Here is a 660,656-nt window from a genome sequence, read left to right as displayed (position 1 = left end):
AATCGTTTTCGTCCGCGCGTGCCTTCTATGAGAGCGACCGTGGCAAGCCGCAGATGAGGCCGCCCGGGATTGCCACGTCGAACGGCGCATACGCGCGAGTGGCCCCTCAAATGATTGCCCCCAATGAAATCGTTATTGCACGCCTTAATTTCAAGATTATGCAATTCGAATAAATTCGGGCGTTGCCAAATCTTGTAATGGAAGTTGTCGATTTATATGCGGAAATGCCATTTATAAAGATAAGAAACCATGTAATTATCGTGCTTGCCGGCCGGCTTCCGTTTTGCGTGATTCCCGGAATGTCTGAAAGACAGGTTTTACACGGGTTCGCGCCACACGGGTCGGCCTTCGCACGGGAAAGCATCGTCGCCCGTCGCGTTCGCCCATGCATGCCGCATATGAGTGCCGCACGAGAATGCGTGAGTGGGCCACAAAAACGTTAAATGAGGAAAAGGGGGCAACGCAATGAATTCACTCGACGAGAAGCGGCCGCTGCTGATCTACGACGGCACGCTTGGCGACCTCTACGGCATCTTTTTCAGAAACCTTGTGCTGCAAATCGTGACGCTCGGTATTTACCGCTTCTGGGCGACCACGAACAACCGCCGATATGTCTGGTCGCGCATGCGGTTTCAGGACGAGCGCTTCGAGTACACGGGCACCGGGGGCGAGCTATTCAAGGGCTTTCTGTTCGCGATCGTGGTCGTGTTCAGCGCGGTGGTCGCGGCTGGCGCGCTAAGCGTGGTCTTGCGCATGCTGACGAAAAGCGCGGCACTCGGTTGGCTGCCTGTCATCGCGTTGTATCTGCTGATCGTCGTGCTCGCGGCGGGTGCCTTTTTCGGCGCGCAGCGCTATCGGCTGAGCCGGACGCAGTGGTGCGGTATTCGCGGCGGCATGACCGGCTCGGCGCTCGGCTTCGGCGTGCGCGCGTTGCTGTACGCGCTGTTGTGCGTTGTCACGCTTGGCCAGATGACGCCGTGGACATCAATGCGTCTAATGGAGTGCCGCATCAACGCGAGCAGCTTCGGTAGCCTGGCGTTTCGCTTCAATGGGCGCGCGTGGGTCGTCTACGGTCTGTTCCTCGTTACGTTCGTCGGCGTGGTCGTGTTGTTCGCGGTGCTGTTCATGGTGTTTCTGAAGGGCGCTCTCGCATCGATGCATGTCGGCCAGGTGCCGGGGGCGAGTACGGCGCCGTCGCGGGCCGCGCTCGGATCGCTGTTTTTGTTTTATGCGCTGTTCTCCATCGGCACGATGCTGATCCGCGGCTTCTATGTCGCCGCGCTGACGCGCCACGTGATGGGCAATACGTCGCTCGGCTCGCAATTGCATTTCGGCAGTAACGTCAGCGTGGCGCGTCTGCTCAGTTTGCAGTGCGGCAACCTTGCGATCATCGTGTTTACGCTCGGCCTTGGGGCGCCAATCGTGCTGCATCGGCTGATGCGGTTTGCCGTCGACACGCTGCAGGTTTCCGGCTACCTCGATCCGCATATGCTGGGGCAAAGCACCGTGGCGGCGCCGCTGACTGGCGAGGGCATGCTGAATCTGCTCGATCATGGTGGCGCCTTCTGAGATTGGACTCGCGTTGAGAGCGCGGCAATGGGCGGGGGGCGCACGATGTGCGGCAAGTAATGGGACACGCGACTCATCTCAGGCGCGAGCGCGAAACGCAGTACGCTCAATGAGTTAGCGCAGTCATGCGCAGGTTGTCCACAAGCTTGTTCCCAAAATCTGTGGACAACAGGGGGAAGCGAAGCGGAGAATTCGCACCTGAAGAATTGTGGAAAGGTACAGCACAAAAGCAAACAGCGGGACTCACCGTCGACCGGTTCATCCCGCTGCTTGTGAATGACGATGTGGGCGGCTTGCCGTGCAGCGCGCACTGCAAGCGTGGCAAACGCTTATCGGTCGAGGAACGACTTCAGACGGTCCGCGCGGCTCGGATGCATGAGCTTGCGCATCGCCTTGCTCTCGATCTGACGGATCCGCTCGCGGGTCACGTCGAACTGCTTGCCCACTTCTTCAAGCGTGTGATCCGACTTCGTGTTGATGCCGTAGCGCATGCGCAGCACCTTCGCTTCGCGCGGGGACAGCGAGTCGAGCGCGTCGTCGATCGCGGCACGCAGGTCGGCCTGCATCGCGGCATCCGCCGGCGACGATACGCCAGCGTCTTCGATCATGTCGCCCAGCGTCGCATCGCCGTCGTCGCCGACCGGCGTTTCGAGCGATACGGGTTGCTTCGCGATCTTCAGAATGCCGCGCACCTTCTCTTCCGATAGTTCCATGCGTTCCGCGAGCACCGCAGGATGCGCTTCCTGGCCGGTCTGCTGCAGGATCTCGCGCGAAATGCGGTTCAGCTTGTTGATCGTTTCGATCATGTGCACCGGCACGCGGATCGTGCGCGCCTGATCGGCGAGCGAACGAGTGACGGCCTGACGGACCCACCACGTCGCGTACGTCGAAAACTTCCAGCCACGACGGTATTCGAACTTGTCCACGGCCTTCATCAGACCGATGTTGCCTTCCTGGATCAGGTCGAGGAACAGCATGCCGCGGTTCACGTACTTCTTCGCGATCGAGATCACGAGACGCAGGTTCGCCTCGATCATCTCGCTCTTGGCCTTGCGCATCTTCGATTCGGCCGCGACCATCTGGCGGTTGATTTCTTTCAGATGCTTGAGCGGCAGCGATACCGTCGCTTCGATGTCGATGAGCTTCTGCTGTTCGGACTGGATGGCCGGCAGGTGACGCTCGAGCGCCGCACCATAGGTCGACGCGCCGGTGCGCGCGGCACGCTCGGTCCAGCCGAGGTCGGCCTCGCTACCCGCGAACGTTTCGATGAACTTCTCGCGCGGCATGCCGGCCTTCGAGACGACGATCTGCAAAATGTTGCGCTCGATCGCGCGCACTTGCGCGACCTGGCGCTGCACGTCGCCGCACAGACGGTCGATCGTGCGTGCGGTGAAGCGGATCTTCGCGAGGTGCTGCTGAATGTCTTCGCGTGCGCGCAGATAGGCCTTCGACGTGACGTCGCCGCGCGCGTGCGACGCGTTCATCTGGTCGTACAGAATGCCGACCTGGGCGAAGATTTCGAGGCAGTCGCTCGTGAGCTGCTTCAGGCGAGCTTCGTCCGCCGCCGACGAATCTTCCGGACCGACGTCGTCGTCTTCTTCGTCTTCGCTGTCTTCGTCGGCGTCGCTGTCTTCATCGGCATCCGTGTCGGCGCTCGCGACTTCTTCCGCGGCGGCCGTCTCTTCATTCAGGCCGTCGACGAGTTCGTCGATGCGCAGCTCGCCGTCGACAACCTGCTGCGCGCTCGCGAGGATCGCGGAGATCGCGAGCGGGCACGCGGCGATCGCTTGCACCATTTCGTGCAGGCCGTCTTCGATGCGCTTCGCAATCGCGATTTCGCCTGCGCGGGTGAGCAGCTCGGTCGCGCCCATTTCGCGCATGTACATACGCACGGGGTCGGTGGTGCGGCCGAACTCGGAGTCGACGGTCGACAGCGCGACTTCGGTTTCCTCGTCCGCCTGGTCGTCCGACACCACGGCGGGGGAATTCGAGTTGAGCAGCAGCGTTTCCGCGTCCGGGGCCTGCTCGTAGACCTGCACGCCCATGTCGCTGAACGCGCTGACGATGCTGTCGATCGCGGCGGTTGCGGTGAAGTTGTCGGGCAGGTGGTCGTTGATCTGCGCATGGGTCAGGTAGCCTTGCTCTTTACCCAGCTGGATCAGTGCGCGCATCAGGCGCTGGCGTTCTTCGGCTTGTTGCGGCAGCAGCTCGGCTGCCACGGGAATCGCTTTGCCGGCGCCCTTGCCTTTGGCCGAACGGCCGGACGGAACTTTGGCAGTGAAGGCGGTGTCGTGTTGCGAATCTTCGCGATCGAAAGGGTTCACGTAATTTCCTCTAGAGGCTTCGCTATGAGACGCAAGACGCTACCGTCAGGCGTTTCGAGCAGGGCTCAGCATCACCTGATGTGACTCAACGCGGTTGTTGGGCTGTGCTCTGGGGAGCAAAAAAGATGAGCCCGCTCGAAGCGGGCCGATGGACATGCGAAATTTTGCGCGGCTCGCATTATATACGAGCTTGGGGGTTCGCGCTCATGGGTGCACATCAAATCATCGTCGCTGTTGTCGCAGGCATTGCGTGAGGCTACGCAGGTGCATAGTCCGTGGCCATGCGCGCGGCCTAACCTAGATAGGGGCGAGTTGCTCCTTGCGCAAGGGGGCTCGATGTCGTTTTCCTGTATATGGAGTCGTATCCTCGCATGCTGTCCCCAAAAGAAATTCGCAGAAGGGTATTGACGTGTTGTTGACCGCTCTCCATAATCTCGCTTCTCTGCTGCAGACGCAGCGACGCAAACGAAGCAGTGCCGGGTAGTGGTGGTTCAGGCGCGGCGGGTTTGGCGGACCGATCTTTAAAAACTAACAGTCGATAAGTGTGGGCGCTTGATGCGGGATGCGGCGGCGGGATTCTCCGGAGTCTGCTGTCAGGCAGAAGTATCAGAAGCCTCACACAGTATTGGAGGAAGGTTTGTCTGTCGAAAGACGGATCAATCATCGTCAGTACGTTGAGTGAGCGACCGGGTTCGAGAGAGCCCGAACACAGTAACAGGTTTGAACTGAAGAGTTTGATCCTGGCTCAGATTGAACGCTGGCGGCATGCCTTACACATGCAAGTCGAACGGCAGCACGGACTTCGGTCTGGTGGCGAGTGGCGAACGGGTGAGTAATACATCGGAACGTGTCCTGGAGTGGGGGATAGCCCGGCGAAAGCCGGATTAATACCGCATACGCTCGGGAGAGGAAAGCGGGGGATCTTTCGGGACCTCGCGCTGCAGGGGCGGCCGATGGCAGATTAGGTAGTTGGTGGGGTAAAGGCCTACCAAGCCGACGATCTGTAGCTGGTCTGAGAGGACGACCAGCCACACTGGGACTGAGACACGGCCCAGACTCCTACGGGAGGCAGCAGTGGGGAATTTTGGACAATGGGCGCAAGCCTGATCCAGCAATGCCGCGTGTGTGAAGAAGGCCTTCGGGTTGTAAAGCACTTTTGTCCGGAAAGAAAACCTCGTGGCTAATATCCGTGAGGGATGACGGTACCGGAAGAATAAGCACCGGCTAACTACGTGCCAGCAGCCGCGGTAATACGTAGGGTGCGAGCGTTAATCGGAATTACTGGGCGTAAAGCGTGCGCAGGCGGTGCTGTAAGACCGATGTGAAATCCCCGGGCTTAACCTGGGAACTGCATTGGTGACTGCAGCGCTGGAGTATGGCAGAGGGGGGTGGAATTCCACGTGTAGCAGTGAAATGCGTAGAGATGTGGAGGAACACCGATGGCGAAGGCAGCCCCCTGGGCCAATACTGACGCTCATGCACGAAAGCGTGGGGAGCAAACAGGATTAGATACCCTGGTAGTCCACGCCCTAAACGATGTCAACTGGTTGTCGGGCCTTCATTGGCTTGGTAACGTAGCTAACGCGTGAAGTTGACCGCCTGGGGAGTACGGTCGCAAGATTAAAACTCAAAGGAATTGACGGGGACCCGCACAAGCGGTGGATGATGTGGATTAATTCGATGCAACGCGAAAAACCTTACCTACCCTTGACATGTATGGAATCCTGCCGAGAGGCGGGAGTGCCCGAAAGGGAGCCATAACACAGGTGCTGCATGGCTGTCGTCAGCTCGTGTCGTGAGATGTTGGGTTAAGTCCCGCAACGAGCGCAACCCTTGTCCCTAGTTGCTACGCAAGAGCACTCCAGGGAGACTGCCGGTGACAAACCGGAGGAAGGTGGGGATGACGTCAAGTCCTCATGGCCCTTATGGGTAGGGCTTCACACGTCATACAATGGTCGGAACAGAGGGTTGCCAAGCCGCGAGGTGGAGCCAATCCCAGAAAACCGATCGTAGTCCGGATCGCACTCTGCAACTCGGGTGCGTGAAGCTGGAATCGCTAGTAATCGCGGATCAGCATGCCGCGGTGAATACGTTCCCGGGTCTTGTACACACCGCCCGTCACACCATGGGAGTGGGTTTTACCAGAAGTGGCTAGTCTAACCGCAAGGAGGACGGTCACCACGGTAGGATTCATGACTGGGGTGAAGTCGTAACAAGGTAGCCGTATCGGAAGGTGCGGCTGGATCACCTCCTTTCCAGAGCTGTGCATTCATTGCACTCAAGTGCTCACGCTTATCGGCTGTGGTTAGAAGCAACGCAGGCAGGCTCAGGGGTCTGTAGCTCAGCCGGTTAGAGCACCGTCTTGATAAGGCGGGGGTCGATGGTTCGAATCCATCCAGACCCACCAGTGTCTTGTCTGGTGAGCTGAAGGGCTGGGGCCGCTGGACTATCTGTGGGACTGGGGGATTAGCTCAGCTGGGAGAGCACCTGCTTTGCAAGCAGGGGGTCGTCGGTTCGATCCCGTCATCCTCCACCAATCCTCAATGCGCAGGGTTCTGCATGAAGGCAGAGCGTTGCGCATTGGCGATTGAGCCAGTCAGAGCGGTATGAGGCACAGGCTTCATACCGGCTGCCGTTCTTTAACAATCAGGAAGAAGTAGTAAAGAGATTCACGAAAGCATACCTGGAGATGGGTGTGTGAGTAGGTGAATCAGGGTTGTGATTGTATCGATGTATTTTAAAGGTGATCGAAAGATTGCTTTGGAATACGGCGCAACACGAATACTCAACCTGTAGCGAGTGCGTCTATCCCCTCCGGGGATGGGGCCCACGTAAGCGCTAAAGCGCTAACGTGGGTCGACACAGAGACACACCCGTTATAGGGTCAAGCGAACAAGTGCATGTGGTGGATGCCTTGGCGATCACAGGCGATGAAGGACGCGGTAGCCTGCGAAAAGCTCCGGGGAGCTGGCAAACGAGCATTGATCCGGAGATGTCCGAATGGGGAAACCCACTCCTAATGGAGTATCCGTAGCTGAATCCATAGGCTGCGTGAGGCGAACGCGGTGAACTGAAACATCTAAGTAACCGCAGGAAAAGAAATCAACCGAGATTCCCAGAGTAGTGGCGAGCGAAATGGGATCAGCCGGTACACGTTATCTGTATTGTTAGTCGAACGCTCTGGAAAGTGCGGCCATAGCAGGTGATAGCCCTGTAGACGAAAACAGCATGGAAGAACTGGGTGTACGAGAAGTAGGGCGGGACACGTGAAATCCTGTCTGAAGATGGGGGGACCATCCTCCAAGGCTAAATACTCGTGATCGACCGATAGTGAACCAGTACCGTGAGGGAAAGGCGAAAAGAACCCCGGGAGGGGAGTGAAACAGATCCTGAAACCGCATGCATACAAACAGTCGGAGCCTCTGCGAAGGGGTGACGGCGTACCTTTTGTATAATGGGTCAGCGACTTACATTCAGTGGCGAGCTTAACCGATTAGGGCAGGCGTAGCGAAAGCGAGTCCGAACAGGGCGTCCAGTCGCTGGGTGTAGACCCGAAACCAGGTGATCTATCCATGGCCAGGTTGAAGGCACGGTAACACGTGCTGGAGGACCGAACCCACTAACGTTGAAAAGTTAGGGGATGAGCTGTGGATAGGGGTGAAAGGCTAAACAAACCTGGAAATAGCTGGTTCTCTCCGAAAACTATTTAGGTAGTGCCTCGTGTCTCACCTTCGGGGGTAGAGCACTGTCATGGTTGTGGGGTCCATTGCGGATTACTACGCCATAGCAAACTCCGAATACCGAAGAGTGCAATCACGGGAGACAGACATCGGGTGCTAACGTCCGGTGTCAAGAGGGAAACAACCCAGACCGCCAGCTAAGGTCCCCAAATATGGCTAAGTGGGAAACGAAGTGGGAAGGCTAAAACAGTCAGGAGGTTGGCTTAGAAGCAGCCACCCTTTAAAGAAAGCGTAATAGCTCACTGATCGAGTCGTCCTGCGCGGAAGATGTAACGGGGCTAAGCCATATACCGAAGCTGCGGATGCACAGTAATGTGCATGGTAGGAGAGCGTTCCGTAAGCCTGCGAAGGTGCACTGGAAAGTGTGCTGGAGGTATCGGAAGTGCGAATGCTGACATGAGTAGCGATAAAGGGGGTGAAAGGCCCCCTCGCCGTAAGCCCAAGGTTTCCTACGCAACGTTCATCGGCGTAGGGTGAGTCGGCCCCTAAGGCGAGGCAGAAATGCGTAGCTGATGGGAAGCAGATTAATATTTCTGCACCATTGTGAAATGCGATGGGGGGACGGATCGCGGAAGGTTGTCCGGGTGTTGGAAGTCCCGGTCCTTGCATTGGAGAAGGCGCTTTGGCAAATCCGGGCGCAGAATTCAAGGGTGCGAGGCGAGCCACTTCGGTGGCGAAGCAACTGGAAGGGGTTCCAGGAAAAGCCTCTAAGCTTCAGTTTCACAGTGACCGTACCGCAAACCGACACAGGTGGGCGAGATGAGTATTCTAAGGCGCTTGAGAGAACTCGGGAGAAGGAACTCGGCAAATTGGTACCGTAACTTCGGGATAAGGTACGCCCTCATAGCCTGACTGGCCTGCGCCAGAAGGGTGAAAGGGTTGCAATAAACTGGTGGCTGCGACTGTTTAATAAAAACACAGCACTCTGCAAACACGAAAGTGGACGTATAGGGTGTGACGCCTGCCCGGTGCCGGAAGATTAAATGATGGGGTGCAAGCTCCTGATTGAAGTCCCGGTAAACGGCGGCCGTAACTATAACGGTCCTAAGGTAGCGAAATTCCTTGTCGGGTAAGTTCCGACCTGCACGAATGGCGTAACGATGGCCACACTGTCTCCTCCCGAGACTCAGCGAAGTTGAAGTGTTTGTGATGATGCAATCTCCCCGCGGCTAGACGGAAAGACCCCATGAACCTTTACTGCAGCTTTGCATTGGACTTTGAACCGGTCTGTGTAGGATAGGTGGGAGGCTATGAAGTTGGGACGCCAGTCTCAATGGAGCCGTCCTTGAAATACCACCCTGATCTGTTTGAGGTTCTAACCTTGGCCCGTGATCCGGGTCGGGGACAGTGCATGGTAGGCAGTTTGACTGGGGCGGTCTCCTCCCAAAGTGTAACGGAGGAGTACGAAGGTACGCTAGGTACGGTCGGAAATCGTGCTGATAGTGCAATGGCATAAGCGTGCTTGACTGTGAGACTGACAAGTCGAACAGGTGCGAAAGCAGGTCATAGTGATCCGGTGGTTCTGTATGGAAGGGCCATCGCTCAACGGATAAAAGGTACTCTGGGGATAACAGGCTGATACCGCCCAAGAGTTCATATCGACGGCGGTGTTTGGCACCTCGATGTCGGCTCATCTCATCCTGGGGCTGTAGCCGGTCCCAAGGGTATGGCTGTTCGCCATTTAAAGAGGTACGTGAGCTGGGTTTAAAACGTCGTGAGACAGTTTGGTCCCTATCTGCCGTGGGCGCTGGATATTTGAAGGGGGCTGCTCCTAGTACGAGAGGACCGGAGTGGACGAACCTCTGGTGTACCGGTTGTCACGCCAGTGGCATCGCCGGGTAGCTATGTTCGGAAGAGATAACCGCTGAAAGCATCTAAGCGGGAAACTCGCCTTAAGATGAGATATCCCCGGGGCTTCGAGCCCCTTGAAGGGTCGTTCAAGACCAGGACGTTGATAGGTCAGGTGTGCACGTACAGTAATGTACTGAGCTAACTGATACTAATTGCCCGTAAGGCTTGATCCTATAACAGGTGTGTCTCGACCCGCGGTAGTGCTTCAGCACTTACGCGGGTCCGATCCCCGAAGGGGATTGGTGTGAACTCCCGCGGGAGCCAACAGAAACGCACGGTTGGGATTCAGTGTTGTGCCAGAAACAACACAACCCCCCACACTCGAATCCTTTACGCTTCTTCCCGATTGGCTGTGGCGCAACCGGTTGACTCCAGCCCTGCGACGCAGCAACCCGTCATGCCTGATGACCATAGCGAGTCGGCCCCACCCCTTCCCATCCCGAACAGGACCGTGAAACGACTCCACGCCGATGATAGTGCGGATTGCCCGTGTGAAAGTAGGTAATCGTCAGGCTCCCCCCCAGTCAGAAACCCCACCCGCCGCGGTGGGGTTTTTGCGTTTACGCGGCCAACTTTGCGCGCTGTATCCGTCAGCGCAAGGTTACGCGTTCTGACATCCAGCGAGCCGTCGCACTGCCGCAGCGGATCTCGCTCACCTCGTCCTGATCTCTTGCAGCGTTGTTGGTCTCGTACTAAATTCCAACTTCTGACGGGTTATGCTGACGGATACTGCGCGCTTCACTACTTTCCGATCCGCAACGCATCCGCGTAACCCGGCGACTTCCGACGCGGTCGTCCAAAATCCGTGTCCTTCTGGCTCGGCCGGTCAGCACCTCCTCCAAACACGCTAAGCCCGCTTACGCGCCGGCGCTCGATCGGATCCCCCTGCGATAAAGCGGTCGAGTCTTTCGCTGGCCTCCGTAATCGCCCAAAGCGGAGCGCGATGCAGCTGCCGATCGTAGCTCGTTGCGATGGATGCAAAGAGCGCGAATCCCGCTTCGTCAAGTTTCCATTCGTTGCGTTCCCGACCTGCGTCGAACATCATCGCCGAGGCGCGGTCCGCGGCGTGGAGCTCTTCGTGGCTCATCGAGCCAAAGCCGGCATCAGCGAGGTAGCTGGTCAACAGCATGATCTGCGTGACCGTCTGCGCATCGCTCTTCGTACCGAGGCCGCGGCGCAGTGCGTCGAGCGACAGATGAACTCGCAACGCGAGATCGTCGGCGATCTGGCGCGCGATGGGCAACAGCATGGCTTTGGCATGCCGCGCGCGGGCGGCGCCAGTGTTGCGGAAAGGAATTGGTTGTGCCATGGAAATCCGAGGGGTTTGCTTGAGCACATGCAATAACGGCGCGCTTCGCAAAAGGTTGAGCCTTCATTGCGTTTTAGCCGCTTCCTTCGACGAAAACGTTTACTGGCGGCCACTTGCGCGCAGATTGCCGGCACGTCGCGGCGTCCGTCGTCGAGCGAATTGGCACCTACATCGCCCGCGATGCGCCGTTCACTCCCCACGAATCCAGCGGCCTATGCTTGCCCACGGAAAGGCGTCGCGCCGCATTGCCACCTCGCGCGCGTCCGGCCATCTACCTCGGCGAAACCCCTCTATCATGACGATTGGAACAACCTCGGCCAGCAAGCCGGAACGGAGCAAGTCCCGCCGGCAAGCGCCATCCAGCTGTCTTCGACCCGAGATGCATCGATGCAGACTCATTCATCCAACGTTGTCTCGACGCCCGCCGATTTGCGGATCGACGGCGCGCGGCTGTGGGACTGTCTCATGCAGCTCGCGCGGATCGGCGCGACCGACAAACGCGGTGTCTGCCGTCCAGCACTGACCGAACTCGACCGTGAGGCACGCGATCAGTTCATCGCGTGGACGAAGGAGATCGGCCGCACGGTGCCGGTCGACGCGATCGGCAATATTTTCGCGCGGCGGACGGGGCTGCGTGACGATCTGCCGCCCATAATGACGGGCAGCCATCTCGACACGCAGCCGACCGGCGGCAAATTCGACGGCAATTATGGTGTGCTGGCAGGGCTGGAGGTGCTGCGCCCGCTGGCCGAGGCCAACGTGCAGACCATCGCGCCGCTCGAGGTTGCCATGTGGACCAACGAGGAGGGCTCGCGATTCTTGTCGGTGATGATGGGCTCCGGCGTGTTCGCCGGCGCATTCACGCTCGAGCACGCGCTAGCGCAACGCGATCGCGACGGCGTAGCGGTGCGCCACGCGCTAGCGGCGATCGGCTATGCCGGCGAGCATCGCAAGTCGCACGCTGTCGGCGCATATTTCGAGGTGCATATCGAACAGGGGTCCGTGCTCGAAGCGCACGACAAGGTCATCGGCGTCGTGCAGGGCGCGCTCGGGCAGCGCTGGTACGACCTGACCGTGCACGGCATGGAAGCGCACGCGGGGCCGATGGCGCTGCGCCGCGACGCGCTGCTCGTCGCCGCGGATCCGATCCATGCGGTGAACCGTATCGCACTCGATCACGCGCCGCATGGGCATAGCACGGTCGGCTGGCTCGACGTGCATTCAAACTCGCACAACGTCATTGCGGGCCGCGTGAAATTCAGCGTCGACCTGCGCGCAGCCGATGACGCATCGCTCACTGCGATGGACCTCGCATGGCGCGCAGCGTGCGCGCAGGCGGGCAGCAATGGGGGCAACGCCGCCATCAACGCCGCCGCCACCCGCGCGAGCAGCAGCTTGGACGCCCCCATCACTATCGACATCGAGCAGGTCGTCTATTTCCCGCCGCAGCGATTCGCCGCGCAATGGATCGCCGAGGTCAGGCAGAGCGCGGAGCGGCTCGGTGTGTCGTCGATGGACGTGATCAGCGGCGCGGGCCACGACGCCGCCTATCTCGCGCGCGGCGCACCCAGCGCGATGATCTTCGTTCCCTGCAAGGACGGCATTAGCCACAACGAAATCGAGGACGCGCGCGCCGATCATCTGGAAGCCGGCTGCAATATGCTGCTGCAGGTGATGCCGAGCGCGGCGTCGAGAACCGGGAGCATGCGCGCATGAAGGTCCTGATCGCACGAATGAACCACGAGACCAACACGTTCTCGCCAGTAGAGACCCCGCTGGTCGCATTCGGCCGCAACGGTCCGAGCTACGGCCGCGCCGCGTTCGACGAAAACAAGGGCATGCAAACCGCGATGGCCGCGTTCATCGACGCCGCCGAGCGCGTGCATGCCGAAATCGTGACGCCGATCTCCGCCATGGCGAATCCGAGCGGGCCGGTCGACGCCGCCGCCTACGATACGATCTGCGACGCGATCGTGGCAGCCGCGACGGGCTGCGACGCGGTGATGCTCGATCTGCACGGCGCGATGGTCGCCGAGAACTCGACCGACGGTGAAGGCGATCTGCTCGGGCGCGTGCGTGCGTCGCTGCCGCACGCGCCGATCGCGGTCGCGCTCGATCTGCATGGCAACGTCACGCAAAAAATGATCGACAACGCCGACGTCATCGTCAGCTTCAAGACCTATCCGCACGTCGACATGTACGAGACTGGCGCACATGCAGCGCGCTTGCTGTTCGACATGATCGAGGGCCACGCGAAGCCGGCGATGCCGCGCGCGCCGCCGAGGCCGACGGCATGCTCGCGGTGTCGGTGCTGGCCGGCTTCTCGCTCGCCGATATCGAAGCGCCATGCATTAGCGTCGTCGTCGTGGGCAATGGCGAGCGCGCGGATGCGGAGGCGGTCGCCGAGCGCATCGCGCGGCAGATCTGGGACGAGCGCGACGATTTCGTCTATCGCAGCGCGCCGCTTGCCGAATCGGTCGCGCGGGCGGCGTCGCTGGCACGCGCCGCCGATAAACCGGTGCTAATGCTCGATCACGGCGACAACTGCATGTCGGGCGGCACGTGCGACACGATGGATTTGCTCGAGGAAGCGTTGAGGCAGGGCCTCGAAGGCATCGTCAGCGGGCCGTTGTGCGATCCGCAGGCGGTCGCGGCCCTGGCGGCCTCGGGTGTCGGTAGCACGGTCACGCTCGCGATCGGCAACAAGCTCACAAACGATGCATTGCCCTCGGGTTCGCCGCTTGCCCTGACCGGCGTCGTGCGCGCGCTGACCGACGGCGAATACTTGATCAGCGGCCCGACCTACACCGGCCAGCGCGCGTACATGGGGCGCGCGGCAGTGCTCGACACCGGCACGGTGAAACTCGTCGTGACCGAACGAACGCATGAGCCGTGGGATCTCGGCGTGTTCGAGAGCGTCGGCATCGATCCGCGCCGCGCGCGTTTTCTGCTGCTCAAATCACGCATGTATTGCCGACCGGTTTTCGTGCCGATCGCGGAGGCACTCGTCGAATGCGATAGCCGCGGCGTCACGAGTTCGGACTATGGTCTGTTCAGCTTCGAGCACGTGAAGCGGCCGGTTTATCCATTGGACCCTCACACCGAATGGACCGCGACGAACTGATCAACATGCATGCGTTTCGATAAGTCGCTGCAAGGGGTTGTGCAGTCCGCATTGAGTCTCTATAATTCGCGCCTCTAAAGGCTCGTAGCTCAGTTGGTTAGAGCACCACCTTGACATGGTGGGGGTCGTTGGTTCGAATCCAATCGAGCCTACCAACGCATCTGTGACGTAGACGAAAGCGGTTCCGCTTTCGTCTACGGTCCTGTCAAATCGATCCAGTCGTTTCCTCAGTTTCGCCGTTCGGCATCACGTCCCCTTCGTTGTTGTTGTCCGCTCGTGGCCCGAAGCTCGTGCACGTTCACGCGCGCGCTCTCGCCGTTGCGTCGTCGTTCGACAATGCGCGGTACAGTTAGACCTTCCGCTTTCGCCGCCGACCCGACTGCCGTTCCCATTGCATCTTCGATCATGCGATGCCGGCAGCATCCAACGGAGCTGACGCAATGAAGAAGCTCATCAACGATGTGTCCACCGTGGTCCCCGAGATGCTCGACGGGCTCATCGCGCTCAATCCCCAACTCTCGCTGTTGCAAGGCGGCACGATCGTCTTGCGCGCCGATGCCCAGGCCATGGCCGCGCGCGGCGAGGTCGCGCTGATCTCGGGCGGCGGCTCGGGCCACGAGCCCGCGTACGGCGGCTATGTGGGCCACGGCATGCTGAGCGCGGCGGTGGCCGGCGAGGTCTTCACCTCGCCCTCCACCGACGCCGTGCTCGACGCGATACGCGCGGTGGCCGGCCCCGCTGGCGCGTTGCTGATCGTCAAGAACTACACGGGCGACCGCTTCAACTTCGGCCTCGCGGCCGAAATCGCGCGCGCCGAGGGCATCCTCGTTGAGATGATGATCGTCGCCGACGACGTCGCGCTGAGCGCGAGCGGCGATCACGCGGGCCGTCGCGGACTCGCGGGCACAGTGTTGGTTCACAAGATCGCGGGCGCGGCGGCCGCGCGCGGTTTGCCGTTGGCCGAGGTCGCGCGGCTCGCTCGGGAAGCGGCCGCGTCGCTCGGCACGATGGGCGTCGCGCTGACGCCGTGCACGGTGCCGGCTGCGGGCAAGCCGGGCTTCGCGCTGGGCGATGGCGAAATCGAATGGGGCCTCGGCATTCATGGCGAACCCGGCGTGGCGCGCGGCGCGCTGGAGCCGGCCGACGCGATCGTCGGCAAGCTGCTTGCAAAGATCGTCGACGATCTCGCGTTGCAGGCGGGCGAGCGCGTCGCGCTGCTCGTCAACAATCTGGGTGGCACGCCGCCGAGCGAACTCAACGTGGTGGCTGGTGCCGCGCTGCGCGAGCTTGCCGGGCGCGGCATCGAAGTCGCGCGCGCGTGGGCCGGCACGTTCCTGAGCGCGCTCGAAATGGCCGGCGTCTCGCTGACGCTGCTGCGTATCGATGACGAACGGCTGAGCCTGCTCGACGCCGCCTCACAGACGAGCGCATGGCCTGCGCTGAGCGGCCGCGTCGCGCAGGTCGCGGTGCGTGCGGCGCCACCCGCGCCGCAAAGCGCGAGCGGCGCGACGCTCGCGCGTGACGCGACGCTGCGGCGCGCGCTCGAAGCGGTCTGCGAGTGCCTGCTGGCAGCCGAGCCGACATTGACCGAAATGGACCAGCGCGTCGGCGACGGCGACCTCGGCATCAGCCTCGCGCGCGGCGCACGCGCGGTGCAGCTCGAGCTCGATTCCTACGCGTGCGCAACCACCCCGGGCGCGGTATTGCGCGGCATGTCGGCGACGCTGCGGCGCGTGGTGGGCGGCACGTCGGGTCCGCTGTACGCGGTGATGCTGCTGCGTGCGGCGGCCGCGCTCGAACAGTCGGGCGGGACCACCGCACGGCAATGGGCGACGGCGTTCAACGCCGGTGTCGATGGGTTGATGGAACTGGGGGGCGCGCGGCCGGGCGATCGGACGATGGTCGATGCGCTGAGGCCCGCTGCCGACGCGCTGCACGACGCACTCGCTCAGGGAGCGTCGACGGATGCCGCATTGCAGGCCACCGTCGATGCGGCATGCGACGGCACGTCTCGTACCGTATCGATGCATCCGCGGCGCGGGCGTTCGAGCTATGTCGGCGAGCGCGCGCTCGGTCATATGGACCCGGGTGCGCATGCGGTCGCGTTGTGGCTCGCGGCGATTCGCGACGCGCTTCCCGGTTAGGCGCAGGCGCACGCGAACGATACGGCGAACGCAAGGGACGAGCGCACTTTCGCAGCAGGGAAAAACTATGCCGCCGTCACGGCCGCAGCAGATCGAATCCCGCGAACGCCACGACGCCGCTCAGTGCGATCAGCGCCACCGAGTGCTGTCCAAGGTACAGCAGCCCGGCAGCGGACCAACACGTGACAGCGAATGCGGCAATACGTTTCATGCTTCCTTCTTCTACGACTCGAACTCAAAAACCGACTCAGAAGCCCAGCGTAACGGCCAGCAGTCCACTGACGACACCGCCCACCACCACTGCACAGGTCACCACCGTCAGCACGCGCCGCGGAAACGACCGCGCGAGCATCGCGAGCGACGGCACGCTGACGAGCGGCAGCGTCATCAGCAGCGCGCCGGCGGGGCCGGCGGCCATGCCGAACGACAGCATCGCCTGAATGATCGGCACTTCACCCGCGGTCGGAATCACGAACAGCGTGCCGGCGATCGACAGCGCGATGATCCACAGCAGGCTGTTGTCGACGTCCGGGCCGATGTGCGGAAACAGCCATGCGCGCGCCGCGCCGAGAATCAGCACGAGCGCGATGTATTCCGGCACGAGCCGCAGCGTCATGCGCCCCAGAATCGTGATCCAGCGCGAGAACGCGGTGCCTGGATCGTCGGCGCTGACCAGTTGCGCGACGGCCTCTCGCGACGCTTGCGCTTCCTGCGGCGTGACCATGCGGTTCACGACGTAGCCAAGGCCGAGCACCATCACGATGCCGAGCGCGAGGCGCAGGCCCATCCACTGCCAGCCGAGCACGAAGCCCATGAAGATCAGCGTAGCGGGATTCAGCGCGGTATTACCGAGCCAAAAAGCAATCGCCGCGCCCGGCGCCGCTTCACGCGCGCGCAGGCCCGCGACGACCGGCGCCGCGCAGCAGGTGCACATCATGCCCGGCAACGACATCAGGCCGCCTTTGACGACGCTGTTGAAGTCGGCACGGCCGAGCGTGCGCGCGACCCATTGCGGTGGAATCAGCGCCTGTACCGCGGAGCCGAGCAGCAGGCCGAGCACCATCGCCTGCCAGATTGCCTTGCCGTAAGCGAGCGCGAAGTCGATCGCGGCCTGCCATGAGGCCCCCGGCGCGCTCGCGGACGTGCCCATCAGGATCGACTTGCCGATCGAATGCTGGCTCGCGGCGACGAACGCGCGGTTGTAGTACGGAAACCACTTCACATAGAAGAGGCCGACGACGGCGATCAGCAGGAACACGATCCAGCCAAGCGTGACGCGGGGTTGCCGAAGGGTTGATTGCATGATGGTTGTTGAGTGTCGTTGTGGATCAACCGACGACTAGCGTGCGGGTATCGAGCTGCGCGAGCAGCGTTTTCGCCTGCTCGACGATGTCGGCGTCGTTCGGGCGGAAATCGAGTTGCAGCGCGCCCGGCAACTGCTCGAAATGCTGGCCGCTGCTGCGCGCGTATGCGGGATCGTAGTGCCGTTCGATCAGTTCGCGCGCGAGCTCGGCGCGCCGGTTCTCGTCGACGAGCCGCAGCCAGCCCGTGACCCGCTCGCGGCTGTGCAGACCGATCAACCGTTCCAGCTGTCCCTTGAAGTAATCGGGATGCTCGAACAGATGCGCGTAATCCTGCAACAGAAACGCCGCGCGGTCCTCGCTGCTCGAGCGCACCTCGACGCACGCGCCGCGATGAAACGTTTCGAGCAGCGCGAGCGGCAGCGTGACGGAGCCGATGCGCCGGCTTTCCGCCTCGACGAACACAGGCCGGTTCACGTCGAAGTCGCGCAGCGCGGTGACGAGCAGCGTGTCGAAACGCTTTTGCGACGGCTGCGCCACGCCCGTATACGCGCCGAGCAGCGAGCCGCGATGCGCGGCGAGCGCCTCGAGGTCGAGCGTCTGCGCGCCGGCCTCATGCAGCGCCGACAGCAGCCGCGTCTTGCCGCTGCCGGTCGGGCCGACGAGCGCGATATAGCTGAAACGGCGCGGCAGGGTTTCGAGCCTCTCCAGCGTGGCGCGCCGGTAGCTCTTGTAGCCGCCGTCGAGTTGCCGCGCCGACCAGCCGATCATGTTGAACAGCGTCGTGACCGAGCCCGAACGCTTGCCGCCGCGCCAGCAGTAGATCAGCGGGCGCCAGTTGCGCGGCCGGTCGGCGAACGTGGTTTCCAGATGATGCGCGATGTTGCGCGCGACCAACGCCGCGCCGAGCCGCGTGCCCTCGAACGGCGACACCTGCGTGTAGGTCGTGCCGACCAGCACGCGTTCCTCGTTGCTCAGCACTGGCGCGTTGGTCGCGCCCGGAATATGGTCTTCCTCGAACTCGAGCGGAGTGCGAACGTCGACGATTTCATCGAAATCGCCGGCTCTGTCGAGGCTGACTAGAAGACTTTTCAAGGGAGTAGGGATAAAACGGACCGCGGGAAGACCGAAATTATCGCATGGGCGGCTCGTTCGGGCCGGTTATATGCGTCCTTCCCGGGGTTCTCCATTGACGTCCTTCGGCCGCCTACCTCAGATGACTTCGACCCGCGCTTGCCCGCTCACCAGCTCGCCGATCACCCGTGCGTCGGCAAAGCCATCGGCGCGGAACAGCGCGAGCACTTCGTCTACCGCTTCGGGCGAGCACGACACTAGCAGCCCGCCCGACGTCTGCGGATCGGTCAACAACGCGCGGCCGGCGGACGGCAAGGTGGCGGGCAGCACCACGTCGTGGCCGTAGGCATCCCAGTTGCGGCCCGATGCGCCGGTGAAAATGCCTGCTTGCGCGAGGCTCGCGACGTTCGGCAGCCACGGCAGGTCCGCGTAGCGCACGCGCGCGGTCAGCTTCGAGCCGCGTGCGAGTTCCAGCGTGTGGCCGAGCAGGCCGAAGCCGGTGATGTCGGTCAGCGCATGCACGCCGTCGAACCGCGCCAGCTCGGCGCCCGGCCGGTTCAGCTTGGTGGTCGCGCCGATCATTGCCGCGTAGCCGGCCTCGTCGAGCCGGTCTTTCTTCAGTGCCGCGGACAGGATCCCGACGCCGAGCGGCTTGCCGAGGATCAGCACGTCGCCGGCCTGGCCGCCCGCGTTGCGCTTGACGCGCTTCGGATCGACGATGCCCAGCGCGACGAGGCCGTAAATCGGCTCGACGGAATCGATCGAATGGCCGCCCGCGAGCGGGATGCCTGCTTCCGCGCAGACCGATTCGCCGCCTTTCAGCACGGCCGCGATCACGTCGTGCGGCAGCACGTTGATCGGCATGCCGACGATCGCGAGTGCCATGAACGGCTTGCCGCCCATCGCGTAGACGTCGGAGATCGCGTTGGTCGCGGCGATGCGGCCGAAGTCGAATGGATCGTCGACGATCGGCATGAAGAAATCGGTGGTCGCGACGATCGCCTGGTCTTCGTTGAGCTTGTAGACGGCGGCGTCGTCGGCGGTGTCGTTGCCGACCAGCAGGTCGGGGAAGAATGGCAGCGGCGCGCTGCGCTTGAGCAGATCGGCGAGCAGGCCGGGCGCGATCTTGCAGCCGCAGCCGCCGCCGTGCGACAGGCTCGTCAGGCGGGGCGACTGGCTTGCTTGGACTTGGGTCATGGGGGCGAGAGTTGGGGTTCGTCGAATGACCGCATTATGAGGGTTGTTTTCACACTGTGCAGCGTCGGCACGGGCGCAAACCGGCTCTATGCCGAACCCGTTTCGAACCCCGTTTTGCCGAGCAAGCGGCACGTACGCGCGATGAAACGAATTCTTTACGCTACAACGCAATTCCGCGGCGCCCGGGTAGTTCGTAGGAGCGCAATAGTCCGCCGATGAGGTCAGTGGGAGTCACTATTCGCGGATGCAGCATGAACGGTGCCCAACAGCGGGAATAAATCGTGCCAGCAGGGTGCCGTCCTTTCAAGTGACTTTCGCATGTCCCATCTACCGGGGTGGCGAATGCACTACGCTGCAGGTCGCGAAACGGCATCTATAATCAATTTTGTCCCCAAAAGAGCCGAGGCCATGCAATGACGCAAATGACTCGGCGACAATTCCTGAAGGTCTCTGCCACGACACTTGCCGGATCGAGCCTGGCCCTGATGGGCTTCTCGCCGACACCCGCGCTGGCCGAAGTCCGTCAGTACAAATTGTCGCGTGCGACTGAAACCCGCAACACCTGCCCGTACTGTTCGGTGGGCTGCGGCATCCTGATGTACGGTCTTGGCGACGAGGCCAAGAATGTGAAGACCAGCATCTTCCACATCGAGGGCGACCCCGACCATCCGGTCAATCGCGGCACGCTGTGCCCGAAGGGCGCGAGCCTGATCGACTTCATCCATAGCTCGAGCCGTCTGCGCTATCCCGAGTACCGCGCGGCCGGGGCGAACGAGTGGAAGCGCATCTCGTGGGAAGACGCGCTAGACCGCATCGCGAAGCTGATGAAGGAAGACCGCGACGCGAACTTCGTCGAGACGAACGCGGACGGCAAGAAGGTCAACCGCTGGCTGACTACCGGCATGCTCGCGGCATCGGCCGGCAGCAACGAGGTGGGTTATCTGACGCACAAGACTGTTCGCAGTCTTGGCATGCTCGGATTCGACAATCAGGCGCGTGTCTGACATGGCCCGACGGTGGCAGGTCTTGCCCCGACGTTTGGCCGTGGAGCGATGACGAACCATTGGGTCGACATCAGAAACGCGGACGTGATTCTCGTGATGGGCGGCAATGCGGCCGAGGCACACCCATGCGGTTTCAAATGGGTCACCGAAGCCAAGGCGCACCGCAAGGCGCGTCTGATCGTGGTCGACCCGCGCTTTACGCGTACGGCGTCGGTCGCGGACTACTTCGTGCAGATCCGCACCGGTACGGACATTGCGTTCCTCGGCGGGGTGATCAACTACCTGCTGACGAACGACAAGATCCAGCACGAGTACGTGAAGAACTACACGGACGTGCCGTTCATCGTGCGCGAGGATTTCGCGTTCAAGGACGGCCTGTTTTCCGGCTACCACGCCGACACGCGCAGCTACGACAAGACCTCGTGGGACTACGAGCGCGGCGACGACGGCTTCGCCAAGGTCGACCCGACGCTGCAGGACCCGCGCTGCGTCTATCAGCTGATGAAGCAGCACTACTCGCGCTACACGCCCGAGCAGGTCGAGAAAATCTGCGGCGTGCCGAAGGAGAAGTTCCAGCACGTGTGCGAGATGCTCGCGTCGACGTCGGTGCCTGGGCGCGCGGCCACGATCATGTACGCGCTCGGCTGGACGCATCACTCGGTCGGCTCGCAGATCATCCGCACCGGCGCGATGGTGCAACTGCTGCTCGGCAACATCGGCATCGCGGGCGGCGGCATGAACGCGCTGCGCGGCCATTCGAACATCCAGGGCCTGACGGATCTCGGCCTGATGTCGAACCTGCTGCCGGGCTACATGACGCTGCCCATGGAAGCGGAGCAGGACTTCGACGCCTACATCGCGACGCGCGCCAAACAGCCGCTGCGGCCGAACCAGCTGAGCTACTGGCGCAACTATCGCGCGTTCCACGTGAGCTTCATGAAATCGTGGTGGGGCGACAAGGCGACCGCCGACAACAACTTCGCTTTCGACTATCTGCCGAAGCTCGACAAGTCCTACGACTTGCTGCAGGTCTTCGAGCTGATGAATCAGGGCAAAATGACCGGCTACCTCGCGCAGGGCTTCAACCCGCTTGCCGCCGCGCCGTTCAAGGCGAAGAACGGCGCGGCGCTGGCCAAGCTGAAGTGGCTCGTGATCATGGATCCGCTCGCGACCGAAACGTCGGAGTTCTGGAAGAACTACGGCCCGTTCAACGACGTCGACAGCGGCTCGATCCAGACAGAGGTGTTTCGTCTACCGACCACCTGCTTCGCCGAGGAACGCGGCTCGCTCGTTAGTTCGAGCCGGGTGCTGCAGTGGCATTGGCAGGGCGCGGACGGTCCCGGCGAAGCGAAGAGCGACCTCGATATCATGGCGGGGCTGTGGCTGCGTATTCGCGACGCTTATCGCAAGGACGGCGGCAAGTATCCCGATCCGATCCTGAACATGAGCTGGCCGTATGCGAACCCGGAAAGCCCGACGCCCGAAGAACTCGCGATGGAGTACAACGGCAAGGCGCTCGCGGACGTCACCGATCCGAAGGACACGACCAAGGTGCTCGCGAAGAAGGGCGAGCAGCTCGCGAGTTTCGCGCTGCTGCGCGACGACGGCTCGACCTCGAGCGGCTGCTGGATCTTCTGCGGCGCGTGGACCCAGGCGGGCAACCAGATGGGCCGCCGCGACAACTCGGACCCGACCGGCATCGGCAACACGCTGAACTGGGCCTGGGCATGGCCGGTGAACCGGCGGGTTCTGTACAACCGCGCGTCGTGCGATCTCAGCGGCAAGCCGTTCGATCCGACGCGCAAGCTGATCGCGTGGAACGGCAGCACGTGGTCGGGCGCCGACATTCCGGACTTCAAGGTCGACGAGCCGCCCGAAGACGGCATGAATCCGTTCATCATGAATCCGGAAGGCGTGGCTTGCTTCTTCGCGCGCGAAGCTATGGTGGAAGGGCCATTCCCCGAGCACTACGAGCCGTTCGAAACGCCGCTCGGCTACAACCCGCTGCATCCGGACAACAAGTTGGTCGTCAGCAATCCTGCGGCGCGCGTGTTCCCGGACGACATGGCCACGTTCGGCACGCACGAGAACTTCCCGCATACGGCGACCACCTATCGTCTGACCGAGCATTTCCACTACTGGACCAAACACGCGCGTCTGAACGCGATCATCCAGCCCGAGCAGTTCGTCGAGATTGGCGAAGACCTCGCGAAGGAGATCGGCGTGGTAGCCGGCGACCGGGTCAAGGTGAGCTCGAACCGCGGGCACCTGGTTGCCGTCGCGGTCGTGACGAAGCGGATCAAACCGCTGATGATCGAAGGCAAGAAGGTGCAGACCGTCGGGCTGCCGCTCCATTGGGGCTTCAAAGGGCTCGCGAGGCCGGGCTATCTCATCAATACGCTGACGCCCCCGGTGGGCGACGGGAATTCGCAGACACCGGAATTCAAGTCGTTCCTCGTCAAGGTCGAAAAGGCATAAGGAAAAGAGATGGCACTGCAATCACTGGACATCAGACGCGTTTCGGCCACCACCACGCAGCCGCCGGTGATTCGCGAGCCGGCCACGGGCACGGTCGCGAAGCTCATCGACGTGTCGAAGTGCATCGGCTGCAAGGCGTGTCAGACGGCTTGCATGGAGTGGAACGATCTGCGCGACGAGATCGGCGTGAACGTGGGCGTCTACGACAACCCGCCCGATCTCACCGAGCATTCGTGGACCGTCATGCGGTTTGCCGAGTACGAGAATTCCGCCGGCGATATCGAATGGCTGATCCGCAAGGACGGCTGCATGCACTGCGAGGACCCGGGCTGTCTGAAGGCCTGTCCGGCGCCGGGCGCGATCGTGCAGTACACGAACGGCATCGTGGATTTCCACCAGGAGAACTGCATCGGCTGCGGCTTCTGCATCGCCGGCTGCCCGTTCGACATCCCGCGTATGTCGAAGAAGGATCACCGCGTATACAAGTGCACGCTGTGTTCGGATCGTGTGGCGGTCGGCCAGGAGCCGGCGTGCGTGAAGACCTGCCCGACCGGCGCGATCATGTTCGGCACCAAGGAGGACATGAAGCAGCAGGCCGAGGACCGCATCGTCGATCTGAAGGAGCGCGGTTTTCAGAACGCTGGCCTGTATAACCCGGACAAGGTCGGCGGCACGCATGTGATGTACGTGTTGCACCACGCCGACCGGCCGTCGCTGTATCACGGCCTGCCGGACGATCCGCGCATCAGTCCGCTGGTCTCGTTGTGGAAGGGCATCGCCAAGCCGATCGGGCTCGCCATTATGGGGATCGCCGCGCTCGCGGGCTTCTTCCACTACACGCGCGTCGGCCCGAACGAGGTGTCCGAGGCCGACGAAGCCGCAGCCGTCAAGGAAGCCGAAGAAGCACGCCGTTCGCGGGAGGGTACGCAATGAACCACTCTGAGCACACCGACTTCACGGACCTGAAGGGCAACCGACTGATCGTGCGCTATACGCCGAACGAGCGCACGAATCATTGGATCACCGCGATCTGTTTCATCCTGCTTGCGCTGTCCGGTCTCGCGCTGTTCCATCCGTCGATGGCGTTTCTGTACGTGGTACTCGGCGGCGGGCAGTGGACGCGGATTCTGCACCCGTTCATCGGCTGCGTGATGTTCGTCTCGTTCCTGATTCTTGCGTTGCGCTTCTGGCATCACAACTATCTGGACCAGGCGGATATCCAGTGGATGAAGCAGATCGGCGACGTGCTGAACAATCGCGAGGAACGCCTGCCCGCAATCGGCAGGTACAACGCCGGGCAGAAGCTGCTGTTCTTCGTGATGGTGATCTGTATGCTGCTGCTGTTGCTGAGCGGCATCGTGATCTGGCGGCGCTACTTTTCGTTCTATTTCCCGATTGGTGTGATCCGGCTCTCGGCGCTCGTGCATGCCGTGACGGCATTCCTGCTGATCGTCGGCATCATCGTGCATATCTATGCGGCGCTGTGGGTCAAGGGCTCCATAGGTGCGATGACGCGCGGCACCGTTACCTATGGCTGGGCGCGCAAGCATCATCCAAACTGGTTCAGGGAAATCATCGGCAAGTAAAGTATGCTCAATCGGCGCCGCCCCAGCGCATGTTTCAATGCGCCGCACGCAGCGCCCCTCGCACCGGGCCGCCGCGCCTCGTCGATGACGGGCGGCGGCCCTTCAGTTTTCAGAGGTCGATATCTTGACTCAACGCATTCTCGAAGCCGCCGACATCGAGTCGCTCGATCCCTCGGCAATACCCCGCATCCGCATGCCCGAGCGGCTCGCGGTGTTCGCACCGCGTGCCGCGCGCCTGCGTCAGCTCGCCTCGCGCGGCAATCCGATCGCCGGCTACCTGCGGCTGATGGCGGCGCTTGCCGATGCGCAGCAGGCGGTGCTCGCGCACTTCAAGGCCCAGCCACCGAGCCCCGAGCTGATCGCGAGCGCGCAGCAGTATTCGATGCCGCTGATTCCGGCGCTGTCCGGCGCGCGCGATCCGGCGTGGCGCGACGTGCTGCTACAACTGCTCGACAGGATCGAAGCGGCGGGTCCCCCGTTGACGCCGCCGCTCGTGGCGTTGTTCGCGCGCCTGCGCTCGCTCGACGTCGCCGCGCTCGAAGCGCAGGCCGACGCGATCTTCGCGCAGCGCTTCGCCGACGTCGATCCGGCGAGCGCGCCGTTCATCATGGCCGCGCTGCAGGTCGTATGGACCGACCTCGCCGCCGACATCGACAAGCGCGCCGTACCGTACCTCGACACACCGGGCCTGTGCCCGGTGTGCGGCTCGCATCCGGTGGCGAGCACGCTGCGCATCGGCGGCGCGTACGACAACTATCGCTATCTGCAATGCGGATTGTGCGCGACCGAATGGCATATGGTCCGTAGCAAATGCTCGAACTGCGATTCGACGAAGGGCATCGCGTACCAGGTAGCCGGCTCGCCCGACGCCGACGCAGCCGCGCGCGAGGCCGAATCGAAAAACGCCGCGCTGAAGGCGGAGTCGTGCGACGAATGCCATACTTACCGCAAGATCGGCATTCAGGCGAAGGACTACGAGTTCGATCCATTCGCGGACGACCTCGCGAGCCTCACGCTCGATCTGCTGATGGGCGCGGAAGGTTACCGGCGCGCGTCGCCGCATCCATGGCTGTGGCCGGAGCAGACGGCCGGCGCGGCCGAAACGGAGGGCGACGAGTCGGCCTGACGGCGACCTGACCGGAGCCAAGTTCAAAACGACATAAGGATTGCTCGTGAGCGATGTGAGCAGCTCGGCATTGCGCGCGCTGATGGCGCGCGTGCCGTCGGTGGACAAGGTGTTGGCGTCGGAAGAGTTCGTGCCGCTCATCGGCGCATACGGCCGCACCCAGGTACTCAACGCGCTGCGCGACGCGCTCGATGCGTGGCGCATCAGCGCGCAATCGGGCGATGCGGCGGCCAACCCGGCGGTGAGCGCGCTCGATACCGCGCAGCTGCATGCGACGGTCGCCGCGGCGCTGCTCGCGAGTAACGCGTCGCGGCTGCGCAGCGTGTTCAATCTGACCGGCACCGTGTTGCACACGAACCTCGGCCGCGCGCTGCTGCCCGATGAGTCGGTACGCGCGGTGATGAGCGCGCTCACGCAACCGGCCAACCTCGAGTTCGATCTTGCCACCGGCACGCGCGGCGACCGCGACGATCTGATCGACGATCTGATCTGCGAGCTGACCGGCGCCGAAGCGGCGACCATCGTCAATAACAACGCCGCCGCGGTGCTGCTCACGCTGTCCGCGCTCGCGGCGAAGAAGGAAGTGGTGGTGTCGCGCGGCGAACTCGTCGAAATCGGCGGCGCGTTTCGCATTCCCGACATCATGAGCCGCGCGGGCGCGAAGCTGCGCGAAGTCGGCACGACGAACCGCACCCATCTGAAGGACTATGAACAGGCGATCAACGCGCGTACCGCGCTGCTGATGAAAGTCCACGCGAGCAACTATGCGATCAGTGGCTTCACGAAGGAAGTCGGCATCGAAGAGATCGCGCCGCTCGCGCACGCGCGCGGGCTTGCGGTCGCCGTCGATCTCGGCAGCGGCACGCTCGTCGATCTCGCCGAATGGGGCTTGCCGCGCGAGCCGACGGTGCGCGAGACCGTCGCGGCCGGCGCCGATCTGGTCACGTTCAGCGGCGACAAGCTGCTCGGCGGCCCGCAGGCCGGGTTGATCGTCGGGCGGCGCGATCTGATCGCGAAGATCAAGAAGCATCCGCTGAAGCGCGCACTTCGGGTCGGCAAGCTGACACTCGCGGCGTTGGAGCCTGTGCTCCAGCTGTATCGCGCGCCGGAGAAGTTGACGGAGCGGCTGACCACGCTACGGCTCCTCACGCGGCCCGCCGAAGATATTCACGGCGCCGCGCAGCGCGTGTTACCGGCGTTACAGCAGGCGATCGACGCGCGCTACAGCGTGGCCGCGGAGCCGATGTTCAGCCAGATCGGCAGCGGCGCATTGCCCGTCGACGTGCTGCCGAGCTATGGCCTCGTCATCAGGATGAGCGACGGCAAGCGCGGCGGCCGTCATCTGCTCGCGCTCGAAAAGCAGTTGCGCGAGATGGCGCGGCCGGTGCTCGGCCGGATCGAGGACGACGCGTTGCGGCTCGATCTGCGCTGCCTCGAAGCCGCCGACGAAGCGCAATTGATCGCACAGCTGATCGCGCAACCGAAAAGCAACTGAAGGACGGGCACGCATGATCGTCGGTACTGCTGGGCATATCGACCACGGTAAAACGAGCCTCGTGAAGGCACTCACCGGCGTCGACACGGACCGGCTCAAGGAAGAAAAAGCGCGCGGCATTTCGATCGAGCTCGGCTACGCGTACGTGCCGCTCGACAATGGCGACGTGCTCGGTCTGATCGACGTGCCGGGCCACGAAAAGCTCGTGCATACGATGACCGCGGGCGCGAGCGGCATCGACTTCGCGCTGCTCGTAATCGCCGCCGATGACGGCGTGATGCCGCAAACGCGCGAACATCTGGCGATCGTCGAACTGCTCGGCATCCGGCGCGGCGCAATCGCGTTGACGAAAGTGGATCGCGTCGACGACGAGCGCCTGCGCGAAGTGCGCGATGAAGTGAGTGTGTTCGTCGCTGGCAGCGTGCTGCGCGACGCGCCGGTATTCGATACCTGCGCGACGCGCGCGGGCGATGCGGGCGTCGCCGCGCTGAACGCGCATCTGCACGAGCAGGCCGCCGCATGGCGCATGAAGCGCGACGACGGCCTGTTCCGCCTCGCCGTCGATCGCGTGTTTACGCTCGCGGGGCAGGGCACGATCGTCACCGGGACCGTGGTGGCGGGCAGCGTGAGCGTCGGCGACACGATGCTGCTCGCGCCGAAAAACGAATCGGTGCGCGTGCGCAGCATCCACGCGCAGAATCGCCCCGCCGAAACCGGTCGCGCCGGCCAGCGTTGCGCGCTGAATCTGGCGGGCATCGAGAAGAGTGCGATCGAGCGCGGCGACTGGATCGTCGATCCGCGACTGTCGCAAGCGAGCGAGCGCATCGACGTCGCGTTGACGCTGCTCGCCGACGCGCCGCACGCGCTCGAACATTGGGAGCCGCTGCACGTGCATCTCGGCACGCAGCATCAGGTTGCGCATGTCGCGCTGCTCGAAGGCGACACGCTCGCGCCCGGTCAGCGCGCGCGCGTGCAACTCGTGTTCGAGCTGCCGCTGTGCACGGTGCCGGGCGATCGCTTCGTCGTGCGTAACGCTCAGGCCAATCGCACGGTGGGCGGCGGGCACGTGCTCGATGCGTTTGCTCCGGCGCGCAAGCGGCGCTCGCCGGAGCGCTTCGGCTGGCTCGACGCGATGCAGACGCTGCTCGACACCGGCTCACTCGACGCGCTGTTCGCTCGCGCGCCGCACGGTTTGTCGCGGGCGTTGCTGGAGCGCCTCACGGGGATGCCGGCGGCGGCGCTCGCGTTGCCCGCCGCGACACGCACGATCGAACTGCCGGGCCATGACGCGCTGCTGGTCGCGGACGCGACATGGCACACGCTCGAGGGGCGCCTGACGAGTGCGCTCGCGCAATATCACGAGCGCTCGCCCGACGAACTCGGCCCGGACGTGTCGCGCTTGCGGCGCATCGCGGCGCCACTGGTCGACGACGCCCTGTGGAGCGCGCTGGTCGACGATGCGGCGGCGCGTGGCCAGCTCGTCAGACGCGGACCGTGGCTGCATTTGCCCGGCCACGCCGTGACGCTCGACGCCGCCGATCAGGCGCTTGCCGCGACGCTGCTGCCCGAGATCGAGGCGGGGCGTTTCGATCCGCCGTGGGTGCGCGAGCTCGCGAACGCGCACGGTGTGCCGGAGGAGCGCGTGCGTCAGTTGCTGCGCAAGCTCGCGCGTCAGGGCGAGCTGTTCCAGGTCGTGCATGACCTGTTCTACCACCAGCAGGTGATTCGCGAACTTGCGTCGATCGCGGCGGCGGAGGCGCACAAGAACGGCGGCACCGTGGCGGCCGCGCCGTTTCGCGACGCGACCGGGCTCGGCCGAAAACGCGCGATCCAGCTTTTGGAGTTCTTCGATCGGGTTGGGTATACTCGCTTCCACCGTGGCCTGCACCTCGTGCGCACGGATAGCCGCTGGCTCGATCTGCCTTGATCTGGCTGGCGGTCTGTTTCTATCGGGCTCGCGTCATTCAATCACCGTAGGAAGGCATTCGTATCCGGTGGTGCGGCTGGGCTTCAAACCCAGTTGAGGGCGTCAGACGCTCTCGGGTCGGTTCGACTCCGGCTGCCTTCCGCCCCATAGGCCTTCCCGGGCATTCCGATATCTTCCGAAAACGTCCTCTAGGCCGCTGATTTTAAAGCGGTTTATGGGTAACGGCGTGCTTGCTGATTCCGGTAAGGTCCCACACAATTTACACACGAAGTATGGGTAGGAAGATGGGTAAGTGGGCAGGAGGGAAGCATGTCAGGACGACAGTTGCACCGGCTCAGCGCACTGCGGATCGCGAAGGAGGTGGCCCCGGGCCATTACGCCGACGGCGGTGGTCTCTACATGCAGATCGCGGACAGTGGAGCGCGTTCGTGGGTGTTCCGATTCAGGCTTGACGGCCGCCTGAGGGAGATGGGCCTCGGTCCGGTTTCGCGAGTCTCGCTTGGCGAGGCGAGGAAACTGGCCGCCAGCTACCGCGAGATGGTCAGGGACCAGATTGATCCCATCCTCGCGCGGCGCGAGCAGCAGCGCCGACAGTTGCTCGATATCTCGGCGGATGCCAACGTGACGTTCCGTGAGGCAGCCGAAGCATTCATCTGCGCGCGGGAGCCCGAGTGGCGAAACCGCAAGCATGTCCAGCAGTGGGGTAATACGCTCAAGAGGTACGCATACCCGGTGATCGGCGAGGTCCGGGTGCGCGATATCGACACCGCGATGATCGTGCGGATTCTCCAGCCGATCTGGACGAAAAAGGCGGAAACCGCGCGCCGGGTGCGCGGCCGTATCAAGGCCATCCTCGACGCCGAGACTATCATGGGTCACCGCACCGGCAGCAACCCGGCACGGTACGTTGACCATTTGCAACTCGTATTGCCGCGCTCGAAGAAACGCTCACAAGTAAGACATCATCCCGCGCTGCCCTGGGAAGAACTGCCCGGGTTTATTCGCGAACTGGAGCAGCGCCCCAGGCGTGCAGCACGGGTCCTGCACCTGCTTATCCTCACAGCCACCCGCACGAACGAGGTCCGCTTTGCGCGGCCGGAGGAGTTCGACCTCGCCAACCGTATCTGGTCAATACCCGGCGACCGGACGAAAAGTGGCCGGCCGCTTCGCGTGCCGCTTTGTGAACGGGCCGTCGACATCGTACGCAGCGCGCTGCCGCGGGCGAAATACGGCTACCTGTTCCCGGGCTGCAAGGAAGGTCGCCCATTGTCGAACATGGCGATGCTGACTCTGCTGAAGCGCATGTCGCGGGACGGGATCACTGTGCATGGTTTCCGGTCGACGTTTCGCGACTGGGTGGCCGAATGTACGGAATACCCGGATTCACTCGCCGAAGAAGCACTGGCTCACATCATCGTATCGCAGACGGTAGCGGCCTACCGGCGTCGCGACCAGCTTGAGCGTCGGCGCCTGATGATGGAAGACTGGGGAAGGTATAGCGGCAAAGCGCAGGAGAGCACTGTGCCAACGGCGTCGGCGGTATCAGAAGCGTTCGCTGCATAGTTGCTGTTCGAACACGGAGAAAGCCGGACCATTCGACAGGTTTCTTTCGATCGTTCATTGAGCATTACTGGCGGGCAGGCAGTCGCAGGGGACTTTGTCTTCGTGTGGAGAAGCATTTCCTGCATGGGGTGCAGGTGGTCGGAGGTTCAAATCCTCTCGCCCCGACCAATAGATATAAGGCTCTCATGGCTTCGGCTCTGGGAGCCTTTTTCGTTTGGGGCCGATTTTGCCCCCACGTTTGCCCCCACACGACGACCGGCTCTTGCGGGAACGGAGTGGAATTTTGGGTAGCGTTGAGGGGCCGGCCGCGTTCGTTGCTCACCAGCTTGAGGCTCGTATATCAATGCGCGAACTGTGCCAGCGACAACCTGTTTACCGGTAAGGCAGTCCCATTTCTGACGGCTTGGGGGCTGCCAGCCGTCCAAATGTCGGTCGGCGGAGCAGCAGTTCGTTCGCGCAACCCGGAGGGCGAGTCGGGATGCCTGTCTATATGGTCCACAAGCTCTCTGGCAGGGGAAGGCGAGTGCGGAGCGACTGCCCGCCGATACCCGGTAGCAGCGACTACATGTCGCACGTCGCATGTCGCCGGTTGCCACGCGATGCGCGGCTTCGGCGAGCGCGTCGGGCACTGCATGGGTGATGCGGCCCGGTCTCTGGGAGAACTGGTCGACTTGCTCGTCCGCCGCCATTCGTGGCGAAACTTTGCTCGAGAACACGGTACAACTCAAGCATGGACCCGGGCAATTCAAGCATGCGCGCGCCGTCAGTTGCAGTAGTTCGAGCAAGAACGTGTGCCGATTGCAAGTACGGCCGATTTCAAATGCAAGCCACGACACCCCGGTCTGCAGGCTGACACTTGATCGTGAAAAAACCCCGGTTGTTGCGCGACGCAACTGACGCGGGCGCCACCCTCGTGACAGGCTCGCACATCGGGCATGGTTGCCGATATGGCGCTACACTCATCCCCCTTTGCCAAGGAGAACAGCGCATGTCATCGGAAATTCGTGTAGTCGCAGTCGTTCAAGGTAAATCGGGTACTGCTGATGCGATCGAGCAGGCGCTATTGCGCTGTGTGGCGCCGAGTCGTGCCGAGACGGGCTGCCTGCTCTATACGCCGCACCGCGACCTCGATCGCGCCGAGCGTTTCGTCTTCTTCGAGCGCTGGGCAAGCCGCGCAGCGCTCGCCGAGCACGAGCGCACCGAGCACTTCAAGGAACTGGTTCGCGAACTGGCACCGCTGGTCGCACAGCCGCTCGACATGACGATACTCGAGGCGCTACTCAATGATTGAGCATGTTCCATCGCCCGAGGGTGATTGGCTCGTTGGACACCTCGACGTGCCTCCCGCTCAACACGACTAAGCGCGCCGGCGGACTGTCGCGCTTGCGGTGACAAGGCTCACGTCATCCTGGTCCACCGAATGCGTTGATCCGGACACGTGTACTGTCCGCGTGGCGCCTTCAACGCAATTGCGGCAAATCTCGTACACTCGGACGCCACCGCGGTAGCGCATCGATCTGTGGTTCGGCAGCACGTGCTGCGTTACGTTGAACACCACCGCGTGGACCGCTCTCTCAGGGAAACTTCAAGCATGGGTAACAACCAATCTACCAGCATTACTCTTCAGCAAAGCCGGGTCGTGGTGGCCGGGGGCACGTCAGGAATTGGCTTTGCCGTAGCCGAAGCTGCGGCGCATGCCGGAGCTGAAGTGATCATCGCCTCGAGCAGGCCGGAGCGTGTCGCGGCCGCGCTTGAGCGCCTGCCTCAAGGCACGCGCGGCGAGTCACTCGACTTCACCGACGAGGAGCAAGTGCGCGCGTTTTTTGCACGCATCGGAGCGCTAGACCACCTCGTCTACACGGCCGGGGAATCATTGTTCCTGCAAACCCTCGCTGAGCTTAGTATCGAAGCCGCGCATCGGGCCTTCGAGGTGCGCTATTGGGGTGCGCTCAAGGCCGTCAAATATGCGGCTCCCCTCATTCGCGCGGGCGGCTCCATCACCCTGACGAGCGGAGTGGCCTCGTCGCGTCCGTTGCCTGCGTGGACGATCCTGTCCAGTATCCTCGGGGCCATCGAGTCGCTCACACGGACACTGGCCGTCGAGCTTGCGCCGCTGCGTGTGAATGCCGTGGCGCCTGGCGTCTTGCGTACCGCTCTGTGGGACAACATGAGCAAAGCCGATCGCGAGATTCTCTACGACCATATCGCGGGGAAGATGCCTGTACAGCGGGTCGGGGAGGCGAGCGACGTCGCGCAAACGTATCTTTATCTGATGCAGCAGGGCTTTAGCACGGGGCAGGTCATCGTTGTCGACGGTGGTCACGTGCTGGTCTAACGATCCCGGAGGCAAAAACATGAGTTTCGATTTCAACGGCAAACGCGTCGTCGTCGCGGGGGGCTCGCGCGGTATCGGCCGCAGCATCGCGCTCGGGTTCGCGCAGGCAGGCGCCGCCGTGTCCGTCTGCGCACGCAACCTGGAAGCATTGAAAGCGGTCGAGGCCGAGTTGTCCGTCTATGACCGTCCGGTCCACACCGCAGCTTGCGATCTCGCTGACGGCGAGGCGATCACCGCTTACATTGCGAGCGCCGGCAATGCGCTCGGCGGTATCGACATTTTGATCAACAACGCGTCCGGTTTCGGAGGCGGGGATACCGAAGCCGGCTGGGAGGCCGGCATCCAGGTCGACCTCATGGCAACGGTGCGCGCGGGTCATGCTGCACTTCCATTCCTGCGGCAGTCGGCCAACGCTGCCATCGTCAACGTGACGTCCATCTCGGCGTTGCGTCCGTCGCCACGCACCCAGTCTTACGCGGCGATCAAGGCTGCGGTCGTGCACTACACGGCTTCCCATGCATTGACACTCGCGCCGGATCGGATTCGTGTCAACTCGGTTGCGCCCGGCTCGATCGAGTTTCCCGGCGGAGCGTGGGAACAGCGCAAGACTTCCGATCCCGAGCTGTATGAACGGATACAGCGTTCGGTTCCGTTCGGCCGGCTCGGGACGCCCGCGGAGGTCGCGAGCGCGGTGCTGTTTCTCGCCAGCTCGCACGCGGGCTGCATCACCGGCCAGACCCTGGTGGTCGACGGCGGCCAGGTGTTGACATAAGCACCATGAGCAAAATTTGAACCGTAGCGGCTAAGTTGTAATGTCGTATCCAGGCAAAGTTCAGATGTCGCAGTACGGTCTTCGTGACGCTTCATGCTGGGTGGTGATTTTGACCACCGGAGAGCGCCGTGGACCATCCTGCGATGATCACCATGAGCATGCGCGAGCTGGATCGGCTGAAGGTGGCGGAAGCGGTCGTCGAACAGCGGCTGATTCGGTTTTGTCGCGGTAAGGGCAAGATGGTGAACAAACGGCAGTATAAGTAGGATTACTTATGCTGCCAGTGAGTAAAACTGCTGGGCACGAGTGTATCCGATGCCACGGTCTTGCATTTGGCCCTTGGCGATCATGTGCATGAGCTCGATGCCGCTCACCAGGATGTGGGCGCAACGAAAATTACATACCAGCGGACACACGTCAGAATCACGTCGAGCGGATAGTGCAAACGCGTGTCATACATCGTTGCTTCGAATAACGCCATGCCGACCCCGATCACGATGGCGCCTTCGATCTGGTTTAGACCCGTGCGCGCGTGGCGTTTAGCGGACGGGATCGCTCGCGTCCAGACAGCGAATCGATGTGATAGTCGGGACAACGCGCTGGCCCCTCACTTCTTCCGAGACCATTGACGAGACCGCATGGTCGACTTTAGGACTAGCAATGGGTGATACCGGTAACAAGAAGATCAGCACAGGTTGGGTACTGTTTGCGCTCGCCGTTGGCGGATTTGCCATCGGGACTACCGAGTTCGCGACGATGAGCCTGCTACCGTTTTTTGCGCATGGTCTTGCAATCGACGCCCCGACGGCGGGACATGTCATCAGTGCTTACGCCCTGGGCGTTGTCGTGGGTGCGCCGGTTCTTGCGGTGCTAGGTGCGCGGCTGCCCCGCCGGACGCTATTGATCCTTCTGATGGGCATGTTCGCGGTGGGCAATGGAATGAGCGCGCTGGCGCCGAGCTACCATTGGATGTTGCTGTTCCGATTCATCAGTGGGCTGCCTCACGGCGCCTATTTTGGCGCCACAGCGCTGGTGGCGGCCTCGCTCGTCCCGGAGAACCGGCGCACGGTAGCGGTAGGGCGCGTTTTTCTCGGCTTGACGTTTGCCACCATCGTCGGCGTTCCGCTTGCCAACTGGTTGGGGCAGGCCATTGGCTGGCGCTGGAGTTTTGGGCTGGTTGCATTGCTGGGTGTGGTAACGATGACGTTCGTATGGCTACTGGCACCGAACGAGCCGGCGCATCCGGAATCCAGCCCGCTGCGCGAACTCGGCGCGCTTAAGCACACGCAGGTGTGGCTGACGCTCGGCATCGGTGCGATCGGCTTTGGCGGTATGTTCGCGGTCTACACCTATCTGGCTGACATTCTGGGCGCAGTCACGGGCGTCTCCGCGCAGGCCGTTCCGATTGTGCTGAGCGTCTTCGGTGTGGGTTTGACGATTGGCAACCTCCTCGTGCCGATGTTTGCGGACCGCGCCTTGATGCGCACTACCGCCGCAATATTGGCGTGGAGCGCGGTTTCGCTCGCCATCTTCCCGTGGATGGCAAGCAACGTCTGGACGATGACCTTCGATGTTTTCCTGATCGGCGTGGGAGGCGCACTTGGGACGGTTCTCCAGACACGGCTGATGGACGTGGCGGAAGACGCCCAAGGCCTGGCGGCAGCGCTGAATCACTCCGCGTTTAACACGGCAAATGCGCTTGGACCGTTTTTCGGGGGGCTGGCTATCTCGGCAGGCTACGGATGGACGGCGCCGGGATGGGTGGGCTGTTTGCTCGCAGTCGGCGGCCTCGCGATCTGGTTTGCGTCGGTAACCGTCGAGCGCAGCCGAAATCGCAAAGTCGCGAGCCTCCGCGAAAACATTCCGTGTTGACGGACACGTCGCGCGACGTTTGCATCCCTTGATGCGTCGGGCTCTGTCGCGATAACGAGCCAGACGCATCGCGCGGCCGTGTTGCGACGACCGGTTGAATCCCCCCAATACACGTCCACTGCCTTTGGACGGCGCTGCCGCGAAGCAGGCGTACAGCCGTCGATGGGCACGGCCGGCGATGCCTATGACAACGCGATGTGCGAGTCGTTCTTCGGCACACTCGAAGCCGAACTGCTCTGTCGCGAACACTTCGCGACCCACGAACAGGCACGGCGGCGTCTGTTCTCGTTTCTGGAGAGCTGGTACAAGATACGCCGCCTGCACAGCAGCATCGGCTACTGTTCGCCGCTCGAGTTCGAAAACCTGCATGCGCAAGGTCAAAGCTTATCGCCGCGCGGGGTGTCCACCGCCAGGCAGCGTCGTGGTCATGACAGGCGACCCGCCGCCCGGCCGTGGACAACCCGCGATTCAACCGTACCGGGAGGTGCCACGCCGCATTAAACTCAACTGCAAATCTATCCGTCGAACCGGGTCAACCTCAGACCTTACTGCGACAGAGCCATCGGGACTACACCTGAACTTCTGCGACCCTCAACATCCATGGCGGCGCGGCTTGAACCGGCCGCGAAAGACGCTGGACAACGAAACGCCCACCGACCGATTCCAGCAAACTATGGCATCGACCGGTTGAATCCGCTGGGGAAAGCCGCCCTCCACGCACGGCAATAGGCATGCACCATTGCCAGCAATGGAGCGGTTGAGCACCGCATTTCGGGTGCGGGCGCAATCAATATTCAATTCCGGTCGTTTCGCGGACTGTCTGAATGATCTTCGTCTTCATGCGAAAGAACATCTCACTGTCTCTCAGCGCCAAGGAGCGAGTTCTTCCCAACTGAGAAGTCACGTCGATGTCCTCGATCACCCGTGCGGGTCTTCGTGAAAACACGATGATCCTGTCAGCAAGAAAGACTGCTTCTTCGACATCGTGAGTAACAAAGATGACAGTACGCGACTCCTCGCTCTGAATGCGGCGCAGCTCCACCTGCAGTTGCTCGCGCCGCTGCGCGTCGAGAGCGCCAAATGGCTCATCCATCAGAAGCACTTCGGAACCCGCAGCCAGCGTCCGTGCGATCGCGACGCGCTGGCGCATACCTCCAGAGATACGGTTCGGGTAAGTGGCGGCGAACTCGTGAAGACCGACAAGGCGAAGATAGTGGTCGGTGCGACGGCGCTTTTCGTCCTTGCCAAGGTCGACTCTGTAGCGCATGCCAAAGGCCACGTTCTGGCCGACGGTTAGCCAGGGAAATGACGAGTACGATTGAAACACCATGCCGCGTCGCTGGTCGGGTTTGCCGACCGGCTCGCCTTCAAGCCTGATTTCGCCTGCACTCGGCGTGTCGAGGCCACCCGACATTCGCATCAGCGTCGTCTTGCCGCAACCGGAGGGTCCGAGAAATACGACGAACTGGCCGCGCGCGATTGTCAAGTCGAAGGGTGTTTCCACGACTGGCAACGCGCCAAAGCGCTTGGTAACCCCGTCGAAAACAAGGTACTCGGTGGTTCGAATGTTCATCAATCAGTGCTCTTTAGATAGCGGAACAGGCGCCGATGAAATGCACGGATGAGCTGGTCGCTGACAAGGCCGATCATGCCAATCACAAACACTCCAGCCATGACCCGGTCGGTCTGCATGTAACGGCGTGCGTTCCATATGACGAAGCCCAGCCCGCTGTCTGAGGCCACGATCTCAGCAATGATCAGGTAGGTCCAGCACCAGCCGAGCGTAATGCGCAGGTTGTCGACCAGGTTGGGCAGCATCGATCGCCAGGCGATATCGGTAAGAATCTGGAGCGGACGAGCGCCGAGCGTACGTGCGATCTCGATGTACTCGTTGGGAACGCGGTTGGCATCGTCGACTACCAGCAAGACGAGCTGAAAGAACGTTCCCAGCCATAGCAGGAAGATCTTTGTTTCCTCTCCGACACCGAACCAGATGATAGAGATCGGCACCAGCGCCGGCGTCGGCAAGTATCGGATGAAATCCACCATCGGTTCGAGCGCCGCGTTCACTGGACGATAGCTGCTCATCAACAGGCCAATGGGAATCGCCATCGCAGCCGATAGCGCAAACGCAGCGAGAATGCGTCCGATCGAGACCAGTGCATTGCCGACGATCTGCCCTTCGAGGGTCATGGACCAAAGGCTCTGCGCGATCTCCATAGGCGACGGCAGGAAGGTCGGATCGACCCATCCGTCCCATGACGACACCTGCCACAGCAGCAAGACCGCGAAACTGGCGCCGAGGCCAATCAGAATGTTGGCCCGGCGGCTGATGCTTCCGCGAAAAGCGAAGGCGTTCGGAAGCGGTTTGTTCACTTGAGGTCGGTAGCGGAGATGGATTGCAACACCGAGCGGTCGAACGAGCGGGCTGCCGACAGCGTATGGTCTGACGCACCGTTAGCCAGATTCAGCTTCATCAGCGTGTCGAAGGTCTTGTAAATGGGGCCCGGCGAGTCAGTGGCGCCAAAATAATGCTTCGCGGTATCAATCGATGTGTAGGAAAGGCTTCCATCGATGCTTGCCTCGAAGTCCTTGTCGCTCTGATTGAAGTGAGGGGCGGCAAGATGAATGAACTCAGCCGGCTTGGCATTGTAATAGGCAATCGCCTTGTACACGCCGATCAGGAAGTTCTTGTAGGCGAGCGGGTCGGCGTGGAGTTTTGACTGGTTGACGATGATTGCGTCCACAATCGTACCGGGGTAGCTCGCCGATGAGACCAGAATATGCGCGCCGCGTTTCGCGTCGAGCGTAATTGCCTTGTTCATGAACGGCTGGAACGTTCCGATCGCCGCAACGCTGCGGTCTGAGAACACAGATAGCGCGTCAGATCCCGCAGTCTGCTTGATCGTCATGTCCTTATAACTGAGCCCCGCCTTGCTCAGTTCAAGTTGAAGGAGCAGGTAGGCAGGAATATCCGTCTCCATTGCCACAACCTTTCCTTTCAGGTCGCTGACCTTTTTGATGGAACCGTCCGCTACCACGCCGTCCCCGCCGTTGGACTCGTCGATAGTGCCGATCATGACACCGGGCGTCGAGGGGCTGCGCGGGCGGCGCTGATAGTCGTCGACCGTGCGCATGTCCACTTCAATATCGCCATGGGCAATCCCTGCCAGCGCGTCCGCCTGTTCGTCATCGAACTTGACGGAGACCTTCAGCCCCAGCTGTTTGAAGTAGCCCAGGTCGCTCGCCACGAAGACCGGCGCGAACCCGGACCAGTTATTGCATATCACGCGGATCGTCTTGTCTTCCGCGTGAGCGGCCTGTGTGGCCGCTACGAAGCCCAACGCAAACAGGGTGGCACGAGCGGCGATCTTGCGTTTGAAATGACACGGCATGCTATGTACCCCTATTTAATTAACAGAGTCAGAAGAAGAGGAGCAAAAATCAGTTGCGCGTTGGATTTGCGTCGCCAACCCAACGGTTCATACGGACATCGATATCGAGCATCTTCTGGTACATGGCGCGGTAGTACGGCAACCACCCGGCCGCTTCCCGCATCAGGGCTTCACGTTGCCCGACGGCTGCAGCCATGATCGTGTTGGCCTCCTGCCGCAGAGCCCGCTCGTCGACGGTCAGAAGCTTTCTGTCTCGCATAAGGACACGCCCGGCGACCATCGTCATCACGACAGCCCGGCTTGCATCTGCGTATACGAGTTGCCGGGCGAGATCGTTAAGAGGGGTGAACGGCAGCGTATCCAGATCGAGCATGATCAAGTCGGCCTGGAAACCCGGCGCGATGCGCCCGAGCCTATCGGCTTGCCGCATCGCCGTGGCGCCGCCTTCGAACATGCACTTGAGGATTTCGCCGGCGACCGGCCAGCGGTCGGGATCAGGATCGCCGATCGTATGAATGAGCGCGGCGGTCTTCATGACCGACCACAGGTTGACCGAGTCGTCGGCGATGATTTCATCCGAGCCCAGCGCAATCGAAACGCCAGCTTGCGCAAGTCGTCTGAACGGCATGACGCCGCTGCCCAGCCGAAGGTTGCTGATCGGGTTGTGAATGACCTGCGCGCCAGCCTCGGCGAGCAAACCGATATCGGTATCGTCGATCCACACGGCATGGATGACATTCATGCGGTCCGACAGAAGCGCCAGGTCGTCGACATACTGGATAAGCGAGCGGCCGTTCAGGCACACTTGGCCGAAGACGCGCTGCAGACGGGTCTCCAGCATATGGATGTAAAACGGCAGATTATGTTGGCGGCTCAATTCGTCCAGGGCGCGAAGATAGTCGACGCTGACGCGTTGCGGGGCCGAACACGAGACTGCGGCTCGCAGCCGTCCGTCGTCGACCTGATGCCAGTTGCCGACCAGATAGTCGTAGTGGCGCAGCAGTTCGTCCGCCTCCATCGCCGCGGGCCCTTCGAGCCGTGCTCTAAGTTCGGCCGGAACGATTTCGCCGAGGAAAGGGAGTTTGGCGATTTCGGGGAGATTGGGCTGGTCGAGAGCAACCGTCGCACGGATGCCTATATCTCGATATGCACCCATCACCGCATCGATTTCAGCGTGACTCGGGGAGGGCAGGAAGAACGCGTCGTCCTGTATGGCTGTTACGCCCAGCTTGAGCATTTCCGCAGCGCCGAGCTGCGTGCGTACGTACGCGGTGCGGGCGGACACTGCGGCATCAGGGGTGCTCGGCACCTCGTAGAGCATGAAAAGTTCGAGGGGCAGGCTGTCCAGTGCGCCCTTGAGAAAATTGGTCGGCGAATGGAAGTGGGCATTGATCAAACCCGGCATCACCAGGTGACCGGCTCCATCGATTACGATGTGCTGACCACTGACGCCTCGGGACGCATCGGGCCCAATAGCGCAGATGGTCCCCCTCTCGATAACGATGTCCGCACATGCCCGTTCGGGGCATGCAGGATCCATCGTCAGTACGCGAGCGTTCTTGATGATGGTCAGTTGTGCTGTACCGTCGCTTGTCTGGGCCGAAGTAAGCTTCGCCGGCCCAACAGGGTTGTCGCGCATCGCGATCACCTTTTGCTGGACGGGCACGCCAACCCGATATCCTCGATGAATGCGAGGAGCGCTACGTTCAACGTATGCGACGTTAAAGGAAACTTATTTTGTCGTCAACGCCTCTAAGCTCAGGCAGTGCGTTGCGTCGATCGGCTGACTGGCTTTCGGACGGCTTCGGTTTGAGCCGGTAATTCCCGCCATTGTGCTGCCTGTCTCCTGCCCGTCGCTCTTCTCGATTGGCACGTGGCAGGCGATTTGCCCGTCGCGCCACTGCGACGCGATTGGCGAGCCCGTGGGCTGTGTCGCAGTAAGGTCAACGGGTCAAGCCGCGGTGATATGCGGAGGAGGCACTGTCAAGTTGAGGAGCATAGGCTACGTGCCGGCCTCAAGAATAGTTATCCTTATCAGACCGTCACAGGAGCAAGCCGTGAAACTCGAACTTTTTCGCCGAAGCCGCCGTCCGTGGCGCATCCCATTTTGACGACACAGTCAGCATAGCGTGTGCAGGTCTTACAGCGGCCTTCGACATATCTTTGGGCGCCGTGGTGTTCAAGGTGTACGCTGATTCGTTGACTTCTCCTGCGCGCATTGCTGACCATAGCGATGCCGTGTTGTAATTTGCTTTTCCAGTGCACCCTGCCAGTTGAGACGGACGCATGTTGGTATCCCCACCCCTTAACCCAATGACAGGCAGCAGTCTGACTGAAGTGGGCAGCAGATGAACGCCCCTACCTATGCTTCCTGCGCCGATGGGTAACAGCCTCCAGATCTTGTGGGACGATGGCGAGCGCGTCTTCTGTCGAGGGCGGCGCCCAGACAATGGCGGCGACAACGTACACAACGTACTGATTGCGCGGCCTGCGGCCGACCAGCCGCCACCGGCCTGCTTCGATCGCCTCGCTCACGAATTCGCACTGAAGGACGATCTGGATGGCGCGTGGGCAGTGCGGCCGCTGGAGCTGGTGCGCGAAGGCGGCCAGACCCTGCTGGTGCTTGAGGATCCGGGCGGTGAGCCGCTTGAGCGGCTGCTCGGCCCGCCCATGGAGGTGGGCAGCGTGTTACGCCTGGCCGTCGGCATCGCCGCGGCGCTGGGCAAGCTCCACCAGCGCGGCCTCGTCCACAAGGATCTCAAGCCCGCTCATATCCTGGTGAACTGCGTAGACGGACACGCGCGGCTCACCGGCTTCGGCATCGCTTCGCGGCTGCCGCGCCAACGACAGGCGCCCGAGCCCCCCGAGACCATCGCCGGCACGCTCGCCTACATGGCGCCCGAGCAGACCGGACGGATGAACCGCTCCGTCGATTCGCGCAGCGACCTCTATTCGCTCGGCGTCACGCTCTATCAGATGCTTACCGGTGTGCTGCCGTTTTTCGCGTCCGACCCGATGGAATGGGCGCACTGCCATATCGCCAGACAGCCGGTGCCGCCTGGCGAGCGGTCGGAGAGGATCCCGGTTCCGGTCTCCCAGATCGTCATGAAGCTGCTCGCCAAGACCGCCGAGGAGCGCTACCAGACCGCGGTCGGCGTCGAGCGGGATCTGCGACGCTGCCTGTCCCATTGGCAGCGTCAGCACCGCATCGACGACTTCCCGCTGGGCGAACACGACACGCCCGACCGGCTCCAAATCCCCGAGAAACTGTACGGGCGGGAGCGCGAGGTCGACACCCTGGTCGCCGCGTTCGATCGGATCGTCAGGAGCGGCACGCCCGAACTGGTGCTGGTCTCCGGCTATTCCGGCATCGGCAAATCGGCGGTCGTCCATGAACTGCACAGAGTGCTGGTGCCGCCGCGAGGGCTCTTCGCCTCCGGCAAGTTCGACCAGTACAAGCGCGACATTCCCTATTCGACGCTGGTGCAGGCGTTTCAAGGCCTGGTGCGGCCGCTGCTCGGCAAACGCGACACTGAACTGGCGAGCTGGCGTGACGCGTTGCTGAATGCGCTGGAGCCGAATGCGCGGCTCATGACCGACCTCATCCCCGAACTGAAGCTCATCGTCGGTGACCCGCCGCCGGTCCCGGAGCTCGACCCGCCGCAGGCGCAACGTCGTTTCCAGCTCGTGTTCCGGCGCTTCATCGGTGTGTTTGCAAGACCGGACCATCCGCTGGCGCTGTTTCTCGACGATCTGCAGTGGCTCGATGCAGCGACGCTCGACCTGCTCGAGGATCTGCTGACCCGCTCGGATCTGCAGCATCTCATGCTGATCGGCGCGTATCGCGACAATGAAGTCGATGTCACGCATCCGCTGATGGTCAAACTTCAGGCCATCAGGATCGCAGGTGCCAGGATTGATGAAATCAGGCTTGCGCCGCTCGCCCGTGCGCACATAGAGCAGTTGATCGCGGATGCCCTTCACGGCGAGTCAAAACGCGCCGCGCCACTGGCGCAGCTCGTGCATGAGAAGACCGCCGGCAACCCGTTCTTTGTGAGACAGTTTCTGCATGCACTCGCTGACGAGGATTTGCTTACCTTCGATCATGCCGCCGCATGCTGGTGCTGGCATCTCGATCGCATCCATGCCAAGGGTTACACCGATAACGTAGTGGACCTGATGGTCGGCAAGCTCGCCCGCCTGCCGGCCGACACGCAGCTGGCGTTGCAGCAGCTCGCCTGCCTCGGCAATGTTGCCGCCATCGCCATGCTTTCGATCGTTCTCGGGACCTCGAGAAAGCAGGCCCACGCGTCGCTCTGGCCCGCGGTCCATCAGGAGCTGGTCGAGCGTCTGGAAGGCTCTTACAGGTTCATCCACGACCGGGTGCAGGAAGCCGCCTATACACTCATCCCCGAGGCATTGCGCGCCAAGGTCCATCTCCAGATCGGGAGGCTGCTGGTGAAGCAGACGCTCCCGGAGAAACGGGAGGAGGCGATCTTCGAGATCGTCAATCAGCTCAACCGCGGCGCCGCGCTGATGACCGAACAAGAGGAGCGGGATCAGCTCGCCGAGCTGAATCTGATCGCGGGCAAGCGCGCCAAGGGCGCCACCGCCTACGCCTCGGCGCTCACCTATCTCAATGCCGGTGCGGCGCTGTTGTCGGAGGAGTGCTGGGCGCGCCGGCGCGAGCTGATCCTTGCGCTGGAGCTGAACCGCGCCGAATGCGAATTCTTGACCGGCCAGTTGCCGGTCGCAGAGGAGCGACTGGCGGCGCTGTCAAGTCGCGCCACGACACCGGTCGAACAAGCCATCGTCGCGTGCCTGCACATGGATGTCTGCACGACCCGCGATCAGAGCGGTCGCGCAGTCACTGTGTGTCTCGACTACCTCCGGCATGTCGGTATCGAATGGTCAGCCCATCCGAAAGACGAGGACGTGCGACGCGAATACGCGCGCATCTGGTCACTGCTGGGGGGCCGGACGATCGAGGAGCTCATCGATTTGCCGCGCATGGAGGACCCCGCATCCCTCGCGACGCTCGCTGTTCTGACCAAGGTCTTGCCGCCGGCCTTGTTTACGGATGCGAACCTGGCTTCCCTGACGATCTGCAAGGCGATCAGTTTCTGCCTTGAGCACGGCAACTGCGATGCTTCGTGCTTCGCCTATGTCCAGCTCAGCAAGATTGCCGGACCGCGTTTTGGCGACTACCGGGCCGGATTTCGATTCGGTCAGCTCGGCTACGAACTCGTCGAACGACGCGGGCTCAAACGCTTCGAGGCGAGCACCTATCTTTGCTTCTCGCTTTTTGTCGTGCGCTGGACAAAACACGTGCGGGCTTGCCGTGATCTGATGCGCCGCGCATTTGAAGCGGCGAACCGGATCGGGGACCTCACGCATGGAGCCTACACGTGCACCAGTCTCAACTCGGACCTGCTCTTCGCCGGCGAGCCGCTGCCTGAGGTGCAAGCCGAAGCCGAACACGGGCTCGCGTTCGCCGAGAAGGCGCGGTTTGGCCTGGTCATCGACATTATCACCACGCAACTCGCGCTGATCCGGATGCTCCGCGGCTTGACGCTGAAATTCGGCTGCTTTGATGACCGGCAGTTCAATGAACTTCTCACTGAACACCATCTGTCCAGTAACCCGGCCCTGGCGCTGCCTGCGTGTCGGTACTGGATCCGGAAATTGCAGGCGCGCTATATCGCCGGTGACTATGCGACGGCCATGGACGCCGCATCGAAGGCGCAACCGCTGCTCTGGACCTCAGTCTCGTTCTACGAGGAAGCCGACTATCACTTTTACGCCGCGCTGGCCCAAGCCGCCTGGTGCGACTCCGTGCCAACGGATGAGCGGCAGCAGCACGTGGACATTGTCGCTGCGCATCACCAGCAACTGAAGGTCTGGGCGGAAAACGGTCCGGAGAACTTCGAAAACCGCGCCGCGCTGGTCGGCGCCGAGATCGCCCGCCTGGAGGGCCGCGGGCTTGATGCCGAGCTGCTCTACGAGAAGGCCATCCGCTCGGCCGAGGCAAACGGCTTTGTCCACAATGAGGCACTCGCCAACGAACTCGCCGGGCGGTTCTACGCGGCGCGCGGTCTTGAGAAGATTGCCCGCCTGTATCGGCAGGACGCCCGCTACGGCTACCTGCGATGGGGCGCCGAAGGGAAGGTGCGGCAACTCGAGGAGAAGTATCCGCACCTTGGGACGGAAGCGTCCGCGCCCAGCGCGACGGGCACGATCGGGACACCGGTCGACCGCCTCGACCTCGCGACCGTGATCAAGGTGTCGCAGGCCGTCTCGGGCGAGATCGTTCTTGAAAAGCTGATCAATACGCTCATGCGTACGGCGATTGAACAGGCCGGCGCCGAGCGTGGGCTGTTAATTTTGCTGGGCGGCGGTGAACAGCACATTGCCGCAGAAGCCACGACCTGCGTCGACTCGACTCATGTGGAACTGTGCGACGTGCCAGTGAGCACCGCAGTGTTGCCGGAGTCGGTCCTCTATCACGTCCTGCGCACCCGGGAGAGCCTCGTTCTTGACGATGCCACGCTCGAGCCATCGTTTGCCGGGGACCCCTACATCGGCCAGCGGAGGGCTCGTTCCGTTCTCTGCCTGCCCCTGATGAATCAGGCCAGGCCCATCGGCGCGCTCTACCTCGAAAACAATCTGACCACGCGGGTCTTCGCGCCGGCCCGGATTGCGGTGCTCCGGCTCCTCGCTTCTCAGGCGGCGACTTCGCTCGAGAATACCCGCTTGTACCGCGACCTCGAACAACGCGAAGCCAAAATCCGACGCCTTGTAGAGGCCAACATCATCGGAATCATGATCTACGATCTCGATGGCAAAATCATCGAGGCCAACGACGCGTTTCTGCGCATCGTGGGTTACGACCGCGAGGACCTCATGGCGGGCCGGCTACGCTGGATGGACCTCACGCCACCGGAATGGCTAGCCCGTGACCTGAGTCAATGGATACCACAACAGAAAGTGACTGGGCGCCTGGAACCATTCGAAAAGGAGTACTTCCGGAAAGACGGCAGCCGCGTGCCCGTGCTGATCGGCGTCGCCACGTTCGAGGAGGGCGGAAACGAGGGTGTCGCTTTCGTGCTCGATCTGACCGAGCGCAAGCGGGCGGAAGAGGCGCTGCGGCAGAGCGAGGAGCAATGGAAGGCGGTCTTTGAGCACAACCCGACCATGTTCTTCATGGTGGATGCGGCCGGCATCATCCTGTCCGTGAACCACCTTGGTGCCGAGCAGCTTGGCTACACGGCCGACGAATTGATCGGTTCTCCCGTGCAGAACCTGTTTCACGAGGCGGACCGGGAGGCCGTCCAGAGGAATACCGCCCTTTGTCTCGAACAACCCGGCCGATCGATGAGCTGGGAACTGCGCAAGGTCCGCAAGGATGGTGCGGTGCTCTGGGTTCGCGAGACGGCCAGAACGATGTTGATCAAGAAGCGACCGGTCGTCTTGATCGTGTGCGAGGACATCACCGAGGCCAGGCGCGCAGCGGAGGCTTTGCGTGAGGTGCAGATCGAGCTGGCACACGCGAACCGCGTGGCCACCATGGGCCAGCTCGCGGCCTCGATCGCCCATGAGGTCAACCAGCCGATCGCCGCGACGCTCACCAACGCCCAGGCCGCGCTACGGTGGCTGAGCACCCAGCCCCCTGACGTGGAAAAGGTCCGGCAGGCGCTCGGTCGTATTATGAAGGACGCCGATCGGGCGGGGGACGTGATCGGCCGGATCCGTGCACTGATCAAGAAGGCACCGCCCCGGAAGGACAGGGTGGACATCAACGAGGCAATTCGCGAGGTGCTCGAGCTAACCCGTGGCGCAGCAAACAAGAGCGACATCTCGGTACGGACGCAACTCGCAGACGGCTTGCCGTTGATCGAGGGAGACCGTGTCGAACTGCAACAAGTCCTCCTCAACCTGGTCATCAACGCGATCGAGGCCATGAGTAGCGTCAGCGATGGCGTGCGAGAAATGCTCGTCAGCACAGCGGAAGCCGACCCGGGCTATTTGCTCGTGGCGGTGCGCGATTCGGGGCCTGGCTTTACCGCGGACAGCGCCGAACACGTTTTCGCCCCGTTCTATACAACGAAGCCAACCGGTTTGGGGATGGGACTGTCGATCTGCCGCTCGATCATCGAAGCACACGGCGGCCGATTGTGGGCGAGCGCCAACGTGCCGCGCGGCGCTGTCTTTCAGTTCACGGTGCCCGCCCATCCAGAAGTTTCATCCTGATTGCCACAGCGCGAGCGCTTTTCTGGCAGTTGAGGTCCGCGAGTCAGCTGATGCCGGCGATGCGGCGGCAATGATCGATCGGCCAGCGTTCGCTGTCTGGCTGATTGTGTTGAAAAAGTCGCCCGTGGTTCGGAATGTTCGGTATCCTGGAAGACGTCGTTCGACGGGAGTGATTCGTCATGATGGGTCAACTGGGCACCGGACAGGACAAGCTCTTCTACTCGTTCAACTTCGATAATCACGTCCCTCCCGAGCACCTGTTGAGAGGCATCGATCACTTCCTTGATCTGCGTGATCTACGCCAGCATCTCGCACCGTTTTACAGTCCGATGGGTCGGCCATCGATTGATCCAGAGCTCATGATCCGCATGTTGATCGTCGGCTACTGTTTCGGCATCCGGTCCGAGCGCAGGCTATGCGAAGAGGTGCATCTGAATCTGGCGTGTCGATGGTTCTGCCGCCTGGGTCTGGAAGACGCCGTACCCGAACACTCGACATTCTCCAAGAACCGCCACGGTCGCTTCCGCGATAGCGATGTGCTGCGCCATGTGTTCGAGTCGGTGTTGGGTCGGTGCATGTCCGAAGGGCTCGTAAAGGGTGAAGGATTCGCGATTGACGCAAGCATCATCAGAGCCGACGCACACTCTGCTCGCGGTATTCCGGGTTCTGGGCCCATCGACTGGGGTTGCGTCAAGGGACAAAGCCGTGCAGTGCGCGCGTATCTGGAAGCATTGGAAGAAGCGAATCCAGCCGGCACCGAAGCGGCGGAGGTGGCAGAGACATCGGCCCCTCCAAAGAGGATATCTCTGACGGATCCCGCCTCGAGCTGGGCAGCCGCCAAGGGTGGCTTGCCGTTCTTCGCCTACTCGACCAATTATCTGATTGACCTGCAAGCGGGGATCATCGTTGACGTCGAGGCGACGCCCGCGAACCGTTCGCACGAAGTGGAATCAACCAGGACGATGATTGACCGCGTTGAGCGCGGCGGCATGATCTCAAACCTCACGTCTTGCAGGCGACACCGCGTATGGCTCGGCAGCGATGCTTGCCTGGATGATCGAAGAGAAAGAGATTGCACCGCATGTTCCGGTCTGGGATAAAACGACGCGCAAGGACAATACATTGTTCAGCAGCGAGTTCCTATGGGATGAACTGGCCAATGAATATCGCTGTCCCACCGGGCACGCACTACGCAGTGATCGGCGCAAATTCAGGAATCCGCGCTCGCGCGTCACGAAGGCTGACACGATCATCTATCGGGCAAGTCAGCTCGACTGCGAGAGCTGTTCGATGAAGGATCGCTGCTGTCCGAATACACCATTTCGCAAGATCGCCCGCAGCATCCATGAAGCTGCACGCGACGAGGCCAGGCGTATTGCGAAGACGCCTGAATACAAGCGATCTTGCCGGGAGCGAAAGAAGGTGGAAATGCTCTTTGCCCATCTCAAACGCATCCTGAAACTGGACCGTTTGCGACTGCGAGGTCCAAGCGGTGCTCATGATGAGTTCCTGATGGCAGCGACTGCGCAAAACCTGCGAAGAATGGCCAAGTGGTTCATGTCAGGACGCAAGCCGATGAACCAGTCAGTTGCATGACGAGAAGTGAGGATCGTTGCCTCACCCAGGTTCACCACTTCGCCGATCGTCACAACTCGATAACGTCATCCCAACTCCCGCGCCCTGATCCAAAACAGGACTTTTTCAACACAATCTGGCTCGAAGCCGACATTGCAGTGTCCGCCGCGGCGCGCCTACGAATGTCTCAAGATGGCCGATAGGACCTGTTCCAATATTCAGATCGCTGAGTATCTGCGCGGCTTTATGGCGGGGCGCGTCGCGTTCGATGCAATCGACAGTCTGCTCATCATTTCCGGGGCCTTCGGCATCTTTCGCAAAGATCTCGTGCTCGCGATCTCGGGTTTTCGAAAGACCGTCGGCGAGGATATGGATCTGGTGCTGCGCTTGCACCGACATTGCGTGGATAACGGCATTCCGTATGCGGTGCGCTATGTTCCCGAGCCGGTGTGCTGGACACAGGTGCCGTCCGATCTCTTTTCGCTGCTGGGACAGCGCAATCGCTGGCAACGGGGCCTGGTCGACTGCCTGTGGCACAACCGCGTGATGATGTTGAACCCGAAGTACGGTAACGCCGGAATGATCGCCATGCCGTATTTTCTCGTGGTCGAATTGCTGGGTCCGCTAATCGAGTTCATCGGCTACGCCGGATTCATTGCCTTCCTGTTCATGAAGAGGCTCGATCCGCTCTATGTCCAGCTGTTTTTTGTCGCCTCGGTTGGCTGGGGCATGTGGCTCAATGCTGCGGCGGTCATGCTCGCCAACTTCACGCTGCATCGTTATGCGCGGATCCGCGATTCGTACAAGATCGCTCTGCTCGGGACCTTCGAGTATCTCGGCTATCGCCAGCTCCTGACAGTGGAGCGCCTGATCGGCACGGTTCAGATCTGGCGAAAGAACTGGGGCGTCATCAAGCGCGAATCGATCACGAGCAAGAAAACGGAGCCGGCAAAATGAGCGAGGGCTTGATCGGCGCAAAGCTCGTGTCTTTGCTGGTTCGTCTGTGTCTGCTTTCGGTGATCCTCGCCGCACCCGTTTATCTCGCGCTGGCCAACTTCGCGACCTTCGAGCCCTATCTGTTTCCGCTGCACGCGATCCAGGCAGGGGAGCGGCAAGTTACGCCGAACGTCATCATCGGTCCCTACCCGAGCGAAGCGAGGCTGATGGAACTACGGCGCAGCGGCGTGCGCGTCGTCATTTCGCTGCTGAACCAGGATCTCGTCTACGAGAAGCCGCTTATTGCCCGCGAAAACGAACTGGCGTCCGCGTTTGACATGGAAGAGTTAAACGCCCCCATGGATAGCAGTGAGCCCGCCAACAGCAAACTGAACGCCGCTGCACTGGCGAAGGTCCGCGCCTTCGTCCGCAGCCACCCCAACACTCGAGTCTACGTACATTGCTACCTCGGCAAGCATCGTGTGCAACAGGTCGCAAACATGCTTGTACCGCAGTGAGCAAATGGGTCGGGGCGAATCAGGGCGTTCGTAGAAGGCCACGCAGCAGCGTGTAGTCATGCCGCGACATGGTAACCATGATAGTTGCTAGCCAGCGCCAGATCATCGCTCGAAGCGTGAGCGCGGTTCCTGCTAAACGCTGGAAATGGTATCGGGCATTCGCGGCAAGGTTCTGTCGCACTAAGAAAAGTGCGTTGAACAATGGCCAGCATGCTGAGGACTACTTATACCGCTAACGAGTAGAACTGCTCCGCGGGAGTCTGTCCGATGCCACAGCCTTTCGTCTGCCCCTTGGCGATCATATGCCTAAGTTCAATGCCGCTTAACAAGATGCGCGCACAACGAAATATCTTGAATCCCAACATGGGTCGGGTACGGCGCTTTATCGCCCGATGGTCTTGTTCCACGATGTTGTTGAGATACTTGACCTGGCGGATCTTGATAGGCGTCTCACGCTCGGCGTTCACGGCGTGCAGCCCGGCCAGATTGGCACCACTCCTGTCGATGGTTACGGTTTCGGGCACGCCATTCTGATCGATGGCCTTCTCGAAGTACCGTCGGGCCGCCTCCTTGTCCCGCCTGGCTCGCAGCAGGAAGTCAACCGTGTTGCCGGCCTTGTCGACGGCGCGGTACAGATAGGTCCATTGCCCCTTGACTTTGATGTAGGTCTCGTCGACACGCCAGCTCTTGCCGACCGGGCACTTGCAGCGGCGGAACGCCTTTTCAAGCACCGGCAGAAGCTTGATGGCCCACCGGTGAACGGTCGAATGATCGACCGCGATCCCGCGTTCGGCCATCATCTCTTCGAGATTGCGCAAGCTCAGCGGGTAGGCCACGTACCAACGCACGCACACCAACATGATCTCAAGCGGATAGTGCAACCGTTTCAGCACCTTGGCTACCGCCGGACTGAGCGCTTTCATTGTCGTTCACATCGTTCTGTAAGGTCCCCCAGCATACCAGCCGCCGCTATTGCGACGGAACCACGTCGTGCGGCGACTGGTCGGTTATGGCCGGCTGAGCGGTGTCGATGCCCGGAACGCGCTGGCACAGCTGTACGCGTCATCGCGGCTTTACATTAACGTCCTTGTCGACGGCCGGTAGAGAGACCGCTATTCCCCCTTGACGCGGATGTACGTCTCGTCGCCGACCTTGCGACGTTTCGTCTATGCTGTTTGCGGGTCGATCATGCTGATCGCGCATCGTTTTCGGTACAGATCAGAAAGACGCGCGACAGCATGCTTTGATGATTCCCGAGGTCCTTATTCCGTAGCCGGCGCTACCGAGCCCCGCAGGCAGGCAAGAGCTAAGAAGCCCGCAGCACCGAGCATCAGCGGGAAATAGAGCGTCGCGATGCGCCAAAGGACCAGAGCCGTCGCCATAGCATCGTGCGGAACCCAGTTTGCAAATGCTGCCGCAAGCGCCAGGTCGCCGGCGGCCCCGCCGGCCGGTATCCCTGTCCAAAGCGCCGCGTGCAGAACCACAGCCTGCACCGCCAGAATGAATCCGAGTGGCAACCGGTAGCCGAGTTCGAGCAGCACGAACCACAGGACGCCATAGCGAGGCAGCCATTGCAGCGTAGTGAACACCAGCAAGCCGGCAAACCGATGGTGAGACCCCCTCATGAGCAGCCCCGCTTGCCGGCGCACACTCTGGCGGAACTTGTCCCACCGGGCTCGCTGTGTCCCGAGCCATTGAATGCGACGGCATGAGGCATCCAGCGCGCTCGCGACTTTCCGGCGGCACGCCCACAGCGAGCCTATAAGGATCGCGACACCTGCCAGCATCCCGACGACCATAGATATGTGTGCCCTCGGAACGACCTGAGCCAGCGGACTGACAGCGAACGCAATCGCGATCGGCACCGCCACCGTCAAGAAAGCCACGTCGAGCGCCTGGTCGGCACCGACGACCGTCGTGGCAGTCGCCCCCGAGGCTCCAGCGCGCTGCAGCAACCCGATATTAACGCCATATCCTGCTGCACCCAGAGGCGAGACGAGAAAGGCAGAGTCGGTCACCAGGGCGATACCATACGTGTGCATGAAAGGAAGACGCAAGCCCAGCGCCGTTTGCATCAGGTGTTGCTTGCCCGCCTTACCCAGCGCGCTGGCAGCGGCGCTTGCCGCCAACGCCAGGAACATGTGCACTGAGACGGTCCGCAGCCCGGCAAGCGACTGGTGAGAGCCCAGTATGAAAGGCGCGCCCACGGCCAATCCGACGCCAAGCACAGCCAGCATCGTCGCCGTGTTTCGTTTGCGAGGGCTGCTCAAAAGAGCCGCCCCAGAACTGGCCGCGGGGAAACGGGGCTTGGTGTTCGCAGGTTGCTCTGCGCCGACGTAGGCGGACGAATATGCATGCCGATGTAGGGATCGTTCCAGCAGCGTCATTACCTGTGTGAGTGCGATGCGAGACAATGCGACGCTGCATAGCACGGCCGGCGGTCGCGATCGTACCAGCTTTCTCAGCATGATGATGTCAGTCGTAGTGAGCGACATCCAATAACCGGTCCTACGGTGTCAGCGGCAAGCCGATGCATAGCGTTGAAATGGTGTCGCGACGTTGCGACTCATCGACATCAGTTCGTGCCGTTGAGAAATCGGTATTGCGACCATTGTCGATGTATCGTGGGAGCGGGCCGCCGTCAATGAGCTGGTCGACTGACTCAATGACGGGTCGGAACTACCCGTTCGGCTCTCTGGAGAAGTGGTCCTTCCCAAATTTCCAGCCTCGCGTGGGCGACCATGCGCGTGGCAGGCAGAAAGCCTTGCACGGTGGCCAAATAGGACGCCGCGCGACAAGATGCACTGCAGATCACCGCGGTCAGCAACAACGGAATCACCGTACGAACGGTAGCGCTGCTGCCTGCCGCGCGCAAGCGTGATTCGACCGCTGCGCTGGGCGTGGACAGAACCGAACCGTACAGCGGGCCTGTGGATGCGTCGCCGGAGCCTTTCTTGGACAGTCCGTCGTCCTGCTCGTAGCCGATCACGGGCTACACATGAAAGCCGAAGGCGGTTATATCGCTGCCGTGCGCCGGCCGAAACGCGTTGACCCCATTCGCCTCGACGTGCATCGGATTCGGGTCGACGTATTGACTATTGATGAGCCGGCCCAATGAACGCGTGCGGACGCGCCCAGCATCAAGCGCGTGTGCCACGACGGGGCAAAGGCCTGCGCCTGACACGAGCAGCACAGCGAGTGCTTTTCGAAGTCGGATTGCCATGACAAACGTGCCTGAACCGCGGGGGCGACGGGGAGAACATGCGTGAGCCACCAGTCTCGCAGATTTTCTGCCGTCGACGTGGGCGTGCCGCGAACGTTGCGGTACGGATAGGAGCCGGGCAGCGGCTCGGCCCCGACCACGCCCGACGAATGGCCATGTGTTCGCGCATCCACACGACACCGTGATCAACCTCGAACGTCTGAAGGTATGCGCTAGCCCGGGCTGGTTCGTCAGGCAAAACTTCTGCCAACGCTCGCCTTCCCCGGCTTGGCAGGCTGAGTGCGCCTATCTTGGGAGGCTGGCCACGCTCGTGACGCGGACATCCGAACGACAGATAGCACCAGGCGGACCCAGCACGATCTAACCGGGCTCCGGTCCGCGCTCGGATTCGGATGAATGTAGCATGCCGGTCCGGTCCACGTGAAAAGTGAAGCCGCGCCACGCAACCCGCGTGGAACTGTAGCTCGCGAGGAATACCAGGAACAGCGCAATATCCCATATTGGCAGCAACCACGGGCCGCGATCGGTGTGGCACAACGCCCGGTCCGCCCGAACCTTCAGCCCGAGGCGTGCCAGCAGGGTGATCGCGGCAAGCAACCACGACCAGCTTGCGGCCCCCGACAGGACGATGGCCAGCGTGGAGAACGCGAACGGATGCATCAGCGCAGAGCCTAGATGGCCTGCCGGATCGATAGAGCGGATTGTGCGGCTCCAGCGCAATTCGTGCGAGATCAGGCTTGCGACGCTCGTTTCAACACAGGCATGGGAAATGGAGAGCGGTGGAATCACCACGCGCTCGCCGGCCATGCGCACAGCCCGGCCGATCGCATGGTCCTCGGCGAGATGATGGGCAAACTGTTCGAAACCGCCGATCTTGTCTAACATCGCGCGGCGCATTGCGATGGTCGGTCCCATGCATGGTTTCGCCAGACCTAGTGTCAGGCCTGTCACCACGCCGGGAACAAACTGGTAGTTGATTGCATTGACAGCCAGGCGTGGCCAGAACCCCGGAGCGGCGTTTCCGTGATAGATACAGGTCACGAGGCCCACGCCCGGCTTCTGGAGTTCGCCTACGATGCTGCGCAAGTATTCCGGGCTCACGCTGACATCGCTGTCCGCGAAGATCAGCACCTCGTGGGCCGCCTGCGGCATCATGTTCACGATGTTGCTGATCTTCCTGTTCGGCCCGTACAGGCGGCCATCCGCTACCACCGTGATGTGCGCTTCAGGGTACAGCGTGCGCAGCTCGTCGACCGTCTCCAACGCAGGGTCAGCAGCATCATGCACACCGAACAGATATTGCACGTCACCCGGGTAATCCTGCTGACAGAAGCTCGACAGGTTATTAAGCAGGTTCCACTCGTTACCGTGCAGCGGCTTGACGACCGTTACCGGCGGGTAGCTGGAGGCAACTGAAGTCGGGCGCGCAAAAAAACGCGAAATCAATACGCTTGCCAGCAACGTATAACTGATGCCGCCTACAGCCGCCGAAACTGAGATACCTAGCAGCGCGAGGAGCAGCAGATGGGCCGCACGCATCGGACCTTCGAATGCGACCAGTCCGGTCATGAGCAGCAGACCGGGCGGGAGAATGATCCACACAAGCTTCACGTCGGCGCCTTACGCGGGTTGCCCGAGGGGAGCGCGCGGCGATCACGCCTGGTGGGCACGCAGGAAATGGAAGAACTCGACGCCTTCACGCAAGCGCCGTTTCATCATGTCCCAGCTCGTCAACATCTCGCGCAGGATTTCCCAGATTTTCGAGGGGCGGAAATAGAAACGCTTATAGAAGTTTTCGACCTGGTGGTAGATCTCGTCTCGCGACAGATGCGGATAGCCGATCGCCGCGAGCTGTACGCCCGCCTTGCTGACGAGATTGATGACCTTGTTCTCTTCGAGCCAGCCGTTCTCGACCGCCTGGTTGTAGAGCGTCGTACCGGGATATGGCGCGGCGAGCGACACCTGGATCGTGTGCGGATTGATCTCCTTGGCGTACTCGATCGTCTTCTGGATCGTGTCCTGCGTTTCGCCCGGCAGGCCGAGAATGAAGGTGCCGTGAATCTTGATGCCGAGCTTGCGGCAATCGTCGCTGAAACGGCGCGCGATGTCGGTGCGCAAACCTTTCTTGATGTTCAGCAGGATGCGGTCGTCGCCGGATTCGTAGCCGACCAGCAGGAGGCGCAGTCCGTTCTCCTTCATGACCCTCAGCGTCGAGTAAGGCACATTCGCCTTTGCGTTGCAGGACCACGTCACGCCCAGTTTGCCGAGGCCGCGGGCGATTTCCTCGACGCGCGGCTTGAAGTCGGTGAAGGTGTCGTCGTCGAACATGATCTCCTTGACTTCGGGCATGTTGTCGCGAATCCACTTCACTTCCTCGAGCACGTTCTCGACCGAACGCGTGCGGTAACGATGTCCGCCGACTGTTTGCGGCCACAGGCAGAACGTGCATTTCGAGCGACAGCCTCGGCCCGTGTAGATTGACACGTAGGGATGCTTCAGATAGCCGATGAAATAGTTGTCGATCTTCAGATCGCGCTTGTAGACGGGCGCGACGAACGGCAGTTCGTCCATGTTCTCCAGGATCGGGCGCGCTTCGTTGTGCTCGATCGAACCGTCCGCCGCGCGATAGCTCAAGCCCTTGATCTGCGCGAGCGGCTTGCCCTCGCTGACTTCCTTGCACGTGAAGTCGAATTCCTCGCGGCAGACGAAATCGATCGCCTCGCTCGCGGTGAGCGAATTGTGCGGATCGACCGCGACCTTCGCGCCGACCATGCCGATCAGCACCGAAGGCTTGCGCTTTTTCAGATCTTCGGCAAACAGGGCGTCAGTCGGAAAGGACGGGGTGCTGGTGTGGATGATCACCAGATCATGTTGCTGCGCGATCTCAAGCGAGGCAACAACGGACAGGCTGTCCGCGGGCGCGTCGAGTACACGGCTATCGGGGATGAGTGCGGCGGGCTGCGCGAGCCACGTTGGGTACCAGAACGAGCGCACCTCACGCCTGGCCTGGTAGCGCGAACCCGCGCCACCGTCGAAGCCGTCATACGACGGCGCCTGCAAAAATAGTGTTTTCATAGTTGTTCGGACGGGCTCTGTTGAGCCTTCTGGCTTGATGAATGATCTGACAGGCGGCTTTGCGTGCTGGGCAGTGACCCTGAATGGACGGTCTGCTGATGATCCGCATTTCAGCATCACGTTTTTGCAGCACCCCGATAATGCATGGCCCGATCGGGCCACGCCGTGCATCACGCCATCATGGCCCTTCGCGTGTCGAGCGGTGATCGAACCATTCTGGAATGCATTGCTCGTTCGATCGACCGCCCGTGGCCGACCAGTGCAGCCGAAAAATTTTGACGTTGGGATGAGTCGAAGACGCTTTCGATGCGTCTCGTGTCGATCAAAAGATCGTTCTGGCTATTGTGAAAACGGTCATGTGTTCTGTCCGGCATGGAACTAGCTGTCCTGAAACTATCAAGGTCGGGGAGAATACGGCAAAACTCTTACATCTTTATTGCTACTGCTGGATTCTTCTGTTCAGTTGCGAATGCGCAGATACTACCCGAGTTTGAAAAAGAGAGCGTTGGATCGACGCTCTCCCCATGCCATAAGCTACCCAGCGATTTTCGCCGCGAGTCCGGCGACGTGCCTGCCCTGATGGCGCGCGATCTCCAGTTCGTTCTGCGACGGTTGCCGGCTTCCGTCAGCGCCTGCCAGCGTGGTCGCGCCGTAGGGGCATATATGTGGTGCGGACCGTCAAGGAGCCATTCGTGCGTAGACATAGACCGATCTTTTACTACAGATGACTTAATTCAATGTTGCAAATCAGGCATTATGTTTTGCTGTCAGGCATAAGTAAGATTACATGATCAAGTCACTCAATTTCGGGGCAACGCGACGCCGGACCCAGCCACCGACCGAGCCGCGCGGACACTGTATCGGCGCGCATGGCCTCGTGCGCGCTGGAGGCGCTGCTGGCACAGCACGTCGACAGTGGAAGCCGTCCGCGTTCCACCCAATCCTTTTGAGCGCGTAGCGTGTCGAGCGCGCTAGGGGCGGCACAGCGGGGCCCTCCACCATCCGTTTCGAAGATCGGCCGCATCAAGGTGGCCGACGGCTTGTGCAAGCACAGGCACGCTACCGCGCGAGAGGCGCATTACGGCACCCAAGGTGCTTCGGTTGAGCCAGCTTCTTGCCGCCACCGCCAATCCGGCCGCGGCACAAAACTGAGCTTGCCCCCGATAAACGAATCCCTTGCTGAGCAGCTAAACTCAAGCACGGAGAAGAATGATGACCGGCAAGCCAAAGCGAGCGCAGTATACGCTCGAGTTCAAACTGGAAGCGGTGCGACTGTCAAGGCTGGGCAAAGCATGGCGGCAGTGGCGCCAACCCTGGGTGTGGTGGAACAGGCGCTGTACAACTGGGTAAAGGCTGACCGGGAAGGCAAACTGGCAAGAGCGGGCGCGAAGCCTGCTAGCCCGGAACAGGCGGAGCTGGCGGGGCTGCGTGCGGAAGTGGCTCGCCTGAAGATGGAGCGCGATATTCTAAAACGTGCGCGCGCACTTCGCGAAGGAATCGATGCGAAGTACGCGTTCATCGAGTGCAATCGGCGCCACTGGCCGGTCTCAGTGCTGTGCGAAGAGCTGGAGATCAGTCCCAGCGGCTATTATCCGCGCCGACAACGGGCTGCGCGGGACAAGCCGCGGCGAAACGGCCTGAGCAACGACATACTGCTGGCAAACATCAAGGCGATTTACGCGCAGGTCAAAGGCGAGTACTCGTCGCAGACAATGTGGGTAATGCTGTCTGGCTCCGCCGCGCATCGCGATACCTTATACGAACCGTGTCGCACATCAGATCGGAGACCGCTGAAGGAAAAGCCTGACAGCTACCGTCGCGTGCACAGCACATCGGAAAATCCGCCAAGACGAACGGAAGCGGCACCGATCGCCGCTGCTACGCGCGGCGACATCAATGCCCGCATTTCATCCGCGTGGCGATAGAACTGCATCCCGTCGCTCAAGGGAGTATCTGCCTCTACCGCAGGGTGACAATAGACCTCAACTACACCGCTCGGCAACGCTTTGAGCGCAGTCAGAAACGCCGCCTCATCCATCTGCCCGCTCCCGGCAATGCCGACCACATAATCGTTATGTGCAATTCCCTCGCGTGCCAACCGGGCGCGTACCATCGCGATCCACGGCCTTAGCCAGAGGGGAGCACCGACTTCGAGCGGCAGTCTCATCGCATGCAATCCATAGTCTCGCCCGATTTCGAGGATCAGCCCGAGCACAGTCGGATGTAAATGAAAATGCTTGTGTGTATTAACGTGATCAAGCATCAAACCCGTTTTTGCAAACGCATCGAACTGAGCGCGAACTTCTCGTGCCAACTGCTTTCGCACATTGGGTAGGCAGAAAAAACGCACGCCGTCGCGCGCCATGTTCTCGCCGAAGCGGCCATGCGCATTGAGCAGCGCGGGAATTTCTCGATGCGGAGCGATTGCATCGCCATCGGCTAATACGAGGTGCAGACCGACCCTCAATTTCGGCATCGAGCGGGCGCGTGCCACCGCGTCGGCCGCCGCGGGTGCTCCCACCATGAGGCTTGCCGTCGTCAAGACGCCGTAACGGTGCGCCAGCTCTACCGCGAGATTGACTCTAGGATGGAGCCCGAAATCGTCCGCGGTGATGATTAGACCGGGGACCTTAGCCGCCATCCGACGCCTCCATTACGTCCATTGCTGCCAGCTCGGCGCCGTCGACCGCCCCTCCGGACGCATCCACCGGCACACGCGAACCCCGCCAAATGACATGCGATCCGAACGCCGCTGCCAGCCATTGCAAGGCCAGCAGCGTATCGCGCAGCGGCACAAGCATCAAATCGCGCCAAAAGGCGTGCTCGTGACGCGCGGCGCGCAGATGCAGGGACAAGCGCGCGATGGTACCACCCGCCGTGATGATGGCGCTCGCGAGCGCCGCCCAACGATGCAGCTCATCAGATGGGCCCGCCGAGAGGTCGCCAGTGAGCCATGCGCCCACAAACAACCAGGGTGACGAGAAGGTAAGGAAGAGAAAGGCAAATCCCAACCAGTTGACCGAGCGGATTGTGCGCAACCAGCGGGTTTCGCGTTGCCACAAGGTCTTGAAATCCGGCTCGATAACGTCCGTGGCCACCATCACGCGCGAAAGCACGGTGCGCAGTCCCAGCTTGCGCACATGTTCAGCGAGCCAATAATCGTCGGCGAGACAGTTCTTCAGCGCTTGAAAACCGCCGATCCGCGCGAGCGTAGCCCGACGCAGCGCCAGTGTCGCCCCGAATCCGAAGCGGTGCGAACCGGCCGCATGCGCGACCCGTACCGAAGGCGCGAACCATTCATTGATGAACAATGCGCCGAAACGCGGCCAGAAACCACCCACGCCCTGCGCGACGTAAAGACAGGTGACCACGCCCACGTTCTCGTCTGCCAACGGCGCAGCGACGGTGTCGAGATAATAAGATTCCACCGCGATGTCACTGTCGGCGATCACAATCAGATCGTGACGTGCCCGCTCCGCCATGTTGATCAGGTTGCTGACTTTGAGATTGCTGCCGTGCACACGGGTGTCAATGGCGAGTTCGATGTCGTGCCGCGGATAGGCCGCCTGCAACCGACGCACTACCGCAATCGCCGAATCGTCGGGTGAGGACACACCGAGCACGAGTTGGAAGTGGGTATGGCGTTGGTTGCAGAAGGTCTGAAGGTTTTCGTAGAGGCGTGGCTCAGCGCGGCAAAGCGGTTTGAGTACACTCACGCCCGCGCACTCGAACGGATCCGCGGGGCGCGGGATTTCGCCGGATGCCCGGACGGCGAAGAAGGGCAACGCGACGGCTGCCAGCATCGCGTAGAGTGAAGCTGCACCGCAGCCGGCCAGCAGAACCCATTGGTATGCGGGCAGCGCATGGGCAGTCATCGCCGGCGCCTGTCAGTGCTCGGCGACCACAAACGGTCTGCCGCTGAAACGCAAATGGAGAGTGACGAGCCGACGTTGCGGACAATTCGTCGCCACTGATACGTGCCGTGACTGCGAAACATAGGACCTGACGTGACGACGCTGAACCGCCGAATCAAACGCGATCTGCGCCGATCGGCGAATCATTACTATGCCGCAAATGAACGCAGCGAGCGCCAGTAGACGGAACGGTGTCGAACTGAATTCGTGCTGTGAAACTGGAAGCACCGGCAACATGACGAATGCCACGACTTCGATTGCCATGGCCATAAGCGAAGCAGCAATCAGATGGGCTCGCGGCATGCCGACTGTGGCGGGTTTCATAGCATGGTCTCATAACCTGACGGCGGCACGGCTTAATGCCTCAGCACAATTCGTCTCGAAAGCGCGGGCCGAGCATTAGTTGATGAACGGCACGTCAAGCTGACAGACCCGGCAGCATGACGCTGTTTCGCGTGCAAACGAGAGCCACATGGATGTGAGCAATTGAGAGGCGATAGTAGCGAGTCAAGCTGAAGGAAAGCGATAGTAGCGAGTCAAGCTGAAGGAAAGCTTAAATGGCGTAGTGATATGCGGCGTGCCATTAAAGTCTGAACTTTGTTCACCTCAGTCTGAACTCCGGCGCTCTATCGCGAGAACCGTTGACGACCCTGCGTCTTTAGGAGGTTCATCCCGGCAAGATGGAACGGAGCCAATGGGGGATAGTGGCAGGGGCTTTGTCAACTTGCCGGTAGCGAGACGAAATGGTGGCAGAGGTCATCATTGCTCAGCAAGCATTCGACGGATTCTGGGTGAGGTCGGTGAATTCGTGCCACGCAGCGAATCGGGCCGCGAGGTGTTTGCGATAGAGTGAAGCACGCAGCAGATGCCGCTTGAGCGCGAAATGCTGCCGTATCGGACCGAAACACGAGAGGAATGCCTGCGTGCGCTTGCAGTCGCGAAATCCCCGCATGCGACGCTCGCGTTCGCGGGTAGGTTGGTGGCTGTTCTCCGCTCGGTTGTTCACGCGCGCCGCGGCTTTAACGAACACGTGTTTGACGTTCGCCAATTCGGGAATGTCGGTCTTTGCGGCCGGGTAGCTGCGCAACTGGTCGGTCACGATCTTGCGCGGCACAGGGCATGAGCGAAGTACGTGGTTGAAGAAACGTTTGGCTGCAGCCTTGTCACGCCGCTTCTGCAACAGGATCTCGAGTTCGGCACCATGCTCATCGACGGCCCGCCACCGCAGGTATGGCTCACCGCGCAGCGTCACGAACCTCTCATCGAGATGCCAGGTGCTGCCCGGTTTGCGGCGCGCAACCTTGACGCGATGCGCGAAGCCCACGCCGAACTTGTCGCACCATCGGCGGATCGTCTCGTAGCTCACCACCACGCCGCGTTCGAACAGCAATTCCTCGATATCGCGCAGGCTCAGTTGGAAGCGGAAATACCAACGCACCGCGCAGCTAATGACTGCGGCGGGAAAGCGGTGACCGTGATAGAGCGAGTTCGTCTTTTTCATCGCGACATCTTACGCGACCGCCACGGTAACGTGACAACGCCCTTCGACAGAATGCGCTTTTCAGACTTTAAAAACTGTGCGACAGACGGGCGCATTCAGCGCAACTTGTGCGACGAACGCCGCCAGCCTTCGGATCACATCATCGGCATATGCAGATGATGCGGGTCTTCTAGCGTATCGGCGACCCGTTGCAGCCCGTCGCGGCAATCGTCGCGGTTCTGCGGCCCACCAATGCAGAGGCGGATCGCATTCGGCGGATTGCCGTCGGTCGAAAACGCCGCGCCCGCGACTGCCCCGATGCCCTGATTGCGCAGCTGCAATGCGAGTTCGGACGCGCTCCAGCTGCATTGCGTCGGAATCGGTAGCCACAGATGGAAGCCGTCCGGGTGCGCTTCGTACTGCCAGTCCGCGAGCACTTGCGCTGCAATTTCTTGCCGCGCGTGGGCTTCGGCGCGGATCGCGCGCAGCATGTCGGTTGCGGTGCCGTCGTTGATCCATTGTGTCGCGAGCAGCATCGTGTAGGGGTTCGGCATCACGGTCGTCGCCCGTAACGCACCTGCAATCCGCTGCGTCTGCCGCACGGTCGGCGCGCACAGATACGCCACCCGCAAACCCGCACCAAAACTCTTGGACATCCCCGTCACGTAGTACGTCAGCTCGGGCGCAAGCGAAGCGAGCGACATCGGCGCGTCTTGTGGGAGCATCGCGTATGCGTCGTCTTCGATGATCGGCACGCTATAGCGCAACGCGACGTCCGCAAGCGCTTCGCGACGCTGCACGGAAAGCGTCAGCGTGCTCGGGTTTTGCAGTGTCGGATTGCAGTAGAACGCGCGGGGCGTTTCCGCTTTGCAGAGCGCTTCGAGCGCATGCGGCAACGGCCCTTCGTCGTCCCGCGGCAAAGCCTGCAAACGCACGCCCAGTTGCGATGCAATCGCCTTGATGCCGGGATACGCGAGCGAGTCGAGACAGATGGTCTCACCGGGGCGCGCCAGTTGCGACACCAGCGCGACCAGCACGCTATGAATGCCGGGGCACACCAACGTTCGGTCATCCTCACAATCGGGCACGCGTTGCCGAAGCCAGTTGCGGCCCGCTGCGCGATCCGCCGCCGTGCCGCCGAAGTCCTGATAGCGCAACAGACGATACGGGTCCGCGCTCAGCATCAACTTCGCGGTAGACTCGCGCAGCCGCGCGGCAAGCTCGGGCGGTTCGGGCGGCATGTTCATGGACATCTCGACGCTGCTGCCCGCCGTGAGCGGCAAGCTCGGCGTGCGACCTCGCACGAATGTACCGCTGCCCGCGCGAGCGTCGAGCAGGCCGCGCTTGCGCGCCTCCGCATACGCACGCGCGACGGTCGTGTAGTTCAGTTGCAGCGCGCCCGCGAGATCGCGCAAACCGGGCAAACGGTCGCGCGGGCGCAGCCGGCCACTCGCGACGTCTTCTTCGATCAGATCCGGTATGACCAGATAGGCCGGTTTGCGGCTTTCTTGGAGCCGTTTGAGCCAGTGATGCATCAACGTATTCATGCTGGCGTGCCCGTTCAAATTCCTTAATTCACAGTACCACGCTGTATCTGCAAAAGGTGATCAGGATCGCATCCGAATAATCCTTTGATCGCATTGATCGGGGCAGTGCACTCTTTTGGCAATGCATGCACTATCAAGATGCGAAAAATGCTCGGATAGCGTGCCGGATCAACGCGTTACCGAACTCTCGCTGTTCGCTGAAGCGCCTGCCAGACCGCCGCCCGAAAAATTTTTTCGGGCGTCTCTGATAATTTCCGTTTGATTGATCGGAGGATGATTGCATTTTTCGGGCCGCTGATTGGCATAGGCGTTGCGTTAATGCCATCGCCGATACACCCATTGATCGGAATTCATTTTCAACTGACGCGATAAACCGGAGAGTGCCATGCCAGCAGTCAATCAACCCCTTCATAAGAGCGGCGATTATCTGGTCGACTACGAGGAGAAAGTTTTCGAGGACGTCAAGGCCGAGCCCGGCGAGAAAGCGCTCGTGACCTTCCATACGGTCGCGTTCGAAGGTTCGATCGGCTTTGTGAATCTGCTTCAGGCCACGCGCCTCAAGCGCAAAGGCTTCGATACGTCGGTGCTGCTGTATGGCCCGGGCGTCACGCTGGGTCTGCAACGCGGTTTCCCGACGCTCGGCGACGAGGCGTTTCCGGGTCACCTGAACTTCAACAAGCAGTTGATCAAGTTCATGGAGGAAGGCGGCAAGGTCTATGCATGCCGCTTCGCGCTGCAGGCGCTGTACGGCCACGGCGAAGCGTCGCTGATCGAAGGCATCCGTCCAATCAGTCCGCTCGACGTGCTCGACATCCAGCTACTCCATCGCAAGGAGAACGCGCTGGTCATCCACACCTGGACCGTCTGACCGGGTCACGGAAGCCCATCATCATGTCCGATAAACGCGTCATTCGCGCCGCTGCCGTTCAGATCGCGCCGGACCTCGAACGTGCTGCCGGCACGCTCGACAAGGTCTGCGCGGCGATCGACGAAGCTGCCGGCAAAGGCGTGCAGCTGATCGTCTTTCCGGAGACGTTCGTGCCGTACTACCCGTACTTTTCTTTCGTGCGGCCACCGGTTGCGTCGGGTGCGGATCATATGCGGCTCTACGACGAAGCGGTCGTCGTGCCGGGGCCGGTCACGCATGCGGTCGCGGAGCGTGCGCGAATGCACGGGACGGTGGTGGTGCTCGGCGTCAACGAGCGCGATCACGGCAGCCTGTACAACACGCAATTGATCTTCGACGCGGATGGGCGGCTCGTGCTGAAGCGCCGAAAGATCACGCCCACGTTTCATGAACGCATGATCTGGGGGCAGGGCGACGCGGCCGGCCTCAAGGTCGCGCAAACGGCCATTGCACGGGTCGGCGCACTTGCGTGCTGGGAACACTACAACCCGCTTGCGCGTTATGCACTGATGACGCAGCACGAAGAGATTCATTGTGCCCAATTCCCCGGCTCGCTGGTCGGGCCGATTTTCGCCGAGCAGATCGAAGTAACGATCCGCCATCACGCGCTCGAATCGGGCTGCTTCGTCGTCAACTCGACGGGCTGGCTGACCGATGCACAGATCGACTCCGTGACGAGCGATCCAAAGCTGCAAAAAGCGCTGCGCGGCGGCTGCATGACCGCCATCGTGTCGCCGGAAGGCCAGCATCTCTGCGAGCCGTTGCGCGAAGGCGAGGGCATGGTGATCGCCGATCTCGACATGTCGCTGATCACAAAACGCAAACGCATGATGGATTCGGTCGGTCACTATGCGCGGCCCGAACTGCTGCGTCTTGCGATCAATGATTCGCCCGCATTGCCCGTCACGTCGATGGCCCCGGCCGACGACGCCTTCCACGGCACTACAGGAGCCTTCCATGAGCGCACGCGAGAATGTGTCGGCAGCGAGCCGGCAATTGATGACTGAATTGCAGTCGACGGGACTGCGTCTCGTCGATCCGCATGCGGGCGCTGCGAGCCGGCGCGGCGGCGCCGGTCCGTCGGACCACAAGGCGGTCACTGTCGATGGGGTGACGATCATGGTGCCGGTCCATACCAGCACCGCGTGGAATTCGCCGTTCGTTGCGGCGCAACCGGATGTCAGCGGCACCAGCGCGCTGATGCGCGGCACGATCCCGATTGCGAATATCAGCTTCCCGAAACCGCCGCGCTTCTATGCGTTGCAGACATTCGACGGTGTGCCGTATTCGCATATCGCCACGCTGCATAGCAAGGACGTGCTCGCCACCACGGTCCTTCAAACCTGCATCCGTTACGAAAGCCGTCGCAAGACATGCAAGTTCTGCGCAATCGGGCAGTCGCTCGCGGCCGGCCGCACGATTGCCCGCAAGACTCCAGAGCAACTCGCGGAAGTCGCGCGTGCCGCGGTCCTGCTCGATGGCGTCAAACATATGGTGCTGACGACTGGCACGCCGCCGACTTCCGATCGCGGCGCGCAAATTCTGTGCGACAGCGCATTTGCGATCAAGGCGGCCGTCGATCTGCCGATTCAGGCGCAATGCGAGCCGCCCGATGACGACCGCTGGTTCGAACGCATGAAAGCGAGCGGCATCGATACGCTTGGCATGCATCTCGAAGTGGTTACGCCCGAAGTGCGCGAGCGTGTGATGCCCGGCAAGGCGAGCGTGCCGCTGTCGCGCTACATGGAAGCGTTCGAGGCGGCGGTGGCTGTGTTCGGACGCGGCCAGGTCAGCACGTACATACTCGCGGGTCTCGGCGATACGGCCGACGCGATCGTCGCGATGGCGCGCGAACTGATCGACCTTGGCGTGTATCCGTTCGTCGTGCCGTTCGTGCCGATCAGCGGCACGCCGCTAGAAGATCATCCGGCGCCGACGCCCGAGTTCATGCGGTCGGTGCTCGCGCCGATCGGCGCGATGCTCAGCGAGGCTGCGATGCGATCGGCGGATATCAAAGCCGGTTGCGGCAAGTGCGGTGCGTGTTCGTCGCTGTCTTCGTACGAGGAGTGATTTATGTTCTGCGACGCAACCGATACGTTGACGGTCGATGCCGCCTATACGCCGAGCGAGTTTCGCATCAAGTGGACAACGCTGCCCTGGGAAGCGGACGAAGCGTACAAGCTGCGCCGTGCGGTGTTCTGCGTCGAGCAGGGCATTTTCATCGGCGACGATCGCGACGAGATCGACACGCATGCGCATCTGCTCGTCGCGTTGAGTTGTGTCGCCGGCATGCCGGAACAGGTGGTGGGCACCGTGCGCATTCACGAGAGCGAGCCTGGCGTGTGGGTCGGTTCGCGGTTGGCCGTCCATGCGGCGTTCCGCTCGTACGGCAAGATCGGCTCCTCACTGATCCGGCTGGCAGTGAGCAGTGCGCATGCACTCGGATGTGAGAGTTTTTTTGCGCACGTGCAGAGCCAGAACGTGCCGCTATTCAAGCGGTTGCGCTGGGACACGATCCAGCAAGAGACGTTGTTCGGGCGTTCGCATCACCTGATGCAGGCGCAACTCGACGCGTATCCGCCGTGCGCGACGCCCGAGAGCGGTTTCGTGGTGCCGTATCGGAGAGCGTCATGAGCGGTGCGAACGCGATTGACGTGCAGCGCCTCGTCGAACGATTGCGCGCAAGCCGTGGCTTTCAGCACAAGACGGATATCGCGGGCGTGGTCGCGTCACTGGCGAGCCGCTTGCCGCGCGGCACCGACGACCTCGCGCAGGCGGTGGGCGTCGGCGACGATTGCGCGGCGATTCGCGATGGCGACGGCTACCTGCTCTTTGCAATCGAAGGCATGGTCGCGGACTTTGTCGCGGCAATGCCATGGTTTGCGGGCTACAGCAGCGTGATGGTCAACGTCAGCGATATCTACGCGATGGGCGGCCGTCCGCTCGCAGTCGTCGACGCGTTGTGGAGCGACGGCATCGATTCGGCCGATCAGGTACTGGCGGGCATGGCGGCGGCATCGGTCGCGTATCGCGTGCCGGTGGTTGGTGGACATACGAATACGCGCAGCGCGACGTCGCAACTTGCGGTGTCGATCGTTGGCCGTGCGCAGGCTTTATTGTCGAGCTTTCATGCCCGTCCTGGCGATCGTCTGCTGATGGCGGTCGATCTGCGAGGGCGTTTTGAAGATCCGCATCCTTTCTGGAATGCGTCGGTCGGCTCGCCCGCCGAACGCTTGCGCGCTGACCTGGAACTGTTGCCTTCACTCGCGGAAGACGGTCTGTGCGATGCAGCTAAGGACATCAGCATGGCGGGTACGCTCGGCACCGCGCTGATGTTGCTCGAATGCTCGAAGGTCGGCGCGCGCATCGACCTCGATGCGATTCCGCGTCCGGATGGCGTCGATTTCGAGCGCTGGCTCAGCGCGTTTCCGAGCTACGGATTCTTGCTGTCGGTACGCGAGGCGCACGTCGAGCAGGTGGTCGCGCGCTTTGCCGCCCGTTCTCTCGCGTGCGCGGAAATCGGCATCGTCGATGTTTCGCACGAAGTCGTGCTTCAACAGGGCGATGAGTCTGCGTTATTGTGGGACTTCTGCGATGGCGCATTCATCGGCGCCGGCACCGCAGCCCCGGCCAGAGACCCCGCATCATGAACGGCGCGTCGTTGCGCATAGCGCTGTTCACGCATTCGGTCAATCCGCGCGGCGGCGTCGTGCATACACTTGAACTGGCACAGGCACTCCATCTGCACGGCCATCACGTGACGATTTTCGCGCCGGCCGCCGACGGTGACGTGATGTTTCGTGAATCTCCATGCAATGTCGTGCTCGCGCCGGTGACTGAACCGGCAACGAATACCGTCGACATGGTCGGTGCGCGGATTCAAGCGTTGAAACGCGCCTTCATGCGAACGCATCGCGAGCACCAAGCAGACGCATTTGAAGTGCTGCACGCGCAGGACAGCATCAGCGGCAACGCACTGGCCGAACTGAAGGAAGGGGGCGCGATTCACGGCTTCGTGCGCACGGTCCATCATCTCGACCACTTCACGGACCCAAAGCTCGCGCAGTGGCAAACGCGAGCGTGGCGCGATGCGGACACCGTGCTTTGCGTGAGCGACACGTGGACCCGTCAGATGCGCGACGTCTATCACGTCGACGCTCTAACGGTGCCAAACGGCGTGGATGTACAGCGCTTTAGCGCGAGCGCCGCGACGCCTGGTGAATCAGCGGCGTTGCGCGGGAAGCTCGGCATCGTCGGTGCGCCGGTCGTGCTGGCGGTCGGCGGTATCGAGGCGCGCAAGAATACGATGATGCTGCTCGACGCGTTTGCACAACTGCGGGCGACGCACCCCAATGCGCAGCTCGTGATCGCAGGCGGCGCGAGTCTGCTCGATCACCACGCGTACACGCGTGAATTTTTCGCGCGTGCGGCGAAGCTGGGTCTCGCGGTCGGTGAGGGGGAACCGGTTCTCGTGACAGGGCCGATCGACGATGCGCTCATTCCCGCGCTATTCCGTTGCTCTGATGCGGTCGCGATGGTGTCGCTGCGCGAAGGCTTTGGCCTCGTCGTGCTGGAAGCGTTGGCATCGGGCAAGCCGGTAGTCGTCTCACGCATCGCGCCGTTCGCCGAATACCTCAACGACTCTCTGTGCCATTGGGCCGATCCGTACGACGCCGCATCGATTGCATGCGCATTGTGCGATGTGCTGGATCGACCCGACGCAACCGACTTCGTTTATGCGGTGCCGGCATTGCTCGGCCGGTTCAGCTGGCTGACGAGCGCGCGCCGTCATCTCGACATCTACCAGCACTGGCTTGCGAAGCAGCCGTGCAACACCACCGAGGACCTGTGATGCCAGTCATGCACTTCCGCATTCAATGGCCCGACGGCACCGAAGCGAACTGCTATTCGCCGTCGACCGTCGTCAGCGACTTTTTCACGCCGGGCACGCGCTATCCCGTCGACGATTTTCTGCGGCGCTCGCGCGAAGCGCTCCATATCGGCTCAGAACGGGTACGCGAGAAATTCGGCTTCGCCTGTTCTTCCGCAATGGATCAGCTCGCGCAAATCGAAGCGCACGCCGCGCGCTTCGCTGCGCAGCCGGATGCCACGGTGACCGTGCTCGCGCTCGGCTGACGTTGCGTCCCGTTCGCTCAACCGCTCAATCAATCATCGACATTTTCCTGGAGGAGCACGTCATGTCAAGCACAGCAATCCCGCAGCAACTAATCTCCGAAAGCGGCCATTACAGCGTGCTGGTCATCGGCGGCGGTCAGGCAGGATTGTCGATCAGCTATTACCTGAAGCAAGCCGGTATCGATCATCTGGTGTTCGAAAAGAACACCGTCACGCATACCTGGCGCAACCAGCGCTGGGATGCATTCTGTCTCGTCACGCCGAACTGGCAATGCGCGTTGCCGGGGCATCCGTATGAAGGCGACGATCCGCACGGCTTCATGAAGAAGGACGAGATCATCGCGTACCTTGACAGGTTCGTTGCGAAGCTCGATGCCCCCGTGCTCCAACACACGGCCGTGCAACGCGTGACGCGTGGAATCGATGGCCGCTATGCAGTGAATGCGTCGGCGGGCGCGTTTACGGCGGATCATGTGGTGGTCGCGTCGGGCGGCTATCACACACCGATCGTGCCGCGCATGGCAGAGCGTCTGCCCGCTGGCATCGTGCAGCTTCAGTCGTCCGAATACCGCAATCCGCAGGCGTTGCCGGATGGAGCGGTGCTGGTCGTCGGCTCGGGACAGTCGGGTGCGCAGATCGCGGAAGACCTGCATCTCGCCGGAAAGAAAGTGGTGCTCGCGGTGGGTGAGGCGCCCCGTTGCGCGCGATTCTATCGCGGACGCGATGTGGTGGACTGGCTGGCCGACATGCGCTACTACGATATGCCGGTCGAGCAGCATCCATTACGCGAAGGCGTTCGTGACAACACCAATCACTACGTAACCGGTCGTGACGGCGGGCGTGATATCGATCTGCGGAAGTTCGCCGCCGAGGGCATGGAACTGTACGGCCGTCTCGAAGATCTGCGCGACGGGCAGTTGCGCTTTACACCGAACCTTGGCGCGAATCTCGACGACGCGGACGATACGTATAACCGCATCAACGCGAGCATCGACGGCTACATCGAAAGGAATGGCATCGACGCGCCCGCCGGCACACGTTACGAACCTGTATGGCGACCGCACAGCGAGCGCACGACGCTCGATCTCGCGGCGAGCGGCATCACGTCGGTGATCTGGTGTATTGGCTTTACGCCGGACTTTGCGTGGCTCGACGCGCCCGTGTTCAACGGACGCGGCTATCCGGCGCATTCGCGTGGCATCACTGCCCTGCCTGGGCTTTATTTCGTTGGCCTGCCGTGGCTGCATACGTGGGGTTCCGGGCGCTTCTCGGGCATCGCTCGCGATGCGCAACATATTGTTGATGCGATTTGTGCTGCGCGCGGGGCGGCAGTCGGCTCAGCGAGCGCGGCAGCGCTCGCTGCATAAGCCGATGCAGCGGTCTTCAGCACGATACCGCGCCGGTATGCCGCAATTGAGCCTGACCGGCTTGTCCGAAAGCTGGCTGCTAAAGGAGTGCGGACACCGTCATTGGGAAGCGTTAGCAGTGGACACGGGCCGCGCGGTGCCTGAGTTCATCGCCGACGATGGAGTGCGATCCTATGCCGCGTTTACCGCGCTCAGCTTGCGTGCGCAATCGCTTGACGGTATCGACGAAAACGATGACTTCAGCATTGACACAGAACTATGTCGCGTCGGTCCGGTGCGTCACTTCAGCCGGCACCGGATCGTTGATGCTCAGCAAACCGTGGCGACGCTGTCGATGATGTCGACCTTCGTCAATCGCACCGAAGCGGGCAACAACCGCTCCGTGGTACGCGCGGCATTCAAAGAACTGGCAGGTGACATCAAGTCTGTGCCAGACGAAGCGGTTGAGATGACCGAGGCGGGCAAGCGCTTTCGTAAAGGCGGACGCCGTTATGAGACGAGTGCGAGGATGAGTACTTTGGAGCTTCCCGAGGCGGTCGAGTTTTTGCCTTGCCCCAATAACGATTTCAATGGTGCCGACTTTCTCTATTTCGCTAGTTTCGCTTCGTTTGTCGACCGCGCCGAGTGGCAAACGTATCGCTTTCCCAAACCGCCCGTTACGGTCAGTCGCGACGTGTTCTATCACGGCAATATCAATGTCGGCGATGCGCTTGAAGTGACTTTCGTTGCACGTTCGGTCGATTCCGATGACTTGGCTCACTGGTGCGAAGTGAAGCGTCTGAGCGACGGTCAGAAGATTGCGGATGTCTTGACGAAGAAGCGCTGGAGGAGAGGATGAGCCCACGGGAGAAGCCACGTACCGTGCCGCTCCGGCAGCTTTACACCTCCGCTGATATCTCAAGTATAGACCACCTCGACAGCTTGCCCGGCAATGTGCCGTTTGTGCGCGGACCTTCCCCGTCGATGTACACGCACAAGCCGTGGACGATTCGTCAATACACGGGCTACGCGGACGCCGCGGATTCGAATCGGGCGTTTCGTGCAGCGTTGCAGGACGGCGCGCAAGGCCTGTCGGTTGCGTTCGATCTGCCGACTCAACGCGGCTACGATTCGACCGATGCAGAGGCGCTTGCCGATGTCGGTATGGCGGGCGTTGCAATCGACACCGTCGAAGACATGGCGCGGCTGTTCGCAGGCATTCCGCTCGATCGCGTGTCGGTGTCGATGACCATGAATGGCGCCGTGCTTCCGGTGCTTGCCGCGTTCATCGTCGCGGCGCAGGAGAGCGGCGTCAGTGCCGACGCACTTAGCGGTACGATCCAGAACGACATCCTGAAGGAGTACATGGTCCGCAACACGTGGATTTATGCGCCCGAACCTTCGATGCGGATCGTTGCCGATGTCGCCGATTATCTCGCTGCACGGATGCCGCGTTTCAATGCGTTATCGGTGTCCGGCTATCACTTCCAGGAAGCCGGTGCAGATGCCGTTCTCGAATTGGCGCTGACATTCGCCAATGCGCGCGAATATGTGTCGACGCTATCCCGGCGCGGTCGCACACCCGACGACGTGTGTGCTCAACTCAGTTTCTTTTTCGGTGTCGGCACGGACTTCTTCGTAGAGGTTGCGAAGCTGCGGGCGGCGCGCATCGTCTGGTCACGCATTGCAGCCGGGTTGGGCGCGCGCTCGACAAAAGCGCTAGCGCTGCGGATGCATTGTCAGACTTCGGGATGGTCGCTCAGCGCGCATCGCCCGCAAAACAACATCGTCCGTACAGCGGTCGAGGCGATGGCGGCGGTATTCGGCGGTACGCAATCCTTGCACACCAACGCGTATGACGAGGCGCTCGCACTGCCGTCGGCGGCGTCGTCGCGGCTGGCGCGCGACACCCAATTGATCCTGCAACACGAGATGGGCTTGTGCGATGTCGTGGATCCGTGGGCCGGCTCATACATGATGGAGTCGCTGACTGCGGATATCGTTGCGAAAACCGAGGCCGCGATGGCCGAAATGGACGCGCACGGCGGTGTGCTCGCGGCGATTCATTCCGGCTGGGTACAGCAGCGGATCCGCGCATGTGCGGCGAAAACGCAGGCGCGGATCGATTCGGGCGGCACGCGGATTGTCGGAGAAAATTGCTTTCGCGATGAATCGTCGGACGTCGCCCCCGAGTGTTTCGAGGTCGATAACCGGCACGTGCGTCAGCTGCAAGCACTTCGGATCCAGGCGGTGCGCGCCCAGAGGAATGATCGGGACGTGGCTGCAAGTCTTGCGAGGTTCGCCCAGACGGCACGCGACGGGCAAGGGAATCTACTGGCGGCGACGGTCGAATGTATTCGCTTGCGGGCGACCGTCGGCGAATGCACGCGCGCGCTCGAAGCGGTATGGCCGCGTTACATGCCACCGCGCACGAATAGCACAGGACACTATGGCAACGAGAGAGGCAACGATCCTGAGTGGGTTCGCGCGTGTAACGATGTGCAGGCGCTGAGCGGGGAGTTGGGTAGACGCCCACGCATTCTGATCGCGAAAATCGGGCAGGACGGTCATGATCGCGGCATGAAGATCGTAGCGGGCGCGTTGTCGGATGCCGGTTTCGACGTGAGGGAAGGGCAATTTTTTGAATCAGTCTCGGAGATCGTCGAGCGGACGGTGCAATGCGAAGGCGAAGTTCTGGGCATATCGACGATGGCGGGGGCGCACCTGACGGTCGTGCCGCAACTACTCACCGAACTTGCCTCAAGGGGACTCAGCATTCCCGTCGTAGTCGGTGGCATCGTGGCGCACGCCCATCATCAGCAGCTATTCGACCACGGGGTAGCGGCGATTTTTGGTCCAGGAACACCTATCGATACGATCGTTCGCTTCTTGTGTGACTTGAGCGCAAAGCGTTGCGTTGCTGAGAGAACGGTCCGAGAGGCAAGCGCGATGGAGGCCGATGTGTGCCATGACGGCGAGTGTGCTTTCTCTTTATGCGCTGACGCGGCCGAGCGGATGGGCCGTGAATGAAATGCGCGACTGACGATCGCGTCGGCGGATGCCCCGGCTGCAGTCCACCGCGAGGGAACTCATCGGCCTCTGTCAGGTTGAGGGACCTAGATAACCTGTCGCCCAGTAGCAGTTTTCTTCACGGAACAATTTCTCGGCTGCGGCATGGACGGTCTAGCACGCTGCGGAAAGGTTGTGTCGAATGAAAGGGACTTCCCCGTCCCGAGGCTGCGGCGCAAGCCGCGAATCGGCATCAACGTGCCATGATGAAGTGTCGACCTTCATCAACACGACAGGAGGGGAAGTCCATGTCCATTGTCGCCATCCGAATCGATCTTGCCAAGAACGTCTTTGCGGTTCACGGAGTGGATGAAGCTGGCAAGGCGGTATTGATCAGGCCACGTGTCTCACGCGATCAACTGGTCACGCTGATTGCCCAGTTACCGGCTTGTCTCATTGGCATGGAAGCCTGCTCGGGTGCACATCACTGGGCGCAAATGTTCCAGCAGTACGGCCACACGGTAAAGCTGATGGCACCGGAAACTTGCCGCCAGGTGATAGGCGGCATCTTCCAATCCTTTTCAATGTTGCGCAAGGCCAGATACAGCAGCTTGCTGGCGACTTCGTGGCTCGGGGCTCCGGGTGGATGTTATCTCAACCAAGATTACTATTACTATCACTGCACCTCTCTCAACCGGTATTGCCGGGCTCTTCAAAAGGAACTCAATCATGGATCGAAATGAAGTCACGAAGAAAATCGTCGCCGCGAAGGTTGCCGGCAAGCTGACGTGGGCCGAGATCGCCGCGAAGATCGGCAAGAGCAAGGAGTGGACGACCGCCGCGCTGCTCGGTCAGATGACGCTCGATGCGAAACAGGCGGGGGTCGCCCGCGAACTGTTCGACCTCACCGACGAAGAAACCGCGTGGCTGCAAATCGTCCCGTACAAAGGTTCGCTGCCGAACGCGGTGCCGACCGACCCGCTGATCTATCGCTGGTACGAGATCGTCAATGTGTACGGCACCACGATCAAGGAGTTGATCCACGAGGAGTTCGGCGACGGCATCATGAGCGCGATCGACTTTTCGATGGATATCCAGCGCGAGCCGAATGCGAATGGCGACCGGGTCCAGGTGGTGCTCAGCGGCAAATTCCTGCCCTACAAGTCGTACTGATAGCGTCATCCGGCCAGGGCAAGCGACACGCCCGGCGCGCCGCTTGCGATCGCGAAGCAGCTCGTCGATCCGCGCCGCCCAACGCTGCGGCGCCGGCAGAACCTGCCGCACTGGCGCGGATAACCGTCCCTCCTGTTCGACCGGGCGACTGGCGTATGCGCGTTTCAGGAACTGCTCATTGTTGGGCATTGTCACGTTCGTAAGATGGTGCGATGAAGAAATCAAAATCGCTTTATCACGGTCATCGTTTTCCCGCTGGCGTTATCAGTTGCGCCGTGCGTTGGTATTTCCGCTTTCAGTTACCGGCCAGGGCCCCGTGCACCGTGCACCGTGCACCGTGCACCGTGCACCATTAGAAAGGAAGTGCGCAGCGATGCGGTCTCGCCGATTTGCGCGACTTCGCTGTGCAGCCAGCAACATGGCGGGGCGTCGGGCGCCGCAGCGAGGCTGCGCCGCTCCTTCTTCTCCCGCCCGCGCACGAAGCGCGAATCTGGGCGCCACCTGAGCACCGCGTCGCGTGCGCATTCGCCTGCCGTCTGGTGATCAGCGACGCACGAAGTCGGTCGGTGTCAGTTCAAGCGTTGTGGTCGGATGGGCGAGCAGCTTCCGTTCGGCGATGGCCCGGATGCGGCTGTAACCGTCACGAAATGTCTTCAGGATCCGCGCGTCGCTGGCCTGCGGTTCAAGCCAGAAGCAGGCTTCCAGCGCCCGGATGGTGATGACGCATCCAACCGTGCTGTTCTGATGGGGGAGGCCGAAGGCCACTCCGCGGCGATTCGCGAGCACTTGCGGTTCAAGGTCGAGGAGTTCCATAGGCGGTCAGGGGTGACGCTTCAGGGAGCGTTAAGAGCATTTTTGCACAGGCGATGCAATCTGAATATGGGACGGCTGTCAGTTATCGCCATTGGAATGATGCGGCCCTGATAATAAGCAAGAACTTTCAGGCGCGGCTGCGGCGCCTGCCGCCGGCGCGGGAAGCATCGCGCTTCGACGTCACGCGGCGATGGGCGTGGCGCGGCGGACCGGATCCAGTTACCAGCGGCGATTGCGCAAACGCGCGCCGATGCGGTAGGGTGGCGCGATCAACAACCACAACGAGGAATGACTCATGAACAAGCAGGAACTGGTCGACGCCGTCGCTGCAGCGACGGGTGACAGCAAGACGGCAACGGCGGAAATGATCGACGCCTTCATCGGCACCGTGACGGCGGCGATCACGGAAGGTGAGACCGTGCAATTGATCGGTTTCGGTTCGTTTTCGACAGGCGCGCGCGCCGCGCGCGTGGGCCGCAATCCGGCAACCGGCGCCGAAATCCAGATCGCCGCCGCGAAAACCGTGAAGTTCACGGCCGGCAAGGCGTTCAAGGATGCGGTGAACGGCGCCTGACAGCAGGATCACGTTGCCTGTGTCGCCGGAGGCGGCAATGCCAGAGGGCTTGCCGTCTGCACAAAGGCTGTTGTTGCTACCGGCGACTATCGTTGAGACGGGCAACGCGCGGCCAGCCGCCTGGATCGGTCGCCGTCGACCTGGTAGCATGAGCGGCGAAAATGCCGTGGCGCACCGGGGCGCTGCTGCGCTACCAGGCGCGCATCGTGCGGGTTGTCGCCGAAGCGCGGATTCAGCGCGCTATGATCGAATCGCTCGACACCACAGGCTGGACCTTCGTCAGCACCGTCAAATGGGACAGCCTGCGCGAGCTTGGCGCGCAGCTATTCTGATTTCAGACGTCTCTGCTGCAAAGTCTGACCTCGTCTTTCAACTTCCTGCTCGGTTGAACCTGAACGCTCCAGTTTCTACGCGAAGACCAAGGTCGCGGGCCTGACGGTGATTCACACATCACATCGCAGTGGATGCGGAAATTTGCCGCTTTATACTTGCGCGGATATCAATAGGGAAACGGTATGCGGCGCGTGATTGTCCGGCAGTCTTCAGTTCATGGCAGGGGTGTTTTCGCGATGCGCGCCCTCGCGGCAGGCGAGCGCGCGCTCGAGTACAAGGGCGAAATTACACGCTGGCGCGAGGCCGTGCGTCGTCACCGGCGGGAAGGCGTCTCTGGACATACGTTCCTCTTTGGGCTGTCCGATGGACGCGTGATTGACGGCAGCCGTGGCGGCACTAGCGCGCGATGGCTGAACCATGCGTGTGCCCCCAACTGCGAGACCATCGAAGACGGCAGTCGCATCTTCATCCAGACGCTGCGGCCGATCGACGTCGGCGAAGAACTGTTTATTTAATATCTGCTGGCGACTGACGATCCGCTCGATGAAGGGGTTCGCGCGCAGTACGCGTGCCGGTGCGCCGCATTGGATTGTCGTCAGTCGATGCTGGGGGACGCGGGGTGAACAGGGTGTCGAAGGTAGTCAGTAAACAGCGAGGTTCGGGAAAGCGGTCACGCAACGAAGCCGTAGAACGCAATAATTCTGTCAACCCGAAATTGCGCTTCCAGCCGGGTCTCGATCGGGATCGCATCATGGCGCTGGCACAACTCGACTTCATCGAACGAGGTCAGGCCGTGCATTTCCTCGGTCCGCCCGGAACCGGCAAATCACACCTGTGCATAGCGCTTGGCGTTGAGGCCGTTCGTGCCGGTAAGAGTGTCTACTTCGGTACGCTTGCCGAGATCGTCGCGTCGATGGTGAAGGCCGAGCGCGAAGGTAACCTCGCAGAGCGCGTGCGCTTCCTTGCATGGCGGCAGATTTGCCACGAGAGGCGTACTCAAGGTTCCTTGGACGGCGTTCGTTCGATGAAATCTTGGGCAATGGCGCGCCCGGCAAGTCTGGATGCGGGGCCGACGCATTGCGTCTCATCATTCCGGAAGGGATAGTCAGACATACGTCGGTATGATGGACAAGTCGACGCTCCAGGGTCTAGCTTGAATAAGCAATCATTGGCAAGCGACCTTATGTCCTCCCGAAGCCCCTCGCAACGACAGCCGCGGGCTTCCGTTTCCGGGATCGTCTGGATTGTCGACGACGACGAATCATCCCGCCTGGCGCTCGAAAGCCTGGTGCAATCGCTCGGCTATTCGACCGAAACTTACTCGCTGCCTTCGGACTACCTGGCGGCGCGGGCGTCGCACCTTCGCACCGAAAACGGAGTCCTGCTTTCCGACGTCCGCATGCCCGGCATGTCAGGATTGGAGTTACTTGACCGTCTTGTCGCACTGGGCGCCGCGCCGCCGACGATCTTCGTGAGCGCGTTTCCCAGCGACGCGCTGCGAGTGCAGGTGCAGTCCAGCACAGCCATCACGCTGCTCGACAAGCCCGTGGACGCGGCGCTCCTGAAACGAGCACTCGGCAACGTCGGGATTTAGGCAGGGGCGCACAAAACAGCGTTTTGCGGACCTCTTTCCGTCAATGGCGGCTGGCGCATGCCTAAGGGCGCGGCTTTCTTTGTTACCGCCCAATTTCGAGTGCGGCGGCCTTGAAAACGAGATCCGGGAGTGACCGCGCGTCCATTTTCTTCATCAACTGGCCGCGATGGATTTTCACCGTGACTTCGCTCAGGTTGAGTTGCGCGGCGATCTGCTTGTTGAGCATTCCGCTGACCACCAGCGCCAGGATCTCGCGTTCGCGCGGCGTCAGCGAGGCGTACGCGGCGCGTACAGCCGCGAGGCTGTGTTCCTTTTCGATGCGTTGCGAGTCTTTCGAAATTGCCTCGGAAATCGCGTCGAGCATATCCTGGTCACGAAACGGCTTCGGAAAAAAATGGAATGCACCAGCTCTCATCGCTCGCACCGACATTTCGATGTCGCCGTGCCCCGTCATGAAGAGAACCGGCATTTGCAGTCCCTCGCGTGCCATCGCCTGCTGGAACGCCAGCCCGCTTTCGCCTTTGAGCCTGACATCGAGGATGAGACAGCTTGGGCCGGCGGGTTTGCGAAACGTCACGAATTCCTGCACCGAACAGAACGTCTCGACGGAATACCCGGCCGACTCCAGTAGGTCGCACAGCGCGAGGCGGATGGACTCTTCGTCGTCGACGACAAAGACTGTCGAGCCGCGGATTCCACCCGCGGACGACGGTACATGCCGATCGGTAGCCATAAACGAGTCCTCAACACGCCACGATGCGGCGGACTGATGAGACATTTTCGCCGCTTGACAGAGACGCGTCCCCGCCGTTTTGCGCCGATAAGACGGGTTCCAAGTATGACACGGTAAGACGAGAGTAGGGTAGATGTCCGAATGTAGGTTTGCCGCCGCCCAAGCGGCCCGCTACCCTTGCATCTACGTCTGCAATGCGTCGCACAAAGCGGCTAGAACATGAACCGCGGCATGGGGCGAGCGATACACCCTCTTTTCGGCGCTGACTATGCCGTCGATGCCAGAGGCGTGCTGCAGATTTACCTCTACGCGCCTTGGCAAACGCAGTCACCCCGGCCCCGCTCGCCGCGGGGGGCAGCACAAAGCAGGAGATACCGGAAAACAACTGCTGTTGGCCGCTGCATGCCCGGCAGCACAAACGCCGCCGCAAACCGCCCCTGCCGCCGCGGGCTTTAAACCTGCGGTCTTAGGCGCGCTGAGCTGCTGCACGCGGACACTCATGCGGTTCGACAGGGATGGCGAAGCGAAACACCGCACTGCCAGGCTTGTTCGGCGCCTGCGTCGATGCACCCGCCATGAGTCTCGGCAATGGACCTGCAGATGGCAAGGCCCATGCCTATGCCTCCCGTTTTCGTCGTATAAAACGATTCAAAAAGGTGTTCCAGCTCTCCGTGGCGCAGCCCCACGCCCGTATAGGGGCAAGGAACATGGTCGGATATGTCATGACCTTCCTACGCCGTTTCCAGACAGAAAACAGTCGCAAAACTCAACCGTCCACCTGAGCCCCAATCCATCCAAGTTAAGAAATGGAGATCTTTCAGCAAGGCTTTTGCGTCATGGATCTGTGGGGTTTCGAGCGGGGTTTCCGTTGCTTTGAGATTCCCTGGTCGATGACGGAAGGTATGGCGTGCGACGAGGGCCAGGGCGTCCGCCAGCGAGGTCGCCGCGGCGATGCCGAGCAACAGGTATGGCAGTAGAGGCTTGAGCACGGAATGCACGTAAGCGCGGTTAATGCGTCGGCCGGGCGGCAATTCATGGCAGGCGTGGGCCGTCAGGGTGGTCAAGGCCTGCAAGTTGTCGCACAGCACCTTGGCGGCGAGATCTTGTACCACGGCGTGTTGCGACAGCCCCGAAACATGCTCGAGGTTCGAGCGGTGCTTGAGGCGCTTGAACGCTTCTTCTATTCGCCAGCGCTGAATAACGTCTGAAGCCGGAAGAACGCATCGCGCCAACCGAACGGGCGATGCGTGTCCAGAACTGGAACCGCTCGCCCGGTAGAAACTACGGTCAGGCGTTGCAGATCAGTGAAAGGCCGGCAACGCAATTCCGTATGTCGGCGCATGAGGTAATCCGCCTCGTTTTCCCAGAGGAGCCAATCATGGACCTCCTCACACGCAAACGTCCCCCCGAAGCTCCAACGCATGTTTGTCCACCACCGAGGACCTGCGGCGCTACCAGCATCTGGTCGATCACGGCACCTCGCCTCTATCACTGAATGCCGCAATCGCGGGACCGAAATTCCTTTTCGAAGTCGCGCTCGACCGCCCCGAACGGATAGTCTGTAAGGATGCACCCGGTGCGCCTGCCCGCACGCTGCCCGTCGTGCTCAGCCCCGATGAAGTTGCGCTGCGCGCTCGGCCACGCGCTGGTCCAACTCTGCGGTGGGGCTGAACCACCTGGGCGCGAGTTGAACAACCGTCTACGCGAGCGCCTGCCGCACGGCGGAACGCTATTTAGGGGCTATTTTTGGGGCTGCCGAAAGAGACTCGGTGTGGCCGGGCATGCAGTGGTTCACCACAGCGAGCCTCTCAGGATAGCTAACTACGAGCGATGTCATGCGGCAATCGTCAAGACCCGATCGGACAAGTCAAATTCAATTGCGATTGATTTAAGGCGACGCTCCCAATCCCATACGCCAAACACGTCATGCAAAGTTTGCAGAGGGGTAAGCAGCGATACGGTGCGACTATCGTCGATAGCGATTCGCGAATGGAGCAGCGCTTCCTTCAGAGCAGTGACGCGGGATCTGGGATAGTGCGGTGGTATTGTCAACTTGTTGAAGGGCGCGCTTGTGACAGCGCTTAACATACGGATCACTAATTTATGCGGCAATGCGATCCAGCATCAGATTGTCCGTTACGGTTTCCCACGCCTTGAACGCCTGCTTGCGGGCCTGCCGTTTCTGTTGCGCGTTCGCGTTGTAGCGGCAGTGCATGAACAGGTTGCTCACCTGAGCATGGACCGACGTGAATCGTTGTAGATGGCGCGCCGACTTGAAGCGCCACATCACCTTCTCGCGCATGCGCGTGGGCTGGTGCGAATTCTCCGCCCGGTTGTTCAGTCCTTTGTGCTGCCGATGCCCCACGTTCAGGCCCAGTTCGTTGTTCGCCGCCGCGTAGCTGCGCAGCTTGTCCGTGACGATCACGCGTGGGCAGCCGTGGCGCCTGGGACCTATCCGTCATTTCGTGGGCGAGGCATATCATGGGGTAAAAGATCATGGATATGCCGATGAAGAAGAAACGCACCGTGGCTTCTCAGGCAGCGGCCCGAGGGCCGCTGCCTGCCCTGCCGGAAGGTTTGCTTGACGAGCTGGTCAAGGGACCGATGACACCCACCGAGGTTCAGGACCTGATGCTGACTTTCAACAAGGCCGTCATCGAGCGCGCCATGGGCGCGGAGATGAACATGCATCTGGGCTACCCGCCGGGTCAGCCCAAACCCGAAGGCCAGAGCAACGAGCGCAACGGCGGCAGCGGCAAGACGCTCATCACCGATCACGGCCCGCTCAGGGTTGATCTGCCGCGCGATCGCAACGGCAGTTTCGAGCCGGTCCTGATTCCCAAACACGAGCGCCGTTTCACGGGGTTCGACGAACGCATCATCGCGATGTACGCGCGCGGCATGAGCGTGCGCGAGATCCAGGCGTTTCTGGCCGAAGCTTACGGCACCGAGGTGTCCCCCGACTTCATCAGCTCGGTCACCGACGAGGTGATGGCCGAAACGCTCGCCTGGCAAAGCCGCCCGCCCGAGCCGATGTACCCGGTCGTGTTCTTCGACGCGCTGCGCGTAAAAATTCGCAGCGACGGCGTGGTCAGCAACAAGGCCGTGTATCTGGCGCTGGGCATCCAGGCCGATGGCCAGCGCGACGTGCTCGGTCTGTGGATCGAACAGACCGAGGGCGCGAAGTTCTGGCTCAAGGTGTTCAATGAACTGAAGACGCGCGGCTGCCAGGACATCCTGATTGCGGTGGTCGACGGCCTGAAGGGCCTGGCCGAGGCGATTGGCACGGCCTATCCGCGCACGGCCGTGTAGACCTGTATCGTGCATCTGATCCGCAACAGTCTGGAGTACGCGAGCTACAAGGACCGCAAGGGGGTCGCCACGGCGCTGCGTCCGATCTACGCGGCGGTGAGCGAACAGGCCGCCCGCCAGGCGCTGCAGGCGTTCGCCGAAGGGCCATGGGGAACGAAGTATCCGACCATCGTGCAGTCCTGGCAGCGGGCATAGGAAAACGTCACGCCGTTCTTCGTGTTTCCGCCAGAGATACGCCGCGTCGTCTACACCACGGATGAAATTGACAAGCCTCAAGATCGATATTTTTTGAGCTTCATGACGTCTGCCTCGGCGGCCATTGCGTTGAGGCGGCCTTGTTGCCAGGCCGGGCCTGTTTCCAGCGGGAGAACAGCCGGTGATACGCCCGCTCGGCCTGCTCGGCCATCGCCCGTTCCTGGTCACGCACGCTCTTCAGATTGTAGGCTGCTGCACCGCCTTTCGGGCCGCCGCGGCGCGCAGGCATGCCGGCCTGCAGTTCGAGTGAGCGGGTCTTGCGCGCGGTGAGCGCCGGCCGGTCCCACGCGAAGGCCTCATTGCGTGTGAGGACGTACCACACCATAATGGCGATCTTGCGTGCTGTCGCGACAGCGGCAATCTGCTGGCCGCGCCGATCCCGGATGCGCAGGAAGAATGCGCGTAGCGGTCCGGCTGACTGCGCCGCCGACCATGCGGCTTCAACGAGCATTGCACGCGCATAGGAGCGTCCCCGCTTGCTGATACGGCCGTGCCTGGCGGGTTGCGCACCGGTCTGATAGACGCAGGGGTTGAGTCCGAAATAGCTGACCAGCTTCTCCGCGGTGGGGAATCGGGCGATGTCACCAATTGCGGACAGCAGACCAATTGCCACGATGGCATTTACGCCGGTGATCGTCAGCAATTTGCGCAGTCGCTCGTCGTCCAGCACGGACTGCGCGAGGGCCTGCTCAATCTGCTTAAGGTCGTCACCAAGACGGTCCAGCTCATGTAGCCGTTGCTCGACGCCCAATCGCTCATCGGTCGGCAGAGGCTGATCGGCCAGCCCGGCGCGCCCCTTCCTGCCAAACAGATCCGTAGCGGGGCAGCGCTCAATCAGATGCGCGGCGAGCACTGCATGCACTTCGTTCTTCAGGCGGGTGCGTTGCCGTACGATCTGCGCTCGTCGTGACATCTGCCGTCGCATCGCCTGCGTAGTCTCATCAGGCATCCACACCTGAGGCAGAAAGCCGCTAGCGTATAGCTGGGCCAGGATTGCCGCGTCGATCTTGTCGGTCTTGACCCGTGCTTCGGCAATCAGCCTGACCTGCAGAGGGTTAGCAACGATGACCTGACCGACATGTGCCCGAAGCACGTTGACGATCGCCGCAGTATTGCCAGCCGCTTCGAGCACGACATGATCGTCAGGTCCAAGCTGGGCAGCAAATCTCTCGAGTTCAACCCGGCGTAGTCCGGCACGACCGCCGGCACGCAGTACACCATCTTCCAGATACGCGATCTCGGCGACCGATCGCGACACGTCCAGACCAACAATGCGCATAGCCGTTCTCCCATGGAAAACACACACGGAGCCGGTGGGACGGCACGACAACTACGGATTCGCGCTCACAGCGCAACCGGGCGGGTCGCAAGGGCGGCCAACTACTAACACGAACTCGCGGCTCATCGTGTACCAACGGCCTGCCCACCCGAAGTGCTCCCCCGGTGCCCCTGTCCCGGATGGTCGTACCATACGCCTGAAACTTCGCGGCGGGGACGCGCTGGGCACCGGTTCATATCATGCCGGTTACGAACGCCATCGAGAGCCTGAACATGCAGTTGCGCAAGATCATCAAGACCCGGGGGCACTTCCCCAACGATGAGGCCGCCATCAAGCTGCTCTGGCTGGCGCTACGCAATGTGCTGGCAAAGTCTGTACGCGCAACCTTTGACTGGAAGTCCGCGATGAACCAGTTTGCCATCCTGTTTGGCGAGCGCTTTACGCTCGCGCATGGATGAGATTTTTCTAAACGCCTCGCACACGAAAATGCGGACAGGCTCGGCGCCTGAGCAGCTTGCGCATCAGCCGTTTGACCGCCGCCTTGTCGCGGCGGCTCTGCACCAGCACATCGAGCACTGCGCCGTGCTGATCGACAGCTCGCCACAGCCAATGCTTCCTGCCGCTGATCGTCACGACCACCTCATCCAAGTGCTAGGTGCCACTTGTCGCCGCGACCCGGCGCTGTCGAACGGATACGCTTCGCGATCGCAAGACCGAACTTCGTCGGCCAGCACCGCACCGTTTCGTACGTAAGCTCGATTCCCCGTGCCGCCAGCAGCTCCTCGACCATGCGCAGGCTGAGCGGGAACCGGTAGTACAGCCACACCGCGTAACTGATGATTTCCGGCGGAAATCGATAGCCCTTGAACGAAATCGGCGCCTCGGCCGACGGCAAAACGGAGACGGAGCTTTCTTCATGCCCCATTATATTTGTCGACCCCGGCCTCAACTTGACAATACCCTCGGCGCTCATAGCGCTGAAGTACTTCGCCGCCGCTCCATTCATCGACCTTACGAATGGCTGTCTCATACCTGCGTATGACCGGCTTACTGTGACGGCTCCCGCTACATTGCCGGCAAGACTCGAACCCTCGCTCCTGGACGCCTCGCTGCATCCAAAGGTATGAGCGCGTTATGCCCATGGAGGGCTGCGGTGACCGTTCGTACAATGGTTTTCTTTTGGTTGTCCGTCTACCTTGATTCCATGGAATTCGCGATTTTCATTTGAGTGGCAGCCATGTTAGACGTTCCGCGTAGCTGGGCTTATATCCTTAGCAGCGCGTACGACGAGTACACGTTCGTCCCCTGTCTGGATAAGAACTGTATCGCCGGACTGTTGACCTTAGCTTGGCCGCATCTGTATCCAGTGAGGGTCACGATGAGCAGGAACGCAAGAGATCTGGTCCAGCTGGCGTCGAGACGATCCGATGTCGACGGTAGCGACCAGCGTCTTCTACGCGGTACATAAAACGAACGCTGATCAAATCGCTCGACCGCCTATCGTCTGGCCGACTGGACGAAGGGCGCCAAGGCCCCGTTGATCGGGGATGCCACAGGAGATTGTCATGTTCATCTATTCGATCCGTTATCGCGATGTCTGCGGCCGGTGGTCGGTTGCCTTCGCACAGGCTGCTTCACAGTCCGACGCTGAAGCGATTGCAACCTGCCGTTATGGCGCGTTCCATTCCGTCAGCCATGCGCGATTGGTTCCTTGAACAACGTAGCCTGGTAGCCCGAACGGCCAAATTGGACCGGGGCGGCAAGTCCAGCCCATCGCGTCGCGTACGCAGCGAATGGCTGCTCGCGAGCCCCCGGGCTCGGCGTCGCATGCGGCTACCTCATCCGTTCCAATACACACAACAAGGAATTCCTCGCGTCTTACCCAGCTATCCTTAGGGAAACATGCTCTATCAATTGCACGAATTCCAGCGGGCACTTCTGAGCCCGCTCACCGCCTGGGCCCAGGCGGCATCGAAATCGTTCGCGAATCCCGCCAGTCCATTGGCTTACGTGCCGGGCGCCACGCGTCTGTCGGCCGGTTACGAGCTGCTGTACCGGCTCGGCAAGGACTACGAAAAACTGGAGTTCAACCTGCATCAGATCGTCAAGGACGGGCACAATATCCCGATCGTCGAACAGACGATCATCGAAAAACCGTTCTGCCGGTTGATGCGCTTCAAGCGTTTCGCCGACGACAGCGACGCCGTTACTCAATTGAAAGATGAACCGGTCGTGCTGGTATGCGCACCGTTGTCGGGACACCACGCCACGCTGCTGCGCGACACCGTGCGCACGCTGCTTCAGGACCACAAGGTCTACATCACCGACCGGATCGACGCGCGCATGGTGCCGCTCGAAGACGGTCCGTTCCATCTCGACGACTACGTCGCGTACATCCAGGAGTTCCTCCGCCACATCGGCTCGCAGAACCTGCACGTGATCTCGGTCTGCCAGCCGACGGTGCCGGTGCTCGCCGCGATTTCGCTGATGGCGAGCCGGGGCGAAGACACGCCGCGCACAATGACGATGATGGGCGGTCCGATCGATGCGCGTAGGAGCCCGACGTCAGTCAATTCGCTCGCGACGCAGCACTCGATCGGCTGGTTCGAAGCCAACGTAATCTACAACGTGCCGGCCAACTATCCGGGCGTGGGCCGGAAGGTCTACCCGGGTTTTCTGCAGCACACCGGTTTTGTCGCGATGAATCCGGAACGTCATGCGGCTTCGCACTGGGACTTCTACCAGAGCCTGCTGCGCGGCGACGAAGACGACGCGGAAGCGCATCGCCGTTTCTACGACGAGTACAACGCGGTGCTCGACATGGACGCGAACTATTACCTCGACACGATCCGCGTCGTGTTCCAGGAATTCCGTCTTGCCGAAGGCACGTGGGACGTCGCCGGCGAGCGGGTGAAGCCGCAGGACATCACGAAGACCGCGCTCTTCACGATCGAAGGCGAATTCGACGACATTTCCGGCGACGGCCAGACCTTCGCGGCGCATGACTTGTGCAGCGGCATTCCGGCGAAGAACAAGCGTCACATCACCGCGGAAAAATGCGGCCACTACGGGATCTTCTCCGGCCGCCGCTGGCGCACGATCATCTATCCGCAACTGCGCGAGTTCATCGTAGAACACGATCCGGCGCCAACAAGTGTCTGCAAAGAAGATCGGCGCGAAAAAATCGACGGTAACGAAAGTAATGCGAGCTATTCCTGCGCGACCGTCTGACGGTCGCGCCAGTTGTCAGGCGGCCTTCGGCTGTGGTCGGTGGCCGTCCGGAAAGGGGTCTGCCCTTCATTGTCCAATGTTGAAGAGCAGAACCTGGCCGAAAGCGCCAGTTAGTCCATCGTTCCGCGAAACAGTCATTCAGTCGGGATCCGAAGCATGACGCGACCGGCCGGTATGGCCGTGAAGCAACGTTCAAAATCGTGAATTGAATGGCCGCCACCTGAACCAGCCAGCCAGTCCATAAGCGGTGCGTTACCGCGACTCAAGGGCGTCGTGTCGCACTTGCGCCATCTCGCCCGGATGTTGGCCGCGGTATGCATCGAAGAGCTGCGAGCATAGCTGGGCGAGCGTATCAAGGTCTACGGCCTGATCTGCGTGGTCGACCTCGCCTGCGCTGAGTATGTCGTCGAGAACCGGGGCGAGACGGCGTAGTCGCACGAACGTGGCGGCCTCAAGTTTCATATTGAACCTCCTGTGGCCAGGCGGTGGAGAGCACCCTGAGACCGCCTGTGTTCTGGGGATGCTTTAGCTGAGTGAGCCCGAGTCCAACATACATTAACTCCAGCGCGTGTCAGGCGCCTGTGCGGGCTTGGACCAGCTCGCTGGCGAGAATCATTGCGTCTCTGTTAAGTGGTATGACTCGTCCGCGGACTCGGGGACGGTAGACCGAGTCGCCCAGATTGATATGCTTGCCGGATAGGGCGCAACACCCTGACGCGCGAGCGAGACACGCCGACCAGACCTGCTCTTCGTAGTTGCAAAGCGTCGCGTCACGCCAGCGCAGCACGAAGAGAGAATTGGACAGTTCCTCAACGACGGTTACAGTGAAGGGTCGCACGTCGCCGCCCGTCTGCCGGGGACGGAACGGCTCGCCCGTGGAGCGGGGACGGACGGACAGGGCCGGAGTCGTTCGCATCGGGTCTGGCGGGGAAGAAAATCGATGGATGGCTGCGAGCGTCGATGCCCAGGGGTCCATGCCATTCGGCGAAGAAGTGCCGCAAGCGGACTTTGACTGGGCGAGCCGGCCCGGCCGGTGCGGCGACGGATAATCGGCTGAAGGCAGCGCGGGGACAATAGACGTACGATTGGAGCCACTCTCTGACAGGATGTCAGAGTCCGTACTCGGTTCAGCGTTCAACATCGTGTTCCTCCCTTTAGCACTGTTTCCAGCGGCTGCCCTTTCTTCGAAAATGCGGTACTCCTTGATGGAGGCAGGAATGGCTTTTTTATTGGCGGCATATCGAAGTGACCAGTCAAGGCGATTGGGCGTTACTGTGACTGTGCAGTCGAAGCAGTTCGAGCAGGCGCGAGGCTGCGACTGGCTTTCTCAGAAACGCCGACACCTGCAGGTGGGCCGGTGGTGTCGCCACCGCTGAGTTCAGAAGGACAGGAATGGTTGCAAAATCCGGCTCGGCCGCGAGCGCGCCTATGAGGGTGGGTCCGTCCATGACCGGCATCATGAAATCCGAAACCACGATGTCAGGGCGCCTCCGGCGTGCTGCCTGCAGTGCCTCATCCCCGTTCAACGCAGTCATTACCTCGTAGCCTTCTCCGCAAATCAACGTTTCAAGCGCCTGAAGCAGGCTCATGTCGTCATCGACCAGTAACACCATCACCATGACCCGCCCCCGAAGCGGTGGTCTTTCACTTCGTCTGTTTGCCGGCAACAGCTATTCCGCTGCTCCCACGCGTTGAAAGCAGTCCATTGGACGGGAGCGTTCTCGCGGCAGCTGACGCCGCCAACAGCAAAGTCTGTGCTTCCGTCTTCATCCGGTGCGCATGTTTGCCCGGTGGGTGCAGCCTGACTCGCGCGTATTACCGCGACAAGCGATGGCCGACATTCCGACGCTGACTTTCCGCCTGCGAGCATTTTCTGTTCAAACGCCCCTCGCAGAAACTCTGGGACCGCGTCGCTTAGCGCCTGCGACAGACGGTCGAGCGTCTGTTCTCTTCCGTCGTCGAGAGCGGCTGTCCACAGCGCCGCAAGTTCTTCCGTCAGTGCGGTGGCAATGGGCGCGAGCTGTGTTTTGAGGTCTTCGCGTAGAGTCGGAATTCCCGATGGGGTAATGCTCCTCAATGCAGACTTGCGCTTTGCGGCCATTGGTGGCTCCCCAAGGTCTTTCGGTAGCGTGCATCCGTGCAATGCGTCAGTGCGGGGAGCCGTTGAAATGCAACGACCTGCACAACAGAGCTTCACAGCACGTGGCTAGAGGTCGAATAATCCCTGACCTGCGGCTACTGAATGCATATTGCGGAGAGGTCGACGGTACGGCGATAGATGTTCCTGCCACGCCACGGCACGGCACGAACGTGTACTCCGCATACGCGTTACTGCCGATATATATCCAGTTATGCAGAACAGCCGACACGACGAATCCTTGAAGACGTTAAAAAAGCGAACGGGTCGGGCCACCCCAAAAGGGGATGTTGTGGTCGGGCCGAACCGTGAGCTTTGCGCTGTCGTAGCGGAAACGCTGTCTCGATGAGAGAAGAGTAGGTTTTGCCGAATGGCAAATCTACTATGCGGTCGGATATGTCGATACCGCGTTAGCGTTACGTGGTTATACGGGCGTATAACTTCGCTTAGGAGATTAACAGGCGGTGCCGAACCGTGCATAGTCCAGTCCCGCCTTGACCCTGAAGGCGATGTTATCGCCGCGGTTAACGACTCGGGGTCTGGTATTCGTGAGGAAAAGCTTCCGCGACCTTCGAACCGTTCTGTACGACATGCATTTCCGGCAGGGTGATGAGTCTGCGATTTCCAGTTCTATTCATGCAGACCATGGTGGGCAAATCTGGGCCACCAGTTGTTCCTACGGCGGCGCAACATTCTCATTCAGCCTCTCGGCAGCCCTGACACAGGAGGTGAATACCCAGGCGGCATGTAAGCGCTCCGCGCGGGTTGCGTCTACAAGGAAGCAGTGTTGACTGCCATGCCGGTCTCGACCGCGATATCCCGGAGGCTGTTGCCCTGGCGACGCAGAATCTCGATTTCCATGTAATCCTCGTAGCTGATCACGGGCCGCCCAAAAGGAGCAACCCTACAACGAGGAGTATCAATTCCTAACTGCGTTGCTGTATCAATTCACAACTGCGCGCGACATCCACCATACGCCCCGCTGATGTGATTGTGGGTGGATTTGCCCCTATACCTTCGGTCATCGCCTAGACACCAAGGTTGATGAATGGAGCGGTGCCCGAACTGTCACTGGTCGATTGCATTGCAGCGCACGCTCGAACTTCCTCGCGCCGAGCTGTCGGAACTACATGCCTGCGAAGCCAGAGGCAGTCGTGGTGCCGGGATGACCATCGTCAGCCGTGGCGTCGCCACCTCAGCCAACGACTCGATCGCCAGCGCGTCCTGCGCGCACGCATCGGCGCCGTTCGGCTCGTAGCTGTCTGGGCACCCCGGATTGTTGTCCGCGCGCACAGGCGGGCCGCGCGACTCAGAACACAATGAAGCACAAGCGACCTCCCTGTATCAAGCTGTACAGTGCGAATCTTGGCGTGCAAGAAAAACAACCCGATCGATGCGATGCTCGTCACCGGTTCCTGTCGTCCTCCGGGCAATTGAATGCGGACACGGCTCAGATTCACTGTCCCCCGATACACGATCCCGCCTAGCCACGATACGAACGTGCATAACGTTCTCCGACCGAAGAAACTGATGACCAAAGAAGACGCTGCCGTTGCGGAGGTGTACCGCGAACGCACCGACCATGGAACCAACGTAAACGTGCAAGACAAAAAAGACCATTCTACGAATGGCACGCATTGCTCCTGCTTAGGAATGGCTGTCCCATACCTAGGTATGACTGGCTTACCGTAACGGATCCCGTTACATCGCCACTCGAACACTCACTTCCGGGATGCCTCGAGGTATCCAAACGTATAAGCGCGCTATGCCAACGGAGGATTGCAGCAACCGTTCGTAGAATGGTTTTCTTTGGGTCGTCCGTCTATCTTGATTCCATGGACTTTGCGTTTTCATTTGAGTGGGCGCCATGTTAAATGTTCTGCATAACTGGATTCACGTTCGTCCCCTGGCTGAAGAAAAGCGTGTATCGCCGGACTGTTGACCTTAGCCGCATCTGTATCCAGTGAGGGCCACGATGAGCACGAACGCAAGATATTTGCTTGAGCTGTGCCGAGATGATCCGACGTCGGCAAAAACTGAAGATGGCCGCGAACATCATCGCCGTCGGCGTCGCAGATCAACACGAGGGCTGCTGACATGAACGCGCTCGAACAGTGGCGCTCCCGACCGCTGCAGGTCAGTGTTCTGGATCGCTGCGATGAATGCGGCGAGATGAAGGAAGACGTCCAAAAGCGCGTGAACTATTGGCCGAATATTACTGCCGTCTGCTGTGGGAAGTGCTTCATCGAAATGATCGGCGAACACAGCGGATTTTGAGTCCTACGAGGAGTCAGCGATGACCGGAATGATTGTGACTGCTGCCGGCGGTTGGCACCCCTAACAATCGCTTTTCGATCGCAGCATGCAGCACACAGGATGCCCGCGTGTCTCGAGTCGGAGAAAGGGCGGCGTTCCCGTCCGCCCTTGTTCGCACGCAGCGGGCGACTCGGGCTGACGGCATGCGCCAAAAGCGGTGGGAGTCGGGCGCGGGCATGAGTTAGATGACGGTGGCCGTTCGGCGCGCGCAGCGCAGAGCTCCGCACATGTTCGCAGTAGTCGCCATGTGGCTGCGCTCAAAGCGGAGAGAGGCCACGAGTTTTTTCTTGGCTTTTGGGGGAAGGGCGCCAACTAAGATCAAGCGCCTCGGACAATATCCCGTTTCTGAGGCAGCGGTTCTTCAGGGATGGACGTCAGCCATGCGGGCTGTGAGCTGACGGCAGCATAACCATCGACGATCAACGCTAACGCATGACGCCGAGGCTCGATTTAGCCGTTGTTACCCGCGATGCGGGGATCATTCGGACAGCCGCTAGAGAGTGTTCGGCCACCGGACCTGGCGCTGCCGGGCGTGGGACTGGAGACTCAGGGGCTGGACTCCCAGGCGCCTGCAAACGGCGGAGAGATAAGGCTTGCCGAATCACCTCCATCAGGAGCCTGAAAGACTGCGGTGGCGATGGGCTTCCTTGGTACGGCAAAGGCTTGAGGTTATTGAGGCACGCGGAGCCCATAATGGGGCGCCGGCCGCCGCCTGACGGGTGATGACCCGGTGGTCATTTCCCAGACCGACGTTAAGGAAGTCTGTGCCATGCGAATAATCTTGGGGCTCCTGGCAATCGTTGCAATTTTTCCGGCGCCGGCATTCAGTCATGCGCTGGACAATCACTTGACGTGCGGAGAAACGGCACATGACTTCGTCACCAGTCTCGTCGACACTCAGTCCATCGTGACCCCCGCCATGCGGGTTGAGCCGAATTCGGTGAACGTGTTTCGCCCCACGAGCGACGCCGGGTTGACTGCATTCGGCCTCCGCGTTCATGCCGTTTTTGGATACCAGCCGGATGATCCACTTTTCAAAGCTGGCGGAAGCAACGCTTCGCCAGGTGCGGTTTACGGTGTGGTTGTGCTGGGTTCGGCGGATTCGGTCAAGCGTCTTCTCGGAGACGCTGGGAGCACTGCAGTCGTTCATCCGGTCATTCCCCTGGTGCTGACGGCCATCGTATGCAGGCAGCCCTCGAGTGCAGCCGCCAGACGGCTTTCCGCCGATGGGCAATGATCAAGGTCACACCGAGAGCCTTGTCGCTGAAGGCTTCGGAGAGCAGCCGTCAGATGGGTCTGAAAGGATGGAGGCGACTGCCCACTTCGGCACGTGCGTCCAGCGCGCCGTGACCCTGGACGAGGCTTTGAGGATCATCCGGCCGCGCCTGCCTCAAAAGACGAAAACATAAATGCAGCAGATCGATAGAAGCGGCCGCCGAAACTGCACCAGCCGAGAAACCGCCGCGCATGCCTGGGCGAGCTGATCCAGATCAACGGCAGCGATCATCGCTCGTTCAAGGAAGCGCGCGCCGGCGTGCACGCTGCTGGTGTTCATCGACGATGCAACCAGCCGGCTGATGGCGCTGCACTTCTCAGCGACCGAGTCGACTTTCAGTTACCTTGAGGCGATGCGTAGCTACCTGGAACAGCATGGCAAGCCGGTCGTGAACCGCTCCGGATTTGGTGGAGGCTCCAACTCTTGAGAGAATGGAGTCATGAACAAGTCGAACAAGTTTTCTGCTGAAGTCCGGGAACGTGCAGTGCGCATGGTGCAGGAGCATCGCGGCGAGTATCCGTCGCAGTGGGCGGCGATCGATCCATCGCTCCCAAGATCGGCTGCACGAGCGAGACGTTGCTTGGATGGGTCAAGCGAGAAGAAGTCGATAGCGGCGAGCGCGAAGGGGTAACCACGTCTGAACGTGAACGCCTCAAGGCGCTGGAACGCGAAGTCAAGGAACTGCGTCGCGCCAACGAGATTCTGAAGCTGGCGAGTGCATTTTTCGCCCAGGCGGAGCTCGACCGCCGCCTGAAGTCCTGAAGGCCTTCATCGATCAGCATCGCGACACCTTCGGGGTCGAGCCGATCTGCAAGGTCTTGCGGATTGCCCCGTCGGGCTACTGGCGCCATGCCGCGCAGCTTCGTGACCCGTCGCGGCGCTGTGCTCGCGCGATACGCGATGAACGTCTGCGCCCGGAGATCAAGCGTGTCTGGCAGGCCAACATGCAGGTCTACGGTGCCGATAAAGTCTGGAAGCAGCTGAACCGGGAGCGTATCGCGGTGGCTCGTTGCACGGTCGAACGGTTGATGAAGCAGTTGGGTCTGCGCGGCGTGAGGCGAGGCAAGCGTGTTCGCACCACCGTTCCTGATTCCATAGCCCCGCGCCCGCTGGATCGGGTCAATCGCCAGTTCAAGGCGGCACGGCCGAACCAGCTCTGGGTTTCGGATTTCACCTACGTTTCGACGTGGCAGGGCTGGTTGTATGTGGCCTTCGTGATCGACGTGTTCGCACGGCGCATTGTCGGCTGGCGCGTCAGCTCCTCGATGACCACGGACTTCGTTCTTGATGCACTTGAACAGGCGCTTTACGCGCGGCGCCCGGGCGGCGACGGAACGTTGATACACCACTCGGACAGAGGGTCCCAAGGCGGATTCAACCGGTCGTTGCAACACTAGATTATGAACAGATTTTAGGTATTCGTCCAAGGCCTCCGCAGGCGTCTTCCAGCCGAGTGTTTTCCGGGGCCTGGTATTCAATGTGTTAGCAACGGCCTGGATCTCGCGAGCACTCCACCGGGACAGGTCTGTGCCCTTTGGAAAGTATTGTCGTAGAAGGCCATTGGTGTTTTCGTTCGTACCGCGCTGCCATGGGCTGTGCGGGTCAGCGAAGAACACCTTCACGCCGGACTCGATCGTGAAGCGGGCGTGATCGGACAGTTCCTTGCCACGATCCCAGGTCAATGATCGCCACAACTGAGAAGGCAAGTCCGCCACGGTCTTCTTGAGTGCGTTGGCCATCGTAACAGCTCCGTAGCCGGCCAGCGCAGGCCCGTTTTTCGTGCGTGGAATTAGCCCATAGCCTTTCTCGCGAGGTAAGTGCACGAGCATCGTAAAGCGGCTTGATCTTTCCACCAACGTCCCGATGGCTGATCGGTTTAAGCCGATAATCAGGTCGCCCTCCCAATGGCCTGGCACAGCACGATCTTGCACCTCTGCAGGCCGGCTGGAAATCATCACCTCCTCGCTGACGTGCGCCCACGCCTTGGCACGCGCTCTCGCTCGGGGAACGCGCAACGCGCGCCCGGTGCGAAGGCAACCCACCAGCTCGCGCTTGAGCGCACCGCTCCCTTGAATATAGAGCGCTTGATAAATGGCTTCGTGAGAGATGCGCATAGATTCATCATCCGGGAAATCAGCTTGCAATCGATTGGCAATCTGTTCAGGTGACCAGCCGTTGACCCACTTTCGGTCACCGCGATGTGGTTTATTGCGCCCCTTGAACGGTGCCTGCCTGGGCCCCGCAATTTCACGACCATCAGCGTCATGTACCTTGCCCTCAAGGCGCTCCTGTACGTATTGGCGCAGCCGTGCGTTCGTCGCCAGCTTCGCTGGCTTTGGTCGTTTGGCGAACCGTTCCGCCTTCCACTGCGCGACCGAAGCACGATACTCGAGGCACCCACAACGGGTTGCCGCATTGCGTGTGAGTTCCCGCGAAACGGTTGACGGACTACGTCCAAGACGCCGGGCAATTTCGCGTACCCCAAGACCTTGTACCGAGAGCAACGCTATATCTTCCCGCTCAGCGAACGACAAGTATCGACCAGCGATAGGTTTCGACATGAATAGTGGCATGCCGCCACGATAGCGGAACCAGCGCGAGCCTACCGCTTGAGATACGCCTACCGCCTCCGCTGCTTTCTCGCTTGTAATGCCCGTTGCGATCTGTTGCCAAAACCGACGCTCCATCACATGTCCAAGTGATGGCGCACCCGGCGAGTACATCGCTTCTCGCCCTGTCAACCGATACACCTGCTTTGCACTTCGTCCCATGCAACACCTCCTCGATCAAAGGTGTTGCAACGACCGGTTGAATCCGCCCAATACGTCAGCATTCGCTACAGCGAACGGCTGGCTGAAGCGGGCATCGAACCGTCGGTCGGCAGCCGGGGCGACAGCTATGACAACGCTCTGGCTGAAACGATCAACGGCTTGTACAAGGCTGAACTGATTCATCGCCGCACGTGGAAAACGCGGGAATCCGTTGAACTGGCAACCCTGGAATGGGTGGCCTGGTTCAATCATCATCGATTGATGGAGCCCCTCGGCTATATCCCGCCCGCTGAAGCTGAGGCAAACTACTATCGGCAACTTGAAACAGCTGCCGCTGAACCGGCATTAACTTAAACCAACCAGCCTCCACGATTCCCGGGGCGGTTCAGATCGAAGTGGACCGCCTATGCAAACGACTGCAATCAAAGGCGCGGCATATCCGGGTAGTCTATGAAGCCGGCCCCTGCGGATACGGCCTGTACCGACGGCTGGTCGACAAAGGGTTCGAATGCATGGTGTGCGCGCCATCCCTGATTCCGCGGAAACCGGGCGAGCGCGTCAAGACCGACCGACGCGACGCCATCAAACTGGTGCGTACGTTGCGGGCCGGAGATCTGTCCGCCGTCCATGTGCCCACAGTTGAAGATGAAGCGTTTCGTGACCTTGCCCGGGCCTGGTCGGCCGCCAGGGAAGACCTGAAAGCAGCACGCTGCAGGCTCAAATCGTTCCTGCTCTCACACGGCGTCCATTACCTCGGGCGCCCAGACTGGGGGCCGACGCACCGACGTTGGTTGAGCACATTCTCGTTCGACAGCGCCTGGCAGCAACTCGCATTTGACGAACACCGCCGCACGATCGAGGACAGGCTCGCGCAGTGCGAACGGCTGGAGATGGCGCTGCGTGAGGCAGTTTCCAACTGGCGATTCTATCCCGTCGTGCTCGCCCTGCAGGCTATGCGCGGCATCCAGTTTACGTCGGCAGTCGGGCTGGTGTCCGAACTGGGCGACCTCTCCCGATTTGAGCATCCGCGACAGTTGATGGCGTGGATTGGCGTCACGCCGTCAGAACATTCATCCGGCGGCAAGCGACGGCAGGGAAGCATTACAAAGACTGGCAACAGTTATGCAAGAAAGCTGCTCGTCGAATCAGCGTGGAGTTACCGCCATCCGGCACGTGTGAGCATCGATATCCAGCGCCGGCATGAAGGCATCCCCAAACCCATCATCGATCGAGCGTGGGATGCGCAGCTACGGCTATGCAAGCGTTACCGTAAGCTCGTGGCTAGAGGCAAGAGCGCCCACGTTGCAATCATCGCCGTCGCCCGCGAACTGATCGGTTTCATCTGGGACATTGGACGATTGGGATTGACATTGGCCGCATCACCCACCGTACAAGCGGCATGAACGGAGGACTTCACTGCACAACAGACCGACCGAGATCGACGAGTTTCCTGAAGGCGGCGTAGCCCGGTATTCGAGCAACCCGCGTCCTCGTTTGGCAACGGCATCAGGCCGACTTGCGTAGCAAGAAAGCGGCAGGCTCATGAGACGGACCTCTGTAATGCGGCAACCAATCCGCGAATATCAGCGTGATCCACCGTCGAGACTTACTGCTACGCCGCCCTCAGGAAATTCACAACCAAACATGCCACGAACGCCAAAACCGATCCCGATTGACACCGGGAGTCATATCAACGAGGAGGAGTCCACATACGGTCCTTCGCACTCTGTCTTCAAGTGCTGTGTGCAGCGGCTCCCTGCACGACAGGCGGGGCGCTACACTTACATCGTTATCGTCAGATAGGGGCGGGCAGCCGGTCGCAGGTATTTTCCGAGAAGATGTCATGAAACTCCGCACTCCTTGGCCACCGGACTTATCCGGGGTGGCGAACGAAGCCGGGACACAGATCGCAGGAGACAATCGCTTGCCGACAAAGAACGCGGCACTGCGCGGCTTCACCATCGCTGCAGCAATAGCCATCTTTATCGCCGATTCGATCACTTCGCTCGATATCGCCGCCGCTACCCTGTATGTCGCGGTCGTATTGATGGCAAGCCGCTTCCTTCGGCCGCGCGACATCGCAATAGTGGGTCTCGGTTGCATAGCTCTTGCGCTGCTGAGCTGGTACATCACACCACCTGCCGTTTCGGTAACCCTGGCGGTTGCCAACGAGTTCATCAGCATAGGGGCTATCGCACTCGTGACGGTGCTTGCGCGGCACGCGAAGCTGTCGGAAGCAGAGGTGTTCAATAGCGAGCGCCGCCTCCGCGACGTGCAAAAGGCGCTGGCGCACGCGAATCGCTTGACGACGATGGGTGAACTCATGGCTTCGCTCAGTCACGAGCTCAAGCAACCGATCAGCGCGAGTGCTACCAATGCACAGGCGGGTGTGCGATGGCTGGCTGCCAGTCCGCCGAATCTGGAAAGCGCCCGCCAGTCGTTCGAGCGAATCATCCAGGACGCAGCGCGCGCCAGCGCCATCCTCGAGCGGACTCGCGAACTCTCCAGGAAGTCCGCGTCGCGCAAGAACAGGGTTCAATTAAACGACGCTATTGCCGAGGTGCTCGTCTTGTTGCAACACGAGTTCCTGAAGGAGAACGTTGCAGTCGAAATCCGGCTGGACCAGACACTGCCACCTGTCGAAGCAGATCGCGTTCAGCTTCAGCAAGTCGTACTGAATCTTGCGATGAACGCGGTCGAGGCCATGAGTGAGTTCCCAGAAGGACCGCGAAAACTCATCATCCAGTCAGCCACAGTTCAGTCGGGCGACGTGCTCATCACGGTACAGGATAGTGGGCCGGGATTCGCCGCGGAAAACGCGGACCGCCTGTTCGAGACGTTTTATACGACCAAGACGAGTGGAATTGGCATGGGCCTCGCGATTTGCCGTTCCATCGTCGAAGACCATGGCGGGCGATTGTGGGCCGACACCAATCAGGTCGCACGCGGGTCCGTGTTCCGGTTTACCTTGCCGCGCAGCCCGGTCCGGACAGCGAACTCTGGCGAAAATCCAGTCGGTGGCGCCTACCTGTAACGACCTGAAATTTGGGCATGCGAGGTCGCCAACAGGCAGTGAGATGGTATGTACGCTGCGCCGGTCTGAGTTCCGTCAGTTGCAGTTAATCCTGGCACGTGGCGCATTCGGAGACACTAACTGAGGGGCGGGAACGGGTCGCGTGCTGCCGATCGTCGTCGGGCAGCGACCGGCCAGGAAGCGCCGGTCGCCTGTATCGCCAGGCAGACTCTCGGGTGAACATTTTGCATCAGCAAGCGGCCGTTCGCGCGCCGACCTCATCCACGCAACCGCGGGCATCCGCAGTCCGCGCGGCCGCCTCGTCCTCTCACGTGCACTGACATGGACCCGACCGGCCCGCTCAGTGATGGTCGAAAAGAGCGAGTTGACCGCTCTTGTACATCTGCCGGACCTTCGTACGAAACGACGCCTTCGGCGACTTCTGGCACTCGGAAACAAGCACGCCGATTGGCGTCGCAGTGTCCTCCACCATCGTGTCAGTTTCCGTTATGCCGAGCTTGTCGACTCCCGCCACGTAGTAGACGGCAGCGGGTCGGTAAGCTTCATCCATCGCCACGAAGTCCTCGCATTTCATTTTCAGCGGATTCATTTTTGTCGGGGCTTGCGCCAATGCCGGCATCACGATAACGGCTCCCAGAAGACAGGTGGCAGTCACAAAGCGCTTCATGTAACACTCCCAGACTCACGCGGGGGACGGCAAAAAAGGCCGCCCGCTATTGATGACCCTCGGAAAGAACAAGGGAACTGACCGATTCGGCGATTCCGCAAGGTCTGCGTGCAGCGTGCGGAATTTCCTTCAGGCAGTATCGACGCCGTCGGGAGTGAAGACAATGAGACTTTGGTATATATCGCGTCAACTTGACTCAGGACCTAGGCGGCGTCGGTCCGGCGTGGCCTCCCCCGAAATTGCCCGCCTCCAGTAACGAACGCGAGGAGCGATAGCGCCGCCCACGTCCCAGCAGTCGGCGTCAGACGCGCCAAATGTTTCTTTTCCCTAGAGGTGGCGCCGTTGGTTCGGACAGTCAGATCGAATTTATAAGTGGAAGCGCCGGGGTCATCAAGCTGCCGATTTGATCGCTGGCAGCGTCGCGAAGTATGCCTCATCCGGCGTCTGATCGGACAAACTTGAATGGGGCCGTTTCAGGTTGTAAAGGTTCAGGTAATCGCCGATGGAGCGGCGTGCATGGCTGACTGATTCATAGGCTTTCAGATACACCTCTTCATATTTCACGCTGCGCCACACGCGTTCGACGAATACGTTGTCGCGCCAGGCGCCTTTGCCATCCATGGACAGGCGGATGCCCCTGCTGAGCACGGCGTCGGTGAACGCTGTCGCGGTGAACTGGCTGCCCTGGTCGGTGTTGACGATTTCAGGTTGCCCGTATTTTGCAAACGCTTCTTCCAACGCCTCGACAGCGTGCATCGCTTCCATCGTAATCGCCACGCGGTGGGCCAGTACCTTTCGGCTGGCCCAGTCCACCACGGCGGTCAGATATACGAAGCCGCGCGCCATCGGAATATAGCTCGTATCCAGTGCCCAGACCTGGTTTGCCCGATTGATGAGATAAAGTCAGAACTGGTGTACGGGGGGATTGAGGCGGGAGATTGAAGGCGGTGGAGGTTTCAGCTGAGAATCTGATTGTCGAAGTCGGAAACCAGCAACCAACAAACCATCCACCATGAGCAAGTTTACGGAAAAAGAAGTCGTCGGTCTATCGGCAACCGGTCTGGGTCTGGACGAACTGGTCCGGCAGGGAGCGCGGCAGGTGATCCAGCAGGCAATCGAAGCAGAGCTGTCGGCGCTCCTGGAGCGGTTCGAGAACGTCAAGACCTTGCACGGACAGCGTGCCGTGGTGCGCAATGGCTATCTGCCGGAGCGCGAAGTGCTGACGGCGGCCGGCCCCATTGCGGTGAAGGTCCCGAAGGTTCGCGATCGATCAGGATCAGGTGTGAAGTTCAATTCATCGATTGTGCCGCCGTACGTGAGGAAGTCGCCGCGCGTGAGTGCCGCGCTGCCGTGGCTGTATCTGAAGGGCATCTCGACGGGCGATATGAGCGAGGCGCTGAGCGTGCTGCTGGGAGATGACGCCAAAGGCTTGTCGGCCAATGTGGTGAGTCGGCTGAAAGCGCAATGGGCCGACGAGCACGCCAGCTGGAGTCGACGGGACCTATCAAAGTCGCGCTACGTGTATTGGTGGGTTGACGGCATTCACACCGGGCTGCGAAGCGAGAACTCTGACGGCCAGTGCCTGCTCGTGATCATCGGAGTGAGGCCCGATGGACGCAAGGAGCGTGTGGCAATCGGCGACGGGTATCGCGAGTCGAAGGCGTCCTGGCAGGAGCTGCTACTGGAGCTGAAGGCGCGCGGCTTGCAGGCCGGTCCGCTGCTGGCAGTCGGCGATGGGGCGATGGGCTTCTGGGCTGCGCTGGAAGAAGTGTTTCCTGCGACACGCGGCCAGCGCTGCTGGTTCCACAAGATGGGCAACGTGCTCAACGCGCTGCCGAAGTCGCAACAGGGACGCGCGAAGGCAGACCTGCAGGCGATCTGGATGGCCGCTACGCGTGCGGACGCGTACGCTGCGTTCGATCGTTTCGTAACGGTCTACGCGGCGAAATATCCGAAGGCGACCGAAACTCTGAAGAAGGACCGTGAGAGCCTGCTGGCGTTTTACGACTTCCCGGCCGAGCACTGGCAGCATTTGCGCACCACGAATGCGATCGAGTCGACGTTCGCGACCGTGCGTCACCGCACTACGCGGACGCGCAACTGCGTGTCGCGACCAACCTTCCTCGGCCTGGCATTCAAGCTGATCGAGGAAGCCGAGAAAACCTGGCGCCGCATTAACGGCCCCGAACAGATCAAGCTGTTGCTGGAGGGTATTGCCTTCAGGGACGGCGAACCGGTGCAAGACGATCAACCGGGTCAGCAGAAACTCGCCGCTTGACGTCGCCGGCTATCAACGGCCCATACACCAGACTTGACGTTATCTCCCGATTGATCGTCATGCCCCGCAACAGATAAGGCCAGATCTTGTGCTTCGCATGACGGCGGCTCGTGTTCGGCTTGCAGTACAGTGCCTCAATGCCCATGCGCTTCATCAGAGTGCCGACGTGTTGCGCCCGACCCTGATAGCTTCACGTTTGAGCAGCGCAATCTTCGCCGGCTGGCTGATTGCGTTAATGGTGTGGCTGCTGCCGAGCGCGCGCTCCGGCCGCCTGTTCGCCGTATTGCTGATCACCTACGTGGTGGCGGCCGCGCGACTGTCGCATATCATCGCTGGATCGACGGAGGTGGCCTACGCTTATCTGTCCGGCTGCGCGTCGTTATACGACTACCCTGGTCCGTTTCGTTCTGCCGACGCTGGCGGGCAATGTGATCGGCGGGATATCGCTGGTCGCGCTTCTCAACCACGCGGCGATCGCGCCGGAAATTAGCGGGAATCGTTGAAATGCGCCCGTGAGCGGAGCGGTCGCGGGCTCCTACACCATGGATGGGACTAGTACAACATCCCGTTAGGCAGCGTGAGCGCGCCCCCACTGCAAGCACCTTGCGATGAATTTTCGCAACTCGGCGCGGCATCGCGTGCGGTGCCATACGTACCGGCCTGCCCCACGCGACATGCTCAGCTTTGATGGCAGGCTACTGGCATCATGGATGGGTGGCCCGATCCCGTGCGGCTAATGGGGTCGATATGCGTCATCACATTGAGGACGGGGTGATTGTCGATGACGTTTCTGCGTGCCGCTGCGGCGATGTCATGGCCGTCGACGATGGACAGCCGGTCGTCGACCTCAAGATGCACATCGACGACGATCAGGTCACCCATCTTTCGGGTCCGCAGATCGTGGAAGCCGACCACGCCTGGTGTCTCGCGCAGCGTTTGGCGGATCGCGGAGACTTCTTCCTCGTTGGCCGCGCGGTCCATCAGATCGTTCATTGCATCCCAGGCAAACCTCCAGCCCATCTTCGCCACCATAACGCCTACGATCAGCGCAGCGATCGGATCGAGGATCGGGTAGCCCATCAGATTGCCAATTATGCCGGCCGCTACCACCAGCGAGGACGCCGCGTCCGAGCGCGCGTGCCAAGCGTTGGCAATCAGCATGCTCGAGCGTACGCGTTGGGCAACATTAAGCATGTAACGGAACAGCAATTCCTTCGATACCAGCGCAATACCGGCCACCCACAATGCAGCGGTGTGCACCGCCGGAATCGCAGCCGGATTGCGGAACTTCACAACGGCTGTCCACAGCATGCCGATACCGACAGCCAGCAGCAAGACGCCCAGAACCAGCGACGCGGCGTTCTCGAATCGCTGATGCCCATAGGGGTGGTCGTCATCGGGTCCCTTCTTGCTGTGCTGACCGGCAAACAGGACAACAAAGTCAGAAACAAGATCCGACAGGGAATGAATGCCGTCGGACAGCAATGCCTGCGATCTGGCGAATACGCCGATCACAATCTGGATTATCGCCAGTAGCACGTTGACGCAGACACTCACGAAGGTGCTGCGTCGGGCGGCCACGTGGCTGCTCGTTTCTTCCATTTCTTTGTTACCCATGTTCAGCTCCGGCTTCGGTGTGTCGCGCGCATAACGGTAAACACGAATTGCAAAGCGCAATTATTGCACATTAAGTCCGAAAATGTTGTCATAAGTCCTTGTTTTATATGGACAAATATAAACGAAAACGATTTACAATCGTCTTTCGCTTCCGCGTGTTATCAACTGGCAAGTTACAGAGGCCTGGGTGTTGGTCGGGTGAATATCGAGGTGGTGGCTTGCCCAATGCCGTTACTGAGCGGCGCACCAAATAATGCGTTGCGCGCTGGCGAGTGTTGTCGCGCTTCGCTTTTTGCGCTGCGCGGCAATGCTTGCTCAAACTTCCTTATGGATGCACTGAGTTCGCGTTAAGCAAATACGGTGGCTCGGCGGTTTTGCACGCTTCGCTGCGCGCTCACAGCCCTGTGGAACAGGGCGGGCGTCGAACAACCCTGAGAAGCTGCAGGCAACTACACGCGAGTGAATGGCCCTTGGACTTTGATAGCGGTCGTTGCCATAGCGGCGAGCCGAACGGCGACAACGGGGTCGCGTGGCGTCGCTCGACGTCGCGCAGCCGCCAGTCAGGAGAGGTGCTTCGGTTACGCCAGGTAGCTATACTCCAACTCGACGAGATCCTGAACCTGCAGGGGGAGATTTTTCCTACCCGTAGATCAACTTCCGATAGTTCGAATCGACTTCCCATGACTATGCTGCCAATCGCCGACCGTTGGTTTGAACTGAAACGCATCAGTGACGAAATCACCCTGCTGTGGGAACCTCATGTCGTGCCACTGATGCAGTGCAATATCTGGCACGTGCGGGGCCGCGACCGGGACCTGATGATCGACACCGGAATGGGTATTGCCAGTCTGCGTGACGCGGCCCGGCATCTGCTTCAAAAGAAAGTGACCGCAGTCGCGACACATACGCACTCGGATCATGTGGGCGGACATCATGAGTTCGAGCACACGCTTGTCCACGAACTGGAGGCCGACAACCTGCGCTCGCCGCGCGAGCGCGGCACGCTTCTGGCATCGGTATTGGGCGATGCCGCGATTCGTCGATACCACGAATTTGGCTATCCGTTCGATGGCGATCTGATCACCGCCCTTCCCAAGGCCGATTACCGGATGTCCGACTACCGCGTGCGAGCTGCGACCGTCACGGAAATCGTCAAGGAAGGGAATATTGTCGATCTCGGTAACCGGCATTTCGAAGTCCTGCATCTGCCAGGCCATTCACCAGGGAGCATCGGTCTTTGGGAGCCGGCCACCGGCACGTTGTTCTCCGGCGATGCGATCTACGATGGCCCGCTGCTGGACGAGATCGGCGGTGCCGATATCCCGACCTATGTGCGTACGATGAAGCGTTTGCGCGAATTGCCCGTGCAAGTCGTCCACGCGGGACACGACGCGAGCTTCGGGCGGGAACAACTGGTCGCGCTGATCGACGCCTATCTGGCAAAACGCGCATGATCGTTATCGAAAAATAGCGTGGGACGACGATCAACCATCACCATCGGTCCCTTTCGGCCATCTGCAGCCGCTCGTATGCGCGCCGCAGCGGTCATTCCAATGTCGCCTCGGAGCCGGACATCGGACGCTGACCGGTTGATCACAAGTGCCATCGTCAGTCTGAGCCGCCGTGCACGCCGCAACCACCAAAAAAGTGGCTCGCGCTTTGTCCAATCACGATGAAAGATCTGGATGAACCGGCACCGTGAGCTGAAAAACAGCGCCGCGCGGGACGTCGGTGGAAAACCCTGCCAGACCTCCTTCACGTCAGGCGGCTGGGCGCTTAACCACTGCATCGCGGCGTAGCCGTTGGCGACCGTCGCGGAGATCGGCTGGTTGACCTCATGCGCGATCGTCGCCGCGAGCTGGCCCATGTGGCCACGCGGGTTGCGTGCGCCAGCTCCGTCGGCACCTCGCGGTAGCGCCGCTCGCTCTCGCGGGCTTCTTCCTCGGCCCGCTTGCGCTCGGTCAGATCGAGCACGAAGGCGACACCTTCGTTCCCTCCTGTTTCAAACGTGGTTCTCGCCAGAGCTGAGGTCAGAGGTATGCCCGCAGCATCAACATCGGGCTCACAATGGTGCTGCGTCCGCCGCCGAGCGAGCCCGGGAGGTTGTAGCTGTGGATGTTGATTCGCAACCCGACTTCGAAGCGCCCCTTGTCATCGATAGGGGTGAAGAAGTCGGGGCGCAAGAAGACCTCCGTGCCGAACGAGTCTTTCCGGAAATTCACGACGAGTGTCGTCATTTGTGTGATCTCGTGCCCCGCGATCGAGAACGGTTTCAGCTTGAAGAAAATCCGGTAAAAGAGATTGGGGCTGGTGTTTTCGGCTCCCACATATGACGCTTCGCGCGCGTAAGCGTCGGTCTCGAAGTAGTCGAAGCCCGGCAGATTGAAATTCGCGAGAAGTCCGTAAGACTTGACCCAGAACTGGGCGTAGTTGGATTTTTCAAAGCGCGCGGCAGGCTCACGTCCTGGAAGACCCCGTAAGACAAGTTCTTGTTGAGTATCTTGCCGATACTCAGACGCGGATTGACGAACAAGACGTAGTTGTCGTGCTTCGAAGGATCGCCGCTCATATCAGCGCCGTGATAGTTTTCGAAATCGATCCAGTTGCTGCCGAAGCGGTTTTGGTCGAAATGCTCGAACTGTCCCATGAACACGTTTTTGTTGGGCGTACCGTTGTCGTAGAGATAGTCGGTCGGGCCGTGCGGCGTGAATCCTCCGCCAAACGAATTGATCTGCCATTGGAAATAGCCGTCCGCTTGTGCCGGTGACGCTTGCAACATGAGACCGATAAGCGCGCCGGCGAGGCCGAAGTTGCGCCTTTTGGTACGGGACCGAAATACCATGTTTGTCTCCATTATTATCAGCATCGCTTAAAAATGAGCGGCACTAATCCTGCCGTCTATAGGATCAGCGACGCGCAGCGACGACGAATGGCCCGCGCCTTCCCGCGCCTTCCCGCGCCCCGATGTCTTGCCGGGAGTCCGTGAACTGACCAGGGATTGCTATGCTTTCGATGTCGCGTCGTCTTGGCTCACCACGCTTCCGAGCCTGGCTGCCCGCCGGCCCGGATGGCGTGTCATGCCGCTCGCTGTTCGCCGCGAACGAGGCGGAAGTCGTATTCGCACGTCCAGAAGGGCACGTCGACTTGCTCGCCGGTCGGCGCCATGCCAGGCTCATGTCGCTTGAAATCGACGATCAAGCCTTGTTTCACGCCGAATACGACATCGCTGTCGAGGTACGGCCCGTCAGACGGGAAGAGGTGGGTGACGATCGACTTGTAGCCGGACGCAGAGACGATGAAGTGAATATGGCGTGGCCGATTCGGATGGCGGCCCATCGCGGCGAGCATCGAACCGACCGGTCCATCGGTGGGTACCGGATAGTAGAACGGCTTGATCGACCGAAACCAGTACTTGCCGTCGGGTCCCGTGGCCAGACGCCCACGCGCGCGCATCTCGTCGGAACCGAGCTGCATGTCGTAGTTGCCTTCTCCATCGCCCGACCAGATGTCGAGCACGGCACCCTCGATTGGCCCGTCGTCGAGCGTCAGCATGGTCCCGGAATAAAAGCACGGCTCGCCAATGACGCCCCTGGCAAGATCGCTCCCCATCGGCAGCTCCGGCGCACCCTTCCAGTAGTACGGTCCCAACACCGTCTGCTGCGTGGCACTTTCAGGCAAACGATTATTAATGGCGTCAACGAGAATGGAGACGCCCAACGTGTCAGAAAGAAGGACGAATTCCTGACGTTTGGCGGTGCAAATCTGCCCGGCCTTCGTGAGAAATTCGATGGCCGCCATCAATTCCGCTTCCTCCAACTCCACTTCGCGCACGAAGTCGTGAAGATGGCGCACAAGCGCCGACATCACGACACCAAAGCGCGCGTTCGCAGGCTTCATGCTCTTTAGAACCTGTTCGGTGATATCAAACTTGCGGGCGGTCATGCATGTCTCCTTAGATGCGGTAACGCCCTGTTCAGATCCGTCTCGACACGGTCGGCGTTCGATTGCGCAGAGTCTAAGGACACACGTGCATGGACAGAAATGGCTTTTTTGCACCGTAACGATTTATGCTATCGATAGATGCGTCGGTGTGCGACGCAGTCGAAGAGCGTTCTAGTGTCCTGAGTTAAAAATTCATTGAATGATGCCGATCACGTACTAAAGTGTCCTGTGTAGCACTTGATACGCGGAGGCAACGATGAGTGGACGGTCCAAAGGGGAACTCGTGCTGAGCGATTCGGAGCGCGAAGACCTGCAAGCGCTGACGATGCGACGCAAGACCGCGCAGGCCCTGGCATTGCGGGCGCGCATCGTGTTGGCCTGTGCCGATGGCATGGACAACAAGACAGTTGCGGCGAAACAGCGGGTCACACAGCAAACGGTTTCGAAGTGGCGGGCGCGATTCGTGAGCCATCGTGTGGACGGCCTGCTTGATGCACCACGGCCCGGCGCACCGAGGACGATTGATGACGCGCGCGTCGATGCGGTCATCGCGAAGACGCTCGAGTCCGTGCCTGTCGGAGCGACTCACTGGAGCACGCGCACGATGGCTCGCGAAATGAAATTGTCGCAGACAGCGGTCACACGAATCTGGCGTGCTTTTGGCTTGCAACCGCATCGGCAGGAGACGTTCAAGCTCTCCAGCGATCCGATGTTCGTCGACAAGGTGCGGGATATCGTCGGGCTTTACCTGGACCCGCCGCTCAAGGCCATGGTGCTGTGCGTGGACGAGAAGAGCCAGATTCAGGCGCTCGATCGCACGCAACCCATGTTGCCGTTGGCACCCGGCATCCCTGAGCGACGTACCCACGATTACATGCGCCACGGTACGACCACCCTGTTCGCGGCGCTGGACATCGCTACTGGTGAAGTAATCGGCGAGGTACATCGGCGCCATCGCAGCAGCGAATTTGTGCGCTTTCTGCGCACCATCGAAGCCAGCGTGCCGTCTTACCTGGAGGTGCATCTGGTAATGGACAACTATGGCACGCACAAAACGCCCTCGATCAAAGCCTGGTTCGCTCGTCATCCTCGCTTCCATGTTCACTTCACACCCACCTCGGCGTCGTGGCTTAACCAGGTCGAACGATGGTTTGCCGCGCTCACTGAAAAATACCTTCGACGCGGTACGCATCGGTCGACACGTCAACTCGAAGACGCGATCCGTCATTATCTGGATGTCTATAACGCGAACCCCAAACCGTTTGTCTGGAGCAAGTCGGCCGATGAGATCCTGGCCAGCCTCGAACGGTTTTGTGTGCGCGTCCGCAAGGCTGCGGCAGGAGCATCATGAATATCAATACCGACGCAATTGATGAAGTTTCCCTCGCGCTCCTCTACCTGACCCTGCATGACCGATACCGTGCATGGAAGGGCTTCGACTGGGATGTGCTGAACCGGCTCCATGAACGAGGCCTCATCGAAGACCCAGTCAACAAGACGAAGTCCGTGATCTTTACGGAAGAAGGACTGCGCGAATCCGAGCGACTTTTTAATCAGCACTTTGTCATTCCGGAAAGAACAGAGAATTGATTCAACGAACTTCTAACTCAGGACACTAGCGCGGCTTCGCGTTTCGATGCGAAGCCAGCTTCCTGACGATGGAGCAGAAGGACCGCACGTGGAGAGATTGTTGTTTCTTGCTGCGCTTGCGCAGGATGCCGGGCGTTCGGATCGGCGTTGGACTTTCCAGCGGGATGACGTTGAGCCCCGGTTGGTGGGCGACCGCATTGGCTGCAACGATCGCGGCGATCTTCGTGCGCGCGACGAGCCCCAGCATCGGCGCGATCGTATTCATCTCCACGATGACCTGCGGCTCTGCCCCGGATGCCTGAAAGCATTCGTTCAACATGACGCGCGTCGTGAACTCGTTCGGCAGCAGGACCATCTGCTGATGATGCAGCTCGACGAGCCGAATGCGTTTGCGGCCTGCGAACGGATGCTCGTCCGACACGACGAGCACCATCTCCTCGTTATAAAGCGGCTCGAACCATAGGTCGTTGCGCTCGGGCGGACGATAAGCGATGCCGAAATCCAGCTGATCGGCCGTGAGCTGAGCGATGATGTCGTCAGCAGACAATTCCTTGACCGTCACTTTCGCTGCCGGAAACTGCGCAAGGAATGTCGCGACGCAGTCGGGAATGAATCCGAGGTTGAACGTATGCGTTGCCCCGACACGCACTTCGCCGCCGAGCACGCCGCCTGATTCCTTCAGCGCGCCGAGTCCCTGATCGACCGCCTCGAGCGCCTGCGTCGCAAAGCCAAGGAACAGTTCGCCCGGCTCCGTCAACACCACCTTCTTGCCGACGCGTTCGAATAGCTGTTGATCGAGTTCGTCTTCGAGTTGCTTGATCTGATGCGAAAGCGTTGATTGCGAAACGTGAACTCGCTCCGCCGCGCGCGTGAAGTTAAGGCAATCGGCCAGCGCCTTGAAGTAGCGCAGATGACGGAGTTCCATAATGCGTCGCAAGTCCAGCGTAACAATCGATGACATCGATTGTATCGATGCAAAATCATCATTTCAACAACTGAATCCGCCTGGCTATCCTTCGCTACAAGACCGGGTGTCCTTATCGGCACGCGGACGGCGGAGAAGGCCCATCGCGGCAGCGGTGCTTTGCGGGGCTGCAATTGAGGAGCGTGAAATGAAGATCGGCAAGGAAACCATACCCAGAACAGCAATCTCGACATCAGACGAGCATTCGATCACCGTGCGCGGCGCCGATCTGTGCCGCGACCTGATCGGCAAAATCTCCTTGACAGAGTACTTCTACCTGCTCCTGACCGGATCGCGCCCGTCGGAGAACGCGACGGCGATCCTGAACGCGACGCTGGTCGCCATCACTGAGCACGGTCTCGTGCCCAGCGTGCAGGCGAGCCGCATGACGCTCGCCGCGGCGCCTGACGCACTGCAGGGCGCGGTTGCAGCCGGCATTCTCGGGTGCGGCTCCGTGATTCTCGGCGCGGCGGAAACGGCCGGACGGATGTTCAGCGAAGTCTCCGAGCGCGCCGGCAACGACGGCGACCTCAACGCCGCTGCGCTCGCTGTCGTCAAGGAGTACCGCGCCGCGAAGCGTGCCATTCCCGGCTATGGCCACCCGCTACACAAGGCGCGCGATCCCCGCGTCGACGCGCTCTTTTCGGTCGCGCGCGACCGCGCCATCAATCTGCGGTACGTCGCCATCGCCGAAGCGGTCGAGCGCGCCATTCCGCAGGTGATCGGCAAGGAACTGAAGCTCAATGTCTCGGCCGCGATCCCGGCCGTGCTGCTCGGCGTCGGCTTTCCACTTGCCGCATTGAAAGGCGTGCCGATTCTTGCTCGCACCGCTGGCCTTATCGCGCATCTAACGGAGGAACTCGAGCGGCCGATCGGCTTCGCGCTTTCTTATCAGGCGACGCGCGAACTCGTCTTCGATGGCGTCCCGGCCGCGCAGACCGGGACCGGCCCTGCCTCCGAGTAAGTGTCTTCCTATTCGACTGGAATCAGCAACATGAACAAGGTACTGCAGGGCGTGCGAGTCATCGAGCAGGGCACTTTCATCACGGGCCCGGCTGCTGCGATGATTCTCGCCGACATGGGTGCGGACGTCATCAAGGTGGAGCAGCCCGGTACGGGAGATCCGTTTCGCGCGTTCCGCGGCGGCTTGTACAGTCCTCATTTCCAGACTTACAACCGTAACAAACGCAGCATTACGCTCAATCAGAAGCTCCCCGAAGACCAGGCCGTATTCGATGATCTGATCCGGAGCGCGGATGTCTATATCCAGAACTTCCGTCCCGGCGCTGCAGAGCGGCTGAACGCTGGCGAGGCAAGGCTTCGCGAACTCAATCCGCGCCTCGTTTACTGCGCAATCAGCGGCTTCGGGCAAACCGGACCGGCCGCTCAGCGGCCCAGTTACGATACCGTCGCGCAAGCGACGAGTGCCTATCTGAACCTGCTCGTGAACCCCGCTGATCCACGCGTCGTCGGCCCCGCGGTAGCCGATGCGATGACCGGTTACTATGCGGCGTTCGGCATTCTCGGCGCGCTCTACGAACGCGGGCGCAGGGGGCGTGCGAGCTCCGTCGAGGTGTCGATGGTCGAAGCGATGTGCCACTTCAATCTGGACGCGTTCACCCACCTGCTGTCCGAGGGCGAAGTGATGGGCCCGTTCAGCCGGCCGAGCGTTTCGCAGTCTTACGTGCTCCGTTGCGCGGACGGCAAATGGGTCGCGCTGCACATGTCGTCGCCCGAGAAGTTCTGGCAAGGCCTTGCGACGGCGATGCGCCGCCCCGACATCTTCCTCGACCCGCGCTTTGCTACGCGTGAAGCGCGCATCGAGCATTACGAAGATCTGATCGTTCTCTTGCGCGAGATCTTCGCGTCGGAAACGCGGGATGTCTGGTGCGAACGGCTGGCCGCCGAAGACGTACCGCATGCCCCGATGTACGACACACGCGAAGCACTTGCCGATCCCCAGGTCAAACACCTCGGGCTCGAAGTGGCGACGACGCACCCGGAGATGGGGCCGTTCCGCACCATACGGTTCCCGGTGACGTTTGACGGCAAGCGTGAATCCGACGTCACGGCCCCGCCGTTACTGAACGAGCACGACAGCGAAATTCGCAACGAACTGCGGCGCGCCACCCGACCATACGAAAAGGACCGGTAAAGGGTGCGCAGCTAACCATCTGGAGGAGCAAAAATGAGTCTGGAAAATTGGACCCCGAGCAATATCGATATCGAGAAGGCGCGCGCCATTGCGCAGCAGCGGCGCGCCAGCAACAAGGTGAAGATGCTTCACCATCACGCGTTTCGCTGCCGTAGCGCAGAGGAAACGCGTGCGTTCTACGAGGGCCTTCTGGGCTTCCCGCTTGTCGCGGCATGCATCGAACCCATCGACCCGCTGACCAACGAGCCGAAGCCCTACATGCACCTGTATTTCGAACTCGCCGACGGAAGCGCGCTTGCGTTCTTCGACTATCCAGTGCATTTCAAGCCGGCAGACTTCGCTGAGGTCGACCAGTTCTGCCATCACATCGCGATGGAAGTCGAAGGCGGCGACGCGACGATCGATGCTTACAAGAAGAAGCTCGAAGGTGCGGGCGTCGAGGTGTTCGAGATCGACCATGGCTACTGCCGTTCGATCTACTTTTACGATCCGAACGGACTGCGCCTCGAATTTGCAACGAACGTGCCGGTGAGCGAACGGTTCTTTGCCGACAGGTACCAGTTGGTCGATGCCGACATGGAAAAGTGGCGGGCGTTGCGCGCGCAGCACTATGGGGACGTCGCAAATGCCTGACGCACTGTCCGCGACAGGCAGCCGGACCGCCGACTGCAAACTGCGGCGCGGGAAGGGTGTCTCAAGCGACGGCTTGCCTATCGCCTATTGGGATTGGGGCAATCGGTCGGGTATCCCGATCGTTTTGCTGCATGGCTTCTCACTCGATCACAGCGTCTGGGCGCCAGTTTACGAGCAGGCATCCCTGTTGGAAGCGTGCCGTTTCATCGTCCCCGATTTGCGCGGCCATGGCGCGTCGGGGCGTGCGAGTACAGCGGACAGTTACCTCGACGGCAAACTGTGGGCCGACGACATGGCCGCCGTGATCGAGTCGAGCGGGGTTCGCCGCCCGACCGTCGTGGCGTGGTCGTACAGTGGAAGAATGCTGTTCGACTACATCCGCTACTACGGAACGGGGACGCTCGCAGGCATCAATCTCGTTGCCGCGGCGAGCGTGGCCGACCCCACGGCGATCGGGCCGGACCACCTGTGTCTCGAAGCGCTCTGTTCGAGCGAGCCGAGGAGCGCCGAGGCCGCCGCCGCACGGTTCGTTTCCGACGTCCTGCGAATCGGTCCCGACAACGCGAGTTTCGAGTCGATTGCGTCCGCGGTGCGGCTGGTCTCGCCCGAGCATCGTCTTTGGATGCGGCGCAGGGTGCTCGACTATGACAGCGTCATCGCGGCACTCGACATTCCCGTGCTGGTGACGCACGGCAAATTGGATCGCGTTGTCTTGCCCGCGCTCGCCGCGCGACTAGGCCGACTGGTCACGCATGCCCGCCTTTCCATCTACGAAAACAGCGGGCACGCGCCGTTTCTGGAAAACCCGCAGCGCTTCGGCGCCGAGTTGCTCAGATTCGCGTCGGGCGCCTGATTGCAGCACGATCGTGTGGCCGACGCTGATGGCCGAGGAAAATGCAATGAGCCGTACCCTTTATGACAAGCTTTTCGACAAGCATACCGTGCGTGCGGAGCCAGACGGTTCTACGCTTCTCTACATTGACCGTCACCTTTTGAACGAAGTGACCAGTCCGCAAGCGTTCGAAGCGCTTCGCATGGAGAGGCGCGCCGTCTGGCGACCCAGATCGACTCTTGCGGTCGCGGACCACAACGTGCCCACAACCGACCGCTTGGCAGGTATCGCCGACGAGACTGCCCGCATTCAGGTCGAAAGACTGCGCGAGAATTGCAAGACCCATAACATCCAGCATTTCGGCATGGACGATGAGCGACAGGGAATTGTCCACGTCGTCGGTCCTGAGTTGGGCACCACGCTGCCTGGAATGACTATCGTGTGCGGCGATTCGCACACGAGCACACACGGTGCGTTCGGCACTTTGGCGTTCGGCATCGGGACGTCTGAGATTGAACACGTACTTGGCACCCAGACGCTGCTGACAAGGCGCAGCAAGAACATGCGCGTGGTGGTGACCGGAGCACTCCCGTCCGGTTGCAGCGCGAAGGACGTTGCGCTTGCTCTCATCGGCAAGATTGGTACGGCTGGGGCGACCGGTCACACAATCGAATTCACTGGTCCCGTCGTCGATGCCCTTTCGATGGAAGGACGGATGACCCTGTGCAATATGTCCATTGAGGCTGGAGCGCGAGCCGGACTGGTTGCAGTCGACGAAACAACGCTTGCCTACTGTCGCAGTCGCCCCTACGCGCCAAAGGGGCAGGACTGGGTAAAAGCTGCGGCTGAGTGGGGCGCGTGGCGCTCGGACGATGACGCGTCTTTCGACGCACACGTCACTCTCGATGCGTCATCCCTGACGCCGCAAGTCACATGGGGGACGTCACCTGAGATGGTCGTGGGCATCGAGGATTGCATCCCCGACCCCGCGACCCTGGCGGACAAGAACCGGCGCACCGGCTATGAGCTTGCACTGCGCTATATGGATTTGAAGCCGGGCACACGCATGACGGATATCTCAGTTGACAAGGTCTTCATTGGCTCCTGCACCAATGGGCGAATTGAGGACCTGCGCGCTGCTGCCGACGTGCTGCGTTCGCTCAACGCCCATGTGGCGCCGAATATCAGCCTCGCTCTCGCGGTGCCCGGTTCCAGTGCAGTCAAGCGGGAAGCGGAACAAGAAGGATTGGACCAGGTTTTCATCGGGGCCGGATTTGAGTGGAGAGAAGCCGGTTGTTCGATGTGCCTCGGAATGAACCCTGACCATCTGGAGCCAGGCGAACGGGTCGCATCAACATCGAATCGCAACTTCGAAGGTCGGCAAGGCGCCGGCGGACGGTCGCACCTGGTCAGCCCGGCAATGGCTGCAGCGGCCGCTGTCGCGGGTCATTTCGTTGACGTACGCGCCCTGAAACCGCGTCAGGAAACCTAGTCATGCAGCCATTTGTCACTCACACCGGCATCGCCGTCCCGCTGGAGCGGGACAACGTCGACACCGATGCCATCATGCCGAAGCAGTTCATGAAAGCTATCGCCCGGACCGGCTTCGGGCCGTATGTGTTCGACGAATGGCGGTTCGAAGACTCCGGTTACTACGGGAAGCCGGCGACGGAGCGGTTGCCTAAGCCGGATTTCGTCCTGAACCGACCGCGCTACGCGGGTGCGTCGATACTTCTCGCCGGTCGAAATTTTGGCTGTGGCAGCTCGCGCGAACATGCGCCGTGGGCTCTTCAGCAGTACGGATTCCGCGTCCTGATTGCGCGAAGCTTCGCCGATATCTTCTACAACAATTGCTGCAAGAACGGGATGCTTCCGGTTGTTCTGACTGGCGATGAAATTTCTTACCTGTTTAAGGCGGTAGATAAAACGCCTGGCTATCAACTTTGCGTGGACCTTCTTAGGCGGTCGGTGTCGGCCTCCGATGGATTTCGTGCCCACTTCGACATGGAGCTAGCCCAGAGAACGCATCTTATCGAGGGTATTGACGAGGTTGGTGCTACGTTAAAGCACGCAGAAGAGATTACAAATTTTGAGGCAACGTATTTAGGGGGACGACCGTGGCTCTGACTCGGCAGGATGGAATATTGGACGCACCACTCGCAAGCACTGAGGTGAGCTCGAGTGGAGGGAGTATTGCTCAATCCGCAACCGCGGACGCACTTTTCAAACGGATTGCGTTACGGCTCATTCCGTTCCTGTTCTTCTGCTACGTTCTGAACTACATTGACCGCGTCAACGTCAGCTTCGCCCATCTGCAGTTCAAGAACGACCTCGGACTTACCGAAGCTGCTTACGGCTTCGGCGTCGGAATTTTCTACGTGGGGTACGTGCTGTTCGAGGTTCCCAGCAGCCTGCTGCTCCGCAGGATCGGAGCCCGAAAGACGATAGCTCGCATCATGGTTCTCTGGGGATTGGTGTCTCTCTCGATGATGTTCGTGCGCAATCCGACCCAGTTCTATATCGCACGGGTTGCTCTTGGCATTGCGGAAGCTGGCTTTTTCCCGGGCATTGTCTACTACCTGACGACCTGGTTCCCTAACCGGTATCGTGCGAGAGTGCTTTCTGCCTTTGTGCTCGGGATTGCGGTCGCTGGTATTACTGGCGGCCCGGTTTCAGGCTGGATTCTGAACAATGCTGAAGGGTGGCATGCGCTGCATGCCTGGCAGTGGCTGTTCCTTCTGGAAGGCGTCCCGCCCGTGCTTGTTGGGCTGTGCGCCTTATGGTATCTGCCAGATAGCCCGCAGACCACGAAATGGCTGTCGGCACACGAAAAGGCCATCGTTGTCCGGGAGCTGGAAGGTGAGTCCGACTCCACTTCCCACCAGATTTCACACTTCGGCGCGGCGCTAAAAAATTGGCGAGTGTATGTCTGCGCCTTCGGGTATTTCGCCATCACATGGGCGGGAAGCATTCTCAATTTCTGGGCGCCGTCCGTCATTCGTGAGGCGGGCGTGGCGAATCCGTGGCACATCGGCTTGTTGTCCGCTGTTCCGTATTTCATTGGCGCAATAGGTATGCTGGTGGTGAGCCGGCACTCGGACGCCCGGAACGAGCGTCGTTTGCACTTCGCTAGTTGCGCACTGGTATCGGCTCTCGGGGCGGTGCTTATCGGCGCAACACATTCTTCCTTCGGACCTGCAATCGCTGGCTTGGCTCTCGTCGCCATCGGGTACCTGACGTGTACAGCAATCTTCTGGACTATTCCGGCAACCTTCCTGTCCGGTACAGCGTCCGCGGGCTCGATCGCCCTGATATCCAGCATCGGCCAGCTCGGCAGTCTCACGGCTCCGACCGCGATCGGCTCACTGACAGCGCTCACGCATGAGATAAGCGCTGGTTCGTACCTGGTGGCGTTCGTCCTGATGTGCGGCGCGGCAGTCATCGCAGTGGCGATGCGCAATAACGCGGCGAAATGAAAGCAAGATTCGAGGAGAGCTGTTTGTCGCTTATCGCAAAGGTGGCACTAGTGTTGATACTCGCTGCGTAATGCGTGACCTCATACCCGGCGTTGGCGCAGAGTATCGACATAGACAAGCCTCTGACTATTGCGAAAGAAGTAAGCTTCTTCGTGGCGGCGGGGACATCACGTCAGATACCTTGTCGACGCTTTCGCAGGCTGACCCGAAGGGGACCGTTACTGTGGAGCAGATGTATGTCCAGTATCAAATACCCGTACATCCACACAGTGCGTCAGTGGTCTTCGTCCACGGTTGCTGCCTGACTTGAGCGGTATGGGAGACGACGCCCAATGGTCGGATGGGGTGGGCCGAATACTTCGTTCGCAAGGGATTCCCGAGCTACGTCGTGGGCCAGGCTGCTCGCGGACCGTCTGCTGCGAACGCAGCGTCTATCGGGGCAGTGAAAACCGGAATACTTCCGCCCGAAGCGCTTCCCGCCGGTTTTTCGGTTGGTCGCGAATTTGCGTGGACGCTTTTCCGATTTGGACCGCGGTATCCGGAGGCGTATCCTCGCCTGCAGTATCCAGGGGAAGCGCAGGACGAGTTCTGGAAGCAGATGGTTCCTGACTGAGCTTACTTCATGTCGACGCCGAACCCCACACTGCCTTCACTGGGATTGCCTTCCAAGCGATTGAAGAAGACAGTTCTCGTCAGCCACTCGCAGTCCGGATTTTATCCGTTCCAGGCGGTGACAGGTGGTGCTGTAGGAGTTGCTGCCATCGTGGCTGTCGAGCCTACGGCATGTCCTGCTGCAAACGCCGACCCGAAGCCGTACGTCAAACTTCCCATTCTGCTCATCTACGGTGACTTCATTGAGCAATCAGTCCCTTGGGCTGCGCATCATGCGGCATGCAAGGCATTTGCAGCCTCCGTGAACGATGCGGGTGGGCACGTGGACATCGTAGAGACGACCCAACTCGGAATGCACGGGAACTCCCACATGCTGACGCAGGACCGGAACAATCTGCAAATTGCCGATGTCGTCACCAACTGGATTTCGCGCAATGTCCCGTAGGCATTTTCCAAATTTGAGTGGAGCCTCGAGCCACAATGGTGGACGGCAGTGTTACGGTAACCGGACGTGCTGGTAGAGTGAGACGATATAGAACTCGAAACCGCTCTATCACCGCCACCGTATTCGGGTGCCGTCATCAACTGCGCGGCACGCTGATATCTCCGGTTCCAGCTATGCCTGCGCGACATCGAAGAGTTACTGTTCGAGCGCGGCGTGATCGTCAGCTACGAGACGATGGGGCGCTGATGCGAGAAGTTCGGCGCCGTGCCGGCAGCCGCGGACCAACGGATGACCGTTGTGCCCGTCGAAAGCTGCCGCTCACTTGTTCGCGCGTCTAACGGCCGAAGTGGGTCGAGTCCGTGTAAAAACGCGTTTGATCACCTAGACTGAACCTAGACTGAATCAAGCTGCTGAAACGAGAGGCGCAGATGGGGCGATTTGTCGAAGGTGCGCAACGCAGTCAGACGACACTACTGCCAGAGTGTCTCGATGACTTCATCGCTGAAGACAACCCTGTGCGGATTGTTGACGCATTCGTCGAGGAACTCGAACTGTCATCCCTCGGATTCGAAGGCACCACGCCGGCGAGCACCGGCCGAGCTTCTTACCACCCGGCCGTGCTGCTCAAGATCTATATCTACGGTTATCTCAATCGGGTGCAGTCTAGCCGACGCCTGGAGCGGGAGTGCCAGCGCAATGTTGAATTGATGTGGCTGACCGGCCGGCTTGCGCCAGACTTCAAGACGATTGCCGAGTTCAGGCGAAGCAATGGCGAAGGCATTCGCAACGTGTGCCGTCGCTTCGTGATGATATGCCGGAACTTGAAGCTGTTCACACAAGCGGTCGTCGCCATCGACGGCAGCAAGTTCAAGGCGGTCAACAGCCGCGACAACAACTTCACGCCCAACAAGATTGCACGACGTCAGGAGCAGATCGAGCAAAGCATCCAGCGTTATCTGGACGCGCTCGAGACCGCCGATCGCACCCAACCAGTCGAGGTAGAAGCGAAGACTGAACGCCTACGGGAGAAGATCGAAACGTTGCGTGAACAGATGCGTGATCTGGATCGTGCAGCGGAGCTTCTGAATGATCTGCCAGAAAAGCAGATCTCGTTGACCGACCCGGATTCACGCTCGATGATCTCTCAAGCCAAGGGTACAGGCGTGGTTGGCTATAACGTTCAGGTCGCCGTCGACGCCCGGCACCATCTCATCGTTACCCACGAAGTCACGAATGTCGGTAACGACCGGACGCAGTTGAGCCCGATGGCCAAAGCGGCGCGCGACGCGATGGGCAAGAAGAAAATCAAGGCACTGGCAGACCGTGGGTATTTCAGCGCACCAGAGATCAAGGCATGCGACGACGCGGGCATTGTGGCACTGGTGCCGAAATCACAAACCTCCGGTGCAAAGGCTGACGGCCGCTTCGACCGGGCCGACTTCATTTACATTGCCAGAGACGACCAGTATCTGTGTCCGGCAGGGCAACGCGCGATATACCGCTACACCTCGTTGGAGAGTGCCAATCTGCTGAAATTGCGGACCTACTGGAGCAGTGCCTGCCCACACTGTCCACTCAGAAAGCAGTGCACGCCGGCGCCGTATCGGCGCATTCGCCGATGGGAACACGAAGCGGTACTCGACAGAATGCAACGCAAACTGGATCGTCAGCTTGACGCGATGACAATACGGCGACGAACGGTCGAACACGTTTTTGGCACGCTGAAGCACTGGATGGGCTCAACCCACTTCCAGATGCGCAGGCTTGCGAACGTCTCGACTGAAATGAGCTTGCATGTGCTGGCGTACAACCGCAAACGCGTCATGAAGATCCTCGGATTTACAAAGACACTGCGAGCGATGAAGCTCGCAGGCGCGTAATCTCACACCTGCCTATGCTTGCTGGCGTGGCGCAATCAGTTCAGTCGTAGACAACAGGAAGCTGCGAAGGCGCGGCCTCACCAGTCGCTCGACAGACTGCCGGCTCACACGTTTTTACACGGCCTCGGCCGATCAGGGACATTGAGCGGCGCGACTCTTCGCATGTAGCCGACGATCACGGCAGTATTGCTGCAGCCACATAGACAGCGGGCTATCCTGGCGGATCAAGCTTTGACTGCGGTGGGTGAGTGGCTGGATATAGACGTTTTTCATAGGGCTTTGTACGTGATGGTCAGAATGGATTAGCGTGGCGTCATGCGTTTGCGTATGCGCGCCATACGCGGCTGACTGGCTTGCCGTCGGTGCCGATCACGCGCGGGAAGCACCGAACGAACGGTTTCGGTCCGGGCTTCGGCGCAGTCTGCCAGGCGGCTGCATAGTCCCTTCCGGTCGGCACAGGGACGCCCATGCGATAGACGCGGCCCGGCGTGTCGGTGAGCTTCATTTGCCAGCCTGCAGAAGGGCGTAAGCACGCGCGGCAATGGCCGTCTGTTTCGCGGCCATACGATTCGGTGCGGGCTGCGGATTGCCATGCAGGCGAGCAGAACACTCCTGCTTTTTCAGGCGTTTTTTCTCGGCCTTCGTCAGTTTCTTCTCGCGCTGCCATGCGGGCTCGGCCTTCACGGGCTCCGGCGCGGGTTCCGGTTCCGGGGCCGCGGCGGGCTCTGGCTCGTCGGAGTAGTAAGGATCGCACATGCCGAGCACGATGGCCGCCTCTTCATCGCTGATGCCGCGCTCTTTGGCGTAGTCGCAAACGTACGTCGTCATGCCGTCGCGTACGAGGTAGCATCCAGCCCATTCGGATTCGGGCTCAGTCCGCTCAGAATCGCTCACGGCAGGATCGACCACTTCGGGCGATGCCACGGCATCTGGTGCGGTCGCGGGCGGCTTCGCGGCCTCTTGCTGCCTCTTCGGATATCCGTACACTGCGCAGTCAACTCGGTGATCGGACAGGCCCCGGTTCAGGATTGCCTTGTCTGCGGCGCTCGGCTCCCATTCGGCGGTGCTCTTGAACGCAGGCCAGTCTTCGCAAAGCCATTCGACAAACTCCGGCAGGCCGTCTGCGGTAAGGTCCCAAAACGCTGCGATGGATTCAGGATCAAGTGCGGGCTCATTGAACGACACACGATAGGCTGCGTCGTGCTCTTCGGACGTAGGCGGCAACCATCCGCAGCGGCGCGCTTGACGGCTGCTATCGGCGTCGCTTTCGTCGGACGGCGCGGACCTCGCGTAGAGCGGCGTTTCCCGGTCGTCCCAATCAACAGGCTTCGCTGCAGTAGCGAATGACGCATCAATATTCCGGGCGGCTTCGCGGTCTGACGCGACGGGCAGCGGCTTGGGCTTGTGCTTGCGTGCGACAGTTTCACGCGCCTTGCGGCTGGCCGCGCCGTACCACTCTACGGGCGTCGGATCGACCTCGCTGGGCTGCACCGCGCGACCGCCAATGAAGACCTCCACCAAGGAGCAACCGGGATGGACGCGGGCGACATAGCGCTCGCACTCGCCGCGACCTGCGCGCAGACCGATATCGAGCGTTTGCCATTCGCCGGCTTCATTCTCGATGGTAATCGTCGCGTGCTTCAGGTGCGCCCACTTGCACGGAGCCGCGCCTTTGCTATTCGAGCCCTTGACGCATTCAAGCTCGCGATTCAGGCACGAAACGCAGATCGTGTGTTTGCGGGTCAGGCGGAAACGTCCCACAAAGCGCATCGCATCGTGCCCGCTGCGCTCACAGCGGATACAGGAAAGGCCGAGTGATTTGTTGACCGCCGAGTGCCTGTCTTCGGCGATTGGTGCGCCGCCGCTGAAGTGGTGACCAATTGAGCAACTATGACATCCGGAGCCAATGTTATTGCGAAGATAGGAGGCCGCGCACTGTTCCTGCGTTACCTGCGCCGAGATGCGCTCGCAATCGAACACTCGCTGTTTGAGGCCGTAGACTTCGCGGTCGAAATAGACGATCTTCGCCGGGTCGGTCTGTGTGATGGTCGGGGCGACCATGGCCCGGCGTACACCTTCCTGGCGGTCGCGTACTTCTACCCTGTATCCCATGTTCGCCCGCCTGTCTATCTAGTTGCAATGGATAGAGGCTGGCGTCACTGCCGGGGCGCGTGGATGTGTCCAGAAAACCTTATTGAATCGAGGTTTTCGTACAACTATTCGACATGAAAAAGCCCGGCGAACCGGGCTCATTCAACGGGCTCAAAACCAATCCGGTTACTCGCCGCGCAGCTTCGCCATCAACGCGCTGGGCACTGCGCCCACGCCGCCAAGCGCGAGGCTGTTGGCGATCATCTGGGCGGATTGCGCATCAATGGCCCCGTGTGCGAGCGCCATTTGCGCCGCGCCCTCGACGTGCTCCGCGCTGTACTGAGGGGCTGCCATGCGCAGGCCGCGCACTGGGCCAGTGGGAAGGCTCTTGGCGAGAGGGGCAGTGGTGGCGATTTCCTTTGCTACGCGGCGCATCGGTGAAATTCCCAAGGTTTTTTCCACGCGCTGACGCGTGGCTTCGATTGATTTGGTGAGGGCCGCGATGGTCGGCTTAGCGACTGCCGAGCGCTGTACGTGTACAGGCTCGGCGACGTGCGCAACGTGTGCGGTGGGCATGCCGTAACGCGTGGCGAAGTCGTCCGTGTGATCGCTCGACTGCGCTTTCATGAAGCTGTGCAAGCCCGCGCGCAAACGACTGAAAGCGCCTACGTGCATGGACTTTGACAACGAGCAGGGCGACACTGGCGCGCCGTCAACCATTTCTTCGTCGTCCTCCTCGCTAACGACGCCGCCATTGGCGCGCGCTTTGCTCATGCGGTGAAGTTGTTCGGCGTCCTGGCGGCTATCCCCACGGTTGGCGCGTTGGCGCTGCAATGCCCTCATGCGCTCGCCGTACTTGCGCTCTGCTTCGCGGTCGATATCGGATACGGCGCTGCGCTGAATTACGCGCTGCGGATTTGCGGGCGCATGCGATGAAGCGTGCGTGTTACCTGCGTTGCGCAACGTGCTGTGAAGCAAACTGGCATGGGTTTGGCTCTTGCCCATTTGCTCTTGCACGTCATTGCCAAGCTGGGCCATGAGCCGAAGATGCGACGGACTGCTCTCGCTGAATTGGTGATACATGGGTTGGGTTCCTTTGCGGCGTCCCGCGTTGGTTTTGACGAGTTTCGTCAAGCGAAATCGTGCGGACACGAACATGCTTTGCGGGCTGCGGCGCCGCTCTCCCCATTTCAAATCCAGAAATTCAATCCACTCGAATCTGAGGGCTATTATTCGCGTCTGCACAAATTGGCTTGCCGTCGCGTGTCGTGACGCGAGAGTAACGGCTATGGGTCGATTCAACTCGAATTAACTCGAATCTACGGAGGAGCCGTGAGCACAAGTGACGACGGCCCGATCCTCCTGAATGCTGACGAGGTCGCCACGCTGCTGACGGTGAGCCGGTCCACATTCAACGGGATGGTCAAGGATGGCTCGTTCATTGAGCCGATCCTGCTGGGCAAACGGAAGCGCTGGCTGAAGTCGGCGATTTTGAACTGGTTGAGCGCGGCAAGCGAGCCGCAAACGGAGAAGTGATGGCAACGAAGAAAACGGAGGCGAATGTGTTTGAACTGAAGGCGAAGATCGAAGCCACCCGTGCGGCGCTCACGAAGGCGCTCACTGCTGGCGACCCTACGGCCAAGCTGCGCGAATACGTTCGCGAGCTTGAGGCTGAAATGCAGCGCCTCGCCAATCAAGAGGCCGCCGCAGAAGCCGCGAAACGCGCCGCTGTGGCGTCCGAAGATGCCGAGCGCGAGGCTGCTATTCGCTCGGCATTGAAAACGCTACAGGAGGCCCGCAATGCGCGCCTTGATGCTGTCCGCTCTTACCTGACTGTACGCGCCATTCCCGATACGCGCTCGTCGTTCGTCTAACCCAATATCTGAATCCCATAGGAGTATTTGCGATGACCACTCAAGCACTCGAAAACGTTGCACGCGCCGGCATCACTCACACCGAAGCGGCTACCTCGCTCCAACAGGCCATGGAGGCAAATTCCGCGCTGCTGGTTCGTATGGCAGAAGCCCGCGCGAGGGGCGAAGAAGCTGTCCGTGAAACGAAGGCAAACGGCGATCCGTCGGGCAAGTGGGCCATGCAGCTTCGCTTGGCTACTGACGACCAAGCTGACATTCAGAACCTTCTGAATCAATCGCAAGCTGCCCTGAAGACGCGCTCTGAGGCGTTGTCCAGTGCCGCCGCCGCTGCGCAGGCCGCAGATTTGGCCGCCCGCAAGGAAGAGGCTGAAATCCAAGCGCGCGAACTCGATGCCGTGATCGCCGAACTCGATGCCAAGCTGTGCCAAGCCGTGCAGCGCGTCTCGCGTGCCACCTTGCATCGAACCCGCGCGCTGTGAGCCGCACTTCGGTATTTACGCTGTACAGCCCTAGCAAAATGCTCAAGTCGATTTGCCTTAACGGCCAGGTCGGCTAGCCCCGGGGTTTTTCGTTAGGGACGGCCCGCGACGTAAGCGCCCACGCCGCGACCCGTGACGCCAGCATGAATTGGTGGTCCAAGCCCGCGTATCAATCCAAAAACCGATTCGCCCACTTCTCGCAAGTGGGCTCTTTTTTGCCCGCGCGCCGCTCGGAGGTGATGCCATCCTTTTGTGCAACCACTCCTGCGGAGTGAAACCAAAATAGGGAATCAAAAGGCAATGAAATGGCAGAAGGCGTAAGGCTCCTGGTGAAGGACGCGAATGGCGTGACGTTTGAACCCGGCGCGTTGCCGCACCAATACACGTACGACGCGAATAGCCACGTGCTCACAGACACGTGTTTCGAGCAGGGTGCGGTGATGCGCCAAAAGACGTACACGTGGGAGGAGGGCGCGAATGGCGTCTGGCTGAAGGCGACCGAATCCGCGTGGATCAATGTAATCGAAGAGTGGCGTGGCTAAGACGGGCTCGGCGTGGTGCGCTGATGCGTGCACCTACGCCGATTGATGCGAGGGCGCCGGCAGGGCTGTGAGCTTGCTGCAGACATCGTTAAGGACGATTGCGAGCCTGGACAAGGTTATGTCTTCGTCGCCGCCGCCCTCGATGAGTTCGAGCGCCGTGATTGTTTCCGCGCCGACCCGCATTAGGATGCCGGGCCCCACGCCCCACAAGAGTGATTCGTCTGGCAGCAGTTTCATCCAAAGGACCGACTGCGCGGGTGTGAGGCAGAGGAACGGGGCCATTTGCTCGGCGTGTTCGCGGATCGTCACCACTGGGTCGCCGCCCTTCAGTTCCCCGGCCATCCAATAGCCTCGTTATCTGGCACGTGAAGGCGCTGAAGCCGAATACCAGTGCCTTTGCGGAATCTAAGTCGTCCATCGCTGCTCCCCGTGTGAGGCTCAATTTTGAGCCCTTGAAATCAACGACTTGCAACGGAAAAGGGCCAATGTAATGCCGACCCTCTGTTACGGTCCCGCCGATCCTACCCCATGCGCTTCGTGGCCGCGCTGGTGGTTTGCTCTAGGATTCTCTCCTCGGCGAGGCCATCGGGTGAGTGGTGGTTTCGCTGCACAATAGCGAGGACATCATGCGCGTCCACTATGGCGAGGTGCGTGAGGCGCAACTAGGACTTAGATGCGGCGCTTAGGTCCAGAAGTGCCCAAGCAGCGCTTCCGCGAGTATGACGGCGACAGCGACCGCGTACAGCCTCCGCGTCATGCGGCGCTCGAAAGCTTCGATTACAGATTGCATCGTACGACTCCTCGTTGCGGCCGGCCCGGACACCTTGCATACACGATAGCGCATGTTGGCGCCGGTCGTCCACGTTGCCCGCCCGTACCAGCTCGCGCACCGGTTTGTGTGAAGTGCCATTAAGGGTGCAGCCTAGTCGGCGTGGACAGGTCAATAGATCCCATCGTGTCGGACGACCTAATTGAGGCGTTCAAGATAGCTTTTGCCGCGGCGAGATTTGTTAGCGCAATGCTCGACCTCTGTCAGCCGCTCGGGCGACAAGCTCCGGCCGAGGAGATGGCAGCCGAGGCTGCTCCCAGGCCGAAATGAGCGCCGGCCTCTGTCTTGAAGCGAGCCGACCTGTTTTCAGGCGGATGATCCGGATCTATGACGCTCGGGCCGGGGTGACGCGAGATACGCAGTCGTTGATGGTCGCAGTCCGGCCGAGGCCGTGTGAAAACGCAAAAGTACTCGGTTTTTGGGTGTCGCTTTACCCTTCCCGAGTTGCCACCAGGTCAACACAGAGCGATCTGGAGGGTCAATTTTTTCGAGCACCGCATTCCGCATGCGTTTTCACACGGCCTTATATGGACACCGTCCGGTTTGCCAAGTTGATCTTGATGTGATGCCTTAACGAGGTATCGGCTGCGGTCTTATATGCGGCCTTTTGCAAGCCGAAGCTGCGGGCCCTGATGGAATTCGCCAGGAACGTCCTCATCTCGGCCACGTGCTTGAAGCACAAGACTGTGTTCAGGTTTGCGTTCCTGCGGTCCGACCTGTCTCGCCATCACATTGAAATCGACCCTAGCAACCTACCAGTTCCTCAACGCGTCAAAGTGCTCATCCTGCTATGCGGGTCTGTGGCTTACATGATGCTCTTCGTACGAGGTCCCATGCGCGAGGATCGCCCAGGCGATTCGTGCCATTTTGTTCGCCAAGGCCACTGTTGCTACATTTGCTGGACGTCTCACCTGTATCGCCTTTTGCCATGCGGTTGGTATCTTGGTGTGACACAGAACAGAACGTGCCCCATGTATCAATAACGTACGCAGGTATGGATCGCCTCGCCTGGAGATCGAGCCCAACCGGATCTTTCCGCCTGTACCGTTCTGGCGAGGAACAAGCCCCAGAAACGCCGCGAACTCGCGCCCCGACCTGAATGTTTTCGCGTCTCCAATTGTTGCTACCAAGGCCGTTGCAGTGAGACGGCCGATGCCCGGTACTTCGGAGATCGCTCGACAAGCCGCTTCGTGTTTCTGCCAGGTGCCAATGCGCTTCTCGAGTTGATTGATGTCCTCCTCCAACAGGTTGATGCGACGCAACTGTTCGAGAAGGTTAAGAACTATTGATCGTGGCAGTGCGTCTTCGAGTTCTGCCATGCGCTCTCTGATCTCGTCGAGTCCTGCTACGCGTCCTGCACGAAACGTAACGCCGAACTCATACAGCAACCCACGCAGCTGATTTATCTGCATCGTTCGAAACTTGACGAGCAACGAGCGCATACAATGAAGGCTTAGCATCACTTGCTGATCCTCTGTCTTGGCGGCAACCGTGCGCATGCCGGGTTGCTGCACTGCAGTCCAGATTGCCCGGGCGTCCGCCGCGTCGGTCTTGTTCGTTTGCACGAACGGTCGAATGAATTGAGCGTGTAATAGCACCACCTCGTGTCCGAGCGCGCGGATTTTACGCGCCCACCAGTGAGCACTTCCGCACGCCTCGAGGGCGACGCGGCCGGCGGGGCGCTGTGCCAGAAATGCAATTAAATCTTCACGTCCGAACTTCCGATTCGCGATCTCGCCGGTTTGGGCGTCGACCCAGTACAACTGGAACACCCGTTTTGCAATGTCGAGTCCATATGTCGTAGCATTCATCTGGGGCCTCCGTTCCTCAAGTGGTTGTGTCGCAACTCCACTTTGGCACATTGATGCCGTTCGGTCCGGGGGGCCCTCAATCGTGCCCACTTCCCCGGAGGGAGGGCGGTGTCCATTCCATCTCGGCCAACTGCGGACAGCCGAAACAGCAACGAACATCGTCAGCAATCTACGATTGTTTTCCGTTTCAAACAGAAACTACAACTCGATACACTTACGGGAGTGCACTCCACCATGGACGGAGGAATGGCGAATAACAATCAGATGACCATCAGCCGATACACCGCGATACTGGCTGAATATGACCTGATTCTGGACGCAGCCTGCGGCTTTTCCAGACGTCTGACCGGGCGAAAGGTCGTCGAAGAGCATCTGAAACATGCCGAAGTCATCTTCACGAAGATGGTCTGCCACGCAATAAGCCTGCGACGCATTTCGCCGACGCTTCAAAACGGTTCGAATCCGGAGCTGTGGGACATCGGTGCCGCATGCGCGATCGCTCGTACTCTGGTCGAGTCATTCGATGCGCTCGCGTATATCGCATTGCAACCTGTGACTGATCCCGAACGTGAAATGCGAATTCTGTTATGGGAGCTTCATGACAAGGAACATCGGCTGACCATGTTAGATGGTATCGGTGCGGCAGGTCCGGACATTGAGCAACTCCGGGATGACGCGAAAATGCTACGTGACGCTGCGATGGCCCATCCGTTCTACGAAAAGCTATCAAAGAAAGTTCAGCAGAAAATTACTGCCAGCGAAGCGCCTGCGTACATCCGCATCCAAAGCGATCGCAATCAGTCGAGCGGGATCAATCACGATTACTACCTCAGCGTGATCATGCAGTTATCTCAGTACGTGCATACGCTGCCGTTCGCGTTGAGCCAATTGCGACTGACTCACGCAGGCGATCCCGGCGCATTGCAGATAATGTCGCTACCGCTCCAGTACTGTATGCCTTTCATGGCAAAGGCGATCGAAGGCATGGGGCAGCTCTGGCCAGCTCTGCGCGTAAAATTGCCTGAGGACACACAGCGCAAAATTGACCTATGGATTCTGCTAGCCGCCGACGGGGTGAAAGGCGCGGGAAAGTAGAGCTGGCGTGCTACTCCAATTGCTGATCTGTAGCCCGGCGATTGACCGTTGAACGGCCGCTTTACAGATAGCCATCGGGCAGCCTTGGGTCGGCTCATGCCTTTTGCATCGCGTGCGCGGCCGAGATGAGCACCGCGCTCGATCGTGGGACGCCGATCGGCCATCTTGAGACACTCATAGGCGCGCCGCGGCGGACATTGCAACGTCGGCTTCGAGCCAGACAGCGGACGCTGGCCGATCGACTCTAGCTGCCGCATCGCCGGCTCAGCCGGCTCGCGGACCGCAACCGCCAGAAAATTGCTCGTGCTGCGTGCAATCACGATGAAAGTTTTGGATAAACCGGCACCGTGAACTGAAAGACAGCGCCGCGCGGCACGTTGGCGCTCGCCCACAATCGGCCGCCGTGTGCTTCGATGATCGAGCGGCAGATCGACAGTCCCATCCCCAAACCGGTCGGCTTCGTTGTATAGAACGGGGCGAAAACGTGTTCGGCGCTGTCCGCGGTAAAGCCCGGCCCCGAATCGCGCACCGCCACGAGCACGCAGCCGGCGTCGGCCGTCCCGGTGCTGATGCGCAATTCGCGCACGCCATCGCTGACGCTGCTCATGGCCTCGATCGCGTTGATGACCAGGTTGAGCAGGACTTGTTGCAGTTCGACCCGGTCTCCCTCGATCAACGGCAAGCCGCCCGCGAGTTGCGTCTGCACCGAGGCACCGATCTTCATGGCCGCACCACGGGTGAGCTCAATCACCTCGCGGATCGCTTCGTTGATGTCCACCGCTTGCTTCCGTGGCGGCGCCTTCCTGATCAGCGCACGGATCCGGCCGATCACATCCGCCGCTCGACTGCCGTCGTTGACGATCCGGCGGAGCCCCTGCCGGGCCTTCTCCACGTCAGGCGGCTGGGCGCTCAACCACCGCAGCGCCGCCTGCGCGGTGGTGACCGTCGCGGCGATCGGCTGATTGACCTCATGCGCGATCGAGGCCGCGAGATGGCCCATGGTAGCCACGCGGTTCGCGTGTGCCAGTTCGATCTGCACCTCACGCAACGCCTCCGCCGCACGCCTGGCCTCGGTGATGTCCTCGCACACGATCAAGACGACCGGTCGCTTCCTGATCAACATGGTTCTGGCCGTTTCGCGCACCCAGAGCACCTCGCCATCCTTGCGGACCTTGCGCAGCTCCCAGGTCAACGGTCGGCCGAGGTGTTCGAGGCAAAAAGCGGTATTCCTCTGGACGGCCGCTCGGTCCGCCTCGTGAAACAGGTTCTGCACTTGAGACCCGATCAATTCGTCGGCCGTGTAGCCAAGCTGCTCGGCACCAAGGAGGTTCACGGACAGGACGATGCCGGCCGCATCCACCATGAAGAACATGGTCGGGTTGTTCTCGAAGACCGCCTTCCATTGCTCCTCGCTCTCCCGAAGCGCCTCTTCCGCCCGCTTGCGCTCGGTCAGATCGAGCACGAACGCGACACCTTCCTTCCCACTGGCTTCGAACGCGGCCAAACCGACTATGACGGGCACACGGCTGCCGTCCTTCCTGATGTACTCCTTCTCGTAGGGCTGGGCGCGCCCCGTCTGCCCGGCCTCCACCAGGGCCCGTTCGCTGCCCGGGAGCCAGTCCGGAGGTGTCAGGTCCGTCCAGCGTACGCGACCGGAGAAAAGATCCTCTCGCTCGTATCCCACCATGCGAAGAAATGCGTCATTGGCCTCAAGAATGTCACCAGCGGCATTCCAGACGGCGATCCCGATGATGTTGGCGTCGACGAGGCGCCGGATCTTCGCTTCGCGTTGTTCGAGATCGCGGTACAAGCGGGTATTCTCGAGCGAAGTCGCCGCTTGAGAGGCGAGGAGCGTCAGTACCGCGAACCTGGCCGGCACGAAGACTCGGGGAGCCAGGTTGTTTTCGAGGTAGAGCGCGCCGGTGAGCTTTCCCTGATTCATCAGAGGCAGGCAGAGAATGGAACGCGCCTGCCGCTGACCGATGTATGGGTCCGCAGCAAACGGGGGCTCGGCTGCGGCATCGTCGAGAATGACGCTCTCCCGGGTGCGCAGAACATGGTAGAGGACGGACTCCGGCAGCACCGCCGCGCTCACCGGCACATCGCGCAGCTGCACATGAGCCGTGTCGCCGCCGGCCGTCGCTTCCGCTGCTATCCGTGCTTCGCCGCCGTCCGGAAGAATTAACAGACCTCGTTCGGCGCCGGCCTGTTCAATCGCAGTACGCATGACCATATCGATCAGCTTGTCCAGGAGGATCTCACCCGAGACGGCCTGCGACACCTTGATCACGGTCGCGAGATCGAGGTGATCGACGGGCGTCGCGATCGTGCTCGTCAGGCCTGGGCCGGACTCTTCCGCCCTCAAGTGCGGATACCGCTCCCCGAGTTGCCGCACCTTCCCATCGGCTCCCCAACGCACGTAGCAGTAGCGGGCCTTCCTCAAGTACAGATGCGCAATGTCCTCGAACCCACGCGCGGCGTAGAAGCGCGCCGCCACTTCACAGGCGATTGCTTCATTGTGGACGAAGCTATTGTCGCGCGCAGAGCGGATCGCCGCTTCGTAGAGGCGCATCGCGTCACCATCGCGGCCCTCGAGGCGAGCAAGCTCGGCGCCCACCAGCGCGGCACGGTTTTCGAAATTCTCCGGGCAATTCTCCGCCCAGACCTGCAGTTGCCTGTGATGCGCCTGCAGAGCGTCCAGGTGCTGTTGCCGCTCGCCGGCCGGTGCAGAATCGCAATAAGCAGCTCGCGTCAGCGCGCCGTAAAAGTGATATTCGGCCTCTTCAAAGACCGCCGATGAGGTCCAGAGCAGCTGTCGCGCCTTCGATGCGGCGTCCATGGCCGTCGCATAGTCGCCCGCTATGTAGCGCGCCTGCAGTTTCCGGACCCAGTACCAACACGCAGCGTTCGCCAGGACCGGGTTGCCGGACAAATGGCGTTCGATACGAAGCTCACTGAACTGCCCGTCGTCAAAGCGGCCAAATTTCAGCGTCAAGCCACGTAGCATCCGGATCAAAGCGAGCTGCGCTGCGATGATGTCAATGACGAGGCCGAACCGCGCCTTCTCGGCGAATGCGAGGCCATCTTCGACTTCGGCTTGCACCTCAGATAGCGGCTCGCCAGCGAACAGAAGGGTCGTGTTCAGATGGTTCCTTGCGTAAGCCGCGTATGTGAGATCGCCGTTCCGGTTTGCTGCTTCGAAAGCGCGACGCAGTAGATCAAAGCAAGCTCGCACGTGTTTCATCCAGCGCGCGACAAAGACCGCAAAGGAAAGATACGTGCCGGCCTCGAAACGTTTGAGCAGGCGTCGTTCGACCAGCTTGTAGCCGAGCTGGCCGAATCGAAATCCGGCCTGGTAGTCGCTGAAACGCGGTCCGGCGATCCTGGCGAGCCATACATAGGTGACACACGAAGCATCGCAGTTGCCGCGCTCGAGGCTCAGACAGACCGCCTTGCAGATCGTCAAGTCAGCCAGGTTCGCATCCGTAAAAACGGCCGGAACCAAGAGCTTACTCAGAACCTCGACGGTCGCAAGCGATGCCGGGTCGTCCATCAGCGGCAAATCGATGAGATCCTCGATTGTCCGGCCCCCCAGCAGTGACCAGATGCGCTCGTATTCGCGTCGCACCTCCTCGTCTTTCGGATGGGGGGGCCACTCGATACCGACCTGCCGGAGGTAGTTAAGACACACAGCGACCGCGCGGTCGCCTTGATCGAGGGTCGTGTAGACATCCATGTGCAAGCATGCGACGCTGGCTTGTTCGACCGTTGTCGTGGCGCGAGGCGACAGCGCCGCCAATCGCTCCTCTGCGCCCGGCAACTGGCTGGTCAAAAATTCGCATTCGGCTCGATTCAGCTCCAGCGCAAAGATCAGCTCATGCCGGCGCTCCCAGCCATCCTCCGCCAACAGCGCCGCACCGGCATTGAGATAGGTGAGTGCCGAGGCATAGGCCGTCGACGCCTTGGCGCGCTTGCCCGCGATCAGGTTGAACTCGGCGAGTTGGTCCCGTTCCTCCTGCTCGGTGATCAGCGCGGCGCCGCGGTTGAGCTGACTGACGATGTCGAAGATCGCCTCCTCCCGCTTCCCGGGAGGTATGTGCGCCGCGAGCAAGCGACCGATCCGGAGGTGGGCCTCGGCGCGGGATGCTTCCGGGATCAGCGAAAGGGCGGCTTCCTGGACGCGGTCGTGGATGAACCTGTACGAACCTTCCCGGCGCTCGATCAGTTCCTCACGGACCGCCGGCCACAGCGCCGCCTGCACCTGCTCCTCCGAAGTCCCGAGAACGATCGCAAGCATCGTGATCGCGGCGGTGTTGCCGAGACAGGCCAGTAGCTGCAACGCCTGCTGCGTGTCTGCCGGCAGGCGGGTCAGTTTGCCAACCATGAGGTCGACGACATTCTCGGTGTACCCCTTGGCGTGAATGCGATCGAGATCCCAGGACCAGCACGCCGCGCCATGATCGAAGCGGAGCAAGCCCCCTTCGGCGAGCGTGTAGAGAAACTGAATCACGAAGAACGGATTGCCGGCGGTCTTCGCAAGTACCAGCTGCGCCAGCGGCGCGGCGCGTTCCGACTCGCAGTAAAGGGCATCCGCAATCAACTGCTCCAAGTGCTCCCGAGCGAGCGGCGCGAGTGTGAGCTCATGCACCTGCGCTCCTGCTTGGCGGATTGCATCGAGCTTGCGCGTCAACGGATGAGCGGCATTGACCTCGTTGTCGCGATAGGCGCCGATCAGCATGAGGTGTTGCAGATCCGACCGGGTCAGCAGGTCCTCGAGCAGGTCGAGTGTCGCGGCGTCCAGCCATTGAAGATCGTCGAGAAACAGCGCCAGCGGATGTTCGGCTCGGGCAAAGACACCGATGAAGCGGCGGAACACGAGCTGGAAACGGCTTTGCGCCTGCCGCGGCGCAAGTTCCGGGATCGGCGGCGGCTCGCCGATGATGAGCTTCAGGTCGGCGATGAGGTCGGTCATGAGCTGCGCATTCGGCTCCAGCGCCTCCAGCAACGCGTCGCGCCAGCTCGCCAGCTCCGTGTCGCGCTTGCCGAGCAGCGGCCGCACCAGGCTTTGAAACGCCTGCACCAGCGTCGAATAGGGGATGTCGCGCTTGTACTGGTCGAACTTGCCGGAGGCGAAGAGCCCCCGCGGTGGCACCAGCACCTTGTGCAGTTCATTAACGACCGCCGATTTGCCGATGCCGGAATAGCCGGAGACCAGCACCAATTCCGGCGCACCGCGCTTGACGACCCGATCGAACGCGGCAACCAGGGTATCGACCTCGCGCTCCCGCCCGTACAGCTTCTCGGGAATCAGCAGCCGGTCGGGCGTGTCGTGTTCGCCCAGCGGGAAGGCATCGATGCGGCGCTGACGCTCCCATTCGGCCAGGCAGTGCTGCAGATCGTGCTCAACACCGGCGGCGGTCTGGTAACGCTCCTCGGCCGTCTTGGCGAGCAGCTTCATGACGAGCTGAGAGACCGGAGCCGGGACCGTCTCCACCCGTTCGCTGGGCGGCACTGGCTTTCTGGCGATATGGCAGTGCACCCATTCCATGGGGTCGGTGGCCGTAAACGGCAGCGTGCCGGTGAGCATCTGATAGAGCGTGACGCCAAGCGCATAGAGGTCGCTGCGGGCGTCGATCGAGCGGTTCATCCGTCCGGTCTGCTCGGGCGCCATGTAGGCGAGCGTGCCGGCGATGGTCTCGGGCGGCTCGGGCGTCTGTCGCTCGCGCGGCAACCGCGAGGCGATGCCGAAGCCGGTGAGCCGCACCTGGCCGTCCGCGCAGTTCACGATGATATGTGTGGGCTTCACGTCCTTATGGACGAGGCCACGCTGGTGGAGCTTGCCCAGCGCCGCGGCGATGCCGACGGCCAGGCGCAAACAACGTCCCACCTCCATGGGCGCGCCGAGCAACTGCCCGAGTGGCTCACCGCCCGGATCATCAAGCACCAGCAGGGTCCGGCCGCCTTCGCGCACCAGTTCCAGCGGCCGCACCGCCCACGCGCCATCCAGTTCGTCCTTCAGCCCGAATTCGTGAGCGAGGCGATCGAGGATGCCGAGTGGTGGATGTTCGGCGGCGGGCCGCGCAATCAGGACATCGTCGCCGCCGCCATCGCCATCGCCCGGGCGCCGCCCTCGACAGAAGACGCACTCGCCATCGTCCCACAAGATTTGAAAGCTGTTACGCATCGCGCCGGAACCATACGTAGGCGTTTATCTGTCGCACTCTGCCGTCAGACTGCTGCCTATCACTGAGTGAAGAGGACGTTAACATCCGTCCGCCTGAACGTGCCGGGTGCGTGCGCGACGGCATCGCTATGGGCTGCAACGTTCTACAGCCGCAAGCGTCTCGTCAGGATACACTTCGGCGACCGCGGCGCCATCGGGATTGGGTCGGAGGGCCGCGGTGAGGACCGGCACGCTACTCGGACTGTGCCGTCGAAGGGTGGGGCCTGGCGCGCCACCGACGCGGCTTCGGCGCCGTGGCCAAGGCCGACCCGAAACGTGCCGCGGAGGTTCGCTGCAGAGGCGCTCCTGGTTCGTGACCCTCCGCCCCTTCATCAGACTTCTTGCGGGTGCCGTCAGCGTGTCCCATCTCTCGACAATTTTCCGGCTCGCAGACGCCACCGGACAAGGCCGTGAGACACGATCTTTGCGATCCGCGACCGTAGGTCAAGGCCGAGAGCGTACCGGCAGCCGCGGACGCACGGATGACCGTTGCGCCTCGAAAGTTGCCGTCTCCATGATGAGGCGTCCAACGGCAGAAGTGGGTCGGCTCATGCCTTTTGCATCGGGCGCGCGACCAAGATGAGCGTCACGCTCGGTCGTCGGGCGCTGATCGGCCAGTTTCTGCCGCTCGCCGACTCACTCAGAGCGACATCCAGCTGTCCTCTCCGCCTCAAACAGCGGACGCCCGACCAAACGGGCTCGCCGCGTCATCGGCCTAAGCCGTCATTGCACTGAGCGCTCCCATCGACCGCTGCGAGTCCTTCCGATACTGGCCCGAGGCTTTGGGGTCGAGGACCTGGCGGACAACCGACGCAGGCATGGCGACTCGTGATGAGGGTTGCCAGTTTGAGACGACTGGTCATATAATTTGCAGCATGAACGCTCGCCGTACTGAAGACTTCCACGAAAAGCTGCTTGAAGCTGGTGTCACGCTGTTTGCCGAACAGGGCTTTCACGGCACCGGCGTGAAGGATATCGTCGATCGCGCGGGCATCCCCAAAGGCTCGTTCTACAACTACTTCGAAAGCAAGGAAGCATTCGGCGCAGCGATCCTCCGGTACTATGCGGACGAACAGGCGGCCGGGTGGGAGCAGTATTCACGCACGGCGGATTCGCCGGACCCGCTGCTGGCGCTTCGCACCATCTATGAGCGGATCGTCGCCGACTACGAGGCTTGCGAAGACCGTTGCGGTTGCCTGCTCGGCAATTTCGCCGGCGAAATTGCGCAGTCGAGCGAGCTTTGCCGGGATGCCGCGCGGCAGACGGTTGACGAATGGCGCGTCGGCTTTACCGATTACCTTGTCCGCGGCCAGGACTTTGGCTCGGTGCGACGCGATCTGCCCGCACACGCAATGGCCGACTTCTTCTGGAATGCATGGGAAGGCAGCCTGTTGCGAATGAAGCTGGAAGACTCCGTCGAACCGCTGAAGGCCTGCGTGCACCTCATGCTCAATCTGTTCTTCCGGGCCGTGCCCTGACGTCGCAGTCCATGGGGACACGGCGTCATCTGTGTCGTGATCGACTCGTCTTTTGCTCATTTTGAGACGACCGGTCATATTAATGCGAGAAAAGAGATTCCATGCAAAACTTCATTTTCCACAATCCGACGAAGATCATTTTCGGTGAAGGCCAGATCGCCGCGCTCGACGCGGAAGTGCCGCGCGACGCGCGCGTGCTGATCACCTCCGGCGGCGGCAGCATCCAGCGCAATGGTGTGCTCGCGCAGGTGCAGGGGGCGCTCGGTGAGCGCGCATGGTTCGTCTTCAGCGGCATCGAACCGAACCCGACCTACGAAACGCTGATGCAAGCCGTAGAACTGGCACGCGAAAAGAACATCGACTTCCTGCTCGCGGTGGGTGGCGGCTCCGTGATCGACGGCACGAAGTTCATCGCGGCGGCGCTGAAGTTCGACGGTGAGCCGTGGGACATCCTGGCGAAGCAAGCCAAGGTGACTGATGCGATGCCGTTTGGCAGCGTGCTGACGCTGCCCGCGACCGGTTCGGAAATGAACAACGGCAGCGTCATCAGTTACCGGGCTAAAGGCGACAAGCTCCCGTTTCGCAGTGATGCGACCTATCCCCGCTTTTCGGTGCTCGACCCGACGACGACGTATTCGTTGCCGGCGCGGCAAATCGCCAACGGCGTGGTGGATGCGTTCGTCCATACCGTCGAGCAATACCTGACCTACCCCGTCGAGGCAAAGGTGCAGGACCGGTTTGCTGAAGGGCTGCTCGCCACGCTGATCGAAGTCGGTCCGCAAGCCCTCGCCGAGCCGCACAACTACGACGTGCGGGCAAACCTCATGTGGACCGCGACCCTTGCGCTCAACGGCCTGATTGGCGCCGGCGTGCCACAGGACTGGGCGACGCATATGCTCGGTCACGAGATCACCGCGTTGCACGGCCTCGATCACGCACAAACGCTTGCGATCGTGCTGCCTGCGATGCTGACGGCACGCCGCGCGCAGAAGCACGCGAAGTTGCTGCAGTACGCCGAACGCGTATGGAACATCACTGAGGGCAGCGAGGAAGAACGCGTGACCGCGGCGATCGCCGCCACGCGCGCGTTCTTCGAGCGGATGACGGTCCCAACGCGACTGCGCGATTACGACATAGGCGGCGACTCAATCGAGACGCTGATCGCGAAACTGCAGGAGCACGGCATGACCGCATTGGGGGAACACGGTGACGTCACGCCCGAACTCAGCCGCCAGGTGTATGAACTTGCGGTTTAGGCGAGCAAACAGGAGTCATCCAATGAAGTTCACCGGCTTGCTTGTGCTCGCGTGCGCTGCGTTCGTCGGTGTATCCGGCATTGCGCTTGCCGACGACGGCCCGCTTGCGCCCCGGCAGGTGCCCGCGAAGACCCTGCCCGCGCCGACCGATGTCAGCCCTGAATTGCAAAAGCTCATCGCGGCGCCATTGAACCCCTCCTGGAATGTCCTATGGACGACGGGCGAGCAGTGGAGAGCCGCTGCCAACGCGCAGGCTGCCAAGGCCATGCAAACGCTTCCGGCCATGCGGGAACGCCTCGGCGTTACAGTGCAGCCCTCGACGATGAACGGGGTGAGGGCGTACGTCGTGACGCCCGCCGTCATTCCGCCTGAACACCGCGACAAGGTGCTCATTCACATTCATGGCGGCTGCTACGAACTGTACCCTGGCGAGTCGGGTACGAACGAAGCCGTCATCATGGCGGGCCTTGGGCATTACAAGGTGATTTCGGTCGACTACCGGATGCCGCCGGAAGGTTACTTTCCCGCTGCGCTCGACGACGTCGAGACGGTGTACAAGGCGGTACTACGGACGAACGATCCGAAGGACGTGGGCGTCTTCGGGACCTCGGCCGGTGGTGCTCTGGTACTCGAACTGATGCTGCGCGCGAAGCAGGAAGGGCTGCGAATGCCTGGTGCGATAGCACCCGGGACACCCATGTCGGACCTCACGAAGACCGGGGATTCGTTCTACACGAATGAAAAGGTGGACAACGTCCTGGTTTCGCGCGATGGATTCTGCGATGCCGCGGCGGTTGTCTACGCGCACGGTCATGATCTGAAGAACCCGCTGCTCTCACCTGTCTACGGCGATATGCATGGCTTTCCGCCGGCGATCCTGACCACCGGGACCCGGGATCTGCTGCTCAGCAATACGGTCCGTGTGCACCGGAAGCTTCGGGAGGCGGGTGTCGATGCGCAACTCGAGGTTTTCGAAGGCATGTCCCACGCTCAATACCAGTTCGATGACCGTGTACCGGAGACAAAGGAGGCGTTCGGAGAAGTCACCGCATTTTTCGACAAGCATCTCGGCCATTGATGCGGCATCTTTACTATTGTGTTTCCAACCCACACCTCGGAGTAGAGAAAAAATGCAGCAACACACCATTGGAACGTCGAACCTTCGAATCGCACCGCTCGTCTTTGGCGGCAACGTCTTCGGCTGGACGGCCGATGAGCGCACGTCGTTTTCCATCCTCGACGCCTTCGTCGACCTTGGCTTGAACTTCGTTGATACTGCCGACAGCTACTCGCACTGGGCCGAGGGCAATCAGGGGGGCGAGTCCGAAACCATCATCGGCAAGTGGTTCAGGCAAAGCGGCAAGCGCGAGAAGATCGTGCTCGCGACCAAGGTCGGCATGTGGAAGAAGCGGCCGGGGCTGTCGGCGGCCAACATCGAGGCAGCCGTCAACGAGTCGCTGCGCCGGTTGCAGACCGATTACATCGACGTCTATTTCTCCCACGTCGACGACGACAAGACGCCGTTCGAAGAGACGCTCGGCGCATATCAGAGGCTGATCGAGGCGGGCAAAGTGCGCGTGATCGGAGCGTCGAACTTCAGTGGCGAGCGGCTCGAGGCGGCACTGAAGGTATCAAAGGAATCGGGGTTACCGGCGTATCAGGTTCTTCAGCCGGAGTACAACCTTTACGATCGGAAGGGCTACGAAACCGATCTCGAGCCGGTCGTGCAGGCCCACAAATTGGCGGTGGTTACTTACTTCAGCCTGGCGAGCGGTTTCCTGAGCGGAAAATACAGTTCGAAGGCCGACGCGGCGAAGGGTGCGCGCAGCGCGCTCGTGGACAAGTATTTCAACAAGCGCGGCTTGCGGATCGTCGATGCTCTCGTTGAAGTGGCGAAGCGCAACAACACGACATCTGCAACGGTGGCGCTCGCCTGGATCATCGCGCGGCCGAGCGTGACGGCGCCGATTGCCAGTGCGACGTCGGTGGAGCAACTGGAAGGGTTGGCTGCAGCCACTCGCTTGCAGCTTTCTTCCGAAGACATGAAACTGCTCGACGAAGCCAGCGCACCGGTGCAATAACCGGGCAGTATCCAATAGCTGGGGACTCGCGCGGGCGTTGTCACGTTACTGTCCCCGTGACGAGATATCGGCACGGACAGTCGTGTCTCAGAACACGGTGGACGGAGCTTGGGCAATGCCAGTGAAGAGAGACGCCAGGGTTCAAATCGCGCGGCGAGCTGTTTGCGATAGAGCGAGGCGCTCAGCAGATGACGCGTGAGCGCGAAGTGCTGGCGGATCGGACCGAAGCACGACAGGAATGACTGCGTGCGTTCGGGCAAGCGAAACCCTCGCATCCGGCGCTCGCGTTCACGCGTGGGTTGATGGCTGGCAGCGCGAGAAGCATTCTCGTCTGACGCCGGGTCATTATCAATTTCTCTGTGGAATACCCGCTCGACCGCCGGCGTCACCGCAGCAGACAGCAAAGCAATGCCTAGGCGGCCAGGAGAGCGCTCGCATCGCTGCTGCAGCGTGCATCTTCGATGACTCGCATGAGTGCTTCGAGGGAGAAGGGCTTTTGCAGACACACATCGAAGAGCCGGGCAAACTCTTCGTTGCTATCGCTGTCACCCGTCATGGAGGCAACAAAGGGCCGGGGGAAGACTGGCCTGTCCAGCAGCGACAGCGCGACGCCACTGCCGTTGATGTCGGGGAGGTTTTCGTCCAGGAAAACGAGTTCGAAAGCGCCGGCATGGAGCAGTTCCAGCGCAGTCTCCCCGTCGTGCGCCATCACGGCGCGGTGACCAATGCAGTCCAGCAGGAAAGCCAGACTGTCCGCGACGAACTCATTATCGTCGACGACGAGCACATTCATTCAATATCCTTATTACGCGAAGTTCGCGGCGCTGCCAAGAATGCTTCTTATGTAATAAAATATTATTAAATGGCGTTGCCTGTACGTTAGTTTTACAGATTAATACTTAAGTATAACCCCGGACCCGTTCTGCAGGCATTTAAATATGCTCCATACGACGCGAAGGACAAGGTCGACGATGCAACCAGGGACGTATGGAAGCAGCGAAGCTGCCAAAGCCCGGGGTCTTCGCTTCAGCGCGCCGGACGTGCCGCCGCCTGGGCTCACTCTCTATCGCGCGGGCAATAGGCAGCTCCCCGCCAGAATGCCGGAGTCAAATTTCGACGTCCGCGCTCTTCCGCTGGTAGATAGTTCTGCTTATCGTCATACGTCGGTTGAATTGACAGTGGAGGTGTTGAAAGACTCGTCGACATGCAATGGAGGCTAAAACTGGTCACCGCACAGTCCGACGCTGCCGCGCGTTGGCGGGTTGCATCCAGTTCCCCGACGGCCTCAGCTGTCGGGGAACTGTTGAACACGACGAGCGCATCTCTGTTAGCGTTCAATGCGAATGCCCGTGGCCGCCGCCACCGCCCCAGTAATGGCCGCCGCCCATGCCACCCCTTGGGTATCCCTGCCCACCCCAGCCGCCGTGACCGCCCCAACCGCCGCGATATCCATGACCCCAATAGCCGTGGTGGCCCCAGTAGCCGTGCCGGCCCCCGCCGTAACAGCATCCGCCCCAATAGCCGAAGCTCAGTGACACCGATGGAACTTGCGCCGCGCCTTTAATACAGTTAGCTTACTTCAGCAAGCAGGATGCCTAGCGTCGCGGGTTCATGCGCATGTGGTTGCGGCCGCCGGGAACGGTCGCGAAACGTCGGTCATTCATCAGTAGTCGTCGGGGCGGGGGCTCGCTTCGGAGAGTTACGACTGTAAAACGCTTTCGCTTACAGCGCGGAGTATGGCGCACGACACTTCTTGCCCGGGCCGAAAGCCCCACTGCCTTGCGACGGCATCCGACGACAGCGAGCCACGCGACGAAAAGCCTTCAGGCCAGCTCTTTAGCCTGTCGCGTCGCCCGCTCCGAACCAAGAAGACCCTCAAGCATCCGGGCCTCAGCTTTCCTGATGTCGCTGAGGGAGGCTGCGTTGAGTTGCTCACTGAATACAGCAAGAGCGGTGGATAAAGCCAGGTAATCTGCATCGCAGACACGCCACCCGCCGCCTGCGTGCTCTTCGGCGTTGATACGCATGAGCGCGGCTTGTGCCGATTCAATGTCGCCCGCCGCGCTTGCCCGATGACCGGGCCGTCCGAGTTCTTCCGCAAACAGGAGGGTTCGACCAAGCGCTGAAAACAGGTCGCGTGAGCCGTGTCCCCGTCGGAAAGCATCCAGTGCAATGTAGCACCGCAGAAGCATCGCCTGCGTCACGGACTCAAGCGAAGCGTGGCTGTAAGTCAGCGCTCGCAGTAAAGGTGACATAGCCGGGCGGTTGTGTTTTTGAGAGCGAATTTTGCGGGTCACGTTCAGTAATCTGGTAGCGCGGTAAACGGCCAATATGTTGAGTTAGATGGACGAAAAGCAAGATGGCTGCACGACCGCTTTTTGCCGAGCCTCTCAAGGCTACGGCCAGGCCGGCCCGTTAGCACGCTGTGACCCATGACACTGGCTCAAATCCGATGTGTCTTGCAGCTCAAGGCGAGACACGCGCTGGCCGGACTGTTGTCGCCAATGCCAGCTTGACCCGCATGCCGTAATGCGGACGACCAGTTAGATTGGGCCGCGACGCATCGATGCTGGAGTCTTGGTTTGATGCAGGTAGGCCAATCCGCTGTCGGCATGTGGGTCAAAATCATTTTGGCGTCGACAGCTAATCTGCTTGTTTCACTCGTCCTGAGATTACCGCGTCGTTTTGCCGAAGTACGCCGCTCGGCCGCTTAGCCTCCGGCCAGCGGGCGTCGTGTATTATCGTGAACACCGACGTTGCCCCGAAACAGGTTTTCCGCACAGGAGGAGCCAATGGACGTATCTTTTCTCATCGACCCACTGCGCGAGACTGTGACAAGTGTCCCGGATGGCTACGCGCGAGCCGCTGAACTGATAGGCACTGATACGGCGAGTGGCTCGCCGCTATGGTCGGAGGCGACTGACCCGGATGCCTCTGTCTAGGTGATTACTGCGGACGACAGCCTGACAAACGAGCCCCTTTCGCGTGGCTTTTTCATGGTCACCTTGACCAGGGACGGTGTACCTTATGAACGCCTATTTGCGGGCAAGGCAATTCTGAACGCCTATGGCAACCCGCCGTCGGACATCAAGGACCAGGTGAAGACGCTGAAAGCTGCACGAGAGCGCGTCAGGTTTCTCGGCTCGGAAGATGCGCTCCTTTGGTTCGAGCAGCACGCAGGTGGTGCCCCCTTCAACCTCGACGGGTCCACGGAAAACTGATTCTCAACGCCGAGCATTTTTGAGTCTGTCGGAGACAACCCTCGCTATACCTGTAGGTCACCAGGACCCTCAGTGAGGAACTCTATGTCGGCTATTCCTCAGCGAGCGCCGAGATTCCGCGTCAGGCGAAGCTTGGGTATAGGCGCCTGGCTGGACTGTCGTCGCGGTCGCACGAAGCGGCAACGAACGAACACCACGCGAGCACTGCGCCGCCGTGCAGTTCGCCAGCGAGAGGAATGTAATGGCCTGGGTTATGGCTCGGCCACGCACTCAACGGCGTAGCTACTCCTCAGCGCTAGCCGGTTTTCGTCACCCTGGCAGCCGGCCCTTCGGGCCGTCTCCGTTGCCGTCGGCTTCCGATTCTTCCTCCTCTATCTGAAACCGCGCTTGTTCCCAATACTCGTCGGCGCGTCCCTCCGGGCTGCCATTTTTTTCCCAGAGTTCGTAGGCCCGTACACGAATCCTCTCTTCCCGCGATACGTTATCCATTGCATGGCTCCTGGTGGGTTCCTCACGACCAGCTACTCATCAATTTGTGCAGCGACCTTTTCGATGGAAGGCGCAAGAGCTAACGCAAGAACAGACAAACTCAAAGTCGGCGATCGGCCGCGCGCCAGCACGCGAATGCCGCTGCGCTGGAGGAGTTTCCCCCCTGCGCTCGCGTTTTCAAAGCGGTCAACACAGCGTCTGCAGAATCGGCGGACGCTGACGAAGAATTACGCCGTTACATGCCGCACGTCATCTCACGGACGCACATTGTTCACCACCGGTACCGCAGACGGCGGCAAATCTACCGGCCAAGCTTGCCCTGTGACCCTGGACTTCGACCGCCTCGCACGAGCCGGCTGCGCATCTTCGTCGGTGACTCATCGCGCCGAAGACGTAAGGTGCTTCCCGAACAGGCGTTGCGCTGATTCCGGCATTTCACCGAACTTCCACGTGTCGCGAAATATTTGTCGAGCGGAAATCTCGGTACATATTCAGGAGTTTTTGGGGACGTCGAGAAATCTCCCTACATGCCAGCCAGTTTTTGAGAGCCTTCACGCCTGTTACAGTAAATTGGCTATACCTACTGCCGTCTGTTGCAGCGGATTCAAGTCTTCAAGGACTGAGGTTCGCAGTGGCGGACGTGCAGTAGTTCACCTTGTTTGTGCTCGAATGAAACTCAAACATATTTGGCTGGGGATACAGATGGACGACACGAACATTTTTGACGGAGACGACGGGCTTTTTGAGTTTGGTACGTTGCTTCCGCTTTGGCTGTTCAATCCGAGACCGGAAAAGACGGTTGGATTGCCGGACAACACTCCGGTGTTGACGTGCCCGGTGGCAGACGAGGAGCTTACAGCGAAGCGGTGAAAGACGCGGTAATCGCGTTCGAAACATCGAGGAAGACGATTGAAAACTGGTTGGAATATGACCTTTTCTACGGCGGACATCCCTACGCCAATATGATTCATCACTGGCTCAAGGGAGCGCCAGGAGAACCGAAGCCAGAGCTGAGGGATGACAACGGAAGCCTTCGACCCCGTGGTAGGCCAACGGATGCGGAACTCATCGACCCGGATACTCGTTATCGGCGTCACACATGCTCGGCTGCCCTGCATTCGAAATGGTTGAAATTTGTCCGCGCGGAAGGGTTGCGGACGGATGACACCATCGACATCATCCTCGACCGCTTCAAACTTATTCAAGTGGCGTTCAACCGCGACGCCGCCGGGGTTTTGCGGGCGTATCCGGCTAGTCGAAAGCTGCCGCGCGATAAGTATCTGAAGGGTAAGCGGCTCGGCAGGGCCGGTCCCCGATTCGCGCGCGCGTGGGGCATGATGTGAGAGCGTGGGTAGGTCCGGCGTAGACCACGTGAAGATCGTTCCATGATCGTGGCCACGATCTATCTGGATCTACCCGGTCAAACGGTGGACGTGGGCGGAGCGGCCGGCTTCAGTTTGTCTGCCACGTTCCAGGGAAGCAGTTCGTCGATGCGGTTGACCTTGTGGTCCGCAATATAAGCGAGCACGTATTCGAGGTAGGCACGTGGGTTGACTTCGTTGAGTTTGCACGTACCGATGAGACTGTACATCGCCGCCGCGCGCTCACCGCCGCTGTCGGAGCCAACGAACAAATAGTTTTTCCTGCCCAACGCTACACAACGCAGGGCATTTTCTGCGAGTACATTGCTGATCTCGGCGCGTCCGTCCTCGCAATAGAACTTGAGCGCCGCCCAGTGGTTCAGCGAGTAGTTGATCGCGCCCGTGAGCGTAGACTTCTTCGACAGCGTCGCAAGCTTGGCCCTGATCGTCGATTCGAACGTGTTGAGCAGAGGCTTGCTCTTCTCCTGCCGCACACGCAACCGCTCATCGGGAGGTTTGCCGCGAATGTCGGCTTCGATGCTGTATAGCTCGCCGATCATCTCGAGCAGTTTCTGGGTATCCGGAGTCGGCGTACGCTCGTGAACGTCGTATATGTACCTCCTCGCGTGATCCCAGCATGCCGCTTCGAAGACGTCGCCGCTTGCGTACAGCTGATCGAAGCCGGCGTAGGCATCCGCCTGCAGGATTCCCTTGAAGTTGGCGAGGTGCGTTTGCGGATGAACACCCTTGCGGTCCGACGAGTACGAGAACCAGACTGCCGCAGGCTCCGTCGAGCCCGAGCGTCGATCGTCGCGCACATAGACCCAGAATCGGCCGGTTGTCGTCTTCTGGTTGCCCGGTGTGAGGACGGGAACCGTCGTGTCGTCGCCATGGAGCTTACCGGCAGCCAGCACGTAGCGCTGGATCGCTTCGACCAGCACCATGCAGAGTTCGACGATCTGGCCGACCCAGCGGCCCATGCTGGCGCGATCCAGCGTCACGCCGTCGCGCGCCGCGATCTCCGACTGGCGATACAGGGGTTGGTGATCCGCGAACTTCGATACTGCGATATCGGCCAGCAGGCTTGGATGTGCGATGCTGCGCTCGATCGGCAGGCCCGGCATCGGCAGTTGTTCGATATGCCTACAGCCGGGGCAAAGCAATTTGCGCCGGATCGTGCGGATTACCTTGAATGCGGCGGCTACGCGCGCGAGCTGTTCGGAGACGTCCTCGCCCAGCGGCTGCATGGTCGTCGCGCACCAGGGGCAGAGCGGATCAGGCTCGAGTACGATCTCCTCGCGCGGCAGGTGCGGCGGGAGCGGCTCTCGCGAAGGCGATTTGCTGGCCGGCGCATTCGGTGTCCTGTCGCGCTGGTTACGCGCCTCGGCAGCACCCCGGCCGGCCGTCAGGTCCTCCAGCTGCGCCTCGAGCTTGTCGATCTGCTTCGCGAGTTGCTCGGACTTGCGCCCGAAGTGCATCCGCCTGAGCTTGTCGATCTGCGCCTTCAGGCGCTCGATCTCGTCATCTCGCGCGGCGAGTTCCTCCACCATCTTCGCAATCGATGCCTGGTGCTCAAGCAGCGATGCCTGTTGCGCGAGCACCATGGCACGGAGCTCGGCGACAGTATCGGGAAGCGGCGCCTGATCGGACATGCGTCGCAGTTTACGAGCCTTCCTCGCGGTTTACAACATCGAGAGTGCGGCGGTGCGTCGTGGCTGTCGCCAGTCGATTCCCTCGAGCAACATCGACAACTGTGCGCTCGTCAGATGGATCTTGCCGCCATCGGACTGTGGCCAGATGAAACGCCCTCGCTCCAACCGTTTCGCGAGAAGCCAGAGCCCGTCCTCAGTAGCCCAAAGCACCTTCACGAGATCGCCGCGGCGCCCGCGGAAGATGAAGACGTTACCGCCCAGCGGATTCTCCTCAAGCGCCGTGTGTACCTTGGCAGCAAGTCCCTGGAAGCCGCAGCGCATGTCCGTAATGCCCGCAACAAGCCAGATACGCGTACCCGTTGGCAGAGAAATCACTAGCGCAAACTCCCCAACACCGTCCGAAGCATCTCAGCGTCGACAATGCCGTCGACCTTGCCTACTGCCCGGCCAATCCGAACCTCGATTGAACCAGCCGGCGTCACGACCTCAGACTCTGCCAGCGCAGGAGGTTCATTGACCGATGACACCTCGTTCACGATCGCCACTGGAACGAGTTGCACCGCCTCGGCTTGCTGTTCCGCCAGATACCGGCGCCGCCACGTGTACACGAGGTTCGCGTTCAAGCCGTTCTCACGGGCCAACCTGGCGACTGACACCCCTGATTCACAAGCTGCCATCGCCAGGCGACGGCGGAATTCGGGACTATGGTTCGGGCGGCCTTTACGGCTGCCAGGCCTCTGAGTTGGCTCTGACAAAATGGTGTCCACCACTTCGAAAATGATGGACATCACTTTGATGCCGATTCTTGCGCCCGTCTACGACGGCCATCGCGAGCCGCTTACTCTGAAGGACATGGGTCGGCCGGTGCTCAGAAAAGCGCGAGACGAAAGGACCGCAGCTCGCAGCAGCGAGCCGGGCGGACGCCGCGTCTTGGCCGGTGGCTCTGCTACGTTACTCGCGAACGGCGACCTGAACGTGCTCGACCTCGATGCGACGATTGCTGAGAATTTTCTTCGATATGGCGACAACGAAATCTATGTCGACGGAGCCGGAAAGCCCACAGTCCTCCTCGCAATTGACCGAGCGAGTGACCTCGTGCTCGGTTGGTACGTTACATAGGTGTCGTAGTGCTACACGAACAATCAAGCATCGTCATTCCGGCGCCGGTGCCAAAGTGACATTTTTTGACACACCTTTCCAACAGATTTGAGGTCGCGATCTCTGTACATTCTCTTCTCGGCGCGCGATCCACCTCGTGCCCCTTGTTAAGGAAGATGCTCATGAAAACTCGAACGTTTGCCATGCTGGTGGGCGGGGCTTTGCTCACATCCATGACAGCTTCGGCATTCGCCGGCATGGTCGTCGGTGTCGGCGTGCCGGCTCCCGTCGCGGTCGTTCCGGCGGCACCTGTCTATGCGCCGCCGACCGTGGTCGTGCAAAATGGATACGCAGCAGCCGCCGTGCCACCGGCAGTCGCGCCGGTTGTGACGGTTGCGCCAGCGCCCCGACCTCCCATGGCGGTCGTCGTCATGCCACGTCGTCCTGTGATTGTAGTTAGGGGGCCGCGTCGCGTCTGGATGCCTGGTCACTGGGTAGGTGGAGTCTGGGTGGCCGGTCACTGGTCGTGAAATGTCTGCGCCGAACCCGTCTCGTGCGACACATCACCCGGTCCATCAAAGCAGCAAAGCCATGTTGCACATCGCTTCGGCGCCGGGGCTGCTCGCCGCGGTCCGCGGGTTGCCGAGTTCGCGCTGCTGGGCATCCTGGGTGCGCTTGCGGTCGGAGGGTGCGTGAGCCTGAATGGACGTGCACCCAAACGATTGTCCCCCGCAGCGATACCGTCACCATCGTTTAATAGCTTGGCATCGCAGTGTGCAGTGCCCGTATGCGGCGTTAATGGACCTGGGGACTTTTCGGATCTCGCGCGACGCTATGGCAATCCGTCCGCCATCCTTTTGGACGCGCTGTACGGCATGACCGATTGCGCTGGATGCGCGCTTTGCTTTGCGGCATTCGAGGCAGTCGTGCGTGACGTTTCGGACCGGATGCTCCGCGGACCGCCCGCGGGTTCCGAAAATTTACCCTTACGGGAACGGCTGTCTGCAATCGACGCCGCGTTCGTGAAGATCGTCGTCAATGTCCATGTTGCTGGCATGGCGCACGCGCTGCCGACCGTGTTGCGCGACGACCTGCCGCTAAGGACACGCTTTTACGATGCTGGGCCGGGGCGGACTCCGGCGGTACTGGCCGGCATCATCAGCGAGGCCGCTGCGCGCAACCAACTGATCGTCGACTGTCAGGAGCTGCCGGCCCAAGACCTGGTGAGCCTGTTGGAAGGTGCGCTGCAAACGCGCATCCTATTCGGAGTTGTGAAGCCGGCAACCGATAGGGAAATCAAGGAGCGGGCACGCCGCGGCACGGACGTATTCTTAGGAGCTTTTGGGAAAACGGGGAAAGCGCGAGCCGTCATGATGTCTCAAGAGGTTGCGCGGGGCCGCCGGCCTTGAGAACCGCCGCCTGCTCGATGCGCTCAACTTTCCGACAAAGGCAAGAGATGACCCATTGCGCCAGCCTTGTACCGCTGGAAGGCAGCATTGACCTGTGACTGGTCATTCATGATGAAAGAGCCGTGCGAGAAGAACCGCATCCCGCGTGGGTGATGAGTTCTGCGTATGACGGAAAGCGATCTGATGCACTGCTCTAGGTCGCTGCGGTCGCGGTGGCCGGTTCACTGGGATAACGGCGCAACGGACCACGGAACGCGTTGAGCGGACCGTGCGAGTGAAACCACGGTTTGTGCTTCGCAATATGGACAATCCGCACCAAGTAGGCGCGGTATTGATCGGCCAACAGAACGCACAAAACGTATTTGTGCAACCGAGGGACGCACACGGATCGTGAAAGCGGATTCTGTGGCAGGCCCAAAGCCGCGGCCGCGCCAGGCACGCGTGGAGAAAAGCCAATGTTCTTCGATGAGCTAAGCAATGACGAATGGGCGCTGCTGGCATCACTTGTCTCTGATGAGCCGGCCGTCCGTCTGAATCGACGCGGCCGGCCCCGCGCCGAACCGCGTATCGTCGCGAATGCCGTGCTGTGGATCCTGACCACCGGTGAAGCCTGGTCGAAGCTGCCAGGCCGCTATCCGTCGGGTCCCACGTGCCGGCGCCGGTTTGAAGAATGGCAACTGAACGGCACGCTGCTCGAGATGGTCCGACTGCTGTCGCAAACCGGGCGCACCTTCGCGTACGTCCCCCAACCAGCGCCGCCCGTCGCGGCCAAACCCGCGGCACCGGCAACGGAAACACCCAGCATGCGCAACGAGAATTTGCGTGGCGTGTCCTGGAAGAGTCCCGAGTCGTGGCAGGCGCCCGCTATGTCGAGTAGTCTGGGCAACTGGAGTTCGGCCGATCCGATCGCCGACATCACGCGCCAGCTGTCCGGTCTCTCGAATATACCGCCGGTGTATCGTGCACAAGCGGTGTCCACTGCTGCCGCGGCATCCGCAGCACGGTCCGTCATGCGTGCCGAGCGGCAGAGCATGGACGAAGCGGGCGCGGTGGGTGCAGCCATGCACGGGTTGAATTCCCCCATCGCGCCGGCACGCGGCACGCATGCGCCGGACGACCAGCGCAGCCCCCTGTCGATGAGTCTGGCGCCACGCGGCACGGACATCGCCGACCGGCGCGGCTATCTGATCTACGTCGCGGCCGAGCAGGTGCCCAACGCCATGTATCGCGCATGGGCGGAGATCATGAAGGACGGCAAACGCGTCGAGCGTTCCGGCCTCGTCGGTCCGCGCTTTGCGGATGCGGACGTGGCGAAGCAATACGCGCTCGGATGGGCACGGCAGTGGATCGACCGCGAATGCTGCACGCTGGCGGCAGCCGCCTCGGCTCATGCACCGGCTGATGTTTCTGTGAGCAACGCGCCCGCCACTCATGCGCCCGCGGCAGCCCGTCCGTTGCCCGCCCTGCGCCATGTGCCGGAGCGGCGCTGTCAGGTTAGTGGACAGGCGGCGGTAAAATGGGGCAATGAAGAAGACGAAATCGCTTTATCACGGCCACCGGTGGCGCTGTCACGTTGCTGACTCCATGACGAGATATCGGCACGGACAGTCGTGTCTCAGAACACGGTGGACGGAGCTTGGGCAATGCCAGTGAAGAGACGCCAGGCTTCAAATCGCGCGGCGAGCTGTTTGCAATAGAGCGAGGCGCGTAGCAGATGACGCTTGAGCGCGAAGTGCTGGCGGATCGGACCGAAGCACGACAGGAATGACTGCGTGCGTTCGGGCAAGCGAAACCCTCGCATCCGGAGCGCGCGTTCACGCGTGGGTTGATGGCTTCTATGAGCAGAAAGTTGTCAAGGCCATTTGCGAACTGGCTTACAAAGGATGGGTCAAGTCTCTTTCTCCTCGCTGCAAAGTGGTGACATGCTGGCGTATGGCGGCAAGCGCGAGTGATGGCGCTCGCCGCCATACAAGCCGCATTTTCGCGGCATAGTCCGGCGGATTCCCACCGCCCTCAACTTCAACCATGGCTACAGTCCAGTCAACGTCGTTAGCCTGAAGCCGCTTATCGCGCGCGTAAGACAGCAACGTCTCACCAACTTCTATCCGCTGGCGTATGGCCAGCCTCATCCTTTATGCGCGTTACGCCAGAACCTGTTCCGGGAGCATGCCCCATCTGTTTAATCGGTCGCGTTAGCAACCCGCCATCAACACGGGCATGTTCACTTCAAACTCCCTATCGACAGGGATCGTTCCACCCTTGATTGCGTTGTCGCGATACCTTTCGGGCTCAGACTGACTTCAGTTGTGCGCCTTCGGGTATCACGCCGTCCTGCAAGTAGCGCCACAGCGCGATCGCGAGGCGTCGTGCTACTGCGACGATCGCAATGCGCCGCACGCGGCGATTCGGTCCCGTGCCTTGCGTGCGCTGGTTGAACCACTGCATCAGTGCACTGCCAGGCTGGTAACGGATCCAGCACCACGCCATCTCAATCAGCAGTGCGCGCACGCGACGGTTGCCCTGCCTGCTGATCCCCTGGTCCACCTGGCTCTCGCCACTGTCGTAGGGTTGTGGAACCAGCCCTACGCAGGCCCCAACTTCGCGCCGGTTATGGAAGTCCCGCCAGAACAGCTCGAGCGCCAGACGCGAGCCACCCACCGGGCCAATGCCATTTAGCTGCGTCAGAAGATCGATCCTTTCGCGTGCGGGTGCGGGTGCGGGTGCGGGCAGGCCAGCGTGTTGCGTTTTCTCGAGTGCCGCGAGTTGCTGCACGGCCAGCGCCAGCCGTTCGCACTCGCGCAGCAGCCGCTCCTGCAGCTCGCGCGGCAGTGGCGCACCGTCGTGACACCGCACTTGGTCACGGGCGAGGCGGGCGGCGAAGGCCTTGTGGTCAACCTCATCCCAGCAGCCGAGCGTGACAAGCAGTTTGCGCATCCGGTCACGATGCTGTAGCACCTGCTTCTGCAGTTCCCCTCGGTCGCGCATCGGATGGCGGGACGCTTCGTCCTGCGGTGACGGCACGTGCACCACGTGCATGCGGTCGCGCTCGCCGCGCAGCCACGCGCGCAGGCTGATCACCAGCCTGATTGCATCAAGCCGGTCAGTCTTGGCACGCCGCTTGTGGCGCTAGACCGGAATGCTCGCTGGATCGACCACATGACACTCGATACCGCGTGCCCGTAGCGCCCGATAGATCCAGAACGCGTCCTGGCCGGCTTCATAACTCACAACAAGGTGCACGCCCGCGGTCAGCGACCACTTCAGCTTCTGTTGTTCGATCACTTCCAGCACGGCCTGTAGGCGCGCGGGGGCTTGCGGTTGCGCTACGGTGGGCTGTGTCACGTTCGTTGAGCCTTGGGCTAAGATGACGTCATAAAAAAGTCGAAATCGCTGTATCACGGTCATCGGTTTCCGGGATCGATCATCAGCCACGCCGTTCGCTGGTATTTTCGCTTTCTGCTTAGCCTTCGCGATATCGAGGAGCTGCTGTTCGAGCGCGGCGTGGTCGTTAGCTACGAATCGATCCGTCGGTGGATAGACAAGTTCGGCGCTGATTTCGCAAAACGTGTGAAGGCCGTTCGTCGCAAGCCGGGCAGTACGTGGCACCTCGACGAGATGTTTGTCACCCTGCGTGGCGAACCGTACCTGCTGTGGCGTGCAGTCGACGAGCACGGCGTCGAACTCGACGTTTTACTGCAAAAGCGGCGCGACGAGGCCGCCGCCATACGTTTCTTCAGGCGTGTGCTGCGCGCTAACCCGGTGCCACGCAAAATCGTCACCGATCAGTTACGTAGCTATCCTGCGGCGAAAGCGGACATCCCGGAACTGGTCAACGTAAAGCACGTGTTCGTCAAGGCTGCGGCCCGCGTCAACAATCGTGCAGAGAACAGCCATCAGCCCACGCGTGAACGCGAGCGGCGCATGCGAGGTTTTCGCGATCCAAAGCGCACCCAGGCTTTCCTGTCGAGCTTCGGTCCGATCCGGCAGCACTTCGCACTCAAGCGGCATCTGCTGCGCGCTTCTCTCTATCGCAAGCACCTCGCTGCGCGATTTGACTCATGGCGCCTTTTCACTGGCATCGCCCAAACTCCGTCTGCGGTCTTCTGAGCGACCCCTTCACCTGCTACCGCTTTGCCCAGGAATCGTCAACGTGACAGCGCCGGAGTTCGGCCTGGGCCACTTCGAAGGGCGCAGTTGGCGCGGGTTCCACCATCATGCGTCGCTCTGCATCGCGGCCTACGGCTTTCTGGTTACGCAGCGCCTGATTCAGGGCGCTGCTAAAAAAAACTTCGCCGTCGGCAGCTTCTCTACCTTACCCGACGACTACGTGCCGCGGGGCTCCCCAACGCGCCCAACGGCACGTGGCTGATTCGATTGCCAGCTTGCGCTGGCGTCTCGCGGCTTACATCGAACAACGCCTTCGACGATATCCGTTCTGCTCTTCATCAAAATATTTGTGACACAGTAAAATTAGCCCAAGGCTCAACGAACGTGACAGAGCCCACGACCGAACTACTCCACGTCGGCCTGCGTTGACGTCGTCTTCAAACTATACCTACGCGTCATGTCTTTTGGACCGACGGTGACCCGAGCCATACCGACGTATAGGTGCGGCAAACAACGGTGGGCGAAAGTGCAAACGCTCGCAGAATTGATTCGATACCGCCCGCCCGTCTACCTTGGCAATCATAGGCGCTGCTGCTTACAAGTGGACTTCCTTTGAAGGCACGACAGATCCACGCCCGCCTATCGGTGAGCGTTGGGCTGCAAGTCGTTCTGCACGTCGACAGGCTCAAATGCGTTACTTGTTGGACACACGTTTTCGTCTCCGTATGCCCGTCAAAGGTTAAGCCATGTTCAGCAAACGCACAGGTCATCGCGATTTTCCGCTACCAGCCGTCTCGTTCCTCGACTGCGTAACGAAGACATTGTTTCTCGCGTGCGTGTTTTCCTCGTCTGGCAAAAATGGTCGTGACATGCGCAACCACGGTCGTGTTTTTGAAGTGGCCGTACTGCCGCCCCGCGACTCATGCGCAGACAACGCCTTTTCGCAAACCTTCATTTCGAGGTGGCATGATGTCCAACTTTCTGCACAACTGGATCTACATCGGCGTGAACGCTTAAGACGAATACACCTTTGTCCCGTGGCTTAACCGGAACGTCTACCGGAGAACCGTCGACCTTTGCAGAGTTTGCATCCAATAGTAGTCCATATATTTCTATCAAACTTACCTCGACTGCGGCGAGATACTCAGCGCTATGAGCGCCGAGCACTTGCCGTGTCACGAGACCGCGCGCATGGTCGTCGTACCCTTTAACGCTGCCGTTGACTTCGCGCCGGCTCCGGGGTCCGAAGTGGGTCGGCTACGGCCTACCGCCCATCGGGCGGTAGTCGGCAACCCACTCCGGACGTTGAACCCGGCGTCATCTCTACGGCTGCTTTGAGGGGCGGATTCAACGGCCATCCACACATCCAAGTCGGCAGGCAAATCGCCGGGTTCCGGTGAATAGTGAAGGTGCCTCGGTTAGCTGGGGCCTCCGCGACCTCATCCTTCGATAATGCACAAGAAACAGACGCGCAAGGAAAAAATGGCCGCAGCGTCAAACCGCATAAGCACTTGTCTTGGCTCAACCACTGCTGCAGCCGTAACGACATTTTGAAAAAAAGGTAGCTTTCTCATGCTCAATCATTTCATTCGTGCGACGTTGCCGGTCACGCTCGTGTCATTGGGACTGCTGACCGTGGCGGTACGGGCACACGCTGAACTCGGCGGCAGCCCCATGCCGATGCCGAACGGGGCGACCGTCGGGACGATTGCACCGCCGGCAAGCGCCGCTTCGTCGGCCGCCGCGGCGAGCTACACCGTCAAGCAAACGACCTTGTGGTCCGGCACTGTCGTGCGCGAGTACATCGGCCCGGACGGCAAAGTGTTCGGGATTGCGTGGAGCGGCCCGCGTATGCCTGACCTTGCCACGTTGCTCGGCAGCTACCTTCCGCAGGTTACGAACGCCATTGAAACCCAGCGCGCGCAACGCGGTGGCGGCCGCGGACCAGCCACGGTCGACCAGTCGTCCGGGCTAGTTCTACATTCGGGCGGCCATATGGGTTTCTTCTCAGGTCAAGCGTATCTTCCCCAGGCGCTTCCGGCGGGAGTGGCCGGCAGCAATATCCAGTAAGCGAGCGACGACAAGCGGAGAACCATAGTGCAATCAAGCAATACTTTCGGGCGCACATTCAGCGTCTTTGCCCTTATAGTCGTCACGGCGTTGCTTGCGGGATGCGGGGGTGGCGGGGGCAGCAGCTCCAGTAGCGGCTCTAGCAGCAACTCACCGAGCGCTGCCAGCAATCAGGTCACCGTTACCGCCGCCCAAGGACTGGAGGGCGTCGCCAACATCCCGACGGTCAGCGTGACCGTCTGCGCGCCCGGCAGCACGAGCAACTGCCAGACCATCAACAACGTTCTGGTCGATACCATGTCGTACGGTCTTCGGCTCGTCAATACGGCAGCGTCCCAGGTTCTCGGCAGTCTTGCGGTCGAGACGGACAGCAGCGGCAATCAGATTGCTGAGTGCTCGCTTTTCGCAGACGGGTACATGTGGGGAACGGTGCGTACAGCCGACGTGAAGATCGGCGGCGAGACGGCAAGCGGCATTCCCATTACGATCGCTGGTGACATGCCTTCGTCAGCGCCTAGCAGCTGTACCGGCCGGTCGATAGGTGGCGCCGAGAACACCGCTAGTGCAATCGGCGCGAACGGAATCCTGGGCATCGGTGTGGCGCCCTACGACTGCGGCACCTTCTGCGTGGACTCCGCACGCGACAGCAACTATTACAGTTGCCCGAGCGGCTCCGATTGCACGCAAACCACGGTTGCGCTGGCGAACCAGGTGACCAATCCTGTCGCGAAATTTTCCACCGACAACAACGGCGTCGTTCTGGCGATGCCGTCGGTGGGCTCGACGGGGTCGTCATCGGTTTCCGGCACGCTCACGTTCGGCATCGGTACCGAGTCGAACAACACGTACTCCGCGTCCGAGAAGCTGACGACGGACTCGTACGGTGACGTGGACAGCACGATGGTTAACTCAAGCTACTCGGGATCCGCTTTCTTCGATTCGGGCTCGAACGCCTATTTCTTCGTCGACTCCTCACTGACGATCTGCTCGGACGATAGGTCCTTTTACTGCCCTTCGTCGAGCACGACCCGTAGCGTCGCAGTCTCGAGCTATTCCGGCACCAGCACCTCGTCCACGGTCACGATGACGATCGCCAACGCCGATACGCTCTATGGCAGCGGCAATTACGCGTTCAACGATCTCGCGGGTACAGGCGTCCCCGGCACCGTCGATATCGGCATGCCGTTCTTCTACGGCAGTACCGTCTATTTCGGCTACGACCAGACCCCGCTGGGCGGCACACAGACGCCGTACGTGGGCTTCTAGTAGCGGGTCTCACCAACTGCAAACCGCCGTATACGTGAAGCAACAGCATGCCGCCGAATTCTGCACACAAGTCATGGACCGTTTTGTAAAACTATCTTTTTCCAATAAATATAGGAGTGCATATTGGATATAGATTGAGCGAGTCCTTCAATTAGAGAAAGTCCTAATGAACCTTCGAGTCGTCTTTATGTCCGTGCCGCGGCACGTGCCGCACTTTCTGTGACCATTCGGATGGCGTTCGCGGGAGTCGTCGCGATTGATGTCTGCGCGGCCGTCGTCTCAGGTCGAGCCTTTGCGGGTCCGGTACCGTCATGTGGAGCTGTAGTGCCGTCAGCTGCATTGGCTTGGCCCGCGCCCGTGCCAGAAGACCTTCTGTCGCCGGTCTATATTGGGCCGCCACCGGCTGTGGTCGCGCATGCGGGGTCGAGCGACAGGTCAACACCGCGTGCGGTCACCGTCCGGTGCAGGGATGCGGGCGGGGCGGGTCGGGTGAAGCTCGAACCGTGCACGCCCGCAACAAACTGCCGCCCTGTAAACATCGATCAGCGGATTTGAACATGACTAACTATCCTTCTATCGGCGCAGAGTGCTCAAACGCGGACAACGCTTGCTGTGCGCGCTCGCTGTCGTCGTCGGCGCGTGCCTGCGCAATCCACCTGAGTTGGCGCAGTCGCCCGATAATAACGTGGGCATCGATGTGGCCGGTGCGCGCACCTACGGTGATCTATGCCGCTCCGCCTTGTTACTACCTGCCGTATTGAATAGATTTATGGAGTCGTCAGGTGGTTCGACACATATTTCCACAGCCTGGAAACCAGGGATGGGCCATTGTTCATCGGAATACGTTTTTGATTTTCTATCTTTAGGAAACTATATGAAACGTGGATTTTTGTGCTGGCTGCAATGTTTGCGGTATCGGTCGCGTCTGCGCAGAACAAACTGCAGCAAATGTTGGAAGAACGCTTTCCGCCGCCGACGTCAATCATGATGGCAAGCTCACGCGGGAGGAAGCGCAGGCAGGTATGCCGCCCCTTGCAGCCCATTTCGATGAGATCGACATTACGCATAAAGGGTACGTGACGCTCGAGCAGGTCGGGCAGTTCGCCGCACCAGGGGCCTTCGTGAAGCGGGACGCCGTTCAAAAAGTCCAGGATTCCGGAATTCTCAAGCGACTCGTTTTCAAGGACGGGTCGTCGCTCGACGTTCGATATGACGGGCCGTGCCGCGACCTCTATGAGGGGTGAATCGCGCTGGCGGAGCAGGAGGGATACCTTGTGCTCACGGCCGGGGATGGACAGGCGGCGCTTTCCGTTGTTGGTGTTCACAATTGCCGGGCGCGGACAAAAAATGGGAGAGGGGCGCTCACCGTCGAGCGAACGGTGAGCTTTTCCGGGAAGTGGCCGGGTATGTCAATCGACCTGCTGGCCACTGCCCATATAATTCTGCGACAAACGGGAAGAATGTCGGTCTGGCGTTAGGCCCCACTACGAATAACAGCGCAAGATGTTCACCGTGCCGTAGACGCGGACCGGGGAAAGGAAGGCCGCGCACCCGGCGTACAGTGACGAGATGAACCCGGTTTGGTTTGGCGTTGTACAGCATTCGACTGGCAGAACACGCTAAGGGTCGTCCTTCCTTCGAGTGTGATCAGCTCAATCGTGACGATCGCCTGGAATGAGCACAGGGATTGGCGCGACCATCGTCGGGAACGTCGCGCGGCGCTGTCACGTTGACGATTTCCTGGGCAAAGCGGTAGCAGGTGAAGGGGTCGCTCAGAAGACCGCAGACGGAGTTTGGGCGATGCCAGTGAAAAGGCGCCATGAGTCAAATCGCGCAGCGAGGTGCTTGCGATAGAGAGAAGCGCGCAGCAGATGCCGCTTGAGTGCGAAGTGCTGCCGGATCGGACCGAAGCTCGACAGGAAAGCCTGGATGCGCTTTGGATCGCGAAAACCTCGCATGCGCCGCTCGCGTTCACGCGTGGGCTGATGGCTGTTCTCTGCACGATTGTTGACGCGGGCCGCAGCCTTGACGAACACGTGCTTCACGTTGACCAGTTCCGGGATGTCGGCTTTCGCCGCAGGATAGCTACGTAACTGATCGGTGACGATTTTGCGTGGCACCGGGTTAGCGCGCAGCACACGCCTGAAGAAACGTATGGCGGCGGCCTCGTCGCGCCGCTTTTGCAGTAAGACGTCGAGTTCGACGCCGTGCTCGTCGACTGCACGCCACCGCAGGTACGGTTCGCCACGCAGGGTGACAAACATCTCGTCGAGGTGCCACGTACTACCCGGCTTGCGAAGAACGGCCTTCACACGTTTTGCGAAATCAGCGCCGAACTTGTCTATCACCGACGGATCGATTCGTAGCTAACGACATGACGTCATCTTAGCCCACGGCTCAACGAACGCGACAGAGCCCTCGAGCTCACTGAAAAATGAAGTCGTCTATCATCGCAAGTTCGTGACCCGCAAGCAGGCCCAGAAAGAAATCACGGAATACATCGAGATCTTCTATAACCGGCAGCGCACCCAGGAGCGTTTTGGACTATCTGTCGCCGGCCGCTTTCACGCAGCGATTCCATTTGAGTAAAATCGCTGCTTGACCCGTTGGCGTCCACGGATTCCGACCGACCTCAGTTTCACTTGCAGCCTTGTAAAGCGCCCCAGACAACGCCCTCATGCAACGGCCACAGCGTCGACTTCAGATGGTCGCGCGGGAACGAGGCGATATTCGCGGTACTTAGCCCCACGCTATCCACCGTGATGATTTGCTGCACGAGTCCTTGAAATCCAGCCCTGAAGTGATTTGCGCCTTTCAGGGCTATGATCTTTCTCCTACCTGCATCAATGCCGTGCAACGCAAATGGCTCCATGTCGTATATCTGCTCAGCGCGCGACGCGACAATGATGTCCACACCATTGATGACCAGGCGGCACATGGCACCCAGGTCGAAGCGGACGCCTTCGAACATCGAGCCTGGGCGGTTGACGAAACGGCCATCGGTAATCGCCTTCACATAAGCCTCCGCTTCGATCGGCGCTCCCTGGAATCTGCCTAGCTTTCCTCCCAGCGAAGCGCGCAGTGTCCCGCCAACGCCAACGGCGATCGCTTGCCGGACGACCTCTGCATCATTGATCGAAGCAAAACAGACCGTGTCGGGAGCCGGCGCCGCATCGAGCAAGGCGCGCAACAGATAGGTGCCATCGCCTGGCGTGCCTCCGCCGGGGTTATCGGCATACTCGTTGATCACGACAGGACCAGCGCTTGCCGCGAGGGCGCGCGCTACGCCCTCTTCCGGCGACGGGAATTGCGGACGAAAATCTTCGCGATGATCCCAGATCCATTGGGCGACCTGTTCTGCGCAGCGCACCGCCAGCGCCGGGTCCCCGTTGGTCGTGCAAATCACCGCCGGGCACGGCGATGCGATATCCGCATAGGGGAAGCCATGAAACCATGAGCAATCGATCACGCCTGGCAGCGCTTCGAGCTGCGCACACAGTGCGTTGACTCTGGCCGGCACGAAGCCCTCGTTAGTGGTGACGATATAAGGCAGCATCGGCAACGTACAGACATGCGTGGCCGGCTTCACTTCGCCCTTAATCATCTTGACCATGAGGTCGACGCACTCGACACCACGGTCATAAAAATCGGTGTGCGGATACAGAATGCAGGGCAGCGAAATATCGACGGCACGCTGCATTTGCTCGGTCATGTTGCCGTGAAGGTCGTAGGCTACCGCGATCGGTACATGCGGGCCGACCAAGGCGCGCACGGCAGCGGCCAAATCGCCCTCGATGTCCTCGATGCCATCGGCGACTCCCGCGCCATGCAAGGCAAGCAACACGCCATCAACCGGTAACGCTTGCTCGATGCCTGCGAGAATCGCCTGCTTCATGTGAGCGTAAGCGTTGGCTTCGATAGTACCCGACGGCGTGGCCTGCCCGAGGAACGTATGAATCAGGCCAGCGCCGTGCTTTTGGGCGCCTTCGATATAACCGCCGACTTGATGATTGGAGCCGGCAAAAATGCCTGGAATTTCGTCGCCATAGTATTGCTCGAACGAGGTCAAGGGCGTCTGGCCCGCGACCTCTGCGGCGTAGGTATTGGTTTCGTGGATGATGCCACCCATGGCGAAACGCATCGGTTTGTCGGTCGTCGACATAATCTTCTCCGGGGATATGTTTTGGGGAGCGCGCACTCAGCGACTGACCAACTTGCGATCGAAGCTCAGCGCCATCAATGCCCCGAACGTCAAGCAGCCGGCGACGATATAGATGGCCGGGTCGGTCGTGTGGAATTCGTCCTTGACCCAGCCGATCAGGTAGGGGCTCACGAATCCGCCGATATTGATGGCGGAGTTGATCACGCCGATGCTGGCCGCCGCAGCGGCGCCGCCGAGAAAGGCCGTCGGCACCGACCACATGATCGGCGAATAGCTGATGATGCCGGCCGCGGCGACTGACATGGTGATCACCGTAAGCACCACGCTGTGGCTTGTCCAGACACTGGCCGTGAGGCCTGCGGCGCCCAGCAGCAACACGATGGCCAAATGCCAGCGGCGCTCGCGCATGCGATCGGAGCTGCGCCCGAAGGTCACCATAGCGACCACGGCTACCAGGTAGGGAATAGCGCTGAGAAAACCGACCGTAGTGCTCGTGGTCACGCCCGATGCCTTGATGAGCGTGGGCAGATAAAAGCCCAGGACATAGAGGCCCATCATCGCCGGGAAACCTGTCAGGATAATTTTCCAGATGCGTCCGTCGGTGAAAACTTTGAGCAGCGGCATGTGCTCGCGCGTTTTCTCGTCCTTCCCGAGTTCATGGACGATCAACTGCTTTTCCTGCGGACTGAGCCAACGCGCGGAGCTGACCGAATTGTCGAGAATGAGCAGCGCGCCGATGGCCAAAGGAATCGTCGGCAGTGCCTCGAGACCAAACATCCATTGCCATCCCGAGTGGCCAGCGACATGATGAAACGTATCCATTAGCCAACCGGAAAGCGGATTTCCAATCAAGCCGGCAATCGGAATGCCCGCCTGAAAGCAAGCCGTCATCTTGGCGCGGCGATGGTTGGGAAACCAATAAGTCAGGTACAGAATCACGCTGGGGTAAAAACCGGCCTCGGCCACGCCCAACAGCAGACGGACGGTATAGAACTGCCACTGGGTGGTCACGAAAGCCATCAGCCCCGAAAGCAGGCCCCAGGTGATCATGATCCGCGCGATCCAGAGTTTCGCGCCAATACGATGCATGAGCAGATTGCTCGGCACTTCGAAAATCAGATACCCAAGGAAAAAGAGCCCTGCGCCAAGACCGTAGGCCGTCTCGCTGAACCGTAGATCAGTCAGCATATTCAGCTTGGCAATGCCGATATTGATGCGATCCAGAAAGGCGACCACATAACACAACATCAGGAAGGGAATGAACCTGAGCGCGACCTTGCGGTAAGTCGCCTCCTGAAAGGAGCTCGTGTGGACGGCCTCGTCGACAATAGTCGACCTGTCGATTGAGGTTTCAATCATGGAACTGAGTTTCCTTGGCAGTGCATCCCTGTGCGCTAACGCTGGATGCTGTTATGGACGGTTGGCGGCGATGCCCTGCAGGGGTCTCAGACGAGTTCATCCTGCGCCGCCAGCACCTGGCCTCTCGCTTGAAATTGCTCGTGCTCTTCGCGCGGCACCAGCGAACCGCCTGTTGTCCAGACGATATGAGTGGCGCTAGCCATGTGACGCTCCAGCCCGTGCTGGCGAAGATAGGCTTGGCCTTGGTCGCTGCGCGTCAGCCATCCCGGTCCGTCGAATCCGGCGGCGGCCGATGGCTCGAGCAGCACGCCTTCGGTTTGCGCCACGCGATGGAGATGGACATACAGTTGCGCGTCCGTGACGGTAAACACGCCCGAGAGCTGAGAGCGCATCAGCGAACTCACCAGATGCGACGCCTGGCCGACGGCGAGGCCATCGGCTTCCGTGCGATTGTCCAGACCAATGTCATAGACCGACGTGGGCCCGGACTCGCCCGCCGCCAATTGCACCAACATGCACGGCGACGCCACGGGTTCGGCGAAAAAGCAGTGTACGTGTTCAAAAAAAAGTGCTTTGAGGCCGAAGGTGATGCCGCCGGGCGCGCCACCGACGCCGCATGGAATGTAGACAAACAAAGGATGCGTAGCATCTACGGGACGATTCAATGCGGCCAGTTGGCTCGCCAGCCGCCTCGCGGCGACTGCATAGCCCAGAAACAGCATCAGGGAATTCTCGTCGTCGACGAAATAGCCTTTGGGGTCAGCGAGCGATTGCGCTCGCCCGGCCGCCACCGCTTGCGCGTAGTCGCCCGTGTGCTCGACGACCTGAACGCCACAATTTCTCAAACGATCCTTCTTCCAGCTCTTGGCCTCCGTCGACATATGCACCACCGATCGAAATCCCAAGGCGGCAGCCATGACGCCGATGCTCATGCCCAGATTGCCGGTGCTGCCGACGCTCACGGTGTATTGAGCAAACAACTCACGGGCTGCGGCGCCCGCGAGTGCTCGCCGGTCGCCATCATGGGCGAGCACGCTGTATTCGAGCGCCAGCTTTTCCGCGAACGCCAGTACTTCGTGAAAGCCTCCACGCGCTTTGACCGACCCGGCGATGGGCAGGGCATGATCGCTTTTGATAAACCACGCAGCGTCAGGCTCAGTAGCGTTTCCCATCACCTGCTGGAGTCGTTCGACACGCATCAGCGGCGATTCGATCAGGCCCGCGCTACTTTGCAATTCGGGAAAGAGATGCGCCATCAGGCCCGCGCAACGTTCTAAGCGGGCATCTGCCTCGTCGATATCGGCGGCACCCGGTGGACCTTCAGGCAACGCATTTCCTAATGCGGCATTGAGCCACAGTAAAGGAGTGCGGTTCTGTAGTCTGGCTAATAGATCGGGGGCAATTGCAGGAACGGTGGGAATCACGAGGGGTACCTATGCTTGTTTTACATGCGGCGAATATAGGGCATGGGCGCCGGCCAAAAAAGCTATAATTTCTATTCGATGCATTAGTCTGGCTAATACATATGCCCCTCGATTCCTCACTGCTGGGCGGCTTGCGCTGCTTCGAAGTGGCAGCTCGCCTGCTCAGTTTTACGAAGGCGGCGGCTGAGCTGAGCTTGACGCAGGGGGCGGTTAGTCAGCACATTCGACATCTCGAAGACCGGCTGGGTTACCCACTGTTCACGCGCCAGCACCGCTCGCTTGCCCTGACGCAGAAAGGTGCGACGTTGTTCGAATGCACGAGAAACGCGTTTCTCAGCATCGAGACAACGATCAATCATCTTGGGCGATCCAATGCGCCCTTACAGATCAATTGCTCGCCCTCATTTGCATTGCAGTGGTTGATGCCGCGTCTGGTCGAGTTTCATCGCCTGCACGCGGACATACCGGTGCGCGTGAAGGCTGAATTTCAAACGCTGGATCGACAGGCCATGTTGGCCGATGACATCGACGTAGCGATTCGCTTTGATCCCGGGCAATACGAAACGATCCGCGCGATACCGATACTCGACGAATATCTGCTGCCGGTGGCAACACCGCAATATTTGGCGGAGCACCCTGAGTTTGCCGCGGGCCGATCGCTCAAGGGGATCGAACTATTGCATGACTTCTCGCCATGGGATGGAGCGCCTGAGTTCATCGAATGGCGCACCTGGTTGGAGACCGCTCGGCCCGAATGGCTCGCAGCGGTGGCGGGGCCGCAATTCAATCTGGCGAGCCTGGCGATTAGCGCGGCCTTGAGTCATCAAGGCGTCGCCGTGGCGCGCACTGCGCTCGTCTACGAAGAGCTCGAGCACGGCCGCCTCATCAACATCTTTAGCCGCCTCGTGCCTGCGCCGGCCCGCTACATGCTGCTCACCGAGCGGGAGGACGATGCGCGGGTGGCCGCATTTTCGAACTGGCTGATGGATGAATGCAACCGCTTTAGCGACGCACGAGCCAAGCTGCTGCTGTGACTAACATAATCCGAAGCGTGCTGCCGTCGACCGAAGAGGTGGCCCCGGAAATTTGGATGCCCGCGCATGGGCGTATGCGCCGAAACTACGGTTAGACGTCAAGATGCAGAGCAAGGTGCAGACCGATACGCGCTACGTGATGAGTTCGCTGCCGGCCGATGCCGCACATCCTGTGCGTCAGTCGCACTCAATGGGCGGTTGAAAATGGCCGGCACTGGTACCTGGATGTCACTTTCAATGAGGAAGCCAGCCAGCTCCGGCAACGCAACGCCGCGCTGAATCCCTCCTTCCTGCGCCGGCTCGCCATCAATCTGATCCGCACCGATTCCTCACGCGCGCTCGGCCTGCCAATGAAGCGTAAAGCCGCCGCCTGGCATCCCGACTATCATGCACAGGTCTTGAATCTGCAGAAAATTTGATGCTCCGGCCCAAATGAACTGTCACCGACCGCGCAAGGGGCAGAATGGCTCATTCGCCCAACGATTTACCAGTCGCCGCCGCTTCGTCGATTGTTGGCGTCCGCTTTTCAGGGCTGAACGCAGTTTTCGACGTTGGGGGCCAAGCACTCATCTAACTCGCGTGGCAACCCTATAGCTCCGGACGTAGCCCACTTTGCTGAAACGCCACCGATGGTCTGTCGCTCTTCGTTTCTGGCGGCTTTCCCGTCGTCGCCCTGCGCTAGCAGAATTAATGGACACGCTAGCGCTTCCATGAACACTATTAGCGCCAAGTGCGGACGGCAACAATTACCGGCCACGGGGATCTCCTGGCCAGGCAGCTAAAGCTTGCCGAAGCGGTTGTCGAGTATCGTGAGGGAACCAGGCTCGCGCCCAAAGTAGCTGTCACCCACGGGAATCTGAGTGTCGCTTTGTCAATGGAGGGAAATACATCTGATGCCATTGCAGAATACGAGGAAGCATCCGGCTTGATCCGACACAAGCACCCTTGCGGCATCTTGGTGGGCCAAAAAAATTGGCCTACCAATCGGTGCATTAGTGAGCCTATGCAGTAAATACCGCCGTCCGGGTAGAACTATTCACGAGCATCGGATTGCCGGAGCCCTCCTCGTAGATGAGCCTAGTTTGACTGCATGACCCGATACGCGTCCCCCTCGCGCTTCTTCGGCGGCACGATCATTTCGATTTTGCCGACGAGGAAGATATACGAAAGGATGCCCAGAACCGCGACGATCGAGACGTACCACATCGCATAGTGGAAGTTATGCGTGCGCTGTAGGATCATGCCGAAAACGATGGGCGTGGTAATGCCGGACAGATTGCCGAACAGATTCAGGAAGCCGCCCATCGTACCGATGAAATTGCGAGGAATGACGTCCGTAAATACCACCCAGCCGAGATTCGCGACGTTGTTTCCAAAAAAAGCCAGCGAAAGGATTCCAATCGCGATGACGGGCTGGTTCTCGAAAAAATTGACTATGGCGATCATGGCCGTCAACACGAGGCCAACGATCACCGGCAGCTTGCGCGCGAACGTGACCGATTTACCTTTTTTCAGAAGGCTGTCACTGAGGAAGCCGCCCGCCAGCATGCCGACCATGGCCATGAGATAGGGAATGGATGCGCCCAGTCCCGCTTTGGAAAGCGTGAGATTCAATGCCTTTTCGAGGTAGACGATGAACCATGTCATGAAGAAGATCAGCGTCGAGTTATAGGCGAACTGCGTGATGAACAGGCCCCAGACAGTCTTGTTCTTGAGGAAGTAAAGGATGTCGTCTTTCTCGACCACGGTGCTGACCGTGGATTGATCCTGAGATCCGTAGCCACCGCCGGCCTTGATAAGGTCGAGCTCTGCCTGAGCGGTTTTCCTGCTGTCCTTGGGGTCACGATAAACGATCAACCAGTAGACCCCAAAGACGATCCCCACCCCACCCGTTGCATAGAACACCGCTTGCCAGCCATAACGGGTCGTCAAAAAAGTCAGGACGGGCGTGAACAATGCGAGACCGATGTATTGTGAACTGATATAGGTCGCCGTCGCGCGCGCGCGTTCGTTCTTCGGAAACCAGTTCGCGACGATTTTCGTATTCGAGAGGTACGACGGTGCTTCAGCGAGGCCAATCAGGGCGCGGCAGACCAGCAGCACCGCAAATGAGACGCCCAGGGTCGCGAAAAAATGATGTGAAGCAAAGCCCATCGCGAATGTACACGTGCTCCAGATGACGATGGCACTGCCGTATAGAACCCTCGATCCGATTCGATCAAGGAGATACCCGACAGGAAGCTGGGCGGCCGCATACGTCCATGTGAACATCGAAAAGAGCAGGCCGAGCTGGGTCGGCGAAAGGCTGAATTCCCCCTGAATCCTGCTGCCCGCGATCGAGAGGTTCGCCCGATCCATGTAGTTGATGGCCGTGACTACAAACAGTAAAAAGACAATGAAATATCGGGTTTTTGTTGTTTTCATGATTTTGCATTCAAGTAGCCGTCTGGATGACCGTCCAAACATGCATTGGCCGCCGGCACACCGGCGACTCGTCGTCCTGCTCAGAGTGGGAGTTTTACAACCGCATTGCTCTGCGTGCTGCGATAGATGGCTGTGAACAGCTCCACGGTCTTCCGGCCGTCGAGTCCGTCGATCAATGGCTTCGTGCCGTTGCTGACGGCAGTCAGGAAATCATCTATTTGCTGCTCGTGATAGAAGTACAGCGAATCCGCGGAATTGAAATACTCCGCATCCGCTTTTCTCCACTCGGCGAGCATTTCTTCTTCGCCTTTGATCGTCCAGATATCGTTGTAAGGCGGTTCGCTGATGGTCGACACGCCGGCGATGAACATCGCGCCGCCGTCCGTCTGCACGCCGACCGACGCGCCGTTATCTCCGTGAATATGGACCTTCCCGTACAAAGCAGGATTCTGCGCGTTGCTGACCAGAATGTTGGCGATTGCGCCGCTTTTGAACTTGATGATGGCCGCCGCAGTGTCTTCAACCTCGATGTAGTCGTGGTTGACGTTCTTCCACACGCCGTAGACCTCGTCCATATCGCCCAGATACCAGAGCAGCAGATCGAGCTGATGAGGTGCCTGGTTCACGAGCACGCCACCTCCTTCGCCAGCCCACGAGCCGCGCCAGGGATCGCTTTCGTAATACTGGCGGTCGCGCCATCCGAGCATGACGACGTTGCCGATGGCAGGGCGGCCGATCTTGCCCGCATCGATGGCCCGCTTGATGCGCATCGCGGACGGATAAAAGCGCCGCTGGCACACGACGCCGACCGTACGCCCGTGTTCTTCGGCGCACGAAAGGATGGCATCGCAGTCTTCAAGCGAAGAAGCGAGGGGCTTCTCTATAAGAACGTGACAGCCGCTTTTCAAGGCGGCGATCGCAACGGGAGCGTGCTGAGGATGTGGAGTGCAGATGCATACGACGTCGACCTGCGCGGCTTCCACCATCTCTTCGACGTTATCGAACGCATCCACGCCGTATTGATTGCCGAAGGCCTTTGCTCGATCGAGAGAGGTGCTGCATACCGCGACGAAATCTGAGTCCTCGAGATTCGAGAGCGCCCGGGCATGGAAATGACCGACCTTTCCACAGCCGACGATGGCCGTTCTGAGTTTTTTCATGGTAATTCGGTGTTACGTCGTTAATTTGAAGGCGAGCAAGACGCTGCTGCCGCCGCTTCGGTGGCAGCGCACGGTGTCGATCGCGGATTGCGTGACGCCGGGCGCGAAAGGGCGTCCATCGGCTTCATCGCGCAGCAGGCTCATTACGGCGCGCCACGCTCAAGTCAAGTCGCTCCGAGCGCAAGCGACTTCACGATGGAACGACTGCGATCCTCACAAGGTGGACATCTGCGGATGACGGGCAATCTTGCAGGGCGGCCGGCAGTCGATGTCGGCCGCATCACACCCTACGCCTTGAGATGGGGTCCCAGCAGCGACAGGTCCGCAACTGAAAGACGATCATGCGCGGTCCGCGCCTGATGCCAGTACGGGTACAGCAGGGGCGGCGCGCTCACCTTGTCGAGCCGCTCGCTCTGTTCGGCGCTCAGCCTGAGATTCGCCGCGCCGAGGTTGTCGAGGAGCTGCTTCTCGTTGCGCCCGCCGATGATGACCGACGTAACGGCGGGGCGCCCGAGCGTCCATGCGAGCGCGACCTGCGCGGCCGAGACATTCAGTTCGCTGGCGATCTCGACAAGCGTGTCGACAATCGACCACAGCCGTTCGGCGTCGCGGATCGGCGGCTCCGTCCAGCCGGCGAGCGGGCTCCAGACGAGAATGCCCGGGCCCTGATCGAGCGCGATCGGCGCGAGTTCGTATTCCGCTTCGCGTGCTTCGAGCGTGTAATGGATCTGCTGGCTCACGAAACGTGGCAGGCGATCGCGTTCGCTCACATGCAACGCCTTCATCAGGTGCCAGCCTGAGTAGTTCGAGCAGCCGACATACCGGACCTTGCCATGCCGGACAAGCAGGTCGAGCGCTTCAAACGTTTCTTCGAGCGGTGTGAGTCCGTCCCATTCGTGCACCTGGTAGAGGTCGATCACATCGGTCTTGAGACGGCGCAGGCTCGCCTCGCAGGCTTCTATCAAGTGATGTCGCGACAGACCACGGTCGTTCGGGCCCTCACCCATGGGAAAGCGCGCTTTCGTCGCAATCAGCACCCCGCCCTTGCGCTTGCCGCCGAGCGCCTGGCCGACGATCTCCTCCGACGCGCCGTTCGAATAGACGTCCGCCGTATCGATCAGGTTGACGCCCGCGTCGATGCACATGTCGATCTGCCGGCGCGCCTCGTCGAGACCCACCTCGCCGACGCTCGCGAATTTGCCTTTGCCGCCCATCGTCATCGTGCCTAGCGTGACGGTCGACGCCTTGAGGCCCGAACGGCCCAGTTGACGGTAGTCCATGATGAAGCAATCTCCATGTATGTTGCGAGGACTCACAACTGCGTGCGTCGCTAAAGCTGATTGCGCCCGCGTTTCGTGCTTGGCGTTCTCGACGTCCTCAGACGTCGGACGATAGCGGAGATTGAATTACCATTCCAATAGAAAGATGTGATCCAATTGTGCGGTTTTCGTGATTAATCGTCTCTGCAGAAAGAGTGCCAACGTGGGTTTGAAGCAACTGGAACACTTCGTGGCGGTTGCGGAAGAGCGGCATTTCACGCGCGCGGCGCGGCGCCTCAACCTCGTGCAGTCCGGCTTGTCTGCATCGATCCGCTCGCTGGAAGAGGACCTGGGCAGACCGTTGTTCAATCGCAGCACAAGGCGAGTCGCCTTGACGCCTGCCGGCGAAGTGCTGTTTGCAGAGGCGCAGCGGGTCCTGGCTGCCGCTCGCGACGCGCGGCATGCCGTGACGCAGGTTCACGGGCTCGCACGCGGCCGGCTGAGTATCGGTGCGATTCACGGGCTCGCGCCTTTCGTCGACCTGCCCGCTTCGTTAGGACAGTTTCGGGCCGCGTTCGGTGGGATCGACATCGAATTGACACTGGACGGCTCGCGCGCGCTGATTGACGAGGTGAGGGAAGGGCGCCTCGACCTCGCGTTCACACAGCCACCGGGTACGCCGCTCGACAACCTCGGATCGCACATGTTCGCATGCGAAGGAATGGTCGTCGTATGCGCGACGCATCATCGGCTTGCGGGCGCCAGCGGGCTGGCGCTGGCCGATCTCGTCGACGAAACATTCGCCGACCTGCGCCCGGAGTGGAGCGTGCGGCGGCTCGTCGATCGGAGTTTTGCGGCGGCAGGACTGCAGCGCCAGACCAGCTTCGAGGTCAACGACATGCCGATGTTGCTTGAACTGGCCGCGCACGGGCTTGCGATCAGCATGGTGCCCGGATCGGTGGCCGCCGCAAGGGGCAACACGCGCGGGGCGCCGGTCGCGACGGCGAGCCTGCGCGAAGCCGATGAGCCCTGCTGGGAACTCGCGGCGGTTTTCAGGGGAAACGCCGGAGAACCGCTCATACCCGTCGCCCGTGCTTTCCTGGACTTGCTCAAATTGCCCGAGGTGGCGAACTGACGCTTGACTGGCACCGCGCGGTACCGCGCATGCTTCGGACCACTCATCAGCGGGAGCGCCGTCGGTCACGCAAAAAAGTTCATGCTAGGATCGCCGACTCACTGTTCCAACGGATCGGGATCGCAGTCGCTGGTTGGCGTCGCGATTCCGGCACGCATCAACGAGGATTCTGATGACTCATTCTGCCCTGACCCCCGGCGCCGTCGCCGTGATCACCGGCGCCGCCGCCGGCATCGGCCTGGCTGCTGCCAAACGCTTTGCGCAGCTTGGGCTGCGCATCTGCATTGCCGACCTCGGCGCCGACCGCCTCGCGCGGGCGGTGGAGGAAATCGCCGCGCTGAGCGCAAACGGTATGCAAGACGTCTTCGCGGTTGAGACCGACGTCAGTGTCGCCGACGATGTTCGCCGCCTCCACGCAACCGTCGTCGAACGCTTCGGCGGAACAGATGTATTGATGAACAATGCCGGCATTCAGCCCGGCAGCGGCATGTTCGGTCCAACCGCGAACTGGGAGCGCGTGCTGGGTGTCAACCTGTGGGGCGTGATCCACGGCACGCAGGTCTTCGTGCCGGGCATGATCAAGCGCGGCCGTCCGGGGCTCGTGATCAATACCGGTTCAAAGCAAGGCATCACGACGCCGCCGGGCGACCCCGCATACAACGTTGCGAAGGCCGGTCTGAAAGCGTTCACCGAAGCGCTGCAGCACGAACTGCGCAATACCGCCGACGGCCGGATCAGCGCTCATCTGCTGATTCCCGGCTTCGTGTTCACGGAACTCACACGGAACGGCCGTGTGGAAAAGCCCGCCGCCGCATGGACGCCCGAGCAGACCGTCGATTTCATGTTCGAGCGTCTCGACGCCGGCGACTTCTACATACTGTGTCCCGATAACGACGTGCCGCGTTCGCTCGACGAACGGCGCATTCTATGGGCGGCGGGCGATATCGTCGAGAACCGGCCCGCGTTGTCGCGCTGGCATCCGGACTACGCCACTGCATTCGAAGCGTTCGTCAAGCAGCCCCGCTGACTCAAGGGCCAGCACCATGTGGCAGCAAAGCGAAACCTATCCCGATCCCGCAGTGGAAGTGCTCGATCCGCGCTTCCTCAAATACCGGATCACGAGCGCGGCGGTCGAGCGGCTTGCGACCGGCATGCGCTTCGGCGAAGGACCGGTGTGGTTCGGCGACGGCCGCTTCCTGCTGTGGAGCGACATTCCGAACAACCGCATCATGCGGTGGGACGAGGAATCCGGCGCGACTTCGATATTTCGCAAGCCCTCCGGGTACGCGAACGGCAATACACGGGACCGCCAGGGGCGGCTCATCACCTGCGAGCACGGCAACCGGCGCGTGACGCGCACCGAGTACAACGGCACGCTGACCGTGTTGCTCGACCGCTTCGACGGCAAGCGGCTGAACTCGCCAAACGACGTGGTTGTGAAGAGCGACGACAGCATCTGGTTTACCGATCCGCCGTTCGGCATCTCTAACAACTATGAGGGTGTCAAGGCTGAGCCCGAGCTGCCGACCAACGTCTACCGTCTCGACCCGGCCACCGGCCGGGCGGAGGTGGTCGCCGGCGACATCGTCAATCCGAACGGCATCTGCTTCTCGCCCGACGAACGTCGCCTCTACATCGTCGAATCGGGCTCAAAGCCAAGGCGCATCCGTGTGTACGATGTCGAGGACGGTCGGCGCCTCGTGCACGGACGCATATTCGTCGATGCGGGCGAGAACGGCGCGCCAGATGGTTTCCGTTGCGACACGGACGGTAACCTGTGGGCCGGTTGGGGCACCGGCCCGGGACTGAACGGTGTGATGGTATTCGCGCCGGACGGCAGCGCGATTGGCCGCATCGGCCTGCCCGAACGCTGCGCGAACGTCTGCTTCGGCGGCGCAGCGCACAACCGGCTGTTCATGGCGGCCGGGCAGTCACTCTACGCGCTATACGTCGATACGGCTGCGGCGGTCGCAACCTGAGCGCGCCGGCGGATTACGTCCGCGCCCGGTCGGCGGTGCCACCGCGCACGGGGCGGTGATGATGCGGATTCGTGCGAGTCAGGACGTGCGCTGGCGCTCGCTGAACGGAATGCCGCCTCTTGACTTGGAGTCTGCTGGAGATTCGACGATCTGCACGACAACCTGTTCAGCGAGGACACCGAGGCTGTCAACCACAGCTTTGGTAATCCCCGTCATCAGCGCTTTCTTTTGCTCGGGTGAGCGCCCTGCTACTGCGTAAACAACGACTTCCGGCATGACGTACTCCAGTGGATTGGCAAGGAACTGCAGGCGCAATCATAGCGTCACTGGGCGGCGTGTGCTCAAGCCTCTGCAATAGAAACGCTGCTTGAATGCTAATGGCCTTCTTTCACGAAATTTCTTCGTGCAGGTGGTGTTGATTCAACTTGCTCCGGCCGACCTGATCAGCATGACAGGCTCACGCGGCGTTCGTAAGTCGGTCGGCCCTGGGGCCGAATTGGCGGGCGATCGATTGCAGCCTGTCGCCCATTCCGAGACGCCGAAGACGTCATGCACGTTTTGCAGGCAGCTCAGCAGGCTGACCGTCTGCGGGGGCTCTGTCACGTTACTGACTCCATGACGAGATATCGGCAAGGACAGTCGTGTCTCAGAACATGGTGGACGGAGCTTGGGCAATGCCGGTGAAGAGACGTCACTCTTCAAATCGCGCGGCGAGCTGTTTGCGACAGAGCGAGGCGCGTAGCAGATGACGCTTGAGCGCGAAGTGCTTTCTGAGGGCGGCGCAGCGCGGTCCGTGAACAATCCGCGAAGATCCTACGGGACAGCGTCCTGACGCGGGCTCCCGACCATAGAGCGCGGCAGGTTCACCGTGCGGGCGGCGAAGTCGACGAAGTGCAACGGGGCAAGAACCGCAACAAGTCGAAGATTCGCGCCCGGGTGGAACATGTCTTCGCCGTCGTGAAGCGACTGTGGGGATTTACGAAGGTGCGCTATCGCGGGCTGGCAAAGAATGCCAACCGGGCGTTCGTCGCGCTCGCACTGGCGAACGTCTGCCTGGCGCGCAAGAAACTGATGCCACCGGTACGCCCATAGTGGGCGAAAGGCGGGCAACCCGCCCGCCCAACAAGCCCGCGAGGGCCGAAAAGCAATGGCTCAAGCTCGGCCTCATGACTTGGCGACGTTCAAATTGCTGACACGCTGCCGAATTCGCGGCTTGTTCAGCGTAGCCTTAAGCGGCATCTGTTGCGCGCTTCTCTCTATCGCAAGCACCTCGCCGCACGATTTGACTCATGGCGGCTTTTCACTGGCATCGCCCAAACTTCGTCTGCGGCCCTCTGAGCGATCCCTTCACCTGCCATCGCTTTGCCCAGGAATCGTCAACGTGACAGCGCCTGAGAGAGGGATCGGCGAATCATCATCTGCTCGAAAGCGTCCACGATGCGTTGTACGTGACCGTTCTTGTGTTTCAGCGGACCGTCGTCGCGTTCGTAATGCACCAGCATCGTTGCATTGGCTTCGAAGACGAACACGCGGCCGTCCGGCAAGATCGTGAAGTCGATGCCGGCATAATCGAGCGCGAGCCGTTCGCCGATGTTCGCGATGGCACGTAAAGCGCGGTCGCCGATCGCGCCACGCGGATCGGCGAGAAACCGGCGCTCTTCATCGAGCTTCCACGCCTGCGCCTCCATATCCGCCGAGAAGTAGTGGACCATCCAGTGTGGCGAGATCGCGAGGTGATACGCGAACGGCTCGCCGTCGATAAAGATCATCCGGTACTTGCGATAAAACCCATCCGCGTCGCGAGTATCGTGGAACGCGCTCAGGTAATGCGCGCCGTCCATTACGCGTAAATGAGCGTTAAGTGTGTCGGGGTCGTCGCAGCGCACGAGGCCATCGCCGCCATGCGAGGCGACCGGCCGCAACAACAGTGGAAACGTCAGCCCGTTATCGGCGACGCGGCGCGCGAGCGGTTCTTCGGCGCCAGTCGGTGCGATGCCGAGCACGCAATGCGCGCTTACCACGTCGGTCAGGCCACGCAGCAATTCGGGCAGCCAATGCCGCCGCGTGCGCGCCACTACGGCCGAGCGGTTGAGCACGGGCCGCGATGAGCGCGACTCGAACCGAGCGAGGCGCTTGGCAATCGGCTCCGCGATGTCCGGATCGCCGATCGCGTTGAACACGATGTCGAATGGCGGAAGATTAGCGTCTTCTTCGTCGAGGGCGTGATCGATTGCGTATTTAATGCGGCAATTGACCGTACCGGGCAGCAACGCTGCGAACGGCACGTTGCCGGTGCCGCTGCCGCTACAAAGAATCAACACGCGGCGCGTCTCGCCGCCCGTCTGTTCGATGAACACGCGCTGAGACTTGTACGCGCGCTCGCGGCATGCCGCGGCCTCGTGTTCGTCGTCCTGTTCGGCGTGGATCGCCGCCAGGTTCAACCAGGCGACGGCGGTATCGGGATCGATATCGAGCACGAGACGATACCAATGCGCAGCGGCCTCGTAGTCGCCTTTCATGAAATAGGCGGTGGCGACGTCACACACATTGCGCGTTTGTGCGACGGACGGTTGCGCGGCGAAAGCGTCGAGCATTCGAGCGGCGATCAGATTTGCGAGCGCGGCGAGTTCGTCGCCCGCCGTGCGACAGACGTCGGCCTGCCTACGGTAGAACTCTGGATTGAGCCCGCCCGGCGCGCGGGGTTCTTCGATGGACATGGGATCTCCGTCAGCTCAACACGGGCGCGGCCGGTGTCTGGATGTGCGCGGCGAGGGCGCGTTGCCGGCGCTGCACGGCCAGCACATCGGCGATGGCGTAGCCGGTCGCGAGGATCAGAATCATCTGCAACGCGAGGCCGGGGATGTTGAACGTGCCGCCGTGCAAGGCAGTGGGCATCGTCGGCAGCGATGCGCACGGCGCGAAGGATGTGGCCAGAAGGTAGACCACCAGCGTCAAGCCGATTGAAAGCACGAACGGGTTAGGCATGACCTGTTCGAACACATAAACCAGCGATGCTACGAACCTACGGCTCGGCACGGCGTTCTCCGTGATGGCCGACGAACTGCTGTTTCTGTTTTCCATGGCGTGTCTCCTGCAATTGCATGTAGTTATGCAGCTTACGCTGGTGTGGACCATCGGCGCTGCATCGCGGGCACGCCACCGATCCCGAGCATTACAGGCAGGTTGCGTAACCACCACAACGCCGCGCGCGACGCAGCCAACAGAACGTTGGAAATTTTAATAGTCGAAGCGCTCATGCGCACCTAAACAATCAATGCAGATCGTTCCTCATGCTTCAGGGATGCTACTGGAGTCTCTACCTGGAATGGCTGCTTTTGGGCGAGCTGAAGGGCGGTTTGGGGTCGACATGAGCCCGATTGGATTTAATGCAATCTGAGCTAGGGGCAGTTGACCATCGGTCGCTAAGTGGACGGTCGCATTCGGACAATCGGCTACTTTGCAGCCAAACTATAAGTATTAACCCTTAAGTTTCCGTCCTTCTTGTCGTTATACAGAATTGCCCGGCAAGCCGGTGACCAGGTGGCAGATCTTGAAAGATGGAACTCTGATATGCGGTTGAACAACATGAAAATAGGAGCGCGCCTCGCGCTGGCATTCGCAGTCACGTTGCTTCTAACGTTCGCACTTGCAGCCGTATCACTGAGTGGACTGAGTGGCTTCAACCAGGACGTCAATAACGTCACGCGCTCGCGCATGCCGGTGTTGTGGGATCTGCACAAGCTGCTCGAAATCACTCGCGGGCAGGCGGTGATGGAACGCGACGCATTGGCCGCGTTGGCAGGCAACCAGTCGGAGGTCGTAAGCGGCAATCTGCAATCGATCGGCAATGGTCACGATATCGTGTCCAAGGCAGTCGAAGAAATCCAGCAACTCCTCGACACGGACCAGGGCAAAGAGCTCTGGGCCAATGTAGCGTCCGCCCGTCAGGCGTATTTGTCCGAGCGGGCGGCAGTCATCGCGCAGATCAAGGCCCGCGACGCCGAAGGGGCACGCCAGAAGTTACTGAGCGAACAGGTGCCGCTGGAGAACCAGTATCTCGGCGCAGTCCAAGCCCTGATCGATTATGTCGGCAACCAGGTAGCGACCGAGCACGACGCATCGAGCGCATCGTATGCCAACGCTCGCCTGCTCGTACTGGTGCTCGCGGCGCTCGCGCTGGCGGTCGGAGGGGCCTGCGCGCTGCTGGTCACGCGTTCGATCGTCCGGCCGCTGCAAGTAGCCGTCGATGCGGCTGAGAAAGTTGCGCAGGGCAACCTGGCCACGCGGATCGACGCGGATGGCAGGGACGAGACGGGGCAACTGCTTCGCTCGCTTCGCAGCATGACCGAAAGCCTGTCTAACACCGTCGGCGAGATCCGCATGGGCGCCGAGTCGGTAATGACGGGCGCGCGACAGATCGCGCAGGGCAACATCGACCTGTCTTCTCGCACGGAGGAGCAGGCGGCGTCGCTGCAGGAAACGGCGGCGAGCATGGAGGAACTCACGGCCACCGTCAAGCAGAACTCGGAGAACGCTCGCCAGGCGAGCGGCCTCGCGGACAGTGCGCATGCTGTTGCCAAAGAAGGTTCGGCAATCGTCGGGGAGGTAGTCGGGACGATGGCGGACATCGAGGAAAGCGCGGGCAAGATCGCCGAAATCACCGGCGTGATCGAGGGCATCGCATTCCAGACCAACATCCTCGCACTCAATGCGGCGGTGGAGGCAGCGCGTGCGGGCGAGCAGGGTCGGGGCTTCGCGGTGGTAGCCAGCGAAGTGCGCTCTCTGGCGCAGCGCTCGTCGGTAGCGGCGAAGGAAATCAAGGAGCTGATCGAGACCTCGGGCAGCCGCGTGCAAGCCGGAACCGACCTGGTCGCGCGGGCAGGAGAGACGATGGACAAGGTTGGCACAGCGATTCAGCGCGTGACCGACATCATGGGCGAGATCGCGTCGGCTTCGAGCGAGCAGAGCCGCGGCATTGAACAGGTGCACCAGGCGATCAGCCAAATGGACCAGGTCACGCAGCAGAACGCGGCGCTGGTCGAAGAGGCGGCGGCAGGGGCTGGCTCGCTTGAGGACCAGGCGAAGCAGTTGCGCGCTGCGGTGGCGGTGTTCCGCACGGCGCAGGCCGATATCGCCGCGCCAGCCGCGCGCCCGCCGTCTGTTGCGAAGCCGCCAGCGGCGAAGCGGCCTGCCTCTGTGGTCCAGCGTGTGGTACCAACCACGAAAGTCGCCGCGCCGGTGCCGCGGCGCGCTGACTCGCCGGTGACGGTCGAGGGCGCAGACTGGGAAACGTTCGACAGCGTCGCATGAAGAGAAGACATCAACGCCGGTCAGCCAGTAGATCGCCGCGGTAACTCGTCCCATCGTCTGGCGGACAGTCTGCAACGGTTTTGAACGGCGGCTTTCCGCAAAACCGACCGTCTCTTTGGGGTCGCGATATGCCGGACGCATGAGGCACGGGTCGGCCAGCTACGGACGCTGGCCAACGCTTTCAAGCGGACATCCGAACGTCGAATTTGCCCCAGACAGCTGACCTTCGCGCGCGGATTGCCAGATAGAATGCGCCCTAGCTGCACGATCCGATTGTCGATTTGTTCTCTTGATGGACCGGCTGGATGAAGGCTACGAACCGCCTGGGTCGCTTTAAGCCTTCCATGGCTTCGGCAGCCCGGACACGATATTCTTCTTTGTCACCCAATAGGCGCGCACGGGGCGGCCTTCTGACTTGACATGGAAACTCGCCGCACCGGGCGGACCACAACTGGACGGAAACCAGCGATGCGCACCAATGGACCAACGAACTGTCGCCAGCCCGCCCGTATGCCATTGAGCCACTTGTTGTTACCGCCGGAGCCGCCCAAGCTTGCGCCGGGCATCGTGCACAGCAATTTCAGCGTGCAAGGCGACGCCCGTCACAGCTTCCTCGCCTGGCAGGAGCGCATGAATCCGGTCTACGACATCCAGGCTGCCTCGAAGCACGGTGACGAGACGTTCGACGCGGCGCTCTCTCGCTACACTATCGACAATCTGAGTTTTTTCGATTTCCGCACCAGTCCCAATCTGGCCGTGCGGTCGCTGGGACGAGTGTCGACGGAAAGCATACGCGACGTTAGCTTCAGCGTGTTCCTGAAGGGTCTGCCCGGCCAATTCCTGGGCGGCAAGCAACGGCGCGACGCACCGCAGTTATCTTCCGGGCCGACCATCCTCGCGCTGGACATGGATCAGCCGTGCACAGTCCGGAGTTTTCATAGCCGGATACTGCTGTTCTTTGTGCCGCGCGCCCTGGTCGAAAAAGCGTTCCCCGACGCCGCGTCGCTGCATGGCCGCCAGGTCGAAGCCACGACGCCTTTGACGCGCATGCTGATTGCTCATCTGGTCGCGCTCAATCGACAAATCGTCGGCCTGAGCAAAGACGAGGCACATCAGTCTTTTCTCACCGCGGTCGAACTGCTGGCTGCGGCATTCAGCCGACAAGCGGGCCTATCCGGTAACGCTCGCGCTGCGGTGCGCGCCGCAGCGTACGGACAAGTTCGGCGCTATGTCGAGGCCAATCTGCACGACCCGGATTTGTCGCCTGACAGCGTGTTGGCGTCGCTTCATTTATCGCGCGCCAGCGTGTACCGACTGTTCGAGCATGAAGGCGGCCTGGCCACTTATATCGCCAGCCGCAGGCTGCGAATGGCGGCTGATGAACTGGTCCGCTTTCCTCATCTCGAAGTGAAGGACATTGCCTCGGGGCTTGGTTTCAACAGTGCGTCGAGTTTTACGCGCGCATTCCGTCGCGCCTTTGATATCGCGCCGCGGGACTTGCACGGGTATGCCCCGCTGCTCCGACGCGAACAGGACAGGCTAGAGCGACATGCTACCTGGCCGGCGGCAGGCACCACATAAATGCGCAAGAAGGTTGAGCACGCGGTGCTATTCGACTGCGGTGACTCCCGCGCCGATCGGACTGCGGTCTGTAAAGTCAGGTTGCCGGGAGCGGGTTGTAGCCGCGGCATAAATCGGCAGGAGCCGGCCAGGAACAATGGGATGGACTCCTCCTCACCCGACTGGTACACGGCGCATGATTAGCGGCGTACTTGACCGGTCCACAGGGAGGAACCCTAGATGGACATTATCCGCGAGCGCCCGTTTGCCGGATCGGAATCGCCACCGTGTTCTCTTATCGGCCCCCAGGCTGACGTCCGGTTTTCCCCGGCCGGCGTCAGGCAGCGGTGCGGTTGCATATGCTGACCGATGCGTGCCCCTTGAGCAGGTCGAGGAGCCGGAAGACCCGGCGCCGCTGAACGGCTACAAGGTCATGTGTTTCCGCCAACCTGCCAAGGCGCCTTTCCCAATACTCGTGATCGAGCCCACGAAAAGTGTTTTCAGCGTTCACGCGCGTGACGTACTGGGCTATGCGTTCGAAGTGGTCGAGCTGCGCGTCGGCGAGGCTGGCCGGCAACAGGCCCCCGTCCGTCGAAGTCGGTTGTTTTTTTGTGCTGCTCATGGCTATCTCTGATCGTACGTCTAGCACCTTCCGCCAAAGCGATGCCATGGCCAACGTTCGCCCACGACATCGCGACGGCCCCTGAGATTTCCCGGGCAAATGCGAGAGTCCCTTATCTGGTGGAAAAGCCTTCTTCCGTACGACAATACCGCGGCTTCCTTGGTACGCTTTACCGTGTGTCTCACAAACTTCCTAGGGGCCGTGCAAATCGCGTGTCGCCTGATACGAACGCGGCGTCGCGTGTCAGATTCACCCGTAGAGCCCCTTGATTGACAAAATGTCCTCGGCCCGTCATTTCAGTGCGAGGGCAGGCTGCCGCATCGGCGCCGATCGGCCACCTACGGCCGTTGGCGCGTGCTTTTACGCGGACAGTTGAACGTCGGTTCGCCCCAAGACAGCAGACATTCTCCGGGCGGATGATGCGCGTCGCGTCGTTGTCCACCCTGGCCGCTGCGTTGACGGCAAGGAACCCATCAACTTGCTGCGAGGACATCAGACGGCTGTTACCTACATTGAGTTAGTTGCGTACTGCTACGCAGGAGCAGTGCAACCAGTTCGGCCTGCCTATGCGTATAGGTCTTGGAGAGTATCTGCTTAAGATACCCCCTTGCCGTCCCGATGCCGATTCCCAGCCGCGAAGCCGCTTCCGCAAGGTCCATACCACGCGCAAGCAGGTTGGCAAGCGCAGCCTCGCGCCGGGTAAGCCGGAAGGTCTTGACGAGAACGATCGGATCGATGTCGGACGCTCTGTCTGGTTCCATCACAAACAGAACGACGCCCGCTGCAAGACTCCGTTCACCCAGAATACCGGCCCCACAGACAGGCATAACGCTGACGATGAGCGGGGGACGTGGCGGCTGGCGCGACAGACAGCAACGCATTGGCACTGCGGGCCGTATCGCCATTTCGCGACCATCCCGGCTAACGTCGTGCCAGCGGGCCGCAGTCGCGACGGCGCGACGCAAATCCTGCGTATCGGAATGCTGGGAAGCAATGACCGTTTCCCTGTTCAACAGCAAACCGTCTCTACGTGCGGCGAGTGCCTCGGCACAGGGATTCACGAGAACCGGACGCATGGCCGCGTCGAGCAGGATCACGCCGACATTCAGCTCAGCGACAACGTCGAGCGCGCCCTGGGCTCGCAAATCTGCGGCAGCCAGGCGGCCTCGAATGTCCAGCGCCGTCCTCAGGTGCGGGACGATCAGCTTCGCCGCATCGAGATCCGCGTCGCTGAAATCCATCGAACCCAGATTTCGACCGACAGAAAAATGAACCTGTCGTCTTGGCAGCCGTACAAGCGGCGCGACTATTCCATAGAAGCCGCCCTCTGGGCGAACTGCTTCGTTGTAAATATCCGAACGTCTGAAGTCCGCATCGGAAATCGCCGACGTTTGCCGCAGCGGTGTGCCAACCGGTATGGCTTTGATCCAGTCCGGGAGACGGGTTTCGAACTCGTGCTGAAGTCGCGCCGCATTGACGGGGACTATCCCCATGGAAACCGCCAAACCGGCAGCATCGGCAATCGTTTCATTTAGCATCACCTTCTGCGCACCGATTGCCTCCGTGATCGAGGTCAGCGCAGTCGGCCAGTCATTGGGGGCGAGCACGGCCCCGTATATGTGCCGAATCGCTCGATGGATAGTTTCGACGCGCGTCATGCTTACTTCCCTCCGGCATCCGATTTCCCTCCCAAATGGGAGTGTTCGGCGTATGTAGGTTGGACGAAAGTATAGGCAAATATTCCCGTCGGATCCGATTCGAGTGAGATACGCCGCACGCTCGAACGGGATAGCGCGCAACCACAGTCGGCTCCTGGCTGACGGTCGGTTAACTCGGTACTTAAACCATCCTGTAACGGAACGAAGCAGTAATGCTGCTTCAAAGCCTTTGTGTGGGCAAGCGCGCCGGCATATGACTGTCGGCGCCCCATGTCGGTGCAAAGGCGCGACGGGAAAATGTCGCCTGCCGGTATCAATACTAAGGAGAACAAAATTGGCCTCTTCCATCAATACGGCCGGCAACCCCGCATACAAGGGCAACGATAGACTCATCGTGGGCATTGTGCTCGCGGTTGTCACCTTCTGGCTGTTCGCTCAGACGACGTTCAACGTTTTGCCTTCCATGAGGACCGAGCTGAGGATCAACAACAGTGTCGGCGATATGGCCGTAAGCATAACCGCGCTGTTTTCCGGGGCCTTCATTGTCGTCGCAGGCGGACTTGCAGACCGGTTTGGCCGTGTGAGAATGACGTATGCGGGGCTCGCACTGAGCGCCGCCGGTTCGTTGCTAATCGCAGCCACCCCGTGCGGTACCGCAATTTTTTTGATGGCCGGACGCATCATTCAGGGCGTATCCGCGGCGTGTATTATGCCGGCGACCCTGTCGCTGATGAAGACTTATTACGACGGCGAGGCACGTCAACGGGCACTCAGTTTCTGGTCAATCGGCTCGTGGGGAGGATCGGGCCTGTGTGCGCTCTTGGGCGGCGTAGTCGACTCGACGATGGGATGGCGCGCCATCTTCTGGATGTCAATCGTTGTTGCGGTCGCAAGCTGGACGCTCATTCGTGGGACGCCTGAGAGCAAAGTCGTCGAGTGCAGCGCAGCGCCGATCGACTGGACCGGATTAGGCGCCTTCCTCGTTGCAACGGTGGCTTTCAACATGGTGGTGGCTCAAGGGGCGGAGCTAGGGTGGCTAAGTCCGGTCATACTCGCTCTGTCCGCCGCGTTCGCATTGGCTGTGGCCGTTTTCGTTCTCTCCGAACGTTACTGCAGTCACCCATTCGTCGATTTTCGACTATTCGGCAACACCGTGTACCTGGCCGCGACGCTGTCCAATTTTTTCCTGAACGGGGTCGCGGGGGCGTTGCTCATCGTGTTATTGCTCGTTCAGGACGCTTTCGGACTTTCATCGCTGCAGTCTGGCTCGATGACCGCGGGGTATCTCGTCGCCATCCTGATAATGATCCGGGTCGGTGAAAAGTTGCAGCAACGTTGGGGCGGACCACGTCGGCCCATGATCCTCGGCTGCGCGACCACGGGGGGAGGTCTATTCCTCATGACCTTCACGCATCTGCCTGTTGCGCAGTACGTGACTGTCGCATTCGTCGGCTTCACTCTGTTCGGCGTCGGGCTAGGCATCTACGCAACGCCTTCCACAGATGCCGCATTGTCTAGCGTCGGGGATTCGAGGTCCGGAACGGCGTCAGGAATCTACAAGATGGCGTCATCGCTGGGGACCGCCTTCGGCGTGGCGATATCGGCGGCCATCTTTACGGCTCTCACAGAGGTCAATGGCGTATCTCCGACACAATCTTTGGCTGGCCTCGGGTTTGATCAGCTTCGATTCGCAGCTGCCGCTGCACTGTGGTTTAACGTGACAATGGCCCTGCTCGCAATGGCGGCGATCATATTCGGAATGCCGAGGCGAAGTTGTAGCTGGGAGTGTCCCTCATGACCAAATTAACGTATCACCCAGCGATGGACGCCAATCCGGCGGACGGATAGCGACCGTACCGCCATCAATGCCGCATAGGACCGGGTCGCAGAAACCATGCCGATCGCCGGCAAGGCCGTGCTGACGGTCCGACATTCAGATGACTATGCTGTGGACCTAGATGTGTTGGATGCAGCGCAACGGGCGTTGCAGACATACACGCAGTCTTGACCGGCACCGCAAGCAACCGCACCGCCAGCGTTTTGCAGCAACCCCCCGCCCATCGTCGCGAAGGATGTGATGGCGTCTGTGTCAGTAACATCCACTCCTCATTAAACGTTGTTTGCGGACGGGAGCCGATGACCACCGTTTCGCCTCAACAGTCACCGACAGCACCACCTTGACGAACGGCCGCTGACTCCTTGGCTGAAGTGGGTCGAGGGCGGCCCGTCGCGGCACGCCGCGTTCAGTCCTGTCACGCAAGCCATCCGTGGGACTGGGTTCGGCCAGTTTCTGTCGCTCGAACAAATGTCGCGACGGTCCGCTTGCAAGCTGACATGTGACGGACGCGATTCCACTGCGAGTTTCACCGTTCATCGGTCAACGATCCATTGGCAGCGCGCCGTTGTCTGCGCGCTGCGGTTTGCCAGATTGCCAGTCTGAGGCCGGGGGAGTAGGCGCGACGGGCACGAATGATCAGGGAGTCCAACGATAAACAACGATGCTAGTGCCGTTGTAGTCGTCCTTGGTCACAACATACTCACCGTTCGAACGCAGCACCGATCTCAGCCCGTACATTGAATCCACGTCATTGCCGACGTACACGTTGTTGGGGTTGCTGTTGGTGAATGTGTTGTCCAGGCTGCCCGACGTCAGATTGAAGGCATCGATGTTGGGCACGGTGTGGACGTAGCCAACGAACAGGTAGTTGCCAGCAGCGGTGAGGGACTTCGGGTTCGCACTGTTGAGCGTGATTACCGGATTGGGGTTGGTCGTGTTGCCGGCGAGCCACCCGTGGTAGACCTCTACGCGGGTTCCGATGCCGGTCCAGTCCGTGCTGCCCGTGACGCGCTGCCCGAGGATCATCGTGCCGCTTTCGGGCAGGTAGATGATGCGGCTCAGGCCACCGATCGATGCAGGAACTGGCACAGTCACGGACGCTCCCCATGACGGCTTGCCGTTCGCATCGAACCCGGTCAGGGGCCAGTGCCAGATCTGGTTTGTCTTGTCCAGACCCGCCCACACGTCGCCCCTGCTGTCGAGGCAGAAGCCGTTGCGAACCCGCGCGGTGGCATTGAATAGCGTGCCCGGCAATGCCCCGTCCGGAACGGCGATATAGCCTTGGGCTGGGTCGAAGTGGAAGAAGTAGAAGCCGTCGGGGTTCTGGTCAGTGGCGACCAGCACCCTGTTCGTTCCTGCGCTCGCAATCATGCCGAAGTGCAGGCCGCGGCCGGGATAGGTGGTCGAGTTCAGTCGCTGGTCGTTGGGGTAGGTGAAGGGATCCACTGTATTAGCGACGAAGGACCAGTTTGCACCACCCGTACCACGGTAGACGTTGACGCCACTGTAGAAAGTTCCAGCATCTGCTGCTGGATCAGGCGCTCCAATGGCTTCAAAATTGAGTGCCAGCAACCTGTACTTAAGGCAACGCTTATGTGGACGCCTCCCGGATTGCAAGCGGTTTTATCACGTGGGCTGGTAGGTAAGGTCGCACGCTTATGTCCGGCCTGTTTGCGCAGGTCGTGATGCCTGCTGGCCTCTATGGAATGCGCTGGCGGGGTCCTCATCTGATCATCGAACACAAAGGTTCATATGCCTTATCGGGTTATCCCTGCCCCGGTCCAACCTGTTAGCCAATGTGGGTCTATCGCTTGCGCACCTCGATGAAGGAAGTAGGTTAATTCACTGGTTGTGACATCAGTTCGTCAGTCCGGCCGCTTGAATGGGTTGATATCTGTCGGTGTGTGCCAGGACGGCCCAGATAGTTCTGGCTAGCTTGTTCGCTACCGCCGCGACGGCGACATTGAAGGGTCGGCGGCTGAGCAGTGCGTCGACCCAGTCGCTATGCTTACCCCGGAGGACAACGGAGCGTGCCCCGTGCATGAGTAGGGTGCGTAGGTAGGTATCTCCGCGTTTGCTCAGGCCGAGTTGGCGCACTCGGCCACCGGTTCCGATCTGGCGCGGCACCAGGCCGAGCCACGCGGCAAACTCGCGTCCTGATTTGAAGTTGCGTGCATTGCCAATGGCGGCCGCCATGGCTGTGGCGGTGAGGAGACCGACACCCGGAATGTCGCTGAGTTTGCGGCAGTCCTCGTTGTTCCTGAAGGCTTGGGCGAGGCGGCGCTCCAGAACGGCGATCTCGCCGTCGATTGCCTGTACACGGGTCCACTGTTCACGAAGGCTGTCGACGAGCAAACCCGGAAGACGGTCGGCAACCCTGGCGAGACAGGCGGAGATGTTGTCGGCAAACGCGCGATATCCCTCGGGCAGCACTTCGCCGAATTCGTAGAGAAGGCCGCGCAGGGCGTTGGTCTGCATGATGCGAAACTTCATCAGTTGCGCCCGGAGCCGGTGCAGCGCGAGAATGGCCTGCTGCGCTTCGGTCTTAACGGCGACAAACCGCGCATCGGGCTGCTGAGCAGCTATCCAGATCGCCCGCGCGTCGGCGGCGTCAGTCTTGTTACGCAGAACGAAGGGACGCACTGAGCGTGGGGCAATGAGCTTCACGTCGTGGCCGAGGCTCATCAGCTGTCTGGCCCAGCAGTGAGCGCTGCCACACGCTTCCATGACGACAAGCGAAGGCTCGCGGCTCGTGAAGAATTCGATGACCTGGTTGCGTTTGAGTTTTATGCGCTGAATCTCCCCGGTTTGAGCCATAACGGCATGCAATTGGAATACGTGCTTGGCTATGTCCATGCCGATTACGGTGGGTTTCATTTGAACCTCCTCAAGTGGCGAGCTGCAGGCAAACGCCGGAAGCTCTCACTGATGATGGCAGAAAGAGGCGGCGGTCGCCCGTGTCACATCGGACGGTAGATGATCGCCGCCGGAGGGAGGCGTCCATCCCATCTGATCAAGTCCACCGAGTTGGTACTTCACGCGTTATATAGATCGTGTTTAAAGAGGCAGGCAGAACAGGATGAAGCAGCAGACGCTGGCGATGGCAGCCGATCAAGGAGCGGGTTTCGAGACGCACCGCAAACGCACGCGGCGCGACGAGTTTCTCGACACGATGAATGCGATCGTGCCATGGCCGCAGTTGTGCGCGGTGATCGAGCCGCATTATCCGAAGCGCGGCAATGGCCGCCCGCCAATTGGTCTGGAGCGCATGCTGCGGATCCACTTCGTGCAACACTGGTTCAATCTGGCCGACTTCGCTTGCGAAGAGGCCCTCTACGACAGCGCCAGCCTGCGTCGCTTTGCCGGAATTGACCTGGGTTGTGAAGCCGTACCGGACGCGACGACGCTGCTCAAATTCCGGCGCCTGCTGGAGACGCACAAACTGGGCGAGCAATTGTTTGCCGAAGTCGGCCGGGTGCTGCAGGCCAGCGGCATGAAGCTCAAAAGCGGCACCATCGTGGACGCGACGATCATCGGCGCGCCGAGCTCGACGAAGAATGAGCAGAAGGCGCGCGACCCCGAGATGCATCAGACCCGCAAGGGTCGCCAATGGTATTTCGGCGCCAAGCTGCACATCGGTGTGGACAGCCAGAGCGGCCTGGCGCACAGCGCAGTGCTCACGCCGGCCAACGTGCATGACAAGCACCCGCTACCGCAATTGCTGCACGGGAACGAGCGGCGCGTCTACGGCGATAGCGCCTATGCGAGCCAGAAAGCGCTGATCCACAGCAAGGCGCCCAGGGCGCGCGACTTTACCAATCAGCGCACGCGCCGTGCGGGCGGCGAAGTCGACGAGGTGCAGCGTGGCAAGAACCGCAACAAGTCGAAGATCCGCGCCCGGGTGGAACATGTCTTCGCGGTCGTAAAACGACTGTGGGGATTTACGAAGGTGCGCTATCGCGGGTTGGCAAAGAACGCCAACCGGGCGTTCGTCGCGCTCGCGCTGGCCAACGTCTATCTGTCGCGCAGGCAACTGACGGCATCGGTACGCCCATAGTGGGCGAAAGGCGGGCAACGCGCCCGCCTACAAGGCCCGCGAGGGCCGAAAAGCAATTGCGCAAGCTCGGCTTCATGACTTGACGACGTTCAATTGCTGACAAGCTGCCAAATTCGCGGCTTGTTCAGCGAATGAAAGGGACTTCCCCCGTCCCGAGGCTGCGGTGGAAGCCGCGAATTGGTATCACAGTGCCATGATGGAGTCTCGAACCTTCATCAACACCAACAAGAGGGGAAGTCCATGCCTGTTGTCACCGTGGGAATCGATCTGGCCAAGAACGTGTTTGCGATTCACGGAGTGGACGAGTCCGGCAAGGTTGTGCTGGTTAGGCCGCGCGTCATGCGGGACCAACTCATCTTGCTCATCGCCCAGCTGCCGCCTTGCCTCATCGGCATGGAAGCCTGTTCCGGCGCCCATCACTGGGCCCGCCTGTTCCAGCAATATGGCCACACCGTGAAGCTGATGGCGCCGAAGCTCGTGGCACCGTACCGTATGTCGGGCAAGCGCGGCAAGAACGACGCGGCGGACGCAGCGGCGATCTGTGAGGCGGTTACACGTCCGAGCATGCGCTTCGTGCCGCTGAAAGATGAACACCAGCAGGCGACACTCTGCCTGCATCGAACGCGGCAGGGCTTTGTCGACGAACGGACCGCAATCTACAACCGGATACGTGGCCTGCTTTCTGAATTCGGCGTGGTGCTGCCGCAAAGCCCGGAGCGTCTGCGAAGAGAGATCACAGTCCATCTCGATTCTTTACCCAGTTGGGCCAATCGCTGTATCAGCGATCTGCTTGAGCACGCAGGCAACATCGAGGCCCGGCTTGCCGAATACGACCGCGCGATTCGCCAAATTGCGCGCGATGACGAACGCAGCCGGCGGCTCATGCAGTTGCGCGGTATCGGCCCGACCACGGCGAGCGCACTGCTTGCGAGCCTCGGTGCCGGACATGACTTCAAAAATGGTCGCCAGGTAGGCGCGTGGCTCGGATTGACGCCGGGGCAGCATAGCAGCGGCGGCAAGCAGCGGCTTGGCAGCATCACGAAGGCGGGCGACGCCTACCTGCGCTGTCTGCTGGTGAACGGTGCGCGCGCCGTCATCGCGAATCTCGGCGAGAAGCAGGACCGCTTCAGCCGTTGGGTGAGAAGCCTCGTTGAGCGGCGCGGATATTGGCGCGCGGCCGTGGCGATCGCAGCCAAGAATGCGCGAATGGCGTGGGCGGTCCTCAAGTACGGCGACGACTTCAAGCACGAGCCAGCCGCCGCGTGAGCTCCACGGATGTGTTCATCAACCGCATACCAATAAGAAGCAACGGTACCATGAGCGAATAAACGATCACTTTGCACTGCCAGCGGTGATGTGAAGCGGGTTGGACCTGCGCGAGGCATACCTGATAAGGCTACAGGGATTTCATTCCCGGTCAGCGAACGAGGCCCTTGCGCGCGTCTTTCATCAGGGTCCGGGCCGTCAGCCCAACATGACCGGTTGTAGTACCGCAGTCCTTCACCTTCTCACACGACGTCGGCAAGGCAACATTGCGACAACAGAAAACCACATTTGTGCTTGCGCTCAATGGGGAAGCCCTTGTAGTAGCCTTAAGTGCTCCAGTCGAGCCGTACGCATAGATGTCCGTGCCTCCTGTTCGTCCATGGTCCCAGCTGCCGCCCCAGGGCTGGGAGAGGATGTAGGTGTTGCCCGTAGAGTCTCGCCCAATGCCATCGATTCGAGCGAAGCGCAGGCTGCCTACCTGGCCTTTAGTTCCAGTGGTTGTATCGAGGTACCCGCCCTTGATGCCGAAGGTTGAGACCTGCGTGTAAGTGCGCGTGTCGTAGATCTTGACCTGTTGGTCTGGCCCGGCGTCGCCGATCCAGAGGTACTGAGTAGTCGGGTCAAAGTAGAGGGCGTGGGGCTGGACGCCTGCGGCGAGGGTGACTGTGCCGAGGGGCTGGCCGGAGAGGTTGAAGCGCTGGAGCGCGCCTTCGGTCTCTTGCGCGATGATCAGGTTGCCGTTGCGGTCGAAGGCAATTGCGCCTGGATCAGTCACGGCGATGTCAAGAATCCATGTGCCGTCGGTTTTGTAGAGGCGGACGCGATTGCCTGGATGATCTGATGCGGCCCAGTATTGACCCCACGTCGCGATGCCGGTGATGACGTCCGCGCGCCGCTCGGTGGTGTCAGCGCTGACCTGAATCTGCTGGTCGTTCGCACCGGTCGCGCGGATGTAGCGGAAGACCATCCCGTTCGCGAAGACGCCGTTGACACGGCCGAATTGGCGGGGGGCCCACAGGTACGTCGCATTGCCGGTAATCGCCGAGCCCTGCGGCTCGCCGTGCGCTCCGATGCTGCCCGCATTAGCACCGTTCTTGTAGATCGCAATGCCGCCTTCGTTCTCGTCCCACATGGAAGCAGTGTAGATGGTGCCTTCTGGCGCGATCCACATCGAACGCGCGGCGTTACCTACGTGAGTGGCGTTAGTCCCAAACGTATTCGCTATCCAGTCAGTCGTGTACTGCCCCTGACATCCCAATGCAATCGTAGCGCTCAGCATTGCCGCAAGGAATGCGGCACAGATTCGTTTCATGACGTCCCCCCCCCATTTGCAGCACGTGCGACGGCCGCCATCAGGAGACCGGATGGCTTTTTCACTGAGGCGGCTGGCAAGTAAGGATGCAGTCCGGCGCAATCAGATCGGCGGGCCGTACAGGCCGGCACGTTCCGCGCCGGTTGTGTCAGTCGAGGGACGTGCTTCTGAAAAATAGTGCTCTGGGCACGAAGCCCGAAGACGAAACCGAGCAGAAGTGTGCGATTGCATACATTGGCATTTTCATGGCGTTGTCACATTGGCGGGCTATGCCGCACCTGGCCATGCATGTCAACGAACGACCGCTCCACATTGGAAGCCGCCGTTGAGATCGGCTGGGCTGAAGGGCCGAAGTGGGTCGGCTACGGAAGTTCGACGCGGCGGTGCGGCCGACGATCACCGGAGGTACCAGTGACGCTTCGAGGAGCACCCTGCTGGACTGTAAGGAAGTCGGCATTTCCGAGCAGATCAGTCTGAGTCCGATCACTTTCGAACGAGAGAAGGTGTAGCGACGCGTTGCCCGCCTCAATTAACCGTTGCAAAGGGTCCACAGCTTACGCGCGACCATCACGGCGCCGCGATCCAGCTCCGTGCGAGCAGACAGAGTATGTCAGATGTCACTGCGCTGTCTCACGCTAACGTTTAATGCCACTATTCCAGCTAGCGGCGTCTCCCGCGCACAATCCGGCTTGGCGACACCCAGAAGCTGCGGCTTCCTCTGTCTGATTCGAAACCGGCACCCCGAGAGAGGTTGTGTCGAAAAACAATCCAGTTTTGTACTTCTTTACTTCGACAGATGCAGCTTCTTCGATAGCACGATACCCCGCTGCGGGCTCACCAGCCAGATGGCGTGAATGTTGGTGTACAGCGTCGAGGTTCTTGTTGTGATGTCTGTGGGCTCGTCGTTGCTGGGATCGCTATGTTCGCGTCGGTCGGTCAGGTAAGGCGGCGCCATGCTACACCTCAGCACAATCGCGAAGTCTCCATTCGCTTCGTAGAACGCCGACTGCGAGAGTGTCACGCGTCCGTGAACCCTGGTTTTGCTCCGTTCGCCGGACTTGAGCTCAATCAGATCGATATGTTGGATGTACCCCTTGGCCTTCGCCTCCGGCGCCACCACAAGCCCTCGACCGCGTGGTCCGGTTATGGTCTTCTTGAGCAGGATCACTCCCGGATTGTCGTCCTCGGATAGATCTACGTCTACCGTCAACAGGTGCGTCTTTGACTGATATCGTATTCCGTAGGGCGCCGGTACGACGAAAGCCAGGTCGCGGTCGAGACTGGCTTTCGGCAAGTCGAGATCGCTTGGCGCCTTAAGAACAGGGACGTGGATCAGGTTCCTGATGCGATCGCTCAACGAAGGCGAGTTGGCACTGAAGCTCTGGTCCGCCAAGGCGTCCCTGATGGCAACCGGGTCGTCGCCCACGAAAGGCCGAGTCGACAGGACATCTGCAGAGGCAGAAATTTCAGGCTCAGTCGCATGGGTAACAGTGGCTGAGTCTGCCGACGTCCCGGCGTGCGCCAGCAGCGACATGCAAATCAGGGCGCAAGCGGCGTTCGAACGGACCAACACGGTTTTAAGATCAGCCACGACAAACCCCTCCAGGATCAAGGCAGTCTATCGCAAAGCCTTGCACGGTCAACTCGACCGCGCGACAGCGGCCGTAGGCACCGGCTTGATCGTAAGCGATCCATTTTCGGCGTCTAGCCGCTGGGGACAGGAGCGAGGAGCATAGGTGTCCACCTATTCGGAGGTGGACACCTATGGCTGACAAAGATCCAGAGTTAAGAGTAGTTCGACGCAGCAGCGACGGTCGCCGTCGTTACGACGATAAAGGCAAGCGTGCGCTCGTTGAGGAAGCGCTGCGTTCTGGTGTGTCGGTTGCCCGCCTGGCGCAGGAGCACGGGATCAACGCCAACCTGCTACGCAAGTGGATCACGAAGTACCTGCTGGAGCGCGAGAAAGGCATCTCGCCGGCATCGCAGGATGATGCTACCGGCGAACAGGAACGTCCGCATGCCCCGGAGGAAATCGTACTGGAGGGCACGCTCGCGGTGATTGATGGCGCGCCCATTGACATCCCAGGTTCGCGCAAACGCTCCCCACCTGTCGCCTCGCCCACGGCATTCGTGCCTGTCGTTGCAGCACCACCAGCACGGCCAACCGCACCGCCGTCGCCGTCGCCGTCGCCGTCGCCGTCACCGTCACCGTCACCATCGCCATCGCTGACGCTCGCACTGCATGTGCGACTGTCCAACGGCGTCGAGTTTGATCTCGGCGAGGCGAGCATCGACGAACTGACCACCGTGGTCCAGATGCTGGGGAGGATGCCGTGTTCCGGTTCGACGAAGGCCTGAAGGTCTACCTGCATCGGGAACCCGTCGACTTCCGGTATGGCATGAACAGCCTGTCGATTCTCGTGGAGCAGGCCATGCATTTGAACCCGATGGATTCCTCGCTCTATGTGTTTACCAACCGGAGATGCGATCGCATCAAGATCCTGGGCTGGCAAGGCAACGGTTTCTGGCTCATGCTCAAGAGACTCGAGGCAAACGATCGCTTCGTGTGGCCTGACAGCGCGAACCGGGTCGCGACACTGAGCGTCGAGCAGCTGCACTGGCTTATCGAGGGCATCGACATTGCCGCAGTCCAGCGACATCCCAGTCGAGATTACGCACGCGTGAGCTGAACACGTCACCGGCTTGCCGGTCTAAGCGGTATGCCGATCAACGTGATCATCGACGCCGACGAACTCAAGGCACTGCTCGCGATGCGAGAGGCCTATGGTTCGCTTCAGCGCGATCATGAGGAGGTTCGCAGCGCACTGCGCCTCGTGACAGCTGAGCGCGATCTCGCCGAGGAACGACTGCGCGCTTACCGTCGCGAACTGTTTGGCGCGAAAAGCGAAGCGCGCGCCTCGGACCAGTTCGGCCTGTTCAACGAAGCCGAAGCGCTCGGCGCGAACGCCACTCCCGCGCAGGAAGATACCCCCGGAACCGAGGTCGCGGCCCACAAGCGCAAGAAGCGCGGCCACCGCAAGCCTCTCGATCCCAATCTGCCGCGTGATGTCGTGCGACACGAACTCCCTGAGGCAGAGCGCTTCTGCGATCACGACGGACACGCGCTCGTCGAGATCGGCGTCGAGATCAGTGAGCAGCTCAATGTCATTCCCGAGCAGTTGCGAGTCACCCAGCATCAGCGTATCAAGTACGCCTGCCCATGTTGCGATCTCGGCATCAAGGTTACGCCGGCACCGCCCCGTATCATCCCGCGTGGGCTGCTGAGTGAATCGGCGCTCGCGTGGATCGCCACCGGCAAGTACCAGTTCGGCATGCCGCTCTATCGCCTGGCCGGTCTGCTGCGTCGCTTCGGCGGCGACATCTCGTCGAACACGATTGCCGCGAGCATGGTCCGCGTCGGTCTTGCGACGCAACCCGTCATCAACCTGATGCGCGATGCGCTGCTCGATGCCGAACTGATCTACGGCGACGAGACGACGTTCCAGGTCCTGAAGGAGCAAGGGCGAAAGCCGCAAACGAAAAGCTATCTGTGGGCGCAGATGACCGGTTCGGGCATCCCCATCCGTTGCTTCACCTATACGCCTGGTCGTGGCGCCAGGCTGGCTGACAGGCTGTTTGCCGGTGTCCGTAAAGGTGCCGCCCTGACGACCGATGGATACGAACCCTACAACGGCATCGCTGAACAGTACCAGCTCGTGCACCTCGGATGCTGGACGCACGCAAGACGGTACTTTGTGAAGGCGGAAGACAATGTCCCCAAAGCAGCGCGCCCGCCCGATCTGCTCGCGACACGCTTCATCAGCCTGATCGGAAAACTGTTCGCGGCCGAAGCGCGAAGCCAGACGTGGACGGCTGGGCGACGACAGCGATTGCGGCGACGATACAGCGCGTGCGTACTCGATGTTATCGAAAAGCTGATGCTTGAGCACTCGCCTGGCGTCGTCCCCAACAGTCTGCTCGGCAAGGCGCTGACCTATCTGCACGGGCAGTGGCCGAAGCTGATCCGTTACGTTGAAGACGGCAACTGGCCCATATCGAACAACCCTTGCGAAAATTCCATTCGCCCGTTCTGCCTGGGACGCCGCGGCTGGTTGTTTGCTGACACCGTCGATGGCGCAAACGCGAGCGCCAATCTCTACTCACTGGTCGAAACCTGCAAGGCGAACAGCATTGATCCGTATCGCTATCTCACCTGGCTGTTACAGCGTCTCCCGCTGGCACAGACCGTCGACGACTACGACGCGCTCTTGCCCTGGAAGATGCCCATCGATCTCCGCTGACTGAGCCCTGTACCACATCTCATGAGAACCGCGCCCTTACTCTGAGGGGTGTCGTCAATGGATCGCGTACGCTTGATCGTTCTTCGTCAGCTCAGCAGTCCCAACGGCAGCTATAAAGGCCGAGAACTTCCCGGCCAAGACGGCTGCTCGAATGGCTGTTCCACTTTGGAAGCTGCCGTAGACGTCCTTGATCGGCCGTTTCTGAGGATCACCGATCTCCGTTGCGACAGAGACGAACGGAATATTACGGGCGGTAACGCGATCGACCCAGACTTGTGCAACCAGGCCGTCAATAGGCAGGACCGCGATGCCGTCGACTTTTTGCGCAATCAGATCGTCGATGGCATTGCCTTGCCGCTCAACGCTTGTCTTTCCGTCGAGAATAATTGTCTTCACCCCCGCCTCCTTGGCGGCGGCCTGAAAGCCCTTTACGACCGCTACATTGAACGGAAATTGCATTCCGGCGGCCACGTAGCCAAAAGTGATCTCCTTCGCGCCGACCGTGGCCGCCATAAATGACAACGCACTGGCGAATCCGGCAACACGAAGCGCCTTAACGATGGGTGGCATGGAACGTCTCCTAACAATTGTTGTTTATATTGAACTGCCGGCATCGCTTATCTCGTTCCGGTTGCCGGCATGTCGGATCGAGGAATTCTCTTGCACATACAGATCTCTGCGGAGCGTCTTCGTGAGCACGTGCGTGACTGATCTTGGTAAGTCGGTCCAACACGGGCGACCAGTTATCAATGATCCCAAAGACGACCTATCGCCGTAAAGCGACTGGAATCCGTTGATTGAAAGAAGACGGCACCGCTGTTCCCGGCGATTAGCTCGCCGTCTTCGAATTTGTCGGGAAGGAACTTGGGTATCCAGAACAATCGTCCGGAGAGTCATGAAATTTCCGACGTCAGACCAGACTTATTTCAGCGCAATGTATTAGTAAGCAGCGGTCAACTAGCTGTCTTTTTTTGGAAGAAGCGTCACCGTCTGTCGTAAGATTATTTCCGCAGCCGATGTTAGGTCCAGTTGGTTTTTCTGCCTCCGATGGTAAGTTGCTCTGAACCTTTGACGAACCCATCATCGCAGAAGCTGCCCGCTCGATGCCGCATACACCGCGCGCGCTTCTACTGGCTGACGAACCGCACGACGAGCTCGCCATGTCGTGCGGCTTCGACGACGATTTTGCCGCACAGATCATACAGACCAGCAATCGCACTGCTCACGCAAATCCATGCGGGATCGGAACGGGTGCTGGGACCGCGCTTCGACCATCCAGCCGTGCTGGACCTGCTTGAGCGCGACACGTCGCCCGCGGTGTTCGCCGCAACCGGCGAGAAAACCGTCGCCAACCGACGCGTCAACTTGTCCTAAGCATGGGCAAAAGCATTGCCGCCCAAGTCGTTCAGGCTCAGCGAAGAGGCAGTGGTCGTAGCCGGAACACAGGCGCAACCCTCGTCATGCCGCGTCTGGCACAGCGAGGGTTTTTACTCATTTCAAAGGAGGATTTGCTGACGCTAGGGGCAAAGACTCGGTCAGATCAGCTTACCTCAAAAGAAGAAAAATCGACTGTACGGGGTAGGGTCGACGTTGCAAACTAGATCCATAAGATGGCCATTAGCCGAACAAGTACGGAGACGACCTACTACCAACAAGTCCGCCGCAATCTTCGCAATGCTGCAGGGTGTGCGACTGTCCACTGTGACCCGCAAACAGCACTACGAACATCGCTTTCGGCCGACAATCTGAATGTTCCCGCGGAGCGGAGCATCAAATAGGGCCCAGTGGATCCCACCAATCTGCGTCGGATAGAGTTAGTCGCTTCAGTCGCCACCAGTTGGCGAGATCCTACTTATTCCTGATGCGACCATCGACCGCCGCGAAGGCAGCGGTGTCGGCTTATCTTTTCGTCGATGTGCATCGCGCGTCCTGCTAAAGGAGGTTGCTATCGCGACTCCGTCGCAAGATCTCGATGACCACCGACGCTAGTGATTGGTGTGATGGTTTTTTCAGGGGACTTCGGATGAATAATAGGGTAAATGCCGGCGCGCGGCTCGATCGCCTCCCAGTCGGATCTTTCCATACGCGCGTGCTATGGCTAGTCGGATTGGGTATGTTTTTTGATTCCTTTGACAATACCTTATCAAGCTCGGTGCTTGCGACGATGCTTCATAGCGGTTGGTCAACGTTGCAGCTGAATTCGATTTTCATGTCCGCCACGTTCGTCGGACTAACGATCGGTGCGGGCCTTGCCGGTTGGTTGAGCGACCGTTTCGGTCGGCGGTTTGCCTATCAGTTCAATCTGGCGATCTTCGGCGGGATGGCACTCGTCTCCGCCTTCGCTCCATCTATGCCTTGGCTCATCGCCTTTCGCTTCGTGATGGGCTTGGGGATGGGGGCCGAATACGTGATGGGCTACGGTCTGATTATCGAATTCGTGCCTCCAACCCATCGGGGGCGTTACCTGGGCTTGCTCGCGCTAATCGGAGGGTCCGGCGTATTCGTCACGTCGGTGGTTGCGGCGCTCATCATTCCTTGGCTGGGCTGGCGACCGATGTTCGTGATTGGGGGCATTGGCACGCTGTGGGTCTGGTGGATGCGCCGTCATCTGCCTGAATCGCCGCGCTGGTTGGAGCGCGTCGGGCGAACTGCGGAGGCGGAGGACGTTGTCCAGGCCATCGAGAAAGAGGCTGGTGTCACTGCGCCGCTGCCTTCCAGTCCGCAAACGCCCGCCACGGAACCTCACTGGGTACCATTCTCAACGCTTTTTTCCCGTCCAGTAATCCGGCGCACGTTGCTCGCCATCGTGATCAACGTGATTTGTTTGTTCGGTTCGTACAGCCTCACCGGGTGGATGCCAACGTTCTTCGTGAAGCAGGGCATGAGCGTGACGCACTCGCTTGGCTTTAACGCCGCGATGATGGGTGGCTGGATTGCAGGACCGTTGCTTCTCTCATATATCTCTGATCGACTTGGACGTCGCACGGCAATCATGCTGTTTGCTGCCGCGTGCGCGTGTTTGGGTGCCATCTATCCCTTCCTTACCTCGTCGATTGCAATTGTTCTTTGTGGTTTCCTGCTCGTGTCAGCCGTCGCCATTTTCCTGACGCTTGGCTTGGGAATGACGCCAGAACTGTTCCCCACCGAGTATCGGTTCCGTGGGGGCGGTGTTGCCCAGATGTTTGGGCGGCTGGGTCTGATTGCGTCGCCCTTCGTCGTGCTCGGTCTCTTTAACTGGTTCGGCATTACGGGCGTAGTCGGCGCTATCTCGGGCGCGTATGTCTTTATCGCATTGCTCATCATGGTGGCCGGAATCGAGACCAATCAGCAGTCGTTGGAAGCTCTTGAACCAGAGGAGGAGCCTGAGGCGTCCGACGCGTTCCCTCAAACGGCAACTCGACGATAGGCTTTGGACGGTATGTAGCTTCGGTGGGCGATGACCTATGACGAGCGCCCCTCGAGGCGCTCGTACCCTTTGATGAGTGCACACCGGGTCGACGCCTGCGTGGCGTATCCCGCAGATCAACTCAGAAGAGGAAATCAAGCATGCGCGGCATTGTCTTTCGTGGTGACTGCACATTGGAACTCGTGACGTTCCCCGACCCGACGCCGGGCGTCGGTGAAGTTGTCCTGGAGATCAAGGCTTCTGGCATGTGCGGAAGCGATCTTCATTTTTACCGTCGACCGGGTAGCTCACCGCCGCCGTCAATTATTGCTGGCCATGAGCCATGTGGTGTCGTCGTTGCCGTCGGTCCCGGCGCGATCGGACCTCACGCCCGCATTGGCGCGCGCGTTATGGTCCATCACTACAGCGGCTGTATGGGATGTCCGGACTGCCGTTCTGGATGGCCGCAGATGTGCAGAACAACGACTATAACGGTCTACGGCACGGACGCCCACGGCGCACATGCACCGTATATGAAAGTTCCGGCCGACACGCTGGTCCCGCTCGATGAGCGCCTAAGCTTCGAGGCGGGCGCCGCGATCTCATGCGGAACAGGAACCGCATGGGGTGCGTTTGAGCGGATTGGTATCACGGGCCGAGACACCGTCGCGGTATTCGGTCAAGGACCGGTGGGTCTTTCCGCCACGCTTCTCGCAAAGGCGCAAGGAGCCCGTGTCATTGCACTCGATATTGACGAAAGCAGACGCAACACTGCGAAAGCGTTTGGTGCGGACGCGGTTATCGATCCTCGCGACGGCCGGGTTGCCGACGCCATTCGTGAAATCTCACGCGGTAAAGGCGCAAGCGTCGCGCTTGAGACGTCCGGCGCGGCGGCGGCGAACCGGGATGCTCTCGATTCGGTAAGCCCCTGGGGCACGGTGTGCCTTGTCGGAATCGGCTGCGAATTCAGCTTCTCATTGGCTAAGTATTTGCGGACTCAATTGCGCATCCTGACATCGTGGACCATGTCGATTCAGGGGCAGCGAGCTTGTGCCGACTTCGTTGTGGACCGGGGAATTAACCTGGACGCGCTGTTCACAGACCGCTGGCGATTAGACCAGGCGGAAGAGGCCTACCAGGCCTTTAACCAACAAAGCGGCGGCAAGGGCGTGTTCTTGATGTAGTGCGTGACCGCGCCCGAAGCTAGGAGTCGTTGCTGAAAGAACAGGATAGAAGGAAACACATGAGTACTGCGCCTATAGAAGCGGTCAAACGCTAACCGAAGTTGGGCCAGCTTATTGCAGGTCAGATGAAATACGATGGCGGTCGATCGACCATGGAGCGCTCGCCGCGGCGAGCGCGGGCTTTGATAACTGGCGTAAAACTTCGGCTTTCGAGCGCAGCAAACTCTTGCGCAGGGTCGCGGAGCGCATGCGCGAGAAAGCTGACGAACTCGCTGAATTGTTGGTCTTTGCATAGGCGTTGCAGTGGCTGCCACGTCGCTGCAACTGGCGCACTGGCGTCTATGCGCCGAATCCCGCCGCCCTCACATACGGCCGCGCGAGGTTGCGTGCCGGTGTTTCGGCTGGACGAAACCCGCTCGAGTCCCGGTCGGGGAAATGTACCGTAGTGTCGCGTGGCTCTATCTCGGGTCAATTGCGAGGCGTAGCGGGACGTCCAGGCAGATCAACGCACCGTACGTCTTTCCCGAATCTCTGACGACCATTTTGCCGGATATTGAGCTGCGGTACGTTAGCGAAACTTACCATCCTGTAGATGAAAACGAACTGTACTTAAGCGGGCCCCACGCGCAAAATTAATAACACGTAAGGATGCAGGGAGAGGGAAGGCTGGGCAACAGGCCGGCAAGCAGAGCTCGCTTTCAGTCCCACTTCCGGCTCTTTCTAGCTGTGAGCGATACCCCAACTGATGGCCGCACACCGACTTTAAAGCATATCTGCTGCATCGATTCTTTCCGAGCAATTCTTTATGAACGACGACGTGGACCTCTGCCATCACTTTGCTAGGTTTGTAGCCAATACTCGCTATGAGGATCTGTCCGAAGACGCTATCGAGGGCGCAAAAAAGACGATTCTCGATACCTTGGGCGTGACGTTGGCTGCCAGCGGCATGGAGCCGGCAGTGCGCGCGTTGGTCGAGTTGCTGCAGCAAAGCGGTGGAACCGAAGAGAGCACGGTCCTCGGTTTCGGCGGCAAGTTGCCGGCGATCTCAGCAGCTTTCGCTAACGGCTCCATGGCTCACTGCCTGGACTTTGACGACCAGACTCCGTGGGGCGCCCACGCGGCCAGTTCAATTGTCCCGTCCGTCTTTGCAATCGCCGAGCGCATGGGTGGGGTGTCGGGGCGCAGGCTCATCACGGCGGTAGCCATTGGCCAGGACCTCTTTGCGCGGCTGCGTTGCAATGTTGGCTGGAACCAGAACTGGAATCTGTCGTCGATGGTCGGCGCATTTTCCGCAACGGCATCTGCGGCCTACATCCTTGAACTATCCGCCGAGCAGACTGCTCACGCGCTCGGTATTGCGAGCCAGCAGTCGTGCGGAACGATGGAAGTCATCTTTGCCACGGGCAGTGACCTGCGGGGAATGTACGCCGGGTTCACTGCGAAAGGTGCCGTGATTGCAGCTCTGCTCGCGCAGAAGGGTATCACTGGCATCAACACGCTGTTCGAAGGAAAGGCCGGGATCTTCAATGTCTATTTTGGCGGAAAGTACGACCGCGAGAAGATGCTTGATGGTTTGGGCGAGCGGTTCCTGGGAGGCACGACGCTGTATAAGGCATGGCCGGCAGTCGGGAATTCTCATACCTATATCCACGCGACCATCGAGTTGATGAAGGAAAAGGGGATCGTGGCGAAGGACATCGAGACGATCCGAACCTTCGTTGGGGATTTCACGTACACCATGTGCACGCCGCTCGAAGTTCGCCGCGCGCCAAGCACGCTTGTCGACGCAAAGATGAGCTTGCCATTCATCGTTGGCATCGCCGCTAGCAAGGGAAAGATGGGCATCGCGGATTTCAGTGAAACGGCCCTGAAGGATCCCGACGTGCTGGCAATGGCGGCGAAGGTTGTGCCAATGCGAGACCCGGATCAGAACTGGACGTTCAAGCTGCCCGACGGTCGAATCGAGATCGTTACACGAGATGGCTGGGTGTTTGAACGGCTTGGGGACAAGGTTCCCGGTAGCTCCGAGGCGCCGCTTACCTGGGAACAGCTCTCCGAGAAGTTCGTCAGTTGCGCTTCCGTTGCGAAAGTTCCGCGGTCCAAGGCCGGCATCAGGAAGGCTCAGGAGTTGGTGCGGCAATTAGAGAATGTCGGTGATGCCACCGACGTACTTCGAGCACTTAGTTAGGAGATTGGGTGGACTGCCCCGCAGAACGACTGCTTGTGGGCAGATTACTAAAGCGAAGGTGACGTGAGATGTGATGCATCGCTGCGAAAAGCGCTCGTCGAGTGAGCTGATGTGATCGCTTCAATGCAAGTATCAGTCAACGAAATCGCAAGATATATTTCCCAAACCTATAGGATGGCGAACGACGTTCGCCTATGGATTGTTTTATATAGCGCCGGTGGGCGCATCTCGCAATAAAGCGCGGACAGATAGTGATCTAAGGAGAGTCAGATGCGAGTTTCAGAGGCTTCGTCGACGGATTTTGGCAGAATTGGCAGCAACATGCGAGAAGGTGTTCTCGAACAAAAATTTCTTCTGCAGGGCAAGCCCGGTTCTCCGAATAATTACCTCATAAACGTGGGTCGCACGGGTGCAGGCGGCTGGACGGCGCCGAGTCACCGCCACAATTTTGATCAGGTTCGCTACGTGATCAAAGGCAGCTTTCCCTACGGGGAAGGAAAGAGCATGCCCGAAGGTTGGGTCGGCTACTTCCCCGAGAGCGTGTACTACGGACCGCAAGACCGCCCCGAAGGGCTGGAGATGATGGTCTGCCAGTTTGGTGGTGCGGCCGGCTACGGCTTCGCAAGCGTGGAAGAGCGTGAGGCGGCAAACCAGGCACTGAAGAGCAAAGGTGAATTCAAGGATGGCATCTTCACCTGGTACGACGAGTCGGGCAAGAAACATAACCAGGACGGCTTCGAGGCTTGTTTCGAAGCAGTGATGGGGCGCAAGCTGGAATACGCCAAGCCTCGCTACGCTGATCTCATACTTATGAACCCGGCCAACTACGCCTGGATTCCCGAAGATACGCCGGGAGTTTTTTCAAAATGGCTCGGCTCGTTCACGGAACGCAACACACGGATCGGCTTCGTGAAGATTGAAGCCGGAGCGTCGTTCCCCGCCGGGATGCAGTCGTCGATTGAACTGCTTTTCCTGAGCAAGGGGAAGATCGACTTCGAAGGCAACGCTTACGGCCTTCACAGTGCATTCGAATTCGAGGCGAACGAAGGTCCGGTGCCGCTCAAAGCGGAGGAGGAGACCGAGTTCTTCCGTCTGGTGCTTCCGAAGTTCTGATGCCGATTTAGGGCGCGCGGCTGGGCCGCACGCTCAACAGAAACTCGTGTTGTCGCCAATATCCTCCCTTCTAACCAGAGTCGAAAGCTATGACTACGATTGCGGTGATTCATACTGGACCGGTCACGGTCCAGCCGATTAAAGAGCAAATCAGCGAGCAAATTCCTGATGCGCGTGTTATCAACATCATGGACGATAGCCTGCTCAACGATGTCCGCGCAGCTGGGCATCTCACGCCTGAAGTTGCGAGCAGGATCCATTCGTACATGGCCAATGCGCAAGCGATGCGCGTTGACATCATCCTGAACGCCTGTTCTTCCGTGGGTGAAGCTGTGGACTCGGTTCGCGACTTCGTCAGTACGCCGATCGTGAAGATCGATGAAGCGATGGCAGAAGAGGCAAGTTCGATCGGTCGTCGCGTGGGTGTCGTGGCAACTGTCTCGACGACGCTCGAACCCACTGTTCGGCTGATTAAACAAAAGGCGGTAGAGCTCGGCCGCACGGTGGAGGTCACCGAGCGGATTGCGGAGGGCGCCTTCGAGGCTTTGCTCAGCGGAAACGCCGCGCAACACGATGAGATCGTCAAGAGCACTATCTCGAACCTGGCAGAGCAGGTCGACGTAGTCGTTCTGGCTCAAGTTTCGATGGCGCGACTCGTTCCGTTATTGAAGGGCGTACGGGTTCCGGTGCTTGCCAGCCCACGCAGCGGAGTTGCAGCTCTGAAACGTGCGCTCGGTAAAGCGCGTTAATTGCGAGCACGGAAGATACTCGGAAGTAGTCGATTCGTATCTGGTTTAGAGCCAGTCCTACGTTTCAAATGGCTGGAGTTCTGATCGGACGCAGTTGGTGTTATCGGGCACACTGAAAGCCGACGGCGGATATCGAGCGTTTGATGCAGTTCTCCGCTCCATTAAGTGCGAACTGGTTTTGTAGTCGATTTTTTTTTGTGTCAGAGAATGAGGAGACGAAATGAAAGTAGCCCCGCGGGATTTGGTTCGCAACGTCGTTAAGGAAAAGCTGGCGCGCGATGAAGTAGCTCTTTCCATGACCGTTAGATTGGTCAGAACGGCCGAGATTGTCACCATCGCAAAGACGGCAGGGTTCGATACGTTTTACATCGACCTGGAGCACAGCTCCCTGTCGATCGAGACCGCCAGTCAAATTTGCATGGCGGCGATGAACGCGGGCATCGCACCGTTTGTTCGGTTGCCGAATCTCGCTTCGGACGTCATTGGCCGGATCCTGGACGGTGGCGCGCTCGGCGTGATTGCGCCGCATGTTGAGTCTGCTGAGCAAGCGAAGCATGTCGTCCGTGCGGCGAAATTCCCGCCGTTGGGCGAACGCTCGCATGGTGGTGTGCTGCCGCATATGGGTTTCCGTTCCTTCCCGACTTCCGAAGTCGGCGAAGCCGTGAATGCGGCGACCATGGTTGTCATCATGATCGAGACGAAGGAGGCGCTTGCCGCAGTCGACGAGATTGCCGCGATTGACGGCGTCGACCTTCTTTTCATCGGGACCAGTGATCTGTGCGCATCGCTGGGCATCCCAGGTCAGTTTGAGCACGAGATGGTCCGCGACGCGTACGCGAAAGGCATGGCTGCCTGCCGTAAGTATGGCAAGCATCTCGGTGTCGGCGGTCTCAATGCCCATCCGAAACTCGTCGCCGAGTTCGTTGAAATGGGTGCTCGATACGTCTCCACCGGCACGGACATTTCGTTCCTGGTGAGCGGAGCGAGCGCCAAGGCAGCGGTGATGCGCGACCTCTGAGCGCCGATCCTCACGGCCGCGAGACGGAAGGCCGGCGAGCGGTCGTGCTTGCAAGTGGTTCCGGCCGCGTCTCGTGCCCTTTAGATCGAGTCTGTCTACGAGCGCACGCATGCGTTTTCGTTGGTCGCGCAACCTGCAGCGCTGCCACATTTTGAGGATATTTCAAATGAAGAAAGTCGTAGTTTACAAGCCGCTGCCCGAGGAAACGATTGAGTACCTGCGCTCTCACGCAGAAGTCACGATCGTCGACCCGAAGCAGCCGGGCGTGCTGATTGAAGCGCTCAAAGACGCGGATGGGGCGATCGGAACCGGCGTAAAGATGAACGCCGAAACTCTCGATGGTGCCCCCCGTCTCAAGGTGCTCTCGACCGTATCGGTTGGCTTCGATGCCTTCGACGTCAATTATTTGAATGGACGTGGGATCCTGCTGACCAATACCCCGGATGTTCTCACCGAATCCACCGCCGATACGGCATTTTCGCTGGTTCTTCTTACGGCGCGGCGCCTTGCGGAACTCGCGGCCTATGTGAAGGCCGGCAAGTGGACGAAGAAGATCGGTGAGGACCTGTTTGGCGTGGACGTGCACCATAAGACGCTGGGCATTGTCGGACTCGGCCGTATCGGAACATCGGTGGCTCGACGCGCTTCTTTGGGCTTTCAGATGAACGTTCTGTACGTCGATCAAGGCGTCAACGAGCGCGCCGAGCGCGAGTATGGAGCGAAGAAGGTCGGCGTGGACGAACTCCTCGAATCGTCCGATTTCGTTCTGCTGCAAGCGCCGTTGACCAAAGAGACGCGAAACCTGATCAGCACGCCCCAACTGAAGGCGATGAAACGCAGCGCATTCCTCATCAATGCGTCGCGTGGACCGATCGTCGACGAACCGGCGCTCGTCGAGGCGCTGAAAGACGGCACGATCGCGGGCGCTGGACTTGATGTGTACGTGGACGAGCCACTGTCGGTTGATTCACCGCTGCTGAAGATGGACAACGTCGTGACGTTGCCTCACATTGGTTCAGCGACACACGAAACCCGGCATGCGATGAACAGAAATGCTGCGGAAAATCTTATCGGTGCGCTGAACGGCACCTTGAAAGCGAATATGGTGAACCCGGAAGTATTGAAGCGCTGACGCACCAAACGTGCGCCGGGTCAGGCAGGTATTTGCCCGTCCCGGCGAACATCGGCGCAGCAGCAAAAAGTTGCTGCCTCTAAGACGTCATCCGACCCCCGGAGGTCCGTCAGTCGGTCTACTTCGACAGGTTCTTTACGATGTCTATCATCTTGTCGAGGAGAGGGTCGTTCTGTCTGCTTAGCCACCCGAAGATGAACTGGGTCGAATAGTTGAGATTTGTCAGCGGGACAATCGTCAAATCCCTCGGATATGCGAAGTTCTTGCCCATGACTGCGAGTCCGATGCCCATGCCAACCGAGATGAGGTTGAGCTGGGACGCGATGGTGCTGACCTCTTGCACGATATTCGGCTCAAATCCCGCTGCCTGACAGAAGGAATAAAGCTGTCCGTAGCTGAGACTGCTGCTGGACTTGGGCACCACGACAAACCATTCGCCGGCCAGATCTTCCAGCGTGACTGATTTCCTGTGCGCCAATCGGTGATCGTTCGGAACAGCGACACCCAGATTGCCCGTTTGAATGCATATCGAATCCAGAACGATGCCTTCGCGCTCCATGTTGATTTCGGTGCGCCGCTTTCCTGGATGCGGACTTGGTCCCAGGTGCATGAAGCCGGCATCAATCTTTCCCTCAGCGAGAGCTTTCGGCTGTAGCGAGGTCGACATTTCAACGAGTGAAAGGCTGACTTCTGGGTAGGTCTCGCGGAACTGTTTGACCGCCGCCCGGAAGATTGAATGCATCAAAGTCAGAGAACCATAGCCGATTCGGAGTGTTCCGGTCATGCCGTGTCCGACGCGTTTGGTAAGGACTATCGCTTCGTTCAAATCGTCCATAACGCGTACGAGTTGAGGTAGCAGCGTGCGTCCAGCGGCCGTCAGCTTGACTGTATGCGAGACCCGTTCAAAAAGCAGTGTTCCGAGCTCTCCTTCGAGATCGGCGATGATCTGCGATATCGCCGGGCGCGTGATGTGCAGACGCACAGCCGCACGGCCGAAATGCTCTTCCTCCGCCGCAGCGATGAAGTAGCGAAGATGTCGAAGTTCCATCCTTCGGGTGTCTCCTCTCAACAGCTGCCGAACGCGTAAGCTGTCCGGCCTATAGCGTATTCCGACGCTAATTTGTCTATCATTGTATCGTCGGTTAGCGCCGCTTACCAATTCACCATAATAGCTGACTTGACCCAACGGCGGTGCGATTTCAAACTTGTATCATCGTCGCTACCGATGCTGGACACGAAACTGGATCCTTCAGGGAAACCGAAAATGTTTTCTGTTCGCGTCCCGGGCCGGCTTCGTTCAACGGACGGCAGCGTTGTAAGTATATTCACGAATTCTCGACCGGATAGGGCGGCGCCTATCAAGCGGTTGTAACTCGTAGCGCGGGAGACATCAGTGAGCCTTTCAGGAAGATCATTGCGCACCCTTGTTGATAAATGGATTGGAGCGACCGACGGCATACGCGTTACGCAGTTTAGCCATGGTCGCGGCGAGCAATGCAGGTTTGTGCGTGTCGAAGGTGCGTCGGCCGAGTCCCTCATAGCGCTCATCTTCTTTCGCCACGATGACGGCAGCTGGTGTGTCTTTCCACCCGAGCGCAGGCGGCCTGCGATGAATCTGGGCGTTTTGAGCGCGAATAGCGCGCTCAATCAATCGGAAGAGGCACAGTAGACCCCGTCGACGGTTGCGCAGCGGCGCGGGCGCACGGGGCGACTGAGCAGGTTTGATGGCGCGCATGAACCGTGACAGCCCTCGTCAGTACCCGTGAGAAAGACGTCGAACGCGCGATCCGCTCGGACCCGCGGCGGCAAACAGATTTTGTTTTCGGTCAAATAGAAGCGTTGAGCGAAATATGGACCGATTGAATTAACAGGAGACTGACATGCGATCGTACGAAAAGTGTTACATAAACGGAGAATGGGTTTCTCCTCTTAGTCGCAAGGATTGGACGTTGGTCAACCCGGCTACCGAGGAGCCGTTCGCGACCGTTGCGCTGTCAGGAGCCGACGACGTCGACCTGGCTGTAAAGGCTGCACGGGCTGCCTTCAAGTCTTTCAGCAAAACGTCGCGGGCAGAGCGCATCGATTTGCTGGAACGGATAATTGACCGCTTCGTTAGCCGTGAAAACGAGCTCGCAGAAGTCGTAACGCTCGAACTAGGCACACCTGTCTCGCAGAAGATTCATGTCCCCGCAGCGCTTGGATCCTTCAAGCAGGCGTTGGCCACCCTCAGGGAATACGAGTTCGAGTACCGCCTCGGACCCAACACTGTTCGTCGCGAGCCGATCGGTGTTTGCGGACTCATCACTGCGTGGAACTGGCCGCTTCAGCTTCTTGCAACCAAGCTCGCTTATGCACTGGCGGCCGGTTGCACGGTGGTCCTGAAGCCGAGCGAATTCACGCCCCTCAGTGCGATTCACCTCACAGAGGTGCTTCATGACGCGGGCGTGCCCAAGGGTGTCTTCAACCTGGTGCTGGGTGACGGTCCAATTGTGGGCAATGCGATCAGCAAGCATATGGACATCGATATGGTCTCGTTCACCGGTTCGACGAGAGCCGGTGTGTTGATCGCTGAGGCGGCAGCTCCGTCGGTCAAGCGCGTTGCTCAGGAGTTGGGCGGGAAGTCCGCGAACGTGATTCTTGATGACGCGGACCTCAAGGCCGCAGCGAAATGGAACGTGGCTCGCGCTTTTTCGAACAGCGGTCAATCTTGCCACGCGCCGACGCGGATCCTGGTACATGAGAGCCAGGTCGAAGAAGTGTTGGCATTGCTCGAGCAGGAAGCGAAGGCGGTCAAAGTGGGGAACCCGCTCGACGCGCAGGTGACCATGGGCCCCGTGGTCAACAAGCTGCAGTTCGACCGAGTGCAGGAATACATTGAGATCGGCATTGGAGAGGGTGCCACCGTCCGCGTTGGCGGCGTCGGTCGACCGCAAGGACTGGAGCGTGGCTACTTCGTCAAGCCGACCATCTTCTCTAACGTGACGCCGAACATGCGCATCGCACAGGAAGAGATTTTCGGTCCAGTGCTCGCCGTTATTCCGTATCGCACCGAGGAAGAAGCCATTGAAATTGCAAATGGAACGCCTTACGGCCTGGGCGCATATGTCTTCTCGTCGGACCGGGAACGAGGCGTATCTGTGGGTTCCCAGCTTCAGGCAGGCCGTGTCTTCCTGAACGGTGCTGTGAGCAACACCGAGGCGCCGATGGGCGGTTACAAGCGCTCGGGAAATGGGCGCGAGATGGGTGTCTTCGGCTTGGAGGAATACCTGGAGACGAAGGCGATGATTGGCTTTGATGAAGAGAAAGCGACTGCGGGGTGATTTGCGTTTCCAGCCGGCTAAGCTGCTTACCGTTGAGCGGGCCGGCTGTTCATCCAGGCTGTCGCCCTGTGCTGAAACACGCGGTATTTCGCCGCCCGTGGCTCCGTCGCACTGCTTGTGAGCGCGACCGGTCTAGCACCAACTTTGCCCAACGTGTTTGTGTTGCATGCGTTAGGTCCACTTCGGAAATTTCGTGCCGTCTCGGGGGCGACGCGCAAACCGCCCCTGAATCCGGCTGTTCATGCGGCTGGCTACGTGCGTTACAGGTACGGCTTGAGCCAGTCGAGCCCTTCGGACGTGGCCGCCTTCGGCCGATATTCGCAGCCGATCCAGCCGTCGTAACCGAGCGAATCAATCAGGTCGAACAGATACGGATAGTTCAGCTCGCCGATATCAGGCTCGTGCCGCTCCGGCACGCCTGCAATCTGAATGTGTCCGATGCCCGCGTTCGGGCGCTTCATGTCGCGCTTCAGCTTGACTGCGACATCGCCTTCAACAACCTGGCAGTGGTAGATATCAAACTGCACCTTCAGATTCGGCGCGCCGATTTCATCGCAGATGGTCTGGGCGTCGTCCTGACGGTTCAGGAAGAACCCGGGAATATCGCGGGTGTTGATTGGTTCTATCACGACGGTGATGCCCGCGCCTTGCGCTTTCTTGGCAGCGTATTCGAGGTTTCTCAGATAGACGGCGCGATGCGCGTCCCTTGATTGGTCGGGCGCGATGAGGCCGGCCATCACGTGCAACTTGTTGTTGCCCAGGATAGCGGCGTACTCGAGCGCCTTTTGCACGCTTTGCCTGAATTCTTCCTCGCGGCCTGGCAGAGAGGCGATGCCACGCTCGCCCGCTGCCCAATCGCCGGGCGGGGCGTTGAAAAGCGCTTGGACCAACCCGTTGTCGGTCAGTCGTTCTTTGATGTCTTTGGCTGCAAAGTCGTACGGAAACAGGAATTCGACCGCTTTGAAGCCGTCTTTTGCAGCGGCGGCAAAGCGGTCCAAGAACGGGTGTGCCGTGTACATCATCGTCAGATTGGCGGCAAAGCGTGGCATGACCATTTTCTCCTTTGAGGCGTTCTGCCGCGTGCTTACCAGCGCGCGCCGAATGTCTTGCGTAAGTCATCTATCGCCTCGTCCGGCAAAGGCTCGGGCCTCGGCATCGTCGAGAGATAGAGTTGCGCCGTCTCTTCGAGTTCTTCCAGCGCATAGCTCGCCTGCGATACCGTCTTTTCCCACACTACCGGTCCGAGCCGTTCCAGCAGCACGGCGCGCACCTTCGACGCCAGTGCCGCCACTTCCTCCGCGACGGCGGGATCGCCCGGTCGGCGATAGCGGATCAGCGGCACATGGCCGACCTTCATCACGTAGTACGGCGTGATAGGCGGCAGCACGTCGCTGCTCTTCCACGCGCCAGCAAGCGTCAGCGCGACGAGATGCGTCGAATGGGTATGCACGACGCCGTGCGCATCCGGGTCGTTCTCGTAGATGCGCCGGTGCAGCGCAAGCGTCTTTGACGGGCGTCCGCCCGACACGTGGTTGCCCGGCAGGTCGACCTTCGCTATGTCATTCGGGTCGAGACGGCCCAGGCACGCGTCGGTCGGCGTGATGAGCCAGCCGTCGTTGAGCCGCGCGCTGATGTTGCCCGCGCTGCCGACCGTATACCGGCGCTCGTAAAGGTTCTTGCCACTGACACAAATCTCCTCGCGGATTCGGCTTTCGTGCGACGCCATTACTTCCCCCCGTTAAGCGCCTTCAGCGCCTTGGCGAAGAAATCGACCGTTCCGAAATTGCCGGACTTCAGCGCCAGTCCAAGCGGAAATCCGTCCTCGGCGCCGATAGATTGCGTCGCCGGTACGCCGGGGTCTATCTGCGGCCCGATGCGCAGCGAGCGCACATTGAGCGCCTGCACGACGGCGCCTGACGTCTCGCCGCCAGCGACGACGAATTTGCGCACGCCGACATCGCGCAGGTTGCGTGCGATAGAGGCGAGTGCGTCCTCCACGAGGTGTCCCGCTTTCTCAGCGCCCAGTTCCTTCTGCACTGCCTTCACCTCGTCGGGCGACGACGTGGCGTAAATCAGCACGGTTCGATCGTGGCTGCGCGCGAATTCAACGGCGTTCTCGACGACCGGTTCGTCGCGAGACAACGCAATCGGGTCGATGCGGAAGCTCGGCCTTGAGGCGCGCCACTCTGCCACCTGTGCGTTGGTGGCCTTGGACGCGCTGCCCGCAAGCACGACCGCCTTGCCCTCGATTTTCGGCAGGTCGTCGGCGTGTCCCGCGTACACGAGCAGATCCGCCGAGTGGAAGTTCTGCGGCAGACCGAGCGCGATGCCCGAGCCGCCTGTGACCAGCGTGAGATCGCGGCACGCTTTACCCAGCGTGTACAGATCGGCGTCGGACATGGCGTCGGCGATGGCAAGCCGTACGCCACCTTCCTTCAATTCCTCGATGCGTGCGCGGATTGCATCGGCGCCCTTGGCGATGGTGTCGTAGCGGATCAAGCCGACCTTCGATTTCGTCTGACGCTGCAGCACGCTCACGAGGTTGGGATCGGTCATTGGCGTGAGCGGATGGTTCTCCATGCCCGATTTGTTCAGCAGCACGTCGCCGACGAACAGGTTGCCGCGAAAGATCGTACGGCCGTTCTCGGGAAACGCAGGGCAGGCGATTGCGAAATCGTCCTCGCGTCTGGAAGATAAGGCGTCGAGCAGCGCATCCGCGACCGGGCCGATGTTGCCTTTGTCCGTGGAATCGAACGTCGAGCAATACTTGAAGAAGAACTGGCGGCAGCCCTGCGCACGTAGCCATTCAAGCGCCTTCAGCGACTGGCGCACAGCGTCATCGGCGGGAATCGTGCGTGACTTCAGCGCGACGACGAGCGCATCGGCGTCGATGGACGTGCCCGCAGCGGGCACGCCGATGGTCTGAACCGTGCGCATGCCGCCGCGCACGAGCATGTTGGCGAGATCGGTCGCGCCGGTGAAATCGTCTGCAATGCAGCCGAGGAGTGCCTGCGCCATTACTTCGCTCCCTTCGGGACCTTATTCCCGGAAAAATTTATAGACCGCACAGCTGCGCCGGCCGCCGTGGCCAGCGGCGAGCTTCCATCACGAATAGCTGATGCGCCGCTACTGACAGCAGCAATCGTTTCGTGACCGCGAGCTAGCTGAAGCATGCGCCCTGCGTTTCGCTCGAGCGCGTACGTCCGATTCGCACAGCACGCGGGAAGGCTCGCACGCCGGCTTTGACGGCGTGAGAGTTCGAGATAGGGTTCGCAGGCAGCTTTGGCACGATCCGTCTCGTTTGCCACGCGATGTTCTCGTTCGGATAACAAATTCAGAGGTGTAGTGCTACCGGACGGTTGCGGCGGCGTCTTAAAGTGTCTCGTTGGCACAGGAGCCGGTGGCACAATCTGTGTGACCGCGCCAGGTTCGGAGCGTGCGCGCAGCCGGTTTTCTCTACTAGGTTGCCGATGTCGACTGCATCATTAACCCGCACCCGGTGCCGGCAAACCCGAATCAATCTCCCAGATCTCGGCCAGTCTATCGACAGTGACCGACTCGCCAAGCCGGTTCGAAGCAGCATCCAGGGTGGAGCGCGCCATTGTTGCGATGAGCATCGGTGCTCCATAACGCATAGCTACCACCGATGCCTTCGTCAGGTCGTTTGCCCAGCTGCCCAGGGTGACATTGGCCGTTCGCTCGTTCGCTGCGAGAGCCGGAAGAACCCGTGCGGACGCGCTGTTGTAACCGGAACTCTTGTTCAATACAATCGCCATGTCAGCAATCGTGAGCCCGTTCCTGGCACCCATCGCAGCGCATTCATAGGTAATGAGACGGTTACATGCAGCAATTGCCGCAACGACCAGGCGCATGGCGTGACCGCTACCTGCGTCGCCGCAGGGGATGACTTTCGGGCAGACCGCTTCAAGAATGCTTCGCACCGAGTCGAGGACGGTTGCCGACCCTCCGAAGAAGATGGCCGATGCCTCCGAAACTGCTGCGGTGTCTTCCGTGTGTAGAGGCGCATCGACGAGAGTGATTCCGACTTCACTCAACTGCTTGGCAAGCGACCTGGTATCGTCCGGATCGCCTTGGCCCATGTCGATAAGGATTCGTTTGTCTGCGGTCCCTGCCTCGAGCCAATCCGGCCTTCGAAGCATCGCCTCTCGCACCTCATCGGAGCCTGAACACAGGACGATGATGTCCGCGCCTTTAGCCAGACTGGTAGCGTTATTTACCTGTTCTGCGCCATCGCAATGCAGAGAGCCGTTGTCGGTGTCGAGAATGCGAACAGAGTGCGATTTCGCCAATTGGCGAGCTACAAACGAGGCGGTCTCACCGCTTCCTGCCAGTCCAATCGTAGTCATTTTGCCTCCCGGAACTCTGCGTTTGTCGCCGCATCGACAAACTTTGTGTCGGCCATCGACTCGATGACGCCAATCATTTGCTCGAGTTGCGCGTCCTTACCTAGCGAATTCAATCCGATCTGCAGGATCGACCGCGCCACGCCCCCGATCGGCATCGGGACCCGCTGCTCTGCGGCCAATCCGATTGCTTGATGGATGTCTTTGACCTGGAGCGCGAGCCAGAACTTAGTGGACTGGCGACCTTGGGCGATAGCGGGCAACATGCCTTGGGAGGTGTAATTTCGTGCCGTCGTGGCGTTAATCGCCTCCGTCATAACTTCGAGGGGAAGACCGAATTTCCGTCCCATCGCGACAACTTCAAGTGTTGCAAGACGGCAGCTGACATTCATCATGTTGTTCACGGTCTTCATCGTCTGACCGTTACCGACCCGTTCTCCGCAATGGAAGACGTTCGGACTGATCGACTGCAAGACCGGCAACGCCCTCTGAAAAGCTTCCTGGGGACCGGATGCAATGATTGAGATGGTCCCGGCAATTGCCGTGGCCATCGCCCCGGAGACAGGAGCATCAAACAGTGGAACGCCCATCTCTTCAAGCCGTCGGGCGAACCCCCTCGTCTCCGCTGGAACGCCGCTAGTTTGGTCGACGACGATCTTGCCGGAAGAAAGCCCCTGCGCCACACCGTTCGGGCCGAAGAGTACCGCTTCAACGTCCGAGCTTCTGGGCAGACAAAGCAACACCACGTCGCTGTTACGCGCGAGTTCCGCAGGTGTCACCGCCGCTGTCGCGCCGAGTTCGACGAAGGCATCCACAGCCTTTTCATTCAGGTCGAACACGCTCAATGGAAACTTGCCGATCAGATGACGGGCAAGCGCGCCACCCATGGCGCCCAACCCGATATACCCGACTCGCATGTATCTGCTCCTTGCTACTACTGCCGATGCTGTCCTCGGCGGACTGTCGCACCAAAAAGCGACGTTACGCTATCGTGCGCTTTGCAGCGGTGTACGTCGAGTCGCATTTTCTCCGCATACCGGTAAGCCGCACTTACCAGGGCAGCGTGCAGGGCCCTTTGTCGAGATTGGCGCCGCCTTCTAAAGGCGTCCGAGTCGCGTGAGCGCAGCGGCAGGAGTCTGGCGCCCGTTGCAACTTGTCGCTGTTCCGGGCGTGACGGGAGGCATAGTTGCCATATAACGCGTCGGACAGGTGCCATACAGGGGGCAGAAAAAAGCCCGCAGAACTGCGGGCCAACCTGGAGACGGAACGGTTCATCGATGATGGTCGGCTCTCAGACGTTAGCCTTCTAACGCTGGAGAAATGGATTGACTGGCGGCTTCTCGGACGTCGAAAGAAAGACACTTTTCGTTTCGAGAAACTCGTGAACGGCTTCTACCCCGTTCTCACGGCCGAGGCCCGACATTTTCATCCCGCCGAACGGCATCATGAAGCTGTATGCCCGATATGTATTGACCCAGACGGTTCCGGCTTTGAGCGCCTTCGTCATGCGCATGGCTCGACCGATGCTCCCGGTCCAGACGCCAGCGACCAGACCGTATATGACGCCATTGCCCAATTCGACAGCGTGTTGCTCGTCGTCAAAGCCGATGATAGAGAGCACGGGACCAAAGACTTCCTCTTGCGCGATGCGCATGGCATTAGTCACATCAGTGAAGATAGTGGGCTCAACAAATTGGCCGCCCGTTAGTCCGGGGCCAACAGCCTGCTTGCCGCCGAGGATACAACGAGCGCCGTCGGCTCTTGCGATTTCAATGTAGTCCAGCACTTTGGCGTATTGTGAGGGCGTAGTGATTGGGCCCACGTTCGTCGTCGGCTGCATCGGGTCGCCAAGCCGCACGTCTCGCGCAAGGGCGACCAGTCGCTCAGTGAAGTTCTCCTTGATTGAGTTCTGCACGAGAAGCCGGGAGCCGGCAATGCACATCTGGCCCGCGGCCCCAAAAATTCCTGATACGACGCCGACCGCTGCAGAGTCAAGATCCGCATCCTCGAAAACGATATTCGGCGACTTGCCTCCCAATTCCATCGCGACGCGCTTCATCCCCCGCGCTGCAGTTTCATAAATTCGTGCGCCGGTAACGTCTGACCCGGTGAAGGTGATTTTGGCGACGTCCTTGTGCTCGACCAGCGCAGCACCGACTTCGTTGCCATAGCCCGTGACGACATTCAAAACCCCGTCGGGGAGTCCCGCTTCCCTGGTCAGAGCCGCAAATTCGAGCGAGCTTGCTGACGCGAACTCCGAAGGCTTGACAACGACCGCGCAGCCGGCTACCAGCGCGGGAGCGCACTTCAGAGACAGGAATTGAAGTGGGGAATTCCACGCTGTCAGCGCTGCTACCACGCCCACCGGCTCATGCGTGGTGAAAGCGAAGACGTCCGCTTTTTCCACCGGCATGACCGCGCCTTCAATCTTGTCGGCCAGTCCGCCGTAGTAGTACCAGTACTCAGGGATCGTCTTGAGTTGACCCTCCATTTCCGTGAGGACTTTGCCGTTGTCCCGGGTCTCTATCTCGGCCAGGTTGCTGGCATTCTGAACGACGAGGTCGCCGATGCGCCGCATCACCTTGCCGCGCTCGGTGGCAGTCATCTTGCCCCACGGACCATCGTCCATTGCGCGCTTGGCAGCCTCGACTGCGCGTGCCGAATCTTCGGCGGTACTGCGGGGAATTCGTGCCCACGACTCGCCGGTGTACGGATTGACGGTGTCGATCCACTCGCCTTTCGCGGGGTCTTCGGGTTTCCCGTCGATCCAGAGTTGATACTTCTTCATCCGTCTATCTCCATGGGTCAGCTTTCGCATCAGACGCCGCCCCACCTGGTCACAGCGTGGACGGAACTCATGGAGTTCGGTGGGTACGCGGCGAACTGGTCTTGCTGGACGTCGGATGTACGAGTTTGGCGATGCACGTATGAACGTGCTTTGTGGGGAACGCGTCGCTATTGGGATTTTCTACAGGACTTGCACCAGAGTCGAGTCGGATTTGCTTCTCGAAAGGAAAGTTCGGCTAACCGATATCGGGACGCTGCGGAAGGAACAAAGTATCAGTACCGCGCGGCTCGCTGCCCCAATGCCGCGAGGCGACGTTGAGGCATTCCTGCTGCAATCTACTGCGCTTTTCTCACCCGCGAGGCGGAAGCCGTCTGCCGCTACATATCACCATAGCGGAGAGAACGAGACGAGCGGCGCAGCCGATAAATCCCGTCCCGATCGAGTAGCGGCCGGGCAGCGTACTGACTCGCTCAGCTCCCACCATTGGATAGCTGAATCGACGCAACCATCAAGCTGCCGTTGCCCTCCGGCTTGTCCGATACACCGGTCGAAAGCCAGGTTGCCCGCCATTAGCACGGGAGCGCATCGTTGTTTCACCCGTGGGACAGGAATGACGTCCGGGTTCTCTCCCGATACTTCCGAGCAATGGAAGCCTACGCCGGCACTTTGAGTGAAGCCATGTCAATCACGAAGCGATAGCGCACATCGGCTCGCTCCATCCGTTCCCACGCTTCGTTAATCTGGTCCATGCGAATCATCTCGCAGTCCGGGAGGATGTTCTTGCGCCCGCAGAAGTCGAGCATCTCCTGAGTTTCCGGGATGCCCCCAATTGGCGAGCCAGCGATGCGTCGACGACCGACAATGAGCGGAACCGTGGTCGGTTCGGCAAGCGGGCCCACCTGACCGACCAGAACGATAGTGCCGTCTACGTCGAGCAGCGGCAGGTACGGATTCAGGTCATGACGAACCGGAATTGTGTCAATGATAAGGTCGAAACTGGATGCGGCTTTTTCCATTGCTGCGTTGTCGGTGGAGAGCAGAAGCGCGTCGGCTCCAAGTTTCCTGGCATCGGCGGCCTTGTCAGGTGTGCGGCTCACGACCGCCACGGTCGCACCGAGAGCCGACGCGAGCTTGACCGCCATATGTCCGAGGCCGCCCAGACCGATGACGCCGACCCGGCTGCCGGGACCGACCGTCCATGTGCGCAAGGGGGAGTACGTTGTGATGCCCGCGCAGAGCAGTGGGGCGACGCGGGATAGATCAAGGCTATCAGGCACGCGAAGCACGAAGTCCTCGCGGACCACGACATGTTTCGAATAGCCTCCCTTCGTCGGCTCATTCGTAACGCGATCGAATCCGCAGTACGTTTGCGTATTTCCTTCACGACACAGCTGCTCCAATCCCTTGCGGCATTGGTCACAAGTCATGCAGCTATCCACCATACAGCCGATCGCGACGTGGTCACCAACCTTGTAGCGCTTGGCCTGCGGTGCCACATCAATGACGCGGCCTACAATCTCGTGACCCGGCACCAGCGGATAGTTGGACCAGCCCCAGTCGTTACGAGCCTGATGCAGGTCGGAGTGACAGACTCCACAGTAGAGGATCTCAATAGCAACATCGTTGAAGCGCAGTTCGCGTCGTTCGAAGTCGTAGGGTTCGAGAGGCGATTTCGGGGTTTGAACAGCGTAGCCTCGGGTCTTCATCGTGAATCCTCTTGAGAAGAATGAGAGAAAGTAGAATCGTGCAGCAATTGGCCTGCGTGCGGATATGGGCGTCTAGCACTTCGAGGACCTGGCGTCGTTCGCGGACGTCGGCTCAACTGTTCGAGTGCCGGAATAGCAGTTTGGATGAAAAGATCAGAGAAATTAAGCGGCGCCTGGCGCATAGTCCTATGACCTGTGCTCACGAGTCCCATGCAACCCACGAGATAGCGCTGAACAGCAAGCCGCTCTCTCTTGGCGCGCAGGCCTCTCGGGCCCCCAGTGATGGGAACTCGAGACAAAGAGCGCAGCGTAGCGGATTGACGCATCAGCGCGTTTTGTCCCGTGGCGAAGCAGGTGGCCACGCACGTCAAGTGAGGCATCGTTCACGCAGGACGCCGATGGCGTGCGCGGTGGTTTGACGCTTACAGGCCCGCTGTCTGTCCGCCATCGATCACGACAGCGTGGCCGATTGCAAATCCGGCTACGTCGGAGCACAGCCAGAGGACCGTGTTGGCGATCTCCTCCGGCCGGCCGAGGCGACCGATCGGCTCTTGCGCGATCATCCGCTTGCGGTTTTCCTCAGTACCTTGGGTGAAACGACCAATCATCGACGTATCGATGATGCCAGGACACACAGCATTGATGCGGACGCCGTCCTTCCCATACTCAAGAGCGGCGGACTTCGTCAGGCCGATAACGCCATGCTTGGCGGCACAGTAGGCACCCTGACCACGGATGCCAACAACGCCCGCGCCAGAGGAGGTGTTCACGATTGAACCACCGCCGTTCTTGAGCATAATCGGAATCTGATACTTCATGCAGTAAAAGACGCCGCCGAGATTGACGCGCAGATTGCGCTCGAACACCTCGTCACTAATGTCGGCTGTATAGGCGAGCGGTTGCTCGATGCCCGCGTTGTTGAAAGCGAAGTCGAGTCGACCGAACTTATCGATGGTCGCGGCAAGAGCCGCCTGAACATCTTCCGGCTTCGAGACGTCGCATCTCACAGGAAGTGCGCGCACGCCTTGCTGCTCGATCATCCGTGCAGTCGCGTTGGCACCTTCTTCCGACAGGTCCACCACGACGACATCCGCGCCCTCCTGCGCAAAAGCTAATGCCGTTGCTTGCCCGATCCCGTTTGCTGCACCGGTAACGAAAGCCACTTTGCCTTCATAGTTCCACTTGCGATGAGTCGTCATTGATTCCTATCTCCATTAAGTTGCGCGCCTGGAAAGGCAGGCAATGTTCTCCAGAACTTGTGCTAAACGAGCTGTCGCATTACGCCGACAGGTTCGGCCGAGAGGCACTGAGACCGGTGCTCAATGCGAACTCGGAAACGTTGCGGTCATTCACGGCGCTGGTTGAGGCGCTGAGCGAATCGCTATATTTTCCAAACTTTCGGCCCGAGCGCTGTACTCTAGTCGGCTAATTCGGCCTTGTAGATAGCACTGCGTGGCTGTCGCGCTTGCAGTTGTTCATCTGTTCCAAGGTACACGCAGCAAAACAGCATGTTTCCGTTACTCCCGCCGATTGCGCACGAAACGGCATTCCCTTCGAATTTAATGCGGTCTGTGATCTCGCCGCCCTCGAGTACACGGATGAACTCACCCGTGTTATAGCAACCTGCCCAGATGGCTCCGTGCTTGTCCACGCAGATTCCATCAGGCTGCCTGCCGTCCAGATCGGCGAAAAGGCGGCGATTAGATAACTCGCCATTTACGGACCTGTCATAGGCGGTGAGCTTCCCGCGCCATGTCTCAGCTACGACCAGCGTGCGTCCGTCATCCTTGATTACTGTTCCGTTGGGGAATTCAAGTCCGGCGGCGGCCACCCGAATAGAACCGTCGGGCTCAACGACGTGCATCTCGGTCACTTCTATCGGCGCTCCGCCGAAGAGGTCATACCCGAAGTTGCCTACATAAACTCGACCCACGTCATCTACGACGAGGTCGTTGAGGTCGCCAGCTGCCACATCAGTCAGGTCTGCGTAGACAGATAAGGCGCCCTCGGACACCTTCATCAGTTTTTTCTCGGCGCAGGACACGACAATGGGAGTTTTGTCCGGCAGAAAGCCGATTCCGGCTGGCCGGCCTGGCACGTTGCAGACCACGCTACGGATGCCGTCTTCAGAAACGGTATAGAGCGTGAAATCAAAGACGTCCGAGACCCAAAGGCGATTGTCGTGCCACCGAGGCGCCTCCAAGAAAACGAAGCCGTCAGCGACGAGCGTCGCCTGATGCTCTTTCATGAATATTCTCTTGTAATGGAAATGACGCTGTGAAGTGTCTCCTTCCCAATTAGCTTATTGCTTGGACCGTCGTTAGGTCTAGTTCGTTTTGGTTGCCGCGACGGTAAGCTAGGCTGACAACGAGGGGCTTCGAGGGAAGAATCCGGAGTTCTGCCGATGGAGGCCAAAAAAACTTGTCTAGGTAGCTAACGAGATGGCTTTGACCGCATCAAGACCAGCAATCAATAGGTCAGAACAGGGAAGGCCGCAACCGCTTTCGTAATACGCTGACCTGTCGACCGGTTGCGTATGTGCCTTCGCCGCGCTCGATAGCCCGCGCGACGCTACTTTCCCTTCTTTAGAACGTGAATCCTGTTGCTCTCGACCCAACCGTCAGTCTTCTCGAGGTAGGCGGCGACGTGCGGGGAGTTGCAGTGCGCATTAAAGGTTTCCTCGTTCTCCCACCGCTCGATGAAGACGAAGCAACGGGGTTCCTGCATATCGAAAAACATGTCGTATTGAAGCATTCCCTTCTCTTTGTGAGTGGGTGCAAGCAAGCCGTGAAGTGCCTCTGCCAGTTTCTCCTCACACCCGGGCTTTGCAACGGAGATGGCAATTGCGGATACCTCGGCCATACTGTTCTCCTGTCGATATGAAAAAAGAAAGGCGAGGATATACGCGGGAGCTTGATAAAGAAAGGGCTCTTGACCAGCCCGTGTCAGACGACGCGGCATGCCGAGCGGAAAAGGTAGGGTCCCAGGATTGGGTTTTACCCTTAAGTGGGTCGTGTCTCAAACCGCCCGCCAACCCGCTGCCGGCGGCCAGAAGGCGCTGTGAAGGGCCACCACAGGCAGTTCCAGAGAAAAGCGGATGCGCGTTTAGAGTTGCTTACCTTTAAGACCAGAAAAACCAACTAGCCTAACCGTCGACACCGAAATAACCTTGAACAAACGGAGACACCCACTTCCTGGATCAGTAGCTCATCGGCATGGACATCTACGATTACATCATCATCGGAGCCGGATCGGCCGGCTGCGCACTCGCTCGGGGCCTCAGCGACAACCCTGATAACAAGGTGTTGCTGTTGGAAGCTGGGCCGCCCGCTGACAAATTCTGGGTCACTACTCCTGCCGGTATGGCAAAGCTGTACTTCCACAAAGAACTGAACTGGAATTACTTCACGGACCCGATGCCTGCACTTCGCAATCGGAAGATGTACTGGCCTCGCGGCAAGACCCTGGGCGGCTCCAGTTCGATCAATGGGATGATTTTCATTCGCGGCCACCGCAACGATTTCGATAGCTGGAGAGACCTCGGGAACCCTGGCTGGGGCTATGACGATCTCTTGCCGTACTTCAAGAAGATGGAGCACAACGAACGGGGTGCGGACGATTATCGTGGCACCGGTGGTCCGTTGTGGGTCAGCGATCCGGTAACGAAAGTCCACAGCTCGCATGATTTCATCAAAGCTACAGAGCGTTTGGGCATTCCTCGCACGGAAGATCTCAACGGCGCGGTACACGACGGCGTCGGGTTCATGCAGCACACGATTCGTGGGGGACGCCGCTACTCCGCCTATACCGCATTCGTCGAACCCATTCGCAACCGACCGAATCTTACCGTTATGACCGGTGCTGCAGTGCAGCGCATCGTGTTGAAGGGCAACGTTGCAACGGGCGTAGAAATTCTCGTCAAGGGAGAATGTCGGAGCTTTGATGCAGCCAAGGAAGTAATTGTGTCGGCCGGATCGCTCAATTCTCCGCAAGTGCTCATGCTCTCCGGCATTGGGCCGGGCGACGAACTACAACGTCACCGCATCAGGACTCTTGTTGATCTGCCAGGGGTAGGGCTCAATCTGCAAGATCATTTCTACGTGCATGGAAGCTATCGCTCGACCCCGGACAGTTCCTACAACCAGGAGTTGGGGGGCATCCGGAAGTATCTCGAAGGGGCGCGTTATCTGTTGACCCACAAGGGCTACCTGGCGCTCGGCTCGTCTCAGGTTGGGGCCTTCGTGAAAAGCCGTGCGGAAGAACCCTACGCAGACCTCCAGATCAGTTTCAGGCCGATGACCTTCACTTACTACCCAGGTGGTGAGTGTGAAGTTGAACGCAAGCCTGGCATGGGTGTCTCTGTTTATCTCCTGCGTCCGCGTGCTACGGGCACCGTGACGTTGCGCTCTTCAAATCCGGCCGACCCAGCAGTATTCAAACCGAACTTCCTGACTAACGACGAGGACAACCGGGCCATGATCGCGGGCGTGAAGCTGATTCGGCAAATCATGTCGACAGAGCCGATTGCGTCGCGCGTCGTCGAAGAACAGATTCCTGGTCCTCTGGTGAAAACGGACCAGCAGATTTTCGACTGGATGGAGATGACTGGGAATTCAGCGCACCACCAGGCCGGCACCTGCAAGATGGGACGCGACAAGCTCGCGGTAGTGGATGAGCGTTTGCGCGTGCGAGGGGTCGAGCGTTTGCGCGTGGCTGACGCGTCCATCATGCCGCATCTCACTTCCGGCAACACGAATGCTCCGACGATCATGATCGGTGTGAAGGCGGCGGACATGATTTTGAAGGACGCCATCCCTCGTCGTGTCATCGGTCAGGCGGCAGCGCCCGCCCGACGTGCCACGAACGAGAGCGTTTCCGTGGGCAACTAAATGAGCGTCGGCTGACGGTAGATAGGTAACATTGCGACCGCGAGTATGCGCGGTGCGCTTGGTCAACTTAAGCGAACAGGGATGTCATCGATGTCAACTGCAAGTCATCAGAGCGCTGAAAACAAGGTGCAAACGGAATACCCTCGCGTCGGCCTTTACATTGACGGCGAGTGGATCTACGACCGGGAAACGGCAGTCGAGGTAAGAAACCCGGCCACCGAAGAAGTGTTGGGTAAAGTCCCGAAGGCGACCAGCGATGACCTCGCACGTGCTCTGGATGCAGCGGCGCGGGGTTTCCTGGCCTGGCGTGACACGCCGCCTCAGGAACGCGTCAAGGTCATTCAGAAAGCCACGGCACTGATGCGCGAGCGACTCGAGCTCATTGCTACAACGATCACGCTGGAAAATGGAAAACTTTATTCCGACGCCTATGCGGAAGCTGACCGCTCGATGAACTTCTTCGAGTGGAACGCGGCGCAGTCATTGCGTGATTACGGGTTGATCGTTCCCGGCGAATCGCAAATGCAGAAGTTCATTCTGCGACAGCCAATTGGCCCGGTGGCAGCCTTCACGCCCTGGAACGTGCCTATCAGTTCTGCAGCACGCAAGGTAAGCGCGGCACTGTCGGCGGGGTGCTCCGTGATTCTGAAAGCTGCGGAGGAAACGCCTGCTACCGCGTGCCTGCTGGTGAAGGCCTTTGAGGACGCAGGTCTGCCGCCCGGCGTATTGAATCTCGTGTTTGGCAACCCAGCGGAAATCTCCTCGACCCTCATTGCTTCTCCTGTGATTCGGCTTGTGACGTTCACCGGCTCGGTCGCGGTCGGAAAGCATCTGACGCAACTGGCGGCGGCGGCCATGAAGCCTGTCCTCATGGAGTTGGGCGGCCATGCTCCGGTACTCGTGTGCGAAGGCGTAGATGGTGCGGCCGTCGGACGACTGGCTGCGCGCGGGAAGACGAATGCCAGTGGCCAGATCTGCGCATCTCCTTCCCGATTTATCGTTCATAGCAGCGTGTACGACGATTTCGTGGACGCTTTCGCTGGCGCGGTGGGAGGGGTGCGAGTTGGCGACGGGTTCAGCAAGACCGCGCAAATGGGGCCTGTTGCAAGTGCGCGCCGACTTTCTGCTATGCAGGCGCTTGTAGCAGACGCCAGGCAGCGCGGCGCCCGGGTTGCCGCCGGGGGCGCCCGTATCGGAGATAGGGGCTACTTTTTCGAGCCGACCGTCCTGGCTGACGTACCCGTTGACGCTGATGCAATGACTGTCGAGCCTTTCGGTCCGCTGGCCGCATGCGTGCGTGTGGACGACCTGGCCGAGGCTATTGCACTTGCAAACAGCTTGTCGGTCGGTCTGGCAGCGTACGCATTCACCAACTCCTTGCAGGACGCTGAACGGATCAGCCGCGAACTTGAGTGTGGAGTCTTGTCCATCAACCACTTCGGCACGCCTGACGCGGATACGCCATTTGGCGGAGTCAAGGACAGTGGAATCGGACGCGAAGGGGGCCCGTCGACACTGGACGCATACGTGGTCACAAAGACGGTATTGCAAAAGACGGTACGTATCTGACGAAGCTTTAAAAAAGACTCGTTCAAAACGAGCAAAAAACTGCTGGACCAACTAAAGAACAGATTGGAGACAAAGCGATGAGCGCGTTTGGAAGGCATCTTCTCGGCTTGGGAGTGGCGAGCCTGTTACTAGCGGCGGCCGGCGTGGCAGGAGCGAAGGAAATTACGGTCGGCTATGTCGCTGCAGGTCTGCAGTATCCGTTCAATGTTGCTGTGGCAAAGGGGTTCGAGGATGCTGCAAAAGCAGCAGGCGCTAAGGCTATCATCCTCGACCCCAAAACCAGCGTCGAAAAGCAGGGCAACGCAATTGACGACCTGATCTCGCAGAAGGTGGATGGAATTGCGTTCCTTCCACTGGATGGTGTGGTCGCGCAAACCTGGGCAGATCGCGTTGCCGCGCACGGAATCCCGCTCGTCTCTGTTGCAACCGAGCTGGGTGACCCTCAGAAACGCGCAATCAAGGATGTCTACCCGAAGCTCGCTGCGCTTGTCGCAAGCGATGAGGTGCATACCGGCTATAACGCTGGCGAAATTGCTGCGAAGCTGCTTCCAAACGGCCGTGTTGCCAATATCGCCATCGTGGAAGGGGCACCCGGCTACCCGCAGGTATGGCAGCGCACAAAGGGGTTCAAAGAGGGCCTGGATAAGGCAGGAGCGAAGTATCGAATTGTTGCCTCGCAGCCTACGGACTGGACCGCCGAAAAGGGCGAGGCCGTCTGTCAGAACATCCTGAGCGCTCATCCGGATGTCGACCTCTTCTATAACCAGGCCGACGACATGGTCATCGGTTGCGCCCGCGCCGTACATGCAGCTGGCTCGAAGGCAAAGCTCGTCGGTTGGGGCGGCTCGCGGCTTGGAATCAACGCGATCAAAACGGGTGACGTCGACGGCACGGTCTGTGTCGAGCCCGAAAAAATGGGCCAGCAAGCGTTCAAGGCACTTTACGCTGCTGTAACGAACCCGCAGACGCCAAAGGGAAAGTTCATCGAAATCGACACCCCTGGCGTAACAAAAGAAAACGTATCTACTTGCATCCCCCAGTGGTGACAGGGACTCAGGCATCTTAACCATCGCCTTCGGGCGGTCGGTTCGAGAAAACAGCGGGGCACACAGACAGACGGCCGCATGACTCGTGCAAGCAAGCTTGCACAGATCTGCGGCCTTCAAAGAAATTAAATTTGGAGACAGTCATGAACAAGTGTTTCAGGAAACTGGCATGGGTTGGGGTGGTCGGCGCTTTGGCGCTTGTGACAGATGCCGCTATGGCGAAGGACATCACGCTCGGCTACGTCGCGGCAGGCATGCAGTATCCCTTCAATGTTGCGGCAGCGAAAGGATTCGAGGCGGCAGCGAAGGCGGCGGGCGTCAAGACGATTGTGCTTGACGCGAAAACGAGTGTCGAAAAGCAGGGAAATGCGGTTGATGACCTCATCGCTCAGAAGGTCGACGGGATCGCCGTGCTGCCAATTGACGCGGTGGTCGCACAATCGTGGGTCGACCGTGCCGCGTCACACAACATCCCGTTTGTAGCAGTCGCGACCCAGATCGGTGATCCGCAGAAGCATGCGATCAAAGACGTCTATCCGAAGCTAAGCGCGCTGGTTGCAAGTGATGAGGTGCACGCCGGATACGACGCGGCTCAGATTGCAGCGACCTTGCTCCCAAAGGGGCGGACCGCGAAGATCGCGATCGTCGAGGGAGCGCCTGGCTATCCGACGGTATGGCAGGTGACAAAAGGTTTCAAGGAAGGGCTTGATAAGGCGGGCATCAAGTATGAAATCGTCGCCTCGCAACCCACCGACTGGACTCCTGAGAAAGGGGAGTCCGTGTGCCAGAACATTCTGTCTGCACACCCGGATGTTGACCTTTTCTTCAATCAGGCTGACGACATGGTCATCGGCTGCGCTCGAGCCGTGCGCGCGGCCGGATCACACGCAAAACTTGTCAGTCGAGGCGGATCGCGGCTTGGCATAAACGCCATCAAGGCAGGCGATGTGGATGGTACGGTCTGCATCCAGCCGGGAAAAATGGGCCAGCTCGCCTTCAAGGCGCTGTACGCGGCTGTGACTAACCCTGGCGCGCCCAAAGCACAGTTTGTCGATGTTGACACCCCTCAAGTCACGAAAGCCAGCCTGTCCCAATGCGTGCCTGAGTGGTAAGCAAGGGTCATGTCAACTGAAGTAGTAGGAGGCAGCCAAATGGAAAATGAAATCCCGCTCTTGCAATTGCAGGGCGTGACGAAGACATTCCCGAATGGCCTGACCGCGCTGCGCGGAGTCAACCTGAACGTCTCACGCGGCACGGTTCACGGGCTGCTCGGCGCGAACGGCGCTGGCAAATCGACGCTAATCAAGATCCTTTCGGGATCGTTTCCCGCTACGGGCGGACGAATCGTCTGGAAGGGGACTCCAGTTGAATACTCGAGTCCGAAAGCGGCGAACGACATGGGGATTGCTACGATTCATCAGCATATTCCCCTGGTGCCGACACTTTCGGTACTCGAAAACGTATTCTTGGGCGAGGAAAGCCGGTGGCGCCGTAGCACGATCATTCGGAAGCGTTTCTCCGATCTATGCCGGCGAGTCGGGTATTGGCTCGACCCAGACGGGCTCGTGAGCGACCTGTCCATCGGCCAACGCCAGATGGTCGCGATTCTGCAGGCGCTTGGAACGGGAGCCGACCTGATCGTGATGGACGAGCCGACGGCGTCGCTCGCGGCAAGTGAACGCGAGGTCGTCTACCAGATCGTGCGGCACCTTTCTCGCGTTGAAGATAAAGCGATTCTGTTCGTGTCGCACTTTCTGGACGAGGTCATGGCGCTCACAGACCGGGTCACCATCCTGCGTGATGGGCAAGCAGTCGTTGACGCAGAGACCAGCGAACTCGACGAGTCTCGTCTCGCAGAAGCTATCGTTGGGCGGCAGATCGTTGCACTTGAACGAGCGACAACGCCGCCGGTCGATTTGAGTGCACCTGTATTGCTGGAGCTCAAAGACGTCGCGTCTCCGGGCAAACTGGAAACTATCTCGTTGAAAGTACGTGCGGGTGAGGTCATTGGAATCGCGGGGCTGCTTGGGTCGGGTCGTAGTGAGCTTCTGCATGCGATTTTTGGTGCCGACCCAGATGCCGCAGGTGACGTGCTAGTTGAGGGCCGACCGATTCGAAAGTCGACTGCTGCAGCAGTGAAGGCAGGACTCGGTTTAGTTCCTGAAGACCGTATGAAGCAAGGTCTTGTCCCTGGGTTCGAGATTTGGCGCAACACAACCCTTCCGGCGCTGGACGGCGTCTTGCGAGGACGCTGGCTGCCGGACCCGGCGCAAGAGCGCCGGCGTGGCGCCGAGGCCATCCGCCGCCTGTCAATCAAGGCGAATTCGCCGGACATCCTCGTGACCGAGCTCAGTGGCGGCAATGCGCAGAAAGTAACCATTGCCAAGTGGCTCTTCAGCGATGTGAAGGTGTTCTTGCTGGACGAGCCGACCGCTGGCATCGACATCGGAGCGAAAACGGACGTTTTGCTGCTTGTGCGTGAGTTGGCGGCAGCCGGCAAGGCGGTCATCATCGTTTCGTCCGAATTCGAGGAGCTCCTGGCAGTGAGCAGCCGAATCCTGGTTATGCGCGACGGGCGTTGCATTGCTGAGCGCGCTGGCCACGAGACGTCCGAGCATGAACTGGTGTTGTTGGCGGGCGGCAAGAGTGCGAACCCGGCTAGCGAGCAACGCGCAGCGCAATCTTGAAAGAGAGAGTAATGATGAACCTGACTACTTCAACCCATTCCGGACCGTCGAGTGGTGGCAATGAATCCCCGGGCGGGCCGACGAACGGCGTTTCTAAAATGGCACAGGGACAAATGACTGATTGGCGGCGATTGTTCAGCCTTCGCGAGATGGGCGTTTACTATGCGCTTATCCTGCTGGTATTGATTATCTCTGGTGTCACGGCCTATACCGGCAGGCCCAGTTATCTGAGCGCGGTGAACGTCTCTAACGTCCTCTATCAGGCGTCGCTGGTCGCCATCATTGCGGTCGCGATGACAGTGATCCTGATTACTGGCAACTTCGACCTTTCGGTCGCGTCCGTGGCGGCTCTTTCGGCTGCGGTGCTCGTGGGTCTGGCAGATTCGCTCGGGTTCTGGCCGGCAGCGCTCGTTGCGATGCTTGTCTCGATCCTGGCTGGCCTGTTGAACGGCGCGATCGTCCAGTACCTGGGAATCAATGCGTTCATTGTTACGTTGGGAACGTTGACCGCGATCCGTGGCGTGGTTCAGATCTACACCGATGGCCGGTCTTTGTCGGTTGATACGCCCGAGGCGTTGCAGGCTATGCGGACGTTCGAATCGGGGCGCCTGCCAATCGCCATTCCGCTTATCCTCATTGGCGCGGCGCTGCTGCTGGGGGGGTGCTGGTTCCTGCTGCGAGCACGTCGCGAAGCACGCAATATCCCTGCGACATCTCTTGGCATGATCGTCGGCGGTGTCTGCTGCTTCGCTCTTGTGGGGGCAGGCGGGCTGTCATTGGCGATGCCGAAACCGGTCGTGTATATGGCGGTTTTCACGATGATCGTCTGGTTTGTCTTGAGCTTGACGACCATCGGTCGGCGCGTCTACGCGGTAGGTGGCAATCCCGAGGCGGCCCGCTTGTCCGGGATTAACGTGAAGCGATACAAGATGGCCGGCTTCATCCTGTGTAGTGCGGCAGCGGGTTTTGGTGGGATCCTGTTCGGCAGTCGACTTGGTGCCGTCAATCCTACTGCAATGCAAGGCGCGGAACTTACCGTTATCGCCTCGGCGATTCTCGGCGGGACTTCGCTGTTTGGCGGCGCTGGTTCCGTTATCAAAACCCTTGCAGGCGCGCTGCTCCTGTTCACGCTGACGAACGGGTTCAACATCCTCAACCTGGGTGCGAACTATCAGGGCGTCATCGAGGGAACGGTTGTTGTCACGGCGGCCGCCATCTATACAGTCGGCGGATCACGCCGGCGTAAGCGCTAACATTTACATGATAGGACGATGCGGTGTGGTTTGACCGCAAAGGTCGACAGACGGCACGTCGAGTCCTCGAGTACTGGAAGTCAGGGAATGTGCGGACCCAGCTCACATCGACGCGTATCAACGCGATCGAACCCGTCCTGCATCGCGCCCTGTTCAGGAGATGCTCGTGGCCAGTCATGATTTCAGCGGACCCGGTGTCCTGACGGCAGCTGACAGGGAGATCATTTCACAGGGGCTCAACGCGCTGTTACGCGAACGGTCCCTCGCCTACGAAATCGCATTGAAAGTGGCGCTTTCCCGTGGCCACGCTCACCCCGACGTGGGTGACTTCGGGCTACCTGACATCCTTCGTCTGAGCCGAATGATTTAGCGGGGTGCCGTTGCGGAGCCCGGGTAGCGTGGCGGTTCTCAGTGAATTGCTGCGCCTCGGCGCGTGGCCGACGGGTTCTCGCGCTGTGCTGGCAATGGATTGCTGCTGGTTGTGCCAATACAAAGCTTGTATGGAGGAGTGACGTGGCAAAGCAAAGTACGGTTCGAACGCTCTCAGCCGGTTCCATCGGCAATTTTGGAGAAATCTACGACTTCGCAGTTTTCGGATTCTCCGTTCCGATTCTTGCGGCCCATTTCTTCCCTGGTAGCGACCGTACCGCAGCGCTTCTAAGTACCTTCGCTGTCTACGCCGTAGCTTTCTTCGCCCGGCCGGTGGGGGGATTGATGTTTGGCGTGATCGCGGACAAAATCGGGCGCGTAAAGGTCATGGCGACGACCGTCTGGCTGATGGCGCTTGGGACCGCCGTAATCGGGCTTTTGCCGACTTACGCCAGGATTGGAATTGCCGCCCCCGTTCTTCTCGTCGTGTGCCGGATTGCTCAAGGCCTTGCGCTTGGTGGTGAGACGACGGGCACCACCAGCTTCATCCTCGAGTCAGCACCGGATGACCGTAGAGGCGGTTGGATTGGTCTGACCTTGATCTTTTCGCATCTACCCAATGCTCTGGTCGCAGGACTCCTGATTGGCCTTCAGCTTGCGGCAGGTGCGACCGCGTATGCCGACTGGGTCTGGCGCGTCCCATTCCTTGCCGGTGGACTTATCGGTATCGTTGGCTTCTGGCTGCGGCGCAATCTCGACGAGCCGGATGAATTCAAGCAGGCAACCCGCAAGACGCATTCGAAGAATCCCCTTCGTACAGCGATCCGGGAAGGGGGTCTGAAGGGCATGCTGAACGTAGCGATGATTCAGCCGATTCAGACCGTGGGCTCGTATCTGCTGCTGGGATTCATGTACACGTTTCTCGTTCGTGTGGCGAAGCTCGACCCGACATCCGCGCTTTTCACGAACGCCGCCTCGGTCGTTGTGCTGTCGTTCATGATTCCGCTCGGAGGAATGTTGAGCGACCGGTTCGGTCGTAAGCCGATACTCACTTTCGGGGCAGCATGGTTGGCTTTTGCTGCCTATCCGGGCGTTTATCTGGCGGCAACGGGTACGATTACGGGCGCGCTTCTTGGCCAGCTCCTGCTGGTTGTTGGAGTCGGGCTGTATGGAGGTGCATGCTTCGTCGCCGCGCCCGAGTTTTTCCCGACGTCATTCCGCGCGACGGGACACGCGATTTCCTATCAAGTCACCGTGGCAGTGTTCGGAGGGACGACGCCTCTGATCGGGACACTTCTGGTCCAGGCGTTTGGGTCGCCGCTTGCCCCTGCTTATTACGTTGCGGCAGTCGCGGTTGCTTGTCTCATCTTGACTCAGTTCGTGCCCGAGACGAAAGGCGTGAGTTTGCGTACTGCCACCAGTTCGACGTCCGGTGAGCGCTCCACTGGCGCCGTACATGAAGCGAGATAAATTCCGGCCGGCACGCGCTTCGCTCGAAGTGAAGCGGGCTCCGGCCCATCTGGGATTTTGGCGTTTTCCACGTCTATCGGCGGCTGAGCTGGAGCCAGTTCGACTGCGCGTGGACCGCGTTTTCGAGCAGCGTTTAAGAGTCGAGACGGTAGATTCTGATGGCGTTGTCGCGAAAGATTTTGCGCCGGTCAGCATTCGGAAGTAGCTGAGTCGCATGGTCGACAACGTCGACCCATTCCCGGTAGCTGGCGGCCAGTTCAAGCACCGGCCAGTCTCCGCCGAAAAGCACGCGGTCGACACCGAAGTATTCGATGACGTGGTGAATGAACGGTAGCACCTGTTCGGCATTCCAGGTCGCATGATCTGCCTGCGTCAGCAAGCCGGAGACCTTGCACACAACGTTCGGCAACGCTGCCAACTGCCGAATCTGTCTGCGCCAGAAATCCAGCCGGCGACTATCTTTGATCTCCGGTTTGCCCATGTGATCCAGAACGAACGAGACCGAAGGGCATCGTTCGACCATCTCGATGGTATGTTCGAACTGGTGCGGATCAATGCAGATATCAAAGGAAAGGTCGTACTTCGGCAGCAGGTTGATGGCATCCAGAAAGTCGCGATGCAAGATGGTTGCTGAGTCTTGCATGTTCTGAATGAGGCGTCTCACGCCGCGTACTCGATGCAGGCTTGCAATCCGAGCCATTTCAGGCTCGATGGCGAGTCCTTTCTCGAGCGGCAGGCTGGCGACACACGCCATGATTCGAGAGTCGCTCTCCGCACTCGACGCTACCCATTCTGCCTCATCGAGATACTGTGGCATGTCGACATCCGCTTCGATGAAGACGAATCCCTGAACGTGATAAGGCTTGGAGTAGCTTGACAGGTCGTCTGCCGTCCAATTGCGTTGGAGTTTCGTCGCGCCGGTCGCCCACGAAGAGCCGCTAGACCAGGAGTAGCCGAAACGCTGGCGATCGAGCAGATGAATATGGGAGTCGATGATAGGGAAATTAATCATTTGAACACTCGTCCCGATGAAGGCAGCCGCGCCGTGCCGCTGCTCAGCAGTGAGCAGGTCGCGCATCCCGCGTACGAAAGCGTAGCAGAGGCTACGAGCGGGATTGATTAATAAATATGAACCACTCTCAACATCTGTTGAGCTAAGGACTGTCGTCACCGCTTTTTGCAGCGCGCACTGGCGGCTTGGTCGTGTTCTCTGAAACGCACCTGGTCGGGAATCATGGACCGCTGTCGAGTGTAAAAAATCGCCTCACTGACCGAGATCGTCTTTACCTGCCAGCCAGGCAATCAAATGCTCACGGAAGCCCTGGGCGGCTGGGGATACAGTGCGGGCCGAGGAGTGATAGAGGCAGACCTGGCGCGTCACCGCGGGTTGAACAATCGGACGCATCACGAGGCCGAACCGCCGCCCAAGGAGACCGACATAGGCAGGTGCAATCACCAACCCGAGCCCCTCTGCAGCCATGCCGAGTGCGGTGCTGATGTTGTCGACGATGTCGACCGGCGTAATCCGGTCGTTCTCGTGATATTCGCCGTGCGTCAGCGATATCGTGCGTTCGTAATCCCGCCCGGCAACAACCAGTGGGCAGTGTCTCAGTTCAGCCCATGAAATCTCTCTGCGTTCGACCATGGGGTGAGTCGGATCGAACCATGCCACCCATGGGCTTTTGAAAAGGTCCAAACGCGTGACGCCTTCGCTTACTGTCTGATCGGGACCAACAGCCAGGTCCACTGCGGCGCTGTTGACCATATCAATGAGACTTTCTACTGACGTGTCCCGGATACGGACGAGAAGCTTGGGTTTGCGGTTCGTGTACGCCTTCACTGCGGCAGGCAGAACCGTACTCGCCAGAACGAGAGGTGCCGCAACGCGGACGATACCGGCCGCGCGATTGCGAATGTCGTCTACTGCTGCTTGCGCAAGCTCCATGTGCGTCAGCACGCTCCTGGCAGAAGGATGAAATTCCCGGCCAGCTGGCGATAGGGAAACGCTGCGCGTTGTACGGTCGAAGAGCCGAAATCCGATTGAAGACTCCAATTCACTGACGAGTTGACTCACCGCCGACGCAGACAAACTTAGCCGCTCTCCTGCTTTGGCGAAACTTCTGACATCAGCAACCGCAATGAAAGCGCACAGTTGTCTTGGCGTAAATCGTGGAGATGGCATGGTGCAATCGATGCGTTGGCAATTACTAAGCGATTCTTAAGAATACTTCACGATTGATCGCTTGTTCATCCGTGTATCTACTATCAGACTGATACTCAGTTGAATTTTCCTGAGACGCCAATCACACGCAGTTCCAGCACCCTCCTTAACTTTGTATTCAATCTTAACCATGCCGACTAGCCCCGATCTTTGTCAATTATTTGCCAACCACGTCGCCGAGACTCGCTTCGAAGATCTGTCCAAAGAAGCAGTTGAAGCAGCGGAGAAATCGATCCTCGACATAATCGGGGTGACGCTCGCCGGCAGTGGCATGGAGCCCGCAGTACGAGGGGTGGCCGACGTTGTGCTGGATGCAGGTGGGCGACAGGAAGCCTCCGTGCTCGGTTTCGCCGGGAAGGTGCCGGCACAGTCGGCGGCATTCCTGAACGGAGTCATGGCTCATTGCCTCGATTTCGACGATCAAACGCCTTGGGGTGCGCATCCGGACAACTCCGTCGTTCCGGCCGTTCTCGCACTCGCCGAACGCAGGGGGAAGGTCTCCGGGCGAGAGCTGATTACCAGCGTAGCGTTGGGACAGGATCTTTTCGTGCGTTTGCGCTGCAACGTAGGTTGGCGCCAGGACTGGAATCTGTCTTCAGTCGTCGGAGCGTTTTCTGGGGCTGCTGCGGCAGCCTGTATTCAGGGACTGAGCCGCGACCAGATTGCGCATGCACTTGGAATCGCCAGCATGCAGTCAAGCGGGACGATGCAGGTCATCTTTGGTATAGGCAGCGACCTGCGCGGGATGTACGCCGGATTCACAGCACAAGGCGCTGTCATGTCAGTGCTTCTGGCGCAAAAGGGCATAACAGGTATCGCAGAACTGTTTGAGGGAAAAGCTGGCATCTTCAACGTCTACTTCGGTGGGAAGTACGAGCGGGACAAGATGGTGGAGGGTTTGGGGAAAGAGTACCTGGGCGCCTCGATGTTGTACAAGGCCTGGCCGGCGGTTGGGAACGTACATACCTACATCCACGCCACGATCGAATTGATGAAAGAGCACGGATTGAAAGCGAGTGACATCGAGCAGATCAAGGTCTTCGTGGGAGATTTTCACCAGCGAATGTGTTATCCGCTGGATCTGCGTCGCGCACCGGCGACGCTGGTCGATGCGAAGTTCAGTCTTCCGTTCTGTGTGGCACTGGCCGCCGCGCGTGGACAGATTCGCATCTCGGACTTCAGTGCCGCAGCGCTACATGACCAGGAGGTTCTTAGCATCGCGCAAAAGGTGGTCCCTGTAGAGGACAGTAGCCTCGACTGGAAGGTGAAGATTCCTGACGGCCGCATGGAGATCATGACTCGCGATGGTCGCAGCTTTGCCCGTATTGGAAACAACGTACCCGGAAGCCCGGAAGCACCGATGTCATGGGACGCGATTGCTGCGAAGTTTCGCGACTGTGCATCGGTCGCGGCGGTTCCGGTGTCGGCAGACAGGATCACCGAGGCGGTGGACTTGGCACGTAATCTCGAGGCACTTGAGGATGCAACCGTCCTTCTGAAGACTTTGACCTCGTGAGGACGTCGCCTACCGCCGCCCGGCGAATTGAATACAGTTGGTGTTCAACGTTCGACTTGTAATCGCACGCTTTTATATACGGTTTGTTACCACGAGGTACACACTCATGAATCGATTCGAAGGCAAGGTAGTCTTGATCACGGGCGCGGCTAGCGGAATTGGAGCTGCGTGTGTCCGACGGCTCTGGGAAGAGGGCGCGTCAGTCGGAGTTGCAGACCATGACAACGACGGCCTTGACAGGCTCGTTACAGGGCTGAGCGATGACGCTCGCGTCTATGGTGCGACACTCGACGTCTCCGACGGTGAACAGGTGGAATCATTCGTTGCGGGGGCGAAGAAGAAGTTCGGAAATCTCCACGGCTTGATCAATTGCGCAGGTATCAAAGGGGTAGGTAATGTGCTGGATTGTGAAGCGGAGAACTGGAGGAGGGTGATGTCCGTCAATCTGGATGGAACCTTTCTAATGTGCCAGGCTTTTTCACGCGCTGTCCAGCATGACGAGATTTCACGAGCTATCGTGAACATCTCGTCCGGAGCAGGCATCATGGGCGTTCCGAATCGGCTGCCGTACGTCGCTTCAAAGTTCGCGGTCTCTGGTATCACGCGGACTATGGGAGCAGAGCTTGGCCCCTACGGCATTCGGGTCAACGCAATTGCCCCCGGGATGATTAGAACACCTTTTACTGCCTATATGTTCGACGATCCGGAAAAAGCAAAACGCATTCGGGCAGCTCACGCGATTGGTCGCGAGGGGCAGCCTGAAGAGATTGCGGCGGTAGCAACGTTTCTGCTCACGGACGATGCCAGCTTTATGACAGGTGCGGTTATTTCTGTCGACGGTGGCCAGACGGCGTGCATTCCAGCCGTCTGAATGTTGTGATTCAGCGGGGATGGGTTTCGAGGTTGGGCCTAGGGGCGACACTTCCGTTTGTGGGTTTCAATTGTAATGCCGCCGCAGGCGAAGCTGCTCCGGCTGGCGCTACGCAACGTGCTGGCAACGTCCACACGCCAACTCGCGGCGAGAGGAAGAGCACGCTTCAAGCGCCGGCGGAGCACTAACCGGCCGATTATGCAGTTACGCGGCTATGGGATGATTTGGTTTGCGAAGCATATGGATGGCCACACCAGCGGTGCAGGCAGCGATCACCGCGCTGACCATGAAGATCGCACGCAGCCCGGCGTGCCCGCCGACCCATCCGAGGGCCGCGCTTCCTACTGCCATCGCCACATCCAGGAAGGCGGTGTAGAGGCCCATCGCCATTCCGCGATTATTCGGCGTTATGCCGCTGACTGCCTCGACGCCGAGTCCCGGATAAACGAGTGAATAACCGAAACCGGCAACGGCCGCTCCTGCAGACGCGACCAAAGCCGTTGTAGCCAGCCACATGAGCAGCAGACCTATCGCCTCGACGATGACGAACACAGTTGCGACTTTCGCCCCTCCGAACCGGTCGGGAAGATGGCCCCCCATCGCGCGCGACGCGATCAGTGCGACGCCAAATGCGCTAAAGGCCATCCACACAGGCTGCCAGTGCATGTCGGTGAAGAACAGCGAACTGAACGCGAGGATTGCGCAGTAGCCGATACTGGCGAGCGCCGCGCCGAGGCCGGGCAGCCACACGGCTTTCATGATCGTATTGAAGGACGCATGCTCGCCGTGTGCTTGCGGCGCGACTGCGGGCATCCGGACGAGATAGGCAAGAACGATCAACGGCAGTAGCGCTGTGACAAGCGCGATCGCTAAAAATCCGAACGAGGTGTAAAGGATGGTCCCAATGGGCCCGCCCAGCGCCATGGCTGCGAACATGGCTGTTCCCACCCAGGCGATCACTTTCCCGGCGTGTTGCCTGGGGACGAGCCCCAGCCCCCAAGCGACGCCCCCAGTAATGATGAAACTTTCCGCACCGCCCAGAACCGCACGACCGATAAGGAGGATTGCGACGGAGAGCTCCGGCACCTTCACGAAGGCGAGAGAGAGCAAGTACAGTAGCCCTGCAGCGGCCGCGGCAATGAGACCGACGAGCACCCCGCGCTTTGCACCGCGTCTGTCAGAATAAGATCCCGCCCAGACTCGCGAGAAGAGCGACGCGGCAAATTGTGCTCCAGCCACGAGGCCGACAACGAATGGACCGAAGCTCAGATCGTTGTTCACGTGTAAGGGCAGTACTGGAAGCGCTACGCCGATGATGATAAAACCGGCGAGCACCGCGGTCATTACCGGCATCAGCGTTGCAGCGACGGACTGCCCGTCGGCTTCCGCCATGGGTGACTCAGCCATACGATGCGCCTCTACATTCAGTATCCGGGTTTCTTGTAAAGCGTCTGAGCACGTGCCTCGATGTCCGGGCGATAGACTTCGTCCTTCCATCGGTCCGGTGGGACTTCCTCAAATCCGACTGAGACAGACTCTTGCCCGTAGCCGAGGATGTCCATCACATCACGGGTGATTGCTTCGGCCAGGCGTTGCTTCTGTTCCTCTGTCTTTCCGGGCCAGGCCTTAACGATGACATGCGGCATTACATCTTCCTCCAGAAATTGGAAACGAAGGACCGTGCGAAACCACACATCGCGCAGCCAGGCCTATACGCCGGTACTGCAGGAAGCAGGCGAACGCCGCTCACGAGCTCGATTGTATGGCTCACGCCGGGCGTTTTGAAAACACATCCTTGAACGCCGGCATCGCCGAAAAAACGTTCGGCCATCCGGCGTAGAACGCCAGGTGCGTCAGCACTTCGGACGCTTCGTCTTTGCTCAGCCCGTTGTCCATCGCGCGGTTCAGGTGATAGGGAATCTGTGTGACCTGACCATTCGCGACGAGCGCACTCACCGTCACCAAACTACGGTCGCGCGGCGCAAGCCCCGGACGAAGCCACAGGTCGCGGAACAGCGAATCCGTCGTGTACTCGACCACGCCAGGCGCGACTGCTCCGAAGTTCTCGCCGACCATCTGTGCGCGTTGCTTCTCAGCCGCTTCGTCCAACGGCAGCAGCGTCACGTCGGCAGGCGCAAGCTGATCGGGGCCGATGCTGCGTTCATCGAAGATGTGCCTGGCGACGCCCGAAGCGGCCGTTGCGTTGGCCCACCCCGAGTAAAAAGCCAGGTGTGCAATCATTTCCGAAATCTCGGCGGGCTTCACGCCGTTGTCGAGCGCGAGCCTGAAATGAAGCGGCATTTCGACGGTCTGACCGCGAGCGATCAGCACCGAGAGAGTCACGATGCTCCGGTCGCGCGGCGAGAGTTGCGGCCGCTTCCACAGACCGTCGAACACAGTCTGCGTCGTGTAGCGCTCGAAAGCGGGAGAAACCGACTTGAGGTCGGCGAGGGAGGGGGCTTGCATGGATTCAGTCCTTTGCGTATGGGCACAGGCCCCGCCGCTGCAATATGTCGGGACAACTGGCGCATTTGCCTGTTACGGCCCGGTGTATTGCTGATCCGTGACTTGTTCGAGCCAGTCGACGTTTTTGCCATCGAGCGACTCCTGAAGCGCGATATGCGTCATGCCCGTGGTGGCGGTCGCACCGTGCCAGTGTTTGACTCCAGCGGGGATCGACACGATGTCGCCGGCTACGATCTGCTGCCGCTCGCGGCCCGATTGCTGGATCAGCCCCGACCGGACGTGACGATCAACGTTTGCCCGAGCGGGTGCGTGTGCCAGGCAGTGCGGGCGCCCGGTTCGAACGTGACCATGCCGCCGGACAGGCGCGAAGGCGACTGCGGTTGAAAGAGCGGATCGATGCGCACCTGACCAGCAAAGCGCGGCGTGCCACCCTGGGCGGACGGTTGCGACCCGCTGTGCGCGACCGTTATGCCCGCCGGCTCGGCAACGGCGGCATACGCCGCTAGCGGAGCCCATATCAGCGCTGAAAAGACCAAGGCTGCCGCGAGCTTCCTCATTTCTGATCGCCGCTACCGAGGTATTGCTCGTCCGTCACTTTCTCCAGCCAATTGACGTTCTTGCCGTCGAGCGCTTCCTGAATGGCGATATGCGTCATCGCGGTCGTCGATGTCGCGCCGTGCCAGTGCTTGTGACCAGGCGGACACCAGATGACGTCGCCCGCACGAATCTCGACACGCGCCTCGCCTTCGCATTGCGTCCAGCCGCAACCCGTCGTGACGAGCAGCGTCTGCCCGAGCGGGTGCGTGTGCCATGCGGTACGCGCGCCGGGCTCGAAGGTGACGCTTGCGCATGAAACCCGCGCGGGCGGCGGCGGAGCGTTCAGTGGATCGATCCGCACTGTGCCCGTGAACCATTCTTCGGGGCCTTTCATTGAGGGCTGCGAGCCCGCGCGCTTGAGTTCCATAACGTTTCTTTCTCACAAAATTGGCGACGGATGCGTCGTGCTGCCTGACCATAATCTAACGCCTGGCCATTCATGCGACTAGATGGCAAAATTGGCATGGGCCTATGCTTTGGTGCATTAATCGATGGAAGACTTCAACGATCTCATGGCGTTCATGGCAGTTGCGCGTGAGCGCAATTTCACTCGGGCGGCCGCCCAGTTGGGCGTCTCGCAGTCCGCGTTGAGCCGCACGGTGCGGGCTCTGGAGGAGCGCATGGGCATGCCGCTGCTTACGCGCACGACCCGCAGCGTGTCGCCGACGGAGACAGGGGAGCGATTGCTTTCGTCGATCGGCCCACGGTTCGAGGAAATCCAGGCGGAACTCGAATCTTTGCGCGCGATGACAGACCGGCCGGCAGGAACCGTCCGGATCACCGCCACGGATTACGCGGCGAACGCCTACGTGTGGCCGCGGGTGCAGACGCTGCTCCGTCAATATCCAGAGATCAAGATCGAACTCGTGAACGACTATGGGCTTTCAGATCTGGTCGCAAATCGCTGTGACATCGGCGTGCGTCTCGGCGATCAAGTAGCCAAAGACATGATCGCAGTGCGTATTGCACCGGATATGACGATGGCGATCGTGGGATCTCCCGCCTATCTGCAGACCGCAACACGAGCCAGGACGCCGCAGGATTTGACGCGGCACAACTGCATCAATCTGCGACTGCCGACAAGAGACTCCCTCCTGGCGTGGGAGCTAAGCAAAGGTCGGCGTGAGTTACAGGTTCGCGTTGAGGGACAGCTCACATTCAATAACGTTTATCAGATGGTCGAGGCAGCGCTCGCCGGCTTCGGGCTCGCATACGTTCCGAGAGATCTTGTAGAGCCGCATGTTGAAGCGGGACGTCTTGTCTGGGTTTTGGAAGAGTGGTTTCCCACTTTCGTCGGGCACCATGTCTATTATCCGAGCCGCCGCAAATCATCGAGGGCGGTGGAACTCGTCGTGGACGCATTGAAGTCTGGTTACCGAAGGCGAGCACCGTGACAGACACAGATCTCGTTTTCATGCAATCGAAGAGTGGGTCCGCAACTGCCGCTCTGTTCCATAGCTCCTTGGGCAAGCGAGCGATCGGGCTACAAGAGCTACTCAGCCGCCATAAAATTTGACATAAAAGGAATGAGCAAAATTTTGACATTGACGTGATTGATGTCAGAGCTTCATTCCATATCCTATTGTCGTGCTCTGCGTAGGCTCAGTGTTGGGCATCCAGTTCAGTGCGTCGGCGACGAATACGACGCGTACGACCACGATGACGATGCGGAGGCAGCGCGGACGACCCTTGGAATTCAAGCGTTGCCCCCTGGACGCCCAAAACCGGCGCAAGCCTATCCTGCCATACCTCGTTTCAATGTCCGTTTTTATCTCCCGGCTAAGCGCTTTCAGCGAGGTTGGCCGGGAATTTCCGTAAGGTGGCCAGATGCGTCCGCGGGATGCACCCATGAATCCGCTGTTCTTCCTTTGCTCGACCGCACACCGTATCTCATGGTGCGGGATGTCGATTGAACGAGTCTGCATACTGGGCAGGCGGATTTCTGCGTAGTGATCCGGTCCACTGCCGATACCTGAATGTCAGATGTCTGCGAGGGCCGCGGCTGGAGTCGGTAATCGCACGCGCTGAATCGGCAACGTCGATTCAGCTTCGGGCGGCTGTTGATCTCCTAAAATCTCGCCGGTCTTTCCCAAAGATATGCAGGCAGGGCTATCGGGAGTTCGTAGAGTAAGGGATATAGTCTGCGAGACTATCGTGTCTCTATCGGCTCGCAGTTCCATTGTGTGAATCCTGATGGCCAGCACGATTCAGCCCGTTGCCTGTGATCGTTCTGCGCCTGCGCCGTCGTGGAGTTTGCCCGGAATCCCTTCGCTACGTCTTTCCGGACATCGGCCCGGTCCGTTGCTCGTGCCAGACGTGTCCAAAATCTTTCTTTTATTCCAACGCGATCCGTCTGATTCCATGACGTTCCGATAGCGAAAATCCGGCCAAAAACAGGTGTTGACGAGGTCTTCCCGAGTGAACAAGATGGGATAAAGAGAGCACGACGGAGCGAGCCATGCCAGTTGCGAAAAGCTATACCCGGGCGCAATGGGATGAGCTTGTCCGCACTCTGGAATCACTGCCGGTCAAGCCAGAGGCCGAGCAGCGCGTCTCTATTACCGATGCGATGAAAGAGATGCGTCTGGTAATCGGTGCGGTGAGGAAGAAGGGATATACGCTGGAAGAAATCGTTGAACATGCACGGAAGAAGGGCGTTGATTTTAGCGTTGGCTCTGTCAAGTACGCGTTATACCCATCGAAGAAAGACAAACCAGCTCGACAGTCTGCAAAGGAATCGGCACGAGACAATGCCGCGCCATCGCCTCGTACGAAGAAGGTAAGCAAGGACGATGTACCGCGCGCGGAGGCTGTCAGAGAAAATCAAAAGCAGGATGCGGGAGAGATTGTCAGTAGGGCGGGAAGCATGGTGATGCGTGATGCGTTCTCATTCGAGATCAGGCCTGACACCGAGAACCTTTAGAGGATTCAAATGGACATGACGACTTACCCCATCTATCTCGTTGGTGGCAGCAAGGGCGGCGTAGGCAAGAGTTTTGTTGCGCTCGCGCTGGCCGATTATCTGCTACGGCGGGATATTCATGCGGCGCTTGTGGAAACGGATACCTCCAACCCAGACGTGATGAAAGCAGTCCAGGATGATATGCGCTGCATTGCCTATAACCTGGACGATGCAGACGGCTGGATCGGCCTTGTCAATTTCTGCGACGAGCAACGAGACGCAGCGATCGTTGTCAACACGGCGGCGCGGAGCCAGACGGGTGTTGAGCAGTTCGGGGCGACACTGGCCGGCGCGCTTGGCGAGCTTCGGCGCCGGCTTGTTGTCCTGTGGGTGATCAACCGGCAACGCGACAGCCTTGAATTGCTGAGCGCTTTCAACGAGACGTTCCCGGACGCGGTGATGAACGTCGTACGCAATGGCTACTTCGGTCCGGCGGACAAGTTCACGCTGTATCAGGGGTCGCAGCTTCGCCGTTCCATCGAATCGCGCGGTCACTCACTGGATTTTCCTGATCTTGCGGATCGGGTCGCGGACGAGCTTCGCAGTCAGCGCATGTCGATTCGCAAGGCAGCGGAGACGATGCATATCGGTGAACGGGTCGAGCTATTGCGTTGGCGTTCGTTGTGCGATGCCATGTTCGCCAAGGTAACGGTCGATGGATAGCAGGCAGGGCAGGCCGGTGGACGAGCTCGCCTGTCTGTTTCTCGACGTCACGGGCGAATTGCCCGACGATGCCAGTGTGCTGCGAATGCGTCGGGTATCGAGTGCGCTCAACCTCCGCGACAACGATGCGCTGTGGTCTGTGCTGGTCATGCTCGAGCACTACGGGCGACTCTACGAGACCATGCCGGAGCGCATCCGGCAGGCAGGCGCGGGCAGTCTGGATGTCGTGCGGACGGAGGCGCGGGCAGCGACGGATGCGTTGATGACGCAGCATCGTGACGCGCTCGCGCGCTGCAAGGCCACGATTGAACTGGCCGGGCAGATGATCGATGAACATGAGGCGCGCTACCGGGCCGCGCTTGCGGCGCTGAACGATGAGGCGCTGGCTACACTCACGCAGCGGGCGGCGAATCACATTGCCCGCGTTGCCGGTAACCGGCTCGTGGGGGCGACGGCTGTCGCCGTACGTGACCAACAGAAACGGATCGATACGACGCTCACGTCATTCGAGTGCGTCGCCCTGCGGCGGCTCGTGCGGGCGTGCTATGGGCTGGTCGTCGGCGGACTGATTGTGATGCTGCTGGCCGCGGGCGCAGGCGGGCTGGCCGGATGGTGGGCTGGCGTCCATTGGGTGCGGGCAGACGGCTCGCCGTCTGCCCGCACGGGTTATACCCCGTCGGTGTCACCCTCCATGAATTCAGCGGCGTGGCGGAGCACGTCTGCAGCCGCGTCGTTTTGGTCGAAGGCGATCATCGGTGCCCGGTAGCCTTCATCTTCGGCGCGGGCAAGGGCCATGTCGTAGTGCTTGCCTTCGTTGTATTGCAGATCGGTGGCTTCAACGAAAGTCAGGGAGAGGTCGGGCGAGCCTTCGGCATTGATGGTGAGCACGGCCATGCGGATGCGGTTGGTCATGATGTGTTCCACCGGTTCAAGTCTGGCAGGCGGCGCATTCGGGCTTGCCGCCTGCCTCGTCCCGTTGCCGGGGCGAAAGGTGGGATCACGCTACGAGGGGGCCGGATTGCGCGCTGTCCATGCTGTCCGAAGTCGGGTACGGCCACGACGTCAGCGGGCTACTGGCGACAGGGGCGGCTTCTGCGTCGGCGGGCGTATCGTTGACGTGTTCCGTGCCGTTACCGGCATCCGGCTCAGCATCGACGTCTTCGTCTTCCGGTGTGTCGTCCGCGCCGTTGCCGGTATCGCCCGCATCGGCGCCGTCTTCATCCTCGTCGTCACGGTTTTCCCGTGACGGCGTGGCCGGGGCTTCGCGATCGGTGAGTATTTCCGGGAGCCATGCCACCTTTGCGAGCCGAAGCTCGGCGGCGGCGGCCGCGTCGGTCTTCTTCATCTTGTTGAGGTCGGTGGCGGCTTTCGGTGACACGGCAGCGGAGACAACGTCCGAGATGCGTGCCTTGCTGACGTGATCGAAATACGTCGCACGCGTCGGCGTCCAGTACCGGGTCATGTCGAGGTTCAGCGCACCCGCAAGCGTGTTGATCGCATGCGGTTTTTCCTCGCCCGCGATGCCGTTGAGCAGGGTGCCGGTGCAGAATGCAAGCAGGTCGAGCAGCGTCGTGACGGGGTCCTGTTCGATCAGCCACGACAGCAGGTCCGCTCGTCTGGGAGGCAGTTCATCGATCCAGCGCGTCCGCTGCGCCTCGATGGCGTTCCACGCGGGGCTGGCGGGCAGGTCGTCGGCCGCGCGCAGCAGACTGTCGTGGTTGTTCTCGCCGGACAGTGTGAGATAGCTGCGCGCAGACGTGTGCCCGAAGTGCTCGGGCAGTGCCTTCGGGGTCAGGTAGTGCAGCAGGGCGACGAGCGCCATGGCGGGCCGGGCGACCAGTTCCGCGTGGACGGCAGCGGTACGGTGCGCCGTGAGCCGCTGGCAAAGCTTCGCGCTGTGGACGGGTTTGATCTTCGGAGCCTTGGTGGACGGCGCGTCCGGGCCTTCGGCTGCGGCGATGCCGGTGACGGTTGCCCCTGCCGCGTCCAGTGCCGCGCTGTTCTCGCGCCGCACGAGGCCGCGCTCGATGACGAACTCACCCTGCGGCCCGACAATCACGAATGCGCCCGTCTCGGCCATCTGGTGCGTGTCCCATGCGAGCGCTCGGTTTTCGAGTGCGATGAGCATCGCATTGACCCGCTCAATTTCGTCGTTGAGCCGGTCGGCTTCCTCATAGGCGCTTTTGTCGTCCTCCGCCAGTGCTTCGATTTTTTCGGCGAGTTCATCCTGCTGCGCGGTGAGGGCGTCCATTTCGCGCTGCTCGTCCTCGGTGTATGGGCGCTGCACCGGGCGCAACCTGCCGTGGCGGTTCAGTTCGACAAAATCGCGTTCGATGCGCGTTTCCGTCCAGTGTAGTGGTCAAGTTATTTCGGACAGGCCGATAGGTTCTTTCACTGTCGGTTTCGCCTCGTAGGCAGCGGGCGACAGATAGCCCAAAGTCGAATGCAGGCGTACGGTATTGTAGAAACCGACGATGTACTGACTGATGTCTCGCCGTGCCTCGTCGTGGTTGGCGTAAAGACGCTGCCAAACGCGCTCCATCTTCAGGTTCAGGAAGAACCGTTCCATCACCGAGTTGTCCCAACAATTTCCCTTTCGGCTCATGCTACAAACGACGTGATGCTGCTTCAGCAAGGCTTGGTACTGGTCACTCGCATATTGACTGCCCCTGTCCGAATGCAGGACCAGGCCCGGCGCTGGCCGGCGTTGCTGCAACGCCATTGTCAGTGCCGACATGACCAGTCCGGCCGGCATGGTGGGCGACATGGCCCAGCCGACGACCTTGCGTGAGTACAGGTCGAGCACGACCGCCAGATAGAGCCAGCCCTGCGCCGTGCGGATATACGTGATGTCTGAAACCCACGCTCGATTCGGCTCGGCCACGTCAAACTGCCGGTCGAGCACGTTCTCCGCAACAGGTAGCGTATGCCTGCTGTCGGTCGTCGAGACGAACTTGCGCTTCCAGCTCGTGCGCAGGCCCGCTTCGCGCGTCAATGCACGCACCCGATAGCGACCAATATGCAGCCCTTGCTGCCGCAGCGCATGCATCACACGCCGGCTGCCATAGCTCGCGCCGCTGGCGGCGAATGCTGCCTTGACGTGGGGTCCGCTCCTGCTGACTCTTTGCACTCGGCTTTGCGCGCCGGTGTGCATAGTAGCCAGAGCGGCTCACCTGCAAAACCCGGCAGGCGTGACTGACCGATACGGCCTCCTGTTGCAAGTGACTTACCACGCGGTAAGTCACTTCAGTTCCCGGGCAAAGGAGGCCGACGCTTTCCTGAGAAACTCCCCTGAGTCAGGTCGCTTTGGCCCGAAGGACATAGCCCAGGGACTCGGCCCGGCGCGTCAGGTTGTTCAGGACCCGCTGCCGATAACGTTCCTCATAATAGGCTGCGCCTGGATCGACATATTCCATGCCGTAGCGCAGTGTGTTGTAGAAGAGCGCCGCGATCTTGCGTGCGGTGGCAGTGACGGCCTTCGCCTTGCCGATGCGGGCTGACAGCCGTCGGTAGAAGCCGCCCAGAGCGGTGTCGGTCCTACCGACCGTGACGGCGGCGAGCCGCAACGCGGCAGCGGCCTTGCTGGAGGAGCGGCGCGTTTTCGAAGACAGGATCTTGCCGCCCGAGATCTTGTTGCCAGGTGCGAGGCACAGCCATGACGTGAAGTGCTTCACGCTCGGCCAGCGGGACATGTCGTTGCCGCATTCGGCAATGAGCTTGAGCGCCACGTAGGGTCCCAGGCCGTGAATCTGCGTCAGGTCGACACCGAGCATCCCGTACAGCGCAGCACGCACGTCGAATGAGAAGTCGTTTGACTGCTTGCCTCGATGTCGCGCTGCCGGCAGTGGCGCGGCGACGGGTTCGATGCCAGCCTGCAACTGCTTGAGCGCGATTTCGATCCGCTGATCGCATTGCGTCACCTGGGTCTGGTAGAAGTCGTACAGGGCCACGGCCTGGGTGAGCTCGAACACGTGTTCGGGCTGGTAATGACCGCCCAGCGCTTCACGGATTGTCTCGATGGAGGCTTTGCAGCGCCTGTCGCGATGCTGTGCGAGGACATCGGTATCGCGCTCACCCGCGACGATCGCCCGGATGATCTTCATGCCGGTGACGCCTGTGATGTCCTCAACGACGTGATGCAACTGTACATTCATCTGCATCATTGCCTTCTGCATATGCTGGATATGGGACGCCGCATATTCCAGCAGGCGCTCCCGCTGCCGCAGATAGGATCGTAGCGTGGCCACCTCCTGTCGGGGGCGGAAGCTGGCGCGCAGCAGTCCGTACCGGTGCAGCTTCTGCAGCCACTGGGCATCGTTCACATCGCTCTTGCGTCCCGGCACGCTCTTTGCCTCCCGGGCGTTGACCAGCAACACCTCGAAACCATAAGACTCGAGGATTTCGAACACGGGAAGCCAGTAAATCCCGGTCGACTCCATCACGACAGTCGTGACCTTGACCTGCCTGAGCCACCTGGCAAGTTCGTGAAGATCGGCGGTGAAGCTGCGGAACGAACGCACCGGTTCCTCGGCGCATTCGGGTCCGACCGCGACAACGTGAAACTGTGCGCCGACATCGATGCCTGCGGCGTGCGGATTGACAACGGACATATCGGTGCGGCGAGCGACGGTTCGCCTCGGTTTGGGCTGTGCCATGTCTGACCCTCCTGGTCATGGAAGTGCCAAAGGGCGGGACTGCGGTATCTATCACTTTCCTGAACGGGATCACCTCACGGTGTCACCAATGCCGGGTCCGCATCGGTCCCTGGACCATGTTTTTTAACGGGATCAGTCACCAGTAAGCGGACGGCCGCTCCCTTCAGCGTGGCCAGTGTAGGACTTGCCCGGAGTTTCTGCTCCTTGGGGAGGGCATGGCCCTTCGGATGTTTTTTAGCAGCGCGTTGTCCTCTCGCAATTGCCGGTTCTCAGCTTCAAGTTGCCGGATGCGCTGCTGTTCCGCCGTCAGCGGTTTGCCCTCACCGGGGCCGCCGGCACGTTCCGCATCGTACTGCGCCACCCACCGCCGTACGGCTGTCTCAACAAGGTCCATCGACCGGCTGACTTCACCGACCGATAAACCCTGGTCTCGTATCATCCGTACCACTTCCAGCTTGAAGCTGGCGTCAAATTGTCGGCGCCTTCTTGTCATCTATTGTTTTTCCTCGTCGATTCAGGATTGTCCTCCTATCGACCTGTCCGAGGAAATTAGACCATCACACCAGACCGACATCTGTGGCGGCTACGGCAAGCTGCATCCAGGAGAAACGTGATGGCAAATTGTTGCGAAGATAAAAGTTGTGAAGTGAATATCCTTCGCGAAAACCATAGCCGTGTGCTATGGCTCGTGCTTGGCATAAACGCCGGGATGTTTCTCATAGAAGGCACGGCAGGGCTTCTGGCGCATTCGACTTCACTGCTAGCGGATGCCTTGGACATGCTGGGCGACGCCTTGGTGTACGGTTTCACACTCTTTGTGCTGGCGCGTTCAACGCGCTGGCAGGCAGGCGCTCCTTTGGCGAAAGGCGGTTTCATGCTCCTGTTCGGCTTTGGAGTACTGGCAGACGCCATCTACAAGGTGGTGCACCCCGTTGTGCCAAGTGCTGGGGCGATGGCGATTGTCGGTGGGTTGGCGCTGGCCGCCAACCTCATCTGTTTCAACCTGCTTTACCGGCACCGCAGCGATAACCTCAACATGAGTTCCACCTGGTTGTGTTCGCGAAATGACCTCATTGCCAATGTCGGAGTATTACTAGCCGCTGGCAGCAGCCACATACTTGTCTCGCGCTGGCCGGACATCATTGTCGGGACCATCATCGCGGGAGTCTTCCTCAGCTCGGCGCTAGGAGTCGTGCGGCAGTCCGCTCGGGTGTTGCAGGCGCCGGTTGCCAAGTTGCCTCCATTGCCGGCGGGACTTTCGAGTCCGGTCGGACCTAGATCCTGGACAGCGCTCGCACGGCATCTGACACCAAGTCGCCTACTCACCCGCCTGAGCCGCCATTCAACGCGGTCGTGAACGGCCGGTTTCCACAAGTACAACTGATTGTTTCGGGTCGACATGCGTCTTCTGTTCGGCGGCCCCCTCGAATCTCTCACATGCATCATTCATTGCAAGATTCATCCTCTGGATCCAAATACCCTTATCTTGTTGCCCGCTTTTCTGCGCAATTCGGAAAGCTCATGCTCCCTTCGATCGAGAAGCGACCGTGCTTCCTTCCACGCCGCGTAGTAGTGGTCAACCAATGCAGCCAATTTGGCAATCTGGTCTTGCAACCTGGCGTTCTCTTCACGCAGCGAGGTCGTATCGTTGCTTCTTGCGCTACGACGGGAAGATATCTGTCGGCGCTGCAATTTTACGAGCTCGTACAGCAGATCCCGGTGATAACGGTACAACGTGTTTCGGGAAACGCCGGCGAGTTCGCAAAGCGTGGTCACGGTTGGCACCTGCCTTTCTCCAGCGATCTGGCGCCGCGCGAGTTCGTGCAAAGCACACCGCAGTCTTGCGTGCGGGGTTTGCCCGGCAAAATCAATTGCTGGAAAGTCCTTCACGGATGCTCCTGCTGGGCGTCGATCGCCGTTATGATCGCGCGAGCTTCGGTAATACGTTGGCGCACGATACGCAAGGTTTGAGCGGGTAGCGCTGGTTCATTAAGCAGTTCCTCGTTCCGCGAAAGCTGGGAATCCCAATACGATCGATGTTGCGTCGATACGGAGAAGTTGCGGCAGCGCGCGCAGGTCGATGGTTCGCGGCGGACCGGGTTTGGCCCCGACGCGTTGCCCAGACAGGCGCTGTGCTCTTCCCGATAGACGCAAAAACCCCAGTCGCAGACGCCCAGCACGAGTCCTGCATCCACCAGCATGCGAGCGTAGCTCTGGATGTCCTGCTTGAGCGTTGCGCCCCTGAACCGTGGTCGTCTGGCGACAATCTCGGCTCCGGCCAGGCCACCGAGCGTGGGAGACGAAAGCATGTGCTCCCATGCGTTGACTGATTGATCGAGGACCGCCGATTCAATCTCGTCATTGAGCCGGTGGTCGTTTCCCGCATAGCTCGTATCGGTGACTGCCCGTTCCCTGTGCCCGAGCTGCTGGGCGAGTGCGTAGAGAGCCGAACGGTCCCGGAGCGCCACGAAGCGAGAAAAAGTCTTCCTGCCCTGATGGGTCGTCAGCCTCCATGGTCTGCCGTCGTGCTCGGGCAAATGAAGCCAGTCTGAAAAGCGCATCAGGAGACGACAGATGCGATCACCGCGAGGTATGGAAAGCCTACCCGGATAATCGCGTTGCCACTCCGTTATGCCGTGCTCCAGCCTGCGTAACCAGAGATCGCCACGTCCTGATCGCTGTCGATGCGGAGCCGACAGCGCCTCCAGTATTCCGACGGCTTGCACAGCTACGGGTGGCGCGATCCGTTCATGTCGTCGCCCGTGGTATTGGGCTTCTCGCTTGAATATGGAACCCACGATAACCGCGGTTGATTCACTCCCGATGGTCGGGCTCTTCCTATGCTCTACACAGCCTGCCTGCAGATGCAGGATTTCGCTCAGGCGCAGACCTACCAGATACGAGATACCCACAAAGCACGCTGCGTACAGCAGCTCGATCCGGAGGTCAAGATCAATGGTCGATTGCAAGGGTGGTATCAATTCAACTGGACTGCTGGTCTGCCATTTGCGCAAGGCGAGCGTTGCCCGTGCAGAAACTGCCTCCGGGCGCAGGTTCTCCTGTTGTGAGCCGGCAGCCGAGTCCGCATAAATCTCTCGCGCGCAGAGGATTACCGGAGCATGGTTCAGGCATTCTATGGCGCCCTGGACCAGCGGAATGGCGACGTGCTCCGGCGTGTATGGCAATCGACGTCGATCAGGTTCGTGCACCCTCGCGACATCGCCTGGGGTTTGCCCCGGAAATGGACCAACCTGCAATGTATCGTCGAGGCGATGGCGAAACCGATACATGTAGTCGAGCAGATACAGATATTTCTGCACGGTGGTTGGCGCGATCACCTGCTTGTCCGTGCGGAGACGCGCGGTGAGGCTGCGCTGGTACTGCATCAGCGCAGTGGCGTCCAGGTCCGCAAAGCGGCGAAAGCCTTCCTTGTCCATCCATCGGACCAGCGTGCGCAGATACATGAAGTAACCCGCCACCGTACTCGTGCGCTGTGGCAAGCCAGTGGTCAGCGAGCGGGTGCGGATGAGTGCGATCAACTGTCGGGAAGACTCCAGCAACGAGGCGTACCGTGGGTTGGTGAATCGCTGCTTCTTAGCCAGCAGAAAATCCCAGCGAAGGCGTACGGGGTTGCTTTCCTCGTGTGTGCTTGTCGGCGTCAAACACCAGACGGTGTCGTTCCAGTTAGATCCTTGATCCAGAAACCAGCCGCGACTGGAGTGGGTTTCCGCCGATGCCTCACTTGCGTTGCGGTTGGTGCGTGCGGAGCTCATCTCAGTTCCGGCAACGGGGGCAAGCGAGCAAGGCAGCGTTCGCCAGCTGCCAGTTGTCGGGCTGCAAAGCGCGTGAGGATATCCTCTTCGAGAACATGTAATTGCGGAGCGTAGACGCTGCTCCAGCGCGCGGGATGGAGCGTCGCGGCGGCCTCGCGCAGATGATTTCGGGCCTGCAGCAAGCGGGCAACGCTAACCGGATCCGGCGATATGATGGCGTTAGGGCAGGTGAAGCACCCCATGAAGTTGGTGCATAGCTCGCCGCGGTGCGTGTCGGGCGCTACGCCTGCGAACGGGTCCCTGCATCCGAAGCCAAACAGCGAGACAGTTTCCCCTGAGGGAACGGAGTGCATTTCGTTATCCTTGGTTCGACCCGTCTCTACAGCATTGGTCGGAGATCCCGACCTGACGATATGTCCGAGAAAGGCGAGCTGCAGGGCAGCGATCCTTCTCTGGTGCATCGCCATAACGTCCGGGCTTTCGACATATCGGATGGTGGTGGAAATGTGGGCATGGTTCGCGACAACGCGCACCGCCTGGATGTCGCCGCTGCAACGGTAAAATGCGGTGAGGACGCTGGGACGAACTCCTGCGACGCTGAATCGCGGTAGGCCATGCCGGGCACAAAAGCGCGTCACGACATGCTTTATTGACGAGACCTTAAGCGCAGACATGGCTCCATCACCCCTGTCTTTGAATAGAAACAGCCGGTTTCGCAACGCAACTGGTGCGAGAGGCCGCAATGGCGAACTCCACTGAACGATATCGCGCACGAGCGACGGCGGTTCGAATGTAGCGTCTTTGCTGAAAGATCTGCGTTGAACTACAGTCGTACGTCGCTTGCGCCATACGAGCGCCTGCCTTCCGTCCAGCAACGGAATGGGGTGCAGGCAGTCACACCCGAGTTCTGCAATCGATACCGGATTGCCAGCCGTATGGATCAGCATTGCAATGTAATACGCTAGCAGTGAGTCGTAGCGCGGATAAAGCAGAGGCTCGACCATGTGCCGTCCATCGAACCGCGACAATGCCGCCACAAAACGGTACTGTCCAGAGCGCCGGAGCTCAGGGTCGGACGGAATGATGCCGCCCAGACGTTGGTTGATGTAGGCAAGCAGATCGGCAAGTGTATCCAGTGAGCCATTGCAACTGGCATCTTGTGCGGCAGCGTTGACTCGTGCCTCGCGGAACTGCGTGATTTCGTCCTCGCATGCCCGCAGAATATCGCGCAACTGCTGTGCCGATATCCTGTGAAACGGTCTGCACCCCCGGTCTCTCCATGGGAACGGGTTGTGTGGAAATTCGATGCTGCAGAGCAGTGCAGGACGGCATCGCATCAACCAGCGCAGCATCCTGCAAAGTACTACATAGGGGCGGGCCCTGCTCCGCAGGCTGAGAGGTCTGCCGTCGAGTCTGCATTGTTTGTTGAGCCATTCGACGTATCTTGCGAGCAAGTCGCTGTTCATGTCGGGTACGGCTAGCGCCAGTCCACATTCGTCTACAAAGCGACCGAATGTTTGAACGGACTTCCAGGCCGACAGGATTCCGTCCGCCTCGCGTACGCCGTAGTGATTCCAGAATGCATCGGCTAGCGCTACCCGTAAGCCACTGGACAGGCGAAGCGAGCGGAAATCGATAACCGTATGGCGTATCTTGCGCGGAATGTCTGGATAAGCGACTTTGCTTGATTCCGGAAGCGGACGCGGCATGGATTTACGCGAGGTGTTCAAGGCGTGCCCTCTTCGCAGAGCAGCGTTTCGAGTACGGCGCTGATCTCGCATCCGTCGACCGAGATGGCGCGAAGATAGCGGTCTGTCGTAGAAATTCGCTCGTGCCCCATCAGCACCTTTACGACAAGCAATGGATCGATCGCAGCACCATCACGTGCTATTTGCTCAAGACGGGCCAGCAGCATGCACGCAAACGTTGCCCGCAGCTGGTGGGTTGATGCCTTGAATCCGCAATCCCGGCCAGCTTGCGCAATGATCTTCTGGTAGGTGTTTTTGCAGGCCGCTGTTCCACGCTGATTGACGAATAACTCGCTGTGGGCACGTGCGCGCCCGAGCCTCTTTGCCCGGTTTATCCAGGAGGTGCGGTGGTGCGCGCGATAACCAGCGGTTTCGTCAATCAGACTTGACGGGACGATGACATATCCAAGCTTGCGTCCTTTGCGGATGACATCCACGACATGCCGGGACACTCCAGGAGCCGCCGTTGCCGGAAGCTGGTTCAACTCGAGCCTGAGTAATTCGCTTACGCGAAGGCCGGTGTAAATCTGCCACTTCGCCATCAGGTCATATGGCGGTGACAATGTCGAAAGCAGTTCACGTACCTCCGCAGATGAGAGCGGGCGCGGCAAAGCTTCAAACTGGCGCAGCACGAAAATATCGTCGGCACTTGAAGGCTGAGGGCGCCGCCTGGATGAACGGGCACATGCCGATGTCGTGTAATCGACAGATGGTCCTGCCAGGTCTGAAGTGAGAAGCCACCGTTTACGGACAGCCCATTGATAGAAACGCAAGACTCCACGGACTCGATGATTAACGGTCGTTATTCGATATGGCCGGCCCGTGTGTCCGCTCGGCTGCAGAAGCATCCGGTTGCGATAGGCAACGAGATCCGAAGGCGATGCCTCTTTCCATGCGATGTGATTCTGTTCAAGTGTCTCGAACCAGTCGTAGAGTATCTCGGCATAGGTCCGCAATGTATCAGCTGTATGTGCGCGCTGAACGAAGTGTTCATGCAGGAAGGCGACTGCCGGCTCGATGAGATCCAGTTCACGGGTGAACAGTAGCGGAAAGCCTGCCGGGCGCGGCTCCTTCAGAACAATCGATGGTGCCAACGTAGCGGCTTCGTGCAACCGTTCGACAACAACCTCACTTGCGTTCGGCAACGTCGCCTTACGAATGATCTGCACCATGAAGCGGTACCTCGCGACGTAACTGACGAACCGCGTCCACAAACGATAGACCGAGGATATGCATGGCCAAATCAATGGCTCCGCCGCCTCCTAGTCCGGCGCGCGTGTCGTACCATCTCACGCCCGTCGTCAAAATCTCGAACTCACCGCGTGAAGTTAGTACCTGCCACCGTCTGCTCTGGGGATTCTTCAGCGGCGTGTATGACGGATCGGGCTTCGCCGCCATCGCAAGAATCTCCAGCGCTGTCGAAGCCCGGATTTGGCGCAGCTGCGCTAATAAGGTCGCATCGAATGAACGAAGCATGGCGATGATCCGCCCCTACAAACTGGGAAAGTTCGCCGCGGGCTACTCGCATCAGAGATGCAAGGGCTACTCGCGCACCGTCAAAGTCTAGACGCTGTCGAAGCAAAGACAATGATGTTGACAGTCTCAAACGCAACCTAACATCCCTCGGCCCGCACTTCGGCGGCAGCAGCGTCGAGCTTCTGCGCGACGAGCTTCTGCAGCAGTTCGGCGTCGGCGATGTAGCCCGAGTTTTCGTCGTCGCTGAACAGATCGCGGCGAATGTAGCCGCCCGCTGCTTCATAGGCGGCGAGGCCGACGAATCGGACGAGGCGGCTGCGGCTCGCATCGATTTCGGCGCGCGTGATCGCCTGTCGCAGGTAGTTCGGCTGGCGCTGCCACTCGTTCGCCTCGGACCAGATGTGTTCCAGCGTTTCGTGGTCGTCTGCGAGGGCGAGTGCGGCAAGCTGTTCGAGCGTGATCGCGTCCTCGCGCAGCTTGGCGAGCAGCTTGGGCGATACGTTGGCGAGCTTCATGCGCCGCTTGACCGTGAGCGGCGAGGCGGAGAAAAGCGCCGCGATGTAATCGACGCTACGCCCTTCCTCGGCCAGCATCCGGTATGCGCGCAGCACGTCGAACGGGTCGAGTGCTTCGCGTTCGCTGTTCTCGATCAGCGAAATGGCGAGGGCTTCGCCTTCGCTGACGATTCGCACCGGCACCGGATAGTCGGCCACGATATGCTTCTGTTCGAACAGCAGGTCGAGCGCGGCTTCGCGGCGCTGCTTGCCACGGGATCCCTTCATCTCGTGGACGACGAGGTTTTGCAGCAGGCCCCTCGCCCGGATGTTGGCGGCGAGCGCCGGGATCCCCGACAGCGGTTTCGTGCGGGCGTTGAGCGGTGAGGGCCGCAGGCTGGAATACGGCACGGTGACGAGCGGCTGTTCGTCGCCGAAGTTGGTTTCGAGCGGCGAGACGGCTTCGTCGGTGTTCGCCTTGACGGTTTCGACTTGAGCTTGCATGACTGACTCCAGAAAAATAAAAAGGAAGGTTCCGGGTGAGGTGCTGTCCGATTCCACCAGGACGTGACCCGGATAGGAGTCCTGATGGAATGTGACGGAGCGAGGGAGGCAAAACGCTCCCGCCCCTGCGGCGCTTACTCCTTCATCTGGCGCATGGCGTCAGCGAGCATCCACAGCGCACGGTTGAGCTTCACGTTCTGGTCGATGCCGGTGATGGGGCGCGTGGACATGGCGCGCCCGCTGCGAGAGCGCCCGTGCAGGCCGCCTTTGGTGAGGTTTTCCTGCACCCGGTTAAAGACCGTCCAGAGATCGTCGTGGCGATCTTCGAAACGGCGCGGCACCAGTAGCTGACTTTCGGTGACCGGGGCGGCTGCCTCGGCGTCGGTCGGGTCGTAGCGCAGGGCGAGGGCGGAGCGGGCGAACGCATGCTGTTCGTCGAGGTTCAGTTCGACGGCTCGCATACCTTCCTTCTGCTCGCGGATCACGTCGAAGCCGTCGAGAACGTCAAACGCGCCGTGAATCACGTTCTGTACGACGTTGCCTTTATGCGGTACGCGAATATCGGCGATGTTGTCGCCCGCGACCATGCCGTTCTGACAGACAAAGCGGAACGTGCCTGCGAGCATCTGGTAGCTGCTGGTGCCGTCATGAGAATTCAGCAGCACGATCTCATCGGCTTGCTCGCCAGTGATCTGATCAGCATGGCGAAGCCGCAGCATGTGCTTCGTGAATTCGCGCTTGCCCTGATCGCGCACGCGGGTCTGGCAGATCATGAACGGTTGGAAGCCTTCGTTCCGAAGACCGCGCAGGACGTCGATGGTCGGAATATAGGTATAACGTTCCGAACGGCTTTCGTGCTTGCCAGCAGCGAAGATGGACGGGGCGACGCGCCGGATCTGATCGTCTGAAAGCGGCGAGTCAGCGCGCAGCATCGGGGAGCCGTAATGGAAAGAGGAAGCGAGTTGCATGGCAGTCTCCACAGTCAAGGTTGAGGACCTGAACCGGGCGATGGAATGTGGTTTGCCGTTGCGGCTGGACACTTTCCGGTGGAACTCGGGGTTGGCTTTGCTGCCGCCTGGCTCCCTGGTTCCCGCCCGTGCGACTCGAGGAGCCGATAGCGGGCAGGCGTCAAGGAAAAAGGCGAGGGAGGGGTGCGGGCAACACGGTCCCTCGCCCCTTGATGCGTGGCCGCTATCGGCTACGGTCGCGGGTCAAGGGCGGGGAGCTGGGAGCCGGGTGCATGCCGTGCCTCGGGTTGACCGGGCAGGGTTTGGCGCAGGACCCGCGGCGATGTGATTGATCGTGATACCGAAATAGACAGTGGGGTATGGCTGTGCCGCGGCTTGGTGACCGAGACGGGATTGAACGAGGCACGCGGCCCGGTTCATACTGCGACAGCTCGCTGTCTTCAATCATCCCTGCAGTCCATCTGCCGTCGTTAGGGGCGCCGCGGGATCTGCGGCTGTTCAACCACGACTAGCGGCCATTCACCGACGCGAGGCTGAATACAGCTTCTCGGCCAATGCCGACGTTGGGGAGGACGGGGTTCTACGTCGGCAGTGCGACGGATTGCCGACGGTGTCGCCATCGATCAGTCGGGCGGCAGTTCCTGCAGCAGCGAACTCACACTCACGACCCGTACCAGCCGTTCGGATTGACGGGACGTCAACGACTGCTTCCCGATGTACTACAGTCATTCCTTCCCGGTGCTCACTGGTGGCGCGCAGGGTCTTCGCTGAGCAACTCGAACGGTCGCACGGGATTGTTCGCATGCGTGGCGGAGCTATCACCCTCCGCGGCCCGCATTGCGCCCGATCGAGGCAATGACTGATCACTGAACTGCGATCCAACCACTCGTGCCGTAGCTGCAGAAGGATTCGCAACTTCCGCCGTCGCATCCCCGCGGACCGGTGATCAATCGCGTTTCGATTCATGCAAGGCGCGGCACGACTCGCGCGTGCAACCACGAAAGCACGCGTTGTGGTTGTCCGCGCGAATCGTGTTTAATGATCGACTGCCTGCACCGACAGGATGCCCGTCTGCCCATAAAACTCCTGCAGCACGAACGCTTCACGCTCTCGCTGCGCGCGGGCGCCGCAATCCAGCATCGAGAAGACCCAGATACCCGCGAACGCGAGCGGCACTGAAACCAGCGCGGGGTTGTCGAGAAACACCGGCGCATGTGCTTGATGTAGCACGTCGACCCATACCGATTTGGAAAACAGTGTCAGCAGCACTGCCGAAATAAGCCCGAGACTGCCACCCATCACAGCGCCGCGGGTCGTCATGCCGCGCCAGTAAATCGACGAAACCAGCACTGGAAAATTCGCACTGGCCGCGACCGCCGCCACGAGACCGACCAGGAACGCCACGTTGACGTGCTCAAAGAGAATGCCGAGTCCGATCGCGACGACGCTCAGGATCAGTGTCGCGACGCGGGATATGCGCATCTCGTGAGCTTCGTTGGCTTTGCCGCGCGCGAGCCAGCAGGCGTAAAGATCATGCGAAACCGTGGTCGCCCCGGAGAGCGTGAGACCCGCCACCACCGCCAGGATCGTCGCGAAGGTCACGGCGGCGATGAAGCCGTAGAACAGGTTGCCACCCACCGCCTGAGCCAGCTTGACGGCGACCATGTTCGAGCCGCCCAGCAGGTCGCGCGTGAGATCGAAATGCCCGTCGACAGTCGTCTCGAAGAACTCGGGATGCTGGGCGAGCAACGCGATCGCGGAGAAGCCGATGACGAAGGTCAGCAGATAGAAATAGCCGATAAACCCGGTGGCGACGAACACGGACTTGCGCGCCTCTTTCGCACTCGGCACCGTGAAAAATCGCATCAGGATATGGGGGAACCCTGCGGTGCCGAACATCAGCGCGATGCCAAGCGAGAGTGCGTTGAGCGGATCCTTCAGCAGTTTGCCGGGGCCCATGATGCTGAGTGCGCCGGGATGGACGTCGACGGCGCGTCGAAACATCTCGTCGGGACTGAAGCCAAATTGCGCAAGCGCGGTGACCGCCATGAACGTCGCGCCGCACAGCAGCAGCACGGCTTTGATGATCTGCACCCAGGTGGTTGCCGTCATGCCCCCAAAGAAAACGTAGGTCACCATCAGCGCGCCGACGATGACTTCGGCCATCCAATACTGTAATCCGAACAGCAACTGGATCAGCTTGCCCGCGCCGACCATCTGCACGACCAGATAGAAGCACACGACGACAAGCGACGTGCTGGCAGTCAGGAGACGAATCGGCGCCTGCTCGAAACGGTAGGCGACCACGTCGACGAACGTAAACTTGCCGAGATTGCGTAAGGGTTCGGCGAGCAGGAACATCACAAACGGCCAGCCGACCAGAAAGCCGATCGAATAGACCAGGCCATCGAACCCGAACATGAACACCATGCCGGAGAGGCCCAGGAACGAGGCGGCGGACATATAGTCCCCGGCGATGGCGAGTCCGTTCTGAAAGCCTGAGATGCCGCCGCCCGCGCTGTAGAAGTCCTTTGTCGTGCGGGTCTTGCGCGATGCCCAGCGCGTAATGCCGAGCGTGACAAATACGAACAGCAGGAACATGCCGATGGCGACGGGATTCAGTTGGACATGATCCGGCACCGGGCCTTCGACGGAGGAGGCGTGAGCAAGCGCGGCCATCGAGGCAAAGCTCGCGCTGGATAGGAGGCGAACGGATTTCATCAATTAGTCTCCTTTCCCGCGTTGATGAGAAGCGCGCTCATCGAAGGATCGAGCGTGCGGTTCGCATGCAGCACGTACCACCCGGTCATCCCAAGCGCGATCACGATGATTCCGACGCCCGCGACGATGCCGATGCTCGTCGTGGCTCCCGCATATAACGGATGGGCGAGCACTTGCGGTGCGAGGGCGACGAACAGGATAAAGCCGTAGTAGGTGATGATCATCAATGCCGTCAGCGTGAAGCTGAAGCGGCGGCGTGATGCGATGAGCCGCCGGTACGCGGGGCTCGCCTTGATTGAATCGATGTGGGCCTGCTGCATGGGTCTGTCTCCTGCCTGTTATCTGCTGACGTCTTCGACGACGAATGGAATGGGCTTCGGCGGCTGGATGCAGCCGCTTTGCGAGCTGCTTTGCGGACTGCTTTCGGCAGCGCTTGTTCTAAATGAGCTCGGTGTCTGACCGGCGCCGGGATCTTCACCGTGCGCTACGCCGGCACGCCCCGTGCAGCGTCCATGAACCCCGAGCAGTTGTTTGCGAGCCGCGTCAGCGCCTGCCACATGTCGTTCTCGAAGCGGCGCACGATTTCGGCAAGCGGTTCGACGCGGTCGACGAACGCGAGAGACTGCCCTGCAGCGAGCAGCCCCTTCGACCAGTCGCCCGTAACGTAGGCATCGCGGCCGATCTTGCCGGCAATCAGGGGCATCAGGTCCTGAATGGTCACATTCGGGTTCTGCGTCTCGATCTCCTTCACGGCGGCCGTGGTCTCGTTGCGTAGCGTCCGTACGGTGTTACGCACGGACTGCATGCAGAGATCCGTGTCGGTCGGTCCGGCGTCCACCAGCCGATACTTGTAGTTGTCATGTGCCCAGATCTCCTCGGCCACGACGAAGCGCGTGCCGACGACTACACCGGAGGCGCCCATCGTGAGCGCCGCGGCGAGTTGCGAACCGCGGCCGATGCCGCCGCCGATGAGGTAAGGAATGTCCAGGTGGCTTTCGGCCCACGCGGCGTTGACGAACGATCCCACCATGTCGAGTCCCGGATGTCCTCCGCATTCGGCACCGACGATCGCGACCGCATCGACACCGATCGAGGCCGCCTTGACTGCAAACCGTACCGCTGGCACCTTGTGGAGCACCTTCACGCCGGCCTGCTTCAGAAGCGGCATGAATTCCTCCGGATTGCGCCCTGAGGTTTCGACGAACTTCACGCCTGCGTCGACGATGAGCTCGAACACGTCGCGCGTCTTCTCGCCGGGGACGAGCTTCGGCAGCATCGAGACGTTCACGCCGAACGGGCCGCCTTCGCACAGATCGCGACAGCGCTGGATCTCCGCGCGCAGGGCGCGCGGCTCGGGAAAGCTCCCGGCCGTGAGGAAGCCGATGATGCCGGCGCGCGATGCGGCAGCGACATAGTCCGCATCGGCGAGCCACATCAGACCGCCGGCGACGATGGGCAGGCGTGTGCCGAACAGTTCGGTGAAGGCATTGGAAAAAGCAATCTGGCTCATGGAACGATCCCCTGAGTAAGGCGCAATACAGCGTCAGACGACGCCTTCCGCCTTCAGTTGTGAAAGTCGTTCGTCGGACAGCCCGAGCAACGACTGGAGAACATCATTCGTGCCTTCCCCGAGTTGCGGCGGGGCGCTTCGCACAGGCAGGCGCGCACCGTCGAAGCGATAAGGCGGCGCGAGCACGTTCGTGCTGCCGGCCTCGGGATGCGTGTAGGTCGTCACGAGCCCGGCCTCTGCCGTGCGCGTCGAAGTGAGGGCTTCGTGAAGGCCGGCGACCTCGCCACAGGGAATGCATGCTCGCGTCAGGCGCTCGAGCAGGACCTGGCGCTTTCTTTTGCCGATCTCGCGCTGGAGTTCGGGCGCGAGCACCTCGCGGTTGGCGGTCCGGGACATGTTCGTGCGGAAACGGTCGTCTTCGACGAGATCAGGGCGCTCGATCACCTCGCGGCAGAATCGCTCGTACTGGCGGTTGGTGCCGACGGCGATAACGAGCGGCCCATCCTCTGCATCGAATACGCCGTAGGGCATGATCGAAGGATGCGCATTGCCGTAGCGCGGCGGATCCTCGCCCATGATCAGCGCCTCCAGTCCGTAGTACGACGTGATCATCAGCCCGCAATCGAAGAGCGCCATCTCGATGTGGCGTCCCTTGCCCGTCTTCTGACGCTCGAAGAGCGCTGCGAGCACTGCCTGTGCGGAGTACATCCCCGTAAACAGATCGACGGCGGCCACGCCGAACTTGAGCGGCGGCTGATCGGCTTCTCCGTTGAGCGCCATCAGCCCGGCTTCGCCCTGAATGACGAGATCGTAGCCGGGCCGCGCCGCTTCCGGCCCGCGCCGGTCGTAACCGGAGATCGAGCAGTAGATGAGGTTCTCGCGTCCTTCCTTGAGCTGCTCATAGCCGAGGCCGAGCTTCTCCGCGCCGCCGAACTTGAAGTTCTGGATCACGACGTCGCTCTGCTGTGCCAGTTCGCGGGCGATCTGCTGGCCCTCTTCCGTTTGCAGATCGAGGCATACCGAGCGCTTGTTGCGGTTGACACTGTTGAAGTAAGCCGTCTCGGTAGTGCCGACGCGTATGCCCCAATCGCGCGTGTCGTCGCCGCGCTTCGGATGCTCGACCTTGATGACTTCTGCGCCGAGATCGCCGAGCACCATTGCGCACCAGGGCCCCGCCAGCACGCGGGATAAATCGAGAATGCGAACACCGGCAAGCGGCAGGGAGGAATTGAGGTTCGACATGACAAATCCGGAATGACAAAGAGTGACGAAGGCGCTGCGTCTAGTGCGAACTGACTTCGGACGCGCGGCGCAACGCTGAAAAATCAGCGGCGCGTTTGTCGAAGAAAGCGTTGATGCCTTCGGCGGATTCGTCGTCGCCGAGCGATTCCGTCATGTAATCGGCTTCGAGGTCGAGTTGCGCTTCGACCGTGTTTCCGCCTGCCTGGTGGCACAGACGCTTGATCCGTGCGATCGCGCGCTCGGGTCCCGCCGCGAGCGATTGCGCCAGCGCAACGGCTTCCGACAGCGCACTGCCCGGCTCGGCAAGACGGTTCGCGGCGCCGAGCGCATGCATGCGTTCGCCCGTGACAGGCCGCCCCGTCAGACACAACTCGGTCATCAGCTGTCGAGAAAGGACACCGGACAGGAATGCCGTCGCGCCGCCGTCGGGCGACAGGCCGACTTTGACGTATGCCACCGAGAACGACGCATTGCGCGCGGTCACGAGCATGTCGCATGCGAGCGCGATCGAAAGCCCCGCGCCTGCGGCCGCGCCTTCGACTGCTGCGATCACCGGCTTGCTGCAGTCGCGCAGCGAGCGAATCATGTCGTGCAGACTTTCGATGCCCGCGCGCCGCTCGGGCGGCGTCACCGCGCGCCGTTGTGCGAGCCGTTTCAGGTCGCCGCCCGCGCAGAATGCGCCGCCCACGCCCGTCAGCACGATCGCGCCGACTTCCCGATCGTTTTGCGCAGCTTCGATTGCAGCCGGAAGCGCCTTGTACACCTCGGCCGTGAGCGCATTGCGCGCCGCCGGATTGTTGAACGACAGCACTTGCACCGCGCCTTCGCGGCGCGCAAGGATAGGTTCGTTCATGGCGTTAGCTCCTGTGCAAAGTGATATAGCGTTCGAGATGGTGGTCTTCATCGCCCAGTTGATGATCGATCATCACAAGGCGCTTCGCGTAGTGGGCAAGCGGCAATTCCCAAGTCATGCCGATGCCGCCGTGCAGCTGGATGGACTCTTCGGCGACTTGCGCACCGACGCGCCCGATCGTGTACTTCGCCGCCGACAGCGCGCGTTCGCGCTCTACCCGGCTCGCGCCAAATGCGGCGGCCGCATTGATGACAGCGGAGCGTGCCTGCTCGATCTCCAGCAGCAGATCGGCCATGCGGTGCTGCAATGCCTGGAAGCTGCCGATAGCGACACCGAACTGCTTGCGCGTGCGCAGGTACTCGAGCGTGTGTTCTTTCGCGACTTCCATCGCGCCGAGCGCCTCGGCGCACAACGCGAGCACACCCGCGCCGATACTGTGCTCGAGCGCCGTGAAGCCCGCATCTCGTTCGCCGAGCAACGCAGCGTCGGGAAGGCACACTTCATTGAGGCAGATTTCGGCGGCGCGTCCGCCGTCGATCTTCCCGTAGCCGCGCAGCGCGACGCCTTCCGTCTCGCGGGGAACGATGAAGAGCGAGATGCCTTCTTCGGCGTCGGCGGCACCGCTGGTGCGCGCCGAGACGAGAAAGAAGTCGGCCTCGGCGCCCTGCTGGACGACGGCCTTGTTGCCAGTCAGCACCCAGCCATTCGAGCCGAGCACGGCGCGCGTCGCCACCTTCGCGAGTTCGTAGTGCGAGCCGGGTTCGTGGTGCGCGAACGTCGCGACAGCGTGGCCTTCGATCAAACCGGCAATCAGCGCCTTCTGCACGTCGCTGCCGGCCTGCGCCAGCGCGTGCCCCACGACCAGCGCGCCGAGGAACGGCTCGACCACGAGACCGCGCCCGAGGCTCTCGAAGACAACGGCAATATCGAAACCCTGTCCGCCGAAACCGCCGTCGCTCTCGTCGAAGAGCGCGCCGACGACGCCCAGTTCCGCAAAGCGAACCCACAGTTCGCGGCTGAAGCCCGAGTCGCTGCGCGCGAGCGCGTCGCGCTTCGCGAAACCATACTGCTCCCTCACGAAGCGGTTGAGCGTATCCGCCAGCATGCGGCGGTCTTCGGTATGCTGGAAATTCATCGCGATCCCCTTACAGTCCCAGGATCATCTTCGAGATGATGTTCTTCTGGATTTCGTTGGAGCCGCCGAAAATCGACAGCTTGCGGTTGTTGAAGTAAAGCGCGGCAGCGCTCGCGGCCTCGTCGGGGCCAATGGGCGCGTCGTCGTAATCTTCGTGTAGCGCCTCCTCGACAAACGGCTGCGCGTACGGCCCCATCGCGCGGCGCATCAGCGACGACAGTTCCTGGCGAATCTCGGTGCCGCGAATCTTGAGCATTGAGCTTTCCGCGCCCGGCACGCCGCCGCCCGCTACCGCTGCGATCACGCGGAGGTTGGTCGTCTTCATGTTCTCCAGGTCGATTTCGACGCGGGCAACGCGCGCCGCAAAGAACGGATCGTCGGCGAGCGGACGGCCATTGCGCATCACCTTCTGCGCCACGCGGCGCAAGCGGGCCAGTGCCGCAACCGAGAAGCCGACGCCCGAGATGTTGGTGCGCTCGTAGGTCAGCAGATACTTGGCGACCGTCCAGCCCTTGTTCTCCTCGCCGACGAGATTCGCCGCGGGCACGCGTACATCGGTGAAGAACACTTCGTTGATCTCGTGTTCGCCTTCGAGCGTGATGATGGGACGCACTTCGACGCCGGGCGAATTCAAATCGACGAGCAGGAAACTGATGCCCTCCTGCTTGCGCACATCCGTTGCAGTGCGCACGAGGCAGAAGATCATGTTCGCGTGCTGGGCGAGCGTGGTCCATGTCTTCTGGCCGTTGACGATGTAGTGTTCGCCCTGCCCATCAATGCCGCGCACCGCGGTCGTCTTCACGGACGCGAGGTCGGAACCCGAGCCCGGCTCCGAATAGCCCTGGCACCACCAGTCGGAGCCGTCGAGTACGCGCGGCAGCCAGTAGCGCTTCTGCGCTTCGCTGCCGTACTTGATGAGAACGGGTCCGAGCATGTTCACGCCGAACGGCAGGATGCGGGGTGCGCCCGCAAGCGCGCATTCGTTTTCGAAAATGAACTTCTGCGCGGTGTTCCAGCCTGGGCCGCCATAGGCTTCGGGCCAGTGATTCGCGAGCCAACCCTGTTCATTCAGGATGGCGTGCCATTCGACCACGTCGGCACGCGCGAGGTGCCAGCCGTTGCGGACCTTGTCGGAAAGCCTCGCAGGCAGTTTTTCCTTCAGGAAGCGCACGACGCGCTCGCGAAAGGCTTCCTCCTCAGGGGTGAAGTTCAGATCCATGATTTCTCTCAATAGATTTCGAAGAGCCCTGCGGCACCGATGCCGCCGGCAATGCACATCGTGACGACCGCGTACTTCACGCCGCGCCGGCGGCCCTCGATGAGGACGTGTCCGGCGAGGCGCGAGCCGGTCATACCGAACGGATGGCCGATGGAAATCGCGCCGTCGTTCACGTTGAGACGCTCGGCCGGAATCTCGAGACGCCGCTGGCAATAGACCGCCTGCGATGCGAACGCTTCGTTGAGCTCCCACAGGCCAATGTCGTCCACCGCGAGGCCATGGCGCGCGAGCAGCTTCGACACGGCGAGCACGGGACCGATGCCCATTTCATCCGGCTCGCAGCCGACAACCCGCCAGACCGCGAAACGCGCCAAGCGGAGCGAGGTTCGCGCGCTCGGCGGCCTTCGCCATAGCCGTAGAGAAACGTCACGTCGACGTCGAGCGCGTTCACTGGCGGGTTGTCGACGGTGATGACGAGAATGGGGCTATGCAGTTCTTGCCTGACGGCGTCACGGGACGGTTCGGGGGTCATTACCCTTCGCTCCTGTATTTTGCGTAAGGCGATTGTGAAATGCGGTAGCGGAATTGACAATTCCACTGAGAGTTGACGAACTGTTAACTGAAAGTTGACACTGAGTGTGGCACGACTTTGCCAGGTGAAATGCTTCGCAAGGGAAGATCGGTGGTTGTGACGGCGGGGTTGGCGGATCCGGACGGCCCGGGCGGATCGGGAGAAACGCCTGTCTTAGGCCCAGGTTGGCGCGAGCGACTCGATTTCGGCTCGCAGATAGTCAATCAGGGCTTGCGTCGCCGGCGACGGAAAGCGATTGGGGAGGGTGACGATATACAACGTGTTCTGCACGCCGGCGATACGGTATTGCGGCAGGATCCGCAGCAGTCCGCAGCTCAAAGACGCATACGGCACATACGCCGGCAAAAGCCCGATACCCATGCCTTGACACACCGCCTCTGTCAGAAACGGATAGTCCGGCGACTGCAGCGCGGGCTGCATCGTGATGACGTGGACATCGGCCTCGTCCTGTCGGTGCGTGAGCGTCATCGTGACCCGTCGGCCGGGGTAAGGCGATGCGACCAGCGTCTGCCTTTCGAGATCCCCTGGAGAGTCAACCGGACCGTGTTTCTCCATATATTCGGCCGACGCATACAGGTTCCAGTCAATCGAGCAGATATTGCGCGCCACATAGTCCAACGGTGGCGTCGCCGTGATCCTCAACGCGACGTCGACTTCTGCGGCGATCAGATCTTCGATCCGGTTGTTGAACGTGACATTGAGCGTGATGCCCGGATGCATGCGCGCGAATTCGAGCAGCTTCGATCCGATGAACATCCTGCCGAAGCCAGTCGGCACACTGATTCGAACACGGCCGCTCAAGGTTTGCCCGAGGCTGTCAATCGATGCGCGGGCCGTGCTCAGGTCTTCCAGCACGCGCTGACCACAGTCATACAGCGTGTGCCCGGCTTGCGTCAGTTCGAAACTTCGCGTCGAGCGGCGCAGCAATTGTGCGCCCGTTTCGCGCTCCAGCAGCTTGAGCCGCTGGCTGATGTTCGCGCGCGTCATGCCAAGCTTGCGCGCGGCGGCGCTGAGGCTGCGCGATTCGACGATCTCGACGAACAAGCCGATCAGGTTCAGGTCCATGATGCGTCAATCAATCCATCTGATCATGCGTAACCGCCTCAAGGCTATTGTCGCGGCTGCGATAGTGGGCACTACGCGACCCACAGTACCCTTAAAGGAATGGCGAAATGTTCGCCATCGCGCGTGTCACGTAGATTTCCTTCTCTCCCACCGGAGCTACATAGTCAATCGCGCTGCGTGCAGCCTCGACGCCCTCCAATCGCGCGATGAACCAAGCCGCCAGATACTGCGACGACAGACACCCGCCTGCGGTCGCGACGTTTCCCTTGGCGACGAACGGCTGGTTGAGCACAGTCACACCTGCCTCTTGCACCCACGGTTTGGTTGTCAGGTCCGTGCAGGCCGGAACGCCGCCCAGCAGGCCCGCCTTGGCAAGTATCAGCGTACCTGAGCATTGCGCACCCACTAGCTGGCGCGTCGGGTCGAGCCTGAGTTGCGCCATTAACGCGTCATCGGCCACGACGTCCCGGGTCTTTATCCCGCTGCCAACCAGCACTGCGTCGGCGTCGCAAGCGTCTTGCAGCGACGCTTGCGCTTCCAGCACCACGCCGTTCATCGAACGCACCCTCTCCGTCGGACAGGCGATCGAAACCTGCCAGCCGGGCTTCTTCACCCGATTGAGGATGTTGAGCGCAATCAGCGAATCGAGTTCGTTGAAGCCTTCGAATGTCAGGATGGCGATGTGCATGGCGTCCTCGAACGGGTGGAGGAGAGGTTGTGTAGCGCCATACTAGGGCCGATAATCAATACAATCAACTAATTGTCATGGATACATTGTCGCGTGCCTCAGTCCCGCTACAAACATCTGGTCGACCACCTCGCGGCCGACATCCGTGCAGGCCGGTTGCGTCCCGGGACGCGTCTGCCGACGCACCGCGACCTGGCTGCTCGCGAAGGCCTGGCGCTGGTCACGGCCACACGAGTCTACGCGGAACTGCAAGCCATGGGTTTGGTGAGCGGCGAAACCGGCCGCGGCACGTTCGTCAAGGAGCCGCTCCCTCAAGGTCAAGGCATTGACCTGTATGCCTGGAGCGCGGACACAGTAGACCTGAGCTTCAACTCTCCGTCTTCGGCGGGCCAGACCGACCTTCTCAGGGCAGCGCTGCGCCAGCTCGCTGCCGCGGGTGACCTGGAGTCCCTGCTTCGATACCAGCCCCATGGCGGGCGCGAGCACGAGCGGGCAACGGTGGCACGTCACCTGGCCAGCCGGGGCCTGGAAGCAACCGTCGAAACCGTATTGCTCATGAGCGGCGCACAGCACGGGCTGACGACGACCGCCATGGCGTTGTTCGAGCCCGGCGACGTGGTGGCTGTGGACGCGCTGACCTACCCGGGATTCAAGCTGGCTGCCGAGGCCAATCGACTGGAACTCGCGCCGATTCCGGCCGCTGGGCTCGGGCCTGATCTGGACGCGTTGGCGGCCCTGTGCAAACGACGGCGGGTGCGTGCCGTCTACGCGATGCCGACACTGCACAATCCGCTCGGCTGGGTGATGGGCACGAGGCGACGGCGGGAACTTGTCGCCATCGCGCGACGACACGGGCTGATCCTGATCGAGGACGCGGCCTACGCGTTCCTCGCTGAAGACGCTCCGCCTCCGCTGGCGTCGCTTGCTCCGGAAACGACGATCTACGTGTCGAGCTTGTCGAAGAGTGTGGCGACGGGTCTACGCGTCGGCTTCGTCTATGCACCGCGCGAGTGGATTCCCAAGCTCGAACGAACTATCCGGGCAACGATCTGGAATACCCCGGCGACCATGACGGCCATCGCCTGCGGCTGGATCGAAGACGGCACGGTGGCCCGGCTTGAAGACGACAAGCGGCGGGATGCCACGATGCGTCAGTGCCTTGCCGCCGACGTTCTGGGCCGGCTCAAGAGGATCAGCCATCCCGCATCGTACTTCGTCTGGCTTCCCCTGGAGCAGGAGGTGCGCGCGGACGCGATTGCGATGGCGTTGATGCGGGAGCAGACTTCCGTGTCGACGGCCCTTCCGTTTTCGACTTCGGATCGCGTGCCTCACGCCATTCGACTGGCACTCGGCTCCGTCGACCTGGCCACGCTCAAGCGGTCGCTGGAAACAGTGGCCCGAGTTGTTGCCGAACATACCTACTGACCAGCAGTTGCAACGGCGCAGTCCGATTTTTTTTCAGGACTCGCGGGCAAGACCAGCTCAGGCGGCAATCGAGATGCGAAAGAGGACCGCGACCGTTTTCCGTATTGGTGTCCGGGGAATGATGTCGACGGACGGACTCAGGGCGTGAAGCCGTCGATCACTTTCACAGTCGGAATTGTCGCCGTATTCGCCCATAGCGGCCATTCGCATGCGTGGGACTGTGAGGGGTCTCCGATACGGTGCGCGGAGGTCGGCATCACTGGAAGCCGACAAAGGAGTATCCACCTGCCAATGCATCCGAACGTCGGGATATTGCCTCGAAAGAGATCCTGAAACGTGCCCCGGGTAAGCCGCTGGCTCCAACATCGTTGCCGCGCGAGTGCGCGAAATACCATCGCTCGTGCAACTTGGCAAGGTGTCGCAGCCGCATTGATGTCAAGTTTCAGTTGACAGGTCGTCAACTTTTCACGGATGCATCTCGCACGCGAATAAATTTATACTTCGCATGCGAACATTTAAACGTAATGGCGTTCCAGAGGAGGCACCTCTCGACGCCGCGAATTTTTAGGAGGCAAGCTAATGACCCCGGAAATCAAAGTTGAGCTATCAGGTAGTGGTGTACTGGCCGTCACGATTGCGCGACCAGATAAGAAAAACGCGCTCACTAACGATATGTATGGCGCACTTGCAGATGCCATCGCGAGAGCTAGTGACGACGACGAGATCCGTGTGTTGTTGATTCAGGCCGATGGAGACACATTCACGGCCGGCAACGACGTCTCGGAATTCGCAGCGCAGGCGACAGGCAACGGCCCGAAGGAACGCAACGTTGTCCGCTTTCTGCGAGGCCTGGCGAATGCCACGAAACCGATCATTGCCGCAGTCCAGGGCAAGGCCGTCGGAGTTGGAACGACCATGTTGCTCCATTGTGACTATGTGCTTCTCTCCGAAGAGGCGCAATTGATGACCCCCTTCGTGAATCTGGCACTCGTTCCCGAAGCTGCCTCAAGCTGCCTGCTTCCCTTGCGAATTGGGCATGTCAAGGCATTCGAAATGTTCGCCCTCGGGGAAGCCGTTCCTGCGAATGCTGCCGTTGCATGGGGTATTGCAAACAAGGCTGTCTCCAACGCGGAACTCCGTGCAGAGGCACGCCGTGTTGCCGAGAAAATTGCTGCCAAGCCCATTGGATCGCTGACCGCGATGAAGCGACTGATGCGAGACGCAGAGAAGCTGGTCGCTCAGATGGATTGCGAAAGCGCCATCTTCGTGGAGCGACTGGCAAGCGCCGAAGCGAAAGAAGCCTTCGCGGCGTTTGCCCAAAAGCTCCAACCGGATTTCACGAGAATTGTTCAACGATAGGAACGGTACGCACCAGGGGGCACCGTCGGTGCCCTCTAGTGCGGGTTCTCATCAATGGCCGGAAATTTCTCCTGCAAACTTGTCAGCCATCGCACTACGATGTCGATTTCGGACGCTGTAAACCCGTCGGTAAGCCGGGCATTCAAGTCAGCGAGACCTGCCTTCGAACGCTTGAGTGCAGCGCGCCCGTCGTCCGTCAGCCACAGCCGCGACGCGCGTCCATCGAACTCATCCGCATGGCGTTCGATGAGACCAGCCCGTTCGGCTCGATCAACCAACCCACTCATTCCCGGCGCCTTGAGGTCAAGGGCTGCCGCCGCTTCATTCGTGAGGGCACCGTCGTTCTTTGCCAGAAAAAAGAGCAGACCAGCCTGCGCTGCTGTCACTCCACCGGCGGCTGTCCTCGCCTGCGACCACCGATGTAGGCGCCGCTGACCCACATTCAGTAGATAGACAAGCCGATGATGCATTTCCGTAACCTCGTTCTACGTTCCAGTCGCCGGAGCGGCAATAAATCAGTAATTCGCGTGCGAAATATAACATGAGCCGTACCCCCAGCTTCCCGTGCGCGAAGCGACGGCTGCAATGCCCGATCCGGACGAACCTGGCATTGATCTGGGGGACCACGAGGTTCCCTTCGCCGGCATCTACATCGTGCAGGATGTTCCGTTCCATTCATCAACAAGGAAACTGTAATGACTGCTGTGGCGGATCTTTTCAACCTGAAGGGCCGAACGGCCCTCGTCACCGGCGGGTCCAGCGGCCTAGGCCTGCAGATTGCCGAGGCGCTTGGCACGCAAGGTGCCCGCGTGGTGATCTCGGCGCGCAAGGCGGACGCACTTCAGTCCGCACAGGCGCATCTGGCCGGCCTGGGTGTGGACGCAAGCTGGATCGCGGCAGACAACGCCAGCGAGGACAAAGTCGAGCGCCTTGCCAACGAAGCGATGGAACGCCTGGGCAAGGTCGACATCCTGGTCAACAATGCCGGCGCCACGTGGGGCGCAACCACGGCCAACCATCCGCTTTCCGCCTGGGACAAGGTCATGAACTTGAACGTACGGGCGATCTTCCTGCTCACGCAGCAGATCGGGAAGCTGTCGATGATCCCCAATCGCTATGGCCGCATCATCAACCTCGCCTCAATTGCCGGCCTCAGGGGCAACGGTCCCACGGGCCAGCCGACCATCGCTTACAACACGAGCAAGGGTGCGGTCGTCAATTTCACCCGTGCGCTCGCCGGCGAGTGGGGGCCGTACGGCATCACCGTCAATGCGCTCGCGCCTGGCTTGTTCCCGTCGAAGATGACCAGGGGAACGATCGAGAAGGTCGGCATCGAGAAACTGTCGGAGCGCGCGCCCCTGCAGCGCATCGGTGATGACGACGACCTCAAGGGCGCAGCCCTGCTATTCGCCAGTGACGCAGGCAAGCACATTACCGGCCAGATTCTTGCCGTGGACGGCGGCGTGACTGCCGTCTGATTTCATCCGGCTATATCCAATCCATCCGAAGTGCCAATCCACCTAAGCGAAGGAGACCATCATGAGCAATGCAGCAACGACGCCCGAAGTCCGCATGACGATCGAGGACCATATCGCGATCATCTCGGTCGACAACCCGGCCAAGAAGAACGCCTTCACCCCGGAGATGATGCAGCAGCTCTCGCAGCGGCTGACCGAGTTCGACGACGACAACAACCTGTGGGTGGCAGTTCTCGACCCCGTCGGCGAACACACCACTGCCGGCCTCGACATGCCTAAGTTCTTCGGCCCGACCGCCACGGCAAAGCCGATCCCCGACGACCAGGTCGATCCCTTCGGTCTGGGCAAACGCTGCCGCAAGCCGGTGATCTCGGTGGTCCATGGTATTACCTATACGATCGGCCTCGAGCAGATGCTGGCCTCGGACATCGTGATTGCAGCCGACACCGCTCGCTTCTGCCAGATGGAATCGAAACGCGGCATCGCACCGCTGGGTGGCGCGCACTACCGTTACCTCACCCGCACGGGCTGGGGCAATGCGATGTATCACCTGTTCCTGTGTGACGAATTCTCCGCCGCGGAGGCATACCGCTGCGGCTTCGTCCAGGAAGTGCATCCATACGGGCGGCACCGCGAGCGGGCGATGGAGATCGCCCAGGCGATCTGCAAGGTCGCGCCGATCGGCCTGCGTGCGACCAAGGCGGCGGCTCTGACCTATATCGAGCATGGCGAGCAGGCAGCGATTGCCGTCATCCCGCAGATTCAAGAGGAGGTCTTCGCGTCGGAGGACTTCAGGGAAGGGATCCAGTCCTTTGTTGAGCGTCGCGAGGCCCGCTTCACGGGGCGTTGATCCTACTGGTTCAAACGTGAATTGCCACTGGATTCGGTCCTGCGGCAGCACGTGGAAACGGGCGCGGCTCAATGGCATTGCCGGCCCAGTTCTGACGGGTATCCCCGGGTACCACTATCCATCCATTCAAAAGAGATTCGCAATGAAGACGCAGATCACGGAATTGTTCGGCATCGAGCATCCCATCATCCAAGGCGGTATGCACTACGTGGGATTCGCGGAACTGGCGGCAGCGGTGTCCAATGCGGGCGGCCTAGGCATCATTACGGCGCTGACACAGCCCAGCCCGGAGGCGCTGACGGGCGAGATCCGGCGCTGCCGGGACATGACCGACAAGCCGTTCGGCGTCAACCTGACTTTCCTTCCAGCACGCAATCCGCCGGATTACCTCGGCTACGTGCGCGCGATCATCGATGGCGGCGTGAAAATCGTCGAGACCGCTGGGAACAATCCGCAGAAGTGGCTGCCCATGCTGCAGGAAGCCGGCATCAAGGTGATTCACAAATGCACATCGGTGCGGCATGCACTGAAGGCCGAGAGCATCGGCTGCGATGCGGTCAGCGTGGACGGCTTCGAATGCGGGGGCCATCCCGGCGAGGACGATGTCCCCAACTTCATCCTGCTGCCCCGTGCCGCGGACGAACTCAGGGTACCGTTCGTCGCCTCGGGCGGCATGGCCGATGGTCGCTCGCTTGTGGCGGCGCTTGCCATGGGCGCGGGCGGTATCAACATGGGCACGCGCTTCGTGGCGACCTACGAAGCGCCGGTCCACCAGAAGGTCAAGCAGGCCATCGTCGCGGCAACGGAACTGGATACGCGGCTCATAATGCGCTTGCTGCGCAATACCGAACGCGTGCTGAACAACGCTGGGGTCGAGCGCCTGCTGGAAAAGGAAAGGCGACTTGGCGCCGACATCGCCTTCTCGGACATTGCGGACGAGGTAGGTGGCGTCTATCCGCGTGTCATGAAGGACGGCGACCTGGACGCCGGCGCCTGGTCATGCGGCATGGTTGCCGGACTCGTTCATGACATCCCCAAGGTCGGCGAGCTGGTCGAACGAATCATGCACCAGGCCGAAGAGATTGTTGCGAAGCGGCTTCACGGGATGCTATCGCAGGCATGAACATTGGTGATACCAACAAGGAAATAGACAATGCGCGGAATTGTTGCAAGGATCGGGGTAAAGGAAGGCCGCGAAACCGAGTTCGAAGCGTTGGCAGCCGGACTAGTGGCGGAGTCGCGCCGTGAAGCCGGGCCTGGCATATGACCTGTGGCGCTCAGACGAAGCGCATGAATACGTCTTCATCGAGCGCTACGTTGACGACGCGGCAGCCCAGGAGCACGTCAAATCTGATCACTATCGTTGGATTGGTCGACAGATGGGCGCGCTCATGGACGGTGCCTCGACTGTGCTCGGACTCACTGCGCCGGAATTGGGTGCGGGCATGGCCGTAGTCGATCAAGGAATGGCGAAGGGCAGGCTCGTCCCAGCATATCGCCGCGCGATGGGATATGCGGGTATGGCAGTGGTAACGAGATCGGCTTTGTGCCTGGCGCCCCGAGCCCGTTGTCTAGTTGGACCCGCAGCCCTGCGCGCACCCCGGATTGTGACCATCGGTGGCGACACCCTGGAGCACGCTTACTAGAGTTCGATAACGGGGGCTGCTGCCGCTGCAATCGACTCTGGCAGGAGGTCCCATGCAGGTACTCTATCCACGCTGCGCCGGACTCGACGTGCACAAGGACCCCATTGTCGCCTGTACGCTGCGCTTCGGCGCCGGAACACCACGAGGTGCGAAGCTTCGAGAGCACCACCACCGGACTGCTGGCGTTCGCCGGCGAATGGCCGGAGATGTCCGCATGCTGCCCTTCACCAGTACCCGCCTTCGATCCGACAGAGGCGTCCTTCGCTCCAGTCGAAAGCGAACGCTCGTTGGAGCGTCTTGTTGGCCAAGGCCGACTTCCGCCAGGGACTGCTTTGGCGAGGTTGAACCCGGAGGTTCAGCCCCCTCCTACCTTCGATGATGCCGGCTACACAGAGATGGCCCGATGCGGTGAGCGGCAACGCTCCGCGCCCTGCGGCATCACCACCTGTTGCGCAACTCGCGAAGCTTGAGAAACACCGTCCTGGGATCGGGTTCTTCCGGGAGATCCGGGAAGCTTTCCCGCAACCTGGCGATCGCGCTTGCGCTTGTGAGCCGGAAGAAGATGTTGAATTGCTCTTCATCCTTGAGCGTGGTGACGATCGAGGTCTTCGGGTCATGACCCGCCACGCGGGGAAGCAGGGCCCGGGCAGCGGTGTTTTCCGGCTCGAGCGACAACGTGAACCTCAGATTGTTCTCGATGTAGTCATGCCCGGGGTAGATCTTCGTGTCGTCCGGCAGTTTGGCGAGCTGGCCCACAAACGTGGCATACAGCTCGCCCGGATCGCCGCCATTGTGGCAATTGCCGGCGCCCGCATTGAAAAGGGTGTCGCCGGAAAACAGCGCCGGCTGGTCGGTATGTGAAAGCAGGCAGATGTGGCACATGGTGTGGCCCGGCGTGTCCATGCATTCAAGTTCGACCCGCTTCCCGACTTTGATGATGTCTCCGGCCTTGACGCCGCGGTCCACCCCCGCGATGCGAGCGCCGGCCCTGAAATGAGCAAGCAGTCTGGCGCCCGTGGCCGCGACCATCGCTTCGTTGCCGCCGGTGTGGTCCCGGTGCTCGTGGGTGTTGAGGATCTGCGTGATCTGCCACCCCTTCGCCCTCGCGGCGGCGAGGCACTTTTCATGGTCCAGCGGATCGATGGCAAGTGCTTCGCCGGTTTCCGGACACGCTATCAGGTAGTTGAAGTTGCGGTAGGCATTGCCAGTCCAGATACGCTCGACGATCATCGCGTGCTCCCGAGGGCTTGCTGCCGACGAACAGGCATAGGTAGCAATCCATGTTACCGACCTGAAGCCCATAAAACCGGATCGCCGCGGGGGCAACCCGTAGGCTTCGATCTTCGGCTATGGTAGCAGCGGTCGTCCAACGCCTGTTGGGATTGCTCTGACCAGGACAGTCGGAGCCTCGTCATACCACATCTCCGCGGGCCACCGGGCCCCAGACGGCTCATACTGCAGACGGGGCCCTGACCGGGGGCGCCAGGCTAGAGGGGAGTTCGAACTGGCGCGGCTCACCCGGCGTGCGGCGCTCTTATGCTCTTCGCGGCGCAGCATGAGTACCTCAGCTGACCATCCCGGTCGGATCCACGTCGCTCGTGGGGAGGTCAAACAGGTCCCAGAGCGGTTCGACGCGAGATCGGTCGGTGCGAAGAGGAACTCCTCGCCCCAAGAGTGGCGGATCACTCTGACACCTCGCCCAAATACGTTCAGCATGCCTACTGCCGCCTTGCATCGGTTTCAGTTCAGCGAGCCGGCGTAGCAAACTGGAGTCGCCGCCGCCGACCTGGAATCGGGTCCGGTCAACATCGGACGTCCGCAGGCTCCGGCTCCTGACGTGCCGACGTGTCGCGAGCGAGCACGTGTAGCGGCGGCTGCCAGAGTCACAAGGGCAAGCCGGTTCCAGCGATCCCGCCTGGAACGGCGAGGCGAAATCCACTATCGTGTCAGTAGAGGTGCATTGCAGTCGCGCAGGATCCCCGGACGAGATGTCTCGCCCGATGCCGCCGGCGACGATCGCAGGACCGAGGCTGTCCTCTGGAGCGCTGCGCGGCGCTGCTGGCTTGTTAGCCGTCGAAGGACTGCACGCTCAATGCGCTCACGGTCGGTCGATCACGGATGGAGGTGTCTTATGGGCACTAAAGGTCTGCTCGTCAGGTTGGAAGTCAAGGCCGGCTACGACGACGCCAAGGCGGAAGACGTCCTGCATTCGGCTCTCGCGATGGGTCGTGCGGAAGCCGCAACGACCGCGTGGTTCGCGATCAGATTCGGGCGATCGGAGTACGGCATCTTCGACGTGTTCCCAGACGATGCCGGCCGCGAGGCGCATCTGGCGGGGCCAGTTATACAAGCGCTGTTGGATGCCGCGGGCAGCGTGTTTACCGGGGCGCCGCTGATTCAGGAGCTTGAGGTCCTGGCCGACAAGTTGCCTGCAACATCATCCGGTGGAGACCAGCTTAGATGCCGCTCTGGGCATGTCGCCGCGAAGTATGGGTAGGATGATGGGTATGTGGTAGTCGGGCAGAGTGGGAGTCAAACCTGGCGGCGCTTTGCGGGCAACTGTTGGAGTCGGCTGCCTTCCGCCAGTCATGGCTTCCCGGGTGTTCCGGTACCTTTTAGGTGCAGTCGCGCAATCGGGCAGACGAAGCAGATGTGTGTGAGTCTGCGCAAGGTGACAGGCGCAAACGTGCGCTCGTGGGCCGCGTTGCCATCGGGTCGCACGTTCAGGAACAGTTGTCTTCATGTCACGCCCCGGGGCGTGGGTGGCGCGCGAATCGGCGCGGTCCGCGCAAGGATATCGGTGATGATCATCGCGAGCGAGCATGATCGTGGAGTCCGCCTAGCTGACCGTGAAGCCGCCGTCCGCTGCGATGATCTGCCCGGTGACATAGCTTGCGGCAGGGCTTGCGAGAAAGAATACGCTCTGTGCAACCTCGATCGGGGCGGCCATTCGTCCCATCGGAATCCGTCCTGTGCCTACGATCGGCCCTCGAATCTTGAACGTCGCGCTGATGTTCTTGCCGCCCTCGCTGGCCATGCCGCCTGGAAGGATTGAATTGACGCGGATTCCGTCGGCCGCGAACTCGCTGGCCAGTGATCGCGTGATGCTGTCCACGCCGGCCTTCGCGGCGTCGTAATGGGCATTGACGCCCCACAGCGTGGGTCGAAGCGCGCCAACGGAGGAGATGTTGACGATCGAGCCGCCGCCGTTCGCCTTCATGCGCGTGATAGCCTCTCGGCAACACAGGAACGTCCCCCGCAGCGTGACGTCTTGCATCTGGTCCCATTGTTCGACGGACATTTCAAAGAATTCGACCTTCGATCGGTGCGCCGCGTTGTTGATCAGAATGTCGACACCGCCAAACTTCGTATCGACGGCTGCGAATAGTGCCTTGACGGATGCTTCGTCGGCCACGTCGACTTGGCATGGCATCGCAATGCCGCCGTCCGCATTGATATCCGACGCTGTTGCAGACGCCGCATCGGGGTTCAAGTCGGCAATCACGACCTTGGCGCCGGCCTCGGCGAGCAGTCGCGCAGTCTCGCGACCGAGACCTTGCGCAGAGCCGGTAACAACGGCGGTCTTGCCCGTGAGATTGAACCTCTGCGCGAGGTGCGCGCCGATCTGTGTTTCACTAAACATGGAATGCTCCGTTTTGAGTGTCGATGATGGTCGCGCTGTTCGGTTCGCTTCAGTCTTGCCGCTCTGGCCCAATCGTTTGTAGTTCATCGGAATTCACCAGACAGTGAAGATGATTGGGTGCGGACGTCTTCAGCTAATCAGAAATCCGCCGTCGAGCGTAATCGATTGGCCCGTCATGTAGCGGCCTGACGGCCCTGCGAGGTACAGCACCGCGGCGGCAATATCGGCGGGATCGCCCCATCCAAGCGGCAGACGTCGCTCCACATCCGTACCGGGTCCCGTGAGCTTTCCTGTTTTCAGGCGAGCCTGCATATCCGGATGAAACTGAACCTTGCCGGGCACTGCACCGGGAAGCACGCAGTTGACGAGAATCTGGTCGCGGGCATAGTCCAGCGCTGCGGAGCGCACTAAACCCGCTACGCCCGCTCGCGCGGCACCGTAGGCGCCATTGCCATTCAGTACGGCATGCGTGGCTCCCATGGTAGTCACGTTCACGATGCGTCCACCCCGGCCTGCGGCGAGCATGTGCTTAATCGCTTCTCGCATGCAAAAGAACACAGACTTCAGGTCGAGCGCCATCACTTCGTCCCAGGCGGCTTCGGAGAACTCCGTAAGCGGCCCGTTATTGGTCATGGCCGCGCAATTGACCACGATGTCCGGGCTACCCCAGGCTGCGCTGACCTGATTGAACAACGCAATCACGGAGGCTTCACGTTCCACGTCTGCCTCGATAGCGATTGCTTCGCCGCCCGCCGAAACAATCTTGTCGACGACCGATTGCATGTGCGCTGCGCTGTGATCGGCGACTACGACCCGTGCGCCAGCCTCGGCCAGTACAGGGGCGATATCGATGCTGGAATTGCATCCCTTGTCAGTCACGACAGCGATTTTTCCGCTGATGCCGAATAGCCGCTCAAGCAAGGATGTGGTCATCGAGTTATCTCCAGGGGGCTGCGTGTCGTTTTTTACGAATTCTAGCGACAACGTCCGACGCGCAATGGTTACCGTGGGGAACAATTAGAGTGAGCTGGTTTCACTAATCCCGCGCTCTAACGAACGGCAGGAATGAAGCGACTCAGCGCGGTGCTAGCGGGCCTCATCGAAACGGTGAGCGAAAATACGCACATCGTTCTAAAAACGCAACGATAATACCAGCCGGGATTTCCCTCGTTGCGGGTCTTCAGACGTGCCGCGCAACATGCGCGTGGAGAACGTCGGTCCGGCAATGATGACGTCGGCACGAACGCACATACAACTTCACAGGAAGGCACCAAGATGAATGTTGCGAAAAGAAGCCCCGCCCAGATGGAATCGCACCGACCGCAGCCAGATACCGGCACGCTTCCTTTGCAGGTTGAGGACATCACCTCTTCGTGGCTGACGTCGGCGCTCGCGCGCAGCCATGAAGGGGTAGCCGTCGAATCACTGGCCATCGACGAGGTGATGTACGGCACGGCTACCAAAGTCAGGGTGCGTCTTGCTTACAACGCAACAGGGCGCGAGCTTCGCTTGCCGGAGTCTCTGATCGTCAAGGGCGGTTTCGTTCCCGAGTACCGGAACCTGAACGCCTACATATACGAATACGAGGCGAAGTTCTTCAAGGAAGTCCATCCCTGCTTGCGTGCAAATGTGCCTGCCTGCTTCTATGCAGAGACCGACAGTCGAAGCGGGCAGTCGATCGTGATCCTCGAGGATCTACGTTCACGGGAAGTGGAATTCTGTCGCGTGCAGCGGACGCTGACGTTTGCGCAGGCGGCGGCAAACCTGGACGCGCAAGCGCGGTGGCACGCGCAGTTCTGGCAATCGCCTGCGCTCGAAAGCGATGGCGAACTGGCGTGGCTCGCGTCGCAAGACCCGCTGCCCGATGGCGAGTCCGGCACCTATCACTGGGGCCAGTTGAAACCCGAGGTGTTCGCCAGCTATACACAGTTGCCGCGCGGGGCCGCCGTGCCAAAGCGGTTTCACGATCGTGACTGGATGGAGCGGGCGCTCCTCGATCTGCGCGCTTTCGACCGCATCGGGCCGATGACGTTTCTCCATGGCGATGTTCACCTCGGAAACCTGTATTTCGACCGCGACGGCACGCCCGGCTTTCTCGACTGGCAGTCATATCGACGCGGACCGTGGGCTCATGACGTCACGTACTTCCTGATATCGGCTCTGGATATCGCGGATCGGCCGAGATGGGAGCGCGCGTTGCTCGAATACTATCTTGAGCGGCTCGCCTTTCACGGCGTCAACAACCCGCCGTCATTTGAAAGCGCGCTAGATGCCTACCGGCGCCACATCGTCTATGGGCTGTTCTTCTGGCTCGTGAATCCGGTGGAGTGGCAGGTCGAAGTCAACAATTGTGCAGTCGCGCCTCGGTTCGCGATGGCGGCACTCGATCACGAGATTCATGACCTCATGGGCCGATAACCCACCAGGCGTTGAGCGACACGCACTTGACGTCGCCACTTCCGCGGGAGTACATTTTTACGATCGATATTCAAAAATGTGAATGGCGGGGAATAGTAAAGGAGGCAAAGCATGTCGGAAATGGTCGCTCGACGCAGCACAACCTGGCCCAGCGTGTATGCGTGGGCAGGCTCGGTGCGCTTTTCGCTTTTGCACAAATCCGCACCTACGCTGTTTCCATCTGCTTTCGTGGCGTCGGCCTTCCTTCTGCTGAACGTCGACGAAGACGGATATACGGCCATCGAGCGAGGTGTCGATCGTGTCGGTTGCCATCCAGCGGTGCGCACGGCGCTTCGGGTGCTGGCTTTCATCGCGTTTTGCAACATACTGAATCTGGCCTACACGAGCGCGATGGGTGTGCACGCGCTGTATGCCGCTCCGTGGCCGGCGGATATGCCGAGCTGGCTTGCTAACAACCGTTAGGCGCACAGTGCCCGCCATCGTCAAACGCCACAGCGGATAACCGATGACGCATTGCAAGCCGCATCGCTTCGCCGACGTCGAGTATCGTGTAGAAGACGAAATCGCTATCGTCACGATGAGCCATCCGCCAGTCAACGGATTAGGTCTGGGAATCCGTCGCGGACTCGTTGCCGCGTTTGAAGCGGCCCGGCGCGACGCGCGGGTTCGCGCGATCGTACTCAATGGCAGTGGACGCGGCTTTTCCGCGGGAGGTGATATTCGCGAGTTCGGCACTTCCGCTGCCACAGCTTGGCCAGCATTGTCGCTGCACGTTCATCCGGTGATCGAGGCGAGCGACAAGCCGGTTGTAGCCGCTATCCACGGGTTTGCCATTGGCGGTGGTCTGGAAACCGCGTTGGTGTGCCACTACCGTGTGGTCGCGGACAATGCGCAGATCGGTCTGCCCGAGTGCAAGCTCGGCGTGATCCCTTTGTCCGGCACGCAGCGCTTGCCGCGTGTGCTGGGCTTCGCGAAGTCGATCGAATTCATTCTTGGTGCTCAAATCGTGCGCGCGGGAACCTTCCGGGGCAGCGCGTTATTTGACCGGATCGTCGATGGCGATGAGCATGAAATGTCGCGCCTTGCGATCGAGCTTGCGCGTGAGAAGATAGGCGGTACATCGTTGCCGTTGATTCGCCGGTTGCCATTGCCTGATGGCGATCCGGTTTCTATTGTCGCTAAAGCGCGCTCACGCCTCAGCTGTAGCGATGCAGTAGAAAGCCAGTGTCTGGATGCCATCGCCGCCGCGGCCGAGTCGCCCGATTTCGATGCCGGCATGGCCGCAGCGCGTGCGATCTACGATCGGCTCGTTTCGTCCGATCAGGTGTCAATGCAACGAGATCGGTTTTTCAAGTCGCGCCGGGACGGCTCCGCTCGATAAGCACCAACTGATTTGCTACTACGCGGAAAGTTGCTTGCGCAGATCGCCTTTTCGCACCTTTCCCGAAGGCGTGCGCGGCAGCTCTGCAACGATGCAAAGTTGCTCGGGCGTCTTTTGCTTCGCCACGCCCGCGCCGGCAAAGTGGGTCTGGACTGCGATCAGGTCGAGCGACGTGCGTTCGTGCAAGACGACGACCGCACAGACTCTTTCTCCATATCGTGCGTCTGGCTGTGCCACGACGGCGACATCGCGCACGGCCGGGTGAGTGGCAAGTACTCGCTCTACTTCGAGCGACGATATATTTTCTCCTCCGCGAATCACGATGTCCTTCTTTCGGTCCGTGATGGTCAGGCAACCGTTTTCGTCGAGACGGCCGATATCGCCGGTCCGGAACCATCCGTCGTGAGTGAACGCGGCCGCATTGAGCGCCGGGTCGGTGTAGCCGACAAACAGCTCCGGACCCTTGATCAGAATCTCGCCGTCGCGTCCGGCAGGCAGGTCGCTGTCCAACTCGTCGACAACGCGCACCTGCGAGCCGGGTTGAATGCGACCGTCCGTGCAGGCCCGGATATCAAAAGGCGAATCGGCCCAGCCGACACTCACTGTCGAATGCTCGGTCAGCCCGTAGGCGCGGGTTCCCGCGAAGCCGGCCCGATCGGCCATGGCGACGTGCTCGGGCGTGACACCCGTGCCGCCCAGACCGTAAGAAGCGAGGGACACCAGGCTGCGCCCGTCGCGGCGGGCGGCTTCGAGGAGCCCCTGGAGATGAAACGGCGTGCCGCCCGAGAGGCGCACGCGATACTGATCGACCAGTCGCGCGGCAAGCGAGGCGTCCCATCGGTCCATGAACACCATCTCGGTGCCTGTAATGAATGGACGCAACAGGAAATTGAAGCCTGCAATATGGCCAGCAGGGAAGGGCGTGAGGTACGGCCCAGGCCCGTCGATGAACGGAATCTGCCACTCTGCGCCTACTGTGCGATGAGAGTGCTGCACGCCTTTGGGAGAAGCTGTCGTTCCTGACGTGTACAGCAGCAGGCAGATGTCTTCCGACGTTGGCGGGTCAGCAGGGCGTTGTTCATGCGTTGTCGCGGCGAGTCGTTGCAGCGCGCCAAACGTGATGCCGTTCGAGGGCGCCCGATCGCCAACGACGATCACGCGCTCGAGGTCGGGCGTGTCGCCGAGCGCGGCGACACGCTCCAGGTAGTCGGTTCGGGACCAGAAATCGGGCACGCACAGAACGCGGGCGCGGGATTGTCGAAGGATGAAGCCGACTTCGGCGGGACCGTAGATGTGTACGATCGGCACGAGTACCGCACCGATCTCCAGTGCAGCCAGATACAGAAGCGCAGTCTCACGCTGTGTGGGAAGCTGTATCGCGATCACATCGCCTCGACGCAGACCGAGGGCTGTGAGTGCCTTGCCAATCTCTTTCGCGTCGTGCAGCAGGGACTCGGTGGTGCAAGTGTAGGCACCGGCCTGGGTATGAAAATGGAGTGGCGTCGCGCCGTGCTTTTCGACGGCGCGCGCAATCAGGGCCGCAAGAGGAAAACCGCTCGACCACGGCGCAGTTTTCGATTCGCGCAGATTGGAATTCATGCTAGCAAGGCTCGCAAGAGACTCACCAGCGCGAGTGGCTGGTCAAGCATCATGTGATGGCCTGCGCGTGGCATCGTGATGGGACCCTTCGCGCCGGGAATCGCAGCTACGATGCGGCGCGCGCGATCGGCGCTGACCACGCTGCTGCACTCGGCGTGCACGTAGCTGACGGGAACCGCGATGCGGGTCAGCAGGTCTTCTTCGCCTTCGACCGGCTGGAGATTCCGCAACTTCGGATCGAAGCGCCATACCCAGCCGTCGGCGGTTTGACGAAGTGATGTCCGCGCGAGATGCTCGAGCAGCCACGGCTCGCAATCTTGTTCCGGGATGAGTCGAAAGCGACTGAGTGCAGTATGCCAGTCCGGATAGGGGCGGGGCGGCGGGCGTAGTTCCACTGCAGGCAAGGTTTCGCCGCGTAGCATGAAATACGAATCGAGCACGACTGCATGCGAGAGACGATCGGGAAAGGTCGCGCACGCCTGGAGCAGACGCGATCCGCCGAAACTGTGGCCCACCGCGACGCACGGTCCAGAGCCGATTGCATCCACGACAGCGACGAGGTCGCGCACGAAAACGTCGGCGCTGTATTCCTGCCTGTAGGCGCTGTCGCCCATGCCGCGGAAATCCAGAGCAAAGACGCGAAAGCGATCGGTGAAGAAGGGCGCAATGAAGTCCCACCAGTGCGTGTGCCCGAGAAAACCGTGTGCGAAGACAAGTGGCGGCTTACCGGTGTCTGCGGCGTTCCACGAGACATAATGGACAGTCACCCCGCCGCCTTCGGTGAAGTGAGATCGACGCGGCTGGGCCATGGCGTGATCGAACCATGAGGGGACACGATCATTCATTGCGGATTTTCCATTACCTGAGGCTTGCACACGCGGTCCATCGACCAGCTATACGAGTACGATGTGCTGTCGATTCGCATCGATCCAGTCCACCATCGGGGTGAGCTGGACACCACGTTTGGAAAGCGAATCGATATCGACGCGGTACCCGACCGCGTTGATCCATTCTTGTGCATTCACCCATCCGGGTGCGAGACCCTTTGCTCGGGCTTCATCCGGTGACACGTGCGAAACGTTGATCTGTGCGCCCAGAACGTTGTTCAGGCGATTCGCAACTTCAGACATCGTGAGTCTTTCCGACGCCAGCGGCACGGTCTCACCGTGCCAGCGTTGCGGATCGTTTAGCGCGCTGGCCGCGAGCGCGCCCACGTCGTCGGCGGCAATCCAGTCGAGTCGTGCGTCGGGTAGCAACGCGCTGAGCAACAAGCCTTCGCGCAGGTGCGGAAACATCGCGCCCGCTTTCGGCTCAGCGAGGTTGTCCATCATGAATGCAGGCTGCAAGACCGTCCACGATTCGAAACCCGCGGCGCGAACGGCCTCTTCCACTTCCCATTTGTCCGTCCAGTATTTTCGGTTCCAACGTTTCTCGCTCCAGCCAGGAAACGTCTCATGATTGCCGGCCTGCGCCACGGAGGTGTGAACGAACTGCGGGACCTCCGCGTTGCGCGCTGCGTTGACGAGCGCAAAACCCTGGCGGCGTTCCCTGTCGCTGCGATCAAAATCAGTCAGGAGAACGGAGAAGACGGAACCGACGCCCTCCATCGCTTTTGCGAGCAAGTCGCGGTCGTCCAGATCTCCCCGTAGCGCCTGCGCATCCATGTCGACGAGTGCCCGCGCAGCCGGCGAGTCTGGATTGCGTGTCAGGAAGCGTACCTTGCGTCCAGCCGCAAGAAGATGGCGAGCCGCGGCGCCTCCTTGTGCGCCAGTGGCGCCGATGACGAGTACCGCGGCGGATGAATCGATCATGACTTGTCCCGAGGTCGAACGTTAGACGTTGGCCAGGCGTGTCACGCCTGGGCGGCTTGCGCGCGATGCCGCTAACCCTGTGACAGCCATTGCAGGCTCGCGGCCTGGTTGTTCACAAGCAACCGTTCCGATATTAGCACGATGTTCATAAAACCACGAGCAAAGGCTGCCCGTGATCGATGCTTCGGAATTGCCAGGCCAAAGGGCAAGGCGAATGGCGCGAGGCGCAAAGACGAAGCTTCGTCTTTGCGCCTGACACCACGATCAATGCTGCGGGCGCAGCGTTTGAACGAGGCCGCCTTCATGTGCAACGATCACCTCGGATCCCGGCTGATAAACCCCGGCAATTTCGTCTGCGCGCAGGCGGTTGCCCTGGAGGCCGCGCAGATAACTCGTGTCGTCGAGTCGCAACACATGTTCACCATGCGCGTCGCGCACGACGATCTGGTCCGATGCGATCGACGTCAGCGTGCCCACATAGGGCAGCCGGGGCTCAAACGGGAAACTTCCGCCGTGCGGCAGGATGCGCGTGTCGAGTGACAGACGAAAACGGTCCGAATGATTGCTGAGACCAGAGTGCGGCGTGCGTCGGCTCATCAACAGGACGTCGCCCAAGCGGTAGTTCGTGCGGCGCCATGCGTCTTCTGGCACGCTCGCGAGATCGATAGGAACGATCTTGTCGCCGTCCTTCCTGTGCAGGCACGCAAGCTTATGCAATCCTTCCGCGACGGCCAGTCCGCCGACTTGCGCATCGATATCGCTGAGCGGAATCCAGCAGATGATGAAATCGAGGCGGTCACTGTAGATAGCATCTTCATGAATGAAGTCGAACCGTGTGCGGCTTTTGTCGATAGCGGGCGGCGAGGTGCGGTATTCGGTGAAAGGTACCCAATAAAGCGGTACGCCGAAGAGCCGCTGAAAGAATACACGAACCGCGGGGTCTTCCATCACGGTGCGTGCCGCACGCTGCTCGTTCATCGCCTTCACGGGAAAAAAGCTGAAATTTTCGCGGTCTTTGCCAGTCCATCGCACGTCTCGGTCGTTGCGGTCCACGAAGCCGTTGCTGTCGAGGTGATCGACAAGCAGACCGCGCATGCGCTCCAGCGGCTCGTGGTCGAGAACGTCGCGAAAGAACAGGTAGCCGTCTTCGTTCCAGCGTTCTTGCAACTCGGCGTGATTGCCGAGCAGGTCATTGGAAACGTTGAATTCGCGCATCGTCGGCACGATATCCACGCCTGGTGTGCTCATAAATTGTCTCCTTTGGTCGCGGGGGCGCTCTGATGTCGGCTCACAGCAATCCGCGTTCTTCCGAAGTGCGGGTCGTGGTGTCGATGCCAAGTTCCCGCAGTGTCTCCAGAACGGCCGTGGTCGCGGAAGCGACGGCCGGGAAGCCTGCATACGGAAGCGCCTGAATCAGCACCCCTTCGAGTTCCCGTGCGCTCAGACCGTTGCGCACGGCAATGCGGACGTGGTTCTTCAGTTCGAGCGTCTGCCGGCTGGCGATGAGAATGCCCAGCGTGACGAGGCTGCGCTGCTTGCGCTCGAGTTTGTCGTCGCCCCAGACATCCGCGAACGCGTAGTTGATGGCAAGGCGTGAAATGTCGGATCCGAAGCCGGTGGACTCGCTTGCGGCCCGTAAGCCGGCTGCCTTGTCTTCACCCATGATTTCGCCGAATACCTTTAAACCATAGGCAAGTTTTTCTTCGAGGCTCTTCACTTGTGTCTCCTGTTTAACCGCGGCGGCGCGGCTATTGATAGCGGATGCGACTCACCCGAGCCGCCTTGGTCGTTATTCGTATTGTAGAACGACATTCTAAAATGTATGTTGAACGGTGCTGGACGTCAAGATAGTGCACACCCGATATGACCAGGGTTCGTCCGTAGTGCACCGCAACGGGACAAAGGCGATATGCTGAGGACACCCGATATCAAAGCCATATCACGTCATGGAATTGCGGCATCTCAGACACTTCGTTGCGGTTGCGGAGACCCAGCACTTTGGCCGTGCGGCTGCGCGCCTGGGCATGGCGCAGCCGCCGCTCAGCCAGTCGATCATGCGGCTGGAGGAGCAGCTCGGTATCAAGCTGCTCGAACGTACACCGCGAGGCGTTTCGCTCACAGCCGCCGGAGCCGCGTTGCTCGCGGAAGCGAAGCCACTGATCGCGCAAGCGGAGCTGGCCGAGCGGCGCGTGCGGCAAGCCGCCGACGAACTGGCGAGCCTGAGCGTAGCGTTCGTGCCGATGTGTGCGCTGCGAATCATGCCGCTAGCCATTCAGGGGCTTCGCAAGCAATGGCCGGGCGTTGACGTCCGGTTGATCGAGCGCGGCAGTGCTTTGACCGTCGCCAGCGTGAAAAACGGCAGCATCGACCTGGGCGTGGTAGTCACCAGTTCGGCGGACGTCTCCGGTTTGGAAAGCGTGGTCATCGAGCGTCTGCGTGTGGTGGCCGCGGTTCCGGCGAAGTGGCCCGTGGCGGCGCAGCCTTCAATTCGTATCGCGGATCTCGCGCGATACCCGCTCATCATGTTCCCTCAGCAGATGTCGCAGCCGCTGTTCGCTGCGTTCGAGACAGCGCGCCGCGAGGCGGGGCTGTCGCCGCGGGTGACCCAGCAAGCGCGCCATCCATACACGATGCTCAACCTCGTGTCTCATGAACTGGGCATCGGTCTGATGCTGGACTCGGCGCGATACCTGCCCGTGGAGGGTGTCGCCTTCGTCGACATCGAGGATGTTCCGGCTTCAGGCGAAACTGAGGTGTCGCTGGTGTGGGCCGATAGACCTCACAAGCCCTACCACCGTTCGATGCTCGACATCATGCGCGATATCGCGTCGCCGGCGGCGGGGTGATACGCGCAATCCACTGCTCGACAGCTTCGTCCATGCTGCTCCTTTCGTCATCCGCTTCTCGTTCATCTTGACACGCCAAAGTGGTGTGTTTATCTTTGCGAATGACGTTCAGAAAATAACCCGCTCGCGCGGCGAGCCAAAGGAGGAGCAATGAGCACGAATGTGGCGAGTCTTTTCAATCTCGATCAGAAAGTGGCGGTGGTAACAGGGGCAGGCTCAGGCATCGGCCGCGAGACGGCTTTGCTGCTGGCGTCGGCCGGCGCGGCGGTGGTCGCGGCGGACCTGAATGAGGAAGCGGCGCAGCAGACGGCCAGCCAAATCGAAAGTGCGTCTGGCAAGGCTATCGCGATCAAAGTGGACATCAGCGATGAATCGTCGATTCTTGCGATGTACGAAACGGTGCAGGCCAAACTTGGGCGCCTCGACATTCTCGTGAACAACGCGGGCATCTATCCGAAGACGAAATTCGTCGAGACGTCGGTAGAAAAGTGGGACAAGGTGCTCGGCATCAACTTGCGCGGCACCTTCCTCTGCATGCGAGAAGCGATCAAGCGAATGCAAGGTGCCAAAAACGGCGGTTCCATTATCAATATTTCGTCGGTGGCTTCGCTGCAGCCGGTGATTTTCGACAACGGTGACTACGGCGCGTCGAAGGCGGGCGTGAACAACCTCACCAAGGTGGCAGCGCTCGAATTCGCAGCAGACGGAATTCGCGTGAACGCAGTGCTGCCCGGCGGCGTGGCAACCGAGGGCGCGGCCGCATCGACGAAGGTTCATCAGGCTCACGGGCCGATCACCCAACCTGGTCGCATGCCGCTGGGCCGCATCGGCGTCGCCTCCGATATCGCCAGGGCAGTGTTGTTTTTCGCGTCGCCGGCATCGGACTACGTCACCGGTCAGCTTCTCGCTGTCGACGGCGGCTTCCAGGTCTCCTGATCACTCGTCTGCGTGTCATGTTCGAATCGCTAAGCTGCGTCGAGCACGCGGCTTGGCGCTGCCATTCCCTTTCCCCGATTGATTGCCGACCCGTTCGCACACACGTCCATGTGTGTGCAGCGGGCGCTCGCGCATGCGCGTCGGTCTGTGCCTTGTCGGGTAGTGAAAACACCGACGCCATTAATTGAACGACGTGTTGCATAACCATATTCCATGGCATAGGATGTCCATCAAGAGGCGCCATGCAAGCGCCCGAGAGCATAAGCCTGATCGGAGACATGCGATGTACTTTCTCGACAGCGATTTACGTGGTCCTCTTGCAGACTATACGTACGACTATCGTCGCCAGCGCGCTGAAAAGGGCGCTCCGTCGTCGGACGAATCGGCTCGCGCAAAACAATCGAATTGGGCGGCGCGCGTGTTGGGCGCGGTGGCGCCTCGTGCTCTGGGCAAGCTGCGGACGGAGGGCCGGGCGCGATGAAAACGCTGACTCGCGAGAGCGCTCGGGAAGCGCGTAGAGTATGGCTCCCACTCATTCTCCTGTCGATTTCGGCGGCGGCGGTCTGGCTGCTGCAACGCGATGTGCGCATGGAAGAGCTAGGCCGGTCCGCACTCTTCGACGTCGTGATGATGTTTGCGGTGCTCGGGGCGACGGCATTGGCGGGCATCATCGGATGTGCGATTGCGAGCCGTGCGCGAGCGCAGGAAGCCGATTTGTCGACAGGCGAGGGTTGTTGCTTCATTGGCGCCGTGATCGGTGCGGTCGTCTTTTTTGTCGCCATGACTATCTAACGGTAGAAGCCATGAATGAAGAACTGAGCGCGCGCGTCGAAGCACTGTTGGATAAGCAGGACATACTCGAATGCGTACACCGCTATTGCCGCGGGGTCGATCGCATGGACCGGAAGTTGACGCTGTCGGCGTACCATCCGGACGCAATCGACGACCACGGCGCATTCGTCGGGGATGCAGAGGAATTCGTCGACTGGGCCTTTGCGTACCATACCGAGCATCAGTTGTCGCACCACCATATGGTGTTCAATCACAGCGTCGAATTGCAGGGCGACGAGGCGCACGGGGAGACGTACTGGCTTTTCTTCGGAGAAAATCGCGTCAAGCCAGACACGCTAGCGGTGGGGCGCTATATCGACCGCTTCGAAAAGCGTGATGGCGTGTGGGCGATTGCCGCCCGTGTCTGCATCTCCGAAGCGATCAACGAACTGACCCCTGCGGAAGTGCCCACTGCGTGGCGTGAAATCCTGATGGGCAATGGCGTCAGTGCACGAAATCGTGAAGACGTCTCTTACGAACGGCCTTTAAAGACGCGCCAACCCAGCGAGGTTTAAGGCCAGACGCAAGCCTGCAACGACGCTTGCCACCACGGCACCACGGATACCAGCATCGATTTGCCATGAAAGCCAACGTCGGCAGCAAGCCGACGTTGGCTTTCAGCTATTGGGTAATGGCGCAATCGTGCTGTGACCGACAATCGACAGAAACTCGCGGCGGGTGGAAGGATCGTCACGGAATGCGCCCAGCATTCGGCTCGTCACCAGCGATGCGCCGGGCTTGTGCACGCCTCGCGTACTCATGCACTGATGCGCGGCTTCGAGAATGACAGCGACTCCCTTCGGTTGAAGCACGGTGTTCAGCGCATCGGCGATCTGAACGGTCATCTTCTCCTGAATCTGTAGGCGCTTGGCATAGACATCGACGAGGCGCGCGAGTTTGGAGATGCCGACCACGCGATGTTCGGGCAAGTAGGCAACGTGCGCACGTCCGATGATAGGCACCATATGGTGTTCGCAGTAGCTCTCGAAACGGATGTCCTTTAGCACCACCATCTCGTCGTAGCCATCCACTTCGGAAAACGTGGTGGCGAGAATCTGCATCGGATCGGAGTCATAGCCCGAGAAGAACTCGCGGTATGCGCGCGCGACCCGTGCAGGTGTTTGAATGAGACCTTCCCTTTCGGGATCGTCACCGGCCCATCGGATCAGCGTGCGCACGGCTTGTTCCGCCTCGTCCGGCGTGGGGCGAATCGACACTTCCTCAGCGCCAATCTGATTGTCTCGTTTGTTCATCAACTCTCCTGATCATTCATGCCTCGTGCAATCGCATCGGCGTCCGCGAGTGCGGCACACGAGTGTCGGCGATGTGGAGGAAGTGTATATAATTGCACGGTGTTCGTAAATACAAACGACCGGTGAATCTTACATGCGACGTTCGACCATTGCGGGTCGAAAAATCAGGTTGCACTTACACAGGGATCAGCACATGAAAACGCGCATTACAGAGCTGCTTGGGATTCGATACCCCATTGTTCAAGGGGGCATGATGTGGGTGGGTCGAGCTGAACTTGCCGCCGCCGTCTCGAACGCCGGTGCGCTCGGCACCATCACTGCTCTGACGCAGCCCACGCCCGAGGCGCTGCGCAACGAGATCGCTCGGGTTCGCTCAATGACGGATCAGCCGTTCGCCGTCAACCTGACCATTCTGCCGACGATCAAGCCAGTGCCGTACGACGAGTACGTGCAAGCGGTCGTGGAGAACGGTGTAAAGATCGTCGAGACGGCGGGACGCAATCCCGAGCCATATATGCCCGCATTCAAGGCTGCGGGAATCAAGGTCATCCACAAGTGCACGTCGGTGCGTCACGCGCTGAAAGCGGAGGCGTTGGGCTGCGACGCCGTGAGCGTGGACGGATTCGAGTGCGCCGGACATCCGGGCGAGGACGACGTGCCCAATCTGATCCTGTTGCCGGCCGCGGCCGCGAAACTGCATATTCCGATGCTTGCGTCAGGCGGCATTGCCGATGCGCGCGGCATGGTCGCCGCGCTCGCGCTCGGCGCGGATGGGATCAATATGGGTACGCGCTTCATGGCAACGCGGGAGGCGCCGATTCACGAGAACGTCAAGCGCAGGCTCGTAGAGCATGACGAGCGCAATACGGCGTTGATCTTCCGCACGCTGAAGAACACGTCGCGTATCTTCAGGAATTCGGTAGCGGAGCAGGTGTTGGAACTCGAGCAAAAAGAGGGTGTGACGTTTGCGGATCTCAAGCCGCTGGTGAGCGGTGAGCGCGGTAAGCGAGTGTACGAGACGGGTGACACCGAAGACGGAACGTTTCCGGCTGGCCTCGCAATCGGGCTTATCGAGGACATTCCCACCTGCGCGGAACTCGTGAGTCGGATGGTCGCCGAGGCGCGCGCACTCATTCATGGCCGGCTGGCCGCGCTTGTAGAAGCGAGCTGAGTCCGCAACAAGACGGCCGTCGAACAAGGCTGCCCGTGCCCCCGGTTTTAGCGGACGTGGCAGCCGATGCATGCATGACGATCACAATCAGGCCTGCGAAGTCGGACGACCTTGTTCGTCGAGTCGTTCGAGATGCGCCAGCAGCGACCGGGATGCCGCTGGCCAGAGCCTTTCGGGAACATCGGTATAAGCAAGACGCAGCCAGTCGTCGATCGAACCGGTCGGCAGTGCCTTTACCGCGCCGGCGATCTTTGCTTCCCGGGCGAGACGGTGTGCCTTGAGGCGGGCGATCTGGTCATGCGGTCGGTCCAGCACGTACCCATGGGCGGGCAGAATAAAGTCGATCTCACGTTCGGTGCAAATCGCGTTCAACCGGTCGAGTGACGTAAGGTACGCCGTCATGTTGCCGTCGGGAGGATCGATGATGGTCGTGCTGCCATTCAGAATGTGATCGCCGCTGAATAGCAGTCCGTCTTCCAGAAGGACCAGGCACACGTGGTTGCTTGCGTGCCCCGCTGTCGAGACGACCAGCAATCGATGCGTCTCGCCGTCATGCGCAAGTGTCAGCAAATCGCCATCGAGCAATCCCGATGTCGTGTTTAACAATGAGAATGGCGTTCAGAAATTAGCGCAATTTTTGTTTTCTGTCCACGTTGTTGTGCGATGCGCAAAGCTGCGATCGTGCCGAACATTGCGCACGTCATTCGCGCCAGATTGCGTGTGTGCTATCAGGCCTTCCTTGTGGGTGACAACGGATAGACGTGGCTGGGATTTCGCGTTATTCTGGTTCATAAAGATGATCGACGTTCAATTATTGGTTGAACTTGGCCCGCAACATTTCCAGGTATCGGAAGGCGATGCAAGAGCTCGCGGGACATGATTTGCCAGATAACAACAGGACGACTCAGATGGATGCAGGTACGGCTTCGCACGATGCCCTGATGGATGTGCCGTTTCGCCCGATTCGCGTCGGCAGCATGGATGCCATCGTCGAGCGAAGGCCAGACGGAAGCGTGGTGTATGAACTGCAGGAACCGCTCCAGGCGTATCCGATCCGCTTGACGGAGCGGCTCGAACACTGGGCGAGCGTCACGCCCGAGCGCGCGTTGCTTGCGCGGCGGACGCCGGACGGCAAGTCATGGGAGTCTCTGACCTACCGCCAGGCGTTCGACGGTGCGCGTGCGCTGGGGCAGGCGCTGCTCGATCGAGGATTGTCGCCGTCTCGTCCGTTGATGATTCTCTCCGATCGAAGCTTTGAACACGCGCTCTTCGCGCTCGCCGCATTGCACGTCGGGATTCCCTATATCCCGGTGACGCCCGCGTATTCGCTGTTATCACAGGACTTTTCGAAGCTCAGGCAACTCGCGGCCGTATGCACGCCCGGCCTCGTCTTCGCGGAGGACGGCGCGCAGTATGGCCGCGCATTGCGTGAGGTGTTCGGCGACGTGGAATGTGTCGTCGTCGGTCCGTTGCCGGAGGGTCGTGGCGGTTCGCGCGTCGCGGAGTGGCTGAAGACGCCGGTTACAGCCGACGTCGACAAGGCGTTCAAGGCAGTCGGCCCGGATACGGTGGGCAAGATCATGTTTACTTCGGGAACGACAGGCGCACCGAAAGGCGTGATCTACCCGCAGCGCATGTTGTGCAGCAATCGACAGCAAGTCGCCCAGGTGTTCGCGTTTCTTCAGGACGGGCCATCGGATCTCGTCGACTGGCTGCCTTGGCATCACACTTTTGGCGGCACGCATAACTTCGGCATGGTGCTGTACGGCGGGGGGACTTACTACCTGGACCCAGGCAAGCCAACGCCGGAGGAAATTGGCCCGACGGTGCAGGCATTGCGTGAAATCGCGCCGGCGGTCTACCTCAATACGCCGCAAGGGTTGGCCTCGCTCATTCCGCATCTGCAGGCGGACAAGGCACTGCGCGAGAAATTCTTTAGCAAACTCGCGCTCATCTACTACGGCGGTGCAAGTCTGCCGAAATACGTCTGGGCTCAACTCGACGAGCTCGCGGTGCGTACCATCGGCCAGCGTGTGCTCATCATGTCGGGCATCGGCAGCACGGAAGCAGGCCCAACGCCGCTATCGGCGGCCTGGGATCCGCGACGGGAAGCGATTGCGGGGTTGCCCGTGCCTGGCGTCAAAGTGAAGGTGGCGCCGGTCGGCGCGAAGCTGGAAATCCGTTTCCTCGGCGACTGTGTGACGCCCGGCTATTGGAAAGATCCCGAGCGCACTGCCGCCGCGTTCGACGAGGAAGGCTATTTCCGCTCCGGTGACGCAGCAACGTTCATCGACCCGCAGCGCCTCGAACTGGGACTGCGCTTCGACGGACGGATCGCGGAAAATTTCAAGCTGTCCTCGGGCACCTGGGTCAACGTCGCCGAGTTGCGACTGTACGCGCTGAACGTGTGGGGCCCGTATGCGCGGGATATCGTGATTGCCGGGCACGACCGCGACTACCTGAGCGCGCTCGTCTTCCCTGACATCGAAGCGTGCCGTGCGCTTTGCGACGACCTTCACGATCCGATGCCGGGCGCCGACCAGATTGTCAACAGCCGCGGCGTGCGCGCGTTCTTCCAGACCGGACTCGACCAGCTCGCCGCGCGTCCTGGCGGCAGCTCTACGCGCATTGCGCGCATCGTGCTCGAAAGCGAGCAGCCGACGCTCGATAACGGCGAATTGAGTGCAAAGAGCGCAATCAGCCAACGCAATGTGCTCGAGCGACGGCGCGGTGTCGTGGACGAGCTTTATTGCGTGCCGCCCACGCCGCGCACATTGGTCGGCAACGCTGGCGCAGCAGCGGGCGCAGATCGAGGCGCGCGCCGCGGTTCAACGTACTGAAAACGCTGGAAGCTAAACCATGGATTTTCGCGTAGATCCCGCGGACATCGCGTTCCGCAAAGAAGTTCGTGCGTTCCTCAACGAGCATTTGCCGGCCGATCTGGCCTTTCGCGGGCAGCAGGGCTTTCTGGCAGGTGACGACGATTCACAGCGCTGGACTCGCATCTTGCACGAAACGCGCGGCTGGTCGGTGCCGCATTGGCCGGTTGCTGACGGCGGCACCGGGTGGACCGCGATGCAGCGTTACATCTTCGAGGAAGAATGCTATCTGGCAGGCGCACCGATACAGAATCAGGCGGGCGTGTCGCTCGTCGGACCCGTGATTTGCGAGTTTGGCAACGAAGAGCAGAAGCGCCGCTTTCTTCCTCCTATCCAGCGTGGTGAAGTGTTCTGGGTACAGGGTTTTTCAGAGCCGGGCTCGGGTTCCGATCTTGCATCGCTACGTACGACGGCGGTTCTCGATGGAGACCACTACATCGTCAATGGACAGAAGATCTGGACCAGCTTCGGCGCCTACGGTCAATGGAATTTCGTGCTGGTCCGCACGGATAGCGAAGCGAAGCCACAAAAGGGCATTTCCTTCCTGCTGCTCGACATGTCGTCGCCGGGCGTTACCGTGCGGCCGATCGCGTCGCTCGATGGCTGCCATCACCTGGCGGAAGTCTTCTACGACAACGTGCGTGTGCCCGCTGAAAACCTTATCGGCGAGGTCAACAAGGGATGGGGATACACCAAGTTTCTGCTCTTTAACGAGCGGGCGTTTCTTGGCGCTGAAGCGCCTGCCCTCAAGCGCTATCTGCGCAAGATCCGGCACTACGCCTCGCGCGAACGGATGGCCGGCAAGCCATTGATCCAGGATCCGACGTTTGCGGCACGTTTCGCGCAGCACGAATTGGAGGTTCGCGCGATCGACATGGCGGTGCAGAAAATCCTGCATCAAGGGATAGACGAGCGCAGCGGCGGTATGGCGATCGGATCCATGCTCAAAGTGCGCGGATCCGAACTTCATCAGAAGCTCACGGAGATGCTGCTGGAGGTGATCGGCGATTATGGCGCCGTGTTCTATCCCGATCCGAATGAAGAGCGAGAACTGCGCGAGGCCCAGTTCATCGGACCTGAATACGCGCCAGGCCTGGCGGCAGAGGTCTTCTATCGGCGGGCTTGCTCGATCTATGGCGGGACGGCCGAAATTCAGCGAAACATCATCGCCAAAGCACTGTTCGATCTTTGACGCCATATCGAGTCACGAACGGTCTTCGATCCCCGAGACGTGGGATCGCATCAATTGCCGGCATAAAGAGGGTGCAGCATGGACTTCGAGTTGAGCGACGAACAGCGGATGTTGCAGGAAAGCGCGCAACGCTTCTTGCAAAAGAGTTATACGTTCGAACATCGTCGCAATCTTGCTTCGCAAGGAGGCGGATTTTCGCGCGAGACGTGGCGTAGGTTCGGCGAAATGGGTTGGCTCGGTGTCGCGGTGCCGGATGAATTGGGCGGGCTCGGTTTCTCGTCAGTCGAAAGCGCCATCGTGGCCGAGCAGATCGGGCGCGCGCTGGTGCTGGAGCCATACGTGATGTGTGGTGTGTTTCCTGCGTCGCTTGTCACGCGCTGCGGGCGAGACGGGCAGCGCGAGGCGATACTTGGCGAGATCGTTTCGGGCGAGACTGTCTATGCGGTCGCACAAAGTGAACGTGAAGCGCGGGGTCAGGTGCATTACGTGACGGCCGCCGCGAAGAAGACAGAGGACGGGTCTTGGCGGCTGGACGGCTATAAGACGCTCGTGGTTGGAGCGCCCGTTGCAGACCGTCTGCTCGTCGTCGCTCGCGCGGCGGGTGCGGCCGATGCCACGGACGGCATCGGGGTTTTCGTCGTCGATCCGAAGCAGGCAGGCGTGACGCTGAAGACTTGCGCGTTGCTCGACGGCACGCCATCTGCCGACTTGCTGCTCGATGGTGTGATCGTCGCGGAATCGAATGTTCTGGGTGAGGCTGGGCGAGCGTTCGAAGGACTGCAGGCCGCCGTTGACGAAGCGGTCGTTGCGATCTGTGCCGAACTGGTGGGCGATATGGAAGACGCTATCGAGCTCGCGTCGGAATATTTGAAAACGCGCAAGCAGTTCGGGGTGGCGATTGGCAGCTTCCAGGCGCTGCAACACCGGATGGCCGACATGGCGATCGAAGCGATGCAGGCGCGCGCAACACTGCACCGTGCGTTGCTCTCTATCAGCGAGGACAGGGAGAACCGGAGCGTCGAAATCTCGGGCTGCAAGGCACAGACCACTCGTGGCGCGAAGTTCGTCACGCAACAGGGTATCCAGTTGCACGGTGGCTACGGCATCACGGATGAATACAAGGTGGGCCATCACTATCGCCGTCATCTGGTGCTCGACGCATTGTTCGGCAACGCGGACTATCACCTGAATCGCTACGCACGCCAGATTCAGCACGAGGCAATGGTCGCGGCGGCGTGAACCCTTTCGAGGCATTGCCATGAACGCAAATGCAACCGATCTGCTCGGCATGCGGAGTGACGAAACGGTTCTCACGTTGACACTGAACCGGCCCGCGGCCCGCAACGCACTGAACCTCGCATTGACCGAAGCGCTGGTCGACGCATTGCATCGTTTCGAAGCGGACCAAAGTCTGCGCGTCCTCATCGTGACGGGCGCCGATCCGGCCTTTTGTGCTGGGCTCGACCTGAATGATTTTTCCGCGCCCGATGCGCCGCGCACGCGGGTCGCGGACATGATCGATATGTGGCCGCGCATCACCAAGCCGGTAATCGCGGCGGTCAACGGCGCTGCCGTTACAGGCGGGCTGGAACTTGCAATGGGGTGCGATTTCATCATCGCGTCCGAGCGTGCGCGCTTTGCCGACACGCACACGAAAATCGGCGCGCTCGCGGGGGGCGGCATGACCGCGAGGTTGCCGTATAGCGTGGGTCCGCGGTGGGCGAAGCAGTTCAGCTTGACGAGCGATCCGATTGACGCGGCCACCGCGTTGCGCATCGGCCTCGTGAACGAGGTGGTCAGCCACGAGCAACTGATGGAGCGGGCAGCGTCACTAGCGAAGACGATTGCGAGCCGCCGCCCCGAGCTCGTCGCGACGGTCAAGCGGGTGATCGATCAGGGTGCGCTAGCTTCGCTGGAAGAGGCGTTGCGGATCGAGAAGGCGGCATTGGCGCAAAGAAAGCAAAGCGGCGGCATGGCGTGGCAGGTGGGGAAATAATCGCTTGCCTGAGCGAAGCGCGCGACGCGAGGGCCGTGACGCTGGCTCAATCAACAATTTCGCCCTGAGGGGACTCGCATGGCAAATCTCTACGATCTTCCAGACGACATTCAGGTGACGGCCGACGGCGGCCTGCGGATCATTACGCTCAATCGACCAGACGATCTGAACGCGTCGACCACCGAGATGCTCTTCAGTTACCCCAAGCTGTTTGCTGCGCTAGCCTCGGATCCCGAGGCGCGCGTCGGGATTCTCACCGGTGCGGGAAGGGCGTTCAGCGCCGGCGGAGACATGAATCACTTCGTCAAGACGCTCGACGACCCCGATTTTGCGCGCAGCGTGCAAGAGAACGCGCGGCAAACGATCCACGGTTTCATCGACGTGCCGATTCCTCTGATTGCCGCCGTCAACGGGCCAGCCGTCGGTTGGGGCGCGACGATGGCTACGCTGTGCGATATCGTTCTGATGTCGGAGAAGTCTTTTCTCGCCGAGCCGCATATCAACATTGGTCTCGTCGTCGGAGATGGGACCTCCGTGTCGTGGCCGCTCTATACCAGTCTGCTGCGGGCGAAAGAACTGATCTTTACTGGAGATCGCATCACAGCGCAGCAAGCCGTTGATTTCGGTCTGGCCAATCGCGTTGTCGAACCCGACAAGCTGATGGAAGAGGCTATGACTCTTGCGCAAAAGCTGCTCAAGCAACCGCGCCACGCACTGCGCGAAACCAAGAAGCTGATGAACCTGCATCTCCATCGCAGTGCGGCCCAGATGCTCGACACGACCCTCGCACGCCAACTGGAGGCGACGCTCAGCGACGAGCATCACGAGATCGCGTCGGCGTTCATCGCCCAGCAGAAACGCAAGCAAGCCTGATCCTGCCCGGTGAAACTTGCTTTCATCGACAAGCCTCCATTTTTGTGGAGTACGTATGCGCTCATCGCTTTTTGACCTCACGGACAAGGTCGCAATCGTCACCGGATCGAGTCGCGGCATCGGCTATGCCAGTGCGCTCGGCATGGCGGAACACGGCGCCAAGGTCGTCGTTTCCGGCCGTAACGCCGACGCCTGCGAAACCGCCGCGCAAGCCATCAACGAAAAGATCGGAACTCGGGTGGCCTTGCCGTTTGCCTGCAACATCGGCCGAAAAGCGGAATTGCAAGGTCTCGTGGCTGCGGCGAACGGCGAGTGGGGCAGAGTCGACATCGTGATGGCCAATGCCGCGATTCACCCGTGGATAGGCTCGGCACTCGATCTGCAAGACGAAACGTTCAACAAGTTCATGCAGGTCAACGTCCAGAGCAATATCTGGCTCGCGCAGATGACTGTGCCCGGCATGATCGAGCGTGGCTATGGGCGCTTTATTTCGGTGGCATCCGTGGTTGGCCTGTTCGGCGATGCCGTGACGGGAACCTACGGGCTCACCAAAGCCGCCGACATGCAGCTCGTGAGAAACCTCGCGATGGAATTCGCCGCAAAGGGCGTCACTGCCAATTGCATCGCGCCTGGCACCTTCAAGACCGAGATGGCGCGATCGCAATGGGAGGACGAGGCGATGGTCGAATGGTACCGGGGTCGCAATCCATCACAGCGCTTCGGCGAGGTCGACGAGATCGCCGGGCTAGCCGTGATGCTCGCATCGCGTTCGGGCGGCTATATCAACGGCCAGACGATCGCGGTGGATGGCGGCCACACGATCTCGTTTCGCTGACCTGCAGGAGGGAAGGACATCGTGCGCCCCCAGATGTTCAGGACGCGAATCACCGATCTGCTCGGCATTCGTCACCCGATACTTTGCGGCGGTCTTGGGCCGCGCGTGTCCGACGCACGGTATGTCGCGGCCGTCGTCAACGCAGGCGGCATGGGCTTTATCGTCGGCGCGGGCTTTCCTGATTCCGACGAATTCCGCAACGAGTTGCGCACCTGTCGTGAACTCACCGGTGCAAAGAATTTCGGCGTCAATCTCTACATATCGCGGCAAGCGGGCGGAGTGGAGCGCGTCAAGCAACAGATCCGCATTCTGATCGAAGAGAACGTTGCCTGCGTGGAGACCGCCGGTGCGAGCCCCGAAGCGGTCGTGCCGTTGCTCAAGGAGGCCGGCATCAAGGTTTTGCACAAGGTGCCCGCTGTGCGCTATGCACATACGGCGGTGCGGATGGGCGTCGACGGTGTGATCGTCGTCGGCAATGAGTGCGGCGGCCATCCAGGCATCTACCAGATCGGTAGCATCGTGCAGGCCGCGCAGGCGCCGCGGGAGATTGGCTTGCCGGTTGTGATCGGCGGCGGCATCGGCACCGGGCGGCAGCTTGCGGGCGTGCTGGCGATGGGCGCCGACGCGGTCATCATGGGCACGCGCATGATGGTCGCCGAGGAGCTGTGGATTCATCCTGAAGTCAAGGCGAAGGTGGTGGCGGGCGACGGCAGCGAAAGCGTCGTGGTCAAGTCTGCGATTCGCGATCATCACCGTGTGCTGCGCAACGAGAGCGCCGAGGCGGTCATGGAACTGGATCGCGCGCGGGTGAGCGAGTTCGAGCGGTTCCGCCCTCACGTGATGGGCGCACTCGCGCACCAGGCTTACGTGACCGGCGACACGCGCAAGGGCATGATCGACTATGGGCATGCCGCGGTGTTTGCCGACGCGGTCAGGAAGGTCGAGGCAATTTTCGACGAGATGATCGACGACGCGGTGGCGGCGTCGAACCGGCTGAGCACGCTGACGCCGTAGATGGCTAGCACGGCGACGGATCGGGATCGGTGATCGTTGAGGCGGACAGGCAAGTGCGGCGCGGCCGCTACTCCAGCCACGTCCTGATCCCCGCGATGTAGTCGGCCATTTGCCTGCGAGCCTGCTCTTTATCGCGGGCAATGATCGCGCGCGCGATCTCGCGATGGTATTCCTTGATCCTCGCCACGACGCGGTCGCGGTCCGTTCGGCTGCGCCGATGAAACGTGGAATGCGCATCGGCCAGTTGCAGGACGATGCCGTCGAAGAGACACAGTGCGGGATCGCCGCAAAGTTCAGCGAGCAGGAAATGAAATCGGAGCAACTCATCGGCGCCGGCACGGCCGTCGAGTGGCGCCTCGGCCTGAACCTGGTCGTGCACGCGTCGCTCACCTTCATGGTCGAGCCGTTCGATGACGAGATCCATGGCGGCCAGTTCGAGCGTGCGGCGCGTCGCGAGAATATCGCGCGGCGCGATGCCCGCATACTCCAGATAGACGCTGACTGCCTGCATCGTCGCGCTCAGGTCCGGCTGGGCGACGATCACGGCGCCTGCGGTGCCGCGCTGCACCCTCACGATGCAGTGGTGCTCGAGCAAGCGGATCGCTCCGCGCAACGCAGCGCGACTTACTCCATGGACCTTCATCAATTCCTGCTCGGAGCCGAGCGGTAGTCCTGCCGGCCATCCCAGATCGATGATGTGTTTCAGCAGCGCCATGAAGAGCGTCTGCGCGCGCGTGATCGGTGCGCCGATCGCATTGCGCTTGCGGCGCGACTCGGCAGTTGGGGGCAGCGCAGGCGTCATCGCGGCCAGCATCGAGAGCCACTGCTGGCGCGGGGCTTGGCCAGGATGCATGTTGTCGCGCAGCTTTTCGCGGCGTTGCGCGGCGAACTGGCTGAAGAGGGCGACGTCGGCTGCCGGGACGACCAGTGTCAGGCTCACCATGCCTTCGGCCTTCTTGCGGGTGCGATAAGCGGCGACGCGTTCGGCAGACGACTTTGGCATGTCCGAGTTCAGTATTAAATGCGAACGTCGTTCAATATATCGCACATGATCGTTACGTGTAACGAAGCTTTCGTGCGCGCAGGCAGCGCGCGTTTCCGGACCGCAGAGAAAGCCGGTAAATCAATACGTTAGCTCCTGTGCCCCTGTGCTGATCGCGCGCCGGGCGGGCTCGTGGCAAGACGAGCGGATCGACCGGTTTTCAGCCACGCGCGAGGATACCTATAGTGAGCCGCTCCAACCACTTCACCATCGTGACGGGTGTAACGACCATGAGCGACACCAAACTATCCATGCCGCGCCGCGGCGACTTTGGCTGGCAGCCTCTTGTCAGCGCCTTCGAGCCCACCATCGAGGACATGCTGTCCAACCGCGCCTACTTCGGCATGCCGCCCGAAGCGCTCTACCTGTGGGGAACGCTGCGCGACGAGGATGGCGAGATCTATTGCCCGATGCGGCGGATTCCCGCTGGCCTGCGGACCGACGCGAAGGACACGCGGCGGCGTTTCTACCTGTGCACGACGCTCGGCCACGACGACGGCATGCATATGCATCCGGTAGGCAAGGAATCGGTGCCGAACGATGGATTCGCAAGAACGCTCGAAGAGGAGCGCATCCACTGGCGAAGCCACCCGCAGGCGCCCGGCAATCGCTTTCACGTCACCTGGACGCCCGAGGATTGCAGCTGGTACGAAGAGAACGGCATGGATATCGAGGGCAAGCTCGTCAAGCCCGGCATGCACTGGTATCTGCCGGGCCGCGACGCGGGCATGTACTACGTCGCGAACATCTTCGAGATGGAAGGGACGATACTCGGAAAGAAGGTCCGCGGCATGATCGGCTTCGATCCGATCCATATGTACGAGGGCGGCGAGATCTACAAGACGAAAGATGCGCTGGTGCAGGAGAAGCTGGAACTCGTCTGGTACACGTGGGCGACGCGTTATAAGGATGGCAGCATCGACTTCGGGCACTTCACGCTCGGTAACGACATGTTCGGCTTCGCGATTCTCGGCAACGAGAAGGGCGAGGTGCGCTTTACCTATGACGTGACGGGCACCATCGATTTCGGCGCGAATGGGTATTGGCAGGAAGGCATCCGTTACTCAGCGTTCGGCGAAGAGTGGGAGTTCATGCCCGATCCGCGCGGGCGTCTGGTCGGTCTCGGGACGCTCAAGAATCCGCAGGTGGACGGCCGCTGGCGGCGCGTGGGCGATGCGCGCGAGCCTGACGTGTGGTTCGCATGGGGCGAAGCCGCCCCGGAGCATGGCAGCCGCCCCATCAACCGGCTCCCGGGGCTTGGCACGCGTGTCGGCGTGAACTTCCGCAAATACTGAACTTCGGCGCGCGTATGCGCAAAGGGCGACGCCGAAGCCGAGCGTCGCCCTGCCGGCATTTGCGCCGGTCACTTCACGTACTTGCGAAACTCCGGCTTGCGCTTTTCGCGGAACGCATTGCCGCCTTCCTTCGATTCGTCGGTGTCGTAGTACATCGCAAGCGCCTGCATCGCGAACGCGCCGATGCCGCGAATGTTCTCGGTATCGATATTGAACGAGCGCTTGGCGAGCGCAATAGCGGTGGGGCTCATCTGCAGAATCTCGTCGCACCACTTCTTCGTTTCGGCGTCGAGTTGTTCCGCAGGCACGACGGCGTTGATGAGACCCCAGTCGAGCGCCTGTTTCGCGCTGTATTTGCGGCACAGGTACCAGATTTCGCGCGCGCGCTTCTCGCCGACGATGCGCGCGAGGTAGGCGGTGCCGAAGCCCGGATCGACCGACCCGACCTTCGGGCCGACCTGACCGAAGACCGCGGTCTCGGCAGCGATGGCGAGATCGCAGAGCGTCACCAGCACGTTGCCGCCGCCGATTGCATAGCCGTTCACGCGTGCGATCACGGGCTTCGGAATGTCGCGGATGATGCTTTGCAGTTCCTCGATCGGCAGACCGACGGTGCCGCGCCCGTTGTAGCCGTCGCCGGACTGGTCGCCACCGGTGCAGAACGCCTTGTCGCCGGCGCCCGTGAGCACCACGACGCCGATATCCTTGTTCCATCCCGCGAGGCCGAAGGCCTTGATGAGCTCCTCGACGGTGTTGGCGCTGAATGCGTTGTACACCTTCGGGCGATTGATGGTGATCGTCGCGACCCCGTCCGCCTCTTGATAGCCGATGTCCTTGAATTCCATGTCGTATTCCAATGTTGTTGATTGATTGCGTTCGCGGAGCCGTTTATCCAGCCATCGTCAGACCGCCCGACACGCTGATGACCTGACCGCTGATGAACGCGGCGTCGTCACTCGCGAGAAAGGCCACCACGCCCGGGATGTCGCCAGGTTCGCCCATGCGGCCGAACGGCACGGCCTTCACGAGGGCGGCCTTGATGCGCTCGCCTTTCTCGCCCTGCGCGAGGTTGTCGAGAAGCGGGGTCGCGGTCGGGCCGGGGCAAACGACGTTGACGGGAATCATCTGGCGGGCCATTTCGCGTGCCATCGTCTTCGTGAAGGCGATGAGGCCGCCTTTGCAGAACGAGTACACCGCTTCCATCGAGGAGCCCACGCGTCCCGCATCCGACGAGATGTTGACGACGCGGCCACGGCCACGTTCGGCCATCCGTCGCAGCACGGCATGGTGCATGTTCAGCGGTCCGTACAGATTGATCGCCACCACCTTGTCCCAGAACGGTTTCTCGGTTTGCAGGAAGAACGCACCCATGTCCCAGCCGGCGTTGTTCACGAGAACCTCGATCGGTCCCAGTTCTTCCTCGACTCTCGCCACCGCAGCATGCACACCTTCGTGATCCGTGATGTCGACGCGGTAGGCTCGCGCCTTGCCGCCCGCCGCCTCGATTTCCGCCGCGACACGCGCGGCGCCTTCTTCGTTCAGGTCGAACAGCGCGACGGTCGAACCTTCGTCGCCGAATCGTCTGCTGATGGCGGAACCGATCCCACCTGCCGCGCCAGTGACGACGACGACCTTCTCCTTGAGCCCCTTCATTGATTCCCTCCGTGATGTGCAAGGCGCTGTCGCGCCAGTTAATCCTTGCTCAGCGCTTCCGATACGGCTTCGCCCCTTCCTGTGGCCAGGGCGAGGAGCGCGCTCGCTTCGTCCGCGCTATATCCCGCTTCGACCAGAACCTGGACGCTGTGCTCGCCGAGATTCGGCGGCAGATAGCGAACGTTGCCGGGCGACTCGGAGAAGTGCACCGGTATCGAGGTCATGACCATGTCGCCCTCGGTCGGGTGCTCGAAGCGCTGGAAGAACCCGGTCTCCTTGATGTACGCGTCGTGCATCAGGTCTTTCAGGTCGCGCACGGGACCGTGCGGCACGTCCGCCAAGGCGAAGATCGCATTCCATTCCGCAGTCGTCTTGTTGCGGATGGCGTCGCCGACGATGCGATACAGCTCGCTGATGTTGCGCATACGCTCGGCCATGTGGTGGAAGCGCGGGTCGTCGAGCAGGTGCGCTGCATCGATTGCGCACAGCACGCGGCGCCATTGCTCGTTATTCACGGCGAGCAGGCAGATATGCCCGTCTTTTGTCGCGTAGGGTCGGCGGTGCGGCGAGAACATGCGCGGATAGCCCAGGCCGGTTCCGTCATTGGAGCCCAGCGCACCTTCCCAGAGATGCTCGAAAAGATTGAATTGCAGCATCGTTTCGAACATCGGCACGTGGACGAGCTGGCCGACACCGGTCCGCTCGCGGTGATAGAGCGCCATGCCGATCGACGACGCCAGCACGTAGCCGCAGAACTTGTCGACGATCACGGTGGGGAAGTACCGCGGCGAGCCGTCCGCGTCGCGGTTCATCGCGGCAATGCCGGTTTCGCCCTGAATCACGTCGTCGAAAGCGGGGCGGTCCTTGTAGGGTCCGTCGATTCGATAGCCGGCACCCGACGCGTACACGATGCGTGGGTTGCGCGCGCGCACGGTTTCATAGTCGATGCCGAGGCGCTCGGCGGCACTCGGGCGCATGCTGTGCACGATGACGTCGGCGGTCTCGACGAGCTTGAGCAGCGCTTCGCGGCATTCGGCCTGCTTCAGGTTCAGGATCACGCTGCGCTTGTTGCGGTTCATGATCGTATAGAACACTGCCATGTCGGGATTGCGGCCAGGGCCGTTCTTGCGGTTCTGGTCGCCTTCGGGCGGTTCGATCTTGATGACGTCCGCGCCCATGTCGCCGAGTAGCTGCGTGGCGACCGGACCGAGCACGTTGATGGTCAGGTCGATCACGCGGACACCGGCTAACGGGCCGGTCGCCGGTTCGAGGGGTTGTTGGGGATTTTCCATGCTCAGGCCTTGTATTCCTTGCCTTTAACGAGTCTGAGCGGCGTGTACACCATCACTTCCGTGCCGTCCTGCCTGATCACGCGGTTACGGGTGCGCACCAGCCCAAGTCCGGGGCGCCCCTTGCTAGGCCTGCATTCGATCACCTCGCATTCCACGTGAATCGTGTCGCCCACATAGGTCGGGCCTTTGATGTCGAGTTCCATGTTGAGGAACGCGAAGCCGACGCCCTGCATGGTGGCCTGCGTGAGCAGCCCTTCCATCAGCGTGAAGACCAGCGCGCCCGGCGCGACGCGCCCCTTGATGGCCGACTGCTCGCGAAGAAACTCGGTGTTGGTGAACAGAACTTCCAGCATGCCTGTCACCGAAACAAAATTCACGACATCCGTTTCGGTCACCGTGCGGCCCACGGTCTTGAACTTGCGTCCAACGGGCAGGTCCTCCCAGTGAATTCCCAGACCAACCGTTTCGATTTCTTCCATTGCCTGTCCTCTGTCGTTGTCGGCTCGGCTGTTAGCTGAGCTGTCGTTGTCAGTTCTTCTTGATGCGGCCTAGCACGCTGTCCGCGACGATGTTGCGTTGGATCTGGTTGGTGCCTTCGATGATCTGCACCACCTTCGCGTCGCGGAAATAACGGTTGATCGGGTACTCGTTGGAGATGCCTGCGGCGCCGAACAGCTGCACGGCATCGGTCGCGACCTTCATGGCGACATCCGACGCGAACATCTTCGCCATCGCCGCCATTGGGGCGAGTTCACGGCCGCTAACGCCCGCATCGACGAGCGACGCCGTGCGATAGACGAGTTGGCGCGCGGCCTCGGTCTGGGTGACCATGTCAGCGATCATCCAGCGCACACCCTGAAAGTTGCTGATGCTCTGGCCGAATGCAACGCGGTCCTGAATGAATTTGACGGTGTGATCGATCGCGCCCTGCGCGATGCCAACCGCGCGCGCGGCCACTATGGGACGGCTCGTGTTGAGCGCCTCCATTGCCACCTTGAACCCCTGGCCGCCTTCCGGCCCGAGACGGTCTTCCGCGCGGATGAAGGCATCGTCGAAATAAAGGGGGCACGACGCCACGCCGCGCGCGCCCATCTTGTCTTCTTCGTTGCCGATCGTCAGGCCCGGCGTGTGGCGATCGACGATGAAAAGATTGATCCCCAGCGCCTGTCCTTCCTCGTCGAGCGTCCTGGCGGCGACGAGAATGAAGTCGGCGATATGCGAATTCGTGCACCAGATCTTTGAGCCGTTGAGCACATAGCCGCCGTTCTTGCGGCGCGCTGTCGTGCGAATGCCCGAAACGTCGGAGCCGCTTTGAGCCTCGGTAATGGACAGCGCACCGCGCAACTCACCGGAGGCGAGACCCGGCAGCAGGCGAGCCTTCTGCTCTTCGGTGCCGCCTTCGAGAATCGCTCCGAACGGTGTCCATTGCACGACCAGCAGATAGCCCGTGTTGTAGCAAACCCGCCCGAACTCCTCGACCGCGATGCAGGCCGACATCACGCTGCCGGCGCCGCCATACACTTCAGGAAACGGCAACGTGAAGAGGCCAAGCTCCTTGAGCAGTGCGTACATGTCGTGCGGATACCCGGCCGTACGGTCGATCTCGTCGGCCCGCGGCGCCACGCGCTCCCTTGCGACGCGACGGATGAGGTCGCGGATCTGAAGCTGGTCGTCTGTTAGTTCGTATGTCACTTCGAGCTCTCTTGCTAACGGTTTTTTCGGGCCGGCCCCGCGGATTCGTCTCCGGAGTGGGGATACGTCGCCCCCGCCGACCACTTCCTGATCACATTCGAAGTCTTCACGTTTATGAACGATGTTCGATAAATTAAACGAAGGGCCGGGTGATCGTCAAGCGCTGAAACCGGCTCCCGCGGGTTTGTCCGAGGTGCGTCGGGAATTTGGTCGGGATGTAGTTTCAGCCTTGCGCGGCGGGGCACGGCAGGGCTTTCCCGCCGTTGACAGCGCGCTCCCAGTGCGTTTAAGATTTGGAACAGTGTTCGGTTATTTGTTCCATTTTGGCCCGACAGAACGGCTCGATTCGGCGCGAGCCCATGGCAAAACGATTTGGAGGAGCGGGGAATGGACTCTCTTTGTCCTGAAGTCGATTATCAGAAATTCCTGGCCGAGGGCCGCTTGATGATCCAGCGCAGCCGCGGCAGCGGCCGCTATGTCTTCTACCCGCGGGTGGCTGAGCCGGTTACCGGGATGCGCGATCTGGAGTGGGTCGAAGCCTGCGGGAAGGGTACGGTTTATTCCACTACCGTGGTGCGCCAGAAATCGCCCACGCCCAGCTACAACGTCGCAGTGATCGATCTGGAAGAAGGTGTGCGCATGCTGAGTTGTGTGGAGGGCATCGAGCCGGAGGCCGTGCGCATTGGCATGCCGGTGCAGGCGAAGATCGTGTACCGAGGGGAAGCGGCATTGCTTGTGTTCGAACCAGCCTGACGCCCGCTAACCCGCAGCCGGCCGCGAACAGCCGGTCACACCGATGAAAGGTAGATCGAATGGAATTCAACTTGCGCGGGCGTACCGCACTGGTGGCAGGCGCCACCTATGGGATGGGGGAAGCACCTGGCTTGTCGTCGCTGGACCTTGCTGCGCGTGCGTCCGTTGACGCGCTCTCCCAGGTGGGACTTACGCCTGGCGATGTAGACGGCCTTTTCGTGTGCACGCCGGACGACATGCTGTCGGGTCTCACGTTTGCCGAATACCTCGGTATTAACCCGAAGTTCACCGACAACAACCGAAGCGGCGGATCGGCGTTCGAAATCTACGCGCACACGGCGGCCATGGCGTTGTGTACGGGACAGATCGATGTTGCCTTGATTGCATATGGGAGCAATCAGCGCAGCGCGGCGGGCAAGCTCGTGCAGTCGTCGCGTCCTTCGCCGTGGGAGAGCCCGTATAAGCCGATGAATCCGGTGTCGTCGTATGCGCTTGCGGCGGCGCGTCATATGCATCAGTACGGCACGAAGCGTGAGCATCTGGCCGAGGTGGCCGTCGCCGCCCGCAAGTGGGCGCAACTGAATCCGGATGCGTATATGCGCACGCCCATGTCGATCGACGATGTGATGGGCGCGCGCCTCGTGTCGGATCCGCTTTCCGTGCGCGATTGCTGCCTCGTGACGGATGGCGCGGCAGCGATCGTCATGGTGCGCGCCGATCGAGCGCGTGATCTCACCGACAAGCCGGTGTATCTGCTCGGCGCGGCTTCGGCCACTTCGCACCGCGAAATCGCGAGCATGCCGGATCTCACGGTGACTGCCGCAGCGGAATCGGGTAGGCGTGCGTATCAAATGGCGGGCGTGAAGGCGAACGATATCGATGTCGCGATGCTGTACGACGCCTTCACGATCAACACCATCCTGTTTCTCGAAGACCTCGGCTTTTGCCCTAAAGGCGAAGGCGGCCACTTCGTTTCGGACGGCGGCATCGCCCCGGGCGGCCGGCTCGCGGTCAATACGAACGGCGGCGGTTTGTCCTGCGTTCACCCCGGCATGTATGGGCTGTTCCTGATGGAAGAATCGATGCGGCAATTGACGGGCCGCGCTGGTGAGCGCCAGATACCCGGTGCGAAGCTGGCGATCGCGCACGGTAACGGCGGTGTGCTCTCGAGCCAGGCCACGGTGATTCTCGGGACGCAGGAAACCCTGTAAAGACACGCTGTAAGACACGCCGCCCGCCAGGGTCACTGTCAACAGCTTTGCATGGGATCGCAGTAAGCGCTAAAGCGCTAACCCCGATCGACAGGAGACGGACAGATGAGCGAAGAGACCAGCAACGATGCAGCAGAGATCGTACAGGTCCGGCAAGACGGTGCAATCGCGATCGTCACATTGAACTATCCCCAACGGCGAAACGCGTTTTCGCTAAAGATGCGCGAGACGTTGTACGCGCGGCTTTATCGCCTGATGCATCACGAGGAAGCCTGCCGTGCGATCGTACTGACCGGCGCGGGCAATACGTTTTGCGCGGGTGGGGACATCTCGGAGATGCAGACGCGCAAGGTGCTCGAATATCGACAGCGCAATGAACTGCCGCTCGATATCTTCAGACTGATGGTGGAAGGCCCGAAAGCGATCGTCGCCGCCGTCGAAGGGTTTGCGTTTGGCGCTGGTCTGTCGCTCGCCGCTGCTTGCGATCATGTCGTCACGTCATCGGCCGCGCGCTATGCGAGCGCGTTCGTCAAGGTCGGGCTGCTGCCCGATACGGGGCTCTATTGGTCGTTGTCGCAGCGCGTGGGCGGTGGCCTTGCACGCGAGCTCATGTTGAGTGCTCGTGAGTTCAACGGCGTCGAAGCGGGCGAGACCGGTTTTGCCAATCAGGTCGTCGAGCCTGGCGAGGCGCTGAACGCGGCCTCGAAGGTGGCGCAACAGTACGCGGAACTGCCCTCGGTGGCCACCGCGCACCTGAAGGCCGCGCTCGCGACGGGCATCCGTACGCTCGACGACGCCATCGAAGCTGAAGTCAACCTGCAGCCCATCCTGCGCCGCAGCCGCGAACACCAGGAGGCAGTGAGCGCCTTCATGGAAAAGCGCAAGCCGGTGTTCGTGGCCGACTGAAGGAAGCCAACATGAGCGAAAAAGAAACGGCAGAAAACGATACGACGTCGCTGATCGAGGTGACCCGCGAGGGACCGGTCGCGATCGTGACGCTAAACAATCCCCGACGCCGCAACGCGATGGGACGTCAGATGCGTCAGTTGTTGCGCGACACGATGCATCGGCTGATGGTGGGCGATCCGGACTCGCGGGCAATCGTCCTGACGGGCGCGGGCGAGCACTTTTGCGCCGGCGCCGACATCTCCGAGATGACGCAGCGCACGATCCTGCAAAGCCGCGAGATTCTGGCGGAGTCGTGCGTGGTAGTGCGTGAAATGCAGGCGGGACCCAAGCCGGTCGTGGCGGCCGTGGAAGGCGTAGCCTTCGGCGCCGGGCTGTCGCTCGCGGTCGCGACCGACTATGTCGTGGCTGCGTCGAATGCACGCTTTTGCGCGGCGTTTCTGCGCGTCGGCCTGATTCCGGACACCGGTATTCTGTGGACGCTTCCGAAGCGCATCGGCATGGCTCGCGCGAGGGAGATGCTCTCGCTCGCCACTGAAATCGACGGAGACAAGGCCGGCACGATTCACCTTGCCAACGAAGTCGTCGGGCCGGGTACTGCGCGCGCAAAGGCAATCGAAGTTGCGCGCGGTCTTGCCGACTTGCCGCCGCTCGGCGTGGCGCTGCTGAAGGACGCGCTGACCAACGCCGCGACGACCATGGAAGGCGCGCTGCGAGCCGAGATCGACTATCAGCCCATCCTGCGTCAGTCGAAAGACCATCAGGCTGCCTGCAAGGCGTTTATGGAAAAGACCAAACCGGTCTTCACGGGTGAGTGAGCGCGGGGAGCAATGCGATGAGTATCGAGCAGAAGGAAAAAGCCGCGGGCGCCGACGAGATCGTGCAGGTGCGCCGTCAAGGCGACGTGAGCATTGTCACGATGAACTATCCCGAGCGCCGCAACGCATTCTCCATGAGGATGCGCGTTGCGCTGACCGAGGTCTTGCACCGGCTGATGCACGACGATCCGCAAACGCGCGCCATTGTGCTGACAGGCGCGGGCGGCCATTTTTGCGCGGGCGGCGACTTGTCCGAAATGCACGCGACCACGCTACAGTTGCTGGCGCTTCGTGAGCGCATCGCGGTGGGCGTGCGTCTGTTCAAGCTGATTTATACGGGCACGAAGCCGGTCGTCGCGGCGGTGGAGGGCACGTGCTATGGAGCGGGGCTGTCGCTGGCGGCTGCATGCGATGTCGTGGTCGGTGCCGATACCGCGAAGTACTCATGTGCGTTCGGCAAGGTCGGACTGCTTCCCGACACTGGAATTCTATGGACGCTGCCGCAAAAGGTCGGCGGCAGCAAGGCGCGTGAATTGATGCTGAAAGGCGATGTCATCGACGCGGCCACGGCGCGCCGCATCGGCCTGGTCAGCGAGGTGGTCGCGAGCGGCGGCGCGCTCGATGCGGCGATCGAGGCCGCGGCGCGCTTCGCGAACTATCCGCCAGTGACGCTGGCGCTCCTGAAGGCGAGCCTCGTCAATGCGGGCAATTCGATCGAAGACGCATGCCGCCTCGAAACTGACCTCAATCCGCTGACCCGTCAAACGAGCGACCACGCGGAGGCGGTGACGGCCTTCATGGAAAAACGCAAGCCGGTTTTCACGGGTGCCTGACGCCGCCATTCTCCGTTGCTGTCCCTACTGGAAGTTCAACGCATATGTTTACGCCTGACCTGCTGAAGAACAAACGAATCCTCATCACCGGGGGAGGCACCGGCCTTGGTAAGAGTATCGGCCTGCGCTACCTCGAACTGGGCGCCGATCTCGTCATCTGCGGTCGCCGCAAGGAAGTGCTGGACGCGACGGCCGACGAGTTTCGCGGCGTCGTGCCTGGCGCGCGTGTCACGACGGTGCAGGCGGACGTGCGCAGCGCCGAGTCCGTCGAGTCGATGATGGAGACCATCTGGCGGGATGGTCCGCTCGACGTATTGCTGAACAACGCGGCGGCCAACTTCATCGCGCGCACGGAAAGCCTGTCGGCGCGCGCGGTGGATGCGGTGCTCGACATCGTGCTGCACGGCAGCTTCTATTGCACGATCGCGGCGGGCAAGCGCTGGATCGACGCGGGTCACCCGGGCAACGTGATCAGTACCGTATCGACGCCCACGATGACCGGCTCGGCCTTTACCGTGCCGTCCGCGGCCGCGAAGGCGGGTATTCTCGCCATGACCCGCAGCCTTGCGGTCGAGTGGGGCCCGAAGGGCATTCGCCTGAACGCAGTGGCGCCCGGACTGTTCCCGACGCCGGGCGCATGGGAGCAGTTGTACCCGCCGGGCTCGCAGGTCGAGCCGCAGGAGCGCTCGGTGCCGCTGCGGCGCTTCGGCGATCACGCGGAACTTGCCAATCTCTACGCTTATCTGGCGTCCAACGGCTCCGGCTACATCACCGGCGACATGATCGTGATCGACGGCGGCCGCTGGATGCAGGGGGTGGGCGGCCCGACCTTCCGCGCGATGCAGGACTGGACCGACGAGCAATGGGACGCCATGCGCGCCCACGCTCGCAAGGGTTGAACCATGGGTCCGCTTGCAGGAGTTCGAATCATCGAGCTGGCCGGCATCGGCCCGGGGCCCATGGCGGCGATGCTGCTCGCCGATCTGGGTGCGACGGTGTTGCGCATCGAACGTCGCCAGCCGGTCAAGCTCGGTATCGAGCGTCCGCTGCGCTACAACCTGTTGCTGCGCAACCGGAAGACGATTGCGCTCGACCTGAAAGACCCGGAGGCCGTCGAACTCGTGCTCACGCTGGTGGAGCGCGCCGATGCCCTGATAGAAGGTTTCCGACCCGGCGTGACCGAGCGACTCGGGCTGGGTCCGCAGGCCTGCCTCGAACGCAATCCGAAGCTCGCTTACGGACGCATCACGGGATGGGGCCAGCAAGGTCCGCTCGCGCAGTACGCCGGGCATGACCTGAACTACATCGCGATCACCGGCGTCCTCAACGCAATTGGCCGCCGCGATCAGCCGCCGTCGATACCCCTGAATCTGATCGGCGACTATGCGGGCGGTTCGCTGTACCTTGCAATGGGGCTCCTGTCGGCGATCCTGCATGCGCGCAACGGCGGCGCGGGACAGATCGTGGATGCCGCGATCGTCGACGGCACGGCCAACCTTGCTACCACGTTTTTCGGCATGCAGGCTGCCGGCATCTGGCGCGACGGGCGCGGGACGAATATCACGGATTCGGGATCGCACTTCTACGACGTTTATGAATGCGCGGACGGCAAGTGGATTACGGTCGGCCCCATCGAGGACAAGTTCTATCTCGAACTCCTCCGTCTGCTCGACATCGATCCGCAAACGCTGGGTACGCAGCTCGACGCAAGCAACTGGCCCGCCGCGCGCGCACTGTTCGCGCTGAAATTCAAGCGACGCACACGCGAGCAATGGACCACCTTGCTCGAACACACGGACGCGTGCTTCGCACCGGTTCTGTCGTGGACCGAGGCACCCGAGCATGCCCATCTGAAGGCGCGCGGCACGTTCATCGAAGTGGACGGTATCGTGCAGCCCGCGCCGGCGCCGCGCTTCTCCGCCACGGTGCCCGCGAAGCCGACGGCGCCCGAGGCACCCGACGCGACCACGATCGACGCCGCGCTGGCGGCATGGCTCGAACCGGGCCGCATTGGCGAGTTGAAAGAAGCGGGAACGCTGGCCTGAGCCGCACCCGACAGGCGACCCATAAAGACGAAACGAGACACTCATGGATCTGCGATATACCGACGAAGAGCTGGCGTTCCGCAATGAGGTCAGAGCCTTCTTCAAGGAAGCGCTGCCGGCCGACATCCGACGCAAAGCTACCTTGGGGCAGCGCTATTCGGCGGCCGACCTGCGCCGCTGGCAACGCATGCTCTACGAGCGCGGCTGGGCGACGCCAGCGTGGGACAAGGCGTGGGGCGGGACGGGCTGGAGCGCGGTGCAGCAATACATCTTCAAGGAAGAGCTGCACATGGCCCCGGCGCCCGAGACGCTGTCATTCAACGTGAACATGATCGGTCCGGTTTTGATCGCGTTCGGCAGCGAGGAGCAAAAGCGCCATTTCCTGCCTCGCATCGCGAGCCTCGAATACTGGTTCTGCCAGGGATTCTCCGAGCCCGGAGCCGGTTCGGACCTGGCCGCGCTGCGGACCCAGGCGGTGCGCGACGGGGACCACTACGTGATCAACGGCCAGAAGCTCTGGACTTCGACGGCGCATCACGCGGACTGGATGTTCTGTCTCGTACGCACGGATTCGAGCGGCAAGAAACAGCAGGGCATCACATACCTGCTGATCGACATGAAGACGCCGGGCCTGACCGTGCGCCCGATCATCACGATCGACGGCCACCATGAAACCAACGAGGTGTTCTTCGACAACGTGCGGGTGCCGGTTGCGAATCGCATTGGCGAGGAGAACAAGGGTTGGGACTACGCCAAGTATCTGCTCGGCAACGAGCGCAGCGGCATTGCGCGCGTGGGCGTTTCGAAGATGCGCGTGCGTCACGCGAAGGATCTTGCGAAGCGCGTGCCCTGCGGCGACGGTGTGCTGTGGGACGACCCGCGTTTTCGCGAACGTGTCGCGGCAGTCGAGGTCGAGCTGAAGGCCCTGGAGATGACGCAGATGCGCGTGATCGCCGAGAGCAGCGCGCATCAGAGCCACGTGCCCGACCCGAAGACTTCGATCCTGAAGATCAAGGGTTCGGAGCTGCAGCAACTCGCAGCTGAATTGCTCCTCGAGGTGGCAGGGCCGGATGCTCTACCGCTCGACCTCGACTTCCTGCGGGGGCTTGCCGATCCGGTTCGCGAACCCGAATGGGCGCTCACCGTTGCGCCGAATCACTACTTCGCGCGTCACGTCTCGATCGTGGGCGGCTCCAACGAGATTCAGAAGAACATTCTCGCCAAGTCCGTACTCGGACTTTGAGCGACGGGCGAACTGTGGAGAAGCATGAGACATGGACTTTGATTTCACCGATGAGCAACGCATGCTCAAGGACAGCGTCGACCGGCTCGTCAAAGACGAGTACGGGTTCGAGCAGCGCGCGAAGTATCTCGCTGAGCCGGACGGTTTCAGCCGCGAGCTTTGGGCGCGTTACGCCGACATGGGTCTGTTGGGCCTTTCGTTTGACGAGGAATACGGCGGCAGCAACTGCGGCCCTGTCGAAACGATGATCGTGATGGAGGCGTTGGGCCGCGCTCTCGCGGTCGAACCGTATCTCGCGACGGTCGTGCTGGGCGGCGGCTTGGTGCGGCTTGGCGGCAACGCGGCGCAACGCGCGGCGATTCTGCCGCAGATTGCGCAGGGCGAGTTGCAGATGGCGTTCGCGCACAGCGAGGCGCAGGCGCGGTACGACCTCGCGGACGTTGCGACCACCGCACGACGCGAAGCCGCCGGCTGGGTGCTCGACGGCGCCAAGCGCGTTGTCCTCCACGGCGGTAGCGCCGACCTTCTCGTGGTGTCGGCCCGCGTGTCCGGTGGGAGGCGCGAGCGTGACGGCATCGGGCTGTTCGTGGTCAGGGCCGACGCGCAGGGCGTGACGCGCCACACGTATCCGACGCAAGACCGGCTGCGTGCGGCCGACGTCGAGTTGTCGCGGGTGCGCGTTCCGGATAGCGACGTTCTGGGCCTGGCGGGCGCTGCATTGCCGCTCATCGAAACGGTCGTTGCGCACGCGATCGCGGCGGTGAGCGCGGAAGCCGTAGGTGCAATGGCAGCTGCGCACGAAGAAACCGTGGAGTACCTGAAGGTCCGCAAGCAGTTCGGGGTGCCTATCGGATCATTCCAGGCGCTCCAGCATCGTGCAGTCGACATGCTCGTCATGGTGGAGCAGGCGCGCAGCATGGCGCTCTTCGCGACCATGATGAGCGAGGAGCCGGACGCGGCGGAACGCGATCGCAGTATGTCGGCGGCGAAAGTGCAGATCGGGCGCTCGGGCCGCTTCGTCGGTCAACAAGGCGTGCAATTGCACGGCGGCATCGGGATGACCGAGGAGTGCAAGATCGGTCACTACCTGAGACGCCTGAGCGTGATCGATATCCAGTTCGGTTCGACCGAACATCATCTGACCCAGCTCGCCAATGCCGGCGGACTGATCGATGCAGCAGCGTGAGCCGCGCGTCCAGCCAAGCAAACGGAAACCATTCATGAGCCGAATTTCCCCACCCGATCAATATCAGGAACTGCGCGACGCCTTGCGCGACCTCTCGAAGGCGTACCCCGACGAGTACTGGCGCCGCATCGATCACGAGCGCGTCTATCCCGAGGCGTTTGTGGACGCGCTGACGAAGGCCGGCTGGATGGCCGCGCTGATCCCTCAGGAGTATGGCGGTTCAGGTCTCGGGTTGACCGAGGCGTCCGTGATCATGGAGGAGATCAACCGCAACGGCGGCAACTCTGGCTTTTGTCATGGCCAGATGTACAACATGAATACGCTGCTCAGAAACGGCTCGGAGGCGCAAAAGCGCAAATACCTGCCGAAGATCGCGAGCGGAGAATTGCGTCTGCAATCGATGGCTGTGACCGAACCGACCACCGGAACGGACACGACGAAGCTGAAGACCACTGCTGTAAAAAGAGACGACCGGTACGTGGTGAACGGCCAGAAGGTGTGGATATCACGCGTGCAGCATTCGGACATGATGATCCTGCTCGCACGCACCACGCCGTTGTCGGACGTGAAGAAGAAGTCGGATGGGCTGTCGTGCTTTCTCGTGGACCTGCACCAGGCTATCGGCAATGGCCTGACCGTGCGGCCGATTCCGAACATGGTCAATCACGAGACGAACGAGCTGTTCTTCGACAATCTTGAGATTCCTGAAGAGAACCTGATTGGCGAGCAAGGCAAGGGCTTCAAGTACATCCTCGACGGACTCAACGCCGAGCGCGCACTGATCGCGGCCGAGTGCATCGGCGACGGCTACTGGTTCGTCGAGCGCGCGTCGAAGTACGCCAGCGAGCGTATCGTGTTCGACCGGCCCATCGGTATGAACCAGGGCATCCAGTTCCCGATCGCCGAGGCCTACATCGACGTGCGCGCGGCGGATCTGATGCGCTACAAGGCCTGCGAACTGTTCGACAACCATCAACCGTGCGGCGCGGAAGCGAACATGGCGAAGCATCTTGCGGCCACGGCTTCGTGGAAAGCCGCGAATGCCTGTCTGCAGACCCATGGCGGCTTCGGTTTCGCTTGCGAATACGATGTCGAGCGCAAGTTTCGCGAAACCCGGCTCTATCAGGTGGCGCCGATTTCGACGAACCTGATTCTGTCCTACGTCGCCGAGCACGTGCTTGACCTGCCGCGTTCATTCTGAGCTTTGGAGGGATCTGATGCGCTTCGAGACCATTCTGTACGACGTCAAGGACCGGGTAGCGACGATCACGCTGAACCGCCCGGAACATATGAACACCTGGAACGACCAGGTGGCGACCGAAGTGTACGAGGCGATGCAGGCGGCGGGCGCGGACCATGGCGTGCGCGTCATCGTTTTCACCGGCGCGGGCAAGGCGTTTTGCGCGGGCGGCGATATTCACAGCTTCGGCGGTGATCCCGCCGCGCTCATGACGAAGCTCCCGCGTCCGTTCGATATGCGCAAGCGCGCCGACTGGCAAACGCGCTGCTCTTACTACCCGGCCATTCCGAAGCCGGTGATCGCGATGCTCAACGGCGCCACTGTCGGCATTGGCCTGATCCACGCCCTTTTCTGCGACATCCGCTTTGCGTCCGAAGACGCGACCATCACGACGGCATTCGCGCGCCGCGGCCTGAGCGCGGAATACGGCATGGCCTGGATACTCGCGCGTCACGTCGGCCAGGCACATGCGCTCGACCTGCTGCTGTCGGGACGCAAGATCAAGGGGCGCGAAGCCGAACGTATGGGACTCGTGAATCGGGCAATTCCGGCGGACAAGCTGGTCGAGGAGACCTATGCGTACGCGCGTGAAATGGCGGAGTACTGCTCGCCGCGCTCGATGCGCATCATGAAGGAGCAGGTCTGGGAGGTGCCGTTCCAGACGCCCCACGAGGCGGTGATACACGCCGGGTTGGACATGCCGATCGCCAACCAGTGCGATGACTACAAGGAAGGCATGGCGAGCTTTCTCGAGAAGCGCAAGCCCAACTTCACGGACTACTGAGCACCCATAGGACTACCACCTCATGCTGAACTACGAAGTCGTCAAGAACTGGCCGATCGAAGATGTCACGCAGACATATAGCGAGCGCGACGTGATGCTGTATTCGCTGGGTCTCGGGTTGGGCGCAGACCCGCTGGACGCAGAACAGCTGCGCTACGTATATGAAAAGGACCTGCAAGCGATGCCGACTTGCGCGGCCGCGTTCGCGTGGCCGAAATCATGGATGCGCGATTCGCGTACGGGCATCGACTACCTGAAGCTCGTGCACGGTGAGCAGGACGTTCGCTTCATGCGCCCGATGCCGGTTGCAGCGACCATCGTCAGCAAGACGCGGGTGAGCCGCATCTCGGACAAGGGCGCGGGCAAGGGCGCGATCGTCGAGCTCAAGCGTGACATCATTGACGCCTCGAGGGGCGAACAACTTGCCGAAGTCCGGCAGGTGTCCTTTCTGCGCGGCGACGGAGGGTTCAGCGCCGGGTCGGGCGCGAGCGACGCGCCGCCCGAAGCGCTTCCGGCTGTGCCGGAGCGCGCCCCGGACGCGGAATACGTGTTTTCGACCGGCGCGCATGCAGCGTTGATCTACCGCCTTTCGGGCGACGCCAACCCCCTGCACGCGGACCCGGAGGTGGCGTCGAAAGCCGGATTCAAGCGGCCCATTCTTCACGGCCTCGCGACCTATGGCATGGCGGGTTACGCCGCGATTCGCACCTTCGCGGGCAACGATGCAACGCGTCTGAAGCGACTCGCCTTGCGCCTGACCGCGCCGGTGTACCCCGGCGAAGAAGTGCGCTTCCAGTTCTGGCGGGACAGTGACACGCGTCTGCATCTGCGGGCGCGCGTCGACGCACGCGATGTGGTGGTGCTGAACAACGGAATCGTGGAAATTGCCTGAAACCGCGCCCGGCAGCGCCGACGTGCTTTGCCGGGCCGCGACTGGAGCCTGAAATGAAACGACCCCCATGCTCACTGTTGTTCGCGGCCCCCCGGGGGGGCTTCAGCCTCCCTTGGGGGCGGCCCGGCGGGAGGCTGAAATGGACCTGAAAGAGAGTCCCGCCGACAAGGAATTTCGCGCCACGGTGCGCGAATTCGTAGCGACTCATTTGCCCGATGACATTCGTGAACGGGTGCTGAACTTCCGCCATGTGCCGCGCGAAGACTACGTGCGCTGGCAACGCATTCTGGCCGGGAAGGGATGGGGCGCACCTGCATGGCCCGCGCAATTCGGCGGCGCCGCCTGGAATGCCGCGCAGCGCAACATTTTCGACGAGGAATGCTTTACCGCCGGCGCGCCGCGCCAGATGCCGTTTGGCCTTTCGATGGTTGGACCTGTAATCCAGAAGTTCGGCACCGACGCGCAGCGCGAACGGTTCCTGCCGCGCATCATCTCGATGGAGGACTGGTGGTGTCAGGGTTACTCCGAGCCGGGTGCGGGTTCCGATCTGGCGTCGCTCAAGACGCGTGCGGACCGTGTCGAGCGCGACGGTCAACCGTTCTACGTCGTCAACGGCCAGAAGATCTGGACCTCGTTTGCCCAATGGGCGAACTGGATTTTCTGCCTGGTCCGCACGGATGGCAGCGGCCGCCCACAGGAAGGCATCTCGTTCCTGCTGATCGATATGTCCACGCCCGGCATTACGGTCAGACCCATCCGCACGCTTGACGGCGGCCACGACGTCAACGAAGTGTTCTTCGACAATGTGGCAGTGCCAGTGAGCAATCTCGTCGGTGAGGAGCATCGCGGCTGGTCGATCGCCAAGTACCTGCTCGGCCACGAGCGGACCAACATCGCCGGCCTCGGCAACTGCAAGCGTTTCATGCGACGTCTGAAGGAGATTGCCAGCACCGAGCGTAAGCACGGCAAGCCTCTCATCGAGGACGTTCGCTTTCGCGATCGCATCGCCAGGGTGGAAATCGATTTGATCGCGCACGAATGGTCGCTGCTGCGCGTCGTCTCAGCCGAAACTGCAGGACGTCCCATCGGACCGGAGGCTTCGGTGCTGAAAATCCGCGGTTCGGAGATTCAGCAGGAGCTTACGGAGCTGATCATGGAATGCGCAGGCCCCTATGCGGTGCCTTTTGTAAGTGAAGCGCTGGAGGCCCACTGGCGCGGCGAAACCGCGAACGGCGAGCTGCTCAACGCGCTGGCCGCGCACTACCTGGACTGGCGCAAGATTTCGATCTACGGCGGTTCGACTGAAGTGCAGAAAAACATCATCGCCAAGCAGGCACTCGGCATCTGAGGACACGCCATGGACTTCACGCTGGTTGAAGAGGAACAGATGCTGGCCGACGTGGTCGGCCGTTTCGTCGAAAAGGAATACGATTTCGAGGCGAGGCGCCGTCTCGCCGCTACGCCTGAGGGCTGGTCGGTTGCGCACTGGACTACGCTCGCCGAAATGGGCGTGTTGGCGCTGAACGTGCCGCAGGATCATGGCGGCCTTGGCACGGGGCCGGTCGAGACCATGCTCGTGATGGAGGCCTTCGGCCGTGGACTCGTACTGGAGCCGTTTGTTTCGACGGCCGTGATCGGCGCGAAGCTGATCGGGCGCGCGGGACACGAGGCGCGCAAGGCCGAGTTGCTGGCCGGTATCGCCGACGGCAGCCTGAAGACCGCGCTCGCGACGCTCGAACCTGGTGCGCGTTTCGATTTGTGGAACGTCGCGACGAGGGCCGAGCCAACGCGTGACGGGTTCATCCTGAATGGACGCAAAGGCGTTGTACTGCACGGCGACAGCGCGGACATTCTGCTGGTTTCGGCGCGTAGCGCAGGCGAGCAGACCGACAAGCACGGCATCACTCTCTTCGCCGTCGATGCGCGAACGCAAGGTGTGAGCGTCAAAGGATTTCCGGCACTCGATGGCCAGCGTGTCGCCGAGGTAGTGCTGGACGACGTACACGTCGGTGTAACGGCTGTCATCGGCGCCGTCGATCAGGGCTACCCGTTGCTCGAATGGACCGTCGATCAAGGCATTTTTGCGCTGTGCGCGGAAGCGGTCGGCGCGATGTCGCGGCTGAGCGATCTGACCTTTGAATACCTGCGCACGCGAAAGCAGTTTGGCTCGCCGATCGGCAAGTTCCAGGCGCTGCAGCATCGCGCCGCCGATATTTTGACCGCGGTAGAGCAGGCGAAATCGATGGTCTTCTTTGCTGCCGCGAAACTTGGCGAGGACGATGACCTGGAAGCCCATCGTGCTGTTACAGCCGCAAAGGCGCTCATTGGCCGTAGTGCACGCTTCGTGGCACAGCAAGCGGTACAACTGCACGGAGGGATGGGCATGACGGACGAACTGGCGGTGGGGTGGTACGTGAAGCGGCTCACCTGCATCGACATGACTTGGGGAAACACCGAACACCATATCGAGCTGTACGGCGCGTTCCTGTAATTGCGGTTAATCAGATGAAGAATGGTCCTGACCGCTCATACCGGTCGATTCGAAAGGAGACAACTAATGTCAGTAGCTGCTCAGGGCGGGACTCCGGATCTGGCGCCAATTCCCGCGCACGTATTGCCTGAACGAGTGTTCGACATCGATATCTACAATCCGCCGGGTGCCGAAGACGACTACCATCTCTCGCTCAAGCAGTTGCACGCCGAAGGCATTCCCGACATTCTCTGGACACCCCGCAACGGCGGACACTGGATCGCGACGCGCGGCGATGACATCTATCAGATCCTCAAGGACTACGAGAATTTCTCGTCGAAGCAGCTGACAGTGCCGCTCGTCGAGCATCAACCGTTGCCGCCGATCTTCTTCGATCCTCCGCAGCACACCGCCTATCGCGCGCTGATCGCGCCCGCGTTCATGCCGCAGGCAATCGGCAAGCTCGAGGAGAAGGCGCGCGAAATGGCGATCGAACTGATCGACGGCTTTTATCCTAAGGGCGAGGTGGAATTCGTATCGGGGTTTGCGCAGCATCTTCCGATCGGCATTTTCATGAACATGGTGGCGCTGCCCGCCGAGGATCGCGAGTACTTGCTCGGCCTCGCTGACAAGATGGTCCGCCCGGTCGATGCCAACGAGAAGCTCAAGGCGCTCGGTGCGATTTTTCAGTACCTGGGGGTGAAGATTGCGGAACGCCGCGCGAACCCGGGTGACGATCTCATCAGCAAGATCGTCCATTCGAAGATCGACGGGCGCGCGCTCACCGACGAAGAAGCGCAGGGGCTCTGTGGTCTGGTGCTGATTGGCGGCCTCGACACGGTTGCCTCGGCAATGGGCTTTATCGCGCGATTCCTCGCCGGGAGCCCGGCCCACCGCAAGCAGCTCATCGATAACCCCGAACTGACGCAGAAGGCCGTGGACGAGCTTCTGCGGCGCTTCCCGGTGGTCAATCAAGGGCGGCGGATCACACACGATTTCGAGTACAAGGGCGTGCAGATGAAGGCGGGTGACATGATCATCATGCCGACCACACTGCACGGTCTGGACGAGAGGAAGTTCGACGATCCGCTGAGCGTCGATTTCGCTCGGCCTACGCCGATTCATTCCACGTTCGGCAATGGCGCGCATCGTTGTCCCGGCTCGTTCCTTGCGCGCGTGGAGTTGAAGGTTTTCCTTCAGGAATGGCTTAAGCGGATTCCCGATTTCCAGATCAAGCCTGGCGAGAAAGCGGGTGTCCACGGAGGTGTGAACGGCACGCTATACCACTTGCCTCTTGTCTGGGACGTGGTCCGCTGAGGATCGGTCACAATGGCCTGAGCTGGCCATTGTGATCATGTGCGTCTGTAGAAGGGGAGCTGCGGCTCGGTGTGCCCGTCACATGGCGCGCCGACCGCTCCATCCGGGCGCGATTCTGGCACAAGCAACTGCCTTGCAGTTTTATGGAGATGCCTTGCTCAACGCTCGCCAGACGACCTTCATGGCGTGACGGAACGAGTCTGCATTAAATGTGTCCGCGCCTGACCGGCGAAGAAAGACGACCAGACCGTGCAGATGTGAAAGGAGTAGGGCGCCGCGCAACGTGCATTCTCCCGAGGGCAAGGTTGGGTTGATCTGCGCGATCAGTTCCGCCAGGAGACCCTGAAAATCCGCAGTAGATTTCGCCATCAGGGCATGCAGAAAGGGCTCATGCTCTGCGAGGCTCCAGCATTCCAGCACAAAGGCGCTAACGCGGTTTCCGCCGCTCGCCGTCAGTACGGAGAACGCCTCGTCGACGATAACATCCAGTCGCGCTTCCGGTGGCCGGGATTTGTCTTGGGCGATCGTCCGATAGTGCTCGAAATAGCGATCCGTGTATGCCTCGATCGTGGCCCGCAATAGTTCTTCGCGGGTGCTGAAGTAGTGCTGCAAGGTCCTCAGTCGAATCCCTGCCTCGCTGGCAATTCGGCGTTGAGTGAAACCTGCGTTACCTTCGGATGCGAAGACCTCGATCGCCACTTCGATGATGGCGGGCACGCGGGTCGTTCTGTTCCCGCGCCGTTTGGGCCCGTCTGCTGCCGTGTTGCCGAGGTCTGCCGATGAGATGGTCAGGTCTTTCATCTGTTGTGTTCTCCTTGGCGTCCGCTGTCCTCGCGCTTGTTGCCAGTCCGGGATGTGTATCTGCGGGCTATACCCCGCCTGATACGAGCGCCGTTCGATCCAGATCGGGCAGCGCCGGCATTAATCTGATGATAGTCAGATGACGAATTAATATGTGTCCGACGACTAATTAGCTTTTAGATACAGTCTGATCCAGTCACTCGCGACATCACATATCCTACCCGAATAAAGGGGAGATTTGTCCATACCAGCATTTCCCCTGGTGTCATCTGGGCTTGATAATGGGTCGGCTGACTACTACTATTTAGTCAACCGACACATTACGCCGGAACCCGACCATTCCCGCTGTGTCGCAAGCCGAAGCAGCGGATTCGCAGGGTTTGGGGTTGGCCGGTTAGAGTCGCCAATTTGCGTTCGTGGTTGTGATGTCAGCAGCGCGCACAGGCCGTAGAAGGAGCTGGACATGAAGGTTGGGGAAGGTTCTTTGCGTTGGCTGATCGACAAGTGGATTGCGCCCACTGCAACCACCTCGGTGCACATCACCCGATGTACTTTCGCAAATTCAGGCCAGACGAGGTGTGTACTTGCGCGGTCGTCCGCCGCTGAGAACTCCCTCGCGATATTCTTCTTTCGGCACGACGACGGGGCATGGCGCGTGTTCCCGCCTCCTCCCCGCAAACCAGAAAGGCACTTCTACGCAGGAACGGGATAAGCGATTCGTCTGATCGCGGTCCATGACCAGCCTTATACAAAAGGACTGCAGAGGAAACTGATCCGATCGCACAAGCTATTGATTCATCATCGGCTCGGACGGTTTTCCGAAAGCCATCCATGGTTTGCATCGTCAATCTGCGCAGTCGAATCGGACACCTCGCAAATGCAAGCGTCGCCACTGTCTCATCCGCGTCACGCGGCCATGCGCGGACCGCTTCGAGTTCATCACCAAACTCAAATCCACGTTTACCCCGCATTTTGAACGTCGTTCGGAAAATTGCATCACTTAGGGGTGAGCGAGCGTTGACAGTCGAGTTTCGAGCGTTTATCTTTCCGAACAGCATTCGCATTCTGGTGACGCTGTGGGAGGTATCCGAGGCGCGATGCTGACGAGGTAGGGAGGCCGGTTTCGCTTCATTGCAAAAGTCTGCGGCAGTCCAAAGGCCTGGGCCTTTTCTGCGGCAGCGCGACAAAGACAAGAGGAGACGCATGAAACAGAAGAGTCTAAAGCCAAGTGCGATCAGCCTTGGCGTGCACGCGACCTGCATCGCTGCAGCGTGCGGGTTGTGGAGCGCAAACGCCAACGCCTTCCACTTCGATGTGCCGAACCCGGACATCGACATGGAATGGGACAACACGGTGCGTGCGGACTACGGCATCCGGCTTCAGAACCCGAGCCACTTCTACACGAACAGCCCGACCTACGACGAAGGCGATCTATCGACGCCGAAGTTCAGCACGATCCAGTCGATGCTGAACCTCTACAGCGAATTCGATTTCAAGTACAAGGACACGTCCGGCTTCCGCATCAGTATGGACGCGTGGTACGACCCGACGTTCAAGAATCACAATACGAGCAATCCTGCATTTCCTCCGAACTATCCGAACAACGAGTACACCAGCTACATCAAGAAGTACTACCAGGGGCCGAGCGCCGAGCTGCGTGATGCGTTCGTGTTCCACACTTTTGACCTCGGTGGTCACTCTGTCAACGTCAAGCTCGGCCGGACGGCAGTCACCTGGGGGCAGTCGGCGTTTGCTACGCTGGGTGGCGCGAACTCGGTGGCCATCGGTCAGCAGCCGCTCGACCTGATGAAACTGACGCAGAGCCCGAGCGCTTCGCTCAAGGAAATCGTGTTGCCGACGGCTCAGGCCAACGTGACGACGAGCATTACCGACACGTTCTCTCTCGGCGCGCAGTACACGTTCGAATGGAATCACGATCGGCTGCCTGAAGGCGGCACATATTTCGGCGGTGCCGATCCTATTCTTTACGGCCCTCCGATCGCCAGCTACCAAAACATTCCGGGGCTGGGCACATTCGCGATTCCGCGCATCGCGCCGACGAAAGGCCAGATCGGCGATATCGGCATCGACGGCAAGTGGCGTGTCGATTCGATCGCCACGACCTATGAATTTACGTACCGCCACTTCGCCATGAAGATGCCGTGGGCGGCGGTGCTACTCCCGGGTGCCGGACCCGAACTCTTCCCGGGCACCAACCTTCCCGGTGTTACGGCGAAGTACGGCAACGACGTGAACCTGATCGGCGCTGGCTTCAACAGTGCGATCGGCAGCGCGGCAGTGGCTGGCGAGCTGTCGTATCGCTGGAACATGCCACTCAATGCCGTCAACACGACGACGGTCAACGATGCGCCGACGGGTCGCACGCTGCACGGTCTGCTGAACGTCACGCAGTCGTTCGGCAAGACGCCCATGTGGGACAACATGTTCCTGCAGGCGGAATTCGCGTTCAACCAGCTGCTAAGCGTGCAATCGAATGCGCGGAACTTTGCCAATTCCAGCTATGACACCACGGGCCAATGTTCGGCATCGGGCAACTCCGCGTTTAACAACTGCTCGACGCGCTTCTGGGCCGGGATCGGCATTGGTGCGAGCCCGCAGTGGTATCAGGTATTCCCTGGGGTTGATTTGACGATGCCGCTGTTCGTTAATCTGAATCTGAAGGGCTACTCATCTGTCATCGCGCCAGCGGCCGAAGCACAGGGGCAGAACACCTTCGTGGTCGGGCTTGATTTCACGATCTACAACAAGCATGAGGTGGACATTACCTACACCTACTACATGAACAAGAAGGGGTACTCAACGGCGGGAGCCGCGACGGCGCTCGGTGCACCGTACAGCGACAAGTCGTGGATCGGCATCACCTATCAGACAACGTTTTGATGATGGAGGCACGTGTGAAAAGTTTCCCAAAGCTTCTTAAGGCGCTGGCGATACTCGCCGCGGTTTGGGCCTCACCGTATACGCTGGCGATCGAGAGTGGGATCACGCCGTTCGGCGCGGAAATTGCCGGCAACAAGGACGGCACGATTCCGGCATACACGGGGGGCATCAAGGACTTTCCGACCGGGTTCAAGGCCGACTCCGGAAAATGGGCCGACCCGTTTCCCGGTGAAAAGCCGGTTCTGCAAATCACGGCTCAGAACTATCAGCAATACGCCGACAAACTGAGCGCCGCCTCGATCGAGCTGTTCAAGCGCTATCCGACTTACCGGATGGACGTTTACCCGACGCACCGCTCGGTTTCGTATCCGGACTGGTATCTCCAGAACTCGGAAAAGGACGCGGAAAGTGCCAAGCTCGAAAAAAACGGCCTTTATATCGATGGGGCGTTCGGCGGCAAGCCGTTCCCGGTGCCGAAAAACGGTCAGGAGGCGCTGTGGGACTGGGAATTACGCTACGTCGGAACGGCCCAGAAAAACAACGTGAAGACGTGGCTCGTCGATTCGAGCGGCACGCCGATTCTTGCTGCGCAGTTCAAGAGTTCGCTGCTCTATCCGTATTTCGAGCCGAAGGACGAAGCGGAGTTTCGCAAGAAGGGCCCCCTCGCGATCTGGTATCAGGTATATAACGACTACGCGTCACCGGCCCGCCTGATTGGCGACACGACGCTCTTCTGGTACTTCACGGATTCGGCCGATCACGATCAGCAATCGTGGGAATACAACCCGGGCCAACGCCGCGTGCGCGTGGCGCCCGATCTCGCCTACGACACGCCGAACCCCGGCTATTCGGGCGCGATCACGATGGACGACATCCAGTTGTTCTACGGCAAGATCGATCGCTGGAACGCGAAGCTGGTCGGCAAGAAGGAAATGTACATTCCGTACAACGACTACAAGCAGCAGTACGACACGCCGGCCAGCAAGATCACCACGCCGCATTTCGTGAATCCCGATTATGTCCGGTGGGAGCTGCACCGCGTATGGGTCGTGGAGCTGACGCTCAAGCCGGGCGCGCGTCACATCTACAGCAAGAAGACGCTGTACTTCGACGAGGATGGCGGCGGGGGAATGATGGATGCCTACGACCAGTCCGGCAAGCTCTATCGGGCCGGCTTTGAGACCACGGTTCCAGCGTACGACTACAAGGTGCCGTATTCGCTCGGTAACTGGTTCTACGACTTCAACAGCGGCATTTATATCTTCGGTAGCCATCCGGCGGACTCGCCCGGGATTTTCTTCAACGTGAATTTCCCAAATGACTACTTCACGCCGGAGCGTATGCAATCCGCGGGTGTGCGCTAATTGCGCGCCGAGTTGAGGATGAGGTATTGAGTGATGCGTCCTGCCCGGCTTGCCTGGCGGGCACAAGGAAGGGCGCAGCACGTGCGCCGTGCCGGCTATGGCATGGCGCACAAAGAAGTTTTCATAAAAAGCTCAGAACTGTTCGCGTGATCGATCGCCAGTTACTGTGAAGGAGACACAATGCGCAAGACCCTGTTTCGTTGGCTGGCAATCGTCGCCGCGGCATGCGCCGCGAGCGGGTCGGTCTACGCCGAATTCGCCGACCCGATGCGCTCGCCCGCCGTCATCAACCCGCAGGCCGCGCATGAACCGCTGATGGCGCTGGCGCAGGCCGGACAGCGCCTGGTCGCGGTAGGTCCGCGCGGAGCAATTCTCGTATCGGACGACGCCGCCGTGCACTGGCGCCAGGTACAGGTGCCGGTGAGTTCCGATCTGGTGGCCGTTACGTTCAAGTCGGCCGCGCTGGGCTGGGCGGTCGGACACGACGGCGAGGTGCTCCATACCACCGACGGTGGCAATAGCTGGACGCGACAGCTCGACGGCCAGCAGGCGGCCAGGCTGATGAGCGAGTACTACGCGAAGCAACCGGGCGATTCACCTGATCTCAAGGCATCGCGCGAAGAGGCCGAGCGCTTTGAAGCAGACCAGGGAGGCCGTCCGTTTCTCGACGTCTGGTTCGATGACGAGCGTTCCGGCTGGGTCATCGGTTCGTTCAACATCATTTTTCATACCGACGACGGCGGCAAGAGCTGGGTGCCCTGGTTCGACCGCGTCGACAATCCCAACGCATTGAACCTGCATGCGATGCGCCGTATCAACGGCACGCTTTATATCGCGGGCGAACAGGGGCTGCTGCTGAAGCTCGATCCCGACAAGCAGCGTTTCGTCGCGGTGCCTACGCCGTCGAAGGGTAGCTTCTTCGGTCTCGCTTCCACGCACAACGCGATGATCGTCTACGGTCTGCTCGGCAACGCGTATCGCTCCACCGACGGCGGCGCGACGTGGGACAAGATCACGCTGCCGACCGGCGCGAGCATTCTCGCTTCGGCTGAACTGCCGAACGGCCACCTTATTCTCGCGACCCAGGCGGGCGAGCTGCTCGAGAGCGTCGACCAGGGGGCAACGTTTCATACACTCGGCGCGAGCCAGCCAGGCGGCATCTTCGCCATGGCGCTGCGCGGCGACACCGCGGTGCTGGCCGGTGCGGCCGGCCTGTCGCGGATCGCATTGTCGAAGTTGCACTAGGGTCTGTTTACATATGGAACGCACGTGCGAATGCCCGCTATCGGCCGCAGGGCAAGGAGTAAGGAGCGCTGCGTGGCCGCGCCACGTGAGCGACGCACGACGCCGCCATGCGGCCGATAGCGGGCATTCCCCTGGAATGAAATTCAGAACTGGGGTTGCCGCGAGAAGGGCCGCTCGCTGCGTCATGCTCCTTGCGAATACGTCGAGTATTCGCGGCGTCGCAATCCTTGCGAGCGGCCCTTCTCGCGGCAACGCACGTGCGTTCCATATGTAAACAGACCCTAAGGGGGAGCAGACATGGCTGGCGGCAACAATGCCCAATTCGACAAGATGCCCGTGGTGGCGGATCTTGCCAGCTTCGATACGCGCTCGGGTAACGCGCTCGAGCGGTTGATCTTCAACCGGCGTCCGTGGCTCATCATCATCTGCGCGATCATCACGGCGGTGCTTGGATTTCAGGCGCTGCGGCTCGATGTGAATGCGAGCTTCGAGAAGATGATTCCGCTGTCGCATCCGTACATCAAAAACTACCTCGCCAACAAGGCGGATCTGAAAGGACTCGGCAATTCGCTGCGGATCGTCGTCGAGAATCCGTCGGGTGACATCTACGATCCGAAATATCTCGCGGCGCTGCGGCGTATCAACGACGCGTTGTTCCTGATTCCGGGCGTCGACCGGCCTGGCGTGAAGTCGCTCTGGATGCCGATCGTGCGCTGGAACGTGGTCACGGAGCGCGGCTTCGCAGGGGGACCGGTGATGCCGGACGGCTTCGACGGGTCCGCGCAGGCAGTCGAACAGCTGCGCACCAACGTTGCCCGCGCCAACATCGCGGGCAGCCTCGTGTCGAACGATCTGCATTCGAGCATGATCCAGCTGCCGCTGCTCGATCATTACGCCGATACCGGCAAGCCGCTCGACTACGCGAAGCTCTCGCACCGGATCGACGAGGTCATCAAAGCGGAGGGCCGCGGCGAGGTCCGGGTTCACGTGGTGGGCTTCGCGAAACTGATCGGCGACCTGATCGACGGACTCAAGCTGGTAGCGATGTACTTCGGCGTGGCCGCGGGGATCGCCCTCGTCGTGATCTTTCTCTATACGCGCTGCTATCGCAGCACGCTGCTGGTGGTGGGGTGTTCGCTGATTGCGGTGGTCTGGCAGCTCGGCATCATTCGCACGCTCGGCTATGTGCTGGACCCGTACTCGGTGCTCGTACCGTTTCTCGTTTTCGCGATCGGCGTCTCGCATGGCGCGCAGAAGATGAACGGGATCACGCAGGACATCGGGCGTGGCACGCATCGCTACGTGGCGGCGCGCTACACGTTCCGGCGGCTTTTCCTCGCCGGTCTCACGGCGTTGCTCGCGGACGTGGTTGGGTTTGCCGTGCTGATGGTCATCGACATTCCGGTAATCAAGGATCTGGCATTTACCGCGAGCGTTGGCGTCGGCGTGCTGGTCTTCACCAACCTGCTGCTGCTGCCGGTACTACTGTCATACATTGGTGTGAGTCCGTCGGCTGCACGACGCAGCGTGCGTGGCGAGCAGAACGACGCGCGCGGCACCTCGTCGGCGGGCGCGTTGTGGAATCTGCTCGATCGCTTCACCGAGCGCCGCTGGGCTGTCGGTGCGATCGTTTGTGCGGCGTCGCTCACGGTGTTCGGCTGGTCGATCAGTCAGCACCTGCAGATCGGCGACCTTGATTCGGGCGCGCCGGAACTCAGGCCGGAGTCGCGTTATAACCTCGACAACGCGTACACCAACGCGCACTACGGTCTGTCGAGCGACCCGTTCGTCGTGATCGGCAAGTCGTCGCACGGCACCTGCGACGCCAACAACTTCCCGCTGGTGCTCGAGGCGGACCGGCTCGAAACCGCACTGCGGGGTGTGCCGGGGGTGCAGACCACCACCTCGGTCGGCGGTCTCGCGCGCTGGATGACGTCCGGGTTCTACGAGGGCTACCCGAAGTGGTACACGATCGACCGCGTGCCTTCGATCGTGAACAAGACGGTGTGGCAGATCCTGCTCGATCATCCTGATCTGCTGAGCCAGACCTGCGGCACCGCACCGGTCATCGCCTATCTGACCGATCACAAAGCGGCGACGCTGTCGCGCGTGATGGAGGCTGCAGAGGCATTCGCGAAAACCCATAGCGACGCCGATCATCAGTTCCTGATGGTGGCCGGGTCGGCGGGCATCGACGCGGTGACGAACGTCGTTGTTGCCAAGGCGAACCGCACGATGCTGTTGATGGTGTATGCAGCGGTGATCCTGCTGTGCTTCATCACGTTCCGCAGCTGGCGCGCGGTCGTGGTGGCGGTCGTGCCGCTCGGGATCACGTCGGTGCTGTGCGAGGCGCTGATGGTCAAGCTCGGCATCGGCGTGAAGGTGGCAACGCTGCCGGTGATCGCGCTGGGCGTGGGCATCGGCGTCGACTATGCGCTCTATCTGCTGAGTGTGCAGCTCGCGTATCAGCGCGCTGGGCAGCCGCTGCGTGTAGCCTATCGGCACGCGGTGCAGTTCACCGGGAAGGTCGTGGCGCTGGTCGGTGTGACGTTGGCTGCCGGCGTCATAACGTGGGCGTTCTCGCCGATCAAGTTCCAGGCCGATATGGGCATCCTGCTCACGTTCATGTTCCTGTGGAACATGATCGGCGCGCTGATCCTCATTCCGGCGCTGTCGCATTTCCTGCTGCAAGGCATTTCGCGTAAAGCAGTGGCGAAGGGCGGCGCCGCCGGTTCCACGAAGGTCGAGGCCTGTAGCGGTGAGGCAACGCTGCGGTCGTGACTGCGGAACGGGTGCCGCTCTTCGCGCGGCACCCTGGCAGGACAAAAGAATTGGCCCGCTATCTATGGAGATAGCGGGCCGGGTTGCCTGCAGGTCACGCGGCGCGTTGGGGCGAGCCACTCGTTGCGCTACACCACGGACATCGAGAAGCTCAGGATCTCCGAGACCCCGCCGTCGACCATCAGCATTTGCCCATTCATGTAGGAGCTCGCTTCGGAGGCGAGAAAAACCGCGACGCCGCCGAGTTCCTCGGGGTTCCCCCAGCGTCCCACCGAGATATGCGAACGCACGATTTCCTTCATCCGCGGGTTGGACGTGACGGGCTCGGCCATTTCGGTGAGAAAGTAGCCGGGGCAGATGCCGTTGCAACGAATGCCGTGTCGGCCCAGTTCCGCGCCGAGCGATTTCGTCAGTCCGGCGATCGCGTGCTTGCTGGCCACGTATGCCTGCAGCTTCTCGCGACCGAGCACCGACACATAAGACCCGACGTTGATGATGCGTCCGTGTCCGCGTTCGATCATCTGGCGCGCAACTTCCTGCGCGAGCACGTAGGCGGCCGTGACGTTGGTATCCATCGTTCTTTGCCACATGTCGAGGTTCGACTGCAGAAAATCACTCCACTCGCAAATGCCGGCATTGTTGAGCAGGACGTCGATGCGTCCGTGGCGTGCAAGGACGTTGCGAACGCCGTTTCTGATTGCGCCCTGATCGGTGAGGTCGAACGGTTCGATATCGACGTCGCCGCCCGCTTTACGAATCGATTCCGCAGCGGTTTCGAGGCTCGCGCGCGAACGCGCGCACAGTATCACCGTCGCACCCGCTGCCGCCAGCGCGTTAGCCATGGCGAAACCGAGGCCGCGCGACGCGCCGGTGACGAGCGCAATCTGTCCTTCCAGTGAAAAGAGTTTCATAGTCTGACTCCATGGATCATGCGAAGGCTGGTTACCAGTGGCGAATGACGATCTTGCCGAAATGCTGCTGGCTTTCGAGGTGCCGCAGCGCATCCGGTACGCGCGCAAAGTCATAAACCGAGTCGATGACGGGCTTGAGCTTGTGCAGTCCGATCGCGCGGTTCATCGCTTCGAAATCCTGACGGGAGCCGACGCGGATCGGCGCGATCGACAGTCCGCGCGTGAAGAATCCTTCGCCGGGAGAAGGGGCGCCGGTCAGCAGTCCGACCACGCTGATGCGCCCGCTGTCGCGAGTGGCGGCAATGGACTTGCCGAAGGTTTGGGCGCCGCCCACCTCGACGACCAGATCGACCCCAAAGCCATCGGTCAGGCGCAGCACGGCGTCATCCCAATTCGGCGTGTCGCGGTAGTTGATCGTGGCGTCGGCGCCGAGTTCGGCAAGCCGTTTGAGCTTCGCTTCGCTCGACGAAGTCGCGATCACGCGCGCGCCGAACAGACGGGCGAGCTGCAGAGCGAACAGCGATACCCCGCCAGAGCCCTGTACGAGCACGGTTTGGCCCGGCAGCAGCGGCGCATGCTGGCACAGCGCGTTCCATGCGGTGAGCGCGGCGCAAGGCAGCGTTGCGGCCTCCTCGTCGGAAAGATGATCCGGAACGCTAACCAGTTCTTCCTCGCTCAGCACCGCCTTGTCGCGCAGCATGCCTTCGACGATAGCGCCGCGGCCCAGCGTATCCGCGTGTTGCGGGCGGCTGCCGCCGTGCCAGTTCTGCGCGAAATTGGCCATCACCCGGTCGCCGGGTCGGAAGCGCCGCACGCCTGGGCCGACGGCAAGCACGACGCCCGCGCCGTCCGAGGCCGGAATGAAGTTGGGCGCCATCCAGTCGCGATACGCACCGTTGATCAGCAGCAACTCGCGGAAATTCAACGAACTCGCATTGACCTGTACCAGTACCTGATGAGCGCCGGGCGGCGCCGGATCGGGTTCCTCGCGCAATGCCAGACCCGCAATACCTTCAAACCGTTCACATCGATAGAGCTTCATTGGTCGTCTCCATGGTGTCGAACGAGGGCGTCGAATTGAGCGACAAGCGACGTTCTCCTCATTCTTCTCGTTGACAGCTACAAAAAGATGAGTTCAGAATATAGAACATTGTTCAACAAAGCGTTCGGAGCGTCAAATTGAAAATACTGGTCGCGGTGAAGCGCGTGATCGACTACAACGTGAAACCTCGGGTGAAGTCCGATGGTTCGGGCGTCGATCTGGCCAACGTGAAAATGGCCATGAACCCGTTCGATGAGATCGCGGTGGAGGAGGCGGTGCGCCTCAAGGAAGCGGGCGTAGCGAGTGAAGTCGTCGTGGTGTCCGCGGGAACCACGCAATCGCAGGAGGTGCTGCGTACGGCGCTCGCGATGGGGGCTGATCGCGCGGTGCTGGTGGAAAGCGATGCGGATCTGCAGCCGCTCGCGGTCGCCAAGCTGCTGGCCGCCGTGGCCGCGCGGGAAACTCCGCAACTGGTGCTGCTCGGCAAGCAGGCCATCGACAACGACGCGGGACAAACCGGCCAGAAGCTCGCCGCGTTGCTCGGTTGGCCGCAAGCCACGTTCGCGTTCAAGACGGAAGTGGACGGTCAACAACTACTCGTCACGCGTGAGATCGATGGCGGACTCGAACGTGTCGCGCTCGATCTGCCGGCGGTGGTCACGACGGACTTGCGTCTGAACAGTCCGCGCTACGTGACGCTGCCCAACATCATGAAAGCGAAGAAGAAGCCGCTGGAGACGCTGAGCCCCGACGCGCTGGGGGTCGACGTTGCACCTCGTCTGAAGGTTCTCGAAGTGACCGAGCCGCCGGCGCGTAAGGGCGGCGTGATGGTTCCCGATGTTGCAGCGCTGATTGAAAAGCTTCGTAACGAAGCGAAGGTGATCTGATCATGACTATTCTCGTTATCGCCGAACACGACAACGCAAGCCTCAAGCGCGCCACGCTCAACGCCGTCACGGCGGCAGGCGCTGCGGGCGGCGACATTCATGTACTGGTCGCAGGCCACGGCGCGTCGGCGGTGGTAGAGCAGGCCGCGAACGTTGCCGGCGTCGCCGAAGTGCTCGTCGCGGATGCACCCGAATACGCGCATGGGCTGCCGGAAAATCTGGCCGCACTCGTCGTTTCGCTGGCTAGCGGTTATACGCACGTGATCGCGGCCTCCACGGCCGTGGGCAAGAACTTCATGCCGCGGGTAGCCGCTCTGCTCGACAGCGCGCAGATTTCCGACGTGATCGCTTTCAAGGCCCCCGATGTGTTCGTGCGTCCGATCTACGCGGGCAATGCACTCGCCACGGTCCAATCGTGCGACGCAATCAAGGTCGTCACGATTCGTCCGACCGCTTTCGATGCGGCCGCGACCGGTTCGGCCGCCGCGCCGTCGCGCGCCGTCGCATCGGCAGCGGCTTTCGACAAGGCCCGTTTCGTCGGCCAGGAACTGACGAAATCGAGCCGGCCGGAGCTTGCGGCAGCCAACATCGTGGTGTCGGGAGGCCGAGGCATGCAGAACGGCGACAACTTCAAACTGCTCGACGCGCTCGCGGACAAGCTTGGCGCCGCGGTCGGCGCGTCGCGCGCCGCGGTCGACGCCGGCTTCGTGCCGAACGACTATCAGGTCGGCCAGACCGGCAAGATCGTCGCGCCTCAGTTGTATATCGCGGTGGGTATCTCGGGCGCGATTCAGCATCTCGCCGGTATGAAGGACTCGAAAGTCATCGTCGCGATCAACAAGGACAGCGAGGCGCCGATCTTTCAGGTGGCCGACTACGGTCTGAGCGCCGACCTTTTCGACGCTGTCCCGGCACTGACCGCGGCGCTCGATTGACGTTCGCCCGGATTGACACCGAGCAGAACGCTGTTCAAGATAATTGAACAGCTAGTTGCAATATGGCCGTCGACTGCGCGGCCCCCACATAAAAAGGCGGAACCGGTGCCTACGCCGGCCATATGACGAAGGAGATAACAATGGGTAACACCAGTCCCGATTCGGGTGAGCACACTGTCCGCCTCGATTTTGTCCCGAAGGACAGTTACCTGTCGAAGCAGTTTCTCGAGCGCGAGAACGAGCGCCTCTGGCCGCGAGTCTGGCAGGTCGCCTGCCGTCTGGAAGAGATTCCCAACGTGGGCGACTTCGTGACCTTCGACGTGGCCGGCGAATCGATCATCGTGGTGCGAACCGCGGGAGATCAGATCAAGGCCTTCTTCAACGTCTGCCAGCACCGTGGCCGGCGCCTGACTAATGGCTGTGGCAAGGCCGCGAAATTTCACTGCGCCTATCACGGCTGGCAGTGGAATCTGGATGGCAGTCTTGCGCGTGTGCTCGACAGGCAAGATTGGGAAGGTTGCCCGGACATGGCTGACGGGGACCTTCGTCTCACGGACGTGCTGGTCGATACGTGGGGCGGGTTCGTGTTCATCAATATGGATCCGGACGCAGAGCCGCTCGCGAAATTTCTCGACCCGGTGCCGGAGATCACGAACTGCTTCGAGTTCGAAAAGATGCGCTACCGCTGGTACAAGTCGATTCGTCTGCCGTGCAACTGGAAGGTTGCACTCGAAGCGTTCAACGAGGGTTATCACGTAGCGGCAACCCATCCGCAACTGCTCGACGTCGCCGGCGATGACGTGACGCGCAGTTTCTCCTATGGCCGCCATGGGATGTTTGGTTATTCGACGGCGACGCGGATGATCGGCGCGCCCTCGCCGCGAACCGGCAAGCCGATGCCGGAAGACGTACGCCAGGGGCTCGTGAACTTTTTCCGGGTAATGGAAGAGACTCTGAAGGCGATCAATACCGCGCGCGATTACGAAGCCGCGAAGCGCCTGATGACCGAAATGTCGCCGTCGGGTAACCAGTTCGAAGTCCTTGGGAAGGCGATGGAATTTCAGCGCGAGGCGGCCATCGCCGAGGGCGCGGGCTGGCCCGAGATCTCTTTCGAGCAACTGGGTCGCGCGGGAGCGGACTGGCACGTGTTTCCGAATCTGGTGTTCCTGCCGTACCCGGACGGCGCGTTGTTCTATCGCGCGCGGCCGGATGGCGACAACCCGGATTCGTGCATCTACGACATCTGGTCGCTGCAGCGCTTCGCGCCTGGGGCGGAGCCGCCGTTGAAGCGCGAGTTCTATTACGGCGTGGACGACTGGAAGGAGAACGCGCAGGAGAACTTCGGCCTGATCCTGTGGCAGGACTTCCAGAACATGACCAATGTTCAGCAGGGCATGAAGTCGCGCGGCTTCAAGGGTTTGCGCACCAATCCGCTGCAGGAATCGTCGGTTTCGAACTTCCATCGCGCGCTGCGCGAATTCATCGCGCGGGATGAGTGATGTCGACGAACTGGGACGCAACCTACGACTTCGTGGTGGTCGGCAGCGGCGGGGGTTCGATGTGTGCGGCGCTTGCCTGCAAGTCGGTGGGCAAAGAAGCACTGATCATCGAGAAGCAGGCGAAGGTCGGCGGCTCGACCGGATATTCGGGCGGGGTCTGGTGGCTTCCGAACAATCATGTGATGAAGCGTCACGGCGTCAGCGATTCCTATGAACGCGCGCGCCAGTACTTCGATGCGGCGGTTACTTATCAAGGGCCGGGGACTTCTGACGCGCGACGCGAGGCTTACTTGCGCACCGGCCCGAAGATGGCCGAGTTTCTCGAGCAGCAGGGGATGCAGTTCGTGTACGCGGACGGCTGGTCCGATTACTACGACACGCTGCCCGGCGGCGAGCCGCGTGGCCGGTCGCTGCTGGCCAGGTTGTTCGACGTGAAGGAACTGGGCGAATGGGCGCCGCGTCTGTCGCGCTACAAGGGCCCGTCGATGCCGGCCAACTCGGACGAGTATCCGCAACTGTTTCTGATGAAGCGGACGTGGGGCGGCAAGCGCAAGGCGATGCAACTGGGTGGCCGGATGCTCTATCAGAAGATTACCGGCAAGGAGCTCGTGGCCAACGGCGCGGCGATTCAGGGGCGCATGCTGCAGATGGCGCTGCGCGCGAACGTGCCGATCTGGACGGACACGCCGGTGCGCGAGTTTATCGTCGAGGACGGACGCGTGACAGGCATCGTCGCGGTGCGCAGCGGCCGCGAGTTGCGCGTGCGTGCTCGCGAAGGCGTCCTGCTGAATACCGGCGGCTTTTCACACAACGCGGAAATGCGCCGCAGGTACCAGCCGCAGCCGTCGTCCGCGGACTGGACCAATGCGAATCCGGGCGATACCGGTGAAATCCTGCAAGCCGCGATTGCGCTCGGCGGCGCAGTGGACTGCATGGAGGAAGCGTGGTGGGTCGTGACGTCGCTCGGTCCCAACGAGGAACTGCCCGAAGGTGCACGCGCACCGGATGGCTCGCCGCTGCCGTTCATGCATCACCTCGACCTGTCGCTGCCGTTTTCGATCATGGTCGATCAGGACGGCGAGCGCTTTTGCGACGAAGCGGGAGCGTACATGGAAATCGGTCAACGCATGTACCAGCGCCACAAGCAGACGGGTAAGGCCGTTCCCGCGTGGGTCGTGATGGACAGCCGGCAGCGTAAGTACTACCCGTGGGGCACGGCGATGCCGGGCCAGATTCCGCAGAAGTGGCTCGACAGTGGATACATGATCAAGGCTGACACGCTCGAAGAACTGGCCGCGAAATGCAGTATCGACCGTGCTGGGCTGCTCGGGACCGTCAAGCGCTTCAACGGCTTCTGCGAAACGGGCGTCGACGAAGATTACGGTCGCGGCTCGCGCGCATTCGATCGCTGTCATGGAGACCCGACCATCAAACCGAACCCCAATCTCGGGCCGATCGAGGACGGGCCGTTCTACGCCGTGCGCATGTATCCAGGGGATGTGGGCACGGCAGGCGGTCTCGTGACCGACGAATACGGGCGCGTGCTGAAGGACGATGGTTCGAAAATCCCTGGGCTGTACGCCACCGGCAACTGCACGGCATCCGTGGTTGGCCGGTGTTATCCGGGCGCCGGCAGCAGCATCGGCGCATCGTTCGTGTTCGGTTACATCGCGGCGCTGCATGCGAGCGGCGCGCAAAAGATCTGGTGACACAGGAGAGTGACGAATGAATGCCTATCAGCCGCCCAGCAGCGAAGTCCTGGTCGACATCTACAGGCGCATGGCTCTCATCAAGCAGAACGATGAGCGCTTTCGTGCCGTTATCAAGGCCGGCAAGCTGGTGATGCCGTACTACTCGCCGCGCGGCCAGGAAGTGATTCCGTCGGCGATGTCGGTGTGTCTCACCGACGACGACTACATCTGCACGATCTACCGCGGCGTCCACGACATGATCGCCAAAGGTGTGCCGCTCAAGGAACTCTGGGCCGAGCTCGGAGGACGAGTGACGGGCACATGCAAAGGCAAGGGCGGCCCGATGCACGTCACGCACCCCGCGTCGGGCGTCATGGTGACGACCGGCATTGTCGGCAGTTCGATGCCGATCGCAAATGGGCTTGCGCTCGCCGCGCAGATTCGTGGTGAATCGCGCGTGGCCGTGGCCTACTTCGGTGACGGCGCATCAAACATTGGCGCCTTCCACGAGTCGCTGAACATGGCGTCCGTGTGGAAGTTGCCGGTGATTTTCGTCTGCCAGAACAACGGCTATGCCGAGCACACCAAATACGCGTATGGCACGTCCGCGCCGAACATCGCCCAGCGCGCCGTCGCGTACCAGATGCCGGGCATCACGGTGAACGGCAACGATCCGATTCAGATGCACAAGGCGGCGCACGAAGCGGTCGAACGCGCGCGCAATGGCGGCGGCCCGACGCTGATCGAAGCGAACACGTTCCGCTTTCAGGGGCACGTGTTCGGCGACCCGGACGCCTATATGGACAAGCACGAAAAGGCCGCCTGGCTCGCGAAGGATCCAGTGCCGCTGTTCCGTCAGTGGCTCATCGATGCGAAGCATGCGACCGAGGAGCAACTGGTTGCGATGGAAGCCGAACACGAGGCGCAGATCGACGCCGCGGTCGAATTCACGCTGTCGAGCGAATATCCCGATGTTGCGGAGCTTCGGCGCGACATCTTCAAGGACGAGGTGCTTGCATGAGCCAGCAGCCAACCAACATCAACACCATCCAGGCGGTCAACTTCGCGCTCGACGACGCGATGGCCGCCGACGCCAACGTAATCGTGCTGGGTGAAGACGTTGCCGACGGCCAGGAGGGCGGCATTGTCGGCGTAACGAAGGGACTGTCGTCGAAATACGGCACGTCGCGGGTGCGTTCGACGCCGATTTCGGAGCAGGCCATCATCGGTGCGGCAATCGGCGCTTCGATGGTCGGGATGCGTCCTGTGGCGGAAATCATGCTGATGAACTTCACGACCGTCGCGATGGACATGATCGTGAATCACGCCGCGAAGCTGCGGTTCATGTCGGGCGGACAGACCAATGTGCCGATCGTCATCCGCACCATGACGGGCGCGGGCTTCGGCACGGGTGGTCAGCACGCCGACTACCTCGAGGCCTGGTTTGCGCACGTTGCCGGCATCAAGGTCGTCACACCGTCGAATCCTGCCGATGCGTATGGCTTGATGCTGTCCTGCATCCGCGATGACGACCCTTGCCTTTTCATCGAGAACATGCCGACCTACTGGAATCCGGGCAGTGCGCCGGAGCGCGGCGTGGCGATTCCGCTTGGCAAAGCCAACGTGATTCGCGCGGGTACCGACGTGACAGTGATCAGCTACAGCCGCCGCGTGCAGGAAGCCATGGCTGCTGCCGAAGCGCTGGCCAAAGATGGTGTCGCCTGCGAAGTGATCGATTTGCGCACTGTCTCTCCGTTGGATACCGAAACTATCCTGACTTCGGTTGCAAAAACCGGGCGCGCCGTTGTCGTGCACGAAGCCGTCAAACCGTTCGGCGTGGGTGCGGAAATCGCATCCCGTATCTACGAAGCCCTCTTTCGCGAGCTCAAGGCGCCCGTGCAGCGCGTAGGCGCGCAATTCTGCCCCGTGCCGTTCTCCAAGCCGCTCGAAGACGCGTTCGTACCGGGCGTGGCCGAAATCGAATCGGCGGTTCGCGCGACGCTGAAATGACCAGCACGAACACCCGGAATTCCATCATCAATAGAGCAAGGTCATGACCACACAAGTGCTGCTTCCCAAACTGGGCTTTTCCATGAACGAAGGCACGCTAGCCGAATGGCTGGCGGACGACGGCGCAACCGTGAGCGAAGGGCAGATTCTCTATGCGCTCGAAAGCGACAAATCGATTCAGGAGGTCGAGTCGCCCGCGTCGGGCACGCTGCGCATCGTTGCCCAGGTTGGCGAAGTGTATCCCGTCGGCACGGTGCTGGCGGAAATCGTCTGATTGGCCGCAGGCCGTCACGCTATCCAACAGTCGTTCGAAGAGGCATCCGCGATGAGTGTCGAATCCGTTGCTACGCGACCGCAGTCCGATGTGAATACCGGCCCCGGCGAGGCTGCAGTCCCCGCTTTCGGCGCGAATCTGCCGCCTTGGCCGCAGGTCGATTTCGCCGAATTCGGCGAGGTGGAAGTCAAGCCGGTGTCGCGCATCCAGAAGCTCACAGGAGCCTTCCTGTCGCGCAACTGGCTGACGATCCCGCATGTGACCCACCACGACGACGCTGATATTACGTCGCTCGAAAGTTATCGCAAGGCCCGTAACGAGGCGGGCACGGCGGTTAAGCTGACGCCGCTCGTCTTCCTTATCAAAGCCGTGGTGCGGGCTTTGCAGGAGTTCCCGCAATTCAACGCGTCGCTCGACGGTGACGGCAAAAACATCGTTCTGAAGAAGTACTTCCACATCGGGGTCGCCGTGGACACGCGCTTCGGATTGCTGGTGCCGGTGCTGCGCGATTGCGACAGGAAGAGCGTCGAAGAACTCTCGGCGGAACTTGCGGCAATTTCGCAGAAGGCGCGCGAAAAGGGTTTGTCGATGGCAGAGATGTCGGGCGGTTGCTTTTCGATCAGTTCGCTCGGCGGCTTTGGCGGTACTGGTTTTACGCCTATCGTCAATGCGCCGGAGGTGGCGATTCTCGGCGCGACTAAAACCCGGCTGGTAGCCGCGCCGGCGGACGACGGCGGCGTCAGCTGGCGCAAGATGCTGCCCCTGTCGCTCAGCTACGACCATCGCGTGATCAACGGAGCCGACGCGGCGCGGTTCGCCGCATTCATTGGAACCGTGTTGGCCGATCCGCAGACGCTCGCTGGCTAACAGTCGATCTGACAAAACAACGACAGGATTGAGATGAGAACCCTTGGCGAGATGATCGAGCGAAACGCTCGCTTGCATGCCGACTACACGGCGCTCGTGTACGCCGACCGACGTCTGACGCACAGTCAGTTGGCGGAGCGTGCACGCCGCTTGTCGGGAGCGCTATATGAGCGCGGCCTGCGGCGTCAGGACCGGGTTGCGATCCTCGCGATGAATTGCGCGGAGTACTACGAGAGCTACCGTGCATGCGAGTGGGCCGGCTTCATTCTGGCAACCGTCAATTTCAGGCTGGCCCCCGCGGAGATTCTTTATATTCTTAAGGACGCGGCCCCTAAGGCGCTCGTATTCGAGGCTCAGTATGCCGATGTCGTGAACGGACTGCGTTCGCAACTGCCCGAAATCGAGCAGTACATCTGCATTGGCGACGCGCCGGAATGGGCCGTTTCATTCGAGGCGGTGATGGAAGCCGGCCCAGTGGAAGGGCCGCCGATCCGTTCGAAACCGGAAGACTACGCGTACCTGATGTACACGAGCGGCACCACGGGGCGTCCCAAGGGCGTCGTGCGCACGCACCATGCCATGTGCGTCACCGCCGAAAGCTGCGCGCTGGTGACGGAGTTTTCGGGCAATACCCGCGTGCTACAGACGACCCCGGCGTTCCACGTCGGTGGAATTGGCTTCGTTAATTCGGTGGCCTGGATGGGCGGCACGACGGTCGTGCATCGCGTCTTCGAGCCGAAGCAAATGCTCGAGACGATCGCCGAAGAACGCATCACCTTCACGTTCATGGTTGCCGCGATGCTTCAGGCGGTCCTCGATGTGCCCGAACTGTCGAGCTATGACGTGTCCAGCATCGAAAACATCGTCACGGCGGCAGCCCCGGTGCCTGCACCGCTGCTGTCGCGCGGCATTCAGGTGCTCGGCCCGGTGTTTTCGGTCCAATACGGCATGACCGAGAGCAACGCCTGCTGGTTGCCCGCGCATGAGGTCAAGCCCAAAGGGTCTCCGGAACAGGTACGGCGTCTCGCATCGGTAGGGCGCCCGTGCCCCGGCATCGACCTGCGCATCGTCGACGATCAAGGCAACGATCTGCCGCAAGGCCAGACCGGCGAGGTCTGGCTGCGCTCGCAGACGCAGTTGAGTGGCTACTGGAACAACAGCGTGGCGACGGTGGAAGCACTGCGCGATGGCTGGTATCGCTCGGGCGACATGGGCTACCAGGACGAGGACGGCTACATTTTCCTCGTCGACCGCAAGAAGGACATGATCATTTCCGGCGGCGAGAACATCTACAGCCGTGAAGTCGAAGATGCGCTGCTCCAGCATCCGGCAGTCATCGACGTGGCGGTGATCGGCGCGCCGCACGAGAAGTGGGGAGAGTGCGTCAAGGCGATCGTCGTGTTGCGCCGTGGCGAGCAAGCGGGCGAAGCCGAATTGATCGAGTTCTGTCGCGGCTTGATCGCGAGCTACAAATGTCCGAAAGCCATTGCATTCGTCGACGAATTGCCGAGGCTGCCGACGGGCAAGATCAGCAAGGTAAGTCTGCGCGCGCAGTTTGCCCGGTGAACGGCAATCGCCTCAATTGGAGGGAATCGACCATGGCCAAATGGCTGAAAACATCGGAGTGCGTGAAGTTTGAAGTGGCGCAACGCGTTGCGCGCATCATGCTGAGTCGTCCGGACAAGCGCAACGCCATCAACAATCCGCTTCTGCAGGAACTCAAGGCGGCGTTGCTCGAAGCCGACGACCTCAAATCGGTGAACGTGATCGTACTGTCGGGAGCTGGCCGCGACTTCTGCGCAGGCTACGATCTGGTGACGACGTATTCGGATCGGGCCGCGGACGCCGCTGATCCGGGTGACTATCGTGGAACGATTCGCAGCTTCGACGACGACTGCTGGTCGATGGAGCGGCAGTCGGAGACGGTCAATCTGATGGCGGATATCCACAAGCCGATCATCGCGCAGGTGCATGGCAACTGTCTTGCGGGCGGCACGGATCTCGCGCTGACGTGCGACATGGTGATCGCCGCCGACAACGCAAGGATCGGCTTTCCCGCCACGCGCGCGAACGGCTCGCCGCCTGCGCATATGTGGTTCTATCACGTCGGCCCGCAGTGGGCGAAGCGTCTGCTGCTGTCTGGCGACTCGCTGACGGGCCGCGATGCCGCGAAGATCGGGCTCGTGATGGATGCGGTGCCGGCAGAGCAGCTCGAAGCGGAGGTGGGCGAGTTGGCACGCCGTCTGTCGTTTGTCGATGCCGATCTGCTTGCGGCCAACAAGCGCATTGTCAACATCGGGCTGGAGCTGGCCGGTTCGCGCACGCTTCAGCGGCTCGCGGTGGAAAACGACTCGCGGGCTCACCAGAGCCTGGGGCCGCGCCGCGCGCAGTTCAAGGCGGACATGGAAGCGGTTGGCTTGAAGGAAGCGCTCAAGCGCCGCGACGAGCCGTTCGGCGACGGGATGATCCGCCTGCATGCTCGCGGCAGTTGACCAGACCGTCGAACGGACGAACCAAACTCAGACGAAGAGCCGAACATCATGGATGTTGAACTCACTTTGAACGGCGCGGTTGCGACGCTGTGTCTGAACCGCCCCGAGAAGCTCAACGCGCTGACGCCGGAAATGCTTGATCTGATTCTCGGCCACCTCGATCGCATCGACAAGGATCCGGAGATTCGCGCGGTGATTCTCACTGGCGCAGGCCGCGCATTTTGCGCCGGTGCCGATATCAAGGGCAGCGGCGCCGCGCCACCGCAGATGAGTGTGGCGCACGCGCGCGCATCGATGGCGGTGTATCAGAAGATCGCGCTTCGGTTGTACAACCTGAACAAGCCAGTGGTCGCGGCGGTACGCGGCGTTGCCGTGGGAATTGCCTGGAGCTTTGCGCTGTGCGCGGACCAGCTCATCGTTTCCGATACGGCGCAGTTCATTCCCGCCTTCCTGATGCGCGCCACCTTACCTGAAGGCGGCATGGTGCATCTGCTTGCGCGTCATTGCGGCGAGTTTCGCGCCAAGGAAATCATGTATCTGAATCGCCGGCTGAGCGGCAAGGAAGCACTCGATATGGGTCTTGCCAGCCATCTCGTCGAGGACGGCGAGCTTGACGCGGCCGCCGAAAAGCTGGCTGGCGAGCTGGCGGCTGGCCCGACTTTCTCGCTCGGGCTGACCAAGCAGTTGTTCAGGTTGAACCCCGGTGGCATGGAAGAGTTTCTTGCGCAGGAACTGAACGCGGTGGCGCTCGCGGTGAACTCCGAGGACGCCGCGGAGGGCCGGCTCGCGGCGAGAGAAAAACGCGCCCCGGCTTTCAGAGGCCGCTAGGCGGAGCACCCGCACAAGCGCGGCGCAGTGGCGCGACAGAGCAGACAACGAGGGCGCAAGAGATTCAGGAGTCAGGCATGCATTTCGGCTATAGCGAGGAAGACGAATCATTTCGTCGGGAAGTCAGAACGTTTTTCAGTGAGCATGCGCCGGCCGACATTTCACGCCGCTGGCGTGTCGGCGTGCATCCGCCTGCGCGCGATGACATCCGCAGATGGCAGCGCATTCTGTACGAGCGCGGCTGGGGTGCGCCCCATTGGCCCGTCGAACATGGCGGCACCGGCTGGAGCGCGCTTCGCAAGCATATCTTCATGGAAGAGCTGTACAACGCCGATGCCATGGACTATGGGTGGCAGTCGACGCAGATGGTGGCGCCCGTCATCATCGCGTTCGGTTCGGACTGGCAGAGGCAGCGTTTTCTCGGGCCTATTCTGCGCGGCGACGAGTTCTGGTGCCAGGGCTTTTCGGAGCCGAACGCGGGCTCGGATCTGGCTGGACTGAAGACCACGGCCGTGCTCGACGGTGACGAGTACGTGATCAACGGCCAGAAGATCTGGACCAGCGACGCAACGATTGCCGATTGGGGCTTCTTCCTCGTCAAGACCGATACGAGTGTCAAGCCGCAACGAGGCATTTCCTTCCTGCTGGTCAACATGGACACGCCGGGCATCACGGTGCGTCCGATCGTTTCGATCGAGGGCGGCAAGGGCCTGAATGAAGTGTTCCTCGAAAACGTGCGTGTGCCGAAGTCGCATCTCGTGGGCGAGGCCGGCATGGGATGGACCTATGCGAAGTACCTCCTCGAGAAGGAGCGCACGGCGAGCGCGTTCCTGTACTTCAATAAACGCGAGCTGCAACGCGCGAAAGACATCGCGGGGCAGGAGCGGGAGGACGGCGTGCGGCTCATCGATACACCCGGGTTCGCGCGCAAGGTCGCGGAGGTCGAAGCTGACCTCATGGCGCTCGAATGGTCGGTGCTCCGCATCCTTGCGGAAGAGAAGAGCGAGCGCAATCTCGATGCGGTCGTCTCTGCGCTGAAGATCAGCGGGTCGGAGATGCAACAGCGCGTGACGCAACTGCAAATGGACGCACTCGGTCCCCGCGCGATGCGTTTCGACGACCACGGCGAGCCGCAGGGTGATCTGGCGGTCGACGAAAACTGGCCGGATTACATGGGCGGCCGCACGTCGGGCTATCTGATCGCTCGTGCTTCCACGATCTATGGCGGCGCGCGCGAAGTGCAGAAGAACATCATTGCCAAGCTGGCTTTTGGACTGTAGCCATGGACTTCAACTTCTCCGAAGAACAATTGATGCTGAAGGACGGCGCAGAGCGCTACGTTCGGCAGGAGTATGGATTCGAGGCGCGCACGCGCATTGCATCGGGGCAAGAGGGTTTCAGCCGCGAACATTGGCGCGCCTATGCCGAACTTGGCTGGCTCGGGCTGACGATGCCGGAAGACGTCGGCGGTCTCGGGTGCTCGTTCGTTGAAACGGCGATCGTGATGGAGGCGCTCGGCCGCGGTATGGCGCTCGAGCCGGTCGTGCAGACGGCGCTGCTTTGCGCCACGATCATCGAACGAGGCGATGCGCGGCGCCGGCGTGAATCGCTGCTGCCCGCCGTCATCGACGGCACGCTGCTGCTGTCGCTCGCGGACAGCGAAGCGGGCAGCCGGTACAAGCTGGGATGCCACGCGCAAACGCACGCGCTCAAGAGCGCCTCGGGTTACCTGATCAGCGGCGCGAAGACACTGGTGATCGCCGGCGCGTCGGCGGACCAGTTGCTCGTGACCGCGCGAGTCGAAGGCGCGTCGCAAGGCGTGGGCGTTTTTCTTGTCGATCGCCGGGCCGCGGGCGTAACGTGCCGGTCGTACCGCTTGCTCGATGGATCGCGTGCCGCGGATATCGATCTGCACAACGTCGAGCTCAGTGACGATGCATTGATCGTCGGACCTGAACACTCGCTGCAGGTGCTCACGCAGGCAACGGAACTCGCCAGTCTCGCGAGCGTGGCCGAGAGCCTTGGCATGATGGAAGCCGTGATGGCGATCACCTCGGAGTACATCAAGGGACGCTCGCAGTTCGGCCAGCCGATCGGCAAGTTCCAGGCGTTGCAGCATCGCATGGCTGAGATGTTCGTTGCCACGCAGGAAGCGCGCTCGATGCTGTACTGCGGGATCGCGCACCTGAACGGCCCGGCGGCCGAACGCAGCCGCGTCATCTCGGCGGCCAAAGCCGTTGCCGCGCGCGCCAATCGCTTCGTTTGCGCGCAGGGCATCCAGTTGCACGGTGGCATGGGGCTCACCGAGGAATATCCGGTAGGGCACTACTTCCGCAAGATGACGATGATGGAGAAGATGTTCGGCGATATCGACTTTCATCTCGACCGCGTTGCAGCAGGCGGCCGGACACCGATAACGGCCTGAGACAGGGAGCAGATCATGCAACGCGTGAAGCAAAAGATTGCCATCGTGACCGGGGCCGCATCCGGTATCGGCGCTGCCTGTGCCGCCATGCTCGCGCAGGAGGGCGCCTTGCTCGTCGTGGCGGACCTGAATCTCGAAGGCGCGCAGGAACAGGTTCGTCGTATTAACGAAGCGGGGGGCCACGCGGTCCCGGCGCAGGTCGATATCGGCGACGAAAGTTCGATCGATGCATTGTTCGATCTGACGCTCAAGACTTGGGGCGGGCTCGATATCCTGCATAACAACGCCGCGGCCACATCGCTTTCCAGTACGGTCGATGCGGCAGTCGAGGCACTCGACGTCGGAGTCTGGGACGACACGATGCGCATCAATCTTCGCGGCACCATGCTGGCCTCGCGGTGCGCGCTGCCGCTGATGCGCGCACGAGGCGGCGGTTCGATTATCAATACCTCTTCCGGTGCCGCTCAGGCGGGCGCGCTGGGGTACAGCGCGTACGGTGTCTGCAAGGCCGGTATCGAGGCGCTGACGCGCTACGTCGCCGCGCAGCACGGCAAGGAGGGGATACGCTGCAACGCGATCGCTCCGGGCCTGATCGTCACGCCGGTGACCCAGGCGTACTACGCGGGGGAGACCGGAGAGATGATGCTGAGCCACCATCTCACGCCTCGCCTTGGGCAGCCCGAAGACATTGCACACGCGGTGGTGTATCTCGCTTCGGATGAGGCGGCGTTCGTCACGGGCCAGGTGTTCAACGTCGATGGCGGACTTCTTTCACACCAGCCTTACTATGCCGACGAAATCCGCGCGCGCCCGGCCGCGATGGCCAACGCTACGAAGGGGAAGGAATGACGACGGAATCAGCGCTGCTCGCGCGTATCGAGCGCATCGAGGCGCAGCTCGCCATCCAGCAGTTGCCCGTCCGATACGCGCTCGCGGTCGATTCGCGCGATCTGGACAGCCTGGTGCAACTGTTCGCCGAAGACGTCGATTGCGGCCGATGGGGCGTAGGGCGCGCGGCATTGAAGACGTTCTACGGAGCCGAGCATATTCTGCGCGGCTTTTATCGCAGCATTCACCAGATCTGCGGCCACGTCGTCGATTTCATCGATGCCGACCATGCGACGGGAAGCGTCTATTGTCGCGCGGAGCACGAGGACAACGGAGCGTGGGTGGTGATGGCGATCTGCTACTTCGATCACTACGTGCGGCGCGACGGGCAATGGTGCTTCGAGCGTCGCGACGAACAGCATTGGTATTCGACGGACTGGCTCGCTCGGCCCGGTGCGCCGCGCTTGCAGAACTGGCCCGGCAAGTATGAAGGCGATCGGTATCAGCCGCGTCTTCCGCAAGGATTTCCGACGTGGGCGGCGTTCTGGAGCAACAGCGAACAGCCCGCGATCGACGCATTGACGAAAGCGCCGTAAGCGCGGTCTCGTCTTCGGCTCCTGGCCCCGCCACGTAGCCATTCGTGGGACGGGCGAGGAATGCAAGGAGTGAGGTCCGCGCAAACTTTCGCATCGTGGTAATCAGCGTCGTGCGGCAGGCCTCTGTGCCCATTGCGCTTACGCCGTCAGATCGGGCAGACGCACCACCAGCCCGTCCAGTTCCGGCGTCATGAAGATCTGGCATGTCAGACGGCTGTTTTCGCGCACGTCCATCGCGCAGGTGAGCATGTCGACTTCATAGGATTCCGCCGCTGGCATGTGGCTGCTCCAGGCGTCGTCGACATACGCGTGACAGGTTGCGCAGCTGCAGCTGCCGCCGCAATCGCCGAGAATGCCTGGGATCTGATTGTTCACCGCTGTTTGCATGACTGAATCGCCAACGTTGGCGCTTACGGCGGCCTCGCTGCCGTCCGGCTGGATGAATCGAATGAGCGGCATGGCTTGTGAACCTCATGAAAAATGAATTGGAGACTAGGGAAGCAGACTTTTCAACGGGATCGATTCGTTGGCGAGATCGGCGGCGCGGACCGGAATTTTCTCGGCAACGAAACGCTTGGCCAGCACGAATTCGGGTACACGGCTGACCGTATCGGCTGCGAGCATGACGCCGTCCTTGAGATAAAACGCCGAGAAAGAGCGGGCTTTGGGATCGCCGCGCAGGACGAACTCGTCGTAGCCGAGGGACAAGCCGACCATCTTGAGCTTCAGATCGTATTGGTCGGACCAGAACCACGGCACGCTGTTGTAGACACGCTCCTTGCCGCACAACGACGCAGCGGCGGTGCGGGCCTGCTCCAGCGCGTTAGGGACCGACTCGAGACGCAGGCGGCGTCCAAGGGAAGGGTTGGGGTGGTTGGTGCAATCCCCGACCGCAAAAATGTCGGGGTCGGACGTGCGCGTGTGTTCGTCGACCATGATGCCATTGTCGACAGCAAGGCCGGCCGCTTGCGCGAGTTCGGTGGCGGGCTCCAGTCCCACGCCGACGATGACGAGATCCGCGGCGACGCGCGTGCCGTCCGCGCAGCACACGGCGGCAACGGCGTCGCCGGATGCGTCGAGTTCGAACCCACTCACGATCGCGTTGGTACGGATGTCGACTCCGGCTTCGCGGTGAACTTCCTCGTAGAACCTGGAAAGCTCGGGAGCCGTGACGCGCGCGAGGACGCGCGGCAACGCTTCGAGCACGGTGACGCGCAAGCCGCGCTTCACGGCTACCGCGGCCACTTCCAGCCCGATATATCCACCGCCGATGATCACGAGGCGCGAGCCGGCATGAAACTGGTTTCGAATGCGCGCGACGTGATCGAGCGTGCGAAGGTAGTGAAAATTCTGCAGCTTCTCGGTCGCTTCGATACCCGGCAACGCGAGGCGCCGCGCGCGGCCGCCGGTGGCCAGAACCAGTTTCGTATAGCTGATTTCGCTGCCGTTGGCCAGCGTGACCCGTTTCGCGTCACGGTCGATGCGCTGCGCGCGCGTGTTCGGGATGAACTCGACACGCGCTTTGTCGTACGTCGACAGCGGTTTCAGGTACAACTGCTCGGCGGTCGATTCGCCCGACAGGAATGCCTTGGAGAGCGGCGGCCGTTGGTAGGGCAAATGCGGTTCCTCTCCCACCATCACGATGCGTCCCGTCCATCCCTGTTCTCGGATCGCGGTCGCGCATTCTCCTGCTGCATGACCCGCCCCGACGATCAGCGCGATGTTCTCTGCGTCTCCAGCTGTCATGAGGCTAACTCCATCTCGCACGGCCGCAGGCTCGCTGCGGCCACAGTAAGTCTGAATAATGTTCTAAATTGTGAACGACGGTCGCTGCGACTGTCAATGCTCATGAACCCCGTTGGGCCGAGGCGGAGCTGACCATCGCCTCGATGCCGCCAACCGCGAAACGAATCAGATAGGTGCGCATGCGCTCGATATGTGCTGTCGTGAGTGCCTTGGCTCCGGAGCGCGCTTCCTGCGCGTAAAGCTCGTTGAGCACGAGATGAAACACGGACTCGACGAAATGCTGCACCAGTTCGACGGTCTCCCGCGTGACGCGGGGAAGTGCCTTGGCGAAGGCGTCACGGTAGCGCGCGGCCGCAGGCGCGTATTGGTCATAAAACGGCGCCGTGAGATCGGGGCGCTCCAGAAGACAGCCAATCTGGGTTAGCAGGCGCAAGTAATTTCGCCACCCCGGATCGCCGCTCTTCAGATGCGCGAAGGCCGGTGCGGAAAGTGCGGTCACGATTGCTTCGACGCCGGGGCGCTGGCCTTGCAGCGGTGCCAGTTCGGCCTCGAGCGATTCGATGACCTGCCGGCTGATCACCGCGGCGCGACGGCCGATCGCCTGCTGAAACAGCGCGTCTTTGCTGCCGAAGTGGTACCGCGCGAGGCTCAGCTCCATGCCACAGCTCTGCATGATGTCGCGAATCGACGTGCCGAAGTAGCCGTGCATCGCGAACAGCCGCTCGGCCGTATCGAGAATGCGCTCTGGCGTCGTGCTGCGCGCCGTGGCACGCGGCTCATTGTCGGCAGTCGCCCGTCTGCTGGCGGCGTGCGTGGTGCTGGACATGGTTTCCCTTTGATGGCGGGGCGCGAGCCAGAAAGCGCGCAGCGTCCCCTTCCGCGAATGATAAATCGATCTTGCACACTTGTGCAAAATAGAACATAGTTCAACTATTGGTACCTCGCGCAAAAGCAGAGGTGCCTGCAAACAAACGATTGATGGAGACGGGAACCATGGCCGGCGCGCTGCGACTTGAGGACTTCGACGATCCTGAGTTCAACCCCTTTTTCGAGGATTCACTCGCTTACGGTGCCGATGCGGACCCTTATCCACGCATTGCGGAACTGCGGGAAAAGGCTGCGGTTCAGCAGGGTGACTACCGTGTGCTGATGGGCGGCGCGGCGGATCTGACCATGTCCGATGTCGCGCACTATTCCGTATTCGGATACGACGAAGTCTCGAAGGTGCTTGGCGACCCGGCAACGTTTTCAAACAAGTCTTACGAGCGCAATCTCGGCATCAGCTTCGGGCGCAGTATCTCGACGATGGATGCGCCCGAGCACTCGCGCTACCGCCGCATCTTCCAGAAGGCCTTTTTGCCGCACACCGTCGCGGCATGGGGCGATACGCTGGTCGACCCAGTGGTGAGCGAGCTGATGTCGAAGTTCATGGATCGCGGACAGGCGGATCTCGTCAACGAGTTCACGCTTCACTACCCGTTCAACATCATCTATCGGCAACTGGCATTGCCGCCGGAAGACGTAAAGATCTTTCACAAGCTCGCCATCGCACAGACGCTGGTTTCGATCGATGTCGAGCATGGCGTGGAGGCATCGACGAAGCTGGGCACCTATTTCGCGCGGCTCGTCGACGAGCGCCGCAGTCATCCCGGCGACGATCTGGTGAGCTCGCTGGCCACCGCGGAGGTGGACGGCGAGCGGCTACCGGACGAGGTCGTCATTTCGTTTCTTCGCCAGCTGGTGAATGCGGGCGGCGACACGACCTATCGCGCGACCAGCGTACTGTTGCTTGCGTTGCTGCGCGATCCGGTACAGCTCGAAGCGGTGCGCCAGGATCGCACGCTGGTCGCGGCGGCGATCGAAGAGGCTCTGCGCTGGGACGGCCCCGTGCTGATGCAGTCGCGTATGGCGACGCGTGATGTCACGCTCGGCGGTGTCGAGATTCCTGCCGGCGCATTTCTCGACGTGGTGGCGGGCAGCGCCAATCGCGACCCCAGCCGTTTCGCCGATCCGGACAGGTTCGACATCTATCGCAAGGCGGCTCACCGGCACTTTGCATTCGCCTATGGCCCGCACGTGTGCATCGGCCAGCACCTGGCGCGCGTGGAAATGACGCGCGCGCTCAACGCGATTCTCGATCGCCTGCCCAATCTTCGGCTCGATCCGGCCGCGCCAGCTCCACCGATCAACGGGATCATGATGCGGGTTCCGCATTCGATTCCCGTCATCTTTGGCTAACAGGAACCACGCCGGCCTCGCGTGCTATGGGGCTGGCCGACAAGGCACGGACGGTGGAGAACGCATAGATGACCGAGTTTGACTTTATCGTGATTGGCGCGGGTACGGCGGGTTGCGTGCTAGCCAATCGTCTTTCGGAGAGCGGGCACCATACCGTGCTACTCATCGAGGCAGGTCCGGAAGATCGCAATCCGTTGATCCGGATGCCGAAAGGCTTTGGCAAGCTGCTGGGCGACCCAGCTCATGCCTGGTTCATTCCGGTGCAGCCCGATCACGGCAACGGGCATCGCAACGAAATCTGGCTTCGCGGCAAGATGCTCGGCGGTTCCAGCAGCATCAACGGCATGGTGTATATGCGAGGTCATCCCGAGGACTACGACGGATGGGCCGAACTGGGTGTCGAGGGCTGGAGCTGGCAGAACCTGGCGCCTTGCTTCCGGCGCATCGAAGATCACGCGCTCGGCGCCGATGAGCTGCGTGGAGAGGGCGGCCCGCTGAAAGTGTCACCGTACGCGCAGCGCAATCGAATTGGCGAGGCCGTACTCGAAGCGTGCCGGTCGCTCGGCGTGCGGCGCTTGGAAGATATCAACAGGCTCGATCATGAGGGCGTGGCCTATCTGATCTATACGATACGCAACGGTCGTCGGCAAAGCTCGGCCGAAGCCTTTCTGAAGCCTGCGAGGGCGCGCAAGAACCTAACAGTCGCTACCGGCACGCAAGCCGCGCGAATCGTGTTTGACGGCACGCGCGCCGTCGGCGTGCAGGGCGAAAGCGCGGGGCAGCAGATCGCTTACCGTGCGCGTCGCGAGGTCGTGCTCTCGGCGGGCGCGATCGAGTCGCCGCGACTTTTGCAGTTGTCGGGCGTTGGCGATCCCGGCCATCTGCAATCGCTTGGCATTCCTGTCGTGGCGGCGAGTCCGGGGGTCGGACTGAACCTGCGCGAGCACTATCTATATATGCTGCAGGCCCGCCTGCGGCACTGGCGCGATTCGCAGAACCGGCAGTTCAGCGGCATGCGCTTATGGCGCAACGCGATGCAGTATCTGCTGTTCCGCCGTGGCGTGATGTCGCTCGGCTCGTACCAGGTGGGCGGCTTCGTCAAGACCGCGGCTGATGCGATGCGTCCCGACGTTCAACTGATGATGGCGCCGTACTCGATGGATTTCGGCGCGGCCGGTTACGCGTTCGAGTCGTTCCCAGGCATGCAGCTCTTCAGCTACCCGCTGCGCCCGCGCAGCGAAGGGCACGTCAGGATCCAGTCCGCGGACCCCCGCGTGCCGCCCGAAGTCGTCGCGAACTACCTTGCCGATCCGTACGACCGGCAGATGGCCGTCAACGCATTCCGCTTGATGCGCAGCGTGCTGGCCGCCGAGCCGCTTGCCAGCCTGCTGGCAGGGGAGACACGCCCAGGCCCCGCCGTCCAGACCGATGACGAGATTCTCGACCTCTACCGGCGTGAAGGCCAATCCGGCTATCACGCTTGCGGTACCTGCAAAATGGGATCGGACACGCTTGCCGTGCTCGATTCGCGGCTGCGCGTGCGCGGTGTCGAACGCCTGCGCGTGATGGATCTCTCCGTAACACCCACGATGATCTCCGGCAACACGAATGGCCCCATGATGGCGATGGCATGGCGCGCCGCCGGCCTGATCCTGGAGGACGCGCGATGAGCCGCCTTGAAGACTACAGCGGGCGCTTTACGAACATCGACTTCGAGCGGCGCGACGGTGTTTTGCAAGTGCGCCTGCATACCGATGGCGGCCCGCTCAAGTGGGGCGCGCTCGATCGCAGCATTCACAGCCAGCTAGGCGAGGCGTTCTACCAGATCGCACGCGACCTCGATAATCGCGTAGTCATCCTGACCGGCACCGGCGATTCGTTCTGCGACGCGATGAATGACGCCGAGTTGCCGGCGGAGCCGCTTGTGCAAGTCTGGCCGCGCCTGCAGCGCGAGGGGCAGGACCTGCTGATGCAACTGCTGGACATTCCGGTTCCGGTGATCGGCGCGATCAACGGGCCGGCACTCATTCATGCCGAGTTGCTCGTGCTGTCGGATATCGTGCTGGCCTCCAGTCGCGCCGAAATCTCGGACCAGGCGCACTTCGTTCACGGCGTCGTGCCGGCGGACGGCGTGCAGATCGTCTGGCCGATGCTGATTGGCCACAACCGCGCCCGCTACTTTCTTCTCAGCGGCGAGCGCATCACGGCGCAGCGCGCGTGGGAGCTTGGCGTCGTCGGCGAAGTCGTCGCGCACGACACCTTGCTGGAACGTGCGTGGCAAATGGCGCACGAACTCGCGGCGAAGCCGATCGAAACGCTGCGATACACGCGCGCGGTCTTCACGCAGCCGTTCAAGCGCCGCATGGTCGACGAACTGGGCTACGGGCTCGCGCTCGAAGGGCTCGCCGGTATTGCCGCGCAGTCCGGCAAGAGGTAGCCCGTCAACGCGAATGTTCACGAATTGGAGACACGATATGACCTTGGTAGTGCAAGCATCAATGGAGCGCAACGCGATCGTTCAGCAGGCGCTCGACCGCGCCACGCGGGAAGGCGGTGAGATCGGCGTGCAGGTGGCGGCCTATCTGAACGGCAAGCTGATGATCGACGCATGGAGCGGCGTGGCCGATCCGTCCACCGGCCGTCTGGTCGACGGCGAAACGCTGTTCAATGTGTATTCGGTGACGAAGGCGGTTGCAGCAACCGCGTTGCATATCCTGGCCGACCGCGGGCTCATCGAATACGACGCGCCGGTGACACGCTACTGGCCAGAGTACGGTGCCCACGGCAAGCAGAAAACGACGGTGCGCGATGTGCTGACTCATCGCGCGTGTGTGCCGCAAATGCCCGAAGGCGTCACACCGGAGCTGATGTGTGACTGGCAGTGGATGACCAGCGCCATCGCCAACCTTGAGCCGCTTGCGGAGCCGGGGACGAAGACGCTGTACCTCTCGATGACGTTCGGCTGGATCGTTGGCGAACTGGTGCGGCGCGCCGATCCGAAGAAGCGCTCGCTGGGCCGTTTTGTCCGGGAGGAGATTGCAATGCCACTCGGCATCGACGATCTATGGATCGGCATTCCCGACGAAGTCGAACCGCGCATCGCACGTCTCACCGATGCGATGGTGCCGGTTCCCGCGGAATACCTGCCGCCGCTGTTCCTGCGCTCGATGCCGCAACAGGTCGCATTGGCGCCGCAAGTGTTCGAGCGCCCGGACGTGCGGCGCGCGGAAGTGGCGGGCGTTGGCGGGATCTTCAACGCGCGCAGTGAGGCGCGCTTCTGGGCAATGCTGGCATGCGGCGGCGAGTTGGACGGCGTGAGGATCCTCTCCAAGGAGCTCGTCGCCACGCTGAACACGCCACGCGCCAATAGCGAGGAGCCCGACCCGGTGATGTTCGGCTTTCCGATTCCAATCACGATCGGTGGCTTCTGGTTCGGCGGCAACCATCCGCCGGTGACGGCGGCACGCTCGCCGCGCGCTTTGTGCCATCCGGGGCAGGGCAATTCGATCGGCTGGGCGGACCCGGATACCGGGCTCGCCGTCGCGATCTGCCATAACAAGCTGTTCAACCCGGCCACGCCGGAAGAAGATCCGCTGCTTCCGATCGCTGCGGCGATTCGCGACGCACTGGATCTGAAGTGATTGGCACGATGCGCATGGATATCGAGTATTTGCAGCAATGGACTGGGCGCACTGAGGAAGTGCAGGACCAGGTTACCTCCACGCCGATGGCGGCTCTCAGCGCCATGCTTGACCACGATGACGCGCCTTCAGCACGTGGCGATGACTTGCCGCCGTTGTGGCACTGGCTTTATTTTCTGCCGGTTCATCGGCAGTCGATGGTGGGGGCGGACGGTCATCCGAAACGCGGCGGCTTTCTGCCGCCGGTCGATTTGCCTCGCCGCATGTGGGCGGGCAGTCAACTCGAGTTTCTACGGCCGCTGAAAGCGGGTAGCGCGATCACGCGTCTTTCATGCATCGAGAGTGTTGCGCACAAGCATGGACGTACCGGCGATCTCGTGTTCGTGAAGGTCAAGCACGAGGTCAGCGACGCTGCTGGCCTTGCGATCGTCGAGCGCCAGGATATCGTGTATCGCGATCATCCGGCTGCCAGCGAAAAGCCTGCAGCATTACAGGCCGCGCCCATCGGCGCTCAATGGGCACGCGAGATCAATCCCGATCCTGTGCTGCTGTTTCGCTACTCGGCGCTTACGTTGAATGGTCATCGCATTCACTACGATCGGCCTTACGCGATCGGCGCAGAGGGATACGAGGGACTCGTCGTGCATGGCCCGCTGCTCGCTACGCTACTGATGGACTCGCTCGGATCGGAGTTGCCGGGCGCGCGCGTCGGAGCGTTTTCGTTCCGCGCGATCAAACCGGTGGTGGACACTTCGCCTTTCTATGTTTGCGGAAAGCAACACGAATCGGACCAAAGCAAGGTGAGCTTGTGGATCGCCGGCAGCGACGGATCGTTGCGCATGGAAGCCACGGCTATTCTGGTCTGATCGTCGAGCCGGTCCGCTGGCGGGGTCGCCATAGCCGGACCGGACGCTGAATGGGAGACTTTATGCGTTCGTTTCTTTTTGTGCCGGGCAGCAAGCCCGAACGATTCGCCAAGGCGCTCGCGGCAGGCGCCGATGCGGTGATCGTGGACCTCGAGGACGCTGTTGCAGATGCGGACAAAACGTCGGCGCGTGCACGTGTTGCCGGTGCGGTACGAACATTTTCGGCATCGGCGGTTCGCGTACTGTTGCGCATCAATGGAGCGGGTACGCAGTGGTTCCAGCAGGACCTCTCGCTCGCAGCGTTCGATGGTATCGATGGCGTGGTGTTGCCAAAGGCTGAGAATCCGGCTGCTTTGACCGCTGTCGCGGCGGCAACGGCGAAACCCATATTGCCGATCATCGAATCTGCCGAGGGCGTCTGGAACGCACTGGACGTGGCGCGCATGCCCGGCGTCGAGCGACTCATATTCGGCTCGGTTGACTTCGAGCTCGATCTGGACTGTGACGGTTCATGGGACGCGTTGCTGCTCGCGCGTTCGCGTATTGTGCTGGCCTCCCGCGTAGCGGGCATTCAGTCTCCCGTGGATGGCGTTAGCGTGGCAATCGATGACGAACGACAACTCGCGCACGACTCGTCGAAGGCGCGATCGCTGGGCTTTGGCGGGAAGCTGTGCATTCATCCGCGCCAGGTTGCAGCGGTCAATGCGGCGTTCAGCCCGAGCGCGAATGAAATTGCCAAGGCGCGGCGAATCGTCGACGCGTATGAGCGGGCAGAAGGCGGGGCGGTGTCCGTAGATGGACGAATGGTGGACTTGCCGGTATTGCTCAAGGCAAGACGCATCGTCGGCTTGTCTGAAAGCGTGCGAGGTTCAGAGGAAGGGTAAGTGACGTGGCGGGTGAGCGCCGCACCGCCCGCGCCACCACCGCATCATGTGGCGCAGGCGTGACACGGTATCGCTTACACCGGATCCCAGGGCGTGAGCGCCATGGACGGCACGTTCGGGAAGAAGCTCGCTTCGAACGCCGGCATGACCTGCTCGGCAATCGCTTCAGGCGTCCAGCCGCCGTCGCGATGCAGCGAGCGGATCATGCGGATCTGGTTGAAGAAGTAGATCTCGTTGGCGCGCACGCCGAAGATCTGACCCGAAACCTTTGCGGCCTGGTCGGACGCAAGGTAGACCGCGAGCGGCGCGACTTTGCGCGATTCCATGCGCTTGAGAATTTCGACGCGTGCTTTTTGCTCAGGCGTCTCCGAGGGGATCGAGGCCGTCATCGCGGTCCATGCCCACGGCGCGATGCAGTTCGAGCGCACGTTGAATTTCGCCATGTCGAGGGCAATCGACTTCGACAGACCGACGACCCCCATTTTGGCGGCGGAGTAGTTGGCCTGTCCGATGTTGCCGATCAGACCCGAGGTGGAGGTCATGTGAACGAAGCTGCCGCCGTTTTGTGCCTTGAAATGCGGAGCCGCCGCGCGTGCCACGAAAAACGACCCGTTCAGATGCACGTCGACTACGGCCTTCCACTCGTCGAGGCTCATGTTGAAGAACATGCGGTCACGCACGATGCCGGCGTTGTTGACCACACAGTCGATGCGGCCGAACGTGTCCAGCGCGGCCTGCACGATCTTCTGCGCGGAATCCCATTCGGCGACGCTATCCGTCGAGGCAAGCGCTTGCCCGCCGGCCTCCTTGATTTCTTCGACGACGCGCTCTGCGGCGAACTGGCCGGATTCGGCGTTGCGACCCAGGTCGTTGACGATGACCTTTGCGCCGTTCGCCGCGAATTGCAACGCAAAATCGCGCCCGATGCCGGCACCCGCACCCGTTACCACTACCACCTTGTCCTTGACGAAATCGCTCACTCTTGTCTCCGTTCGATAGGCGTTGATGTAAAAAAGCTCGCTTCGGTATAGTATCAAAACTGAACGGCGTTGCATAATATGAACGCTGGCACGTTGATGCAAAGTGTGACGACTCATCCATTCGAAGACGACCAAATGATAGGAGACGCGAGATGAACCCTACGAAAGACTGGACCGTGCCGGACCATGTTCCGCGAGAACTCGTGGTCGATTTCGACTATATGAATCCGCCAGGCGTGCAAGACGATGTTCATATGGCGTGGAAGACGCTGCACACCGGGCCCGATATCGTCTGGTCCCCGTACCATGGCGGCCACTGGATCGCCACGCGCGGCGAAGACATCGAGGCGATGCAGAAGGACCACACCCATTTTTCGCATCGCAGTGTCAACATCCCGCCGCTCAACGAAACGCAGCTCGTGCCGCTCGAGCTTGACCCGCCCGAACATACCGCGTACCGCAACCTGATCACGCCCGCTTTCCTGCCGCAAGCTATCTCCTCGCTGGAAAGCGACGTGCGCAGCCTCGCAATCGAGCTGATGGAAGAAATCGCTCCACGCGGCGAATGCGAGTTCGTCTCGGAGTTCGCGAAGATCCTGCCGATCGTGATTTTCCTGCGTCTTGCCGATCTTCCGTTGAGCGATCGAGGACAATTGCTCGAATGGGCGGAATGGGCCGTGCGCGGCAACGTCGAGCAGCGCAACGAATCCCAGCACCGGCTGATTGGCTATATCTCCACCTGGGTGGAGAAGCGCAAGGCAGAGGCGGGCGGCGATCTCGTGAGCCTCATCGCCAACGCGCAGATCGACGGCAAGCCGATCAGCCCCGAGCGCATGTTCGGGATGTTTATCGTCGTGCTGTTTGGCGGCCTCGATACCGTCGCGTCGATGATGGGTTTCATCGCGCGCTTTCTGGCGGAGAATCCGGCGCACCGGAGGCAGCTGATCGAGAATCCCGATCTGATGGTGTCGTCGGTCGATGAGATGATTCGTCGCTTTGGCGTGGCGAACACCGCGCGGCTCATCACGCAGGACATGGAATACAAGGGCATCCAGTTCAGGAAGGGTGACCAGATTCAATTGCCGAACTCCCTGTTTGGCCTCGACGAGCGCAAGTTCAGCGATCCGCTCGCCGTCGATCTGACGCGCAAGCCAGTGCTGCACGCAGCGTTCGGCAACGGCCCGCATCGCTGCCCGGGGTCGTTCCTTGCGCGTACGGAGATCAAGGTTTTCCTCCAGGAGTGGCTCAAACGCATTCCCGATTTTCGCATTCGCGAAGGCGACAAGCCGCGATGCGGCTCGGGCTCCGTCAACGGCATGCTCTATCTGCCGCTCGTCTGGGACGTAGCGCCCTGAAGTATCCCCACCCTCAACGACTCATCGACGATCATGAAAAAGTGGCAATGCATTTTTTGCGGTTTTTACTACGACGAAGCAGCAGGACTTCCCGCGGAGGGCATCGCGCCTGGCACTCGCTGGGAAGACATCCCCGATGACTGGGCATGCCCCGAGTGCGGTGCGACCAAGGCCGACTTCGTGATGTTCGAAGTGGAGGCCTGAGCGTGCGGGCGCGCGCACGGCGCAGGGCCGTGCGCTTCATCGCTCAGGATCAGGCGCGCTCGAACACGGCGGCAATACCCTGACCACCGCCGATGCACATGGTCTCGAGCGCATAACGTCCTTTCCGGCGCGTCAACTCGTGCAACAGCGTTGTCATGATGCGCACGCCCGTTGCGCCAATCGGATGGCCCAGCGATATGCCAGAGCCGTTCACGTTGAGCCGGTCGGTATCGTGCCAGTTCCAGCCTTTGAGGACTGCCAGCACCTGACACGCGAATGCTTCGTTTACTTCGACAAGATCCATCTGCTCGAGCGTAAGCCCGATGCGCGTCATCAGCTTCCGCACTGCGGGCACGGGCCCAATGCCCATGCGTGATGGCTCGCATCCGGCCGCGGCCCAGCCGGTCAGCCAGGCCATGGGTTCGAGTCCGAGCGCGTCGAGGCGGTCTTCCGCGACGACGAGGCAAGCGGCAGCGGCATCGTTTTGCTGGCTGGAGTTGCCTGCGGTGACTGTGCCGCCCGGCATCAACGCGCGAAGCTTGCCGAGGCTTTCCATGCTGGCGTCGGCGCGGAATCCTTCATCTTTGGAAAACAGAAGCGGCTGGCCTTTTTTCTGAGGAACGCTGACCGCCACGACCTCTTCGGCCATATGGCCGGACTCCCATGCGGCGGCCGCGCGCTGATGGCTGCGCAGCGCGAACTCGTCGGCGGCCTCGCGGCTGATGCCATAGTCGGTGGCCAGATTTTCCGCAGTCTCGATCATGCCGGAGATAAAGCCGAAGCGCGATTCCGGCTGTGAGCGCTCGCGGCCCCGCGCGAGCCGGTCGTGAAACTGGACGGAGCCCGACCGTGCGCCCCAGCGCATGTCCGTGCTGTAGTACTCGATATTGCTCATGCTTTCCACGCCGCCGGCCAACACCACGTCGGCGGCGCCGGTCTGCACCATCATCGCGGCGGTGACGAGCGCCTGCAGGCCGCCGCCGCAACGTCGGTCAAGCTGCATGCCCGGCACCTCCACGGGCAGGCCCGCCTGCAGCGCAATCCAGCGGCCCACGCAAGGTGTTTCGCTGTTTGCGTACGCTTGCGCGAAGACGACGTCGTCGATGCGAGCGGGATCGAGTCCTGCGCGCCGGATCGTTTCATTCGCAACGAGCGCGCCGAGATCTTCGACGCAAACGCCGCGCAGGCTACCGCCAAAGGTGCCGACGGGCGTTCGTACAGGGGAGACAATTGCCGCGCGTTTCATCGGACGTTTCCTTGCAAAGTTTGAAGTTCTGATTCGGGTGCGGTTGCAATCAGCCGACGAGCGTCGCGCTTCTTAAGCGATTGGAAGGCGGGACGCCCGCCATCTGATCGAGCGCGCTGCGATGGTCCGGATGGGCGATTGCCAGCATGCGTTCGCGCCTTTGGCGCAGCGTCAGGCCGCGCAGATCGGCCACGCCGTATTCGGTCACCACGATGGCGGCGTCGCTGCGCGGCGTGCTGACCGGTCCGTTCAACGACGCGACGATGCGGGTCGCGCCCTTGCCCGCTGTGGAAGGCAATGCGATGACAGGAACGCCGCCACGCGAGCGCCGCGCGCCGCGCAGGAAATCCAGTGCGCCGCCCACCGCGCCCACATACACGCCACCGGCAATTTCGGCGTTGATCTGGCCACTCAGATCGACCTCGACCGCCGAGTTGATGGCGACGAAGCGGTCGATGCTTGCGAGCACGTTCGGATCGTGCGTGTAGCGGGTCGAACGAAACTGCACGGCGTCGTTTCGATGCGCGAACTCGTGTATGCGGCGACCCCCCATCATCACGCCAGCAATGGTCTTGCCCGTGTCGATGGTCTTGCGCACATTGTTGATCACGCCGCTTTCCATCAGATCGGCGACTTTGTCCCCGATCGTGCCGGAATGGATGCCAAGGTCTCGCCGGTCGCCGAGGCAAGCGAGGATCGCTTCTGGAATCGCGCCGAGACCGAGTTGAATGGTGGCGCCGTCTTCGATCAAACCGGCCGTGTGCCGTGCAATCGCCAGCTCCGTCGGGCTGACGGCGCTGGGCGAACTCTCGGGCAAAGCGCGCGACGTCGGGACCATGAAGTCGAGGTCGTCGTCGCGAAGATATCGCTCGCCGTACGTCCAGGGTGCCTGTTCGTTGACTTCCGCAATGATGACGCGCGCGCGCTCGAGCGCCGGGATCAGATACTCATGCGCGACGGACAAGCTGTAGCGGCCGTGCGCATCGGGTGGCGCCAACTGCAGCAGGAGGACGTCGATCGATAGCTGACCCGACTCCATCATCTCTGGCAACTGCGAATAATGGCAGGGCAGGATATCAAGCGCGCCAGCCTTGGCCAGTGCGCGGTTGGAGCCGCTCCCGCAGTACGAAACGAAATCGATGCAGTCCGCGTGCTCAGGCCGGCACGTGTCGTAGTTGCCGGCGCCGAGAAAGACCCGGAACGCGCCGATGCTGTGCCGCTGCTGAAGTAGAGTGCGCGTGAGCGCAACGGGCTCTGCGTTCGATTGGCCCCATGCGACGGTATCGCCGGGGCGGATGATGGACGCGAAATCGACGGCGTCCGCCTCTAGCTGTAAGGGCATGGTGTTGTTTGCGTCAGGTGGTGGGTTGCGCAAGGGCCTGGGCTTCATCGTGCTGCCCACGTACTGCGCCTGTCGCGACGAGTTCTGCAATCCTTTCTTCGCTGTAGCCGATGCTCCGCAGCACGAGTTCTGTGTGCTCGCCAAGGTGTGGAACGGCGAGCGGTGGCGACCCAGGCTCCAAACGGAAGTGAATCGGGTTTGCAACGTGGTTGCGTCCGGACGGATCCCTCTGGACCATCCCGCGCTCGTGCGCATGCGGATGGTCGAGCGCTTCGGCGAGCGAGAGCACCGGCGCCACACTGATGTTTCGGCCTTCGAACCAGCAGAGCCATTCATCGAGTGTGCGAGTCAGGAAGATTTGCATCAGGAACGCCCGGACGCGTATCTGGCCTTCACCGGCTGGGCCGATCGCGTCGGCGACGAGATCCGGACGGCCGAGTGGTGTAAGCAGGTTGGTTGCGAAGCTGTGTTCCCGGCCGCCAAGGCAGAGCCACTTCGAATCGGCGGTCTCGTAGGTGTCGAGCAACGCGAGCCCGCTGTCGCCTTCAGTCGGCCCTCGCAATTGGCTGTCCGGCGCGTTGAGCAAGCGGCCGCTCAGATACGGCTGCGAGGTGAGCGCCGCATCGAAAAGCGCCATGTCGATGTAGTCGCCGCGCCCCGTTTCCCGCGCGCGCAGCAGCGCCATCAACACGGCGGACAACGCCGTCAATGAACCGGCCAGCGCAGCGAGCGACGGTCCCGTGGCAATTGGGATTCCCCGGCCATCGCGCGGCAGCGTGCCTGCAAGCGATTGAACTACCGGATCGTGTGCGGGCAAATGAGAGAGCGGGCCGGATTGGCCGAATGCGGTAATCGCACAATAAACGACTCCCGGGTTCGTCCGGCTGATCGTGTCGTAGTCGATGCCAAGCCGAGCGGCCACGCCCGGCCTCGACGATTCGATCACGACGTCGGCCTCGTTCATCAGCTTGAGCGCGACCTCGCGTGCGTCCGGATGTTTCAGATCGAGCGCGATGCTGCGCTTGCCGCGGTTGATCGCGGCGAAGAACGCGCCGTCGGTGCCGGGTGCGCCGCGGGTGGGGTCGCCGGTGACCGGTTCGATCTTGACGACGTGCGCGCCGTGATCGGCGAGATTGGCGGCGAGGAACGGACCCGGCATGAATTGCGACAGGTCCACGACGCGAAGGCCGGTCAGTTTCATGCCAGAGCAGCGCTGAAGCCAAGCTGGCGTTGCGCAATCGCGGCGGCTTCCTTCACGATGCGACCGATCAATTCCGCACAGGTCGGCAAGTCGTGAATGAGGCCGGTCACGATACCGGCGGGGAAGGCGCCGCCTTCCACTTCTCCTGTCACGAATGCGTCCATCCAGCGCTGTGCTCCGGTCAGCGCGTAGAGGTCCGAGCGCGTCACGTTGCCGGCGCGCTCGAGTTCGAGCGCGGCGAGACTCACGCTGTTCCTGACCACCCGGCTTGAATCGCCGATCGAGCGGCCAACCAGCACCGTATCGCGCTCGCTCGCTTCCAGCAGCCGTTGCTTGATCGCAGGGTGGACGGGGGACTCCTGCGTGAGCATGAATCGGGTTCCCATGTTGATGCCGTCCGCGCCGAGCGCGAGAGCCGCCATCAGCCCGCGGCCATCGGCAAAGCCGCCGGACGCGAGAATCGGCACCTTCAGCTTGTCGGCGGCGGCGGGAATCAGGATCAGTCCAGGGATGTCGTCTTCGCCAGGGTGCCCCGCGCATTCGAACCCGTCGATGCTGACGGCGTCCGCGCCGAGCGATTCGGCCTTCACCGCGTGGCGAACCGTCACGCACTTGTGCACGACCTTGACGCCGTGCGCCTTGAACTCGGCGATGTATTTCGCCGGATTGCTGCCTGCTGTCTCGACGACCTGGACGCCTTGAGACACGATCGTGCGCACATACGCGTCATAGTCGAGACCGACATTGGCGCCGAGAACGGTCAGGTTGACTCCAAAGGGCTTGTCGGTGAGCGAACGCACCCTGTCGATTTCGCGCGCGAGTGCATCGGCGCTTGCATGGGTGTGCGCGGAGATGAAGCCTAGACCGCCGGCATTGCCCACGGCCGCCGCCAGTTCGGCTCGCGCCACCCAGCGCATGCCGCCTTGAATGATGGGATATTGAATGCCGAGTAATTCAGTAATGCGATTGACATACGGTTTCATCGCGCGCCTGTAGCCTGGATAGGAAGTATGGGTGCCAGAGAATGCGCGTGACGCGCGTAACCTGGCGGGCTTTGTTCGCCACGACAGCGTGGCGCTTTTTAGCCATTCAACAATCGCGAAACTGGGGTTTGCGCTTTTCGGCGAAGGCTGCCATGCCTTCCTTTCGATCTTCTGTGGCGAAGGTCGAATACGCCATACGCCGCTCGAACAGGATGCCTTCTGCCAGGCTCGATTCGTAGGCGCGGTTGACGCACTCCTTGGCCATCGCTACGACGGGTTGCGAGTATCGCGCGATCTCGTCGGCCGTTTTCAGCGCTTCCTCGACGAGCGTGTCGGCGGGCACGATGCGGCTCACGAGGCCGCATCGTTCGGCTTCAATGGCGTCCATCCTGCGGCCGGTGAGGATCATTTCCATCGCCTTCGATTTGCCGAGCGCGCGCGTAAGGCGCTGCGTGCCGCCGGCGCCGGGAATGGTCGCGAGCGTGATTTCGGGCAGGGCGAAACGGGCGTTGTCAGCGGCGAGAATGAAGTCGCACATCATGGCCAGTTCGCAGCCTCCGCCTAACGCAAGACCCGCGACCGCGGCGATGACCGGCTTGCGGCAACGCGACGTGCGTTCCCAGTTCGACGTGATGAACTGATTCTTGTACACGTCCATGTACGTCCATTCGTTCATCATCTTGATGTCGGCGCCGGCGGCGAACGCCTTTTCGCTACCGGTCATCACGATGGCGCCGATGGCGGGGTCGGTTTCGAGGTCGTCGAGTGCCGCCGTCAGCTCGTCCATCAGCTGATTGTTCAGTGCGTTGTAGGCTTGCGGACGGTTCAACCTGATCAAGCCGGTTTTCCCGTGCGTTTCGACGATGATCGTCTCGTAGGCCATGGTTCTTCCTTGAACGAATGAGGGTGAACACCTAGACCCGGATGGGGCCTGCTCGCCGATGATTTGCGTGTCTGTGGTGCGCCGCACGGCAGCGTCCGAGCGTATCGTGCGTTGCCAATTTTGTGAACGACGTTTATGATTCTGAATGTGCGACCCAGCTTTGTCAATTGAGCGCGAGGTCAGAATTGCTAACGGAAAACACCGCGAGGAGACACTGCATGACCACTCGTCACGAGGACGGACAGATTCGCGTTGAGCAGCGTGGGAACCTGCTCTTGATGGGCATTGACCGGCCGGAAAAGCGCAATGGTTTCACGCCGAAAATGTTCACCGAGCTTGCGATGGCTTACACGCAGCTCGAGAAGAGCGGCGATATTTTTTGCGGGCTGGTATACGCCGAAGGCGATCACTTTACGGCAGGGCTCGACATGCCAAAGGTCGCGCCGTTGCGCCGCGAAGGGAAACCGCTGCTTCCTGAAGGCGAGGTCGATCCGTTCAACTTGCGCGCGCCGCTGCGTACCAAGCCGGTCGTCATTGCGCTGAAGGGAATCTGCTTCACGGTCGCGGTCGAATTGATGCTTGCATCGGAAGTGGCTGTTGCGGCCGACAACTGCCGTTTCTCCCAGCTTGAAGTCAAGCGGGGGATCATGGCAGGTTGTGGTGCGACGTTTCGCATGGTGCAGCGAGCCGGCTGGGGCAACGCAATGAAGGTACTGCTTACCGGCGACGAATTCACCGCAGACGAGGCACGGCACATGAACTTCGTGCAGGATGTCGTGCCTGTGGGGCAGGAGTTCGACCGGGCGCTCGCGATCGCCGAGCGAATCGCGGCACAGGCACCGCTAGCCGTGCAGGCCACGATGCAGAACGCGCGCGTTTCGCTGGGACAAGGCTGGCAGGATGCTTACGCGACGATTCAGTCGACCCAGCAGTTTCTCTACAACACTGAAGACGCGAAGGAAGGCGTTCAGTCCTTCATCGAAAAACGTACGGCGAAGTTCGTCGGACGCTGATGCAAGGCTTCCGGCGCAGCCGGTGTGAATTCAAGGGGACCGTTTGCTATGACAAAAGGCGCATTGGCGGGTGTTCGCGTACTCGACCTGAGCCGCATTCTCGCGGGGCCTTGGGGGGCTCAGATGCTGGCGGATTTCGGCGCGGAGGTCATCAAGGTCGAGCGTCCGGGCAAGGGCGACGATTCGCGGCAATTCGGCCCCCCGTTCCTGATGGATCGGGAGGGAAAGGTCACGCGCGAGTCGACGTTTTTTATCAGCGCGAACCGAGGCAAGAAGTCGATCACGTGCGATATCTCCACGGCCGAAGGCCAGGCGCTGATCCGCTCGTTGGCGGCGCACTGCGACGTGTTGATCGAGAACTATAAGGTTGGCGACCTCAAGCGTTACGGGCTCGACTACGACAGCCTCAAGCTGGTCAATCCGCGCCTGATCTACTGTTCGATAACCGGATTCGGTCAGACCGGACCGTATAGCCCGCGCCCCGGGTACGACTCGATTTTCCAGGCGATGGGTGGCCTGATGAGCGTGACCGGAAACGGCGACGACGTGCCGGGCGGCGGGCCAATGAAAACCGGGCCCAGTCTTGCGGACATCCTGTGTGGTCAGTACGCCGCTTCGGCGATCATCGCAGCGCTTTATCATCGCGACGCGGCGCAAGGCGGTACCGGGCAGGGGCAGTACATCGACCTGGCGTTGCTGGACGCGATGATTGCTGCCACATCGCACTATGCAAGCCAGTATCTCGTTTCAGGCCAGATTCCCATTCGGCGCGGTACCGAGGGCAACGGTGGTATGCCGTCCCGCATGTTCCGCTGCGCCGATCGCGACATCATGATCGTGGCGGGCAACAACGAGCAATACGCGCGGATGTGTAACGTTCTGGGGCACCCCGAGCTAGTCAGCGATCCGCGATTCAGCGAGATTGCGCTGCGCGTGAAGAATCGTCGCGCGCTGGGCGAAGTGTTCGAGCCGCTGATCCTTCAATGGCAGAGCGATGAACTGCTCGCAGCGCTCGACGCCGCCGGGGTGCCGGCCGGACCGATCAACAATCTGGAGCAGGTGTTCGCAGATCCGCATGTGCAGGCACGCGCGATGTGCGTCGAAGTTGCGCACCCGCTCACGGATAAGGCGGTTCGGATGGTCGCCAACCCGGTCAAGATGTCGGGCACGCCTATCGATTCGTACGGGGCGCCGCCGATGCTCGGACAACATACGGACGACGTGCTGCGTGATGTGCTGAGTATGTCGCAGTCGGATATCGATATCCTGCGCGAAAAGAAAATTCTATAGAAAGGACATCAACGGCGAGTTCGGCAAGATCAACGTGGTGCTCGTGTTCGGCCGACGCGAAGAAGGTGATCGAGGAGATGGTGAAAAGTTGCAGCTAAGGGGGAGTCATGACGACTGAGAGAAGCAACAGCCGTATCGTATGTACAGACCACGTAGAAGTCGGGTGTATCCACTCCGGTAGGGACGCCCCGAATATCTCGCGTCCGCATCAACGTTCGGACACTCCCGTGCGTAGCGGAAAGTCACCTCATTGGGCTTGGGCGAACTGCCGCAGCGAGTTCGACTGGATGGACGTGCACTTGCCGTTCTTCACGTCGGAATGGTTTTAAGAAATTTCTCAACCGACGCGATCGAGTCCCAAAGGTAACGGCGAAAAAACGCCTTGGCTCCGTGTCCCGCAGCCAAGGCCAAACTCCACACGCTCTCGCGAAGTGTGTGAGAGGAGAAACAACTGATCGCTCTTCAAGCTTCGTGGTACGCGCCCGGCGGGAAGCTCACTGCTCGGATCGAGGCTCGCGATAATGCAACTGGACGTTTCATATATTGCACCGTGTTCAAAAAGACGCACTAGAGCATTGACTGTCCGCCGTCCACACTGATAGTCTGCCCGGTTATGAAATTAGCGTCGTCACTACATAGAAATGCAACTGTTCGTCCAATATCGCGCTGAGGATCGCCGAAGCGGCCAAGCGCAATTTCAGAGAGATAGCGAGTGCGTTCCTGAGGATTGGCTTCGAGGTAGGCTTCGGCGGCAGGCGTGAGCGCTGCCGGGCAAATGACGTTGACGGTAATGCCGTAGACGCCCCATTCGCGCGCGGCAACACGCGAGAGCCCACGAATGCCCTCCTTGGTTGCGGCGTACGCGCCGAATCCCTTGAGGCCTTCGATACCGGTGCGCGAGCCGAAGTTGATGATGGCGCCGCGGCCCTGCGACTTCATCCGCGGCAATGCGGCCTGCATGAAATACAGCGTGCCGTACAAGCCCGATTCGAGCGTGTTGCTCCAGTCATCGTCGGTAACGGACTCGAGCGGCACCCCCGGGCTGCTGCTTTGGGCATTGTTGATGAGTGCGTCCACACGTCCGAATCGCTCGACGGCAAGTTCGACCGTCCGCACGGCGTCGGCGCGATTGCGCGTATCGCCGGGCACGACCAGCACTTGCGAACCGAGGGCGCTCAATTCCTCAGCAGCCCGCGTGAGTTTGGCCTCCGTGCGACCAGTGAGGACCAGACTCGCCCCCTCGGTGGCAAGCGCAAGGGCGATGCCGAGTCCAACGCCTTGGCCGCCTCCGGTCACGATGGCGACCTTTTCTGCCAGTTTTTTCGTGTACATGAGTGAATCCAGAAGTGAAGGTTGATGTTGCTGTTCGACGCCCGAGCGTATTGCGTAAATGGTCTGGAAGATGATGCTTCCACATTTCAGTTTTTCGAACGATGTTCAAATATATCTCAAGCGGTGTGAGGGAGCGCCCTGGCGTATTCCCGCATTCGGGTGGTGTAAAAAGTGTGCCAGATTGTGATCGATGTAAAACTATGTGAATAGTTCCCGTATAATCTATACAGTCAATTCATGGGGAAAATCATGTTGAAAGAGACCTCAGCGCCGACGGACCGGGACGTCAGCGGGCCGCGCTCGCTGACCCGACTCCTCGGAATTTTCGATGTGCTGGCGAAGTCTCCGGACGGGATGTCGCTAGCAGAACTGAATGTCGCTCTCGAGTCACCTAAGAGCAGCCTGCTCAATCTGCTGCGACCTCTGGTGGCGGAAGGGTACTTGATGCACGACGTAGGCCGCTATCGCCTGGGACCGTCGATCTTCCGGTTGTCGGCAGGCGTGATGGCCGCGTGGAATTTTTCGAAGATACTGCGCCCGTTCCTGGTGGATCTCTCGAAGAGCACCAATGAAACCGTGTATGTCGGTGTCCTTGACGTCGAACACAAAGAGATCACCTATGTCGACGTGATCGAGAGCGAGCAATCGGTGCGCTATTCAATGCACATCGGTTTGCGTCGCCCGCTCTATTGCACGGCTGCGGGCCGCGTGCTGCTCGCCCATGCACCGGACGGTTTCCTTAACGACTACATGAAGACGGTCAAATTCGAGCGCCGCACCCCGCAAACGATCGCAACGAAGAAGGCGTTGCGTGACGAACTCGACCACATCCTCGAAAGCGGCCTGTCGGTGAGTCGCGGTGAACTACTGCCGGATTCGGCCGGCGTGTCGTCGCCGATCTTCGGACCGAATGGCAATGTCATCGCGGCGATGGCAATTGGTGCGCCGCTCGAACGCTTCGACCGCGAACGTCACCGGCTCGAAGAGAACATGATCAGAGTCGCCCAGCGGGCGTCTGCGTTGGGTGAGGCAGAAGAGGAGTGACTCGCCAGTCGATCGGCGGCGCAGTGAAGCGGGTGCTTCAATGCGCCGCGGTCGCGGTGCGGTCGAAGAAGCGTCGTACCCGCGCGCAACGGATCGGTCGCAACGACCGTCAGTGTGTACGACGCTTCGGCAGCATGGAGGCGACCAGCAGTCCGGCGATCGAACTGCAGGCGATGTAGACGAATACCGAAACATAGCCACTATCGGCCGGAAACGATGCACCGTCGTGTCCCGCCGTCGCGCTGCGCAGCAGCGCAAATACCGCCTGGGCACCTACCGCGAAGAAACACGAGAAGAAAACGTAGAGCATGCCCGTTGCCTCGCCTGTCTGATGTGCAGGCGTCGCTTCCACGATCTGGTTGTACAGCGCCGTGCTTGCGAAGGCGAGGCCGAACGAGCACAGCACCGCACCCGGAACGAAGAGCAGCAGGCTGCGATGAAGCACGATCAGCGAGGCCCAGCCCAAGGCCAGTATGAGCATGCCAATCAAGGCAGCGGGCCGGGCCTTGTAGCGGGCCGCAACCCGGCCGCTCCATGGGCTCGCGACCAGCGCGACGATGTTGACGCTGAACATCAGTAATCCGGCTGCCGTCGCGCTCAACCCGAATCCGGAGTGCGTGCCGGCAGGTTGCTGGGCGAGCAGCGAGAAGACCTGTCCTAGTTGCATGGCGCCTGCCGCGAGGAATGCCATGCATGCATTGGCCAACATGACTTCGCGCCTCTTCAGCAGACGCACATTGATGAGCGGATGACGCGCCCCGTGTTGATGGCGTGCCCAGAGTCCGAGCACGATCATCCCGCCAGCGATCAAGCCCCACAGCCGCGGATCGCCGAGCCCCCACGTGCGGATTTGCTGCACGGCGAAGAGGATGGCGCAAAGCGCCGGAGCGAACGCGAGACCTCGAACGTAGTCGATCCGTACGCCGGGATTCGGTGGCGACGGCGGTGCCCACGCGCGTACCGCCGCGACGGCCACGACGCAAAGCGCGACTTTGAACCAGAAGCCGCCCTGCCACGAGTAGTGATCCACGACAACGCCCGCGCAGATGTAGATCAGCCCCGCCGACACCATGCCTGCCGCGCTGATCAACCCCACCGCGGCAGGCAGCCTGGCGGGTGGCAGATTCTCACGAACCAGACCGATGGAGAGTGGCGTAATGCCTGCCGCGATTGATTGCATCGCACACCCCGCGACGAGCATGCCGACATCGGTCGCGCATGCGGCCACGACTGCGCCCGCCGCAGCGATCGATATCACCACGAGCAGGATGCGGCGGTAGCCCAACAGGTCGCCGAGTCGCCCGCTCACCGCGGCAAAGACGGCCGAGCCGAGCCAGTACGCGGTGACGGTCCAGCTCACGGTGTTCGACGCAGGAAAAGCCTTGTAGAGCGTGACCAGCACGGTGTAGATGACGGTGATGCCGGACGAGGCCGCTACCGCGGCAAGCAGGATCGCCATCGTGAACCCGCGCGGTGGACCCACCACGGGTTGCGCTCGGTGTGCCGGCTGGGAGAGTACTTCGGCTTGCATAAACGTCTCCGGTCGTGTGTCTTCGTTTCGATTATACTTATATACGAACGGCGTTCGTATTGATGTTTTTGGAGAGTTCGATGCCGACCGCAAGGATCGCGAGGCCACCGCCCGATATCAAATCGATATCGACGTTTTCGAGTTCGATATGAGAGTTTTTAGGTCCATGGCTTGACCCGATACTTCTCTCAAGGGCGCACGTTCTGAAGCGCTCCCCACAATCAGGAGCGAGACCATGCAAACGTATCAAGGGAAGATCTACGACGCCGACACGCACTTCTACGAAGTCGAGGACGCATTCAACCGTCATTTGCCCGAGAAGTTCAGGAAGGACTGGTCGTTTACCAGCCGTGTCACGGCAGACGGCAACCGCTGCATGTATGTGGGCGACCGGAAGGTGGAAATCAGCGAGGGCTACACATCGGCCGAGGGGCACGTTCCGCCGCCGGGCAAGCTGCATGAATGGCTGCGCGCGATGAAGGATGGCAAGGATAACGTCGATATGCGGGTGTCGCCGACGCCGGACATGTTCAACCGCGACGCGCGCCTGAAGAAGATGGACGATTTCGGTGTTGAAGCCTGCACGATGTACATCGGCGAAATGGTCGCGTGTATTTCCTACCTCAACGAGCCCGTTGCGGCAAATGCGGTGTTGCATGCGTATAACCAGTGGATGCTCGACGACTGGGGCTTCAACTACAAAGACCGCATCTACACGACGCCGGTCGTCACGCTCGACGATCTCGATGCGGCTGTCGCCGAGGCCAGGTGGCTGGTTGCGAACGGTGTGCGGGTGATCCTGATGCCGATGGGGCCGTTCAATGGCCGTGCACCTGCCGATCCGTACTTCGATCCGTTCTGGTCGGTCCTCAACGAAGCGGGCGTGCGCGTCACCTTCCATGTGTCGGAAGCGATCTACATGAAGGATCATATGGCGGTGTGGGGCGAGCCCGTGCAGCAGTCGCGCCAGCGTCAGACCGCCTTTGTCTGGATGCACGGTTACGGCGAGCGGCCGGTCATGGAAACGCTGTCGTCGTTCATCTTCTACAACTTCTTCGAGCGTTTCCCGCGGGTCAAGCTGTGCAGCGCCGAAAACGGTGCCGAATGGGTGCCTTCGCTGCTCGTCAAAATGGACAAGTGCCGGGGGATGGCGAAGAATGGCTACTGGCCGTGCGGTCAGCTGAAGAAACGCCCGAGCCAGATCTTCAAGGAAAATGTCTTCGTGGTCGCGTATCCGGAGGACGACATCGCCCAGATCATCGCTCAAACGGGATCGTCGGACTTCCTGTTGATGGGCTCCGACTATCCGCACGCGGAAGGCGTGCCCGAACCGAAGGACTTCGCGTCGGAAGCATGCAATGAGCTCTCGGAAGAAGACACGCGCAAGATCATGTACGACAACGGCCGCCGGTTCATTCCGCTGCACGTGTGATCGGCCTTGCACCGGTCGACGGCGGCAGACGGTCTGTCCGTCCCGCGCGATTTCTTCATTACGAACAGGTTAGCCATGAATATTTCGGACTATCAGGCGCTATTGCTCGAACGCGAAGGCGGCGTCTTGACCGTTACGCTCAACCGCCCGGAAACGTTGAACGCGTTCGACGAGCAAATGGACATTGAGATGTCGCGGCTTTTTCTCGATGTCGCCGAGGACGTCGAGACCCGTGTCGTGGTGTTGACGGGCGCAGGGCGGGCATTTAGCGCGGGCGGCGATATCGAGCATATGCAGCAGGTCATCGACAACCCCACGCTGTTCCTCGAAGGCATGCAGCGTGCAAAGAAAATTGTCTTCTCGATGCTGGATTGTCCGAAGCCGGTCATCGCCAAGATCAACGGTCATGCAATTGGTCTCGGCGCGACGATCGCGCTGTTCTCGGATCTGAGCTACGCGGCCAATCATGCAAAGATTGGCGATCCGCACGTGAAAGTCGGCTTCGTGGCGGGCGATGGCGGCGCGGTGATCTGGCCGCAGCTCGTGGGCTATGCGAAGGCCAAGGAATACCTGTTGACGGGGGATCTCGTCACCGCGGAAGAGGCGGCACGACTGGGTCTCATCAATCATGCCGTACCGGCCGACCAGCTGGATGCCGTGGTCGACGCGATGGCGAAGCGTCTCGCAAACGGCGCTTCGCGCGCCATCCAGTGGACCAAGGCGTCGATCAACATCGGCCTGAAGCAACTTGCGCATGCCATTCTCGACGCGTCGATTGCATACGAGGCGCTGTCGAACCTGACGGAAGACCATCAAGAGGCGGTCAACGCGTTTCGTGAGAAACGCGAGCCGGTGTTCAAGGGACGTTGAGCTTTTACAGTGTCCGGCGCCAGCGGTACCCGCGGCGCCGGGCGCGGCGAGGGAGAGATGCACATGCAACGGGTAGTGGCGATAACGGGTGGATTCGGCACGCTTGGGCGCACGGTTGGTCGCGTGTTTGCCGAGAACGGCTGGAAGGTCGCGCTGATCGACAAGGCGCTCGAGCCGGAGAACGCGAGCGCGGAGCAGCTGCACGCTTCCTGGTGGCGAGGAGGCGTCGAGCTGACTGATCTCGATGCGGCGCGCTCAGCGCTCTCCGCGGTCGTCGAGCAGCTTGGCAGGCTCGATGCAATCGTCAATGTAGCGGGAGGCTTTCGCTGGGAAACGCTGGCGGACGGCAGTCTCGACACCTGGGATCTGATGTACCGGACGAACGTGCGCACGGCGGCGACTGCGTCGAAAGCGGCACTCGACCATATTGCCGACAGCGCGGAGGGCGGACGCATCATCAATATTGGAGCCGGCGCTGCGCTGAAGGCGGGCGCGGGCATGGGAGCGTATGCGGCCTCGAAGTCGGGGGTGATGCGTTTGACTGAGGCGCTGGCCGAAGAACTCAAAGGCCGTTCCATTACCGTCAACGCTATCTTGCCAGGCATCATCGATACGCCACAGAACCGCAAGGATATGCCCGACGCTGACTTTTCCCGCTGGGTACGGCCTGAAGAAATCGCCGAGGTGATTCTCTTTCTCGCGTCTGGCGCCGCGTCGGGGGTGACCGGTGCGTTGATTCCTGTCACCGGGCGTACGTAAAGATCCTGAACCGGAAATAGCAGTTGACGCCGGAGTCAACGGCGCCAACTGCAAATCGCGTTTCAGGTGAGGTGTGCGAGCGAGTCGTTGCTGAACCCGAGGAACGGCTCGCCAAGCCGTGCGCGCCGCGCCCAGTTCGGATCATGTAGAAGCGAGCGTCCCACGCCAACAAGATCGAACTCGCCGCGTGAGAAACGATCGAGCAGGGCAGTGAGGTCGGGCTGCGCCGATGTCGCGGCCCCGGCCATTGAATCGTAGTAGCCCTTGTTAATGCCGATCCCACCAACAGTCATCGAAAGCTTGCCGGTTACCTTCTTCACCCAACCGGCGAGATTCATCTCTGAGCCCGCGAATTCCGCCCGGTTGAAGTAGCGGGTGCTCGCCTCGAAGATGTCGACGCCAGCATCCGCGAGCGGCGCGAGAATGTGCTCGAGTTCGTGCGGGTCGTTGGCGAGACGCGCGCGGAAATCCTGCTGCTTCCACTGGGAGAAGCGGAACGTGATCGGCATCGTCGCGCCGATCGCTTCGCGGATTGCGCGGACAACTTCGGCGGCAAAGCGGCTGCGCGCCGTGAGATCCTTGCCCCATCGATCCGTGCGTTGATTGGTTTCTGCCCACAAAAAAGCGTCGATCAGATAGCCGTGAGCTCCGTGAATCGCGATGCCGTCGAAGCCGGCGGCCGTCGCATAGCGCGCGCTTCGACCATAGGCTGCAATGACGTCCGCGATCTCGGCATCGGTCATCGGGCGAGTTGGCGGCATGACGCGCTCCATGTAACCTGCGTTGAGCGATGTCATTCGTCCTTCCGGTCCCCACAGTCCCGATGGGCGCAGTGGCGAGGCGGCCGGGAAGGGGCCCGTATTCGCCTCTTTCATGGGTCCCATATGCCACAACTGAGGAAAGATGATTCCGCCGCTAGCGTGAACTTCGTCCGTCACGCGTCGCCACGCGGCAACTGATTCCTCTCCGGCGAGCACGGGAATCGAATTTTCTCCGAGTCCGGCTTCGCCGAGCGCCGCGGGGTGATCGACGCCGACGCCTTCTGTGATGATCAGGCCTGTCTCGCCCTGCGCACGCCGCTTGTAGTAGGCGGCGACGTCACTACCGGGCAATCCGTTCGGCGAAAAGCCGCGAGTCATGGGTGACATGACGATACGGTTGGCAAGCGTGACCCCGCGGACGGTGAGAGGCGAAAAGAGCGAAGCGGTATTCATTGGTCATTCACATAGTTGACTTACGTGCGGATAATGATACGCTATGTTCTATCGATGAAAAAGCAGATATTGGCGCCGTCTCGCCGGCGGCGTTGAACAGGAGGATTGCATTGGAGCAAGCAGACTCATTGGCGGTAGACGCGCTCGAAGAGAGCGGCGCAAAGCTCATCCCGGAGGGCTTTGCATTGATGCCGGAGTTCGGTCCCTTCCATCGGATGTTCGGACCTACCTACTTTCGCAAGAGCGAACGCGGACACGTCGTCGGCATGTACGTTCGCGAAGCGCATCGCAACCTTGGCCAGATGATGCACGGGGGCGCTGTTTGCATGCTGGCAGACACCGCCATCACGTGGGCGAGCAAGTATTCGCGTCAACCGGCCGTCAAGGTGTTGACGACGGGCTTGACGGTCAATTTCATGGGGAACGCGGAGCCGGGCGACTGGGTGGAAGCACACGTCGACGTTCTACGTTCGGGAAAGCGGGTGATTTTCTCCGACTGCCGGATCTGGGCGAATGCGAAATGCATCGCCCAGGCGTCGGGGCAATTCCAGGTGATGGGTGAAATTGACAGCTAGTGCGTCGGCGAGACCTGGATGGCCGCGCGAACGTTACGGCATTGACCTGGCTCGAACCTTATCCAGTGCCGCACGGTACCTCCACGCGGTCAACAGAAGCCGATGAATCCGCTCAGCCCGGCGTTTCCGCTCGGAACGAGTGGTCTGAACCGCGAGGTGCACTTCGGGCGCGCCTGTGACCAGTGTGAGAAGATCGCGCGCCGCGTTCGAGGGATCGTCGATGGCGATCACGCCGCTGAGCGCGGCGGCTTCCAGAACGCCGGTTAGCGGCTCCAGCATCGTCACCACGAACTGCAGAAACTGCTTTGCGACATCGGGAAAGCGAATCGCCTCGCCAATGACCATGCGTGAAGTGTGCATGCTGTCCGGTATTGCCATGTGTTCGACGAGCGCATCGATAAGGGATGCCATGTTCGTCGAAAAATCGCGGCCCGGTTCCAGGTGCTCCGAGATCTTGCCCCGCAGATCGGCCATCCCGCGCCAGACGATGGAGCGAAAAAGCTCTTCCTTCGTGCCGAACTGGCGATACACGGTCGTTTTGCTGACGCCAGCCAGCGATGCGATTTCCTCGACCCTGGCCGCGCCGAAACCTTCTCTGATGAACACGGATTTGGCGGCGTCGAGCAGCCGCTCGCGCAACTGAACTGCATCGTCGTGGGTGGGCCGGCCAGCCGTTCGAGGTTTGTCCGCCGCAGCGAGCCGCGAGGCTCCGTTGGGAGCCTGAACTGACATAGGTTTGTACATCGGGGAGTGTTTGATGTCGGAATCAGGACATCAGTATACTCATGAGCCCAGGGGGGCGCCAGTAACGGCGCCCCTGGGGCTCGGACCGCGCGCAGCAGGGCTCAAACGTTGATCATGCCACGTACATACGACTCCATCGTGCCTGCGCACGAGAGCTTGTCTTCGCCTTCCTCGAGATCGGCATAGCGGCCGACTTGACGGACCAGCGGCCCCTGCAGGCCGTCGGTGTTCCCCGCCGGTGAAAAGTCGACCACGACCTTGTCGCCAGTGATGAAACCACCCCAGTATCCTTCGGCCAGCAGGTCGAAAAACGCGAAGCGCCCCTCAACGACGCCCAGTCCATCCGCAGGATTCAGCAGTTGCTCTCCCGCCTTGTCGAGGACGAACGGGACGATCCACGGGCAGATTGCATAACCCTGCGCAACTTCCGACCAGGGGCCGGTCCCGATCATCTCGGACATGCCATAACTGTTCTGGACGTTCTCGGCACGAATACCGTAGAAGCGGATGATTTGCTCCCGATAGTCGGCGGGGGCCGAGGTGCCCTTCAAGCCGCCACCGGTGGTGATTACCGTATCCGGATGGCAGATGCCATCGGCGCTGCCGCGCTGACGGGCGCGCTCGACGAGCGTCCAGTGCAACGACCAGTTGCCCTGGACCAGCACCGGAACTTCGCGCTGCGCGGTTAGCTTGTCGAGAAACCGGTCGATCATCTTGCCGGTATGACGCTGGCGCGCCACCGCCTGCTCCTGAAACGCCGCGACCTCGCTCGGTTTCGCGGAGCCGTCGGCGATTGCGCGGCGCATGCGGCCCATCGAAATCGTTGCGGATGCGAGCACCGGTTCGTCGAACATCAGCGTGGTTTCCGCGCCGAGCCGTTGCGCTGCGTTCAGTACCGGTTCGATATGCCGATGCGCGCCGGCAGGCGGCATCATGAGGAAAGCCGGGCGCTTGCCGAAATCTCTTCGGATCATTGCGTTGCCGTAGACGCCCAGCTTCACGCACGACTCGGTGACATTGTCGAGATCGGCTTGCGTCTGACTGATGAAGCTGCACTTTCCGGATGTGCCGCTCGAGCTGAAAACATGGTGTCCCGCTGTGCGCAGACGGTCCATCCATGCGTCGACGTTGTCCAAGCCGTCCAGATCGACTTCGGCTACCCGTTTGCTCGATAGCGTTTGCAGCCATGCCGAAAGATGTTTCCAGCGGCCGTTGTCGATGAATGACTCGGGGTAGCTCTTGTAGATCTGATGCGCGAACAGCAGGGGCACCATATCTTCATGGCGGGTCACTTCGTTGACGCCGACATCTTCCGCTCTGCGACGCAGTAGCCTGATCTGTTCGCGGCGCTCGGCGAAGCGCTCTTTCATGGCAGCGAGCTGAAGCTCGCGAAGGTTCTCGGGGTGCTTGCGAAACGGGTCGCTTTCACCGCGCAGCATTGCATAGAACGGGTCCAGAGCGGACATGTCGTCTCCAGGGCTATGAGTTGCCAGGCGTCAGTGGTCGAAGTCGGTGGAACTCGACACGTCGAGCCAGGCTTCGAGGTCGTGTTGCACGGACGAAAGTTTCTTCCGAACGAGGTCGACGGCGTCCGGACCTAGCGGTAGCCGCAGCGGTGGGACGTCTGCGGAAACCGCGCGCACGATGGCGTCGGCAGCCTTGGCCGGATCGCCCGTTTGCGTGCCGTGGTAGCTGCTCATGTAACGACGCATCTTGCCCACGGTCTCCGTATAGACGGGTGATTCGACCTCGCTCCACTTCAGCGATCCGCCCGCGAAATTGGTGCGGAAGCCACCCGGCTCGACCACGGTCACTCGAATCCCGAACGGGCTCAGTTCACGAGCGAGCGATTCCGAAAGCCCTTCGATCGCATGCTTCGAAGCGCAATAGAAACTGCAGCCCGTGATGCCGATCACGCCCGCGACCGACGAGAAGTTCACGATATGACCGCGGCCGCGCTCGCGAAAATGAGGCAGTACGGCGCGTATCACGTTGACCGTTCCAAACACGTTGGTATCGAACAGCTGACGTGCTTCCGCGTCGGAGACCTCTTCAAATGCGCCGAAGAGACCGTAGCCCGCATTGTTGACGAGTACGTCGATCGGTCCCGCGCGGTCGATGGCCTGCTCGACGCCGCGAGGCACGGCTGCCGCGTCGGTCACGTCAAGCAGCACACCGTGCGCGCGTCCGGGTGCGAGATTTTCGAACGGCGTGATCTGTGCGTCATTCCGAACGGTCCCGACCACTCTGTCGCCACGGGCGAGGACCGCTTCCGCAAGCGAGCGGCCGAAGCCGGACGAAACGCCGGTAATGAACCACACGGCTGGGCTTGTCTGTGTTTCAGTCATTGTCGATTGGCCTTCAGATGAGTAGCAAACATCGATTTAGTTAGCGGTCCGGGCCTCGGTCATGTCGGCGATCTCTCCGCGGACGTAGGCGTCGATCGTTCCCGCGCAGGACAGCTTGTCGTCGCCGCCGGGCAAATCCTTGTAGCGCACCACGTCGCGAATGATCGGCGTGCGCACGCCGTCGATGCCGTGACCGAACTCCACGGTGACCTTGTCGCCGCTGATCAGGCCGCCCCAGCGCCCATCCGCGAGCAGGTCGATCATGGCGAGCCGTCCCTCGACGATGCCTTTCCCGTCCGCAGGATTAAGCAGTTGTTCGCCGGTCGAGTCGAGCACCAGCGGGACGAGCCAGGGCGGGACCGTCCACGCCTTCGCTTCGTGAAACCACGGGCAAAAGCCCGATACTTCGCCCATGCCGTAGCCGTCGTTGAAGTTGGTCGCGTTGAAGTTGAAGAAGCGCTCGCACTGTTGCTGGAAATCTTCTGGCAGGTTCGCACCTTTCTTGCCGCCGCCGATACTAATGATCGTGTCGGGATGAAAGTCGGCGTCGGGAATGCCACGCTGGCGCGCCGTGGCGACGATCTGATAAAGCATGCCCATCATGCCCATGATGAACATGGGCTCGTGACGCCGTTCGAGAAGTTGGTCGATGAACTGCCGGAAATCGGCTTGTACGCGTTCGCTGCGTTCTCGACTTTCGTTCTGGAAGGCTTCGATTTCACTGGGGAGCGCGGTGCCGTCCGCGATGGCCCGCCGCATGCGCGCCATGCGCGTGGTGTGCGCGGCGCTTTGCGGCACATCCGACATGTAATGAAGGTCGCCCGGCATCGCAATCGATTCGGCGAATTTCGCCATGCGCTCCGTTCCGGTGTAAGAGCCGGAGGAGGGCGTCAGAAGGAACACGGGATAGCGACGCGACGGATCGCGCATGCCGCTCGCCGCCCAGCGAATGCCTTGGGAGAGGAGGCGCCAGCCGAGTTCGCGGTCGGCTTCGCTCTGGTAAATGAAGGACTGCTTGCCCGAGGTCCCGCTCGAGCTCATTACATAGTGGCCGTTTCGACGCAGCGCATGGATCCAGTCGTCGAGATCGGCGATCGTGCCGTAGTCGAGTCCGTCGATCTTGCGGGTTGTGAGCGTTTGAAGCCACGCCGTGAGGTGGCGCCATTTCCCCTGCTCGATGAACGAATCGGGATAGCTCTTGTAGACGGAGTCGGCAAAAAGCAATGGCACGGCGTCGCTCATGCTCTTCACTTCCGTCACCCCGGCTTCGCTGGCTCGCTTGTCGAGAATGCGAATCTGCTGCCGGCGCTGCGCGAAGCGCTCGCGCACGGCTTGCAGTTGCGCGGCATGGAGGCTTTCCGGCGCGTTGCGGAAGGGGTCTTGAAGATCCGTGAGTTGAAGCAGCGTGGAAAGGGCTTGCATTATTGGGTCTCCCCCGGATTCGGGCCCGATTCCTCCGAGACCCATTTCATGAATCGATGGATCGGGAACATGCCGTCGTGCGGATAGCCGCCAACCCCATCTGAAATAGACTCGCCCAGCGCCACGATGCGTTGCACGCCAGCGCACGCGAGCGCGTCGCGCACCTCTGTGACCCGGTGCGGCGGATAGATGCCGACCGTTTGCGTCGCGACGGTCGCATAGCGCGCACCGTCGCGCAGGCTTGCCACGGGAACGACGTTGACGGTCTTGCAAATGGGATGAAAATCGACCATTTCTTCCGAGCGAATGACGAGCCCCTTGCCGTCGTATCCGCCGAACACCCGGTAGAGCGGCTCCATCTCACGCAGCACATCAACCGCTTCGCGAATGTCGCTGGGCACCAGCGGGCCCTGGCCGTCGCCATAGCGAAAGTCCTGGCCGAGTGCCAGCGCCAGTTGCTCGGCATAGCGGTCGGCGTCGTCTTCGTCGCCTTCGATGAATTGATACCGGCTCGCATTGCACGCGTCCTGGTTGAACGACAGCACATCGGCTGCGCCGGCACGCGCGACGTCGCGCAGCACCTCGTCGGATGCAAAGGCTTCACGGCCGACCAGCGAGATAGATACCTTCGGATCGAACGCGACCAGCTCGAGCCCGGGGCCAGCGTAGCGCATCACGTGCCGAACCGCGCTGTCGCCGCCCCATACGACAATCTTGTCGAAGTACTGCGGACGATAAAGAATCGACTCGACATTTTCGTCTCCACCGCGCCAATACGCAGCCGAAAACGACTGGGTGACGGGATGATCCGGGTCGATGTCGGCCATCGTGCGCAGAATTGCAGTGGCCGTGAAAAGGTCGTTCGAAGGCAGCTTGAGCAGGTGGACGCCTTTCGTCAGCGCCGCGCGCATGACCGTCATGGCAGCCACCATCGGCGAGTTGCCTGCGAGCACATGTACGAGGCGTGGTGGAAACGCGCGCAGACGACTCGGGCGCCCGCGCAGCGTGCGTACCACCCAACCGTCGACGAGGCGCGCGTCGCCAAGACTTACGCGCAACTCGTCCTCGATCACCTCGCGTGCGAAAAGGTTGGGAATGTCGCGATAGCAGTTTTCGAGAATCCGTCGCCCGAGCGGACTCACTTTGATCATTGACTCGAGCGCGGCCTGCATCAGCGGATTGACGTCCAGATGCAAACGCGGCCCCAGCTCGACAAGAAAGTCGATAACCTTCGCAATCGGCATATCGAAGGCGGGGCCTGACTCAGCTCGCGGCCACACGAGGTCGTCAAGGTCGATCCTGGGCGTGCAGAAACCTTGGCCAAGATCACGCGATACGTGCCTGATGGCGCTTCCGGTGACAGTGCGACCGCGGTATACGTGAGGAACCGGCAGCGGCACGAGGCTGGGCTCCTGCGCCGGGTTCCCGCGTTGCCTTTCCGTTGTTTCGGGGTGCTCCATAAAAGCTCCTTTCAAATATCGATACGCGTTGACTTGGGGCGCAGACGCTGGTCCATTCCGAGCTTGCTATCGCTAGTCAGCTCAGATTGACGATCATCCGATCGAGTAAATGTTTGACGGTTCGGACTTCTTCGACCGTGAAGCCGCGAAGCTGCCGATTGCTTGCATCGACGATGTGCGGCAGGGTTCCGCGCAACAACTGGCGGCCGTTTTCAGTCAGTGTGAGCTCGACACAGCGTCGGTCGGAAGTGCTGCGAATTCGTTCGATCAATCCTCTTTTTTCAAGCGAATCGAGCTTGCGGGTCATGATGCTGCTGTCAGCGAGCAGCACCCGGCACAAGGCGGTAGGTGTGCGAGCACGTCCGTCGTACAGTGCTTTCAGGATTCCCCACTGTATTGCTGAAAGCTCGCTCGCAGCGAGCTTTGCGTCGATTTCCGCGCCAAGCAGAAGATGAACCAGGTTCATCTTGAACGCGACACTATCTTCAGTACGGTATTCCTCTGGCGCAAGTCTCTTTGCGAGTTCGGCGCCAGCCGGTTCTCGCTCGAGCGTGACGGAGTCGGATAGATTCATCGATTTCCTGCCAAAAAAGTAGCTGCATTTGCAAGCAACTATATGCACGGCATTCAAAATATGCAACGATAGGTGAGGTGTGGTTTTCCCCATGTTGCGACGGGGAGCAGGTATGCGCGACGATGCGCACGCGTCTTTTTGTTTGCAATCTTCGGGAGGAACCTTGTCGGAATCTGGTGTGGTAAGTGACATGGCGTTGCCTGTCGCTGTTGAGGAAGTGACCGCAAAGTGGCTAAGCTCCGCGATCGCGTTCCGCTTTCCCGGCGCCGAAGTAACTTCGTGCCGGCACGTGGAGGTATTGCCGGGTACGTCGACCAAGGTACGCGTCGCACTCGAGTACAACGACGCGGGACAGGCAATGGCGCTGCCGGCGCGCATGATCGTCAAGGGCGGTTTCGAGGATCACAGTCCTTCGATGAGAGACATGTATCGCAACGAAATGCGTTTTTATCGCGACGTTCTACCGTTCATCAACATGAACGCGCCTAGATGCTTTTTTGCAGGCACGGATCCTGACGCCTGGCAATCGGTCGTAGTGATGGAGGACCTGAGCGAGCGTAACGTTCAGTTTTGCCGTGCCCAGCAATCGCAGGGCTACGAACAAGTCGCCCTACGGTTGAGTGCGATGGCGCGCTATCACGCGCAAACATGGAACAGCCGGGAGTTCGACAAGGGCGGTCGGCTCGAATGGGTGGGAGAGCGCTTTTCGGACTGGTCGCTGGAATACCAGAACCGATACCTCGAACCGGACGTCTGGGCCCACTACATATCGCTGCCGAGAGGAGCGGCAGTAAGCCGGTATCTGCACGATCGGGACTGGATGATGGCATCTCTCGCGCGCATTGCGCGCGAACATAAGAGCAAACCGGTATGCCTTATTCACGGCGATACGCATCTGGGAAATCTGTACGTCGAAGCTGACGGGACGCCCGGTTTTTTCGATGCCCAGGTCAGTCGGGCGCCTTGGAGCCTCGAGGTTGCCTATCACATAGGGTGCGCACTCGATATCGAGGACCGTCGCTCATGGGAGCGGTCGCTGCTCGAACACTATCTTTCGCAGCTGGCGATTGGCGGGGTCGAGGCGCCCGATTTCGACGAAGCGTGGAACGACTATCGACGCGATCTCGCGTATGGATACTTCATCTTTGCGATTAACGAAACCCGCTTCCAGACCGAAGCAGTGAACACCGCGTATGCGGCACGCTTTGGCGCGGCATTGTTGGATCACGGCACGGTGCGCGAATCGACATGATCCAGGCCAATAATGCAACCATATGTTGCATTATTGGCCTCGCGAGACTAAGCTCGACCATCGGCAGCCTCCTGGCGAGTTATGGCTTGAACGTGAACGTGCAAGTGCTCGCTCGAACGTTCAAGATGACAATCGACTTTCATCGACCGATTACAGCATGCCTGTTCCGAAAATCTTTCATCAACGTTTAAGCGGCAAGATCGCGATCGTGACCGGCGCAGGATCGCTCGGTCGGGGTTTTGGCACGGGTAAGGCCATTGCCTGCCTTTTTGCGGCGGAGGGCGCGTCCGTCTGTCTCGTCGATCAGCAGTACGAGCGGGCGGCGGAAACGCTCGCGCTGATCACGGAAGCGGGCGGCCGAGCGTTCGTATCGACCGGCGATGTCACGGACGGCGCTGTCTGTGCGCGCATTGTCGAAGAGACCGTTCAGCGGTATGGAGGTCTGAACATTCTCATCAACAACGTCGGTATCTCAGGCGCGCCGGGGAGATTGCAGGACGTCGACGAAGCGTCCTGGGACCGTGTGATCGACGTCAATCTGAAAAGTGCGTTCTTGATGAGCCGAAGTGCGGTGCCGAAGATCGTGGCGCGCGGGGGCGGGGCCATCGTCAACATCGGTTCGGTCGCAGGCATCCGCAGCCACGGGTCGGCCGCGTATGGCTCGTCAAAGGCGGGAATGGTCGGCTTTACGCGTGAACTCGCGGTGATGTACGGCCGCGATCAGGTTCGTGCCAACGCGATTGCTCCGGGGCATATTTTTACGCCAATGGTGGAAAGCATGCTTGACGATAAGGCTCGCGAACGGCGCCGCAAGATCGCGCCCCTCCCATTGGAGGGAGATGCATGGGACGTCGCGGCCGCCGCGCTGTTTCTCGCCAGCGACGAATCGCGATTCATTACCGGCACGTGCTTACCCGTGGACGGTGGCGTGACGCAGATTGCGGCGCTTGCGGCGTACGAACTGGTCCAGCAATAGCCACCGTATCGGGCGGGGTACGTCGGGCAGCAAAGCGTCACTTTTCGCTGTGCTTTCCTGGCTTTCTGGTAACTTAGCGGGGCCGAATTTGACCCGCGTTACAGGAAACGGCACCTGTCTGGCATTAGCATGGCCGTCGAATTGCGGTTCATGCCAATCGCCCCTTTGCTCGGCACGCGTTTTTGCGATCCGAGAGGCGAGGGTCTCCACCGATCGATGATGGCATGACTGCTCGCAAGGCCGCAGATTCGCTTTTTGCCGCATTAGCGGACGCTTCCAGACGACAACTGTTGGCGCTGCTGAGCAAGGGGGCGCAAAGCGCAGCCGCATTGGCGCGTGAACTGAACATGTCACGTGCGGGGGTGACGCGTCACCTGAATGCGCTTGACGAGGCCGGCTGGATCGATGTTGCTGTCGATGACAATGGCGAGGCGTTCTATTCGAGACGTTCTCAGGCTGAAGCACAATTCCTGACGGAATGCGTAGCGTTGCAGAAGTCAGCATGCCCCGAAGATGGCGATGCGTTGGACCAACAGGCCGTAGTGTGGGCGCGCGAGTGGCCAGCGGAGGACGCGAACATCTATCTGATCGGGCAACGACTTCTACGGCTATCTGCGCACATCGACCGGGCGCTCAAGGAAGCCGCTGCGAGTCAGGGCCTGCTGGCAGCCGAACTATTGCTATTGGACGCGCTGCTGGTTTCAGGGCCGCCTTATACCCAGTCTCCAACGCAGCTGCAAAAACCGCTGGCGATGACGCTCGGCGGCATCACCAAGTGCGTCAGCAGACTTGAGCAGATCGGCTTGGTGGAGCGCTTGCCGGATCCGGCGGATGGGCGTGGAATTCTCGTGCGAATGAAGTCACGGGCGCGCAAGGTTTTAACGAACATTCTCCATGAGGGGGCGTATGGCACCGACTGGGTGGCATCCAGTCATATGACGCCCGAACGGCGAGCGGCACTGTCGATTTTGTTGCGGGAACTGCATCTGTTCGCAGACGCAGAGGCCGCACGTCGGAGTGCCGAGCGCGCCTGACATAGTTGCGGTGCTCACCGTCTCGATAGCAACGCCTAACTCATCGCCATCTCGGCTGGCAACAAGCGCGCAAGACGCAAGACCAGTCACAGGCCCGCGTTCTTAGCGGGCCTTCTTCTGCGTCTTTTGTTGCCTCCGACGCATCCGGTGGCAATCACCACTCCCCCACAACGGTATCTTGCCGAGCGATAGCTCCGCGGCAACGCATTGGAGCGCTGTCTTCTCGTGCTCGCTCGGTACAAACACCTGGATTAACCGAGATACTTTCCCAGTAAAGTACATTTACAGATGTTGGTGACGAGCAGGACATTCACGCCAAACGGAGATCCGAGCGATGAGAGCCGCGTATTTCACGAGGGTAGGTTTGCCGCTGGAAGTTAGGAGTGTTGCCGATCCCAGTCCAGCAGCCGGAGAAGTCGTGCTAAAGATTCACCGCTGCGGTATTTGCGGATCGGATCTTCACATGACGGATGGGCACGCTCCGCATTTCACGCTTCCAGAAAATTCAACACTTGGCCACGAATTCGCTGGCGAGGTGATTGCCTTGGGAAAGGGTGTAGAGAAGCTGAAGGTTGGCGACCCAGTTACCGCGCTGCCGTTCGTCGGATGCGGGCACTGCGCGACTTGTCTATCCGGCAAGCCCAACTTTTGCGCGCATTTCAAGGGCGCCGCCGCGGGCTTCGCTCAGTATGCAGTCGTGACCGAGCGCGTAACGACCAGGCTCCCGAAGACGCTGAGCATGGAGGACGGCGCACTGATCGAACCAATGGCGGTTGGCTTGCACGGCGTTGCGTTGGCAAAACTCACGCCGGGTGCGAAAGCGCTCGTGATTGGCGCGGGTCCCGTCGGGCTCGCGGCGACGTTCTGGGCCCGCCGCCTCGGCGCCGGACGCATCGTCGTCACCGCTTCCTCACTGCGCCGCGAAGCGCTTGCGCGGCACATGGGTGCGGACGAGTTCGTAGTTCCGGAGGAGGGGCAGGATCTGGCGGCGCTGGCTGGCGAAGCTCTTAAGGGTTCACCAGACGTCGTTTTCGAATGCGCAGGGCAAAAGGATCTGATTGCGAAGGCGATTCATTGCGTCAAGCCGCGGGGTGACGTCGTAGTGCTCGGCTTCTGCACGGTGCCAGATCAATTTATCCCGGCAGTAGCGGTGTGGAAGGAAGTGCGAATTCAGTTCGCTGTCACCTACAGTATGCAAGAGTTCACTCATGTCGCTAACGTGTTCGACGCGGGCTGTGTCGAACCGCGCGCGATGATCACGGATCGCGTCTCTCTCGACGCGTTACCCGAGATGTTTGAGGCTCTGCGCAATCGCTCGACGCAATGCAAGGTAATGGTGAATCCATGGCTGAGCTGAAATCCTGGCGCGACTATCTCTCCCAGTTGGCAACCGCGGACAGTCTGCTCGAATTGACTGAAACACCCAGCGATCCTCAAACGCGCGCGGAGCTGTATCGGCAGTTTCAGATGAATCTTTCGCTGGCCTACTTCATCTACTTCCAATCCGATCCGTTTCATCCTGACTGGCTGCCCTTCCTTAACTCAGTCTTCATGCTGCAGCCGAATCCCGACGATACCTATTTCGTCGCACCGTTGCGAGGAGACCTGCGATACCGGATAGTCGGAGAACGCGGCAGCGTGCATTTGCTGACGCTCGACCTCGGCCGCGGGATCATGGGCACTACCGATGAAGCCCATCCGCCGCTCGGTCAGTTCGACCTCGACGACGTAGAAATTGGCGATGACGGCAGCTTCGAAATTTTGTTGAGCGCGCGGCGTCCTGCCGGGTACGACGGCAACTGGATCGAGCAGCATCGCGAGGCTGACTTCGCCATGCTGCGCCAGCGCTCGTATGCATGGGGAAGGGAACGCGACGCGCGAATCGCTATCGAGTGCCTCGATGCCCCGCTGTTGAAGCCGTCGATGGGCCACGAGGAGATCGCGAGGCGTACCGGCGAGTTGATGGACTACGCGGAGCGTTTGTCACGTCGCTGGCTCACCCATATGCAGCAACTGCGCACGCGAATCAAGGTGAACGAGTTCGAGTTTTTCGCTTTCGGCGGTGGGCTCGCGAAGCAGGCGTACTGGCAGGCCATTTTCGATTTCGGTGATGATGAAGCGCTCATTCTCGAAACCGCGCTGCCGCAGACGCGCCGCTACTGGAACGTGCAATTGAACGACACACTGTTCAACGCGCTTGACTATATCGATCACCAAAGCAGCCTCAATGGGCATCAGGCACACGTCGACGACGACGGCCATTTTCGCGCGGTGATTGCTCATCGCGATCCCGGTGTCCTGAACTGGCTGGATACATGCGGCGTCAATCGTGGGACTGCGATAGGCAGATGGTATGGGTGTAGCTCGGAACCAGTTCCGACACTCAAACGTGTGCCGCTTTGCGAGTTGCGCAATCACTTGCCGGCAGGAACTCGCTTCATAGACGCGAGCGAGCGCGGCAGACTTCTGCGCGAGAGACGCATAGGTGCGCAGTTGAGACGGCGGTGGTAGCGACAAGAATGGTTCGGGAGACGACAGATGTCAGTATCGAAACGATTCACGGGTGCGGAGGACGAACTTCACGCGAGCGCGAGTGCTGCCGCTGGCCTGACGGATTTCGGCTCCAGCGCTGAGTACAGGCCGGGCCTGACACAGCTTTTGAACGCGCTCGACGAAGATGGTCCGCGCTTCGCGCCGGGCGGACGGGAATTTGCCTGGAATGCTGTTGTCGGTGCTTTGGTTTCGCGCCTGACGCTGGTAGAGGGGCTGCGCAAGCATGCCGATGTGTTGTCGCGGACGCCGCGGCGCCCACTCGTCATCACCGGCATACCGAGAACCGGTACGACCGCGCTGCACAAGCTGCTTTCGGTTGATCCACAATTTCAGGGTTTGGAAAAATGGCTGACCGTCTTTCCGCAGCCGCGGCCTCCGCGCGATACGTGGACCAGCCATGTTCAGTTCCAGGCGACCGCGGCCGGGCTCGAGGCCTTTTTCAGGTCAGCGCCAGAGATGCGCGCGGCACACAATATCGTGGCTGACGAGGTAGATGAATGCCTCGAAATACTCAAGCAGGGCTTTTGCAGCAATCTGTGGGGCTCGTCGTTCCGTGTACCTCAATACGATCGCTGGTGGCGTGAACAGAGCGAATTGCCTGCATATCGTTACCTGGCAAAGACGATCAGTCTCATCGGTGCGCGCGACAGCGAAAAGACGTGGCTCCTGAAGAATCCCGGACACCTGATGCAGTTACCCGCGCTGTTCGAGGTCTTTCCCGATGCATGCGTGGTACAGACACATCGAGATCCGGTGGCGGCGCTGCCTTCGCTCGCGAGCGTGCTGGCGATGGCGCGTCGGATTTCTGAGGGCGAGCAGGTCGACAGGCACGAGATCGGCAGGCGCGAACTGGATAACTGGGCGCGCGCCAGCGAAGCGGCAATTGCGGCGCGCGCGTCCTTGCCGAACCGGCAGTTCCTCGATATCAGGCAGGCCGACTTCCACGCCGATCCGATTGGCACCATGACGCGTATCTACGGCCACTTCGGCTTCGGACTGACCGCCGAAACGATGGAAGCGATGCGCCGACGCGTCAAGCAGAGTCCCGAACGCGCTTATGGCGCGCATCGATATACGCAGGACGAATTCGGCCTTGCACCGGCAGCGATCAGGGAGCGCTTCTCCCGCTATATGACCACCTATGGACTGCACTGATGAAAACGCCGTCGCTTTCCCCGTTTTCCGGCTTTCTGCAGATCGCGTACGTCACCACCGATGTGGACGAGGCAATTGAGCGCTTTCGCAGAGAACAGAAGGTGCCGACGTGGGCGCGCTTGCCGGGTATTGAAATAGAGTCCATCGCGGGACGTCGCTGCAAGCTGAACATCGCGCTCGCGTTCGTCGGGTCGCTTCAGCTGGAACTGATCGAGCCGCTGTGCGGCGACGACCGCGTCTATCGCGATGCCCTGCCTCGAGACGGCTTCGCGATTCGCCATCATCACATAGCGCAGCTGATCGAGAGCGAAGCGGCGTTCGAAACACAGCGTGAGGAAATGGCTGCCGCGGGCGTGCCCATCGTCATCGACGGCCAGTCGCGTGGTTCCGCCCGGTACTTCTATACGGATCACCGGGGGACGCTCGGACACTATATCGAGCATATCTGGTACACCCCTGCCGGTCTCGCTGCGATGGAACAGGTGCCTCGCAATGGAGTGGTCCAATGAACGCTGTCAGCACGGCGCTTCCGGTTGACGATGATCACTGTCTCGCAGTGCACATCGCTACGGCGGCCGGCGGCGCCTTGAACGCGATGCGCGCGTCGGCCGTGCTTGCGGGCAAACCGTTGGGCGCAGTCGGCGATGCCAAGGCGAACGAGCTGATTGCAGACATTCTCGCTCGCACCCGACCAGATGACGGCTTTCTGTCGGAAGAATCCGCGCCGGATCCAAAGCGGCTAGCTCTCGATCGTGTATGGATCATCGACCCGCTCGATGGCACGCGCGAGTATGGCGAACGACTCGAGGGGCGCGAGGACTGGGCGGTCCATGTGGCACTGACGGTTTGCGGCGAACCCCGCGCTTGCGCTGTGGCGCTTCCGGCCTGTGGGGTCACATTCGGAACGTTATCGCCGCCGGAGTTGCCCCCAGCGCCCGAAGGGCGCCTGAAAATTCTGGTGAGCCGTTCCCGCGCTCCGGAACTGGCGCTGAGGGTCGCCCAGCGACTGAATGCTGAACTTGTCCCCATGGGCTCGGCAGGCGCAAAGGCAATGGCGGTACTGTGTGGCGAGGCTCACGCGTATCTGCACGCAGGCGGTCAATACGAGTGGGATTCGTGCGCTCCAGTAGGCGTCGCGCTCGCGGCTGGCCTTCACGCCAGCCGCATAGACGGGAACCCGTGCATCTATAACGGAGTAGACGTCTGGATGCCCGATTTACTCATATGTCGACGTGAGATCGCCGAATCGATGCTGGCCGCCATCGCGGCCGCGCTGTGACTCTGCTTTGTAAAGGATGTGCCATGCCGACGTTGACTCATTTGCGGCGACTTGAAGCCGAGAGCATTCATATCATGCGGGAAATCGTCGCTGAGGCAAATCGCCCAGTGATGCTTTACTCGATCGGCAAGGACAGCGCCTGCATGCTCCACCTGGCAAAAAAGGCCTTTTACCCGGCGCCCCCTCCGTTTCCGCTTCTGCATGTGGATACCACCTGGAAGTTCCGCGACATGTACGCGATGCGGGACCGGATGGCTCGCGAGACCGGAATGGAGCTGATCGTTCACCAGAATCCGGAAGCGAAAGAACTGGGCATCAACCCGTTCGATCATGGTTCGCAGGTTCACACCGACATGTGGAAGACCCAGGGCTTGAAGCAGGCGCTCGACAAGTACGGCTTCGATGCCGCTTTCGGGGGCGCTCGCAGAGACGAAGAGAAATCGCGTGCGAAAGAGCGAGTCTTTTCATTCCGTACGGCAACCCACCAGTGGGACCCCAAAAATCAGCGACCCGAACTGTGGCGCCTATATAGCGCGCGAAAGAACAACGGCGAGTCGATCCGCGTGTTTCCCCTCTCTAACTGGACCGAGCTGGACATCTGGCAGTACATCTACCTCGAGAATATCTCCATCGTGCCACTCTATTTCGCGGCGAGGCGGCCCGTGGTGAATCGGGACGGCATCCTGGTGATGGTGGATGACGAGCGCATGCCACTCAAGCCGCACGAGAAAGTAGAGGAGAAAATGGTGCGCTTTCGCACGCTTGGTTGCTATCCGCTTACCGGTGCAGTCGAGTCGAACGCAACGACATTGCCGCAAATCATCCAGGAAATGCTCTTGACGACGACCTCCGAGCGGCAGGGGCGCGTGATCGATCATGACGGCGCCGCGTCCATGGAGAGGAAGAAACAGGAGGGGTACTTCTGATGGCACACGTCTCTGAGCTGATCGGGACCGATATTGAACGGTACCTGAAGCAGCACGAAAGAAAGAGTCTTCTGCGTTTCATCACATGCGGGAGCGTGGATGACGGCAAAAGCACGTTGATCGGCCGATTACTCTACGAATCCAGAATGCTGTTCGAGGACCAGCTTGCCGCGCTCGAAGCCGATTCGAAAAAGGTCGGTACGCGTGGCGGGGAAATAGACTACGCGCTGCTGCTGGACGGTCTCGCTGCGGAGCGCGAGCAGGGCATCACCATCGACGTCGCCTACCGGTTTTTCTCGACCGACCGGCGCAAGTTCATCGTTGCTGATACGCCCGGGCATGAGCAATACACCCGCAACATGATAACGGGTGCTTCTACGGCCGATCTTGCCATCATTCTGGTCGATGCTCGCAAGGGCATTTTGCAGCAAACGCGGCGGCACAGCTATCTGGTGTCGTTGATCGGCATTCGCAACGTTGTTCTCGCGGTCAATAAGATGGATCTGGTCGAGTACTCGCGTGAACGATTCGACGAAATTTCTCGTGAGTATTGCGAATTCGCCAGAAAGATTGGCATCCCTGGTGTGACTGCAATGCCGATTTCGGGCGTAAATGGCGACAACGTTGTTGAAAGGAGCACGAAGACGTCGTGGTACGAAGGGCCGTCCTTGATGCGTCACCTCGAGACTGTCGAGATCGACGAAACGCATTTGCAGACGCAGCCGTTCCGTTTCCCAGTGCAGTGGGTCAATCGCCCCAATCTTGATTTCCGCGGGTTTGCAGGCACTATTGCGTCCGGTGTGGTGCGTGTCGGGCAGCGTATACAGGTACAGCCATCAGGACGGGAAAGCACTGTCGCAAGAATCGTGACGGCGGACGGCGATCTTGACGAGGCCTTCGCGGAACAGTCCGTGACGCTGCTGCTCGCCGACGAAGTGGATGTCTGTCGTGGCGATCTGATTTCAACGGCCGATTCGCCCGCGCAGGTTGCCGACCAGTTCGAAGCAACGCTCGTGTGGATGAGCGACCAACCCATGCTCCGGGGGCGCAGTTACTTGCTGAAAATTGGCACCCGGACCGTCACGGCAACGATATTACCGCTCAAATACAAGCTGAATGTCGATACGCTTGACCGCGTGGCGAGTGAGACTCTCGCCTTGAACGAGATCGGTGTCGCGGAACTGGAGTTTGATCGCGCGATTGCTTTCGATCCGTACGAGCAAAACCACGAGACGGGCGGTTTCATAGTCATTGACCGTATGACCAACAGCACGGTCGGTGCCGGTATGCTGCGCTTCGCATTGCGCCGTGCGAACAATATTCGCTGGCAGACGCTGGAGGTCGACAAACGCGCGCGGCGGGTGCTGAACGGGCACCAGAGCGGCGTTGTATGGCTGACAGGGCTTTCAGGTGCGGGAAAATCGACAATTGCAAATCTGCTCGAGAAGCGTTTGCACGCGATGGGCAAGCGAACCTATCTGCTCGACGGAGACAATGTTCGTCACGGGTTGAACAAGGATCTCGGATTCACGGCCGAAGACCGGGTGGAAAATATCCGACGCATTGCCGAGGTGGCGAAATTGATGGCAGATGCGGGCGTGATCGTCATTACCGCATTCATTTCGCCGTTTCGCGCGGAGCGCGCCCTGGCACGCGAACTGATGGAGGAGGGTGAATTTATCGAGGTCTTCATCGACACGCCACTCGAAGTGGCCGAGGAGCGCGATCCGAAAGGACTTTACAAGAAAGCGCGTAGCGGCGAGTTGAAGAACTTCACAGGCATCGATTCGCCCTACGAGATGCCGCAGAATCCTGAGATCCACATCAACACTCTGACCGTTTCTCCCGAAATGGCCGTAGAGGTGATCTTCGAGAAACTCCAGACCGCGGGATTTCTCGACGTGTCGAGGGGAGCGCCGCTCTGAGACGAAGCGGGGCGGGCGCTTCGCCCGTAGGCGCCGTGCCATTGTTGGTCCCTGCGCGTTCATATTGGTATACGACATTCATTTATGTATACTCCCCGCTGTCGGCTACGGGAGCGGGGCGCAAGCAGGTCAACTTGCGGTCTCCAGCCGCACAGGAGGTGGATGCGGGCAAGCTCGTTGTCGTCGCGGCTGCGGGCCTCGGAAACACGCGACTGATCGATAACCTGGAAGTTTGAGCTTTCCTGGATAAATATCGCGCTCGATCCGAACGATCTGTCGATGTTCGTCCAGGTCGTCCGCGCCTGGTTCGTCTGTTTTCCGGCAAACGCGCGTCATTGCGGCCTGAGGTGCAGATCGTTGCTCACGGATTGCACCCCTGGCACGCCGCGCGTCACGGCAAGCGCTTTCTGAATCTGTGCCTCCGAATCCACGTATCCTGACAACTGCACGACGCCTCGATACGTCGCGACGCTCATCGGCAAGGATCTCAGTTCCGGGTTCGCGACGAGCGCCTGCTTCACCCGGGCGGCGAGCGCAGCGTCGTCAGCGGCGATCTTCCCCGGCGCTGTCAACGGCGGCGTCACCGTGGACTTACAGCCGCTGGTGAACACGAACGCTGGCAATGCGAACGCCGCGACGATCAGCAATCGGCTTTTGATGTATGGCGCGTTTCGCATGTCGGCTATGAAATCCTGATTCGATAAGCGCTAAATGGTGGGCTGAAAAGCGGGCCGAGTGGCGAAGGGATACGGCGCATCTCGGCTTACGAGCTACCTGTATTGGCAGGGCAACCCTTCGCGTCGATTTGGCGAGGCGAATCAGGCGTAGCAATTGCGCAGGTACGAGAGAACGAGTATCTGACTATCGCCATTGCAGTTTCCCACGAACTGCATACGTTAGCCGAAGACGGTATCTGAAGAAGTTTTCCCATCTCTGAGCCTGTCAATCCTCGCAATACCCGGGCGAGCGGGTTTCAAGGTGTCACGCGGAGGGTCGCACTGTCATCGGTCCGCTGGTCAAAGCGCCGCACGGGGGCAACGAAGACCCTTGAAGCGCCCCACCAGAAGTCTGATGTCCCGGCACAAAGCCTATCTGCATGCCCATTCTCTAAAGAGATCGCGGAATCTGCCGATAAAGAGGTCATCGTACAACACCGGGTTGAAAAGTAGCATGAGAAACGTATCGGTTCGAAATAGTCTCCTGACTGTCTTCCTGATCTTTGCGGCGATGATTTTGCTGGGCGGCGTGATCGGTGTCGCCACGCTCAGCCGCGCGAATGCCAATCTCAACCGCATCCATCAGATTGCGACGCAGGAAATTCTCGTCAACGACGCATACAAGGACTCCACACGCACTCGAGCCGCGTTGACACGAGCCTACTCAGCTCTAAAGGAGCGCAACGACGAGACGACGCGAGACTCGGCATTGAAGAGCGCCGAAACGACGATGAACCGGGCGGATGCGGAAACCGAGTCGTTTCGAAGCGCCGCCGTTTTTCGTGGCCAGGACGACGGGTTGAAGCAGCAATTGATCGAATCGTCAGTCAACCTCGCCGCGATTCTGAAGAAAGCCTCCGATGCTCTGCGTGCCGGCGATACGAACGCCTACGCCGCTATCAACGATCACGACATTACGTCAACCGGTGTGGCGTATTCGGTGAATGTCGAGAAATTCCAGAGTATCGCTAACACGTTGTCGAACGATGCCATCGCGCAGCTCGATCGCGAATATACGTGGGTCGTCAGCCTGGTCATTTTCGGAGTGAGCGCGGCGCTGGTCCTGATCGTCGCTGCGCATTTCGCGCTGCGGCGCATCGTGACGACTCCGCTGAACGACGCCGCCAATCTGCTCGATCGAATCGCGGCGAATGATCTGACAGCGCGCATCCCCGAGGCGAGCGGCAACGAGATCGGTCAGCTATTCGCGGCGATGCAGCGGATGCAGCGTGGTTTGGCTCAGACAGTGGCGAACGTGCGCAACAGTTGCGAGGCCATTTACGGCGGCGCGCGCGAGATTGCCGCGGGCAATGTGGATCTGTCGAGCCGCACAGAGCAGCAATCAGCGGCACTGGAAGAAACCGCGGCCAGCATGGAGCAATTGACGTCCACCGTCAAACAGAACGCGGATAACGCGCAGCAGGCAAGTGCACAGGCTTCGAGCGCAGCCGATGTCGCCGAGCAGGGCGGCGAAGTGGTCGAGCGCGCCATCGAGACAATGAATTCAATCAGCCAGAGTTCGCGTAGGATCGCCGAGATCACCGGGATGATCGACAGCATCGCGTTTCAGACCAATATCCTTGCGCTGAATGCGGCGGTCGAATCGGCACGGGCCGGTGAGCAGGGACGCGGCTTCGCCGTGGTCGCAAGCGAAGTTCGCAGTCTAGCTCTGCGCAGCGCGGACGCCGCCCGAGAGATCAAGGCCTTGATCGGCGCCTCGGTCGAGGACGTAGCTAACGGCAATAACCTGGTCGCGCAGGCGGGTCAGTCGATGAAGCAGATTGTTAGCGCCGTGCGCGGCGTGGCCACCATCATGAATGAAATCAAGGCAGCAACGATCGAGCAGAGCACGGGCATCGAGCAGGTCGGCCAGGCGGTTACGCAGATGGACCAGGTGACTCAACAGAATGCGGCACTCGTCGAAGAAGCCGCCGCTGCCGCGAGCGCGCTCGAACAGCAGGCGCAGTCAATGACGAATGCAGTCTCGGCATTCCGCCTCGCCGCGCAATAGAAGCTCCGATTGACCGACGCAAAGCGCTGGTCGATTCAGACAATCTAAACCATTTCTAACTGGGGTATGAACATGAACGTTAAAGGCGTGCTGGGCGCCACCGCAATTCTGATTGCCGGTGCTTCCCTCTCCTGCGTGTCACAGGCCGCGACGTATGCATATGTATCGAATGCAGATAGTCAGGATATCTCGGTTTTCAGTCTCGACAAGTCGAACGGCTCGCTTGCGCCCGTGGAGACTGTGTCTGTCGGTGCAACGGTGATGCCGATGGCGTTTTCGCCGGATCACCTTCGGCTCTACGCAGGACTGCGCTCGAAGCCTTATCGCGTGGTGAGCTTTGCGGTCAATCCGCTCGATGGCCGGCTGCTCGAACTCGGCAGGGCGCCGCTTGCGGATAGCATGGCGTATATCTCGACGGACGCAAACGGCCGTTACCTCTTTTCCGCGTCATATGGCGGCAACCTTCTGGCGGTGAACCGGATCGGCGCGGATGGTGTGGTCGGCAACGTACAGCAGACCGTCAAGACCGGCCCGATGGCTCATGCGATCCGCAATGCTCCGGACAACCGTTTCGTATTCGCGTCGGTTCTCGGCGCGGATGCCTGGCTTCGTCTCAAGTTCGACGCCTCGAATGGGCAGTTGACCGAGGACACCGCGCCCGCCTATTCGTTGCCGCCGAAATCGGGACCACGTCACTTCGTATTCTCGCCGGATCATCGCTTCACGTACCTGATCGATGAACTCGACGGCAAGCTGCACGTACTCGCCTTCGATAGCACCCGCGACACCGTCAAGCCGGTCGAAACGGTCTCGATCCTGCCGCCCGATTTCTCCGGCGGCAAGCCATGGGGGGCCGATCTCCACCTGACCCCGGACGGGCGATTCCTGTTTGCATCGGAGCGCACATCGAGCACGCTCGCGGCGTACAAGGTGAACGCTGCCTCTGGCAAGCTGACGCGTATCGGTACATACCAGACGGAAAAGCAACCGCGTGGATTCAATATCGATCCGTCCGGCAAGTACTTGCTGGCTGTCGGGCAATTATCGACGAGTCTTAGCGTTTACAACATCGATCGCAAGACTGGCAAGCTGAGTGCGATCGGACAGTATCCGGTCGGCAAGGGCGCGAACTGGGTTGAACTCGTGGAGTTTGATGGCACGAACGCCGATTGAGGGTTGATTCCCGGATCGCCAGGCTTGAACGGGGCTGCCTTGGCAAGCACCCGGTGCCCCGTTGCAGAAGGTCGAACCTCCACTTACGGCCACTCTGAACCACTCGAACCAGATTTGCCACGGTCTCATTGCGGGCCGACAGGATGTCAATCCGAGCGGTCCGGAATGGCTTGCCAGGACCATGACTGTGCCGCATGGTTCCGGGCGACGAGAGGGCATGCCCGCGATGAAGATCATTAGCCGCGCTCACGCACCACATCGCTGCGGTTCCACCATCCCCCGCCGACAGCCTGAAAGAGTGCGACGGTATCGGAATACCGGGTGGCCTGAGTCTGGACGAGGCTGATGCGGGCCTGCTGGTACGTCCGCTGCGCGTCGAGCAGCGCAAGATAGCTGATCGCGCCAACGTGGAACTCGCGCTGGGACACAGCGAGGCTGTCCGCCGCCGCCCGCTCGGCTGCTGCCTCGGCCACCACTGCGTCCGCATCCGATTGCAGCGCTCGCAACGCATCAGCCACGTTCTGAAACGCCGAGATGACGGTGTTGCGATACTGCGCCGCTGCTGCATCGAAAGCGTCAATTGCGGCGCGGCGCCGGTGCAGCAACGTTCCACCTTCGAAGAGGGGCTGCGTGAGTCCCGCTCCCAGGTTCCAGATCGCGCTTCCCGGCGAAAACAGCGCATCGTTGGTCTCGCTGCCATAGGCGGCGCTGAGCGTGAGTTGCGGCAACATATTGGCGGTCGCGACGCCGATCTCTGCGCTTGCGGCGTGCAGTTGCGCTTTCGACGCGCGAATGTCCGGACGCTGCTCGACGAGTGTCGACGGCAGGCTGACCGGCAACGTGTCGGGCAACCGCAGCGACGCGAGATCAAACGTCTCGACCAGCTCGTCACTCGGGAAGCGGCCAAGATAGGCCGTGAGCTGATTGCGGGTCAGCGCCAGTTGCTTTTGCAGCGGCGGCAACTGCGCGCGTGTTTGCGCCAGCGTGGCCGCCTGCGCGAGTACCGCCGCATTGGCGACGGCGCCGATCGCGAATTGCCGTTTCAATCCCGCGAGTTGCTGCGTCTCGATGGCGACGATCTCCTCTGTGGCTGCAATCTGCGCCCGCAACGAAGCCTCCTGTACGGCGGCCGTGGCGACGTTCGACGTCAAGCTCAGATAGCTCGCCTCGAGTTCGAAGCGTTCGTACTCGGCTTGCGCGGCGAGCGATTCGATCTGCCGGCGCGTACCGCCCCAGATGTCGAGCAGGTAGGTGACGCTCACCGAGGCGTTGTTGAGCCTGAAGACCGGCACCGCGGTCGAGATCCCGAACGGCGAGCCCGAAATCTTCTCGCGAGCAGTCGAGATGTCCGCACTCACCGTCGGGAACAGCGCTCCTTGTGCTGCGTAAAGCGCTTCGTTGGCCTCGCGAAGGGTGGCCTGCGCCGCCTGCAGGCTCGGGTTGGCCTCAAGCGCACGTTCTACGAGTGCGTTCAGCGCAGCCGAGTGGAATAGCGTCCACCATTGCCCCGGAATGTCGAGAGCTTGCACGAAGCGTTGCGCCTCGCCGCCGTGGACGTCCGACGCGACGGTTCGCTCCGGCAGCGGCTCCCGCGTATAGCCGCTGACCTGCGGCGGCCCGGGTGGCGCGAAGTCAGGTCCGACTTCGCAGCCGCCAAGCAGCGTCGCCGCCGAAAGCGCCGCGCAGGCGGCGCTGCGGCAACATGCTGCCCGGGGGTGACGCGCAAAGCCGGGGTTCGATGTCATTGCTGCGCGCTCCTCATGTTACGGGCCGTTTACGAAGGCTTCGCCGCAACCGGTTTCACGGCCATGCCGGGGCTGAGCTTGAGGAGATTGCCGACCACGACCGAATCGTCCCGAACGACGCCCTTCCTGACCGCGACAAGTGGCCCGTAGTCCGAGCCGAGGGTCACGTAGCGCTGCTCGACCCGCTTGTCTGCGCCGACGACGTAGACATATTTGCCAAGCTGGTTGGAGCCGACGGCCACTTGTGGCACCAGCAGCGTGTTGGGTGCGTCCGCGACGTGCAGGCGCACGCGGATGAATTGCCCCGGCAGCAACGTGTGATCCGGGTTCTCGACGGTCGCGCGCGCGGTGATGGTGCCGCTGCTGCGCCCCACGTTGTTGTCGAGAAACGTGAGCCTGCCACGGTACTGCGGGCTCGCGCCCCGACCGACGATGACCTCGGCCGCGATGGTCCCCTTCGCTTGATCCTGCTGGATAGTGGCGAGATCGGTGTCCGGCGGATTGAAGGTGGCATAGATCGGGTCGAGCTGCACGAGGGTGTTGAGCTGGGTCCCCGTGCTGCTGATGAGCGCACCTTCATGCACCTGACTCAGGCTGAGACGCCCGGAGAACGGCGCGCGGATCTTCGTAAAGTCGAGATTGAGCAGCGCCGTCTCGATCAGCGCACGATCCGCCGCGAGCGCGGCCAGGTCCTGATGCTCGGTGCTCGCGGACTGCTGCAGCGTATCGATCGACACGTCGCCCGTCTCGCTCATCAGCGTATTGCGGCGATGGCTGGCGATGGCATATTCGAGCGCCGCCGCATCCTTTGCCGCCTGCGCCCTCGCCTGATCGAGCGCCGCCTGATAACTGCGCGGATCGATCTCATACAGGAGTGTGCCCTTGCTCACGTCCGAGCCATCGGACACCCCCTGCTTCGCCAGGTAGCCGGTCACCTGCGCCTGAAGCGTGACGGTGCGGATCGCGTCCGTGGTGCCGACATATTCGAGGTAAACCGGCACGGTCTGCTCGACCACCTGGGTTACGGGCACCTCGGTGGGGGCGGCTGGGTCCGGCGCGGGCGGGCTGCCGGTAGCCTGTCGCGCTCCTCCACCTGTGAACGACAGGACGCAGACGACTACGGCGATCGCCAGGCCTGTGGCTACAACGCGAAGTTTGCCGACTCTCATTGCGCCGTTGCTCCCAGATCAATCCCCGGACGCCGCCTCGCCGCCATCGCGAGGCGCGCGACCGATACGTTTGAGCACGGCCTCACGCAAGTGCTCGATCACCGTGTAGAAGATCGGCACGAATCCGAGGCTGAGCAGGGTGGCGGCGAGCATGCCGCCTACCACCGTCGTCCCGATCGACCGGCGGCTCGCGGCGCCCGCGCCGGAGGCGATCATCAATGGGACGGCGCCAAAGATGAACGCGAACGCGGTCATGAGGATCGGGCGCAGACGCAGGCGGGCCGCCTCGGTCACCGCCGCGACGATATCGAGGCCGGCTTCGCGGCGCCGCTTGGCAAATTCGACGATCAGGATCGCGTTCTTCGCCGCCAGCCCGATCAGCAGGACGAAACCAATCTGCGCATAGATGTCGACCTGCATGTGGCGCAGCCACAGCAGCCCCAGCGCGCCGAACAGGGCTAGCGGCACCGTGAGGATGATGGTGAACGGCAACGTCCAGCTCTCGTATTGCGCGGCGAGGAACAGGAACACGAAGGACAGCGCGAGCGCGAAGACCAGACCCGCGACCGAGCCGGCCTGCAGCTCCTGATAGGTAATGCCCGTCCAGTCATAGCCGAAATCCGCCGGCAAAACGCGCGCCGCGCGCTCCATTGCCGCGATCGCCTGGCCCGAACTGTAGCCCGGCGCCGCACTGCCGGTGATCTCCGCGGCACCGTAGAGGTTGTAATGAGGCACCGTGTCCGGCCCCACTGTCGGTTCGAGCCGACCGAGCGTGCCCAGCGGCACCATGCTTCCCGCGGCGTTGCGCACGTAGAGCCGCGACAGGTCGCTGCGGTTCCCGCGGGCGTTGTCGTCGGCCTCGAGCAACACCTCGAAGGTGCGGCCGAACAGCGTCACATTGTTCACGTACAGCGAGCCGAGATAGATCTGCATCGTATTGAACACATCGCTCAGGTTGAGCCCGAGCAGCTTCGCCTTCACGCGGTCGAGATTGAAATCGTATTGCGGCGTCGACGTGTTGTAGCTGGTGAGCAGGGTGCGCCGCTCGAGTTCAGGCTGTTGCTGCGCCTGGGCGAGAAAGGCCTGGGTCGCCTCGCCGAGTGCGGCACTGCCCCGGCCGCTCAGATCCTCGATTTCGAAATCGAAGCCGCCGAAGGTGCCGAGGCCGGCAATAGTCGGTGGAATCAGTGCAAGCGCCACCGCCTCCGGAATCTGATTGAGCTTCGGCTGTACCGTGGCGATGAGGTTGGCGACGCTCTGCTTCGCACCTCGCTCGTCCCACGGCTTCAGGATCACAAACTGGGCCGCACTGTTCGACGTCGTGCTGCGAGTGATGAAATTCAGACCGCTGATGGACAGCACGTTCGCCACGCCGGGCGTCGCCCTCAGGATCGCGCGGGTCTGCTCCATTACGGCCTCGGTGCGTTGCAGCGAAGCGCCATACGGGAGTCGCGTAATCACATAGAAATAGCCGGGATCTTCAACCGGCAAAAAGGCGGAAGGGATCGTCGAATGGAGCAGCCAGGTCACACCCAGGCCACACGCGAAGACCGCCAGCGCGAGCCAGCGCAGCCGGATCAAGCCGCGCAGCGAATTCGCGTAGTGGCTGCGCGCCCAGTTAAAGCCTTGATTGAACTTGCGAAACAGGATGAACCGTGGCGGCCTGTCGCGTCGCAACAGCAACGCGCAGAGCGCCGGACTGAGCGTCAGGGAATTGAACGCCGAGAGCGCCACCGAAATGGCGATGGTCAACGCAAACTGATTGTAGAGACGGCCCGTCACGCCCGGCAGGAAGGCGATCGGCACGAACACGGCGCCGAGCACTGCCGAGGTGGCAACGATCGGCCCCGTCACTTCCCGCATCGCCGCCTTCGCCGCAGCCATGGGCGTAAGCCCGCTCTCGAGTTGGCGTTCGACATTCTCGACCACGACGATCGCATCGTCGACGACGAGGCCGATAGCGAGGACCATGCCGAGCAGGCTGACCGTGTTCAGCGAAAAGCCGAGCACCAGCATGATCGCGAGGGTGCCGATGAGCGCCACTGGAATGGCGATCATCGGAATGAACGTGGTCCGCCAGCTCTGCAGGAACAGGAACACGACGCCCAGCACCAGCAGCAGCGCAAAGGTCAGCGTCTTCATCACCTCGACCATCGAGGCGGACACGAACATGGTGGTGTCGTAGGTGATGCCCCACGCCATCCCTTTCGGGAAGCGCTTTGCAAGCGTCTGCATCGTGGCCTTGACACGCTGGTCGAGGTCGAGCGCATTAGCGCTCGGCAACTGGAAGACGGCGAGCAGCGCCGCCGGGTGTTCGTTCACGGAGGCGCTAGAGGTGTACTGAAGTGCGCCCAGATCGATGCGCGCCACGTCGCGCAGATACACGGTTGCGTCGCTCGCCGTGCCGGCGCGCAGCACGATATTGCCGAATTGCTGCGCGTCCGCCAACTGGCCGTGGGTGTTGATCTGGTATTGAAACGTCGTGCCCGCCGGCGCCGGCGCCTCGCCGAACTTGCCTGCGGCGACCTGCACATTCTGTTCGGCGATCGCATGCTGGACATCGCTGGCGGTCATGCCGAGCGCGGCGAGCTTGTTGGGGTCGAGCCAGATGCGCATCGAGTAGCGGCGTTCGCCGAAGATCGTGACATCGCTCACGCCGGGCAGGCGCTTGAGCGAGTCGACGAGTTGGAGATAAGCGTAGTTGCTGAGGGTGACAGGATCGATCGAGCCGTCTGGCGAATAGAGATTCACCGCCAGAACAAAGTTCGGGTTCTGCTTCTGGATGGTGATGCCGGCCTGATTGACGATGCTGGGAAGCTGCGCCGTCGCCTGCGAGATGCGGTTCTGCACGTCGACCGCGCCGATGTCGATGTTGTAGCCGACGTTGAACGTGACGGTGATCGTGGACGTGCCATCGTTGGCACTCACCGACGACAGGTAGCTCATACCCGGCACGCCGTTGATCTGCTCTTCGAGCGGCGCGGTGACGGTGTCCGCCACGACCTGCGCGCTCGCACCCGTATAGGTCGACTTGACCAGAACCTGTGGCGGCGTGATCTGCGGAAACCGCTCCACCGGCAGGTTGAACCAGGCAATGAGCCCCGCGAGCACCATGATGATGGCGATCGACGATGCGAAGATCGGACGCTCGATAAAGAAATCGACCATTGACCTCGCCCCGAGTCCCAGGTAGCTTGACGGAAACGCGCCGGTATAGTTTCCGCCGTCGGTAGACATTGTCAATAGGCCTGGATCGTGACGCGCGAAACACAGACTCAACCTATCCGATCAGGCGGGCGTCCTACGCTGCGAGAGTCCGAAATTCGTCTGCAGCGTCTGCTCGATGTTGCGCAGCGCCATTTTCTTGCCGCTGGATATCGCGAGACCAGCCTTGAAGGCATCGCGCGAGAGGCGGGTATTGCAAAAAAAACGCTGTACGATCGATTCGGCAGCAAGGCGGGCCTGTTCAGCGCAATCGTCGAGACGCTGCGTCGTTCATGGATCACGCAGCTCGGCGATATCGTGCTCGATGCGCGCCGTCCGGAAAATGTCCTCGAGAAGGTCGCGCTCCATCTGCTGGATGTGTGCACGCGGCCTGACATGATCGCATTGCATCGCCTGCTTCTGACCGAGGCCTATCGTTTTCCCGAACTCATCAGCGGGTATTACAACAAGGCGGGTGAACTACGCGGCATGGAGCCGCTTTCGGACTATCTTCGTTCGGCAGTCGCCGATGGCGCATTGCAACTCGATGACGTTGCGCTGGCTACCGAGCAGTTTCTACACCTGGTACTCGGCGGAGTCCGCGCGCGGCTGCTGCTTGGCGCCACCAGGAGGCGCCCCGGCGCATCGGAGCGCAACAGAATCGCGCGTGAGGCGGTCCGCATCTTCCTCGCTGGATGCAAGGTGCTCTGAGCGAGCGCGTTCCGGTCTTCGTCCGATTCTGCCCGGCCGATATTCGCCTGGAGCGGCCGCGGCCGGCGGGATGCCGGCCCAATTCCCGTCTGCTTCCGGGGCCGCGCAACCGGCCACCCGCTGCTGCATTGCGACAATCGGGCGTTCGTATTCCTGGTTGCCGTGCCGCGTGTGGTTGAGGCGGCGAGGAATTGGCCCCCTGTACGTGTTTCCCTTGCCTAAACTCAAGTTGGTACGCGCCGAACTTTGACGGCACAAACGCGGTAGCGCTCGCGCGCGAACTCCGGCACGTATTTGAAATCTGAAAGAACATGGGGGGCGGACATGACGACGGCTGTCAGCTTTCATATCGGCTATACGCAATACCTTGGCCCCGATGGCGAGCCTGTCCAGTCATTGCCAGCCTTCGCACGTGACCCGGCGGCGCTGATTGCGCTCTATCGCGCGATGGTGCTGACACGGGCGTTCGACACGAAGGCGGTCGCGCTGCAGCGTACCGGCAAGCTCGGCACCTTTGCGTCGTCGGTCGGCCAGGAGGCGATCGGTGTCGGTGTCGCCAGCGCGATGCAGCCCGACGACGTGCTGTTCCCTTCGTATCGCGATCACGCCTCGCAATTGCTGCGCGGCGTCACGATGACGGAAAGTCTCCTGTATTGGGGCGGCGACGAGCGCGGCAGCGATTTCAGCGTGCCCCGTAACGATTTTCCGAACTGTGTGCCGATCGGCACACAGGTGTGCCATGCGGCCGGCGCAGCCTACGCGTTCCTGCTGCGTCACGAGCCGCGCGTTGCGGTGACGATCTTCGGCGACGGCGGCACATCCAAGGGCGATTTCTACGAGGCGATGAACATGGCCGGTGTCTGGCAGGCGCCGCTTGTGCTCGTCGTCAATAACAACCAGTGGGCGATTTCGGTACCACGCAGCCACCAGAGCGCTGCGCAAACGCTCGCACAAAAAGCGATCGCTGCAGGAATAGAGGGGCTGCAGGTCGACGGCAACGACGTGATCGCCGTGCATCAGGTTGTCCACGCGGCGCTCGCCAAGGCTCGCCGCGGCGATGGCCCGACGCTGATCGAGGCGCTCAGCTATCGCCTTGGTGATCACACGACGGCCGATGACGCGACGCGCTATCGCGACGCCGAGGTCATCGGCAAGCAATGGGAATACGAACCGCTGCTTCGTTTGCGCACCTACCTGATGCACGTGAACGTCTGGACCAAGGCGCAGGACGAGGAACTCGGTAAGGCGTGCCGTGCGCAGGTCGAGCAGGCCGTCGACGCGTACCTTGCGATACCGCCTGCGGGCCCATCCGCGATGTTCGATCACCTGTATGAGGCGTTGCCCGCAGCGATGCGTGAGCAACTGGCGATGGCGCAACGTTTCGCGCCGGCTAAGGGGCACGGCGATGGCTGACCTCAACATGGTCGAGGCCCTCAATCAGGCGCTCGCATATGAACTGGCGCACGACCCTACCGTTGTGCTGCTCGGAGAGGACATTGGCGTGAACGGCGGCGTATTTCGCGCGACCGTCGGGTTGCAGACGCGCTTTGGCGCTCAGCGGGTGATCGACACGCCGCTGGCCGAAACCGCCCTCGCCGGCTGCGCGATCGGCATGGCGGCGATGGGCGTTAAGCCCGTTGTGGAGATCCAGTTCGCCGGGTTTGTCTATCCGACCATCGATCACATCCTGAATCATGCGTCGCGTCTGCGGCATCGAACGCGCGGACGACTGACGTGTCCGCTTGTGATCCGTGCGCCATGCGGCGCAGGCATTCACGCACCAGAGCACCATTCCGAAAGCCCTGAAGCGCTGTTCACCCACATACCCGGGCTGCGCGTCGTGACGCCGTCGTCGCCAGCACGCGCGTACGGCTTGCTGCTGGCGGCGATCCGGGACCCGGACCCGGTGATCTTCTTCGAGCCGACGCGGCTGTACCGGCTCTTCAGGCAGCCGGTGGAGGATGACGGCGAAGCGCTGCCGCTCGACAGTTGCTTTACGTTGCGCGATGGGGCAGACGTCACACTGGTGAGTTGGGGAGGCGCGTTGCAAGACGTGCAGGCCGCGGCCGATCTGCTCGCGCAGGAAGGCGTAATGGCCGAGGTGATCGACGTGGCGACGCTCAAGCCGCTCGACATGAACACCATTCTCGCGTCGGTGGCGAAAACCGGACGCTGCGTGATCGTGCACGAGGGCTCGCATGCCGGAGGGGTCGGCGCGGAGATCGCCGCCAACATCGCAGAGCGCGGACTGTACTCGCTGCTCGCACCGGTGCAGCGCGTCACCGGTTACGACGTGGTGGTGCCGCTGTACAGACTCGAGAATCAATACATGCCAGGCACTGAGCGCATCGTTGGCGCGGTCAGGCAGGCGCTGGAAGCGTAGGGATGCCATGAAAATCTTCAAACTGCCTGATCTCGGCGAAGGTTTGCAGGAAGCGGAGATCGTCGAGTGGCACGTCAGGAGCGGCGAAGACATTCGCGCGGATCAACGGCTGCTGTCGGTGGAAACGGCGAAGGCGATCGTCGATATTCCGTCGCCTCAATCCGGCCGAGTCGCGAAGCTGTTCGGCCAGCCCGGCGATATCGTGCATCTGGGGGCGCCGCTCGTCGCATTCGAAGGAGCGGCCGACGAAGCCGATGCCGGTACCGTGGTCGGTCATATGGAGGTCGGCCAGCATGTGGTGCACGAAGCGCCGGCGGCGCTCGGCGGCAGCCCGGGCACGGGTGTCGGCACAATCAAGGCGATCCCGGCGGTGCGGGCGCTCGCGCGCAAGCTTGATGTCGATCTTGCGATGGTGACACCGTCGGGGGCGGAGGGTGTCATCACGGCGGCTGACGTGCAGCGCGTCGCGAAGATACTCGCTCAGCTCGGTCCGCCCGAAGTGCTGCGCGGCGTGCGGCGCGCGATGGCGCAGAACATGGCGCGCGCGCAGAGCGAAGTGGCGGCCGCGACCGTCATCGACGACGCCGACATTCATGAGTGGCCGCCACATACCGATGTGACGATCCGCCTGATCCGTGCGCTGGTAGCAGGATGCAGCGCCGAACCCGGGCTCAACGCATGGTTCGACGGACATGCGGGACGGCGCCACGTACTGGAAAAGATCGACCTCGGCATCGCCGTCGATCTACCGGATGGCCTCTTTGTACCGGTATTGCGCGACGTTGCGCACCGCAACGCAGCGGATCTGCGCGGCGGCCTCGACCGGATGCGTGTCGACATCCGGGCACGCAAGATTCCACCGGAGGAACTGCGCGGCAATACGATCACGTTGTCGAACTTCGGCATGATCGCCGGCAAATACGCAGCTCCCGTGGTCGTGCCGCCCACTGTCGCAATCCTCGGAGCGGGGCGCATTCAGGAGCAGGTCGTGGCGGTAAGTGGCGTTCCGGCCGTGCATCGGATCTTGCCGCTTAGTCTGACGTTCGACCATCGGGTCGTCACGGGCGGCGAAGCAGCACGGTTTCTCGCCGCGGCGATCGTGGATCTGCAGATGGCGCAGTAGCAGCTGTGACTGCGCGAATTCAAAAATTCAGAAGGTGTATGCGTTGTGTCCAGCTTGAGACGTTCGCAGATTTAGGCACAGCGAAATCGTATGCCAATCCGTAAATCGATCGAGGCGTGCCGGTTCGCAGCTTCGTGCAGCGCACCCGGTCTTTGGATCGCTTCGTCTGCAAAACGGCCCCGCCCCGTGAAACAGTTACAAGATAAGTATTGACGCTGGTACCACTCGGCGGTTAAGGTGCCGCATGAAGTTCAAGAAGTTCGATTGCTGTTCATCAATTGCTCGCTCCTCAGCGGTATTCGTTGTCCTCTCCCTCCTTGACGCTTCATACGCTCTTCAACGGAGCACATTTTCCCGTTTTTTCTCAAGGATTCTTCATGGATACCGGTACCGTTAAGTGGTTCAACGATAGCAAAGGTTTTGGCTTCATCACCCCGGACAAGGGCGGTGACGACCTTTTCGCTCACTTCTCCGAAATCAGCGGCGACGGCTTCAAGACGCTGGCTGAAAATCAGAAGGTGAGCTTCGAAACGAAGCAAGGCCCGAAGGGTCTGCAGGCAGCTAACATCAAGCCGCTGTAAAGTTTGAAGAGCCCGGCGTTCCGCAACGGACGCCGGGTTGCAGGGACATCCTTACGGAGCGTTGTTTCCTGAAGTGGCGTGTTCGCTCCTGGCTGCATCGGTTTCGCCGGCAGCTTGCCAAGCGCCATACGTCTCATTGCGCTCATTTTCCCCTCTGGCATTAGCGCCACGTCTTCGCTTTCCGACTGCTTCAGATTCGGCCTGAGATGCCTTTGAATCGGCGTACCTGTGCACATTTCGCAAGGCACGCGCGCACTCGACATTATTAAAACTAAAATGCAGAACAAACAAACTCAACAATACAACGGCTATGCCGTACAGCCCTCGGCGCATCGTTTGCCCGACGGCAGTTTTTCCTCCAACCTGCTGCTAGAACGCGCCGATAGCGAGCGCGCGGACGGCCGCTACCAGTTCTATTCGCTCGATTACTTCACGAGTGAGGAGCAGGCGTTGCAGCACTCGACACGCTGGGCACGCAACTGGGTCGACACGCGCGGTTAACGGCGATGCCCCAGATCTGCACGCTCAACGCATCTCAGGCATCAGGACGCATGCAATAAGGCGCGCGCGATCGATCGGTTACCTTTCGGTTTGAGCCGCGCTCAGTGCGAACTTCTGGAGTTTCTCTATCGACGTCTTCGGCATGCTACGCACGGCATGGAAGTCGACGACGCTCTTGAGCTTTCAGAATGGGTCGAAGTGTGAACGCAGGCGCGGGCGGACGGCAATCACCCATCGGTCACTATGCGGCCGAGATGGAATGGACATGGCTTCCCTTCGGGCATGAAGGTATCTACTTCGTGGTCGACGCCTGAGGAGGCGATGACCGGAACTGGCAGCAATGCGGTCGCACTGGCATAACCTGCCGAGCATGTGGCGACTGACGATCAGAAGGTCAACTTCTTTATCACACACATTGTTGATGGCGTGCCGCTGGCGCGCGCGAACACGGGTACCTTCTGCATAGACTCGGGTTCTGGCTCTAGCGCTCAGGGGATTCCAGAATGGTGCGATCAAAGCCGTCAGTATCAATCAGCATTTCGGCGTAGGCCACCGACGCTCGCCTTGCGTCGCCGGCATTCACGAAGGGCCTCTTGCCGGGCACACGGAATAAGCGACTTCGCGGGTTGTCCGTCATGGAATCCGGGTCGCTGATGCGAATCGACGCATCGAATCCTTCCTCGTAATTGTGACCATATCCTGGTTGAGTCGTGCGATGCGGATACACGAGTAGGGAAATATCGAGACCGCGATAATGGCGAATGGTTGTCATCAGGTCACTCCTTTTGGCCGCAGCAAGCAGCACGTTTTTGATCGTTGTGCAGGTTTGGCCGAAGGAGATACGCCCCCCAAGCCACACCGACGAGGCGACCGGAACGAAGTTTCCTGGCTAGCTGTCCGGTACGCGGATACCCGAGCTTCGTGCTTAACATCCGCAAGCGTTCCCTCACCCGGCATTCCGCTCACGTTTGTCCGATCGGGCACCACACTGTCCCGAACTCACGAAGTGGGTCGCTCCCGTATCCTTGGCCAGCCTCATCGCGCGTGGCAAGCAGACGCTGTTGATCGTGGTGTTCTTGAAGAGTTTGCAACGTAAGCGCAGAGGTGGAACCGGGCAGACAGCCGTCGCCGGCCATCTAAGCCAACGCTATGACAATCCGGGCAGTGCCCCGCTTTGCCGACCCCACGTTTCAAGGTACGCGCGACAGTACTATCGGTCAATACAATTCTGGTAACAGTCTCAGCGTCTGCGCCGCCCGATGTAACCCGTTCCAGCGTATAGTGAGCCATACCCTGTGGAGTGACCAACATGTCGACACACCCGATTCTTCTCTACAAGGGGTACGAACTTCATCCCCTTGTCTTTCCCCGCACATTCAGTCGCTTTGACGGACATTCCCGTTACGCGGAAGGTTACGAAATTGCAGTACGGATATGTCGTCCGGCGGCGACAGCAATTCCCTCCGCAAGCCGGGTCTTCAGGCTGAACCAAACGCATACATTCTCTGACTTCGGTACGGCAAGGCGAGCCGCCCGGCAGCAGGGAAAGGACATCGTCGACGGAAAGGTGAGCGGCGCTTCGGTCGTCGACATATGAAAACGCTGCTGACGGACAGCATCCGTCGATGTGCTCGATCGTGCGACGAATTGCTGTGTGCCTGATGGCCGATCTGATCGTCGCTCCCACATAAAAGGCGGCTGCCGCAATAGCGGGACAGGGCTGCGATCGACGTGCTGCTCGGGACGCTCGCCGGCGATCATCCTCCCGAACGATTCGCGATGTTGCCTTCCCCGAAGATTCGATGTGGCCGGCTGCAAAAACCTACCGCAGACCTGCAAGTCGAGCAGCAATTGGCGTCGCTGGCTCACGCCGTCTCGTCGCCCAATCGGGCCACGCGTTCCCAACTGTTCCGCGACGAACACGTACCCCCGAAATGAAGCCGGTCCGGATAGCCGTTGCATGTCACGCTCGGCAATCGCGTGGTCGCGGATGCGTCCGCGTCGTGCCAGAGGCGCAAACACCGCATTGGTCTCCTCGCAGGCGGTCGGGTAACGCTGGAACTCCTTATTACCTGACGAAAGGGTGAATCGATTTCCGCCAAAAAGGGCGAACGGGGCTGCAATGCAGTTTCGCGCGCTTCGTTTCACCGTGGTTGAATTGTTGACGTCGAGACTGCTTGCCGCGCATGTCAGAGGCGCATTTTGCGTCGCCCCATGATGAGCCTGAGAAGAGAGGCAGCCCGATGTGGATCTTCGGATCGCCGCCGCCTACCGGCGCTGCGGTACGTAAGTGCCGGGTTGACTTGCATGTTCCCTGTGCTTCTCTGACGGCGCCTGGAGCACGGGTTTTTCTGTACAAATCCATCAATGGGCGTAGCATGAAATGGTCACTCGACCTGCGACCGGGCCTCGCGTCGCCAAGCTGCTTACCCGACGGAACCGGAGATCCGCTTTCACCCAAAACCGAAACGTGGCCGACCTCCTGAACGGGAGCGGACGCAGTGGCCACGTCGCTACGCTCCGTCTTTTCCGCTACACGATGAGACGGCCTCAAAGGTACCGATCACAACCGGTTCCCCGTCTCTACCGCGGGCTCGAACTTCATCCGCTGGTGGTTGACTCAGAGCCGTTGCAATCATTGGAGTTTGGTATGGAAAGAAACGACCTGCTGAAATGGATTCGGTGCGATGGTGGTGACATCGTCGATCGGTTTCTGCCGCCCGGCGCGCAGGGCGAACTGGATAGCCTCATCCATGACCGCCGTCACGAGATCGATGCGGGCGCGTTTCTGATGTTCATGTCGATTCGTGCGCTTCTATGCGAACGCGGCATGGAAAGCTGCGATTCGGATCGCGAGGCCGGACAAATCATGGCCATGCTGAGCACCTAGATCGCGCTTTTCGACGCCCCTCTGCGACAGTCGCAATCGAGCGATAACCCCAAAGGAATACCATGCGCTTCAATTCCACCCTGATCGTTATCGACCCGACCCCCCGGCGGGCCGACGGCGAGTACATGGCCCACGCACGCATCAGCGGCAGCCGTGCCGACGGCACCGGGTACGAGATTCATTCGAGTGGCGATCTGGCAGGCTTCGACGCACGCGAAGACGCGATCGCCTATGCGAAGAACTGGGCGCAGGACTGGCTGCACGCGCGCTTCGGGTGACAGACGTCTCACCTACGGAAGCAACGAGAGAGGGATTGGCGTGCAGACCGGCCATTCGCGATCAGAGGAAGATGCAGCGGGATGTTGGTCACGCGTTTCGATCCAATCGCTTGCCCGTCGGTTCTGGTAAACCGGTGCCTCCGCTTGACGGCCACAGTACCCTAGAGAGTAGAACTCGAAAAGCAGGGGCCATACGGACATCGGATCACCTGAGCGTCAGGTCTAAAGAGAAAGAGCCGTCGGAGACTGCGTGGGCAGCATTGTCGGGCGAGCACCCTTTGCGCGACATCGACCGAATCAGCTTCGCGTCGCGCATACGTGAGAGCCACCCCGGCCAGCGACGCCTTCTCCCGGTTGGTCAGGAGTTGCAGGTTGACGCCCAGGTCTCTTTTAGCAATTGATTGGTCTTCTCCAGGATGTCGTGTTCAAGCTGCAATTGGCGGATATCGCGTCGAAGCGATTCGACCTGCCGCTCCAGTTCTCCCCGCTCAGGGGCGTGCGGCGAATCGTTGTGGCGTTTCATGAAAGGCCGGACACGAACGCTCACCACTGTCCAGAAAATCCAGGCGGTTCATTACGAGTTCATGGACTACCTCCAGGTAGTCCAAGACGGTGTAAACCCGATGGATCCCGCGACGAACTGACGCGTAATATCGGTTCGGCTAAAAATCTCCTCAATTTCTTCGCCGGAGTAGGCATGCGACTGTCCGATTTTATCGTGCAGGAAATGGAGCCCATTCTGGCGCAGTGGGAGGCGTTTGCCGCCACGCTGCTGCCAGCCGCTGGCAACATGGGCACCCTCGCGTTGCGCGACCACGCGCAGCAGATTCTGGAAGCAGTAGCGACGGATTTGCAGACTTCGCAGAGCAGGGAAGCGCAGCACGAAAAATCCTTGGGGAGGGCACCCCGGCTGACGGATGCGCCGGAGACAGCTGCGCAATCCCATGCGGTCCTGCGCGCTCGAGGCGGTTTCAACATCAACCAGCTGGCCGCGGAATACCGCGCTCTGCGTGCAAGCGTGCTGCGTTTGTGGATGGATGAGTGTCAGCCCGATGCGCCTCATCTGGATGACATCATCCGCTTCAACGAGGCCATCGATCAGGCGCTGGCCGAATCACTCGGGTTTTTCAGCACACAAGTCGATCAGGCTCGCAATCTGTTGCTTGGGATGCTCGGACACGACATGCGGAGCCCGCTGCAGACGATCCAGGTGACAGCTTCCTATCTGTCCGCGCTCAATGCGGGGGAGCGCGTTTCAGAAGCTGCAGCCCGTCTGGTGCGCAGCGGCGCCCGGATGCAGGCACTTCTGGATGATCTGTGCGATTTCAACCGAACAAGGCTCGGGCTAGGTATTAACGTCATACCTGCTCCCGTTGATCTGACGAACGTGTTCACTGATGAGCTGGACCAGTTGCGCGCAGTCCATCCAGACCGGCAGATCGAGCTCGAGGTGCACGGTGACGTTCAGGGTGTCTGGGACGGTCCGCGTCTGCAGCAACTGGTCGGCAATCTCGTTCTGAATGCGCTCAGATATGGCGCGCGAGACGCGCCCGTGCGCGTCGTGGTGACTGGCGACGAGGCCGAGGTGCGCTTCGAAGTCTGCAATAGCGGACCAGCCATCGAGGGACTGTTGCTGGAGCGCATCTTTGATCCTCTTCAGCGAGGTCCCGAGCGAAAAATCAACGAGGACGCGCAAGGCAGCCTTGGGCTCGGGCTGTATATCGCGAGCGAAATCGCCAAGGCGCATCACGGCGCGATCGAGGCGCGCTCAGATAAAGAAGAGACCGCATTCGCCGTACGTCTGCCGCGCCGGGCGTAGCAGGCGAGCCAGGCTTGGTAACGGGCATGCCACGAATTATGTGGGCGGGGGATCTGCTGGTGGTTTTACACCTGCCGAGACGCGCCTATTCCACCGCCGGTCCTCACAGACCGACCACGACTGCATGAAGCAAATCCGCGGCATCGTGGCAATAGCAAGGGTGCGCGCCCCGATTACCTATTCGGTTCGTGCTGCTCCATGCGCGCGATCAGCCTCGATCATTAGAACCCGGTCAGATCTCATCGAGAAAACGCGCGCGTGCACGCTTCGCCGTCATATCAGACCAGGATGGAGTTGCGCGGACGAACTCCGGCTCACGGCATTCGGCCTGGAAGTGCCCGACCGCGCAGCAAGGATCGCAACGGCTGAAGCGGGAAGAACCAAGGTGTCAGTCGCCGCCATGGGGGTCTCGCGTCGCCATCATTGTTTCATCGCGCCAGTTGCGTTCGAGTTTGACGCGCCTTGAGGCGACATCGCCTGCTCACGCTTCTGCATCAATGTGCCACTGGCGGGCTTGCTGTTGCCGGCGTCCGCAGCACGGCCCATGCTCTGGCCAGCGGCACCCGGCTGCGCGTTTTGAGTATCGCGGTGTGCTGGCGCAGCGTTGCCGGTGTTGGTCTGCGCAAATGCGCAAGCGCTAGCGATGATGGAAATTGCGCTGATTCCTGCCATTATCAACTTCATGATCGTCTCCCGTTCGGACCTGCTTTTCCATCTCTGACCTGCGTGCAGCATGACGCATGCCCGGAGGAAGTGGCGAACAATAAGCGTGCGCTGTTGCCGCCCGCGAGAAGGGGATCGAAATCTCTTGCCATCTTTTACCTTGTGTCAGCGTGCAGGCGCTGCTCTGTAGCGACGGTTCCTGTACGGGCTCATTGCTGACGATGTGACGGGTCACGACCGTTGCATCATTCCAGTCAAATCTGAAAACCCAGGTGGATGGCTCAACCCGGGTTTCAGCAATCTCGCCGCTTTGCAGGCCATCCGCTAAGAACGGGACCGGCCGTCCAGCAAACACCGCCTGGCTGCGTGTGTAACGTGTGGCTTCGCATTCCGACAGCTTGGGCTTAGGGCCAGCATCGCGAATCGATGGCTCGCCAGCGCGCCGCGGCGGGGTACTCGGAGTCGCGTGGCGCCCGCGCATAGGTCAGGCGCGCTGCAATGAACCTGTCGACGGTGTCAAGCAACGCCGCTATCGAGGCCGGCTTTCGCAGGAACGCTGTCCAGCAGCGAAACTCTCCCGTAGGTTCCGGCATAGCCGACAGCAGCACCACCGGTAAGCCGGAAAACACCGCCTGACACTTCAGACGCCGGCAAAGCTCCTTGCCGTCCATTTCCGGCATCTCCAAATCGGTGATAACGAGTTCCGGAAAATCCGTGTGGGCCTTCTGCAGTGCGTCCCAACCGTTCTCCGCGAGCACAACACGGTGTCCGCGACTCTCCAATGCCAGTTGCAGCGCGCATCGGTTTTCAAGGTCATCGTCGATGAGCAGTACGGTGGACATGACACGACATGGTGGAAGGATCCTACTGGGTCTCGCAAGCGGCATACCTAGCAGCGCTCGCTGCCTGTTCGACTACAGTCTCCGTCCAACACGTGGGCGGTCGGGCGACATGGTTGCGGCATTGCGCTCGCCCGCTTTGCTCTTACCAAAGCAGTAGCGCAAGTCCGCCGCACCCCGTTGACTATATTGGATACGTCGACCGGTGAGAGTCATCGACTTGAACCGGATAATCATAAAACTTCCGTCTGAAAGTTAATCGATTTGGTGTTTTGGTGACGGCTTGGGTCATGTCAGCGATCACAGGAGTTCCTCGCTGCGAACGCGGATGCGCCGCCGACAAAATTCGCGGGACGGCCGATTAACCCGATCAGGCCGCTTTATGCCAAATGAATCGTGCCATTGAAACCGGCCAGTTGTTACTGGTCGGAACGATTGGCGAGTTCGAGTTTTTCTGCCGTCGCGGATCATTGAAAATGGGATTTCACTGACCTAGAATTTTGCGGTTACCTGATGGATATTCACTTCTGCCTGGTGAAAAAACGGTCGTTTTTTCTCGAATTAGTGTCGGATTCTTCCGTCGTTGTTCTGTCTACGCGGGGTAGACCCACACAATCAGCGCACAGTTAATTAACGAAAAACCATAATCCTTGCAAGGCATGAATAACCACGATCGGTTATGAAAAGTTGAAACCTCGGCTGGGTTGTGTAGCGGCGGCAAGCCTTGGACTTGCAGTCGGAAGGGAGTCCGCAATACCGTTTATGTCTGCGGCCGGTCACGACTCTGCGGCAAAAGAATTCGCTGCGGCCTTGCACGTAAATGCAGGGAACTACGTTTGTACAGTATCGCGTGATCGGTTCGATATTCGATCTGAATGAGATCGCAGTGCCGGACTGAAATTTTCGACCTGGAATACGAGGCTATTCACCCTTGGTTGCGCAAACGAAATATGGGTGTCCCATGAGGTCTTGTCCATTCTGTCCGAAACACACTGCATTGACAGTTTCGTTGCTTGCCAGCGCCGCGACGCTGGCTCCCGGCACGGGCTTCGCTCAACTGGGATGTTCGGCACGAATCCTGCGATTCTTCACGCGGCAACGATTCTTTCCTATGATTTAAGCAACGGCGAGCCCGCCGGAGCTGCCATTGCCGAGTCGCAGGACCGGGGGGGCCGCACGTCTGCGCCGTGACATCGAATCAACAAAGCAGCCGTTCGCGCATGTTTCGATGATTCACCGGCTACCGGGCGGTCTGGATGGCAACGTTTGGACTACCCGGCAAACGAACGGAGCGTGGCGATGAAGCGGAGCGAGTCACCCCAGCCGGTCACGATGCTCGAAGCACTGATACCGATCGCTGGCCTCGTCTTTCTCGTCAGTCTGTCCTTCTACCTGTTCGGCGATGGTGGTGCGAACGGGCCGAACCAGGTGGCACTCGTCGTGGCGACCATGCTGGCCGTATTTGTCGGTTGGCGTCGCGGTCATTCGCTCGCTTCGCTGGGCGAGGCCGCGAATGCCAGTGTCAGTTCCGGTATTGGCGCGATTCTCATCCTGTTCGCAGTCGGCGCGCTGATCGGCACGTGGGCGCTCAGCGGCACGATCGTCGCCATGGTCTATTACGGGCTGAAATTGCTGAGCCCGGACTACTTTTACGTCACGGCGGCTGGAATCTGCGCGGTGATCTCGTTCGCCATTGGGACCTCGTGGACTGTCGCGGGTACGATCGGAATCGGCCTGATGGGCATTGCGCACAGCATGGGCCTGAGCCCCGCCATAACGGCCGGTGCGGTGATTTCCGGCGCTTATTTCGGCGACAAGTCTTCGCCGCTCTCGGACACCGCGAATCTTGCGGCCGCTGCCGCGGGTGCCAATCTGTATCAACACGTGCGCGAGACGCTGCTGACATCACTCGTCGCGATTGTCATCACGCTGGCCGTGTTTTATCTGCTTCGCCGCCCGGGCGCCTTCGATGCGAGCGCGGAGGTTGCTGCAATGCAGAGCGCATTCTACATATCGCCCGTGCTGTTCCTGCCGCTCATTCTTGTCGTCGTGCTGACGCTGTTCCGGCTTCCGCCATTTACCACCATCTTTCTTGGCGCATTGGCGGGTGGCGTGGTTGCCGTTTTCGTCGAGCCAGCGCGAGTCCTCGCATTTGCCGCCGCGCGAGAGGGCGTGCCGATCCCGATTGCGATGCTCAAAGGCGTATGGCTTGCGCTTGGGAGCGGCTACAGGTCCACGACTGGAAATCCAGTGCTTGATACGCTCCTCACTCGCGGCGGTATGGACAGCATGTTGAATACTATCTGGCTGATCATCACGGCGCTGGCATTCGGAGGGGTGGTCGAGAAGTGCGGTGCGATAGAACGCCTCATTGCTCCGGTAGTCGATTGGGCCAGGAGCGGTGGGGCGTTGGTCGGCTCCCTGGTCCTGGCGACCATCGCGACGAACATCGTTACGGCGGACCAGTTCATCGCAGCCGTGCTGCCGGCCCGGATGTTCAGAAATGCATTCGCGGCACGCGGCTACGCGCCCATCGTGTTATCGCGTTCCGTTGGTGATTCGGCCACGACCACAGGCGCGCTGATCCCCTGGAACAGTTGCGGCGCGTTTATGGCAGTGACCCTTGGCGTGCCGACGCTCAGCTATGCGCCCTATGCCGTATTTTGCATGGTAAGTCCGCTGCTGACGGTGGCGATCGCCTACGCGGGTATCCGCATGCCACGCGTCCCTCCAGCCCAAGCCGGGACCTCAACGGCAGGCGGCCCCCCAACTCCGGTCCATGAAGACGCCAAACAGAATTGACGGGTATTCTTACTCGAGTCGTCAGGCACCCTCGCTCGTGGCCGATACCCGGCGCGCGATGTGTTTCCAACCTATTGCAAGCGTTCTTCCGTCCGACGAACCGTCGGCAATACTGTAAGGAGCAGTCAAGATGAAAATGCAACGAAACGCTCCCCGGATCGCGTCCATGATGCTCACCGCGGCGTTCACACTGGCTCAGGCAGGCGTCGCGGTGTCGCAGACGGCTGCTCCGCAGAGCGCCAGCGAGATGCATAGGACCGGCATGCCAGAGACGCAGCAGCAGGGCGACATATCGTTCGTGACCGGCGGAGTCGGTCGCGACGAGTCGACTGCGCTGCGGCAGGCACGAAGGCAGTGGCCGTTGTCTCTGCAGTTCACCGGTCCCGGGGCGAGCTATGTGGCCGACGTCCAGGTGAAGATTGCCAAGGCTGGCGGCGCGGCCGTGTTCGAGGCCACGTCGAAGGGGCCGTACATGCTCGTGCGGCTGCCTCAAGGGCGCTATACGGTCAACGCCACTTACGGCAGCGTGACCAGAAGGGAGACCGTGAACGTCCGCGGCAATGGCAGCGCGCGTGCGACGTTCGCGTTTCCGTCCACCCACTGAGCGCGGTCCCGACGCCGCGCCGAAGGTCGCGCGCGTCGCGTTCGTTTGACCCAGCCATAGGCTTATTTGGCTTTTACACGCCAGTATCTGTACTTTTGCGGAACGAAAGCCTCATGCCTTGAGCACTTTCTTCCCCTTCGTCCCGAGCAACGGCAAGTCGCGGATCCGCACACCGGTCGCGTCGTCGATCGCATTCGCGAGCGCCGCGGCGGCCGGGCCTTGCGCCGCTTCTCCGACCCCGAGGAATGGCAGGCCCGGCCGGTCGATCAACAGCACGTCCACGCGTTTGGGTACGGACGAGAAGCGCATGATCGGATAAGTGCTCCAGTCATAGCTCGTGATGCGTTGCGGGTCGAAATGCGTTTCTTCATAGAGCGTCCAGCTCGTGGTTTGCAAAATGCCGCCTTCGATCTGATTGCGCACGCCGTCCGGATTGACGATCTGTCCGCAATCGACGGCTGCTACGACACGCTCGATGCTGAGCTCGCCGGTATCGCGCATGACCGTCACGTCCATCGCGACGGCAAGGTAGGCCATCAGGTTCTTGTATTGGGCAAACGCAAAGCCGGTACCGTGCGAGCGCGGGCTCGAGTCGCCCGTTCGCGCGCTGCGGGCTCGCCAGCCGAATTGATCGACTACGGCGCTAATGACGCCATGCGCGCGCGGATCATCGAGATGTTTGAGGCGAAACGCCACCGGGTCGGCGTGCGCGGCTCTGGCGAGCTCGTCGATGAAGCTCTCGATCGCGAACACGTTCATGTGCGCGCCGAGCGAGCGCATGGCAGAGACACGTATCGGCATCGTCGGCACGAAATGATGCTGCACGCGCAGGCTGGGCACGCGGTATAGCGGAACGCTGTTGCGGTCGCCTCCGCCTTCCGGCATCGGAATCGGCTTCGGCGGCGCGGGGGTGAACGGTTGCGCAAGGAGCTGCGCGGGCAACAGGCGGCCCGCATTCTCGATGCGGTTGTTATGCGTGTTGCTCCATAGCTCGTAACGCCAGTCGGCAAGCGTGCCCGCCGAATCGAGCGTTGCATTCGCCTCGACTGTCATGGCAGGGCCGAACGGCTCCCACATGTGTTCCTGTTCGCGCATCAATTGCACGCGCACCGGGCGGCCAGGCAGCTCGCGTGCAACGAGGGCGGCGTCGGCCGCGACATCGTCCGCGCCGTTGTGTCCGTAGCAGCCCGAACCTTCCACATGGACGCAGCGCACCTTGTCGGGTGGCATCGCGAGCATTTCGGCGATGCCCGCACGCAGCGGATAGACGCCTTGCGTATGCGTCCACACGGTCATCACATCGTTGTCGAGCTGCGCGACAGCGCACGATGGCCCAATCGAGCCATGCGTCAGATACGGCCTCGAATAGCGCGCCCGCAGCGTCGCCACAGGCGCGGCCGCGCCCGTCGCTGCGCCCTGATCGGCCACCGCGATTTCCTGTGAAGGCAGACTCATCAGCAAGGCGTGAACGTTCGCCGGATCGGGCAGCGGCGGCCCGGCCTGCCATTGCGCGGCAAGCGCAAGCTCACGCATCGCGAGGATCGCGCGCCATTCGTCGTCGGCGACCACCGCGAGGTAGTTGCCGTTGCGCACGACCTTGATGACGCCGGGCAGCGCTTCGACGCGCCCGCTATCGACTGCGACGAGGCTCGCGCCATAAGACGGCGGCCGCACCACGCGGGCATGCAGCATGCCGTGCGGCCGCAGGTCCTGGACGTAGCTCGCGCCGCCCGTCACCTTGCCCGGGATATCCACGCGCGGCAGCATATGGCCAATCAGCGCGTAGGCCGATGGCGGCTTTTTCGGCGCGTCGGGCTGCGCGTTCTGATGGAGGTCCGCGTATTGCACGGCTTCGCCGTAGCTCATGCGTCTTCCGTCGGCGGCAATGACGGCGCCGTCGCGCGTCGTCAGGACCGCTGCGTCGACGCCCAACTGCGACGCCGCGCTCGCGACCAGCAGCGCGCGTACCTGAGCGGCGGCGTTGAGGATCGCGGTGCCGCTGTCCGCCATCGTGTGACTGCCTGCGGTGTAGCCTTCGTTCGGCGTTGCGGCGGTGTCGGCGGTAATCAGCTCGATCGCATGAGGCGCGAGATCCAGCTCTTCCGCGGCGACCTGCAGCAGCGCGGTGCGAATGCCCGTGCCAAGCTCCGCCTTGCCCGTGAATACGCTCACGTGGCCGTCAGGGGCGACCTTGATCCACGCATCGAGCAACGGCGTGCTCTTGAGACTGCCCGGCAGCTTCGGGGCGCTCGCGTTGAAGGTGCCTGCTTCGGTGGTGGTTTGCGCAAGCGCGGCCATGCCGGGCACGATCGCGAAGCTCACCATCAGCGAGCCGCCAACGAGGAAGCGGCGCCGTGCGGGGTCATCGGGGCCGCTGCCGTGAGCGACGGAGGACGGGCGGCCGTCGCTCACGACTGCGCTCCCTCGTCCGTTCGCGGCGAACCCGTCGCGACTTGCCGGATCGCCGCGAGAATGCGCATGTGCGTGCCGCAGCGGCACAGGTTCGGCTGCATGTAGCGGCGGATCTGTTCATCGCCTGGGTGCGGGATTCGCTCCAGCAGCGTGTGCGCGCGCATGATCATACCGGCGATGCAATAGCCGCATTGCGCGGCTTGCTCGTCAATGAAGGCTTGCTGAAGTGGTCCCGGATGTTCCGCGCTGCCAAGTCCTTCGACGGTTCGCACTGGCCGGTCGCCAACGGCCACGACCGGCATGAGGCACGAGAACACCGGTTCGCCGCCGACGCTGACCGTGCATGCGCCGCATTGACCGAGACCGCAGCCGAACTTCGCGCCATCGAGCTGCAACTGGTTGCGCAGCACGTAGAGCAGCGGCGTTGACGGGTCGACATCGACCGTATGACTGACTCCGTTGACGTTGAGCGTGATCATCGTGGCAGGCCGTCCTTGCGAAAATGCGCGACCGCGCCGGCGTCGAGCGAGGGCCACGCGTCGCGTGCGGTGAAGCGTTCGCGCGTGTAGTTGGCGAGCTCCGCTATCTGGGCATCCGTGAATGTGTTGGCGAATGATGGCATGAAGGGCGCGCTATCGCTTTCGTGCCAGTCGATTCCATCGAGGATGATACGGACCATGTTGCGTGGGCTGTCGGCGTTGACGGCCGTGGAAAGGGACAGCGACGGTCGAGCGCCCCCGCTCGACATCGGCGCGCCTTCGGCATGGCACGATGCGCAGGCCGCGGAGAATAGATTCGCGCCGCCGCCGGGCGCGGTGGACACGGGCGCGGCGGAAGCGGAGGGCGAGGCGACCGGATGCTCCGGCATGCCTGGGCCCCCGGACGGCAACGCCAGCAGATACGCGGCAATCGCCTCTACGTCGGAGGCGGACGCGTCGGCGAGCATGCGCGTGACGGGGCGCATCGGACCCGCCGCCGCCCCATGGGCGCTCGCGAGGCCCGTGCGCAGATAGCTGACGAGTTGTGCCTGCGTCCAGGGCGTGGGGCGTGAAGCGAGGTCCGTCAGCGCGGGCGCATCCCATCCGTCGATCGTGCCGCCTTGCAGCGCGCGGTCGCGGCGCTCGGCACCGAGGCGGTCGAGCGGCGTGTGGCACGCACCGCAATGACCGAGGCTTTCGACCAGGTATCGTCCGCGTGCGACGTCCGGCGCTTCGGGCGGGGCCGGCGCTGCTTCGGTACCGGTATGCAGGTAAAAAAGATTCCACACGGCGATGAGGGGCCTGAAGCCGAGCGGGAAGATCAGCTCGTTGTGCGGTGCAGGCGCCTTGACGGGAGCGCGGCTCATCAGCCACGCATACAGCGAGCCCATATCGGCATCGCTGATGTGCGTGAAGTGCGGATAGGGGAACGCGGGATAGAGCAGATGGCCGTCGCTGGACACGCCGCGCCGCATCGCGCGCGCGAACGCGTCGAGCGACCAGCCCCCGATACCCGTCTCGTTGTCCGGGGTGATGTTGGTCGAGTAAATGATGCCGAAGGGTGTTCGCAGTGGCAGTCCGCCCGCGAGGGGCAGGCCGCCCGTCGCGGTGTGGCACGCGACGCAATTGCCAACGGCCGCGAGCTTCGCGCCGCGCGCCGCGGCCGCGGTATCGCTGCCGGCCGCGATGGGCGCGGTCACGGCAACCGGCGCGGGCTCCCCAGCATGCGCGGTGGGTCCGCCGTATGCGGCCATGAGGGCAACCAGAACAACGGCCACGCCTGCACTCGCCACCCGTCCTTTCATCTAGCCTCCATCGCCGAGCCGTCCGCGCATCATGGTTCCATGACTACGTCGCGCGGCTCCAGGTGGCGCAAGCGGCGTTCCTGATATTCGCGGAAGTCTGCGGCTGTTCGCCGCTCCGCGGTTGGCCGCTGTCTACGAGGACGGAAGCTCTAGGTGCGAACAGCGGCAGGTCGCGATAACGGTCTCGCCTAGCCGGCTGCGATCGCGATGGCGATCTGCACGAAAAGCACCTTGACGATGGTCATCGACGGAAAAATCATCGCGTACATGACGTCGGGCTGATCCGTCGGCGCGATGCGGTTGGCGAAGGCGAGAATCGCGGGATTGCCGGTGGCCCCGCAGATCACGCCGACCGATGTATCGAAAGACAGTCTGAAGACCCACAGGCAGCACACAGCCGTGACGCCGACGAGCACCAGCAGCGTGATCACGCCATAAAGCAGCAGCAGCGGTCCGGCAGTGCCGACGGTCGCGACGAACTTCGGTCCGCAAGACAGGCCCACCTGCGCGAGAAAAATCGTCAGCCCGAGATTGCGCAGCACGAGATTTGCAGAGAGCGGCATCACCCACACGAACGGTCCGCTGCGGCGCGCCTTGCCGAGGCACAGCGCGACCAGTAGCAACGCCGCGAGACCCAGGCTGAACACGCCGAGACCGGGCGCGCGCAGCGGGATCGCGCCGACCAGCAGCCCCGCTGCCGCGCCGATGCCCAGACAGATGAAACTGAGGTCGGCCGTGCCCTTGATCGAATCGCCGAAAAACGCGCGGACCCTCGCGCGATGCGCGCTACTGACGAGCAGGCCGACGCGGTCGCCAGCTTCGAGAATGAGCTCTGGCGTCGACAGTAGATCGGCGTCGCCGCGCCGCACGTGCGCGACCGCGCAGTTCACGCCATCCGGAAAGCGCAGATTGCCGAGCGCCGTGCCGACGACTGACGGACTCGACGCGAACACGCGCATATAGTCCAGGTCTTCCCGATGACTCGAGATACGCCCGGGCTGTAGCTCGCCGCAGAGCGCCGTTGCTTCGTCGAGCGGGCGGCGCTCGGTGGCGGTGGCAAGGAGGACGTCGTCGGCGCGCAGCGTGAAGTCGTCGCTGGGCAGCTGATTGTGATGCGCGCGCCGCACGGCCGCGATCACCACGCCGGCAGGCAGGCGAGTCGAGAGCTCCGACAGCTTGAGACCGAAGAGACTGGCATTGCGCAGCGCGATTTCCGCGGTCTCCAGCAACTTCGCGGGCGGTTTCGGTATTTTGGCTTTCAGGACCGAGTTCAGCACATAGAGGAATAGGATCGGCCCGGCCACGCCGAACGGATAGGTGACGCTATAAGCCACGGCGGCATTGCTGCTTTTCATCGATGCGATGGCAACCTGCAGGCTCGCCGTGCTGGTGCCGCTGCCGGCGAACATGCCGAGCGCATCGGCGAGCGTGATGCCGAAATGGATGAAGGCGCACGCCACCAGACCCGAAACGATCACGCCCAGACATGCGGCCGCGTTGGCCTTCATGCCTTCCCGGCTCGTGAGTCCGCGGAAGAACTGCGCGCCGTACTGAATGCCGATGCCATACAGAAACAGCAGCAGACCGAGCGTGCCCAGCAACGCCGGCGGCGCGGATTTCGGCGCGAACGCGCCGAGCGCCAGTCCAACGAACAGCACGGCCCCCGAGCCTAGAGCCACGCCCTTGATAGTGATTTCGCCGACCAGGTAGCCGAGCGCGATGGTCAGAAAAAGCGCGAACAGCGGCTGAGTTTCGAGGAAAGTTCTGGCTGCTTCCATGCCGCCCCCTTTAGGTGGACAAAGCAACGCGACTGAGCGCTTCCACCGGGCAGGCCTCGCGTTCGACGCACGGCAGTTGCTGACGATACTCGTTGCTGCTATCGCATTGCGCCTGCGAGGTTGCCCGAGCCGAGACCCACGATCAGATCGAGTGCGCCGTTCTTCAACGCTTGCGTCGCGACCACGCCGGCTGCTTTCAATGCGGCCGCGTCGATGCGCGACGCGTCCGATAGCTCGACACGCAACCGCCGCAAATGCCGACCCATTTGCCATGCTTGTGCGCACCGTCGACCGTCATGCCGATCAGACGCAACACCGCCGGGTGCAGCGCGTCGGCCTGCTTCGCGAGTTGCGGATGGCCGCGGTCCATCGCGAGCGTGTATTGCGTGAGATCGTTCGTGCCGATCGAGAAGAAGTCGACTTCGCGTGCGAGCGGCTCGGCGATCAGCGCGGCCGCGGGGACTTCGATCATGACGCCGACTTTCACAGCCGCCGCGGGTGCGGGCGCATCGCCGGGCTTTTCGCCCGATCCCTCGCCAAGCAGACGCGCGACGGTGCTGGCCGCCTCCGCCGCGTCGGGACCGCGGGCCTCGACGCGCAGCTTGTCGCCGAACTTCGTTGCGAGCCCCATGATCGCGACGACGGACTTGGCATTTGCGCTGGCATCGCCGCGCAGCAGCCGGATCTCGGACTTGAATTTCTTCGCCTCGACCGCGACGACCGCAGCGGGCCGTGCATGCAGGCCCGCTGGATTCGGCAGCGTGATCTCGTCGGAGAAGATCGCGCCGGTGGCGCTGGCCGTGTCCTTGTCCTCCATGCTGCCGACCAGCTCGACGTACAGCGCGACGTCGGTGCCGGCGACGACGAGCCCTTTCGCGGGAACGTAGCGCGTGACGAGATCGCCATTGGCGATCACCATTTGCGTGAGGAGGCTGGTTGCTTTTGCGCCGACCGCGATTGGGTCGAAGCGGATCAGCGGCGTGCCCGTCGCGACGGCGTCGCCTTCCTTGACCAACGGCATGAAGCCCTCGCCGCGCAGCAACACGGTGTCGAGCCCGATGTGCAGCAGCACTTGCAGACCGTTGTCGTCGGTGATCGTCGTGGCGTGGCCAGCGCTATGGAGTTGCGTGACCTTGCCGGCAAGCGGCGACAGCAGTTCATCCGAGGTCGGATCGATCGACACGCCATCGCCGACCATCTTCTGGGCGAAGACCGGATCGGGCACGCTCTCGAGAGGAACCAGTACGCCCGACAGTGGTGCCATCAACCCGATGCGCAGAGGACGCTGAGGAGCTTTCATCGCCAGGACTCCTTGTACATTGACGCTCGCCTCAGGTGGCTCGACTCGAGCCGCATGGGCGCGACATTCATACGTGCGGTCGGCACCATTGCCGCTCACGCCGCTCACCCACTTGTGAGCGGCGCACGTTACAAAAGCGTCGGTGACAAAAACTCGGGAAACCAGACAAGGTCGCGCACGTCGCCCGTGTGCGCCCGCGCAGCCTCGACCGGGATGAATGGAGAAACGTCAGGCACGCTCCGACGGCGCTGTTTGCGTTTGCCGGGCCGCCTCGCACCCGTGCGCAACCCTTTGCACCTTGGTCCCGGAAAAAAGGACCCGGAAAGCGCTCTGAAAAAGAGCATATGTTACTGAGCGCAGATTGCAAGACAAGACGATTTCGGACGGGAACGCCTGAAATTTGCAATTTCCTGGCGGGAGATGAGCGGTCTTTATTAATTGGCGTGTGACGCGTTCATTAATCTGTGTTTTATCCGTTTAGCGAAAGGCGGCGGCCCGACAAGACGCTCACCCTTGCTGTTCAGAGTAGATCCGTCACGACATCGACCGTATCGAACTCGATGAGCAATTCCGCGCCCAACGAGGCGCCTATAGATGCAATCGGCATATTGGGGCGGTTCTCTTTCCCGAAATATGATTTTTCTAGCGCATGGAGGGCGCGCTGATAATCAGGGGACTGGAAATCCGTGAGTACCTTTACTTCATAAATAACGTTCTGGATGAGGAAATCGTTCGCAAGACAGCGCGTCGCGCCCTTGAATTGAACGCGAACCCGGTCTTTCCTGTTGTCGAACATCAAGGCAAGCTCAACGATGCTTGCCTCACGGTCCGCGGATACGCCCATCAAATACCAGTCATGGAACGCATTGAATTTCTTGAGAAGGTCCATCGCGTAATTCCTTCAGGGACTCCAGGTGCTGAATGGAACAACGTAATCGCCGCCATTTCGCACACCGTTGTCCCAATTGTGCGCGTGGGGCTTCAATCCGTTGTGTACATGGTCAAAGTCGAGATCAACGACCGGCTTTCTATCATCCCCGTACAGCCGCATTTGCCCGCTACCTGGGTTTGTGTACCAGATTCCCGGGTCGCCGAGGTTCGGAGTCTTGGCTACATCGAATGAACCTTCGTCAACCTGGTTGGGCGAGTACTCGAACGGCTGCGCATCGCCCAGCGGCGTTGAGACCGGCGTGGCGATGGTCCCATCGGGTAGCACGTCGCCGGCGGCCCTGAGAACGCACGGTGGCGCGACTTACGAGACCTCGTAACATTGTGGAAGACTGTCAAGAAAACAGTTGGAGCGTCGATGGTTTGGCCAATGCGCATCACATTGCTGATGGCGAACGCGTCCGTGCCGACGCATATGGAAGAGCCGTACGCGGTCGTTTCACGGGACTAGCTGACTCATAGCGAGATATCGCCGCAGACGCATTGTTCAGCCACACCTTCTAGTCTTTTCATCGGACGACTCTTTTTCCGACACGAGGTCCAGCCTAAAGTACGAGACTTCAATCTGGCATCAAGGTCGTCATGCAAATCGATACACCTGCAATCCCGGCATCGTTGGAAGGACATTCAACCTCCGCGGGTCAATGGCTCTCCGTCATAGCGGTAGCGGTAAGCGCATTCGCCTTCGTCACGGCCGAGTTTTTGCCTGTCGGGCTGTTGCCGCAAATCGCACACGACCTCGGCGTGTCGACCGGTGTCGCTGGCCTCATGGTCACCACGCCCGGCGTGATGGCCGCGATATTGGCGCCTACGCTGATAGTCAGCGCGGGCCGCATGGACCGCCGGTACGTTTTCCTGCTCCTCACTGCGGTACTGTTGATCGCGAACGTCGTGTGTGCCATCGCACCGAACCTTGCGATCATGCTCGTAGGACGGGCTCTGCTTGGCGGCGCGCTGGGTGGCTTCTGGACTCTGGCGACGGCGGCGGCTCCTCGACTCGTGCAAGCAAAGGATGCCGCCAAAGCGACCGCGACCATTCTGACCGGCGTGACCTGCGCAACCGTGATCGGCGTGCCGCTCGGGACGTTCATCGCGTCGTTTGCATCGTGGCGCATGGCGTTTGCCGCCACCGCGGGCCTCGTGTCGCTCGCCTTACTGGCGCAGGCGTTCCTCGTGCCTTCGTTGCCGTCGGCATCGGCGTTGCGGATCGCAGATTTCAAAACCCTGCTTGGCCGGCCTCATACGAGGTTGAGCATGGTGATGGTCGCGCTCGTCTTCGGCGCGCATTTCTCGACCTACACGTATATTGCGCCGCTGCTCGAACACGACTTCTCGTTGAGCGCCATCACGCTGTTGCTGTTCGGATTCGGTCTGATCGGCTTCTTCTCCAATGCGTTGACATCGATGGTGATTTCGGACCATCTAAAGAAATCCGTCGCCGCGATGGTTCTGCTGCTATTGGGCGCGTTGTCGTCGATGTTGCTGCTCGAACATTCGCCGATCGGCGAGACCGCGGGGATGCTGCTGTGGGGAATCGCGTTCGGAGCGCTTCCGCTTTGCTTCAGCGTGTGGATTCAGCGCGGCACGACAGACCTGCCCGAAGCGGGGTCGGCCATGTTCGTCAGCATCATCCAGGTGGCGATTGCGGTGGGCTCGGCAGTGGGGGGCACCATTGTCGACCGTGCGGGCGTTCACGCTGACTTCACGCTGGGACTTGGACTCGCGCTACTGGGCCTCGTGGCACTGCAACGGCTTGCTGTACTGGAACGACCGGCCACGGCGGCTTCCCTTGATTGCGCCTGCGATGCGTCGGTTGACTGACGCGTCGAGACAGTGCGTCGCGTGACTGGACCGCACCGCGCTAGCCAGCCATGGCGACCGAATCCGTCAAACAGCCGTCTTCACGACTCTGGGTTGAAACGGGGCGTTGAGCGACACGTCGCCAGCGGCCTCGTTGCGGGCGGCGCTCGTCGATAGATAGCGCAAACAGCACACGCGCAAAAAAGACGCGAAATTCAACGGCTCTTCGCCGCGCAAGGCGACCAGTTCGTCGTGAAGCTTCACCACGAACTGGGTCGTCGTCACGTTCTCGCGGTTGGCGATTTCCCGAAGCACGTCCCAGAAGAGATTTTCCAGCCTCAGCGTGGTCACGACGCCATGAATGCGCAGCGCGCGCGTACGCGACTCGTAGAGGATCGGATCAGCGTTGACATAGACGTTGCACATACGTTCAGCCTTTCTCGCGAATGATGACGTCGCAGGACGCGAAGCGCGCGGCGCGGGCGCTCATGCCGTCGTAATCGAGCGTAACACGGTTGGTCGCCCGCGATGCCGCGCCTCGGTCGAGGCGCGCTCCTTCAATGCGCGATGCGCGTGCCCAGCAGCGCAAGGAACTGCGCAAGCCAGTTCACGTGCGAGGTCCATGCGGGCGCGGTGACGAAGTTCTCGTCCGTGATCGCATCAGGCCAGTCGAGCGCCACGTACTGCGCGCCCGCGAGCTTCACTTCGGGCGCGCAGGCCGGATACGCCGAGATGCGCCGGCCTTCGATCACACCCGCCGCAGCCAGCAGTTGCGCGCCGTGGCAGACCGCGGCAATCGGCTTCTTCGCTTCGGCGAATTGGCGCACCCAGCCGATCACCTCGTCGTTGAGTCGCAGATATTCGGGGGCGCGGCCGCCGGGCACGAGCAGCGCGTCATATTGCGCGGGGTTCACCGACGCGAAATCGGCGTTCAGCGTGAAGTTATGGCCACGCTTTTCGGTGTAGGTCTGATCGCCTTCGAAGTCGTGGATTGCGGTGCGAATCGCGTCGCCCGCGCGCTTGTCGGGCGCGACGACGTCCACCGAATGCCCGACTGCCGCCAGTGCCTGAAACGGCACCATCAGCTCATAATCTTCGACGAAATCGCCGGCGATGATAAGAATTCGCTTTGACATGCTTCGTCTCCTCTCGAATGGGGTGGGAAATGGCGAGGCGGACGCGCTATCGCGGTGTGAAGGCGGCGGCCGTTGAGAAGCAATATAGCGATCGACGCAGTGGGCCAGGTAATACGCGGCTAAATGCCGACCAGGGATTTCACTGAGCTGAACGGAATTCAGCCCGAATGCGGCAGACGATCGCGGTAGGTGGAGCAAAGAAAAAGAGTCGCGCTCCATTCGAGTGCGACTCTTTTATCATTGGGAACGTCCATTCAACCGCGCAGATTCGACACACATCGCTGCAGCACCTTGCGCAGCGTATCGACCGGGATTTCCGTTACTCCGTCCAGCATGGACGCTTCGAGCGCGTCGATCGCCGAATCGCATTCCTGTAGTACCCGGCGCCCTTCGTCGGTCAGAAACAGATGAATCAGTCGACCGTGGGTAGGATGCCCCACGCGTCCGACCCAACCGTTGGCTTCCATCGTCTTGACAACTTCGTTGGCCGACTGCGGCGTGATGAACGAGCGTTCGGCGAGTTTCGCATTGGTCATCGCGCCGCTGGCGCTGATGACGGAGAGTGCGGTGAACTGAGGCAAGGTCAGCCCGAATTCACCCAGTACATCGATCAAACTGCGTTTGAGCAGGCGGTCGAGTTGGCCGACCACATAGGAAACGCGGGAAGGTGGCGCACCGGTTTTCGTTGAACCGGCCTGTTTGGCAAGGGGCGTTCGCCGCTTCTCCATTGTCTTGATCATTATCAGGTTGCCTTAGGTGTTTCTACCAGGCATATCATATTCTACTTTCAATATCAGGTCTCCTGAGACTAGACTCATCATCAATTCCGGGGGCGCTGTGGGAAGGATTCTGATAAGTGGCGCGAGATCATTGTCAGAAATCTTCTCCTTCCCATGGCCGCTTCGTCGAAGAACGAAGCGTGGCTCGTCTCTGGCAATTCAATCAAAGATGAAGGAGACGTCATGTCAAGTGTTGCTAATCGGTCGAGTGCGGTGGGCTCCAGTACTGCACTAACGTTGGCATTGTGCTTTCTCGTCGCGGTGCTGGAGGGTATCGACCTGCAGTCCACTGGCGTTGCGGCGCCTCGAATGGCGCACGAGTTCGGCTTGTCGGTCAGCCAGTTGGGGCTCGCTTTTAGCGCCGGCATGTTGGGGCTTTTGCCGGGCGCGATGATCGGCGGCAGACTCGCCGACCGGATCGGCCGCAAGCGCGTTCTGATGATCTCGATGGCGATTTTCGGCATCTTCTCGATTGCGACCGCGCAAGTCTGGAGTTTCGAAAGTCTGCTGATTGCTCGCGTACTGACGGGCATCGGGCTCGGCGGCGCGATGCCGAACCTGATCGCGTTGTCGTCCGAGGCGGTCGATGCGCGTCACCGCAACACCGCGGTTAGCGTCATGTATTGCGGTATGCCGCTCGGCGGCGCGCTTGCCGCATTGATCGCCGTACTGAGCGCGGGTGCTACTGCGTGGCGTCATATCTTCTACGTGGGCGGAGTCGGACCGCTGATCATCATTCCGCTGCTGATGGCATTGCTGCCTGAGTCGCGCGAATTCGCCACCGAATCGCGGGAATTCACGACGGCGGACAAGCCGCTCCTTTCGACGCGTGAAGTCCTGTTCGGCGAGGGGCGTGCCGCCGCGACGATCGGTATCTGGATCAGCTTCTTCTGCACGCTGATCGTTCTTTACTTCCTGCTGAACTGGCTGCCTTCGTTGACCGTGGGGCGCGGCATGAGCCGTTCGCAGGCCGGGATTGCCCAGATCTTTTTCAACGTCGGCAGTGTGATCGGCGTACTCGGCATCGGTCTGCTGATGGACCGCTTCAGACAAGGCCTGTCAGTCACGGCAATCTACGCGTGCATCGTCGGTGCATTGGTCGCGCTTTCGCAAGTCGCCAGCATCGAGACACTGTCCGTCGCCGTGCTGTTTGCCGGAATGGGCGTCGTCGGTGCGCAGTCGATGCTGTATTCGCTGTCCGCCGCCAGCTATCCGACCAGCGTGCGGGGTACGGGAGTCGGCGCCGCGGTGGCGGTGGGACGCGTCGGCTCGATTGTCGGCCCCGTAGCCGCCGGGCAATTGCTTGCGATGGGAAAGAGCTCAGCGCTCGTCATCGGCGCGAGCGTGCCGGTGACGATCATCGCGGCGATTACGGCATTGCTCGTCATTCGCTCCAACGCCGCGAAACGCTAACTCTTCGTTGATGGACCCAGCTGGCCCGGCGTTTTCGCGCCGGGCCATTTTTCATGTGTCATTCGTGATTCGTCGTGCCTCGGGCCCGCAGATCAAGCAACCGGACGGCGTTCTCCTTCAGAACGAGCGGCTTTACTTCGGGCTTGATGTCGAGCGTATCGAAGTCTTCGAGCCAGCGGTCCGGGCGGATCAGTGGGAAGTCGGACGCGAACAGCACCTTGTTGCGCAACAGCGTGTTCGCATACTTGACCAGCTCGGGCGAAAAGTACTTCGGCGACCAGCCCGACAGATCGATATACACGTTCGGCTTGTGCAGCGCGATCGACAGCGCCTGCTCCTGCCATGGCCAGGAGGGATGCGCGATCACGATCTTCATGTCGGGGAAGTCGGCGGCGACATCGTCGAGGTAGATCGGCTCCGAATACTTGAGGCGCAAACCGCCGCCGCCGCGCATGCCCGAGCCCATGCCCGAGTGTCCACTGTGAAAAACCGCCGGCAGCCGGTACTCGGCAATCACTTCGTAGAGCGGGTATGCCAAGCGGTCGTTGGCGAAAAAACCCTGCATCGTGGGGTGAAACTTGAAACCGCGCACGCCGTGCTCCTCGATGAGCCGCCGCGCTTCGCGCGCGCCGAACTTGCCTTTGTGCGGATCGATGCTGGCGAACGCGATCATGATGTCGCGGTTGTTCTGCGCGAACTCCGCGACCTCTTCGTTCGAAATGCGACGGCGCCCGATGTTCGCTTCGCAGTCGACGGTAAACATCACGAAGCCGATATTGCGCTCCCGATAGTGCTCGATCGTTTCGGGAATGGTCGGGCGGCGCCCCTGTTTGAGCACGGTGCCGAAGTATTTGTCGGCGGCTTCGTCGAATTCTTTTGCAAACAGGTCCGGTGGTTGGCAGCACGACACCTCGGCATGCACGTGGGTGTCGATGGCCTTCAGTTGATCAATGTTCAATGGTGTCTCCTATGTGTAATCAAAGCTGATGCGTCAGGCTGCGCGAAGATTGCGCACGCACGTCGACAGCAGGTTTTTCAGCATCTGTAAATCGTGTTCATCGATTTCGCCGAGCATCGATTGCTCGACCCTGTCAGCGGCACCGTCGCACTGAGACAGCAATGTTTCGCCGGCCTTCGTCAGCGACAGCAGCCCGACGCGACGGTTGAGCGGACCGGCCACGCGCGTCACCCATCCATTCGCTTCCATCGATTTGACGACCGCGCTGGCCGCTTGCGGCGTGATCAACGAGCGCTGCGCGAGCTGTGCGTTCGACGAACGTGCGCGCGCCCGCAGCACCGACAGCGCGGTGTATTGCGGCAACGTCAGACCATGCGAGGCAAGCGCTTCGGAAAGCTGCCGCGTGAGAATCTTGTCGAGCTGCCCGGCCAGGTAGCTGAGACGCACCGGAGCGGCAGCGTGCCTTTGATCGCGCAGGTTGCGCAGGTTGCGCCGCGCCGTGGCGCGCGGTGTCGATTCAGACCCTGACGGCTTTCTCGTGATCGTCGGCATAGGCGGTTAGGGGTTTGTACCAAGACTTCGATATTGTACTTTACTTATCAGGTCGCCTGATATTAAATTGAGTTCAGGCCGCGAGGGCGGCATTGATACGGAGAAGCAGATGAGTTACGAAGGACGCTGGAAAACGGTCAAGGTCGCGGTCGAAGGCGGAATCGCCTGGGTCACGTTCAATCGTCCGGATAAGCGCAACGCGATGAGCCCGACGCTGAACAAGGAAATGATCGACGTACTCGAGACGCTCGAACTCGACGCCGAAGCCCAGGTTCTCGTGTTGACCGGCGCAGGCAGTGCATGGACGGCCGGCATGGACCTGAAGGAATATTTCCGCGAAGTGGACGCGGGCCCGGACGTGCTGCAGGAGCGGATTCGCCGCGACGCGAGCCGCTGGCAATGGCAATTGCTGCGCATGTACTCGAAGCCGACCATCGCCATGGTCAACGGCTGGTGCTTCGGCGGCGGCTTCTCTCCGCTCGTCGCCTGCGATCTCGCGATCGCCGCGGACGAAGCCGTGTTCGGCCTGTCCGAAATCAACTGGGGTATCCCGCCGGGCAACCTCGTGAGCAAGGCGATGGCCGATACCGTCGGTCATCGTGAAGCGCTGTACTACATCATGACCGGCGACACCTTCACGGGTCCGCAAGCCGCGAAGATGGGTCTGGTGAACAAAAGCGTGCCGCTCGCGCAACTGCGCGACGAAACGATCGCGCTCGCGGCGAAGCTGCTGAACAAGAACCCGGTCGTGCTGCGCAACGCGAAGCATGGCTTCAAGCGTTCGCGCGAACTCACATGGGAGCAGAACGAAGACTACCTGTACGCGAAGCTCGACCAGGCGAACTATCGCGATCCGGAAGGCGGCCGCGAACAGGGCCTCAAGCAGTTCCTCGACGACAAGAGCATCAAGCCGGGCTTGCAGACCTACAAGCGCTAAGCGGCGCACTTCAGCAGGACGACTGAGGAGACGAACACATGCATCAAACGAACCTGTTGATTGGCGGCGCGAAACGTGCCGCATCGAACGGCAAGACCTTCGAGCGCATCAATCCCGCGACGGGGGCGGTTGCCACCCGCGCCGCGGCGGCCACCGTCGAGGATGCCGATGCGGCCGTCGCCGCGGCGGCGCGCGCGTTCCCGGCATGGGCAGCGCTCACGCCGACGGAGCGCCGCAAACGCCTGCTCGCCGCCGCCGAGCGCATGGACGCGCGCACGGCCGAGTTCATCGAGATCGGCGCGGCCGAAACGGGTGCGATGGCGAACTGGTACGGCTTTAACGTCATGCTCGCGGCCAACATGCTGCGCGAAGCCGCGGCGATGACGACGCAGATCGACGGCGCGGTGATTCCGTCCGACGTGCCGGGCAGCCTCGCAATGGCCGTGCGCCAGCCGTGCGGCGTCGTGCTTGGCATGGCGCCGTGGAACGCGCCCGTGATCCTCGCGACGCGCGCGCTCGCCATGCCGCTCGCGTGCGGCAACACGGTCGTGCTGAAGGCATCGGAAGGTTGTCCCGGCGTGCATGCGCTGATCGGCGAAGCGCTGAACGACGCGGGTCTCGGCGAAGGCGTCGTCAACGTGCTCACGCATGCGCCGGAAGACGCGCCCGCGATCGTCGAGCGTCTGGTCGCGAATCCTGCCGTGAAGCGTGTGAATTTCACCGGTTCGACGCGTGTCGGCCGCATCGTCGCCGAGCTGTCCGCGCGCCATCTGAAACCCGCGCTGCTCGAACTGGGCGGCAAGGCGCCGGTGCTCGTGCTCGACGACGCGGACCTCGACGCTGCCGTCGAGGGCATCGCGTTCGGCGCGTTCTTCAATCAAGGGCAGATCTGCATGTCGACGGAACGCGTGATCGTCGATCGCAAGGTTGCCGATGCGTTCGTCGAAAAGCTCGTCGCGAAAGCGCGCACGCTGAAGGCAGGCGATCCGACACAGCCGGGCTCGATCCTCGGCACGCTCGAGAGCGAAGCCGCCGCGCGGCGCATTCGCGCGCTGGTCGAAGACGCCCGCGAAAAGGGTGCGAAGCTGCCGCTCGGTTGCGAGGTGAAAGGCGCGATCATGCAGCCGGTGATCGTCGAGAACGTGACGCGCGCGATGAAGCTTTATGCCGATGAATCGTTCGGCCCCGTGGTGACGGTGCAGCGCGTGGACGGAGACGAAGAGGCGCTGACGATCGCCAACGATAGCGAGTACGGCTTATCGGCCGCCGTGTTCAGCCGCGATATCGCGCGCGCGATGAACGTCGCGAAACGCATCGAGTCGGGCATCTGCCACATCAACGGCCCGACCGTGCACGACGAGGCGCAGATGCCGTTCGGCGGCGTGAAGGCGAGTGGTTATGGGCGCTTCGGCAGCAAGGCGTCGATTCCCGAGTTCACCGAGTTGCGCTGGATCACGGTGCAGACGAGTCCGCGTCATTATCCGATCTAGGCGTCGGCTCCCGGCCGCAACGATTGCGGCCACCCCATCCTTGCATCAAATGGCACAATCAGGAGACAGGTTTTGGAATCGGAGCACAGCCACGCAAGCTCTCTGGCGACCGGATACCGGAGCGTCGCCATCGGAGCACCTTCATCGCGGATCGAGAAACGCGGCGACTGCTGGTACCTCGAGACACTTGAACCTCTGGGTCCGTTTCCGGAGCGCTTTACGGACCGCCTGCTGAGCGGCGCACGCGCGCATCCCGACCGGCTGCTCGTCGCACGACGCGATGCCGGTGGCGCGTGGCAGGGCATCACGTATGCGCAGATGCTCGAGCGCGCGCGTGCGATCGGGCAGGCGCTGCTCGATCGCGATCTCAGCGCGGAACGCCCGTTGGTGATCCTGTCGGGCAACAGCGTCGAACATATGCAACTCGCGCTCGGCGCGATGTGGGCGGGTATCGCTTATGCACCCGTTTCGCCGGCCTATTCGTTGATGTCGGGCGATTACGGAAAGCTGCGCCATGTCCTCGAACTGCTCAAACCGGGTCTGGTCTACGCGGACGATATCGGCGCATACACAGCGGCGCTCGATGCCGCGCTGGGAAGCGACGTCGAACGTGTCAGCGCGGTGCCCGCGCCAAACGCGTCGAGAGTGACGCGCTTCGACGCATTGCTCGACACGGCCCCGCGCGACGTCGACGCTGCCAACGCGCGCGTGAACGGCGACACGATCGCGAAGTTCCTGTTCACGTCCGGCTCGACGAACCTGCCGAAAGCCGTGCCGACGACGCATCGCATGCTGGGCGCAAACCAGCAGATGCTGCTCGAAACCTTTCCGCAGTTCGGCATCGAGCCGCCGGTCCTCGTCGACTGGCTGCCGTGGAATCACACGTTCGGCGGCAGCCACAACGTCGGCATCGTGCTGTACAACGGCGGCACGCTCTATATCGACGACGGCAAACCCGTGGCCGGCAAATTCGACGAGACGCTGCGCAATCTGCGTGAAGTCGCGCCGACCATCTACTTCAACGTGCCGAAGGGTTGGGAAGAACTGATCATCGCGCTGGAAAAGGATGCGGCGCTGCGCGAGCGGTTTTTCTCGCGCGTGAAGATGTATTTCTTCGCGGGCGCCGGTCTGTCGCAGGCGGCGTGGGAGCGTCTCGAGCGCGTAACGCTCGAACATTGCGGAGAACGCATCCGCATCATGGCCGGGCTCGGCATGACCGAGACCGCGCCGTCGTGTCTGTTCACGACGGGACCGGTATCGTGCGCCGGCTATATCGGCTTGCCGCCGCCCGGGTGCCAGGCCAAGCTCGCGCCCGTCGATGGCAAATTCGAAGCGCGCTTTCGCGGCCCTCACGTGATGGGCGGTTACTGGCGAGCATCGCCGGCGCTTCAGAGCAGCGTGTTCGACGATGAAGGCTACTACCGCACAGGAGACGCCGTGCGTTTCGTCGATCCGCAACGTCCCGAACTGGGCCTGATGTTCGATGGCCGCATTGCGGAGGACTTCAAGCTTGCGTCGGGAACCTTCGTCAGCGTCGGGCCGATGCGCGCGCGCATCATCAGCGAAGGGGCGCCCTACGTTCAGGATGCCGTCATCACGGGGATGAATCGCGACGAAGTGGGCGCGATGATTTTTCCGCGCCTCGACGCGTGTCGCTCGTTGGCGGGTTCGCCCGCGGCTGCGAGCGCCGAGGACGTGCTCAACACGGCCGCCGTGCGCGACTTCTTCAGCGAGCTCGTCGCGCGGCTGAATCGGAGTGCGACGGGCAGTGCCTCGTTCATTGCCCGCATGCACCTGCTGAGCGTGCCGCCGTCGCTCGACCTCGGCGAGATCACCGACAAAGGCTCGATCAATCAGCGCGCCGTGCTCCAGCACCGGGCCGCGCTCGTGGAAGCAATGCACGAAGCCGATGCCGCCGACGCGACCGTGATCCATGCGCGCAGAGGCAGCTAGTCCAGGGACAGGAACAAATGACGTTGACTTATCAGGCGCCGCTACGCGACATGCGCTTCGTGATGGACGAGTGGCTCGACGCCGCTTCGTGGTGGCGCGACGTGCCCGACTGGCAAGACCTCGACTCGCAGACCGCGCAGCAGGTGCTCGAGGAAGCGGCGCGTTTCGTCGAGGAGCGCATCGCGCCGCTCAACGCGAGCGCCGATCTCGAAGGATGTCGTTTCGACGCGGGCAAGGTGACGACGCCCGCGGGCTTTCGCGAGTCCTACGCGGAATTCGTCGAAGCGGGTTGGCCGACATTATCGCTCGACACCGGGCACGGCGGACAGGGCCTGCCGCAGCTTCTCGACGTCGCACTTCAGGAAATGCTCGCGGGCGCCAACCATGCATGGTTGATGTCGCCCGGGCTCACGCACGGCGCGACGGCATGCTTGCAGACGTATGGCAGCGAACGCGTGAAAAAGGCATTGCTGCCGAAAGTCGCGAGTGGTGAGTGGCTGACGACAATGTGTCTGACCGAGCCCCAGGCCGGCAGCGATGTCGGCCTGATCCGTTCGCGCGCGACTGAAGCACCGGGCACCGACGGGTATTTCATCGACGGCAGCAAGATCTTTATCAGCGGCGGCGCGCACGATCTGACGGAGAACATCGTTCATCTGGTGCTCGCTCGAGTGCCCGATGCGCCGCCCGGCACGAAAGGGTTGTCGCTGTTCGTCGTGCCGGAATGGCTGGAAGACGGCGACGGTGGGCGTTCGTACAATGGTGTCTATTGCGAAGGCATCGAAAAGAAAATGGGCCTGAAAGGCAGCCCGACCTGCACGATGCGCTTCGAACGCGCATTCGGCTGGCTCGTCGGTGAAGCGCATCGCGGTCTCGCGTGCCTGTTCGTGATGATGAACGCGGCGCGGCTGCAGGTTGCGATGCAGGGCCTCGGGCATGCGCACACCGCGTGGCAACGCGCGCACGCTTACGCGCAGGAACGCGCGCAGATGCGTGCAGTGAGCGTGCCGCCCGGTGCGAACGTCGCACCGGGGAAGGCTGCGCCGATTGCGTTTCATCCGGCCATGCGGCGGATTCTGATGGAGCTGCGCGCGATCGTCGAAGGCGAGCGCGCGATCGGTTACTGGACCGCGCATTGGCTCGACATCGCCGCACGTCATGCCGATGCCGCCGAACGGGAACAGGCGGCGCAGCTCGCATCGCTGTTGACTCCGATTGCAAAGGCGTTTTTTACGGCCAACGGTTTTGGCGCTGCATCGAACGCGCTGCAGGTGTTCGGCGGCTACGGCTACATCCACGAGTACGGCATTGAACAGACGTTGCGCGATAGTCGCGTGTCGATGTTGTACGAAGGCACCAACGAAATTCAGGCGATCGATCTGCTGATTCGGAAGGTGCTGCCCGATGGGGCGGTGGCGTTCGATGTGCTGCTTCGCCACGTGCGCGCGGAAGCGCGGCTGTGTCAGGAGTCCGATCCGCCGGTTCGTGCGGCCGGCGCGAAGCTCGCAGAGCTCGCAAAGACAGTGGAGAGCACGACACGGTCGATCAAGGCACGCCACGCGCAAGACCCGGAGACGGCATACCGGGTCGCGGACGACTATCTCGCGATGCTTGGCTGGATGCTGCTGGCGTTCGCATGGGCGCGCACGCTGCGAATTGCGACGCCGCAATGCGAGGCGGAAACGTTCTATGTGGAGAAGCGGGAGACGGGCCGCTTCTTCTTCGACTACCCGCTCGCGGCCTTCGCTTATCGCCGCAGCCTCGTTGAAGCCGGTTGCGAGGCAACGCTGCCGTATGTTTGAAAGTCAGCTTGAGCAACACCTGCCTGATCAATACCGCTCGGCCACGTATTTAAACGGATAGTCTGGTTCCTTGTATCCGTCGGGCTTTTGCCGTTTCGGCAGCGAGACCTTCTTGCGGGCGGGCTGCTTGTACGGAATCCTCTGAAGCATGTCGCTGATGATGTTCAGTCGCGCGCGCCGCTTGTCGTTTGAATTCGCTATGAACCACGAAGCATAGTCGGTGTCCGACGCCGCGAGCATCTCATCGCGGGCACGCGAGTAGTCATACCATCGGCTATAGGATTTCAGGTCCATCTCGGTCAGTTTCCAGGTCTTGCGGCCGTCGTGGATGCGTGCCTCGAGACGTCGGGTCTGTTCCTCGGGGCTGACCTCGAGCCAGTACTTGAGGAGGATGACCCCGGATTCGACGATCGCCCGCTCGACGAGCGGCACGGCCTTGAAGAACGTCTGCACGTCCGCCTCGGAGCAGAAACCCATCACGCGCTCGACGCCCGCGCGGTTGTACCAGCTGCGGTCGAAAATGACGACCTCGCCCGCGGCCGGCAAGTGCGGCACGTAGCGCTGCACATACATCTGGCTTTTTTCACGTTCGCTAGGCGCGGGCAATGCAACGACGCGGAAGACGCGCGGACTGACGCGCTCGGTCATCGCCTTGATCGTGCCGCCTTTGCCCGCGCCGTCACGTCCCTCGAAGACGATACAGACCTTGCTTCCCGTTTGCACGACCCATTCCTGCAGCTTGACGAGCTCCACATGCAGATCGAAAAGCGCCTTGCGATATTCCTTGTACGACAGCGCCCTGTCTTGCTCGGGCTGCTCGTTTTCCGACTTCGTTTTGGCCATTATCTTCTCCCCAGCGCGGACTGTTCCAGCGTACTACGCAATGATCCATTCCCACGGTAGAGCGCGACGCGAAGCAGGGCCATACGACCTTGGTCCAATATCGCCGGTACAGGGCGCGCAGTATGATGCGGGCGTCTGCTCGCGCCTGCCCGATCCGACTGTCCTCGTCGCGCCTCATCCGTATGCCGGCAAAGGGCGGGCTCGGTTCACGTCATCGCCACGGGAGGCCTCATGGATGCCACGGGTCACACGGAGCAGGAAAACTTCGGCGATAGGGAGCCGGTTCTCGATGTCGTCGATCGAGTGTGCGAGTCATGTTTCGGCCTCTTCATGGCGCTGACGTTCGTCGGCACCGTCTCGGCCGTCGGCGCGGGTGCCGACGCGGGGCACAAGATGTTCTACACCGCGCTCGGCTGCAATCTCGCATGGGGCCTCGCGGACGCGGTGATGTTCCTCGTGCGTACGCTGGTGGCTCGCGGCAGGCGTGTGACGCTTGCGCATTCCGTGCGAGGCCAGCCGAATGCGGCCGCGGGCGTTCGGACGCTTCGAGACGCAATGGCCGCGTGGCTCAGACCGTTGATCGGCGATACGGAGCTCGAGTCCATCCGCAGGCGTGTTGCGGCGCGGCCGGATCTGCCGCAGCGAGCAGTATTCGTGCGCGACGATTTCACCGCCGCCGCGGCTATCTTTGTGCTCGTCGTAGCCGCAACATTCCCGGTCGCGTTGCCCTTCGTGCTTTTCGCGAACGTTCCGACGGCGCTGATCGTCTCCCGTGTCTTGACTATCGCGATGTTATTCGGCAGCGGCATGGCGCTGGGGCATTACGCGGGATTTCGCGGCTGGCAGGCCGGCCTTGCGATGGCGGCGGTCGGCGTCCTGCTCACCGTGGCGATCATCGCGCTCGGCGGATGATCGAGGTCGGCCCCGCCAATCAGCTTCGCTGGCTTCGCGTTTCATTCATCATCGACACCGCGCTTCCTGTAAGACCAAGGTCCGATTCCGCAGCGGTTTCAGCGTGACATCATGTATCTGCAAGCGTTGTAGTCGTCGCATCCGAATACCGAAGAAAATCGACGCGCGGCGATGGCATTGATGGTTCCTTGGGCGGCTATGCCGCTTCACGGCGGAGAAAAAAGATCGAGGCTTCCAGCCATCAGGACTGGCGACTCGGATCGTAACCAGAACGGAGTCGATAGTGAACAGACGGAACTTTGTGCACACGCTCGCGCTTACATCCATGGCCGCGAGTCTGGCTTTGGCGGGTTGCACGACGACCGGAGGCAGTGGCCAGAGCGCCACTACCGACGCCGCCAAACGGCAGGAGATCGACGCGGCCGTGAACGGTGCGCTGTCGAAATTGTTCGATACGGTGCAAGGCTCGCACGAGCTCGTATCGAAGGCGCAGGGCGTGCTCGTGTTTCCTTCGGTGAGGAAGGCGGCGTTCATCGTCGGTGGCGAGTACGGTGAAGGGGCATTGCGCGTCGGGGGAGCGACGGTGGGCTATTACAGTACCACCGCGGCATCGTTCGGATTGCAGGCCGGCGCGCAGTCGACCGCCGTGTTCTTCCTGTTCATGACGAAAGATTCGCTCGAGAAGTTCCGCAACGCGAAGGGCTGGTCGGCGGGCGTCGATGCTTCGGTTTCACTGCTGAAAGTCGGCGCTACCGGCGCGATCGATACCACGTCGGCGACCGCCGAGGTCGTCGCGATGGTCTTGACCAATACGGGCTTGATGGCCGACCTGTCGCTGGCCGGCACCAAGGTTACGCGCATGAATCTGTAACAGGGCGCGGCAAGCTGCGGCATTCGATCGAATCGTCATGGCGCTGTCACACGGTGGCGCGTCTATCGCGTCTATCGCGTGTTGCGCGGTTTCGTTACTGCGAGGCCGCGCAACACGCTACGCGCGCCTTGGCACGGCGACGCGCAGCGGATAGTTTTTGGCGGACTCACCCCACTTAGCCTCCCTATCATCCCTCCCGTTGTTCCCACGAAATGCTGCGAGCCAGATGCGCTCGCGACTCGCAGCGACGCTGCCTGTAATCTGCACTGACCTTCCTGATTATTCAATACCGGTAGAAAAGACGAAGCCGAAACACGCGTTCTCGCCGCGGTGCTGCGTTTAGTCATCTGCCGGGCATAATTTTATTTTTTTGTGATCAATGAATGCAAATGATTCGCACTGGAATAGCGGGCGATAAAAGCGTTGACTTGCGTCAAGAAATATCGCCGGCAAATTAATTAAATTGGAGAATTAGCGTTGGCTATACCCGCTGACTCTGTGATTCGCGATGCATGAAAGCTTTACGGTTGGAAGTTTCCATCTGAAAGCGCTATCTCGCCGGGCTTCACGGGCTAGTGCAAATCCGTCACGGCGCAGGGGAACATTGCGGCTCTACGGCGACGTTGCCAGTTTGCTAACTTTCCTGTGCTTGCAAACGGACGGCACGGACACTGTCCCGCCCGGCAATAATTAACTGCCTAACAAACTCTGTCGCCATTTTCCCATTGATGGCGGACAACGCAGAACACTATTGAGTAGTTTCCCGAGTAAGCGGCATAAATTAAGGTAACTCTTCGGTAAGTGATTCTGGATAGCCTATACTGACTTCCAGCCACCAGGCGTGCGAAGTACCGATTGTGAAGTCAATTATGCGGTTCGAAGCCCAAAGATAAAGACGTCGCAGTTGTACGGAATCCGTTCGCACTGGACCCGGAGGTGCCAATGATTAATCTGATCGTGTACGGCAGACACCTGGCGATCGGGGTAGCGGGAATTCTCACGGCGCTGCACGCGCAACCGCGCCACATGGGTCAATGCGGCCCGTCACAGATCGACAATGCGCGCAACGACGGTCCTCCACTATCCGGGCACGACCGTTCCAGACAGTTTTCACCCAGGCATCACCGGTTTCAGCACGCTCGCAATATCCCCGGCGTGTCGAGCCGACAGAGTACCCGCGATACCCACGAGCCGCCGTACGTGTTGCCGGCATGGCGGCGCTATGTCGCCGCTTGCGCGTCGTGGCTGCGAGGCGAAGGCGATAGCAGCACGCGGCGCATCCTCGACGCGAGCATGCCGCTGTGCGAGACGCTCGAAATGTTGCCGGTTCCGATCGTCACGGTCGACCAGCGGGACCAGATCATCTTCGCGAACGCGCGGGCGGCGCAACTGTTCGGCTACACGAGGGAAGAGCTGATCGGCGCGCCGACCGCCAAGCTGTTTCCGATCGACGGCATCAATGCCGATCGGTCGGGCCCAGGCAATCGTGGCGCGAAGATACAAATCCCCGGCGTCACGACCACGCAGATTCTGATCGCGCGGCGGCGCGATGGCGGCGGCTTTCACGCGGAGGCGGAAACCACGCGATGCCGCGTGCACAATCAGGACTTGCGGATCACCGCGATATCGGATTGCAGTGCGTGCGGCGAAGTCGATGGAAATACGAGGGATCTCGCGCATCTCGCGCGCGTTTCTTCATTGGGCGAACTCGCCGGATCGCTCGCGCACGAGTTGAAGCAGCCGCTTACCGCGATCCTGTTCAACGCGCAAGCCGCACGCAAATTCATGGATGCGGAGACGACCAACGTAGTGGAGCTGCGCGAAGCGCTCGAAGACATCGTGGCCGACAATTGCCGCGCGAACGAGGTGCTGCAAAGGATTCGCGCATTGGTGCGCAAAGGCGATGTCGAGTTGCAGTTGCTGGACGTCGGCAACGTCGTGCGCGACATCGCGACGCTCGTGCACAGCGATGCGTTGACGCGCAGCGTGCGCACGAGCTTCGACATTCCGAACAATCTGGCGCTGATTTGCGGCGACAAGGTTCAGCTTCAGCAGGTGATCCTGAACCTGCTGCTCAACGCTTTCGACGCGGTCAAGGATTGCCCTGCCGCGGACCGCCTCGTCGAAACGACAGCGCGTGAGGAAGCGGACGGACTGATACGGATAACGGTAAAAGATCGCGGCCAGGGCCTCGACGTCGACAGCATGGAAAGGATTTTCCGGCCATTTTTCACCACCAAACCGCAGGGGCTCGGACTGGGTCTTTCGATCAGCCGCACGATCGTCACGGCGCACCGCGGCCGGCTGTGGGCGGAAAACAACGAGGGCAAAGGGGCATCGTTTCACGTCACGCTTCCGGTCGCGACCGATATCCGACAGAGACTCGTGCCCCGATCATCATGAACCAGACCAACACTCGCGTCTTCATCGTCGACGACGACGACAGCGTGCGCAGCGCGCTCGCCCGCTTGCTGCGCGCCTCCGGCTACCAGGTCGAATGCTTCGACAGTCCTGAGGCCTTTCTCGAACGAGCCGATCTGACGAGCATGCCAGCCTGCCTCGTTCTCGATCTGCAGATGCCGGGCATGACGGGACTCGAAGTGCAGCGCAAGCTCGATCAGCTGCTGCCGATCGTATTCCTGACCGGGCACGGCGACATCGGCTCGAGCGTCGACGCGATGAAAGGCGGAGCGGTCGACTTTCTGCCCAAGCCGGTGCGCGACTCGCTGTTGCTCGCCGCGGTGGATCGCGCGCTCGCGCGCGCGTGTGTGGAAAGCAGGCGGCGCCACGAACGCGAGGAAATAGAAGAGCGGATGCGGCATCTGACCCGCCGCGAACGCGAAGTCATGGAACTCGTCGTGACTGGCCGCCTGAACAAACAGGTTGCGAGCGATCTGGGCGCGGCCGAAAAAACGATCAAGATTCATCGGGCCCGCGTGATGGAGAAGATGAAGGCCCGATCGATCGTCGACCTCGTTCATCTGGTGCGAAAGGGCGGCGTTTGTACGGCCGACGAAGAATAATCGCCCGAACCAGGCGCCGACTCCCGCGTTGCGCCGCCACTTTCAGCGGCGCTGGCCGACACCGCTAGTGGACCAAAGTCTTATATCTCATCGGGGTTTCAACCAGTACGCTAAGGCATCAGTGGTCCACTTTCCGGAGCGACTGCGCGTTCGCGCTGTCATATGGTCAACCCTAACCAATTCGTTGCGGTGGTCGACGATGACGAGTCGGTCTGCCGAGCCATCAAGCGTTTGCTGCATTCCGAAGGTATCAGGGCGGAGACGTTTTGCAGCGGTGACGAGTTCTTGAATGCGCTTGTGGCAATTCCGTCGTATCGGCCTGCCTGCGTGATTCTGGATGTCCAGATGCCGGGAACCAACGGCCTGGAAGTCCAGCGTCAGCTCGCGCAAATGGGCGTGCCGGTCATCGTGATTACCGCCTATGACGATCTCTCCGTCCGCCAGAGCGCGCTCGCGGCCGGTGCGGCCGCGTATCTGCGCAAGCCTTTCACCAGCGCGATTCTGTTCAAGGCGGTCGAGGTGGCCATCGGCGGTCCGCCGACACCCTGAAGGCGCGTCTTCGCGCCGGATGATATGAGACCAAGGTCCGATTGTCGCCGTTTCTTCGGACCACCAAACTGAACTCAGTCAACGCGTCGAACCGAACACCGGCTGCGCCGCACCGAATTCGAAACCGGGCAGGTTGCGGCGCGTGCGTGCCTTTGCGCGTGCGATGCGCCGCGCGGAGTGCGGCAGCGTTCAAGGATAAAAGCGGGAGCGCACGTAATGAAGTCAATTTCGGTTTGTCTCGCGATTCTTCTCGGTACCGCTGCGATGCAGGTGGGCGCGGCGGACTTCGACGGCAGCAAGCGGCTGATCTGCGCGACGATCGACGCGCACGCCTGCGATCCGGGCATCGCCTGCACGCGCGCGTTGCCCGCGGATCTCGGTCTGCCGAAATTCCTGACTCTCGATTTCGACAAACGCGCGGTCGTCGGTCCCGCGCGCACGACGCCGATGCTGTCGGTCACCAAGGAGGCGGATCAGCTCCTGATCCTCGGCAATGAGTTGGGCTTTGGCTGGACGCTGGTCGTCGATTCGACGGACGGCGAGATGACGCTGACGATCGCGAACAGAAACGATGCCTTCGTGCTGTTCGGCAACTGCACGCCTTTGTGATCAGGCGGAGTGCGCGATGAAAACCGTACCCGTGTCCCTGGTCTCGCCGCGGCCGGATTCTCGCGGCGCTCTGCCATTGCTCGCCGTCGTCGCGGCGCTGACGCTGCTCACGTTGCTCGCGTCGTGCAAGAAGGCGCCACCGCCGCCGGTCGCCGCCGCGCCGGAAGTGACCGTGATGACCGTGACGCAACAGGACACGCCGGTCGACTTCGAATTTACCGCGCAAACGCAGAGTTCGCGTGAAGTCGAGATCCGCTCGCGGGTGGACGGCTTCCTCGACAAGCGCATGTACACCGAAGGCGCGTTGGTCAAGACGGGACAAACGATGTTCCAGATGGACCGCAAGCCGTTCGAGGCCGCGCTGCGGACCGCGAAAGGGCAACTGGCCCAGCAGCAGGCGCGTCTCGAAGTCGCCAAGGCCAATCTCGCGCGCGTGGTGCCGTTGGCGGCGCAGAACGCGTTGAGCAAGAAGGATCTCGACGACGCGGTCGGCAACGAGAAGCAGAGCGCCGCCGCGGTGATCGCCGCCCAGGGCGAAGTCGACACCGCACTGCTGAACCTCGGCTACACGACGATCAAGTCTCCGCTGAACGGCCTGTCGAGCTTCGCGCGTCTGCAGGATGGCAGCTACGTGACGGCGACCTCGAACGGTTTGCTGACCTACGTGTACCAGCTCGATCCGATGTGGGTGAACTTCAGCATCTCCGAGAACGAGATGCTGAAGTACCGGGATGACATCGCGGCAGGACGTCTGCGATTTCCCGCGCACGACGATTTCTCCGTGCATCTGATTCTCGCCGATGGCTCGCCCTATGCCGAGCAAGGCCAGATCAACTTCGCGAACCCGGCGTTCAATACCGAAACGGGAACCTTCCTCGTGCGCGCGACCTTCGAAAACCCGAAGGGCATCTTGCGCCCCGGCCAGTTCGTGCGGGCCCGCGTTTCCGGCGCGATCCGGCCCAATGCGACGCTCGTGCCGCAGCGCGCGGTGTTGCAGGGCGCGAAGAGCAACTTCGTGTGGGTCGTCGATAGCGACTCGAAGGCGCATCAGCGCGTCGTCGAAGTCGGCGACTGGCAGGGCGATAACTGGTTTGTTTCCGACGGACTCAAGGCGGGCGAGCGCATCGTCGTGGACGGCGCGCTGCGCGTTACCGCGGATTCGCAGCTGAAAATCATCAAAACCCTGGCGGCCGGCGGGAAAAGCCAGGCGGCGGTGGCGACCGCTGCATCGCAAGGCGCCGCGGCAGCGCCCGCCGCCGAGTGACGGGGCAGTCGCCATGAACATTTCGCGCTACTGCATCGATCGGCCGATTTTCGCGTCGGTCATTTCGATCGTCATCACGCTCGGCGGCGCATTGGCGATGTTCTCGCTGCCGGTCGCGCAGTATCCCGACATCACGCCGCCGCAAATCACGGTGTCCGCCACCTATCCGGGCGCCAGCGCCGAGGTCGTCGCGAACAATGTCGCCGCACCGATCGAGCAGCAGGTCAATGGCGCGGACAACATGATCTACATGAACTCGTCGAGTTCGTCGACCGGCAGTATGACGCTCAACGTGTACTTCCAGATCGGCACGAACCCCGAACTGGCCCAGGTCGACGTGCAGAACCGCGTGAATCTCGCGCTGCCGCAACTGCCGCAATCGGTCCAGGCGCAGGGCATTCAGGTACAGAAAAAGTCACAAGCGTTCATGATGGTGATCGCGATCTATTCGCCCACCAACCGCTACGATTCGACGTATATCGCGAACTTTACGAACATCTACGTGCTTGACGCGATCAAGCGGATTCCGGGCGCGAATCAGTCGAGTATTTTCGGCAATCCAGACTACGCGATGCGCATCTGGCTGAAGCCCGACCGAATGGCGCAGCTCGGCGTGACGGCCGCCGACGTGCAACGGGTCGTCGCGAACCAGAACCAGCAGTTCGCGGTGGGCAGTATCGGACAGTCGCCGACCAGCGGAGAGGTCCAGCAATCGTTCGCGGTCACGACCACGGGGCGCCTCGCCGAGCCTTCGCAGTTCGACAACATCATCGTGCGCGCCGCGAACGGCGGCGCGGCGATCGTGCGGCTCAAGGACATCGGCCGCGCCGAGCTCGGCCAGAAAGACTACTCGATTCGCAGCCGCTTCCAGGGCAAGCCGGCCACCGTGCTCGCCGTGTATCAGCAGCCGGGCGCCAACGCGCTCGACGTGGCGAAGCAGGTGCGCACGACACTCGCGGAACTGAAGAAGTCGTTTCCGGAAGGCATGACCTACGAAATCGCGATGGACACGACCGAGTTCACGCGAGCGTCGATCTCGGACGTGATCCATACGTTCTTCGAAGCGCTGGTGCTCGTCGTGATCGTCGTGTTCGTATTCCTGCAAAGCCTTCGCGCGACGCTGATTCCGATCATCGCGGTGCCGGTGTCGATCGTCGGCACCTGCATGTTCATGCTGCTGCTGGGCTTTTCGATCAACATGCTGACCTTGTTCGGCATGGTGCTCGCGATCGGTATCGTCGTCGACGATGCGATCGTCGTGATCGAGAACGTCGAGCGCAACATGACGGTGTACAAGCTGTCACCGAAAGACGCCTCGAAGAAGGCGATGGACGAAGTCGCCGGCCCGGTCGTGGCGATCGTGCTGGTGCTGTGCGCGGTGTTCGTGCCGGTCGCGTTTCTCGGCGGCATCACCGGCCAGATGTACAAGCAGTTCGCGATCACGATTGCGATCTCGGTGGTGCTGTCCGGCATCGTCGCACTGACCTTGTCGCCGGCGCTCGCCGCGTTGCTGCTGAAAAGCACGCACCACGAGAAGAAGGGCTTTTTCCGCTGGTTCGACAATCAGTTCGCCCGCATGACGTCGGGCTATACACGCGCGGTCAAGCTCATCATCAAGCGCTTTGTCATGGGGCTCGTGTTCTTCGCGGCGATGATCGCGCTGGCGGTGCTGATGGTGCGCTCGATTCCGTCGGCGTTCCTGCCGCCTGAAGACCAGGGTTATCTGCTCGGCGCGGTCATCATGCCGGACGCGGCTAGCCTCGACCGCACCGGCCAGGTGTCGCAAGTCATCACTGACTATTTCATGAAACAGGAGGCGGTCGGCAGCATCACCACGGTCGATGGTTTCAGCCTGCTCGACAGCCAGAACAAGAACAATGCCGGCACCTTCTTCGTCGGTCTGAAGAGCTTCGACGAACGCTATACGCGCGCCAACCGCGCGACGCAGAACGCGCGCCAGGTGCTGCTCGACGCGTATCGCCACTTCGCGAACGTCCAGGAGGGCATTATTCTGCCGGTCAACCCACCGTCGATTCCGGGGCTCGGCACGACGGGCGGCACGGAGGTGTGGATTCAGAGCAAGGGCGACGCGACCATCACACAGCTTGCGGGCGTGACCGACCAGTTCGTGCAGAAAGCGCGGGCGCGCAAGGAGTTGACCGGCGTCACGATGACGTTCAATGCGGCGTCGCGGCAACTGCTGGTCAACGTGGATCGCGACAAGTCGGAGACGCTCGGCGTGCCGGTCGAAGACGTCTATAGCGCGATGCAGACGATGTTCGGCTCGCTGTACGTATCGCAGTTCAATCGTTCGAGCCGGCTGTGGCAGGTGATCCTGCAGGCGGAGCCGCGGTATCGCCTGAAGCCTACTGATCTCGATCAGATCTTCGTGCGCAGCACGAACGGCACGATGGTGCCGATCAAGTCGGTGGCAAGCTACCGCTTTACGACGGGCCCGGACCTCGTCACGCGATTCAATAATTTCCCGGCCATCAAGGTCACGGCGAACGCCGCGCCGGGCTACAGCTCCGGACAGGTGATCTCGACGCTGGAACAGATCGCCGCGCAGATGCCGGAAGGCTACGACGTGGCATGGAGCGGCGAAGCATTCGAGGAACGGCAGTCGGGCGGCACGTCCGGGCTCGTCTTCGTATTCGGTCTCGTGATGGTGTTCCTGATCCTCGCCGCGCAGTACGAGAAGTGGTCGCTGCCGGTCGGCGTGCTGATGGCGGTGCCGTTCGCGCTGTTCGGCGCGCTGCTCGCGATCATGCTGCGCGGCCTGTCCAACGACGTCTACTTCCAGATCGGTTTGACGATGCTGGTCGCGCTCGCCGCGAAGAACGCGATCCTGATCTTCGAATTCGCGGTGCTCAATCGCGAGACCGGCGCCTCGGTGTTCGACGCGACGATGACCGCGGCGGAAGAACGGCTGCGCCCGATCGTGATGACCTCGCTCGCGTTCATTCTCGGCTGCGTGCCGCTCGCGATCGCGACGGGCGCGTCGGCCAACAGCCGTCATTCGATCGGCACCGGTGTGATCGGCGGCATGTTGGGCGCGACGGCGATCGCCGTATTCTTCATCCCGATGTTCTATTACCTGCTCGAAACCATGTCGTCGCGCTCGAAGGGTGGCAAAAAGCCGACGCCGGGCGTGGAGCCCAGCGGCGGCGCAGGACGCGAACCCTCGGCGGTGCCGGGGCCCGGTGCGTCGAGCGAGGCGCCGTCCGCGCCGCAGGAAGGTGAATGAGATGCACGGCACTGCACCGGCGCGTTTGCTCGCATCCGTCATGCTGCTCGCGCTGAGCGGATGCCTGCTAGGCCCCAACTACCAGCGCCCGGCGGTCGACGTGCCGGCCACTTATCGTTTCGCCCAGGGCGAGGCCGCGGGCATCGCCAACGCCGTGTGGTGGGAGCAGTTTCAGGACCCGGTGCTCGATCAGCTGATCGCCGCCGCGCTGCAGGACAATCGCGACGTGAAGGTCGCGGCCGCGCGGGTCGACGAGTTTCGCGGGCAGTTCGTGACCACGCGCTCCGGACTGTTCCCGCAGCTTTCGGCAGGCGCCGACGCGTCGCGTCAACGGGTCTCGCAGGACGAAGGCGTGCCGGTGCCGAAGGGCGTGAGCCCCGTCTACAACCAGTTCGACGCGACGCTGGCGGTGTCCTGGGAACTCGATCTGTTCGGCAAGGTGCGCCGGGAAACCGAGGCGGCACGCGCGAATCTGCTCGCAAGCGAAGAGGGCCGCCGCGCCACGATTCTGACGCTGGTGAGCTCGGTCGCGTCGGCCTACATCAATCTGCGCAGTCTGGACCAGCAGCTAACGATCGCGAAGGAGACCGTGCAAAGCCGCGCTGAATCGGTGCGCGTGTTCGAGGCGCGCTTCCGCTACGGCGAGGTCTCGCAGATGGAACTCGCGCAAAGCCAGTCGGAGTATCAAGCCGCGCAAGTCACGATTCCGCAGCTCGAAGCGCAGATCGCCCAGCAGGAAGACGCATTGTCGGTGTTGATCGGCAGGAATCCCGGCGCGATACTGCGCGGCCGTGAGCTGTCGCAGATGGGCACGCCGCCGATTCCCGAGGGGCTGCCGTCCGATCTGCTCGAACGCCGTCCCGACCTGCTGGAGGCCGAGCAGACGCTGGTCGCGCAAAACGCGCTGATCGGGGCGGCGCGCGCGCTGTACTTCCCGTCGATTTCGCTGACCGGGCTGTTCGGTTCGGTCAGCGCGCAGTTCTCGAATCTGTTCACCGGCCCGGCGCGCGTGTGGTCGTTTGCCGGCAGCGTCACGCAGCCGATCTTCACGGCGGGCAACATCACCGGCCAGGTGCACCAGGCCGAAGCGCGCCAGCAGGAATCGCTGTACTCGTACGAAAAGGCGATCCAGGTAGCGTTCCAGGAGGTCGAGGACGCGCTCATCTCCGTGCAGAAGACGCATCAGGCACTCGATGCGCAAAACCTCCAGGTCGAGGCGCTGCACACCTATGCGCACCTCGCGCGGCAGCGCTACGAAGGCGGCTATACGAGCTACATCGAAGTGCTCGATGCGGAGCGCAGCCTGTTCAACGCGCAACTGAACTATGCGCAAACTCAAGGCGCGGTGCTGACCTCGTACGTCACGCTCTATAAGGCGACGGGCGGTGGCTGGGTGGCCGAGGCGGAAAAACTGACGGCGCCGCCGCCCGCGCCGCAAAACTCGCCGGCGATGGCGCCGGTCTCGCAGAACGCGCCCGCGCCGGCTGGAACGTCGGGTGCAGTGGAGGCGAGATGACGGGCAACGAGCTGATTGCGTGCGAAGAGTGCGACCTGCTTCAACTCGGCGCGCCGCCGGCCGCCGGCAATGCGTTGCGCTGCCAGCGTTGCCGCGCGGAGCTCAGGCGCGGACGCTCGAACGGGCCGGAGTATGCGCTCGCGTTCTCGTGCGCGTCCGCGGTGCTGCTCGTGATCTCGAACGTGTTTCCGATCGTCGGTCTGTCGCTGAACGGCCATGTCGTGCAGACGACGCTCGCGGGTTCGGTGCGCATGCTGTACAGCCACGGCTCGTGGCCGCTCGCCTTGCTGGTCGGCCTCACGACGATCGTCACGCCGGTGCTGCAAACCGCGGCGATGCTGTGGCTGCTGCTGCCGCTGCGCTTCGGGCGCGTGCCGTGGCGGCCGGCCGAGTGCTTTCGTCTGTTTCAGCTCGCGCGGCCGTGGGGCATGACCGAGGTGCTGATCCTCGGCTTGCTGGTCGCGCTGGTCAAGCTCGCGCATATCGCCAAGGTGGTGCCGGGCACTGCGCTGTGGTCGTTCATCGCGCTGATGCTGCTGCTCGCGGCCGCGGCGGCGACCTTCGATCCGCATGAGGTGTGGGCGCGCATCACGGCAGCGCGTGGCGCGCAGGCGTGGCAGTTGCCGCCGATCCGCGTGCGCCGCAACGCCATCACGGCGTCTGCCTACGGGCTCGTGCTGTGCGAAGAATGCGGCCTGCTGCTCAAGCAGCCCAGCGGCGCGGTCAAGCACGTCTGTCCGCGCTGCAAGGCGCCGTTGCACCAGCGCAAGCCCGCGAGCCTGTCGCGCACGTGGGCGTATCTGGTGGCCGCGATGGTGCTCTACATTCCGGCCAACGTGCTGCCCGTGATGGACACGAGTTCGCTGTTCGGCACGCAGAAGGACACGATCCTGAGCGGCGTGGTGTATCTGTGGGTATCGGGCTCGTGGCCGCTCGCCGTGCTCGTATTCATCGCGAGCATCGTCGTGCCGATGCTGAAGATTCTCGGCATCGGGTATCTCGCGCTGTCGACCCAGCTTCGTTGGCAATGGCTGCCCGGGCAGCGCACGCGGATCTATCGCCTGATCGAGCTGATCGGTCGCTGGTCGATGCTCGACATCTACGTGATCACGATGCTGGTCGCGCTGGTGCAATTCCAGGCGCTGGCGACGATCAAGGCGGGGCCGGCGGCGATCGCGTTCGGCGCGGTCGTCGTGCTGACCTTGCTCGCCGCGATGGCGTTCGATCCGCGCCTGATGTGGGACGCTTTGGAGACCGAACGTGTCCACTCCGACTGAAGAGCCCGAACTGCCCGCCGCGGAGCCGGTGCCGCGCTCGCGCTGGCGGATGCAACTGGTCTGGCTCGTGCCGATCGTGGCGATACTGATCGGCGGTTGGCTGGCGGTGAAGGCGGTGATGGAGCGCGGCGAGCAGATCAGCATCAGCTTCAAGACCGGCGACGGTCTCGAAGCGGGCAAGACGAAGCTCAAGTTCAAGGACGTCGATATCGGCGTGGTCGAAGCGGTCTCGCTGACGCCGGACCACAAGCGCGTGGTGGCCAAGGCCGAGGTGACGCGCGACGTGTCGGACCTGCTCGTCGACAACACGCGCTTCTGGGTCGTGCGTCCGCGCATTTCGGGCGGTACGGTGTCGGGGCTCGGCACGCTGCTGTCGGGCTCGTATATCGACGTCGACGTCGGCAATTCGCCAAAAGCGCGCCGCGGTTTCGTCGGCCTCGAGGAGCCCCCCGTGATCGCGAGCGACGTGCCGGGGCACGAGTACACGTTGCACGGCACGGGACTCGGCTCGCTCGACGTGGGTACGCCCGTGTTTTTCCGCAGAATTCAGGTGGGCCAGGTCGCGTCGTACCAGTTGGACCCCGACGGCCACGGCGTCACGGTGAAGGTCTTCGTCAACGCGCCGTATGACCGCTTCGTCAGAACCGACACGCGCTTCTGGCACGCCAGCGGTGTCGACATGTCGTTCGACAGCAGCGGCTTGCGCGTCGAAACGCAGTCGATCGTGTCGATCATCATCGGCGGGATCGCGTTCGAATCGCCGCCCGATTCACAGGTAGAGACGAGCGCCGATACCAGCACCCGGTTCGAGCTGTACACCACGCGCGCCGACGCGATGAAGATGCACGATCGCATCGTCGTCAAATACGTGGTGAACTTCGCGGATTCGGTGCGCGGTCTGACAGTTGGCGCGCCGGTCGATTTCCGCGGCGTCGAAATCGGCGAAGTGACGGCGATCTACACGCGCTTCGATCCGGACACCCGCCGCTTCAGCAGTCCGGTCGAGATCAATCTCTATCCGGAGCGGTTCACGTCGCGCTATCAGAACGACGGCGCCGGCGGACACCTCACCAACGACCCGCGCGGTCTCGCGAACTATCTGGTCGAGCACGGCTTCCGCTTCCAGTTGAGAACCGGCAATCTGCTGACCGGCCAGCAGTATCTCGCGCTCGACTATTTCCCCGACGCGCCGAAGGCGTCGATCGACTGGAGCAAGACGCCGCCCGAAATGCCCGCGATTCCGCGCACGCTGCAATCGCTGCAGGAATCGGTCACGCGACTGCTCGCCAAGATCAACAACATACCGTTCGAGGATATCGGCAAGGACGCGCGCTCGACGCTGCGCACCACCAACGCGATGCTCGGGCAGCTCAACACGCAGGTCGTGCCGAAAGCGCGCGACACGCTGCTGTCCGCGCAATCGACGCTCGATTCCGCGAATGCCGCGCTGCAGCCCGACTCGTCGCTGCAGCAATCGACGGAGGACGCAATGCGTGAATTGACTCGCACCGCTGCCTCGCTGCGCACGCTGGCCGACTATCTGGCGCAGCATCCGGAATCGCTCGTGCGCGGCAAGTCCGAGGACAGGAAGCCATGACAGATGCGATGCGCCGCTTCGCGGCCGGCCTGATGCTCGCGCTCGCCGGCGCTCTGCTCGGCGCCTGCAAGTCGCCGGCGACGAACTTCTACACGCTGAGCCCCGACGAGTCGTTGAGCAGCACCGGCGCGAGCCGGCCGATCGCGGCGGTGATCGGTCCGGTCACGATACCCGAGATCGTGGACCGGCCGCAGATCGTCACGCGGATCGCTAACAACGAGGTCGCGGTCAACGAATTCGACCGCTGGGCGCAGCCGCTCGGTGGCGACATCGGCCGCGTGATCGCGGCTGATCTCGGCGCGCTGCTGAACTCGCAGCAGATTTCGGTATTCGATGCGGTACGCGATCCGTCCGTCGTCTGGCGCGTGAGGATCGACGTGATGCGCTTCGAGTCCGTGCCGGGGCGCGACGTCACCGTCGACGTGCTGTGGGCCGTGCGGCCGCCCGGCAAGGTCCGCGCCGTCACCGGCCGCTCGGTTGCGCGCGAGAGCGTATCCGGTCCCGGATTCGAGCCGATCATCGCCGCCCACGATCGCGCGCTCGCCTCGGTGAGCCGCGATATCGCCGCAGCGGTGCAGGCGAAACCCGTTCAATGAGACGTCGCGCTGCGTCACGTCGACACGCGCCGCGCCCGAACCCGTGCGCTGCACCGGGTCGCGCGCATAATAAGACCTTGGTCCGATTGCTAGAGCTCTGGCCCAACTCCACGATTCAATCAATGCACGGCGCGTGCCTCGGCACCGATCGTGACGCGCACCTTTCAGGAGTCTTCCGATGGACGCTGAAACGCTGTTGTCACAAAGCCAGGACATTGCCTCGAAAATCACCCACGTGCTACAGAAGCGCACGCAAATCGCCCAGCGGCATCTGAATGAACGGGTCACCGAAACGCTGGGGCTCGATCACGATGGCGCCCCGACCGCAAGCGCGATGCCCGCGCCATTCGATCCGCTCAGTGCGTGGCAATACACGGTAGATGCCGCGCAGCGCTCGCTGCTGTTCTGGGACACGCTGTACCGGCGCGGCAACGAGTTCGTCGAACGCAGCGTCAGCGGTCCCACGCCGGTGCTGCATTTCGAGTACGACATGGTGCTGGACGGCCGCAAGTTCGAACGGCCGGTCAACTATGCGCTGCTGCAACTTCGTCCGCTCGAAGGCGTGGGCGTGGACGTGCGCAAACGCCCGTATCTGATCATCGATCCGCGCGCGGGGCACGGCCCCGGCATTGGCGGCTTCAAGGACGATTCGCAGGCGGGCATCGCGCTGCGCGCGGGCTATCCCGTCTACTTCGTGGTGTTCTTTCGCGACCCCGAGCCCGGTCAGACCCTGCTCGACGTGTGCAACGCCGAGCAGCTATTCGTGCGCAAGGTGCGCGCGCTGCATCCCGACAGTCCGAAGCCCGCGATCATCGGCAATTGCCAGGGCGGCTGGGCGGCGATGATGCTCGCCAGCTCCGACCCCGAGGAGACCGGCCCGATCGTCATCAACGGTGCGCCGATGTCGTACTGGAGCGCGGCCTGGAGCGAAGGCGAGGGCGACAACCCGATGCGTTACGCGGGCGGCATGCTGGGCGGCGCGTGGCTCGCGTCGTACGCGGCGGATCTTGGCAACGGCAAGTTCGACGGCGCGTATCTGGTGGAGAACTTCGAGAACCTGAATCCCGCCAACACGTTCTGGGACAAGTACTACCACCTGTTCTCGAACGTCGATACCGAGCCGCCACGCTTTCTGGAATTCGAGCGCTGGTGGGGCAGCTACTACCTGATGAATCGCGAGGAGATCGAATGGATCACGCGCAACCTGTTCGTCGGCAACAAGCTGTGGTCCGGCGGAGTGACGAACAGCAGCGGCCAGGCTTTCGATCTGCGTGAAATCCGCTCGCCGATCATCCTGTTCGCGTCGATGGGGGACAACATCACGCCGCCTCAACAGGCGTTCAACTGGGTGGCGGACCTTTACGGCAGCACCGAGGAGATCAAGTCGCGCGGCCAGGTGATCGTCGGTCTGACGCACCAGAACATTGGGCATCTGGGCATTTTCGTGTCCGGGAAAGTCGCGAAGAAGGAGCACAAGCAGATCATGTCCGTGCTCGAGACCATCGAAACCTTCCCGCCGGGACTCTACGGCATGACCATCAACGAGGCCAGCAACGCGGCCGGGGAGATCGAATACGAAGTCGAATTTCATGAGCGGCGGCTCGAGGAGATTTCCGCGCATCTCAACCGCTTCGGCCGCATCGACGAAAAGCCGTTCGAAGCGGTCGCCGCGGTGTCCAATCTGAATCAGCGCATGTATGAACTGCTCGCGCAGCCGTTCGTGCGGGCGATGTCGAACGAAACGAGCGCCCGCCTGCTGCGCCAGTTTCATCCGCTGCGCTGGCAGCGCTGGGCCGTGTCCGCGATGAACCCGTGGCTTGGCTGGCTGCCGGCGGCCGCGCAGTCGGTTCGTGAGAATCGCCAGCGGGCCGCCGCCGATAACCCGTGGAGCAAGCTCGAACACAACGGCTCGCAAATGTTCAGCGCGTCGCTGGACTATTACCGCGCGATGCGCGACGCGGGGACCGAGGCCAGCTTCTTCAGCGTGTACGCGAATCTGTATGCGACATATCTGAGCAAGCCGACCGCCGATGGCGTGGCCGCGCAAGCCGGCGCGATCGATCCGCGCGAGCTGCCGTTCGTGCGCACGGCGTTGCAGGCGATCGGCGACGGCGGCTACACGGAGGCACTCGCGCGCGCGGCCTATCTGTTGTCGCGCAAGGGCGGGTCATTACCGCTCGCGCGCCTGGAGATGCGCAAGGAGATCGCCGAAAGTTACGCGGAGTACCTGCCCGACATCAGCCCCGATCACTGGCGGCGGATCCGGGGCGAGCAGGAAATCATCGTCAGCTTCGAACCGGACGAGTCGATAGCCACGCTGCCGAAGCTGCTTTCCCACAGCGAGGACCGCGAGCGCTTTCTACAACTGCTCGACAAGCTGGCGAGCGACGAGCGCGTGTTGAACACCGCGCCCGACGCCGCGCAAAAGGAGGCGTTCGAACGCATCCGCGCGGTGCTGGGTTCGGGCGTGAGCCGCAAGCGCAACGCACGTTTGCCGGACCCCACTCGCACGTGAGCAACTGGCGCGATGCGCGGCAGGACGCAAGCGTGACGGAACCGTGCGCACGGCGCCCGTATGCACGGCTCCCGTATGCACGGCTCCCGTGTGCACGGCTCCCGTGTGCACGGCTCCCGTCAGCATGGCGTGCCACGCGTCACGAATCCAACGCACCGTACACACGAGGAATACGCAGATGGAAAAGCACGCGAAGTATCAGCGTCTGATCGATTTCTGCCGGACGCTGCCGGCGATGCCGACAGCGGTCGCGCATCCGTGCGACCAGAGTTCGCTCAATGGCGCGGTCGAAGCAGCCGGGATGGGACTGATCGCGCCGCTGCTGGTCGGGCCGCGCGCGCGCATCGAAGCGACTGCCGCCGAACACGGCATCGACATTTCGAACTTCACGATCGTCGATGCGCCGCATAGCCATGCCGCCGCGGCAGCAGCCGTGCAACTGGTGCGCGAAGGCAAGGCGGAGGCCCTGATGAAAGGCAGCCTGCATACGGACGAGCTGATGGCCGAGGTGATTCGCCGCGACATCGGCCTGCGCACCGAGCGGCGCATCAGCCATTGCTTCGTGATGGACGTGCCCGGGTACGAGAACGCGCTGATCATCACCGACGCCGCGATCAACATCTTGCCGACGCTCGAAGAGAAGGTCGACATCCTCCAGAACGCGATCGATCTCGGGCATGCGCTGAAATTTGACGAAGTCCGCGTGGCGATCCTGTCCGCGACCGAGAGCGTCAATCCGAAAATTCCATCGACGGTGGAAGCGGCGGCGCTGTGCAAGATGGTGGACCGCGGGCAGATCACCGGCGGGCTCGTCGACGGTCCGCTCGCACTCGACAACGCGATCAGCATCGAAGCCATGCGCATCAAGCAGATCGAGTCGCGGGTGGCCGGTCGCGCGAATGTATTGATGGTGCCGGACCTCGAAGCGGGCAACATGCTCGCGAAAAGCCTGTCGTTTCTCGCCGGCGCGGACGCGGCGGGCATCGTGCTCGGCGCGCGCGTGCCGATCATTCTGACGAGCCGCGCGGATTCTCTGTCGACGCGTCTCGCGTCGTGCGCGGTCGCCGCGTTGGTGGCCAAGGCACGGCGCGAGGCCGGCAAGGTGGTCGGGTGACGTCATGGCGGATGTGATCCTCGTATTGAACGCAGGTTCGTCGAGCCTCAAGTTCAGCGCCTTCGACGCGCAACAAGCGCAACTCGAGCTCATTTTGCGCGGTCAGATCGAAGCGCTCTACACGAGCCCGCGTTTTCGCGTGACGGACCGCGACGGTAATGCCAGCTCGCACGAATGGGGCGATGGCCATCGGCTCGGCCATCAGGGCGCGATCGAATATCTGGGCGGTTTTTTGCGCGACCACGGCGGCGGCAATCAACTGAAGGCGGTCGGGCATCGCGTCGTGCACGGCGGGCAGCGCTTTGCCGGCCCCGTCCTCGCGACCTCCGAGGTGATCGATCAGCTGGACAGCCTGAGCCCGCTCGCGCCGCTGCATCAGCCGCATAACCTGACCCCGATCCGCATCCTCGCGCAGCTGCGTCCCGACCTTCCACAGGTCGCGTGCTTCGACACCACGTTTCATCGCACGCAGACCGAGACCGCGCAGGCCTATGCGCTGCCCCCGTCGATTACCGACCGCGGCGTGCGGCGCTACGGTTTTCACGGGCTCTCATACGAATACATCGCGAGCGTGCTGCCGGAGATCGCGCCGGCCGCGGCGGCGGGGCGCACCGTCGTCGCGCATCTGGGCAACGGCGCGAGCATGTGCGCGATGGTCGCGGGCAAGAGCGTGGCGAGCACGATGGGCTTCACGGCGGTGGAAGGCCTGCCGATGGGCACGCGTTGCGGCAGCCTCGACCCCGGCGTGATGCTCTATCTGCTCGACGAGCTGAAGATGGATACGCAGTCGATCGCGGACCTCATTTACAAGGGCTCGGGGCTGCTCGGCATGTCGGGCATCTCGGGCGACATGCGCGTGCTGCTCGACAGCGACGACCCGCGTGCCCGCTTTGCGATCGACGTCTACACCTACCGCATCGGGCGCGAACTCGGCAGTCTCGCCGCGGCGATGCAAGGTCTCGACGCACTGGTGCTGACGGCCGGCATCGGCGAGCACGCCGTCGCGATTCGCGAGCGCATCGTGCGCGATGCCGCGTGGCTCGGCGCCGAACTCGACGAAGCCGCCAATCGGGCGGGCGGCCCGCTGATCACCCGCGCCTCGAGCAGGCTGCCGGTCTGGGTCGTGCCCACCAACGAGGAACTGATGATCGCCCGCCATACGCGCGCTGTCGCCCCATAGAGGAGTTTCACCATGTCCGTCGAGCAACCGAGTTTGATTCTGCGAGGAGCGAAGGCCCTCGTGACCGGCGTCGCCAACGAGCATTCGATTGCATACGGATGCGCGAAGGCGTTTCACGACCTCGGCGCGAGCGTTGCGCTCACCTATGCGAACGACAAGGCGCTTCCTTATGTGGAACCGATAGCCAAAGCACTCGACGCCGAGATCTTCATGCCGCTCGACGTAACGGGCGAGGACGAAATGGAGGCCGTGTTCGACCGGATCGAGAAGACATGGGGAAGCCTCGATATTCTCGTTCACGCCGTTGCATGGGCGCCGAAAGCGGATCTGCAGGGCGGCTTGCTGCGATCGTCGCGCGAGGGCTTCCTGAGCGCGATGGACATCTCCTGCCATTCGTTCGTGCGGATGGCGCGCCTTGCCGCGCCGCTAATGAAAGACGGCGGCACCATGCTGACGATGAGCTACTACGGCGCGAACAAGGTCGTGCCGAACTACAACCTGATGGGCCCCGTCAAGGCGGCGCTCGAAGCCTGCGCGCGCTATCTGGCGTTCGAGCTGGGACCGAGGGGCATCCGCGTGCACGCGATTTCTCCCGGGCCGCTGCAGACCCGCGCCGCTTCGGGCCTGAAGGATTTCGAGCTGCTGCTCAACGAAGCGGTGCAGCGCGCGCCGCTCGGCGAACTCGTCGACATCATGGATGTCGGCTATACCTGTGCGTTTCTGGCCACGCCGTATGCCCGGCGGGTGTCCGGTTCTACCTTGTATATCGACGGCGGATTGAACATCGTGGCATAGGGCCTGTTCACGCTAATAACGGGCTTGCGCTGGCCGCCAGAAGGGCCGAGCGCAAGGATTGCGACGCAACGAATACTCGACGTATTCGCAAGGAGCATGACGCGGCGATCGGCCCTTCTGGCGGCCAGCGCCTTGAAGGTTTTTTTAAAACAGGGGAACGTGCCTTTGCGCCCGTATTGCGGCGTCGGTCGTCGCTTGTTTGGCTCGGCCAAACGGCGCTCCTCTCTCCTTGCACTACGCGCGCAAAGGCACGTTCGCAAGCCCGTTATTAGCGTGAACAGGCCCTATGGTCTGGAGGAGTAAGCATCATGGCTGAACTGTTTCTTGGAAACGTCGAGGAAAGCGTCTCCGACGAAGAGATCGGCGAGTTCCTGATTCGCTACGGGTTCCCGCGCTTCAGCTCGATCCAGCGGGTGCACGGCACGGGCTCGCGGCCAGGCGCGGTGGTCGTCTTCGACGACGTGTCCGCGGACGGGCTGCGCATACTGCAAAGCCGCGTCCATAACCTGTTCTGGAAGAACCACACGATCGTCGCGCAACTGCTGCCGGAGCGCGACGAATCGTGACGGGCGACGGGAGCCGGGCATGGGTCTGCTGTCGCGGTGGCTGACCAGGCGCAACGCTTCCGAAGAGAGCGACGATCAGCAGACGAAGGAAATCGTCGAGCGGATCGTCGGGCTCTGTCCGTCGTTGCGGCTCGCGCGCAATTATGCGTTGCGCCTGCGGCCCGCCGTGCAACACACGACCGCCTATCTGCTCCGGCTCGCCGATGAAGTGCCGCCGACGCGCGAAGCGAACGCGGCGGCGTGGGCGACAGACCCGTATATCCACGCCTTTTTCGCCACACCCGACGACGTCTGCCCGGTCTTCAACCGCTCACACGAGCTGAACACGTTCTTCAGCGACCATCCCGCTGCCGATCAGGTATTCGCGGTGCTCGGCATGGCCATGGACGAGCGGCGTATTTTCGGCGTCGGGCAACACGGCGAAACGACGCAAACCGATCTCGCGCAGACGACCATCAACTTCAGCGATCACCAGGTGCGCGTGTGCGAAGAATCCGAAGCCGCGTTGCGGCGCCAGATCGTGTTGCGGATCGTCGATCAGCTCGTGCTCGAAGCCCTCGGCAAGATCGAGGCCGACACCTCGCGGCAGGACGAATTGCAACGCGAAAGGGCGCTGCTGAAAACGCGCCTGACGATTCTCGAACGGCAAGGGGCGGGCGTGCGCTCGCTGCTTGGTAGCGACGCGACGTCGAATTACGCGGAAGTGGCGAAGCTGCAGGCGCAGATCGAAGAGAACGATCAGGCTCTGGCGCAGTTGGGCCTGAAGACAGAGGCGCTGGAGCGGCATCTCGACGTGATGTGCGGTGTACTGGAGGCGCCGGATGCGCATTTCTACGTGCGCAAAAGCATCTACCGGCTCGACCGGATGAACGTCGTCCTGGGAGAGGGAGATACGCGGCCCGCGCACGAAATCGAGTTTCGCCTTGCGCGTCTGCCGGCGAGTCCCAATGCGATACGGGTTTTCTCGACGGTGCGTTTTCGACGCGCGGACTTTACGCCTCCCCTCAGCGGCCTCGCGCAAGCGCACCGCCTGATCTGACGCGAGCCATGCTCGCTATTTGCCGGCGACCGGCTCCACGGAGATGGCCACGGCCTCGGTATAGACCGCTTGTATCTGGTCGCCTTTTTTGATCCGCTTGAGCTGTTCGGGATCCTGCACGATCAGATCCACCGTGTTGCCTTGCGGGCCTTTCAGCGTGACCGCGCCGCTCTGGTGATTGACCGCGATGACGTTAGCCATGATCGTGACTTCGCGCGAGGCCGAGCCGCCGGGTTTCGCGCCCGCCGGTGTGCGTTCGAGCGTCTGCGTTTCGTTGGCGGTCAGCGGCGCGTTGCCTTTTTTCAGCATGATGGTCAGAGCCTGCGAATACTCGGCCTTGACCACGTCGCCGACCTTGATCTGATCGAAGTTGCGCGCTTCCTCGCCGACCACGACCTGCACGACCTTGCCCTTCGGGTCCTTGAGCAAGACGGTGCGCGTTGCCGGCTCGACGCCGACGACCGTCGCGGTCGTTTTGACCATGCCCGACACGGTGACTTTGCCGGGCTCGCTCTTGACCGTGACGGGTGCCTCCGTCTGAGCGAACCCCGTATTCGCGAGACACACGAGCGCCGCCGCGATGATCAGTTTGCGGTTAATCATTCTGCTCTCCTTGCGCGATCAATTGACCGTGTAGCCCCGCCCCGACATGCAGGCGGCGAAAGCGCGATTGAACGTGTCCATCGAGCCCTGCGTTTGCGACTGCGATTGTGCCGCGGCCGCGCGCCGGTTCTGCCGCGCGCGCGACCCGCCGACCATCGTGCCGGTCGCCGCGCCGATCGCCGCGCCCTTGCCGGCGTCGCCCGCAATCGCGCCGATGATCGCGCCGCCGGCCGCGCCGCGCGCGGCGCCCTGCACGCGCTCGCCGCCTCCCACCGCGGGGCCGGAAGGCGGGGGCGGGGCATTGGCGACCATGGTCGGGTCGATGCCGGTATTGCTCTTCGCCCACGAATAGCAGGCGCCTTCGTCCTGCTGCTGTTGCTGCGGGCTTTGCCCTCTGGCCGGATAGGCAATCGGCCTCGATTGCGCCAGGCCTTCCAGCGATAGCGACGCGCTCAACGCGGCGACAACGGCATATTTCGTAGACTTGTTCACGACAGCTCCTTGCGTGGGCACACGCGGGTGCGAGTCGCCGGCTTCCTGTTTGCTCAGGCGTGAGGGCGCAACCGGCACCCGTGAATGGGAATTCTGGTGGGACCGGTTGCCGCGCGGTGGATGCGCAGCAATGGCAGGTTCGCGTTCATCATGGTGTCGCGGGCCTGTCGCGCGCAATCGGACCAAGGTCGTATTTGCAATTTCGTCCATGGTTTCCAAACTGTATTCATGCGACAGGTGCAGGTCGTTTTCATTGCTTCGGACAACTGTCTGTCAAAGATCATGGCCATGCCGCCCGGGGCCGCTGACGAAGCGCAAGGGGAAGCATCGATGGACCGCGATTCGCGTGCTCGTACACGCATCATCCCGATTGCAACGGCGCTCGACGACGAGGCGAAGCGCGCGCGACGCATCAACCATGTACTGGGCGCCGCGCTTCTGGCGTGCTGCGGCGCGTTCTCCACTGCGGTGTCGCTGGCGCAGGCGCCGGCCGCGAACGCCCCGGCGAACGCGGCCCCGAACGCACCCGTTTCCGCGGCGACGCTCGACAAGCTCGTCGGACCGATCGCGCTATATCCGGACGACCTGATCGCGATCATTCTTCCTGCCTCCACCTATCCCGTCGAAATCGTGCAGGCCGATCGCTTTCTCGACCAGTACAAAAACGATAAGTCGCTCAAGCTCAACGACGCGTGGCACGATCCGGTGAAGGCGCTGCTGAATTACCCCAGCATCGTCAAGAACATGAGCACCGATCTCGACTGGACGATCAATCTCGGCGAGGCCGTCGTTGCCGATCAGGGCTCGGTGCTCGAAGCGATTCAGCGCTTCCGGCGGCAAACGCAGTCGGCGGGGCATCTGAAATCCGACGACAAGCAGGTCGTGGTCGTCGAGAAGGAAGTGATCAAGATCCAGCCGGCCGATCCGCAGGTGATCTACGTGCCGCAGTACAACCCGCAGACCATCGTGGTGGCCAGTGCGCCCGTGACCTACGCCTACGCGCCCACGCCCTATCCGGCCTACTACTATCCGTACGCGCCCGGCGCCGCGCTCGCGACGGGGCTGATCTGGGGCGCGGCGATTACCGCCGCCTGGAACGGCGGGCACTATGAAACGCATTACGGAGGCGGCGGCAACAACAACATCAACATCAACCGCGAAAGAAACGTCGAACGCGGCGATAGAAACGTCGAGCGCGGCGATAGGAACGTCGAGCGCGGCAATATCAACACGGGCGACATCAACCGCGGCGGTGGTCGCGGGCAGGGAGGGGGCACCTCCGCGTGGACCTCGGACAAGAAGCCGGGCCAGGTCAGCGGTATCTCGGATCGCTCGGCGCGCACGCAACGGGTCGGCGATCCGCCGTCGCGCGGCGGCGGCGCGGGTGCAGGCGCGGGCGCGGGCGCGGGCGGTGGGTTGGCGGGCGGCAACCGCGGCGGCGCGGGCGGCGGCGCAAACTATGCAGGTGGCGGCGCGGGTGGCGGCGCCGGCGCAAACTTCGCGGGCGGCGGTGCTGGCGCGCAAGGGCGGCCGCAGCCGTCCCAGCGTCCGACGGCGTCGGCGGGCACACGCGAGGTGAGTCAGCGCGCGTCGCCCGGGGGCGGCGGCGATGCGTTCAGCGGCTACGGCTCGGCGCGCGACGCGCAAGCCAACAGCGCGCGCGGCGCGGCGAGCCGTCAGTCGACGCGTGGCGGCGGAAATTCCGGTGGCGGTGGGTTCTCCGGCGGTGGCGGCCGTGGCGGTGGCGGTGGTGGATTCTCGCCGCGGCCCGGCGGTGGCGGTGGCGGTGGCGGCCGCGGCGGCGGACGGCGATAAGGAGCAGCCATGAGCGGACAAAGCATCACCGGAAAGCGCCCACGCGACGATTCGCGGCGACGTGTGGCCACATCGCGCCGGCTGTGCGCGATGGTGCTCGCGCTGTCGATTCCGTTGGCCGCGCTCGCCGCGGGGCAGCGCACTTTCGCCACCCCGGAAGACGCGGTCGCCGCGCTGTCCAGCGCACTGAAGACCGACGACGAAGCGTCGCTCGTCGCGATCTTCGGCGAAGCGCACAAGAGCCTCGTGGTATCGCCGGATCAGGCGGAGAACGAGGCGAACTGGGCCAAGGCGAGCAAGGAGCTCGAGGCCTATCACGTGCTCGACGACAGGGGACCGAACCGGCGGATTCTGCTGGTCGGCGACGAGGCGTGGCCGATGCCGATACCGATCGTCAAAGAGGACGGCACCTGGCGCTTCGCCACCGAGCAGGGCGAAGAAGAACTGATCAATCGACGGATCGGCGCCAACGAACTCGAAGCGATCAAGGTGCTGCACGCTTATATCGACGCGCAGCGTCAATACGCGTCGCGCGACCGCAACCACGACGGCCTGCTCGAATACGCGCAGAAGCTGGCCAGCACACCCGGCAAGCAGGACGGTCTCTACTGGCCCACCGACGAAAACAGCGACGAAGAAGAGAGTCCGTTCGGCCCGCTCGTCGCCGCGAGTTCCGAATATCTGAAAGGCCACGCGGCGGGCGATCCTTACCGGGGCTACCATTTCCACATCCTGACGCGGCAGGGCAAGAACGCGCCGGGCGGCGCGTTCAGCTACGTGATCAACGGCCACATGATCGCGGGTTTCGCGATGGTCGCTTACCCGGCGCGGTACGGCGCGAGCGGCGTGATGACCTTCGTGGTCAGCAACAACGGCGTCATCTACCAGAAGGACCGTGGCGCGCACGCGCCGCCTGTGACCGAGTTCAATCCGGATCACACGTGGCAGCGCGTCAAGGATTCGCTCTGAGCCGCTCCGGGTTGGCTGAGGCGATGGCCGTACAGCGCGCCCGTGCTTCCGTCAGGTCCGCTTCCGTACTCGAGGCGCTACGTTGAACCATCCACAGAGCGTCACCGGCCGCGCGTCTTCCACGCCACCCGCGCGCGGGTGGCGCTGCGCGTTTCCTCCCGCGCAGTGGCTGCGAAGCTATCAGCCTCGATGGCTCGCGAAGGACGCGGTCGCCGGCGTGACGCTCGCGGCTTATGGCATTCCGGTATCGCTCGCCTATGCGTCGCTCGCCGGCTTGCCGCCGCAATACGGCATCTACGGCTATCTGGTCGGCGGCCTCTGTTATGCGCTGTTCGGCTCGTCGCGCCAGCTCGCGATCGGCCCGACCTCGGCGATCTCGATGCTCGTCGGCGTGACGCTCGTGCCGATGGCCGGGGGCGACCCGTCGCGCTGGGCTTCGATCGCGGCGCTCACGTCCGTGCTGATCGCGTGCATGTGCGTGATCGGCTGGCTGCTGCGCTTGAGTTCGCTCGTCAGCTTCATCAGCGAGACGATCCTGCTCGGCTTCAAGGCGGGCGCCGCGCTGACGATCGCGATGACCCAGCTGCCGAAGCTGTTCGGGGTGAAAGGCGGCGGCGAATTCTTCTTCGAACGGATCGCCGTGCTGTGGGGGCAGCTTCCGCTGACCAACCTCGGCGTGCTCGGTTTCGGCCTCGTTTGCATCGCGTTGCTGCTGCTCGGCGAAAAGTTTTTGCCGGGGCGTCCGGTGGCGCTCGCCGTCGTCGCTGCCTCGATCGTCGTGCTGTCCGTCACGCCGCTGGCCAGCCGCGGCTTCACGCTCGTGGGCGCGCTGCCTCAAGGCTTGCCTGAATTCCGTCTGCCCGGGCTGCGGCTGCGCGATGTCGACGGCATCGTTCCGCTGGCGTTCGCGTGCCTGTTGCTGGCATACGTCGAGAGCGTTTCGGCCGCGCGCGCGCTCGCGCAGGCACATGGTTACGAGATCGACGCCCGCCAGGAATTGCTGGGTCTTGGCGCAGCCAATCTGGCCGCGGGATTGTTCCAGGCCTTCCCGGTTGCGGGAGGGCTTTCGCAATCGTCGGTGAACGACAAGGCCGGCGCGAAAAGCGCGCTTGCGCTGGTATTCGCGTCGCTGGCGATCGGCTTCTGTCTGATGTTCCTCACCGGACTGCTCGCGAATCTGCCCAACGTCGTGCTGGCGGCGATCGTGCTCGTGGCCGTGAAGGGCCTCGTCGACGTCGGCGAACTGCGTCACGTGTGGCGCGTGAGCCGCTTCGAATTCGCGATTTCGATGGTGGCGTTCGCGGCGGTGCTGTTGTTGGGCATCCTGAAGGGCGTCATCGTCGCGGTGCTCGTGTCGATGCTGCTGATCATCCACCGCGCCGCGCATCCGCATGTCGCGATGCTCGGGCGTATTCCCGGCACGCGCTATTTCTCGGATCTCGAACGTCATGCCGAGAACGAGACGATTGCGCATGTGCTGGCGGTGCGTGTCGAGGCGTCGTTGCTGTACTTCAACGTCGAGCACGTGCGCGAGACGATCTGGCGCATGATCCACGCCGCACCCGAACCGGTCCGGCTCGTGATTTGCGATCTGTCCGCATCGGCGGTCGTCGATCTGGCGGGCGCGCGCATGCTCGAAGCGATGCACGGCGCGCTGGAGGCCGCGGGCGCCGCGATGAAGGTCGTCGGCGCGCACGCGGACGTGCGCGACATGCTGCGCGCCGAGGGGCTCGAAGTTCGTGTCGGCCACATCGGCCGACGCGGCTCGGTGGCCGACGTCGTCGACGCATTCCAGCAAAACGGCGATTTCGCGGACGACGCGAATCGCGGATGAACTCGAGGAGAAACCCATGTCACGTCAATTTCGTCCTGGCGCGGGCGCGCCCGCACTCGACGCCGCGTACGCCCACACGATCACGCAGTGGCTTGCGGCAGCGGTGCTGCTCGCCAGCCCCATGTTGTGTTACGCAGCGAACCTGAACTTTCTGAAAGACACGCCCGTTACTTACATGCGCGAGGCCGACCGTAAAGCGCTCAACGACGCGGCGCAAAAGGCGCTCGATACAAAAAAGGATGGCGAATCGTACGAGTGGAGCAATGCGGGCACCGGCAATTCTGTTTCGATCAAGGGCACGGTGACGCCGCAGGACACGACGAAGGACGGCGATCGAACCTGCCGGACCGCGACGCTGACCGCGGTCGCGAAAGGACAGACCCAAACGTGGACGCCGATCGTCTGCAAAACCGGCAATGGGCCGTGGAAGATTCTGAAGCAATAAACGCATGCGTGTCGCTTCGTACGCCTCACGAGCACATACCATTTGCCCTGTTGATGCATAATTTGTCCAGCGTTTCGCGGCTCATGCACAAGGCAAACACATGGAACACTCTTACGCTAACGACGATACCGGCAATCTGATCCTGCTCGAACACGTCAACCTGAAAATCCCCAACCAGATTCTCGCGACCGCCTTCTACGTCACCGGCCTTGGGCTCACGCGCGATCCGTTCGTGATGACCGGGGTCGAGAATATGTGGATCAACGTCGGCCGGTCGCAGATTCACTTGCCGCACGGGGCGGCGCAACGTCTGCGCGGCAGTGTCGGTCTCGTGGTCGGCGAGCTCGAAGCGCTGGTGAGGCGGCTGCGCTCGGTTGAACCGCTGCTCGCCGGCACCGCGTTCGGCTGGACGGAGCGCGCAGGCAGTGTCGAAGTGACGTGTCCGTGGGGCAACCGCTACGAGTGCCTCGATCCTCTCCATCGATCCGCGTCGGCTCCGTGGTCGGACATCGATCTGGGCATCGCGTTCGTGAAGATGGATGTGCCGGTCGGCAGCGCGTTGCCTATCGCGCGCTTCTACCGCGATATGTTCGATGCGACCGTCGACATCGAAGAGAAGCATGGATTGCACCGCGCGGTGATCGATATCGGCACCCATCAGCAACTGCTGTACGCGGAAACGACCCAGCCCATTCCTGAATACGACGGACACCACATCGCCATTTACACCGCTGCTTTTTCGGGGCCGTTCACGCGGCTCGCCGAAAAAGGTCTGGTATATGGAGAAGAGCCGCATCAATACCGGTTTGCCGACCTGCTCGATCTGTCATCCGGAGAGCGTTACTTCCGGCTCGAACACGAAGTACGGAGCCTGCATCACCCACTTTACGCGCGCCCGCTAGTGAACCGGAATCCAGAACAGACCAACCGGAACTATCAGCAGGGGGCCGATTCGCGCGGCGGCCGGTTCTGATCGGCTCAACGAGCGGCGGCAACGCGAAGCGACCCAGGTGAAAACGCCACGACCAGGGCGGCGGTCAGCGACCACAACGGTGCACGCTGATCGCTCGCCACTCCTTAACGATTTAATCTAGAAAATCCACAACACATCGCCTACCCTTAAACGAGCCGGTTTTCCGCGGACCCGTGCATCACTTCTCCCCTCTCTGCGAAGCCGACCCGTCCTGACAAAGCTAACAACGATTCGAAGTCGTACGCTTTTGTTGTCTGCGAGGGTTGCGCCATCGTGCTCTTTCACGCTGTCGTCCGCGTGGATCCATGTCGCACTCCTGCGCTGCAATTCATAGGAACAATAAAAAGCTAGGAGACGCTCATGCCATTCAACCGTATTCAGGGAATTGTCGGCCTGCCACTGCTCGCCATCGCGTTCGGCTTGCCTGCGGCTCATGCCGCCGACGAAGTACAGAACAGCTCGACCACCACCGCCGCGCCGGTGCCATCGAGGCTTCAGCCCGTGACCCAGGATCAGCTCGATCGCGCCGGCAGCATGACGGCGGTCTGGCTCCATCCGAACGGCTCGTACGCGCAGACGCGCTATTACCCCGGCGCGCAGATCAACCGGACGAACGTCGCGAAGCTCAGGCCGGCGTTCATCTTCCAGACGGCCGTCAACGAGTCGATGGAAACGGCGCCGATCGTGAAGGACGGCGTGATGTTCCTGACCACGTCGTTCAATCACGTATACGCGATCGATGCGACGACGGGCAAAGAGTTCTGGCATTACAAGCACAAGATGGGTCCGGTCACGACGTTCTGTTGCGGGCCGAACAATCGTGGCGTCGCGATTTCGGGTGACCGGCTATATATGGGCACGCTCGACTCCAAGCTCGTCGCGCTCGACGCCAAAACCGGCAACGTGCTGTGGCAAAGCCAGATCGCCAATCCCGACGAGGGCTACTCGGAAACGATGGCGCCGACGGTCGTCGACGGCAAGGTGCTGATCGGCACGAACGGCGGCGAGTACGGCATTCGCGGCTTCGTGAAGGCGTACGACGCGAATTCCGGCCAGTTGCTGTGGACCTTCTACACGATTCCGGAAACCGGCCAGGAAGGCGTGTGGGCCACCAAAGACGCGACCGGCCGCGACGAGAAGCGCGACATCGACGCGGAGAAGAAGCAGTTGGCCGACAAGGGCGGCGACTTCTACAAGACGCTCGGCGGCGGTGTGTGGATGACGCCGGCGGTCGACCGGAAAACGCACACGGTGTACTTCGTGGTCGGCAACCCGTCGCCGGACCTGTATGGCGCGATCCGGCCGGGAGACAACCTCTATACGGATTCGCTCGTCGCGATCGATCTCGACACCGGCAAGTACAAATGGCACTACCAGTACGTGCCGCACGACGTCTGGGACCTCGACGCAGTGAGCCCGCCGGTGCTGATCGACGTGCGCGACAACGACGGCAAGATGATCCCCGGCATCGTGCATGCGGGCAAGACCGGTCACGTGTACGTGCATGATCGTGCGACCGGCCGTCTGATCCGCTTCTCACAGGCGATGATTCCGCAGGAAAACATGTGGACCCTGCCGACTGCGGCCGGCGCGCGCATGCTGCCGGGCGCGAACGGCGGCGTCGAGTGGTCGCCGATCGCGTTCGATCCGCAAACGCGCCTCGTCTACGCGGCCAACCTGAATCAGCCGATGACGTACCAGGTCGAGGACGCCGCCTATCCGGGCGGCAGCAAGCTGTGGCTCGGCGGCGCCTTCAAGCTGATTCCATCCGAGGCGCAATGGGGCAAGCTGTCGGCCGTCAACGTCGACACCGGCAAGATCGCGTGGGACTACAAGACCGACCAGCCGCTGATCGGCGGCGTACTTGCAACGGCGGGCGGTCTCGTGTTCAACGGCGAGGGCAACGGCCTGTTCCGCGCGTTCGATGCCGCCACCGGCAAGAAGCTATGGGAGTTCCAGTGCGGCGCGGGCGTCAACGCGCCGGCCGTGTCGTACACGGTCAACGGCAAGCAGTACATCGCGGTCGCGGCGGGCGGCAATACGCAGATCGACTTCAAGCGCGGCAATAGCGTCGTCGTGTTCGCGGTGCCATGAGGCGGCCGGCGCCGCGGGGAGCGCCGGGTGGGGCGCGCGCTGCATGGGTGGCGCTGCTGTGCGGCGGACTGATCGCCGCATGGCTGCCGTCGGGCGCGCGCGCCGACGCCGAGGCGGGCAAGGCGAAAGCGCAGGTGTGCGTGGCCTGTCATGGGCCGATGGGCAATTCGACCAATCCGGACTATCCGATTCTGGCCGGGCAAACCGCGCGCTACCTGTATCTGGAGCTGAAGGACTTCAAGCAGGGACGGCGCAGCGATCCGCGCATGTCGCCGATGGCGGCGAACCTGTCGAGCGAGGACATGCAGGACCTCGCCGACTACTTCGCCGCGCAGAAGCCCGTATCGGTGCCGTTCAACGCGGATGGCGCGAGCATCGAGGCGGGCAGCAAGAAGGCCGCCGAGCTGTTGTGCACGATGTGCCACCTGGGTGGCTTTTCCGGGCAGAACGAGATTCCGCGCGTCGCGGGCCAGCAGTATCAGTACATCGTCAAGCAATTGCAGGACTTCCGCTCGCACACACGCACCAACGATGCGGGCAACATGACCAGCGTGACGCGTAATCTGTCCGACGACGACATCCATCATCTGGCCGCTTATATCAACAATCTGCATTAGCACGGGGAAGACACCATGACAGACATGTTCACTCGGCAGCTTGCGGTCGCCGTTCTGCTCGCCACCGCATTCGGCGCATGGGTGCCGGCGCTCGCCCAGGACCAGGGGGAAATCAACCGCCAACTGCTCGCGGCCGCGAAGGACGACGATCAGCAGTCGGTCGTCGCGGCGCTGCAGCGCGGCGCGTCGGTCGATGCGATGAACCGGATCGGCGACACCGCGCTCGTCACCGCGTGCAAGAAGGGCGATACGGCGATGGCGCGCACGCTGATCGAGCGCGGCGCGAACGTGCAGCATGCGAACGCGCCGGGCGATACACCGCTGATGGCCGCTGCCTACGGCGGCTTCGACGAGATCGTCGCGCTGCTGCTCGCGCATGGCGCCGAGCCGCTCGCGACCGATCGCGTCGGCAAGACCGCGATGGAATACGCAGCGGGCCAGGGGCAAACGAAGGTCGTCGGTCAGTTGCTCGATGCGGGCGTCGACGTGAACCGGACCTACAAGAACGATCTGACCGCGCTGATGTGGGCGGCGGGATACGATCGCGCGGAGACCGCGCAGTTGTTGCTCGCGCGCGGCGCGAACCGGTCGTTGAAGGACAATCGCGGGATGACGGCGAAAGATATCGCAGTGCAGACGAAGTCGGAGCGCGTCGCGGGGTTGTTGTCGGCGGGTTAGCGGCTCGAATCACGCACGCAATGCCGGCCGCGCTTGCGCCAGAATCGCCGGCAATGCCTCGAACGAATCGATCAGCGCGTCGCAGCGCGGCAGGTCGGCGACGCTCGCGCTGCCATAGCCGTAGCTGACGATGAAGACCGGCAGACCGGCCGCGCGCGCCGCCGCGACATCGACCGATGAATCGCCGACCAGCACGCAACGTTCGGGCTCGACGTCGAGCAGCCGGCACGCGTGCCAAAGCGGCTCGGGCGACGGCTTCATGCTCGCCACGGTGTCGCCCGCGACCAGCCCGTCCAGATAAGCGGCAAGCCCCGTTTTGTCGAGCAGCGCCGCCGCCAGCGCCTGCGGCTTGTTGGTCACGCACGCGCAGCGGTACCCGTGCTGCTGCAACGCGCGCAGCCCGGCCATCACGCCAGGAAAAACCCGACCCAGCGCCGCGTTGGTCACTGCGTAGTGCCGCTCGAATACCGCTTGCGCGTGCTCCAGTTCGACGCGCTCACCGAGGCCCGCCGCATCCAGCGAGCGTTGCACGAGCTTGCGCAGGCCGTTGCCGATGAAGCCGGTCACCCTGTCGTACGGCAGCGGCGTGGCGCCGAAGTCCGTCAGCATCAGGCCGGCAGCCGCGACGATGTCCGGAGCGGTATCGACCATCGTACCGTCGAGATCGATCAGGACAGCGTGGTAGTCGCGGTTCATTGCCATGACGCGCTCGCGTTCGCCTGGTCCGCGTTCAGTGCGGCGTGCGCAGCCGAATCGGGACGACGCGTGGCGTCTTGATGCCAGCGGCGCAGTGTCGCCAGATCCACCCAGCGATGCCATTCGCCGCGCACCATCGGAACGATCGGCGCGTGCGGATCGCCGAGATGAGGCAGCACGGCCAGCGCGCCATCGAAGTCCTCGCGCGCGGTAAAAGCGCTCGGCGTGACGATGACGGGCACGCGCGCGGCGCGCGCCGCCAGCAGGCCGTTGCGCGAGTCCTCGAAGGCGAGACAGGCCGCGGGCTGCAAGCCGAGCTGTTCGAGCACGTGGCGATAGACGTCGGGGGAGGGCTTTTTTGCCGGCGTGGTGCCGGCGTCGCCGATCGCCGCGAAGCGATGGCGCCAACTGGCGCCGAAATGCGCCTGCAGCAGCGCGTCAAGGTTGGTGGGAGTCGTGGTCGTCGCGATCGCCACGCGTAGACCGGCCTCGTTCGCCTCGTCGATCAGACGCGCGATGCCGGGTCGTAGCGGCACGCCGCGCTCGCGCATGCGCTCGGTGTAGTGGCGCGTCTTCAGCGCGTGCAGCGCGTCGACGGCCTCTCGCGCTCGCGGGCCCCCGGCTTCCTCGCACTCGACCGTGCGCCAGTAATGCAGCAGACGCTCCTTGCCGCCCGCCACTTTCAGCAAGCTGGAATAGAGCGCTTCGTCCCAGAACCAGTCGAGGCCCGCTTCGGCGAACGCGGCGTTGAATGCGTGCAGATGAGCAGTCTCGGTGTCGGCGAGCGTGCCGTCGACGTCGAAGATAAGGGCTTGCATCGTGCGGTCCTCGCAAGGGTGGGGTGCGGTTCAGACACGCACCACGATAGCCGAGCCGTCCGCCGATTCAAATTCAGAGATTCTTTCGCCGCCGATAAGCGGGACTTTGTGTGCCGGCACGCACCGAACACGCACGCCGCGCCGCGTCATTTGCCCAACTGCGGATCGGTCACGAAGCCCAGCTTCGTCAGTCCGCCACGCTGCGCCGCCGACATCACGATCGCCACCCGCTCGTACGGCACCTTGCGATCGGCGCGCAAATGCAGCTCCGGCTGCGGCGTCGCGAGGGCGGCTTGCGCGATGCGCGCGCGCAAGGCGTCGTCGGTCACGGGCTGACCGTCCCACAGCACCGTGCCGTCCGCCTGCACCGCGACGTCCACGTGCGCGGGCTTGAGCGCTTCCGGCTGACTGCTTGCGTGCGGCAGATCGATCCTGACCGCGTGTTGCAGCGCCGGAATGGTGACGAGAAAAATGATCAGCAGTACCAGCATCACGTCGACGAGCGGCGTCATGTTGATCTCGTTCATCAAACCTTGATCGTCGTCGTCGGAGAAAGGGCTCATTGCCATTCGAGGTCTCCGTCGCGGTTTGCGTTCGTCGCGTTGGTGCCGCGCGGCACCACGCGCATCTGCGGCCCGGCGCTCGACGGCAACTGCGAGCCGGTGACGAAGTACGCGTGCAAGCCGTGCGCGAAGCGCTTCAGGCGCGCGACGATCGAGCGGTTCGCGCGCGTCAGACCGTTGTAGCCGAGCACGGCGGGAATCGCGACGAAGAGCCCGAACGCCGTCATGATCAGCGACTCGCCGACCGGGCCGGCGACATGATCGATCGAGGTCTGACCGGTCTCGCCGATCACGATCAGCGCATGGTAGATGCCCCACACGGTGCCGAACAGCCCGACGAAAGGCGCGGTGCTGCCGATCGACGCGAGAATCGCGAGGCCGCTTTGCAGGCGCGCGATCGTCTCGTCCATCGTGTCCTGCAGACGCCGGGTGATCCAGTCGGACACGTCGATGCGGTCGTGCAGATGCTGCTGCGTCTGCCGATGGTGCGTCGCGGCTTCATGGCCCGCCAGCGCGAGCGCGAGCAGCGGGTTGTCGTGCGCGCCCGATTCCGAATGACCGAGGCTGCGCAGCCCGTCGTCGAAGCGGTCCGCGCTCCAGAAGCGCGCGTCGCTCTGGGTTGCGCGCCTCAGGCGGATCAGTTGCCACAGCTTCACGATGATCACCGTCCACGACAGCACCGACATGATCACGAGCACGCTCAGAATGCCGCGCGTGACGATATCACCTGAATCCCAGACGTTTGCGAGTCCGTAGTGTTGCATGGCGAGTTCCTTCGTTTGGTGTCCCTGGTCTGTTTGGCGGTGCGCTCACCCTGTCGCGTCACTCGGTCAGTCCGAATACGAACGACTGCGAGTACGCGGCGCGCACCGGCGTGCCGTTTTCGGTGTACGGCTGGCAGGCGCCCGCATGGACGGCGGCGAGCGCCGCGTCGTCGAGCCGCGCGGAGCCGCTGCTGGTTTGCAGCCGCGCCGTTTCGATATGCCCGCTCAGCCCGACGACGAAACGCACGATCGCTGTGCCATGCTCGCCGCGCCGCTTCGCGATGTCGGGATAGTCGGGCTTCGGAATCGAGCAGTCGACGTGCGACACGTTGCGCGGCTCGGTCGACGCGGGCACCGCCGGATGGACGGCGGGAGCCGATGCCGCCGACGGCGCGGCGGCTGTTGGCACGGCGGCTTGCGTGACGGGCTGCGCGGTGCTTTCGCGTGTCGGAGACGGTTTCGGCAGAGGTTTTTCCACACTGCGCGGCACCTGCGCGCGAGGCTGCGGCGCCGGTTTGACGCGCACGGCGGGGTGCGTGACCGGCGGCGTTGGCGCCGTCGGAACGACAGCGGCGGGTGGGGGCGGCGCGGGAGGTGAAACAACCGGAGCGGGAGGCTCGGGGCTCAGCAGCGACGCGGTGATCGTGCGCGGCTCGACCGGACGCTCGACGATCCGGTTACGCGCGCTCAACGCGATGGCGAGCAGCACCAGATGCGCGACGATCACGGCGCCCAGCACGATGGCCGCGCGACGGTAACCGGCCGCGGCATTCGTAGGACTTGCTGGGTTCACCATGGCAACTTGCAGCATCATCGCCACCTCCGCGCTCATTGTCCCCCGCCGACCCCGCTTTTCAAACCCGCGACGGCCGGCGCGAAGCAATTCGGGAAAATCTCCCGCCGATCCGCGTTGTCAAACAATCGCCCGGTGGGCTACCTTGAAATGATGACGCGAACCATCGCGGCGCCATATCAACCCGGAGTACAACGATGCTGGAGACACGGATTTTCCCCCGACCACCACGCCGTTCCCTCGCGCTGGCCTGCGCGCTCGTGCTGGCCGCGAGCGCCGCGCATGCCGCGGCCGCGCCGCTCGCCTACGTGACGAGCGAGAAGGCCGGCGTCGGCGTGATAGATCTCGACCAGATGACGCTCACGCAGACCTTTCCGGTCGGCGCCGGTGGCCCGCGCGGCCTGAGCCTGAACGCAGACGGCACGCGTTTGCTGGTCGCCAACAAGAACACGAACGATCTCGCGGTGATCGACACCGCCACGGGCAAGGTCGTCCAGCGCGTGAAGATCGGCAAAAACCCTGAATATGTGCGGGTGCGCAACGGCTACGCGTACGTGACCTACGAGCCCGGCGAGGACGGCGGGCCGCCGGGAGCCAAACCCGACGCGAAGGGGGACAATAAGCCCGCAGCGAACGCGGGCAACAAGCCCGGCGCGGACGACGACGACGCGAACAAGCCGCCCGCCGAAATCGCGATCATCGATATGAAAAACTGGCACGTGATCCGTTCGGTCACGAGCGGCCACGAAACCGAAGGCATCGAATTCTCGCGCGACGGCCAGATGATGCTGGTCACCAACGAAGGCGACGATACGGTGTCGATCTATCACACACGAACCGGCGCGCCGATCCGAACCGTGAAGCTCGCGGCGGGCGGCCGGCCGCGCGGCATCCGGCTGTCGCCTGACGGCAAGCATTATGTTGTCACGCTGGAGTCGCTCAGCAAGTTCGTCGTGATCGACGCGCACACGTTCGAGATAGTCAAGACCGTTGACACCAAACTCGGGCCCTATGGCGTCGCGTTCGGTCCCAACGGTCAGCGGCTCTTCGTGGCCGCCGCGCGCGACAGGGTGGTGCAGGTGTTCGACGGCCACACGTACGAACATGTCGCCGATGTGCCGGTCGGCCAGCGCTGCTGGCATTTCAGCTTCACGCCGGACGGCTCGAAGCTGATGGTCGCGTGCGGTCGCTCCGACGCGGTCTACGTGCTCGACGCGAAGAGCTATCAGCCGCTCAAGCAGATCGGCGAGCTGCCGCTCGCGTGGGGCATCGTCACGTATCCGCACAGCGACGGCTCGATCGAATCGCATTGAGCGAAGCGGGCGAATGAGCTGTTATCGGGTCCTGCCATACCAGTACGTTCGCGCGCGGCACCGCCGCCGCGAGCTGTTCGCGGGTGAGGATCATTGCGCGTCTCCAAAAACGAAACAGCCCCGTCGAAGCGGGGCTGTGTTGATGAAACAGGCGGGGAAATCAGGAAGTGCGACGCGTCGCGAGTGCCCGGTCGATGAACCAGAAGGTCACCGTCCCGCTAAAAATTTCCATGTCACTTGACGTCCAGATGAGATTCGTCGCATCCGCAAGCGATGCAACGAGCTCGTTCAAGAAGAAGGACTCCCTAAGTCAGCAACCTATATAAGAGAGCAGGCGAGCCGCCGCGCAACCGACTACCTTTTGATGAGCCGCCTGACGGCGAGTCGGACAGACTGCGGGAGCCTGGAAAAAGCCCCGCGGGAGAGGCGATACAAAACATATCTCGTCATCACGCGGATAATCTTCTTGTCGAGGGGCAAGGAGTTCAGCGTGGTTTTTGGAAAGACCTCATAGTCGGACGGTTGCCCAAAGCCCAAAAACATCGAGATCTGGTCATTCAACCGGGTGATGAATTCGGTGTTGACGATAATCGGCTCGGACCTTTGGATTTCGCTGTCTACCTGGAGGAAGACGCTTTTCCTGACGAAATTCTTGTTGTTGACGGGCCTCGCTCTGTGTATGCCGTATGTGTTGTAGATCAGCAAGGAGCCACTGGGCATCTTGAAGCTTCTGATCGCGGACTCGTAGTTCGCTTCGATAAACTCGTCGGTATAGTCGCTATATGCCTTTTCGCCCGACCAAAGGTGAGAGCCTTCGATATATTGAAACTCGCCATCCTCGACATCCGAGACATAAAAAATAAAAATGATTCCCGGAATATGAGCGAATGCTTTGTCAGTCTTGTTGTCGGTGTGCCACTGCATATGGTGTCCACCATATGTTTCATAATAACGCAGCGCTTTCAGCCGGAATTCGTTGCCCAGATATCTCTCGCAGATTTTGAGCACTAACGACGAGGTGGCAAAGTTGTAGAAGGTCTTCGAAACTGCGAGAAGATTGGTCAGGTAGTACTGTTTCTCGGAGTAGACGCCGCTGATGGAGTTTTCATTCAGCCCAAGTCTCGTTTGTGTCGCGTCGCGCTCGATGGTTTTCAGCGTGTATTGCGATATCGCCGAGGGGAAGGCGTAATATCCATTTACATTTAGATCGCTGACGATCTGATCGATGTCGACAGAGAGAAACTCACTGCAAAATAATGCTGCTTCATTTTTCTTGTCACCGGCCCGGACACGACGTGAGCTTGCCGGTGTCTCGTCGACGCTGATTTCAAGGCTGCAGCCCGAATCGTCAATATTGAGGGGCGCGCTTGCCATTGCTTTCTCCCATGGTTTTTTCGACCTCTCACTGCCCGTTTGTCGAATCGAAATGGACAAATGGATGCTAGTTGCAGGGACGTCGTCGAAATCGCGGAGTCGGAAGACGACAAGATTTTGGCCAGCCGAGACCCGAGGCTGCGCCAGTTAGCGAAAAGATCACGAGCCGTGATCTCTGATCGTCTCCCGTTTGTGTGACGAGAACCGCGCCTGGCGCCGCGAAGCCGAAACCGGAGCTGCGGCAACTGAAGAGGCACCGGCGCGCGCAATCGCATCCCCAAGCTTGCCGAATGGCAGTTTGGGGTCGAGTATAAGCATTCAGCGAGGCCACGGTGGCAGCCGTTCGAAGTCGTCGCGCGGTGAATGGGCCGATCTGGAGCGATGGGCGGATGCGTTAGCGTCGATCGACGAACGTCGGCAAAGGCCGAAACGCAGCGTTCGACTCTGCGAAATGAATGGCCGTTTGCTGAGCGGAGCCGACTTTCGAATGTCCCAGCTATGGTGCGGGCGAATGACGCTTCATGGCCGAACGCGGCCGACGGCGAACGCACCAGATCGACCCACTGCCGCCGCTGAACACCGGCGGGACTCGGCGGCAGCTTTCAAGTCCGACAACGGCCACTTGTCCTGCCGCATCGGACGGCAATAAACCGGCCTTCGCGGGCATTGGAGTCCGCTCGCATCCCGGTCAGTCGCGCAGTCGATTTATTTGCCGATTTTGGGAATGGCCTGACGGTATCTTCGACAAGAAGCACTGGTCACCGCGGACAGCTGGGAAATGCGCGCTGGCGACCGCGTCCCCGATGCCCGAAATTGACGTCAATTTTTCCACGCTCGGCTTTCTACGGCGGCTGAAGTCTCAGCCTGCACGGCCGGCGGATTCTGACTTTCGAGAATCGGTTCGTCTGCCAGTCATTTTCAGGTCAATGAAATCCATATAAATCAATAAGATACGCGACCTCCACGTCAGGCGATCGATGGCACGGGCCTTGCGTTGTTTAAGGCATAGAGCATTCAACGCCATTAAAGCAGTCCACATAGGACTCACCTGCGGAGACGACATCCATGATTCGATTTATCCCCCCGCGCTCACGCGCGCGGCGCTACTAAGCCGCAACTCGACTTTTCCCACTCTGCCCTGGTCACCGACTGCCTCCCGCGGACGGCGGGACAGATGCGTCCGTCGATTGTTCGTCACTGTATCCGGCACGCCCGACGATGCCACCCCGCAGTCCATTCAGAAAGCAACCCACAAGGAGACGATATGCAAGTCACTGGTATGTTGTACGGCTCAAGACTGTTGAAATTCGGTGGTTTTCCCACTGCCGAAGTTCTCGGCCCTGACGCAAGCGAAGAGCAGATCAAAGCCCTGATCGATCGTCATGGCTCGGTATTCGTGAAGCCGATGTTCAAGGGTGGGATAGGCAAAAAGGGCAAGGCGGGACTCATCGGGCGAGCGAGCGACCTGAAAACCGCACTGAAGGAGAAGGAGCGCCTGTATTTCACCGAACATCGGCATGGAAATCAGACCGCCAAGGCTAATGGCGTGACCTTCGAAGGCGCAGTGCCGGCGCAGCACGAAGTGTATTTCTCGATCACTGATTCGACGCGCTTCAGGGCGCCCACGATGACACTCACGCATCACGGCGGCGTCGACATCGAAGAACTTGATCCGAGCATGATCGTGCACGTGCCGTTCGATCCGCTCACCGGACTGAAGGCGTTCGTCGTCGCGAACGCGCTGTCGCGCCTGAACGCGCCTAAGGAAATCATCTCGCCGCTGGTGCAACACCTGCCGAAACTGTGGGAGCTCTATCACAACTTCGGTATGACGACGCTAGAGCTAAACCCGATCCGCATGCAGGCCGGTCGCGATGGCCGGCTGACGCCAGTCGCGTGCGATTTCAAATGCGGCTTTGATCGCGACGACGTTCGCTGGCAGCGGCTCGACATACCCGCGCACGTGTTCTCGGTCGACTATTCCGATTTCGAATCAGAGATCAACCAGTTGCGGACCTACCAGGGTCAAAGCGACGTCTACGTGATCAACGAAGGCGGCACGATCCTCGCGCCGACTTTTGGCGGCGGGGCCAACTCGCTGGTGTCGGAGATCCTGGGCGACGACGCGATCATTTCCTCGGACTTCGGTGGGAATCCTCCCTACGAAAAGATGAAGGAAGTGGCTCGCATCTGTTTCAAGCACTGGCTGAAACAGACCAACGTGCTGTTCATCATCGGCGGGAAGTCGAACAACACCGATATCTTCGAGACGCTGCGCGCAATGGCCGATGCGTTGCGCGAGCATTTCAGCAAGAACGGACCGACGCCGCTTTACGTGGTGATCGGGCGCGGCGGCCCTAATCTTGTACGCGGCATGGGCGCAATGCGTGACACCTGCGATGCGCTCGGCCTGCCCTACAGCATTTTCGGGTTCGATTCGGATATCAGCGAAGTCATCCAGTACGCGAAGGCGGCGGACGCGTGGATGAAAGCAGGCGGCCGCGAGCTGGTCACCGCGACGCTCAACAGTGCGCAAGGCGCGCCCGCCCAAGCCTGAGCCGTCATGACTCGAGCATAAATCAATCTGGAGGAAGACCATGTACAGGCAAGGTGCAGGAGATTTCAAATACTACGTCGGCATCAGTTCGCTCGCGCAGGCTGCCTGCCGCGAGGACCGCGTGTGCGTGCTGAACATACTCGGGGGCGAGTCGCGGCAAGTCACGCCGGTGGGCCACGCGTATTCGGGAGGTAACGTCGTTTTCGGCACGTCGCCCGGACGCCGCGGACAGGTGCTGGAGACTTCGCTTGGCAATATCCCCGTGTACAACAGCGTGCTGGAAGGGCTGCAGGACGGCCATCATTTCAACTGCGGCGTGATCTATTTGCCGCCATCCGCCGCGCGCGACGGTGTGGCCGAACTGATTCGCGTTAATCCAGAACTGAAGAAGATCTTCATCGTCACGGAGAAATTGTCCGTGCACGATTCGCGCGAAATACGTGCGATGGGACAGCAAAACGGCATTGACATCTTCGGCGGCAATAGCCTCGGTATTGCCGACGCATGGAACCGCGTGCGCATCGGCGGCGCACTCGGCGGCGATAGCCCTGACGAGGCACTCAGGAAAGGCTCGATTGCGATCTTCTCAAACTCGGGAAACTTCACGACAACGATCGCGACATACCTGCGAATGGCCGGCTGGGGAACGACTACGCTGATGTCGAGTGGGAAGGACGTTTATATCCATTTCGCGGCGCCGGAGTTCGCGTTCGCGCTCGCCAATGACGCGCGCAGCAAGGCGGCCGTGCTGTACTCGGAGCCGGGCGGATACTACGAACTCGAAGCGAATTTCAGCAAGCCGGTGGTCGCCTGCGTGGTCGGCCGCTGGAAGCAGAAACTGACGCGCGCGGTCGGCCATGCGGGAGCATTGGCCGGCGGCAACGACGACGCTGCATCAAAAGAGCGCTGGTTCATGGAGAAGTTTGGCGTCGATCGACCGTTCACACCGGACGATCCGGTGTGCAGCGCAAAAGGCGCGCTCGTAACCAATATCGCCCACATTCCGGCGGCCCTGACGGCGGTGATGCATGAAAACGGCGCGCGGCCCGACTTTGCGCCAGAAGGCAGTCTCGCGCTCAAGCCATGGTTTCGCTCGTCAATAGGAATTGCATTGCCGCCCGAGCTCGACCTGCCGGTTGTCACAGCGTTGCCGCCGTATGACGCACAGATCGCCGCGCTAAACCAACAGGTCGGCATCGTGTTGCCCCGCCAGAATATGAAGGACGCTTCGGGCGCATCGCAGATGGACCCGGACACGCAGGTGACAAGTCTGCACGGCGTGCCGGTGCTACAGGCCGCGCAGTATTCGCTCGAGGGCAACCTTTGCCTCGCGCTGTTGCACGAACCGGGGGGCACAAACGACGCGAAACTCGTCAGTGTTGCGGTCGGTGCCGAACTCAACCTGCATGGCGATACGACGCTCGCGGCGGCGCAGGCCGCTCGTGACGCGGGCAATGCGCCAAACAGCGTACTCGCGTCGGCGGCGAGCATTGTCGGCCCGGGTCGCGCCGACGGCGCGCGCCGGGCCGCGCGAGCGTTGGTCGAACTCGGCACCACGGCTGGCTTGCGGGACGCGCTCGACGAGGGGCTCGAGTTGTCGTTGCGGCAGTCCGACGATGCCGAGACGCGAGCCTTGCTCACGTGTGAGGTGCCTGACGAAAAGGCCCAGGCGATGCTCGCTGGCCTGACGGATAGAGAGGCGAAGTCCGCGTTCATCCGCTATTTACAGGGCCTCGACGGACACCCGAGCGCCGATGCCGTGCTGGCTGCAATCACCACGACGCTCGCGTGGGGGCCGTTGATGCGCAAACGCGTATCGCGGATGACCGTCGAAAACCTGCCATGGTGGATGCGCCTGTTCGGAACGCTGATAGGCGCGTCGGTCGACGCCGGACAACATGAAGCGGGACGCTTCTGCGGTATCGCGATGGACGAGGTGCTAGGACAGCGCTCGCTGACCGATGTTGCGTGCGCTGCGTTGATTGGGGGCAAGCCGGATGAAGCTGAGCTGTTTGGATTTCAGACACTCGTGGGCCTGCTGCTCACGAACGGACCGGGCGCGATTTCCGCGCAGGGCGCGAAGGGCGCGGTATCGGCGGACGGTCCCGAAACGCCGGAACGAGTCCAACTCAACAAAGCGATGGTCGGCTTTCTCACCCACGCGGGCTACGCGCATGGCGGCAATGGCTTCGAGGGGGTGGCGTTCCTGCTTGAGCGTTTCAAGGAGGTCGCGATGACCGATCCCGGTGATCCGGCGCACGGTCTCGACCTGAAAGCGATGGCTGCCGGATTCGCACGTGCATATGGCGAGGAGCGGACACAACGCAAGGAGGTCGGCGCACAGCAAGCCACGGCACTGCCCTGCATCAACCATCCGGTGTTCAAGGGCAAGCCCATCAACGTCGATCCCCGTGAGGCGTTCGTGCGTCAACGCTTCGAGGCTCGGGGCGAGTACAACGTCTTCCACGACTACTACCGTGCGCTGGTGCAGGCGTTGTACGACGAAAACGTGACGCGCAACGTGTTCGCGGTCAACGTGGATGCAGTGATTGCCTCGGTGTTGCTGAAGATGCTGTGGGCGCGCCATCGGGCTGGCGAGTTCTCCAGTCAGGCGCTGGAGACCGCGGCCTTTACCGTGTTCCTGTATGGCCGGATGATCGGCTGCGCTGCGGAGGTTGACGACCACTTGAATCGCGGTCGCAACCTGGACACTCGCACACCTCAGGCAAACGTGCGATTCGTCGCGTGAGAGCCAAAAGCTGTATTACGATCGACTGATCAGTCCGAAGACCGGGCCGCATTCGACTGATTTATCGGAATGCAGCACCGGGCTTCAAACGCCGAGGAGACACGTCGTGCCAGTCACTCCACACACATCACAGCCGGTACCGGTGCCGGCGCCGCAACCCGAAATCAAGCCCCGATTCTGGCCTGAGGGCTGGTGGAAACTGATGGAATACCGGATCGGCATTATTCCGCTGCCGGTCTACGTTATCCTGCTCGCGCTGATCGCGGGTTTCGCGATCACCGGAAAGGTGCCCGGCGAGATATCAATGGCGATCGCCGTATTGGCCTTCTTCGGTTTCACCTGCGCGGAGATCGGCAAGCGCCTGCCGATCGTGCGCAATATCGGCGCGGCCGCGATCTTTGCGACCTTTATACCTTCCGCGCTGACCTACTACCACCTATTGCCCAAGCCAATCCTCACGCTTACCACGGATTTCACGAAATCGACCAACTTCCTGTACCTGTTTATTGCGTCGATCATCGTGGGCAGCATTCTGAGCATGGACCGGCGTGTGCTGATTCAAGGCTTCATCAAGATCTTCGTTCCGCTCGGGCTCGGCTCGGTCGCGGCGGGCATCGTCGGGACGCTGGTCGGCACGGCACTCGGGCTCGGCGCGCGCCATACGTTGTTCTATGTCGTGGTACCCATCATGGCGGGCGGCATCGGCGAAGGCGCGATACCTTTGTCGATCGGCTATTCAGAAATCCTTCATCTGCCGCAGGGCGAATTGTTCGCCCTGGTGCTGCCGCCCGTGATGCTTGGCAGTCTCACCGCGATCATCTTCGCGGGCGCGCTCGATATGGTCGGCAAACGCTTTCCGCATCTCACGGGTCAGGGGCGTTTGCAAGCCGGCGAGGTGGACCAGATGAACCCGGTGGAGGAAGAAATTCGCGGGCACGTCGACGTCTCCCACATCGCGGCGGCTGGAATCACTGCCATTACGCTGTACCTGCTGGGGCTGATGTGTCGCAACATGTTCGGGCTGCCCGCGCCGGTGGCCATGCTGTTTCTCGCGGTGCTGGTCAAGCTCGCGCGGGCGGTATCGCCGCCATTACAGGAAGGCGCGTTCGTCGTATATAAGTTTTTCTCGACGGCCGTGACCTATCCGCTGCTGTTCGCGATCGGCGTGGCGATGACGCCGTGGGACAAACTGATGGCTGCGTTCACGCTGGCGAACATCGTCACGATCGTCGCGACGGTGGCCACACTGATGGGGACCGGCTTCCTGGTCGGGCGCATGTTGAAGATGTACCCTATCGACACAGCGATCGTGAACGCCTGTCACAGTGGGCAGGGCGGGACCGGCGACGTCGCCATCCTCACGGCGGCCAACCGCATGCAACTGATGCCGTTTGCGCAGATTGCCACCCGCATTGGCGGGGCGATTGTCGTCACGGTCACGCTGATAGTTCTAGCGCGCATGGGATGATGAGTTGCTATTGGCAAGCGTCGGGACGCCGTTCCCCACGTCGGGATCGGCAGTCATTCTGCAATTGAGCGCCGCGGGGCGACCTTGGGCATGAAAATAAGCGGTATTCCGTTGTGGGGATGGATGGCCGCCGCCGCGCTTTACGTCGGTGTGGCTGCCGCCGCGGTCGAGTTTGCGTGGGACCGTTCGATCGGTGCGCTTGTGGAGATCGGCGCACACCGGCTCGACCTGTATGCTGCCAGCCTCGGGAGCGAGTTCGGACGCTACGAGATGATGCCTTCGATCGTCGCCAGGCAGGAAAGCGTGCGCGCGTTGTTGAGTGCGATGCCCCACCCACCGGCCGGACTTCTACAGACGGTCAATACCTATCTTGACGCAGTGAATCGCGACGCCGGCAGCGTTGCCGTAGACGTGATCGACCAGCACGGTCTGGTCATCGCCGCGAGCAACTGGAATCGGCCAGAAAGCTTCGTCGGCACCAACGTGTCTTATCGGCCGTATTTCCAGGACGCGCTCGCACATGGATCGGGCCGGTTCTTCGGTATCGGCACGAACACCGGCATGCCTGGCCTCTATTTCGCGAGCGCGGTGCGAGAGGATGGCGGGCCGATCGGGGCCACGGCCGTCAAGGTCAGCGTAGACGCGCTTGAATCTGCGTGGAGAGTGCCGGGCGTCGCGGCGATGGTGATCGATAGTAACGGCGTGATTGTCATTTCCACGGTTCCGGCGTGGAAGTTCACGTCGCTTAGACCGATAACGGCACAGCAGCAACGCCAGATCCAGGCATCGCGGCAATATGCCGGCCGTAGCGTAGAAGCGCTGCCATACCGGCGTCTCGGTGACTGGGACACTTCGGCGTGGTTTGCACGCTTTCCCGACTGGAGTCGCCCAGGCCACGAGCGGCGATACCTGGCAATGTCGCGAACCGCGCCCCAGGCCGGCGATTCGATCATGATTCTGCTCGACGTGTCCAGCGCGCGGCGCCAGCAACAAATCGCGCTTGCGTTCGTCACGGGGGGCTTCCTCATCATCGGACTGTATTGCCTCTATGCGATCCAGCGCCGCCGCGCCATAGCGGAAAAACTCAGGGCACAGGACGCGCTGCGCAGAGCCAATGATCGGCTGGAGATCACGGTTCGCGAGCGCACGGCGGCACTGACGCAGGCCAATGAAAGGATGCGGGAGGAGATTGTCGAGCGCACACGCACCGAGCAGCTACTGCGGGATTCCCAGCAAGAGGTCGTGCATGCGGGCAAGCTCGCGGTGCTCGGACAAATGGCGGCCGGTCTGACGCATGAACTGAACCAGCCGCTCGTTGCCATCAAAACGCTCTGCGACAATGCACGGACGTTTTTCGAACGCAATCAGCCTGCGCCTGCCATCGGAAACCTCGAGCGAATTTCGCGGCTCGTCGACAGCATGGCGATACTCACAAGCGAACTTAAGACCTTCGCCCGCAAGCCTGAATTCGAACGTGTCGCGGTGTCACTGAATGAAGCGGTCGCGCATGCGGTGCTGATCTACGAAGCACGGATTCGCGATGAGCAGGTGCAACTCGATGTCCTGATCCCGGCCGGCACGACGATATGCGCAGAGCCGAGCCAGCTGCAGCAGGTGATCGTCAACCTGCTCGGCAATGCGCTGGATGCCGTCGCGGATCAGGATAAGCGCGTGATCGCCATCGAAGCTTCCAGAACCGAACGGCCGAGCCGTGTGCGGTTCACCGTCAGCGACAGTGGCGCGGGCATCGCGCCGGAGGTTCTGGCGCATCTATTCGAACCATTCGTGACGACGAAGCCGCGAGGCCGCGGCCTGGGTCTCGGGCTCGCGATTACCTCGCGTCTTGTGGACGGCTTTGGGGCGCGAATCTCCGCTGCAAACCGACCCAACGGCGGCGCACAATTCACGATTGAATTCTCCGTGGCGACGGAGCAGGAGGCAGCCAATGGGCGATGAGATCAGCGTTGTTGTGGTCGAAGACGATGAGAACGTGCGTCTCGGCGTCGAGCAGGCGGTTGCTTTGGCTGGCTTTCCAGTGCGGGCGTATGAGTCGGCGGCCGCGGCGCTGGCGGAGGTCGCACCGGGTGCACCGGTGGTGATCGTGTCCGATGTACGGATGCCGGGCATCGACGGTCTGAAATTGCTCGAACGTGTCCTTGCGATCGATCCACAGATCCCTGTTGTACTGATCAGCGGGCACGCGGACATCGCGACAGCGGTGGGGGCGATGCGAACGGGCGCCTATGATTTCATCGAGAAGCCTTTTTCGTCGGACCACATCGTGAGTCGTGTGACACGCGCAGTCGAGAAGCGCCGTCTAACGCTCGAAGTGCAGGGTTTGCGCGCGGCATTGCACAACTGGCAGGGAATAGAGGCGCTTGTGCTCGGCAAGTCACCCGCGATCGTCGAGGTTCGACGGAAAATCCTGCGGCTGGCGGATACCTCAGTGTCGGTGCTGATTACCGGCGAAACGGGCACGGGCAAGGAACTGATCGCCCGTGGACTGCACGATTTCAGTGGGCGCCGCGATCATCATTTCGTTGCGCTCAACTGTGGCGGCTTACCGGAGCAGCTATTCGAGAGTGAGCTATTCGGTCATGAGGCCGGTGCGTTCACGGGTGCAATCAAGAACCGCATCGGCAAGATCGAATGGGCCACCGGCGGCACGCTCTTTCTGGACGAGATCGAAACCATGCCGATCGCATTGCAGATCAAGATGCTGCGGGTATTGCAGGAACGCCAGATTGAGCGACTGGGCTCGAACGAGGCGATAGCTGTCGATTGCCGGATCGTGGCGGCATCGAAGGCAGATCTCGTCGAACTTGCGACAGACGGACGTTTCCGCGCTGACCTGCTGTATCGGTTGAACGTCGCGCTGATCGATTTACCCCCTCTGCGCGAACGTCGAGAAGACATACCGCTGCTATTCGAGCACTTCGTACTCGCTGCCGCACTTCGTTTTGGGCTGTCGGCTCCGATTGTGTCTGCATCCCAGGTCTCGGAGCTAATGACGCATCAGTGGCCGGGCAATGTGCGGGAATTACAGAACGTCGCGGATCGCTTTGTCCTTGGGCTCGATGGCGACCGCCTGCTGCCGGCCGGCGGGCAGCGGATTAAAACCGGAACGCTTGCGGAGCAACTTGCCCATTTCGAACATATGCTGATCGCGGATATGCTGCGGCGGCACAACGGGAATATCGCCGAGGCCAGCGCTGAACTGGGAATGCCGAAAAAGACGCTCTATCACAAGGTGCGTCAACTGAAGTTTCCGGGCGGAGACGAGCAAAGCGAAGGACTCGACGCTTGAGGGAGCGCCCCGATCATGCAGCGCTCAATATCGCGAATCGTGGCTGCTTCCTGGGTGGAACGGACGTGTGAATGTCCGAGTAACGACGCGAACGAATGACGGTTGATGGCCGCACTGAGACCGACGATCTGACGTCGTCTGTCTGACCAAGTCCTATTTTCTACGCAGCGACTGACTACCCGGCAACGGCGATGTCGCAGCCGAATGGACAAACCGGCACAGCCGGTCGCACGATTCGATATAACGATATTTCGGCACACTGCCAAGCACCTCGTCGTAACGCGACGCGACCTGTCCGACAGTGACGGTATGTTCCGTCGACACCTGCCAGCAATGCCCCTGTGCGGCAGCGGAGATACTGCTGTCCAGCACGGTCCCCGCTTCGCGAAAAAGCGCGACGTCTGCTTCCGGGCAAGCGGTTCCGAGCATGAAGTACGTCATATAGAGCATCCGCAGCAGACTCACCATCGTCTCTGCCGTCCCGTGCCCGGATCGAAAGACCGCCAGAGCAAGATGGCCTTCCAGAGAAAGATCGCTCAAGAAAGCCACACGCACCATAAAGCCCTCGATTGAAGAGTTCCTGCATAGGGACCGGCAGCTTTTGCGTCAGGAATACAAATGCGGTGCCGTCGACAACCCAGTACCGTACGAGCCATCTGCCGCCACGGCCGGTCCCTGCTGATCGAGGATCGTTCAATCAGTGCCGTATTGAGGTGACCGTGGCCCGTAAAGCAGCCCGTTCGGCGGGCCGGCACGCAGAAGCCGATAGCTCGTCACTCCGGCAATATCGTGCCCCCTGTCCGTCAGCGAATTCGCAACCTGCTTGATCGCTGCCATGACCAGCATGCCGATCAGGCCACCGCCAGCATTGTTGTTGCCCTCATTGCTGTTGGCGCTCGCACTACCCTGCCATAGCACGTCACCGGTCTTGAGATCGACCAGCCTGGCGGACGCCGTTACTACTGTTGCACTGTCGACGACGTGGTACACGGTGCCGTACTGTGTGATCTTCGAATACAGCGCGGCGTCAGCACCGAAGATCTCCCGAAGCTTCGCGGGGGAGGTTGCCTGAATATCGGCCGGGACGGTCAGGCCGTTCTGGCGGAATGTCTCATCCATCACCGCCACTGGCACCACGTAGTAACCCGATTCGGCGAGTGGCATCGTCATCTGCGAAAGCATGCTGTTCGTCGCCTGCACGTCGGTCGTGTCGTTTTCGGGCGGTAGAACGAGGATTGAGTGCGGCCGGCTGTTCCTGAAAGCGGTGTAATCGGCATGCTTGACGGGTTGCGCACACGCAGCTAACAACGCGAACGTCGAGAGGGCAAACCAAAGTCTGAAAGAAAGGAATCTGGACATGACGGCTCGCTTAAGGCTGTTTCGTTTTATGTTTCATCAGGAAGTCCATGTAGGTCGAGGACTCCGGAAACAGCTGTTTCTCGGACTCGAACTCCTGCATGGCCTGGGTGTCGTTCCCGACACTCGCGTACAGCATGCCCAGTTGCGCATGAAATCCCGGGGGCGGCATGTGCCCCTTGCCGCTGATGTCCTGGAGGGCCTTTTCCAGCGCATCGATCTGCTCCTGCGGAGCCTTTTCTCCCTTGAGATAGTCGTACACGGCTGGCTGGTAGCCGGTCCACTGGTAAAGCGGCTGGGGGCGGTTCGCCGCGCATCCCGTGAGGAGCATGGCTGTCGCCATTACTGGCAGACAGATTCCCCGCATCATGCGGCTATGTTTCATCGTGAATCGCGTCATTATGTTTATTGCAGCTACGGTTGAAAGTGGATGGACGCAATGGCCCGGCGCACTTACTGTGCGGCCTTGAGCGTACCTGCATCGACCTGCTCGACCAGGTGATTGACGGCCTCCTGGATCGCCAGATCGAGCACCTTGCCGTTCAGTGTCGAGTCGTAGCCGGCGGTTCCGCCAAAGCCGATGACTTCACGGTTCGAAAGGCTGAACTCGCCCGCTCCCTGGCTCGACGCCACGACTTCCGATGTCGTCGTGTCGACGACGTTCAGGCTGACCTTTGCGTAGGCCACCTGACTCTTGCCACGGCCGAGGATGCCAAATAGCTGCCGGTCGCCAACCTCCTTGCGACCGAACTCCGTTACGTCCCCGGTGATGACGAAGCGCGCCCCCTTGATCGATTGTGCTTTTTTGAGGAAGCCTGCTTCCTGGCGGATTTCGTCGAGGTTGTCGCGATCGAGCACATTGAAGCGCCCAGTCTGCTGCAGCGCCGTCATCAGGATGGTTTTGGACTGACCACCGAGACGGTCAACGCCGTCCGAGAAGATGCCGCGCATATAGCTCGACCGGTTGTCGAACTTGCCGACTGAAATGCCGATGGGTTGGCCCACCGCTGGCTTCTGCGCACTGGCGACGGGAGGCACCGGCAGCGAGCGCGACGACTCGGTTGCACATCCGCCCAGCGCCATCACAACGGCAACAGCAACGGCTCCAAGCCCATTCGTTTTCGATAACTTCATTTTGTTTTCCTCTTTGTTGAAACGCCGAAAACCCGGATAGCGTCGGCGGGGTGAATTTCAGAATTGAGCGGTCAACTGGAAACCGAGCGTCACGCGCGCAGTGGGAAAATCTGACGGCTTGTAGATCGGCGTCCCGGCGAACAGGTCATAGGCGAGCGCGCCAGCCTTTGCTGATGCACTACCGCGCACACCGATCACCGCACCTGCCAGCTGTGTACCGGCGAGATATGCGGCGTTCGGTCCGAACACGTGCCCGTAGTCGATGCCTGCGTAAAGTGACTGTCCGGTCGATCCAACCGGTAGCTGCAAGTCGTTGCGCCAGAAGAAACCGCGTTCGGCCGCGAGCATCGTTTCGCCGTCGAAGCCGCGCACCGTGTAGCGGCTGCCGATGGTCAGGTCATCGATGTAGTTCAGCGTGTTGTTCGTGAACTGCCCATGCACGCTCGTCACGTAACGCAATGGCTGGCTTGCTATCCTGAACGGCATTGACAGGTTCGCGTCGAGGATGGCCATGCGGAAGCGGTAAGTCGGGCCATTCTCGTAGAAGTCTGGTGTCGCCCCGAGTCCGCCCACACCCTGACGGTACGCGAGGCTGCCGTCGAACTGCGAACTGCCGAAGTAGTGGCGATCGGTCAGGCCGGCCTCGATGAACGTGTTGTTGCGCCGCTGCTGCGGGATATCGGTGTCTTCAATGAAGCTTTCACCGAAGCGCTTCGTCAGGCGGAACTGTGCGCCAAGTACGTTGTTCTGGCTGCGCATCAATACCCGCTGAAGTTTGAAATCGACGGTCTGCGAGTTGCCGCTCGACACGAACGTCTGGTTGGCGCCCGCAATCTGCTGGTAGTACGTGTTCGTATAGGCCGATAGCGTGCCGGTCCAGTAGCCCCACGGAACCGAATAGAAGCCGTTCCAGCCGTGCGAACCGAGATCTTTGTCACCGAATTGGAGGTCCTGACTCACACCGACGTTGAAAATGTCGTTCAGCCCGAGCGGATTGTCGATGCCAAGGCTCAGGTTGCCTTGCAGCTTGCCGGTCGCCCGCGTGCCTGAGTTGTCCACCGAGGCGACTACCGTCCAGGGCTTCGCGCGCTTTACCGTCACGACCACATCGCTTTCGCCCGGTACGTCAGTGGGTTCGACTTTCATGTCAACGTCCTGACTGCTGACGCGCTTCATCTGTTCGAGTCCCTGTTCGAGGTCACGCAGGTTCAGCATGTCACCCTCGCGGGCCGGGAAGGCGGTTTTCCATGTGCCGCGCGTGGCGGGATCGGCAAAGCGGATCGTGCGCACGACACCCGGCACCAGTGCGAACTTCAGCACGCCGCTTGACAGGTCCTGCTCAGGCAGCAGTACGCGTGTGGTGATGTAGCCGCGACCGAGAATAGCCTGCTGCAATCCTTTCGTGAGCGTGTCGAGTCCTGCCTTGCCGATGCATTGCCCCCGGTAATGGTCGAGCCATTCGCGTGCGAACGCGAAGCGGGCGAGCGGCAACGCGGATGCACCCTGTTTGCGCACGGCATCAGGTAACGTGGCAGGCACGTCGAGCACGAACGAGTCAATGCGGAAGCACGGCGTTTCAGCCGGCAGATCAGGCCAGCCAGAGGCACGCTCAACCGTCGAACGCACGGATGGCGCGTTGACAGTCGCATCACGTTCCTGCGCATTGCGTTGCTGCTCGACCTGCTGGTTCTGCTCGGCGCTCGCGCGTGCCGCTGCTGCTTTGTCCGCTGGTGTAAGCGTCGGCGTCTGCTGCGCGAAGGCGAGCGATGCCAAAGCCGTGAGCGGCAGAGCCGCCAGCCATTTTCTGATTTTCATACATCTATATTTTTTTGACTACTTACGTGTGCGTGAACGTTCGACGCGATCAGCGAACGCCGCCCCCAAGAGACACAGGCCAACCCCCGGTGCGAGAATCGTTAGGTCTGGCCGACACGTTCCAAATATTCCGAATCCCAGTACGACAATCGACATGAGTAGAACCATCGGACGAGTCACCAGCTTTGCCAACTCATGCGGCATCGAGGGGCGACCAATCAAACATGCACAGATTACAAAGAATAACGACAAGCCAGCTTGGAATCCCGCCTTTGATGCATCCACGGAGTAGACGACGCAAAATGCGATCGCATAGATTACTGCAAGCTCGACCCAATAGACGACTAGGTGAAGGGTGCGTGGTTTCATTGTTTGCGTCCAAAAATGTCATTGATTGACGGTACAACGAACGTTGGACGAAGTGGATTCCCTGCGCCAATACCAGCACCGAAACCGACTCCAGGGAACTTTCATTTTGGTTCAAGCGTTGATTTCTGCTAGTCACATGGCGGCGAAAAGCTGGCTGACTTTGCGGTTCATTCATTATTCTTGTCGTCCTTCGTCTTGTAACTATCGCGCGCCTTCTTGTAGCTGTTGTCAAAGGGTTTGATGTGCAGCAACTTCGCCCGACTTGTCATGCCACCAATCAGCGCAATAGCAAAGCCCAAAAGCAAAAAAACTCTGGCCCAAAAAATCTCGAGCTTGCACTCGATCGCAACGACAACAAATACCGTTCCGATAACGATCAGCAGCAAGCGTAACCATGACGTGAGATTTCCGTCCTCGATTAATTTGATCTTCATTGTTTTCCCGTAGAAGGTTTTGTGCCGACAATAGTATTCAACTTGCTCTGTGCTTAAGTGAGGGTTCCTTGGCTCCCTATTCTCTCGGATAGCGCTTTGGCAAGGCGATCAAGACTTTCGACATTACCCCACAAGACGACGCGAGTACCATCCAGATCAACCGTCAACTTTCCACGATGCACATGTTTCTCACGCAGCAGTCGAATGTCTTTGTAGGAGTATGACCGCGCAGTCATGAAGCACACCACGAGGTGCTGCTCGTACGCGCTAAATCTATAGAGCGCGCCCCCCGAGCGAAAAGCCGAATCGCCGAACGATGCAACCGCTCGCGCTTTCGCAATCCATCGACCCGCGTTTCTGTCCACTGTTCTCAAGGCTGCCGGAAGCAAGACGAAGATCAGAAGTACGACCGCAATCAGCAGTCCGATCACGGCAGCCCCTTCCAGGGGGCTGAGAGTTGTCTGAAGGAACGGTTTCATTGTTTCGCCGGAGATTGATACGTAGGATCGATAGAAGCGTTGATGGGCGTACTGAAGCCCGCGCCGATACCAAGGGAAACACCATTGATGTAGCGCGCGGCGTCGTACCACGATTTTTCCTGCCACGCTGTTACGTTACTGGGGGTTACCTGCACGCCCAAATACTTGCCAATACCTACCCCGACCGACGTAGGGCCCGAATAACGCGAATCGCCCGAGAAACTGATACTCGCGCCGAAGTCGCCTAAGCTACCGAGCGCAACATCGGGCTTAAGTGAGGCAGCGCCGTTCTTATTCTTTGAACGCGCCACGAATGCACGCCCAATATCTCAGGCCTCACCGTCCCGCTTGAACCATGGACCAAATTTTTCGGGATCATCACTCAACATTCCGGCCTTGCGAAGATGCTTCGGTAGTAACCGAATAAACCAAATCATTAGCCCAATGAAGAGAGGGAGACCAATTAACGACATAGCCTTGTTTTCATCAAGCTGGAAAGCCATACGGCAAAGTCCAGCAATAACAAAAGCCCAGCATCCAGCTCCCCCAGTTGCAATTCCACCAACCACAGCGGCTATTTGGATAGTTGCGTAGAGTCTTCTCCAATTCATTTCTGGTCTCCGGCATGCCGGATGTCATTGATAACCGTCACGCCCTTTGTGCCTACGCCAAACAGTAGTATTCCCTGATTCGTACCATATGGAAGCGCCTGGTTAACAAATGGAATCAGTTTGTTGTTACTGATCTGCGGCACCGTCACATCAAACATCGAACTCGGACGGTTCAGACCATCAGCAATGCCCATCTTGAGCGGAACGGGCGCATTCAGCGCGGCAATTGAGAACACAAAATTAGCGCCATCATATGCGACATTTCCCCACGTCGGCGACACCAGATTGAATCCATACCGCAATGGATTTGTACCCGGTGAACTGATGCCGTTATAGCGGTTATACAAACCATCCACTCCTTCGGCCATTTCACTCAAACCGAACGCGACCATCCAGCCTCCGCTTGTTGCGCACCCTACGCCCGTCGTCGCACAAATACCTGCACCCGTCTTGACCGTCAAACCGCCCGTTACGATCTTGGCCGCATCCTTTGTCACGCCCAGCGGATCACTCTGAAGCGCATCACCAATTTTCTGTGTCGGCGTATAGACAAACAATCCCGCCTCCTGCTGACGATTCACCCAATCAATCTCCGGCCCAAGCTGCGACGCCTCAAGCTGGCTCACGTAATTCGCGTTGTACTGGTCGCTTCCCTGGGGATGCTCGGCCCAGCATTTCACTACGTAGCACGCCGCCTGCGTCAGCTTTTTCTCTTCCGCCGCGTCGCCGTTGGCCTTATCCGCAATCGCCTTCTTCTCATCCGGATGCAACTGCCTATTAAACCGGTCCACGTTGTACCCCGAGACTGCACCTGCATTGCCGCCGATTGCCGCGCCTGCGCCCGTGGCAATCGCATTGGCCACGATGTTCCCGAGAGCTTCATTCATTGCCGCATTGCCAGTCGGATTCGAACCGGCAATTGCGTCGCTCAGGTTGTTCAACTGTCCGGCCGCAATCGACGCAATCGACGCAATCGCAGCGCCGGCAGCGCCACCGATGGCATTGCCACCTGCCAGGCCGGTCACAAGGGCCGCGCCCGCAGCCTGCATCATGGCGCGATCTGTGCCGCCTTCCTTCCACGCGTTCATGCCTGCCTGATCGCCTGCAGCGGCTGCATCAACGATTCATTCGTCCTGTTTGTCGTCCTTCGTCTTGTAGCTATCGCGTGCTTTCTTGTAGCTGTTGTCAAAGGGCTTTAGACCTAACGCTTTCGCGCGTGAGGCGTATCCGCCTACCGCGGCAACTGGCAAGCCTAAGATCACCAATGCAAGGGCTATAACGCGTGGAAGAAAGTCAAGCGCAAGACCACAGGCAAACATTCCGATGCCCAAAACTATGAGGCTAATTCGTCCCCATTCCGCGATGTTTCCGTCGACGATCAATCTAATCTTGCTCACTGAAACTTCCCTTTTAGCTTAGACCACTGCGTATTCACCCAGTCCTGCGCGCTCTGTGCTTGTCCACTATTGCCGGTTATGTTGCCGAACTCGTTAATTACTGGCGCAGCTAACGGGTAACGTCCAGTCATTGCGCCGGTTACTTGGCCAATTGCCGTTGAAACCGCATAGTTCCCGAAGTTCGGGGAGGCCGCCTGCTGGATACCATTAAGCAACCATGAACCGACCGAGGCTCCGACTGCAATGCCTTCGGCCGGAATCGACAGGTAGGGAATCGGCGAGCCCGCAGCCGCCAAGGTAGTCGCAATTGCCGACGTGCGGTCAAGTTGAGTTGCACCGAAACCAGCCATGGCGCCGGTCGTATCCCGCATAAATTGCGCATCCGATTGGTCGAACTTTGTGAACGGTCCCGTTATATTGACAGAGCTGCTACCGCTCTGTTGATAGCTGAATTGACTCGGCACGCCACCCGGCGACGCAGAGTTGTAGTTCGCAAGAATGTACGACTGCAATTGCGAATCTGCTTGCACAGTCTTCTGCGCGAGAACCGTCTGTCCGTCACTCGTTGCGGGACCCCGATCCACTGAGCCCCCGAATCAGTGGGGACTTGTCCTATTAACGTGGTAGCTGTGCCCGTTTCGTAGGTACCATTTACCGTCACCCCCATGATACGCATCTGGTCTTCGATCTGCGCTTCGGTGTACTTGCCGCCGCTCTTGTCCGCAAGCTGTTTGGCGAGAGTCTTTTCTTCAGGGTGCAGTTGCCGGTTAAACCGGTCCACGTTGTACCCCGAGACTGCACCTGCATTGCCGCCCACCGCTGCGCTTGCGCCCGTGGCAATCGCATTGGCCACGATGTTCCCGAGAGCTTCATTCATTGCCGCATTGCCAGTCGGATTCGAACCGGCAATTGCATCGCTCAGGTTGTTCAACTGTCCGGCCGCAATCGACGCAATCGCAGCGCCGGCAGCGCCACCGATGGCATTGCCACCTGCCAGGCCGGTCACAAGGGCCGCGCCCGCCGCCTGCATCATCGCGCGATCTGTGCCGCCTTCCTTCCACGCGTCCATGCCTGCCTGATCGCCTGCGGCGGCTGCCTCGTCATACTTCGTTTTCGCATAGTCGCCAATCCGCCGGGAAACGGCTTCGCCCGCTGCGCTCGCCGCCGCCATCATGTCGGACTGCCTGTCGAGAAGGTCGTTCACGTCCGGCAATTTCGCCACCGTGCCGTTTGTGTTCGACGTATCCCGGTTCAGGCTTGCAATGTCCTGCGTCTGCTGCGCCGCATCGGTCGTGATGATCGTTCCCGCGCTGATCGCGCTTTTCGTCGTCGCGCTGTCGCTGCCGCTGTCGTTCTGGCTTAGCATCGGCGCGACGCCGCCCCCGTTGATGCCTGACGTGCTGCCGTGCGTGCTGTAGTTCGCGCCACCATCGCCCGCCGTGATGCCCCCGCCGATTCCGCTGGAATGTGCGTCATAGCTGGATGAATTCTGAACGTCAGAGAACGTCAGCGTACCTGTCGAAAGCGTGTTTTTCGACGCATCGGCCTCGCTGGCGATCAGGCCGCCCTTGAGGTCGGTGTTACCCACGACACTGATGTTGAATCCGCCGTCACCGGCCGAGATTCCAGCCTGTTCATTGACACCCGCATAGCTGCCGCTCGCGTTCGCGTCGGTGTGACTGAAGCTCGCGCTCCCGCCGCCCTGGCTGATGCTGAATCCGCCGCCCGTACTTTCCTGATGCGCGGCGCTCGTCATCGTGTCCTGTACGCTTGCGATATTGAGATTACCGCCAACGCTGGCATTCATCTGCTGGCCGCTCACGTTGGACCCGATGATGTTCGTATCGCCGCCCGAAATGATTGTCGCCGTATTGGCCGCCGTCACATGCGTGTTGTTCTGCGTGGCCGCATCGGTATTGCCGTCGCCGTGCGCCTTCGACATGGCGGCATCGACGCCGAAACCGCTGCTGCCATAGGATATGCCGACGCTGCCGCTGCTCGACTGGTTCGTGCTGCGCGTCGAATCGGTGTCGGTCGTATTGACGAGATTCACCTGATTCTGCGCCGCGAGAATCACGTCGCTGGCATTCACGTTCGAACCGGCGATGGTCACGTTGCCGCTGCCGGCCGTGGCGTTACCCGTTGCGACAAACGCCGCTGTCCCGCCAGCCGTCACGTTCGACCCTACGTGTGTCGTGGAGTCCTCCGCGTACGTGCTTTTCGAGCTACTGGAGCCGAAACTGAGTTCGACCTTCATCTGAGGCGTGGTGCCCGTCGCAAGATCGCTGGCCAGGCCGCCGGCGGCCATATTCGCGTCCCACGCCGCGCTCGCTGCCGCCATGCCGTGCAATGCCGCCGCCCGATCATCCTTGCTGTTGCTGGCCGCATGTGTCTGGTCAACAGCATTCGATATGGCATCGATGACCGGCGCTTTCACGGCAAGGGTGAACCCGCTCTGTTTGACCGCATGCGATTCGTCATATTGCGTGGTGTCGGTGGCGGCGTCGATGATGACGTTCGCGCCCGTACCGGTGACGTTCTTCGCAGCAATGAGATCACTGCCTGTCACATGCAGATCATTGCCCGCGACGATGCTCAGATTGCCCGCGAGCGAGCCAACGGTGCTGCCCGTGTTCGTCACCTGCGACGTATTGGTGGTATCGGTCTGCGTCTTGCTGCCGACCGAGATACCGACGCCGCCGCTCGTACCGAATCCCGACTCATGTTTCTGGTAGTACGTGGACGTAGTCTGCGTATCCTGCGAAGTCGTAATGTTGACGTTGCCAGCCGCCGCGAGATTCACGTCGTTCGTGCCTGCCACCGTCGAGCCTTTCACGGTCAGGTCCTTGCCCGCGCTGATGTTGACGGTATCGCCTGCCACTATACTTGCCACGCCGATATTTGCCTGCGTGCTCTGTGTCGTGTCCGTGGTCGAGCCGTGAAACGCGCTACCGCGCTTCGATTCGGTCGCCACGTAGCTGTCATGTTCCTCGCGGGCTTCGTTCAGCGTGACGTCGCCGCTTGCGGCAATCGTCGCTGCCCCTGTACCCGCCGCGAGTGTCGATCCGGTCAGCGTCACGTTGCCCTTGCTGGCGTCGGTGCTGACCGCGCCAAGCGTTGCATTGCCGCCTGCGGTAAAGGTCGTGCCGACCGCCTGCTCGTCGTACGCATGGTCAACCTCCTTGCGGGAGGGACCGTCAGTGGCAACGTTGTTAAAAGTGGCGGTGTCCGTCACCGTGGTAGCCGTCAGGTTGCCGCCTGCGACCACCGCCATGTCGCCGCCCGCCGCAACGGTTGCGCCCCTGAGCGTCGTGTCGTTGCCGCTCTGCATCGCAAGACTGCTGCCTGCCGTGATCGCACCCGTCTCATTGATCGTGCTGCTGGCATCCCAATGGTGCTGCGCGTTCTGCATCCCGGACTGCGACGTTGTGGACTGCACCGCGTCAACCGTGATGTCATGTCCTGCCGTGATCTGCGCGTCACCGCCAGCGGTGATATTCGCGCCGTGTATGGTCAGGTCATTGCCCGCTGCAATCACCATGTCGCCGGCCGAGGCAATCGTGCCCTGTGCGCCAGGCAGGGTGGTGTTCATCCTGCTGTCGCTGGTCGCGTTGCTGACGCCCACCGTGTCGACCAGCGTCGTATTGATGATGTTGTTGCCCGCCAGCACCGCAACGCGGTTGCCGCTGATCATCCCAGACGCATTGACCACATCGTTCGTCGCGGCCACGACCGTGGTGCCGTTCGTCCCACTGCTGCCGATGGTGCCGCCACGGTTCAGGATATCGGTGGCGCTCACGACCGTCTGCGTACCGCCTTTGATCACGCCGCTGTTCGTGGCGCTGCCGGTCGCATGAATCTCGACGTCATCGGCGGAAATCAGCGCGCCGGTCGGTTGTAGATCGTTCGCATGGGTCCGCGCGAGATAGACAACGGGCGCGAGGACCTGTTGCGTGCTGCCATCGGGTAACGTCACGGTCTGACTGACCAGCCACACGATATCGCTGGTCAGTGCATCCATCTGCGCGGCCGTCAGCGCGATACCGGGCTCAAGCCCGAACTGTTGCGCAACGTTCACGCCGTTCGTCATCAGCGCCTGATACTCGTCCAGATTGTTCGTATCGCCCTGGAGGTACACGCGGCCCGTCAGTTGGGTGATCTGGTCGCGGACAAGCTGTTCCTCATACATGCCGTCGCCGAGGCGCTTCTCGACGCTCTGCGGATTCAGCCCCAACTGGCCGAGCATGTAGTCCGATGAGATGAAGCTCGTATAGCTGGTCAGGCGCGGATCGGTGACGACCAGGTACGATGCGCCGGGCGCAGTCTGATAGGTGTAAAGGCCGCTCGACGGCAGGGTGAGATTCAGCTTGCCAGTGCTGCTGGCGACCGTTTGCGGGGCGTCGACCTGCGGCCCCGTCAGGACCTGATTCGCGCCGAGCGTGCCACCGGTGGCCCCGGTCGCGGAGTTCGCCGCCGCCACGTTCGTGTTGTTGATGTCCGTGCCGCTGATCTGGACCGCGTTATTCGCGATGATCGTGCCGCCCATGCCACCGATCGCCACAGGCGTCAGGACGATTGACGGTTCCGTCACCGTCTGCCGGTCCTGGCTGGTGTCCACGTTCCACGCATAGGTGGAAACGATGTCCTGACGCTGGTACTGGTACAGCGTCTGTCCGGTATTGTTCACCAGCGTGCCGCCGTAATTGCCGCTGCCGTTGGCAATCTCGCCGTCCTGCTGGCTGGCGCCGATCTGGATCGAGCCGCCCGCTGCGATCGCACTATAGCTGTTGTTGAGCGTACCGACGTTCGCCAGCGTCAGGTCGCCGCCCGCCAGCAGTTGCGCCTGCTGGGCCTGCGGACCGGTTACCTGGTCCTGCTGCGTGGTGGTGGTCGTGTCTCTCGCGACCTCGACGACCTGATAACCATTATGTCCACCGCTGAACGTCGGGTATTCGGTCGACGGCAGGTAGTTGATGTTCGGGTCGTAGTCGTCCCAGTAGTTGACGGTGACCGAACCGTCAGCGTTCTTCGTCAGTGTGTTGTACCAGATCGTCTGTTGCTGGCCGTTGACGTTGACGACCAGCACGTTGTCGGTCGCATTCGGCCCCGAGGTCTGCGACACGATCTGCGAGGCGCTGAACGTTGCGTCGAGCGGATTCTTGTAGCCATCGCTCCAGGTAGGATTGGAACAGGCCGGAATCGGACCACCGGTCGGACAGATGATGTACTTGCCGCGCTTGGTCTGGTGTTCAGTCTCAACATCGGTTGTCACTGTCTCAACCGTGGGCGCGGGCCGCGAGTTCGTCAGCGTCTGCGTCGCGACTTCGATATTGCCCTGCGCCTCGATGGTGGACTGGTCGTTGGTGAGCGAATTCGAGCGGTTCGCGAGCAGACTGTTACCGTCGCGCGTCGCGTCGGCGGCGATGTTGATATCGCCCAGGCTGAACAGGTTCGCGCCGCCCGTGTTCGAGATATCGCCGGGCGAGTACAGGTTCAGTTGCGAAGCGGCGGCCATGATGGCAGCGGGGCCGGTGTTCACAATGGACTGGCTGGCGTTCGCCGTGACGGTATTGCCGATGAGGGTGGCGGTGTTGGTCAGAGTGGCGCTATTCGTCGTAACGGTGTAGCCCTCGATGCGGCCTTCATTGGTGATCGCGTTCGCCGCGTTGACGGTGGTGCTGGCCGAATTGAGGTCCGCGCCCGCCCGGTTGTCCACGTTCGCCGCATTAACCGTCAGCGCGTTGACCGCGCCGAGGGTCCCCTGGTTCGTGAAGCTGCCTGCCGTCGTGAAGCTCAGATCGTGATTCGCCTGGATCAGGTTGGCGGTGTCGAGCGTGTAGTCGCCATTGATGGTTACTGCGCCGTCGCGGCCCGCCACGATGCGGCCGTCACCGGTCAGCTGATTCGTCGCGACGCTCAGGTCCTGGTCGCTGCCGATTGCGCCGCCCTGGTTGGCCAGCGTGCCAGCCGTGATGGCAACGCCGCCACCACTACCGTTGTCATTGCCGATCCGTCCCGACGTGTTGTCGAGCGTCGCCACGTTCAGACCGAGCGCACCGTTGGCGTGGATCGAACCATTCTGGTTCACGACCGTCGCGCCCGCCTGGTCGAGCGTGAGGTTATTCGCGCCGGAAAGCGTGCCGCCGCTGTTATCGACGGACTGCGCGACATTCAGCGTCAGGTCCTGACCCGATACGACCTGTGCGCCCTGAGTGTTGGACAGCGTCTGTGCGGTCAGCGTCACGTCGCCGTTGCCGCCGATGGTGCCCGCGCCTGCAACGCCGCCCGCGTTCGAGTTCGTGATGGTTGCCGCGTTGACGGTCGTCGAGCCCGTGCCGATATTGGCAATCCGGCCATCCGTATTGTCGAGCGATGCGCCCGACACCTGCAATGTTGTACCCGCGCCGTCCGATTCGATCTGGCCACCGGTATTGACGAGCCCGCCCGATGCCGAGGCCGATACGCTGCCGTTGCCCTGGATCAGGCCCGCTGAATTGTCGAGCGTGCTGCCGGACTGCACGGTTGTCGCCCCGGATGCGGTGACCGTACCGCCCGCATTGTTGACGCTGCCTCCCGCGACGGACACGTCACCGTTGCCGCCGATCAGTCCGTTGCCGGTGTTCGTGAGCGCGCCGCTGGCGCTTACCGTCGTGGCTCCGGTGCCGCCGTTCGCAATCGTGCCGCCATCGTTCGCGACGCTCTGCGCTGACACGTCGAGCACGTCGTTGGCCTGCACCGTGCCGCCCGCATTGTTCAGCGCGCCCGTGCCGGTTATCGATACGTCGCGTGCGCCGACATAGCCGCCTGCGCTGTTATCGAGCGAGGCCACCTGAAACGTCGCGGACGATTGCCCCGCGAGCGTCCCGCCCCGGTTCGATACCACGCCCCCGTGGACATCCAGCGAGCCATTCGTGGCGATGGTGCCCGCGTTGTTCGACAGCGAACCGGTGGCAATGGACAGAGTGCCGGTCCCGGAATCCGTAATCCTGCCGCCGTCGTTGATGAGCGCAGCGGGCGCGAGCGTGAGGCTCGAACTGTTCGTCGCCAGCGATCCGTGCGTGTTGTCGAACGTACCGGATACATTGACGGTTGTCGGCCCGGTGCCGGTCTGCGTTAGCGTGCCGCCGTGGTTGGTGAGGTTTGCGGCGCTCAGGGATAGCTGCGTCGCGTCGAGCGTCGCCGTGCTGGTATCGAGCGTCTGCGCGGCGGAAACATTGAGCGTGCCGTTAGCAGCGCTCTGGCTGCCCGTCAGCGTTACGTTGTTGCCCTGAAGCGTGGCATTGCCACCCGCGATGTTCTGGCCTGTGGCGGAAAGGGTATCTGCCGCGCTCAGGGTCAGGTCGCCGCTCTCAGCGACGCTGCCGTCCGCATTGATGCCCGCACCGAGGGTGCCGGTTGACGTGACGTTCCCCGCACTGATGGTCAGGTTCTGCTGCGCGTAGGTTGAGCCGCTGTTGTCTACATCGCCCGCAGCCGACACCGCAAGATTGCCGCTCGCGGTTGTCTTGCCGGTGAGGACCAGCCTGCCCTGCGTCGTGAGCGTCAGGTCACCCGCCTGGGCGGCGATGACACCCGCATTCGACACGCCCACGCCGTTCTCGGTGCCCACCAGGAGGATACGGTTGGCGTACATGCCGCCAAGCTGGCTCACGTCGATAGACACGCCCGGCGCGGGACCATCGCCCGCAATAGGGGTGGCCGCAAGCGTATCGTGACTGACCTGATTCGCGCCGGCGATAACATTCAGGCCGTTGGCACGGATGGCCGCGTTAGCCTCCACCGCGCGGGAGATCAGGTCCACCTGATCAATATTGGTCGCGTCCAGGCCCGCGCCCTGGACGGTAATCATGCCGCCAGTTACGTTGAAACCGCTCAGGTTGCCGCCCGCATCGAGCATCGGCGTGCCGGTGGTGAGAATGCCGCGCGTGGTATTGATGAAGCCGCCGCCATCGACCACGATCCCCGAACCGTTTGCCACGACGACTTCGGCCCTGTTGCCCGCCACTTCGAGATAGCCGCGCAACTGGCTGGGCGAATTGCTGTTGACCTGGTTGAGAATGATCCGCGCGGACTGGCCTGGCGAAAGATTCGGGTTACCACTCACCTGTCCTGCGAGTTGTGTGTTCGTGATAACGGGCGAGTTGTTCAGGATCGCGCCGTTTTTCTGCACATCGAACTGCGAATACGTATTAACCGAAACACCCGCATTCGACGCCTTGTTGATATCGACCTGCGGCAGGCCATTGCGCGTCTGGATGACATTCGGCGCGTGCGCGCCCGAGGGCACGATCTGCGCATCCGCGAGAACAGGTGCGAGTCCGCACAGCACCAGCGCGGCGAAAGCTGCGTGACGCATGGCGAACAGTGTGATCGGGCGCCGTGAGGCCGATGAATGGGTCTCGCCCTGACTTGCGTTGCCGTGGGCAATGGCGGTTTCCGCAACGGCGACGAGCATACTCCGGCACCGGCTGAAAACCAGCCTGAACATGTTCTTGTTCATTCTGCATAGCGTATTTTTTTTAACCTGCCGAAAAATACCTCATACCACTGCTCGGGTAAGTTAAATATTGTCAATGCAGTGCGAAGCAACAACAGAAATCAAAAACAGGAATTGTCTGATCGACGCAAAGCGCCAATATGCGCAGAAGAGATATGCAAACGAATAAACGTCTGCTTCTCGCCGTGTAGTTGAAAAAGGCGCCATCAAGCCACTTTCATTGGAATTCCGACAGAACCGGTTAGTGTTTTGTCGTGGTAAAGCCAGGAGTCACAGGTCTGCCGTTTTTTTGACGTTTATTGTCAATGTTTGTCAAAACGGATCTATCCTAAATTAAAACTGTTGACTGCGATTCATTTAGATGGTTAATTCGTCGGGTGTTTTCTGGAAAATCAGAAGAGTTCAAATGGAACAACAGAAAGAGGACGGCACTGGGGACGAGGAAGAATGCCTGCTTTGCCGTATCACCTATTCGATCTACTCAAACTTTCCGCCAATGTCATCCGCAATGGCGCTGAACATCGAAACCGGCGAATGGTTTCCGTTCGATAGGCTGAAGTCGTATTCAAACGGTTACGAGATGGCCGTAGCCCTGGGCACCGCATGGGCGTGCGATTGTCGCGGGCGCTCACGACAAGCGGACGACGCGAGCATGGCAAGCTCGCTCTATGGCAGCAGCCCGCGCGTGCCGGAGAATCTCGGCAATGCTCAGTCGTTCGTCTATCAGCCCGACATGCCGGACGGCGACGCTGTGCAGCTCGCCGGCGCCGATGGTCGGCCCGGTAACAATCAGGCGCAGAACAAGCAATTTAAGGCGGTGGTCAAAGCACTTGGACTAAGCAAGAATCAAGCACGCCGCCTTCACTACGATATTCAGATGGACGATCTTGAGTATCACGGCATGATGGAGCGCGCCCTGGACCTGTTTGGAGACAAATTGGAATGATCGATACGAAAGAGCAGGTAGGACTTCACCTTTCCGCCTTGATCGGGCTTAACGTTAGCGGAGTGGCGCACGCGGCCGACATGCTTACGTTACAGTTCGGTCCGCTTCGGGAGGTAAAGACCGGCAGAGGAACCATCAAGTATCTGGGCGATTGGGCGCTCCATATTCAGTGCGACTGGCGCATCGAGCAGGGACACGTGATCGTTGCGTCTTATTCGGACTTCGCAGCGTCTGAAGAGAGAACGAGAGTGACAACGGAACGAGTCCGTGATCTCCTTGTGACACATGGCCCAACGGCTGTTTTGAATATCGAGGCGGGCGAGAACGGTGATGCCGTCATTTTGCTGGCGAGAGATATGCGACTAGTCATTCTTGCGGATGCGATACCTGATGATGAGGACTGGCGCCTATTCCCCTCGAATCCCGACGCGAAGCATTTCGTGATCGAGGGTGGCAAGGTCGATCCCTGGTCCTTGTCGTAAGGAGAGACTGGACATTGAGCGTCCCCTCATTACCGGTATTCCTGGTAATCGTCAGGTGATGCTCGACATGGCAGAGGTATCGACATTGAATAAATTTTTGAGGTGCTTCTTGCTAGTCATGGCGCTTTGCAGCTTTCGGCCGATATTTGCCGATGAGGTGATCAACGATTCGAATTGCATGCAGTACCTGGGCGGTGGCGGATTTGGAGATTTTGATTGCTATGAGCATCATGCAAGATCCCTTGAAGTCGACAACAAGAAACTGGCGAATTCAATTAAATCCGCACGAGGCATCAAAGGCGCGAGCAAGGCTGAGCTCGATCGGTACATGCGCGCACAAGATGAATCGGCAAAGGCTTGCGATCTAGCCCCTAAACTAGCTTATGATTGGAATATTGAAGAACCGCCAAAAACACACGTGGATATGTACGATGTCACGGGAGCGCGTTGCCATTATTCAATTCGCAAGCAGCAAAACGAAATCCTGCGCGACCTCTATTTGATAAAAACGGGTTGAACGACCCGTTTCGGCGGGGCCATTTAAAGGCGGGTCACGCAGGCAAGCGGCACCACCACGACTGAGCATCGGCCACGTCGCTTATCAACTCGATCCCGCGAGCACGAAGTCGTTAGGCATCAGACGTCGGGCTTACGGGTGCCGCGACGAGGCGTACATATTCCTCAAAATCCGCGCCGCGTTCCCCGGCATTGCGCTCGTGACGAAGCCTCAGGCTGCGGAAGGAGCGAAGCCATGCGATCCGCCCCGCCAAGCACCACTACTTCCACGCATACCTCATCCCCACCCAGAACCCCCTCGGCGCACCCGGCCCGACGAACTGCTCGTTGACCGGCGCCGTGCCGTTGAACGTATTGCCCGGTCCGGTAAAGAAGTTCTCCCCGAGCGCGCCGAAGCTCGCATAGCGCTTGTCGAGCAGGTTCGACACCGACGCGAACACCTGCAACTGTTTCGTCACCTGGTAGCTGGTGTCCATATCGATCAACAGATAGCCGGAGATCTTGCCGTTCACGTCCTGGTTGTTCTCGTCGCCCTGCGCGTAGATGCTGCCGCGCCACGTCAGATTCGTGCCGATTCGCCATTTCGCGGTGGCCGCGTAATCGAGCCGCAGCTTGACGGTCGTCGCCGGAATGCTCGGGATGTGATCGCCGGGATGCACGGTGATGTTGCCGTTCGCGTCGGCGCTCGAGTTGCTGGGGCTGCTTTCGACCCATGTCGACTGGTAGGTCGCATTGACGTAGCTATAGCTGCCGGTCGCCGTGAACGGACCGTACTTCGTCTGCCCAGCCAGTTCGACGCCTTGCCGGCGCGTGCGTCCGACGTTCTGGAAAAACCCCTGCGAACTGCCCGCGCCGTTGCTGCTGATGAACTCGATGTCGTTGTCGAGCGTCGTGCTGTAGGCAGCCGCGCTCCATGTCGTGTTGCCGCCGATCCTGCCGCGCGCGCCGACTTCATAGGTCTTCGAAATGACCGGCTGCAACGACGGATCGGAGATGAAGTCGTTCGGCAGCGAACACGGCGCGTTCGGATCTGCGCAGGCCAGCTCGATCGCGGTCGGCGAGCGCATGCCCTCGTTGTAGGTCGCGTAGGCGGTGAGCGCCGGCGTCGGATTCCAGTTGATGCCGACCGCCGGATTGAAGCGCGAGAACGTATGGTGGCCGTCGAGCTGCGGCTGCGTGCCGGATTCGTCGCCGATCGTCGCATCGGCCCAGTTGTAGCGGCCCGACAGCGTCAGCGACCACTGCGGCGTCAGGGACAGCGTGTCGGTCAGGTAGATGCCGTAGTTCGTGTTGTGCGTGTTCGCGTTGGTCTGCTGTGCGAAATTCCCGATGCCGACCGTCGCGCGCGAATCGGTAAACGCCGCGTCCTGCGACGACTGCGTGAAGCGCGAGTCGGCGGCATCGACGGCCATGCCCGCGATGAACTGGTTCTGCATGCCGCCGAGCTTGCCGAGCAGCGTCAGTTGCAGGCTCGCGCCGTAGCTGTCGGTCGTCACGGTGGACTGTACGTTGGTCGCCTGCAACGTATCGACGGTGCCGTCGGGATTGATCGTGCCGTAGTCGTTGTTGACGTTGCTGCTGGTGTTGGCATTGCGAAAGTGCCGGTAGTACGCGTTGCCGCTCAGTTCGACGTTGTCGTTGAAGTAATGATCGCCCGACAGCGTCAGATAGCCGGCGCTGTTCTGATTCTGATCGGGATACGTGTACGGTTGCCTGGGGTTACCGAGGAACGAGCGCGGAATGGTTTGCGCGCCGTGCAGATCGTTGTCCGCGCCGCCGGCCGATAACGACAGCGTCGTGTCGGCGTCGGTATAGCGCAGCTTGCCGAACGCTTGGCGGATGCGGCTCTCGTTCTGCTCGGCCCAGCCGTTGTCGTTCGCGGCGTTGGCGGTGAAGTAGTAGTCGAGGTTCTGGCCGATCGTGCCGCCCTGTTCGATCTGCGCGGCCTTGCGTCCCCACGAGCCGCCCTGAATTTCAGCCTCGCCGACCGGGTTGTCCTTGCCGTTTTTCGTCGTGATCGACAGCGCGCCGCCGAGCGTATTGAAGCCGAAAGTCGGATTGGAGCCGGGGATCAGCTGCATCGTGTCGATCGCCTGTTGCGGCAGCAGGTCCCAGTTCACGACGTCGCCGAACGGTTCGTTCACGCGCACGCCGTCGACGAATACCGACAAACCTTGCGGCGTGCCCAGCAGCGGCGACGCGGTGAAGCCGCGATAGAACAGGTTCATCTGATACGAGTTGCCCTGCGCGTCGGAGATCGTGACGCTAGGCAGATTCGCCGCGAGGTAGTCGCTGAGTGTCTGGCGGCCCTGCCGTTGGATATCGGCCGCGTGGACCGTCTGCACGTTGGCCGGCACCAGCGTGAGCGGTGTGCCGATGCCGAGCAGCGGCGTGGTGCCTACGACGACGATCGGCGCGAGGGTCGTGGTCGGTGTCGTGTTGCTGTTGGCGTTGCCGTCGGCTGCGCCGGAAGAGGCAGCGGAAGAGGCAGCGGAAGACGCCGAGGACGGCGCCGAGGCCGCGACTGGCGGCTCCGCCTGCGCCCATACGCTCGTGGACAGACCGGCGAGCGCGCCGCCGACGCAGAAGGTGATGCCGGCACGCCGCTGAAGCCGGCGTTTGCGGCGTGCTTGTGATCGCATGCTCATCGTTATTGTCTCCTGCCGGCTTGATTTGTACGCGTGTCGCGCGTTGTTTGACGTTGGTGTAAAGCTTCGCATACGCGTCTGTAAGACGCGCGGGAGCTTTTCCCGATCTGCCGGGGAAGCGTTCCCAAACTCGCGCAAAACCCGCTGCGCGTGCCGGCGCTGAGTAGAATGCAAGCGTCATGTCAAGCGAACCGATCCATTCCTCTTCCGCTGACCGAGCGCCGCCATCGTCGCCGATATGGCGCGACCTCGGCTGGGTCGTCGCCGTGACCGTGCTCGCGGCGGTGCTCGGCGCCGCCTTCGATCTCAGCGAGAAGGTCTACCGGTTCACGCGTGGCATGGAGCGCTTCCAGCTCGACGAGTTGCCGGGCGCGCTGTTCGTGCTGTCGATCGCGCTCGCGTGGTTCGCGTGGCGCCGCTATCGCGATGCGCGCCACGAACTGCGCCATCGCCGCATGCTCGAGGAACAGGCCGAACGACTGCTCGCCGACAACCGGCGCCTTGCCAGTCAGGCGCTGCAGGCGCAGGAACTGGAGCGCCGCCATCTGGCGCGCGAGCTGCACGACGAGCTGGGTCAATACCTGAACGCGATCTCGCTCGACGCGGCGCGCATCCGCGATCTATCGGGCGAGCGCGAGCCGGAAATTCATCGCATCGCGCTTGGGCTGATGCAGAGCGCGACGCATGTGTACCGCGAGATCGGCGGCATGATCCGCCGCCTGCGGCCGATCGGTCTCGACGAATTCGGCTTGCCGACCGCGCTCGAACATTGCGTCGACGGCTGGCGCGAGCGCTTGCCCGAAGCGTCGTTCTCGATGACGATCGAAGGGGATTTCAGCGGCCTCAGCGATGCGTTGACGATCACGCTGTACCGGCTCGTGCAGGAAGGACTGACGAACGTGTCGAAGTTCGCGCGCCGCTCGCGCGTCGAACTGTTCATGGTGCGCGCGCCGCGCGAACACAACGGCACGCAGATCGACGAGATCGTCGTGACGATGGCCGACGACGGCCCCGGCACCGATCTGACCAGGCCGCGCAGCGGGCTCGGGCTGATCGGCATGCGCGAACGCGTCGAGGCGCTCGGCGGCGAATTTCACATCGCGAGCGAGCCGCAGCGCGGGTTTCTGTTCTGCGCGCGCGTGCCCGCTCAGGCGGGGCTGGCCGAGCCCGTGAACTGAAGCCCGAGGCGGCTTGCCATCTGCGCGAGCTGTACGCCGTTGTCGGCGCCGAACTTCTGCCGGATCACCGATTGGTGGTTGGCCACCGTTTTCTGACTCAAGCCCAGCTTTTCGGCGATGCTCGGCAGCGTATAGCCCTGCACGAGCAGCCGCAGCACCTCGAACTCGCGCGCCGACAACTGACGCCCCGGCGGCCCTTCGTTGAACGCGGTGCGCAGCGCGAGCGCCTGCGAGATGTCCGGGCTCAGGTAGCGGGCACGCCGCGCGATCGAGCGCACCGCTTCGACCAGCACGTCGGGCGCGCTTGCCTTGGTCACGTAGCCGAGCGCGCCCGCGTCGAGCGCGCGCCGCACGAAGATCGATTCCTCGTGCACGCTGAAGATCAGCACGCGCGCGTCCGGTTCGCGCGCGAGCATGCGCCGCATCGCTTCGATGCCGCTTGCGCCCGGCAGCGCCACATCCATCACGACCACGTCGGGCCGCAGCGCGCAAAAACGCTGGTAGGCCTGCGCGGCGTCGCCCGCTTCGCCGCACACCTCGACGTCGGCATTCAGTTCGAGCAGACGCCGGTAGCCTTCGCGCACGACCGCATGGTCGTCGACGAGCAGAACGGAGATGGTGTCGGCACTCATGATTGGACTCCGGGTGACGCCCGGTTATCGCCGCCGGCGTCGGGCTCGCGGGCAGCGGCCGCGAACTTGCGTGAGTTGGCGTCGTTGCGGAACAGGATCGGCTGTTCGCGGGCCGCTGCTGTCGCCCCGGTTTCGGATGCAGATCCCGATGCTGCACGCCGCACGATCTTGACCACGGTGTCGTGAAACGGCGACTTGTCGCAGACCGGGTCGGCGTTGGCCGCGTCGCCGGTCAGCAGGTAGGCCTGGCAGCGGCAGCCGCCGAGGTCGAGGTCCTTTTCATCGCAGCTGCGGCACGGCTCCTTCATCCACCGCAAACCCCGAAAGCGGTTGAACGCGTCGCTGTCGTACCAGATCTCGCGCAACGGCATGTCCTTCACGTTCGGCAGCGTCAGGCCGGGCAGGCCGCGCGCCGCGTGACACGGCAGCGCGGCGCCGTCGGGCGCGACGCCGAGGAACACCGCGCCCCAGCCGTTCATGCAGCGCTTCGGGCGGCGCTCGAAGTAGTCGGGCACGACGAAGAAGATCTTGCAGCGCTCGCCATGCGTGCGGCGATAGCGCGCGACCACCGCTTCGGCTTCTTCGAGCTGCTGTTGCGTCGGCATCAGTTGCGCCTGGTTCTCGCGCGCCCAGCCGTAGAACTGCGTGTTCGCCAGCTCCAGATATTCGGCGCCTAGAGCCAATGCCATCTCGATGATCTTGTCGACATGCGGCAGGTTGTAGCGATGCAGCACGCAGTTCATTACCATAGGAAAGCCGTGCCGCTTGAGCGCGACGGCGACGCGCTGCTTCAGCTCGAAGGTGCGCGTGCTGCTCAGGAAGTCGTTCAACTGCTGCGTCGAATCCTGGAAGGACAGCTGGATGTGATCGAGCCCGGCGGCCTTCAGATCGCCGAGGCGCTGATCGGTGAGACCGACGCCCGACGTGATCAGGTTCGTGTAGAAGCCGAGCCTGTGCGCTTCTTCGACGAGTACTTCGACGTCGTCGCGCACCAGCGGCTCGCCGCCCGAAAAGCCGAGCTGCACCGCGCCGAGCGCGCGCGCCTCGCGCAGCACGTCGAGCCATTGCCCGGTGGTCAGTTCGCGGTTGTGATCGGTGTAGTCGAGCGGGTTGTAGCAGAACGCGCAATGCAGCGGACAGCGATAGGTCAGCTCCGCGAGCAGCCACAGCGGCGGCGGCACGACGGCGGCCGCGTCGCTTTGCACTTGCGCGCCGGGTTGAGAGGCAGGTTGAGAAAGATCGGTCATCGCGCTACTCCAGCCAGCCGCGCCCATGCGCGTCGGCGATGAAGGCCCGCACCTCGCTGCCGATGCCGGTCGTGTTGAACGCCTGTTCGAGGTCGGCGATCAGCGTATCGATGTCGCGTGTGCCGTCGCAGCGCTTGAGGATTTCTCCCGCGCTTTGATTGAGCTTCACCATGCCCTCGGGGTACAGCAGCACGTGCGCGTTCTGCGCGGGCTCCCATTGCAGGCGAAATGGCTTGGCGATCGCGAGCGGCGTGGCGGGGTCGGCGCGTGTCGAGTCGTTCATTGCGCAAACGCCTTCTCGATCGCGTCGAGCATGGTCCACAGAATGTCGAGCTTGAACTGCAGGATGTCGAGCGCCCGTTCCTGCTGATCGCGTCGCGTGAAATGGGCAAGCGTGACCTCGAGTCCGTGCTGCACATCGCGCTGCGCCAGTGAGATGCGCGAACGGAAATACGCGAGGCCCTCCGCTTCGATCCACGGATAGTGCTCGGGCCAGCTCGCGAGCCGGTCGCGATGCACCTGCGGCGCGAACATTTCGGTCAGCGACGAGCACACCGCTTCCTGCCACGGCGCGCGGCGCGCGAAATTCACATACGCATCGACGGCGAAGCGCACGCCCGGCGTCACGTGTTCGAGCGACCATAGTTCGTCGCGTGTGAGGCCGACCGCATCCGCGAGACGCGCCCAGGTTTCGATGCCGCCTTCCGCGCCGTCGTAGCCGTCGTGATCGAGAATGCGCAGCACCCAGCGGCGGCGCGTCTCGCGGTCCGGACAGTTCGACAGCACGGCCGCATCCTTCAGCGGAATGTTGATCTGGTAGTAGAAGCGGTTCGCGACCCAGCCGCGAATCTGCTCGCGCGAGCAGCCGCCGCTATTCATCTTCACGTTGAACGGATGGTGGATGTGATAGGCGGTGCCCTTCGCGCGCAACTGCGCCTCGAATTCTTCACGGCTCCAGGCGGGTCGGTCGATGCCTTGAGTTCCCGTGGTACTCGCGTCGCGTGTTGGTGTCGTGTCCTGAAGGTCTTTCGCGTTCATGCCGTCTCCGTTTTATCGTCGTTCACAGCCGCGCCTCGTTACCGCATCGCTCCGTACTCTTCACTGCGCGCCTCAAAGCTCGAAGCTCATTGCGTCGTACGCGACCTCGATGCCATGCTCGCCTAGCATGCGCCGCTCGGGGCCGTCTTCGATCAGGATCGGATTCGTGTTGTTGATATGGATCAGCACTTTGCGTTTCGCGCCGAGCGAATCGAGCGTTTCGATCATGCCGCCCGCGCCGCTCTGCGGCAGATGGCCCATATCCGCCGAGGTCTTCTTCGACAGGCCGAGGCGGATCATTTCGTCGCCGGTCCACAGCGTGCCGTCGACGAGTAGCAGATCGGCCTCGCGCATCGCCGCCAGCACGTGCGGCTCGATCGCGCCGAGCCCCGGCGCGTAGAACACGCGCCGGCCCGATTGCAGGTTCGTCAGCACGAGTCCGATGTTGTCGCCGCGCTCCGGCGCATCGCGATGCGGCGAGTACGGCGGCGCCTTGCTCGACAGCGGCAGCGCGTCGATGCGGATGCCGGGCAGCGCGTCGACGGCGAGCGGCGCGCCGTCGAGCGCGATACGGCGGTGCTCGACTCCGCAGTAGTGCGACAGGATCGGCGCGACCGGAAAGCCGGAGCGGAGGTCTTGCCAGACCGCATCGGTTGCGTATAGCGGCAGCGGGGTGTCGCGTTCGCGCAGCATCAAGAGGCCGGTCACGTGGTCGATCTGCGCGTCGATCACGAGCACCGCGGCGATGCCGCTGTCGCGCGCGCGCCGCGCTGGTTGAAGTTCGGGATGCGCGGCGATCTGCGCGAGCAGATCGGGCGATGCATTGACGAGCAGCCAGTCCTCGCCGTTCGCGCTGACCGCGATCGACGACTGCGTGCGGCGCGTCGCCTTCACCGTGCCGCGACGCACTCCGTCGCAATTGCGGCAATTGCAGTTCCACTGCGGAAAGCCGCCGCCCGCCGACGAGCCGAGTACCTTGATCTTCATGCCGCGCGACGCACGCTGCTGCGCCCCTCTTCGACGGTGGGAGTGAACATCGCGGTGAGCGCCTGCGCGACGCATGCATGCAGCGCGGGGTCGCTCGTCAGATGACCCGCCGCGCTCACAGACTCGACGCGCGCCGACGGAACCGCGCGCGACAGACGTCGCAGATTGCCGCGCGGACACACCGGATCGCGCGCACCATGCACGGCCGCAATCGATACCCCGGCCGCCGCCGCGCGGCGCGCGAGCGACAGCAAACGCGTCTCGCCGAGCCAGCAGCGATGCGCGAGGTAGTGCGCCTGAATCCGGTATTTGCCGATCAGCTTGCGCGCGTGGCGTTGGGATTCGCGTGGGTTTCGCAGGTTCGCACGTCGTCGTGCGGCGCCTCGCGGCGATGCGCTCGCGAGCACCGCGTTTTCATAGCCGCGCCAGGCCAGCGCGAGCGCGCGTTGCCGCGCTTCATTCGCGCCGTATTGCAAGGTGTCGCCGCAACGCGCGGCCAGTGCCGCGGGCTGCTCGCAGCGAGCAGCGGCACGCAGTCTCGACCACGCACGCGGCGCGCGCTTGCGTGACGCGATGAACAAACCGCGCACTTCGCGCGCGGACGTCAGGAACAGGCCGCGCAGCACGACGCCCGTCACCGACCGCGGACACTGCCCCGCATACGCGAGCGCGAGCGCCGCGCCCCACGATCCGCCGAGCACGCCCCAGCGCGCGAAGCCGAGCCGCGCGCGAATCGCTTCGAGATCGGCGATCAGATAGTCGGTGCGGTTGTGGCGCACGCTGCCGTGCGGCGTCGAGGCACCGGTGCCGCGCTGGTCGATCAGCACGACGCGAAAGCGCTGCAGATCGAACAGCCGCAGCACGCCGGGCTGACTGCCGCTGCCTGGGCCGCCGTGCAGCACCGCGACCGGCACGCCGTCGCGCGCGCCGGCCAGCGCATACCACACGCGATGGCCATCGCGCGTGCGCAGCGTATGGACTTCGAGCGCGGCGGCCGCCTGCGTGTGGCGCGATAAGCTTCGCATCGTCATGGCAGCATCCTCGCGAGCAGGTTGTCGCGATCGATCCACTGATGCTTGAACGCGCCCGCCACGTGCAGCACGATCAGCGCAATCAGCGCGAAGCCGATGGCGTGGTGAAGGCCGAAGAACAGTGCGCGCAGATGCGCGTCGTCCCAGCCCCATTTCGGCAGCAGGATGCCCCAGAAGCGCGTGCCGTAGGTGTTGAACGACGAGCCGAGATACCCGGCAAGCGGCATCGCCACCATGCCGACATATAAAAGACCCTGCGTAGTGCGCGCGGCGGCGCGTTGCCACGGTGGCATCGGCGGCAGCGGAGGCCGGTGAAGGACCAGCCGCGCGACGATGCGCAAAAGCACCAGCAGGAAAACCGTCAGTCCGAGCGACTTGTGCAGATTGATCAGCGTCGCCTTGACGGGCAAGCCCTTCGGCAAGCCGACCATATAAAGCCCGAGTGCGAGCAGCCCGACGATGCCGAGCGCGATCAGCCAGTGCAGCGCGATCAGCAGCCCGGCATAGCGCGGGCCGCCGGCGCTGGCATTTGCGTTGACGTCGATATCAGGCTTCGCGTTTGCAGAATCCGCTGTCCTCATGCCCTGTCTCCATGCAACATCGTTGCGGGACGTTTCTTTTTTGCCGAACACCGTTTCAGTCGCGGCTGACATAGCTGGTTCAGCCGGCGATCAGTATTTCACCGCGGCCGTCGACCGCGAGGTCGCCCGTGAAACGGACCGGCAGACGGTCCGCGCGCCACTGCGAAAACGGCGCGATTTCGGCCGCGAGACTGCGTATGAGCAATGACCAGAATACGTCGAAACCGTGTCCGCCGCCGGTGAAAGTAGGGGGCGGCAGTGGCTCTGGCCGTTGCGCGAGCAGCAGCGTGCCACGCCTCATTGCATAGGCATAATGCGCGCCCAGTTGCCCCGCCACGCCGACGGTTCCCGCCACCAGCCGCGACGCCGCGAAGTCGCCCGCGTTGCCGCCGACCAGCACGAGGCCGCGGCGCATCCGGTCGGCGAGCCGCGCGCCGGCGTTGCCGTGGATCGTCAGCGTGCCGCCGCTCATGCCTTCCATATCGCCCGTCAGTGCGCCGGCGGCGAAGTCGCCGCTGTCGCCGCGCACCGTCACGCGTCCGCCGCGCATTTCGCAGCCGGTGAAGTGCCCCGCGTCGCCGTCGATTTCAAGCAAGCCGCCGCTCATTCTGAAGCCGCTGTAGTCGCCGACCGAGCCGCGCGCGACGAGCCGTCCGCCGTCCATCTGCGCGCCGAGCCGGTCCAGCCACCGCGCGGCGTCGTCGATCAGCAGCGTGGCCATGTCGTCGCCGGACGCAGGCGCGTCGTCGCGCGAAACCTCGAAGACGTCGCCGACCACGCAGCGCTCGTTGCCGGCCGGCAGCACGATGCGCTCGATCTCGGCCACGCTCATGCTGGCCAGCGCCGAGGGTGACAGCGCTGCGGCATCGACGCGAAAGCCGGGTGGTGTCTTCACGCGCAACGTGGTCGTGCTCATGCGTGACTCCCATTGAGCCCCGCCGCCAGTTCGTGCAGATGAAAGTGGTACGGCCCGAGCTTGCCGCCGTAGTTGCCCGCCGAAATGCGCAGCACGCCGGCCGCGCGGCCGAGTCCGGCGGCCGCGCCGATCCCGGCCGTCATCGCCGCGCCGACGTCGGCGTCGGTCAGACCGTCGATGACGATTTCCAGCACGCAGCCAACGTCCGCGCTCAACTCGCTGCGCCGCGCGAGGCCGATCAGGCTCGGGCAGAACGCGTCGTTGGTCGACGCGGTCGCGCCCGCGTACTTCGAGCCGATCTTCGAGCCCGAGCGCACGATGCCGCCGGGAAAGGGCATGATCACGTTCGGCAGCCGGCGCATCGCGGCGACCGCGGCTTCGGCCGCCGCGAGCGCGGCGCCGAGGTCGCGCGCGAGCAGCAGCAGGTTGCCGCCGCCGACGGCCTTGACCGTCGCCGCCATGTCTTCGCAGACGAACTCGCCGTCCATCACCGGCACGCGCCAGTAACGCGTGGGTCCGTTCCCTGCGTCGATCATCTTCGCGATCTGCCAGCCGTCGCCGAAAAAGCGCAGCCCGCTGCCAAGCGGCGCCGGGTCCGACAGCGGCGCGCGGCTCGTGGCCGGATCGATGCCGCCGTAGACGGCCGTGCTCGGACAGGTGAGCACGCACTGGCCGACGCGCCGCCCGATCTGCTTCGCGAGCTCCTTCGACGACACCGCGAACAACAGCACCGCGACGCCGGGCCGGCCGTCGGGCGTGGCAGCGGGCGCGAGCGCACGCTCGACGCCTGCCTCGCAGCCGCAACCGATCACCGAGGTCGCGAAGCCCGCCAGCGAGTTCGCCGCGTGCATCGCCCACGTCGGCGTGTGCGCGGTGATCACGAGCCGGGTCGCCTTCATCGGAAAGGCTTCGGCGAAGGTCGCGTCGATCGCGGTGCCGTTGATGTCGAGCGGGGCGGGAGCGTTCATCGTGGACGCGTCAGGTTAGACATTCGACGGGCAATAGCCGTCCGCCGCGGCAGCAGCGGCAGGCTTCGTCGTCGCTGATCGCGGCGTGGGCGAAGTTGCTCGCGAGGTTCGCGTCGCTATACGCGCGCAGCGTTGTCTCGATGCCGCGATCGAATTGCGGCGCGACGAAATGGATGCCGCCCGTCGGCGTCGCGACGAGCGTGCCGTCGCGCGCGACCAGTTCGCCGTCCTTGAACACATAGGCCGGCGACGTGAACATGCGCTCGCGGTCCGGCTCGTCGCGATAGACGGCGATGTCCGCCGCCGCGCCCGCGCCGAGATGGCCGCGATCGCGCAGACCGAGCAGCCGCGCGGGACCGGCGCGCGTGATGATCGCGATCTCGTACAGCGAAAATTCGCGTTTGAGTTCCGGCAGCGCGCTGGCGACCTGCGCCTCGGGATGCAGCTTCGCCAGTTGCTCATCGCGAAACGGCTTGTCCATCAGCAGGCGGATCAGATGCGGATAGCTCGTGAACGGTCCGCCGTTCGGATGATCGGTGGTCATCGCGACGCGCCACGGGTCGTCGACGAGCAGGAAGATTTCGAGGCCGATGATCCATTGCAGCGCGTTCACGTAGCTCTGTTCGCGATAACGGAACGGCAGCACGCCGCAACCCGCGTCGCACTCGATATCGCCCACCACCCACTTGTGCGGCCGCGCGAGCGGCGCGTTGCCGAACTGCATCATCGTGTCGCCGGAGGCCGTGACGGTCTGTCCGAAGATGATCTGGCCGACGTCGATCGACACGTTCGGCCGCGCGTTCACGGCCTCGGCAATCTGCCGCGCGCCCGACGAAAACTTGCGCGAACCCTCGGTGCCATAGCTGTGAAACTGGATATGCGTCAGATGGATCGGCAGACCGTCGGCGGCGTCCATCGTCGCGATGGTCGAGGCGAGGTTGCCGGGCACGCCGAGGTTGCTCGTGTGCACGTGCAGCGGATGCGGCACGCGCAGCTCGGTCAGCGCGCGCGTCAGCGTGCGCAGCACGTCGCGCGGCGTGATGCCGTAGTGCGCGTGCGGCTCGTCGACGTTTAGCGAGCGCTGGTTGAACTTGAACGCCGAGATGCCGCCGGGGTTGACCACCTTGACGCCGAGCGCCTTGCTCGCGTCGATCGTCCAGCCGACGTAATCGCGCAGACGTTCGAAGTCGTCGCGCGCGGCGAGCATCCGCAGGAACAGCTCGTCGTTGCCGAGCATCACGTACGCGCCGTGATCGATGATCGGCGTGTCGCCCATTTCGAGGTGCGTGTGGCGCGCGTTGGACGGCATCATCGCCGGCTCGAACGCGGCCGTGTAGCCCATTTCGGCGTAGCGGTAGCCGGTCGCGAGCGTGCCCGGCGTGCAGACGCCGCACGACGGCAGGCGCAGGTAGCGGCCGTTGTCGTCGCGCGCGGCTTCGTAGGCGGCCTCGCGCGGCGCATGGGCGCCCCGCGCATCGGCGCGATGGTCCTCGGGCAGCAGCAGGCGCGACAGGTTGGTCTTGCCGCCGCCGATATGCGAATGCAGGTCGATCCCGCCCGCCATCACGATCATGCCGGTCGCGTCGTATTCACGATCGACGGGCGCGGTGGCGGCCATGTCGACGATGCGGCCGTCGCGGAACGTCAGGTCGCGGCGCTCGCCGTTGACGTTGTGGATCGGGTCGAACAACGTGCCGCCCTTGAGCCGGACGAGAGTCATGGCTGATCCTCGCGCGTACTCGAGCGTTCGCTCAGTTGCCCGCTCAATCGCCCGCTCAACTTCGCGGCAATCGACGCCACCGACTCCAGCGCGGCACCACGCGCGGCGGTGAGCGGCATCACGACCGTGCCGTCGACGCGAAACAGATGTCCGCCGCTATCGACGCCCGGTGTCGCGACCGGCACGAACACGGTGTTCGCGCCGCGCGCCCTGGCGGCATCGGCGAGCGCCGGATGACCGAGCACGATCAGGGCAAGCGCGGGATCGAGCGACGCGGGCCACGCGTGCGGCGCGAAGCCCGCGATCCACAGCAGCGCATCGACTTCGCGTTCGGCGAGCAGCCGGGCCGCCCGATAGCGGTACGGATCGTGATCGAGCGGCGCGGTGCCCGCGGCGTGCGCCGGCATCGACACGCGCGTGCGCAGCGGCAAGCCGGACAGCCACGTGACGGTCTGATTGACCGTCAACGCGCCGTCGTCGCCGCCGAGCGCGAGACATGCCGCGCGCGTCGTGCGATTCACGGCCTTCACGATCCGGTTCAGCGCTTCGATCAGCAGCGCCGCGTGCGGCGCGGGCAGTGCGGCCGGTTCGTAGACGACCACCGTATAGCGCGCGCCGGCGATGCGTGCGTGCAACGACGCGAGCGCGGTTGCCACGTTGGCTGCGCTGCCATCGCCGTGGCTCAGCACGGCGGCGTCGCGTCCTTCCGCGAGCGCTGACCACAGCGCGAGCGTGTCGTACGGATCGGTGTCCGGCAGCAGCGTGTCGATGCGCGTTTGCGCGAAGCCGGCTGCGGCCGGGTCCGGTTCGCAGCCGACGAAGACCAGCTCGCGCGCGAGTTCGGTGCCCGCCAGCGCGCGCGTGAAAAAGCGCGGATAGCGCCGCGACGGCTGACAGCCGAAGAACACCAGCAGGTCGGCGCGCGCGCGCACTTCGGAGAGCGTCGTAAAGAACGAGCCGCGGTCTTGCAAAGCGAGCGTCGCGGGCGTCAGCGCATCGCCGTGCAGATGATCGAGGATCGCGCCGCAGGCGGCGGCAAGCGGATACAGCGCGCGGATGCCGGCGACGTCGGTGGCGAGGCCGCCGAATAGCGGGCGGCGCGCGTTCGCGAGCAACTGCGCGGCGCTCGCCAGCGCGGCATCCTTGTCCACTTCGTCGCCATCGACGGTGCAAGCGCATTGCGCGTCCGTCGCGCCGTACTGCGCGAGCGCGTGAGCGAGCCGCGGACATTCGGTGTCCGGCACATCGAGCGTGCCGTCGTCGTGGGCAGCGGCGGCCAGGTCGTCGCACAGCAAAGGGCAGAACGGACAGATCCAGTCGCGTGTGAGCGCCGCGGCGCGCGTTGCGCTCGGGCTGGGGGTCGATGGATCGATGGAGGGGCTATGCATGGGGCAGGTTTAGCAAGCTCCATGCCGATCTTTCGACCCTGCGGTAAGGGTGCCTGATCCTGCGTCGGCGCGCGCGTCAAAGGCCCACCGCGCCATACAAAATGTGTGCCGTTCTGGAGCAGAGTGTCAAGCAGAGTGTCACGCGCGAACAGTCCGGCTTGCGTTGCGTTTACCGACAGCGCTGTCAGAACGCGTGGCATGGAAATTGTATGGAAGGCCTACGCGGAATCGGAATGCGCGCAGTCGATCTGTCGATCGTGCAGCGCGGACGCCACCAGCCAGGCGCTTGCGCCGGTGCCGGCCGCGGCGGCCAGATCGTCGCGATTGCGGATGCCGCCCGCGCCGATCAGCGTGGTGTGCGCGGCGGCTTGCGCGCGCACGCGCTCGAACGTCGCGAGATCGGGGCCGGCGTAGCTGCCGACCTGGTCGAGCGTCATCGCGATCACGCGCGGCGGCCACCACGCCGACGAGCGGTCGAGCGCGGCCGCGGCGAGCAGTTCGCCCGCCCGCTGATCGAGCGACAGGATCGGCGCAAGGCCGGCGCGCTGAGCCGCGTGCAGTGCGTGGATATCGCGCAGCGTCTCCGAGCCGAACACAGGCACGAGAGTCGCGAGGTGGGAAGCGGCAGCAGGGCTGTCGTGTTGATCGATGGCGTCGTCGATGCGCTCGAATAGCGCGCGCATCGACGCGTAGTCCGCGAAACCCGCGTCGAGCCACAGTTCGATGCCGGGCAGCGCGGCCCGCAATGCGGCGAGCGTCGAAGCATGCGCGCCGCGCTGCAGGATGGCGCCGAGATCGGCGATATAGAGCGTGCGCGCGCCGCTGGCTTCGAGCAGCGCGCGGGCGGTGGCAAGTGGGTCGCTCGTCGCGACGAGGCGGGACTGGATCGGCCGATAGGCGCTCCGCTCGCCGCGCACCGCGCGTACGACCTGGCCGTCGAGCAGATCGAGAACAGGTATCACCTGCATAGGGGGCTTTCCTTTGACCAGAATCTTTGTCTACGAGTATCTCACCGGCGGCGGCATCGACCCCCAGCTCGCCGGCCCGGGCAGTCTCGCCGATTTGAGCGCGCTGATCGTCGAAGGACGCGTGATGCGCGACGCGCTGGTCGACGCTCTGCGTGAACTCGACGGCGTGCAGGTCACGTTCGCGACCTCGCGCTTCGAAACGCCAGGGGCGGGCGAGGCCCATTGTATGGCCGCGCCCGGCGAATCGATGACGGCGTTCGTCGCGCGCGCGGCGCGTGAGCACGATTACGCTTGGGTCGTCGCGCCGGAATGCGACGGGCTGCTGCTGCGCTTTCACGATGCGGTCGGTACCGCGCGCTGGCTCGGCTGCGCGAAGGAAGCGATCCGCGTCGCGTCGAGCAAGAGCGCGACGGCGGCGTGTCTTGCCGCGCATGGCATTGCCACGACGCCGGCGCTCGAACCCGGCGGCTCAGCCGCGCAGCACGACGGCCGGTGGGTGGTCAAACCGGACGACGGCGCGGGCGGCCTCGACACGATCGTGTACGAGCGTTTCGCCGATGCCTGCGCCGAGTACGAGGCGCGCGCGGCGGGGGCGCGCAATCCGGTGCTGCAGGCGTGGGTCGATGGTGAGCCGTTGAGCCTGTCGCTGATCTGCCGCGGCGACGCCACCAAGCTCCTCAGCATCAACCGTCAGCAGATCGGGCTGAGCGGCGGCGACGCGTCGGGTGATGTTGCGCGGATCGTCGAGTTCGACGGCGTGCTGGTCGATCAGATCGACCAGCACAGCGAGATGGGCCGCGCGCTCGACACGCTCGCGCATCGCGTCGCGCGGGCCATCCCGGGTTTGCGCGGCTTCGTCGGCATCGATGTCGTGTGGCACCCGCAACTCGGGCCGGTCGTGATCGAAGTGAATCCGCGTTTGACGGTCGCTTATGCGGGGCTGTCGGCGGCGCGCGGCAGCGGCCTGACGCGCGCGCTGCTGGCCGCGCATGGCGTGCGCATCGAGCGCTGCGGCGCGGCGCGCGCCAATTCGGCGACGTACGAGGTGCGCCCTTGAGCCCCGCCCGTTCGAACCCGGCGGCGCGGTTCGGCTGGGACGTCGGCGGCGCGCACGTGAAGGTGTCGCTCGTCGACGGCAGCGACGCCGTGCTGGACGTCGTGCAATGGCCGTGTCCGCTTTGGCAGGGGCTCGACCATCTGCACCGCACGATCGAGCTCGTCTTCGAGCGCTGGCCGCAGGCCCGCACGGACGCCGCGCAGCATGCGGTGACGATGACCGGCGAGATGGTCGACCTGTTCGCGGATCGCGCCGAAGGCGTGCGCGCGATCGTGGCCGCGCTCGCGCAGCGGCTCGGTCCATCACTGCGTTTCTACGCCGGCGCCGCCGGCTGGCTCGCCGCCGCCGACTGCGCGGCCGGCTGGCGTCACGTCGCGTCGGCGAACTGGCTCGCGACCGCGAGCTGGGTCGCTACCTGCATGGCGAACGCGCTGCTGATCGACATCGGCAGCACCACCACCGACATCATTCCGATCGTCGACGGCCGCGTCGTCGCGCGTGCCGCGACCGATGCGGGCCGGCTCGCGACCGGCGAACTCGTGTATCACGGCGTCGTGCGCACGCCGTTGTGCGGCGTCGCGCAGCGGATCGAATTCGGCGGCGCCATGCTGAACGTGATGAACGAATGGTTTGCGACGAGCGCCGACGTCTACCGGCTGACCGGCGAACTGGACCCGCTGCACGACGTGCAGCCGAGCGCCGACCAGGGGCCGAAGACGCAGGCGGCGAGCCGCGCGCGGCTCGCGCGCATGATCGGGCACGACGCGCACGACGCGTCGGACGTCGAATGGCTGCACTTTGCGCGGCGCTGGCGCGCGCTGCAGGTGCGCGAAATCGGCGCGAACCTGATGCGCGTGGTTGCCGCGCAGCCAGTGCTCGCGGCCGCGCCGCTGGTGGGCGCCGGCTGCGGCCGCTTCCTCGTCGCCGCATTGGCGCGCGACGAGGCGCGCGGCTATATCGATTTCGGCGCGTTGGCGGGCGTGCCCGATGCTTGCGCGGCATGGGCGGCGACCTGCGCGCCGAGCGTGGCGGTCGCGCTGCTCGCGGCGCGCGAGCCGGGCGCCCAACGGCGCGGCGCGCGTGGTATCGCGGCGCGCGCGGCATGAGTTGAGAGGCGCGGCGCGCAATCCGGGGACGCGGCGCGCCGGTGCACGAGTAGCGCAAAGAGGGGCAGGGGACACGATATGGCGAGCGGGACAAGTTCGGTGATGAACGAGGTTGCGAAACGACGCGACCCGGCCGGGCACTCAACTGGACACGAGGGCAACAGTCATGTGGGTGGTCAAGATCGGAGGCAGCCTGAGTCACGACCCGGCACTGCGCCACTGGCTCAGTGAGCTATGCGAAGTCGGCGGCGGACGGGTCGTGATCGTGCCCGGCGGCGGCGATTTCGCGGACAAGGTCCGCCAGTACCAGGGCGAGTGGAACTTCGACGATCTGGCCGCGCACAACATGTGTCTGCTCGCGATGACGCAATATGCGCTGCTGATGCAGGGCGTTTCGCCCGAACTGGTGATCGCGTCGAGCGAGGCGAAGATTCGCCGCACCCTGCGTGACGGTCATGTCGCCGTGTGGGCGCCGACCGCGCTGATGCGCGACACGCCCGACGCGATGAGCAACTGGGACACGACCTCGGACAGCCTCGCCGCCTGGCTATCGACGATGCTCAACGCGGAGCGGCTGATCGTCGTCAAATCCTGTCCGATCGCCGCCGACGATCCGCTCGAAACGCTGGCCGCGTCGGGGGTGATCGACCGCAAGTTCGTCGACTACGTGAACGATGCGAACTATGTGGTCGAATTGCTCGACAAGAGCAACGTCGCGCTGATGCGCGACCGTTTGCTGAATATTCCGGTGATGTGATCGGCTGCTACAGCCGCGTCGCGTTCGTCGAGCCCGGCAACGGCGCCGCGCCATCGACGCGAATCTCTCCAGCCGGCCGATGCAACGCGCTCGCCCATTGCGCGACGCGCTCGGGGTCGAGCCGCGAGCGGCGCCCGTCGGCGCACAGCGCGGTGCGAAAACCGGCCACGTCGGGCGCCAGCGCGCGGATCTGCGGCAGTTGCGCCCAGCCGAGCGCACCGGCGATGCCCGCCATCGCGCCGCGCTGACGCGCGAGCCGCAACCAGCGCGCGAGCGAGTCGACATCGACGTGATCGAACAGCGTGCCGCCGTCCTTGCTCGCGGTATCGAACATCAGGCCGGCGAAGCCGAGCGCCGCGGTGTGGCTGACCAGTTCGTCGTCCATGCCGCCGTCGCATAGCAGCACCGGCACGACGCTGGCCGGCAGATTCGCGAGCTGCTCGATGCAGCGGCGCGCGGCCGGTCCGCGCGCGACGCCGACCTTCACATAGTCGACGCCGGCATCGCTGACGTCGATCACGCGCGCGGCGATCTCGTCGAACGCATCGGCCGGCACGTCGCCGATCGCCGCGCTGATCGGCTTGACCGGGTAGCGCGCGCGAAGTTGTTGCGCGATGGTCGTGATGGCGCCGATCGACAGGCCGCCGAGCGCGCCGTCGTCCGGCTCTTTCAGGTCGATCAGCTCGGCGCCGGCGCGGGCGGCGTCGAATGCTTCGTCAGCCGAGCGGACGCTCGCGAGCAATGCGGTCATCGGGGTTCTCCGCGGAAGGAAGGGTTTCAGTGATGGGCCGAAGCGGCGGCCTGATGCGCCGCGTCTTCGAGGCTCGCGCGATATCGCGCGATCGCGGCGACGAGCCAGCTCCATGCGGTGCGCTCGTTGTCGCCGGCGGTTTTGTCGATCGCGATCTGCAGATACGCCATTTCTCGATCGACCTTGTCGGCCGGCAGCATGAAGAGCCGGCTCACCAGAATCGCGCCTTCCACGACCGCCGACTGCGCGCGATTGAAGCCCGCGAACGGCGCGTGGTTTTCACGGTGCACGCATTTCATCACCAGCACCGGGCGCTCGGCGTCGTCACGCAGCTCGTCGAGTTCGAGCTCGGCGTGGGCCAGCGACTCGGCCAGACGTACGCTCGGCACGCGGCTCGCGGCCACGGTCGGCCAATCGGTTGCGCAGTGCGTGACGCAGCCCGCGAAGATCCGCACGTCGATGGTGAAATTCAGCACGGCCGCGCGCGTCGCGATCACGTTGTCGAGCGTGACCGACGGACGGAAAGGCGCGAGGATGATCCGCTCGCCCTCGTGGCGCGCGCCCATTGGCGCGATATGAGGACGGCCATCGCACGCTGCCGTGGTGACGATCGTTTCGTGGATCATGGCTGGGAACGCGTGTCCCGACAGCGCCGGAAGGCCGGCCGTCAGCAGAGGTCAAACACAAACGGGAACCGCAAAGGGGCCGCGGCGTGCGGCCCGGTTGCGGGCTTAACGCGTAGCGACATACATCACGATTTCAAAACCGAGGCGTACGTCGGTGTAGCTCGGAGTCGTCCATTGCATACGTGCTTTCTCCTTCGGTTGAAACAGCGGGTGGAACAGCGTTGCGCCGCCGGCCCGGCGTGATGCCCGGTGTCGACGGCAGCCGGCATCATGCAAGCTCCGTGCCCATGCGCGTTCCGGCCGGCCAGGCGTGCGTGCATTCGACGGCCAATACAGCACCCGGCGAATTGCGCCACGCCGTGGCGCTCGCGCGGGTTGCCAGACGCAAAGAGCCGCGCGGTGTGGCGAAAACGAAGCAAAGTGTGCCATCGCGATTCGCTAATTCGATTGCGCTGTCACACCGCGCCCGCCTCGCTCACCAACACATTCTGCTCCCATTCGCGTCGCACGGCTCGAAAAAGAACCTCACGATGTGATAGCGATAACCGATCCGTTAAGTCTGCCAAATAAAATCGTGAATTCACCTTGGGCGTGTCCGTGCCTACAGTGCAACTCAAGCGCTTCGTTCTTCCGGCAGTGCGCTTGCCACCTTCGAGGACACGTCATGAACGATTTCAGTCAACCGCCGATCCAGCCCGAACCTCAAGCGCGCGATCCGCACAATCCGCGCGAACGGTACGCGGCGGGCGTGATGAAATACCGCGAGATGGGGTACTGGCAACCGGACTACGAACCGAAAGACACCGACGTGATCGCGCTGTTTCGCATCACGCCGCAACCCGGTGTCGAACCCGAGGAAGCGGCCGCCGCGGTGGCCGGCGAATCGTCGACCGCGACGTGGACGGTGGTGTGGACCGACCGCCTGACCGCCTGCGACATGTATCGCGCGAAGGCGTATCGCGTCGAGCCGGTGCCGGTGTCTCGCGCCGACGAGCCGCAGTACTTCGCGTATATCGCTTATGAACTCGATCTGTTCGAAGAGGGCTCGGTCGCGAACCTGACCGCGTCGATCATCGGCAACGTGTTCGGCTTCAAGCCGCTGAAGGCATTGCGGCTCGAAGACATGCGCATTCCCGTCGCGTATCTGAAGACGTTTCAGGGGCCGCCGACCGGCATCGTCGTCGAGCGCGAACGGCTCGACAAGTATGGTCGGCCGCTGCTCGGCGCCACGGTCAAGCCGAAGCTCGGTCTGTCGGGCAAAAACTATGGACGGGTGGTCTACGAAGGCCTGCGCGGCGGCCTCGACTTCCTGAAGGACGACGAGAACATCAACTCGCAGGCGTTCATGCACTGGCGCGACCGCTTCCTGTTCGCGATGGAGGCGGTGAACCGCGCCCAGGCGGAGACTGGCGAGCTCAAAGGGCACTATCTGAACGTGACGGCCGGCACGATGGAGGACATGTACGAGCGCGCCGAATTCGCGAAGGAGCTCGGCTCGTGCATCGTGATGATCGACCTCGTGATCGGCTGGACCGCGATCCAGTCGATGTCGCGCTGGGCCCGCAGGCACGACATGATCCTGCATCTGCATCGCGCGGGGCATGGCACCTACACGCGGCAACGCAACCACGGCATCTCGTTTCGCGTGATCGCCAAATGGCTGCGCATGGCGGGCGTCGATCACGCGCATGCGGGCACCGCGGTCGGCAAGCTCGAAGGCGATCCGCTGTCGGTGCAGGGCTACTACAACGTGTGCCGCGACGCGCACAACGCGGTCGATCTGTCGCGCGGCATTTTCTTCGACCAGCCGTGGGCCGGCTTGCGCAAGGTGATGCCGGTCGCCTCGGGCGGGATTCACGCGGGGCAGATGCATCAGCTGCTCGATCTGTTCGGCGACGACGCGATCCTGCAGTTCGGCGGCGGCACGATCGGCCATCCGGCCGGCATCCAGGCCGGCGCGACCGCGAACCGCGTCGCACTCGAAGCGATGGTGAAGGCGCGCAACGAGGGCCGCGACATTCTGCGCGAAGGGCCCGACGTGCTCGAAGCCGCCGCGCGCTGGTGCACGCCGCTCAAGCAGGCGCTCGATACGTGGCGCGACGTGAGCTTCAACTACGCATCGACCGATACGCCCGATTTCGCCGCCACGCCGACGGCGGCCTAGCCACGCCGAGCTTTTCCCGCGAGCGCCTCACGAGCGCATCCGCGACGCGGTGCAACGGCACCGCGCGGGGCACCGTTGACGCCGTTCCAAACGCGACATCCATCCACGAGGTTCGTCATGCGTATTACTCAAGGAACGTTTTCTTTTCTGCCCGAGTTGACCGACGAGGAAATCGGCCTGCAGATCGACTACGCGCTGCGCCAAGGCTGGGCCTGTTCGGTCGAATTCACCGACGACCCGCATCCGCGCAATACCTACTGGGAAATGTGGGGTCTGCCGATGTTCGACCTGCACGACGCGGCCGGTGTGTTGCAGGAGGTCAGGGCTTGCCGCGAGGCGCGGCCGCAGCACTACATCAAGGTCAACGCGTTCGACTCGGTGCGCACCTTCGAGACGATGCGCCTGTCGTTCATCGTCAACCGGCCGGACGTGGAGCCGGGCTTCCGGCTGTTGCGGCAGGACGCGCAGGGACGCACGCAGCGCTACAGCATGACGGGCTACGCGGGCGACCGGCCAGCGGGCGAGCGTTATGGCGCGGCGGGCTGACGCCGCTGATCGCGCAACAACGCACACGACGACCCGCAGCGAGGACGAACCATGACAGACGCCGCAATCGTGGACGCACTGCCCGCGTCCACCGCGCACAGCGACGCCGCCGCGCCCCACATCGACCTCGCGGCGCTGTACCGCGACTCGGGCATCGGCGACGTGCTCGGCGAACTCGATCGCGATCTGGTCGGGCTCGCGCCCGTGAAAACGCGCATTCGCGAGGTCGCCGCGCATCTGCTGGTCGAGCGCGCGCGGGCTTCGCTGGGTCTCGCGGGCGGCGCGCCGACCTTGCATATGTGCTTCTCCGGCAACCCCGGCACCGGCAAGACGACGGTTGCGCTGCGCATGGCGGAAGTGTTGCACCGGCTTGGCTACATTCGCCGCAATCATCTGGTGTCGGTCACACGCGACGATCTGGTCGGCCAGTACATCGGCCACACCGCGCCGAAAACGCGCGACGTGCTCAAGCGCGCGATGGGCGGCGTGCTGTTCATCGACGAAGCGTATTACCTGTATCGCCCGGAGAACGAGCGCGACTACGGGCAGGAAGCGATCGAAATTCTGTTGCAGACGATGGAGAACCAGCGTAGCGACCTGGTTGTGATTCTGGCCGGCTACGCGTCGCGAATGGAAGTGTTCTTCGAGAGCAATCCGGGTTTCCGCTCGCGCATCGCGCATCACATTACGTTTCCCGATTACGAGGAAACGGAGTTGCTCGAAATCGCCGAGCGGATGCTCGGCGCCATGCATTACCGCTTCGATGCCGCGTCGCGCCGCGCGTTCGCCGACTATCTGGCGCGCCGCATCCGCCAGCCGAATTTCGCCAACGCGCGCTCGGTGCGCAACGCGCTCGACCGCGCGCGGCTGCGCCAGGCGAACCGCCTGTTCGCGAGCGCCTTGCAAGGCGGCGAGCCGGTCGACGCCGCCACGCTGACGCTGATCGATGCCGCCGACGTGCGCGCGAGCCGCGTGTTCGACGCGCCGCCGCAGTCCTCGCATTCGCCTTCCACCGCGCGCGCCGTCACGGCGCCGCCGGGCTGAATCACGACACCATCGACGGAGAACGCCATGCAGGACGGACGCACGACACTTTCGAAGTTCTTGATCGACACGCTCGATCGCCCGCCGTGTACGGACGACACGCGCGACACTGCAGGACTCTCCGCGCTGCTGATCGACGTAGCGGCGGCCATCAAGTCGATCTCGGCGATGCTGACCAAGGGCGCGCTAGGCGGCAACTACGGTTCCGCGCAAACGCTCAACACGCACGGCGAGCAACAGAAGAAGCTCGACGTCTCGAGCAACGAGATCTTCGTGCAGCAATGCGAGTGGGACGGCTTGCTGGCCGCGATGGTGTCCGAGGAAATGGAGCACGTCTACGCGATTCCGCTGGACTATCCGCGCGGCGAGTATCTGCTCGCGTTCGATCCGCTCGACGGCTCGTCGAATATCGACATCAACGGCGTGGTCGGCTCGATCTTCTCGGTGCTGCGCACGCGCGACCCGGCAGAGGATGCAACCAGCGAAGCCGCGTTCCTGCGGCCGGGCTGCGAACAGGTGGCGGCCGGCTATGCCGTGTATGGACCGTCGACGATGCTGGTGCTGTCGGTCGGCAATGGCACGCATGGCTTCACACTGGAGCGCGAGATCGGCAACTTCGTGCTCACGCATTCGAACATCCGGATTCCGGAGGAAACCGGCGAGTTCGCGATCAACGCATCGAACGAGCGCTTCTGGGAGCCGCCCGTGCGCCGCTACGTGCAGGAGTGCAAGGACGGCCGCAGCGGTTGCCGCGCGCGCGACTTCAACATGCGCTGGATCGCGTCGATGGTCGCGGAAGTGCATCGCATCCTGATGCGCGGCGGCGTGTTCATGTATCCGCGCGACTCGAAAACGCCGGCAATGGAAGGACGCCTGCGCCTGCTCTACGAAGCGAACCCGATGAGCTTCCTCGTCGAGCAGGCGGGCGGTCTCTCGATCACCGGCCGGGAACGCATTCTCGACGTCGCGCCGCGCGCGCTGCATGGCCGCGTGCCGGTGATTCTCGGCTCGAAGAACGAGGTCGAGCGCATCGCGCGCTATCACGGCGAATACGACCGCGGCGAGGACAAGCCGTTCACGTCGCCGCTGTTCGGCACGCGCTCGTTGTTCCTGCCGGATTTCACGGCGTGATCAGCGACTGACGGCGCGCTCAGCGCACAGAACACAGTCATCCGGAGACAAACGCATGTCAGTCAAACATCCGATCATCGCGGTGACCGGCTCGAGCGGCGCCGGCACCACCACTGTCATGAAGAGTTTCACGCATATCTTCAGACGCGAGCACATCAATGCGCAGATCGTCGAAGGCGACGCGTTCCATCGCTACGACCGCAACGGCATGCGCGCGGCGATGCAGGAGCGCGAACGCGACGGTGTGCCGAATTTCAGCCACTTCGGGCCGGAAGCGAATCTGCTCGAAGAACTCGAAACGCTGTTCACGCGCTACGGCGAAAACGGCAGCGGGCAGTTTCGCCACTACGTGCACGACGCGGGCGAAGCGCAACTGTACAAGCAGGACGGCGGCACCTTCACGCCGTGGGAGGGGGTCGCGCCCAATACCGACCTGATGTTCTACGAAGGGCTGCATGGCGCGGCGGTGACCGACAAGGTCGATATCGCGCGGCATGCGGATCTGCTGATCGGCGTCGTGCCGATCATCAACCTCGAATGGATCCAGAAGCTGCACCGCGATCAGACGATGCGCGGCTACACGCACGAAGCGGTGGTCGACACGATCCTGCGGCGCATGCCCGACTACGTGAACTACATCTGCCCGCAGTTCTCGCGCACGCATGTGAACTTCCAGCGCGTGCCGACCGTGGACACGTCGAATCCGTTTACCGCCCGCGAGATTCCGCAACCGGACGAGAGCTTCGTCGTGATCCGCTTCGCGCGGCCGAAGGGTATCGATTTCCAGTATCTGCTGACGATGCTGCACGACTCGTTCATGTCGCGCCCGAACGTGATCGTCGTGCCGGGCGGCAAGATGGGACTCGCGATGCAGCTGATCTTCACGCCGATGATCCTGCAACTGATCGACCGACGCTCGCGCGCCTGAGCGGTACCAGACGGATACCGAGGTTCATTTCGCAAGGAGAGATTCGATGAGTGCAGTCGCGCAACCGCTTGACGCACCCGCCACGCGCTCGATGGCCGACGCGCTGCGCATGCTCGCGCTCGACGAAGCGCGGCGCGTCGCCGACCGCGCGCGTTGAGCCCGGCGCTCGCCAAGATTTCATTTCATATCGAGGAGCACGCAATGGCCTTCATCACCCTGCGGCAACTGCTGGATCACGCGGCCGAACACGACTACGGCGTGCCCGCGTTCAACGTCAACAACATGGAGCAGATTCACGCGATCATGCGCGCGGCCGAGGCCACCGCTAGCCCGGTGATCCTGCAGGCGTCGGCCGGTGCGCGCAAGTACGCCGGCGAGCCGTATCTGCGCCATCTGGTGCTCGCCGCGCTCGAAGCGCACCCGGACATTCCGCTCGTGCTGCATCAGGATCACGGCGCGAGCCCCGCGGTGTGTCAGCAGGCGATCCGCTCGGGCTTCACGTCGGTGATGATGGACGGCTCGCTGCTGCCCGATCAGAAAACCCCTGCCGCGTACGACTACAACGTCGAGGTGAGCCGGCGCGTGGTGGACGCCGCGCATGCGGTCGGCGTGTCGGTGGAGGGCGAACTCGGCTGTCTCGGTTCGCTCGAAACCGGCACGGCAGGCGAAGAGGACGGCGTCGGCGCACAAGGCAAGCTCACACGCGAGCACCTGCTGACCGATCCGGACGAAGCGCGGCGCTTCGTCGACGCGACCGGCGTCGATGCGCTCGCGATCGCTATCGGCACGTCGCACGGCGCGTACAAGTTCAGCCGCGAGCCGACCGGCGACATCCTCGCGATCGACCGGATCGCCGATATCCATGCGCGCATTCCGAACACGCATCTGGTGATGCACGGTTCGTCGTCGGTGCCGCAGGAATGGCTCGCGGTGATCCGCGAATATGGCGGCGAGATTCCGACTACCTACGGCGTGCCCGTCGACGAAATCCGCCGAGGTATCGCGAACGGCGTGCGCAAGGTCAACATCGACACCGACATCCGTCTCGCGATGAGCGGCGCGATGCGCAAGTCGCTCGCCAATGCGCGCGCGGAGTTCGATCCGCGCGCGGCATTGAAGGCCGCCACCGCCGCGGCGAGCGCGATCTGCGTCGAGCGATTCGAGGCGTTCGGTTGCGCGGGTCAGGCGGCGCGCATCAAGCCGCTGCCGCTCGACACGATGGCGAGCCGCTACCACTAACGCCACTGCCACGGAGAATGCAATGCGCGAATTCCTGATTGCGCCGTCGCTGTTGTCGGCGGATTTTGCCCGGCTCGCCGACGAGATTCGCGACGTGACGGCGGCCGGCGCGGACTGGATTCATCTGGACGTGATGGACAACCACTACGTGCCGAACCTGACGGTCGGCCCACTCGTGTGCTCGGCGATCCGGCCGTACACGACGCTGCCGTTCGACGTGCATCTGATGACCACGCCCGTCGATCCGCTGGTGTCGGCGTTTGCCGAGGCCGGCGCGAACCTGATCAGTTTTCATCCGGAGGCGACGCTGCACGTGCATCGGACCATCGACCTGATCCGCTCGCACGGTGCGCGCGCGGGGCTGGCGCTGAATCCGGCGACGCCGCTCGCGGCGCTCGATCACGTGCTGGAGATGCTCGACGTCGTGCTGGTGATGTCGGTGAATCCGGGCTTCGGCGGCCAGGCATTCATCGCCGAAACGCTCGACAAGCTGCGGCTGCTGCGCGAGCGCGTCGACACGACGATGCAGCGCACCGGGCGGCCCTTGCTGATCGAAGTGGACGGCGGCGTGAAGGCGTCGAACATCGCGCGTGTCGCCACGGCGGGCGCGGACGTGTTCGTTGCCGGGTCGGCCGTGTTCGGTGCGGGCGATCGCGCGCAGGCGATCCGCGGCATGCGCGGCGAACTGGCTACTGTCGACGAACCCGCGGGGGTGGTCGCCATGCAGTGATGGCGCTGCTGTTTCAGCGCTTTTTCAGCGTCTCGCCCGGCGCGCACCATGCGCTGAGATCTTCTTCAGGCCGGTCGACCGCGCAGCCCCAGTCGAGCGGCTGGTCCTGATCGAAGCGCTTGCCGAGCCGCCATGCAATCTCGGCGCGCGCAAGCTGCACGCCCATATAGAACGCGTGGCCGCCGTCTGTTTCGAGGTTCAACTGCGGGTACAGCGCGAACGGATCGTCGCCGCGACGATGGCCGTCGCGGTTGTACACGTGAATGCCGTCGGCGCTGATCTGCACGCGGAAATTCGGGTCACGCACGCCGCGCGCGAATTCGTCGATTTCTTCGGCGCTGTACGGAAACGGCCGTTTCGCGTGGACCGTCGCGAGTTCGGTGCTGATGCCCTTCGGCAGCACCTGCGCATCGCGCGCGGCATGCATCACGCGGCGCGCGACATCGGCTTCGCGCAACGCGCGCCGCGCATGCTGGCTCACCGACGTCGCCAGCACCGCGCCAACGCGCAATTCAGCCGCCATGCCGAGCAGCACAGCGTTGATGCCGCTCGTGTCGGCCTCGGTCAATTCGGTCACGTTGCCGATGCCCATCATGATCGCGATGTCGGGATAGCGCTCGCGCAAACGCACATAGCGCGCAATCGACGCGGCCAGCCCGAACGGAATCGGATCCAGAATCGGATCGGCAAGAAACGCGCGGCCGCGCGCGGACAGCGCGTCGATCGCGGCGTCGAGCGAAGCGGGGTCGGCCGGTTCGCGCGCGACGAGGATCGGCGTCGACGGCACTTCGTCGGCGATCCATAGCGTGTCGAGGTTCAGGCTCATCAGATAGTCGGCGCCCGCGCGGCCGCCGCGCAGCAGTTCGTCGTTGCGCATCGAATCGACGCTGACGCGATAGCCTTCGGCCTTCAGCCGCCGCACCGCGTCTTCGAGATGCGCAAACGGCGTGTCCGGCAGGCAGCCGATGTCGATCACGTCCGCGCCTTGGGCCGCATACTCGCGCGCCCTTGCCGCGATGCCGTCGAGGTCGAGGCGCGGCGCATCGACGATCTCCGCGAAAATCTCCGTGTCGTAGCGGCTCAGATCGAACGGCTTCGCCTTGCGGCCGAAAAATTGCGGCAAGTCCTTGACCTCCTCGGGACCGCGTTCGAACGGTACGCCGTAGTGCGCGCCCAGCGCGTCGAGATCGCCACGGCAGCGGCCCGGCACGATCACGCGCTGCGCGGCGAGCGGCGCGCTCACGCGGCGCTGGATCAGGTCGGCGGTCATCAACCCGGCCACTTGCAGGCCGATTTCGCGCACCTCCCAACTGAACGGCGTCGGCGCCATGCCGTCGAGCACGCGCCGCAGGCTCGGTTCGGCAAGCCGGCCGGTCAGGAAGAGGAGGTGGTCCATGCGAGGTCGAGGGTCGCGAGGCGTTGGGTGAGCGCCGCTTCGAGTTCGTCGAGCGAGCGCGCGAGCGTCGTGTATTCGAAGCGCGCCAGACGCTCGACGTTGTCGAGTTCGATCGCCCGTGGCCGCAGTTCGACCCATTCGTCCGGGCTATGCGTGATCACGCTCGGTTCGGTGTCGCACGCAAAGACGATGCCGGGGATGCATTGCTTGCCGGCCTGCGCGTACATATTGGTCGGCAGCGTATCCGAGATGCCGTAAGCGCATTTGGCGACCGTGTTGCTGGTGGCGGGTGCGATCACGACCGTGTGATACACGCCGTGATACAGCATGCCGACCGGCACGCCGCTCGCGCTGTTGTCGCGCAGTACGCGAAAGTGTTCGCGCAGCTTGTCGAGCGACCAGCCATAGAGCGGCAGCACTTCCTCGGCCGCCGCGGACAGAAACAGATCGACGCGCGGCAAGCGCCGGGCGAGCGCGATCGATTCTTCCAGCATATGACCGGAGCCGGTCACGCACCACGCGAAGTGCGCATCCGGCCTGAAGTCGGCGAGATCGCGGGCGCCCTTGCGAGCAGACTCGCCGGGGGACCTGAGGGACGACCCGGTCATGCGTCGAGATCGAACGGCATGCCGTCGGTCGGCGAGCCTTCATGCGACAGCCGGATGTGCAGCCGGCGCATCTTGCGATACAGCGTATTGCGGCTGATGCCGAGCGCCTTCGCGACGTTGCTGACGTTCCAGCGGTGCTCGTCGAGCAGCGACAGCACCGTTTCGCGCTCGTTCAGCTGGATCGCGTTCAGCGAAGAAATGTCCGCTTCGTCGGCGAGATGCCCGTCCATGTCCGCGTTCGCGAGGCGCAGCGCGATCGGCAGGTCGACCGCCGACGTGCGTTGCGTGACCTCGGGCGGCAGATGCTCGCAGCGGATCGGCTCGCCGTCGGACAGCGCGATGGCCATCTGCAACACGTGACGCAGCTGACGGATGTTGCCGGGCCACGCGTAGGTGAGCAGCGCGTGTTCGGCTTCCGGCGTCAGATCGGGCGGATCGTCGGTTTCGTTCGCGAGCAGATGATGGATCAGCGGCAGCTTGTCGACGCGCTCGCGCAGCGCCGGCAGATTCAGCTCGACGCCCTTGAGCCGGTAGTACAGATCCTCGCGGAATTGCCCGCTTTGCACGAGTTCGAGCAGATTGCGGTGGCTCGCGCTGATCAGCTGGAAATTGACCTTGACGGTGGTCTCGGCGCCGAGCGGCGTGACCTCGTGTTCCTCGATCACGCGCAGCAGGCGTGCCTGCAACACGAGCGGCATGTCGCCGATCTCGTCGAGAAACAGCGTGCCGCCGTTGGCCTGCACGATCTTGCCGCGCCGTCCTTCGCGCTGCGCGCCGGTAAACGCGCCCGCGCGATAGCCGAACAGCTCGCTCTCGATCAGGTTCTCCGGCAGCGACGCGCAGTTGACCGGCACGAACAGACCGGCGGCGTGCGGGCTGATGCTATGCAACGCCTGTGCGAAGACTTCCTTGCCGGTGCCGGTCTGGCCGCGCAGCACGATCGGAATCTTGCGCTGGATCACACGCGCGGCCAACTGGATCTGCGAGGCCATGCGCGGGTCGCCGAATTCGAGGTGCGCGATCTCGTCGAGCTTCGGCACCGGCGGATGTTTGTCGTGTTTTTCGGCGGCGTTGGCGCGCATGGCGGAGTCGGGGACGAGCACGCGCGTCACGCGCCCTGTGGCGTTTTGCGGCGTCTGCGCGACGAGGAAAAAGCGGTTCGTCGCGTTTGCGCTGTAGACGGTGACCGGATGGAACGAGCCGCGAATGCTGCGCGCGATCATGTCTTCGAGCGACGCGTTGAATGCTTCCTCGATGCGCCGGCCGCGCAGCTCGCTCAGCGAACGGAAGCCCAGCTGGAACAGCGCGCTGCGATTCGCGGCGAGCACGGTGCTGTCGTCGCCGACCGCGAGCTTGCCGCCGTGCAGCGTGCCGACGAATTCCGGGCGGCTGTGGAAATGGATCATGTTGGCGTGCCGGTAGCGCGCATCGAGCAGACGGTTTTCGATCATCTGACGCGACATACCGACCAGCACCAGCGAGTGCTGCTGCAGCAGCTTCGAGCGGCTCGTGACGTCGAGCACGCCGGCGATTTCGCCGCCGTCGTCGAAGATCGGCGCGGCCGAGCACGTCAGCGACGTATAGCGCGGATAGAAATGCTCGTGCTGACAGACGGCGATGCAGTCGCGCTCCGCGAGGCAGGTGCCCATGCCGTTGGTGCCGGCTTCGCGTTCGCTCCACAGCGCGCCGACCCGAAAGCCGTCGACGGCGACCGCCTCGGCGAACGGCACGGACGACACCTGATGCACGATCACGCCGCCAGAATCGACGAGCACGACCGCGAGCTCGGGATCGGCCAGTTGCTGATAGAGCGTCGTCATCTCGAGCTTCGAACACGCGATCAGATCGCCGAGCGCCTCACGGCGCGCGCTGAGTTCGTACTCGGTGAGCACCGGCGGCGGCACGAAACGCGCGGGGTCCAGCTGGAATTCGTTGATGCAGCGCGTCCACGACTGAGCTACGGGTTCGCTTGTCGGGCGCGTGGTCAACTGATGGTTGACCACGTTCAGAACTTCCCGGACGTGCGTACTGCTATCAGCGAGCAACGACATGGGATTTGCCTCCGTTGCGTCATTTCGCAAGCGTGACTGCTTCGCACGCCGCGAATGCCGCTTTATCAAGCCTGCCTGCCCCTGGCGCGGCGCAATCTCGGTTCGCCTGCGCCCTCCCGACCGGCCCTACTACGAGGCGGGTGTTGAAAACTGTACGCCCGATGCAGGATTGGTTCAACAGAAAGTCACACTGGGTTTACCTCACTGTGCCCGGAATTTGCTTTTCTCGATGCGTGACGCGTTAAACGGGTTGCAGGTTGCATGCCTGTCGCGGCTTCGGCACAGAGTGTGCCGCGCGTCGTTCAGTTCTACTGTTCTACTGTTGCATCGTTTCGCTCGTCATCACTGGCTGTTCAATCCTGGGCCGCGCCGCGGCGGAGATCAAATCATGGATCGTTTCGATACTATTCGCCTTGCCGCATTTTCCAGCCTCGGCGCCAATCCCGGCCCGCAAGTCGGCGCGTTGCCCGAGCGCCTGGACATCGTATTCATCGAGAATTTCATCGGCCAGACGGTCATCGGTATCGATAGCAGTGAGTTGCATGTTGCGCAACCGGTGCGTGTGAACCTGGCTATCGGCGTGCCAGCGATCCGCGCCTGCACGACGGACCGGATCGAAGATACGGTCAACTACGCGGCCGTGCGCGGGGCGCTGCTCGAGCTGTTCGCGTCGCATCGCGTGCGGCTGCTGGAGGCGCTTGCCGAGACGATCGCGCAACTGCTGATCGCCGACTTCGGCGCGCACTGGGTGCGCGTGTCGCTCGCGAAGCCGGCCAAGTTCGCCGACCTCGCGGCCGTCGGCGTGCAGATCGAGCGGCGTCGCGGCGATGGCTCGGCGGCGGCCGTGGGTCTCGCGCGGTACGCGTCGCTGGGCGAGGGGCTGGTGCCGAATTGAGGGGGGCGCCTAGCCGGACGCGCCGAGCGGGGGGCGCCGAGCCGGACGCGCCGAGCGGGACGCGCAGAACGCCCGGCGCGTTTCAGGTCGTGGTCATTTCGCCACGGTCGACGTCTTCTGCGGACCGAGTCCGCACGCCTGATATGCGCTGGTTTGCAGCGCGCGGAAGCGCTTGGTTTGCGCCTTGGCGTGGTCGACGCGGAATTCCGCGCCGCCTTCGCCGCCTAGCGTCGCGTACTTCGAGAAGGTCGACTGGTCGACGAATTCGTCGTACGGCAACGACGCGGCCATCTTGTCGATCACGCACGAGCACTTGTAGACGTTCGCGAACTCGTGGCCGTTATCGTCCATGCAACTGAGCACGTATTCGACGCGACCCTCGGTCGGATAGTTGTAGCCGCCCGCCCACGCGAGCGGCGCGGCGAGCAGGAGCGAGGTAAAGGCGAGAAGCGCGCGACATCTGTTGGTCATTGAATGCCTCTGCGAAAGCATTGAGCCTGCTTCGCGAACCGCTGCGCGAGATGCGTGCCTTGCGGCCGCGAGGCGACGGGATGCGCGAGGAGGCGGGGCCGGCAACGGCGCCGCGTCTCCTGCGCTTGCATGCGCCGTCAGTTCGGCGCGAACGGATGCGCGACGCTGCCCTTCTTCGCCATCACTTCAGCCGCGCTCGGGTCGCCGCTGACCGCGCGCTTGATGGCCTCGCGCGTCGCCTGATAGTTGAACTGCTGGATCTTCTTGTCGTCCTCGGCCTGCCAGTGAATGAACACGCCGACGCAGAGGAACAGATCGTCGGCTTCTTCCTGCGGGATCGTGCCGTCCTCGACACTGTCGGCCACCGCGAGCGCGACCGCGTGCTGCGCCGGGCCGAACATCTGCACGGCCTGCTTGGCGCCTTTGATCGTCACCTTGTTGAACAGGATCGTATTGGGCTTCGTGATGAGATTGGGCGCGACGACGGCGAGCAGCGACGTGAAGCCGTCCTTGTTGTTGGTGAGGGCGTTGCAGAACGCGGTTTCCGCAGCCGAACCTCGCGGTCCGATCAGCAAGTCGATGTGCGCGACCTCGTTGCCGTCGCCGACGAGCGACTCACCGATCATGACGCGGTTGATCTTGGCCATTCTGTTCCTCCAAAAGAGTAGGTATGGACCTGCTGACGAGGCGCCGCCCGCGATCGTCCGGATCAGCATCGCGAGAGCGGTGCGGGAATGCACGGCGGTACTAACTAACAGGTTCCGTGCCAGTTGTCGCTAAGGGCCTGCTGACGCGGCTGTTCGGGTCTTCTTCAGTCCAGACGATTCAGGGTTAACCGCGCCCTTCGACGCAGCGCGCAAGAAACAGTGTGGCCACCGCGAGGTCCGCGCTGGTGCCGGGATTGATCGCGCCGGCCTTCAATTCGGCATCCCAGGCGTCGAGTTGCGGATCGCTTGCCGAGCGGCGCGCGGCGGATCGCGCCTGGCGCCAGCGCGCGCGCTGTTCGCGTGCCACGAGCGTGACACTCTGCGCCAGCGCGCGGCCGTGCTTGCGCACAATGTGAGAGTCGGGCCAGCCGCCGAGGAACGCGAGAAACACGTTGAGCATCGCGATTTCGCCTGGATCGGCGGGCGCGGGTTCGGGCGTTGGTCTCGAGGCTTCGACGTAGGCGGCGAGGCCGGTGTCGAACAGGTCGGCGAAACCGTTCGCGTACTGCCGCGCGATGCTGTCGCGTTCGCTGGCGAGTCGCATCGCGTCGCGCAGGCCGATCGTCGGCGGTGCGTGGACCGATTGCTCGGGCGCGTCGCCGAGGCCGCCGGGATTGGCGAGCGCGATCGCGCGGTAAGCAAGCCGAGCGTCTTCGACGTCGAGCCGGCTCAGCACGTCGCCGACGGCCGCGCGCCACGCTTGCGCCGACACCGGCGCTTCGCCGGTTTCGTCGAGGGCCGCGGCGAGCGGCGCGACCAGCAGCACGATGCCGAGATTCGTATTGCAGCCGACGGCCGCGCGCGTGCGCGTGACCGCGTCGAGAATGCGCTGTCCGACGCGCTCGCCGCGCGCGAATAGCGCGTCGAGCGACGCGTCCGCGCTGGCGAGGAACTGGGCCGCGTGCATGCCGTGGCCGGGGCTTTGGGTGCTGACGTTGCCGGGTTTCGGCGTGGTGACGTCGAGCGCGCAGGCTTCGAGGAAGGCCGCGCGCGCGTGCTCGACGGGAATCGCATGAGTGTCGGGCATCGCGCTCAAGCCCGGCGCTGCGGAGACTGCTCGGGCAACCCGGCGCTAGCGGCTTGCTCGGCCAGCCTGCGATCGAGCAGATCGTCGACGAGCGCCGCCGCGACATCGAGCGGCACGACCGACTGCAAACCGCGCCACGCGGCCACGCCGTTGACTTCGAGCACGAGGGGCAGCGCGGCGTCGTCGGCATTCGGGATCAGGTCCACGCCCGCGTAGTCGAGCCCGAGCGCGGCGGTTGCGTGCACGGCCGTCTGTGCGAGCGGGACCGTGAGTTCGGCGGGCTCGCAGCGCGCGCCTTGCGCGACGTTGTGAATCCAGCCCTTGCCGCCGCTGCGCCGCATCGCCGCAACCGCCTTGCCGCCGATCACGAGCACGCGCCAGTCGAAACCCGGCCGGCCACTCGCGACGAAGCGCTGCAGATAAGCGACCTGCCGATAACGCGCGAGCGACGGCAATGGCGCGAGCAGCCCGCCGCGCGCGCCGAGCCGTTTCAGCCCGTGGCCTTGCGAGCCGAACAGCGGCTTGAGCACGACCTGACGGCCGGCGGCCGCTTCGCGCATCAGTACGCGTTGCGCGAACGCGGCGGATTCGCCGGCCCAGGTGGCCGGCGTCGGCACGCCCGCGCGATGCAGCAGGAAGCTCGTCATCGACTTGTCGACGCTGCGCTCGATCGCGCGCGCGTCGTTGTACACCGGCACGCCCGATTCACGCAGCGCGTGCAGGATGCCGAGCCGCAGCGTCACCTGCTCGAAGCTGCCGCCGGCGATGCCGCGTACGAACACCGCGTCCGGCAGCGTGCGGCCGAAGCCCGGGATCGCGAGGCCGTGCGGCAGCCACGTGGTGTCGATGCGGCAATCCGCGAGATCGACGCAACGCGCCTCGGCGCCGCGCGCGCGGAACGCCTTTTTCAGCCGGCCGGTGTGCCAGCCGGTTTCGTCGGTCATGATCGCGATGCGCACGCCTGATGTGATCATCATCGCGCGACGGACTCGCCGCCCCACTGTTTGCGCAGCAGGCCGCCGTCGAGCCGGCCGCCATGATAGGTCGCGCCGCTTTCGAGGCTGCTGACCCACACCTCGGCGGGCGCGAACAGCGCGGGATCGATCTGATAGAAGTCGAAGTTGACGGCCGTGAAGACGTCCGCGAACGGCCGGCCGTAGTCGCGCGAATTGGCGGAGGGGAGGGTGTCGGCGAGACGTTGCGCGATCTCGTCGTGCTGGACGCTCAGGTGCACGCGGCCGCCGTACAGGATCGCGTCGTTGGTGCGGCCCATCGCCTGAATGCCGTCGGGCGCGGGCGGCGGCAGCGGCGCCGAGCCCGTCCCCGCGACGATCTCATCGAGCGGTACGCCGAGCACATGCACCTTGTGCAGCGCAACTTCGACCACGCGGGCGACGACCTGTACTGTTCCCGCGACAGAGTGTGTCGGCGTGACGATCAGCGTCAGGTGTTCGGGCGCGAGGCCGCAATCGTGCAGCACCTTGTCGATCACGACCTGCGGCGGCAGGCGGTCCACTTCGAGCACCAGCGCGCCGCGCTCGTGGCGGTCGCGATAGCCGAGTTCGTCGAATAGCGGCTCCTTGACCGCGAGCGCGCGCGCGGGCCCCGAGCCGAGCGAAAAGAATTTCTTGCCACCGGTCTGCTCCCTGGTCGCCGACAGGCTCCAGCCCGCGTACTGGCTGCCGAGACAGGCGAGCACCGGCGACGACGTGCTGACCTCGAGCATCGTCGGCCATAGCGGCGCGGCGTCGAAGTTCGCGCGTACCGCGACGCGGCCGAGACCGCCCATGCAGATGCGCGCGATCAGCACGCCGGCGTCGAGGCCGCCACGCGCATCGACGCCGGCGTCGGCGATCACGGTGCCATCGCGCGTGCGCGTCAGTGCGACGCCGAGTTGTGCCGCCTGATCGACGAGCCGTGCTACGAGGCGCTCTGAAAGCGCGTTCACGCTCGGCAACGCGGCGGGCGGGAAAGTCTCAGCTGTGGGCGTGGAGGCAGGCATGGTCGGGTTCATCGCAGGTTTCGATTCGTTGGACGACGCGTTCGTGCTGCGCGTCGAGCGCGGTGAACACCGCGTCCACCGATGCCGCTCGCACTTGCAGCGTGCAGACCGGCTGCCCTGCGTCGATGCGGGTGCCCGGCATCGGTACGTCGCGGCATTGCGGATCGCGCAGGCAGGCGTCCGAGAACGCGGCCGGGACGCTGAACGGCCGCTGCGCGAACAGCACGCGCTGACCGGCACGCCAGCGCGGCGCGCGGGCGAGCGCGAGGCTCGCGGCCGACGGCGCGCGGCCGTGGCGGCACGCGTCGAGGTGGCAGGCGAGCAGGCCGGCCGGCCATGCATCGGGCGACGCGGTTTCGTAGAGCGCCATCGTCGACGAAGGGCGCGGGTTGATTTCGAGCACGTCGAACGAGGTGCCGTCGGACAGGAAGTCGCAGCTGTTGATGCCGACGAGGCCGGTGTTTGCGCACAGCGCGTCGAGCGCTTGCTGCACGCGCGCGATGAACGCTGGCGGCAAGTCGATCGGCCCGATCGAGCCCGCATGCACGAAGCGCAGATCGCCGATCGCGCAGGTGAATTGCTCGGCGAAACCGATCAGATGCGCGCTGCCGTGCGCGCCGATGAAAAGCGCCGACAGCGAGCGGCCTTGGCCAATGCGCTGGAAGTAGCCGTGCGCGGAGTCGGTCGTTAAATGGAACGGGTCGGCCGCCTCGATGTGCGTACCGCCACAACCATCCGCCTGCTTGAACAGCCAGCCCTCGGCCGTCGCGGGCCGCTCGAACGACACAGCCGGATGCGCAATCCGCAACGCGTCGAGCAGCGCGAAAAAACGCCGCGGCTCGCGCACGGCCGCGATCGCCTCGGCAGCGTTGCCGAGAAAGCGCGGCAAGCCGGATTCGCGGCACAACTGAGGCATCAAAGGTTCGAGCCCGCTGCCGCCGATCCAGCCAAGCAAACCCGGCAAGCGCGCGACACGCGCAAGCGCATCGACGAGCCGCGCCCGGTCGATCCCGAGCGCGCCATCACCACGGCCGATGTCGAACCATAGCTCGGCGGCCTCGCGCGTGTCGCGGTCGCCGAAGACATCTAGCGCGGCGACATGCAGGCCGGCGCGCGCCGCGGACTGCGCGAGCAAGCGCGCGGACTGCCCGACGACCGCGACCAACGGCGCATGCATGAGCGGGCGGTGCGACTTCATGGCGACCGCGCTCAGCCGAGACCGGCCGCGACCGCGCGGGCCTCGTCGTAGGCTTCCGGGAAGCCCAGGTAGACCGGCTTACCACCCGTGCGCATGCGCACGAAGAGGCGATGCTCGACCTGATATTTGACGTTGCCGATCGCCAGCGCGCCGATGCCGACCGCGCCCGCGTTCGGCACGCCGTCGATCGGTTTGCCGTCGTTCATCACGTTCACGCCGGCGATCCCTTCGGGCGGCACCGCGTTGACGTCGGCGGCGACGAGCAGGCGCTTCGCATGCACGAGGTCGTCCCTGCCGACCACCTGCGCGCCCGCGACGGCGGTGGCGAGCACGATTTCCGCGTCGGCGAGCGCGCCGCGCAGTTCGGCGGGCGTCGTGGCGCTGATGCCGTTCGTGAAGATGCCGAAGCGCTCGTTGACTTCGGCCGAGGCCCCGAGCGCGCGATTGCGGTCGTGGTGGCTCGCGATCGTCACGTCGGCGCCGCGCGACGCGGCGATCGCCGCCGCGATGCGCCCGACCGCGCCCGTTCCGCCGAGAATCAGCACGCGCTTGCCGCCCAGCTCCACGCCGTGCTGTTTGCCCAGATGCCGCTCGACCAGCGCGACGAGCGCGGCCGCGGTCGTGTACGAACCGCTCGGATCGGCGAACACCGAGACCTCGAACGGCGGGACCATCGCGCGGCGCGCGGTGTCGAGCATGTCGGCGGCCTGCATCACGTCCCGTCCGCCGATGAAGATGCCGGTGCGCGACACCCCTTTCGGGCCGCGCGAGAAGATCGCGTCCTGCGTCAGATTCGCGACCATGCCCGCTTCGACGTTGCAATACGGCACGATGACCTGATAGCCGGCGTCGGCGGCCATGTTGACGTCGAACGGACTCATCTGCGGCGTGGCCGTGAACATGTGCAGGATGTAGGGCCTTTCAAGGGTTTCTGACATGGCAGGGGCTCGTTTTAGTGGCAATCTCGGGGACGGCGCAAGGCAAGGCCGCGCCGCGCGTGGCAGCGCCTTATGTAAGCGGCGGCCTGAGCGGTGCAGCGCATCATGCGGCGTCGATATGCGGCGCGCGCGCCTCGGCGCCGCTGATCGCCGCGCCGCTGTTGCGGCCCGCGACGACGCTGCATTCGATATGCGGCAGCGCGCTCGCGACGGCGCGCGCGGTCGCGAGCGCGCGGTCGGCCTCGCGCGCGCTCGCGAGCACCGCGAAGCCAGTCGGGCCCCACGAGGTCTGGCCGATGCCGGCGGTGCGTTCGGCGGCGACCGCGCGCAGTACGCGCTCGACGTCGGCACTCGCGAACACGCCGCCTTGCGCGCTCGCGAAATATTCGCCGATGGTCTGCTGCAGCTCGGTGAGGCCGTGCGCGAACGGCGCGAAGTTATGTTCGGCGGCGCCGGGCAGGATCTGCATCAGCACCAGATGGCACAGATGCGCGGCGAGCCGCCGCGGAAACGGCGCGAGCGATGCGAGCGCGCTGCGTTCCTCGGTACCGTGCAAGCCCTCGCGGCTGTTGTCGCTGACGAGCAGCACGCGCCACGGCTGCGGAAACGGCTGGCGCGACAGCAGCGGCGGCATGCTCTGGCGCAGATCGCCGGGCGGGCCGCCATCGAGCAGCAGGCCGCCGCACTCGAAGCCGAGTATGCCGATGCCGGAGCGGGCGCCGCGCCCGAGCAGACTGGCGAGCTCGGCGCTCCTCGCCGGCTGGCCGACGAGGCGCGCGAACGCGGTGCCGACCGCCAGCGCCAGCTGCGTGCCGGAGCCGAGGCCGGTGTGCGCGCGCGGTGCCTCCAGCACGTCGATCGCGAGTGTCGCCGGTCCATAGGCAGCCTGCAGCCGCGCGAGACTCAGCGCGATGCGCTCGCGCTCGGCCTCGCTGACCACGCCGCCGATCTGCTCGCGTTCGGCGAGCCGCGCTTCGATCCGCGTGCCGTGCGTATCGATGACGAGCCCCAGGCTGCCGAACGCACGCCCGAGCGACGCGTTCGGATCGAGAAAGCCCAGATGCAGCCGCGCGGGCGCATCGATCGTGATGGGGGCGCGTGGCGGCAGGCGGCGGAGCTGAAGCGGCATCTCGAGTGTCCTCAGGTGTCCTTGCGGGTGCGCAAGACCGGGTTCGGCCGCGGGGCGTCCGCAACGCGTCGCGGGTTCCAGCGATAGTGCGCCCGGCGACGTCAAGCGAAAGCCGTACCAGGCACGCGCAACGGCCGCCGCCGCGGGTTCGGCCCACTGGAACCTCTAAACGGGCACGCCGCGCCCCACGCGGTTTCGCCGCCGCATGGACGCTGTGTGACGCCGAAGGCGCACTGTGTCACGCGCTGTTTCATCCGGCGACAGGAACGCGTGTCAACTGCCTTGCGCGGGTTTGGGCGCGTCGTACTTGATATAGCGGAAGCGCTGATCGTCGGCGGGCGTGCCTTCGAGCGGGCCGTCCTCGAGGCCGGGCTGCCAGTGGACCACCGATTCGATCTTCGTCGCGAGCGCGAAGTCCTTGTCGGTGATGCCCTTGGCGCTGTGCGTCTTCAGCTTCACGGTCACGAAGGCGTACGAGACCGTCAGATCGGGGTGGTGCCAGGCGGCTTCCGCGAGGTGGCCGACGGTGTTGACCACCATCAGCGTTCCCTTCCAGCCCTCGGTGCGGTATTTGCGCCGCAGCCAGCCATCTTCCAGATACCAGTGCTGCAGCGGACCGACGAGGCGCTGCTGGATCTCTTCGTCGGTATAGACGTGCTCGGTGTTTGCCATGGCTGTTGCTCCTCGAATGCGCGAATCGATCGCCGAACGAAGCATCGTTGCAAGTGACAGGCCCGTGCCGCGGCGTGTGATTCGCAAAGGACACGATTCGTATCACGCAAGTGACACAGTATGTGCCGCATCGCGTGACGCAGGCCCTTCAGCTTACCGCCATGCAAGCATCGGCGTGCAACGCCCGAGTGCCGCGACACCTCGCGCGTGCCGAGTCGCCGGGCCAGCGCAGCCAATAGCGGCAAACGTTGCCGCTATTCCGGCATGGAATATGCGTCGGCCGTTCATGCGTCGCGAAGCCCGACATCGAATCGGGATAGCGCGTTAATCGTTACCTGCACTCGAGAAGGCGCGCACGATGCGATGAGGTAGCGTGGGTCATTCGTGAGTTGAACAGCAGGACAATTCTGGAGGAGACATGAACTTACGCACTGTAGTTCTTGGGCTCGCGATCCTCGCATCCGCAGCCTTTGGCTCTCTGGCTGCGCAGGCCGATTCGCAGCTCGACGCGCTGATGAAAAATCCAGCCAACTGGGCGGCCCAGGCGGGCGATTATGCGAATCACCGCTACAGCCCGCTCAAGCAGATCAACGAGAACAACGTCGGCAAACTTCAGGTCGCATGGACCATGTCGACCGGCGTGCTACGCGGCCATGAAGGCGCGCCGCTCGTGATCGGCGACACGATGTATGTCCACTCCCCGTTTCCGAACAAGGTCATTGCGGTCAACCTGAAGGATCAGACGTTCCTCTGGCAGTATCAGCCGAAACAGGACGAGCAGGTCGTCTCCGTGATGTGCTGCGACACCGTCAATCGCGGTCTCGCGTACGGCGACGGCAAGATCTTCCTGCAGCAGGCCGACACCAAGCTCGTCGCGCTGAACGCGAAGACGGGCGACGTGGTGTGGACCGCGCAGAACGGCAATCCGAAAGCCGGCGAAACCAACACCAACGCGCCGCACGTATTCGGCGACAAGGTGCTGACCGGGATCTCGGGCGGCGAGTTCGGCGTGCGCGGTCGTCTGATCGCGTACGACATCAAGACCGGCAAACCGGCCTGGACCGCGTACAGCACGGGCCCCGACAACGATATGCTGCTCGACCCGCAAAAGACGATGACGTATTCCAACGGCCAGATGGTGCCGGTGGGCGCGGATTCGTCGCTGAAGTCATGGAAGGGCGATCAGTGGAAGCTCGGCGGCGGCACCACGTGGGGCTGGTATGCGTGGGATCCGAAACTCAACCTTGTGTACTACGGTACCGGCAATCCGGGCACATGGAACCCGACGCAACGTCCGGGCGACAACAAATGGTCGATGTCGATCTTCGCGCGCGACCTGAATACCGGCATGGCCAAATGGGTCTACCAGATGACGCCGCACGACGAATGGGACTATGACGGCGTCAACGAAATGATCCTGTCCGATCTGACGATCAACGGCAAGCAGGTGCCCGCGATCGTGCACTTCGACCGGAACGGCTTCGGCTATACGCTCAATCGCGTAACCGGACAACTGCTGGTCGCGCAGAAGTACGACCCGGCGGTGAACTGGGCCGACCGTGTCGACCTGCAAAGCGGCCTGCCGATTCGCAACGCGGCGTACTCGACGCAGGCGGCCGGCTCCGATCACAACGTGAAGGGCATCTGCCCGGCGGCACTCGGTTCGAAGGACCAGCAACCGGCGGCATACGATCCGAACTCGCACCTGTTCCTCGTGCCGACCAACCACGTCTGTATGGATTACGAGCCGTTCGATGTCGACTACGTGTCGGGACAGCCGTATGTCGGCGCCACGCTGTCGATGTATCCGGGCCCGAACGAGGGCAACGCGATGGGCAACTTCATCGCGTGGGATGCGAGCAAGGGCAAGATCGTCTACTCGAAGCCGGAGAGGTTCTCGGTGTGGTCGGGTGTGCTGGCGACCGCGGGCGGCATCGCGTTCTACGGCACGCTGGAAGGCTACCTGAAGGCGGTGCGCATCAAGGACGGCAAGGAACTGTGGCGCTTCAAGACGCCGTCGGGAATCATCGGCAACGTCTTCACGTACGAGTATCAGGGCAAGCAGTACGTCGGCGTGTATTCGGGCATCGGCGGCTGGGCCGGCATCGGCATGGCGGCAGGTCTGGAGAAGTCGACCGAAGGTCTGGGTGCGGTCGGCGGCTACAAAGATCTCGCGAAGTACACCGCGCTCGGCGGCACGCTGTTCGTGTTCGCGATTCCTGGCGAAAAGAGCTGAACGAACGGCTGAAATGAAAGGCTGAACCAGCGGGGCGGCTTGAACAGGCACGGCCGCCCCGTCAGCCTCGCGCAAGCATTGAATCACCCCCAGATCGCGCCCGTTGGTGGATGCGTCGATGAAACGCATCGGGGCGCGGCTTATTCCCAGATGGAGACATGTGCATGAAAGGCCGATCTATCCTGTTGCTCACGGTGTTGCCCGCAGCGCTCGTCGTGCTGCCCGTCGGATACGCGCAGAACAATCCTTCGATTGCGCAGGTCGCGTACAAGGTGGTCGACGGCACCAAGGTGGACAGTAATACGCTGCTTGGCTGGAAGACGTGGCGCGCGCTCGCTTGCGAACGCTGCCACGGCGCGCAGCAGCAGGGCATGGTCGGGCCGTCGCTGATCGACGCGTTCAAGACGCTGGACAAGACCGAGTTTCATCGCACGGTGTTCGGCGGCCGGGTGGACAAGGGCATGCCCGATTTCAGCACGAGCCAGATGATGCAGAAGAACTGGGAAAACCTCTACGCGTACCTGAAAGGGCGCTCCGATGGACAGATCAAGCCGGGCGATCTGAAGGCCATCGACGCCAAATAACGCCGTGTCGTCATTCTTCCGGAGGCTCACGATGCGTGATAAGAGAAGCATGTCCGTGCATGTCAGCGTGATCGCGGCCGCGTTGTGTGGCGCGGCGCTCGCGAGCGCCGCGGTCCGGGCGGACGGCCCCGCGCTGCCGAACAACGACGGCGCGGACGGCGTGCTCAGGGTGTGCGCGGACCCGAACAACATGCCGTTGTCGAACGACAAGGGCGAGGGCTACGAGAACCGCATCGCGGCCCAGATGGCGAGCGACTTCGGCTACAAGCTCGAATACACGTACTTTCCGCAGCGCATGGGCTTCGTGCGCCACACGCTGCGCGAGAAGGAGGACGGCAGCGAGCGCTATCGGTGCGACCTGATCATCGGCGTGCCGAAGGGCTATGAAATGACGTCGACGACGCAGCCGTATCTGCGCTCGACCTACGCAATGGTGCTGCCGAACCGCCCCGAGTTCGCGAGCATCAAGACGCCCGACGACCTGCTGAAGCTGCCGCCCGATCAACTGCACAAGCTGCGCTTCGGCATCTTTTCGCAAACCCCCGCGGTGGACTGGCTGCTCGGCCACAACCTGATCGACCAGGCGGTGTCGTACCAGGTGCAAAGCGGCGATCCGGCCGTGTACCCGGGCCAGATGATCGAGCACGACCTGCGCGCGGGCAACGTCGACGTGGTGTTCCTATGGGGGCCGATTGCCGGCTACTTCGCGAAGCGCTCCGGTGATTCGGTCAGACTCGTGCCGTTCCCGCCGGGGCCGGGCATCCGCTTCGACTACACGATTTCGATGGGCGTGCGCTACGGCGAGAAGGACTGGAAGGACAAGGTGGATCAATGGATCGGCGCGAATCACGACAAGATCGACAGCATCCTCGCGACCTACCAGGTGCCGATGCTCAAACCGGTCGACGCGCCGGCGGGCAAGCCTGGCGACGCGTCGCAATGACGCGCGCGCGCGGCGCCTGGCTGCGCGCGGCACGCGCCGCGCTGATGGGGACGCTGTGTGTGCTGTGCCTCGCGCCAGCCGCCGCGCGTGCGGCGAGTCCGGCGTCGGCGCCGGGCGGCGACGAGATCACGCCGGCCGAGCGGCTGATTTTTCTGACCGATCATCTGCACGGCGTCGCCGCGCAGACCGAACTCGACTACGCGCTGATCGATTCCGGGCAACCGTCTCGCAGCGCCGATGTCGTCAAGGTGCTGGTGCTGAGCGAGAACAACGCGAAAGGCGACGCACAGGTGTCCGACCATAGCGGCAGCGTGAACCTGCCGATCGGCGGCCTGCAGTGCAATCCGGCAATCATTTATTTTCTCGAACACGACATCGCGGAGATGCAGGGTCTCACCGGCGGGCAGCGCCGCTATTTCCAGCAGCGTCTGCGTCTCGCGCTCGCCGCGGGGCCGCAGATCGAGAGCGTGCCGAGTGAGGTCGGTGGCAAGCCGGTCAGCGCGCGGCGCATCGTCGTGCAGCCTTATCTGAACGATCCGAACGCGGAGCGCTTCGCACAATACACGGGCAAGCGCTACACGTTCCTGCTCGCAGACGGCGTGCCGGGCCAGGTCGTGCAGATCCGCACCGACGTGCCGGGTCCCAACAACGACTTTGCGCATCCGGCGCATACGGAGTCGTTGAGCTTTCAATCCGCACTGAACAAGTTGCCTTCGGGCAAGGCGCCGGCGAAACCGTCATCGAATGCGCCGCGAGCGAGTCGCTGAATCAAATGCAGAACGCGAGTTTCGCGACGAACCGGGTCAAGCTGAATTTCGTTCGCACGCTGACCCTGCGGCAGTTGCAGATTTTCGTCGTCGCGAGCCGCTATACGAGTTTCGCGCGCGCGGCCGAGGAGCTGCATCTGACGCAGCCGGCGGTGTCGATGCAGATTCATCAGCTCGAAGAGGCGGTCGGCCTGCGGCTGTTCGAGCGCATCGCGCGCAAGCTCACGCTGACCGAAGCGGGCGAGGTGCTGACCCATCACGCGAGCCGCATTCTCGGCGAAATCAAGGACACCGAAGACGCGATGATGTCGCTGAAGCAGGCCGACAGCGGCTCGATCAACGTGGGCATCGTCAGTTCGGCGACCTACTTCGCGCCGAAACTGCTGGCGATGTACTCGCATCTATACCCGAAGGTCGACGTGCACTTCTCGGTCGGCAATCGCGACGCGTTGCTGCGTCTGTTGCAGGACAACGCGATCGATCTCGCGATCATGGGCCGCCCGCCGCCCGAACTCGATACGACGGCCGAGCCGCTCGCGAGTCATCCTCAGGTGGTGATCGCGCCGCTCGATCATCCGCTGTGCGGCGCGCGCCGCTTCGATCTGCAGGAGTTGCGCCGCGACACCTTCCTGCTGCGCGAGCCGGGCTCGGGTACGCGCATGGCCGCCGAGGCGATGTTCCGGCAGCATCTGTTCACACCCGCGAAAACCATCACGCTCGGCAGCAACGAAACGATCAAGCAGGCGGTGATGGCGGGCATGGGCGTGAGTCTGATCTCGCTGCATACGTTGCAGCTGGAGTTGCGCACCGGCGAGATCGCGCTGCTCGACGTGAACGGCACGCCGATCGAACGCGCGTGGCAGGTCGTGCATCTGCGCACGAAGCAGCTTTCGCCGACCAGCATGATGTTCCGGCAGTTTCTGCTCGACCATGCGGCGGTGCATCTGGAGCACGAATATGCGCAGTTTGCAGGGGTGTTTGCGAAACCGCCGGTCGGCGCGAAGCGGTAGCGTCATGCGCGCGTCGGCTTGCTGGTGAACGACGCGTCCCAGGCAGCGTCGATGGCACAGTCTGTACCCGACTGTCGTGACAGGCTGCCAACTTTTCGCATTCGATTTAACTCCTGGGTCCCGTGCGCACGATCGGCATAAACCATGCTTGAACGGAAGGCTGGCGAGCCTCGAAGCGCGTCGACGTTCGAGCGTCGTGCAAATAAACGCCAGCCACCACGGAAGGGGATCGCAGCGATGGTTTCTGGCGAGCAGCTTCAGGACTGGCGTTCTCACGCCCAGCGGATCGAAAACGAAGTCGCGAGAGTCGTCGTCGGTCAGCAGCAAACGCTGAGGCTCATCAACGTCGCGTTGTTCGCACGCGGCCACGTGCTGCTCGAAGGCGGCGTGGGGGTCGGCAAGACGACCGTGTTGCGGGCGTTCGCGCGCGTGGTCGGCGGCGACTTCGAGCGCGTCGAAGGGACGATCGATCTGATGCCGGGCGACCTCGTCTATCACACCTATGTCGATGCCGACGGCAAGCCGCGCATCGAACCGGGCCCGCTGCTGCGCCACGGCGAGCAGCTGACCACCTTCTTCTTCAACGAGATCAATCGCGCGCGTCCACAGGTCCAATCGCTGCTGTTGCGCGCGATGGCCGAACGTTCCGTGTGGGCGTTCGACCGCGAGCACCGCTTTCCGCACATGACCGTATACGCCGACCGCAACAAGGTCGAGAAGGAAGAGACCTTCGAGCTCGCGTCGGCGGCGCGCGACCGCTTCCTGTTCGAGCTGAACATGCCGACGCCGACCGACGAGGACGCGCGGCGCAGCCTCGTCTTCGACACGAGGTTCCATGACGTCGACGGCCTGCTCGCGCAACTGACACCGTCGATCGTGCCGTGGGAGCAGTTGAACCGGATCGGCGCGGCGATCCAGCAGGGCGTGCAGGCGAGCGAGACGATCGAGCGCTACGTGCACGACATCTGGCAGGCGACGGAAACGCCGGCGCGCTTCGGCATCGCGCTCGACGGCGTCGACATGGAGCAGCTGATTCTCGCGGGCGCAAGTCCGCGCGGCATGAGCGCGCTGCTGCGGGCCGCGCGCGTGGTCGCGTGGCTCGCGGGACGCACGCATCTGCTTCCGGAGGACATTCACGAAGTGCTGCTGCCGGCGCTGGGGCATCGGGTGTTCTTCACACCGATCTACGAGCTGCGCCGCCAGGAGCTGGCCGAGGCGCTGATCGCGCGGATCGTCGCGAACGTCGCCGTGCCTCGCTGACCGGCGGCGCGCGCACCACGATGAACGACACCGCGGAATTCCACTACCGTCTGCCGATGCGCGCGGCCGGCGCGCGGCCCGGCTCGCATCCGGGCTCGAGCTTCGGCTCGGGTCAGCAGTTCGCGATGCACGGCCGGTTGTTCGACTACCCGGACCCGCGCCGGCTCGATCTGCGCGCGAGCTTGCGCGCGGCGCGCGACGAGTGGCTCGTGCGCGTGCATTTGCAGCGCGTCGCGGTGCCGGTGTTCGTGATCGTCGACGTATCGGCGTCGATGCGGTTCGGCAGCCGTAAAACGAAGCTGGAGGTCGCCGCCGATTTCGTCGAAGCGCTCGGCCATAGCGCGTTCCGGGTCGGCGACCGGCTCGGCATGCTGGCCTTCGATGGCGGCGAACGCGACGATCTGTTCATGCCGGCGCGCACGGGGCGGGGCACGGGCTCGCTGCTCGCGAGCATGCTGCGCGAACGCGCCGGTGAAACGGCTGATCGTCAGGCGAATGGTCAGGCAGAACGTCAGGCCGGAGGTCAGGCCGGACGCGCGGCCGTCGAAGGATTGCGGCGTTGCGCGATCCGTATCGCTGGACGCCAGGCGCTCGTGTTCGTCGTGTCCGATTTCCACTGGCCGCTCGCGCGACTGTCGTCGGTACTCGACATGCTGGTGCATGCGTGCGTGGTGCCGATGGTCGTGTGGGACGCGGCCGAGATCACGCCGCCGCAGCACGCGTCGCTGCTGGCCGTCAACGATGCGGAGTCCGGCGAGGAGCGTCGCGTGTGGCTTTCCCGCGATGTGCGCGAGCGCTGGCGCGAAGGCGTCGCGCGCCGTCGCGACGAACTCGCCGCGGGGTTCGGCGCGCGCGGCATCCGGCCGTTCTATGTCGAAGGCGCGTTCGATCCGGAAGCGATGTCGCGCTACTTTCTGGAGATGACGGTATGAGCGCGCGCGGTGTGCGCGGTGGCGTCGCTCGTCGGGCGGCGCTGCTTATGCTGATCGCGTCGCTTTGCGGCGCCGCGAGCGCGACGGCCAGCGCCGCCGTGGCGACCGCGCTCGTTCAGGAGCCGCGCGCGTTCGGCTATGTGCTCGGCGATGTGCTGACGCAGCGCGTGCTGCTGGAGGCCAACGATCGGGACATCGGCGCGGTCACGCCGCCTTCGGTCGGACGCACGGGCGTGTGGCTCGAACGCCGGCCCGTGACGCTCGAAACCGATGCCAACGGCCGCAAGTGGATGGTGATCGCGTATCAGGTCGTCAATGCGCCGCAGACGCTCACGCAGATCACGTTGCCCGCGTTGACGCTGACGTCGGCGGCGGGCACGCAATTGCAGGTCGCCGAATGGCCGGCGAGCATCGGACCGTTGACGCCGCAAACCGCGTTCGCCGCAGGGGATTTGCAGCCGCTGCGGCCCGATCGTCAGGCACCCATGCTGGGCACGGCCGGCTGGCGCCGGCAGATCGCGTGGGCGCTCGGCCTGCTGCTCGCGACCCTGCTCGCGTGGGCGAGCTGGTGGTGGGCGCGCAACCGACGCGAGGCGGCACGGCTGCCGTTCGCGCGTGCATGGCGGCAGATGCAGCGGCTGCCGGAGGCGCCCGCTGCTTCATCGAACGATGCGTGGGTCTGCCTGCATCGCGCACTGAACGAAACCGCTGGCCAGGTCGTGCATGCGGCTTCGCTATCCGCGTTGCTCGCGCGCGCGCCCTATCTGCAACCGCTGCGCGCGCAGCTCGAACGTTTCTATCTGGCGTCGTCCGAGCGCTTTTTCACACCGGCGCCGAAGGCCGTCGGGAATCCCGGCGAGCTTTCGTTGCACGCGCTGTGCCGTGCGTTGTATCGGGCGGAGAGGCGCCATCAGCGATGACCATGAGCCTCGATTTCGCCCTGCCGTGGATGCTGGTGCTGCTGCCGCTCGCCGCGCTGCCGCTGCTGCGGCGACGCAGCGACACGCTGGTGTTTTCGAGCGTCGCGTGGCTGCCCGCCGACGATCTCGGACGCGCGGCCGGCTGGCTCGTACGCGGCGGCGCGGCACTGGCGATCGCCGCGATCGTCGTCGGGCTGGCGGGGCCAGGGCGCTCGCAGTTGCAGGTGCTGCGCACCGGCAGCGGCGCGCAGATCCTGATCCTGATGGACCGCAGCGCGAGCATGGACGAGCCGATGGGCAGCAAGGGCGTCGAGGCGCCGCGCGGCGACTCCAAGAACCACGTGGCGCGCGCCGCGTTGACGCGCTTCGTCGAGCAGCGGCCCAACGACCGGCTCGCGTTCATGATGTTCGGCACCAACCCCGTGCTGGCGATGCCGTTCACGTACAACCATCGCGTGATCGAGGCCGCTGTCGCGGCGACGGCGATTGGCCGTGGCATGCCGGACACCGAGCTCGATCGCGGCATGCTCGCGGCGATCGCGCAGTTCGACGGGCGCTTGTCGTCGGGCCGCCGCGCGATCGTGCTGGTCTCCGATGGCGGCGCGTTGCTCGACGAAACGATGCAACGGCGCATCGAGGCGGGACTGCGACGCAACCGGATCGCCCTCTACTTCATCTACTTGCGCAGCAGCGTCTTCAGTCCCGATCTGAACGCGACGCAGCCCGTCAGCGGAACCTCGGCCGAAGCGCAGCTGCATCGCTTCTTTCTGACGCTCAGGACACCGTATAGGCTGTTTCAGGCCGAAGACCCGAAGGCGATGATGGCGGCGATCGCGGAGATCAACCGGCAGCAGAACGCGACGACGACGTTCGTCGAGCATCTGCCTCGCCAGGACCTGAGTCTGTACTGTTTCGCGCTCGCGCTGTTCTGTTCGGCGCTGCTGGTGCTGCTGCACCAGTTGCAGATCAGGAGCTGGGCATGAAGCGCGCGCTGATCCACACGCTGTTCGGCACCGTGGCGATCTGTTGCGCCGCGTGGGCCGCGTCTGGCTTCGTCCGTCTGCAGCACGCGGAGCGCGTCGATCAGGCCATTCTCGCGACGAACGCCGCTGCGCGCGACCAGGCTGCCGGCGACGACTCGCGCGAGGTTCAACTGGCCCGCGCGATAGCGCTGTCGAAAGCGGGCGCGTATGACGCGGCGGCGCGGCTCTATAACGGTCTGATCCCCGAGGGCAGCCCGCCTGACGAAGTCGGCCGCGCGGCGCTGTTCGATCTCGGCAACCTGTACCTGCGCGAAGGCAGCGGCGACACGGCGCAGACGGTCAGGTCTCTCGCGATGATCGGTGAGGCCAAGGCGCGCTACCGGCTCGCGCTGCGCGCGGCGCCCGACGATTGGGACGCACGCTACAACCTCGAGCGCGCGCTGTGGCTTGCGCCGGAAACGCCGTCCGCGCTCGCCGGGCCCGATGTGAAAGAGCAGCACAACGTCAAGCTGCGTGACCCGCAGAGCCAGGACTTGCCATGAGCGGCGTCTCGCGCGAGCGCGGCTTCGCAAGCTGGCGTCAGGCGTTGACGCCGCTCGCGCTCGTCGCATTGATCGCGGCGGTTGCGATGCCGGACGTCACTTTGCCGCGCAACACGTTTAACTACATCGTGACGTTCGATATCACGCAAAGCATGGACGTCGAGGACGTGGTGCTCGACGGCGCTCCGGTCAGCCGGCTCAAATTCGCGCAGGCCTCGATGCGCGACGCGCTCGGGCGCTTGCCGTGCGGCTCGAAGGTCGGCTGGAGCGTGTTCACGGGGCAGCGGGTGTTGCTGCTGATGGCGCCGGTCGAAGTCTGTGGCAACTACGACGCGCTGCTGGTGTCGCTCGACGGCATCGACGGGCGCATGCGCTGGACCGACTGGAGCCGCATTGCCGAGGGCGGTGTGTATTCGGCCGTGCGGGTCGCGCAGGAGGTCGGCGGCGCGGCCATCGCGTTCGTCACCGATGGTCAGGAGGCGCCGCCGGTATCGGCGGCGCGCCCGCTGATGGAGGGCATCAATGCCGCGCGAATCAGGGGCTGGCTGATCGGCGTCGGCGGCGACCAGCCCGCGGCCATTCCGAAGACCGACGCCAACGGTAACCGGATCGGCTACTGGCAGGCCGACGACGTGATCCAGCTGCCGACGCCAGGCTCCGGTGTCGAGGCGCAAACGCACGAGGAGTTGTCCGAATTGCGCGGCGAGTACCTTGCGTCGGTGGCGGGGCAGACTGGTCTCGACTACCGGCGCCTGCTGAACGTGACATCGTTCGGCGATGCGCTGCTCGATGCGCGCTTCGCTCGCCGCGAACCGGTGCCGACCGATCTGCGTTGGTGTCCAGCGCTGCTCGCGTTGCTGCTGCTCGTCGCGCGCTTTATGCCGGATGCCGTTCTCGCATGGCCGCGCGCCTGGCGAAAGCGCATTCGAACGATCGTTTTGCAGATCGCGCCGGCATTCAATGGCCGGCCGACACGAGTCGACTGACTCACGCGAGCGCGAACGTTGACGCTGCAACGGTTGAAGGTGCAGGTATCCAATCGAGCAGCGTAGTTGCTTGCGAAACCTCGCAAGAGTTGCCGGATTCGTTCGACTCACGAGGCTTACGCCAGAAGCTCTTGCCGGTCTTCGTGGCCGGAGAGCGTTGCCAGGAATCATTCTCAATCGGTCCACTTCGACGTCGACTCCAGCGCCGAGTCGCGAAGGCGCATGCGCTCGCCACGCACGCGAGATACCTAACACTTTGACCTACCAGTACGCCAATGACTGACTACAATGTCTGAGTGCAAGCGACGCTGCAAGGCGCTCGGTTCGACGGGTGCGCCGTGTCATGTGACATTTCAATTCCTTCACTGGAGGCATGCGATGACGTGCCAAAACGAGAGGATTGTCGGAGCGGTACTCGTCTTGATGAGCGGCTACGCGTTTGCGGGCGGCCCCTTCGGCGATGTGCCGCAAGCGATGATGGTCGCCAACATCGTCGCGTCGCCCGTCGAAGTCGTGCCGCCGATTCCCGAGCCTCGGCACTACTTCGAGCAGCAGCGCTATGCGATGGAGTATCACGGGGATCAGGGCAAGCCGTTCTTCGCGCAAATGGAGAATTACTATAGTGTGGACGTGACGCGCGATGTCCAGCTCGGCACTGCGAAGGCATTGGTGTCGTCCGGACCGGAGTTCGCGCCGGTGTCCGAACCGGGCGCAAAACCTGTCGCGCAAAATGCTTCGAATCCTTTGCATCTGGGTCCATCTACCGCGCCGCAATTGTCCATCGTTCAGATGAACAGTTCAGTGTTGTCGATAGGCGAGTCACCGCAGCGACGCTTGTCCTTGACGATCGACGACTGGGTGTTCTCCGGCACCGCGCGCGTCGCGGTTCTGCATTCTCACGATACGGGCGCGACGCTGATCGTCAAACGTCGCTACTGAGTGATGTCGGACGGCCGCGCATTTCACGTCGACGAGTCACGTCGACGAAAAGCGCTCGCGATACACCTGCGGCGCCACGCGCAGCTGACGCACGAAGCTGCAGCGCATCGTTTCCTCGCTGCCGAATCCACACCGCGCCGCGATTCGTTTGATCGACCAGGATGTCTCGCTTAGCAAGCGCTGTGCCGCTTCGATGCGCAACTGCTCGACCGCGCGGGCCGGCGTGCGGCCCGTTTGCGCCTTGTAGTGGCGCATGAAGCTGCGCTCGCTCATATGAAGCCGTCGCGCGAGCGCGGGTACCGACAGGTCGGATGCGAGATGCGACGTCATCCATGTATGCAATTCGCCGAAACGGTCGTCGGCATGTTGCAGCGACAGCGTCGCGCTGAACTGCGACTGACCCCCCGGCCGCTTCAGAAACACGACGAGCTCGCGCGCGACATCGAGCGCCAACGCGCGCCCGTGATCCTCTTCGAGCATGGCCAGCGCGAGGTCGATGCCGGCGGTGACGCCCGCCGATGTCCAGATAGCCCCGTCGCGAATAAAGATTGGATCGGCTTCGACGCGCAGTTGCGGATACGCCTGCGCGAGTTCGTCGCAGCGCCCCCAATGCGTGGCGACGCGGCGGCCGTCGAGCAGTCCCGCCTCGGCGAGCAGGAACGCGCCCGAGCAGACCGAGGCAACGCGTCTGCAATGCGGCGCATGGCGCTGCGTCCAGCGGATCAGACGCTGATCGGCCGATGCCTGACGAATCCCCCAGCCGCCCGGAACGATCAGCGTATCGACCGGCGCTTTCACCGAGCGCAGCGAACCGGCGAGTACCGCAAGTCCCGACGACGACGTGACGGGCCCGGCTTCGGCTGCCACGACGCGGGGTGAGTAGAGTTCGTCGAGCCCACGCTGCGCGACGAGTTCATTGGCGGACGCAAATACCTGCAGCGGACCGCTGACGTCGAGCAGTTGCATGTTGGGGAAGGCGAGCAGCACGATGGAGGGGGGAGCGCTGGACATATCGTGTGTAACAGGGGCTGTAAGAGGGAGCGCGCGCGCGTGGCAGAAAAACTGGGGTTAATGGCAGTCTTGCCAAAGCCTACGCGCATAGAATCAATCCGTCCACCTGGAAGACGCGGCGGATCACGTGTTTCGATTTCTCCCTGAATAAGGTATCCCTATGAACCTGCAAATCGGTTTTCTGGTGTTTCCGAAAGTACAGCAACTCGATCTGACTGGCCCGCACGACGTACTTGCATCGTTGCCGGGCGCCACGATGCATCTGATCTGGAAGACACGGGAGCCCGTGGTGTCGAGTAACGGGCTCGTGCTGACGCCGAGCACGACCTACGAAAACTGCCCGCCGCTCGACGTGATCTGTGTGCCAGGCGGAAGCGGCGTGACCGACCTGTTGCAAGACGAGCAAACGATCGACTTCGTTTGCCGACAGGCCGCCAGCGCGCGCTACGTGACGTCGGTCTGCACCGGCGCGTTGCTGCTTGGCGCGGCCGGCTTGCTGCGCGGGCGGCGCGCGACGACTCACTGGGCGTTTCACTCGCTGCTTGAACCGCTCGGCGCGATACCGACACATGCGCGTGTGGTCCGCGATGGCAATCTGATTACCGGCGGCGGCGTGACGGCGGGCATCGATTTCGGGTTGACCGTCGCGGCCGAACTGGCGGGCGCAGAAGAGGCGCAGGCGATCCAGCTCGAACTCGAATACGCGCCAGCCCCGCCGTTCGACGCGGGAGATCCGGCGTTGGCGCCGCAAGCGGTGGTGGAACTGGTCCGGCGACGGTCGGCGGAAGGCTTGGCCGCGCGGCGCCGGGTGGTGATGGAGATCGCGCAGAGAAGCTAAGTCTTGCATGCGGGTACGGGCATTCCATTAAACTGTGTGGCTCTACCCGTTTCCGCCAGTCGGATCGATGCGATGAAGTACGGCGAATTTTCCCCGGGGCACTGCCCATGCGCGTAGGCAAGCCCGTCAAGGCACTGCCGCAGCCGTCATGCGACTACTGCGGCAACCGTGCGTTGCTCGCGCGTTACGGCGACGAATCCTACCCCTATCGCAGCGATCAAGGGCCGCTGTGGATCTGCACCGCATGTCAGGCGTGGATCGGCGTTTATTCGCGCAGCAAACACAACCTGCCGCTCGGCCGCCTTGCCGACGCAACGTTGCGCGAGTCGAAGAGCAAGCTGCAGGATGCGCTCGAACCGCTCGTTGCCGGGAAGGTGCGCCGCGATGGTGTCAACGCGTTCGAAGCCCGCGCGAGAGCGATCCGGTGGGTCGCGACCGAGCTTGGCTTCGATCCGGTTCCGGCGAGCATTCACGCGTTCACGCCCGAGCAGTGCGAACAGGCGCTGCGTTATGTCGAGGCCTTTGTCGAGGCTCGGCGTGCGAGATAGCGTGATATCCTCAAGCGATTAGCATCCTTCATTCCTCCAATACCACCCCGCCATACCGCCTTCCCCGCGCCTCTTCACCCCCCCAAATTGGCAGTTCTCGTGCGATGCGGCCCGGCAGTCGGATCGCACCTGCGTTCGGGTGCAAATTTCCGGTTGCGTCCGCCGCTATCGTGAACTACAAATCTAAAGTTACGCTGGCTCGATTTTTGGCGGGCCGGGCTTCCGTTCAGAACCGTTCGAACGACAGGGAGAGTGCCGTCATGAGAATGCGCCCCGATCCTACCTTTCATGCATCGCCGAAGCTCGCGATGGATGCGCCGGCGGAAGAATACGCGTACACGGTGCTGCTAAGTCCGGACTCCTCGCAGCCCGACGCGCTCGCCGTGATCGACGTGAAGCCCGGTTCGCCGACTTATAGCCAGGTGGTCCACACGGTGCCGGTGCCGAACAAGGGCGACGAATTCCATCACTTCGGCTGGAACGCGTGTTCGTCCGCGTTGTCGCCGTTGACGGGCCACGCGTTTCTGGAACGTCGCTATCTGATCATTCCGGGCATGCGCTCGTCGCGCATCTATATCGTCGATACGAAGCCGCATCCGACCCAGGCGAAGATTCACAAGATCATCGAGCCGGAGGAAATTTTCCGCAAGACCGGCTATTCGCGTCCGCACACCGTGCATTGCGGACCGGAGGGCATCTACGTGAGCACGCTCGGCGGTGGTGGCAAGGACGGCACCGACGGGCCGCCCGGAATCTTCATCATGGACTGCCAAACATTCGAGGTGCTGGGCCGCTGGGAAATCGAGCGCGGCGCGCAGGAAAAGCATTACGACTTCTGGTGGAATCTGCCGCGCGACTACATGGTGTCGACCGAATGGGCGCTGCCGCCGCAATTCGAAAACGGCATCGTGCCCGAAGACCTGCTCGCGAACAAATACGGCCACCGCGTGCACTTCTGGGATCTGCGCGCGAGGCGCAACGTGCAGACGCTCGATCTCGGCGCGAATCATCAGATGGCGCTCGAAGTGCGGCCCGCGCACGACCCGAGCCGCGAGTACGGCTTTATCGGCGTCGTGGTCGATACGACGAATCTGGAAGGGTCGATCTGGACCTGGTGGCGCGAAGGCGGCCACTTCCACATCGAGAAGACCGCGACCATTCCACCGGAGCCCGCGCATGCCGACGAGTTGCCGCCGCTGCTGCAAGGTTTCGGCGCGGTGCCGCCGCTCGTCACCGACATCGATCTTTCGATCGACGATAAATTCCTCTACGTCTCCTGCTGGGGCACCGGCGAGATGCGCCAGTACGACGTGAGCGAACCGCGCAAGCCGAAATTGACGGGCTCGGTGCGCATCGGTGGAATCGAACATTGCGCGCCGCATCCGAACGGCAAGGCTTTCGCCGGCGGTCCGCAGATGGTCGAGATCAGTCGCGACGGCAAGCGCATCTACTGGACCAACTCGCTCTATTCGACGTGGGACGACCAGTTCTACCCGGACGGTGTGCCCGGCGTGCAAGTCATGGCGCATGCCGACCCCAATGGCGGTCTCGAGCTCGCCGAAGATTACTTCGTCGAGTTTCCCGCCGGCTATCGCGCGCACCAGATTCGCCTCGAAGGCGGCGACTGCTCGACCGATTCGTTCTGCTATCCCTCGGTGGGCGTTTGAGCGGCGCGGTGTCGCCGCAAGCGGCACTGTGGCTGGCCGTCCTCGCGAGCGGTGTGTATCACGGACTCAATCCGGCGATGGGGTGGCCGCTCGCGGTGTCGAACGCGCTGATGCAGCGGCGCTCGCAAGCGCTGGTCGTAGCGCTTCTTTATCTCGCGGCGGGGCACGCGCTCGCCATATTGCTGATGATGCTGCCGTTCGCGATGCTGGCCAGTGTGCTCGCGTGGCAGCGTCAGATGCAGATCGGCGCGAGCGTGCTGGTGATCGGCTTCGGTCTGGTGTTGCTGATGCGCCGGCGCCATCCGCGCGTACTGGCGAGAATTCCGCCGTCGCGGCTCGCGCTCTGGTCGTTCGCGGTGGCGATCGCGCACGGCGCCGGCTTGATGCTGGTGCCGATCTACCTCGGTCTGTGCCGCGCAGACGCAATGGACAGCGCGCACCAAGCCGCCCAAACGCTGATCGAAACGAGTCTGCGCATGGCGCTGTCGGTCTCCGCGGTGCATGCGGCCGCGATGACGATGGCCGGCGGCGTGCTCGCATGGCTCGTTTATCGCTACCTTGGGCTCAGGTTCGTGTCGCGCAGCTGGTTCAATCTTGATGCGGTATGGGCGTCGAGTCTGATTCTGGTGGGCGGCGTGTCGCTGGCGTTGAACGCGGTGGCAGCGGGCGTTTCCGGTTGATTTCGACGCGGCCGATCCGGCCGATGAGGCTCCCGGGCACAGCATATGCTGCGTAGCTTCGGTGCAGGGACGCCATTCCGTGCGGGGTCCTGATTTTTCCTCTCGTCATCTACACCCGGAGAAGATCATGCCGCTGAAGAAAGGGACATCGAAAGAGACCGTGTCGCACAACATCAAGACCGAGTCGAAGCATGGCAAGCCACACAAGCAGGCTGTCGCGATCGCGTTGAATCAGGCGCGCAAGTCGGGCGCGAAGATTCCGAAGAAGAGTGAGAAATAAGCGGTTCAGCACGCGCGGTCGTACCCATGACCGACAGGCCGCAGAAAAAGCGCGCGCATGGCGACCCGCAATCGGAGCCAGCGGATGTCGAACCCGATCAGCATCCGGCGAAGCTCGACGATTGCCGCCGTTGCGCGCTCTGGCGCAACGCGACTCAGGCCGTGCCCGGCGAAGGGCAGCGGCATGCGTCGATCGTGCTGGTCGGCGAGCAACCCGGCGACATGGAAGATCTGCAGGGCAAGCCCTTCGTGGGGCCGGCCGGCGCGTTGCTCGACAGCGCGCTCGAAGAAGCGGGCGTCAAGCGTGACGACGTCTACGTGACGAACGCCGTCAAGCATTTCAAGTGGATCGCGCGCGGCAAGCGTCGCTTGCACAAAACGCCCGCTCAGCGTGAAGTGGATGCTTGCGGCTACTGGCTGGAGCAGGAGCTCGACATGCCGCATGTGCGCGTGGTCGTGGCACTGGGCGCGACCGCGTTGAAAGCGGTTCTTCACGACTCGCACGCGCGCTTGCAGGACGCGTTCGACAAAACGCTCGAGCGCGGCGAGCAACGCGTGGTCGCGACGTACCATCCGTCGTTTGCGCTGCGCGCGCCGGACCCTGAAACGCGTCGCGAGGTGTACGAACGCATCGTCGCGGCGTTGCGCACCGCACAGAAGCTGGCCCACGGCGGCAAGCGCTCAGGGTGACGCCGGCACGTGCGTCGCTCGTAATCCGAGGCTTTTCATCAATCGTTGTGCGTCGAACGGCGCCCGAGCTTTTACATCGTTGTCGAAGTAGCAGTAGACGTCTCGCGCGGCTCGGCGAGGCGGCCTGAGTTGCGGCGCGATCAATCGCGCGTCGGCAGGCTGGGAGCCGCCGCGCCATGCATCGATTCGCTCGGCCCATCGTTGCAGAGCGTCGTCTCCATACGAACCCGAGTATTTGGCTTCGCTGCCGTGCAGGCGAAGATAGACGAAGTCCGCCGTCAGATCTTCGGCGACGGGCCACGGTTCGGTGGAATCTGAAACGACGAGCGCGACCCCGTAATGCCGAAGCAAGGTCACGAACGCCGGATCGACAAAGCTCGCGTGGCGCACTTCGACCGCGTGACGCAAGTTCCGCTTGCGATCGATGGCGACGTAAGGCGTCTTGACACGCGCATCATGTTGCTTCGCCAGCGCCGATGCGCTCGCGACGTCGGACGGTAACACGCTCAGAAAGCGCTCCATTGCCTCGGGCTCGAATCGGAACGAGGGCGGAAATTGCCATAGGATCGGACCAAGCTTTTCGTTCAACGCGAGTAGCCCCTGCGCGAAGAAGTTCGCGATGCCGACACGTGCGCTCGCATCGCGAAACCGCAGCATATGAGTCAGATAGCGCGCGCCTTTGATGCCAAACACGAAGCCGTCAGGCGTTTGCGCGTACCAACGCTGCCAGCTATCGAGCGATTGAAGGCTGTAATGCGTGCCGTTGATTTCGATCGTGCCGAATAGCGCCGACGCGTACTGTAATTCCGCTGCATGTTTGAGATCCTCTGGGTAAAAGCTGCCGCGCCAACCTTGGTAGCGCCAGCCGGAAATGCCGATACGTACATCGCCGGTTTTCTTCATTCGCGCGTCGAGTCCGGCGGAATGGGGTTCGGCGTCCGGCTCCGACTCGACGGATCGTAGCGTCATTGAATACGCGCGATTTGCTTCGCGACCGCGGCCGGGCTGTCGAAATTGTGATCGGGCAGACGGTCGACCAGATCGACGATGTCGGTATTCGCCTGATTTTTGCGCGCCTGCGCGGCCAGCTTTTCGCGTGTGGTCGGGTAATTCACACCACTGATTGCTTTTTCGACGTCAGCGGGATTCGGCTGACCGGGGTGGCGGTGATCCTGGGAATGGGCGGGGTGCTGTGACATGGTTCCTCCTTGAATGAGTACATCACGACTGCGCGCCTACTGCTACGTGTCGCATATCTCGTGCCTCAGCGCGCGGGCTCGTGTTGAGTTTTCCAGCGGCGCACGTCGTGCGAATGGAAAAGAACCCAGCGATGAGGAACGCGAATTGCGCGCAGCCGGCAAAGTAGCGCCGCTGACACAGGACCTTTCGAGGAGCAGGCCATCATGAGCACGATGCTCGCCTATCGCATTCACCGCTTCGGCGGTCCCGAGGTGTTCAAGGCCGAGAAGATCGAGATCCCCGAGCCTGGCGCCGGCCAGGTGCTGGTGCGCGTGCGCGCGGCCAGCGCCAATCCGGTGGACCTGAAGACGCGCTCGGGCCAGTACCCGTTGATTCGTGAAGAGAAACTGCCCTATACGCTGGGGCGCGATTTTTCCGGAGTGGTCGAACGGGTCGGCGAGGGCGTCGGGCAATGGCGCGCGGGCGAGCAGGTGTATGGCTTCGTTGGCCAGGGACAGGGTGCGTACGCGGAATTCGTCGTCGTGTCCGCGAGCGCGCTAGCGCATGCGCCGGAAAAACTCGATGTGGGGTCCGCGGGCGCCGTGCCGCTCGCCGCGTTGACCGCATGGCAGGGCCTGTTCGATCACGGCTGCCTCGAAGCCGGCGGCCGCGTGCTGATCCATGCGGGCGCGGGCGGCGTTGGACATTTCGCCGTGCAGTTCGCCAAGCAGAAGGGCGCGCAAGTGTACGCTACGGCGTCCGGCGACGGCATCGAGTTCGTGCGCTCGCTCGGTGCGGATCGCGTGATCGACTATCACGCGCAGCGCTTCGAAGACGTCGCGCGCGACATCGACCTCGTGTTCGATCTGATCGGCGGCGATACGCAGCGCCGCTCGTGGTCGGCCGTCGCGACCGGTGGCGCGCTGGTCTCGACGCTCAACGAGCCGTCGCAGACCGAGGCGTCGAACCATGGCGCACGGGCCACGCGTTATACCGCGCGACCCGACGGCCGGCAATTGACGGAGATCGCGTCGTTGCTCGACAAGGGCAGCGTGCGTGTCGTGGTCGCCGAACGGTTTGCGTTCGATGCGACGGCCAAGGCGCTGGAACGGCTCGCGAAGGGCCACGTGCGCGGCAAGATCGTGGTGGAGGTGGCGTCGTAGTACGGAGAGCGCGCTGTCTGCTAGTTCGGATTCGCGTCGTCGCTCGCGCTGCGCAGCGGCGCGCGGCTCTGATCGTTATTCAGATGCACGAACTTTCTCAACAGTCTCAATAGCTCTCGCGCATCCTCGTCTCCCATCCCGTCGAGCAGGCCGTGATTGAGCGCGTTGACGCCGGGGATCAATTCATCGAGCAACTGCTCTCCAGCCGGCGTCAGCAATAGACGACGCTGGCGGCGCGGCAGAACTTCGCGCACGATCCAGCCTTTCGCTTCGAGCCGTACCGCGATATCGGCGGTGGTCGACGTGTCGAGGCCGACTCGCTGCGCGAGCGTGACCTGATCGAGTCCGGGCAATTCCTGCAGCATTCTGAGCACCGCATACTGAACGGGCGTCACCTCGCGTCCGATCAGATCATGAAACATGGACACGGAAATCTGATGCGCGCGTCGGATCAAATGGCCGGGCTGGTCGTACAGATCGATGCTGATCGCGGAAGTGCTGGTATCGGTTGAAGTGACCATATTAGTTCTGAAGACCTCGCGCCTTTTCGTTGCGAATGGAAATGGCGAACCGGCGTTCGTGTTACCTGATTGAAAGTTCGTCTAGGGGAAAACCTTCATTTAATCATTAAAGACTCATTGAGTACACTGAATCTCAATGAGTAGGCTGAATGCAATGCACGAATAATTCAGGGAGTGAGACTGACATGTTTCCCAAGAACGCGTGGTACGTCGCATGTATGCCCGATGAAGTCGCGGATAAGCCGCTCGGCCGGCAGATCTGCGGCGAGCCGATGGTTTTCTATCGCAACGCGGAAGGCGCCGTGGTCGCGCTCGAAGACTTCTGTCCGCATCGCGGCGCGCCGCTGTCGCTCGGTTTCGTGCGCGATGGCACGCTCGTGTGCGGCTATCACGGCCTCGAAATGGGCTGCCAGGGCAAGGCGACCGGCATGCCGGGGCAACGCGTCAACGGCTTTCCATCGATTCGCAGCTATCCAGCGATCGAGCGCTATGGCTTCGTCTGGGTGTGGCCCGGCGATGCGGCGCAGGCCGATGCCGCCAAGCTGCATCATCTGGAGTGGGCCGAGAGTGCCGAATGGGCGTACGGCGGCGGTCTTTATCACATCCGCTGCGATTACCGGCTGATGATCGACAACCTGATGGATCTGACGCACGAGACCTATGTGCACGCGAACAGCATCGGGCAAAAGGAAATCGACGAAGCCGCGCCGAAAACCGTGGCCGAAGGCGATACCGTGCGCACGAGCCGTTTCATGGAAAACGTCGCGGCGCCGCCGTTCTGGAAGATGGCATTGCGCGGCAATGGTCTCGCCGACGACGTGCCCGTCGACCGTTGGCAGATCTGCCACTTCACGCCGCCGAGTCACGTGCTGATCGAGGTGGGCGTCGCGCATGCCGGGCATGGTGGCTATCACGCGCCGGCCGACCAGAAAGCGTCGTCGATCGTGGTGGATTTCATCACGCCGGAAACGGAAACGTCGATCTGGTATTTCTGGGGCATGGCGCGCAATTTCCGTCCCGACGATCCGGCGCTGACCGCGAGCATCCGCGAAGGGCAGGGCAAGATTTTCAGTGAAGATCTGGAGATGCTCGAACGTCAGCAGCAGAACCTGTTGCGCTGGCCCGAGCGCAATCTGCTGAAACTCAATATCGATGCGGGCGGCGTGATGTCGCGTCGCGTGATCGATCGGCTCGTCGCGCAGGAACGCGCGGAGACGGGCGCGCCGCAGGCTGAAGTGACTCGCGTCATTCCCGTGCGGACGGCGACATGAATCATCCCGTGCTGAATGTGGTGGTGGCGCGCCGGTGCGACGAAGCGCTCGGTATCGCGAGCTTCGAACTCGCGAGCGAAAACGCTCAGGCGTTGCCGGCCTTCGACGCCGGCTCGCACGTCGACGTGCATTTGCCAAACGGGCTCGTGCGTCAGTACTCGTTGTGCAACGATCCGCGCGAAACGCATCGCTATCTGATCGCGGTGCTGCGCGACGAAGGGGGACGCGGCGGATCGAAAGCGGTGCACGATCTGGTCCGCGAAGGCGATCGCCTGCAGATCAGCGCGCCGCGCAATCATTTCGCGCTCGCCGACGATGCGGCTCATCATCTGCTGCTCGCGGGCGGGATCGGCGTCACGCCGATTCTTTGCATGGCCGAGCGGCTTGCCGCCACGGGCGCTTCGTTCGACATGCACTACTGCACGCGCTCGAAGGAACGTACGGCGTTCGTCGAGCGTCTTGCACAAGCTGGCTTCGCGAAGTCGGTCCAGCTTCATCACGATGACCATCCGGGCGGCTCGACGTTCGATATCGAGCAGACGCTCAGCGATGCGCCGGCCGGCACCCACCTGTATGTCTGCGGTCCGCGCGGCTTCATGGACTTCGTGCTCGAGACCGCGCGTGCGAAGGGCTGGCCGGAAAACAGGCTGCACTACGAGTTCTTCGGCGCGGCCGCGAATCAGGCGGCGACGGGCGGCAGCTTCCAGGTACGCATCGCGAGCAGCGGCGCGACGATCGACGTGCCGCCCGAATGCACGGTCGTGCAGGCGCTCGCCGCGCATGGCGTCGAAGTGATCACGTCGTGCGAGCAGGGCGTGTGCGGTACCTGTTTGACGCGGGTGCTGTCCGGCGAGCCGGATCATCTGGATTCGTATCTGACCGACGAGGAACGCGCGGCAAACGATCAGTTCCTGCCGTGCTGCTCGCGCGCGAAATCGCCGCTGCTGGTGCTCGATCTGTGAGTTTCTGCGGTACGACGGGCCTGATGCCCGTCGTACCGCTTATTTATTGCGCTTTTCCCTCAGAATCCGCCGAACTTACCGTGCGCACACTCAACGCCGGGTCGTGCGCAATCGCTTCTTCGGAGAACGGAATAATCGTCCAGCGTTGGGCCGCGTAATCGCGCGTCCCGTCGGCATAGTGCGGCGACGCCGGGTCGTCCGATTCTGACGGTGCGAGCAGCGTGCGCGCGATCACCTGAGCGCCGGCGAACGACACTATCTGCAGATAGGTGTCGCCCATTGGCTTGACGTTCATCGAATAACCGCTCGCATCGAAGGGATGCGCGGCACACGCCGAGGTGAAATAGCCGCCCGCGTCGCCACCCCCGAATAGCGCAATGCGCTCGTCGTTGCGTTGCACGTAGAGCGCCGCGCTGCGCGGTGCATCGATCGCGATGCCGGCGCGTTGCAGTGCCGCGAGCGCGTCATGCAGCGCGGCGGCGAGCTGCGCCGGATCGGCGGCGATGCCCGCGGGTGTGGTCAACGGCTTCGCGGGATCGAACGGTACCGCGTATAGCTGCGCGGGCGGTATCGTCAGCAGACGTCGCCACAGTTCGTCCCACAAGGTTGCCCCCACTGCGTCGGCTGCGGCCGTATCGTCCCATGCGGCGAGAACCCTGCACGCCGCGCGCTGCGGGTCGGCGTTCAGGTCGGCCGGCAGGGCCGCGAGCGTGTCGCTGCCGCACAGACGGTCGAGCACGGGTTGCTTGAACAGCAACGCCGACATCGAGCGGCTGTCGAGCGCAGCGTGACCGAGCGCATCGGCGCAAACGCCATGCGGATCGCTCTGCAATTGCGCCGCGATCGTATGGCCCAGTCGCGTGCGCAGCGTCTGCGGCGTCGCGGTCGCACCGATGATCTTCGCATAGCCGGTCATCGGTTCGGCCGGGTTGCTGAGCCAGTAACTGTCGTTGAAATTGCCGACATAGTCGCGCCGAAGCAGCGACGGCATCTGCGCGACCGGCAACGCATGATGCTGTACCGCGCTGGGCTCGTCGCGCCAGTCGCAGTCGTTGCGCGAACCGTCGAGGACCGGCACGCCGGGCATGATCCGCGCCAGTGCCCGGCCGACCGGCGGCGTGCAACGCTGCGTGAGTTCGTCGGGCACGTCCGGGGTCGCGCCGATATCCGCGTACCAGACGCGCGGATCGTCACGGCCGATCGCAAGCGTGTTGACCCATGGCACCGCCGCGTTCTTCTTCTGGATGGCGATGAAATCGTCGAGCGAGGCCGCCTGATTCCATGCGCGGAAGTTTTCGAATACGCGGAAGTTGTCGGTATTGATATCGCGCAGCGCGAACGCTTGCTGCGCATTCCACGCGAGCGCGGGCGACATCGTGCCGAGATTGACCAGCGGTCCGAAGCGCGAACGATACAGCGTGCGCGACACGGTATGCAGTGAACCGTCGGCGGCGCGTACCTCGACGTTCACGCGCGTCGGCGTCATCGCTTCGCTGTTGCCGTCGACCTGATACCGGGTTGGCGCGCCAGGTTCGAGCGTCAGCTTGAAGAGGCCGAAGCGCTTCGCGGTGGAGACGGTATGGGTCCAGGCGACGTTGTCGTTGAAGCCGATCATGATCAGCGGTACGCCGAGAAACGACACGCCGCTGACGTTCAGCTTGCCAGGAATAGTGAGTTGAGCCTGGTAGAAGCGATCGGGGCCGGTCCAGAACCAGTGCGGATTGCCGAGCAGCAGCGCGCTGCCGGTGTGCGTCGCGTCCGCGCCGAACGCGAGAGCGTTGCTGCCGATGCCCGCATGGCCGCCGAATTCGGCGAGCGGTGGGTCGACGGGGGCGTCGTCGTGCAACGCGCTTTGCGGCGGCACCGGCATCGGCTGGGGCGGTTGCGCGGTCGCGATCGCGTTGATGAAGCGCGCCTCGCCACCGGCCAGATTCGCTGCGATCTGACGCCGGTACAAGTCCGCGTTGCTGATCTTGCCGAGCCACGGCGCGGCGCGGCAGGCCGCATGCGCGCCCGGGAAATCCCCGTGCGCGAGATCGGCGACGTAGCGGTTATAGCCGGCGACGAAGCCGTCGATCAACGCGCGCATGTCGTCGGTCTGGCTTTTGCGGTAACGCGCGACGGTCGCATCGTCGACGATGAAACGGAAGAAGAAATCCGAATTGAGATTGTCGGGCTGGCCGAACGTCGCGCCGAGCGTGGGCCGCGCGTCGGCGCCGAAGAAGCGCGAGCGTTCGCCGCGATAGGTGACGAAGCTTTCGGCCATCGTGCACAGATTGCCTTGCGCCTGCGCGTAGCCGTATCCGTAGCCGAGGCTGCCCCAGTTGTCGGCGTTGATGTGCGGAATGCCGAGCGCGGTGCGGCGGATGTCGGCGCGATACGGGCCGGTGTGCGCGACGTTGTCCGCATCGGGGCTCGCGCAGCTTGGCAGAGCGGCGGCGACGGGCAGGGCGATCAGCAGGGCGGCGAGGCGGCGGAGCAGAGAGACGTTCGAACGCATGGCCTTTTGTGGTTGGGCGAACGTTGAGCGGTGACGGGCGTGTCGCTCGGCGTCAAGGAAGATTGTGAATGGACGCCCCGTTTGGGCGTGCTCCGATATCAGATGACGGGAAATACATCGCGCGGTATGCATATCTGCCCCGTGACCGGATCGCCTTGAGGCTGTACCGCGCAACTACGGCGGAATTGCTCGCCGAGCGAGTTTATCGATATCCGGAGCGAATCCGGCTGTTCTGGACAGAGGACTCTCTGATATACGACACATCGGCGGAAGGCGACGACGGAGAAATTGAGCTACCGCCGTCATGGTGGGACCGTGCCAAGGCAAAACTGCCTTGAAGAATGTTCTCGGTCCACGAGTGCAAGAAGCCTTGCCGAAAGCGCTGGGCGCCGTCCATGGCATGACACGGTTTTCAAGGCTGGGCGACCGGACGTGCGAGCGGAGCTAGCCGCGCGAAACCCGCTGGGCGGCGGGCGTCAGGCGCAACTTTTGGTGCTGAGACAGCGATTATTTCCACCGGGAGATGGCTAGTCGTCAAGCTTTCGCTGACCACGCTTCCTGCTCCGCCGGAAAACCAGCACAGCTGCGGCGAACCCTAGCGCGATTGCGGCCGACGATATGAGGAAGGCCAAGTCGGATTCTTGATATGCCGTCTTGACCCCATACATACGAACCGCCCATTTCCATATCGGGTTCGAAAAGTTCAAGGGCGTATCCGGATGCCAAATCCACCAGACTGCATTAGCAGAGATTGCGAGCACGAAAGCTATGCCGACAGCTAGACAGAGCAGGATTGTTTTCATGCCACCGTCACTACGCCGTACGCTTTAAGTTCAGGTACTGATACTTTCGGTGTATCGATGAGTATCGAGCGGATACGCTGCCAATCACTTTGCTGGTCGATCGTTATGCACCCCTCGCTCCTACCGAATCTCTCCTTTGGATGCAAACGAAACTGGCCGCGAACGATGTTATCGCAAAGGACCGAGTCATCGTCGATATTCCCGTCGATTGCATGGAGCGCAAACCATTCGCTCTTGCCATTCAGGTTGAGCGCATCTTTCCACGGACCGAGCTTCCCGCCCGATCTTCGATCAAAAAGATAGTATCTGCCGACCGGTATGGCGCCGAAGACCGGCGTGCACGTTAGGGCCACCTTATTGATATAACCTTGCTGCCCAGAGTAAGCAGAAAACGATAGTGCGCCAATCCGAAATTCGCTCATCGGTTTATTATTCATTTTGAATGAGCATTGAAGCATCAGTCCTCCATATCGACTGGAAAGAGTGAAATAAGAAATAGTTCAGTGATGCCGTACGGCCATTTTAAAGGCGATTTATTTTGAGAAAACCACTATTAAAAAAGATTTCCGCGCCAACAGCGATTATTTCCACCGTGAGATGGTTAGTCGTCAAGCTTTCGCTGACCACGCTTCCTGCTCCGCCGGAAAACCAGCACAGCTGCGGCGAACCCTAGCACGATTGCGGCCGACGACATGAGGAAGGCCAGGTCGGATTCTTGATATGCCGTCTTGACCCCATACAGACGAACCGCCCATTTCCATATCGGGTTCGAAAAGTTCAAGGGCGCTTCGGGATTCATCATCCACCACAGCGCATTGGCAAAGATTGCGAGCAGTAAGCCGAAACCGACCGCGAGGCAGATTAGGAGCTTTCTCATCTCACCGTCACTTCACCGTACGCTTTAAGTTCCGAACCGGGAACTGAAACTTTCGGCGTATCGGTTAGTATTGAACGGATATGACGCCAGTCCGCGAGTTGATCGATAGTGATGCAGCCCTCGCTTTTCCCCAATCTTCCCTTTGGATGCAATCGGAATCGGCCGCGAATGATTCCGTCGCATAAGAGTTTGTCGTCATCAATATCGCCGTCGATAGCGTGGAGCGCGAACCATTCGCTCTTGTTATTGCCATTCAGGTTAAGCCGATCTTTCCATGGTCCGAGAATGCCTCCGGATCTTCGGTCGAAGATGTAATATCTGCCGACGGGAATAGCGCCATACTTCGGCGTGCACATTCCAACAGCCTTATTGATATAATTCTCCTGCCCCGAGTATGCAGGAAAGGATAGAGCGCCAATGCGAAATTCGCTCATTGGCTTATTATTCAGTTTGAATGAGCATTGAAGCATCAGTCCTCCATATCGACTGACAAGTGTGATATAAGAAAAATAGTTCAGTTATGCCGCGCGGCCATTTTAAAGGCAATTTATTTTGAGAAGGCCATTATTGAAAAATTTCTGCAGCAACCATTCCTGCCTACGCAGCAGCTCGTCTGCGCGTTCGCATAACCGAGCGAATGCACCCTTCTGCTGACCTATACGAGTCAGCGCCAACCTCACGCCCGCACTCTCGGCAGACGCGGCCTGATTTTTGCTGATGTGCTCGGACGTCGCCTCGTTCGCAGGCGACGGCGCGTGTCGAAAGGTCATCACTGTCAGCGGGGTTCTCAGTGGCAGCAGCGGAAGCATCCGGAACGTCAGGCCGGCGCGTCACGCGCGGCAGCGTCACATTGTTACCGGCGCTGGCTATCGGTTTCGCCAACTCCGCACACGCGAACACGGTGGCGCCGCTGAACTACTTCCTGCATGCGGCTGGCCCGGCGGCTCGTCCGACGCTGTACCTCGGCTGGGTTTTCACCGCGATCGTGACGCTGGTCACGCTGATCGTCGCTGGCCTGTTGATCGGCGCGATGGTCCGCAAGCGTCCCGCGGCGCAACCGGATGCGCTGAGCGCCGAGCCCGGCGGCATCCGCTGGGTGTTCATCGGCACCGCGGTGTCGTCGGTCGTGCTGTTGGCGATGCTGGTCTATGCATTGATCACGCTCGAATCGGTGGCGTCGCCCGCGTCGGATCCGCAATTGACGATCACCGTGACCGCTTACGACTGGTGGTGGAAAGCCGATTACCGCGACGATCCGAACCCCGCCCGCAACTTCAGCACGGCGAACGAGATTCATATTCCGGTCGGTGAGCCGGTGAAGATCGAACTCAAAAGCGCGGACGTCGTGCACGCATTCTGGGTGCCGCAACTCGCAGGCAAGACGCAGACGATTCCAGGCCAAACCAACGAGCAGTGGCTGCAGGCGGACCGTCCCGGTATTTATCGTGGGCAGTGCTCGCAGTTCTGCGGCGCGCAGCACGCGCATATGGCGTTCGAAGTGATCGCGCAGGACGCCGCGGCGTTCAACGCGTGGCGCGACGCGCAGGGACGCGGGGCCACCGTGCCCACGGGCGACGCGGCCGTCGCGGCCGGCCAGCATCTGTTCGAGGAGCGCTGCGCCGGTTGCCATACGATTCGCGGCACCAAGGCGACTGGCGTGCAGGCGCCCGATCTGACCCATCTCGGTTCGCGTCGCACGATCGCGGCAGGCGCGCTCAGCAACACGCCCGACCATCTGCTCGACTGGATCGAGCACGCCCAGCGGATCAAACCCGATGCACTGATGCCCAGTATCGCGCTGACCACCAGCGAGGCCGCCGCGTTGTCGGCGTATCTCGCGACGCTGCATTGAAGCGCATCGCACTCGAGGAGCCCGTTCAATGTCCGATCATCCCGCTTCCGCTTCGCTACCCGCGCTGACCCGCACGCCGCGGCGCGGCCGTGTCGAGCCCGGCAGCGAGCAGGAAAAGCGGCTGCGCGAAATCTGGGAGTCGCGGCCCGGCTGGCGCGGCTGGTTCTCGACGGTCGATCACAAGACCATCGGCTTGCGCTACCTGGTGAGCGCGTTCATCTTTCTGCTGATGGGCGGCGTCGAAGCGCTGATCATGCGCGTTCAACTGGCGCGCCCCAACGCAACGGTGCTGACGCCCGAACAGTACAACCAGCTGTTCACGATGCACGGACTGACGATGATCTTTCTGTACGCGCTGCCCGTTCTGTCCGGCTTCTCGAACTATCTATGGCCGCTCGTGCTCGGCGCGCGCGACATGGCCTTTCCGCGCCTGAACGCGCTGTCGTATTGGGTGTTCCTGTTCGCCGGCATCTTCCTGTATGCGAGTTTTCCGACGGGACAGGCGCCCGACGCCGGCTGGTTCAACTACGTGCCGCTGTCCGGCCTCGAGTACAGCAACGGCCCGAATATCGACGTGTACGCGCTGGGCATGGTGCTGCTCGGCATTTCGACGACGGTCGGCGCGATGAACTTCGTCGTCACGCTGCTGAGGATGCGCGCGCCGGGCATGTCGCTCGATCGCGTGCCGGTGCTCGTGTGGGGCACGCTGACCGCGTCGGCCGGCAATCTGTTGGCGGTGCCGTCGGTGAGCCTCGCGTTTCTGATGCTGTGGATGGACCGCCGCATCGGCACGCATTTCTTCGACGTGGTCAATAGCGGGCGGCCGCTGCTCTGGCAGCACCTGTTCTGGATTTTCGCGCACCCGTGGGTCTACGTGGTCGTGTTGCCGGCCATGGGCATCGTGTCGGATGCGTTGCCGGTCTTTTGCCGCCGGCCGCTGGTCGGTTACGGGCCGGTCGCGTTGGCGACGGTCGCGACGATGGTGGTCGGCTTTGCCGTGTGGATTCACCATATGTTCGCGACCGGTATCCCCGCGCTCGCGCTGTCGTTCTTCGGCTCGGCCAGCATGGTCATCGCGGTGCCGAGCGCGGTCGCGACGTTCGCCTGGGTCGCGACGATCTGGACCGGTCGCCCCGTGTATCGCGTGCCGTTCCTGTTTTTCGCGGGCTTCGTGCTGCTGTTCGTGATCGGCGGCGTCTCCGGCGTGATGACGGCCGCGGTGCCGTTCGACTGGCAACTCACCGACACGTACTTCGTCGTCGCGCATCTGCACTACGTGCTGCTTGGCATCAACGTATTTCCGGTGATCGGCGGCATCTACTTCTGGTTTCCAAAATTCACCGGCAGGATGACGAACGAGCGTCTCGGCAAGCTCGCGTTCTGGGTGCTGTTCATCGGCTTCAACGTCGCGTTCTTTCCGATGCATATCGCGGGACTGCTCGGCATGCCACGCCGCATGTACACGTATCCCGCCGACATGGGCTGGAACACGGTGAATCTCGTCACGTCGCTCGGTTCGTTCCTGTTTGCGGCCGGCGTGCTGCTGTTTCTGATCGATATCGCGGTGAGCCTGAGGCGCGGAAAGGTCGCCGGCAACAATCCGTGGGACGCGCCGACGCTCGAATGGTCGATCAGCTCGCCGCCGCCGCCGTACAACTTCGCGGTGGTGCCGACGCTCGCGAGCCGGCATCCGTTGTGGGAAGGCCGGATCGAAGAGCCGGGCGACGCGGTTCAAACACGCTCGCAACTCGACGAAGGCTATCTGCTCGCGCAAGGTCGCGAAGCGTTGGGCACGACCGCGCTCGAGGCGAGTCCCGACGTGATCCTGAAGATGCCCGAAGATTCGTACGCGCCGTTCTGGCTCGCGGTCTTTGCCGCGCTACTGTTCGCGGGGCTCGCGTTGACCGCCTGGGTGTTCGTGGGGGCGATGCTGGCCGGCTGCGCGGTCTCGATCATCACGTGGCTGTGGCCCGAGCGCGCGCTGATCCAGCGCGAGCCGGTCGCGGTCGAGGATGCCGGAGGCTGACATGAGCGATGCACTGGATCTCAATCGCTCGTCGAGCGAACCGGACGAGACCGCGCGTGCGTTGCCGGTTGGCAGCGCGGGCGAGCGATCGAGCGGCTGGTGGGGCTGCTTCACGCTGATCACGACCGAAGGCGCGCTGTTCGGCTATCTGATCTTCTCGTATCTGTATCTGGCCTCGCAAAGCCAGCAGCATTGGCCGCCGGAAGGATTGCCGAAGCTCGGGCTCGGCAGCGCCAATACGGTCATTCTGCTATCGAGCAGCGTGTTCGTCTGGTTCTGCGAGCGCTGCGTGCGTCGGCGGCGATTGCGGCTCGGTGTCGCGTCGATGGCGGTGGGCATCGTGCTGGGCTGCATCTTCCTGGGCATTCAGTTGCGCGAATGGCACAACCACCCCTATGGGCTGACCTCGCATCTCTATGGTTCGCTGTACTTCACGATTACCGGCTTTCACATGGCGCACGTACTGGTCGGGATCGTCGTGCTGACGCTGCTGGCGATCTGGACCGCGCTCGGCTATTTCGACGACAAACGCTGCGCGGCGCTGTCGGTCGGTGGGCTGTATTGGCACTTCGTCGATGTCGTCTGGCTGTTCATTTTCAGCACGCTGTATCTGACGCCGTATCTGTTCCGGGAGTGGTCATGACGACAGCGCCCAGAGACTCGCACATCTCGATGCCCTACGTGCTGATCGGTCTGCTCGCGGCGCCGTTCGCGTGGCTGTTGCAGATGATGCTCGCGGAAGCGCTCGCGGCGCAGGCCTGCTATCCGCACAACCATCCGCTCGGCGCGCCGCTCGTGTCGTGGATGCGTCCGGCGCTCGTCGCGCTCGGCACCGTGTGTCTGATCGCGGGCGCGTTCGGCACGTGGGTCGCGTGGCGCAATTTGCGCCGCGTCGCGCCACTGAAGTTCGGTGCGCTGAACGGCGAGCGCCGCACGCGTGCCGAACTCGACTGGTTTCTGACGCACGTCGCGGTGATGTGCAGCACGCTGTTTCTGTTCGCATTGATCGCAACGGATGCCGCGGTCGCGATCGTATCGCCGTGCAGGTGGTGGTGATGAAGCGCGACGTTCTCAACGCGCTCAGGTTCGCCATCGCGGCCGCATGCCCGCTGACGCTAGCAGCGACCGCAAACGCCGCCAGCGCCTCCACCGACGCCGCGCAGGTCGCGCGCGGCGCATATCTCGCCAAAGCCGCCGATTGCGCCGGTTGCCACACCGCCGCGCCGCGCGTCCCGCATCCGGGGGCGGCGCCTGAGGCCACACCGCCGTTTGCCGGCGGCCTCGGCATGGGTTCGCCGTTCGGCACGATCTATACGTCGAACATCACGCCGGATCCGCAATACGGCATCGGCCGCTATAGCTATGACGACTTTGCACGCGCGTTGCGCGAGGGCATCGCGCCCGGGAACAAGCGGCTTTATCCGGCGATGCCGTACCCGTCGTTCGCGAAGATCACCGATGACGACATGCATGCCCTCTACGCATACTTCATGCACGGCGTGCAACCGGTCGCGGCGCCTGCCCCGCAAACGCGCTTGCCGTTTCCATTCAATCAGCGCTGGGTATTGATGTTCTGGGACTGGGCATTCGCGCCGAAAGGCCAGTTCAAAGCCGATGCGAAACGCGATGCGCAATGGAATCGCGGCGCGTATCTGGTGCAATCGCTCGGCCATTGTGGCGCCTGCCACACGCCGCGCGGACCGGCGTACGAAGAGCGCGGCTATGACGAGTCGGCATCGGCCTATCTGACGGGAGGCACCAACGATCACTGGTTCGCGCCGAACCTGAGCGCCGACCCGGGCTCGGGGCTCGGCCGCAGTGCCGCGACCGACATCGTCGAGTTCCTTCGAAACGGCCACGGCGGCGGACTCATCCCGTTCGGCAGCATGGTGCAGGTCGTCGAAGACAGCACGCAGTACCTGAACGACGACGATCTCGCGGCGATCGCCGCGTATTTGAAGAGCCTGCCGCCGCGCGCGCCAAGCGGCTATTTCAACGCCCGCTCCGCCGCCGCGCAGCAAACCGTACGGGCGCTGAAAACCGGGGATGTGGAAAGACCCGGCGCGGGCATTTACGCATCGTATTGCGCGCGCTGTCATCAGATGGACGGGGCGGGGGTGCCGAACAAGTATCCGCGCCTCGCGGGCAACCCCGCGGTGTTGTCGGCGTCGAGCGCGTCATTGGTGCGCTTGCTGGTCGAAGGCGGGGGCAGTCCGCATACCGAGTCGGGACCGGAGCCGCGCAAGATGCCGTCTTTCGCCGGCAAGCTGACGGACACCGAAATGGCCCGCGTGCTCACGTTTGTTCGGACCACATGGGGAAATGCGGCCGGACCGGTCACGCGAAACGATGTGTCGAGCGTGCGCGGCGCATTGCGCAAGTAAATGCCAACGCGCCTCGTCATGCGGTGTTCTCGTCACCGTCGCAGTGGCCATTGGCGGCGCTGAACAGCGTCTTCAGCTTCGCATTGACCGCGATCAACTCCCGTACTGGCGCCGCCGCGAGTTGCTGATCGAAGAGCGTGAGAACCTGACCGAGTAGCGCGTAGGCGTCGTGATCGACCACGCAGAGGCCCGTTTCGAGTCCCGCCTGCCGGCAGCGCAGAATCGCGCCCTCCGCGTCGCGAAACAGCTCGGGTACGGCCGAACCATAGCCGCGCTGATTCAGCAGCATCGCCATGTAAATGGCCTGCGCCATGCTGCCGACGTGATATTGATTGGCGACGCCGCTGCGTAATGCCTCGAGCGTCATGTGATAGTCGAGCGAAATTTCGCCTGCTTTGGCAGGTACGATCGGGCGCAGCATAGCCTTCGGGTGCGTGCGCGGCGACTTCGCGGGTGCAGCGCGAGTAGGGCTCGCTTTTCTGGTCATAAGCTCACTGAGGCGGCCGGCTCGCGCCGGCCGCTACACCATCACGGAACCTGACAACGTCCATAACGGAAAACGGCTGCGCCGCGCGCGACGCGGCGCCGTTCCCGTTAGCCCATATGCAGACCGCCGTTCAGCGAGAAATCCGCCCCGGTCGCAAAGCCCGCTTGATCCGACGCGATCCACGCGACGATCGACGCAATCTCTTCCGGCGTGCCGAGACGCCGTACCGGAATTGTCGCGACGATTTTTTCCAGTACTTCCGGACGGATGGCCTTGACCATGTCGGTGCCGATGTAGCCCGGCGACACGGTGTTGACCGTCACGCCCTTGGTCGCCACTTCCTGCGCGAGTGACATCGTAAAGCCATGAATGCCGGCCTTGGCCGTGGAGTAGTTGGTTTGCCCGAACTGGCCTTTCTGGCCGTTGACCGACGAGATGTTGATGATGCGCCCAAAGCCTCGGCCGACCATGCCCTCGATGACCTGTTTGGTCACGTTGAACAGGCTCGTGAGATTGGTGTCGATCACCGCTTCCCAGTCGTCGAACGTCATCTTGCGGAACATGCCGTCGCGCGTGATGCCCGCGTTGTTGACGAGCACGTCGACTTCACCAACTTCTGTCCTGACCTTCTCGAACGCTTTCGCGGTGGACTCCCAATCCGCGACGTTGCCTTCCGATGCGACGAAGTTATAGCCGAGCGCTTTCTGATCTTCCAGCCATCGGGCTTTGCGCGCCGAGTTCGGGCCGCAGCCCGCGATGACGGTGTAGTTCTCTTTGTGCAAGCGCTGGCAAATGGCGGTTCCGATACCGCCCATGCCGCCGGTTACGTATGCAACACGGTTTGCCATAAGTCCTCCTTCTTGTTTGGGGTGAATTGAGCAAGTTTCATTGGAGGATGGACCTATTATTGGCAGCGGCCAACGGCTGGGACGATGGGCATTTTCACCTACGGGTTAACTGCCAAATCAGGGGGTGGAATCGTTGCTTGACGGGGCAATGAATTACGTCGATTGCGGGTTGCATGCTTTGCGAACTCCGGGGTCGCTCGAGACTGCCGGCCGCCCTCCCGTCCTTGCCTGCGCGCCGTCTTCCTCTTACCCTTAGCGTTAGCTTAAGTACCTGCCCCGGACACCGTGCGGTAGGCTGCCTGCACGGTCGTCGATGCGGGGCGCGAAGCCGTCCCTCGCTCCCGCTCTATTCGTGTGATCATCAGAGGCACATCAGGATGGCTGATTATCTTGCTGACATCGATCCCGACAGGTTGAACTTCCTTGGGATCTTCGGGCTGTTGATTGGCGGCCTCGCGCTGTTTCTTCTCGGTCTGGAGTTCTTGACCGGCGGCCTGAAGGCGATCGCGGGATCGAAACTGCAGTCGCTGATCGGCGTGCTGACCGCAAGCCGGTTTCGCGGCGTGGTGGCGGGCGCCGTCGTGACCGCGCTGCTGAATTCGTCGACCATCACGACGGTGCTGATGGTCGGTTTCGTGTCCGCCGGCCTGATGACGTTGACCCAGGCGGTGCCGATGATCATGGGCGCGAACATCGGCTCGACCATCACCGCGCAGATCATCGCCTTCGACGTTTCGCGTCTGACGCCTTACATGCTGTCGATCGGCTTCGTGCTGCACGCGTTTGCCCCGCGCGAGCTGCTGCGTCAGATCGGCCGCGTCGTAATGGGGCTAGGGCTGCTGTTCATGGGCATCCAGCTGATGGGCGAGTCCACGCATCCGCTGCGCACCTATCAGCCGTTCATCGACGCGATGCAGGACATGCGCAATCCGCTCGTCGGCGTCATCGTGGGGGCGGTCTTCACCGCGGTTGTGCAAAGCTCGGCGGCGACGCTCGCGGTCGTGATTGCGTTGAGCGGCCAGGGCTTGATGCCGCTCGAAGCCGCCATCACGCTGATTCTCGGCGCGAATGTCGGCACCTGCGGCACGGCACTGCTCGCCTCGATCGGCAAGCCACCGGAAGCGTTGCAGGTCGGCGTCGTGCATCTGATCTTCAATGTGCTCGGCGTCGTGATTGCGCTCTTCCTGATTCCGCAGATGGCGGAGGTCGTGCGCTGGATATCGCCGTCGCATCCGGAACTGCAAGGGCTTGCACGCCTCGCGGCCGAGGCGCCGCGTCAGGTAGCCAATGTGCATACGCTGTTCAGCGTGGCGAACACGCTGCTGCTGATCTGGTTTGCCGGTCCGATCGCGCGGCTCGCGCAACTGGTCGTGCCGAAGCGCGCGAAGGCCGCCAAACCCGCGGGTGATCCGCAGTATCTCGACGAGACGTCGCTGGCGGTGCCGGCGCTTGCACTGCAACGCGTGCGTATCGAGCTGACCCGGCTCGGCGCGCAGGTGCTCGACGTTGTGCAACGCGGCTCGCAGATGGTGTCGACCGGCACGATGGAAGAGATCAATCAGATGCTCGATCAGGACAAGGAAAGCGACCGGCTGGCCTTCGAGATTCTTCAATATATCGGCCGCCTGTCGCAGCGGCAGCACTCGGAGGAAGAAGGTCAGCAGGTGGTCGGCTACACGCAGGTCACGAGTCATCTGGAGAGCATCAGCGGCATTGTCGGCCTGACGCTGATGACGGTCGGACAACAACGAATGACGCAGCAGATCGATCTGCTGCGTCTGCGCGATGCGGCGACCACGCAGTTTTCCGAGGCGGTGATCCGCAATCTCGAGCAGTCGATCCGCACGATCGAGACGCGCGATCCGGAAGAGGTCGCGAAGGTCATCGACGCGAAGGCCGGCATCGACAAGCTCGCCGCGACCGCGCGTCAGGTCGTGCTCGCGAAGCTTCAGCTGGCGGACAAGGCGGACGTGGTCACGTTCCGGACCGCCATGGATCTGATCGAGCAGGGCCGGCAGATCGCGCAGTTCGCGCGGGCCATTGCGAAAAATGTGGCAGCGCTTCAAGAGCTGCAATAGCGCGCGACGCATGATTGGAGATCGATATATTCGCGCAAAGTGATCGCCAGCACACGGACGTTGGGGTTGCACGAGCTCTAAACTTGTGGCGTGTCATCCTCGTGACACGCTTTCAAAGAGAGTGGGATTGCCCGCCTTTGCTGTGCGGGTTTTTTTCGCCTCGCGCGTGTTGTGGTATCAGTAGTCAAGGCGCGGCGGTGAAGTCGATCGTGCGACGACCCGCGGTAGCTCGCACAATAAGCAACGCCTGAAGCGATTTAACACACGCCGCATCCATAATTTGATAGCCTTTGTCGCAGCAGAGCATTGAACTCAAGGAGGGCTTCACCATGATAAGGTGGCTTGCTAACTGGGCTTCACAACATGCTCCTACTCCCGAGAAACAGGCCGAACGCGCGCTGAACAACTTGCGCATGGAACTGTTTCAGGCCGAACAGCTCGTGCTCGACGCACAGCTGCGTGCCGATTACTATCGGGCTCGCCTGACCTTCCTCGAAGAAGTCACGCGAAAGGGCATCGAACAGGTATCGGACGAACGCAAGGCTCCTCTGGAGTCTCCCCAGCCGTTGCGGCCGGGACTCAAGCTCACCGCGGCGCAATAGCCGCGTCTATTCCATCGCAATGTGTTCCGTCACCCGCGTTTCGATACGTGGGCTGATGGCAATCGTGCTGTCGCGGGCGTGTGCAATGCACGCTCTCGATAGTCGATTGTGTGAGCATTGATTGCCGAGCGGAGAAGTGTCCGGTTGCCCGGTTTCGTGCTTCGACCGGGCAACCTGGACTGAGTGTTTGATTTTTACTGCGTGATTTTTACTGCGCGACTTCCACTGCGCTTCGCTTACTGCGAAACGCCTGCTTCGTCCTGCTTAACTTGCCAGATCGGGCGGCAGCTTGCCGCCGTTTGCCGCGAGCGCCTGCATCACCTGCTTGTGCAGCCAGATGTTCATGCTCGCGGAGTCGTTCATGTCCCCGCTGTACTTCAATTCCTGGGCAAGTTGCTTGCGGTGTTCGAGACTGCTGTCGACGCCGAGTGCCTTCATCGTGTCGACAATCGACGTACGCCAGTTCAACGTCTGTCCGCTTTCGCTGACGAGTTGATCCATCACGGCGGCCACGTCGACGTCGGTCAGCGGCGCGGGCGCGGCGGGAGCGCTGGGCGTCGCGGCTTGCGCGGCGGCCGGGTCGGGGGTGGGTTCTGTCGCGGGGGGAGGTTGGTCCGGCTTCGCTTTGCCGAACAGCTTGTGCACGATGTCACCAAAAATACTCATTTCCGAAATCTCCGCGGTTGAATGACGAATGCGAGTGGGGGCGCTCGCAGGACATACCCCCGCTATGCTACGCGATCTACCACGGTGAAAAACGTAATATTTTGTCAACCCGTCGACTGCTCGTATTGGTCCGCGCGCAATGATCCTGACACGACTCAGCCCGCGTCACGTCAACATGACGCTGTGCGTGGTTGATGGAAGGAGAACAACATCATTGCGTCACGAGCCGCTGAACCAGTTGTAGCCCTGGTTCTCCCAATAGCCGCCCGGATACTGGTTCGTGATTTCGATAGCGACGACATGCTTGGGATTCTTGAAGCCGAGCTTGGTCGGCACACGCAGCCTCATCGGGAAACCATACTTCGGCGGCAGCACGTCACCGTTGTAAGTCAGCGTGAGCAGCGTCTGCGGGTGGAGCGCCGTCGGCATGTCGATGCTCGTCCAGTAGTTGTAGTCCGCGCAATGAAGCGACACGTACGTTGCACTCGTGTCCGCGCCCGCGCGGCGCAGGAATTCGGAAAAGCGCACGCCGCCCCAGCGACCGATCGCGCTCCATCCTTCGACACAGATAAGACGCGTGATCTGGCTTTCCTGCGGCAGCGCGCGCAGTTCGTCGAGCGTCCACGTACGCTTGCCGTGCGCGAGGCCGCTGACCTGCAGACGGTAGGTCGCGGCATCGATCTCGGGCACCTCGTCGACGCCATAGAACGCATTGAACGGAAACGGCCGTGTGATCATCGATGCCGGATACGTGGGCGCCAGCTTGTTCGGATCGAACAGCAGTGCCTGCACGTCGTCGTTGAAGAACGAGATGCGGCGCAGCGCGGTATTCACCGCCTTGTCGTCGGTCAGATCGCAACCGGACAGCAGCGCGATGCCGCCTAACGTCAGCAGCCGCCGGCCGAACAGCCGGCGCGCAGGCGATTTGAGTTCGCGCTGAGCATCGCGAATGATCGATTCGCCATGCGTCGCGAGGAAGGTGCCTTGTTGCGCGGTTCGTTTTCGGATCGTCATGATTTACCGTCCGCGTAGCATCAACAGCAGCGAGCGGGGCACGAGCGCAACCATCGCAACGTGAATGACGAAAAACGCCACCAGGATGCTCATACACATGAAGTGCACCACGCGCGCGTTGTCATATCCGCCCATCAGCGTGCGCAGCAGCGGGAACTGCACCGACTTCCAAATGGCGAGCCCGGACAACACGATCAGCAGGATGTCGGCGATCACGACGAGATAGGCGAGCTTTTGCACCGAGTTGTAGTGCGCGAGGTCGTCGTGTTTCAGGCGCCCGCTCAGCGCAGCGAGCAGATCGGCGACCAACTGTTTCGGCCGGACAGGCAGCAGCTTGCGTCGAAAGCGTCCGGTCGCCAGATTCAGCGCCAGATAGACGATGAAATTGGCGACCAGCAGCCACATCACTGCGAAATGCCATTGCAGCGCTCCGGCGAGCCAGCCGCCAAGCGTGATCGAAGGTGGAAACTCAATTGCGGGAAAGATCGGCGACGCGTCGTAGATCTGCCAGCCGCTCATTACCATCAGCACGACCGCGACAGCATTGATCCAGTGCGTAATTCGCACCCATCCGGGTTGAACCATGTTGTGCCTCAAGGCCACTCCATGCTCGTTGACAATCATTCCGGTGCCGCGGGAGCCGTCAACGGGATGCCGTCGGCGCCGGTATGGGGCCGCAGGCAGGATCGGGCGACGAGGTACGCCGCGAGCGTCAGACTGGCATTGCGCCCGAAGCGGTAACGCGATCGATCGACGGTTATTCCGTCGTGTCTGAAATCTTTTCGTTCTTGCTATCGACTTTCAATGACGATGCACATCGCGCAGGAAGGCCGTCCCGCCGCATGGGAAACGCAGCATACGACATTCCTGACTACGGACGGACGCTGGCTCGAAGGTTGCAGCGCGGAAGGGGTGTCGCAGCACCCTGAGCCGGGTAGCGCACAACGGTAATTGAGTACCAGCCGGTCTCGCGAGGCCGGCTCAGCCCGAAGCGGCATGACCGTAGCACGGTCATGCCGCTTTTTTCTTTTTGTGCCCTTTTTGTGTGGGGCAAATCCGCTACCAGCGCGGCGCATCCATGTTGATCGGAAAAGCGGGGCGTCTCAGTGCCGTTCTATGCGAGTTCATTCCCGCTTCATCTGTTCTGTTTATCAGGGTGTGCACCAGCAGGCGTTCGAAAAGCCCGCTTCGAAGGGCCGTGACTCTGGTTTGAACGCTTGTCCAGTGGGGCTCTGCGCGAATCGGACGGGCTTCGCCGATGCTATGCGGAACGCTGAGAATGCGGATACTCGCATCGACCCAATGGTTAACCCGCGCTTTGGCCCGCGAAGGACGAAACGTACCTTCATGCCAGTTATTTGAGTAAGCCGAGTGGGAGCCCATCGCCACGATGGTTACGGAGTCGACGTACTTTGCGAAGCTACCCGCTTCGAGCGCGCGATGAGACCAATGAAGGAGACAGGAGAGTTTTGATGACCAGTGCTACCAGCGGTAACAGGATTGATATCAAGAAGTTCATCGACGAACGGTCGATTTCGCCCTACCAGTGGCTATTGGTCGTGCTGTGTTTTCTGATCGTGACCGCCGACGGCATGGACGTCGCGATCATGGGTTTCGTCGCGCCTTCCATCATTCATGACTGGGCGATTTCGCGCCCCGAATTCGGACTCGTGATGAGCGCGGCGCCGATCGGTCTCGTGATTGGCGCATTGTTCGCGGGTCCGGCATCGGACCGCATCGGCCGCAAGTGGGTGCTGATTACGTCGGTGTTTCTGTTCGGCGTGTTCACGATCGCGACTGCGTTCGCGCAATCGCCGTTTTCGATGGCAGCATTGCGTCTGCTCAGCGGTGTCGGTCTCGGCGCCGCGATGCCGAACTCGACGACGCTGCTGTCCGAGTACGCACCGCAACGCAAGCGCGCGCTGCTGATCACCGTGATGTTCACGGGCTTCAATCTCGGCTCGGCATTGATCGGCTTCGCGGCCGGCTGGCTGATTCCGGTTCACGGCTGGCGCGCGGTGCTGATTTTCGGCGGCGCACTGCCGCTCGTGCTGATCCCGTTCCAGATCTGGCTGCTGCCTGAGTCGGCCCGTCTGCTCGCGGTGCGCGGCGCGCCCGCGCAGCGTATCGGCAAGGTGCTTGGCCGTGTGTGCGGCGTGCACTTCGCGGGCAATGAAGTGTTCGTGTCGAACGAACCGCCGCTGCCGACGCGCAAGCCGATCGGCGTGCTGTTCTCGCAAGGCTATGGCTCGATGACGATCGCGCTGTGGGTCACGTATTTCATGGGCCTGCTCGTGATCTATCTGCTGACCGGCTGGCTGCCGACGCTGATGAAGGATGCGGGTCTGTCGGTCACGACCGCGGCCAACGTCACGGCGATGTTCCAGATCGGCGGCACGATCGGCGCGATCCTCGTCGGCTGGCTCATGGACAAGGCGCGTCCGGCGCCGGTCATCAGCGCCGCGTATATCGGCGGCGCACTGTGCGTGCTCGGGCTCGGCTACATCGGCGCGCTGTCTTCGTCGCTTGCATTGCTGGTGTTTGCCGCGGGCTTTTGCATGAGCGGCGCGCAAACCGGTCTGAACGCATTTGCACCCGGCCGCTACCCGACCGTTGCGCGTGCGACTGGTGTGAGCTGGATGCTCGGCATGGGCCGCTTCGGCAGTATCTTCGGCTCGGCGATCGGCGGCGCGCTGCTCGGCTTCGGCTGGCAGTTCGGCGCGATCCTGGCGATGCTCGCGATCCCCGCCACACTCGCCGCTATCGCCATCCTGGTGAGCCAGCGTGTGGGCGGCGCCGAAACGGTGGCGCAGCCGAATATCGCGCATTGAGGCGTGAGGCAACGCGGCGCGCGTGCGTTTCGCGGGCGCCGCTGGATACATTCATCTACTGAGGAATCACGGTGATCATCGACATTCACGGACACTACACCACCGCGCCGAAAGCGTTGGAGACGTGGCGTAACCGCCAGATCGCAGGCATCAAGAGTCCTTCCGGGATGCCGCAGGGGTCGGAATTGCAGATCAGCGACGACGAGCTGCGCGAGTCGATCGAAAACAACCAGTTGAAACTGATGCGCGAGCGCGGCCTCGATCTGACGATCTTCAGTCCGCGCGCGAGCTTCATGGCGCACCACATCGGCGACTTCGAAATCTCGAGCACGTGGGCCGCGATCTGCAACGAACTGTGCTATCGCGTGAGCCGGCTGTTTCCCGAGAACTTCGTGCCGGCCGCGATGCTGCCGCAAAGTCCGGGTGTCGATCCGGCCACCTGTATTCCTGAACTCGTCAAATGCGTCGAGCAGTACGGCAATGTCGCGATCAACCTGAATCCCGATCCGTCGGGCGGCCACTGGACCAGCCCGCCGTTGTCGGACCGTTCCTGGTATCCGATCTACGAGAAGATGGTCGAGTACGACATTCCCGCGATGATTCACGTGAGCACGAGCTGCAACGCGTGCTTCCACACCACCGGGTCGCACTACCTGAATGCGGATACCACCGCGTTCATGCAATGCCTGACCTCGGACCTGTTTCGCGATTTCCCGACGCTGCGTTTCGTGATTCCGCACGGCGGCGGTGCGGTGCCGTATCACTGGGGTCGTTTCCGCGGCCTCGCGCAGGAACTGAAAAAGCCCTTGCTGAAAGACCATCTGCTGAACAACGTGTTCTTCGACACCTGTGTCTATCATCAGCCGGGTATCGACCTGCTCACGCGCGTGATTCCCGTGGACAACATCCTGTTCGCGAGCGAAATGATCGGCGCGGTGCGCGGCGTCGATCCGCAAACCGGTCACTATTTCGACGACACGAAGCGCTACGTTGAAGCCGCGGATATGAATCCGGAGCAGCGCTACAAGATCTACGAAGGTAACGCGCGGCGCGTCTATCCGCGTCTCGACGCCTTGCTGAAAACGAAGGGGCTGTGATCATGTATGAAATCGGAGTCGTCTATCGCAACATCCAGCGCGCGGATGCGGAGGTGGCAGCGAAACTCGGCGCGCTCGGTTCGGCCACCGTGCATGAAGCGATGGGCCGCACGGGCCTGCTCCAACCGTATATGCGCCCGATCTATACCGGCGCGCGCGCGAGCGGCACGGCCGTCACGGTGCTGCTGCAACCGGGCGATAACTGGATGCTGCACGTCGCGGCCGAACAGATCCGGCCGGGCGACGTCGTCGTCGCCGGCGTCACCGCACAGAGCACCGACGGTTACTTCGGCGATCTGCTGGCCACGAGCTTCAAGGCGCGCGGCGCGCATGCGTTGATCATCGACGCCGGCGTGCGCGACGTCAGCGTGCTGAGCGAAATGAACTTCCCGGTCTGGAGCAAGGCCATTTCCGCGAAAGGCACGGTCAAGGCGACGCTCGGCTCGGTGAACATTCCGGTCGTGTGCGCGGGTGCGTTGGTCACACCGGGCGACGTCGTCGTTGCCGATGAGGACGGCGTGGTCGTGGTGCCGGCGGCCGCCGCGCAGGCCGTGCTCGACAAGGCTGCGGCGCGCGAGGCCAATGAAGCCGAGAAGCGCGCGAAACTCGCCTCTGGGGTGCTCGGTCTCGACATGTACAACATGCGCGGGCCGCTCGAGCAGGCCGGACTGCGTTACAAGGACTGACAGGCGTGGTCGCAATGATCAACGATCAAGCCGCGCGCGCGCCGATCACCGGCATTTCGTCGATGGCCATGCGCCAGGTGCTGGCCGGACTCGCCCCGTTCTACGAGCGGCGCACGGGGCAGGGCGTCGCGATCGAATCGGTCGGCGGCGTCGATGCGGCGCGCCGGGTCGAGGATGGCGAAGTCTTCGACATCGTCGTGCTTGCCGCCGACGCGATCGAGCGGCTCGTGGTGACGGGTTGTGTCGAGGCGGCGAGCCGCGTCGGACTCGCGCGCTCGGGCATCGCGGTCGCGGTCGCGGCCGGAGAAACGCACCCGGACATCGCGTCCGAAGGAGCGCTGCGCGACGCGATTCTCGGTGCGCGCAGTATCGGTTACTCGACGGGGCCGAGCGGCACGCATCTACTGAAGCTGTTCGAACGCTGGGGCATTGCCGGGCAGATCGCTTCGCGTATCGTGAAGGCGCCGCCGGGTGTGCCGGTCGGCAGGCTCGTCGCGCGCGGAGAAGTCGCGCTCGGCTTTCAGCAGATGAGCGAATTGATTCACGTGGCGGGCATCGACGTGCTCGGCGAGCTTCCGGCCGCCACCCAGTCCACCACGACTTTCACCGCCGCGATCTGCACGGCGGCGCGCCAGCGTGAAGCAGCCCAGGCGCTGCTGGCGTTTCTGGCCTCGCGCGAGGCCGACGGCGCAAAGCTGCAAAACGGCATGTCGCCGGCTTGATGGCGGGCGGCGCTCGCCGCCCAGGCTTGTGTCCTTGCCTTTTCCGCCTCCATCTCTTTGCGCGAGCGCATGCTCGGCTTCGAAACGCTGAAAGCGCTGACCGGCACGCCCGCTCGGATGGCGGACGCAAAACGCTACGAATGAAAGCGGATTCAAGCCAGCAGCTTGCCCCACTCGTAATCGATACTGTCCGGCGTGAAGGGCAGCACGCCCGCGCCGGGCGTAAATGTAAGTTCGCCGAAATAAACGAGGTCGTCCGGCGCATACAGGTCGACGCGCACATAGTCGAAGTCTTCGCACAGACGGGCCGCGACATCGAGCACGGCCTGTAGATGCGGCGGGCGCGGAGCGGGCAACGCGCTGCGCTTGTAGTCGCCGATTGCGATATCGAGGTGATTCCAGTCGGCGTCGTACACGTCGCCGTGCGTCGCGTTGCCGAATCGATCCGAGATCACGAGGATATAGATGATCGGCCCGCCAGGACGGCCGCCAAAGCAGTGCATTTTGAAATCCGCCGGAATCTGGCCGCGCCGATCGAGCAGCAACTGCTCGAAGAAAACGCGCGGCTCGATCGTCCGATAGTGCCGCTCGCGCCCAACGTAATAGAATTCGGCGCGCAACCATTGGTCGGCGAGCTTCTTCAGCTTCTCGAACGAGGTCTCTGATTTGTTTCTCACCACTTCGACGTAGCTGCTGCCGTGATTGGCTTTCATTACGAAAGCATCCGGCAGTGCGTCGAACACTTCGGGCGTGAATGCATCGGGCGCTGCGATCAGCGGTATCAAATGCTTGTCGCCGATTTTCCGGGCAATATATTCCCGCACCAGAAGCTTGTCGGTCAGGTCGATATAGCGCGGATCAGGATGAAGATTGCGCTGCAGGATCTTCTCATTGAACGTCACCGGACGAATCAGGTTCGGATAGCGGCCAATGCATTTGTGATGTAACAGGCTTAGGAAAAGGGCGTCCGGCAATAGCGTTTTCGCCGCTTCCTTGATTTTTCTCGCGGTAGATGGCGATTGCCCGTGCGCCGAATGCGCACCGGTGTGCAAGCCCGGCTGCCGGCAGGGCGCGGCCAGAGCACTGTCACCGGACTGTAGGGAAGCCATGTTTTTCGGCGCGACGGCCGCATCCTGCGCGGCCAGTTCGGCGGATTTGATGATCGTCATGTTCTAATCCCTTTGCGGTCGAGTCGACGAGTCGTCCTCGGAGTAACGGGAATTGAAATCAAAGCGTCAGCGGCGCTTGCCGCAACATCTCGGTCGCGGCACTCCAGCTTTCCTCCGGCGTCAGCCAGCGTTCGTCCGCATCCACATGCTGTTGCGCGCGGAATTGCGTCGGCGACATGCCATAGCGCTCCTTGAATAGCCGCCCAAGCCGATTACCGTCGCCCATTCCGCAGCGGCGCGCAATCTTGTCGACCGGCAGATCGGTGTTCTTCAGCATCGAGCGAACGATCTCGAAGCGTGTGCGCAGCAGATATTCGAGCGGCGTCATGCCGAACTCGCATTTGAAGCGGCGCTGGAAATTGCGCTTGCTCATCGCCACCGATTCGGCCGCCTGCGCAACCGAAATGGCCTTGCTGTAGTTTTCCTTGATCCAGCGCGCCGATTCGCGAATCTTCTCCGTCGTCGTCGTGATGTTGACGTCGTCGAACTCGGAGCGGCTTTTCTCGGCGTAGCCGGTTTGCAGGATGCGGCCGATCTTGCGGGCAGTATCGGTATTGATGTCGCGTTCGATCTGCGCGAGCGCGAGATCGGTCGGCGTCACATTGCTTTGCGTGCGCGCGGCGTCACCGCTGTCGTCGAACAGAAAAATCGGCACGATCGATTGCAGCGGATCGTTGCAGACGACCGCGAGATTCGCACCCTGTTGCATGCCGAAAGATGCAATCGATCCTTGCAGCGAGATCCACGACAGAAAGCGGTCGTTGGATTCCGCGACTTCGGTGACGTCGCGGCAGGCCACGAAGAGCGCGTGGAAATCAGCGAGGCAGTAGCGTTCGAGGCCTTGCGTCCAGATCGATATGCCGGACGAACTGGTCACCAGACCGCCGCCGTCGGATACCACGGTAAACCGGTATGGCGCCTCTTCGCCAGCCGTTCTCTTGAACTCATTGGCAAGCCGGAACGCGTCGCCGATCGCGCCGGTACTTGCCATCGAACAATCCTGAAAGACGAATAGACCAATGTGCTTCATCACGCGAGCTTCTCCAGTCAGGAAAATCTACGCATTGAGATTAGCGCATCGATTTGGGCGAGACGAGCTTGGCCGGCATGCGTGGGTGTTTTGGCGTAATCGTCAGGATTCAAGAAATTCTTACCTCGCTATTCGCAGAAATGCGTGCTACTAATTAACGTTGCACGGAATTTTTTTCCCGATCAATTAGCGCGATTCTTGCAAGCGCAGTGCTGGGGCATCGGCGGAATGCGCCGAGTGGCTTGGATTCGGCGCGATTTGCGGGATAACAAGGGCATTCCTGGCACTTGAGCCGTGCAATTGGCGTTCTGTCGCGATGTACGATGCCTGTCGTATTACTCTGTTACAGCAATTGCAGATCGCAACAAGCCTTTCCGGCTTCTGTTTCATTTGTAAAAGGCTCCGCATTATCGGCCAATAGCACCCTACTTTGGGCCGCCGGCGAATGCCTCGATCCTTTGCGGACTATGCTTCAGCGCAACATCGAGAGAGAAATTGTCAATCGCGGATTACGTGAATGGCGGGCTTCGCATTTGCTGATTCGTGAGAAGAACAATCGGCAATACCGCGGTGGATAAGCAATAGCTGTGTAGCCTTCCGTGGTTCGAGAGGTCCCGAACACGGCTCCCCGACCTAACCCGACACAGCACGTCGCTTCGCCGTGCTGCCAGCCAATCGAGGGTCTATCCGGCCGGCGGCATAAATAGCGACGTGGCGACGCAAAGCGATCGCCGATCGTTTTGTTTCATCAACCTGCAAGGATCAGACCGGTGGATTACTATCCGCAAAACTCGCTCTATCCCGCTGTTGATACCGAGCGTAGACAACTCAGTGCCCGCGCGATGCTCACGCTAATGCGCGACCACATCTGGGAGATCGTGGTGACGACGGTCGTCGTCCTCACGTTCGCGGTCGCGTATCTTCTGATTGCCACGCCTATCTATTCCGCTGACGTAATCATTCGCGTGGACCCACCCGAGCCAAATGCCCTCGGACTCGCGTTGCAGAACCAGGAACTGTTGCCGCCACCGACGCCGTCGTCGGTAACCGAAATGGCGGTCATGGAAAGCCGTGCAGTTTTGCAGCCGGTGATGGACCAGTTCCGTTTCGACATTTCGGTGAAGCCGCACAAGCTTCCGGTTCTCGGCGACATCGCCGAAAAATTCGCTACACCGGGACAGCCCGCGGCGCCGTGGCTCGGGCTGAAATCATTTGCATGGGGCGGCGAGCGTGTGCAGATCGCCGCGCTCGACGTGCCGCGCGAACTCGAGGAAGAGAAGCTGACCTTGACCGCGCTCGACAATGGCGCCTTCGAATTGCACGGCCCGTCCGGCGAGTTGCTGGCGAGTGGCACGGTCGGCATGCCGCTCAAGCAGAACGGCGTGTCGATGCTCGTGAAGGAACTCGCTGCGCGGCCGGGCACGAAGTTCGAGGTGATCCGCTGGAATGAGCTCGATGCCATCAAGCGCTTCACCAGTCTCGTCAAGATTGGCGACAAGGTGAAAGACTCTGGGCTGATGCAAATCCAGTACCGCGACAAGAGTCCGGACAAAGCCGCGGCCGTCGCCAATGCATTGGGAGAGCAATACCTCGCATCCGCGGTGGCGAGCCGGCAAGCGAACGACACGCAGACGCTCGCGTTTATTGACGGCGAACTCCCGCGTCTACTCGGCGAATTGCGAAAAGCCGAGGAAGCGCTGAAGAACTTCCGGTCGCGCTCGCAATCGATGCAGCCGACCAACGAGGCGCAAGCCTATTTGCAGGGCGGCCTCGATCTCGACAAGCAGATCGCGGCGCTGCAATTGCAGCGCACGCAAATGCTCGAGCGCTATACGGGACAGAGCCGCTGGGTGCAGAACGTCGACGAGCAACTGGCGCAATTAAAAGAAGCGAAAGCGAAATTCTCCGACCATTTCAACGGCATGCCCGCGTCGGAACGCGCGAGCGTCGATCTGATCCGCGCTCAGAAGGTCGCGGAAACGGTGTATCTCGGCATGGTGCAGAAGGCCGAGCAATTGCAGGTGCGCCGCGCCAGCACGACGGGCGGCGCGCATATTCTCGATCGCGCGATCAGACCGCATATGCCGGTCATGCCACAGCCGATTCTCGTGCTCGGCGGCGGATTGGTGCTCGGTATCGTGTCCGGCGTCGCGTTGGTCTTCATGCGCCGCCACGTGATGATCGGCGTGACCGACCCGCGCTATGTCGAGCGCCAGATGAGCGTGCCGGTGTTTGGGGAGATTCTGTTCAGCCATCAGCAACTGCTGCTCGACCGCGATGCGACCGCGGGGCGCAAATCGCTGCCGGCAGCAGCCGGGCGCGGCCATCCGCCGATGCAGAAGAGTCTGCACGAGATACAGTTCGATTCCGGCGTCCAGAACAGGATTCTCGCCGCGCGCTTTCCGCACGACACGTCGGTCGAAGCGCTGCGCAGCGTACGGACCGCCGTCACGCGCGATCTCGCGCATGCACGCAACAACATCGTGATGATCATCGGGCCCACCCCATCGGCCGGCAAGAGCTTCGTCGCGGCGAATCTGGCGATCCTGCACGCTGAAATCGGCTCACGGGTGGTGCTGATCGATGCCGACATGCGACGCGGTCATCTCGCCTCGCTATTCAACGAGAGCAATCGTGGAGGCCTTTCCGAAGTACTGTCCGAACGACTGCCGCTCCGCAATGCGCTGCGCTCGACCCGCATCGAAGGATTGACGTTCCTGTCATGCGGCGTGCGCCCGGAGAACCCCGCCGCGCTGCTGATGAGGCCGCACCTGAAGGATGTGCTCGAGCGGCTGTCGAGCCAGTTCGATCTGGTGATCATCGACACGCCGCCTTTCCTCGCGGTCACCGACGCCTCGATCGTCGCGAACGAGGCGGGCGCATCTCTGCTCGTGCTGCGCTCGGGCATGCAAAGCGAGGAGGAGATCGCCGACACGCTCAGAAAGGTGGAACGCGCGGAAGGGCGCATCGCGGGCGCGGTGTTCAACGGCATTCCGCTGCGTCGAAGCACGAAGAACTATGGCTACGAAACGAACTATGCCAGCGATTTCGGCGAAAACGACGTTGGACAGCAAGCGCCGCGGGGCGCCTGAGCGTGTGGAGACCCCAACCGCGGTAAAGCGCGTTCGCGATGGCGTAAAACGGAGAACCAGATGGCCTTTGCAATCAACGGAAAGTTTACTTCTCAGTCCATCACGGGGGTTCAACGCGTTGCGTATGAGCTGACGCGGGCCATGCAGATGCGCGCCGCGCCCGGTGACGAACCGGAAGTGTTCGTGCCGCAAAACGCGGTCGAGCCGGGGGCGCTGCTCAAACCGCAACGGCGCTTTCCGTGGCTGCGCGGCACGCTGTGGGAGCAGATCACGCTGCCAGTCGCCGCACGCGGCATCACGCTGCTGAGTCTGTGCAATACGAACCCGCTGTTCAAGCACAGTCAGGTGGTGATGGTTCACGACATGGCCGTCTTTGACGTGCCGCAAGGCTTTTCGAGGAAATTCCGGCTCTGGTATCGCATTTGTTTCGCGCTCTTGCCGCGCACGCATCCGATCGTTCTGACGGTCTCGACGTTTTCGAAAATGCGGATCTGCCATCACCTGAAAATCGACGAATCGCGTGTGAAAGTGGTGGCGCCCGGCGCGGATCATTTCGACCGGATCGTTGCCGACCCATCGGTGCTGCAACGGCTCGAATTGAACAAGGACGCCTATTGCGTGATCGTCGGCAGTCTCGATCCGCGCAAGAATCTGCGCGGCGTGCTCGATGCGATCGTGCGGCTCGGGCATCTGCGCGACGTCAAATTCGTCATCGTGGGAAAACAGTATCCACGCATCTTCAGCGGTGTAGGCGTCGAGCATCCTGTGCATTCGCGGCAGGTCGTGTGGGCAGGTTTCGTGTCGGACGCGGAGCTGAAGGCACTGTACGAGAGCGCTGGCTGCCTCGTGTTTCCGTCGTTATACGAAGGTTTCGGCCTGCCGCCTCTGGAAGCGATGTATTGCGGCTGTCCGGTGATCGCGTCGGCGCGCACGTCGATACCCGAAGCATGCGGCGATGCCGCCATGTACTGCGACGCGACCTCCGCGGACGACATCGCCGCAAAGATCGCGCAGATGATGAGCGACGCCGATCTTCGCCAACGTTATCGCAGCGCGGGGCTGCTGCATGCGCGCGAGTTTCGCTGGGAGCGCGCGGCGCAAACGGTGCTCGAAATCCTCGATGTCAAGACTGGCGAGCGGCTGCCCGAACTGACGCCGCGCGCGTCCGCGAGCTAGCGATGGGTGGGCACGAACATGGATCGCATGAAGACCTGTGCTGGCAGAAGACGTGCATTGCGCACACTCGCCGCGTTGGCGGCGGGTGCGGCCGCGCCGTTGTCGAATATCAGGCCCGCTGTCGCATTGGTACGGGACGCACCGACCGCCAACGCGCGCGCTCGCATGATCACCGATCTGATCGGCACGAACGGCTGGGCCGGATCGGCCGCCGACATCGAGATGTGGCGAGCGATGGGCATCAGCTGGGGGCGCGACACGGTCGGCCCCGGTCAGCCTCATGGGCCCGGCGAGGCGATGCGCATCGACAAAACGGGCTCGGCGTTCCAAAGCGATCTGCCGTCGGTGTTGTTGCGAAACGAGCGCAATGGAATCGGTTCGCTGCTGCTGCTCGGCTATACGCCGAGATGGAATGCGAGTGTGCCGGGTGACAGCAATTCGGCACCGGTCGATGTGGACGCGTGGAAGCGGTATGTCGACGCGGTGGTCCGTAAGTATTCAGCGCCGCCTTATAACCTGCGCTATTTCCAGATCTGGAACGAGGCGGCCGGCAAGTTGTCCGGCGGCTTGCCTCAGTCCGTCTTCTGGCACGGCCCGGAGTTCAGCAAGGACGAAAAACGCTCGAAACCGTACGAACGCGCGATGCAGGATTACGTCGAGCGGATTCATATTCCGGCGGCCCGCGTCATTCGCAGTTATCGCGCGTATGTGGTGTATGGCGGCTGGCCGGACCAGGGCGGCCTCGATAACTTCCACCGCTGGCTCGAATATCGCAGTCCGGTCTTGAAAGAGCGCATGCTCGATTGGGTCGACTACATCGACACGCACTACTTGCCGGTTGCCGATATGGAATCGCTGTACCAGCGATATGTGAAGAGCGGTCCCGCGCGCGGCATCTGGCAAACGGAGATCGGCAACGAGTACATGAAAGACCCGCACTATTTGCCGCGTTATTTCTTCGACTTCGCGGTGTGGGCGCTCGGCAGGAATTGGGACGACCCGAACAAGTACCTGTCGATGATCTATCACTGGGACGGCTATGAACCTTTTCGTCTCACGCATCCCGGTCCGCCTGAACGAACCTACAACGTTTCCGGTCGAAGCTTGGTCGTGTTGCATCAAACAGCGGGTGGGCATCTGGCGGGTTTTTCGAAGCCGCTGCAATGCGGTCCGGGTGTTGCTGCAAATGCCTTGCTTTCCGGCAACGACCTCGTGATGCAGGTGAGCAGCAACGCGGGCTGGCAGAACATTTCCATCGGCGGGCTGCAGCCGCTGCGCTCGCACGCGGTGCAGGTCGATTTCATCGATGCGCTGAGCGGCGAGGCGAGCGCACCGGACAAGGTTGCATTGAGTTGGGACAGCGATTTGATGAACGTGCGATTCAAGGTACCCGACCAGGTGAACGGCGCTGGTAATAATCCGCCCAAACATCTGGCTTATCTCGTGGTGCGTCGTGTGACGCAGGCAGTGGCATAGCGATATTTCGCGAGCATGACGACCGCCGGGAGCCGGCGGATCGAACCTGACGGATAGCGTTGACACATCATGAAGCAGGTCACCATTGCGATTTGCAATTACAACTACGAGCACTATCTGGCCGCGGCGATCGACTCGGCGCTCGCGCAGGATTATCCGGCGACCACCGTCATGGTCGTCGACGATGGCTCGACCGACGGTTCGCGCGCGATCATCGAAAGCTATGGCGATCGCGTACTGACGTTGTGCAAGAAAAACGGCGGGCAAGTATCCGCCTACAACTATGCAATCGCGTCGCTCACCACCGAGTATGTGATCCTTCTCGATTCCGATGACGTGCTGTACCCATCCGCGGTTACCGAAGTCATGCGCTTTTTCGAGGGCGGCGAGTGGGCCAAGGTGCAATTCCGGCTCGACGTGATTGACAACGAAGGCGCATTGACGGGCGCCTACGTGCCGAATAGCGAGCCGCCACACGACTGCGGCAGGCTGCTGCGCGGTGGGTGGCTCTATCCGTCCCCGCCCGCGTCTGGCAATGCTTACCGGGTGAGCGCGCTCAAGCAGATCTTCCCGGTTCCCGAAGAGGGTGTGAATCGCTATGGCGCGGACTTTTATGCGATCTATGGCGTCGCGCTGGCTGGACCGATCGCGACCGTGTCGAAGTCGCTAGGCGGCTACCGGGTGCATAACGCGGGCAGTGAAACGGTGTCGTTCGCGAACTCGGAACAACTGACGAAAGCACCGCGCGCGTTCAACATGCGCTGGGCCATTCTGCGCAATATCGCCAAAGATCGGCTCGACATAGAGCTACCGGCAACATTTCTCGACTTCTCACACGAGAAAGCGACATTCTGCTCTTCCGTTTATCGCGCGACCCTGTTCCGGCGTTGGCATTGGATGATCCTCGATTCGCGCAACTATCTGCACACGATCATTGCAAATCCGTTCTGGAGCCTGAAGAAGAAGCTCGGCACGCTCGTACTGTCGAGCCTGTGTCTCGTGCCTTATTCGCCGCTGTCGGATTTCGCGGTGCGTTATATCGCGAACCCGCTCGCGCGCCGTCGCGTCGCAGGACGCTGAGGCGAAGGAGGACGGCATGGATAGACGAACGAGCGCCAACCTGATCGTATTTGTTTACGCCGGTTATTTCATGAGGTACGTGTACCTCATGATCGTCGTGCCGTTCTATGGCCGGGTGCTCGGCGTGGCCGAATACGGCCGGGTACTCGCGTCGATGTCGCTGATGAACGCGATATGGATGCTCGTCGGCTTCGGCTTTGTATTCGTCGGCATGCGCGAGGTGGCGAAAGCGCAGTCGACCCAGGAATGCAATGCGATCTATTCGCTGCATGTCAGCGCGCGGCTGACACTCGCCGTGATCGGCGCGGGCATCGGCATCATTGCGACGTTCTGTTCACCGTTACTGTCGGAGCGGCCGCTGATCGGCCTGCTCGCGACCTTGCTAGGTATCGTGTCGGCATGCAATCTCGGCTGGCTGTTTCAGGGGCGGCAACACATTCGAACGCCGATCATGATCGAAGTGTTCGGCTTCGCGCTGAGTCTCGTGCTGGTGCTGACTCTCGTCAAAGGACCGAACGATGCCGTATGGGTGTTGGCGAGTCTGCTGATTGCGGGTATCGCGTCCTTGATCATTGCCTACGGTTTGACGACGTGGCAACTCGGCTGGCCGCGTCTGGCGTTTGCCGGCGTCCTGCCGCTCGTGCGCCGGTCGACGATGCTGTTCTGCTATTCGTCCGGCTCCGCCGTCCTGACGGCATCGTCGACGTATTTGCTGACCTTGTTCTCGACGCCCGCGGAGGTCGGCTATTTCGGCGCGGCCGAGCGTTTCGCGACGATCGGACTCGGCCTGATGGCCCCCGCGGCGCAAGTCTTTATTCCGACGATAACCCGGCAACTCGCGCAGGGCGACAAGGCGGGCGCGCATGTCACGACGCGGCGCGGCGCCATCTTGCTGCTCGGCTATGGCGTGCTCGTGCTGTGCGGCGCGTTGACGCTGTCGCCTTTCGTGTTGCCGCTGATTCTCGGCGCCGCGTTCGAGCCGAGCGTGCACGTGTTGCAGGTGTTTGCATGGATGTTCCCGTTCGCGGCTTTCAACGAGTTCGTCGCGCTCTATGTATTCGTGCCGCGCAGGAGAGACCGGGTGCTCGCGATTGCCGGCGTCGCCTCGGCGCTGGTCAATCTCGCAGCGGCGCTCATTCTCGCGCCGCGTTTTGGCGCGATTGGCATGGCCTCTGCTCGGGTGATCGGCGAAGCGGCGCTGTCGGTGACGCTGCTCAGCGTGTTGATTCGCCTCGAGCTGGTCGGGCTGTTGCCCGGCGCCGAGTGGGCGCTCGAGCGGGTGCGGGTGGTGTGCGGGCTTAGTACGCAGGCGGGCGGCGCAAAGGACGATTGAAGTGGCGCGTGGGTGTGTGGGAGTTTGGATGGATTGTCACAGGAGGTCGAAGTGAAAGTCGCTATTGTTCACGATTGGCTGGTAGTGTCCGGCGGCGCCGAGAAAGTATTGAAGAACATCATCGAGTGCTTCCCGGATGCGGATGTCTTTTCGATTGTCGATTTTCTCGAAGACCGCGATTGCGTGAAGGGGAAGTCCGTCAACACGTCATTCATCCAGAAGATGCCGTTTGCGCGAAGACGATACCGCGCCTATCTACCGTTGATGCCGATTGCGATCGAGCAGGTGGATCTGTCAGGCTACGATCTCGTCATTTCGAGCTCGCACGCGGTCGCGAAAGGCGTGTTGACCGGGCCGAACCAGATGCATATCAGCTACATTCATTCGCCGATCCGCTATGCGTGGGATCTGCAACATCAGTACCTGCGTGAATCCCATCTCGACACAGGCCTGCGCTCCGCGTTGGCGCGCGTGCTGCTCCATTACATTCGAGGCTGGGATTCGCGTTCCGCGAACGGCGTCGATCATCTCGTCGCGAATTCTCAGTTCATTGCGCGGCGTATCAGAAAGGCCTATCAGCGCGAATCGACCGTGATCTATCCGCCGGTCGATCTGGTGAACATGCCTATTGGTACGGAGAAAGAGGATTTTTACGTGACGGCGTCGCGGATGGTGCCTTATAAGCGTATCGATCTGATCGTTCAGGCCTTTTCGCAAACGCCTGAACGCAAGCTGGTCGTGATCGGCGACGGTCCCGAGATGAAGAAGATCAAAGCGGTGGCCGGCGACAACGTCCAGATTCTCGGGCATCAGCCGTCCGATGTGCTGGTCGATCATTTGCGGCGCGCGCGCGCGTTCGTGTTCGCGGCGGAAGAAGACTTCGGCATTTCGGTGGTCGAAGCGCAGGCATGCGGCACGCCGGTGATCGCCTTCGGCCGCGGTGGCGCGCTTGAATCGGTGGTGGGATTGCCGCTCGAGCGACCCACCGGGGTTTTCTTCGGTGAGCAAAGCACCGCGTCGTTGCTCGAAGCCGTTACCCGGTTCGAGAGCAACGCAGCCCTATTCGACGCACGCGTGTGCCGCAAGAATGCCGAGCGGTTTTCGTCGGAGAACTTCAAGAAGGCCCTGATGGGCTTCGTCGACGCGCGGCTCCCGTATGCGTGCGTCGAACAGTTTCTTCCCTATGCGCCGAGTCAGTCGCTACCGGCCGAAGAACGTCATCTTGCCGACGTTACGCCCTGAGTCGGGCGCTGGGGCACGGGCTGCGCAGCTCGCGTGCCCACGATGCCCGCCTTGCGCGCTCCGCGCGGGCCGGGCCTGAATGCGGTGGCCGCCAGCGGACGCGCGGCTAGCAGCAGCGAGATCACCAGAGAAAGAATCAATACATTCGACGGCGAAACGAGCCGATGCTCGGTTGCCGACATCACCAGCAGGCAAACCGACGAAATCTCCACGAAGCGGAACGCCGCGAACTGGCGGCCGCCCTCGACCAACGCGGCATACGCCGCCCCCTGCCTGCTCCACTCGATCAGTCTCCAGAAGAACGCGAGGATCAGCGTCAAGCCCACTACGCCGAGCTCGGCGAGGATATTCAGATACGAGTTGTGAGCGTGCGAGTCGCTGTGCTCGATCACTATGTCGGACGGCACCGCGAACAGATGGAAGTACGAGGTGAGGCTGCCGATGTGGTCGTCGAAGGAGCCGAAGCCGAGACCGACGAGCGGGCTTTGCACGAAATACGCGAGCGCTCGCGGCCACAACCACTCGTAGCGAATGTCGAGGTTGTTGACCTTGGCGTCATTGGCGTGAATCGCGAACGTATAGCCCATGTAGTCGACGTTCGGCTGGGTATGGTAGATCGCGACGGCGACCGAGGCGAGCAGCAGCGCGGCTATCAGCGTGCCGAGCATCCAGCGCTTGCGGCCAAAGTACAGATAGGGCAGAACGGCCGCCGCGCCAAGCAGCGAGCCACGGCTGTAGGTCGAAAACAGCATCAGCACATTGCAGGCGAGCAGCGCGATCAGCAGCTTGCTGCGTTTTTGCAGGTAGCACGCTATGCCGAGACAGAACAGCATCGCCAGGAAGCCGCCGGCTGCGTTGCGCGCAATGAAGTAGCTGCCGAAACTGTCGGCCGGATTAACGAAGATGCTGAACAGCCCGTTCGTGGCGATGTAGTAGACGTACATCGGCAGATTGACGACGACCGCGAAAATGAACAGCGCACGCAGTACCTTGTGCAGATCCAAGCGGTGCGCATACACGAAACCGGCAAAAATGGGCGCATAGGAAATGAAAAAATTGCCGTCGCGCCGATAAAAGTCGAAGTCGAGGAACGACTGCGGATCATAGAGCAGCGTCGAGACGGTCGCGAGCACCGTGAAAGCGGTAAGCGGCGCGATGAATGCGGGATAACTGCGGCCGTAAAAGCGCCATGCCAGCAATAGCAACGGGACAAAGCCGATCGCACTGATGGGCACGAAATTCGTGACCGTCAGGAAAAGTGCGACTAGCGAAATATAGGCCATTGCAACTCCAGAAAAACGAATGGCGCGCCGGTTGGGGTTGTGCCCATGCGCTGGATGATGGCGAGATTGGAACAGCGGAAAACTCACAGTGTGGGCCGCGCGGGGATCACACCGCTGTTTATCTTTGACATGAATGCCACGGGACGTTCATTAAACGGTAGCACGTGTCGCTGCTTATTTCCAATCGTGCGCCCTGCAATAGAAGTGCAAGCTCGTTCGCAAGCTTGTTAAATCCAGTCCGCGAGCACCGCCAAAACTTCCGCGCTTCGCGCCAGATGGGCTGCGTCGCAATCTGGTCTAACTATGATGAATTCATCGGGGCACGATGTCGACTAGATCCGATGCAGGTCGTTTGCCGCATTCGATCTTTCGTTTCAATCGTTTTCCGGTCGTCGTTGTCGAGCAGACCATTGCGATTCGGCCAGTCGTTTCCGTACTTCCCGATCGAGCCGGATTCGCCGTAGGCGCATGCATCTTTCACTGCGAACCGAACTACTGGTCTGGTCCGTTTGACGCGCACGCCCTGTCATGAATCACATCAGACGGTATTTGCGTGGATCGCGGCACACCGCGTTATGCGGTGTCCTCGAGGGAAACGCGTTCCCGAGCCGGTTTCAATGCGAAGGAGTGAGCGATGGGCAAGGTTACCGCGGCAGCAGCCGCAGCGGATGTCGAAACGATACGACAGGATTCTGCCGAGGCGGAGTTGCCGACGCTCGTGCAGGTGATTCTCGCCGGTGGTTCCGGCACCCGGTTGTGGCCGGTGTCGCGCGAACAGTTTCCAAAACAACTGATCGACGTGATCGGCAATCAGACTTTGCTGCAAGCAACCATGGGGCGCATGGCGGGTTTTGATGGCGCATGGAACGTCGCGGCCGATCCCGTGATCGTCTGCGGAACCGAGCATTATTTCGCCACTTACGAGCAGGCGCGCGAGATCGGCGTGACCGCGCGGATCGTGGTCGAACCCGCGCGTCGCGATACGGCGCCGGCATTGACGCTTGCCGCGTTGACGGCATGCGCGGAAGACGAAGACGCCATTCTGGTCGCAATGCCCGCCGACCATGCGATCGCGAATCTCGAAGCGCTTCACCACGCGCTGGACATCGCCGCGAGGCAGGCGCGCGACGGCGCGATCGTCACGCTAGGCGTACCGCCCGAACGGCCCGACACGGGCTTCGGTTATATCCGGCTCGGCGACGCGTTGCCAGACGGCGCGCGCCGCATCGAGCGCTTCGTCGAGAAGCCCGCGACGGAACTCGCGGCCCAGTACGTCGCGTCGGGCAATTACTGGTGGAATAGCGGCATCTTCGTCGTGCGAGCGTCGGTTTGGCTCTCCGTCATCGAGCAGTTTCAGCCGGACATGCACGCGGCCTGCGTTCAGGCATACCGCGACGCGAAGAAGACTGAAGAATGCATCATGCCGGACGCCGAGGGGTTCCTGGGTTCGCCGTCCGACTCGATCGACTATGCGGTGATGGAACAGCTTGGCAAACCGGAGTCGGCGTTTTCCGGCGTGGTGGTGCCGCTCGAAGCAGGCTGGTCCGATCTCGGCTCGTGGGATGCCGTATGGCAAGCGATGGAGAAGGACGACTGCGGTAACGCGGCCAGCGGCCGCGTGCTGTTCGAAGGGGCCACCGCGACCTACGCACGCTCGCAAGGAGGCAGGCTTCTCGCCTGCGTCGGCACCAACAACATGATCGTGATCGAGACCGACGACGCGGTGCTCGTCGCGGATCGCTCGCATGTGCAGGATATCAAGGGACTCGTGTCGCGGATCAGGGCCGAGAAGTCGCCGGAGGCCGATGCGCACAGAAAAGTGCGTCGTCCCTGGGGCTTTTACGACTCGATCGATCATGGCGAGCGCTTTCAGGTGAAGCGCATCGTCGTGATGCCCGGCGGCCGTCTGTCGTTGCAGATGCATCATCATCGCGCCGAGCATTGGGTCGTGGTGTGTGGAACCGCACACGTCACGCGCGGGCAAGAGCAGTTTCTTCTTGGCGAAAACGAATCGACCTATATCCCGTTGGGTGTTCGCCATCGGCTCGAAAATCCGGGCCGCGTGCCGCTGCAGATCATCGAGGTGCAGTCGGGTACTTATCTCGGCGAAGACGACATCGTTCGTTTCGACGACAAGTACGGGCGTTGTGGCTGATGCGACGGAGTCGACCTGCTACGTCCTATGAGGGGGCTGTGATGCGATTGCTGACTGGTCTACTGGCGAGAGCGTTCGACGTCGCGATGATCGTGGCTGGGGCATTTGCGGCCTCCCAGATCCGCTTCGACGGCGGCTCGCAACGGAGCTTTTATTTCGCCTTCGTCGCTTTTGCTGCGGCGTTCGCTCTCGCGGTCTTTCCGGCGCTCGGCGTCTACCAATCGTGGCGTGGCCGCTCGAAGAGAGTGCTGGCGAGCCAGGTGGCGCTCGGCTGGCTCGTCGTGCAGGCCTGCGCGATGGTGCTGATGTTCTCGCTGCACCGGATCGATTTCGTGTCGCGACTCTGGTTCGTGTACTGGACCGGCATTTCGGGCGCGGCAATGATGGCCGGCCGGCTGGTCACGCATGCGTTGCTTGGGCGCATGCGTCATGCGGGGATGAACTTGCAGCAGGTCGCGGTGGCGGCGTGCGGCGAACATTGCGACGAGATCATCCATAAGATCGAGACGTCGCCCGCGGCCGGCTTTCGCGCGAATGCGCTGTATAACCTGCACCCCGGCTGCTGCATTGCGCCGCGCTCGTCGGTGCAGGTCTTCGAAGAACAGGGTGCGTTCGCTCGCTACGTGCGCGAACAGCAGATCGGCGAAGTGTGGCTGGCGCTGCCGCTCACCGAGGAGCGCGCGATTCTCAAGCTGGTGGCGGAGTTTCGCAACGACCTGATCAACGTGCGCTTCATGCCCGACGTGCGCTCGCTTGCGCTGTTCGAAGGCAGCATGACCGAGTTGCTCGGCTTGCCGACGATCAATCTTGCCGCGTCGCCGCTGCCGCCGAAGGCGTTGGTGCAAAAAGACCTGTTCGATCGTCTGTTCGCGCTCGTCGCGTTGATCGCGATCTCGCCGATACTGCTGGGCTGCGCGATCGCCGTCAAACTGAGTTCGCGCGGGCCGGTGTTCTTCACGCAGTGTCGCAAAGGCGCCGACGGCCGCGTATTTACGATCTACAAGTTTCGCACGATGCGCCTGCACGAGCAGAAGCCGGGCATTCTCGAACAGGCCACGCGCGACGATCCACGCATCACGACCGTCGGCGCGTTCCTGCGCCGCACGAGTCTCGACGAACTACCGCAGTTCTTCAACGTGTTGCGCGGCGATATGTCGGTGGTGGGGCCGCGCCCGCATGCGCTCGAACACGACGATCTCTATCAGAACATCGTATCGGGCTATATCCACCGTTATCGGATCAAACCCGGCATTACCGGGTGGGCGCAGATCAACGGCTATCGCGGCGAAACCGATCGCCTGGAAAAGATGGAGGGCCGCGTCGCTCACGATCTGTACTACCTGCGCAACTGGTCGTTCTGGCTCGACATGAAGATCATTCTGGCCACGATTTTCAAGGGGCTTCATCATCCAAACGCGTACTGAGCATGATGCTATCCGGAGTTGAAAATATAGTAAGACGATCTGCGAAGCGGGTCTCGCTTTACCGCTTTCACCACGATCACGAATTGCAGGCGAGAAAAATATTGGAGCGACTCGAAAGCAGGTATGGCAAGACCGATCCGAACAAACTGCGGCTCGCGGACACCTATGCGCGAGACGTGTTCGGCGACCCGGTCTACGCACCCTGGCTGCGCGTTTATACCGCGTTTTGCGGCACCTTCAAGGAAGGCTGGATTCCGGACAACTACTACGGCATCGTCGTCGTGCCGCAAATGCAAGGCTGGTACGGCAAGATTTCGAGCCTCAAGCCGATTTCACGGCTGATCTTCGACGGCGACGAATTGCCGGACGTCGCGTACTTTGCCAATGGGCTGTTCTTTACCGACAAGGGCGTCGTGGTGCCCGAGCGCGATCTGACAGACGTCGTGTTCGAGCATACCGAACGCGTCGTATTCAAGCTCGACGGTTCCGGACAGGGCAACGGTGTCTACTTCTTCGACCGTGCCAACTTCGACCCCGCGGTCATCAGGTCGCTCGGCAATGGCGTGATTCAGACGTTCATCAACCAGCACAGTCTGTTCGCTACGTTTGCTGCGAAGCCGGTGGCGACATTGCGCTTCACGACCGTGGTGGACGAGGCCGGTCGCATTTCCATTCGGGCCTGCTACTTGCGACTCGGCAGAGCGGACGATACGCATGTGCTGAGCGATCGCGAGATATGCGTGCCGGTCGAACTCGAAACGGGCGAACTGTGCGACGAGGGGTATATGAGCGACTGGGCCGCGGTGGACGCGCATCCAGACTCGGGCGCGCGCTTTGCGGGCCTGAAGATCCCATGTTTCGAGAAATGCGTGGCCACCGTGCTACGCCTGCACAGGAAGATTCCGTTTGCGCGCTGCATCGGCTGGGATCTCGCGGTCGACGCGAACGGCCAGGTCAAGGTGATGGAGTGGAACGGCAAGCACAACGACGTCAAATTCAGCGAGGCGACGCAAGGCCCGTGCTTCGCTGATCTGAACTGGGAACGGCTGAGGGCCGAACCAGAGTTTGCACGGCTGTCACTGGGCTGATCGGGCAGGCCAAAAAAACGTAGTAGGAGACGCGACGTGAGCGAACAGTTATGGTGCGTCCATATCGAAGGACTGAACGACTTCATTGCCGTGGATTCGGAGGAATCGGCGCGGTACGAGGCGTCGCAGATCAATGCGTATATCGATCGCGCCGACAGAAGCTCGCGCGCCGCCCGCTTGCGCGCGGTGGTCGTCGAATGGCCGTATGGCGCCGACGCTCACGCAAGAGCGCTCGATGACGACTGGCACGATCTGCAACGTATGCCACACAGACAGCAGGCCGTCGCGCGGTCCGGCGGCGCGTTGTCGAATCTCGCGCGACGCGTTAGAGAACTGCTGAGCGTCGCGCGCACGGGGAAGGACGATGCGTGAAGCGCGGCTATGGCAAAGCGCGTTATGCGGGCAGTGGCACGTCCTCGATCAGATCAGCCGAGAGGCTTCCCAACCGACGACTGACACCGGCGGGCGCGGCAGCGGTTCTCGCTGGCACTGACCGGCGTCGATCACTGACGGAGAAGGCGGCTCAATGCCGTCTTTTCTTGTTGAGCGGCGATACCGGAAAGATGGACCCGAAAATCAGATACCCGCAACGATTGTGAGTATCTGTAAAAACGGTTTTATCTCAGATTAAAGTCATTGACTGTGATTCGTTTTAGATGGTTAATTCGTCGGGTGTGTTCTGGAAAACCAGCAGAGGTCAAATGGAGCAACAGAAACAGGAAGACGCCGGGGGCAAGGAAGAATGCCAGCTTTGCCGCGTGACATATTCAATATATTCAAACTTCCCGCCAATGCCGTCCGCCATGGCTCTGAACGTCGAAACCGGCGAATGGTTTCGGCTGGATAGGCTTCGGTCGTATTCAAACGGTTACGATATGGCCGAAGCCCTCGGTTACGCATGGGCGTGCGATTGCCGCGGACGCAAGGCAGCGCCAGAGCCAGCGTCGAAGCGTTTCACTCACGACGAGCAATACGCGCTCAAAGATCGCGACGGCAAACCGCTCGCTAATGTGCGTTACCGGATCATTCTTGACGGTGAGCGGGTGAAAACGGGAACTACGAATGCGCAAGGGGCAAACCGAGCGTATCGCGACCATTTTTGAATCGAGCTTGAGGTTTTATATTGCGGAGGCAATCAGGGATGAATGATTTTGATGATCGGAATAAATACGGGTTCAAGACCGACGAAAATGAAGAATGGTTCGAGGTACACACTGGTGCTCTTCATGAACGAGTGCCTTTCGTGGGGAGGAACGAATCCCGAACAGGCAATCGATAACGCTGACAGCATCGCCGGATACGTTATCTACAATGCGTAAACTTTACGTCATCATTTCGGCTCTGATATCGGGACATGTTTTTGCATGTATGCCTGGCGAGAATTTCGATATCTACTTTCCACCAAATAGTGCCGTTATCTCCGTTGATGAGGTTTTAAGGCTTGCTAACTGGGTAGTCGATCAAAAGATTACATATGCGAATCACAAAACCAAGGAAACAACGCTAGTAAGTGGGCATGCTGAGGAACGCGAACAGAACGCAACCCAGTTGGCCCAAGCTCGCCTGATAGCGGGTAAAGCGGTGCTGGATCAATTTGGCTTCTTGCGTGGAACGGTAAAGACCAGTTCGCGCGTCTATTCGAAGAACGATGTCGAAAACGGCCGGCGTGTTGAAATATCGTTTGAGCCCGATTGTCCTAACAAGTGTTGTACGGGTCAATAGCGCTTACATCCAATGTGCGTTAAGTTGTGATTGAGTCGATCCGCCGCGTGCGGTCGACGCCGCCGCGTGCCGAGCAGTTCGTCGAGCGAGCGGATCTGCTGGCTCAGCGCGGGCTTCGCGGTATGCAGCCGCTTCGCGGCGCGGCTGAAGTTGAGTACCTCCGCGAGAATGACGAAGCACTGTAGAGCCCCGAGGTTCATGCTGGGCAAGAGCGAGCACAACCAGTGCGGGGTGCGAGGCAATAGAGGAGGAACCCGCCGTGGTGGTGGCGGGTCCGGGATCATTGTTTCGGCGGGAGCGGCGCGAAATGATCCCCGTCACGATGATTGGTGACGACGTAGCCATCTCGCTTGGGTATCTTCAGGAAGAACAGCACCGGCGCGGTAGCCGGATCGCCACCGCATTCGGGGGTGTGTTTCTCATGAACCCCGACGATGAAATAGCGCTTCTCATCGGATACGTCGAACATCAGGCATTGGGTGCGGTTGGAGGATAGATGGTGGCTCTGGGTAACTTTCGCTGCCCGGTCCGCTGCCTGATCCGCTGTGGCGGTCGTCTGCCCCGATGCCATTGCGTGCACGCTGGCGAGAAGCGGAGCGAAGGTCACCAATCGTGTCCTCAAGGTTTTGTCTGTTCTACCGGACGTCATATTGATCGAGATGGCGTGAGCGAATGATGCTGATCAGTTTTGCGCCGTACTGCGGGTCGGTCGCATGGAGCCCCAATCTATACCTGACAGTCAACGCTCGGCTATGGGCGAAGGATGAAAGCGATAACCCCCAGTGATCGCTGTATCCAAACAATTCATTGGTCAACTATCACCCGGCTTCTGATAATGTGCGCACAAAACAAGCCATAGCGGACGCCAACGTCGGAGCATCGGCGCGGGCTCACGCGACAATCCGGAGGAGACGATGCTGCGACCCAAGGTCAGCCGGGCGGTTCTCGCACTCATGTGCGCGATGTCGTTCATCTTGTATCTCGATCGCGTCAACCTGTCGGCGGCGGCCGGGCTGATCCGCGACGATCTGCATCTGAGCAATACCAACGTCGGCCTCGTGTTCGCCGCGTTCGCATACACGTACGCGCTGTGCCAGGTGATCGGCGGCTGGGTCAGCGACCGCTTCGGCGCGAAGCTCACGCTCGTGACCTGCGCAAGCATCTGGATCGTCGCGACGGTCGCGACCGGTCTCGCGGGCGGGCTCGCGTCGCTGTTCGGCGCGCGGCTTTTGCTCGGCATCGGTGAAGGCGCGGCGCTGCCCGCGCAGGCGCGGGCGCTGACCAACTGGTTCCCCTCGAACCGGCGCGGCTTCGTGCAAGGCCTCACGCATTCGTTCTCGCGGCTCGGCAATGCGATCACACCGCCGCTGATCGCGCTGCTGGTCGCGTATTCGTCGTGGCGGGTGTCGTTTCTCGCGGTCGGCGCGCTGACGTTCGTGTGGGTCGTGGTCTACGCATGGTATTTCACCGACGACCCGCGCAAGCATCGCCATATGACCGCGGAGCAGGAAACGCAATTGCCGCCGGTCCGTCAATCCGCGGTCGAAGCGACTCGCGAGCCCACGCCGTGGCGGCGTCTGCTCAAACGCATCGCACCAACGATGCTCGTCTACTTCTGTTACGGCTGGACCGGCTGGCTGTTCTTCACCTGGCTGCCCACGTTCTTCATGCACGGTCGCGGCCTCGATCTGAAAAGCTCGGCGATGTTCTCCGCGGGCGTGTTTCTGTCCGGCGTGGTCGGCAATACCGCGGGCGGCGTGCTCAGCGACCGCGTGTTGAAGCGTACGCGCAACGTCGTCGCGGCGCGCCGCAACGTGATCATCTGCGCGTTTCTCGGCGCTTTGGTGTTCCTCGCGCCGGTGATGGTCGTGAAGTCGCTGCCGGTCATGGCAGCGTGCATGAGCCTGTCGTTCTTCTTCCTCGAAATGACGATCGGGCCGATCTGGGCCGTGCCGATGGACATCTGCCCGCGGCACGTCGGTGTCGCGAGCGGGCTCGTGAATGCGGGCTCGGCGGTTGCGGGGATTTTCACGCCGATCGTGTTCGGCCTGATCGTGGACCGCACGGGTAGCTGGACGCTGCCGTTCGCGGGCTCGCTCGGACTGCTCGCGCTCGGCATCGTCGCGACCTTCTTCATGCGGCCGGATATTCCGCTCGACGCGGCTCGCGCTCACCCGGATCTCGCGGACATCAATGCGGGCGGCGAATTGCGCTTCGCAGAAAACCTCACGCCGCGCGAATCGAATCGATGACCAGTTGCATCGCCGGCGTGATGCGCCGGTTTCTGCGCAGAATCAGCCCATACGGTGCGAGCCGGCCGCGTAGCGGCGTCGCGATCGCGGCGATCGCATCGAGCGCGACGTAGTACTGCGCGACCGAACTCGGCAGCACGGCGAGCATGTCCGAGTCGCGCAGCAACGACAGCGTGGTCAGAATCGACGACGTCTCGACCGTGCTGACCGGCGGCGCAACGCGCGACTCGCGAAACGTTTGATCGATGACCTGGCGCATCGGGCTCGGATGCGGCTGGATGATCCACGGATAGCGCGCGAGGTCCGTGAGCTTCGGCCGCGTGCCCGTTTGCTTGCCTGTTTTCACGGCCGGATGATCGGGCCGCACGACGATCGACAGCGCCTCTTCCGCCAACGTCTCGAAGCTCAGATCGAGCGCCGGAAAACCATCGGGAATCCGGCCAATCATGATATCGAGCTGATCCTGTTGCAGCGACTGCACGAGCACGTCGCTGGTGTCGATCGTGACCGCCATCTGCAGGCGCGGGTGCGCTTCCTTCAGCTTGACGATCGTGTGCGTCAGCAATTCGGGCGACGGCGCCATCACCGCGCCGATGCGCACCTTGCCGATGTCGCCGGCCTCGATGCCGGCCAACTCCTCGCGCAGCTCGTCGAGATCCTGGAACACGACGCGCGCATAGCGCATCACGGCCTCGCCGAAGATCGTCGGCTCCATGCCGCGCGCATGGCGCACGAACAGCGATACGCCGAGCGTGTCCTCCAGTTCCTGCAAGGCCTTGGTCGCGGCGGGCTGGGTCATCGCGAGATCGTCGGCGGCACGCCGCAGCGATTCCGTTTCCGACAGCGCGACCATCAGTTGCAGATGACGCAGGCGCAAGCGTTTGCGAATGGTGGAGGCGGGCGGGATCATGAGCGATAACTTTAGCGAATCGACCGATTCGAATTATTCAGTGGTCAGTTATCGGATAGTTTCGCACACTAGCGGTTATCGCAGGACGGCCAATCGCAACGCCGTTCGCGTTGACAAGACAAAACCGGAGACGACGCATGACGATGACCGCGAGCCCCGCGCTCGACAGCGCGATTACCAAAGCGCGCACGAGGCTGCTGCCTTTTCTGATCCTGATGTACGTACTGGCGTTCATCGACCGCGCGAACGTCGGCTTCGCGAAGAACGTGCTGCAGGCCGACACGGGCTTGAGCGATGCGGCGTTCGCGTTCGGCGCCGGCATTTTCTTCGTCGGCTATGCGGTGTTCGAAGTACCGAGCAACCTGCTGATGTACCGCTTCGGCGCGCGCATCTGGATGAGCCGCATCATGGTCACGTGGGGCATCGTGTCCGCGTGCACCGCCTTCGTCGACAGCGCCACGAGCTTCTATGTGCTGCGCACGCTGCTCGGCATCGCCGAAGCCGGTTTCTTTCCCGGCATCATCCTGTTCCTGTCGAACTGGTTTCCCGCCAAAACGCGCTCGCAGACGATGGGCATGTTCTATTTCGGCTTCCCGCTCGCCCTCCTGCTCGGCAGCCCGATCTCGGGTCTGCTGCTCGATGCGGGCAATCCGTTCGGCATGCATCCGTGGCAATGGCTGTTCGTCGTCGAGGGGCTGGCGGCGTCGGTGGTGGGTGTCGTCGCTTACTTCTATCTGACCGACCGGCCCGTGCAGGCGCACTGGCTCGATGCCGAAGAGCGTGACGCGCTCGATCATGCGTTGCGCCAGGAAGACCGCCAGAAGCTCGCGCATGGTCCGGCTTCGGTGCTCGCGGCGCTGCGCGATTCGCGCGTACTGTTCTGCGGCCTGATCTACTTCGCGGTGCAGATGAGCGTGTACGGCGTCGTGTTCTATCTGCCAACCCGCATCGCCGGGCTCGCAAGCGGCGGCCATGTCGGCGTCGAGGTCGGAATGCTGACAGCGATTCCGTGGATCGCCGCGATCATCGGCACGTTCTGGGTGACGCGCTACGCCGACCGCCACGGTCATCACCGTATCTGGGCCGCGGCGATGCTCGCGCTCGCGGCGTTCGGCATTGCCGCGTCGGCGATGACGTCGTCGGTCACGCTTGCGATTGCCGCCTTCTGTTTCGCCGCCATCGGTTTCGTCTGCGTGCAGCCATTGTTCTGGACGCTGCCCACCGGTTATCTGGGCGGCGCCGCGGCCGCGGGCGGCATCGCGTTGATCAATTCGATCGGCAATCTGGGCGGCTTCGTCGCGCCGAATCTGAAGGGGCTGGCCGAGCGCGCGCTCGGCTCTTCGCAGGCGGGTATGTTCTCGCTCGCGGTGGTCGGCCTGATCGGCGCATTGCTGCTGCTGACGTTCCGCTTCGCCCCTGCCGCCTCCCATTCCGTCTCTCATCGCAGCGGCCCGCTCGGCGAACGCTTGGGCCACTGACTCTCTGATTCTCTGAAGGAAATCGTCGAACATGAAAATCAAGCATATCCGAACGCGTGTTTTCGAGTGGAAAGGCAAAGTCGTGCCGCCGCAAGCGCATTTCTGCACGAACGCGGTCGATATTCTGTACGAGCGTGGCGATGCGATGGGGTCGTTCCGCTTTCACGGCTGGCTCGTCGTCGAAGTCGAATGCGACGACGGCACCGTGGGCATCGGCAATTGCGCGCTCGCGCCGCGCATCGCGAAGCAGATCATCGACGAATACCTCGCGCCGATCGCGATCGGCGAAGACCCGTTCGACAACGAATACATCTGGCAGAAGATGTATCGCCGCACGCTCGCGTGGGGCCGCAAAGGCATCGGCATGGCGGCGATCTCCGCGATCGATATCGCGCTGTGGGACATCATGGGCAAGGCCGTGAAAAAGCCGGTGTTCAAGCTGCTCGGCGGGCGCACGAAAGAAAAGATCTGGTGCTATGCATCGAAGCTTTACAACAACGATGATCGCGACGCTTTCCTCGGCGAAGCGGAGAGCTATCTGGACAGCGGCTTCACCGCGATGAAGATGCGCTTCGGCTACGGTCCGAAAGACGGCCCGAAAGGCATGGCGAAGAACATCGAACAGGTGCGTCTGTTGCGTGAACTGGTCGGCGACGAAGTCGACATCATGCTCGAATGCTATATGGGCTGGACGCTCGAATACGCGCGCAGAATGCTGCCGCGCCTCGCCGAATTCAATCCACGCTGGATCGAGGAGCCGGTGATCGGCGACGACGTCGAAGGCTATCAGGAGTTGAAGAAGATGAACCTGATGCCGGTGTCGGGTGGCGAGCATGAGTTCACGAGCTATGGCTTCAAGGATCTGCTCGAACGCCGCGCGATCGACGTGATCCAGTACGACACGAATCGCGTGGGCGGGATCACGGCGGCGCGCAAGATCAACGCGATGGCCGAAGCGTGGTCGGTGCCGGTGATTCCGCATGCGGGACAGATGCACAACTATCATCTGACGATGTCGAGCACCGCGAGCCCGATGTCGGAGTTCTTCCCGGTGTTCGATGTCGAAGTTGGCAACGAATTGTTCTACTACATCTTCGAAGGCGAGCCGCAGCCGGAAAATGGCTATCTGCAACTGTCGGACGACGTGCCGGGTCTTGGCATCAAGTTGAGCGACAAGTATCTTGCCGACTTCAACATCGTCGAATGAGTGGACCGATCCGAGGAAAGCACATGAAGCCACGCATCGCAGTCCTTCTTGGCGACCCGGCCGGTATCGGTCCCGAGCTGATCGCGCGTCTGTTCGCGCAGCGGGCGAACCGCGCGCGCGCGGAGCTGCTGATCATCGGCGACCGGCGCGAGCTCGAAACCGGCATGAAGATCGCGCAGCAGCGCTTCGATTACGACGTGGTCGAAGATGCGCATGCCGCGTTTCAACGCGACGGTGTGCCGTCGCTGATCGATTTCCGTCTGCCCGGCGATCAAGCTTTCGAGCGTGCGGTGGCGACCGAACACGGCGGCCGCTATAGTCTCGCCGCGTTCAGGCACGCGCTCGCGCTGACGCAAAGCAACGTCACCCAAGGCATGCTGTTCGCGCCGGTCAACAAGACCTCGCTGCATCTGGCCGGCATGGAAACCGGCGACGAGATGGAGTGGTTCGCGAAGCAGCTCGGCTACACGGGCAGCTTCTGCGAGTTCAACGTGCTCGACGAGCTATGGACTTCGCGCGTGACCTCGCATATGGCGTTGAAGGACGTCAGCGCGAAGCTGTCGGAGGAGCGCATCGTCGGCGCGGTGCGGCTGATTCATGAAGGCCTGAAGCGAGCCGGCCATCCGCAGCCGCGTATCGCGGTATGCGGTTTCAATCCGCACAACGGCGACAACGGCGCGTTCGGCCGCGAGGAGATCGACGTGATCGCGCCGGCCGTCGAGGCCGCGCGCAAGCTCGGCTACGACGCGCAGGGACCGTTTCCCGCCGACACGATCTTCGTGCGCGCGCGCGACCAGAAGGCCTTCGACGGCGTCGTCACGATGTACCACGATCAAGGCCAGATCGCGATGAAGCTGATGGGTTTCTGGCGCGGCGTGACCGTGCACGGCGGCTTGCCGGTTCCGATCGCGACGCCCGCGCACGGCACCGCGTTCGACATCCACGGCCAGGGCAAGGCCGACGTCGGCGCGACGCAGAAGGCGTTCGACATCGTCACGCGGATGGCGACCGAGCGCGTGAACTAACGCGTCAGCGTTTCCTGCGCGGTCCGGTCGAGGCGCGCACCACGAGCTCGGGCGGTGGCCCGAGCACCATCGACGGCTGCCGCTCCGGCGTCTGGATCAAACGGATCAGGCTCTTGATCGACAACTCCGCGACAGCCGCGGTTTGAATCGCGACCGTGGTCAGCGCCGGATGCACCTGATGCGCGAGCTGAATGTCGGTGATGCCGATCACCGACACGTCGTCGGGCACCGAGCGGCCGAGCGTGATCAACGCCTGGATCGCGCCGATCGCGAGCAGGTCGTTGGTCGCGAAGATCGCGCTCAGTTGCGGGCGGTTCGCCATCAGTTCCATGCAGGCGGCGAAGCCGGCGTCGATCGAGTCGCGAATCTGCAGCACGGCGGCCGCATCGGCTTCGATGCCGGCCATGCGCATCGCGGCGCGAAAGCCGTTCGAGCGCGCGTCCTGCAAACCGCCGCAGCCGTCGCCGATCAGCAAGCCGATCTCGCGATGGCCGAGTCCGAGCAGATGCCCCGCGGCCAGCTCGCCGGCACGCGCGAAGTCGACTGCGATGCACGGTAGCTCGGGCGGCGACTCGGGGTGCTCCCACATGGCGAGCAGAATCGGCGCGCTATGCGTCGCAGACGCGCACAGGTCGTTGATCGTGATGTCCGTGTTCATCACGAGCACGCCGTCGGCGAGCGTGCCGGCAATCTGGTTCAGATATGCGCGGCCGATTTCGGCATCGTCGTCGGTATTGCAGACCATCAGGAAGTGGCCGGTCTTGCGCGCCGCGCGCTCGGCGGCGAGCACGAACTCCGGGTAAAACGGGTTCGAGATGTTCGACAGCATGAGCGCGAGCGTCGACGAACGGCCTTCGGCGAGCGCGCGCGCATTCAGGTTCGGCCGGTAGCCGAGTTCGGCGATCGCCTGCAGCACGCGCTCAGCCGTTTCAGGGCGGACTTTCTCGCGATTGCGCAGCACGTTGGAGACCGTGGCGGCGGTAACCTGCGCGCGTTTCGCGACTTCGGACAACGTGACCATGTCGGGTTATCCCATATTTAGGGAGGTCAATTCAAATGTTGCAAACGGCCTGCGACATTGCTAACTTTCTCAAAAACGTAACGGAGACACCCACCATGACTTTATCCGTCGAACTCGAATTTAAGCGATTAAATGCCGCCGGCACAAGCCCGGGGCGTTTTATTTCGGCCAAAATTTAAGCGGTTAAATGAAGGCGGAGACAGCATGGCGACGATTCGTTTGAGCGATGTGCAAAAGGCCTACGGCGACCATCCGCCGGTGATCCGGCGCGTGAATCTCGAGATCGCGCAGCATGAATTCTGCGTGTTTCTCGGCCCCTCGGGCTGCGGCAAGTCGACCTTATTACGGATGATCGCCGGTCTCGAAGACCTCAGCGAAGGCGAGCTGCATATCGGCGGCCGCCTCGTCAACGACGTGCCGGCCGCCGAGCGCGGCGTCGCGATGGTGTTCCAAAGCTACGCGCTATTTCCGCATATGACCGTGTTCGACAACATGGCGTTCGGATTGAAGCTCGCGAAGCAGCCGAAGGACGTGATCGAGCGCAAGGTGCGCGAAGCCGCGCGGATTCTGCAACTGGAAAGCTTGCTCGAACGACATCCGAAAGCGCTGTCGGGCGGCCAGAGGCAGCGCGTCGCGATCGGCCGCGCGATCGTGCGCGAGCCGGGCGTGTTTCTGTTCGACGAGCCGCTATCGAATCTCGATGCCGCGCTGCGCGGCCAGACGCGCGTCGAGATCGCGCGTCTGCATCAGCGCTTCGCGAATGCGAGCGTCGTGTACGTCACGCACGATCAGGTCGAAGCGATGACGCTTGCCGATCGCATCGTGCTGCTGCATGCGGGCGCGGATGCCGAGCGCTTCGGCAGCATCGCGCAGAGCGGTGCGCCACTCGAGCTGTATCACCACCCGAAGTCGCGCTTCGTCGCGGGCTTTATCGGCTCGCCGCGTATGAACTTCGTCGATGCGACCGTCGAGTCGATCGAACCGGGGCGTGTGACGGTGGCGCTCGTGGCCGGCGCGGAAAAGCTGCTCGCGCACGTCGACGGTAAACGGCTGCAACGCGGCCAGCGCGTCACGCTCGGCGTGCGCCCCGAGCATCTGCGGCTCGATGGCGACGAACAGTTCATTCAGTGCGCGACCGTGCTATCGGAACGGCTCGGCGAGCACAGCTATATCCACGCGGACCACGCGGGAGGCACGCTGATCGCGAAGGCGCCCGGCGATACGCCGCTCGGCGCGGGCGAGCGCATCCGCGTCCATGTTCCGCCCGCTGCCTGTCATCTGTTCGACGAACAGGGACTCGCGCTGCGGCGTAGCACGTTCGAGCCGGAACGCGCGGCCGCCTGAACGATCGTCGACGGCGGACCTGCTTCAACGGTTCGTCAGACTGAATTCCGCCATAGAGCGGGTTACATCGCCGGCCACGCTGCGTAGCCGGTCAACAAGGTAGACAAGGAGACATAGATGATTGCTCTTCGCCTTCGCCGTTTCGCACAGGTGTCGATCGCCGCCGCCGTGATGGCCGGCGCGCTCGGCAGCGCCGCGGTCGACGCGGCCACGCTGAACGTCAACGTATCGGCGCGCGGTAATCAGCGCTCGACCTGGCAGGATGCGTTCGACCAGTTCAAGAAAGCCAATCCCGACATCGACCTGAAAATCACCTACGTGACCGAGGAAGCCTACAAGGTGCAGATGGGCGGCTGGCTCGCCACCGATCCACCCGACGTCGTCTCGTGGCACGACGGCGAGCGGATGGCCTATTACGCGCAACGTGGTCTGCTCGAAGATCTGAGCTCGGACTGGGCGAAGAACGGCTGGTCGCAGCAGTATGCGTCGGTCAAGGACGCGTCGACGTACAAGGGCAAGCAATATGCGGCACCGCTCGGCTATGACGCGTACGGCTTCTTCTATCGCAAGGATCTGTTCGAGAAGGCCGGCATCAGGAGCGAGCCGAAAACGTGGGACGAACTGCTCGACGCCAACAAGAAGCTGAAGGCGATCGGCGTCGCGCCGATCGCGGTGGCTGCTCGCGACAGCTGGACGCTGGCCGCCTGGTTCGACTATCTCGATCTGCGCATCAACGGCAACGAGTTCCATCAGAAGCTGATGGCCGGCGAAATTCCGTACACCGATCCGCGCGTGAAGAAGGTCTACACGACGTGGAAGACGCTGCTCGACAATCACGACTTTATCGATAATGCGCTGTCGTACGACGTCGATTCGATCGGCCCGATCCTCAACAACGGCAAAGCCGCGATGATGCTGATGGGCACGTTCTTCTCGGCGAGCTTCCCGCCGTCGATCAAGGACCAGATCGGCTTCTTCCGCTTTCCGGTGCTCGACGCGAACGTGCCGATGGCCGAGGACGGCCCCGTCAACGTGCTGCTGATTCCGGCGAAGGCCAAGAACAAGGCCGACGCGCGCAAGCTGCTCGCGTTCATGGAGACCCCGAAGATCAACGCCGAACTCGCGAAGGGCTGGGGACAGTTGCCGTCGAACAGCCAGGCGGCGCCGCCTGAGGACGCGATCTCGAAGGTCGGCTTCCAGACGCTCGCGAACACGAAGGGCGGCATCGCGCAGTTCTACGATCGCGATATGCAGAAGGAAATGGCCGACGAAGGCATGAAGGCCATGCAGCAGTTCTACAGCGATCCGTCGCAACTCGACAGCGTGCTCGCTCATCTCGAAGCGACGCGCAAGCGCATCTACCAGAAGTAAGTCCCGCCGCGCCGGCCGCTCGATCGCGGCCGGCTTCCGGGCCCCCATTCCGCCTTCGATTTCCGACGAGGCCGTTCCATGTCTCATACCGCAGCGCGCCGCCTGCCCGCGGCGCGGCACCGTCGCGTCTCGACGACGCGCCGTCATCAGCATCGCGCCGCGTTTTTCTTTCTGCTGCCGGGCTGCGCATTGTTCGCGCTGTGCGTGATCTATCCGATCATCAGCAGCATTTCGCTGAGCTTCTACCACTGGGACGGCATGACGCCGAAGACCTTCGCCGGTCTCGCCAATTACGTCGAGCTGTTCCAGTCCGATACGTTCTATACGGCGCTGAAGAACAACCTGATCTGGCTCGCGCTGTTTCTGCTCGCGCCGCCTCTCGGTCTGCTGTTCGCGCTGTATCTGAACCAGCAGGTGCGCGGCATGCGCGTCGTGAAGTCGCTGTTTTTCGCGCCGTTCGTGCTGTCGGGCGTCGTGGTCGGCCTCGTATTCAGCTGGTTCTACGATCCGACGTTCGGGCTGCTGCGGCTGATCGTCGGCCGTGGCATTCCGGTGCTCGGCGATCCGCATACGGTCACGCTCGGCATCATCTTCGCCGCGCTGTGGCCGCAGGCGCCGTTCTGCATGATTCTGTATCTGACCGGGCTCACCGGCATCAATCCCGAGGTGGTCGAGGCCGCGCGCATGGAAGGCGCGCAGGGGCTGCGACTGCTGTGGCACGTGATCCTGCCGCAATTGCGGCCCGCCACCTTCATGGCGGTGGTGCTGACCGTGATCGGCGCACTGCGCAGCTTCGATCTGATCGCGGTGATGAGTGGCGGCGGTCCGTTCGACAGTTCCACCGTGCTCGCCTATTTCATGTACGACCAGGCGATCAAGTACTACCGCGAAGGCTATTCCGCCGCGATTGCGGTCGTGCTGTTCGCGATCATGCTCGTCTATATCGTGTTCCATCTGCGCCGCATGTTGCGCGAGGAACGCTGATTCTCTGAACCTCAGGAGTACCCGGTCATGTATCCGCTTCCCGTCGAACGCTGGAAACCGCTGAATCGCATGCTTTACAAGGCCTCGCTGCCGCTGGCGCTGTTTATCTGGCTGCTGCCGATGCTCGCCGTGCTGCTGACCTCGATCCGCTCGACGGATGAATTGTCGCAAGGCGACTACTGGACGTGGCCGAAACACTTCGCGTTGCTCGAGAACTACGGCACCGCGCTCACGCAAACGCCGATGCTGCATTACTTCGCCAATAGCGTGCTGATCACGGTGCCGTCGGTGATCGGCGCGATCGTGCTCGCGTCGATGGCGGGCTTCGCATTGGCGACGTATCGCTTTCCGGGCAACACGGCCGTGCTGTTCGCGTTCGTCGCCGGCAATTTCGTGCCGATCCAGATCCTGATGATTCCAGTGCGCGACATGGCGCTGAAGTTCGGCCTGTTCAACACCGTGTGGGCGCTGGTGATCTTTCATGTGTCGTTTCAGACCGGCTTCTGCACCTTGTTTCTGCGCAACTTCATCAAGCAACTGCCGTTCGAGATGATCGAGGCCGCGCGCGTCGAAGGCGCGGGCGAGTGGACGATCTATCTGCGCATCGTGCTGCCGCTGATCCGCCCCGCGCTCGCCGCGCTCGCGATCCTCGTGTTCACGTTCGTGTGGAACGACTACTTCTGGGCGCTGTGCCTCACGCAAGGCGACGACGCCGCGCCGATCACGGTGGGCGTCGCCGCGCTGAAAGGGCAGTGGACGACCGCGTGGAACCTCGTCGCGGCGGGCTCGGTGCTGGCCGCGTTGCCCTCGGTGCTGATGTTCTTCGGCATGCAAAGGCACTTCGTCGCCGGACTGACCTTCGGGGCGAGCAAGGGATAAAGGGCGCTTGAAACACGATTGAAACGACGGCTCGACGTCAACTCACCACGAGACTTTCACATGCAACTTGGTGTCTGCTACTACCCGGAACAATGGCCGCGCGCGATGTGGGCCGACGACGCGCAACGTATGGTCGAACTCGGCATCACGCATGTGCGGATCGCTGAATTCGCGTGGAGCCGTATGGAGCCGCGCGCCGGCGAATTCGACTGGCAATGGCTCGACGAAGCGGTCGAAACGCTCGCGAAAGCGGGCCTGAAACTCGTGCTCGGCACGCCGACCGCTTCGCCGCCGAAGTGGCTCGTCGACGCCCACCCGGACGTGTTGCCGGTGCGCGCGGACGGCGCGCGCTGGAGTTTCGGCTCGCGGCGTCACTACGATATTTCGAGCGACACGTACCGGCGCGAATGCGTGCGCATCGTCACCGCGATGGCGATGCGCTATGGCCGGCATCCGTCGATCGTCGCATGGCAGACCGATAACGAACTCGGCTGCCACGACACGGTGCCGAGCTATTCGGCCGCGGCGTTGCAGCGCTTTCACGCGTGGCTGCAGCGGCGCTACGCAACGATCGGCGCGTTGAACGACGCGTGGGGCAACGTGTTCTGGAGCATGGAGTACCCGTCGTTCGACGCGATCGGGCTGCCGATGCTGACACCCACCGACGCCAATCCGATCCATCTGCTCGACTTCCGCCGCTTAATGTCCGACGAGGTGGCGAGCTTCCATCGCGAGCAGATCGAGGTGTTGCGCGAGCATGCGCCGAACGCGGATCTGCTGCACAACTTCATGGGCTTTTTCACGACCTTCGATCACTATCGCTTCGCCGCCGACAACGCGATCGACGTCGCCGCATGGGACAGCTATCCGATTGCGCGCACTGAGTCGATCGCGTTGCCGCAGGAGCAGAAGGCGCGCTTCGCGCGTACCGGACATCCCGACGTGTCCGCGTTCGATCACGACCGCTACCGGGGCATTGGCGGCGGGCGCTTCTGGGTGATGGAGCAGCAGGCCGGTCCGGTAAACTGGGCGTCGTGGAATCCGATTCCGGCGCCGGGCATGGTGCGGCTATGGGCGTACGAGGCGTTCGCGCATGGCGCCGAACTGGTGTCGTATTTCCGTTGGCGTCAGTGCCCGTATGCGCAGGAGCAGATGCATTCCGGGCTCAATCTGCCGAACGACGAACTGTCGCCGGGCGGTCTCGAGGTGCAACGGGCCGCGCGTGAGATCGCGGGCAGTACGGCGCTGTCGACGCTCGCCGCGCCCGCGCGCGCGGCCACCGCGCTGGTATTCGACTACGAGACGCAGTGGATGTTCGAAATCCAGCGTCACGGCAAGGGCTTCGACTACCAGACGCTCGCGTTCGACTACTACGAGTCGCTGCGCGAACTCGGGCTCGATGTCGATATCGTGTCGAGCCGGGCAGATCTTTCGCGCTACCAGCTAGTCGTGGTGCCGAGTCTCGCGGTGATCGACGCCGCGCTCGTCGAGCAGATCGCGCGTTCGAACGCGCAATGGGTGTTCGGCCCACGCAGCGGCTCGAAAACCGACGCGTTCGCGATTCCCGGCAATCTGCCGCCCGGCGCGTTGCAGCGCGCGCTGCCGATCCAGGTGCTCGAAGTCGAAACGCTGCGCTCGACGCTGGCGCCCGCGCTGTCGATCGACGGCACCGAGGGTTACGCGCTGCACTGGCGCGAGCATGTGCGCGCCAATGGCGAGACACGCATTGCCGCGCGCTTCGGCGATGCCTGGCCCGCGCTGCTGACGCACGGCAACGTGCGCTATGTGGCCGGCTGGCTGTCGCATGAACTGCATCGCACGCTGTTGCGGCAGGCGGCGCGCGATGCGGGCCTCGATACGCAGATACTCGCCGATGGACTGAGGCTGCGCCGCCGCGGCGGCTTGACCTTCGCATTCAATTTCGGCGCGCAACCGGTGCAGGCGCCAGCACCGCGCAATGCGACGTTCGTGCTCGGCGAGCCGCGCCTGAATACCGGCGACGTCTGCGCGTGGAAAGACGCGTGACGTGGTGTGGTTGTCACGTCACGGCACGAAGTCAACCGAGTGGATTCCGACGCCGAACGTCGGGTGGAAAGTCGGCGCCGGCGACCAGTGGGACAACAACACGCTGTTCGATTTCCACGGCAACGCACTGTCGTCGCTGGATGCGTTCCGGCGGCGCTAGCGCATCGCGGGTGACACGCCGGCATCACTGTGCCGGCGATGCCTGCCCCTTGTGCTGGTTCACACACTCCGACGTGATCGCCATGCTCGCCTGATCGGGCGTCATGTGTGGCGCGTCGGGGCTGTAGATCTTTTCGATGATCGCGTCGACGGCCGCGCGGTCGGACGGGTCTTTGTAGTAGTGGGCGGCCTGCTCGAGCGCCTGAGCTTTGGTCTTTTTGTGTGCGCGCCACGACGCGACCTGGCCGGCGATATCGCCGAGCGCGAAACATTGATCGCTGACGGTCTGCGCGACGGCCTGAGCGGCCGGCTGCGCGATGCACAGCGCGACGAGCGCGGATACGACTACGCGTTTCATTACTGGAGTCCTGACATGAGACGGCGGCGGCGCGGCAGCGGCGGTGATCGCCGCGCCTGGCCGCGCGCGGAAAAATTGTTGCGTAGTGTATCGGGAAGTAGGCCGGGGCGCTTTTCGCCGCCGTGGATCGCAATGCCGCAGGCGAACGGGCGTGACGTCGATGCATCACAGCGGCAGCGGCCGATCCTTTAGCCAGGTTGGCGCGGCGATGGTTCTGATTGCCGTGCTGCTGTGTGTCGAGCAACTGCTCGCGTTCAGGTAAGCGAGAGATTCCAGGCGTTCAGCGAAACAAAAAGCCGCCCTGCGATTCGCAGGGCGGCTTCTGGGTCACCACTCGGTCGAACCGTTACCGGTCCGCTAGCGCGCGCATTTCATTGCAGGCTCAATGGCCGAACGACTCCGTCTTCGACGCACCCGCTTCCGCCGCCTGCGGCCGTGCCGCCTGCTTGATCAGCAGCGCGACGCAAGAGAGCAGACCCGCCACCGCGATCGTCGCGAAGATGCCGCCGAACGAGAAGTGGCGGCGCGCCAGCTCGGCTACGAGGAACGAACCCGCAATGCCGCCGAAGCGGCCGACGCCAAGCATCCACGCGACGCCCGTGCCGCGGCCCACGGTCGGGTAGAACGCGGCGGCGAGCGCCGGCATCGACGATTGCGCGGTGTTCATCAGCACGCCGGCGATGAACACGATCAGCACGAGCGCGCCGACGTTGCCGGCCGCCTGACCGATGAAGTACACGCTGACGGCGGTCAGTGCATAGCACACCGCAATGACGCGGTTCGCGTTGAAGCGGTCCATCAGCACGCCGGCCAGTACCGCGCCGACGCCGCCGAGCGGGAACAGCGCGGAGATCAGCGTCGCGCGTTGCGGCGTGAGGCCGGCGTCCTTCAGCAGGATCGGCATCCAGTTGATCGATGCGTAGAAGATCACGAGGCCCATGAAGTACGCGACCCACAGCATCACCGAACCGACGATGTACGAGCGCGACAGCACGACGCCGAGCCCCTTGCCGCCGGTTTGCGGCGCGGTTTCGGTCATCGTGAAACCGGCGGCCTGCACCGCGTCGCCGGAAATGCGCGCGAGAGCGCCGCGAATCCGCTCGGCCGGCTTGTTATTCGCGACCATGTAGCGGACCGACTCCGGCATCTTCGCGAGCACCAGCAGCAACAGCAGCAGCGGCGTGACGCCGCCGAGGATCAGCACGCTGCGCCAGCCCAGATGCGGAATCATCCACGCGGCGAGGAAGCCGCCGAACGCGGCGCCGAGCGGGAAGCCGCAGAACATCAGGTTGATCATGGTGGCGCGGCGGTTGTCCGGGCAGTACTCGCCCATCATCGTGACCGCGTTCGGCATCGCGGCGCCGAGGCCGACGCCGGTGACGAAGCGCAGCACGGTCAGTTGGTCGATGCCGGTCGAAAACGCCGACGCGAGGCAGGCGACGCCGAACAGCAGCACCGAGCCGACCAGCATCGAGCGACGCCCGAGGCGGTCGGACAACGGACCCGAGCCGAGCGCGCCGCACGCGAGGCCGAACAGCGCGGCGCTCAGCACCGGCGCGAGCGCGGGCTTGCTGATACCCCATTCGGTGATCAGTGAAGGCGCGATGAAGCCGATCGCAGCAGTGTCAAAACCGTCCAGCAGGACGATGATGAAGCACATGAAAAAGATCAGCCACTGGAACGGCGAAAACGGATGCTCGTTGATGAAGGTTTGAACGTTCACAGCGGGGCTGCGGTTCATGATGGTCTCCTGGCAGCGAAAGGCCCGACACGACGAGCTATTCTTCTCTAAGACTGTACGCCGTCTGGCAACGGCGTACGATGCCTGCGGCGGGCCAACTGGCCGTTCATCGGCAATGAATCATCCCGGACGGATCGGTTTGACGGAATCGCGCCGGGCGAGGGAATTTGTTCGAATAAAGAACTGTGATTCTCTATGCGAACGCGCGCCACTGTAAGGAATGAATTCGATGCGGTCAACGGGGGAATACCCGAGCTTCGCAGTGGCGGACGTGCCCGCCGATGCGTGGCAGGCGGCGCGCTGCAATCGGGCCGCAGAAAGGACGAGGCGCGCCAAGCTCAACGCGCCAAAGCAACCGGCGAACGGCGTCGAGACATCTGCCCGTCAGGCCGTCACCCCGGGATTGGCCACCGTCCGCTCGATTCGCCCCAGCCGGACCACCGTCACACCGGGGCGTAATTGCCGCAGCGACGGCATCACGAGCATGCAGTTGTCGTAGGGGGTGCGCACCTCTTCGCCGTTCGACCAGCCGATCACGGCGCCCGCCTCGGCGAAAACTTCGAGGCCGGTGTACGCCGCGGCGAAGCTGAAGTCCATGCTGGTCGCGACGACCGGCTGTGTCACGCGCACGATGTTCTGCTCGGGCGGCAATGGCGCGAGCCATCCAGGCGGCAGATCCGCTTCGTCGATCACGCCGGCCAGCAGCAGGAAGCGCGCGGTCGTATCGCGCGCGACCGCCACCGCACGGCGCTCCCAATGCTGGCCGCATTCGATCAGCAGCGCGTTCTTCGGGCTCGCGGCATCGCCGAACCCTTCGTAGTCGCGCATGCGGCGGCCTTCGGGATGCCCTTCGTCGCAGATCACCGCGGCGGGCGTACCGAGCCGCACCGCGAGGTCGATGCCTTTTTGCAGCGGTCCCGCGACGATCAGCGGCTTGCACCGCTCGTGCATCGAATGCAGGTCGAGCAGCACGTCGACCGTATCGATCACCGGGCGCATCGCACGCGCGCGCTGCAGCTCGCTCGACCTGCGCGACGTGTCGTCGAGCACCGCCGCCGTCCACACGCGGTTGAAGTCCTGATCGACGAAGCGCGCGGCGTCCGGATTCGCCGGATCGAAGCGCCGGTACGCGGCGACGTTCGCGAACGACAGCGTGAGCTGTCCGCGTCGCGGCCGCAACGCGCGGCGCAGCAGCTCGTCGACGACGATCGCGCCGCACACTTCGTTGCCGTGCGTGAGCGCGTTGATCATCACGTGCGGGCCGGGCACGCCCGAATCGAACGTGTGGACGTATGCAACGCCCGACGACGATGGCTCGTGCGGCGCGATATCGGGGAATTCGACTTCGATCGGATAGGCTTCTCGGCTCATGGCGGCGTCCTCGGTGAATGGCATTGATAATCTTTTCGTAAGACGTTGTTATTCCTGGCACCTTCCGCAAAAGATAGTAAATGTTCTTCCGACATGTGCTTACCGTATCCCGCCACGTCGACAAAATCGTGAACGGATATCAATGACGTGCGGATGCGAGGCGCATCTTCAGCGTGCACGCCCGCGCATCGCCCAATACCGGTTGCCGAGAAAGCCCACGATCACGTAGACGGGAATGCCGCACAGTTGCGCGAGATAGGGCGCGTGCGTGAGATGCAACACCGAAACCATCGTCGCGAGATTGGCCAGGTACGAGATCAGCACGACGATCAGAAAGCGGATGGCGGTGTGCCGCGTGGCCTCCGTCCTGAACGTGAACCTGCTGTTGAGCGCGAAGCTCAGTCCCACACCCATCGCGTAGCCGACTATGTTCGCAACTACAGGAATCGCGCCCGCCGCTTGCACGATAAAGATGATTGCGGCCGAGATCACCGTATTGAGGCCGCCAACCAGAAGATACTTGATGAACTGGCGAAGAGGTTCGGTACGCGATGCTGTCGTGCGTAGACTGTTCATCGAATGGCCGCCTTCATGCGGCGCTCGCGTAGACGGCATATTGGGCGCCGAGCGGAACATGGCTCAGATATTTTTCGAGTGGACGCAGTTTGGCCAGCATGTGAGGAAAGAAAATCCGGAAGCGCACGACAACGTCGGAAAAGCCCGCATCGAGGCACGCCCGCTTCATGTTGCGCGCGGTGATCAGTTTGGCGTTCACATCGAACTCGCAGGTGTTGACCGCCCTGACGGTCAGCGGGTTCAGCGGACTATGCTCGAAGATGACGACCGTGCCCCGCGGACCCACGACGCGTTTCAGTTCGCCCAACAAATGAACATGCTCGGCGTGATCGATATGATGGAACACGCACATCGCATAGGCGAGATTGAATTCGCCCTGCTCGAAAGGCAGCGTGTGACCATCGAAGTGGACGAAGCGCGAGGAATCGGGAAAGCGGCTGTGCGCGACTTCCAGTGAACGCTCCGATACATCCGCGCACGTGAGCTGTGCGTCCGGCAAATAGCGCTTCACCCATGGAATCGACGTGCCCACGCCCGATCCGAAATCGAGCATGCGCGCGGGCAGCGCATCGCGTCGCGTCATCTCCTCGGCGATGTCGCGGATCTTGTACTCGGCGAAAAACTCCGGACCTTCTCCCGATGCCGCGATGTTACGGGCGTGCAGCGAAAGATACTCGTCAGCAAAGCTGTCGAACTCGGCCTTGTCCATGCTATTCATCCTTTCCGTGAACATCCGTTCCAAAGGCAATTGGAAAGCGATCTGGCGTGACGGTTCATGCATTCTCCATTGTCTCCACGACCCAATCATACGGGACCACGCGAACAATCGCATGGCCTTGCGCGTATCGGCATGCTGATGCAGACCAGTGCCAGTAAAAAGTGGTTGTTCGTATTCCGATGTGGTAATTCCGTTGCGGCTCTAATTCGACGTTTTTTCCGATGCCTTAGTACATTTCGGACAAAGAGGTCCCGTATGCTTGCCTGTGGTCGGCGATGCGTACTAATGTCCAACTAGGTTAAACGCCGGACTCTGTGCCGGACTCTGGGTCGAGCCAGCTTCAGAATGGGGAGTTGCCTATGACGACGATGAATCTCGTCGTACCGTGCTACAACGAAGAAGAGGTTATCACCGAGACAAGTAAGCGGCTGCTCGCACTTCTGGAGCGATTGATCGAGGCCGGCGAGGTGAGCAACGAAAGCCGCATCACTTTCATTGACGATGGTTCCCGCGACCGTACCTGGTCGATCATCGAAGTGCTGCACGCGCAGAATGCCCGCTGCGGCGGCATCAAACTCTCGCGCAATCGCGGTCATCAGAATGCGCTGCTCGCCGGTCTGATGACGGCTCAAGGCGATGTACTCGTGAGCCTCGACGCGGATCTTCAGGACGATATCGAAGCCATTCCACGCATGCTCGCGGAATATCAGTCGGGTGCGGAAATCGTCTTCGGCGTGCGTCACAAACGTACGACGACACATTCTTCAAGCGCTTCACCGCTCGCAACTACTACAAGTTGCTCCGGACGTTCGGCGTCGATATCCTGCCGGGCCACGCGGATTTTCGCCTGATGAGCCGCAAGACAGTGGAAGCGTTGCGTCAGTTTCAGGAGGTCAATCTTTTCCTGCGCGGCATCATTCCGCTGCTCGGGTTCAAGACTGCGATCGTCGAATACGAGCGCGCCGCGCGCTTTGCGGGCGAGAGCAAATACCCGCTCAGCAAAATGATCGTCCTCGCGCTGGACGGCATCACGTCGTTCTCCGCCGTTCCCTTGCAATGGAGTACGCGCATCGGCGCATTGCTGGCGATCGGCTCGCTGTGCTTCGGCGCATGGGCCGCCTATGCGCGCATCTTCACCAACCTCACGGTGCCCGGCTGGGCTTCGACGGTAATCCCAATGTACTTTCTCGGCGGTATCCAGTTGCTCTTCCTCGGTGTGATCGGCGGCTACATCTCGAAGACGTACGCCGAAACCAAGCACCGTCCCCGTTTCATCATTGAGCAAACGTTATGAATTTTCCCGTCGATCGTTCGGCGCCGGCGACCCCGGGCGCCGACGCGGTGTCCGCAGACGCGCTGTTTTCGCGCTCCGGCCGGCTCGCCACCATTCTTCCGCGCGTGCTTTTCATCGTCACCGTGCTGTATGGCGCAGCGTTGTTCTGGATCGCGCCGCGTCCGCCCTTGGTGGACTTGCCGCAACATGCGGGACAGGTGATGTTGCTGCGCGATCTGCTCGAGCATACGTCGCCGTGGCAAAACCTCCTGCAGCTCAATCTGCTGACGCCGTATCTCGTCGGCTACGGCCTCGCGCTGCCGCTCACGTATCTGATGCCGATCGGCGCCGCGCTCAATTGCGTGCTGATGCTCGCGTATTTCGCGTTCGTGGCGTCATGCGTGGGCTTTCGCAGGTATCTGGGCGGCGATCCACGGCTCGACTGGCTGTTCGTGCCGGGATTTTTCGGCTTCGCCTTCATGTGGGGCTTCTATACGTTTCTGGTCGCGACCCCGTTGGGCATTCTGTTCATGTGGCTCTCGCACGACTATGCGAAGGCGACTTCCGTCAGGAAGGGGGTATGGATGTTGGTTGCGGGCACGGCGCTGTTCTTCTGTCACGGGCTCGTGTTTCTGCTTGCGATGGCGGTAGGCGTCGGCTTCGTGCTGTTCAAACAGAAGACGTTCGTCCGCAAGATCCTCGCGCTCGCGCCGTTCGTGCCGCTCGGTGTGCTGTGCATCGCGTATATGGTGTGGAGCCGCGCGACCGATCCGCTGCTCGGGCAGACGGTGCCCGGCGTAGACGTATTCAAATGGGGCTTCGACTTGCAGCGGGTGCTCTCGCTGCCCGTCTACGTGTGGGGCATGAACAAAAGCGCGGCCGTGTATTTGCCGCTCGTCGCGCTGATGTTCGCCGCGCCGTGGCTATGGCGCAACAGGATCAATCCCGATCGCTCGGTCCTCGTGCCGATGCTCGCCGTGGCGTTCGTGTGGTTCGTCGTGCCGGGCATGGCGCTGAAGACTGCGTACCTGTATCACCGTTTCGCGCTATTTCTGTTGCCCGCGTATGCGTTGATGTTCTGCGCGCCGCAAACGTCGGCGAACGGCGCTCGCCGTGCGTCGTCCGGTTCGAACCGGGGTGCGCTGCCCGGCGTCGCCGTACAAGCGTTGATCATCGCCGGATGCTGGATCTTCTTTGCGGACCAGACGGTTCGTCTGCATCGTTTCGCCGTCGAGAACGCGCCGCTGGACGCGCTGCTGTCGCGGACCGAACCGGATCAACGCGCGCTAAGTCTGATATTCGATCGCGCGAGTCCCGCGTACAGGAGCCCGGCCGCGTACGAGCACCAGTCGCTGTGGTATCAGGCGGAGAAACACGGTTTCGTCGATCCGAACTTCGCGACTTACGTGCCGCAGATCGCGCGCTTCAGGCCGGGCATGATGCCTAGGCCCCGCTGACGCTCGAACACGATCCGGCGGGTTTCGAATGGAATAAGGACAATGGCCGTCTGTACCGCTATTTCTTCGTTCGCAAGGAGGGGCCGTTGCCGAAAGATTTCTTCGCCAATAGCGAATGCGATGTCGCCCTGGTGACGCACGAGGGCGAATGGTCGCTCTACGAGCGGCGCAACTGCCGATAACGGCGCATCCAGCATTGCGCCGTCATCCCTTCATGTCGAACGATCGGCGGCCAGGCATTCGCAGCGCGCTTTGATGGGCCTGGCGCGTCGTTCATATCAGGCGAGTTTTGCCGCGATCGCCTCGCCGACTTCGCTCGTGCTTGCCTTGCCGCCGAGGTCTCCGGTGTGCGGACCCTCGATCAGCGTCGCCTCGATCGCCTTCAGGATCGCGTCGTGCGCTTCGCGCTCCTTGCCGCTCGAATGACCGAGGAAGTCGAGCATCATCGCGGCCGACCAGATCATCGCGATCGGATTCGCGATGTGCTTGCCGGCGATATCGGGTGCCGAGCCGTGCACCGGCTCGAACAGCGACGGAAACTTGCGGTCCGGATTCAGGTTGCCCGACGGCGCGAGGCCGATCGTGCCCGTGCACGCGGGGCCGAGATCGGACAGGATGTCGCCGAACAGATTGGTCGCGACGACCACGTCGAAACGGTCCGGGTTCAGGACGAAACGCGCGCACAGGATGTCGATGTGCTGCTTGTCCCACGTGACGTCCGGATACTGCGCGGCGATGCCGGCCGCGCATTTGTCCCACCACGGCATGCTGATCGCGATGCCGTTGCTCTTCGTTGCGACGGTGATTTTCTTGCGCGCGCGGCGCTGCGCGAGATCGAACGCGAACTTCAGCACGCGCTCGCTGCCATGCCGCGTAAACACCGACTCCTGCAGCACGAACTCGCGCTCGGTGCCTTCGAACATCACGCCGCCCACCGACGAATACTCGCCCTCGGTGTTCTCGCGCACGATCCAGAAGTCGATGTCGCCGGCCTTGCGTCCCGCGAGCGGCGAGGGAACGCCCGCAAAGAGCCGTGCGGGCCGCAGATGGTGGTGGTTATTTTATTCGTGGTGCATTCGTTCATGCCGTGCCAGGCGCGGCGTGCCCCTCCTGCAAGGCTTAACCAGGGGTTTTTTGGGATGGTACCTTGATGCACAATCGGGCCTCCTTTATTGACTGTGAGGCACGATGACTTCACTTTCCCCGGGTTCTTATCATGAGGTCCGTGAAAGGCGGCACGGACATCTGTTCTCGGTCAGCCTTTACAGATCGTTCAACCTTCACATCAGGTCTCGCTGGCTGTTTGACGTGGATCGGTGGTTCCATTTTGCATGGCCGGCGAGCGTGCCGCGCGAGTCACACGACGACATTGTGCAGGGCATGGAGGAAGCGCGCGCAGCGTGGCTGCGATATAGCCCATCCATGCTGCTGTCGCACCAGCCATACGAGTTACGCGATATGCTCGGCCGGAGTGACAACCGCTTCCATATGTACAGAATGAAAGACGAAGAGGTTGCCAAAGCCCTGTACAAGGAAGTGAAGGACGGTAGCCTGATCTTCGTCCCTGAGCGGGACGAGATGCTCAAGTGCGTGCAGGCGATACGGGAGCAGCGGGAAAAGGCTTCCCGGACAGCGCCCGCACGCGCGCAACAACCGGCCGACGCGGACATGCTAAGTTCGCTCTATGGCAACAGCCCGCGCGCGCCGCAGAACCTCGGCAATGCTCAGGCGTTCAACTATCAGCCAGATGCCGTGGGTGACGATGTGCAGGACATTGCGGCGCGCGGAGTGAGCGATTTTCACGAGGCCGAATGCTTCGCGCAGTACGAACGGGACATAGACCTGTGCAACGCACTGGCTGGCCCAATGGGCGGTACACGCGGCATCGCGCTATGCAAAACGCAGGCATTCCAGAACTATCAACAGTGCAGAGGATATTGATGGCTACTCATCCGCCGTATTCCGTGGTTCTAACCTATACAGAGGACCGTCAACGGCTCACGGTGCAAACCGTTGACCCCACCAGGCTTGTTCCGTTGCTGGCCGGGAAAATTGAAATGCCGATCCTTCTCGATGAGTACGATTTCAAACTCGACGACGAATTTGCGCGGAGGCTCGGCGTCGCAATACTCAACGTGATTGCGCTCGGTCAGCCTGACATCAAGCAGTACATGTCGGTTACGCAAGAGCCGATCGACAAGCCTTCACAGACGTAGCTCGCCGCCCGCGCACTTATGCGCTGTGCGTGCAACGGGCATTCGGGAATTATCAAACCTACTGTTGCGCGTCCGGCCCGCGCAGGGCCGCGAGCGCTTCAGGAAGTCGCGCGAGCGCGTCCGCTAGCGAACGTGCGCCGCCGAGTGGGAGAATGCCGGCAAAGCTGTCGTCGTCCACCAGCAGCCCGTCGAACTGCCCAGTGCTGTCGCGATAGACGATCACGTCTGCCCGCTGCCAGCCCGTCCTTGCGAGTACCGCCGCCACGACTGCTCCGGCCGCGGTGGTGTCGCTGCGGCAACCGGGCGCGCGTGCAAGGACAACGCTTTCCGGTTGTATAACCAATGTCGAGGATACTGAACTATGGTCCCGTCAAAATCATTCGTCGTCTCGTATAACGAAGAGCTGCAACAGTTTGAAATGTATTCACTCAAGGATTCCGACTTGGCCGCTCTACGCGAAAACGCCGTTGTCGCGCCTTGGCGTCTTTCAGCGATTCCGGGCGGCAAATTAGGTGAAAACATCGCGAAGCGTCTCGGCGCTATGGCGCTTGGCGTTCTCTCGATATATCACCCTGAAGTGCAGCAACGTTTGCGCGTGGAGCCGGATCAGTTTCCGTTTCCGTAGGCCGTACCGCGTCAGCGAAGTCGGATCCACCAGTCAAGGGTCCGTATGATGATCGGGTCGCCAGCAGCAGAGTCGATGGTTGCCTGTTTCCCCTGGTACCCCTGTTGCATTACTGTTACTGCCTCTATTGAGGCGGTTTTTATGGGCGCTATTACAAAAGCCCCGCGTGCCACAGAATCTCAGCAATGCGCAGCCGTTCGACTATCAGCGCGGCATGCCGGATGACGACGGTATGCGGTTTGTTTGGGCGACGGCCCAAAATTTACTGCATAGCGCTTCAAGCAGGGCAAGCGATGGTAAATTTCCGCTCGCGTTACGGGCAGTGAGCAAGTTGTCCGTAGCGCTCGCCTATGCAATTGTTTTCGAGGAGATGACATGGCAGCAAGGCAGTCTCTTTCGCATACCACTCGACGGATCGGAATACACGAGAAGCGCTGGACCCTGCAAATCGGGGGGATATGGAAGGAGTCGCGCAGCACATGTCGCTCAATATCATGGTGACCCCACGCGATCGGCGGGGGCGCCCGATTGGCTCGCCCCGCAGAAGCCGGGGACTGGCGAATCGGCGGATAGGGGAATCGGCGCCTTTCAGGAAGCAGCGACCGTGATGCTCAAACCACTGTGCCCGGCGCTGATCATTTACCTGATTGCGACCCCTGCTCTGCCACCGGGATCACGGCCACCCCGTCATCATTCAACGGAAAATGGACCGTCACCGAGGTGGTCGGATACAGCGATGTTTCGGGCGGAATACCTGAGGCAAAACGACTGCTCGGCAAGGTGCTGAGCATATCGACTGGGCAGATCGAATTCGCAGGCGAGCGCTGTCGTCCGCACGGCGGTTTCAACGTCCGCACCGTCAATACCGCGCCGAAGCTCAAGGACTATTACGGTATCAACCTCGAAGATACGGGCTTGCCGCCGAAGACCCTACTGCTGGACAGCGACAATTGCGCGGCCGTATTCCGCATGGATGCGCATCGCGTCGTATTCGGTTGGAACGGCGTGATCGTGCGGGCAGTGAAACCGTAACCCTCTCTACCGCCCCGCATTCAGCTTGCGCCACAGCGTCGTCTTGCTGATGCCCAACGCGGCGCAAGCCGCATCGCGATCACCGTCGTGAACCGCGAGCACCGCGCGGATTTCATCGGCCTCGACATGACGGCTGCGCTCGCGCAGCGTCAGCGCCGCCGGCTTCGCGCGCGCGATGGGCTCGACGACTTCCGGCGCGATCGCGCGCAGCATGTCGCGCGTGACGAGCGCCGCACTCGCATCCGTGTCCGCATCGCCATCGGCGAGTTCAACCGCGATCCGCTCGATCACGTTCTGCAACTCGCGCACATTGCCCGGCCACGCATAGCGCCGCAACGCCGCGCCCAAACCCTCCAGCATGCGAGCGGCGGTCGGCGCGTCGGGCACGCGCGCCGCCAGCCTCGGCTCGCGCGCGGCCGCCTGGCGCAACAGTTCGGCGGCGAGCGGCAGCAGGTCGTTCGGCCGCTCGCGCAGCGGCGGTAGCGCGATGCTGAGGATGTTGAGCCGGTAGTACAGATCGGTACGGAAACTGCCCTCTGTGACGGCGTCGGTCAGCGCGCGATGCGTCGCCGCGACGATGCGGATATCGACGCGCATCGGCTCCGTCGATCCGAGCCGCACCACCTCGCGCTCCTGCAACACGCGCAACAGGCGGCTCTGCAACGGCAACGGCATTTCGCCGATCTCGTCAAGAAACAGCGTGCCGCGATGCGCGACCTCGATCAGCCCCGCCTTGCCGCCCTTGCGCGCGCCGGTGAACGCGCCTTCCTCGTAGCCGAACAGCTCGCTTTCGAGCAGCGCCTCCGGAAACGCGCCGCAATTGATCGCGACGAACGCGAAGTCGCGTCGCGCGCTCAGTTGATGCATGCTCTGCGCGACCATTTCCTTGCCGGTGCCGCTTTCGCCGAGAATCAGCACGGTCGCGTCCGACCTCGCATAACGCACGACGAGCGCGCGCACCCGTTCGATCGATTCCGACGCGCCGACGATATCGTCGAGCCGGTAGCGCGCGGTGAACTGCTGCACGCGTTGACGCGCGCGCAGCGTCCGATCGAGCCGTTCGACCGCGCGCGATTCCTGAAACGTCAGTACGGTGCCCGGCGCCGCGCCGCTGCTTGCGAGCGGCCCGCGATGCACGACATAGCTGGCGCCGCGCACCGTGCAGAAGCTGTCGCCCTCCGCGTCCGGCAGACTGCCCGCGAGGTCGGGCGCGAGTTCGAGCAGCGCGCGGCCGACGGCCTTCGCGGCATCGATACCGAGCACGCTCGCGAGCCGCTGGTTCATCAGTTCGACGCGGCCTTGCGCATCGAGCGCGACCACGCCGTCGCGCAGGTGCTGCAGCAGCGTGTCGAGCCGCTGACGTCGCACGGTTTCGCGGCGCGTCGCCTGCGCGACTTCGAGCGCGGTGTCGAAACCGGCCCGCACCGACGCGCGCGAGTAAAGAAACACCGCGCCCATGCCGGCGTTCGCAGCGAGATCGGTGACCATGCCTGGGCCGACCACGACGTCGATGCCACGATCGCTGAGATCGAGCACGACGCTCTCTGCGTCCTGCGCCGACTGATACGACGCGAACGTGACATCGAGCGCGTACGCGGCGGTGAAACGGCGCACTTCGTCGGGCGTGTCGCCGTGCGTGACGAGCGCGACGCGCGGGCCTTCCCGACGCGCGCGGGCGAGCGCATGCATGACGTCGTAGCCGGTCGGACTGATCCGCACGACCGGCACCGACACGCGCGTCTTCAGATACGCGCCGTTCGAGCCGCCCGCGAGCACGACGTCGGGCCGCGCGGCGCCCGCGGCCTCGATTTCGCGCACCGCGTCTTCGAAGGCGTGCGACACGATGCGAACATCCGCGCGTTCCACGTATTCGCCGGCGATGTCGAAGAACAGATCGCGCAGGCGGCTAATGCTGAGCGCCCAGACGCGCGGACGCTGCGGCGGTTCATAAAGAGGCGTGCTCAAGGCGGACGGCTCGCAACGGGATGGTTCGGGACCTCCATTATGCGAGCATTCATTGCCGATTTGAAATCCGGAGTTTCATTAATGAAATCGAGCGTCGGACGGGGTCGCGTCATTGCTTCGCCGGACTGCCGCCAAATCAGGCACTTAGCTGGCCGTGAGCGGGCTGGCCCGTTCCTTGCGTACAAGGCAGCCCAGTCGAAGCAATGGCCAAATTCCAACCCTTTCTGGAGACAATCGATGAGCGAAGCAGACAACAGCACGCCGAACGCAGGCGCTTTCAAACCGAAAAAATCCGTCGCGCTGTCGGGCGTGACCGCGGGCAACACCGCGCTGTGCACGGTCGGCAAGACCGGCAACGATCTGCACTATCGCGGCTATGACATTCTCGACATCGCCGAGGCGTGCGAATTCGAGGAGATCGCTTATCTGCTGGTCCACGGCAAGCTGCCGACGCAGGCCGAACTGACCGCGTACAAGACGAAGCTGAAGTCGATGCGCGGCCTGCCCGCCAACGTGAAAGCCGCGCTCGAATGGATTCCGGCCGCCGCGCATCCGATGGACGTGATGCGCACCGGCGTGTCGGTGCTCGGCACCGTGCTGCCGGAGAAAGACGATCACAACCTGCCCGGCGCGCGCGATATCGCCGACAAGCTGATGGCCTCGCTCGGCTCGATGCTGCTGTACTGGTATCACTACTCGCACAACGGCAAGCGCATCGAGGTCGAAACCGACGACGATTCGATCGGCGGGCATTTCCTGCATCTGCTGCATGGCGTCGAGCCGTCGAAGGCGTGGGTCGATGCGATGCACGTGTCGCTGAACCTGTACGCGGAGCACGAGTTCAACGCGTCGACGTTCACCGGCCGCGTGATCGCGGGCACGGGCTCGGACATGTACTCGGCGGTCACCGGCGCGATCGGCGCGCTGCGCGGCCCGAAACACGGCGGCGCCAATGAAGCCGCGTTCGAAATCCAGTCGCGCTACCAGACGCCTGACGAAGCCGAAGCCGACATCCGCCGCCGCGTCGAGAACAAGGAAGTCGTGATCGGCTTTGGCCATCCGGTGTACACGATCTCGGACCCGCGCAACAAGATCATCAAGGAAGTCGCGAAGAAGCTGTCGAAGGAAGCGGGCAACACGAAACTGTTCTCGATCGCCGAACGGCTCGAATCGGTGATGTGGGACGCGAAGAAGATGTTCCCGAACCTCGACTGGTTCAGCGCGGTGTCGTATCACATGATGGGCGTGCCGACCGCGATGTTCACGCCGCTGTTCGTGATCTCGCGTACGGCAGGATGGAGCGCGCACATCATCGAGCAGCGCGTCGACAACAAGATCATCCGTCCGAGCGCGAATTACACCGGTCCGGACGATCTGCCGTTCGTGCCGCTGGCGAAGCGCGTTTGACGCGCGCAGCGAGCTAAACTGCCTGCACTGTCCAACCGGCCGCGCGCGAGAAGCGCCGCCGGACGCCGCCGGCATCCTGTCCGGCGGCCGATAACTGTCCTGTCCCTACGCCATGAATACTGCCAACCGCAAACGCCTTCCGGGCACCAAGCTCGACTTCTTCGATACGCGTGCCGCGGTCGACGCAATCAAATCCGGCGCCTACGACAAGCTGCCGTACACGTCGCGCGTGCTCGCCGAAAACCTGGTGCGCCGCTGCGATCCGGTGACGCTGACCGCTTCGCTGAAACAGATCATCGAACGCAAGCGCGAGCTCGATTTTCCGTGGTTCCCGGCGCGCGTCGTGTGCCACGACATTCTCGGCCAGACCGCGCTCGTCGATCTGGCGGGTCTGCGCGATGCGATCGCCGCGCAAGGCGGCGATCCGGCGCTCGTGAATCCGGTGGTGCCGACGCAACTGGTCGTCGACCACTCGCTGGCCGTTGAGTGCGGCGGTTTCGATCCGGACGCGTTCGCGAAGAATCGCGCGATCGAAGATCGCCGCAACGAAGACCGCTTCGATTTCATCAACTGGACCAAGCGCGCGTTCCGCAACGTCGACGTGATTCCGCCGGGCAACGGCATCCTGCATCAGATCAACCTCGAACGCATGAGCCCGGTCGTGCAGGTGAAGGACGGTGTCGCGTTTCCCGACACGCTGGTCGGCACCGACTCGCATACGCCGATGGTCGATGCGCTCGGCGTGATCGCGATCGGCGTCGGCGGCCTCGAAGCGGAGAGCGTGATGCTCGGCCGCGCGTCGTACATGCGGCTGCCCGATATCGTCGGCGTGGAGCTGAGCGGCAAGCCGGGCGAGGGTATTACCGCGACCGACGTGGTTCTGTCGTTGACCGAGTTCTTGCGCAAAGAGAAGGTGGTCGGCGCGTACCTCGAGTTTTACGGCGAGGGCGCGGCGAATTTGACCTTGGGCGATCGCGCGACGATCGCGAACATGGCGCCCGAGTTCGGCGCGACTGCCGCGATGTTCTACATCGACGAGCAGACGATCCGCTATCTGAAGCTGACCGGCCGCGACGACGAACTCGTCAAACTCGTGGAAACGTATGCGAAGCAAACCGGCTTGTGGGCCGATACGCTGAAGCACGCCGACTACGAGCGCGTGCTCGAGTTCGATCTGTCGAGCGTGGTGCGCACGCTCGCGGGGCCGTCGAATCCGCATCGCCGCTTGCCGGTGTCGGAGCTGGCCGCGCGCGGCGTCAGCGGCAAGGTCGAGAACGAGCCCGGTCTGATGCCGGACGGCGCGGTGATCATCGCCGCGATCACGAGCTGTACCAACACGAACAATCCGCGCAACATGATCGCGGCGGGCCTGGTCGCACGCAACGCGAACCGGCGTGGACTCGTGCGCAAGCCGTGGGTCAAGAGCTCGCTCGCGCCGGGCTCGAAGGCGGTCACGCTGTATCTGGAAGAGGCAGGGCTCTTGCCTGAACTCGAACAGCTCGGCTTCGGCGTGGTCGCGTATGCGTGCACGTCGTGCAACGGCATGTCCGGCGCGTTGGACCCAGTGATTCAGAAGGAAGTGATCGAGCGCGATCTGTATGCGACCGCCGTGCTGTCGGGCAACCGCAACTTCGACGGCCGGATCCACCCCTACGCGAAGCAGGCATTTCTCGCGTCGCCGCCGCTGGTCGTCGCCTATGCGATCGCGGGCACGATCCGCTTCGACATCGAGAAGGACGTGCTCGGCGTCGATGCGGACGGTCATGCGGTCACGCTGAAAGATCTGTGGCCGTCGGATGCGGAGATCGATGCGATCGTCGCCGCGAGCGTGAAACCCGAGCAATTCCGCAAAGTGTATGAACCGATGTTCGCGGTCTCCCCCGACACCGGCGCGAAGGCCGACCCGCTGTACGACTGGCGCGAAGAAAGCACCTATATTCGCCGTCCGCCGTACTGGGAAGGCGCGCTCGCCGGCGAGCGCACGCTGAAGGGCATGCGAGCGTTGGCCGTGCTCGGCGACAACATCACGACGGACCACCTGTCGCCGTCGAACGCGATTCTGCCCGACAGCGCGGCCGGCGAATACCTGACGAAAATGGGCCTGCCCGAAGAGGACTTCAATTCGTACGCGACGCACCGCGGCGATCACTTGACCGCGCAGCGCGCGACCTTCGCGAACCCGACGCTGAAGAACGAGATGGTGCTGGAGAATGGCCAGGTGAAGGCCGGTTCGCTCGCGCGTATCGAGCCCGAAGGCAAGGTCACGCGCATGTGGGAAGCGATCGAAACGTATATGGAGCGCAAGCAGCCGCTGATCGTGATCGCGGGCGCCGACTATGGCCAGGGGTCGTCGCGCGACTGGGCCGCGAAGGGCGTGCGGCTGGCCGGCACCGAAGCGATCGTCGCGGAAGGCTTCGAGCGGATTCACCGCACGAACCTCGTCGGCATGGGCGTGTTGCCGCTCGAATTCAAGCCCGGCGTCAATCGCCTGACGCTCGGCATCGACGGCACCGAGACGTTCGATGTGATCGGCGAGCGCAAGCCGCGCGCCGATCTGACGCTGGTGATTCATCGCCGCAACGGCGAGCGCGTCGAAGTGCCGGTGACGTGCCGGCTCGATACGGCCGAAGAGGGGTCGATCTACGAAGCCGGTGGCGTGCTGCAGCGTTTCGCGCAGGACTTTCTCGAGTCGACCAGAGCGGCGGCTTGACGGGTAGACGCGCGTTTTGCAGTGAACGTCGCAACAGACCAGGGCGATGCGGCTTGACGAGCCGCATCGCCCTTCATCAAAGAACATGTCACCTCAGGACACCTTCATGGCCCACCTTCCCCAGATCAAGATTCCGGCCACCTATATGCGCGGCGGCACCAGCAAGGGCGTGTTTTTCCGTCTGCAGGATCTGCCCGAGGCCGCGCAGCGACCGGGCGCCGCGCGCGACGCGCTGCTGATGCGCGTGATCGGCAGTCCCGATCCGTACAGCAAGCAGATCGACGGCATGGGCGGCGCGACGTCGAGCACCAGCAAGACCGTGATCATTTCGCGCAGCAGCCGGCCCGGTCACGACGTCGACTATCTGTTCGGGCAGGTGTCGATCGACAAGGCGTTCGTCGACTGGAGCGGCAATTGCGGCAACCTGTCGGCCGCGGTGGGACCGTTCGCGATCAGCGCGGGCCTCGTCGAGGCGAGCCGCGTGCCGGGTGACGGCGTCGCGATCGTACGCATCTGGCAGGCCAATATCGGCAAGACGATCATCGCGCACGTGCCGATGAGCGATGGCGCGGTGCAGGAAACCGGCGACTTCGAGCTCGACGGCGTGACCTTTCCGGCCGCCGAAGTGCCGCTCGAATTCATGGACCCGGCCGCCGACGAAGAAGGCGCGGGCGGCGCGATGTTCCCGACCGGCAACCTCGTCGACGACCTGGAAGTGCCGGGCGTCGGCACGTTGAAGGCGACGATGATCAACGCGGGCATCCCGACGATCTTCGTCGACGCCGAGGCGATCGGCTACAAGGGCACCGAGTTGCAGGACGCGATCAACAGCGACGCGAAGGCGCTCGCGATGTTCGAGACGATCCGCGCGCATGGCGCGCTGCGCATGGGGCTCATCAAGCATCTCGACGAGATCGCGACGCGGCAGCACACGCCGAAGGTCGCATTCGTCGCGAAGCCGGTCGATTACGTGGCGTCGAGCGGCAAGCCGGTGCGCGCGGGCGACGTCGACCTGTTGGTGCGCGCGATGTCGATGGGCAAGCTGCATCACGCGATGATGGGCACGGCGGCGGTCGCGATCGGCACCGCGGCGGCGATCGCGGGCACGCTCGTCAATCAGGCGGCGGGCGGCGGCGAGCGTGAGTCGGTGCGCTTCGGGCATCCGTCGGGCACGTTGCGCGTCGGCGCGCAGGCGAGTCTGCAGGACGGCGAGTGGGTCGTCACGAAGGCGATCATGAGCCGCAGCGCGCGCGTGTTGATGGAGGGGTGGGTCAGGGTGCCGCAGCAGGGCTGAGACGGCGCCGATGTCGGCCAACGTCAGCGGCACGGAAGGCTACGTAGAGCAGGCCGCCGCGCTCGCGGCGATGGGGGCATACGGTGCTCGCGGTCGAACCGGACGCATTGCGCAACGCGGCCGATGCAAACCTTCGCGTCGTCTACAATGGCTGCTTCGGCCGCGCTCCCATAACCACTCCCCAGCGGCCGACTCAGTCCCGACGCAGAGGAGCCACGATGCAGAACAGGCTGGACGCCGACGCAACGAAGTCCGGCGACGCGGCGCACGACATCGCGCGCGCGAGACGCGCGGTGCTCGTGATCGCGATTGCGCAATTGCTCGGTACGTCGTTGTGGTTCAGCGCGAACGGCGCGATGCGCGATCTGCAGATCGCCTGGCATCTGAGCGCGTCCGGTATCGGCTGGCTGACGAATGCGGTGCAGGCTGGCTTTATCGTCGGGACCTTGCTGTCGGCGACCACCGGACTCGCCGATCGCGTGTCGGCGAGCAAGGTGTTCGCCGTCTGCGGCGTGCTCGGCGCGACCTTGAATGCGCTGTTCGCGCTGTGCAGCAGCGGGCTCGCGTCGGCGCTCGTGTTTCGCTTCGGCGTGGGCGTCGCGCTTGCTGGCATCTATCCGCTCGGCATGAAGCTGCTCGTTACGTGGGACCCGCGCCGCGCCGCGCAGACGCTCGCGTTGCTCGTTGCGATGCTGACGCTCGGCACGGCGTCGGTGCATGCGATTCGTGCATTGCTGTCGAGCGTGCCGTGGCAAACCGTGGTGCTCACTTCGTCAGGACTCGCGGTGATCGGCGCGCTGCTGGTGTTCGTGCTCGGCGAAGGGCCGCACGCGCGGCGCTCGGGCAGCCGACGCTTTGGTTTGTCGGCGGGCGTCGGGCAGGTCGTGCGCATCAGCGAGTTTCGCTCGGCCGCGCTCGGCTATTTCGGTCACATGTGGGAGTTGTACGCGTTCTGGACGCTGACGCCGCTGCTCGTGCAGCGCGCGTTCGCGAGCGGCGCGCCGGCGACGCCGGGCACCGTCGCGTTGTGGTCGTTCCTGATCATCGCGATCGGTGCGCTCGGCTGCCTGTTCGGCGGCAGACTCAGCCAGGTGGTCGGCAGCGCGCGCACCGCCGCTCTCGCGCTGACGATCTCGGGCACGCTGTGCGCGATTTATCCGCTGACCACGGGGCTCGGCACCGCCGCGCAGCTCGGGTTACTACTCGTGTGGGGCATCAGCGTGATCGCCGATTCGCCGCAGTTTTCGGCGCTGTCCGTGAAGGCCTGTCCCGCCGACAAGATCGGCGGCGCGCTGACGCTGCAGAACAGCTTCGGCTTTTTCCTGTCCGCCTGCTCGATCCTGTGGTCGACCAGCGTATTTCACGCGCTCGACGTGCGCGTCGCATGGCTGCTGCTGCCTGGGCCGATCATCGGTCTGATCGCGATGACGCCGCTGTTGCGCAAGCAGCCACGCTGGTGATGCTCGCGCTGCGTTACTTGCCGCCGTGCTTTTCCTGCCAGCGCTGCATGAACGCGATCTCGTCATGCTGCGCCTTGATGATGTTGCGCGCGAGCCGCTTGATCTCCGGGTCCTTGCCGTATTTCAACTCCGCCTGCGCCATCCCGATCGCGCCCTGGTGATGCGGGATCATGTGCGCGACGAAATCCCGGTCGGCGTCGCCGGTGTATTCGGGGGCGCTCATCTCATGCATCATGCGCTCGTCGGCGGCCTTGAAGGCTTGCGTCGATGCGCTCGCGTGGGTATGCGCAGAATCCGGCATGTCCATGCCGGGCATGCCCTGATGTTGCGCGTGAGCGGGCAGAGCCGCCGCCGCGAATGCCAAACCGCCGAACACACAGAGAGCGCGCAACGCGCGAAGGTTTTTCATATTGGTTTTCCGTTGTTGAAGAGTGTGGCGACGTGATCCGCGCGATTCTAACGGTCACGTCGGACATCGTGGAGCTTCCTGCCGTGGTAAGGTCAAGCGGAGGCAAAGCAACGCACGCCTATAATGAAACGCGACTGGATGACCAAGCCAGCATCATTGGCAGCATCACTCACTCAACGAGGCTGACAGCATGTACATCGCGATGAACCGCTTCAAAGTGGCGCCCGGCTCCGAGGACGCCTTCGAACATCTGTGGACCACGCGCGACACCCATCTGAAAGAGGTGCCGGGCTTTGTGGAATTTCATTTGCTGAAGGGACCGCGCAAGGACGATCACGTCCTCTATTCGAGCCATACGATCTGGCGCGACCATGCATCGTTCGAAACATGGACGAAGTCCGACGCGTTTCGTGCCGCGCATCGCAGTGCCGGTAACGAAAGCCGCGTGCTGTATCTCGGCCACCCGGAATTCGAAGGCTTCGAAGTCATCCAGACCGTCAAATAACGCGGTCTCGCGCGGCGCCTGCATGCCGGTTCGCATTCGCGCGGGCATGGCGCATGCACATCCGACGCGCATCGCGCGTGGACATCGAGCTGCTCACGGCAGCGCACCACTCACCAAGGATCGAAAACATGAAAGCCGTCAGAATCGGTTCTCCCGCCACAGTCGATAGCCTGCAAGTCGTCGATCTCGCCGATCCCGGTCAGCCCGAGGCCGGGCAGATTCGCGTGCGCATTCGCGCTAGTTCGTTGAACTACCACGACTACGGCGTCGTCAGCGGCAATCTGCCGGCCGAAGCGGGCCGCATCCCGATGGCCGATGGCGCGGGCGTCGTCGAAGCGGTCGGCGCAGGCGTGCGCGAATTCAAGGCCGGCGATCACGTCGTGTCCTGCTTCTTCCCACACTGGGAAAACGGTTCGCCCGCGATCGGCGATTTTGCGACCACCCCCGGCGACGGCGTCGACGGCTACGCGCGCGAAGTCGTCGTGCTGCCGAGCCACTACTTCACGCGCGCGCCGGCCGGCTACAGCCACGCCGAAGCGGCGACGCTGACCACGGCGGGGCTGACCGCGTGGCGCGCGCTGGTCGTCGATGGTCAGTTGAAGGCAGGCAGCAGCGTGCTCGTGCTCGGCACCGGCGGCGTGTCGATCTTCGGCTTGCAGATGGCGAGGGCGATGGGGGCATCGGTGATTGCGACGTCGTCGTCGAATGCGAAGCTCGCGAAGCTGCGCGAACTGGGTGCCGACCATACGATCAACTATCGCGACAATCCCGAATGGGGCAAAGAAGTGCGTCACATCACCAACGGGCGCGGCGTCGATCACGTGATCGAAGTGGGTGGTCCCGGCACGCTGCCGCAGTCGATCACCGCATGCCGCATCGGCGGGCACATCGCGCTGATCGGCGTGCTGACCGGCCGCGCGGGTCCGGTGCCGACCGCGCATCTGATGGCGCGGCAACAGCGTCTGCAAGGGCTGATCGTCGGCAGCCGGCAGGATCAGATCGACATGGTGCGCGCGCTGGAGACCACGGGCATCAAGCCGGTGATCGACAGCACGTTCGCGCTGGACAAGCTCGCCGACGCGTTCCGGCACGAGGCATCGGGTGCGCACTTCGGCAAGATTTGTGTGGCGATCTGAGGATTCAACGCTCGCGCCCGGCCCGCATGACCCGCGGGATCGCTAGGGCCTGTTCACGCTAATAACGGGTTCCCCTGTTTTAAAAAAACCTTCAAGGGGCTGGCCGCCAGAAGGGCCGATCGCCGCGTCATGCTCCTTGCGAATACGTCGAGTATTCGTTGCGTCGCAATCCTTGCGCTCGGCCCTTCTGGCGGCCAGCGCAAGCCCGTTATTAGCGTGAACAGGCCCTAGCTCAAATGCCCCTCGCGAGGTCCGCGAAACAGACACCCGTCGCCTCGCAGGCCTGCGTGAACCCTTCGTCGTAACTCGTGAAAAACAGAGTGCGCGTCGTGCCGAGCGTTCTGAACAGCTCGGCGAGCACCGCGCGCGCTGACGCGTCGAGTCCGCCGGCCGGTTCGTCGGCGATCAGCACGCGGGTTTCGCCGAGCGCGGCCGCCGTCAGAAACACCTTTTTGCGGCTGCCATACGACATCTGCTCGAAACGTTTGTCCAGATGCGGCGCGAGGCCGAAGCGTTCGGCGAGCGCGAGCACGTCGTCGGTCAGAGCGGTGTGCCGCGCCGCCGCAACCTGCCGCAGATAATCGCGGCCGGTCTGATCGGGCCAGCTCATGCTGTCTTCCGGCACATACGTGAGCAGCGCTTGCGCGGCATGCGGCGCGGCGCGCAGCGAATGACCGCCGAGCCATACGTCGCCGGTGTCGGGTTCGAGCGCGCCGGCGAGGATGGCGAGCAACGTCGATTTGCCGCTGCCGGATTCATCGTTCAACGCGACGCAGCCGGACGTCGCGTCGAAGTGCAGTCCTTCGAACAGGACGCGGTCGCTATAGCGCTTGCTGAGGTTGTCGAATCGAAGCATGGGTTGGCGCGCAGAGGGCGATGTGAACGCGGCGCAGGATTGCGCCACGCCTCGTGCATGCCGTGCGGGACCTGCGCCACGGCAATTTCGCGCCAGTGTAGCAGCGCGCGCCTGGTTCCTTCGCGCCGTTACGTAGACGTCGGCGTGTCCAGAAAGAACTCCACCATCCGATCACACACGCGTTCGAACATCTGCGTGCCCGTCACGGTCGGGCAACCGCGCGCGCGTGCCGCTTCGATCAGCGGCGTAAGTGGCGGTTTCGTCACGACATCGCCGACAAAAGTCGTGGCCGGCAAGCGCGCGACGTCGATCGGCAACGAATCGCCCGCGCGCATGCCGAGCGGCGACGCGTTGACGACCACGTCATACGGACTCGGGTCGAGGTCGGCCGCCGCACCGCGCGCCGTGCCTCGGCCGAGCGCATTGAGCCGTGCGGTCAGCGAGCCGGTGCGTTCGACGTCGTTGTCGCGCACGTCGAGCGAGCCGACGCCGCGCTGAATCAGCGCATGGCCGATCGCCGAGCCCGCGCCGCCCGCGCCGACCAGCAGCGCGCGCTTGCCCTGTAGTTCGCAGCCCGCCGCGACGAGCGCCGCAACGAAGCCGGTGCCGTCGAACATACCGCCATGCCAGCCGCCATCGGCGTTGCGGCGCAGCGTGTTGACCGCGCCAAGGAACGCGGCTTCTTCGGCGAGCGTCGCGCAATAGCTCGCCGCGGTGAATTTGTGCGGCACCGTGATGATCACGCCGTCGACGTTGCGCATCGGCGCGATGCCCGCGAAAAAAGCCGGCAGATCGGCTGGCGCGACGTGCGCGGGCACCACCAGCGCATCGCGGCCGGCCGAACGCAACGCGGCGGTCACGCCGGACGGCGAGCGCACCTGCGCAATCGGATCGCCGACGATGAAATACACGCGCGTCGCGCCGCTCAGACCCGCGTCGAGCGACGCCGCGAACGAAGGGGTTTCAGCCCGCTGCATGATCGAATCTCCTGAGTGCAGCATAGGAAAGAACCGTCGACGCCGCTCGGCGCCGGCGCCCAAAAAGCAGAACCTGAGAGAAAGTGTCGATGACGCGAACGGGTCCGTAGAGAGCCGTCGCTCATCCTGCCCAGCTGATTCCAAAATCCTGACTTAATCGTGGCCTATTTTCAGATCATTTAGGTCCGTCGAATTACGCTTTGTCAGTAATTGTGACTGATTTTAATTGGGGTGCGGTTAGATATAGACATTAAAAACACGCGCTGCTTTTTACGCTGATAAACTGTGCGCGGAGCCAAGGCGGCGACGCCCTACGCGCGCTTGCCGCGTCCCCTTCCGGCGTGTCGATGGCCGGATAGATGGTACAAATAGGCCTTTTCCGCGGCTTTGACAGACGCGTACCGCCGGCATACTACCTTCGGCTAACGCGGCTCACCGGGACGCACCGATTGTCGTCCTTCTGAATTGTCCTTTGAGCCTCGCCGTGTGGCGCTTCGCCCCCAGCCGATTTTCCGCAGACTCCGCCTTCCGATTTCGACAGGTAAGTTTGACAGAAAGCTTGATTAAGTAAGGGCTTGTTCAAGTCCGCATTTTGGAAATGACTCATGAAGCCGGGAAATAATTCGCTTGGGAAAAAGCGCGCACGCAAAATTGCGGTCGCGGCTGTGGCGGTGCTGATCGCGGTGTTGGTCGGTTGGGGCGTCTGGTATATCCAGCATCGCGCCGAGCCGCAGGCGCCGGCGCTGAGCGGCATTGCGAGCCAGATGCGTCACGATGCATCCGCGTGGACGCATGCGGAGAAGGATGCGTCGACGATGCTGCGCGACATTCACGACACCAACGTCGCGGCGATCGGCGTGAGTCCCAACGCGATTCTGGTGTCGCTGCGTGACGGCTCGAAGTACTTCGTCACCGATCACAACGCAACCTTCTCGCACGCGCTGCTGCTGGGCGAGCGCTCCGACGCCGCCGCGTATCAGCTCGTGTGGCTGCCCGACGTCGACATCCACAGCGACGGCGCACGCTGGACCCAGCTGTTCGACCAGTTCCGCGACGCGCTGAGCGTGCTGCTGCCGCTCGTGCTGATCGGCGGCATGGCGTGGTTCATGCGACGCGAGATGAAGGGCGGCGCGAAGCTGCTCAGCGAAACACCGACGCTGCGTTTCGACGACGTGATCGGCGCGAACGAAGCGAAGGCCGCGCTCGCCGACATTCGCGGTTACCTGTCCGATCCGAAGCAGTTCTCGTCGCTGGGCGTGCGCGCGCCGTGCGGCATCCTGATGGTGGGCGCGCCCGGCGTCGGCAAGACGCGGCTCGCTCAGGCGCTGGCCGGCGAATGCGGCGCGAACTTCATTTCGATCACGGGCAGCTATTTCAGCGCGAAGTACTACGGTGTCGGTATCCAGAAGGTGCGGCACCTGTTCGAACTCGCGCGCAAGAATGCGCCGACGGTCATCTTCATCGACGAAGCGGACGGTCTCGCGAAACGAACCGACACCGGCGGTGGTCCGGTCGAAGCCGAAAGCAACCGGATCATCAACCAGCTGCTCGCGGAGATGGACGGCTTCGAGTCGAACGAGGGCGTGATCGTCGTGGCCGCGACCAACCATCCCGACAATCTCGACGAAGCATTGCGCCGTCCCGGCCGTTTCGATCGCACGGTGCAGGTGCGTCTGCCGGATCGCGAAGACCGCGCCAAGATTTTCCGTTTCTACGCGCAGCGGCTGAAGTCGAAAGCGGCGGATATCGACTACGACCAGCTCGCGCGTTTGACGACTGGACTGTCGCCGGCCACCGTCGCGATGGTCGTGAATCAGGCGGGGCTGATCGCGCGCAAGGCGGGCGATAACGAAATCGCCGCGAAGCACTTCATGGAAGCGATCAAGATCGCGCGCATCGGCGACGTGAGCGGCGCCGAGCGCGCGCTCACCGAGGACGAGCGCAGGCGCATCGCGGTGCATGAGGCGGGTCACGGTCTGGTCGCCGCGCTGCTCGGCACCGGCGTGCTCGAGGAAGTGACGATTCTGCCGCGTGGCGGCGCGCTTGGCGTCGCGCTGATCACGAAGGCGCAGGACAAGCACCTGTATCGCGAAACGGAAATCCGCAACGAGATCCAGGTGCTGCTCGGCGGACGCAACGCGGAGATTCTGATGTTCTCCGAAGCATCGAGCGGCGCCGCGTCGGACTTGCAGGAGGCCTCGCGTATCAGCCTCGACATGGTGTCGAAGTTCGGCTTCAACAGCGACGGCGATCTGTTCAGTCTCGCGGCGCTGCCGTCGCAGTATGCGGGCCTGCAAATGAAGAGCGCAATCGAGCATGCGAACGTGCTGCTCAAGGAGCTCAACGAACTTTGCTACGGGCTACTGCACGCGTACGAGCCGGTACTGCGCGCCATTTCGGACCAGTTGCTCGAGCACGAGACCGTACCCGGGGACACCGTTTATCGGCTCATCGCCGAGCACAAGAGCACGCTGAAGATCGTGCACGAGCCTGCGGCGGCTTGACGGGCGCTGATGATGCGCTACGCGAAGTCCGACGATCCCGGGTCGGTCGGCATTGCGGGATAGCGCCGCGCGCATCGACCTGGTTCGATCTTTCAGGCTACGTCGGAAGCGACGTTCTCCGCCGCTTTCAATACCGATTCGCCGCGCGTCTTCACTCGCAAAATCGGCGCCTCGATCAACCGCCACGACAGCACCGCAATGCCAAGCGAAATCGCAAACGACGCGACGATGCCAAGCATATGTGCCCACATCGGCACGGTGCCACCAAACAACGCCTCGGCGTGACGGTTACGCGTCAGATCGGGGATCAGGTTGTGATACAGATAGAAGCCGTAACTGATACGCCCAAGACCGGCGAGCCAACGCGTCTGTAGCAGACCCATCACGGCAGCATTGCGGCAACACGCGATCGAAGCCACCAGCGCCGCGATACCGATCCCGTACGTTGCGCTGATCGCGGTAAACAGTAAGGGATCGTCGAGCATGTTCCACCTCGGCTCGGCTGCGCATAAGCCGATCACGACCAGACTCAGCGCGAACAGTGTCAGGCCATGACCGAGCCAGGCACGCACGCGGCCGCGATCGTCCTCGATCACCAGACCACCGATGCCGCCTAACGCGAGCAACCAGACATTGCTCAACGGGTGCGTATAGATCGTGATCTCATCCCAATGCGCGGCGCGCATCACGAACAGCGCGGCAAGGCCTAGCGCCACGATCGCCCAACATGCCGCTCGATGTCGGCGCGTCGCGAGCAGCAGCAAAAACGGCGCAACGACGAGATAGAACTGCTCCTCGATCGCGAGGCTCCACAAGTGCGAATAGCGGCCCGGCCAGTAACGCAGCACCGAGCCGATCCAGAAGTTGGACAGATACGCGAAGTGAAACGGCATGCCGCTCGCCAGTTCCGGATTCGCGAGGCCGAATGCCATCAGCACGCACATCACGACGAGCATCAGGTAATAGATCGGAAAGATGCGCACCGTGCGACGAAACAGAAAGTGCCCGAGTTCGGTGCGGAAACAGCTGTCGCCCTCTTCGATGCGCGCGCGCCGCGACGACAGGATGCCGATGATCAGAAAGCCGCTCAGCGCAAAGAAGATCCACACGCCGAGATGCCCGATTTCGCCGATGTCGCCGAAGAGTCGATGCTGCAGAAACACCATCAGCACAGCGATAGCGCGCAATCCATCGAATCCGGCAATTCTGTTTTTCATAAACCTCTATTCGCAAAGCGGCGGAAAAGCACGAAAACATCGTACGGGGAAAAAATGCGAAAAAAATCGCAACGCGCGTTCGATGATTTATTTTCGAGGCTCGCGTTCCGTCCATGAAGACGGGTGTCCCTGTTTCGTGCATGAAAAGCCGCAAAACTTTCCGCGTGTTCGCTAAAGACGCGCCGAGTATTACCAGTCGCCAACGACTCCATTTCAGAAAGCCGTTGTGAAAGCGAACATTAGAGGCGAATCGTCAGTGCCTTCGCCTGCGTCATAGGTGATGCATTGAACGATCGAGTCTTTTGTCGTTCGCACAGGTTGGCACGCTGATGCGTGGCCATTCACGTTCTTGCGTGCCGCCAGCGCGCATTCTTCGAGAAGACGAATGGAAACCCCAGGCCGTGGCCGTGGACGATCGGTCGAAGTCGATTTTTTTCGCGGTATCGTGCTGATCGTCATCGTGCTCGATCACATTCCCGGCAGCACGCTATCGCATCTGATGCTGCACGCGTACGCGTTGTGCGATTCGGCCGAGGTGTTCGTGTTTCTCGGCGGCTATGCATCGGCGGCGGCGTATACGGCGGTGCTTGCGCATCGCGGCGAACACGCGGCGCAGCTGCGCTTCCTCAAACGCTGCGGGGAGATCTATCGCGCGTATCTGTTGACGGCGGTGCTGACGCTCGTGTCCGGCGCGATTCTCGCGCTGCTCGATCTGAATCGGCCGATGGTAGAAATGACCGGCTGGCCGCCGTTCGCGTTGCAGCCATGGCGTCAAGCATTCGATATCGCGCTGTTGCGCCGGCAACCGTATCTGTCCAGCGTGCTGCCGATGTACGTGCTGTTCGCGCTATGCGTGCCCGTGATGGTGCCGCTCGCGCGCCGCTCTGCATCGCTCGCGCTCGCGGTGAGCGTCGCGGTGTGGGCCGTCGCGCGGCCGCTCGCCGCGTTATTCAGCATTGACGCTGTCGCCGACTGGGCTTTTAATCCGTTTGCGTGGCAACTGATGTTCATGCTCGGTATGCTGTGCCGCGTGCAGCCGATCAGCGAACGTTTTCATGCGAGCTATGCCGCGCAGTGGCTCACGCGCGTCGCGGTGGTCGCGGTGCTTGGCTTCGCGATGGTCAAACTTTTCGTGCTGACGCAGCCTTTGTCCGGCACGCACAAGCAGAATCTTTCAGTGGAACGTGTGATCAATTTCATCGTCATCGCGTGGCTCGCCGCCCAGTTCGTGCGGATGGGCAGTATCGCGTGGCTAGCGAGGCGGCTGCCCGTCGTCGTGACGGTGGGGCGCACCGGACTCGTGTGCTTCGTGACCGGCACGCTGGTGTCGTTGATCATCGACACGGCGACACCGCACACGTTTCACGGTTTTCGCGCGGTGCTGGTCGGGCTCGGCGGCGACCTCGCGGCGATCGGCGCGCTGCTGATGATCGCGCGCGGCTGGAGCGGCTGGAAAGGGCAGCAGTCGGGCGCACAGGCGAATGGCGCGGGTTGCGGATGACACCACTCGAGCGCCGCGGGCGCATCACGACCACGATGCGCACGACGCGCAAGCTCGTTGGACTCGCGACCGTGATGAGCGTCGTCGTGCTCGCGTGGCTCGCGATGCATCGCACGGCCGCGCAGGCCAAAGAGACACCGTTCGCGATGCACTGCGCGGAGTTCGCGGGCGCGGTGCTGTCGCCCGAATTGATCGAGATGCCGACGGCCGGCGCGCTGATCGAAAGCGCGGCGATGATCGGCGCGACCGCGCCGGGCAATCAGCAAGGCGGCGAGTATTGCCGCATCACGGGCCGCATCAAGGCGCTGCATCGGACGACGCCCGACATCCGCTTCGATCTGAATCTGCCGAGTCGCTGGAATGGCCGTGCGTTGCAGATCGGCGGCGGCGGGTACAACGGCGTGGTTGTCAGCGGCACCGGCGTGATGCCGTTCTCGCCGGATCGCGCGCCGCTCGCGCAAGGCTACGCGACGTTCGGTGACGACTCGGGGCATGTCGGCGATTCGTCGCTCGCGGCGTTTGGTCTCGTCGATGAAGCGGTGACGAACTTCGGCTACGCGCATCTGAAGAAAACCCATGACGTCGCGCTCGCGTTGATCGCGCGCGCGTACGGCAGGCCGCCGCAGCGCATGTATTTTGCCGGCGGCTCGACGGGGGGCCGCGAAGGCTACACGGTGATGCAGCGCTTCCCCGACGACTACGACGGCGTGATCGCCAATGCGCCCGCGCTGAATTTTTCCGGCGTGCGGCTGATCGGCGTGAAGCTCGGCCAGGCCGAGTACGGTACGCCGGGCGGCTTCGTGCCGCCGGCGCTGCTCGAACGCGTCTATCAACGCACGCTCGAGGTGTGCGACCGGCTCGACGGCATGGCGGACGGCATCGTCAGCGACGTCGAAGCATGTCGCGCGCACGAAGCGCAAATTGTCGATTCGCTGCGTTGCGCGCTGCGCCTTTCATCTGACGATGCGTGTCTGACCGACGCGCAACTGGCCACCTTGCTGGCGATGCGCGACGGGCTTTCGCTGCCGTTTCGGCTCGCGTGGGACGTGAGCGGCTATCGCGGCTACAACGTGTTCCAGGGCACGCAACTGACCGGCGCGCTCGGGCTCGCGCATCAGCCGCGGCGTCAACCGGTACCGACGTTCTATGCAAACGGTTATCTGTTCGCGCAAGGCGACGGCTATCTGCGCTACTTCGTCGCGCGCGATGCGGACTTCGATTCGTTGACGTTCGATCCGCAACGCCCCGGCAAATATCGCGCGCAACTGATCGCGCTGTCGGGCACGATCGGCGCGATGAACCCCGACCTGTCGCGTTACATCGCGCATGGCGGCAAGCTGATCACGCTGCAGGGTCTCGCCGACGAAGTGATCAGCCCGAACCAGACGATCGCATATCACGACGCGCTAGTCGCGCGTTTCGGCAAGGACGAGGTCGATCGCTTCATGCGGCTGTACATGGTGCCGGGGTTTCAGCATGGCAACGGCGTGTTCATTCCATCGGTCGATCTGCTCGGCGCGCTCGACGCGTGGGTCACGCGCGGCGTCGCGCCCGAAACGCTGATGGCCACAGATCTCGCTGCGGCGACGAATGGACGCTCGCGGCCGCTGTGCCGCTATCCCGGGTTTCCGCGCTATCTCGGCCGAGGCAATGTAAATCTGGCGAGTAGTTTTGTCTGTGCGCAGCCCTGAGGTCTGAGTCGTCGCAGCACCTGTTTGGCCGGCGAGCCGCGCAACAAAGCGTGCGGACCGAGCCGGGGCCCACGCCCGACGAGCCGACAGCCCGAGCGCCACCGCCTTTTCGCGCACGTAGCGCCGCAACCGCACGATCTGTTCGTCCGCTCGCGTGCGCTGCACGCTTTCGCACTTTCCATTACATTGCGGATGCGGCGCGTTCCTTCGCGCCGTTTCCTGTCATTCAACAGCGGTGTCGGCCATCATCGAGTCCATGCAGCCAATCGTTTCGGTCAAGAATCTGTCGAAAACCTATGCCAGCGGTTTTCAGGCACTGAAGAACATCAATCTGGCGATCTACCGTGGAGAAATCTTCGCGCTGCTCGGGCCGAATGGCGCGGGCAAGACCACGCTGATCAGCATCGTCTGCGGCATCGTCAACGCGAGCGAAGGCGGCGTGACGGTGGACGGCCATGACATCGGCTCCAACTATCGCGCGGCTCGCTCGCTGATCGGCCTCGTGCCGCAGGAGTTGACCACGGACGCGTTCGAAACCGTCTGGGCCACCGTGTCGTTCAGCCGCGGCCTGTTCGGCAAGCCGAAGAACCCCGCTTACATCGAGAAAGTGCTGCGCGACCTGTCGCTCTGGGAGAAGCGCGACAACAAGATCATCACGCTGTCGGGCGGCATGAAGCGGCGCGTGTTGATCGCGAAGGCGCTGTCGCACGAGCCGCGCGTGCTGTTTCTCGACGAGCCGACCGCCGGCGTCGACGTCGAGCTGCGGCGCGACATGTGGAAGCTCGTGCGCTCGCTCGCGGCGAGCGGCGTGACGATCATCCTGACCACGCATTACATCGACGAAGCCGAGGAGATGGCCGACCGCATCGGCGTGATCAACGCGGGCGAAATCATGCTGGTCGA

General features: G+C 61.9%; 562 protein-coding genes, 4 tRNA genes, 3 rRNA genes, 44 pseudogenes and 1 other annotated feature (1 of these 614 running past the window's edge). Of the genes and pseudogenes, 357 read left to right on the top strand and 256 right to left on the bottom strand.

Annotated elements, in window-relative coordinates; translation table 11 throughout:
* Positions 1–465 precede the first annotated feature (465 nt).
* Positions 466–1,569 (top strand): YjgN family protein, encoded by a 1,104-nt coding sequence (locus OKW35_RS48740; protein WP_429551238.1) that lies wholly within the window; start codon positions 466–468, stop codon positions 1,567–1,569.
* A gap of 329 nt (positions 1,570–1,898) precedes the next feature.
* On the opposite strand, the gene rpoD is transcribed toward OKW35_RS48740, so the two are convergent.
* Positions 1,899–3,893 carry an RNA polymerase sigma factor RpoD gene (rpoD, locus tag OKW35_RS48735; RefSeq protein ID WP_184040465.1) on the bottom strand — a complete coding sequence of 665 codons (1,995 nt, stop codon included), beginning with the start codon at positions 3,891–3,893 and terminating at the stop codon, positions 1,899–1,901.
* Positions 3,894–4,615: 722 nt separating this feature from the next.
* Here rpoD and OKW35_RS48730 point away from each other — a divergent pair.
* The 5 genes from OKW35_RS48730 (at position 4,616) to rrf (ending at position 9,998) form a co-directional block, all read left to right on the top strand.
* Positions 4,616–6,148, top strand: a 16S ribosomal RNA gene (locus OKW35_RS48730).
* A 75-nt stretch (positions 6,149–6,223) separates the two neighbouring features.
* Positions 6,224–6,300: transfer RNA gene (locus tag OKW35_RS48725), tRNA-Ile, on the top strand.
* Positions 6,301–6,353: 53 nt separating this feature from the next.
* Positions 6,354–6,429: transfer RNA gene (locus OKW35_RS48720), tRNA-Ala, on the top strand.
* A gap of 346 nt (positions 6,430–6,775) precedes the next feature.
* Positions 6,776–9,657: ribosomal RNA gene (locus OKW35_RS48715) — 23S ribosomal RNA — on the top strand.
* 227 nt (positions 9,658–9,884) lie between these two features.
* Positions 9,885–9,998, top strand: a 5S ribosomal RNA gene (rrf, locus tag OKW35_RS48710).
* Together the 16S, 23S and 5S rRNA genes with 2 tRNA genes alongside form the textbook arrangement of a ribosomal RNA operon.
* 333 nt (positions 9,999–10,331) lie before the next feature.
* Here rrf and OKW35_RS48705 read toward each other — a convergent pair.
* Positions 10,332–10,793, bottom strand: coding sequence for a hypothetical protein (locus tag OKW35_RS48705; RefSeq protein ID WP_184062015.1), 462 nt, complete (start codon positions 10,791–10,793; stop codon positions 10,332–10,334).
* Positions 10,794–11,180: 387 nt separating this feature from the next.
* On the opposite strand from OKW35_RS48705, the gene OKW35_RS48700 reads away from it, so the two are divergent.
* From OKW35_RS48700 to dhaL, 4 genes and pseudogenes are all read left to right on the top strand, one after another.
* Entirely contained in the window at positions 11,181–12,509 is a 1,329-nt protein-coding gene (locus OKW35_RS48700; RefSeq protein WP_429555870.1) for a Zn-dependent hydrolase, read from the top strand.
* Positions 12,506–13,917, top strand: a pseudogene (locus OKW35_RS48695) (M81 family metallopeptidase). The gene OKW35_RS48700 and the pseudogene OKW35_RS48695 overlap by 4 nt, the downstream one beginning before the upstream one ends.
* 78 nt (positions 13,918–13,995) lie before the next feature.
* Positions 13,996–14,072: transfer RNA gene (locus OKW35_RS48690), tRNA-Val, on the top strand.
* A gap of 285 nt (positions 14,073–14,357) precedes the next feature.
* On the top strand, positions 14,358–16,061 hold the full coding sequence (gene dhaL / locus OKW35_RS48685) for a dihydroxyacetone kinase subunit DhaL (RefSeq protein WP_429555869.1): 1,704 nt from the start codon (positions 14,358–14,360) through the stop codon (positions 16,059–16,061).
* 76 nt (positions 16,062–16,137) lie between these two features.
* Here the strand turns inward: dhaL and OKW35_RS48680 are convergent, their stop codons facing one another.
* The 4 genes from OKW35_RS48680 to selD form a co-directional block, all read right to left on the bottom strand.
* Positions 16,138–16,272 carry a hypothetical protein gene (locus OKW35_RS48680; RefSeq protein WP_143037237.1) on the bottom strand — a complete coding sequence of 45 codons (135 nt, stop codon included), beginning with the start codon at positions 16,270–16,272 and terminating at the stop codon, positions 16,138–16,140.
* A 36-nt stretch (positions 16,273–16,308) separates the two neighbouring features.
* Positions 16,309–17,364 carry a permease gene (locus OKW35_RS48675; RefSeq protein ID WP_184061993.1) on the bottom strand — a complete coding sequence of 352 codons (1,056 nt, stop codon included), beginning with the start codon at positions 17,362–17,364 and terminating at the stop codon, positions 16,309–16,311.
* A 25-nt stretch (positions 17,365–17,389) separates the two neighbouring features.
* The gene (mnmH, locus tag OKW35_RS48670) at positions 17,390–18,457 is read right to left on the bottom strand and encodes a tRNA 2-selenouridine(34) synthase MnmH (RefSeq protein WP_429555868.1); all 1,068 of its coding nucleotides are present in this window, start codon (positions 18,455–18,457) and stop codon (positions 17,390–17,392) included.
* 117 nt (positions 18,458–18,574) lie between these two features.
* Complete coding sequence (gene selD / locus OKW35_RS48665) at positions 18,575–19,633, bottom strand: selenide, water dikinase SelD (protein WP_429555867.1); 1,059 nt, start codon at positions 19,631–19,633, stop codon at positions 18,575–18,577.
* Positions 19,634–20,046: 413 nt separating this feature from the next.
* On the opposite strand from selD, the gene fdnG reads away from it, so the two are divergent.
* The 12 genes from fdnG to OKW35_RS48605 all read left to right on the top strand — a co-directional run bounded on the left by fdnG (position 20,047) and on the right by OKW35_RS48605 (position 34,185).
* On the top strand, positions 20,047–23,115 hold the full coding sequence (gene fdnG / locus OKW35_RS48660) for a formate dehydrogenase-N subunit alpha (RefSeq protein WP_429555866.1): 3,069 nt from the start codon (positions 20,047–20,049) through the stop codon (positions 23,113–23,115).
* A gap of 9 nt (positions 23,116–23,124) precedes the next feature.
* Complete coding sequence (gene fdxH, locus OKW35_RS48655) at positions 23,125–24,048, top strand: formate dehydrogenase subunit beta (RefSeq protein ID WP_184061989.1); 924 nt, start codon at positions 23,125–23,127, stop codon at positions 24,046–24,048.
* A complete protein-coding gene (locus OKW35_RS48650) occupies positions 24,045–24,701 on the top strand; it encodes a formate dehydrogenase subunit gamma (protein WP_429352592.1) in 657 nt (218 codons plus the stop codon). The genes fdxH and OKW35_RS48650 overlap by 4 nt, the downstream gene beginning before the upstream one ends.
* A 124-nt stretch (positions 24,702–24,825) precedes the next feature.
* The gene (gene fdhE, locus OKW35_RS48645) at positions 24,826–25,827 is read left to right on the top strand and encodes a formate dehydrogenase accessory protein FdhE (protein WP_090808552.1); all 1,002 of its coding nucleotides are present in this window, start codon (positions 24,826–24,828) and stop codon (positions 25,825–25,827) included.
* A 46-nt stretch (positions 25,828–25,873) separates the two neighbouring features.
* Positions 25,874–27,322 carry an L-seryl-tRNA(Sec) selenium transferase gene (gene selA / locus OKW35_RS48640; RefSeq protein WP_429555865.1) on the top strand — a complete coding sequence of 483 codons (1,449 nt, stop codon included), beginning with the start codon at positions 25,874–25,876 and terminating at the stop codon, positions 27,320–27,322.
* Positions 27,323–27,335: 13 nt separating this feature from the next.
* A complete protein-coding gene (gene selB, locus OKW35_RS48635; RefSeq protein ID WP_429555864.1) occupies positions 27,336–29,249 on the top strand; it encodes a selenocysteine-specific translation elongation factor in 1,914 nt (637 codons plus the stop codon).
* Between the two features lie 49 nt (positions 29,250–29,298).
* Positions 29,299–29,391 (top strand) — tRNA-Sec (locus OKW35_RS48630).
* A gap of 167 nt (positions 29,392–29,558) precedes the next feature.
* The gene (locus tag OKW35_RS48625) at positions 29,559–30,812 is read left to right on the top strand and encodes a tyrosine-type recombinase/integrase (RefSeq protein WP_429555863.1); all 1,254 of its coding nucleotides are present in this window, start codon (positions 29,559–29,561) and stop codon (positions 30,810–30,812) included.
* Between the two features lie 862 nt (positions 30,813–31,674).
* Positions 31,675–32,103 (top strand): putative quinol monooxygenase, encoded by a 429-nt coding sequence (locus tag OKW35_RS48620; RefSeq protein WP_429555892.1) that lies wholly within the window; start codon positions 31,675–31,677, stop codon positions 32,101–32,103.
* A 300-nt stretch (positions 32,104–32,403) separates the two neighbouring features.
* Complete coding sequence (locus OKW35_RS48615) at positions 32,404–33,147, top strand: SDR family oxidoreductase (RefSeq protein WP_429555862.1); 744 nt, start codon at positions 32,404–32,406, stop codon at positions 33,145–33,147.
* A 19-nt stretch (positions 33,148–33,166) separates the two neighbouring features.
* The gene (locus OKW35_RS48610; RefSeq protein ID WP_429555861.1) at positions 33,167–33,919 is read left to right on the top strand and encodes an SDR family NAD(P)-dependent oxidoreductase; all 753 of its coding nucleotides are present in this window, start codon (positions 33,167–33,169) and stop codon (positions 33,917–33,919) included.
* A gap of 128 nt (positions 33,920–34,047) precedes the next feature.
* Positions 34,048–34,185 (top strand): hypothetical protein, encoded by a 138-nt coding sequence (locus tag OKW35_RS48605; protein ID WP_429555860.1) that lies wholly within the window; start codon positions 34,048–34,050, stop codon positions 34,183–34,185.
* A 6-nt stretch (positions 34,186–34,191) separates the two neighbouring features.
* Here OKW35_RS48605 and OKW35_RS48600 read toward each other — a convergent pair.
* Positions 34,192–34,314, bottom strand: a pseudogene (locus OKW35_RS48600) (IS6 family transposase); the annotation flags it as partial.
* Between the two features lie 265 nt (positions 34,315–34,579).
* Between OKW35_RS48600 and OKW35_RS48595 the strand changes: the two are divergent.
* Both OKW35_RS48595 and OKW35_RS48590 read left to right on the top strand, forming a co-directional pair.
* Complete coding sequence (locus OKW35_RS48595) at positions 34,580–35,791, top strand: MFS transporter (RefSeq protein WP_429555859.1); 1,212 nt, start codon at positions 34,580–34,582, stop codon at positions 35,789–35,791.
* Positions 35,792–35,953: 162 nt separating this feature from the next.
* On the top strand, positions 35,954–36,292 hold the full coding sequence (locus OKW35_RS48590) for an integrase core domain-containing protein (protein WP_429555858.1): 339 nt from the start codon (positions 35,954–35,956) through the stop codon (positions 36,290–36,292).
* A gap of 286 nt (positions 36,293–36,578) precedes the next feature.
* On the opposite strand, the gene OKW35_RS48585 is transcribed toward OKW35_RS48590, so the two are convergent.
* From OKW35_RS48585 to OKW35_RS48570, 4 genes are read right to left on the bottom strand one after another with little or no spacing between them, the layout of a single operon-like run.
* Complete coding sequence (locus tag OKW35_RS48585) at positions 36,579–37,364, bottom strand: ABC transporter ATP-binding protein (RefSeq protein ID WP_429555857.1); 786 nt, start codon at positions 37,362–37,364, stop codon at positions 36,579–36,581.
* A complete protein-coding gene (locus OKW35_RS48580) occupies positions 37,364–38,167 on the bottom strand; it encodes an ABC transporter permease (protein ID WP_429555856.1) in 804 nt (267 codons plus the stop codon). Before OKW35_RS48580 ends, OKW35_RS48585 begins: the two co-directional genes overlap by 1 nt.
* Positions 38,164–39,186 carry an ABC transporter substrate-binding protein gene (locus tag OKW35_RS48575; protein WP_429555855.1) on the bottom strand — a complete coding sequence of 341 codons (1,023 nt, stop codon included), beginning with the start codon at positions 39,184–39,186 and terminating at the stop codon, positions 38,164–38,166. The genes OKW35_RS48580 and OKW35_RS48575 overlap by 4 nt, the downstream gene beginning before the upstream one ends.
* Positions 39,187–39,235: 49 nt before the next feature.
* Complete coding sequence (locus OKW35_RS48570; RefSeq protein ID WP_429555854.1) at positions 39,236–40,852, bottom strand: amidohydrolase family protein; 1,617 nt, start codon at positions 40,850–40,852, stop codon at positions 39,236–39,238.
* A 713-nt stretch (positions 40,853–41,565) separates the two neighbouring features.
* On the opposite strand from OKW35_RS48570, the gene OKW35_RS48565 reads away from it, so the two are divergent.
* From OKW35_RS48565 to OKW35_RS48550, 4 genes and pseudogenes are all read left to right on the top strand, one after another.
* Positions 41,566–47,436, top strand: a complete 5,871-nt coding sequence (locus OKW35_RS48565; protein WP_429555853.1) for an ATP-binding sensor histidine kinase — start codon at positions 41,566–41,568, stop codon at positions 47,434–47,436.
* Between the two features lie 179 nt (positions 47,437–47,615).
* Positions 47,616–49,032: pseudogene (locus tag OKW35_RS48560) on the top strand (transposase).
* A gap of 171 nt (positions 49,033–49,203) precedes the next feature.
* Positions 49,204–49,968, top strand: a complete 765-nt coding sequence (locus tag OKW35_RS48555; protein WP_429555852.1) for a glycosyltransferase family 2 protein — start codon at positions 49,204–49,206, stop codon at positions 49,966–49,968.
* Positions 49,965–50,465 (top strand): hypothetical protein, encoded by a 501-nt coding sequence (locus tag OKW35_RS48550; protein ID WP_429555851.1) that lies wholly within the window; start codon positions 49,965–49,967, stop codon positions 50,463–50,465. The genes OKW35_RS48555 and OKW35_RS48550 overlap by 4 nt, the downstream gene beginning before the upstream one ends.
* Before the next feature lie 224 nt (positions 50,466–50,689).
* Here the strand turns inward: OKW35_RS48550 and OKW35_RS48545 are convergent, their stop codons facing one another.
* The 6 genes and pseudogenes from OKW35_RS48545 to OKW35_RS48520 form a co-directional block, all read right to left on the bottom strand.
* Positions 50,690–51,388: an IS6 family transposase gene (locus OKW35_RS48545; protein ID WP_429555850.1), complete on the bottom strand. Its 699-nt coding sequence runs from the start codon at positions 51,386–51,388 to the stop codon at positions 50,690–50,692.
* A gap of 339 nt (positions 51,389–51,727) precedes the next feature.
* Positions 51,728–52,960, bottom strand: coding sequence for a lysylphosphatidylglycerol synthase transmembrane domain-containing protein (locus OKW35_RS48540; RefSeq protein WP_429555849.1), 1,233 nt, complete (start codon positions 52,958–52,960; stop codon positions 51,728–51,730).
* Between the two features lie 167 nt (positions 52,961–53,127).
* Positions 53,128–53,454: a hypothetical protein gene (locus tag OKW35_RS48535; RefSeq protein ID WP_429555848.1), complete on the bottom strand. Its 327-nt coding sequence runs from the start codon at positions 53,452–53,454 to the stop codon at positions 53,128–53,130.
* Positions 53,455–54,048: 594 nt separating this feature from the next.
* Positions 54,049–55,257 (bottom strand): bacteriohopanetetrol glucosamine biosynthesis glycosyltransferase HpnI, encoded by a 1,209-nt coding sequence (gene hpnI, locus OKW35_RS48530; protein WP_429555891.1) that lies wholly within the window; start codon positions 55,255–55,257, stop codon positions 54,049–54,051.
* A gap of 84 nt (positions 55,258–55,341) precedes the next feature.
* A complete protein-coding gene (gene hpnJ / locus OKW35_RS48525; RefSeq protein WP_429555847.1) occupies positions 55,342–56,763 on the bottom strand; it encodes a hopanoid biosynthesis associated radical SAM protein HpnJ in 1,422 nt (473 codons plus the stop codon).
* Positions 56,764–57,297: 534 nt separating this feature from the next.
* A pseudogene (locus OKW35_RS48520) lies at positions 57,298–57,420 on the bottom strand (NAD(P)H:quinone oxidoreductase); the annotation flags it as partial.
* Positions 57,421–57,975: 555 nt separating this feature from the next.
* On the opposite strand from OKW35_RS48520, the pseudogene OKW35_RS48515 reads away from it, so the two are divergent.
* Positions 57,976–58,481: pseudogene (locus tag OKW35_RS48515) on the top strand (transposase); the annotation flags it as partial.
* Between the two features lie 92 nt (positions 58,482–58,573).
* Here the strand turns inward: OKW35_RS48515 and hpnK are convergent.
* From hpnK to OKW35_RS48495, 4 genes are all read right to left on the bottom strand, one after another.
* On the bottom strand, positions 58,574–59,404 hold the full coding sequence (hpnK, locus tag OKW35_RS48510; protein WP_429555846.1) for a hopanoid biosynthesis-associated protein HpnK: 831 nt from the start codon (positions 59,402–59,404) through the stop codon (positions 58,574–58,576).
* Entirely contained in the window at positions 59,394–60,638 is a 1,245-nt protein-coding gene (hpnI, locus tag OKW35_RS48505) for a bacteriohopanetetrol glucosamine biosynthesis glycosyltransferase HpnI (protein ID WP_429555845.1), read from the bottom strand. The genes hpnK and hpnI (OKW35_RS48505) overlap by 11 nt, the downstream gene beginning before the upstream one ends.
* An 805-nt stretch (positions 60,639–61,443) precedes the next feature.
* Positions 61,444–62,178: an IS6 family transposase gene (locus tag OKW35_RS48500; protein ID WP_429555844.1), complete on the bottom strand. Its 735-nt coding sequence runs from the start codon at positions 62,176–62,178 to the stop codon at positions 61,444–61,446.
* Between the two features lie 134 nt (positions 62,179–62,312).
* Positions 62,313–63,704, bottom strand: a complete 1,392-nt coding sequence (locus OKW35_RS48495; RefSeq protein ID WP_429555843.1) for a PLP-dependent aminotransferase family protein — start codon at positions 63,702–63,704, stop codon at positions 62,313–62,315.
* Between the two features lie 385 nt (positions 63,705–64,089).
* On the opposite strand from OKW35_RS48495, the gene OKW35_RS48490 reads away from it, so the two are divergent.
* The 13 genes and pseudogenes from OKW35_RS48490 to OKW35_RS48430 form a co-directional block, all read left to right on the top strand.
* A complete protein-coding gene (locus OKW35_RS48490; RefSeq protein WP_018420671.1) occupies positions 64,090–64,572 on the top strand; it encodes an MSMEG_0572/Sll0783 family nitrogen starvation response protein in 483 nt (160 codons plus the stop codon).
* Positions 64,573–64,595: 23 nt separating this feature from the next.
* Positions 64,596–65,618 carry a Nit6803 family nitrilase gene (locus OKW35_RS48485; protein ID WP_429555842.1) on the top strand — a complete coding sequence of 341 codons (1,023 nt, stop codon included), beginning with the start codon at positions 64,596–64,598 and terminating at the stop codon, positions 65,616–65,618.
* On the top strand, positions 65,611–66,681 hold the full coding sequence (locus OKW35_RS48480; protein WP_035470894.1) for an MSMEG_0568 family radical SAM protein: 1,071 nt from the start codon (positions 65,611–65,613) through the stop codon (positions 66,679–66,681). The genes OKW35_RS48485 and OKW35_RS48480 overlap by 8 nt, the downstream gene beginning before the upstream one ends.
* A 3-nt stretch (positions 66,682–66,684) precedes the next feature.
* Positions 66,685–67,245 carry an MSMEG_0567/Sll0786 family nitrogen starvation N-acetyltransferase gene (locus tag OKW35_RS48475; protein ID WP_018420674.1) on the top strand — a complete coding sequence of 187 codons (561 nt, stop codon included), beginning with the start codon at positions 66,685–66,687 and terminating at the stop codon, positions 67,243–67,245.
* The gene (locus OKW35_RS48470; RefSeq protein WP_429555841.1) at positions 67,242–68,261 is read left to right on the top strand and encodes a sll0787 family AIR synthase-like protein; all 1,020 of its coding nucleotides are present in this window, start codon (positions 67,242–67,244) and stop codon (positions 68,259–68,261) included. Before OKW35_RS48475 ends, OKW35_RS48470 begins: the two co-directional genes overlap by 4 nt.
* A complete protein-coding gene (locus tag OKW35_RS48465; RefSeq protein ID WP_429555840.1) occupies positions 68,258–69,463 on the top strand; it encodes an MSMEG_0565 family glycosyltransferase in 1,206 nt (401 codons plus the stop codon). The genes OKW35_RS48470 and OKW35_RS48465 overlap by 4 nt, the downstream gene beginning before the upstream one ends.
* Complete coding sequence (locus tag OKW35_RS48460; RefSeq protein ID WP_429555839.1) at positions 69,463–69,747, top strand: MSMEG_0570 family nitrogen starvation response protein; 285 nt, start codon at positions 69,463–69,465, stop codon at positions 69,745–69,747. Before OKW35_RS48465 ends, OKW35_RS48460 begins: the two co-directional genes overlap by 1 nt.
* A gap of 62 nt (positions 69,748–69,809) precedes the next feature.
* Positions 69,810–71,114 (top strand): MSMEG_0569 family flavin-dependent oxidoreductase, encoded by a 1,305-nt coding sequence (locus OKW35_RS48455; RefSeq protein WP_429555838.1) that lies wholly within the window; start codon positions 69,810–69,812, stop codon positions 71,112–71,114.
* A gap of 4 nt (positions 71,115–71,118) precedes the next feature.
* Positions 71,119–71,952, top strand: a complete 834-nt coding sequence (locus OKW35_RS48450) for a Pnap_2097 family protein (protein ID WP_429555837.1) — start codon at positions 71,119–71,121, stop codon at positions 71,950–71,952.
* A complete protein-coding gene (gene scpA, locus OKW35_RS48445; protein ID WP_429555836.1) occupies positions 71,949–74,123 on the top strand; it encodes a methylmalonyl-CoA mutase in 2,175 nt (724 codons plus the stop codon). The genes OKW35_RS48450 and scpA overlap by 4 nt, the downstream gene beginning before the upstream one ends.
* 287 nt (positions 74,124–74,410) lie before the next feature.
* A pseudogene (locus OKW35_RS48440) lies at positions 74,411–74,644 on the top strand (IS110 family transposase); the annotation flags it as partial.
* A 187-nt stretch (positions 74,645–74,831) separates the two neighbouring features.
* Positions 74,832–75,275, top strand: coding sequence for a cyanase (gene cynS / locus OKW35_RS48435; RefSeq protein WP_018420682.1), 444 nt, complete (start codon positions 74,832–74,834; stop codon positions 75,273–75,275).
* Between the two features lie 212 nt (positions 75,276–75,487).
* Positions 75,488–75,586, top strand: a pseudogene (locus OKW35_RS48430) (IS6 family transposase); the annotation flags it as partial.
* Between the two features lie 232 nt (positions 75,587–75,818).
* Here OKW35_RS48430 and OKW35_RS48425 read toward each other — a convergent pair.
* Positions 75,819–76,088, bottom strand: a complete 270-nt coding sequence (locus OKW35_RS48425; RefSeq protein WP_018420684.1) for a DUF1488 family protein — start codon at positions 76,086–76,088, stop codon at positions 75,819–75,821.
* Between the two features lie 295 nt (positions 76,089–76,383).
* Between OKW35_RS48425 and OKW35_RS48420 the strand changes: the two genes are divergently transcribed.
* From OKW35_RS48420 to OKW35_RS48400, 5 genes and pseudogenes are all read left to right on the top strand, one after another.
* Positions 76,384–76,662 carry an HU family DNA-binding protein gene (locus tag OKW35_RS48420; protein WP_018420685.1) on the top strand — a complete coding sequence of 93 codons (279 nt, stop codon included), beginning with the start codon at positions 76,384–76,386 and terminating at the stop codon, positions 76,660–76,662.
* Between the two features lie 161 nt (positions 76,663–76,823).
* Positions 76,824–76,994 (top strand): hypothetical protein, encoded by a 171-nt coding sequence (locus OKW35_RS48415; RefSeq protein WP_429555835.1) that lies wholly within the window; start codon positions 76,824–76,826, stop codon positions 76,992–76,994.
* Between the two features lie 183 nt (positions 76,995–77,177).
* Positions 77,178–77,618: pseudogene (locus tag OKW35_RS48410) on the top strand (SET domain-containing protein).
* Positions 77,619–77,716: 98 nt separating this feature from the next.
* Positions 77,717–77,962 (top strand): annotated as a pseudogene (locus tag OKW35_RS48405) (ATP-binding protein); the annotation flags it as partial.
* Between the two features lie 186 nt (positions 77,963–78,148).
* On the top strand, positions 78,149–78,589 hold the full coding sequence (locus OKW35_RS48400) for a response regulator transcription factor (protein WP_026225839.1): 441 nt from the start codon (positions 78,149–78,151) through the stop codon (positions 78,587–78,589).
* An 82-nt stretch (positions 78,590–78,671) separates the two neighbouring features.
* Here OKW35_RS48400 and OKW35_RS48395 read toward each other — a convergent pair whose 3' ends face one another.
* From OKW35_RS48395 to OKW35_RS48380, 4 genes and pseudogenes are all read right to left on the bottom strand, one after another.
* Entirely contained in the window at positions 78,672–79,322 is a 651-nt protein-coding gene (locus tag OKW35_RS48395) for a response regulator transcription factor (protein ID WP_429555834.1), read from the bottom strand.
* Positions 79,323–79,819: 497 nt separating this feature from the next.
* Complete coding sequence (locus tag OKW35_RS48390) at positions 79,820–80,008, bottom strand: ATP-binding protein (RefSeq protein WP_429555833.1); 189 nt, start codon at positions 80,006–80,008, stop codon at positions 79,820–79,822.
* Positions 80,009–80,053: 45 nt separating this feature from the next.
* Complete coding sequence (locus tag OKW35_RS48385) at positions 80,054–80,554, bottom strand: hypothetical protein (protein ID WP_429555832.1); 501 nt, start codon at positions 80,552–80,554, stop codon at positions 80,054–80,056.
* 869 nt (positions 80,555–81,423) lie between these two features.
* Positions 81,424–81,753 (bottom strand): annotated as a pseudogene (locus tag OKW35_RS48380) (DDE-type integrase/transposase/recombinase); the annotation flags it as partial.
* 71 nt (positions 81,754–81,824) lie between these two features.
* Between OKW35_RS48380 and OKW35_RS48375 the strand changes: the two are divergent.
* Positions 81,825–82,901 (top strand): annotated as a pseudogene (locus tag OKW35_RS48375) (IS256 family transposase); the annotation flags it as partial.
* 28 nt (positions 82,902–82,929) lie between these two features.
* On the opposite strand, the gene OKW35_RS48370 reads toward OKW35_RS48375, so the two are convergent.
* Positions 82,930–84,168 (bottom strand): IS110 family transposase, encoded by a 1,239-nt coding sequence (locus OKW35_RS48370; protein WP_429555831.1) that lies wholly within the window; start codon positions 84,166–84,168, stop codon positions 82,930–82,932.
* Between the two features lie 236 nt (positions 84,169–84,404).
* Here OKW35_RS48370 and OKW35_RS48365 point away from each other — a divergent pair.
* A pseudogene (locus OKW35_RS48365) lies at positions 84,405–84,626 on the top strand (transposase); the annotation flags it as partial.
* Positions 84,627–84,657: 31 nt separating this feature from the next.
* On the opposite strand, the pseudogene OKW35_RS48360 reads toward OKW35_RS48365, so the two are convergent.
* Positions 84,658–85,063, bottom strand: a pseudogene (locus OKW35_RS48360) (IS6 family transposase); the annotation flags it as partial.
* Between the two features lie 670 nt (positions 85,064–85,733).
* On the opposite strand from OKW35_RS48360, the gene OKW35_RS48355 reads away from it, so the two are divergent.
* On the top strand, positions 85,734–85,883 hold the full coding sequence (locus OKW35_RS48355; RefSeq protein ID WP_162633939.1) for a hypothetical protein: 150 nt from the start codon (positions 85,734–85,736) through the stop codon (positions 85,881–85,883).
* 187 nt (positions 85,884–86,070) lie between these two features.
* Positions 86,071–87,399: a polyhydroxyalkanoate depolymerase gene (locus tag OKW35_RS48350; RefSeq protein WP_429555830.1), complete on the top strand. Its 1,329-nt coding sequence runs from the start codon at positions 86,071–86,073 to the stop codon at positions 87,397–87,399.
* Between the two features lie 252 nt (positions 87,400–87,651).
* Here the strand turns inward: OKW35_RS48350 and OKW35_RS48345 are convergent, their stop codons facing one another.
* The 4 genes from OKW35_RS48345 to OKW35_RS48330 form a co-directional block, all read right to left on the bottom strand.
* Positions 87,652–87,861, bottom strand: a complete 210-nt coding sequence (locus OKW35_RS48345; RefSeq protein ID WP_429555829.1) for a hypothetical protein — start codon at positions 87,859–87,861, stop codon at positions 87,652–87,654.
* Between the two features lie 109 nt (positions 87,862–87,970).
* Entirely contained in the window at positions 87,971–88,315 is a 345-nt protein-coding gene (locus OKW35_RS48340) for a DUF3331 domain-containing protein (protein WP_084754081.1), read from the bottom strand.
* A 337-nt stretch (positions 88,316–88,652) separates the two neighbouring features.
* Positions 88,653–89,018 carry a response regulator gene (locus OKW35_RS48335; protein WP_429555828.1) on the bottom strand — a complete coding sequence of 122 codons (366 nt, stop codon included), beginning with the start codon at positions 89,016–89,018 and terminating at the stop codon, positions 88,653–88,655.
* Positions 89,019–91,386: 2,368 nt separating this feature from the next.
* A complete protein-coding gene (locus tag OKW35_RS48330; protein ID WP_429555827.1) occupies positions 91,387–91,635 on the bottom strand; it encodes a hypothetical protein in 249 nt (82 codons plus the stop codon).
* Between OKW35_RS48330 and OKW35_RS48325 the strand changes: the two genes are divergently transcribed.
* From OKW35_RS48325 to OKW35_RS48310, 4 genes and pseudogenes are all read left to right on the top strand, one after another.
* Positions 91,634–91,813, top strand: coding sequence for a hypothetical protein (locus tag OKW35_RS48325; RefSeq protein WP_429555826.1), 180 nt, complete (start codon positions 91,634–91,636; stop codon positions 91,811–91,813). The genes OKW35_RS48330 and OKW35_RS48325 overlap by 2 nt on opposite strands.
* 808 nt (positions 91,814–92,621) lie before the next feature.
* On the top strand, positions 92,622–93,089 hold the full coding sequence (locus OKW35_RS48320) for a hypothetical protein (RefSeq protein WP_429470781.1): 468 nt from the start codon (positions 92,622–92,624) through the stop codon (positions 93,087–93,089).
* Positions 93,090–93,278: 189 nt separating this feature from the next.
* A pseudogene (locus tag OKW35_RS48315) lies at positions 93,279–93,516 on the top strand (ISNCY family transposase); the annotation flags it as partial.
* Between the two features lie 51 nt (positions 93,517–93,567).
* Positions 93,568–94,495 (top strand): annotated as a pseudogene (locus tag OKW35_RS48310) (IS3 family transposase); the annotation flags it as partial.
* Positions 93,845–93,961 (top strand) — a sequence feature (AL1L pseudoknot). It overlaps the preceding pseudogene by 117 nt.
* Before the next feature lie 102 nt (positions 94,496–94,597).
* On the opposite strand, the pseudogene OKW35_RS48305 reads toward OKW35_RS48310, so the two are convergent.
* A pseudogene (locus tag OKW35_RS48305) lies at positions 94,598–95,689 on the bottom strand (IS30 family transposase); the annotation flags it as partial.
* Between the two features lie 255 nt (positions 95,690–95,944).
* On the opposite strand from OKW35_RS48305, the pseudogene OKW35_RS48300 reads away from it, so the two are divergent.
* From OKW35_RS48300 to OKW35_RS48290, 3 genes and pseudogenes are all read left to right on the top strand, one after another.
* A pseudogene (locus OKW35_RS48300) lies at positions 95,945–96,253 on the top strand (integrase core domain-containing protein); the annotation flags it as partial.
* 47 nt (positions 96,254–96,300) lie between these two features.
* A pseudogene (locus OKW35_RS48295) lies at positions 96,301–97,302 on the top strand (IS110 family transposase); the annotation flags it as partial.
* A gap of 440 nt (positions 97,303–97,742) precedes the next feature.
* Positions 97,743–98,933, top strand: coding sequence for a sensor histidine kinase (locus OKW35_RS48290; RefSeq protein WP_429555825.1), 1,191 nt, complete (start codon positions 97,743–97,745; stop codon positions 98,931–98,933).
* 340 nt (positions 98,934–99,273) lie between these two features.
* Here the strand turns inward: OKW35_RS48290 and OKW35_RS48285 are convergent, their stop codons facing one another.
* Together OKW35_RS48285 and OKW35_RS48280 are read right to left on the bottom strand one after the other, a co-directional pair.
* Positions 99,274–99,600: an HdeA/HdeB family chaperone gene (locus OKW35_RS48285; protein ID WP_429555824.1), complete on the bottom strand. Its 327-nt coding sequence runs from the start codon at positions 99,598–99,600 to the stop codon at positions 99,274–99,276.
* Between the two features lie 390 nt (positions 99,601–99,990).
* Positions 99,991–100,494 (bottom strand): annotated as a pseudogene (locus OKW35_RS48280) (IS3 family transposase); the annotation flags it as partial.
* A 118-nt stretch (positions 100,495–100,612) separates the two neighbouring features.
* Here OKW35_RS48280 and OKW35_RS48275 point away from each other — a divergent pair.
* Complete coding sequence (locus OKW35_RS48275) at positions 100,613–101,878, top strand: IS256 family transposase (protein WP_429554844.1); 1,266 nt, start codon at positions 100,613–100,615, stop codon at positions 101,876–101,878.
* A 46-nt stretch (positions 101,879–101,924) separates the two neighbouring features.
* Here OKW35_RS48275 and OKW35_RS48270 read toward each other — a convergent pair.
* Positions 101,925–102,085 (bottom strand): annotated as a pseudogene (locus OKW35_RS48270) (IS3 family transposase); the annotation flags it as partial.
* On the opposite strand from OKW35_RS48270, the pseudogene OKW35_RS48265 reads away from it, so the two are divergent.
* A pseudogene (locus OKW35_RS48265) lies at positions 102,084–102,381 on the top strand (formate/nitrite transporter family protein); the annotation flags it as partial. The pseudogenes OKW35_RS48270 and OKW35_RS48265 overlap by 2 nt on opposite strands.
* Positions 102,382–102,556: 175 nt before the next feature.
* Here the strand turns inward: OKW35_RS48265 and OKW35_RS48260 are convergent.
* The gene (locus OKW35_RS48260) at positions 102,557–103,495 is read right to left on the bottom strand and encodes a cation diffusion facilitator family transporter (RefSeq protein WP_429555823.1); all 939 of its coding nucleotides are present in this window, start codon (positions 103,493–103,495) and stop codon (positions 102,557–102,559) included.
* A 686-nt stretch (positions 103,496–104,181) separates the two neighbouring features.
* Here OKW35_RS48260 and OKW35_RS48255 point away from each other — a divergent pair.
* Positions 104,182–104,949 carry an MBL fold metallo-hydrolase gene (locus OKW35_RS48255; protein ID WP_429555822.1) on the top strand — a complete coding sequence of 256 codons (768 nt, stop codon included), beginning with the start codon at positions 104,182–104,184 and terminating at the stop codon, positions 104,947–104,949.
* On the opposite strand, the gene OKW35_RS48250 is transcribed toward OKW35_RS48255, so the two are convergent.
* The 4 genes from OKW35_RS48250 to OKW35_RS48235 all read right to left on the bottom strand — a co-directional run bounded on the left by OKW35_RS48250 (position 104,928) and on the right by OKW35_RS48235 (position 107,437).
* Positions 104,928–105,362: a hypothetical protein gene (locus OKW35_RS48250; RefSeq protein ID WP_429555821.1), complete on the bottom strand. Its 435-nt coding sequence runs from the start codon at positions 105,360–105,362 to the stop codon at positions 104,928–104,930. The genes OKW35_RS48255 and OKW35_RS48250 overlap by 22 nt on opposite strands.
* 163 nt (positions 105,363–105,525) lie before the next feature.
* Entirely contained in the window at positions 105,526–105,732 is a 207-nt protein-coding gene (locus OKW35_RS48245) for a hypothetical protein (protein ID WP_429555820.1), read from the bottom strand.
* A gap of 35 nt (positions 105,733–105,767) precedes the next feature.
* Complete coding sequence (locus OKW35_RS48240; protein ID WP_429555819.1) at positions 105,768–106,337, bottom strand: hypothetical protein; 570 nt, start codon at positions 106,335–106,337, stop codon at positions 105,768–105,770.
* A 233-nt stretch (positions 106,338–106,570) separates the two neighbouring features.
* Complete coding sequence (locus OKW35_RS48235; protein WP_429555818.1) at positions 106,571–107,437, bottom strand: dioxygenase; 867 nt, start codon at positions 107,435–107,437, stop codon at positions 106,571–106,573.
* A 256-nt stretch (positions 107,438–107,693) separates the two neighbouring features.
* On the opposite strand from OKW35_RS48235, the gene OKW35_RS48230 reads away from it, so the two are divergent.
* Positions 107,694–108,788, top strand: a complete 1,095-nt coding sequence (locus tag OKW35_RS48230) for an IS630 family transposase (RefSeq protein ID WP_184069115.1) — start codon at positions 107,694–107,696, stop codon at positions 108,786–108,788.
* A complete protein-coding gene (locus OKW35_RS48225; RefSeq protein WP_090812276.1) occupies positions 108,785–109,027 on the top strand; it encodes a DUF6429 family protein in 243 nt (80 codons plus the stop codon). The genes OKW35_RS48230 and OKW35_RS48225 overlap by 4 nt, the downstream gene beginning before the upstream one ends.
* A gap of 25 nt (positions 109,028–109,052) precedes the next feature.
* On the opposite strand, the gene OKW35_RS48220 is transcribed toward OKW35_RS48225, so the two are convergent.
* Positions 109,053–109,952 carry a LysR substrate-binding domain-containing protein gene (locus OKW35_RS48220; RefSeq protein ID WP_429555890.1) on the bottom strand — a complete coding sequence of 300 codons (900 nt, stop codon included), beginning with the start codon at positions 109,950–109,952 and terminating at the stop codon, positions 109,053–109,055.
* A gap of 187 nt (positions 109,953–110,139) precedes the next feature.
* On the opposite strand from OKW35_RS48220, the gene OKW35_RS48215 reads away from it, so the two are divergent.
* The 10 genes and pseudogenes from OKW35_RS48215 (at position 110,140) to OKW35_RS48170 (ending at position 120,024) form a co-directional block, all read left to right on the top strand.
* Positions 110,140–110,955: a citryl-CoA lyase gene (locus OKW35_RS48215; RefSeq protein ID WP_090812160.1), complete on the top strand. Its 816-nt coding sequence runs from the start codon at positions 110,140–110,142 to the stop codon at positions 110,953–110,955.
* Positions 110,956–110,985: 30 nt separating this feature from the next.
* Positions 110,986–112,146: a CaiB/BaiF CoA transferase family protein gene (locus OKW35_RS48210; RefSeq protein WP_429555817.1), complete on the top strand. Its 1,161-nt coding sequence runs from the start codon at positions 110,986–110,988 to the stop codon at positions 112,144–112,146.
* Between the two features lie 33 nt (positions 112,147–112,179).
* The gene (locus OKW35_RS48205) at positions 112,180–112,779 is read left to right on the top strand and encodes a VOC family protein (protein WP_090812162.1); all 600 of its coding nucleotides are present in this window, start codon (positions 112,180–112,182) and stop codon (positions 112,777–112,779) included.
* Positions 112,772–113,632 carry an alpha/beta fold hydrolase gene (locus tag OKW35_RS48200; protein ID WP_429555816.1) on the top strand — a complete coding sequence of 287 codons (861 nt, stop codon included), beginning with the start codon at positions 112,772–112,774 and terminating at the stop codon, positions 113,630–113,632. The genes OKW35_RS48205 and OKW35_RS48200 overlap by 8 nt, the downstream gene beginning before the upstream one ends.
* A gap of 46 nt (positions 113,633–113,678) precedes the next feature.
* Complete coding sequence (leuC, locus tag OKW35_RS48195; RefSeq protein WP_429555815.1) at positions 113,679–115,103, top strand: 3-isopropylmalate dehydratase large subunit; 1,425 nt, start codon at positions 113,679–113,681, stop codon at positions 115,101–115,103.
* A gap of 2 nt (positions 115,104–115,105) precedes the next feature.
* Complete coding sequence (gene leuD, locus OKW35_RS48190) at positions 115,106–115,738, top strand: 3-isopropylmalate dehydratase small subunit (RefSeq protein WP_429401560.1); 633 nt, start codon at positions 115,106–115,108, stop codon at positions 115,736–115,738.
* A 44-nt stretch (positions 115,739–115,782) separates the two neighbouring features.
* Positions 115,783–117,087 carry an MFS transporter gene (locus OKW35_RS48185; protein WP_429555889.1) on the top strand — a complete coding sequence of 435 codons (1,305 nt, stop codon included), beginning with the start codon at positions 115,783–115,785 and terminating at the stop codon, positions 117,085–117,087.
* Positions 117,088–117,709: 622 nt separating this feature from the next.
* A complete protein-coding gene (locus tag OKW35_RS48180; RefSeq protein WP_429555814.1) occupies positions 117,710–118,144 on the top strand; it encodes a hypothetical protein in 435 nt (144 codons plus the stop codon).
* Between the two features lie 121 nt (positions 118,145–118,265).
* A pseudogene (locus OKW35_RS48175) lies at positions 118,266–118,387 on the top strand (IS6 family transposase); the annotation flags it as partial.
* A gap of 185 nt (positions 118,388–118,572) precedes the next feature.
* Entirely contained in the window at positions 118,573–120,024 is a 1,452-nt protein-coding gene (locus OKW35_RS48170) for an IS1182 family transposase (protein WP_429555813.1), read from the top strand.
* Between the two features lie 313 nt (positions 120,025–120,337).
* Here the strand turns inward: OKW35_RS48170 and OKW35_RS48165 are convergent, their stop codons facing one another.
* The 3 genes from OKW35_RS48165 to OKW35_RS48155 all read right to left on the bottom strand — a co-directional run bounded on the left by OKW35_RS48165 (position 120,338) and on the right by OKW35_RS48155 (position 123,249).
* Positions 120,338–120,529, bottom strand: a complete 192-nt coding sequence (locus OKW35_RS48165) for a hypothetical protein (protein WP_429555812.1) — start codon at positions 120,527–120,529, stop codon at positions 120,338–120,340.
* The gene (locus tag OKW35_RS48160) at positions 120,526–122,085 is read right to left on the bottom strand and encodes a hypothetical protein (RefSeq protein WP_429555811.1); all 1,560 of its coding nucleotides are present in this window, start codon (positions 122,083–122,085) and stop codon (positions 120,526–120,528) included. The genes OKW35_RS48165 and OKW35_RS48160 overlap by 4 nt, the downstream gene beginning before the upstream one ends.
* A gap of 216 nt (positions 122,086–122,301) precedes the next feature.
* Positions 122,302–123,249 carry a hypothetical protein gene (locus OKW35_RS48155; RefSeq protein ID WP_429555810.1) on the bottom strand — a complete coding sequence of 316 codons (948 nt, stop codon included), beginning with the start codon at positions 123,247–123,249 and terminating at the stop codon, positions 122,302–122,304.
* Between the two features lie 198 nt (positions 123,250–123,447).
* On the opposite strand from OKW35_RS48155, the gene OKW35_RS48150 reads away from it, so the two are divergent.
* The 4 genes from OKW35_RS48150 (at position 123,448) to OKW35_RS48135 (ending at position 125,010) form a co-directional block, all read left to right on the top strand.
* A complete protein-coding gene (locus tag OKW35_RS48150) occupies positions 123,448–123,651 on the top strand; it encodes a helix-turn-helix transcriptional regulator (RefSeq protein ID WP_429555809.1) in 204 nt (67 codons plus the stop codon).
* The gene (locus OKW35_RS48145; RefSeq protein WP_429555808.1) at positions 123,651–123,989 is read left to right on the top strand and encodes a hypothetical protein; all 339 of its coding nucleotides are present in this window, start codon (positions 123,651–123,653) and stop codon (positions 123,987–123,989) included. Before OKW35_RS48150 ends, OKW35_RS48145 begins: the two co-directional genes overlap by 1 nt.
* 32 nt (positions 123,990–124,021) lie before the next feature.
* A complete protein-coding gene (locus tag OKW35_RS48140) occupies positions 124,022–124,468 on the top strand; it encodes a hypothetical protein (RefSeq protein ID WP_429555807.1) in 447 nt (148 codons plus the stop codon).
* Positions 124,469–124,773: 305 nt separating this feature from the next.
* Positions 124,774–125,010, top strand: coding sequence for a hypothetical protein (locus tag OKW35_RS48135; protein ID WP_429555806.1), 237 nt, complete (start codon positions 124,774–124,776; stop codon positions 125,008–125,010).
* A gap of 33 nt (positions 125,011–125,043) precedes the next feature.
* Here OKW35_RS48135 and OKW35_RS48130 read toward each other — a convergent pair whose 3' ends face one another.
* Both OKW35_RS48130 and OKW35_RS48125 read right to left on the bottom strand, forming a co-directional pair.
* The gene (locus OKW35_RS48130) at positions 125,044–125,352 is read right to left on the bottom strand and encodes a hypothetical protein (RefSeq protein WP_429555805.1); all 309 of its coding nucleotides are present in this window, start codon (positions 125,350–125,352) and stop codon (positions 125,044–125,046) included.
* A gap of 1,275 nt (positions 125,353–126,627) precedes the next feature.
* Positions 126,628–127,650, bottom strand: coding sequence for an IS110 family transposase (locus OKW35_RS48125; protein WP_429555804.1), 1,023 nt, complete (start codon positions 127,648–127,650; stop codon positions 126,628–126,630).
* Between the two features lie 246 nt (positions 127,651–127,896).
* Here OKW35_RS48125 and OKW35_RS48120 point away from each other — a divergent pair, with 246 nt between their 5' ends.
* Positions 127,897–128,745: a hypothetical protein gene (locus OKW35_RS48120; RefSeq protein ID WP_429555803.1), complete on the top strand. Its 849-nt coding sequence runs from the start codon at positions 127,897–127,899 to the stop codon at positions 128,743–128,745.
* A gap of 316 nt (positions 128,746–129,061) precedes the next feature.
* Here OKW35_RS48120 and OKW35_RS48115 read toward each other — a convergent pair whose 3' ends face one another.
* Positions 129,062–134,929: an ATP-binding sensor histidine kinase gene (locus tag OKW35_RS48115; RefSeq protein WP_429555802.1), complete on the bottom strand. Its 5,868-nt coding sequence runs from the start codon at positions 134,927–134,929 to the stop codon at positions 129,062–129,064.
* 914 nt (positions 134,930–135,843) lie between these two features.
* Between OKW35_RS48115 and OKW35_RS48110 the strand changes: the two genes are divergently transcribed.
* From OKW35_RS48110 to OKW35_RS48095, 4 genes are all read left to right on the top strand, one after another.
* On the top strand, positions 135,844–136,446 hold the full coding sequence (locus tag OKW35_RS48110) for a TetR family transcriptional regulator (protein WP_429555801.1): 603 nt from the start codon (positions 135,844–135,846) through the stop codon (positions 136,444–136,446).
* A 101-nt stretch (positions 136,447–136,547) separates the two neighbouring features.
* Positions 136,548–137,702 (top strand): alcohol dehydrogenase, encoded by a 1,155-nt coding sequence (gene yqhD, locus OKW35_RS48105; protein ID WP_429555800.1) that lies wholly within the window; start codon positions 136,548–136,550, stop codon positions 137,700–137,702.
* A gap of 22 nt (positions 137,703–137,724) precedes the next feature.
* Positions 137,725–138,780, top strand: coding sequence for an alpha/beta hydrolase (locus OKW35_RS48100; protein WP_429555799.1), 1,056 nt, complete (start codon positions 137,725–137,727; stop codon positions 138,778–138,780).
* Between the two features lie 52 nt (positions 138,781–138,832).
* The gene (locus tag OKW35_RS48095) at positions 138,833–139,783 is read left to right on the top strand and encodes an aldo/keto reductase (RefSeq protein ID WP_429555798.1); all 951 of its coding nucleotides are present in this window, start codon (positions 138,833–138,835) and stop codon (positions 139,781–139,783) included.
* An 87-nt stretch (positions 139,784–139,870) separates the two neighbouring features.
* Here OKW35_RS48095 and OKW35_RS48090 read toward each other — a convergent pair.
* The 3 genes and pseudogenes from OKW35_RS48090 to OKW35_RS48080 all read right to left on the bottom strand — a co-directional run.
* Positions 139,871–140,091, bottom strand: a pseudogene (locus tag OKW35_RS48090) (IS6 family transposase); the annotation flags it as partial.
* A gap of 104 nt (positions 140,092–140,195) precedes the next feature.
* A complete protein-coding gene (locus tag OKW35_RS48085; protein ID WP_429555797.1) occupies positions 140,196–140,576 on the bottom strand; it encodes a response regulator in 381 nt (126 codons plus the stop codon).
* Between the two features lie 1,030 nt (positions 140,577–141,606).
* Positions 141,607–142,080, bottom strand: a complete 474-nt coding sequence (locus OKW35_RS48080; RefSeq protein ID WP_429555796.1) for a hypothetical protein — start codon at positions 142,078–142,080, stop codon at positions 141,607–141,609.
* Positions 142,081–142,779: 699 nt separating this feature from the next.
* On the opposite strand from OKW35_RS48080, the gene OKW35_RS48075 reads away from it, so the two are divergent.
* Complete coding sequence (locus tag OKW35_RS48075) at positions 142,780–143,004, top strand: hypothetical protein (protein WP_429555795.1); 225 nt, start codon at positions 142,780–142,782, stop codon at positions 143,002–143,004.
* 309 nt (positions 143,005–143,313) lie between these two features.
* On the opposite strand, the gene OKW35_RS48070 is transcribed toward OKW35_RS48075, so the two are convergent.
* Positions 143,314–143,493 (bottom strand): DUF2934 domain-containing protein, encoded by a 180-nt coding sequence (locus tag OKW35_RS48070; protein ID WP_429555794.1) that lies wholly within the window; start codon positions 143,491–143,493, stop codon positions 143,314–143,316.
* A gap of 669 nt (positions 143,494–144,162) precedes the next feature.
* Here OKW35_RS48070 and OKW35_RS48065 point away from each other — a divergent pair.
* Positions 144,163–144,363, top strand: coding sequence for a hypothetical protein (locus OKW35_RS48065; RefSeq protein WP_429555793.1), 201 nt, complete (start codon positions 144,163–144,165; stop codon positions 144,361–144,363).
* The gene (locus OKW35_RS48060) at positions 144,360–144,836 is read left to right on the top strand and encodes a hypothetical protein (RefSeq protein ID WP_429555792.1); all 477 of its coding nucleotides are present in this window, start codon (positions 144,360–144,362) and stop codon (positions 144,834–144,836) included. The genes OKW35_RS48065 and OKW35_RS48060 overlap by 4 nt, the downstream gene beginning before the upstream one ends.
* A gap of 77 nt (positions 144,837–144,913) precedes the next feature.
* Here OKW35_RS48060 and tnpC (OKW35_RS48055) read toward each other — a convergent pair whose 3' ends face one another.
* From tnpC (OKW35_RS48055) to tnpA, 3 genes are read right to left on the bottom strand one after another with little or no spacing between them, the layout of a single operon-like run.
* Positions 144,914–146,506: an IS66 family transposase gene (tnpC, locus tag OKW35_RS48055; RefSeq protein WP_429555791.1), complete on the bottom strand. Its 1,593-nt coding sequence runs from the start codon at positions 146,504–146,506 to the stop codon at positions 144,914–144,916.
* Positions 146,507–146,536: 30 nt separating this feature from the next.
* A complete protein-coding gene (tnpB, locus tag OKW35_RS48050; RefSeq protein ID WP_429555790.1) occupies positions 146,537–146,881 on the bottom strand; it encodes an IS66 family insertion sequence element accessory protein TnpB in 345 nt (114 codons plus the stop codon).
* The gene (tnpA, locus tag OKW35_RS48045) at positions 146,881–147,294 is read right to left on the bottom strand and encodes an IS66-like element accessory protein TnpA (RefSeq protein ID WP_429555789.1); all 414 of its coding nucleotides are present in this window, start codon (positions 147,292–147,294) and stop codon (positions 146,881–146,883) included. The genes tnpB (OKW35_RS48050) and tnpA overlap by 1 nt, the downstream gene beginning before the upstream one ends.
* 7 nt (positions 147,295–147,301) lie before the next feature.
* Between tnpA and OKW35_RS48040 the strand changes: the two genes are divergently transcribed.
* From OKW35_RS48040 to OKW35_RS48025, 4 genes are all read left to right on the top strand, one after another.
* A complete protein-coding gene (locus OKW35_RS48040; RefSeq protein ID WP_429555788.1) occupies positions 147,302–147,625 on the top strand; it encodes a hypothetical protein in 324 nt (107 codons plus the stop codon).
* A gap of 161 nt (positions 147,626–147,786) precedes the next feature.
* Positions 147,787–148,134, top strand: coding sequence for a hypothetical protein (locus OKW35_RS48035; protein ID WP_429555787.1), 348 nt, complete (start codon positions 147,787–147,789; stop codon positions 148,132–148,134).
* A 492-nt stretch (positions 148,135–148,626) separates the two neighbouring features.
* Positions 148,627–149,013 (top strand): TetR/AcrR family transcriptional regulator C-terminal domain-containing protein, encoded by a 387-nt coding sequence (locus OKW35_RS48030; protein ID WP_429555786.1) that lies wholly within the window; start codon positions 148,627–148,629, stop codon positions 149,011–149,013.
* 455 nt (positions 149,014–149,468) lie between these two features.
* Entirely contained in the window at positions 149,469–150,593 is a 1,125-nt protein-coding gene (locus tag OKW35_RS48025; RefSeq protein WP_429555785.1) for a transposase, read from the top strand.
* Positions 150,594–150,628: 35 nt separating this feature from the next.
* On the opposite strand, the pseudogene OKW35_RS48020 reads toward OKW35_RS48025, so the two are convergent.
* Both OKW35_RS48020 and OKW35_RS48015 read right to left on the bottom strand, forming a co-directional pair.
* Positions 150,629–150,856: pseudogene (locus OKW35_RS48020) on the bottom strand (IS6 family transposase); the annotation flags it as partial.
* Positions 150,857–151,302: 446 nt separating this feature from the next.
* Positions 151,303–152,343, bottom strand: a pseudogene (locus OKW35_RS48015) (IS110 family transposase); the annotation flags it as partial.
* Between the two features lie 42 nt (positions 152,344–152,385).
* On the opposite strand from OKW35_RS48015, the gene OKW35_RS48010 reads away from it, so the two are divergent.
* From OKW35_RS48010 to OKW35_RS47995, 4 genes and pseudogenes are all read left to right on the top strand, one after another.
* Positions 152,386–153,120: an IS6 family transposase gene (locus OKW35_RS48010; RefSeq protein ID WP_429555888.1), complete on the top strand. Its 735-nt coding sequence runs from the start codon at positions 152,386–152,388 to the stop codon at positions 153,118–153,120.
* 55 nt (positions 153,121–153,175) lie between these two features.
* Positions 153,176–153,382, top strand: a pseudogene (locus OKW35_RS48005) (IS701 family transposase); the annotation flags it as partial.
* A 1,310-nt stretch (positions 153,383–154,692) separates the two neighbouring features.
* Positions 154,693–155,190, top strand: a complete 498-nt coding sequence (locus OKW35_RS48000) for a DUF2844 domain-containing protein (protein WP_429555784.1) — start codon at positions 154,693–154,695, stop codon at positions 155,188–155,190.
* Between the two features lie 27 nt (positions 155,191–155,217).
* A complete protein-coding gene (locus tag OKW35_RS47995; RefSeq protein WP_429555783.1) occupies positions 155,218–156,456 on the top strand; it encodes a DUF3443 family protein in 1,239 nt (412 codons plus the stop codon).
* Positions 156,457–157,223: 767 nt separating this feature from the next.
* On the opposite strand, the gene OKW35_RS47990 is transcribed toward OKW35_RS47995, so the two are convergent.
* Both OKW35_RS47990 and OKW35_RS47985 read right to left on the bottom strand, forming a co-directional pair.
* On the bottom strand, positions 157,224–157,781 hold the full coding sequence (locus tag OKW35_RS47990) for a hypothetical protein (protein ID WP_429555782.1): 558 nt from the start codon (positions 157,779–157,781) through the stop codon (positions 157,224–157,226).
* A gap of 447 nt (positions 157,782–158,228) precedes the next feature.
* Positions 158,229–158,830 (bottom strand): annotated as a pseudogene (locus tag OKW35_RS47985) (IS6 family transposase); the annotation flags it as partial.
* Positions 158,831–158,880: 50 nt separating this feature from the next.
* Here OKW35_RS47985 and OKW35_RS47980 point away from each other — a divergent pair.
* Positions 158,881–159,058 (top strand): annotated as a pseudogene (locus OKW35_RS47980) (IS3 family transposase); the annotation flags it as partial.
* Between the two features lie 36 nt (positions 159,059–159,094).
* Here OKW35_RS47980 and OKW35_RS47975 read toward each other — a convergent pair.
* From OKW35_RS47975 to OKW35_RS47965, 3 genes are all read right to left on the bottom strand, one after another.
* Positions 159,095–160,618, bottom strand: a complete 1,524-nt coding sequence (locus OKW35_RS47975) for a M81 family metallopeptidase (RefSeq protein ID WP_429555781.1) — start codon at positions 160,616–160,618, stop codon at positions 159,095–159,097.
* A gap of 36 nt (positions 160,619–160,654) precedes the next feature.
* The gene (locus OKW35_RS47970; protein WP_018420995.1) at positions 160,655–161,977 is read right to left on the bottom strand and encodes an MFS transporter; all 1,323 of its coding nucleotides are present in this window, start codon (positions 161,975–161,977) and stop codon (positions 160,655–160,657) included.
* Between the two features lie 86 nt (positions 161,978–162,063).
* Positions 162,064–163,398 carry a D-serine ammonia-lyase gene (locus OKW35_RS47965; protein ID WP_429555887.1) on the bottom strand — a complete coding sequence of 445 codons (1,335 nt, stop codon included), beginning with the start codon at positions 163,396–163,398 and terminating at the stop codon, positions 162,064–162,066.
* Between the two features lie 98 nt (positions 163,399–163,496).
* Between OKW35_RS47965 and OKW35_RS47960 the strand changes: the two genes are divergently transcribed.
* Complete coding sequence (locus OKW35_RS47960; RefSeq protein ID WP_429555886.1) at positions 163,497–164,435, top strand: LysR substrate-binding domain-containing protein; 939 nt, start codon at positions 163,497–163,499, stop codon at positions 164,433–164,435.
* Between the two features lie 158 nt (positions 164,436–164,593).
* Positions 164,594–164,854, top strand: a complete 261-nt coding sequence (locus OKW35_RS47955) for a transposase (RefSeq protein ID WP_429555780.1) — start codon at positions 164,594–164,596, stop codon at positions 164,852–164,854.
* A 658-nt stretch (positions 164,855–165,512) separates the two neighbouring features.
* Here the strand turns inward: OKW35_RS47955 and OKW35_RS47950 are convergent.
* The 4 genes from OKW35_RS47950 to OKW35_RS47935 form a co-directional block, all read right to left on the bottom strand.
* Positions 165,513–166,859 carry an MFS transporter gene (locus tag OKW35_RS47950; RefSeq protein ID WP_429555779.1) on the bottom strand — a complete coding sequence of 449 codons (1,347 nt, stop codon included), beginning with the start codon at positions 166,857–166,859 and terminating at the stop codon, positions 165,513–165,515.
* A gap of 80 nt (positions 166,860–166,939) precedes the next feature.
* Complete coding sequence (locus OKW35_RS47945; protein WP_429555778.1) at positions 166,940–168,019, bottom strand: Gfo/Idh/MocA family protein; 1,080 nt, start codon at positions 168,017–168,019, stop codon at positions 166,940–166,942.
* 12 nt (positions 168,020–168,031) lie between these two features.
* The gene (locus OKW35_RS47940; protein WP_429555777.1) at positions 168,032–168,163 is read right to left on the bottom strand and encodes a hypothetical protein; all 132 of its coding nucleotides are present in this window, start codon (positions 168,161–168,163) and stop codon (positions 168,032–168,034) included.
* A gap of 143 nt (positions 168,164–168,306) precedes the next feature.
* Positions 168,307–169,299 (bottom strand): aldo/keto reductase, encoded by a 993-nt coding sequence (locus OKW35_RS47935; RefSeq protein ID WP_429555776.1) that lies wholly within the window; start codon positions 169,297–169,299, stop codon positions 168,307–168,309.
* 202 nt (positions 169,300–169,501) lie between these two features.
* On the opposite strand from OKW35_RS47935, the gene OKW35_RS47930 reads away from it, so the two are divergent.
* The 3 genes from OKW35_RS47930 to OKW35_RS47920 all read left to right on the top strand — a co-directional run bounded on the left by OKW35_RS47930 (position 169,502) and on the right by OKW35_RS47920 (position 172,392).
* Complete coding sequence (locus OKW35_RS47930; RefSeq protein WP_429555775.1) at positions 169,502–170,413, top strand: LysR family transcriptional regulator; 912 nt, start codon at positions 169,502–169,504, stop codon at positions 170,411–170,413.
* A gap of 172 nt (positions 170,414–170,585) precedes the next feature.
* Entirely contained in the window at positions 170,586–171,440 is an 855-nt protein-coding gene (locus OKW35_RS47925; RefSeq protein WP_429555774.1) for an SDR family NAD(P)-dependent oxidoreductase, read from the top strand.
* A 16-nt stretch (positions 171,441–171,456) separates the two neighbouring features.
* A complete protein-coding gene (locus OKW35_RS47920; RefSeq protein WP_429555773.1) occupies positions 171,457–172,392 on the top strand; it encodes an SMP-30/gluconolactonase/LRE family protein in 936 nt (311 codons plus the stop codon).
* Positions 172,393–172,470: 78 nt separating this feature from the next.
* On the opposite strand, the gene OKW35_RS47915 is transcribed toward OKW35_RS47920, so the two are convergent.
* Both OKW35_RS47915 and OKW35_RS47910 read right to left on the bottom strand, forming a co-directional pair.
* On the bottom strand, positions 172,471–172,668 hold the full coding sequence (locus OKW35_RS47915) for a tautomerase family protein (RefSeq protein WP_184068834.1): 198 nt from the start codon (positions 172,666–172,668) through the stop codon (positions 172,471–172,473).
* 415 nt (positions 172,669–173,083) lie between these two features.
* Positions 173,084–173,167 (bottom strand): annotated as a pseudogene (locus OKW35_RS47910) (IS6 family transposase); the annotation flags it as partial.
* Positions 173,168–173,175: 8 nt separating this feature from the next.
* On the opposite strand from OKW35_RS47910, the pseudogene OKW35_RS47905 reads away from it, so the two are divergent.
* Both OKW35_RS47905 and OKW35_RS47900 read left to right on the top strand, forming a co-directional pair.
* Positions 173,176–173,484: pseudogene (locus OKW35_RS47905) on the top strand (transposase); the annotation flags it as partial.
* A gap of 132 nt (positions 173,485–173,616) precedes the next feature.
* Positions 173,617–173,730, top strand: a pseudogene (locus tag OKW35_RS47900) (IS6 family transposase); the annotation flags it as partial.
* A 38-nt stretch (positions 173,731–173,768) separates the two neighbouring features.
* On the opposite strand, the gene OKW35_RS47895 reads toward OKW35_RS47900, so the two are convergent.
* The gene (locus OKW35_RS47895; protein WP_429555772.1) at positions 173,769–175,109 is read right to left on the bottom strand and encodes a tetratricopeptide repeat protein; all 1,341 of its coding nucleotides are present in this window, start codon (positions 175,107–175,109) and stop codon (positions 173,769–173,771) included.
* Between the two features lie 10 nt (positions 175,110–175,119).
* Positions 175,120–175,473 (bottom strand): TIGR00366 family protein, encoded by a 354-nt coding sequence (locus OKW35_RS47890; protein WP_429555771.1) that lies wholly within the window; start codon positions 175,471–175,473, stop codon positions 175,120–175,122.
* A gap of 489 nt (positions 175,474–175,962) precedes the next feature.
* On the opposite strand from OKW35_RS47890, the gene OKW35_RS47885 reads away from it, so the two are divergent.
* Together OKW35_RS47885 and OKW35_RS47880 are read left to right on the top strand one after the other, a co-directional pair.
* On the top strand, positions 175,963–177,702 hold the full coding sequence (locus OKW35_RS47885; protein WP_429555770.1) for a methyl-accepting chemotaxis protein: 1,740 nt from the start codon (positions 175,963–175,965) through the stop codon (positions 177,700–177,702).
* Positions 177,703–178,170: 468 nt separating this feature from the next.
* Positions 178,171–179,283: a helix-turn-helix domain-containing protein gene (locus OKW35_RS47880; protein WP_429555769.1), complete on the top strand. Its 1,113-nt coding sequence runs from the start codon at positions 178,171–178,173 to the stop codon at positions 179,281–179,283.
* A gap of 316 nt (positions 179,284–179,599) precedes the next feature.
* On the opposite strand, the gene OKW35_RS47875 is transcribed toward OKW35_RS47880, so the two are convergent.
* Positions 179,600–179,884: a hypothetical protein gene (locus OKW35_RS47875; protein ID WP_429555768.1), complete on the bottom strand. Its 285-nt coding sequence runs from the start codon at positions 179,882–179,884 to the stop codon at positions 179,600–179,602.
* A 503-nt stretch (positions 179,885–180,387) separates the two neighbouring features.
* The gene (locus OKW35_RS47870) at positions 180,388–181,542 is read right to left on the bottom strand and encodes a helix-turn-helix transcriptional regulator (RefSeq protein ID WP_429555767.1); all 1,155 of its coding nucleotides are present in this window, start codon (positions 181,540–181,542) and stop codon (positions 180,388–180,390) included.
* A gap of 334 nt (positions 181,543–181,876) precedes the next feature.
* On the opposite strand from OKW35_RS47870, the gene OKW35_RS47865 reads away from it, so the two are divergent.
* Positions 181,877–183,340: an MFS transporter gene (locus OKW35_RS47865; protein WP_429555766.1), complete on the top strand. Its 1,464-nt coding sequence runs from the start codon at positions 181,877–181,879 to the stop codon at positions 183,338–183,340.
* A gap of 675 nt (positions 183,341–184,015) precedes the next feature.
* On the opposite strand, the pseudogene OKW35_RS47860 reads toward OKW35_RS47865, so the two are convergent.
* Both OKW35_RS47860 and OKW35_RS47855 read right to left on the bottom strand, forming a co-directional pair.
* Positions 184,016–184,963: pseudogene (locus tag OKW35_RS47860) on the bottom strand (SMP-30/gluconolaconase/LRE-like region family protein); the annotation flags it as partial.
* A 273-nt stretch (positions 184,964–185,236) separates the two neighbouring features.
* Positions 185,237–186,256 carry an IS110 family transposase gene (locus OKW35_RS47855; protein ID WP_429555765.1) on the bottom strand — a complete coding sequence of 340 codons (1,020 nt, stop codon included), beginning with the start codon at positions 186,254–186,256 and terminating at the stop codon, positions 185,237–185,239.
* A gap of 202 nt (positions 186,257–186,458) precedes the next feature.
* Here OKW35_RS47855 and OKW35_RS47850 point away from each other — a divergent pair, with 202 nt between their 5' ends.
* The gene (locus OKW35_RS47850) at positions 186,459–187,436 is read left to right on the top strand and encodes an IS5 family transposase (RefSeq protein ID WP_429555764.1); all 978 of its coding nucleotides are present in this window, start codon (positions 186,459–186,461) and stop codon (positions 187,434–187,436) included.
* 240 nt (positions 187,437–187,676) lie between these two features.
* Positions 187,677–188,702 carry an IS110 family transposase gene (locus OKW35_RS47845; protein ID WP_429555763.1) on the top strand — a complete coding sequence of 342 codons (1,026 nt, stop codon included), beginning with the start codon at positions 187,677–187,679 and terminating at the stop codon, positions 188,700–188,702.
* A 151-nt stretch (positions 188,703–188,853) separates the two neighbouring features.
* On the opposite strand, the gene OKW35_RS47840 is transcribed toward OKW35_RS47845, so the two are convergent.
* Both OKW35_RS47840 and OKW35_RS47835 read right to left on the bottom strand, forming a co-directional pair.
* Positions 188,854–190,014, bottom strand: a complete 1,161-nt coding sequence (locus OKW35_RS47840; protein WP_429555762.1) for a hypothetical protein — start codon at positions 190,012–190,014, stop codon at positions 188,854–188,856.
* Positions 190,015–190,798: 784 nt separating this feature from the next.
* Positions 190,799–191,605 (bottom strand): hypothetical protein, encoded by an 807-nt coding sequence (locus OKW35_RS47835; RefSeq protein WP_429555761.1) that lies wholly within the window; start codon positions 191,603–191,605, stop codon positions 190,799–190,801.
* A 173-nt stretch (positions 191,606–191,778) separates the two neighbouring features.
* Here OKW35_RS47835 and OKW35_RS47830 point away from each other — a divergent pair, with 173 nt between their 5' ends.
* Genes OKW35_RS47830 through tnpC (OKW35_RS47820) form a run of 3 tightly spaced genes read left to right on the top strand, consistent with a single transcriptional unit; the run spans position 191,779 to position 194,315 of the window.
* Positions 191,779–192,372: a transposase gene (locus OKW35_RS47830; protein WP_429555760.1), complete on the top strand. Its 594-nt coding sequence runs from the start codon at positions 191,779–191,781 to the stop codon at positions 192,370–192,372.
* Complete coding sequence (gene tnpB / locus OKW35_RS47825; protein ID WP_090812353.1) at positions 192,348–192,704, top strand: IS66 family insertion sequence element accessory protein TnpB; 357 nt, start codon at positions 192,348–192,350, stop codon at positions 192,702–192,704. The genes OKW35_RS47830 and tnpB (OKW35_RS47825) overlap by 25 nt, the downstream gene beginning before the upstream one ends.
* Before the next feature lie 30 nt (positions 192,705–192,734).
* Complete coding sequence (gene tnpC, locus OKW35_RS47820) at positions 192,735–194,315, top strand: IS66 family transposase (RefSeq protein ID WP_429555759.1); 1,581 nt, start codon at positions 192,735–192,737, stop codon at positions 194,313–194,315.
* Between the two features lie 54 nt (positions 194,316–194,369).
* Here tnpC (OKW35_RS47820) and OKW35_RS47815 read toward each other — a convergent pair whose 3' ends face one another.
* Positions 194,370–194,885 carry a substrate-binding domain-containing protein gene (locus tag OKW35_RS47815; RefSeq protein WP_429555758.1) on the bottom strand — a complete coding sequence of 172 codons (516 nt, stop codon included), beginning with the start codon at positions 194,883–194,885 and terminating at the stop codon, positions 194,370–194,372.
* 500 nt (positions 194,886–195,385) lie between these two features.
* Between OKW35_RS47815 and OKW35_RS47810 the strand changes: the two are divergent.
* From OKW35_RS47810 to OKW35_RS47770, 9 genes and pseudogenes are all read left to right on the top strand, one after another.
* Positions 195,386–195,823 (top strand): annotated as a pseudogene (locus OKW35_RS47810) (IS110 family transposase); the annotation flags it as partial.
* 605 nt (positions 195,824–196,428) lie between these two features.
* Positions 196,429–197,721, top strand: coding sequence for an MFS transporter (locus OKW35_RS47805; protein ID WP_429555757.1), 1,293 nt, complete (start codon positions 196,429–196,431; stop codon positions 197,719–197,721).
* A gap of 140 nt (positions 197,722–197,861) precedes the next feature.
* Positions 197,862–198,884 carry a zinc-dependent alcohol dehydrogenase family protein gene (locus OKW35_RS47800; RefSeq protein WP_429555756.1) on the top strand — a complete coding sequence of 341 codons (1,023 nt, stop codon included), beginning with the start codon at positions 197,862–197,864 and terminating at the stop codon, positions 198,882–198,884.
* A gap of 130 nt (positions 198,885–199,014) precedes the next feature.
* On the top strand, positions 199,015–199,179 hold the full coding sequence (locus tag OKW35_RS47795) for an aldehyde dehydrogenase family protein (protein ID WP_167368868.1): 165 nt from the start codon (positions 199,015–199,017) through the stop codon (positions 199,177–199,179).
* A 510-nt stretch (positions 199,180–199,689) separates the two neighbouring features.
* On the top strand, positions 199,690–201,072 hold the full coding sequence (locus OKW35_RS47790) for an MmgE/PrpD family protein (RefSeq protein ID WP_429555755.1): 1,383 nt from the start codon (positions 199,690–199,692) through the stop codon (positions 201,070–201,072).
* 270 nt (positions 201,073–201,342) lie between these two features.
* On the top strand, positions 201,343–202,185 hold the full coding sequence (locus OKW35_RS47785; protein ID WP_429555754.1) for a hypothetical protein: 843 nt from the start codon (positions 201,343–201,345) through the stop codon (positions 202,183–202,185).
* Positions 202,186–202,274: 89 nt separating this feature from the next.
* A complete protein-coding gene (locus OKW35_RS47780) occupies positions 202,275–202,934 on the top strand; it encodes an aspartate/glutamate racemase family protein (RefSeq protein WP_429555753.1) in 660 nt (219 codons plus the stop codon).
* A gap of 220 nt (positions 202,935–203,154) precedes the next feature.
* Positions 203,155–203,952, top strand: a complete 798-nt coding sequence (locus OKW35_RS47775) for an HpcH/HpaI aldolase family protein (protein WP_429555752.1) — start codon at positions 203,155–203,157, stop codon at positions 203,950–203,952.
* Between the two features lie 166 nt (positions 203,953–204,118).
* Complete coding sequence (locus OKW35_RS47770; RefSeq protein WP_429555751.1) at positions 204,119–205,084, top strand: 2-hydroxyacid dehydrogenase; 966 nt, start codon at positions 204,119–204,121, stop codon at positions 205,082–205,084.
* Positions 205,085–205,202: 118 nt separating this feature from the next.
* Here the strand turns inward: OKW35_RS47770 and OKW35_RS47765 are convergent, their stop codons facing one another.
* Positions 205,203–206,132, bottom strand: a complete 930-nt coding sequence (locus OKW35_RS47765) for a LysR substrate-binding domain-containing protein (protein WP_429555750.1) — start codon at positions 206,130–206,132, stop codon at positions 205,203–205,205.
* 363 nt (positions 206,133–206,495) lie between these two features.
* Complete coding sequence (locus OKW35_RS47760; RefSeq protein WP_429555749.1) at positions 206,496–206,819, bottom strand: hypothetical protein; 324 nt, start codon at positions 206,817–206,819, stop codon at positions 206,496–206,498.
* 145 nt (positions 206,820–206,964) lie between these two features.
* Between OKW35_RS47760 and OKW35_RS47755 the strand changes: the two genes are divergently transcribed.
* Entirely contained in the window at positions 206,965–208,404 is a 1,440-nt protein-coding gene (locus tag OKW35_RS47755) for an aldehyde dehydrogenase family protein (RefSeq protein WP_429555748.1), read from the top strand.
* A gap of 260 nt (positions 208,405–208,664) precedes the next feature.
* Here the strand turns inward: OKW35_RS47755 and otnI are convergent, their stop codons facing one another.
* The 10 genes from otnI to OKW35_RS47705 all read right to left on the bottom strand — a co-directional run bounded on the left by otnI (position 208,665) and on the right by OKW35_RS47705 (position 220,124).
* Positions 208,665–209,453 (bottom strand): 2-oxo-tetronate isomerase, encoded by a 789-nt coding sequence (gene otnI / locus OKW35_RS47750; RefSeq protein WP_429470933.1) that lies wholly within the window; start codon positions 209,451–209,453, stop codon positions 208,665–208,667.
* A gap of 35 nt (positions 209,454–209,488) precedes the next feature.
* The gene (locus OKW35_RS47745) at positions 209,489–210,130 is read right to left on the bottom strand and encodes an aldolase (protein WP_429555747.1); all 642 of its coding nucleotides are present in this window, start codon (positions 210,128–210,130) and stop codon (positions 209,489–209,491) included.
* The gene (gene otnK / locus OKW35_RS47740) at positions 210,130–211,422 is read right to left on the bottom strand and encodes a 3-oxo-tetronate kinase (protein WP_429555746.1); all 1,293 of its coding nucleotides are present in this window, start codon (positions 211,420–211,422) and stop codon (positions 210,130–210,132) included. Before otnK ends, OKW35_RS47745 begins: the two co-directional genes overlap by 1 nt.
* A gap of 467 nt (positions 211,423–211,889) precedes the next feature.
* On the bottom strand, positions 211,890–212,771 hold the full coding sequence (locus OKW35_RS47735; protein ID WP_429555745.1) for an NAD(P)-binding domain-containing protein: 882 nt from the start codon (positions 212,769–212,771) through the stop codon (positions 211,890–211,892).
* Positions 212,768–213,685 (bottom strand): NAD(P)-dependent oxidoreductase, encoded by a 918-nt coding sequence (locus tag OKW35_RS47730; RefSeq protein WP_429555744.1) that lies wholly within the window; start codon positions 213,683–213,685, stop codon positions 212,768–212,770. Before OKW35_RS47730 ends, OKW35_RS47735 begins: the two co-directional genes overlap by 4 nt.
* A 389-nt stretch (positions 213,686–214,074) precedes the next feature.
* A complete protein-coding gene (locus OKW35_RS47725; RefSeq protein WP_429555743.1) occupies positions 214,075–215,556 on the bottom strand; it encodes an aldehyde dehydrogenase in 1,482 nt (493 codons plus the stop codon).
* Positions 215,557–216,209: 653 nt separating this feature from the next.
* The gene (locus OKW35_RS47720; RefSeq protein ID WP_429555742.1) at positions 216,210–217,262 is read right to left on the bottom strand and encodes an NAD(P)-dependent alcohol dehydrogenase; all 1,053 of its coding nucleotides are present in this window, start codon (positions 217,260–217,262) and stop codon (positions 216,210–216,212) included.
* Between the two features lie 422 nt (positions 217,263–217,684).
* A complete protein-coding gene (locus tag OKW35_RS47715) occupies positions 217,685–218,461 on the bottom strand; it encodes a glucose 1-dehydrogenase (protein ID WP_429555741.1) in 777 nt (258 codons plus the stop codon).
* 218 nt (positions 218,462–218,679) lie between these two features.
* Entirely contained in the window at positions 218,680–219,510 is an 831-nt protein-coding gene (locus tag OKW35_RS47710) for an SMP-30/gluconolactonase/LRE family protein (protein ID WP_429555740.1), read from the bottom strand.
* A 323-nt stretch (positions 219,511–219,833) separates the two neighbouring features.
* Positions 219,834–220,124, bottom strand: coding sequence for a putative quinol monooxygenase (locus OKW35_RS47705; protein WP_429555739.1), 291 nt, complete (start codon positions 220,122–220,124; stop codon positions 219,834–219,836).
* A gap of 353 nt (positions 220,125–220,477) precedes the next feature.
* Here OKW35_RS47705 and OKW35_RS47700 point away from each other — a divergent pair, with 353 nt between their 5' ends.
* From OKW35_RS47700 to OKW35_RS47665, 8 genes are all read left to right on the top strand, one after another.
* Complete coding sequence (locus OKW35_RS47700; protein ID WP_429555738.1) at positions 220,478–222,151, top strand: GMC family oxidoreductase; 1,674 nt, start codon at positions 220,478–220,480, stop codon at positions 222,149–222,151.
* 90 nt (positions 222,152–222,241) lie between these two features.
* Positions 222,242–223,720, top strand: coding sequence for an NAD-dependent succinate-semialdehyde dehydrogenase (locus tag OKW35_RS47695; RefSeq protein ID WP_429555737.1), 1,479 nt, complete (start codon positions 222,242–222,244; stop codon positions 223,718–223,720).
* Between the two features lie 77 nt (positions 223,721–223,797).
* Positions 223,798–224,766, top strand: coding sequence for a sugar ABC transporter substrate-binding protein (locus OKW35_RS47690; protein WP_429555736.1), 969 nt, complete (start codon positions 223,798–223,800; stop codon positions 224,764–224,766).
* A 143-nt stretch (positions 224,767–224,909) separates the two neighbouring features.
* A complete protein-coding gene (locus tag OKW35_RS47685) occupies positions 224,910–225,878 on the top strand; it encodes a sugar ABC transporter substrate-binding protein (protein WP_429555735.1) in 969 nt (322 codons plus the stop codon).
* A gap of 39 nt (positions 225,879–225,917) precedes the next feature.
* Positions 225,918–227,453 carry a sugar ABC transporter ATP-binding protein gene (locus OKW35_RS47680; protein ID WP_429555734.1) on the top strand — a complete coding sequence of 512 codons (1,536 nt, stop codon included), beginning with the start codon at positions 225,918–225,920 and terminating at the stop codon, positions 227,451–227,453.
* Between the two features lie 11 nt (positions 227,454–227,464).
* A complete protein-coding gene (locus OKW35_RS47675; protein ID WP_429555733.1) occupies positions 227,465–228,706 on the top strand; it encodes an ABC transporter permease subunit in 1,242 nt (413 codons plus the stop codon).
* 166 nt (positions 228,707–228,872) lie between these two features.
* Positions 228,873–229,076 carry a hypothetical protein gene (locus tag OKW35_RS47670; RefSeq protein ID WP_090812600.1) on the top strand — a complete coding sequence of 68 codons (204 nt, stop codon included), beginning with the start codon at positions 228,873–228,875 and terminating at the stop codon, positions 229,074–229,076.
* 143 nt (positions 229,077–229,219) lie between these two features.
* Positions 229,220–230,545, top strand: a complete 1,326-nt coding sequence (locus tag OKW35_RS47665; RefSeq protein ID WP_090812240.1) for an MFS transporter — start codon at positions 229,220–229,222, stop codon at positions 230,543–230,545.
* A 133-nt stretch (positions 230,546–230,678) separates the two neighbouring features.
* On the opposite strand, the gene OKW35_RS47660 is transcribed toward OKW35_RS47665, so the two are convergent.
* Positions 230,679–231,623: an amidohydrolase family protein gene (locus OKW35_RS47660; protein ID WP_429555732.1), complete on the bottom strand. Its 945-nt coding sequence runs from the start codon at positions 231,621–231,623 to the stop codon at positions 230,679–230,681.
* 186 nt (positions 231,624–231,809) lie between these two features.
* The gene (locus OKW35_RS47655) at positions 231,810–232,727 is read right to left on the bottom strand and encodes a LysR family transcriptional regulator (protein ID WP_429555731.1); all 918 of its coding nucleotides are present in this window, start codon (positions 232,725–232,727) and stop codon (positions 231,810–231,812) included.
* A gap of 169 nt (positions 232,728–232,896) precedes the next feature.
* Between OKW35_RS47655 and OKW35_RS47650 the strand changes: the two genes are divergently transcribed.
* Together OKW35_RS47650 and OKW35_RS47645 are read left to right on the top strand one after the other, a co-directional pair.
* Positions 232,897–234,282: an MmgE/PrpD family protein gene (locus OKW35_RS47650; RefSeq protein WP_429555730.1), complete on the top strand. Its 1,386-nt coding sequence runs from the start codon at positions 232,897–232,899 to the stop codon at positions 234,280–234,282.
* A 106-nt stretch (positions 234,283–234,388) separates the two neighbouring features.
* Positions 234,389–235,153, top strand: a complete 765-nt coding sequence (locus OKW35_RS47645) for an SDR family NAD(P)-dependent oxidoreductase (RefSeq protein WP_429555729.1) — start codon at positions 234,389–234,391, stop codon at positions 235,151–235,153.
* Between the two features lie 204 nt (positions 235,154–235,357).
* Here OKW35_RS47645 and OKW35_RS47640 read toward each other — a convergent pair whose 3' ends face one another.
* From OKW35_RS47640 to OKW35_RS47620, 5 genes and pseudogenes are all read right to left on the bottom strand, one after another.
* The gene (locus OKW35_RS47640) at positions 235,358–236,545 is read right to left on the bottom strand and encodes an MFS transporter (protein ID WP_429555728.1); all 1,188 of its coding nucleotides are present in this window, start codon (positions 236,543–236,545) and stop codon (positions 235,358–235,360) included.
* 32 nt (positions 236,546–236,577) lie between these two features.
* A complete protein-coding gene (locus OKW35_RS47635; protein ID WP_429555727.1) occupies positions 236,578–236,799 on the bottom strand; it encodes a tautomerase family protein in 222 nt (73 codons plus the stop codon).
* A 121-nt stretch (positions 236,800–236,920) separates the two neighbouring features.
* Entirely contained in the window at positions 236,921–237,619 is a 699-nt protein-coding gene (locus tag OKW35_RS47630) for a carboxymuconolactone decarboxylase family protein (protein ID WP_429555726.1), read from the bottom strand.
* Positions 237,620–237,691: 72 nt separating this feature from the next.
* Positions 237,692–238,089, bottom strand: a pseudogene (locus tag OKW35_RS47625) ((R)-mandelonitrile lyase).
* Between the two features lie 83 nt (positions 238,090–238,172).
* Positions 238,173–238,583 (bottom strand): (R)-mandelonitrile lyase, encoded by a 411-nt coding sequence (locus OKW35_RS47620; RefSeq protein ID WP_429555725.1) that lies wholly within the window; start codon positions 238,581–238,583, stop codon positions 238,173–238,175.
* A 124-nt stretch (positions 238,584–238,707) separates the two neighbouring features.
* On the opposite strand from OKW35_RS47620, the gene OKW35_RS47615 reads away from it, so the two are divergent.
* The 4 genes from OKW35_RS47615 to OKW35_RS47600 all read left to right on the top strand — a co-directional run bounded on the left by OKW35_RS47615 (position 238,708) and on the right by OKW35_RS47600 (position 242,607).
* The gene (locus OKW35_RS47615; protein ID WP_429555724.1) at positions 238,708–239,610 is read left to right on the top strand and encodes a LysR family transcriptional regulator; all 903 of its coding nucleotides are present in this window, start codon (positions 238,708–238,710) and stop codon (positions 239,608–239,610) included.
* Positions 239,611–240,674: 1,064 nt separating this feature from the next.
* Positions 240,675–241,139: a hypothetical protein gene (locus OKW35_RS47610; RefSeq protein ID WP_429555723.1), complete on the top strand. Its 465-nt coding sequence runs from the start codon at positions 240,675–240,677 to the stop codon at positions 241,137–241,139.
* A 9-nt stretch (positions 241,140–241,148) separates the two neighbouring features.
* Positions 241,149–241,841, top strand: a complete 693-nt coding sequence (locus OKW35_RS47605) for a protein mobD (RefSeq protein WP_429360828.1) — start codon at positions 241,149–241,151, stop codon at positions 241,839–241,841.
* The gene (locus OKW35_RS47600) at positions 241,834–242,607 is read left to right on the top strand and encodes a hypothetical protein (protein WP_429555722.1); all 774 of its coding nucleotides are present in this window, start codon (positions 241,834–241,836) and stop codon (positions 242,605–242,607) included. Before OKW35_RS47605 ends, OKW35_RS47600 begins: the two co-directional genes overlap by 8 nt.
* Here OKW35_RS47600 and OKW35_RS47595 read toward each other — a convergent pair.
* The 5 genes and pseudogenes from OKW35_RS47595 to OKW35_RS47575 form a co-directional block, all read right to left on the bottom strand.
* On the bottom strand, positions 242,508–242,753 hold the full coding sequence (locus OKW35_RS47595) for a hypothetical protein (RefSeq protein WP_429555721.1): 246 nt from the start codon (positions 242,751–242,753) through the stop codon (positions 242,508–242,510). The genes OKW35_RS47600 and OKW35_RS47595 overlap by 100 nt on opposite strands.
* Before the next feature lie 85 nt (positions 242,754–242,838).
* The gene (locus tag OKW35_RS47590) at positions 242,839–244,092 is read right to left on the bottom strand and encodes a hypothetical protein (RefSeq protein ID WP_429555720.1); all 1,254 of its coding nucleotides are present in this window, start codon (positions 244,090–244,092) and stop codon (positions 242,839–242,841) included.
* A 108-nt stretch (positions 244,093–244,200) separates the two neighbouring features.
* A pseudogene (locus OKW35_RS47585) lies at positions 244,201–245,122 on the bottom strand (IS3 family transposase); the annotation flags it as partial.
* A 15-nt stretch (positions 245,123–245,137) separates the two neighbouring features.
* Positions 245,138–246,496, bottom strand: coding sequence for an IS110 family transposase (locus tag OKW35_RS47580; RefSeq protein ID WP_429552359.1), 1,359 nt, complete (start codon positions 246,494–246,496; stop codon positions 245,138–245,140).
* 232 nt (positions 246,497–246,728) lie between these two features.
* A pseudogene (locus OKW35_RS47575) lies at positions 246,729–246,989 on the bottom strand (transposase); the annotation flags it as partial.
* Positions 246,990–247,109: 120 nt separating this feature from the next.
* Between OKW35_RS47575 and OKW35_RS47570 the strand changes: the two are divergent.
* Positions 247,110–247,853, top strand: a complete 744-nt coding sequence (locus OKW35_RS47570; protein WP_429555719.1) for a cation diffusion facilitator family transporter — start codon at positions 247,110–247,112, stop codon at positions 247,851–247,853.
* 101 nt (positions 247,854–247,954) lie between these two features.
* On the opposite strand, the gene OKW35_RS47565 is transcribed toward OKW35_RS47570, so the two are convergent.
* The 17 genes and pseudogenes from OKW35_RS47565 to OKW35_RS47485 form a co-directional block, all read right to left on the bottom strand.
* Positions 247,955–248,386: a hypothetical protein gene (locus OKW35_RS47565; RefSeq protein WP_429555895.1), complete on the bottom strand. Its 432-nt coding sequence runs from the start codon at positions 248,384–248,386 to the stop codon at positions 247,955–247,957.
* Entirely contained in the window at positions 248,383–250,269 is a 1,887-nt protein-coding gene (locus OKW35_RS47560) for a hypothetical protein (RefSeq protein ID WP_429555718.1), read from the bottom strand. Before OKW35_RS47560 ends, OKW35_RS47565 begins: the two co-directional genes overlap by 4 nt.
* Complete coding sequence (locus OKW35_RS47555; protein ID WP_429555717.1) at positions 250,266–251,999, bottom strand: hypothetical protein; 1,734 nt, start codon at positions 251,997–251,999, stop codon at positions 250,266–250,268. The genes OKW35_RS47560 and OKW35_RS47555 overlap by 4 nt, the downstream gene beginning before the upstream one ends.
* Entirely contained in the window at positions 251,996–253,189 is a 1,194-nt protein-coding gene (locus tag OKW35_RS47550; protein WP_429555716.1) for a tyrosine-type recombinase/integrase, read from the bottom strand. The genes OKW35_RS47555 and OKW35_RS47550 overlap by 4 nt, the downstream gene beginning before the upstream one ends.
* Entirely contained in the window at positions 253,170–253,493 is a 324-nt protein-coding gene (locus tag OKW35_RS47545) for a hypothetical protein (RefSeq protein WP_429555715.1), read from the bottom strand. Before OKW35_RS47545 ends, OKW35_RS47550 begins: the two co-directional genes overlap by 20 nt.
* Positions 253,494–253,636: 143 nt before the next feature.
* Positions 253,637–254,491 (bottom strand): annotated as a pseudogene (locus OKW35_RS47540) (ParB/RepB/Spo0J family partition protein); the annotation flags it as partial.
* 134 nt (positions 254,492–254,625) lie between these two features.
* Entirely contained in the window at positions 254,626–255,459 is an 834-nt protein-coding gene (locus tag OKW35_RS47535; RefSeq protein ID WP_429555714.1) for a DUF932 domain-containing protein, read from the bottom strand.
* A 1,035-nt stretch (positions 255,460–256,494) separates the two neighbouring features.
* Positions 256,495–258,180 carry a cation acetate symporter gene (locus tag OKW35_RS47530; protein ID WP_429555713.1) on the bottom strand — a complete coding sequence of 562 codons (1,686 nt, stop codon included), beginning with the start codon at positions 258,178–258,180 and terminating at the stop codon, positions 256,495–256,497.
* Complete coding sequence (locus tag OKW35_RS47525) at positions 258,180–258,500, bottom strand: DUF485 domain-containing protein (protein WP_429555712.1); 321 nt, start codon at positions 258,498–258,500, stop codon at positions 258,180–258,182. The genes OKW35_RS47530 and OKW35_RS47525 overlap by 1 nt, the downstream gene beginning before the upstream one ends.
* A 164-nt stretch (positions 258,501–258,664) precedes the next feature.
* A complete protein-coding gene (locus OKW35_RS47520; protein WP_429555711.1) occupies positions 258,665–259,690 on the bottom strand; it encodes an NAD(P)H-dependent flavin oxidoreductase in 1,026 nt (341 codons plus the stop codon).
* A gap of 33 nt (positions 259,691–259,723) precedes the next feature.
* Complete coding sequence (locus OKW35_RS47515) at positions 259,724–260,932, bottom strand: CaiB/BaiF CoA transferase family protein (protein WP_429555710.1); 1,209 nt, start codon at positions 260,930–260,932, stop codon at positions 259,724–259,726.
* Positions 260,933–260,972: 40 nt separating this feature from the next.
* Positions 260,973–261,785 (bottom strand): oxepin-CoA hydrolase, alternative type, encoded by an 813-nt coding sequence (locus tag OKW35_RS47510; protein ID WP_429555709.1) that lies wholly within the window; start codon positions 261,783–261,785, stop codon positions 260,973–260,975.
* Positions 261,786–261,789: 4 nt separating this feature from the next.
* Positions 261,790–262,920 carry an acyl-CoA dehydrogenase family protein gene (locus tag OKW35_RS47505; protein ID WP_429555708.1) on the bottom strand — a complete coding sequence of 377 codons (1,131 nt, stop codon included), beginning with the start codon at positions 262,918–262,920 and terminating at the stop codon, positions 261,790–261,792.
* Between the two features lie 10 nt (positions 262,921–262,930).
* Positions 262,931–264,139: an acyl-CoA dehydrogenase family protein gene (locus OKW35_RS47500; protein ID WP_429555707.1), complete on the bottom strand. Its 1,209-nt coding sequence runs from the start codon at positions 264,137–264,139 to the stop codon at positions 262,931–262,933.
* Between the two features lie 8 nt (positions 264,140–264,147).
* A pseudogene (locus OKW35_RS47495) lies at positions 264,148–264,547 on the bottom strand (acetyl-CoA C-acyltransferase); the annotation flags it as partial.
* A 337-nt stretch (positions 264,548–264,884) separates the two neighbouring features.
* Entirely contained in the window at positions 264,885–265,796 is a 912-nt protein-coding gene (locus OKW35_RS47490) for a LysR family transcriptional regulator (RefSeq protein WP_429555706.1), read from the bottom strand.
* Positions 265,797–265,887: 91 nt separating this feature from the next.
* A complete protein-coding gene (locus OKW35_RS47485; protein WP_429555705.1) occupies positions 265,888–266,484 on the bottom strand; it encodes a DJ-1/PfpI family protein in 597 nt (198 codons plus the stop codon).
* A 93-nt stretch (positions 266,485–266,577) separates the two neighbouring features.
* Between OKW35_RS47485 and OKW35_RS47480 the strand changes: the two genes are divergently transcribed.
* Together OKW35_RS47480 and OKW35_RS47475 are read left to right on the top strand one after the other, a co-directional pair.
* Entirely contained in the window at positions 266,578–267,909 is a 1,332-nt protein-coding gene (locus tag OKW35_RS47480) for a PLP-dependent aminotransferase family protein (protein ID WP_429555704.1), read from the top strand.
* Positions 267,910–268,488: 579 nt separating this feature from the next.
* Positions 268,489–269,268 carry an enoyl-CoA hydratase-related protein gene (locus tag OKW35_RS47475; RefSeq protein WP_429555703.1) on the top strand — a complete coding sequence of 260 codons (780 nt, stop codon included), beginning with the start codon at positions 268,489–268,491 and terminating at the stop codon, positions 269,266–269,268.
* 35 nt (positions 269,269–269,303) lie between these two features.
* On the opposite strand, the gene OKW35_RS47470 is transcribed toward OKW35_RS47475, so the two are convergent.
* Positions 269,304–269,738 carry a MarR family winged helix-turn-helix transcriptional regulator gene (locus OKW35_RS47470; protein ID WP_429555702.1) on the bottom strand — a complete coding sequence of 145 codons (435 nt, stop codon included), beginning with the start codon at positions 269,736–269,738 and terminating at the stop codon, positions 269,304–269,306.
* Positions 269,739–269,963: 225 nt separating this feature from the next.
* Here OKW35_RS47470 and OKW35_RS47465 point away from each other — a divergent pair, with 225 nt between their 5' ends.
* From OKW35_RS47465 to OKW35_RS47445, 5 genes and pseudogenes are all read left to right on the top strand, one after another.
* Positions 269,964–270,746 (top strand): SDR family oxidoreductase, encoded by a 783-nt coding sequence (locus OKW35_RS47465; RefSeq protein WP_429555701.1) that lies wholly within the window; start codon positions 269,964–269,966, stop codon positions 270,744–270,746.
* Positions 270,747–270,807: 61 nt separating this feature from the next.
* Positions 270,808–271,596 (top strand): crotonase/enoyl-CoA hydratase family protein, encoded by a 789-nt coding sequence (locus OKW35_RS47460; RefSeq protein WP_429555700.1) that lies wholly within the window; start codon positions 270,808–270,810, stop codon positions 271,594–271,596.
* 142 nt (positions 271,597–271,738) lie between these two features.
* A complete protein-coding gene (locus tag OKW35_RS47455) occupies positions 271,739–272,719 on the top strand; it encodes an NAD(P)H-dependent flavin oxidoreductase (protein ID WP_429555699.1) in 981 nt (326 codons plus the stop codon).
* Positions 272,720–272,840: 121 nt separating this feature from the next.
* Entirely contained in the window at positions 272,841–273,242 is a 402-nt protein-coding gene (locus tag OKW35_RS47450; protein WP_429555698.1) for a putative quinol monooxygenase, read from the top strand.
* A 52-nt stretch (positions 273,243–273,294) separates the two neighbouring features.
* Positions 273,295–273,448 (top strand): annotated as a pseudogene (locus OKW35_RS47445) (IS110 family transposase); the annotation flags it as partial.
* Positions 273,449–273,680: 232 nt separating this feature from the next.
* Here the strand turns inward: OKW35_RS47445 and OKW35_RS47440 are convergent.
* Positions 273,681–274,472 carry a hydroxyacylglutathione hydrolase gene (locus OKW35_RS47440; protein WP_429555697.1) on the bottom strand — a complete coding sequence of 264 codons (792 nt, stop codon included), beginning with the start codon at positions 274,470–274,472 and terminating at the stop codon, positions 273,681–273,683.
* Between the two features lie 901 nt (positions 274,473–275,373).
* Here OKW35_RS47440 and OKW35_RS47435 point away from each other — a divergent pair.
* Entirely contained in the window at positions 275,374–275,739 is a 366-nt protein-coding gene (locus tag OKW35_RS47435; RefSeq protein WP_429555696.1) for a putative quinol monooxygenase, read from the top strand.
* Between the two features lie 342 nt (positions 275,740–276,081).
* On the opposite strand, the gene OKW35_RS47430 is transcribed toward OKW35_RS47435, so the two are convergent.
* Both OKW35_RS47430 and OKW35_RS47425 read right to left on the bottom strand, forming a co-directional pair.
* Complete coding sequence (locus OKW35_RS47430; protein WP_429555695.1) at positions 276,082–276,885, bottom strand: SDR family NAD(P)-dependent oxidoreductase; 804 nt, start codon at positions 276,883–276,885, stop codon at positions 276,082–276,084.
* Between the two features lie 129 nt (positions 276,886–277,014).
* Positions 277,015–277,818 (bottom strand): SDR family NAD(P)-dependent oxidoreductase, encoded by an 804-nt coding sequence (locus OKW35_RS47425; RefSeq protein ID WP_429403767.1) that lies wholly within the window; start codon positions 277,816–277,818, stop codon positions 277,015–277,017.
* Between the two features lie 372 nt (positions 277,819–278,190).
* Between OKW35_RS47425 and OKW35_RS47420 the strand changes: the two genes are divergently transcribed.
* The 3 genes from OKW35_RS47420 to OKW35_RS47410 all read left to right on the top strand — a co-directional run bounded on the left by OKW35_RS47420 (position 278,191) and on the right by OKW35_RS47410 (position 280,684).
* Positions 278,191–279,303 carry a phosphotransferase gene (locus OKW35_RS47420; protein ID WP_429555694.1) on the top strand — a complete coding sequence of 371 codons (1,113 nt, stop codon included), beginning with the start codon at positions 278,191–278,193 and terminating at the stop codon, positions 279,301–279,303.
* 111 nt (positions 279,304–279,414) lie between these two features.
* A complete protein-coding gene (locus tag OKW35_RS47415; RefSeq protein ID WP_429555693.1) occupies positions 279,415–279,765 on the top strand; it encodes a hypothetical protein in 351 nt (116 codons plus the stop codon).
* A gap of 43 nt (positions 279,766–279,808) precedes the next feature.
* Positions 279,809–280,684, top strand: coding sequence for an enoyl-CoA hydratase-related protein (locus OKW35_RS47410; RefSeq protein ID WP_429555692.1), 876 nt, complete (start codon positions 279,809–279,811; stop codon positions 280,682–280,684).
* An 18-nt stretch (positions 280,685–280,702) separates the two neighbouring features.
* Here OKW35_RS47410 and OKW35_RS47405 read toward each other — a convergent pair whose 3' ends face one another.
* The 5 genes from OKW35_RS47405 to OKW35_RS47385 all read right to left on the bottom strand — a co-directional run bounded on the left by OKW35_RS47405 (position 280,703) and on the right by OKW35_RS47385 (position 285,811).
* Entirely contained in the window at positions 280,703–282,283 is a 1,581-nt protein-coding gene (locus OKW35_RS47405; protein WP_429555691.1) for an AMP-binding protein, read from the bottom strand.
* Positions 282,280–283,128, bottom strand: a complete 849-nt coding sequence (locus tag OKW35_RS47400; RefSeq protein WP_429555690.1) for an alpha/beta fold hydrolase — start codon at positions 283,126–283,128, stop codon at positions 282,280–282,282. Before OKW35_RS47400 ends, OKW35_RS47405 begins: the two co-directional genes overlap by 4 nt.
* 48 nt (positions 283,129–283,176) lie before the next feature.
* Positions 283,177–284,094 (bottom strand): NmrA family NAD(P)-binding protein, encoded by a 918-nt coding sequence (locus tag OKW35_RS47395; protein ID WP_429555689.1) that lies wholly within the window; start codon positions 284,092–284,094, stop codon positions 283,177–283,179.
* A 264-nt stretch (positions 284,095–284,358) separates the two neighbouring features.
* On the bottom strand, positions 284,359–285,492 hold the full coding sequence (locus tag OKW35_RS47390; RefSeq protein ID WP_429555688.1) for a phytanoyl-CoA dioxygenase family protein: 1,134 nt from the start codon (positions 285,490–285,492) through the stop codon (positions 284,359–284,361).
* The gene (locus tag OKW35_RS47385) at positions 285,383–285,811 is read right to left on the bottom strand and encodes a carboxymuconolactone decarboxylase family protein (protein WP_008917662.1); all 429 of its coding nucleotides are present in this window, start codon (positions 285,809–285,811) and stop codon (positions 285,383–285,385) included. Before OKW35_RS47385 ends, OKW35_RS47390 begins: the two co-directional genes overlap by 110 nt.
* A gap of 229 nt (positions 285,812–286,040) precedes the next feature.
* On the opposite strand from OKW35_RS47385, the gene OKW35_RS47380 reads away from it, so the two are divergent.
* From OKW35_RS47380 to OKW35_RS47365, 4 genes are all read left to right on the top strand, one after another.
* Complete coding sequence (locus OKW35_RS47380) at positions 286,041–286,940, top strand: LysR family transcriptional regulator (RefSeq protein WP_090808726.1); 900 nt, start codon at positions 286,041–286,043, stop codon at positions 286,938–286,940.
* A 150-nt stretch (positions 286,941–287,090) separates the two neighbouring features.
* On the top strand, positions 287,091–287,876 hold the full coding sequence (locus OKW35_RS47375) for an SDR family NAD(P)-dependent oxidoreductase (RefSeq protein WP_090808728.1): 786 nt from the start codon (positions 287,091–287,093) through the stop codon (positions 287,874–287,876).
* 477 nt (positions 287,877–288,353) lie between these two features.
* A complete protein-coding gene (locus OKW35_RS47370) occupies positions 288,354–288,668 on the top strand; it encodes a hypothetical protein (RefSeq protein WP_187611727.1) in 315 nt (104 codons plus the stop codon).
* Positions 288,669–288,679: 11 nt separating this feature from the next.
* Entirely contained in the window at positions 288,680–289,222 is a 543-nt protein-coding gene (locus OKW35_RS47365; protein WP_184032187.1) for a nuclear transport factor 2 family protein, read from the top strand.
* A 102-nt stretch (positions 289,223–289,324) separates the two neighbouring features.
* On the opposite strand, the gene folE is transcribed toward OKW35_RS47365, so the two are convergent.
* Positions 289,325–289,960 carry a GTP cyclohydrolase I FolE gene (folE, locus tag OKW35_RS47360; protein WP_187611726.1) on the bottom strand — a complete coding sequence of 212 codons (636 nt, stop codon included), beginning with the start codon at positions 289,958–289,960 and terminating at the stop codon, positions 289,325–289,327.
* Positions 289,961–290,153: 193 nt separating this feature from the next.
* Here folE and OKW35_RS47355 point away from each other — a divergent pair, with 193 nt between their 5' ends.
* Positions 290,154–291,131 carry an NAD(P)H-dependent flavin oxidoreductase gene (locus tag OKW35_RS47355; protein WP_429555687.1) on the top strand — a complete coding sequence of 326 codons (978 nt, stop codon included), beginning with the start codon at positions 290,154–290,156 and terminating at the stop codon, positions 291,129–291,131.
* An 87-nt stretch (positions 291,132–291,218) separates the two neighbouring features.
* Here the strand turns inward: OKW35_RS47355 and OKW35_RS47350 are convergent.
* Positions 291,219–291,716, bottom strand: a pseudogene (locus tag OKW35_RS47350) (MBL fold metallo-hydrolase); the annotation flags it as partial.
* A 323-nt stretch (positions 291,717–292,039) separates the two neighbouring features.
* On the opposite strand from OKW35_RS47350, the gene OKW35_RS47345 reads away from it, so the two are divergent.
* The 7 genes from OKW35_RS47345 (at position 292,040) to OKW35_RS47315 (ending at position 299,920) form a co-directional block, all read left to right on the top strand.
* The gene (locus OKW35_RS47345) at positions 292,040–293,971 is read left to right on the top strand and encodes an AMP-binding protein (protein ID WP_429555686.1); all 1,932 of its coding nucleotides are present in this window, start codon (positions 292,040–292,042) and stop codon (positions 293,969–293,971) included.
* 19 nt (positions 293,972–293,990) lie between these two features.
* The gene (locus OKW35_RS47340; RefSeq protein ID WP_429555685.1) at positions 293,991–295,202 is read left to right on the top strand and encodes an acyl-CoA dehydrogenase family protein; all 1,212 of its coding nucleotides are present in this window, start codon (positions 293,991–293,993) and stop codon (positions 295,200–295,202) included.
* A 78-nt stretch (positions 295,203–295,280) separates the two neighbouring features.
* Positions 295,281–296,441, top strand: a complete 1,161-nt coding sequence (locus tag OKW35_RS47335) for an acyl-CoA dehydrogenase family protein (protein ID WP_429555684.1) — start codon at positions 295,281–295,283, stop codon at positions 296,439–296,441.
* Positions 296,442–296,460: 19 nt separating this feature from the next.
* Positions 296,461–297,198: an enoyl-CoA hydratase gene (locus OKW35_RS47330; protein ID WP_429493313.1), complete on the top strand. Its 738-nt coding sequence runs from the start codon at positions 296,461–296,463 to the stop codon at positions 297,196–297,198.
* Between the two features lie 114 nt (positions 297,199–297,312).
* Positions 297,313–298,071 carry an enoyl-CoA hydratase/isomerase family protein gene (locus OKW35_RS47325; protein ID WP_429555683.1) on the top strand — a complete coding sequence of 253 codons (759 nt, stop codon included), beginning with the start codon at positions 297,313–297,315 and terminating at the stop codon, positions 298,069–298,071.
* Between the two features lie 55 nt (positions 298,072–298,126).
* Positions 298,127–298,906: an SDR family NAD(P)-dependent oxidoreductase gene (locus tag OKW35_RS47320; RefSeq protein ID WP_429555682.1), complete on the top strand. Its 780-nt coding sequence runs from the start codon at positions 298,127–298,129 to the stop codon at positions 298,904–298,906.
* A 21-nt stretch (positions 298,907–298,927) separates the two neighbouring features.
* Positions 298,928–299,920 (top strand): NAD(P)H-dependent flavin oxidoreductase, encoded by a 993-nt coding sequence (locus OKW35_RS47315; protein ID WP_429555681.1) that lies wholly within the window; start codon positions 298,928–298,930, stop codon positions 299,918–299,920.
* A gap of 67 nt (positions 299,921–299,987) precedes the next feature.
* On the opposite strand, the gene OKW35_RS47310 is transcribed toward OKW35_RS47315, so the two are convergent.
* Positions 299,988–300,923, bottom strand: coding sequence for a FadR/GntR family transcriptional regulator (locus OKW35_RS47310; RefSeq protein ID WP_429555680.1), 936 nt, complete (start codon positions 300,921–300,923; stop codon positions 299,988–299,990).
* 224 nt (positions 300,924–301,147) lie between these two features.
* Between OKW35_RS47310 and OKW35_RS47305 the strand changes: the two genes are divergently transcribed.
* A complete protein-coding gene (locus tag OKW35_RS47305; RefSeq protein WP_429555679.1) occupies positions 301,148–302,257 on the top strand; it encodes a hypothetical protein in 1,110 nt (369 codons plus the stop codon).
* Between the two features lie 68 nt (positions 302,258–302,325).
* Here OKW35_RS47305 and OKW35_RS47300 read toward each other — a convergent pair whose 3' ends face one another.
* The 5 genes from OKW35_RS47300 to OKW35_RS47280 are packed head-to-tail and all read right to left on the bottom strand — an operon-like array spanning position 302,326 to position 306,894.
* On the bottom strand, positions 302,326–303,102 hold the full coding sequence (locus OKW35_RS47300) for an enoyl-CoA hydratase-related protein (protein WP_184032198.1): 777 nt from the start codon (positions 303,100–303,102) through the stop codon (positions 302,326–302,328).
* A gap of 43 nt (positions 303,103–303,145) precedes the next feature.
* Positions 303,146–303,910 (bottom strand): glucose 1-dehydrogenase, encoded by a 765-nt coding sequence (locus tag OKW35_RS47295; RefSeq protein ID WP_429445389.1) that lies wholly within the window; start codon positions 303,908–303,910, stop codon positions 303,146–303,148.
* Positions 303,911–303,948: 38 nt separating this feature from the next.
* Positions 303,949–305,202, bottom strand: a complete 1,254-nt coding sequence (locus OKW35_RS47290) for a CaiB/BaiF CoA transferase family protein (RefSeq protein ID WP_429403749.1) — start codon at positions 305,200–305,202, stop codon at positions 303,949–303,951.
* A 2-nt stretch (positions 305,203–305,204) separates the two neighbouring features.
* A complete protein-coding gene (locus tag OKW35_RS47285) occupies positions 305,205–305,681 on the bottom strand; it encodes a MaoC family dehydratase (protein WP_090808761.1) in 477 nt (158 codons plus the stop codon).
* A 49-nt stretch (positions 305,682–305,730) separates the two neighbouring features.
* Positions 305,731–306,894, bottom strand: a complete 1,164-nt coding sequence (locus OKW35_RS47280) for an acyl-CoA dehydrogenase family protein (RefSeq protein ID WP_429555678.1) — start codon at positions 306,892–306,894, stop codon at positions 305,731–305,733.
* Between the two features lie 387 nt (positions 306,895–307,281).
* Here OKW35_RS47280 and OKW35_RS47275 point away from each other — a divergent pair, with 387 nt between their 5' ends.
* The 15 genes from OKW35_RS47275 to OKW35_RS47205 all read left to right on the top strand — a co-directional run bounded on the left by OKW35_RS47275 (position 307,282) and on the right by OKW35_RS47205 (position 322,592).
* Complete coding sequence (locus tag OKW35_RS47275) at positions 307,282–307,647, top strand: Zn-ribbon domain-containing OB-fold protein (protein WP_184061966.1); 366 nt, start codon at positions 307,282–307,284, stop codon at positions 307,645–307,647.
* Between the two features lie 59 nt (positions 307,648–307,706).
* Complete coding sequence (locus tag OKW35_RS47270; protein ID WP_429555677.1) at positions 307,707–308,858, top strand: thiolase; 1,152 nt, start codon at positions 307,707–307,709, stop codon at positions 308,856–308,858.
* A gap of 105 nt (positions 308,859–308,963) precedes the next feature.
* Positions 308,964–309,764, top strand: a complete 801-nt coding sequence (locus OKW35_RS47265) for an enoyl-CoA hydratase/isomerase family protein (RefSeq protein ID WP_429352528.1) — start codon at positions 308,964–308,966, stop codon at positions 309,762–309,764.
* Positions 309,765–309,775: 11 nt separating this feature from the next.
* Complete coding sequence (locus OKW35_RS47260; protein ID WP_429555676.1) at positions 309,776–310,582, top strand: enoyl-CoA hydratase/isomerase family protein; 807 nt, start codon at positions 309,776–309,778, stop codon at positions 310,580–310,582.
* A gap of 17 nt (positions 310,583–310,599) precedes the next feature.
* Positions 310,600–311,415 (top strand): enoyl-CoA hydratase/isomerase family protein, encoded by an 816-nt coding sequence (locus OKW35_RS47255; RefSeq protein ID WP_184061962.1) that lies wholly within the window; start codon positions 310,600–310,602, stop codon positions 311,413–311,415.
* 44 nt (positions 311,416–311,459) lie between these two features.
* Positions 311,460–312,314, top strand: coding sequence for an SDR family oxidoreductase (locus tag OKW35_RS47250; protein ID WP_184061961.1), 855 nt, complete (start codon positions 311,460–311,462; stop codon positions 312,312–312,314).
* Between the two features lie 3 nt (positions 312,315–312,317).
* Positions 312,318–313,460, top strand: coding sequence for a CaiB/BaiF CoA transferase family protein (locus tag OKW35_RS47245; protein WP_429555675.1), 1,143 nt, complete (start codon positions 312,318–312,320; stop codon positions 313,458–313,460).
* Between the two features lie 43 nt (positions 313,461–313,503).
* Complete coding sequence (locus tag OKW35_RS47240) at positions 313,504–314,703, top strand: acyl-CoA dehydrogenase family protein (protein WP_429555674.1); 1,200 nt, start codon at positions 313,504–313,506, stop codon at positions 314,701–314,703.
* 31 nt (positions 314,704–314,734) lie between these two features.
* Positions 314,735–315,889 carry an acyl-CoA dehydrogenase family protein gene (locus OKW35_RS47235; protein ID WP_429555673.1) on the top strand — a complete coding sequence of 385 codons (1,155 nt, stop codon included), beginning with the start codon at positions 314,735–314,737 and terminating at the stop codon, positions 315,887–315,889.
* A 34-nt stretch (positions 315,890–315,923) separates the two neighbouring features.
* A complete protein-coding gene (locus tag OKW35_RS47230) occupies positions 315,924–317,090 on the top strand; it encodes an acyl-CoA dehydrogenase family protein (protein ID WP_429555672.1) in 1,167 nt (388 codons plus the stop codon).
* A gap of 16 nt (positions 317,091–317,106) precedes the next feature.
* Positions 317,107–317,913, top strand: coding sequence for an enoyl-CoA hydratase (locus OKW35_RS47225; protein WP_090808781.1), 807 nt, complete (start codon positions 317,107–317,109; stop codon positions 317,911–317,913).
* Positions 317,914–317,935: 22 nt separating this feature from the next.
* Positions 317,936–318,805 (top strand): MaoC/PaaZ C-terminal domain-containing protein, encoded by an 870-nt coding sequence (locus tag OKW35_RS47220; protein WP_429555671.1) that lies wholly within the window; start codon positions 317,936–317,938, stop codon positions 318,803–318,805.
* Between the two features lie 139 nt (positions 318,806–318,944).
* Positions 318,945–320,153 carry an acyl-CoA dehydrogenase family protein gene (locus tag OKW35_RS47215; RefSeq protein WP_184062012.1) on the top strand — a complete coding sequence of 403 codons (1,209 nt, stop codon included), beginning with the start codon at positions 318,945–318,947 and terminating at the stop codon, positions 320,151–320,153.
* A 9-nt stretch (positions 320,154–320,162) separates the two neighbouring features.
* Positions 320,163–321,296: an acyl-CoA dehydrogenase family protein gene (locus tag OKW35_RS47210; RefSeq protein WP_429555670.1), complete on the top strand. Its 1,134-nt coding sequence runs from the start codon at positions 320,163–320,165 to the stop codon at positions 321,294–321,296.
* Positions 321,297–321,362: 66 nt separating this feature from the next.
* On the top strand, positions 321,363–322,592 hold the full coding sequence (locus tag OKW35_RS47205; RefSeq protein WP_429555669.1) for a cytochrome P450: 1,230 nt from the start codon (positions 321,363–321,365) through the stop codon (positions 322,590–322,592).
* 141 nt (positions 322,593–322,733) lie between these two features.
* Here OKW35_RS47205 and OKW35_RS47200 read toward each other — a convergent pair whose 3' ends face one another.
* Positions 322,734–323,393: a TetR/AcrR family transcriptional regulator gene (locus OKW35_RS47200; protein WP_184061953.1), complete on the bottom strand. Its 660-nt coding sequence runs from the start codon at positions 323,391–323,393 to the stop codon at positions 322,734–322,736.
* A gap of 1,203 nt (positions 323,394–324,596) precedes the next feature.
* On the opposite strand from OKW35_RS47200, the gene OKW35_RS47195 reads away from it, so the two are divergent.
* From OKW35_RS47195 to OKW35_RS47180, 4 genes are all read left to right on the top strand, one after another.
* Positions 324,597–326,294 carry a DUF1302 domain-containing protein gene (locus OKW35_RS47195; protein ID WP_260321267.1) on the top strand — a complete coding sequence of 566 codons (1,698 nt, stop codon included), beginning with the start codon at positions 324,597–324,599 and terminating at the stop codon, positions 326,292–326,294.
* A gap of 14 nt (positions 326,295–326,308) precedes the next feature.
* Positions 326,309–327,658, top strand: a complete 1,350-nt coding sequence (locus tag OKW35_RS47190; RefSeq protein WP_311734815.1) for a DUF1329 domain-containing protein — start codon at positions 326,309–326,311, stop codon at positions 327,656–327,658.
* 180 nt (positions 327,659–327,838) lie between these two features.
* Complete coding sequence (locus OKW35_RS47185; RefSeq protein WP_184061951.1) at positions 327,839–328,903, top strand: WD40/YVTN/BNR-like repeat-containing protein; 1,065 nt, start codon at positions 327,839–327,841, stop codon at positions 328,901–328,903.
* 297 nt (positions 328,904–329,200) lie between these two features.
* The gene (locus OKW35_RS47180) at positions 329,201–331,684 is read left to right on the top strand and encodes an efflux RND transporter permease subunit (protein WP_429555668.1); all 2,484 of its coding nucleotides are present in this window, start codon (positions 329,201–329,203) and stop codon (positions 331,682–331,684) included.
* A gap of 128 nt (positions 331,685–331,812) precedes the next feature.
* On the opposite strand, the gene OKW35_RS47175 is transcribed toward OKW35_RS47180, so the two are convergent.
* Both OKW35_RS47175 and OKW35_RS47170 read right to left on the bottom strand, forming a co-directional pair.
* Entirely contained in the window at positions 331,813–332,595 is a 783-nt protein-coding gene (locus OKW35_RS47175) for an SDR family oxidoreductase (RefSeq protein WP_187611699.1), read from the bottom strand.
* Positions 332,596–332,626: 31 nt separating this feature from the next.
* Positions 332,627–333,637 (bottom strand): zinc-dependent alcohol dehydrogenase family protein, encoded by a 1,011-nt coding sequence (locus OKW35_RS47170; protein WP_429555667.1) that lies wholly within the window; start codon positions 333,635–333,637, stop codon positions 332,627–332,629.
* A 137-nt stretch (positions 333,638–333,774) separates the two neighbouring features.
* Between OKW35_RS47170 and OKW35_RS47165 the strand changes: the two genes are divergently transcribed.
* The 15 genes from OKW35_RS47165 (at position 333,775) to OKW35_RS47095 (ending at position 348,969) form a co-directional block, all read left to right on the top strand.
* Entirely contained in the window at positions 333,775–334,524 is a 750-nt protein-coding gene (locus tag OKW35_RS47165; protein ID WP_018425503.1) for an electron transfer flavoprotein subunit beta/FixA family protein, read from the top strand.
* Between the two features lie 2 nt (positions 334,525–334,526).
* On the top strand, positions 334,527–335,459 hold the full coding sequence (locus tag OKW35_RS47160) for an electron transfer flavoprotein subunit alpha/FixB family protein (protein WP_429555666.1): 933 nt from the start codon (positions 334,527–334,529) through the stop codon (positions 335,457–335,459).
* 140 nt (positions 335,460–335,599) lie between these two features.
* A complete protein-coding gene (locus OKW35_RS47155; RefSeq protein ID WP_429555665.1) occupies positions 335,600–336,958 on the top strand; it encodes an aromatic ring-hydroxylating oxygenase subunit alpha in 1,359 nt (452 codons plus the stop codon).
* A complete protein-coding gene (locus OKW35_RS47150; protein WP_429555664.1) occupies positions 336,958–338,667 on the top strand; it encodes an FAD-binding protein in 1,710 nt (569 codons plus the stop codon). The genes OKW35_RS47155 and OKW35_RS47150 overlap by 1 nt, the downstream gene beginning before the upstream one ends.
* Positions 338,668–338,683: 16 nt before the next feature.
* Positions 338,684–339,670, top strand: coding sequence for a thiamine pyrophosphate-dependent dehydrogenase E1 component subunit alpha (locus OKW35_RS47145; RefSeq protein ID WP_018425499.1), 987 nt, complete (start codon positions 338,684–338,686; stop codon positions 339,668–339,670).
* Entirely contained in the window at positions 339,667–340,659 is a 993-nt protein-coding gene (locus tag OKW35_RS47140) for an alpha-ketoacid dehydrogenase subunit beta (protein WP_429555663.1), read from the top strand. The genes OKW35_RS47145 and OKW35_RS47140 overlap by 4 nt, the downstream gene beginning before the upstream one ends.
* A gap of 43 nt (positions 340,660–340,702) precedes the next feature.
* Positions 340,703–340,933 (top strand): biotin/lipoyl-containing protein, encoded by a 231-nt coding sequence (locus OKW35_RS47135; protein ID WP_018425497.1) that lies wholly within the window; start codon positions 340,703–340,705, stop codon positions 340,931–340,933.
* A gap of 51 nt (positions 340,934–340,984) precedes the next feature.
* Complete coding sequence (locus OKW35_RS47130) at positions 340,985–341,800, top strand: 2-oxo acid dehydrogenase subunit E2 (protein WP_429555662.1); 816 nt, start codon at positions 340,985–340,987, stop codon at positions 341,798–341,800.
* A gap of 33 nt (positions 341,801–341,833) precedes the next feature.
* A complete protein-coding gene (locus OKW35_RS47125; protein ID WP_429555661.1) occupies positions 341,834–343,366 on the top strand; it encodes a class I adenylate-forming enzyme family protein in 1,533 nt (510 codons plus the stop codon).
* 32 nt (positions 343,367–343,398) lie between these two features.
* A complete protein-coding gene (locus tag OKW35_RS47120; protein ID WP_429555660.1) occupies positions 343,399–344,292 on the top strand; it encodes a crotonase/enoyl-CoA hydratase family protein in 894 nt (297 codons plus the stop codon).
* A 48-nt stretch (positions 344,293–344,340) separates the two neighbouring features.
* Complete coding sequence (locus tag OKW35_RS47115; protein WP_429555659.1) at positions 344,341–345,120, top strand: enoyl-CoA hydratase/isomerase family protein; 780 nt, start codon at positions 344,341–344,343, stop codon at positions 345,118–345,120.
* Positions 345,121–345,197: 77 nt separating this feature from the next.
* Positions 345,198–346,400, top strand: coding sequence for an acyl-CoA dehydrogenase family protein (locus tag OKW35_RS47110; protein ID WP_429555658.1), 1,203 nt, complete (start codon positions 345,198–345,200; stop codon positions 346,398–346,400).
* A gap of 2 nt (positions 346,401–346,402) precedes the next feature.
* Entirely contained in the window at positions 346,403–347,545 is a 1,143-nt protein-coding gene (locus OKW35_RS47105; protein ID WP_429555657.1) for an acyl-CoA dehydrogenase family protein, read from the top strand.
* Between the two features lie 15 nt (positions 347,546–347,560).
* The gene (locus OKW35_RS47100) at positions 347,561–348,394 is read left to right on the top strand and encodes an SDR family oxidoreductase (protein WP_429555656.1); all 834 of its coding nucleotides are present in this window, start codon (positions 347,561–347,563) and stop codon (positions 348,392–348,394) included.
* Positions 348,391–348,969, top strand: a complete 579-nt coding sequence (locus tag OKW35_RS47095; protein ID WP_429555655.1) for a nuclear transport factor 2 family protein — start codon at positions 348,391–348,393, stop codon at positions 348,967–348,969. Before OKW35_RS47100 ends, OKW35_RS47095 begins: the two co-directional genes overlap by 4 nt.
* A 138-nt stretch (positions 348,970–349,107) precedes the next feature.
* Here the strand turns inward: OKW35_RS47095 and OKW35_RS47090 are convergent, their stop codons facing one another.
* The 3 genes from OKW35_RS47090 to OKW35_RS47080 form a co-directional block, all read right to left on the bottom strand.
* On the bottom strand, positions 349,108–349,428 hold the full coding sequence (locus OKW35_RS47090) for a 2Fe-2S iron-sulfur cluster-binding protein (protein WP_184050275.1): 321 nt from the start codon (positions 349,426–349,428) through the stop codon (positions 349,108–349,110).
* Between the two features lie 33 nt (positions 349,429–349,461).
* Positions 349,462–350,715 carry an NAD(P)/FAD-dependent oxidoreductase gene (locus OKW35_RS47085; RefSeq protein ID WP_429555654.1) on the bottom strand — a complete coding sequence of 418 codons (1,254 nt, stop codon included), beginning with the start codon at positions 350,713–350,715 and terminating at the stop codon, positions 349,462–349,464.
* Between the two features lie 100 nt (positions 350,716–350,815).
* On the bottom strand, positions 350,816–351,541 hold the full coding sequence (locus OKW35_RS47080; protein ID WP_429555653.1) for a TetR/AcrR family transcriptional regulator: 726 nt from the start codon (positions 351,539–351,541) through the stop codon (positions 350,816–350,818).
* A 167-nt stretch (positions 351,542–351,708) separates the two neighbouring features.
* On the opposite strand from OKW35_RS47080, the gene OKW35_RS47075 reads away from it, so the two are divergent.
* The 6 genes from OKW35_RS47075 (at position 351,709) to OKW35_RS47050 (ending at position 358,344) form a co-directional block, all read left to right on the top strand.
* Positions 351,709–352,953 (top strand): cytochrome P450, encoded by a 1,245-nt coding sequence (locus OKW35_RS47075; RefSeq protein WP_429555652.1) that lies wholly within the window; start codon positions 351,709–351,711, stop codon positions 352,951–352,953.
* 68 nt (positions 352,954–353,021) lie between these two features.
* Positions 353,022–354,623 (top strand): GMC family oxidoreductase, encoded by a 1,602-nt coding sequence (locus OKW35_RS47070; RefSeq protein ID WP_429555651.1) that lies wholly within the window; start codon positions 353,022–353,024, stop codon positions 354,621–354,623.
* Positions 354,620–355,390 carry an enoyl-CoA hydratase/isomerase family protein gene (locus tag OKW35_RS47065; RefSeq protein WP_429555650.1) on the top strand — a complete coding sequence of 257 codons (771 nt, stop codon included), beginning with the start codon at positions 354,620–354,622 and terminating at the stop codon, positions 355,388–355,390. The genes OKW35_RS47070 and OKW35_RS47065 overlap by 4 nt, the downstream gene beginning before the upstream one ends.
* A gap of 37 nt (positions 355,391–355,427) precedes the next feature.
* Positions 355,428–356,594 (top strand): serine hydrolase domain-containing protein, encoded by a 1,167-nt coding sequence (locus OKW35_RS47060; protein ID WP_429493349.1) that lies wholly within the window; start codon positions 355,428–355,430, stop codon positions 356,592–356,594.
* Between the two features lie 8 nt (positions 356,595–356,602).
* Positions 356,603–357,460 carry an FAS1-like dehydratase domain-containing protein gene (locus OKW35_RS47055; RefSeq protein WP_429555885.1) on the top strand — a complete coding sequence of 286 codons (858 nt, stop codon included), beginning with the start codon at positions 356,603–356,605 and terminating at the stop codon, positions 357,458–357,460.
* 62 nt (positions 357,461–357,522) lie between these two features.
* Entirely contained in the window at positions 357,523–358,344 is an 822-nt protein-coding gene (locus OKW35_RS47050) for an HpcH/HpaI aldolase/citrate lyase family protein (RefSeq protein ID WP_429555649.1), read from the top strand.
* Positions 358,345–358,418: 74 nt separating this feature from the next.
* On the opposite strand, the gene OKW35_RS47045 is transcribed toward OKW35_RS47050, so the two are convergent.
* Positions 358,419–359,324, bottom strand: a complete 906-nt coding sequence (locus tag OKW35_RS47045; protein WP_429555648.1) for an SDR family NAD(P)-dependent oxidoreductase — start codon at positions 359,322–359,324, stop codon at positions 358,419–358,421.
* Between the two features lie 152 nt (positions 359,325–359,476).
* Here OKW35_RS47045 and OKW35_RS47040 point away from each other — a divergent pair, with 152 nt between their 5' ends.
* On the top strand, positions 359,477–360,679 hold the full coding sequence (locus OKW35_RS47040) for a cytochrome P450 (RefSeq protein WP_429555647.1): 1,203 nt from the start codon (positions 359,477–359,479) through the stop codon (positions 360,677–360,679).
* Positions 360,680–360,712: 33 nt separating this feature from the next.
* Positions 360,713–360,883: a rubredoxin gene (locus OKW35_RS47035; protein WP_090808851.1), complete on the top strand. Its 171-nt coding sequence runs from the start codon at positions 360,713–360,715 to the stop codon at positions 360,881–360,883.
* A 49-nt stretch (positions 360,884–360,932) separates the two neighbouring features.
* On the opposite strand, the gene OKW35_RS47030 is transcribed toward OKW35_RS47035, so the two are convergent.
* The 5 genes from OKW35_RS47030 to OKW35_RS47010 all read right to left on the bottom strand — a co-directional run bounded on the left by OKW35_RS47030 (position 360,933) and on the right by OKW35_RS47010 (position 366,538).
* Entirely contained in the window at positions 360,933–362,129 is a 1,197-nt protein-coding gene (locus tag OKW35_RS47030; RefSeq protein WP_429555646.1) for an acetyl-CoA C-acetyltransferase, read from the bottom strand.
* Between the two features lie 49 nt (positions 362,130–362,178).
* Entirely contained in the window at positions 362,179–363,471 is a 1,293-nt protein-coding gene (locus OKW35_RS47025) for an acetyl-CoA hydrolase/transferase family protein (protein WP_429555645.1), read from the bottom strand.
* A 13-nt stretch (positions 363,472–363,484) separates the two neighbouring features.
* Entirely contained in the window at positions 363,485–364,672 is a 1,188-nt protein-coding gene (locus OKW35_RS47020) for a CaiB/BaiF CoA transferase family protein (protein ID WP_429555644.1), read from the bottom strand.
* Positions 364,669–365,655, bottom strand: coding sequence for an NAD(P)H-dependent flavin oxidoreductase (locus OKW35_RS47015; protein WP_429555643.1), 987 nt, complete (start codon positions 365,653–365,655; stop codon positions 364,669–364,671). The genes OKW35_RS47020 and OKW35_RS47015 overlap by 4 nt, the downstream gene beginning before the upstream one ends.
* A gap of 106 nt (positions 365,656–365,761) precedes the next feature.
* Positions 365,762–366,538, bottom strand: coding sequence for an enoyl-CoA hydratase (locus tag OKW35_RS47010; protein WP_184050304.1), 777 nt, complete (start codon positions 366,536–366,538; stop codon positions 365,762–365,764).
* Between the two features lie 218 nt (positions 366,539–366,756).
* Between OKW35_RS47010 and OKW35_RS47005 the strand changes: the two genes are divergently transcribed.
* The gene (locus OKW35_RS47005; RefSeq protein WP_429555642.1) at positions 366,757–367,551 is read left to right on the top strand and encodes a crotonase/enoyl-CoA hydratase family protein; all 795 of its coding nucleotides are present in this window, start codon (positions 366,757–366,759) and stop codon (positions 367,549–367,551) included.
* Positions 367,552–367,599: 48 nt separating this feature from the next.
* Positions 367,600–368,841 (top strand): CaiB/BaiF CoA transferase family protein, encoded by a 1,242-nt coding sequence (locus tag OKW35_RS47000; protein ID WP_090808861.1) that lies wholly within the window; start codon positions 367,600–367,602, stop codon positions 368,839–368,841.
* Positions 368,842–369,408: 567 nt separating this feature from the next.
* Here the strand turns inward: OKW35_RS47000 and OKW35_RS46995 are convergent.
* The gene (locus OKW35_RS46995; RefSeq protein ID WP_018425469.1) at positions 369,409–370,173 is read right to left on the bottom strand and encodes an SDR family NAD(P)-dependent oxidoreductase; all 765 of its coding nucleotides are present in this window, start codon (positions 370,171–370,173) and stop codon (positions 369,409–369,411) included.
* Positions 370,174–370,422: 249 nt separating this feature from the next.
* On the opposite strand from OKW35_RS46995, the gene OKW35_RS46990 reads away from it, so the two are divergent.
* Positions 370,423–371,217, top strand: coding sequence for an IclR family transcriptional regulator (locus tag OKW35_RS46990; protein WP_429555641.1), 795 nt, complete (start codon positions 370,423–370,425; stop codon positions 371,215–371,217).
* A 109-nt stretch (positions 371,218–371,326) separates the two neighbouring features.
* Here the strand turns inward: OKW35_RS46990 and OKW35_RS46985 are convergent, their stop codons facing one another.
* Positions 371,327–372,748, bottom strand: coding sequence for an MFS transporter (locus OKW35_RS46985; RefSeq protein ID WP_260321264.1), 1,422 nt, complete (start codon positions 372,746–372,748; stop codon positions 371,327–371,329).
* 235 nt (positions 372,749–372,983) lie between these two features.
* On the opposite strand from OKW35_RS46985, the gene OKW35_RS46980 reads away from it, so the two are divergent.
* The 3 genes from OKW35_RS46980 (at position 372,984) to OKW35_RS46970 (ending at position 375,809) form a co-directional block, all read left to right on the top strand.
* Positions 372,984–374,180, top strand: a complete 1,197-nt coding sequence (locus OKW35_RS46980) for an amidohydrolase family protein (RefSeq protein ID WP_184050312.1) — start codon at positions 372,984–372,986, stop codon at positions 374,178–374,180.
* Positions 374,181–374,255: 75 nt separating this feature from the next.
* Positions 374,256–375,050 (top strand): enoyl-CoA hydratase/isomerase family protein, encoded by a 795-nt coding sequence (locus tag OKW35_RS46975; protein ID WP_090808869.1) that lies wholly within the window; start codon positions 374,256–374,258, stop codon positions 375,048–375,050.
* 63 nt (positions 375,051–375,113) lie between these two features.
* Positions 375,114–375,809, top strand: coding sequence for an SDR family NAD(P)-dependent oxidoreductase (locus OKW35_RS46970; protein ID WP_429493357.1), 696 nt, complete (start codon positions 375,114–375,116; stop codon positions 375,807–375,809).
* A gap of 62 nt (positions 375,810–375,871) precedes the next feature.
* On the opposite strand, the gene OKW35_RS46965 is transcribed toward OKW35_RS46970, so the two are convergent.
* Positions 375,872–377,023 carry an NADH:flavin oxidoreductase gene (locus tag OKW35_RS46965; protein ID WP_429555640.1) on the bottom strand — a complete coding sequence of 384 codons (1,152 nt, stop codon included), beginning with the start codon at positions 377,021–377,023 and terminating at the stop codon, positions 375,872–375,874.
* Here OKW35_RS46965 and OKW35_RS46960 point away from each other — a divergent pair.
* Positions 377,023–377,598, top strand: a complete 576-nt coding sequence (locus OKW35_RS46960) for a PaaI family thioesterase (RefSeq protein ID WP_429555639.1) — start codon at positions 377,023–377,025, stop codon at positions 377,596–377,598. The genes OKW35_RS46965 and OKW35_RS46960 overlap by 1 nt on opposite strands.
* A 33-nt stretch (positions 377,599–377,631) precedes the next feature.
* Here the strand turns inward: OKW35_RS46960 and OKW35_RS46955 are convergent, their stop codons facing one another.
* From OKW35_RS46955 to OKW35_RS46930, 6 genes are all read right to left on the bottom strand, one after another.
* Positions 377,632–378,237 carry a TetR/AcrR family transcriptional regulator gene (locus OKW35_RS46955; RefSeq protein WP_260334929.1) on the bottom strand — a complete coding sequence of 202 codons (606 nt, stop codon included), beginning with the start codon at positions 378,235–378,237 and terminating at the stop codon, positions 377,632–377,634.
* Positions 378,238–378,443: 206 nt separating this feature from the next.
* Positions 378,444–379,808: a hypothetical protein gene (locus tag OKW35_RS46950; protein ID WP_090808874.1), complete on the bottom strand. Its 1,365-nt coding sequence runs from the start codon at positions 379,806–379,808 to the stop codon at positions 378,444–378,446.
* 30 nt (positions 379,809–379,838) lie between these two features.
* A complete protein-coding gene (locus OKW35_RS46945; protein WP_429555638.1) occupies positions 379,839–380,690 on the bottom strand; it encodes an oxidoreductase in 852 nt (283 codons plus the stop codon).
* A 36-nt stretch (positions 380,691–380,726) separates the two neighbouring features.
* Positions 380,727–382,112, bottom strand: a complete 1,386-nt coding sequence (locus OKW35_RS46940; protein ID WP_429555637.1) for a hypothetical protein — start codon at positions 382,110–382,112, stop codon at positions 380,727–380,729.
* Positions 382,112–383,356, bottom strand: coding sequence for an acyl-CoA reductase (locus OKW35_RS46935; protein WP_429555636.1), 1,245 nt, complete (start codon positions 383,354–383,356; stop codon positions 382,112–382,114). Before OKW35_RS46935 ends, OKW35_RS46940 begins: the two co-directional genes overlap by 1 nt.
* Before the next feature lie 292 nt (positions 383,357–383,648).
* Positions 383,649–384,338, bottom strand: a complete 690-nt coding sequence (locus OKW35_RS46930) for a MarR family winged helix-turn-helix transcriptional regulator (RefSeq protein ID WP_429555635.1) — start codon at positions 384,336–384,338, stop codon at positions 383,649–383,651.
* Here OKW35_RS46930 and OKW35_RS46925 point away from each other — a divergent pair.
* The 10 genes from OKW35_RS46925 to cysN all read left to right on the top strand — a co-directional run bounded on the left by OKW35_RS46925 (position 384,337) and on the right by cysN (position 395,246).
* On the top strand, positions 384,337–385,398 hold the full coding sequence (locus tag OKW35_RS46925) for a phosphotransferase (protein WP_184062004.1): 1,062 nt from the start codon (positions 384,337–384,339) through the stop codon (positions 385,396–385,398). The two genes, OKW35_RS46930 and OKW35_RS46925, sit on opposite strands and share 2 nt — an antisense overlap.
* Before the next feature lie 157 nt (positions 385,399–385,555).
* Positions 385,556–386,374, top strand: coding sequence for an SDR family NAD(P)-dependent oxidoreductase (locus OKW35_RS46920; protein ID WP_429555634.1), 819 nt, complete (start codon positions 385,556–385,558; stop codon positions 386,372–386,374).
* A gap of 224 nt (positions 386,375–386,598) precedes the next feature.
* Entirely contained in the window at positions 386,599–387,408 is an 810-nt protein-coding gene (locus OKW35_RS46915) for a MarR family transcriptional regulator (RefSeq protein WP_429555633.1), read from the top strand.
* Between the two features lie 334 nt (positions 387,409–387,742).
* On the top strand, positions 387,743–388,765 hold the full coding sequence (locus OKW35_RS46910; RefSeq protein WP_429555632.1) for an alcohol dehydrogenase catalytic domain-containing protein: 1,023 nt from the start codon (positions 387,743–387,745) through the stop codon (positions 388,763–388,765).
* Positions 388,753–389,919, top strand: coding sequence for a DUF1214 domain-containing protein (locus OKW35_RS46905; RefSeq protein ID WP_429555631.1), 1,167 nt, complete (start codon positions 388,753–388,755; stop codon positions 389,917–389,919). The genes OKW35_RS46910 and OKW35_RS46905 overlap by 13 nt, the downstream gene beginning before the upstream one ends.
* A gap of 147 nt (positions 389,920–390,066) precedes the next feature.
* Positions 390,067–391,116: a sulfotransferase family protein gene (locus OKW35_RS46900; RefSeq protein WP_260321259.1), complete on the top strand. Its 1,050-nt coding sequence runs from the start codon at positions 390,067–390,069 to the stop codon at positions 391,114–391,116.
* Positions 391,116–391,625 carry a VOC family protein gene (locus OKW35_RS46895; protein WP_184061911.1) on the top strand — a complete coding sequence of 170 codons (510 nt, stop codon included), beginning with the start codon at positions 391,116–391,118 and terminating at the stop codon, positions 391,623–391,625. Before OKW35_RS46900 ends, OKW35_RS46895 begins: the two co-directional genes overlap by 1 nt.
* Positions 391,622–392,395, top strand: coding sequence for a 3'(2'),5'-bisphosphate nucleotidase CysQ (locus OKW35_RS46890; protein WP_429555630.1), 774 nt, complete (start codon positions 391,622–391,624; stop codon positions 392,393–392,395). The genes OKW35_RS46895 and OKW35_RS46890 overlap by 4 nt, the downstream gene beginning before the upstream one ends.
* 23 nt (positions 392,396–392,418) lie before the next feature.
* Complete coding sequence (gene cysD, locus OKW35_RS46885) at positions 392,419–393,321, top strand: sulfate adenylyltransferase subunit CysD (RefSeq protein WP_184061910.1); 903 nt, start codon at positions 392,419–392,421, stop codon at positions 393,319–393,321.
* Entirely contained in the window at positions 393,321–395,246 is a 1,926-nt protein-coding gene (gene cysN, locus OKW35_RS46880; RefSeq protein WP_429555629.1) for a sulfate adenylyltransferase subunit CysN, read from the top strand. Before cysD ends, cysN begins: the two co-directional genes overlap by 1 nt.
* Before the next feature lie 332 nt (positions 395,247–395,578).
* On the opposite strand, the gene OKW35_RS46875 is transcribed toward cysN, so the two are convergent.
* Positions 395,579–395,923, bottom strand: a complete 345-nt coding sequence (locus OKW35_RS46875) for a BON domain-containing protein (protein WP_090808886.1) — start codon at positions 395,921–395,923, stop codon at positions 395,579–395,581.
* A gap of 493 nt (positions 395,924–396,416) precedes the next feature.
* Between OKW35_RS46875 and OKW35_RS46870 the strand changes: the two genes are divergently transcribed.
* Together OKW35_RS46870 and OKW35_RS46865 are read left to right on the top strand one after the other, a co-directional pair.
* Positions 396,417–397,973 carry a methyl-accepting chemotaxis protein gene (locus OKW35_RS46870; protein ID WP_429555628.1) on the top strand — a complete coding sequence of 519 codons (1,557 nt, stop codon included), beginning with the start codon at positions 396,417–396,419 and terminating at the stop codon, positions 397,971–397,973.
* Between the two features lie 66 nt (positions 397,974–398,039).
* Positions 398,040–399,146 (top strand): lactonase family protein, encoded by a 1,107-nt coding sequence (locus tag OKW35_RS46865; protein WP_429555627.1) that lies wholly within the window; start codon positions 398,040–398,042, stop codon positions 399,144–399,146.
* 236 nt (positions 399,147–399,382) lie between these two features.
* Here the strand turns inward: OKW35_RS46865 and OKW35_RS46860 are convergent, their stop codons facing one another.
* The 3 genes from OKW35_RS46860 to OKW35_RS46850 are packed head-to-tail and all read right to left on the bottom strand — an operon-like array spanning position 399,383 to position 405,228.
* Positions 399,383–400,891, bottom strand: a complete 1,509-nt coding sequence (locus OKW35_RS46860; protein ID WP_429555626.1) for an efflux transporter outer membrane subunit — start codon at positions 400,889–400,891, stop codon at positions 399,383–399,385.
* Positions 400,892–400,920: 29 nt separating this feature from the next.
* The gene (locus tag OKW35_RS46855; protein ID WP_429555625.1) at positions 400,921–402,060 is read right to left on the bottom strand and encodes an efflux RND transporter periplasmic adaptor subunit; all 1,140 of its coding nucleotides are present in this window, start codon (positions 402,058–402,060) and stop codon (positions 400,921–400,923) included.
* Between the two features lie 18 nt (positions 402,061–402,078).
* The gene (locus tag OKW35_RS46850) at positions 402,079–405,228 is read right to left on the bottom strand and encodes an efflux RND transporter permease subunit (protein ID WP_429555624.1); all 3,150 of its coding nucleotides are present in this window, start codon (positions 405,226–405,228) and stop codon (positions 402,079–402,081) included.
* A gap of 87 nt (positions 405,229–405,315) precedes the next feature.
* Here OKW35_RS46850 and OKW35_RS46845 point away from each other — a divergent pair, with 87 nt between their 5' ends.
* From OKW35_RS46845 to OKW35_RS46820, 6 genes are all read left to right on the top strand, one after another.
* On the top strand, positions 405,316–405,975 hold the full coding sequence (locus OKW35_RS46845) for a TetR/AcrR family transcriptional regulator (protein ID WP_429403696.1): 660 nt from the start codon (positions 405,316–405,318) through the stop codon (positions 405,973–405,975).
* Positions 405,976–406,299: 324 nt separating this feature from the next.
* Positions 406,300–407,388 (top strand): pyruvate dehydrogenase (acetyl-transferring) E1 component subunit alpha, encoded by a 1,089-nt coding sequence (gene pdhA / locus OKW35_RS46840; protein WP_429555623.1) that lies wholly within the window; start codon positions 406,300–406,302, stop codon positions 407,386–407,388.
* Positions 407,381–408,358, top strand: coding sequence for an alpha-ketoacid dehydrogenase subunit beta (locus OKW35_RS46835; RefSeq protein WP_429403694.1), 978 nt, complete (start codon positions 407,381–407,383; stop codon positions 408,356–408,358). Before pdhA ends, OKW35_RS46835 begins: the two co-directional genes overlap by 8 nt.
* Positions 408,359–408,365: 7 nt before the next feature.
* Positions 408,366–409,481: a dihydrolipoamide acetyltransferase family protein gene (locus tag OKW35_RS46830; protein WP_429555622.1), complete on the top strand. Its 1,116-nt coding sequence runs from the start codon at positions 408,366–408,368 to the stop codon at positions 409,479–409,481.
* A gap of 377 nt (positions 409,482–409,858) precedes the next feature.
* Complete coding sequence (locus tag OKW35_RS46825) at positions 409,859–410,062, top strand: cold-shock protein (protein ID WP_012428559.1); 204 nt, start codon at positions 409,859–409,861, stop codon at positions 410,060–410,062.
* A 276-nt stretch (positions 410,063–410,338) separates the two neighbouring features.
* Positions 410,339–410,563, top strand: coding sequence for a hypothetical protein (locus tag OKW35_RS46820; protein ID WP_090808905.1), 225 nt, complete (start codon positions 410,339–410,341; stop codon positions 410,561–410,563).
* Positions 410,564–411,044: 481 nt separating this feature from the next.
* Here the strand turns inward: OKW35_RS46820 and OKW35_RS46815 are convergent, their stop codons facing one another.
* Positions 411,045–411,335 carry a hypothetical protein gene (locus OKW35_RS46815; protein ID WP_429352461.1) on the bottom strand — a complete coding sequence of 97 codons (291 nt, stop codon included), beginning with the start codon at positions 411,333–411,335 and terminating at the stop codon, positions 411,045–411,047.
* A gap of 537 nt (positions 411,336–411,872) precedes the next feature.
* Here OKW35_RS46815 and OKW35_RS46810 point away from each other — a divergent pair.
* The 3 genes from OKW35_RS46810 (at position 411,873) to OKW35_RS46800 (ending at position 413,731) form a co-directional block, all read left to right on the top strand.
* Entirely contained in the window at positions 411,873–412,160 is a 288-nt protein-coding gene (locus OKW35_RS46810) for a hypothetical protein (protein WP_260321258.1), read from the top strand.
* 1,053 nt (positions 412,161–413,213) lie between these two features.
* Positions 413,214–413,453, top strand: a complete 240-nt coding sequence (locus OKW35_RS46805) for a hypothetical protein (RefSeq protein WP_184061999.1) — start codon at positions 413,214–413,216, stop codon at positions 413,451–413,453.
* A gap of 62 nt (positions 413,454–413,515) precedes the next feature.
* Positions 413,516–413,731 carry a hypothetical protein gene (locus OKW35_RS46800; protein ID WP_018424494.1) on the top strand — a complete coding sequence of 72 codons (216 nt, stop codon included), beginning with the start codon at positions 413,516–413,518 and terminating at the stop codon, positions 413,729–413,731.
* 335 nt (positions 413,732–414,066) lie between these two features.
* On the opposite strand, the pseudogene OKW35_RS46795 reads toward OKW35_RS46800, so the two are convergent.
* Positions 414,067–414,254: pseudogene (locus tag OKW35_RS46795) on the bottom strand (IS3 family transposase); the annotation flags it as partial.
* Positions 414,255–414,428: 174 nt separating this feature from the next.
* Between OKW35_RS46795 and OKW35_RS46790 the strand changes: the two are divergent.
* Entirely contained in the window at positions 414,429–415,550 is a 1,122-nt protein-coding gene (locus tag OKW35_RS46790) for an ATP-binding protein (RefSeq protein WP_429403692.1), read from the top strand.
* Between the two features lie 420 nt (positions 415,551–415,970).
* On the opposite strand, the gene OKW35_RS46785 is transcribed toward OKW35_RS46790, so the two are convergent.
* Both OKW35_RS46785 and OKW35_RS46780 read right to left on the bottom strand, forming a co-directional pair.
* Positions 415,971–416,285 carry a hypothetical protein gene (locus tag OKW35_RS46785; RefSeq protein ID WP_429555621.1) on the bottom strand — a complete coding sequence of 105 codons (315 nt, stop codon included), beginning with the start codon at positions 416,283–416,285 and terminating at the stop codon, positions 415,971–415,973.
* A 332-nt stretch (positions 416,286–416,617) separates the two neighbouring features.
* Positions 416,618–417,055 carry a response regulator gene (locus OKW35_RS46780; protein WP_429352458.1) on the bottom strand — a complete coding sequence of 146 codons (438 nt, stop codon included), beginning with the start codon at positions 417,053–417,055 and terminating at the stop codon, positions 416,618–416,620.
* 1,263 nt (positions 417,056–418,318) lie between these two features.
* On the opposite strand from OKW35_RS46780, the gene OKW35_RS46775 reads away from it, so the two are divergent.
* Positions 418,319–419,854, top strand: a complete 1,536-nt coding sequence (locus tag OKW35_RS46775) for a Na+/H+ antiporter NhaC family protein (protein WP_429555620.1) — start codon at positions 418,319–418,321, stop codon at positions 419,852–419,854.
* A gap of 130 nt (positions 419,855–419,984) precedes the next feature.
* Positions 419,985–420,458: a carboxypeptidase regulatory-like domain-containing protein gene (locus OKW35_RS46770; protein ID WP_429403688.1), complete on the top strand. Its 474-nt coding sequence runs from the start codon at positions 419,985–419,987 to the stop codon at positions 420,456–420,458.
* 111 nt (positions 420,459–420,569) lie between these two features.
* Here OKW35_RS46770 and OKW35_RS46765 read toward each other — a convergent pair whose 3' ends face one another.
* The 6 genes from OKW35_RS46765 to OKW35_RS46740 form a co-directional block, all read right to left on the bottom strand.
* The gene (locus tag OKW35_RS46765) at positions 420,570–422,870 is read right to left on the bottom strand and encodes a molybdopterin cofactor-binding domain-containing protein (RefSeq protein WP_429555619.1); all 2,301 of its coding nucleotides are present in this window, start codon (positions 422,868–422,870) and stop codon (positions 420,570–420,572) included.
* A complete protein-coding gene (locus OKW35_RS46760) occupies positions 422,867–423,349 on the bottom strand; it encodes a (2Fe-2S)-binding protein (RefSeq protein WP_184061893.1) in 483 nt (160 codons plus the stop codon). Before OKW35_RS46760 ends, OKW35_RS46765 begins: the two co-directional genes overlap by 4 nt.
* Positions 423,346–424,653 carry a c-type cytochrome gene (locus OKW35_RS46755; RefSeq protein ID WP_429555618.1) on the bottom strand — a complete coding sequence of 436 codons (1,308 nt, stop codon included), beginning with the start codon at positions 424,651–424,653 and terminating at the stop codon, positions 423,346–423,348. Before OKW35_RS46755 ends, OKW35_RS46760 begins: the two co-directional genes overlap by 4 nt.
* Positions 424,654–424,841: 188 nt before the next feature.
* Positions 424,842–426,431 carry an aspartate:alanine exchanger family transporter gene (locus OKW35_RS46750; RefSeq protein WP_429555617.1) on the bottom strand — a complete coding sequence of 530 codons (1,590 nt, stop codon included), beginning with the start codon at positions 426,429–426,431 and terminating at the stop codon, positions 424,842–424,844.
* A 196-nt stretch (positions 426,432–426,627) separates the two neighbouring features.
* Complete coding sequence (locus OKW35_RS46745; protein ID WP_429555616.1) at positions 426,628–427,731, bottom strand: glucose PTS transporter subunit IIA; 1,104 nt, start codon at positions 427,729–427,731, stop codon at positions 426,628–426,630.
* A 520-nt stretch (positions 427,732–428,251) separates the two neighbouring features.
* Entirely contained in the window at positions 428,252–428,620 is a 369-nt protein-coding gene (locus OKW35_RS46740; protein WP_429555615.1) for a hypothetical protein, read from the bottom strand.
* Positions 428,621–429,261: 641 nt separating this feature from the next.
* Here OKW35_RS46740 and OKW35_RS46735 point away from each other — a divergent pair.
* Positions 429,262–430,500, top strand: a complete 1,239-nt coding sequence (locus OKW35_RS46735) for an MFS transporter (protein WP_429555614.1) — start codon at positions 429,262–429,264, stop codon at positions 430,498–430,500.
* 66 nt (positions 430,501–430,566) lie between these two features.
* On the opposite strand, the gene OKW35_RS46730 is transcribed toward OKW35_RS46735, so the two are convergent.
* The 3 genes from OKW35_RS46730 to OKW35_RS46720 all read right to left on the bottom strand — a co-directional run bounded on the left by OKW35_RS46730 (position 430,567) and on the right by OKW35_RS46720 (position 432,355).
* Positions 430,567–430,905, bottom strand: coding sequence for a ribbon-helix-helix domain-containing protein (locus OKW35_RS46730; protein WP_184061887.1), 339 nt, complete (start codon positions 430,903–430,905; stop codon positions 430,567–430,569).
* Between the two features lie 131 nt (positions 430,906–431,036).
* On the bottom strand, positions 431,037–431,615 hold the full coding sequence (locus tag OKW35_RS46725) for a DJ-1/PfpI family protein (RefSeq protein WP_184032364.1): 579 nt from the start codon (positions 431,613–431,615) through the stop codon (positions 431,037–431,039).
* Positions 431,616–431,869: 254 nt separating this feature from the next.
* Entirely contained in the window at positions 431,870–432,355 is a 486-nt protein-coding gene (locus OKW35_RS46720) for a MarR family winged helix-turn-helix transcriptional regulator (RefSeq protein WP_090808939.1), read from the bottom strand.
* Positions 432,356–432,577: 222 nt separating this feature from the next.
* Between OKW35_RS46720 and mhpT the strand changes: the two genes are divergently transcribed.
* Positions 432,578–433,807, top strand: coding sequence for a 3-(3-hydroxy-phenyl)propionate transporter MhpT (gene mhpT, locus OKW35_RS46715; protein WP_184061885.1), 1,230 nt, complete (start codon positions 432,578–432,580; stop codon positions 433,805–433,807).
* Between the two features lie 58 nt (positions 433,808–433,865).
* Here the strand turns inward: mhpT and OKW35_RS46710 are convergent, their stop codons facing one another.
* Both OKW35_RS46710 and OKW35_RS46705 read right to left on the bottom strand, forming a co-directional pair.
* Positions 433,866–434,765, bottom strand: coding sequence for an amidohydrolase family protein (locus OKW35_RS46710; protein WP_429555613.1), 900 nt, complete (start codon positions 434,763–434,765; stop codon positions 433,866–433,868).
* 33 nt (positions 434,766–434,798) lie between these two features.
* The gene (locus OKW35_RS46705; protein ID WP_429555612.1) at positions 434,799–435,212 is read right to left on the bottom strand and encodes a MarR family winged helix-turn-helix transcriptional regulator; all 414 of its coding nucleotides are present in this window, start codon (positions 435,210–435,212) and stop codon (positions 434,799–434,801) included.
* A gap of 214 nt (positions 435,213–435,426) precedes the next feature.
* Here OKW35_RS46705 and OKW35_RS46700 point away from each other — a divergent pair, with 214 nt between their 5' ends.
* The 4 genes from OKW35_RS46700 to OKW35_RS46685 all read left to right on the top strand — a co-directional run bounded on the left by OKW35_RS46700 (position 435,427) and on the right by OKW35_RS46685 (position 441,499).
* Positions 435,427–436,254: a p-hydroxycinnamoyl CoA hydratase/lyase gene (locus OKW35_RS46700; protein ID WP_429403680.1), complete on the top strand. Its 828-nt coding sequence runs from the start codon at positions 435,427–435,429 to the stop codon at positions 436,252–436,254.
* Between the two features lie 38 nt (positions 436,255–436,292).
* Entirely contained in the window at positions 436,293–437,744 is a 1,452-nt protein-coding gene (locus OKW35_RS46695; protein WP_429555611.1) for an aldehyde dehydrogenase, read from the top strand.
* A 72-nt stretch (positions 437,745–437,816) separates the two neighbouring features.
* A complete protein-coding gene (locus OKW35_RS46690; protein WP_429555610.1) occupies positions 437,817–439,697 on the top strand; it encodes a feruloyl-CoA synthase in 1,881 nt (626 codons plus the stop codon).
* Between the two features lie 17 nt (positions 439,698–439,714).
* A complete protein-coding gene (locus OKW35_RS46685) occupies positions 439,715–441,499 on the top strand; it encodes an acyl-CoA dehydrogenase family protein (protein WP_429555609.1) in 1,785 nt (594 codons plus the stop codon).
* Between the two features lie 27 nt (positions 441,500–441,526).
* Here OKW35_RS46685 and ppk2 read toward each other — a convergent pair whose 3' ends face one another.
* Complete coding sequence (gene ppk2, locus OKW35_RS46680) at positions 441,527–442,342, bottom strand: polyphosphate kinase 2 (protein ID WP_429403677.1); 816 nt, start codon at positions 442,340–442,342, stop codon at positions 441,527–441,529.
* 231 nt (positions 442,343–442,573) lie between these two features.
* Here ppk2 and OKW35_RS46675 point away from each other — a divergent pair, with 231 nt between their 5' ends.
* The 18 genes from OKW35_RS46675 to OKW35_RS46590 all read left to right on the top strand — a co-directional run bounded on the left by OKW35_RS46675 (position 442,574) and on the right by OKW35_RS46590 (position 465,012).
* Complete coding sequence (locus tag OKW35_RS46675) at positions 442,574–443,254, top strand: hypothetical protein (protein ID WP_429493400.1); 681 nt, start codon at positions 442,574–442,576, stop codon at positions 443,252–443,254.
* A gap of 283 nt (positions 443,255–443,537) precedes the next feature.
* Positions 443,538–444,125, top strand: a complete 588-nt coding sequence (locus tag OKW35_RS46670) for a BPSL1445 family SYLF domain-containing lipoprotein (RefSeq protein WP_409259456.1) — start codon at positions 443,538–443,540, stop codon at positions 444,123–444,125.
* Positions 444,126–445,067: 942 nt separating this feature from the next.
* A complete protein-coding gene (locus OKW35_RS46665; protein ID WP_429555608.1) occupies positions 445,068–446,528 on the top strand; it encodes a PAS domain-containing sensor histidine kinase in 1,461 nt (486 codons plus the stop codon).
* Positions 446,525–447,148 carry a response regulator transcription factor gene (locus OKW35_RS46660; RefSeq protein WP_018424532.1) on the top strand — a complete coding sequence of 208 codons (624 nt, stop codon included), beginning with the start codon at positions 446,525–446,527 and terminating at the stop codon, positions 447,146–447,148. The genes OKW35_RS46665 and OKW35_RS46660 overlap by 4 nt, the downstream gene beginning before the upstream one ends.
* Before the next feature lie 162 nt (positions 447,149–447,310).
* Positions 447,311–447,697 carry a response regulator transcription factor gene (locus OKW35_RS46655; RefSeq protein ID WP_184061877.1) on the top strand — a complete coding sequence of 129 codons (387 nt, stop codon included), beginning with the start codon at positions 447,311–447,313 and terminating at the stop codon, positions 447,695–447,697.
* A 216-nt stretch (positions 447,698–447,913) separates the two neighbouring features.
* On the top strand, positions 447,914–448,306 hold the full coding sequence (locus tag OKW35_RS46650) for a hypothetical protein (RefSeq protein WP_090808966.1): 393 nt from the start codon (positions 447,914–447,916) through the stop codon (positions 448,304–448,306).
* Between the two features lie 16 nt (positions 448,307–448,322).
* Complete coding sequence (locus tag OKW35_RS46645; protein ID WP_429555607.1) at positions 448,323–449,570, top strand: efflux RND transporter periplasmic adaptor subunit; 1,248 nt, start codon at positions 448,323–448,325, stop codon at positions 449,568–449,570.
* Between the two features lie 13 nt (positions 449,571–449,583).
* Positions 449,584–452,817, top strand: a complete 3,234-nt coding sequence (locus OKW35_RS46640; RefSeq protein WP_429555606.1) for an efflux RND transporter permease subunit — start codon at positions 449,584–449,586, stop codon at positions 452,815–452,817.
* 1 nt (position 452,818) lies between these two features.
* Positions 452,819–454,333: an efflux transporter outer membrane subunit gene (locus tag OKW35_RS46635; RefSeq protein WP_429555605.1), complete on the top strand. Its 1,515-nt coding sequence runs from the start codon at positions 452,819–452,821 to the stop codon at positions 454,331–454,333.
* Positions 454,330–455,610 carry a paraquat-inducible protein A gene (locus OKW35_RS46630; RefSeq protein WP_184061873.1) on the top strand — a complete coding sequence of 427 codons (1,281 nt, stop codon included), beginning with the start codon at positions 454,330–454,332 and terminating at the stop codon, positions 455,608–455,610. Before OKW35_RS46635 ends, OKW35_RS46630 begins: the two co-directional genes overlap by 4 nt.
* Positions 455,594–457,207, top strand: a complete 1,614-nt coding sequence (locus OKW35_RS46625) for an intermembrane transport protein PqiB (RefSeq protein ID WP_184061872.1) — start codon at positions 455,594–455,596, stop codon at positions 457,205–457,207. Before OKW35_RS46630 ends, OKW35_RS46625 begins: the two co-directional genes overlap by 17 nt.
* The gene (locus OKW35_RS46620; RefSeq protein WP_184061871.1) at positions 457,204–457,803 is read left to right on the top strand and encodes a PqiC family protein; all 600 of its coding nucleotides are present in this window, start codon (positions 457,204–457,206) and stop codon (positions 457,801–457,803) included. The genes OKW35_RS46625 and OKW35_RS46620 overlap by 4 nt, the downstream gene beginning before the upstream one ends.
* A gap of 178 nt (positions 457,804–457,981) precedes the next feature.
* A complete protein-coding gene (locus OKW35_RS46615; RefSeq protein ID WP_429555604.1) occupies positions 457,982–460,318 on the top strand; it encodes a DUF3141 domain-containing protein in 2,337 nt (778 codons plus the stop codon).
* A 124-nt stretch (positions 460,319–460,442) separates the two neighbouring features.
* Positions 460,443–461,432 carry a phosphate acetyltransferase gene (locus OKW35_RS46610; RefSeq protein WP_429555884.1) on the top strand — a complete coding sequence of 330 codons (990 nt, stop codon included), beginning with the start codon at positions 460,443–460,445 and terminating at the stop codon, positions 461,430–461,432.
* 4 nt (positions 461,433–461,436) lie between these two features.
* Positions 461,437–462,612 (top strand): acetate/propionate family kinase, encoded by a 1,176-nt coding sequence (locus tag OKW35_RS46605; protein WP_429555603.1) that lies wholly within the window; start codon positions 461,437–461,439, stop codon positions 462,610–462,612.
* A gap of 12 nt (positions 462,613–462,624) precedes the next feature.
* A complete protein-coding gene (fabI, locus tag OKW35_RS46600) occupies positions 462,625–463,407 on the top strand; it encodes an enoyl-ACP reductase FabI (RefSeq protein WP_429555602.1) in 783 nt (260 codons plus the stop codon).
* A gap of 308 nt (positions 463,408–463,715) precedes the next feature.
* Complete coding sequence (locus tag OKW35_RS46595) at positions 463,716–463,973, top strand: RNA-binding protein (RefSeq protein WP_184061866.1); 258 nt, start codon at positions 463,716–463,718, stop codon at positions 463,971–463,973.
* 19 nt (positions 463,974–463,992) lie between these two features.
* The gene (locus OKW35_RS46590; protein ID WP_429555601.1) at positions 463,993–465,012 is read left to right on the top strand and encodes a hypothetical protein; all 1,020 of its coding nucleotides are present in this window, start codon (positions 463,993–463,995) and stop codon (positions 465,010–465,012) included.
* Between the two features lie 15 nt (positions 465,013–465,027).
* Here the strand turns inward: OKW35_RS46590 and OKW35_RS46585 are convergent, their stop codons facing one another.
* A complete protein-coding gene (locus OKW35_RS46585) occupies positions 465,028–465,615 on the bottom strand; it encodes a hypothetical protein (protein WP_429555600.1) in 588 nt (195 codons plus the stop codon).
* An 18-nt stretch (positions 465,616–465,633) separates the two neighbouring features.
* Positions 465,634–466,107: a glycine zipper family protein gene (locus OKW35_RS46580; protein ID WP_184061863.1), complete on the bottom strand. Its 474-nt coding sequence runs from the start codon at positions 466,105–466,107 to the stop codon at positions 465,634–465,636.
* A 330-nt stretch (positions 466,108–466,437) separates the two neighbouring features.
* Here OKW35_RS46580 and OKW35_RS46575 point away from each other — a divergent pair, with 330 nt between their 5' ends.
* The 8 genes from OKW35_RS46575 to OKW35_RS46540 all read left to right on the top strand — a co-directional run bounded on the left by OKW35_RS46575 (position 466,438) and on the right by OKW35_RS46540 (position 475,532).
* On the top strand, positions 466,438–467,922 hold the full coding sequence (locus OKW35_RS46575; RefSeq protein WP_429555599.1) for a DUF3300 domain-containing protein: 1,485 nt from the start codon (positions 466,438–466,440) through the stop codon (positions 467,920–467,922).
* Between the two features lie 9 nt (positions 467,923–467,931).
* Positions 467,932–468,891 carry a DUF2950 domain-containing protein gene (locus OKW35_RS46570; protein WP_429555598.1) on the top strand — a complete coding sequence of 320 codons (960 nt, stop codon included), beginning with the start codon at positions 467,932–467,934 and terminating at the stop codon, positions 468,889–468,891.
* An 82-nt stretch (positions 468,892–468,973) separates the two neighbouring features.
* Entirely contained in the window at positions 468,974–470,725 is a 1,752-nt protein-coding gene (locus OKW35_RS46565; RefSeq protein ID WP_429555597.1) for a SulP family inorganic anion transporter, read from the top strand.
* Positions 470,726–470,741: 16 nt separating this feature from the next.
* Entirely contained in the window at positions 470,742–471,170 is a 429-nt protein-coding gene (locus tag OKW35_RS46560) for an RT0821/Lpp0805 family surface protein (protein ID WP_429352427.1), read from the top strand.
* Between the two features lie 100 nt (positions 471,171–471,270).
* On the top strand, positions 471,271–472,143 hold the full coding sequence (locus tag OKW35_RS46555; RefSeq protein WP_429555596.1) for a VOC family protein: 873 nt from the start codon (positions 471,271–471,273) through the stop codon (positions 472,141–472,143).
* A gap of 360 nt (positions 472,144–472,503) precedes the next feature.
* Positions 472,504–474,237: a pyrroloquinoline quinone-dependent dehydrogenase gene (locus tag OKW35_RS46550; protein WP_429555595.1), complete on the top strand. Its 1,734-nt coding sequence runs from the start codon at positions 472,504–472,506 to the stop codon at positions 474,235–474,237.
* Positions 474,234–474,854 (top strand): c-type cytochrome, encoded by a 621-nt coding sequence (locus tag OKW35_RS46545; protein WP_184061856.1) that lies wholly within the window; start codon positions 474,234–474,236, stop codon positions 474,852–474,854. Before OKW35_RS46550 ends, OKW35_RS46545 begins: the two co-directional genes overlap by 4 nt.
* Before the next feature lie 15 nt (positions 474,855–474,869).
* A complete protein-coding gene (locus OKW35_RS46540; protein ID WP_429555594.1) occupies positions 474,870–475,532 on the top strand; it encodes an ankyrin repeat domain-containing protein in 663 nt (220 codons plus the stop codon).
* A gap of 9 nt (positions 475,533–475,541) precedes the next feature.
* On the opposite strand, the gene gph is transcribed toward OKW35_RS46540, so the two are convergent.
* From gph to OKW35_RS46515, 5 genes are all read right to left on the bottom strand, one after another.
* Positions 475,542–476,234 carry a phosphoglycolate phosphatase gene (gph, locus tag OKW35_RS46535; RefSeq protein WP_429555593.1) on the bottom strand — a complete coding sequence of 231 codons (693 nt, stop codon included), beginning with the start codon at positions 476,232–476,234 and terminating at the stop codon, positions 475,542–475,544.
* Positions 476,225–477,046: an HAD family hydrolase gene (locus OKW35_RS46530; RefSeq protein WP_429555592.1), complete on the bottom strand. Its 822-nt coding sequence runs from the start codon at positions 477,044–477,046 to the stop codon at positions 476,225–476,227. The genes gph and OKW35_RS46530 overlap by 10 nt, the downstream gene beginning before the upstream one ends.
* Before the next feature lie 146 nt (positions 477,047–477,192).
* Positions 477,193–477,615, bottom strand: a complete 423-nt coding sequence (locus OKW35_RS46525) for an ExbD/TolR family protein (protein WP_018424565.1) — start codon at positions 477,613–477,615, stop codon at positions 477,193–477,195.
* Entirely contained in the window at positions 477,606–478,373 is a 768-nt protein-coding gene (locus tag OKW35_RS46520; RefSeq protein WP_429555591.1) for a MotA/TolQ/ExbB proton channel family protein, read from the bottom strand. Before OKW35_RS46520 ends, OKW35_RS46525 begins: the two co-directional genes overlap by 10 nt.
* Before the next feature lie 58 nt (positions 478,374–478,431).
* The gene (locus OKW35_RS46515) at positions 478,432–479,187 is read right to left on the bottom strand and encodes a TonB family protein (RefSeq protein WP_429555590.1); all 756 of its coding nucleotides are present in this window, start codon (positions 479,185–479,187) and stop codon (positions 478,432–478,434) included.
* Between the two features lie 176 nt (positions 479,188–479,363).
* Here OKW35_RS46515 and OKW35_RS46510 point away from each other — a divergent pair, with 176 nt between their 5' ends.
* A complete protein-coding gene (locus OKW35_RS46510; RefSeq protein ID WP_429555589.1) occupies positions 479,364–480,479 on the top strand; it encodes a beta-propeller fold lactonase family protein in 1,116 nt (371 codons plus the stop codon).
* A gap of 354 nt (positions 480,480–480,833) precedes the next feature.
* Here the strand turns inward: OKW35_RS46510 and OKW35_RS46505 are convergent, their stop codons facing one another.
* Positions 480,834–481,853 (bottom strand): phytanoyl-CoA dioxygenase family protein, encoded by a 1,020-nt coding sequence (locus OKW35_RS46505; protein ID WP_184061849.1) that lies wholly within the window; start codon positions 481,851–481,853, stop codon positions 480,834–480,836.
* Positions 481,854–483,117: 1,264 nt separating this feature from the next.
* Here OKW35_RS46505 and OKW35_RS46500 point away from each other — a divergent pair.
* The 5 genes from OKW35_RS46500 (at position 483,118) to OKW35_RS46480 (ending at position 491,934) form a co-directional block, all read left to right on the top strand.
* Positions 483,118–484,410, top strand: a complete 1,293-nt coding sequence (locus OKW35_RS46500; RefSeq protein WP_429555588.1) for an ATP citrate lyase citrate-binding domain-containing protein — start codon at positions 483,118–483,120, stop codon at positions 484,408–484,410.
* A gap of 40 nt (positions 484,411–484,450) precedes the next feature.
* Positions 484,451–487,159, top strand: coding sequence for a CoA-binding protein (locus tag OKW35_RS46495; RefSeq protein ID WP_429555587.1), 2,709 nt, complete (start codon positions 484,451–484,453; stop codon positions 487,157–487,159).
* Between the two features lie 142 nt (positions 487,160–487,301).
* On the top strand, positions 487,302–488,627 hold the full coding sequence (locus OKW35_RS46490; protein ID WP_311734819.1) for a 2-hydroxycarboxylate transporter family protein: 1,326 nt from the start codon (positions 487,302–487,304) through the stop codon (positions 488,625–488,627).
* Positions 488,628–488,717: 90 nt separating this feature from the next.
* Positions 488,718–490,583 (top strand): sensor histidine kinase, encoded by a 1,866-nt coding sequence (locus OKW35_RS46485; protein ID WP_429555586.1) that lies wholly within the window; start codon positions 488,718–488,720, stop codon positions 490,581–490,583.
* Positions 490,573–491,934 (top strand): sigma-54-dependent transcriptional regulator, encoded by a 1,362-nt coding sequence (locus tag OKW35_RS46480; protein WP_184061845.1) that lies wholly within the window; start codon positions 490,573–490,575, stop codon positions 491,932–491,934. Before OKW35_RS46485 ends, OKW35_RS46480 begins: the two co-directional genes overlap by 11 nt.
* Before the next feature lie 153 nt (positions 491,935–492,087).
* Here OKW35_RS46480 and OKW35_RS46475 read toward each other — a convergent pair whose 3' ends face one another.
* The 12 genes from OKW35_RS46475 to OKW35_RS46420 all read right to left on the bottom strand — a co-directional run bounded on the left by OKW35_RS46475 (position 492,088) and on the right by OKW35_RS46420 (position 508,029).
* Positions 492,088–492,492: a hypothetical protein gene (locus OKW35_RS46475; protein ID WP_260321252.1), complete on the bottom strand. Its 405-nt coding sequence runs from the start codon at positions 492,490–492,492 to the stop codon at positions 492,088–492,090.
* A 135-nt stretch (positions 492,493–492,627) separates the two neighbouring features.
* Positions 492,628–493,293 carry a DUF799 domain-containing protein gene (locus tag OKW35_RS46470; RefSeq protein WP_429555585.1) on the bottom strand — a complete coding sequence of 222 codons (666 nt, stop codon included), beginning with the start codon at positions 493,291–493,293 and terminating at the stop codon, positions 492,628–492,630.
* A 10-nt stretch (positions 493,294–493,303) separates the two neighbouring features.
* Positions 493,304–493,621, bottom strand: coding sequence for a DUF4810 domain-containing protein (locus OKW35_RS46465; RefSeq protein ID WP_429403651.1), 318 nt, complete (start codon positions 493,619–493,621; stop codon positions 493,304–493,306).
* 122 nt (positions 493,622–493,743) lie between these two features.
* On the bottom strand, positions 493,744–494,424 hold the full coding sequence (locus tag OKW35_RS46460) for a CsgG/HfaB family protein (protein ID WP_429555584.1): 681 nt from the start codon (positions 494,422–494,424) through the stop codon (positions 493,744–493,746).
* A 57-nt stretch (positions 494,425–494,481) separates the two neighbouring features.
* On the bottom strand, positions 494,482–496,239 hold the full coding sequence (locus OKW35_RS46455) for a ShlB/FhaC/HecB family hemolysin secretion/activation protein (RefSeq protein ID WP_429555583.1): 1,758 nt from the start codon (positions 496,237–496,239) through the stop codon (positions 494,482–494,484).
* A 536-nt stretch (positions 496,240–496,775) separates the two neighbouring features.
* Positions 496,776–497,042: a hypothetical protein gene (locus OKW35_RS46450; protein WP_429555582.1), complete on the bottom strand. Its 267-nt coding sequence runs from the start codon at positions 497,040–497,042 to the stop codon at positions 496,776–496,778.
* Positions 497,043–497,517: 475 nt separating this feature from the next.
* Complete coding sequence (locus OKW35_RS46445; RefSeq protein ID WP_429555581.1) at positions 497,518–497,832, bottom strand: hypothetical protein; 315 nt, start codon at positions 497,830–497,832, stop codon at positions 497,518–497,520.
* 18 nt (positions 497,833–497,850) lie between these two features.
* A complete protein-coding gene (locus OKW35_RS46440; protein WP_429555580.1) occupies positions 497,851–498,132 on the bottom strand; it encodes a hypothetical protein in 282 nt (93 codons plus the stop codon).
* On the bottom strand, positions 498,129–499,220 hold the full coding sequence (locus OKW35_RS46435; RefSeq protein ID WP_429555579.1) for a hypothetical protein: 1,092 nt from the start codon (positions 499,218–499,220) through the stop codon (positions 498,129–498,131). The genes OKW35_RS46440 and OKW35_RS46435 overlap by 4 nt, the downstream gene beginning before the upstream one ends.
* A 36-nt stretch (positions 499,221–499,256) precedes the next feature.
* Positions 499,257–499,529 (bottom strand): hypothetical protein, encoded by a 273-nt coding sequence (locus OKW35_RS46430; protein ID WP_429493431.1) that lies wholly within the window; start codon positions 499,527–499,529, stop codon positions 499,257–499,259.
* Complete coding sequence (locus OKW35_RS46425) at positions 499,526–499,900, bottom strand: hypothetical protein (RefSeq protein WP_429555578.1); 375 nt, start codon at positions 499,898–499,900, stop codon at positions 499,526–499,528. Before OKW35_RS46425 ends, OKW35_RS46430 begins: the two co-directional genes overlap by 4 nt.
* A 41-nt stretch (positions 499,901–499,941) precedes the next feature.
* A complete protein-coding gene (locus tag OKW35_RS46420) occupies positions 499,942–508,029 on the bottom strand; it encodes a hemagglutinin repeat-containing protein (protein WP_429555577.1) in 8,088 nt (2,695 codons plus the stop codon).
* Positions 508,030–508,432: 403 nt separating this feature from the next.
* On the opposite strand from OKW35_RS46420, the gene OKW35_RS46415 reads away from it, so the two are divergent.
* From OKW35_RS46415 to OKW35_RS46405, 3 genes are all read left to right on the top strand, one after another.
* Positions 508,433–508,972 (top strand): hypothetical protein, encoded by a 540-nt coding sequence (locus OKW35_RS46415; RefSeq protein WP_429555576.1) that lies wholly within the window; start codon positions 508,433–508,435, stop codon positions 508,970–508,972.
* Positions 508,969–509,454 carry a hypothetical protein gene (locus tag OKW35_RS46410; protein WP_184067261.1) on the top strand — a complete coding sequence of 162 codons (486 nt, stop codon included), beginning with the start codon at positions 508,969–508,971 and terminating at the stop codon, positions 509,452–509,454. The genes OKW35_RS46415 and OKW35_RS46410 overlap by 4 nt, the downstream gene beginning before the upstream one ends.
* A gap of 67 nt (positions 509,455–509,521) precedes the next feature.
* Positions 509,522–509,971, top strand: coding sequence for a hypothetical protein (locus tag OKW35_RS46405; RefSeq protein WP_429555575.1), 450 nt, complete (start codon positions 509,522–509,524; stop codon positions 509,969–509,971).
* Between the two features lie 259 nt (positions 509,972–510,230).
* Here the strand turns inward: OKW35_RS46405 and OKW35_RS46400 are convergent, their stop codons facing one another.
* On the bottom strand, positions 510,231–512,618 hold the full coding sequence (locus OKW35_RS46400) for a TonB-dependent receptor (protein ID WP_429555574.1): 2,388 nt from the start codon (positions 512,616–512,618) through the stop codon (positions 510,231–510,233).
* Positions 512,619–512,797: 179 nt separating this feature from the next.
* Between OKW35_RS46400 and OKW35_RS46395 the strand changes: the two genes are divergently transcribed.
* Complete coding sequence (locus tag OKW35_RS46395) at positions 512,798–513,796, top strand: histidine kinase (RefSeq protein WP_429555573.1); 999 nt, start codon at positions 512,798–512,800, stop codon at positions 513,794–513,796.
* Here the strand turns inward: OKW35_RS46395 and OKW35_RS46390 are convergent.
* The 12 genes from OKW35_RS46390 to OKW35_RS46335 all read right to left on the bottom strand — a co-directional run bounded on the left by OKW35_RS46390 (position 513,766) and on the right by OKW35_RS46335 (position 525,272).
* A complete protein-coding gene (locus OKW35_RS46390; protein WP_184064647.1) occupies positions 513,766–514,428 on the bottom strand; it encodes a response regulator in 663 nt (220 codons plus the stop codon). The genes OKW35_RS46395 and OKW35_RS46390 overlap by 31 nt on opposite strands.
* A complete protein-coding gene (gene pqqE / locus OKW35_RS46385; RefSeq protein ID WP_429555572.1) occupies positions 514,425–515,675 on the bottom strand; it encodes a pyrroloquinoline quinone biosynthesis protein PqqE in 1,251 nt (416 codons plus the stop codon). The genes OKW35_RS46390 and pqqE overlap by 4 nt, the downstream gene beginning before the upstream one ends.
* Before the next feature lie 4 nt (positions 515,676–515,679).
* Positions 515,680–515,958, bottom strand: a complete 279-nt coding sequence (pqqD, locus tag OKW35_RS46380; RefSeq protein WP_090809033.1) for a pyrroloquinoline quinone biosynthesis peptide chaperone PqqD — start codon at positions 515,956–515,958, stop codon at positions 515,680–515,682.
* Positions 515,955–516,713: a pyrroloquinoline-quinone synthase PqqC gene (gene pqqC / locus OKW35_RS46375; RefSeq protein ID WP_429555571.1), complete on the bottom strand. Its 759-nt coding sequence runs from the start codon at positions 516,711–516,713 to the stop codon at positions 515,955–515,957. The genes pqqD and pqqC overlap by 4 nt, the downstream gene beginning before the upstream one ends.
* A gap of 72 nt (positions 516,714–516,785) precedes the next feature.
* A complete protein-coding gene (gene pqqB, locus OKW35_RS46370; protein ID WP_184052047.1) occupies positions 516,786–517,700 on the bottom strand; it encodes a pyrroloquinoline quinone biosynthesis protein PqqB in 915 nt (304 codons plus the stop codon).
* Positions 517,697–518,731 (bottom strand): alpha/beta fold hydrolase, encoded by a 1,035-nt coding sequence (locus tag OKW35_RS46365; protein WP_429555570.1) that lies wholly within the window; start codon positions 518,729–518,731, stop codon positions 517,697–517,699. The genes pqqB and OKW35_RS46365 overlap by 4 nt, the downstream gene beginning before the upstream one ends.
* On the bottom strand, positions 518,728–519,312 hold the full coding sequence (locus tag OKW35_RS46360; RefSeq protein ID WP_409259691.1) for a cytochrome b: 585 nt from the start codon (positions 519,310–519,312) through the stop codon (positions 518,728–518,730). Before OKW35_RS46360 ends, OKW35_RS46365 begins: the two co-directional genes overlap by 4 nt.
* Positions 519,313–519,391: 79 nt before the next feature.
* Positions 519,392–520,228, bottom strand: a complete 837-nt coding sequence (locus OKW35_RS46355) for a formylmethanofuran dehydrogenase subunit C (protein ID WP_429352403.1) — start codon at positions 520,226–520,228, stop codon at positions 519,392–519,394.
* Complete coding sequence (gene fhcD / locus OKW35_RS46350; RefSeq protein ID WP_184067288.1) at positions 520,225–521,196, bottom strand: formylmethanofuran--tetrahydromethanopterin N-formyltransferase; 972 nt, start codon at positions 521,194–521,196, stop codon at positions 520,225–520,227. The genes OKW35_RS46355 and fhcD overlap by 4 nt, the downstream gene beginning before the upstream one ends.
* Positions 521,197–521,206: 10 nt before the next feature.
* On the bottom strand, positions 521,207–522,916 hold the full coding sequence (locus OKW35_RS46345) for a formylmethanofuran dehydrogenase subunit A (RefSeq protein ID WP_429555569.1): 1,710 nt from the start codon (positions 522,914–522,916) through the stop codon (positions 521,207–521,209).
* On the bottom strand, positions 522,913–524,304 hold the full coding sequence (locus tag OKW35_RS46340; RefSeq protein ID WP_429555568.1) for a formylmethanofuran dehydrogenase: 1,392 nt from the start codon (positions 524,302–524,304) through the stop codon (positions 522,913–522,915). The genes OKW35_RS46345 and OKW35_RS46340 overlap by 4 nt, the downstream gene beginning before the upstream one ends.
* 218 nt (positions 524,305–524,522) lie before the next feature.
* Complete coding sequence (locus OKW35_RS46335) at positions 524,523–525,272, bottom strand: HisA/HisF-related TIM barrel protein (protein ID WP_429555567.1); 750 nt, start codon at positions 525,270–525,272, stop codon at positions 524,523–524,525.
* Positions 525,273–525,285: 13 nt separating this feature from the next.
* Between OKW35_RS46335 and OKW35_RS46330 the strand changes: the two genes are divergently transcribed.
* The 3 genes from OKW35_RS46330 (at position 525,286) to OKW35_RS46320 (ending at position 528,192) form a co-directional block, all read left to right on the top strand.
* Positions 525,286–526,329 carry an ATP-grasp domain-containing protein gene (locus tag OKW35_RS46330; protein ID WP_429555566.1) on the top strand — a complete coding sequence of 348 codons (1,044 nt, stop codon included), beginning with the start codon at positions 525,286–525,288 and terminating at the stop codon, positions 526,327–526,329.
* Entirely contained in the window at positions 526,326–527,435 is a 1,110-nt protein-coding gene (locus OKW35_RS46325) for a hydantoinase/oxoprolinase family protein (RefSeq protein WP_429555565.1), read from the top strand. The genes OKW35_RS46330 and OKW35_RS46325 overlap by 4 nt, the downstream gene beginning before the upstream one ends.
* Before the next feature lie 166 nt (positions 527,436–527,601).
* A complete protein-coding gene (locus OKW35_RS46320; protein WP_429493445.1) occupies positions 527,602–528,192 on the top strand; it encodes an aspartate kinase in 591 nt (196 codons plus the stop codon).
* A 7-nt stretch (positions 528,193–528,199) separates the two neighbouring features.
* Here OKW35_RS46320 and OKW35_RS46315 read toward each other — a convergent pair whose 3' ends face one another.
* The 3 genes from OKW35_RS46315 to pqqA all read right to left on the bottom strand — a co-directional run bounded on the left by OKW35_RS46315 (position 528,200) and on the right by pqqA (position 529,749).
* Positions 528,200–528,943 (bottom strand): (5-formylfuran-3-yl)methyl phosphate synthase, encoded by a 744-nt coding sequence (locus tag OKW35_RS46315; protein WP_184052026.1) that lies wholly within the window; start codon positions 528,941–528,943, stop codon positions 528,200–528,202.
* A gap of 26 nt (positions 528,944–528,969) precedes the next feature.
* Positions 528,970–529,569, bottom strand: coding sequence for a DUF447 domain-containing protein (locus tag OKW35_RS46310; RefSeq protein ID WP_429555564.1), 600 nt, complete (start codon positions 529,567–529,569; stop codon positions 528,970–528,972).
* A gap of 105 nt (positions 529,570–529,674) precedes the next feature.
* On the bottom strand, positions 529,675–529,749 hold the full coding sequence (pqqA, locus tag OKW35_RS46305; RefSeq protein ID WP_113062024.1) for a pyrroloquinoline quinone precursor peptide PqqA: 75 nt from the start codon (positions 529,747–529,749) through the stop codon (positions 529,675–529,677).
* 484 nt (positions 529,750–530,233) lie between these two features.
* Between pqqA and OKW35_RS46300 the strand changes: the two genes are divergently transcribed.
* The 7 genes from OKW35_RS46300 (at position 530,234) to rpe (ending at position 537,351) form a co-directional block, all read left to right on the top strand.
* Complete coding sequence (locus OKW35_RS46300) at positions 530,234–531,733, top strand: form I ribulose bisphosphate carboxylase large subunit (protein ID WP_184039098.1); 1,500 nt, start codon at positions 530,234–530,236, stop codon at positions 531,731–531,733.
* 117 nt (positions 531,734–531,850) lie between these two features.
* The gene (locus OKW35_RS46295; RefSeq protein ID WP_027195078.1) at positions 531,851–532,279 is read left to right on the top strand and encodes a ribulose bisphosphate carboxylase small subunit; all 429 of its coding nucleotides are present in this window, start codon (positions 531,851–531,853) and stop codon (positions 532,277–532,279) included.
* Positions 532,280–532,330: 51 nt separating this feature from the next.
* Positions 532,331–533,323 (top strand): CbbX protein, encoded by a 993-nt coding sequence (gene cbbX / locus OKW35_RS46290; RefSeq protein ID WP_184064693.1) that lies wholly within the window; start codon positions 532,331–532,333, stop codon positions 533,321–533,323.
* A gap of 27 nt (positions 533,324–533,350) precedes the next feature.
* Complete coding sequence (locus tag OKW35_RS46285; protein WP_429555563.1) at positions 533,351–534,454, top strand: class 1 fructose-bisphosphatase; 1,104 nt, start codon at positions 533,351–533,353, stop codon at positions 534,452–534,454.
* A gap of 55 nt (positions 534,455–534,509) precedes the next feature.
* Positions 534,510–535,382 (top strand): phosphoribulokinase, encoded by an 873-nt coding sequence (locus tag OKW35_RS46280; RefSeq protein ID WP_429555562.1) that lies wholly within the window; start codon positions 534,510–534,512, stop codon positions 535,380–535,382.
* Between the two features lie 201 nt (positions 535,383–535,583).
* Positions 535,584–536,621, top strand: a complete 1,038-nt coding sequence (gene fba / locus OKW35_RS46275) for a class II fructose-bisphosphate aldolase (protein WP_429352393.1) — start codon at positions 535,584–535,586, stop codon at positions 536,619–536,621.
* A 22-nt stretch (positions 536,622–536,643) separates the two neighbouring features.
* Positions 536,644–537,351: a ribulose-phosphate 3-epimerase gene (gene rpe, locus OKW35_RS46270; RefSeq protein ID WP_429555561.1), complete on the top strand. Its 708-nt coding sequence runs from the start codon at positions 536,644–536,646 to the stop codon at positions 537,349–537,351.
* Positions 537,352–537,364: 13 nt separating this feature from the next.
* On the opposite strand, the gene OKW35_RS46265 is transcribed toward rpe, so the two are convergent.
* From OKW35_RS46265 to OKW35_RS46255, 3 genes are read right to left on the bottom strand one after another with little or no spacing between them, the layout of a single operon-like run.
* The gene (locus tag OKW35_RS46265) at positions 537,365–538,747 is read right to left on the bottom strand and encodes a DUF6513 domain-containing protein (protein ID WP_429555560.1); all 1,383 of its coding nucleotides are present in this window, start codon (positions 538,745–538,747) and stop codon (positions 537,365–537,367) included.
* Complete coding sequence (locus OKW35_RS46260; protein WP_184067330.1) at positions 538,726–539,355, bottom strand: flavoprotein; 630 nt, start codon at positions 539,353–539,355, stop codon at positions 538,726–538,728. Before OKW35_RS46260 ends, OKW35_RS46265 begins: the two co-directional genes overlap by 22 nt.
* Positions 539,352–541,406: a sigma-54-dependent Fis family transcriptional regulator gene (locus OKW35_RS46255; RefSeq protein WP_429555559.1), complete on the bottom strand. Its 2,055-nt coding sequence runs from the start codon at positions 541,404–541,406 to the stop codon at positions 539,352–539,354. Before OKW35_RS46255 ends, OKW35_RS46260 begins: the two co-directional genes overlap by 4 nt.
* Before the next feature lie 388 nt (positions 541,407–541,794).
* On the opposite strand from OKW35_RS46255, the gene OKW35_RS46250 reads away from it, so the two are divergent.
* Entirely contained in the window at positions 541,795–542,301 is a 507-nt protein-coding gene (locus tag OKW35_RS46250; protein ID WP_429352389.1) for a dihydroneopterin aldolase, read from the top strand.
* A 93-nt stretch (positions 542,302–542,394) separates the two neighbouring features.
* On the opposite strand, the gene OKW35_RS46245 is transcribed toward OKW35_RS46250, so the two are convergent.
* The 9 genes from OKW35_RS46245 to OKW35_RS46205 all read right to left on the bottom strand — a co-directional run bounded on the left by OKW35_RS46245 (position 542,395) and on the right by OKW35_RS46205 (position 550,445).
* Positions 542,395–542,772: a hypothetical protein gene (locus OKW35_RS46245; protein WP_184067339.1), complete on the bottom strand. Its 378-nt coding sequence runs from the start codon at positions 542,770–542,772 to the stop codon at positions 542,395–542,397.
* 137 nt (positions 542,773–542,909) lie between these two features.
* The gene (gene fae, locus OKW35_RS46240) at positions 542,910–543,419 is read right to left on the bottom strand and encodes a formaldehyde-activating enzyme (RefSeq protein WP_184067342.1); all 510 of its coding nucleotides are present in this window, start codon (positions 543,417–543,419) and stop codon (positions 542,910–542,912) included.
* A gap of 184 nt (positions 543,420–543,603) precedes the next feature.
* Positions 543,604–544,506 (bottom strand): triphosphoribosyl-dephospho-CoA synthase, encoded by a 903-nt coding sequence (locus tag OKW35_RS46235; RefSeq protein WP_429555558.1) that lies wholly within the window; start codon positions 544,504–544,506, stop codon positions 543,604–543,606.
* Between the two features lie 5 nt (positions 544,507–544,511).
* Positions 544,512–545,483 (bottom strand): ATP-grasp domain-containing protein, encoded by a 972-nt coding sequence (locus OKW35_RS46230; protein WP_429555557.1) that lies wholly within the window; start codon positions 545,481–545,483, stop codon positions 544,512–544,514.
* The gene (mch, locus tag OKW35_RS46225) at positions 545,480–546,520 is read right to left on the bottom strand and encodes a methenyltetrahydromethanopterin cyclohydrolase (RefSeq protein ID WP_429555556.1); all 1,041 of its coding nucleotides are present in this window, start codon (positions 546,518–546,520) and stop codon (positions 545,480–545,482) included. The genes OKW35_RS46230 and mch overlap by 4 nt, the downstream gene beginning before the upstream one ends.
* The gene (locus tag OKW35_RS46220; protein WP_429555555.1) at positions 546,483–547,706 is read right to left on the bottom strand and encodes an ATP-grasp domain-containing protein; all 1,224 of its coding nucleotides are present in this window, start codon (positions 547,704–547,706) and stop codon (positions 546,483–546,485) included. The genes mch and OKW35_RS46220 overlap by 38 nt, the downstream gene beginning before the upstream one ends.
* Before the next feature lie 11 nt (positions 547,707–547,717).
* Positions 547,718–548,644: an NAD(P)-dependent methylenetetrahydromethanopterin dehydrogenase gene (locus OKW35_RS46215; protein WP_184051994.1), complete on the bottom strand. Its 927-nt coding sequence runs from the start codon at positions 548,642–548,644 to the stop codon at positions 547,718–547,720.
* A gap of 103 nt (positions 548,645–548,747) precedes the next feature.
* The gene (locus OKW35_RS46210; protein WP_429403621.1) at positions 548,748–549,773 is read right to left on the bottom strand and encodes a beta-ribofuranosylaminobenzene 5'-phosphate synthase family protein; all 1,026 of its coding nucleotides are present in this window, start codon (positions 549,771–549,773) and stop codon (positions 548,748–548,750) included.
* Between the two features lie 273 nt (positions 549,774–550,046).
* The gene (locus OKW35_RS46205) at positions 550,047–550,445 is read right to left on the bottom strand and encodes a 4a-hydroxytetrahydrobiopterin dehydratase (RefSeq protein ID WP_090809095.1); all 399 of its coding nucleotides are present in this window, start codon (positions 550,443–550,445) and stop codon (positions 550,047–550,049) included.
* Between the two features lie 418 nt (positions 550,446–550,863).
* Here OKW35_RS46205 and OKW35_RS46200 point away from each other — a divergent pair, with 418 nt between their 5' ends.
* From OKW35_RS46200 to OKW35_RS46145, 12 genes are all read left to right on the top strand, one after another.
* Positions 550,864–552,681 (top strand): methanol/ethanol family PQQ-dependent dehydrogenase, encoded by a 1,818-nt coding sequence (locus tag OKW35_RS46200; protein WP_429555554.1) that lies wholly within the window; start codon positions 550,864–550,866, stop codon positions 552,679–552,681.
* Positions 552,682–552,845: 164 nt separating this feature from the next.
* Positions 552,846–553,265 carry a c-type cytochrome gene (locus OKW35_RS46195; RefSeq protein ID WP_090810412.1) on the top strand — a complete coding sequence of 140 codons (420 nt, stop codon included), beginning with the start codon at positions 552,846–552,848 and terminating at the stop codon, positions 553,263–553,265.
* 31 nt (positions 553,266–553,296) lie between these two features.
* A complete protein-coding gene (locus OKW35_RS46190; protein WP_184067360.1) occupies positions 553,297–554,208 on the top strand; it encodes a substrate-binding domain-containing protein in 912 nt (303 codons plus the stop codon).
* Complete coding sequence (locus OKW35_RS46185; protein WP_184067363.1) at positions 554,205–554,975, top strand: hypothetical protein; 771 nt, start codon at positions 554,205–554,207, stop codon at positions 554,973–554,975. The genes OKW35_RS46190 and OKW35_RS46185 overlap by 4 nt, the downstream gene beginning before the upstream one ends.
* Before the next feature lie 5 nt (positions 554,976–554,980).
* Positions 554,981–555,985 carry a LysR family transcriptional regulator gene (locus tag OKW35_RS46180; RefSeq protein WP_429555553.1) on the top strand — a complete coding sequence of 335 codons (1,005 nt, stop codon included), beginning with the start codon at positions 554,981–554,983 and terminating at the stop codon, positions 555,983–555,985.
* 237 nt (positions 555,986–556,222) lie between these two features.
* A complete protein-coding gene (locus OKW35_RS46175; protein WP_018424618.1) occupies positions 556,223–557,245 on the top strand; it encodes an AAA family ATPase in 1,023 nt (340 codons plus the stop codon).
* A 20-nt stretch (positions 557,246–557,265) separates the two neighbouring features.
* Positions 557,266–558,177 (top strand): DUF58 domain-containing protein, encoded by a 912-nt coding sequence (locus tag OKW35_RS46170; RefSeq protein WP_429555552.1) that lies wholly within the window; start codon positions 557,266–557,268, stop codon positions 558,175–558,177.
* A complete protein-coding gene (locus OKW35_RS46165; RefSeq protein ID WP_429555551.1) occupies positions 558,174–559,097 on the top strand; it encodes a calcium incorporation protein MxaA in 924 nt (307 codons plus the stop codon). The genes OKW35_RS46170 and OKW35_RS46165 overlap by 4 nt, the downstream gene beginning before the upstream one ends.
* A complete protein-coding gene (locus OKW35_RS46160; RefSeq protein WP_429555550.1) occupies positions 559,094–560,080 on the top strand; it encodes a vWA domain-containing protein in 987 nt (328 codons plus the stop codon). Before OKW35_RS46165 ends, OKW35_RS46160 begins: the two co-directional genes overlap by 4 nt.
* Positions 560,077–560,622 carry a tetratricopeptide repeat protein gene (locus OKW35_RS46155; protein ID WP_429555549.1) on the top strand — a complete coding sequence of 182 codons (546 nt, stop codon included), beginning with the start codon at positions 560,077–560,079 and terminating at the stop codon, positions 560,620–560,622. The genes OKW35_RS46160 and OKW35_RS46155 overlap by 4 nt, the downstream gene beginning before the upstream one ends.
* Positions 560,619–561,608 (top strand): MxaL protein, encoded by a 990-nt coding sequence (locus OKW35_RS46150; protein WP_429555548.1) that lies wholly within the window; start codon positions 560,619–560,621, stop codon positions 561,606–561,608. The genes OKW35_RS46155 and OKW35_RS46150 overlap by 4 nt, the downstream gene beginning before the upstream one ends.
* A 378-nt stretch (positions 561,609–561,986) precedes the next feature.
* Positions 561,987–562,547 carry a hypothetical protein gene (locus tag OKW35_RS46145; RefSeq protein WP_429555547.1) on the top strand — a complete coding sequence of 187 codons (561 nt, stop codon included), beginning with the start codon at positions 561,987–561,989 and terminating at the stop codon, positions 562,545–562,547.
* Positions 562,548–562,583: 36 nt separating this feature from the next.
* Here OKW35_RS46145 and OKW35_RS46140 read toward each other — a convergent pair whose 3' ends face one another.
* On the bottom strand, positions 562,584–563,558 hold the full coding sequence (locus OKW35_RS46140; protein ID WP_184067387.1) for a GlxA family transcriptional regulator: 975 nt from the start codon (positions 563,556–563,558) through the stop codon (positions 562,584–562,586).
* A gap of 160 nt (positions 563,559–563,718) precedes the next feature.
* On the opposite strand from OKW35_RS46140, the gene OKW35_RS46135 reads away from it, so the two are divergent.
* From OKW35_RS46135 to OKW35_RS46110, 6 genes are all read left to right on the top strand, one after another.
* The gene (locus tag OKW35_RS46135) at positions 563,719–564,396 is read left to right on the top strand and encodes a DJ-1/PfpI family protein (protein ID WP_429403615.1); all 678 of its coding nucleotides are present in this window, start codon (positions 563,719–563,721) and stop codon (positions 564,394–564,396) included.
* A gap of 107 nt (positions 564,397–564,503) precedes the next feature.
* Positions 564,504–564,944, top strand: a complete 441-nt coding sequence (locus OKW35_RS46130) for a zinc-finger-containing protein (protein ID WP_429555546.1) — start codon at positions 564,504–564,506, stop codon at positions 564,942–564,944.
* A 260-nt stretch (positions 564,945–565,204) separates the two neighbouring features.
* Positions 565,205–566,611, top strand: a complete 1,407-nt coding sequence (locus OKW35_RS46125; protein ID WP_429555545.1) for a selenium-binding protein SBP56-related protein — start codon at positions 565,205–565,207, stop codon at positions 566,609–566,611.
* 8 nt (positions 566,612–566,619) lie between these two features.
* On the top strand, positions 566,620–567,291 hold the full coding sequence (locus OKW35_RS46120; RefSeq protein WP_316251716.1) for a hypothetical protein: 672 nt from the start codon (positions 566,620–566,622) through the stop codon (positions 567,289–567,291).
* 127 nt (positions 567,292–567,418) lie between these two features.
* Entirely contained in the window at positions 567,419–567,571 is a 153-nt protein-coding gene (locus OKW35_RS46115; protein ID WP_018437257.1) for a DUF6496 domain-containing protein, read from the top strand.
* Positions 567,572–567,597: 26 nt separating this feature from the next.
* A complete protein-coding gene (locus OKW35_RS46110; protein WP_429555544.1) occupies positions 567,598–568,260 on the top strand; it encodes a UdgX family uracil-DNA binding protein in 663 nt (220 codons plus the stop codon).
* Here OKW35_RS46110 and OKW35_RS46105 read toward each other — a convergent pair.
* Both OKW35_RS46105 and OKW35_RS46100 read right to left on the bottom strand, forming a co-directional pair.
* Entirely contained in the window at positions 568,252–569,163 is a 912-nt protein-coding gene (locus tag OKW35_RS46105; RefSeq protein ID WP_429555883.1) for a DUF72 domain-containing protein, read from the bottom strand. The genes OKW35_RS46110 and OKW35_RS46105 overlap by 9 nt on opposite strands.
* A 62-nt stretch (positions 569,164–569,225) precedes the next feature.
* The gene (locus OKW35_RS46100; RefSeq protein ID WP_090809131.1) at positions 569,226–569,459 is read right to left on the bottom strand and encodes a DUF2795 domain-containing protein; all 234 of its coding nucleotides are present in this window, start codon (positions 569,457–569,459) and stop codon (positions 569,226–569,228) included.
* A gap of 204 nt (positions 569,460–569,663) precedes the next feature.
* Here OKW35_RS46100 and OKW35_RS46095 point away from each other — a divergent pair, with 204 nt between their 5' ends.
* Entirely contained in the window at positions 569,664–570,602 is a 939-nt protein-coding gene (locus tag OKW35_RS46095) for an NADP-dependent oxidoreductase (protein WP_429555543.1), read from the top strand.
* A 20-nt stretch (positions 570,603–570,622) separates the two neighbouring features.
* Here the strand turns inward: OKW35_RS46095 and OKW35_RS46090 are convergent, their stop codons facing one another.
* On the bottom strand, positions 570,623–571,123 hold the full coding sequence (locus OKW35_RS46090) for a MarR family winged helix-turn-helix transcriptional regulator (protein WP_090809135.1): 501 nt from the start codon (positions 571,121–571,123) through the stop codon (positions 570,623–570,625).
* Between the two features lie 185 nt (positions 571,124–571,308).
* On the opposite strand from OKW35_RS46090, the gene OKW35_RS46085 reads away from it, so the two are divergent.
* Positions 571,309–572,394: a Rieske 2Fe-2S domain-containing protein gene (locus tag OKW35_RS46085; protein ID WP_429555542.1), complete on the top strand. Its 1,086-nt coding sequence runs from the start codon at positions 571,309–571,311 to the stop codon at positions 572,392–572,394.
* A complete protein-coding gene (locus OKW35_RS46080) occupies positions 572,391–573,356 on the top strand; it encodes a PDR/VanB family oxidoreductase (protein WP_429555541.1) in 966 nt (321 codons plus the stop codon). The genes OKW35_RS46085 and OKW35_RS46080 overlap by 4 nt, the downstream gene beginning before the upstream one ends.
* Before the next feature lie 43 nt (positions 573,357–573,399).
* Here the strand turns inward: OKW35_RS46080 and OKW35_RS46075 are convergent, their stop codons facing one another.
* Positions 573,400–575,856 carry a penicillin acylase family protein gene (locus OKW35_RS46075; protein ID WP_429555540.1) on the bottom strand — a complete coding sequence of 819 codons (2,457 nt, stop codon included), beginning with the start codon at positions 575,854–575,856 and terminating at the stop codon, positions 573,400–573,402.
* 68 nt (positions 575,857–575,924) lie between these two features.
* Here OKW35_RS46075 and OKW35_RS46070 point away from each other — a divergent pair, with 68 nt between their 5' ends.
* On the top strand, positions 575,925–576,194 hold the full coding sequence (locus OKW35_RS46070; protein ID WP_429555539.1) for a hypothetical protein: 270 nt from the start codon (positions 575,925–575,927) through the stop codon (positions 576,192–576,194).
* A 461-nt stretch (positions 576,195–576,655) separates the two neighbouring features.
* Here the strand turns inward: OKW35_RS46070 and OKW35_RS46065 are convergent, their stop codons facing one another.
* From OKW35_RS46065 to OKW35_RS46055, 3 genes are all read right to left on the bottom strand, one after another.
* Positions 576,656–577,096, bottom strand: coding sequence for a DUF2778 domain-containing protein (locus OKW35_RS46065; protein WP_429555538.1), 441 nt, complete (start codon positions 577,094–577,096; stop codon positions 576,656–576,658).
* A gap of 164 nt (positions 577,097–577,260) precedes the next feature.
* Entirely contained in the window at positions 577,261–577,536 is a 276-nt protein-coding gene (locus OKW35_RS46060) for a hypothetical protein (protein ID WP_429555537.1), read from the bottom strand.
* Positions 577,533–578,006, bottom strand: coding sequence for a DUF2778 domain-containing protein (locus OKW35_RS46055; protein ID WP_429555536.1), 474 nt, complete (start codon positions 578,004–578,006; stop codon positions 577,533–577,535). The genes OKW35_RS46060 and OKW35_RS46055 overlap by 4 nt, the downstream gene beginning before the upstream one ends.
* Before the next feature lie 320 nt (positions 578,007–578,326).
* Here OKW35_RS46055 and coxB point away from each other — a divergent pair, with 320 nt between their 5' ends.
* Genes coxB through OKW35_RS46030 form a run of 5 tightly spaced genes read left to right on the top strand, consistent with a single transcriptional unit; the run spans position 578,327 to position 583,798 of the window.
* Positions 578,327–579,388: a cytochrome c oxidase subunit II gene (gene coxB, locus OKW35_RS46050; RefSeq protein WP_429555535.1), complete on the top strand. Its 1,062-nt coding sequence runs from the start codon at positions 578,327–578,329 to the stop codon at positions 579,386–579,388.
* 28 nt (positions 579,389–579,416) lie between these two features.
* Positions 579,417–581,414 (top strand): cytochrome c oxidase subunit I, encoded by a 1,998-nt coding sequence (ctaD, locus tag OKW35_RS46045; protein ID WP_429493476.1) that lies wholly within the window; start codon positions 579,417–579,419, stop codon positions 581,412–581,414.
* 1 nt (position 581,415) lies between these two features.
* Positions 581,416–582,057 (top strand): cytochrome c oxidase subunit 3, encoded by a 642-nt coding sequence (locus tag OKW35_RS46040; protein WP_090810416.1) that lies wholly within the window; start codon positions 581,416–581,418, stop codon positions 582,055–582,057.
* Complete coding sequence (locus OKW35_RS46035) at positions 582,054–582,470, top strand: hypothetical protein (protein WP_184067424.1); 417 nt, start codon at positions 582,054–582,056, stop codon at positions 582,468–582,470. The genes OKW35_RS46040 and OKW35_RS46035 overlap by 4 nt, the downstream gene beginning before the upstream one ends.
* The gene (locus tag OKW35_RS46030; RefSeq protein WP_429555534.1) at positions 582,470–583,798 is read left to right on the top strand and encodes a c-type cytochrome; all 1,329 of its coding nucleotides are present in this window, start codon (positions 582,470–582,472) and stop codon (positions 583,796–583,798) included. The genes OKW35_RS46035 and OKW35_RS46030 overlap by 1 nt, the downstream gene beginning before the upstream one ends.
* A 16-nt stretch (positions 583,799–583,814) precedes the next feature.
* On the opposite strand, the gene OKW35_RS46025 is transcribed toward OKW35_RS46030, so the two are convergent.
* Both OKW35_RS46025 and OKW35_RS46020 read right to left on the bottom strand, forming a co-directional pair.
* Entirely contained in the window at positions 583,815–584,219 is a 405-nt protein-coding gene (locus OKW35_RS46025; protein WP_090809152.1) for a Fis family transcriptional regulator, read from the bottom strand.
* A gap of 173 nt (positions 584,220–584,392) precedes the next feature.
* Positions 584,393–585,133: a 3-ketoacyl-ACP reductase gene (locus tag OKW35_RS46020; RefSeq protein ID WP_429555533.1), complete on the bottom strand. Its 741-nt coding sequence runs from the start codon at positions 585,131–585,133 to the stop codon at positions 584,393–584,395.
* A 377-nt stretch (positions 585,134–585,510) separates the two neighbouring features.
* Between OKW35_RS46020 and OKW35_RS46015 the strand changes: the two genes are divergently transcribed.
* Together OKW35_RS46015 and OKW35_RS46010 are read left to right on the top strand one after the other, a co-directional pair.
* The gene (locus OKW35_RS46015) at positions 585,511–587,211 is read left to right on the top strand and encodes a Na/Pi cotransporter family protein (RefSeq protein ID WP_429352362.1); all 1,701 of its coding nucleotides are present in this window, start codon (positions 585,511–585,513) and stop codon (positions 587,209–587,211) included.
* Between the two features lie 329 nt (positions 587,212–587,540).
* Positions 587,541–587,813 carry a hypothetical protein gene (locus OKW35_RS46010; RefSeq protein WP_084754487.1) on the top strand — a complete coding sequence of 91 codons (273 nt, stop codon included), beginning with the start codon at positions 587,541–587,543 and terminating at the stop codon, positions 587,811–587,813.
* Positions 587,814–588,077: 264 nt separating this feature from the next.
* Here the strand turns inward: OKW35_RS46010 and OKW35_RS46005 are convergent, their stop codons facing one another.
* The 3 genes from OKW35_RS46005 to OKW35_RS45995 all read right to left on the bottom strand — a co-directional run bounded on the left by OKW35_RS46005 (position 588,078) and on the right by OKW35_RS45995 (position 590,078).
* Complete coding sequence (locus OKW35_RS46005; protein WP_090809158.1) at positions 588,078–588,479, bottom strand: DUF3597 domain-containing protein; 402 nt, start codon at positions 588,477–588,479, stop codon at positions 588,078–588,080.
* A 219-nt stretch (positions 588,480–588,698) separates the two neighbouring features.
* Positions 588,699–589,493 carry a molybdopterin-dependent oxidoreductase gene (locus OKW35_RS46000; RefSeq protein ID WP_429555532.1) on the bottom strand — a complete coding sequence of 265 codons (795 nt, stop codon included), beginning with the start codon at positions 589,491–589,493 and terminating at the stop codon, positions 588,699–588,701.
* Positions 589,494–589,496: 3 nt separating this feature from the next.
* Entirely contained in the window at positions 589,497–590,078 is a 582-nt protein-coding gene (locus OKW35_RS45995; protein WP_184067445.1) for a cytochrome b/b6 domain-containing protein, read from the bottom strand.
* A gap of 219 nt (positions 590,079–590,297) precedes the next feature.
* Here OKW35_RS45995 and OKW35_RS45990 point away from each other — a divergent pair, with 219 nt between their 5' ends.
* From OKW35_RS45990 to OKW35_RS45970, 5 genes are all read left to right on the top strand, one after another.
* Complete coding sequence (locus OKW35_RS45990) at positions 590,298–590,444, top strand: hypothetical protein (protein ID WP_167368753.1); 147 nt, start codon at positions 590,298–590,300, stop codon at positions 590,442–590,444.
* A 521-nt stretch (positions 590,445–590,965) separates the two neighbouring features.
* A complete protein-coding gene (locus tag OKW35_RS45985) occupies positions 590,966–592,324 on the top strand; it encodes an MFS transporter (protein ID WP_429555531.1) in 1,359 nt (452 codons plus the stop codon).
* 71 nt (positions 592,325–592,395) lie between these two features.
* Positions 592,396–593,421, top strand: coding sequence for an amidohydrolase family protein (locus tag OKW35_RS45980; protein ID WP_429555530.1), 1,026 nt, complete (start codon positions 592,396–592,398; stop codon positions 593,419–593,421).
* 2 nt (positions 593,422–593,423) lie between these two features.
* Positions 593,424–594,107, top strand: a complete 684-nt coding sequence (gene ligK, locus OKW35_RS45975; RefSeq protein ID WP_429555529.1) for a 4-carboxy-4-hydroxy-2-oxoadipate aldolase/oxaloacetate decarboxylase — start codon at positions 593,424–593,426, stop codon at positions 594,105–594,107.
* Between the two features lie 14 nt (positions 594,108–594,121).
* Entirely contained in the window at positions 594,122–594,829 is a 708-nt protein-coding gene (locus OKW35_RS45970) for a substrate-binding domain-containing protein (protein ID WP_429555528.1), read from the top strand.
* 152 nt (positions 594,830–594,981) lie between these two features.
* Here OKW35_RS45970 and OKW35_RS45965 read toward each other — a convergent pair whose 3' ends face one another.
* Positions 594,982–595,998, bottom strand: a complete 1,017-nt coding sequence (locus OKW35_RS45965; protein WP_429555527.1) for an ATP-grasp fold amidoligase family protein — start codon at positions 595,996–595,998, stop codon at positions 594,982–594,984.
* Positions 595,999–596,056: 58 nt separating this feature from the next.
* Entirely contained in the window at positions 596,057–596,989 is a 933-nt protein-coding gene (locus tag OKW35_RS45960) for a GlxA family transcriptional regulator (protein ID WP_184067461.1), read from the bottom strand.
* A gap of 809 nt (positions 596,990–597,798) precedes the next feature.
* Between OKW35_RS45960 and OKW35_RS45955 the strand changes: the two genes are divergently transcribed.
* The 6 genes from OKW35_RS45955 (at position 597,799) to OKW35_RS45930 (ending at position 606,427) form a co-directional block, all read left to right on the top strand.
* Complete coding sequence (locus OKW35_RS45955; protein WP_429493487.1) at positions 597,799–600,120, top strand: polysaccharide biosynthesis tyrosine autokinase; 2,322 nt, start codon at positions 597,799–597,801, stop codon at positions 600,118–600,120.
* 60 nt (positions 600,121–600,180) lie between these two features.
* On the top strand, positions 600,181–601,296 hold the full coding sequence (locus OKW35_RS45950; RefSeq protein ID WP_429555526.1) for a glycosyltransferase family 4 protein: 1,116 nt from the start codon (positions 600,181–600,183) through the stop codon (positions 601,294–601,296).
* 18 nt (positions 601,297–601,314) lie between these two features.
* Positions 601,315–602,772, top strand: a complete 1,458-nt coding sequence (locus OKW35_RS45945) for a hypothetical protein (RefSeq protein ID WP_429403597.1) — start codon at positions 601,315–601,317, stop codon at positions 602,770–602,772.
* A 69-nt stretch (positions 602,773–602,841) separates the two neighbouring features.
* Positions 602,842–603,852, top strand: coding sequence for a glycosyltransferase family A protein (locus OKW35_RS45940; protein ID WP_429555525.1), 1,011 nt, complete (start codon positions 602,842–602,844; stop codon positions 603,850–603,852).
* Positions 603,853–603,868: 16 nt separating this feature from the next.
* On the top strand, positions 603,869–605,185 hold the full coding sequence (locus OKW35_RS45935; RefSeq protein ID WP_429555524.1) for a lipopolysaccharide biosynthesis protein: 1,317 nt from the start codon (positions 603,869–603,871) through the stop codon (positions 605,183–605,185).
* Between the two features lie 51 nt (positions 605,186–605,236).
* Positions 605,237–606,427, top strand: a complete 1,191-nt coding sequence (locus OKW35_RS45930; protein WP_184039594.1) for a glycosyltransferase family 4 protein — start codon at positions 605,237–605,239, stop codon at positions 606,425–606,427.
* Here OKW35_RS45930 and OKW35_RS45925 read toward each other — a convergent pair.
* Positions 606,403–607,710 carry an O-antigen ligase family protein gene (locus OKW35_RS45925; protein WP_429555523.1) on the bottom strand — a complete coding sequence of 436 codons (1,308 nt, stop codon included), beginning with the start codon at positions 607,708–607,710 and terminating at the stop codon, positions 606,403–606,405. The two genes, OKW35_RS45930 and OKW35_RS45925, sit on opposite strands and share 25 nt — an antisense overlap.
* Before the next feature lie 634 nt (positions 607,711–608,344).
* Here OKW35_RS45925 and OKW35_RS45920 point away from each other — a divergent pair.
* From OKW35_RS45920 to OKW35_RS45895, 6 genes are all read left to right on the top strand, one after another.
* On the top strand, positions 608,345–609,865 hold the full coding sequence (locus OKW35_RS45920; RefSeq protein ID WP_429352351.1) for a mannose-1-phosphate guanylyltransferase/mannose-6-phosphate isomerase: 1,521 nt from the start codon (positions 608,345–608,347) through the stop codon (positions 609,863–609,865).
* A gap of 41 nt (positions 609,866–609,906) precedes the next feature.
* On the top strand, positions 609,907–611,289 hold the full coding sequence (locus OKW35_RS45915; RefSeq protein ID WP_429510040.1) for an undecaprenyl-phosphate glucose phosphotransferase: 1,383 nt from the start codon (positions 609,907–609,909) through the stop codon (positions 611,287–611,289).
* Between the two features lie 2 nt (positions 611,290–611,291).
* A complete protein-coding gene (locus tag OKW35_RS45910; RefSeq protein WP_429403591.1) occupies positions 611,292–612,377 on the top strand; it encodes a sugar-transfer associated ATP-grasp domain-containing protein in 1,086 nt (361 codons plus the stop codon).
* Between the two features lie 36 nt (positions 612,378–612,413).
* On the top strand, positions 612,414–612,749 hold the full coding sequence (locus tag OKW35_RS45905; RefSeq protein ID WP_184064884.1) for a hypothetical protein: 336 nt from the start codon (positions 612,414–612,416) through the stop codon (positions 612,747–612,749).
* A 329-nt stretch (positions 612,750–613,078) separates the two neighbouring features.
* Positions 613,079–613,480, top strand: coding sequence for a hypothetical protein (locus OKW35_RS45900; RefSeq protein ID WP_184067495.1), 402 nt, complete (start codon positions 613,079–613,081; stop codon positions 613,478–613,480).
* 208 nt (positions 613,481–613,688) lie between these two features.
* Positions 613,689–614,099 (top strand): hypothetical protein, encoded by a 411-nt coding sequence (locus OKW35_RS45895; RefSeq protein WP_184067498.1) that lies wholly within the window; start codon positions 613,689–613,691, stop codon positions 614,097–614,099.
* 20 nt (positions 614,100–614,119) lie between these two features.
* On the opposite strand, the pseudogene OKW35_RS45890 reads toward OKW35_RS45895, so the two are convergent.
* Together OKW35_RS45890 and OKW35_RS45885 are read right to left on the bottom strand one after the other, a co-directional pair.
* Positions 614,120–614,299 (bottom strand): annotated as a pseudogene (locus OKW35_RS45890) (LysR family transcriptional regulator); the annotation flags it as partial.
* Positions 614,300–614,379: 80 nt separating this feature from the next.
* Positions 614,380–614,706, bottom strand: a complete 327-nt coding sequence (locus OKW35_RS45885) for a hypothetical protein (RefSeq protein WP_429555522.1) — start codon at positions 614,704–614,706, stop codon at positions 614,380–614,382.
* A 307-nt stretch (positions 614,707–615,013) separates the two neighbouring features.
* Here OKW35_RS45885 and OKW35_RS45880 point away from each other — a divergent pair, with 307 nt between their 5' ends.
* Positions 615,014–616,351 carry an MFS transporter gene (locus tag OKW35_RS45880; RefSeq protein WP_184055822.1) on the top strand — a complete coding sequence of 446 codons (1,338 nt, stop codon included), beginning with the start codon at positions 615,014–615,016 and terminating at the stop codon, positions 616,349–616,351.
* Here the strand turns inward: OKW35_RS45880 and OKW35_RS45875 are convergent.
* Positions 616,326–617,261, bottom strand: coding sequence for a LysR family transcriptional regulator (locus tag OKW35_RS45875; RefSeq protein WP_429352346.1), 936 nt, complete (start codon positions 617,259–617,261; stop codon positions 616,326–616,328). The two genes, OKW35_RS45880 and OKW35_RS45875, sit on opposite strands and share 26 nt — an antisense overlap.
* A gap of 137 nt (positions 617,262–617,398) precedes the next feature.
* Here OKW35_RS45875 and OKW35_RS45870 point away from each other — a divergent pair, with 137 nt between their 5' ends.
* The 3 genes from OKW35_RS45870 to OKW35_RS45860 are packed head-to-tail and all read left to right on the top strand — an operon-like array spanning position 617,399 to position 620,971.
* Positions 617,399–618,739 carry an MFS transporter gene (locus OKW35_RS45870; RefSeq protein WP_429555521.1) on the top strand — a complete coding sequence of 447 codons (1,341 nt, stop codon included), beginning with the start codon at positions 617,399–617,401 and terminating at the stop codon, positions 618,737–618,739.
* 31 nt (positions 618,740–618,770) lie between these two features.
* Positions 618,771–619,946, top strand: a complete 1,176-nt coding sequence (locus OKW35_RS45865; RefSeq protein ID WP_090809205.1) for an L-rhamnonate dehydratase — start codon at positions 618,771–618,773, stop codon at positions 619,944–619,946.
* Between the two features lie 23 nt (positions 619,947–619,969).
* Positions 619,970–620,971: a 4-hydroxythreonine-4-phosphate dehydrogenase PdxA gene (locus OKW35_RS45860; protein WP_429555520.1), complete on the top strand. Its 1,002-nt coding sequence runs from the start codon at positions 619,970–619,972 to the stop codon at positions 620,969–620,971.
* Between the two features lie 4 nt (positions 620,972–620,975).
* Here OKW35_RS45860 and OKW35_RS45855 read toward each other — a convergent pair whose 3' ends face one another.
* Positions 620,976–621,992, bottom strand: coding sequence for a LacI family DNA-binding transcriptional regulator (locus tag OKW35_RS45855; protein ID WP_090809209.1), 1,017 nt, complete (start codon positions 621,990–621,992; stop codon positions 620,976–620,978).
* Between the two features lie 204 nt (positions 621,993–622,196).
* Between OKW35_RS45855 and OKW35_RS45850 the strand changes: the two genes are divergently transcribed.
* From OKW35_RS45850 to OKW35_RS45825, 6 genes and pseudogenes are all read left to right on the top strand, one after another.
* Positions 622,197–623,336 carry an ABC transporter ATP-binding protein gene (locus OKW35_RS45850; RefSeq protein WP_429493497.1) on the top strand — a complete coding sequence of 380 codons (1,140 nt, stop codon included), beginning with the start codon at positions 622,197–622,199 and terminating at the stop codon, positions 623,334–623,336.
* A gap of 171 nt (positions 623,337–623,507) precedes the next feature.
* A complete protein-coding gene (locus OKW35_RS45845) occupies positions 623,508–624,707 on the top strand; it encodes an ABC transporter substrate-binding protein (RefSeq protein ID WP_429493983.1) in 1,200 nt (399 codons plus the stop codon).
* A 78-nt stretch (positions 624,708–624,785) separates the two neighbouring features.
* On the top strand, positions 624,786–625,691 hold the full coding sequence (locus OKW35_RS45840; protein WP_429493498.1) for a carbohydrate ABC transporter permease: 906 nt from the start codon (positions 624,786–624,788) through the stop codon (positions 625,689–625,691).
* Positions 625,692–625,718: 27 nt separating this feature from the next.
* The gene (locus OKW35_RS45835) at positions 625,719–626,570 is read left to right on the top strand and encodes a carbohydrate ABC transporter permease (RefSeq protein ID WP_184055836.1); all 852 of its coding nucleotides are present in this window, start codon (positions 625,719–625,721) and stop codon (positions 626,568–626,570) included.
* Positions 626,571–626,630: 60 nt separating this feature from the next.
* A complete protein-coding gene (locus tag OKW35_RS45830; RefSeq protein WP_429555519.1) occupies positions 626,631–628,595 on the top strand; it encodes a beta-galactosidase in 1,965 nt (654 codons plus the stop codon).
* Positions 628,596–628,632: 37 nt separating this feature from the next.
* A pseudogene (locus OKW35_RS45825) lies at positions 628,633–628,755 on the top strand (glycosyl hydrolase 53 family protein); the annotation flags it as partial.
* Between the two features lie 24 nt (positions 628,756–628,779).
* Here OKW35_RS45825 and OKW35_RS45820 read toward each other — a convergent pair.
* From OKW35_RS45820 to OKW35_RS45800, 5 genes are all read right to left on the bottom strand, one after another.
* Entirely contained in the window at positions 628,780–629,112 is a 333-nt protein-coding gene (locus OKW35_RS45820) for a hypothetical protein (RefSeq protein WP_184039654.1), read from the bottom strand.
* A 382-nt stretch (positions 629,113–629,494) separates the two neighbouring features.
* The gene (locus OKW35_RS45815) at positions 629,495–630,853 is read right to left on the bottom strand and encodes an MFS transporter (protein WP_429555518.1); all 1,359 of its coding nucleotides are present in this window, start codon (positions 630,851–630,853) and stop codon (positions 629,495–629,497) included.
* Between the two features lie 384 nt (positions 630,854–631,237).
* Positions 631,238–632,224 (bottom strand): M14 family metallopeptidase, encoded by a 987-nt coding sequence (locus tag OKW35_RS45810; protein WP_429555517.1) that lies wholly within the window; start codon positions 632,222–632,224, stop codon positions 631,238–631,240.
* A gap of 168 nt (positions 632,225–632,392) precedes the next feature.
* Positions 632,393–632,800, bottom strand: coding sequence for a GtrA family protein (locus OKW35_RS45805; RefSeq protein WP_184039660.1), 408 nt, complete (start codon positions 632,798–632,800; stop codon positions 632,393–632,395).
* Positions 632,801–632,813: 13 nt separating this feature from the next.
* Complete coding sequence (locus tag OKW35_RS45800; protein ID WP_429555516.1) at positions 632,814–633,509, bottom strand: class I SAM-dependent methyltransferase; 696 nt, start codon at positions 633,507–633,509, stop codon at positions 632,814–632,816.
* Between the two features lie 368 nt (positions 633,510–633,877).
* Here OKW35_RS45800 and OKW35_RS45795 point away from each other — a divergent pair, with 368 nt between their 5' ends.
* The 3 genes from OKW35_RS45795 to OKW35_RS45785 are packed head-to-tail and all read left to right on the top strand — an operon-like array spanning position 633,878 to position 636,248.
* Positions 633,878–634,369, top strand: a complete 492-nt coding sequence (locus OKW35_RS45795; RefSeq protein WP_429404365.1) for a glycosyltransferase family 2 protein — start codon at positions 633,878–633,880, stop codon at positions 634,367–634,369.
* On the top strand, positions 634,369–634,812 hold the full coding sequence (locus OKW35_RS45790) for a hypothetical protein (protein WP_429510036.1): 444 nt from the start codon (positions 634,369–634,371) through the stop codon (positions 634,810–634,812). The genes OKW35_RS45795 and OKW35_RS45790 overlap by 1 nt, the downstream gene beginning before the upstream one ends.
* The gene (locus OKW35_RS45785; RefSeq protein ID WP_429555515.1) at positions 634,809–636,248 is read left to right on the top strand and encodes a hypothetical protein; all 1,440 of its coding nucleotides are present in this window, start codon (positions 634,809–634,811) and stop codon (positions 636,246–636,248) included. Before OKW35_RS45790 ends, OKW35_RS45785 begins: the two co-directional genes overlap by 4 nt.
* 278 nt (positions 636,249–636,526) lie before the next feature.
* Here the strand turns inward: OKW35_RS45785 and OKW35_RS45780 are convergent.
* Positions 636,527–637,297: pseudogene (locus tag OKW35_RS45780) on the bottom strand (isocitrate/isopropylmalate dehydrogenase family protein); the annotation flags it as partial.
* Between the two features lie 139 nt (positions 637,298–637,436).
* Here OKW35_RS45780 and OKW35_RS45775 point away from each other — a divergent pair.
* Both OKW35_RS45775 and OKW35_RS45770 read left to right on the top strand, forming a co-directional pair.
* Positions 637,437–638,189 (top strand): hypothetical protein, encoded by a 753-nt coding sequence (locus OKW35_RS45775; protein ID WP_429555514.1) that lies wholly within the window; start codon positions 637,437–637,439, stop codon positions 638,187–638,189.
* Positions 638,189–638,464: a hypothetical protein gene (locus OKW35_RS45770; RefSeq protein WP_429555513.1), complete on the top strand. Its 276-nt coding sequence runs from the start codon at positions 638,189–638,191 to the stop codon at positions 638,462–638,464. The genes OKW35_RS45775 and OKW35_RS45770 overlap by 1 nt, the downstream gene beginning before the upstream one ends.
* 58 nt (positions 638,465–638,522) lie before the next feature.
* Here the strand turns inward: OKW35_RS45770 and OKW35_RS45765 are convergent, their stop codons facing one another.
* On the bottom strand, positions 638,523–638,729 hold the full coding sequence (locus OKW35_RS45765; protein WP_429403576.1) for a hypothetical protein: 207 nt from the start codon (positions 638,727–638,729) through the stop codon (positions 638,523–638,525).
* 96 nt (positions 638,730–638,825) lie between these two features.
* On the opposite strand from OKW35_RS45765, the gene OKW35_RS45760 reads away from it, so the two are divergent.
* Positions 638,826–639,089: a hypothetical protein gene (locus OKW35_RS45760; protein ID WP_090809231.1), complete on the top strand. Its 264-nt coding sequence runs from the start codon at positions 638,826–638,828 to the stop codon at positions 639,087–639,089.
* A gap of 621 nt (positions 639,090–639,710) precedes the next feature.
* Positions 639,711–640,121 (top strand): hypothetical protein, encoded by a 411-nt coding sequence (locus OKW35_RS45755; protein WP_429555512.1) that lies wholly within the window; start codon positions 639,711–639,713, stop codon positions 640,119–640,121.
* Between the two features lie 6 nt (positions 640,122–640,127).
* Here the strand turns inward: OKW35_RS45755 and prpR are convergent, their stop codons facing one another.
* Entirely contained in the window at positions 640,128–642,086 is a 1,959-nt protein-coding gene (gene prpR / locus OKW35_RS45750) for a propionate catabolism operon regulatory protein PrpR (protein ID WP_429555511.1), read from the bottom strand.
* Between the two features lie 237 nt (positions 642,087–642,323).
* Between prpR and prpC the strand changes: the two genes are divergently transcribed.
* From prpC to OKW35_RS45730, 4 genes are all read left to right on the top strand, one after another.
* Positions 642,324–643,493 carry a bifunctional 2-methylcitrate synthase/citrate synthase gene (gene prpC, locus OKW35_RS45745; protein ID WP_090809234.1) on the top strand — a complete coding sequence of 390 codons (1,170 nt, stop codon included), beginning with the start codon at positions 642,324–642,326 and terminating at the stop codon, positions 643,491–643,493.
* Between the two features lie 112 nt (positions 643,494–643,605).
* A complete protein-coding gene (gene acnD / locus OKW35_RS45740; protein ID WP_429555510.1) occupies positions 643,606–646,203 on the top strand; it encodes a Fe/S-dependent 2-methylisocitrate dehydratase AcnD in 2,598 nt (865 codons plus the stop codon).
* A gap of 106 nt (positions 646,204–646,309) precedes the next feature.
* A complete protein-coding gene (prpF, locus tag OKW35_RS45735; protein WP_429555509.1) occupies positions 646,310–647,497 on the top strand; it encodes a 2-methylaconitate cis-trans isomerase PrpF in 1,188 nt (395 codons plus the stop codon).
* A 218-nt stretch (positions 647,498–647,715) separates the two neighbouring features.
* Positions 647,716–648,957 carry an MFS transporter gene (locus OKW35_RS45730; RefSeq protein ID WP_429555508.1) on the top strand — a complete coding sequence of 414 codons (1,242 nt, stop codon included), beginning with the start codon at positions 647,716–647,718 and terminating at the stop codon, positions 648,955–648,957.
* A gap of 13 nt (positions 648,958–648,970) precedes the next feature.
* Here the strand turns inward: OKW35_RS45730 and copM are convergent, their stop codons facing one another.
* Complete coding sequence (gene copM, locus OKW35_RS45725) at positions 648,971–649,366, bottom strand: CopM family metallochaperone (protein ID WP_429555507.1); 396 nt, start codon at positions 649,364–649,366, stop codon at positions 648,971–648,973.
* A 190-nt stretch (positions 649,367–649,556) separates the two neighbouring features.
* Here copM and OKW35_RS45720 point away from each other — a divergent pair, with 190 nt between their 5' ends.
* Positions 649,557–649,871, top strand: a complete 315-nt coding sequence (locus OKW35_RS45720; RefSeq protein WP_184060459.1) for an antibiotic biosynthesis monooxygenase family protein — start codon at positions 649,557–649,559, stop codon at positions 649,869–649,871.
* Positions 649,872–649,999: 128 nt separating this feature from the next.
* Positions 650,000–651,007 carry a zinc-dependent alcohol dehydrogenase family protein gene (locus OKW35_RS45715; protein ID WP_187614286.1) on the top strand — a complete coding sequence of 336 codons (1,008 nt, stop codon included), beginning with the start codon at positions 650,000–650,002 and terminating at the stop codon, positions 651,005–651,007.
* A 232-nt stretch (positions 651,008–651,239) separates the two neighbouring features.
* On the opposite strand, the gene OKW35_RS45710 is transcribed toward OKW35_RS45715, so the two are convergent.
* Together OKW35_RS45710 and OKW35_RS45705 are read right to left on the bottom strand one after the other, a co-directional pair.
* Complete coding sequence (locus tag OKW35_RS45710) at positions 651,240–651,863, bottom strand: ABC transporter ATP-binding protein (RefSeq protein WP_184060463.1); 624 nt, start codon at positions 651,861–651,863, stop codon at positions 651,240–651,242.
* Positions 651,864–651,991: 128 nt separating this feature from the next.
* Positions 651,992–652,840 carry a shikimate dehydrogenase family protein gene (locus OKW35_RS45705; RefSeq protein ID WP_429403569.1) on the bottom strand — a complete coding sequence of 283 codons (849 nt, stop codon included), beginning with the start codon at positions 652,838–652,840 and terminating at the stop codon, positions 651,992–651,994.
* Between the two features lie 605 nt (positions 652,841–653,445).
* On the opposite strand from OKW35_RS45705, the gene OKW35_RS45700 reads away from it, so the two are divergent.
* On the top strand, positions 653,446–655,344 hold the full coding sequence (locus tag OKW35_RS45700) for an ATP-dependent metallopeptidase FtsH/Yme1/Tma family protein (protein ID WP_429555506.1): 1,899 nt from the start codon (positions 653,446–653,448) through the stop codon (positions 655,342–655,344).
* A gap of 92 nt (positions 655,345–655,436) precedes the next feature.
* Here OKW35_RS45700 and OKW35_RS45695 read toward each other — a convergent pair whose 3' ends face one another.
* Positions 655,437–656,561 (bottom strand): acyltransferase family protein, encoded by a 1,125-nt coding sequence (locus OKW35_RS45695; protein WP_429555505.1) that lies wholly within the window; start codon positions 656,559–656,561, stop codon positions 655,437–655,439.
* Positions 656,562–656,946: 385 nt separating this feature from the next.
* On the opposite strand from OKW35_RS45695, the gene OKW35_RS45690 reads away from it, so the two are divergent.
* The 3 genes from OKW35_RS45690 to OKW35_RS45680 all read left to right on the top strand — a co-directional run.
* Complete coding sequence (locus OKW35_RS45690; protein WP_429555504.1) at positions 656,947–658,062, top strand: OpgC domain-containing protein; 1,116 nt, start codon at positions 656,947–656,949, stop codon at positions 658,060–658,062.
* Entirely contained in the window at positions 658,059–659,753 is a 1,695-nt protein-coding gene (locus OKW35_RS45685; protein ID WP_429555503.1) for a tannase/feruloyl esterase family alpha/beta hydrolase, read from the top strand. The genes OKW35_RS45690 and OKW35_RS45685 overlap by 4 nt, the downstream gene beginning before the upstream one ends.
* Before the next feature lie 256 nt (positions 659,754–660,009).
* Positions 660,010–660,656: the 5' portion of an ABC transporter ATP-binding protein gene (locus OKW35_RS45680; protein ID WP_429555502.1), read on the top strand. The gene runs 280 nt beyond the window's last position; the window shows 647 of its 927 coding nt (coding positions 1–647); the start codon lies at positions 660,010–660,012; its stop codon lies beyond the right edge, outside the window.

The organism is Paraburkholderia sp. MM5477-R1, assembly GCF_050436385.1.
Taxonomy (GTDB): domain Bacteria; phylum Pseudomonadota; class Gammaproteobacteria; order Burkholderiales; family Burkholderiaceae; genus Paraburkholderia; species Paraburkholderia tuberum.
This window is presented reverse-complemented; position numbering and strand designations above follow the sequence as displayed.

Bases quoted from the DNA above. Each gene is read 5' to 3' on its own strand.
- OKW35_RS48740 (WP_429551238.1), top strand. From the start codon at position 466: ATGAATTCACTCGACGAGAAGCGGCCGCTGCTGATCTACGACGGCACG.
- OKW35_RS48705 (WP_184062015.1), bottom strand. From the start codon at position 10,793: ATGGCACAACCAATTCCTTTCCGCAACACTGGCGCCGCCCGCGCGCGG.
- OKW35_RS48700 (WP_429555870.1), top strand. From the start codon at position 11,181: ATGCAGACTCATTCATCCAACGTTGTCTCGACGCCCGCCGATTTGCGG.
- dhaL (WP_429555869.1), top strand. From the start codon at position 14,358: ATGAAGAAGCTCATCAACGATGTGTCCACCGTGGTCCCCGAGATGCTC.
- OKW35_RS48680 (WP_143037237.1), bottom strand. From the start codon at position 16,272: ATGAAACGTATTGCCGCATTCGCTGTCACGTGTTGGTCCGCTGCCGGG.
- OKW35_RS48675 (WP_184061993.1), bottom strand. From the start codon at position 17,364: ATGCAATCAACCCTTCGGCAACCCCGCGTCACGCTTGGCTGGATCGTG.
- selD (WP_429555867.1), bottom strand. From the start codon at position 19,633: ATGACCCAAGTCCAAGCAAGCCAGTCGCCCCGCCTGACGAGCCTGTCG.
- fdxH (WP_184061989.1), top strand. From the start codon at position 23,125: ATGGCACTGCAATCACTGGACATCAGACGCGTTTCGGCCACCACCACG.
- OKW35_RS48650 (WP_429352592.1), top strand. From the start codon at position 24,045: ATGAACCACTCTGAGCACACCGACTTCACGGACCTGAAGGGCAACCGA.
- selB (WP_429555864.1), top strand. From the start codon at position 27,336: ATGATCGTCGGTACTGCTGGGCATATCGACCACGGTAAAACGAGCCTC.
- OKW35_RS48625 (WP_429555863.1), top strand. From the start codon at position 29,559: ATGTCAGGACGACAGTTGCACCGGCTCAGCGCACTGCGGATCGCGAAG.
- OKW35_RS48615 (WP_429555862.1), top strand. From the start codon at position 32,404: ATGGGTAACAACCAATCTACCAGCATTACTCTTCAGCAAAGCCGGGTC.
- OKW35_RS48610 (WP_429555861.1), top strand. From the start codon at position 33,167: ATGAGTTTCGATTTCAACGGCAAACGCGTCGTCGTCGCGGGGGGCTCG.
- OKW35_RS48595 (WP_429555859.1), top strand. From the start codon at position 34,580: ATGGGTGATACCGGTAACAAGAAGATCAGCACAGGTTGGGTACTGTTT.
- OKW35_RS48590 (WP_429555858.1), top strand. From the start codon at position 35,954: ATGGGCACGGCCGGCGATGCCTATGACAACGCGATGTGCGAGTCGTTC.
- OKW35_RS48585 (WP_429555857.1), bottom strand. From the start codon at position 37,364: ATGAACATTCGAACCACCGAGTACCTTGTTTTCGACGGGGTTACCAAG.
- OKW35_RS48575 (WP_429555855.1), bottom strand. From the start codon at position 39,186: ATGCCGTGTCATTTCAAACGCAAGATCGCCGCTCGTGCCACCCTGTTT.
- OKW35_RS48565 (WP_429555853.1), top strand. From the start codon at position 41,566: ATGGGTAACAGCCTCCAGATCTTGTGGGACGATGGCGAGCGCGTCTTC.
- OKW35_RS48555 (WP_429555852.1), top strand. From the start codon at position 49,204: ATGGCCGATAGGACCTGTTCCAATATTCAGATCGCTGAGTATCTGCGC.
- OKW35_RS48550 (WP_429555851.1), top strand. From the start codon at position 49,965: ATGAGCGAGGGCTTGATCGGCGCAAAGCTCGTGTCTTTGCTGGTTCGT.
- OKW35_RS48545 (WP_429555850.1), bottom strand. From the start codon at position 51,388: ATGAAAGCGCTCAGTCCGGCGGTAGCCAAGGTGCTGAAACGGTTGCAC.
- OKW35_RS48540 (WP_429555849.1), bottom strand. From the start codon at position 52,960: ATGTCGCTCACTACGACTGACATCATCATGCTGAGAAAGCTGGTACGA.
- hpnI (WP_429555891.1), bottom strand. From the start codon at position 55,257: ATGACCGGACTGGTCGCATTCGAAGGTCCGATGCGTGCGGCCCATCTG.
- hpnJ (WP_429555847.1), bottom strand. From the start codon at position 56,763: ATGAAAACACTATTTTTGCAGGCGCCGTCGTATGACGGCTTCGACGGT.
- hpnK (WP_429555846.1), bottom strand. From the start codon at position 59,404: ATGGCGGCTAAGGTCCCCGGTCTAATCATCACCGCGGACGATTTCGGG.
- hpnI (WP_429555845.1), bottom strand. From the start codon at position 60,638: ATGACTGCCCATGCGCTGCCCGCATACCAATGGGTTCTGCTGGCCGGC.
- OKW35_RS48500 (WP_429555844.1), bottom strand. From the start codon at position 62,178: ATGAAAAAGACGAACTCGCTCTATCACGGTCACCGCTTTCCCGCCGCA.
- OKW35_RS48495 (WP_429555843.1), bottom strand. From the start codon at position 63,704: ATGAATACGTTGATGCATCACTGGCTCAAACGGCTCCAAGAAAGCCGC.
- OKW35_RS48490 (WP_018420671.1), top strand. From the start codon at position 64,090: ATGCCAGCAGTCAATCAACCCCTTCATAAGAGCGGCGATTATCTGGTC.
- OKW35_RS48485 (WP_429555842.1), top strand. From the start codon at position 64,596: ATGTCCGATAAACGCGTCATTCGCGCCGCTGCCGTTCAGATCGCGCCG.
- OKW35_RS48480 (WP_035470894.1), top strand. From the start codon at position 65,611: ATGACTGAATTGCAGTCGACGGGACTGCGTCTCGTCGATCCGCATGCG.
- OKW35_RS48475 (WP_018420674.1), top strand. From the start codon at position 66,685: ATGTTCTGCGACGCAACCGATACGTTGACGGTCGATGCCGCCTATACG.
- OKW35_RS48470 (WP_429555841.1), top strand. From the start codon at position 67,242: ATGAGCGGTGCGAACGCGATTGACGTGCAGCGCCTCGTCGAACGATTG.
- OKW35_RS48465 (WP_429555840.1), top strand. From the start codon at position 68,258: ATGAACGGCGCGTCGTTGCGCATAGCGCTGTTCACGCATTCGGTCAAT.
- OKW35_RS48460 (WP_429555839.1), top strand. From the start codon at position 69,463: ATGCCAGTCATGCACTTCCGCATTCAATGGCCCGACGGCACCGAAGCG.
- OKW35_RS48455 (WP_429555838.1), top strand. From the start codon at position 69,810: ATGTCAAGCACAGCAATCCCGCAGCAACTAATCTCCGAAAGCGGCCAT.
- OKW35_RS48450 (WP_429555837.1), top strand. From the start codon at position 71,119: ATGCAGCGGTCTTCAGCACGATACCGCGCCGGTATGCCGCAATTGAGC.
- scpA (WP_429555836.1), top strand. From the start codon at position 71,949: ATGAGCCCACGGGAGAAGCCACGTACCGTGCCGCTCCGGCAGCTTTAC.
- cynS (WP_018420682.1), top strand. From the start codon at position 74,832: ATGGATCGAAATGAAGTCACGAAGAAAATCGTCGCCGCGAAGGTTGCC.
- OKW35_RS48425 (WP_018420684.1), bottom strand. From the start codon at position 76,088: ATGGAACTCCTCGACCTTGAACCGCAAGTGCTCGCGAATCGCCGCGGA.
- OKW35_RS48420 (WP_018420685.1), top strand. From the start codon at position 76,384: ATGAACAAGCAGGAACTGGTCGACGCCGTCGCTGCAGCGACGGGTGAC.
- OKW35_RS48415 (WP_429555835.1), top strand. From the start codon at position 76,824: ATGCCGTGGCGCACCGGGGCGCTGCTGCGCTACCAGGCGCGCATCGTG.
- OKW35_RS48395 (WP_429555834.1), bottom strand. From the start codon at position 79,322: ATGGCTACCGATCGGCATGTACCGTCGTCCGCGGGTGGAATCCGCGGC.
- OKW35_RS48370 (WP_429555831.1), bottom strand. From the start codon at position 84,168: ATGCGCATTGTTGGTCTGGACGTGTCGCGATCGGTCGCCGAGATCGCG.
- OKW35_RS48355 (WP_162633939.1), top strand. From the start codon at position 85,734: ATGTTCATCTATTCGATCCGTTATCGCGATGTCTGCGGCCGGTGGTCG.
- OKW35_RS48350 (WP_429555830.1), top strand. From the start codon at position 86,071: ATGCTCTATCAATTGCACGAATTCCAGCGGGCACTTCTGAGCCCGCTC.
- OKW35_RS48345 (WP_429555829.1), bottom strand. From the start codon at position 87,861: ATGAAACTTGAGGCCGCCACGTTCGTGCGACTACGCCGTCTCGCCCCG.
- OKW35_RS48340 (WP_084754081.1), bottom strand. From the start codon at position 88,315: ATGCGAACGACTCCGGCCCTGTCCGTCCGTCCCCGCTCCACGGGCGAG.
- OKW35_RS48335 (WP_429555828.1), bottom strand. From the start codon at position 89,018: ATGGTGATGGTGTTACTGGTCGATGACGACATGAGCCTGCTTCAGGCG.
- OKW35_RS48325 (WP_429555826.1), top strand. From the start codon at position 91,634: ATGAACGCGCTCGAACAGTGGCGCTCCCGACCGCTGCAGGTCAGTGTT.
- OKW35_RS48330 (WP_429555827.1), bottom strand. From the start codon at position 91,635: ATGTCAGCAGCCCTCGTGTTGATCTGCGACGCCGACGGCGATGATGTT.
- OKW35_RS48320 (WP_429470781.1), top strand. From the start codon at position 92,622: ATGCGAATAATCTTGGGGCTCCTGGCAATCGTTGCAATTTTTCCGGCG.
- OKW35_RS48290 (WP_429555825.1), top strand. From the start codon at position 97,743: ATGAAACTCCGCACTCCTTGGCCACCGGACTTATCCGGGGTGGCGAAC.
- OKW35_RS48285 (WP_429555824.1), bottom strand. From the start codon at position 99,600: ATGAAGCGCTTTGTGACTGCCACCTGTCTTCTGGGAGCCGTTATCGTG.
- OKW35_RS48275 (WP_429554844.1), top strand. From the start codon at position 100,613: ATGAGCAAGTTTACGGAAAAAGAAGTCGTCGGTCTATCGGCAACCGGT.
- OKW35_RS48260 (WP_429555823.1), bottom strand. From the start codon at position 103,495: ATGGGTAACAAAGAAATGGAAGAAACGAGCAGCCACGTGGCCGCCCGA.
- OKW35_RS48255 (WP_429555822.1), top strand. From the start codon at position 104,182: ATGCTGCCAATCGCCGACCGTTGGTTTGAACTGAAACGCATCAGTGAC.
- OKW35_RS48250 (WP_429555821.1), bottom strand. From the start codon at position 105,362: ATGGGCCAGCTCGCGGCGACGATCGCGCATGAGGTCAACCAGCCGATC.
- OKW35_RS48245 (WP_429555820.1), bottom strand. From the start codon at position 105,732: ATGACGACACTCGTCGTGAATTTCCGGAAAGACTCGTTCGGCACGGAG.
- OKW35_RS48240 (WP_429555819.1), bottom strand. From the start codon at position 106,337: ATGGTATTTCGGTCCCGTACCAAAAGGCGCAACTTCGGCCTCGCCGGC.
- OKW35_RS48235 (WP_429555818.1), bottom strand. From the start codon at position 107,437: ATGACCGCCCGCAAGTTTGATATCACCGAACAGGTTCTAAAGAGCATG.
- OKW35_RS48230 (WP_184069115.1), top strand. From the start codon at position 107,694: ATGAGTGGACGGTCCAAAGGGGAACTCGTGCTGAGCGATTCGGAGCGC.
- OKW35_RS48225 (WP_090812276.1), top strand. From the start codon at position 108,785: ATGAATATCAATACCGACGCAATTGATGAAGTTTCCCTCGCGCTCCTC.
- OKW35_RS48220 (WP_429555890.1), bottom strand. From the start codon at position 109,952: ATGGAACTCCGTCATCTGCGCTACTTCAAGGCGCTGGCCGATTGCCTT.
- OKW35_RS48215 (WP_090812160.1), top strand. From the start codon at position 110,140: ATGAAGATCGGCAAGGAAACCATACCCAGAACAGCAATCTCGACATCA.
- OKW35_RS48210 (WP_429555817.1), top strand. From the start codon at position 110,986: ATGAACAAGGTACTGCAGGGCGTGCGAGTCATCGAGCAGGGCACTTTC.
- OKW35_RS48205 (WP_090812162.1), top strand. From the start codon at position 112,180: ATGAGTCTGGAAAATTGGACCCCGAGCAATATCGATATCGAGAAGGCG.
- OKW35_RS48200 (WP_429555816.1), top strand. From the start codon at position 112,772: ATGCCTGACGCACTGTCCGCGACAGGCAGCCGGACCGCCGACTGCAAA.
- leuC (WP_429555815.1), top strand. From the start codon at position 113,679: ATGAGCCGTACCCTTTATGACAAGCTTTTCGACAAGCATACCGTGCGT.
- leuD (WP_429401560.1), top strand. From the start codon at position 115,106: ATGCAGCCATTTGTCACTCACACCGGCATCGCCGTCCCGCTGGAGCGG.
- OKW35_RS48180 (WP_429555814.1), top strand. From the start codon at position 117,710: ATGTCGACGCCGAACCCCACACTGCCTTCACTGGGATTGCCTTCCAAG.
- OKW35_RS48170 (WP_429555813.1), top strand. From the start codon at position 118,573: ATGGGGCGATTTGTCGAAGGTGCGCAACGCAGTCAGACGACACTACTG.
- OKW35_RS48165 (WP_429555812.1), bottom strand. From the start codon at position 120,529: ATGAAGCTCACCGACACGCCGGGCCGCGTCTATCGCATGGGCGTCCCT.
- OKW35_RS48160 (WP_429555811.1), bottom strand. From the start codon at position 122,085: ATGGTCGCCCCGACCATCACACAGACCGACCCGGCGAAGATCGTCTAT.
- OKW35_RS48145 (WP_429555808.1), top strand. From the start codon at position 123,651: ATGGCAACGAAGAAAACGGAGGCGAATGTGTTTGAACTGAAGGCGAAG.
- OKW35_RS48140 (WP_429555807.1), top strand. From the start codon at position 124,022: ATGACCACTCAAGCACTCGAAAACGTTGCACGCGCCGGCATCACTCAC.
- OKW35_RS48135 (WP_429555806.1), top strand. From the start codon at position 124,774: ATGGCAGAAGGCGTAAGGCTCCTGGTGAAGGACGCGAATGGCGTGACG.
- OKW35_RS48130 (WP_429555805.1), bottom strand. From the start codon at position 125,352: ATGGCCGGGGAACTGAAGGGCGGCGACCCAGTGGTGACGATCCGCGAA.
- OKW35_RS48125 (WP_429555804.1), bottom strand. From the start codon at position 127,650: ATGAATGCTACGACATATGGACTCGACATTGCAAAACGGGTGTTCCAG.
- OKW35_RS48120 (WP_429555803.1), top strand. From the start codon at position 127,897: ATGGCGAATAACAATCAGATGACCATCAGCCGATACACCGCGATACTG.
- OKW35_RS48115 (WP_429555802.1), bottom strand. From the start codon at position 134,929: ATGCGTAACAGCTTTCAAATCTTGTGGGACGATGGCGAGTGCGTCTTC.
- OKW35_RS48110 (WP_429555801.1), top strand. From the start codon at position 135,844: ATGAACGCTCGCCGTACTGAAGACTTCCACGAAAAGCTGCTTGAAGCT.
- yqhD (WP_429555800.1), top strand. From the start codon at position 136,548: ATGCAAAACTTCATTTTCCACAATCCGACGAAGATCATTTTCGGTGAA.
- OKW35_RS48100 (WP_429555799.1), top strand. From the start codon at position 137,725: ATGAAGTTCACCGGCTTGCTTGTGCTCGCGTGCGCTGCGTTCGTCGGT.
- OKW35_RS48095 (WP_429555798.1), top strand. From the start codon at position 138,833: ATGCAGCAACACACCATTGGAACGTCGAACCTTCGAATCGCACCGCTC.
- OKW35_RS48085 (WP_429555797.1), bottom strand. From the start codon at position 140,576: ATGAATGTGCTCGTCGTCGACGATAATGAGTTCGTCGCGGACAGTCTG.
- OKW35_RS48075 (WP_429555795.1), top strand. From the start codon at position 142,780: ATGGTCACCTTGACCAGGGACGGTGTACCTTATGAACGCCTATTTGCG.
- OKW35_RS48070 (WP_429555794.1), bottom strand. From the start codon at position 143,493: ATGGATAACGTATCGCGGGAAGAGAGGATTCGTGTACGGGCCTACGAA.
- OKW35_RS48065 (WP_429555793.1), top strand. From the start codon at position 144,163: ATGAAACTCAAACATATTTGGCTGGGGATACAGATGGACGACACGAAC.
- tnpC (WP_429555791.1), bottom strand. From the start codon at position 146,506: ATGTCCGATCAGGCGCCGCTTCCCGATACTGTCGCCGAGCTCCGTGCC.
- tnpA (WP_429555789.1), bottom strand. From the start codon at position 147,294: ATGTCCATCATTTTCGAAGTGGTGGACACCATTTTGTCAGAGCCAACT.
- OKW35_RS48040 (WP_429555788.1), top strand. From the start codon at position 147,302: ATGCCGATTCTTGCGCCCGTCTACGACGGCCATCGCGAGCCGCTTACT.
- OKW35_RS48035 (WP_429555787.1), top strand. From the start codon at position 147,787: ATGAAAACTCGAACGTTTGCCATGCTGGTGGGCGGGGCTTTGCTCACA.
- OKW35_RS48025 (WP_429555785.1), top strand. From the start codon at position 149,469: ATGTTCTTCGATGAGCTAAGCAATGACGAATGGGCGCTGCTGGCATCA.
- OKW35_RS48000 (WP_429555784.1), top strand. From the start codon at position 154,693: ATGCTCAATCATTTCATTCGTGCGACGTTGCCGGTCACGCTCGTGTCA.
- OKW35_RS47975 (WP_429555781.1), bottom strand. From the start codon at position 160,618: ATGTCGACGACCGACAAACCGATGCGTTTCGCCATGGGTGGCATCATC.
- OKW35_RS47970 (WP_018420995.1), bottom strand. From the start codon at position 161,977: ATGATTGAAACCTCAATCGACAGGTCGACTATTGTCGACGAGGCCGTC.
- OKW35_RS47955 (WP_429555780.1), top strand. From the start codon at position 164,594: ATGCCGCACATCCTGTGCGTCAGTCGCACTCAATGGGCGGTTGAAAAT.
- OKW35_RS47950 (WP_429555779.1), bottom strand. From the start codon at position 166,859: ATGAAAACAACAAAAACCCGATATTTCATTGTCTTTTTACTGTTTGTA.
- OKW35_RS47945 (WP_429555778.1), bottom strand. From the start codon at position 168,019: ATGAAAAAACTCAGAACGGCCATCGTCGGCTGTGGAAAGGTCGGTCAT.
- OKW35_RS47940 (WP_429555777.1), bottom strand. From the start codon at position 168,163: ATGAGCCTGCTGCGCGATGAAGCCGATGGACGCCCTTTCGCGCCCGGC.
- OKW35_RS47935 (WP_429555776.1), bottom strand. From the start codon at position 169,299: ATGGACTACCGTCAACTGGGCCGTTCGGGCCTCAAGGCGTCGACCGTC.
- OKW35_RS47925 (WP_429555774.1), top strand. From the start codon at position 170,586: ATGACTCATTCTGCCCTGACCCCCGGCGCCGTCGCCGTGATCACCGGC.
- OKW35_RS47920 (WP_429555773.1), top strand. From the start codon at position 171,457: ATGTGGCAGCAAAGCGAAACCTATCCCGATCCCGCAGTGGAAGTGCTC.
- OKW35_RS47915 (WP_184068834.1), bottom strand. From the start codon at position 172,668: ATGCCGGAAGTCGTTGTTTACGCAGTAGCAGGGCGCTCACCCGAGCAA.
- OKW35_RS47895 (WP_429555772.1), bottom strand. From the start codon at position 175,109: ATGTCCATCGAAGAACCCCGCGCGCCGGGCGGGCTCAATCCAGAGTTC.
- OKW35_RS47890 (WP_429555771.1), bottom strand. From the start codon at position 175,473: ATGGAAAACAGAAACAGCAGTTCGTCGGCCATCACGGAGAACGCCGTG.
- OKW35_RS47885 (WP_429555770.1), top strand. From the start codon at position 175,963: ATGCGGTTGAACAACATGAAAATAGGAGCGCGCCTCGCGCTGGCATTC.
- OKW35_RS47880 (WP_429555769.1), top strand. From the start codon at position 178,171: ATGCGCACCAATGGACCAACGAACTGTCGCCAGCCCGCCCGTATGCCA.
- OKW35_RS47875 (WP_429555768.1), bottom strand. From the start codon at position 179,884: ATGAGCAGCACAAAAAAACAACCGACTTCGACGGACGGGGGCCTGTTG.
- OKW35_RS47870 (WP_429555767.1), bottom strand. From the start codon at position 181,542: ATGACGCGCGTCGAAACTATCCATCGAGCGATTCGGCACATATACGGG.
- OKW35_RS47855 (WP_429555765.1), bottom strand. From the start codon at position 186,256: ATGAAACCCACCGTAATCGGCATGGACATAGCCAAGCACGTATTCCAA.
- OKW35_RS47850 (WP_429555764.1), top strand. From the start codon at position 186,459: ATGAAGCAGCAGACGCTGGCGATGGCAGCCGATCAAGGAGCGGGTTTC.
- OKW35_RS47845 (WP_429555763.1), top strand. From the start codon at position 187,677: ATGCCTGTTGTCACCGTGGGAATCGATCTGGCCAAGAACGTGTTTGCG.
- OKW35_RS47840 (WP_429555762.1), bottom strand. From the start codon at position 190,014: ATGAAACGAATCTGTGCCGCATTCCTTGCGGCAATGCTGAGCGCTACG.
- OKW35_RS47830 (WP_429555760.1), top strand. From the start codon at position 191,779: ATGGCTGACAAAGATCCAGAGTTAAGAGTAGTTCGACGCAGCAGCGAC.
- tnpC (WP_429555759.1), top strand. From the start codon at position 192,735: ATGCCGATCAACGTGATCATCGACGCCGACGAACTCAAGGCACTGCTC.
- OKW35_RS47815 (WP_429555758.1), bottom strand. From the start codon at position 194,885: ATGCCACCCATCGTTAAGGCGCTTCGTGTTGCCGGATTCGCCAGTGCG.
- OKW35_RS47805 (WP_429555757.1), top strand. From the start codon at position 196,429: ATGTTTTTTGATTCCTTTGACAATACCTTATCAAGCTCGGTGCTTGCG.
- OKW35_RS47800 (WP_429555756.1), top strand. From the start codon at position 197,862: ATGCGCGGCATTGTCTTTCGTGGTGACTGCACATTGGAACTCGTGACG.
- OKW35_RS47790 (WP_429555755.1), top strand. From the start codon at position 199,690: ATGAACGACGACGTGGACCTCTGCCATCACTTTGCTAGGTTTGTAGCC.
- OKW35_RS47785 (WP_429555754.1), top strand. From the start codon at position 201,343: ATGCGAGTTTCAGAGGCTTCGTCGACGGATTTTGGCAGAATTGGCAGC.
- OKW35_RS47780 (WP_429555753.1), top strand. From the start codon at position 202,275: ATGACTACGATTGCGGTGATTCATACTGGACCGGTCACGGTCCAGCCG.
- OKW35_RS47775 (WP_429555752.1), top strand. From the start codon at position 203,155: ATGAAAGTAGCCCCGCGGGATTTGGTTCGCAACGTCGTTAAGGAAAAG.
- OKW35_RS47770 (WP_429555751.1), top strand. From the start codon at position 204,119: ATGAAGAAAGTCGTAGTTTACAAGCCGCTGCCCGAGGAAACGATTGAG.
- OKW35_RS47765 (WP_429555750.1), bottom strand. From the start codon at position 206,132: ATGGAACTTCGACATCTTCGCTACTTCATCGCTGCGGCGGAGGAAGAG.
- OKW35_RS47760 (WP_429555749.1), bottom strand. From the start codon at position 206,819: ATGCGCGCCATCAAACCTGCTCAGTCGCCCCGTGCGCCCGCGCCGCTG.
- OKW35_RS47755 (WP_429555748.1), top strand. From the start codon at position 206,965: ATGCGATCGTACGAAAAGTGTTACATAAACGGAGAATGGGTTTCTCCT.
- otnI (WP_429470933.1), bottom strand. From the start codon at position 209,453: ATGCCACGCTTTGCCGCCAATCTGACGATGATGTACACGGCACACCCG.
- OKW35_RS47745 (WP_429555747.1), bottom strand. From the start codon at position 210,130: ATGGCGTCGCACGAAAGCCGAATCCGCGAGGAGATTTGTGTCAGTGGC.
- otnK (WP_429555746.1), bottom strand. From the start codon at position 211,422: ATGGCGCAGGCACTCCTCGGCTGCATTGCAGACGATTTCACCGGCGCG.
- OKW35_RS47735 (WP_429555745.1), bottom strand. From the start codon at position 212,771: ATGACTACGATTGGACTGGCAGGAAGCGGTGAGACCGCCTCGTTTGTA.
- OKW35_RS47730 (WP_429555744.1), bottom strand. From the start codon at position 213,685: ATGCGAGTCGGGTATATCGGGTTGGGCGCCATGGGTGGCGCGCTTGCC.
- OKW35_RS47725 (WP_429555743.1), bottom strand. From the start codon at position 215,556: ATGAAGAAGTATCAACTCTGGATCGACGGGAAACCCGAAGACCCCGCG.
- OKW35_RS47720 (WP_429555742.1), bottom strand. From the start codon at position 217,262: ATGAAGACCCGAGGCTACGCTGTTCAAACCCCGAAATCGCCTCTCGAA.
- OKW35_RS47715 (WP_429555741.1), bottom strand. From the start codon at position 218,461: ATGACGACTCATCGCAAGTGGAACTATGAAGGCAAAGTGGCTTTCGTT.
- OKW35_RS47710 (WP_429555740.1), bottom strand. From the start codon at position 219,510: ATGAAAGAGCATCAGGCGACGCTCGTCGCTGACGGCTTCGTTTTCTTG.
- OKW35_RS47705 (WP_429555739.1), bottom strand. From the start codon at position 220,124: ATGGCCGAGGTATCCGCAATTGCCATCTCCGTTGCAAAGCCCGGGTGT.
- OKW35_RS47700 (WP_429555738.1), top strand. From the start codon at position 220,478: ATGGACATCTACGATTACATCATCATCGGAGCCGGATCGGCCGGCTGC.
- OKW35_RS47695 (WP_429555737.1), top strand. From the start codon at position 222,242: ATGTCAACTGCAAGTCATCAGAGCGCTGAAAACAAGGTGCAAACGGAA.
- OKW35_RS47690 (WP_429555736.1), top strand. From the start codon at position 223,798: ATGAGCGCGTTTGGAAGGCATCTTCTCGGCTTGGGAGTGGCGAGCCTG.
- OKW35_RS47685 (WP_429555735.1), top strand. From the start codon at position 224,910: ATGAACAAGTGTTTCAGGAAACTGGCATGGGTTGGGGTGGTCGGCGCT.
- OKW35_RS47680 (WP_429555734.1), top strand. From the start codon at position 225,918: ATGGAAAATGAAATCCCGCTCTTGCAATTGCAGGGCGTGACGAAGACA.
- OKW35_RS47675 (WP_429555733.1), top strand. From the start codon at position 227,465: ATGATGAACCTGACTACTTCAACCCATTCCGGACCGTCGAGTGGTGGC.
- OKW35_RS47660 (WP_429555732.1), bottom strand. From the start codon at position 231,623: ATGCGCGACCTGCTCACTGCTGAGCAGCGGCACGGCGCGGCTGCCTTC.
- OKW35_RS47655 (WP_429555731.1), bottom strand. From the start codon at position 232,727: ATGCCATCTCCACGATTTACGCCAAGACAACTGTGCGCTTTCATTGCG.
- OKW35_RS47650 (WP_429555730.1), top strand. From the start codon at position 232,897: ATGCCGACTAGCCCCGATCTTTGTCAATTATTTGCCAACCACGTCGCC.
- OKW35_RS47645 (WP_429555729.1), top strand. From the start codon at position 234,389: ATGAATCGATTCGAAGGCAAGGTAGTCTTGATCACGGGCGCGGCTAGC.
- OKW35_RS47640 (WP_429555728.1), bottom strand. From the start codon at position 236,545: ATGGCGGAAGCCGACGGGCAGTCCGTCGCTGCAACGCTGATGCCGGTA.
- OKW35_RS47635 (WP_429555727.1), bottom strand. From the start codon at position 236,799: ATGCCGCATGTCATCGTTAAGGCCTGGCCCGGAAAGACAGAGGAACAG.
- OKW35_RS47630 (WP_429555726.1), bottom strand. From the start codon at position 237,619: ATGCAAGCCCCCTCCCTCGCCGACCTCAAGTCGGTTTCTCCCGCTTTC.
- OKW35_RS47620 (WP_429555725.1), bottom strand. From the start codon at position 238,583: ATGGAACTCAAGCGCGCGGGCTCGCAGCCCTCAATGAAAGGCCCCGAA.
- OKW35_RS47615 (WP_429555724.1), top strand. From the start codon at position 238,708: ATGGAAGACTTCAACGATCTCATGGCGTTCATGGCAGTTGCGCGTGAG.
- OKW35_RS47610 (WP_429555723.1), top strand. From the start codon at position 240,675: ATGCCAGTTGCGAAAAGCTATACCCGGGCGCAATGGGATGAGCTTGTC.
- OKW35_RS47605 (WP_429360828.1), top strand. From the start codon at position 241,149: ATGGACATGACGACTTACCCCATCTATCTCGTTGGTGGCAGCAAGGGC.
- OKW35_RS47600 (WP_429555722.1), top strand. From the start codon at position 241,834: ATGGATAGCAGGCAGGGCAGGCCGGTGGACGAGCTCGCCTGTCTGTTT.
- OKW35_RS47595 (WP_429555721.1), bottom strand. From the start codon at position 242,753: ATGACCAACCGCATCCGCATGGCCGTGCTCACCATCAATGCCGAAGGC.
- OKW35_RS47590 (WP_429555720.1), bottom strand. From the start codon at position 244,092: ATGGACGCCCTCACCGCGCAGCAGGATGAACTCGCCGAAAAAATCGAA.
- OKW35_RS47580 (WP_429552359.1), bottom strand. From the start codon at position 246,496: ATGGCACAGCCCAAACCGAGGCGAACCGTCGCTCGCCGCACCGATATG.
- OKW35_RS47570 (WP_429555719.1), top strand. From the start codon at position 247,110: ATGGCAAATTGTTGCGAAGATAAAAGTTGTGAAGTGAATATCCTTCGC.
- OKW35_RS47560 (WP_429555718.1), bottom strand. From the start codon at position 250,269: ATGAGCTCCGCACGCACCAACCGCAACGCAAGTGAGGCATCGGCGGAA.
- OKW35_RS47550 (WP_429555716.1), bottom strand. From the start codon at position 253,189: ATGGTGCAGATCATTCGTAAGGCGACGTTGCCGAACGCAAGTGAGGTT.
- OKW35_RS47545 (WP_429555715.1), bottom strand. From the start codon at position 253,493: ATGCTTCGTTCATTCGATGCGACCTTATTAGCGCAGCTGCGCCAAATC.
- OKW35_RS47535 (WP_429555714.1), bottom strand. From the start codon at position 255,459: ATGCAACTCGCTTCCTCTTTCCATTACGGCTCCCCGATGCTGCGCGCT.
- OKW35_RS47530 (WP_429555713.1), bottom strand. From the start codon at position 258,180: ATGAAATCCGTTCGCCTCCTATCCAGCGCGAGCTTTGCCTCGATGGCC.
- OKW35_RS47525 (WP_429555712.1), bottom strand. From the start codon at position 258,500: ATGCAGCAGGCCCACATCGATTCAATCAAGGCGAGCCCCGCGTACCGG.
- OKW35_RS47520 (WP_429555711.1), bottom strand. From the start codon at position 259,690: ATGAGCCAGATTGCTTTTTCCAATGCCTTCACCGAACTGTTCGGCACA.
- OKW35_RS47515 (WP_429555710.1), bottom strand. From the start codon at position 260,932: ATGTCGAACCTCAATTCCTCCCTGCCGCTTGCCGGTGTTCGCATTCTC.
- OKW35_RS47510 (WP_429555709.1), bottom strand. From the start codon at position 261,785: ATGAACGAACCTATCCTTGCGCGCCGCGAAGGCGCGGTGCAAGTGCTG.
- OKW35_RS47505 (WP_429555708.1), bottom strand. From the start codon at position 262,920: ATGAATTTCCAGCATACCGAAGACCGCCGCATGCTGGCGGATACGCTC.
- OKW35_RS47500 (WP_429555707.1), bottom strand. From the start codon at position 264,139: ATGGATCTGAACTTCACCCCTGAGGAGGAAGCCTTTCGCGAGCGCGTC.
- OKW35_RS47490 (WP_429555706.1), bottom strand. From the start codon at position 265,796: ATGGACCTGAACCTGATCGGCTTGTTCGTCGAGATCGTCGAATCGCGC.
- OKW35_RS47485 (WP_429555705.1), bottom strand. From the start codon at position 266,484: ATGCACATCGCCATCCTGACATTCGAAGGCTTCAACGAACTCGATTCG.
- OKW35_RS47475 (WP_429555703.1), top strand. From the start codon at position 268,489: ATGACCCCGGAAATCAAAGTTGAGCTATCAGGTAGTGGTGTACTGGCC.
- OKW35_RS47470 (WP_429555702.1), bottom strand. From the start codon at position 269,738: ATGCATCATCGGCTTGTCTATCTACTGAATGTGGGTCAGCGGCGCCTA.
- OKW35_RS47465 (WP_429555701.1), top strand. From the start codon at position 269,964: ATGACTGCTGTGGCGGATCTTTTCAACCTGAAGGGCCGAACGGCCCTC.
- OKW35_RS47460 (WP_429555700.1), top strand. From the start codon at position 270,808: ATGAGCAATGCAGCAACGACGCCCGAAGTCCGCATGACGATCGAGGAC.
- OKW35_RS47455 (WP_429555699.1), top strand. From the start codon at position 271,739: ATGAAGACGCAGATCACGGAATTGTTCGGCATCGAGCATCCCATCATC.
- OKW35_RS47440 (WP_429555697.1), bottom strand. From the start codon at position 274,472: ATGATCGTCGAGCGTATCTGGACTGGCAATGCCTACCGCAACTTCAAC.
- OKW35_RS47435 (WP_429555696.1), top strand. From the start codon at position 275,374: ATGGGCACTAAAGGTCTGCTCGTCAGGTTGGAAGTCAAGGCCGGCTAC.
- OKW35_RS47430 (WP_429555695.1), bottom strand. From the start codon at position 276,885: ATGTTTAGTGAAACACAGATCGGCGCGCACCTCGCGCAGAGGTTCAAT.
- OKW35_RS47425 (WP_429403767.1), bottom strand. From the start codon at position 277,818: ATGACCACATCCTTGCTTGAGCGGCTATTCGGCATCAGCGGAAAAATC.
- OKW35_RS47420 (WP_429555694.1), top strand. From the start codon at position 278,191: ATGGAATCGCACCGACCGCAGCCAGATACCGGCACGCTTCCTTTGCAG.
- OKW35_RS47415 (WP_429555693.1), top strand. From the start codon at position 279,415: ATGTCGGAAATGGTCGCTCGACGCAGCACAACCTGGCCCAGCGTGTAT.
- OKW35_RS47410 (WP_429555692.1), top strand. From the start codon at position 279,809: ATGACGCATTGCAAGCCGCATCGCTTCGCCGACGTCGAGTATCGTGTA.
- OKW35_RS47405 (WP_429555691.1), bottom strand. From the start codon at position 282,283: ATGAATTCCAATCTGCGCGAATCGAAAACTGCGCCGTGGTCGAGCGGT.
- OKW35_RS47400 (WP_429555690.1), bottom strand. From the start codon at position 283,128: ATGAATGATCGTGTCCCCTCATGGTTCGATCACGCCATGGCCCAGCCG.
- OKW35_RS47395 (WP_429555689.1), bottom strand. From the start codon at position 284,094: ATGATCGATTCATCCGCCGCGGTACTCGTCATCGGCGCCACTGGCGCA.
- OKW35_RS47390 (WP_429555688.1), bottom strand. From the start codon at position 285,492: ATGCAGGCTTCCCGGCCGTCGCTTCCGCGACCACGGCCGTTCTGGAGA.
- OKW35_RS47380 (WP_090808726.1), top strand. From the start codon at position 286,041: ATGGAATTGCGGCATCTCAGACACTTCGTTGCGGTTGCGGAGACCCAG.
- OKW35_RS47375 (WP_090808728.1), top strand. From the start codon at position 287,091: ATGAGCACGAATGTGGCGAGTCTTTTCAATCTCGATCAGAAAGTGGCG.
- OKW35_RS47370 (WP_187611727.1), top strand. From the start codon at position 288,354: ATGAAAACGCTGACTCGCGAGAGCGCTCGGGAAGCGCGTAGAGTATGG.
- OKW35_RS47365 (WP_184032187.1), top strand. From the start codon at position 288,680: ATGAATGAAGAACTGAGCGCGCGCGTCGAAGCACTGTTGGATAAGCAG.
- folE (WP_187611726.1), bottom strand. From the start codon at position 289,960: ATGAACAAACGAGACAATCAGATTGGCGCTGAGGAAGTGTCGATTCGC.
- OKW35_RS47355 (WP_429555687.1), top strand. From the start codon at position 290,154: ATGAAAACGCGCATTACAGAGCTGCTTGGGATTCGATACCCCATTGTT.
- OKW35_RS47345 (WP_429555686.1), top strand. From the start codon at position 292,040: ATGGATGCAGGTACGGCTTCGCACGATGCCCTGATGGATGTGCCGTTT.
- OKW35_RS47340 (WP_429555685.1), top strand. From the start codon at position 293,991: ATGGATTTTCGCGTAGATCCCGCGGACATCGCGTTCCGCAAAGAAGTT.
- OKW35_RS47335 (WP_429555684.1), top strand. From the start codon at position 295,281: ATGGACTTCGAGTTGAGCGACGAACAGCGGATGTTGCAGGAAAGCGCG.
- OKW35_RS47330 (WP_429493313.1), top strand. From the start codon at position 296,461: ATGAACGCAAATGCAACCGATCTGCTCGGCATGCGGAGTGACGAAACG.
- OKW35_RS47320 (WP_429555682.1), top strand. From the start codon at position 298,127: ATGCGCTCATCGCTTTTTGACCTCACGGACAAGGTCGCAATCGTCACC.
- OKW35_RS47310 (WP_429555680.1), bottom strand. From the start codon at position 300,923: ATGCCAAAGTCGTCTGCCGAACGCGTCGCCGCTTATCGCACCCGCAAG.
- OKW35_RS47300 (WP_184032198.1), bottom strand. From the start codon at position 303,102: ATGGAATTCAAGGACATCGGCTATCAAGAGGCGGACGGGGTCGCGACG.
- OKW35_RS47295 (WP_429445389.1), bottom strand. From the start codon at position 303,910: ATGAAGGGGCTCAAGGAGAAGGTCGTCGTCGTCACTGGCGCGGCAGGT.
- OKW35_RS47290 (WP_429403749.1), bottom strand. From the start codon at position 305,202: ATGGAAAATCCCCAACAACCCCTCGAACCGGCGACCGGCCCGTTAGCC.
- OKW35_RS47285 (WP_090808761.1), bottom strand. From the start codon at position 305,681: ATGGAAGAAATCGAAACGGTTGGTCTGGGAATTCACTGGGAGGACCTG.
- OKW35_RS47275 (WP_184061966.1), top strand. From the start codon at position 307,282: ATGGACTCTCTTTGTCCTGAAGTCGATTATCAGAAATTCCTGGCCGAG.
- OKW35_RS47270 (WP_429555677.1), top strand. From the start codon at position 307,707: ATGGAATTCAACTTGCGCGGGCGTACCGCACTGGTGGCAGGCGCCACC.
- OKW35_RS47265 (WP_429352528.1), top strand. From the start codon at position 308,964: ATGAGCGAAGAGACCAGCAACGATGCAGCAGAGATCGTACAGGTCCGG.
- OKW35_RS47260 (WP_429555676.1), top strand. From the start codon at position 309,776: ATGAGCGAAAAAGAAACGGCAGAAAACGATACGACGTCGCTGATCGAG.
- OKW35_RS47255 (WP_184061962.1), top strand. From the start codon at position 310,600: ATGAGTATCGAGCAGAAGGAAAAAGCCGCGGGCGCCGACGAGATCGTG.
- OKW35_RS47250 (WP_184061961.1), top strand. From the start codon at position 311,460: ATGTTTACGCCTGACCTGCTGAAGAACAAACGAATCCTCATCACCGGG.
- OKW35_RS47245 (WP_429555675.1), top strand. From the start codon at position 312,318: ATGGGTCCGCTTGCAGGAGTTCGAATCATCGAGCTGGCCGGCATCGGC.
- OKW35_RS47240 (WP_429555674.1), top strand. From the start codon at position 313,504: ATGGATCTGCGATATACCGACGAAGAGCTGGCGTTCCGCAATGAGGTC.
- OKW35_RS47235 (WP_429555673.1), top strand. From the start codon at position 314,735: ATGGACTTTGATTTCACCGATGAGCAACGCATGCTCAAGGACAGCGTC.
- OKW35_RS47230 (WP_429555672.1), top strand. From the start codon at position 315,924: ATGAGCCGAATTTCCCCACCCGATCAATATCAGGAACTGCGCGACGCC.
- OKW35_RS47225 (WP_090808781.1), top strand. From the start codon at position 317,107: ATGCGCTTCGAGACCATTCTGTACGACGTCAAGGACCGGGTAGCGACG.
- OKW35_RS47220 (WP_429555671.1), top strand. From the start codon at position 317,936: ATGCTGAACTACGAAGTCGTCAAGAACTGGCCGATCGAAGATGTCACG.
- OKW35_RS47215 (WP_184062012.1), top strand. From the start codon at position 318,945: ATGGACCTGAAAGAGAGTCCCGCCGACAAGGAATTTCGCGCCACGGTG.
- OKW35_RS47210 (WP_429555670.1), top strand. From the start codon at position 320,163: ATGGACTTCACGCTGGTTGAAGAGGAACAGATGCTGGCCGACGTGGTC.
- OKW35_RS47205 (WP_429555669.1), top strand. From the start codon at position 321,363: ATGTCAGTAGCTGCTCAGGGCGGGACTCCGGATCTGGCGCCAATTCCC.
- OKW35_RS47200 (WP_184061953.1), bottom strand. From the start codon at position 323,393: ATGAAAGACCTGACCATCTCATCGGCAGACCTCGGCAACACGGCAGCA.
- OKW35_RS47195 (WP_260321267.1), top strand. From the start codon at position 324,597: ATGAAACAGAAGAGTCTAAAGCCAAGTGCGATCAGCCTTGGCGTGCAC.
- OKW35_RS47185 (WP_184061951.1), top strand. From the start codon at position 327,839: ATGCGCAAGACCCTGTTTCGTTGGCTGGCAATCGTCGCCGCGGCATGC.
- OKW35_RS47180 (WP_429555668.1), top strand. From the start codon at position 329,201: ATGGCTGGCGGCAACAATGCCCAATTCGACAAGATGCCCGTGGTGGCG.
- OKW35_RS47175 (WP_187611699.1), bottom strand. From the start codon at position 332,595: ATGAAACTCTTTTCACTGGAAGGACAGATTGCGCTCGTCACCGGCGCG.
- OKW35_RS47170 (WP_429555667.1), bottom strand. From the start codon at position 333,637: ATGAAGCTCTATCGATGTGAACGGTTTGAAGGTATTGCGGGTCTGGCA.
- OKW35_RS47160 (WP_429555666.1), top strand. From the start codon at position 334,527: ATGACTATTCTCGTTATCGCCGAACACGACAACGCAAGCCTCAAGCGC.
- OKW35_RS47155 (WP_429555665.1), top strand. From the start codon at position 335,600: ATGGGTAACACCAGTCCCGATTCGGGTGAGCACACTGTCCGCCTCGAT.
- OKW35_RS47150 (WP_429555664.1), top strand. From the start codon at position 336,958: ATGTCGACGAACTGGGACGCAACCTACGACTTCGTGGTGGTCGGCAGC.
- OKW35_RS47145 (WP_018425499.1), top strand. From the start codon at position 338,684: ATGAATGCCTATCAGCCGCCCAGCAGCGAAGTCCTGGTCGACATCTAC.
- OKW35_RS47140 (WP_429555663.1), top strand. From the start codon at position 339,667: ATGAGCCAGCAGCCAACCAACATCAACACCATCCAGGCGGTCAACTTC.
- OKW35_RS47135 (WP_018425497.1), top strand. From the start codon at position 340,703: ATGACCACACAAGTGCTGCTTCCCAAACTGGGCTTTTCCATGAACGAA.
- OKW35_RS47130 (WP_429555662.1), top strand. From the start codon at position 340,985: ATGAGTGTCGAATCCGTTGCTACGCGACCGCAGTCCGATGTGAATACC.
- OKW35_RS47125 (WP_429555661.1), top strand. From the start codon at position 341,834: ATGAGAACCCTTGGCGAGATGATCGAGCGAAACGCTCGCTTGCATGCC.
- OKW35_RS47120 (WP_429555660.1), top strand. From the start codon at position 343,399: ATGGCCAAATGGCTGAAAACATCGGAGTGCGTGAAGTTTGAAGTGGCG.
- OKW35_RS47115 (WP_429555659.1), top strand. From the start codon at position 344,341: ATGGATGTTGAACTCACTTTGAACGGCGCGGTTGCGACGCTGTGTCTG.
- OKW35_RS47110 (WP_429555658.1), top strand. From the start codon at position 345,198: ATGCATTTCGGCTATAGCGAGGAAGACGAATCATTTCGTCGGGAAGTC.
- OKW35_RS47105 (WP_429555657.1), top strand. From the start codon at position 346,403: ATGGACTTCAACTTCTCCGAAGAACAATTGATGCTGAAGGACGGCGCA.
- OKW35_RS47100 (WP_429555656.1), top strand. From the start codon at position 347,561: ATGCAACGCGTGAAGCAAAAGATTGCCATCGTGACCGGGGCCGCATCC.
- OKW35_RS47095 (WP_429555655.1), top strand. From the start codon at position 348,391: ATGACGACGGAATCAGCGCTGCTCGCGCGTATCGAGCGCATCGAGGCG.
- OKW35_RS47090 (WP_184050275.1), bottom strand. From the start codon at position 349,428: ATGCCGCTCATTCGATTCATCCAGCCGGACGGCAGCGAGGCCGCCGTA.
- OKW35_RS47085 (WP_429555654.1), bottom strand. From the start codon at position 350,715: ATGACAGCTGGAGACGCAGAGAACATCGCGCTGATCGTCGGGGCGGGT.
- OKW35_RS47080 (WP_429555653.1), bottom strand. From the start codon at position 351,541: ATGTCCAGCACCACGCACGCCGCCAGCAGACGGGCGACTGCCGACAAT.
- OKW35_RS47075 (WP_429555652.1), top strand. From the start codon at position 351,709: ATGGCCGGCGCGCTGCGACTTGAGGACTTCGACGATCCTGAGTTCAAC.
- OKW35_RS47070 (WP_429555651.1), top strand. From the start codon at position 353,022: ATGACCGAGTTTGACTTTATCGTGATTGGCGCGGGTACGGCGGGTTGC.
- OKW35_RS47065 (WP_429555650.1), top strand. From the start codon at position 354,620: ATGAGCCGCCTTGAAGACTACAGCGGGCGCTTTACGAACATCGACTTC.
- OKW35_RS47060 (WP_429493349.1), top strand. From the start codon at position 355,428: ATGACCTTGGTAGTGCAAGCATCAATGGAGCGCAACGCGATCGTTCAG.
- OKW35_RS47055 (WP_429555885.1), top strand. From the start codon at position 356,603: ATGCGCATGGATATCGAGTATTTGCAGCAATGGACTGGGCGCACTGAG.
- OKW35_RS47050 (WP_429555649.1), top strand. From the start codon at position 357,523: ATGCGTTCGTTTCTTTTTGTGCCGGGCAGCAAGCCCGAACGATTCGCC.
- OKW35_RS47040 (WP_429555647.1), top strand. From the start codon at position 359,477: ATGAACCCTACGAAAGACTGGACCGTGCCGGACCATGTTCCGCGAGAA.
- OKW35_RS47035 (WP_090808851.1), top strand. From the start codon at position 360,713: ATGAAAAAGTGGCAATGCATTTTTTGCGGTTTTTACTACGACGAAGCA.
- OKW35_RS47030 (WP_429555646.1), bottom strand. From the start codon at position 362,129: ATGAAACGCGCGGCAATTGTCTCCCCTGTACGAACGCCCGTCGGCACC.
- OKW35_RS47025 (WP_429555645.1), bottom strand. From the start codon at position 363,471: ATGCCCTTACAGCTAGAGGCGGACGCCGTCGATTTCGCGTCCATCATC.
- OKW35_RS47020 (WP_429555644.1), bottom strand. From the start codon at position 364,672: ATGAAACTGACCGGCCTTCGCGTCGTGGACCTGTCGCAATTCATGCCG.
- OKW35_RS47015 (WP_429555643.1), bottom strand. From the start codon at position 365,655: ATGAAACCGTATGTCAATCGCATTACTGAATTACTCGGCATTCAATAT.
- OKW35_RS47010 (WP_184050304.1), bottom strand. From the start codon at position 366,538: ATGGCCTACGAGACGATCATCGTCGAAACGCACGGGAAAACCGGCTTG.
- OKW35_RS47005 (WP_429555642.1), top strand. From the start codon at position 366,757: ATGACCACTCGTCACGAGGACGGACAGATTCGCGTTGAGCAGCGTGGG.
- OKW35_RS47000 (WP_090808861.1), top strand. From the start codon at position 367,600: ATGACAAAAGGCGCATTGGCGGGTGTTCGCGTACTCGACCTGAGCCGC.
- OKW35_RS46995 (WP_018425469.1), bottom strand. From the start codon at position 370,173: ATGTACACGAAAAAACTGGCAGAAAAGGTCGCCATCGTGACCGGAGGC.
- OKW35_RS46990 (WP_429555641.1), top strand. From the start codon at position 370,423: ATGTTGAAAGAGACCTCAGCGCCGACGGACCGGGACGTCAGCGGGCCG.
- OKW35_RS46985 (WP_260321264.1), bottom strand. From the start codon at position 372,748: ATGCAAGCCGAAGTACTCTCCCAGCCGGCACACCGAGCGCAACCCGTG.
- OKW35_RS46980 (WP_184050312.1), top strand. From the start codon at position 372,984: ATGCAAACGTATCAAGGGAAGATCTACGACGCCGACACGCACTTCTAC.
- OKW35_RS46975 (WP_090808869.1), top strand. From the start codon at position 374,256: ATGAATATTTCGGACTATCAGGCGCTATTGCTCGAACGCGAAGGCGGC.
- OKW35_RS46970 (WP_429493357.1), top strand. From the start codon at position 375,114: ATGCAACGGGTAGTGGCGATAACGGGTGGATTCGGCACGCTTGGGCGC.
- OKW35_RS46965 (WP_429555640.1), bottom strand. From the start codon at position 377,023: ATGAATACCGCTTCGCTCTTTTCGCCTCTCACCGTCCGCGGGGTCACG.
- OKW35_RS46950 (WP_090808874.1), bottom strand. From the start codon at position 379,808: ATGTCCGCTCTGGACCCGTTCTATGCAATGCTGCGCGGTGAAAGCGAC.
- OKW35_RS46945 (WP_429555638.1), bottom strand. From the start codon at position 380,690: ATGACTGAAACACAGACAAGCCCAGCCGTGTGGTTCATTACCGGCGTT.
- OKW35_RS46940 (WP_429555637.1), bottom strand. From the start codon at position 382,112: ATGCAAGCCCTTTCCACGCTGCTTCAACTCACGGATCTTCAAGACCCC.
- OKW35_RS46935 (WP_429555636.1), bottom strand. From the start codon at position 383,356: ATGCCGATTGCGAAGGTTATCGACTTTCTTGTCGAGCTGGGGCCGCGT.
- OKW35_RS46925 (WP_184062004.1), top strand. From the start codon at position 384,337: ATGGCGTTGCCTGTCGCTGTTGAGGAAGTGACCGCAAAGTGGCTAAGC.
- OKW35_RS46930 (WP_429555635.1), bottom strand. From the start codon at position 384,338: ATGTCACTTACCACACCAGATTCCGACAAGGTTCCTCCCGAAGATTGC.
- OKW35_RS46920 (WP_429555634.1), top strand. From the start codon at position 385,556: ATGCCTGTTCCGAAAATCTTTCATCAACGTTTAAGCGGCAAGATCGCG.
- OKW35_RS46915 (WP_429555633.1), top strand. From the start codon at position 386,599: ATGACTGCTCGCAAGGCCGCAGATTCGCTTTTTGCCGCATTAGCGGAC.
- OKW35_RS46910 (WP_429555632.1), top strand. From the start codon at position 387,743: ATGAGAGCCGCGTATTTCACGAGGGTAGGTTTGCCGCTGGAAGTTAGG.
- OKW35_RS46905 (WP_429555631.1), top strand. From the start codon at position 388,753: ATGGCTGAGCTGAAATCCTGGCGCGACTATCTCTCCCAGTTGGCAACC.
- OKW35_RS46895 (WP_184061911.1), top strand. From the start codon at position 391,116: ATGAAAACGCCGTCGCTTTCCCCGTTTTCCGGCTTTCTGCAGATCGCG.
- OKW35_RS46890 (WP_429555630.1), top strand. From the start codon at position 391,622: ATGAACGCTGTCAGCACGGCGCTTCCGGTTGACGATGATCACTGTCTC.
- cysD (WP_184061910.1), top strand. From the start codon at position 392,419: ATGCCGACGTTGACTCATTTGCGGCGACTTGAAGCCGAGAGCATTCAT.
- cysN (WP_429555629.1), top strand. From the start codon at position 393,321: ATGGCACACGTCTCTGAGCTGATCGGGACCGATATTGAACGGTACCTG.
- OKW35_RS46875 (WP_090808886.1), bottom strand. From the start codon at position 395,923: ATGCGAAACGCGCCATACATCAAAAGCCGATTGCTGATCGTCGCGGCG.
- OKW35_RS46870 (WP_429555628.1), top strand. From the start codon at position 396,417: ATGAGAAACGTATCGGTTCGAAATAGTCTCCTGACTGTCTTCCTGATC.
- OKW35_RS46865 (WP_429555627.1), top strand. From the start codon at position 398,040: ATGAACATGAACGTTAAAGGCGTGCTGGGCGCCACCGCAATTCTGATT.
- OKW35_RS46860 (WP_429555626.1), bottom strand. From the start codon at position 400,891: ATGACATCGAACCCCGGCTTTGCGCGTCACCCCCGGGCAGCATGTTGC.
- OKW35_RS46855 (WP_429555625.1), bottom strand. From the start codon at position 402,060: ATGAGAGTCGGCAAACTTCGCGTTGTAGCCACAGGCCTGGCGATCGCC.
- OKW35_RS46850 (WP_429555624.1), bottom strand. From the start codon at position 405,228: ATGGTCGATTTCTTTATCGAGCGTCCGATCTTCGCATCGTCGATCGCC.
- pdhA (WP_429555623.1), top strand. From the start codon at position 406,300: ATGACGACGGCTGTCAGCTTTCATATCGGCTATACGCAATACCTTGGC.
- OKW35_RS46835 (WP_429403694.1), top strand. From the start codon at position 407,381: ATGGCTGACCTCAACATGGTCGAGGCCCTCAATCAGGCGCTCGCATAT.
- OKW35_RS46830 (WP_429555622.1), top strand. From the start codon at position 408,366: ATGAAAATCTTCAAACTGCCTGATCTCGGCGAAGGTTTGCAGGAAGCG.
- OKW35_RS46825 (WP_012428559.1), top strand. From the start codon at position 409,859: ATGGATACCGGTACCGTTAAGTGGTTCAACGATAGCAAAGGTTTTGGC.
- OKW35_RS46820 (WP_090808905.1), top strand. From the start codon at position 410,339: ATGCAGAACAAACAAACTCAACAATACAACGGCTATGCCGTACAGCCC.
- OKW35_RS46815 (WP_429352461.1), bottom strand. From the start codon at position 411,335: ATGACAACCATTCGCCATTATCGCGGTCTCGATATTTCCCTACTCGTG.
- OKW35_RS46810 (WP_260321258.1), top strand. From the start codon at position 411,873: ATGTCGACACACCCGATTCTTCTCTACAAGGGGTACGAACTTCATCCC.
- OKW35_RS46805 (WP_184061999.1), top strand. From the start codon at position 413,214: ATGGAAAGAAACGACCTGCTGAAATGGATTCGGTGCGATGGTGGTGAC.
- OKW35_RS46800 (WP_018424494.1), top strand. From the start codon at position 413,516: ATGCGCTTCAATTCCACCCTGATCGTTATCGACCCGACCCCCCGGCGG.
- OKW35_RS46790 (WP_429403692.1), top strand. From the start codon at position 414,429: ATGCGACTGTCCGATTTTATCGTGCAGGAAATGGAGCCCATTCTGGCG.
- OKW35_RS46785 (WP_429555621.1), bottom strand. From the start codon at position 416,285: ATGCTGCACGCAGGTCAGAGATGGAAAAGCAGGTCCGAACGGGAGACG.
- OKW35_RS46780 (WP_429352458.1), bottom strand. From the start codon at position 417,055: ATGTCCACCGTACTGCTCATCGACGATGACCTTGAAAACCGATGCGCG.
- OKW35_RS46770 (WP_429403688.1), top strand. From the start codon at position 419,985: ATGAAAATGCAACGAAACGCTCCCCGGATCGCGTCCATGATGCTCACC.
- OKW35_RS46760 (WP_184061893.1), bottom strand. From the start codon at position 423,349: ATGATCACGCTCAACGTCAACGGAGTCAGTCATACGGTCGATGTCGAC.
- OKW35_RS46755 (WP_429555618.1), bottom strand. From the start codon at position 424,653: ATGAAAGGACGGGTGGCGAGTGCAGGCGTGGCCGTTGTTCTGGTTGCC.
- OKW35_RS46750 (WP_429555617.1), bottom strand. From the start codon at position 426,431: ATGGAAGCAGCCAGAACTTTCCTCGAAACTCAGCCGCTGTTCGCGCTT.
- OKW35_RS46745 (WP_429555616.1), bottom strand. From the start codon at position 427,731: ATGAAAGCTCCTCAGCGTCCTCTGCGCATCGGGTTGATGGCACCACTG.
- OKW35_RS46740 (WP_429555615.1), bottom strand. From the start codon at position 428,620: ATGGACCTTCTCAAGAAATTCAATGCGTTCCATGACTGGTATTTGATG.
- OKW35_RS46735 (WP_429555614.1), top strand. From the start codon at position 429,262: ATGCAAATCGATACACCTGCAATCCCGGCATCGTTGGAAGGACATTCA.
- OKW35_RS46730 (WP_184061887.1), bottom strand. From the start codon at position 430,905: ATGTGCAACGTCTATGTCAACGCTGATCCGATCCTCTACGAGTCGCGT.
- OKW35_RS46725 (WP_184032364.1), bottom strand. From the start codon at position 431,615: ATGTCAAAGCGAATTCTTATCATCGCCGGCGATTTCGTCGAAGATTAT.
- OKW35_RS46720 (WP_090808939.1), bottom strand. From the start codon at position 432,355: ATGATCAAGACAATGGAGAAGCGGCGAACGCCCCTTGCCAAACAGGCC.
- mhpT (WP_184061885.1), top strand. From the start codon at position 432,578: ATGTCAAGTGTTGCTAATCGGTCGAGTGCGGTGGGCTCCAGTACTGCA.
- OKW35_RS46700 (WP_429403680.1), top strand. From the start codon at position 435,427: ATGAGTTACGAAGGACGCTGGAAAACGGTCAAGGTCGCGGTCGAAGGC.
- OKW35_RS46695 (WP_429555611.1), top strand. From the start codon at position 436,293: ATGCATCAAACGAACCTGTTGATTGGCGGCGCGAAACGTGCCGCATCG.
- OKW35_RS46685 (WP_429555609.1), top strand. From the start codon at position 439,715: ATGACGTTGACTTATCAGGCGCCGCTACGCGACATGCGCTTCGTGATG.
- ppk2 (WP_429403677.1), bottom strand. From the start codon at position 442,342: ATGGCCAAAACGAAGTCGGAAAACGAGCAGCCCGAGCAAGACAGGGCG.
- OKW35_RS46675 (WP_429493400.1), top strand. From the start codon at position 442,574: ATGGATGCCACGGGTCACACGGAGCAGGAAAACTTCGGCGATAGGGAG.
- OKW35_RS46665 (WP_429555608.1), top strand. From the start codon at position 445,068: ATGATTAATCTGATCGTGTACGGCAGACACCTGGCGATCGGGGTAGCG.
- OKW35_RS46660 (WP_018424532.1), top strand. From the start codon at position 446,525: ATGAACCAGACCAACACTCGCGTCTTCATCGTCGACGACGACGACAGC.
- OKW35_RS46655 (WP_184061877.1), top strand. From the start codon at position 447,311: ATGGTCAACCCTAACCAATTCGTTGCGGTGGTCGACGATGACGAGTCG.
- OKW35_RS46650 (WP_090808966.1), top strand. From the start codon at position 447,914: ATGAAGTCAATTTCGGTTTGTCTCGCGATTCTTCTCGGTACCGCTGCG.
- OKW35_RS46645 (WP_429555607.1), top strand. From the start codon at position 448,323: ATGAAAACCGTACCCGTGTCCCTGGTCTCGCCGCGGCCGGATTCTCGC.
- OKW35_RS46640 (WP_429555606.1), top strand. From the start codon at position 449,584: ATGAACATTTCGCGCTACTGCATCGATCGGCCGATTTTCGCGTCGGTC.
- OKW35_RS46635 (WP_429555605.1), top strand. From the start codon at position 452,819: ATGCACGGCACTGCACCGGCGCGTTTGCTCGCATCCGTCATGCTGCTC.
- OKW35_RS46630 (WP_184061873.1), top strand. From the start codon at position 454,330: ATGACGGGCAACGAGCTGATTGCGTGCGAAGAGTGCGACCTGCTTCAA.
- OKW35_RS46620 (WP_184061871.1), top strand. From the start codon at position 457,204: ATGACAGATGCGATGCGCCGCTTCGCGGCCGGCCTGATGCTCGCGCTC.
- OKW35_RS46615 (WP_429555604.1), top strand. From the start codon at position 457,982: ATGGACGCTGAAACGCTGTTGTCACAAAGCCAGGACATTGCCTCGAAA.
- OKW35_RS46610 (WP_429555884.1), top strand. From the start codon at position 460,443: ATGGCGTGCCACGCGTCACGAATCCAACGCACCGTACACACGAGGAAT.
- OKW35_RS46605 (WP_429555603.1), top strand. From the start codon at position 461,437: ATGGCGGATGTGATCCTCGTATTGAACGCAGGTTCGTCGAGCCTCAAG.
- fabI (WP_429555602.1), top strand. From the start codon at position 462,625: ATGTCCGTCGAGCAACCGAGTTTGATTCTGCGAGGAGCGAAGGCCCTC.
- OKW35_RS46595 (WP_184061866.1), top strand. From the start codon at position 463,716: ATGGCTGAACTGTTTCTTGGAAACGTCGAGGAAAGCGTCTCCGACGAA.
- OKW35_RS46590 (WP_429555601.1), top strand. From the start codon at position 463,993: ATGGGTCTGCTGTCGCGGTGGCTGACCAGGCGCAACGCTTCCGAAGAG.
- OKW35_RS46585 (WP_429555600.1), bottom strand. From the start codon at position 465,615: ATGATTAACCGCAAACTGATCATCGCGGCGGCGCTCGTGTGTCTCGCG.
- OKW35_RS46575 (WP_429555599.1), top strand. From the start codon at position 466,438: ATGGACCGCGATTCGCGTGCTCGTACACGCATCATCCCGATTGCAACG.
- OKW35_RS46570 (WP_429555598.1), top strand. From the start codon at position 467,932: ATGAGCGGACAAAGCATCACCGGAAAGCGCCCACGCGACGATTCGCGG.
- OKW35_RS46560 (WP_429352427.1), top strand. From the start codon at position 470,742: ATGTCACGTCAATTTCGTCCTGGCGCGGGCGCGCCCGCACTCGACGCC.
- OKW35_RS46555 (WP_429555596.1), top strand. From the start codon at position 471,271: ATGGAACACTCTTACGCTAACGACGATACCGGCAATCTGATCCTGCTC.
- OKW35_RS46550 (WP_429555595.1), top strand. From the start codon at position 472,504: ATGCCATTCAACCGTATTCAGGGAATTGTCGGCCTGCCACTGCTCGCC.
- OKW35_RS46545 (WP_184061856.1), top strand. From the start codon at position 474,234: ATGAGGCGGCCGGCGCCGCGGGGAGCGCCGGGTGGGGCGCGCGCTGCA.
- OKW35_RS46540 (WP_429555594.1), top strand. From the start codon at position 474,870: ATGACAGACATGTTCACTCGGCAGCTTGCGGTCGCCGTTCTGCTCGCC.
- gph (WP_429555593.1), bottom strand. From the start codon at position 476,234: ATGGCAATGAACCGCGACTACCACGCTGTCCTGATCGATCTCGACGGT.
- OKW35_RS46530 (WP_429555592.1), bottom strand. From the start codon at position 477,046: ATGCAAGCCCTTATCTTCGACGTCGACGGCACGCTCGCCGACACCGAG.
- OKW35_RS46525 (WP_018424565.1), bottom strand. From the start codon at position 477,615: ATGGCAATGAGCCCTTTCTCCGACGACGACGATCAAGGTTTGATGAAC.
- OKW35_RS46520 (WP_429555591.1), bottom strand. From the start codon at position 478,373: ATGCAACACTACGGACTCGCAAACGTCTGGGATTCAGGTGATATCGTC.
- OKW35_RS46515 (WP_429555590.1), bottom strand. From the start codon at position 479,187: ATGATGCTGCAAGTTGCCATGGTGAACCCAGCAAGTCCTACGAATGCC.
- OKW35_RS46510 (WP_429555589.1), top strand. From the start codon at position 479,364: ATGCTGGAGACACGGATTTTCCCCCGACCACCACGCCGTTCCCTCGCG.
- OKW35_RS46505 (WP_184061849.1), bottom strand. From the start codon at position 481,853: ATGGCAAGCGCGCCCCTCAATATTGACGATTCGGGCTGCAGCCTTGAA.
- OKW35_RS46500 (WP_429555588.1), top strand. From the start codon at position 483,118: ATGCAAGTCACTGGTATGTTGTACGGCTCAAGACTGTTGAAATTCGGT.
- OKW35_RS46495 (WP_429555587.1), top strand. From the start codon at position 484,451: ATGTACAGGCAAGGTGCAGGAGATTTCAAATACTACGTCGGCATCAGT.
- OKW35_RS46485 (WP_429555586.1), top strand. From the start codon at position 488,718: ATGAAAATAAGCGGTATTCCGTTGTGGGGATGGATGGCCGCCGCCGCG.
- OKW35_RS46480 (WP_184061845.1), top strand. From the start codon at position 490,573: ATGGGCGATGAGATCAGCGTTGTTGTGGTCGAAGACGATGAGAACGTG.
- OKW35_RS46475 (WP_260321252.1), bottom strand. From the start codon at position 492,492: ATGGTGCGTGTGGCTTTCTTGAGCGATCTTTCTCTGGAAGGCCATCTT.
- OKW35_RS46470 (WP_429555585.1), bottom strand. From the start codon at position 493,293: ATGTCCAGATTCCTTTCTTTCAGACTTTGGTTTGCCCTCTCGACGTTC.
- OKW35_RS46465 (WP_429403651.1), bottom strand. From the start codon at position 493,621: ATGCTCCTCACGGGATGCGCGGCGAACCGCCCCCAGCCGCTTTACCAG.
- OKW35_RS46460 (WP_429555584.1), bottom strand. From the start codon at position 494,424: ATGAAGTTATCGAAAACGAATGGGCTTGGAGCCGTTGCTGTTGCCGTT.
- OKW35_RS46455 (WP_429555583.1), bottom strand. From the start codon at position 496,239: ATGAAAATCAGAAAATGGCTGGCGGCTCTGCCGCTCACGGCTTTGGCA.
- OKW35_RS46450 (WP_429555582.1), bottom strand. From the start codon at position 497,042: ATGAAGATCAAATTAATCGAGGACGGAAATCTCACGTCATGGTTACGC.
- OKW35_RS46440 (WP_429555580.1), bottom strand. From the start codon at position 498,132: ATGAATTGGAGAAGACTCTACGCAACTATCCAAATAGCCGCTGTGGTT.
- OKW35_RS46435 (WP_429555579.1), bottom strand. From the start codon at position 499,220: ATGAACGCGTGGAAGGAAGGCGGCACAGATCGCGCCATGATGCAGGCT.
- OKW35_RS46425 (WP_429555578.1), bottom strand. From the start codon at position 499,900: ATGCGGGATACGACCGGCGCCATGGCTGGTTTCGGTGCAACTCAACTT.
- OKW35_RS46420 (WP_429555577.1), bottom strand. From the start codon at position 508,029: ATGAACAAGAACATGTTCAGGCTGGTTTTCAGCCGGTGCCGGAGTATG.
- OKW35_RS46415 (WP_429555576.1), top strand. From the start codon at position 508,433: ATGGAACAACAGAAAGAGGACGGCACTGGGGACGAGGAAGAATGCCTG.
- OKW35_RS46410 (WP_184067261.1), top strand. From the start codon at position 508,969: ATGATCGATACGAAAGAGCAGGTAGGACTTCACCTTTCCGCCTTGATC.
- OKW35_RS46405 (WP_429555575.1), top strand. From the start codon at position 509,522: ATGGCAGAGGTATCGACATTGAATAAATTTTTGAGGTGCTTCTTGCTA.
- OKW35_RS46400 (WP_429555574.1), bottom strand. From the start codon at position 512,618: ATGAGCATGCGATCACAAGCACGCCGCAAACGCCGGCTTCAGCGGCGT.
- OKW35_RS46395 (WP_429555573.1), top strand. From the start codon at position 512,798: ATGTCAAGCGAACCGATCCATTCCTCTTCCGCTGACCGAGCGCCGCCA.
- OKW35_RS46390 (WP_184064647.1), bottom strand. From the start codon at position 514,428: ATGAGTGCCGACACCATCTCCGTTCTGCTCGTCGACGACCATGCGGTC.
- pqqE (WP_429555572.1), bottom strand. From the start codon at position 515,675: ATGACCGATCTTTCTCAACCTGCCTCTCAACCCGGCGCGCAAGTGCAA.
- pqqD (WP_090809033.1), bottom strand. From the start codon at position 515,958: ATGAACGACTCGACACGCGCCGACCCCGCCACGCCGCTCGCGATCGCC.
- pqqC (WP_429555571.1), bottom strand. From the start codon at position 516,713: ATGAACGCGAAAGACCTTCAGGACACGACACCAACACGCGACGCGAGT.
- pqqB (WP_184052047.1), bottom strand. From the start codon at position 517,700: ATGAAGATCAAGGTACTCGGCTCGTCGGCGGGCGGCGGCTTTCCGCAG.
- OKW35_RS46365 (WP_429555570.1), bottom strand. From the start codon at position 518,731: ATGACGATGCGAAGCTTATCGCGCCACACGCAGGCGGCCGCCGCGCTC.
- OKW35_RS46360 (WP_409259691.1), bottom strand. From the start codon at position 519,312: ATGAGGACAGCGGATTCTGCAAACGCGAAGCCTGATATCGACGTCAAC.
- OKW35_RS46355 (WP_429352403.1), bottom strand. From the start codon at position 520,228: ATGAGCACGACCACGTTGCGCGTGAAGACACCACCCGGCTTTCGCGTC.
- fhcD (WP_184067288.1), bottom strand. From the start codon at position 521,196: ATGAACGCTCCCGCCCCGCTCGACATCAACGGCACCGCGATCGACGCG.
- OKW35_RS46345 (WP_429555569.1), bottom strand. From the start codon at position 522,916: ATGACTCTCGTCCGGCTCAAGGGCGGCACGTTGTTCGACCCGATCCAC.
- OKW35_RS46340 (WP_429555568.1), bottom strand. From the start codon at position 524,304: ATGCATAGCCCCTCCATCGATCCATCGACCCCCAGCCCGAGCGCAACG.
- OKW35_RS46335 (WP_429555567.1), bottom strand. From the start codon at position 525,272: ATGCAGGTGATACCTGTTCTCGATCTGCTCGACGGCCAGGTCGTACGC.
- OKW35_RS46320 (WP_429493445.1), top strand. From the start codon at position 527,602: ATGTGGGTGGTCAAGATCGGAGGCAGCCTGAGTCACGACCCGGCACTG.
- OKW35_RS46315 (WP_184052026.1), bottom strand. From the start codon at position 528,943: ATGACCGCATTGCTCGCGAGCGTCCGCTCGGCTGACGAAGCATTCGAC.
- OKW35_RS46310 (WP_429555564.1), bottom strand. From the start codon at position 529,569: ATGATCCACGAAACGATCGTCACCACGGCAGCGTGCGATGGCCGTCCT.
- OKW35_RS46300 (WP_184039098.1), top strand. From the start codon at position 530,234: ATGAACGATTTCAGTCAACCGCCGATCCAGCCCGAACCTCAAGCGCGC.
- OKW35_RS46295 (WP_027195078.1), top strand. From the start codon at position 531,851: ATGCGTATTACTCAAGGAACGTTTTCTTTTCTGCCCGAGTTGACCGAC.
- cbbX (WP_184064693.1), top strand. From the start codon at position 532,331: ATGACAGACGCCGCAATCGTGGACGCACTGCCCGCGTCCACCGCGCAC.
- OKW35_RS46285 (WP_429555563.1), top strand. From the start codon at position 533,351: ATGCAGGACGGACGCACGACACTTTCGAAGTTCTTGATCGACACGCTC.
- OKW35_RS46280 (WP_429555562.1), top strand. From the start codon at position 534,510: ATGTCAGTCAAACATCCGATCATCGCGGTGACCGGCTCGAGCGGCGCC.
- fba (WP_429352393.1), top strand. From the start codon at position 535,584: ATGGCCTTCATCACCCTGCGGCAACTGCTGGATCACGCGGCCGAACAC.
- rpe (WP_429555561.1), top strand. From the start codon at position 536,644: ATGCGCGAATTCCTGATTGCGCCGTCGCTGTTGTCGGCGGATTTTGCC.
- OKW35_RS46265 (WP_429555560.1), bottom strand. From the start codon at position 538,747: ATGGACCACCTCCTCTTCCTGACCGGCCGGCTTGCCGAACCGAGCCTG.
- OKW35_RS46260 (WP_184067330.1), bottom strand. From the start codon at position 539,355: ATGACCGGGTCGTCCCTCAGGTCCCCCGGCGAGTCTGCTCGCAAGGGC.
- OKW35_RS46255 (WP_429555559.1), bottom strand. From the start codon at position 541,406: ATGTCGTTGCTCGCTGATAGCAGTACGCACGTCCGGGAAGTTCTGAAC.
- OKW35_RS46250 (WP_429352389.1), top strand. From the start codon at position 541,795: ATGGATCGTTTCGATACTATTCGCCTTGCCGCATTTTCCAGCCTCGGC.
- OKW35_RS46245 (WP_184067339.1), bottom strand. From the start codon at position 542,772: ATGACCAACAGATGTCGCGCGCTTCTCGCCTTTACCTCGCTCCTGCTC.
- fae (WP_184067342.1), bottom strand. From the start codon at position 543,419: ATGGCCAAGATCAACCGCGTCATGATCGGTGAGTCGCTCGTCGGCGAC.
- OKW35_RS46235 (WP_429555558.1), bottom strand. From the start codon at position 544,506: ATGCCCGACACTCATGCGATTCCCGTCGAGCACGCGCGCGCGGCCTTC.
- OKW35_RS46230 (WP_429555557.1), bottom strand. From the start codon at position 545,483: ATGATGATCACATCAGGCGTGCGCATCGCGATCATGACCGACGAAACC.
- mch (WP_429555556.1), bottom strand. From the start codon at position 546,520: ATGAACCCGACCATGCCTGCCTCCACGCCCACAGCTGAGACTTTCCCG.
- OKW35_RS46220 (WP_429555555.1), bottom strand. From the start codon at position 547,706: ATGAAGTCGCACCGCCCGCTCATGCATGCGCCGTTGGTCGCGGTCGTC.
- OKW35_RS46215 (WP_184051994.1), bottom strand. From the start codon at position 548,644: ATGTCAGAAACCCTTGAAAGGCCCTACATCCTGCACATGTTCACGGCC.
- OKW35_RS46210 (WP_429403621.1), bottom strand. From the start codon at position 549,773: ATGCCGCTTCAGCTCCGCCGCCTGCCGCCACGCGCCCCCATCACGATC.
- OKW35_RS46205 (WP_090809095.1), bottom strand. From the start codon at position 550,445: ATGGCAAACACCGAGCACGTCTATACCGACGAAGAGATCCAGCAGCGC.
- OKW35_RS46200 (WP_429555554.1), top strand. From the start codon at position 550,864: ATGAACTTACGCACTGTAGTTCTTGGGCTCGCGATCCTCGCATCCGCA.
- OKW35_RS46195 (WP_090810412.1), top strand. From the start codon at position 552,846: ATGAAAGGCCGATCTATCCTGTTGCTCACGGTGTTGCCCGCAGCGCTC.
- OKW35_RS46190 (WP_184067360.1), top strand. From the start codon at position 553,297: ATGCGTGATAAGAGAAGCATGTCCGTGCATGTCAGCGTGATCGCGGCC.
- OKW35_RS46185 (WP_184067363.1), top strand. From the start codon at position 554,205: ATGACGCGCGCGCGCGGCGCCTGGCTGCGCGCGGCACGCGCCGCGCTG.
- OKW35_RS46180 (WP_429555553.1), top strand. From the start codon at position 554,981: ATGCAGAACGCGAGTTTCGCGACGAACCGGGTCAAGCTGAATTTCGTT.
- OKW35_RS46175 (WP_018424618.1), top strand. From the start codon at position 556,223: ATGGTTTCTGGCGAGCAGCTTCAGGACTGGCGTTCTCACGCCCAGCGG.
- OKW35_RS46170 (WP_429555552.1), top strand. From the start codon at position 557,266: ATGAACGACACCGCGGAATTCCACTACCGTCTGCCGATGCGCGCGGCC.
- OKW35_RS46165 (WP_429555551.1), top strand. From the start codon at position 558,174: ATGAGCGCGCGCGGTGTGCGCGGTGGCGTCGCTCGTCGGGCGGCGCTG.
- OKW35_RS46160 (WP_429555550.1), top strand. From the start codon at position 559,094: ATGACCATGAGCCTCGATTTCGCCCTGCCGTGGATGCTGGTGCTGCTG.
- OKW35_RS46155 (WP_429555549.1), top strand. From the start codon at position 560,077: ATGAAGCGCGCGCTGATCCACACGCTGTTCGGCACCGTGGCGATCTGT.
- OKW35_RS46150 (WP_429555548.1), top strand. From the start codon at position 560,619: ATGAGCGGCGTCTCGCGCGAGCGCGGCTTCGCAAGCTGGCGTCAGGCG.
- OKW35_RS46145 (WP_429555547.1), top strand. From the start codon at position 561,987: ATGACGTGCCAAAACGAGAGGATTGTCGGAGCGGTACTCGTCTTGATG.
- OKW35_RS46140 (WP_184067387.1), bottom strand. From the start codon at position 563,558: ATGTCCAGCGCTCCCCCCTCCATCGTGCTGCTCGCCTTCCCCAACATG.
- OKW35_RS46135 (WP_429403615.1), top strand. From the start codon at position 563,719: ATGAACCTGCAAATCGGTTTTCTGGTGTTTCCGAAAGTACAGCAACTC.
- OKW35_RS46130 (WP_429555546.1), top strand. From the start codon at position 564,504: ATGCGCGTAGGCAAGCCCGTCAAGGCACTGCCGCAGCCGTCATGCGAC.
- OKW35_RS46125 (WP_429555545.1), top strand. From the start codon at position 565,205: ATGAGAATGCGCCCCGATCCTACCTTTCATGCATCGCCGAAGCTCGCG.
- OKW35_RS46115 (WP_018437257.1), top strand. From the start codon at position 567,419: ATGCCGCTGAAGAAAGGGACATCGAAAGAGACCGTGTCGCACAACATC.
- OKW35_RS46110 (WP_429555544.1), top strand. From the start codon at position 567,598: ATGACCGACAGGCCGCAGAAAAAGCGCGCGCATGGCGACCCGCAATCG.
- OKW35_RS46105 (WP_429555883.1), bottom strand. From the start codon at position 569,163: ATGAAGAAAACCGGCGATGTACGTATCGGCATTTCCGGCTGGCGCTAC.
- OKW35_RS46100 (WP_090809131.1), bottom strand. From the start codon at position 569,459: ATGTCACAGCACCCCGCCCATTCCCAGGATCACCGCCACCCCGGTCAG.
- OKW35_RS46095 (WP_429555543.1), top strand. From the start codon at position 569,664: ATGAGCACGATGCTCGCCTATCGCATTCACCGCTTCGGCGGTCCCGAG.
- OKW35_RS46090 (WP_090809135.1), bottom strand. From the start codon at position 571,123: ATGGTCACTTCAACCGATACCAGCACTTCCGCGATCAGCATCGATCTG.
- OKW35_RS46085 (WP_429555542.1), top strand. From the start codon at position 571,309: ATGTTTCCCAAGAACGCGTGGTACGTCGCATGTATGCCCGATGAAGTC.
- OKW35_RS46080 (WP_429555541.1), top strand. From the start codon at position 572,391: ATGAATCATCCCGTGCTGAATGTGGTGGTGGCGCGCCGGTGCGACGAA.
- OKW35_RS46075 (WP_429555540.1), bottom strand. From the start codon at position 575,856: ATGCGTTCGAACGTCTCTCTGCTCCGCCGCCTCGCCGCCCTGCTGATC.
- OKW35_RS46070 (WP_429555539.1), top strand. From the start codon at position 575,925: ATGGACGCCCCGTTTGGGCGTGCTCCGATATCAGATGACGGGAAATAC.
- OKW35_RS46065 (WP_429555538.1), bottom strand. From the start codon at position 577,096: ATGAATAATAAACCGATGAGCGAATTTCGGATTGGCGCACTATCGTTT.
- OKW35_RS46060 (WP_429555537.1), bottom strand. From the start codon at position 577,536: ATGAGAAAGCTCCTAATCTGCCTCGCGGTCGGTTTCGGCTTACTGCTC.
- OKW35_RS46055 (WP_429555536.1), bottom strand. From the start codon at position 578,006: ATGCTTCAATGCTCATTCAAACTGAATAATAAGCCAATGAGCGAATTT.
- ctaD (WP_429493476.1), top strand. From the start codon at position 579,417: ATGTCCGATCATCCCGCTTCCGCTTCGCTACCCGCGCTGACCCGCACG.
- OKW35_RS46040 (WP_090810416.1), top strand. From the start codon at position 581,416: ATGAGCGATGCACTGGATCTCAATCGCTCGTCGAGCGAACCGGACGAG.
- OKW35_RS46035 (WP_184067424.1), top strand. From the start codon at position 582,054: ATGACGACAGCGCCCAGAGACTCGCACATCTCGATGCCCTACGTGCTG.
- OKW35_RS46030 (WP_429555534.1), top strand. From the start codon at position 582,470: ATGAAGCGCGACGTTCTCAACGCGCTCAGGTTCGCCATCGCGGCCGCA.
- OKW35_RS46025 (WP_090809152.1), bottom strand. From the start codon at position 584,219: ATGCTGCGCCCGATCGTACCTGCCAAAGCAGGCGAAATTTCGCTCGAC.
- OKW35_RS46020 (WP_429555533.1), bottom strand. From the start codon at position 585,133: ATGGCAAACCGTGTTGCATACGTAACCGGCGGCATGGGCGGTATCGGA.
- OKW35_RS46015 (WP_429352362.1), top strand. From the start codon at position 585,511: ATGGCTGATTATCTTGCTGACATCGATCCCGACAGGTTGAACTTCCTT.
- OKW35_RS46010 (WP_084754487.1), top strand. From the start codon at position 587,541: ATGATAAGGTGGCTTGCTAACTGGGCTTCACAACATGCTCCTACTCCC.
- OKW35_RS46005 (WP_090809158.1), bottom strand. From the start codon at position 588,479: ATGAGTATTTTTGGTGACATCGTGCACAAGCTGTTCGGCAAAGCGAAG.
- OKW35_RS46000 (WP_429555532.1), bottom strand. From the start codon at position 589,493: ATGACGATCCGAAAACGAACCGCGCAACAAGGCACCTTCCTCGCGACG.
- OKW35_RS45995 (WP_184067445.1), bottom strand. From the start codon at position 590,078: ATGGTTCAACCCGGATGGGTGCGAATTACGCACTGGATCAATGCTGTC.
- OKW35_RS45990 (WP_167368753.1), top strand. From the start codon at position 590,298: ATGACGATGCACATCGCGCAGGAAGGCCGTCCCGCCGCATGGGAAACG.
- OKW35_RS45985 (WP_429555531.1), top strand. From the start codon at position 590,966: ATGACCAGTGCTACCAGCGGTAACAGGATTGATATCAAGAAGTTCATC.
- ligK (WP_429555529.1), top strand. From the start codon at position 593,424: ATGTATGAAATCGGAGTCGTCTATCGCAACATCCAGCGCGCGGATGCG.
- OKW35_RS45970 (WP_429555528.1), top strand. From the start codon at position 594,122: ATGATCAACGATCAAGCCGCGCGCGCGCCGATCACCGGCATTTCGTCG.
- OKW35_RS45965 (WP_429555527.1), bottom strand. From the start codon at position 595,998: ATGACGATCATCAAATCCGCCGAACTGGCCGCGCAGGATGCGGCCGTC.
- OKW35_RS45960 (WP_184067461.1), bottom strand. From the start codon at position 596,989: ATGGCAAGTACCGGCGCGATCGGCGACGCGTTCCGGCTTGCCAATGAG.
- OKW35_RS45950 (WP_429555526.1), top strand. From the start codon at position 600,181: ATGGCCTTTGCAATCAACGGAAAGTTTACTTCTCAGTCCATCACGGGG.
- OKW35_RS45945 (WP_429403597.1), top strand. From the start codon at position 601,315: ATGGATCGCATGAAGACCTGTGCTGGCAGAAGACGTGCATTGCGCACA.
- OKW35_RS45940 (WP_429555525.1), top strand. From the start codon at position 602,842: ATGAAGCAGGTCACCATTGCGATTTGCAATTACAACTACGAGCACTAT.
- OKW35_RS45935 (WP_429555524.1), top strand. From the start codon at position 603,869: ATGGATAGACGAACGAGCGCCAACCTGATCGTATTTGTTTACGCCGGT.
- OKW35_RS45925 (WP_429555523.1), bottom strand. From the start codon at position 607,710: ATGGCCTATATTTCGCTAGTCGCACTTTTCCTGACGGTCACGAATTTC.
- OKW35_RS45920 (WP_429352351.1), top strand. From the start codon at position 608,345: ATGGGCAAGGTTACCGCGGCAGCAGCCGCAGCGGATGTCGAAACGATA.
- OKW35_RS45915 (WP_429510040.1), top strand. From the start codon at position 609,907: ATGCGATTGCTGACTGGTCTACTGGCGAGAGCGTTCGACGTCGCGATG.
- OKW35_RS45910 (WP_429403591.1), top strand. From the start codon at position 611,292: ATGATGCTATCCGGAGTTGAAAATATAGTAAGACGATCTGCGAAGCGG.
- OKW35_RS45900 (WP_184067495.1), top strand. From the start codon at position 613,079: ATGGAGCAACAGAAACAGGAAGACGCCGGGGGCAAGGAAGAATGCCAG.
- OKW35_RS45895 (WP_184067498.1), top strand. From the start codon at position 613,689: ATGCGTAAACTTTACGTCATCATTTCGGCTCTGATATCGGGACATGTT.
- OKW35_RS45880 (WP_184055822.1), top strand. From the start codon at position 615,014: ATGCTGCGACCCAAGGTCAGCCGGGCGGTTCTCGCACTCATGTGCGCG.
- OKW35_RS45875 (WP_429352346.1), bottom strand. From the start codon at position 617,261: ATGATCCCGCCCGCCTCCACCATTCGCAAACGCTTGCGCCTGCGTCAT.
- OKW35_RS45870 (WP_429555521.1), top strand. From the start codon at position 617,399: ATGACGATGACCGCGAGCCCCGCGCTCGACAGCGCGATTACCAAAGCG.
- OKW35_RS45865 (WP_090809205.1), top strand. From the start codon at position 618,771: ATGAAAATCAAGCATATCCGAACGCGTGTTTTCGAGTGGAAAGGCAAA.
- OKW35_RS45860 (WP_429555520.1), top strand. From the start codon at position 619,970: ATGAAGCCACGCATCGCAGTCCTTCTTGGCGACCCGGCCGGTATCGGT.
- OKW35_RS45855 (WP_090809209.1), bottom strand. From the start codon at position 621,992: ATGGTCACGTTGTCCGAAGTCGCGAAACGCGCGCAGGTTACCGCCGCC.
- OKW35_RS45850 (WP_429493497.1), top strand. From the start codon at position 622,197: ATGGCGACGATTCGTTTGAGCGATGTGCAAAAGGCCTACGGCGACCAT.
- OKW35_RS45845 (WP_429493983.1), top strand. From the start codon at position 623,508: ATGGCCGGCGCGCTCGGCAGCGCCGCGGTCGACGCGGCCACGCTGAAC.
- OKW35_RS45840 (WP_429493498.1), top strand. From the start codon at position 624,786: ATGTCTCATACCGCAGCGCGCCGCCTGCCCGCGGCGCGGCACCGTCGC.
- OKW35_RS45835 (WP_184055836.1), top strand. From the start codon at position 625,719: ATGTATCCGCTTCCCGTCGAACGCTGGAAACCGCTGAATCGCATGCTT.
- OKW35_RS45830 (WP_429555519.1), top strand. From the start codon at position 626,631: ATGCAACTTGGTGTCTGCTACTACCCGGAACAATGGCCGCGCGCGATG.
- OKW35_RS45820 (WP_184039654.1), bottom strand. From the start codon at position 629,112: ATGAAACGCGTAGTCGTATCCGCGCTCGTCGCGCTGTGCATCGCGCAG.
- OKW35_RS45815 (WP_429555518.1), bottom strand. From the start codon at position 630,853: ATGAACCGCAGCCCCGCTGTGAACGTTCAAACCTTCATCAACGAGCAT.
- OKW35_RS45810 (WP_429555517.1), bottom strand. From the start codon at position 632,224: ATGAGCCGAGAAGCCTATCCGATCGAAGTCGAATTCCCCGATATCGCG.
- OKW35_RS45805 (WP_184039660.1), bottom strand. From the start codon at position 632,800: ATGAACAGTCTACGCACGACAGCATCGCGTACCGAACCTCTTCGCCAG.
- OKW35_RS45800 (WP_429555516.1), bottom strand. From the start codon at position 633,509: ATGGACAAGGCCGAGTTCGACAGCTTTGCTGACGAGTATCTTTCGCTG.
- OKW35_RS45795 (WP_429404365.1), top strand. From the start codon at position 633,878: ATGACGACGATGAATCTCGTCGTACCGTGCTACAACGAAGAAGAGGTT.
- OKW35_RS45790 (WP_429510036.1), top strand. From the start codon at position 634,369: ATGAGCCGCAAGACAGTGGAAGCGTTGCGTCAGTTTCAGGAGGTCAAT.
- OKW35_RS45785 (WP_429555515.1), top strand. From the start codon at position 634,809: ATGAATTTTCCCGTCGATCGTTCGGCGCCGGCGACCCCGGGCGCCGAC.
- OKW35_RS45775 (WP_429555514.1), top strand. From the start codon at position 637,437: ATGACTTCACTTTCCCCGGGTTCTTATCATGAGGTCCGTGAAAGGCGG.
- OKW35_RS45770 (WP_429555513.1), top strand. From the start codon at position 638,189: ATGGCTACTCATCCGCCGTATTCCGTGGTTCTAACCTATACAGAGGAC.
- OKW35_RS45760 (WP_090809231.1), top strand. From the start codon at position 638,826: ATGGTCCCGTCAAAATCATTCGTCGTCTCGTATAACGAAGAGCTGCAA.
- prpC (WP_090809234.1), top strand. From the start codon at position 642,324: ATGAGCGAAGCAGACAACAGCACGCCGAACGCAGGCGCTTTCAAACCG.
- acnD (WP_429555510.1), top strand. From the start codon at position 643,606: ATGAATACTGCCAACCGCAAACGCCTTCCGGGCACCAAGCTCGACTTC.
- prpF (WP_429555509.1), top strand. From the start codon at position 646,310: ATGGCCCACCTTCCCCAGATCAAGATTCCGGCCACCTATATGCGCGGC.
- OKW35_RS45730 (WP_429555508.1), top strand. From the start codon at position 647,716: ATGCAGAACAGGCTGGACGCCGACGCAACGAAGTCCGGCGACGCGGCG.
- copM (WP_429555507.1), bottom strand. From the start codon at position 649,366: ATGAAAAACCTTCGCGCGTTGCGCGCTCTCTGTGTGTTCGGCGGTTTG.
- OKW35_RS45720 (WP_184060459.1), top strand. From the start codon at position 649,557: ATGTACATCGCGATGAACCGCTTCAAAGTGGCGCCCGGCTCCGAGGAC.
- OKW35_RS45715 (WP_187614286.1), top strand. From the start codon at position 650,000: ATGAAAGCCGTCAGAATCGGTTCTCCCGCCACAGTCGATAGCCTGCAA.
- OKW35_RS45710 (WP_184060463.1), bottom strand. From the start codon at position 651,863: ATGCTTCGATTCGACAACCTCAGCAAGCGCTATAGCGACCGCGTCCTG.
- OKW35_RS45705 (WP_429403569.1), bottom strand. From the start codon at position 652,840: ATGCAGCGGGCTGAAACCCCTTCGTTCGCGGCGTCGCTCGACGCGGGT.
- OKW35_RS45700 (WP_429555506.1), top strand. From the start codon at position 653,446: ATGAAGCCGGGAAATAATTCGCTTGGGAAAAAGCGCGCACGCAAAATT.
- OKW35_RS45695 (WP_429555505.1), bottom strand. From the start codon at position 656,561: ATGAAAAACAGAATTGCCGGATTCGATGGATTGCGCGCTATCGCTGTG.
- OKW35_RS45690 (WP_429555504.1), top strand. From the start codon at position 656,947: ATGGAAACCCCAGGCCGTGGCCGTGGACGATCGGTCGAAGTCGATTTT.
- OKW35_RS45685 (WP_429555503.1), top strand. From the start codon at position 658,059: ATGACACCACTCGAGCGCCGCGGGCGCATCACGACCACGATGCGCACG.